The organism is Thermus caldilimi (genome assembly GCF_004684245.1).
GTDB classification, from domain to species: Bacteria; Deinococcota; Deinococci; order Deinococcales; family Thermaceae; genus Thermus; species Thermus caldilimi.
On the sequence record NZ_CP038452.1, the window covers coordinates 1,105,465 to 1,966,492 of the forward strand.

At 65.3% G+C, this 861,028-nt stretch carries 866 protein-coding genes, 23 tRNA genes, 2 rRNA genes, 1 other RNA gene, 64 pseudogenes and 1 riboswitch (2 of these 957 running past the window's edge); of the genes and pseudogenes, 471 read left to right on the top strand and 485 right to left on the bottom strand.

Translation table 11 applies throughout. The annotated features are described in order from the left end of the window. From EBI04_RS05590 to EBI04_RS05650, 13 genes and pseudogenes are all read left to right on the top strand, one after another. A protein-coding gene (locus EBI04_RS05590; protein ID WP_135256643.1) for an acyl-CoA dehydrogenase family protein crosses the window boundary here: on the top strand, positions 1-269 show its end. 889 nt of this gene lie to the left of the window's left edge; only the last 269 of its 1,158 coding nucleotides appear in the window; its start codon lies beyond the left edge, outside the window; the stop codon is at positions 267-269. 3 nt (positions 270-272) lie between these two features. Continuing rightward, positions 273-1,172: a DNA polymerase III subunit delta gene (gene holA / locus EBI04_RS05595; protein WP_135256644.1), complete on the top strand. Its 900-nt coding sequence runs from the start codon at positions 273-275 to the stop codon at positions 1,170-1,172. 78 nt (positions 1,173-1,250) lie between these two features. Continuing rightward, positions 1,251-2,645, top strand: a complete 1,395-nt coding sequence (locus tag EBI04_RS05600; protein ID WP_135256645.1) for a TldD/PmbA family protein — start codon at positions 1,251-1,253, stop codon at positions 2,643-2,645. Then, positions 2,642-3,952: a TldD/PmbA family protein gene (locus EBI04_RS05605; RefSeq protein ID WP_135256646.1), complete on the top strand. Its 1,311-nt coding sequence runs from the start codon at positions 2,642-2,644 to the stop codon at positions 3,950-3,952. Before EBI04_RS05600 ends, EBI04_RS05605 begins: the two co-directional genes overlap by 4 nt. Before the next feature lie 23 nt (positions 3,953-3,975). Beyond that, on the top strand, positions 3,976-4,227 hold the full coding sequence (locus EBI04_RS05610) for an AbrB/MazE/SpoVT family DNA-binding domain-containing protein (protein ID WP_135256647.1): 252 nt from the start codon (positions 3,976-3,978) through the stop codon (positions 4,225-4,227). Next, positions 4,224-4,403, top strand: coding sequence for a PIN domain-containing protein (locus EBI04_RS05615; RefSeq protein ID WP_240695392.1), 180 nt, complete (start codon positions 4,224-4,226; stop codon positions 4,401-4,403). The genes EBI04_RS05610 and EBI04_RS05615 overlap by 4 nt, the downstream gene beginning before the upstream one ends. Beyond that, complete coding sequence (locus EBI04_RS05620) at positions 4,403-5,347, top strand: 2-hydroxyacid dehydrogenase (RefSeq protein ID WP_135256648.1); 945 nt, start codon at positions 4,403-4,405, stop codon at positions 5,345-5,347. The genes EBI04_RS05615 and EBI04_RS05620 overlap by 1 nt, the downstream gene beginning before the upstream one ends. A 5-nt stretch (positions 5,348-5,352) precedes the next feature. Further along, positions 5,353-6,099, top strand: a complete 747-nt coding sequence (locus tag EBI04_RS05625; protein ID WP_135256649.1) for a sulfite exporter TauE/SafE family protein — start codon at positions 5,353-5,355, stop codon at positions 6,097-6,099. A gap of 61 nt (positions 6,100-6,160) precedes the next feature. Continuing rightward, positions 6,161-6,490, top strand: coding sequence for an SPW repeat protein (locus EBI04_RS05630; RefSeq protein WP_135256650.1), 330 nt, complete (start codon positions 6,161-6,163; stop codon positions 6,488-6,490). Between the two features lie 209 nt (positions 6,491-6,699). After that, entirely contained in the window at positions 6,700-7,245 is a 546-nt protein-coding gene (gene pyrR, locus EBI04_RS05635; protein ID WP_135256651.1) for a bifunctional pyr operon transcriptional regulator/uracil phosphoribosyltransferase PyrR, read from the top strand. Further along, positions 7,242-8,147 carry an aspartate carbamoyltransferase catalytic subunit gene (locus tag EBI04_RS05640; RefSeq protein ID WP_135256652.1) on the top strand — a complete coding sequence of 302 codons (906 nt, stop codon included), beginning with the start codon at positions 7,242-7,244 and terminating at the stop codon, positions 8,145-8,147. The genes pyrR and EBI04_RS05640 overlap by 4 nt, the downstream gene beginning before the upstream one ends. A 27-nt stretch (positions 8,148-8,174) precedes the next feature. Continuing rightward, positions 8,175-9,455, top strand: coding sequence for a dihydroorotase (locus tag EBI04_RS05645; RefSeq protein ID WP_135256653.1), 1,281 nt, complete (start codon positions 8,175-8,177; stop codon positions 9,453-9,455). Positions 9,456-9,459: 4 nt separating this feature from the next. Then, positions 9,460-9,937 (top strand): annotated as a pseudogene (locus tag EBI04_RS05650) (Uma2 family endonuclease). Here EBI04_RS05650 and EBI04_RS05655 read toward each other — a convergent pair. Then, positions 9,927-10,970: a quinone-dependent dihydroorotate dehydrogenase gene (locus EBI04_RS05655; RefSeq protein ID WP_135256654.1), complete on the bottom strand. Its 1,044-nt coding sequence runs from the start codon at positions 10,968-10,970 to the stop codon at positions 9,927-9,929. The pseudogene EBI04_RS05650 and the gene EBI04_RS05655 overlap by 11 nt on opposite strands. Before the next feature lie 52 nt (positions 10,971-11,022). Between EBI04_RS05655 and EBI04_RS05660 the strand changes: the two genes are divergently transcribed. Further along, entirely contained in the window at positions 11,023-11,559 is a 537-nt protein-coding gene (locus EBI04_RS05660; RefSeq protein ID WP_135256655.1) for a hypothetical protein, read from the top strand. 78 nt (positions 11,560-11,637) lie between these two features. Further along, on the top strand, positions 11,638-14,025 hold the full coding sequence (gene lon / locus EBI04_RS05665; RefSeq protein WP_135256656.1) for an endopeptidase La: 2,388 nt from the start codon (positions 11,638-11,640) through the stop codon (positions 14,023-14,025). Here lon and EBI04_RS05670 read toward each other — a convergent pair. Beyond that, positions 14,022-15,710: a hypothetical protein gene (locus tag EBI04_RS05670; RefSeq protein ID WP_135256657.1), complete on the bottom strand. Its 1,689-nt coding sequence runs from the start codon at positions 15,708-15,710 to the stop codon at positions 14,022-14,024. The two genes, lon and EBI04_RS05670, sit on opposite strands and share 4 nt — an antisense overlap. Before the next feature lie 260 nt (positions 15,711-15,970). Between EBI04_RS05670 and EBI04_RS05675 the strand changes: the two genes are divergently transcribed. Next, on the top strand, positions 15,971-16,516 hold the full coding sequence (locus tag EBI04_RS05675) for a hypothetical protein (RefSeq protein WP_240695394.1): 546 nt from the start codon (positions 15,971-15,973) through the stop codon (positions 16,514-16,516). Here the strand turns inward: EBI04_RS05675 and EBI04_RS05680 are convergent. From EBI04_RS05680 to EBI04_RS05710, 7 genes and pseudogenes are all read right to left on the bottom strand, one after another. Further along, on the bottom strand, positions 16,513-17,070 hold the full coding sequence (locus EBI04_RS05680) for a molybdenum cofactor guanylyltransferase (protein ID WP_135256658.1): 558 nt from the start codon (positions 17,068-17,070) through the stop codon (positions 16,513-16,515). The two genes, EBI04_RS05675 and EBI04_RS05680, sit on opposite strands and share 4 nt — an antisense overlap. Before the next feature lie 3 nt (positions 17,071-17,073). Beyond that, on the bottom strand, positions 17,074-17,976 hold the full coding sequence (locus EBI04_RS05685) for an NAD(P)/FAD-dependent oxidoreductase (RefSeq protein ID WP_135256659.1): 903 nt from the start codon (positions 17,974-17,976) through the stop codon (positions 17,074-17,076). 12 nt (positions 17,977-17,988) lie between these two features. Continuing rightward, positions 17,989-18,323: pseudogene (locus EBI04_RS05690) on the bottom strand (hypothetical protein). 9 nt (positions 18,324-18,332) lie between these two features. Next, positions 18,333-19,655 (bottom strand): tRNA (N6-isopentenyl adenosine(37)-C2)-methylthiotransferase MiaB, encoded by a 1,323-nt coding sequence (gene miaB, locus EBI04_RS05695; RefSeq protein ID WP_135256660.1) that lies wholly within the window; start codon positions 19,653-19,655, stop codon positions 18,333-18,335. 164 nt (positions 19,656-19,819) lie between these two features. Then, positions 19,820-19,896: transfer RNA gene (locus EBI04_RS05700), tRNA-Met, on the bottom strand. A 47-nt stretch (positions 19,897-19,943) separates the two neighbouring features. Further along, complete coding sequence (locus tag EBI04_RS05705) at positions 19,944-20,393, bottom strand: YbjN domain-containing protein (RefSeq protein WP_135256661.1); 450 nt, start codon at positions 20,391-20,393, stop codon at positions 19,944-19,946. Positions 20,394-20,449: 56 nt separating this feature from the next. Continuing rightward, entirely contained in the window at positions 20,450-21,562 is a 1,113-nt protein-coding gene (locus tag EBI04_RS05710) for an NAD(P)/FAD-dependent oxidoreductase (protein WP_135256662.1), read from the bottom strand. Between the two features lie 61 nt (positions 21,563-21,623). Between EBI04_RS05710 and icd the strand changes: the two genes are divergently transcribed. After that, positions 21,624-22,898: an NADP-dependent isocitrate dehydrogenase gene (gene icd, locus EBI04_RS05715; protein WP_135256663.1), complete on the top strand. Its 1,275-nt coding sequence runs from the start codon at positions 21,624-21,626 to the stop codon at positions 22,896-22,898. A gap of 14 nt (positions 22,899-22,912) precedes the next feature. Here the strand turns inward: icd and EBI04_RS05720 are convergent, their stop codons facing one another. Further along, positions 22,913-24,700 carry an RNB domain-containing ribonuclease gene (locus EBI04_RS05720; protein WP_167481893.1) on the bottom strand — a complete coding sequence of 596 codons (1,788 nt, stop codon included), beginning with the start codon at positions 24,698-24,700 and terminating at the stop codon, positions 22,913-22,915. A gap of 39 nt (positions 24,701-24,739) precedes the next feature. Between EBI04_RS05720 and EBI04_RS05725 the strand changes: the two genes are divergently transcribed. Next, positions 24,740-26,455, top strand: a complete 1,716-nt coding sequence (locus EBI04_RS05725) for a M3 family oligoendopeptidase (protein ID WP_135256665.1) — start codon at positions 24,740-24,742, stop codon at positions 26,453-26,455. A 14-nt stretch (positions 26,456-26,469) separates the two neighbouring features. After that, positions 26,470-27,546: a tRNA pseudouridine(13) synthase TruD gene (truD, locus tag EBI04_RS05730; RefSeq protein ID WP_135256666.1), complete on the top strand. Its 1,077-nt coding sequence runs from the start codon at positions 26,470-26,472 to the stop codon at positions 27,544-27,546. Positions 27,547-27,549: 3 nt separating this feature from the next. On the opposite strand, the gene EBI04_RS05735 is transcribed toward truD, so the two are convergent. From EBI04_RS05735 to EBI04_RS05750, 4 genes are all read right to left on the bottom strand, one after another. After that, positions 27,550-27,990 (bottom strand): hypothetical protein, encoded by a 441-nt coding sequence (locus tag EBI04_RS05735; RefSeq protein WP_135256667.1) that lies wholly within the window; start codon positions 27,988-27,990, stop codon positions 27,550-27,552. Positions 27,991-28,012: 22 nt separating this feature from the next. Beyond that, the gene (locus tag EBI04_RS05740; RefSeq protein WP_135256668.1) at positions 28,013-29,107 is read right to left on the bottom strand and encodes an integrase core domain-containing protein; all 1,095 of its coding nucleotides are present in this window, start codon (positions 29,105-29,107) and stop codon (positions 28,013-28,015) included. Positions 29,108-29,182: 75 nt separating this feature from the next. Beyond that, positions 29,183-29,524, bottom strand: coding sequence for an alpha/beta fold hydrolase (locus EBI04_RS05745; protein WP_135256669.1), 342 nt, complete (start codon positions 29,522-29,524; stop codon positions 29,183-29,185). Continuing rightward, positions 29,521-30,153, bottom strand: coding sequence for an alpha/beta fold hydrolase (locus EBI04_RS05750; RefSeq protein ID WP_167481894.1), 633 nt, complete (start codon positions 30,151-30,153; stop codon positions 29,521-29,523). Before EBI04_RS05750 ends, EBI04_RS05745 begins: the two co-directional genes overlap by 4 nt. Before the next feature lie 21 nt (positions 30,154-30,174). Between EBI04_RS05750 and EBI04_RS05755 the strand changes: the two genes are divergently transcribed. Beyond that, positions 30,175-30,579, top strand: coding sequence for a PaaI family thioesterase (locus EBI04_RS05755; RefSeq protein ID WP_135256670.1), 405 nt, complete (start codon positions 30,175-30,177; stop codon positions 30,577-30,579). On the opposite strand, the gene EBI04_RS05760 is transcribed toward EBI04_RS05755, so the two are convergent. Further along, on the bottom strand, positions 30,562-31,524 hold the full coding sequence (locus EBI04_RS05760) for a dipeptidase (protein ID WP_135256671.1): 963 nt from the start codon (positions 31,522-31,524) through the stop codon (positions 30,562-30,564). The genes EBI04_RS05755 and EBI04_RS05760 overlap by 18 nt on opposite strands. Before the next feature lie 14 nt (positions 31,525-31,538). Here EBI04_RS05760 and uvrC point away from each other — a divergent pair, with 14 nt between their 5' ends. The 6 genes and pseudogenes from uvrC to EBI04_RS05790 all read left to right on the top strand — a co-directional run bounded on the left by uvrC (position 31,539) and on the right by EBI04_RS05790 (position 38,893). Then, on the top strand, positions 31,539-33,317 hold the full coding sequence (uvrC, locus tag EBI04_RS05765; protein ID WP_167481895.1) for an excinuclease ABC subunit UvrC: 1,779 nt from the start codon (positions 31,539-31,541) through the stop codon (positions 33,315-33,317). Positions 33,318-33,329: 12 nt separating this feature from the next. After that, the gene (locus tag EBI04_RS05770) at positions 33,330-35,108 is read left to right on the top strand and encodes an arginine--tRNA ligase (protein WP_135256673.1); all 1,779 of its coding nucleotides are present in this window, start codon (positions 33,330-33,332) and stop codon (positions 35,106-35,108) included. A gap of 4 nt (positions 35,109-35,112) precedes the next feature. Continuing rightward, a pseudogene (locus EBI04_RS05775) lies at positions 35,113-36,161 on the top strand (S1C family serine protease). Between the two features lie 20 nt (positions 36,162-36,181). Then, entirely contained in the window at positions 36,182-36,790 is a 609-nt protein-coding gene (locus EBI04_RS05780; RefSeq protein ID WP_135256674.1) for a deoxynucleoside kinase, read from the top strand. A 13-nt stretch (positions 36,791-36,803) separates the two neighbouring features. After that, positions 36,804-37,412: a deoxynucleoside kinase gene (locus tag EBI04_RS05785; RefSeq protein ID WP_135256675.1), complete on the top strand. Its 609-nt coding sequence runs from the start codon at positions 36,804-36,806 to the stop codon at positions 37,410-37,412. Then, positions 37,409-38,893: a Mur ligase family protein gene (locus EBI04_RS05790; protein WP_135256676.1), complete on the top strand. Its 1,485-nt coding sequence runs from the start codon at positions 37,409-37,411 to the stop codon at positions 38,891-38,893. Before EBI04_RS05785 ends, EBI04_RS05790 begins: the two co-directional genes overlap by 4 nt. Here EBI04_RS05790 and trmFO read toward each other — a convergent pair. Then, a complete protein-coding gene (gene trmFO, locus EBI04_RS05795) occupies positions 38,870-40,183 on the bottom strand; it encodes a methylenetetrahydrofolate--tRNA-(uracil(54)-C(5))-methyltransferase (FADH(2)-oxidizing) TrmFO (protein WP_135256677.1) in 1,314 nt (437 codons plus the stop codon). The genes EBI04_RS05790 and trmFO overlap by 24 nt on opposite strands. Before the next feature lie 61 nt (positions 40,184-40,244). On the opposite strand from trmFO, the gene EBI04_RS05800 reads away from it, so the two are divergent. The 6 genes from EBI04_RS05800 (at position 40,245) to EBI04_RS05825 (ending at position 45,374) form a co-directional block, all read left to right on the top strand. Next, positions 40,245-40,493: a PDDEXK family nuclease gene (locus tag EBI04_RS05800; RefSeq protein ID WP_135256678.1), complete on the top strand. Its 249-nt coding sequence runs from the start codon at positions 40,245-40,247 to the stop codon at positions 40,491-40,493. Further along, positions 40,490-41,269: an imidazole glycerol phosphate synthase subunit HisF gene (gene hisF / locus EBI04_RS05805; RefSeq protein ID WP_135256679.1), complete on the top strand. Its 780-nt coding sequence runs from the start codon at positions 40,490-40,492 to the stop codon at positions 41,267-41,269. The genes EBI04_RS05800 and hisF overlap by 4 nt, the downstream gene beginning before the upstream one ends. Beyond that, positions 41,244-41,879 (top strand): bifunctional phosphoribosyl-AMP cyclohydrolase/phosphoribosyl-ATP diphosphatase HisIE, encoded by a 636-nt coding sequence (gene hisIE, locus EBI04_RS05810; RefSeq protein ID WP_135256680.1) that lies wholly within the window; start codon positions 41,244-41,246, stop codon positions 41,877-41,879. The genes hisF and hisIE overlap by 26 nt, the downstream gene beginning before the upstream one ends. 85 nt (positions 41,880-41,964) lie before the next feature. Continuing rightward, positions 41,965-42,933: a class II fructose-bisphosphatase gene (gene glpX, locus EBI04_RS05815; RefSeq protein ID WP_015717753.1), complete on the top strand. Its 969-nt coding sequence runs from the start codon at positions 41,965-41,967 to the stop codon at positions 42,931-42,933. Between the two features lie 9 nt (positions 42,934-42,942). Then, positions 42,943-44,703 carry an adenosylcobalamin-dependent ribonucleoside-diphosphate reductase gene (locus tag EBI04_RS05820; RefSeq protein WP_135256681.1) on the top strand — a complete coding sequence of 587 codons (1,761 nt, stop codon included), beginning with the start codon at positions 42,943-42,945 and terminating at the stop codon, positions 44,701-44,703. Next, the gene (locus tag EBI04_RS05825) at positions 44,700-45,374 is read left to right on the top strand and encodes a DUF58 domain-containing protein (RefSeq protein WP_135256682.1); all 675 of its coding nucleotides are present in this window, start codon (positions 44,700-44,702) and stop codon (positions 45,372-45,374) included. Before EBI04_RS05820 ends, EBI04_RS05825 begins: the two co-directional genes overlap by 4 nt. A 249-nt stretch (positions 45,375-45,623) precedes the next feature. Here EBI04_RS05825 and EBI04_RS05830 read toward each other — a convergent pair whose 3' ends face one another. Genes EBI04_RS05830 through EBI04_RS05845 form a run of 4 tightly spaced genes read right to left on the bottom strand, consistent with a single transcriptional unit; the run spans position 45,624 to position 51,241 of the window. Next, positions 45,624-47,504, bottom strand: a complete 1,881-nt coding sequence (locus EBI04_RS05830) for an aldehyde ferredoxin oxidoreductase family protein (RefSeq protein WP_135256683.1) — start codon at positions 47,502-47,504, stop codon at positions 45,624-45,626. A gap of 54 nt (positions 47,505-47,558) precedes the next feature. Then, positions 47,559-48,812 (bottom strand): ABC transporter substrate-binding protein, encoded by a 1,254-nt coding sequence (locus EBI04_RS05835; RefSeq protein ID WP_135256684.1) that lies wholly within the window; start codon positions 48,810-48,812, stop codon positions 47,559-47,561. A 52-nt stretch (positions 48,813-48,864) separates the two neighbouring features. Next, positions 48,865-50,058 (bottom strand): carbohydrate ABC transporter permease, encoded by a 1,194-nt coding sequence (locus tag EBI04_RS05840; protein ID WP_135256685.1) that lies wholly within the window; start codon positions 50,056-50,058, stop codon positions 48,865-48,867. Continuing rightward, positions 50,048-51,241: a carbohydrate ABC transporter permease gene (locus EBI04_RS05845; protein ID WP_135256686.1), complete on the bottom strand. Its 1,194-nt coding sequence runs from the start codon at positions 51,239-51,241 to the stop codon at positions 50,048-50,050. The genes EBI04_RS05840 and EBI04_RS05845 overlap by 11 nt, the downstream gene beginning before the upstream one ends. A gap of 28 nt (positions 51,242-51,269) precedes the next feature. On the opposite strand from EBI04_RS05845, the gene tsaB reads away from it, so the two are divergent. Further along, positions 51,270-51,818 (top strand): tRNA (adenosine(37)-N6)-threonylcarbamoyltransferase complex dimerization subunit type 1 TsaB, encoded by a 549-nt coding sequence (gene tsaB, locus EBI04_RS05850; protein WP_135256687.1) that lies wholly within the window; start codon positions 51,270-51,272, stop codon positions 51,816-51,818. A gap of 10 nt (positions 51,819-51,828) precedes the next feature. On the opposite strand, the gene EBI04_RS05855 is transcribed toward tsaB, so the two are convergent. Both EBI04_RS05855 and EBI04_RS05860 read right to left on the bottom strand, forming a co-directional pair. Continuing rightward, positions 51,829-52,482 carry a flavodoxin family protein gene (locus tag EBI04_RS05855; RefSeq protein WP_135256688.1) on the bottom strand — a complete coding sequence of 218 codons (654 nt, stop codon included), beginning with the start codon at positions 52,480-52,482 and terminating at the stop codon, positions 51,829-51,831. A 46-nt stretch (positions 52,483-52,528) separates the two neighbouring features. Continuing rightward, positions 52,529-53,515: a lipocalin-like domain-containing protein gene (locus EBI04_RS05860; protein WP_135256689.1), complete on the bottom strand. Its 987-nt coding sequence runs from the start codon at positions 53,513-53,515 to the stop codon at positions 52,529-52,531. A gap of 67 nt (positions 53,516-53,582) precedes the next feature. Here EBI04_RS05860 and EBI04_RS05865 point away from each other — a divergent pair, with 67 nt between their 5' ends. The 4 genes and pseudogenes from EBI04_RS05865 (at position 53,583) to aspS (ending at position 57,364) form a co-directional block, all read left to right on the top strand. After that, positions 53,583-54,338 (top strand): TatD family hydrolase, encoded by a 756-nt coding sequence (locus EBI04_RS05865; protein WP_135256690.1) that lies wholly within the window; start codon positions 53,583-53,585, stop codon positions 54,336-54,338. A gap of 56 nt (positions 54,339-54,394) precedes the next feature. Then, positions 54,395-55,696 (top strand): phospholipase D-like domain-containing protein, encoded by a 1,302-nt coding sequence (locus EBI04_RS05870; protein WP_167481896.1) that lies wholly within the window; start codon positions 54,395-54,397, stop codon positions 55,694-55,696. Continuing rightward, positions 55,683-55,982, top strand: coding sequence for a hypothetical protein (locus tag EBI04_RS05875; protein ID WP_135256692.1), 300 nt, complete (start codon positions 55,683-55,685; stop codon positions 55,980-55,982). The genes EBI04_RS05870 and EBI04_RS05875 overlap by 14 nt, the downstream gene beginning before the upstream one ends. Before the next feature lie 114 nt (positions 55,983-56,096). Further along, positions 56,097-57,364, top strand: a pseudogene (gene aspS, locus EBI04_RS05880) (aspartate--tRNA(Asn) ligase). A gap of 112 nt (positions 57,365-57,476) precedes the next feature. Here aspS and EBI04_RS05885 read toward each other — a convergent pair. Genes EBI04_RS05885 through EBI04_RS05905 form a run of 5 tightly spaced genes read right to left on the bottom strand, consistent with a single transcriptional unit; the run spans position 57,477 to position 61,822 of the window. After that, entirely contained in the window at positions 57,477-58,175 is a 699-nt protein-coding gene (locus tag EBI04_RS05885) for a succinate dehydrogenase iron-sulfur subunit (RefSeq protein WP_038041761.1), read from the bottom strand. An 8-nt stretch (positions 58,176-58,183) separates the two neighbouring features. Further along, the gene (sdhA, locus tag EBI04_RS05890) at positions 58,184-59,917 is read right to left on the bottom strand and encodes a succinate dehydrogenase flavoprotein subunit (RefSeq protein WP_135256693.1); all 1,734 of its coding nucleotides are present in this window, start codon (positions 59,915-59,917) and stop codon (positions 58,184-58,186) included. Position 59,918: 1 nt separating this feature from the next. Next, positions 59,919-60,314, bottom strand: coding sequence for a succinate dehydrogenase hydrophobic membrane anchor subunit (locus EBI04_RS05895; RefSeq protein WP_135256694.1), 396 nt, complete (start codon positions 60,312-60,314; stop codon positions 59,919-59,921). Beyond that, on the bottom strand, positions 60,304-60,669 hold the full coding sequence (sdhC, locus tag EBI04_RS05900; protein WP_135256695.1) for a succinate dehydrogenase, cytochrome b556 subunit: 366 nt from the start codon (positions 60,667-60,669) through the stop codon (positions 60,304-60,306). The genes EBI04_RS05895 and sdhC overlap by 11 nt, the downstream gene beginning before the upstream one ends. 40 nt (positions 60,670-60,709) lie before the next feature. Beyond that, positions 60,710-61,822 carry a transposase gene (locus tag EBI04_RS05905; RefSeq protein WP_135257862.1) on the bottom strand — a complete coding sequence of 371 codons (1,113 nt, stop codon included), beginning with the start codon at positions 61,820-61,822 and terminating at the stop codon, positions 60,710-60,712. Positions 61,823-62,156: 334 nt separating this feature from the next. Between EBI04_RS05905 and speD the strand changes: the two genes are divergently transcribed. The 4 genes and pseudogenes from speD (at position 62,157) to EBI04_RS05925 (ending at position 65,701) form a co-directional block, all read left to right on the top strand. Then, on the top strand, positions 62,157-62,591 hold the full coding sequence (gene speD / locus EBI04_RS05910; protein WP_135256696.1) for an adenosylmethionine decarboxylase: 435 nt from the start codon (positions 62,157-62,159) through the stop codon (positions 62,589-62,591). An 88-nt stretch (positions 62,592-62,679) separates the two neighbouring features. Next, positions 62,680-63,830, top strand: a pseudogene (locus tag EBI04_RS05915) (NEW3 domain-containing protein). A gap of 1 nt (position 63,831) precedes the next feature. Further along, positions 63,832-64,755: an ABC transporter ATP-binding protein gene (locus EBI04_RS05920; protein ID WP_135256697.1), complete on the top strand. Its 924-nt coding sequence runs from the start codon at positions 63,832-63,834 to the stop codon at positions 64,753-64,755. Further along, entirely contained in the window at positions 64,745-65,701 is a 957-nt protein-coding gene (locus EBI04_RS05925) for an ABC transporter permease (RefSeq protein WP_135256698.1), read from the top strand. The genes EBI04_RS05920 and EBI04_RS05925 overlap by 11 nt, the downstream gene beginning before the upstream one ends. A gap of 45 nt (positions 65,702-65,746) precedes the next feature. On the opposite strand, the gene EBI04_RS05930 is transcribed toward EBI04_RS05925, so the two are convergent. Then, on the bottom strand, positions 65,747-66,127 hold the full coding sequence (locus EBI04_RS05930; RefSeq protein WP_135256699.1) for a cupin domain-containing protein: 381 nt from the start codon (positions 66,125-66,127) through the stop codon (positions 65,747-65,749). Next, complete coding sequence (locus EBI04_RS05935; protein WP_135256700.1) at positions 66,115-66,741, bottom strand: phosphoribosyltransferase; 627 nt, start codon at positions 66,739-66,741, stop codon at positions 66,115-66,117. Before EBI04_RS05935 ends, EBI04_RS05930 begins: the two co-directional genes overlap by 13 nt. 87 nt (positions 66,742-66,828) lie before the next feature. Here EBI04_RS05935 and EBI04_RS05940 point away from each other — a divergent pair, with 87 nt between their 5' ends. Further along, positions 66,829-68,511, top strand: coding sequence for a long-chain-fatty-acid--CoA ligase (locus tag EBI04_RS05940; RefSeq protein ID WP_135256701.1), 1,683 nt, complete (start codon positions 66,829-66,831; stop codon positions 68,509-68,511). Here the strand turns inward: EBI04_RS05940 and EBI04_RS05945 are convergent. From EBI04_RS05945 to panB, 5 genes are all read right to left on the bottom strand, one after another. Continuing rightward, positions 68,508-69,653 carry a cysteine desulfurase family protein gene (locus tag EBI04_RS05945; RefSeq protein ID WP_206202078.1) on the bottom strand — a complete coding sequence of 382 codons (1,146 nt, stop codon included), beginning with the start codon at positions 69,651-69,653 and terminating at the stop codon, positions 68,508-68,510. The two genes, EBI04_RS05940 and EBI04_RS05945, sit on opposite strands and share 4 nt — an antisense overlap. Before the next feature lie 48 nt (positions 69,654-69,701). Continuing rightward, entirely contained in the window at positions 69,702-70,148 is a 447-nt protein-coding gene (locus EBI04_RS05950) for an RrF2 family transcriptional regulator (RefSeq protein WP_038041747.1), read from the bottom strand. 23 nt (positions 70,149-70,171) lie between these two features. Next, entirely contained in the window at positions 70,172-70,978 is an 807-nt protein-coding gene (locus EBI04_RS05955) for a metal ABC transporter permease (RefSeq protein ID WP_135256702.1), read from the bottom strand. Beyond that, entirely contained in the window at positions 70,971-71,711 is a 741-nt protein-coding gene (locus EBI04_RS05960; protein ID WP_135256703.1) for a metal ABC transporter ATP-binding protein, read from the bottom strand. The genes EBI04_RS05955 and EBI04_RS05960 overlap by 8 nt, the downstream gene beginning before the upstream one ends. Positions 71,712-71,828: 117 nt before the next feature. Beyond that, entirely contained in the window at positions 71,829-72,614 is a 786-nt protein-coding gene (gene panB / locus EBI04_RS05965) for a 3-methyl-2-oxobutanoate hydroxymethyltransferase (RefSeq protein WP_135256704.1), read from the bottom strand. A gap of 31 nt (positions 72,615-72,645) precedes the next feature. On the opposite strand from panB, the gene ruvB reads away from it, so the two are divergent. Together ruvB and EBI04_RS05975 are read left to right on the top strand one after the other, a co-directional pair. Beyond that, on the top strand, positions 72,646-73,617 hold the full coding sequence (gene ruvB, locus EBI04_RS05970) for a Holliday junction branch migration DNA helicase RuvB (protein WP_038044496.1): 972 nt from the start codon (positions 72,646-72,648) through the stop codon (positions 73,615-73,617). 3 nt (positions 73,618-73,620) lie between these two features. Continuing rightward, on the top strand, positions 73,621-74,658 hold the full coding sequence (locus tag EBI04_RS05975) for a DUF4388 domain-containing protein (RefSeq protein ID WP_135256705.1): 1,038 nt from the start codon (positions 73,621-73,623) through the stop codon (positions 74,656-74,658). On the opposite strand, the gene EBI04_RS05980 is transcribed toward EBI04_RS05975, so the two are convergent. Continuing rightward, positions 74,655-76,007: a tetratricopeptide repeat protein gene (locus tag EBI04_RS05980; protein WP_135256706.1), complete on the bottom strand. Its 1,353-nt coding sequence runs from the start codon at positions 76,005-76,007 to the stop codon at positions 74,655-74,657. The genes EBI04_RS05975 and EBI04_RS05980 overlap by 4 nt on opposite strands. Before the next feature lie 73 nt (positions 76,008-76,080). Here EBI04_RS05980 and ftsH (EBI04_RS05985) point away from each other — a divergent pair, with 73 nt between their 5' ends. Continuing rightward, a complete protein-coding gene (ftsH, locus tag EBI04_RS05985; protein ID WP_135256707.1) occupies positions 76,081-77,934 on the top strand; it encodes an ATP-dependent zinc metalloprotease FtsH in 1,854 nt (617 codons plus the stop codon). Here ftsH (EBI04_RS05985) and EBI04_RS05990 read toward each other — a convergent pair. The 17 genes and pseudogenes from EBI04_RS05990 to EBI04_RS06065 form a co-directional block, all read right to left on the bottom strand. After that, a complete protein-coding gene (locus EBI04_RS05990; protein WP_135256708.1) occupies positions 77,931-79,469 on the bottom strand; it encodes an FAD-dependent oxidoreductase in 1,539 nt (512 codons plus the stop codon). The two genes, ftsH (EBI04_RS05985) and EBI04_RS05990, sit on opposite strands and share 4 nt — an antisense overlap. After that, a complete protein-coding gene (gene glpK / locus EBI04_RS05995) occupies positions 79,466-80,956 on the bottom strand; it encodes a glycerol kinase GlpK (RefSeq protein ID WP_135256709.1) in 1,491 nt (496 codons plus the stop codon). Before glpK (EBI04_RS05995) ends, EBI04_RS05990 begins: the two co-directional genes overlap by 4 nt. Continuing rightward, positions 80,953-82,023 carry a galactose-1-phosphate uridylyltransferase gene (gene galT, locus EBI04_RS06000; protein WP_135256710.1) on the bottom strand — a complete coding sequence of 357 codons (1,071 nt, stop codon included), beginning with the start codon at positions 82,021-82,023 and terminating at the stop codon, positions 80,953-80,955. Before galT ends, glpK (EBI04_RS05995) begins: the two co-directional genes overlap by 4 nt. Then, positions 82,007-83,455, bottom strand: a complete 1,449-nt coding sequence (locus EBI04_RS06005; RefSeq protein WP_167481897.1) for a glycoside hydrolase family 36 protein — start codon at positions 83,453-83,455, stop codon at positions 82,007-82,009. Before EBI04_RS06005 ends, galT begins: the two co-directional genes overlap by 17 nt. Before the next feature lie 14 nt (positions 83,456-83,469). After that, positions 83,470-83,700 carry a hypothetical protein gene (locus tag EBI04_RS06010; RefSeq protein ID WP_240695396.1) on the bottom strand — a complete coding sequence of 77 codons (231 nt, stop codon included), beginning with the start codon at positions 83,698-83,700 and terminating at the stop codon, positions 83,470-83,472. Between the two features lies 1 nt (position 83,701). Beyond that, positions 83,702-83,854, bottom strand: a complete 153-nt coding sequence (locus EBI04_RS13480; protein WP_167481898.1) for a hypothetical protein — start codon at positions 83,852-83,854, stop codon at positions 83,702-83,704. Next, positions 83,851-85,932 (bottom strand): glycoside hydrolase family 2 TIM barrel-domain containing protein, encoded by a 2,082-nt coding sequence (locus tag EBI04_RS06015; protein WP_135256711.1) that lies wholly within the window; start codon positions 85,930-85,932, stop codon positions 83,851-83,853. Before EBI04_RS06015 ends, EBI04_RS13480 begins: the two co-directional genes overlap by 4 nt. Continuing rightward, entirely contained in the window at positions 85,929-88,298 is a 2,370-nt protein-coding gene (locus tag EBI04_RS06020; RefSeq protein WP_240695397.1) for a glycoside hydrolase family 31 protein, read from the bottom strand. The genes EBI04_RS06015 and EBI04_RS06020 overlap by 4 nt, the downstream gene beginning before the upstream one ends. 24 nt (positions 88,299-88,322) lie before the next feature. After that, positions 88,323-90,050: a glycoside hydrolase family 2 protein gene (locus tag EBI04_RS06025; protein ID WP_135256712.1), complete on the bottom strand. Its 1,728-nt coding sequence runs from the start codon at positions 90,048-90,050 to the stop codon at positions 88,323-88,325. A 6-nt stretch (positions 90,051-90,056) separates the two neighbouring features. Further along, positions 90,057-91,310, bottom strand: coding sequence for an MFS transporter (locus EBI04_RS06030; protein ID WP_135256713.1), 1,254 nt, complete (start codon positions 91,308-91,310; stop codon positions 90,057-90,059). Further along, the gene (locus EBI04_RS06035; protein WP_135256714.1) at positions 91,307-92,110 is read right to left on the bottom strand and encodes a carbohydrate deacetylase; all 804 of its coding nucleotides are present in this window, start codon (positions 92,108-92,110) and stop codon (positions 91,307-91,309) included. The genes EBI04_RS06030 and EBI04_RS06035 overlap by 4 nt, the downstream gene beginning before the upstream one ends. Before the next feature lie 93 nt (positions 92,111-92,203). After that, positions 92,204-93,171: pseudogene (ddl, locus tag EBI04_RS06040) on the bottom strand (D-alanine--D-alanine ligase). 9 nt (positions 93,172-93,180) lie between these two features. Continuing rightward, complete coding sequence (pth, locus tag EBI04_RS06045; protein WP_135256715.1) at positions 93,181-93,759, bottom strand: aminoacyl-tRNA hydrolase; 579 nt, start codon at positions 93,757-93,759, stop codon at positions 93,181-93,183. 98 nt (positions 93,760-93,857) lie between these two features. Next, on the bottom strand, positions 93,858-94,478 hold the full coding sequence (locus tag EBI04_RS06050; protein WP_135256716.1) for a 50S ribosomal protein L25: 621 nt from the start codon (positions 94,476-94,478) through the stop codon (positions 93,858-93,860). A gap of 87 nt (positions 94,479-94,565) precedes the next feature. Then, positions 94,566-95,489, bottom strand: coding sequence for a ribose-phosphate diphosphokinase (locus EBI04_RS06055; RefSeq protein WP_135256717.1), 924 nt, complete (start codon positions 95,487-95,489; stop codon positions 94,566-94,568). 14 nt (positions 95,490-95,503) lie between these two features. Continuing rightward, positions 95,504-96,169, bottom strand: coding sequence for a 5'-methylthioadenosine/S-adenosylhomocysteine nucleosidase (gene mtnN / locus EBI04_RS06060; protein ID WP_135256718.1), 666 nt, complete (start codon positions 96,167-96,169; stop codon positions 95,504-95,506). Beyond that, positions 96,166-96,633 (bottom strand): S-ribosylhomocysteine lyase, encoded by a 468-nt coding sequence (locus EBI04_RS06065; protein ID WP_135256719.1) that lies wholly within the window; start codon positions 96,631-96,633, stop codon positions 96,166-96,168. The genes mtnN and EBI04_RS06065 overlap by 4 nt, the downstream gene beginning before the upstream one ends. 31 nt (positions 96,634-96,664) lie before the next feature. On the opposite strand from EBI04_RS06065, the gene guaA reads away from it, so the two are divergent. From guaA to EBI04_RS06105, 8 genes and pseudogenes are all read left to right on the top strand, one after another. After that, entirely contained in the window at positions 96,665-98,176 is a 1,512-nt protein-coding gene (guaA, locus tag EBI04_RS06070) for a glutamine-hydrolyzing GMP synthase (RefSeq protein ID WP_135256720.1), read from the top strand. Then, positions 98,176-98,346 (top strand): annotated as a pseudogene (locus tag EBI04_RS13490) (Uma2 family endonuclease); the annotation flags it as partial. The gene guaA and the pseudogene EBI04_RS13490, both read left to right, overlap by 1 nt. 43 nt (positions 98,347-98,389) lie before the next feature. Next, the gene (locus EBI04_RS06080; RefSeq protein ID WP_135256721.1) at positions 98,390-98,677 is read left to right on the top strand and encodes a glutamine synthetase/cystathionine beta-lyase binding protein; all 288 of its coding nucleotides are present in this window, start codon (positions 98,390-98,392) and stop codon (positions 98,675-98,677) included. Then, positions 98,677-99,057 carry a VOC family protein gene (locus EBI04_RS06085; protein WP_135256722.1) on the top strand — a complete coding sequence of 127 codons (381 nt, stop codon included), beginning with the start codon at positions 98,677-98,679 and terminating at the stop codon, positions 99,055-99,057. The genes EBI04_RS06080 and EBI04_RS06085 overlap by 1 nt, the downstream gene beginning before the upstream one ends. A 4-nt stretch (positions 99,058-99,061) precedes the next feature. Further along, complete coding sequence (locus tag EBI04_RS06090; RefSeq protein ID WP_135256723.1) at positions 99,062-99,583, top strand: Uma2 family endonuclease; 522 nt, start codon at positions 99,062-99,064, stop codon at positions 99,581-99,583. Continuing rightward, the gene (gene rnhA, locus EBI04_RS06095; protein ID WP_135256724.1) at positions 99,580-100,065 is read left to right on the top strand and encodes a ribonuclease HI; all 486 of its coding nucleotides are present in this window, start codon (positions 99,580-99,582) and stop codon (positions 100,063-100,065) included. Before EBI04_RS06090 ends, rnhA begins: the two co-directional genes overlap by 4 nt. Positions 100,066-100,089: 24 nt before the next feature. Further along, the gene (locus EBI04_RS06100) at positions 100,090-101,772 is read left to right on the top strand and encodes an acyl-CoA carboxylase subunit beta (RefSeq protein ID WP_135256725.1); all 1,683 of its coding nucleotides are present in this window, start codon (positions 100,090-100,092) and stop codon (positions 101,770-101,772) included. Positions 101,773-101,833: 61 nt separating this feature from the next. Beyond that, on the top strand, positions 101,834-102,691 hold the full coding sequence (locus EBI04_RS06105) for a hydroxymethylglutaryl-CoA lyase (RefSeq protein WP_135256726.1): 858 nt from the start codon (positions 101,834-101,836) through the stop codon (positions 102,689-102,691). Here the strand turns inward: EBI04_RS06105 and EBI04_RS06110 are convergent. Next, positions 102,688-103,083: a DUF3197 domain-containing protein gene (locus EBI04_RS06110; RefSeq protein ID WP_135256727.1), complete on the bottom strand. Its 396-nt coding sequence runs from the start codon at positions 103,081-103,083 to the stop codon at positions 102,688-102,690. The two genes, EBI04_RS06105 and EBI04_RS06110, sit on opposite strands and share 4 nt — an antisense overlap. Positions 103,084-103,121: 38 nt before the next feature. After that, positions 103,122-103,619, bottom strand: coding sequence for a DinB family protein (locus EBI04_RS06115; protein ID WP_135256728.1), 498 nt, complete (start codon positions 103,617-103,619; stop codon positions 103,122-103,124). Between the two features lie 23 nt (positions 103,620-103,642). Between EBI04_RS06115 and EBI04_RS06120 the strand changes: the two genes are divergently transcribed. Further along, on the top strand, positions 103,643-103,855 hold the full coding sequence (locus EBI04_RS06120) for a hypothetical protein (protein WP_135256729.1): 213 nt from the start codon (positions 103,643-103,645) through the stop codon (positions 103,853-103,855). Further along, positions 103,852-104,460, top strand: a complete 609-nt coding sequence (locus EBI04_RS06125) for a YkgJ family cysteine cluster protein (RefSeq protein ID WP_135256730.1) — start codon at positions 103,852-103,854, stop codon at positions 104,458-104,460. The genes EBI04_RS06120 and EBI04_RS06125 overlap by 4 nt, the downstream gene beginning before the upstream one ends. A 21-nt stretch (positions 104,461-104,481) precedes the next feature. On the opposite strand, the gene EBI04_RS06130 is transcribed toward EBI04_RS06125, so the two are convergent. The 3 genes from EBI04_RS06130 to EBI04_RS06140 form a co-directional block, all read right to left on the bottom strand. After that, positions 104,482-104,573 (bottom strand) — tRNA-Ser (locus EBI04_RS06130). Next, complete coding sequence (gene tilS / locus EBI04_RS06135; RefSeq protein WP_167481900.1) at positions 104,552-106,096, bottom strand: tRNA lysidine(34) synthetase TilS; 1,545 nt, start codon at positions 106,094-106,096, stop codon at positions 104,552-104,554. Before tilS ends, EBI04_RS06130 begins: the two co-directional genes overlap by 22 nt. Then, complete coding sequence (locus EBI04_RS06140; protein WP_135256732.1) at positions 106,089-106,481, bottom strand: copper chaperone Copz family protein; 393 nt, start codon at positions 106,479-106,481, stop codon at positions 106,089-106,091. The genes tilS and EBI04_RS06140 overlap by 8 nt, the downstream gene beginning before the upstream one ends. A gap of 31 nt (positions 106,482-106,512) precedes the next feature. Here EBI04_RS06140 and EBI04_RS06145 point away from each other — a divergent pair, with 31 nt between their 5' ends. Continuing rightward, positions 106,513-106,722, top strand: coding sequence for a CDGSH iron-sulfur domain-containing protein (locus tag EBI04_RS06145; protein WP_135256733.1), 210 nt, complete (start codon positions 106,513-106,515; stop codon positions 106,720-106,722). Here EBI04_RS06145 and EBI04_RS06150 read toward each other — a convergent pair. From EBI04_RS06150 to EBI04_RS06160, 3 genes are all read right to left on the bottom strand, one after another. Beyond that, entirely contained in the window at positions 106,719-107,108 is a 390-nt protein-coding gene (locus tag EBI04_RS06150) for a glycosyltransferase (RefSeq protein WP_206202079.1), read from the bottom strand. The genes EBI04_RS06145 and EBI04_RS06150 overlap by 4 nt on opposite strands. Positions 107,109-107,218: 110 nt before the next feature. Continuing rightward, positions 107,219-110,128, bottom strand: a complete 2,910-nt coding sequence (gene treS, locus EBI04_RS06155) for a maltose alpha-D-glucosyltransferase (RefSeq protein WP_135256734.1) — start codon at positions 110,126-110,128, stop codon at positions 107,219-107,221. 19 nt (positions 110,129-110,147) lie between these two features. Continuing rightward, a complete protein-coding gene (locus EBI04_RS06160; protein ID WP_135256735.1) occupies positions 110,148-112,211 on the bottom strand; it encodes a bifunctional alpha,alpha-trehalose-phosphate synthase (UDP-forming)/trehalose-phosphatase in 2,064 nt (687 codons plus the stop codon). A 110-nt stretch (positions 112,212-112,321) separates the two neighbouring features. Between EBI04_RS06160 and EBI04_RS06165 the strand changes: the two genes are divergently transcribed. Genes EBI04_RS06165 through EBI04_RS06180 form a run of 4 tightly spaced genes read left to right on the top strand, consistent with a single transcriptional unit; the run spans position 112,322 to position 115,939 of the window. Then, on the top strand, positions 112,322-113,908 hold the full coding sequence (locus tag EBI04_RS06165; RefSeq protein WP_135256736.1) for an alpha-amylase family glycosyl hydrolase: 1,587 nt from the start codon (positions 112,322-112,324) through the stop codon (positions 113,906-113,908). 7 nt (positions 113,909-113,915) lie between these two features. Then, a complete protein-coding gene (locus EBI04_RS06170; protein WP_135256737.1) occupies positions 113,916-114,560 on the top strand; it encodes a class I SAM-dependent methyltransferase in 645 nt (214 codons plus the stop codon). Then, positions 114,551-115,300, top strand: coding sequence for a class I SAM-dependent methyltransferase (locus EBI04_RS06175; RefSeq protein ID WP_135256738.1), 750 nt, complete (start codon positions 114,551-114,553; stop codon positions 115,298-115,300). The genes EBI04_RS06170 and EBI04_RS06175 overlap by 10 nt, the downstream gene beginning before the upstream one ends. A 57-nt stretch (positions 115,301-115,357) precedes the next feature. Continuing rightward, positions 115,358-115,939 carry a DJ-1/PfpI family protein gene (locus tag EBI04_RS06180; protein ID WP_135256739.1) on the top strand — a complete coding sequence of 194 codons (582 nt, stop codon included), beginning with the start codon at positions 115,358-115,360 and terminating at the stop codon, positions 115,937-115,939. Positions 115,940-115,989: 50 nt separating this feature from the next. On the opposite strand, the gene EBI04_RS06185 is transcribed toward EBI04_RS06180, so the two are convergent. Both EBI04_RS06185 and lnt read right to left on the bottom strand, forming a co-directional pair. After that, positions 115,990-116,076 (bottom strand) — tRNA-Leu (locus EBI04_RS06185). Continuing rightward, positions 116,055-117,386, bottom strand: a complete 1,332-nt coding sequence (gene lnt, locus EBI04_RS06190; RefSeq protein WP_135256740.1) for an apolipoprotein N-acyltransferase — start codon at positions 117,384-117,386, stop codon at positions 116,055-116,057. Before lnt ends, EBI04_RS06185 begins: the two co-directional genes overlap by 22 nt. Positions 117,387-117,455: 69 nt before the next feature. Here lnt and EBI04_RS06195 point away from each other — a divergent pair, with 69 nt between their 5' ends. After that, a complete protein-coding gene (locus EBI04_RS06195) occupies positions 117,456-118,160 on the top strand; it encodes a metallophosphoesterase family protein (RefSeq protein ID WP_135256741.1) in 705 nt (234 codons plus the stop codon). Here EBI04_RS06195 and queG read toward each other — a convergent pair. Beyond that, entirely contained in the window at positions 118,068-119,216 is a 1,149-nt protein-coding gene (gene queG, locus EBI04_RS06200; RefSeq protein WP_135256742.1) for a tRNA epoxyqueuosine(34) reductase QueG, read from the bottom strand. The two genes, EBI04_RS06195 and queG, sit on opposite strands and share 93 nt — an antisense overlap. Before the next feature lie 49 nt (positions 119,217-119,265). On the opposite strand from queG, the gene EBI04_RS06205 reads away from it, so the two are divergent. From EBI04_RS06205 to EBI04_RS06225, 4 genes are all read left to right on the top strand, one after another. Next, the gene (locus EBI04_RS06205; RefSeq protein ID WP_135256743.1) at positions 119,266-120,264 is read left to right on the top strand and encodes a homoserine dehydrogenase; all 999 of its coding nucleotides are present in this window, start codon (positions 119,266-119,268) and stop codon (positions 120,262-120,264) included. A 465-nt stretch (positions 120,265-120,729) separates the two neighbouring features. Then, entirely contained in the window at positions 120,730-121,785 is a 1,056-nt protein-coding gene (thrC, locus tag EBI04_RS06215; protein ID WP_135256744.1) for a threonine synthase, read from the top strand. Positions 121,786-121,797: 12 nt separating this feature from the next. Beyond that, positions 121,798-122,112 carry a hypothetical protein gene (locus EBI04_RS06220; protein ID WP_135256745.1) on the top strand — a complete coding sequence of 105 codons (315 nt, stop codon included), beginning with the start codon at positions 121,798-121,800 and terminating at the stop codon, positions 122,110-122,112. After that, a complete protein-coding gene (locus EBI04_RS06225) occupies positions 122,112-122,408 on the top strand; it encodes a hypothetical protein (protein ID WP_015717835.1) in 297 nt (98 codons plus the stop codon). The genes EBI04_RS06220 and EBI04_RS06225 overlap by 1 nt, the downstream gene beginning before the upstream one ends. On the opposite strand, the gene EBI04_RS06230 is transcribed toward EBI04_RS06225, so the two are convergent. Together EBI04_RS06230 and EBI04_RS06235 are read right to left on the bottom strand one after the other, a co-directional pair. Then, complete coding sequence (locus tag EBI04_RS06230; protein WP_135256746.1) at positions 122,381-122,719, bottom strand: hypothetical protein; 339 nt, start codon at positions 122,717-122,719, stop codon at positions 122,381-122,383. The genes EBI04_RS06225 and EBI04_RS06230 overlap by 28 nt on opposite strands. Further along, positions 122,712-124,145: an ATP cone domain-containing protein gene (locus EBI04_RS06235; protein WP_167481901.1), complete on the bottom strand. Its 1,434-nt coding sequence runs from the start codon at positions 124,143-124,145 to the stop codon at positions 122,712-122,714. Before EBI04_RS06235 ends, EBI04_RS06230 begins: the two co-directional genes overlap by 8 nt. Before the next feature lie 119 nt (positions 124,146-124,264). On the opposite strand from EBI04_RS06235, the gene EBI04_RS06240 reads away from it, so the two are divergent. The 3 genes from EBI04_RS06240 (at position 124,265) to EBI04_RS06250 (ending at position 125,532) form a co-directional block, all read left to right on the top strand. Beyond that, positions 124,265-125,395, top strand: a complete 1,131-nt coding sequence (locus tag EBI04_RS06240; RefSeq protein WP_135256747.1) for an integrase core domain-containing protein — start codon at positions 124,265-124,267, stop codon at positions 125,393-125,395. Then, positions 125,375-125,449 (top strand) — tRNA-Cys (locus EBI04_RS06245). Before EBI04_RS06240 ends, EBI04_RS06245 begins: the two co-directional genes overlap by 21 nt. A gap of 6 nt (positions 125,450-125,455) precedes the next feature. Further along, a tRNA-Val gene (locus EBI04_RS06250) sits at positions 125,456-125,532 on the top strand. A gap of 30 nt (positions 125,533-125,562) precedes the next feature. Here EBI04_RS06250 and ttuA read toward each other — a convergent pair. The 8 genes and pseudogenes from ttuA to EBI04_RS06290 all read right to left on the bottom strand — a co-directional run. Continuing rightward, positions 125,563-126,525, bottom strand: a complete 963-nt coding sequence (gene ttuA / locus EBI04_RS06255) for a tRNA-5-methyluridine(54) 2-sulfurtransferase (protein WP_135256748.1) — start codon at positions 126,523-126,525, stop codon at positions 125,563-125,565. Between the two features lie 8 nt (positions 126,526-126,533). Continuing rightward, positions 126,534-126,731: a sulfur carrier protein TtuB gene (gene ttuB, locus EBI04_RS06260; RefSeq protein WP_135256749.1), complete on the bottom strand. Its 198-nt coding sequence runs from the start codon at positions 126,729-126,731 to the stop codon at positions 126,534-126,536. Between the two features lie 4 nt (positions 126,732-126,735). After that, positions 126,736-127,863, bottom strand: a complete 1,128-nt coding sequence (locus EBI04_RS06265) for an acetoin utilization protein AcuC (RefSeq protein ID WP_135256750.1) — start codon at positions 127,861-127,863, stop codon at positions 126,736-126,738. After that, positions 127,857-128,483, bottom strand: coding sequence for a CBS and ACT domain-containing protein (locus tag EBI04_RS06270; protein WP_135256751.1), 627 nt, complete (start codon positions 128,481-128,483; stop codon positions 127,857-127,859). The genes EBI04_RS06265 and EBI04_RS06270 overlap by 7 nt, the downstream gene beginning before the upstream one ends. Positions 128,484-128,530: 47 nt before the next feature. After that, positions 128,531-129,514, bottom strand: coding sequence for an ABC transporter ATP-binding protein (locus EBI04_RS06275; protein ID WP_135256752.1), 984 nt, complete (start codon positions 129,512-129,514; stop codon positions 128,531-128,533). Further along, positions 129,511-130,530, bottom strand: a complete 1,020-nt coding sequence (locus EBI04_RS06280; RefSeq protein ID WP_135256753.1) for an ABC transporter ATP-binding protein — start codon at positions 130,528-130,530, stop codon at positions 129,511-129,513. The genes EBI04_RS06275 and EBI04_RS06280 overlap by 4 nt, the downstream gene beginning before the upstream one ends. 72 nt (positions 130,531-130,602) lie before the next feature. Beyond that, a complete protein-coding gene (locus EBI04_RS06285) occupies positions 130,603-131,961 on the bottom strand; it encodes an ABC transporter permease (RefSeq protein WP_135256754.1) in 1,359 nt (452 codons plus the stop codon). A 9-nt stretch (positions 131,962-131,970) separates the two neighbouring features. After that, positions 131,971-132,078 (bottom strand): annotated as a pseudogene (locus EBI04_RS06290) (ABC transporter permease); the annotation flags it as partial. A gap of 93 nt (positions 132,079-132,171) precedes the next feature. On the opposite strand from EBI04_RS06290, the gene EBI04_RS06295 reads away from it, so the two are divergent. Then, on the top strand, positions 132,172-133,284 hold the full coding sequence (locus tag EBI04_RS06295; protein WP_135257893.1) for a transposase: 1,113 nt from the start codon (positions 132,172-132,174) through the stop codon (positions 133,282-133,284). On the opposite strand, the gene EBI04_RS06300 is transcribed toward EBI04_RS06295, so the two are convergent. Beyond that, a complete protein-coding gene (locus EBI04_RS06300) occupies positions 133,193-134,164 on the bottom strand; it encodes an ABC transporter permease (RefSeq protein WP_240695248.1) in 972 nt (323 codons plus the stop codon). The two genes, EBI04_RS06295 and EBI04_RS06300, sit on opposite strands and share 92 nt — an antisense overlap. A 55-nt stretch (positions 134,165-134,219) precedes the next feature. Continuing rightward, positions 134,220-135,971 carry an ABC transporter substrate-binding protein gene (locus tag EBI04_RS06305; protein ID WP_135256755.1) on the bottom strand — a complete coding sequence of 584 codons (1,752 nt, stop codon included), beginning with the start codon at positions 135,969-135,971 and terminating at the stop codon, positions 134,220-134,222. A 110-nt stretch (positions 135,972-136,081) separates the two neighbouring features. Here EBI04_RS06305 and EBI04_RS06310 point away from each other — a divergent pair, with 110 nt between their 5' ends. The 5 genes from EBI04_RS06310 to EBI04_RS06330 all read left to right on the top strand — a co-directional run bounded on the left by EBI04_RS06310 (position 136,082) and on the right by EBI04_RS06330 (position 141,123). Further along, entirely contained in the window at positions 136,082-137,092 is a 1,011-nt protein-coding gene (locus EBI04_RS06310) for a transposase (protein WP_135256756.1), read from the top strand. A gap of 203 nt (positions 137,093-137,295) precedes the next feature. After that, positions 137,296-138,327, top strand: a complete 1,032-nt coding sequence (locus EBI04_RS06315; RefSeq protein ID WP_135256757.1) for a zinc-binding dehydrogenase — start codon at positions 137,296-137,298, stop codon at positions 138,325-138,327. A 148-nt stretch (positions 138,328-138,475) separates the two neighbouring features. Next, a complete protein-coding gene (locus EBI04_RS06320) occupies positions 138,476-139,483 on the top strand; it encodes an NAD(P)/FAD-dependent oxidoreductase (protein ID WP_135256758.1) in 1,008 nt (335 codons plus the stop codon). Between the two features lie 68 nt (positions 139,484-139,551). Continuing rightward, positions 139,552-140,100, top strand: a complete 549-nt coding sequence (locus EBI04_RS06325) for a LabA-like NYN domain-containing protein (RefSeq protein ID WP_028494538.1) — start codon at positions 139,552-139,554, stop codon at positions 140,098-140,100. 3 nt (positions 140,101-140,103) lie between these two features. Then, positions 140,104-141,123 (top strand): hypothetical protein, encoded by a 1,020-nt coding sequence (locus EBI04_RS06330; protein WP_135256759.1) that lies wholly within the window; start codon positions 140,104-140,106, stop codon positions 141,121-141,123. Here the strand turns inward: EBI04_RS06330 and EBI04_RS06335 are convergent. Together EBI04_RS06335 and EBI04_RS06340 are read right to left on the bottom strand one after the other, a co-directional pair. Further along, positions 141,120-141,644 (bottom strand): DUF402 domain-containing protein, encoded by a 525-nt coding sequence (locus EBI04_RS06335; protein ID WP_135256760.1) that lies wholly within the window; start codon positions 141,642-141,644, stop codon positions 141,120-141,122. The two genes, EBI04_RS06330 and EBI04_RS06335, sit on opposite strands and share 4 nt — an antisense overlap. A 66-nt stretch (positions 141,645-141,710) precedes the next feature. Beyond that, positions 141,711-141,902, bottom strand: coding sequence for a YgaP family membrane protein (locus tag EBI04_RS06340; RefSeq protein WP_135256761.1), 192 nt, complete (start codon positions 141,900-141,902; stop codon positions 141,711-141,713). 85 nt (positions 141,903-141,987) lie between these two features. Between EBI04_RS06340 and EBI04_RS06345 the strand changes: the two genes are divergently transcribed. Beyond that, positions 141,988-142,064, top strand: a tRNA-Ile gene (locus tag EBI04_RS06345). A 97-nt stretch (positions 142,065-142,161) separates the two neighbouring features. Then, positions 142,162-142,491 carry a tRNA-binding protein gene (locus EBI04_RS06350; RefSeq protein WP_135256762.1) on the top strand — a complete coding sequence of 110 codons (330 nt, stop codon included), beginning with the start codon at positions 142,162-142,164 and terminating at the stop codon, positions 142,489-142,491. Here EBI04_RS06350 and EBI04_RS06355 read toward each other — a convergent pair. After that, positions 142,488-143,519: an SIS domain-containing protein gene (locus EBI04_RS06355; RefSeq protein ID WP_167481902.1), complete on the bottom strand. Its 1,032-nt coding sequence runs from the start codon at positions 143,517-143,519 to the stop codon at positions 142,488-142,490. The two genes, EBI04_RS06350 and EBI04_RS06355, sit on opposite strands and share 4 nt — an antisense overlap. Before the next feature lie 75 nt (positions 143,520-143,594). Here EBI04_RS06355 and uvrA point away from each other — a divergent pair, with 75 nt between their 5' ends. After that, positions 143,595-146,453 carry an excinuclease ABC subunit UvrA gene (gene uvrA / locus EBI04_RS06360; RefSeq protein WP_135256764.1) on the top strand — a complete coding sequence of 953 codons (2,859 nt, stop codon included), beginning with the start codon at positions 143,595-143,597 and terminating at the stop codon, positions 146,451-146,453. On the opposite strand, the gene EBI04_RS06365 is transcribed toward uvrA, so the two are convergent. From EBI04_RS06365 to EBI04_RS06380, 4 genes are read right to left on the bottom strand one after another with little or no spacing between them, the layout of a single operon-like run. Next, positions 146,450-147,085, bottom strand: a complete 636-nt coding sequence (locus EBI04_RS06365; RefSeq protein WP_135256765.1) for a TetR/AcrR family transcriptional regulator — start codon at positions 147,083-147,085, stop codon at positions 146,450-146,452. The genes uvrA and EBI04_RS06365 overlap by 4 nt on opposite strands. Positions 147,086-147,110: 25 nt before the next feature. Further along, entirely contained in the window at positions 147,111-147,605 is a 495-nt protein-coding gene (locus EBI04_RS06370; protein WP_135256766.1) for a type 1 glutamine amidotransferase family protein, read from the bottom strand. Positions 147,606-147,614: 9 nt separating this feature from the next. Beyond that, positions 147,615-149,324 (bottom strand): FAD-dependent oxidoreductase, encoded by a 1,710-nt coding sequence (locus tag EBI04_RS06375; protein ID WP_135256767.1) that lies wholly within the window; start codon positions 149,322-149,324, stop codon positions 147,615-147,617. Between the two features lie 59 nt (positions 149,325-149,383). Then, positions 149,384-150,238, bottom strand: coding sequence for an NAD(P)H-dependent flavin oxidoreductase (locus EBI04_RS06380; protein ID WP_135256768.1), 855 nt, complete (start codon positions 150,236-150,238; stop codon positions 149,384-149,386). Between the two features lie 36 nt (positions 150,239-150,274). Here EBI04_RS06380 and EBI04_RS06385 point away from each other — a divergent pair, with 36 nt between their 5' ends. Continuing rightward, on the top strand, positions 150,275-151,447 hold the full coding sequence (locus EBI04_RS06385; protein ID WP_135256769.1) for an MFS transporter: 1,173 nt from the start codon (positions 150,275-150,277) through the stop codon (positions 151,445-151,447). On the opposite strand, the gene EBI04_RS06390 is transcribed toward EBI04_RS06385, so the two are convergent. The 5 genes from EBI04_RS06390 to EBI04_RS06410 form a co-directional block, all read right to left on the bottom strand. Beyond that, complete coding sequence (locus EBI04_RS06390) at positions 151,433-152,839, bottom strand: glycosyltransferase family 2 protein (RefSeq protein ID WP_135256770.1); 1,407 nt, start codon at positions 152,837-152,839, stop codon at positions 151,433-151,435. The two genes, EBI04_RS06385 and EBI04_RS06390, sit on opposite strands and share 15 nt — an antisense overlap. Then, positions 152,836-153,975 (bottom strand): HEAT repeat domain-containing protein, encoded by a 1,140-nt coding sequence (locus EBI04_RS06395; RefSeq protein ID WP_135256771.1) that lies wholly within the window; start codon positions 153,973-153,975, stop codon positions 152,836-152,838. The genes EBI04_RS06390 and EBI04_RS06395 overlap by 4 nt, the downstream gene beginning before the upstream one ends. After that, positions 153,959-154,318, bottom strand: a complete 360-nt coding sequence (locus tag EBI04_RS06400; protein ID WP_135256772.1) for a response regulator transcription factor — start codon at positions 154,316-154,318, stop codon at positions 153,959-153,961. The genes EBI04_RS06395 and EBI04_RS06400 overlap by 17 nt, the downstream gene beginning before the upstream one ends. 55 nt (positions 154,319-154,373) lie before the next feature. Next, complete coding sequence (locus EBI04_RS06405) at positions 154,374-154,487, bottom strand: hypothetical protein (RefSeq protein WP_308418054.1); 114 nt, start codon at positions 154,485-154,487, stop codon at positions 154,374-154,376. An 82-nt stretch (positions 154,488-154,569) separates the two neighbouring features. After that, on the bottom strand, positions 154,570-154,887 hold the full coding sequence (locus EBI04_RS06410) for a cupin domain-containing protein (protein WP_135256773.1): 318 nt from the start codon (positions 154,885-154,887) through the stop codon (positions 154,570-154,572). Between the two features lie 56 nt (positions 154,888-154,943). Here EBI04_RS06410 and EBI04_RS06415 point away from each other — a divergent pair. Beyond that, positions 154,944-155,020 (top strand) — tRNA-Pro (locus EBI04_RS06415). Between the two features lie 65 nt (positions 155,021-155,085). Here EBI04_RS06415 and fba read toward each other — a convergent pair. The 7 genes from fba to glpX (EBI04_RS06450) are packed head-to-tail and all read right to left on the bottom strand — an operon-like array spanning position 155,086 to position 161,461. After that, entirely contained in the window at positions 155,086-156,009 is a 924-nt protein-coding gene (fba, locus tag EBI04_RS06420) for a class II fructose-1,6-bisphosphate aldolase (protein ID WP_135256774.1), read from the bottom strand. Then, positions 155,990-156,658: a ribulose-phosphate 3-epimerase gene (gene rpe, locus EBI04_RS06425; RefSeq protein ID WP_135256775.1), complete on the bottom strand. Its 669-nt coding sequence runs from the start codon at positions 156,656-156,658 to the stop codon at positions 155,990-155,992. The genes fba and rpe overlap by 20 nt, the downstream gene beginning before the upstream one ends. Positions 156,659-156,667: 9 nt before the next feature. Next, entirely contained in the window at positions 156,668-157,615 is a 948-nt protein-coding gene (locus tag EBI04_RS06430; RefSeq protein WP_240695250.1) for a phosphoribulokinase, read from the bottom strand. Between the two features lie 7 nt (positions 157,616-157,622). After that, positions 157,623-158,519 carry an AAA family ATPase gene (locus EBI04_RS06435; RefSeq protein WP_135256777.1) on the bottom strand — a complete coding sequence of 299 codons (897 nt, stop codon included), beginning with the start codon at positions 158,517-158,519 and terminating at the stop codon, positions 157,623-157,625. A gap of 60 nt (positions 158,520-158,579) precedes the next feature. Continuing rightward, a complete protein-coding gene (locus EBI04_RS06440; RefSeq protein ID WP_054391939.1) occupies positions 158,580-159,005 on the bottom strand; it encodes a ribulose bisphosphate carboxylase small subunit in 426 nt (141 codons plus the stop codon). A gap of 21 nt (positions 159,006-159,026) precedes the next feature. Continuing rightward, positions 159,027-160,475, bottom strand: a complete 1,449-nt coding sequence (locus EBI04_RS06445; RefSeq protein WP_135256778.1) for a form I ribulose bisphosphate carboxylase large subunit — start codon at positions 160,473-160,475, stop codon at positions 159,027-159,029. Positions 160,476-160,486: 11 nt separating this feature from the next. Continuing rightward, on the bottom strand, positions 160,487-161,461 hold the full coding sequence (gene glpX / locus EBI04_RS06450; protein WP_135257894.1) for a class II fructose-bisphosphatase: 975 nt from the start codon (positions 161,459-161,461) through the stop codon (positions 160,487-160,489). 70 nt (positions 161,462-161,531) lie between these two features. Between glpX (EBI04_RS06450) and EBI04_RS06455 the strand changes: the two genes are divergently transcribed. Continuing rightward, on the top strand, positions 161,532-162,437 hold the full coding sequence (locus tag EBI04_RS06455; protein ID WP_135256779.1) for a LysR family transcriptional regulator: 906 nt from the start codon (positions 161,532-161,534) through the stop codon (positions 162,435-162,437). Here EBI04_RS06455 and EBI04_RS06460 read toward each other — a convergent pair. Genes EBI04_RS06460 through tkt form a run of 8 tightly spaced genes read right to left on the bottom strand, consistent with a single transcriptional unit; the run spans position 162,415 to position 167,891 of the window. Beyond that, on the bottom strand, positions 162,415-162,855 hold the full coding sequence (locus EBI04_RS06460) for a phosphate-starvation-inducible PsiE family protein (protein ID WP_135256780.1): 441 nt from the start codon (positions 162,853-162,855) through the stop codon (positions 162,415-162,417). The genes EBI04_RS06455 and EBI04_RS06460 overlap by 23 nt on opposite strands. 4 nt (positions 162,856-162,859) lie before the next feature. Beyond that, positions 162,860-163,129 carry a hypothetical protein gene (locus EBI04_RS06465; RefSeq protein ID WP_135256781.1) on the bottom strand — a complete coding sequence of 90 codons (270 nt, stop codon included), beginning with the start codon at positions 163,127-163,129 and terminating at the stop codon, positions 162,860-162,862. Positions 163,130-163,138: 9 nt separating this feature from the next. Beyond that, the gene (locus EBI04_RS06470; RefSeq protein WP_135256782.1) at positions 163,139-163,411 is read right to left on the bottom strand and encodes an annexin VII; all 273 of its coding nucleotides are present in this window, start codon (positions 163,409-163,411) and stop codon (positions 163,139-163,141) included. Beyond that, positions 163,399-163,707, bottom strand: a complete 309-nt coding sequence (locus EBI04_RS06475) for a Dabb family protein (RefSeq protein WP_135256783.1) — start codon at positions 163,705-163,707, stop codon at positions 163,399-163,401. Before EBI04_RS06475 ends, EBI04_RS06470 begins: the two co-directional genes overlap by 13 nt. After that, entirely contained in the window at positions 163,692-164,447 is a 756-nt protein-coding gene (locus EBI04_RS06480) for an HAD-IA family hydrolase (protein ID WP_135256784.1), read from the bottom strand. The genes EBI04_RS06475 and EBI04_RS06480 overlap by 16 nt, the downstream gene beginning before the upstream one ends. Next, on the bottom strand, positions 164,432-165,241 hold the full coding sequence (locus EBI04_RS06485; RefSeq protein ID WP_135256785.1) for a class II fructose-bisphosphate aldolase: 810 nt from the start codon (positions 165,239-165,241) through the stop codon (positions 164,432-164,434). Before EBI04_RS06485 ends, EBI04_RS06480 begins: the two co-directional genes overlap by 16 nt. Before the next feature lie 8 nt (positions 165,242-165,249). Further along, entirely contained in the window at positions 165,250-165,939 is a 690-nt protein-coding gene (locus EBI04_RS06490; protein ID WP_135256786.1) for a 2-phosphosulfolactate phosphatase, read from the bottom strand. Next, positions 165,936-167,891 (bottom strand): transketolase, encoded by a 1,956-nt coding sequence (tkt, locus tag EBI04_RS06495; RefSeq protein ID WP_135256787.1) that lies wholly within the window; start codon positions 167,889-167,891, stop codon positions 165,936-165,938. The genes EBI04_RS06490 and tkt overlap by 4 nt, the downstream gene beginning before the upstream one ends. Positions 167,892-168,406: 515 nt before the next feature. Between tkt and EBI04_RS06505 the strand changes: the two genes are divergently transcribed. Then, positions 168,407-168,483 (top strand) — tRNA-Arg (locus tag EBI04_RS06505). Positions 168,484-168,655: 172 nt separating this feature from the next. Here EBI04_RS06505 and EBI04_RS06510 read toward each other — a convergent pair. From EBI04_RS06510 to EBI04_RS13790, 4 genes are all read right to left on the bottom strand, one after another. Next, the gene (locus EBI04_RS06510) at positions 168,656-169,798 is read right to left on the bottom strand and encodes a tyrosine-type recombinase/integrase (RefSeq protein WP_135256788.1); all 1,143 of its coding nucleotides are present in this window, start codon (positions 169,796-169,798) and stop codon (positions 168,656-168,658) included. Next, on the bottom strand, positions 169,791-170,018 hold the full coding sequence (locus EBI04_RS06515) for a hypothetical protein (RefSeq protein ID WP_135256789.1): 228 nt from the start codon (positions 170,016-170,018) through the stop codon (positions 169,791-169,793). Before EBI04_RS06515 ends, EBI04_RS06510 begins: the two co-directional genes overlap by 8 nt. A gap of 426 nt (positions 170,019-170,444) precedes the next feature. Further along, entirely contained in the window at positions 170,445-171,170 is a 726-nt protein-coding gene (locus EBI04_RS06520) for a hypothetical protein (protein ID WP_135256790.1), read from the bottom strand. Positions 171,171-171,385: 215 nt separating this feature from the next. Beyond that, on the bottom strand, positions 171,386-171,514 hold the full coding sequence (locus EBI04_RS13790; protein WP_276605475.1) for a hypothetical protein: 129 nt from the start codon (positions 171,512-171,514) through the stop codon (positions 171,386-171,388). A 484-nt stretch (positions 171,515-171,998) separates the two neighbouring features. On the opposite strand from EBI04_RS13790, the gene EBI04_RS13295 reads away from it, so the two are divergent. The 3 genes from EBI04_RS13295 to EBI04_RS06540 are packed head-to-tail and all read left to right on the top strand — an operon-like array spanning position 171,999 to position 175,472. Beyond that, the gene (locus tag EBI04_RS13295) at positions 171,999-173,033 is read left to right on the top strand and encodes a tetratricopeptide repeat protein (protein ID WP_135256791.1); all 1,035 of its coding nucleotides are present in this window, start codon (positions 171,999-172,001) and stop codon (positions 173,031-173,033) included. After that, positions 172,999-174,768: a DCC1-like thiol-disulfide oxidoreductase family protein gene (locus EBI04_RS06535; RefSeq protein ID WP_135256792.1), complete on the top strand. Its 1,770-nt coding sequence runs from the start codon at positions 172,999-173,001 to the stop codon at positions 174,766-174,768. The genes EBI04_RS13295 and EBI04_RS06535 overlap by 35 nt, the downstream gene beginning before the upstream one ends. 8 nt (positions 174,769-174,776) lie before the next feature. Next, positions 174,777-175,472: a hypothetical protein gene (locus tag EBI04_RS06540; protein ID WP_135256793.1), complete on the top strand. Its 696-nt coding sequence runs from the start codon at positions 174,777-174,779 to the stop codon at positions 175,470-175,472. Between the two features lie 50 nt (positions 175,473-175,522). On the opposite strand, the gene EBI04_RS06545 is transcribed toward EBI04_RS06540, so the two are convergent. Further along, on the bottom strand, positions 175,523-176,911 hold the full coding sequence (locus tag EBI04_RS06545; protein WP_240695251.1) for a spore germination YkwD domain-containing protein: 1,389 nt from the start codon (positions 176,909-176,911) through the stop codon (positions 175,523-175,525). Positions 176,912-177,051: 140 nt separating this feature from the next. On the opposite strand from EBI04_RS06545, the gene EBI04_RS06550 reads away from it, so the two are divergent. Both EBI04_RS06550 and EBI04_RS06555 read left to right on the top strand, forming a co-directional pair. Next, positions 177,052-177,312, top strand: coding sequence for a type II toxin-antitoxin system Phd/YefM family antitoxin (locus tag EBI04_RS06550; protein ID WP_038044013.1), 261 nt, complete (start codon positions 177,052-177,054; stop codon positions 177,310-177,312). Next, a complete protein-coding gene (locus EBI04_RS06555) occupies positions 177,312-177,752 on the top strand; it encodes a type II toxin-antitoxin system VapC family toxin (protein WP_240695252.1) in 441 nt (146 codons plus the stop codon). The genes EBI04_RS06550 and EBI04_RS06555 overlap by 1 nt, the downstream gene beginning before the upstream one ends. A 209-nt stretch (positions 177,753-177,961) precedes the next feature. On the opposite strand, the gene EBI04_RS06560 is transcribed toward EBI04_RS06555, so the two are convergent. Both EBI04_RS06560 and EBI04_RS06565 read right to left on the bottom strand, forming a co-directional pair. Continuing rightward, positions 177,962-178,651 carry a hypothetical protein gene (locus EBI04_RS06560; RefSeq protein WP_135256794.1) on the bottom strand — a complete coding sequence of 230 codons (690 nt, stop codon included), beginning with the start codon at positions 178,649-178,651 and terminating at the stop codon, positions 177,962-177,964. 303 nt (positions 178,652-178,954) lie between these two features. Continuing rightward, positions 178,955-179,191, bottom strand: a complete 237-nt coding sequence (locus tag EBI04_RS06565; protein ID WP_135256795.1) for a hypothetical protein — start codon at positions 179,189-179,191, stop codon at positions 178,955-178,957. 482 nt (positions 179,192-179,673) lie between these two features. On the opposite strand from EBI04_RS06565, the gene EBI04_RS13795 reads away from it, so the two are divergent. The 6 genes from EBI04_RS13795 to EBI04_RS06595 all read left to right on the top strand — a co-directional run bounded on the left by EBI04_RS13795 (position 179,674) and on the right by EBI04_RS06595 (position 182,189). Next, complete coding sequence (locus EBI04_RS13795; RefSeq protein WP_276605476.1) at positions 179,674-179,802, top strand: hypothetical protein; 129 nt, start codon at positions 179,674-179,676, stop codon at positions 179,800-179,802. 379 nt (positions 179,803-180,181) lie between these two features. Then, complete coding sequence (locus EBI04_RS13985; protein WP_373277654.1) at positions 180,182-180,475, top strand: hypothetical protein; 294 nt, start codon at positions 180,182-180,184, stop codon at positions 180,473-180,475. A gap of 170 nt (positions 180,476-180,645) precedes the next feature. Continuing rightward, entirely contained in the window at positions 180,646-180,810 is a 165-nt protein-coding gene (locus EBI04_RS13190) for a hypothetical protein (protein ID WP_167481837.1), read from the top strand. Between the two features lie 2 nt (positions 180,811-180,812). After that, a complete protein-coding gene (locus EBI04_RS06585) occupies positions 180,813-181,250 on the top strand; it encodes a type II toxin-antitoxin system VapC family toxin (RefSeq protein ID WP_135256798.1) in 438 nt (145 codons plus the stop codon). 323 nt (positions 181,251-181,573) lie between these two features. After that, the gene (locus EBI04_RS13195) at positions 181,574-181,843 is read left to right on the top strand and encodes a hypothetical protein (RefSeq protein ID WP_167481904.1); all 270 of its coding nucleotides are present in this window, start codon (positions 181,574-181,576) and stop codon (positions 181,841-181,843) included. Next, a complete protein-coding gene (locus EBI04_RS06595; protein ID WP_135256799.1) occupies positions 181,836-182,189 on the top strand; it encodes a hypothetical protein in 354 nt (117 codons plus the stop codon). Before EBI04_RS13195 ends, EBI04_RS06595 begins: the two co-directional genes overlap by 8 nt. A gap of 912 nt (positions 182,190-183,101) precedes the next feature. On the opposite strand, the gene EBI04_RS06605 is transcribed toward EBI04_RS06595, so the two are convergent. Both EBI04_RS06605 and EBI04_RS06610 read right to left on the bottom strand, forming a co-directional pair. Then, positions 183,102-183,449, bottom strand: a complete 348-nt coding sequence (locus EBI04_RS06605; protein WP_135256800.1) for a DUF5615 family PIN-like protein — start codon at positions 183,447-183,449, stop codon at positions 183,102-183,104. Next, on the bottom strand, positions 183,446-183,679 hold the full coding sequence (locus EBI04_RS06610; protein WP_135256801.1) for a DUF433 domain-containing protein: 234 nt from the start codon (positions 183,677-183,679) through the stop codon (positions 183,446-183,448). The genes EBI04_RS06605 and EBI04_RS06610 overlap by 4 nt, the downstream gene beginning before the upstream one ends. A 154-nt stretch (positions 183,680-183,833) precedes the next feature. Here EBI04_RS06610 and EBI04_RS06615 point away from each other — a divergent pair. From EBI04_RS06615 to EBI04_RS13200, 3 genes and pseudogenes are all read left to right on the top strand, one after another. After that, positions 183,834-184,634: pseudogene (locus EBI04_RS06615) on the top strand (transposase); the annotation flags it as partial. A 27-nt stretch (positions 184,635-184,661) separates the two neighbouring features. Further along, positions 184,662-185,681: a hypothetical protein gene (locus EBI04_RS06620; RefSeq protein ID WP_135256802.1), complete on the top strand. Its 1,020-nt coding sequence runs from the start codon at positions 184,662-184,664 to the stop codon at positions 185,679-185,681. Next, complete coding sequence (locus tag EBI04_RS13200) at positions 185,587-187,476, top strand: ankyrin repeat domain-containing protein (protein ID WP_167481905.1); 1,890 nt, start codon at positions 185,587-185,589, stop codon at positions 187,474-187,476. The genes EBI04_RS06620 and EBI04_RS13200 overlap by 95 nt, the downstream gene beginning before the upstream one ends. Positions 187,477-187,543: 67 nt before the next feature. Here EBI04_RS13200 and EBI04_RS06635 read toward each other — a convergent pair. Next, positions 187,544-187,648 (bottom strand): annotated as a pseudogene (locus tag EBI04_RS06635) (cob(I)yrinic acid a,c-diamide adenosyltransferase); the annotation flags it as partial. Between the two features lie 82 nt (positions 187,649-187,730). Here EBI04_RS06635 and EBI04_RS06640 point away from each other — a divergent pair. Further along, positions 187,731-188,886: pseudogene (locus EBI04_RS06640) on the top strand (IS3 family transposase). A 192-nt stretch (positions 188,887-189,078) separates the two neighbouring features. Here the strand turns inward: EBI04_RS06640 and EBI04_RS06645 are convergent. The 12 genes and pseudogenes from EBI04_RS06645 to EBI04_RS06685 form a co-directional block, all read right to left on the bottom strand. After that, a pseudogene (locus EBI04_RS06645) lies at positions 189,079-189,366 on the bottom strand (transposase); the annotation flags it as partial. Positions 189,367-189,380: 14 nt separating this feature from the next. After that, positions 189,381-189,821, bottom strand: coding sequence for an integrase core domain-containing protein (locus EBI04_RS06650; protein ID WP_135256803.1), 441 nt, complete (start codon positions 189,819-189,821; stop codon positions 189,381-189,383). Positions 189,822-190,022: 201 nt separating this feature from the next. Further along, on the bottom strand, positions 190,023-190,412 hold the full coding sequence (locus EBI04_RS06655; protein ID WP_135256804.1) for an IS3 family transposase: 390 nt from the start codon (positions 190,410-190,412) through the stop codon (positions 190,023-190,025). A 25-nt stretch (positions 190,413-190,437) separates the two neighbouring features. Continuing rightward, the gene (locus tag EBI04_RS13205; RefSeq protein WP_167481906.1) at positions 190,438-190,602 is read right to left on the bottom strand and encodes a hypothetical protein; all 165 of its coding nucleotides are present in this window, start codon (positions 190,600-190,602) and stop codon (positions 190,438-190,440) included. 12 nt (positions 190,603-190,614) lie between these two features. Beyond that, positions 190,615-190,767 (bottom strand): transposase, encoded by a 153-nt coding sequence (locus EBI04_RS06660; protein WP_135256805.1) that lies wholly within the window; start codon positions 190,765-190,767, stop codon positions 190,615-190,617. Positions 190,768-190,827: 60 nt separating this feature from the next. Next, positions 190,828-191,573, bottom strand: a pseudogene (locus EBI04_RS06665) (transposase); the annotation flags it as partial. A gap of 111 nt (positions 191,574-191,684) precedes the next feature. Further along, entirely contained in the window at positions 191,685-191,828 is a 144-nt protein-coding gene (locus tag EBI04_RS13210; RefSeq protein WP_167481907.1) for a hypothetical protein, read from the bottom strand. A gap of 67 nt (positions 191,829-191,895) precedes the next feature. Then, the gene (locus EBI04_RS06670) at positions 191,896-192,972 is read right to left on the bottom strand and encodes a PhoU domain-containing protein (RefSeq protein ID WP_240695410.1); all 1,077 of its coding nucleotides are present in this window, start codon (positions 192,970-192,972) and stop codon (positions 191,896-191,898) included. A gap of 57 nt (positions 192,973-193,029) precedes the next feature. Continuing rightward, a pseudogene (locus EBI04_RS13500) lies at positions 193,030-193,392 on the bottom strand (PhoU domain-containing protein); the annotation flags it as partial. Continuing rightward, on the bottom strand, positions 193,389-194,096 hold the full coding sequence (locus EBI04_RS06675) for a glycerophosphodiester phosphodiesterase (protein WP_308418055.1): 708 nt from the start codon (positions 194,094-194,096) through the stop codon (positions 193,389-193,391). The pseudogene EBI04_RS13500 and the gene EBI04_RS06675, both read right to left, overlap by 4 nt. Further along, on the bottom strand, positions 194,056-194,940 hold the full coding sequence (locus EBI04_RS06680) for a MurR/RpiR family transcriptional regulator (RefSeq protein WP_135256807.1): 885 nt from the start codon (positions 194,938-194,940) through the stop codon (positions 194,056-194,058). The genes EBI04_RS06675 and EBI04_RS06680 overlap by 41 nt, the downstream gene beginning before the upstream one ends. Continuing rightward, complete coding sequence (locus EBI04_RS06685) at positions 194,910-195,695, bottom strand: HAD-IIA family hydrolase (RefSeq protein WP_135256808.1); 786 nt, start codon at positions 195,693-195,695, stop codon at positions 194,910-194,912. Before EBI04_RS06685 ends, EBI04_RS06680 begins: the two co-directional genes overlap by 31 nt. Before the next feature lie 143 nt (positions 195,696-195,838). On the opposite strand from EBI04_RS06685, the gene EBI04_RS06690 reads away from it, so the two are divergent. The 11 genes and pseudogenes from EBI04_RS06690 to EBI04_RS06735 all read left to right on the top strand — a co-directional run bounded on the left by EBI04_RS06690 (position 195,839) and on the right by EBI04_RS06735 (position 205,115). Then, a complete protein-coding gene (locus EBI04_RS06690) occupies positions 195,839-196,711 on the top strand; it encodes a carbohydrate ABC transporter permease (RefSeq protein WP_240695254.1) in 873 nt (290 codons plus the stop codon). Then, a complete protein-coding gene (locus EBI04_RS06695; RefSeq protein WP_135256810.1) occupies positions 196,708-197,520 on the top strand; it encodes a carbohydrate ABC transporter permease in 813 nt (270 codons plus the stop codon). The genes EBI04_RS06690 and EBI04_RS06695 overlap by 4 nt, the downstream gene beginning before the upstream one ends. Positions 197,521-197,556: 36 nt before the next feature. After that, positions 197,557-198,843, top strand: coding sequence for an ABC transporter substrate-binding protein (locus tag EBI04_RS06700; protein WP_240695255.1), 1,287 nt, complete (start codon positions 197,557-197,559; stop codon positions 198,841-198,843). Positions 198,844-198,850: 7 nt separating this feature from the next. Further along, positions 198,851-200,344, top strand: a complete 1,494-nt coding sequence (gene glpK, locus EBI04_RS06705; protein ID WP_135256812.1) for a glycerol kinase GlpK — start codon at positions 198,851-198,853, stop codon at positions 200,342-200,344. Beyond that, positions 200,341-201,879: an FAD-dependent oxidoreductase gene (locus EBI04_RS06710; protein ID WP_135256813.1), complete on the top strand. Its 1,539-nt coding sequence runs from the start codon at positions 200,341-200,343 to the stop codon at positions 201,877-201,879. The genes glpK (EBI04_RS06705) and EBI04_RS06710 overlap by 4 nt, the downstream gene beginning before the upstream one ends. A gap of 273 nt (positions 201,880-202,152) precedes the next feature. Then, positions 202,153-203,304, top strand: coding sequence for a transposase (locus tag EBI04_RS06715; protein ID WP_135257900.1), 1,152 nt, complete (start codon positions 202,153-202,155; stop codon positions 203,302-203,304). A 108-nt stretch (positions 203,305-203,412) separates the two neighbouring features. Continuing rightward, positions 203,413-203,667, top strand: a pseudogene (locus tag EBI04_RS06720) (DUF4277 domain-containing protein); the annotation flags it as partial. A gap of 61 nt (positions 203,668-203,728) precedes the next feature. Then, on the top strand, positions 203,729-203,881 hold the full coding sequence (locus EBI04_RS06725) for a transposase (RefSeq protein WP_135256805.1): 153 nt from the start codon (positions 203,729-203,731) through the stop codon (positions 203,879-203,881). 12 nt (positions 203,882-203,893) lie between these two features. After that, positions 203,894-204,058 (top strand): hypothetical protein, encoded by a 165-nt coding sequence (locus EBI04_RS13215; RefSeq protein ID WP_167481906.1) that lies wholly within the window; start codon positions 203,894-203,896, stop codon positions 204,056-204,058. 25 nt (positions 204,059-204,083) lie between these two features. Next, entirely contained in the window at positions 204,084-204,473 is a 390-nt protein-coding gene (locus EBI04_RS06730; RefSeq protein ID WP_135256804.1) for an IS3 family transposase, read from the top strand. Between the two features lie 201 nt (positions 204,474-204,674). After that, positions 204,675-205,115: an integrase core domain-containing protein gene (locus EBI04_RS06735; protein ID WP_135256803.1), complete on the top strand. Its 441-nt coding sequence runs from the start codon at positions 204,675-204,677 to the stop codon at positions 205,113-205,115. 185 nt (positions 205,116-205,300) lie between these two features. On the opposite strand, the gene EBI04_RS06740 is transcribed toward EBI04_RS06735, so the two are convergent. The 10 genes and pseudogenes from EBI04_RS06740 to EBI04_RS06780 form a co-directional block, all read right to left on the bottom strand. Beyond that, entirely contained in the window at positions 205,301-205,675 is a 375-nt protein-coding gene (locus EBI04_RS06740) for a type II toxin-antitoxin system VapC family toxin (RefSeq protein ID WP_135256814.1), read from the bottom strand. Continuing rightward, positions 205,656-205,937: a type II toxin-antitoxin system Phd/YefM family antitoxin gene (locus EBI04_RS06745; protein ID WP_135256815.1), complete on the bottom strand. Its 282-nt coding sequence runs from the start codon at positions 205,935-205,937 to the stop codon at positions 205,656-205,658. The genes EBI04_RS06740 and EBI04_RS06745 overlap by 20 nt, the downstream gene beginning before the upstream one ends. A gap of 68 nt (positions 205,938-206,005) precedes the next feature. Continuing rightward, the gene (locus tag EBI04_RS06750; RefSeq protein WP_167481838.1) at positions 206,006-206,281 is read right to left on the bottom strand and encodes a transposase; all 276 of its coding nucleotides are present in this window, start codon (positions 206,279-206,281) and stop codon (positions 206,006-206,008) included. Then, positions 206,263-206,463: a hypothetical protein gene (locus EBI04_RS13220; RefSeq protein ID WP_167481839.1), complete on the bottom strand. Its 201-nt coding sequence runs from the start codon at positions 206,461-206,463 to the stop codon at positions 206,263-206,265. Before EBI04_RS13220 ends, EBI04_RS06750 begins: the two co-directional genes overlap by 19 nt. Positions 206,464-206,650: 187 nt before the next feature. After that, positions 206,651-206,758 (bottom strand): annotated as a pseudogene (locus EBI04_RS14045) (hypothetical protein); the annotation flags it as partial. 135 nt (positions 206,759-206,893) lie between these two features. Beyond that, positions 206,894-207,556 carry an RraA family protein gene (locus EBI04_RS06760; protein ID WP_135256817.1) on the bottom strand — a complete coding sequence of 221 codons (663 nt, stop codon included), beginning with the start codon at positions 207,554-207,556 and terminating at the stop codon, positions 206,894-206,896. 9 nt (positions 207,557-207,565) lie between these two features. Then, the gene (locus EBI04_RS06765) at positions 207,566-208,276 is read right to left on the bottom strand and encodes a PIG-L deacetylase family protein (RefSeq protein WP_135256818.1); all 711 of its coding nucleotides are present in this window, start codon (positions 208,274-208,276) and stop codon (positions 207,566-207,568) included. Beyond that, positions 208,273-209,184, bottom strand: a complete 912-nt coding sequence (locus EBI04_RS06770; protein WP_135256819.1) for a DUF6282 family protein — start codon at positions 209,182-209,184, stop codon at positions 208,273-208,275. The genes EBI04_RS06765 and EBI04_RS06770 overlap by 4 nt, the downstream gene beginning before the upstream one ends. Beyond that, positions 209,181-209,795, bottom strand: a complete 615-nt coding sequence (locus EBI04_RS06775) for a GntR family transcriptional regulator (RefSeq protein ID WP_240695256.1) — start codon at positions 209,793-209,795, stop codon at positions 209,181-209,183. The genes EBI04_RS06770 and EBI04_RS06775 overlap by 4 nt, the downstream gene beginning before the upstream one ends. A 44-nt stretch (positions 209,796-209,839) precedes the next feature. After that, complete coding sequence (locus EBI04_RS06780; protein WP_135256821.1) at positions 209,840-210,829, bottom strand: catechol 2,3-dioxygenase; 990 nt, start codon at positions 210,827-210,829, stop codon at positions 209,840-209,842. Between the two features lie 249 nt (positions 210,830-211,078). On the opposite strand from EBI04_RS06780, the gene EBI04_RS06785 reads away from it, so the two are divergent. Genes EBI04_RS06785 through EBI04_RS06805 form a run of 6 tightly spaced genes read left to right on the top strand, consistent with a single transcriptional unit; the run spans position 211,079 to position 216,885 of the window. Further along, on the top strand, positions 211,079-212,440 hold the full coding sequence (locus EBI04_RS06785; RefSeq protein WP_240695257.1) for an aldehyde dehydrogenase: 1,362 nt from the start codon (positions 211,079-211,081) through the stop codon (positions 212,438-212,440). Positions 212,441-212,450: 10 nt separating this feature from the next. Further along, positions 212,451-213,650: an amino acid ABC transporter substrate-binding protein gene (locus tag EBI04_RS06790; RefSeq protein WP_135256822.1), complete on the top strand. Its 1,200-nt coding sequence runs from the start codon at positions 212,451-212,453 to the stop codon at positions 213,648-213,650. A 5-nt stretch (positions 213,651-213,655) separates the two neighbouring features. Next, positions 213,656-214,369: an ABC transporter permease subunit gene (locus EBI04_RS06795; protein ID WP_240695258.1), complete on the top strand. Its 714-nt coding sequence runs from the start codon at positions 213,656-213,658 to the stop codon at positions 214,367-214,369. Positions 214,370-214,398: 29 nt separating this feature from the next. Beyond that, positions 214,399-214,527 carry a hypothetical protein gene (locus tag EBI04_RS13800; RefSeq protein WP_276605477.1) on the top strand — a complete coding sequence of 43 codons (129 nt, stop codon included), beginning with the start codon at positions 214,399-214,401 and terminating at the stop codon, positions 214,525-214,527. After that, entirely contained in the window at positions 214,527-216,194 is a 1,668-nt protein-coding gene (locus EBI04_RS06800) for a branched-chain amino acid ABC transporter ATP-binding protein/permease (protein ID WP_135256823.1), read from the top strand. Before EBI04_RS13800 ends, EBI04_RS06800 begins: the two co-directional genes overlap by 1 nt. Then, complete coding sequence (locus EBI04_RS06805) at positions 216,187-216,885, top strand: ABC transporter ATP-binding protein (protein WP_135256824.1); 699 nt, start codon at positions 216,187-216,189, stop codon at positions 216,883-216,885. Before EBI04_RS06800 ends, EBI04_RS06805 begins: the two co-directional genes overlap by 8 nt. On the opposite strand, the gene EBI04_RS06810 is transcribed toward EBI04_RS06805, so the two are convergent. Genes EBI04_RS06810 through EBI04_RS06845 form a run of 8 tightly spaced genes read right to left on the bottom strand, consistent with a single transcriptional unit; the run spans position 216,882 to position 223,004 of the window. Beyond that, entirely contained in the window at positions 216,882-217,067 is a 186-nt protein-coding gene (locus EBI04_RS06810; RefSeq protein ID WP_135256825.1) for a hypothetical protein, read from the bottom strand. The genes EBI04_RS06805 and EBI04_RS06810 overlap by 4 nt on opposite strands. Before the next feature lie 16 nt (positions 217,068-217,083). Beyond that, positions 217,084-217,860 (bottom strand): 2-keto-4-pentenoate hydratase, encoded by a 777-nt coding sequence (locus tag EBI04_RS06815; protein ID WP_135256826.1) that lies wholly within the window; start codon positions 217,858-217,860, stop codon positions 217,084-217,086. A 2-nt stretch (positions 217,861-217,862) separates the two neighbouring features. Beyond that, on the bottom strand, positions 217,863-219,371 hold the full coding sequence (locus tag EBI04_RS06820) for an aldehyde dehydrogenase (RefSeq protein ID WP_135256827.1): 1,509 nt from the start codon (positions 219,369-219,371) through the stop codon (positions 217,863-217,865). Between the two features lie 10 nt (positions 219,372-219,381). Beyond that, a complete protein-coding gene (locus EBI04_RS06825; protein ID WP_240695259.1) occupies positions 219,382-220,059 on the bottom strand; it encodes a 2-keto-4-pentenoate hydratase in 678 nt (225 codons plus the stop codon). 29 nt (positions 220,060-220,088) lie between these two features. Next, positions 220,089-220,283: a tautomerase family protein gene (locus EBI04_RS06830; RefSeq protein WP_135256829.1), complete on the bottom strand. Its 195-nt coding sequence runs from the start codon at positions 220,281-220,283 to the stop codon at positions 220,089-220,091. Between the two features lie 8 nt (positions 220,284-220,291). Beyond that, the gene (gene dmpG, locus EBI04_RS06835; protein ID WP_135256830.1) at positions 220,292-221,335 is read right to left on the bottom strand and encodes a 4-hydroxy-2-oxovalerate aldolase; all 1,044 of its coding nucleotides are present in this window, start codon (positions 221,333-221,335) and stop codon (positions 220,292-220,294) included. Beyond that, the gene (locus EBI04_RS06840; RefSeq protein ID WP_135256831.1) at positions 221,332-222,249 is read right to left on the bottom strand and encodes an acetaldehyde dehydrogenase (acetylating); all 918 of its coding nucleotides are present in this window, start codon (positions 222,247-222,249) and stop codon (positions 221,332-221,334) included. The genes dmpG and EBI04_RS06840 overlap by 4 nt, the downstream gene beginning before the upstream one ends. Then, a complete protein-coding gene (locus EBI04_RS06845; protein ID WP_135256832.1) occupies positions 222,222-223,004 on the bottom strand; it encodes an IclR family transcriptional regulator in 783 nt (260 codons plus the stop codon). Before EBI04_RS06845 ends, EBI04_RS06840 begins: the two co-directional genes overlap by 28 nt. Positions 223,005-223,199: 195 nt before the next feature. Between EBI04_RS06845 and EBI04_RS06850 the strand changes: the two genes are divergently transcribed. The 10 genes and pseudogenes from EBI04_RS06850 (at position 223,200) to EBI04_RS06895 (ending at position 232,528) form a co-directional block, all read left to right on the top strand. Continuing rightward, the gene (locus EBI04_RS06850; protein ID WP_206202018.1) at positions 223,200-223,586 is read left to right on the top strand and encodes a carboxymuconolactone decarboxylase family protein; all 387 of its coding nucleotides are present in this window, start codon (positions 223,200-223,202) and stop codon (positions 223,584-223,586) included. Continuing rightward, positions 223,586-224,557 carry a catechol 2,3-dioxygenase gene (locus EBI04_RS06855; protein WP_135256833.1) on the top strand — a complete coding sequence of 324 codons (972 nt, stop codon included), beginning with the start codon at positions 223,586-223,588 and terminating at the stop codon, positions 224,555-224,557. The genes EBI04_RS06850 and EBI04_RS06855 overlap by 1 nt, the downstream gene beginning before the upstream one ends. Before the next feature lie 103 nt (positions 224,558-224,660). Beyond that, positions 224,661-225,851 (top strand): ABC transporter substrate-binding protein, encoded by a 1,191-nt coding sequence (locus EBI04_RS06860; RefSeq protein ID WP_135256834.1) that lies wholly within the window; start codon positions 224,661-224,663, stop codon positions 225,849-225,851. Positions 225,852-225,856: 5 nt separating this feature from the next. Continuing rightward, positions 225,857-226,720: a branched-chain amino acid ABC transporter permease gene (locus EBI04_RS06865; RefSeq protein WP_135256835.1), complete on the top strand. Its 864-nt coding sequence runs from the start codon at positions 225,857-225,859 to the stop codon at positions 226,718-226,720. Further along, positions 226,717-227,669: pseudogene (locus tag EBI04_RS06870) on the top strand (branched-chain amino acid ABC transporter permease). Before EBI04_RS06865 ends, EBI04_RS06870 begins: the two are co-directional and overlap by 4 nt. Next, complete coding sequence (locus tag EBI04_RS06875; RefSeq protein ID WP_135256836.1) at positions 227,650-229,122, top strand: ATP-binding cassette domain-containing protein; 1,473 nt, start codon at positions 227,650-227,652, stop codon at positions 229,120-229,122. Before EBI04_RS06870 ends, EBI04_RS06875 begins: the two are co-directional and overlap by 20 nt. Before the next feature lie 12 nt (positions 229,123-229,134). Continuing rightward, positions 229,135-230,472 (top strand): aromatic ring-hydroxylating dioxygenase subunit alpha, encoded by a 1,338-nt coding sequence (locus EBI04_RS06880; protein WP_206202019.1) that lies wholly within the window; start codon positions 229,135-229,137, stop codon positions 230,470-230,472. Between the two features lie 10 nt (positions 230,473-230,482). Further along, complete coding sequence (locus EBI04_RS06885; RefSeq protein ID WP_135256838.1) at positions 230,483-230,995, top strand: aromatic-ring-hydroxylating dioxygenase subunit beta; 513 nt, start codon at positions 230,483-230,485, stop codon at positions 230,993-230,995. A gap of 8 nt (positions 230,996-231,003) precedes the next feature. After that, complete coding sequence (locus tag EBI04_RS06890; RefSeq protein ID WP_135256839.1) at positions 231,004-231,255, top strand: dihydrodiol dehydrogenase; 252 nt, start codon at positions 231,004-231,006, stop codon at positions 231,253-231,255. Then, the gene (locus tag EBI04_RS06895) at positions 231,248-232,528 is read left to right on the top strand and encodes a 4-hydroxybenzoate 3-monooxygenase (RefSeq protein ID WP_135256840.1); all 1,281 of its coding nucleotides are present in this window, start codon (positions 231,248-231,250) and stop codon (positions 232,526-232,528) included. Before EBI04_RS06890 ends, EBI04_RS06895 begins: the two co-directional genes overlap by 8 nt. Here the strand turns inward: EBI04_RS06895 and EBI04_RS06900 are convergent. The 5 genes from EBI04_RS06900 to nth form a co-directional block, all read right to left on the bottom strand. Further along, positions 232,430-233,200, bottom strand: coding sequence for an IS5 family transposase (locus tag EBI04_RS06900; protein WP_135256841.1), 771 nt, complete (start codon positions 233,198-233,200; stop codon positions 232,430-232,432). The genes EBI04_RS06895 and EBI04_RS06900 overlap by 99 nt on opposite strands. A 115-nt stretch (positions 233,201-233,315) precedes the next feature. After that, positions 233,316-234,863 (bottom strand): DEAD/DEAH box helicase, encoded by a 1,548-nt coding sequence (locus tag EBI04_RS06905; protein ID WP_167481910.1) that lies wholly within the window; start codon positions 234,861-234,863, stop codon positions 233,316-233,318. A 75-nt stretch (positions 234,864-234,938) separates the two neighbouring features. Then, complete coding sequence (locus tag EBI04_RS06910) at positions 234,939-236,153, bottom strand: molybdopterin molybdotransferase MoeA (RefSeq protein WP_135256843.1); 1,215 nt, start codon at positions 236,151-236,153, stop codon at positions 234,939-234,941. Between the two features lie 29 nt (positions 236,154-236,182). Continuing rightward, positions 236,183-237,337: an MFS transporter gene (locus tag EBI04_RS06915; protein WP_135256844.1), complete on the bottom strand. Its 1,155-nt coding sequence runs from the start codon at positions 237,335-237,337 to the stop codon at positions 236,183-236,185. Between the two features lie 35 nt (positions 237,338-237,372). Beyond that, a complete protein-coding gene (nth, locus tag EBI04_RS06920) occupies positions 237,373-238,035 on the bottom strand; it encodes an endonuclease III (protein ID WP_135256845.1) in 663 nt (220 codons plus the stop codon). A gap of 14 nt (positions 238,036-238,049) precedes the next feature. Here nth and EBI04_RS06925 point away from each other — a divergent pair, with 14 nt between their 5' ends. Next, positions 238,050-238,415, top strand: a complete 366-nt coding sequence (locus EBI04_RS06925) for an ASCH domain-containing protein (protein WP_135256846.1) — start codon at positions 238,050-238,052, stop codon at positions 238,413-238,415. Here EBI04_RS06925 and EBI04_RS06930 read toward each other — a convergent pair. Both EBI04_RS06930 and proS read right to left on the bottom strand, forming a co-directional pair. After that, positions 238,381-240,117, bottom strand: a complete 1,737-nt coding sequence (locus tag EBI04_RS06930; RefSeq protein ID WP_135256847.1) for a GNAT family N-acetyltransferase — start codon at positions 240,115-240,117, stop codon at positions 238,381-238,383. The two genes, EBI04_RS06925 and EBI04_RS06930, sit on opposite strands and share 35 nt — an antisense overlap. A gap of 5 nt (positions 240,118-240,122) precedes the next feature. Continuing rightward, positions 240,123-241,556: a proline--tRNA ligase gene (gene proS / locus EBI04_RS06935; RefSeq protein ID WP_135256848.1), complete on the bottom strand. Its 1,434-nt coding sequence runs from the start codon at positions 241,554-241,556 to the stop codon at positions 240,123-240,125. Between the two features lie 67 nt (positions 241,557-241,623). Here proS and EBI04_RS06940 point away from each other — a divergent pair, with 67 nt between their 5' ends. Together EBI04_RS06940 and EBI04_RS06945 are read left to right on the top strand one after the other, a co-directional pair. Further along, the gene (locus EBI04_RS06940) at positions 241,624-243,138 is read left to right on the top strand and encodes a S8 family serine peptidase (RefSeq protein WP_135256849.1); all 1,515 of its coding nucleotides are present in this window, start codon (positions 241,624-241,626) and stop codon (positions 243,136-243,138) included. A 65-nt stretch (positions 243,139-243,203) separates the two neighbouring features. Then, a complete protein-coding gene (locus EBI04_RS06945; protein WP_135256850.1) occupies positions 243,204-244,424 on the top strand; it encodes a 2,3-bisphosphoglycerate-independent phosphoglycerate mutase in 1,221 nt (406 codons plus the stop codon). A 94-nt stretch (positions 244,425-244,518) separates the two neighbouring features. On the opposite strand, the gene nrnA is transcribed toward EBI04_RS06945, so the two are convergent. From nrnA to aroA, 7 genes are all read right to left on the bottom strand, one after another. Next, positions 244,519-245,496, bottom strand: coding sequence for a DHH family phosphoesterase (gene nrnA / locus EBI04_RS06950; protein WP_135256851.1), 978 nt, complete (start codon positions 245,494-245,496; stop codon positions 244,519-244,521). Positions 245,497-245,506: 10 nt separating this feature from the next. Continuing rightward, positions 245,507-245,641: a PIN domain-containing protein gene (locus tag EBI04_RS13805; protein WP_167481912.1), complete on the bottom strand. Its 135-nt coding sequence runs from the start codon at positions 245,639-245,641 to the stop codon at positions 245,507-245,509. A gap of 102 nt (positions 245,642-245,743) precedes the next feature. After that, positions 245,744-246,448 carry a bifunctional dihydropteridine reductase/dihydrofolate reductase TmpR gene (gene tmpR / locus EBI04_RS06955; RefSeq protein ID WP_135256852.1) on the bottom strand — a complete coding sequence of 235 codons (705 nt, stop codon included), beginning with the start codon at positions 246,446-246,448 and terminating at the stop codon, positions 245,744-245,746. Further along, a complete protein-coding gene (locus EBI04_RS06960; RefSeq protein ID WP_135256853.1) occupies positions 246,445-246,864 on the bottom strand; it encodes an NUDIX domain-containing protein in 420 nt (139 codons plus the stop codon). Before EBI04_RS06960 ends, tmpR begins: the two co-directional genes overlap by 4 nt. Continuing rightward, positions 246,828-247,601 carry a CDP-alcohol phosphatidyltransferase family protein gene (locus EBI04_RS06965; RefSeq protein WP_135256854.1) on the bottom strand — a complete coding sequence of 258 codons (774 nt, stop codon included), beginning with the start codon at positions 247,599-247,601 and terminating at the stop codon, positions 246,828-246,830. Before EBI04_RS06965 ends, EBI04_RS06960 begins: the two co-directional genes overlap by 37 nt. Positions 247,602-247,603: 2 nt before the next feature. Continuing rightward, positions 247,604-248,242, bottom strand: a complete 639-nt coding sequence (gene cmk, locus EBI04_RS06970) for a (d)CMP kinase (RefSeq protein WP_135256855.1) — start codon at positions 248,240-248,242, stop codon at positions 247,604-247,606. Beyond that, positions 248,227-249,516 (bottom strand): 3-phosphoshikimate 1-carboxyvinyltransferase, encoded by a 1,290-nt coding sequence (aroA, locus tag EBI04_RS06975; protein WP_135256856.1) that lies wholly within the window; start codon positions 249,514-249,516, stop codon positions 248,227-248,229. Before aroA ends, cmk begins: the two co-directional genes overlap by 16 nt. 68 nt (positions 249,517-249,584) lie before the next feature. Here aroA and EBI04_RS06980 point away from each other — a divergent pair. Continuing rightward, a pseudogene (locus EBI04_RS06980) lies at positions 249,585-250,331 on the top strand (transcriptional regulator); the annotation flags it as partial. On the opposite strand, the gene EBI04_RS06985 reads toward EBI04_RS06980, so the two are convergent. Next, positions 250,298-251,422: a transposase gene (locus EBI04_RS06985; RefSeq protein WP_444545748.1), complete on the bottom strand. Its 1,125-nt coding sequence runs from the start codon at positions 251,420-251,422 to the stop codon at positions 250,298-250,300. The pseudogene EBI04_RS06980 and the gene EBI04_RS06985 sit on opposite strands and share 34 nt — an antisense overlap. Positions 251,423-251,542: 120 nt before the next feature. On the opposite strand from EBI04_RS06985, the gene EBI04_RS13885 reads away from it, so the two are divergent. After that, the gene (locus EBI04_RS13885) at positions 251,543-252,184 is read left to right on the top strand and encodes a hypothetical protein (RefSeq protein ID WP_308418056.1); all 642 of its coding nucleotides are present in this window, start codon (positions 251,543-251,545) and stop codon (positions 252,182-252,184) included. Between the two features lie 5 nt (positions 252,185-252,189). Next, the gene (locus EBI04_RS13890; protein WP_308418057.1) at positions 252,190-253,413 is read left to right on the top strand and encodes an AfsR/SARP family transcriptional regulator; all 1,224 of its coding nucleotides are present in this window, start codon (positions 252,190-252,192) and stop codon (positions 253,411-253,413) included. Here EBI04_RS13890 and EBI04_RS06995 read toward each other — a convergent pair. Further along, positions 253,400-254,173 (bottom strand): class I mannose-6-phosphate isomerase, encoded by a 774-nt coding sequence (locus EBI04_RS06995; RefSeq protein ID WP_135256857.1) that lies wholly within the window; start codon positions 254,171-254,173, stop codon positions 253,400-253,402. The two genes, EBI04_RS13890 and EBI04_RS06995, sit on opposite strands and share 14 nt — an antisense overlap. A 7-nt stretch (positions 254,174-254,180) precedes the next feature. Here EBI04_RS06995 and EBI04_RS07000 point away from each other — a divergent pair, with 7 nt between their 5' ends. The 4 genes and pseudogenes from EBI04_RS07000 to EBI04_RS07015 all read left to right on the top strand — a co-directional run bounded on the left by EBI04_RS07000 (position 254,181) and on the right by EBI04_RS07015 (position 256,811). Beyond that, positions 254,181-255,053 (top strand): SIS domain-containing protein, encoded by an 873-nt coding sequence (locus tag EBI04_RS07000; protein WP_135256858.1) that lies wholly within the window; start codon positions 254,181-254,183, stop codon positions 255,051-255,053. A gap of 13 nt (positions 255,054-255,066) precedes the next feature. Continuing rightward, complete coding sequence (locus EBI04_RS07005; RefSeq protein ID WP_135256859.1) at positions 255,067-255,750, top strand: endonuclease V; 684 nt, start codon at positions 255,067-255,069, stop codon at positions 255,748-255,750. A gap of 10 nt (positions 255,751-255,760) precedes the next feature. Continuing rightward, entirely contained in the window at positions 255,761-256,396 is a 636-nt protein-coding gene (locus EBI04_RS07010; RefSeq protein WP_135256860.1) for a lysophospholipid acyltransferase family protein, read from the top strand. Positions 256,397-256,518: 122 nt separating this feature from the next. After that, positions 256,519-256,811: pseudogene (locus EBI04_RS07015) on the top strand (HU family DNA-binding protein). Positions 256,812-256,956: 145 nt separating this feature from the next. Here EBI04_RS07015 and ftsH (EBI04_RS07020) read toward each other — a convergent pair. Next, positions 256,957-258,840 carry an ATP-dependent zinc metalloprotease FtsH gene (ftsH, locus tag EBI04_RS07020; protein WP_135256861.1) on the bottom strand — a complete coding sequence of 628 codons (1,884 nt, stop codon included), beginning with the start codon at positions 258,838-258,840 and terminating at the stop codon, positions 256,957-256,959. 125 nt (positions 258,841-258,965) lie between these two features. Between ftsH (EBI04_RS07020) and dnaK the strand changes: the two genes are divergently transcribed. From dnaK to EBI04_RS07110, 18 genes are all read left to right on the top strand, one after another. After that, positions 258,966-260,825 carry a molecular chaperone DnaK gene (gene dnaK / locus EBI04_RS07025; protein ID WP_135256862.1) on the top strand — a complete coding sequence of 620 codons (1,860 nt, stop codon included), beginning with the start codon at positions 258,966-258,968 and terminating at the stop codon, positions 260,823-260,825. A gap of 61 nt (positions 260,826-260,886) precedes the next feature. Then, entirely contained in the window at positions 260,887-261,441 is a 555-nt protein-coding gene (locus EBI04_RS07030) for a nucleotide exchange factor GrpE (protein ID WP_135256863.1), read from the top strand. A gap of 3 nt (positions 261,442-261,444) precedes the next feature. After that, positions 261,445-262,284 carry a DnaJ C-terminal domain-containing protein gene (locus tag EBI04_RS07035; RefSeq protein WP_135256864.1) on the top strand — a complete coding sequence of 280 codons (840 nt, stop codon included), beginning with the start codon at positions 261,445-261,447 and terminating at the stop codon, positions 262,282-262,284. After that, positions 262,271-262,507, top strand: coding sequence for a chaperone modulator CbpM (locus EBI04_RS07040; RefSeq protein WP_135256865.1), 237 nt, complete (start codon positions 262,271-262,273; stop codon positions 262,505-262,507). The genes EBI04_RS07035 and EBI04_RS07040 overlap by 14 nt, the downstream gene beginning before the upstream one ends. 164 nt (positions 262,508-262,671) lie before the next feature. Then, positions 262,672-265,236, top strand: coding sequence for an ATP-dependent chaperone ClpB (gene clpB / locus EBI04_RS07045; protein ID WP_135256866.1), 2,565 nt, complete (start codon positions 262,672-262,674; stop codon positions 265,234-265,236). A gap of 13 nt (positions 265,237-265,249) precedes the next feature. Beyond that, positions 265,250-265,639, top strand: a complete 390-nt coding sequence (locus EBI04_RS07050; protein WP_135256867.1) for a ferritin-like domain-containing protein — start codon at positions 265,250-265,252, stop codon at positions 265,637-265,639. Further along, positions 265,636-266,820, top strand: coding sequence for a VLRF1 family aeRF1-type release factor (locus tag EBI04_RS07055; protein WP_135256868.1), 1,185 nt, complete (start codon positions 265,636-265,638; stop codon positions 266,818-266,820). The genes EBI04_RS07050 and EBI04_RS07055 overlap by 4 nt, the downstream gene beginning before the upstream one ends. A 15-nt stretch (positions 266,821-266,835) precedes the next feature. Continuing rightward, entirely contained in the window at positions 266,836-267,252 is a 417-nt protein-coding gene (locus tag EBI04_RS07060) for an Hsp20/alpha crystallin family protein (protein WP_135257904.1), read from the top strand. 11 nt (positions 267,253-267,263) lie between these two features. Further along, positions 267,264-267,950, top strand: a complete 687-nt coding sequence (locus EBI04_RS07065) for a metallophosphoesterase family protein (protein WP_135256869.1) — start codon at positions 267,264-267,266, stop codon at positions 267,948-267,950. A gap of 53 nt (positions 267,951-268,003) precedes the next feature. Beyond that, positions 268,004-268,417 (top strand): Hsp20/alpha crystallin family protein, encoded by a 414-nt coding sequence (locus tag EBI04_RS07070; RefSeq protein WP_135256870.1) that lies wholly within the window; start codon positions 268,004-268,006, stop codon positions 268,415-268,417. Between the two features lie 114 nt (positions 268,418-268,531). Next, positions 268,532-268,978, top strand: a complete 447-nt coding sequence (locus tag EBI04_RS07075) for a DUF1931 family protein (protein ID WP_135256871.1) — start codon at positions 268,532-268,534, stop codon at positions 268,976-268,978. Between the two features lie 2 nt (positions 268,979-268,980). Further along, positions 268,981-269,400 (top strand): phosphate-starvation-inducible PsiE family protein, encoded by a 420-nt coding sequence (locus tag EBI04_RS07080; RefSeq protein WP_135256872.1) that lies wholly within the window; start codon positions 268,981-268,983, stop codon positions 269,398-269,400. Further along, complete coding sequence (locus EBI04_RS07085; RefSeq protein WP_135256873.1) at positions 269,397-269,870, top strand: cation:proton antiporter regulatory subunit; 474 nt, start codon at positions 269,397-269,399, stop codon at positions 269,868-269,870. The genes EBI04_RS07080 and EBI04_RS07085 overlap by 4 nt, the downstream gene beginning before the upstream one ends. Continuing rightward, complete coding sequence (locus EBI04_RS07090; protein WP_135256874.1) at positions 269,870-271,003, top strand: cation:proton antiporter; 1,134 nt, start codon at positions 269,870-269,872, stop codon at positions 271,001-271,003. The genes EBI04_RS07085 and EBI04_RS07090 overlap by 1 nt, the downstream gene beginning before the upstream one ends. A 64-nt stretch (positions 271,004-271,067) precedes the next feature. Further along, on the top strand, positions 271,068-271,901 hold the full coding sequence (locus EBI04_RS07095; RefSeq protein ID WP_135256875.1) for an SDH family Clp fold serine proteinase: 834 nt from the start codon (positions 271,068-271,070) through the stop codon (positions 271,899-271,901). Between the two features lies 1 nt (position 271,902). Next, complete coding sequence (locus EBI04_RS07100; RefSeq protein ID WP_135256876.1) at positions 271,903-272,535, top strand: rhomboid family intramembrane serine protease; 633 nt, start codon at positions 271,903-271,905, stop codon at positions 272,533-272,535. A 10-nt stretch (positions 272,536-272,545) separates the two neighbouring features. Further along, positions 272,546-272,998, top strand: coding sequence for a CBS domain-containing protein (locus EBI04_RS07105; protein ID WP_135256877.1), 453 nt, complete (start codon positions 272,546-272,548; stop codon positions 272,996-272,998). Then, entirely contained in the window at positions 272,998-274,161 is a 1,164-nt protein-coding gene (locus tag EBI04_RS07110; protein WP_135256878.1) for a cation:proton antiporter, read from the top strand. Before EBI04_RS07105 ends, EBI04_RS07110 begins: the two co-directional genes overlap by 1 nt. On the opposite strand, the gene EBI04_RS07115 is transcribed toward EBI04_RS07110, so the two are convergent. Further along, positions 274,151-275,803 (bottom strand): transglycosylase SLT domain-containing protein, encoded by a 1,653-nt coding sequence (locus EBI04_RS07115; RefSeq protein ID WP_135256879.1) that lies wholly within the window; start codon positions 275,801-275,803, stop codon positions 274,151-274,153. The two genes, EBI04_RS07110 and EBI04_RS07115, sit on opposite strands and share 11 nt — an antisense overlap. Positions 275,804-275,936: 133 nt before the next feature. On the opposite strand from EBI04_RS07115, the gene EBI04_RS07120 reads away from it, so the two are divergent. Further along, complete coding sequence (locus tag EBI04_RS07120; protein WP_206202020.1) at positions 275,937-278,555, top strand: replicative DNA helicase; 2,619 nt, start codon at positions 275,937-275,939, stop codon at positions 278,553-278,555. Here the strand turns inward: EBI04_RS07120 and EBI04_RS07125 are convergent. The 4 genes from EBI04_RS07125 to EBI04_RS07140 all read right to left on the bottom strand — a co-directional run bounded on the left by EBI04_RS07125 (position 278,552) and on the right by EBI04_RS07140 (position 284,707). Next, on the bottom strand, positions 278,552-279,109 hold the full coding sequence (locus tag EBI04_RS07125; protein WP_167481914.1) for a protoglobin domain-containing protein: 558 nt from the start codon (positions 279,107-279,109) through the stop codon (positions 278,552-278,554). The genes EBI04_RS07120 and EBI04_RS07125 overlap by 4 nt on opposite strands. An 85-nt stretch (positions 279,110-279,194) precedes the next feature. Beyond that, on the bottom strand, positions 279,195-282,584 hold the full coding sequence (locus EBI04_RS07130) for a molybdopterin-dependent oxidoreductase (protein ID WP_135257905.1): 3,390 nt from the start codon (positions 282,582-282,584) through the stop codon (positions 279,195-279,197). Continuing rightward, positions 282,584-283,819 carry an NrfD/PsrC family molybdoenzyme membrane anchor subunit gene (nrfD, locus tag EBI04_RS07135; protein ID WP_135256882.1) on the bottom strand — a complete coding sequence of 412 codons (1,236 nt, stop codon included), beginning with the start codon at positions 283,817-283,819 and terminating at the stop codon, positions 282,584-282,586. Before nrfD ends, EBI04_RS07130 begins: the two co-directional genes overlap by 1 nt. A 12-nt stretch (positions 283,820-283,831) precedes the next feature. Then, a complete protein-coding gene (locus tag EBI04_RS07140) occupies positions 283,832-284,707 on the bottom strand; it encodes a 4Fe-4S dicluster domain-containing protein (RefSeq protein ID WP_135256883.1) in 876 nt (291 codons plus the stop codon). A 143-nt stretch (positions 284,708-284,850) separates the two neighbouring features. Between EBI04_RS07140 and EBI04_RS07145 the strand changes: the two genes are divergently transcribed. The 3 genes from EBI04_RS07145 to EBI04_RS07155 are packed head-to-tail and all read left to right on the top strand — an operon-like array spanning position 284,851 to position 287,932. Then, on the top strand, positions 284,851-285,678 hold the full coding sequence (locus tag EBI04_RS07145) for a PhnD/SsuA/transferrin family substrate-binding protein (RefSeq protein ID WP_135256884.1): 828 nt from the start codon (positions 284,851-284,853) through the stop codon (positions 285,676-285,678). Positions 285,679-285,680: 2 nt separating this feature from the next. Beyond that, positions 285,681-287,318 (top strand): sensor histidine kinase, encoded by a 1,638-nt coding sequence (locus EBI04_RS13810; RefSeq protein WP_135256885.1) that lies wholly within the window; start codon positions 285,681-285,683, stop codon positions 287,316-287,318. Next, a complete protein-coding gene (locus EBI04_RS07155; protein WP_135256886.1) occupies positions 287,315-287,932 on the top strand; it encodes a response regulator transcription factor in 618 nt (205 codons plus the stop codon). The genes EBI04_RS13810 and EBI04_RS07155 overlap by 4 nt, the downstream gene beginning before the upstream one ends. Before the next feature lie 39 nt (positions 287,933-287,971). Here the strand turns inward: EBI04_RS07155 and EBI04_RS07160 are convergent, their stop codons facing one another. Beyond that, positions 287,972-292,450, bottom strand: a complete 4,479-nt coding sequence (locus tag EBI04_RS07160) for a glutamate synthase-related protein (RefSeq protein WP_135256887.1) — start codon at positions 292,448-292,450, stop codon at positions 287,972-287,974. Between the two features lie 161 nt (positions 292,451-292,611). On the opposite strand from EBI04_RS07160, the gene EBI04_RS07165 reads away from it, so the two are divergent. From EBI04_RS07165 to EBI04_RS07175, 3 genes are read left to right on the top strand one after another with little or no spacing between them, the layout of a single operon-like run. Continuing rightward, positions 292,612-293,322 (top strand): (Fe-S)-binding protein, encoded by a 711-nt coding sequence (locus EBI04_RS07165; RefSeq protein ID WP_038041499.1) that lies wholly within the window; start codon positions 292,612-292,614, stop codon positions 293,320-293,322. Then, positions 293,312-294,694 carry a LutB/LldF family L-lactate oxidation iron-sulfur protein gene (locus EBI04_RS07170; protein WP_135256888.1) on the top strand — a complete coding sequence of 461 codons (1,383 nt, stop codon included), beginning with the start codon at positions 293,312-293,314 and terminating at the stop codon, positions 294,692-294,694. The genes EBI04_RS07165 and EBI04_RS07170 overlap by 11 nt, the downstream gene beginning before the upstream one ends. Before the next feature lie 4 nt (positions 294,695-294,698). After that, positions 294,699-295,268, top strand: coding sequence for a LutC/YkgG family protein (locus EBI04_RS07175; protein ID WP_135256889.1), 570 nt, complete (start codon positions 294,699-294,701; stop codon positions 295,266-295,268). Here EBI04_RS07175 and lepB read toward each other — a convergent pair. Both lepB and EBI04_RS07185 read right to left on the bottom strand, forming a co-directional pair. Further along, on the bottom strand, positions 295,253-296,059 hold the full coding sequence (lepB, locus tag EBI04_RS07180) for a signal peptidase I (RefSeq protein ID WP_135256890.1): 807 nt from the start codon (positions 296,057-296,059) through the stop codon (positions 295,253-295,255). The genes EBI04_RS07175 and lepB overlap by 16 nt on opposite strands. Beyond that, positions 296,056-296,811: a patatin-like phospholipase family protein gene (locus EBI04_RS07185; protein ID WP_135256891.1), complete on the bottom strand. Its 756-nt coding sequence runs from the start codon at positions 296,809-296,811 to the stop codon at positions 296,056-296,058. The genes lepB and EBI04_RS07185 overlap by 4 nt, the downstream gene beginning before the upstream one ends. Positions 296,812-296,860: 49 nt before the next feature. Between EBI04_RS07185 and EBI04_RS07190 the strand changes: the two genes are divergently transcribed. Together EBI04_RS07190 and EBI04_RS07195 are read left to right on the top strand one after the other, a co-directional pair. Beyond that, complete coding sequence (locus tag EBI04_RS07190; RefSeq protein ID WP_135256892.1) at positions 296,861-297,637, top strand: serine/threonine-protein kinase; 777 nt, start codon at positions 296,861-296,863, stop codon at positions 297,635-297,637. A gap of 1 nt (position 297,638) precedes the next feature. Beyond that, the gene (locus tag EBI04_RS07195) at positions 297,639-298,703 is read left to right on the top strand and encodes a hypothetical protein (RefSeq protein WP_135256893.1); all 1,065 of its coding nucleotides are present in this window, start codon (positions 297,639-297,641) and stop codon (positions 298,701-298,703) included. Between the two features lie 25 nt (positions 298,704-298,728). On the opposite strand, the gene EBI04_RS07200 is transcribed toward EBI04_RS07195, so the two are convergent. Then, entirely contained in the window at positions 298,729-299,835 is a 1,107-nt protein-coding gene (locus EBI04_RS07200; RefSeq protein WP_135256894.1) for an N-acetylmuramoyl-L-alanine amidase, read from the bottom strand. Between the two features lie 48 nt (positions 299,836-299,883). On the opposite strand from EBI04_RS07200, the gene EBI04_RS07205 reads away from it, so the two are divergent. Next, positions 299,884-300,312: an OsmC family protein gene (locus tag EBI04_RS07205; RefSeq protein WP_135256895.1), complete on the top strand. Its 429-nt coding sequence runs from the start codon at positions 299,884-299,886 to the stop codon at positions 300,310-300,312. A 5-nt stretch (positions 300,313-300,317) separates the two neighbouring features. Further along, on the top strand, positions 300,318-301,076 hold the full coding sequence (locus EBI04_RS07210) for a type III pantothenate kinase (protein WP_135256896.1): 759 nt from the start codon (positions 300,318-300,320) through the stop codon (positions 301,074-301,076). Here EBI04_RS07210 and EBI04_RS07215 read toward each other — a convergent pair. After that, complete coding sequence (locus tag EBI04_RS07215; protein WP_135256897.1) at positions 301,039-301,404, bottom strand: SRA domain-containing endonuclease; 366 nt, start codon at positions 301,402-301,404, stop codon at positions 301,039-301,041. The two genes, EBI04_RS07210 and EBI04_RS07215, sit on opposite strands and share 38 nt — an antisense overlap. Positions 301,405-301,469: 65 nt before the next feature. Here EBI04_RS07215 and EBI04_RS07220 point away from each other — a divergent pair. The 13 genes and pseudogenes from EBI04_RS07220 to EBI04_RS07280 all read left to right on the top strand — a co-directional run bounded on the left by EBI04_RS07220 (position 301,470) and on the right by EBI04_RS07280 (position 313,980). Then, a tRNA-Asp gene (locus EBI04_RS07220) sits at positions 301,470-301,546 on the top strand. 1 nt (position 301,547) lies between these two features. Continuing rightward, a tRNA-Phe gene (locus tag EBI04_RS07225) sits at positions 301,548-301,623 on the top strand. 672 nt (positions 301,624-302,295) lie between these two features. After that, on the top strand, positions 302,296-303,717 hold the full coding sequence (locus EBI04_RS07230; RefSeq protein ID WP_135256898.1) for an HD-GYP domain-containing protein: 1,422 nt from the start codon (positions 302,296-302,298) through the stop codon (positions 303,715-303,717). A gap of 29 nt (positions 303,718-303,746) precedes the next feature. Continuing rightward, the gene (locus tag EBI04_RS07235; protein ID WP_240695260.1) at positions 303,747-304,256 is read left to right on the top strand and encodes a DUF5317 domain-containing protein; all 510 of its coding nucleotides are present in this window, start codon (positions 303,747-303,749) and stop codon (positions 304,254-304,256) included. A 72-nt stretch (positions 304,257-304,328) separates the two neighbouring features. Next, on the top strand, positions 304,329-305,333 hold the full coding sequence (locus EBI04_RS07240; protein ID WP_135256899.1) for a homoisocitrate dehydrogenase: 1,005 nt from the start codon (positions 304,329-304,331) through the stop codon (positions 305,331-305,333). 187 nt (positions 305,334-305,520) lie between these two features. Beyond that, a pseudogene (gene pilM, locus EBI04_RS07245) lies at positions 305,521-306,653 on the top strand (type IV pilus assembly protein PilM). Beyond that, positions 306,646-307,269 (top strand): flagellar protein FliT, encoded by a 624-nt coding sequence (locus tag EBI04_RS07250; RefSeq protein ID WP_135256900.1) that lies wholly within the window; start codon positions 306,646-306,648, stop codon positions 307,267-307,269. The pseudogene pilM and the gene EBI04_RS07250 overlap by 8 nt, the downstream one beginning before the upstream one ends. Then, entirely contained in the window at positions 307,259-307,882 is a 624-nt protein-coding gene (locus tag EBI04_RS07255) for a type IV pilus inner membrane component PilO (RefSeq protein ID WP_135256901.1), read from the top strand. Before EBI04_RS07250 ends, EBI04_RS07255 begins: the two co-directional genes overlap by 11 nt. After that, entirely contained in the window at positions 307,879-308,847 is a 969-nt protein-coding gene (locus tag EBI04_RS07260; RefSeq protein ID WP_135256902.1) for a competence protein, read from the top strand. The genes EBI04_RS07255 and EBI04_RS07260 overlap by 4 nt, the downstream gene beginning before the upstream one ends. Positions 308,848-308,858: 11 nt before the next feature. Further along, positions 308,859-311,129, top strand: a complete 2,271-nt coding sequence (locus EBI04_RS07265; protein WP_135256903.1) for a secretin GspD/PilQ domain-containing protein — start codon at positions 308,859-308,861, stop codon at positions 311,127-311,129. Positions 311,130-311,231: 102 nt separating this feature from the next. Next, positions 311,232-312,383, top strand: coding sequence for a chorismate synthase (gene aroC / locus EBI04_RS07270; protein ID WP_135256904.1), 1,152 nt, complete (start codon positions 311,232-311,234; stop codon positions 312,381-312,383). 15 nt (positions 312,384-312,398) lie between these two features. After that, positions 312,399-312,953, top strand: coding sequence for a shikimate kinase (locus EBI04_RS07275; protein WP_135256905.1), 555 nt, complete (start codon positions 312,399-312,401; stop codon positions 312,951-312,953). Then, positions 312,931-313,980 carry a 3-dehydroquinate synthase gene (locus EBI04_RS07280; protein WP_135256906.1) on the top strand — a complete coding sequence of 350 codons (1,050 nt, stop codon included), beginning with the start codon at positions 312,931-312,933 and terminating at the stop codon, positions 313,978-313,980. The genes EBI04_RS07275 and EBI04_RS07280 overlap by 23 nt, the downstream gene beginning before the upstream one ends. Positions 313,981-314,026: 46 nt before the next feature. On the opposite strand, the pseudogene rsmF reads toward EBI04_RS07280, so the two are convergent. Beyond that, a pseudogene (gene rsmF, locus EBI04_RS07285) lies at positions 314,027-315,387 on the bottom strand (16S rRNA (cytosine(1407)-C(5))-methyltransferase RsmF). 57 nt (positions 315,388-315,444) lie between these two features. Here rsmF and EBI04_RS13815 point away from each other — a divergent pair. Together EBI04_RS13815 and acpS are read left to right on the top strand one after the other, a co-directional pair. Further along, positions 315,445-315,570 (top strand): hypothetical protein, encoded by a 126-nt coding sequence (locus EBI04_RS13815; protein WP_276605478.1) that lies wholly within the window; start codon positions 315,445-315,447, stop codon positions 315,568-315,570. Continuing rightward, a complete protein-coding gene (gene acpS / locus EBI04_RS07290; RefSeq protein WP_135256907.1) occupies positions 315,567-315,944 on the top strand; it encodes a holo-ACP synthase in 378 nt (125 codons plus the stop codon). Before EBI04_RS13815 ends, acpS begins: the two co-directional genes overlap by 4 nt. Here acpS and EBI04_RS07295 read toward each other — a convergent pair. Both EBI04_RS07295 and EBI04_RS07300 read right to left on the bottom strand, forming a co-directional pair. Further along, complete coding sequence (locus tag EBI04_RS07295; protein WP_135256908.1) at positions 315,922-316,287, bottom strand: DUF4870 domain-containing protein; 366 nt, start codon at positions 316,285-316,287, stop codon at positions 315,922-315,924. The two genes, acpS and EBI04_RS07295, sit on opposite strands and share 23 nt — an antisense overlap. 43 nt (positions 316,288-316,330) lie before the next feature. Beyond that, positions 316,331-316,894, bottom strand: coding sequence for a 1-acyl-sn-glycerol-3-phosphate acyltransferase (locus tag EBI04_RS07300; RefSeq protein WP_135256909.1), 564 nt, complete (start codon positions 316,892-316,894; stop codon positions 316,331-316,333). An 80-nt stretch (positions 316,895-316,974) separates the two neighbouring features. Between EBI04_RS07300 and der the strand changes: the two genes are divergently transcribed. Then, the gene (der, locus tag EBI04_RS07305; RefSeq protein ID WP_135256910.1) at positions 316,975-318,273 is read left to right on the top strand and encodes a ribosome biogenesis GTPase Der; all 1,299 of its coding nucleotides are present in this window, start codon (positions 316,975-316,977) and stop codon (positions 318,271-318,273) included. Here der and EBI04_RS13510 read toward each other — a convergent pair. Further along, on the bottom strand, positions 318,270-318,815 hold the full coding sequence (locus EBI04_RS13510) for a hypothetical protein (RefSeq protein WP_240695261.1): 546 nt from the start codon (positions 318,813-318,815) through the stop codon (positions 318,270-318,272). The two genes, der and EBI04_RS13510, sit on opposite strands and share 4 nt — an antisense overlap. Next, the gene (locus EBI04_RS07320) at positions 318,778-319,539 is read right to left on the bottom strand and encodes an SIR2 family NAD-dependent protein deacylase (RefSeq protein WP_135256911.1); all 762 of its coding nucleotides are present in this window, start codon (positions 319,537-319,539) and stop codon (positions 318,778-318,780) included. The genes EBI04_RS13510 and EBI04_RS07320 overlap by 38 nt, the downstream gene beginning before the upstream one ends. A 34-nt stretch (positions 319,540-319,573) precedes the next feature. Here EBI04_RS07320 and EBI04_RS07325 point away from each other — a divergent pair, with 34 nt between their 5' ends. The 3 genes from EBI04_RS07325 (at position 319,574) to EBI04_RS07335 (ending at position 322,698) form a co-directional block, all read left to right on the top strand. Next, positions 319,574-321,016, top strand: coding sequence for an NAD(P)H-hydrate dehydratase (locus tag EBI04_RS07325; protein WP_135256912.1), 1,443 nt, complete (start codon positions 319,574-319,576; stop codon positions 321,014-321,016). A gap of 78 nt (positions 321,017-321,094) precedes the next feature. Beyond that, positions 321,095-321,973: a homoserine kinase gene (thrB, locus tag EBI04_RS07330; RefSeq protein WP_135256913.1), complete on the top strand. Its 879-nt coding sequence runs from the start codon at positions 321,095-321,097 to the stop codon at positions 321,971-321,973. Further along, positions 321,958-322,698, top strand: a complete 741-nt coding sequence (locus EBI04_RS07335; RefSeq protein ID WP_135256914.1) for a DUF4388 domain-containing protein — start codon at positions 321,958-321,960, stop codon at positions 322,696-322,698. The genes thrB and EBI04_RS07335 overlap by 16 nt, the downstream gene beginning before the upstream one ends. A 65-nt stretch (positions 322,699-322,763) precedes the next feature. Here the strand turns inward: EBI04_RS07335 and EBI04_RS07340 are convergent, their stop codons facing one another. Genes EBI04_RS07340 through EBI04_RS07350 form a run of 3 tightly spaced genes read right to left on the bottom strand, consistent with a single transcriptional unit; the run spans position 322,764 to position 323,586 of the window. Beyond that, complete coding sequence (locus EBI04_RS07340) at positions 322,764-322,847, bottom strand: 30S ribosomal protein THX (protein WP_008632889.1); 84 nt, start codon at positions 322,845-322,847, stop codon at positions 322,764-322,766. 10 nt (positions 322,848-322,857) lie between these two features. Continuing rightward, positions 322,858-323,151, bottom strand: a complete 294-nt coding sequence (rpsT, locus tag EBI04_RS07345; RefSeq protein ID WP_135256915.1) for a 30S ribosomal protein S20 — start codon at positions 323,149-323,151, stop codon at positions 322,858-322,860. Between the two features lie 57 nt (positions 323,152-323,208). Next, positions 323,209-323,586 (bottom strand): hypothetical protein, encoded by a 378-nt coding sequence (locus tag EBI04_RS07350; protein ID WP_135256916.1) that lies wholly within the window; start codon positions 323,584-323,586, stop codon positions 323,209-323,211. 22 nt (positions 323,587-323,608) lie between these two features. Here EBI04_RS07350 and tyrS point away from each other — a divergent pair, with 22 nt between their 5' ends. Continuing rightward, positions 323,609-324,913 (top strand): tyrosine--tRNA ligase, encoded by a 1,305-nt coding sequence (gene tyrS, locus EBI04_RS07355; protein WP_135256917.1) that lies wholly within the window; start codon positions 323,609-323,611, stop codon positions 324,911-324,913. Here tyrS and EBI04_RS07360 read toward each other — a convergent pair. The 23 genes from EBI04_RS07360 to EBI04_RS07470 all read right to left on the bottom strand — a co-directional run bounded on the left by EBI04_RS07360 (position 324,910) and on the right by EBI04_RS07470 (position 342,901). Beyond that, the gene (locus EBI04_RS07360) at positions 324,910-325,464 is read right to left on the bottom strand and encodes a Rieske 2Fe-2S domain-containing protein (protein ID WP_135256918.1); all 555 of its coding nucleotides are present in this window, start codon (positions 325,462-325,464) and stop codon (positions 324,910-324,912) included. The two genes, tyrS and EBI04_RS07360, sit on opposite strands and share 4 nt — an antisense overlap. Next, positions 325,461-326,441 carry a c-type cytochrome gene (locus tag EBI04_RS07365; RefSeq protein ID WP_135256919.1) on the bottom strand — a complete coding sequence of 327 codons (981 nt, stop codon included), beginning with the start codon at positions 326,439-326,441 and terminating at the stop codon, positions 325,461-325,463. The genes EBI04_RS07360 and EBI04_RS07365 overlap by 4 nt, the downstream gene beginning before the upstream one ends. Further along, positions 326,438-326,869: a cytochrome c-type biogenesis protein gene (locus EBI04_RS07370; protein ID WP_135256920.1), complete on the bottom strand. Its 432-nt coding sequence runs from the start codon at positions 326,867-326,869 to the stop codon at positions 326,438-326,440. Before EBI04_RS07370 ends, EBI04_RS07365 begins: the two co-directional genes overlap by 4 nt. Further along, on the bottom strand, positions 326,866-327,402 hold the full coding sequence (locus EBI04_RS07375; RefSeq protein WP_135257908.1) for a TlpA family protein disulfide reductase: 537 nt from the start codon (positions 327,400-327,402) through the stop codon (positions 326,866-326,868). Before EBI04_RS07375 ends, EBI04_RS07370 begins: the two co-directional genes overlap by 4 nt. Positions 327,403-327,422: 20 nt before the next feature. Then, positions 327,423-329,354 carry a heme lyase CcmF/NrfE family subunit gene (locus tag EBI04_RS07380; RefSeq protein WP_135256921.1) on the bottom strand — a complete coding sequence of 644 codons (1,932 nt, stop codon included), beginning with the start codon at positions 329,352-329,354 and terminating at the stop codon, positions 327,423-327,425. Then, the gene (gene ccmE / locus EBI04_RS07385) at positions 329,351-329,779 is read right to left on the bottom strand and encodes a cytochrome c maturation protein CcmE (protein WP_135256922.1); all 429 of its coding nucleotides are present in this window, start codon (positions 329,777-329,779) and stop codon (positions 329,351-329,353) included. Before ccmE ends, EBI04_RS07380 begins: the two co-directional genes overlap by 4 nt. Positions 329,780-329,870: 91 nt before the next feature. After that, on the bottom strand, positions 329,871-330,557 hold the full coding sequence (ccsA, locus tag EBI04_RS07390; RefSeq protein ID WP_135256923.1) for a cytochrome c biogenesis protein CcsA: 687 nt from the start codon (positions 330,555-330,557) through the stop codon (positions 329,871-329,873). 71 nt (positions 330,558-330,628) lie between these two features. Next, positions 330,629-331,351 (bottom strand): heme exporter protein CcmB, encoded by a 723-nt coding sequence (locus tag EBI04_RS07395; protein WP_167481915.1) that lies wholly within the window; start codon positions 331,349-331,351, stop codon positions 330,629-330,631. Continuing rightward, on the bottom strand, positions 331,348-331,917 hold the full coding sequence (locus EBI04_RS07400) for an ABC transporter ATP-binding protein (RefSeq protein WP_135256924.1): 570 nt from the start codon (positions 331,915-331,917) through the stop codon (positions 331,348-331,350). The genes EBI04_RS07395 and EBI04_RS07400 overlap by 4 nt, the downstream gene beginning before the upstream one ends. A gap of 77 nt (positions 331,918-331,994) precedes the next feature. Further along, the gene (gene ccdA / locus EBI04_RS07405; protein WP_135256925.1) at positions 331,995-332,663 is read right to left on the bottom strand and encodes a cytochrome c biogenesis protein CcdA; all 669 of its coding nucleotides are present in this window, start codon (positions 332,661-332,663) and stop codon (positions 331,995-331,997) included. Between the two features lie 9 nt (positions 332,664-332,672). Then, positions 332,673-333,221: a c-type cytochrome gene (locus tag EBI04_RS07410; RefSeq protein WP_135256926.1), complete on the bottom strand. Its 549-nt coding sequence runs from the start codon at positions 333,219-333,221 to the stop codon at positions 332,673-332,675. After that, positions 333,214-334,497 (bottom strand): sulfite dehydrogenase, encoded by a 1,284-nt coding sequence (gene soxC / locus EBI04_RS07415; RefSeq protein WP_135256927.1) that lies wholly within the window; start codon positions 334,495-334,497, stop codon positions 333,214-333,216. The genes EBI04_RS07410 and soxC overlap by 8 nt, the downstream gene beginning before the upstream one ends. A 65-nt stretch (positions 334,498-334,562) precedes the next feature. Next, positions 334,563-335,852: an FAD-dependent oxidoreductase gene (locus EBI04_RS07420; RefSeq protein ID WP_135256928.1), complete on the bottom strand. Its 1,290-nt coding sequence runs from the start codon at positions 335,850-335,852 to the stop codon at positions 334,563-334,565. Positions 335,853-335,879: 27 nt separating this feature from the next. After that, positions 335,880-336,731, bottom strand: coding sequence for a DUF302 domain-containing protein (locus EBI04_RS07425; protein ID WP_135256929.1), 852 nt, complete (start codon positions 336,729-336,731; stop codon positions 335,880-335,882). After that, the gene (locus EBI04_RS07430) at positions 336,728-337,171 is read right to left on the bottom strand and encodes a rhodanese-like domain-containing protein (RefSeq protein WP_135256930.1); all 444 of its coding nucleotides are present in this window, start codon (positions 337,169-337,171) and stop codon (positions 336,728-336,730) included. Before EBI04_RS07430 ends, EBI04_RS07425 begins: the two co-directional genes overlap by 4 nt. Positions 337,172-337,173: 2 nt before the next feature. Further along, on the bottom strand, positions 337,174-337,977 hold the full coding sequence (gene soxA / locus EBI04_RS07435; RefSeq protein WP_135256931.1) for a sulfur oxidation c-type cytochrome SoxA: 804 nt from the start codon (positions 337,975-337,977) through the stop codon (positions 337,174-337,176). A gap of 3 nt (positions 337,978-337,980) precedes the next feature. Next, a complete protein-coding gene (soxX, locus tag EBI04_RS07440) occupies positions 337,981-338,544 on the bottom strand; it encodes a sulfur oxidation c-type cytochrome SoxX (RefSeq protein WP_135256932.1) in 564 nt (187 codons plus the stop codon). Then, entirely contained in the window at positions 338,541-340,262 is a 1,722-nt protein-coding gene (gene soxB / locus EBI04_RS07445; protein WP_135256933.1) for a thiosulfohydrolase SoxB, read from the bottom strand. Before soxB ends, soxX (EBI04_RS07440) begins: the two co-directional genes overlap by 4 nt. After that, complete coding sequence (gene soxX / locus EBI04_RS07450; protein WP_135256934.1) at positions 340,259-340,837, bottom strand: sulfur oxidation c-type cytochrome SoxX; 579 nt, start codon at positions 340,835-340,837, stop codon at positions 340,259-340,261. The genes soxB and soxX (EBI04_RS07450) overlap by 4 nt, the downstream gene beginning before the upstream one ends. A gap of 10 nt (positions 340,838-340,847) precedes the next feature. Beyond that, positions 340,848-341,630, bottom strand: a complete 783-nt coding sequence (gene soxA, locus EBI04_RS07455) for a sulfur oxidation c-type cytochrome SoxA (protein ID WP_167481916.1) — start codon at positions 341,628-341,630, stop codon at positions 340,848-340,850. A 53-nt stretch (positions 341,631-341,683) separates the two neighbouring features. Continuing rightward, positions 341,684-342,010 carry a thiosulfate oxidation carrier complex protein SoxZ gene (gene soxZ / locus EBI04_RS07460; protein ID WP_135256935.1) on the bottom strand — a complete coding sequence of 109 codons (327 nt, stop codon included), beginning with the start codon at positions 342,008-342,010 and terminating at the stop codon, positions 341,684-341,686. An 11-nt stretch (positions 342,011-342,021) separates the two neighbouring features. Continuing rightward, complete coding sequence (soxY, locus tag EBI04_RS07465) at positions 342,022-342,474, bottom strand: thiosulfate oxidation carrier protein SoxY (RefSeq protein ID WP_135256936.1); 453 nt, start codon at positions 342,472-342,474, stop codon at positions 342,022-342,024. Further along, positions 342,467-342,901: a SoxW family protein gene (locus tag EBI04_RS07470; protein ID WP_135256937.1), complete on the bottom strand. Its 435-nt coding sequence runs from the start codon at positions 342,899-342,901 to the stop codon at positions 342,467-342,469. The genes soxY and EBI04_RS07470 overlap by 8 nt, the downstream gene beginning before the upstream one ends. A gap of 228 nt (positions 342,902-343,129) precedes the next feature. Between EBI04_RS07470 and cycA the strand changes: the two genes are divergently transcribed. The 5 genes from cycA (at position 343,130) to EBI04_RS07495 (ending at position 346,479) form a co-directional block, all read left to right on the top strand. Beyond that, positions 343,130-343,576 carry a cytochrome C-552 gene (cycA, locus tag EBI04_RS07475; protein WP_135256938.1) on the top strand — a complete coding sequence of 149 codons (447 nt, stop codon included), beginning with the start codon at positions 343,130-343,132 and terminating at the stop codon, positions 343,574-343,576. A gap of 54 nt (positions 343,577-343,630) precedes the next feature. Further along, on the top strand, positions 343,631-344,581 hold the full coding sequence (locus EBI04_RS07480) for an ABC transporter ATP-binding protein (RefSeq protein ID WP_135256939.1): 951 nt from the start codon (positions 343,631-343,633) through the stop codon (positions 344,579-344,581). Then, positions 344,578-345,189, top strand: coding sequence for a thiamine diphosphokinase (locus EBI04_RS07485; protein ID WP_135256940.1), 612 nt, complete (start codon positions 344,578-344,580; stop codon positions 345,187-345,189). The genes EBI04_RS07480 and EBI04_RS07485 overlap by 4 nt, the downstream gene beginning before the upstream one ends. Positions 345,190-345,330: 141 nt before the next feature. Then, positions 345,331-345,406: transfer RNA gene (locus EBI04_RS07490), tRNA-Lys, on the top strand. Between the two features lie 47 nt (positions 345,407-345,453). After that, positions 345,454-346,479: a DUF815 domain-containing protein gene (locus EBI04_RS07495; protein WP_135256941.1), complete on the top strand. Its 1,026-nt coding sequence runs from the start codon at positions 345,454-345,456 to the stop codon at positions 346,477-346,479. Here EBI04_RS07495 and pyrG read toward each other — a convergent pair. Then, a complete protein-coding gene (gene pyrG / locus EBI04_RS07500) occupies positions 346,476-348,122 on the bottom strand; it encodes a CTP synthase (RefSeq protein ID WP_135256942.1) in 1,647 nt (548 codons plus the stop codon). The two genes, EBI04_RS07495 and pyrG, sit on opposite strands and share 4 nt — an antisense overlap. Positions 348,123-348,258: 136 nt before the next feature. Here pyrG and rplM point away from each other — a divergent pair, with 136 nt between their 5' ends. After that, positions 348,259-348,690 carry a 50S ribosomal protein L13 gene (gene rplM, locus EBI04_RS07505; protein ID WP_135256943.1) on the top strand — a complete coding sequence of 144 codons (432 nt, stop codon included), beginning with the start codon at positions 348,259-348,261 and terminating at the stop codon, positions 348,688-348,690. Further along, on the top strand, positions 348,690-349,076 hold the full coding sequence (gene rpsI / locus EBI04_RS07510) for a 30S ribosomal protein S9 (protein WP_135256944.1): 387 nt from the start codon (positions 348,690-348,692) through the stop codon (positions 349,074-349,076). The genes rplM and rpsI overlap by 1 nt, the downstream gene beginning before the upstream one ends. Here the strand turns inward: rpsI and EBI04_RS07515 are convergent. The 8 genes and pseudogenes from EBI04_RS07515 to EBI04_RS07550 form a co-directional block, all read right to left on the bottom strand. Beyond that, a pseudogene (locus EBI04_RS07515) lies at positions 349,073-351,689 on the bottom strand (UvrD-helicase domain-containing protein). The gene rpsI and the pseudogene EBI04_RS07515 overlap by 4 nt on opposite strands. Further along, positions 351,686-353,896: a PD-(D/E)XK nuclease family protein gene (locus tag EBI04_RS07520; protein ID WP_135256945.1), complete on the bottom strand. Its 2,211-nt coding sequence runs from the start codon at positions 353,894-353,896 to the stop codon at positions 351,686-351,688. The pseudogene EBI04_RS07515 and the gene EBI04_RS07520 overlap by 4 nt, the downstream one beginning before the upstream one ends. 156 nt (positions 353,897-354,052) lie before the next feature. Beyond that, positions 354,053-354,490, bottom strand: coding sequence for a hypothetical protein (locus EBI04_RS07525; RefSeq protein ID WP_135256946.1), 438 nt, complete (start codon positions 354,488-354,490; stop codon positions 354,053-354,055). A gap of 101 nt (positions 354,491-354,591) precedes the next feature. Beyond that, a complete protein-coding gene (locus EBI04_RS07530) occupies positions 354,592-355,164 on the bottom strand; it encodes a hypothetical protein (protein ID WP_135256947.1) in 573 nt (190 codons plus the stop codon). Positions 355,165-355,188: 24 nt separating this feature from the next. Beyond that, a complete protein-coding gene (locus EBI04_RS07535) occupies positions 355,189-356,493 on the bottom strand; it encodes a sensor histidine kinase (protein WP_135256948.1) in 1,305 nt (434 codons plus the stop codon). Beyond that, complete coding sequence (locus EBI04_RS07540) at positions 356,468-357,121, bottom strand: response regulator transcription factor (protein ID WP_135256949.1); 654 nt, start codon at positions 357,119-357,121, stop codon at positions 356,468-356,470. Before EBI04_RS07540 ends, EBI04_RS07535 begins: the two co-directional genes overlap by 26 nt. Beyond that, positions 357,118-359,073 carry a protein kinase domain-containing protein gene (locus EBI04_RS07545; protein WP_135256950.1) on the bottom strand — a complete coding sequence of 652 codons (1,956 nt, stop codon included), beginning with the start codon at positions 359,071-359,073 and terminating at the stop codon, positions 357,118-357,120. Before EBI04_RS07545 ends, EBI04_RS07540 begins: the two co-directional genes overlap by 4 nt. Continuing rightward, on the bottom strand, positions 359,073-359,828 hold the full coding sequence (locus EBI04_RS07550; protein WP_167481917.1) for a PP2C family protein-serine/threonine phosphatase: 756 nt from the start codon (positions 359,826-359,828) through the stop codon (positions 359,073-359,075). Before EBI04_RS07550 ends, EBI04_RS07545 begins: the two co-directional genes overlap by 1 nt. Positions 359,829-359,851: 23 nt before the next feature. Between EBI04_RS07550 and EBI04_RS13895 the strand changes: the two are divergent. Both EBI04_RS13895 and EBI04_RS07560 read left to right on the top strand, forming a co-directional pair. Further along, a pseudogene (locus EBI04_RS13895) lies at positions 359,852-361,602 on the top strand (hypothetical protein). 41 nt (positions 361,603-361,643) lie between these two features. Beyond that, the gene (locus EBI04_RS07560) at positions 361,644-362,849 is read left to right on the top strand and encodes an MFS transporter (protein ID WP_135256952.1); all 1,206 of its coding nucleotides are present in this window, start codon (positions 361,644-361,646) and stop codon (positions 362,847-362,849) included. Between the two features lies 1 nt (position 362,850). Here EBI04_RS07560 and hemB read toward each other — a convergent pair whose 3' ends face one another. Further along, positions 362,851-363,831 (bottom strand): porphobilinogen synthase, encoded by a 981-nt coding sequence (hemB, locus tag EBI04_RS07565; RefSeq protein WP_135256953.1) that lies wholly within the window; start codon positions 363,829-363,831, stop codon positions 362,851-362,853. 30 nt (positions 363,832-363,861) lie between these two features. Between hemB and EBI04_RS07570 the strand changes: the two genes are divergently transcribed. Genes EBI04_RS07570 through EBI04_RS07595 form a run of 6 tightly spaced genes read left to right on the top strand, consistent with a single transcriptional unit; the run spans position 363,862 to position 366,133 of the window. Then, complete coding sequence (locus tag EBI04_RS07570; RefSeq protein WP_135256954.1) at positions 363,862-364,179, top strand: YbaB/EbfC family nucleoid-associated protein; 318 nt, start codon at positions 363,862-363,864, stop codon at positions 364,177-364,179. 1 nt (position 364,180) lies between these two features. Further along, positions 364,181-364,765: a recombination mediator RecR gene (gene recR / locus EBI04_RS07575; protein ID WP_135256955.1), complete on the top strand. Its 585-nt coding sequence runs from the start codon at positions 364,181-364,183 to the stop codon at positions 364,763-364,765. A gap of 16 nt (positions 364,766-364,781) precedes the next feature. Next, a complete protein-coding gene (locus EBI04_RS07580; RefSeq protein WP_135256956.1) occupies positions 364,782-365,192 on the top strand; it encodes a roadblock/LC7 domain-containing protein in 411 nt (136 codons plus the stop codon). Further along, the gene (locus tag EBI04_RS07585; RefSeq protein WP_135256957.1) at positions 365,180-365,509 is read left to right on the top strand and encodes a roadblock/LC7 domain-containing protein; all 330 of its coding nucleotides are present in this window, start codon (positions 365,180-365,182) and stop codon (positions 365,507-365,509) included. The genes EBI04_RS07580 and EBI04_RS07585 overlap by 13 nt, the downstream gene beginning before the upstream one ends. A gap of 10 nt (positions 365,510-365,519) precedes the next feature. Next, the gene (locus EBI04_RS07590) at positions 365,520-365,870 is read left to right on the top strand and encodes a roadblock/LC7 domain-containing protein (RefSeq protein ID WP_373277587.1); all 351 of its coding nucleotides are present in this window, start codon (positions 365,520-365,522) and stop codon (positions 365,868-365,870) included. Next, complete coding sequence (locus EBI04_RS07595) at positions 365,867-366,133, top strand: DUF3467 domain-containing protein (protein WP_015718004.1); 267 nt, start codon at positions 365,867-365,869, stop codon at positions 366,131-366,133. The genes EBI04_RS07590 and EBI04_RS07595 overlap by 4 nt, the downstream gene beginning before the upstream one ends. 48 nt (positions 366,134-366,181) lie before the next feature. Here the strand turns inward: EBI04_RS07595 and EBI04_RS07600 are convergent, their stop codons facing one another. Further along, on the bottom strand, positions 366,182-367,990 hold the full coding sequence (locus EBI04_RS07600; RefSeq protein ID WP_135256958.1) for a S9 family peptidase: 1,809 nt from the start codon (positions 367,988-367,990) through the stop codon (positions 366,182-366,184). Between the two features lie 65 nt (positions 367,991-368,055). Here EBI04_RS07600 and EBI04_RS07605 point away from each other — a divergent pair, with 65 nt between their 5' ends. The 4 genes from EBI04_RS07605 to EBI04_RS07620 are packed head-to-tail and all read left to right on the top strand — an operon-like array spanning position 368,056 to position 370,324. Next, positions 368,056-368,784, top strand: a complete 729-nt coding sequence (locus tag EBI04_RS07605) for a Nif3-like dinuclear metal center hexameric protein (RefSeq protein ID WP_135256959.1) — start codon at positions 368,056-368,058, stop codon at positions 368,782-368,784. After that, entirely contained in the window at positions 368,781-369,380 is a 600-nt protein-coding gene (tmk, locus tag EBI04_RS07610; RefSeq protein ID WP_135256960.1) for a dTMP kinase, read from the top strand. Before EBI04_RS07605 ends, tmk begins: the two co-directional genes overlap by 4 nt. Before the next feature lie 7 nt (positions 369,381-369,387). Beyond that, the gene (locus tag EBI04_RS07615) at positions 369,388-369,873 is read left to right on the top strand and encodes a DUF192 domain-containing protein (protein WP_373277588.1); all 486 of its coding nucleotides are present in this window, start codon (positions 369,388-369,390) and stop codon (positions 369,871-369,873) included. Position 369,874: 1 nt separating this feature from the next. Then, the gene (locus EBI04_RS07620; RefSeq protein WP_135256961.1) at positions 369,875-370,324 is read left to right on the top strand and encodes a DUF192 domain-containing protein; all 450 of its coding nucleotides are present in this window, start codon (positions 369,875-369,877) and stop codon (positions 370,322-370,324) included. Between the two features lie 57 nt (positions 370,325-370,381). Here EBI04_RS07620 and EBI04_RS07625 read toward each other — a convergent pair whose 3' ends face one another. Beyond that, positions 370,382-370,609, bottom strand: coding sequence for an FmdB family zinc ribbon protein (locus tag EBI04_RS07625; protein ID WP_135256962.1), 228 nt, complete (start codon positions 370,607-370,609; stop codon positions 370,382-370,384). 75 nt (positions 370,610-370,684) lie between these two features. Between EBI04_RS07625 and EBI04_RS07630 the strand changes: the two genes are divergently transcribed. After that, complete coding sequence (locus EBI04_RS07630; RefSeq protein ID WP_240695262.1) at positions 370,685-371,206, top strand: 5-formyltetrahydrofolate cyclo-ligase; 522 nt, start codon at positions 370,685-370,687, stop codon at positions 371,204-371,206. 37 nt (positions 371,207-371,243) lie between these two features. Then, on the top strand, positions 371,244-371,882 hold the full coding sequence (locus EBI04_RS07635; protein WP_135256964.1) for an HAD family hydrolase: 639 nt from the start codon (positions 371,244-371,246) through the stop codon (positions 371,880-371,882). Between the two features lie 20 nt (positions 371,883-371,902). On the opposite strand, the gene EBI04_RS07640 is transcribed toward EBI04_RS07635, so the two are convergent. Both EBI04_RS07640 and EBI04_RS07645 read right to left on the bottom strand, forming a co-directional pair. Further along, positions 371,903-372,430 (bottom strand): type I phosphoribosyltransferase, encoded by a 528-nt coding sequence (locus EBI04_RS07640; protein WP_135256965.1) that lies wholly within the window; start codon positions 372,428-372,430, stop codon positions 371,903-371,905. 8 nt (positions 372,431-372,438) lie between these two features. Continuing rightward, a complete protein-coding gene (locus tag EBI04_RS07645) occupies positions 372,439-372,975 on the bottom strand; it encodes a phosphoribosyltransferase family protein (RefSeq protein WP_135256966.1) in 537 nt (178 codons plus the stop codon). A 22-nt stretch (positions 372,976-372,997) separates the two neighbouring features. Here EBI04_RS07645 and EBI04_RS07650 point away from each other — a divergent pair, with 22 nt between their 5' ends. Then, positions 372,998-373,426, top strand: coding sequence for a bifunctional nuclease family protein (locus EBI04_RS07650; RefSeq protein WP_015718016.1), 429 nt, complete (start codon positions 372,998-373,000; stop codon positions 373,424-373,426). Next, complete coding sequence (locus EBI04_RS07655) at positions 373,426-374,193, top strand: metallophosphoesterase (protein WP_135256967.1); 768 nt, start codon at positions 373,426-373,428, stop codon at positions 374,191-374,193. Before EBI04_RS07650 ends, EBI04_RS07655 begins: the two co-directional genes overlap by 1 nt. On the opposite strand, the gene EBI04_RS07660 is transcribed toward EBI04_RS07655, so the two are convergent. Next, positions 374,174-374,497: a histidine triad nucleotide-binding protein gene (locus EBI04_RS07660; RefSeq protein WP_135256968.1), complete on the bottom strand. Its 324-nt coding sequence runs from the start codon at positions 374,495-374,497 to the stop codon at positions 374,174-374,176. The genes EBI04_RS07655 and EBI04_RS07660 overlap by 20 nt on opposite strands. Positions 374,498-374,507: 10 nt before the next feature. Continuing rightward, on the bottom strand, positions 374,508-375,815 hold the full coding sequence (locus tag EBI04_RS07665; protein ID WP_135256969.1) for a MiaB/RimO family radical SAM methylthiotransferase: 1,308 nt from the start codon (positions 375,813-375,815) through the stop codon (positions 374,508-374,510). Between the two features lie 152 nt (positions 375,816-375,967). Here EBI04_RS07665 and EBI04_RS07670 point away from each other — a divergent pair, with 152 nt between their 5' ends. From EBI04_RS07670 to EBI04_RS07700, 7 genes and pseudogenes are all read left to right on the top strand, one after another. Continuing rightward, complete coding sequence (locus EBI04_RS07670; RefSeq protein ID WP_135256970.1) at positions 375,968-380,134, top strand: ribonucleotide reductase barrel domain-containing protein; 4,167 nt, start codon at positions 375,968-375,970, stop codon at positions 380,132-380,134. Between the two features lie 61 nt (positions 380,135-380,195). Continuing rightward, positions 380,196-380,468 (top strand): hypothetical protein, encoded by a 273-nt coding sequence (locus EBI04_RS07675; RefSeq protein ID WP_135256971.1) that lies wholly within the window; start codon positions 380,196-380,198, stop codon positions 380,466-380,468. 22 nt (positions 380,469-380,490) lie between these two features. Beyond that, positions 380,491-381,102: a phosphoribosylanthranilate isomerase gene (locus EBI04_RS07680; RefSeq protein WP_135257913.1), complete on the top strand. Its 612-nt coding sequence runs from the start codon at positions 380,491-380,493 to the stop codon at positions 381,100-381,102. 7 nt (positions 381,103-381,109) lie between these two features. Then, positions 381,110-381,904, top strand: a complete 795-nt coding sequence (locus EBI04_RS07685; protein WP_135256972.1) for an inositol monophosphatase family protein — start codon at positions 381,110-381,112, stop codon at positions 381,902-381,904. A 13-nt stretch (positions 381,905-381,917) separates the two neighbouring features. After that, complete coding sequence (locus tag EBI04_RS07690) at positions 381,918-382,397, top strand: flavin reductase family protein (protein ID WP_135256973.1); 480 nt, start codon at positions 381,918-381,920, stop codon at positions 382,395-382,397. A gap of 284 nt (positions 382,398-382,681) precedes the next feature. Then, positions 382,682-383,793: pseudogene (locus tag EBI04_RS07695) on the top strand (transposase). A 72-nt stretch (positions 383,794-383,865) separates the two neighbouring features. Next, positions 383,866-384,474 carry a type I restriction enzyme HsdR N-terminal domain-containing protein gene (locus EBI04_RS07700; protein WP_167481919.1) on the top strand — a complete coding sequence of 203 codons (609 nt, stop codon included), beginning with the start codon at positions 383,866-383,868 and terminating at the stop codon, positions 384,472-384,474. 9 nt (positions 384,475-384,483) lie between these two features. Here EBI04_RS07700 and EBI04_RS07705 read toward each other — a convergent pair whose 3' ends face one another. Both EBI04_RS07705 and EBI04_RS07710 read right to left on the bottom strand, forming a co-directional pair. Continuing rightward, complete coding sequence (locus tag EBI04_RS07705) at positions 384,484-384,873, bottom strand: M67 family metallopeptidase (RefSeq protein WP_135256975.1); 390 nt, start codon at positions 384,871-384,873, stop codon at positions 384,484-384,486. Between the two features lie 31 nt (positions 384,874-384,904). Then, positions 384,905-385,429, bottom strand: a complete 525-nt coding sequence (locus tag EBI04_RS07710; RefSeq protein WP_135256976.1) for a hypothetical protein — start codon at positions 385,427-385,429, stop codon at positions 384,905-384,907. A gap of 572 nt (positions 385,430-386,001) precedes the next feature. On the opposite strand from EBI04_RS07710, the gene EBI04_RS07715 reads away from it, so the two are divergent. The 4 genes from EBI04_RS07715 to EBI04_RS13230 all read left to right on the top strand — a co-directional run bounded on the left by EBI04_RS07715 (position 386,002) and on the right by EBI04_RS13230 (position 388,297). Next, positions 386,002-387,126 carry a transposase gene (locus EBI04_RS07715; RefSeq protein WP_444545749.1) on the top strand — a complete coding sequence of 375 codons (1,125 nt, stop codon included), beginning with the start codon at positions 386,002-386,004 and terminating at the stop codon, positions 387,124-387,126. Continuing rightward, on the top strand, positions 387,123-387,494 hold the full coding sequence (locus EBI04_RS07720; RefSeq protein ID WP_135256977.1) for a hypothetical protein: 372 nt from the start codon (positions 387,123-387,125) through the stop codon (positions 387,492-387,494). The genes EBI04_RS07715 and EBI04_RS07720 overlap by 4 nt, the downstream gene beginning before the upstream one ends. Continuing rightward, the gene (locus EBI04_RS07725; RefSeq protein WP_135256203.1) at positions 387,494-387,826 is read left to right on the top strand and encodes a hypothetical protein; all 333 of its coding nucleotides are present in this window, start codon (positions 387,494-387,496) and stop codon (positions 387,824-387,826) included. The genes EBI04_RS07720 and EBI04_RS07725 overlap by 1 nt, the downstream gene beginning before the upstream one ends. Positions 387,827-388,156: 330 nt before the next feature. Further along, positions 388,157-388,297 carry a hypothetical protein gene (locus tag EBI04_RS13230; RefSeq protein ID WP_167481872.1) on the top strand — a complete coding sequence of 47 codons (141 nt, stop codon included), beginning with the start codon at positions 388,157-388,159 and terminating at the stop codon, positions 388,295-388,297. Positions 388,298-388,472: 175 nt separating this feature from the next. On the opposite strand, the pseudogene EBI04_RS07730 reads toward EBI04_RS13230, so the two are convergent. Continuing rightward, a pseudogene (locus EBI04_RS07730) lies at positions 388,473-389,596 on the bottom strand (transposase). Positions 389,597-389,777: 181 nt separating this feature from the next. Between EBI04_RS07730 and EBI04_RS13990 the strand changes: the two are divergent. The 3 genes and pseudogenes from EBI04_RS13990 to EBI04_RS07740 form a co-directional block, all read left to right on the top strand. Beyond that, positions 389,778-389,960, top strand: a pseudogene (locus EBI04_RS13990) (hypothetical protein); the annotation flags it as partial. 89 nt (positions 389,961-390,049) lie between these two features. Beyond that, positions 390,050-390,514 carry a hypothetical protein gene (locus tag EBI04_RS07735; RefSeq protein WP_135256205.1) on the top strand — a complete coding sequence of 155 codons (465 nt, stop codon included), beginning with the start codon at positions 390,050-390,052 and terminating at the stop codon, positions 390,512-390,514. A gap of 265 nt (positions 390,515-390,779) precedes the next feature. Then, positions 390,780-391,208 carry a hypothetical protein gene (locus EBI04_RS07740; protein WP_135256207.1) on the top strand — a complete coding sequence of 143 codons (429 nt, stop codon included), beginning with the start codon at positions 390,780-390,782 and terminating at the stop codon, positions 391,206-391,208. Between the two features lie 19 nt (positions 391,209-391,227). Here EBI04_RS07740 and EBI04_RS07745 read toward each other — a convergent pair whose 3' ends face one another. After that, entirely contained in the window at positions 391,228-392,352 is a 1,125-nt protein-coding gene (locus tag EBI04_RS07745) for a transposase (RefSeq protein WP_444545749.1), read from the bottom strand. A gap of 80 nt (positions 392,353-392,432) precedes the next feature. Between EBI04_RS07745 and EBI04_RS07750 the strand changes: the two genes are divergently transcribed. The 8 genes from EBI04_RS07750 (at position 392,433) to EBI04_RS07785 (ending at position 402,823) form a co-directional block, all read left to right on the top strand. Further along, complete coding sequence (locus tag EBI04_RS07750) at positions 392,433-393,404, top strand: zonular occludens toxin domain-containing protein (RefSeq protein WP_135256978.1); 972 nt, start codon at positions 392,433-392,435, stop codon at positions 393,402-393,404. Between the two features lie 270 nt (positions 393,405-393,674). Beyond that, on the top strand, positions 393,675-394,646 hold the full coding sequence (locus tag EBI04_RS07755) for an IS110 family RNA-guided transposase (RefSeq protein WP_240695263.1): 972 nt from the start codon (positions 393,675-393,677) through the stop codon (positions 394,644-394,646). Positions 394,647-394,688: 42 nt separating this feature from the next. Beyond that, on the top strand, positions 394,689-396,689 hold the full coding sequence (locus tag EBI04_RS07760; RefSeq protein ID WP_135256979.1) for an elongation factor G: 2,001 nt from the start codon (positions 394,689-394,691) through the stop codon (positions 396,687-396,689). A 51-nt stretch (positions 396,690-396,740) separates the two neighbouring features. After that, positions 396,741-397,646: an AAA family ATPase gene (locus tag EBI04_RS07765; RefSeq protein WP_135256980.1), complete on the top strand. Its 906-nt coding sequence runs from the start codon at positions 396,741-396,743 to the stop codon at positions 397,644-397,646. A 14-nt stretch (positions 397,647-397,660) separates the two neighbouring features. Next, complete coding sequence (gene ppsA, locus EBI04_RS07770) at positions 397,661-400,057, top strand: phosphoenolpyruvate synthase (protein ID WP_135256981.1); 2,397 nt, start codon at positions 397,661-397,663, stop codon at positions 400,055-400,057. Between the two features lie 25 nt (positions 400,058-400,082). Beyond that, the gene (trhA, locus tag EBI04_RS07775) at positions 400,083-400,700 is read left to right on the top strand and encodes a PAQR family membrane homeostasis protein TrhA (RefSeq protein WP_135256982.1); all 618 of its coding nucleotides are present in this window, start codon (positions 400,083-400,085) and stop codon (positions 400,698-400,700) included. A gap of 32 nt (positions 400,701-400,732) precedes the next feature. Beyond that, positions 400,733-401,407 (top strand): response regulator transcription factor, encoded by a 675-nt coding sequence (locus EBI04_RS07780; protein WP_135256983.1) that lies wholly within the window; start codon positions 400,733-400,735, stop codon positions 401,405-401,407. 9 nt (positions 401,408-401,416) lie between these two features. Further along, positions 401,417-402,823, top strand: a complete 1,407-nt coding sequence (locus EBI04_RS07785; protein WP_135256984.1) for a sensor histidine kinase — start codon at positions 401,417-401,419, stop codon at positions 402,821-402,823. Here the strand turns inward: EBI04_RS07785 and EBI04_RS07790 are convergent. The 10 genes and pseudogenes from EBI04_RS07790 to EBI04_RS07835 form a co-directional block, all read right to left on the bottom strand. Beyond that, positions 402,777-403,151: a DUF2089 domain-containing protein gene (locus tag EBI04_RS07790; RefSeq protein ID WP_135256985.1), complete on the bottom strand. Its 375-nt coding sequence runs from the start codon at positions 403,149-403,151 to the stop codon at positions 402,777-402,779. The two genes, EBI04_RS07785 and EBI04_RS07790, sit on opposite strands and share 47 nt — an antisense overlap. Next, positions 403,145-403,414 carry a hypothetical protein gene (locus tag EBI04_RS07795; protein ID WP_135256986.1) on the bottom strand — a complete coding sequence of 90 codons (270 nt, stop codon included), beginning with the start codon at positions 403,412-403,414 and terminating at the stop codon, positions 403,145-403,147. The genes EBI04_RS07790 and EBI04_RS07795 overlap by 7 nt, the downstream gene beginning before the upstream one ends. Next, complete coding sequence (locus tag EBI04_RS07800; protein ID WP_135256987.1) at positions 403,411-403,782, bottom strand: SHOCT-like domain-containing protein; 372 nt, start codon at positions 403,780-403,782, stop codon at positions 403,411-403,413. The genes EBI04_RS07795 and EBI04_RS07800 overlap by 4 nt, the downstream gene beginning before the upstream one ends. A gap of 1 nt (position 403,783) precedes the next feature. After that, complete coding sequence (locus EBI04_RS07805; protein WP_135256988.1) at positions 403,784-404,482, bottom strand: SHOCT-like domain-containing protein; 699 nt, start codon at positions 404,480-404,482, stop codon at positions 403,784-403,786. Next, positions 404,472-404,669, bottom strand: a complete 198-nt coding sequence (locus tag EBI04_RS07810; RefSeq protein ID WP_135256989.1) for a hypothetical protein — start codon at positions 404,667-404,669, stop codon at positions 404,472-404,474. The genes EBI04_RS07805 and EBI04_RS07810 overlap by 11 nt, the downstream gene beginning before the upstream one ends. 65 nt (positions 404,670-404,734) lie before the next feature. Beyond that, positions 404,735-405,486 (bottom strand): annotated as a pseudogene (gene ccsA / locus EBI04_RS13900) (cytochrome c biogenesis protein CcsA). Next, positions 405,483-406,661 (bottom strand): glutamyl-tRNA reductase, encoded by a 1,179-nt coding sequence (gene hemA, locus EBI04_RS07820; protein WP_135256990.1) that lies wholly within the window; start codon positions 406,659-406,661, stop codon positions 405,483-405,485. Before hemA ends, ccsA (EBI04_RS13900) begins: the two are co-directional and overlap by 4 nt. 71 nt (positions 406,662-406,732) lie before the next feature. Then, positions 406,733-407,407 (bottom strand): uroporphyrinogen-III synthase, encoded by a 675-nt coding sequence (locus EBI04_RS07825; RefSeq protein ID WP_135256991.1) that lies wholly within the window; start codon positions 407,405-407,407, stop codon positions 406,733-406,735. After that, positions 407,379-407,744, bottom strand: coding sequence for a carboxymuconolactone decarboxylase family protein (locus EBI04_RS07830; RefSeq protein ID WP_135256992.1), 366 nt, complete (start codon positions 407,742-407,744; stop codon positions 407,379-407,381). Before EBI04_RS07830 ends, EBI04_RS07825 begins: the two co-directional genes overlap by 29 nt. Further along, a complete protein-coding gene (locus EBI04_RS07835; RefSeq protein ID WP_135256993.1) occupies positions 407,741-408,400 on the bottom strand; it encodes an HAD family hydrolase in 660 nt (219 codons plus the stop codon). The genes EBI04_RS07830 and EBI04_RS07835 overlap by 4 nt, the downstream gene beginning before the upstream one ends. 85 nt (positions 408,401-408,485) lie before the next feature. On the opposite strand from EBI04_RS07835, the gene EBI04_RS07840 reads away from it, so the two are divergent. From EBI04_RS07840 to purF, 9 genes and pseudogenes are all read left to right on the top strand, one after another. Continuing rightward, positions 408,486-409,046, top strand: coding sequence for a YceI family protein (locus EBI04_RS07840; RefSeq protein WP_135256994.1), 561 nt, complete (start codon positions 408,486-408,488; stop codon positions 409,044-409,046). Further along, a complete protein-coding gene (locus EBI04_RS07845; protein WP_135256995.1) occupies positions 409,043-409,621 on the top strand; it encodes an intradiol ring-cleavage dioxygenase in 579 nt (192 codons plus the stop codon). Before EBI04_RS07840 ends, EBI04_RS07845 begins: the two co-directional genes overlap by 4 nt. Before the next feature lie 12 nt (positions 409,622-409,633). Continuing rightward, positions 409,634-410,944 (top strand): adenylosuccinate lyase, encoded by a 1,311-nt coding sequence (gene purB / locus EBI04_RS07850; RefSeq protein ID WP_135256996.1) that lies wholly within the window; start codon positions 409,634-409,636, stop codon positions 410,942-410,944. Between the two features lie 129 nt (positions 410,945-411,073). Then, positions 411,074-411,769: a phosphoribosylaminoimidazolesuccinocarboxamide synthase gene (gene purC / locus EBI04_RS07855; protein ID WP_135256997.1), complete on the top strand. Its 696-nt coding sequence runs from the start codon at positions 411,074-411,076 to the stop codon at positions 411,767-411,769. A 2-nt stretch (positions 411,770-411,771) separates the two neighbouring features. Then, positions 411,772-412,026, top strand: a complete 255-nt coding sequence (gene purS, locus EBI04_RS07860) for a phosphoribosylformylglycinamidine synthase subunit PurS (protein WP_135256998.1) — start codon at positions 411,772-411,774, stop codon at positions 412,024-412,026. Next, positions 412,023-412,706 (top strand): phosphoribosylformylglycinamidine synthase subunit PurQ, encoded by a 684-nt coding sequence (purQ, locus tag EBI04_RS07865; protein WP_135256999.1) that lies wholly within the window; start codon positions 412,023-412,025, stop codon positions 412,704-412,706. The genes purS and purQ overlap by 4 nt, the downstream gene beginning before the upstream one ends. Continuing rightward, on the top strand, positions 412,703-413,416 hold the full coding sequence (locus EBI04_RS07870; protein ID WP_135257000.1) for an HAD family hydrolase: 714 nt from the start codon (positions 412,703-412,705) through the stop codon (positions 413,414-413,416). Before purQ ends, EBI04_RS07870 begins: the two co-directional genes overlap by 4 nt. Further along, positions 413,416-415,619: pseudogene (gene purL / locus EBI04_RS07875) on the top strand (phosphoribosylformylglycinamidine synthase subunit PurL). The gene EBI04_RS07870 and the pseudogene purL overlap by 1 nt, the downstream one beginning before the upstream one ends. Further along, the gene (gene purF / locus EBI04_RS07880) at positions 415,606-416,997 is read left to right on the top strand and encodes an amidophosphoribosyltransferase (protein ID WP_135257001.1); all 1,392 of its coding nucleotides are present in this window, start codon (positions 415,606-415,608) and stop codon (positions 416,995-416,997) included. Before purL ends, purF begins: the two are co-directional and overlap by 14 nt. Before the next feature lie 48 nt (positions 416,998-417,045). On the opposite strand, the gene EBI04_RS07885 is transcribed toward purF, so the two are convergent. Continuing rightward, entirely contained in the window at positions 417,046-417,318 is a 273-nt protein-coding gene (locus EBI04_RS07885; protein WP_135257002.1) for an LPXTG cell wall anchor domain-containing protein, read from the bottom strand. Between the two features lie 116 nt (positions 417,319-417,434). On the opposite strand from EBI04_RS07885, the gene glyA reads away from it, so the two are divergent. From glyA to EBI04_RS07900, 3 genes are read left to right on the top strand one after another with little or no spacing between them, the layout of a single operon-like run. Next, positions 417,435-418,658, top strand: a complete 1,224-nt coding sequence (glyA, locus tag EBI04_RS07890) for a serine hydroxymethyltransferase (RefSeq protein ID WP_135257003.1) — start codon at positions 417,435-417,437, stop codon at positions 418,656-418,658. A 22-nt stretch (positions 418,659-418,680) separates the two neighbouring features. Continuing rightward, complete coding sequence (gene recN / locus EBI04_RS07895) at positions 418,681-420,285, top strand: DNA repair protein RecN (protein ID WP_135257004.1); 1,605 nt, start codon at positions 418,681-418,683, stop codon at positions 420,283-420,285. Beyond that, positions 420,282-421,457 carry a GGDEF domain-containing protein gene (locus EBI04_RS07900; protein ID WP_135257005.1) on the top strand — a complete coding sequence of 392 codons (1,176 nt, stop codon included), beginning with the start codon at positions 420,282-420,284 and terminating at the stop codon, positions 421,455-421,457. The genes recN and EBI04_RS07900 overlap by 4 nt, the downstream gene beginning before the upstream one ends. Here EBI04_RS07900 and EBI04_RS07905 read toward each other — a convergent pair. The 5 genes from EBI04_RS07905 to gmk are packed head-to-tail and all read right to left on the bottom strand — an operon-like array spanning position 421,441 to position 424,679. Further along, positions 421,441-422,052 (bottom strand): MarC family protein, encoded by a 612-nt coding sequence (locus EBI04_RS07905; RefSeq protein ID WP_135257006.1) that lies wholly within the window; start codon positions 422,050-422,052, stop codon positions 421,441-421,443. The genes EBI04_RS07900 and EBI04_RS07905 overlap by 17 nt on opposite strands. Positions 422,053-422,058: 6 nt before the next feature. Beyond that, complete coding sequence (gene argR / locus EBI04_RS07910; RefSeq protein ID WP_135257007.1) at positions 422,059-422,535, bottom strand: arginine repressor; 477 nt, start codon at positions 422,533-422,535, stop codon at positions 422,059-422,061. 10 nt (positions 422,536-422,545) lie between these two features. Next, positions 422,546-423,736 carry a bifunctional phosphopantothenoylcysteine decarboxylase/phosphopantothenate--cysteine ligase CoaBC gene (gene coaBC, locus EBI04_RS07915; protein WP_135257008.1) on the bottom strand — a complete coding sequence of 397 codons (1,191 nt, stop codon included), beginning with the start codon at positions 423,734-423,736 and terminating at the stop codon, positions 422,546-422,548. Then, positions 423,737-424,036, bottom strand: a complete 300-nt coding sequence (gene rpoZ / locus EBI04_RS07920; RefSeq protein ID WP_135257009.1) for a DNA-directed RNA polymerase subunit omega — start codon at positions 424,034-424,036, stop codon at positions 423,737-423,739. It lies immediately after the preceding gene. Continuing rightward, entirely contained in the window at positions 424,017-424,679 is a 663-nt protein-coding gene (gmk, locus tag EBI04_RS07925; RefSeq protein ID WP_135257010.1) for a guanylate kinase, read from the bottom strand. The genes rpoZ and gmk overlap by 20 nt, the downstream gene beginning before the upstream one ends. A gap of 99 nt (positions 424,680-424,778) precedes the next feature. On the opposite strand from gmk, the gene EBI04_RS07930 reads away from it, so the two are divergent. Both EBI04_RS07930 and EBI04_RS07935 read left to right on the top strand, forming a co-directional pair. Next, on the top strand, positions 424,779-426,206 hold the full coding sequence (locus EBI04_RS07930) for a glycoside hydrolase family 13 protein (protein ID WP_135257011.1): 1,428 nt from the start codon (positions 424,779-424,781) through the stop codon (positions 426,204-426,206). Positions 426,207-426,237: 31 nt separating this feature from the next. After that, entirely contained in the window at positions 426,238-427,008 is a 771-nt protein-coding gene (locus EBI04_RS07935) for an IS5 family transposase (RefSeq protein WP_135257012.1), read from the top strand. Here EBI04_RS07935 and EBI04_RS07940 read toward each other — a convergent pair. The 17 genes and pseudogenes from EBI04_RS07940 to EBI04_RS08025 form a co-directional block, all read right to left on the bottom strand. After that, positions 427,005-427,330 (bottom strand): annotated as a pseudogene (locus tag EBI04_RS07940) (methylated-DNA--[protein]-cysteine S-methyltransferase). The gene EBI04_RS07935 and the pseudogene EBI04_RS07940 overlap by 4 nt on opposite strands. Positions 427,331-427,473: 143 nt before the next feature. Then, positions 427,474-428,570, bottom strand: a pseudogene (locus EBI04_RS07945) (SpoIID/LytB domain-containing protein). A 21-nt stretch (positions 428,571-428,591) separates the two neighbouring features. Beyond that, complete coding sequence (bshC, locus tag EBI04_RS07950) at positions 428,592-430,046, bottom strand: bacillithiol biosynthesis cysteine-adding enzyme BshC (RefSeq protein WP_135257013.1); 1,455 nt, start codon at positions 430,044-430,046, stop codon at positions 428,592-428,594. A 10-nt stretch (positions 430,047-430,056) separates the two neighbouring features. Next, positions 430,057-430,683: a Crp/Fnr family transcriptional regulator gene (locus EBI04_RS07955; protein ID WP_135257014.1), complete on the bottom strand. Its 627-nt coding sequence runs from the start codon at positions 430,681-430,683 to the stop codon at positions 430,057-430,059. 9 nt (positions 430,684-430,692) lie between these two features. Beyond that, positions 430,693-431,517 (bottom strand): menaquinone biosynthesis family protein, encoded by an 825-nt coding sequence (locus EBI04_RS07960; RefSeq protein ID WP_135257015.1) that lies wholly within the window; start codon positions 431,515-431,517, stop codon positions 430,693-430,695. Positions 431,518-431,581: 64 nt separating this feature from the next. Beyond that, complete coding sequence (locus tag EBI04_RS07965) at positions 431,582-434,305, bottom strand: tetratricopeptide repeat protein (protein ID WP_373277590.1); 2,724 nt, start codon at positions 434,303-434,305, stop codon at positions 431,582-431,584. Positions 434,306-434,393: 88 nt separating this feature from the next. After that, on the bottom strand, positions 434,394-435,416 hold the full coding sequence (locus tag EBI04_RS07970) for a 1,9-bis(guanidino)-5-aza-nonane synthase (protein WP_135257016.1): 1,023 nt from the start codon (positions 435,414-435,416) through the stop codon (positions 434,394-434,396). Between the two features lie 62 nt (positions 435,417-435,478). After that, positions 435,479-435,700 (bottom strand): hypothetical protein, encoded by a 222-nt coding sequence (locus EBI04_RS07975; protein WP_135257017.1) that lies wholly within the window; start codon positions 435,698-435,700, stop codon positions 435,479-435,481. A 37-nt stretch (positions 435,701-435,737) separates the two neighbouring features. After that, on the bottom strand, positions 435,738-435,959 hold the full coding sequence (locus tag EBI04_RS07980) for a hypothetical protein (RefSeq protein WP_135257018.1): 222 nt from the start codon (positions 435,957-435,959) through the stop codon (positions 435,738-435,740). A gap of 45 nt (positions 435,960-436,004) precedes the next feature. Beyond that, entirely contained in the window at positions 436,005-436,895 is an 891-nt protein-coding gene (locus tag EBI04_RS07985; RefSeq protein WP_135257019.1) for a 2-hydroxyacid dehydrogenase, read from the bottom strand. Between the two features lies 1 nt (position 436,896). Further along, positions 436,897-437,418, bottom strand: coding sequence for a GNAT family N-acetyltransferase (locus tag EBI04_RS07990; RefSeq protein ID WP_135257020.1), 522 nt, complete (start codon positions 437,416-437,418; stop codon positions 436,897-436,899). 19 nt (positions 437,419-437,437) lie between these two features. Next, positions 437,438-438,712, bottom strand: a complete 1,275-nt coding sequence (locus tag EBI04_RS07995) for a Glu/Leu/Phe/Val family dehydrogenase (protein ID WP_135257021.1) — start codon at positions 438,710-438,712, stop codon at positions 437,438-437,440. 10 nt (positions 438,713-438,722) lie between these two features. Next, on the bottom strand, positions 438,723-439,982 hold the full coding sequence (locus EBI04_RS08000; RefSeq protein ID WP_135257022.1) for a Glu/Leu/Phe/Val family dehydrogenase: 1,260 nt from the start codon (positions 439,980-439,982) through the stop codon (positions 438,723-438,725). A gap of 72 nt (positions 439,983-440,054) precedes the next feature. Then, positions 440,055-441,002: a polyprenyl synthetase family protein gene (locus tag EBI04_RS08005; RefSeq protein WP_135257023.1), complete on the bottom strand. Its 948-nt coding sequence runs from the start codon at positions 441,000-441,002 to the stop codon at positions 440,055-440,057. A gap of 456 nt (positions 441,003-441,458) precedes the next feature. After that, positions 441,459-442,094, bottom strand: coding sequence for a redox-sensing transcriptional repressor Rex (locus EBI04_RS08015; RefSeq protein ID WP_135257025.1), 636 nt, complete (start codon positions 442,092-442,094; stop codon positions 441,459-441,461). Next, entirely contained in the window at positions 442,091-442,876 is a 786-nt protein-coding gene (locus tag EBI04_RS08020; protein WP_135257026.1) for an SPOR domain-containing protein, read from the bottom strand. The genes EBI04_RS08015 and EBI04_RS08020 overlap by 4 nt, the downstream gene beginning before the upstream one ends. Position 442,877: 1 nt before the next feature. Then, positions 442,878-444,227: a tetratricopeptide repeat protein gene (locus tag EBI04_RS08025; RefSeq protein WP_167481920.1), complete on the bottom strand. Its 1,350-nt coding sequence runs from the start codon at positions 444,225-444,227 to the stop codon at positions 442,878-442,880. A 94-nt stretch (positions 444,228-444,321) separates the two neighbouring features. Between EBI04_RS08025 and EBI04_RS08030 the strand changes: the two genes are divergently transcribed. After that, complete coding sequence (locus tag EBI04_RS08030) at positions 444,322-444,834, top strand: HNH endonuclease (protein ID WP_026329021.1); 513 nt, start codon at positions 444,322-444,324, stop codon at positions 444,832-444,834. Between the two features lie 3 nt (positions 444,835-444,837). On the opposite strand, the gene EBI04_RS08035 is transcribed toward EBI04_RS08030, so the two are convergent. Next, positions 444,838-445,671, bottom strand: a complete 834-nt coding sequence (locus tag EBI04_RS08035; protein ID WP_135257028.1) for a DMT family transporter — start codon at positions 445,669-445,671, stop codon at positions 444,838-444,840. A 43-nt stretch (positions 445,672-445,714) separates the two neighbouring features. On the opposite strand from EBI04_RS08035, the gene EBI04_RS08040 reads away from it, so the two are divergent. Further along, entirely contained in the window at positions 445,715-446,191 is a 477-nt protein-coding gene (locus tag EBI04_RS08040) for a DNA cytosine methyltransferase (protein ID WP_135257029.1), read from the top strand. Positions 446,192-446,252: 61 nt separating this feature from the next. Here EBI04_RS08040 and rplQ read toward each other — a convergent pair whose 3' ends face one another. From rplQ to EBI04_RS08230, 38 genes are all read right to left on the bottom strand, one after another. Continuing rightward, positions 446,253-446,609, bottom strand: a complete 357-nt coding sequence (gene rplQ, locus EBI04_RS08045) for a 50S ribosomal protein L17 (RefSeq protein ID WP_135257030.1) — start codon at positions 446,607-446,609, stop codon at positions 446,253-446,255. Between the two features lie 4 nt (positions 446,610-446,613). Beyond that, positions 446,614-447,555, bottom strand: coding sequence for a DNA-directed RNA polymerase subunit alpha (locus EBI04_RS08050; protein WP_135257031.1), 942 nt, complete (start codon positions 447,553-447,555; stop codon positions 446,614-446,616). A 52-nt stretch (positions 447,556-447,607) separates the two neighbouring features. Continuing rightward, the gene (rpsD, locus tag EBI04_RS08055) at positions 447,608-448,237 is read right to left on the bottom strand and encodes a 30S ribosomal protein S4 (protein ID WP_015718085.1); all 630 of its coding nucleotides are present in this window, start codon (positions 448,235-448,237) and stop codon (positions 447,608-447,610) included. Between the two features lie 13 nt (positions 448,238-448,250). Further along, positions 448,251-448,640: a 30S ribosomal protein S11 gene (gene rpsK, locus EBI04_RS08060; RefSeq protein ID WP_015718086.1), complete on the bottom strand. Its 390-nt coding sequence runs from the start codon at positions 448,638-448,640 to the stop codon at positions 448,251-448,253. Positions 448,641-448,679: 39 nt separating this feature from the next. Beyond that, positions 448,680-449,060 (bottom strand): 30S ribosomal protein S13, encoded by a 381-nt coding sequence (gene rpsM / locus EBI04_RS08065; RefSeq protein WP_015718087.1) that lies wholly within the window; start codon positions 449,058-449,060, stop codon positions 448,680-448,682. 9 nt (positions 449,061-449,069) lie between these two features. Continuing rightward, on the bottom strand, positions 449,070-449,183 hold the full coding sequence (gene rpmJ, locus EBI04_RS08070) for a 50S ribosomal protein L36 (RefSeq protein ID WP_014514895.1): 114 nt from the start codon (positions 449,181-449,183) through the stop codon (positions 449,070-449,072). An 8-nt stretch (positions 449,184-449,191) separates the two neighbouring features. Further along, positions 449,192-449,410 (bottom strand): translation initiation factor IF-1, encoded by a 219-nt coding sequence (gene infA / locus EBI04_RS08075; protein WP_003043942.1) that lies wholly within the window; start codon positions 449,408-449,410, stop codon positions 449,192-449,194. Positions 449,411-449,417: 7 nt separating this feature from the next. Next, positions 449,418-450,185 carry a type I methionyl aminopeptidase gene (gene map, locus EBI04_RS08080; protein WP_135257032.1) on the bottom strand — a complete coding sequence of 256 codons (768 nt, stop codon included), beginning with the start codon at positions 450,183-450,185 and terminating at the stop codon, positions 449,418-449,420. Next, a complete protein-coding gene (locus EBI04_RS08085) occupies positions 450,185-450,745 on the bottom strand; it encodes an adenylate kinase (RefSeq protein ID WP_206202021.1) in 561 nt (186 codons plus the stop codon). Before EBI04_RS08085 ends, map begins: the two co-directional genes overlap by 1 nt. Positions 450,746-450,756: 11 nt before the next feature. Beyond that, positions 450,757-452,073, bottom strand: coding sequence for a preprotein translocase subunit SecY (gene secY / locus EBI04_RS08090; RefSeq protein WP_135257033.1), 1,317 nt, complete (start codon positions 452,071-452,073; stop codon positions 450,757-450,759). A gap of 1 nt (position 452,074) precedes the next feature. Next, on the bottom strand, positions 452,075-452,554 hold the full coding sequence (gene rplO / locus EBI04_RS08095; RefSeq protein ID WP_135257034.1) for a 50S ribosomal protein L15: 480 nt from the start codon (positions 452,552-452,554) through the stop codon (positions 452,075-452,077). Further along, complete coding sequence (rpmD, locus tag EBI04_RS08100; RefSeq protein WP_135257035.1) at positions 452,551-452,733, bottom strand: 50S ribosomal protein L30; 183 nt, start codon at positions 452,731-452,733, stop codon at positions 452,551-452,553. Before rpmD ends, rplO begins: the two co-directional genes overlap by 4 nt. Then, positions 452,733-453,206 carry a 30S ribosomal protein S5 gene (gene rpsE / locus EBI04_RS08105; RefSeq protein ID WP_135257036.1) on the bottom strand — a complete coding sequence of 158 codons (474 nt, stop codon included), beginning with the start codon at positions 453,204-453,206 and terminating at the stop codon, positions 452,733-452,735. The genes rpmD and rpsE overlap by 1 nt, the downstream gene beginning before the upstream one ends. A gap of 21 nt (positions 453,207-453,227) precedes the next feature. Next, positions 453,228-453,566 carry a 50S ribosomal protein L18 gene (gene rplR / locus EBI04_RS08110; protein ID WP_015718094.1) on the bottom strand — a complete coding sequence of 113 codons (339 nt, stop codon included), beginning with the start codon at positions 453,564-453,566 and terminating at the stop codon, positions 453,228-453,230. A gap of 8 nt (positions 453,567-453,574) precedes the next feature. Further along, positions 453,575-454,117, bottom strand: a complete 543-nt coding sequence (rplF, locus tag EBI04_RS08115) for a 50S ribosomal protein L6 (protein WP_135257037.1) — start codon at positions 454,115-454,117, stop codon at positions 453,575-453,577. Beyond that, positions 454,117-454,533 (bottom strand): 30S ribosomal protein S8, encoded by a 417-nt coding sequence (rpsH, locus tag EBI04_RS08120; RefSeq protein WP_028493554.1) that lies wholly within the window; start codon positions 454,531-454,533, stop codon positions 454,117-454,119. Before rpsH ends, rplF begins: the two co-directional genes overlap by 1 nt. Positions 454,534-454,601: 68 nt before the next feature. After that, a complete protein-coding gene (locus EBI04_RS08125; protein WP_003043922.1) occupies positions 454,602-454,787 on the bottom strand; it encodes a type Z 30S ribosomal protein S14 in 186 nt (61 codons plus the stop codon). 7 nt (positions 454,788-454,794) lie between these two features. Beyond that, positions 454,795-455,343, bottom strand: a complete 549-nt coding sequence (gene rplE, locus EBI04_RS08130; protein WP_135257038.1) for a 50S ribosomal protein L5 — start codon at positions 455,341-455,343, stop codon at positions 454,795-454,797. Between the two features lies 1 nt (position 455,344). Then, positions 455,345-455,677: a 50S ribosomal protein L24 gene (rplX, locus tag EBI04_RS08135; protein WP_135257039.1), complete on the bottom strand. Its 333-nt coding sequence runs from the start codon at positions 455,675-455,677 to the stop codon at positions 455,345-455,347. Then, entirely contained in the window at positions 455,677-456,045 is a 369-nt protein-coding gene (rplN, locus tag EBI04_RS08140; RefSeq protein ID WP_135257040.1) for a 50S ribosomal protein L14, read from the bottom strand. Before rplN ends, rplX begins: the two co-directional genes overlap by 1 nt. Beyond that, positions 456,042-456,359 carry a 30S ribosomal protein S17 gene (gene rpsQ, locus EBI04_RS08145; RefSeq protein ID WP_135257041.1) on the bottom strand — a complete coding sequence of 106 codons (318 nt, stop codon included), beginning with the start codon at positions 456,357-456,359 and terminating at the stop codon, positions 456,042-456,044. Before rpsQ ends, rplN begins: the two co-directional genes overlap by 4 nt. After that, complete coding sequence (rpmC, locus tag EBI04_RS08150; protein ID WP_135257042.1) at positions 456,352-456,549, bottom strand: 50S ribosomal protein L29; 198 nt, start codon at positions 456,547-456,549, stop codon at positions 456,352-456,354. The genes rpsQ and rpmC overlap by 8 nt, the downstream gene beginning before the upstream one ends. Continuing rightward, on the bottom strand, positions 456,536-456,961 hold the full coding sequence (gene rplP, locus EBI04_RS08155) for a 50S ribosomal protein L16 (RefSeq protein WP_135257043.1): 426 nt from the start codon (positions 456,959-456,961) through the stop codon (positions 456,536-456,538). Before rplP ends, rpmC begins: the two co-directional genes overlap by 14 nt. A 3-nt stretch (positions 456,962-456,964) precedes the next feature. Beyond that, positions 456,965-457,684, bottom strand: coding sequence for a 30S ribosomal protein S3 (gene rpsC / locus EBI04_RS08160; RefSeq protein WP_038070446.1), 720 nt, complete (start codon positions 457,682-457,684; stop codon positions 456,965-456,967). Next, entirely contained in the window at positions 457,674-458,015 is a 342-nt protein-coding gene (rplV, locus tag EBI04_RS08165; RefSeq protein WP_015718104.1) for a 50S ribosomal protein L22, read from the bottom strand. The genes rpsC and rplV overlap by 11 nt, the downstream gene beginning before the upstream one ends. A gap of 2 nt (positions 458,016-458,017) precedes the next feature. Continuing rightward, positions 458,018-458,299, bottom strand: a complete 282-nt coding sequence (gene rpsS / locus EBI04_RS08170; RefSeq protein ID WP_011173711.1) for a 30S ribosomal protein S19 — start codon at positions 458,297-458,299, stop codon at positions 458,018-458,020. 8 nt (positions 458,300-458,307) lie between these two features. After that, entirely contained in the window at positions 458,308-459,138 is an 831-nt protein-coding gene (rplB, locus tag EBI04_RS08175) for a 50S ribosomal protein L2 (protein WP_135257044.1), read from the bottom strand. A 51-nt stretch (positions 459,139-459,189) separates the two neighbouring features. Then, on the bottom strand, positions 459,190-459,480 hold the full coding sequence (locus tag EBI04_RS08180) for a 50S ribosomal protein L23 (RefSeq protein ID WP_015718106.1): 291 nt from the start codon (positions 459,478-459,480) through the stop codon (positions 459,190-459,192). Beyond that, a complete protein-coding gene (rplD, locus tag EBI04_RS08185) occupies positions 459,477-460,097 on the bottom strand; it encodes a 50S ribosomal protein L4 (RefSeq protein WP_167481921.1) in 621 nt (206 codons plus the stop codon). The genes EBI04_RS08180 and rplD overlap by 4 nt, the downstream gene beginning before the upstream one ends. 8 nt (positions 460,098-460,105) lie before the next feature. Continuing rightward, positions 460,106-460,726, bottom strand: coding sequence for a 50S ribosomal protein L3 (gene rplC, locus EBI04_RS08190; protein ID WP_135257045.1), 621 nt, complete (start codon positions 460,724-460,726; stop codon positions 460,106-460,108). After that, positions 460,723-461,040: a 30S ribosomal protein S10 gene (gene rpsJ / locus EBI04_RS08195; protein ID WP_014514873.1), complete on the bottom strand. Its 318-nt coding sequence runs from the start codon at positions 461,038-461,040 to the stop codon at positions 460,723-460,725. The genes rplC and rpsJ overlap by 4 nt, the downstream gene beginning before the upstream one ends. 8 nt (positions 461,041-461,048) lie before the next feature. After that, positions 461,049-462,269, bottom strand: a complete 1,221-nt coding sequence (tuf, locus tag EBI04_RS08200) for an elongation factor Tu (RefSeq protein ID WP_135257046.1) — start codon at positions 462,267-462,269, stop codon at positions 461,049-461,051. A 55-nt stretch (positions 462,270-462,324) separates the two neighbouring features. Then, on the bottom strand, positions 462,325-464,400 hold the full coding sequence (gene fusA, locus EBI04_RS08205) for an elongation factor G (RefSeq protein ID WP_135257047.1): 2,076 nt from the start codon (positions 464,398-464,400) through the stop codon (positions 462,325-462,327). 3 nt (positions 464,401-464,403) lie between these two features. Next, positions 464,404-464,874: a 30S ribosomal protein S7 gene (rpsG, locus tag EBI04_RS08210; protein ID WP_135257048.1), complete on the bottom strand. Its 471-nt coding sequence runs from the start codon at positions 464,872-464,874 to the stop codon at positions 464,404-464,406. A gap of 7 nt (positions 464,875-464,881) precedes the next feature. Further along, on the bottom strand, positions 464,882-465,295 hold the full coding sequence (gene rpsL / locus EBI04_RS08215; RefSeq protein WP_019551715.1) for a 30S ribosomal protein S12: 414 nt from the start codon (positions 465,293-465,295) through the stop codon (positions 464,882-464,884). A 214-nt stretch (positions 465,296-465,509) separates the two neighbouring features. Then, positions 465,510-465,584, bottom strand: a tRNA-Thr gene (locus EBI04_RS08220). A gap of 40 nt (positions 465,585-465,624) precedes the next feature. After that, complete coding sequence (locus EBI04_RS08225; protein WP_135257049.1) at positions 465,625-466,746, bottom strand: ABC transporter permease; 1,122 nt, start codon at positions 466,744-466,746, stop codon at positions 465,625-465,627. A 28-nt stretch (positions 466,747-466,774) separates the two neighbouring features. Continuing rightward, the gene (locus EBI04_RS08230) at positions 466,775-467,203 is read right to left on the bottom strand and encodes a 3D domain-containing protein (protein WP_135257050.1); all 429 of its coding nucleotides are present in this window, start codon (positions 467,201-467,203) and stop codon (positions 466,775-466,777) included. A 267-nt stretch (positions 467,204-467,470) separates the two neighbouring features. Here EBI04_RS08230 and EBI04_RS08235 point away from each other — a divergent pair, with 267 nt between their 5' ends. Continuing rightward, on the top strand, positions 467,471-468,595 hold the full coding sequence (locus tag EBI04_RS08235; RefSeq protein ID WP_444545749.1) for a transposase: 1,125 nt from the start codon (positions 467,471-467,473) through the stop codon (positions 468,593-468,595). Positions 468,596-468,609: 14 nt separating this feature from the next. Here the strand turns inward: EBI04_RS08235 and EBI04_RS08240 are convergent. The 7 genes and pseudogenes from EBI04_RS08240 to truB form a co-directional block, all read right to left on the bottom strand. Then, positions 468,610-469,005: pseudogene (locus EBI04_RS08240) on the bottom strand (hypothetical protein); the annotation flags it as partial. A 19-nt stretch (positions 469,006-469,024) separates the two neighbouring features. Further along, positions 469,025-470,549: pseudogene (locus tag EBI04_RS08245) on the bottom strand (IS1634 family transposase). A 9-nt stretch (positions 470,550-470,558) separates the two neighbouring features. Next, positions 470,559-470,981, bottom strand: a complete 423-nt coding sequence (locus EBI04_RS13525) for a hypothetical protein (protein WP_240695267.1) — start codon at positions 470,979-470,981, stop codon at positions 470,559-470,561. Between the two features lie 89 nt (positions 470,982-471,070). Continuing rightward, entirely contained in the window at positions 471,071-472,636 is a 1,566-nt protein-coding gene (gene fakA, locus EBI04_RS08255; RefSeq protein ID WP_135257051.1) for a DAK2 domain-containing protein, read from the bottom strand. Further along, the gene (locus EBI04_RS08260) at positions 472,629-472,970 is read right to left on the bottom strand and encodes an Asp23/Gls24 family envelope stress response protein (protein WP_135257052.1); all 342 of its coding nucleotides are present in this window, start codon (positions 472,968-472,970) and stop codon (positions 472,629-472,631) included. Before EBI04_RS08260 ends, fakA begins: the two co-directional genes overlap by 8 nt. Position 472,971: 1 nt before the next feature. After that, positions 472,972-474,080: pseudogene (gene ald / locus EBI04_RS08265) on the bottom strand (alanine dehydrogenase). Position 474,081: 1 nt separating this feature from the next. Further along, positions 474,082-475,020 (bottom strand): tRNA pseudouridine(55) synthase TruB, encoded by a 939-nt coding sequence (gene truB, locus EBI04_RS08270; protein ID WP_135257053.1) that lies wholly within the window; start codon positions 475,018-475,020, stop codon positions 474,082-474,084. 45 nt (positions 475,021-475,065) lie between these two features. Here truB and EBI04_RS08275 point away from each other — a divergent pair, with 45 nt between their 5' ends. From EBI04_RS08275 to EBI04_RS08295, 5 genes are read left to right on the top strand one after another with little or no spacing between them, the layout of a single operon-like run. Next, positions 475,066-475,854, top strand: coding sequence for an enoyl-CoA hydratase/isomerase family protein (locus tag EBI04_RS08275; RefSeq protein ID WP_135257054.1), 789 nt, complete (start codon positions 475,066-475,068; stop codon positions 475,852-475,854). Beyond that, positions 475,854-476,552 (top strand): pseudouridine synthase, encoded by a 699-nt coding sequence (locus tag EBI04_RS08280; RefSeq protein ID WP_135257055.1) that lies wholly within the window; start codon positions 475,854-475,856, stop codon positions 476,550-476,552. The genes EBI04_RS08275 and EBI04_RS08280 overlap by 1 nt, the downstream gene beginning before the upstream one ends. Next, positions 476,549-477,094 (top strand): hypoxanthine phosphoribosyltransferase, encoded by a 546-nt coding sequence (hpt, locus tag EBI04_RS08285; RefSeq protein WP_135257056.1) that lies wholly within the window; start codon positions 476,549-476,551, stop codon positions 477,092-477,094. Before EBI04_RS08280 ends, hpt begins: the two co-directional genes overlap by 4 nt. Beyond that, the gene (locus EBI04_RS08290; protein WP_135257057.1) at positions 477,091-477,759 is read left to right on the top strand and encodes a queuosine precursor transporter; all 669 of its coding nucleotides are present in this window, start codon (positions 477,091-477,093) and stop codon (positions 477,757-477,759) included. Before hpt ends, EBI04_RS08290 begins: the two co-directional genes overlap by 4 nt. 11 nt (positions 477,760-477,770) lie before the next feature. Further along, positions 477,771-478,997 (top strand): adenylosuccinate synthase, encoded by a 1,227-nt coding sequence (locus EBI04_RS08295; protein ID WP_135257058.1) that lies wholly within the window; start codon positions 477,771-477,773, stop codon positions 478,995-478,997. Between the two features lie 56 nt (positions 478,998-479,053). On the opposite strand, the pseudogene trpD reads toward EBI04_RS08295, so the two are convergent. From trpD to EBI04_RS08330, 7 genes and pseudogenes are all read right to left on the bottom strand, one after another. Next, positions 479,054-480,045, bottom strand: a pseudogene (trpD, locus tag EBI04_RS08300) (anthranilate phosphoribosyltransferase). Beyond that, positions 480,033-480,614: an anthranilate synthase component II gene (locus EBI04_RS08305; protein ID WP_135257059.1), complete on the bottom strand. Its 582-nt coding sequence runs from the start codon at positions 480,612-480,614 to the stop codon at positions 480,033-480,035. Before EBI04_RS08305 ends, trpD begins: the two are co-directional and overlap by 13 nt. Positions 480,615-480,666: 52 nt before the next feature. After that, positions 480,667-482,054: pseudogene (trpE, locus tag EBI04_RS08310) on the bottom strand (anthranilate synthase component I). A gap of 160 nt (positions 482,055-482,214) precedes the next feature. Next, complete coding sequence (pruA, locus tag EBI04_RS08315) at positions 482,215-483,765, bottom strand: L-glutamate gamma-semialdehyde dehydrogenase (protein WP_135257060.1); 1,551 nt, start codon at positions 483,763-483,765, stop codon at positions 482,215-482,217. Between the two features lie 22 nt (positions 483,766-483,787). Further along, complete coding sequence (locus tag EBI04_RS08320; RefSeq protein WP_135257061.1) at positions 483,788-484,711, bottom strand: proline dehydrogenase; 924 nt, start codon at positions 484,709-484,711, stop codon at positions 483,788-483,790. Beyond that, positions 484,708-485,367 carry a GntR family transcriptional regulator gene (locus EBI04_RS08325; RefSeq protein WP_135257062.1) on the bottom strand — a complete coding sequence of 220 codons (660 nt, stop codon included), beginning with the start codon at positions 485,365-485,367 and terminating at the stop codon, positions 484,708-484,710. The genes EBI04_RS08320 and EBI04_RS08325 overlap by 4 nt, the downstream gene beginning before the upstream one ends. Positions 485,368-485,447: 80 nt before the next feature. After that, positions 485,448-485,966 (bottom strand): annotated as a pseudogene (locus tag EBI04_RS08330) (DUF4032 domain-containing protein); the annotation flags it as partial. A 78-nt stretch (positions 485,967-486,044) separates the two neighbouring features. On the opposite strand from EBI04_RS08330, the gene EBI04_RS08335 reads away from it, so the two are divergent. Further along, the gene (locus tag EBI04_RS08335) at positions 486,045-487,169 is read left to right on the top strand and encodes a transposase (RefSeq protein ID WP_444545749.1); all 1,125 of its coding nucleotides are present in this window, start codon (positions 486,045-486,047) and stop codon (positions 487,167-487,169) included. Here EBI04_RS08335 and EBI04_RS08340 read toward each other — a convergent pair. Further along, positions 487,111-487,587: pseudogene (locus EBI04_RS08340) on the bottom strand (transcriptional regulator); the annotation flags it as partial. The gene EBI04_RS08335 and the pseudogene EBI04_RS08340 sit on opposite strands and share 59 nt — an antisense overlap. Positions 487,588-487,710: 123 nt before the next feature. On the opposite strand from EBI04_RS08340, the gene EBI04_RS08345 reads away from it, so the two are divergent. Together EBI04_RS08345 and EBI04_RS08350 are read left to right on the top strand one after the other, a co-directional pair. Continuing rightward, positions 487,711-488,898: a glycine C-acetyltransferase gene (locus EBI04_RS08345; protein WP_135257063.1), complete on the top strand. Its 1,188-nt coding sequence runs from the start codon at positions 487,711-487,713 to the stop codon at positions 488,896-488,898. Continuing rightward, the gene (locus EBI04_RS08350) at positions 488,899-490,113 is read left to right on the top strand and encodes an N-6 DNA methylase family protein (RefSeq protein ID WP_135257064.1); all 1,215 of its coding nucleotides are present in this window, start codon (positions 488,899-488,901) and stop codon (positions 490,111-490,113) included. Here EBI04_RS08350 and EBI04_RS08355 read toward each other — a convergent pair. Further along, the gene (locus tag EBI04_RS08355) at positions 490,100-490,486 is read right to left on the bottom strand and encodes a hypothetical protein (protein WP_135257065.1); all 387 of its coding nucleotides are present in this window, start codon (positions 490,484-490,486) and stop codon (positions 490,100-490,102) included. The two genes, EBI04_RS08350 and EBI04_RS08355, sit on opposite strands and share 14 nt — an antisense overlap. Before the next feature lie 141 nt (positions 490,487-490,627). Between EBI04_RS08355 and EBI04_RS08360 the strand changes: the two genes are divergently transcribed. From EBI04_RS08360 to EBI04_RS08405, 10 genes and pseudogenes are all read left to right on the top strand, one after another. Next, positions 490,628-492,535: a DNA topoisomerase subunit B gene (locus EBI04_RS08360; protein ID WP_135257066.1), complete on the top strand. Its 1,908-nt coding sequence runs from the start codon at positions 490,628-490,630 to the stop codon at positions 492,533-492,535. 52 nt (positions 492,536-492,587) lie between these two features. Then, positions 492,588-494,942 (top strand): ATP-dependent helicase HrpB, encoded by a 2,355-nt coding sequence (hrpB, locus tag EBI04_RS08365; protein ID WP_135257067.1) that lies wholly within the window; start codon positions 492,588-492,590, stop codon positions 494,940-494,942. Between the two features lie 63 nt (positions 494,943-495,005). Further along, positions 495,006-495,398, top strand: coding sequence for an SCP2 sterol-binding domain-containing protein (locus EBI04_RS08370; protein WP_135257068.1), 393 nt, complete (start codon positions 495,006-495,008; stop codon positions 495,396-495,398). Continuing rightward, entirely contained in the window at positions 495,395-496,429 is a 1,035-nt protein-coding gene (locus tag EBI04_RS08375; protein WP_135257069.1) for an alcohol dehydrogenase family protein, read from the top strand. Before EBI04_RS08370 ends, EBI04_RS08375 begins: the two co-directional genes overlap by 4 nt. Before the next feature lie 280 nt (positions 496,430-496,709). Next, the gene (locus EBI04_RS08380; RefSeq protein WP_135257070.1) at positions 496,710-497,120 is read left to right on the top strand and encodes a hypothetical protein; all 411 of its coding nucleotides are present in this window, start codon (positions 496,710-496,712) and stop codon (positions 497,118-497,120) included. A 51-nt stretch (positions 497,121-497,171) separates the two neighbouring features. Beyond that, positions 497,172-498,182, top strand: coding sequence for an LptF/LptG family permease (locus tag EBI04_RS08385; RefSeq protein ID WP_135257071.1), 1,011 nt, complete (start codon positions 497,172-497,174; stop codon positions 498,180-498,182). Further along, positions 498,179-499,222 carry an LptF/LptG family permease gene (locus EBI04_RS08390; RefSeq protein WP_135257072.1) on the top strand — a complete coding sequence of 348 codons (1,044 nt, stop codon included), beginning with the start codon at positions 498,179-498,181 and terminating at the stop codon, positions 499,220-499,222. The genes EBI04_RS08385 and EBI04_RS08390 overlap by 4 nt, the downstream gene beginning before the upstream one ends. Then, positions 499,219-501,716: pseudogene (locus EBI04_RS08395) on the top strand (LPS-assembly protein LptD). The gene EBI04_RS08390 and the pseudogene EBI04_RS08395 overlap by 4 nt, the downstream one beginning before the upstream one ends. After that, the gene (locus EBI04_RS08400) at positions 501,713-502,723 is read left to right on the top strand and encodes a hypothetical protein (protein WP_135257073.1); all 1,011 of its coding nucleotides are present in this window, start codon (positions 501,713-501,715) and stop codon (positions 502,721-502,723) included. The pseudogene EBI04_RS08395 and the gene EBI04_RS08400 overlap by 4 nt, the downstream one beginning before the upstream one ends. A 3-nt stretch (positions 502,724-502,726) precedes the next feature. Next, positions 502,727-503,407, top strand: a pseudogene (locus EBI04_RS08405) (SDR family NAD(P)-dependent oxidoreductase); the annotation flags it as partial. Here EBI04_RS08405 and EBI04_RS13995 read toward each other — a convergent pair. The 9 genes and pseudogenes from EBI04_RS13995 to trmB form a co-directional block, all read right to left on the bottom strand. Continuing rightward, positions 503,405-503,716, bottom strand: a pseudogene (locus EBI04_RS13995) (VanZ family protein); the annotation flags it as partial. The pseudogenes EBI04_RS08405 and EBI04_RS13995 overlap by 3 nt on opposite strands. Then, positions 503,709-504,110 (bottom strand): methylmalonyl-CoA epimerase, encoded by a 402-nt coding sequence (mce, locus tag EBI04_RS08415; protein WP_135257074.1) that lies wholly within the window; start codon positions 504,108-504,110, stop codon positions 503,709-503,711. The gene mce and the pseudogene EBI04_RS13995, both read right to left, overlap by 8 nt. Positions 504,111-504,115: 5 nt before the next feature. After that, positions 504,116-505,755, bottom strand: a pseudogene (locus EBI04_RS08420) (FAD-binding dehydrogenase). Between the two features lie 162 nt (positions 505,756-505,917). Further along, positions 505,918-506,862, bottom strand: a complete 945-nt coding sequence (locus tag EBI04_RS08425; RefSeq protein ID WP_135257075.1) for a 4Fe-4S dicluster domain-containing protein — start codon at positions 506,860-506,862, stop codon at positions 505,918-505,920. Further along, complete coding sequence (locus EBI04_RS08430) at positions 506,863-507,927, bottom strand: bifunctional 3-deoxy-7-phosphoheptulonate synthase/chorismate mutase (RefSeq protein ID WP_135257076.1); 1,065 nt, start codon at positions 507,925-507,927, stop codon at positions 506,863-506,865. It lies immediately after the preceding gene. Between the two features lie 33 nt (positions 507,928-507,960). After that, complete coding sequence (gene tatC / locus EBI04_RS08435; RefSeq protein WP_135257077.1) at positions 507,961-508,704, bottom strand: twin-arginine translocase subunit TatC; 744 nt, start codon at positions 508,702-508,704, stop codon at positions 507,961-507,963. Then, positions 508,701-508,976, bottom strand: coding sequence for a TatA/E family twin arginine-targeting protein translocase (locus EBI04_RS08440; protein ID WP_135257078.1), 276 nt, complete (start codon positions 508,974-508,976; stop codon positions 508,701-508,703). Before EBI04_RS08440 ends, tatC begins: the two co-directional genes overlap by 4 nt. A 40-nt stretch (positions 508,977-509,016) precedes the next feature. Then, positions 509,017-510,378, bottom strand: a complete 1,362-nt coding sequence (gene glmU, locus EBI04_RS08445) for a bifunctional UDP-N-acetylglucosamine diphosphorylase/glucosamine-1-phosphate N-acetyltransferase GlmU (protein ID WP_135257079.1) — start codon at positions 510,376-510,378, stop codon at positions 509,017-509,019. Positions 510,379-510,399: 21 nt separating this feature from the next. After that, the gene (trmB, locus tag EBI04_RS08450) at positions 510,400-511,335 is read right to left on the bottom strand and encodes a tRNA (guanosine(46)-N7)-methyltransferase TrmB (protein WP_135257080.1); all 936 of its coding nucleotides are present in this window, start codon (positions 511,333-511,335) and stop codon (positions 510,400-510,402) included. A gap of 72 nt (positions 511,336-511,407) precedes the next feature. Here trmB and EBI04_RS08455 point away from each other — a divergent pair. Then, positions 511,408-511,593 (top strand): annotated as a pseudogene (locus EBI04_RS08455) (DUF4388 domain-containing protein); the annotation flags it as partial. A gap of 209 nt (positions 511,594-511,802) precedes the next feature. On the opposite strand, the gene EBI04_RS08460 reads toward EBI04_RS08455, so the two are convergent. The 3 genes from EBI04_RS08460 to EBI04_RS08470 are packed head-to-tail and all read right to left on the bottom strand — an operon-like array spanning position 511,803 to position 515,341. Next, complete coding sequence (locus EBI04_RS08460; protein WP_135257081.1) at positions 511,803-513,590, bottom strand: menaquinone biosynthesis decarboxylase; 1,788 nt, start codon at positions 513,588-513,590, stop codon at positions 511,803-511,805. 42 nt (positions 513,591-513,632) lie between these two features. After that, positions 513,633-513,962, bottom strand: a complete 330-nt coding sequence (locus EBI04_RS08465) for a YraN family protein (protein ID WP_206202023.1) — start codon at positions 513,960-513,962, stop codon at positions 513,633-513,635. Between the two features lie 26 nt (positions 513,963-513,988). Then, positions 513,989-515,341, bottom strand: coding sequence for a PASTA domain-containing protein (locus EBI04_RS08470; RefSeq protein WP_135257083.1), 1,353 nt, complete (start codon positions 515,339-515,341; stop codon positions 513,989-513,991). A gap of 60 nt (positions 515,342-515,401) precedes the next feature. On the opposite strand from EBI04_RS08470, the gene EBI04_RS08475 reads away from it, so the two are divergent. Further along, the gene (locus EBI04_RS08475) at positions 515,402-515,944 is read left to right on the top strand and encodes an NAD(P)/FAD-dependent oxidoreductase (protein ID WP_135257084.1); all 543 of its coding nucleotides are present in this window, start codon (positions 515,402-515,404) and stop codon (positions 515,942-515,944) included. Positions 515,945-515,976: 32 nt separating this feature from the next. Here EBI04_RS08475 and EBI04_RS08480 read toward each other — a convergent pair whose 3' ends face one another. Then, complete coding sequence (locus EBI04_RS08480; protein WP_135257085.1) at positions 515,977-516,747, bottom strand: SDR family NAD(P)-dependent oxidoreductase; 771 nt, start codon at positions 516,745-516,747, stop codon at positions 515,977-515,979. Between the two features lie 4 nt (positions 516,748-516,751). Beyond that, positions 516,752-517,879 carry an alanyl-tRNA editing protein gene (locus EBI04_RS08485; RefSeq protein ID WP_135257086.1) on the bottom strand — a complete coding sequence of 376 codons (1,128 nt, stop codon included), beginning with the start codon at positions 517,877-517,879 and terminating at the stop codon, positions 516,752-516,754. 19 nt (positions 517,880-517,898) lie between these two features. On the opposite strand from EBI04_RS08485, the gene EBI04_RS08490 reads away from it, so the two are divergent. The 4 genes from EBI04_RS08490 to EBI04_RS08505 are packed head-to-tail and all read left to right on the top strand — an operon-like array spanning position 517,899 to position 520,499. After that, on the top strand, positions 517,899-518,318 hold the full coding sequence (locus EBI04_RS08490) for a HEPN domain-containing protein (protein ID WP_206202024.1): 420 nt from the start codon (positions 517,899-517,901) through the stop codon (positions 518,316-518,318). Then, the gene (locus EBI04_RS08495; protein ID WP_240695268.1) at positions 518,299-518,628 is read left to right on the top strand and encodes a nucleotidyltransferase domain-containing protein; all 330 of its coding nucleotides are present in this window, start codon (positions 518,299-518,301) and stop codon (positions 518,626-518,628) included. Before EBI04_RS08490 ends, EBI04_RS08495 begins: the two co-directional genes overlap by 20 nt. Then, positions 518,625-519,353, top strand: a complete 729-nt coding sequence (locus EBI04_RS08500; protein ID WP_135257087.1) for a pseudouridine synthase — start codon at positions 518,625-518,627, stop codon at positions 519,351-519,353. The genes EBI04_RS08495 and EBI04_RS08500 overlap by 4 nt, the downstream gene beginning before the upstream one ends. 12 nt (positions 519,354-519,365) lie before the next feature. Beyond that, positions 519,366-520,499: a VanW family protein gene (locus EBI04_RS08505; protein ID WP_135257088.1), complete on the top strand. Its 1,134-nt coding sequence runs from the start codon at positions 519,366-519,368 to the stop codon at positions 520,497-520,499. On the opposite strand, the gene EBI04_RS08510 is transcribed toward EBI04_RS08505, so the two are convergent. From EBI04_RS08510 to EBI04_RS08525, 4 genes are all read right to left on the bottom strand, one after another. Then, positions 520,441-520,701, bottom strand: a complete 261-nt coding sequence (locus EBI04_RS08510) for a cupin domain-containing protein (RefSeq protein ID WP_135257089.1) — start codon at positions 520,699-520,701, stop codon at positions 520,441-520,443. The genes EBI04_RS08505 and EBI04_RS08510 overlap by 59 nt on opposite strands. Further along, positions 520,701-523,208, bottom strand: a complete 2,508-nt coding sequence (topA, locus tag EBI04_RS08515; protein ID WP_373277655.1) for a type I DNA topoisomerase — start codon at positions 523,206-523,208, stop codon at positions 520,701-520,703. Before topA ends, EBI04_RS08510 begins: the two co-directional genes overlap by 1 nt. Before the next feature lie 156 nt (positions 523,209-523,364). Next, on the bottom strand, positions 523,365-524,693 hold the full coding sequence (locus tag EBI04_RS08520) for an acetyl-CoA hydrolase/transferase family protein (protein ID WP_135257091.1): 1,329 nt from the start codon (positions 524,691-524,693) through the stop codon (positions 523,365-523,367). Continuing rightward, positions 524,690-525,748 carry an alanine dehydrogenase gene (locus EBI04_RS08525; protein WP_135257092.1) on the bottom strand — a complete coding sequence of 353 codons (1,059 nt, stop codon included), beginning with the start codon at positions 525,746-525,748 and terminating at the stop codon, positions 524,690-524,692. Before EBI04_RS08525 ends, EBI04_RS08520 begins: the two co-directional genes overlap by 4 nt. An 86-nt stretch (positions 525,749-525,834) precedes the next feature. Here EBI04_RS08525 and EBI04_RS08530 point away from each other — a divergent pair, with 86 nt between their 5' ends. The 4 genes from EBI04_RS08530 (at position 525,835) to EBI04_RS08545 (ending at position 528,549) form a co-directional block, all read left to right on the top strand. Continuing rightward, positions 525,835-526,311: a DUF456 domain-containing protein gene (locus tag EBI04_RS08530; RefSeq protein WP_135257093.1), complete on the top strand. Its 477-nt coding sequence runs from the start codon at positions 525,835-525,837 to the stop codon at positions 526,309-526,311. A gap of 61 nt (positions 526,312-526,372) precedes the next feature. Further along, a complete protein-coding gene (locus EBI04_RS08535) occupies positions 526,373-526,633 on the top strand; it encodes a glutaredoxin family protein (RefSeq protein WP_135257094.1) in 261 nt (86 codons plus the stop codon). A gap of 8 nt (positions 526,634-526,641) precedes the next feature. Continuing rightward, on the top strand, positions 526,642-527,469 hold the full coding sequence (gene lgt, locus EBI04_RS08540; RefSeq protein ID WP_135257919.1) for a prolipoprotein diacylglyceryl transferase: 828 nt from the start codon (positions 526,642-526,644) through the stop codon (positions 527,467-527,469). A 9-nt stretch (positions 527,470-527,478) separates the two neighbouring features. After that, positions 527,479-528,549, top strand: a complete 1,071-nt coding sequence (locus EBI04_RS08545) for a cystathionine beta-lyase (protein ID WP_135257095.1) — start codon at positions 527,479-527,481, stop codon at positions 528,547-528,549. Between the two features lie 38 nt (positions 528,550-528,587). Here EBI04_RS08545 and EBI04_RS08550 read toward each other — a convergent pair whose 3' ends face one another. Continuing rightward, positions 528,588-529,052, bottom strand: coding sequence for an Hsp20/alpha crystallin family protein (locus EBI04_RS08550; protein ID WP_167481925.1), 465 nt, complete (start codon positions 529,050-529,052; stop codon positions 528,588-528,590). Positions 529,053-529,150: 98 nt separating this feature from the next. On the opposite strand from EBI04_RS08550, the gene EBI04_RS08555 reads away from it, so the two are divergent. The 3 genes from EBI04_RS08555 to EBI04_RS08565 are packed head-to-tail and all read left to right on the top strand — an operon-like array spanning position 529,151 to position 531,218. After that, positions 529,151-529,843, top strand: coding sequence for a sulfurtransferase (locus tag EBI04_RS08555; protein WP_135257097.1), 693 nt, complete (start codon positions 529,151-529,153; stop codon positions 529,841-529,843). Further along, on the top strand, positions 529,840-530,475 hold the full coding sequence (locus tag EBI04_RS08560) for an MBL fold metallo-hydrolase (RefSeq protein ID WP_135257098.1): 636 nt from the start codon (positions 529,840-529,842) through the stop codon (positions 530,473-530,475). The genes EBI04_RS08555 and EBI04_RS08560 overlap by 4 nt, the downstream gene beginning before the upstream one ends. Then, entirely contained in the window at positions 530,463-531,218 is a 756-nt protein-coding gene (locus EBI04_RS08565) for a zinc ribbon domain-containing protein (protein WP_135257099.1), read from the top strand. Before EBI04_RS08560 ends, EBI04_RS08565 begins: the two co-directional genes overlap by 13 nt. Here the strand turns inward: EBI04_RS08565 and EBI04_RS08570 are convergent. Continuing rightward, the gene (locus EBI04_RS08570) at positions 531,215-531,643 is read right to left on the bottom strand and encodes an OsmC family protein (RefSeq protein WP_135257100.1); all 429 of its coding nucleotides are present in this window, start codon (positions 531,641-531,643) and stop codon (positions 531,215-531,217) included. The two genes, EBI04_RS08565 and EBI04_RS08570, sit on opposite strands and share 4 nt — an antisense overlap. 116 nt (positions 531,644-531,759) lie before the next feature. Here EBI04_RS08570 and EBI04_RS08575 point away from each other — a divergent pair, with 116 nt between their 5' ends. From EBI04_RS08575 to truA, 5 genes are all read left to right on the top strand, one after another. After that, entirely contained in the window at positions 531,760-532,536 is a 777-nt protein-coding gene (locus EBI04_RS08575; RefSeq protein WP_135257920.1) for a metalloenzyme, read from the top strand. 85 nt (positions 532,537-532,621) lie between these two features. Beyond that, positions 532,622-533,617 carry an iron ABC transporter substrate-binding protein gene (locus EBI04_RS08580; protein WP_135257101.1) on the top strand — a complete coding sequence of 332 codons (996 nt, stop codon included), beginning with the start codon at positions 532,622-532,624 and terminating at the stop codon, positions 533,615-533,617. 47 nt (positions 533,618-533,664) lie between these two features. Next, the gene (locus EBI04_RS08585) at positions 533,665-535,218 is read left to right on the top strand and encodes an ABC transporter permease (protein ID WP_135257102.1); all 1,554 of its coding nucleotides are present in this window, start codon (positions 533,665-533,667) and stop codon (positions 535,216-535,218) included. Further along, positions 535,197-536,249 carry an ABC transporter ATP-binding protein gene (locus EBI04_RS08590; RefSeq protein ID WP_135257103.1) on the top strand — a complete coding sequence of 351 codons (1,053 nt, stop codon included), beginning with the start codon at positions 535,197-535,199 and terminating at the stop codon, positions 536,247-536,249. Before EBI04_RS08585 ends, EBI04_RS08590 begins: the two co-directional genes overlap by 22 nt. A gap of 9 nt (positions 536,250-536,258) precedes the next feature. Next, positions 536,259-537,023, top strand: a complete 765-nt coding sequence (truA, locus tag EBI04_RS08595) for a tRNA pseudouridine(38-40) synthase TruA (protein ID WP_135257104.1) — start codon at positions 536,259-536,261, stop codon at positions 537,021-537,023. Between the two features lie 32 nt (positions 537,024-537,055). Here truA and EBI04_RS08600 read toward each other — a convergent pair whose 3' ends face one another. The 4 genes from EBI04_RS08600 to erpA form a co-directional block, all read right to left on the bottom strand. Next, positions 537,056-538,243 carry an ABC transporter permease gene (locus EBI04_RS08600; protein ID WP_135257105.1) on the bottom strand — a complete coding sequence of 396 codons (1,188 nt, stop codon included), beginning with the start codon at positions 538,241-538,243 and terminating at the stop codon, positions 537,056-537,058. 9 nt (positions 538,244-538,252) lie between these two features. Continuing rightward, positions 538,253-539,263, bottom strand: coding sequence for an ABC transporter permease (locus EBI04_RS08605; protein WP_135257106.1), 1,011 nt, complete (start codon positions 539,261-539,263; stop codon positions 538,253-538,255). Between the two features lie 76 nt (positions 539,264-539,339). After that, positions 539,340-541,220, bottom strand: coding sequence for a peptide ABC transporter substrate-binding protein (locus tag EBI04_RS08610; RefSeq protein WP_135257107.1), 1,881 nt, complete (start codon positions 541,218-541,220; stop codon positions 539,340-539,342). 129 nt (positions 541,221-541,349) lie between these two features. Next, positions 541,350-541,730, bottom strand: coding sequence for an iron-sulfur cluster insertion protein ErpA (gene erpA / locus EBI04_RS08615; RefSeq protein ID WP_135257108.1), 381 nt, complete (start codon positions 541,728-541,730; stop codon positions 541,350-541,352). Positions 541,731-541,811: 81 nt separating this feature from the next. Between erpA and EBI04_RS08620 the strand changes: the two genes are divergently transcribed. From EBI04_RS08620 to EBI04_RS08645, 6 genes are read left to right on the top strand one after another with little or no spacing between them, the layout of a single operon-like run. After that, positions 541,812-542,942, top strand: coding sequence for a M24 family metallopeptidase (locus EBI04_RS08620; protein ID WP_135257109.1), 1,131 nt, complete (start codon positions 541,812-541,814; stop codon positions 542,940-542,942). 59 nt (positions 542,943-543,001) lie between these two features. Continuing rightward, positions 543,002-543,934, top strand: a complete 933-nt coding sequence (locus tag EBI04_RS08625) for a ribose-phosphate diphosphokinase (protein ID WP_135257110.1) — start codon at positions 543,002-543,004, stop codon at positions 543,932-543,934. 10 nt (positions 543,935-543,944) lie between these two features. Then, positions 543,945-544,661 carry an alpha/beta hydrolase gene (locus EBI04_RS08630; protein ID WP_135257111.1) on the top strand — a complete coding sequence of 239 codons (717 nt, stop codon included), beginning with the start codon at positions 543,945-543,947 and terminating at the stop codon, positions 544,659-544,661. Continuing rightward, the gene (locus tag EBI04_RS08635; protein ID WP_135257112.1) at positions 544,642-545,211 is read left to right on the top strand and encodes a DUF72 domain-containing protein; all 570 of its coding nucleotides are present in this window, start codon (positions 544,642-544,644) and stop codon (positions 545,209-545,211) included. The genes EBI04_RS08630 and EBI04_RS08635 overlap by 20 nt, the downstream gene beginning before the upstream one ends. Continuing rightward, positions 545,208-547,100 carry a biosynthetic arginine decarboxylase gene (gene speA / locus EBI04_RS08640; RefSeq protein ID WP_135257113.1) on the top strand — a complete coding sequence of 631 codons (1,893 nt, stop codon included), beginning with the start codon at positions 545,208-545,210 and terminating at the stop codon, positions 547,098-547,100. Before EBI04_RS08635 ends, speA begins: the two co-directional genes overlap by 4 nt. 46 nt (positions 547,101-547,146) lie before the next feature. Next, positions 547,147-548,223, top strand: a complete 1,077-nt coding sequence (locus EBI04_RS08645) for a GGDEF domain-containing protein (RefSeq protein ID WP_135257114.1) — start codon at positions 547,147-547,149, stop codon at positions 548,221-548,223. Positions 548,224-548,276: 53 nt separating this feature from the next. Here EBI04_RS08645 and metK read toward each other — a convergent pair whose 3' ends face one another. Then, positions 548,277-549,455 carry a methionine adenosyltransferase gene (gene metK / locus EBI04_RS08650; RefSeq protein WP_167481979.1) on the bottom strand — a complete coding sequence of 393 codons (1,179 nt, stop codon included), beginning with the start codon at positions 549,453-549,455 and terminating at the stop codon, positions 548,277-548,279. 83 nt (positions 549,456-549,538) lie between these two features. Between metK and murI the strand changes: the two genes are divergently transcribed. From murI to EBI04_RS08700, 10 genes are all read left to right on the top strand, one after another. Beyond that, positions 549,539-550,312: a glutamate racemase gene (murI, locus tag EBI04_RS08655; protein ID WP_135257116.1), complete on the top strand. Its 774-nt coding sequence runs from the start codon at positions 549,539-549,541 to the stop codon at positions 550,310-550,312. Then, positions 550,312-550,956, top strand: a complete 645-nt coding sequence (locus tag EBI04_RS08660) for an LOG family protein (RefSeq protein ID WP_135257117.1) — start codon at positions 550,312-550,314, stop codon at positions 550,954-550,956. The genes murI and EBI04_RS08660 overlap by 1 nt, the downstream gene beginning before the upstream one ends. A gap of 5 nt (positions 550,957-550,961) precedes the next feature. Continuing rightward, positions 550,962-551,573 carry an XTP/dITP diphosphatase gene (locus tag EBI04_RS08665; protein WP_167481926.1) on the top strand — a complete coding sequence of 204 codons (612 nt, stop codon included), beginning with the start codon at positions 550,962-550,964 and terminating at the stop codon, positions 551,571-551,573. A gap of 13 nt (positions 551,574-551,586) precedes the next feature. Beyond that, positions 551,587-552,618: an RMD1 family protein gene (locus tag EBI04_RS08670; RefSeq protein WP_135257119.1), complete on the top strand. Its 1,032-nt coding sequence runs from the start codon at positions 551,587-551,589 to the stop codon at positions 552,616-552,618. A 96-nt stretch (positions 552,619-552,714) separates the two neighbouring features. Then, positions 552,715-553,911: a sugar ABC transporter substrate-binding protein gene (locus tag EBI04_RS08675; RefSeq protein WP_135257120.1), complete on the top strand. Its 1,197-nt coding sequence runs from the start codon at positions 552,715-552,717 to the stop codon at positions 553,909-553,911. A 121-nt stretch (positions 553,912-554,032) separates the two neighbouring features. Further along, complete coding sequence (locus tag EBI04_RS08680) at positions 554,033-555,361, top strand: ABC transporter permease subunit (protein WP_135257121.1); 1,329 nt, start codon at positions 554,033-554,035, stop codon at positions 555,359-555,361. Further along, entirely contained in the window at positions 555,362-556,681 is a 1,320-nt protein-coding gene (locus EBI04_RS08685; RefSeq protein WP_135257122.1) for a sugar ABC transporter permease, read from the top strand. It abuts the gene before it with no gap. Positions 556,682-556,685: 4 nt separating this feature from the next. Beyond that, the gene (locus EBI04_RS08690; RefSeq protein ID WP_167481927.1) at positions 556,686-558,404 is read left to right on the top strand and encodes a glycoside hydrolase family 13 protein; all 1,719 of its coding nucleotides are present in this window, start codon (positions 556,686-556,688) and stop codon (positions 558,402-558,404) included. A 10-nt stretch (positions 558,405-558,414) separates the two neighbouring features. Continuing rightward, a complete protein-coding gene (locus EBI04_RS13530) occupies positions 558,415-558,807 on the top strand; it encodes a hypothetical protein (RefSeq protein ID WP_240695269.1) in 393 nt (130 codons plus the stop codon). Positions 558,808-558,832: 25 nt separating this feature from the next. Beyond that, entirely contained in the window at positions 558,833-561,073 is a 2,241-nt protein-coding gene (locus EBI04_RS08700) for an endonuclease MutS2 (protein WP_135257123.1), read from the top strand. On the opposite strand, the gene EBI04_RS08705 is transcribed toward EBI04_RS08700, so the two are convergent. Then, a complete protein-coding gene (locus EBI04_RS08705; RefSeq protein WP_135257124.1) occupies positions 561,070-561,471 on the bottom strand; it encodes an acyl-CoA thioesterase in 402 nt (133 codons plus the stop codon). The two genes, EBI04_RS08700 and EBI04_RS08705, sit on opposite strands and share 4 nt — an antisense overlap. Before the next feature lie 49 nt (positions 561,472-561,520). Here EBI04_RS08705 and EBI04_RS08710 point away from each other — a divergent pair, with 49 nt between their 5' ends. Beyond that, positions 561,521-563,209: a M3 family oligoendopeptidase gene (locus EBI04_RS08710; protein ID WP_135257125.1), complete on the top strand. Its 1,689-nt coding sequence runs from the start codon at positions 561,521-561,523 to the stop codon at positions 563,207-563,209. Positions 563,210-563,264: 55 nt separating this feature from the next. After that, a complete protein-coding gene (locus EBI04_RS08715; protein ID WP_135257126.1) occupies positions 563,265-563,714 on the top strand; it encodes an arsenate reductase ArsC in 450 nt (149 codons plus the stop codon). 2 nt (positions 563,715-563,716) lie between these two features. Here the strand turns inward: EBI04_RS08715 and ubiE are convergent, their stop codons facing one another. Then, positions 563,717-564,394 carry a bifunctional demethylmenaquinone methyltransferase/2-methoxy-6-polyprenyl-1,4-benzoquinol methylase UbiE gene (gene ubiE / locus EBI04_RS08720; RefSeq protein WP_240695413.1) on the bottom strand — a complete coding sequence of 226 codons (678 nt, stop codon included), beginning with the start codon at positions 564,392-564,394 and terminating at the stop codon, positions 563,717-563,719. Positions 564,395-564,496: 102 nt separating this feature from the next. On the opposite strand from ubiE, the gene EBI04_RS08725 reads away from it, so the two are divergent. Then, positions 564,497-566,329, top strand: a complete 1,833-nt coding sequence (locus EBI04_RS08725; protein ID WP_135257128.1) for an ABC transporter permease — start codon at positions 564,497-564,499, stop codon at positions 566,327-566,329. Next, positions 566,326-567,249: an ABC transporter permease gene (locus EBI04_RS08730; RefSeq protein ID WP_135257129.1), complete on the top strand. Its 924-nt coding sequence runs from the start codon at positions 566,326-566,328 to the stop codon at positions 567,247-567,249. The genes EBI04_RS08725 and EBI04_RS08730 overlap by 4 nt, the downstream gene beginning before the upstream one ends. Here the strand turns inward: EBI04_RS08730 and EBI04_RS08735 are convergent. Genes EBI04_RS08735 through EBI04_RS08750 form a run of 4 tightly spaced genes read right to left on the bottom strand, consistent with a single transcriptional unit; the run spans position 567,237 to position 569,779 of the window. Continuing rightward, positions 567,237-567,512 carry a hypothetical protein gene (locus EBI04_RS08735; protein WP_135257130.1) on the bottom strand — a complete coding sequence of 92 codons (276 nt, stop codon included), beginning with the start codon at positions 567,510-567,512 and terminating at the stop codon, positions 567,237-567,239. The genes EBI04_RS08730 and EBI04_RS08735 overlap by 13 nt on opposite strands. Before the next feature lie 4 nt (positions 567,513-567,516). Further along, entirely contained in the window at positions 567,517-568,284 is a 768-nt protein-coding gene (locus EBI04_RS08740) for a PSP1 domain-containing protein (RefSeq protein WP_135257131.1), read from the bottom strand. Continuing rightward, positions 568,281-569,090: a DNA polymerase III delta subunit-related protein gene (locus tag EBI04_RS08745; protein ID WP_135257132.1), complete on the bottom strand. Its 810-nt coding sequence runs from the start codon at positions 569,088-569,090 to the stop codon at positions 568,281-568,283. The genes EBI04_RS08740 and EBI04_RS08745 overlap by 4 nt, the downstream gene beginning before the upstream one ends. After that, on the bottom strand, positions 569,057-569,779 hold the full coding sequence (locus EBI04_RS08750; RefSeq protein WP_135257133.1) for a metallophosphoesterase family protein: 723 nt from the start codon (positions 569,777-569,779) through the stop codon (positions 569,057-569,059). Before EBI04_RS08750 ends, EBI04_RS08745 begins: the two co-directional genes overlap by 34 nt. Before the next feature lie 23 nt (positions 569,780-569,802). Between EBI04_RS08750 and EBI04_RS08755 the strand changes: the two genes are divergently transcribed. Together EBI04_RS08755 and EBI04_RS08760 are read left to right on the top strand one after the other, a co-directional pair. After that, positions 569,803-570,426, top strand: a complete 624-nt coding sequence (locus EBI04_RS08755) for a hypothetical protein (RefSeq protein ID WP_135257134.1) — start codon at positions 569,803-569,805, stop codon at positions 570,424-570,426. 13 nt (positions 570,427-570,439) lie between these two features. Continuing rightward, positions 570,440-570,640, top strand: a complete 201-nt coding sequence (locus EBI04_RS08760; protein WP_038041103.1) for a hypothetical protein — start codon at positions 570,440-570,442, stop codon at positions 570,638-570,640. Positions 570,641-570,696: 56 nt separating this feature from the next. Here the strand turns inward: EBI04_RS08760 and EBI04_RS08765 are convergent, their stop codons facing one another. Together EBI04_RS08765 and EBI04_RS08770 are read right to left on the bottom strand one after the other, a co-directional pair. After that, the gene (locus EBI04_RS08765) at positions 570,697-571,116 is read right to left on the bottom strand and encodes a hypothetical protein (protein ID WP_135257135.1); all 420 of its coding nucleotides are present in this window, start codon (positions 571,114-571,116) and stop codon (positions 570,697-570,699) included. A 45-nt stretch (positions 571,117-571,161) separates the two neighbouring features. Next, positions 571,162-572,130, bottom strand: a complete 969-nt coding sequence (locus tag EBI04_RS08770) for a tetratricopeptide repeat protein (protein WP_135257136.1) — start codon at positions 572,128-572,130, stop codon at positions 571,162-571,164. Between EBI04_RS08770 and EBI04_RS08775 the strand changes: the two genes are divergently transcribed. The 11 genes and pseudogenes from EBI04_RS08775 (at position 572,087) to EBI04_RS08820 (ending at position 583,129) form a co-directional block, all read left to right on the top strand. Continuing rightward, a complete protein-coding gene (locus EBI04_RS08775; RefSeq protein WP_135257137.1) occupies positions 572,087-573,310 on the top strand; it encodes an MFS transporter in 1,224 nt (407 codons plus the stop codon). The two genes, EBI04_RS08770 and EBI04_RS08775, sit on opposite strands and share 44 nt — an antisense overlap. Positions 573,311-573,474: 164 nt before the next feature. Then, a complete protein-coding gene (gene thrS / locus EBI04_RS08780) occupies positions 573,475-575,454 on the top strand; it encodes a threonine--tRNA ligase (protein ID WP_135257138.1) in 1,980 nt (659 codons plus the stop codon). Next, positions 575,454-576,236, top strand: a complete 783-nt coding sequence (locus tag EBI04_RS08785) for a PaaX family transcriptional regulator C-terminal domain-containing protein (RefSeq protein WP_135257139.1) — start codon at positions 575,454-575,456, stop codon at positions 576,234-576,236. The genes thrS and EBI04_RS08785 overlap by 1 nt, the downstream gene beginning before the upstream one ends. 10 nt (positions 576,237-576,246) lie before the next feature. Further along, a complete protein-coding gene (locus tag EBI04_RS08790) occupies positions 576,247-577,437 on the top strand; it encodes an ABC transporter substrate-binding protein (protein ID WP_135257140.1) in 1,191 nt (396 codons plus the stop codon). A 44-nt stretch (positions 577,438-577,481) separates the two neighbouring features. Beyond that, positions 577,482-578,678, top strand: a complete 1,197-nt coding sequence (locus tag EBI04_RS08795; protein ID WP_135257141.1) for an ABC transporter substrate-binding protein — start codon at positions 577,482-577,484, stop codon at positions 578,676-578,678. 18 nt (positions 578,679-578,696) lie between these two features. After that, a complete protein-coding gene (locus tag EBI04_RS08800) occupies positions 578,697-579,464 on the top strand; it encodes a sugar phosphate isomerase/epimerase family protein (RefSeq protein WP_167481930.1) in 768 nt (255 codons plus the stop codon). A gap of 96 nt (positions 579,465-579,560) precedes the next feature. Then, positions 579,561-580,316 (top strand): annotated as a pseudogene (locus EBI04_RS13305) (c-type cytochrome); the annotation flags it as partial. A 153-nt stretch (positions 580,317-580,469) separates the two neighbouring features. Beyond that, positions 580,470-580,724: pseudogene (locus EBI04_RS14000) on the top strand (c-type cytochrome); the annotation flags it as partial. 10 nt (positions 580,725-580,734) lie between these two features. After that, positions 580,735-581,217 carry a DUF1129 domain-containing protein gene (locus tag EBI04_RS08810; protein ID WP_135257143.1) on the top strand — a complete coding sequence of 161 codons (483 nt, stop codon included), beginning with the start codon at positions 580,735-580,737 and terminating at the stop codon, positions 581,215-581,217. Positions 581,218-581,227: 10 nt separating this feature from the next. Continuing rightward, the gene (locus EBI04_RS08815) at positions 581,228-581,857 is read left to right on the top strand and encodes a QcrA and Rieske domain-containing protein (RefSeq protein WP_135257144.1); all 630 of its coding nucleotides are present in this window, start codon (positions 581,228-581,230) and stop codon (positions 581,855-581,857) included. A gap of 9 nt (positions 581,858-581,866) precedes the next feature. Then, positions 581,867-583,129, top strand: coding sequence for a cytochrome b (locus EBI04_RS08820; RefSeq protein WP_135257145.1), 1,263 nt, complete (start codon positions 581,867-581,869; stop codon positions 583,127-583,129). A 61-nt stretch (positions 583,130-583,190) separates the two neighbouring features. Here the strand turns inward: EBI04_RS08820 and EBI04_RS08825 are convergent, their stop codons facing one another. Continuing rightward, positions 583,191-584,810 (bottom strand): 30S ribosomal protein S1, encoded by a 1,620-nt coding sequence (locus tag EBI04_RS08825; protein WP_135257146.1) that lies wholly within the window; start codon positions 584,808-584,810, stop codon positions 583,191-583,193. A 198-nt stretch (positions 584,811-585,008) separates the two neighbouring features. Here EBI04_RS08825 and EBI04_RS08830 point away from each other — a divergent pair, with 198 nt between their 5' ends. Genes EBI04_RS08830 through EBI04_RS08850 form a run of 5 tightly spaced genes read left to right on the top strand, consistent with a single transcriptional unit; the run spans position 585,009 to position 587,602 of the window. Beyond that, positions 585,009-586,124 (top strand): M20 family metallopeptidase, encoded by a 1,116-nt coding sequence (locus EBI04_RS08830; protein ID WP_135257147.1) that lies wholly within the window; start codon positions 585,009-585,011, stop codon positions 586,122-586,124. Positions 586,125-586,150: 26 nt separating this feature from the next. Further along, entirely contained in the window at positions 586,151-586,627 is a 477-nt protein-coding gene (locus EBI04_RS08835; protein WP_135257923.1) for a YbaK/EbsC family protein, read from the top strand. 1 nt (position 586,628) lies between these two features. Then, entirely contained in the window at positions 586,629-586,907 is a 279-nt protein-coding gene (locus tag EBI04_RS08840) for a hypothetical protein (protein ID WP_135257148.1), read from the top strand. 9 nt (positions 586,908-586,916) lie between these two features. Further along, the gene (locus EBI04_RS08845; protein WP_135257149.1) at positions 586,917-587,201 is read left to right on the top strand and encodes a hypothetical protein; all 285 of its coding nucleotides are present in this window, start codon (positions 586,917-586,919) and stop codon (positions 587,199-587,201) included. Positions 587,202-587,203: 2 nt separating this feature from the next. Continuing rightward, on the top strand, positions 587,204-587,602 hold the full coding sequence (locus tag EBI04_RS08850) for a hypothetical protein (RefSeq protein WP_135257150.1): 399 nt from the start codon (positions 587,204-587,206) through the stop codon (positions 587,600-587,602). A 47-nt stretch (positions 587,603-587,649) separates the two neighbouring features. On the opposite strand, the gene EBI04_RS08855 is transcribed toward EBI04_RS08850, so the two are convergent. Both EBI04_RS08855 and EBI04_RS08860 read right to left on the bottom strand, forming a co-directional pair. Beyond that, complete coding sequence (locus EBI04_RS08855; RefSeq protein WP_135257151.1) at positions 587,650-589,005, bottom strand: alanine/glycine:cation symporter family protein; 1,356 nt, start codon at positions 589,003-589,005, stop codon at positions 587,650-587,652. Positions 589,006-589,007: 2 nt separating this feature from the next. Beyond that, on the bottom strand, positions 589,008-589,832 hold the full coding sequence (locus EBI04_RS08860; protein WP_167481932.1) for a DUF4388 domain-containing protein: 825 nt from the start codon (positions 589,830-589,832) through the stop codon (positions 589,008-589,010). A 94-nt stretch (positions 589,833-589,926) separates the two neighbouring features. Between EBI04_RS08860 and EBI04_RS08865 the strand changes: the two genes are divergently transcribed. Together EBI04_RS08865 and EBI04_RS08870 are read left to right on the top strand one after the other, a co-directional pair. Further along, the gene (locus tag EBI04_RS08865; RefSeq protein WP_135257153.1) at positions 589,927-590,625 is read left to right on the top strand and encodes an alpha/beta hydrolase; all 699 of its coding nucleotides are present in this window, start codon (positions 589,927-589,929) and stop codon (positions 590,623-590,625) included. Positions 590,626-590,635: 10 nt separating this feature from the next. After that, a complete protein-coding gene (locus tag EBI04_RS08870) occupies positions 590,636-591,382 on the top strand; it encodes a ZIP family metal transporter (RefSeq protein ID WP_135257154.1) in 747 nt (248 codons plus the stop codon). Here EBI04_RS08870 and EBI04_RS08875 read toward each other — a convergent pair. The 7 genes from EBI04_RS08875 to EBI04_RS08900 form a co-directional block, all read right to left on the bottom strand. Next, positions 591,335-592,045, bottom strand: coding sequence for a DNA/RNA nuclease SfsA (locus EBI04_RS08875; protein ID WP_135257155.1), 711 nt, complete (start codon positions 592,043-592,045; stop codon positions 591,335-591,337). The two genes, EBI04_RS08870 and EBI04_RS08875, sit on opposite strands and share 48 nt — an antisense overlap. Before the next feature lie 36 nt (positions 592,046-592,081). Then, positions 592,082-592,174: transfer RNA gene (locus tag EBI04_RS08880), tRNA-Ser, on the bottom strand. Between the two features lie 8 nt (positions 592,175-592,182). After that, positions 592,183-592,273 (bottom strand) — tRNA-Ser (locus EBI04_RS08885). Between the two features lie 166 nt (positions 592,274-592,439). Beyond that, positions 592,440-592,748: an alpha/beta hydrolase gene (locus EBI04_RS13540; protein WP_240695424.1), complete on the bottom strand. Its 309-nt coding sequence runs from the start codon at positions 592,746-592,748 to the stop codon at positions 592,440-592,442. Between the two features lie 12 nt (positions 592,749-592,760). Next, complete coding sequence (locus EBI04_RS13545; RefSeq protein WP_240695271.1) at positions 592,761-593,135, bottom strand: dienelactone hydrolase family protein; 375 nt, start codon at positions 593,133-593,135, stop codon at positions 592,761-592,763. 196 nt (positions 593,136-593,331) lie between these two features. Next, a complete protein-coding gene (locus tag EBI04_RS08895; protein ID WP_135257156.1) occupies positions 593,332-594,348 on the bottom strand; it encodes an acyltransferase family protein in 1,017 nt (338 codons plus the stop codon). A gap of 4 nt (positions 594,349-594,352) precedes the next feature. Then, complete coding sequence (locus tag EBI04_RS08900; protein ID WP_135257157.1) at positions 594,353-595,789, bottom strand: SWIM zinc finger family protein; 1,437 nt, start codon at positions 595,787-595,789, stop codon at positions 594,353-594,355. 59 nt (positions 595,790-595,848) lie between these two features. Between EBI04_RS08900 and amrS the strand changes: the two genes are divergently transcribed. Genes amrS through EBI04_RS08915 form a run of 3 tightly spaced genes read left to right on the top strand, consistent with a single transcriptional unit; the run spans position 595,849 to position 598,266 of the window. Continuing rightward, positions 595,849-596,901 (top strand): AmmeMemoRadiSam system radical SAM enzyme, encoded by a 1,053-nt coding sequence (amrS, locus tag EBI04_RS08905; RefSeq protein ID WP_135257158.1) that lies wholly within the window; start codon positions 595,849-595,851, stop codon positions 596,899-596,901. Then, positions 596,889-597,704 (top strand): AmmeMemoRadiSam system protein B, encoded by an 816-nt coding sequence (gene amrB, locus EBI04_RS08910; protein ID WP_135257159.1) that lies wholly within the window; start codon positions 596,889-596,891, stop codon positions 597,702-597,704. Before amrS ends, amrB begins: the two co-directional genes overlap by 13 nt. Positions 597,705-597,708: 4 nt before the next feature. Then, positions 597,709-598,266: a Uma2 family endonuclease gene (locus tag EBI04_RS08915; RefSeq protein WP_135257160.1), complete on the top strand. Its 558-nt coding sequence runs from the start codon at positions 597,709-597,711 to the stop codon at positions 598,264-598,266. Here the strand turns inward: EBI04_RS08915 and EBI04_RS08920 are convergent. The 5 genes from EBI04_RS08920 to EBI04_RS08940 all read right to left on the bottom strand — a co-directional run bounded on the left by EBI04_RS08920 (position 598,263) and on the right by EBI04_RS08940 (position 600,863). After that, complete coding sequence (locus EBI04_RS08920; RefSeq protein ID WP_135257161.1) at positions 598,263-598,652, bottom strand: hypothetical protein; 390 nt, start codon at positions 598,650-598,652, stop codon at positions 598,263-598,265. The two genes, EBI04_RS08915 and EBI04_RS08920, sit on opposite strands and share 4 nt — an antisense overlap. A gap of 74 nt (positions 598,653-598,726) precedes the next feature. Next, on the bottom strand, positions 598,727-599,476 hold the full coding sequence (locus EBI04_RS08925) for an HAD family hydrolase (protein ID WP_135257162.1): 750 nt from the start codon (positions 599,474-599,476) through the stop codon (positions 598,727-598,729). A gap of 13 nt (positions 599,477-599,489) precedes the next feature. Then, positions 599,490-599,873 carry a VOC family protein gene (locus EBI04_RS08930; RefSeq protein WP_135257163.1) on the bottom strand — a complete coding sequence of 128 codons (384 nt, stop codon included), beginning with the start codon at positions 599,871-599,873 and terminating at the stop codon, positions 599,490-599,492. Further along, positions 599,870-600,385 (bottom strand): LOG family protein, encoded by a 516-nt coding sequence (locus tag EBI04_RS08935; protein ID WP_135257164.1) that lies wholly within the window; start codon positions 600,383-600,385, stop codon positions 599,870-599,872. Before EBI04_RS08935 ends, EBI04_RS08930 begins: the two co-directional genes overlap by 4 nt. 43 nt (positions 600,386-600,428) lie before the next feature. Continuing rightward, entirely contained in the window at positions 600,429-600,863 is a 435-nt protein-coding gene (locus EBI04_RS08940) for a universal stress protein (protein ID WP_135257165.1), read from the bottom strand. Positions 600,864-600,909: 46 nt separating this feature from the next. Between EBI04_RS08940 and rlmB the strand changes: the two genes are divergently transcribed. The 5 genes from rlmB to EBI04_RS08965 are packed head-to-tail and all read left to right on the top strand — an operon-like array spanning position 600,910 to position 604,035. Further along, a complete protein-coding gene (gene rlmB / locus EBI04_RS08945; protein WP_135257166.1) occupies positions 600,910-601,626 on the top strand; it encodes a 23S rRNA (guanosine(2251)-2'-O)-methyltransferase RlmB in 717 nt (238 codons plus the stop codon). Positions 601,627-601,630: 4 nt separating this feature from the next. Next, positions 601,631-602,701, top strand: coding sequence for a M20 family metallopeptidase (locus EBI04_RS08950; protein ID WP_135257167.1), 1,071 nt, complete (start codon positions 601,631-601,633; stop codon positions 602,699-602,701). After that, a complete protein-coding gene (locus EBI04_RS08955; RefSeq protein ID WP_135257168.1) occupies positions 602,686-602,922 on the top strand; it encodes a hypothetical protein in 237 nt (78 codons plus the stop codon). The genes EBI04_RS08950 and EBI04_RS08955 overlap by 16 nt, the downstream gene beginning before the upstream one ends. After that, entirely contained in the window at positions 602,919-603,827 is a 909-nt protein-coding gene (locus EBI04_RS08960) for a glucokinase (protein ID WP_135257169.1), read from the top strand. The genes EBI04_RS08955 and EBI04_RS08960 overlap by 4 nt, the downstream gene beginning before the upstream one ends. Next, positions 603,814-604,035 carry a DUF2905 domain-containing protein gene (locus tag EBI04_RS08965; protein WP_038040959.1) on the top strand — a complete coding sequence of 74 codons (222 nt, stop codon included), beginning with the start codon at positions 603,814-603,816 and terminating at the stop codon, positions 604,033-604,035. The genes EBI04_RS08960 and EBI04_RS08965 overlap by 14 nt, the downstream gene beginning before the upstream one ends. Here EBI04_RS08965 and EBI04_RS08970 read toward each other — a convergent pair. Then, the gene (locus EBI04_RS08970; RefSeq protein WP_167481933.1) at positions 603,946-605,667 is read right to left on the bottom strand and encodes a hypothetical protein; all 1,722 of its coding nucleotides are present in this window, start codon (positions 605,665-605,667) and stop codon (positions 603,946-603,948) included. The genes EBI04_RS08965 and EBI04_RS08970 overlap by 90 nt on opposite strands. A gap of 152 nt (positions 605,668-605,819) precedes the next feature. On the opposite strand from EBI04_RS08970, the gene EBI04_RS08975 reads away from it, so the two are divergent. The 7 genes from EBI04_RS08975 to EBI04_RS09000 are packed head-to-tail and all read left to right on the top strand — an operon-like array spanning position 605,820 to position 612,829. Then, positions 605,820-606,653, top strand: a complete 834-nt coding sequence (locus tag EBI04_RS08975; RefSeq protein WP_135257170.1) for a hypothetical protein — start codon at positions 605,820-605,822, stop codon at positions 606,651-606,653. Positions 606,654-606,703: 50 nt separating this feature from the next. Beyond that, complete coding sequence (locus EBI04_RS08980) at positions 606,704-607,546, top strand: fimbrial biogenesis chaperone (RefSeq protein WP_135257171.1); 843 nt, start codon at positions 606,704-606,706, stop codon at positions 607,544-607,546. Further along, positions 607,543-608,031, top strand: a complete 489-nt coding sequence (locus EBI04_RS08985) for a hypothetical protein (protein ID WP_135257172.1) — start codon at positions 607,543-607,545, stop codon at positions 608,029-608,031. Before EBI04_RS08980 ends, EBI04_RS08985 begins: the two co-directional genes overlap by 4 nt. 1 nt (position 608,032) lies before the next feature. After that, on the top strand, positions 608,033-610,630 hold the full coding sequence (locus EBI04_RS08990; protein WP_240695425.1) for a COG1470 family protein: 2,598 nt from the start codon (positions 608,033-608,035) through the stop codon (positions 610,628-610,630). Continuing rightward, positions 610,627-611,148 carry an early set domain-containing protein gene (locus EBI04_RS13550; RefSeq protein ID WP_240695426.1) on the top strand — a complete coding sequence of 174 codons (522 nt, stop codon included), beginning with the start codon at positions 610,627-610,629 and terminating at the stop codon, positions 611,146-611,148. The genes EBI04_RS08990 and EBI04_RS13550 overlap by 4 nt, the downstream gene beginning before the upstream one ends. 30 nt (positions 611,149-611,178) lie before the next feature. After that, a complete protein-coding gene (locus EBI04_RS08995) occupies positions 611,179-612,342 on the top strand; it encodes a hypothetical protein (RefSeq protein WP_135257173.1) in 1,164 nt (387 codons plus the stop codon). 55 nt (positions 612,343-612,397) lie between these two features. Further along, the gene (locus EBI04_RS09000) at positions 612,398-612,829 is read left to right on the top strand and encodes a hypothetical protein (protein ID WP_135257174.1); all 432 of its coding nucleotides are present in this window, start codon (positions 612,398-612,400) and stop codon (positions 612,827-612,829) included. Between the two features lie 38 nt (positions 612,830-612,867). On the opposite strand, the gene folE is transcribed toward EBI04_RS09000, so the two are convergent. The 4 genes and pseudogenes from folE to EBI04_RS09020 form a co-directional block, all read right to left on the bottom strand. Continuing rightward, entirely contained in the window at positions 612,868-613,476 is a 609-nt protein-coding gene (gene folE / locus EBI04_RS09005) for a GTP cyclohydrolase I FolE (protein ID WP_135257175.1), read from the bottom strand. Positions 613,477-613,514: 38 nt separating this feature from the next. Then, a pseudogene (locus EBI04_RS09010) lies at positions 613,515-614,206 on the bottom strand (gamma carbonic anhydrase family protein). Beyond that, a complete protein-coding gene (locus EBI04_RS09015; RefSeq protein WP_135257176.1) occupies positions 614,187-614,567 on the bottom strand; it encodes an NUDIX hydrolase in 381 nt (126 codons plus the stop codon). Before EBI04_RS09015 ends, EBI04_RS09010 begins: the two are co-directional and overlap by 20 nt. Beyond that, complete coding sequence (locus tag EBI04_RS09020) at positions 614,558-615,424, bottom strand: DUF1028 domain-containing protein (RefSeq protein WP_135257177.1); 867 nt, start codon at positions 615,422-615,424, stop codon at positions 614,558-614,560. The genes EBI04_RS09015 and EBI04_RS09020 overlap by 10 nt, the downstream gene beginning before the upstream one ends. A 52-nt stretch (positions 615,425-615,476) precedes the next feature. On the opposite strand from EBI04_RS09020, the gene typA reads away from it, so the two are divergent. Next, the gene (gene typA, locus EBI04_RS09025; RefSeq protein ID WP_135257178.1) at positions 615,477-617,240 is read left to right on the top strand and encodes a translational GTPase TypA; all 1,764 of its coding nucleotides are present in this window, start codon (positions 615,477-615,479) and stop codon (positions 617,238-617,240) included. Between the two features lie 59 nt (positions 617,241-617,299). Here typA and EBI04_RS13820 read toward each other — a convergent pair whose 3' ends face one another. Continuing rightward, on the bottom strand, positions 617,300-617,422 hold the full coding sequence (locus tag EBI04_RS13820; protein ID WP_276605479.1) for a hypothetical protein: 123 nt from the start codon (positions 617,420-617,422) through the stop codon (positions 617,300-617,302). A 65-nt stretch (positions 617,423-617,487) separates the two neighbouring features. Next, complete coding sequence (locus tag EBI04_RS09030; RefSeq protein WP_135257179.1) at positions 617,488-618,171, bottom strand: nucleotidyl cyclase domain-containing protein; 684 nt, start codon at positions 618,169-618,171, stop codon at positions 617,488-617,490. A 44-nt stretch (positions 618,172-618,215) separates the two neighbouring features. Here EBI04_RS09030 and EBI04_RS09035 point away from each other — a divergent pair, with 44 nt between their 5' ends. Further along, the gene (locus EBI04_RS09035) at positions 618,216-619,472 is read left to right on the top strand and encodes a replication-associated recombination protein A (RefSeq protein ID WP_135257180.1); all 1,257 of its coding nucleotides are present in this window, start codon (positions 618,216-618,218) and stop codon (positions 619,470-619,472) included. Here the strand turns inward: EBI04_RS09035 and EBI04_RS09040 are convergent. Further along, positions 619,462-620,247, bottom strand: a complete 786-nt coding sequence (locus EBI04_RS09040) for a carbohydrate ABC transporter permease (protein WP_135257181.1) — start codon at positions 620,245-620,247, stop codon at positions 619,462-619,464. The genes EBI04_RS09035 and EBI04_RS09040 overlap by 11 nt on opposite strands. Positions 620,248-620,291: 44 nt before the next feature. On the opposite strand from EBI04_RS09040, the gene EBI04_RS09045 reads away from it, so the two are divergent. Beyond that, positions 620,292-621,494, top strand: coding sequence for a CaiB/BaiF CoA transferase family protein (locus EBI04_RS09045; RefSeq protein WP_135257182.1), 1,203 nt, complete (start codon positions 620,292-620,294; stop codon positions 621,492-621,494). A gap of 84 nt (positions 621,495-621,578) precedes the next feature. Here the strand turns inward: EBI04_RS09045 and ffs are convergent. After that, positions 621,579-621,679: signal recognition particle sRNA small type (gene ffs / locus EBI04_RS09050), an RNA gene on the bottom strand. Between the two features lie 19 nt (positions 621,680-621,698). On the opposite strand from ffs, the gene EBI04_RS09055 reads away from it, so the two are divergent. Next, positions 621,699-622,577 (top strand): ABC transporter ATP-binding protein, encoded by an 879-nt coding sequence (locus EBI04_RS09055; RefSeq protein WP_135257183.1) that lies wholly within the window; start codon positions 621,699-621,701, stop codon positions 622,575-622,577. Then, positions 622,570-623,340, top strand: a complete 771-nt coding sequence (locus tag EBI04_RS09060) for a DUF2705 family protein (RefSeq protein ID WP_135257184.1) — start codon at positions 622,570-622,572, stop codon at positions 623,338-623,340. The genes EBI04_RS09055 and EBI04_RS09060 overlap by 8 nt, the downstream gene beginning before the upstream one ends. Here the strand turns inward: EBI04_RS09060 and EBI04_RS09065 are convergent. Beyond that, complete coding sequence (locus EBI04_RS09065; RefSeq protein WP_135257185.1) at positions 623,337-624,425, bottom strand: aminopeptidase; 1,089 nt, start codon at positions 624,423-624,425, stop codon at positions 623,337-623,339. The two genes, EBI04_RS09060 and EBI04_RS09065, sit on opposite strands and share 4 nt — an antisense overlap. A gap of 20 nt (positions 624,426-624,445) precedes the next feature. Between EBI04_RS09065 and EBI04_RS09070 the strand changes: the two genes are divergently transcribed. After that, a complete protein-coding gene (locus tag EBI04_RS09070; RefSeq protein ID WP_135257186.1) occupies positions 624,446-625,561 on the top strand; it encodes an E3 binding domain-containing protein in 1,116 nt (371 codons plus the stop codon). Here the strand turns inward: EBI04_RS09070 and uvrB are convergent. Further along, on the bottom strand, positions 625,558-627,555 hold the full coding sequence (gene uvrB / locus EBI04_RS09075; RefSeq protein ID WP_135257187.1) for an excinuclease ABC subunit UvrB: 1,998 nt from the start codon (positions 627,553-627,555) through the stop codon (positions 625,558-625,560). The two genes, EBI04_RS09070 and uvrB, sit on opposite strands and share 4 nt — an antisense overlap. A 96-nt stretch (positions 627,556-627,651) precedes the next feature. Further along, complete coding sequence (locus tag EBI04_RS09080) at positions 627,652-630,561, bottom strand: S-layer homology domain-containing protein (protein ID WP_135257188.1); 2,910 nt, start codon at positions 630,559-630,561, stop codon at positions 627,652-627,654. Between the two features lie 481 nt (positions 630,562-631,042). On the opposite strand from EBI04_RS09080, the gene glmS reads away from it, so the two are divergent. Then, the gene (gene glmS / locus EBI04_RS09085) at positions 631,043-632,857 is read left to right on the top strand and encodes a glutamine--fructose-6-phosphate transaminase (isomerizing) (RefSeq protein ID WP_135257189.1); all 1,815 of its coding nucleotides are present in this window, start codon (positions 631,043-631,045) and stop codon (positions 632,855-632,857) included. A 1-nt stretch (position 632,858) separates the two neighbouring features. Here the strand turns inward: glmS and EBI04_RS09090 are convergent, their stop codons facing one another. From EBI04_RS09090 to EBI04_RS09115, 6 genes are all read right to left on the bottom strand, one after another. Beyond that, entirely contained in the window at positions 632,859-634,463 is a 1,605-nt protein-coding gene (locus EBI04_RS09090; RefSeq protein ID WP_135257190.1) for an HD domain-containing phosphohydrolase, read from the bottom strand. A gap of 9 nt (positions 634,464-634,472) precedes the next feature. Then, positions 634,473-635,702: a DUF4127 family protein gene (locus tag EBI04_RS09095; protein ID WP_135257191.1), complete on the bottom strand. Its 1,230-nt coding sequence runs from the start codon at positions 635,700-635,702 to the stop codon at positions 634,473-634,475. Between the two features lie 8 nt (positions 635,703-635,710). Next, entirely contained in the window at positions 635,711-636,685 is a 975-nt protein-coding gene (trxB, locus tag EBI04_RS09100; RefSeq protein WP_135257192.1) for a thioredoxin-disulfide reductase, read from the bottom strand. A 132-nt stretch (positions 636,686-636,817) separates the two neighbouring features. Continuing rightward, positions 636,818-636,893: transfer RNA gene (locus EBI04_RS09105), tRNA-Glu, on the bottom strand. A 21-nt stretch (positions 636,894-636,914) separates the two neighbouring features. After that, positions 636,915-636,989: transfer RNA gene (locus EBI04_RS09110), tRNA-Glu, on the bottom strand. 6 nt (positions 636,990-636,995) lie between these two features. Then, positions 636,996-637,069 (bottom strand) — tRNA-Gln (locus EBI04_RS09115). Between the two features lie 78 nt (positions 637,070-637,147). Between EBI04_RS09115 and EBI04_RS09120 the strand changes: the two genes are divergently transcribed. Beyond that, complete coding sequence (locus EBI04_RS09120) at positions 637,148-637,759, top strand: hypothetical protein (protein WP_240695272.1); 612 nt, start codon at positions 637,148-637,150, stop codon at positions 637,757-637,759. Next, complete coding sequence (locus tag EBI04_RS09125; protein WP_135257193.1) at positions 637,756-639,477, top strand: hypothetical protein; 1,722 nt, start codon at positions 637,756-637,758, stop codon at positions 639,475-639,477. The genes EBI04_RS09120 and EBI04_RS09125 overlap by 4 nt, the downstream gene beginning before the upstream one ends. A gap of 86 nt (positions 639,478-639,563) precedes the next feature. Here the strand turns inward: EBI04_RS09125 and fmt are convergent, their stop codons facing one another. The 9 genes from fmt to EBI04_RS09170 are packed head-to-tail and all read right to left on the bottom strand — an operon-like array spanning position 639,564 to position 645,648. Beyond that, positions 639,564-640,478 (bottom strand): methionyl-tRNA formyltransferase, encoded by a 915-nt coding sequence (gene fmt, locus EBI04_RS09130; protein WP_135257194.1) that lies wholly within the window; start codon positions 640,476-640,478, stop codon positions 639,564-639,566. Beyond that, complete coding sequence (def, locus tag EBI04_RS09135; protein WP_135257195.1) at positions 640,475-641,050, bottom strand: peptide deformylase; 576 nt, start codon at positions 641,048-641,050, stop codon at positions 640,475-640,477. Before def ends, fmt begins: the two co-directional genes overlap by 4 nt. A gap of 5 nt (positions 641,051-641,055) precedes the next feature. Further along, positions 641,056-641,874, bottom strand: a complete 819-nt coding sequence (locus EBI04_RS09140) for a CdaR family protein (RefSeq protein ID WP_135257196.1) — start codon at positions 641,872-641,874, stop codon at positions 641,056-641,058. Continuing rightward, the gene (gene cdaA / locus EBI04_RS09145) at positions 641,867-642,580 is read right to left on the bottom strand and encodes a diadenylate cyclase CdaA (protein ID WP_135257197.1); all 714 of its coding nucleotides are present in this window, start codon (positions 642,578-642,580) and stop codon (positions 641,867-641,869) included. Before cdaA ends, EBI04_RS09140 begins: the two co-directional genes overlap by 8 nt. Before the next feature lie 3 nt (positions 642,581-642,583). Continuing rightward, positions 642,584-643,726, bottom strand: coding sequence for a phosphopentomutase (locus EBI04_RS09150; protein WP_135257198.1), 1,143 nt, complete (start codon positions 643,724-643,726; stop codon positions 642,584-642,586). Then, positions 643,726-643,986 (bottom strand): hypothetical protein, encoded by a 261-nt coding sequence (locus tag EBI04_RS09155; protein ID WP_135257199.1) that lies wholly within the window; start codon positions 643,984-643,986, stop codon positions 643,726-643,728. The genes EBI04_RS09150 and EBI04_RS09155 overlap by 1 nt, the downstream gene beginning before the upstream one ends. 9 nt (positions 643,987-643,995) lie before the next feature. After that, on the bottom strand, positions 643,996-644,967 hold the full coding sequence (gene zapE / locus EBI04_RS09160; RefSeq protein WP_135257200.1) for a cell division protein ZapE: 972 nt from the start codon (positions 644,965-644,967) through the stop codon (positions 643,996-643,998). A gap of 19 nt (positions 644,968-644,986) precedes the next feature. Then, positions 644,987-645,373 (bottom strand): type II toxin-antitoxin system VapC family toxin, encoded by a 387-nt coding sequence (locus tag EBI04_RS09165; protein ID WP_135257201.1) that lies wholly within the window; start codon positions 645,371-645,373, stop codon positions 644,987-644,989. Further along, a complete protein-coding gene (locus tag EBI04_RS09170) occupies positions 645,370-645,648 on the bottom strand; it encodes an AbrB/MazE/SpoVT family DNA-binding domain-containing protein (protein ID WP_135257202.1) in 279 nt (92 codons plus the stop codon). The genes EBI04_RS09165 and EBI04_RS09170 overlap by 4 nt, the downstream gene beginning before the upstream one ends. Positions 645,649-645,691: 43 nt before the next feature. On the opposite strand from EBI04_RS09170, the gene EBI04_RS09175 reads away from it, so the two are divergent. From EBI04_RS09175 to tgt, 6 genes and pseudogenes are all read left to right on the top strand, one after another. Beyond that, positions 645,692-645,952 (top strand): glutaredoxin family protein, encoded by a 261-nt coding sequence (locus tag EBI04_RS09175; protein WP_135257203.1) that lies wholly within the window; start codon positions 645,692-645,694, stop codon positions 645,950-645,952. A gap of 7 nt (positions 645,953-645,959) precedes the next feature. Beyond that, positions 645,960-646,736 carry an enoyl-ACP reductase FabI gene (locus EBI04_RS09180; protein ID WP_135257204.1) on the top strand — a complete coding sequence of 259 codons (777 nt, stop codon included), beginning with the start codon at positions 645,960-645,962 and terminating at the stop codon, positions 646,734-646,736. Between the two features lie 54 nt (positions 646,737-646,790). Continuing rightward, positions 646,791-647,705 carry a VOC family protein gene (locus tag EBI04_RS09185; protein ID WP_135257205.1) on the top strand — a complete coding sequence of 305 codons (915 nt, stop codon included), beginning with the start codon at positions 646,791-646,793 and terminating at the stop codon, positions 647,703-647,705. Continuing rightward, complete coding sequence (locus EBI04_RS13560; RefSeq protein ID WP_240695273.1) at positions 647,702-647,845, top strand: hypothetical protein; 144 nt, start codon at positions 647,702-647,704, stop codon at positions 647,843-647,845. Before EBI04_RS09185 ends, EBI04_RS13560 begins: the two co-directional genes overlap by 4 nt. Positions 647,846-648,310: 465 nt before the next feature. Then, positions 648,311-649,516, top strand: a complete 1,206-nt coding sequence (ispG, locus tag EBI04_RS09195) for a flavodoxin-dependent (E)-4-hydroxy-3-methylbut-2-enyl-diphosphate synthase (protein WP_167481934.1) — start codon at positions 648,311-648,313, stop codon at positions 649,514-649,516. Next, positions 649,516-650,672: pseudogene (gene tgt / locus EBI04_RS09200) on the top strand (tRNA guanosine(34) transglycosylase Tgt). The gene ispG and the pseudogene tgt overlap by 1 nt, the downstream one beginning before the upstream one ends. A gap of 18 nt (positions 650,673-650,690) precedes the next feature. On the opposite strand, the gene EBI04_RS09205 reads toward tgt, so the two are convergent. Genes EBI04_RS09205 through rpmB form a run of 3 tightly spaced genes read right to left on the bottom strand, consistent with a single transcriptional unit; the run spans position 650,691 to position 652,865 of the window. Further along, positions 650,691-651,788 carry an AI-2E family transporter gene (locus EBI04_RS09205; RefSeq protein WP_135257207.1) on the bottom strand — a complete coding sequence of 366 codons (1,098 nt, stop codon included), beginning with the start codon at positions 651,786-651,788 and terminating at the stop codon, positions 650,691-650,693. Between the two features lie 25 nt (positions 651,789-651,813). Then, a complete protein-coding gene (locus EBI04_RS09210; RefSeq protein WP_135257208.1) occupies positions 651,814-652,512 on the bottom strand; it encodes a M23 family metallopeptidase in 699 nt (232 codons plus the stop codon). 56 nt (positions 652,513-652,568) lie between these two features. After that, entirely contained in the window at positions 652,569-652,865 is a 297-nt protein-coding gene (rpmB, locus tag EBI04_RS09215; protein WP_135257209.1) for a 50S ribosomal protein L28, read from the bottom strand. A 73-nt stretch (positions 652,866-652,938) separates the two neighbouring features. Between rpmB and lspA the strand changes: the two genes are divergently transcribed. Next, a complete protein-coding gene (gene lspA / locus EBI04_RS09220; RefSeq protein ID WP_135257210.1) occupies positions 652,939-653,388 on the top strand; it encodes a signal peptidase II in 450 nt (149 codons plus the stop codon). 100 nt (positions 653,389-653,488) lie between these two features. Here lspA and aspC read toward each other — a convergent pair whose 3' ends face one another. Together aspC and EBI04_RS09230 are read right to left on the bottom strand one after the other, a co-directional pair. Then, positions 653,489-654,646: an aspartate/prephenate aminotransferase gene (gene aspC / locus EBI04_RS09225; protein WP_135257211.1), complete on the bottom strand. Its 1,158-nt coding sequence runs from the start codon at positions 654,644-654,646 to the stop codon at positions 653,489-653,491. An 18-nt stretch (positions 654,647-654,664) separates the two neighbouring features. Then, a complete protein-coding gene (locus EBI04_RS09230; protein WP_135257212.1) occupies positions 654,665-655,585 on the bottom strand; it encodes a diacylglycerol/lipid kinase family protein in 921 nt (306 codons plus the stop codon). Positions 655,586-655,602: 17 nt separating this feature from the next. Here EBI04_RS09230 and EBI04_RS09235 point away from each other — a divergent pair. Both EBI04_RS09235 and EBI04_RS09240 read left to right on the top strand, forming a co-directional pair. Then, positions 655,603-656,249: pseudogene (locus tag EBI04_RS09235) on the top strand (histidine phosphatase family protein). Positions 656,250-656,296: 47 nt separating this feature from the next. Beyond that, positions 656,297-657,151 (top strand): GNAT family N-acetyltransferase, encoded by an 855-nt coding sequence (locus EBI04_RS09240; protein ID WP_135257213.1) that lies wholly within the window; start codon positions 656,297-656,299, stop codon positions 657,149-657,151. On the opposite strand, the gene EBI04_RS09245 is transcribed toward EBI04_RS09240, so the two are convergent. From EBI04_RS09245 to EBI04_RS09255, 3 genes are read right to left on the bottom strand one after another with little or no spacing between them, the layout of a single operon-like run. After that, positions 657,121-658,002 (bottom strand): histone deacetylase family protein, encoded by an 882-nt coding sequence (locus EBI04_RS09245; protein ID WP_135257214.1) that lies wholly within the window; start codon positions 658,000-658,002, stop codon positions 657,121-657,123. The genes EBI04_RS09240 and EBI04_RS09245 overlap by 31 nt on opposite strands. A 7-nt stretch (positions 658,003-658,009) precedes the next feature. After that, complete coding sequence (locus EBI04_RS09250; protein ID WP_135257215.1) at positions 658,010-658,459, bottom strand: tRNA (cytidine(34)-2'-O)-methyltransferase; 450 nt, start codon at positions 658,457-658,459, stop codon at positions 658,010-658,012. A 3-nt stretch (positions 658,460-658,462) separates the two neighbouring features. After that, on the bottom strand, positions 658,463-660,001 hold the full coding sequence (locus EBI04_RS09255) for an ATP-binding protein (protein ID WP_135257216.1): 1,539 nt from the start codon (positions 659,999-660,001) through the stop codon (positions 658,463-658,465). Between the two features lie 218 nt (positions 660,002-660,219). Here EBI04_RS09255 and EBI04_RS09260 point away from each other — a divergent pair, with 218 nt between their 5' ends. Genes EBI04_RS09260 through rlmN form a run of 7 tightly spaced genes read left to right on the top strand, consistent with a single transcriptional unit; the run spans position 660,220 to position 665,309 of the window. Next, on the top strand, positions 660,220-661,548 hold the full coding sequence (locus EBI04_RS09260) for an ammonium transporter (protein ID WP_135257217.1): 1,329 nt from the start codon (positions 660,220-660,222) through the stop codon (positions 661,546-661,548). After that, on the top strand, positions 661,545-661,895 hold the full coding sequence (locus EBI04_RS09265) for a P-II family nitrogen regulator (RefSeq protein ID WP_135257218.1): 351 nt from the start codon (positions 661,545-661,547) through the stop codon (positions 661,893-661,895). The genes EBI04_RS09260 and EBI04_RS09265 overlap by 4 nt, the downstream gene beginning before the upstream one ends. A 4-nt stretch (positions 661,896-661,899) precedes the next feature. Further along, positions 661,900-662,805: an HrcA family transcriptional regulator gene (locus EBI04_RS09270; RefSeq protein ID WP_135257219.1), complete on the top strand. Its 906-nt coding sequence runs from the start codon at positions 661,900-661,902 to the stop codon at positions 662,803-662,805. Continuing rightward, positions 662,795-663,466, top strand: coding sequence for a molybdenum cofactor biosynthesis protein (locus EBI04_RS09275; protein ID WP_135257220.1), 672 nt, complete (start codon positions 662,795-662,797; stop codon positions 663,464-663,466). The genes EBI04_RS09270 and EBI04_RS09275 overlap by 11 nt, the downstream gene beginning before the upstream one ends. A gap of 1 nt (position 663,467) precedes the next feature. Continuing rightward, positions 663,468-663,692: a hypothetical protein gene (locus tag EBI04_RS09280; protein ID WP_038041020.1), complete on the top strand. Its 225-nt coding sequence runs from the start codon at positions 663,468-663,470 to the stop codon at positions 663,690-663,692. 31 nt (positions 663,693-663,723) lie between these two features. After that, positions 663,724-664,263: a Uma2 family endonuclease gene (locus EBI04_RS09285; RefSeq protein ID WP_135257221.1), complete on the top strand. Its 540-nt coding sequence runs from the start codon at positions 663,724-663,726 to the stop codon at positions 664,261-664,263. Continuing rightward, complete coding sequence (rlmN, locus tag EBI04_RS09290; protein WP_135257222.1) at positions 664,260-665,309, top strand: dual-specificity RNA methyltransferase RlmN; 1,050 nt, start codon at positions 664,260-664,262, stop codon at positions 665,307-665,309. The genes EBI04_RS09285 and rlmN overlap by 4 nt, the downstream gene beginning before the upstream one ends. Here rlmN and EBI04_RS09295 read toward each other — a convergent pair. Then, positions 665,278-666,441 (bottom strand): acyl-CoA dehydrogenase family protein, encoded by a 1,164-nt coding sequence (locus EBI04_RS09295; RefSeq protein ID WP_206202026.1) that lies wholly within the window; start codon positions 666,439-666,441, stop codon positions 665,278-665,280. The genes rlmN and EBI04_RS09295 overlap by 32 nt on opposite strands. 94 nt (positions 666,442-666,535) lie before the next feature. On the opposite strand from EBI04_RS09295, the gene EBI04_RS09300 reads away from it, so the two are divergent. Next, positions 666,536-667,258 (top strand): Clp1/GlmU family protein, encoded by a 723-nt coding sequence (locus EBI04_RS09300; protein ID WP_135257224.1) that lies wholly within the window; start codon positions 666,536-666,538, stop codon positions 667,256-667,258. Here the strand turns inward: EBI04_RS09300 and leuS are convergent. The 5 genes from leuS to proB form a co-directional block, all read right to left on the bottom strand. Beyond that, positions 667,236-669,872 (bottom strand): leucine--tRNA ligase, encoded by a 2,637-nt coding sequence (leuS, locus tag EBI04_RS09305; RefSeq protein WP_135257926.1) that lies wholly within the window; start codon positions 669,870-669,872, stop codon positions 667,236-667,238. The genes EBI04_RS09300 and leuS overlap by 23 nt on opposite strands. Before the next feature lie 131 nt (positions 669,873-670,003). Further along, positions 670,004-670,786, bottom strand: coding sequence for a YhjD/YihY/BrkB family envelope integrity protein (locus EBI04_RS09310; RefSeq protein WP_135257225.1), 783 nt, complete (start codon positions 670,784-670,786; stop codon positions 670,004-670,006). Beyond that, positions 670,779-671,345, bottom strand: a complete 567-nt coding sequence (locus EBI04_RS09315) for a tetratricopeptide repeat protein (RefSeq protein ID WP_240695274.1) — start codon at positions 671,343-671,345, stop codon at positions 670,779-670,781. The genes EBI04_RS09310 and EBI04_RS09315 overlap by 8 nt, the downstream gene beginning before the upstream one ends. An 8-nt stretch (positions 671,346-671,353) precedes the next feature. Beyond that, on the bottom strand, positions 671,354-672,601 hold the full coding sequence (locus tag EBI04_RS09320; protein WP_135257226.1) for a glutamate-5-semialdehyde dehydrogenase: 1,248 nt from the start codon (positions 672,599-672,601) through the stop codon (positions 671,354-671,356). Then, a complete protein-coding gene (gene proB / locus EBI04_RS09325) occupies positions 672,589-673,701 on the bottom strand; it encodes a glutamate 5-kinase (RefSeq protein ID WP_135257227.1) in 1,113 nt (370 codons plus the stop codon). The genes EBI04_RS09320 and proB overlap by 13 nt, the downstream gene beginning before the upstream one ends. Positions 673,702-673,795: 94 nt before the next feature. Here proB and EBI04_RS09330 point away from each other — a divergent pair, with 94 nt between their 5' ends. Continuing rightward, positions 673,796-675,946: a peptidase M66 gene (locus EBI04_RS09330; RefSeq protein ID WP_135257228.1), complete on the top strand. Its 2,151-nt coding sequence runs from the start codon at positions 673,796-673,798 to the stop codon at positions 675,944-675,946. On the opposite strand, the gene EBI04_RS09335 is transcribed toward EBI04_RS09330, so the two are convergent. Next, positions 675,914-676,123: a hypothetical protein gene (locus EBI04_RS09335; protein WP_135257229.1), complete on the bottom strand. Its 210-nt coding sequence runs from the start codon at positions 676,121-676,123 to the stop codon at positions 675,914-675,916. The two genes, EBI04_RS09330 and EBI04_RS09335, sit on opposite strands and share 33 nt — an antisense overlap. 53 nt (positions 676,124-676,176) lie before the next feature. On the opposite strand from EBI04_RS09335, the gene EBI04_RS09340 reads away from it, so the two are divergent. Together EBI04_RS09340 and EBI04_RS09345 are read left to right on the top strand one after the other, a co-directional pair. Beyond that, positions 676,177-676,253 (top strand) — tRNA-Arg (locus tag EBI04_RS09340). 109 nt (positions 676,254-676,362) lie between these two features. Further along, a complete protein-coding gene (locus EBI04_RS09345) occupies positions 676,363-676,926 on the top strand; it encodes a cob(I)yrinic acid a,c-diamide adenosyltransferase (protein ID WP_135257230.1) in 564 nt (187 codons plus the stop codon). Here the strand turns inward: EBI04_RS09345 and EBI04_RS09350 are convergent. Further along, positions 676,923-677,207: a hypothetical protein gene (locus tag EBI04_RS09350; RefSeq protein ID WP_126169830.1), complete on the bottom strand. Its 285-nt coding sequence runs from the start codon at positions 677,205-677,207 to the stop codon at positions 676,923-676,925. The two genes, EBI04_RS09345 and EBI04_RS09350, sit on opposite strands and share 4 nt — an antisense overlap. 55 nt (positions 677,208-677,262) lie before the next feature. Here EBI04_RS09350 and EBI04_RS09355 point away from each other — a divergent pair, with 55 nt between their 5' ends. The 10 genes from EBI04_RS09355 to EBI04_RS09400 all read left to right on the top strand — a co-directional run bounded on the left by EBI04_RS09355 (position 677,263) and on the right by EBI04_RS09400 (position 685,510). Next, positions 677,263-677,982: an ATP-binding cassette domain-containing protein gene (locus tag EBI04_RS09355; RefSeq protein ID WP_135257231.1), complete on the top strand. Its 720-nt coding sequence runs from the start codon at positions 677,263-677,265 to the stop codon at positions 677,980-677,982. Further along, entirely contained in the window at positions 677,979-679,157 is a 1,179-nt protein-coding gene (locus EBI04_RS09360) for an ABC transporter permease (RefSeq protein ID WP_135257232.1), read from the top strand. Before EBI04_RS09355 ends, EBI04_RS09360 begins: the two co-directional genes overlap by 4 nt. Before the next feature lie 10 nt (positions 679,158-679,167). After that, on the top strand, positions 679,168-680,061 hold the full coding sequence (locus EBI04_RS09365; protein ID WP_135257233.1) for an SPFH domain-containing protein: 894 nt from the start codon (positions 679,168-679,170) through the stop codon (positions 680,059-680,061). Between the two features lie 36 nt (positions 680,062-680,097). Further along, the gene (locus EBI04_RS09370; RefSeq protein ID WP_135257862.1) at positions 680,098-681,210 is read left to right on the top strand and encodes a transposase; all 1,113 of its coding nucleotides are present in this window, start codon (positions 680,098-680,100) and stop codon (positions 681,208-681,210) included. Positions 681,211-681,251: 41 nt separating this feature from the next. Continuing rightward, positions 681,252-681,437, top strand: coding sequence for a type II toxin-antitoxin system antitoxin (locus EBI04_RS09375; RefSeq protein ID WP_135257234.1), 186 nt, complete (start codon positions 681,252-681,254; stop codon positions 681,435-681,437). Further along, entirely contained in the window at positions 681,403-681,918 is a 516-nt protein-coding gene (locus EBI04_RS09380; RefSeq protein ID WP_135257235.1) for a hypothetical protein, read from the top strand. Before EBI04_RS09375 ends, EBI04_RS09380 begins: the two co-directional genes overlap by 35 nt. Continuing rightward, on the top strand, positions 681,915-682,739 hold the full coding sequence (locus EBI04_RS09385; protein WP_135257236.1) for a CPBP family intramembrane glutamic endopeptidase: 825 nt from the start codon (positions 681,915-681,917) through the stop codon (positions 682,737-682,739). Before EBI04_RS09380 ends, EBI04_RS09385 begins: the two co-directional genes overlap by 4 nt. A gap of 8 nt (positions 682,740-682,747) precedes the next feature. Continuing rightward, positions 682,748-683,569: an RNase adapter RapZ gene (gene rapZ / locus EBI04_RS09390; protein WP_135257237.1), complete on the top strand. Its 822-nt coding sequence runs from the start codon at positions 682,748-682,750 to the stop codon at positions 683,567-683,569. 73 nt (positions 683,570-683,642) lie between these two features. Continuing rightward, a complete protein-coding gene (locus EBI04_RS09395; RefSeq protein WP_206202027.1) occupies positions 683,643-684,803 on the top strand; it encodes a gluconeogenesis factor YvcK family protein in 1,161 nt (386 codons plus the stop codon). A gap of 8 nt (positions 684,804-684,811) precedes the next feature. Then, positions 684,812-685,510, top strand: coding sequence for a glucodextranase DOMON-like domain-containing protein (locus tag EBI04_RS09400; RefSeq protein ID WP_135257928.1), 699 nt, complete (start codon positions 684,812-684,814; stop codon positions 685,508-685,510). Here EBI04_RS09400 and EBI04_RS09405 read toward each other — a convergent pair. From EBI04_RS09405 to EBI04_RS13240, 3 genes and pseudogenes are all read right to left on the bottom strand, one after another. Next, complete coding sequence (locus tag EBI04_RS09405; protein WP_135257239.1) at positions 685,507-685,827, bottom strand: DUF3208 domain-containing protein; 321 nt, start codon at positions 685,825-685,827, stop codon at positions 685,507-685,509. The genes EBI04_RS09400 and EBI04_RS09405 overlap by 4 nt on opposite strands. 4 nt (positions 685,828-685,831) lie before the next feature. Then, a pseudogene (alr, locus tag EBI04_RS09410) lies at positions 685,832-686,931 on the bottom strand (alanine racemase). A 2-nt stretch (positions 686,932-686,933) separates the two neighbouring features. After that, positions 686,934-689,050: pseudogene (locus EBI04_RS13240) on the bottom strand (primosomal protein N' family DNA-binding protein). Between the two features lie 21 nt (positions 689,051-689,071). Here EBI04_RS13240 and EBI04_RS09415 point away from each other — a divergent pair. From EBI04_RS09415 to EBI04_RS09435, 5 genes and pseudogenes are all read left to right on the top strand, one after another. Beyond that, the gene (locus EBI04_RS09415) at positions 689,072-690,121 is read left to right on the top strand and encodes an MFS transporter (protein ID WP_135257240.1); all 1,050 of its coding nucleotides are present in this window, start codon (positions 689,072-689,074) and stop codon (positions 690,119-690,121) included. 43 nt (positions 690,122-690,164) lie between these two features. Next, entirely contained in the window at positions 690,165-690,824 is a 660-nt protein-coding gene (locus tag EBI04_RS09420; RefSeq protein WP_135257241.1) for a DUF5639 domain-containing protein, read from the top strand. 162 nt (positions 690,825-690,986) lie between these two features. Further along, positions 690,987-692,048, top strand: coding sequence for a phenylalanine--tRNA ligase subunit alpha (gene pheS / locus EBI04_RS09425; RefSeq protein WP_135257242.1), 1,062 nt, complete (start codon positions 690,987-690,989; stop codon positions 692,046-692,048). Next, positions 692,045-694,392 (top strand): annotated as a pseudogene (gene pheT / locus EBI04_RS09430) (phenylalanine--tRNA ligase subunit beta). The gene pheS and the pseudogene pheT overlap by 4 nt, the downstream one beginning before the upstream one ends. A 16-nt stretch (positions 694,393-694,408) precedes the next feature. Beyond that, positions 694,409-694,864 carry a hypothetical protein gene (locus EBI04_RS09435; RefSeq protein ID WP_135257243.1) on the top strand — a complete coding sequence of 152 codons (456 nt, stop codon included), beginning with the start codon at positions 694,409-694,411 and terminating at the stop codon, positions 694,862-694,864. A gap of 27 nt (positions 694,865-694,891) precedes the next feature. Here the strand turns inward: EBI04_RS09435 and pfkA are convergent, their stop codons facing one another. The 5 genes from pfkA to EBI04_RS09460 all read right to left on the bottom strand — a co-directional run bounded on the left by pfkA (position 694,892) and on the right by EBI04_RS09460 (position 698,444). After that, entirely contained in the window at positions 694,892-695,860 is a 969-nt protein-coding gene (gene pfkA / locus EBI04_RS09440) for a 6-phosphofructokinase (protein WP_135257244.1), read from the bottom strand. Next, positions 695,857-696,669: a 16S rRNA (cytidine(1402)-2'-O)-methyltransferase gene (rsmI, locus tag EBI04_RS09445; RefSeq protein ID WP_135257245.1), complete on the bottom strand. Its 813-nt coding sequence runs from the start codon at positions 696,667-696,669 to the stop codon at positions 695,857-695,859. The genes pfkA and rsmI overlap by 4 nt, the downstream gene beginning before the upstream one ends. Before the next feature lies 1 nt (position 696,670). Continuing rightward, complete coding sequence (locus tag EBI04_RS09450; protein ID WP_038031652.1) at positions 696,671-697,168, bottom strand: hypothetical protein; 498 nt, start codon at positions 697,166-697,168, stop codon at positions 696,671-696,673. Between the two features lie 84 nt (positions 697,169-697,252). Continuing rightward, positions 697,253-697,783, bottom strand: a complete 531-nt coding sequence (locus tag EBI04_RS09455) for an inorganic diphosphatase (protein WP_135257246.1) — start codon at positions 697,781-697,783, stop codon at positions 697,253-697,255. A 10-nt stretch (positions 697,784-697,793) separates the two neighbouring features. Continuing rightward, positions 697,794-698,444 carry a glycerophosphodiester phosphodiesterase gene (locus tag EBI04_RS09460; RefSeq protein WP_135257247.1) on the bottom strand — a complete coding sequence of 217 codons (651 nt, stop codon included), beginning with the start codon at positions 698,442-698,444 and terminating at the stop codon, positions 697,794-697,796. 23 nt (positions 698,445-698,467) lie between these two features. Here EBI04_RS09460 and EBI04_RS09465 point away from each other — a divergent pair, with 23 nt between their 5' ends. From EBI04_RS09465 to EBI04_RS09475, 3 genes are read left to right on the top strand one after another with little or no spacing between them, the layout of a single operon-like run. Continuing rightward, complete coding sequence (locus EBI04_RS09465) at positions 698,468-699,112, top strand: YcxB family protein (protein WP_135257248.1); 645 nt, start codon at positions 698,468-698,470, stop codon at positions 699,110-699,112. After that, positions 699,085-699,393: a ComEA family DNA-binding protein gene (locus EBI04_RS09470; RefSeq protein ID WP_167481936.1), complete on the top strand. Its 309-nt coding sequence runs from the start codon at positions 699,085-699,087 to the stop codon at positions 699,391-699,393. Before EBI04_RS09465 ends, EBI04_RS09470 begins: the two co-directional genes overlap by 28 nt. Next, complete coding sequence (locus EBI04_RS09475; RefSeq protein WP_135257249.1) at positions 699,380-701,449, top strand: DNA internalization-related competence protein ComEC/Rec2; 2,070 nt, start codon at positions 699,380-699,382, stop codon at positions 701,447-701,449. The genes EBI04_RS09470 and EBI04_RS09475 overlap by 14 nt, the downstream gene beginning before the upstream one ends. On the opposite strand, the gene EBI04_RS09480 is transcribed toward EBI04_RS09475, so the two are convergent. Genes EBI04_RS09480 through mnmG form a run of 4 tightly spaced genes read right to left on the bottom strand, consistent with a single transcriptional unit; the run spans position 701,437 to position 705,537 of the window. Further along, positions 701,437-702,249, bottom strand: coding sequence for a ParB/RepB/Spo0J family partition protein (locus EBI04_RS09480; protein ID WP_135257250.1), 813 nt, complete (start codon positions 702,247-702,249; stop codon positions 701,437-701,439). The two genes, EBI04_RS09475 and EBI04_RS09480, sit on opposite strands and share 13 nt — an antisense overlap. After that, entirely contained in the window at positions 702,233-702,985 is a 753-nt protein-coding gene (locus EBI04_RS09485; protein WP_135257251.1) for a ParA family protein, read from the bottom strand. Before EBI04_RS09485 ends, EBI04_RS09480 begins: the two co-directional genes overlap by 17 nt. After that, positions 702,979-703,707, bottom strand: a complete 729-nt coding sequence (gene rsmG / locus EBI04_RS09490; protein ID WP_206202028.1) for a 16S rRNA (guanine(527)-N(7))-methyltransferase RsmG — start codon at positions 703,705-703,707, stop codon at positions 702,979-702,981. Before rsmG ends, EBI04_RS09485 begins: the two co-directional genes overlap by 7 nt. A 36-nt stretch (positions 703,708-703,743) precedes the next feature. Beyond that, positions 703,744-705,537: a tRNA uridine-5-carboxymethylaminomethyl(34) synthesis enzyme MnmG gene (gene mnmG / locus EBI04_RS09495; protein ID WP_135257253.1), complete on the bottom strand. Its 1,794-nt coding sequence runs from the start codon at positions 705,535-705,537 to the stop codon at positions 703,744-703,746. Positions 705,538-705,601: 64 nt separating this feature from the next. Between mnmG and dnaA the strand changes: the two genes are divergently transcribed. The 4 genes from dnaA to pyk all read left to right on the top strand — a co-directional run bounded on the left by dnaA (position 705,602) and on the right by pyk (position 711,108). Further along, positions 705,602-706,915, top strand: a complete 1,314-nt coding sequence (dnaA, locus tag EBI04_RS09500; protein ID WP_135257254.1) for a chromosomal replication initiator protein DnaA — start codon at positions 705,602-705,604, stop codon at positions 706,913-706,915. Positions 706,916-707,216: 301 nt separating this feature from the next. Next, a complete protein-coding gene (gene dnaN / locus EBI04_RS09505; protein ID WP_135257255.1) occupies positions 707,217-708,374 on the top strand; it encodes a DNA polymerase III subunit beta in 1,158 nt (385 codons plus the stop codon). 54 nt (positions 708,375-708,428) lie between these two features. Beyond that, on the top strand, positions 708,429-709,697 hold the full coding sequence (eno, locus tag EBI04_RS09510; protein WP_135257256.1) for a phosphopyruvate hydratase: 1,269 nt from the start codon (positions 708,429-708,431) through the stop codon (positions 709,695-709,697). Next, positions 709,684-711,108 carry a pyruvate kinase gene (gene pyk / locus EBI04_RS09515; protein WP_135257257.1) on the top strand — a complete coding sequence of 475 codons (1,425 nt, stop codon included), beginning with the start codon at positions 709,684-709,686 and terminating at the stop codon, positions 711,106-711,108. The genes eno and pyk overlap by 14 nt, the downstream gene beginning before the upstream one ends. Before the next feature lie 87 nt (positions 711,109-711,195). Here pyk and EBI04_RS09520 read toward each other — a convergent pair whose 3' ends face one another. Together EBI04_RS09520 and EBI04_RS09525 are read right to left on the bottom strand one after the other, a co-directional pair. Then, positions 711,196-712,665 (bottom strand): phosphodiester glycosidase family protein, encoded by a 1,470-nt coding sequence (locus EBI04_RS09520; protein ID WP_135257258.1) that lies wholly within the window; start codon positions 712,663-712,665, stop codon positions 711,196-711,198. A 41-nt stretch (positions 712,666-712,706) separates the two neighbouring features. After that, positions 712,707-715,583, bottom strand: a complete 2,877-nt coding sequence (locus tag EBI04_RS09525; RefSeq protein WP_135257259.1) for an RtcB family protein — start codon at positions 715,581-715,583, stop codon at positions 712,707-712,709. Between the two features lie 183 nt (positions 715,584-715,766). Between EBI04_RS09525 and EBI04_RS09530 the strand changes: the two genes are divergently transcribed. Together EBI04_RS09530 and ndk are read left to right on the top strand one after the other, a co-directional pair. Further along, positions 715,767-716,699, top strand: coding sequence for a PP2C family protein-serine/threonine phosphatase (locus EBI04_RS09530; RefSeq protein ID WP_135257260.1), 933 nt, complete (start codon positions 715,767-715,769; stop codon positions 716,697-716,699). Positions 716,700-716,720: 21 nt separating this feature from the next. Further along, positions 716,721-717,134, top strand: coding sequence for a nucleoside-diphosphate kinase (ndk, locus tag EBI04_RS09535; RefSeq protein WP_135257261.1), 414 nt, complete (start codon positions 716,721-716,723; stop codon positions 717,132-717,134). Positions 717,135-717,142: 8 nt separating this feature from the next. On the opposite strand, the gene EBI04_RS09540 is transcribed toward ndk, so the two are convergent. Both EBI04_RS09540 and EBI04_RS09545 read right to left on the bottom strand, forming a co-directional pair. Further along, positions 717,143-717,688 carry a LabA-like NYN domain-containing protein gene (locus EBI04_RS09540; RefSeq protein WP_135257262.1) on the bottom strand — a complete coding sequence of 182 codons (546 nt, stop codon included), beginning with the start codon at positions 717,686-717,688 and terminating at the stop codon, positions 717,143-717,145. A gap of 105 nt (positions 717,689-717,793) precedes the next feature. Beyond that, entirely contained in the window at positions 717,794-718,915 is a 1,122-nt protein-coding gene (locus EBI04_RS09545) for an integrase core domain-containing protein (RefSeq protein WP_135257263.1), read from the bottom strand. Positions 718,916-719,057: 142 nt separating this feature from the next. Between EBI04_RS09545 and cysK the strand changes: the two genes are divergently transcribed. Continuing rightward, positions 719,058-719,972 (top strand): cysteine synthase A, encoded by a 915-nt coding sequence (gene cysK / locus EBI04_RS09550; protein WP_135257264.1) that lies wholly within the window; start codon positions 719,058-719,060, stop codon positions 719,970-719,972. On the opposite strand, the gene EBI04_RS09555 is transcribed toward cysK, so the two are convergent. The 5 genes from EBI04_RS09555 to EBI04_RS09575 are packed head-to-tail and all read right to left on the bottom strand — an operon-like array spanning position 719,969 to position 723,941. Beyond that, a complete protein-coding gene (locus EBI04_RS09555) occupies positions 719,969-720,622 on the bottom strand; it encodes an outer membrane lipoprotein carrier protein LolA (protein ID WP_206202029.1) in 654 nt (217 codons plus the stop codon). The genes cysK and EBI04_RS09555 overlap by 4 nt on opposite strands. After that, a complete protein-coding gene (locus EBI04_RS09560) occupies positions 720,619-721,380 on the bottom strand; it encodes a hypothetical protein (RefSeq protein WP_135257265.1) in 762 nt (253 codons plus the stop codon). Before EBI04_RS09560 ends, EBI04_RS09555 begins: the two co-directional genes overlap by 4 nt. Continuing rightward, positions 721,377-722,498, bottom strand: a complete 1,122-nt coding sequence (locus EBI04_RS09565) for an ABC transporter permease (RefSeq protein ID WP_135257266.1) — start codon at positions 722,496-722,498, stop codon at positions 721,377-721,379. Before EBI04_RS09565 ends, EBI04_RS09560 begins: the two co-directional genes overlap by 4 nt. Next, positions 722,495-723,352 (bottom strand): ABC transporter ATP-binding protein, encoded by an 858-nt coding sequence (locus EBI04_RS09570; RefSeq protein WP_135257267.1) that lies wholly within the window; start codon positions 723,350-723,352, stop codon positions 722,495-722,497. Before EBI04_RS09570 ends, EBI04_RS09565 begins: the two co-directional genes overlap by 4 nt. Then, on the bottom strand, positions 723,339-723,941 hold the full coding sequence (locus tag EBI04_RS09575; RefSeq protein ID WP_135257268.1) for a TetR/AcrR family transcriptional regulator: 603 nt from the start codon (positions 723,939-723,941) through the stop codon (positions 723,339-723,341). The genes EBI04_RS09570 and EBI04_RS09575 overlap by 14 nt, the downstream gene beginning before the upstream one ends. Positions 723,942-724,019: 78 nt before the next feature. On the opposite strand from EBI04_RS09575, the gene EBI04_RS09580 reads away from it, so the two are divergent. The 8 genes and pseudogenes from EBI04_RS09580 to EBI04_RS09615 all read left to right on the top strand — a co-directional run bounded on the left by EBI04_RS09580 (position 724,020) and on the right by EBI04_RS09615 (position 731,528). Next, entirely contained in the window at positions 724,020-724,682 is a 663-nt protein-coding gene (locus EBI04_RS09580; RefSeq protein ID WP_135257269.1) for a PspA/IM30 family protein, read from the top strand. A gap of 149 nt (positions 724,683-724,831) precedes the next feature. After that, positions 724,832-725,472 (top strand): annotated as a pseudogene (locus EBI04_RS13825) (hypothetical protein). Positions 725,473-725,486: 14 nt separating this feature from the next. Beyond that, complete coding sequence (gene dxs, locus EBI04_RS09590; RefSeq protein WP_135257270.1) at positions 725,487-727,334, top strand: 1-deoxy-D-xylulose-5-phosphate synthase; 1,848 nt, start codon at positions 725,487-725,489, stop codon at positions 727,332-727,334. Then, positions 727,321-727,935, top strand: a complete 615-nt coding sequence (locus EBI04_RS09595; RefSeq protein ID WP_135257271.1) for an MBL fold metallo-hydrolase — start codon at positions 727,321-727,323, stop codon at positions 727,933-727,935. Before dxs ends, EBI04_RS09595 begins: the two co-directional genes overlap by 14 nt. After that, positions 727,932-728,927, top strand: a complete 996-nt coding sequence (locus tag EBI04_RS09600; protein ID WP_135257272.1) for a hypothetical protein — start codon at positions 727,932-727,934, stop codon at positions 728,925-728,927. The genes EBI04_RS09595 and EBI04_RS09600 overlap by 4 nt, the downstream gene beginning before the upstream one ends. Before the next feature lie 38 nt (positions 728,928-728,965). Continuing rightward, positions 728,966-730,036: a TIGR04053 family radical SAM/SPASM domain-containing protein gene (locus EBI04_RS09605; protein WP_135257273.1), complete on the top strand. Its 1,071-nt coding sequence runs from the start codon at positions 728,966-728,968 to the stop codon at positions 730,034-730,036. A gap of 28 nt (positions 730,037-730,064) precedes the next feature. Continuing rightward, on the top strand, positions 730,065-730,493 hold the full coding sequence (locus EBI04_RS09610; RefSeq protein WP_135257274.1) for a c-type cytochrome: 429 nt from the start codon (positions 730,065-730,067) through the stop codon (positions 730,491-730,493). 81 nt (positions 730,494-730,574) lie between these two features. Further along, positions 730,575-731,528, top strand: a complete 954-nt coding sequence (locus EBI04_RS09615) for a hypothetical protein (RefSeq protein WP_135257275.1) — start codon at positions 730,575-730,577, stop codon at positions 731,526-731,528. Here the strand turns inward: EBI04_RS09615 and EBI04_RS09620 are convergent. After that, entirely contained in the window at positions 731,515-731,832 is a 318-nt protein-coding gene (locus EBI04_RS09620) for a NifB/NifX family molybdenum-iron cluster-binding protein (RefSeq protein WP_135257276.1), read from the bottom strand. The two genes, EBI04_RS09615 and EBI04_RS09620, sit on opposite strands and share 14 nt — an antisense overlap. Positions 731,833-731,906: 74 nt before the next feature. Next, a complete protein-coding gene (gene moaC / locus EBI04_RS09625) occupies positions 731,907-732,377 on the bottom strand; it encodes a cyclic pyranopterin monophosphate synthase MoaC (protein WP_135257277.1) in 471 nt (156 codons plus the stop codon). Between the two features lie 26 nt (positions 732,378-732,403). On the opposite strand from moaC, the gene EBI04_RS09630 reads away from it, so the two are divergent. Then, positions 732,404-733,687 (top strand): NAD(P)/FAD-dependent oxidoreductase, encoded by a 1,284-nt coding sequence (locus EBI04_RS09630; protein ID WP_135257278.1) that lies wholly within the window; start codon positions 732,404-732,406, stop codon positions 733,685-733,687. A gap of 12 nt (positions 733,688-733,699) precedes the next feature. On the opposite strand, the gene EBI04_RS09635 is transcribed toward EBI04_RS09630, so the two are convergent. Next, positions 733,700-734,908 (bottom strand): MFS transporter, encoded by a 1,209-nt coding sequence (locus tag EBI04_RS09635; protein WP_135257279.1) that lies wholly within the window; start codon positions 734,906-734,908, stop codon positions 733,700-733,702. Between the two features lie 10 nt (positions 734,909-734,918). Further along, positions 734,919-735,752, bottom strand: a complete 834-nt coding sequence (locus EBI04_RS09640) for a universal stress protein (RefSeq protein ID WP_135257280.1) — start codon at positions 735,750-735,752, stop codon at positions 734,919-734,921. Positions 735,753-735,784: 32 nt separating this feature from the next. Here EBI04_RS09640 and folP point away from each other — a divergent pair, with 32 nt between their 5' ends. The 6 genes and pseudogenes from folP to surE all read left to right on the top strand — a co-directional run bounded on the left by folP (position 735,785) and on the right by surE (position 739,793). Then, complete coding sequence (gene folP / locus EBI04_RS09645; RefSeq protein ID WP_135257281.1) at positions 735,785-736,603, top strand: dihydropteroate synthase; 819 nt, start codon at positions 735,785-735,787, stop codon at positions 736,601-736,603. Between the two features lie 2 nt (positions 736,604-736,605). Continuing rightward, positions 736,606-736,962 (top strand): dihydroneopterin aldolase, encoded by a 357-nt coding sequence (gene folB, locus EBI04_RS09650; protein WP_135257930.1) that lies wholly within the window; start codon positions 736,606-736,608, stop codon positions 736,960-736,962. A 99-nt stretch (positions 736,963-737,061) separates the two neighbouring features. After that, positions 737,062-738,132, top strand: a pseudogene (locus tag EBI04_RS09655) (integrase core domain-containing protein); the annotation flags it as partial. A gap of 60 nt (positions 738,133-738,192) precedes the next feature. Next, positions 738,193-738,660 (top strand): FKBP-type peptidyl-prolyl cis-trans isomerase, encoded by a 468-nt coding sequence (locus tag EBI04_RS13575; RefSeq protein ID WP_167481981.1) that lies wholly within the window; start codon positions 738,193-738,195, stop codon positions 738,658-738,660. 121 nt (positions 738,661-738,781) lie between these two features. Continuing rightward, positions 738,782-738,988, top strand: a complete 207-nt coding sequence (locus EBI04_RS09660; RefSeq protein ID WP_135257283.1) for a cold-shock protein — start codon at positions 738,782-738,784, stop codon at positions 738,986-738,988. A gap of 55 nt (positions 738,989-739,043) precedes the next feature. Continuing rightward, positions 739,044-739,793 carry a 5'/3'-nucleotidase SurE gene (gene surE, locus EBI04_RS09665; RefSeq protein ID WP_135257284.1) on the top strand — a complete coding sequence of 250 codons (750 nt, stop codon included), beginning with the start codon at positions 739,044-739,046 and terminating at the stop codon, positions 739,791-739,793. Here the strand turns inward: surE and EBI04_RS09670 are convergent. Then, positions 739,741-740,559, bottom strand: coding sequence for a (R)-S-adenosyl-L-methionine hydrolase (locus tag EBI04_RS09670; protein WP_135257285.1), 819 nt, complete (start codon positions 740,557-740,559; stop codon positions 739,741-739,743). The two genes, surE and EBI04_RS09670, sit on opposite strands and share 53 nt — an antisense overlap. Positions 740,560-740,623: 64 nt before the next feature. After that, the gene (locus EBI04_RS09675) at positions 740,624-742,090 is read right to left on the bottom strand and encodes a tetratricopeptide repeat protein (RefSeq protein ID WP_135257286.1); all 1,467 of its coding nucleotides are present in this window, start codon (positions 742,088-742,090) and stop codon (positions 740,624-740,626) included. A gap of 89 nt (positions 742,091-742,179) precedes the next feature. Here EBI04_RS09675 and EBI04_RS09680 point away from each other — a divergent pair, with 89 nt between their 5' ends. Next, complete coding sequence (locus tag EBI04_RS09680) at positions 742,180-742,851, top strand: tetratricopeptide repeat protein (protein ID WP_135257931.1); 672 nt, start codon at positions 742,180-742,182, stop codon at positions 742,849-742,851. Between the two features lie 39 nt (positions 742,852-742,890). On the opposite strand, the gene EBI04_RS09685 is transcribed toward EBI04_RS09680, so the two are convergent. Together EBI04_RS09685 and ispF are read right to left on the bottom strand one after the other, a co-directional pair. After that, positions 742,891-743,487: a trimeric intracellular cation channel family protein gene (locus tag EBI04_RS09685; RefSeq protein WP_135257287.1), complete on the bottom strand. Its 597-nt coding sequence runs from the start codon at positions 743,485-743,487 to the stop codon at positions 742,891-742,893. Continuing rightward, the gene (gene ispF / locus EBI04_RS09690; RefSeq protein ID WP_135257288.1) at positions 743,480-743,938 is read right to left on the bottom strand and encodes a 2-C-methyl-D-erythritol 2,4-cyclodiphosphate synthase; all 459 of its coding nucleotides are present in this window, start codon (positions 743,936-743,938) and stop codon (positions 743,480-743,482) included. Before ispF ends, EBI04_RS09685 begins: the two co-directional genes overlap by 8 nt. 16 nt (positions 743,939-743,954) lie before the next feature. On the opposite strand from ispF, the gene EBI04_RS09695 reads away from it, so the two are divergent. Both EBI04_RS09695 and EBI04_RS09700 read left to right on the top strand, forming a co-directional pair. Further along, on the top strand, positions 743,955-744,506 hold the full coding sequence (locus EBI04_RS09695) for an HD domain-containing protein (RefSeq protein ID WP_135257289.1): 552 nt from the start codon (positions 743,955-743,957) through the stop codon (positions 744,504-744,506). A gap of 36 nt (positions 744,507-744,542) precedes the next feature. Beyond that, on the top strand, positions 744,543-744,863 hold the full coding sequence (locus tag EBI04_RS09700; protein ID WP_167481937.1) for an FUN14 domain-containing protein: 321 nt from the start codon (positions 744,543-744,545) through the stop codon (positions 744,861-744,863). A gap of 2 nt (positions 744,864-744,865) precedes the next feature. On the opposite strand, the gene EBI04_RS09705 is transcribed toward EBI04_RS09700, so the two are convergent. After that, entirely contained in the window at positions 744,866-745,846 is a 981-nt protein-coding gene (locus tag EBI04_RS09705) for an asparaginase (RefSeq protein WP_135257291.1), read from the bottom strand. Then, the gene (locus EBI04_RS09710) at positions 745,843-746,124 is read right to left on the bottom strand and encodes a DUF309 domain-containing protein (RefSeq protein ID WP_135257292.1); all 282 of its coding nucleotides are present in this window, start codon (positions 746,122-746,124) and stop codon (positions 745,843-745,845) included. The genes EBI04_RS09705 and EBI04_RS09710 overlap by 4 nt, the downstream gene beginning before the upstream one ends. Before the next feature lie 22 nt (positions 746,125-746,146). Between EBI04_RS09710 and EBI04_RS09715 the strand changes: the two genes are divergently transcribed. The 3 genes from EBI04_RS09715 to EBI04_RS09725 are packed head-to-tail and all read left to right on the top strand — an operon-like array spanning position 746,147 to position 748,252. Further along, a complete protein-coding gene (locus tag EBI04_RS09715) occupies positions 746,147-746,953 on the top strand; it encodes an ABC transporter substrate-binding protein (protein ID WP_135257293.1) in 807 nt (268 codons plus the stop codon). Next, positions 746,940-747,575: an ABC transporter permease gene (locus EBI04_RS09720; protein WP_135257294.1), complete on the top strand. Its 636-nt coding sequence runs from the start codon at positions 746,940-746,942 to the stop codon at positions 747,573-747,575. Before EBI04_RS09715 ends, EBI04_RS09720 begins: the two co-directional genes overlap by 14 nt. Continuing rightward, entirely contained in the window at positions 747,572-748,252 is a 681-nt protein-coding gene (locus EBI04_RS09725; protein WP_135257295.1) for an ATP-binding cassette domain-containing protein, read from the top strand. Before EBI04_RS09720 ends, EBI04_RS09725 begins: the two co-directional genes overlap by 4 nt. On the opposite strand, the gene EBI04_RS09730 is transcribed toward EBI04_RS09725, so the two are convergent. After that, entirely contained in the window at positions 748,249-748,758 is a 510-nt protein-coding gene (locus tag EBI04_RS09730) for a ubiquitin-like small modifier protein 1 (protein ID WP_135257296.1), read from the bottom strand. The genes EBI04_RS09725 and EBI04_RS09730 overlap by 4 nt on opposite strands. A gap of 56 nt (positions 748,759-748,814) precedes the next feature. Then, entirely contained in the window at positions 748,815-750,641 is a 1,827-nt protein-coding gene (locus tag EBI04_RS09735) for an aldehyde ferredoxin oxidoreductase family protein (protein WP_135257297.1), read from the bottom strand. Between the two features lie 133 nt (positions 750,642-750,774). Here EBI04_RS09735 and EBI04_RS09740 point away from each other — a divergent pair, with 133 nt between their 5' ends. The 6 genes from EBI04_RS09740 (at position 750,775) to EBI04_RS09765 (ending at position 756,206) form a co-directional block, all read left to right on the top strand. Next, positions 750,775-751,695: a carbohydrate kinase family protein gene (locus EBI04_RS09740; protein WP_135257298.1), complete on the top strand. Its 921-nt coding sequence runs from the start codon at positions 750,775-750,777 to the stop codon at positions 751,693-751,695. A 4-nt stretch (positions 751,696-751,699) separates the two neighbouring features. Then, positions 751,700-751,824, top strand: a riboswitch (molybdenum cofactor riboswitch). Further along, on the top strand, positions 751,818-752,858 hold the full coding sequence (locus tag EBI04_RS09745) for an ABC transporter substrate-binding protein (RefSeq protein ID WP_135257932.1): 1,041 nt from the start codon (positions 751,818-751,820) through the stop codon (positions 752,856-752,858). Its footprint overlaps the riboswitch before it by 7 nt. 1 nt (position 752,859) lies before the next feature. Continuing rightward, positions 752,860-753,885: a FecCD family ABC transporter permease gene (locus EBI04_RS09750; protein WP_206202031.1), complete on the top strand. Its 1,026-nt coding sequence runs from the start codon at positions 752,860-752,862 to the stop codon at positions 753,883-753,885. Further along, complete coding sequence (locus tag EBI04_RS09755; protein ID WP_135257299.1) at positions 753,882-754,667, top strand: ABC transporter ATP-binding protein; 786 nt, start codon at positions 753,882-753,884, stop codon at positions 754,665-754,667. The genes EBI04_RS09750 and EBI04_RS09755 overlap by 4 nt, the downstream gene beginning before the upstream one ends. Continuing rightward, on the top strand, positions 754,639-755,424 hold the full coding sequence (locus EBI04_RS09760; RefSeq protein ID WP_135257300.1) for a class I SAM-dependent methyltransferase: 786 nt from the start codon (positions 754,639-754,641) through the stop codon (positions 755,422-755,424). Before EBI04_RS09755 ends, EBI04_RS09760 begins: the two co-directional genes overlap by 29 nt. Then, the gene (locus EBI04_RS09765) at positions 755,421-756,206 is read left to right on the top strand and encodes a TSUP family transporter (protein ID WP_135257301.1); all 786 of its coding nucleotides are present in this window, start codon (positions 755,421-755,423) and stop codon (positions 756,204-756,206) included. Before EBI04_RS09760 ends, EBI04_RS09765 begins: the two co-directional genes overlap by 4 nt. Before the next feature lie 23 nt (positions 756,207-756,229). Here the strand turns inward: EBI04_RS09765 and EBI04_RS09770 are convergent, their stop codons facing one another. Then, positions 756,230-757,189, bottom strand: a complete 960-nt coding sequence (locus EBI04_RS09770) for a quinone oxidoreductase family protein (protein WP_135257302.1) — start codon at positions 757,187-757,189, stop codon at positions 756,230-756,232. Between the two features lie 28 nt (positions 757,190-757,217). Here EBI04_RS09770 and EBI04_RS09775 point away from each other — a divergent pair, with 28 nt between their 5' ends. Together EBI04_RS09775 and EBI04_RS09780 are read left to right on the top strand one after the other, a co-directional pair. Next, positions 757,218-757,598, top strand: coding sequence for a HEPN domain-containing protein (locus EBI04_RS09775; RefSeq protein WP_135257303.1), 381 nt, complete (start codon positions 757,218-757,220; stop codon positions 757,596-757,598). Beyond that, positions 757,555-757,926 (top strand): nucleotidyltransferase domain-containing protein, encoded by a 372-nt coding sequence (locus EBI04_RS09780; RefSeq protein ID WP_135257304.1) that lies wholly within the window; start codon positions 757,555-757,557, stop codon positions 757,924-757,926. The genes EBI04_RS09775 and EBI04_RS09780 overlap by 44 nt, the downstream gene beginning before the upstream one ends. 37 nt (positions 757,927-757,963) lie before the next feature. Here the strand turns inward: EBI04_RS09780 and EBI04_RS09785 are convergent. Next, positions 757,964-759,012: pseudogene (locus EBI04_RS09785) on the bottom strand (NADH:flavin oxidoreductase/NADH oxidase). A gap of 94 nt (positions 759,013-759,106) precedes the next feature. Here EBI04_RS09785 and EBI04_RS09790 point away from each other — a divergent pair. Continuing rightward, complete coding sequence (locus EBI04_RS09790; protein ID WP_135257305.1) at positions 759,107-759,796, top strand: hypothetical protein; 690 nt, start codon at positions 759,107-759,109, stop codon at positions 759,794-759,796. 79 nt (positions 759,797-759,875) lie between these two features. Here EBI04_RS09790 and EBI04_RS09795 read toward each other — a convergent pair whose 3' ends face one another. Then, positions 759,876-760,343, bottom strand: a complete 468-nt coding sequence (locus tag EBI04_RS09795; protein WP_135257306.1) for an NUDIX hydrolase — start codon at positions 760,341-760,343, stop codon at positions 759,876-759,878. Further along, positions 760,343-761,407: a peptide chain release factor 1 gene (gene prfA, locus EBI04_RS09800; RefSeq protein WP_135257307.1), complete on the bottom strand. Its 1,065-nt coding sequence runs from the start codon at positions 761,405-761,407 to the stop codon at positions 760,343-760,345. Before prfA ends, EBI04_RS09795 begins: the two co-directional genes overlap by 1 nt. A 65-nt stretch (positions 761,408-761,472) precedes the next feature. On the opposite strand from prfA, the gene EBI04_RS09805 reads away from it, so the two are divergent. Further along, entirely contained in the window at positions 761,473-762,270 is a 798-nt protein-coding gene (locus tag EBI04_RS09805; RefSeq protein WP_135257308.1) for a ZIP family metal transporter, read from the top strand. Between the two features lie 27 nt (positions 762,271-762,297). Here EBI04_RS09805 and EBI04_RS09810 read toward each other — a convergent pair whose 3' ends face one another. Both EBI04_RS09810 and EBI04_RS09815 read right to left on the bottom strand, forming a co-directional pair. After that, positions 762,298-762,888: an SCO family protein gene (locus tag EBI04_RS09810; RefSeq protein WP_135257309.1), complete on the bottom strand. Its 591-nt coding sequence runs from the start codon at positions 762,886-762,888 to the stop codon at positions 762,298-762,300. Further along, positions 762,885-763,298 (bottom strand): copper chaperone PCu(A)C, encoded by a 414-nt coding sequence (locus EBI04_RS09815; protein ID WP_135257310.1) that lies wholly within the window; start codon positions 763,296-763,298, stop codon positions 762,885-762,887. The genes EBI04_RS09810 and EBI04_RS09815 overlap by 4 nt, the downstream gene beginning before the upstream one ends. Before the next feature lie 90 nt (positions 763,299-763,388). On the opposite strand from EBI04_RS09815, the gene EBI04_RS09820 reads away from it, so the two are divergent. The 10 genes from EBI04_RS09820 to EBI04_RS09865 are packed head-to-tail and all read left to right on the top strand — an operon-like array spanning position 763,389 to position 769,680. Next, complete coding sequence (locus EBI04_RS09820; RefSeq protein ID WP_167481938.1) at positions 763,389-764,576, top strand: NosD domain-containing protein; 1,188 nt, start codon at positions 763,389-763,391, stop codon at positions 764,574-764,576. Then, positions 764,555-765,232 (top strand): ABC transporter ATP-binding protein, encoded by a 678-nt coding sequence (locus tag EBI04_RS09825; protein WP_135257311.1) that lies wholly within the window; start codon positions 764,555-764,557, stop codon positions 765,230-765,232. The genes EBI04_RS09820 and EBI04_RS09825 overlap by 22 nt, the downstream gene beginning before the upstream one ends. Continuing rightward, positions 765,216-765,917: a nitrous oxide reductase accessory protein NosL gene (locus EBI04_RS09830; protein ID WP_135257312.1), complete on the top strand. Its 702-nt coding sequence runs from the start codon at positions 765,216-765,218 to the stop codon at positions 765,915-765,917. The genes EBI04_RS09825 and EBI04_RS09830 overlap by 17 nt, the downstream gene beginning before the upstream one ends. Positions 765,918-765,929: 12 nt before the next feature. Next, positions 765,930-766,370, top strand: coding sequence for a hypothetical protein (locus EBI04_RS09835; protein ID WP_135257313.1), 441 nt, complete (start codon positions 765,930-765,932; stop codon positions 766,368-766,370). Positions 766,371-766,429: 59 nt separating this feature from the next. Continuing rightward, positions 766,430-766,939 (top strand): nitrous oxide reductase accessory protein NosL, encoded by a 510-nt coding sequence (locus EBI04_RS09840; RefSeq protein WP_240695278.1) that lies wholly within the window; start codon positions 766,430-766,432, stop codon positions 766,937-766,939. Beyond that, complete coding sequence (locus EBI04_RS13830; RefSeq protein ID WP_135257314.1) at positions 766,936-767,685, top strand: hypothetical protein; 750 nt, start codon at positions 766,936-766,938, stop codon at positions 767,683-767,685. The genes EBI04_RS09840 and EBI04_RS13830 overlap by 4 nt, the downstream gene beginning before the upstream one ends. A gap of 8 nt (positions 767,686-767,693) precedes the next feature. Next, complete coding sequence (locus EBI04_RS09850; RefSeq protein ID WP_135257315.1) at positions 767,694-768,143, top strand: hypothetical protein; 450 nt, start codon at positions 767,694-767,696, stop codon at positions 768,141-768,143. Beyond that, complete coding sequence (locus EBI04_RS09855; protein ID WP_135257316.1) at positions 768,118-768,714, top strand: MazG family protein; 597 nt, start codon at positions 768,118-768,120, stop codon at positions 768,712-768,714. Before EBI04_RS09850 ends, EBI04_RS09855 begins: the two co-directional genes overlap by 26 nt. Before the next feature lie 29 nt (positions 768,715-768,743). Then, a complete protein-coding gene (locus EBI04_RS09860) occupies positions 768,744-769,214 on the top strand; it encodes an NUDIX hydrolase (protein WP_135257317.1) in 471 nt (156 codons plus the stop codon). After that, positions 769,177-769,680 (top strand): type 1 glutamine amidotransferase domain-containing protein, encoded by a 504-nt coding sequence (locus EBI04_RS09865; protein ID WP_135257318.1) that lies wholly within the window; start codon positions 769,177-769,179, stop codon positions 769,678-769,680. The genes EBI04_RS09860 and EBI04_RS09865 overlap by 38 nt, the downstream gene beginning before the upstream one ends. On the opposite strand, the gene argB is transcribed toward EBI04_RS09865, so the two are convergent. Together argB and EBI04_RS09875 are read right to left on the bottom strand one after the other, a co-directional pair. Continuing rightward, positions 769,670-770,416 (bottom strand): acetylglutamate kinase, encoded by a 747-nt coding sequence (gene argB, locus EBI04_RS09870; RefSeq protein WP_135257319.1) that lies wholly within the window; start codon positions 770,414-770,416, stop codon positions 769,670-769,672. The genes EBI04_RS09865 and argB overlap by 11 nt on opposite strands. Then, a complete protein-coding gene (locus tag EBI04_RS09875; protein WP_135257320.1) occupies positions 770,409-770,900 on the bottom strand; it encodes a hypothetical protein in 492 nt (163 codons plus the stop codon). Before EBI04_RS09875 ends, argB begins: the two co-directional genes overlap by 8 nt. A 17-nt stretch (positions 770,901-770,917) precedes the next feature. Here EBI04_RS09875 and dnaX point away from each other — a divergent pair, with 17 nt between their 5' ends. The 5 genes from dnaX (at position 770,918) to EBI04_RS09900 (ending at position 776,429) form a co-directional block, all read left to right on the top strand. After that, complete coding sequence (dnaX, locus tag EBI04_RS09880; protein ID WP_135257321.1) at positions 770,918-772,786, top strand: DNA polymerase III subunit gamma/tau; 1,869 nt, start codon at positions 770,918-770,920, stop codon at positions 772,784-772,786. A gap of 7 nt (positions 772,787-772,793) precedes the next feature. Next, positions 772,794-773,075 carry a metal-sensitive transcriptional regulator gene (locus EBI04_RS09885; RefSeq protein WP_015716013.1) on the top strand — a complete coding sequence of 94 codons (282 nt, stop codon included), beginning with the start codon at positions 772,794-772,796 and terminating at the stop codon, positions 773,073-773,075. A 49-nt stretch (positions 773,076-773,124) separates the two neighbouring features. Beyond that, entirely contained in the window at positions 773,125-773,586 is a 462-nt protein-coding gene (locus EBI04_RS09890; RefSeq protein WP_135257936.1) for an HD domain-containing protein, read from the top strand. A gap of 73 nt (positions 773,587-773,659) precedes the next feature. Beyond that, positions 773,660-775,513, top strand: coding sequence for a 2-oxoacid:acceptor oxidoreductase subunit alpha (locus tag EBI04_RS09895; protein ID WP_135257322.1), 1,854 nt, complete (start codon positions 773,660-773,662; stop codon positions 775,511-775,513). A 1-nt stretch (position 775,514) separates the two neighbouring features. After that, positions 775,515-776,429 carry a 2-oxoacid:ferredoxin oxidoreductase subunit beta gene (locus EBI04_RS09900; protein ID WP_135257323.1) on the top strand — a complete coding sequence of 305 codons (915 nt, stop codon included), beginning with the start codon at positions 775,515-775,517 and terminating at the stop codon, positions 776,427-776,429. Here EBI04_RS09900 and EBI04_RS09905 read toward each other — a convergent pair. Genes EBI04_RS09905 through EBI04_RS09915 form a run of 3 tightly spaced genes read right to left on the bottom strand, consistent with a single transcriptional unit; the run spans position 776,426 to position 777,685 of the window. Next, on the bottom strand, positions 776,426-776,986 hold the full coding sequence (locus EBI04_RS09905; RefSeq protein WP_135257324.1) for a 5-formyltetrahydrofolate cyclo-ligase: 561 nt from the start codon (positions 776,984-776,986) through the stop codon (positions 776,426-776,428). The genes EBI04_RS09900 and EBI04_RS09905 overlap by 4 nt on opposite strands. Next, positions 776,983-777,429, bottom strand: coding sequence for a type II toxin-antitoxin system VapC family toxin (locus EBI04_RS09910; RefSeq protein WP_135257325.1), 447 nt, complete (start codon positions 777,427-777,429; stop codon positions 776,983-776,985). Before EBI04_RS09910 ends, EBI04_RS09905 begins: the two co-directional genes overlap by 4 nt. Next, positions 777,404-777,685: a type II toxin-antitoxin system Phd/YefM family antitoxin gene (locus tag EBI04_RS09915; protein WP_240695279.1), complete on the bottom strand. Its 282-nt coding sequence runs from the start codon at positions 777,683-777,685 to the stop codon at positions 777,404-777,406. The genes EBI04_RS09910 and EBI04_RS09915 overlap by 26 nt, the downstream gene beginning before the upstream one ends. A 79-nt stretch (positions 777,686-777,764) precedes the next feature. Between EBI04_RS09915 and dnaE the strand changes: the two genes are divergently transcribed. Continuing rightward, positions 777,765-782,708 carry a DNA polymerase III subunit alpha gene (dnaE, locus tag EBI04_RS09920; RefSeq protein WP_135257327.1) on the top strand — a complete coding sequence of 1,648 codons (4,944 nt, stop codon included), beginning with the start codon at positions 777,765-777,767 and terminating at the stop codon, positions 782,706-782,708. Positions 782,709-782,793: 85 nt separating this feature from the next. Here dnaE and groL read toward each other — a convergent pair whose 3' ends face one another. The 8 genes from groL to EBI04_RS09955 form a co-directional block, all read right to left on the bottom strand. Beyond that, positions 782,794-784,425: a chaperonin GroEL gene (groL, locus tag EBI04_RS09925; protein WP_135257328.1), complete on the bottom strand. Its 1,632-nt coding sequence runs from the start codon at positions 784,423-784,425 to the stop codon at positions 782,794-782,796. Between the two features lie 12 nt (positions 784,426-784,437). Next, positions 784,438-784,743: a co-chaperone GroES gene (groES, locus tag EBI04_RS09930; protein ID WP_038040838.1), complete on the bottom strand. Its 306-nt coding sequence runs from the start codon at positions 784,741-784,743 to the stop codon at positions 784,438-784,440. 97 nt (positions 784,744-784,840) lie between these two features. Next, positions 784,841-785,719 carry a DUF58 domain-containing protein gene (locus EBI04_RS09935; RefSeq protein ID WP_240695280.1) on the bottom strand — a complete coding sequence of 293 codons (879 nt, stop codon included), beginning with the start codon at positions 785,717-785,719 and terminating at the stop codon, positions 784,841-784,843. A 221-nt stretch (positions 785,720-785,940) separates the two neighbouring features. After that, positions 785,941-786,855 (bottom strand): AAA family ATPase, encoded by a 915-nt coding sequence (locus EBI04_RS09940; protein ID WP_135257330.1) that lies wholly within the window; start codon positions 786,853-786,855, stop codon positions 785,941-785,943. Beyond that, complete coding sequence (locus EBI04_RS09945; RefSeq protein ID WP_240695281.1) at positions 786,807-788,030, bottom strand: DUF4129 domain-containing protein; 1,224 nt, start codon at positions 788,028-788,030, stop codon at positions 786,807-786,809. The genes EBI04_RS09940 and EBI04_RS09945 overlap by 49 nt, the downstream gene beginning before the upstream one ends. Before the next feature lie 136 nt (positions 788,031-788,166). Beyond that, entirely contained in the window at positions 788,167-788,298 is a 132-nt protein-coding gene (locus EBI04_RS13835; RefSeq protein ID WP_276605480.1) for a hypothetical protein, read from the bottom strand. Between the two features lie 141 nt (positions 788,299-788,439). Then, positions 788,440-789,213 (bottom strand): TrmH family RNA methyltransferase, encoded by a 774-nt coding sequence (locus EBI04_RS09950; protein ID WP_135257332.1) that lies wholly within the window; start codon positions 789,211-789,213, stop codon positions 788,440-788,442. Continuing rightward, positions 789,191-791,488: a GNAT family N-acetyltransferase gene (locus EBI04_RS09955; protein WP_135257333.1), complete on the bottom strand. Its 2,298-nt coding sequence runs from the start codon at positions 791,486-791,488 to the stop codon at positions 789,191-789,193. The genes EBI04_RS09950 and EBI04_RS09955 overlap by 23 nt, the downstream gene beginning before the upstream one ends. 32 nt (positions 791,489-791,520) lie before the next feature. Here EBI04_RS09955 and pgi point away from each other — a divergent pair, with 32 nt between their 5' ends. The 9 genes and pseudogenes from pgi (at position 791,521) to EBI04_RS10000 (ending at position 800,986) form a co-directional block, all read left to right on the top strand. Continuing rightward, complete coding sequence (gene pgi / locus EBI04_RS09960; protein ID WP_135257334.1) at positions 791,521-792,783, top strand: glucose-6-phosphate isomerase; 1,263 nt, start codon at positions 791,521-791,523, stop codon at positions 792,781-792,783. 52 nt (positions 792,784-792,835) lie between these two features. Then, positions 792,836-794,425 carry a phosphoenolpyruvate carboxykinase (ATP) gene (pckA, locus tag EBI04_RS09965; RefSeq protein ID WP_135257335.1) on the top strand — a complete coding sequence of 530 codons (1,590 nt, stop codon included), beginning with the start codon at positions 792,836-792,838 and terminating at the stop codon, positions 794,423-794,425. A 167-nt stretch (positions 794,426-794,592) separates the two neighbouring features. After that, positions 794,593-796,410, top strand: coding sequence for a heme o synthase (locus tag EBI04_RS09970; protein ID WP_135257336.1), 1,818 nt, complete (start codon positions 794,593-794,595; stop codon positions 796,408-796,410). Positions 796,411-796,422: 12 nt separating this feature from the next. Further along, positions 796,423-797,436, top strand: a complete 1,014-nt coding sequence (gene coxB, locus EBI04_RS09975) for a cytochrome c oxidase subunit II (protein WP_135257337.1) — start codon at positions 796,423-796,425, stop codon at positions 797,434-797,436. 14 nt (positions 797,437-797,450) lie between these two features. Beyond that, positions 797,451-799,825 (top strand): annotated as a pseudogene (gene ctaD / locus EBI04_RS09980) (cytochrome c oxidase subunit I). Positions 799,826-799,882: 57 nt separating this feature from the next. Further along, positions 799,883-800,584, top strand: a complete 702-nt coding sequence (locus EBI04_RS09985) for a hypothetical protein (RefSeq protein WP_135257338.1) — start codon at positions 799,883-799,885, stop codon at positions 800,582-800,584. Between the two features lie 167 nt (positions 800,585-800,751). Next, positions 800,752-800,827: transfer RNA gene (locus EBI04_RS09990), tRNA-Lys, on the top strand. Positions 800,828-800,833: 6 nt separating this feature from the next. Continuing rightward, a tRNA-Glu gene (locus EBI04_RS09995) sits at positions 800,834-800,908 on the top strand. Position 800,909: 1 nt separating this feature from the next. Then, positions 800,910-800,986 (top strand) — tRNA-Val (locus EBI04_RS10000). A 226-nt stretch (positions 800,987-801,212) separates the two neighbouring features. Here the strand turns inward: EBI04_RS10000 and EBI04_RS10005 are convergent. The 9 genes from EBI04_RS10005 to EBI04_RS10045 all read right to left on the bottom strand — a co-directional run bounded on the left by EBI04_RS10005 (position 801,213) and on the right by EBI04_RS10045 (position 809,990). Beyond that, positions 801,213-801,974, bottom strand: coding sequence for a DciA family protein (locus tag EBI04_RS10005; protein ID WP_135257339.1), 762 nt, complete (start codon positions 801,972-801,974; stop codon positions 801,213-801,215). Between the two features lie 19 nt (positions 801,975-801,993). Then, positions 801,994-803,016 (bottom strand): DNA replication/repair protein RecF, encoded by a 1,023-nt coding sequence (recF, locus tag EBI04_RS10010; RefSeq protein ID WP_135257340.1) that lies wholly within the window; start codon positions 803,014-803,016, stop codon positions 801,994-801,996. Further along, positions 803,017-804,189, bottom strand: a complete 1,173-nt coding sequence (locus EBI04_RS10015) for an MFS transporter (protein ID WP_135257341.1) — start codon at positions 804,187-804,189, stop codon at positions 803,017-803,019. A 10-nt stretch (positions 804,190-804,199) separates the two neighbouring features. Next, positions 804,200-804,991 carry a phosphate ABC transporter ATP-binding protein PstB gene (gene pstB, locus EBI04_RS10020; protein ID WP_135257342.1) on the bottom strand — a complete coding sequence of 264 codons (792 nt, stop codon included), beginning with the start codon at positions 804,989-804,991 and terminating at the stop codon, positions 804,200-804,202. Continuing rightward, complete coding sequence (gene pstA / locus EBI04_RS10025; protein WP_135257343.1) at positions 804,992-805,861, bottom strand: phosphate ABC transporter permease PstA; 870 nt, start codon at positions 805,859-805,861, stop codon at positions 804,992-804,994. It abuts the gene before it with no gap. After that, the gene (pstC, locus tag EBI04_RS10030) at positions 805,861-806,808 is read right to left on the bottom strand and encodes a phosphate ABC transporter permease subunit PstC (RefSeq protein WP_240695282.1); all 948 of its coding nucleotides are present in this window, start codon (positions 806,806-806,808) and stop codon (positions 805,861-805,863) included. Before pstC ends, pstA begins: the two co-directional genes overlap by 1 nt. A 64-nt stretch (positions 806,809-806,872) precedes the next feature. Further along, entirely contained in the window at positions 806,873-807,952 is a 1,080-nt protein-coding gene (pstS, locus tag EBI04_RS10035) for a phosphate ABC transporter substrate-binding protein PstS (protein WP_135257345.1), read from the bottom strand. A 35-nt stretch (positions 807,953-807,987) separates the two neighbouring features. Then, positions 807,988-809,109 carry a tRNA 2-thiouridine(34) synthase MnmA gene (gene mnmA / locus EBI04_RS10040; RefSeq protein WP_135257346.1) on the bottom strand — a complete coding sequence of 374 codons (1,122 nt, stop codon included), beginning with the start codon at positions 809,107-809,109 and terminating at the stop codon, positions 807,988-807,990. Next, on the bottom strand, positions 809,106-809,990 hold the full coding sequence (locus tag EBI04_RS10045; RefSeq protein ID WP_167481940.1) for a DUF1385 domain-containing protein: 885 nt from the start codon (positions 809,988-809,990) through the stop codon (positions 809,106-809,108). The genes mnmA and EBI04_RS10045 overlap by 4 nt, the downstream gene beginning before the upstream one ends. Before the next feature lie 39 nt (positions 809,991-810,029). Here EBI04_RS10045 and EBI04_RS10050 point away from each other — a divergent pair, with 39 nt between their 5' ends. Further along, positions 810,030-811,427, top strand: a complete 1,398-nt coding sequence (locus tag EBI04_RS10050) for a leucyl aminopeptidase (RefSeq protein ID WP_135257348.1) — start codon at positions 810,030-810,032, stop codon at positions 811,425-811,427. 46 nt (positions 811,428-811,473) lie between these two features. On the opposite strand, the gene EBI04_RS10055 is transcribed toward EBI04_RS10050, so the two are convergent. After that, the gene (locus tag EBI04_RS10055; RefSeq protein ID WP_015716054.1) at positions 811,474-811,917 is read right to left on the bottom strand and encodes a Fur family transcriptional regulator; all 444 of its coding nucleotides are present in this window, start codon (positions 811,915-811,917) and stop codon (positions 811,474-811,476) included. Positions 811,918-812,127: 210 nt separating this feature from the next. Between EBI04_RS10055 and EBI04_RS10060 the strand changes: the two genes are divergently transcribed. Together EBI04_RS10060 and EBI04_RS10065 are read left to right on the top strand one after the other, a co-directional pair. After that, positions 812,128-812,391, top strand: coding sequence for an FtsB family cell division protein (locus EBI04_RS10060; RefSeq protein ID WP_206202032.1), 264 nt, complete (start codon positions 812,128-812,130; stop codon positions 812,389-812,391). Continuing rightward, positions 812,388-812,645 carry a hypothetical protein gene (locus EBI04_RS10065; RefSeq protein WP_015716056.1) on the top strand — a complete coding sequence of 86 codons (258 nt, stop codon included), beginning with the start codon at positions 812,388-812,390 and terminating at the stop codon, positions 812,643-812,645. The genes EBI04_RS10060 and EBI04_RS10065 overlap by 4 nt, the downstream gene beginning before the upstream one ends. Here EBI04_RS10065 and EBI04_RS10070 read toward each other — a convergent pair. Beyond that, positions 812,642-813,499, bottom strand: a complete 858-nt coding sequence (locus tag EBI04_RS10070) for a LysR family transcriptional regulator (RefSeq protein WP_135257350.1) — start codon at positions 813,497-813,499, stop codon at positions 812,642-812,644. The genes EBI04_RS10065 and EBI04_RS10070 overlap by 4 nt on opposite strands. A gap of 111 nt (positions 813,500-813,610) precedes the next feature. On the opposite strand from EBI04_RS10070, the pseudogene aceE reads away from it, so the two are divergent. The 5 genes and pseudogenes from aceE to EBI04_RS10095 all read left to right on the top strand — a co-directional run bounded on the left by aceE (position 813,611) and on the right by EBI04_RS10095 (position 820,238). Continuing rightward, positions 813,611-816,336, top strand: a pseudogene (aceE, locus tag EBI04_RS10075) (pyruvate dehydrogenase (acetyl-transferring), homodimeric type). A 20-nt stretch (positions 816,337-816,356) separates the two neighbouring features. Then, a complete protein-coding gene (locus EBI04_RS10080) occupies positions 816,357-817,613 on the top strand; it encodes a 2-oxo acid dehydrogenase subunit E2 (protein WP_135257351.1) in 1,257 nt (418 codons plus the stop codon). Between the two features lie 40 nt (positions 817,614-817,653). Beyond that, positions 817,654-818,558, top strand: a pseudogene (hemC, locus tag EBI04_RS10085) (hydroxymethylbilane synthase). A 42-nt stretch (positions 818,559-818,600) separates the two neighbouring features. Then, positions 818,601-818,996: a manganese-dependent transcriptional regulator PerR gene (perR, locus tag EBI04_RS10090; protein WP_135257352.1), complete on the top strand. Its 396-nt coding sequence runs from the start codon at positions 818,601-818,603 to the stop codon at positions 818,994-818,996. Then, on the top strand, positions 818,997-820,238 hold the full coding sequence (locus EBI04_RS10095; RefSeq protein WP_135257353.1) for a bifunctional folylpolyglutamate synthase/dihydrofolate synthase: 1,242 nt from the start codon (positions 818,997-818,999) through the stop codon (positions 820,236-820,238). Between the two features lie 79 nt (positions 820,239-820,317). Here the strand turns inward: EBI04_RS10095 and EBI04_RS10100 are convergent, their stop codons facing one another. The 9 genes and pseudogenes from EBI04_RS10100 to EBI04_RS10135 form a co-directional block, all read right to left on the bottom strand. Beyond that, positions 820,318-821,448, bottom strand: a complete 1,131-nt coding sequence (locus EBI04_RS10100) for an aminotransferase class I/II-fold pyridoxal phosphate-dependent enzyme (protein WP_135257354.1) — start codon at positions 821,446-821,448, stop codon at positions 820,318-820,320. After that, a pseudogene (locus EBI04_RS10105) lies at positions 821,441-821,934 on the bottom strand (MogA/MoaB family molybdenum cofactor biosynthesis protein). The gene EBI04_RS10100 and the pseudogene EBI04_RS10105 overlap by 8 nt, the downstream one beginning before the upstream one ends. A gap of 3 nt (positions 821,935-821,937) precedes the next feature. Next, a pseudogene (locus tag EBI04_RS10110) lies at positions 821,938-822,986 on the bottom strand (M28 family metallopeptidase). Continuing rightward, positions 822,983-823,804: a carbohydrate ABC transporter permease gene (locus EBI04_RS10115; protein WP_135257355.1), complete on the bottom strand. Its 822-nt coding sequence runs from the start codon at positions 823,802-823,804 to the stop codon at positions 822,983-822,985. The pseudogene EBI04_RS10110 and the gene EBI04_RS10115 overlap by 4 nt, the downstream one beginning before the upstream one ends. Next, positions 823,801-824,691 (bottom strand): carbohydrate ABC transporter permease, encoded by an 891-nt coding sequence (locus tag EBI04_RS10120; protein ID WP_135257356.1) that lies wholly within the window; start codon positions 824,689-824,691, stop codon positions 823,801-823,803. The genes EBI04_RS10115 and EBI04_RS10120 overlap by 4 nt, the downstream gene beginning before the upstream one ends. A gap of 1 nt (position 824,692) precedes the next feature. Then, the gene (locus tag EBI04_RS10125) at positions 824,693-825,928 is read right to left on the bottom strand and encodes a sugar ABC transporter substrate-binding protein (RefSeq protein ID WP_135257357.1); all 1,236 of its coding nucleotides are present in this window, start codon (positions 825,926-825,928) and stop codon (positions 824,693-824,695) included. Between the two features lie 49 nt (positions 825,929-825,977). After that, positions 825,978-826,409, bottom strand: coding sequence for a hypothetical protein (locus tag EBI04_RS10130; RefSeq protein WP_240695283.1), 432 nt, complete (start codon positions 826,407-826,409; stop codon positions 825,978-825,980). A gap of 24 nt (positions 826,410-826,433) precedes the next feature. Next, a pseudogene (locus EBI04_RS14005) lies at positions 826,434-826,586 on the bottom strand (hypothetical protein); the annotation flags it as partial. Positions 826,587-827,663: 1,077 nt separating this feature from the next. Continuing rightward, a complete protein-coding gene (locus tag EBI04_RS10135) occupies positions 827,664-828,092 on the bottom strand; it encodes a recombinase family protein (RefSeq protein ID WP_135257359.1) in 429 nt (142 codons plus the stop codon). 116 nt (positions 828,093-828,208) lie between these two features. Between EBI04_RS10135 and EBI04_RS10140 the strand changes: the two genes are divergently transcribed. Together EBI04_RS10140 and EBI04_RS10145 are read left to right on the top strand one after the other, a co-directional pair. Further along, on the top strand, positions 828,209-828,799 hold the full coding sequence (locus EBI04_RS10140; protein WP_135257360.1) for a GNAT family N-acetyltransferase: 591 nt from the start codon (positions 828,209-828,211) through the stop codon (positions 828,797-828,799). Then, positions 828,765-829,964 (top strand): SLC13 family permease, encoded by a 1,200-nt coding sequence (locus tag EBI04_RS10145; protein ID WP_135257361.1) that lies wholly within the window; start codon positions 828,765-828,767, stop codon positions 829,962-829,964. The genes EBI04_RS10140 and EBI04_RS10145 overlap by 35 nt, the downstream gene beginning before the upstream one ends. Here the strand turns inward: EBI04_RS10145 and EBI04_RS10150 are convergent. The 5 genes and pseudogenes from EBI04_RS10150 to EBI04_RS10170 form a co-directional block, all read right to left on the bottom strand. Further along, a pseudogene (locus EBI04_RS10150) lies at positions 829,956-831,259 on the bottom strand (amidase). The gene EBI04_RS10145 and the pseudogene EBI04_RS10150 sit on opposite strands and share 9 nt — an antisense overlap. Further along, positions 831,240-832,469 (bottom strand): tRNA uracil 4-sulfurtransferase ThiI, encoded by a 1,230-nt coding sequence (gene thiI, locus EBI04_RS10155; RefSeq protein WP_135257937.1) that lies wholly within the window; start codon positions 832,467-832,469, stop codon positions 831,240-831,242. Before thiI ends, EBI04_RS10150 begins: the two are co-directional and overlap by 20 nt. Positions 832,470-832,471: 2 nt before the next feature. Further along, positions 832,472-832,900, bottom strand: a complete 429-nt coding sequence (locus tag EBI04_RS10160) for an NUDIX hydrolase (protein ID WP_135257362.1) — start codon at positions 832,898-832,900, stop codon at positions 832,472-832,474. A 36-nt stretch (positions 832,901-832,936) separates the two neighbouring features. Beyond that, a pseudogene (locus tag EBI04_RS10165) lies at positions 832,937-834,945 on the bottom strand (molybdopterin-containing oxidoreductase family protein). A gap of 4 nt (positions 834,946-834,949) precedes the next feature. Continuing rightward, positions 834,950-836,488, bottom strand: coding sequence for a carboxylesterase/lipase family protein (locus EBI04_RS10170; protein WP_135257363.1), 1,539 nt, complete (start codon positions 836,486-836,488; stop codon positions 834,950-834,952). Between the two features lie 56 nt (positions 836,489-836,544). Here EBI04_RS10170 and rnhB point away from each other — a divergent pair, with 56 nt between their 5' ends. From rnhB to EBI04_RS10185, 3 genes are all read left to right on the top strand, one after another. Further along, complete coding sequence (gene rnhB / locus EBI04_RS10175) at positions 836,545-837,153, top strand: ribonuclease HII (protein WP_135257364.1); 609 nt, start codon at positions 836,545-836,547, stop codon at positions 837,151-837,153. A gap of 35 nt (positions 837,154-837,188) precedes the next feature. Continuing rightward, on the top strand, positions 837,189-837,659 hold the full coding sequence (locus EBI04_RS10180) for a DUF4384 domain-containing protein (protein WP_135257938.1): 471 nt from the start codon (positions 837,189-837,191) through the stop codon (positions 837,657-837,659). Positions 837,660-837,739: 80 nt separating this feature from the next. Beyond that, positions 837,740-838,819 carry a TRAP transporter substrate-binding protein gene (locus EBI04_RS10185; protein WP_135257365.1) on the top strand — a complete coding sequence of 360 codons (1,080 nt, stop codon included), beginning with the start codon at positions 837,740-837,742 and terminating at the stop codon, positions 838,817-838,819. Positions 838,820-838,868: 49 nt separating this feature from the next. Here EBI04_RS10185 and EBI04_RS13310 read toward each other — a convergent pair. From EBI04_RS13310 to EBI04_RS13590, 3 genes and pseudogenes are all read right to left on the bottom strand, one after another. Next, positions 838,869-840,352: pseudogene (locus EBI04_RS13310) on the bottom strand (TRAP transporter large permease). Further along, on the bottom strand, positions 840,352-840,891 hold the full coding sequence (locus EBI04_RS10200) for a TRAP transporter small permease subunit (protein ID WP_135257367.1): 540 nt from the start codon (positions 840,889-840,891) through the stop codon (positions 840,352-840,354). The pseudogene EBI04_RS13310 and the gene EBI04_RS10200 overlap by 1 nt, the downstream one beginning before the upstream one ends. Before the next feature lie 80 nt (positions 840,892-840,971). Next, a pseudogene (locus EBI04_RS13590) lies at positions 840,972-841,445 on the bottom strand (IS5/IS1182 family transposase); the annotation flags it as partial. 293 nt (positions 841,446-841,738) lie between these two features. Between EBI04_RS13590 and EBI04_RS13850 the strand changes: the two are divergent. The 5 genes from EBI04_RS13850 to EBI04_RS10230 all read left to right on the top strand — a co-directional run bounded on the left by EBI04_RS13850 (position 841,739) and on the right by EBI04_RS10230 (position 847,224). Then, the gene (locus tag EBI04_RS13850) at positions 841,739-842,749 is read left to right on the top strand and encodes a transposase (RefSeq protein ID WP_135257368.1); all 1,011 of its coding nucleotides are present in this window, start codon (positions 841,739-841,741) and stop codon (positions 842,747-842,749) included. Positions 842,750-842,958: 209 nt separating this feature from the next. Beyond that, on the top strand, positions 842,959-844,248 hold the full coding sequence (locus tag EBI04_RS10215; RefSeq protein WP_135257369.1) for an ABC transporter substrate-binding protein: 1,290 nt from the start codon (positions 842,959-842,961) through the stop codon (positions 844,246-844,248). A gap of 51 nt (positions 844,249-844,299) precedes the next feature. Beyond that, complete coding sequence (locus tag EBI04_RS10220; protein WP_308418059.1) at positions 844,300-845,154, top strand: carbohydrate ABC transporter permease; 855 nt, start codon at positions 844,300-844,302, stop codon at positions 845,152-845,154. Next, positions 845,151-846,275 (top strand): transposase, encoded by a 1,125-nt coding sequence (locus EBI04_RS10225; protein ID WP_444545750.1) that lies wholly within the window; start codon positions 845,151-845,153, stop codon positions 846,273-846,275. The genes EBI04_RS10220 and EBI04_RS10225 overlap by 4 nt, the downstream gene beginning before the upstream one ends. Positions 846,276-846,381: 106 nt before the next feature. Beyond that, the gene (locus EBI04_RS10230) at positions 846,382-847,224 is read left to right on the top strand and encodes a carbohydrate ABC transporter permease (RefSeq protein ID WP_135257370.1); all 843 of its coding nucleotides are present in this window, start codon (positions 846,382-846,384) and stop codon (positions 847,222-847,224) included. A gap of 4 nt (positions 847,225-847,228) precedes the next feature. Here EBI04_RS10230 and EBI04_RS10235 read toward each other — a convergent pair whose 3' ends face one another. Beyond that, positions 847,229-848,797: a phosphoglucomutase gene (locus EBI04_RS10235; RefSeq protein ID WP_135257371.1), complete on the bottom strand. Its 1,569-nt coding sequence runs from the start codon at positions 848,795-848,797 to the stop codon at positions 847,229-847,231. A gap of 64 nt (positions 848,798-848,861) precedes the next feature. Further along, positions 848,862-850,679, bottom strand: a complete 1,818-nt coding sequence (locus EBI04_RS10240) for a peptidylprolyl isomerase (protein ID WP_135257372.1) — start codon at positions 850,677-850,679, stop codon at positions 848,862-848,864. Positions 850,680-850,723: 44 nt separating this feature from the next. On the opposite strand from EBI04_RS10240, the gene EBI04_RS10245 reads away from it, so the two are divergent. The 4 genes from EBI04_RS10245 (at position 850,724) to EBI04_RS10260 (ending at position 853,324) form a co-directional block, all read left to right on the top strand. Further along, positions 850,724-850,800, top strand: a tRNA-Arg gene (locus tag EBI04_RS10245). 89 nt (positions 850,801-850,889) lie between these two features. After that, positions 850,890-852,041, top strand: a complete 1,152-nt coding sequence (locus EBI04_RS10250; RefSeq protein ID WP_135257373.1) for an MFS transporter — start codon at positions 850,890-850,892, stop codon at positions 852,039-852,041. Next, positions 852,038-852,844, top strand: a complete 807-nt coding sequence (locus EBI04_RS10255; RefSeq protein WP_135257374.1) for a universal stress protein — start codon at positions 852,038-852,040, stop codon at positions 852,842-852,844. Before EBI04_RS10250 ends, EBI04_RS10255 begins: the two co-directional genes overlap by 4 nt. Positions 852,845-852,892: 48 nt before the next feature. After that, the gene (locus EBI04_RS10260; protein ID WP_135257375.1) at positions 852,893-853,324 is read left to right on the top strand and encodes a CBS domain-containing protein; all 432 of its coding nucleotides are present in this window, start codon (positions 852,893-852,895) and stop codon (positions 853,322-853,324) included. On the opposite strand, the gene EBI04_RS10265 is transcribed toward EBI04_RS10260, so the two are convergent. Further along, positions 853,321-853,668 carry a phage holin family protein gene (locus tag EBI04_RS10265; protein ID WP_135257376.1) on the bottom strand — a complete coding sequence of 116 codons (348 nt, stop codon included), beginning with the start codon at positions 853,666-853,668 and terminating at the stop codon, positions 853,321-853,323. The two genes, EBI04_RS10260 and EBI04_RS10265, sit on opposite strands and share 4 nt — an antisense overlap. A gap of 123 nt (positions 853,669-853,791) precedes the next feature. Here EBI04_RS10265 and EBI04_RS10270 point away from each other — a divergent pair, with 123 nt between their 5' ends. The 4 genes from EBI04_RS10270 (at position 853,792) to EBI04_RS10285 (ending at position 858,159) form a co-directional block, all read left to right on the top strand. Beyond that, on the top strand, positions 853,792-854,868 hold the full coding sequence (locus EBI04_RS10270) for an integrase core domain-containing protein (protein WP_135257377.1): 1,077 nt from the start codon (positions 853,792-853,794) through the stop codon (positions 854,866-854,868). 110 nt (positions 854,869-854,978) lie between these two features. Beyond that, positions 854,979-857,855, top strand: a 23S ribosomal RNA gene (locus EBI04_RS10275). A gap of 82 nt (positions 857,856-857,937) precedes the next feature. Next, positions 857,938-858,054, top strand: a 5S ribosomal RNA gene (gene rrf, locus EBI04_RS10280). A 29-nt stretch (positions 858,055-858,083) separates the two neighbouring features. After that, positions 858,084-858,159: transfer RNA gene (locus EBI04_RS10285), tRNA-Gly, on the top strand. A 33-nt stretch (positions 858,160-858,192) separates the two neighbouring features. Here the strand turns inward: EBI04_RS10285 and EBI04_RS10290 are convergent. From EBI04_RS10290 to gatB, 3 genes and pseudogenes are all read right to left on the bottom strand, one after another. Beyond that, positions 858,193-858,821 (bottom strand): annotated as a pseudogene (locus tag EBI04_RS10290) (histidine phosphatase family protein). After that, positions 858,818-859,819 carry a phosphoribosylformylglycinamidine cyclo-ligase gene (gene purM / locus EBI04_RS10295; RefSeq protein WP_135257940.1) on the bottom strand — a complete coding sequence of 334 codons (1,002 nt, stop codon included), beginning with the start codon at positions 859,817-859,819 and terminating at the stop codon, positions 858,818-858,820. Before purM ends, EBI04_RS10290 begins: the two are co-directional and overlap by 4 nt. A gap of 5 nt (positions 859,820-859,824) precedes the next feature. Continuing rightward, positions 859,825-861,028, bottom strand: partial view of an Asp-tRNA(Asn)/Glu-tRNA(Gln) amidotransferase subunit GatB gene (gatB, locus tag EBI04_RS10300; RefSeq protein WP_135257378.1) — the 3' portion only. Its footprint extends 206 nt past the window's final position; only the last 1,204 of its 1,410 coding nucleotides appear in the window; the start codon falls outside the window, past its right edge; it ends in the stop codon at positions 859,825-859,827.

Here is an 861,028-nt window from a genome sequence, read left to right on the forward strand (position 1 = left end):
GGCTACTTCTCGCCTGGCGCCTGGCCCGGCTCAAGGACGAGGGGAAGCTCAAGCCGGCCCAGGTTTCCCTGGCCAAGCGGCAGAACGTGATGAAGGCCCTCAAAGCAGCCCGCCTGGCCCGGGACATCCTGGGGGGAAGCGGCATCACCCTGGAGTACCACGCCATCCGCCACATGCTGAACCTGGAAACCGTCTACACCTACGAGGGCACCCACGATATCCACACCCTGGTCCTGGGGCGGGAGGCCACGGGGCTGAACGCCTTTTAGAGCATGATCATCGCCTTTACGGGGGATCCCTTTCTGGCCAAGGAGGCCCTCCTCCAGGAGGCTTCCCTTCGGGGCCTCACCCACTTCACCGAGCCTACGCCCGAGGCCCTGGCGGAGGCCCTAAGCCCCGGGCTTTTCGGGCAAGCCGGGGCCATGCTGGACCTGAGGGAGGTGAGCGACGGGGAGTGGAAGGGGTTAAAGCCCCTCCTGGAAAGCGCCCCCGAGGAGGTGGCCGTGCTCCTCCTTGACCCCAAGCCCACCACCGCCCGGGCCGCCTTCTACCGCACCCGGGAAAGGCGGGACTTTCCTACCCCGAAGGGCAAGGACCTCGTCCGCCACCTGGAAAACCGGGCCAAGCGACTGGGGTTCAGGCTACCCGCCGGCATCGCCCACTACCTGGCCTCCCTGGAAGGGGACCTCGAGGCCCTGGAACGGGAGATGGAGAAGCTCGCCCTCCTTTCCCCGCCCCTCAGCCTGGAAAAGGTGGAAAGGGTAGTGGCCCTAAAGCCCCCCGTGAGCGGATTCGACCTGGTGCGGGCGGTTTTGGAAAGGGATGCCAAGGCCGCCTTCCGCCACCTTAGGCGGCTAAGGGAGGAGGGGGAGGAGCCCCTAAGGCTCCTTGGGGCCTTCGCCTGGCAGTTTTCCCTTCTGGCCAGGGCCTGGATGCTCCTCGAGGAACACCCCAGGCCCACCGAGGCCGACCTCACCCGCCTCGAGGCCCACCCCTACGCGGCCAAAAGGGCCCTGGAGCTGGCTCGAGGCCTCCCCAAGCAAGCCCTCGAGGCCAGCCTGGACGCCCTGATCCAGGCGGAGCGCCGGGCCAAAGAGGGCAAGGATCCCTGGCTGGCCCTGGAAAGAGTGGTCTACACCCTCCTTCACCTCACCCCGGCAGAACCTGCGTGACACCCCCCAAAGGAGTCCTACAGGGAATTCTTCCCTAAGGAGTTGACCCGCGGGTCAGTCCTGGGTTAGCCTCCTTGCATGCTCAGCCCAGACCTGGTAGAAACCGTCCTACGGCAAGCCTTGGAGGGCGGGGCTGACTTCGCCGAGATCTATGCGGAGCGTTCCCGGAAGCGGCGCATGACCGTGCGTTCGGGCCGCCTGGAGGAGGCCATCTCTGGCCTGGACTACGGAGCGGGCCTCCGCCTCTTCTTTGGCACCGAGGTGGTCTACGCCTACACCAACCAGCTCACCCGCGAAGGCCTCCTGGAAGCCCTGGAAACCCTCCTCCGGGCCAAGGGAGCCCTGGGGCAGGTGGACGAGCGGGGTGCCGGGGGCCTGGACTTCCGCAAAGCTTCCCCCAAAGGCCTCCACACCCCCAAGGTACCCTACGGGGAAAAGGACAAGCGCTACCGTCTGGAAAGGCTTCTGGAGGCAGAGGCCGGCGCCAGGATCGCCCCGGAGATCAGACAGGTGGAGGCCAGCCTCCAGGAGTGGGAGCAAGAAGTCCTGATCGCCAACACGGAGGGCACGTGGGCCGAGGAAAAGAGGGTCCGCACCCGGCTTTTTGTGCTGGCGGTGGCCCAAGAGGGCACGGAGGTGCAGACGGGCTACGCGGCCCCCGGCAAGAGCGTGGGCCTGGAACTCTTTGACCTCTTCCCCCCCAAGGAGGTGGGGGCCAAGGCCGCCCGCCAGGCCCTCACCAACCTGCGGGCCAAGCCCGCCCCCGCCGGGACCATGCCCGTGGTGGTGGGAAACGCCTTCGGCGGGGTCATTTTCCACGAGGCCCTGGGCCATCTTTTGGAAACCACCAGCGTAGCCAAGAAGGCCAGCGTCCTGGCCGATAGGCTTGGGGAGGAGGTGGCAAGCCCTGCGGTCACCTACATCGACGATGGCACCCTCCCCCACGCCTGGGGTTCCACGGAGGTGGACGACGAGGGCCGCCCCACGGAGCGCACGGTGCTGATCGAAAGGGGCATCCTCAAAAGCTACATGGTGGACCGCCTGGGCCACCTTCTCACCGGCTATCCCATGACCGGCTCGGGCCGCAGGCAGGACTACACCTTCGCTCCCACCTCCCGCATGCGCAACACCTTCATCGCCCCGGGGGACAAGGAGGTGGAAGACCTCATCGCCAGCGTGGAGTTCGGCCTCTACGCCAAGGAGTTAGGAGGTGGACAGGTGAAGCCGGGCTCCGGGGAGTACAACTTCGCCGTGCAGGAGGGGTACCTCATCCGCAAGGGGCGCCTCGAGGAGCCGGTGCGCGGGGCCATGCTGGTGGGCAAGGGGCCGGAAACCATCCGGAAGGTGGTGGCCGTGGCCAAGGACTGGGAAAACGCCCCCGGGATGTGCGGGAGCCTATCGGGGATGGTGCCTGTGGAGGTGGGCCAGCCCCATGTGCTGGTCTCGGAGATCGTGGTGGGGGGTAGGGCATGACGCTGGAGGAAGCCAAGCGCTACCTGTTAAGGCGCGCAAGGGAACTGGGCCTTCAGGCGGAGGTCCTCTTCCAGGAGGAGCGGGAGCTTTCTTTAAGGGCCCGGCAGGGCATCCTAGAGGAGATCAAGGAGGCCCGCCAGGGGGGAATCGGCCTCCGGGTGGTGGCCCAGGGACGCATGGGCTACGCCTACACGGAAGAGCTTTCCCAGGAGGCCTTAGAGTGGGCCCTATCGGAGGCCAGGGATAACGCCCTTCTTGCCGACAAGGAAAGCTTCATCCCCCCGGGCCAAACTCTGGGAAGCCACGATCTTCTGGGGGAGGGCCTCTCCGCTCCCCTGGAAACCAAGAAACAAAGCGCCCTGGAACTGGAAAGGGCCTTGCGGGAGGACCCCCGCACCCGAAGCGTCCTCATGGGGAGCTACATGGAAAAGGAGGTCCGGGTGGCCCTCTCCAGCACCTTAGGGACCGAGGGTGCCTTCCGCACTGGGCTTGCTGGGATGGGGGGGAGTCTGGTGATGGGGGATGGCCCAAGCCTCAAGCAAGGTTGGGACTTCAAGCTGGCCAAGGAGTTTCACCTCCTGGACCCCGGCCGCACCGCTTTGGAAATCCGGGAGAAAACCGCAAGGCACTTAAACGCCAGGCCCCTTCCCACCGGCCGCTACCGGGCCTACCTGGAGCCCAAGGCCATGGCAGGGCTTCTCCTGGTGCTTTCCCGCTCCCTTTCCGCCAAAAGCGCCCTCGAGGGCAAAAGCCGTCTCTTAAACCGGCTTGGGGAACGGATCGCCTCAGAATGGGTCACCCTGGTGGACGACCCCACCCTGGAAAAGGGCCTCCTTTCCCGCCCCTTTGACGCCGAGGGTACCCCGGCCCGGCGCACGGTGGTGGTGGAGAAGGGAATCTTCAAAACCTTCCTGCACAACGCGGAAACCGCCAGAACCCTGAGCCAGGAGAACACCGGCCACGCCTTCCGCACCTACCGCGGGATTCTGGACGTGGCCCCCACGAACCTTTACCTGGAACCGGTGGGCAACCTGCGCCTGGAAAAGGGTGTCTTGATAACCGAGTTCATGGGCCTCCACGCCGGGGCCAACCCCGTGAGCCTGGACTTCTCCCTGCAGGCCCTGGGGCTTTGGGTGGAGGAGGGGGAGGCGCGGTACGCGGTGGAAAACTTCGCCGTGGCCGGGAACCTCCTGGAGCTCCTTCAGGCCATCGAGGGCCTGGGGGACCGGCTGGAATGGGAGGTGATGGGAGCCGCCTTCGGAAGCCCCTTGGTGGCGGTGGCGGAGCTTTCCTTTGCCGGAGCCTAGCGTAAAGCAACTAAGCTGAAGGCATGGCTACGGTCACCATCAGCCCCAAATACCAGATCACCCTACCCGCCGAGGTTCGGCAGGCCTTGCTCCATCCCGGGGAAAAGCGCCTGGTGGAAGTGGTGGGGGGAGAAATCCGCCTACGCTCCTGGCGCCCACCGGTGCGACAGCTTGTGCGGGAACTTCTCCAAGCCTATCCCGAGGAAGCCGAGGCCGTGGGAAAGGCCACGGGGCACGACGCGGTGGGCTATATCCGGAAACTGCGCAAGGGATGATCAGCCTGGACACCAACATCCTCTTCGCTGCCCTGGACCGCCAAAACGCTCAACACGAGAAGGCCATCTCCCTGCTGGACGAGCTATCCCGGGAGATTCTTTTCGTTAGCCCCCCGGTTTACGTTGAACTTCGCGCCGGGCAAGGGTGGCCCCCTGAGCTCGAGGTGGTGCCCTGATGCCCAAGGGAAAAATCTTTGTGACCCGCAGCCTTCCGGAAAAGACCTTGGACCGTTTACGGGAAAAGGGTTACCCGGTGGAGGTCCACGAGGGGCTTTTCCTCCCTCGGGAAGACCTCCTCAAGAGGGTAGAGGGAGCGATAGGCCTCATCCCCACCGTGGAGGACCGTATCGACGCCGAGGTGATGGACCGAGCCCCGGAACTAAAGGTCATCGCCTGCTACAGCGTGGGGGTGGATCACGTGGACCTCGAGGCGGCCAAAGCCCGGGGCATCCGCGTGACCCACACCCCCGGGGTGCTCACCGAGGCCACCGCTGACCTCACCTTGGCCCTGCTCCTGGCGGTGGCCAGGCGGGTGGTGGAGGGAGTGGACTATGCCCGAAGGGGCCTTTGGCGGGCCTGGCATCCCGAACTCCTTCTGGGGATGGACCTCCAGGGCGCTACCCTGGGCATCGTGGGCATGGGCCACATCGGCCAGGCGATGGCCAAAAGGGCCGAGGCCTTCGGGATGAAGGTGGTCTATACGAGCCGTGCTCCAAAGCCCCTCCCCTACCCTCACCTTTCCCTGGAGGAACTTCTGGCCACATCCGACATCGTGAGCCTCCACACCCCCTTGACCCCCGAGACCCACCGCCTCATGAACCGGGAAAGGCTTTTCGCCATGAGGCCGGGAAGCATCCTGATCAACACCGCCCGGGGAGGCCTGGTGGACACGGAGGCCCTGGTGGAGGCCTTAAAGGGACAACTTTTCGGAGCCGGCCTGGACGTCACCGATCCCGAGCCCTTGCCCCCAGGGCATCCCCTTTACACCCTGCCCAACGCCGTCATCACCCCCCACATCGGCTCGGCAGGAAGGCGAACCCGGGAACACATGGCGGAGATGGCGGTGGCGAACCTCCTCGCCGTTCTGGAAGGCCGAGAGCCCCCAAACCCGGTAGTATGAGTCCCATGAGCTTTCTCATCGGCGTCCTGGGGGGAGGCTTCGGCGGCCTTGTGGGGCTTGGGGGAGGCGTGGTCATGATCCCCCTCATGGTGGGGGTTTTCAAGCTTTCCCAGCACAAGGCCCACGGCACCAGTCTGGTGGCGGTCTTCTTCACTGGGCTCATGGGAGCCCTCACCTACGGGCTCCAGGGGTCCTTGAACCTTAAGGCCGCCTTGTTTTTAGCGGCCACCGCCATCCTCACCGCCCGCCTAGGGGCCCGCTACGCCCACAGCCTGCCTGAGGCGGAACTCAAGCGGGCCTTCGGCCTCTTCCTCCTCCTGGTGGCCTTTCTGCTCCTCCTGAAGCCCTACCTGGCCCCGGTGGGCTTGGTCCGTGGAGAGGCGTTGCAGGATTTGGCCCTCTTGGTAGCCGGGGGCCTCACCGGCTTCCTCTCGGGCATGATGGGGGTGGGAGGAGGGACCATCATGGTCCCGGCCATGGTCCTGGTCTTGGGCATGGACCAGCACACCGCCCAGGGCACGAGCCTCCTCGCCATGGTACCCGCCAGCCTGGTGGGAGCCTATACCCACTACCGCCTGGGCAACGTGGATACCCTCCTAGCCCCTGGCCTGGTACCTGGGGTGCTCTTAGGTACCTTTTTGGGAGGCGAGGCCGCCCACTTTCTACCCGAGGCTACCTTACGCCTGGTCTTCGCCATGGTGCTCTTATGGACTTCCTGGCGGTATCTCCGTCCCTCCAGCAGGAAACGGTGACCTTTTGCACTATTCCTCGAGACCAAGGTGGTCTACCGTAAAGGGGAAAGGAGGTGGGCAAATGCAACGCTGGCAGGATTGGGCCAATCTTGTCCTTGGCGTTTGGCTCATCCTTTCCCCGTGGCTTTTGGGCTTTAGCGGCACCCCCGCCGCCATGTGGAACGCGGTCATCGTGGGGGTAGTGGTGGGGCTTATGGCCCTCATGCACCTCCGGGGTGGCCCCATGTGGGAAGAGTGGGTGAACGTGGTCCTGGGCATCTGGCTCATCCTCTCCCCCTGGATCCTGGGGTTTAGCGGCATGGGAAACGCCATGTGGAATGCCCTTATCGTGGGCATCCTGGTGGGTGTCCTGGCCCTAAGCATCACGCGGGAAAAACCCCGGGCAGCCTGAACTCCGATCCGGTGCTTCAAACCTTCCGCCTAGGATGAACCCTAGGCGGGTTGGCCTCTTGCACCACTTGGGGACAGGAGGTAAGGTAAGGTCGGCCTTTAAACCGGTCCCGTGAGGCCGGAAAGGAGGAGAGATGGAACGATATAAGGACGGCCATTGGGAAAAGCCAGGCGGAGGCTTCGGCCTCCGCTTCTTTTTGGAGGTGCTTTGTGCGCTTTAAGGCAGAGCTCCTGAACGCCGAGGAGGTGCGGCGGGCTCTCCACCGCATCGCCCACGAGATCGTGGAGGCCAACAAAGGGGTGGAGGGCTTGGCCCTTGTGGGCATCCACACCCGGGGCATTCCCTTAGCCGAACGCATCGCCCGCTACATCCGGGAGTTTGAGGGGAAGGAGGTACCGGTGGGAATGCTGGACATCACCCTCTACCGGGATGACCTCTCTGAGATTGGGATCCGGCCCCAGGTGCGCCAAACCCGGATCCCCTTTGACCTCACAGGCAAGGCCGTGGTGCTGGTGGACGACGTGCTCTACACCGGCCGCACCGCCCGGGCCGCCCTGGACGCCCTCATGGACCTAGGCCGTCCCCGGCGCATCTACCTGGCGGTCCTCGTGGACCGGGGGCACCGGGAGCTCCCCATCCGAGCCGATTTCGTGGGCAAGAACGTCCCCACGGCCAAAAACGAGGTGGTGAAGGTGAAGGTGGAGGAAGTGGACGGGGAGGACCGGGTGGAGCTTTGGGAAAGGGAGGAAGCATGAGGCACCTCCTAGATTTCCAGGGTTGGACTCGAGGCCAGGTGGAAAGCCTCCTGGACACCGCCCGCGTGATGGCCGAGGTCCTGGAGCGCCCGGTGAAGAGGGTGCCCGCCCTCCGGGGCTTCACCGTGGCCACGGTATTCTTTGAGCCCTCCACCCGCACCCGCCTCTCCTTTGAGCTGGCGGCCAGGCGCATGTCCGCGGATGTGGTGTCCTTCGCCGCCCAGGCCAGCAGCCTGCAGAAGGGGGAGAGCTACAAGGACACCCTGCTCACCCTCGAGGCCATGGGCATAGATGCTTACGTGATCCGGGCCGACGCCGCCGGGGTGCCCCACCAGGCTGCCCGGTGGGTGAAGGGGGTGGTGGTGAACGGAGGGGATGGCCGCCGGGCCCATCCCACCCAGGCTCTTCTGGACGCCTACACCCTCCTGGAGGCCCTAGGGAGCCTGGAGGGGAAGAAGATCGCCATTGTGGGGGACATCCTTCACTCCCGGGTGGCCCGCTCCAACGTGGAGCTCCTCCCTCTTCTCGGGGCTGAGGTGTGGGTGGCAGGCCCCCCCACCCTCCTCCCGCAACGCCTTCCCGGGGCCCGGCTCACCCCCCACCTGGACGAAGCCCTGGCGGAAGCGGATGCGGTTATGGTGCTGCGGCTCCAGAAGGAGCGCATGGAAGCCGGTCTCATCCACCTCCAGGACTACATCGCCCACTACCAGGTGACGGAAAGACGCCTGAGAAAGGCCAAACCCCACGCCCTCCTCCTCCACCCTGGCCCCATGAACCGGGACGTGGAGCTGGAAGGCACCCTGGCGGACTCGGAAAGAAGCCTGGTGAACCGCCAGGTGCATAACGGGGTGGCGGTACGCATGGCGGTGCTGTACCACCTCCTGGTGGGAAGGGAAGGATAAAAGACCCCTTTGAAGGGAGAGGAAAGCATGCTGCTCATCAAGAATGTCACCCTGGTAGACGCCTTGGGGGAACGGGGTCCTGCGGATGTGCTCATCGGGGAAGGCAGGATCCTCAGCCTAAGCGGTGGGGAAGCGGAAAGGATCTTGGACGGGAAAGGCCTCCTCTTGGCCCCCGGCTTCCTGGACCTTCACGCCCACCTCAGGGAACCTGGCCAGGAGGTGAAAGAGGATCTGGCCAGCGGGCTTTTGGCCGCCGTGCGGGGAGGATACACGGATATCGTTTCCATGCCCAACACCACACCTCCCGTGGACACCCCGGAGGCCGTGCGGGCCCTGAGGAAGAAAGCCCAGGCCCTGGGGCTTGCCCGGCTCCACCCCGCCGCCGCCCTGACCCAGGGCCAGGAGGGAAAGGCCCTCACGGAAGCCGGGCTCCTTAAGGAGGCCGGCGCTTCCCTCCTCACCGACGACGGCCGCACCAACGAGGACACGGGGGTGCTGGCGGCGGGCCTTTTGGGGGCCGCGGTCTTCGGCCTCCCCGTGGCGGTGCACGCGGAGGACACCTCCTTGCGCCGGGGCGGGGTGACGAACGACGGGCCCTTGGCCGACCTCCTGGGCCTTCCCGGAAACCCCCCGGAGGCGGAGGCGGCCCGCATTGCCCGGGACCTCGAGGTCCTGCGCTACGCCGTACGCCGGAGCCAAAAGAAACCCCACCTCCACATCCAACACCTCTCCACCAAGCGGGGCCTGGAGCTGGTGCGGGAGGCCAAGCGGGCGGGGCTTCCCGTCACCGCCGAGGCCACCCCTCACCACCTCACCCTCACCGAGGAAGCCCTGCGCTCCTTTGACCCCCTCTTCAAGGTGGCCCCACCCCTCCGCACCCAAGAGGATGTGGAAGCCCTCATAGAAGGCCTTCTGGAAGGCACCTTGGACGCCCTCGCCACCGACCACGCCCCCCACACCCAGGCGGAGAAGGAGATGGACCTTCTCAGGGCCCCCTTCGGCATCCCAAGCCTCGAGGTGGCCTTCCCCCTCCTCTACACCGAGCTTCACCTGAAGCGAGGCTTCCCCCTAAAGCGCTTGGTAGAACTCTTCACCGACGGTCCCCGAAACATCCTGGGCCTAAAGCCCATCCATCTGGAGGAAGGAGCCGAGGCCAACCTCGTCCTTCTGGACCCCAAGGAGGGCCCCGTGGACCCCAGGGGCTTCGCCTCCAAGGCCAAGTTCTCCCCCTGGGCGGGGTGGACCTTGGGGGGGTGGCCGGTTCTCACCCTAGTGGAAGGGCGGGTGGTGTACCAGGCGTTAGAATAAGAGCGTGCTGAAAAAGCTTCTGGAAGCCGATCCACTGGCCTGCGCCTGGAATGGGTGGGGGGGCTTCCCCTTTGGGAAGCCCAACCCACCTACCGGCACCAGAAGGCTGTGGACCGCGTTCGCCAAAGCATCCGCCCTAAGGAGGGCTCCTCGTGCCCTTGCATCCACGTGGCCGATGTGTACGTCCGCTTCCCTGAAGGCTCCTACAAACGGCCCGATATCGCCCTCTTTTGCCGGGAACCCGATGAGCTGGACGAGGCTATTACCCTCCTGCCTGAGGCGGTGGTGGAGGTGGTGAGCCGGGGTTATGAGGCCAAGGGTCTGGAAATTGCCCCCGGTTCTACCCCTCCCAGGGGGTTAAGGAGGTGGTGATCTTTGACCCCCATACGCTCTTGGTCCTGCACCTCCGCCAGAATGGAGCCTGGCGGCATGTGTCCCTGGTGGAGCTGGAACTCCTTTGCGGTTGCACCCTCACCGCCTAGGGACCCAAAGCTCCTTCAGGCTTCTCACCCCCTCCGCCTCCATAAGCTTCAGTAGGCCCTTCAGCACCCGGCGGGGGAAGAGGGGCCCCCCGTAGACGAAGCCGGTGTAGACCTGCACCAGGCGTGCCCCGAGCCTCAACCGCTCCCACACGTCCCGGGCGTCTTCCACTCCCCCCACGCTCACCAGGGTGAGGCCCTCCACCCCCGAAAGATGCCGCAGCACCTCTAGGGCCCGTTCCTTCAAGGGCCTCCCTGAAAGCCCCCCAGCTTCCCTGGCCAGGGGGCTTTTGAGGTTCGGGCGCTCCAAGGTGGTGTTCACCGCCACCAGGCCCTCGAGGCCATGCCTCAAGCAAAGCTCCACCGCCTGGTCCATGGCTTCAAAGGTGAGGTCCGGAGCCACCTTAAGGAGAAGGGGCTTTCGGGTGGCGGGGCGGAGCCAGGAAAGAAGCTCATCCAAAAAGGGACCTTCCTGAAGGGTGCGTAGCCCCGGGGTATTGGGGGAACTCACGTTGAGGACGAAGTAGTCCCCGTAAGGCTCCAGGACCCGCAAGGCTTCCAGGTAGTCCTCCGCCGCCCGCTCCAGGGGGGTATCCCGGTTCTTCCCCAGGTTCACCCCCACGGGGAAACGAAGCCTCCTTTCCCGAAAGCGCTTAAGCTTCCTGGCCGCCTCCTCCGCCCCCCCGTTGTTGAAGCCCATGCGGTTAATGAGGGCATGGTCCTCCACCAGCCGAAAAAGCCGGGGCCTGGGGTTCCCTTCCTGGGCTCTTGGGGTGAGGGTCCCCACCTCAGCGAAGCCGAAGCCCAAAGCCCACCAGGCCCCCAAAGCCCGGGCATCCTTATCCATCCCCGCCGCCAGACCCAAGGGATTGGGAAAGCGAAGGCCAAAGGCCTCCACCTCGAGCCTGGGATCCTCCACCCCCAGGAAACGGGCAGGCACCTCCAAAAGGGGCCCTCGTTCCGACCAGAAGGAAAGAAGCCTTAAGGTGAGCTCGTGGGCCTCCTCCGGGTCCAGGGCGAAGAGCAGGCGATGCATACGGGCCCATGGTACCTTGACCCAGCCACTCTTTCCAAGGTATACCTAGCTCATGCGTGAGGGCTTCCGTATCGGCTTGAAGAGCCTTGTCCTAAGCCTCGGCTTTCTGCTTGCCGCCTGCTCCTTTACCGTTACCGTGACTCTCCCCGACCAAACCTTCAGCGCCCAAGCCCTGCCCAACACCCAGGGGAAAATCCTTTACCCAAAAAATCCAGCCACCTTCAACCCACCCCCTGTTTCCCCCAAGAGCGTGCTCATCCAAGGCACCCTCGAGGCCGATCAGCCCTTAAACACCACCCTAACCTTCTACGTGCGTCTTAAGGATCCCAAAACCGACCCCGGTTGCATGGACCTCAGCATCTCCAACATTCCCGCCTACGCTTGTAGCATCGGCCCCGACGACGAAGAATCGGGAGAAGCTTTCTTTAACAACTCTTCGTCTGTCCCCTTAACCCTAACGGGCAGGAACCTCACCCAGGGCATCGCCCAGGGCCAGTTCTGGCTGGGCCTCGAGATGCAGGGCCTGCCCCAGGGCCTGGTGAACTTTGCCCTCAAAAACCTCAAGGCCACGGTGACGGTGGGCTTTTGAAAAGCCAAACCCACTCCCGGGGGTCTTTGTTCCTCCGGGTTTTTTCTTTGCCCCTGCCGGCGCTATGATAGGGACTAGATGAAGGACGTCTTGCGTCTGGAACTTCCCGTACTTCCCCTGAGGAACACCGTGATCCTCCCCCACACCACCACCGGGGTGGACGTGGGTCGCCCCAAGAGCAAAAGGGCGGTGGAGGAGGCCCTGAACGCCGATCGTTACATCTTCCTGGTCACCCAGAAGGACCCTGAGGTGGACGACCCCACCCCGGAGGACCTTTACGCCGTGGGCACCTTGGCGGTGGTCAAGCAGGCCATGCGGCTGCCCGACGGCACCCTGCAGGTGATGGTGGAGGCTAGGAACCGGGCCCGCCTGGTTTCCTACGTGGCCGCCCCCTACCTGAGGGCCGTGGGAGAAGTGCTGTCCGAGCCTCCCCTGCAGGACCCAAGCCTCGCCCGGGTCCTGGTGAACGAGGTGCAGGAGGCTTTTGAACGCTACCTGCAAAACCACAAAACCCTGCGCCTGGACCGCTACCAGCAGGAAGCGGTGAAGAGCACCCTGGACCCCGCCATCCTGGCGGACCTGGTGGCCCACCACGCCACCTGGAGCCTCGAGGAAAAGCAGGAAATCCTGGAAACCCCGGAGGTGGAGGAAAGGCTTAAAAGGGCCCTGGCCCTGCTTCTTCGCGACCTGGAACGCTTTGAGCTGGACAAGAAGATCGCCGCCCAGGTCAAGGAGCAGATGGACCAGAATCAACGGGAGTACTACCTCCGGGAGCAGATGAAGGCCATCCAGAAGGAGCTCGGGGGCGGGGAGGATTTCCTCTCGGAGATCGAGGAGCTCCGGGAGCGCATCGAGAAAAAGGGCATGCCCGAGGGGGTCAAGGAAAAGGCCCTCAAGGAGCTTAAGCGCCTGGAGCGCATGCAGCCCGGCTCCCCCGAGGCCACGGTGAGCCGCACCTATCTGGACTGGCTCCTGGAGGTGCCCTGGACCGAGGCCGAACCCGAGGTGTTAGACATCTCCATCACCCGACGGGTGCTGGAGGAGGACCACTACGGCCTCAAAGACGTGAAGGAGCGCATCCTGGAGTACCTGGCGGTGCGCCAGCTTACCCAGGGGAAGGAGGTCAGGGGTCACGCCCCTATCCTTTGCTTCGTGGGGCCCCCGGGGGTGGGCAAGACCTCCTTGGGCAAGAGCATCGCCCGTAGCATGAACCGCAAGTTCCACCGCATCTCTTTAGGTGGCGTGCGGGATGAGGCGGAAATCCGGGGTCACCGGCGCACCTATATCGGAGCGCTTCCCGGGAAGATCATCCAGGGGATGAAGCAGGTGGGCGTGGTAAACCCTGTCTTCCTCCTGGACGAGATCGACAAGCTCTCCTCCGATTGGCGGGGGGACCCGGCCTCCGCTCTTCTGGAGGTCCTGGACCCCGAGCAGAACCACACCTTCACCGACCATTACCTGGATGTGCCCTACGACCTCTCCAAGGTCTTCTTCATCACCACCGCCAACACCCTAAGCACCATTCCCAAGCCCCTTCTGGACCGAATGGAGGTCATCGAGATCCCCGGCTACACCCTGCCGGAGAAGCGCGCCATCGCCCGTCACTTCCGCTGGCCCTTCCAGGTGAAGGAAGCGGGCCTCGAGGGCAAACTGGAGATCACCGACCGGGCCATCGAGCGTATCGTGCAGGAGTACACCCGGGAGGCGGGGGTGCGCAACCTGGACCGGGAGCTTTCCAAGGTGGCCCGCAAGGCCGCCAAGGACTACCTGGAAAGCCCCTGGGAGGGCGTGCGGGTGGTGGATGCCCAGGACCTCGAGGCCTACCTGGGGGTGCCCAAGTACCGCCCGGACCGGGCGGAGAAGGCTCCCCAGGTGGGGGTGGCCCAGGGCCTGGCCTGGACCCCCTATGGCGGGGCCCTCCTCACCATCGAGGCCGTGGCCGTGCCGGGCACGGGCAAGGTGAACCTCACGGGGAACCTGGGGGAGGTGATGAAGGAATCGGCCCACGCCGCCCTCACCTACCTGCGGGCCCACCGGGAGGAGTGGGGCCTGCCCGAGGGCTTCCACAAGGACTTTGACCTGCACATCCACGTACCGGAAGGGGCCACGCCCAAAGACGGCCCCTCCGCCGGCATCACCATGGCCACCGCCCTGGCCAGTGCCCTCACAGGGCGCCCCGTGCGTATGGACATCGCCATGACCGGGGAGATCACCCTGAGGGGCCGGGTTCTCCCCATCGGCGGGGTGAAGGAGAAGCTCCTCGCCGCCCACCAGGCAGGCATCTTCCGGGTGGTCCTCCCCAAGGAAAACGAACCCGAGCTCAAGGAGGTGCCCGAGGAAATCCTCAAGGACCTGGAAATTACCTTCGTGGAGGAGGTGGGGGAGGTGCTTAGGCTCCTCCTCCTCCCCGCGGCGCCCCCGCCCGTGGCCCCTGCCGACCGGCCGCAACCGGGTGCTGGAGCCTAAACCTCCACCAGCTGCCCTAAAGGGGCCAGCACGCGGCTGGTGCCCGGGGCCTTTCGGTAGGCCTTCAGGGCAAGCTCAGCCAGCCCCTTGGTCCCCAACCCCAGGCGGTACACGCCCGGGAGGAGGAAAAGAAGGTAGTCCAGGGGCCTTTGCGGCAACACAGCTCCCCAAAAGTCGTAGGCTCTGACCTCCACGGGCAGGAAGTAAACCCCCTTGTCCCCGGCGAAAAACCGGAGGGGAAAGGCCTCAGCGTCCACTCCCACGCCGTTGGGCAGGTGCTGGTACACCTGTCCCTGAAGGTGCAGGACCGCCGGCTCATCCAGCACCAAGGCCACCTCCACCGCCTCCCCGTCCCAGGAGATCAGCTCCAGCTCCTCGGGGAGGTCGTCCATGGGTACCGGAGAGCCCAAGCCCATGAGCTTCTCGGGCGGTAAGAACTCACTCCGGGGAAAAGCGGGGTCGGCCATGAAGCGGCGCCATCCCAGCAAGGATTTGGCCCATACCCCGGTTTCTAGGGGCCGCCTGCTGGCCTGGCGATGGTACGCCTCCGCCACCGCATCCCCTGTTCCATGGAAAAAGTCCGCCAGGCGCCCGTGCAACCTGAGCCTTTCCCCGGGAGCAATGCCCGAGCAAAGGTAGCGGCGGAACTGAGGCTCGGCCAGGCGGTACCGGCCCTCGGTAAAAACCAGCCACCCCCGGTGCTCCAGCTCGTCCAAATGGGCCTCGACCCCCAAGGCCTGCGCCACCTCCGGCGGGAAGGAACCGGGGTGCAGCGACAAGGCCTCCAAGGCCCTCCGGGCCGCCTCGGGCAGGTGGCGAGCCTCGAGGGCCACCATGGCCCGCACCCGCTGGGGCAAGGCCTCAGGGTCGTCCAGGGCCAGGAGTTCCTTGAGGATCTCCGGGCGGCCGCCGCTTTCCAGGTAAAAGCGGGCCGCCCGCTCGAAGGAGAGGTTCCGCAAGTACCCCCTGCGCACCTCGCCCCAGGCCAGCCGCGGCACCTGAAGAACCCGGGTAATCTCCGCCGGGAAGCGGGTTCGCAGGGCCAGCAGGAACGAAGGGTCCTCGCCAAAGGCGCTGCGGGCCACCACCAGGACCTGGCCGGAGGTGGGGCGGAGCCTAAGGGCCTCCTCCTTTCCAGGGAGGGGGTCACTCAGGTAAAAGACCCCAAGGCCGCTTCCCAGCCCCTCCCGGAAGGGAAGGCCCAAGCTCTCTGCTAGGGCCCGGGCCAAAGCCTTACGACCGGATCCCGGCGGCCCCATCAGCACCACCAGGGCCGGAGGACGCACCTCCTTGAGCCTTTCCGGAAGGGGCAAGGCCTCCTTGGGGACCTCCAGGCGCGCCCTCACCGCCTGCAGCCACCCGGTGAACTCGGGGGAGAGGTCCTCGAGGCCCTCCATCACCTCCCCTACCCCGGGGCTCCGGTCCAGCTCCACCCCAGGGGGGAGCTCCAAGACCCTACCCCTAAAGGCCTCCCTCCCGAAAAACCCCCGGAGGTGGGTGAGCTCCACCCGGAGGTTCTGCAAGGCCGCCCCGTGGCCCCAGAGGAGGTCGGCCAGCTTCTCCCTGCGGGTGGGCCCCTCGAGGGCCAGGTAATAGAGGATGCCTAAGGCCTTCCGCCGCAAGGAAAGGGGCCCCGAGGGTCCTTCCGCCCGGGCAGGGCCGTATAGGGGCAACCGGACCTTCATCGCTCTCACCCTCGTTAATCCAACCGTTAAGAAATCTTTAAGGAGATCCTCACCTTCTACCTTAAGCTTAACGCCCTCAAACCAACCCCGTGTCAGAAAAGCACATGGCCCCCTTAACGCTCCCTTAACGCCCCACGGGAACCTATACCCTTAGCCTGGATCCGGCTATCCTGGACAAGCTACAAGAACCCGGGGAACCCGTATCCCTGGCCCTGGAGCCCGGTCCCCTGCCCCAGGTCCTTCTTTCCGCCCGGCCGGTGGTGCGGGAAATCGTGCGCACCCTCACGGAGGAAAGCCTGGCGGTGGTCCTCCTGCCCCTGCCCGCGGTGTTGCCCCCGGGGGCGGAGCTTCCCCTCCGGGCCCAGGTGCAGGGAGGCCCCACCCGGGTCTGGGCCGAGCTGGAAGGGCGCACCTATGCCCTGAATCCCCTGGAGGAAGGGCTTTACGGGGCTTACCTCCCCGTGGAGGGCCAGGGGAGCCTGGAGCTGAAGGTGGTGGCCGAGCGGGGTGAGGAGCGGGCCGAGGCCAGGGCCTACCTCACGGTGCGCCCCGGCCCCCTGGCCACCCTCCTCGCCACCCCCGCCCTCTTGGACCCCGGGGAGGAGGTGCGCCTCGAGGCCCGCCTCCTCCGCCGGGCAAACCGGGTGGAGGTGCGCCTCGGACCCCTCATCGTCCCCTTGGAACGGGTGGACGACCTCACCTTCCGCGGCACCCTCCTGGCTCCCAAGACCCCAGGAGCCTACGAGCTGGAGCTCTACCTGGACGGCACCCGCACCGCCACCGCCCGCATCCGGGTGCGGGACTAGGGAAGCTCCTCCTTGCGGTTGGCGTTCAGGAAAACCTGGGCCCCGAAGCGCTCCACCACCGCCTCCGCCGGGATGTAGGTGGCCCCCAACACCTCCATCACCCGCCGGAGGAGGAAGTCCCCTTCCCGAAGCTGCCTTTCCACCTGGGGGAGGCAATCCTTGTGATAGAAGGCCATGAGGGGCTCCAGGTGGCCTTCCGGGTTATAGGCCACCACCACCGGGTGGGGGGAGGCCAGGGCGCGCTCATAGAGAAAGGCCCAGTACCCCGGGCTCAGGAAGGGCAGGTCCGTGGCCGCCACCGCCACCCAGGGGTAGCGGGCGTGAAAGAGGGCGGAGTGCAGGCCGGAAAGGCTATCTCCCCCCGGGAGGAGGTCGGGATAGACGGGCACCTCGAGGCCCGGATAGGGCCGGTTGGCCACGACGAAGCGCTCCCCCGCCCCCTGCAGGCTATCCAAAACCCACCGGATCAGGGGCTTCCCCCGATAGGGGTAAAGGGCCTTGTCCTCCCCGAACCTGCGGGAAAGCCCCCCGGCGATCACCACACCCGTGTACACCCCCTAGCCTAAAGCCTCCGCTAGCCTCTCCGCCAGAAGGGGCGCATAGAGAAAACCCGTGGAACCGAGGCCCGTCAGGGCAAAGCCGCCCTCCACGGGGAAGAGGTAGGGAAGGTCCGTACCCTTGGGCGAAGCGGGGCGGTCCAGCCGGAAGCGCACCCCCCGCCAGGCGGAGGCCACCCGGGGGCGGTAGCCCAGAAGGTCTTCCGCGCCCCTTAGAAGCCATTCCACCTCCCCTTCCGTGGGCGGGGGAGCCTCGGGATCAGAACGATGGGGAAGGTAGCTTCCCCCTAGGGCGCTTCCCGCCAGGTAGACCCGGTAGCTGATGGCCCGGGGGAAATAGTCCAGCAGGAGAAGGACCAAGCCCGGGATATGCCACCCCTCCAGCCCCAAAAGATGGGCCCCCTGCCCACCCCCCGCGTAGACCAGCACCTCCCCCCTTATCCGCCCTCCCCCCTCCAGCCAGAGATAAGGCGGTTCCCAGGCCAGCACCCGGGCCCTGAGGAGGGCAAGCCCTTCCGAAAGCTTTGCCAGAAGGGGCCTGGGTTCCAACCAGAAGGCCTCTTCCAGCCAAACGCCCCCTTCGTCCCAAGCGTGCCTGAGCCCCCCAAGCCGGGAGGCCACCTTTCCCCGCTCCCCTTCCGGCACGGGGCGGTAGACGCCCAGGTGCAGGGGCACGAAGCGGCCGTAAAAGCGCAGGGCCGCCTCGAGGGCCTCCTCCCCCCGGTTGGCCAGGGTGAAGCGCTTCCCCCGCAAGGGGTTCACCAGGGCCACGGGGGAGCGGCTCGCCTCCCCCAGGCCCTGGGCCACCACCCGCACCCTAAGACCCCTTTCCTTGAGAAGCCAGGCGGCGGTAAGCCCCGCCACCCCCGCCCCCAGGACCACCACCTCGGCTTCCTCTACCATCCCCGGCTGGGCTCAGAAGCGAAAGCCCTCCCCCTCCTTCCGGCATAGCCCCCTGGCCGCCAGGCCCTCCAAAAGGGCCCGGGCCTCGGCCTCAGAAAGGAAGGGGAGCAGATCCTCCGGGCGCAATAAGCCCCCCTCCGCCAGGCCTCCCGCATGGCCAGGCGCTCCAGGGCCGCCCGCGAAAGCCCCTGGGCCAGAAGCCTCCCCTGCCAGCGGAATAGGCCCAGATACAGGGAGTAGGAAAGCAAGGCCGCCAGAAGCAGCCCCCAGAGGGCGAAGCGGGAGGTGGCATACACGAGAAGAAAAAAGGCTAGGGCGCCGCCAAAGGGCAGGAAGTGCTGGCGCATACCGTCCCCTCAGGCCACGGGCAGGGGGATGGGGGCAGGCTCCCTGGCCCCCACCACCTCCCCAAAGAGCAGGTGCGGGGTAGCCTGCTTGATCTCCACCTGATAAAGCCCCGGGGTGGGAGCCTGGTGGGCGGGAACCAGCACCGGATGGTTCCCCCGGTCGTGCCCCTGCACAAAGCCCTCCTCCTTGGCCACCCCCCGCACCAGCACCTCCACCGTCTTCCCCACCCACTCCTGGTTGCGGCGGTAACTCCACTCCTTCTGCTTTTCAATGAGGCGCTGTAGCCTTTCCACCTTCACCTCCCGGGGCAGGTCCTGGAAATGCTTGAAGGCCGGGGTTCCGGGCCGGGGGGAGTAGATGAACATGTAGGCCTGGTCGTAGCCCACCTCGTCGTAAAGGGAGAGGGTTTCCTGGAAGTCCTCCTCCGTCTCCCCAGGGAAGCCCACGATGATGTCCGTAGAAAGGACAGCGTCTGGCAAAACCTCACGGATCCTCCGGATGCGCTCCAGGTAGTGCGCCCGGCGGTACTCCCGGGCCATGCGCCTAAGCACCCGGTCGGAGCCCGATTGCACCGGAAGGTGGATGTAGCGGGTGATGGCGGGGGTCTCGGCGATGGCCTCTAGGATGTCGTCGGTGAAGTTCACCGGGTGGCTGGTGAGGAAGCGCACCCGGGGGATGCCCATCCCCCCCACCAGGCGGAGGAGCTCGGCAAAGCTGGGGAAGCCCGGCTGGTCCTTGCCGTAGGAGTTCACGTTCTGGCCCAGGAGGGTCACCTCCACCACCCCCGCCGCTTTCAGCTGCTCGATCTCCTTCAGGATCAGGTCCGGGTGGCGGGAAACCTCAGGGCCCCGGGTGGTGGGGACGATGCAGTAGGTGCAGTGGTGGTTGCACCCGCGGATGATGGTCACATGGGCGGATAGGGCCCCCTTAGGGGGCGGGGGGATGTAGTCCAGGAGGTCCTCCTTGAAGGTGAGGTCCCAGAAGCGCTCGTTCCCCTTCAAGGCCTCGGGCAAGGAGGTGAGGGCCCCAGGGCCTAAAAGCACGTCCACGCCGAACTTGCGGGCCATCTGCTGGCCCTCGTCCAGCTGGGCCAGGCAGCCCATGAGGCCGATAAGAAGGCCCCGGCGCTCCTTCTCCTTGCGAAGCTGGCCTAGAAGCGAGCGAACTTTCTCCACGGGCTTGCCCCGCACGGCGCAGGTGTTCACCAGGACAAAGTCCGCCTCCTCCACGCTCTCCACCAGCTCCCACCCCAGGCTGACGAGCTCGCTGGCCACCAGGTGGGAGTCGTACTCGTTCATCTGGCATCCGAAGGTGATGATGTGCGCGCGCATAAACCTCCTGGGGCGGTCGGGGGGATCCCGGGCCCCGTGGTCTTCAGTGTAGCAACCTCGAGGCCCTCAAGGCCAACCCTGATCCCTGGGTTTCCCCTCCAGCCCCCCAAAGGCCACACCCCCCGGCCACGCTACCGGGGGGGTGAAGCTTTGCCTTCCCAGGCTGGTGGCGGCGGTGGGACTCGAACCCACGACACCACGATTATGAGTCGTGTGCTCTGACCACCTGAGCTACGCCGCCACGGGCGCACCAGGCATCCCCCATCTTAGGGGAGGTCCCGCCTAGGGTCAAGGCTCAAACCCGATGTGATCCATGAAGGCGGGAAGGATCTCCTCGGCGAAGAGGTCCAAGAAAGCCCTCACCGCCCCCAGGCTCACCCCTCCCGTGAGGTCCAGGTCCGATTCCACCCACACGGTTCCTCCCTCGTCCAAAAAGGCCCGGCTGAGGCGGCGGTCCCGATTCCAGGCGTTCACGGCCTCGAGGTCCGGCACCTCCTCCAGGGTAAAGCCAGCGCTTAAGGTCAGGACCCCGCACCGCTCCTCCTGGCAGAAATCCAGGTAGAGCCAGACCTTAGTCAGGCCAGCCATCTCCAGACGGAACTCCTGGGCACCCGTCTTCTCGTAGGCAAGACCCGCCTGCTTGAGGATCCCTTCCACCTCGGCCGGGGTCAAGCCCTTGACCACGGCCTGCCCCAAGGCCAATCCCAAAAACAACAATCCCGCCAGCAATATCCTCATAAAACCCCTCTTCCGTCCCGGTGGACCTGTAGGCGACCTTGCAGGACACCCCTAGCCTACACGATCCCCTTCTCCTTCAGAAAACGCCCCTCCCGGAAGCGCTCCAAGCGGAACGGGGTTATGTCCAGGCTCCTCGCCTTCCCGTGGACCACCTGCTCCGCCATGAGCCTCCCCACCATGGCCGCCTGCTGCACCCCGTGGCCGGAAAAGCCCGCCGCCACCAAAAGCCCCTCCTCCACAAAACCCAGGATGGGGTTGTGGTCCGGGGTCACCTCGTAGTAGCCCCACCAGCTGGCCTTCCGGTCCAGGGCGAGCCCCTCCAGGAAGGGAAAGCGGAAAAGGCCCGCCTCGAGGGTGGGCCCAAGCCACTCCCAATCCATCCCCTCGGCGAAGCCAGGGGGCTCAGCGGGATTGGAGCGGCCCAGGAGCACCCTGGGCCCCTCCGATCGCAGGTAAAAGCCCGTGGCCAGGTCGATGGTGAGGGGGAAGGCGTGGGGGAAAGGGGCGGGGGCCGTGGCATAGACCATGCGCCGCACGGGGTGGATGGGGATCTCCAGGCCCAGCCTCCGCCCCACCTCCCCTGTCCAGGCCCCCGTGGCCAAGAGCAGGAAAGGGGCCTCATACCGCCCCTTGGGGGTCGCCACCCGCCAAACGCCCCCCTTCGGCTGCGCCCCAAGCAGGGGCTCGAAAAAGCGCACCTCGGCCCCAAGGCGCCTGGCCTCCCGCAAGTAGTAGGCGGTCACCCCGTGGGGGTCAATGATCCCGTCCATGGGCCCGTAGGTGGCGTAGGCCAGGCCCTCCTCCCGGAAGGGCACCAGGGCTTGGGCCGCCTCGAGGGCGAGCTTTTCCACCGGCACCCCCAAAGCCCTCTGGGTGGCCAAGGCTTCCTCCTGGACCTCCCTCAAGGCCTCGGGCACCAGGAAAAGGTAGCCGATGGGCCGGTAGCCGGCCTCCGGGATCCTTTGGTACTCCAGGATGGAGTGGTAGGAAAGGAGGACGTTCCAGGGCTCGGAGAACTGCACCCTGACCCCAGCGGCGCTCCGCCCTGTGGAGCCTTGGGCGAAGGTGGCCTCCTTCTCCAGGACCAAAACCCAAAGCCCCGCCTCCGCCAGGCGGTAGGCCGAGGCCGCCCCCACGATCCCCGCCCCCACCACCAGGACATCGGGCATGGCCCCAGTCTAGGACACTTTTCCCCGGGGAAAGGGGTATGCTATGGCCCGGAGGTCAGGTATGGCCTACAAACACATCCAAATCCCAGAGGGCGAAAGGATCACCATCCAAAACGGGGTTCTCCAGGTGCCGGACCAGCCCATCATCGGCTTCATCGAAGGGGATGGGACGGGGCCAGACATCTGGAGAGCCGCCAGGCCCGTCTTAGATGCCGCCGTAGAAAAGGCCTACGGGGGAAAGCGCAAAATCGCCTGGGCGGAGATCTACGCCGGGGAAAAGGCCAACCAGGTTTATGGGGAGCCTGTATGGCTACCCGAGGAAACCCTGGACTTCATCCGCGAGTACCTGGTGGCCATCAAAGGGCCCCTCACCACCCCGGTGGGCGGGGGCATCCGCTCCATCAACGTGGCCCTAAGGCAGGAGCTGGACCTTTACGCCTGCGTGCGCCCCGTGCGCTGGTTCCAGGGGGTCCCGAGCCCGGTGAAGCACCCCGAGCTGGTCAACATGGTCATCTTCCGGGAGAACACCGAGGACATCTACGCTGGGATTGAGTGGCCTGCAGGCAGCGAGGAGGTGCAAAAGGTCCTGGACTTCCTCAAGCGGGAGTTCCCCAAGGCCTACGCCAAGATCCGCTTCCCCGAAACCTCCGGCATCGGCATCAAGCCCGTGTCCAAGGAGGGCACGGAGCGCCTGGTGGCCGCGGCCATAGAGTACGCCATCAAGGAGGACCTGCCCAGCGTCACCCTGGTGCACAAGGGCAACATCATGAAGTTCACGGAAGGGGCCTTCCGGGAATGGGGCTACGCCCTGGCCCGGGAGAAGTACGGGGCCACGCCCCTGGATGGCGGACCCTGGTATGTGCTGAAAAACCCTAGGACCGGCAGGGAGATCGTCATCAAGGACATGATCGCCGACAACTTCCTGCAGCAGATCCTCCTCCGCCCCGACGAGTACTCGGTAATCGCCACCTTGAACCTCAACGGGGACTACATCTCCGACGCCTTGGCCGCCCAGGTGGGTGGAATCGGCATCGCCCCCGGGGCCAACATCAACTACCAAACGGGGCATGCGGTCTTTGAGGCCACCCATGGCACCGCCCCCAAGTATGCGGGCCAGGACAAGGTGAACCCCTCTAGCGTCATCCTCTCGGGGGAGATGATGCTCCGCTACATGGGCTGGAACGAGGCAGCAGACCTCATCATCCAGGCCATGGAGCGCACCATCGCCAAGGGGCTCGTTACCTACGACTTCCACCGCCTCCTTCAGGCCGAGGGTAAGCCCGCCACCCTCCTTAGAACCAGCGAGTTCGGCCGCGCCCTGATCGAACACATGTAGGCCAGGCCCCTGCCCTACTCCAGGGCAAAACGGGCTTCCAGGTTAGGGAGGTCCGCCTCCAGGAAGCGGAGGCGGACCTCGGTGTTTAGGGGAAGGGGCTGGGCCAGGGCCACCTGGGCGCCGAGGCCCAGCTCGGGGAGGAGGAAGGTCCCCTGCCCGCCCCGCCTCTCCACCAAGACCCCCGGCCCCTCGTAGCCCTCTTCCAGGAGGTGGACCAGGGTCCAGTGGAGCTTGCTCCTGCGCTCCGCCTCCCGCACCAGGTCGGCCACCGCCTCCGCCGCCCCCACCCTTTCCAGAAGCTCCCCTTGGGAAAGGGGCTTTTCCCCCTTGAGCCAGGCCCTGAGCTGCTGGTGGGCCACCAGGTCCAGGTAGCGCCTTAAAGGGCTCGTCACCTGGGCATAAAGGGGAAGGCCCAGGCCCCTGTGGGGTGCGGGCACCGCCTTGAGCTGGGCCCGCTTGAGGAGCTTCCTCTGCTCCCACATGGCGGCCAGGCCCTCCCCTTCCACCCTGCGGGAAGGGGCCTCCTGGGTGGCGAAGGGGAAGGGTAGGCCCTCCCTAAGGGCCAGGTGGGCGGCGGCGTAGCCCGCAAGGAGCATGGCCTCCCGCACCCAGAGGCGGCTCTCGTAGGGGGACAAGGGGGTGAGGCGCACCCGCCCTTCCTCCAGGCGCACCTTCACCTCGGGGAGGCTCAGGTCCAAGGCCCCCTGGGAAAGGCGCTTCCGGTGAAAGGCCTGGGCCAAGGCGGCCAGGGGCCCCAGGGCGGGTTCCCCCAGGGCTTCCCGGTAGGTGAGCCGCCTAACCCGGACCCAGGAAGGGTAAAGCCGCTCCTCCAGAAGCTCCCCCTCCTCAGAAACCCAAAGCTCAAAGGTGAGGGCGGGGGAAACCTCCCTTAGGCCCAGGCCCAGGCGCTCGGTGGCGGCCTGGGGCAGCATGGGCACCGTGCCCTCGGGGAGGTAGAGGTTGGCCCCGCGGCGGAGGGCCTCCAGGTCCTGGGGGCTCCCCGGGGGCACCAGGGCGGCCACGTCCGCCACGTGCACCAGGAGGCGGAAACCCCCTTCCACCTCTTCGGCGTAGACGGCGTCGTCCGGGTCCTGGCTCCCCTCGTCGTCCACGGCGAAGGCGAGGAGGTGGGTGAGGTCTTCCCGGGCCTCCTCCGGCAGGGGGGGCAAGGGGAGGTCTGGGGGGTTCAGGGGAAGGCCCAGGCGCCGGGGATGGGCGTTTTCCCACCGCCAGAGGCCCAGGCGGAGGAGGAGGGCGTGGGCGGCCTCCGGGGTTTCCGGGAGGGCCAGGGCCCTGAGCAGTCGGCTTTCCTGGCGCTCCCCAAGGGCCAGGGCCTCGGCCTCGGCCAGGAGGGGGCGGTCCTCCTCAAGCCACCTCCCCTCCTTGAGCCTCCCCACCGCCTCCTGGAAGGCCCGCTCCCGCTCCTCCCTAGCCCTTTTGGCCCGCAGGAGGGCGGCAAGCTCCTCGGGGGTTCGGGCCCGCACCCGGTCCCCCTCGAGGGCAAACCGCTCCCCCCTTTGGGCCAGGAGGTAGGCCCCGTAGGCGGTTTCCGGGGTGTAGGCGCCAAAAGCCAGCTCCGCAAGCTCCTTCAGGCTCACCGCCTGGCCCTGCAGAAGTTCCCAGGCGGCCTCCTCCTCCCCTGCGGGCACCTCGAGGTCCAAGGAGGCCGGTCCGGGATGGAGCCAAAGGACGTCCTTGGGGCGTACCCGGGCCCGCTCCCCCCCGGGAAGGGTGAGCTCCAGCCGGTCCCCCTTCTCTTCCGCCAGGGCGGGCTTGCCCTTGTAGACGACGAGCGCGGCCACGCCCTCCAGGATACGCTAGGCGGAGGTATAGTGGGCGGCGTGGAGTGGGATCTCGCAGATCTCTATGCCGGCCCCGAGGACCCCAGGCTGGAAGGGGACCTGGCCGAAGCCCTGCGCCTGGCGGAAGGGCTGGACCCTCAGGACCTCCTGGACCCCAAGGGGGCGGAAGCCCTCTTCCGCCGCTACGAGGAAGCCCTGGAGAAGGCCTACCGGCCCCTGAACTACGCCTCCCTCTACTTCGCCACCCGCACCCAGGACCCGGTGGCGAAAGCCCTCCTGGACCGGGTGCGAAACCGCTACACCGAGGTGCGCAACCGCCTCCTGCCCCTGGAGGTGGCCCTGCGCAAGCTCCCTGAGGAGGCCTTCCAGGCCCTCCTGGACCACCCCGGCCTGGCGGACCTCCGCCACTTCCTGGAAAGGCAAAGGGCCTACGCCCCCCACACCCTTTCCGAGCGGGAGGAAGAGCTCCTAAACCTCAAGGGCCTGGTGGGCAGGAGCGCCTGGAGCCAGTTCTACACGGAGTACACCGGCCGCTTCCGCTTCCGGGTGGGGGAAAAGGAGCTCACCGAGATGGAGGTGCGGGCCCTGAGGCGGGACCCCGACCCCAAGGTGCGCCGGGAGGCCCACCGGGAGCTATACGGGAAGCTCCTGGCCGAGGCCCCCACCCTGGGCGCCGTCTTCAACGCGGTCTATTTGGACTATCTCCAGGACCTGCGCCTCCGGGGCTACCGCCACCCCCTGGAGCCCGTGGCCCTCCGGGACGAGGTGGAGGTAAAGGACATCGAGGCCCTCCTCGAGGCCACCCGGGCCCACTACGGCCTGGTGGAGGCCTACTACCGCTGGAAGGCCAGGCGCTTGGGCGGGGAAAAGGTGCCAAGCCCCGACCTCCTCGCCCCCCTCACCCGGGAAAAGCCCCAGGTGCCCTTCGAGGAGGCCAAGGCGCTGGTCCTGGAGGCCTTCCGCCGCTTCTCCCCCGAGGTGGAAAGGATCGCCCGGGAATTCTTTGAGAAGCATTGGATCGACGCCTACCCCCGCCCTGGCAAGCGGGGCGGGGCCTTCTGCTCTGGGGGGCTTCCCTCCACTCACCCCTACGTCCTCCTCAACCACACCGACGACCTGGACGCCGCTCACACCCTGGCCCACGAGCTGGGGCACGGGGTGCACTTCTACCTGGCCAGGAAGCAACGCCTCCTCAACTTCGGGGCCTCCACCCCCCTGGCGGAAACCGCCAGCGTCTTCGCGGAGATCCTCCTGGACGACCTCCTCTTGGAAAGGCTTTCCCAGGAGGAAAAGACCCTCCTCCTGGCAGAAAGGGTGGAGGATGCGGTGAACACCCTCTTCCGCCAGGTCATGTACACCTTCTTCGAGAGGCGGAGCCTCGAGGCCCGCAAGGAAGCGGCCCTCTCCCCCGAGGCCTTCCACCGGATCTGGCAGGAGGAGCAAGAGGGGCTCTACGGGGAGGCGGTGGCGTGGACCGAGCTGGACCAAGCGGCCTGGGCCGGCATTCCCCACTTCGTCCACTACCGCTTCTACACCTACAGCTACGCCCTGGGCTACCTGGTGGTCCTGGCCCTTTACGGGAAGTACCGAGAGGAGGGGGAAGCTTTCGTGCCTAAGTACCTGGGAATCCTCGAGGCGGGGGAAAGCGCTAGCCCCAAGGAAATCCTGGCCAGGGCCGGGGTGGACCTGGGCTCCGAGGCCTTCTTCCGCTACGGCTTCGGGGTCTTGGAGTCTTGGCTTAAAGCCCTGCCCTAGGCCACAATAAGGGGATGGACCTCGTCTTTCGCCCCGGGCGCTACCCCTACCTCACCCAGGACCTTCCCGGCGTGGGGGGTATGATCCGCCTTCTTCCCCAGGACTTCCAGGTGGAGGAGGTGCCCGCCTACCTGCCCAGCGGGGAAGGGGAACACCTCTACTTCCTCCTGGAGAAGGAAGGCTTAACCACGCGCCAGGTGGTGGAGTTCCTGCGGGACGAGGTGGGGGTCCCGGAAAAGGAGATCGGGGTGGCGGGGCTTAAGGATAAGCGCGCCCAAACCCGGCAGTGGTTCTCCATCCCCCGCAAACACGAGGATGCCCTCTGCTTGCTGGAAAACCTTAAGGGAACCCGGCTTCTGGAAGCCAACCTGCACACCAACAAGCTGCGCACGGGGCACCTCAAGGGAAACCACTTCCGCATTCTCATTCGCGGAGCTCACGGCGTGGAACAGGCCCGGGCCATCCTGAAGACCCTCGAGGCCAAGGGCATCCCCAACTATTACGGCCCCCAGCGCTTTGGCCTCGAGGGGCAGAACCCGGTCAAGGGCTACGAGCTGGTGAAGAAGGGCAAGGGAAGGGGAAACCCCTGGCTCAAGCGCTTCCTGATTGGAAGCCTGCAAAGCCTCCTCTTCAACGACTGGGTGGCCCTGAGGATGGAAAGGGGGCTTTACGACCGGGTCATCCCCGGGGACTGGGCCAAGAAGCACGCCACCGGGGGAGAGTTTCTGGTGGAACGGGAAGAGGAAGTGGAAAGGTCTTTAAGGCTCGAGATCAGCGCCACGGGGCCCCTCTTCGGCAAGAAGTACCCGGAGGCCCGGGGGGAGGCCCGGGCCCTGGAGGACGAGATCCTGGCCCGCTATGACCTGAAGCGGGAAGAGTTCCGCGCCCGCCGGGGGGCAAGGAGGCCCATCCGCATCCCCCTTACGGAGTGGACCCTGGAGGAAACCCCAGAAGGGCTTTGGCTAACCTTCTTCCTGCCCAAGGGCAGCTACGCCACCAGCCTCCTCAGGGAGGTGATGAAGGTGGAGGTGGATGCTCCGGAAGAGGAAGAAGCCCTGGGGAGGGCTAAACCCTCCCCCAGCCCCGGGTAGCCCTTAGAAGCGGTAGCCCACCTTGAACTGGGCCGCCAGCTTATTTCCCGCAAGGCCTAGGTCCCCACCTAGGAAGAAGGGAACCCCCAGAGCAGCCTTGAGGTCGTACTCGGCATCCGCCCGGAAGTAAAGGCTGGTGTTGCTAAACTGGAAGCCAGGGATGACCACCCCAAGCCCCACGCCCCCCCTCAAGCCCTCGGCCAGGGGGTAGAGGTAGCGGAAGAGGAAGGCCCCGTTCCAGTTGCCGTTCACGTCATAACCCACGTCCAAGGCCGGCCGCACCTCCCCCACAGGGGGCTGGAAGAGCTGGCAGTGCCAGGAGGCCTCGAGGCCAAAGCCCTGGGTACCCCCTACCGCCGCCAGGGAGGGCTTTAAGTTCTCCACGGAAAACTGCGCCAAACCCAGGCCGAAGGCCACCACCCAAACACCCAGAATCCTCCGCATACCCATACCTCCCCTGTGCATGCTACCCCATATCCATGGCTCTTTGCAAGCTTTTGTAATTGGCCACCACATTTGAGACACCTTGGGGAACCGACTCCCCCCATATCTTAGCCAGGAACTCCAAGGGAGCAAGGCCACCCAAGGCCCTGTGGGGCCTTCTGCGGTTGTAGTGGTCAAGGTAGGCATTGAGCTCCGCCTGTAGTTCGCTCACCCTCGTGGGCAAAGCTCGGGTATAAAACTCCTCCCTAAAAGTCCGTTGCAACCGCTCCACGTGCCCGTTGAGCTTGGGGCTCCGGGGAGGCAGCACGAAAAGAGCAACCCCCAAACGTCGGCATGTCTCCTCAAACTCCGCCATGAACTCGCTACCCCCATCCACCTGTACCGCCCGGATGGGGAAAGGCGCCTGGGCCACCAGTCGGGACAGAAACTCCCCCGCTAGCCTCGCCGTGGCCCGGCTGTGCACCTCCCCCAGGGCATAGCGGGTAAAGAGGTCCACCGCCGAAAAGTGCCGCACCACCTCCCCCGGTCCCAGGCTCACTATCAAGGTGTCCACCTGTACCAGGTCCCCAGGGGCTTGAGCTTCGTATCCCCGGGGCTTACCCCGGGCGTAGGGTCTCCTAGGTCTTCCCCTGGCCTTCCCTCTCCCCCTCCGGGCCAGAAAGCAGGCCACCCTCTCCACCCGTCCCCTCCCCTCCAAATAGGCCAGAATCCGGCCCACCGTCCGTTCCCCTAGCCGGAAGCCCTCCTGGCGCAAGGTGAGCCAGATGGGCCACCGCCCCCAGGTGGGGTTCTCCCTCCTCAGCTCCTCCACCCGCGAAAGAAGCTCGGGCCTCCAGTGCACCTTTCCCCGCAGGCGCCGGGGGCGGCGGGACTTGGGCTTGAGTCCGGCTAGCCCCTTCTCCCTCAAAGCCCTTTCCCAACGGTAGTAGGTGGCCCGGCTGATGCCTAAAAACTCCCGAATCTCTTCCCAGCTCCGCTTGCTCTCCCGCAGGGCTTTCACCAACTTCACCTTGCGAAGGCGTTCCTGGACATCCGGGTCGCCTGCCCCCGCTTCGGCCAGTCTTGTCCCTTGGCTAGCCCCTTGCCCTATCGCTCGGCCAAACGAGGTAAGCTGCATATGGGGAACCTCCGCTACAGGGTCGGTTCCCCATCTTTTTATCCCATTCAGCGTCTCACATGTGTCTGTCCAGGTTCAGCTTTCCCCTAGGGAAGCTCCAGAGAACACCTTATACCCCCTATCCTTAAGCACCTCACCCACCGCCTCACCTATTCCCCGGACCAGGATGGGAGGGGAACCCAGGTTGAGCATGACCAGAAAGCCTGCCACATACTCGGCTAGCTCCTCCGGGGCCATGGAGGGCCCACCCGTGCGGCCATAGCCCGGGAGGTCCAAAAGATAGAAGGTATACCCCTCCGGAAGATCCTCGGGCCAGGCCCTTGCCTCCTCCGCCAGGAGGAGCACCCCTGGACCCCTTCCCACCCGGTCGAAAACCAGGTTGAGCCCGTAGAGGTGAAGGTACCCCGTCCGCCTCATAGGGCAAGGCCTCCGGGCAAGGGCCGAAAGGCTTCACCGCTGAGGAAATCCGCCACCAGGTCCACCACCTCCTCCCTGGCCTCCCAGGGCACCAGGTGGCCCGCCTCCTCCAGGGTGAAGCGCAAGGCCTCCCCCTTGGCGAAGTCCGCCACCTCCTTGCCGTAAAAAGGCGGGGTAAAGGCATCCCAGGCCCCCTGGACCACCAGGATCCGGGCTTCCGTGCCCCTAAGCCAGCGGCGCTCATCGGAAAGCCCTTCCATAAGGGCCAGCCAAGCCCGCACCCCTTCCTCCGAAAGCCCTTCCTTCCAGGCGGCGAAGATCTCCTCGCTCCCCACCGCTTTTGGGCCGAAGAAGAGGGCCCGGCCCACCTGGGCAAATCCTCCCGTTCCCCGGGCCTCGAGGCCCAGCCTTAAGGCCGCAAGCTTGGCGGAAAGAAGGGCATCCCGCCGCAGGATGGGGGAAAGGAGCACCAGGCTTCTTGCCCCCTCCTGGAAGGCCACCTTCAAGGCGGCAAGGGCCCCTTCCGCAAAGGCGATCAGGTGAGCTCCTTCCTCCGAGGGAAGGTCCAGGAAAAACTCCAGCCCCGCCGGGGGGGAAAGAAGCCCAGGGAAAAGCCGTATCTCGCCCACGCCCCCTTTATACTCCAAGGCATGGAAGGAAAAACCATTCCCCAGCGGGAAACCCTGGATGCCACCTTGGGGGTGCGCTACCTGAAGCTGGAAAAGGAAGAAGTGGTGGCCGAGCTGGTGGTAACCCCCAGGGTGCACCAGCCCTTCGGCTTCCTCCACGGGGGAGCCACGGTGGCCCTGGCGGAAAGCGTGGCCAGCGTGGGCGGGTTCCTGAACTGCCCACCGGGGCATGCCGCCTTCGGCCTGGAGATCAACTGCAACCACCTCCGCAAGAAACAAACAGGGGTGATCCGCGCCGTGGGGAAACCCCTGCACGTGGGACGCACCACCCAGGTGTGGGAGGTCAAGGTCTACGACGAGGAGGAGAGGCTGGTGGCGGCAAGCCGCTGCACCCTGGCGGTGGTGCCCTTAAAACCAGGAACGTAGCCAGCGAAGCCAGTTCTCACCCAGGAACGCCTCGTCCCCTAAGGACCAAAGGTCTCGGTGGCGGTCCAACCCCAGGGGAACCGCCTCGAGGCCAAACCCCCCGTCCCAGTCCGTGCCCAGGCCCACCCCCTTGGGGCCCAGGATGGCTTCGGCATGAGCCTTATGGCGGAAGAACGCCTCCAGGGGTAGCCTGGGGTCGCCCCTCTTCCAGCCGAGTTCCAAAAAGGCGTTGAAGGGCACCAAGCCCAAAACCCCACCCCGCTCCCTTAGGACCTCCATAAGCCGGTCGGAGAGGTGACGGGGGGAAGGCACCAGGGCCCGGGCGTTGGCGTGGGTGGCGCAGACCGGCCCCGAGAAGACCTCCAGGGCCTGGAAGGCCGCCTCCTCCGCCAGGTGGGAGAGATCCAGGGCCATGCCCAGGCCCTCCATCTCCCTCAAAAGGGCTTTTCCCAAGCCGGTCAGGGGGGCCTCCTCGGCGTTGCCCCCTGCGTAGGCATTCCGGGTGGCCCAGGTAAGGGAAAGCATCCTGAGGCCCCTTTGCCGCAAAGGAACCAACTCCTCAGGGGAGGCGAGGGCATGGGCACCTTCCAGGAGAAGCACCAGGCCCGGGATACGGTCCTCCTGGTGGCGGGCGAGGTGTGCCTCCAGATCCCTTCCGTGGCGGAGGATCCTCACCCATCCCTTGGCCTCCCAGGCCTGGTACAGGGCCAGCTGGGCGTACACCTCCTCCTGCCAGTCCTCGAGGGCCCCTTCCCCGGGGTCCACGAACAAGGTGGCAAAGGCCACCGCCACCCTGGCCTCCCTAAGGCTTTCCAGGGTGACCAGGGGGGTGTCGGGGTGGGGGTCCACCTCCCTGAGCCGCTCTAGAGAAAGGGAGAGGTCCCGCCCCAGGATCCGGGCGTTGTAGGCCAAATCCAGGTGGGCGTCCACCATGACGGGGTCCATAGGCAAACTCTACAATGGGGATCGTGCGGCCTTCCGAGCTTCCTCCCCTTCCCGAGGCCCCCGGGGTTTACCTGTGGAAGCAAGGGGAAGAGGTCCTCTACGTGGGCAAGGCCAAAAACCTGAGGGCCCGGGTGCGAAGCTACTTCCATGCGGAGGGCAAGGCAACCCGCATCGCCCAAGAGGCCACCGCCCTGGACTTCATCGCCACCCGGGACGAGGTGGAGGCCCTCCTCCTCGAGGCCAACCTCATCAAGGCCCACCGCCCCCCCTACAACGTCCTTCTCAAGGACGACAAGCACTACCCCTTCCTAAAGCTCACCCGCGAGCCCTTCCCCACCCTCCTGGTGGTGCGGCGGGTGGAGGAGGATGGGGCCAAGTACTATGGTCCCTTCCCTGAGGCCAGCGCCCTAAGGCGCATTAAGACCCTAATCGACCGCCTTTTCCCCTTGCGCAAGAACTCCGGCTACCCCATGAAAAAGAGACGCTACCCCTGCCTGAACCACAGCATGGGCCGCTGCCTGGCCCCTTGCGTGGGTCTGGCCGACCCCAAGGCCTACCAGGAGGTGGTACGCCAGGTGGAGGCGGTGCTGGAGGGGAAGGTGGATGGGCTCCTGAGGGGGCTGGAAGCCAAGATGCGTGAAGCCGCACAGAGGTTAGAGTTTGAGCGGGCAGCGGAGATCCGGGATCAAATGGAGGCTCTAAGAGCTTTCTTCTCCACTGCCCAGCAAGCCTTTGACCCGGAGATAGGGGATCTGGACTTCTTGGGCTTGGCCCAGGCAGGGCCTTTGGCGGTGGTGCAGCTCTACCAGGTGCGCTCAGGGCGGATCCTGGGCCGCATCAGCCGGGTGGTGGAAAAGGAGGAAGCGAGCCCTGAGGAAATCCTCTGGGCCTTCCTGCGGGATTACTACCTGGAGGCTTCCCCCCTACCCCCCCTGGTCCTGCTGCCCTTCCCCCTGGAGGACCTGGAAGGACTGGCAGCCCTCCTTCACCGCCGCGCCGGGCGGAGGGTGGAGCTGAGGGTGCCCCAAAGGGGAGAGAAAGCGCGGCTTCTGGAGCTGGCGGAGAAGAACGCCCGCCTGGCCCTGGAGACCGAGCTCAAGCAACGGGAAAGACGGGGGGACCACCCGGCCCTAAAGGCCCTACAGGAGATCCTGGGGCTATCCCAAAGGCCCTATCGCCTCGAGGGCTACGACGTAAGCCACCTCCAGGGGGAGGCCCGGGTCTTTTCCATGGCCGTCCTGGAGGGGGGTAGGCCCAAGCGGGGGGAGTACCGCCGGATGCGCCTCAAGGCGGGGAACGACGATTACGCCGCCATGGAGGAGGGGGTCTACCGGCGCTTCACGGGAAGCCTCAAGGACCTGCCCCTCCCCGACCTCCTCCTCATCGACGGGGGCTTAGGCCAGGTGCGGGCAGCAGCCCGGGCTTTGGAAAGAGCAGGCCTGAGCCTCCCCCTGGTGGGCCTGGCCAAGAAGGAGGAGGTCCTCATCACCCAAGAGGGCCGGGAGATCCGCCTGCCCCTCACCCACCCCGCCCTCCAGCTCCTCATCCACCTGCGGGACGAGGCCCACCAAAACGGCCTCCGCTACCACCAAAAGCGGAGGAGCCAAGAGCTTTTCCGGGTCCTCGAGGGCATCCCCGGCATCGGGGAGGCCCGGAAGCGCCTCCTTCTGGAGCGCTACGGGGGGCTTAAGGCCTTAAAGGAAGCTCCTTTAGAGGAACTTGCCCGCCTGCCGGGCATGAACCGCAAGGCGGCGGAGTCCCTGAAGGCCGCTTTGGAAGGGGGCCTGGGGTAAGATAACCCCCTGATGGTGCGCCGCGCCCTGGAAGAGGCCATTCACCACGCCCTCAAGGAGATGGGCCTGGACCTCCGCCTCAAGGTGGCCCGGGCCCCCAAGGACAAGCCTGGGGACTACGGGGTTCCCCTCTTCGCCTTGGCCAAGGAGCTCAGGAAACCCCCCCAGGCCATCGCCGAGGAGCTCAAGGCCCGCCTGGACCTTCCCCCTTTCGTGGAAGAGGCCATCCCCGTGGGGGGGTATTTGAACTTCCGCATCCGTACGGAGGATCTTCTCAAGGAGGCCCTGAGGCCCAAGGAACCCTTCCCAAAGAGGGAAGGTCTGGTGCTCATCGAGCACACCTCGGTGAACCCCAACAAGGAGCTCCACGTGGGCCACCTGCGGAATATCGCCCTCGGGGACAGCCTGGCCCGCATCCTGGACTATGCGGGGCGAAGGGTCCTGGTCCTGAACTACATTGACGACACCGGCCGCCAGGCGGCGGAAACCCTTTTCGCCCTAAGGCACTATGGCCTGGCGTGGGACGGGAAGGAGAAGTACGACCACTTCGCCGGCAAAGCCTACGTGCGCCTCCACCAGGACCCCGAGTACCCCAACCTGCAGTGGGGCATAGAGGAAATCCTTCACGCCCTGGAGCGGGGGGAACTCAGGGAAGACGTCAACCGCATCTGCCTGGCCCAGATGGCCACCATGAAGGCCCTGAACGCCCACTACGACCTCCTGGTCTGGGAATCCGACATCGTTCGGGCAGGGCTTCTGGAAAAGGCCCTGGGGATCCTGAAACAGAGTCCCCACGTCTTCCGCCCCACGGAGGGCAAGTATGCGGGGGCCTTGGTCATGGACGCAAGTCCCTTCATCCCCGGTCTGGAAGACCCCTACTTCGTCCTGGTGCGCTCGGGGGGAGCCGCCACCTACTACGCCAAGGACATCGCCTTCCAGTTCTGGAAGATGGGCCTTTTGGAGGGGTTGTACTTCCAGCCCTACGAGAACCCCTACTACCCAACCCTGAGAACCAGCGCCCCTGAGGGGGAACCCTACACCCCCAGGGCCAGGGAAACCATCAACGTCATCGACGTGCGCCAAAGCCACCCCCAGGCCCTGGTGCGGGCGGCCTTGGCCCTGGCGGGGCACCCCGAGCTGGCGGAGGGTGCCTTTCACCTGGCCTATGAAACCGTACTGCTGGAAGGCAAACAGATGTCCGGGCGCAAGGGCCTGGCGGTGAGCGTGGATGAGGTCCTGGAGGAAGCGGAAAGGCGGGCCCTCGCCGTGATAGGGGAGAAAAACCCCGACCACCCCGCCAAGGAGGAGGCGGCCAGGATGGTGGCCCTGGGGGCTATCCGCTTTGCCATGGTGAAGACCGAACCCAGGAAACAGATCGATTTCCGCTACGCCGAGGCCCTTTCCTTTGAAGGGGATACGGGCCCCTACGTCCAGTACGCCCACGCCCGGGCCCACAGCATCCTCCGCAAGGCCGGGGAGTGGGGGGAGGCAGACCTCGCCCAGGCCACCCCGTACGAGCGGGAGCTGGCCCTGGCCCTTTTGGACTTTGAGGAGGCGGTGCTGGAGGCTGCCGAGGAAAAAACCCCCCACGTGCTGGCCCAGCACCTGCTGGACCTCTCCGCCAGCTGGAACGCCTACTACAACGCCAAGGAGGAGGGCCGCCCCGCCACCCCGGTGCTCACGGCACCCCCGGGCCTGAGGGAACTTCGCCTTGGCCTGGTGAAGAGCCTGCAAGAAACCCTGAAGACGGGGCTTTCCCTCCTGGGTATCCCCGCCCCTGAGGTAATGTAAGGGCATGCGCCTCGTCCTCGCCGCCCTCCTCCTTTCCCTCTTGGCCCTGGGCCAGCGCTTGGTCTCCCCCGAGGAGGTGGCCCGAAACCAGGTGATCCAAAAGGCCCTGCCCGCGGTGGTGCGGGTCCAGGGCTCCCCCACCGCCCCTGGGGAAAACCAGGTGGTGGGCACGGGGTTCTTCGTGAGCCCCTTCCGGGTGGTCACCAACTACCACGTGGTCCAGGACTTGGCCGACCTCACCGTGCGCCTGGCGGACGGGCGCACCTTCCCTGCGGAGCGCTTCGCCGTGGATCCCGGGATCGATATCGCCCTTCTCACGGTACGCGGCCTCCAGGCCCCCCGGGTGCTGGCCTTCAGCAAGACCCCTAGCACCAGCCTTCCCCTGGGCATGGGGGTGGTGCTGGTGGGGTTTCCCTTTGGCCAGGGACCCTTGGCCTCCTACGGGATCCTTTCCGGCATAGGCCCCCTCGAGGTTCCCTCCCCCGACCCCAGCGTGGGAACCGAGGTGGGGGAATACCTCTTCACCGATGCCCCCCTCACCGTGGGCAACTCAGGAAGCCCCCTTCTGAACCTGCAGGGGGAAGTGGTGGGGGTGGTGGCGGACGTGGTGGGGGGCCCTCGGGGGTGGGAGGAATCGGGGTGGCCATCCCGGCGGATCTGGTGGCCCAAAGCGTCCAGGACCTGGAACGGTTCGGCATCCCCCAGCGGGGCTGGCTGGGGGCCAGCCTGGTCAGCCTGGACGAACTCCCGCCGGTTCTCCTCAGGGCGGTGGGCCTCACCACCACCCAGGGGGCCATGGTGGACCGGGTGGATCCCGGAAGCCCCGCAGCCCGGGCCGGCCTAAGGGGAGCCCAGCGGGACGCCCAGGGGAGGCTTTTGGCCCTGGGGGATGTGATCCTGGCGGTGAACGGCAAGGCCGTGAAGGATAAGGCGGAGGTGGTCCGCCTCATCGCCCGCTACCGCCCTGGGGACCGGGTGCGGCTAACCCTTTGGCGGGAAGGACGGAGGCTCGAGGTCACCCTCACCATGGTGGCCCGGCCTGCGATCCGTTAGGCCACCTTGCGGAGGTAAGCGTGTACATCGCTATAGAAGGCCCCATCGGTGCAGGCAAAACCACCCTGGCCCGGCTTCTTGCGCAAAGGCTCGGGGCCGAGCCCCTTCTGGAGGTGGTGGAGGAAAATCCCTTCCTGCCCCTTTTCTACCAGGACCGAAAGCGCTACGCCTTCAAGACCCAGGTCTTTTTCCTCCTTTCCCGCTACCGGCAGCTTTCCCGCCTTCGGGAAAGATCCCTATTCGGTGGGGTGGTGGCCGACTACCTTTTTGACAAGGACGCCATCTTCGCGAGCCTCAACCTGGAGGGCCCCGAGTGGGACCTTTACTTGGACCTTTACCGGGAGCTTTCCCTGAAGCTTCCCCCGCCCGACCTCACGGTCTACCTAAGGGTCTCGGTGCCGGTGCTATTGGAACGCATCCAGAAACGGGGCAGGCCCTTTGAGGAGGGGATGGACCCCGCCTACCTCGAGGCCCTCTCCGAAGCCTACGAGCGCCACTTTGCCCGCTACGCCCATCCCCTTTTGGTCCTCGAGGCGGACCAGCTGGACTACAGCCAACCCGGCCCCGACCAGGACCGGGTGGTGGCCCTGGTGAAGACCCGCCTTGCCCAGGGCGGCAGGACCGCCTAAAGAAGGGTCCAGCATGTATCTGGCCATCGCCGGCAACATCGGTAGCGGCAAGAGTTCCCTCACCGCCTTGCTCTCAGAGGCCTTCGGGCTGAAGCCGGTGTACGAGGCGGTGAGCGAAAACCCCTACCTGGAGGACTTCTACCGAGATATGGGGGCCTACGCCTTCCACTCCCAGGTCTTCTTCCTGGCGAGAAGGGTGCGCCAGCACCTTCTGGAGGTGAACGGGGCGAGGGCCGTGGTGCAGGACCGCACGATCTATGAGGACGCCCTGGTCTTCGCCCAGAACCTTTACCGGGAAGGCCACTTGCAGGAGCGGGACTGGCAGACCTACCTGGACCTCTTCCAGAGCGTGTCCCCAGCCCTTAGGAAGCCCGATCTTCTCATCTACCTCCGGGCGAGCCTACCCACCTTGAGGGAGCGGATAAAAAAGCGGGGAAGGCCCTTTGAGCAGAACCTCCCCGACCGCTACCTTCTCGGGCTCAACGCCCTCTACGAAGAACTTATCGCCTCCTGGGACCTCTCCCCTGTCCACGTGGTGGAGGCGGACCGGATAGACTTTGTGGAAAAGGCGGAGGACCGCGATAGCCTTCTTGCCGCCCTCCGCCTGTGGATCCGGCCATGACCCTCGAGGAACTCTTCGCCCCCTTTGGCCTTCCGGTGTACCCTTCGGGAAGCCACAAGGCCCCGCCCCTAGAGGTGCGGGGGATCACCCTGGACTCGAGGCGGGTGGAACCCGGCTATGTCTTCGTGGCCGTACCCGGAGTTCCCCTTCCCCACCGCAAGCCCTTGGACGGACACGACTTTATCCCCCAAGCCTTGGCCAAGGGGGCCATCGCCGTGGTGGGGGAACAGGAGCTAAGCCTTCCCGTGCCCTATCTGCGGGTGGGGGACGCCCGGGAGGCCTTGGCCCACTTGGCCCGCCGTTTCTTCGGCGAACCCGACCGGAAACTGGCCCTCTTGGGCATCACCGGTTCCAAGGGGAAGAGCACCACGGCAAGCCTCCTTCACCACCTCCTGCAAGCCGGCGAAAAACCCGCCGCCCTCCTCTCCACCGTGGGGCTGAGCCTGGGAGAGGAGGCCCGCCCTAACACCGGCCATTTCACCACCCCCGAGGCCCCCGAGGTGTACGGGTTTTTGCGGGAGGCCGTGGAAAGAGGGCTGGAAGCTGCTGTGCTGGAGGTTTCCAGCCATGCCCTGGCCCTGAAGCGGGTGGAAGGGCTTACCTACCCCATCGGGGTCTTTGTGAGCTTCTACCCTGACGACCATCTGGACCTGCACGGCACCGCCGAGGCCTACTTTGCCGCCAAGGCCCTATTGGTGGAACGCTCCCACCTCGCCGTTTTAAACACCCGCCTACCCCACCTGAAGCAGCTTCTTCCCAGGCCCCACCTTCTCTTCGGGCCGGGTGGGGAGGTGTGGGGGGAGGGCTTGCGGGAAGGGGAGGAAGGCCTCCGCTTTACCCTGCACACCCCCTGGGGTTCGGGGGAAGCCTTTTTGCCCATGCTGGGGCGGTACAACCTGGATAACGCCCTGGCCGCCAGCGCCGCCGCCTTGGCCTATGGGATTTCTCTGGAAAAGGTGCTTCAGGGCCTCGCCACCTTTAGGGGAGTGCCGGGGCGGATGGAGGTGGTGCAGGGAAAGCCCTTCCGGCTGATCATCGACTTCGCCCACACGGGGAAAAGCCTGGAGGAAGCTTTAAAGACCCTGCGGGCCACCACCCGGGGAAGGCTTCTTCTGGTGGTGGGGGCTGCCGGGGAACGGGATCCGAGGAGGCGGGAGGATATCGGGCGGGTGGCGGCAAGGCTTGCCGACAAGACCTTTTTCACCGAGGAGGACCACCGCACGGAGGACCTCCGGGCCATCCTCGAGGCCCTGGCCAAGGCCGCCAGGAAGGAGGGGGGCCTTTACGAGATCATCCCCGACCGCAAGGAGGCCATCTTCCGCGCCCTTTCCGAGGCCCGGGAAGGGGATACTGTGCTCCTGGCCGGCAAGGGGCACGAGCGCACCCTGGAAAGGGGCACCCTGGCCCTGCCCTGGGACGAGAAGGCGGTGGCCCTGGAGGGGCTTAAGGCCCTGGGCTTAGGTGGAGGCCAGTATCCCTAGGGAAGCCACCCATTCCTCAAAGGCCCTGAGGCCCCTATGGTACATGGCCTCCCGCTTCTCCTTCTTGGCCATCCTTCCCTCCACCGGAGGGACCAGCCCCCAGTTGGCGTACATGGGCTGGAAGCCTTTAGGGTTGGCGGTGGCCAGGAAGCGAACCAACCCCCCCAGCATGCTCTCCTCCGGCGGGGCCACGGGTTTTAACCCCTGGTAGCGCCGGGCGGCGTTCAGGCCCGCCAGGAATCCTGTGGCGGCGCTTTCCAGGTAGCCCTCCACCCCGGCCAGCACCCCGGCGGCGAAAAGCCCTTCCCGCTCCTTAAACTCCAAGGTCTCCCGAAGTAGGAGGGGAGCGTTTAGGTAGGTGTTTCGGTGCATCACCCCGTAGCGCACGATCTCGGCGTTTTCCAGGCCCGGGATCATCTGGATGAGCCGCTTTTGCTCGGGCCACTTAAGACCGGTCTGGAACCCCACCAGGCTCCACATCCGCCCCGCCTTATCCTCCTGGCGAAGCTGCACCACGGCAAAGGGCTCCTTGCCGGTCCTTGGGTCCTTGAGCCCCACGGGCTTCATGGGGCCAAAGAGGAGGGTTGGGTAGCCCCTTCGGGCCAGCTCCTCCACGGGCACGCAGGCTTCAAAGAACTCCCGCTTTTCCCACTCGTGGGGGGTGTGCTCCTCCGCCTCGAGGAGAGCCTGGTAGAACCGCCGGTACTCCTCCTCGGTCAGGGGGCAGTTGAGGTAGTCCGCTTCCTGCCCGTAGCGCCCGGCCCGGAAGCACTTTCCCAGGTCAATGCTTTCGTACAGGACGATGGGGCTTGCCGCATCAAAGTAGCTCAGGAAGTGGTCGCCAAACCGGCGCCGTATGGCCTCGGAGAGGGCGTCGGAGGTAAGGGGCCCCGTGGCCAGAATGGCGAGGCCCTCAGGGATCTCCGCCACCTCCTCCCGCACCACCTCCACCAGGGGATGCCGGGTAAGCCTCTCCGTGATGTACTGGCTAAACTCCTCCCGGTCCACAGCCAAGGCCCCTCCTGCGGGCACCCGGGCCCTGAAGGCCGCCTCCATGACCAGGCTTCCTGCCCGGCGCATCTCCGCCTGCAATAGTCCCTTGGCGTTCGTGGGCCCCTCGCCCCCCAAGGAGTTGGAGCAGACGATCTCCGCTAGCTTTTCCGTGGCGTGGGCCGGAGTCATGCGCTTGGGGCGCATCTCATAAAGGCGCACGGGAACCCCAAGCCGCGCCAGGGTCCAGGCGGCCTCGCTTCCCGCCAGGCCTCCGCCCACCACCGTTACCCGTTCCATCCTTTAGATGGTACCATCCGGGTTGGTTTGGGAAAAGGGCGAGGGGGGGTAGAATGACCCTATGGCGGTGCGGCACCGGTTTAAGGTGGAGGAGGTCTTGGCCCTTTCGGCCCCGGGGCCGGAAGCCCGCCTGGAGTTGCTGGAAGGCGAGGTCTACGAGATGGCGCCCATCTCCAGCGAGCACGCAGGGCTGCTGAACTGGCTCCTGCGGACCCTGGCCGCCCGTACCCTGGGCCAAGCCCACATCCGGGTGCAAAGCCCCCCCCTTTACCTCTCCCAGGCGGAAATCCTTTGGAGCCCTCCCCTATGAGCCTGGCCAAGCGCATCATCCCCTGCCTGGATGTCCACGCGGGCCGCGTGGTGAAGGGCGTCAACTTCGTAAACCTCCGCGATGCGGGCGACCCCGTGGAAGCCGCCCAGGCCTACGACGAGGCCGGCGCCGACGAGCTGGTCTTCCTGGACATCTCCGCCACCCACGAGGAGCGGGCTATCCTCCTCGAGGTGGTGGCCCAGGTGGCGGAAAGGGTCTTCATCCCCTTAACCGTGGGAGGAGGCGTCCGCTCCTTGGAGGATGCCCGGAGGCTTCTTCTGGCCGGGGCCGATAAGGTGAGCGTGAACTCGGCCGCGGTGAAGCGCCCCGAGCTCATCCAGGAGCTTTCGGACCACTTCGGCTCCCAGGCGGTGGTCCTGGCCATTGACGCCCGCTGGAAGGGGGACTTCCCCGAGGTCCACATCGCTGGCGGACGCATCCCCACGGGGCTTCACGCGGTGGAATGGGCCCTTAGAGGGGTAGAGCTTGGCGCTGGGGAAATCCTTCTCACCAGCATGGACAAAGACGGCACCAAAGAAGGCTACGACCTCAGACTCACCCGCATGGTGGCCGAGGCGGTGAGCGTGCCGGTGATCGCAAGCGGAGGGGCGGGGAAAAAGGAGCATTTCCTCGAGGCTTTCTTGGCCGGGGCCGACGCCGCCTTGGCCGCCAGCGTCTTCCACTTCGGCGAGATCCCCATACCCGAACTCAAGCGATTCTTGGCCGAACGGGGCTTGGAGGTGCGCCTAGATGGACCTGTCCCAAGTGAAGTTTGATGAACAGGGCCTGGTACCCGTGGTGGTACAGGATGCCAAAACGGGTGAGGTCCTGACCCTGGCCTACGCCAACCGAGAAGCCCTGGAGGAAACCCTCAGGACAAGGCGGAGCACCTTCTATAGCCGGAGCCGAAAGACCCTATGGCGCAAGGGGGAGACCTCGGGGAACCTCCAGGAGGTGGTGGAGGTCCTCCTGGATTGCGATGGGGATGCGGTGGTCTACCGGGTTCTTCCTCACGGCCCCGCCTGCCACACGGGGGAACGAAGCTGCTTCCACCGCCCCCTCCTTTCCGGTGAACCCAGCCTGGGCTTTGTCCTTTCCCAGGTCTACGCCACCATCCAGGAGCGGCTTAAAACCCTTCCCGAGGGAAGCTACGTGGCCAAGCTCCACCAGGCGGGCCTGGACCGGATCCTGAAGAAGATCGGGGAGGAGGCCGGGGAGGTCATCATCGCCGCCAAGAACCAAAGCCCTGAGGAGGTGCGCTGGGAAGCCACGGATCTTCTCTTCCACCTCCTCCTCGTGCTGGCGGAACTGGGGCTCACCCCGGAGGACCTGGCCAAGACCCTCTGGGAGCGGCACCGGACCCCAGGCGGCCCTGCGCCCAGTTAAGTACCCCCCTTCCCCCCGGCCCAGGGTCCGCCGGGCACCAAAGCGGTCAGGCTTCCAGCTTAGCCCAAACCCTTATGATGGAAACATGGAAATCGAGCGCCGGCTGGTCCTCGAGGTGGTGCGGGTAACCGAACAGGCTGCCCTGGCGGCAAGCCGCCTGGCGGGCAAGGGGGATAAGGAAGCCGTGGACGAGGCGGGCACCCAGGCCATGCGCCGGGTCCTGAACGAGCTTCCCATAAAGGGGACGGTGGTCATCGGCGAAGGTGAGATGGACGAGGCCCCCATGCTGTACATCGGGGAGGTCCTGGGCCAAGGGGGCGTGGAGGTGGACATCGCCGTGGACCCGGTGGAGGGCACCACCACCGCCGCCAAGGGCCTGCCCAACGCCGTGACCGTGATCGCCATCAGCGAGAAGGGCGGCCTCTTCCACGCCCCCGACATGTACATGGAAAAGCTCATCGTTCCCCCCCCGGCCGCGGGACTTGTGGATCTTTCCTGGCCGGTTTCCGCCAACCTGAAGGCCTTAGCCCTGGCGCTCCAGCGCTCTGTGGAGGACCTGGTGGTGGTGGTCCTGGACCGCCCCCGCCACGAACGCCTCATCCGGGAGATCCGGGAGGCAGGGGCCCGGGTGAAGCTGATCTCCGACGGGGATGTGATCGCCGCCTTGGCCGCCGCCATCCGGGGCACGGGGGTGCATGCGGTGATGGGGATTGGCGGAGCCCCTGAAGGCGTTTTGGCCGCCGCCGCTTTAAAGTGCCTGGGCGGGGAGATCCAGGCCCGCTTCACCCCGCAAAACGAGGAGGAACGAGCCCGGCTCAAGGCTATGGGAGGGGACGAAAACCGCATCTACCGCACCGAGGACCTGGCCCCGGGAAGGGAGATCGTCTTCGCCGCCACCGGCATCACCGACGGGGACATCCTCCAGGGGGTGCGCTTCTTCGGGGGCGGGGCCAGAACCCATTCCATCGTTCTGGGCCACGCCACCCGCACCGTTCGCTTCATAGACTCCATTCACCTTTTTGAAACCGGAGCCCGGGTGACCATTCGGGTTTAGACTAAGGGCGTGCCCCGCTGGTACGCCCAGGAAGAAGCCCTAAGGCTTGCCCTGGATTTCTTCCAGGGCGATGAGCTTAGGGCCTCCGTGTTCCTCCACCGCTACGCCCTAAAGGACCCGGAAGGCAGGTTCCTGGAAGCCACCCCGGAGGAGATGTGGCAGCGGCTCGTCCAAGGAGTCACACGGGTGGAAAAGGGAGCCACGCAGGAGTTCTCCTGGCTTTTCTCCGACTTTCGTTTTGTCCCCGGGGGACGGATCCTCTTTGGCCTGGGAAACTGGCGCCGGTCCACCCTGTTCAACTGCTACTACATCCCCATCCGGCAGGACTCGGTGAAGGGGATTACCCGCTTCCTGGACGAGGCCGCCCGTACCTTCGCCTACGGGGGCGGGGTGGGGAGCAATGCGGATGCCTTGAGGCCCAAGGGGGCTAAGGTGGGCAACGCAGGCATGGAGAGTTCGGGGGCAGTGAGCTTCATGGAGCTCTTCTCCACCCTGGCGGGGGTCATGGGGGCGAGCGGAGGGAGGCGGGGAGCCCTTATGCTCACCTTCTCCGACCGGCATCCCGACCTCCTGGACTTCCTTCGGGTCAAAACCGACCCCGAACGAAGCCGGGTGCGCCACGCCAACCTCTCCCTAAGGGCCACGAACGCGTTTTTACAAGCCGCTTTGGCCGACGAACCCTGGACGCTTTCCTTCCCCACACCCCGAGAGCACATAACCCGCGCCATCCGGGCCAAGGAAGCCTGGGACCTCCTGGTGGAGGCCGCCTGGCAAAGCGCCGAACCCGGCCTCCTCTTCTGGGACCGGGTGCGCACCTGGGCCACGGCCCAGTACGGAGGGATGGAGGTGGAAGGGGTCAACGTCTGCGGGGAGGTTCCCATGGAACCCTATGGGGCCTGCAACCTGGGAAGCCTCAACCTGGCGGCCTTCGTACAGGAGCCCTTTACGGACAGGGCCCGGCTGGATTGGGCGGGCCTCGAGGAGGCCACCCGTTTGGCCGTACGCTTTTTGGATGCGGTGGTGGATCTGGGGAAGAACCGCCACCCCGTGAGGGCCCAACGGGAAGCCTCCTTAAGAAGCCGGCGCATTGGCCTTGGGATCATGGGCCTGGCGGACACCCTGGCCATGCTGGGGCTACCCTATGGTGCGGAGGAAAGCTTAAAGTTTGCGGAAGAGGGGATGCGCCGCATCAAGGAAGCCGCCTACTGGGAAAGCGCCCGCCTGGCAAGGCAAAGGGGTTCCTTCCCGGCCTTTGACCCAAAGGAGCACATAAAAAGCTCCTTCATCCAGTCCCTGCCCGAAGCCCTCATCCAGGCGGTGGAAAAGGGCCTGAGAAACGCCGCCCTTCTCTCCATCGCCCCCACCGGCTCCATCTCCATCCTGGCGGGGGTGACGAGCGGCATAGAACCCATCTTCGCCCTCACCTACCTGCGCCACGCCGGGGGACAGGTGTTTCTGGCGGAACATCCCCTCTTGAAGCGGTACCGCAGGGAACGAGGAGGCGAGGTGCCGGACTGGCCCACGGCCCATACCGTGGATCCTTTCCAGAGGGTGCGCCTTCAGGCCGCCTTGCAACGCCATGTGGACCAAAGCATCTCCTCTACGGTGAACCTCCCCCGGGAAACCCCCAGGGAGGTGGTGGAAAACCTCTTCCTCACCGCCTGGAAGGAGGGGTGCAAGGGCATCACCGTCTTCCGGGAGGGAAGCCGGGAGGAAGTCATCGAACCCCTACCCCCGGTGGGGGTCTGCACCTTTTGTCAAGCGGCATGACCCGCTACCGCATCGCCACCCGGCCTTACTTTCCCTACCCGGGGGAGCGCCTGGCCCGCAGGAAGGGCCTAGGAGGCGAGTTTTACGAGCTCCGTCCCTATGCCCCTGGGGACGAAATAAGGCGGGTCCACTGGCGGGCTTACGCCAAAACGGGAAGGCTCTACACCCGCCTGGAAACCGCACCCGAGCGTAGCCGTTTCCGCATCTACCTGGACGAAAGCGAAAGCATGCGCCTCTTGGGCAAGCTGGCCTATGGGGAGGAGGTGGCGAGGCTCCTCCTGGGAATCGCCCGCCAGGAGGACGCCTTGGCCCGGCTGGAACGGGGCAGGCCGGAAGCCCTTCGCCCGGGCCGGGGCACCCTGGTCCTCATCACCGACGGGCTAGACCCCTTGCCCTGGCCCAGGATCCTTCCGAGGAGATTGGTGCTGGTCCAAATCCTGGCACCCCCGGAGCTAGCCCCGCCCCTCGAGGAAGCCCTCCTCAAGGATGTGGAAACCGGGGAAATCCTACCCGTGGGGCCGGAGGAGGTAAGGGCGTACCAAAAGGCCCTCGAGGGGCACTTAAAAGCCCTTCGCCTCCTCGCCCTTCTTCGGGGCCGCTACGCCCTCTTGAAGGTGGGAGAACCTCCCCTTCCCGCCCTCCTCCGCCAGGGAGTGGTGGAGCCCCTTTAAGGGTCCTTCCCTCCTTGGAACGGACCCGGTGCCTATGGGCCTCTCCAACCTCTCCCCGTCCCACAGCCTATGCCCCACCACGTTCAGCCTTCCCTACTTACCCCGCGCCCGGGGCACCCCCTGCCTCTCCCCACGCCGGACCCAGGGATGAGCACTGGGTTCCGAGGCGGGTTGGGGCCGGGCACCAGGGCGAGGTTTACGCCGTGGGTTCGGCAGGGGGTAAGGGCTTCGCTTCGTGGCCCGGTTGCCCTAGTTGCCCTGGGGGCCCTGGGCCAGGGGGGTAAACTCCTCAAGACCCAGGTCCCTTAGCCTTCCCGGGTCCACGCTTCCCTTCTCCCACCCCGCAAGCCGCCAGTAGGTGCGCACGCCCTCCTGGAAGGCCCCGGGGTCCAGATGGGCCTCGGGATTTCCCTTCCGGAAAGGCTGGAAGAAACGCTCGGGTAGGCGGTCCTCCTCCGGACCGATCCCCTCCCGTAGGTTGAAAAGCCGGGTGAGCTGAAGCGTCCTCTCCCCTACCTCCAGCATCTCCTTAGGGGAAAGCCGCCAGCCTGTGGTGGCGTAGATGGCCTCCTGCCACTCCTCTGGGGTCCAGGGCACAAAGTCGCACATCACCAGGCTGTTCACGAAGCCCCGCTCCCTCGTCTTGGTCCAGAGCATGCGGATTTTGGCCTCGGAAAGGTCCTCTGGGGGAAGGGGCGCAAAGTCTTCCCCATAGAAGCGAAGCTCCTTTAGGGCCTTCCCCTCCTTGGCGAAGGCGGTGTCGTGCAGGTTGTGGTTGTGGTCGGCTCCCGTTGGGCTCACCGCATACCCTACCCCCAGGGCCCGCTTGTACCGGGGGTCGTGCATGGGCACCTCCTGGCCCTTCACCTGCATGGCCAGCTCCGGATGGCCGATGGCCTCCGAAAGCCGCCTGGACCCCAAGGCCAAGAGCTCCCCAAGCCGCCCTTCCCTCCGGGCCAGCCTCTCTATGGCAGCGATCAAGGCGTCCCCGTTGCCGAAGCGGAGCCCCAGACCCTCATCGTCCAGGTAGCCCTTCTCCGCGGCCTCCATGGCCGAGGCGATGGTCACCCCCACCCCGATCACGTCCAGACCGTACTGGTTGCAGAGGGTGTTGGCCTTGGTGACCGCGTAGGGGTCCACCACCCCACAGGTGGAGCCCAAAGCCCCCAGCCCCTCGTACTCCGGCCCCCCGTACTCGGGGCGCACGTCGTACTTGCCGGTGCCCTCGATCCGCACCACCTGCTTGCAACGGATGGCGCAGGCGTAGCAGGTATCCCGACCGATGCGGATGCCCAGGGCATCCAGGCTAGTGCCGTCCAGGGCCTCGGCTCCTTCCAGGAAGCCATCCAGAAAGTTATGGCTGGGAAGAACCCCCCTTAGGTTAAAGGGCTTCACCGTGCCCACGGTACCCATGGTGACCAGGCCCGCGGCCCTTTCCATGCGTTCCCCCGCCATACGCCGGGCCAGGGTGGAGAGGAGGGCGGGATCGTGGTAAGTGGGACGGGTATCCTTTCTGGCCCGGGCGGAGACCGCTTTCAGGCGTTTGGCCCCCATCACCGCCCCCAAGCCCCCTCGCCCGGCGAAGTGGGCCAGGTCGTGGATCACGTTGGCGGTGAGAACTTGGTTTTCCCCTGCGATGCCGATCTGGGCCACACGGGTGCTGGGGCCATGCGCCGCCTTGAGAAGGGTTTCCACTTCCAAGGGGTCTTTACCCCAAAGATGGGAGGCGGGGTGAAGGGCCACCTCGCCACCCTCCACGTGAAGGTATACGGGTTCCTCCGCCTGCCCCAGGATCACCAGGGCGTCCAGGCCGGCGTTCTTCATCTCGGCGCCAAAGAACCCCCCAGCCTCCGCATCCCCATACCCTCCGGTGAGGGGGCTTTTGGCGGCCACGGTGTTGCGGCCCGACCCCGAGATGGGGGTGCCGGTGAGGATGCCGGGGGCAAAGATAAGGGCGTTTTCCGGGCCCAGGGGATCCGCTCCCCTGGGCACATGCTTCAAAAGAAGGTAGGCGGAAAGAGCCCTGCCCCCAAGAACGCTGCGCCAGAAAGCCTCGCCGTAGCTCTCGTACCAGATCCGTCCCGTGGAGAGGTCCACGAAGGCCACGCGGTCGTGATAGCCCTTGGGCATAGCTAAAGTTTAACCCCTGGGGCTAAAGCCCCAGGGGGAAAAACCCCACTTGCGCTAGCGGGTCTTCCCCGCCAAAAGGTCCTCGGCCAGCTTCTGGGCCTTGTCCAGGGCGGACTTGGGATCCGCCTTGTTCAAAATGGCCTCCTTGATGGCCTGGCCCAGGATGTCAAAGCGGATCTGCTCCCACTCCGCCAAAGCCGGCTCAAACTTAGCGTAGCGGCTTTGGCGCACGATGGTGGCGAAGTCGGGGTTCTCGGTAGCGTAGGTCTGGTAGACCGCATCCTTCAGAGCTCCCTCGGTCACCGGCACGTACCCGGTGGCGGTGGCGAAGACCGCCTGGGCCCTGGGGGAGAGGACAAACTGCAGGAAGTCCTTGGCCACCGCCTGCTCCTCCTTGCTGGCCTGGCGGAAGACCACCAGGTTGGTGCCCTGGACCAGGGCGAAGCCCACCTGGCCGGAGGTGCGGCCCGGCAGGGTGGCCACCCCTAGGTCAAACTTAGCCCCCTGGCGGTAATAGGTGTAGCCCGCGGAGGTATCCACGCTGAAGGCGTAAGGGCCGGAGCCCAGGTTCTGGTTGATGTACCCGGAGGTAATGGCCTTGGCCCAACCCTCCCTCACCCCGTTTTGCAGGAGGGTGAGGGCCTCCACCGCCTCCTTGGAGTTCAGGACCAGCTTGCCGTTTTTCAGGTAGCTTCCTCCAAGGTTGAAGAAGAAGTAGGCGAAGGTGGAGGCGTCCGGTTGGAACCAGTAGACCGGGCCCCCTTCGGCCTGGGAGAGCTTCTTGCTTAAGGCCACGAACTCCTCGAGGGTGATGGGCACCCTGGCCCCGTGCTTCTTGAGGAGGTCCTTGTTGTAGTAGAGGACCTGGATGCTCTTGTTGAAGGGCACCCCGTAGACTACCCCCCCGAAGCGCACGGCGTTCAGGAAGGCCAGGTTCACCCCCTGAAGCTTCACCCCCAAGGACTCAATGGGCAGAAGGGCCTTGGCCTCGAGGTACAGGGCGATGTTGTTCTCGTAGGCCTGGGCCATGGCCGGAACCTTCCCCGCGGCGAAGGCCGCCTTAATCTTGGTGGAGAGGTCCCGGTAGCTCCCCTGGGGTACGGGGCGCACGCACCGCCCCTGCTGGCCCTTGTTGAACTCCACCACCAGGTTCTCCAAGGCGGCCTTGGGCGCCCCTCCAGTGAAGCCGTGCCAGAGCTCGGCCACCACCTTGGCCTTGGCGCACTGCTCCTTGATGACGTCCTCGGGCTTGGCCTGCTGGGCCAGGGCCAACCCTAAAATCACCATCAGCAAAAGCGTTTTCCTCACCTCACACCTCCAGGCAGAGTATACCGCGTCCATTGTCAGGGGAAATTCAAACTCACTTGAGCCCCGAGCGGGCGATGCCCTGGATGAACTGGCGCTGGGCGAAGAAGTAGCCCAGGATCACGGGGAGGATCACGAAGGTGCTGGCCGCCATCAAGGCCCCATAGTCCGAACCCGCCTCGGAAACAAAGGCCTGCAAGCCCAGCTGCACCGTGCGCATCTCCGGACTTTGGGTGACGATGAGGGGCCAGAGGAGGGCGTTGTAGGCCCCCAGGAAGGTGAAGATACCGTAGGACACAAGCCCAGGGAGGCTTAAGGGCAGGGCGATGCGGAAAAGCTGGGTCAGGTACCCCGCCCCGTCGATGCGGGCGGCATCAAAGAGGTCCTGGGGGAGGGAAAGGTAAAACTGCCGCAGGAGGAAGATGCCGAAGACCGAGGCCAGCCAAGGGACGATGAGGGCGTAGTAGGTGTCCAGCCAGCCCAGCCGGGCCAGGAGGACGTAGTTGGGGATCAGAAGCACCTCCCCCGGCACCATCATGGTGGCCAGGATGAGCACGAACACCGCCTCCTTGCCGGGAAAGGGAATGCGGGCCAGGGCAAAGGCCGCCAGGGCCGCCAGGAAAAGCCCCACCGCCACTTGGGTCAACGCAGTGAAGAAGCTATTGAAGAAGTAGCGCCCCCAGGGAGCCGCATGCCAGGCTTCCAGGTAGTTGTGGAACACGTAGCCCAAGGCCCCGGGCACCGCATTCACCCACTCCAGCCGCCAGTACTCCCCCTGGGAGCGGATGGCGTCGGGGGGCAAGGGGGCCTCCAGAGGGACCTCCTTGGGCCAGAGCACCACCAGGGGCAAAAAGCGGAAGGCCTCCTCCGTGGTGTTGGTCAGCCGCACCCGCCAAGCCCCTTCCCGATACACCACCTCCACCCGGGTGCCGTCGGCCCGGGGATCAAAGAAGGCCCCAGGGGTGCGGGGTACCAGGGCTCTGGGCGGATGCCCTTCCCTCCCAGGGAAAACCAGCTCCACGCTCCTTCCAGGTGCCAAGCCCCCCCATAGAGGGCTATCCCCCAGCCGGGCCGCCTTGAGCCAGTTCGCCGGCTTCATGCGCTCTGGAACCCAGATAGGCTTGGCCTGCAGGGCCTCCTGGGGGCTTTTCAGGCTGGTGGCCAGCATCCAGTAGAAGGGGAAGGCCATGACGAGCCCCCCCAGAAAGAGGAACAGGTGCACGAACAGGACACCGGGCCTAAATCTCATAGTTCACCCGCCTTTCCAAAACCCGCCTTTGAACCAAGGTGAGAACCAGGATGAGGAAAAAGGTCACCATGGCGATGGCGCTGGCGTAGGAAAAGTCCGAATCCCGGAAGCCCTTGTTGTAGAGGTAAAAAGCCAGGGTTAGGGTATCCTGCAGCACCCCGCCCGTGGGGGTCAGGACGTAAACCTGGGTGAACACCTGGAAGGCCCCGATAAGCCCCAAGGTGAAGAGGAAAAAGGTGGTGGGGGAAAGAAGCGGCCAGGTGATAAGCCGGTGCTTCTGCCAAAAGCTCGCCCCATCCAGCTCCGCCGCCTCGTAATACTCCTTGGGAATGGCCTGAAGCCCGGCCAGGAGGATCACCACCTGGTATCCCAGAAAATGCCACACGCTCATGACCATGATGGCCACAAAGGCCAGGCTGGGCCCCGCCCAAAACCCCTGGGGCTGAACTCCCAGGGGCTCAAGGAGAAGGGCAAAGACACCCTTGGGCGTGTTCAGCCAGTCCAGACCCGGGGTGCGCAGAAGCCAGTTGAGGAAACCGAATTCCGGGTGGTAGATCCACCGCCACACCGCCGCCGCCGCCGTGAGGGCGGTGATGTAGGGGAGAAAGTAAAGGGTGCGGTAAAACCCCAGGAAGGCCACCTGGGCGTTCAGAAGGATGGCCACCCCCGTGGCCAGGAAAAGGCCCACCGGCACGGTAAAGATCACGTACCAGAAGGTGTTCCCCAAGGCCTTCCAGAAAAGAGGGTCTTGGAGGAGGATACGGTAGTTCTCCAAACCGGAGAAGGCCGCCGGGCGAAGGAAGTTCACCCGTTCAAAAAGGCTCAGATAAAAGGCGTAAAAGGTGGGGAAAACATGCCAGACCAGAAGGAGGGCTAAGGCCGGCCAAACCAGGGCCCAGCCGTAGAGGGCTGCCTGCTCCTTTTCCCTAAGGCCCCGGCCAAACAAGAGGGCAAACAAGAGAGGAGCCAAAAACGCCAGGGGTGGGAGCCAGTACGCAAAAAGCCCCAGCCCCAAAAGGACATGGCGCCAACCAAAACGAAGCCCCCAAAGGACGAGAAGGGCGTAAAGCCCAAGCCCCACCCCCACCCAGGCCCCCGGGAGAAAGCCGAGCCGGAAGGCGTACACACCCAAGGCAAGGAGTGCCCCCAAGGACAGAAGGGCATGAAGGGGAAAGGTCCGCATCCCGTGCCGGAGTATATAGGATGGAAGGGTGTGGACCCTCACCCTGGACACCGCTACCCCCTACCTCTCCTTGGGCCTCTTCCGCGGGGAAGAGGGGGTGGGCCGTATGGTGCGGCTGGGCCGTAGGCACGAGGAAGCCCTGTTTGGCTTACTGGACGAGCTCTTAGGGGAAGTGGGCGTGGAGCGGGAGGAGATCGGCACCCTGGTCCTGGGGGAGGGTCCGGGCTCCTACACGGGTCTTCGCATCGCTTTGGCCGCAGGCATGGGCATCGCTTTAGCCCACGGAGCCAGGGTGTTTGGGGTAAGTTCCCTCCTCGCTGCCTCCTGGCCCCATTTGGAGGAAGACGGGCCTCCCCTAAAAGCCCTTTTCACCGCCAGAAACGGGCTCTACTACGGGGCCACCTACGCCAGGCGTGAGGGGAAACCCCTTGTGCTCGAGGCCCCCAGGAAACTCAAAGCCCAGGAGATCTCACGGCTCCAGGGTAGCCACCTTCTCCTGGACGCCCCCCCTGACCCTAGGGCCCTTTACGAGCTTTTGCCCTTTGCCCGGGAGGGGGTGGAGCCCTTGTACCTTTAAAGCCTCCCTGCTAGTCCGCCGCCACTCCTGGCAGCCGGGGCAGGCGGTACTGGTAGCTGGGAAGGGGCTCCCGGAAAGCGGCACCCCTAAGCTTCTCCGCCATCAGCACCAGGTTCTCCCCAGCGATGCGGGCGTCTTCCAGGAGCTCAGCGTTTTCCCTAAGATTTGGGGTTCCCCGGTGGTGGGCGTAGACCAAACCCAAAGGGGCCAGGACAAACCCCATATAGGAGAGGGGTAAAAGCATCTGCGCAAGCGCCTGGCTCGCCCCCTCCTCCTCCGCCACCGCCAGGAGAGCCATGGGCTTGCCCAGGTTCAAAAGCCCTTGATTCTCCATGGAGGTCATGCGCTCCAAGAGGGCCTTCATCCGGGCGGAAACGCTAAACCAGTAGACCGGGGTGGCGAAGACCACAGCGTCTGCATTCAGGATTTTCTCCGCCACCTTGCCAAACCCATCCCAGGGCCCCTGCACGCAGGTATCGGGGCCGCAGGAGGCGGGGTCCAGGGAGTAATTCCCCGCACAAAAAGGAAAGGGGTGCTTCACCAAGTCCAAGCGCTCGGTGACCGCTCCCTTACCCCTGGCCGCTTCCAGAACCTCGTCCAGCAACGCTGCCGTAAACCCGTCCGTCCGTGCCGATGCGTTGACGCCGAGCACGCGTAAGCCCATAAATATCACCTACACACTAAACCTCCTTTAGCATAGCATGCGCACTCTAAGGCCGCCAAGCTCCGGCCACGAACTCCCCCATCCCCCGGGCCCGCACCGGGTAGCCCCTAAGGGTACCCTCCCCCGCCACCGGGCCCTCCCAGTAGGCCACCCGGGTGGTGCGGGAGAGGATCTCTCCTTCCCGGAAGAGGGAGCGGAGGGTAAGGTCCAGCTCTGGCCCCACAAGGCGCCAAGCGAGGGTGTAGGTGCGGCCCGAGGGGCTTGTCCAGGCCTCGAGGGGCACAAAGGCCAACTCCAGGGCCTCCACCCGCCCTAAGGGATCCACCCGGCTTCCCAACACCTGGACCACCTGGCCTTCCCGGCCCTTTACCTGGTAGGCCATGAGCTCAGAACCGTCCGAGAGGTGGAGGCCGAACCAGTCCCAAGTGGCGGAGACCCCGGAGAACTGCTCCCCCCACTGGTGGTCCAGCCAAGCCTCCCCCTGCACCCCTTCCTCCAGGACCCGGCCCCGGACCTCCACCCGGGTGTAGGACTGGTAGTACATGCGTCCGGTCTCCGCCGTCCCCGAGTAGCCAGGCGGGTGGACCACCGGGGACTTTAAGGGAAGGAAGGCGAGATCCACGGGTCCCGCCAGCAGGCGGAAGCCCTCCCCCTCCCTATAGAACCGCCAACCGGAGACCTCCAGGTAAGGGCCCGGTTCCGCCCGCCCTCTGGGGGCGAAGAGGTCTTGGTCGGAGACCTCCAGGAAGCGCCTTTCCCCTGTGCGCAGGTCGGTGAGGGCCAGATGGGCGGCGTGGAAAGCGCCAAAGAGGCTTCCCGGCAAACCCAGGATGCGGTAGGAGGGCGGGGCGTAGGCCCTGAAAAAGGCGAAGTGGAAGGCGTAGGGCTCGGCCCACCCCGAAGCGTACCACCACTCCAGCGGGGCGGGTTTAGGGTCCCAGTCCCCGGGGTCAGGTAGGTTTTCCGGGACCACGGCCAAGAGGGCCGGGGCACAGGCGGTCAGCACCAGGGCCAGCCATCCGATGCGGCGCATGGTTCCAAAATACCTCGGGGAAAGACCCCGGTGTGTAGCCCTTTCCGGGGTAGACTGGGGCCCGGGCATGACGGACACCCACGCCCACCTGGACTTCCTGGAGGAGGCGGAGCTCGCCGAGGCCAAGGCCCACCTCCCCGAGCTCAAGGCCGTCCTCACCCTGGGGGTGGACCCCAGCCGCTGGGAGAGGACCCTGAGCCTGGCGGAAGGGAACGTCTACGCCGCCGTGGGCCTCCACCCTACCTCCGCCCACCTCCTCTCCCCCGAGGTGGAAGAGGCCCTAAGGCACTACGCCCGCCATCCCCGGGTGCGGGCCATTGGGGAAAGCGGCCTAGACTATTACTGGACCCCCGAAACCCAGCCCGCCCAGCTCAAGGCCCTGGAGTTCCAAGCAACCCTGGCCGAGGAGCTCGGACTACCCTTGGTGCTCCATGTGCGGAGCAAGGATGGACAAGCGGAGGAAGACCTGGCCACCTGGCTCCTCGCCCACCGACCCAAAAGGGTGGTCCTCCACGCCTTCGGCGGGCACCCGGCCCTCGAGGCAGCGGGCCTCGAGGTGGGAGCCTACTTTAGCTTCGCAGGCCCCCTCACCTACAAGAAAAACCAGGCCCTCTGGGAAGCCGCCCAAAGGCTTCCTTTGGCCCAGCTCCTGGTGGAAACCGACACCCCCTTCCTGCCCCCAGAACCCCACCGGGGAAAGCGCAACCTTCCCCACTACGTGCACCACACCCTGAACAAGCTTGCGGAGGTGCGGGGGGTGGCCTTGGAGGAAATAGAATCCATCACCGATCAGAACGCTAAAACCTGCTTCCGCTGGACATAGCCCCCGCCTTCTGCTTGCGGATTTCCTGACCCCCATGGGTCAGAATGGAAGGTGGTATGAGAAAACTTCTTTTCCTTCTTTTCCTCCTCCTTCTACCCGCCCTGGCCGCCCCCAGGCTGGTGGTGGAGCCGGACGATGGGGTTAAGCCGCTACTGGACCTCATCGCCTCGGCCCGGGAGGAAATCCTGGTGAAGATGTACCTCTGGACCCCAAGCCGCCTGGACGTGGTGGACGCCTTGGGAGAAGCCGTGGCCCGGGGCGTGAAGGTTAAGGTCCTTTTGGAGCGGGAGCCCTCCGGGGGACGGGTGGACCTCACGGTATTCCAGGCCCTGAAGGAACGGGGAGTAGACGTCAAGCTCACCACCCCCTTCCGCTTTGTCTTCGTCCACGAGAAAAGCCTGGTGGTGGACCGCAAGCGGGCCTGGGTGGGCACCATGAACCTCACGGGAAGTTCCTTCACCGCCAACCGGGAGTACGCCCTCATCCTGGACGATCCCAGACAGGTGGCGGAGGTGGTGAAGGTCTTTGAAGCGGACTGGGAGGGGAAAAGGCTGGATCTCTCCCAGGCGCTTCTGGTCTGGGCTCCAAGCCGTACCCTGGGCGGGGTCAAGGAGGGCAACGCCCGGGAAACCCTCCTCACCCTGATTCGCAGGGCCAAGAAAGAGGTTTTCCTGGAGCACCAGGCCATGGCCGACCCCGAGGTGGTGGCCACCCTCAAGGAAACCTTGGCCAGAGGGGTCCGGGTCCGCCTGGTGGGAAGCCCCCAGGAGCCGGGGGACACCTACTTCCTGGCGGGAGCGGAGGAGCTAAGGCAGGCCGGGGCGGATCTCCGCTTCCTACCCGATCCCTACGTGCACGCCAAAGCCCTGGTGGTGGACGGGGAGGTGGCCCTTCTGGGAAGCCTGAACCTGAGCGCCAATTCCTTAAACGCCAACCGGGAGCTTTCCGTGCGCTTCACCCACAAAGAAGCTCCCGAGGCCTTCGCCAGGCTCCTTTCCGTTATGGAAAGGGACTTCCAGGCAGGCCTTACCGAAAACCCCTTTGCCCTACCGCCCCTGGAAGGGGTCATCCCCTGGCAAGAGGCCCCGAAATACTTTGGCCGTATAGCCACGGTGGAAGGGGTGGTTCAGCAGGTGGAAGACCGGGGTACCGTGGCCTTCCTCCGGTTCGGACCCGGGGAAAGCGACCTGAGGCTGGTGGTTTTCCCAAGGAGTTACGCCCTCTTCCGGCAACCCTTCCCTCAAAGCTACCTGGGTAAGAAGGTAAGGGCCAGGGGGCGCATCGTGCTTTACGCCGGCTACTACGAGATCGTGCTAGAGGATCCCTCGGCCCTCGAGGTGCTGGATGGAAGCCCTTAAGGCCCTGGGCTACGAGATAAGCCCCATAGAAGGAGGCTTCTACGGGGAGAAGCGCCTGGGGGGCGTGGTCTACCAGGTCTTCTACTCCGAGGCAGGGGACGTGCGCCTAAGGCGCCTTCGCTTCCTGAGGGAGGAGGCAAAGCCCTTAAACCTGGCCGGGGTGGCAGGGGAGTGGGCAGCCCGGTACCAGGTGGAGGAGAACTTCTTCGCTGTGGCGAACCCTCAGGACCTCCCCAGCCTGGTCCTGGCCTTTGAACGCCTTGACCTAGGGGGAGAAACCCCCTAAACTCAAGGGCAATATGCGTCTGCCCCAGGGCAATGACGCCTAGACGGGGGGCAAGGCCATCCGGCCCCCCCGGTCCCCCATGGCCGGGGGGGTCAAACCTTAAGAGGAGGGAGCATGCGGGTTCTGGTGCGGAACTTGAAGAAGCATGTGGGCGAAGAGGTGGAGCTTTTGGGCTTTCTCCACTGGCGGCGGGACCTGGGCAAGGTGCAGTTCCTATTGCTCCGGGACCGAAGCGGCATCGTGCAGGTGGTCACCGGAGGGCAGAAACTCCCCTTGCCGGAAAGCAGCCTTCGGGTAAGGGGCCAGGTGGTGGAAAACCCCAAGGCCCCAGGGGGCCTCGAGGTGCAGGCAAAGGAAATAGAGATCCTCTCCCCTGCCCTGGAGCCCACCCCGGTGGAAATCCCCAAGGAGGAGTGGCGGGCAAGCCCCGACACCCTTCTGGAATACCGCTACGTCACCCTAAGGGGGGAGAAGGCCCGCGCCCCCCTCAAGGTCCAAGCCACCCTGGTGCGGGGCTTCCGCCGCTACCTGGACCGCCAGGACTTCACGGAGATCTTCACCCCCAAGGTGGTGCGGGCCGGGGCCGAGGGCGGCTCGGGGCTTTTCGGGGTGGACTACTTTGAGTATCGGGCCTACCTGGCCCAGTCCCCCCAGCTCTACAAGCAGATCATGGTGGGGGTGTTTGAGCGCGTCTACGAGGTGGCCCCGGTCTGGCGCATGGAGGAGCACAACACCAGCCGCCACCTGAACGAGTACCTCTCCCTGGACGTGGAAATGGGGTTCATCGGGGGGAGGAGGACCTCATGCGGCTTGAGGAAAACCTCCTGCAGGAGATGCTGGAGGAAGCCCTTTCCAGCGCCGGAAACGAGATCCGGCTCTTGGAAGCCGAGTGGCCCTCCTTCCCCAAGGAAATCCCCCGCCTGACCCATGCCGAAGCCCGGAAAATCCTGAAGGAGGAACTGGGCTACCCCGTGGGCCAGGACCTTTCCGAGGAAGCGGAGCGCCTCTTGGGCCAGTACGCCAAGGAGCGCTGGGGTTCGGACTGGCTCTTCATCACCCATTACCCCCGAAGCCTTCGTCCCTTCTACACCCACCCCGAGGAAAACGGCACCACAAGGAGCTTTGACCTCCTCTTCCGGGGCTTGGAGATCACCTCCGGGGGCCAGAGGATCCACCGCTACCAGGACCTGGTGGAAAGCCTGAAGGCCAAGGGCATGGACCTCGAGGGCTTCCGGGGGTACCTGGAGGTCTTCAAGTACGGCATGCCCCCCCATGGGGGGTTCGCCATCGGGGCGGAAAGGCTCACGCAAAAGCTCCTTGGCCTGCCCAACGTGCGCTACGCCCGGGCCTTCCCCAGGGACCGGCACCGGCTCACGCCCTAGGCCCCGTTGGGGCTTGCGCCCCAACGGGGACCCCAGAGAAGCCTTGGAAGCCTTGGTTGCGCCATTTTCCACCCTTGGGGCCCCCATCGCGGCCTAAGCCGCGATGGGGTGCTTAGAACCGATCAAAGAGGATGGCCCGCTTGACCTCTTCAATGAGCTGGGTCACGGGGATCTCCCGGGGGCAGGCCTCGGTGCAGTTGTAGGCGGTGCGGCACCGCCAGACCCCGCTCCCCGAGCCCAGGGCCTTGAAACGTTCTCTCTTCCCCCGGTCGCGGGAGTCAAAGATGAAGCGGTGGGCCTGAACGATGGCGGCAGGACCCAGATACGTCCCGTTTACCCAGAAAACCGGGCAGCTGGTAGTACAGGAAGCGCAGAGGATGCACTTGGTGCCGTGGTCAAACCGTTCCCGTTCCTCAGGGCTTTGCAAACGCTCCCGCGCAGGGGGCGGCTCGTCGTTGATGAGGTAGGGCTTCACCGCCCGGTAGGCGGCGAAGAAGGGCTCCATGTCCACGATGAGGTCCTTCTCCACCGGCAGGCCCCGGATGGGTTCTACGGTGATCACGTTCCCCAGGTCCTTCACCAGGGTCTTGCAGGCCAGGCGGTTTCTGCCGTTGATAAGCATGGCATCGGAGCCGCAGATGCCGTGGCCGCAGCTCCGGCGGAAGGCCAGGGTGCCGTCCTGGTCCCACTTCACTTTGTGGAGGAGGTCCAAAACCCGGTCCCAAGGTTCGGCCTCCACCTGGTAGGTGTGCCAGGTGGGCTTCTGGTCCTTGGCGGGGTCAAAGCGGAGGATCTTCAGGGTTACCTGCATGGCGCCTCCTAGTAGGTGCGGGCCTTGGGCTCAAAGCGGCCCAGGACCACGGGCTTGTAGCGGAAGGTCACCTTGCCGTCTTCCACCTTGTAGGCCAGGGTGTGCTTGAGCCAGTTGGCGTCGTCCCGCTCGGGATAGTCCTCCCGGGCATGGGCCCCGCGAGACTCGGTGCGGTTCAAAGCGGAGTGCACCAGGGCCTCGGAGACCTCGAGGAGGTACCCAAGCTCCAAGGCCTCCACCAGCTCGGTGTTGTAGGCATCCCCCTTGTCGTCAATGGAGATGTTCCGGTAGCGGTCCATGAGCTCCTTCAGGATCTCCACCTGCTTGGCCAAGAGCTCCCCGGTGCGGAAGACGGAGGCGTGGTCCATCATGCTCTGCTGGAGCTCAGCCCGCAGGACGGCGACCTTCTCTTTGCCGGTAGAGTTCTTGAGGTGCTCGATGCGCTTGCGGCTTTCGCCCAGGTGCTCCTCGGTGAGCTCGTGGTAATCGGCATCCTTGGCGAAGCGGGCGGCGTGGATCCCCGCGCGGCGGCCGAAGACCACCAGGTCCCCCAGGGAGTTGGTACCCAAACGGTTGGCCCCATGCAGGCTCACGCAAGCTGCTTCCCCAGCGGCGTAAAGCCCGGGCACCACGGTGTTGTTCTCGTCCCGGATGACCTGGCCCCAGAGGGTGGTGGGAACCCCTCCCATGGCGTAGTGGGCGGTGGGCATCACCGGCACCGGTTCCTTCAAGGGGTCCACCCCCAGGTAGATGCGGCTGAACTCGGTGATGTCGGGAAGCTTCTTCTCGATGACCTCGGGGGGCAGGTGGGTGAGGTCCAGGAGCACGTGGTCCTTCTTGGGGCCCACCCCCCGGCCCTCCCGCACCTCCAGGTACATGGCCCGGGAAACCATGTCCCTGGGGGCCAGGTCCTTGATGGTGGGGGCATAGCGCTCCATGAAGCGCTCCCCCAGGGCGTTCCTCAGGATGCCCCCCTCCCCCCTGGCCCCCTCGGTGAGGAGGATGCCCAGGGGGTAAAGCCCCGTGGGGTGGAACTGGTAGAACTCCATGTCCTCGAGGGGCAGCCCCTTGCGGTAGAGGATGGCCTGCAGGTCCCCGGTGAGGGTGTAGGCGTTGGAGGTCACCTTGTAGATGCGGCCAAAGCCCCCCGAGGCGATGACGATGGCCTTAGCTTGGAAGAGGTGAAGTTCCCCCGTGGCCAGCTCGTAGGCCACCAACCCCTTGGCCACCCCGTCCTCAACGATGACATCGGTGACGTGGAACTCGTTGTAGAAGGTGATGTTGTGCTTCACGCACTGCTGATAGAGGGTCTGGAGAATCATGTGCCCGGTGCGGTCGGCGGCGTGGGCCGCCCGGTGCACCGGGGCCTTGCCCCAGTCCTTGGTGTGGCCGCCAAACCGGCGCTGGGCGATCTTGCCGCTCGGGAGCCGGTCAAAGGGAAGGCCCATGTGCTCCAGCTCCAGGACCGCCTCGATCACCTCCTTAGCGAAGACCTCGGCGGCATCCTGGTCGGTGAGGTAGTCCCCTCCCTTCACCGTGTCGAACATGTGCCACTCCCAGTGGTCCTCCTCCACGTTGCCCAAGGCCGCCCCTATCCCTCCCTGGGCCGCCCCCGTGTGGCTTCGCGTGGGGTAAAGCTTGGTGATCACCGCCACGTCGGCGCCTTCCCTGGCCGCATAGAGGGCCGTAGCCAGGCCCGCCCCACCTGCGCCTACCACGATGACCTCGTGTCTGTGGGCCATACTAGTTCACCCCGAAATCGTGATTGAAAAGGGAAAGGCTTCCCAGGAAGAAAAGAAAGGCGATGAGGCTGTAGAGCACCACCTTGGTCCAGAAGCGCCTGGACGGGTTTCGAATCCAGTCATCCAGCACATACCTAAGCCCGTTGGCCCCGTGCAAGAGACCTAAGGCCAGGATCAAAAGGTCGTAGATCTTCCAAGTGGTCTGGGAAAGTCTCTTGGCCACGTACTCGTAGTTGATGCTGTTGAGGTCGGTGATGACGGAGTTCATCCACATGTGGCCGATGAGCAAGAAGACCAACACCACCCCGGAGATGCGCATGAAGACCCACCAGTAAAGCTCCAGGTTGGTGCTGGCCTCGAGGAGAGCCTCCTCATAGCGCTTGGACTTAATCGCCATGGCCACCCCCTAAAATGCCCCCTCCAATCTTCAGCAGGAAAGGAAGGTAGAAGATCACGAAAAGAACCCAGACCCCGTACCAAAGCTGCCGCTGGTAGCGCACCCCCCAGGCGGTGAAGTCCATGAGGATGATCCTGAGCCCGTTGAACCCGTGGTAAAGCACCCCAGCGATGAGAAGTAGGAGCCCGATCTGGAACACCGGCTGGTGGTAGAACTTCATGAGGGCGTTGGACACCTCCGGACCCCACATGGCGCTGGAAATGTTAGCCACGTGGAGGATTAGGAAAACCAGGATGCCGAGGCCCGAAATCCGGTGCAGGTAAAACGCCCACTGCCCTTCTCTTCCCCTGTACATGGCACCTCCTTGCCGGGGATATCATACCACCTTTCTTAACTCAAAACTTGCACCTCCCGAATACCCTGCATGAACACCCCCTTCCCCCCGCAGGCGGAGGCCAAAGACCCAAAGCTCCCAGCTCGGCCATGAGGACCCGCAAGACCACCTCCGGCAGAAGCAGGCGCGCCGCCTCCCGCCCAGCCTCCCGCCAAGAAAGACCTCTCCCGTCTGGAGCTAGCCTCACCCAGTGGGCCAGCAGGTAAGCCAGGAAGGACAACACCAGAAACCGATGCACCCCCAAGGCCGTCCGCTGCCCAAAACGCCCCAGGGAAAACTCGCTCTTTACCGTGCGGAAGAAGTGCTCAATGGTAAACCGCCGCCGCCCCCACACCAGCACAGTCCGTGGCCCCGCGGGAAAGGTGGCCACCACGTACCGCCACTCCCACCCTCCCCCGGGTAAGGGATAGCGGTACCAGCTCACCCACACGGGAAAGGGAAGTCCCCGCAGGTGCACCCGGCTCCCCTGCCGTCTGAGCCCAAAGAGGGGAAGCCCCTCCCGCGTCTTTCGGTCCCGCCGCATCCCCACCACCGCTTCCAGACCCAACCCCCGCACCCCCACAAGAAACCGGGCGGTGCCGAAGGCAGCATCGGCCACCACCCGAAGGTGGAAGGACTTGCGCATCCAGGGGGGCAGGGAGGCCAGAAGACGCAGGGCAAGGAGGGAAAGGGCCTTCTCCCCCTTCCCCCGCCACACCCGGTAGGCCCAGGGGATGCGCAGCTCTCCCAGCACCAGATAGAGCACCACCAGGTGGAGCCCCCACTTGCCGTGGAAAAAGGAGAGGGGCAAGGCGGGGAAGAGGCCCCGCTTCTCCAGGGTGACCAGGTCCAGGACCACCAGGAGCCTGGGCTTGGGCCCCCGCCTGGGCCTGGCCCGGTGGAGGGTTTCCTGGGCCTTCTTGCGAGCCAGGCGGATGAGGGCGCGGGTGGGCCAGGGATAGCGGTTGAGGAAGCGGGAGAGGGCGGAAGGGGACTTGGTCTTGCTGTGCTGGGGCCTGGCCTTGCCGTGGCCGGTGAGAAGGAGGAGAAGAAGCGCTTTGAGGGACTCCCGGAGGTGGGGGGTTGGCAGGAGGGCCAGGAGGGTCCAGAGTAGAGCTTGGGCCGTCTGGTGCATGGCACCCTTCATCCGAAGGGAACCGGGCGGCCCTTTTCAAGTGGTCCCCTGGCGCATGGGTATGCGGGGGGTGGATAAGTGCAAGTTTTGAGTTAAGGAAACCACCGTCTGGGGCTTATTTCCTCCCCATCCATACCCCATCCCCGTATAAGAGGCGCATGCAAGGGAGCTTCCCTCCACCTCCCCTCCCCCCTTCCCTAGGGCCACCCCCAGGGGGAGCAAAAGGGGGTTTTCCCGCCAGGGGACAAGGTATTGACAGGGGGGGAGGGGGGGGCATAATGGGGGGCGTGCCGCGGGGGGATACCCCGGGGGGCACGGGAAGGAGGTGGTCAGGATGGAACTCTTTGGATTCGGACCGCATCTGATGGTGGACGGCTACGACGCCAATCCCGAAAAGCTCCGGGACGCCGAGCTGGTGCGCCGCGTTCTGGACGAGCTCCCCGAGGAGATGGAGATGACCAAGGTGCTTCCCCCCTTCGTCTACAGCTACGGCCCCAAGGGGGAGGACGGGGTGACCGGGGTGGTGATCATCGCCGAAAGCCACATCGCCATCCACACCTTCCCCAAAAAGCGCTTCCTTTCCATCGACATCTTCTCCTGCAAGGCCTTTGACATGGCCCAGGTGCTCAGGAAGCTCACCGCGGTTTTCGAGATCGGCCGCTACGAAACCTACATGATCAACCGGGGCAAGGAGTTTCCCAAGGACCCCGAGCTGGCCCGGAAGATCGTCCTGGGGGAGCGGGAGTACCTCGAGGCCCGGGTGAGTTAGGAAAACTGCCCCCCTTTCCCGGGCTTGCCCCGGGGTTTTCATTTTGGGCTCATCCTTCCTCTCTAGCTTATTAGGAGGAGGCTTAGGTATGGTGCGCAAGCTACTCACCCTGGTTCTTCTGGGATTCGGCGTGGCCTTAGCCCAAGCCCAGGGCTTTCGCGGTCTTTCCCTAGGCACCCCCTATCCGGAGATCGGGGTGCAACCCGGGGAGAGCGTCAATCTGACCCTCACCCTCAAGAACTATGGTCTCCCCCCGGGGTGGTGCGGGTCCAGGTGGCCGAGGCCCCGCAAGGCTGGCAGGCCAGCCTCATCGGGGGGGGTCGCCTGGTGCGGGCGGTGTATCTGGCCCCGGACGGGGAGGCTACCCTTACCCTTCGCCTCCAGCCTCCCAAGGAGGTGAAGCCCGGCACCTACCGCTTCCTGGTGCGGGCTGAGGGGCTTGGCCATACCGCCAGCCTTCCCATCGGCCTGGTGGTGGGGCAGGGCCTGCCCCAGAGGCTTAGCCTCGAGGCGGAGCTCCCCATTCTCAAGGGTCCTCCCACCAGCTCCTTCCGCTACCGGGTGACCCTGAAAAACGAGTCCGACCGCGACCTCTTGGTCTCCCTGGAGTACGAGGCCCCCAAGGGTTGGCAGGTGACCTTCACCCCCGCCTTCTCCAGCCAGCAGGTGACGAGCCTGCCCATCAAGGCCGGGGAGAGCAAGGACCTGGACGTGGAGGTCTCCCTGCCCAAGGACACCAAGGCGGGCACCTATGGCCTCACCTTGAGGGCAGCCGCCGGGGAAGCCAAGGCGGAACTGGCCTTGACCCTCGAGGTCACGGGCCGGCCCGAGGTGCGCTTCACCACCAAGGAGGGGCGGCTTTCCGGACAGGTGGTGGCGGGCCGGGAAAACTCGGTGAAGCTGGTGGTGAAGAACGAGGGCAGCGCCCCGGCCAAGAACCTGTCCTTCAGCGCCATGGAGCCCTCGGGCTGGGAGGTGAAGTTTGAGCCCGATAAGCTGGACACCCTGGACCCCGGCCAGGAGCAGGAGGTAACCGCCCGCATCAAGCCCTCCCCCAAGGCGGTGACGGGAGACTACATGGTGACCCTAAGCCTCTCTGGTGACGAGGGCCTCTCCGAGAGCCTGGATTACCGGGCCACCGTGGTGCGCTCCAGCCTCTGGGGCCTGGTGGGGGTGGGCATCATGGCCGTGGCCCTCCTGGTCCTGGGCTTCGCCGTGAACCGCTTTGGCCGGAGGTAGCATGGCGGTCATCGAAACCCATGGCCTCACCAAGCGCTACGGGCGGGTGGTGGCCGTGGAGGACCTGAACCTGGAGGTGCGGGAAGGGGAGGTCTTCGGCCTCTTGGGGCCTAACGGCTCGGGGAAGACCACCACCATCCTCATGCTCCTGGGCCTCACCGAGCCCACCCAGGGGGAGGCCCGGGTCCTGGGCCTGGACCCCATGCGCGAGCCCCTGAAGGTGAAGGCAAGGGTGGGCTACCTCCCCGACCAGGTGGGGTTTTACGGGGAGCTCACCGCCTGGGAGAACCTGCGCTACACCACCCGCCTTTTGGGCCTCCCCGAGGCCGAGGCTAGGGCCCGCATAGAGGAGGTGCTCAAGCGCATGGGCCTGTGGGAGGTGCGGGACCGCCGCGTGGCCGCCTTCAGCCGGGGGATGCGGCAGCGCCTTGGGCTTGCGGAGGTGCTCCTGAAGAGGCCCAAGGTGGCCATCCTGGACGAGCCCACCCTGGGCCTGGACCCCGAGGCCGCCCGGGAGTTTCTGGAGCTCATCAAGGGCCTGAAGGTGGAGGGCATCACCATCCTCCTCTCCAGCCACCTCCTGCACCAGGTACAGGAGGTCTGTGACCGGGTGGGGCTTTTCCATAAGGGGCACCTCGCCCTTTTGGGCACCGTGGAGGAGTTGGCGCAAAGGGTGTTGGGGGGTGGGTACGAGATCCTGGTGGAGGCCACTCCGGGCCTCGAGGACCGCTTCCGCGCCCTGGACGGGGTGACGCGGGTGGAGGCGGAAGGGGGGCGCTACCGGGTCCTGGCCAGCCGCGACCTCCGCCCCGAGCTGGCCCGCCTGGCGGTGGAGCACGGCGCCCTCCTCAGCCTAGAACTTCGCCGCCCCAGCCTGGACGAGGTCTACGCCCACTACTTCAAGGAGGTGGCCCATGCGGCGTGAAGGCTCCCCCTGGACCGGGCTTTGGGCGGTCTTCTTCAAGGAGATGGCCGACCACCTCACGGGCTTGAGGATGCGCATTCTGGAGGGGTTAATCCTCCTTTCCGCCTTGGCCGCCGTGTACACCGGCACCCAGACCCTGCGCCAGAGCGTGGGGGAGGACCCTTACCTCTACCTCAAGCTCCTCACCACCGCCCAAGACCCCCTGCCCTCCTTCGTGGGCTTCCTCTCCTTCTTCGTGCCCCTGGCGGCCATCGCTTTGGCCTTTGACGCCGTGAACGGGGAGTACGCCCGGGGAACGCTTTCCCGCATCCTCTCCCAGCCCATCTACCGGGACGCCCTCCTCTTCGGCAAGTTCTTGGCGGGGCTCGGCACCCTGGCCGTGCTCCTCACCGCCCTCTTCCTCCTGGTGGTGGGCCTGGGCCTCTTCACCCTGGGAGTGCCCCCCGGAGGCGAGGAAATGGGCCGGGCCTTCCTCTTCCTCCTGGCCACCTTGGCCTATGCGGGCTTCTGGCTGGCCTTGGGCCTCCTCTTCTCCGTCCTCTTTCGCCAGCCGGCCACCGCCGCCCTAGCCGCCATCGGGGTCTGGCTCTTCTTCGCCGTCTTCTTCCCCATCCTCACCGACCTGGCGGCAAGCGCCCTTCTCCTTCAAGCCGACCCCTTTGATCCGGAAAGCCAGCTTCGGCAGGCTAACCTGGCCCTCTGGATCTCCCGCCTCTCCCCCAACACCCTCTATGCTGAAACCCTCACCGCCGTGCTAAACCCGGCGGTGCGGTCCTTAGGCCCCATCCTCATCACCCAGCTGGAGGGAGCGGTGCTGGGAACCCCCCTTCCCCTATCCCAAAGCCTCCTCCTGATCTGGCCCCAGCTCACCGGGCTCATGGCCCTGGTGATCCTCCTCTTCACCTTGGCCTACGTGGCCTTCCAGCGGCAAGAGGTGCGCGCCTAGAAAACCCCGCTGGGGCCAAGCACCCCAGCGGGGATCCCGGAAACTCTAGCCCTCCAGCCACTCGGTGGCGTAGGTGTTGGTCTTGGGGATGACGCAGAGGAACTCCACCGGCTCATCCCCCTCGTTCACATAGGCATGGGGTGTGTCCGGGGGGATGTAGACCGCCTGTCCAGCCGCCACCTCCCTCACCTCGTCGCCCAGATAGATCTTCATGCGCCCCGAGAGTACGTACTGCTCATGCTCAATGCTGGGGTGCTTGTGCTTGGGAATCCTGCCCCCCGGCAGGATGGTGAATTTGCGGGTGATGAAGTGGGGGGCTCCATCCTCGGGGCCAATAAGCACCTGGATAAAAGCCTTCTCCCCCCGCTCCACGGGACGGGCCTCCACGCTGGCCGCCTGCTTGACCACGGGCTTCATGCCGACCATTGTAGCAAAAGGCCCTCCACTTCCTCATCGGTGACCTCGCCGAAGTCCATGTAGTAGGCCCCCACGGCGGCGAAGTCCGGCGGGGTGGAGAGGGCCACCACCTCGGCTTGATCCTTCAGCCTCTCCACCGTATCCGGGCTGGCCACGGGCACCGCCACCACCACCCGCCGGGGGTTTTCCGAAAGCACCACGGCCAAGGCCGCCTCCATGGTGGAACCGGTGGCGATGCCGTCGTCCACCAGCACCACATCCCGGCCCGCAAGGGGCACCTTTGGCCTCACCTTACGGTAACGCTCGGCCCGCTTGCGGATCACGTCCTTCTGCCGGGCCGCTTCCCGCTCCAGGTAGCTTTGATCAGCGTACTGGAGGGCATAGGGCTTCAAGACCATGCCCCCCTTTTCCCCCACCGCCCCCAGGGCGAACTCCGGATTTCCCGGAGCCCCCACCTTGCGCACCAGGACCACATCCAGCTCTCCCCCCAGGCCTTTCGCCACCTCATCCGCCACCACCACCCCGCCTCGAGGGATGCCCAAAACCACGGGGCGTTCTAGCCCCAAGGGCTTCAGGGCTTCCACCAAAAGAGCCCCAGCGTGCCTGCGGTCGCGGAAGCGCATAGGAAACCTCCTTATCCATGCTACACCGGTCCATGGTCTTGAACGCGGTATAAAGTTTTTGGTAACCTGGGCCCCAAGGAGGTCAGTATGGATCAGGTAGGCTCTAGACCTTGGCTCGCCCACTACGATCCTGGGGTTCCCCCAGAGGTGGAGGTGCCCCCCATCCCCTTGTGGCGCTTCCTGGAAAATAGCGCAAACCGTTACGCCCAGCACGTGGCCCTGGATTTTCTGGGCAAAACCCTTACCTATACGGAGCTATGGGAGAAATCCCGGCGCTTCGCCGAGGGGCTTAAGGCTCTGGGGGTGAAGCCTGGCGACCGGGTGGCCATCATGCTCCCCAACTCCCCCCAGTTCGTCATCGCCTTCTACGGCACCCTTCTAGCGGGGGGCGTGGGAGTCAACGTGAACCCCCTCTATACCCCAAGGGAGCTAAGGCACCAGCTCAAGGACTCGGGGGCGGAAACCCTGGTCATCCTGGACCACCTCCTGCCCCGCTTCCTGGAGGTGGAGGGGGAAACCCCGGTGAAGCGCACCGTGGTCACGGGCATCAAGGACTTCCTCCCCTTCCCCAAGAACCTCCTTTACCCCTTAAAGGCGAAGCGGGACAAGCTCCCCCTGGGATTTCCCAAACGGGAAGGATTCCACGCCTTCCTGGACCTCCTGAAGCATCCCCCCGCCACCCCCCATCCCGCTGATCCTGAGGATCTGGCCCTTTTGCAGTACACAGGGGGCACCACGGGGATCTCCAAGGGGGCCATGCTCACCCACCGGAACCTGGTGGCCAACGTCCTGCAGATCGATGCCTGGGATTCCACCTCCAAGGAGCTCCTGGGCAAAGGAGTGATGCTGGGAGCCCTGCCCTTTTTCCACGTCTACGGCATGACTGTGGCCATGAACTACGGCATCTACTCCGGTTACAAGATCGTTCTCCTGCCCAGGCCAGAGATCCACGCCATCGTGGAGGCCATTGAAAAGCACCGGGTCACCCACTTCCCCGGGGTGCCCACCCTCTACGTGGCCTTCAACCACTTCCCGGGAATCGAGAAACGAAACGTAAAGAGCATCCGCATCTGTCTCTCCGGAGCCGCTCCCCTGCCGGTGGAGGTGGCCAAGCGCTTTGAGGAGATCACCGGGGCCCGGCTCATCGAGGGCTACGGCCTCTCCGAGGCAAGCCCCGTGACTCACTCCAACCCTGTCCAGGGAGAAATCAAAAAGGGCTCCATCGGCATGCCCCTGCCCAGCGTGGAGGCCAAGGTGGTGGACGAGGAGGGCAAGGAGGTGCCCCCAGGCGAGGTGGGCGAACTCGTCGTCCGAGGCCCCAACGTCATGAAGGGCTACTGGGACCGCCCCGAGGAAACCCAAAAGGCCCTTAAGGACGGCTGGCTCTTCACCGGGGACATGGCCAAAATGGACCAAGACGGCTACTTCTACATCGTGGACCGCAAAAAGGACATGATCATCGCCGGGGGCTACAACATCTACCCCCGCGAGGTGGAAGAGGTCCTCTACCAGCACGAAGCCGTCCAGGAAGCCGCCGTGGTGGGCGTGCCTGACCCCTACCGCGGGGAAACCGTGGCCGCCTTCATCGTCCTCAAGGAAGGGTATAAGGGCAAGGTCACGGAAAAGGACATCGAAGCCTTCTGCCGGCAAAACCTCGCCGCCTACAAGGTCCCCCGCATCATCGAGTTCCGCGATAGCCTCCCCAAAACCAGCGTGGGGAAGATCCTCAGGCGGGAACTCCGCGAGGAGTTTGCCCAAAGGCGGCCTTAGGCCCGCGCCCGGGCCACCGCCTCCCTGAAGACCTCCACCGCCCGGTCCACCTCGGCTTCCGTGGTGTAGCGTCCCAGGGAGAAGCGCAAGGAGGCCCGGGCTTCCCTGGGGGAGCGTCCGATGGCCAGAAGGACATGGGAGGGCTCGAGGCTCCCCGCGGAACAAGCCGAGCCCGAGGAGACCGCCACCCCCATGAGGTCCATGGCCAGGAGGAGGGCCTCCCCGTCCGCACCCTTCACCGTCACGTTGACCAGCTTGGGAAGGCGACGCTCGGGATGACCGTTGAGCTCCACTCCTTCCACGGAAAGCAAACCCGCCTCGAGGCGCCGCCTCAAAGCGAGAAGCCGGGAGGACTCCTCCGGCAAGATCCTTAAGGCCTTCTCCAGGGCCACCGCCATCCCCTGGGCCAAGACGGGGCTTTGCGTGCCCCCCCGTCTTCCCCCCTCCTGCTTGCCCGGCACCAGGGGAAAGAGGTCCAACCCCTGGCGCACCAAAAGAGCCCCAATCCCCTTCGGCCCATAGAACTTGTGGGCGCTTAGGGAAACCAGGTCCGCCCCCACCTCATCCACCCGGAAAGGCACCTGGCCCACGGCCTGCACGGCATCCGTGTGGAAAAGGGCCCCGTGGGCGTGGGCGATCTCGGCCATCTCCCGGATGGGGTAGAGGGTGCCAAGCTCGTTGTTGGCGGCCATGACGCTCACCAGGATGGTGCCGGGCCTCAGGGCCTCCTCCACCTGCTCCGGGTAAACCAGGCCCAAGCGGTCGGGCCTGAGCCGGGTCACGGCAAAGCCCAGGCGCTCAAGGAGCCGCAAGGCCCCGAGGACCGCGGAGTGCTCCACCTCCGTGCTCACCACATGCCCCTTCCCCTTGGCCAAGGCCACCCCTAAAAGGGCCAGGGCATCCGCCTCGGAACCCGAACCGGTAAAGACCACCTCCCTGGGGCGCACCCCTAGGAGGCTTGCGATCCGCTCCCGGGCTCCCTCCAGCACCCTCCTGGCTTCCTGGCCAAAGCGGTGGATGCTGCTCGGGTTGCCGAAGATTCCCTCCACCTCGCGCATGGCCTGCTGGACCTCGAGGTCCAGGGGCGTGGTGGCGGCGTAGTCCAAATAGACCGAAGCCAAGGTTTCCTCCTTGCCCTCCATTCCCTTTGCCAGGGACAAGCCCTGGCAGCCCTTCCCAAGACCCCTTGCCTAGCCTGCGGGCTGAAGCTGAATCAAGCGCTTGGCCTCGATGAGCTTCCGCTCCTCGATGAGGTCCTTCAAGGTGGTGCTCCCCAGAACCTGGCGCATGGCCAGATCCACCCGCTTCCAGAGGAGTTCGGTGGAGCACTGCCCCACCTTGGCGCAGGACTCCGGGTCCTCGATGCAGGAAACCGGGGCCAGGCTACCCTCGAGGGCCTCCACCACCTCGAGGGCCGTTACCCTCTCGGGAGGCCGAGCCAGGCGGTACCCTCCCCTGGCCCCCCGCACGGAGCGGATGAACCCCGAACGCCTAAGCTGGGCCGCGATCTGCTCCAGGTAGTGCTGGCTGATGCCCTGGGCCTCCGCCACCTCCTTGAGGGGCACCGCCTCCGGAGCCTTGAGGCCGATCTCCACCAGGGCCCTGAGGCCGTACTGGGCCTTCGTGGACACCCACATGCCCCCAGTATAGCGCAAAGGCTTTATTTCCCCACGGAAAATGCGGATTTCACGAAGGTAAGGCCGAACAGGGCCGCCTGCAGAAGCACGATGCTGGCCCCGCTGGGCCAGTCCAGAAGGAAAGAAAGGAAGAGGCCGAGCACCGTGGAAAGGGAGGCCAGGAGGAGGGAAAGAAGGGTGAGCCCGGAAAAGGTTCGGCTCAAGAGCCTGGCCGACGCCCCGGGGATCACCAAAAAGGCCGCCACCAAAATGATCCCCACCACCTTCACCGCCAGCACCAGGCTCACGGCGATGAAGCCGGAAAGGAGGTAGTCGTGAAAAACCACCGGCACCCGGTCGGAAAGGGCCAGTTCCCGGTCAAAGGTGGCGTAGGCCAAGGGCCCCCACAGGGGAAGGAGGAAGAGGGCCAGGAAGAGGAGGAGGGCCATGGCCCAAAGGTCCGCAGGCCCCACCGCCAAAAGGGAGCCGAAGAGGTAGCTCATGGCGTCCCCCACGTAGCCCTTGGCCTTGGAAAGGAAGACCGCCCCCAGGGCCACGGAGAGGGCGAAGAGGACCCCGATGGCCGTGTCCTCGGAAAGCTCGGTCCGCTCCTTGACGAAGGTGATGGCCATGGCCACCAGGAAGGTGAAGGGAAGGGCGAAGTAAAGCGGCTCCCCCTCTAGGAAAAGCCCCAGGGCCACCCCAGCGAAGGCGGCATGGGCAAGCCCATCCCCCAGGAAAGAAAGCCGTCTTTGCACCACGAAGGGGGAGAGGAGCCCGGAGAGGAGGCTCACCAAAAGCCCCGCCAAGAGGGCCCGCTGAAAGAAGGGGTAAGCGAGGGCTTCAAGCACGGCTTCCCTCCACGAAAAGCCCGTGGGCGTGGCCCAGGTGGCCGAAGGCCTGGCGGAGGCACTCCTCGGTGAGGGCCCGCTCCGGCGGACCAAACCCCACCACCCTGCGGTTCATCACCAGGACATGGCTGGCGTGGTGGGCAGCCTCCCAGTCGTGGGTGATCATGAGCACTGTGGCCCCAGACTCCTGCTGGTAGGCCTCCAGATACCGGTAAAGGTCCACCTCCCCTACCCGGTCCACCCCGGTGGCGGGCTCGTCCAGAAGGAGGATCCTCGGCTTGCGGATGAGGGCCCGGGCCAGATAGACCCGCTGGAGCTGCCCCCCGGAAAGCCGGCCCAAGGGGCGGAAGGCAAGGTCCTCCGCCCCTACCCGTTCCAAGGCGGAAAGGGCCTCCTCCCTCTCCTGGGAGGTCAGGCGAAAGGGCCAGCGCCGCCTGAGGCCCGTGGCCACCAACTCCACGGAGAGGGCCGGGAAGGAGCGGTCAAAGGTCTTGATCTGGGGCACGTAGCCGAACCACAGAGGATCCGTCTCCCTCAAGGGGCGCTCCAGGACCCGCACCTCCCCCTGGAAGGGCACGAGGCCCAGGAGGGCTTTCAGGAAGGTACTCTTTCCCGCCCCGTTGGGGCCAACGATGGCCACAAAGGCCCCCTGGGGTACCCTAAGGCTTACGCCCTCCAGGGCCCTGAACTCCCCAAAGCGCACGGACAGGTCTTGGACCTCGAGGGCCAACACACAATAACAGTAATCCATTTTCAATAGCTCGTCAAGCCCGGACCACGGCCCAGGATCCCCTGGGCCAGCCTGGAAACAACCGGGGCCCACCTTTTGACCCAAGCCACAACGGGGTGCTTAAAAGCTGTGCTCCTCGGCGGGGAACCCTCCCTCCCGCACCTCCTGCACGTACTGGGATAGGGCCTCGAGGAAGAGCCTTTCCCCCTCCAGATACCGCTTCACGAACCGGGGCTTGAACTCCCCGTAAAGCCCCACCACGTCGTGGAAGACCAGAATCTGGGCGTCCGTGTGGGAGCCGGCTCCGATGCCCACGGTGTGGATGGATAGCCTCTCCGTAATCTCCTTGGCCAGGTCCTTGGGCACCATCTCCAGCACCACCCCGTAAGCCCCCGCCTCCTCGAGGGCCATGGCCCCTTTTAGGATGCGCTCGGCCTCCTCGGGGCGCCTCCCCTGCAGCCTGTAGCCCCCAAGCTGGCTCGCCGTCTGGGGGGTGAGGCCCACGTGGCCCAGGACCGGCACCCCCGCCCGGCTGAGCCCGAAGACGATCTCCGCCACCTCCTCCCCACCCTCCAGCTTCACCGCATCCGCCCCACCTTCCTTCAGAAGCCGTTCCGCGGCGAAAAGGGCCCGATCCAGGGTGGCATAGGAAAGATAGGGCAGGTCCGCCACCAAGAAGGTGTCCGGGGCCCCCCGCCGGGCCGCCTTGGTGTGGTGGAGCATCTCCTCCAGGCTCACGGGAACCGTGGAGGAATAGCCCAGCACCACCATGCCCAGGGAATCCCCCACCAGGATGGCGTCCACCCCAGCCCGCTCAGCTAGGCGGGCCGTGGGGTAGTCGTAGGCGGTGAGGTACACCAGCCTCTGGCCCTTGGCGTGACGGAACTCCTTAACCGTCCGGCGCATGGGAATAAGGCTATCATGAAAGGGCGTGGAAGTGCACCCGGACCTCGCCCTAAGGCCCAGGACCCTGGACGAGTACATCGGCCAGGAGAGGTTGAAGAAGAAGCTGAGGGTGTACCTCGAGGCGGCCAAGGCCCGGGGGGAGCCCCTAGAGCACCTCCTCCTCTTCGGGCCCCCTGGCCTGGGCAAGACCACCCTGGCCCACGTGATCGCTTACGAGCTTGGGGTGAACCTGCGCGTCACCTCGGGGCCCGCCATAGAGAAACCCGGCGACCTGGCCGCCATCCTGGCCAACTCCCTGGAGGAAGGGGACATCCTCTTCATCGACGAGATCCACCGGCTAAGCCGCCAGGCGGAGGAGCACCTCTACCCGGCCATGGAGGACTTCAAGATGGACATCGTCATCGGCCAGGGGCCGGCGGCCCGCACCATCCGCCTGGAGCTTCCCCGCTTCACCCTGATCGGGGCCACCACCCGCCCGGGCCTCATCACCGCCCCCTTGCGGAGCCGCTTCGGCATCGTGGAGCACCTGGAGTACTACTCCCTGGAGGAGCTGGCCGAAGGGGTCAGGCGGGATGCGAGGCTTCTAGGGGTGGCCATTACCGAGGAGGCCGCCCTGGAGATCGCCAAAAGAAGCCGGGGCACCATGCGCGTGGCCAAACGGCTTTTCCGGCGGGTGCGGGACTTTGCCCAGGTGGCAGGGGAGGAAACCATCACCCAGGAAAGGACCCTGGAAGCCCTAAACGCCTTGGGCCTGGATGAGCTGGGCCTGGAGAAACGGGACCGGGAGATCCTGGAAACCCTGATCCTGCGCTTCGGAGGCGGCCCGGTGGGCCTGCAGACCCTGGCCACCGCCGTCTCCGAGGATCCAGGTACCCTGGAAGAAGTCCACGAACCTTACCTCATCCAGCAGGGGCTCCTGAAGCGCACCCCCCGGGGCCGGGTGGCCACGGAACGGGCCTACCGCCACCTGGGCTATCCCCCTCCCGTGGAACCCCTTCTCTAGGCCATGGTACGGGCCACCCTGGAAGAACTGGACCTGGCGGAACTCCTGAGGGTCCTGGCCGACCACCGCAAAAGCGCCGTGGTGACCTTCCGGGGGCGCCTTTACGGCAGGATCCACCTCCTCCACGGGCGCATCCTCTACGCCCGCACCGAGCCGGGACCCCACCTGGGGGAGTACCTGGTGCGCCTTGGCCACCTTTCCCTGGAGGAAGTTCAGGAGTTGGTGGAGCGCCAGGGGCGGGAAAACCCTGGCACTCCCTTGGGGGCCCTGGCCCTGGAGCTGGGCCTCATCGGGGAAGAGGAGCTAAGGGAGGCCCTCGAGGCCCAGGTCCTGGAGGCCCTGGCCACCCTGCTGGGGGAGAAGGAAGGGGAGATCCTGGCCGAGCCCCTCGAGGAGGGAAGCCAGGTGGCTTTGCCGGAAACCCTGGAAACCAAGGCCACCCTTCTGGAAGCAGCCCGGCGCCTGGACGAGTGGCGCCAGGTCCAGGTGGACCCCGACGAGGTCTTCCACCTGGTGGAGGACCCCACCCACCATCCCCTCACCCCCGAGGCCTGGACGGTGTTGGAACTCTTGGACGGGGTGCGCCGGGCGAGAAGCGTGGCCCTGCTATCCGGCCTTCCGGAAGAGCAGGTTTACCACATCCTCTTTGAGATGAAAAGCCGGGGGCTGATCCGCCCTTCCACCCTGCTTGCCGACGACCCCCTGGTCCTAGTGCTGGCGGAAAGCGGGGTGGTACGGCGGCTTCTCCTCTACCTCCTGGAGGCCCACCGGTACCGGGTGCAGCTTGCCCTGGACCTGGAGATGGCCCTGCGCCTTCTCAAGGAAAGGCCCAAGGCCATCATCCTCCAGGGGGAAAGGAGCTTAGAAATGGCCCGAAAACTCCGGGCCCACCCCGAGGGCAAACTGGCCTCCCTGTACGTGGTGAGCGAAACCCCCCCGGGGCTTCTCTTCCGTCCCCTCAGGGTTTTGCATCTTCCCAAACCCTTAAAGGCCCAGGAGGTGCTTAAGGCCCTGGCCCCCTTAAGGCGGGGCGGGGCCTAGTTGGGCCGCCTTCCCTCCCGCAGGATGGCCTCCGCCCGCTCCCGGTAGGCCAAGAGGGCCTGGTGCCATTCGTCGGCGGGATGGACATGGGGCAGCACCGCCTCCGCCCGGGCCAGAATCTCCTCAGGAGAGCGGTAGCCCAGCTGGACCAGGGTGTCCACCACCATCTCCTGGGCCCCCACCCACTCCCGGCTTCCCTCCTCGGAAACCTCCGCCGCCTTCCGGTAGTGGGCCAGGGCTTCTTCCAGGTGCATCAGGTCGTAAGCGATATGGCCCAGGATCAGCTCTCCTGCCGCCTCCGCCCCCTGGTGCATGGCCCTTTGGGCCATTGCCTCCGCCTCCTGGTACCGCCCCTGCCGGTACAGGGCCTCGGCCAGGTCCGCCAAGGCTTGGGCCCGGTAGGGGTAGCCCTCTTCCCGCAAAAGGGCCCCCAGGTACTCCTCCGCCTCCAGGTAGGCCCCCTGGTCCAAGGCCGCCACCGCCATCTCATGAAGAACGTATCCCTTCTCCGGACCCTCAGCCCTGGCCAAGGCTTCCTGGAAGGCCGCCATGCCCTCGGGGTAACGGCCCAGGCGGAGCAGGATCTGCCCCTGCAGAAGGGGGGTGCCATAGGCCTTGTGGCCGCTCTCCTCCTCCAAGGCCAAAGCCCTCTGCACCTCCTCCAGGCCCCGGTTGGGGTTATCCAAAAGGAAGTGGGCCCTGGCCAGAAGGTAGTGACGGGTGGCGGCGTCCTCCACGGGCTCCTCCCCCACGGCTCCCGAGGCCTCCTCGAGGGCCAGAAGGGCTCTTTCCCCCTCCCCCGCCTCCAGCCACATGGCGGCGGCATCCAAAAGGAGCCAGTAGCGCTCCAACCCCAGGGCCAGCTCCGCCCCCCTTTCGTAGGCCAAAGCCGCCTCCCTGTAGCGGCCGAGCCTTTCCAAGGCCCTTCCCTTAAGCCCCTCCGCCCGCCAGGCCAAAAAGGCGGGAAGCCCCTCCTTAAGCGTTCTCAGAACCTCTTCAAACCGGCCCAGGTAGAAAAGGGCCTGGGCCTGATGGTAGCGGGCCCGGGGGTCCTCCGTGGGAAGGAACAGGGCCAGCACCTCCCTTTCCCCCCGGCCCTCGAGGGCCAGAAGCTCCCCCAGAAGGGCCCGGTACAGGGGGTCGTACTCCAGCCCCCCAAGCTCATAGGCCTCCTCCAAGGCCCGGTGGGCCTTTTCCAGCCCCTCCTCCCCGTAGAGGCTGTGCACCTCCGCCAGGAGCAAAAGGGCCTCCCGAGCCTCCCCCCTGGAGCCGAACAGGGCCTTCCGGGTAAGGCGCTCAATGGCGGTATCGTAATCCCCCTGGTGCAGGGCCTCGAGGACCCCCTTCATTGCCGCTAAAGGATACCACACCCCTCAGTCCTCTCACCGCAAAGGCGCTACCATAGGACCAGGGAGGTAGACCTTGCCGCAGCGGATCAACCCCTTCACCCTGGTTTTCTTGCTCCTTCTAGGCTATCTGGCCTATACCGCCTTCACGGGCCCCCCAGCTCCAACCCTTCCCTACACGGAGTTCCGCACCCTGGTGCGCCAAGGCAAAGTGGCGGAGGTTACCCTGGAGGAAACCCGCATCCTGGGCACCTTGAAGGAACCCGAGCGCTTCCCCACCCCCCAGGGAGGAAGCCAGGTGGCCAGGCGCTTCGCCGTGCCCTTGCCCCCGACCCAGGTGACCGACCCCGAGCTTCTCCGCTTTCTGGAGGAAAACGGGGTGAGGATCGTCACCAAACCTCCCTCCTTGTGGCCCCAGTTCCTCCTCTACCTGGGACCCACCCTCCTCCTCATCGTCTTCTTCTGGTTCTTCTTCATGCGGGCCCAGGGTGGGGCCGGGCAGGTGATGCAGTTCGGACAGAGCCGGGCCAAGCTTTACGGGAAGGAAAAGCAGGTCAACACCACCTTCAAGGACGTGGCCGGCCACGAAGAGGCCAAGCGGGAACTCATGGAGGTGGTGGACTTCCTCAAGAACCCCAAGAAGTACCTGGAGCTGGGCGCAGAAATCCCCAAAGGAGTTCTCCTGGTGGGCCCTCCCGGAACCGGCAAGACCCTTCTGGCCCGGGCTGTGGCGGGGGAAGCAGGCGTACCCTTCTTCTCCGTCTCCGCCAGCGAGTTCATGGAGATGTTCGTGGGCGTGGGGGCAAGCCGGGTGCGAAGCCTCTTCGAGGACGCCCGAAGGAACGCTCCCAGCATCATCTTCATCGACGAGCTGGACTCCATCGGCCGCAAACGGGGGGCAGGCATCGGGGGCGGCCATGACGAGCGAGAGCAGACCCTGAACCAGATCCTTTCCGAGATGGACGGCTTTGAAAAGGACACCTCGGTAATTGTTCTGGCCGCCACCAACCGCCCGGACATCCTGGACCCCGCCCTGCTGCGCCCCGGGCGCTTTGACCGCCAGGTGGTGGTGGGCCTTCCCACCCTGGAAGAGCGCCGGGATATCCTCCTGGTGCACATGCGGGGTAAACCCATCGCCGAGGAAGTGGATGCCCTAGAGCTGGCCCACCTCACCCCGGGCTTCTCCGGAGCCGACCTGAAGAACCTGGTCAACGAAGCAGCCCTGCTGGCGGCCCGGGATGGTGCCAAGAAAATCCGCAAGGAGCACTTCCTGAAGGCCCTGGACAAGATCGTCCTGGGCCTCGAGCGGCCTGCCCTTAAGCTTTCCGAGGAGGAGAAGAGGGCCGTGGCTTACCACGAGGCCGGGCATGCGGTGGTGGGCGAGGTTCTGCCCCACGCGGACAAAACCGAGAAGGTCTCCATCGTCCCCCGGGGCATGGCCTTGGGTGCCCGCTGGAGCAAACCGGAGGAAAGGGTTTTGGTTTCCAAGGACCACCTCATGGACGAACTGGCCGTCCTCATGGCAGGCCGGGTGGCGGAGGAACTCTTCACCGGCACCGTGACCACCGGGGCCCAGGACGACTTCAAACGGGCGACCCAGATCGCCAAACGCATGGTCCTGGACTGGGGTATGGGGGAGCACTTCCGGAACATCGCCTGGGGTTCGGACTCCGGCCCCATCTTCCTGGGTGAGGAGATCGCCAAGAAGAAAGACCACTCCGAGGAAACCGCCCGCCTCATCGACCAGGACATCCGCAAGGTCCTGGACGAAGCCTACGCCAAGGCCCGCCAGGTCCTCATGGAGCACGCCCCCGCCATGCACAAGATCGCCGAGGAACTCCTTAGGGAGGAAACCATCCCCGGGGAGCGGGTGCGGGCCATCCTCAAGGAAACCCAGGCGGTGCAAAGGGCCTCGGAGGAAAGCGCCTAGCAAAGACCGGCAAGAGCCTTTTCAGCCTCCAAGAGAAGGGCCTGTTTCCTTTCCTCCCCCCAGCCCAGGAGAGGGGCCATGAGGTCCCCCACCCGGGGCAGGGCTTCCTCCGCCCGCTTCCGGTCCAGTAGGGCCAGGCCCATCCTGCGGGCCAGCACGTCCAGGGGCTTTTGGGCAAGTTCCTCCCTCACCGCCCACACCACCTCCCCCTCCAGGTAGGGAAGCCCGGGGAGAAGGGGCCTATCCCCCAGGGCGGCCACCTGGAGGGCCAGGGTGCCGTAGTGGGCGTAGAGGTGTTCGGCCACCCCCTCCGGCAGGGGCAGGGGAGGCCTGGGCCCTGCCCCCAGGAGGGGGGTGCGGTGGCTCTCCGAGGGGGGAAGGGGCAGGGAGAGGTCTTTTGCCAGGCGCTCCAGGAGGTCCAGGGCCATGAGGCGGAAGGTGGTCCACTTGCCCCCGGTGAGGGTGTAAAGGCCCTGTTCCTCCAGGATGAGGTGGTCCCGCACCAAAAGCCTCGTCTCCCCCTTCCCCACCAGGGGCCTCAGGCCCGCCCAGGCGGCCAGGACCCGGCCCGAGAGATCCCCCAGGTAGGGCCTTACCTCCTCCAGGAGGTAGGCCACCTCCTCCTCCCGGGGCAGGGGGCAGGCGGTGGCCTCAGCGGGGAGGTCGGTGGTGCCCAGAAGGGCCCGGCCCTGCCAAGGCAGGAGGAAGAGGACCCGGCTGTCCCGGGTCCGGGGCAGGAGGAGGCCCACCCGCAAGGGGTAGTCCAGGACCAAGTGGGTCCCGTTGGAAGGGGTGAGGAGGGGGGGAAGATGGGGGTCGAGGAGGTGGCGCACCCGGTCCGCCTGGGGGCCGGTGGCGTTCACCACCGCCTTGGCGTAGACCTCCACCTCCTTCCCCGTGAGCCGGTCCCGCACCACCGCCCCCCTTACCCTTCCCCCCTTCAGGAGGAAACCCGTGGCCTCGGCGTGGTTCAGGGCCACCGCCCCCCGCCCGATAGCGGAGAGGATGAGGGCCAGGTTCAGGCGGTAGTCGGCGAACTGCCCATCCTGGTAGAGGATGCCCCCCAGGGTGGGGGGAAGGCCGGGGAAGAGGGTCTGCACCTCCTTGGGAGGAGCGTAGCGGCTTGGGGCCAGTCGCCTCCTTCCCGCCAACAGGTCGTAGAGCTTGAGGCCGAGCCCATAGTAGGGGATCTCCAGGGGGCGGAAGAGGGGGGTGAGAAGGGTTAAGGGCCTGGCCAGGTGGGGGGCGAGCTCCATCACCACCCTCCTCTCCTTAAGGGCGTCCCGCACCAGGCGAAGCTGCCTGGGGTCCCGGTGCCGCACCGCCAGCTCCAGGTAGCGCACCCCCCCGTGGAGGAGCTTGGTGGAGCGGCTGCTGGTCCCCGCCCCGAAGTCCCCCGCCTCCACCAAGGCCGCCCTTAGGCCCCTTAAGGTGGCCTCCCACAACACCCCGGCCCCCGTGGCCCCGCCCCCGATCACCAGGAGGTCCAGGGGCTCCTTAAGGCGTTCCCAGAGCTCCTCCCGGCTTGGGGTCATCCCTCCTCCCTCGCCCAGCCCAAAGTCCGCTCCACCGCCCGCCGCCACCCTTGGTGCAGGGCCTGCCGCCGTTCCAGGGACATACGGGGAGGAAAGGAAGCCTCCAGGATCCAGGCCCTCTTCACCCCCTCTAGGTCCAAGGCTCCCGCCCCCACCCCCGCCATCAGGGCCGCCCCCAGGGCGGTGGTCTCCGTGACCCTAGGTCTCAGGACCGGCACCCCCAGGAGGTCCGCCTGGATCTGCAGGAAGAGATGGTTCCCGGCCATCCCCCCGTCCACCCGGAGTTCGGCCAGGGAAACCCCCGCCTCCTCCATGAGGGCCACCACGTCCACTACCTGGAAGGCCACCCCCTCCAGGGCCGCCCGGGCCAGGTGGGCCCTGGTGGTCCCCCGGGTGAGGCCCAGAATGGCCCCCCGGGCGTAGGGGTCCCAGTAGGGGGCCCCCAGGCCGGTGAAGGCCGGGACCAGGTACACGCCCCCACTATCCGCCACCTCCCGGGCCAACGCCTCCACCTCGCCGCTCTCCCGAATGAGCCCCAGACCGTCCCTTAGCCACCCCACCACCGCCCCCGCCATGAAGACGCTCCCCTCCAGGGCGTAGCTGGCTTGGCCCCTTACGCTCCAGGCCACGGTGCTGAGGAGGCCCTTCGGGGAAGGGACGGGCCGCTTTCCCGTGTTCAGGAGCAGAAAGGCCCCAGTCCCGTAGGTGCACTTCCCCTGGCCCGCCGCCAAGGCCGCCTGGCCGAAGAGGGCCGCCTGCTGGTCCCCCAGCACCCCGCGGATGGGGATGGGGGCCCCGAAGAGCTCCGGGAGGGTCGCCCCAAACTCCCCATCCGAGGGGCGCACCTCGGGCAGCATGGCCGGGGGGATCCCCAGAATCCCCAAAAGCTCCTCGTCCCAGGAGAGGGTGTGCAGGTTAAAAAGCAGGGTGCGGCTGGCGTTGGAGGGATCCGTGGCGTGCACCCTTCCCCCAGTGAGGCGGTAGAGGAGCCAGGTGTCCACGGTGCCAAAGAGGGCCTCGCCCCGCTCAGCCTTTTCCTTTAGCCCAGGGACGTTCTCCAGGAGCCAGCGGAGCTTGGTGCCGGAGAAGTAGGGGTCCAAAAGAAGCCCGGTGCGCTCCCGGAAGAGGGGCTCCAAGCCCTGGGCCTTGAGCTCCTGGCAGAGGGAGGCCGTGCGCCTATCCTGCCAGACAATGGCGTCATAGAGAGGCTTCCCCGTGCCCCTTTCAAACACGAGGGTGGTCTCCCGCTGGTTGGTGAGGCCCAGGGCCACCACCTCCCGGGCCTCCACCCCCGCCCTCTGGAGGACCTCCTGGGCCACCCCAAGCTGGCTTTCCCAGATCTCCAGGGGATCGTGCTCCACCCAGCCCGGCCTCGGGTAGAGCTGGCGGAACTCCCTCTGGGCCATGGCCACAGGCCTCCCCTCCAGGCTGAAGAGGAGGGCCCGGCTGCTGGTGGTGCCTTGGTCCAAGGCGAGGAGGTATCTCATAGGACCTCCCGTAAGCTTTGGGCGGTCTCCTCCGGCAGGGCGTCCACCACGAAGGTGCCCGCCCCAAGCTCCGTGCCCGCCAGGAACTTGAGTTTATCCTTGGCCCTTTTAGGGGGATAGAACTCCACGTGGAAGTGAAAGGTGCGCTCCTCCCCCAAGGGGGCGGCGTGGAAGACCATCACGTAGGGGAAGGGCTCCCCGAAAAGGGCGTCGTAGCGGGCCACCACCCGGCCCAGAAGCCGGGCGAAGGCGGCCATCTCCCCTTCGGAAAAGGTCCAGGGCCCCGGGTGGCGCTCCCAAGGGGCCACCCAAACCTCGTAAGGGTAACGGGCGAAGGGGGGCACGAAGGCCAGGAAACCCTCCTCCTCGTCCACCCGGTAGGGCTCCAGGTGGGGGAAAAGCTCCAGGAGCACGGGCCTTTCCCTAAAGGCCTGGCTTTCTCGCTCCAGGATGGGGGGCACGAAGGGGTAGGCGTAGACCTGCCCGTGGGGATGGTGGAGGGTCACCCCCACCGCCTCCCCCCGGTTCTCGAAGGGCATAACGAACCGGATCCCCTCGAGGGCGTAGAGGGCCTGGTACCGCTCCCGCCAAACCCAGGCGAGGAGAAGCCTTTCCTCCTCCGGGAGGGTGGCCAGGCTTCCCGTGTGGCTTGGGGTATAAACCACCACCTCGCACCGGCCCAAGGCCCTCTCCGCAGGAACGGGAAGTCCTTCCGGGGGAGGGGTGGGGCGTGGCACCAGGGAGGGAAACCGATTCTCAAAGACCGCCACCTGAAATTGGGCAAAGGGGATCTCCGTGGGGAAACCCCCTTCCCGGCTGGGGCACAAGGGGCAGTGCTCCTGGGGAGGCAAGAAGGTGCGCTCCTGGCGGTGGGCGGCGTAGACCACCCACTCCCCCCGCAAGGGGTGGTAGCGGAGGTGCGGGCTTGGGGAGATGGACCTCGCCCCCTCCGGTACGGAGGGCTCCTCGGCCACGGGCAAGACCTCTACCTCGAGGGGATGAAGCCGGTAAAGAATCAGCTCTCGCCCGTCCCTCTTGCGATGCACGTGCTTATAAAAGGAAGGCATAGTCCAAAACCTCCTCCCCCACCCGGAAACGGTAGGGGCCAAGGGGCTCCACCTCCTTATCCCGGCTCAGGTAGGCCCAAAGCCTTTCCCTTTCCTCCGGGGAAAGCCAGGAGGGCGGGTCGGAGGTAGCCTTGAAGCCCGTGATCTCCCCCATGGCCTCCTGCAGCCGCATCTCCTCTGGGAACAGCAGGGAGAAACGGCTCCGAAAGAAGGCCACGTCCGGGTCCACCTGGACGTTTTCCCCAAGCCACAAGCGGTGGAGGGTGGTGCGGAGGGCATTCCTTAGCCCCGGGCCCGTGGGGTCCTGTAGCCAGTAGGAGCGGTCCTCGTTGTCCCAGTAGGGGGCCACGTCCGGACCCACCCTGAGGCCATCGGCAAGCCCCAAGGAGGCCAGGACGGGAGCGCCGCAGAAGAGAAGGTAGGCCTCCCCTGCCTCCTCGCGGATCCGCTCCATGGCCTTACGGTACCGCACCTCCCCCTCGGCCCCGGGTAAAGCGGCAGCGTAGAGGAAATCCAGCTTCAGGTAGTCGTACCCCCAGGCCCGCACCTCGCGCACCAAGCCCGCCACATGGTCCAAAACCTCCTCGTTGCCCGAATCCAGGGCGTATAGGGGCTTCCCCCAGTTGAAGCCCGCGGGGATGGGCCTTCCCTCCCCGTCCCGCAGGATCCACTCGGGGTAGGCCCGCACTAGGGGGCTATCCGGCGTCACCAAAAAGGGAGCCAGCCATAACCCCGCCCTGAAGCCCTTTTCCCGGATCCTCTCCGCCAAAAAGGCCATCCCCCGGGGGAAGCGCCCGTTGGGTTCCCAGTCCCCGAGGGCCCGCTGCCAGCCGTCGTCGATCTGGAAGACCTCAAAGGGAAGCCCGGCCACTTCCTCCAGCACCTCGAGGAGCAAGGCCTCGTGGATCCGGTTGTAGAAGCTATACCAGGAGCACCACAGCCTGGGGGGTCCTTTAGAAAGCCGCCTGGGAAGGAGGCGGGCGTAGGCGGCGAAGACCTCCGCCTCTGGACCGTAGGCCAAAAACCAGCGCCCCTCCCCAGAGGCGTACCGGCCCAAGAGGAGGTCGTCCCGGCCCAAAACCCTGGCCCCCAGGTCCAGGGTCCCCAGGAGGAGGACCTCCCCCCCGGGAAAGCGCAGGGCCCCCAGGCCGCTCCCCCACCAGGCCCCCGCCTCTAGGAGGAAGGGGTCGTCAGCCTGAGGCCTACGGGCCTCGGGGAAAAGGGGCTTCGGGGGAAAGTTTAGGTCCACCCAGGTGGTGAGGCTCCAGCTCTGCCAGCCGTGGCGGAAGAAGCGCTCCGAGACAAAGGGAGCAAAGACCCGCACCTCCCGGCCCCTCAGGAGGTAACCCCCGGGAACAGGCCCAAAGACCTCCCCCAGGACCGGCACCTCGAGGCGGCTTTCCCGAAGAGGATCCGAGAACTCCAGCCGCATGCCCCACATCCCCCCTAGGAGCTTCCTGCCCCCGGCATTTTACCCTTCGCTCCGTAAGGGAAGCGAAAGGCTAAGGCTAGGGCCAAAAGCGTAGCCAAAAAGGGTGGACCCGCCATAAGGAAGCGGAAGGCAGCCTCGGGGCGTGGGCCCGGCACCTCCCCGCTCACGTAGCCGAAGAGGGGGGTGAGGAGGGCAAAGGAAAGAGCCTGCAGGGGTCCGGAAAGGCGGTTGATGAAGCCGTACACGCTATACGGAAAAGACCAAGCGGGCCAAGGCAAAGGCGCCGGCGGCCAGGCCCAGGTGGTCCAGGTAGTAAAAGGCCAGGTAGGTGCCGAAGGTCTGGCCCGGCAGGGTCAGGCCCAAAGCCCCCAGGGCATAGGCGATAGGGGCCGGGATCACCAGGCCACCCCCAGGGGCAGGATAGGCTCCAGGTACTCCACCTCGAGGACATGTCGGGACCAAAGCCTTTCTCCCTCGTAGGCTTCCCCCACCAGGCGGTAGGTACCAGGGGGAAGCCGCCTCAAGGCCTCCTGGAGGGGAAGGTAACGGGCCTGGGCCTCGAGGGAGCTTTCCCAAAGCTCTCCCAGGCTGAAAAACCGCCGGGCCTCCCCTGGGGCCAGGGCCACCTCCTCCTCAACAAGGGGAAGGCCACCCGGGCCCTCCAACCAAAGGCGCACCCTAAGCCTCAGGGGCCGGTCCAGGTCGCTTATGAGCCAGGCCTCCTGCAGGGGAGGCCCTCCCACCTCCATCCTTTCCCGGTAGGGAACCAAGGAGAGGAGAACCGGGCTGCTGGCCTCCTTCAGGGCGTAGTAGCCCTTCTTGGGCACCCGCTCCACGTCCACCACCGCCCAGGTGATCCCCTCCCAGGGCTCCACGAACATGAACTGAAAGTAGCCCACCACCCGCCCCTTGCCCCGCCGGTAGGCGTGGATGGCGAACTCCAAAAGCCTTGCCTGGTAGGCCTGGGAGTTCTCCACAAACTCCTCCAGGGACCCCCCCACCTCCACCCCCGCCACCCGGAAGGTCTCGTGGGGCTGGAAGTTATGGTAGGCGTAGACCTCCCACCTGGGGGGCCAGGCCGCCTCCCCCAGGACCCGGCGCAAGAGCTCCGCCCGGGGCAGAGCCTGGGCCCCGAACTCGGAAGGAAGGGGGGCCCCGGGGAGGGCCAGGAAGTCCCGCAGGTGCCCCCAGTACCACCCAGGGTAGGGGTGCTCGCGGAAATCCGAGGCCTCCTTCACCGGGCGGGTGGGGTCTTCGGCCCTGAGGGCAGCGGCCAAGAGAGGGCCTAAGGTATGGCGGTTGTGGGTGGGCTCGTTCTGGGCGCACCAGAGGTAAAGGGAGGGATGGGCCCCCAGCACCTCCACCATGGCCCTTGCCTGGCGCAAGGCCTCCTGGGCAAAGGCCTCGTCGGGGGCGTACCCCCACTGCAAGGGGAAGTCCTGCCAGACCAGGATCCCCTCCTGGTTGCAGGCCTGATAGAAAGCTGGGTGGGTCACGTGAGCGTGGACCCGCACCGCGTTCAGATTGGCCTCCTTGAGGAGGGCCACGTCCTTCCGGGCCAGGGCCTCGCCGTAGCCGGCAAGCCACTGGGTGGGGATGATGTTGGTCCCCCTCAGGAAAAGCCTCTTGCCGTTTAGAAGAAGCCACCCTTCCCCGTCCAGCTCCACGGTGCGGAAGCCAAGAGGAGCCCTTAGGCTTGCCCCCAGAAGCTCCGCCTCCAGGCGGAAGAGATGGGGGAACCCCCGTTCCCACACCTCCCACAGGGGCATCCCGGGCAGGTCCCAGACCACCTCCTGCCAGCCCCGTCCCCCTTCCCCCTCCAGGACCAGCCTCCGCTCCAGGGCCTCCCCAGAGAAGTTCTCGGGGAGGATCCTGAGGGCCACCTCCTCGCGGAAGGACCTGGGGGCATCCACCAGAAGGCGCACCCATAGCCGCCACCCCCCGGGCCGGGGAAGGAGGCGGTGGGTGAGGGCGAGAAGAGCCACCTCCTCCCGCATCCAGACCTCCACCCCGCCCCACAGGCCCCCCGTTCCCCGCTCCTGGCCCCGTTCCGTGGTCCCCCCGGGGCGGCAGTCGTGCTGCCCAAAGACCCCCTTGATCTGACGCTTGAACCGGGGCCAGACCCCCAGGGGCTCCTTGGGGGCGGAAACCCTAAGGAGAAGCTCCCGCCCAGGGGGAAGCTCCAGAAGCCAGGGGAAGAAGTACCCCTCGTGCCGTCCCAGACAGGTGCCATCCAGCCAGGCCTCCTGGTAATAGTCCCCCAAGGAGCGGAGGAAGCGCCTAGGCCCTCCCTCGGGAAGGGAGAAGCGGTACCAGCCCACCTCCGCCTCCAGGCCCTCCAGGCGTGCGCCCTCCGGCCCCACGGACTCACCCAGGCTCCACTGGTGGGGAAGGGCCACCTCCCGCCAGCCCTCCTGGGGTAGTTCCGCCGGGGTCCTCGCTTCATGGGCCAAAAACCAAGCTCTTTCCCACCTCATCCCTCCACCTCCAACAGGGCCTCCCGGAAAGGAGGCAGGAAAACCCGCCCTCCCTGGGACGGGTAGACCTTCCCCTCCACCCGGGCCCCCCAAAGCCTTCTCCCCCAAAACCGGATGCTCACTCCCTCCCAGGGCCAGGGGTACCCCCCCTCCCATTCCCAAAGGAGGCGGTAGCCCCCCTCCGCTGGAAGTAGGCGGAACCGATCCAGCCGATAAGGCCCCTCCCCGTCCCCCTCATCCCAATACAGGCGGCCTTCCGCACCGCCTTCCCCCGGGTAAAGGTGCAGGGCAAGGCCCCCTTCCTCCAAGAGGGGCAGGATGGACCCGGCCCGCACCAAAAGGGGAATCCGCTTTAGGGGAGCCGGAAGCTGCACCCGGGCGGGGCCCTCCAGGACTCCATCCTCCTCCCAGGGGTACCACCCGCCCTTGGGCAAGGGCACCTCCTTAGCCCTGGCCCCTTCCTCCAGAACCGGGGCCACCAGGAGGTCCCTTCCCAACAAGAAGGCCTCCTCGAGGTCTGCCCCACCGGGCTGGCCCCCTTGCAGGAAAAGGGGCCAAAGGAGGGGAAGCCCCTCCCGGCCCGCCCGATAGGCCAAGGTGTAGAGGTAAGGAAGAAGTCTTTCCCTAAGCTTCATAGCCCAGCGCACCCCCTCCAAGACCTCCTCCCCAAAGCGCCAGGGCTCCCGGCGCCTGGTCCAGCGGGCGGAGTGGAGGCGGAAGAAGGGGGTGAAGGCGGCAAGTTGGAACCACCGCACATAGAGCTCGGGGGAGGGGTTTCCGCTAAAACCCCCGATGTCCGAGCCCACGAAGTACACCCCGGAAAGGGAAAGCCCCAGGAGAGCCCGCAAGGTGGTCCTCAGGCCCTCCCAGGTGCTCTCCACATCCCCAGTCCAAGCCCAGGCGTAGCGCTGCACCCCGGCAAACCCCGCCCGGGTGAGGAGGAAAGGCCGGCGAAGGGGGGCATGTTCCCGGAATCCCTCAAAGCTGGCCCGGGTCATGAGGAGGCCGTAGAGGTTGTGGGCCAGGGTGTGATCCCCCCCTTGGCCCTCGAGGGTATGGCGGACACTTCGGGGAAAGGTGGGCTCCCCCCAGGCGGCGAAGAGAGCAGGCTCGTTCATGTCTAGCCAGAAGCCGGAAACCTCCGTGTCCAAGAATCCCTTAAGCCTCTCCCCCCACCAGGCCCGGCTCCTGGGGTCGGTGAAGTCGGGGAAAGCAGCAAGGCCAGGCCAGACGGGGCCCAGGAAAACCTCCCCCGAGGGCAAACGGCAGAACACCCCCTCCCTTAGGCCCTCCTCGTAAGGGGAAAATCCCTTTTCTCCCTTGATCCCAGGATCCAGGATGGGCACCGTGTGCACTCCCCTTTCCCGGAAGGTCCGCACCATGCCCCCTAGGTCGGGAAAGCGCTTTTCATCCAGGGTGAACACCCTGTATCCCCGCATGTAATCGATGTCCAGGTGGACCGCCTTCAGGGAAAGGTCCCGCTTCAGGAAACCCTCCACCACCTCCTCCACCTCCTTCTGGGTCTTAAGCCCCCAACGGGCATAGTGGAAGCCCAGGGCCCAGCGGGGCGGCAAGGGCGGAAGGCCGGTGAGGCGCACATAACGGGCCAGGGCTTCCTCCAGGGGCCCGGGGATCAGGTAGTAGCGGAAGGTTCCGCCAAGAAAGCCCACCAGGGCCTCACCTTCCCGCAGGTCGGCAAAGCCATCCGCAGGGTTCTCGTAAAAAGCCAGGTATCCTCCCTCGGGCTTTAAGGAAAGCCAAAGGGGCACCGAAAGGTAGAGGGGATCCTCCCCAGGGCCGTAGCTTCCCCCAGGGTCTTGGTTCCAGAAACGGAAGACCCCACCCCGGCGGTCCAAGGGGTAGGCCCTTTCCCCAAGGCCAAAGACCCTCTCTTCCGGGGCCAGGTGCACCCGGTGCCGCCAGGCCCTCCCCGAGCGCTCGGGGTAGGCCTCCTGCCTGAGAAGCCTTCCCGCCCCATGCCACAGGGTCAACCCTTCCTCCCCCACCGCCAGGGCCAGACGGGGGGTTCTAAGGAGGCAGCCTCCCTCCTGGCGCTCGGGCTCAAAGGGGGAGGCTTCCCCCGCCTCCGCCAGGGCGTAAGGAGGCACCGCCTCGCCGGGAAACCAGGTGAGGCGGAGGAGGTCCTCCCCCAGGAAGACCGCTTCCAGTTCCACCTCCTGGAAACGCACCCTCACCCCGCCGGGAATGGCCTTTAGTCCCATGGGCTTCCCCACCCCTTGCCATGGGAGGAAGGAGGCCTTGGGCTCCCACCGATCCCGCTTCCTGGCGTACTGGATGGCCAAAAGGAGAACCCCAGGGCCCAGAAGGGCCACCATTTCCACCGCATTCCAAAGTTTCTTCAGCAAGCCCTTTCGCGGTGCACCCATAACCTACTCCCAAAGCACCCGCCTGGCCTCGCACCCCTCCAGGAAAGCCCACACCCTCTCCGGGAGCACCTTGGGCCTGCGCCAGAAGTCCAAAAGTCCGTTTTCCTCCTGAAAGGTGTCGTAGAGCTGGGTGTAGCAAAACCCGCTCAGGAGGCTTTCGCAGGCCGCCTCCAGATAACGGAGCACCCCCTGCAAGAAGGCCTCCTCCCCCTCCACCTCCCGGTACCCCCAGCCCGGGGTGGAGCCCTTGAGCCCTATACCCCCGAACTCGGAGAGGAAGGGACGCATCCCTTCAGGAAGAGCATCCCAGGAAAGGGGCCGGCCCATGGGGGCCAGGGGAAAGGGCTGCTGGCGGTAGCGGCGGGCAAGGACCTCGGGGGGAGCGTAGTCGTGCACGGTGTAGAGGTCCCAAAAGAGACCATGCTCAAAGCCGTCGTTGTCCACCAAGAGAGGCATGGGGTCCAGGGAGCAGGCCAGGAAAAACACTCCCTGGAGGAAGGAGCAAGCCTCAGGCCCCCAAGGCCAAAGGCCCCAGCTCTCGTTGAAAAGGACCCAGGCCACCACGCTGGGGTGGTTGTGGTCCCGCTCCAAGGCCGCCACCAGCTCGGCCAGGTAGCGCCGGGCAGCCCTGGGAGAGAAGTGGAAGAAACTTGGTATCTCAGCGAAGACCAGTATCCCAAGCCGGTCCGCCAGGTGGAGGTAGCGGGGGTCCTCCAGCTTCTGGTGCTTGCGCACCCCGTTAAAGCCTAGGGCCTTGGCCAAGAGGATGTCCTGCCTGAAGGCCTCGAGGCCCGGCGGGGCTAAGTGCCCCTCCGGCCAAAGCCCCTGGTCCAGGGCCAGCTTGGGGAAGTAGGGCTCCCTGTTGAGGAAGAAGACCCCTTGCCAGGCGGAAACTTCCCTTAAGCCCCCGTAGGAGTAGACCTCGTCCAGAACCCGCCTTCCCCCAAGGAGGCGGAGGCACAAGGGGAAAAGCACCAGATTCTCCGGGCGCCGGAGGAAAGCCCCGGCCTCTCCCTCTAGGGGAAGCCCCAAAAACCCCCGGGCAAGCCCGCCCACAAGGGGAAAACGGGCTTCCAGCCAAGGCGTTTCCTCAAAGGGAACCTCCCCCCGCACCCACGGGAAAAGGGCCACCTCCACCGCATCCCCTTTCCCCACAGCCTGGACCTCCAGGTGGAAGCCCAGGGCCTCGAGGTCCGGGCGGAGGCGAAGGGAGGCGATATGGCTTTCCGGAATCCATTCCAGCCAAACCGGCTGCCAGATCCCCGTGGTCCTCGGGTAGAAGATGGCCTCGGGCTCCCCCAGGGCTTGCTTGCCCCTAGACTTTTCCGGATCCGAGGGGTCGTCCTCCGCCCGCACCAGGACCTCTAAGGGCCCCCCCAGGAAGGAGGTGAGCTCTAGGCCGAAGGGGGTATGCCCCCCTTCGTGTTCCAGGACCCGGGCCCCATTCAGAAAGACCTCCGCCCGGTAGTCCACCGCCCCAAAGCGCAGGAAAAGCCGAAGACCAGGCCTAGGCTTTACCCTTAGGACCTTCTGGTACCAAGCCATCTGCACCCAGGGCTCGCCCACGCCGCTACCCGGGGACTCGGGAGGAAAGGGTACCCGGATGGTACGGTCGAAGCGCACCTTCTTGGGGTCCTCGGCCTCGTTCAAGGAGAAGTTCCACGGGCCCTCGAGGCTCTTCCAACCCGGACGCTGGAGGGTGGGCCTGGGATGGTTGGGGTCCAGCTTCATAGGGTCCTACTCCTTGATCTCATGGGGGAAAAGGGCCGCGAGGAAGTAGGCCAGCAGGATGGCCACCCCCGGGATCACCGCCAGCAGGAAGCGGAAGGCCAAGCCCGGGTTCGGCCCGGGGTTTTCCCCGCTTACGTATCCGAAAAGAGGTCCAAGAAGGGCGAAGGAAAGCCCCACCAAGGCCCCCGAGGCCCGGCCAAAAAGTCCCACCAGGCTGTAGTAGGCTCCTTCCCGCCGGGTGCCCGTCCTCTCGGCGTCCAGGTCAATGACCTTGGCCATGACCACCTCCCCCGTGACCCGCACCCCAGCAAACCCTACCCCCACCAAGGCTCCCACCAGGATGGCGGGAAGAAGGCTTTGGGGAAGGAAAAGGAGCAAAGCCGCCACGCCCATGAGGAGGTGGGCGAGCCGCCAGGCCCTTTTGCCCCCCAGGGTCCTTGCCAGCCGGCCCCAGAGGAAGACCGAGGGCAGGGCCACCAAGAAGACGGCGGCGAAGAGGAAGGTGGTGGCCCCTTCCAGCAGGCCCAGGCTGTGCTTGGCGTAAAAGGCCATCCCCGTCTGGATCACCGTGCGCCCGAACTCAAAGAGAAGCCCTACCAAAGCCGCCACCCAGAAGGCCCGGTTGGCCAGGGCCAGCCAGAAGGACTCCCTTAGCCCCAGGCTACTTTCCGCCCTGGGATCCTCCTGGATGCCCGGGAAAAACCACAAGAAGGCCATAAGAGCAAGCCCAGCGAAGAGGAGGGCCATGCCCAGAAACCCCACCTGGGCGTAGACCAAGGGGGCCACGGCAATCCCCAGAATGAGGCCAAACAGCTCCGTACCCCGCTTCAAGGCCGCGGCTCCCGCCCTCTCGCCAAGGCCCCGGAACATCTCCGGGAAGAGGGCCCCGTAGTTGGTCCAGACCACGGTGGCCATGGTTTCATAAAGGAAAATGCCCGCGGCAAAGTAGTAGGGCAGGACCTGAGGGGAGCGAGCCCAGTCCGGCACCCAGAAGACCAGGAGGTAGAAGAGGAGGAAGAGGGGAACGCCCACAAGAAGCCAGGGCCGCCTGCGGCCCAGCCGGGTCTTGGTGCGGTCGGAGAGGTGGCCGAATAGGGGGTCATTGATGGCGTCCCAGAAGGCATACACCGTGCGAGCCAGGGCGTAGAAGGCGGCGGAAAGGCCAAGCTTCTCCAGATAGAAGAAGGCCAGATAGGTGCCGAAGCTTTCGGAAACCAGGGTGAGCCCCAGCTGCCCTGAGGCATAGCGCCACCCTTTCACGGCTCCCCCCAAAGGACCTCCCGCACGGCCCGCCAGGTGAGGGGGTAGAACTCGGCAAGCACCCGCCGCACCTCCGGGTGGGCAAGGGCAAAGTAATCCGCCTCCCGCGTCCGCCAGTCGGGAAGGGCGCGGCCCTCAGGGGTGGGGAGGGCGCTGTGGTGGACCAGGTAGTAGAGGCCTGGGGGAAGCTTGGCCAAGTCCAGGTAGAAGCCAAGCCGCTCCTCCGGGGGAAGGCCATAGGGGTCCAGGAAGTGCACCCTGGGGAAGGGCACCTGAGCCATGAGCCTTTCCAGTTCGGGCAAAAATACAGGCGGGACCCCCAGGCCCTCGAGGCTCTCCGGGATCAAGGGCACCAGGCGGTATTCCTCGGCTAGGCGCACGTAGATCTCCGCCAGGTCGGGGCGGAGGACCGCCCCCTGGTGGGTGTCCAGGTGCGTGGGGGAGAAAAGCCTTTTTGCCGCCTCAATCTGGGCCTTTAGCTCCCGCTCCACCTCCTCGAGGCGGGCATTTTGCCAAAGAACCTCCAGGGAGGCTGGGAGATACCCCGCCTCATCCCGAAGGCTTTCCCCGGGTGTGAGGGGCCGCATCCTGGGGGCAGGCCACTCGCTGGTGAGCACCAGGTGCACCCCGAGATCCTCCCCCCTGACCCCGCTGGCCCAGGCCCCCGGCACCATCACGCTCCCCGTGGGAAATCCCAGGGCCTGGTAGGCTCCGTTTTGCGCATGGGTCAGGCCCAGGTCATCGTGATGCAGGAGGAGGACCCGCCGCCCAAGAAGCCCAAGCCGCTCCAGAAGGTCCATAAAACCCCCTTTCCCTTCGGATTCCATCCTAGCGCACCCCCAAGGAAAAAAGCAAAAAGGGGCTTGGCCAAGCCCCTCGAGGGGTTCAGCCCCTTACTCCAGAGCCAGCTCCACCAACTGCCTTAAAAGCTCAGGGTAAGGTAGACCCCCGGCAGCAAAAAGCCTGGGGTACATGCTGGTGGGGGTGAAGCCGGGAATGGTGTTGATCTCGTTGAGATAGACCTCCCCTTCCGCCAGGAAGAAGTCCACCCGGGCCATGCCCCGGATACCCAAAAGCCTGTAGGCTTTCAAGGCCAGCTCCTGCACGGTTTCCTGGGTACCGGGGTCCAGGGGTGCAGGGATCAAAAGCTCCGCCCGGCCCGGGGTGTACTTGGTTTCGTAGTCGTAGAAGGCCGCCTGGTAGCGCACCTCCCCCACGGGGCTCGCCTCGCCAAAGATGTTCCCCAGGATACCCACCTCCAGCTCCCGCACCCCCGAAAGCGCCTGCTCCACCACCGCCTTCTGGTCGTGGCCAAAAGCCTCGGCCAAGGCCTCCTCCAGCTCGGCGTAATGCTCCACCCGGCGGATGCCGATGCTGGAACCCGTGTTGGCGGGCTTCACAAAGAAGGGCGGGTCAAAGGGGATAAAGGGGCGCTCCCCCGGATAAAGGGCCACCCAGGGGACCACGGGAATCCCTGCCTGGGCCAGAACCCTTTTGCTTAAGTCCTTATCCATGCAAAGGGCGCTGGCCGCCACCCCCGCCCCCACGTAGGGCTTACCCAGGATTTCCAAGAACCCCTGGATGGTGCCGTCCTCCCCCACCTTCCGTGAAGCAGGGGGAAGAACACGTCATACCGGCTCCATTCCAAAGGAGGTGGAAAAGCGTGCCGGCCAATAGGGGCCACCTTGGCCCTAAGAGCGGCAAAAGCCTCCTCCCCAAGGAGCCATCTGCCGTCCTTGGCGATCACGGCGAGCTCGGTGGGAAAAGGTATGTGCTCCAAAACCCCTTGGGCGGAAACCAGGGAAACCTCATGTTCAGGGCTTCTCCCCCCGGCCATGAGGAGGACCTTAGGCGCGGCCATGTCTAAAGCTTAGCCCTTTTCCCCCAAGCCCTGGGAAAAATCCAGGCCGTTAAAGCGGCCCGCACAGGGAGGAAGCCCTTCCTTCACCCAGCAGAGCACGGCTTCCTTAGCCGCCTCGAGGACCCGCTCCACCACCGGCCACTCCTCGGGAAGGAAGGGGGAAAGGACATACTCTGCCCCAAGCTCCCGGGAAGGGGGCTTGCCGATCCCTAAGCGCAGGCGGTGAAAGGCCTCGGTCCCCAGGGCCTGGGCAATGGAGGCCACCCCCCGGTTTCCCGCGGGGCTACCCCCCGCCTTGAAGCGCAGGCGGCCCAGAGGCAGGTCCATCTCATCGTGGACCACCAGAAGGCGCTCCGGGGGGATCTTGTAGAAGCGCACCAGGGGAGCCACCACCTGGCCGCTCAGGTTGTAGTAGGCGAGGGGTTTGAGGAACAATCCCTTCTCTCCCTCCACCTCCACCTCGGCCAGGAGGGCCTCCCCCCTCTCCCGAAACTCCAGGCCCAGCCGGTCCAGGACCATAAAGCCCAGGTTGTGGCGGGTCCTGGCGTACCGCTCCCCTGGGTTTCCCTGGCCCACCACCAGGAACATTCCTGTCCTCCGCAAAAAGGGGGCGAAAACGCCCCCCTTCCTTCCGCCACAGGCCAATTCCCTTCCCGGGGTCCCCGCCCGTCAAGTACAGGGCGGTGCTACTCCTCCTCTTCCCTCTTGCCCTTCTTGATCACCTCGGGCTCAGCAGGAGCCTCGGTAGCTTCCACCGCAAGCTTTTCCACATCCTCGGGAGGTACCACCGCAGCGATGGTTTCCTCCGGAGAGATGGCCAGCTTAACCCCCTCCGGAAGCTTGATGTCGGCGGCGTGAAGGCTATCCCCGATGCCCAGACCCGAGACATCCACCTCGATGAACTCGGGGATGTTCCTTGGGGAAACCCGCACCAGGATGTCCCGGTGCACCTCCTGCAAAACACCCCCCTCCCGCACCCCCTGGGGCGTGCCCACAAAGCGCAAGGGGATGTACATCTCTACCGGCTCGTCGGAGAGCACGTAGAAGTCCACGTGCTCGGGGCGGCGCCGGCGCTTGTCCAGGTTCACCTGGCGCACCAAGGTGGGCAGTTCCTGGCCGTCGGGGAGTTCCAGGACGATCACGTGGTGGATGGAAGCCTGACGGAAGACCTTGTCGAACTCCCCGAGCTCCACGTAGACCTTACGGTTCAGGTGCTTATTGTAGATGACGCCGGGGAGCTTCCCCGCCCGGCGCAAGACGGCGGGCTTCTCCCCTTCCCGGTACTGGGCCTTCAAACGGTATTCCATGTCTCCTCCTCAACCTCCCAAAAGGCAAAGGCCCCCTAGGGGCACACTATGGGAAAGCTTATCACACCCCCAGGCCCTCTTGCCACCTCAGATCAAAGCGCTCACCGACTGGTTGGTGTGCACGTGCCGGATGGCCTGGGCCAAAAGCTCGGCGGTGGAAAGCACCGTGTACCCTCCATCCCTCAAGGGGATGGTATCGGTGAAGATCACCTCACGGATGGCGGGATGGGAAAGGTTTTCCCGGGCCTCCCCCACCAGAACCGGATGGGTGGCCATGACCACCATCTCCGGCAAAGCCCCAGCCAGCAGGAGGGCCTCCACCCCCCGCCTTATGGTCCCCCCGGTGGAAACGATGTCATCGATGATCAAAGGCCTCTTTCCCCCCACCTCCCCGATCACGTAGGTGACGGAGGTTTCCTTGGGACCATGGCGGCGCTTGGCCAGCATGGCGAAGGGCAGGCCCAAGCGTTCGGAAAGCCGCCTGGCCTCCTCCGCCCGGCCCGCATCCGGGGAAACCACCACTCCGTTTTCCGTATAGCCCTTTTCCTGAAGGTAACGGGCGAAGAGGCGTACCGCCGAGAGATGATCCACGGGGATATCAAAAAACCCTTGGATCTGGGAAGCGTGGAGATCGATGGCGATTACCCGGTGCACTCCCACGGTTTCCAGGAGATTGGCCACCAGCTTGGCGCTCACGGGCTCGCGGCCCTGAGTCTGCTTATCCTGACGGGCGTAACCGAAGTAGGGGATCACGGCGTTGATGCGGCCCGCAGAGCTCCGGCGGGCGGCATCCGCCAGAAGGAGGAGCTCCATCAGGTGGTCGTTCACCGGGGGACTGGTGGGCTGGATGAGGTAGACGTCATCCCCCCGCACGCTTTCCAAAAGACGCACCCTCACCTCCCCGTCGGGGAAGCGGTCCACCACTGCCTCTCCCAAGGGAACCCCTAGGGCCTCCGCCACCCGCCGGGCCAGGTCGGGGTGGGCATTCCCCGTGAAGAGCTTGATTTCCATGGGCCCCTCCCCTTTCAGTATGCCAAAAGGGCTTGGGCCAGGAGGCCAAGCCGCCTCGAGGCCTCCTTTAAAAAAGCCTGGAAGTCCCTGGCCGCCTCCTCCCCCGCCCCATCGGTCACGGCACGGATCAAGGCCATGGGATGCTGGAAGCGCCAGGCCACCATGAGGGCCGCCGCCCCCTCCATCTCCACCGCCTGGGCCCCGTGGAGCCGGGCCAGCCTCCTGGCTTCCTCCCTGTCCGCCAGAAACCGGTCCCCCGTGGCCACCACCCCCCGCCGGGCGGGAAAGCCCAGGGCGGAAGCCGTCACCTCAGCCTGGGCCAGAAGGCCAGGGTTCGAGGGGAAAAACCGTACCCCAAAGGCCGTCTCTCCTGGCTCCCGACCAAAGGGGGTCAGGTCCACATCCCACTGCACCGCCTTCTCGGCCAGAAGGAGGTCCAGGGCACGAAGGGAGGGGTCCAGACCCCCCGCTACCCCCAGGAAAAAGCTTTCCCTGGGAGCAAAGCGGGTAAGGACATGGGCCACGGCCGAGGCCGCCGCCACCTTGCCTACCCCGGTTTCCGCCACCAGCACCCCGGGGGCCTGGTGGAGGGGAAAGGGGGCCTCGAGGGCCTCCCTCGCGTCCAAGGCCTCCCTTAAGGCCTCCGCTTCCTCGGGCTCCGCCGCAAAGAAGGCGATCACCTTTCCTCCAGGGGAAGGGTGGCCTGAACCCTCAGTCCTTCCCTCAGCACCTTCTCCGCCCAGGCCTTGGCCCCTTGCAGGTCGTGGTCCCGGTAGTTGCCGCACTCCTTAAAGCTAGCCCCGGGAATGGGTCCCTCGTGCAGGAGAACATCCCTTAAGGCCCGCTCAAAGGCCAACAAAACCCTTTCCTCCTCCAAAGGGCCTTCCACCACCAGGTAAAACCCCGTGCGGCACCCCATGGGGGAAAGGTCGATGACTCCTTCCAGGTGGTCCCGCAGGTACCCCGCCAAGAGGTGCTCGAGGGTGTGCAAGGCCCCCGTGGGCAGGGCTTCCCGGTTGGGCTGGGCCAGGCGCAGGTCATACTTCTCCACCAGGCCACTCCCCACCGTTTTCCTCCCCGCCAGGCGGACGTAAGGAGCCTTCACCTTCGTGTGGTCCAGGGCAAAGCTTTCCACCTCGGCCATGGGTTTATCCTACCCTGCTAGACTGGCTTCCATGGTCCTGGTCCTGGACTTCGGCTCCCAATACACCCGCCTCATCGCCAGAAGGCTCCGTGAGCTTCGGGTCTTTTCCCTGATCCTGCCGGGGCGGGCGAGCCTGGAGGAAATCCTTAGACACAAGCCCCAAGCCCTAATCCTCTCCGGCGGACCCAACAGCGTCTTTGATCCCGATGCCCCCCGTCCCGATCCCCGGGTGTTCACCCTCGGCCTTCCCACCTTAGGCATCTGCTACGGGATGCAGCTTCTCGCCCAGGAGCTTGGGGGCAAGGTGGAGCGCGCGGGACGGGCAGAGTACGGCAAGGCCCTCCTCACCCGCTACCAAGGCCCCCTCTTCAAAGGCTTAGAGGGCGAGGTCCAGGTCTGGATGAGCCACCAGGACGCGGTGACCGAGCTTCCCCCCGGGTGGCGGGTGGTGGCGGAAACCGAGGAAAACCCCGTGGCGGCCATGGAAGCCCCCGACGGCCAGACCTTCGCCGTCCAGTTCCACCCTGAGGTGGCCCATACTCCTAAAGGGATGCAAATCCTGGAAAACTTCCTGGAGATCGCCGGAGTAAAACGGGACTGGACCCCGGAGCACGTGCTGGAAAGCCTGGTGGAGGAGGTGCGGGAGCGGGTGGGACAAGACCGCGTTTTGCTGGCGGTTTCCGGCGGGGTGGACTCCAGCACCCTGGCCCTCCTCTTGGCCAAGGCCCGGGTGAACCACCTGGCGGTCTTCGTGGACCACGGCCTCCTGCGCCTGGGGGAACGGGAGGAGGTGGAGGGGGCCCTTAGGGCCCTTCGGGTCAACCTTCTGGTGGTGGAGGCCCAGGAGCGCTTCCTCAAGGCCCTTGAAGGGATGGAGGACCCGGAGGAAAAGCGCCGGATTATCGGTCGGGAGTTCGTGGAGGTCTTCAGCCAGGTGGCCCGGGAAAAGGGGCCTTTCCGCTTCCTGGCCCAGGGCACCCTCTACCCCGACGTCATCGAGTCCGCCGGGGAAGGGGGGGCGGCCAAGATCAAGAGCCACCACAACGTGGGGGGCCTTCCCGAGGACCTCCAGTTTGAGCTCCTCGAGCCCTTCCGCCTCCTCTTCAAGGACGAGGTGCGGGAGCTAGCCCTCCTCCTCGGCCTCCCCGACCCCATCCGCCTGCGCCACCCCTTCCCGGGGCCGGGCCTGGCGGTGCGCGTGCTGGGGGAGGTCACGGAGGAAAAGCTCGCCATCCTCCGGCGGGCGGACGACATCTTCGTAAGCCTCCTCCGGGAATGGGGCCTCTACGGCCAGGTGGCCCAGGCCCTGGCCGTCCTCACCCCTGTGCGGAGCGTAGGGGTCGCAGGGGACGAGCGGAAGTACGGCTACGTTCTGGCCTTAAGGGCTGTGACCACCGAGGACTTCATGACCGCGGACTGGGCCAGGCTCCCCCTGGAGTTTTTGGACGAGGTGGCCAGGCGCATCACCCGCCGGGTGCCGGAGATCGGCCGGGTGGTCTACGACCTCACCTCCAAGCCTCCCGCCACCATAGAATGGGAGTGATGGGCGAACCCGCCAAGGCCCTAAAGCCCCTTTCCCTGGAAGAGTACCTGGCATGGGAAGCCCGGTCTACAACCAAGCATGAGCTGGTGGAGGGCCTGCCTTACGCCATGGCCGGGGCCAGCCGGGCCCACAACCTGGGGGTGAGCCACCTGCACTACCGGGGTGGACCTGGAGCCCCGCCCCGGCTAGACTGGAGGGGAAAGGAGGCAAGGTATGCCCACCTTTATCGTCCTCAGCTCCCTCACGGACGACGGTGCCGAGACCCTGGTGAAAAACCCTGAGCGCATCAAGGAGGTGAACCAGGAGCTGGAGCGCGACTTTGGGGTCAAGGTGGTGGCCCAGTATGCGGTCTTGGGCCCTTATGACTTCGTGAACATCGTGGAGGCGGAGGATGCCCTGGCCGTAGCCCGGGCCATGCTCCACCTCTCGGCCAGGGGAAGCGTCAAGACCACCACCCTCGAGGCCATCCCCGTGGCCGACCTCATCGCCAAGCTCAAGTAGTGGAGGTCCTGGAAACCGCCGTCTACGCCGAGGATCTGGAGAAGGCCCGGGCCTTTTACGAGGGGGTCCTGGGCCTCCCCTGTTTCCAGTACCAGCCCCCGCGCCACGCCTTTTTCCGGGCTGGGCAGGGGGTCTTTCTGGTCTTCAACCCAGAACACACGGAAAAGGACCAGGCCTTACCTCCCCACGGGGCCAAGGGAAGCGTCCACGTGGCCTTCCGGGTGGAGGAGGAAGAGCTTCCCCGCTGGGCGGAAAAGCTCCGGGAAGCGGGCTTTCCCGTCTGGTGGGCGGACTGGCCCAGGGGGAAAAGCCTTTACACCCGCGACCCCGCGGGAAACCTGGTGGAGCTGGCCCCGGCCAGAATCTGGGGCCTAGAATGAGGGCATGGCCACCCGCTACCGCTTCGGGGTAGAGGCGTTTGAGCGCCTCTTCCAGGGGGTAAAGCACCTGGAGCTCCTCAAGGGGGAGATTTACGAGATGAGCCCGATTGGTCCTAGGCATGTCTTTACCGTGGCTCGGCTGGACAAAAAGTTCCAGGCTCTTTTGGGGGAGGAGGCCGTCGTCACCGTGCAGTCCCCCCTGCGCATCCCGCCCTATTCCGAGCCCGAACCAGACCTCCTGGTGCTGAAGCCCCCTTTAGAAACCTATGCGGAACGCTTCCCCGAGCCCCAGGACGTCCTCCTCCTCATCGAGGTGGCCGATACCAGCCTGGAGCACGACCGGGCCAAGCTCGCCCTCTACGCCGAGGCAGGCCTTCCCGAGGTCTGGATCGTGAACCTCCAGGAAAACCTCCTGGAGGTCTACCGCGAACCCCAGGGAAGCCATTACCGCCTGCGGGAGCTGGTGCCTCCCGGGGAGGCCAAGGCCCCCCTGGCCTTCCCCGACCGCCCCGTCCCCTGGTCGTGAAGCGGGTGGAGCTTTTCACCGACGGGGCCTGCCTGGGCAACCCCGGTCCTGGCGGGTGGGCGGCGCTTTTGCGCTACGGCGGCTACGAACGAATGCTTTCCGGAGGCGAGCCCTGCACCACCAACAACCGCATGGAGCTCACCGCCTTGCTGCACGGGCTTAGGGCGCTCAAGGAACCCTGTGAAGTACACCTCTTCTCCGACAGCCAGTACCTGGTGAAGGCCTTAAACGAGTGGCTTCCCGCCTGGGAAAAAAGAGGAATGCGGAAGGCGGACGGCAGGCCCATAGAAAACCGCGACCTCTGGGAAGCCCTTATGCTGGAGCTCAAACGGCACCGGGTGGTGGCCCATTGGGTGCGTGGGCATGGCGGCCACCCGGAGAACGAACGGGCAGACCGGGAGGCCAAGCGCCAGGCCCAGCGGCAAAAGGCCCTGTCCCAAACCCCCTGCCCCGCTGAGGGGGCTACGCTTTTTCCCCGATAAGCAGAAAAACGTTATACTAAAGCCATGCTAGGCCAGCCCACGAGCCGCCTTGAGAGCAAGCTTCGCCCGGAGGAGCGGGAAGGTCCCGTCTACAAAGCCAATAAGGACGCCTGGGTGGCCCTGGTGCGGGACTTCAGGGAAAGCTTGGAGCGGGTGCGCCAAGGGGGCGGGCCCAAGGCCGTAGAGCGGCAGCACAAAAAGGGACGCCTCACCGCCCGGGAGCGGATCGCCAGGCTTTTGGAACCGGGGACGGAGTTCTACGAGCTCATGGCCTTTGCCGGGTGGGGAATGTACGAGGAGTGGGGCGGGGCCCCCGCAGGCGGGGTCATCACCGGCCTAGGGCAGATCCAGGGCCAGACCTGGATGATCATCGCCAACGACGCCACGGTGAAGGCGGGAGCTTTTTTCCCCATCACCGCCAAGAAGGTGATCCGGGCCCAGACCATGGCCCTGGAAAACCGCATTCCCACCCTGTACCTGGTGGACTCCGCCGGGGTTTTCCTACCCCTCCAGGACGAGGTCTTCCCGGACCAGGACGACTTCGGCCGCATCTTCTACCTCAACGCCCGCATGTCCGCCCTGGGCATCCCCCAGATCTCCGCCATCATGGGCAACTGCGTGGCCGGGGGCGCCTACCTCCCCGTCATGACCGACGTCCTCATCATGACCGAGGGAAGCGGCCTCTACCTGGCGGGCCCAGCCCTGGTAAAGGCGGCCATCGGGCAGGAGGTGACGAGCGAGGAGCTGGGTGGGGCCCGCATGCACTTTGAGGTCTCGGGCACCGTGGACTTTTACGAACCCAGCGACGAAGCGGCCATCGAGAGGATCCGAAAGCTCATCGCCCTCTACCCGCCCCCCAGGCTCGCCCCCTGGGCGGAAGGACGCAAGGAACCCAGGGAACCCCTTTACCCCGCCGAAGACCTCTACGGCCTCATCGCCCCCGACGGCAGCCGCCCCTACGACCTTCGGGAGGTGATCGCCCGCCTTGTGGACGGCTCGGAGTTCCTGGAGTACAAGGGGGGGTACGGGGAGACCCTGGTCACGGGCTTCGCCCGCATCGGGGGCTTCCCCGTGGGCATCGTGGGCAACCAGCGCCTCATCCTGAAGAAGAAGGGACGAATCGAGGTGGGTGGGGTGATCTACGCGGAGGCGGCGGACAAAGCGGCCCGGTTCATCCTCGAGGTCAACCAAATGAACATCCCCCTCCTTTTCCTCCAGGACGTGACAGGCTTCATGGTGGGGAAGGAGTCGGAGCAGGCGGGGATCATCCGCCGGGGAGCCAAACTGGTCAATGCCGTGAGCAACTCGGTGGTGCCCAAGATCACCCTGATCCTGGGAGGCTCCTTCGGAGCGGGAAACTACGCCCTGGCGGGCAAGGCCTACGCCCCCCGCTTCCTCTTCGCCTGGCCCAGCGCCAAGTACGCGGTGATGGGTGGGGCCCAGGCGGCCAAGACCCTCTTGGAGCTGGAGGTGGAAAAGCTCAGGCGGGAGGGGAAGGAACCCTCGGACGAGGAGCTAAAGGAGCTTTACGAGCGCATCAAGGGCCGCTACGAGGAAACCCTGGACCCCCGGTACGCCGCCGCCCGGCTCTGGGTGGACGGGGTGATCTTCCCCCACGAAACCCGGAAGTGGCTCATCCGGGCCCTCGAGGCCTGCGCCCTGAACCCCGAGCGGGAGCCTTTTAGAGTGGGGGTGTTCCAGGTCTAAGGCCACCCCACCCTGGAAGCGTCAGGGTGGGGGCCCCGGCAAAAGGCCAAAAGGAGGGTCCATGGAAAAGGTGAAGTGGGTGGAGTGCCCCAGGGACGCCTGGCAAGGGTTTTCCCGCCCCATCCCCACCGAGGAAAAGGTGGCCTTTTTACACCGACTGCTGGAAGCGGGGTTTCGCCATCTGGACCTGACCAGCTTCGTCTCCCCCAAGTGGGTACCCCAGATGGCGGACGCGGAGGCGGTCTTGGCCGCCTTGCCGCCCCCGGAAGGGCGCACCTATTTGGCCATCGTGGCCAACGAAAAGGGCCTGGAAAGGGCGCTAAAGGCCCCAAACCTCACCCACGTGGGCTACCCCTTCTCCCTCTCGGAAACCTTCCAGCGCAAGAACACGAACCGCTCCATTGAGGACTCCTGGCCCCTGGTGGCGGAGATGGTGCGGGCCACGGAGGGGAGGCTTGGCCTCGTGGTCTACCTCTCCATGGCCTTCGGCAACCCCTACGGGGATCCCTGGAGCCTGGAGGCCGTCCTGGAAGCCATCGGAAGGCTCCGGGCGCTGGGGGTGCGGGAGATCGCCCTGGCGGACACCTACGGGGTGGCGGAGGCAAGCCGTATCCAGGAGGTGCTAGGGGAGGCCGTGGCCCGCTTTGGCCCCGAAGGCCTGGGGGCCCACCTCCACGCCCGGCCCGAGGGGGTCTTGGCCAAGGTGGAGGCGGTGCTGGGGGCGGGGGTGCGCTGGCTGGAGGGGGCCTTGGCGGGGGTGGGGGGCTGCCCCTTTGCCGGGGACGAACTGGTGGGCAACCTGCCCACGGAAAAAGTGCTCCCTTATTTGGAAGAAAAGGGCTACGCCACGGGAATAGACCTAAACGCCCTCCCCGAGCTGGCGGGGGAAGCTGCCCGTCTAAAGCTCTTGTATGGCTAGGCGGCCCGTTTCAGGTAAATGCCGGGGTCGGCGGGGTTGGCGATGGCGTTCACCCGGCGGAGGAGTTCCTCCGGGGGCAGTTCCAAGAGGGCGGTCATCTCCCCTGGGGAAACCACCGCCTCGTAGAACTTCCTGGCCCCAAGCCCCAGCAAAAGGCTAACCAGTTCCGAAAGCGCCTCTTCCCCTCCCTGAAAGGCGGGGCCGAAGGCGTCAGGGGTGAGAAGGTCCTTCTTACCCCCGTGGATGAGAAGGGCGTACCGGGCCTGGTGCCGGCGGTCCTGCCAGTCGGTGAGGAAATAGACCTTGGCCTCGGGGAAACGCACCCCCTTCAGGGCCTCCTTGAGGGCCTCGAGGGTAATCCTGGGAGAAGCGCGCAGGCCAACGCGTTCCATGGGAACAGCTTACAGCCATCCCCCGGGGACAGGAGTCCTCAGCCCAGGAGCTTGCGGGCGTAGATGATCTGTCCCGCATGGTGCTGGGCATGCTCCACCAGGTGGTGGAGGATATGAGCCCTGGGAGCCTTAAGACCCTGGGTACCCACCGGAACCTCCTGGCCGAGCTCCTCCTCCCGCAGGCTCTGGAAGGCGGAAAGGAGCCTAGCCCAAGCCTCCCGGAAGCGGGCCTCCACCACCTCCTTGGCCTCGGGCTCCCCTCCTAGCTCCCACTCCCGCCCCTTTCTGGCCCAGTCGGGAAGCTCCTGGGGGAAGGCGTAGGAAAGAAGCCGCAAGGAGCTTCCGGTGATGTGGCGCACCAGGCCCCCGATGGGGTTCAGCCCCTCCTTGGGCCGCCACCAAAAACCCTCCTCGGAAAGGTCGAAGGCCCAGCGGTCCAGGTGGAGCTCCACTTCCTTAAGGCCCTTGATCCAGGCGGAAACGGCCGGGAAAACCCCGGGTTCTAGGGCTTGCAGGAAAGGCGCAAGACTGGCCATAAGAAGAGCTTACACTAACCCCTGTGGAAGCTTTTGGTCTTCTCTTCCTTTCGGGCCTGGCCCTGCTGCTCGCCTACCGGTTGCGGCAAGCCTCTCCCAAGACCCGTTGCCCCCGATGCCACCTGCCCAAGGCCCTGGCAGAGGAGGTGGCCCGGTACCGGCGTCACTGCCCCCAGGTGGCCGTGAGAGCCTGTCCCTTCGACCCCAGAAGGGGTGTCTACCGCCTGCGCCGATGAACCCGGTGGAAGTCCATTGGCTAGCCCTCGAAGCGGACTTGGCCGACTACCTGGCCAGGAAAGAGATTACCCCCTCCTGCCGTGCGGGATGCTTTGCCTGCTGTCATGGCCTGGTGACCCTTTCCCGCCTGGAAGGGGAAGCCCTTCTTCCCCACCTCAACGAGGCCCAGCGCTCCAGGCTCCTTAAGGAAGGCCCCAGGCGGCTTACCCTTCTCAAGAACGGCAAGAACGACCCTCATTTCCCAAGCCAGTTCTTTCTAACCCGCACCCCCTGCCCCTTTCTGGAAGAGGGCCTCTGCGGTGTCTATCCCTGGCGTCCGCTTGCCTGCCGGGGGCTTCTCACCCAAGGCGACCCCGGGCTCTGCGAACCCGAGGCGGACCTGCAACAGGGCCATTTTCTTTCCGCTCCCTGGCGCATGGCCCACCTGCGCATGGAGGCAGTTTGGGAGGAGGAAAAAAGGCGGTACGGCTTCCTGGTCCTTGGGGAGCTAGCCACCCTTTTGTACCTGCTTCTTTCCGGGTTCCCTGGGGAAAGGAAGGAGGCGGAAACCCTCCTGGAGGCGCTGGGGATCCTGGGGGGGCGGTGTGGGTTCCAGGTGGTATAAAAGCGGCCCGCAGGCCGCCTTTGGCGGAGGGGGCGGGATTCGAACCCGCGAGACCCCTTGCGGGGCCTACCGGTTTTCGAGACCGGCCCGTTCAACCGCTCCGGCACCCCTCCCTGAGCCGGGCGAAGAAACCCTTTAGGAGCTTAGCACACTCCCCTTCCAGGACGCCACCCCTGAGGCCTTCCCCCTGGCCGAACCGGGTCAAGGCCCCCTCCTTCAGATTCTCCACCCCGTAGACCACCTCCACCCCGGCCTCCTTCAGGGCATGAAGGCACATGCGACACGGCTCCAGGGTCACGTAAAGCCTTCCTCCCCGGGCCCCACGGCCCACCTCCCTAAGGAGGAGCATCTCCGCATGGGCCGTGGGGTCCCGGGTAGCCTCCACCTGATTGTGAGCCCTGTACACCCTTTCCCCCACCACCAAGACCGCCCCCACCGGTACCTCCCCCTCCTGGAAGGCCCGCCTGGCCTCCTCGAGGGCCAAGGCCATGTACCGCTCCTCCTCGGAGGGAGGATAGAAGCCCAGCACCTCCACCACCCGCTTACCCTCCGCCCTCACCGGCCAAAGGGGCTTGAGCTCCTTAGGTACCCCTTTCTCCCCCAAAAAGTCCACCAGGCGCTTTCTCCCGTAGGGCATGGCCAGGTAGTCTCCCGGCAAGGGGCGGCGGAACCCGAGGGGAAGGGGCAGCCTGGGCGCGGGGGGAAGGAGAAAAAGGGTACCTCCTTTGCGCCTGGCCGTGTAGCCGCCGGGCAGGGTGGCCACCTTGCCCCCTAAAGCCTCCTCCAGAAGGGCGATAAGCCGGGCCTCAGGCCGGAGGTCTAAGGCCTCCAGCATCCAGCGCAAAGCCCTCCGTCTAAGGGCCCCAGGAGCCTCCAAAAGAGGTACCGCCCGGTAGGCGGGCACGAAGAAGCGGGGATCGGGTAGGAGGCGGGCTTTGGCCTCCTTCTCCAGGTGAGCCTCCTCCTCCATCCGCACCTGGGCAAAGCGGGAAAGCGCCTCCTTGGCCCCAGGAAACCGCTCCTCCACAAGGGGAAGCACCTTAAGCCTCAGGTAGTTGCGATCCCGGGAAAGGTCCTGGTTGGAGGAATCCTCCCGCCACGCTTCCCCCAGGGCCTTGAGGTAGGCCCTTAACTCCTCGCGGCGAAAGGCCAGAAGGGGGCGGACCACAAGCCCCTCCTTTTCCCGGATACCCAGGCCCCGGGCCGTGCCCTGAAGGAGTTTGAGGAGCACGGTTTCCGCCTGGTCGTCCAGGGTATGGGCGGTGAGGATGGCCTTGGCCTTCACCTCCTTGGCCACCCGGTGCAGGAAGGCGTAGCGGATCTCCCGGGCCACCGCCTCGAGGTTCTCCCCCCGTTCCCTGGCCACCCTGGCCACCTCCACCCGCTCGGCATAAAAGGGAAAGCCAAGCCTTTCCGCCAGGGCCTTCACAAAGGCCCTATCCTCCCTGCTTTCCGGGCGCAGGGCGTGGTCCAGATGGGCCACCACCGCCTCCCGCCCAGCCCGCTTCACCAGGTGGGCCAGGGCCACGGAATCCCCGCCCCCGGAAACCGCCAGCACCAAAGGGTCCCGGGGCGCAAGCCGGGCCAGGCGCTTCTGGAAAGCTTCCTCCAATTCCTGCGGGAAGCCCTCAGGCAAGCCTGGCCACCTCCGCCTTCAGGGTAGAAAAGCAGCAACGCCCCCTGGGGTTGCGCTGATCACAGGCGCATCGCTTGGTCCTGACCCCTTCTTCCACCTGGGCCACCGGGTCCTGTCCTTGGCGCAAGGCCTCTGCCAACCCTTCCCGGGTCCAGTCGAAGCAGTAGCAGACAAGGGAGGCTCCCTTATCGTAGATGGGGAAGCGCACCTCTTCCCGGAGAAATACCCCCTCCTGGCCGTAGTAGACCACCGGGCAAGCGGGATCCTGGCAAAGGTAGTGGGGGCTAGCCGGGTCCATTCGCGCCAGGGCCTTCCCCGTGAGGAAGTTCTTCACCGTCTTCAAGGGCACCTCGAGGCCTACCTTTCCATTCTGCGGGCAAAGCATACCTCCACTTTATCCCCGGTATCCTGAGGGCATGAAGCTTCGCTTCCGCCAGGATGGGCCCTACGTGTTGGACTTGCCCGAAGGAACTCCCTTCCGGCTCAACGGGGAAGAAAGGCGCCTGGAAAGGGCCAAGCTGGCCCTTTGCCGCTGCGGCCATTCCCGGAACAAGCCCTTCTGCGACGGAACCCACAAGGAGGTGGGGTTTCAAGCGGAAAGGGGGGAACTGGAAATAGAGCCCTAGAGGTCAGTCCTGGGGCGCAAGCCCTCCGGCAAGTCCAAGCGGCCGTGGAGGGTGGTCAGGGTAGGGGTTGAGCTGTGGCGGGCGAAGGGAAAGGCAAGGTCATCCACGTGGGAGTGAATGATGTCAAAACGGTCCGTCTCCAAGTAGACCTCCTCCAACATGGCCATGTGGAGGGCCAGACCATCCCTGGCCCCCGTAAGGCGCAACCCTCCCTCCGCCATAGGCACCAGGCGGGCACTGGTGCGGGAGTCCGCTGAGGCAAAGAGGGTAACCTCATGCCCGCGGCGCACCAGTTCCTCCACCAGGGCATGCACTACCCGCTCCGTTCCGCCATAAAACTTGGGTGGAACAGCCTCGTAAAGCGGCGCAATCTGAGCGATCCGCATGGCCCAACCCTCCTTTTGTCTGGTGGATACGGGAACCGGCTAGCCGCCCGAATCCCTAGCCGGACGGCCTTGCCCTGAACTTTCATTTTAGCAAAGCCAGTCCTAAGGCCCTAGCCCTTCCCGTCCCCAACCCTCCTTTGCCAGCGCTTAAGCACCTCTTGCCGGCTTGGCTTCTCCTCCCGCAAGGCCTGCTCCTGGGCCAAGGCCAGCATGACCTGGGGAAACCGCTCCAGAGACTCCAAAGCCTCTTGGGCCGCCTCCTGGTAGGCCTGAAAAAGGGCCTCCTCCAGAAAGTCCGTAGCGGGGTCCACCCAGCTTTCCGCCTCGGTTACTTCCTCGGCAGCCAGGTAAAGGGCCCGCTCCAGATCGTAGGCCAGCCGGGCCAGGTCCATAAGGGGCAGGCCCCGGGCTTCCTTTCCCAGGGCAAGAAGGAAAACCTCCCCTTCCACCTCCACAAAAGCCCCCAGGCCGCGGTTTAATAGGGGTACCCCATCCCCCTCCCCCTCTACCTCCCGCAAGGCCCGGTGCAGAAGGGCAAGCCGCACCCCCAGTAGCCGGACCAGAGCCTCGAGCTCTCGGAGGGCATCCGCCATCAGACCCAAGGCCCCTTGCCCCACCGGATGGTCCTGTAGCCGGGCCAGGCCCTCTCCCGCCAGCCTTAAGGCGTAGGCAAACGCCTCTTGGGGCCGACCGGAAGGCAGGGTGCCGGTAAGGGCAAGAACCCGCCGCTCCCGGCCCCGTTCCCAGTAAAGCCCACCCCCGGGCTTCAGGATCCAGGGGAGATCCAGGTGGGAAAGAAGCCGCTCCGTCCGGTCCAGCCAGCCATCCTGGACCAACCCCACCTGGAGCCAAACCCCTTCCCCCGCCGCTAGACCCGGGCGGAGGAGTTCCAAGGCCTCGGGAACCGGGCCCTGGTAACGGCCCCGGTAGTGGGCCCTGAGGCTTCGGCCCTCAAATCCCTGGGCAAGCCGCCTCAAGAGCAGGGTGTAGAAATCGGGGTCCTGGGAAAGCTCAAAGAGGTAACCCCCCGTGCCCCGCACCTGGGCAAAAACCCCAGGCCCCTCCCTTTCCGGGCGGAGGGCGATGGGCAAAAAGGCCTCTTGAACTACCCCCTCCCCCTCGAGGCGCAAGAGGGTGAGGTACAAGGGGGGGTCTTTCCGGAAACGAAGGGCATCCTTAAGCTCCACCCTTACAGGCCTCGAGGCCAACCAAGCCCGTTCCTTAAGGGCCTCCCCCAAGGCCCTTAAAAAGGCGGCCCGGGCCGTTTCGTCCACTAGGGTATCTATGAAGAGGCTCTCCACCCCCCCGGAAAGGGGGATGAAGGGCAGGAGGACTTCCACCGCATCCTCCCCGGATGCTGCCCAGTCGGGAAGGTAGAGGCGTTCCACCTCCTCTTTGGGCCTTAGGGCGAAGAGGCTGAAGCCGTGGGGCCCCAAGGCCAGGCGGTAGCGGCCCTCCACCGGGGGAAAAGGGTTCTGGGAAAAAAGCTCCACCGGGACCTGCCCCTCGTACCCCTCCAAGGGCAGGTCAAAGGCCTGGGTGTAGCGGGAGAGGTTCGCCACCACCAGGATCCTCTCCCCCTCATACTCCCTCTCATAAGCCAGGATGCGCCGGTTCGTCACAGGCAGTAGGCGCAAAGCCCCCCGGCCGAAGATCTTGGCGTACCGGTGGCGGATGCCTAGGAAGCGGCGGATGAAGTTAAGAAGGGAGTGGGGATTCTCCTGCTGGGCCTCCACGTTCACAAACTGGTAGCTGTAAGGCCCCTCGCTCACCGGAGGCAGAAAGAGGCGATGGTAGGGAGCGCGGGAAAAGCCCGCATTCCGGTCCGCCGACCACTGCATGGGGGTCCTTACCCCGTTGCGGTCCCCTAGGAAGGGGTTATCCCCCATGCCGATCTCGTCCCCGTAGTAGAGGATGGGGCTTCCCTTGAGGGTGAAAAGGAGGGCGTGGAGAAGCTCAAAGCGGCGCCTATCCCCGCCCAGAAGGGGCATGAGGCGGCGGCGGATCCCCAGGTTGATCCGGTACCGGGGATCGGGGGCATAGACCTCCCACAGGAACTCCCGCTCCTCCTCCGTGACCTTCTCCAGGGTCAGCTCGTCGTGGTTGCGCAGGAAAAGGGCCCACTGGGCAGCCTCGGGTATGCCTTCCGTCTCCTGAAGCATGGCCTCGATGGGCCCCCGGTCCTCCCGGCGCAGGGCCAGGAAGAGCCGGGGCATCAGGGGGAAGTTGTAGGCCATGTGCACTCCATCCCCCTCGCCAAAGTAGGGCAGGGTTTCCTCGGGCCACATGTTGGCCTCGGCCAAGAGGACCTTGCCGGGGCCATACCGCTCCTCTAAGGCCTTGCGCAGGCGCTTCACCGCCTCGATGGTCTCAGGCAGGTTCTCGCAACTGGTCCCCTCCCGCTCGTAGAGGTAGGGGATGGCGTCCAGACGGAAGCCATCCACCCCCAGGTCGGCCCAGAAGAACATCACCTGGTGCATGGCCCTTTCCACCTCGGGGTTATCCCAGTTGAGGTCGGGCTGGTGGTGGTAGAAGCGGTGCCAGTAGTAGGCCCCGGCCACCGGGTCGAAGGTCCAGTTGCTGGGCTCAAAGTCCTGGAAGATGACCCTAACCCCCTGGTACTTCTCCGGGGTGTGGCTCCACACGTAAAAGTCCCGCAAAGGGCTACCCGGCTTCCTGGCCTCCTGGAACCAGGGGTGGTCGATGGAGGTATGGTTGAGAACCAGTTCAACGATCACCCGCATCCCCCTTTCGTGGGCTTCGTCCAGAAAGCGCTGGAAGTCCTCCAGGGTCCCGTGGACGGGAAGGATCTGGTAGTAGTCCGAGATATCGTACCCGTCGTCCCGCAGGGGAGACTGGAAGAAGGGCATGAGCCATAGGGTGTTGACCCCCAGGGCCTCCAGGTAGGCAAGCTTCCTCCTCAGGCCCTCAAAGTCCCCGTAGCCGTCGTCGTTGGCGTCAAAAAAGGAACGCACGTGGAGCTGGTAGATAACCGCATCCTTGTACCAAAAGGGATCCACGATCCCCAAGTATGCGCCCCTAGAGGTAAGACTTCAAGTAGGCCAGGACCGCCTCCACATCCTTAAACCGCCCTTCCGCCCGGGTGGGCCCCGGGCCCACCTTAAAGGTCAGCCCTTTCCCCTCAAGGGCCTGGAAAGCGGACTCATCGGTGGCATCGTCCCCGATGTAGACAGGGGTGTGGCCGGGATGTCTTTCCAAAAGCCGCAACACCGCCTGGCCTTTGCTGGTCCCCTTAGGCTTGATCTCCAAGACCTTCTTCCCCGCAAGGGCCTCGAGGCCCAAGGCCTCCAAAAGCTCCCGCTGGGCGGCAAGCCACCCCTCCAGGCAGGCCCGGGCTCTTTCCTCATCCTCCGCCCCCCGGTAGTGGAGGGCCAGGGCAAACCCCTTATCCTCCAACCAAACCCCCGGGCAGGAGGGAAGTACCCGCCGCAGGGGGCCGAGGTCCACAGGAAAAAGGGGATGGCTTTCCCCACCCACCTCGCCTTCCTCCAAGCCATGCCCCCCCACCACCCTCAGGCCCGGAAGGGGTAGGAGCCTGGCCAGATCCTCCACCCGCCTCCCCGTGATCACGTAGAGGGGGTAGCGGACCATGAGCGCCCTTAGAACCTCCAAGGCCTCGGGGTGGGGAAAGGCCTCCTCCGGCCTAGGGGCGATGGGCGCCAGGGTGCCGTCGTAGTCCAGGAGGAAAAGGGGCTTTTCCACCCTCATCCCACCCCTTCGGGACCCCTGCCCCAAATGAACCTCCAAGGAGGAGAGGAAACGATCCGCCCAGCTTTGGGCATCCAAAGCCTCCACCCTCGCCTTCAACGCCCTAAGCCTCTCCTGCCGCTCCCCATAGGGCATGCGCAAGGCCCTATCCAGGGCGGCAGCCATGCCATCCAGGTCGTAGGGGTTCACCAGGAGGGCCTCCTTGAGGTACTCCGCTGCCCCGGCCAGGTTGGAGAGGACCAATACCCCTTCCGAGGAGGTGTAGGCATACTCCAGGGCCACCAGGTTCATCCCGTCCCGCAAGGGGGTGATGAGGGCTACGTCGGCGGCCCGGTAGAAAGCGGCAAGCTCCTCCTGGGTGTAGGTCTGATAGAAGTAGCGGAGGGGCACCCAGTCCTCCCGCAGGAAACCACCCAGGATGCGCCCCACCACCTCGTCCACCTGGCGCTTGAGCTCGCGGTAGGCGGCCACCTGGGTGCGGCTTGGGGTGGCGATCTGGAAAAAGGCCACCCGGCCCCGCCAGTGGGGGTAGGCCTGGAGGAAGCGTTCAAAGGCCAAAAGCCTTTCCCGGATCCCCTTGGTGTAGTCCAGCCGGTCCACCCCCAGGATCAAGCGGTCCACCCCGGCCAGGCGCCGTAGGCTCCTGGCGTAGGCCCCCACCTCTGGGCTTTGCGAAAGCTCGTGGAACCGGTGGGTATCGATGCCTAAGGGATAGGCCTCCACCCGCACGGTGCGCTCCCCCACCCGCACCCCGTTCCCCTCCACAGAAAAGCCGTAATAGGCAGCGGTACGCAGGAAGTTCTCCGCATACTCCCAGGTATGGAAACCCACCAGGTCTGCCCCCAGCACCCCCTCCACCAAGGCCCTTCCCCAGGGAAGGATGCGGAAAACCCCGCTGGAGGGCCAGGGAATGTGGAAGAAGAAGCCTATGGGGCCTTGGATCCTCTCCCGGAGCAGCCCAGGGAGGAGAAGGAGATGGTAATCCTGCACAAAGACCGTATCTCCCTTCCGGTGAACGCGGGCTACCGCCTCGGCAAAGCGGCGGTTTACCCGCAGGTAATCCTGGAAATACTCCCGTCTTAACTCTATCTTCTCTAGGAAGTAGTGGCAAAGGGGCCAGAGGATCCGGTTGGAAAACCCTCCATAGTAGCCCTGCCATTCCTTCTCGCTGAGGAAAACCCTTTCCAGCCGGATCCCGGTTTGCCTGGGCTGGGTCATGCGACCCCTTTCACTCCACTCCGCCGCAGCCACCCAGGTCCCTCCCCGGGCCTCGAGGACCGGCAACAAGGCGGTGGCCAGCCCCCCCACCGCGGGGACTAGGCCCTCGGCGGTCAAACGGAAGGGGGCACGGTTGGCCACGATAATCAGACTCACGAAAGTCAGTATAAACCGGGATCGGAAACTTATTCTGGATTCTATACACGATCAGAAGGATCTGTCTGGAAATCCTTCCACATGCCGTCCCGTTGCGGTAGACTCCGGGCATGTGGTGGAAGGAAACCGTGGTCTACCAGATCTACCCCAGAAGCTTCCAGGACACAAACGGGGATGGCGTCGGCGACCTCGAGGGCATCCGGAGAAGGCTTAATTACCTGAAGTCCCTGGGGGTGGGGGCCATCTGGCTCTCCCCCTTTTACAAGAGCCCCATGAAGGACTTCGGCTACGACGTGGCCGACTACTGCCAGGTGGACCCCATCTTCGGCACCCTCGAGGACTTTGACCGCCTCCTCAAGGAGGCCCATGCCCTGGGGATTAAGGTCCTCATCGACCTGGTGCCCAACCACACCTCGGACCAGCACCCCTGGTTTTTGGAGTCCCGCGGTTCCCGGGACAACCCCAAGCGGAACTGGTACATCTGGAAAGACCCTGCTCCCGGCGGAGGACCCCCCAACAACTGGCAGAGCTTCTTCGGGGGCCCCGCCTGGACCCTGGACGAAAGGACCGGGCAGTACTACCTCCACCTCTTCCTGCCCGAGCAACCGGACCTCAACTGGCAAAACCCCGAGGTGCGGGAGGCCATCTATGAGGCCATGCGCTTTTGGCTTAAGCGGGGGGTGGATGGTTTTCGGGTGGATGTCCTTTGGCTTTTGGCCAAGGACCCCCTCTTCCGGGATGAGCCAGGAAACCCCGAGTGGCGGCCCGGGCTTCCCGACCGTCTCCGCCACGACCACCTCTTCACGGAGGACCAACCGGAAACCTACGCCTATGTGCGGGAAATGCGCCAGGTTTTGGACCAGTTCAGCGAGCCAGGCGGGGAACGGGTCATGGTGGGGGAGATCTACCTCCCCCTCCACCGCCTGGTGCGCTACTACCGGGCGGGCTGCCACCTTCCCTTCAACTTCAGCCTGATCACCGAGGGCCTACCCCACTGGCGGCCTGAGAACCTCGCCCGCCTGGTGGAGGCGTACGAAAGCCTCCTTACCCCCTGGGACTGGCCCAACTGGGTCTTGGGCAACCACGACCAGCCCCGGCTGGCCTCCCGCCTGGGGGAAGCCCAGGCCCGGGTGGCGGCCATGCTCCTCTTCACCCTGCGGGGCACCCCCACCTGGTACTACGGGGACGAGCTGGCCCTGCCCAACGGGGAGATCCCCCCAAACAAAGTGCAGGACCCCGCCGCCCTAAGACAGAAGGACCGCACCCCCGCGGGCTACCACAGCCTGGGCCGGGACCCCGAGCGCACCCCTATGCCCTGGGATACCTCCCCTTACGCGGGTTTCTCCACCGTGGAGCCTTGGCTTCCCCTCAACCCCGACTGGCCGGTAAGAAACGTGGCGGTCCAGGAAAAAGATCCCCGGTCCATGCTCCAGCTGGTGAAGCGCCTCATCGCCTTACGCCAAGACCCGGGCCTGCTCCTTGGCTCCTACCGCACCTACCGGGCAGGGAATGGGATCTACGCCTACCTGCGGGGCGAAGGCCTTCTGGTGGCTTTGAACTTCACGGACCGGGAAAGGGCCTTGGAGCTACCGCAAAAGGGCCAGGTGGTCCTCTCCACCCATCTGGACCGGGAGGAGGCTGTGGGAAACATCCTGCGCCTGCGCCCAGACGAAGGCGCCGTGATCCGGTTAGGCTAAGGTCGGGATGCGGGAGGATCCCTTCGCCCCTTTGGCTGAGGCCTACGAGGCCTGGTACGAAACTCCCTTGGGAGCCTTCGTCATCGCCGAGGAGGAAAGGGCTTTGCGATGGCTCCTTCCCCCGGGGGAAAGCCTCCTCGAGGTGGGGGCGGGGACCGGCTACTGGCTGAAGCGCCTCCCTTACGCCAAGAAGGTGGGACTTGAACCCTCCTTGGCCATGCTGCGGGTGGGGCAAAAGCAGGTGCCGGAAGCCACCTGGGTGGCGGGCAGAGGGGAGGCCTTGCCCTTCCCGGAAAAGAGCTTCGACGCCGTGCTCATCTTCACCGTGCTGGAGTTCGTGGAGGATGTGGAAAGGGTCCTCCTCGAGGCCCGAAGGGTCCTAAGGCCTAGAGGAAGCCTGGTGGTGGGGATCCTGGAGGCCCTCTCCCCCTGGGCAGCCCTATACCGCAGGCTGGGAGAACAGGGCGTTACCCCTTGGGCCCAGGCCCGTTTCCTCGCCCGTGAGGACCTGGAAGGCCTCCTAGGTCCCCCCGAGGTGGAAGGGAAAGCGGTCTTCCTGGCGCCCGAGGCCAAGCCTCCCTTTGCCGAGGCGGACGGGGCAGGGAAGCGTGCGGGTAACCGCGGCGCCCTATACTTGGGAAGATGGCGGTAAAAGTCCTCTTCGCCCTCTACCCCCTTCTGCAAGGGGATTACCGGGCCGTGGAAAAGGCCCTTTCGGCCCTGGAGGAAAGCGGGGTGGTGTACCGGGTCCTGCCCACCCACTCCGAGGTTTCCGGGGAAGAGGGGGCCGTTTTCCAGGCCCTCCAGGCCGCATATCTGGCCGCGGCAGAGGAAGGGGCCACGGTGATGTGGGCCCTTTTCACCAACGCCTGCGAGGCCCGCGATCCCTTCCGCTCCCCTGAGCGCATCAAGCGCTTTCCCCCTTCGGAGATCACCAGGAAGGCCCTGGAGGGCCTAGGGGCGAGAAGCGCTTTGGACATCGGCACGGGAACCGGGGTCTTCGCCGAGGCCTTCGCCCGCCTGGGCCTTTTCACCGTGGGGGTGGACCCCAGGTCCGATCGCCTCGAGGTGGCCCGAGCCAAGGTGAAGAAAGCCCATTTCCTGGAAGCCCACGGGGAAAACCTCCCCTTCCCAGCCCAAAGCTTTGACCTGGCCTTCTTCGGCCTGAGCCTCCACCACCTGGACCCTATCCCCGCTTTGAGGGAAGCTGCCCGGGTGGCCAGGCGGGTGGTGGTCTTGGAATGGCCCTTCCGACAAGAAGAGGAGGGCCCACCCCTGGAGCACAGGTTTTCTCCTGAACAGCTTAAGACCCTCTTCCAGGAAGCCATAGGCCTCCCTCCTAGGCTATGGACCGAGGCCACCTACACCCTGGCTATTTTAGATCAACCTTGAACTGTCCCGGTACCAGGGCTAGAATGGAAGGGCCCTCAAGGGTGAAGGAGGTAAGGCATGGCCCGCAAGATTCTCTTTCTGGTGGGGGACTTCGTGGAGGATTATGAGGTCATGGTGCCCTTCCAGGCCCTGAAGATGCTGGGGTTTGAGGTGCACGCTGTATGCCCGGGGAAGCGCACCGGCCAGCGGATCCGTACCGCTGTGCATGACTTTGAGGGTGACCAAACCTACTCGGAAAAACCCGGTCACAACTTCACCCTCAACTACTCCTTTGACGAGGTGGACCCCACCCAGTATCACGCCCTGGTGGTTCCGGGAGGACGGGCTCCCGAGTATATCCGCCGCGAGCCCAGGGTGCTGGAGATCGTCCGTCACTTCTTTGAAACGGGAAAACCCGTGGCCGCCATCTGCCACGGGCTTCAGGTGCTCACCGCAGCCGGGGTGATGAAAGGGCGCAGGGCTACCGCCTATCCTGCGGTGGGGCCGGAGCTGACCCTGGCCGGGGCCCAGTATGAGGAGGTGCCGGTGGACCAAGCGGTAGTCGACGGCAATCTGGTTACCGCGCCCGCCTGGCCCGCCCATCCCACGTGGTTGGCTCAGTTCCTGGAGGTCCTAGGGGTTCGGGTAGAGGGGGTATAGGTTTCTCCAAGACTACAAGACTTCGGCCAGGCCCCTGGGGCCTGGCCTTTTGGTGCCGGGGGCGGGACTCGAACCCGCACGTCCTTGCGGACAGCAGATTTTGAGTCTGCCGCGTCTACCGGTTCCGCCACCCCGGCGCGCGCATCCTAAGGATAAGGCCCCAGAGGAAAAGCGTCAACGCCACCCCCACCGCCCAGTCCCCGTAGCGGACGTAAAGGGTACGGCCCTCCTTCAAGCTGTAGGGAGCCAGGAGGTACCCCTCCTGGTGTGGGGGAATCTGCGCCACCACCCGGCCATAGGGGTCTATGCTGGCGGTGATGCCGTCGTTTCCCGCCCGTAAGAGCCAGCGCCCCGTTTCCACCGCCCTAAGCCGCCCCAGGGCGAAGTGCTGCTTGCCGCCGAAGGAGGGACCATACCAGGCATCGTTGGTGAGAAGGACCAGCACCCCCGCCCCCTCCCCAACCAAGGTGCGGGCCACGGAGGGAAAGGCGGATTCGTAGCAGATCATGGTCCCGTAAGGGCCGAGGGGAGCCAGCCGGTCCCCTGGCGTACGGTCCGCAAGCTCCCCTAGGCCAAAGGCCTGGAAGAAAAACCCGTACACCTCTCCCAGGATCTCCCGGAAGGGAAAACGCTCCCCAAAAGGCACCAAGCGCACCTTGTCGTAATGGCCCAGGACCTGCCCCCCCTGGTATAGAACCGCCCGGTTAGGCCCGTAAAGGTTGAGGCCGGTGAGGAGGAGCCGGTCTTGAAGCAGGCGGTTGACTTCCTCGGGGATCCGCCACACCGCCGTTTCCGGCCAGACCACCAGTCTCGCCTCCGGGTACTGGGCCAAAGCTTCCTTGGTAAAACGAAGGTAGACCTCCTGATCCAACTCCCCTTGCACCTTGGCCAGGGGGTTAACGTTCCCCTGAACCAGAAGGGCCCTTTCCGGCCCTGCTTCCGGGGGCAAAGGGAAAAGCCACAACACCCCCCAGAGCAGAAGAATCCCGTAGCGCCGCTCCCTAAGGCCCCAGGCCACCAGCAAAACCCAAAGGGAAAGGAGGTAGACTCCCCCCCAGGCGGCCAGCACCCGCCCGGGAGCCTCCACCAGGCTGTAGCCTAGGAAACCCCAGGGGAAGGCCAAATCCCCTTGTTCCGTGAGCCATTCCCACACCACCCATCCCCCCACCCGGGTAAGGGGCGTGGGGGTCAGGGCGAAGAGGAACCCAAAGGAAAGGGCCTTGAGGAGCACCAGGGGCACGAAGGGCACCACCCCCAAGGGGCCGAAGAGCTGGGCGAAGCTTTGGGGAAGCCAGATAAGGTGGAGGCCCCAAAACCCTAAGCCCATGAGAAAACCCGTGCGAAAACCCCCCTGGAGGAGGAAAGCCAGGACCAAAGGGGCGAAAAAGCCCAAGGGGAAAGGGGGTAAGGTTAAGGCCAGGAGGAAACCCAAGAAGAAGGACCGCACCCCCTTACCATAAGGGGTTCAGGGTGGGTTGCCACGGGGTCCTCCTGAGGTCCATGAGAGAATGAGACCATGCGGCTCGGGATCCTCTCCGACATCCACGCCAACCTGCCGGCCCTCGAGGCTGCCCTCGAAGCCCTGCGGGATGAAGGCGTGGACGAGGTCCTGGTCCTGGGGGACCTGGTGGGCTACGGCCCCCATCCCAAGCAGGTCATCGGCCGCCTTCTCAAGGAAGGGCTTCCCGCTATCGCCGGGGCCTGGGACCTGAGGGTGGCCTATCCCTTGCCGGGAACCTTGCCCGAAGGGGTGGGCAAGGCCACCTTGGAATGGACCCGGTCCCAACTTTCGGGAAAGGAGCTAAACTACTTGCGCTTCTTGCGTCTTTCCCACCGCAAAACTTATGAAGGAAAACGCCTGGTGGCCTTCCACGGTACCCCTGGTAACCCCGAAAGCCACCTGGACCTCCTGGGCCCGGCCAACCAGCTTATGCCCCTTCTGGAACGGTACGGTGCCGCGGTTCTCCTCCTGGGAGGGCGTCACCTGCCCCTTTCCCGCCGGGTGGGCATGGGTCTTGTAGCCGATCCAGGGAGCGTGGGCCTAAGCCTAAGCGGGGAGCCCGGGGCCGATGCCATGATCCTGGACACGGGAACTCTCGAGGTCCACTTTCTCAAGGTGCCCTACGACCTAGGACCCCTCATCTTTGACCTCCGGGCCTGGGAACTTCCCCCCGTCCTGGAAAAGGTCTACCGCACCGGACGCTTCCCCAAGGAGGACTGAGGCCTCGACCCGAATCCCCTCATCGTGATCCCTTAGAAACCCCTCAATCCCCAAGCCAGCCCGGTAAAGGGCATGGAGGGCCGTGCGGCGCACCAAGGGGTGGGGATCCCGGGCTGCCTCCCGCAGGAGATCCTCCCCCAGGCCCAGGTTGCTCAGGACAATGAGGGCATTCCGGGCCATGTGGGCCCTCCCCGGACGAGCGAAAGCCGTGTCCCCGTACCTCCTTTGGAAAGCCCTTCCCGAGAGGCGAAGGAACCCGGCAAGGTCCGGGTGGGCCAGCTCTGGCTCCGGCCTAAAGCCCCGCCACACCCGGCCAAACCGCTCCCAGGGGCAGATTTCCTGGCAGAGGTCGCATCCCAAAAGCCACTCCCCTATCCCCGGCCAAAGCCCAGGAGGTATGAAGCCCTTATGTTCCACGGTGAGGTAGCTCACACAAACCCGGGCATCCAAGGTGCCATCCCCCAGAAGGGCTCCCGTGGGGCAGGAGGCAAGGCAACGGGTGCAGCGCCCGCAGCGGTTTAGGTGGAGAGGAAAAGCCTCCACTTCCAAGGAGGTGAGAAGCACCCCGATGAAGGCATGTACCCCAAACCCCGGGGAAAGGAACATACCGCTTTTCCCAACCCAGCCCATCCCGGAAAGGGCCGCCAGGGTGCGCTCGGGGATGGGACCGTGGTCCACGTAGCCCTTGGCCTGTACCCCCAGGCGCTGGGCCAGGGCCTCGAGGGCCTTCAGCTCCTCGCCAAGGAGCAGATGGTAGTCCCGCACCCAGGCGTAGCGGGCCACCCGACCCACCCGGACTCCCCCCTTGGGCATCCCGGGGTCGGGGTAGGCATAGGGGGCGAAGACCACCAGGGCGCTTCGCGCCCAGGGAAAGCGGTACTCCAGGTGGAAACGGGCCTCCACGCCTCGTTCCAGATAGGCCATTCCCCCGTGCCGTCCCTCGGCCAGGAAGCGCCGGAAGCGGCTTTCGGCCTCCTCAGGTAGAGCCAAGGGCGCCCAGGCGTAAAGGAGTCCCCGCTCCCCAAGGGCTTCCTCTAGAAGCGGGCGGACCTCCACGGCTTCACTTTAGGGCAAAGGCCGAGGGGAAGCCGGTATAATCCCCGGCATGGAAGAGGTGAAGATCGCCCTCCTGGGCGGAGGCACCGTGGGTAGCGCCTTTTACACCCTGGTCCAGGAACGCCTCGAGGACTTCCATGCCCTGGGCTTCTCCCCTCGGTTTCTGGGGGTACTGGTGCGGGATAGATCCAAGCCCAGGTCCATCCCCGACGAACTCCTGCACACCGAACCCCTGGACCTCCTCCAGGCGGACGTGGTGGTGGAAGCCATGGGTGGGGTGGAGGGCCCCCTTAGCTTGGTCCACCCTGCCCTGGAAGCGGGCATTCCCCTCATCACCGCCAACAAGGCCCTTCTGGCGGAGGCCTGGGAGGCCTTGCGCCCCTTCGCCGAGGAAGGGCTCATCTATCACGAGGCTAGCGTCATGGCCGGCACCCCGGCCCTTTCCTTTTTGGAAACCCTCAGGGGAAGCCGGCTTGTAGAGCTCCACGGGATCCTGAACGGCACCACCCTTTACATCCTCCAGGAGATGGAAAAGGGGCGGACCTATGGGGAAGCCCTCCTCGAGGCGCAACGTATGGGCTACGCCGAGGCGGATCCCACCCTGGACGTGGAGGGCCTAGACGCCGCCCACAAGCTCACCCTTTTGGCCAGGCTTCTTGTGGACCCTGTTTTTCCCTTCCCAGAAGTGAAAACCCAGGGCATTACCCGCCTCACCCCGGAAATCGTCCAAACCGCCCAAGCCCAAGGAGAAAAGGTACGCCTGGTGGCAAGCCTCTACGGGAAGGGTGGGCGCTGGCGCGCGGCGGTGGCCCCCAGGCGCCTACCGCAGGACCACCCCTTGGCCCGGGCTCAAGGCAACATCCTATGGGTGCGGGCAAGGCCCTTGGGCGAGGTCTTCGTGACGGGACCGGGAGCCGGGGGCGGGCCCACGGCCAGCGGCCTCCTTGCCGACCTCTTCCGCTTCCTCTCCGGGCACCTGGGCCACCTGCCCGCCCCGGCCCCAAAGCCTCCCACGGAAGAGGGAACCCCCTTTCCCGGGGTAGAATAAGGGCGTACCCTTTCTGGATCCCTTCCACCCCGTGAGGGATGAAGAACCTCAGGGCCGGGTACATCTTCAGCTCGGAGACCGGATTCCGGTTTCCCAGCGGGGCCGTGCTCTCTCCCGACGCCGTCTTTGAGATCCGCTCCTGGAGCCAAAGCTCTTAGGAACGCCGGCAAAAGGCCCAGGCTTACCTGGCCCAAGGGGCACGCCTGGTGGGGCTTGTGGACCCCTACGCCCATCAGGTGGAGATCCTCCGTCCTGATAGGGACGAGAGGTGCCAAGACCCGGAATCCCTCCCCTAGGACCCAGAGCTGCCTGGCTTTGCCCTAAAGGCCCAGGGACTTGGCCTGTAGGGCCATCCCGCCCACGCTCCGCCGGAGGAAAATCCCTGCCACACCGGGTTCCTCCACCCCCGTTAGGACATACCTGGAACCCTTGACGGCTTAGCCCCCCAGGGGGAAACATATCCCCATGCGGTTTCCCCTCATCGAACGGTACCGGGCCTACCTTCCCGTGTCCCCGAACACGCCCGTGATCTCCCTTTTGGAAGGCTCCACCTCCTTGATACCCTTAAAAGGCCCTGAGGAAGCCCAAAGACGGGGCATACGCCTCTACGCCAAGTTCGAGGGGCTAAACCCCACGGGAAGCTTCAAGGACCGGGGCATGACCCTGGCGGTTTCCAAGGCGGTGGAGGAAGGAGCGAAGGCGGTAGCGGCTGCCAGCACGGGAAACACTGCCGCCAGCGCCGCCGCCTACGCCGCTCGTGCGGGGATAAGGGCCATCGTCATCCTGCCCGCGGGCCACGTGGCCCTGGGCAAGGTGGCCCAGAGCTTGGTCCATGGGGCGCGGATTATCCAAATTGAAGGCAACTTTGACCAAGCCTTGGCCCTTACCAAGGCCCTCACCGAGGCCTATCCCGTGGCCCTGGTGAACTCCTTGAACCCCTACCGCCTGGAAGGCCAAAAGACCCTGGCCTTCGAGGTGGTGGACGAGCTGGGGGATGCCCCTCAGTACCACGCCCTGCCCGTGGGCAACGCCGGCAACATCACCGCCCACTGGATGGGCTACAAGGAATACCACGCCCTAGGCAAGGCGAGCCGCCTCCCCCGGATGCTGGGCTTCCAGGCAGCGGGCGCCGCCCCCTTGGTCCTGGGGCGGCCCGTGGAGAAGCCGGAAACTCTGGCCACCGCCATCCGCATCGGCAACCCGGCCAGCTGGCAAGGGGCCATGCGGGCCAAGGAGGAATCCGGCGGGACGATAGAGGCAGTGACAGACGAGGAAATCCTCCTCGCCTACCGCTACCTGGCCCAGGAGGAAGGGATCTTCTGCGAGCCCGCCTCCGCCGCCGCCATGGCTGGGGTGTGGAAGCTCCTCAGGGAGGACCGGTTGGACCCGGGAAGCACCGTGGTCCTCACCCTCACGGGCCACGGCCTCAAAGACCCGGCCACGGCGGAAAAGGTGGCCAAGCTTCTGCCCCCGGTGCCCGCGAGCCTCGAGGCGGTGGCCCAGGCTGCGGGGCTTTTGTGATAAGCTTGGGCCATGCCTGAAGCCAAGGACGCCCGCAAGAAGCCCAAGGAACCTTTCCCCGGAGCCTACTACCTGGCAGGGGCCATCACCATCGCCCTCATGCTTTTCTTCATGGTCCTGGGAGCCACCCTGCCCCCGGGGATTGCGGGGTTCCTGGTGGCCTTCGTCCTGGGCCTCACCGTGAACCCCAAGTACGTCCCCTTCTTTCTCGTGGCGGGGCTCTTCTCCGCCGTCATGGGCTTTTTGGGGCAGGAGCCCCAGGTGGCCTGGGGTGGGGTGGCCCTGGTTCTTTCCCAGGTGCTGGTCAAACGCTTTAACTGGACCTGATGAACCCTAACCGCCTATCCCAAAGCCTGGCTCTCCTGGGTGTGGCCGCTTATGCCTATTTCCTCTTCCTGCGCCCCAACCAGGAGGGAATGGCCCTGGCTGTGGGCCTCTTCGTGGGCACCATGGGCGTCGCTTATGGGGAGAAGCCCTTTCTTGTGCCCTTCTTTGTGGGGCTTTTCGCCTTGCTCTTCCTCCTTCAGCTCCTCTTCGGCCACCCCATCCCCTTCCTCACAGGGGGTGCCCTGGGGGTAGGCCTTCCCTACCTGGTCTACCGCTTGCGAAAGCCCGCCAGGTAAAGGAGGGCTCCAAGGAGCATCCCCTCTCCCAGGGCCGGCAGATAAAGAAGGAGTTCCCGGACATCCAGGCGCAGGTAGAGGAGGAGGGGCCAAGGGATGAGGGCCCAGGCCAAGCCTGGCCTGCCGTACCCCGCCGCCAGGAAGATTCCTGCACCCAAGCCTCTCAGGTAGGCCAGCCACCCCGAGCCCATCTCATTTTGATATACAAACCAAATAAGATTGGCCCAGATCCCCAAAGCCCAAAGGGGAAAGCGGTTCTGCCAGCGGAAGGCCAGGAAGAGGAGAAGCAAAAACCCCAGCACCTCAAGCACGGGCCACCTCCCGGGAGCCATGGGCCTCGAGGTAGGCCACCAGGACCTCCAAGGCCTTCTCCACCGCCTCATCCAGATCCTCGCCAGGGATGACGGGGATCCCCTCCTCCTGAGCCCAGCGGAGGAGGTGCTCCTGGATGAGGCGGATCTCGGCGAAGTGGGTGAGGTATTTCTCCTGCGGGCGGGCGTGGGCCGTCTCCCGGTCTCGGAGGAGAAAGCGGTCCCGGTGAAGCTTCTCGTCCTGAAGCACCACCAGCATGGGCACGGTGAGGACCCGCTCCCGGTAGGGATGCTCCAGGTAACGGGGAACCACGTGAACCCCTTCCAGAACGATGGAGGTACCCTCGAGGGCGCTTCGCTCCTGAATAGCCCGCAGGCCCACCGCCACCCGGGCCACCTGGTCCAAAAAGCCCCGCATCACCCGCACCTCATGGCTTTCCTCCCCGCTCAGGTCCGGCAGAAGGGCTTTCCAGGCCTCAAAGGTGGAACGGTGCAGGGTGGGAAGGAGGTCCTGGGAAAGGGAGGCCCGGAAGACCTCCCGCACGGCATCGGAGGGAACGATGTGGGTGATGCCCAAGCGGTAGGCCAGGGCCGAGGCCAGCACGCTCTTCCCCACCCCAGTCACCCCACCGATGAGGATGTGCACCGGGCGGGCGCTTCGCCTCAGGCTTCTAAGGAGCAGGTACCGCCTGGCCACCTCCTCCCCCGCTTCCTTGAGAAGGGCCTGGTACACCCTTTCCCGAAGCTCATTCCGCCGGATCACCCTCCGCCCCTCCTGGCGCAGGGCCTTTTCCATCTCCCGGGCCAGCCGGTAGGCCCGCTCAGGGGAAAACCCAATGCCCATGAGGGACTGGGCCAGGATGCCTTTGGAAAAGGGCATGCGGGGTTCGCCGCTTTCCTCCTCCACGAAAAGCTCCCCGGCGAAGGCCTGGCGCTGGAGGTAGCGCCTGCGAGCCCCCTTGCCCAAGGCCCGGCCCACCACCTGGGCCACCACCTCCTCCAGGCGGCGGGCGGAGATCTGCCTGACCCCTTCCTGCCTGAGGTACCCTTCCACTTCCTTGGCCAGGTCGTGGGCTTCCTTCAAGGAAAAACCCGCCTCCTCGAGGCTCCTCGCCAGGAGCCCTTTGGAGAAGGGACGCCGCTTCCTCCCCTGGAGCACCAGGATCTCCTCAAAGGGCAGGGTCTGCCTGGAAAGGCTATCCGCCACCTCCTCCCCCAGGGCCCGGGCCACCTCCTCCAGGAAGACCTTGCGCAGGAGCCTAGGGGGCACGGCCAGCTGCCCTTCCGCCTTCAACCGCTCCTCCACGGTGTGGGCCACGGCCTGGGCAGCCTCGAGGGGCACCCCCAAGGGCAGAAGGGCCTCCACCAAAAGCCCTTTGGAAAGGGGCCACCGGCCTCGCCTTAGGCGCACGAAAACCTCAGCCACTCTCTGGCATCATAGCATCTTCCCTTCAGGAAGGGGCTTTCTGAACCTGGACAGACACATGTGAGACGCTGAATGGGATAAAAAGATGGGGAACCGACCCTGTAGCGGAGGTTCCCCATATGCAGCTTACCTCGTTTGGCCGAGCGATAGGGCAAGGGGCTAGCCAAGGGACAAGACTGGCCGAAGCGGGGGCAGGCGACCCGGATGTCCAGGAACGCCTTCGCAAGGTGAAGTTGGTGAAAGCCCTGCGGGAGAGCAAGCGGAGCTGGGAAGAGATTCGGGAGTTTTTAGGCATCAGCCGGGCCACCTACTACCGTTGGGAAAGGGCTTTGAGGGAGAAGGGGCTAGCCGGACTCAAGCCCAAGTCCCGCCGCCCCCGGCGCCTGCGGGGAAAGGTGCACTGGAGGCCCGAGCTTCTTTCGCGGGTGGAGGAGCTGAGGAGGGAGAACCCCACCTGGGGGCGGTGGCCCATCTGGCTCACCTTGCGCCAGGAGGGCTTCCGGCTAGGGGAACGGACGGTGGGCCGGATTCTGGCCTATTTGGAGGGGAGGGGACGGGTGGAGAGGGTGGCCTGCTTTCTGGCCCGGAGGGGGAGAGGGAAGGCCAGGGGAAGACCTAGGAGACCCTACGCCCGGGGTAAGCCCCGGGGATACGAAGCTCAAGCCCCTGGGGACCTGGTACAGGTGGACACCTTGATAGTGAGCCTGGGACCGGGGGAGGTGGTGCGGCACTTTTCGGCGGTGGACCTCTTTACCCGCTATGCCCTGGGGGAGGTGCACAGCCGGGCCACGGCGAGGCTAGCGGGGGAGTTTCTGTCCCGACTGGTGGCCCAGGCGCCTTTCCCCATCCGGGCGGTACAGGTGGATGGGGGTAGCGAGTTCATGGCGGAGTTTGAGGAGACATGCCGACGTTTGGGGGTTGCTCTTTTCGTGCTGCCTCCCCGGAGCCCCAAGCTCAACGGGCACGTGGAGCGGTTGCAACGGACTTTTAGGGAGGAGTTTTATACCCGAGCTTTGCCCACGAGGGTGAGCGAACTACAGGCGGAGCTCAATGCCTACCTTGACCACTACAACCGCAGAAGGCCCCACAGGGCCTTGGGTGGCCTTGCTCCCTTGGAGTTCCTGGCTAAGATATGGGGGGAGTCGGTTCCCCAAGGTGTCTCAAATGTGGTGGCCAATTACACTTTCTTGACAGCCTTTTTCCCAGCGTGCTATCCTGACTTACGGCTTGGCGCCGTAGCCAAGTGGTAAGGCAGAGGTCTGCAAAACCTCCATTCGCCGGTTCGAATCCGGCCGGCGCCTCCAAAGTGTGGGCGCGTAGCTCAGGTGGCCAGAGCACTACCTTGACACGGTAGGGGTCGGTGGTTCAAGTCCACTCGCGCCCACCAACCCCCCCGGGAGGCATCCCGGGGGCTTCCTTATAAACGCACCACCAGGGCCTGAGGCTGGAACTCGGCTTCCTCCGGGAGAAGGCGCCGCTTCTTGGCCCGGCGGTACACCGCATCCCACATGCGGCAGAAGGAGCAGACCGCCCCCGTGGTGGGGTAGCCGCACCGCTCACACTCCTGCAGCCGCACCTCCTCGGCTCCCTGCAGGCGGGGCCGGATCCTATCCAGAAAACCTTCCAGAAAGCGCAGCTTGGCCCCCGGCATCTCCCGCTCCACCAGATTCAGGGCCTCTTTGTAAAGAAGGCTCTTGGCCCCCTTGGCGTTGGGGCACTCCTCGTGCAGGTAACGGATCTCCCTCAGGAGGGTGTAGGAGAGGACCTCCCGCTCGCTGAAACGGAAGAAAGGCTTGACCCGGGCAGCGAGGCCCGGGCGCTCGGGAAGCACCGGCCCCTGGCGGACCAGAGCGTCCTCCTGGGGGTTCAGGAGGTTACCGAAGAGGACCGCCGCCTCGTCGTCCAGGTTGTGCCCGGTGGCCACCACCCTGAAGCCCCCCTCCACCGCCACCTGGTTGATGATGTACCGCTTGGAAAGGCCGCAGGCAGAACAGGCCACCCGCCCCGAAAGCTCCGCGAGCTCCGGCACGCCAAAGCCGTAGGCCTGGCGGAGGTCCACCACCCAAAGTTCCAGGGCCCGCTCCTGGGCAAAGGCCTGGGTGACTTGAAGGCTCCTTTCCGAGTATGCCCCGATGCCAAGCTGCAGATGGAGCCCCACCGCCTTATAGCCCAGCTGCCAAAGCACATCCCAGAGGGCCAGGGAGTCCTTGCCCCCGGAAACCGCCACCAAAACCGGCTCGCCCGGTTGGAGCATCCTGTGGCGGCGGATGGCGCGCTCGGTTTCCTTGACAAACCACTCCAGGTAGTGCTCCTTGCACAGGGAAAAGCCCCTGCTCCGAAGCTCCACCTGGGCTTTCTGGCCGCAAACCTTACACACCATGGCTGCTTTCACCCCCCGGAGATGGCGGAGAGGACCTCGAGGGTCTCCCCTTCCCCCACCCTCTCCTCCAGGGTGAGAAGCTCCTCCCCCCGGATCACCACCACCGTCTCCGGGTTCAAGCCCAGCTCCAGGAGGATCTCCTTCAGGGGCCTATCCCCTTTTACCTCCACCTCCTTGCGCTCGGGAAGGCGCAACACCAGCTTCATCCCGCTAGTGTACCAGGTGGGGGCGCACCAACTCCGTGAGCCTTTCCAGGGTAAGGCGGTTCCGCTTCTCTATCTCCTGCCTCCTGGGAATCTCCGGGTAGGGCACCTCGGGATCGTGCAGGGTGGGGGTAAGGGGGTTGCCAAGCCTCGCCTCCCACTCCCGAAGCCACCCCTCCGGCAGGCGCTCGGGAAGGGGAAGACCATGGAAGACGTGGTAGAGGAGGGCCCAAATCCGCACGGTGGCGTCCAGGCTGTACCCACCCCCCAGGGTGAAAAGCACCCTCCCCCCCGCATAGGCCTCGGCGTACTCCAGGATGAGGGGGAAGATGCGGGCATAGGCCCGGGTGGTGAGAAGAAGATCGGCCAAGGGATCCAAGAAGTGGGCATCGGCCCCTGCCTGCACCACCAGCACATCCGGGCGGAAGGTGGAAAGGGCCCAGGGCACCAGGACCTGGAAGACCTCCAGGTAGCTTTCGTCCTCGGTAAAGGGCTCCAGGGGCAGGTTGAGCTTCCTCCCCACCCCCTCTCCCCGCCCGATCTCATGCACGTGGCCCGTTCCGGGGAAAAGGTAGCGCCCCGACTCGTGGAAGCTCAGGGTCAGGACCTCCTTCTCCTCGTAGTGGATCCACTGCACCCCATCCCCGTGGTGGACGTCTATATCCAGGTAGGCCACGCGAAGCCCAGCACGGGTCAGGTGGCGGATGGCCACGGATAGGTCGTTGTACACGCAAAAGCCGCTGGAGCGGTCGTACTGGGCGTGATGTAGCCCTCCGCCCAGCTGGAGCACCCACTTCTCCCCAGCCAGGATCCGCCGAGCTCCCTCCAGGGTACCCCCCACCAGGATCCTAGCCGCCCGGTCCATGCCGGGAAAGAGCGGGGTGTCCCCCGTGCCCAAGCCGTAATGCTCCAAATCGGGCACCCTCTCCCCCCGGGTTGCCGCCTCCACCCGCTTCACCAAGCGCTCGGAATGTACGGAAAGCACATCCTCCCGGGTGGCCTCTTGTGGAACCAGGGGTTCACGCCACACCCCCAGGGCTTGAAGAAGGGAGGTGAGCATCTCCAGGCGCACCGGGCTGAAGGGATGGCTGGGACCGAAGTTGTACAGGCGATACTCGTCCCGGTAGATCACCATGGTTTCTTGGGGGGCCAGAGCACCTCAAATCCCTCCTGGCGTAGCCCCTCCGCAAGAAGGTGGGTTTCCAAGGTATTCACCCGCACCACCGCCCGCACCCTATCCCCATTCTCTGGATACGAGAGGAGGGAGTGGATGTTGATCCCCCGGCCCGCCAAAAACCCCGTGAGCCGGGCCAGTTCTCCCACGCGGTCGGGAAGGCGGACCTCGAGGCGGCCCGAGGGCTCGGTGACCCCGGTGAGTTTAAGGAGAGCATCCAGGAGGTCTATCCCCGTGACGATCCCCACCAAAACGCCATCCTCCAGCACGGGCAGGCAGCCGATCTTCCTTTCCCGCATCACCCGGGCGGCCTCTTCCACGGGATCCAGAGGGTGGGCGGTGACCACCTCCTGGGTCATCACCTCCGCCACGCGGGTGCACCCGGGGCAAGGCCCCTTGGGGTTAAGGTGACTGGTGGCCAGGCGGATATCCCGGTCGGTGATGATCCCCACCAGCCTTCCCTCCCCCATCACCGGCAGGTGACGGATGCCCTTCTCCAAAAGGAGGCGGTAGGCCTCCTCGAGGGTCACCCCGGGCTCCACCGTCACCACCGGGAAACGCATCACGTCTTGGACCAACATGAAAAAGTATACCCCGACGGGATCCGCCGGGGCCTTCTCCCCAAAACCTACAAAATGTCGTCCCGGATGCAGGCCTTGAAGTGGCCGGGGGCCACCTCCTTAAGCTCCGGCACCACCTGGGCGCACTCGGGGAGGGCGTAGCGGCAACGGGTGCGGAACACGCATCCGGAAGGCGGATTGATGGGCGAGGGAATATCCCCCTGAAGGACGATCCTCTCCCGCTTCACCGTGGGGTCGGGGATGGGCACCGCCGAGAGCAGGGCCTCGGTGTAGGGGTGCTTGGGATTGCGGTAGAGCTCCTTCGAGGAGGCAATCTCCATCACCTTGCCCAGGTACATCACCGCCACCCGGTCGGAGATGTACTCCACCACCGCCAGGTCGTGGGCGATGAAGAGGAGGGTCAGGCCCAGCTCCTCCTTAAGGTCCTGGAGGAGGTTCACCACCTGGGCCTGGATGGACACATCCAAAGCGGAAACCGGCTCGTCGGCCACGATGAAGTCCGGGGCCACCGCCAGGGCGCGGGCGATGCCGATCCTTTGCCTCTGGCCGCCCGAGAACTCATGGGGGTAGCGGCGCATGTGGTCCGGGGAAAGCCCCACCAGCTTAAGCAGCTCCGCCACCCTTTCCGTGCGTTCCTGGGGCGTCTTGCCGATCCCGTGGATGATGAGGGGCTCGGCGATGATGTCCCCCACGGTCATGCGGGGGTTCAAGGAGCTGAAGGGATCCTGGAAGATGATCTGCATCCGGCGGCGGTAGGGGCGAAGTTTGTCCTTGGGTAGGTCCGTGATGTCCTGCCCGTCAAAGAGGATGCGCCCCCCCGTGGGCTCGATGAGACGCAAAAGGGTCCGGCCCACGGTGGTCTTGCCGCTCCCCGACTCCCCCACCAAGCCCAAAACCTCCCCCTTCTTGATGGCGAAGGAAACCCCGTCCACCGCCTTCACGCTCCCCACCACCCGGGAGAGGACCCCGCCGCGGATGGGGAAGTGCTTCTTCAGGTCTCGGATTTCCAGGAGGACATGGTTGCCGTTCATGCCCACACCTCCCGGATCTCCCGCCAGCGCACGCACCGCACCTGGCGGCCGTCACCCGTGTCCTCCAGGGGGGGAATCTCCCGGTCACAGAGGCCTTCCACGTAGTGCTTGCACCGGGGATGGAAGGCGCATCCCGGGGGCAGGTACAGGGGGTTCGGCACATTGCCGGGGATGGCCTCGAGGCGCTCCCTCCGCTCCGCCGCCAGGTCCAGCCGGGGCACGGAGTGCAAGAGTCCACGGGTGTAGGGGTGCAGGGGCTCCTTGAAAAGGGGTACCACATCCGCCTCCTCCACCGCCCGCCCCGCGTACATCACCACCACCCGGTCCGCCATCTCCGCCACCACCCCCAGGTTGTGGGTGATGAAGAGGATGCTCATGCCAATCTCCTCCTGAAGCTTCTTCATAAGCTCCAGGATCTGGGCCTGGATGGTCACGTCTAAGGCGGTGGTAGGCTCGTCAGCGATGAGAAGGGAGGGATTGCAGGATAGGGCCATGGCGATCATCACCCTTTGCCGCATCCCCCCGGACATCTGGTGAGGGTAGTTGGCAAGCCGCTTCCTGGGCTCAGGGATGCCCACCAGGTCCAGCATGTGGGCTGCCAGCTCCATGGCCTCTTTACGGCTTTTCCCCTGGTGGAGCATGATGGCCTCGGCGATCTGGTCCCCCACCGTATACACGGGGTTTAAGGAGGTCATGGGCTCCTGAAAGATCATGGCGATGTCGTTGCCCCGGATCCTCCGCATCTCCGCCTCGGACAGCTTGGCCAGGTCCCGTACCTCCCCGTCCTTGCCGCGGAAAAGGATCTCCCCGGCCACGATCCTACCCGGAGGCGTGGGAATGAGCCGCATGATGGAGAGGGCCGTCACGCTCTTCCCGGAACCCGACTCCCCCACCACCGCCAGGGTTTCCCCTTTGTCCACATGGAAGGAAACCCCGTCCACCGCCTTCACCACCCCGTCATCGGTGAAGAAGTGGACTTTAAGGTCTCTCACCTCCAGTAGCCGCTTTTCGTCCATGCGTACTCCTTTGGGCACTGCCGTCTAAACACCTCATCCGTTATACGCCATACTAGGTTAAAAGAGAAGACCCTACTGCCTCCGCCTGGGATCCAAGGCATCCCGCAGGCCATCGCCCAAGAAGTTCCAGGACAGCACGGAAAGGAAGATGAAGAACCCGGGCCATAGCACCCAGGGCCGATCGGTGAAGGAGGCAAATCCCCCCTGCTGGGCCGCCTGCAGGAGAAGGCCCCAGCTGGTGTAGGGCTCCGTGACCCCAAGCCCCAGGAAGGAGAGCCCACTTTCCCCCAGGATGAAGCCGGGAATGGTCAGGGAAAGGCTTACGATCACGTAGCTGGCGGTGGCAGGCAGGATGTGGCGGGCGATGATGCGCCCATCCGAAGCCCCCAAGGCCCTGGCCGCCTGCACGTAGTCCATCTCCCGCACGGACAGGACGATCCCCCGCTCCACCCGGGCCAATCCCCCCCAGCCGATGAAACCCAAAAGCCCCACCACCAGGTAGAAGGTGAGGAGGGGATCGATGTGGGTGGGAAACACCGCCCTCAAGGAGATGAGGAGGAAAAGGCTGGGGATGGCGGCGATGATCTCCACGGTGCGCATGATGAGGTCGTCAGGATCGAGCCTCAAAGGCTCCCGGAAAACCTTCCAAAGGATAAGAAGGGCCCCCCCCAACCCCAGGACCAGGACGAACCCATCCACCGCCAGGGAAAAGACACCCTTGCCGGGGCTGAGCCGCACAAAGGACCAGGCTAAGAACAGAACGCCAGCGGCCACAGCCAGCCAGAGAAAAAGGCCCACAAGCCCAAGCACCCAGCTCCAGCCGCGCCAGGCTCGAGGGGGGAGGGAAAGGGCAAAGGGCCGCCCCGAAAAGTAGCCGGCGATACCCCCCAGCAAGAGCCCCAGGGCGAAAGAAACCAAAGCGGAAAGGATGCCGATGGTAAGGGATACCTGCCCCCCGTAGACGATCCGGCTGAAGAGGTCCCGGCCAAAGTTGTCCGTACCCATCAGGAAGATGCGCCCCGGGGGATCCACCCCAAAGAGCCTCAGGTCGGAGCGGAACACCTTGAAGACGGTGTAGGGCTGGTCGGGGGTTCGCACGAAAAAGCGCAGGTAGAACTTGCCCTGCGAAGGATCCTCCTCGTAACGGGGCTGGAGGGTTACCGGATCAATGCTGCGTTTGGTAGCGTAGACAAAAGGCCGGCTAAGCCTTCCCGTCTCGGGGTCCAAAAAGTGGATTCGGGTGGGCGGGTGGTTCCCCTTGGGGGGATAAAGCTCATAGTAGTTGGGATCGTAGGGGCTGAAAAAGCCGGCCAAAGCGGCCATCAGGTAGAGCACCAGAAGGATACGCCCGCCCCAGACCGCCAGGCGGTGCTTGCGAAACTGGCGCAAAACCAGCTGGGTTCGGGTGGGAGAAGGCGAAAGGCGTTCCACAGATCACCCCTATTCGTAGCGAATCCTGGGATCCACCCAGGCCAGGAGGAGATCGGAGATGAGATTGCCGATCATCAAAAGGACCAGGCTCACCGTGAGAAAACCGGCGATCACGTAACTCAAAACTTGCACTTATCCACCCCCCGCATACCCATGCGCCAGGGGACCACTTGAAAAGGGCCGCCGGGTTCCCTTCGGATGAAGGGTGCCATGCACCAGACGGCCCAAGCTCTACTCTGGACCCTCCTGGCCCTCCTGCCAACCCCCCACCTCCGCGAATCCCTCAAAGCGCTTCTTCTCCTCCTTCTCACCGGCCACGGCAAGGCCAGGCCCCAGCACAGCAAGACCAAGTCCCCTTCCGCCCTCTCCCGCTTCCTCAACCGCTATCCCTGGCCCACCCGCGCCCTCATCCGCCTGGCTCGCAAGAAGGCCCAGGAAACCCTCCACCGGGCCAGGCCCAGGCGGGGGCCCAAGCCCAGGCTCCTGGTGGTCCTGGACCTGGTCACCCTGGAGAAGCGGGGCCTCTTCCCCGCCTTGCCCCTCTCCTTTTTCCACGGCAAGTGGGGGCTCCACCTGGTGGTGCTCTATCTGGTGCTGGGAGAGCTGCGCATCCCCTGGGCCTACCGGGTGTGGCGGGGGAAGGGGGAGAAGGCCCTTTCCCTCCTTGCCCTGCGTCTTCTGGCCTCCCTGCCCCCCTGGATGCGCAAGTCCTTCCACCTTCGGGTGGTGGCCGATGCTGCCTTCGGCACCGCCCGGTTTCTTGTGGGGGTGCGGGGGTTGGGTCTGGAAGCGGTGGTGGGGATGCGGCGGGACCGAAAGACGCGGGAGGGGCTTCCCCTCTTTGGGCTCAGACGGCAGGGGAGTCGGGTGCATCTGCGGGGACTTCCCTTTCCCGTGTGGGTGAGCTGGTACCGCTATCCCTTACCCGGGGGAGGGTGGGAGTGGCGGTACGTGGTGGCCACCTTTCCTGCGGGGCCACGGACTGTGCTGGTGTGGGGGCGGCGGCGGTTTACCATTGAGCACTTCTTCCGCACGGTAAAGAGCGAGTTTTCCCTGGGGCGTTTTGGGCAGCGGACGGCCTTGGGGGTGCATCGGTTTCTGGTGCTGTCCTTCCTGGCTTACCTGCTGGCCCACTGGGTGAGGCTAGCTCCAGACGGGAGAGGTCTTTCTTGGCGGGAGGCTGGGTGGGCAGCGGCGCGCCTGCTGCTGCCGGAGGTGGTCTTGCGGGTCCTCATGGCCGAGCTGGGAGCTTTGGGTCTTTGGCCTCCGCCTGCGGGGGGAAGGGGGTGTTCATGCAGGGTATTCGGGAGGTGCAAGTTTTGAGGTAAAGGTCCTGGTTGGCGATGGCGTCCAGGAAAAAGGGGGTAATACCCGGCCAGGCCATAACCACCTCCACGAACCCCGCTCCCGAGATCAAGCTGGGAAGAAGCCCGCCCAAGGTGGCCACGAAGGGAATTACTGCGTTACGAAAGGCGTGCTTGTAAAGGACCACCCGCTCGGCCAAGCCCTTGGCCCGGGCCGTGCGGATATAGTCCTGGGATAACACCTCCAGCATCTGTCCCCGCATGAGGCGGGAAAGCCCGGCGATATCGTTGGCGGTGGCCACCAGCACAGGCACCACCGCATGCCAGGCGATGTCCAGGATCTGGCGCAAGGGCGGCATCTGTTCAAAGCCGCTGCTAGTCATTCCGGAAACCGGGAAGATAAGGGTACCCGTGCGGAACTTGATCTGGAGAAGCACATAGATGGCGATAAGCGCCAAGAAAAAGCTGGGCACGGAAAGCCCGATATACGCCAGAAAGGAAAGGATCCTGTCCCCTAAGGAGTACTGGCGCACCGCCCCGTAGACCCCGATGGGAATGGCCACCAGGTACAGAAGAAGGGTGGAAGGGATAACGATCACCATGGAGTTCACCACTCGAGGCCAGATCACCTCCAGCACCGGTGCCTGATAGGCAAAGGAATAACCCAGGTTCAGGTGCAACAGGTTATCCATCCAAAGCAGGTACTGCTCGTAGATGGGGCGATCCAGGCCGAACTGGGCCCTAAGGCGGGCGATGGTTTCCGGGGTCACCTTGGGGTCCAGCTCCAGCTGGGTTAGGTAATCCCCAGGGGCCAGCTGGATGATGAGGAAGGCCAGGAAGGTAGCCCCGAAGAAGGTGGGGATCAGGTACAGGATACGACGAAGGATGTATGCGGTCATGGCTTCCCAAAGTATCCCCGGGGCCGATAGACCCCGGGGATACCCTACGGCTAGCTCATTTCTTGATGAAGGTCAGCTCCAGCTCCCGCTGGCCCCAGATGCTGCTGATGATGGCCTCGGGGTGCTCCCCACCCAGGCGGTTGTTCCAGGCGGGGTGGTAGTTGGGCCCTGCGATGTAGATGACGGGAAGGAGCTGGACCTCGATCTCCTGCATGCGGTAGCCGATCTCCACCCGCTTCTTGAAATCAAGCTCGGTGCGGCCACGGGAGTAAAGGGCATCCAGCTGGGTCTCTCGGGGGTCGATGCACTGACCCGACTTGTTCCACATGTGCAGGTTGCCCTTGCAGGGCACCACGTTGGAGCCGAAGGGCCAGTCCAGCCCGCCGCCGGAAAGCCCGATGATGATGGCGTCAAAGGGCCGGTCAGGGCCAGAGGAGAGAAGTTGCCCCACCAGGGTGTTGAAGTCAATGGCGGTGAAGTTCACCTTCACCCCCACCTTCTTGGCCTCGTCCACGATGAGCTTGGCGATCTGTTCCCGCTGGGCGTTGCCGGCGTTGGTGGCGAGGTTAAACTCCAACCTGCGGCCCCGGCTGTCCACCAGGTAACCCTCCCGGTCCTTGCGGGTGAAGCCCAACTCGGCCAGGAGCTTGGCAGCCTCCTGGAGGTTGTACTCGTACTTGGGCACCTTGGGGTTCACCCACTGGGTGAGCACGGGGTAGACGCTGGTGTACATGGGGGTGCCCAGGCCGCCGTAGACGATGTCGATCACCGCCTGGCGGTTCACGATGTGGCTCATGGCCCGACGGAACTTGTCGGAGCGGAAGAGGTTTTGCTTGAAGGGATCCGAGGCCTTGTTCCAGTTGAAGACCATGAACTGGCTGCTGGCCACCGGGGAAGCGTTCACCTTGATGGTGGCGTCCAGGCGCCCCTGCTGGATGGCCTGGCGGATCTGGGAGATGTGGTCCACGGTGGCAGGGGCCATGAGGTCGATGTTCCCCGCCAGGAACTCCGCCAGCTGGGCGTTGGTGTCCTTGACGATCTTGATCTCGTAGCGGTCCAAGTAGGGCAAGGGATTCCCCGCCTCGTCCTTGTTCCACTCCCCAAAGACCGGGTTGCGCTTCAGCACCAGGCGCTCACCGGGGCGGTAGCTCTCGATGAGCCAGGGCCCGCCGGACACGATGTTTTCCGGCTTCTCGTTCAGGGTCCACATCTTCTTGATGCCCTCGGCGCCATCCTTCTGGTAGACGGGCCCAAAGATGTGGGCCGGCCAGGGCTCAAAGCTGGCTACGGCAAAGGCTTCCGCATCCGTCTTGGGGTAGATGAAGCGGATGGTGTAGTCGTCAATCTTCCTAAGGGTGATGGGCTTGCCGTCGATGAAGAAGGAGTCGTAGCTGTTGGACCCCACCGCCTTATCCGTGTGGATGCGCCAGGTCATGATCCAGTCGTCGGCGGTGATGGGCTTACCATCGGACCACTTCATGCCCCGGCGGATCTTGAAGGTGATCTCCAGCTTGTTGGGGCTCACCGTCCAGGACTCCGCCATATAGGGGATCCAGTCCCCGGTGGTGGGGTCGCGCATGACCAGACCCCTGGCCCCGGAGATGATCTCCGGAACGTTCCCTGCCTCTGCGGTAATAAAGGGGTTAAAGGTGCGGTAGTCAGAGATGACCGCTGCCCGCAGGGTGCCGCCCCTCTTGACCTCAGAGGGCTTGGCCACCGTCCACTTCTGCGGCCAGACGAAGGTCTGGGCGCTGGCCACTCCTGCCAGGGCTATAAGGCCAACCACAACTGCCAGGGCTTTTCTCATATCGCCTGCCTCCTCTGCTACCTTACGCTGGACAGGGTACCCGGTTATTCTGGACTCTGTCAAGCGTGTCACCTGAGCTCCCCCTTTGAGTTCAGACAAAATGGGGCTGTATGAGGAGCTTGCCGTTTGGACCGGAGGCTTTACGCCCCTTCGTGAGCCCTCTGCTGGATGCCTGGCTGGAGCGCCACGAGGAGAAGGTAGCCCGGTTGCTCTGGGCCATCCTGGCCTCAGGTTCTGCCCGCAAGAGCGATTGGGCCAGGGCCTACCGCCAAGAGGCCACGGAGGAAGCCAACTACAAGGCCATTGACCGACTCCTTCCCCTCCTGGAACCCCAGCGCTACCTCCTGCGCCTCCTGGACCCCAAGACCCCCTTCCTCCTGGTGGACCCCACGGAGGTACCCCGTCCCCAGGCGAAACGGACCCCCTACGTGGGCCGGCTTTCCGACGGCAAGACCCTGGGCTTTTGGGCGGTGGTGTTGGCCCAACCCTACGAGGGCCGGGCGGTGCCGGTGTACGTGGGGAGCTACTGGGAGGGGAAGCCGGAGGGGAGGAACCGGACGTGGGAGGATTGGGTGGAGGCGGTGCGGGAATACGTGGAGGAGGAGACGGTGTGGGTATTTGACCGGGAGTTCTCCTTTGCGGGGTGGCTGGAGGTGCTGGAGCGGGCGGGGGTGAGGTATGCGGTGCGGTTGAACCTGGGGACGAGGCCGCGGTTGGAATGGAGAGGGGAGCGGTTGGTGCCCTGGGTGGATCGGGGGCGGGAGGTGAGGTACGAGGGGGTGAGGTACCGGGGGGAGGTGGAGGTGAACCTGGTGGGGGTGTGGCGGGAGGGGATGCGGGAGGCGCTTTGGGTGATGGGGAACCTGCCTCCGGAGGAGCTTCTTGGGGTGTACGAGGAGAGGATGAAGATGGAGGAGGGGTTCAGGGACCTGAAGGGGCACATGGGGTTTGCTGGGGTGATGAGCAAGGGGTGGGAAGCGATGGAGAAGACGCTGGCCCTGGTGGCGTTGGCCTACGGGGTGGGGCTTTTGGTGGGGGAGGAGGCGCGGAGGCGCCTGAAAGGGGGGGCGCGAAGGGAAGGCGGAAGTGGGGGGTATACTCGGGGCTCTTTGTCCTCTTGAGAGGGCCTGTGCGCTTTTCCCGGGAAGAATGGGAAGGGATCCTGCGCCAAGCCTTGGAGGTCTGGTGGCACAGGCTATTTCCTGTTCCCCCTCATCCCCAGGAGGTAAAGGATGTCCGAACTTAGAGGGGGAGCTCAGTGTCACCCCTTTAGCTTGACCCCGCTGCCAGCACGTGGAAAAATCCCCTCCATAAGGAGGTGGTGATGAAAGCCGTGGTCATGGAGGCTCGAGGGGGTCCAGAGGTCTTAAAGGTAACCGAGGTACCCACGCCTGAACCCGGTCCCAAGGAAGTAAGGATCCGCGTCAAAGCCGCAGCCCTCAACCACCTGGACATCTGGGTTCGCAAGGGAGTGGCCAGCCCCAAGCTTCCCTTACCCCACATCCTGGGAGCCGATGCCTCGGGGGTGGTGGACGCAGTTGGGCCTGGGGTAACGGGCTTTGCCCCTGGGGACGAGGTGGTGGTGAATCCTGGTCTCTCCTGCGGCCACTGCGAGCGGTGCCTGGCAGGGGAGGATAACCTCTGCCCCAAATACGAGATCCTGGGCGAGCACCGCTGGGGGGCCTATGCTGAGTACCTGGTGGTACCCGAGGTGAACCTCCTTAAGAAGCCCCAAAACCTTTCCTTTGAAGAAGCCGCTGCCATCCCCCTGACCTTCCTCACCGCCTGGCAGATGGTGGTGGACAAACTCCAGGTGCAGCCTGGCGAGGATATTCTGGTCATGGCGGCAGGGAGTGGGGTTAGCGTGGCCGCCATCCAGATCGCCAAGCTCTTCGGGGCCCGGGTCGTCGCCACCGCAGGCTCGGAGGAAAAGCTCAGGAAGGCCAAGGAACTGGGAGCCGATGAAACCGTGAACTACACCCACCCCGACTGGCCCAAGGAGGTACGCCGCCTAACGGGCGGGAAAGGTGCCGACAAGGTGGTGGACCACACGGGAGCCCTTTACTTTGAGGGGGTGATCCGGGCCACGGCCAATGGGGGCAGAATCGCCATCGCCGGGGCTTCCTCGGGATACGAGGGCACCCTTCCCTTCGCCCACGTGTTCTTCCGGCAACTTTCCATCCTGGGCTCCACCATGGGCTCCAAAAGCCGCCTTTTCCCTATCCTGCGCTTTGTGGAACAGGGAAGGCTAAAGCCCGTGGTGGGGCAGGTGCTTCCCTTGGAGGAGGCTGCGGAGGGACACCGCCTCCTGGAGGAGCGGCGCATCTTCGGCAAAGTGGTGCTACGGGTGGACTAGTCCTCTCCGGGAGCAAGACCCCACCTCCATAGCGAGCTGGCGGATCATGGGGCGGAGATTCCGGGATGGGGTCAAGACCTTTGTCCCTAACCGGAAGCCGCCGCCCATAGGCTTTCCTTAAGGGTAGAATGCAGGGCGAGGTGAGGCCATGGAGCACACCGACGTGATCATCATTGGCGCGGGCCCCGCTGGGCTTTTTGCGGGCTTCTACGTGGGCATGCGGGGGCTTTCCTTCCGCTTCATCGACCCCTTGCCCGAGCCTGGGGGGCAACTTTCCGCTTTGTATCCGGAGAAATACATCTACGACGTGGCGGGCTTTCCCAAGGTGTACGCCAAAGACCTAGTGAAGGGGTTGGTGGAGCAGGTGGCTCCCTTCAACCCCATCTACAGCCTGGGGGAGCGGGCGGAAACCCTGGAAAGGGAAGGGGATCACTTCAAGGTGACCACCTCCTCCGGGAACACCTACACCGCCAAGGCGGTAATCATCGCCGCCGGGGTGGGTGCCTTTGAGCCCAGGCGCCTGGGTGCCCCTGGAGAAAGGGAGCTCGAGGGCAAGGGCGTCTACTATGCGGTGAAGACCAAGGCCGAGTTCCAGGGCAGGCGGGTCCTCATCGTGGGAGGTGGGGATAGCGCCGTGGACTGGGCCCTGAACCTTCTGGGCACCGCTAAGGAGATCACCCTGATCCACAGGAGGCCCCAGTTCCGGGCCCACGAGGCCAGCGTGAAGGAGCTCTTCAAAGCCCATGAGGAAGGGCGCCTTACCGTGCTCACCCCCTACGAGGTGCGGCGGATCGAAGGGGATACCCAGGTGCGCAAGGCGGTGATCTTCCACAACGGGACCCAGGAGGAAAAGGAGCTAGAGGTGGACGCCGTGCTGATCCTGGCGGGCTACCTCACCAAGCTGGGGCCCTTGGCCAACTGGGGGCTGGAGCTGGAAAAGAACAAGATTAAGGTGGACACCACCATGGCCACCAGCATCCCCGGGGTCTACGCCTGCGGCGACATCGTCACCTACCCGGGAAAGCTTCCCCTGATCGTGCTGGGTTTTGGCGAAGCCGCCATCGCCGCCAACCACGCCGCCGCCTACGCCAACCCTGCCCTCAAGGTGAACCCCGGCCACTCCTCGGAAAAGGCCGAGGAGAAAGCCCCGGCCTAAGATTCCTCCCCGCTTCTCACGGGCCCCGGGGTAGCCCGGGGCCTGGCTTTGTCCTAAGATGGGGGCATATGCGGGTTGCCCTTTTCATTGACGGATCCTACATGTACCTGGCCACCAAGCGCCTGGGCTGGAACGTGGACCACCGCCGGGTGCTGACCCAGTTCGCCACCCCGGAGCAGCTTTATAACGCTTTCTACTATGTGCCCATCACCGATCCCGAGGACGAGCGTCAGCAGCGCTTCATCGACGCCTTGGTCTTCATGGGCTACACGGTGCGAAGCCGCTTGGTGCGGGGGGAAGCCCGGTTTGAGGCCATGATGGCCACGGACCTCCTCACCACCGCCCCCCGCTGGGACCGGGCCATCGTGGCCAGCGGTTCGGGAGAACTGGCCCACACCTTCAGCGCCCTGAGGGCCCTGGGGAAGGAGATCCACCTCCTCGGCGTGCACGAGCTGGCGGACCTCGAGCTCCGCAACCAGGCGGACCGCTTCCTAAACCTCCCCGAGTGGCGGGAGGTACTGGAGAGGACCCTGGGGGGCCGCCGCACCTACGCGGGCTATCCCGTGGAGGCCACGGTGGAGGTGCCCCCCGCCCCGGTGGAAGACGCCCAGTCCTGACCTATGCCCCCGGGCCCCTGGCTAGTGCTTCTGGCAGCGGGCCTTTTCTACCTGGCCCTTCCCATCCCCCCTACTCTACCTCCCTCCCCAAGCCTCAGGGACCTTCTCCCCTACCCAAAGGAAGAGCGGGAGGCTTGGGTGAGCCTCCACCTGAGCTTGAAGGCCAGCCTACACCTGCTCTTGGGGGAGAAGGCGGCCCGGGCCTACGACCGCCTGCTCCGCCTCGAGCTCAAAAACCAGCGTTCTGGTAAGCGCGCTGCATACCCAGAAGCTAAAAGCGCCCTCCTGGCGGCCAGGCACTGGGTGGAGGCCATCGGCCAGGCCAGGCGGGGGCAGAGGGTGGACCTCGAGGGCCTGCCCGCCGCCCCCCACCATGTACTTCCCTACGCCCGGGAGATCCGCGCCGCCGCCTCTGCCCTCGGCATCCCCTATGGGGTGCTGGCCGCCATTGTGGATAACGAGCAGTACGGAGGGGACAAGGCCTTGGGGCTTTCCCGGGGGGTGCGGGAAGCAGCGGACGGCTTAGCCCAAGGTCTGGCCGAAGTCCAGGGCCACGCCCCCTTGAGCCGCACCCTGGGCCTGGCCCAGATGAGCTGGGAGGATGCCCTCAAGCAACAAGACCGCCTGCGCCTTTTCGGGGCCTGGGATCCAGCAAGACCCTTCCCCAAGACCGAAACCGAGGCCAGGAAGGCCCTCGAGGATCCCTACCTGAACCTCCTCTTCACCGCAAGCCGCCTCAGGGGCTACTTCAACGCCCTTCTCGGCCTCCCCCCACGGGATACCCGCCTCCTGGATGACCCCTGGCTCTACTACCTGGGCCCCGCTTGGCACAACTACCCCTTGCGGGCCCAGAACCTGGAAACCTGGGAGGATAGCTTCCATGGCTTTTTCAAGGGCCTCCTCTACCAGGTGGTCCTGGAAGGACGCTGGCACCTCGAGGGGTCCATCCTCATCCCCCTCAAAGCCTGGGGGCCTGGGGCACAGGATCCCCCTCCCTCTTCCCTCCCCACCCTCACGCCCTAGATCCGTTCTATCCAGGGAAGGGGCTCCCCGGGAGGCAGCACCGGCCACCTTCCCTGCCACATGTGGTGAAGGATGGCCTCCACCGCCTTTTCCGCCTCCTCCACCCAAAGGCTGGGGTAAAGGGAGCGCTTGGCCAAAAACTCCTCCCGGTCAAAGACCTGGCAGGTATGGTCGGCCCGGCACTTCACGTCCAGCTCGAGGTCGTACTGGCGAAAACCCCTTCCCGTCCACTCCGCTGGGGTCTGCACGTTCCAGTAATACTCCAGCACCCGGCCCTCCCTCACATCCGGTCCCCCGGAGTACCAAGCCCCAGGGAAAAAGGCCACATAGGCATTGTGGTCCAGCACCACCGCCTTCCCCTTGGCCACGTGGTGAAAGGTCCCGCCCTGGGGCAAAAGGGTCAGGACGCCTTCGGGTCTCACCTCCACCACCCGGGCTTCCCAGAAGTAGTGGAGCACATCCCCGGGAAACTTCCAAAACTCCACCCGAACGCGGTCCCCAGGGGCAAGCGGCCAATCCATATAACCCAGCCTCCAGCCAGACGGCACCCCGGTTCACCAGGGGTCCAGGGCTGGGAAAGGCCAGCTCTACTTCTTGGTGCTGATGCCCAGGACCTTATAGAGGGCGCAGAAGCCGGTGACCGCCGTGAAGAGGAGGACCACCCCCACGATCCCCAGGATCCAGTTCCAAGGGGATGCCGACTGGAAAGCGAAGTAGAAGAGGACCAGGGCCAGGATAAAGCGAATCACCCTATCGGTGGTGCTCTCGTTTACCGCCATGGCTCACCTCCCCTTTTAGTGTATACATAAGCGGGCGGGGCGTTTGGCCTTAGTCCTCCCTTGTGCTAAAATAGGCCCTTGGCATGGGCCGTTAGCTCAATCGGTCAGAGCGGCCGGCTCATAACCGGTTGGTTGCAGGTTCAAGTCCTGCACGGCCCACCAGCTCCTTAACGTCCCGCCTCCAAAAGAGGCGGGAAACCTGTTTGTACTGCAAGCGTACAGCAACGCCACGGGGGCTTTTCCTGGCAGAATCTAAGGCATGGATGCCCTACAAGCCTTTCAGGTTCTGGACCTACGGATTGGCCGCATCTTGAAAGCAGAACCCCACGAGAAGGCCCGGAAGCCCAGCTACAAGCTCTGGATCGACCTCGGGCCCTTAGGGATCAAACAGAGTTCTGCCCAGATCACCGAGCTTTACCGCCTCGAGGACCTGGTAGGCCGCCTGGTGGTGTGCGCGGTGAACCTGGGCACACGCGTGATCGCGGGCTTCCCCTCCGAGGTTCTGGTCCTGGGGGCTAGGGATGCCGAGGGCCAGGTGGTCCTCCTCACCGTGGAGCGGGAGGTACCCCTGGGGGAAAGGGTCTTCTAGCGGGTCCGGGTCACCTTGGTGAGGTGCCGGGGCCGGTCCGGATCCAGGCCCCGGGCCCGGGATAGGGCCTCCGCCTTGGGGTAGAAGGCCTGGGCCAGGAGGAGGGGGGTTACCTCGGGTTCAGAGGCCACGGGAAGCGCCAGGGGGGAATCCGCCAGGGCCAGGGCATCGGGTTCCGGGGAGAGAACGAGAAGATGAACCCCTTTCGCCTTTAACCCCTCCAGGGTGGAAAGAAAGGCATCCAAGGCCTCATCCTTTTGCACCAAGGCCAGTACCGGAAAACCCGCTTCCAAAAGGGCCTGGGGACCATGGAGGAACTCCGCCGCCGGAAACCCCTCCGCGTGCAGGGCGGCCACCTCCTTGAGCTTCAAGGCCCCCTCGAGGGCCACGGGGTAGGTGAACCCCCTCCCCAGGACGAAAAGGTTTTCCGCATCCTCCAGGTAACCCAGTTCCCCCGAGGCCTCCAAGGCCCGGTGCAGGGCCTCGGGTAAGCCGGGAAGAACCTGGCGCAGGCGGGCTTCCTCCACCAGGTGGGCCAGGAGGTGAAGGGTGGCGGCCAGCATGGCGAGGAAGCTCTTGGTGGCGGCCACCGCCTTCTCCTCCCCGGCATGGAGGGGAAGGACCACCTCGGCCACCTGGGCCAGGGGGCTCTCCTCCTGGTTCACCAAGGCCACGGTGAGGGCTCCCTGGGAGCGGTAGGCGCTAACCGCCTCCAAAAGGTCGGGGCTTTCCCCGCTTTGGCTAAAGGCGAGAAAAAGGGAGGGAAAAGGTACCCGGGGCCTGGCCCGGTAAAGGGTGAGGACGGAAGGGGCCAAGGAAAGAACCGGCCACTCCAGGCGGGCCTCGAGGAGGTACTTGGCAAAAAGGGCCGCATGGTCGGAACTTCCCCGGGCCACGGTAAGGGTGAGGGCCGGGGGGCGCTTCCTCAGGAAGCGGGCCAGGCTCCTCACCTCGTCCTCGTTCTCCCTAAGGAGGCGCTCTATGACCTTGGGAGCCTCCTCCGCCTCGGTACGCATCCAAGAGGCCATAGGTTCACTATAGGGCACGGGAAGCCCCCTCCTGCCACCTGGTCCTTCCCAGAAGGTAGTGGTATACTTCCACGGATGGACCGCATCGTCATCCGGGGGGCACGGGAGCACAACCTCAAGAACATCAGCCTGGAGCTCCCGCGGGGCAAGTTCATTGTCATCACCGGGGTTTCCGGCTCGGGCAAGAGCACCCTGGCCTTTGACACCATCTACGCGGAGGGGCAGCGGCGCTATGTGGAAAGCCTCTCCAGCTACGCCCGCCAGTTCCTGGGGGTCATGGACAAGCCCGAGGTGGAAAGCATCGAGGGCCTCTCCCCCGCCATCTCCATCGACCAAAAAACCACCAGCCACAACCCCCGCTCCACCGTGGGCACGGTGACGGAGATCCACGATTACCTCCGCCTCCTTTATGCCCGCATCGGCACCGCCTACTGCCCAGAATGTGGCCGCCCCATTGAGAAGCAGTCCGCCAGCGAGATCACCGACCGCCTCCTGAAGAACCCCCCAGGCACCCGGGCCATCCTCCTGGCCCCCCTGGTGCGGGGGAGGAAGGGGGAGTACCGCAAGCTTTTCCAGCAACTCATGAAGGAAGGCTACGCCCGGGTGCGGGTGGACGGGGTCATCCACCTCCTGGAGGAGGCCCAGAACCTAAACCTGGAAAAGTACGAGAAGCACGACATTGATCTGGTGATCGACCGAGTGGTCCTTAAGGAGGAGGAGCGCCCCCGCATCGCCGAGGCGGTGGAGCTCGCCCTCCTGAGGGGCGAGGGGCTCATGCGGGTCCTTTACCCGGATTCCGGCCAGGAGGAGCTCTTCTCCGAGAAATTCGCCTGCCCCGAGCACGGAAGCGTCCTGGAGGAGCTGGAGCCCCGCATCTTCTCCTTCAACGCCCCCTATGGGGCCTGCCCTGCCTGCTCAGGTTTGGGTTACAAGCAGGAGTTCGACCCTGAGCTCATCGTGAACCCCGAGCTTTCCCTGGCCGAGGGGGCCATCCTGCCCTGGGCCCGGGGGCGGGACACGGGGCGAAGCTACCTTTGGGACCGGCTCCGGGCCTTGGCGGAACACATGGGCTTTGACCTCAAGACCCCCTTCAAGGACCTGCCGGAGGAGGCCCAGCAGGCCGTGCTCTACGGCCTTCCTGAGCCCTTTGAGGTGGTCTTCCGCCGGGGAGGCAAAGAAACCTTCCGGGTGGAGGTCCACTACGAGGGGGTCATCCCCTGGCTGCAGAAGCGCTACCAGGAAGCGGAGTCCGAAGGGGTCAAGGAGGTGCTGGAAGGCTTCATGTCGCAGAAGCCCTGCCCCGTGTGCGGCGGTACCCGCTACAAGAAGGAGGTGCTCTCCGTAAGGGTGGCGGACAAGAACATCGCCGAGGTTTCGGCCCTGCCCGTTCGCGAGGCCCTGGAGTTTTTCCGGAACCTCGAGGCCCATCTCTCCCCCTTCCAGGCCCAGATCGCCCGCCCCATCCTGCGGGAGATCGCGGAGAGGCTGGGCTTCCTGGTGGGGGTGGGGCTGGACTACCTCACCCTGGACCGGGCGGCCAACACCCTCTCCGGAGGGGAGGCCCAGCGGATCCGCCTGGCCACCCAAGTGGGAAGCGGCCTCACCGGGGTGCTCTACGTGCTGGACGAGCCCAGCATCGGCCTCCACCCCAGGGACAACCAGCGCCTCATTCAGACCCTAAAGCGCCTCCAGAGCCTAGGCAACACCCTCATCGTGGTGGAGCACGACGAGGAAACCATGCGGGCCGCAGACTGGATCGTGGACATGGGGCCGGGAGCCGGCATCCACGGAGGAGAGGTGGTGGCGGAAGGCCCCCTGGAGGCCATCTTGCAAAACCCAAGGAGCCTCACCGGGGCCTACTTAAGGGGGGAAAAGCGAATCCCCGTGCCCAGGGAGCGCAGGAAGGGGAACGGCAAGTGGCTGGTGCTCAAGGGGGCCCGGGAGCACAACCTGAAAAACATCACCTTGAAAATCCCCCTGGGCCGCTTCGTGGCCGTAACGGGACCTTCGGGTTCGGGGAAGAGCACCCTGATCCACGACGTCCTCTACGCTGCCTTGGCGCAAAGGCTCATGCGGGCCAAGATCACCCCGGGGGCTTTTGAAGTCCTGGAGGGCCTGGAGCACCTGGACAAGGTGGTCGAGATCGACCAGTCCCCCATCGGCCGCACCCCCCGCTCCAACCCCGCCACCTACACCGGCATCTTTGACGAGATCCGGGACCTCTTCGCCAAGACCCCGGAGGCCAGGAAGAGGGGGTATGGCCCGGGCCGCTTCTCCTTCAACGTGAAAGGGGGGCGGTGCGAGGCCTGCGGCGGGGACGGCACGGTGAAGATCGAGATGCTCTTTTTGCCCGACCTCTACGTGCCCTGCGAGGTGTGCAAGGGCAAGCGCTACAACAAGGAAACCCTCGAGGTGAAGCTCAGGGGCAAGAGCATCGCCGATGTCCTGGACATGACCGCCGAGGAAGCCCTGGACTTCTTCGGGAACGTGCCCACCATCGCCCGCAAGCTCCAGCTCATGGTGGACGTGGGTCTGGGCTACATGCGCCTGGGCCAGCCCTCCCCCACCCTTTCCGGGGGCGAGGCCCAGCGGATCAAGCTGGCCACGGAGCTGGGCCGCAAGGCCACGGGCCGCACCCTCTACATCCTGGACGAGCCCACCACTGGCCTCCATTTTGACGACGTGGCCAAGCTTCTCAACGTGCTCCACCGCCTGGTGGACGCCGGCAACACCGTGGTAGTCATCGAGCACAACCTAGACGTGGTGAAGACCGCGGACTGGGTCATCGACCTAGGCCCAGAAGGGGGCGACCGGGGCGGGGAGATCGTGGCCGAGGGTACCCCGGAGGAGGTGGCCCTCACGGGTAGCCCCACAGGGATCTTTTTGGCCAGAATCCCCGAGATCGCCGAGCGGCTGAAGGTGGCTGCGGACTAAGCCTTGGCTTTGGCGGATTTCCTGGAAACCTGGGCAGGCTGGCTTCGGACCAAAATCCCCTCCAGGGCCAAGGACAGAGACTTCTCCATCTCCTCCCCAAAATCCCGGTTAGGGGTGTAAGCCGCCCAGCGCAAGGCGGCGAGGAAGTAAAGGTCGGCCAAGGTGCGGCCCATGCGCTCCAGGGAAAGGTCCTGCCGCACCACCCCTTTTTCCCGCAAGGGCTTCAGGACCTCGGCGATCAAGTCCCCTAAGGGCAGGGCCAGGAAAGCTGCCTTGGCCCGAACGGGATCGGGGTTTAAAAGCTCGTAAAGAAGGGGCAGGAGGAGGTCCTTTTCCCCCTGGGTAAAGGCCGCAAGCCGCTGGAAAAGGAAAAAGAGCACGTTCAGGGGATCTTCCTGAGCCAGGCGCCGCCTCACCTCCCCTCTGAGGTCCGCTAGAAGCAGGCTTCCATACTCCAGGAGCACGGCTTCTTTATAGGGGTAGTAGTTGAAGAAGGTACCCCGGGACACGTGGGCGGCCTTGGCGATATCGGTGGCGGTGGTTTCCCGGAAACCCTGCTGACGGAAAAGGGCCATGGCTGCCTGGAAGATGCGCTCCCGGCGCCGCTTTTTCTGATACTCCCTCACGGTCATGGGGGTAGTGTACTCCTGTATAAACTCAAAGTTCAATCGCTTTTTGCGCCCAATCCTCTAAAGCCTTAAGCAGGGATAACCCCCCCAGGGTGGTATAGACCTTGGCCTCCCGGTGGAAGGAACCATCCGCCACCTGGTAGCCCTGCCTTATCAAGGCCTGGGCCACCTCCCCGTTGGCCGCCACCCGAGAGGGAAGCCTGCCCAACTCCGCCAGGAAGAGGTGGGCGTTAAACCCCAGAAACACCGCTTCCAAACCCTCCCACACCTCCTCCACGAAGGCCACGTAGGAGGGATCCTTGGCCATCCGGTCCGGCCTCCTGGCCCCCGGGATGAGTAGGGCTAACGGGGAGGGGGCGGCGGGAAAGGCGTAGGTGGGGGTCCAGACGGAGCCTGCCAGGGCGGGGGTTCCCTTACGGCCCTTGGCCACGGTGTAGGCAGGATATTGGAGACGGCGGGCCCCCTCGAGGGCTAGGGCCGCCTCCAGTTCGGAGAACTCGGGGAGGAGCAAAATGGCCAACACTTTAGACCATTATGGCAGAAGCCGGTACAAAAGAAGAGCCGCCTCCCCCCGGGTCACGGGATCGGCACCCGGAAGCTTGCCCTCCCCCAGCGCCTGCAAGAGCTGGTTCAGGGTGAAGCGCTTCAAGGGCTTTTGCAGTTCCTCCCGGAAAAGCTCCCTGGCCTTCAGCACCACCCTGAGGCGCTCCTCAGGCCCTTTCGCCCGGTAGTAGTGCTCCAGGTCGGCCAAAAAGTCCCCTAGGAGAATGGGTTCGGAGAGCCCCAAGGAACCTTTCAGGTAGTAGGGTCCGGCGAAGAGCCCCCGCCTCAGGAGGGCCACCGCCTCCCGGTACCCTGGCCTCTCCGCCTCCACCCGGCCTCCCTCCGGGGAGGAAAGCCTGGCCCCCCTCTGGGCAAGCCGCCTGCGCAGGGCCTCGAGGCCCTGCGCGCTTGCGGCCAGCTCGTGAAAGTCCGCCAGGGGCACCTTCGTAAGCCCTGCTTGCGGGGCCTTCCGCAAGAGGGCGGCCGCCACCCCTGCCGCCTCCCCCAAGGCCATCTGCAGGGGCACCACCCGGGCGGAGAAGGCGGCCGCACTGTCAAACCCCGCCGCCTGGGAAACCACCAGGAGGTTTCTAAGCTCCCGGGGCACCAGGCTACGGAAGGGCACCCCGTAGGGCGCGGGGGTGCCCAAAAGGTAAGGGGTTTCCCCCGGAAAGTAGGCCTGGCCGTCTAAAGGGTACCCCCCCAGGGCCACGGCGTCGGGAAAGGTCCGGCCCAGGAGAACCTCTTCAGCCCTCAGGCGATAAAGGGCTTTCAGGTGGCGGCTTTCCCGGATGTAGAGGCTAGGGGCCACCCCAGCCAGGCGGGCGGTGCCAAAGAGGAGGGGATCCTTCTCCCGCAGGTAGGCCACCACCCGCTCGACCTCGAGGGCCGCCTCCAGGCGCAGGCGCTCCAGGTTCAAGGGGTCCACCCCTTCCACGCCGAAGAGAAGGAGGGCGTTGACCAGCAGGCTCCCGTCCTCCTGACGAGCCAGGTTGAGGCCCCTGAGGGCGTAGCGGCTAGGGTCGGAGGCCACATACCCCCGTGCCAGCCCCCCAAAACCCCAACCGCTCCTGCCCCAGGCCCCGGCCCCCGTGCGCTGCACCTGCCCTTCGTAGTTGAGGGCCAGCAAGACGGCACCCCAGGGCACCCCCTCCAGCCGGAACACCAAGGTGGCCGCCATGCTCCTTTGGTCCAGCCCCGTATCCTCCCGTCCCATGGTGAAGCTGGCCCCGGCGCGAAAGGCGAGTTCCGCGGTATCGGTGGCATCCACAAAATAGGGAGCCTGAAGGGGGCCCTCGGGGATCGCCACCAGGGCCAGGCGGCTTGCCTCCACCTCCACCCGGTCCAAGGGAGTCTGAAGCCGCACCTCCACCCCCGCCTCCCGGAGCATGGCCCAAAAGGCCTCCTCCGCCCGCCTCACGTCAAAGGAGGCTTCCTGCCCGATGCGGCGGTAGAAGTCGCGAAACAGCCCTCCCTGGAGGAGGCCCTCCCGGTCCTTGGCCAGGTCCAGGGTAGCCAGCCACCCTTGGGTGAGGACCCCCCCTATCCCCTGCCCCGGTTCCAGCAGGAGAACCTTTAGACCCTCCTGGGCCGCGGCCACGGCTGCCGCCACCCCTTGGGGGGTGGCCCCGTAGACCACCAGGTCGTACTGGGCAAGCCCCAGGCCGAAGAAAAGGAGGAAGGCTAACCACGCGCGCATGCCGCCTCGAGAAAAGGCCCCGGGGAGGTTCCCAGCGGCCCGTCCTTCACGATACCCGCTCAGGGCAGGGCTTGCTTGGCCTCCTGGTACTCAGCCAAAAGCCGGACCACCACCTCCTTGGCCGAGGGGATCTCCCGGATGAAGGCCACCCCGTGCCCGGCGGAGTAGACCTCCTTCCAGGCCTTGCCCCCACCCTGGCGGAAGCGCTCCAGGGACTCCCGCAGGAAGTTGGCGGGTACCCCGGTAACCTCCGGGGTGTACTGGATGTCCTCAGGAGTGGCCCTCAAAAGGGCTTCCTTGTACTCCAAAGGGGCCTCGGACTCCAGGGTGGCGATGAAGCGGGTGCCGATGTAGGCCCCGTCCCCTAAGGCCAAAGCGGCAAGGAGTTGCCTTCCCGTGGCGATGCCCCCAGCGATGAGAACGGGTACCCCGAGCTCCTCCCTAAGCCAAGGCCCCAAGACGAAGGGGCTTATTCCCCCAGCGTGCCCCCCAGCCCCGCTGGCCACGGCCACCAGGGCGTCGGCCCCAGCCTCCACCGCCTTTCTCCCGTGCCTTAAGCCCACCACATCGCACCAGACCACTCCGCCATAGGTCTTGACCTGCTCCACCACTCGGGTGGGGTCCCCTAAGGAGGTAACCACCAGGGGCACCTTGCGCTCGGCCACCGCCTCCAGGTCCTCCTCGAGGCGGGGGTTATCCTTCAGGATGAGGTTCACCCCGAAGGGAAGCCCTGGGGGAAAGGTCTCCAAAAACTCCCGAAAGCCGGCGTGGGTGCGGAAGTTGAGGCTGGGGATAACCCCGATGGCCCCGGCCTCGGCCACCGCCTGCAAAAGCCGGGCCCCAGAAACCAGAAACATGGGCGCGGCCACGATGGGATAACGGATACCCAGCATGCGGGTAATGGCGGTCTCCATGGGGGAGATTTTACCGGGTTCAAGGATAATCATGGAGTGGAACCGGAGCGCTCCCTAAAGCTTTCCATATGGGAAGGCGTCTTGGCCATCCTCTTCCTCAACTGGAGCACGGGGGTGATCGTCACCGGGTATGCCCTGGCCCTAGGCGCTTCCCCCCAAGCCCTAGCCCTTCTGGGAGCCCTTCCCTTCCTGGCCCAGCTCCTAACCCCCCTGGCCCTTTTCCTGAGGGGAAGCCGCAAGGCCCTGGCGGTGCGCCTCAACTTTTTGGCCCGGATGCTCTTCCTGCCCACTGCCCTGGCCGCCTTTTTGCCGGAGGGCTTAAGGGTACCGACCCTTCTTCTTTTCGCCGGCCTCTCCCAACTTCTAGCCGCCCCGGTGGGGGTCCTCTGGCTCTCCTGGATGGCGGACCTGGTGGCCGAGGAAAGACGGGGACGCTACTTCGGCTTCAGAAACGCCCTCTTGGGCCTGGTGGGCACCTTGGGGAACCTCATGGGGGGTATGGTGGCTGACCGCCTTCCCCCGCCCCTGGGCTACCAGGCTGTTCTCCTTGTGGGGGTGGGGGCCGGGCTTCTTTCCGTCTTGCTTCTCCGCCTCCAAAGCGAGCCTTCGGAATCCCCCTCCCCTCCCGCCCGAAGGGCTCTCGGGATCGCCTGGCAGGACCTAGCCTACCGGGGCTACCTGGGCCTGGTTTTTCTCTGGTACGGGGCGGTCATGGTGGGAGGGCCCTACGTCATCCCCTACTTCGTCCAGGTGGGTGGCCTCTCCATGACCGAGGTGGGTCTTTGGACGGTGATCTCCGCCTCAAGCGGCCTCCTCTTCGGACCCATGTGGGGCCGGATGGCAGACCGGGAAGGTCACAAGGCCGTCCTCTTCCGCACGGCGATGGTGGCAGCCTTGATGCCCCTCCTCTGGCTCTCGGGGTCCAGGGCCTTTCCCTGGCCCGTATGGCTTTCCGCCATTGCCGATGCCCTGGCCTGGAGCGGTCTGGGAACCGCCTTGGCCAATGCGGCCTTGGCCCATGCCCCCAAGGAAGCCAGAAACGGCTACCTGGTCCTCTTCTGGTTGGCCCTGGGCCTGGGAGGGCTTTTGGGAAGCCTGCTGGCGGGAAGCGCCGCCAGCCTGGGCCTGGGACCAAGCCCTTACCACTTCCCCATCCTCCTTTCCCTAGGCCTACGCCTCGGGGTAGCCCTCCGCTTACGCAGACTCTAACCCCTTGCGCCGCATCTCCCCCCAGACCCCCCGTTTCCGCCAGACCTGGAAGGTGGCGAGAAAACGCTCCCAGGCCAGGATCTGGCGGTAACCCAGGCCCTCGAGGACCGCCAAAAGAAGGAGCGCCAGGCGGTCTCTTAGCCGGGGATAGCGCTTGAGGAGCAAGGTCTCCATGCCCACCGCCAGCTGGGAAAGGAGCACCCCATAGGCCAGGGCCAGGAGAAAGAAGAGAAAGGCAAACTCCGCGTTGAAAAGACCCAGGAAGTAGAACACGGGAAGAAGCAGATACCCCAGGACCTCCACCACCGGGGCCAGGGCCTCGAAGAGGAGGAAATAGGGCATGGCCACGAGGCCCAGGCGACCATAGCGGGGGTTAAAGAGCATGGTCCGGTGGAGCCAAAGGACCTCCCAAAGGCCCCGGTGCCAGCGATTGCGCTGGCGGCGGAGGGTCCTCCAGTCCGAGGGTACCTCGGTGTAGCAGATGGGGTCAGGGGTGTAGAGAATGCGGTAGGGCCGCCCCTCCTCCTGGGCCCGGCGGTGGAGACGCACCACCAGCTCCATGTCCTCCCCCACGGTGTCCGTGCGGTACCCCCCAGCCCTCAGGGCCTCCTCCCGGCGGAAGAGGCCAAAGGCTCCCGAGATGATGAGCAGGGCTCCCATGGCGCTCCAGCCCGCTCGGCCCATGAAGAAGGCCCGGGCATACTCCACGATTTGCATCTTCTCCAGAAAGCCCCGGGGAAGGTGCAGGGCTTCCACCACGCCTTCCCGCACCACCGCCCCGTTAAGGGGCCGTATGGTTCCCCCCACGGCCAGGACGCGGTCGTCCTCCAGGAAAAGCCGGCTCGCCCGAAGGAGGGCCTGGGCATCCAGGAGGCTATCCGCATCCACGGCGCAGAAGAGGGGGTAGCGGGCTAGGTTGAGTCCAGCGTTTAAGGCGTCGGCCTTGCCCCCGTTTTCCTTGTCCACCACGATGAGGTTGGGGTGGACCAGGGAACGGTAAACCGCACGTATGGGCTTGGTGGCAAGCGCCCGGCGGTAGATCCATTCCACCTCCACCAGGCGGAAGGCCTCCTTGAGCACCTCCAGGGTGCGGTCCTTGGGCCCGTCCGCCACCACGATCACCTCAAACTCCGGGTAATGGAGGCCCAAGAAGGAACGCACCGAGTGGGCGATGGTCTTCTCCTCGTTGTAGGTGGGCACCAGGATGGACACGGGCAGGTAGGCCTCCCGTTCCAGCAGATCCTTCAAGGAAAGCTCGGAAAGCTCCCGGGCGTAGCGGGCCACCATGCGCAGGCCAAAGAGAGCGAAAAGGGCGTAGAGAAGGTTTAGGAGGGCGAAGTACCACAGGACTAGAACCTGGTAGGCGAAGAAAAGGATGGAGAGGAGCTTCATGCCGCCTCCCGCAACACCTGTTCCGCCATGGCCCGCCCGTAGGCGTCGGGGTGCTTCTGGGCCGCGCGGGCCAGGAGCTCCCGGTCCATAAGGGCCAGCCCTTCCGCCGCCGCTCGGCGCACGTAAAAGGAAGGGTCAGAGAGGGCTTTCCAAAGGGCTCTACGGGCCAGGTCGTTTCGGAGAAGGGCGAGGAGGCGCGCCGCATGGACCCGCAGGAATTCCCTTTCATCTCGGAGAGCGGCGAGGAGAACTTCCTCCTTACCCCAGGGCGGATGACCCAGGCGCCAAAGGGCCCGCATGGCGGCCGCCTTTAGCTCGGGGTCGGGATGGTCCAGGAAGGCCAGGACCTCTTGAGCCAAGGTGCTCAGCCGAAGCCTGCCGATGGCTTCCAGGGCCGCCCAGCGCTCCTCCAAAGCCCCCGTCCGCAACAGGCGCTCCACCACCGGGGGTGCCCGGTCCTCCAAGAGGAGGAGCACTTCCAGGAGGGCCCCGCGGGGTAGGTCCGCCTCCAGGAGAGCCGCCGCCAACTGTCCAAGCCCCTCCCCCTGGGCCACCCGCGCCCCCGCCCGTGCGGCCGCCAAGCGCAACACGGGATCCAGATGCCGCAGGTAGGGCAGGATGAGCTCCAGGGTTTCCGGCAAACGGGCCTGGGCCAGGGCCTCGAGGGCCTCCAAACGGGCCGACCGGGAGGCCAGGCGGCTGCGCAGGATCCGCCCCCAAGGGGTTTGGGCTTGGCGAAGCCAGGCTTCCAGGGTCTCGGCGAACTCCCCCCGCAACATCTCCCTTAGGCTCAGGAGGGCCTGCAGGGCCGGCCTGGGCCAAGGCGGAGGAGGTGGGGCACCCTCGCCGAAAAGAGCCTGGGTGAAGCGGGAGAGCCAGTCCTCGTACGCCTTACGGTCTTGCACCTCCCTGGCCTGAGTATAGGCGTGGTACACCAGGATGTATGCCGAAAGCACCGCCAAGGCCAGTCCCGTGAGGAACAGGGCCTGCCACAACGCCCGCTGGGCCTCGGGGTAACCCCACAGGTTCCAGAGCCGCCCAGAGAACACCAGGACCAAAGCTCCCAAAGCCAGGGCCTCGAGGACCACCAGCCCAAAAACCAAGAGGGCGTACAGCCTTTCACCGCGCCGCCACATGGCCCTCTAGCCTTTTCAACAGCTCCCCCGGACTAAAGGGCTTGGTGAGGTACACCTGAGCCCCTAAGGCCAGGGCTTCCAGGGCCTTCTGCTCCTGTTTTAGGCCCGATAGAACCAGCACAGGAGTGTCTTTTTTGAGCTCGTTCCTCAGCTGGCGGAGCAGGTCCATACCCGAGCCCCCGGGCAGGTTAAGGTCCAAGACGATGGCGTCCCATTCCCGCACCAAGGCCTCCTTGGCGGCGGCGTAGCTGGCCACCAGGGTGGCCTCGTGCCCCGCCCGGCGCAGGGCCAGCTCCAACACCTTGGCCACGGCGGGATCGTCCTCGACCACCAGGATCCGCACAACCACCCCCTCTCTTCCTGTAGGTTAAGGTGGCCCTGTGAAAATCCTGCGAAAGCTAAGGCCCCTGGGAAAGGGACCTCAGAAGGGCGGCCACCTCTGGATCGGGCTGAAGGCGTAGCTCCTCCTGCAAAAGCCCTTTGGCCTCCTCCCTTTTGCCCTGCTCCAACAACGCCTTGGCCAGGGTGAAGCGGGCAAGAGGGTTTTACCATCGGGACCCACCTAACCCAAGGCTTTGAAAACCCCGTGAAAGGCTAGGGGCGGGGGGCCATCACCACAAGGAGGAGGGCGGGACTGGCCGACTCGTTCCGCACCCCGTGGGCCTCCCCCGAGCGGGCCAAAGCCGCCATCCCCGGGACCAAAAGGGCCTCCTCCTCCCCGATGCGCACCACCACCTCACCCTCAAGAACGTAGTACACCTTATCGGAGCCCTCGTGGGCGTGCACCTTCTGGGCCTGGCCCGGAAGAAGGGCGTAAAGGTCAAAAAACATCTTATCCGAGGAAAAGACGGGGATTTTCGCCATCTTTTCCGGGTTGTACTGAACCAGACTCTTCAGGTCCTTGATCTCCATGCCCTCAAGTCTACTTGACGGGAACGAGGCGGCGCACTAGACTAACCTTTGCGCGCCGGGGAGTAGCGCAGCCTGGTAGCGCACACGCTTGGGGTGCGTGTGGTCGTCGGTTCAAATCCGGCCTCCCCGACCAAAACCCCCCGCCCACACGGGCGGGGTTTTGTTTTTGAGGCTCCCTCGGGGTCTACGAGGGGCGGCTTAGGCCCGGCCCACGGTGCCCATCAGCGCAAACTTCTCCCGGATCACCTGCTTGAGGTAGTCCCGGCCCCTGCCGATGATCTTGCGGGGGTCAAACTCCTTGGGGTTCCCCACCACCACCTCACGGATCCCCAGGGTCATGGCCAGGCGCAGATCGGTGTCGATGTTGATCTTGGCGATGCCATTGGGAATAGCCTTTTGGATGTCCTCGTCGTGGATGCCCGTGGCCTCCTTGAGCTCGGCCCCCGTGGCCAGGAGCTTTTCCTTAAGCCAGGTGGGAACCCCGCTGGCCCCGTGGAGTACCATGGGGATAGAAACCCGCTTGCTGATCTCCTCGAGGCGCTTATGGTCGATGTAAGGGCGCCCCTTGCCCTTGTAAGCCCCGTGGCTGGTGCCGATGGCGATGGCCAGGTAGTCAATGCCCGTTTCCGCCACGAAGCGCTCCGCCTCCTCGGGATCGGTGAGGAAGGCCTCGGCCTCGGACACTTGGATGTTGTCCTCAATACCCTGAAGCCGGCCCAGCTCCGCCTCCACGCTCACCCCGACCGCGTGGGCCGCCTCCACCACCTTCTTGGTTTCGGCCACGTTCTCCTCAAAGGGATGGTGGCTGGCATCGATCATCACGCTGGTGAAGCCCGCCCGCAGGGCTTGCATCACCATCTTGAAGTCGGCCCCATGGTCCAGGTGAAGGACCACGGGCACCCGGGTACGGCTGGCCATGTCCTTCACCAGGTTGGCCAGGTTCTCCATCCCAGCGTACTTCCTGGCCCCGTCGGAAACCTGGATGAAGACGGGGGCCCTTAGTTCGTCGGCCACCTCGAGGATGGCCTGGGTGATCTCCAGGTTGTTGGTGTTGAAGCTGGGAACCGCATAGCCTTCGCGCCGCGCCTTGTCCAAAACCTCCTTACCTATCGCCAAGGGCATAGAGCACCTCCTTTAGCTCCTTAAGGTTATCAGCCACGGGCCGTTGGTTGAAAAGGGCGCTTCCCGCCACGGCCACGTCCGCACCCGCCCGGTACACCTCGGCCACGGTATCCCGGTTCACGCCACCATCCACCTCAATGAGGCAAGAAGGGTTCAACCTATCCCGCATCTCCCTAAGCCGGCGAAGCCTTCCCGTGGAAGTGGGAATGTACCTCTGCCCCCCGAACCCCGGGTTCACGCTCATGAGGAGGGCCAAGTCCAGCTCGGGCAGGAGGGGCTCAAAGGCCTCGAGAGGAGTGGCGGGGTTGAGGGCCAGCCCCGCCTTCTTCCCCAGCTCCTTCACCCTCTGCACCGCCCGGTGGGCGTGGGGGGTGGCCTCGAAGTGGACGGTGATCACATCTGCCCCAGCGCTGGCAAAGTCCTCCAGGTACCTCTCCGGCTGCACGATCATGAGGTGCACGTCCAGGGGCAGGGAGGTCACCCGCCGCACCGCCTCCACCAGAAGGGGGCCGAAGGTGAGGTTGGGGACGAAGACCCCATCCATCACGTCCAGGTGGATCCAGTCCACCCCTGCCGCCTCGGCTTCCTCGATCTGGTCCTTCAGCCTCGCCAGGTCCGCCGTGAGGATGGAGGGCGCAAACTTGAGCATCCTTTCCCCCTAGGCCACCCGCAGGTGCCCCCGCTCGATGGCCAGCTCCCGCATCTTAACCAGATAATAGGCGATGATGAGCTGGGTCAGGGCCAGGGGATAGCTCTGCCCCGCCTTATCCCAGAAGGTACCCACCAGGCTGGGGTCAAAGTGCTCAGCATGGTGGCCCAGATGGTCCCAGATGATGCGTTCAAAGGCCTGGGCTCTTTCAGGGGTCACGTTGCCCGTGATGTCCAGGATGTCCGCCTCCTTCCGGGCTTCCAGGCGGATCAGGGCCTCGTCCTCGTAGGCGGAGTGGAGCACCTCGGAAAGGTCCAGGCGGGGCAGGGTGTGCTTGAGGGTGATCCTTACGTTCAGGGTACTGGGGTTTTCCGGATCGTAGCCGGCGGGCCGGTAAAAGCGCACGAGGATGTCCGCATGCTCCTTCTGCGGCCAGATAAAGGCCCGGGAGTCGGGCATGCGCCTTTCGATGTCCGCCAGCACCTCCTCCGGGGTGTAGCCACGCTTGGCCACATCCCGCTTCACCTTCCATTCCCGCCTGAGTTCCTCCTCGGGGTCCAGGTACACGGTGAGGTGGTAGCGGCTCCTCAAGGCCGGGGAAAAAAGGGTAAGGAGCCCTTCCAGGATCACCACCCGGGGAATGAGCCTGCCCTCCTCCTCCACCGCCCGGGGGGCAGGGATGTAGACCGGCGGGTCAAAGGTGCCCGTGGAGTGGTTGTACACCGGCTTCAGGATGGGTTCCCCCTCGGAAAGAAGCCTCACGTGCTGCTCCATGATGTCCATGTAGTTGCACTCCGGGTTCAAGGGGGTGATGCCCAGCTCCTTGCGCTGCTTGCGGTCGTACTTGTGGTAGTCGTCCACGCAGATGTTGGTGGTGCGCTCCACCCCCAAGAGCCGGGCGATCCCCGCAGAGATGGTGGTCTTCCCCGCCCCGGAGTCTCCGGCAATCCCTAACATGAAAGGCCTATGGGGCATCTTCCTCCTCCTTTCCCTCCTCCCTAAAAACCGAGCTGGCGTAGATGTCGTCGGCGGTGATGGTCATGAGTTCCTCTGGGGTCACCGGCCCCGCCTTCTGGTAAAGCCGGTAAGCCTGCCTGAGCTTGAAGCGGTCCAGGGCGTTGCGCACACTCCGGGCGTAGGCGAAGTTGGGAAGGCGCATGCGGCGTTCCAGGTACTCCAAGAAGGCCTTTTCCGCCTCCTCGGCGAAGCGGTAGCCCTGCTTCTCCAGCATGAGCTTACCGATCTGGAAGAGCTCCTCGGCGCCATAGGGGGGAAACTCAATGTGGTGGGCGATGCGGGAGCGCATCCCCGGATTTAAAGCAAAGAACTCCTCCATGCGGTCCTTGTAGCCTGCCAGGATCACCACCAAATCCTCCCGCTGGTTCTCCATCACCTGGAGGAGGATCTCTATGGTTTCCTGGCCGTAGTCCCGCTCGTTTTCCGCCCGGTAGAGGCTATAGGCCTCGTCAATAAAAAGAACGCCCCCCATGGCCCGCTTCAGGACCTCCTTGGTCTTAGGGGCGGTGTGGCCGATGTACTGGCCCACCAGGTCATCGCGGCTCGCCACCACCAGGTGGTCGCGGCGGATGTAGCCCAGCTTGTGCAGGATGGTAGCCATTCTCAAGGCCACCGTGGTCTTGCCCGTGCCCGGAGGGCCCACAAAGGCCATGTGCAGGGTGGGGCGATCGGCGGTAAGCCCCAGCTCCCGGCGGAGCTTGTCCACGGAGAGGTAGGCAGCGATCTCCCGGATCCGCTGCTTGACAGGCCGAAGGCCCACCAGCTCCCGATCCAGCGTTTCCAGAACTGCTTCAATCTCGGGGTTTTTCACCACCGCCAGGTTGCGGCCTTGGGTTTCCTGCATAACCCTCCTTGATTTAGCTAAGGGGCCCCGGGCACGGCCGGGACCCCCAGACCCTTGGGACTACTCCTGGTAACGCTCGCCTTCCGGCCTCATGGTGGCGTAGGCCTCGAGGGTGTACTTGAGCCTGCGCCCATCGCTCCAAAGTTGCCGGTGCAGACGGAAGCCAGGCTCCTTCTTGGGCCGGTGGGCGATGAAGGAGACCCTCTGCGCCTGCCACATGGGGGAGGGGTCGTAGCCATTGATTTTGATGTAGTGGTTGGGAAAGGCCTCGCGGCACTTCTGGAACTCGTACATGGCTGCCGCCGCATCCTCCAGGTCAAACATGGGCAGGCCCCACATGTTCCAGTAGACGTTGTAGGGGCTCGGGTCGTCGGTGTACTCGATGGCAACCGCCCAACCGTTTCGGATGATGTACTCGATCTGGGCCCGGATCTCCTCGTCCGTCAGGTCCGGCAGGTAGGAGAAGGTACCTTGGGTAATCCGCATCGTCACACGCTCCTTTCCTCGTTAGTTGCTGGGGGTGGGCAGGACATCCGGGGTGTCGGTGGAGGCGAAGTCAAAGGTCACGCTGCCCCAGGTGTCCAAGGCCGCCGCCAGGGCCGGGGAGTGCTGGGCCGCCTTCTTGAGGATCTCGGGGCCTTCCGCCAGGATGTCCCTGCCCTCGTTGCGGGCTTTCACCATGGCCTCGAGGGCCACTCGGTTGGCGGTGGCCCCCGCCTGGATGCCCATGGGGTGGCCGATGGTGCCGCCCCCAAACTGCAGGACCACGTCGTCCCCGAAGAGGGAAAGCAGGAGGTGCATCTGGCCCGCGTGGATGCCGCCCGAGGCCACGGGCATCACCGCGGGCAGATAGCCCCAGTCCTGGTCAAAGTAGATGCCCTTCACGGGGTCGGCCTTCACGTACTGTTCCCTGAGGATGTCGTAGTACCCCCGCACCAGGTTGGGGTCCCCCTCTAGCTTCCCCACGGCGGTACCGGCGTGGATGTGGTCCACCCCCAGCATCCGCATCCACTTGGCCAGGACCCGGAAGTTGATGCCGTGGTTTTTCTGGCGGGTGAAGGTGGCGTGGCTGGCCCGGTGGAGGTGGAGGATCATGCCGTTTCTATGGCACCAGTTGGACACGGACTGCAAAGCGGTGTAGCCCATGGTGAGGTCCACCATGACGATGATGGAGCCAATCTCCTTGGCAAACTCCAGCCTTTCGTAGACATCTTCCATGGTGGGAGCGGTCACGTTCATGTAGTGACCCTTGCGCTCCCCAGTGACCTGCTCCGCCTTCATCACCGCCTCCTGGGCGTAGAGGAAGCGGTCCCGCCAGCGCATGAAGGGCTGGGAGTTGATGTTCTCGTCGTCCTTGGTGAAGTCAAGGCCTCCCGCCAACGCCTCGTAGACCACCCGGCCGTAGTTCCTACCGGAGAGACCCAGTTTGGGCTTCACCGTGGCCCCAAGGAGGGGACGGCCGTACTTGTTCAGCATGTCCCGCTCCACGGGAATCCCGTGGGGAGCCCCCTTGAAGGTCTTGAGGTAGGCCACGGGGATGCGGAGGTCCTCGAGGCGAAGGGCCTTGAGGGCCTTAAAGCCGAAGACGTTCCCGATGATAGAGGAGGTCATGTTGGCGATGGAGCCTTCCTCAAAGAGGGCCAGGTCGTAAGCGATCCAAGCGAAGTACTGCTCGGGGTTCCCCGGCACCGGCTCCACCCGGAAAGCCTTGGCCCGGTAGCGGTCCAGATAGGTAAGGCGGTCGGTCCAGACCACGGTCCAGGTGGCGGTGGAGGACTCCCCAGCCACCGCAGCCGCCGCCTCCTCGGGCTCCACCCCAGGCTGAGGTGTCACGCGGAAGAGGGCAATGGTATCCGTATCCTTGGGCTCGTAGTCCGGGTCCCAGTAGCCCATCTGCTTATACTCCAGGACCCCGGCTTTGCTGTACTTACCTTTTCCCGCGTATCCTGCTGCCATTTTCACACCTCCTAATAGGCCACGGGGCTGAGGCCCCGAAGCTTTTCAAGCTGGTGCCAGGCTTCCACCTTCCTCAGGGTGCGGGTGGTCCCGCGGATCACCAGGCTTTCCGTCCAAGCCCGGCTTTCCCCGTAGCGCACGCCCCTCAGGAAGGGGCCGTCCGTGATGCCGGTGGCGGCGAAGTGGGTGTCCTCGGCGGCGCAGAGCTCATCCAAGGTGTACACCCTATCCAGGTCGTACCCAGCATGCACCACATTCCAGCGCTCTTCCTCGCTTTGCGGGTCCAGGCGCATCTGCATCCCTCCCCCTAGGGCCCGCACCGCCACCGCAGCGATTACCCCCTCCGGGGTGCCCCCGGTGCCCATGAGGACATCGATACCGGTATCGGGTAGCACCGCCGCCAAAGCCCCACCCACATCCCCATCGGTCTGCAGGCTGATGCGGGCCCCCGCCAGGCGGATTTCCTCAATCAGGCGCTGGTGACGGGGCTTGTCCAGGACAAACACCGCAAGCTCCCGCACCTCCTTCTTCAAGGCACGGGCGATCTCCTTGAGGTTGTCGGCCACCGAGGCCTTCAGGTCTATGGCCCCCTTGGCCTCGGGCCCCACCACCAGCTTGGCGGCGTAGAAGGCCGGGCCCGGGTTGAAGAGGGTACCCTCGGGAGCGGCGGCGATCACGCTGATGGCCCCCGGGCGACCCAAGGCGAGAAGCCTCGTGCCCTCCACGGGGTCCACAGCCAAGTCCCAGAGGGGACCTTCCCCCTGGCCCAGAACCTCCCCGTTATAGAGCATGGGGGCCTTGTCCTTCTCCCCTTCCCCGATCACCACCCGACCGCGGAAGTCCGGGCTGTTGAGGAGAAGGCGCATGGCCTCCACCGCCGCCCGGTCGCCCCCTTCCTTATCCCCCCGGCCCACATAGCGGGCCGAGGCCAAGGCAGCCGCCTCCGTGGCCCGCATCAGGTCCAGGCCCAGGTTGCGCGTGGGCATAGCCATGCGCTTACCTTAGGGGGGAGTTTTTATTATTGCAATCATATGTTTTCGGGCATACCATAAGTCCATGCTCATATCTAAAAACGCTAAACTGCCTAACCCCGCTGCATTACGGGTTTTCGTCACGGTGGTGGAGGAAGGAGGGGTGGGCCGGGCAGCCCTGGCCCTGGGCATCACCCAGCCGGCGGTGAGCCAGTACCTGCGGGCTTTGGAGGAGCAGGTGGGGCATCCCCTCTTTGAACGCCAAGGGCGGCACCTGGTGCTTTCCCGGGTAGGACAGGCCCTTCTGCCCGAGGCCAGGCGGGTGGTGCAGGCCCTGGAGGAGTTCCAACGGGTTTCCCAGGCCATGGGCCGGCTGGAACTGGGAGAGGTCACCTTGGGAGCCGCCACCACCATGGCCACCTACGTGCTTCCCCTTTTCCTGAAGAACTTCCACGACGCTCATCCCGGGGTAAGGGTGCACGTGGAAAGCGGCTCCTCTGAGCGCCTAGCGGAGCGCCTGCTCATAGGGGAAGTGGAGTTCGCTGTGCTGGAGGGTGTGGAACACTGGGAAGGCTACGAGCGCCACCTTTTTTACGAGGATGAGCTGGTCCTCATCGTGCCCCCTGACCACCCTTGGGCTGGACGGGAAACCATACCGCCGGAGTGGCTAAGGGAAGAAACCCTCATCGTGCGTAAGCCTGGCTCCATGACCTGGCGGGCCCTGGAGCGGGCCTTTGAGCAGGCGGGGCTGGAACTCAACCCCATCTTCTACACCGACAACAACGAGGTCACCAAGCGCCTGGTGCTGGCGGGGGCCGGGGTGGGGATCGTGAGTCGGGTGGTGGTCCAGCCCAACCTGAAGGTGGGGAACCTCCGGGCCTTAAGGCTGGCTGCGCCCGTGGGGGAGATCCGCCGCTACTTCTGGCTGGTGCACCCCAAGAACGTGGCCAACCCAGCAGCCCGGACCCTCATCTCCCTGCTTCGCTCTTAGTGAGGCGCATGGCTAGGGCCAGGGCCACCACCATGAGGGAAAGAAGCCCCAGCTCGGCCAAGACCGCCATGAAGGCGGGGTCCGCCAGGTCAAACTTCTCCACGGCCTCCGCCGTCAGAACCAGGATGCGGCGGATGGCGGCGATGAGGCCGATGACCAGAAAAGGGGTGGCCTCGAGGGTCCCTTCCTTAGCGAAGCGGAGAAGGGTATAGAGGATCTCCGCCAGCATTAGGGCTAAAAGCACCCGGTCCAGAAGCCCCAGGGCCACCTCCCCGTAATCCCCCCTCATCAGGTGGTGCACCCCTTCCACCAAGGTGGAAAGGAGCAATACCGCCGCCCCGCCGGCGATGAGAAAGCCAGCGAAGAGGTAGATTACCGTTTCCGTTAGCTGGAGAAACCGGTAAGCGTCCCGCTTCACCGCTTTAGTCTACATCGTTGAGGTAGGTGAAATCCCCCTGCTCCTCCAAAAACTTCTGCATCTCGTAGGGGGAACGGATCCCTTCCTCCCCTGGGAAAGGACCTTCCATCCAGTGAGGCGGGGCCTCCGGGGGCGGAACCTGGAAGCCGTAGAGGTAGTAAAGGGCCCAGTACCCATGGGCATCCTTCAGGACCACCGCATCACCATACCCGTCCTCCAACACCTTCACCGCCCGCTTCCTGGCCTCCTGGTAGGGCATTTCCGAGTAGTCCATATCCGCCTCCTACTTGGACTCGTTAATGAAAAGCGTGTAGCCATTATCCTCAAGCCAACGGGCCTGGTCGTAAGGGGCACGGAAATCCTCGGGGGAAGGCTTGGGCCCCTCCACCCAGTCTGGGGTTTCCTCGGGATCCGGGGCCTTGCGCCCGTACCAGCTGTAGAAGTAGTAGAGGGCGTAGTATCCTCCCTCCCCCTCGAGGACCAAACCCTCCCCCAGCCCATCCACCAGAATCTTCAGCGCCTTGGCCTCCGCCTCCCGGTGGGCTAGCTGCCGCATAACACCTCCGTCATCACCAGGTAATCGGTGGTGATCCGGTCCCTGGCCATGGGGCGGAACACCCGGTTGGCGAACTCCACGTGCAGGGGATGGTCCCGGTAGAAGGAAACCACCTCCGGCCCCTCAAAGAGAACGGAGAGCCAGTAGCGGTAGCGGGCCCCTTCGGAAAGGGCCTCCCCGTAGCGAAGGCCACAGACCCCGGGTATCTGAAGCAGAACCTCCTCGGCCTTCTTGACCATCTCCCGCACCTCCTCGGGGCTCGCCTCGGCGTTGAACACAATCAGGTGCTCCACCATCCTCTCACCTCCTCCAGGTAGGAAAGGTCCACCACCACCCTTCCCCCGGCCCTTGGCCCCTGGAGCACAGGCGCAGGGTTCCCGGGCTCCCCCAGGTGGGGAAGAAGGGCGTGGGCTTCTCGGTAATCCTGGTCTAGGGTGTAAAGGCTCGGGGTGATGAGCACAGGGAAACCCGCCCCCAGGGCGCTCAGGAGGCCATTAAGGGAATCCTCCACCACCACCCCCTCCTCCGGGGCCAAGCCCAGGCGCTTTTGGGCCAGGAGGTAGATGCCGGGATCCGGTTTTTTCCTCTCCACCGCATCCCCGGCCAAAACCAGGGAAAACCAGCCGGAAAGACCCGTGCCCTCCAAAAAGGCCTCGGCGTTTTCCGGGCTGGTGGTGGTGCAAAGGGCCAAGGCTACCCCCGCCTCCTGGGCCTCGAGGAGAACCCGGCGCACCCCTGGGCGCAAGGTGACCCCTTCCTCCCGCAAAAGCTTCAGGTAAAGCTCCGTCTTGTACCGATGGACCTCGGCGATCTCCTCCCAGGAAAGCCCAGGCGCCCTAGGGGTTTCCTCCAGGGCCCGCTTCAGGCGCTCTTTCCCCCCGGTGGTCCAAAGGAGGCGGGCGTAGGTTTCCTGGTCCCAGTAAAGGGGAAGGCCAAAGTAGTCAAAGGCCCGGTTGAAGGCCTCCCGGTGGAGTTCCTCGGTTTCCGCCAGGGTGCCGTCCAAATCCCAAAGAAGAGCCTTCAGCTTCCCCACCATAGGCGCATCCGGGCCATGACCAAGTCCTTCAGGCCCTCCTTCACGGCCGCCATCAAGCCCAGGTAGTCTTCCGCTTCCACCTTCCTGAGAACCGAGGCCGCCTCGAGGGCCAAATCGGCATACAGGTTGATCTTGCGAATCCCCCTCACCACCAAAGCCCGGTACGCCTCTGGGCTCAGGCCCGAAGCCCCATGGAGGACCAGGGGCACGGGAAGGTTGCCCAGCTCCTCCAAAAGGAGCAGGTTCAGGCGCACCGGTCCCTTGTGCAGGCCGTGGCGGGTGCCAATGGAGACCGCCAGGGCGTCCACCCCGGTTTCCTCCAGGTAGCGCCTGGCTTCCATGGGATCCGTGTAGGCCACCGGTTCCTGGGAAACCTCCCCCCCGTAGCCTCCCGGCACCGCCCCCACCTCCCCTTCCACCGTGGCCCCATAGGCCCGGGCCACCTCCACCGCCAAGCGGGTCAGGCGGATGTTCTCCTGAAGGGGCAGGTGGCTTCCATCCAGCATCACGCTGGTGAACCCGAGCTTTAAGGCTTCCACCACCTCCCCCAGGCTTTCCCCATGGTCCAGGTGCAGGGCCACGGGCACCCCGGCCTCTTCCGCTAAAATCCTAAGCCCAGGAGCCAGCGCCCTTAAGGGCGGCCCTCCCAAATGGGGAGCCACGCTGAGGATGACGGGAAGGCCCAGGGTTTCCGCTCCCTCCAGGACGGCCTCGGCCCACTCCAGGCCCACCACGTCAAAGGCCCCCACCGCCCGGCCCTTCTCCGGCAAAACCTCCCGCAAGGTGGCCAGCATCCCTCCCCCTAACCTCCAAAGACCATGCCCTCACCCCGCATTCCCAAGAAGCGCGGGACAACCCCATGGACGTCCACCCGGGCGCACTCGGCCACATCCTCCCCCAAACCCACCCCCACCAGGGCCTTGGCGGCCTCGCTGCTGGAAAGGACAGGGAACGAAGGATTCTCCGCCAGGAAAAGGGCCAGATGGGCCATCTCCCCTTCCGGGGAAAACCCCAGGGCCTTCAGGCGCTTTCCGATGACCCCAGCAGTATAGAGATCGTCCAGGGCCATCTGGCCCTCCTTCCCCGCGCAGACCAGGTGTACCTCCTCCCCGGTTTCCCTGGCTTTCTCCGCCACCGCCCGGGCATTTTGCAAGGAACCGAGAAGGATGTGCCTGGCTCCCAGGGCAGCGTGGGCGGCCCGGGTGCCGTTGGTGGTGGCCATGACCACAACCTTACCCAACACCCCATCCACCTCCCGGGGGGAGTTGCCCAGGTCAAACCCCTCTGGGGGAAGCCCTCCCACCTCCCCGGCCAGGACCTCCCCATCCTGGCGCAAGGCCCGGGCGGCCTCCACTCCCTGGGCCAAAACCAGGGCCGTGGCCCCAGCCTTGAGGTAGAGGGCAGCGGTGGTGGTGGCCCGAATGACATCCACCACGATGGCTGCGCCACCGTAAGCGCCGGGGCGGGGAAGCGGGTCCACCCGAAATCTCATAGGAGCTCTTCCAAGGCCTCCGCCACCCCCTCCGGGGTGAAACCCAGCTTCTCGTAAACCTCGGGGTAAGGGGCGCTGGCCCCAAAGCGGTCTAGGCCCACCACCTTCTGGGCGTAGCGCTCCCAGCCCAGGGTCGCCCCTGCCTCCACCGCCAGGGTGGGGAGGCCGGGGGGAAGCACCTCCCTCCGGTACGCCTCGGGCTGGGCCTCAAAGAGCTCAAAGGAGGGCAGGCTCACCACCCGCACCCGGCGGCCCTTTTCCGCCAGGAGAGCTTTGGCCTTCAAGGCCAGGTGCACCTCGCTCCCCGTGGCCACGATCACCCCTTCGGGCTCCTCGGCATCCTCCAGCACGTAGCCGCCCCGGAGGAGCCCCTTGGCCTTCTCCGGGGAAAGGAGGGGCACCGCCTGCCGGGTGAGGATGAGGGCGGTAGGGCCTTCCTTCCGCTTCAAGGCCACCTGCCAGGCGTAGAAGGTTTCGTAGGCGTCCGCGGGCCGGATCACCCAAAGGCCCGGCATGGCCCGGAGGCTCATGAGGTGCTCCACGGGTTGGTGGGTGGGGCCATCCTCCCCCAGGGCGATGGAGTCGTGGGTGAAGACGAAGACCGTAGGGGTGCCCATGAGGGCTGCCAGGCGGATGGCGGGGCGCATGTAGTCGGAGAAGACCAGGAAGGTACCCCCGTAGGCCCGGTAGCCCCCGTGCACGTTCAAGCCGTTCAAAATGGCCCCCATTCCATGCTCCCGAACCCCGTAGTGGATATAGCGCCCCGTGGGGTTTTGAGGGGAGAAGTCCGCCATCCCCTGGGCCTGGGTGTTGTTGGAGGGTGTGAGGTCGGCACTCCCTCCAAGAAGCTCGGGCATCCTGGGGGCGATGGCATCCAGAGCCTTACCGCTGGCTGCCCGGGTGGCCACGGGCTTGTCAAAGGCTGGGGGTTCCTCGGGAAGGGAAGGGAGGCCGCCCTTTAAACGGCGCAAAAGCTCCTGGTGGAGATCGGGATAGGCCCGGGCATAGGTTTCCACGAGTTGTTCCCAGGCTTCCTGCCAAGCCCTTCCCTTCTCCCGCATGTCCATGTGCCGGTAGACTTCCTCGGGCACTTCCAAGGGCGGGTAGGGCCAGTCCAGGTTTTTGCGGGTGGCCTCCACCGCCTCCGAACCCAAAGGCTCCCCGTGGGCCTTGTGGGAGTCCTGCTTGGGGGAACCGTAGCCGATGTGGCTCCGCACGGCGATGAGGGAGGGCCTTTCGTCCAGCTGAGCCAGGCGGATGGCGTGGCGGAGGGCCTCGAGGTCGTTGGCATCCTCCACCCTAAGGGTGTGCCATCCATAGGCCCGGTAGCGAGCCAGGACATCCTCGGTGAAGGCCAGGTCGGTGGAGCCGTCAATGGAGATGTGGTTATTATCCCAAAACACGATGAGCTTGGAAAGCCTCCAGTGGCCTGCCAAGGAGCTGGCCTCCCCGGAAACCCCCTCCATCAGGTCCCCATCCGAGGCCAGCACGTAGGTGTAGTGGTTCACCACCTCGTAGCCCGGGCGGTTGAACTCCGCGGCGAGCTTCCTCTCCGCCAAGGCCAGGCCCACGGCGGTGGATATACCCTGGCCCAGGGGGCCAGTGGTCACCTCCACTCCCGGGGTGTGGCCGTACTCGGGGTGGCCCGGGGTCTTGGAGCCCCACTGGCGAAAGCGCTTCAACTCTTCTAGGGAAAGGTCGTAACCCGTGAGGTGTAGGACGGCGTAGAGGAGCATGGAGCCGTGCCCGGCGGAGAGGACGAAGCGGTCGCGGTTGGGCCAGGTGGGGTCCAAGGGGTTGTGGCGCATGACCTCCCGATAGAGGAGGTAGGCCAGGGGAGCCATGGCCATGGGCATGCCGGGGTGGCCGCTTTTGGCCTTTTCCACGGCATCAATGGCCAGAAACCGTATGGCGTTCACCGAAAGGCGGGTGAGGTCCTTGGTCTCGGTCATGTTGTCTCCAGGGTACGCCCCCGTGAAGGAGGGCACAAGCGGAGCCAGGGGGCCCTACTATAAGCCGAGGCTTATGTAGAACCCCGTTTCCCCGGTGAAAGACTATATCCTCTTCCGCCCCCGTCCCTCCTCCTTGCTGAGGCTCCGGGCCGGCTTTCAGGGGTCAGCCCGTAGCCGTGCCACAATCGGGTTCATCCACGACCGTCTTCGCGCCACCTTCTCAGGGACCGGGTAGGACACTTCTGCCCCAAGGGCTTCGGCCGTATAGGGTGGGCGGCTAGAGCCTCCCCGGGTGTTTCCCCAACGGCCCAAGGGCGGAGGATCTCTTTTAAGGTGATCCAGGCACCGGTCACCACGGGCTTGTCCAGCATCACCTCGGGATCCCGGATGAATCGGGCTTCCCTATATCCTCCGGTATACCACCCTGAACCTCTCGGTAGGGGATAGCAAAGGGGTGCACTAGGACCAGCCGCTTGCCTTGGCCCCCCAGGGCTGCTAGAATCCTCTAGGTGTGGGCGCCCGTAGCTCAGCAGGATAGAGCGGGGGCTTCCTAAGCCCTAGGCCGGGGGTTCGAATCCCTCCGGGCGCACCAAGGCCAGAACGCAAAGCTTCCCCCCTCGGTAGTGAGGGGGGAAAGCTTTTGACCCCCATTTTTGACCCCCAAAGGAAAGTGAAGGTGCCCTCCTGACCCCCAAAACCTGGAGCCTGACCCCTAAAGCCTGACCCCCGCCCCTCCCCGGGGGCGGGGGCTCCTCAGGCCCGGGCTACGCCTTGGGCCGGGGGCGGGAAAGCAGGTCCTCGGGGTCCACTACCCAGGCTTGCCGCTCATGCCCCAGAAGATGGCGGTAGACATTGAGGGTAATGCTGGGGTTGGCATGCCCCATGCGCTCAGATACCAGCTCAAGGGGCGCTCCATTCGCAAGGAGGAAGGAGCCGTAGCTATGGCGCAGGTCATGCACCCGCAAGCGGGGGATGCCCAGCCGGGCGGCGATCTTCCGAAGGGCGTGATTGAGCGAGTGAGGGTTCAGGGGCCGGGAGGGGTCTTTGCCCGGGACCACCCAAAGCTCCTTGGCCTCCTCGGGCCGGAAGCCCTCCTCCAAGAGGGCCTCCCACCGGGCCCGCAAGCGCTCCAGGGTGCCCTTGGGCACCGGGAGGGTCCTCCGGGCGGAAGAGGTCTTGGGCTCGGTAAGGGTGCCCTTGCCCCCTAAGGCGGTCCAGGCCCGGCGGATGGTGAAGGTGCCCGCCTCAAGGTCAATGTCCCCCCACTTCAGGGCCAGGGCCTCCCCGGCCCGCAAACCCAGGGCCAGGCAAAGCCTGAGGGCAAGCCCCACCCCGGGGGTGGGCCAGGCGTCAAAGGCCCGGAGGAGGGCTTCCGCCTCCTCGGGCTCCAGGGCCCGGCCCGCCTTGGTGCGGGTGGGCGCTTCTATCCGGATGGCGGCGGTGGGGTCCCGGGCGATAACCTCATGGGCCAAAGCCTCTTTGAAGACGGCCCGCACCCGCTCCAGCACCTTCTTGAGCGTCCTGGGGGAAAGCCCCTTTTTCGCTAAGGCGTCCAGCATCCGGCGGATATCCAAAGGCTTGACCGCTTGCAGGCGGAGGGGGCCTATGTAGGGGAGGGCATAGGCAATCTCACGGCGGTAGGCCCTTAGGGTAGTGGCCCCCCTGGTCAAGGCCTTGCGGCCAAGCCACTCCTCCGCGGCCTGGGCAAAGGTCATGGCCGAAGGCTGGGGAAGAAGCCCCTTTTGGGCCTTGAGCTCAAGTTCCCTACCCTTCTTCAGGGCCTCTTCCGCGGTACGGCCAAACACACTCACCCGCCGCAACCTCACCCCGCCTTCGTCCTTCACATAGAAGCGGTACTCCCACCGCCCATCTTTCCGCTTCCGAGGCTTCCCGCCGCGCTTAGGCATCCTCCCCCTCCCGCAAGTAGCCCAGGGCCTCGAGGCCTGCTTCCACCACCCGCCCCCGCTCCTTGGCGGAAAGGGCCTTGAAGAGGCGCAAGGCGGCCTCTTCCCCGCGAACATAAACCCTCAAGCCTGCTTCCCCCGGCCCCAAGGGCTCCTGGCCCAGCCGGGCGGCCAGCACTTCCTTGGGCGGGCGGTTCCGTATCAAATGCTCCCCTCTTGGCATGGCCTCATGCTAATCCTTCCGGGTTTATGTGGGTAGCCCCCACATAGGTTGTTCGCGAAAGTATTCTTTCGCGAAGGATAGGGAATCCCCCCTTCCGGGCGCAGGCGCTTGGCAGCGGCAATAGGCTATACTTGAGCAAACCACCCCCGCTCCCGGGGGTAGAAGGGCGCTAGAGCCCAGGGGGAGGCCGGCAGCGGCGGCTTGAGGAATCCTGTTCCTCGCCCGCCGCTTGCCGGGCGAGGGGAAAGGAGGAGGGAGAGGGTGGTTCCGGCCATCCTTCTTAGGACCGCGCTCGGCGCGGTCCTCCAGATTGTGGGGCTGCCAGTGTGGGTGGCCACGCTGGCAGCTATGGGACTCGGAACCGCCGTGCTCGCAAGCCGGGCGCGGCGGTAAGGCGAGAAGCCACCACCACCACCACCCGGCAGCCTACCGGCTGCCGGGCTCCGCTTTGCCGCACAGCTCAACGGCCCGCCGCACCGCCACCGCCCCGGCCCGGAGCTCCTCCTCCGTGGGCGGGCGCAGGAAGAGGAGCTGGATCCGGAGGAGGAGGCGGTGAAGGGGAGAATGGGGGCGGGAGCGTGCCCAACCGCGAAGCTGGTCTCCCAAGGCAAGGGCCAGAGGAAGAACGCCTACCGGGGGCAGGACCAGGAAAAGGGGGATAGCCACCAGGGCGGCAGCGGCGAAGAGCACGGAGCCGCAGGCCCAGCTCCAGTCGGTAACCTCCTCGGCCAGGTAGCGGTAATCGTCCTCCCAGCGCTCCCCGTCGCACCAGCGGGCCACGGCCTCGAGGACCCGGTGCTCGAGGGCGTGGTGGCGGAGAACCTGAGGAAAGGGTTGCAGAACGGCGGTCCAGAAGGCGAGGACAAGGAGCGGCATTAGAGCGTACTCGGGGCGGGACGGCCCCGCCCACCAGAGGGTGCTGAGGGCGAAGAGGGCAGTCAGGAGCAGGAGGAGGTTGGGGTTCTCGGAAAAAGCGGAGGTGGAGCGCACGGTGGCCGCTGCCTGCCAGCCCTCCTTCCCCTTGCGCAAGACAATGCGGACGGCTTTTCCTTCGCTCAGGATCACCTCGCCGAAGAAGCCCCAGAGGCGCGCGCCGCCCGTGAGGGCCACCGCCCGCTTGGGGCTCCTCTTCTCCAAACCCTGGGCCTGCATGGAAGCATCATAGCCCTGCAGTCGGTCTCCCCGGCCCAAGTGTCGGTGAAGTCCTACGACACCTCAACGGTGTCCGCCGCCTACTCCGGCCCCCTGCCGGGCACCCTGTGCGAGGACGGAAGCTGCCGCCAGGTCGCCCCCGGGGCCTACACTGCCCCCGCTTCCCAGCTCCTCCGCACCTACACTCAGACCCGCACGGAAAGTTGCCCCTCCGGCTACACCGGGAGCGTCACCGTCACCGAAACCTGGCAGGACTGGAAGGTCTGGAGCCCGGACGTGGTGGGGGTGTCCTCGAGGGGGACGGCGGGGTTCACCTCGAGGGTGGAGAGCCGGCTGGTGAACACGAGCACACAGAATAACTGTGAGTTGATAAGAGAGCCACCAGAGCCGCCCACACAAACCACCCAGACGACAGACCCCAGCAACCAGACGACAGACCCCAGCAACCAGAGCACGAACCCCAGCAACCAGAGCACAGACCCTTCGCAATCCACGCTAGATCAACCCACTACCACGCTAGATCAACTTACCACGTTAGATCAACTTACCACCCAAACAAACACGGATGCCTCCCAAAGCAACGGGAACCAGGACGACGGAGGTGGGGAGGGAGGGCTGGACCTCCAGGTCACCAGTAGCGGAACGGGCAAGTGGATCTGGCTCCCTCAGCCAATGCCGGAGAAGGGCTTGTCCACCGCCTCTGGCAGGAAGCGCTGGTCGGAGAGGAGGAAGGAGGAGATCGCAGAGAGCCTCCTTACCCGGCGCTTCCTCTGGTGAGCCCGCCCTCATCTTCAGGCGGGTACCATGTTCTTGGAGGTGAGGAAGCAGATGGTTCAAGTGGCGCGCATCCGTTGGCTGGTCCAGATGGGCGTTGCCCTGAGCATCCTTGGGGCGCAGGCAGCCTCGGCCATCACCTGGCAGGAGGGCTGGAACCTGGTGGTGCGAGTGGAGCGGGGGGACCAGGAGGCGGCCAAGTACCTGATCGACGCCTACAACCAGGGGGACCCCGACGCGGGCACGGCCATCGGGGTCCTCTACCTGAACGGCGTGGCCTACCCCAGGGACCTGGGAAGGGCCAAGAGCTACTTTGACTGGGCCCGTTCGCGGGGAAGCGGCTGGGCCAGCGCCATGCTGGTGGTGCTCCACGGGAACGGGTATGGCGTTCCGGCGGACGATAAGCTAGCCTTGACCTTCGCGGACGAGGCTGCGCAGAGGGGGTACCCCGGGGGCAGAACCCTCCAAGCCCGGGGAACGTTGCTCGGCTTGAGGGGGCGTCCTTCACAGGAGCAGCTGGCGGCGAGCGCAGCCGCCATCCAGGCGGGTGCGGCCCAGGGGGAGCCCATCAGCCTCTCCGCCCTGGCCCGGCTCTACTTCACCGGCTTCCCCCCCGGCAACATCCCCAAGGACTGGGCCAAGGCCCGGGCGCTTTGGGAAGAGGCCATGGGCAAGGGCTACCTGCTCGCGGGGAACTTCCTCATTGCCATGTACTACTACGGCTACGGCGGGCCTGCCGACCAGGCCAAAGCCATCGCCTTAGCAAAGCGGCTGGCGGGGCTGGACCTCTTCGGGGAAGCCTTTCTCGCCACCGCCTACTACTTCGGGGTGGCCGGGGAGCCTCAGGACCCGAAGAAGGCATGCCCCTTGGCCCAGAAGACCCGTGAGTACGTTCAGGGTATGGCCATCTACGCCCTCTGCCTCCTCGAGGGGCACCTGCCGGGCGGCCGGGCCCAGGGCTACGCCTGGCTCCTGAAGGCCGCCGCTGGTGGGAACGACCTGGCCAAGTCCCTGGCCCCGGAGTGGGAGAAGCGGCTGACCAAGGAAGAGGTCGATGAGGCCAAGCGCCTCCTCCCTAACCTCAAGTAGGCGCTCCCCCCTCGAGGGCCTCCGCCCCTACCTGCTCCATCCCCTGGCCCTGGCCCCGGGGGGGCTCTTCCTCTTCCGGGCGGGGTTGGGCCTGGTCCTCCTGCAGGACCTCCTGCGGATGCTCCCCTGGTGGGGGGCCTTCTTCTCCGACGGGGGCCTCCTCTCCCGGGACCAGGTGATGGGCCTCTCCCCTCCCCGGGTGCCCCTCTTCTTCGGGGGGGAGGCGTGGAACGCCGCCCTCTACGGCCTCCTCATCCTCCTGGCCCTGGCCTACACCGTGGGCTTCCGGGCCCGCTGGACGGGCCTCCTGGCGGGGGTGCTGGCCCTGGGGCTCATGGACCGCAACCCCTGGCTCTGGAACACGGGGCACCAGCTGGTGCCCGCCTTCCTGCTCCTCTCCACCCTCCTGCCTCTGGAGGCGGGCTACGGGTGGGACCGGGCCCTCCTGCGGCGGGCTCCGCCCCCCGCCCTGGTGAGCCTGGGGGCCCTGCCCTTCCTGCTCGTCCTCTTCGCCGCCTACCTGGTGAACGCCGCCGCCAAGGACCTGGGGAGCTACTTCCTCCGGGGGGATGCGGTGGCGGGGGCCCTGGTGAGCTCCCACGGCTCGGTGCTGGGGGTGCTGCTGATGGAGCGGCTCCCCGGGCTCCTGCCCTGGCTTTCCCGCTACACCTTCCTGGTGGAGGCGGGGGCACCCTTCCTCCTCTTCCTGCCCTTCTGGCCCCTGAGGCTCTTGGGAGTCCTCCTCCTCATGAGCCTGCACGTGGGCTTTGCCCTCTTCCTGGACGTGGGCCACTTCCCCTTCGTCATGCTCTCCGCCCTCTCCCTCCTCCTCCCGCCCCAGGTCTTCGCCCGGCTCCCCGCCCCCAGGCTCCCCCAGGCGGTGGTGCACTACGACGGGGCCTGCGGCTTCTGCAAGCGGGTGTCGGAGGTGCTTCGGGGGCTTCTCCTGGCGCGGGCGGAGATCGTCCCCGCGGAAGGGGAGGCCCTGGCCCTGATGGAGGCCCGGCGGAGCTGGGTGGTGGAGGTGGAGGGGCGTCGGTACACGGAGGGGCGGGGCTTCCTGGGCCTCCTCCTGGCCTCCCCCTTCCGCCCTCTGGCCCTCCTCTGGCGGCTCCCCGGCTTCCCCTGGCTGGCGGACCGGGCCTACCGCCTGGTGGCCGACCGCAGGCCCTCCCCGGGGTGGACCCTAGCCCACCTGCCCCACCGGGAGCTCCGCCCCAACCCCCTCCCGGCGGTCCTCCTGGCCCTGGCCTTCAGCGGGGTCTACGGCTACCTGAGCTGGAAGGGCCTGGTGGAGGCCTACCGGGGGGTGCGGCCCGAGGTGTCCACCACCCTGGGGAGCCTGGGCCTGGACCTGCGCTGGGGGCACTTCGCCCCCACGCCCCCAGGCCGCAAGGACTGGGTGCAGGCCCAGGGGGTGACGGTGGTGGGCCAGGTGGTGGACCCCTGGCGCTGGATGCTCCTGGGGGAGGCGGCCTACCGGGAGGAGGTTCCCCGCTTCCCCGTCCTCCTCTCCGGGGGGGAACACTGGCGCAAGTTCTGGTGGGGGACTTGGCGGGGCAAGCCCGCGGATGAGGCCCGCATGGAGGCCCTGGCCCTCTACCTCTGCCAGGCTTGGAACAGGAGGCACGGGGGGGCGGAGCGGCTCCACACGGTCACGGTCTACTGGGGCACCGCAGCCCCCCAGGCGGAGAGGCCCCGCCTGAAACCCATGCGCAGCGAGGTGTGCCCGTGAAGGGGAAGGTGTCTTTGCTGATCCTGCTTTTGGCGCTGACGGCCCTGGCCTTCGGGGTGGGCTACGTGCTGGCCGCCCGCTACCAGCGGGGCCCGGGAGCCCCCGCCTACCGCCAGGGCCAGGGGTTGGCCTTCCTGCCCCCCGCCCTGGCCTCGGCCCTGTGCCGGGCCTCGGAGGGGCAGGCCCTCTGCCTGCGGGGGTACTTCGCCGCCCGCATCCCCCAGGAGGTCCAGGGCCTCCCCGAGCGGTACTGCCAGGGGCTTTCCGGCCCCGCCGCCCGGGCCTGCTCCGAGGTGATGGGCCTGCGCCTGGTGATCTTCCCCTCCTCGGTGCGGCTGTGCGAGCGCCTGCCCGACCCCGAAGCCTGCGCCCGCTACGTGGGCCGGGGGGCCTACGCCCGGGGAGGCGAGGCCAGGGTCAAGGAGGAGTGCGGGAAGGTGCGGGGCCCCCTGCTCTTTAACTGCCAGGTGGGAGCGGCCATGGAGATGGTGGAGCGGCGGCCCAAGGAGAACCTCCAGGCCGCCTGGCGCCTCTGCGAGGGGGCCAACCCCGACGGGGCGGTGTGCACCGGGGCCCTGGGAAGCGCCCTGCTCTCGGCGGTCAAGGACAGGAAGCGGGCGGAGGGCCTCTGCCTGGACCTGCCTCCCCTCCAGGCCGCCCGGTGCGCCGCCGGGGTGGAGGAGGCGGCAAAGGAAAGGCGCTGAGGGGTTGAGAAAGGGGGCGGGGGACACCCCCGCCCCCCTCCCCGTTGCCCCTAGTTTGTAGGCCAGAGGTTCTCCTGGGTTTCCACCTGGAAGCGCCAGGTCTTCTCCCACACCTGGGAGCCGATCCGAGCCTTCAGGTAGACCTCGTACTCGGCCCCGGGGGTGAGGGGCTCGCGGGGAAGGACGATGACCGCCCCCAAATCGTTGAGTATCGAGAGGGCCGCGTTCCGCCAGAAGTCGCGGTCATCCCAGTACTGCAGGCTCCCGTAGGCGCAGACCGGGTTCACCGCCCCGTCGGACACCCTCACCAGCCTGGCCTCCAGGACCTCGGTGTCCGCCCGGGCGAAGGTCATGAGGGTGACGGGGAAGCCGAAGGGCCGTAGCCCGCTGGCGTTCCAGTCGATCCCCGGCTGGCTGAAGAAGGGGCGCTGCCTGGGAACTTCGGGGTGGAGGCAGGGGTAGGCGGGATTGGGGTTTTCGTAGCCGTCGAAGGAGGCCACGGGTACCCGCATCCCCGGGACGGGGAAGGGCACCTCCTGCACCCCAGGGTTCGGGGTCGATGAGGAGGAGAAGTAGGGGAGGGTAGCCCGAGTGTGGCCGAAGATTACCCCGTTCCAGGGGAGCACGTCCCGGTAGATGCCCGAGCCCACCTGCAGGGACCAGGGGTAGATGAGGCCGAAGCGATGGAAGGGGGCGGCGATCCACCAGTTGACCGGGCTTTGGTCCGGAGACCAAGAGGCTCGCCCGTTCTGTAGACCAAGGCTCCCCCATTCGTTGCCCACCCGCCCCGCACTCCGGCCCTCCCCGCTGGAAAAAGGTTGGGAGAGGTCCTCATCGTGGGGGAGCCTACTGGCACCGTTCATCACGCTGTACCGGCTGTGGAGCCAGCCCCGCCAGGCCCACTCCGGGTCCTCCTCCACGCCGGGGAGCCCGGCCCGGGCGCGCCACTCCCGCAGGGCAGCCACCGCCCCCTGCCCCTCGCTGGGAATGCGCAGGTACACGGGGAAGGTCCACTCCCTGCCCTTCTCGTCCACCGCCACCAGCTCCCACTTGAAGGGCCCCTGGGGCAGGGCGTCCTGGGCCACGCTGAGGGTGAAGGTGGCCTCGAGGTTGGTGGCGGTGAGGGTGAACCGCTCCCGGGTGTGCTCCACCCCGGGGTAGCGGGTGGCGTCCCAGCCGGGGCAGTAGCTCGTGCCCTTGGCGCAGGGGTCGGCCAGGCGCAGGTAGACCTCAGCACTCTCCGCCCCCTGGGCCAGGCGGACCTTCACCTGGCGGGTCTCGCCGGGGCGGGCCTCGAGGAGCTCCCCCGTCCCGGCCAGGGCCTCCACGGGGGGCCTGGGGGTCTGGACGAGGTTCTGGCAGGCGGAGAGGAGGAGGGCCAGAGCCGAGAGGGCCGCAAGGGTTAGCCGGGGCAAAGGCAAGAGGCTTTTCCTGCGCATGCTGTCATTTTACGGCTTCTTGTTTTTGGTCCACTTCTTGGAGTTTGGGAGGCTCATCTGCAGGAATAGAGAAACCTGGAAGAGCATTGGAGTTCCCAAAGGCCCTCAGATGCGGCTACTTGCTGTGATAAGATAGCTACATGGAACGGGTGCCCCTCCGCCTCCTCAAGAACCGTCTGGGCTTTTACCTGCGCAAGGTGCGCCAAGGGGAGAGCCTGCTCCTGACGGACCGGGGGAGGCCCGTGGCCCGCCTGGTACCCGAAGGCTCAGGCCTCGAGGCCCGCCTCCAGGCTCTGGCCACCTTGGGCCTTCTAGACCTGGGGGAGGGGCGGCTTCCCGACCGGGAGCCTGTGGCCTATAGCCGGGCCAGCGTGGCGGATCTCCTGGTGGAGGAGCGGTAGTGGCCCCGGTGGTCTACCTGGACACCAGCGCCCTGGTCAAGCGCTACGTGGCCGAGGCGGGCAGCGACGAGGTGCGGACCCTCCTTCGCGGGGCTGAGACCGTGGGCACCGCGGCGGTGGCCCAGGTGGAGATGGCCGCCGCCCTGGCCAAAGCGGTGCGCACGGGAGCCCTGGCGCGGGAGGAGGGCCAAAGCGCCTTGGGTGCGTTCCTGGAGGACTGGCCCCGCTTGCACCGCCTGCGGGTGACCGATCTCCTCCTGGAGATGGCGCGGGACCTGGCCTGGCGGGAAGGTCTGCGGGGCTATGACGCCACCCATCTGGCCGCGGCCCTTCTCTGGCAGGAGGCCTTAGGAGAGCCTGTCCTCATGGCCACCTTTGATGTGGGGCTTTGGCGGGTGGCGGCAAAGTACCTGAAGGTATGGCCTCCGGATATGGCTTAAGGGATGGGGTGTAAGGTGCCTTCCCCTTGGCAAACCAGCTCCGCGCTTCGTCTCCACGGGATGAACGTGCTGGAGCGCTTGCCGCGAAACGAAGAAGCCAGGTAAACCCCACACCCCTCGTTCCACCCGTTGTTAGGTGCCTCCGTCGCGGTTGGGAGCCGTGATAAGGTTGGGTTCGAGCCTCCCGTACCCCGATTTACCGTGAAAACCTAGCATTGATCGCAACCGCAGATATCCAAGCCTCCGCAAGGACGAGGCTCATTCATGAGCTCTTTGCGCATGACGCATGTAAAGTAGGCGAGGGCCTCACCGGAAAGCAGGGGATGATTGAAGCTCCCGAGGGCTACGGTTAGTTTCCGCTCCTTTTTCCTGATTATTTCTGTGATGTAGAAAAACTCAAAGTGCACCCTGCCCGGCTTTGGAGGTGCAGAAAAGGGAGTTGGCAACCCAACACCCCCTCGAATTCCAAGGGAACTACGAGGAACATCGAGCCAAAGGGACTGCAACTTAAGCATCACCGGTATCCAGTACTGTCCGTGACCGCGCCAGTGAGTGTAGGTATAACCCCAGACGCCTTTGATCTCGGCCAGATGAACTGTGGGGCGCGCGGGAGTAATGTTCACAACCACTTTTAGGCTGGATAAGCTGGATGGTGTGCTTCCAGATAAGCGATGTGTGGCTATAACCTCAATAATCTTGCTTTCAGCCAAGTGCCATGGCACTCCTAACTTGCTCCACACTCCTGGAGGGAGGCAACCCTGGTCATCCAAAGTGGCAGTCGATGAAGTGGGGAGCAAAAGACCATGGGCTTTAGCAGGCTCTACCACGATGTCGTCTATATTCAGACCAGCCAGAAGGGTATAAGTTCCTCCGCTGACTTCGTAAAGACCAAACGGCATATACACCTCCTAAAGCAACTCGCGGAAGCCACCGATAAGTCAACGCAAAAGCATATTCCACGAAGTTGCTTCGGTGGAATACTACCCTACATCCGACAAAAAAGCAAGACTCTCCAGACAACGGGTGTGGGTCAAGATAATCCTACGAAGCTACGACATTAGGGGAAAAACCTCAGGCCCCAAATCCAAGGGCGCTCCCCTGGGTGCAGGCGAAGAGGTGGTAGGAGGAAGGCGCCCTCACCGTTTTGGCGCCTGAGGGGTGGATGGGAGAGGGTTCCGAGTAGGCCAGTCTGGCGGCCTCGGTTAGGGGCTCCCCAGGATTTCCAGGACAGGCTGCCAGGCCTCGAGGTCCAGCCTCCCCCTCCGCACCCCAGCCTCGATCCAAGCGGCCAGCCCCTCTTTGGGAGCGTAGCTGGCCTTATGGTAGCGCTCCAAGAAGGCTTCGGGAGTTAGATCAGCCCAGCGCCAGAGCTCGGCCTCCAACACCTCCCCCCCTTGGGCCAGAGGAGGCAGCGGACCGCTTCCAGAAGCAGGCCGCAAGCCTCCCGTTCCCGTCCTTCCACCAAGCCCAGGAGGGCTTGGCACCCCCCCAAGTGGAGGGCTTGGGCTATGGGTTTTCCCCCTTACGGAGGAGCCGGGCTTGCTCCCAAACCTCGCGGCGCAGTTCCTCGTCGCAGCCGCTCCTGCCCTCGCCCCGGGCCTTTAGGACCACTTCTATCCGGAACCCATGCCTCCTCCTTCGTCCCCGCGTCTTCCGGGGCAAAGAGTTTTTCGCGAAAAACCGGAGGCCTTCCCCGGCACGGAGGAGGAGGAGAGGGAGGAAGCCCTCCGGCTGGCCCAGGTTTTCTTCACCCACGAGGCGTTCGCCCCTTTCCGGGAGGGCCCTGTGGCGAAGGAGGTTCCCGTGGCCCTAGAGGTAGAGGGGGTGCGCCTGGAGGGCCGGGCCGACCAGGTGGGGGCGGACTGGGTTTTGGACTACAAGACCGACCAGGAGGTGGACCCTCGAGGTCTACCGCCTCCAGGTGATGGCCTACGCTTGGGCTTTGGGCAAGCCCAAGGCCTACGTGGCCGACCTGCGGAAGGGCGAGGTGATTTTGGCCGTGGAGAACCCCGAAGGGGAGGCGCTCCTTCGCTATAAGAGGCTGTCGTAAAAGTCTTGTATCCTTGAAGGGTGTAGAGGACACGCCCATCCTACCCCAGCAGCCTCGGCAATGAGGAATGGGCCATCCTTGAGCCCCTGATCCCCGCCCCCAAGCCCGGGGGTCGCCCGGCCAAGGTGCCTCGCCGAGAAATCGTCTTTGGGACCCCCACCCCAAAGGAACCGCAACTACTTCCGCAAGTGGCAGAAAGGTCAGCCGAAGGCTAGCTTGTAGGGGTTTGGGAAAGGGCAGCCCAAGCCCTGGTCCGGCGGGACCGGGAGAGGGAAAGGCGGTGCGCCCTGGTGGTGGAGGGCCAGTCGGTCAATACCACGGAAAAGGGGAGCCCCGAGGGGACGACGGGGCCAAGAGGGTGAAGGGGCGGAAACGCCAGGTGGTGGTGGATACCCAGGGGAGGATGCTCCGGGTGTACGTTTACCCGGCCAACGTACACGACCAGTGTTGCAGGCCCTGGGTTAGAGCTGGAGGTGGTGGCCCATCCTTACGCCAGGCCATGCCCGAAACCAAGCCGTTGCCCGAGCGGTGGGTGGTGGAGCGGACGTTGGCGTGGTTGGGGAGGAACCGGAGGTTGAGCAAGGATTACGAGCAGCATCCTTCCGTCAGCGAGGCGTGGTTGTACTTGGGCATGCTACGCTTGCTGGTGAAGCGGCTGGCGAGGGCCGCGTAAGGTGCGGTGGGGGACTTTTACGACAGTCTCTAGCTCGGGGAAGGGGGGCGTGCCGAAAAGGGATGGATGACAAAGAAAGCCCAGGGGCCTTGGTCAAGGGCGCAGCCCGTATCTTGGGGGCCCCGGGGGACAGCTTCTCCCGAGGCCTTTCCTGTAGACTGGGGTTAGGGATGGCCAAGATGGCAAAAGCGAGCTCAACCCTTTCCAGGGATCCCAGGACCGACGGCTTCGTGGTTCTGTTGCCGCGAAAGCCCGGAAAGCCCCGCCTGCCCGAGCCTGTGGTGCCCCGGGAGGGCAAGGCCACCACGGACTACCTCAAGGAAGCCCGCAGGTAAGCGTGCTTTTCCTGGAAACCAGCGGACTGCTAAAGCTCCTGGTCCAGGAGGCTTTTTCAGAGATCGCCCGCGAGGCTTTCTTGGCGGCGGATAGCGTGGGGGCTTGTGCCTTTGCCTTAACGGAAAGCACGGGCGTCCTGCACGCCATGCACCGGGACGGGCGCCTCAGCAGGCCCCAGTTTCGCAAGGCATTGCGGGAACTCTATGACCTCTGGGAAGGGCTTACCGTGGTGGTGCCTGGGTACGCCACCTTTCAAGCCGCGGCGGAGCTTTGCGCCAAGGAGCCCTTGAAAGGCGCGGATGCGGTGCACCTGCAGGCGGCTTTGGATCTCCAAGCCCTTGGCGCACGGCCTCTTTTTCTGACCTTTGACCGGACCCTCTACCGGGTGGCTAAGGCCAGGGGCTTGGCGGTGGTGGCGGTTCCTTCCTTCGACAGCTGAAGGAACTTGGGGTAGGGCAGTCCCGAGCGGGACCCCTCGAGGCAGGGCGTGGACAAGCCCGTGCGCGTATGCGGCCTTCCCCGTGAGGCCCTGCTCATCCCAGACTCCCAGGACCACCGAGCGGTTCTGGCAAGCCTGAGCCTTTCGGGAGGGGCATCTGTGCCCTACCTGGGTCACGAGCGCAGCCCGTGTCTTGGTTACGGACGCAGCCCGTATCTTGACGAACCTGTGGAGGTGATCCATGACGCTGGAAAGGGAGCTCAGGGAGGCCTTCACCTGCCTCCGGGGGGTACTCTAGTGCGGCTTGCGGCCCTTGAGGTAGCATGAAGGGGATGCAGGCCACCTTGCCCCCTAAGGTGCTGGAGGCGGCCCGCCGGGTGGAGGCCCTCCTGGAGGAGGCTCAGGCCCGGGGGGTGGTGCGGAGGTGGAGCCTCAGAAGCCTCAGCGGGGAGCCCCTGCCCGGGGTGGAAGGGATCGCCTTCTACGGGCGGGAGGTTTCCCCGGAGGAGATCGACCACCTCCAGGAGGCCTTCCTGGACCTGGAGGACGAGTTGGACCTGGGAGTAGCGGTGATCCTCGTGCCCCATGACTGAGGCGGAAGCGCGGCGGGTCAGGGCTGGGGAAGACCTGGCCCTGGCCTTTGCCCTTTCGGAGAAAAGCCCCCGCTGGGCAGCGGTGGTGCTCTTCTATGCGGTACACCACGCCCTCCTGGCTTGGGCCCTGGAGCGCTTGCCCCAAGCCCCCACCCCTCAGACCTACGCCCAGGCCCAGAGCCTTCTGAAGCGGGCAGGGCTTCCCCGGCAGGTGCGCAAGGCCTACGAGCGCCTCTTGGGCCTGAGCTGGCAGGCCCGGTACGATCCCAAGGCGGAAGGCAAAGCGCTTTGGACCACAGCCCGGATGGAGTACGCCCAGGTGGAGGCCTTTCTCTTGGACGCTTGAGGGGCCAGGGATAGGCTCAGAGGCCCCAGCGGCCACCCGGGAAGGCACGGGAGGTGAGGGAGACTTTCGTGCTGCCCAAGACACCAGAGGGAAAGGCTAACCGCATCCTGCAGTGGCTCCAAAGGGGAAGCCTTCTTCAGACGCCCCTTCTTGGGCCCAGGTTCCCCCAGGAACTCCTAGATTGATGGCCTAGAGGCTCCAAAGGGAACCCATCCTAGCCCAGATCCTTCCCCCTTTTCCCCGGGATGCAAGCAGCTTAGGAGTTTGGGGGGCCTTCTGGCCCCCCGGGAAAGTTTGGGAGGTGCCAGATGAATGACTTCAGGCTCACCCCCGAGCAGGCCGAGGCCCTCCTCAACCTTCTCCAGGCGGAACTGAACTCATAGGAAGCAGGGGAGGTGGGGAGGGGGAGTCGGAGGAGAGACTGGGAGAGGAGGTAGCCCTTGCCGAGGTCCGGGCCCGTGAATGTCAGGAAGAGGGCGAGGGTTAAAATCTCGGGTAAGCAAGATGGTAAGTCAGCCGTCAGGCTACGTTCTGGGGATGCTCGCGGTCGGGTCGCATAGCATGCCCCTTTTCTCATACCCAGGGGGTGCAGATCAAGTAGCAAACGAAGGGATAGGGATAATGTATCCCCCCGACCGCACGTTGCATCCAAGCCAGAGGGCTTGGCTACGTTGCAGATTTGGCCTGGAGGCCACACTAGCGGAGACTGGAGGGGGGTCTCAATGCCCAGAGCTTGGTGCGGGCCTCGGGAAGCGTAGCCCTTAGGGGGCTACCGCATGGACCTTCAGGGCTTGCAGACCTACTTTACCCGCGGGGGGCTGCCCGTTATCCTCCACGTGACCCGGCCTGAGCTGTACTGAGCGGTGGGGGTGGTTCTGGTGGAGGGGTTTCTGGCCAGGGGCTTGTCCTGGGTCATCTCCGTATCCGCAGCCGTTTACCGTTCAGTACAGAGAAGGCACCCACCATCTCCGCTCCGTGCTCCCTCAGGGCCCAGGCCACTCGGTTCTCCTTTTCCAAAGGAGGCAGCCCCTCCAGGCGAAGGAGCAAGACCCCAGTGCTGAGGAGCCCCTGGCGAAAGACTAGCTCCCCGAAGTCCTTATCCGTGGTGAGGAGTAAAGCCCCTTCCTCCCGAGCCAAGGCCAAGACCTCGGGGTCTTTTATGCCTGGGCGCATCTCCGCCACGTAGAGAACCTCGTGCCCTTCTCCCCGGAGCCTGCCCACGATGGGGGCGTCTACCCCCTCATCCGCCAAGAGCTTCATGCCGCCTGCTCGGGGTAGAGGTAAGTCCGCTCCCCTCCTACTGCTTCCGCGGCGTAGAGGAGGGCCGCCCGTAGACCCTCGGGGGTGAGCCGGGGAAAGGCTTGGAGGATATCCTCGGGGGTTTCCCCTGCCGCCAGACGGCGCAGGATCTCCTCCACGGTGATGCGGGTGCCCGCCACCACGGGCTTGCCGCCCATGATCTCCGGGTCCACCACGATGGCCCCTTCCATGCCCTTCTTATGGTAACCCAAGTTGCCACCTACCCCCCGGCCTGAAAAAATAGCGGCCGCTATGCTGCAACAGACTATAGCGGCCTTCTGCATTATAGGTCAGCCCGCAGGGCTACCTTGCTGACGCGCTCAAGGCCATGGGGCACAAAGGTCAGCCGTAGGCTATGTTCCTGACCCCCAGACCAAGGTGCCTACCAGCGCCATCCTCACCCTAGCCATCCTGGCCGCCTTGGAACTGGGCGGCAAGCACAACAAAGCCCTGGCCTTGGCCAAGGAGCTCCGTCTCTTCAGCCATATCCCCTCCCCCAGCCGCTGGAACGTAGCCTTACGGCTGACCAACCGCCGCCTCCATCGGGCAAAGGTCTATCTCCTCCCTCTCCTCCACCTGCTGTCCCAGGTTTGGAAAAGGCTCCATACCGCCCAGAGCTATGCCTTGGATACCTTCCCCCTCCCCGTCTGCGAAAACATCCGAGCCCCGAGGTCCCGCTTGGCCCCGGGGAAGGTCTACCGGGGCTATATCCCCAGCAAGCGGGTCTTCTTCCACGGCTATAAGCTCCACCTCCTGGTGGACGACGGCAAGTTTGTCCATGAGGTGAACCTGACCCCGGGAAGCCTTCACGACCTCGTCTCCCTACTCCTCCTTCCCCTGGATCTTCCCCAGGGAGCGGAGCTCTACCTGGACCGGGGGTACGAGAGCCACCTCTATGAAGACCTCCTCCGGGAGGCGCAGGGGGTGGTTCCCATGGTGATCCGCAGAAGGAACAGCCGGCGGTACGTGCCCTGGTTGCAGTACCTGGCCATCGTGGGGCGGAGGGTGGTGGAAACGGTGGGCAGCATGCTCCACCATCTCTTTCCCCGCCGGATCCATGCCGTCACCCCGGAGGGCTTTGTCCTGAAGGTCTTCCTCTTCGTCCTGGCTCACAACCTCAGGCTCAGCGCACAGAAAATCGCCTAGGTGGCAACTTGGGTTATCCTGAGATTCGTGCGGGTTTTGCTCTACGATGGCCTCGAGGTCCCACCCCACCTGGAGAAGCGCCTGGAGCGGGTGCTGGAGGACCTGAGGGCAGACCGCCCCGAACGGGCGGAGGTGAAGAAGCTCTCCCCCACCCCCTACTTCCGGGCCAAGCTGAGCGAAAAGGACCGCCTCCTCCTCAAGCTGGTCCGGGCCAACGGGGAAGGGGCCTGGCTCGTCCTGGAGGTCATCCCCAACCACGCCTACGAGCGCTCCCGCTTCCTGCGGGGGGCGGCGGTGCGGGAGGAAGCCCTCCGTCCCCTCCCCGAGGAAGTGCGGGAGGCGGAGCCCGTGCGCCACCTGGAGGCGGGGGCCACCCGCTTCCACTACCTGGACAAGCCCCTTACCCTGGACGAGGCCCAAGAGGCCCTCCTCCGGCTACCCCCGCCCCTGGTCCTGGGCGCCGCGGGCTCGGGGAAGACGGCCTTGGCCCTGGAAAGGCTCAAGCGAGAGGCGGGAAGGGTGCTCTATGCCACACAAAGCCCCTTCCTGGCCCAGGAAGCCCGCCGCCTCTACTTCGCCCACGGCTACGAGAACCCCTACCAAGAGGTTGAGTTCCTCGCCTTCCGGGACTTCTTGGAAACCTTTGGGGTTCCTGAGGGCAGGGAGGTGACCTTCCGCGATTTTCAGGCCTTCTTTGCCCCCTACCGCAGAGCCCTGGCCTTCACCCATGCCCACGCCCTTTTCGAGGAGTTCCGGGGGGTGCTCCTGGCCTCCCCGGAGGGCCCCCTTTCCCTGGAAGCCTACCTGGCCCTAGGGGTACGGCAGAGCCTCTACCCGAGGGAGCTTAGGCCCCAGGTCTACGAGGTCTTCCGCCGCTACCTGACCTTTTTGGAGGAGAGGGGGCTTTACGACCCCAGCCTCCTGGCCCACCGCTACCGCGGCCAGGGGCCAGGTGGAACCCCTTTACGACTTCCTGGCGGTGGACGAGGTGCAGGACCTCACCCTGGCCCAGCTGGACCTCCTTCTGAGGAGCCTCAAGGCCCCTAGGCACTTCCTCCTGGCGGGGGACAGCCACCAGATCGTCCACCCCAACTTCTTCTCCTGGGCGGCCCTGAAGACCTACTTCTTCCAGGAGGCGGAGCGGGGAGAGGAGGCCCTGGAGCGCATCCGGGTGCTGCGGGCCAACTTCCGCAACGCCCGTAGGGTGGCGGAGCTGGCCAACCGCCTCCTCCGGCTCAAGCAGGCCCGCTTCGGCTCCGTGGACCGGGAAAGCACCTACCTCTGCGAACCCAGGCTGGACCGGGAGGGCAAGGCGGTGCTCCTGCAGGCCGAACTCAACCTCCTCAAGGACCTGGACGCCAGGAGCCAAAGGAGCGCGGAGGTGGCGGTCCTGGTCCTGCGGGAGGAGGACAAAGAGCGGGCGCGCGCCCAGTTCCACACCCCCCTCCTCTTCTCCGTGCGGGAGGCCAAGGGGTTGGAGTACCCCAAGGTCATCCTCTACGGCTTCGTGGCCGCGGCCCCCGAAGCCTACCGGGAGGTGGCCCGCGGGGTGGACCCCGCTGACCTGGAGGGGGAGCTCGTCTTCCGCCGGGCCAAGGACAAGGCGGACAAGAGCCTAGAGGAGTACAAGTTCTTCACCAACGCCCTCTACGTGGCCCTCACCCGGGCCGTGGAGGAGGTGATCTGGGTGGAAGAGGACCCTACCCACCCCTTCCTGCGGCTCCTGGGCCTCGAGGCCGGGCGGGAGTTCCGCCTGGAGGCCCGGGAGACGAGCCGGGAGGAGTGGAGCCGGGAGGCGGCCCGCCTTGCCCAGCACGGCAACCTGGAGCAAGCACAGGCCATCCGGGAGGCCTTCCTGGGGGCCAAGCCTGTGCCCTGGACGGTTTGGGACCGGAAGCGTCTGGAGGAGGTCTTGAAAAACCCCGCTGACCTCAAGGAAAAGGCCCGTAGGGAACTTTTGGACCTCGCCCTCTTCCACCGGAACCTCCCCCTCCTGCAGGCCCTGGCCCAGGCCGGCCACCGCCCGGCCCAGGAACTCCTCTCCCCCTGGTTTCTGGACCGGCCCCGCCTGCCTTGGGAGGTAGCGGCGGAGACCACCGCCCGCCTCCTCCGCCCCTACGGGGGCAAGGGGTGGAAGGAAATCCTCTGGGACGTGCGCACCTTCGGCCCCGATTTCCGCACCCCCTCGGGAGCCACCCCCTTGATGCTGGCCGCCCAGGCGGGAAACCTGGAGCTAGTCCACGCCCTTCTGGAAGCGGGGGCCGACCCGGAAGCCCGCGACCCCTTCGGCCAGACCCCCTTCCTCTATGCCCTCCTCCGGGCCCTCGAGGACCCCGGCTTCGCCCGCGGGCCCTTCCCCACCCTGGTGGAGCTCTTGGGTCCCACGGCGGTGGACCTTCAAGTCCCAGAGGAAGGGGGCTTCCGCCTGGTGCGCCTTTACCCCAACCACCCCGAGTTCTGGGTCTTCCTGGCGGCCCTGGCCCTAGCCAAGGGCCTCCGGGCCAACTTCCACCTCAGCGAGAGGGCCCGGCCCTACGAGGGCCTCACCTCGGCTTACCTGGCGGAGGCCCTGGGCCACCTGCCCCCTGGCCTCCTCCCCCGCACCCTAGCGGCCAAAGAAGGAGAGGAGGCGCGCCGCACCTACCTGAACGGGGTCTTGGGCAGGAACGAGGCGCAAAGCAGCTACCGCCCGGCCCGCAGGCTCTTCCTGCGGGTGGCCCGGGGCCGCTACCTGCCCAACCCTCACCTGCGCCTGCGGGTGCGGGAGGGGGAAGAAGAGGTCTGGAAGCCCCTACGAGAAGTGCTGGGGTACGGGCTTCTGGGTCTGGAGGAGCTTCGATAGCCCCGTCGGGCAACGGCCAGAGCCGTCGCGCACTAAGTCCAGAAAGGCAGACTTTTTCGACTTTCCCTTAGTGCTCCATCCCCACCTGCGCCGGCACGCCCAGGTCAAAGGCGTGCTTCACCTTGCGCATCTCGGTGACGGTGTCCGCCAGGGCCAGCAGGGCCTCAGAGGCTGTCGTAAAAGTCCTGAAGTGCTACCCCGAATTTGGACCACCCCAAGAGAGAGGCCAAGGGGTGTAGCCTGGGGGGAGCAAGATGCGCAAGTGGTCGGCGAAGGACAAGGCGAGGATCGTGTTGGGGTTGGTATCCGGCCAAAGGAGCGTGGCCGAGGCCTCTCGGGTTCAGGGGGTGGCGGAGTCCGTGCTCTACCGCTGGCAGCGGGAGTTCCTGGAAAACGCCCATGCCGCTTTCACCTCCGGCTGCAGCGAGCAAGAGGCCCGTATCCGCGAGCTGGAACGCTTGGCCGGCCAGCTGGCCTTGGAGTTGGAGGTCCTAAAAAAAGCCTCCGCACTCTACCGGCAAAGGAAAGGCGGCGGCTGGTGATGGCCTTGGGGGAAGCCTATCCCCTCCGCCTGCTCTGTCGCCTCCTGGAGGTTCCCCGCAGCGGTCTCTACTACCGCCCCAAGGGCCTTGGGGAGGAGGAAGAGAGGCTTTGTGCACGGTTGCGGGAGTTGGCGGGCACCTGGCCCCGCTATGGCTACCGCCGCCTGGGGGCGCTCCTGCGGGAGGAGGGGTTTAGGGTAGGGGACAAGCGGGTGCGCTCCTTGATGCGGGAGGAAGGCTTGCTCCTTCCCCGGCACCCTCCCAAGCTCAAGACCACTTTCCCTGGGGTTCTTGCCCTAGGGGAAGGGTTCAACCTGCTGCCTGGGTTTGAGGTGAAGGCGCCCGACGAGGTGTGGGTAGCGGACCTGAGCTACGTGGTCCTGGGGGAAGAGACGGCTTACCTGGCGGTGGTGATGGACCTTTACACCCGCCGGGTGCTGGGGTTGTCCTTGGGGCGGAGGCTTTCCCAGGGACTGGACTGGCCTTGGCGGCCTTGGAGCAGGCCTTGCGGGAGGGGGTGCCGCGGGTCCATCACTCGGACCAGGGGGTGCAGTACACCTCCAGGCGGTACGTGGAGCGATGGGTAGGGCTTGGGGTAAGGCTGAGCTATGCGGGGAGGGGGAGGCCATGGGAGAACGGGCATGCGGAGCGGTTGATCAGGACCATAAAGGAAGAGTGGGTGGACTTGCGGGAGTACCGAACCCTAGAGGAGGTGCGGGCATCGGTGGAGGCCTTTGTTTTTGAGGTGTACAACCGCAAGCGCCCCCATTCTGCCTTGGGGTATTTGACGCCTGTAGCCTTTGCGGAGCGTTACTTGAACGGAGGTGAAAATCTGACTAAACTGGGTGGCGGAGTGGTCCAAATTTAGGGTAGCAGTACAACGAGGTTGGTCTCCAGTTCCCGCAGCTGGGCGTCTTCCTCAGGACTCAGGTGGATGCGCAGAGGGGCTGGCATGAGGAAAGTATAATAACCCAAGTTGCCACCTAGGCGATTTTCTGTGCGATGAGCCTGAGGTTGTGAGCCAGGACGAAGAGGAAGACCTTCAGGACAAAGGGTCGTGTCAAGATTTATGTGTATGTGTAGATGTCTGTGTACGCGGGGCATACCGCTCACGTAGCATTTCCTCCAGCACCTCTCGTACCTCGCCAAAGCCTTTCCATCGCTGCACAGCCCACCTCCCCTCTTGACCCTCTACCTCCAGGTACAACAGCTTGCATACCGCCTCAGGCCGGGGAAACTTATGGTCCCGCACCTTCGTCCCCCTTCTCACCTCCCGCATAAACCTCTCCATCAGGTTGGTGCTCCGAAGATAGGGCCAAAGCACCTGCGGGTACTCGTAGAACCGTAGCATGATGTGCGCCCCTAATTTTGAACTCCTCCTGTCTCTTTGCCATGGGAAGCCCCCAAAGCCTCCCGCAAAGCCTCTTCCGGGGTCCGGTATCCCAGCCCCGAGTGCAGCCGTCCCTCGTGGTAGTATCTGATCCGTTCCGCAATCACCCCCTTCAGCTCCTCTAGCGTTCGGGCTTCCAGGAAGAGGTCCCGGTTCTCCCCCTTAAAGCGGGAGAAGAAGGACTCCACCACCGGGTTCCCCCTCGGCCCCATCAGGCTATACGAAACCCTCTGCCCGTCCTCCAGAAGAAGCTTCCCCACCCACTCGTGGCTCAGAAAAGCTCCCCCCTGGTCGTGGTGGATGAGAGCCCAGGGCTCCCGGCCCGTTTCCCTGAGAATCCGCTCCTTGGCCCCATCCCATACCCCCAGGGCCAGCTCCGCCGTAGGGGAAGGCCCCATCCCCCAGGCCAGCACCGCGCGGGTGGTATGGGCAAGATAGCCTGCGGCTGACCCAGAATGGGCAGAAACCAAACCTTGCCTCCTCCGTAGGGCAGCAGGGTGAAGTCGGTGTACGTCACGCGAAGCGTAGGTTCTGCAGTTCAAAGGGCTTGGGTTCCCTTTCCCGCAAGAGGGAAGCCCGGAGGTCTGCCCGCTCTCCCGCAAGAAGCACAATCTCTAGGAGAGGGTTGGGTTTGGGTTGCAAGCTACGCTGCGCGTGACCCTCAGGCCCCGCTTCAAAGCCAGGTGGAAGTCGTTCAGTAGCCGGCGGATGCGCTTGCCATTGACCCGCATCCCCTTCCGTTTCAGCTCCTCCTGGATCCGGCGGTAGCCGTACCGGGGGTGCTCCTGCAGCACCTGGGTGATCAGAGCCAGGGTCTTCTGGTCCTCTTCCTCCCTCTTCCTATCAGCCTCTACCTTCTGCCGGCCGTAGTAGTACCAGGTGGCCCGGGAGATGTCTAGAGCACTCAGGATCCTGGGCAGGGGAGCCAGCCCTTGAGCCGTCAGCCGCCTTGCGGCTATGTTCCAGGCTTGCTTGGCCAAGGCGATGCGCTCCCCAACAGGCATCTTGGCTACCTCCCCTGCCCTAGGGTCACGCACAGCGTAGCTTGGGCTTTTTTAGGAGGGCGATCTCCACCTCTTTTTTCCCAATGAGCTGCCCAAGATAGCCCCCTCGGGGCTGACCCAACTCGCGGATCTTCTTCTCGTACTCCTTCTCCGGGGTCTTCTCGGAAAAGAGAGAGGCTCCTTTGGTCATGAGCTCAACAAGCTACGGGCTTTGCCCGTGACCCCGGTACTTGTACACGGTGTTGGGGTGGATGCCGTACGCGCGGGCAATCTCCACGGCGCTTCTCTCCCCTTTCACGACTTCCAGAGCGATCTGAAACTTTACCTGTGGCGTTAGCGGCTTGGCTTTCTTCATCCTGTCCCCCTTGACCCTCAGCCTAACTTCTACTGGGCGTTTAGTCTAGAGGGCGCGTATCCAGCGGTACCAGCTCACCCACACGGGAAAGGGAAGTCCCCGCAGGTGCACCCGGCTCCCCTGCCGTCTGAGCCCAAAGAGGGGAAGCCCCTCCCGCGTCTTTCGGTCCCGCCGCATCCCCACCACCGCTTCCAGACCCAACCCCCGCACCCCCACAAGAAACCGGGCGGTGCCGAAGGCAGCATCGGCCACCACCCGAAGGTGGAAGGACTTGCGCATCCAGGGGGCAGGGAGGCCAGAAGACGCAGGGCAAGGAGGGAAAGGGCCTTCTCCCCCTTCCCCCGCCACACCCGGTAGGCCCAGGGGATGCGCAGCTCTCCCAGCACCAGATAGAGCACCACCAGGTGGAGCCCCCACTTGCCGTGGAAAAAGGAGAGGGGCAAGGCGGGGAAGAGGCCCCGCTTCTCCAGGGTGACCAGGTCCAGGACCACCAGGAGCCTGGGCTTGGGCCCCCGCCTGGGCCTGGCCCGGTGGAGGGTTTCCTGGGCCTTCTTGCGAGCCAGGCGGATGAGGGCGCGGGTGGGCCAGGGATAGCGGTTGAGGAAGCGGGAGAGGGCGGTTGCTTTGCCCGTAGGGCAAACAGATTTGCGTAAGCAAGAAGGGGACTTGGTCTTGCTGTGCTGGGGCCTGGCCTTGCCGTGGCCGGTGAGAAGGAGGAGAAGAAGCGCTTTGAGGGACTCCCGGAGGTGGGGGGTTGGCAGGAGGGCCAGGAGGGTCCAGAGTAGAGCTTGGGCCGTCTGGTGCATGGCACCCTTCATCCGAAGGGAACCGGGCGGCCCTTTTCAAGTGGTCCCCTGGCGCATGGGTATGCGGGGGGTGGATAAGTGCAAGTTTTGAGTTACACGACCGGCCCGCACCTACAGGGCCACCTTGGCGTTGCCCCTGAGGGGCTTGCGGTAGGCCAGCCCGGAGGGCCCTTGGGCTAAGAATCGCTTGAGCACATCCAAGACCGTGGTGCAGTTCTGATGGAAGGGGGCGGCGATCCTAGGGGCGGTCCGCAAGGGTCGCGTTCTCCTCGGGAGTCAGGCGGATGGGAGTTGCCATGAGGGGACTCTAAGGGGTGGGTACTTAGGATCGAATGGGGCGGGAGTTATGTAGCTCGCATACCAAGTCCCCTATCCGGCCGATGCCCTCGTCAATTTCCTCCAGGAGAAGGAGAAGGTCCAGGTGGGTCAGGGTGGAGGCGCGGGTTTCTTCCCGGCTTTTTAGGCGGGCGAGGTGGGCCTCCCGTGAGGCCTCGAGGGCTTCACGGAAAGTCCTCCTTTCGGCAAGGGTCCTCTCGGCTAACGCGGCGTTGCTCGTAGCCAGGGCAGTCAGGGCAGCATCCAGGCGTTCAAGGATCAGAGCGGACAGGTTCGTGAGCTCCTTCCTGCCCTCGGGGCTAAAGGTAATTCCCTGGTCCCACAGGCGCTGGGCCTTTCGCAGCATCCGCTTCACTAGGTCTGCCATATGCTCCAGCTCGCTGGCCGCTTTCATCAGGATGAGCGTTTTGTTCTCCTGCGGAAGTGCCGAGATGTACAGCAGGACCTCACGGCTCAAACGGTCTACCTTGTCCTCCAGCGCCATAAGCAAATCCTCCGTACCTGCGTCGCGGGAAAGGGCCTCTACAGTCTTTGCCAACATGCCCCTGGTGGTGTCACCGATACGGGAAAGCTCCCGAAGGGCCAGCGCCTGTGCCAGCGGGGGATCCTTGAGAGCCTCGGGCCTCAGGTACCTCGGCGCCACATCATGGCGCAGAGGGTAGAGGGTAGAGGCCATTCTCCAAAGGCTAGGGTATAACGCAGGAAACGAAACCAGCGCGAGGAAGTGATAGACCACATGCGTGGCCAAAGCAGAAAAGTGCCAGGGCACCCAGAGAAAGAGGCCTGCCACAAGAAGCCTATGTATGCCAAGAACTAAGGCCAGGCGTAGGGATGGCAGGGTCGGGTGGACCAACAGGGGACCCGTACATCCCACACCGCCCCCTAGGATCAAGGCGGACGTACCCAGGGCATCGAGGCCTAAAGCCTGCAGGCTAGTCGCGAGCAGGGCCACGAGGTTGGCTGATCCGATCAGAAAGCCAAGGACAAGCCCGATGGTGAAGTGGATCGCTAGGGGGCTTTCCATGAGCCACGGGCTCAGACTCATGGCCTTCTCCTGTGCCAAGCCTATCCCTAGGAAGAGCAGACCTAAGCCGAAGAGAACGCGGGCCAGGGGGCTGCCTTTAGCCCGCAACAGCACCTCCAGCAACAGGGCCAGGGCTAGGGCAGTAAAGGCCAGCGGGCGGTTTCCCAGACCGACTAGCGCCACCACCGCCGTAGCCCCTAGAGTACCCCCTAGCGCCAGAAGAGCTGCCTCATAGGCCCCAAGCACACCAGCCTGATGGAGGGCTCGCCCGAGAAGAGTCAGCCCCGTCCCACTTCCCGTAAAAAAGCCCAGTCCCCCCGCAAGAATCCCTAGGCGAAACCCCCTGAAGCGGGCCAGGAGACGCCGTCCCCGCGGCCCCACCAGCACCGTAGCCCCATCCGTGAGTAGGGCGTTTCCGAAGTATAGGAGAGCGAGGCTACCGAAGAGGTCCACGCTCATCCACGTGCTCCCAGGAGGACATAGGGGTGGTCGCCGATCAGGCCGTCCACGCCCATCCCTACCAACCGCTGGGCAAGTTCGGGGGCGTTAACCGTCCACACTACCACCGCAAGCCCGCGGGAGTGCCAGGATTTGACCCGTTCCGCGCTCACGAGGGAGTAATGGGGGTGGATGGCTGCAATGGGCAAGCAGTCCACCAAGGAAGCGGACTCATCTTCCGCCACCAGGAAGGCCAAAGGGACCCCAGCCCGTGCTCTGGCTAGGACCAGAAGAGCCGTGGGGTCGAAGCTTGAAACCCACACCCGGTCCCTGCCCCTGAGGACCCGTGCTAGGGCCAGAGCCTGGAGGCCCCCCATACCCGGGATGCTCTTCAGGTCCACGTTGACGAACCGGTCTCCAAAAGCTGCCACCAACTCGAGGACCTCTTCCAACCTCGGGGTTTGGGGTTCAACGGCTATCAACTCGTCAAAACCGAGCTGCCAAACCGGCCCCAAAGGGGTCTCGAAGTCGTGCCGAACCGCAAAGATGCCATCCTTCGTTAGATGGACGTCCAGTTCCACGCCGTCTAGCCCTTCCTCTAAGGCTCGGCGGAAACTTGCAAGCGAGTTCTCCTTGGCCAAGGACGGGGCACCGCGGTGCCCAATGAGCAGGGGGCGCCTAGTGTTAGCGGAAAGCATCTTCCTTCCCTCGTACGCGCTGAGCATCGATTGCCTGTTGCGAGCGGGCCAGGCTCCAAGCGGCTTGATCAAGCCGCAACGCCAGCGCCACATAAAGGGCGTCCACAACTGCCAGGTGGACAACCCGGGTGGCCATGGCTTCTACCCGAAAGGCGGCCTCCCGTACCGGAGCGACCAGGGCTACCGTGGCCTTGTCCACCAGCAGACTCCGAGCAAAGGAGGTCAGGGCGATAATACTCGCCCCTGATTGCGCCGCTTCCCTAACACTGTCCAGAAGTTCCCGGCTTCTGCCTGTGTGAGAAATGAAAAGTGCTACCTCACCCCCTTTCATCAGACTGGCCGCGACAGCCTGCATGTGGGTTTCCGGAGCCATGAAGACCGGAAGGCCGATTCTCAGAAAACGATAGTAGGCGTCAAGGGCCACGGGCACGCTGGATCCTACACCAAAGATGCCCACCCGTTTAGCAGAGGCCAGCAGCTCCACCGCTTGTGCAAAGGTCTCCCCGTCTATCCCTGCCAGAGCTTCCTCGAGGGCTTGCACTTCCGCTTGAAACACCTTACGCAGGACCGTCAGGGGGCTGTCCTCGGGGTGCACGTCCAGCGATGGAGGAAGGGAAGAGAAATGCCCCACTTCGAAGGCCAGGGCCACCTTAAGCTCCCGGAAGTCCTTCAGCCCCAGCTTTCGCGACAGGCGGGTCACCGTAGCCGTGCTCGTTCCCGCCTCCGCAGCGATCCTCCGTATCGAGACCTGGACCATCTCGTGAGGCCGTTCCAGCAGCAAGCGCGCTACTGCCTGCTCCTTGGCCGGCAGGGCAGGCAACTGTGCCCGTAGCTGGGCCATTATCCCAGGAGGTAGCCGCGCAGTTCCCATAAGTCCTTCACCACAAGTACGCCACCCTGGGGTAACGAATCCAGCAGAGGATCACCCACAGAAGTGGCCCCAGAAAGGACCAGAGCCGCCATAGCCCCAGCGTTGAGGGCAAAGGGGATGTCCACCTCCAGCCGATCGCCCACGTAGAGGCAGCCTGCAGGATCCACTCCCATGCTCTCGGCCACCCTCTTAAGAAAGCCTGGATCAGGCTTGCCGAAGATCCGCTCTGGCCTTCTCCCTGTGGTGGCCTCCAGCAGGGCCAGGAGGGCGCCAGCATCGGGAAGATGCTGCCCCTCCGTGGGGCAGGTGGGGTCGGGGTGGGTGGCCAGAAAGGTCGCTCCATGCTCCAAAAAGTAACAGGCTTTTCGCAGGCGTTCGTAAGAGAGGGTTTGATCGAAACCAACCAGGACGGCATCGGGCAGCTCCTCCACCACCTGGATCCCGTGGCGGCCAAGCTCCGCCGCCAAGGAAGGGGTTCCCAGGACATATACTGCCGCATCGGGGTAAAGCTTCGCCATTTCCTCACCGGCCGCGCGGGCACTAGTGTAGACCTGCTTAGAATATACTGGGATACCGGACCGCTGCAGCTGCAGGGCGTGGTCGCGGGCACTATAGGCGGAGTTGTTGGTGATAACCGCGAGGGGAATGCCTTTTTCTTGAAGAAGGGAAACCAGCTCTGAGGCCCCTGAGATCGCTTTTCGCCCCAACAGGAGGGTGCCATCTAGATCGAAAAGACAAGCGGAATATGAGACCATCTGAGTCAAGTATACGATTTTGTCACGCCATAGTCAACTTACACGAAACTTATTGACAAGCGGGGGGCTCAGTCCTAAACTGGTATACAAACCAGGAGGTGGTAGGACTGTTTCAGCGACTAGTGGCACGTTTACCAAAGGCCTTGGCAAGGCTTGAGTGGCTTGAAGGATACGGCCTCCTCCTCCCCGCGGCCCTCTTCCTCTTGGTGTTTGTCCTTTACCCCGCCCTCCAGGCTATCCTCCTCTCTTTTCAGACAGAAAACCCGTTTGGTCGAGGCCGGGCATGGGTGGGGGTGGTGAACTACGTGGATATTTGGCAGGACCCCCGGTTCTGGGCCAGCGTGGTCATCACCATACGCTTCGCCGTGATGGTGGCAGTCCTCGAGGTGGTTTTGGGCCTGGTGGCTGCGCTGCTCCTGCAGTACGCGGTCCCCGGAATAGCCCTCTTCCGCACCATCTTTTTCCTGACCACCGCCGTGTCCACGGCAGTGGCAGCCATCGCCTGGGGATGGTTCCTCCACCCCGTTGGGGGTCTGCTCAACCGGGCCCTTGAGACCATAGGGCTGCCTCCTCAGGGCTGGCTCACCACTCCCGAGTGGGCCCTTTACAGCGTGGCTGCGGCCACCGCCTGGCAGGCGATCGGGTTTAACGCCATCCTCCTCACGGCCGGGCTTCAGGACATTCCCGAGGAGATCTACGAAGCCGCCAAACTGGATGGGGCCAGCGGGTCCGTGGTCCTGCTTAGGATCACGCTTCCGCTGCTGTCCCCGATCCTCTTCTTCGTGGGTATCCTGGCCTTGGTCCGGGGTTTCACCGCCTTCGGCCAGATCCACCTGCTGACCCGGGGTGGCCCATCGGAGGCGACCACCGTTTGGATCTATCGGGTTTACCTCGAGGCTTTCTCTAACTTCCGCTTCACCTACGCTGCCGCGGAGGCGGTCTTGCTGTTCGCGCTCTTGGTGATTCTGACAGGCCTTCAGTTTCGCTTCCTGGGAAGGAGGGTCCACTACGGATGAAGATCTGGCGGCTGACCCCCTTGTACCTACTGCTCACCGTCTACAGCATGTTCATTTTGTTGCCCCTGCTCTCGCTCTTCTCGGCCAGCTTCAAGACCGCACACGAGGTCTTTGACCCCAACCTCATTCCCCTCCAGCCTACGCTAGAAAACTACCAGATGGCCTGGACAAAGTTTCCCATCGGGCGGTTTCTCCTGAACAGCGCGCTAGTGTCCATCTCGGTAGCCGCGGGCCAGGTGCTGACCTCGGCTCTGGCTGGCTACGCCCTCGCTAGGGTAAGCCTGCCAGGACAACGCCTCCTGTTTGGGTTCGTGGTCACCCTGCTTCTGATCCCTGGTGAGGCTACCTTTTTACCCCTCTACGATCTCGTCACCGCCCTGGGTTGGTTGGATACCTACTGGGCCCTGATCGTACCCTTTCTAGCAACGCCTTTGGGCATCTTCCTAATGCGACAGTTTTTTCGCTCCTTGCCGCAGGACTACTTTGATGCCGCCAGAATTGATGGGGCGGGGCACCTAAGAATCCTGTGGTATGTAGCTCTCCCCTTGGCTCGGCCCGTACTAGGGGCGTTGGGTGTACTCTCCTTCATTTCCGCGTGGAACATGTACCTCTGGCCTTTAGTGGTCACGCGTTCGACAGAGATGCAAACGGTGCAGATCGGTGTGAACATGATTCTGAACGAAGAGGCTGCGCGCTGGAATGTAGTGGCGGCAGGGGCGGTTATGGCCTTGCTGCCTACCTTGGTGGTTTTCTTGTTTGCCCAAAGGCAGCTCGTTCGGGGTATCACTCTGGGCGGCCTGAAGGGATGAAGGGGGTGGACGGAAATGCTGAGAAGAGGTTTTTCGGTGGCAGTTCTAGCGGTGTTGTGCTCGTACGGATTGGCCCAGAAGGTGGTTATCCAGTTCTGGCACTCCATGGGCGGTACCCTAGGGGAGGCAACGCAGGAGCTCGTAAACCGCTTCAACGCCTCTCAGGACAAGGTGGAAGTCAAGGCCCAGTATGCAGGTACCTACGACGATGGTATCAACAAGCTTCTCGCTGCCTTGCGCTCTAAGAATCCGCCACATCTAGTCCAGGTTTACGACATCGGCACGCAGATCTTGGTAGACTCCCAAGGAGCTATACCGGTTCAGGATTTCATTCAGCGGGATCGCATCGATCTTAACCGCTTTATTCGCCAGCCCTTGAATTACTACACCGTCGGGGGAAGGCTTCAATCGATGCCTTTCAACTCTAGCACACCCCTGGTCTATTTTAACCTGAACGCGCTGCAGGAAGCGGGGATTAAACCCAAGCAGGAGTGGACGTTCGAGGAGCTCGCTGATGTGGCCCGCAAGCTGACCAAGAGGGACGCAAGCGGCAAGGTAGTGCGTTATGGGATTGCCTTGGCTGACTATGGTTGGTTCCTCGAGCAGATCTCCTACAACAACGGGTTTTACTACTGCAACAACGAGAACGGAAGAAAAGCGCCTGCCACAGAAGTGAACCTCGACAACCCCGCTGTGGAGAAGTATTTCAACTGGTTCCTTAGCCTGTACAAAGAAGGGGTGCTCCTCTACGTGGGCAGGCGGACAGCGGACAGCCAAAGCGCTTTTGCCACGGGGAAGGCGGCCATCACCTTTGACTCCACAGCGGTTCTGGCCGGGATAACGCGCACGGTGGGGGGCAAGTTCCGGATCTACACGGGCTACTTCCCCTACTTCCAGGAGTTTGGGCGGACGGGCGTGTCCATCGGGGGCGCCAGCTTGTGGTTGATGAAGGGTCCTAACCCTCCGGAAGTGGAGGCTGCTTGGTCCTTCATCAAGTGGCTAGTACAGCCCGAACAGCAGGCGCTCTGGCACCTCAAGACCGGCTACTTTCCCTTGCGAGTGGAAAGCCTCGAGCTCCCCGAGGTCAGGCGGGTGCACCGCGAGAACACCAACTACACCACTGCCATCCAGCAGCTCCGCACTTCCAAAGTGTCCAACGTAACGGCGGGGTGCCTCATGGGCAGCTTCCCCGAAATCCGCCAGTTGAGCGAGCAGGCTCTGGAAGCCGCTATGCAGGGCAAGCCGGTGAAGGAAGCCTTGGCCGAGTACAAGCGCCGGGCGGACGCTTCCTTGGAGCGCTACAACCGGAGCGTGGGTAGGTAGTTCGGTGATGCGACGCTACCTCCTCGCCTTGGACCAAGACACCACCAGCAGCCGGGCCCTCCTCTTCAGCCTGGAGGGGAGGCCTGTGGCCATGGCCCAGAGGGAGTTCCGCCAGCTCTACCCGAGGCCGGGCTGGGTGGAGCACGATCCCCTGGAGATCTGGGAAAGCCAGCTTGGGGTGGCCCAGGAGGTCCTCCAGAGGGCGGGGGTGGAGGCCCGGGAGGTGGTGGCCCTGGGCCTCACCAACCAGCGGGAGACCACCCTCGTGTTTGAAAGGGGCACGGGGAAGCCTCTCTATGACGCCATTGTCTGGCAGGATAGGCGCACGGCCTCCCTCTGCCAGGAGCTCAAGGCCCAGGGCTTGGAGCCCCTCTTCCGGGAGCGCACCGGGCTTCTTTTGGACCCCTACTTCTCCGGCACCAAGCTCCGCTGGCTCCTGGAGAACGTCCCTGGGCTAAAGGAAAAGGCTGAGCGGGGCGAGGCCCTCTTTGGCACCGTGGACACCTGGCTCCTCTACCGCCTCACTGGGGGAAGGGTGCACGCCACGGATCCCTCCAACGCCAGCCGCACCCTGCTTTTTAACCTGCACACCCTCTCCTGGGACGAGGAGCTTTTGGGGATTCTGGGGATCCCCCCGGCCATGCTGCCCGAGGTGCGCCCCTCGGATGGGGAGTTTGGGGCGACCCTCCCGGAGCTCTTCGGGGCCCCCATCCCCATCCGCGGGGTGCTGGGGGACCAGCAGGCGGCCCTCTTCGGCCAGGCGGCCTTGGCGGCGGGCCAGGGGAAGTGCACCTACGGGACTGGGGCCTTTCTGCTCCTGAACACGGGAAAGCGGCCCGTCCCTTCCCCGAAGGGCCTCCTCAGCACCGTGGCCTGGAGCGTAAGGGGCCAAGCCAGCTACGCCCTGGAGGGGAGCGTCTTCATGGCGGGGGCGGTGGTGGGGTGGCTAAGGGACGGTCTGGGGCTCATTCGGGAGAGCGGCGAGGTGGAGGCGTTGGCCCGGGAGGTGGCGGATAGTGGGGGCGTGTACCTGGTCCCGGCCTTCACCGGCCTGGGGGCCCCCTACTGGGACCCCTACGCCCGGGGGGCCATTCTGGGCCTCACCCGGGGGACCACCAGGGCCCACCTGGCCCGGGCGGCCCTGGAGGGGGTGGCCTTCCAGGTAGTGGACGTGGTGGCCCTCATGGAGGAGGCGGGGGTTTCCCTGGCCGAACTCCGGGTGGACGGGGGGATGGCCGGGAACCATCTCTTCCTGCAGATCCAGGCGGACCTCCTGGGGGTGCCGGTCCTGAGACCTAGGGTCACGGAGACCACCGCCCTGGGGGCGGCCCTGATGGCGGGGGTGGGGGCGGGAGCCTTGGACCTAGAGGGGGTGAAGAGGGCCTGGATCCTGGAGGCTTCCTTTCCTCCCCGTATGTCCCTGGAACGGCGGCAGGCCCTGCACCAAGGGTGGCGGCGGGCGGTGGAGCGGACTTTGGGCTGGGCGAGGGAGGAGGGATGACCCCAAGCCGGGAGGAGCTCTGGGAACGCCTTAAGGAGCCCCTGGACCTCCTGGTGATCGGGGGCGGGGCCACGGGGGCCGGGGTGTTGTGGGAGGCCACCTTAAGGGGCCTAAGGGCGGCCTTGGTGGAGGCGGGGGACTTCGGGGCGGGGACCAGCAGCCGCTCCACCAAGCTCCTCCACGGGGGGGTGCGCTACCTGGAGCTGGCGGTGCGGCACCGGGACCCCAGGCAGCTTCGCCTGGTGCGGGACGCCCTTAAGGAGAGGAGGGTGGTGATGGAGCTCGCCCCCCACCTGGCCAGGCCCTTAACCCTTCTCACCCCCCTCTTCCGCCCCCTGGAGATCCCCTACTATGGGCTCGGCCTCAAGCTCTACGACCTGTTGGCGGGAAGGAGGCGACTGGCCCCAAGCCGCTACGCTCCTCCCAAGGAGGTGCAGACCCTCTTCCCCGGCCTTCCCCCCACCCTGGGGGGCATCCTCTACCAGGATGGGCAGTTCGCCGACTACCGCCTGAACCTGGCCCTCATCCTCTCCGCTATCGGGCGGGGGGCGGTGGCCCTGAACCACGCCGAGGCCACGGGTTTCCTCCTGAAGGGGGGAAGGGTAAGGGGGGCGGTGGTGCGGGACCGGCTCACGGGGAAGGAGGTGGAGGTCTACGCCAAGGCGGTGGTGAACGCCACCGGCCCCCAGGCGGACCGGGTGCGCCACCTCCTCGACCCCCATCTTCCCCCCCTCCTCACCCCTTCCAACGGGACCCACTTGGTCCTGGACTACCCCTTGCGGGTGGGCCTCCTCCTGCCCCGGACCCGGGACAGCCGGGTCCTCTTCCTCCTGCCTTGGCAGGGCCGGGCCCTTCTGGGCACCACCGACCTCCCCGCTGAGGCCACCGCCTGCCCCCTGCCCCGGGAGGAGGAGGTGGCCTACCTCCTGGAGGAGGTAAGGCCCTACCTGGGGGATCTCTCGGGCCGGGTCCTGGCCGCCTGGGCGGGCCTGAGGCCCCTGGTGGGGAAGGGGGAGACGAGGCTTTTGGTGCGGGACCACCTCATCCTGGAGGAACAGGGCCTTTACACCCTCACCGGGGGCAAGTGGACCACCTTCCGCCTCATGGCCCTGGACCTCCTGGAGCGCCTGGCAAAAGACCTCTCCCTGCCCCTTCCCCCCTCGGAGAGCCACCGCACCCCCCTCCTGGGGGCAGGGCCCAGGCCTCCCCTGCCCCTGCCGGAGGGGGTGGCCGAACACCTCTACGCCCACTACGGCACCCTGGCCCTCGAGGTGGCCGCCTTGGGGGATAAGCCCCTTCTCCCCGGGCTTCCCTACCTGGAGGGGGAGGTGGTGTGGGCGGTGAGGGAGGAGCTTGCCCAAAAGCCCCTGGATGTCCTGGCCCGCAGGATGGGCCTGGCCCTTCTGGACCGGAAGCGGGCGGAGGAAGCCCTGCCCCGGGTGGGGGACCTCATGGCCCCTCTCCTGGGCTGGGGGGAGGAGGCGAGGCAGGCCCAGCTGGAGGAGGCTAGGCGGGCCCTACCGGGGCTGTGCTAGAGGAAAACAGGGGCAATCTCTCTGCGCAGCCCGGACGCAACGGGTGCTCTACCGTTACCTTAGCTTCACCAAAGCAGGAACCCCGTTAAAATCCTTCCGCAACCCGGGGATGGCGGAAAGTCAAGTCGCGATTTTTGTGGGTTTCTCTTCCACACCCTAGAGCGGGGCCATGTCCATGTAACTCAAAACTTGCACTTATCCACCCCCCGCATACCCATGCGCCAGGGGACCACTTGAAAAGGGCCGCCCGGTTCCCTTCGGATGAAGGGTGCCATGCACCAGACGGCCCAAGCTCTACTCTGGACCCTCCTGGCCCTCCTGCCAACCCCCCACCTCCGGGAGTCCCTCAAAGCGCTTCTTCTCCTCCTTCTCACCGGCCACGGCAAGGCCAGGCCCCAGCACAGCAAGACCAAGTCCCCTTCTTGCTTACGCAAATCTGTTTGCCCTACGGGCAAAGCAACCGCCCTCTCCCGCTTCCTCAACCGCTATCCCTGGCCCACCCGCGCCCTCATCCGCCTGGCTCGCAAGAAGGCCCAGGAAACCCTCCACCGGGCCAGGCCCAGGCGGGGGCCCAAGCCCAGGCTCCTGGTGGTCCTGGACCTGGTCACCCTGGAGAAGCGGGGCCTCTTCCCCGCCTTGCCCCTCTCCTTTTTCCACGGCAAGTGGGGGCTCCACCTGGTGGTGCTCTATCTGGTGCTGGGAGAGCTGCGCATCCCCTGGGCCTACCGGGTGTGGCGGGGGAAGGGGGAGAAGGCCCTTTCCCTCCTTGCCCTGCGTCTTCTGGCCTCCCTGCCCCCCTGGATGCGCAAGTCCTTCCACCTTCGGGTGGTGGCCGATGCTGCCTTCGGCACCGCCCGGTTTCTTGTGGGGGTGCGGGGGTTGGGTCTGGAAGCGGTGGTGGGGATGCGGCGGGACCGAAAGACGCGGGAGGGGCTTCCCCTCTTTGGGCTCAGACGGCAGGGGAGCCGGGTGCACCTGCGGGGACTTCCCTTTCCCGTGTGGGTGAGCTGGTACCGCTATCCCTTACCCGGGGGAGGGTGGGAGTGGCGGTACGTGGTGGCCACCTTTCCCGCGGGGCCACGGACTGTGCTGGTGTGGGGGCGGCGGCGGTTTACCATTGAGCACTTCTTCCGCACGGTAAAGAGCGAGTTTTCCCTGGGGCGTTTTGGGCAGCGGACGGCCTTGGGGGTGCATCGGTTTCTGGTGTTGTCCTTCCTGGCTTACCTGCTGGCCCACTGGGTGAGGCTAGCTCCAGACGGGAGAGGTCTTTCTTGGCGGGAGGCTGGGTGGGCAGCGGTGCGCCTGCTTCTGCCGGAGGTGGTCTTGCGGGTCCTTATGGCCGAGCTGGGGGCTTTGGGTCTTTGGCCTCCGCCTGCGGGGGGAAGGGGGTGTTCATGCAGGGTATTCGGGAGGTGCAAGTTTTGAGTGTAACGCCTGAATGCCCATTCCTCTTTGGGGCCCCTACCCCCAATGAACCGCTGTGACCCTGAACCCACATTCCGCACCCCTCCCACCTTCCCGTAGGATTTCGGGGTGGCAGAGACTCCCGACCTGCAGGTGTACGACCTCGGCCACCTGGGCCTGGTGGCCGGCATCCTGGACCGCATCGGATTGGTATCCCTGGTGGACAGGCGGGTAGGTCCCCGCCCGGGGGAGAAGGTGAGCACGGGGGTTGCCCTGAAGGCCGCGGTCCTCAACGCCCTGGGCTTCCTCTCCTCCCCCCTTTACCTCTTCGGTCACTTCTGGGAGGACATCACCCCGGACCTCCTCAACGACGACCGCATGGGGGATACGCGCCCTCTAGACTAAACGCCCAGTAGAAGTTAGGCTGAGGGTCAAGGGGGACAGGATGAAGAAAGCCAAGCCGCTAACGCCACAGGTAAAGTTTCAGATCGCTCTGGAAGTCGTGAAAGGGGAGAGAAGCGCCGTGGAGATTGCCCGCGCGTACGGCATCCACCCCAACACCGTGTACAAGTACCGGGGTCACGGGCAAAGCCCGTAGCTTGTTGAGCTCATGACCAAAGGAGCCTCTCTCTTTTCCGAGAAGACCCCGGAGAAGGAGTACGAGAAGAAGATCCGCGAGTTGGGTCAGCCCCGAGGGGGCTATCTTGGGCAGCTCATTGGGAAAAAAGAGGTGGAGATCGCCCTCCTAAAAAAGCCCAAGCTACGCTGTGCGTGACCCTAGGGCAGGGGAGGTAGCCAAGATGCCTGTTGGGGAGCGCATCGCCTTGGCCAAGCAAGCCTGGAACATAGCCGCAAGGCGGCTGACGGCTCAAGGGCTGGCTCCCCTGCCCAGGATCCTGAGTGCTCTAGACATCTCCCGGGCCACCTGGTACTACTACGGCCGGCAGAAGGTAGAGGCTGATAGGAAGAGGGAGGAAGAGGACCAGAAGACCCTGGCTCTGATCACCCAGGTGCTGCAGGAGCACCCCCGGTACGGCTACCGCCGGATCCAGGAGGAGCTGAAACGGAAGGGGATGCGGGTCAATGGCAAGCGCATCCGCCGGCTACTGAACGACTTCCACCTGGCTTTGAAGCGGGGCCTGAGGGTCACGCGCAGCGTAGCTTGCAACCCAAACCCAACCCTCTCCTAGAGATTGTGCTTCTTGCGGGAGAGCGGGCAGACCTCCGGGCTTCCCTCTTGCGGGAAAGGGAACCCAAGCCCTTTGAACTGCAGAACCTACGCTTCGCGTGACGTACACCGACTTCACCCTGCTGCCCTACGGAGGAGGCAAGGTTTGGTTTCTGCCCATTCTGGGTCAGCCGCAGGCTATCTTGCCCATACCACCCGCGCGGTGCTGGCCTGGGGGATGGGGCCTTCCCCTACGGCGGAGCTGGCCCTGGGGGTATGGGATGGGGCCAAGGAGCGGATTCTCAGGGAAACGGGCCGGGAGCCCTGGGCTCTCATCCACCACGACCAGGGGGGAGCTTTTCTGAGCCACGAGTGGGTGGGGAAGCTTCTTCTGGAGGACGGGCAGAGGGTTTCGTATAGCCTGATGGGGCCGAGGGGGAACCCGGTGGTGGAGTCCTTCTTCTCCCGCTTTAAGGGGGAGAACCGGGACCTCTTCCTGGAAGCCCGAACGCTAGAGGAGCTGAAGGGGGTGATTGCGGAACGGATCAGATACTACCACGAGGGACGGCTGCACTCGGGGCTGGGATACCGGACCCCGGAAGAGGCTTTGCGGGAGGCTTTGGGGGCTTCCCATGGCAAAGAGACAGGAGGAGTTCAAAATTAGGGGCGCACATCACACCACGGGCCTGGATGCAGTGATCAACGTGGTGGCCTTCAGTTACGGCCAGAGGGAGCAGGTGTACTGAAGCCCTACCCCATCGCTAAGGGCTGACCCCCGGGCAAGTCCTGGGAGTTGCCTTCAGGAGGTCGAGAAGCCGGGGAGTTGTCACTCAGCTGGGAACCGGCTCCTTAAACCTGGATCACGAATCTTCCGTAGGAGGCCAGCGCTTGATCCGCACTCATCAACCTCACCCCCTCCACCATGGCTTGGGCCAGCAGAATGCGGTCGAAGGGGTCGCGATGATGCCACGGCAGGCTTTGGACCGCCATGGCGTGCACTGGTGTGATGGGGAGATGGGTGAACCCCTCTTCCTCCACCACCTCCACGAAACCCTCCGGCATCCGCAGTTTGCCCAGAGAAGCCTTTACGGCAAGCTCCCAGGTGGTTGCGGCACTCACGAATACCTGGTCGGCCCCCTCAATCAACCGGCGGGCCCTGCGGCTCAGCCTTCGGTCATCGGAAAGCCACCACAGCACGATGTGACTATCGAGAAGTAGGTTCAACCGGACCTTCCTCCATCATCCGGGCAATCTCGGCGTTGGGTTCATCGAAGTCCGGGGCGATCCAGACCTTCCCTTTCCAGACTCCTGGAACCCGCTTGGGCTTGGGAGGGGTGTCGGGCGGCACCAGCTTGGCCACCACCCGCCCATACCGCCCAATAAGGATGACCTCGCCTCGCTCAACCCGCTGCACCAACCGGGAGAGCTGGGCCTTAGCCTCGGCAATGTTGACCAGTTTCTTGTTCCGATCCGCCGTTCTAGGCATCAGCAATCTCCCCTCCCTCTAAGGATAGAAGACATAACCATAGTTGGTCAATTTTTTGAACCCCTCTTTCAGCGTCCTCCCGGCCACCTATGGAAGAGGGTGTAGCTCCGGATGAGGTGGTGCTGGGTCTGTAGGTAAGCGCACCGCGCCTCCACCCGCTCCCAAAGCTCCTCCTCCGTCTGCACCTGCCCGTTGGCCACCACCGCATCCACCAGGGACCACACCCGCTCCACCGGCTGCAGCTCGGGAGAATAGGGGGGTAGGAATACCAGACCCACCCCTTCAGGCACCCGCAGCTTGGGAGAGATGGGCCACCCTGCCCGGTCTAAAACCACCAAGACCACCTTCCCGCCCCTCGGGCCCGGGCAAACGCCTCCAGAACCACCCCCAAGCTTTCCGTGTCCACCGAAGGCAATAGACAGTGCTCGTTCTCCCCCGTGCTGGGCCGCACGAAGGTGTAGATGTAAAGCCAAATGTAGCGGGGCCTCTCCCAGACCAGGGGGGGCTTGCCCCGCAGGGCCCACACCCGGCGGCGGATGGGCTTCAGGCCCAGGCGGTGGGCAAGCTACGCTGGCGCGTGACCGTCGAAGGCCCACAGTTCTACGAGAAGCCAAGGGAAGAGGTAGTGTAGAAGGACCAGGGTCAGGAGGAGCTTTTTTAAACCCCTCCCCCACCTCCGGGTCCTGCTCCCGGTGCCGGGGGTGTAAGGGGGCAAAGCCCAGCTTCTTCATCCAGCTCCAGGCCCGCCTGGGGTCCACAGGGCGCCCCAGCCTCTCGGAAAGCCACTCCGCGGCGAGGGCCTGCCAGCGGGCTCGTTCCACTGGGTCCTCTGTTTCCCTGGTAGAGGGCGTGAAGGTTGTCGGAGTGGGGAGGGTTCTTCAGCTCCAGCCTGGGGCGGCGTTGGTGTTTGGCCAGGTGCATGATCCCATCCTAGTGGATGGGGTCATGGGGAGTTCTTATAAGGCCTCCCGCCACTTTTCCGCTTCGGCTAGAACTGCCGCCACCCGCTCCCGCAGACCATAAAGATCTATGGAGACCTCCCCCTGAGCAAAGCGCTCCCGGAGAGCCTCCTCCCGCCCCGCCCGCTCCTTCGCTTTTTGCAAAACCTCCCGGATCCGCTCCCTGCGCACCACCACCACCCCATCCCCATCCAAGACTAGGTAGTCCCCGAGGCGCACCTCCACCCCAGCCACTCGTACAGGCCGACCCAGCCCCAAAACTGTTTCCCGCCTGGCCCCTTTGGGGCTGAGGAAGCGGGCCCAAACGGGCAGGCACAAGGACTTCAAAGCATCGGCATCCCGCACCGCTCCATCCACCAGAAGGGCCACCGCCCCCTGGGTCTTGGCCTGGGTCGCCAGAAGTTCTCCCACCAGGGCCACGGGTTCGGGCTGAGGCATGGCTACCACCAGGACCTCGCCCGGGCGCAGGGCGGCCATGGCCGCATGCACAGCCAGGTTATCCCCCTGGGCGCAGAGGACGGGAAAGGCAGGCCCCGCCGCCTTGGCCCCCTCGGGTAAGCGCAGGAAGGAGGCTTCCAGCAGACCCTCCCGCCCCCCTGCTTCGTAGACCGTAGCCGTGCCCAGTCGGACCAGTTCTAAGACCTCCTCAGGCGTCAGCATTTCCACCTCCTAAAGACCCCCAACCACCTGGGGCAGGACCCGTTGGAAGGCCTCGGCCCGGGCAATATCCGGCCGCCCTGAGATCCTGCGGGCGTGATTGGCCCGGTGCTCCGCTCGCTCGGCATAGTAGCGTTGCAGGTATCCCTGGGAAGCGAAAATCTGCATGGCCGCAAGTTTCTTATCCCAAACAAGTGTAATGTCCAAAAAGAGGTTGGGCACAAAACCACAGAGTTCGGGTTGGTGGGGCTCAAAAAGGAGGAACTCCGGGGGGCGCACGGTCTTGAAAGCGCTGGCTACCCCAGACCCTGTGGCCAGTTGCCGGGCCCGCTCTGTGGCTTCGTAGGCTACAGGATGGTCCGGGTTAAAGGGGTCGTGGGGGGTGTGGGTGATGAGGACCTCCGGAGCAAAGTCCACCAGGATTTCCACCAAGTGTTCCTGGGCTGCTTCGTCCACCCGTAAGGGGTAATCCCCCAAGTCCAAGGGAAGGAATTCCGCCCCCAGGATCTCCGCCGCCTGGCTCGCCTCCTGATGCCGGATGGCCTTGACCCGCTCCAGGGTCTGGCCGGCCTCCTTCCAAAGCTCCCCCGATTCCCCCCGCTCCCCGTAACTCAGGGCCACCACCAGGGCCTTTCCTCCTTGGGCCACGGTGAGGGCTATCGCCCCCCCGGCCCGCCACACAAAGTCCGCCGCGTGGGCGCTCACCACCAATAGACGCTTCACCGCACGCCCCCTTCGGCCAGGAGCGCGGGCACGGTCACCGCCCAGTGGCGCACCTCAGCCTCCCCGAAGCCCGCCTCCAAAAGGCGGTCGGCGAAAAGGGCCAAGCCTTCCTCCACCGGTGGGTTTAGAGGCTGACCCAGGTCAGTGGAGAGGAAGTTTTTCTCTGGCGGAGTCTCCCGTAGAGCCTGGAAAAGCCTTTCCCAAGGCACTTTCCCCGTCAAAAAGGGAACAAGGCATCGCTCTAGGTAAGCCCCCCAGTCGGCCAGGAGGCGTTGATCGGAAAGGGGAAGGTCCTGGGTAGGGTAGTCGGGGTGGGTCACCACCACCCAACGGACTCCCTCCTCAAGAGCCGCCTCCACCACCCTTAGGATCTCCTCCCGGGAAAGGTGTCCCGTAGCCAAAACCAACCCGTGCCGGGCCACCACCTGAAGGACTGCTCGTACCTTCGGTAAAAGCTTACCCGAAGCATCTACGAGACCTACGGGTGGGGGGAGAAGCCCGGCCTCCCCAAAGACCGTCTGCAACTGGGCCCACTGGGGACGCTTCCCGGGGGGAAGCCCTGCCACCTCCTTGGCCTCGTTGGCGGCGTCCACCGTGGGCAACCAGATGAAACGCGCTCCCGAGCGGGCCGCCACCTCCACTGCCAGAGGGTTTAAGCCTCCCACGGCGTGGTTCAGGACTAGGCCACCCAGGACCTCCACCCCGGGAACCGCCTGGCGCACCACCGCCGCCCGCTCTCCCGTGGGCACAAAGTGGGACTTCAGGAGGAAGCCCTTGAGGCCCAGCTCCCGAAACCGGCGAGCCAGTGTCAAGTCGTCGGTCTTGCGGGGAAGTAGGTCGGGTGCCACGTGCACGTGGAGGTCATACCCGCCCTGCACCAGGGCCCAGGCGCGGGGGCTTGGGCTCACAGTACCCCTCCTTGGGTCTGGCGCAGAGCGGCCGTCACCCCTTCCAGATGAGCCCGCATGGCCCTTTCCGCCTCGGCCTCGTCGTGGGCAACCACCGCCTCCACAATGCGGCGGTGCTCGGCCAAGGACTTCTGGGCCCGCCCCGGTACCAGGATGGTCCGGAACTGGTGGCGCACCCCCTGAGCGCGAAGGGCCTCTATAAGGCGGGTAGCCGTGCGATGGCCAGCGATTTCCACCAAGGTCCTGTGGAGGGCACTGTTGAGTTCCGACATCCCCAGGAGGTCCCCTTCCCCCAGGCGCTGTTCCATTTCTGCCAAGATTTTTTGTAACCTCGCCACGTCCTCCTCTTTGGCTTTTCTGGCGGCGTGGCGGACCACCAGGCACTCCAAGGCCATGCGGGCCTCGAGGATCTCCAAGGCATCCTCCTCATCGATGGCCCGTACCCAGGCCCCCCGGTAAGGTTCGCTGTCCACTAGCCCCTCCTGCTCCAGGCGGGCCAGGGCGGTGCGGATAGCAGCCCGACCCAGACCGTACCGCTCCGAAAGCTCCTTCTCCACGAGGCGCTGTCCTGGGAGGAGCTCCCCCTTCAGTATGGCCTCCCGCAGCCTCATGTAGGCAGTCTGTCCCTCTGTGCGCTTTTCCACCGTCGGCGTTCTCATCCCTCGCCCACCTCCACCGGGGGTACCCCATAGGTGTGGAACGTGGGGACCGTCTGCAGACCCCAGGCTTGCCCCCTCTTGCGCTCTTCCTCGTTCCAACGGATGGGCTTCCAGTCGGGGGCGAGGAGCAACCTGGCCCCGGGGGAAGCAATCTCAAACCGGCACCCCCCAGGCTCGTACACATAGAGGAAGAAGGTCTGCTGGATGGCGTGCTTGTGGGGCCCAGTCTCAATGAAAACCCCGTGCTCCAGGCAGATGTCCGCTGCCCGCAGCACATCCTCTCGGGTATCCACGGCGTAAGTGAAGTGGTGGAGTCTGCCCCGGGCTCCCAAGTGGTCCTTGGTGACCGCCACATCGTAGGTTTTGTTGTTGCAGGTGAGCCAGGCCCCTTGCTCGCCCCCATCGCTGAAGATGATCTGCTCGGTTACCTTCATTCCCAGGTACTCCTCCATGAAAATCCGTACCGCCGCCACGTCTGCGGCCAAAAGGTTGACGTGGTCCAGACGCCGCAGGTTCACCCCCCTGCCAGGAAAGCGGGAGGCCTGGTTTTTCAGGGCCGGCCGGGTTGCTTCCGTAGGGGTGTACCAGCGGGTCTCGTAGAAAAGCTCTACCAGGTGGCCATCCGGGGTGCGGAAGCGGTAGGCAAGGCCATGGCCCAGATCGCCCTCCGTCCAGCCCTCACCAAGACCTGTAGCCTCCAGGGCCCGCACCCGCCGGCGTAGAGCCTCCGGGCTTTTGGTACGGAACGCCAGGTGGCCCAGCCCCGGCCACTTGCTGGCCGTGAGCTTCAGAGTGTGGAACTCGTAGTCGTCCCAGCCCCGGAGGTAAACCGAGTCCCCCTCCTGGCCGCTCACCTCCAGGCCCATAACCTGGGTGAAAAAGCGAAGGCTCTCCTCAGGCCTTGGGGTAAAGAGTTCCAAGTGGGCCAAGTGGGCCAGGTCACCGTAGGGCCAGCGGGCGCACTCCTCAATGACAACCTGCTCCATATCGCCTCCTGCCTAGAGGGTAGCTCAAGGTCAACTTTTTTGTCAACAATTTTGTCCTGTTAAGCGGAACTGGGCTTTCACCATAACGGAACATCCCCCTGGCCCTTCTCACCCCGTCTGCTCTACCCTGGTTCCGAGGAGGAAAATATGGTGCCGACACCCGCCCAAGTGCGGCTGTACATTGGAGGCCAGTGGCGTGAAGCCACCGGAGGGCGTACCTTTTCCCGGGTTGGCCCCTTGGGGCAAGGAGTGGCTTCGGAAGCAGCTGCTGCTGGGCTGGAGGACGCCCAAGCCGCGGTGAGGGCCGCCCAAGAGGCCTTCGTCAGCTGGCGGGAAACCTCCCCGAGCCTGCGCCGGGATCTCCTCTGGAAGGCAGCTGAGGCCCTCGAAGCTCGGGCTGAGGCTTTCATGGAAGCCATGGTGGCAGAAACAGGGGCCACCCCTGGCTGGGCTCAACTCAATGTCCACCTAGCGGCAGGGATGTTCAAGGAGGCTGCCGCCCTCACCACCCAGATTACCGGGGAGGTCATCCCCTCCGACCGTCCCGGCACCCTGGCCTTTGCTGTGCGCCAACCGGTGGGGGTAATCCTGAGCCTAGCCCCTTGGAACGCCCCGGTGATCCTGGGAGTACGGGCCCTGGCCACCCCCCTGGCCTGCGGGAATACCGTGGTCTTCAAGGGATCAGAGCTTTCCCCCCACACCCACGCTCTTATTGTGGAAGCCCTGGAGGAGGCTGGGCTTCCTCCCGGGGTGGTCAACTTCCTCACCACTGCCCCCGAGGAGGCCCCAAAGGTGGTAGAGGCCCTCATCGCCCATCCTGCGGTACGCAGGGTCAACTTTACTGGCTCCACCCGCACTGGTCGTATCATCGCCGAGCTGTGTGGTCGGCACCTCAAGCCGGTGTTGCTAGAGCTGGGAGGCAAAGCCCCAGCCATCGTGCTAAGGGATGCCGACCTCGAGGCCGCTGCCAAGGCCATCGTCTTCGGGGCCTTCGCCAACCAAGGCCAGATCTGCATGTCCACGGAACGCGTGGTGGTGGAAGAGGCCGTGGCCGAGGCCTTGGTGGCCAAGCTGGCGCAACGGGTCGCCAACCTCCCCGTGGGTGACCCGAAGCAAGGTCAGGCAGCCCTGGGTTGCCTGGTGGACCCCAAGGCGGCAGAGCGAGTGGCCAAGCTGGTGGAGGAAGCCCTCGCTCAGGGGGCCAAGCTGGTGGTGGGGGGCAAGAAGGAAGGTCCCTTCTTCTGGCCCTCAGTTCTAGACCACGTAACCCCCAGGATGCGTGTCTACCACGAGGAGTCCTTTGGCCCGGTGGTGGCAGTGGTCCGGGTGGCAGATGAAGAGGAAGCCATCCATGTGGCCAACGATACGGAATACGGTCTCTCCGCTGCCATCTTCACCCAGGACATCGCCAAAGGACTGCGGCTAGCCAGAAAGGTTCAGTCGGGTATCTGTCACATCAACGGGCCCACAGTGCATGACGAACCCCAGATGCCTTTTGGAGGCGTCAAGGCTTCCGGCTATGGCCGCTTCGGCGGGCGGGCTGGGATCCAGGAGTTCATCGAACTGCGTTGGATCACGGTGCAGACGGAACCCCTGCAGTACCCCTTCTAGGAGGAAAGCTATGAAGACCCGTAGGTCGTTTCTTGTTCAAGGTGTGGCTGCTGCCGCCAGTCTGTTGGCAGCAAGTCAGGCCCAGACCCGAACGGTGCGCATCGGCTACAGTATCTCCAAGACTGGCCCCTACGCCACGGGGGCAGGCATCACCACTCTGCCCAACTACCGCCTCTGGGTGGAAGAGGTAAACGCTGCCGGGGGCCTCAAGCTGGCCACGGGCTCTGCCCGCATCTCCGTGGTGGAGTACGACGACCGTTCCAGCCCAGAGGAGGCCATCCGCAACATAGAGCGCCTCATCACCCAGGACAAGGTGGATTTCGCCCTACCGCCCTGGGGAACGGCCATGAACCTAGCTGTGGCCCCCGTCTTTGCCCGTCATGGCTATCCCCAGGTAGCCGTCACCAACCTAAGTGAGAAAACCCCTGAGCTGGTGCGCCGCTGGCCTAGCTACTTCTCCTTGCTGGGCCTACCCTCCCAGTACGCCGAGGCCCTGGCTCTCCTCCTGCGCAACCTGGTCGCAGGGGGAAGGATTGGGCGCCGGGTAGCGGTGGTCCACACCGATGACGAGTTTGGGCTGGAGCTTTCTGGGGCTTTCCGACGAGCAGCACAGAAAGAAGGCTTAGAGCTGGTTTACTTCCAAGGCTACCCTGCAGGCTTCAGCGACTTCCAGTCCCTCCTCAACGCAGTAAAGGGGCGGAGCCCAGATGCCTTTGTGGCCTTCAGCTACCCTGCGGAAACCCTAGCCCTCCCTGAGGCAGCGGCAGTGGTGGGGTTCAACCCCGCGGTCTTCTTCCTCGGGGTGGGCACCGCCTTTCCCATCTTTCGTCAGCGCTACGGGGCCAACGCCGAGGGCATTATGGGCCTGGGTGGGGTGGTGCCCAACCAAGCATGGCGCACCTACCTGGAACGGCACCGGGCCGTGACCAACCAGGAGCCGGACCGCTGGGCCAGCCCCGTCACCTATGTCTCCCTCCAAGCCCTTCGCGTCGCTATAGAGAGGATCGGTAAAATAGACCGGTTCCAGATTATTCGCCTCCTGCGCCAGGAAACTTTTGACACCCTGCTGGGCCCCTTGCAACTGGAGGGAAACGTCTTTCGGAGCAACTGGCTGATCGGCCAGTGGCAGGGAGGAGAGTTCGTGGCCCTTATGCCTGAACGTCCTGGGGCACTGGCCCCTAGGGTGCCCAAGCCCACCTGGAACCGCTGAAGCCTATGTCCATCCTGGACGCCCTGCTCACCGGGGCCATCGCTGGCGGGGTTTATGGCCTCCTGGCCCTAGGCTTTGCCCTCCAGTACGGGATAGCCCGCATCCTCAACCTAGCCTACGGGGAAGGCGTGGTCCTAGCGGGCATCACCACCGCCTTGCTCTACCAGGGCCTTTCCCTAAGCCCCCTCATTGCCCTATTCGTCCTACCTTCCCTTTTCGCCTTGGGGAACTTTCTCCTCCACCGCCTGCTCTTCCTGCCTCTGGTGGGGCGCACCCTGGCCCTGGACGGGGAAAAGGAGGGGCGCCTCATCCTTCTTACCTTTGGTCTCTCCTTCCTGATCCAGGGATTTTTGGCCGCCGAGCTAGGCGGGCAGCTCTTCAGTTACAGCTACCTGGGCCAGGGGGTATCCCTGGGCGCCACCACCGTGGCCCTCAACCGACTCCTGGCCTTCGGAGTGGCCTTGGCCCTGGTAGCCCTAGCCCACTTGGTCTTCACCTGCACCCGTCTAGGGATAGCAGTGCGGGCTTTGAGCCGGGAGCCTGAGGAGTCCCTACTGGTAGGCATTCCTGCCACCCGGTTAAGCACCTGGGCCTTCGCCTTGGGAGGAGGGGTGGGAGCAGCAGCCGGGGTCCTTTTGAGCACGTTCCATGCCCTTACCCCCGCCTCCGGCCCCGAGTTCACCCTCAAGGCCCTGGTGGTAGTCATCCTGGGGGATTAGGGGGCGCACCAGGGGCTCTTCTGAGCGGAGTGGCCCTGGGCTTGGCCGAGAGCCTGGTAACCCGCTTCGTTAGCCCTGGGCTCAGCATGACCGCGGTCTACGGCCTCTTTGTCCTAGCTGTCCTGTACCTGAGGGCCAATCGGGAGGTGGCCCGGTAATGAAGGTCTACTTCATGGGCTTTTTCTTTCTGGTCTTATCCCTCCCCTGGTGGGGCGGGGAGTACCTGCGCTCCCTAGGGCTTTCGGTACTCCTGTACGCCGCCTTAGGCGCCGCTTGGTCCACCTTCACCGGACCCGCCCGGCACCTGAGTCTGGCCACTTCGGCCTTCTTTGGGTCCGGGGTGTACACCGTGGCTCTGCTCCACGAGCTGGCCCCATGGCCACTTCTGGTAATCCTAGCCTCTTTCCTCGCCACCCTCTTGGCCCTCGGGGTAGGCCTTGCCACCCTTAGGCTTCAGGGCATCTACTTTACCGTCTTTACCTATGGTCTGGCAGAACTGGTACGACAGCTGGTGACCTGGGCCCAGCGCAACCTAGGAGGGTCGGTGGGAAGTTACGTCTTTGTGGAAGTCAGCCCCACAGCTCTGTACTACGCACTAGCCCTACTGGCCTTTTTGGCTTTGGGGCTCGGCCACCTGTTCCTGAAAAGCCGTTTCGGCCTAGCCCTGATGGCTATAGGCGATGACGAGGCTGCTGCCCGGCACGTGGGGGTCCGGGTGTTTGGCCTGAGGATGGCAGCCTTTGCCACTAGCGCAGGCCTTATGGGCGCTGTGGGGGCGGTGGTTGCCCCCCGCTGGGTCTATGTGGACCCTGGCTTGGCCTTTAATCCCAACCTTTCCTTCCTCACCGCCATCACCGCCCTTCTGGGGGGTCTTCGGCACCCTTCAGGCGCCTTTTTGGCGGCCCCTCCCCTGGTGCTGGTCTATGACCTCCTGAGCGGGCCCTTCCCCCACCACGCCACCGCTCTTTTAGGGCTGGCCTTCATCCTCTTGGTCTACTTTCTGCCTCGGGGACTCCTAGGTATGTTCCGAGAAGCCCCCTCATCCACTCTCCCATCCCAGGTGGATCTTGAGATCAATCCTTTACCCCTCCCCCAGATGAGCGCAGGACCAACCCCCCTGCTGGAAGCCAGGGGCCTGCACAAGGCCTTTGGTGGCCTCGTGGCTGTGGCAAGGCTGGACTTAGAGGTCCGCCCCGGGGAAACCGTGGGCTTAATAGGCCCCAACGGCTCGGGCAAGTCCACTGTCTTAGGCCTCCTGGCAGGCACCCTTAGACCCGAAAGCGGTCATATCTTTTTCCTAGGGCAGGAGGCCACAGGCAAGCCCCCCGAGCTCCTGGCCCGGAGGGGCCTAGCCCGCACCTTCCAGCAGGTACGCCTTTTCCCCTCCCTCACAGTCTACCAGCACGTCTACCTTCCCCTAAGCCTGCACAGGCCCAAGGGGGCCCGGGAAGCTGCCTGGCACTACCTTGGGGCCTTAGGCCTAAGGGAAAAGGCCCACCACTTCCCCCAAGCCCTCACTTATTTGGATCAAAAACGTCTAGAACTGGCCCGCGCCCTCGCCCTTTCCCCTAAGCTTGTCCTGCTGGATGAGTGGCTGGCAGGCCTAAACCCAGCTGAGCTACAAGAAGCCATCGCCCTCCTCAAAGCTCTCAAGGACCAGGGAGTAGCCCTAGTGGTAGTGGAACACCTGATGCCTGCAATCCGCGCCCTTTGCGACCGGGTCTATGTGCTCTCCTTCGGCGAGGTCATCGCCCATGGAACCCCAGCCGAAGTCTTACAGGACCCCAAGGTGGTGGAGGTTTATTTAGGGGTGGAACATGCTTGAAGTCTACCAGTTGGGAGTAAGCTACGGAAACCACCGGGCTCTGGAAGGAGTGGACCTCTTCCTAGCACCCGGGGAAGTGGTGGCGGTGCTGGGGGCCAATGGAGCAGGCAAGAGCTCCTTGCTCAAGGCCCTCCTGGGGTTGGTTCCTGTCCGGGGCCAGGTGTTCCTGGACGGGGAAGAGGTGACCCAACTCATCCTCCAGGGCAAAACCGAGGCCCTCGCTATCCGGGGCCTGTCCCTTGTGCCTGAACGGGGGGGCGTCTTCCGCACCCTCTCCCTGCGGGAAAACCTCCTCCTGGGCAGCTACCGGGGGGGCGAACCTCCCTGGGAGGAGATCCTGGTCTTGTTCCCCCACCTGCGGGAACGCATGCCCCAGTGGGTGGGCTCCATGAGCGGGGGCGAGCAGCGCATGGTAGCCCTGGCCCGGGCCCTGGCCCAGCGGCCCCGCTACCTCCTCCTGGACGAACCCACCTTGGGCTTGGCCCCCTTTCTGGCCCGGAAGATCCTGGAAACTCTGCCGGCTTTCACTGCCAGGGGAGTTGGGGTGCTTTTGGTGGAGCAGAACGTCGGCCTGGCCCTGGGAGTAGCCCAGCGGGCCTACCTCCTGGAACAAGGGCACCTGGTGAGGGAGGGGACCCCTGAGGTTCTTCTCGAGGATCCCAGCGTGCGTCGGGCCTACCTTGGGGGCTAGCCCTCTCCCCCTCGGCACTCCCCTAGGGGCTGGGGCTGAACAGCCTCCTCCAACACCAGGACCCGCAAGCGCTCCGGGGAGGTACCCAGCACCTCTTGGAAGATGGCCTCCGCCTCTCGGCGCAGGACCTCCCGCTCCTCTAAGGTGAGGGGAACTCCCCTGGAGACAAGGATTTCCAGCATGGGCATTCCTGACCTCCTAGATAAAACGCAAGCTAAGGGCCCTTGTCCCAGAGGCCACTAGGGTGAAGAGATCCCCTGAGGCCGCAGGTAGCACCGGGGCCCAGGCTCCTGACATAACAATGTCCCCAGGCTCCAGGCCGACGCCGAAGGCGGCCAAGGCATTCACCAGCCAGGCCACGGCCCTAGCCGGGTGGCCGAGGCAGGCTGTCCCTACGCCCTGGGCCAGCGGCTCCCCATTCCTGTGGAGGACTAAAGCCACGGAGGAAAAATCCTCCTCCAAAGGGTTCTTCTCCCAAGGGGCCACCACGAAGGCCCCGAAGGAGGCGTTGTCGGCAATGGTGTCTTCAATACGGATCCGCCAATCGCGGATGCGGGAGTCCACAATCTCCAGGGCAAAGGCCACCGCCTCCGTGGCCACCAGGACCTCCTGGGGCGTCACGTAGGGCCCCTCGAGGCGCCTCCCAATCAAAAAGGCCAGCTCCCCCTCCACTCGGGGCTGGAGGAAGAGCTGGTGGGGCACCTCCACCCGTTCCCCCACCCCGAGGAAACGGCTTGCCCAGAGGTTGCCAAAGTCGGGCTGGTCTACCCCCAGCTGCTGTTGCACCGCCTTGGAGGTGAGCCCGATCTTCCGGCCCACCACCCTGTCCCCCTTGGCCTGGCGCAGGCGGCCCCAGGCCTCCTGCACCCTGTAGGCCGCCTCTATGCCGATAAGGCCCCGCTCGGAAAGGGGCTCCACCGGCTTCCTCTCTTCCCAAGCATGCTCCAGCTCTTGAGCAAAGGTTTCCAGGTCCATGGTCATCGGTTGGCAAGGCAGACGTTCTTGGTTTCGTAGTAGAACTCGTAGCCGTAGTGGCCGCCTTCACGACCAATGCCCGACTGTTTAGCCCCGCCGAAGGGGACCCGTAGGTCCCGCACAAACCAGTCGTTCACCCAGACCGTACCCACCTCCAGGGCCTCGGAAACCCGGAGTACCTGACCCACATCCCGGCTCTGGACGATGGCGTTCAAGCCGTAGGGGGTGTTGTTGGCCAAGGCGATGGCCTCCTCCTCGGTGTCAAAGGGCAAGACCACCACCATGGGCCCAAAGATCTCTTCCTGACAAACCCGGTCCGAGGGCTTCACGTCCACCACCACCGTGGGCTCCAGGAAGTAGCCCTTGTCAAAGGGATGAGGTAGCTCCGGCTGCCTGCCCCCCGTGAGGATGGTGGCAGTCTTTTGGGCAATCTCCACGTAGGCCATCACCTTTTGCAGGTGCTCCTCGGCGATAAGGGCCCCCATCCGGGTCTCGGGATCCAGGGGATCCCCCACCTTGAGGGCCTTGGCCGCAGCCACTAGCTTTTCCACAAAGGGCTCGTAAATGGAGTGCTGGACCAAAAGGCGGGAACCCGCCAAACACACCTCCCCCTGGTTGAAAAAGCTGGCCCGCAAGGTGACCTCAACTGCCCTCTCCAGGTCAGCGCTTTCAAAGATCAGGTTCGGGGCCTTTCCCCCAAGCTCCATGGAAAGGCGCTTCAGGGTGTCGGCGGCGTTTTTCATGATGATTTTGCCGGTAGTGGTCTCTCCGGTGAAGGAGATGAGGCGCACATCAGGATGCCGGGTGAGGAACTCCCCAGCGGAGTCTGGGCCAAACCCGTGGACCACGTTTAAGACCCCCGGAGGCAGCCCCGCTTCATGGGCGCACCGGGCGAGAAGCCAGGCCCCCAGGGGGGTGAACTCCGCGGGCTTCAGGACGGCGGTGTTGCCGAAAGCCAGGGTGGGGCCAATCTTCCAGGTGGCCAGCATGGAGGGCATGTTCCAAGGGGTTATGAGGGCCGCCACCCCCACGGGGAAACGGAGGACGTAGTTGACGTAGCCATTCTCCATAGGGTAGGCCTCGGAACCGTGGGTGACGGCGAAGTCGGCGAAGAACTCGATGTTGTTGGCCATGCGCTCCACGTACCCTAGGCGGTTCTCGTGGATAGGTCGCCCCACATCCAGGGTTTCCAGTACCTCAAACACCGGCTTGTACTCCCGGATCTTTTCCGCAAAGCGCCGCAGGTAGGGCCTCCTTTGGCTTGGGGTAAGGCGGCTCCAATTCTGGAAGGCTACCTTGGCGGCAGCCACCGCGGCCTCCACTTCCTTGGCCCGGCCCTCAGGGGCGGTACCGATCATCTCCCCTGTGGCGGGGTAAACGACAGGGAAACGGTTTTCCCCCGGCACGAACTCTCCCCCAATGTAGTGGGCCACCTCCAGGGGCAAGTCAAAGGGGAAGCTCAGGGCCTTCAACCTTTCTAGCGTTTCCTGATAAAGTTTGGGTCCCACCATATGTTCCTCCCTACTCCACCCGAGCGAGGAGAAGCGTCCCCTCGCCCCAAAGCTCCAGCACCCCTGGTTCCAAGGGGACAGCGGGGGCCGGAGACCCGAGGAAGACCACCTGCCCCGCCTTCAGACCCCCTACCCGCTCCGCCAGCCAGGTGAGCCGGGCTCCTGGGTCCCCAAGGGCCTCCAGGGAGCCTTCCGCCACCTTCTCCCCGTTCAGGTAAAGGCGAAGGCTTCCCTTAGGTAGATGAGAGAAGCGCTTTTTCCCCAGGAGGAAACCACCCCCAGAAGAGTTGTCCGCCACCACCTCGGCCAGGGTGAAGCGGTACCCTTCCCAAACGGAGTCCAGGATATCCACAGCCAGGAAAAAGCCCCCGATGGCCGCATAGGCCTGGCCTAACCCGGCTCCGGGAGAAAGGTCCGCCTTGAGAAACACCGCTACCTCAGGTTCCGCTCGGGGCTGAAGGAAGCGGGAAAAGGAAACACCCTCCAGGAGCATTCCTGGGCACACCCGGCCAAAGATGGGCTCCCCAATCCCCATCTGTCGTTGCTTAGCCGGGGAGACTAGGCCCAGCTTGAATCCCTTAAGAGGCCCGGGGAAGAGGGCCTCCTGAATGCGATAGGCCTCCTCAAGACCCACCCCCCAGTCTCGACCACCTTGAAGGAGGTGGCCTATGGCCCGGGCCTCGCGCACTGCCTCCAAAAGGAATTGAGCCCTGGGGCTCACCGCTCCTCCCGATCGACCATGAGCACCCCGCCCACGGCCCAGTTCTCCTTAGGGACCTCGTAAAGGATGAGGCGGACCTCCTCCTTGGGCTCGCCTAAGCGGCGGGCCACCATCTCCGTTAGGAGGCGGGCTAACTCCCGCTTCTTTTCCAAAGACCTTCCCTGCAACAAAGTCACCTTCAGTACCACCATACGTCCCCCTAGTCCGATAAGCCCCTGGACTCCTTCTCCCTGAGCTCCAGGGCCACCCGAAGGATCCAGTCCTCCTGCCCAGCCACTGCCTGCCGCCGTCCCAGCTCCAACAAGATGGCCAAGGGATCCACCCCCAGTTCCCGCCCGATGCGCTTAGCGTGGAGAAGGAAAGTGGAGTAGACCCCGGCATAGCCGATGGCCACCGAGTCCCGGTCCGGATAGGGCTGGAAATGCAGGAGGGGGCCCATCACGTACTCCGCTGCATCCAGGAGCCTGAAAACGTCCAGGCCTGGATTAAGCCCCGCCTTGTCCAAGACTGCGGCCAGCACTTCCGTGGCTGCGTTTCCTGCCCCCGCCCCGTAGCCCCTCAGGGTCCCGTCCACCCAGTCAGCCCCTGCAGCCAAGGCCGCTAGAGTGTTGCCCACGGCCAGACCAAGATTGTTATGGGCGTGGAAACCCACCTTGGCCTGGGTAAGCGCTCCCTTCAGGGCCCGCACCCGGGCATAGGCATCCCCAGGGAGCATAGCCCCAGCAGAGTCCACGATGTAGACCACATCCGCCCCGTAACCCTCCATCAAAAAGGCCTGCTCTGCCAGAAACTCCGGGGGGCGCATGTGGCTCATCATGAGGAAGCCCACCGCCTCCAGGCCCATCTCCTTGGCCATGCCAAAGTGCTGCTCCGAGATGTCTGCCTCGGTACACTGAGTGGCGATGCGCACCATATGAATGCCAGCTTCCAAAGCCTCTTTCAATTCCTTGCGGGTGCCGATCCCGGGCAGGAGCAAGGCCGCCACCTTGGCCTTCTTGACCACCTCCCGAACCACGTGGATAAGCTCGAGCTCGTTCACCCGGGAAAAGCCGTATTGGAGAGAACTCCCTCCCAGACCGTCCCCATGCGAAACCTCGATGGCGTAGACCCCGGCTTCATCCAGAGCCTTGGCGATGGCGCGGACCTCCTCGGGAGTATACTGGTGGCGGTGGGCGTGGGAGCCGTCCCGCAGGGTGGTGTCCACCACCATTGGGGGCTTGGCCCCCTTCAGGCTCCAGCTCATGCTCTCACCTCCTCCACGCTCCTGCCTAGAAGGTGCTGGGCGAAAACCTCCCCTACCCGCCGGGCAGAAGCGGTCATGATGTCCAGGTTTCCCGCATATTTGGGTAGGTAGTCCCCCGCTCCCTCCACCTCGAGAAGCATGGAGACCACCGTGCGTTCCCCCCAGGGAGTGGGAAGGAGCTCAAAGACCGGGTCTGCCTTGAGGTGGTACCCCGGCACATAGGCCTGCACTTCCTGCTCCATGGCGCGGACACTGGCCACCACCGCTTCCCGGTCCACCTCTCCCTTGGGGATCACCCGCACAGTGTTCGTCATGAAGATGGGGGGCTCCGCGGGGTTCAGAATAATGATGGCCTTGCCCTCTTCAGCCCCTCCGATGGCCTCCAGGCCCCGGGCAGTGGTGAAGGTGAACTCATCTATGTTCTGCCTAGTCCCTGGCCCTGCAGAACGGGAAGCTACAGTGGAAACCATCTCCGCATAGCGCAAAGGGACCACCCGGTGCACTGCGTAGACCAGGGGAATGGTGGCCTGCCCTCCGCAAGTGATGAGGTTCACGTTGTCCTTGTCCAGATGTTCCTTGAGGTTCACCGGGGGGACCACATAAGGACCCCGGGCCGCTGGGGTGAGGTCTATGGCGATCTTCCCCGCCTCACGCAACAGCTTGGCATGGCGCACATGGGCCTTGGCGCTGGTGGCGTCAAAAACGATTTGGATCTCCGGCCTCTCCAGAAGGTAGGCGATTCCCTCAGAGCTTGCCTCCAGGCCCAAGGCCCTAGCCCGAGCCAGCCCCTCAGAAGCCGGGTCTATGCCCACTACCGCTACCAGCTCCATGTGCCTGGGGTTCCTTAAGAGCTTGTACATAAGGTCCGTACCGATGTTGCCAGATCCTAGGATCGCCACCTTAACTTTGTCCATGTGTCTCCTCCCATATAGCCAAGCCGCTCGGAAACCCGATGGGTCACCTCCAGAACGCTCCTTCGGTACTCTTCCTTGAGCTGCTGGAACCGGTAAAAGGGTACGGAGAGGCTTAGAGCAGCCACCACCTCCCCCGTGTGGTCCCGGATGGGGGCCGCCACACAGCAGAGCTCCGGGACCACCTCCTCTATGTCGTAAGCGTACCCCCGCTCCCGCACCGCCTGGAGCTCAGTTTTAAGCTCATCCAGGGTAGTGATGGTGTTGGGGGTGAAGGCGGGCATGCCCTGCTCGGCCATAATCCTTTCCACCTCCTCCCAAGACCGAAAGGCTAGGAGTACCTTGCCCACCGCGCTGCAGTGGGCGGGGAGCTCCACCCCAACCCCCGTATTCACCACCCGCACCGCCCGGGTCCCCTCCAGCTTCTCCACGTACACCACCCGGCCACACTCCAAGACCGCCAGGTGGGTGGTCTCCCCAAAGCGGGCCACCAGTTCCTCCATGGCTCTCCGAGCTTCCCCCCGCCAGGAACTGGTGGAGAGGAGTACCTGGGAGAGGGCTAGGATCCGCCAGCCCAACCGGTACCTTCCCTCCCGGGTCCGCTTCAAAAATCCGATCTGGGCTAGGGTGGCCAAAAGAGAGTGAGCGCTGGATTTGGGAATGCCCAGGGCCTTGGCCGCCTCGCTCACTCCCCACTCGGGACGCTCTCGCGTGAAGAGCTCCAACACTTCCCCCACCTTCTGCACCGTTCCCAGCATGGGCCTCACCTCCGAGAGTAGCGGGCTAGGATACCTTGGCCGATAGGTTCTTTCAGTATAGCCGAACTTCCTGTTCCGTATAGGTGAACGAATAGCTTGCCTCGGGGGAAACCTCAACCTAAGGTGGAGGGTAGACACCCTAAGCTTTCTGCCCTTCACAAGGAGGTCAATACGGTGTCCAGTCTGCCCTTGAACATGCCCCTCGAAGAATTGGAGCACCTTAGGGAGCGCTACCGCGAGCTCATCGGCTTCGTGCCCCCTCGGATCCAGGCACGCACTGACCTCCTGGCCCGCCTGGACCCCGAAACCCTGAGGATGCAAGAGGCGCTTCGCGCCCGGCTCATGTACCCCCCCTGCTTTGACGTGAAGACGGCCCAGCTCATGCTCTTCGGCATGCTCCTCATGGACCTTTCCGACGCCGCCCGGCTCCACGCTATTGCCGCCCGCCGGGCTGGGGCCAGCTACGAGGAGCTCAACGCCGTGGTGGGGCTAGCCTTTCTCTTCAGGGGTCTACCCGCCGCCAACCGCGGGGCAGAGGTAATCCAGGAAATCCTGCGCATGGAGGAAGAAGGGAGGCTTTGATGGAAGGGTTCGACATCACACAGCTGGCACATGCGGAGATATACACCCCTAACCCCGAGGGCACCCTGTGGTTTTTCACCGAGCTCCTGGGAATGGAGATAACCGCTCGGGAGGGTCAGTCCGTTTATCTGAGGGCCTATGAGGACTGGTACCACCACAGCCTTAAGGTCACCGAAGCCAGGGAAGCCGGTCTAGGGCACATCGCCTGGCGCACCGCCTCCCCCGAAGCCCTGGCACGCCGGGTGCAGGCCCTCGAGGCCTCAGGTCTGGGCCAAGGTTGGAGCGAGGGGGACCTGGGCCACGGCCCCGCCTACCGCTTCCGCACCCCGGATGGACACCAGATGGAGCTCCTCTTTGATGTAGCCTACTACGAAGCCCCGCCGGAAAAGCGGAGCAAACTGAAAAACCGACCTTCTAAACGCCCATTAAGGGGCGTACCCGTCCGGCGCATAGACCACGTGAACTGCCTCTGTGCTGAGGTCACGCCCAATCGCCGCTTCTTTGAGGAAGTCCTAGGGTTCAGGCTCCGGGAGCAAAAGGTGCGAGGCGAAGGAGAAGAACTCGGGGCCTGGCTCTCGGTGAGCCCCCTGGTCCATGAGATCGGGCTCATGCGGGACGCCAGCGGTTCTAAGGGGCGCTTCCACCACATCGCCTTCTGGTACGGCTACCCTCAGCACCTCATGGACTTGGCGGATCTATGCATGGACTACGACATTAGCATAGAGGCCGGGCCCGGCAAGCACGGCACCACCCAGGCCTACTTCATGTACGTCTTTGAACCCGGGGGCACCCGGGTGGAGCTCTTCGGGGATACCGGCTACCTCATCTTTGACCCCACCTGGAAGACTGTGGTTTGGGACGTGACCAATGTGAACGATCTGGAAAAGAGCACCATCTGGTTTGGGGGACAACTACCGGAAACCTTCTACACCTATGGCACCCCACCCGTACGGGAGAAAGCTGGGGTGTAGGAGCAGGGGGAAGCCCTAGGGCTCGGGATTTAGTAAACACGATTGTTGACACTTTAAGCGAAGACCTGTTAGGGTAGAGGCTAAAGTCCCAAGGAGGATAAAAATGGGTAAGGTTAACCGCAGGAAGGTGGTCAAGGTAGGGCTCGGGCTTGCAGGGCTAGCAGTTTCCTCCCGATTCTCCTTTGGCTTCGCCCAACGAGAGGAAGCCATCCGCATCGGGGTGGTGCTCTCCTACTCTGGCCCCTATGCACGGCTTGGACAGGAGATCACCCGTGGCATGGAGCTTTTCTTGGAGAGGGTGGGCTACCAGGCCGGAGGGCGCCGGATCCAACTCCTAAAGGAGGACGAAGAGGCCGACCCTGCCGTGGCTGTGCGGAAGGTGCGCAAGCTGGTAGAGCAAGACCGGGTGCACCTTCTTGCGGGCATTATCCTCTCCTCTTCAGCCTACGGCATCCGGGACTACGTGCACGAGCGACAGATCCCCTTGGTGGTGGCTAACGCTGCCGCCAACGGCATCACCCGGGAACGCCGTAGCCCCTACATCTTCCGCACCTCCATCAGCGCCTGGCAGCAGCACTACCCCATGGGTCCCTGGGTGGCCAAAAACGTAGGCAAGAGGGTCTTCCTCCTGGCCCTGGACTATGCCTTTGGCAAGGAAGCCACCGCCGCCTTCAAGGAGGGCTTCCTGGCCTCAGGGGGTGAGCCGGTGGCAGAGGTGTACATACCCCTGGGAAGCACGGACTATAGCGCCGTAATCTCCCGCATCGCTGCCGCTCGGCCCGAGGCGGTGTTCGCTGTTCTTTCGGGCAGTGATGCCGTGATCTTTATGCGCCAGTTTGCCCAGTTCGGTCTGAACCGCACGGTGCAGCTGGCAGTGAGCGGGGAGGTCACGGATGAGAGCGTCCTCGAAGCTATCGGGGAAGCGGCCATCGGGGCCAAGAGCGGGGACCACTGGGTCTACACCCTCAACAACTCCGCCAACCGGGAATTCATCCGCACCTACCGGCAGAAGTACGGGGGTGTGCCCAACCACTTCGCCGTGCGAGGCTACGACGCCATGCAGTTCATCGTGGGGGCCCTAAACGACGTGCAGGGAGATGTGTCCAATAGAAGCCGCCTCCTCACCGCTTTTAAGAACGCCAAGATCATCAGTCCTCGAGGCTTCGTGCAGATTGACCCAGAAACCAACAACGCCACCCAGCACGTCTACGCACGGGAAACGGCCCGGATTGACGGTGTCCTCACCAACCGCCTCATCGCCGACCTGGGCGTGATCCGCGACCCTGGTAAGTAGTAACCATGGCCCTCCTCCTCCTAACCCAGCTTCTCAACAGCCTGGCCTTTGCCATGCTCCTTTTCCTCCTGGCCCTAGGCCTTTCCCTGATCTTCGGGGTAGCCCGAGTGGTGAACCTGGCCCACGGAGCCTTCTACATGCTGGGAGCCTACCTGGGATTGGTCCTGATTCAGGCCCTAGACAACTTCTGGCTGGCCCTTTTTCTGGTTCCCCTGGGGGTGGGGCTCCTCGGGATCATGGTGGAGCGCTTCCTCCTACGGGGGCTCCACGGGAGGGAACTGGAACAGGTGCTTCTCACCATTGGCCTGGGGTTCATGATCGCCGACCTCCTGCGTGGGGTCTTTGGAGCGGCCATCCGCTCGGTGCCCCCACCCCCGGAACTCTCGGGCCCCCTCTTCCTGGGAGCCTTCCTGTACCCCAAGTATCCCCTTTTCGTCCTGGGCCTGGGGGTAACCCTCTTCCTGGCCGTGCGCCTGGTACTGGCCAGGACACCCTTTGGCGTCCAAGTCCGGGCGGTAACGGCCGACCCAGGCATGGCCAGCGCCCTGGGCATCCCGCCAGCCCGGATCAGCCTCTTCACCTTCGGGGTGGGCACGGCCCTCGCGGGCCTTGGGGGCGTGGTGGGAGCCCCCCTCATCGCCTTAGCCCCTGGCCTAGACGCTCAAATGACCCTCTTCGCCCTAATCGTCGTGGTTATTGGGGGGCTCGGGCGGATAGAAGGGGCCTTCTGGGGGGCACTCCTGGTGGGACTAGTGGACGGGTTTGGTCGACTTTTCCTGCCCCAGGCGGCCATGTTCCTCATCTTCGCCTTCATGGCCCTGGTCCTAGCCCTAAAACCCGAGGGTCTCCTCGGACGGAGGGTCGCATGATGGCCTGGATACCACAAAAAGCCTTGAAGGGGTGGCGGCGGGGGCTTCCTTTGCTGATGCGTGGAGGGCTTTGGCTCCTTTTCCTGGTGCCCCTTTTGGTCCAGGGCTACACGCTTTACCTGGCCACTGAGGCCGCCTTTTTTGGCCTGGCAGCGGTAGCCCTGAGTTTTCTCTTGGGTCACGGGGGTATCCCCTCCCTGGGTCAGGCGGCCTTCCTGGGGCTTGGGGCCTATGCGGTGGGGCTCAGCCTAAACGCTGGGCTTCCCTTAGCCCTAGGGCTCCTGGTGGCTGCGGCGGTGGCCGCCCTGTACGCCCTTTTGACTGGCCTACTCCTCTTTCGCACCCATGGGATCTTTGTCCTCATGCTCACCCTGGCCTTCGGCCAGATGGTCTACTCCGTGGCCCACAAGTGGAACGCGGTCACCGGTGGGGACGACGGACTGAGCCTTCAGGGGGTTGGTCTGGCTCCGGCGGCCTTGCACCTCGGGGCTTTGGGCCTTCTGGCCCTTGTCGTGGCAGGGCTTCGCTTACTTCTGCAAAGTCCCTACGGGAAGACCCTGGAGGCCATCCGCCAGAATGAGGAGAAAGTGCGTTCCCTGGGGGTGCCCGCCTTCTACTATAAGCTCTGGGCCTATGTGCTGGCCGGGGCCCTCACCGGGCTGGCAGGGGCCGGGGTGGTCCTGCACCGCACCTTCGTGAGCCCCCATGACCTCTTCTGGCTTACCTCTGCCACCCTGATGGTCATGGTGCTCCTGGGGGGAGCCGGGGGCTTTATGGGGCGGCCTTCGGGGCTTTACTTTACACCTTTGTCCAGGCCTGGGTCAGTTCCTTCACAGAACTATGGGGCCTTCTCGTGGGTGGTCTGCTCATCCTCACTGTCCTCTTCGCCCGCGAAGGCCTGTGGCCGTTTCTGGAACGCAAGCTGGGAGGTGAGCGTGGAAGCGCTTAAGGTGGAGAAGGTCAGCAAGGCCTTCGGGGGCATCCTGGCCCTGACGGGGATACACCTCTCCGTGAAACAAGGCGAACGACGGGCGGTGATCGGTCCTAACGGAGCGGGAAAGAGTACTCTTTTCAAGATCATTTCTGGGGAGCTAAGGCCCGACCAAGGACGGGTCTTCCTGGGGAACCGAGAGGTGACCGGACTGCCCCAAGAACGGGTGGCCCGTCTGGGCCTGGGCCGCACCTTTCAGCGCTCCAGCGTTCTGCCCGAGCTGGCGGTCTGGGAGAATGTGGCCCTGGCCCGGCAGGCTGCCACAGGGCAGAGCCGAGTCTTCCATCAACCCCTAGCTGCCGGCGCTCGCGTGGAAGAGGTGCTGGAGCAGGTAGGCCTTTCGGCTCGAGCAGGGGATCCAGCAGGGTCTTTGTCCCACGGGGAAAAGCGCCAGCTGGAGATCGCTATGGCCTTGGTACAGGACCCCCAGGTCCTCCTCCTAGACGAACCCCTGGCAGGGCTTTCTGGTGCTGAACGGGAGCGCATAGGGCGGTTGATCCTGGAGTTAGACCCGAGGATGACGGTCCTCTTGGTGGAGCACGACCTGGAGTATGCCCTTCGCTTCGCCGACCGGGTGACCGTGCTTCACTATGGCCAGGTGGTGGCCGAGGGGGAACCGGAAGCTGTGCGGGAAAACCCCGAAGTTCAGGCAATTTATGTGGGAGGTGGGAGGACCCTCGAGGCCACCCGAGGAGGCCACTCTAGGGAGGAAGCCTGGGAAACGGTGCTTGAGGTGGAAGGCCTGACGTCGGGCTACGGGGGGATGCAGGTGCTCAACGGCATCCATCTCCGGGTACGGCGAGGGGAGGTGGTGACCCTCCTAGGCCGCAACGGTATGGGCAAGACCACCCTCCTTTCCACCCTAATGGGCCTTGTACCACTCCAAGGCGGAGAGGTCCACTTGGCTGGGATCCCCCTCAGCCACCTTCCCGCCCACCGCCGGGCGGAGCTGGGCCTGGCCCTAGTGCCCCAGGGACGGCGCATGTTCGACGGACTAAGCGTGGAAGAAGAGCTTCGCCTAGCCGCCTGGGGCAACCGAGGTTCCTGGACAGTAGAGCGGATTCTCGATGTCTTCCCCCGCCTTGCCGAGCGGCGCAAAAGCCCTTCCAAGGCCCTCTCCGGAGGGGAACAGCAAATGGTGGCCATCGCCCGCGCCCTATTGCGCAACCCCAGCTTGGTCCTCATGGACGAGCCTACCGAAGGGTTATCCCCCCTCATGGTGCGGCAGGTGGCCGAGGTGGTGCGCACCCTGAAGCAGGAGGGAGAGACAGTACTCCTAGCGGAGCAAAACGTCCAGATGGCCCTTTCGGTGGCCGACCGGGTCTACATCCTGGAGCACGGGAAGATCGTCTGGGAGGGAAACCCCTGGGAAGCCAGCGAGGCAGTACTTCACCGGTATTTGGGCGTGTAGGAGGTGGTGGTAATGGGGAGTGGAAAAACCCCGAAGGGCATGGTAAGTGCACCCAGACTCCTTCAAGAACTGGCCGAGGGTCTTGAGAAGGGGCTGGTTCCCGCAGGGATCCTCAACGACCCTGAGGTTTTTGAATTGGAAAAGGAGCGGATTTTTTCGCGTTCCTGGGTGTACCTGGCCCATGCCTCGGAGGTGGCAAGCCCTGGGGACTACGTTCTCCGCTACATCCTTAACAACGCCTTCATCGTGGTGCGGGGAGAGGACGGACAGGTGCGGGCCTTCCTGGACATGTGCCGCCACCGGGGGATGCGGGTCTGCCGGGCGGAAGCTGGCAATGCCAGCCACTTCCGTTGTCCTTTCCATGGCTGGACCTACCGCAACGACGGAACCCTGGTGGGGGTGCCGGCAGAGCGGGAGGCCTTTGGCGAGGGGTTCAACAAGGTGGACTGGGGCCTTGTGCCCATCCCAAAGCTGGCGGAGTTGGATGGCCTCATCTTCGGCAACCTGGACCGCGAGGCTCCTTCCCTCGAGGCCTGGCTGGGGGAGGCCCTCTGGTACCTGGAGCTGGTGAGCAAGCGGAGCCCGGAGGGTCTGGAGGTTCTCGGTCCACCCCAGCGCTTTGTGGTGAACACCGACTGGAAGTTGGCCTTGGAAACCTTCATCAGCGACAGCTACCACACCCTCATGACCCACCGCTCCATGATTGAGCTAGGCATCGCCCCTCGGGACGCCAAATACGCCATGTACGGGGAGCAAATTCACATTCCCGGCAAAGGGCATGGGGCCATGGTGGTGGGCAGTCCCCCCGGGGCCAAGCTCCCCCCTTTCTGGGGCTACCCCGAGGAGATGATGGAGCGGGCAAAGGCCTCTTATCCCACCCAAGAGCAGTGGGAGGTGGCGCGGGAGACCCGCATCTTCCTCCTCACCCTCTTCCCCAACTTTTCCCTCCACAACCCCATCCGCAAGCCTGACCACCTTTACCCCACCCCCATCCCCATGCTGACCTTTAGGGTCTGGCATCCCTTGGGCCCGGGGCGTATTGAGATTTTCTCCTGGGGCATGGTGGAAAAGGATGCTCCAGAATGGTTTAAGGAAAAGGCACGCCACTCCTATCTGCGCTTCTTCGGCTCCTCAGGCACCTTTGAGCAGGACGACACCGAAATCTGGTCCCATGTAGCCCAAAACGCCGGAAGTTCCCTGGGCCGTAGGCTCCACTTCAACTACCAGATGGGGCGGAACGTGGCCCCCGACCCCAACTGGCCCGGGCCCGGGGTCGCCTACCCCATCAACTTTACAGACGAAAACCTGCGCAACTTCTATCGGCGCTATCTGGAGATGATGCTGGGCTGAGGAGGGAAGCATGGACCCCACCCGGGAAATACTGGAATTCCTTTATCGAGAGGCTGAGCTCCTGGATGAGGGCCGCTACCGGGAATGGCTTTCCCTCACCACCGAGGACATCCTCTACCAGGTTCCCGTGCGCCTCACCCGGGAACGCCCGCCTGAAGGGGGCTATGGGGGGGTGAGCGAGCGGATGTTCCACCTGGACGAGGACCGCACCTCCTTGGAAATGCGGGTATCCCGGCTGGAGACCGGCTTTGCCTGGGCAGAGGATCCCCCTTCCCGCCTCCGCCACTTCGTCACCAACGTACGGGTAGGAGAACCCAGGTCCACGGAGCGGGGAGAAGAGGTGGAGGTGCGCTCCAACCTGCTGGTCTTCCGCAGCCGCTGGGATCGGCCTGAGTACACGCTGCTTTCCGCTGAGCGGCGGGATCTTCTTCGCCGGGAAAAGGGCACCTGGAAGCTAGCCCGAAGGGTGGTGATCCTAGACCAAAGCACCCTGCCCACCCACAACCTAAGCTTTTTCCTCTAGGGGGCATCATGATCACCCTCACTAACGAGTTCACCACCGTGACCATAGAAAAGGTCCGCACCGGCAACGGGGAACGCCTTCGCATAACTGCCCCCAGGCTGGGGTACAGCATTGACCTGGACCCTTTGGAGCTCGAGGCCCTCACCTGGCAAACGGTAGAGACCTTCTCCCGCCTCCTCCACACCCCCTATGGCCCGGAGGAGGAGGTGGAGGTGCGCCCCTTTTCGGACTTGGTCCTTTTCGGAGGGCAGAATGCGTAAAGTGCAGGTAGCCATCATTGGAGCAGGGCCTGCGGGCCTCCTCCTGGCCCACCTCCTGCGCCAAGCTCAGGTGGAGGCGGTGGTCCTGGAGGCCCGAAGCCGCACGTACTTAGAAACGAGCCCACACCGTATCCGGGCAGGCGTGCTGGAATGGGGCACCAAGGAGATCGCCATCCGGGCGGGGGTGGGGGGGCGGATGCTCCAAGAGGGGCTGGAACACCGGGGCATCTATCTGGCCTTCCACGGGGAGGCTCTCCATTTGGACTTTCCCGCCCTTACGGGGAAGAGCATCTGGGTGTACGGCCAGCAATACCTAGTGCAGGACATGATCCGCCACCACCTTGAAGCTGGAGGGGAGATCCTCTTTGAGCACGAGGTGGTGGGTTTAGAAGGTCTAGAGAAAGCTCCCATACTCCGCTACCGCACCCCCGATGGGGGTGAAGAGCGGCTGGCTGCAGAGTTCGCCGTGGGGGCGGATGGATCTCATAGCCTGGCCCGGCAACACCTTCCTGGGACTAGGGTGCACCAAAAAACCTACCCCTTCGCCTGGCTGGGCATCCTGGCGGAGACCCAACCCGCTGCCAAGGAGCTGATCTACGCCAGCCACCCCCGGGGCTTCGCCCTCTTCAGCATGCGCTCCCCCACCCTTTCGCGGAATTACCTGCAAGTGAGCCCAGGAGAGAAGCTAGAAGCGTGGCCTGAAGAGCGCATCTGGGAAGAGCTAAACTGCCGACTGGAAGGGGTAGCAGAGGTAAGGCCAGGAGCCCTCTTGGAAAAGAGCTTGACCCCCATGCGCTCCCTAGTGGTAGAGCCCCTGCAGTACGGGCGCTTCTTCCTTGTGGGGGACGCCGCCCACGTGGTTCCCCCCACAGGGGCGAAGGGAATGAACCTGGCCTTCTGCGATGTGGCCGTACTCTACCGGGCCTTCATGGCCTACTACCGTGAGGGAGACCAAAACCTGCTCAACCGCTACACCCAGGAGGCCCTCCGTCACGTGTGGCAGGCGGAGCTTTTTTCCTACTGGATGACCACCCTCCTTCACACCCTAGAAGACCCTTTTGAGGAGGCCCTCCGACAGGCCAAGCTATCCCACCTTCGGGAAAGCCCCCACCTCCAGCGCTTCTTAGCGGAAAACTATGTAGGCCTCTATACGAGCGGGCGGTATGCAGACGTCCTAGAGCATGTTAATGACTTTGCCCAGCAAGTCCACGAACCTCTTCAGGAGGAGCATGGCAAAAGCCAAGAAGTGCAACCCCGCCACCGTCTCCGGTAACCGCTCATAGTCCCGCACCAACCGCCGAAACCGCGTCAGCCAAGCAAACGACCTCTCCACCACCCACCGCCGCGGCAACAGCACAAGACCCCGCCTCGCCGCCTCCGCCGCCCTCTCCCCCGTGTACCCCTGGTCCACAAAGGCCACCTCCACCCGCTCCCCCGTGGCCTCCTGCACCTCCCGCGCCAGCCGCCCCACCTCCTCCCGGTCCCCCACGTCCGCCGGGGTCACCACCAGGGCCAGCAAGTGCCCCAGGGTATCCACCGCCATGTGCACCTTGCTCCCCCGCCGCCGCTTCGCCCCGTCGTACCCCGCCCGGTGCCCGCTCTCCGGTGTGGCCGGCAAGGTGCGGCTGTCCAGAACCACCGCTGAGGGGTCGGGCTCCCTCCCCTCCAGGGTGCGGAGCAGGGCCCGCAGGTCGTGGACCAGGGCCTGGAACACCCCCGCCTTGAGCCACCTCTGGGTCTTTGCGTAGACCACCTCCCAGGGGGGGAAGTCGTGGGGGAGCATGCGCCAGGGGGCCCCGGTGCGGACGATCCACCGGAGGGCGTTGAACACCTCGCGCAGGGGGTACTCCCTTTGGGGGGCGTCCTCCCGCATGAGGGTGAGGTAGGGGGCCACCAGGCTCCATTCCTCGTCCGTCACGTCGGAGGGGTAGGCTTTCCTCTTCATCGCTATCGCAGTCTATAGTCATTAACACGCTCTAGGCCGGGGGTTCGAATCCCTCCGGGCGCACCAAGAAAGGCCCGCTTCCCCTGGGGAAGCGGGCCTGATGCATGCCCGGCGTCTAGGCTCGGCCCGTGCGGCGGCCCCGGGCGGTGCCTGCGTAGGCCTCAGGCAACGCCTCCACCCGCCTGGCCCGCTCCAACTTCACACCCTGGACCTCGGAAAGCCTGGGCAGGTCCTGGGGGCGGAGGTCCACGTAGAAACCCTCCTCTCCCTGAGCAATCTTGCCCACCTCGAGGCCCCCTTCCTTCAAGAGGGCCACCAGCCGGGGCAGGGTGAGCCTGGGCCCCGTGGCCTTGAAGGTAAGCCAGCCCTCCTCGCCGGTGAGAAGGCTTTTCTCCTTGGGTGCCCCGCCCAGGAGAAGCGCCATGAGGGCCGCCACCACCTCCACCCGCCCCTCGGCGAACAGGCGGCTGGCAAAATCCTGGTACAGCTTGTAGTCCCTCTCGGGTACCCGGGCCAGGCGGGCCAGGAGATGGTGCCACTTGGCCTCGAGGACCTCCTCGGGGGTGGGGGGATTCACCCGCTTAAAGGCGCGGCCCACGGCCCTTTCCAGCTCAGAAAGCTCCCGCCTTTCCCTGGGGCCGTAGAGGATCACCACCTCACCCCCCCGCCCGGCCCTGCCTGTGCGCCCCGAACGGTGCTGATAGGTTTCCGGTTTATCGGGGAAGCGGTAGTGCACCACCAAGTCCACCTCCGGGATGTCTAGGCCCCGGGCGGCCACATCCGTGGCCACCAAAACCCTTACTTCCCCTTCCCGAAAGGCCCTCATGACCCTTTCCCGGTCCGTCTGGGAAAGATCCCCGTGGATGGCCCGCGCCGGGTGCCCGAGGCGAAGAAGCCCCGTGGCCACCTCCTCGGTTTCCGCCTTGGTACGGGTGAAGACGATGGCCCGCTTAGGGGCCTTGACAAAAAGGATATCGGAGAGGAGGGAAAGGCGGTCCCCAGGGGCGGGAATGGCCTCCTCCTGGTAGGTGACGCCCTCCTCCCGCACTACGTTGATGACCACCGGGCTTTTCATGTACCGCTCCGCCAGCTTCTTGGCCCAGGAGGGCAGGGTGGCGGAGAAAAGAAGGGTCTGGCGCTCCTTGGGGGTGGCGGAGAGGAGGGCCTCCACCTCCTCCTCAAAGCCCATGGAAAGCATCTCGTCCGCCTCGTCCAAGACGGCGATCCGAACCTGAGAAAGGTCCAAGACCCCTTGCCGCAAGTAGTCCAGGGCCCGCCCCGGGGTGGCCACCACCACATCGGCCCCCCGGGCCAGCTCCTCCTTCTGCTTGCCGTAACCCGTGCCCCCGTACACCGTGACCACCTTGAGGTGGGGGGCTACCGCCTGCAACTCCCCGGAAACCTGAAGGGCCAGCTCCCGGGTGGGGGTCAACACCAAAGCCCTGGGGGGGCGGCCCCGCTCCTTGGAGGCCTCCAGGGCCTGGGCGATGGGCAGGGCAAAGGCCAGGGTCTTACCGGTGCCCGTGCGGGCCTGGCCGATGAGGTCCTTGCCCTCGAGGGCCAGGGGCAAGGCCGCCGCCTGGATGGGGGTGGGGGCGGTGATACCCCGGCGCAAAAGGGCTTCCTTAATCTCGTCCTTCAGGGGAAAGTCTTTGAACTCCATGCTCTCTCGCTTCCCGGGCCCCACCCGCGCCCGAAAAGGAGGGGCAAAGCCCGTAAACCTTTCAAGTTTAGTGAACTAAAGCACGAATGTCAAGGGGATGACCTCCACCCTTTCCCCTTCCCTGGCATCCTGGTCGGGAGGGAGGACCACCAGGGCGTTGCCCAGGGCCATGGAGCGCAAAACCCCGCTGGACTGGCTCCCGGTGGTGCGCACCACCAGCTCCCCCTCAAAGGAAAGCACCCCGCGGCGGAAGACCTTTTTGCCCTGAGCGCCCTTAAAGGGGGTAAGGACCCTGGCCTCGAGGGAGCGGTAAGGGGGGTCGGTGCGGCGCTGGAGCCGGAAGAGGAAGGGTCTGCCATAGAGGAAAAAGGTAACCATGCTGGAAACCGGGTTTCCCGGAAGCCCAAGGATGGGAAGCCCACCCAAACGGGCCAGGAGCAAGGGCCCCCCAGGCTGCTGCTTCACCTTCCAGAAGACCACTTCCCCCGCCGTCTCCAAAACCTTACGCACCACATCGTACTCCCCCATGGATACCCCCCCAGAGGTGAGGAGGAGGTCCAGGGGCCCTGCCGCCTCCAGCTTCTCCAACACGGTTTCCGGCCTGTCCTCCACCTTGCCCAAAAGGACGGGCTCGCCCCCCGCCTCCTTCACCAATCCCAGAAGGCTGTAGGCGTTGGAGTTGTAGACCCCGCCAAAGGGCAAGGGCTCCCCTGGCTCCACCACCTCATCCCCCGTGGAGAGGATGCCCACCCGGGGGCGCCGGAAGACCTTAAGGCGCGGGTAGCCCATGGCCGCCGCCAGGCCCAGCCTTCCCGGGGTAAGGAGGTCTCCCCGGCGCAGGTACACCTCCCCCTTCCGTAGGTCATCCCCCTGGGGCCGGATGTCCTTGGGGCTCGCCGGGGCAAAGAGGAGCACGTAATCCCCTTCCCGCCGGGTGTCCTCCACCCGGATAACGGCATCTGCTCCATCAGGGATAGGAGCCCCGGTGTAGACAGCCACCGCCTCCCCCTTCCCCACCCGTCCAGCAAAGGGCCTTCCCGCCGGCGACTCCCCGATGACCCTAAGGCGCACCGGGTTCTCCCGGCTCGCCCCCAGGGTGTCCTCCTCTCGGCAGGCGTAGCCATCTATGGCGGTGTCGTCCTGGTCGGGGTGGTTCACCAAGGAAACCAGGTCTTCCGCCAGGACGCGACCATAGGCCTCCTTCAGGGGCACCTCCTCCAGGGGAAGCTCCCCCCTGGCCTCCGCCAAGACCAGCTCCAACGCTTCCTCCACGCTGATGCCCGTGCGCATAGGCCCAGTCTAGGGCAAAGGCTAAGGCCTCAGGAAGAAGATTCCCGGTAGGCGGCCCGCAAGCGGCCAAAGGTCCAGGGCCAAAGGGCAATCCCCACGGCGTAAAGGCCCAGGGTAAGGGCAAAGAGGTAGTTGAAGGCGACCAGGCCCCAGGCCTCCTGCACCACGCCGGACAGGGCACTTGCTAAAGCAAAGAGAAGGCTCCAGAGGGCGGACTCCATCAGGAAGAAGCCCGGGCGCTCCTCTTCCTCCAGGTAGTCCATCACCAAGGCGGCGTACACAGGCCCGGCGGCGTTCATAAGGGCTCCCCGGATGAGGAGGGCCACGGTAACCAAGGGTAGCCAAGGCACCCAGGCCAGGATGGCCATAAAGGGTAAGGACAAGGCCTGCACGAACACGATGGCCCCCAGTTTCCCCATCCGGCGCACCAGAAGGGGCTGGAGCAACATGGCCACCCCAGTAGCCAAGGCGGAAAGGGCGAAGACCAGGCCCGTGGTTCCGTAGCTGAGGCCAAACTTTTCCCGAAGGTACAGGTTCAAGAAGGGGATGACCAGCCCGGCCCCAAACCCGATCACCGCCTGGGGCAAAAAAAGGCGCAGCCAGATCCCAAACCGCCCCCTCAGCCTGGGGGGTGTTCCCTGCCCTTCGGGAAGCCCAACCAGAAAGGGAAGCGTCAGGAGGAAAAAGGGAAGGGCGAAGAGGATCACCCACCTGGCCCCCACCCATTCGGAAAGGGCACCGGCCAAAAGGGTAGAGAAAAACCCCGAGACAGTGGTCAAGGCCGCCTGCAGGCTGAAAAGGGAAACCCGCCTCTCGGCAGGAACCAATCGGGCCATGAGCGGGGCCCCCGCCCCCTGCACCAAGGCTCCCGCCAGCCCATACCCTGCTAACGAGGGGAACACCAGCAGACCAAGCCCCAAAAGAAGCCCGCTTCCCACCGCCAGGGCCAAAGCCAGAAAAAAGCTTTTCCGGTAACCCAAGCGAGGGATGAGGTAGGCCAGGGGCAGGGCAGAGACCACCCCTACCAGAAGCAATAGGGCCTGGGCAAGCCCTATGGCCTGGCGGTCGTAGCCCAGGCCCTCGAGGTGAAAGTTCAGGAAAAAGTAGATGAGGTTAGCCCCGAAGGACCAGAGGAAGCTGGCCGCGAGGAAGCGATAAGCTGGTGAACTGAGTATATATTTCATAAAACTCTTTTTAAAAAAGCCAGAATCCAGAGCTCTTACCCCTGCCGGCTTGGGCAGTAAGGCGCCAGGGAACAAACCCCGCACCGGGGCTTACGGGCCAGGCACACGTACCTCCCGTGAAGGACCAGGGCGTGGTGGACGAACACCCACTCCTCCTTGGGGAAAAGGGCCTCCAGCTCGGCCCCGACCCTTTCGGGGGCCTTGGCCAGGGAAAGGCAAAGCCTCCGCGCCAGACGGGCCACATGGGTGTCCACGGCGATGCCCGGCACGCCGAAGGCCGCTCCCAGGACCACGGTGGCCGTCTTCCAACCCACCCCGGGCAACTTCATCAGAGCCCTTTTATCCCTTGGCACCTCCCCCCCATGCTCCTCCACCAGCCTCCGGGCCAGGGCCACCAGGTTTTTGGCCTTGGTGCGGTAAAGACCGATGCGCCTGATATAAGGCTCCACCTCCTCGGGCGTCGCCTCGGCCAGGGCCTGAGGGTCGGGGAAGCGGGCAAAGAGGGCCGGGGTGGCCTCGTTTACGCTTTTGTCCGTGGCCTGGGCGGAAAGCACCGTGGCCACCAAAAGCTGGAAGGGGTTACTGTGCTTGAGTTCCGTTTTAGCCCCCGGATACGCCGCCTTCAGGGCCTTTAGGATGGCCCAGGCCCGCGCTTTCTTCTCCCTTTGCCCTTCCTTAGGGCAACCCACGGAGTTCACTCTACAATGAGGGCGTGGAAAAGCCCAAGCTGGGCCTCATCGTGCGGGAGCCCTATGCCAGCCTCATTGTGGACGGAAGGAAGACCTGGGAGATCCGCAAACGCCAGACCCGACACCGGGGTCCCTTGGGGATCGTCACCGGGGGGTATCTCATCGGCCAGGCGGACCTCCTGAACGTACAAGGGCCCTTCACCGTGGAGGAGCTTCTGGCCCACCCGGAAAAGCACCTGGCGGAGGAGGCCTTCCTCAGGGCCTATGCCGGGGAACAGCCCCTTTACGCCTGGGTTTTGCACAACGCCTTCCGCTACGAAAAACCCCTCTTGGTACCCAAAAAGCCCGGTAGGGTCATGTTCGTGGATCTTTCCGAGGTATGGCCATAAGCCCCCCGTACCCCACGAAGACCAAAAGGTCGGGATCCAAGGAAGCGATCACCTCCTGGCGGTGGGTGGCCACCACCAGGGTGATCCCCGCCTGGCGCACCAGCTTCCCAAGGCCCAGGGCCACCCGCCTGGCGGTGGGCACGTCCAGGTGAGCGGCGAACTCGTCGATCAGGAGGAGGTCGGGGCGTTGGGCCAGGAGGAGGGCCAAGCGGTAACGCTCCCGCTGGCCCGTGGAAAGCTCCTTCGGCCTCGCCCGGTAGAGCACGGCGTCGGAAAGCCCCACCCGGTTTAACACCTCGATGGCCGCTCCCACATCCTGAAGCTGGCGGTAAAGCCGCTCCAAGAGGGGCTCCTGGCCCAGGTCCACCTCCCGCTCCCCGGGGATATAGGCCACCCGCCTACCCTCGGGCACCTGCACCTCTCCCCCATCCGGGGGCTCCCCCAGGAGGAGGCGAAGGAGGGTGGTCTTCCCCGCCCCGCTGGCCCCGGCCAGGGCCACCACGCTGCCCGAAGGAACCTCGAGGTTCACCTCCTTAAGAATCGCCCGCTCCAGCACCCGGGCCTTGACCCCGAAGGCCGAAAGGGTCTCCTGCACCTCGGGGGAGAGATGGGAAAGGTCCAGGTGGCTCCGATAGCCTTTACGAACCCCCACCAGCCGTATGGACCCCGGAAGCCCCCGCACCCTGCCGAAACGGGAAATAAAAAGCCTTCCCCCATGGGCCCTGGCGTAAGGGTCTTTCTTCAAAAACCGTTCCAGGTAGCGCTCCGCCTCCTCGGTAAGGGGATAGGCCAGCACGGGCCTTCCCGAGGCGGTGTCGAAGAGGTAACGAAAGCCCACCTTCTCAAAAAAGGGGTGATAGCGGGCCATCTGGGCCACGGTGTACACCAGGTGTTTCTCCCGCCTTCCCTCGGGCACAGCCCGCTCCTTCGCCCACGCCAAAGCCAGCTCCACCAAAAGAGCCCCCAGGCCCTCCGAGCGGTAGTCGGGGTGCACCACCACCCGGGCGATGCGGCTGGCGGCGGTGTGCACCCGGTCCAAAGCGCTTTCCCAGTCCTTCCCGCCCCCAAAGGTAGGGTGGAACCAGTCCTTGGGAAAGATGCGCTCCCGGATGTTCCGCTCCACGCCCCCAGGAATCCGACGGTGCATCCGGGGAATGGGGGGGTCCAAACGCCCATAGCCCAGGATCCTGGGCTCAAAGGGTAGGCGCTCCACCAGCTCCAGGATGAGAAAGCGGCTGGCCGGGGTAGAGCCCCTGATCTCCCTTAGGCGGGCCTCCCCCCCGCATTCGCAAAGGGGCTTGGTGTTGGCGAAGAGGGTCTTGCCACAGCGGGGGCAGACCCAGACGGCCACCACCTCTTTCTCCGAGGCATAGTGGTATTGCTCCAGCTCGGCGATGGCCTCGAAATCGGCCTCATACATGGCCTCCCGTGCGCGGAGGCGGTAGCGGTACACCTCACCCCCCAAGGGGCTTTCCCTCACGTGGTCCAGCTCGCGGGAAAAAAGGGGCCAGATGGAAAAACGCCCCTGGAGGGCGTACTCGTCGAAGCCCAGGACAGGCTTCTTGAACTCGGTGACCAGGCGGACCCGGTCCCCGGGGCGGAGCCATTTGGCGGCGTCCCCGGTCATGCGTAAGGTAAGGCCCCCCTCGAGGAAAACCTCCCCAAACCAGCGCCAGTAAACCCTCCGCCCCAGGACCCTCATGGGCGCTAATAGGCCTTGGCGAAGAACACCCGCTTGCCGTAGGCGCTCTTCCGCCCACAGCGCACGCACACCCCTTCTTCCGCCTCCCCCTCAAAGGGCACGCAACGGGTGGTGGCAGTGGTTTCCTCCTGGATGGCCTTCTCGCAGGCCCGGTCCCCGCAATGGAAGGCCAGGGCAAAACCCTCCTGCACCGCCTCCTTGAACTCCTCGTAGGTGTCCACCTTACGGGTGTGGGCCTCCCGGAAATCCAGGGCCCGTTGGTAAAGGGCCTGGTGAAAGGCATCCAGCTTCTCGGACAGCGCGGTGGGGAGGGCTTCTAGAGCCAGGCGCTCCTTCCCCCCTAGGCGGCTGGCCAGCACGGCCTCGCCCGCCTCGAGGTCTTTGGGTCCAAGCTCGATGCGGAAGGGCACCCCCTTAAGCTCCCACTCGTGGAACTTGTACCCGGGGGTGTGCTGGTCCCGGTCGTCCAGGTGCACGCGAAGCCCCGCCTGCAGAAGGCGCCGCTTCAGGTCAAAGGCCGCCTCCAGGACCTTCTCCCGGCTTTCCTCCCGGTAGATGGGCACGATCACCACCTGGATGGGGGCCAAGCGGGGAGGGAGGATGAGGCCCTGGTCGTCCCCATGGGTCATGATGATGGCCCCGATGAACCGCCAGGAGAGGCCCCAACTGGTGGTGTGCACGTACTTCACCTGGAGGTCCTTGTCCTGGAACTTGATGTCAAAGGCCCGGGCGAAGTTCTCCCCCAGGTAGTGGCTGGTGCCCGACTGCAGGGCCTTGCCATCCCGCATCAAGGCCTCGATGGTGGTGGTGTAGACGGCCCCGGCGAACTTCTCCTTCTCCGTCTTCATGCCCTCCACCACGGGAATGGCCGCGTACTCCCGGGCCAGCTTGGCGTATATGCCAAGCATCCTGCGCACCTCCTCCTCCGCCTCCTCCTGGGTGGCGTGGGCGGTGTGCCCCTCCTGCCACAAGAACTCGCTGGTGCGCAGGAAGGGCCGGGTGCGAAGCTCCCAGCGCACCACGTTGCCCCACTGGTTCAAAAGCTGGGGCAGGTCCCTATAGCTTTTGATCCACTTGGACCACATGTACCCGATCACCGTTTCTGAGGTGGGGCGCACCGCCAAAGGCTCCTCCAGCTCCTCGCCCCCGGCGTGGGTAACCACGGCCAGCTCGGGAGAAAAGCCCTCCACGTGCTCGGCCTCCTTCTTTAGGAAGCCCATGGGGATGAAGAGGGGGAAGTAGGCGTTTTGGTGGCCGGTTTCCTTGAACATGCCGTCCAGGGTCTTTTGGATGTTCTCCCAGAGGGCGTAGCCATAGGGCCGCACCACGATGGTACCCCGCACCGGCCCGTAGTCGGCGAGCTCCGCCTTCTGGATGACCTCGAGGTACCATTCACTGAAATCCTGGCTTTGCGGGATTAGGCCCTTCTCCTTCGCCATACCTGCCTATCATACCGGGGCGGGCTTCGTTGCGGTATAATTAGGTCGCTTCAATCGGAGGTGAGTTATGCGCAAAGTTGGGTATGCGTTTTTAGCCAGTTTGGCCCTAGGACTATTCGCCTGCCAGCAGCAAGCCCCAAGCGGAACCACCAGCCTTTCCGTGCAAAGCGCCTCGCCTCAGGGGCGCTACCTGGTGGTCTTTAGGTCGGAAACCCTTCCCCCCAACGCCCAGGCCTTGGCCCAAAGCGCCGGGGCCCGGGTGGTCAAGACCCTGGAGCCCATCGGTGCCCTCACGGTGGTGGCGGACCGGGCGGCTGTAAGCCGCCTGGCCCGGAACCCCCAGGTGCTGGCGGTGGGCCCCGAACGGTACTACTCCCTGCCCAAGACGGAGCGCATCCTCTATCAGGAGGAAACCTATGGCGCGCCCTCGGCAGCCGACAACCTCTACAAGTACCAGTGGGACATCCGGCGGATCGGCGCCCCGAAGGCTTGGGAGAGGGTACCCCTCGAGGTCCAAGGCCGGGCCACGGTGGCGGTGCTGGACACCGGGGTCATGGACAACCACCCCGACCTGGTAGGCCAGATCGTGGATTTCCAGGCCACCAACTACTGCTACGAAACCGCAGGCCCCAACAACACCCCCAGCTACCCCAAGTACACCCTCTGGATCGACTTTGATAACCTTGATCTAAGTAACTTGTGCACCCCTGCCCCTAGCGTCCTCTATGAAGCCCACGGCACCCATGTGTCCGGCACCGTGGCCGCCGCCTTTGGAGGCGGCCGGGTGGTGGGGGTGGCCCCCGGGCTCAGGCTTGCCGCCTACAAGGTCTTTGACCGCATCCACTTCACCGAAGGCGGCGAGGAGTACGACGACGTGGGCGCCTTTGACGGCCCCATCTTTGAGGCCATCATCGACGCCGCCAAAAAGGGTTACGACGTTATCAACATGAGCCTGGGCGGCACCCTGGACACCCGCAACAAGGACGACGTGGCCGCCATGGTGGCCTGGGACCGGGTGATGAAGTACGCCAACCGCATGGGCACCCTGATCGTGGCCTCGGCGGGTAACAGCGCCCAGAATGCCAATGGCTATGTCGTTCACATTCCCTCTGACCTGCCCACGGTGATCTCCGTTTCCGCCACGGGCACCGCCACACCCCTTTGGCAGTACCCCTACCCCACCAACGAAACCCTGAATGCCCTGCCGGGTCAGGACGTCCTAGCCTTCTACTCCAACTACGGGGCAGCCGTGGACCTTTCCGCCCCTGGGGGGGACTGTGGCCTAGACGAGAATGGCCAAAGCTGGTGCTTCCGGCCTTCCAACCAGCGCCCCCCTGGCTGGCGCTACCACCTGATCCTTTCCACCATCATCATCAACGAAAACCTCCCTGCCTACGCCTGGTACGCGGGCACCTCCATGGCCAGCCCCCATGTGGCCGCCGTGGCGGGGTTGGTGAAGGCCCTTCACAAGGACTGGACCCCGGGTGAGGTGCGGGCCCATTTGAAGGCCACCGCCGAGGACATCGGTAGCCGGCAGCTCTTCGGCCAGGGTCTGGTGGACGCGGACCAGGCCACCCGCTAAGCCCTAGCAGACCTAGGGAAACCCCTGGTCTCCCCGGGGGTTTCCCATGGCCATAAAATGGCGGCATGGATCTCTTTGCCGTCTTCAAAGAGCTTCAGCAAAAAAGCGGTACCAAGATCCTCTTGGTAGTCCTAGACGGCGTAGGGGGGCTTCCCCTCGAGCCTGGGGGGGCCACGGAGCTGGAAGCTGCCAGAACCCCGAACCTAGACCGCTTGGCGGAGGAAAGCGCCTTAGGCCTTCTCACCCCCGTTTACCCCGGCCTTACCCCGGGCTCTGGCCCCGGGCACCTGGCCCTTTTCGGCTATGACCCCTTCCGCTACCTGGTGGGGCGGGGGGCTTTGAGCGCCCTAGGCCTCGGCGTGGACTTCCGGGATGGGGATGTGGCCTTAAGGGGAAACTTCGCCACCTTAGGCCCAGATGGACAGGTTCTGGACCGCCGGGCAGGCCGCCCCAGCACCGAGGAGAACCAACGGGTGGTGGCCAAGCTCCAGGAGGCTATCCCCCGCATTGAGGATGTAACGGTCTACTTCTACACGGAAAGCGAACACCGCTTCCTGGTGGTCCTCCGGGGGGAGGGCCTGGGGGATGGCATCACGGACACCGACCCTCAGAAAACCGGCCTTCCTCCCCTCGAGGCTCAGGCCCTGGACGAAGCCTCCAGAAAAACCGCCCGGGTGGTGAATCTCCTTTCGGCACGTATCCGGGAGGTGCTCAGGAATGAGTCCAAAATCAACGGGGCGCTTTTCCGAGGCGCCTCAAGAAGGCCTTCCTTTCCCAGCATGGCGGAGGTCTACGGGGTAAAGGCGGCCGCCATCGCTAGCTACCCCATGTACAAGGGTCTGGCTAGCCTGGTGGGCATGGAAGTCCTGCCCGTGGAAGGGGAAGGGGACGCCCACGAGGGAAAGCTTAAAGCCTTAAGGGAAAACTGGGAACGGTACGACTTCTTCTACCTCCACTTCAAGAAAACCGACGCCAAGGGGGAGGACGGGGACTTCCTTGGTAAGGTGGCGGAAATCGAGCGCTTTGACGCCCTTCTTCCGGAAATCCTTGCCCTAAAGCCGGATGTCCTGGCCATCACCGGGGACCACTCCACCCCTGCCCTTCTAAGGGCCCACTCGTGGCACCCTGTGCCCGTGCTCCTCAAGGCCCCTTACCTGCGAAGGGATGCTGCCCAGCATTTCACGGAAGGCGAGGCTGCCAAGGGAAGCCTGGGCCACCTGAAGGGGATGGAGCTCATGCCCCTCCTCCTCGCCCATGCGGGAAAACTTCTCAAGTACGGGGCTTAGATCTCGGTAAACGACGTGGACGGAAAGAAGCGGGCCCTTCACGCCCAAGTGGGCTGTGTAGAGGCCCCCTTCCTCGCCTGGCGCCCCCCAGGCCCTAAAGGTACCCTGCCCGCCGAAGCTCTTCCGCCACCGCCTCGAGGACCCGCTCGTAGGCCCGGTCCAGGTCCACGTCCTTGAGGGTAGCCCCGGCGGCGGGCACGTGCCCCCCACCCCCAAGCCTCACGGCGATATTCTGGGCGGAAACCCCGCCCCGGGAGCGGATGGACACCTTTACCCCCTCCTCCCGCTTGCGCAGGAAAACGGAAACCACGCTCCCCTCCACGTAGCGGATGAGGCCCACGAAGTCGTCGGAGTCCTCCTCTTCCCGCTTGGCATCCTCGGGAAGGTGGGCGGTGACGAGAAGCCCCCCAAAGTGGAAGGCCACGGTGGAAAGCACCTGGCCCATGAGGCGGAAGTAGGAGGGGGGACGGAACTGAAGCCTATCCGTAAGCTCGGCCAGCTTCACCCCGTAGCCCACCAGCTCTGCCGCAACCTTAAGCACCTCGGGGCTGGTGTTGGCGAAGCGGAAGTTGCCGGTGTCGGTGAGGATGCCGGTGAGCACCGGGGTAGCGATCTCCGCCGTCCACGCCACCCCCAGGAGATCAATGAGATCCTTCACCATCTGGGCGGTGGCCGCCTTGGAGGGATCCACCACGGCGATGTGGCCGAAACGGGGGTTGGTGCCGTGGTGGTCGATGTTGATGACAAAGCCCTCCACCGGCACCCCCACCACCCGCGAAGGCTCGGCGCTGTCCAAGGCCACCAGGGTGGCCCCCACGGGAAGCCGCTCCACGGGGTCCGAGTACTCCTCCTCCTTGGGCAAAAAGCGCAAGAAGCGGGGGGGCTCGGCCACCCAGCGGGCGTCCTTGCCCAGGGCCCTTAGGGCCCGGTACAGGCCTAGGGAGCTTCCGATGGCGTCTCCATCGGGGTCCACGTGGGTGGCGATGTAGATGGGGCCCTCCACCGCCTTCAAGACCTCGGCCACTAGGCGCATCTTCTCCCAATACCTAGGGTCGGGAGCGTTCCCGTCCATAGGTTATAACCTACCACGCAAAGGGGTTTCTCACCTCTAGCCCTCCATAGGCCCCAGGGTGTAGGTCCTCGCTCCATACCCCTTGGGCATTTAGGGCCCGGCGCACCAGCTCTGGGGGAAGCCTTAAGGTTAGGTTCCGGCTCATGCCCTCAGGTTAGCGCAACATGATGTGCGTGTGGGTAGGCTAGACCCAAAGAAAAGGTTCTTCCCGGGCCCCCACCCTGGCTTTTGCCAGGGTGGGGTAGCGCTAGAGGTTCCACCCCCCCGCCACCTCGAGGACCTGGCCGGTCACGTAGGGCTCCCGCACAAAAAAGAGCACCGCCCGGGCGATCTCCTCGAGCAGGGCCAGACGGGCCATGGGGATTTCCTGAAGAGGTTGGGACACGGAGTTTTCCGCCACGCCCGGGGCCACCACGTTGGCGGTGATCCCCACCTGGGCAAAGCGCTTGGCGATGGCCTTGGTGTAGAGGATCACCCCGGTCTTGGCGATGGCGTAGGGGGTGATGTGGGGCCGGGCCAGAAGGTTCCCTGCCCCGGCGTAGCCCAGGTTCACGATGCGCCCATACCCCTGGGCCACCATGAGGGGAAGGATCTTCTGGGTGAGGAGGAAGGTGCTGGTAAGGTTGGAGTCCAGGATCCACCGCCACTCCTCCAGGGAAACCTCCTCTATGGGCTTATAGAGGTAATCCCCCACGTTGTTCACCAAAATGCCGATCCCTCCCAGGTGGTAGCGCACCTCCTCCACCAGGGTCAAGACCTCCTCCTCCCGGGTGAGGTCGGCCCGCACCTTGAGGGCCTTAACTCCCAGGGCCTCCGCCTCGAGGCGGGTGGCCTCCGCTAGGCCCTCCGATGTGCGGTAGTGCACCACCACGTGGAAACCCTCCTTGGCCAAGGCCAGGAGGATAGCCCGGCCAATGCCCTTGGCGCTTCCCGTGACCAAAGCGACCCTCATCCCTCCCCCTTTACCACCAGGTAGGTTTCCAGCAAAACCCGGGTGAAGCTATTTAGCGGAAAGGAAAAGCCCTCTTCCGGTCTTACCCACACCCATTCCAAAATCTCCTCGCCCGGCCGCACCTCCCCTTCCCCTCGGGCAAAGTAGTTGAAGAGGAGCATGTGGGTGGGCTTGTAAAACTCCGGGCTGAAGATGGCCTCCTGCACCAGGGCAAAGCGCACCTCCCTAAGGTCAAGGCCCACCTCCTCCCGAAACTCCCGCCTCAAGGCCTCCTCGAGGCTTTCCCCCCACTCCACCTTTCCCCCGGGCACCCCCCATAGCCCCCGCCACTTCGGGGTGCGCACCAGAAGCACCCGGCCCCCTTGTTCCACCAGGGCCCCTACCGTGGGAACGGGATGGCGCGGAGGATTCTCCATAGATACCAAAGGACAAGATACAGGGCCTGAAGGAGCACGAAGGTGAGGTAGGCCTCAGGCCTTTGCCAAAGCAAAAAGACCCCCAGGAAGAAAAGCTGGGTGGTGAGGCCCAGGTTCACCACTCCCGCCAAAGCCCATTCGTCCCAAAAGCGCGCGGGAACAAGGCGAAAACGCCGGAGCACAAAGCCCTCCAAGGCCCTAATGCCCCAGTCCTGGGGGAGGAAGAGGAAGCGGTACACCCCCCGTAGGAAGACGAGAAGCGGGGTGGGGGGATCCCGTTTCTCAATGGGCAGGGGAAGACCCCGGGCCTCCCGGTAAAGCCTCTCCAGGTTGAAGTCATAGGACTGGACCAGGGTGAAAACCCAAAAGGCTGCAAAGGCCAGCTCCCAGGCTCCGGTGCGCGCCCCCAGGGCCAGGAAGAGGAAGAGGTTCCCCAAAAGGTCCAGCTCCGTGTCCAGGTACCGCCCGAGCTCCGTGACCTCCCCCCTGAGGCGCGCCAGCTGGCCATCGGCGTTGTCCAAAACGGTTTTTAGTTGGAGAAGAACGGCCGCGGGTACATCCTGAGCCAGATGGATCAACCTGGCGGTGAGCAGGACCAAGAGCGTGTGGAAGAGGACCAGGTGGTGAGGCCTAACGGGAGTGCGGTACAGCAGGAGGACCACCAGGTGGGCCAAGGGGCGGAAGACCAGGACGTTAAGGAACTCCTGTACCGGCCTTTCCTTGGCTCCCGGCACCATGGTCAGTCCTGGATGTGGGAGAGCACCCGGGCCACCACCTGCTCGAGGGTCATCCCGCTGGTATCGATCACGATGGCCTCGGGAGCAGGGGCGCTTTGGACCCGGTCCAGTTCATCCCGCCTTATCAGTTCCTTCAGCACCTCCTGGTAATCCTGTGGCCGCTCCAGGGTGCGCCGCCTGGCCCGCACCTCCGGCGTGGCCGTGAGGTAGAACTTGTGGGGCGCCTCGGGGAAGACCGCCGTCCCCATATCCCGCCCCTCGGCCACGAAGGGAGGAGGCGCTTCTCTAAGCCTCTCGTTCACCCAGGCCCGCACCCCAGGATGGCGGGCCACCTGGGAAACCACACGATCCACCTCCGGGGTATGGAGGTAGGGGGTCAGGTCCTCCAAGGTGGAAGCTCCCTCAGCCACCACCCGGTTGCCTTGAACCTCGGGGAGCAAACGCACCCGGTAAGTTTCCAAGAGAGCCAGGATACCCGGCTCATCCCCAGGGTCCACCCCCACCCTCCGGGCCAGGTAGGCGGCGGCGCGGTAGAGGAGGCCGCTACTCAGGTAGGGCACCCCCAAGGCCTCCGCCACCTTCTTGGCCACGGAGCTTTTTCCCGAGGCGGAAGGCCCGTCAATGGTCACGATGCCCCGCATAGCCGCTTCAGATCCTGAAAAAACCCAGGGTAGGAGATCTCCGCCCAATGGGGCTCCCAAACCCTAACCCCCACGGGAAGCGCCGCCACGGCAAAGGCCATGGCGATGCGGTGGTCGTGGAAGGGTTCCACCTCCCCTGGTTTCACCCCACCGCCTTGGATCCTAAGCCAGTCCGGCCCCTCCTCCACCCCCACCCCCAAAGTCCTAAGGTTATGGGCGATGGCGGCCACGCGATCCGATTCCTTCACCCTCAGTTCGGAAAGACCTGGAATATAGGTTTCCCCTTCCGCCCAGGCGGCGGCGGCGGCCAGGATGGGCACCTCGTCCACCATGAGGGGGATGAGGGCGGGGTCCAGGGAAACCCCCTTCAGGGGGCTATGCCGAGCCCGTATCCAGCCCACGGGTTCCCCCGCCTCCCCTTCCAGCACCCGCCACTCCAGATCCGCCCCCATGGCCTTCAGCACCTCCAGAAGGCCGGTGCGGGTGGGGTTCAAGCCCACGCCCTCCACGGTGACCTCTGAACCCGGGACGATAAGGGCCGCCACCAGGAAAAAGGCCGCCGAGGAAAAATCCCCGGGCACGGTGAGGTCCTTGGCAGGGAAGGGCTCGGCCCTTCGGGTGCGGATATGCGGACCCTCGGCTTCCAGGGGAAGCCCGAAATGGCGGAAGAGCCTTTCCGTGTGGTCCCGGGTGGGAACAGGCTCCACCACCTCCGTGACGCCCTCGGCAAAAAGCCCGGCCAGGAGCAGGGCGCTCTTTACCTGGGCGCTGGGCACGGGAAGGGTGTAGGAAACTCCCTTTAAGCCCCTGCCCCGCACCGCCAGGGGAGCCTTTTTCCCTCCTTCCCTTCCGTCTATAGAGGCCCCCATGGCCCGGAGAGGCTCCGCCACCCGGCCCATGGGACGGCGGCGCAGGGAAGCATCCCCCGTTAGAACCGCAAAAAGACCCTCCTGCCCCGCAAGGATACCCAGGATCAGGCGCATCAGGGTCCCGGCGTTGCCGCAGTCCAGCACATCCTCGGGCTCCCTCAAGCGTAGCCCCTGCCCCCGCACCCGGAAGTGGGGGCCCTCCTCGAAGACCTCCGCCCCCAAGGCCCGCAGGACCCGGGCAGTGGAAAGGGTGTCCCCAGCCTTGAGGGGATAGAAAAGCCTACCCTCCCCCTGGCTTAAGGCCAGAAGCATGAGCCCCCGGTGGGTGACAGACTTGTCCCCGGGAACGCGCAGGACCCCCCGCAAGGGGCCACAGGGGCCTAGGTCCAGGTAAGACCGGTCCATGCCCCCCAGTCTCGGGGGATTGGGGGGCTTTGGTCAAGGGTGACTCCCGCTTACAATAGGATCCAAGCATGGCCTTGGCCTGGCAAAGCCCGGTTTACCTGGAACGGGAAAGGCTTCTGGAACGGCTACCCGAAGAACCAGGCTTCGCCGTTCACCTCGAGGCCCCCGCCGGCTTCGGAAAAAGCGTCCTAGCAGGGCAGCTTGCCGCCCAACTGGGCCTTCGCACCCTCTGGGCCAGCAGCCTTCTGGGCGAGCCCCGAAGTCTTCTGGCCAAAGCCTTGGGCCTGCCCCAGGAGGTGCCCTGGGGGGCGGTGGTGGAGGCCCTTCGGGCTGAACCCACCCTGGTCGTCCTGGAGGACCTGACGGGAACGGAGGACCTCTCCCCCCTCCTCCGCACCCTGCCCTGCCTCCTGGTGCTGGCCAGCCGGAAACCCCTCCCCTACCCCGAGCTCCCCAAGCTCCTCTCCGAGGGAAGGCTCGTGCACCTGAAGGCGGTGGACCTGGCCTTCACCCTGGAGGAAGCCAGGCTCCTCTTCGCCGGCAAGGAGGGGTATGAGGAAGCCCACCGGGCCACCGGGGGCTGGCCCCTTCCCCTTTTCCTCTCCGCCCTCACGGGAAGCCCCCCCGAGCCCATGGCCCTGGTCCAGGGCCTGAAGGAGAGCCTATCCCCGGAGGAATTCCAAGAAGGCCTCCTGCTGGCCGCTTTGCCCCACCTGCCCCTTGCCCTCGCCCGGCCGGAAACGGAAAGCCTCTTCCAAAAAGGGCTTCTAAGGCGCTTATCTCAAAACTTGCACCTCCCGAATACCCTGCATGAACACCCCCTTCCCCCCGCAGGCGGGGGCCAAAGACCCAAAGCTCCCAGCTCGGCCATGAGGACCCGCAAGACCACCTCCGGCAGCAGCAGGCGCGCCGCTGCCCACCCAGCCTCCCGCCAAGAAAGACCTCTCCCGTCTGGAGCTAGCCTCACCCAGTGGGCCAGCAGGTAAGCCAGGAAGGACAGCACCAGAAACCGATGCACCCCCAAGGCCGTCCGCTGCCCAAAACGCCCCAGGGAAAACTCGCTCTTTACCGTGCGGAAGAAGTGCTCAATGGTAAACCGCCGCCGCCCCCACACCAGCACAGTCCGTGGCCCCGCAGGAAAGGTGGCCACCACGTACCGCCACTCCCACCCTCCCCCGGGTAAGGGATAGCGGTACCAGCTCACCCACACGGGAAAGGGAAGTCCCCGCAGATGCACCCGACTCCCCTGCCGTCTGAGCCCAAAGAGGGGAAGCCCCTCCCGCGCTCTCCGGTCCCGCCGCATCCCCACCACCGCTTCCAGACCCAACCCCCGCACCCCCACAAGAAACCGGGCGGTGCCGAAGGCAGCATCGGCCACCACCCGAAGGTGGAAGGACTTGCGCATCCAGGGGGGCAGGGAGGCCAGAAGACGCAGGGCAAGGAGGGAAAGGGCCTTCTCCCCCTTCCCCCGCCACACCCGGTAGGCCCAGGGGATGCGCAGCTCTCCCAGCACCAGATAGAGCACCACCAGGTGGAGCCCCCACTTGCCGTGGAAAAAGGAGAGGGGCAAGGCGGGGAAGAGGCCCCGCTTCTCCAGGGTGACCAGGTCCAGGACCACCAGGAGCCTGGGCTTGGGCCCCCGCCTGGGCCTGGCCCGGTGGAGGGTTTCCTGGGCCTTCTTGCGAGCCAGGCGGATGAGGGCGCGGGTGGGCCAGGGATAGCGGTTGAGGAAGCGGGAGAGGGCGGAAGGGGACTTGGTCTTGCTGTGCTGGGGCCTGGCCTTGCCGTGGCCGGTGAGAAGGAGGAGAAGAAGCGCTTTGAGGGATTCGCGGAGGTGGGGGGTTGGCAGGAGGGCCAGGAGGGTCCAGAGTAGAGAATGGGCCGTTTGGGTCATGGCACCCTTCATCCGAAGGGAACCCGGCGGCCCTTTTCAAGTGGTCCCCTGGCGCATGGGTATGCGGGGGGTGGATAAGTGCAAGTTTTGAGCTTATCTGAGGGCTACGCCCTTCATCCCCTCCTGAAGGAGATGGCCAAGCGTAGCCTGCGCAAGGAAGTGCAGGAGGCCGTACGCCAAAGCGCCACCCGCCTTCCCCCTCTTCCTCTGGCCGAGGCTTACTGGGAAGCGGGCCTCGAGGGGGAACTTTTGGACCTGCTGGAGCGCCCCGTCACCCTTTCCATCCCCGCAGAAAGGCTTTTGGAGTGGGAAAACCTCCTGCGCCGCGGGGGCCCCAGGGCCCATCTGCGGCTCGGGGAGGCCCTGGCCCAGTGCGGAAGGAAGGAGGGGCTATCCCTTCTGGAAAAACTGGCGGAATCCCAGGCGGACAAGGACCCGCCCCTTGCCCTCACCGCCTTAGGGCACCTGGCCTACTACTTTTCCGAAACCCTTTTGGGGAAGGATCTTTCCCGGGCCCGCACCTACCTGGAAAAGGGTCTGGAGCTGGTTCCAAGGGTGAAGCCGGAGCTGGCTGGCCGCTTCCTGAACGACGTGGCCCGGGTGCCCTTCGCCGAGGGCAAGCCGGAGGAGGCCGCCCGCCTCCTGGAGGAAGCCCTCAGGTACCTCCCCCGGAAAGCCCCTACCGCATCGCCCCCCTTTCCAACCTGGCCCTGCTTCGCTTTGAGCTTCAGGGTCGCCTTGGGGAGAGGATCCAGGCCCTGGAGGGAGCCTTAAGGCTCATGGAGGAGCACATGCCCCAGAACATCCCGGGGCACCTCCGGGACCTGGGGTGGCTCCACCTTCTCCTGGGGCAAAGGGAAAAGGCCCGCACCTACCTGGAAAAGGCCGCCCAAGCCCCCGGAAGCCCCTTGGCTTCCCTCGAGGCCAAGATGCTCCTTGCCCACCTGGAAGGGGATGCCGAGGCCCTTGGTCGGCTCGTGGTCCAAGCAGAGCTTTGGGAAACGCAAAACCTGGTGGAAAAAGGACGGGCCCTTTTGGCTGGGTTGAAAGGGGATCCGGCCCCTCTTGAGGGGCTTTCCGGCTTTTTCCCAAGCCTCACCCGGGCCCTCCTGCAAAAAGACCCAGGCCTCCTTCCCCCCTACCCCGAAAGCCGGGAGGAAAGGCTTTTCTGGCATGCCGCCCGCTACCGCCTCTTGCGGAAAGAGGGGGATCTGGAAGCCCTCCTCGCCCTAACCGACGCCAAGGAGGGCATCCTCCCCGGCCTCCTTCCCCTGGAAAGCCTGCCTAGGAAGCGGCCCGAGCTTTCCCGGGCCTACCCCCTCTTGGACCTCTTGCGCCTGGGCTGGAAGGAGGCCATCGCCCTGAGGCTTCCAGAGATACCCCCTTTGAAGGTCCAGGTGGTGGGGCGCTTCCATGTGGAAAACCCCTTGGGGCCCGTGGAGCTAAGGGGCAAGGCCAAGGAGGTCTTCGCCCTTTTGCTCCTCCGCCTTCCCCGGGAGGAGGTGGCCTTCGCCCTTTGGCCGGACATACCCGAGGCGGCGGCCCTGAACAACCTGTACGTTTGGCTAGCCCGCCTGCGGAAGCTCCTGGAGCCCTGGGGGGTTCCCACCTACCTGGGGGAGGAGGGGTTGGTACGGGTGACCTCCGACCTGGAGGCTCTGGAAGAAGTCCTTGTGCAGGAGGATGCGGAAGAGGTCCTTCGCCTTTACCAGGAACCCCTGTTCCCCGGCCTGGACCACCCTCATCTGGACCGCAAGCGGGAGGAGGTCTTCCACCGGGTGCGGAACCTTTTCCTAAAGAGGAGGGAACCCCGCTTTCTGGAGCGCCTCTTGGAGCTGGACCCCCTGGACGAGGAAGCCCTCATCCCCCTGGTGGAATCCTGCCTATCCCAGGGGCAACGGGCCCGGGCCCGAAAGCTCTTGGAACACTACCGAAAAAGGCTTTGGGCGGAGCTTGGGGAAAAACCCTCCCCCAGGGTGGAAGCCCTTTTCAGGACCCTGTAGGGCTCGCCCCGAGGAAAAACCCCTCCCCTTTCACCCGGACCCCTTCCCCCGGCTCCAGAAGGAAGGTGGCCGGGGGTGCCAAGGAAGTACCCTCCACCTGGGCTTCGCCCTGCAGGAGGGTGAGGAGAAGGGGAGCCTGGGGCTTAAGATGAAGGACCCCCCGCAAGGGATAGCGATAGAGGTGGAAATAGGGCGTCTTGAGGAGGCACTCTCCCCCTTCCACCGGCTCGGGCCGGACTGGGGGTAACGGGATGGGCTCCAGAATGGCCACCTCGAGGGCCTTGTCCAGATGTAGCTCCCGGGGGCGGCCGTAATCGTAAAGCCGGTAGGTGAGGTCCGAGGGCGTCTGCACCTCGTAGACCCTCACCCCCGGGCCCAAGGCATGCACCACCCCGGCGGGCAGGTAGAGCACCTGGCCCGGGGCCACGGGAATCCGGTTCAGGATAGGGTCCAGGTTCCCGCTGGCCACAGCATCCCTAAGCTCCTCGGGGCCCACCCTCCGGGAAAAGCCGTAAATCACCTCCCCCGGGGTAAGCACGTACCAGGCCTCGTATTTGCCGGGCCTCCCTTCCTTCTCTAGGGCATAGGCATGGGGTGGGTGAACCTGCACGGAAAGCCATTCCGCTGGGTCCAGGATCTTCACCAGGAGGGGCTCTTCCGAAAGCCATACCTCCCCCACCCCAGGGCCGAAGCCCAGGGCACCTCCCCCCCAGGGACGCGGTACCGGATTGGGACGGAAAAGCCTCACGAGGGTTAGCATAAGGGGTATGCGCGACCTGGACCGCGAGGAAACCTATCTCTCGGACCGCCGGGGCCTGGCCCTGGAGCTTCGCGATCTGGTGGGCTCGGGACCCGTGCCCACCCGGTCCTACCCCACACCCCACGCCGCCTTGGGCTATGGGGAGGGCCACTTCGCCGCCCGGCTGTCCGGCCTTCCCGACTGGACGGAGGAGGGAACCCTGTTCGTGCTGGAGGGAGGGTACGACCTGGGAGAGGCCGCTGCCCTTTCCCTTCTGGCGGAAACGGAGCGGGTGCAGGTGGTCAAGGTGGGCCTCCGCCCCGGGGTTGAGGTCTACCTGTCCCCTAGCCCCCTGAACCCTTACCGCTACCTGCGCTTCCTCCTTCTGGCCACGGGACAGGAGGAAGCCCTCTCAGAGGTGGATAGGGCTTTGCTGGAGGAACGAAAACGCCTCACCCCGGAAATCCCCCTCGAGGAGAACCCCGCCAAGTTCCTGGCCTACACCCTGGTGGAGCGGATCCCCCTCCTCTACGCTCCCTTTTACCGTCCCTTGGAGGAAGCGGCGCAAAGCCTTTTCGCCCGCATCGGGAAAAGCCTGACCCTCACCCCACCCCATAGCGCCCTGGAGTTTTTCCTCACGGGCCTCGAAGCCCGCCACGAGCAGGGAGACCCCCTGGCCGCCGTCCTCCTAGGGGAGGGGGAGGCGGTGAGGCTCGCCAAGGAAATCCTGGAAACCCGGGTGGACGCCATCGCCGAGGTGCCCGCCCCCACGGGAAGCCGCCTGGCCCAGGCCCTGGCCCTCTGGTACCGGTTGGCCTGGACCGCCTACTACCTGGCCCTCCTCTACGGGGTAGATCCCTCCGACCTGGAGGTGCTGGAGCGCCTCCGGGAGGCCACCTGACCCTGGGAGTTTTGTGGAGACGCCCCCCTTTCCCAAACCGGGAAGCCTCGAGGCGGCCCTTGCCCTGCAAAAGGCCCTGGCCCAGCGGGTGGTCCTGGAGGGGAGCCTGGAGGGAGTGAAGCGCATTGCTGCCCTGGACGCTTCCCATAAAAGGGGGAAGCCCCTGGTAGCCGTGGCGGTGCTCTATCACCTGGAAAGGGGCCCCCTGGCCCTGGGGGTAGGGGTGGTGCCCGAGGAAGCCCTCTTCCCCTACATCCCCGGCTTCCTCTCCTTCCGCGAGGCTCCTGCCTATCTCCAGGCTCTACAGGCGCTTCCCGAGCCACCCGAGGCCCTTTTGGTGGATGGCCAGGGCATCGCCCATCCCCGAGGCCTGGGCATCGCCAGCCACCTGGGGGTACACCTGGACCTCCCTAGCATCGGGGTGGCCAAGGGTTTGCTCTACGGCCACCTCGAGGCTCCCTTGCCCCTGGAAGCGGGAGGTGCGGTAAGGCTTCTCTCCCCGGAAGGCCGCCCCCTGGGCTACGCCTACCGCAGCCGAAAGGGGGTCAAGCCCCTTTTCATCTCCCCAGGGCACAGGGTGGGCCTGGAGGAAGCCTTGGCCTTCGTGAAGCACCTTCCCACCCGCTTCCGCCTACCGGAACCCTTGCGCCTGGCCCACCTCGAGGCGGGCAAGGCCCTCCGCAGGCTGGACCCGTAAACTGGAACCCGTGGAGGCACACCGGCCGAATCCCGTCTACCGGGCCGCCTGGTACCTGGCCCGGTTTCTCCTGCACCTCCTTTTCGGCTACCGGGTGGAGGGAGCGGAAAACGTTCCGCAAGAGGGCCCCGTCATCCTGGTCAGCAACCACCTCTCCATCCTGGACCCCATCGCCATCGGAGCTGGGGTGCGCCGTCCCGTGAGTTTCCTGGCCCGGGCCGACGTCTTCCGCCTACCCTTCCTCTCCTGGCTTTTGCCCCGGCTCTACGCCATCCCCGTGGAGCGGGGGCAAAGCGACCTTTCCGCCATCAAGGGCGCCATCCGGGCCCTGGAACGGGGCATGGCCTTCGGCATCTTCCCGGAAGGCACCCGAAGCCGCACAGGCAGGCTCCAGCCCTTCAAAACCGGAGTGGCGGCCATCGCCCTGCGCACCGGAAGCCCGGTGGTACCCGTGGCCGTGGTGGGCACGGAAGAGGCTTGGCCCGTGGGCCGAAAGCTCTTCCGCCTGCGCAGGCCCATCCGGGTGATCTACGGCAAACCTATACCAGTTCCGAGGCTCTCCCGCTTTACCCACCAGGAGCTGGAAAGCCTGACCCAGGAGATAGAGGCCCGGGTACGGGAACTCCTGCCACCCCAGTACCGCTAGAGCCAATACTTCCGTTATCACACATTGCTATACACAGGTATACAAATAGGTCGGAGTATTGCGTGGTTGCATTCAGGCGTGCTATAGTCCTTGCGGAAGGGAAAAGAGGAAGGAGGTGAAGAATGGCAACAAAGAAAACGGTCACCAAAGCGGATCTGGTGGATCAGGTGGCTGCCACCACGGGCCTCAAGAAGAAGGACGTGAAGGCAGCGGTGGATGCGTTCCTCTCCAAGGTGGAAGAGGCCCTCTCTGGGGGAACAAGGTCCAGCTCACCGGCTTCGGCACCTTTGAGGTGCGCAAGCGCAAGGCCCGCACCGGCGTGAAGCCCGGCACCAAGGAGAAGATCAAGATCCCCGCCACCCAGTATCCTGCCTTCAAGCCGGGCAAGGCCCTCAAGGAAAAGGTCAAGAAGTAAGGTATTCCCTTCCCCCGGGGGGCTAAAGCTCCCCGGGTTTATTCCGCCTCCTACCCCTATGCCGTGCCCGTAGGTGTCCCAGAACACCACGCGGGCAAGGATTTTCCGGGGCCCTCACCTTGGCTTTCGCCAAGGCGGGATGGTATCAAGCTCCGCCCAGGGCTCCTCCGGGTTTGACCTTGGGCACCACCCGGGGGGTTTCCTTTTCCGGGCGCTCCTGAGGGGTGCTTTCCTCCTCCTCCAGGGGCAGGCCCTCCACCACCTTTTGGAACTCCTCGGCGGTGAGGGTTTCCCGCTCCAGGAGGGTCTCCGCCACCCGCTCTAGGATCTCCCGCTTCTCCTGAAGGAGATTCTTCACCCGCTGGTACTGCTCCTCGATGAGGCGGCGTACCGCCTCGTCGATGCGCTTAGCGGTTTCCTCGGAGTACTGGCGCACGTCGTACCCGCCCAGGTAGGTGTCCTCTCGCACGGCGTAGGCCACGGGGCCAAACTCGGGGTGCATGCCCCACTCGGTGATCATGCGCCGGGCCAGCTCCGTGGCCTGGCGGAAGTCGTTTTCTGCCCCCGTGGTCACGTCCTCAAAGATGAGCTCCTCTGCCACCCGCCCGGCCAGGGCCACGGCGATCTGGTCCAGGAGGCGGTTTCGGCTCCAGTGGAGCATATCCTCCCGCCTGGGCATCATGAAGCCCAAAGCCCGTCCCCGGGGCACGATGGTCACCTTGTGCACCCCGTCGGCGTGCTCCAGGAAGTGGGCGGCCAGGGCATGCCCCGCCTCATGGTAGGCGGTGATCTTGCGGTCGCGGGGAGTGAGGACCAGGCTCTTCTTGGCCGGCCCCATCATCACCCGGTCGGCGGCCTCCTCCAGGTCCTTCATGGTGATCTTCTTCCGGCCTTCCCGGGCCGCCAGGAGGGCCGCCTCGTTCAAGAGGTTCTCCAGGTCCGCACCCACGAAGCCCGGGGTACGCTTGGCCAGAAGGGCCAGGTCCACATCCTCCGCCAGGGGCTTACCCCGGGCGTGGATGCGGAGGATCTGCTCCCTACCCCTCACGTCAGGGGCATCGATGGCCACCTGGCGGTCAAAGCGCCCCGGGCGCAGGAGGGCCGGGTCCAGGACATCGGGCCGGTTGGTGGCGGCCATGACGATGATGGTAGAGTCCTTTTCAAACCCGTCCATCTCCACCAGGAGCTGGTTCAGGGTCTGCTCCCGTTCGTCGTTGCCGCCCCCAACACCTGCCCCGCGCTTGCGGCCCACGGCGTCGATCTCGTCGATGAAGACGATGCAGGGGGCGTGGCGCTTGGCGGTTTCAAAGAGGTCCCTGACCCTGGCCGCCCCCACCCCCACGAACATCTCCACGAAGTCGGAACCGCTTGCGGTGATGAAGGGCACCTTGGCCTCCCCGGCCACCGCCCGGGCGATGTGGGTCTTCCCCACCCCAGGGGGGCCCACCAGAAGGACCCCCTTGGGAATCCTGGCCCCCATCTCGTGGAAGCGGGCGGGGTTTTTGAGGAACTCCACGATCTCCTTGAGCTCCTCCTTGGCCTCTTCCGCCCCGGCCACGTCCTTGAAGGTGACCTTGGGGGCTTCGGTAAGCACCTTGGCCCGGCTCTTGGTAAAGCTGAAGGCGGAGTCCGAGGGCCCAGTGCGCCCATTGCGGGAGAAGTAGAAGAGGGCGCCCACCAAAAGGCCCACCAGGAGAAGGGGCCACAGGAAGCCCAAAGGGCTTTGGCCCTGGGGGGGCTCCACCCGCACGTTGACCCCCTTGCGCATCCAGGCCTCGAGGGTCTGGTTGTCCGGGGGGCTGGCGGCGTAGGTGGTGAAGGTGGAGCCATCGGTGAGGGTGCCCTGGATGCGGGTATCCCCGGCCCGCACCACCACCTCCTTCACCCGCCCCGCCTGCAGGTCCTCCAGGAAGGTGGTGTAGTTCACTCCACCCCCAGGGTTCCCCGCCGTGCCCGCCAGGCTGAAGGCCCAGGCCAAAAGGAGCAGGCCCAACACGAAGACCAAAAAGTTCAAGGGAAGCCGGGACATGTCTTCTTTTAGGGTACACGCCCCCGGGGAAATCCGGGTAGCCCAAAGCACCATGATATAAGCATGCTCAAGTCTCTTGACTTATCCATGTGGCATGGTCTATGCTTGAAACGAGAGGTGTAGCTATGGCTAAGGCAGTGGGCATTGACTTGGGCACCACCAACAGCGTGATCGCCGTCATGGAGGGCGGCAAGCCCGTGGTTCTGGAAAACGCCGAGGGGGAACGCACCACCCCCAGCGTGGTGGCCTTCCGGGATGGCGAAACCCTGGTGGGCCGCATGGCCAAGCGCCAGGCGGTCCTGAACCCCGAGGGCACCGTCTTTGAGATCAAGCGGTTTATCGGCCGCCGCTGGGAGGAGGTCCAGGAGGAGGCCAAGCGGGTCCCCTACAAGGTGGTCCCCGGGCCCGATGGCGGGGTGCGGGTGGAGATCAAGGGCAAGCTCTACACCCCCGAGGAGATCAGCGCCATGGTCCTCCGCAAGCTGGTGGAGGACGCCTCCAAGAAGCTCGGGGAAAGGATCACCAAGGCGGTGATCACCGTGCCCGCCTACTTCAACAACGCCCAGCGGGAGGCCACGGCCAACGCCGGGCGGATTGCGGGCCTCGAGGTCCTGCGCATCATCAACGAGCCCACCGCGGCCGCCTTGGCCTACGGCCTGGACAAGAAGGGGAACGAGACCGTCTTGGTCTTCGACCTGGGGGGCGGCACCTTTGACGTGACGGTGCTGGAGATCGGCGAAGGGGTCTTTGAGGTGAAGTCCACCTCCGGGGACACCCACCTGGGCGGCAGCGACATGGACCACGCCATCGTGAACTGGCTGGCCGAGGAGTTCAAGCGGGAGTACGGGGTGGACCTCAAGGCGGACCGCCAGGCCCTCCAGCGCCTCATCGAGGCGGCGGAAAAGGCCAAGATCGAGCTTTCCAGCACCTTGGAAACCACCATCAGCCTCCCCTTCATCGCCCTGGACCCCGCCAGCAAAACCCCCTTGCACCTGGAGAAGCGGCTCACCCGGGCCAAGTTTGAAGAGCTGATCGAGCCCCTTCTGAAGCGCCTCCGCGCGCCTGTGGAGCAGGCCCTGAAGGACGCGGGGCTCTCCCCGAGCCAGATCGACGAGGTCATCCTGGTGGGCGGGGCCACCCGGGTTCCCGCGGTACAGCGGGTGGTGAAGGAGCTTTTGGGCAAGGAGCCTAACCGCTCCGTGAACCCCGACGAGGTGGTGGCCATGGGAGCCGCCATCCAGGCCGGGGTGCTGATGGGCGAGGTGCGGGACGTGGTCCTCTTGGACGTCACCCCCCTCTCCCTGGGGGTGGAGACCAAAGGTGGGGTGATGACCGTGCTCATCCCCAGGAACACCACCATCCCCACCCGCAAGTGCGAGATCTTCACCACCGCCGAGCACAACCAGACCGCGGTGGAGATCCACGTCCTCCAGGGGGAACGCCCCATGGCCCAGGACAACAAGAGCCTGGGCCGCTTCCGCCTCGAGGGCATCCCCCCTATGCCCGCTGGAGTCCCCCAGATCGAGGTCTGCTTCGACATCGACGCCAACGGCATCCTCCACGTGACCGCCAAGGAGAAGTCCACCGGCAAGGAGGCCTCCATCACCATCCAGAACACCACCACCCTCTCCGAGGAAGAAATCCAGCGCATGATCCAGGAAGCCCAGCGCCACGCGGAGGAGGACCGCCGCCGCAAGGAGCACGCCGAGCTCAAGAACACCTTGGACTCGGCCCGCGTGCAGGCGGAAAGGGTGCTTCAGGAGAAGCAAGGCAGCCCCGAGGCGCGCTCCCATCTGGAGGCGGCCATCGCCAAGGCCAAGGAGCTTTCGGAGAAGGATGCCTCCGACCCCGAGCTGAAGGCCGCCACGGAGGAGCTTCTTAAGGCAGTGGAGGCCTACGAGAAGGCCGCCACCGCCGGGACCACTGGGGCATCCAGCCGTGGCCCTGACGACGTGATCGACGCCGACTACAAGCCCGCCGACTAAAGCCCCCCTGCCCTGGCCCCTGCCGGGGCAGGGGCTTCCCCTTACCCCCTTTGGAGGAAGCATGGAGAAGGAACGTGAGGAAACCCAACAGGAGCAGGCCGCCCAGGTGGAGCAAGACCTTAAGGCGGTGGGCGAGGAGGCCATGGCCCTGGAACAACGCCTCCTGTCCCTGGAGGAAGAGCTCCGAGCCCTGAAGGACCGGTATGTGCGCCTCCTTGCCGACTTTGACAACTACCGCAAGCGCATGGAGGAGGAACTTAAGCTTAGGGAGCGGGAAGGGATCCTCAGGGCGGTCAGGGCCCTTCTCCCCGTCCTGGACGACCTGGAGCGGGCCTTAGAGTTCGCCGAGGCCAATCCAGAGAGCATCCTCAGAGGGGTTAAAGCGGTGCGGGAGGGCTTCTTCCGCATCCTGGCGGGGCTTGGGATCGAGGAGGTACCCGGGGAAGGGGAGGCCTTTGACCCCCGCTACCACGAGGCCATCGGCCTCCTCCCTGGAGAGCCCGGCAAGGTGGCCCGGGTTTTCCAGCGGGGCTTCCGCCTGGGCGAGGCCCTGGTGCGCCCGGCCCGGGTGGCGGTGGGAGAGGAGAAAAACCCTGAGGACGAGGGCATGGAGTAGGCCATGAAGGACTACTACGCCATCCTGGGGGTACCGAGGAACGCCACGCAGGAGGAGATCAAGCGGGCCTACAAGCGCCTGGCTCGCCAGTACCACCCCGACGTCAACAAAAGCCCCGAGGCGGAGGAGAGGTTCAAGGAGATCAACGAGGCCTACGCCGTCCTCTCCGACCCGGAAAAGCGCAAGCTCTACGACGCCTACGGCACCACCACCCCGCCCCCACCTCCGCCCCCTGGGGGGTACGACTTCTCCGGGTTTGAGGTGGAGGACTTTTCCGACTTCTTCCAGGAGCTTTTCGGCGGAGGGCTCTTCGGGGGTATGGGCCGCAGGACCCGGTCCCGCAAAGGCCGCGACCTCCGGGCGGAAATAGCCCTCACCCTGGAAGAAGCCTTCCGGGGTGGGGAAAAGGTGCTGGAGGTGGGGGGAAGGCGGGTTTCCGTGAAGATCCCCCCTGGGATCCAGGAGGGAAGCGTCCTGCGCCTTCCCGGCATGGGGGGCCCTGGGGAGCCGCCGGGGGACCTTCTCCTTACCGTGCGGCTTCTCCCCCATCCCGTGTTCCGCCTGGAGGGCCAGGACCTCTACGCCACCTTGGACGTGCCTGCGCCCATCGCCGTGGTGGGGGGCAAGGTGCGGGCCCCCACCCTGGAGGGCCCGGTGGAGGTCACCATCCCCCCTAAGACCCAGGCGGGAAGGAAGCTTAGGCTCAAGGGCAAGGGCTTCCCCGGGCCCGGGGGCCGGGGCGACCTCTACCTGGAGGTGCGCATCGTCATCCCCGAGCATCTCTCCCCGGAGGAGGAAGCCCTTTGGCGGAAGCTAGCGGAGGTGCACCATGCTCGCGCGTAGCGAGTGGCTCTCCCTCGAGGCCCTGTCGGCCTACGGCCTCTCCTTGGGCGCGGTGCGGGCCTACGTGGAGATCGGCTTCGTGGAGCCTTTGGAGGCGGCGGGCACCTGGTACTTCCGGGAAGAGGACCTCTTGCGCATGGCCAAAGCGGAGCGCATCCGCCGCGACCTGGGGGCCAACCTCATCGGGGCCGCCCTGGTGGTGGAGATCCTGGAGCGCCGCTGATCCGGGACATCCTTACTCTTCCCTTCCCCCTACAATAGGGCTAAAGCGCTTCCTCCCTCTCGATCCGCGCGTTCCCCCTTTCCCTACCTCCCAGAGCTCATTTACAACTATCTTGACATTAGCTTTATCAAGCGATATGCTTGAGTTAGCTGGAGGCAAGGGGTATGAACCTGGAACGCTGGACGCAAGCCGCCCGCGAAACCCTGGCCCAGGCGCAGGTCCTGGCCCGGCAGATGCGGCACCAAGCCATCGACCTGCCCCACCTTTGGGCGGTGCTCCTGCGGGATCCCTCCGGCCTGGCCTGGAGGCTTTTGGGAAAGGCTGGGGCCGATCCCAAAGCCCTGAAAGAGAGCCAAGAGAAGGAGCTGGCCCGCCTGCCCCGGGTGGAGGGGGCGGAGGGCGGGCAATACCTGACCCCCCGGCTCTCCGGAGCCTTTGGCCGGGCCGAGGCCCTCATGGAGGAGCTCAAAGACCGCTTCGTGGCCCTGGACACCCTGGTCCTGGCCCTGGCGGAGGCCACCCCCGGCCTCCCAGGGCTGGAAGCCTTGAAGAAGGCCCTGCAAGAACTAAGAGGAGGTAAGACCGTGCAGACGGAACACGCGGAAAGCACCTACAACGCCCTGGAGCAGTACGGCATCGACCTGACCCGGCTCGCCGCCGAGGGCAAGCTGGACCCGGTCATCGGCCGCGACGAGGAGATAAGGCGCACCATCCAGATCCTCCTCCGCCGCACCAAGAACAACCCCGTGCTCATCGGCGAGCCGGGGGTGGGCAAAACCGCCATCGTGGAGGGCCTGGCCCAACGCATCGTCAAGGGGGACGTGCCGGAGGGGTTGAAGGGCAAGCGCCTCATCTCCTTGCAGATGGGCTCCCTGCTGGCCGGAGCCAAGTACCGGGGGGAGTTTGAGGAGCGCCTGAAGGCGGTGATCGGGGAGGTGGTGGGAAGCCAAGGGGAGATCATCCTCTTCATCGACGAGCTCCACACCGTGGTGGGTGCGGGTAAAGCCGAAGGTGCGGTGGATGCGGGCAACATGCTGAAGCCCGCCCTGGCCCGGGGGGAGCTAAGGCTCATCGGGGCCACCACCCTGGACGAGTACCGGGAGATCGAGAAGGACCCTGCCTTGGAAAGGCGCTTCCAGCCCGTCTACGTGGACGAGCCCAGCGTGGAGGACACCATCTCCATCCTGCGGGGCATCAAGGAGAAGTACGAGGTGCACCACGGGGTGCGTATCTCCGACCCGGCCATCGTGGCGGCGGCAGTCCTCTCCCACCGCTACATCACGGAAAGGCGCCTCCCCGACAAGGCCATCGACCTCATCGATGAGGCGGCGGCCCGCCTGCGCATGGCCCTGGAAAGTGCCCCTGAGGAGATCGATACCCTGGAGCGCAAAAAGCTCCAGCTGGAGATTGAGCGTGAGGCCCTCAAGAAGGAGAAGGACCCGGACTCCCTGGAGCGCCTGAAGGCCATCGAAGGGGAGATCGCTACCCTCACCCAGGAGATCGAAAAGCTCAAAAGGGAGTGGGAGGCAGAGCGGGAGGTCCTGAAGCGGCTCCGCGAGGCCCAGCACCGCCTGGACGAGGTAAGGCGGCAGATCGAGCTGGCCGAACGCCAGTACGACCTGAACCGGGCCGCGGAGCTCCGCTACGGGGAGCTTCCCCGCCTCGAGGCCGAGGTGGAGGCCCTCTCCGAAAGGCTCAAAAACGCCCGCTTCGTGCGCCTGGAGGTAACCGAGGAGGACATCGCCGAGATCGTCTCCCGCTGGACGGGGATCCCCGTCTCCAAGCTCCTGGAAGGGGAAAGGGAGAAGCTCTTACGGCTTGAGGACGAGCTCCACAAGCGGGTGGTGGGGCAGGAGGAGGCCATCCGGGCCGTGGCCAACGCCATTCGCCGGGCCCGGGCGGGCCTCAAGGACCCGAACCGCCCCATCGGAAGCTTCCTCTTCCTGGGCCCCACGGGGGTAGGTAAGACCGAGCTGGCCAAGACCCTGGCCGCCACCCTCTTCGACACCGAGGAGGCCATGGTGCGCATCGACATGACGGAGTACATGGAGAAGCACGCCGTCTCCCGCCTCATCGGGGCCCCGCCCGGCTACGTGGGCTACGAGGAAGGTGGGCAGCTCACCGAGGCGGTGAGGCGGCGGCCCTACACGGTCATCCTCTTCGACGAGATCGAGAAGGCCCACCCCGACGTCTTCAACCTCCTCCTGCAGATCCTGGACGACGGCCGCCTCACCGACTCCCACGGGCGCACCGTGGACTTCCGCAACACGGTGATCATCCTCACCTCCAACCTGGGAAGCCCCCTGATCCTCGAGGGCATCCAGAAGGGCTGGCCCTACGAGCGCATCCGGGAGGAGGTCTTCACCGTGTTGCAACGGCACTTCCGCCCCGAGTTCCTGAACCGTCTGGACGAGATCGTGGTCTTTAGGCCCCTCACCCGGGAGCAGCTGCGGGAGATCGTGGAGATCCAGCTCCAAAGCCTCAGGGCCCGCTTGGCGGAAAAGCGTATCACCCTTACCCTCACCGAGGCCGCCAAGGACTACCTGGCCGAGCGGGGCTATGACCCGGTCTTCGGGGCTAGGCCCCTGAAGCGGGTGATCTCCCGGGAGCTGGAAACTCCTCTGGCGGTGAAGATCCTGGCCGGGGAGGTCAAGGAGGGGGATGCCGTGGTGGTGGACGCTGGCCCCACGGGGCTGATCTTCCGCACCCCCGAGCGGGTAGAGGCCTGAGAAAGGAGGCGGCATGAGCGTGGTGGAAGTCCTGCAAAAGGCCTACCAGGATGAGCTTCTGGATGCCCTGCGGGCGGAGCGGGCGGCGGAAAGGGTCCCCTACCCCCACATCCGGGCCCTCCTCCTGGAGGTGGCCCGTAGGGAGCGGGGCCACGCCGAGACCATCGCCGAGGCCCTCCGCCGCCTCGGGGCCTCCCTTCCCCCTACCCCCAAGGCGGAGGAAGAGGGCTGGGAAGCGCTGCTCCGCCTCCTTTCCGAGGAGGGGTTTGACCGAAGCTACTACCTGGAGAGCACCTTCCCTGACCCCGAACTGGAGCGTCTCTTCACCCGGCTGGGCCAGGAGGAAAGGCTCAACCAAGAAGCCGTGCGCAAAGCCGTGGCCCTTTTAGGAGGTGGCCTATGATCGGAAAGGAAGAAATCCGGCGCATCAAGGAAACCCTGGCTATCGCAGAGGGGCCGATCCTCTCCCTCTACCTGGACATCAACCCCGCCAAGCCGGAAAACGCCGGCAGGGCCTACGCCCTGAGGGCCAAGGACGCCATGAAGGCCCTGGGGGTGCCCCAGGACCTGCAGGATAAGGTCCTGGAAGTGTTGAAAAACCAGGTTCTGGAGGCCAAGACCGCCGTCTTCTTCGCCAAGGACAAGCTCTTTGAAACCCTCTTGCTCCAGGTGGAACTGCCCTTGGTCTCCAGCCTCAAGACCACCTTCTTGGGGGAAAAGGAAAGCCGCTTCCTCACGGACGGGGCCTTAGCCCACTACGGCGAACCCTTCCCCCTCCCCCTCATCTACGCCCTGGACGAGTACGAGCGCTATGGCGTGGTTTACTTAGACCAGGAGCGCTGGCGGGTGTTTGAAATCTTCCTGGGCGAGATTCAGGAAGTGGGGGATGCTTTCCTCGCTCTGGATACCGAGGCCTGGCGGCGGCTTTCCCTGGACGCCCCAGGGCGCCGCTTCAACCTGGCGGGTATCTCCCGGGGCGGGGCGGGACAGGACCTCTTCGCCAAGCGCCTGGCTGCCTGGGAGGAGCGCTTCTACAAGAACCTGGCCCACGAGCTGGAGAAGTTGACCCAGGAAAGGGGCTTCACCCGCCTGGTCCTCATGGGCCCCGAGGAGCACACCAAGCTTTTCCTGGGCTACCTGCCCAAGCGCCTCAAGGAAAAGCTGGTGGCCCTGCTTCCCTCCCTGCCCCACCCCGGGGCCAGCCCTGGCGAGGTGCTCAAGCGGCTGGAGCCTGTCCTGGAGGAGATAGAACGCAAGGGAGAGGTGGAGCTTCTCGAGAAGCTGGAGGAAGCCTACCCCAAAGCGGTCTTCGGCCCCGAGGCGCTGGAGAGGGTGCAGGAGGGACGGGTGGAACTCTGGGTGCTTCCCTGGCACCTGGACCAGACCGCCTACGCCTGCGACGGGATCCTCTTCCCCGATGAGGCCCGGGCCCTGGCCCAGTGCCAAAACCCCGAGGCCAAGCCCCTGGCCGTGGTCCTGCCCGAGCTGGCCGCAGGGTATGCCGCCAAGCTGGAGTTCGTGCGGGGGGAAGCGGAGAAAGAACTTCTGGAGCGCGGGGGCATGGCCGCGCTCCTGAGGTGGTGAGAGGAGGTGAGGAGAATGGTGCGGTTTGATCCTTTTAGGGAGCTGGAGGAGTTGCAGGAGCGTTTGGCGCGGGCCTTCGGTGCCGCCCCGCAACAGGGGCCTCGGGTCTTCGCCCCCCCGGTGGACGTGATGGAGGACGCGGAGGGGCTCCACATCCTGGTCTACCTGCCTGGGGTGGAACCGGAGCGGGTGGAAGTGGTGGCGGAGGAAGGGGTGCTCTCGGTGAAAGCCGAACGTCCTTTTGAGAAGAAGGAGGGCGTGGTGTACCACCGCCTGGAAGGCTCCTACGGCACCTTCGCCCGCAGCTTCAACGTGCCCAGCACCTTTGCCCTCTCCCGGGTGCAGGCCCGCTTCCGCCACGGGGTGCTCCACCTTCTGGTGCCCAAGGCCGAGGAAAGTAGGCCCAAGAGGATCCAGGTGCAGGTGGAATAAGGGGGTGAGGTATGCGGCGGACCACGCGGTACATCCTGGCCACTTCCAACCCCATGGGCGACCTCGAGGCCCTGGAGAAGCTGGTGAAGCTGGCTCCGGAAACGGGGGCAGACGCCTTGGCCCTGGTGGGCAACCTCATGCCCAAGACGGCGAAAAGCCGCGACTACGCCGCCTTCTTCCGCATCCTTTCCGAGGCCCATCTGCCCACCGCCTACATCCCCGGGCCCCAGGACGCCCCCATCTGGGAATACCTCCGGGAGGCCGCCAACATCGAGCTGGTGCGACCCGATATGCGCAATGTCCACGAAACCTTCACCTTCTGGAAAGGGCCTTACCTGGTGGCCGGGATAGGCGGGGAGATCACCGATGACGGCGAGCCCGAGGAGCATGAAGCCCTGCACTACCCCGCCTGGGTAGCGGAGTACCACTTGAAAGCCCTTTGGGACCTTAAGGACTACCCCAAGATCTTCCTCTTCCACACCAACCCCCACCACAAGGGCCTGGGGGAGGGAGGCTCCCACGAGGTGGCCCACCTCATCAAGACCCATAACCCCCTCCTGGTGATCACCGCAGGCAGGGGCCAGAAGCACGAGATGCTGGGGGCAAGCTGGGTGGTGGTGCCGGGCGACCTCTCCGAGGGGGAGTACAGCCTCCTGGACCTGAGGGCAAGGAAGCTGGAAACCGGGAACGTGCGCTAAGGCCGTAGGGCCCCGCCTTTGGGCGGGGCCCTATACCCTAAAAGGAGGTCAGGATGCTGGAGAAGCTTTGGCCCTTCGGTCGGAATCGGGTGCGCAAGGCTTTTGAGGAAGCCCTCGAGAAGGTTTTTAAGGAAGAGGGGGGAACCCTGGAGCCCCTCTCGGAACTTTCCGAGCACGAGGACCACTACCTGTTGCGGGTGGAAGTGCCGGGCCTGGGCCCGGAGAACCTGGAGGTGCGCCTCGAGGGGGACCAGCTGGTGGTGGAGGGGGAGAAAAAGGAGGAAAAGCGCACCAAACACCTCTCGGAGATCGTCTACGGGCGTATCTACCGCGCTTACCTCCTCCCCAAGGACGCCAAGAGGGAAGGCCTCGAGGCCAAGCTCCACAAGGGCGTGCTGGAGATAAGGATCCCCCGGGAGAAGCGCCCGCCCGAACCCCCCGTGAAGATCCCCGTGCAAGAGAGCTAAGTCCCCCACCAACCCCAGGCTCCCCGCCTCGGGTTGGTGGCTCTTTTATCAGGTGTCTTGACACGATTGATGTCAATCTTTATCTTGGAACTTGGAACAAAGAGGTGAGCGAGTATGTTGATGAAAACAGCCGAGTTTGAAAAGCTCTTCCGCCTGGCGGCGGGGCTGGACGTGGACAAGAACGACCTCAAACGCCTTTCCGATTTCCTCAGGAACAAAATCTACGACCTTCTGGTGGTAGCGGAGCGCCATGCCAAGTACAACGGCCGGGACATCATCCTTGAGCCTGACCTGCCCCTGACCAAGGGGCTTCAGGAAACCCTAAAGGAGTTCCGGACCATGGACACCCTTCTGGAGCTCAAGCCCGTGCTGGACGCCCTGGCCTCTTTGCCCCCTTTGGACCTGGAGATCTCCGAGGACGTGCGCCAGCTGCTCCCCGAGGTGGCCGGGGCTCTGGTGGTGGCCTACGCCCGGGTGCTCAAGGAACTGGACCCCAGGCTTAAGAATCCGCAAACCGAACACCACGAGCGTGCTGAGCGGGTCTTTAACCTTCTTCTCTAGGCATGAGCCAGGACCTGCTTCTTTCCCTATACCGCCGGGCTACCCGCTTGGTCTTCAACCTAGTGGTGGTGGCCCTCCTGGTGGGGCTCTTCGTGGGGGTGGGGCGCACCTTCCTGGAGCTGGGCCTCACCCTTACCGAGCCCACGGTGCGCCTGGGCCTTAAGGAACTGGTAACCAACGTCCTCAGCCTGGTCATCGTCCTGGAGCTGGTGCGGGTCTTCGTGGAGTACTTTGAGTTCGAAAGGGTGCGCCTCGAGGTCCTCCTGGAGATCGGGGTGGCCCTGAGCCTGCGGGAGCTTCTCCTTCTCCTCTTTGCGGAGAAGCTTTCTGGTCTGGATCTCTTCTTCTGGACCCTGGGCATCCTGGCCCTGGTGGCCGGGCGCACCCTGGCGGTGCGGTTTCCTCCTGGGAGGCGCGCATGAGGGTGGAGGAAGCGGTGCTTCCCGGCGTGGGGCGGAAGTATACCATCACGGTGCAAAGCGGCGACCGGATCGTCATCGTGGTCCACCACTCGGGGAAACGGGAACTTCAGTACTTTGAGGCGGGGGAGGAAGAGGAGCCCACCATGGCCTTGGACCTCACCGATGAGGAGGCCCGGGAGCTGGGGGCCATCCTGGCGGGGGTGCTTTTCCACCCCGAGGCGGTGGGGGACACCCAAAGCAAACTGGGCGAGAAGGTCATCGAGTGGATCAAGGTCCTGCCCGGCTCCAAGCTGGTGGGCAAGCGGGCGGGAGAGCTTGCCCTACCCCCTGGGGCCCATCTCCTGGCCGTGGACCGGCCTGGGGCGCCCATGATTCCCAACCCCCCGCCCGAGGTGGTGCTGGAGGTGGGAGACACCTTGGTGGTGGCGGGAAGCCGCGAAGCGGTGGAAGCCCTTAAGAGGACCCTCTGATGCACCCTTCTGTGGAGGCCTTTACCCTGGCCGCAGGGCTTTTGGCCCTGGGAGCCCTCCTGGTCCACCGCTTCGGTTTCCCTCCTCTACCCGTCTACCTCCTCACCGGCCTCCTGGTGGGACAAGGGCTGCCCGTGGAAGAGCTGGAACCCCTCCCCTCCTTGGGGCTTCTCCTCCTCCTCTTCTCCGTGGGGCTGGAGTTCGGTCCCGACCGGCTCAAGGGGTTATCGGGCAAGGCGATCCAGGCGGGCCTGTACGACGCCCTCGCCCTGCCCCTGGGGTTTCTCCTGGGGCTCCTCGCCGGGCTGGACCTTCGGGGCGCCGCCCTCTTGGCCGGGGTCATTTACGTGAGCTCCAGTGCGGTGATCGTCAAGCTAATCATCGACCTGCGGCGAGCGGCCAATCCGGAAAGCGAGGTGGTCCTTGGAGTTTTAGTCCTTGAAGACCTGGTGGTGGCCATCCTCCTGGCCCTCCTGGGGGGACACGGCCCCGTGGGCTTTCTGGGAGGGGTGGCCTTAGCCCTGGCCTACCTGCTCTTCGCCCGCTTCGTCGGTCCCAAGCTGGTCTCCTGGATGGAAGGGCTATCTGATGAGCTCATCCTCCTCCTTGGGGCCACCTTCACCACCGGGACCGCCCTGCTTTTCCACGCCATCGGGGCTTCGGAAGGTGTGGGGGCGTTTCTTGCCGGAGTCATCGCCGCCGCCTTGGGCCTTCGAGAAAGGCTAGAGCACCTCTTCGGCTCCGTGCGAGATCTGGGCGTGGCCCTTTTCTTCCTGGTGGTGGGAGCCAAGGCCTTGAGTCTTTTCCAAGGTGTGACGCCTGGCGTTCTGGGGCTAGCCCTTCTCGGGCTCCTTGTGAAGCTTCCCCTAAACCATGCGGGGGGTACCCGAGTGGGGCTTTCCCGCAAACGCCGGCTCTACAGCGCCCTTTACCTGGTGCCTCGAGGGGAGTTCAACCTGGTCCTGGGTGCCTTGGCCCAGGCCCAGGGCTACCCCCTGGTGGCCCAGGTGGCGGTGCTGTTGGTGCTCCTTTCCATCCCTTTGGGGGCCCTCCTCATCCGGTTTGCCCCCGAGCTTGGCAGGCTCCTTCTCCGGGAAGCCCCTAGGCCCCGCCGTCCCGCCCGCTCCCCCTAAGCGCCCCGCCACGGCCCAAGCCACGGTGGAACCCCGCGGCGCGGCCTTTGGTTATACTCTCCTCATGGAAATCTTCTTCCAGCTTTTCTGGCTCTTCTTCATCCTTTCTGCCCTAACCCCCTACCTGCAACAGCAGATGCTCCTGGGAGCCAGGGCCCGGAAGATCGCCGAGCTGGAGCGCAAGCGGAAAAGCCGGGTCATTACCCTCATCCACCGCCAGGAGGCCGTGAGCTTCTTGGGCATCCCCATCAGCCGCTTCATCAACATCGACGACTCGGAGCAGGTCCTAAGGGCCATCCGCCTCACGGACAAGAACATGCCCATCGACCTCATCCTCCACACCCCAGGGGGCCTGGTCCTGGCGGCGGAGCAGATCGCCGAGGCCCTGTTGCGCCACCCCGCCAAGGTCACGGTCTTCGTGCCCCACTACGCCATGTCCGGGGGTACCCTCATCGCCTTGGCCGCGGACGAGATCGTCATGGACGAGAACGCGGTCTTGGGCCCCGTGGACCCTCAGCTTGGCCAGTACCCGGCGGCCAGCATCCTCAAGGTGCTGGAGAAAAAGCCCATCCAGGAGATCGACGACCAGACCCTGATCCTGGCGGACGTGGCGGAAAAGGCCCTCAAACAGGTGAAGGCCACGGTGAAAAGCCTCCTCATGAAACGCATGCCCGAAGAGAAGGCCGAGGAGGTGGCCACCCTCCTCTCCCAGGGCACCTGGACCCACGACTACCCCATCGACGTGGCCCAGGCTCGGGATATGGGCCTACCCGTGAGCACGGAGATGCCTCTGGAGGTCTACGAGCTCATGGACCTCTACCCCCAGGCCCAGGGGGGTAAGCCCAGCGTGCAGTACGTGCCCGTACCCTATCGTCACCAGCAGCCCGGGAGGCCTTAGGGTGTTTCCCCTCTACGACATCAACCACGCCCGCCGGCCCGCCTATGGGGTGAAAGGGCTGGTCTTAGCCAATGCCCTGGCCTTTCTTTGGCAACTCTCCGTGGGCCTGGAGTGGTCTGCCGAAGCCTACGGCTTTATCCCTGCCTTGTTCTTTCAGGACCCTGCGGGCCAGGGCTACCGCCTCCTCACCAGCATGTTCCTCCACGGGAGTTTCTTTCACATTCTCTCCAATATGTGGTTCCTCTGGGTCTTTGGAGACAACGTGGAGGACCGCATGGGCCACGGGCGCTTCCTCCTCTTCTACCTCCTCGGGGGGCTGGCCGCGGCCCTAGCCCAGGGGCTTTTCTCCCTCACCTCCACCCTCCCCATGATCGGGGCCAGCGGGGCGGTCTCGGCGGTGCTGGGGGCGTATTACATCCTCTTCCCCAGGGCCTACGTGGTCTCGGTGATCCTCTTCATTTTCCCCCTCTTCGTCACCTTCCCCGCGGGGTTCTACATCGGGTATTGGGCCTTTCTTCAACTCTTCCAGGGGCTTTTGGGCCTACCTGGGGTGGCCTGGTGGGCCCACCTGGGGGGATTCCTTTTCGGCGTCCTCACGGCCCAGCGCTTTGCCCCCAGGTGGCGGCGCTGGTAAACTTTAGCCCATGAAGGTAGCCGAACTCATGACCCCAAACCCCGACACCATCGGGCCCGAGGCCACCTTGGAAGAGGCCGCCCGGCGCATCCTGGAAAAGCGCTACGGCAGCCTGCCTGTGGTGGATCGGGAGGGATGCCTACTGGGGCTACTCCAGGTGGAGGAACTCCTTCCCCGCCCCGAGAACATCCCCTTCTCCGATGTGGAGGCTCTGCAGCTTTTCGGGGAGTGGGTGGACGGGGAATTTTTAGAGGATATCTACCGACGCTACCAGAAAACGCCGGTAAAGGCTGTGATGCGTACGGACATCCCCCGTTTGCACCCTGAAGACCCGGTGGGCAAGGCCTTGGAAACCCTCCTCACCAGCGAGGTGCGCCACCTTCCGGTGGTAGACCAAGGCAACAGGGTGGTGGGCATCCTCACCCGGAGCGACTTCCTCAAGCTCATCCTGAGGAGGCGGTGATGCATGGAGCTGGGCACATCCTCGAGGTCTTCTACCTCATCCTGGCCGCCCAGGTCATGGCCTTCCTCTTCAAGCGCCTGAACCAACCCGTGGTGATCGGGGAGGTGCTGGCCGGCATCCTGGTGGGCCCCGCCCTCCTGGGTTGGGTGCACGAGGGGGAGATCCTGGAGTTCATCGCCGAGCTCGGGGCCATCTTCCTCCTCTTCATGGTAGGCCTGGAAACCCGCCTCCGGGACATCTTGGCCGTGGGCAAGGAGGCCTTCCTGGTAGCCGTCTTGGGGGTGGCCTTCCCCTTCGTGGGGGGGTACCTCTTCGGCCTCCAGATCGGCTTCGCTACCCTGCCCTCCTTATTCCTGGGCACCGCCTTAGTGGCCACCAGCGTGGGCATCACCGCCCGGGTGCTGCAGGAGCTTGGGGTCCTCGCCCGCCCCTACGCCCGCATCATCCTGGGGGCTGCGGTCATCGACGACGTGCTGGGCCTCATCGTCCTGGCGGTGGTGAACGGGGTAGCCAAAACAGGGCAGGTGGAGCTGGGGGCCATTCTGCAACTTATCCTGCTCTCCGTGGTGTTCGTGGGGCTAGCGGTCCTCCTCTCCCCCCTTTTCGCCCGCCTGCCCTTGGAGCGGCTCCCGGTGGGTAGCCCGGTGGGCTTCGCCCTGGCCCTGGGGGTGGGCATGGCCGCCTTAGCGGCCTCCATCGGCCTGGCCCCCATCGTGGGGGCCTTCCTAGGAGGCATGCTCCTTTCCGAGTTGCGGGAAAAGTACCGCCTGGAGGAGCCCATCTTCGCCATCGAGGGCTTCCTGGCCCCCATCTTTTTCGCCATGGTAGGGGTGCGGCTGGAGCTCGCCGCCCTCGTCTCCCCCGCCACCTTGGTGGCGGGGACCATGGTCACGGTGATCGCCATCCTGGGCAAGGTCCTGGGGGGGTTCCTGGGTTCCTTGACCCAAGGGGTACGGTCCGCCCTCACCGTGGGAGTGGGCATGGCCCCTCGAGGGGAGGTAGGGCTCATCGTGGCCGCCTTGGGCCTGGCCGCGGGAGCGGTGAACGAGGAGGAGTACGCCATCGTCCTCTTCATGGTGGTCTTCACTACCCTCTTTGCCCCCTTCGCCCTCAAGCCCCTCATTGCCTGGACGGAAAGGAGCCTACGCCAGGCTAAGGAATAGCCCGGTAGGCGGCGTAGGCGGAAAGCACCTTAGCCAGGTACTCCCGGGGCTCATCCCGCTCCTGGAAGCGCAGGAAGGCGTAAAGATCTCCTTCCCGGGCGATGCCCCTCAGGGTGTAGCCAATCCCCCCGTTGTAGGCGGTGAGGGCGCAGGCCACCTGCTCCAGGCCTTCGAAGGCGGCGCACCGCTCCATGAGCCAGCGCAGGTAGCGGGCGGCGTAGCGGACGCTGACCTCTGGATCGAAGGGGTCGGCGGGGGGCTCCCCCAGCACGCGGGCCACGTCCGCCCAGGTGCTCCGCAGAAACTGGGCCAGCCCCAAGGCGCCTGTGGGGCTCACCGCCCGGGGGTCAAAGCGGCTTTCCACGTGGAGGAGGGCATAAAGCAGGTTGGGGTCTAAACCCTCCTTCCCGGCATAGGCCTCCACCCATTCCCGGTAGGGGCGGGGGTAGGCCAAGAGGGTGGGCCAGGCGACCCGGATCCCCTCCCGGTAGGCCCCCAGGCGGTAAAGGAGAGGCACCAGGGCAGGCCAGTCCCCAGGCCTTTGCCAAAGGGCGTAGCGCACCACCCCCCGGGCCCAGGCCGCCTTGCCCGAGGCCACCAAAGCCTCCACCAGGGGGGCCTCAGGGGGCGGGGGGGAAGAAAGGGCGGGGGGTGGAGGCGGAGGCTCCTTCCCCAAGAGGAGGCCTAGCCCTCCCTCAAGAAGGCTTAAGGCCTCTCCCCGAACCTCCCCAAGCCCCAGTTGCTCCGCCAGGAAATAGGCCCGCAAGGCGGCGTCGTCCGCATAGGGGCTCTTCGTCCGGGCAAGTTCCAGGTAGAGCCCCAAAGCCTCCCGCCCAAGCCCTTGCTTCTCCAAAAGAGCCGTGGCCCGCCAGAGGCCCTCAGGGGTGCTCTGGCGGTAAGCGGCCACCGCCTCGAGGGTCCTCCCCATTTCCTCCCAGATCCTTCCCTGGGCGTAGCGGCTTTCCGGGTGGTCATAGCGGGCCAGAGCTTCCAGGGCCTCCTCCCTTCGCCCAAGCCGCCACAGGGCGTAGCCCAGGCCCAAGTACCCCCTGGGATCCCGCCTGGCCCACGCCTGATAAAAGGGTAGGGCCTCCTGGTAGCGCCCCAGCTGGAAAAGGGCCTGGGCCCGGAGGTCGGGCCGCGCCCCCTCGGGGAGCACCCGCAGCAGGGCCTCGTAGGCCCGCCCCTGGAAGAGGGCTTCCCAAAGCCGCTCCCCTTCTCCCAAGGCCAGAAGGGCCGAAACGGCCTCCTCCTCCGGCAAAAGCCTCTGCCAGGCGGAGAAGGCCCTGGGATCCCCGGCGGCGGTGAGCAAGGGGGCGGCCTTGCGCCAGGCCTCCTTCGCCTCCCAGCCCGGCTCAAAGGCCCGCACCTCTTCTAAAAAAAGGGCGTAGCGCCAGGCGTACTCCGCCCGCTCGGCCAGGGGCACCTCCTCCTGCTCCCGCAAATCTGTTTGCCCGCTGGGCCAAGCATCCCGGTCTACAAGAAGCCAGCCCGCCAGCATGCGGGCGTACCCCTCTCCCCCCAAGGCCACCTGGCGCACCTCCTCCGTCACGCCCCTTTCCAGGCTGGCAAAGGGTTCAGGCAAAGCCTGGCTCCGGCAAGAGGTAAGGGCAACCCAAGAAAGGACGAGAAGCCACCGCACACCCCCACCCTAAGGGAAAAAGGTGAGAAGGGGATGGCCCATGGCCGAGGCCTTGGGAAGGCATGGCTTACCTTGGGGATAGCCCCCTGGCAAAACCCGGGAGGGTGGGCGTAGCCTGGTAAGGCCTATGGGTATGGAAGGCCGTATTCCCCCCCACAACCTCGAGGCGGAACAGAGCGTCCTGGGGGCCATTCTCCTGGATTCGGATGTGCTGGACGGGCTGGAAGGCCTCCTCCCCTCCCCCGAGGCCTTTTACGCGGAGGCCCACCGCAAGATCTACGCCGCCATGCAGGCCCTAAGGTCCCAGGGCAAGCCCGTGGACCTGGTGACCTTGGCGGAGGAGCTTTCCCGCCGGGGGGAGCTGGAAGCCCTGGGAGGGGTTAGCTACCTGGTCCAGCTTTCCGAGGCCACCCCCACCGCCGCCTACGCGGAGCACTACGCCCGCATCGTGGCGGAGAAATGGACCCTAAGAAAGCTCATCCAGGCGGCAGGCGAGGCCATGCGCCTGGCCTACGAGGAGGCGGGAAGCCTGGACGAGATCCTGGACACCGCGGGCAAGAAGATCCTCGAGGTGGCCCTCACCCAGACGGACACCGAGGCCCGCGCCATGCGGGAGCTGGTCCACGAGACCTTTGAGCACATCGAGGCCCTTTTCCAAAACAAGGGCGAGGTTTCCGGGGTGCGCACCGGCTTCAAGGAACTGGACCAGCTCATCGGTACCCTGGCCCCGGGCTCCTTAAACATCATCGCCGCCCGCCCCGCCATGGGCAAAACCGCCTTCGCCCTCACCATTGCCCAGCACGCCGCCCTGAAGGAAGGCGTGGGGGTGGGCATCTACTCCCTGGAGATGCCCGCCTCCCAGCTCACCCTGCGCCTCATGTGTTCGGAAGCCCGCATCGACATGAACCGGGTGCGCCTGGGCCAGCTCACGGACCGCGACTTTTCCCGCCTGGTGGATGTGGCGGGAAGGCTTTCCGAGGCCCCCATCTTCATCGACGACACCCCGGACCTAACCCTGATGGAGCTCAGGGCCCGGGCCAGAAGGCTCAGGAGCCAGTACGAGGTGGGCCTTCTCATCATCGATTACCTCCAGCTTATGTCCGGCCCCGGGGCGGGCAAGCAAGGGGAGAACCGGCAGCAGGAGATCGCCGCCATCTCCCGGGGGCTCAAGGCCCTGGCCCGGGAGCTCAACGTGCCCGTGATCGCCCTAAGCCAGCTTTCCCGGGCGGTGGAGGCCAGGCCCAACAAGCGCCCCATGCTCTCGGACCTAAGGGAGTCGGGTTGCTTGGCTGGAGACACCCTAGTCCAGCTGGCCGATGGCTCAAGGAAACCCATACGCGACCTGGTAGGCAGGTCGGGGTTTTCCGTTCTGGCCCTCAACGAAGCCACTTTGAAGCTGGAGGCAGCTAGGGTAAGCCGGGCCTTTGCCACGGGGGTAAAACCCGTCTTTGTTTTCACCACGCAGCTGGGCCGCCAGATCCGTGCCACCGCCAACCACAAGTTCCTAACCTCAAAGGGATGGAAGCGTCTGGATGAGCTTCGGCCCGGGGATTGGGTAGCCTTACCTCGGAGGCTAGATGTGGCCACCCAACAAACCCTTAGGGACGAGGAACTGGCCCTTCTCGGGCACCTCATCGGGGATGGTTGCATCCTACCCCGTCATACCCTCCAATACACGACGCGAGACCCGGACCTTGCCGACGGAGTAGCTCAACTGGCCACAGCCGTGTTTGGGGACGCACTCAATCCCCAGATCAAGGCTGAACGGGGGTGGTTCCAGGTTTACTTGAGCGCAAGCCGGCGTCTTGGGAAGGGTATCCGCAATCCCCTAGCGGAGTGGTTGGAGGAACTAGGTATCTGGGGACTAAGGGCTCACGAAAAGCGGGTGCCAGAACCGGTATTCACTCACCCTCCCTCTGCTATCGCTCGATTTCTTCGTCACCTCTGGTCCACCGACGGGTGTTTTCACATGTCAAGGGGGGAAAAACCTTACCCAAAGGTCTACTACGCCACCAGTAGCGAACAGCTGGCTTTGGATGTCCAGACCCTTCTGCTCCGCTTAGGCATCAACTCCCGTGTTCGGCGCATTTCGCAAAAGGGAAAGGGCCGCGACCAGTTCCATGTCATCATTAGTGGACACCATGACCTAAGTGCTTTCCTCGATCAGGTGGGCGTTGTGGGCGTCCGTCAGGCTAAGGTTGCAAAGGAAGTGGAGGCTTACCTTCAAAGCCATAGCGGCAATCCTAACCGGGATGTGATCCCTGCAGAAGTTTGGCTGCCTACCATTCGGCCCGTGTTAGGGGCATCAGGGCTTTCCCAGCGGGAACTCTACCGCGCCGTGGGCGTGGCCTACGCAGGCAGCACGCTCTTTAGGCAAAACCTAAGCCGGGACCGGGCCTTGCGAATGGCCCATGCTCTGAAATGGGAGGCCTTAAGCCAAATGGCTACCAGCGATGTTTACTGGGACAAGGTAGCCTCCATCCAACCGGACGGAATAGAGGAAGTATTTGACCTCACCGTCCCTGGCTTGCACAACTTCGTTGCCAACAACATCATCGTCCACAACTCCATCGAGCAGGACGCAGACCTGGTGATGTTCATCTACCGGGACGAGTACTATAACCCCCACTCCGAAAAGGCAGGGATTGCGGAGATCATCGTGGGCAAGCAGCGCAACGGCCCCACAGGCACGGTGGAACTCCAGTTCCACGCTGCCCACGTGCGCTTCAACGACCTGGCCCGGGAGCCCTAGGTGTGGCCCGCCTGCAAAAGGGCAGCCGCCCCTTGGGCCAAGGCCTCCTTCAGGTCCCGGTGGCCCAGGGAGAGGCCCAAGGCAAGGGCCTCGAGGTAGCTTTCCTCGATGAGTCCGATCTCCACGGCCACGATCTTCTCAAAGGCCTCCACCGCACTAAAAACCTCGGGACCGCGCAAGGCGGTGCGCAGGTGCTCCAGGGAAAGCTCCTGCACGATCCCCATAGCGGGAATCATGGCCCTGGGTCCGATGCCCAGCCTGGCATGGACCAGCCCGATGCGCCTGCGCCCTTCCGCATAGGCCCGGTCGTAGGTGCCCCCGAAAAGCTCGGCATACCAGCGGGCGAAGGTGCCGTAAAGCCGCTCCACCCTGCCGGGCACGGCGTGAAGGATTTCCGAAAGCTCCGGATCCCGCCCCAGGTAGTCGTAGAAGGCCAGGGCCACTTCGGGGGCGATGGGGACCATCACCTGGCCCAGCTCCCGCAGAAGGGCAGTGTGGGCCTCGGTAAAGCCGGTGCGCCCCTTGAGGAGGTCGAGGAGTTCGCCCGGGTCCACGGGACAAATGTACCTCACCGGCCGCCCCCCGTCTAGGGCAAAGGCTCCAGGGGACGTCATCCCCTGGAGCCTGGCCCCTCGGCTTCTAGACCTTTTGGCTCAAACCCAGCTGGCTTGCCACCTCCCGCCTCAAGGCCTCCGGTTCCAGCTCCCCTCGGGCGGCCTTAAGGGCTTTTTCCAGTATCTCCTCGGCCCGGACGCCCGCTGGGCCCTCGAGGGCCCCCCTCCGCACTCCCTCCCCATAAGTCCGGGCTTCCTCGGGGGTAGGACGGACCAAGCGCACCTTGGAATCGTAGAAGACAGCGCTTCCTCCGGTAGTGTCCGTCAGCCCCACGTCCTTAAGGACGGGGTCCACCCGCATGGCAGCATTGGCATGGATACCTGTAGCCCGCCTAGGGTCAGCCTTGATCACCTGGCCGTTGATCTCCAGGTCGCTTGCGCCATAGGCCCAGTGGCCAAAACCCAAGGCAAAGGCCAGATGCCCGGGGCGGATGCCCTCCATGACCTTCACCTTGCCCACCATGGGCTTTTTGCCCAAAGGCCCCAGGTCCCAAATCCCCACCTCGTTGCTGGCGGAAACCACCTTGACCAGCTCCCCATCCTTGAAGCCCAACCGCTTGGCATCCTCGGGGTTGATGGCAATGTAGTTCTCAGGGGTGATGTTAAGAAGCCAGTAGTTGGAAATGGTCCGGCTCTTGGTCATGGTGATCCAGCGGTGGGTGATCAGGGTGAACTCGAAACCCTTTTCCTCGTCCTGGATGGGCTGGCCCAAGGCATCCGTGTAGGGGGCGAAGAAGCGGGGCAAGGGCCAGTAGGGCTTGCCGGTCATGCTGTTCTTGCTCTTGGCGTGCTTCTCCAAGTACAGGTTGATCTGCCTGCCGTAGGCATTAGCCAGGGTGCCGTCGGGCTTAAAGGCCTTCTCAAAGGCCTGGAAACGCCCACCCCGGTTCAGAACATACACCGCTCGACGGAAAAGACCCTCATCCCCGATGGCCGCTTTCCACTTCTCCAGGTCGAACACCGAGGGGGGCAGGTGACGGCGGGCTTGCCTGAAGATTTCCATTTCCCTGTCGTCGGCCTCAGGCACCGCATCCGACCCATCCGCCTTCTCGCCAAACGCCAGGTTGGCCACCATCTTCAGGTAGAAGTCCTCGGGCCTGCGGAAGGGCATGCCGTTGGCAAAGCCCTTCTCCCCAAATCCCGGCACCCCCAAGTGCTCCGCCAGGGCCAGTAGGAAAGCCTCTGCGGACAGGGGCATCCCCTCCCCAAAGACCTTCACCTCCTCAGGAATGGGTGCGATGGTGGGCTGCCGCACGGTTTGCACCTTCCAGATCACGTTGGGGTGGCTTCCATGGAACTCCCAGCGCTCCAGGTAGGAGAGATCGGGAATAATGTAGTCAGCGTAGAGATACGTATCCCCGACCACGATGTCAAAGGCCACGATGAGGGGAATCCTGGCGGGGTCCAGCATGGCCTGGATCTGGGTGTGGCCGGCGGGAAGGGCATAGGCAGGGGAGCCCATGTAGTGGAAAAGGATCTTCACCGGGTACGGGTACCCTTGGGCAGCGGAGGGCAGAATCTCCTGGTAGATGTCCGAGCTGTGGGGGAACCAGGGACGTTTGGCGGGATAGCCCTCAAAGAGGGTCGTTTTTTCGTAGTCCACCTCATGGCGGATGATGCTGATACCGAAGGGCTCCAGCTTCTTGGGGTGGAGCTTGTCCAGGTAGAAGGGCCCTTCTGCCTTCTTGCCTATGATGTCATAGGTGCTGGCCCGGACGTACCCACCGTGGTGGTCGTAGTTGCCAATCAAGGCGTTAAGAACATTCCAGGCAAAGGCGTTGTAGAAGCCGTTGGTGTGCTGGCTGGCTCCCCGGTGGATATCCACCACCGCCCTCTTGCCGTGGCTGGTGAACTCATGGGCCAGCCAGACGATCTCCTCGGGCTCAACCCCCGCAAGCTCCGCCCACTCCTCGAGGCTCCGGCTGAAGGCCTCCTCCCGAATCAGCTGGAGGGCGCTCTTCACCCGGATGCCGTTAAGGGTGGTGTCCACAAAGAGGTCTCCGAAAACAGGCTTATCCTCGCTCTGCGGGTCCACCGGGGTGGGTTTCCCCTGTACCAAGACAATGGGATGATCGAAGACCACCTCCTTGCTGTCCATGACCCGGACCTCGGGAGCCATTCCCAGGTGGCTCATGCGCAGAAGCTTGGCGGGAAAGCCCTTCTCGTCTATCTCCACCAGCCAGGTGGCGTTGGTCCAGCTGGGCTCGCCAATGGCCTTGGCCGCTCCTTTGTTGGCGGCAGAGAGGAAGCGGGCGTCAAACCGCCCCTTCGCAAACATCCAGCGCATCATGCCAAAGGCAACGGCGGCATCGTAGCCCGACTTGGTGGGGATCCACTTGGTGGCATGGGCCACGCCCTTTTGGGCTCGAGGGTCCAGGACCACATACCTCAACTTCCCGGTTGCCGATCCCTGGGTAACCTCCTTCACCCGGAGGGGCGGACCGTAGTTGCCCTCAAAGATGTTGGACCCCACGAAGATGACGAATTCCGCCCCCGTCAGGTCCGCCTGCCAGTAGAACTTTTCGGCCCCCGTCCAGGTGTACTCCCCCTTCTTCTCGTCGTAGGCCAGCTGGTAGCTCATGGCCTTGCCCGTGAAGTAGAGGGAGCCCTGGCACACGGTGGTGTGCCCGTGGAAATTAACGGTACCCAGGCCGTTCTGGAAGAACCACTTGAAGAACTCACTCCGCCCGGCCTTTAGGCGGCCATAGGCAAACACCACCTGATTGTTCCTGGGTCCCAGGTCGGGGTGATCGGGGTCGATGAGTGCGTCCAGGTAATCCTTGAATTCCTCCTTAAAGCGCTCCACCAAGGCCCTTTTCTTGGCTGGATCCTTTTCGTGCCAAATTTCCTCCACCCGGGCCTTCATGGCCTTCATCACCTCGGGGTCCTTCAGGGCCCAGACCTCCTTCAGACCCGGGTAGACCCGTTCGTCCCCGATCTCGGCAAAGAGTTTCCCTCCTTCGGCGATCTCCCTCACCGCCTGTTCGAAGGGAATCTCCTTCCACTTGCCGCTTCCCCTGGGGCCTGCCCGCTTGAGAACCTTGCGTATGCGGTAAGGATCGTAGGCCGTCTGCAAACCAGACTGCCCCTTGGGGCAGATGCCCCCATCCACCTTGGCTGCTTTCTCCACCGATGTTTCCAGGGGAAGGTGCGGGTAGAGGGTCCAAGGCGAATAAGGGCTCCCGTCTATCTTAGCCGCCGCCCCCTCGTAGATCTTTACCTTGATAGGGCAGCCGGTGTTGCACTGGAGGCAAACCGAATAGATCTGATTTTCTGGATCGTTCAAAGGATAGAAGCCAGGAGTCCTTTGAGCCGCCGCCTCGGCTTTGGAAATGAGTTCTGTGGCCTTCTCCCCCAGAAGAACCCCGCTTCCGGAAAGGACGCCCAGCTTGACCAGTTCCCGCCGGGAAAGCATCACGCCACCTCCTTTAGAAGCTTGCCCTCGATCACGGGCAGAACGCACACCAGAATGTAGGTCACGGTAAAGCCCAGTACCACCGAAAAGACCACCACGCTCCATTCAAACCAGGTGGGGAGGTAGGCAAAGACAAGGCGATGGTCCCGGTAAGCGTTTACCAGGCCCTCCAGCTTGGGGTGGACCAGGCTGGGAATGACCAGGTTGAGGCGGATGGCCAGGAAGGTGAAGGCCACCAGAAAGCTGGCGAGACCTACGGCCCCTATCTGGCCCCGCAAGCCAAAGGCCAACAGGAGCCAGATGGGAACCACCACCCCGAGCAGGATGTGGAACACCCAGTACACGTACCAGAAGGGGCCGAACAGGGTGTTCCACAGCGCCTTGAACTCGGAACCCACCCCGTACCACATGGGAATGGAGTACTCCGCCCATTCCAAGAGGAGGTCAAAAAGGATAAGCCCTAACACGATCCGGCCCAGGAGAAGGCTAAGCTCCCTCCACTCCCCGTCCTTCCTGGGCCAGAAGAACACGTAGGCTGCGGTCATCAGCGCCCCGCCCGAGAGGAGGGCACCCGTGAGAAAGAGGATGGGGTAGATGGGGCTATGCCACAGATCCTGGGCTACCACCGTACCGAAGAGGGCACCCACACCCCCGTGGAAGGCGATAGCCAAGGGGACGCCAATGGTCCCCAAAACCCTGGTGATGCCCTCGTCCCGCTGTATCTCCTCCTGGGTAAAGGGGGTCTTCCGCCCCTTGACGAGGAAGCGCGCCAGAAATCCGGTTATGCCACCCCTATCCGCATACCGGGGCAGGTGGCGCCTCAGGGCGTAGTAGAGCTCCGCAAGAAGGAGCAACCCATAGGCGGTATAAAGCCACACCATCCAGGCCATCATGGAGCGGAAGTTGGGCCTCAGGTAGACGTAATAAAACCGCTCCATGTGTCCCAGGTCAAACCAGATGGTAACCAGAGCCATTAGTAGGCTGGCCAAGGCCACCACCAGGGCCAAGGGAGCGATGGGCTCCAGCTTGCGCACCCCAAAGACATAGACCAAGGCGGAAAGCAGGAAAGCTCCCGCCGAGAGGCCAATGAAGTAGATATACGCGGCCACCCACAGACCCCAGGGCACGTAGCTGCCGTATCCCGCCAGTTGGTGGCCGGTGGCGAAGCGCAAGAAGAAACCCACAAGGCCTATGGCCGCTAAAACCCCGTAGAGGATCCGACCCCAAACGCGCATCCTTGCCCTCCTTTACACCAGGTAGTAGACCCTGGGTTCCGTACCCAGCTCTTCCTTAAGCCGCATGGCATTGGGCTGGTGGATGAGCTGGAAAACCAGGCTTTCCGGATCGGAGGCATCCCCGAAAAAGGTAGCCCGACCGATGCAGGTGGCCACGCACTGGGGCAAGAGCCCGTGCTCGATGCGGTGCAAGCAGAAGCTGCACTTGCGGGCGTTGCCCACGGGGCTACCGGGTGCCACCCCTTCCTTACGCACGTGAACTTCACCCCACTCAAATGTGGGAAGTTCCTCGTAGGGCATCTGCCCATGGCCCGGGGTATCCTGCGTCCAATTCTCCCCAAAGTCGAAGGTGCGGGCCTGGTAGGGGCAGGAAACCAGGCAGTAGCGGCAGCCGATACAGGCGTCGTAGTCGATCTCCACGATGCCGTCTTCCCGCTTCCAAGTAGCCCCCACCGGGCAGACGGGAACGCAAGGAGGGTTGTCGCACTGCATGCAAGGCCGGGGCAGGAACTTCCAGGTCACCTGCGGGTAGACACCCACCTGCTCCTCCACCACAGGACGGTAGACCACCCCAGGGGGAAGCTTGTTCTCCACGGCGCAGGAGATGGTGCAGGCGTGGCAACCCACGCACTTGCGGGTGTCGATCACCATGACCCACTTGGGAGTGGTGCCCTTGTTCAGGGCCCGCTCCAGATCCCGTTGCATGCGCAAAAGAACATCCTCATACTCCAGCTCGAGCAGGATGGGCCCATCGGGAGGTCTTGGGGGTAGCTCCACCTTGGAAGGTTCGGCCCCAGCCTTCACCGGCTGACCCCCCAGCACCATGCCGGCGAAGACCGTGGAGGCCACCTTCTCCAGAAAGGCCCTGCGGCTTTCCACCTCGTTCATACCCACCTCCACGGCCAGGTTAGGAAAGTCAAAGGCGGTCTTCATCGGCGTTTCTCCGACAACCCGCCCGGACGGGTGTCCTCGGGAAAACACCTACAAACCCCGGGACCTTCGTCACGGGCAAGCCTGGGCATACTAAAGACATGGCCCGAATCTGGCCCCTGGTGTTTCTCCTCCTGGGCTGCGCCCGGATCCCGGAAGCCGGGCCCTTGGCTCCCCTTCCCCCCATCCGCCTCGAGGAAGAAGCCACCCTGCGCATCGCCGTGGCGGGCATCCTCTCCCCCAAAAGGAGCTACCCCTACTGGACCCTGGCCCACACCCTCTGGCCCCAGGCCACGGTATTGGGGCGGAGGGGGTACGGGGAGGTGCTGGACCTTCTGCACAAGGGCCAGGTGGAGATAGCCTTCCTATGCACCTTCGCCGCAGCCAAAGCGGTAGCGGAGGGTTACGGGGAGGTCATCGCCCGGTCGGTGCCCGCAAGCTGGACCCGGTACCGCAGCGTGGTCATCGTGCCGGCCACCTCGGACCGACAAAGCCTGGGGGATCTGGCGGGAGCCACCATGGCCTTTGTGGACCCCTTATCCAACACGGGCTACCTCCGCCCCATCCGGGAGCTCAAGGGGAGGGGCTATCGGCCGGAAATCTTTCTGGGCAAGATCCTCTTCACCTACGCCCACGACCGAGCGGTGGAGGCCGTGATCCGGGGCCTGGTGGAGGCCGCAGCGGTGGACGGAATGGTGCTGGATGCCATGATACGAAAGGACGCCGGGCTCAAGGAAAAGATCCGGGTCATCTGGGAAGGGCCCGAAGACCCACCCCCACCCGTGGTAGTGCGGAAGGGTGTAGCTCCTGAGCTCAAGCGGGAGATCCTAAAACGCTTGGAGGAAGCTGGACAGCTTCCGGAAGCGGGAATAGCCGGCTTCGCTCCCGCTAGCGACGCCCAGTATCGCCGCTTCCTGTTGGGGTTCTAGTCATGAAGGGAAGCTTCCGTGCGCGCCTGCTGGCGACCTTCGCTCTGGGCATGCTCTTCCTGGGGCTCGGACTCGGGGGAACCGCTTTCTTCCTGGTGAAGACAGGCCTGGAGGCCAGCCTCGAGGCCCGGGGCAAAGCCCAGACCCTCTACCTGGCCCGGCAGCTGGAAGAGGACCTCTTGGTCAACGACCTCTATGCCGTTTTCCGCCAGCTGGAGTCCCTGGTGGCAGAAGGCGTGTTGGGGTTTGTCCTAGGCCCCAAGGGGGAGGTGATGGTGCACACCTTCCCGGGCGGATTTCCCCTGAATCTAAAAACCCTAAAGGGTCGCTTCCGTTTCCAAGGGGAAATCTATAGGCTTTACCGTAGCCCCATCGGGGATGGCTCTGTGGGTGCCTTGGCCTTGGCCTTTCCCGAAACCCCCCTCTGGCAGAAGCTGGCCCACCTTTTGGTCCTGGGCGCCTGGCTGGCCCTGGGGGTGGCCGCTTTGGCCTTCCTCCTGGTGAGCCGTGCGGCGGACCAGTTTCTTAAGCCCCTCGAGGCCCTGGTCCAAGGCGTGCGGGCCTGGCAAGAGGGACGGGAAGCAGTCCTTCCCGATCCCGGTGGGGAACTAAGGGTCCTCCACCAGGCTCTGGTGGCATACCGGGAAGGGGTGAAGCGACGGGAACAGGAGCTTTCCACCCTGAACCAGGTGGCGGAGGCCGTGAACCGGGCGGAAACCCCAGAAGAGGTGTTGCACAACGCCCTGGAAACCCTGGCCCAAAGCGGACTCTTCCGTTGCGGGGAAGCCTGGCTGGGCGAGGTGCGGGTGGGTAAGGTTCTCTGCCCCTACCAGGAGGAGAGGGACTGCCTCCTACGGAAAGGCGTGCAAGGGCTCTACCACACCCTGGAACTTCCCGGAGCCCGCCTCTACCTGAACGCCGAAGCCCCCAAGGCCTTCCGGGAGGCTATCAAAGCCCCTATCGAAGCCGGGCTACACCGGGCCCGGTACACCCAGGCCCTAAAGGAAAGGGACCAGGAGCGTTCCCAGCTCCTCAAGGCCCTCATTCAGGCCCAAGAGGCGGAAAGGGCGCGCATCGCCCGCGATCTTCACGACCAGATAGGCCAGGTCCTTACGGGCATCGACCTGGGCTTGAGAGCGGTGAAGGAGGGGCGGCTGGAGGCGGTGCCCGCCCTGCAAGAGTTGGTGCGAAGCGCCATCCAGGATGTGCGCCACCTCTCCCGCTCCCTGCGCCCCTCCGCCTTGGACACCCTGGGCCTCGAGGCCGCTTTGAAACGCATGGCCGAAGAGTTCCAGGAAAGAACGGGGATCCGGGTCAACCTCCTTTGCCGCCTAAAGGGGCGGTTGCCGGAAACCCACGAAACCACCCTCTACCGGGTGGTACAGGAGGCCCTCACCAACGTGGCCCGCCATGCCAAGGCAAAGCAGGTTTCCGTTGTCTTGCAACAAGAAGAGGAGGGGATCAACCTGGTGGTGGAGGACGACGGCCAAGGCTTCCCCCCGCAGGTCCAGCCTGGGTTGGGGATCCTGGGTATGCGGGAGAGGATAGAACTCCTAGGAGGCCGGTTCCAGATGGAAAGCCTCCAGGGGCTTGGCACCACCCTCTACGCCCGCATTCCCTTAAAGGAGGTGGAGGCGTGATCCGGGTCTTCCTGGTGGACGACCATCCCGTGGTGCGGGCAGGGATGCGCTACCTGTTGCAAGGAAAGGTGGAGATTGTGGGCGAGGCGGAAACAGGCCAGGAGGCCTTGCTGAAGATCCCCCAAGCCAGGCCCCAGGTAGTGATCTTGGATATCGCCCTACCTGACATGGACGGCATCCAGGTGGCGGAAAAGCTGAAGGCTCTTTACCCCGAAGCCCGGCTCCTGGCCCTGTCCATGTATGCGGAACCGGAGTATGCGGAACGTTTCCTCCAGGCCGGGGGCTCCGGGTACCTGCCCAAGGAGGCCATCGAGCGGGAACTGGAGGATGCCGTGTTGGCAGTGTCCCGAGGAGAGCACTACCTGCCGCAGAACCTCCTTTACCGCATGATCCAGGCCCAAACCGTCCGCAAGCCGGGGCCAGAGGTCCTCACGGAGCGCGAACTCATGGTGGTCCGTTATCTGGCCCAGGGCCTTTCCTACAGGGAGATCGCCGAGGCCATGGGTATCTCGGAAAAGACCGTGGCCACCTACCGGGAACGGGCGGCGGAAAAGCTCGGTCTGAGAAGCCGGGCCGAGCTGGTACGCTGGGCGGTAGAGGAAAAGCTTGTGTAAGGGCCTCGAGGGCCCCACCCCGCCCAGGGCGGGGTACCCCTACTCCGTGCTCACCCCCTGCTCCACCTGCTGGCTCACGGGCTCCACCATGCGGAAGTGCTGGGCGGGGTCCAAAAGGAGCTTCTCCAGGCGGGCCGCCTTCTCCTTCCGCTTGGCCTCGCGGAGAACGCGGATGTAAGCGGAAAGGAGCTCCCGCACGTCCTCCACCCCCCTGAGGTCCAAAGGCTTCACCGCCACCTTGGCCCCCTTGGCCAGGCGGCGCCGCATGGCCTCCTCCGTGAGGCCCATCTCCGGCCAGTGGCGCAGGTAGACCCGCCCCCCGGTCATGCCCGAGCAGATCCAGGGCCCAGGGTCCCCCAGGACCAAGGCCCGCCCCCGGGTCATGTACTCAAAGGCAAACCCCTTGGCCTGGGCCCGGGCGGCCAGGTTGCCGAGCTCGTCCCTCAGGGGCCTTTCCGGCTCCCCGCCCAGGACCACATCCGCCCCGGAAAGCCGGATGCAGAAGCGGCTATCCGCCACCCCTTCCACGATGAGGAGACCCCCTATGGCCCCGTAGGCGAAGCTCTTGCCCACGGAGCCATCCACGTAGGCCCCGTAGGGGTTCCGGCCCTTGAGGATGGCCACCGTGCCCCCGAAAGCGCTCTTGGCCACCCCGTCCTGGGCACCTCCTTCCACCACCACCTTCATGCCCTCGAGGTTGAAGGCCGCCAGGCCATTCCCGGCCACGCTTCCCGCGTCAAAGCGGAGCTCCACCTCGGCGTCAAACCCCTTACCGTAAAGGCGCCTTCTTGCGATCTCCCCTGCCAGGTGGGCCCCCAGGGCGCGGTCGGTGGAGTTCACCGGGCCCTCCTGGAAGACCAGCTTGCGGCTTCCCTCCCCATAAGCCCCCATCACCACCTCGGTGACCGTGCGGGTGAGCTGGTTCAAGGGTTTCCTGAGCACATGGGCCGAGGTATCCTTAAGCCACTCGGGCTCCTCCACGGGCAGGAAGAAGTAGGAAAGGTCCAGCTCCTCTAGGTGGTCCCGCTGGTAGAGGAGGTCCACCCGGCCCCTCAGCTCCTTAAGGGAGCGGGCCCCCAAAGCGGCCACCAGCTCGCGCAGGGCCTCCCCCTTGGCCTCGAAGAAACGGGTGAGGTGCTCCACCGCCCGATCCAGGTCCTGGGGCACGAAGCGCTTGAGGCCGTGGGCCAAAGCCTCCTCCACCGTCTCGATCTGGGTGGTGATGCCCACGTGGCAGGTGTCCAGCTGGCATCCCCGGCAGATGGTGCAGCCGATGGCCACCATGGCCATGGTGGCCATGCCCACCCGGTCCGCCCCCAGGAGGACCATGCGCAAGACGTCGTAGGCGGTCTTGAGGCCGCCATCCGCCCAGATCTCCACCCGGTCGCGAAGCCCCGCCCGCACCAAGGCCCGGTGGGCCCGCCGCACCCCGATCTCCACGGGAAGCCCCGCATACTTGAGGGCGTGGAGCCTGGCCGCCCCCGTCCCCCCCTCAAACCCTGAGAGGGTGATCACATCCGCTCCCGCCTTGGCGATCCCCACGGCGATGGTGCCGATCCCAGGGATGACGGGCACCTTCACGGAAACCAGGGCCTTGGGGTTCACCGTCTTTAGCTCTTCGATGAGCTGGGCCAGGTCCTCGATGGAGTAGAGGTCGTGGTTGTTGGAGGGGCTGATGAGGTCCACCCCGGGCACGGCGTTGCGGGCGGCGGCCACCTTGGGGGAAACCTTTTTGCCCGGCAGGTGCCCTCCCTCCCCCGGCTTGGCCCCCTGGCCGATCTTGATCTCGATGACCGTGGCGGAGTTCAGCATGTAGGCGTGGACGCCAAACCGACCACTGGCCACCTGCTGCCCCCGCCAGTGGGTGTACCGGCCCAGCATGTCGGGGATCTCCCCACCTTCCCCGTTGATGCAGAGCATGTTGAGGCGCTTGGCCGCCTCCACATAGGCGCGGAAGGAGGCTTCCCCTTGCGAACCGAAGCTCATGGCGCTGATGAGGAAGGGCAGGGAGTGCCCCCCCACGGAGAGGTCCACCTCCTCGGGGGAAACCTCGCTCCTTTCCGGGAAGCGCACCTCCAGAAGCTGCCTGGCCGCCACCGGGCTTTCCCGCTCCAGGGAGCGGACCTTTTCCTGGAAGTGGCTGTAGGGGGCCTGACCGCTGGCCACCTCCTGGGCCGCCTTGTAGATCCGGGGGTTGAAGCGGAAGTCCTTGGCGGGCATGACCTTCTCCGCCCGGAATAAGCCCTCCCGCTCCAAAAGGGTGCGCTCCAGCTCCAAAAAGCCGTAGCCTCCGGTCTCCGAACCCAGGAAGTTCCGGGTACCGAAGTAGTCGGCCAGCTCCGGCTTGAGCCCGAGGGCGCTGAAGATCTTCCCGTAGCCCCTTAGCTCGTGGATGCCCATGGTGGAGATGACCTTCTCCAGACCCTTGCGCAGGGCCTCGAGGACATTGGCCACCCCCTTCCTCCCCTCCAGGGCCCGGGCCTTGTCCTCAAGAAGCCAAGGGGCCACCGCCTCCGCCCCCAGGCCCAGGAGGAAGGCCACGTCGTGAAGGTTTCTCACCCCTCCGGAGTGCACCAGGAGGGAGGTGCGCCGCCTCAAGGCGATCCCCTCGGCGTCCCGCTTCATGAGGGCCCGGTTCACCGCCGCCACCGCCAGGCCGATATCGATCCAGACCCCTCCTTGGAAAGCCTCCCGGTCGGAGAGGATGAGGACCTCGGCCCCCGCCTCCACCGCCCGCACCGCCTCCTCCTCCAGCCGCCTAAGCCCCAGGAGGAGGCCCTCCTCCACGGTGAACTGGGGCACCAGGGTATGGGTCTGGAAGCGCTCCTTGACCTCGGCCAGGGTCAGGGTGCCGAAGGCCTCCGCCAGGCCCTGGTCCTCCTCCAAGACGATGGGCAAAAGAAGCTCCTCCACCCTGCCCCCGCCCCGGCCGTCGGGCAAGGGGCGGCGGCCCAGGAGGGTGCGGGTGGAGAAGTGTTCGATCTCCCTTTCGCGGTCGATGGCGGGGTTGGTCACCACCGCCACGGTCTCCTTGAAGAACTCGGAGAGGTTGGGCTTCTCCGGGTTCAAAGCGGCCAGGGGGCCGTCGTAGCCCAGGGAGCCGATGGGCTCGTTGCCCGTCTTGGCCAGGGCCTCGAGGTAGGCTCCATCCCACCGGTCCCAGCCGAAGGCCCGCTCCAAGCCCAAGGGAGGTGGAGCAGGCTTTTCCTCCACCTCTACCCCGCTCCCCCCGGCCACGGGGGGCGGGGCCTGGCGGATGGGCCCCGCAAGGTGGACCCGGTACCCCGCCACCGGGGTGCGGGCGGCGATCCGCTCCAGCACCAGGCGCTGGTGGCGGTCAAAGGGGTAGACCTTGGGCCCTTCCGGGGTCAGGCGCAGGTAAACCTTCTCCCCGGGAGCCAGGGGCTTGGGCTCGGCCACGAACTCCTCGGCGTTGAAAACCCCCCTTTCGGAGGAGAAGACGATCTCGTAAGGCGTTTCGAACTGCCAGAGGGGCCTCAAGCCCATGGCGTCGGTGGCGAAGACCGCCTCGTCCCGGTGGCGGCTCACGATGGCGGCAGGCCCCTGGGCCAAAGGCCCAAAGCGCTGGCGCAGGGCCAGATAAAGGTCCTGAAGCTCAGGAGCGAGCCCCTTCACCTCCCCCAGGACCGGGGGGAAGACCAGGTCCATGGCCTCGGGCAGGGAAAGCCCGTAGCGGTAGATGAGCCCCTCCAGCATGCGGTTCAGGTCCTGGGAGTCCGAGCCCCCGGTGCGGGGGATGCCCAGGTAATCCAGCTCCCTCCGGAGGCGCTCGATGGTGTTGATCTCCCCGTTGTGGCCCAGAAGGCCAAAGGGCTGGACCTGCTCGAAGGTGGAGAGGGTGTTGGTGGAGTAACGGTTGTGCCCCAGGGCGATGGCGCTTTTGAACTCGGGGCGGGAAAGCTCGGGGTAGTAGCGCTTCAGAAGCTCCGCCGCCCCCCGCACCTTATAGACCACGCTGTAGGTGGAGAGGGAAACCACGTGGACGGGGAAGCTGGCCTCGAGCCTCAGGCCCAGCTCCCACAGGGGCGCATCCCCATCGGGGCTAAGCCCCGCCACCTGCACAAAGAGGGGCTCGGTGCGACGGCCCACGGGGCCCAGCACCTCGCTCACCACCTCCCCCAGGCGGAAGTGCACGGGCCGCACCCCAAGGGGCTGGCCCTCCCGCCTCAGGAGCTCTTGGAACTCCTCGAGGCGCCCCGCCTCGGTTTTGGGCAGGAAAAAGTGCCCCACGAAGAAGCGGGGATTAAAGGCCAGCTCCGGATCGAGCCCCGCCTCCTCCAGGAAGCGGGCCCACAGCTCCCGGGGGATGTCGGTTTGGATCCCGGTCCCATCTCCCTCGCCTCGGATGGCCCCCGCCCGGTGGGCCATGCGGTAAAGGCTTTCCAGGGTCCTCCGCACGATGCGGTGGGAGGGCTTGCCGCTTTTCTCCGCCATGGCGATGATGCCACAGGCATCCTGGCCTAGGGGGATATCCGGGTAGGCTTCCTTCCAGGTCATCTTGGGGCTCCTTCTTGCGGCTCGGGGGTTTGGTGTAGGCAAAGATATGCGCGTCGTTCCTCGGATTATACACCCCCCTGGGGGTAGGGTCAAGGCGGCTTTTCCCAACCCCGCCGAGGATCCATCCCTCTGGCCCGGCCAAACCGTTAGTATGGGGGCAAATGCGGGTAGCCCTCTTCATCACCTGCCTGGCCGACCAGTTCTACGCGGAAGCGGGGGTGGCCACGGTACGCCTCCTGAGGGCTTTAGGGGTGGAGGTGGACTTCCCCGAGGAGCAGACCTGCTGCGGCCAGCCCGCCTTCAACGCCGGCCACTGGAACGAGGCCCGGCACCTGGCCCAGCGGACCCTAGGCATCTTCCAGGATGCCGAGTATGTGGTCCTGCCCTCAGGAAGCTGCGCCAGCATGGTGAAAAACCACTACCTCGAGCTCCTTCCCGGGGACGGGGAGGCCCTTAGGCTTTCGGAGAAGACCTACGAGCTATCCCAGTTCCTGGTGCGGGTGCTGGGGGTGACCGAGCTGGGGAAGGGGCTTCAGGGGAAAACCATAGCCTACCACCACGGCTGCCACGCCTTAAGGGAGCTTGGGGTCAAGGAGGAACCCCTCTTGCTCCTGAAAAACAGCGGGGCGGAGATCCTCCCCTGGGAGGCGGCGGAGGAGTGCTGCGGCTTTGGGGGGCTCTTCTCGGTGAAGCTTCCCGAGGTCTCCCTGGCCATGGCCGACCGCAAGATTTCCACCCTGCCCAAGGCGGATGCCCTCACCTCCACGGACGCCGGGTGCCTCCTCCACCTAACCGGGCGCATGGGCAAGCAGGGAAGGAACATGCGGGTGGTTCCCCTGGCCACCCTTCTATGGGAGGCGTATGCGGGTTAAGGCCAAGCTCTATCCCAAGGAAGCCGCCAGGCTCTTAAGGGAACAACCTGGGGTGCGGGAGGCGGTCACCGGAGCCACCTTGCACTTTGAGGCCAACCGCAAGAGAGCCTACCAGGAGATCGACGCCGAGGCCTGGCGGGAAAGGGCCAGGAGGGTCAAGGACCACCTCCTCACCCACCTGGACCATTACCTGGAGCTGGCGGAAAAGAGGCTTCAGGAAAAGGGCGTCCAGGTGCACTGGGCGGAAGATCCCGAGGAAGCCCACCGCATCCTGAGGGAGATCGTGGCCCGCCACGGGGTGAAGCGGGCGGTGAAGGCCAAGAGCATGCTCACCGAGGAGCTTGGGGTCAATCCCCTCCTGGAGTCCCTGGGGGTGGAGGTGTACGAAACCGACCTCGGGGAATATTTGATCCAGCTCCTGGGGGAACCCCCAAGCCACATCGTAGGCCCAGCCATCCACCTGGCCCTTTCCGATATCCAAAGGCTTTTCCACCAGCGCTTCGGCACCCCCCTGGACGCCTCCCCCGAGGCCCTGGCCGCCGTGGCTAGGAAGGTCTTGCGGGAAGCCTTCCTCACCGCCGACTTGGGCATCAGCGGGGCCAACTTCCTGGTGGCGGAAACCGGCACCCTGGCCCTCATGGAGAACGAAGGGAACATCCGCCTTTCCACCAGCCTCCCCAGGGTGCACGTGGCCTTCGTGGGAATCGAAAAGCTCCTCCCCCGCTTCGCCGACCTGGCCCTCTTCCTTCCCCTCACCGCCCGGGCGGCCACGGGGCAGCGGCTTTCCACCTATGTCTCCCTCATCCAAGGGCCGGCGAAGGAGGGAGAGGAGGGGCCTCAGGAGGTCCACGTGGTCCTGGTGGACCACGGCCGCACCGCCCTTCTCCACGACCCCGAGGCCTGGGAGGTCCTAAGGTGCCTCCGCTGTGGGGCCTGCCTCAACGCCTGCCCCGTCTACCGCCAGACCGGAGGCCACCCTTACGGCTACGTCTACTCGGGGCCCATCGGGGCGGTTTTGGACCCCGGGCTTCTGGGCCTCGAGGACACCTACCCCCTTCCCTACGCCTCCACCCTCTGCGGAGCCTGCTACGAAGCCTGTCCGGTGAAGATCCCCATCCCTAAGCTCCTCCTCGCCTGGCGAAACCGGGCGGTGGAACGGGGCCTCGCCCCCACCTGGGAAAAAGGTGCTATGCAGGCCTTTGCCAAGGTGATGCAAAGCCCAAGCCTGTACCGGCTCCTCTCCAAGGCCCTAAGGGGCTTCCCCCTGCCCCAAGACCTCCTTCCCCTTCTTAAGGCCTGGACCGAGGGACGGGGCCCCTTACAGCCCAGCCCTAAGCCCTTCCACCAGCTTTGGCAGGAACTCAAGGAGTAAGGCCATGGACGCCAAATCCCGCATCCTAAGCCGCATACGGCATGCCCTCAAGGACAGGCCCAAGGCCCTTCTCCCCGAACACCCCCACCCCGCCTTTTCCCAAGATACCATGGAGCTTTTCCTAAAACGCCTGGCGGAAAACGGGGCCGAAGGCCACCTCGTGGATAAGGAAGGGGCCAGGAAGCTCCTTGCCGACCTGGCCCAGGGGCTTCCTGGGGCCGCTTACGGCAAAGGAGTGCCCGACGCCCTCCGCCTCCTGCCGGAGCTCCCTCCCGAAGAGGCCCCCCTAGGGGTTTCCCGAGCCCTCTTCGCCGTGGCGGAAACGGGGACGGTGGCCCTCTCCTCGGAGGACGGGAGGAGGACCCAGCTCTTACCCCCCGTTCACCTGGTCCTGGTGGAGGAAAAAAGGGTCTACCCCAGTCTCCTCGAGGCCTTCTTAGACCTGAAATCCCTTCCCAGCGCCATAGGCCTTCACTCGGGCCCCTCCAAAAGCGCCGACATCGGCCAGGTGATGGTCAAAGGGGTACACGGCCCCGGCCGGTTGGTGGTGGCTGTGCTTCAGGGCACCTGGTAGGCGGGGGGTGGGGAAAGCCTCCTCAGGTTCAGGCGAATCCCCCCTTCGTCCCGTACGAAGATGGGCCACCACACGAAGCTGGCCCTGCCGGCGATGGCTTCCTGGGGCACCGGGCCAAAGGTGCGGGAGTCCTCAGAACCCCCCAGGGTACGGTTATCCCCCATGACGAAGTAGTACCCCTTCTTGAGGCGGATTTTCCCCACCTCGCAGGCCTCGGTGAGGCGGCTTCGGGCCAGGACCTCCTGGGAAGGGGGCAGAAGCATCTCTTTTAGAGGCTTCAGGTAAGCGGGCAGAAGCTCCACGGGGAAATCCCCTTGCTGGGTGAGGATCCGGGTCATGCGCCCGTCCTTGTAGCAGACCCCGGGAAAGGAGTCCGGCCAGGGGGCGATGCGGTCGGTGATGTGCCTCTCGTCCAGGGGCTTGCCGTTGATGTACACCACCCCCCGCTCCACATAGACCTCGTCCCCAGGCACCGCCACGATGCGCTTGATGAAGAAGGCCCTGAAGCTAAATCCCAGGATGGGAAAGCGGGCGGTGGCGTTTGGGGTGCCCTCCGGAGGTTTCAGGATGGCGATCTCCCCCCTTCGCCACTCCATCAGACCAAAGCGCACCAACCAGGTTTCCCACTTGGGCACCAGGACCCGTTCCCCGTTTTGCAGGGTGGGAAACATGCTCTGCCCCACCACCCCCACGGTGGTGAAGACAAAGGTGGTGACCAAAAACGCCACCAGGAGGGCTTCTCCCACCTGGCGGAACCACTCCTTGAAAAGATAGTCCCAAAACGCCTTCATACTCCTCCTACTCTACCCGTTATCGCTTGCCTTGCCGCCTTGCGCCCTGCTTCCACAATCTCCTCCAGCCGGCGGAAGTCCTCTATGCCCACCCCAGCCAGATTGGGCCTCACGTACACCTCAGGGGCATACAGGGCGAGGCGGACCGAGGTCAGGTGGAGCTGCATGAGGTCCACCGCCCGCCGGGCCAGGGCCAGAAGGCCCCTGGGAGCCCCTGCCACCTCCCGCTCCGGCGTTACATCCACGGCCCAGACCTCCGTGGCCCCCAAAAGACGGGCGGCATCCACCGGCAGGTTGTCCAAGACCCCCCCATCAAAGAGGAGTTTTCCCTCCCGCTCCACCGGGGCAAGAAGCCCCGGGTAAGCGGCGGAAGCCAGGACGGCGCTGGGCAGATCCCCATGGGTAAGAAAGAGAAGCCTCCCGGAAACCACGTCCACGGCGGTGACCGCCAGGGGCTTTTTCAGCCCGTCAAAGCTTGGGGGAAGGTGCTCGGCCAGGAAGTCCCGAAGCTTGCGCCGGGAAAAGATCCCCTCCCGGGGGGAGAAACCCAAAAGGCCAAGCCAAGGAGTACGCCGGGCTAAGGCCAGCATCTCCTCCGGGGTTTTGCCCGCGGCGAAAAGCGCTCCCACGATGGCCCCCATGCTGGTCCCCGCCACCACCTGGAAATCCAGCCCTGCCTCCAGGAAGACCTCGAGGGCCCCAATGTGGGCCAGCCCCCTGGCCCCCCCACCGGAAAGCGCCAAGCCACGCACGCCAAGAATCCTAACGGCTTCTGGGTGAAAGAGGTGAGGGCTTTATATAGTGGAGGCGGTGAGCCTGGCGGGGAAGGTTCTTCTGAACCGATACCGGGTGGTGCGCCCCTTGGGCCAGGGCGCCTTGGCCACCGTCTACCTGGCCTTCGACCGCTTCGGCACCCCTTACGCCCTCAAGGTCTTCCCCATGGGGTCCGAGGCCAGGCGGAACCGGGAGTTCTGGGTGGGTAGGCAGCTTTCCCACCCCAACCTGAACCCGGTTCTGGAGAGCCTGGACCTCGAGGAAGGCCCCGCCCTCCTCCTGGCCTACGCCCCTGGGGAGGAGATGGGGCGCTGGATCCTGCGCCGCCCCGAGCGCCCTAGGGCCCTCTACGTCTTCCGCCAGCTCCTCCTGGCCCTGGCCCACATGCACGGCAAGGGCCTGGTGCACCGGGACGTGAAGCCGGAGAACATCATCGTGGCAGGGACGGACGAGGCCAAGCTGGTGGACTTTGACCTCTCGGGGCCGGCCCTGGAGGCCTTCAAGAAACCCTTAAGAGTGGGTACCCTTCCCTACCTGGCCCCCGAACAGGTCCTGGGGCAAAGCCCGGGCCCCGAGGCGGATGTTTACGCCGCAGGCATCATCCTCTACTGGATCCTCTCCGGGGAACACCCCTTTGTGGGTGGGCCGGAGGAGGTCCTCCTCGGCCACCTCCAGGAACCCGTTCCCCCTGTCCCCGGCCTAGCCCCTCCGCAGCGGGCCTATCTGGAGCGCCTCCTGGCCAAATCCCCCAAGGAACGCTTCCCCTCGGCAAGGGAGGCCCTCGAGGGGTTTCCCTTCCCCTGAAATGGCTTCCTGCTGGATCCTCTCCACCCTTCTGGGCTCCGCCCTTTTCGCAGGGCTGGGGGAGATGGCGGTGGGGCGGTTCCTGGTGGAGGGGGGCCACCAAGCCCTGGTGGTGACCCAGGAGGGAGCCCACACCCTGGCGGAGAAGGACTCCGCCCTCTATGGGCTCGCCCGTACACCCGAGGGGTTCCTGGCTGTGGGCCACCTGGGAAAGAGCCTCCTCCGGGTGGGGCTGGACCCCAAGGGGAAGCCCCTTTGGGCCGAGGCGGGGGGCCAGGGTATCCTCTGGGGCACGGACGGCCGATTCGCCTGGGGAGGGTATATGGGCCCTGGGGGCTGGGAGGCTTTGGTGCTAGACCTGCTTGGGGAAAGGGCCTTCCGCCTTCCCCTGCCCGGCCAGGGGTACGCCTATGGGGGCCTGTACCGGCAGGGCGTTCTTTTCCTGGTGGGCCGGGTGGAGGGGGCGGGAGGGTTTGACGGCTTCCTTCTGGGCCTTCCGGTGACCGGCCCCGGGCAGCCTTGGGCCTACGGGTACCGTAGCGGCTGGCCGGAAAACGACTACCTCCGCTTCCTAGGAGGAAGGGGGGCGGTGGGCCGGCTGGAGGTAAAGGGGGATTCCGAGGGCCTCCTTTTGGACTGGCTGGGCCTTAGCCAGGGAAAGGCCCGGCTTCTTCGCCGCCCCGGTTTTGACTACTTCAGGGCCTGGCGCGGGGCCTTCCTGGTGGGGGAAGCGGAGGTGGACGGGATTTTGGAGGGCCTTTGGATCGGCCCACAAGGAGCCCGGTACGCAGGCGGTCCCATGGCCTCCCTGCGCGCCCTGGATCCCCCTTTTGCCTACGGGTACTCCTACCGTTCCCTTTTCCAGGGAGAGGGTTTGGTCCTGAACCTGGAGGAACAGGTGGGTAGACCCCTGGCTTACCGCCTCGAGGTGCTACGGCTTCCCTGGTTGCCCTTCAGGGCTAGGCCCCGCGCCCTCTTCCTAACCTGGAAACCTGTGGCCTGGAACCCCGAACCCACCTTAAGGCTCAAAACCTGCCCTCCTGGCCCCGATTCCAAGCCGGACTGAGCGTTCCCTTCCCCCTCCTTAGCCCTCAGCGGGCATAGGCCCCGTTGGCCAAAAAGGTGAGGATGCCCGAAAGAAGCCCCTGGGCTACCTTTTCCCGGTAAGCGGGGTCGGCCAGCCGCCTTCCCTCCACCGGGTGGTCCCCGAAGCCGATCTCCACCAAGACCGCGGGCACCTTGGCGTAGCGGAGCACGAAGAAATCGCCGGGGAAACTCCCACGGAAGGGGCTTCCCGTGGCCTGGGAAAGCTTCCTCCCCAGGGTCTCCGCCAGGCGCTGGCTATAGCGCTGGTTGGCCTGGGCCACGATGTCAAAGAGGATCCTCTCCGCCACAGTACGGGCCTCCTGGGTAAGGCGTTGCCCCAGCTCCCCCCCGCCGTTTTCCCGGATCACCTGGGCCAGAACCCCTGAGCTCTGGGCCTGGCCGAAGTAGAAGACCTCGAGGCCCTGGGCAGTGCGGGTGGGGGTAGCGTTCACGTGAATGGAGATAAAAAGGTTCACCTGAGAGCTATCGGCCAAGGCCGCCCTTCGGGAGAGATCCTCCCGCTTATCGGGGGAGAGGTGCATGTCCCGGTCCCGGGTAAGGCGCACCTCTATCCCCTCCTTCTCCAGAAGGCGCTTAAGGCGCAGGGCCACGTCCAGGACCACCTCCTTTTCCACCACGTACCCCACCATCCCCGGGTCCACCCCCCCGTGGCCGGGGTCCAGGAGAACCACGGGCTTGGGAGGCTTGGGCGGACGGCTGCGGGGTGGGTCCACGTTTGCCTGGGCCGGCTTGGCCGGGGTGGAGGCCTCCTTTTTCAAGCTCAGGTCCACCACCAACCGCTCCGGGTCGGAATAGCGGCGCACCGTGGCCTCCACTGCCCCCTTCAAGCGCACCAAAACCCGTACCTGCCCCTCCTCGGGCACCGTCTGCACCGAGGCCACCTCGGAAGAGTTCACCACCTGATCCAAGGGAGCTGCCTTTACCCCCTTCAGGATCAGGACCAGCAGGCCATTCTCCTGGGAAAGCGTGTGCTGTACCTCTTTAGAGGGCAGATCAAAGACCAAGCGGGTGAAGCCCTCGTGCACCCCTATGCGGGGAAAAGCTAAAGCCAGGCTCCATAGCCAGACGCCAACCAAAAGAAATACCCGCATCTACGCCCATTCTAGCGGGAAAGGTTAAAGCCTGATAAAATCCGGCTCATGACGAAGAAGGTCGTGATCCACCATCTGGTAGGCCACCGCTTCCTGGGAATGAACGAGCAAGGGGACAAGGTGATGATCGACGGGGATCAGCCCGCCACCGGCCCCCGCCCCATGGAACTTCTCCTCATGGCCTTAGGGGCCTGCACCGCCTACGACGTGGTGGACATCATGAAGAAGAAAAAGCAGCCCCTGGCCCGCTACCGGGTGGAGGTGGAGGGAGTGCGGGCGGAGACCCATCCCAAGCGTTACACCCACATCACCGTCACCCACATCGCCTCAGGGCCCAACGTGACCCTGGAGGCCCTCGAGCGCGCCGCCCACCTCTCCCACACCAAGTACTGCTCCGCCTCCGCCAATCTCAACGCCGAAATCACCGTCAAGGTGGTGCTGGAGCCCTGGGAAGAAGGCCAAGAAAGCCAAGGCTAAGCGCCATGCTCCTGGCCATAGACATCGGCAACACCTCCACGGTCTTGGGGGTTTTTTCCGGAGACGACCTCATCGCCCATTTCCGCATCCACACCGATCGGATGCGCATGGAAAGCGAGTACCGGGTGATGCTACGCAACCTCTTCGCCCTCGAGGACCTTCCCCCTCCCAAAGCCGCCCTCCTCTCCAGCGTGGTGCCCCCCGTGGAAAGGGAGGTGAAGGAGGCCATAGAGAAGCTCTTCGGCATCCAAGCCCAGGTGGTGGATGCCGGGGCCACAGGGCTCGAGGTGTGCATAGACAACCCTAAGGAAGCCGGTACCGACCGCCTGGTGAACGCGGTGGGGGCCTTGGGCTACGAAAGCCCCACGGGCCGCTACATCGTGGTGGACTTCGGCACCGCCACCACCTTTGACCTGGTGGAGGCCCCGGGCCGCTACCTGGGCGGGGCCATCACCATCGGCCCCCAGACCGCCGCCGACGCCCTGGCCGCCAGAACCGCCAAGCTCCCCCGCATAGACCTGGTCCCCCCCGCCCAGGTGGTGGGCAAAAACACCCTGGACGCCCTGCGCTCGGGCCTGGTCCTGGGGTACGCCGCCTTGGTGGAGGGCATGGTGCGCCGCTTTAAAGAGGAAGCCGGGGAAGCCCTGGTGATCGCCACCGGGGGCTTTGCGGAAACCCTTAAAGACCTTTGCCCCTCCTTTGACGTGGTGGACGAGGACCTAACCCTTAAAGGGCTTCTCCGCATTCATCTGGGACAAGGGTGAACCAGTACACCCACCGTCCTTCCTCAGGTAAAAGGGCGTACCGGTGCCCCTCCACCCGGTAGCACCCCAGGTCCCGCCAGAGGCCGGACCGCTCCCGGAGGAAAACCCTTAAGGGGGTTCCCGCCTGTTGGGCCAAAAGAAGCCGGAGGTTTCCCCTAAGGGGCTCCTGGTTTCCCCGCTTGCCCTCCCCCTGGTAGAGGATGCGGCCATCGGGCAAGAAAACATTCCGGTACCCCGACTCCCCCCGGTCCACCAAGAGGCTTTGCCGCCCAATCCCCTTCCGGGTCCGGTGGTAGGCGAAAACCTCGCTCCAGCTTAAGCTTGACACCGCCCTTTCCCCCGGCTATCATCCTAAGTGCCCGGTCGGACGCCCCCGACCCGGCAACAACCCAAGGCCCCGTGGTGTAGTTGGTTAACACACCCGCCTGTCACGTGGGAGATCGCGGGTTCGAGTCCCGTCGGGGCCGCCAGGCCGAGGTAGCTCAGTTGGTAGAGCATGCGACTGAAAATCGCAGTGTCGGCGGTTCGATTCCGCCCCTCGGCACCAGTGGGAAAGCGGAACTGCCCTCACATGGAGGGCGGTTTTTCTTTTCCTTAATCTAGGATCGCCATTTTTGCTACACTACCCCTGAAGGGGGTGGGAACCTGAAGCAAACCTCTCCTCTGGGATTCCGGGTGGGTATTCAGGATAGAGATTTTCGGCGCTGAAGGCATTCATTCTTAAGGTATTGCCGGTGAATTTACGGGGTAAATTCAAAAGGCTGTATTGGGCAAGCCGCGCCGGGCATCCCTGCCCCGCGGCTCCCTTTATTTTCTGACGGGCATTCCCCCAAACCCGGAAGGTTCCCCCTCTCCAACAGGGTACTACCCAGCTGGCCAGGGATGTGCTAAGCTGGGTAGTATAAATCTGACTCACTCCCAAAAATTGTTAGGGTAATGGCGATTTTCACCGTTCTGATACCTATTCTTTCCCTCTTGACAGTATTGACAGACCCCCCTAAAGTGAAAGACAAGCAAACGGGGCCGAACCCCCGGAGGCGGAAGAAAAGGAGGGATGAAGATGAAGAAGCTGATCGCTAAGGTTCTGGCGCTTCTCGGCTCTCTGGTGGCTTTGGGACTGGCGGCTGGGGCGAGCACGCACTGGCAGTAAAACGGCCATAAAAGGGCCGTTTTTTCTTTTGCCCCCGGGAAGAGGGCCTTGTGCTATCCTTAGGCCAGGATGCTCCAAAAGCTCCGCAACTTGGAACTCCCTCCCCCCCGGGTCCTCGCCTTCATCCTGGCCGTCTTCGCCGCCTTTTGGCTCCTGGAAGGCTACCTCTTCCTACGCCAGGGGTTTCAGTTTCCCCCAGAGAACCTAAGCGGGTTGGACCTCCTCTTCTGGGCGGCCCTGATCTTCTGGAGCGTGCGGGTGGAGATCCGCCTTCCCTTGAACGCCAGCATGAGCCACCTCTTTCTCTTTGCCTTGGCCTTGGTGATCCTCGCTCCCCCCTGGCTTGCCCCCCTATGGGTCTTCCTCTTTCAATACAGCGGCAATACCTGGTACAAACAGCTCTTCAACCGCTCCCAGGACGCCCTGGCCACCCTGGCCGCCGCCTGGGTCTGGCAGTTTTTCCAGAGCAACCCCCTTTACCTAGGCAGCCTCAACCTCAGCGCCGGGGTGGGCATCGGCCTGGCCGCGGTGGTCTTTTTCGCCATCAACACCGGCTTGGTCACCCTCATCATCCACCTGGCCAGCGGGACCCCCTTGCGGAAGATCTGGAAAAAGAACTATGGCTGGCTTGCCACCAGCTACTTCCTCCTCTCCCCCATCGCCCTCCTCCTGGCCCGGGCCTACGAGACCCCCCTCATGGCCAACTGGGGGGGTTGGACGGTCCTCCTCTTCCTCATTCCCCTCTACTACAGCCGCTACTACTGGGACGAGAAGGTGCGCCTCGAGCAGGCCTTCGACGCCACCTTAGAGGTCCTCATGCACGCCCTCGAGGCCAAGGAACCGGAAACCCGCATGCACTCCGAGCGGGTGGCGGACATCGCCGCCGACCTGGCCCGGGCCTACTACGGGGACGAGGCCAGGGCCATGGAGATCTACCGGGCGGCTCGCCTGCACGACATCGGCAAGATCGGCATCCCGGAAGCCCTCCTCCTCAAGCCCGACAAGCTCACGCCAAGGGAGTACCGGATCGTCCAGAGCCACACCACCCTGGGCGCCCAACTCCTGAAACCCGCGGAGAAGGTGGCCTTCGGCCCCCTGGTCTACAACGTGATCCTCCACCACCACGAGCGCTGGGACGGCCGCGGTTACCCCAAGGAGCTTGCCGGGCACGAGATCCCCGAAGAGGCCCGTATCGTGGGCCTGGCCGACGCCTACGAGGCCATGACCGCAGGCCGCCCCTACCGCAAGGCCAAATCCTCCGAGGAGGCCTTGCGGGAAATCCAGGACCTTTCCGGCATCCAGTTTGATCCCAAGCTGGTCAAGCTCTTCACGGAGCTTTGGCACACCAACCCCCTGTGGCGCGACCGGGAAGCCTACCTACAGGCAAAGGAGGGATCGGTATCACGCTTTACCTTGCCGCAGCTCTATTTGGAATCGGACTCGCCCTCGCCCTCGGAGCCAGGGCAAAGGACCTCGGAGGAATCGAGCTAAGGGCCTCCTGGGCCTTTCTCCTGGCCGCCTTGGCGGAAGGGGGTCTGGCCTACGGCACCTACCGGGGCCTCTTCCAGCCCGAGTGGGCCGGGCCTCTGGCCAAGCTCCTGGTGCTGGCCCTGGTGGGCTATGGGCTTTACCGGAACCAGCACCTGAAAAGCCTCTACCTGGTGCTTTTCGGCCTTCTTCTGAACACCCTGGTCATCTTTGCCAACGGGGGCCACATGCCGGTGAGCCTGGGTACCTTGAAAAAGGCAGGCATTGAGGGCTGGGAGGAGCTTTTAAAAACCAGGGGCGATGCGGTGCATAGCCTTTTGGACGAGTCCACCCGCCTCCCCTTCCTGGGGGATGTCATCCCCCTTCCCCCCTTGCGCAAGGCGGCGAGCCCGGGAGACCTCTTCATCCTGGCGGGAATCGCCGGGGTGGTGGTGGAAGGAGCCTTGAGGGCAGGAGGAAGGCGGCTCCCCAGGCGCCAGGCAGGCCTCAGGGTGCTGGCCTTCCTCCTGCTGGTCTTTCTTCTCCTTGCCCTTCGCACCTGAGCCCGGCACCCCCTCGGCCCGGTGTAGTGTATATTCCCAAGGAGGGGGCTTACCCCTAAGTCCGGAGGCAATATGGCGTATCGCATCTGCTTGATTGAAGGGGACGGCATCGGCCACGAGGTGATCCCTGCGGCCAGGAAGGTCCTGGAGGCTACCGGGCTTCCCCTGGAGTTCGTGGAGGCCGAAGCGGGCTGGGAAACCTTCGAGCGAAGAGGGGTTTCCGTGCCCGAGGAAACCGTGGAAAAAATCCTTTCCTGCCAGGCTACCCTCTTCGGGGCGGCCACCAGCCCCACAAGGAAGGTGCCGGGCTTCTTCGGGGCCATCCGCTACCTCAGGCGCAGGCTGGACCTCTACGCCAACGTGCGCCCTGCCAAAAGCCGCCCCATTCCAGGAAGCCGGAGCGGGGTGGACCTCATCATCGTGCGGGAGAACACCGAGGGGCTTTACGTGGAGCAGGAGCGGCGCTACCTGGATGTGGCCATAGCGGACGCGGTGATCTCCAAAAAGGCCAGCGAGCGCATCGGCCGCGTGGCCTTGAAGATTGCGGAAAGCCGTCCCCGCAAAACCCTGCACATCGCCCACAAGGCCAACGTACTTCCGGTGACCCAGGGGCTTTTCCTGGATACGGTGCGGGAGGTGGCCAGGGACTACCCCCTGGTGAACGTGCAGGACATCATCGTGGACAACTGCGCCATGCAGCTTGTCATGCGCCCCGAGCGCTTTGACGTGATCGTCACCACCAACCTCCTGGGGGACATCCTCTCCGACCTCGCCGCTGGCTTGGTGGGGGGCTTGGGCCTGGCGCCTTCCGCCAACATCGGGGACACCACGGCGGTCTTTGAGCCCGTGCACGGTTCCGCCCCCGATATCGCCGGCCAGGGGATCGCCAACCCCACCGCCACCATCCTCTCTGCGGCCATGATGCTGGAGTACCTGGGGGAGAAGGAAGCCGCCAAGAAGGTGGAGAAGGCCGTGGACCTGGTATTGGAAAGGGGCCCCCGCACCCCGGACCTGGGGGGAACCGCCACCACGGAAAGCTTCGCCAAGGCGGTGGTGGATATGCTCAAGGCCCTCTGAGGCTTCCGCCTGTGTGCCCCTCGAGGGAAGGGCCTCGAGGGGGTCGTCTTTCTTAAGGTCCTCGGGTATAACCCAAGGCGAAAAGGCCGGAAGCTCCCCTTCCCCACTACGGGCAAGAGCGTGTATACTGCAGGCAGGTTCGCTTATGGCTTATGGCGGCTACCCCGCTTTGTGTTAAGGAGGCAACGTGCTTTCAGGTTTTAGCAAGCTATTCAAACCCCGCGTGGAGGCGCTGGGCCTGGAGATCGGCGCCGCCAATCTAAAGCTGGTGGAGCTCTCCGGAAATCCTCCCGCCCTCAGGACCCTGGCCACCCGGCCCACTCCCCCGGGAATGCTGGTGGAAGGGGTGATCGCCGAGCCCCAGGCCCTGGCTCAGGAACTCAAGGAACTTCTCACCGAAGCCCGGACCAAAAAGCGCTACGTGGTCACCGCCGTGCCCAACCCCAGCGTGATCCTGCGCACCCTTCAGGTGCCCAAGATGCCCCTCAAGGAGATGGAGGAGGCGGTTCGCTGGGAAGCGGAGCGCTACATCCCCTTCCCCGTTGACGAGGTGGTCCTGGACTTCGCCCCCTTAGATCCCCTGGCCGAGGTAGCTGAGGGGGAACAGGTGGAGGTGATGGTGGGGGCAGCCCGGCAGGAAGCGGTGGCCTCTTTGCTGGAAGCCCTGCGGGGAGCAGGCCTGACCCCCATCATTTTGGATGTCAAACCCTTTGCCGGGCTTTATCCCCTGGAAGCCCAGCTCAGTAGCGACCCGGAGGGGATTTCCGTGGCGGTGGAGATCGGGGCGGAAAGCACCAGTCTGGTCCTCCTTAAGGGAAACCGCCCCTTGGCGGTGCGGATCCTCACCCTCTCCGGCAAAGACTTCACCGAGGCCATCGGCAAGAGCTTCGGCCTGGATTTCCTCACGGCCGAGGAGGTGAAGCGCACGTATGGCCTCGCCACCATCCCCACCGAGGACGAGGAGCTCCTTCTGGACTTTGACGCCGAAAGGGAACGCTACAGCCCCGCCAAAATCTACGACGCCATCCGCCCCGTTCTGGTGGAACTCACCCAGGAGATCCGCCGGAGCCTGGAGTTTTTCCGGGTGCAACTGGGGACATACAGCCGGAGGTAGGGTACCTCTATGGCGGGGGAAGCCGGCTTAGAGGCCTGTCCACCCTGCTTACCGATACCCTGGGGGTCGACTTCACCGTCCCCGACCCCTGGCAGGGCATCCAGGTGGATCCCAGACGCTTCGACCTGGAAAAGATAAAGGAGATGGAACCGGAGTTCCTGGTGCCCGTGGGCCTGGCCTTACGGGGGGTGATGCCCCTTGATTAGGCTTAACCTTCTCCCCAAAAACCTGCGCCGCCGTATTGAACCGGGTTGGTGGCGTCTGGCAGCGGGGGCCTTTGCCCTGCTGACCCTTTCCCTTTTGGGCTTTCTCCACTACACCGCCTACACCGAACTTACCCTGGCCAAGCAGGAAAGGGATGCCCTGAAAGCGGAGGTGGAGGCCTTAAAACCCTTCATCGCCGAACAAAACCGCCTCCAGCAGGAGAGGAAGGCCCTCGAGGCCCTCCTCGCCATCCGGGAAGGCCTTAAGAAGAACTTTGTCCCCTGGTCCGAGTACCTGGCGGCCTTTATCCGGCAAATCCCTCAGCAAGGCGGACGCCTCCCCGTGGCCCTGCGCTCCGTGGGTACCCGGGCCATTCCCGAGGACGAGGCCAACCGGATGGCTCAAGCCGGGACCTATGACGGCAAAAAGGTCCAGGTGGAGTTCACCGTGCAGGGGGAAGCCCTGAACCAAAACGCCCTGGTGGGCTTCGTGCGGGCTTTTGAAACCTCGCCCCGATTCGGCATAGAGTTCCAGGGGGCTTCCCTGGACCAGAACCGGGGGCTTTACACCTTTAGCGCCCGGGTGGGCCTGGTGGGAGGTGGGGAAAGTGCTCGCTAGATTGGGACAGCGGGAGTGGGCCCTGATCGCCATCGCCCTCACCTTGGTGGTGGCCCTCCTCTGGTACTTTCTCCTCATCGTCCCCATGCGTCAGGAAACGGAAAGCGTGCGCCAGGAGATAGGCGCCCTTATCCCCGAGCGGGATAAAGGAAGGCAAGCCCAGCGCGCCCTTCCAGAACTCCGGGCCACCATCGCTGAGCTGCAAGCCGAGCGCCAAGCCTTTCTGAGGGCGCTTCCCAAGGAGGAACGGCTTTCCCAGGTTCTGAACGAGATCCTGACCGAAGCCCTAAGGAGCGGGGTCACGGTGCGCTCCTTCACCCGCTCCCCCACCTCGGCTCCGGTACCGGAGGTACGAGCGGTGAACCTGGCCCTTTCCCTCGAGGCGCCCTTCCCCGAAACCTATGCCTACCTGAAGCGCCTGGAAGGACTTTCCCGTTTCAGCTCCCTTTCCGGGCTCAACCTCAGCGTCCAGGGCCAGGACTTGAATCCCCTTCTTTCCACCAGCTTGACCCTTACCCTCTACATGCTGGCCAAGGACCTCGGCCAACCCCAGGAAAACCCCCAGGCACAGGGGGCTCCATCCCCGCAAACCGGTCAAGGAGGTGGTCGGTGAAAGGTCTTCTAGCGCGCCTGGCCACGGCTTGGCGCAACCTACCCCAGTCCACCAAGCTCCTCCTGGCGGGCCTTCTCCTGGTGAGCGCCGTGGCGATTTGGTATGTGGGTTTCTACCTCCCGGCCCAGGTGCCCATGGAGGTGCAACCCACCCCCGGCCAACCTCAGGTGCCCAGCCAGGGAGCGGAAGCCCCCAAGGCCATAGAAGCTCCACCCATCCCACCCCTCGCCGAAACCCCTCCACCGGGTCAAATGGCGAAGCTTAGCCCCGAGGCTTCTCCTTCCCAGGCCGCCCCTAAGGCAGGCGAGCCCATCTTGACCCCAGCCTTGCCCATCCCCAAAACCCAACAAGAGGCCCCCCTTCCAAACCCCTTTGTGCCCCTGGTGGTGGAAGCCCCACCTTCTCCCCCCGTGCCCTCCCCTGCCCCGGCACCTAGGCCCACTCCCGTACCCCCAGGGGCCCCAGTCCGGGTAACCCAGGGAACACCCCTGCCCACCCCCAGCGTTCAAGCTCCACCCCGGCCTCTCCCGGGAAGCCAGGGAGCCCTGCCCGCTCCCAAGGTGCTTACCCCCGCTTTCCAGGTGGAAACCCCCAAAGCCCAGGTGGAAACCCCACCTCTCCTCACCCCACCCGCTGGCCTCGTGGAGGCTCCTTTACCCAGGGCACCCCAAACCCCAGAGGGGGGAAAGACCGAGCCTGCGCCTTCCCCCACCGCTTCCCCCAAAACCCCCTTGCAAGCCCTGGTGGAGGAGAAAGGCATCAAGCTGGCGGGTACGCTTTTGGGCCCGGTGAGCGTGGCTATCTTGGAAACCAAGGAAGGGTACCTGGTACTGCCCGTGGGCAGCCTTCTTCCAGGTAGCGAAGCAGTCCTCCGCCGCATAGAAAGCGACCGGGTGGTGCTGGCCTTGAAGGATGAAAGCTTGGAGATTGCTTTAGAAAAGATGCAAGCAGGAGGTGGTCAGTGAGAAAGGCACTTATGAAACTTATGATCCCCGGCCTTTTGATCCTGGGCATGGGGGCTCTGGCGGGAAGCCTTCCCCAGGAACCCCGCTTTGACGCCAAGGTGGACCTGAAGGTATCCGAAAGCCAGGTGCGGGCCGGGTTTACCCTGCCCCTGGACGTGGTCCTGGAAGCCCTGGCCCGGAGCGTGGGCCTTCAGCCCCTTATCTACCGGGCCTACGATGCCTCCGGCGACCCAGCCAAGGCCCAGCCCCCTTTACCCAACATCAAGCTGGACTTCCAGGGCAAACCCTTCCGGGAGGTCTGGGACCTCCTCTTCGCCACTTACGGCACCCAGTTCAACCTGGACTACCTCCTCCTGCCTCCCGACGTGGTGGTGGTGGCCCCCACCCAGGTGATCACCGCCTTGGTAGACGCTCCAAGCCGCACCGGGGCCATGGAGCGGAAGCCCTACCTGGTGGCCATCCCCGAGATCGCCTACCGGCGCACGGAAACCGACGCCCAGGGCCAAGCCCGCACCGTGGTGAACATAGACGGGGCCAAGGGCTGGGTGCAAAACGATCTCCTGCCCTTCCTTTCCCGGGAAGCCAGCGGGCTTAGCGTGAACTGGATTGTCGTAGAGGAAGGGGGCAAACTCAGGGCCCTACTCTCTGTCCTGGCCACCCCAGAACAGCACGTTCGCTTCTCGGACATCCTTCAGCGGGCTGGGATTGACTTCCGCCCCCTACCCGCCCTCACCTTACCCAAACCAAAGGTGGAGCGGAGCTATATCCTCACCCACACCACCTTCCCCGAGGTGCTTTCCTTTCTGCAAACCCAGGTTCCGAACGCCCAGGTGGCCGTGGTTCCCACCGACCCCAAACGGGCCCTCATCACCGCCACCGAGGAGGACCACGCCCGCATCGCCGAACTCCTAAAGGTGGCCGATGTGCCCAAGCCCACCCCCGTGGTGCGCCGGGTCTACACCTTGCAAAACCTCACCTTCCAGGAAGCCCAGGAAAGGCTTAAACCCGTCCTGGAAAGGGAGTTGAAAGGGGCCCGCCTGGAAGGTGTCCCGGGTAACCCCAAAGCCCTTCTTCTGGAGGCTACCGAAGCCGACCAGGCCTTCTTCGCCGAGGTCCTCAAGGCTGCCGATGTGCCTCCCCAGGTGGCCCCGCCCACCCAGGAGGCCATGGTGCGCAGGCTCTACCCCTTGCGCTTCGCCGATGCTGAAAAGGTAGCTCCCTTCCTGGCCCGGGAGGTGCCGGGAATTGTGGTGCAGACGGTGCCCGGGCAACCCGTCCTCTCCGTGCGGGGAACGGAGAAACAGCTTTCGGAAGTAGAGAACCTCCTGGCCCAGATCGACCGGGCTCCCGAGCAGGGGCCACCTGTCTTCCAGCGCTCCTACCAGCTCTCCAACGCCAAAGCCGCCGACCTGGCCAAGGTGCTCCAGGAGGCCTTGCAAGCCCGGCAGGCCCAGGCTCCCCAGGGCCAGGTCCAGCCCCAAGCCCCCGTCCGCCAGGCCACGGTGGTGGCGGACGAGCGCACCAACACCCTGATCGTCACCGGTACCCAGGAGGACTTGAGCCTGGTGGAGGGCCTCATCCCCAGGCTGGACCAGGCGGTGCCCCAGGTGAACCTGAGGGTGCGGATCCAGGAGGTGCAGTCCAACTTCACCCGCAACCTGGGCCTCAAGTGGAACACCATCGCCGGGGGGAACGTGGCGGCCAGCGTCCTGGATTCGGGGCTTTCCCTCATCTTCGACAGCACCCGTAGCCTTGCCGCCCTGAACATCCTGGCCACCCTCGAGGCCCTCCAGCGCCAGGGCCTTTCCCGAGCCCTTAGGGATGTGAACCAAACCGTGCTCAACAACCAGACTGCCCGCCTCCAGTCCGGGGAAACCTTCCTCATCCGGCGCATCAACCCCTCCACCGGGGCGGTGGAGCGGGTGCCCTTCGACATCGGCCTCATCGTGGAGGTGACCCCCCAGATCACCGCCGACGGGCAGATCCTCCTCAACATCAAGGCGGAGGTTTCCGGCAACGTCCAGCGCAACCCCGTGGACGGGGACGTGGACCGCTTCACCAAGCAGGTGGTGACCACCACCCTGAGGGTGCGGGACGGCCAGACCGTGGTCCTGGGGGGCCTCACCTCCCAGGAAAACAACCAGGTGCAACAGGGAGTCCCCCTCCTCATGGACATCCCCTTGATCGGGGAACTCTTCAAACAACGCACCCAGGAAACTACCGACCGGGAGCTTCTGGTGGTCATCACCGCCGACATCTTGAAGGAAACCGCAAGCCGCTAAGCTCCTTTGCCCCTTCCAGCCAGGGGAGGCAAGCCTGCAAGCTGGGCTTTGCTGATCCCCTGGCTTGGGTCTATCCCAGGCCCCTTGCCCTACAATAGGCCCATGAGGTTCCTGACCGCAGGCGAGTCCCATGGCCCCGAGCTTCTCGCCATCATTGAGGGCCTGCCCGCCGGTATCCCCCTCACCGAAGAGGACATCAACCCCTGGCTGGAACGGCGTCAGAAGGGCTATGGCCGGGGAAGGCGCATGGTCATCGAGACCGACCGGGTGGAGTTCCGCGCTGGCGTCAGAGCGGGGCGTACCACGGGAGCCCCGGTGGCCCTGGCCATCCGGAACGCCGACCACCGGAACTGGGTGGAGATCATGGACCCTGCCCCGGGGAACGAACCCCGTAAGAAGGCCCTCACCGCCGCCCGCCCCGGCCACGCCGACCTTTCGGGGGGCATCAAGTACGGCCACAAGGACCTAAGGGACGTGCTGGAACGGGCCAGCGCCCGGGAGACCGCCATGCGGGTGGCGGTGGGAGCGGTGGCCTTGAAGTTCTTGAGCCTTCTTGGAGTTGAGGGAACAGGGTACGTGCCGGGTATGGCGGGGGTGTGGGCCCAGGTTCCCTTCTCCTGGGACCTGGTACCCCGCATAGAGGAAAGCCCCTTGCGCATGACCGATCCTGAGGCCGAGGCCGAGGTTATCCGCCGCATAGACCGGTCCAAGGCGGAAGGGGACACCCTAGGCGGGGTGATCGAGGCCCGCTTCCGCGGCCTGGTGCCGGGCCTGGGAAGCCACGTGCACTGGGACCGCAAGCTGGATGGCCGTCTGGCCCAGATGGCCCTTTCCATTCCCGCGGTGAAGGGGATGGAAATCGGCCCCGCCTTTGAAAACGCCATGAAGCGGGGCTCGGAGGTTCACGACCCCATCTACTGGGGCCCGGAGAAGGGGTTCTACCGCACCACCAACCGGGCGGGAGGCCTCGAGGGGGGCATGACCACCGGGGAGGAACTCATCCTCCGGGCTGCCTTGAAGCCCATCGCCACCCTGATGAAACCCCTCCCCACCGTGGACGTGGTCACCCACGAGCCCAAAGATGCCGCCAGGGAGCGCTCCGACGTCACCGCTGTGCCCGCCGCCAGCGTGATCCTCTGCGCCCTTTCCGCCATCGTCCTGGCCCAGGCCTACCTGGAGAAGTTCGGGGGGGACACCCTCGAGGAGCTCCAGGAGCGGGTGGAGCGCTACCGGGCCCGGGTCCAAAGCTATTAGGCGTAGGATGGCTCCATGACCCGCTTGGAGATTCCCCGCCCCGCCACCTTCATCAGCCTCACCGGCTTCATGGGGGTGGGGAAAAGCCGCATCGGTCGGGAGCTGGCCCGCGCTCTTATGCTCCACTTCATCGACCTAGACCGCTATATAGAAAGGCGCACAGGGTTATCCATCCCCGATATCTTCCGCCACCTGGGGGAAGAAGCCTTCCGGCAGATGGAGCGGGAGGCGGTGCAGGAGCTTCTCGGCAAGGAGTACCTGGTTCTATCCTTGGGCGGGGGCACCTTCATGGACCCGGAAAACCGCAAGAAGCTTCTGGCCAGGGGCCCGGTGGTGGCCCTCTGGGCCAGCCCGGAAACCATCCTGGAACGAGCCATCCGCAAGCCCGGGGAAAGGCCCCTTTTGCAGGTGGAAAATCCCCTGGAGAGGATAAGGACCCTTCTCGAGGCCCGCACCCCCATCTACCGGGAGGCCCACGTGCACGTTTCCACCGACAACCGGAAGGTGGAGGAGGTGGTGGAGGAGATCGTGGAGAAGCTTTGGAGCTATGCGAAGGCTAACCGTCCGTAATCCTGTTTCCTACCCCATATTGATCGGAGAAGGCGTGCTCGAGGAGGTCCGAACCCCCGAAGGTCCTTCGGCCCTTCTTTACGACCAGCGGGTGGAAGGTTTCGCCCTGAAGCTGGCAGAGCACCTTGGGGTTCAACACCAGCTGGGTCTGCAAGGGGGCGAGGGAGCCAAGACCCTGGCCGCTTACGGCCGGGTCCTCTCCTTCCTGGCGGAGAAGGGCCTACCCCGGAACACCACCTTGCTGGTGATGGGGGGAGGGACCCTCACCGACCTGGGGGGGTTTGTGGCCGCCACCTACCTCCGGGGAATCCCCTACCTCTCCTTCCCCACCACCACCTTAAGCGTGGTGGACGCCAGCGTGGGGGGCAAGACCGGCATCAACCTCCCGGAGGGGAAAAACCTGGTGGGAGCCTTCCACTTTCCCCAAGGGGTGTACGCGGAGCTAAAGGCCCTCAGAACCCTCCCTCCCTTCACCTTCAAAGAGGGCCTGGTGGAAGCCTTCAAGCACGGGATCATCTCCGGGGAGGAGGGGCTTTTAGAGGTGGAGGGCCTCACGCCGGAAAGCCCCCGCCTCGAGGCCTATCTGACCCAGGCGGTGGCGGTGAAGGTGAGGATCACCGAGCAGGATCCTACGGAAAAGGGGGAAAGGAGGCTATTAAACCTGGGCCACACCCTGGGGCACGCCCTGGAGGCCTACACCCACCACGCCCTGCCCCACGGGGCAGCGGTGGCCTACGGTCTCCTCTACGCCACCCTCCTGGGCAAACTCTTGAGGGGGGAGGACCTCACCCCCCTGATCCTCCGCCTCCTAAAGTGGCTTTCTCCCCCTTCCCTCCCCCGGGTTTCCTGGGAGGACCTCCTCCCCTACCTCCTCCGGGACAAAAAGAAAGTTTCCGAAAGCCTCCACTGGGTGGTGCCCCTGGGCCTGGGGATCCTCACGGTAAAGCCCCTTCCGGAAGCAACCCTAAGGGAGGCCTTCGGCCGTTGGCGGGAGGTCCTCGAGGGGCTTGCCCTTTTTAAAGGTTGAGGCTCCTTACCGGACATCCATACTGGGCGCTTCCACCCCATAAGGCCTAAAGCCCCACCCCCACCGAGCGGAGCACCCCCGCCTTGGCCTTGCCGAAGGCTAAGGGAAACCTCCCCACCTCCGTTTTGAGGACCACCAGGGCCAAGGGGATGTCCTCTCCTTCCCAGGCCACTCCCTCGCCGGTGGTTAGGGCTAAGGACCGAGGGTCTTCCGGAACCAAGGCCACCTCGGGAAGGTGAGGCCAGGGAAGAGTAGCCCCGAAGGCCAGGGCCTTGGCGGGGCGGAAACGGCCCTTCTGCACCCGGCCCAGGTAAAGCCCCGGGGCGGGAGCCTTGAGGCCAGCCAAGGAAGGGAGTTCCTCCGGGACCAGGTAAAGGTTCCCTGAGCGCTCCCAGATGGGCCCTTCCAGATCCAGGCCCGTATCCTCCAGAAATCTCCCAAGGGCCCTCCGGGCTTCCTGGCTCAAGGGAGGGATGCGCTCTTTGGGCGGTGTGCCCCAAGCCCCTCCCTCCTTGCGGAAGCGAGCCAGGAAGTGCCCCTCCCCTCGAGGCGGTGAGGCCAGAGGCGGGCGGTCTTGGAAAGCTCAGGGTTTCCGTCCCCCCACTCCGGCACCCCGGGAGCAAACAGGGGATGGTAGCGGGCATCCTCCAGGTGGAACCCCGGATGCTCCCTTAGGAAGTGAGCCACCACCCCCTCGTTCTCCTCCGGGGCGAAGGTACAGGTGGAGTAGACCAAAACCCCTCCCGGCCCCACAAGCCTGGCCGCCTGGGAGAGAAGCCCCTTTTGCACCTCGGAAGCCCGCCTGGGGGCCCCAGGACCCCAGTGGCGGATGGCCTCGGGATCCTTGCGGAACATTCCCTCCCCGGAGCAGGGAGCGTCCAGAAGAACCCGGTGAAAGTAGGGGCCAAAGGCCTCCGCAAGAGATCGGGGCGGGGCCTGCACCACGGCGAGCCTGCCCCCCCAGCGCTCCACGTTTTCCAAAAGGCCCCGGATCCTCTTGCCGTCCACCTCGTTGGCCAAAAGAAGACCCCTCCCCCTCATGCGGGCCAGGAGGTGGGTGGTCTTTCCCCCGGGGGCCGCCGCCAGGTCCAAAACCCGCTCTCCAGGTTGAGGGTCCAATAGCACCCCTACCGCCTGGGCGCTTGGCTCCTGAATGTAGTAAAGCCCGGCGTAGAAGAAGGGGTGGGGCCCCGGCCGGGCCTCCTTTGGGTAGTAGAACCCTTCCGGGCACCACGGGATGGGCCTCAAGGGCCAGGGAGCGATCCTGGCAAAGTCTTCCGGCGTTATCTTCAGGGTGTTCACCCTAAGGCCATAGCTCCTTTCCCCTTCCGTAAGGGATCTGAGGAAAAGGGAAAACTCCTCCCCCAAAAGCTCCGCCATGCGGGAGAGGAAGGCCTTGGGCAACACCCGAGTACCCTAACACGAAAAAACCTCTAGCTCAAGAAGGCGGGCTAAAATGGCCCTATGGATCCTGCGGCGGAAAAGCTTACCCCCAGGGCTTACCTGGCCCTCAAGGGGAAGAAGCGCCTGGGATACCGGGAAGGACCGCTCCCGGCCATGGCGGGGAAAAGCCCAGAACCTCACCCATGATTCAAGCCATCGGTACCGACTTGGTAGACATCCGCCGGGTGCGAAGGCTCCTCCAAAAGCACGGGGAAAAGGCCCTCAAAAGGCTTTTCACCGAGGAGGAGTTAACCTACGCCCTCCGCCACCAGGACCCTGCCCCAAGCCTCGCCGCCCGGATCGCCGCCAAGGAAGCCTTCCAGAAATGCTGGCCCGAAAACCTTTCCTGGAAGGAAGTCTGGGTGGGGATGGAGGGGAGGAAGCCGGTCTTGCGCTTTGCCCCAAAGGTAAGGGCCCGCCTCGAGGCGGAAAACCTTTTCGCCCACCTCTCCCTAAGTCACGAGAAAAACCACGCCCTGGCGGTGGTGATCCTGGAAGCTAGGGAACCAGGCGCAGGATAAGGACATAGGCATAGGTCCCTCCCCTGCCGGCTGCCAGGGCTCCCTGGATCATGTTCCAAAGGACCAGGACCACCAAGGCAAACGCCAGGGGAACCGCCACCACCAACCCCACCACGGTCATCGCCAGAAGAAGGAGGGCCAAGCCGTAGAGGGTATAGCTGATCTGGCCGTTTAAGGACTCCTTGGCGTGGACCTGGACGAAAGCGCTTTTCGGACCCCAAAGCAGGATGACCACGGGCAGAAGGATCTGACCTATAAGGATGAAGTACCCCACTAGGGGAGCCAGGTGGGCCACCGCCGCCCAGGTCCGGTCCGCATCCGTCAAAGGGGTGGGTTGTTCCATAAAGCAAGTTTATCAAGAAGATAGGCCAGGGGCTGGCTTCTGCCTAGGCCACCTCCTCGCGGATGCGGATGGGACCTTGCCTCTCGGGCCTCAGACCCACCTTATCCTGGTAAAAGGCCCGGATGACCTCAAAATCCTGCTTGATGTTTCCGGTAGGCCAGAGGTAACCCCCGATCCCCACCTCCTTTTTGCGGAAGTCCACGTAGCCGAGGGCAATGGGCACCCGAGCCTTCAGGGCCATGTAGTAAAAGCCGCTCCGCCAGTACGGTGCCTTCCCCCGAGTACCCTCCGGGGTGATGAGGATGGCCATCTCCTCCTCCCGCTGGAAAACCTCCGCCACGCTGTCCACCAGGTTGTTCCGGCGGGAGCGATCCACAGGGATACCCCCAAGCAATTTTAAGAGCCAGCCCAAGGGGGGCCGGAAAAGCTCTTTTTTCCCCAACCACCGCGCCCGAATGCCCAAGGCCCAAAGGGCCAGAATACCCACAAAAAAGTCCCAGTTTGTGGTGTGAGGAGCTCCGATGAGCACGTACTTCTTACTGGGGGAAGGGGGCATGTGGTACCGCCAGCCCAGCCCCCGAAGCACCAGGCCCGCGAACGTGCGCATAACCCCATCACTATACCCCCTGTGGTACACTAAAGGGAAGGCGGGGTGGGGCAAGCCCACCCCGCTTTGCTGGGGTGAAGATGCACAAGGTCGTGATCGTGGGCAGGCCCAACGTGGGCAAATCCAGCCTCTTCAACCGCCTCCTGGGGAAAAGGAGCGCGGTGGTGGCCGACGTGCCCGGGGTCACCCGCGACCTCAAGGAGGGCGTGGTGGAAACGGACCGGGGGCGCTTCCTCCTGGTGGACACCGGAGGGCTCTGGTCCGGAGATAGGTGGGAGCGGAAGATCCAGGAGAAGGTGGACCGGGCCTTGGAGGACGCCGAGGTGGTCCTCTTCGCCGTGGACGGCCGCTCGGAGCTCACCCAGGCGGACCATGAGGTGGCGGAGTACCTGCGGAAGAAGGGAAAGCCCGTGATCCTGGTGGCCACCAAGGTGGACGATCCCAAGCACGAGCACTACCTAGGCCCCCTCTACGCCCTGGGTTTCGGCGATCCCATCCCCACCTCCAGTGAGCATGCAAGAGGCCTCGAGGACCTCCTGGAGGCCATCTGGAAGAAGCTCCCCGTACGCCACATTGAGTCCGAGCCCGAGGTGGTGGCCATCAAGCTGGCTCTCGTGGGGCGGCCCAACGCCGGGAAGAGCAGCCTCCTGAACGCCATCCTGGGGGAGGAACGGGTCATCGTGTCGGAGGAGCCCGGCACCACCCGGGATGCCATCGACGTGCACTTCACCTTCCGCGGCCAACCCTTCGTCCTGGTGGACACCGCCGGCATCCGCAAGCGCCCGGAAACCCTGGTGGAGGAGCTGGCCATCAGGCGGAGCCTTAAAGCGATAGAGGAAGCCGACGTGGCTCTTCTGGTCGTAGACCCGTTCCAGGTGGGGGACCGGGAGCTCAAGCTGGCCAACCACGCCCTGGAAGCGGGCAAGCCCGTGCTCCTCGTGGTCACCAAATGGGACCTGGTGGGGAAGGAGGAAGCCCCCAAGGTGCGGCGGGCGCTTAAGGAAAAGCTCGCCCACCTGGAGCATCTTCCCCGGGTGCACACCTCGGCCTTCACCCGGCAGAACCTGGATAAGATCCTCAGCGAGGCGGTGCGCCTATTCGAGCTCAACCACACCCGCATCCCCACCGCCGAACTCAACCGCTGGCTTTCCGTGTGGACGGCGAAGGTGCAGCTTCCCAACTTCAAGGGCAAACCCTTGAAGATCTTCTACGCCACCCAGCCCGAAGTGGCCCCACCCACCTTCATCTTCTTCGTAAACCATCCGGAGTTCGTAACCCGGGCCTTTGAGAACTACCTGAAAAACCGCATCGGCGAGGACCTGAGCCTTAAGGAAGTGCCCTTCCGCCTGGTCTTCCGCGGGCGCAGGGAGGAGGGCTAAGGGCGGCCCCTGGGGCGCACCCCCAAACCAAGCCCGGCGTCCTCCAGAAACTCCTGGACGACACCCAAAAACCGCCTCCCGTCCAGAAGGAGCATGAGGAGAGCCCAGGCCACAGCTTCCCGAAAGGCCTCTGGAGCTAGCTTCTGGGCGTAGTAGAAAGGGGCGAAGGTAGCCGGTACTTGCAGGAGCATGGAAAGGCTTTTCTTGGGATAGCGAAGGAGGAGGACCAGACTTCCCACCGCCCAACTCCAGGCGAAACCTTCCGGCACCAGCCCCGCCCCGACCAGATAGGCCAAGCCTGCCCAGGCAAGCCCGGCGTCCAAGGGATAATCCCAGGCCGCCAGGAGCGAAGGCCGCCTCGAGGCGCGGGCCAGCCAGCCGTCCAGCACATCCAGGGTCCAGCCCAGAAGCAAAAGGCGCACCACCCCCGCCAAGGTCTCGGGTCCTTCCCCCACCCGGAGGAGAACCAGGGCCACCACTCCCCCCCGGGCCAGGGTGGCCAGATCAGCCAGAAGCCGAAGGATGCGTTCCGCTCTCCCCATATCCCAGCGCCTGCAAGCCCTCCACCGCCCCCATCCGCAAGGAGAGGTGGGCCAAGGGGGTAAGGGAGGTGGGTTCGGGATTGACCTCAATCAGGTAAGCCCCGCCTGTGAAGGCAATGCGCCCCAGGGAGGCCGCGGGTTCCACCTCAGCGCTGGTGCCCACCACCAGGGCCACATCCGCCTCGGCAAAGGCCTTTTCCGCCTTCTCCCAGGCTCCCTCAGGTAAGAATTCCCCAAACCAGACCACGTCAGGCCGGGCCCTATGCCCACAAAGGGGACAGAAGGGCGGAGGGGTGAAAGGGTCGGGGAGCAAGAAGCGATGCCTGCACGCCTCACAGCGGGCCCGCAGGATGTTTCCGTGGAGCTCCACCAGGTTCCGGCTTCCCGCCAGGGCGTGGAGGCCGTCCACGTTCTGGGTGACCAGGAGGAAGGCCCCTCCCCTGGCCAAGACCTCCTGCTCCAAGCGCGCCAGGGCCCGGTGGGCCGGGTTGGGCCGGGCCTCCCGCACCTTGGCGATGCGCCAGGCGTACCACCCCCAAACCCTTTGCGGGTTTCTGGCATAGGCCTCCGGGGTGGCGTAGTCCAGGGGGTTAAACTCCTTCCAAAGCCCCTCGGCATCGCGGAAGGTGGGAATCCCCGAGGGCTTGGAAATGCCCGCCCCCGTCAGGACCGCTACCCTCTGGGCGGCCCTTAGCCTTTCCCTCGCCTCCTCTAGGCGCTCCATACCGCCATGGTAACCCCGGGGTATCCTGGAAGCCATGAGGCTCTTCACCCCCGAGGCCATGCGGGAAGCCGATCAGAAGGCGGTGGAGATGGGCTACCCCAGCCTCCTCCTCATGGAGTGGGCGGGGATGAAGGCGGCCCGGGTCTACCAGGAGCTTTTCGGTCACCGCCCCGCCGTGGTCCTGGCGGGCAAAGGGAATAACGGCGGGGACGGGCTGGTCCTGGCCCGGCACCTCCACCTGGCCGGGGTGCCGGTGCGGGTCTTTGCCGCCGAAGGGCAGGGTGGGGATGCCCTTTTTGCCCGAAGGGCCCTCGAGGCCCACGGCCTGGAGATCCGCCCCCTCGAGGAGGCCATCTGGAACCGGGAGGAAGTGCTGGTGGATGCCCTCTTCGGTACCGGGTTGAAAGGCCCCTTAGAGGGTTTCCATGCGGGTTTGGTGGATCGGATGAACACTTCCGGGCTTCCCACTTTGGCCCTGGACCTGCCCTCCGGGCTTCCCTTTACCCCCCATGTGCGGGCTTCTGCCACCATGGCCTTCGCCGCCTTCAAAACACCCCATCTCCTCCACCGGGAAGCCTGCGGGCGACTCTTCCTGGCGGACATCGGCCTGCCCAAAGTCCTCTTGGAACGGGAGGATCTTCCCGAGATCGCCACGCCGGAAGGGCTTCTCCCCCTCTTGCCCAAGCGGCCCCTCACCGCCCACAAGGGAAGCGTGGGCCGGGTGGGGGTTTTGGGAGGGTTTAGGGGGGAGGGCCTCCGCTACGCCGGGGCCCCGGTCTTGGCCGCCCTGGGGGCCTACCGCATGGGGGCGGGGTTGGTGCACCTGGTGGCTCCCGAAGGCACTCCCTTAGAGCCCCTCGAGGCGGTCTTCCACCCCGTCCAGGCTCCTGCCTTGCCGTCCATGCGGGTGGAGGCCCTGGCGGTGGGGATGGGCGGAGGGCCTTGGGGCCGGGAGTGGGCCCTGAAGGCCCTGGAAGCCCGGCTCCCCACGGTGCTGGACGCGGACGCCCTGCACCCCGAGGTCCTCGAGGCCTACCGCAAGGCGGGTGTACCCACCGTCCTCACCCCCCATTTGGGAGAAGCGGGAAGGCTTTTGGGGATGCCCCCGGAAGAGGTGGCCAGGGATCCCCTGCAGGCCGCCCGGGCCCTGGCGGAACGCACGGGGCTCACCGTTGTCCTCAAAGGGAACCCCACCGTGGTGGCCCAGGGAAGCCGCCTTTCCGTGAACCCCACCGGCAACCCCGCCCTGGCCACCGGGGGAACGGGGGATGTGCTCGCAGGAGCCATCGCTGCCCTTTTGGCGGCGGGCCTTTCCCCCTTTGACGCCGCCCGGCTTGGGGTCTACCTCCACGGCCTGGCGGGGGATCTCCTGGCGGAGGAAAAGGGGATTGGCCTCCTCGCCCGCGAGGTGGCCGAGGCCCTGCCCCGGGCACGCAAGGCCCTGGCCTCAGGCGAAGGCGCCCCGCCCCTCATCTAGGGGACTAGAAATAGGCCGCCATCATGGCCCCAAGGTAGCCCAGAAAGCTCTTGGTATTCTGGGGGCGGTGTAGAACTTATGGATCATCCAACCCGCCTCTACGTCCCCGCTACCCTGGCCAACCTGGGCTCGGGGTTTGACGCTTTGGGGGTGACCTTGGACCTCTACCTGGAGGTGGAGGCCGAGCCCGCAGGGGAGGACGCCTTCCACTACGAGGGGGAAGGCCGGGTGGAGGGCAAGGACAACCTGATCCACCAGGGTTACCGGGCAGGGATGAGGGCTTTAGGCCTGCATCCTGAACCCCTCCTCATCCGGGCCTTCAACCCCATCCCCCTGGCCAGGGGGATGGGAAGCTCCTCCGCCGCACTGGTAGCCGGGGTAGCTTTGGCGGACCAGCACTCCGGGGGAAGGCTGGGGCGGGAAGGGGTTTTCCAGGTGGCAGCCAGCTTGGAAGGCCACCCCGACAATGTGGCTCCGGCAGTTTACGGGGGGTTCGTGGCCGCCCTGGCCGATCCCCCCCTGGCCATCCCCCTTCCCAGGCCCCAAGGGGTCTACTTTGTCCTGGCCATACCCCCCTATGAAGTGCCCACTCCCCTGGCCCGGGCAGCCTTGCCCGAGAAGGTTCCCTTAAAGGATGCGGTGTTCAATTTGGCCCGTAGTGCCCTTTGGCCTGCTGCCCTCTACTCAGGAAAGCTCGAGGCCCTACGGGAAGCCTGCCGGGATCGCCTCCACCAGCCCCACCGCGCCCACTTGATGCCGGGGATGCCGGAGGCCATAGAAGCTGCCCTAGAAGCTGGGGCCCTGGCAGCCTTTGTGGGGGGAGCGGGTCCCACCGTGGCCGCCTTGTCCCGGGAGGATGAGCTGGAGGAGGTAGCGAAGGCCCTGGGGGGCTACCGGGGCGAGGGGCGTACCCTAATCTTGGGCATAGGGGAGGGATATTTCTGGAAGGAAACCTGAACGCCATCCCTCTTGTGGAGCTTTTAGAGCTGATCCACGGCCACCGGCGCTCTGGAGTCCTGGAGCTCTCCGTGGGCTCCCTGCCCCTTTCCCTGCGCTTCGCCGGGGGAGAGGTGGTGGGGGCGGCCATTCTGGACTGGGAAGGCCTCGAGGCCCTCTTCAGTTTCCCCCTGCATCCCCAGGAGGGGGTTTTCCGCTTCGGGGTAACCCCGCCCGCCGCGGACAAACCCCTCATGCCCTTCTCCACCCTCCTGGGAGAGTGGGCCCGGGTCAACGACGAGTGGGACCGGTTCCGCACCCTGGTGGACTCGCCCAGCCGGGTCCTCGAGGCCATCCGGCCCAAGCCTCCCTACGAGGTCTTCCAGGGGGGGAAAAGCGTGCGGGCGGCCGCCAAGACCTGGCAGGTTCCCCTCCTCATCGCCATGGAAAGGGCCTACATGGGGGTCAGAGAAGGGGACCTTTACCCCCTTCGCCGCTATGCCTGGTTCGCCCTAAGGATCAAGTACCAGGGAAGGAAGGGTAAGACCCTGGAGGAGTTCGGCCAGCTTCAGGCCCTCCTGGACGGCACCCGCAACCTGGGAGAGGTGATCGCCTCGGGAGTGCCCATCGGCCTGGTGCGCCGGTACCTGGTGCAGGCCCTGGCCTCAGGGGAACTCGCCCCCCTGGGCCGGGGATGGCTCCTGAGGGACCTCACCTGGGAGATGGGAAAAGAAGAGGGCAGCTAGCGGAAACCCCCTAGGCCCTCGGCCTCCAAGGATCCTGCCCCCTGGCTTCGCCTAAGGAGGGGGTCCTACTTCTTCTTGCGCGGACGGTACTTGCCGTAGGTGCCCCGCCAGATCTTGCCCCTACGGGTGCGACGGTCGCCCTTACCCATGCCCTCCCTCCTAGGCGCTCACCGCAGAGAGGTGCTTCTGCACCTTGCGCATAAGGCGCGACTTCCTCCGAGAAGCGGCGTTCTTGTGCAGGGTGGACCCCTTGGCCGCCTTATCGATGAGGCTCTGCGCCATGCGCATGATCTTCAAGGCTTCCTCGGCCTTGCCCTCTTGGGCCAGAAGCACGGCCTTCTTGCTCAAGGTCTTGATAGCCGACTTCTTGGCCTTGTTGCGAAGCCTGCGCTTCAAAGACTGCCGGTGCCGCTTCAGAGCGGAAAGGTTCCTCTTGGGCTTCTTCTGCGCCATCGTTCTCCCCTCGTGCCCCTTAGGGGCAGACCAGGCCTAAGTGTAGCATACCCCGCCTCAAGGAGCAAACTTGGTGGTGATCCAGTCGTAGCGCACCCGGCCCTTGGCCCCTTGAAGCTGGAAGCGGAGGAGGTATTCCCCCGGGCTTACGGGGAAGCGGAGCTCCTCCTGGAAGCTCCCGGCGAAGATCCGTTCCCCCAGGGAACGCCCCTCCCGGAACAAGGCCACGGAGAGCCGGCCCTCCTCGAGGTCCCCGGACACCTTGACCTTTACCGCATCGTAAAGGCCGCTCACCCGGATGGGGTACTGGGCCTCCCCGGTGTACTTCCAGTAGAAGACCGGCAGGAAGGGTGGGTAGCCCACGGCCAGGCCATACCGCTCCGCATACCAATAAAGGCCAAGGGCCAGGAGGGCCAAAAGGAGCAGGGTCCGCATTGCCTTAAGTATACTTGGGCTCATGGCAGGCGCCGACACCAAGCCTTCTCCGGAAGAAGCCTTAGCCCTCCTCAAGCGGGGGGCCGAGGAGATCATCCCCGAGGAGGAACTCCTCCTAAAGCTAAAGGAGGGCCGTCCGCTGGTGGTCAAGCTGGGAGCCGACCCCACCCGGCCCGACCTGCACCTGGGGCATGCGGTGGTTCTACGCAAGATGCGCCAGTTCCAGGAGCTTGGGCACAAGGTGGTGCTCATCATCGGGGACTTCACGGGCATGATCGGGGATCCCTCGGGCCGGAGCAAAACCCGCCCACCCCTGAGCCTGGAGGAGACCCGGGAAAACGCCAAAACCTACGTGGCGCAGGCGGGAAAGATCCTGAGGCAGCAACCCCACCTCTTTGAGCTCCGCTACAACTCCGAGTGGCTGGAAGGCCTCACCTTCAAGGAGGTGGTGCGCCTCACCTCCCTCATGACCGTGGCCCAGATGCTGGAGAGGGAGGACTTCAAGAAACGCTACGAGAAGGGCATCCCCATCTCCTTGCACGAGTTCCTCTACCCCTTCGCCCAGGCCTACGACTCCGTGGCCATCCGCGCGGACATCGAGATGGGGGGCACGGACCAGCGGTTCAACCTCCTGGTGGGCCGGGAGGTGCAACGAGCCTACGGCCAGCCCCCCCAGGTGGCCTTCCTCATGCCCCTTTTGGTGGGCCTGGACGGGCGGGAGAAGATGAGCAAAAGCCTGGACAACTACATTGGGGTGGCGGAGCCCCCTGAGGTGATGTTCAAGAAGCTCATGTGGGTGCCTGACGCCCTTCTGGAAAGCTACTTCCGCCTCCTCACCGACCTGGAGGAGGCCGAGATCCAAACCCTCCTAAAGGCGGGTCCCGTCCCCGCCCACCGGGTCCTGGCCCGCCTCCTCACCGCCGCCTACGCCCTCCCCACCATCCCTGCCCGCATGGACCGGGCCTTTTACGAAAGCCTTGGCTACAGCTTTGAAGCCCTGGGCAAGGACAAGGAGGCCGGGCCGGAAGCCGTACGCCAGGCGGAGGCCCGCTACGACCAGGTGGCCAAGGGAGCCGTTCCCGAGAACATCCCCGAGGTGGTCATCCCCGCTTCCGAGCTCAAGGAGGGGCGCATCTGGGTGGCGAGGCTTTTCACCCTGGCGGGCCTCACCCCTTCCAACGCCGAGGCCCGAAGGCTCATCCAGAACCGGGGTCTGAGGCTGGATGGAGAGCTTATAGAGGATGCGGGCCTCGAGGTGGACCTCTCCCGCCCCCGCATACTCCAGCGGGGGAAGGACCGCTTCGTGCGGGTACGGCTTGCGGACTAAGAACCCTCCATGGGCCTCAAGGGCACCTCGTGCCCCGTGGCGTAGAGGGTATCCCCTTCCGCCTCGAGGCGCAGGCGGGGCAGGGGGTAGCGAGGGGGCCCGTACACCGCCTTCCCCCCAAGGAGGGGGTCAAAAGCCCCAAAGTGGCAGGGGCAGCCCAAAAAGGGCCTCTCAAGGCGCACGTTGTAGAGGATAGAGGCCGCCTCGGGATCGGGCACATAGTTCACGGTGCACCCCTGGTGGGTGCAGATGCGGCTTAAGGCCAGGTAGTGTTCCTCCCCCAGGGAAAGCCCTCCCAAAACCGGCTCGGGCAGGCGGAGGAGGAAGGCCTTCAAGGGCCCTAGGGGCAAGGGGTACTCAAAGGGCTTCGCCTGCCACACTGCAAGTTCCCCCCGCCGGGCCACCGCCACCTTCGGCCCCTCCTTCCAGGTGGGCTCTCCCACCCCGGGCCTTGGGCGGAAGCGGAGGTTATAGGTGCGCACCCCAAGCCAGAGGAAAAACCCCCCAGCCACCGCCACCGGGATGTAGAAGACAAGGTCTCGCCGCCTCATAGGCCAGATAGGTAGTCCAGAAGGGCCTTCAGCTCCCCCTCGCTTAAGGGCACCGCCGGCATCTGGCCCCGGCCCTTGAGCACGATCTCCCTCACCGCCTCCGGGGCTTTCAGGATGGGGTTTCCCTTAAGCCTGGGCCCCACTCCCCCCTGGGCCTCGGTTCCGTGGCAGGCGGCGCAACGGGCCTGGTAGACCGTTTTCCCATCCGTTCCCCCCTGGGCCTGGGCGCGGGCCATGGCGATGAGGCCCTCCACCCTTTCCCTGGCCTCCCCGCCCACCTCCAGATACTTTTCCCAGGCGGCGATGGCCTCCTTCGCCTGGCCCTTCTGGAAGTAAATGTTCCCGAGGAAAAGCCAGCCCTCCGCGGCCTTGGGGTCAGCGTGCTGGGCGATTTCCAAGAACATCTGGGCCTCCTCCAGCCGCCCCCCCATGAAGAGGAGGATCCCCACCCGCCGCACGGCCTCAATGTTGGTGGGATCCTTCTTAAGCACCGCCAGGTAGGCCTCCGCCGCCTGGTCAAAGGCCTTGAGCTCATAGGCCCGCCTTCCCCAGGCCAGGAGGTCCGCCACCTCCCCGGTGCGCCTGGCCTTGTCCTGAAGCGCCTTAAGTTCCCGGGCTTCGGCCCGGGCGGTCACCGTGGTCTCCCCGGGAAGCCTGGGCAAGGTGAAGCGCCAAAGCCCCACTCCCAGCAGGACCACCACCCCCAAGGCCAGGGCCACGGGCCAGGGATTGAAGGGACGAGGCTCGGGGGGGCGCCAACCGTCCAAGGCCCGTTCCAGCTCCACCAACCGGGCCATGGCCAGCTTCTTCTCCTCCCCTTCCAGGCTCTTCACCTCCTCCTTCAGGACCTCGAGCTCCCTAAGAAGCTCCTCCCGCCGGGGAGGCTCGGGGAAGGGTTCCTGGGGCCCCCGAAGAGGCCTTAAAGCCAAGTAGAGACCAAGAAAAAACAGAACCAGAAAGATAAGGGTGGCCATCATGCGGGAGGCTCCTTAAGCCGGCGCTCCGCCTCCTCCAGGAGCTCAGGGGGCAGGGGTTTCTTGGGCCGAAAGTAGGCGAAAAGCCCCAAGCCCAAAAGGACCAGCCCCAAAACCGGCAACACCCAGACCCAAAGGGTCACTCCCCGCCTGGGAGGCTCGTAGAGGATCCACTCCCCGTACCGGTCCACGAAGAAGGCCTTGATCTCCTCCTCCGTCTTCCCTTCTTGGAGCATCTCGGCGATAATCCGCCGCATCTCCACCGCCACCCCGGAGTTGCTCTCCGCCGCCGACTCCCCCTGGCACACGGGGCAACGAAGCTCCCGGGCGATGGCGAAGACCTCGGGGGAGAGATCGGGGGGTGGGGAAGCTGGGTTTTCCTGGGCCCAAGCCCCTAGGGCCAGAAAGAACAAAAGCGCCCAAACCCTCATGGCAACACCTCCTTCAGGTATTGCTCCAAGGTGGCCTGGTCGATGGACCCGGCGTGGCGGACCACCACCCGGCCCTCCCGGTCGATAACGAAGGTCTCCGGAACCCCGTACATCCCGTAGTCCACCCCCACCCGGCCCCTGGGGTCAAAGACCTGGGGAAAGGTGAGGCCAAACTGCTCTATGAAGCGCAACGCATCCCCCTCCTTGTCCTGGGTGTTGATGCCCACAAAAAGTGCCCGGTCCCTATAGCGGCGCCAGGTGGCCTCGAGGACCGGAGCCTCCTCGTAGCAAGCAGGGTAGCACCAGCTGGCCCAAAAGTTGAGCACGATAGGCTTCCCACCGAGATGGTCGGAAAGCTTGAAGGTTTCCCCCCATTCCTTTTGGTAAGGGGGAAGCACCGGCAGGGTGAAGTCCGGGGCAGGACGGCGCTCCTGGGCCAGCACCGAGGGAAGCTCCTTGGGATTTCGTTGCATGCCCCAGTAGAAAAGGCCCCCCAGGGCCAAGACCAGGAGGAGCCATAGCCAGCTCCTCAAGCTGTTCCCTGCGGGAAACCTCACGCTGGGCTCACCCCCCTAACCTCCTCTTGTTTGGCCGCTGGCCAAAGGATGTACAGGGTTCCCAGGGCCAGAAGCCCCCCCGCTACCCACATCCAGAAGACCAGGGGGGTAACGATAAGGCGGATGGAAGCCCACTCCCCCTTCTCCCGGTCAAAGTCCATGAGGAGGAAATAGTAGTCGTTGCCTGGGGTGTAGATCACCTTAGGAGCCGGTAAGGGGGAGTTCATCTGCGGGTAGAAGTGAAGCCTGGGCCGCACCTCCCCGAAGCGGTCCGTGCGCAAGGAAGCCTCCACGGCAAACCGCCTTCCCTCGTCCAAGGCCCGCACCCCCAGGAACTCCATGCGCACTCCGCCCACCTCCCAGGCCTGCCCGCGGTAAAGGGTTTTTTCACTCTCCAGGCGGTAGGTCTGGCTGAAGGCGATGCCAAGAGCCAGGAGGGCCACGGCGAAGTGGACCAACAGGCTTCCCACCCGCCTGCGGTTTTCCAAAAACCCCCAGGGGGAAAGTCCCACCCTAAGGCGGGCCAGCACCCCCTCCCGCACCAGGAGAAGGATGGCGGCGGTGTTGTAGAGGAAAAGCCCCACCGCCAAGGAAGCCCCGAAGGTGTAACCCCGAAGAAGGCCAAGCAGGGTACCCAAGAGAAGGACAGCGAGGAGCACGTAGAGGTTTCGGAAAACCTCCGCTCTAAGCCTCCGCCAGGGCAAAATGGGCCCTATCCCCATGAGGAGGAGGATACCCGCCCCCAGGGGAGCGGAAACCTGGTTGAAGAAAGGGGCCCCCACGCTCACCTTAGCCCCGGTGAAGGCCTCCACCACAAGGGGGTAAAAGGTGCCGAGCACCACCACCAAGGCCCATCCGGCAAAGAAAAAGGCCCCGAGGAGAAGAGCCCCTTCCCGGGAAAGGAGTCGGAAAACCGCGGTGTCCCGTACCTCCCGGCTGACCCGGGAAAGAAGACCGAGCCCCAAGCCAGTCACCAGGAGGAAGAAGCCCAAAAAAGCAGGCCCCACCGGCCCCTCGGCAAAGGCATGGACCGACTGGATCACCCCGCTCCGGGTGAGGAAGGTGCCGAGCACCGTGGCGGCGAAGGCCAGGGTGACGAAGGCGAAGTTCCAGGCTTTAAAGGCCCCCCGGGTCTCCTGGACGATGGCGGTGTGCAAAAAGGCGGTGGACAACAGCCAGGGGATGAAGCTGGCGTTTTCCACCGGGTCCCAGGCCCAGTACCCACCCCAGCCCAGGACCTCGTAGCTCCACCACATCCCCGCCACCTTCCCGGCGGTGAGGAAACCCCAGGCGATCAGGGTCCACCACCGGGTCTCCCCCACCCAGGTCTGGTAACGGCGCACCACCATGGCCGCCACCGCATAGGCGAAGGGCACACTCAAGCCCACAAAGCCCAAGTACATGAGGACCGGGTGGACGGCCATCATCCAATGGTTCTGCAAGAGGGGATTAGGCCCATTGCCATCCGCTGGCGGGTTGGGCAGGGTTTGGAAGGGGCTGGCGATGGTGGCCATCACCCCGAAGAAGAAGACCTGGACGCCGAAAAGCACCGCCAACACTAAGGAGGCCCGCCAGGAATCCAGGGGTTTGCGGCTGGCCAAAAGGGTGTAGAGGGTTTGCAGCAGGCCCCAAAGGAGGATGCTCCCCTCGAGGGCCGCCCAGGGGGTCACCAGGGTAACCCAGAGGGGATCCTGGGTGGAGTGGTTGCGGGCCACATAGGCCAGGCTGAAGTCGTGGGTGAGAAGGGCCCATTCCAGGGCGAAAAAGGCCGTCAAGGCCGCCAGGAAGGTGGGAAGGACCAAAGCCCTAGCCCCCTTTAGGAAGCGCCCATCCCCCTGCTGGTAGGCGAGAAGGGAAAGGGCCAAGCCCAAAAGGCTAAAGGCTAAGGCCAGGCTGACGCCCAGGTTGCCCAGCAGAGCAGGGGTCATTTGGCCTCCTCAATGAGCTTGCGCACTTCCTCTGGGGTCCAGCCCGCCTTGGGCGCCTGGTAGGTCTCGGAGTGCTTCACCAGGAGGTTGGTGCCCTGGAAGACCCCGTCCCGGAAGCGGCCCTCCACCACCACCCCCTGTCCCTCTTTGAACATGCCCGGGGGTGTGCCCTTGTGCACCACGGGCACCTCCGCCACCCCATCGGTGAGGACGAAGCGAAGCTCCAGCTGATCCTTGTCGTAGTGCACGGTGCCCTGCTTGACCAAGCCCCCCAGGCGCACGGGACGGTTCTGGTAGCGCCCCTGGTCCTGCAGGTACTCGGAGGGGGTAAGGAAGTAGACCAGGTTCTGCCCCAGACCGCCGAAGATGAGGTAGGCCAAAGCCCCCAGGATGACCCCAAGCCCGATCAGGTACTTGGCCCTCATTTCGCCCTCCGGTAGCGCCAGAAGAGGTAGGCCAGGTAGCCAAAGACCGTGAGGTAGGTGAGGGCATAGACCCAGGTAACGAAGACCTCGCTCACGCCTCCTCCTTCCTGGCCTCCAAAGCGGCCAGCAGGGAGCGAAAGCGCACGAAGCCCAGGTAAAGGAGGGTAAAGACGAAGAGGTTAAAAAGGAGGGCCTGGAGCATGGCGGGGTCCATGTGGATCTTCCCCGTGGTGAGGTCGATGGACTGGGTTTGGTGCAGGCTCCGCCACCACTTCACCGACATATAGCTGATGGGCACGTTGATGAAGCCCAGGATGCCCACCGCCGCCGCCGCCTTCTGCCTGAGCTCGGGGTCCTCTATGGCCCCTCTAAGGAGGAAATACCCCACGTAAACGGCGAAGAGGATGGCGGTGGTGGTGAGCCTGGGCTCCCAGGTCCAGTAGACCCCCCAGGTGGGCCGGGCCCACAGCATCCCCGTCACCAGGGCCAGCCCCATGAAGACCAGACCGATCTCCGCGCTGGCGCTGGCCACCCGGTCGTACCGGGGATCCTGGCGAAAGAGGTAAAGGAGGGAGTAGAGGAAGGTGACGAAGAAAGCCAGATAGCCAAGCCAGGCCCCCGGCACATGCAGGTACATGATGCGGGCCAGATACCCCTGGTTCACGTCGGGGGGAGCGGAAAGGGCCAGGTAGAGCCCCACGGGGAGGAGCAGAAGCCCCAGCCCCAAGAAAACCCAGGTGAGGGCGTCCGGGCGGTCGGGTTGCGCAACCTTCAGCATGCTTGTACCTCCACGACCCCTAGCATAGCCAAGGAAAGGGTTAAAAATCTGTGGCCTCCATACCGCCAAACCTAACCTTCCATCACCACCGGGAAAAGGAGAGCGCTGGCGGAGAGGTAGACCACATCAAAGACCAAAAGAAGCTGCCACCAATCGGAGATCTCCGCCAGGGGAAGGCCCTCCGCCAGGCCCGTGGTGGCCCGTACCGAGGCCAGGACCACGGGGACCACCAAGGAGAAAAGGAGGAGGGGCAAAAGCGCCTCTCGTCCCCGAAGTCGGGCCAGGAGGCCGGCGTAAAAGGTGGCGACGCTGGCGTAGCCCAAAACCCCTAGGACCAGGGTCAGGAAGAGAGGGAAAAGGCGCTCCAAGGGCAGGTAGAAGAGGCCCGCCGCCATCAAAAGGGCAAGGGCGGCCAGGGGCAGGAGAAGGAGCATCTGGAAAAGAAGCTTGCCGAAGTAGATCCACTCCTTGCCCCCGGGAGCCAGAAGGAGGTCGTCCAAGGTGCCCTCTTCCACCTCGAGGGCAAAGGCCCGGGTGGAAAGGAGAGTGCTCCCGAAGGCCAAGGCCACCCAGAGCACCCCGGGGGCAGCCCGGCGCAAGGGCTCCTCCTCTGGCCCCAAGGCCAAGGCCATGATGAAGAGCATCACCGCAAAAAAAGCCAGGATGGAAAGAAGCCCCGCGCGGTCACGCACCTCGAGGCGAAGATCCCTTAGAGCCAACAACACCACCCGGCGCACCATCCCTACCCTACCTTGGCCGGCAGCCTCGGGCCACCCTTCCACGGGAAGCTTCATGCCACCCCCAGCTCCAGGGTGCGGTCCGCCACCCGCTCGGCCAAGGTGCGGTCATGGGTGGCCATCACCACCCCCGCCTTCTTCCGGGCCTCGGCCAAGGTAGCAAGAAGAAGCTCCCTCCCCCCTTTGTCCAAGGCGGTCTCGGGCTCGTCCAATAGCCAGATGTCAGGGAAGAGAAGGGTAAGCCGGGCCAAGGCAAGCCTCTTCTTCATGCCGCTGGAGAAGGCGTAAAGGGGAAGGTCCCCGGGCAGCCCAAAGCGATCCAAGGCTTCCTCAGGTTCCTTGCCCTGGTGGTGGAAGGCCAGGTCGTAAAGGAGGTGCTCCCGGGCGGTAAGGTGGCGGTGGAAGGCTGGGGGGTTGGGCAGGAAAAGAGCCTTGCCCATCCGTTCCACCTGCCCTCGGGTGGGCTTGAGAAGCCCGGCCATGAGGCGCAAGAGGGTGGTCTTCCCCGAGCCGTTGGGCCCCAAGAGGGCCACCACTTCCCCCCGCTCCAGGGTAAAGGAAAGGTCCCGGACCACCCAGTCCCGGCCGAAGCGCTTGGAGATCCCCTGCAAGCGAAGCAACATGCCTATACCAGTTTAGGGGTATCCTCGAGGGCCATTCGTCCCTCTTAGAGGAAAAGACCCCTGAGGTTCCCTCACCCCTACAGGTTCTTCTGCAGCCACTCCGGCGTAATCCGGAGGAAAAAGGAGTTCAGGGCGGTGTAGGTCCCTGTGACCAGCAAAACCCCCACCACAAGGAGCACCACCCCCGCCAGCAACTCCACGTAGTGGGAAAGCCGCCCGGCTCGCCTCAGCCACCCCTTAAGCCGGTCGGCGAAAAGGGCCACCAACAAAAAGGGCACCGCCAGGCCCAGGATATAGGCCACAAGAAGCCCCACCCCACCCCCCACCGCTGTCAGGGTGAGGATGGCTCCCAGGATGGGCCCGATGCAAGGGGTCCAGCCCAAGCCCAGGCTGGCTCCCAGGAGCAGGGCCCCCAAGGGGCGCCCCGTCTCCCCCTCGTAACGGAGGTTTACCCCCCACCTAGGCCTCAGGCCTAGCATGTAGAGGCCGAAGAGGATCAGGATAACCCCCCCTACCCGGGCCAGGGTCTGGCGGTGCTCAAACAGGAGCCCGCCCACCAGGGTAAAAGGCAAACCCAGGAGGAAAAAGACCACCCCAAAGCCCAGCACGAAGAAAAGGGCGTTGAAAAGGGGGCGCCCCCGCTCTCCCCCCAGGTAGAAGAGGTAGGTGGGCACCAGGGGAAGGACGCAAGGGGAGAGAAAGGAAAGCACCCCCGCTAAAAAAGCTGCCGTCAAGGAAACGCTCATGCCTTCATCCTAGGGCAAGGTGAGCCAAGGGAAGCGGCGCTTGGTCTCAGGGTCCAACTGCAAAAGCTCCCGTGCGGGCATCTTCACCTGGGGCAGGGTCTTCTGGTTGATGGGCTCGTGGGCATCGATGATGCCGTTCATGTAGAGGAGAAAGGCCACCAGGTGGTAAACCTCCTCATTGGTGAGGGTGCCTTCAGCCCCAAAGGGCATGGCCCGGCGGATGTAGTCGTAAAGGGTGGTGGCGTACTGCCAGTAGTTGCCGATGGCGAACTCCGCAGGCTCCGTATCCGGGGTAATGGGGAAGGGCTCGGCCACCAGCCGGTTGAAGGGGTACCCCTCCCCCCGGGTCCCGTGGCAGGAAGCGCACTTCTCCGCGTAGATCCGCTCCCCCTCCTCCACCCTCCCCTCTCCCGGGGGAAGCCCCCGGCCGTCCGGGAGGACCACCGGCCTTAGGTCGTACTGGGCCGCCAGCTCCTCGGAGATAGGGGTGCCCAGGTTGTACCGGGCTCCCACCGCCAGGCCTAAAAGGGCCAAAAGAACCAGGATGCGCTTAACCATCGAACACCTCCCCGTCGCAACCCCCCACGGGTCCAAACGCCTGCTGGCCCAAGGGCCTATCCCCGTTCACCACCCGTCCGTCGGGCAGGATGCGCCAGGCCTGGATGGCGTTGTAGTGGTAGCGGTTGTTCCTGCCCCATTTCTTGAAGAACTCCTCCCGGGTGGGCTGGGTGTTCCCCTTCTCGTCCCAGGCCCGGCTCCAGAGGACCACCTCCTTCCCGTCCCAGTACCAGGGCATCTTGAAGCGCACGAAGGCGTAGCGCTCCACCGGGGGTTCCAAGGTGGCCTGGCGCCAGGTCTTGCCCTCATCGAAGGAGATCTCCACCTTGGTGATCCGCCCGTACCCGCTCCAGGCCAGGCCGCGGATCTCGTGGAAGCCGGGCTGGATCTGCTGGAGCCCGGAGGGGTAGGTGATGATGGACTCGGGGTCCATGACCCAGGTGAAGGCCCATACCTTGCCATCGGCCATCACGTCGGTGTACTCGCTGGTCTCGTCCTTGGCCATGGCGGGGAGGTCCGTGACCAGGATGCGCCTTAGCCACTTCACCTGGATAGAGCCCTCCCACCCCGGCACCACCAGCCGCACCGGGTAGCCCTGCTCGGGGCGCAGGGCCTCCCCGTTTTGGGCATAGGCCACCAGCACGTCCTCCATGGCCTTCTTCAGGGGCAGGGAGCGGGTGTAGGCGGCGGCATCCATGCCCTCAGGGATGAGCCACTTGGCCCCGGGCTTCACCCCCGCCTCCTTGAGGAGCAAGGCCAAAGGAACCCCTGTCCAGCTGGCGTTGGAGGCCAGGCCCCGGCTCCGGGTGGCGGTGAGGTTGGGGTCCGGGGGGTTGCGGTAACCGTTTTGCCCGTTTCCGGCACATTCGATGAAGTAGGTGCGGGTCACGGAGGGGAAACGTTTCAGGTCCTCCAAGGTAAAGACCAGAGGCCTTTCCACCATCCCGTGGATGACCAGGCGGTACTTGGCCGGATCCACCTGGGGCACCCCTCCGTGATGCCGCTCAAAGTGGAGGCCGTTGGGGGTGATGACCCCCTCCAGTTTCTCCAAAGGGGCAAAGTCCGCCCCCGAGTGGCGGGTGCGCAGGTTGGGGGAAATGTAGCGTACCACCCCTTCCTCAAAGGGGCTCCTCTGGCCGTACTCGGAAAGGGGGGCCCCCAGGGTCTTCATGGGGGCAAAGGTTTCCTCATCCCAGGGAGTCGTCTGAGCCTTGGCCTTAAGAAGGCCCAGCACGCCTCCTGCACCCAAAAGCCGGAAGAACCTCCTTCGGTCCATATACCCTCCTATGGTATTTCCAGGTTACACAAAACCCCGCCCCCAATGGGGGCGGGGGAAAACCCTTAGGCCGGGCCGAACATGTCGTTCCAAATGCCCGTGGCCCAGCCGATGGCAGCGGTGCCGTTGGCCTGGGAGCGCTGGTTGTCCACGCTGCTTTGGGCCTTGATCTGTCGCTCCGCTGCATCCCAGGAGTAGTTGGCCGCCACCCAGATGGCCTCCTCCCTGTCCACGAAGGAATAGCAAATGTTGTTGGGCAACTCCGGGGGGATGTCCTGCAGGGGCTTGCCCCGCAACCGTTCCACAATCTGCCGGGCCACAATGGTGCCGGAAACGTAGGCCACCATGCCGCTTTTGGGGTAAGGGGTGTTGCCGGTGATATCCCCTACCAGGTAGACGCGGTCGTCCTTCTCCGAGAGGAAGTAAGGAATGCGCACGTTGGCCCAGCGCTCCCCCAGGCCTGCGGTGCGCACCAGCTCCCCTGCCTTCATGGGGGGGATAAGGTCGGCCACGGTAAAAGGCACGTCCCCAAGCTCCGTCCTCACCACCTTCTTCCCGTAATCCAGACCGGTAATCCGGGTGTTGGGCACGTACTCCAGGTAGTCCTTGTAAAGGTCGTTATAGGCCGCTAGGAAACCTGGGGCCTTGGAGATGGGCTGGGGGTTGGCATCTAGAACGATGACCTTACCCTTAACTCCCTTCTCCTTAAGCCGCCAGGCCAGCATAGCCGCCCGCTCATAGGGCCCCGGGGGGCAGCGGTAGGGGGGGTTGGGGATGTACATGACCAGCTCCCCGCCCGTCTCGTCAAACTGGTCCAGCATCCGCCTTAAGGCGATGTGTTCAAAGGGCTTGAAGCCCACGGGCATGAGGTGCTTCACCTCGGCGTAGCCCGGGATGGCCTCGTACATGTAGTCAATGCCCGGGGCCAGGACCAGGTAGTCGTAACCGATGTACCCACCAGCGGTTCGCACCAGGCGGCGGTCCCGGTTGATGTCCAAAACCCTCTCCTGGACAAAGATCACCCCGTCCTTGACCACGTTGGTGTAGTCAAAGACCAGCCACTCCAGGGGCTTGACCCCGGCCAGGAAAAGGTTGGACATGGGGCAGGACATGAAGATGGGCTTCTGCTCGAGGAGCACCACCTCCACACCCACCCCGGACTGGACCAGCTTCCGGGCCACGGTGGTGCCACCCCAACCACCCCCGATCACCACCACGCGCGGCTTGCGGGTGCGAGGAAGCAGGGTGGCAGGGCGGCTATAAAACTCCTGGGCAAAAGCCGAGCTGGAAAGGGCCCCTGCCGCGGCCAAGGCGGCACCCGTCTTCAAAACCTGACGCCGATTCACCTTGCCCATACTCCCTCCCTCTTCTTGACCAGGCTCTTATCGGCCAGGGCGGTAAGGAGTCCCGCCCGTGGCTTCCAGGATCTGGCTCATGACCTGGCGGGCCTCCTGAAGCATGGACACCGCCGGCGTGCCCATCACCCCGGGCATGATGGTCATGAGCATGGGCTCGATGGCCCCCACCAGGACGTCGTTACCCATCTGCATGGCGAAGAAGCGGCAAGGAGCAGCGAAACCTCCCGCAGGCTGGGTGAGGAACATGACCCGGGCCCATTCGCTCTTGCAGGGCATGATCACGGTGACCGGGCCCACCTTCACGTTGGGCAAAAGGTTGAGCCCGTTGGAGGTGAGCTCCGTTTCCACCATGAGCACCACATCCTCCACCTTGGCGGCGGGCACCCGGTACAAGAGGGCGGGCATCATGCCGCTAGAAGGATCGGGCATCATGGCGGGGGGCAGGCGCTTCACGATGCCAAGCCTTCCCAAAGCCGCCTCGAGGCGCCAGGTTAGCCGCTCCACCTCACCCCCGTACACCTGGAGCATGGAAAAGAGCAGGCGCCCATCAAAAGTGCCCACCGTGAAGCTGTTCCCCTGGCCGGTGATGAAGACCGTGGGCGGCAAGACGATGGCGGCCATGGGGTTCTTGGAAACCGCCTCGATGCTTCCCTTGTCCGGCTTCAGCACCACCAGACGGTACTCGGGGAAACCCGGGCCCGTCACCTGACGCACCTGCTCTCCCAGGTTCAGCACCCGGTCCGCCTCGAGGCCCACGGACTGCAGGGCGGAAAGGGTCTTAGCCTCCACTTCTTCCAAGGAGCCCTTAACCTCCACCACCAAAGACTGCGCCAAACCCAACCCCAAAAGGGCCACCAAAGCCAAAACCTTCTTCATTGGGAACCTCCTTCCACTTCCAAGCCCGCGTCCAACCAGCCCTTAAAACCATGGGCGATGTTCTTGGCGTTCTTGTAGCCAAGCGCTTGCAAATATGCGGCCACCACCGCCGAGACGCTTCCCGAGTTGCAGTAGACCAGGATCAGGGCCTCCCTATCCTTGGGAAGCTCTGCCAGGCGGTCCGGCACCTGGCCGGCATAGATGTGCACCGAACCCGGGATATACCCCTTCTTCCGCTCCTCCTCCGTACGCACGTCCAGGATGAAGGGGTCAAAAAGCAGAAGGTCCTTGGCCTCGGTGGGATAAACCAGGTAGCTGGCGGGAGGCACCCGCTTGAGAAACTCCCCAAAGGCCTTGACCCAGTCCCCTGCCTCCCCTCCCCCCTGGGCCCGGGCCCAGGGGAGGAGGGGAAGCACGGCAAGGAGGTCGCGGCGGCGCATGGCTAGCGGGTAAAGAAGGGCAACTCCTCAAAGGAGTGCCCGGCCTTAGTGGCCTCGGCCAGCATGTACACCGTCAAGGCAATGTGGACATCCGAGTAGAACCCCGGCTTGGGGATCGCGATGGACTCGTAGCAGAAGTTGATGCGGTCCTCCATGGTGTAGAGCCGGTCCTCCTCAAAGCGGTAGGCGGGCCACTCGTTGCCCAGGCCCTGCTTGGGGCTCCTGACCGGGGAAAGCCGCACCCTTTGGCCCGCATACTGGTCGTGGCAGACGGCGCAGCTCATGTCCCTAGCCCCCGCACGGGTGTACCAAAGCTCCCGCCCCAGGTTGTACATGGCCAGCTCCGCCGGGTGCTTGGGCACCACCTGGATCTTGGCCTTGGAGGAGAAGGAGGCGATGTAGGTGGTGATGGCCCTAACCTCGTCCCGCTTGATCTCCGCCGGCTTGTACCCCTGCACGGTCTGCATGCAGGTGTACACCCGGGTTTCCAAGTCTTCCACCCGTCTGCTATCGGGGAAATACTTGGGAAGGATGGCGTAGACCCCTTCCAAAACCCCCTTCCCCTTGCCGAAGTCGCACTCCTCGAGGGTCTTGCCGCTTGGCCCCTTGCGGAAGAAGAGCTCCTTCCCCTCCTCCACAAAAAGATCCCCTGGGAGCACGCCGAAGGTCTCCAGGTACATCTGCCGCTGGCGCATGGCCTCCTCGAAGGGATCCAGGGGCTTTTGCTGCTGGGTGTAGGCCCCCACACCCACCAGGGTCCCCAAGGCCAGCACGCCCAGGAAAACAAAGCGATTCCTTCTCTTCACGGCTCACCTCCGGTTGATGGGGGATTCGGGGTCCAGAAGGAAGGCCACCAGATCGGCGGTCTCCTCCGGGGTGAAGAGGCCGTGCACCCCGCCCCGGTACATGAGGGAGCAGGGTACGAAGGCCCATGCGTTGTAGATCTTCTCGTAGGTGTACCGCACCACCGCCTCCGAGGTGCCCCGCTGCCCATAGTTGGTCAGGCTCGGCCCCATGGTGCCGTGGGCCACCTCGCTGGCCACCCCGGCGTGGCAGGCATAGCAGTTGCCCCGCTTGGGGTCAGTGAAGACCTTCTCCCCGTTTCGCCAATCCCCCATGAGCTTTCCATTCGCTGGGTACTTGATGAGGGCCTTTTGCTCAGCTAGGAAAGAAGGTATTAGGTCTGGAGGCAGCTTGTCCCGATACTGGGAACAAAGCGCCTGCCCTTTGTCCTGGGAAAGCATTACCTGAGCGAACTCGTGGCCACCCGCATGCAAAGCTGCCTCGAGGCGGGCCCTAAAGGGGCTCATCTGGGTGAGGCCAAGCCCCAGGATGAGACCCGAAACCAACCAAACTGCCGCTTTTTTGGTCATGAACTCACCTCCGGTACACGGTAGTTGCGTCCCAGCACCCGCACGTTGGGCTTAGGCAAAACCCTTACGCGCCCAGCGGCTTTGAGGTAGTCCTCGAGGACCTGGTCAATGGGCCTGGGCTCAAAGCCCGCCTTGGCCTCCCCCACCCGCTGGAGCCTCCCCCCATAGGAGGCCGCCAGGTAGCGGCGATTGGGATCCAGGGGCTTGCCCCCCACCTCCACCTCCCGGATGCGCTTGCCGACCGGGGCATCGGGGTCCAGCACATAGCGGAGGCCAAAGACCCGGCTCACGTCCCCGCCTTGCTGGTAGAAGGGATCGGGGGTAAAGACGTTGCTGGCGATGTCCTCCAGGGTGTTCCGAATCTGCTCCCCCCGTAGCCAGAAGAGGTAAAGGTCGGGGTAGGTAAAGCCCAGGTAGGCGTAGAGATGGTCCCGGGTGATGGCCTGGCCGGGAAGAATGGTGGTACCCCAGCGCACCGCCGGGCTGAAAACCAGGTCCACCTCGGGATAAAGGGCCTTCACCGCCTGTCCCACCAGCTCATCCCAGGTGGAGTAAAGGGTGTCCCGCTTGTACAGCAAGGACTCGGAAACCGCCAGGGGCTCGAAAAGGTGCTGGCGGTGAGGAGCCAGGGCCTTCTCCAGGAAGGTTTCCACATCGGGAGCCCCCGGCAGATGGCCGGCCAGAACCGGCAGGATCCTGAGCCGGAGGTTGGCGATGCCCCCCCGGAAAAGTTCGAGGTCCACCCGCATGAGGGCCTTGCCGGCCGCGCTTCCCGCCACGATCCAGGTCTTCCCCACCCGCCAAGGGGAGGGGGTGAGGTCGTGGGTGTGCCCAGAAAGGATGAGGTCAATGCCCTTCACCCGCTCCGCTAAGGCCGCGTCCAGCTGGAGGCCGTTATGGGAGAGAAGGACCACGGCATCCGCCCCCTCGGCCCGGGCTTGATCCACGGCCTCCTGCAAGCGGCGCACATCCAGGGCAAAGGAAAGGCCTTCGGTGAACTCCTCGGGGTGGGAAACCTTCACGTAGGGGTAGGTGGCCCCCACGACGGCCAGGGCATAGCGGCCCAGCTGGTGGATCCGGTAGGCGGGGTAGAGGGGGTCGCCGAAAAGTTCGTCCACCACGTTGTAGGAGAGGTGCTCCCCCTTAAACTTCTTGAAGAGGGCCTCCGCCCTCTCCCGCCCCAAGGTCCACTCCCAGTGGGAAACCATATGGTCTACCCCGACGAGGTTCTGCCAGTCCACCAGGGCCTCCCCCTGGGTGAGGAGGGAAAGCCCGGAGTTGGTCCAGGTATCCCCGCCGTCCAACACCAGGACCCTTCCCCCCTCGGCCTCCACCTGGGCCTTTTGCCCGCGGATAAGGGCGGTAAGGGCGCTCAGGCCCCCAATGGGACCGAAGGCCTTGGCCAGTTCCACGAAGTCCAGGTAGCTGAGCAGGTAGGCCAAGGGGGTCTTCCGCTCCACCCCGTAATAGCGCAGGATGGCCTCCCCCGTGAGGTAGCCGGGCCTCCCCATAAGGGGCTTAGGGGGGATGAGGTTGGGCGGCTCCATGAAGTAGTGGGGGAAGGCTTGGCCGTGGAGGTCGGAGAAGTAAAGAAGGGTGGCGTTACCGTAAGGGGGAAGGTCATAGAGGCGGGAAGGATTCTCCAGGACCTGGGCCAAAGCCTTGGGCCCGAGCCCCGCCAGGGCGGAAAACCAGAAAAGAAGTTCCCTTCGGTTCATCTAGACCCCACCGCCGGCTTGGTGTTGAACTCGCTTTCCGGATCCAACAAGTAGGCCACCACGTCGGCGATCTCCTCGGGGGTCAAAAGCCCTTGGGCGCCGAAGCGGTACATCACCGTGCAGGGGAAGTAAGCCCAGGAGTTGTAGATGACCTCGTAGGTGTAGCGCTGGATGGCTTCCGACTGCCCCCGCTTTAGGCCGTATTTCTCCAGGCTCGGCCCCACGTCCCCACCCAGGTGCACGGGGGAACCAAAGTGGCAAGAGAAGCAGTTGGCCTTCTGCAGGTCGTTGAAGATGGCCCCGCCCTTCTTCCAATCCCCCATGAGCTTGCCGCTCTGCGGGTACTTGATGAGGGAGCGTTGCTCCTCAAGAAACTTGGGCAGAAGATCGGCGGGCAGGCGGTTCCGGTGGATGGAGCAAAGGGCCTGGTCCGGCCGCTGGTTGAGGAAGACCTCAGCATAGGTCTTGCCACCCATCTTGATGGCCTCCAGCTCGGAAGGGCTGAAGTACGACTGGGCCAAGGCTACCACCAAGGGTGCGGCCAAAAGGATAGGGATAAGCTTCTTCGCCTTCATCACCGCCTCCTCACCGCACGAAAGCCGGCCACTCCTCCACCACAGCCCCGTTATTCTGGTAGGCCATGAAAAGCTCCAGGGCCAGGATGGGCAAGGAGTAAAGGGCAGGCTGGGGATGGCCAATGTTGCCGTAGCAAGCCCGGATGCGGTCTTGCATGGTCCAGATCTGGTCGTTGGAGTAACGGTAGGCGGGCCAGTGGGTCCAGGACTTATCCTTGCCCAAGACATCCGCGTAGGGGAGGACCCCGGCCCTGCGGCCCACATAGGTGATGTGGCAGGTAGCGCACCCCAGGTCCCGGGCCCCCGAACGGGCGTAGAAGAGCTTCTCCCCCAGGGCGTAAAGCGCCCGCTCCTCAGGGAAGAGGAGGCGCACCTGGATGGGCTTCCCCGTGGAGAAGCTGGCGATGTAGAAAGCGATGGCCACCACCTCCTGCCGCTTGACCTGGTCCGGCCGATAGCCCTGGACCCGGGTCATGCAGGTGAGGATGCGGCCATCCAGGTCCTCCACTTTGCCCGTATCCAGGAAATAGCGAGGTAGCCTGGCCGCCGCCCCTTCCAGGACTCCCTTCCCCAGGCCAAAGTCGCACTCAGCCATGGTCTTGCCGCTGGGCCCCTTGCGGTTAAAGAGCTCCTTGCCCTGCTCCACGATGAGCTCGGTGGGCAGGATCCCCGCGGTTTCCAAAAGGAGTTGCTTTTGCCGCTTGGCTTCTTCCCTGGGGTCCACCTCCCCCTGGGCCAAGGCCAAGCCAAGCAGGAAAAGCACGCCCACCATCCACCAGGACCGTAAGAGCATACCTTTACCTCCGCGCCATGCCCGGCGCCCGGGGTTACCCCCGGGCGCCACCTCTAGGCCAGCTCCAGCTTTACCGTGCCCTCGCCGGTATCTCCGTCGGTGTCCTTAAGCTTGACGGTAAAGGTCCCCGCCTTTTCCGCCTTGAACATGAAGCCGTAAAGGGGGTTGGCGCTGGTGGAGGGGCCGGGCTTGGCCTCGGCCACCTTCTCCCCCTCAAAGTAGATCTCCACCTGGTTGATGTACTTGGCGGGGATGATCTTGCCCTCGGCATCCCGGCGGGTACCGGGCTCGTTGGGATGCTGGGCCACTACCTGGAGCTTGAAGTTCTCGCCCGCCTTGGGCTTGGCCGGCGTCAAACGAACAATGGTGCGAATGGGCATCTTCTACCTCCTTAACCGCAACCGCCCACGGTCACGCGGGTGCTGGCCGAAGCCAAAAGGAACTTGCCGTCCGCCGTTTCCACCACCGCCCGGATAGCGCTGGTCTCCGCCAGGCGCACCCGGGTGGCATAGTAGGGAAGCGCCTTCATGGGCATAATCACCACCAGGTGCGGGGTGGGGTTCTTGTCGGCGAAAAGGTGGATGGCCTTCACCTGGCTCGAGGGCAGGTCTACCTCCACCTCAGCGGGAACGTTGGCCCCGCTTTCCGCAATGGCCGGCATGGTGAGCTTGATGAGGTTGGAGGGGGTGAGGTCCTTAAACCCCTTGCCCAAAGCTGCCTGCAAGGCCTTCTCCAGGTTGGCCAGATCCTCGCCCTCTAAACCCTGCGCCCTTACGGGAAGCCCCGCCAAGGCAACGGCCCCGAGGGCTACGCCAGTGGTCCTTAGAAACGCTCGCCTATTCACACGCACCTCCTTTGGCACAGATCTGGCGCAGCTCCGAAAGGAACTGCGCCCGGGGCCGGCTGCCAAAAAACCGGCCCACCTCTTCCCACGCCCCCTTGCGGAAGACGAGGAAGACAAACGTGGGGGTACCCGGCACCCGATACCGCCGGGAAAGTTCCTGACCCTCCGGGGTTTCGGTATCCACGGAGGCCACCACGAACCGGTCCTCCAGGAAGCGGCTTACCTGGGGATCGGAGAGGACGAAGGTGTTCATCTGGTCGCAATAGGGACAGTGAGGAGAGTGAAAGTACACCATCACCACCCGCCCGTGGCTCTGGGCCAGGTCCAGGGCCGTTACATAGGGATACCACCGGCCAAAATCCGGAGCCGCCCAGGCCGCGGCCAGGGCGAGTAGGACTAGGGACCAAAGTACCCGGTATGCGTACATCTTATACACCGCCTGGGTACACCCAAGGACATTTGTACCCTAGCACCCCCCCGGAACCATGTCAAGCCCCTTTGACACGGAACCCTCTTTTCATAAAAACACGCTTATGTAGCCTCCTCTCGTATACCCCCAGGGACTATAGCCTTAAGAACGGCTAAAGATTCGGCTTCGCCAAAGGCCTTGACAAGGAACCAGGGACAAAATACCCTGATACCCCGGAGGGTAAAGATGAAGCGGACCCTAACGGCTCTCCTCCTTATCGGCAGCCTGGCCTTCGCCCAGGCGGACGGCGCCAAGCTCTACGCCCAGTGCGCAGGATGCCACCAGGCCAACGGGCAGGGGCTCCCCGGGGCCTTCCCGCCCTTGGCCGGCCACGTTGCTGAGGTCCTGGCCAAACAGGGTGGGCGAGAGTACCTGATCAAGGTCCTCCTCTGGGGCCTCCAGGGCTCGATTGAGGTGAAGGGCATGAAGTACAACGGGGCCATGCCTGCCTTTGGCCAGCTCAAGGACGAGGAGATCGCCGCCCTTCTCAACCACATCGCCACCGCCTGGGGCGACGACAAGAAGGTCCAGGGTTTCAAGCCCTTCACCGCCGCCGAGGTCAAGGCTCTGCGGGACAAGAAGCTCACTCCCCAGCAGGTGCTGGCCGAGCGGCAGAAGCTGGGGCTGAAGTAAGGCGGGCCAGCAGGGAACCCGGGGTATACCCCGGGTTCCTTGTTTAATGGAAGGGTGCTGGAGCTCGCCCTAGAAAAGCGCTTCCCCGGTTTCCAACTGGCCCTGGACCTCACCGTTCAGGAAGGTGAGGTCCTGGCCCTCCTGGGACCCTCGGGTAGCGGAAAGAGTACCCTGCTGAAGCTCATCGCTGGCCTCCTTTCCCCTGATCAGGGTTTCGTGCACTTCGGGGGACGCGACCTCACCCCCCTGCCCCCCGAAAGGCGGGGGATAGGGTTTCTTTTCCAGGACTATGCCCTCTTCCCTCACCTCACCGTGGCGGAAAACATCGCCTTTGGCCTGGTGGAGGCCCGCTGGCCCAGGAAGGAGCGAGAGGCAAGGATGTGGGAGCTCCTTGAACGCATGGAGCTCGCCCCCCATGCCCGAAAGCGCCCCCAGGAGCTCTCCGGGGGGGAACAGCAACGGGTAGCCCTGGCCCGAGCCCTGGCCCCAAGGCCAAGGCTTCTCCTCCTGGACGAGCCCCTGGGGGCTCTGGACCTCAGGCTACGGGAGGAGCTCCTCTTCTTCCTGCGCAGGACCCTTCGGGCGGAAGGGGTGACCACCCTGGTGGTCACCCACGACCAGGGGGAGGCCTTCCTCCTGGCCCACCGGGTAGCCCTCCTGCGTCAGGGAAGGCTCGTGCAGGTGGGGCTTCCGGAAGAGGTGTACGCAAGGCCCAAGGATCTCTGGACCGCCCGCTTTCTCGGGCACAAGAACCTCCTCTCCCCGGAGGAAAGCCAGGCTTTGGGCTTGCCTGCCAAGCCTCATCTACTTCTGCCCAAAGCCCTTCGCCTGGGAGGGGAGCACCCAGGGGTGGTGGAGGAACGGCTTTTCTTCGGAAACTGGGTGGGGCTTTGGGTGCGGCTTGGGAAGGTGCGGCTTTACCTCGAGGCCCTCGAGGGACCCCAAGAAGGAAGCCCCATTCATCTTCACCTGGACCTTTCCCAAGCGGTACCCTTGGAGGGATGAGGCGCTTCGCCCTTTTCCTAGGCGGTCCCCTCCTGGTAACGGAGGTTTTGCGGGAACGCCTAAGGGGCTTCCATCTCCTGGCGGCGGACTCCGGTGGACGGCACGCCTTGGCCCTGGGGCTACCCTTGGAGCTATGGCTTGGGGACTTCGACTCAAGCCCCCTTTGGCTCCAGCAAATCCTTCCTGCCCCCAAGGAGGTGCTTCCCCGGGACAAGGACCTGACGGACGGCGAAGCCCTGGTGCGAAAAGCCCTGGAGCTGGGGGCTGAGGAAGTCCTCCTCCTAGGGGGCATTGGGGGCCGCCTGGACCACACCCTAGCTCACCTGGAGCTGGCCTTTCTGCTGGCGGAAAAGGGGGTGAGGGCTGAACTCACCGATGGGCTTACCCGGGCTTTCCCTCTCCTTGCTGGACTCCACACCTTTCCCTTGGAAAAGGGGAGTTCCTTCAGCCTCCTGCCCTTCCCCGAGGCCACCTTGGCCGTAGAAGGAGCCCGCTGGAACCTCCCCCCCACCTTCCTTAAGGCCACCACCCTCACCCTGGAGAACCAGGCCCTGGGGCCCATCCGGGTGCGGGTGGAAAGGGGACGGGCAGCGCTTTACCTGTTCTAGCCGTCCGAACCTGGGCAAAAACATGTGAGACGCCAGGTTAAAAGAGGGGGACCGACCCTAGAGGGGAGGTTCCGCCTTGACAGAGCCTTGAGGGAAGGCTACACTGGCTTTTGGCGTCAAGGCCGACGCCGCGCGTATCTTGGGCCGCTAGCTCAACCGGTAGAGCAACCGACTCTTAATCGGTGGGTTACAGGTTCGAGTCCTGTGCGGCCCACCACGGAACCCCGGGGTCTTCCCCGGAGGTTTTCCTTTACCATGGGGCCCATGAAGATTCCCAAGACCCCTTTGGACCTCCTGGACCTGGACCTGCCCCGGGGCGAACCCTGGGGCTATGCCTTCGCCCAAAGTCTCCTCAAAGCCCCCTGGGCCTGGCGGGCTTTAAGGCCCACCCCAGGGCTTCTCCAGCTGATACGGCAGGACCTCGAGGCCCTCTCCCTGGAACTGGAGGGAAGGCGGAAGGAGTACCCTTTGGCCGACCTGGGGGAACGCCCCCCCCACCCCGCTGAGGAAGGAGCCCTGGCCGCCCTCCTCGCCCGCGACCCCGAGGCCCTGGCCCGGGCGCTTCAAGCCCACGGGCCCTACCCCTTCGCCCTCTACCGGGCCTTCCGCTTCGCTGGCGAGGTGCGCCCCCTGGAAAGCTACCGCCTGCCCCGGGAGGACGAACTTCTAGGCTATGAGGAGCAACTTAAGGCCCTCAGGGCCAATGCCCTCCGTTTCCTCTCAGGAAAACCCGCCCTCCACACCCTCCTCTACGGGGCCCGGGGCACGGGCAAAAGCACCGCGGCCAAGAGCCTTTTGCACCTCAAAGAAGCCCGCATGGTGGAGGTGGAACCCAAGGCCCTGGCCCACCTGGAAAACCTGCTGGAAAGGCTGGCCCTCCTCCCCCATCGCTTCTTCCTCTTTCTGGACGACCTCTCCCTGGATCCTAAAGAGGAAGCCTTCCACCACCTGAAGGCTCTCCTGGAAGGAAGTCTGGCAGGCCCTCCGGAAAACGTTCTCTTGTTGGCCACCTCCAACCGCCGCCACCTGGTGCGCCAATCTGGGGAAAACCCCCTACCCGGGGCCGACCCCACTGCCTGGGACGAGCTTCAGGACACCCTGGCCCTCTCAGAGCGTTTCGGGCTGGTCCTCACCTTCCCGCCCTTTGACAAAACCCTTTACCTGAAGGCAGTAGCCCACCACCTGGGCCGCCCCTTGACCCCGGAAGAGGAAAGGGAAGCCCTGCGCTTTGCCCTGCAAAAGGGCTTCTCCGGGCGGGTGGCCCGGCAGTTTGCCGGAAGCCTGCTTTAAAGGGCGTGCTTTAACGCCGCCTCCACGAAGCCGGCGAAGGGAGGCGAGGGGCGCATGGGGCGGCTCTTGAACTCGGGGTGGCTCTGGAGGCCCAGGAAGAAGGGATGGTCCGGGAGCTCGATGGCCTCCACCAGCCCCGCCCCCCGGCCCCGCATGCCCGGGGTGGTGGCGGAGATCACCAGCCCAGCCCGCTCCAGCTGGTCCACATAGAGGGGGTTTACCTCGTACCGGTGGCGGTGGCGCTCCAGCACCTCCTCCTTGCCGTAAAGGCGGTGGAGGAGGGTGCCCTCCCGGATGCGCATGGGCCAGTCCCCCAGGCGCATGGTGCCCCCCAGGCCCTCCACCTCCAGCTGTTCAGGCATAAGGTCAATGACCGGATGGGGGGTGTAGGGGTCAAACTCGGTGGAGTTGGCCCCCTTGAGCCCGGCCACATGCCGGGCAAACTCGATGACCGCAATCTGCAACCCCAGGCAGATGCCCAGGTAGGGGATCTTCCGCTCCCGGGCGTACTGGGCCGCCCGCACCTTCCCCTCAATGCCCCTCACCCCAAACCCCCCGGGGACCAGGATGCCGGAAACATCCCTAAAGGCCTCGTCCAAGTCGGCTCCCTCGAGGCTCTCCGCATCCACCCACTTCACCTCCACCCGGGCCCCGTGCCGGATCCCCGCATGCTTCAAGGCCTCCAGAAGGGACAGGTAAGCATCCGGCATCTTCACGTACTTGCCGGCGATGGCGATCCTCACGGTGCGCTCGGGGTGCTTCAGCACCCTCACCGCCTCCTGCCAGAAGGAGAGGTTGGGGAAGACGGCCTCGAGGCCCAAAGCCCTTTCCACCACCCGGCCCAAGCCCTGCTCCTCGAGGAGGAGGGGTATCTCGTAGATATGCTCCACATTGGGGCTGGAGAACACGTGCCCGGGGCGCACGTTGGTGAAGAGGGCCACCTTCTTGCGCACCTCCTCCGGCACCGGTTTCACCGAGCGGAGGACGATGGCATCGGGCTGGATGCCCACGCTCCTCAGGGTGGCCACGGAGTGCTGGGTGGGCTTGGTCTTGAACTCTTCGCTGGTTTCCAGGTAGGGAACCAGGGTGAGGTGGATGTAGAAGGTGTTCCCCTCCCCCTCGTCAAAGCGGAACTGGCGGATGGCCTCCAGGAAGGGAAGGCTCTCGATATCCCCCACCGTGCCCCCCACCTCCACCACCACCACCTCGGCTCCCTGCTCCTCCGCCACCTTGCGGATGCGGTCCTTGATCTCGTCGGTGACGTGGGGGATCACCTGCACCGTCTGGGAGAGGTACTCCCCCCTCCGCTCCTTCTGAATCACGGAAAGGTACACCTGGCCCGTGGTGAGGTTGTTGCCCCGGGAGAGGTCCAGGTCCAAAAAGCGCTCGTAGTGGCCGATGTCCAGGTCAGTTTCCGCCCCGTCGGCGGTGACAAAGACCTCCCCATGCTCATAGGGGCGCATGGTCCCCGCATCCACGTTCACATAGGGGTCGATCTTGATGGCGGTAACCCTATACCCCCGGGCCCGCAGGAGGGCCCCCAGGGAGGAGGTGAGGATGCCCTTGCCCAGGCTGGACACCACGCCCCCGGTGACAAACACGTACTTCCTCGGCCTTTGCGTGCTCTCGGAAACCCCGTTCACGGGACTTCAGCCTACCACATCTGGCAAAAGACCCCGGGGTTATGGTACAGTTTTCTTTGGCGTTCTTGCGGGGTCCCCCGATCCCCCGGCAAGAACATGGTGCCTGGCACACAAAGGTGAAGGAGGGCCCAAACGCATGCAGGCCAAGACGTACATACCCAAAGAGATCGAACCCCGGTGGGTTCTCATTGACGCCGAGGGCCAAACCTTAGGGCGGCTGGCCACGCAGATCGCCACCCTGCTACGCGGCAAGCACCGCCCGGACTGGACCCCCAACCTTCCCACGGGGGACTTCGTGGTGGTGGTGAACGCCGACAAGATCCGCCTTACGGGCAAGAAGCTAAAGCAGAAGATCTACACCCGGTATAGCGGCTACCAGGGGGGCCTGAAAGAGATCCCCGCCGAGAAGATGCTGGCCACCCATCCGGAAAGGGTGCTGGAGCATGCGGTAAAGGGCATGCTCCCCAAGGGGCCCCTGGGGCGGAGGCTCTTCAAGCGCCTCAAGGTCTACGCCGGCCCCACCCATCCCCACCAGGCCCAGAAACCCGTTAAGCTGGAGGTCAAGTGATGGAGCAGTACTACGGCACCGGTAGGCGCAAGGAGGCGGTGGCCCGGGTCTTCTTGAGGCCCGGAAACGGCAAGGTCACCGTGAACGGCCAGGACTTCCAGGACTATTTCCAGGGTTTGGTAAGGGCGGTGGCGGCCCTGGAGCCCCTTAGGGCGGTGGACGCTCTGGGGCGCTTTGACGCCTACATCACCGTGCGGGGGGGCGGCAAGAGCGGCCAGGTGGACGCCATCCGGCTGGGGGTGGCCCGGGCCCTCCTCCGCTACAACCCCGACTACCGGGCCAAGCTCAAGCCCCTGGGCTTCCTCACCCGGGACGCGCGGGTGGTGGAGCGGAAGAAGTACGGCAAGCACAAGGCCCGCCGGGCACCCCAGTACTCCAAGCGCTAAAGAGGGTCTGGCTCAGGCCCCTGGGATCCTCTCCCAGGGGCCTTTTCCAACTCCCGAAGGACCTCCCGAAGCTCCTCTGGCGAGAAAACGTGAATCTTTTCGTGCCTTAAATAAACCAAACGGGCCTCGGCCTCCACCCCCCAGGCCCGTCGCACCGCCTCCCAGTAAAGGGCTAGCTGCAGGCGGTAATGCTCCGGGGCCATCCTCTGGTCGGTCTTGTAGTCCTCCAGGTACCAGCGCCCCCCCACCCGGTAGAGGCGGTCCAACACCCCGTACCACGTGGTGCCGGCAAAGGGCAGGACCAAGGGGAGCTCGGCGTGGTCCTCCTCCCGGGCTTCCAGGGGGGGGAGGGCTTGGCCCAGCATGGCCCGGTGGTTGCGCAAAAGGGTCCGTACCTCTTCTAAAAGGCGCGCCCGCTCCTCCTCGGAAAAGGGGAAGGCCACCTCCTGCAGGAGGAGGGCCCCCATGGACGCCTCGTCCTCCGGGTCCAGGTTCCGGGCCAGGGCGTAGTGCACCAGGGTGCCCAGGGCCCGGGCAAACTCCGGAAGGGCCTCGGCCTCGAGGGCCTCGGAGAGGGCCAGGGGCTCCCCCTCCCCCTTGCGGTAGGCGCTGGGGGAGTAAACCGGGGGGAAGCGCCTGGGAAGGATGGGGTGCTCCGCGTAAGCGGCGGGGCGTGGGGGGTGGGGGGGACGGGGGTGAGGGCAAAGGGGGAAGGCCTTCCAGGGGGTGGTGGCGCACCAGGGGGTCTTTGTCTTCAGGCCCAAGGCCCAGGGCCCTAAAGGCCTCGGCCCAGGGCCCTGGGCGACTCGAGGCGCTGCCCGTGAGGATCAGGACGTCCCGGGCCCGGGAGAGGGCCACGTAGAGGAGGCGCAGGGACTCCTCCTCCTGGGCCCGGGAGAGGGCCCGCTTCAGGTCTTGGTAGGCGTCCGTACCCTCCAAGACCACCTCCCCGTCCAAGCCCACCAGGAGGGGCTCCGGCCTTCCCCCCTCCCCCCGGGCCAGGTCAAAGACCGCTACCACCGGCCACTCCAGGCCCTTGGCCGCGTGGACGGTGAGGAGGGCTACCCCTTCTCCCCCTTCGGGGAGCTCGGAGGTTTCCGGATCCTCGGCCCGCACCTTCAACCACTCCAGGAGGGCTTCGATGTCAGGGAAGCGCTGGGAGGCGGCCAGGAGGAGGAGGGTGTCCAGGTTGGCTCGGGCCCTCTGGGAAAGCCGCCTTAGGAAGGCCTCGTCCCGGGCCAGGGCCTTCAAGGCCTCCAAAGGAGGCAGGCCCCCAAGCGCCTTAAGCCCATCCAGCCGCGTCTGCACCTCTAAGGGAAGGAGGGGCACAGGGTCTTCCGCCTGCAGGGCCTCCTCCACCTGCCCCAGGTCCAGGCCCAGGAAAGGCCCCCGCAGGAAGGCCAGGAGGGAGAGGCGCTCCTCGGGGCTCGGGGGGCCTTCCAGGAGGGCCAGGCGGAGGGCGTGGTAGATGTCCCGCACCTCGGGGCGGCGGAAAAAGCTTTGCCCCCGCCTTAGGACGTAGGGCACCCCCAGGGCCCGGAAGGCCCTTTCCAGGAAGGGCAGGCTCCTGCGGCTCCGCACCAAGACCGCCATGTCGGAGAAGGCGTAGCCCTGGCCGGAAAGCGCCCGCAGGCGCTCCGCCAGGAGGGCCGCCTCCCCTTCCCGCTTCCGGTCCAAGGGCCCCTCCCCCACCACCCAGTGGACCTCCACCCAGCCCTCCTCCGCCCGCAAGGACTCCACCGACACCCGCTCGGCCTCGGGAAAGAAATGCCCCACGAAGCGGTTCAGGAACTGGGCCACCGCCTGGGCGTGGCGCCTAGTTTCCCCCAGGCGGCGGACCTCTTTCGCCTCCCCCAGGGCCTGGCGGAAAACCTCCACCCGGGCGTTGCGGAAGAGGTAGATGGACTGCTTGGGGTCCCCCACCGCCACCACCTGGGCGCCCGCGGCCTCCAGGGCCTGGAAGAAGCGGCCCTGCAGGGGGTTCACGTCCTGGAACTCGTCCACCAAGAGGTGGGGAAAGCGCTCCACCACCCGCTCCAGCGCCCGAGGGGCTTCCAGCAGGCGCAGGGCCAGGGCCTCGAGGTCGGAAGGCCCCAGGGCCTCCCGGGTGCGGCGGCGGTAGCCCTGAAGGGCCTCCTGGTAGAGGGCGAGGAGCCCTTCCGCCCCGGGCAGGGGCCGGTACGCCTCGGCCAGGGAACGTTTTTTGTAAAGGGTAAAGAGAAGCTTCTCCAGCGCCGGGTCCAGACCCCTAAGGTAAAGGAGGCTTCGCGCCTCCTCCAAGAAGAGGGCCTCGGCCAAAAACTCGTCCAAAAGGGCGAAGTCCGGGTCCAGGGAGAGAAGGGGGGCGGCGTGGCGGAGCGCCTCCGCCATGAAGCCGTGGATGGTGGTGAAGACCGCCCCGTACGCCTCCCGCCTGGCCTCCTCCGCCCAGGGGCTTGGGGGGAGGTTGGCCACCTCCTCCTGGATGCGCCGCCTAAGCTCCTCTGCCGCCTTGCGGGTGAAGGTGACCGCGGCCATGCGCCTTAGGGGCACCCCCTGGCGCAAGAGGGCCAGGAGTTCCTCCACCAGGGCGTGGGTTTTGCCCGTGCCCGCGGAAGCCACGTAGAGCCTCATCCCTCCTCCTTGCGGCAAATGTCCGCCCAACCGCAGGCGTAGCAGTGGTAGCCGGGCCTCGGGGAAAACCCCCCGTTTCCCCAGCGTGGAAGCGCCTCCTTCACAAGCGCCCGCACCTCCTCCAGCTGGGGAGGCCTGTCCCCCTTGCGGTAGGGGTTCTTGCGGTAAGGACGGGGTTCCCCCAAAAAGGCCCAGGTCCAGAGGTGGACCTCCTCCACCTCCTTCCTCTGCAAAAAGGCCCCGAGGGCGTACCACTCCGTCCAGCGCCGCCGGGGGTTCAGATCGGGATCCCCCCCTGGGGGGAGGAGGCGGTAGAGGTGTACCACCCGCTCCCCGGCTTCCCGGCGCACCCCGTCTAGGCGCAGAGCGAAGCGCTCCCCCGGCCAGCGGGCCCAAAAGACCATGCCCTCTAGGTGCTCCTGGTGGAGGGCCAGCCAAGGACCCACCTCCGGGTGTTGGGAAAGCTCGTCTACCCTCTTGGGGAAGAGGTGCCAGCCCAGGGCCCCATCCTCCGGGCGAAGGGGGAAGCGCTCCAGATAGGTCCGAAAGGGGCACTCCCCGTGGCGGCGGAGGACCTCCAGGTGGGCCGGGGGGGCGTGGGAGGTGGGGAGGGGCGGGACGAAGGGGTCCTCCGGCAGGGCCTCGAGGCGGCTTGCAGGGGGCAGGGGTGCGGGCCTCGTCCCCCGCTCCAGGGGCTCGTAGGCCCCCGAGGGCCCGGCCTCCGGGTAGAGCAAATACACCTCCTCCCCCCGCGTGGCAAGCTCCTCCAGGAAAAGGGGGTCCAGGCCCCGCAGGCGCCGGGGGAGCCCTTGGAGAAGCCCCCTCTCCCTGAGCTCCTCCAGGAGGAAGTAATCCTCCCCCTCCCCCAGGGTGTAGCGCCCCGCCACCCAGTCCAGCACATAGGCCCGCTCCGCCCGCACCCCCGTGGCCCGCAAAGGGGGAAGGAGGGCCACCCCTCGGAGGGGTTCTTTGGGCAGGGCCTCATCCAGAAGGAGGCTCCGCCACCAGGCCAAGGGGTTTCGCCCATCCGCCCGCAAAGCCAGGCGCAGCCGGGAGAGGAAGAGCTCCTTGGCCGCCACCCCGAGCCGCTCCAGGACCTCCTCCCCCCAGGCCAGGAGATCGGGCCCGGGGGTGCGCAGGGCCAAAAACGCCTGCCATTCCTGAAGCAAGCCCTCTCTTTCCGCCAAAAGCGCCAGGACCTCTTCCCCCGCAACCCCAAGCCGCAGGGCCCTCCGGCCCAGGGCGGAGAACCCCAGGGCCAGAAGGTCCCGCCCGGTGGGCACAGGGTTCAGGAGGGCCAAGACCCTCTCCCCCTCCTCCGTGTCCGCCAAGGCCCCCTCCCGCCCGTCGTAAAGGGGCAAGCCGTACTCGTCCTGGAAGAGGAGAAACCCAGGGATGCGGTCCTCCGGGGCCACCACCATCACCTCAAAGGGGTCCAACCCCTCGCCCCCCAGGTCCCTCGAGGCTAAAGCCCGCTTGAGGGCCCTCAGGAGGTGGCGGGTTTCCTCCACGGGGTTGGCCAGGGCCCAGACCTCCTTCTTCACCGGCCTGGGTGAAAGGGTCTGCCAGGGGTCTAGCCCCTCCGGGAGAAGTTCCAGGGTGAGGAGGACCGGCACCTCCTGGGCCAGACGCTTGAGGAAGCGCAGGTCCAAAGGGCCCACTTCCCGGAATCCGTCCACCACCACCAGGTCCGGCCTGGGGAAAAGGCGAGGGGGCACGCGCCCTGCCCGGTGGCGGAAGTCATCGTAGTCCAGGGCCTTTCCCTTCAGGCGCTCGTAGGCGAGGTAAACCCGTTTGAGCCTTCCCACCTCCCCCTCCTTGGGCAGGGCAAAGGGGGAGAGGCCAAAGCGCTTAAGCTCCGCGATAGCCCGGGCGAAAAGCCGGGCCTCCCCGGGGGCAATCCCTTCCCCGTAAAGGCTTCTAAGGGCCTCCCCCACCAGGGCCACCCTCCCCGCCCCGGGAAGCAAGGGCCCAAGCCGGCCCACCTCCGCCAGCACCCGGTAGTAAAGGGCTTGGAAGGACAGGAACTCCAGGCCTAGCACCGCCCCTTCAACCCCGAAAAGGCGGTACACATAGGCCCTTTGGTGGGGCAGGCCTACCCAGTAAACCCTTCCTCGCCGCTTCAAGACCTCCAAAGCCCATTCCCGGGCCAAGGTAGTCTTCCCCGATGCCGGGGGGCCCAGGAGGGGATAGAGGCCAGGCTTCATATAGGGGCATTTTAAAACTGCAGGGCCCGGGAACCCGTCCTACCGCTTCGTACCGAGCCCTACCCCTTATATCCCCCCAAATATCCCCCAAGAAAAAGGGGTGCGGAAGGAACATACCGGAGCCTCCAAACCGGTGAAAACCATAATGGAGCCATATCAGGGAATGGCTTCCGGGGAAAGGGGCAAGGGAGTGAGATCCAAGCCCAGGCGCAACACTCCCACCATCCGCCCCCGGTGGAGGACGAAACAACGGTACCCCTCTGGCAGGACCAGCACCCGCCGGGCCAGGGAAAGCTCCCGCAGGAAGAAGAAGGGGCGCATCCGCATGGGCTTTCCGCGGATGGGACCCATGTAGGGCATGGGCCTGCCCCCCTCGAGGGCCAAGAGCAGCAGGGGCCTCTCCCCCACCGCTTGGCCCAGGACCAGGACCAGGGTATCCCCTTCCCGGTAGAGGGCCTGGACCTCGAGGGTCCGCACCACCTTAAAGCACCGCGTCAGCACCTCTCCCTGCGAAGGGCCAAAGCCCTTGGGGCCCTCCTCCCCCAGGGCCCAGCCCCCGAGGGCCAGGAGGAGGAAGACCCCAAGCCACCGCATACTTCCCCGTTTGACAGATCTGGCCTTGACCCCCTTCTCGCCCATATCCGCCCCGGGATGGAGCTTACCCGGGTCCCCACCCTGGCTTGGCCAGGGTGGGGTTAGAAGCCCCGCTCCGCCGAAATCAGGGCCAAGGCCGCCCGGGCCAACAGATAAGCCCGGCCAGGCTCCTTGGAAAGCCTATTCTTGGCCTCGGCCACCAGATCCTTCACCAGGCTGTCCTGGGCCCGGTAGTAGGCCAGCTCCTTCTCCGCCCGGTCCACCACTCTGGGGACCCGCTGGGTCAAGCGGGCATCCAGGCCCGGCCGCCCCTTACCCCACGGGGCAAAGGCATGGGCCCTGGGTCCAAAGGGATGGTGCATCCCCATACGGGGGGCTGGCCTCGGCCCCTGGGCCTGTACCTGGGGCTCCCCTGAGGCTGCCCGGAAAAGGAGAAGGGCGGCCTGGGCTTCCCGCGCCGCCTTGAAATACGCCTTGGCCTCGTAGCTCTTCTCCGCCTGAGCCTTCACCTCCTTGGCCCAGGCGAGAAGCCTTTCCTCGCCCGTGGCCCCCTGGGCCACCGCCTGGAGCCTGGCCAAGGCCGCCGAGGCTACCGCCGCCTGCTGGTAATCCGTGCCTTGGGCCAAGGAAAGGCCCGCCATCAGGAGAACCAAACCCATGAGCACCTGTTTCATTCCCTATCACCTCCGCACCGGAGGCTATTCCTTCTGGCTAAAGGGCGCATCGGGCGAAACCTTAAGGGAAGCCAAAGGCAGGTAGAGCCCCACCGCCGCCCCGTCTTGGTTCTCCACCCATGCTCTTCCCCCGTGGGCCCGGGCCACCGCCGCCACCAAGGCTAGGCCCAGGCCCGTGCCCTTTCCCCCATGGACGAAGGGCTCCAGGGCCCGGGGCAAGAGCTCCTTGGGGAAGCCGGGCCCGGAGTCCACAAGCCAAAGCCAAACCCCCTCCTTTCCCGGCTGGATCCTGGCCTTAAGGGGAAGCTTCCCGTGGCGGCGAGCGTTGTCCAACACGTTTTCCACCGCCAGGGCCAGAAGCTCGGGGTCCGCCAAAACCTGGCCTTCCCCTTTCACCTCCAGGCCCCATCCCCCCAAGAAAGCCCGCAGGTCCAGGAGGATGAGCCTAGGGGAGGTGGCCTCGAGGCGAGATAACCTGAGGAGCCCGGAGAGCAAGGCCTCCATCCTCTCCGCCTCCCGCAAGGCCCCGGTGAGGGCCCTGGGTTCGGGCTTGCGCAGGAGCACCTCCAAGTACCCCTTCAAGGCAGCCAGGGGATTGCGAAGTTCGTGGGAGGCATGGCGGGCAAAACGGCGGGCCGCCTCCTCCTTCTCGGAAAGCTCCCTAAGAAGCCCCTCCACCTGGGCCAGGCGGCTGTTCAAGGCCTCCACCAAGGGCCGAAGCTCCGCCAAACCAGGGTCGGGAAGGGGGCTTAGGTCCTCGGGCCGCCGGGCCTGCAGGAGCTTCGCCAGCTCCCCCAGGGGGCGAAGAGCCCAAGCGAGCCCCAGGGCGGAGAGGAGAAAGATGACCCCAAGCACCCCTCCACCCCAGGTGGCGTAGAGGAGGAGAAGCCTCCGCCCCAGGCCGGCGACCCCTTCCAGGGGGACCGCCAGGCCGAACCCTCCCCCCTCCCGGGGCAGGGCCACGTAGAGCATCCCCCGCCACACTCCCTGGTAGGCTCGTCCCTGAGCAAGGGCCTCGAGGAGACCAGGGGGAAGGTCCGGGGAGGGCACCTCGGTAAAGGCCACCCCCTCTTTCCCTATCGCGAAGCCTGTGCCGCCCCCATAAACCTGGGCCAGGCGGAAAAGCTCAAGGAGGAGAGCTTCCTCCTCCCTGGGTCCCTCCTCCCCAAGGAGGTAAAGCCGGGTGTAAAGGGCCCGGCGCAGGTCCTCGCTGGCGGCCCTTTCCGCCTCCCTGGCGGAAAGAAAGGCCAGGGGCAGGGCCAGAAGCAAGAGGGCCAGGAAGAGAAGGGCAAAAACCCTCCCCCTAAGGGAGGAAAAGGCGGTAGCCATAGCCGCGCACCGTCTGGATGGGGTTGGGCTCCCCCAGGGCCTTCCTTAAGAGGGAGAGGTGCACCTCCAAGGTGGCGGGGTCCACCTCCTCCCCCCAGACCCGGAGCATCAAGGCTTCCTTGGAAACCACCTCCTCCGGGGACTCCAGAAAAGCCTTCAGGAGAAGGAACGCCTTGGGGGGAAGGGAAAGCCTCCTCTCTCCCCGGAAAGCCTCCATGCGCCTGGGATAAAGCCTCAGGTCCTTGTAGGCCAAAACCTCCGGGGCCTCCTTCCCCCTATGGGCGCGGCGCCAGAGGGCCTCGAGGCGGGCCAGGAGCTCGGAGAGGCTATAGGGCTTGACCAGGTAGTCGTCCGCCCCCTCCTTGAGGCCCTTCACCCGCCACTCCACCGCATCCAAGGCGGTGAGCATCAGCACGGGCACCTCCGAGCGAGCCCGGATATCCTTAAGCAGGGAAAAGCCATCCCTTTCGGGCAGAAGCACATCCAAAACCACCACCTCCGCCCAGGGAAGGAGGCTTAGGGCCTCTTTTGGGCTCTCCGTGGCCTTGACCTCGTGCCCCTCGAGGGAAAGCCCAAGCTCCAAGGCCTCCCGCACCCCTGGGTCGTCCTCCACCAGAAGCACCCTCATGCCGGGTTCCGCCAAAGGGCAAGGGCCCGCACGGGAGCGTACACCTCCAAGGGCGGCAGGACCTCCCCGGTCTTCAGGTCTATGCGATGGATGCGGCTCGCCCCGCGCCTGGCCGCATAGAGGATGTCCCCAAAGGGCAGGAGCTCCACCAGGCTCATGCGGTCCTCCCCCTCCAACAGGGGCAGAGGGTAGGAGGCGAGAAGGGATCCCGCCAGATCCAGCACCCGCACCTTGGCCGCCTCCACATCGTAGAGGTAAAGCCTCTCCCCCTCCACCCCTACCCCACCGAGAAGCCTTAGCTCCTCGCTTTCCTTGGAGCGGCGGAAAGCGTAACGGGAAAGGTAACGCCCATCCAGGGCCAGGCGTTGCACCTGGCGGTTGCCGTAGTCCAGGACGAAAAGGAACTCCGGCGTGGCCGCCAGGGCCTTGGGATCCTGGAAGGTGCCCCGGCCTGGGCCTTGGCCCCCGAAGCGCTCCTGGTACTGCCCCTTCAAATCGAGCCGGCTCACCGTGGCGGTCTCCGAGTCCAAGACGAACAGGCTACCGTTGGCCACCGCCAAGGCCACGGGGAAGAGGAACTCCCCAGGCTTCATGCCGTAAGGCCCGGCGGAAAGGAGGAGCTCCCCTTCTGGGGAAAAGCGGTGAAGGAGCCTGGCCCCGTGCTCAAAAACCGAGATCCAGATGCCCCCTTCCCCATCAGCGGCCACGGAGAGGGGAGGAGCTGGGAAGTAACCCGGGCCGGAGCCAATGCCGGATAGAAGCCGGGCAGGGGTACCGGAAGGGTCCAGAAGCCGCACCGTGCCCTTCTTGGCCTCCACCCCCAAGAGCAGGTAGAAGGGGTGAGGCAGGCCCTGCTCCTCCTCCCACGAGCCAGAAAGGCCCTGGATCACCTCGTCCAAGGAGGGGCGCTTGGCCGGGTCCTTCTCCAGCATCTTCAAAACCAGGTCGGAAAGCACCTGGGGAATCTCGGGCCTAAGCTGCTTTGGCGGGGTGGGCACCTGAAAGATCTGCTGATGGATCACGGTCTCATACCCCCCGGTGAAGGGGGGCTGGCCGGTTAAGGCCTCGTAGAGAACGATGCCCAGGGAGTAGATGTCCGAGCGGTGGTCCAGCTTCTGGCCCTTGGCCTGCTCTGGGCTCATGTAGACCGGGGTGCCGATGCGGGCCCCGGTGATGGTGAGACGGGTGAGCACCTTGCCAGCGGCGATGCCAAAGTCCATGAGCCGCACCCCCCTGGGGTCCACGCCATCCTCCCTGAGGGCCCCCTTGAGCACCATGATGTTCCCCGGCTTGATGTCCCGGTGGACGATGCCCTGGGCGTGGATGTGCTTAAGGGCATCGGCCACCCGGGCGAGGATGGCCGCCGCCTGCTTCAGGGAAAGGCGCCTTTCCTCGATGAGCTTGTCCAGACCCTCCCCCTCCAGGTACTCCATGGCGATGAAGTGCACCCCATCCACCTGGCCATGGTCGTAGACCTTGACGATGTTGGGATGGTCCATCTTGGCCAGGACCTCCGCTTCCCGGTGGAAGCGGCGCACGAAGCGGGGGTCGCCCACAAAGCGTTCCTGGGGAACCTTGAGGGCCACCAGGCGGCCGGTTTTCCTATCCTTGGCCTTGTACACGGTGGCCATGCCCCCCACGCCCACCTTTTCCAGGATCTCGTACTGCTTTTCCAGAGCCCGGGCCTCCTCCGTGGTCTTGGAACCGGAGGAGGCCCGTCCCTGGGTACGGGAACGCCTTTGGATCCTCCGCCGGGGACCCAGGTAGACCCGGGGTGAGGCCAGCAACCCCAGGCCCATAAGCAGCCAGGGGAAAACCACCTCCGCCCGGGCCCCCGTGGCCCAGGCAGCTCCCGAGAGGAGGAGCAGGAGGAACCATAGGGCCCAAGGGGTAAGGCGGGAGGCCAAGGCTGCGGTGAGGAGAATCAGGAGGAAGGCCAGAAGCCCCTGCATCACTCCACCCGTAAGGCCACGGCGGTGACGTTGTCGTCCCCACCCCGGCGCAAAGCCTCGGCCAGGAGGCCCTCGAGGCTCGCCTGCAGGTCCTTGCCCAAGATCCACTCCTCCTCGGGCACCAGGCCGTAAAGCCCATCCGTCACCAAAAGCACCCCTTCCCCCGGACCCAAGCGCACCTCCGTGAGGTCAAAGCGGGCCTCCGGCAGGCCTAGGGCCCGGGTGAGGACGTTGCGGTAGGGATGGCGCTCGGCCTCCGTGCGGGTCAGAACCCCTTCCCTCAAGCGCTCCGCCACCCAGGAGTGATCCTCGGTGAGCCGCTTAAGCCCCTTGGGGGTGAGGTGGTAGGCCCGGGAGTCCCCGATGTGCCCCACCACCCCCTCCTTGAGCCAGTCCGCATAGAGGAAGGCGGTGAGGGTGGTGCCCATACCCTTCTTCCCAAGCCTTTCTGCCTCCTTCTCCACCCACCTGGCCGCCAGGGTGAAGGCCTTCTCCATCACCTTAGAGAGGCCCACCGCTGGCCGGCCTCCCTTCAGGTGCTCCGCATAGGCCCGCACCGCCTCGGAAAGGGCCTCTATGGCCACCTTGCTGGCCCACTCCCCTGCCTCCATCCCTCCCATGCCGTCGGCCACCGCCAGGAGAAAGAGGTTGCCCTGGGGAACCTCGAGGCGCATCACCCGGTGGAAGTCCTCGTTGTTCTGGCGCCGGCCCACATGGGAGACCGCGGCCACGCTGTACCGGGGAGCAAGGCGCATCGGACCCATTATAGGATGAATGGGTGGAGCACCTGGCCGACCTGGTGGACCTCTACGAGTACCGGGTGGAGGACTTGGCCGCAGGCCGCACCCCCAAAGGGGGGAAAAGGGCTCTTTTGCAACTAAGGGCCTTCCTCATCCAAACCCGCCTGCCAGGGCCTTTGGCCAAACGCTTCCGCCAAGCCGATGCCCGCTTCCGGGCCCTACGGCAAAGCCTTACCCCTTCCCCGCCCCCGGAGCCCCCTTCCCTGGACCTCCCCACCCCGGCCCTGGAGAACCTGGAGGAACCCACTCCCACCCAAAAGCCTTCCCCCTTGCGGGCCATCGCCTTAAAGGTATGGCGCCTCCTGGCAGAGCGGGAGGCCAAGGCCCGGGCCAAGGACCTCCTGGTGGGGAGGCGGGAGGAACTCAGGCTCATCCACGCCTTCTTGCAGAACTACCTGGAGTACCGGGAAAAGGAAACCTTCAAGCGGGACTTCAACCTCTCCCGCTTCCACCCCACCCACTCCATCCCCTCTCTTTCCGATAGCCTCGTGGACCTCGAGGACCCCAAGGTGGCCGAGGCCCTGGTGATGGAGTTTCTGGAAACCGCCCTGCACCTTCCTCAGGACCTTCCCTTGCCCCCTGAGGAAACCCGCACCTACATTCGCCGCTTCCTGAACCGCATCCTGGAGTGGGACGAGGCCTACGGCCTCCCCCCCAAGCGGGACCTCATGCCCTTGAAAAAAGCCCTGGAGGAAGCCAAGCGCCTGGGGGCGAGCGCCCTGGAGATCGCCAGGCTGGAAGAACGCCTTAGGAAAGAGGCCCAGGAGGAAAGGCGGCGGGAGCTCCTCTTGGAAGAGGAACGGCACCGTTTCCGCGTGGCCCTGGAAAAGGTCATCGCCCTTCTGAACCTGCTTCCTGCCCCGCAAGGGGAAACCCCCTGGCCCCGGGTTCCCGAGCCCGGCCAGGGGGAGGAAAGCCTCCTTACCTTGCCCCTGAGGCCAGGCCGGATCCCCCTGGGACCCCTCACCCTCACCCTAAGCCAGGTGGAAGGGACCTGGCACCTGGGTTTGGGCGGGGAGGATTATGTGCTGGAGGATACCCTGGTGATCCCCTGGGAGGACCTCGAGGTCCTGGCGGTGCGGGAAGGGGATCTCCTCCACCTGAGGCTCGAGGCGCGAAGCGGGCTCAGGCTCTACGAGCTCCTGGCCGAGGGGCGGATCCTGGCCCTTCTCCTAAGCCCCAACCAGGATTACGTCTACCTGCGCCTCCTCAGGGCCTTTTCTGCCCGATTGAAGGGCGAGTTCCACCCCCAGGCCTTTGGCCCCGAGCTGGCGGAGAAGTACCGCCAGGCCCCCTGGGAAGCCCTGCAGGACTTCGCCCGCAAGGTTTTGGAGCTTGCCCTGAAACGCCTGGGTGGAGCAGACGCCACCCCCCTCCTCAAGGAGGTGGGCCAGGCCTTGGGGCAGGAGCGGGAAGCCCTGGTTTTGGCGGAGGCCTTAAGGGAGTACCTGGGCCGTCGCCCCCCCACCCGGGAAACCCTGGGGGGGAGGTGCACCTGCTTTCCATCGGGGCCGAACCCCTGGCCCTCAAGGTGGGGCAAAACGTCCTTTCCCTACGCCCCAGGAACGCCCCTTCCGGAGACCCCCAGGAGGACGTCCTTTACGTGGGCCAAGCAGGCGAGGTGCCCCAAAGGCTCAAGGACCTCCTGGTCTACCGCCTTTCCGAGGGAACCGTGGTCCTGGCCCGGGAAGGAAGGCGGCTGGCGTATCTGGTGGTGGGTAACCCCTGACCCAAAGGAGTTCTTGGTATACTCCCCGACAAGGGGGTTTTATGAAAGCGTTACGGCACAAGGCCTTCGCCCGCTTGATCCTTTCCTACCTGGTTTCCCAGGTGGGAAGCAAGGTGCACCGGGTGGCCCTTTTGGTCCTGGTCTACCTGCTCACGGAAAAGGCCCTCTGGGTCTCCCTCACCCTCGGGGTCCAGCTTCTGGGCACCGTGGTCTTCTCCCCCCTCCTTTCCGCCTGGGCCGACACCCAGGACCGCAAGCGGCTTCTCGTGTGGTCCGACCTCCTTCGGGTTCCCCTGGTAGCCCTCATCCCCCTTCTGGGAGCCAAAAGCCTTCCCATCCTGCTTCTTTTGGTCTTCCTAATTGAACTCCTACGGGACCTGCACGACCCCATCCAAAACGCCGTGGTCCCTGACCTGGTGCCCAAGGAGGAGGTGGATGAGGCCAACAGCCTGATTCTCCTGGCCGACCGTCTCTCCGAGGTGCTCTTCGTAGGGGCAGCAGGGGTGCTGGTGGCTGCCGTAGGCCCAGCCTTCGCCTTCTATCTGGATGCCGCCACCTACCTGGCCTCAGGGCTCATCCTGTCGGGCCTCCCTTCCCTAAAGCCTCAGAGGCTTCCCAAGGCAGGCTTCTTCGCCCGGGTGAAGGAGGGGATCGGTCACCTGGTGGGCCATCCCGCCCTCCGCCGGGCGGTGGGCACCTTGTTTGCGGCCGCCGCCTTCGGCTCGGTGGAAACCGCTTTGGGGGTGGTGCTGGCCATTAAGTGGCTCAAGGTGGGCTCGGCAGGTTTTGGCTTCATGGAAGCGGCCATGGCCCTGGGGGCCATCCTGGGGGGCCTGGCCCTGCCCAAGCTCCTGGGGCGCGTCACCAGGGAACAGCTTTTCCTGTACAGCTTGCTCCTCTTTGGCTTCTTTGAAGCCTCGGTGGGGCTTTTCCCCGTTTTCGCCTGGGTACTGGTCGCTTTCTTCTTGGGGGGCTTCCTCAACATGGCCTTCATCGTGCCCGCCCGTTCCATCCTGCAGCTCAACACCCCCCAGGAGATGCGGGGACGGATTTTCGCCGCTTTCGGTGCGGTGATGAACGCCGCCGTCCTCCTGGGCACCATGTGGGGCGGAGCCTTGGAGGGATGGATGGGAGCCCCCCGGGTCTTCCTGCTGGCAGGGGCCATGGTGAGCCTGGCGGCAGGCTACACCCTTCTCACCGGGGGCATTCCCGCACCCCGGGAGGCCCGCCAAACCCAAGAGGCCTGAGCTAAGCCTCTTTCAGCCAGCGGGCCGCCTCTAGGGCATAGTAGGTGAGGATTCCCTGGGCTCCGGCCCGCCTTAAGGCATAGAGGCTTTCCAAAACCGCCCGCCGCTCGTCCAGCCACCCCTTAAGGCTTGCCGCCTTCAGCATGGCGTACTCTCCGGAAACCTGGTAGGCGAAAAGCGGCTTGGAAAACCGCCCCTTGAGGGCGAAGAGCACGTCCAGGTAAGGGAGGGCGGGCTTGACCATGAGCATGTCGGCCCCCTCGAGGTCATCCAAGTGCGCCTCCCTCAAAGCGTCCCAGAGGCCTGCCCTGGGGTCCATCTGGTAACCGGTGCGGTCCCCAAACTGGGGGGCGCTCCCTGCCGCCTCCCGGAAGGGGCCGTAAAAGGCGGAGGCGTACTTCACCGCATAGGAGAGGATGGGCACGTGGGCGAACCCCCCCTGGTCCAAGGCCTCCCGGATGGCCCTAACCTGTCCATCCATCATGGCGCTGGGGGCCACCACATCCGCCCCCGCCTGGGCCTGGGAAAGGGCAGTTCTGGCCAAAAGCTCCAAGGTGGCATCGTTGTCCACGTAAAACCCCAAAGGACCTTCCCGCACCACCCCGCAGTGGCCGTGGTCCGTGTACTCGCAAAGGCAGGTGTCGGCCATGACCAAAAGCTCGGGAACCTCCCGTTTCAGAAGCCGAATGGCCCGCTGAACGATGCCCTCTTCCGCATAGGCCCCGCGCCCCAGGGAATCCTTTTCTTCCTCGGGCAAGACCCCGAAGAGGATCACCCCGCCCAGGCCCGCCTTAAGCACCTCCTCCCCCAGCCGGGGAAGATGGGCCAGGGGCTGGCGAAATACCCCGGGCATGGAGGCAACCTCCTCCGGCTCCCCTCCCTCCTTCACAAAGACCGGCAGGACCAGGTGCCTCGGACCAAGCTCCACCTCCGCCACCAAGGGCCTTAGAAGGGGAGAACGTAGCCTTCTTGGGCGCTCCATGCCTTCCACTATACTCAGGGAGGAGGGAGCATGAACCTGCAGAAGCTCTTGAAGGAAGCGCAGAAAGCCCAGAAGAAGGCCGCCGAGGTGCAGGAAAGGTTGGAAACCATGACCGTGGTGGGCACGGCCCAGGGCCTGGTGGAGGTGGAGGCCAACGGGCACGGCAAGATCCTGGCGGTCCGCTTAAAGCCCGAGGTGCTAACGAGCTTCCAGGAGGACCTCGAGGGCCTGGAGGACCTCCTCCTGGTGGCCATCCAGGACGCCCAGAGGAAGGCCCACGAGCTTTCGGAGAAGGAAATGGCCCGGGAGCTGGGCGGCGTGGGGCAGATGCTGGGCAAGCTCTTCTAGGATGAGGTATCCTGAAAGCCTTCTCAAGCTCACCCGCGCCCTCTCCCGCCTACCCGGGATCGGCCCCAAAACCGCCCAGAAGCTCTCCCTTTACCTGGCCTTCCACCGGGAGGAGGCTGAGGAGCTGGAAAGGGCCTTGGCTGGCTTCGAGGCCTTGGGCGTCTGCCGGGTCTGCGGCAACCTGGCGGAGGGGGAGCTTTGCCCCATTTGCCAGGACGAAAGCCGGGACCGGTCGGTGATCGCCGTGGTGGAAACCGTCTCCGACCTCTTTGCCCTGGAACGGAGCGGGGAGTTCCACGGGCTTTACCACGTGCTGGGTGGGGCCTTGAACCCCTTGGAAGGGGTGGGTCCCAAGGAGCTCAACCTGGAAAGGCTCTGGGCTAGGCTTTCCGGGGTGGAGGAGGTGGTCTTGGCCACCTCCATGACCGTGGAGGGGGAGGCCACCGCCCTCTTCCTGGCGGAGGAGCTCAAACGCCGGGGGCTGAAGGCCACGCGCCTGGCCTACGGCCTCCCCGTGGGGGGGAGCCTAGAGTACGTGGACGAGGTAACCTTGGGCCGGGCCCTGGAGGGGAGGAAACCCCTTTAGGCCCTGGGGAAGGGGCATGGAGGAGCTTTTGCAACACCTCCTGGACCAGGTGGAGGGAGCCTTTGCCGCCGCCATCGGCACCCTGGACGGGCTCCTGGTGGAAGGAGCCAGGCGCAGGCGGGTGGACCTCGAGGCGGCTGTCGCAGAACACGCCGCCCTTTTGCGCCAGGCCAAGGCCGCCTACGCCGGAAGCCTGGGCACCCCCCGGGTGCACGAGCTTTTGGTGGGGGGCCACCCCGTGGTAGGCTATGTCCACGTGGTGCGGAGGGCAGGCCCACAACCCCAGGGACCCGTGCCTCGAGGCAAGGGACACGAGGAACTTTTCCTCCTTCTCCTCATGGCACCGGAAGCCAACCTGGGCCAGGCACGTTTGCAAACAGCCAAGGTGGGGGAAAAGCTGGCGGAGGTGGCGGGATGGCTTACCTAGAGAGCCTGGCCCCCTTTGGCGTCAAGAGGGCGGTACTCACGGGCCTGGACGGCCTGGTCATCGAGGCCTTGGGCCGGGGCAACCCCCCGGCGGAGGTCCTGGCGGCGGAGCTGGCCTCCCTGGTGCGGCACATGACCCCCTTGGCGGAAGCCCTCTCCGGGGAGGTGCGCCGCTTCACCCTGGCCACGGAAAACCACGAGATCCTGGCCCTAAGGGTAGGGGAGTACGTTTTAGGGGCAGTCATCGAGCGGGGCATGGACCGCAAGGCCGTGGGCCAGGAGTTAACCCGCATCGCCTTTAAGGTGCAGAACCTCTAAAGAAGGAGGCATGGTGGAGCAAGCCCTACAGGAACTCAAGGCCACCAAGGGGGTACGGGTGGCCGCCCTCCTCAGCGAGGACGGGTTCGTGGTGGAAGAGGCCCGGGAAGCGGATGCCCCGGAGGCCAGCCTTCTTTCCGCCCGGGCTGCCACGGTCCTGGGCACCGCCAAAGCCCTGGCCCAGACCCTGGGCCAGGAAGGGGTGGAGGAGGTCATGGTAGAGTACCCCGAGGGGGCCTTGTTACTGATGCCCCTTCCTGGCTATCACCTGCTCCTTCTCCTGGACAGCGTGAGAAGCCTGGGGCGGGTACGCCTAGCCTTGAAAAGGGCTGTACCCAAGTTGGAGGAGGCGCTTAGATGAGCGAGCTAAAGCTGGACATCCAAATCGACAAGGACGTGGCCCTGGGCCGGTACACCAACCTGGCCCTCATCGCCCACACCAAGAACGAGTTCATCCTGGACTTCGCCTTGTTGCAACCCCAGGGCGGGGCCATGGTGGTCAGCCGGGTGATCACCAGCCCCCAACACGCCAAGGCCCTTCTCCGGAGCCTGGCGGAAAACGTGGCCCGGTACGAGGAAACCTTCGGCCCCATTCCCGAACCGGTGGCGGAAAGCCAGGCCTAAAGGAATAGCAAGGGTCCCCGCCCTGGCTTTTGCCAGGGCGGGGTAGTACTAGAGGTTTTCCCGCCACCAGTCCAAGTAGGCCTTGAGCCGGGCGATCCGGCGGTCTGGCCTGCCGGAGCGGGAAAGCTCGTGTCCCTCCTCGGGTACCCAGAAAAAGCGGGCCTTCACCCCCAGGTGGAGGAGGGCAGTGTACCAGGTTTCCCCCTGGTCTATGGGGCAGCGGTGGTCCTGCTCGGAATGGACCACCAGGGTGGGCGTCCGCACCTGGTGGACATGGCGCAAGGGGCTTTTCTCCCAAAGCACTTCCGGCCTCTCCCAGGGCCTAGCTATAAGCTCCATGAAGGTGAAGCGGGGACCGATGTCGCTGGCCCCGAAGAAGCTGAACCAGTTGGCGATGCTCCGGTCGGTGACCGCCGCCTTGAAGCGACCAGGGTGGCGGGCGGTGAGCCAGTTCACCATATAACCCCCGTAGCTTCCCCCTGCCACCCCCACGCGGCCAGGATCCAGGGGGAAGCGGGCCAGAACGTGGTCCAAAAAGCCCAGGAGGTCCCGCTCGTCCCGCTCCCCCCATTCCCCCTGGAGCAGGGCGAAGTCCTGGCCGTAGCCGGTGGACCCCCTTGGATTAGCGAAGACCACCGCATACCCCGCCTGGCGGAAGAGCTGGAGCTCCAGCATGGGTGCCCGCCCGAAGGCAGTGTGGGGTCCCCCGTGGATGTACAGGATGACCGGGTGGGGTCCTTGCCCTTCCGGAAGCAGGACCCACCCCGGCACCCGGTGCCCTTCCGGACTCGGCCACTCGGTGTAGATGGGCTCGGCCAGGGGTAGGGAAACCCCCTCGTTGGGGTCGTAGACCCCCAGGGGACCCCAAAGCCGGGCCGGATGGGTAAAGTCCTCGGTGAGGAGGAAGAGGCCACGCTCGGTAAGGGCAAAGGAGAGAACGCTCCCCTCTGCGGGCAAGGCCTCGGCCTTCCCCTCGAGGCCCACCCGGTAAAGCCTTCCCGTTCCCTCCTCTGTGCGCACGATATAGACCCCATTCCCGGCCCACCTGGGCCCTTGGGTATGGGCCCCATAGCGGAGATCGGAGTTGATGGAGTTCTGCAGGCTACCCTCAAAGAGAACCCGAACCTCCCCGCCATGCAGGTGGTAAAGCCGGGCCTCCGTGCCCCCTCCCCGTTCAAAGGCGTGGCCCAGGAAGAAAAGCCCTTCCGGGCTCCACTCCAGGGCAAAGATGGGGCCAAAGCCCCCGTAGACCTTTTGCAACCTGCCCTCCTTAAGCAGGAAGAGGGTATCCCGCCACTCCGCCTGCGCCCCCTTGTCCTCGGCCATCACCAGGTAGAGCCCTTCGGGGGAGGGTACCATCTCCCTGGGGGCGGGGTAGCGGTCCAGAAGAAGCCTCTTCTGCCCCCCCTCGAGGGCATAAAGGGCCACATTCCCCTCGGGGAGGAGGCCCCGGCCGTCAAACTTGAAGGGCCACCCCTCGTACAGGCGGGGGCTACCCGGCATGGGAGCTTCCTTCAGGGCCAGGAAAACCACCTCCCCTTCAGGGCCCAGGGCGTAGTCCAAGACCCCAGGGGTTTCCGTAAGCCTCTCCGCCTCCCCACCCCTTAGGTCCAGGCGGAAAAGCTCCTGGACCTCCCCCACCTTCCGCAGAAAGTAGATGTAAGGAGGGGCATAGCGGGGCTTTCTGGCTTCCTCCTGGGTGAGAAAGCGCAAGGTACCGTCAAAAAGGGCCAGCCTCGAGCGGTACCGGGGTGGATGCCCCTCCTGGATATCGGTCAGTAGGAAAAGGGGGAAGCCATCGGGGCCAGGGGTGAGGTCCGACAGGAAGCGGAGCTTGAAAAGGATTTCCGGTTCCATGCCTCCATAATACTGACCGGTCATTCGCCTGCCCCCAGGTCCCCTTTTCCGGTAAGCTGGGCGCCATGAACCGGGATGAGCTGGTGCGCTACTTGGACACGTACCTGCGCCTGAAGGACTTCCCCCAGGACCTCTCCTTAAACGGCCTACAGGTGGAGGGGAAGAAGGAGGTGCGCAAGGTGGGGGCGGCAGTGGACGCCGCCGAGGCCCTCTTCCAGAAGGCCCTCGAGGAGGGGGTGGACTTCCTCCTGGTCCACCACGGGCTTTTCTGGGGCAAACCCTTTCCCATCGTGGGCCACCACAAGCGCCGCCTGGAGCTCCTCTTCCAAGGGGGCATCAACCTCTATGCCGCCCACCTTCCCCTGGACGCCCACCCTGAGGTGGGCAACAACCACGAGCTGGCCCGGGCTCTGGGCCTGGTGGAGCTGGAGCCCTTCGACGTGGGGGTGAAAGGGCGGTTTCCCCTTCCCACTCCCTTGGTCCAGGTGGCGGATATGCTGGGCCAGCTCACCGGGATGCAGCCCTTGGTCCACCAAGGGGGCAAAGGCCTGGTGGAAACGGTAACCATCATATCCGGCGGGGCGGCGGGGCTGGTAAGCTGGGTGGAGGCCGACCTCTTCGTCACCGGGGAACCCAAGCATACCGTCTTCCACGAAACCTTTGAGCGGGGCCTCAACGTCATCTACGCCGGCCACTACGACACCGAGGCCTTCGGGGTCAAGGCCCTGGCCCGCCACCTGGAAGCCCGCTTCGGCCTGCCCTGGGTCTTCCTGGACCACCCCACGGGGCTATGAGGGGGGTGTTCCTGACCCTCGAGGGCTTGGACGGCTCGGGCAAAACCACCCAGGCCCGGCTCCTGGCTCAGTTCCTGGAGGAAAAGGGGATAAAAGCCCGCCTGACCCGGGAGCCCGGCGGGGGGTTACCCGGGGTGCGGGACCTCCTTTTGAGGGGCGAAGCCCTCTCCCCGGAAGCCGAGTACCTCCTCTTCAGCGCCGACCGGGCGGAGCATGTGCGCAAGGTGATCCTTCCCGCCCTGGGGGAAGGCTTTTGGGTCATCTCCGACCGCTACCTGGACTCCAGCCTGGCCTACCAGGGTTATGGCCAAGGCCTTCCTCTCCCCTGGCTTCTGGAGGTGGCCAAGGAAGCCACCCTGGGCTTGAAACCCCACCTCACCTTCCTCCTGGACCTGCCCCCGGAGGAAGCCCTTAAGCGGGTCTCGGCCCCGGACCGCCTGGAAAGGATGGGGCTACCCTTCTTCCAGCGGGTACGCCAAGGCTACCTCAAGTTGGCGGCGGCGGAGCCCGAGCGCTTCCGGGTGCTGAAGGCCCACAAACCCGTGACCGAGGTGCAGGCGGCCATCCGGGCGGCGCTAGCCGCCCTTCTGCCATAATGGCCCTATGCGCTTTTTCCCTTCGGCTCAGCGGCTTGTCCTCAGGATGGCCCTAGGGCTTGCCCTGGGGCTTTGGGCCTTAGGCCAGGGCCTTTCCTTTCCCAAAAGCACCCTCTTCGTGGAGCAAGGAGGCAAGCGCCACTTCCTAAGGGTGGAGGTGGCGGACACCCCCGAGCGCCAGGCCCAAGGCCTTATGTTCCGCAAGGCCCTGGGGGAGGATGAGGGCATGGTCTTCCTCTTTCCCGCCCCCACCGCCGGGGGCTTCTGGATGAAGAACACCCTCATCCCCCTTTCCATCGCCTTCTTTGACCGCCAGGGGCAGATCCTCCGCATTCTGGACATGGAGCCCTGCCACAAAGACCCCTGCCCCGTCTACTACCCTGGGGTGGTGTACCAAGGGGCCCTCGAGGTGAACCAAGGCTGGTTCCCCAAGCGGGGCCTCACCCCCGGGGCCAGGGTGGGAGGTGAGGCCCTGAAGCTCTGGCCTAAGTAAGGTGGAACGGAACCCCTTCTTCCCCCTGGTGGCCTTTGCCCTGCTGATCGCCCTTTCCGTCTTCTCCTTCATGGGTTACCTGCTCGCCGCCAGGAGGCTGCAAACCCCCCCTCCACCCCAAAAGGTGGTGGTGGAAACAGCCCATGGCCAAAGGGTGCTCCAGGCCCGTTTAGCCCGCACCCCGGAGGCCTGGAGCCGGGGCCTTGGGGTGCGGAAGGAGGAGCTCGAGGCCCTCCTTTACCTATTCCCCGAGGCCACCGACGCCCCCTTCAGCACCCAGGGCTACCGCTTCCCCGTGGTGCTGGCTTTTCTGGACGCCGAAGGCAGGGTGCTCAAGGTAACCGAGCTCCAACCCGGGGAAACCTACGCCCCTGGCCTCGCCTACCGGGGGGTGCTGGAGGTACGAAAGGGGCTTTTAAACCTCTCCCCGGGGGACCGGGCGCAGTACTAATCCCCAACGATCTGAAGCAAAAACCCCAGGCCAGGTCCGGGGTGGGACCTCAAGGCTTCACTCCTTGTCCCTGGACTCCCCACCTTCCGGCTTGGAGCCGGAGTCCTTCTTGGCGTAGTCCTTCGCATGCCAGCCCGAGCCCTTGAAGATGACGGCGGGAGGGGTGATGACCCGCTTCAAGGGCTCACCGGTTTCCGGGTGCGCCTTGAGAGGCTCGTCGTGGAAGCCCTGTTCAAACTCGTAGTAGTTGCCCGTCTCCAGACCCTTGTAGACGTAGACCGGCATACCTACCCTCCTGTCCGGCCATTCTGACACTCAGCTACCTTGAGTGTCAAGGGGGTGGAGTGGTACCCTCCCCCCGTGGATAAGCCCGCCTTGCGCCGGCACTGCCTTCGCCTCTGGCGAACCCTGGACCGAAAGCGCCTTTCCGAGCAGGTGGTAGAAGTCCTGGTGTCCTGGCTTAAGGCCAGGGGTTTCCGGGCCCTCCTCCTTTACCATCCCCTGCCCCACGAGCTGGACCTCCTTTCCCTCTCCCGGCTTTACCCTGCCCGCTACTACCTGCCTAAGGTAGCGGACATGGAACTTACGGTTCACCCCTTAGGCCCCCTGGCCCCCGGACCCTTCGGCCTCCTGGAACCCACCACCCCGGCGGTGGACCCCCAGGCTCTGGATCTGGTGGTGGTCCCCGGGTTGGCCTTTGACCAGGAGGGCTACCGCCTGGGGCACGGCAAGGGGTATTATGACCGTTTCCTGGCCACGGTCCAGGCCGAGAAGCTTGGAGTCATCCCCAAGGCCCTTCTGTTTCCCCGGCTTCCCCGGGACCCCTGGGACGTGCCGGTAAGTTTCCTGGCCACCGAGGAAGGGGTGCATCCGGTCAAATGACCCATGGGTCAGGCCTGTGGATGCTACACTTAGGCCCATGCGGGGAGCCCTTTTGGACCGGGACGGGGTTCTGCTCTTCATGGACGAGGAAGCCCTTTACAAGAAGGCCCTGGAGCTTTCCATCCATGGAGCTGGCCTGGAAAAGACCCTGGCCGTCCTGGCCCGGGCGGTGCGGGAAATCAACGAGACGGTCCGCACCCTTCAGGTGCGCACCCACGAGGAGGAAGCCACCTTTTGGAACACCCTGGCCCAAAAGGTGGCCCAGGAGCTTGGGCTTTCTGGCCCCGGGAAAACCTCCTTATCCAAGGAGCTCCGCTCCTGGCGCTACTACCACTTCATGCGCAAAGCCCCTGGGGCGGAAGCCTTCCTTCGGAGCCTCAAAGAACAGGGCCTTAAGGTGGGCGTGCTCTCCAACACCTTGCCAAGCCTACAGGAAAGCCTGGCCTACCACGGCCTGGATGCCTACGTGGATGGCTTCTTCGCTTCCTGCGCCCTGGGAGTGGCCAAGCCTGACCCCAGGGCCTTCCAAATGGCCCTCGAGGCCATGGACTTGGCCCCGGAGGAAACCCTCTACCTGGACGACGACCCGGAGAACGTAGAGGCAGCCTCGAGCCTGGGGCTCAAAGCCTCGGTATATCTCGCTACAATTCCGGACTCTTCAAGATATACACAATAAACACATCCATGAAGAGCTCGTCACAGCACGGGAAGCTCAGCCACTGTCAGCACATCTAACGCGGGTGTACCCTGGCGGAAGGCGGCGATCCGTCCCACCACCCGTCCCCCTGCCCGGAGCACCATCCGCTCCATAGCCTTCATGGTTTCCCCGCTGGAAACCACATCGGATATCAGGGTCACCTTCTGGTTAAGAAGCTTTTCGGCGAACCGCCGGTCCAGCCAGAGCACCTCCCCCACCCCCAGGGTTAGGGTCTGCACCTCCTGGATGATGGGATCCTCCATGTAGGGGCGGCGTCGCCTTCTCGCCACCACGTAGGGTAGGCCCATCTCCTCTGCAAGGACATGGGTAAGGGGGATCGGGCTCGTTTCCGTGGTGAAGAGTACCTCGGTGCCCGCGGGCACCAAGGGCTTTAGGGCCTGGGCCGCCGCCCGCACCAGCTCGGGATCCCCCAAAAACTCCACCAGGGGGATGCGCCGCCCGGGCAAGGGCTCGATGAGGGGCACGTGGCGGGTAACGCCGCCGATGGTGATGGGATAGGTTTCCATAAAACCTCCTATTCCGGCTTAAAGAGGGGCAGGTGGCCTAGGGCGATGACATCCTGGCGAGGGGTGCCCTCGGTGAAGACCGCCAGCACCGCCACCACCTGCCCCCCCACGCTCTCAATAAGCTCCCGGAGGCCAGAAAGGGTAGAACCCGTGGACACCACATCGTCCACAATGGCCACCTTGTGCCCCCGGATAAGGGGAATGTCCGCCCCATCCAACACCAGAAGCTGGGGCTTGCCCGTGGTGATGGAGAGCACCTGACGGCTCACGGGGTTGATCATGTAGGGCTTCTCCGTCTTCCGAGCCACCACATAGGGCTTCTTCGTAATCCGGGAAAGGGCATGGGCCAAGGGCACCGCCTTGACCTCAGGGGTGACCAAGGTTTCCACCTCGGGGGGTAAGCGCTTGGCCAGCTCCTCGGCGGCGGCCTCGGTGAGCTCGGTGTCCCCCAGAAGGTTTAAAAGGGCCACGGCCACATCCGGCCCCACCTGGACGATGGGAAGCTCGCGCCGAACCCCAGCGATCTCCACAGGGTAAGTCCTCACGCCGCTAGTCTATACTCAAGGTATGCTGAACGCCAAGATCGAGACCCTGGGCGTGGACCCCCAGAACGGGAGCGTGGTGGTCCTGCTCAGGACGGAGAACGACAAGCTTCTCCCCATCGTCATCGGTCCCCTCGAGGCCCACCACATCGTGGTGGCCTTGCAAGGTGAAAAACCACCGCGCCCCCTAACCCCCGATCTCCTCCTCTCCGTGATGGAAATGCTTCAGGGAAAACTCCTGCGTGTGGAAATCATCGACCTGCGGGACGGCACCTTCTATGCCCGACTCATCCTGGAACACCGGGGCATCGAACTGGAGGTGGACGCAAGGCCCTCCGATGCCATGGCCTTGGCCCTTAGGGCCGGGGCCCCCATCCTGGTGGCCGAGGAGGTGGTGGAAAAAGCGGGGGTGGAGGAAGCCAGCCTAAAGCCCCACGGAGCCGCTGAGGCCTAGTGCGTAGGCTCCTTTTCCTCCTTCTTTCCCTCGGACTGGCCTTTGGCCAGCGGGTGGCGGTGATAGGGGATTGGGGCCAGGACACACCGGGCCGGGCCCAGGTGGCCAGCCTGCTACGGACCGAGCACGTCCGCAAGCCCTTGGCCGCCCTCTTCACCGCGGGGGACAACTTCTACCCCCGGGGGCTGGTGGTGGAGCGTTTCCTAAGGGAACTCCCTCCCACGCCCCTTTACCCCGCCTTCGGCAACCACGATGCCCCGAACCTCGAGGGCCAGCTCAAGCGTTTCCAGCTGGAAAAACCCTATTACCAAGTGCGCCTAGGGGCAATGGAGTTCTTCATCCTCTACACGGAGGGAGACCTAAAGGCCCAGCGGGGCTGGCTGGCCCAGGCCCTGAGCCACACCCAGGCCCCCTGGCGGGTGGTGATCCTCCACCGTCCCCTTTATTCCTCGGGGTTGCACGGGGGAAGCCCGAGCCTCAGGAACCTTCTGGAACCCCTCTTGCGGCAATACCGGATACCCTTGGTCCTGGCCGGGCACGACCACCATTACGAGCGCCTTCAGGTGGGCTTCACCACCCACCTGGTGGTGGGCGGGGGCGGGGCAGGCCTCTACCCCACCAAGCCTCCTTCCCCTTACACTCAGACCCTGGCGGTGGCCCACCACGCCCTTTTCCTGGAGGCGGAAGGGGAAACCCTGGTGGGCTACGCCCTGGCCCCTAGCGGCCAGGTGCTGGACCGCTTCGTCCTCAAGAAGGACTTCCCATGATGTGCACATGCACGTGGAAGACCTCCTGCCCCCCCTTCTCCCCCACGTGCACCTGGACCTTATACCCCTCGAGGCCAAGGACCCGGGCCACCCGGTTTGCGGTGCGGAAGAGAGCTCCGAGCTTCCGCTCCCCCTCCTCGGTGTCCGGGTAGTCGGAGAGCTTCTCCACGTGCTCCTTGGGGACCACCAGCACGTGCACCGGGGCCTTGGGCCTTATGTCGTGGAAGGCCACAAAACCCTCGTCTTCGTAGACTTTCCGGGAAGGAAGCTCCCCAACGATGATGCGGCAGAACACGCACTCCATGGGAAAGAGTCTACCTTATGGGGAGTTCCAGGGGAAGCGGAGCCTCCTGCTGCACCCTTTCCACCCGGCCCAAAAGGGTGTATCCCTCGGCCCCCTCCACCCGCGCCAAAACCGTATCCCCCGGCCGAGCGGAACCGGAAAGACGGGCCTCGTAGTAGTCGGGGGTGTGGCCGAGGGCAAGGCCTCCCTGGATCCTCTCCACCAAAACCTCCACCTGGCTTCCCAGCTTGGGCCTGATGCGCTCCTCCGCCAGACGCTGAGCCAGGGCGATAACCTCCTTGGTGCGCCGCTTGCGCACCTCCGGCGGCACCTGGGGCATAGAGGCCGCCCGGGTCTTGGGGCGGGGGGTATAGGTGAAGGCGTGAACCCGGGTGGGCCTAAGCTCCTCCAGGAAGGCCAGGGTTTCCTGGTGCTCCTCCTCGGTTTCCGTGGGGAGCCCGGCGATGACATCCGTGGTGAGGGCGAAGCCGGGGATGAGCTCGTAGGCCCTCTGCACCAGGTTGCGGTAATAGGCCTTGTCGTAGCGGCGTCCCATGAGCCTTAGGAGGCGGTCCGAACCCGTCTGCAGGGAAAGGTGGAGGTGAGGCCGCACCTCAGGGGCATACCGGGCGATGACCCGAAGGAGGTCCTCCCCCGTGTCCTCAGGCTCGATGGAGGAAAGCCGCACCTTGGCCCCCAGATGGTAGAGGTCCTCCACCAACCCCGCAAGGCCCCTGGGGTGGCCCCGGTAGCTCCCAAGCCGCACCCCGGTGAGCACGATCTCCTTTATACCCATCCTTAGAAGGGCCTCCGCCTCCGCCAAAGCATCGCGGTAATCCCGATGCCGTTCTTTGCCCCTTAGCCGGGGGATGATGCAGTAGGCGCAGCCCACCTGGCAACCATCCTGCACCTTCAAAAAAGCCCGGACCCGGCTATTGAGAAGCCCCCTCTCCCCCGCCCCCCAGAACTCGTTGGGAGGGGTGGTGATGGGGTCTGCGGGAAGGCCAAAGTGCTCCAGGATCACCTTGGGAAGCTCCGCCTTGCGGGAGTTGGGCACCACGGCGTCGGCACCCAGCTCCTGCACCTCCTCTGGGGAAAGCTCGGCGTAGCACCCCGTGACCACGATGAAGGCCCCTGGGTTAGCCCGCCTGGCCCGGCGGATCTCCTTGCGGGCATCGGCCTCGGCGGTGGTGGTCACGGCGCAGGTGTTGATGACCACCAGGTCGGCTCCCGCCTCGAGGGGAACCACCTCCGGCTCCAGGGCCTTGAGGAAACCCAGCAGGGCCTCGGTTTCCACCTGGTTCACCTTGCACCCGAGGGTGCGGAAAGCCGCACGCATCCCTCCCATTTTGGTAGGCTGAGGGGGCTTAGTCAACAACCAGGGGCAGAGTGTGACCCCCCCCACTTGCCGGGAAAACCCCAAAGGTTGTAGTATTCCAGGCGTCTGCCCCAAGATGTGGGGTAAACACCCCGAGGGGGTCCGGAGGATTTATGGAACGGTATTTCTTTGACGATCACGCGCAAGCCATCGCCAGGCGCCAGTATTTCCAGGAAGGGGACGGGGATATCCTCGGCATGTTCCGCCGGGTGGCCCGGGAAATCGCCAAGGTGGAAAAACCCGAGGACCGGGCCTACTGGGAGGAAAAGTTCTATGACCTCATGGCCTCCAAGCGCTTCTCCCCCGGCGGGCGCATCCTGGCCGGGGCCGGTACCCCTCACGGCAACCTCCTGAACTGCTTCGTGCAGGGAGCCACCCAGTACCCCCCGGAAAGCTTTGATGGAATCATGGAGGTGGCCAAAAAGCTGGCCCTGGTCACCAAGGTGGGTGGGGGGAATGGGGTCAACCTGGACCCTTACCGCTCCAAGGGGAACCGTCAGCGCCAGGCAGTGCGGGGCGTGGCCTATCTCTCCGCCCGCCACCCCGATGGGGCCGATTTCATCCGGGGCCTTATGCGCCCCCCCACCAACCCGGAAGGGGAAAAGGAGGAGATCGCCCTGAAGAACTTCCTGCGGGCGGTCTACGGGGAGGTTTCCCCCGAGCTTAGGGCCCTGGCGGAACGCTACGGGGTCCTGGTGGTCCAGGAACCCCCTCCCGGAGCCATCCAGGTACCCGACGACATGGGGGGCATTGTGGAAGCCGCCAAGGAGGCAGCCGCCTTGGCCCTGAAGGGCCTCGAGCCCCACGTGGACTTCTCCCTCCTTCGGCCCGAGGGAGCCCCCATCCGGGGCTCCGGGGGTACCAGCTCCGGCCCGGTGAGCTTCCTCATGGAGATCTTTGACAACTTCCTGGAGTGGGCCGCCCTGGGAGGGGAGGAAGCGGGTCCCGTGGCCACCTTACGGTATGTGTACGCCCCGGTGCTCCGGGTGGTGAGGCAGGGCGGGACCCGCCGCGGGGCGGGAATGGCTACCCTTTCCATAGAGCACCCCGACCTCCTGGACTTCCTCACCGCCAAGGACCTGGACCGGGAGAAGGCCGAGGGGGATATCTCCACCTTCAACATCTCCGTCCTGGTCACCGAAGCCTTCATGAAGGCCCTCGAGGAGGACACCCTCTGGCCCGTGACCCCCATTGAGGTGCCGGGGAAATACTACCCCTATCCCTTAGGAGGCCCCTACACGGGCCAGATCCCTGCCCTGCCGGAGCGGGAGGATGGGGCCAAACCCATTCCCCTTTTCGGGGGCAAAGTTCCCGCCCGCTGGCTCTGGCACGAGATCGCCTGGCACGCCTGGGCCACGGGGGAGCCGGGGCTCATCTTCGTGGACCGGATCAACGGGCTTTCTGCCCTCAAGGGTTTGGGCGAACGCTACCAGATCCGCTCCACCAACCCCTGCTTCGTAGGTTCCACCCGCATCCCCACCGAGTACGGCCTGGTGCCCATCGCCGAGCTGGCTGAGAAGGGGAGCTTTTTCCTGGTCACCGACAACCGCGCCCCCTTTGGGGGGATGGGCCAGCCCTTGCCGCAGACGGGCACCGCCGTGCGCCGGGCGGCCAAAGCCTTCTTCACCGGAACGAAGCCCGTGGTGCGCCTCAGGACCCGGGAGGGCCTCGAGCTCACCCTCACCCCCGACCACCTGGTCCTCACCCCAGAAGGCTACCGGGAAGCGGGGGCGCTGAAGCCGGGGGATCGCGTCCTGGTGCAAAGCGGGGAGGGACTTTTCCCCAAGGAAGACCTCCTCCCTGCCCCCGCCCTGGCGGTGGCCCGGGAACGGGTGGCCGCCGCGGGAAGCCGGAGTGGGCGGGGCCGGGAGGATGTGAAGGGCCAGTACGCCCGCCTGCCCACCCGTTGGAGCCCGGAGCTGGGCGCGGCCCTGGGCTGGCTTCTGGGCGATGGGTACCTGCGGGAGGATGGGGTGGGGTTCTACTTCTCGCGAAAGGACTACGAGGAGGTGTCCTGGCTTCCCACCCTGCTCCGGGACTGGTTCGGAGGAGGTACCCTCCAAGAAACCCCCTCCAACACCTACCACCTCCACTTCAACCGGATTCCCGCCGAGTTCTTCCAAGCCCTGGGGGTGAAGCCCGCCAAGGCCACGGAGAAGCGGGTTCCCGAAAGCCTCTTCCGGGCGCCCCGGGAGGCGGTGGTGGGGTTCTTGCGGGGCCTCTTCAGCGCCGATGGCTCGGTCCAGGTCAACCCCAGCAAACAGGACGCCACCATACGCTTGGCCTCCTCCAGTCTGGGGCTTCTGCAAGACGTCCAGCTTCTCCTCCTCAACCTGGGCATCTACGGGAAAATCCACCGGCGGCGGGCGGCAGGAGAAAAGCTCCTCCCCGATGGCCGGGGAGGCCACAAGACCTACCCCGTGGCCGAGCAGTACGAGCTCATCCTGGGAGCGCAAAGCCGCGACCGCTTCGCCGAGGTGGTGGGCTTTCTCCAGCCGGAAAAGCAGGCGAAGCTTCGGGCCTTCTTGCGGGAACGCCCTAGGGGAAGCTACCGCAAGCCCTTTGTGGCCACGGTGGCCTCGGTGGAGGCTGCGAGTGTGGCGCCCGTGTACGACCTCACCGAGCCGGTCACCCACAGCCTGGTGGCGGGTGGGCTCGTCTGCCACAACTGCGGGGAGATCCCCCTCACCGTGGGCGAGCCTTGCGACCTCGGAGCCCTGAACCTGGCCGCCTACGTGAAGGACGGGGAGTTCCAGATGGCGGAGTTCCGCAAGGATGTCCACACGGCCATCCGCTTCCTGGACAACGTCCTTGACGTGAACAAGTTTGCCCTCCCCGACAACGAGGAGGCAGCCAAGAAGCTCAGGAGGCTCGGCCTCGGGGTCATGGGCCTGGCGGACGCCCTCATCAAGATGGGGCTTCCCTACTCCTCCGAGAAGGCCAGGGAAAAGGTCTACGAGATCATGTCCGCCCTGCGGGAGGAGGCCATAAGGGCCTCGGAGGCCCTGGCCGAGGAGCGGGGCCCCTTCCCCCTCTACGAGGAACACCGGGACTACTTCCAGGGCCTGGGGGTGAGGTCAAGGCGCAACGTGGCCGTCCTCACCGTGGCCCCCACCGGCACCACCTCCATGCTCATGGGGGTTTCTAGCGGCATCGAGCCCGTCTTCAGCCCCTTCGTCTGGCGCAGGATCGGCGGGGAGTACAAGCCCCTTCTGCACCCCCTCTTCGTGGAGCTGATGGAGGCCTACCCGCCCCATCCCGATTACGCGAAGGAGGGCAAGTGGGACTGGGAGAAGATCATCGCCGCCATCCAGGAGGACGGGCACGGCTCGGTCAAGAAACTTCCCTTCGTCCCCGAGGCGATCCGCCGGGTCTTCGAGTGCGCCCACGACATTCATCCCCTGGACCACGTGCGGATGCAGGGAGCCGTGCAGAGGGCCTTCGACGCCGAAGGGTATGCCGGAAACTCCCTCTCCAAGACCATCAACCTGCCCAACCATGCCACCGTGGAGGAGGTGGAAGCCGCTTATCTAGAGGCTTACCGCACAGGGTGCAAGGGCATCACCGTCTACCGGGATGGCTCCCGGGAGTTCCAGGTGCTCACGGTGAGGAAAGAGGAGAAGAAGGAGGAGAAGGAAGAAGCTCCTTTGGTTTCCCATCCTGCCCCTGAGGCCCCCTCGCCAGCGCCTCAACCGGGTACCCCCATGTACGAGCGCCCGGGCAGACTCATGGGCTTTACCGACATGGTCAAGCTCCTCTCCCCCGATGGAGGCAAAAGGAGCTTTCTGGTCACGGTGAACATGCTGGAGGGAAAGCCCATAGAGGTCATCCTCACCTCGGGCAAGGCAGGAGACGAGGCCAACGCTGACTCCGAGGCCCTCGGCCGGGTGGTCTCCATCGCCCTCCAGTACGGAGTGCCCCCGGAGGCCATCGTGAGGACCCTAAGGGGCATCAATGGCGGTCTTTACGGCACCTACCAGGGCAGGCTGGTTTCCAGCAAAGCGGACCTGATCGCCGTGGCCCTGGAAACCATCCCCGAGGTCCTAAAGGGGGAGGCCACCGCTGCCCCTAAGGCAGTCCCGGGTCAGCCCCGTGGAGGCCACCTTGACGGGTTGACCGAGGTACCCGCCCTCTCTGGCGGTTCCCTTGGGGTAAGGGGGCCCCAAAGCGGCCTGGTCCTGGCGGGAGCCACCAAGTGCCCCTCCTGCGGGGAGGTAGCCCTGGTGCGGGAGGAGGGATGCTACAAGTGCCAGGTCTGTGGCTACTCCAAGTGCGGTTAGACCTCAGGTAAGGGTGTCCAGGCCCCACCAGGGCGGCTGGTGGGGCCCTTAAACTAAGGGCATGGTCCAGCCCCGGCGCTTCACCCGCGAGGAGTGCCACCACCTCCTGGAAGCTGGCGTGATTCCGGAGGACGAGCGGGCGGAGCTCATAGAGAGTACCGTGGCGGAGATGAGCCCTATAGAAAGCCAGCATGCGGGCGTGGGGAAAAGTTTCAATGCCCTCTTCCACCCAACCCTGGCCGACCAAGCCCTGGTGAGGGTACAGGATCCCATTCGGCTCCCAGTGCCCGGCCTCCAGGAGTTGGGGAACGAGCCTTCTCCCAGGTTTCCCTGAAGGTAAGGGGGGTTCTGCCTTGATCCGCATCAAGATCTGCGGCATCACCCGGCTGGAGGACGCCCTTTTGGCGGAAGCCCTAGGAGCCTTGGCCGTAGGATTCGTCTTCGCTCCGGGCTCCAGGAGGCGGGTGGACCTCGAGGTGGCCCGGGCCATCTCGGAGGCTTTGGGCCCCTTTGTGGTTCGGGTAGGGGTCTTCCAAGACCAAGGCCCCGAGGAGGTGCTGAGGGTTGCGGAACGGGCCAGGCTCCAAGTGGTCCAACTCCACGGGGCCGAGCCCCCGGAGTGGGCGGAGGCCATCGGCAGGCACTTTCCTGTCATCAAGGCCTTTCCCCTAACCGGCCCTGCGGATCCCGGTTGGGCCCAGTACCCCGCAGGCGCCCTTCTGCTGGATGGCAAGTCTCCGGGAAGCGGCCAAACCTACCCCAGGGACTGGGCCAGGCCCCTTTTACAAACGGGAAAGCGCATCATCCTGGCCGGCGGGATAACCCCCGAAAACCTGGAGGAGGTTCTGGCCCTGAGGCCCTACGCCATCGACCTGGCCAGCGGGGTGGAAAGGGCCCCGGGGATAAAGGACGAGGCCAAGCTAAAAGCCCTTTTCGCTAAGGGAAGGGCGTGGAATCCCGGCGTATGATGGGGAGGTGATTGGCAGGAAGCACCCCTACTTCCCCTACCTCGAGGCCATGCTGGAAGCCGCCCATTTGGCCAAGGGCATCCACACCTACTACCAGGCTAAGGGCTTCACCCACGGCACCAAGTCCGGTCCCACCGACCTGGTGACCCAGGCGGACCGGGAGTCGGAGGAAGCCATCAAGGAACTTCTCCTCTCCCGCTTCCCCGAGGCGGGCTTCTTGGGGGAAGAGGGGGGAAGCGAGGGGAGCAAGGCCCTTCGCTTCATCGTGGACCCCTTGGACGGCACCGTGAATTACGCCCACGGCTTTCCCTTCTATGGGGTTTCCATCGCCCTCGAGGTGGAGGGGAAGATCCAGGTGGGGGTGGTGCTGGACACCAGCCGGGACGAGGCCTTTTACGCGGTTCGGGGGGAAGGCGCCTTCCTAAACGGCCGGCCCATCCAGGTTACAAGGCGGAAGGAGCTCTTGGGAAGCCTCCTTGCCACGGGGTTTCCCTACGATGTGGCCAAGGACCCGGAAAACCTCACCTACTTTCACCGGGCCCTGTCCAAGGGACTCCTGGTGCGCCGGCCGGGGGCGGCGGCCTTGGACCTGGTTTATGTGGCTGCCGGGAGGTTGGAGGGCTTTTGGGAGGTGAAACTGAACCCCTGGGATGTGGCCGCAGGCTGGCTCATCGTGGAGGAGGCAGGGGGGAAGGTCACCGACCTGGAAGGAAGGCCCTACCGCCTGGGGCACCGCTACATCGTGGCCACCAACGGCCACATCCATGAGGCCCTCATCCAGACCCTCCTGGCCCAGGGCTAAAATGAAAACCGGTATGGACCTCGAGGCTAAGAAAAAAGTCCTGCGGAGCTTCACCTATGGCCTTTACGTCCTCACCGCAAAAGACGGCGAGGACTACGCCGCGGGCACGGTGAACTGGGTGACCCAGGCCTCCTTCACCCCTCCCCTCATCGCCCTGGGGGTTAAGCGGGATAGCCGCCTGCATGAGCTTATCCAGCGCACGGGCAAGCTGGCCCTCATGACCCTGGCGGAAGGCCAGAAGGGCATCGCCCAGGACTTCTTCAAACCCACCCAGCGGGAGGGAAGCACCCTGAACGGCCATCCCTTTGAACCCTCCCCCACCTTTGGCCTTCCCCTCCTCACCGAGCTTCCCTACTGGCTCGAGGCCGAGGTGCGCCACCTCCACGAGGGCGGGGACCACAGCGTGGTGGTGGCCGAGGTGGTGGAGGCCGGGGTGAGGCAGGAGGCCAAGCCCCTCGTCATGTGGGACACGGGCTGGTTCTACGGGGGCTAGCTCCAACGTTCCCTTTTCGTTTGTTAAGCTATGCTAACATAGCCTAAAGGAGGAACTCATGGCTTTTCCTAAAAAAGTGATTGACCGCGTCATAACTGGGCTTAGGCGTTTTCTTCCTATCCTAGATGCAGCCTACGCAAGAGACGTTAACGAAGCCGACACAGTGCGGATTGTTGCAGACATGTTAAGTGACTCAAAACTTGCACTTATCCACCCCCCGCATACCCATGCGCCAGGGGACCACTTGAAAAGGGCCGCCGGGTTCCCTTCGGATGAAGGGTGCCATGACCCAAACGGCCCATTCTCTACTCTGGACCCTCCTGGCCCTCCTGCCAACCCCCACCTCCGCGAATCCCTCAAAGCGCTTCTTCTCCTCCTTCTCACCGGCCACGGCAAGGCCAGGCCCCAGCACAGCAAGACCAAGTCCCCTTCCGCCCTCTCCCGCTTCCTCAACCGCTATCCCTGGCCCACCCGCGCCCTCATCCGCCTGGCTCGCAAGAAGGCCCAGGAAACCCTCCACCGGGCCAGGCCCAGGCGGGGGCCCAAGCCCAGGCTCCTGGTGGTCCTGGACCTGGTCACCCTGGAGAAGCGGGGCCTCTTCCCCGCCTTGCCCCTCTCCTTTTTCCACGGCAAGTGGGGGCTCCACCTGGTGGTGCTCTATCTGGTGCTGGGAGAGCTGCGCATCCCCTGGGCCTACCGGGTGTGGCGGGGGAAGGGGGAGAAGGCCCTTTCCCTCCTTGCCCTGCGTCTTCTGGCCTCCCTGCCCCCCTGGATGCGCAAGTCCTTCCACCTTCGGGTGGTGGCCGATGCTGCCTTCGGCACCGCCCGGTTTCTTGTGGGGGTGCGGGGGTTGGGTCTGGAAGCGGTGGTGGGGATGCGGCGGGACCGAAAGACGCGGGAGGGGCTTCCCCTCTTTGGGCTCAGACGGCAGGGGAGTCGGGTGCATCTGCGGGGACTTCCCTTTCCCGTGTGGGTGAGCTGGTACCGCTATCCCTTACCCGGGGGAGGGTGGGAGTGGCGGTACGTGGTGGCCACCTTTCCTGCGGGGCCACGGACTGTGCTGGTGTGGGGGCGGCGGCGGTTTACCATTGAGCACTTCTTCCGCACGGTAAAGAGCGAGTTTTCCCTGGGGCGTTTTGGGCAGCGGACGGCCTTGGGGGTGCATCGGTTTCTGGTGCTGTCCTTCCTGGCTTACCTGCTGGCCCACTGGGTGAGGCTAGCTCCAGACGGGAGAGGTCTTTCTTGGCGGGAGGCTGGGCGGGAGGCGGCGCGCCTGCTTCTGCCGGAGGTGGTCTTGCGGGTCCTCATGGCCGAGCTGGGAGCTTTGGGTCTTTGGCCTCCGCCTGCGGGGGGAAGGGGGTGTTCATGCAGGGTATTCGGGAGGTGCAAGTTTTGAGGTGATGTTTTTGGCTATGATAAGTGGAGCGAAATCACTTCTGAGCTTGCCATTCGCGGAACCTATTGCGACTTGGCCATCCTTCAAAAAGGGGCTGTTAAGTACCTTGTTGAGGTCAAGGCGATTGGTTCAGAATTGAAGGACGCTCACTTAAAGCAAGCTGCAGACTACGGAGCCAATCAGGGAGTGGATTGGGTCATACTGACGAATGGCCGCATCTGGCGCGTTTACCGCATTGTATTTGCCAAACCCATTGGGCAGGAACTCGTTCTGGATATAGATTTGTTTAACTTAAACAACCGCAAAGGGGCTACGGTAAAAGTGATGCAAGATCTTTTTCTCCTTACCAAAGAAGCTTCGCTCAAAGGTCTTCTTGAACAGTATTACGTGCAACAACAGCTCTCAAATCGTTTTGTCTTGGCTGCTCTCCTACAAACACCCCCTGTGCTTAATACACTTCGCAAGCTCTTTCGTCAACTTAACCCCGAGTTAAAGCTAGAAATCGATGAAATTAAGGATCTACTTACCACCGAGGTCATCAAGCGAGAAGCCCTAGAAGGGGAACGAGCAGCTATGGCCGCAAAGCTCGTTAAAAAGTTATTTCAACCTAAAAAGGCCGCAAAACTCAAAGGAGCCAAAGAACAACCTGCTCCCGGGGGAAATCCCTCAGGAGATCTATAGGCAGCCGCTTCAATCTCCACCCACATGGATCTCCACCTCCCGCCCTTCCGGTAGAAGGAAAGCCCTGACCCCATCGGTGCCGAAGATGACGTAGGGCACCCGCCAGCGGGCCTCGCGGATATCGGTGGGGCTGGGGAAGGCAGGCCCCCTGGGATGGGAGTGGTAGATGGCCAAGAGGGTCAGACCCTCCCCTTCCATCTCCTTTAGGGCCCGAAGCAGGGCCAAGGGCTCGGCCAGATACCCCACCAGAGGCTCTGGGTGGGCGTTGGGCAGGGGAATCACCCTTTCCACCTCCCGCCTCCCCGCCCAAAGCCCCACCCCTTCCCTAGGCGCCTCCTTTTGGAGGTGGGTGCGGGTTTCCTCCAGAAGCCTCCTGGGCACGTAGAGCACTTGGGACAATCGCCCCCTCCTTAGGCCTATACTTACACGTTTAGATATGACGCCTAGGGTTCTTGGCTACGGAGTGGACACCTTCCGGGTGAACCTGTATTGGGACGAGGGACGCTATCAGTTGCCGGAAGGTCTGGAGGCCGCCCTTGATAATCTCAAGGACTTGTATCGTCAGAACCCTGGTGCGGCCATTTTGTGGGGCGTCGATGCCTATTTCCCCCTTCCTCGTTTGGATGGTTCCGTGGATATCATCTCTGGAGACCTTCCCCTTTATGAAGCGGCTTTGGTCCAGCCTACTCGTCATTACGCTTGGCAGTTGAGCTTCGCTAACCTCCTGTTCGTCCGCCTCTCGGCGGTCCGGGACACTACCCGCCGGGCTTCGTTCCCTGCGGTGGTGGTGGAGATCACGGGTACCTACATGATGCAGGCGGGTAGGGATGTCCGGCGTGTGGTGGATTGGGTCATGGAAGCCGCCACAAACCTGGTGGGTACTCGGCCTTCGAGGATCCAGGTGTCCCGTGTGGATCTCTTCGTGGATATCGAGGTGCCCCATGGCGCCTTCCATGTGGAGGACATAGCTCGGTTCACTAGCCGGGCTCGGTCCCGGTCCATGTGGCTCGCTGAGGGGCAGGTCCCCGCCGAAGGCGGGGCCGCCCCCAGTGGGGGGCCCATGAGTAACACGCCCCCCGCTATTCAAGTTCCTGCGTCCCTCGGTGAGGCCCCTGCTACCATGTCCGTTCATCTTCGGGGTCATACCTGGTCGGGCTTCACCTTCGGGCGTGGCCCCCTGCTGGCTCGGGTCTATTCCAAGACCCTTGAGGCCAAGACCAAACCCGCTTCCCGCTTGCTCCTCAAGGCGTATGAGGAGGTTCACGGTGCCCTTCAGGGGGAGGTCGTACGGGTGGAGTTCCAGCTAACCCCGGAGGTGTTGGCCGAAATGGTGGTGCCTGGGGATGGGGTGGATGTGCGGGATTGGGACGTGTTTGGTCCGTCTATCCCGGCGATTTGGGCGTATCTCACTGAGTCGTGGCTTGTGTTGCGTGATAAAGCCACTTACCTCAAAACTTGCACTTATCCACCCCCCGCATACCCATGCGCCAGGGGACCACTTGAAAAGGGCCGCCGGGTTCCCTTCGGATGAAGGGTGCCATGACCCAAACGGCCCATTCTCTACTCTGGACCCTCCTGGCCCTCCTGCCAACCCCCCACCTCCGCGAATCCCTCAAAGCGCTTCTTCTCCTCCTTCTCACCGGCCACGGCAAGGCCAGGCCCCAGCACAGCAAGACCAAGTCCCCTTCCGCCCTCTCCCGCTTCCTCAACCGCTATCCCTGGCCCACCCGCGCCCTCATCCGCCTGGCTCGCAAGAAGGCCCAGGAAACCCTCCACCGGGCCAGGCCCAGGCGGGGGCCCAAGCCCAGGCTCCTGGTGGTCCTGGACCTGGTCACCCTGGAGAAGCGGGGCCTCTTCCCCGCCTTGCCCCTCTCCTTTTTCCACGGCAAGTGGGGGCTCCACCTGGTGGTGCTCTATCTGGTGCTGGGAGAGCTGCGCATCCCCTGGGCCTACCGGGTGTGGCGGGGGAAGGGGGAGAAGGCCCTTTCCCTCCTTGCCCTGCGTCTTCTGGCCTCCCTGCCCCCCTGGATGCGCAAGTCCTTCCACCTTCGGGTGGTGGCCGATGCTGCCTTCGGCACCGCCCGGTTTCTTGTGGGGGTGCGGGGGTTGGGTCTGGAAGCGGTGGTGGGGATGCGGCGGGACCGAAAGACGCGGGAGGGGCTTCCCCTCTTTGGGCTCAGACGGCAGGGGAGTCGGGTGCATCTGCGGGGACTTCCCTTTCCCGTGTGGGTGAGCTGGTACCGCTATCCCTTACCCGGGGGAGGGTGGGAGTGGCGGTACGTGGTGGCCACCTTTCCTGCGGGGCCACGGACTGTGCTGGTGTGGGGGCGGCGGCGGTTTACCATTGAGCACTTCTTCCGCACGGTAAAGAGCGAGTTTTCCCTGGGGCGTTTTGGGCAGCGGACGGCCTTGGGGGTGCATCGGTTTCTGGTGCTGTCCTTCCTGGCTTACCTGCTGGCCCACTGGGTGAGGCTAGCTCCAGACGGGAGAGGTCTTTCTTGGCGGGAGGCTGGGTGGGCAGCGGCGCGCCTGCTGCTGCCGGAGGTGGTCTTGCGGGTCCTCATGGCCGAGCTGGGAGCTTTGGGTCTTTGGCCCCCGCCTGCGGGGGGAAGGGGGTGTTCATGCAGGGTATTCGGGAGGTGCAAGTTTTGAGTTACCTCAACTACTCCGTTTTGGGAAATGCCCCTGTGGATCCGCTTTGGCGGTTGGTCCAGGGTGCTTTTCGTGAGGGAGGTGATACGGGAAAGGCGGTTAGAGTGAAGTGGCAAGCACAGGTGGATGTCCTTTCGCTGGCCAAGCAGGCTCTTGGGGCCTATCTGACTGCTCTAGCGGCGGTTGGTAAGGCGGGTAAAGTCAACCTCCTCAACCCCTTCATTGCTCTTTTCCGTGTCCTTGCTGGTACTGCTGAAGATCGCAAGCGGTTCGTTGAGGAGGCTAAGGTGTCCTACTTCAAGGGTGTGGAAACAAAGCAGGCTCGCTTTGGCTACATGCCTGAGCGCATGGCATACGGAGGTGTGTGATGTTTGACGGCGTTCCGGTTAGCACGGTGGATCTCTTGGTCCTTGGTGTTTCGTCCGGTGTGCGGAAGGACGGCGTGGCCTATGCCCGTGTCCTGGTTGCCATGAGCCCCCAGATGCCTAACGTGCGGGGCCTGGAAGCGGTCTACCTGGAGGCCGATCCATCCGTGGAGGCTTCCTTCAAGACCCTCCCCGCCGTCTACCGCCTGCGCCTTCGGAAGGGTGCGGTGCGGGGTTATGGCACCCGGCGGGATGAGGTGCGGGAAGTGGTCGTGGGTGCTGAGCTCATCGGCACCCTGGCCCTCAAGGAGGCTCGGGAGGTAAAGAGTGCTTGACCTTCAGGCCCTCATGCCCTTCTTCCAGGTCGTTGCCTTTGGCCTCGGCCTCATTGGTGGGGCTCTGGTGGGGGGTGAGTGGTGAACCCGTCTGCCTGGTTCATCTGGACCCTGGCCTTTACGGTGGTGCCCTTCTCCCTGCTAGCGGCCTACCGCTACATGGGCAGGCTCTATGGAGGCTTCTAATGTGGACTGGACTCCGGTCTTTCAGGCGTTTTGGTGGGGGTTCGGTGCGGGTCTGGTGGCATCGTTCCTCCGTAATCTCCTCAAGCGGCTTTAGGGACAACCGGGGTGCTAACCCCGTAGAGGTCCAGAAAGGAGGTGAGTAGCGTGGAGTTCGAGCCTTCTCAAATCGCTTCCCAGGTTACCAACTATATCGGCCTTGTGGCTGCGGCTGGCGTCGGCGTGCTGGCTCTGAGCATTGGGCTCTCTGCGGCTTGGCGCTATGCCAAGAAGTTCCTGAAGGGGTAGCCCTATGAGGAAGGCCCTCCTGCTGGTGGCTCTCCTGCTCCTGGCAGGGGGGCCTGTCTACTCTAGCGGTGTTATCGATGTGGACTATGCTCCCGTGCGGCAGACGGTGTCCATGGTGCTGCGTACGTCCAGCAGTACTGAGATTGTGCAGCTGGCATCTGGGCAATTGCGTAACTCAAAACTTGCACCTCCCGAATACCCTGCATGAACACCCCCTTCCCCCGCAGGCGGAGGCCAAAGACCCAAAGCTCCCAGCTCGGCCATGAGGACCCGCAAGACCACCTCCGGCAGAAGCAGGCGCGCCGCCTCCCGCCCAGCCTCCCGCCAAGAAAGACCTCTCCCGTCTGGAGCTAGCCTCACCCAGTGGGCCAGCAGGTAAGCCAGGAAGGACAACACCAGAAACCGATGCACCCCCAAGGCCGTCCGCTGCCCAAAACGCCCCAGGGAAAACTCGCTCTTTACCGTGCGGAAGAAGTGCTCAATGGTAAACCGCCGCCGCCCCCACACCAGCACAGTCCGTGGCCCCGCGGGAAAGGTGGCCACCACGTACCGCCACTCCCACCCTCCCCCGGGTAAGGGATAGCGGTACCAGCTCACCCACACGGGAAAGGGAAGTCCCCGCAGGTGCACCCGGCTCCCCTGCCGTCTGAGCCCAAAGAGGGGAAGCCCCTCCCGCGTCTTTCGGTCCCGCCGCATCCCCACCACCGCTTCCAGACCCAACCCCCGCACCCCCACAAGAAACCGGGCGGTGCCGAAGGCAGCATCGGCCACCACCCGAAGGTGGAAGGACTTGCGCATCCAGGGGGGCAGGGAGGCCAGAAGACGCAGGGCAAGGAGGGAAAGGGCCTTCTCCCCCTTCCCCCGCCACACCCGGTAGGCCCAGGGGATGCGCAGCTCTCCCAGCACCAGATAGAGCACCACCAGGTGGAGCCCCCACTTGCCGTGGAAAAAGGAGAGGGGCAAGGCGGGGAAGAGGCCCCGCTTCTCCAGGGTGACCAGGTCCAGGACCACCAGGAGCCTGGGCTTGGGCCCCCGCCTGGGCCTGGCCCGGTGGAGGGTTTCCTGGGCCTTCTTGCGAGCCAGGCGGATGAGGGCGCGGGTGGGCCAGGGATAGCGGTTGAGGAAGCGGGAGAGGGCGGAAGGGGACTTGGTCTTGCTGTGCTGGGGCCTGGCCTTGCCGTGGCCGGTGAGAAGGAGGAGAAGAAGCGCTTTGAGGGACTCCCGGAGGTGGGGGGTTGGCAGGAGGGCCAGGAGGGTCCAGAGTAGAGCTTGGGCCGTCTGGTGCATGGCACCCTTCATCCGAAGGGAACCGGGCGGCCCTTTTCAAGTGGTCCCCTGGCGCATGGGTATGCGGGGGGTGGATAAGTGCAAGTTTTGAGATAACCCTTTCACTCGCCCCGACATAGATACGGACGGGGATGGCTGGCCCGACTGGGTGGAGTGGTATGAGGCTAATCGCCGGGGAGTACCCTGGCCGGACGTGATCAACAACCCCCAGGTCTACCCTGACCCTAACGCTGACCCTGACGGGGACGGCTTTCCCACCTGGCAGGAGGTATCCGTAGGCACCAACCCCTATGATCCTGCGTCCCATCCTCAACCTCGCCCTAACCCTGGCACTCGCACGGATACCGACGGGGATGGCTGGCCGGATGCGGACGAGATCGCCCAGGGCACGGATCCTCGGGACCCCAACAGCAAGCCCACTGGTATCCCCCCTTGCAGGACACGGATGGGGACGGCGTCCCGGACGTGGAGGAGATCGCCAAGGGCACTGACCCTTATAACCCGGACGATAAGCCTCAGCAGGATGCGGATACATGGCCTGGCGGCCCTCCTCCCGGTGATCTGCGCCCTGTCGAGTTGCCCCAGCGGGAGGCTCTGGAGAAAAAGAATTTGCCTGAGCTCAAAGAAGAGATATGGCAGTCTTTCCAAGAGAACGTGACCCAGCGTTGGCAGGAAGCTCTTCAGGAGTTGCGGACAACGGCGGCCCAGCGGTTTCCCTTTGCCATTGTTTCATCCTTCCGCTTCCGTGTTGAGGGTGGCTCTGCCCCCTGCGCCTTTACGGTTCCCATAGGTCCGTATCAAGCCCAAATGGACATATGTTCTACCTCTATCTGGCAAGCTGCCACCGCTTTCCGCCCCATCCTGGGGGTGCTGGTCTGGATGAGCGCCGCTTTGCTCCTGATCCGGAGGGGCCTGGATGTCCAGAAGTGAAACCCCTCACAAAACCCTTGCGCTTTTTCCCCTTGCGCCCCTTAGTTGCTCCCTATCAGGGGCGGGGTGCCGTCAAGGGCGCAAGCCCCGGAGGGCCGCCCCCATCCCATCGCGCACGTTTACCGGACGGAAGGAGGACGGGGTTTGCATATGCGGTAGGGGGCGGCCCGGAGGGGTCCTCTGGACCCTTGACGGCGGGGTCCCCGCCCCCGGATACCCTGGCTTTGGGGGCGCAAGGGGAAAGCAGGGAAAGGGGAGGTGAGGTATGGGTGCCCTGATCTCTGGCCTTCTAGAACTCCTCCAGTGGCTGGCCGCCACCTTCGCCCGCCTGGGCGGGTGGCTCGTGGATACCGTCCAGCGGGTGGCCGCCTGGATCTGGGGTGTCCTGGATTACGCCCTCACGTGGCTCTGGAATGCTGCCGTTGACGTCATCATCTGGACCTTCAACGCCTTCTTCTGGGTTCTGGGCCACGTCCTGGAGTTGCCCATACTCGCCTTGACCCTTCTGGTCCGTATCCTCCCCCAAATGCCTAGTGATTGGGTCTTTGTTGATAACGTCCTCATCCCCGCTTTCAACGTGGCTAATCAGATACTCCCTATCTCTGAGGCTGTTTCTATTCTCAGCCTTTGGCTCTCCTTCTACAGCCTTATGGCCGTCTGGCGCATCATCACCTTCATTCGGGGAGGTCGCTAGTGATTGAGGCTTTCGTGGCTCAAAACTTGCACCTCCCGAATACCCTGCATGAACACCCCCTTCCCCCCGCAGGCGGGGGCCAAAGACCCAAAGCTCCCAGCTCGGCCATGAGGACCCGCAAGACCACCTCCGGCAGCAGCAGGCGCGCCGCTGCCCACCCAGCCTCCCGCCAAGAAAGACCTCTCCCGTCTGGAGCTAGCCTCACCCAGTGGGCCAGCAGGTAAGCCAGGAAGGACAGCACCAGAAACCGATGCACCCCCAAGGCCGTCCGCTGCCCAAAACGCCCCAGGGAAAACTCGCTCTTTACCGTGCGGAAGAAGTGCTCAATGGTAAACCGCCGCCGCCCCCACACCAGCACAGTCCGTGGCCCCGCAGGAAAGGTGGCCACCACGTACCGCCACTCCCACCCTCCCCCGGGTAAGGGATAGCGGTACCAGCTCACCCACACGGGAAAGGGAAGTCCCCGCAGATGCACCCGACTCCCCTGCCGTCTGAGCCCAAAGAGGGGAAGCCCCTCCCGCGTCTTTCGGTCCCGCCGCATCCCCACCACCGCTTCCAGACCCAACCCCCGCACCCCCACAAGAAACCGGGCGGTGCCGAAGGCAGCATCGGCCACCACCCGAAGGTGGAAGGACTTGCGCATCCAGGGGGGCAGGGAGGCCAGAAGACGCAGGGCAAGGAGGGAAAGGGCCTTCTCCCCCTTCCCCCGCCACACCCGGTAGGCCCAGGGGATGCGCAGCTCTCCCAGCACCAGATAGAGCACCACCAGGTGGAGCCCCCACTTGCCGTGGAAAAAGGAGAGGGGCAAGGCGGGGAAGAGGCCCCGCTTCTCCAGGGTGACCAGGTCCAGGACCACCAGGAGCCTGGGCTTGGGCCCCCGCCTGGGCCTGGCCCGGTGGAGGGTTTCCTGGGCCTTCTTGCGAGCCAGGCGGATGAGGGCGCGGGTGGGCCAGGGATAGCGGTTGAGGAAGCGGGAGAGGGCGGAAGGGGACTTGGTCTTGCTGTGCTGGGGCCTGGCCTTGCCGTGGCCGGTGAGAAGGAGGAGAAGAAGCGCTTTGAGGGATTCGCGGAGGTGGGGGGTTGGCAGGAGGGCCAGGAGGGTCCAGAGTAGAGAATGGGCCGTTTGGGTCATGGCACCCTTCATCCGAAGGGAACCCGGCGGCCCTTTTCAAGTGGTCCCCTGGCGCATGGGTATGCGGGGGGTGGATAAGTGCAAGTTTTGAGGTGGGCATCCCTGGTAGCGGCAAAAGCTACGCCCTCGTCCTCAAGGGCCTTGAGGCCCTTTCTGCTCCCTCTCCTCGCCCCGTTTACGCTAACTTCGGTTTCATCCGGGAAAACGTCTACCACTACCTCCGCCGTCGCAAAAAGCTTCCTCACCGGGAGGCCGTCCTCAGGACCGATCTCATCCGGGAGATACGGGACTACTCGGACCTCCTCAACGTCCATGATGGCGTTCTCCTCTTTGACGAGGCCCACATGTGGCTTCCCTCCAGACAGTTTGACCTTATCCCGGTGGAGGTCATTGCCTTCTGGTCCCAGCACCGCAAGGTGGGCGTGGATGTCTATCTAGCTACCCAGCGCTACGGGTCTGTGGACGCTATCGTCCGTGAGCTGGTGGCCTTCGTCTACTGGGCTCGTCCTGCTCCGTTCTGGCTCCGTGTTCTCCTCATCCCCTGGGCTCGGGGCCGCAAGGTCCTCCGCTACACGTCCATCATGGATGAGTCCCTGGGCATGATGCAGAAACAGGCCAAGGGCATCTTTGAGGGCGTGGCTAGGAACTCCGTGGTTATCCTGGACCCCTTGGCGGCCGCTTGCTATGACACCTACGCCATCTTCGAACCCCCCATTGTCCGGCTCCAAAGGGAACTGGACCCCAAGAAGCGGGCCATCTTCGACCGCATGGGCCTAGCCTGGGACGCTTCACGGGTCCGTGGCCGTAGGGATATGCCCCGTGCCGTGGATGGTGCCCCCTATCTCACCATGGAGGAACTAGCCCATGCCTACCGCCATGGCCTCAAGCCCCACGAACTCCTTCGCAAGAAGTGGGAGGAGTGGGTAAGCTCTTGTTATGGACCCGGTGGGTCTGTTTCTTTTGGCGATGCTTCTAGTCGTGGGGGGTGTTCTTTTGAGGGACAACCTTCCGAGTTTGAGTCTGTGGATTGGAAGCGTTTGGCGTGGTCGCCAGAGATGTCCTAGGTGTGGTATTCCCGTTCGGTATGCGGAGAATGTCCGCAAGGGCTATATGCGGTGCCGCTACCAAACTTTTGGCTTTTGCCCCTATGACCCCCGCCGTGGCGTCTACCGCCAAAGGCGCTAGAATGTCTGCGGGGCGGGCTGAGTGGCCGTGGCCTATACTGGCCCTTGTGGTCGTCCCATAGACTGGCCCCATCCCCATAGGCGTTGTTGAGGTTGGCCCTTAGTGGTCGGGTGTAAGAGTGCCATAGGGGAGGCCCGCCCCGTATATGTATGCGCTTTTTCCTGCGAGGCCTTCCGCCGATAAGCCTGGTTTTATGCACGATGAGCGCATTTGTAGGCGTTGACGTATCTGCAAGGTGGCTCGATGTTGCCCTTCCCTCTGGGGAAGTCCTCCGGGTTCGGAACCCGGAGGGCATCCCTTCCCTTCTCGAGGCCCTCCCTCCCGGTGCTTCCGTTGGCCTAGAGGCCACCAGTACGTACTACCGCCCTTTGGCCTACGCTCTCCATCGGGCGGGCTTCCGGGTCTACGTCCTCAACCCTCAGGCAGTCAAAGCTTATGCCCGGTCCCTCTTGCGTAGGGCGAAGACCGATAAGGCGGATGCTAGGCTCATCGCTCGCTTTCTTGCTGAGCGGCATGTGGACTTGCCCCTTTACACCCCCTTGGAAGACTCGCTTGTCCTGCTTTCCCTTCTGGTTCGCTTTTCTGAGGCCCTAACTGCTGACCGGGTGGGTGCCCTTAACCGTCTTCATGCCTGGGAGTACGCTCTGCCCGGTGTTTCGGGCATCCTGGGATACGTTCCCCGTACCCTCCAGGGCCTCCGGGAGGAGGTCATGCGGAAGGCCCTTGAGGTTGCTGAGGCTGACCCTGTTGTGTCCCGTTGGCTTCACGCCCTAGCCACACTGCCCGGTGTCGGTGAGGTTCTCGCTTTGCGGATTATCGCCTATTCTGGTGATATGACCCGTTTTCCTTCGGCTCGGGCATATACGGCCTTTACAGGTCTGACCCCTAGGATTTACCAGTCTGGGGACGCCCCCGAGAAGTCGGCTATCTCCAGGGTAGGCCCTTCCCGCCTCCGGTCTGCCTTCTACATGGCGGCCCTATCTGCATACCGCTTCGATGCTGAGCGTAGGGAGTGGGTGGATAGGATGGTAGGTAGAGGCAAACCGAAGAAAGTTGCCCTCACAGCCTTAGCGTCCCGTCTAGCACGGGCGGCGTGGGTTGTCTGCGTCAGGGGGGCTTGACAAATCGCTGTTGAGGTCTATGGGCACCAAGAAGGAGGGAAGATGATCCCAGGAACCTCTCCCATCCGAACCGTGGCCCTGGTGGGCCATGCGGGAAGCGGCAAAACCACCTTGACCGAGGCCCTACTTTTCCGAACCGGTGCCAAGGACCGGATGGGCCGGGTGGAGGAGGGCACCACCACCACCGACTACACCCCCGAGGCCAAGCTCCACCGTACCACGGTGCGTACCGGGGTGGCCCCCCTGAAGTACAAGGACCACCGCATCTTCCTCCTGGACGCCCCCGGCTATGGGGACTTCGTGGGGGAGATCCGGGGGGCTTTGGAGGCCGCGGACGCCGCCTTGGTGGCGGTCTCCGCGGAAAACGGGGTGCAGGTGGGCACGGAAAGGGCCTGGACCGTGGCCGAGCGGCTTGCTCTCCCCCGCATGGTGGTGGTCACCAAGCTGGACAAAGGGGGGGACTACTACGCCCTTTTGGAGGACCTCCGCACCACCTTGGGCCACATCCTGCCCATCGACCTGCCCCTCTATGAGGGCGGGCGCTGGGTGGGGCTCATCGACGTCTTCCACGGGAAGGCCTACCGCTACCAAAACGGCGCCGAGGTGGAGGTGCCCGTGCCCGAAGAGGAGCGGGAACGGGCCGAGCGCTTCCGTCAGGAGGTCCTCGAGGCCATCGTGGAAACCGACGAAGCCCTTCTGGAAAAGTACCTGGAGGGGGAAGAGGTAACCGGGGAGGCCCTGGAAAAAGCCTTCCACGAGGCGGTGCGCAAGGGCCTCCTCTACCCGGTGGCCCTGGCCTCGGGCACGGAGGACATCGGCGTCCTGCCCCTTCTGGACTTGATCCTAGAGGCCCTCCCTTCCCCGGAGGAACGCTTTGGGGAAGGCCCTGCCCTGGCCAAGGTCTTCAAGGTACAGGTGGACCCCTTCATGGGCCAGGTGGCCTACGTGCGCCTTTACCGGGGCAGGCTGAAGCCAGGGGATACCTTCCAGAGCGAAGGGGGCGCCATCCGTCTACCCCACCTCTACGTGCCCATGGGCAAGGACCTCCTGGAGGTGGAGGAGGCGGAGGCAGGGTATGTCCTGGGCCTGCCCAAGGCGGAAAACCTACACCGGGGCATGGTGCTCTGGCAGGGGGAACGGCCGGAAAGCGAGGCGGTCCCCTTCGCCCGCCTGCCCGAGCCCAACGTGCCCGTGGCCATCCGGCCCAAGGGGCGCACGGACGAGGCCAAGCTGGGGGAGGCCCTGAGGAAGCTTCTGGAGGAGGACCCAAGCCTCAAGCTGGAACGCCAGGAGGAGACGGGGGAGTTCTTGCTTTGGGGACACGGGGAGCTTCACCTCACCACCGCCAAGGAGCGCCTTTCCGACTACGGGGTGGAGGTGGAGTTCTTCGTGCCCAAGGTCCCCTACCGGGAAACCATCCGCAAGGTGGCCGAGGGGCAGGGCAAGTACAAGAAGCAGACCGGGGGGCACGGCCAGTACGGGGATGTGTGGCTCCGCCTGGAGCCCGCCCCCGAGTACAGCTTTGAATGGCGCATCACCGGGGGGGTGATCCCCAGCAAGTACCAAGAGGCCATTGAGGAGGGGATCCTCGAGGCGGCCAAGAAGGGGGTCCTGGCGGGCTACCCGGTGATGGGCTTCAAGGCCATCGTCTATAACGGCTCCTACCACGAGGTGGATTCCAGCGACCTCGCCTTCCAGATCGCCGCCAGCATGGCCTTCAAGAAGGTGATGGAGCTGGCAAGCCCGGTTCTTCTGGAACCCATCTACCAGATTAAGGTAATCGCCCCCCAGGAGCGGGTGGGGGATATCCTCTCTGACCTCCAGGCCCGGCGGGGGCGGATCCTGGGCATGGAGCAGGAGGGGGCCTTGGCGGCGGTGCGGGCCGAGGTGCCCTTGGCGGAGGTCTTAGAGTACTACAAGGCCCTCCCCAGCCTCACCGGGGGCGCCGGGGCCTACACCCTGGAGTTCAGCCACTACGCGGAGGTGCCCCCCCACCTGGCGCAGCGGATCGTGCAGGAGCGGAGGGCGGCCGAGGGGCAATAGGCCCTGGCGCCGTCCCCCAAAAACCTCTAACCTGGGGAGAGGAGGCCTAGCGTGGCGGAGGCTCCCCAGGCGTTTTCCTCCCTTCGGGAAGCCCTAAACCGGGTTCTCTTCGGCCAGGAAGAGGCCATAGAGGCCCTTCTGGCCACCCTGCTGGCTCGGGGTCACGCTCTTTTGGAAGGCGTTCCGGGCTTGGGAAAGACCCTCCTGGCGGAAAGCTTCGCCCAGGGAAGCGGCCTGAGCTACAAGCGCATCCAGTTCACCCCCGACCTCCTGCCCCAGGACCTTACGGGAAGCGAGGTGTTTCGGGAGGGGCGGTTTGAGTTCGTGAAAGGCCCCCTCTTCGCCCAGGTGGTCCTGGCGGACGAGATCAACCGGGCCCCGCCCAAGGTGCAGTCGGCCCTCCTCGAGGCCATGCAGGAACGGGCGGTGACTGCAGGAGGGGTGCGCTACCCCCTGCCCGAGCCCTTCTTCGTGGTAGCCACGCAAAACCCTTTAGAGCTGGAGGGCACCTACCCTCTCCCAGAGGCCCAGCTGGACCGCTTCACCGCCAAGATCCCCTTCCGCCCCCCCAGGCGGGAGGTGTGGCTAAGGATCCTCACGGAAGAGCCCGAGGTGCCCGAACCCCAAGGGGTGGACTTCCTCCGGGCCCAAGCCGAGGCGCGGGAGGTGCGGGTGGCCAGGGAAGCTTTGGAGGCCATCACCCACGTGGCCTTTCTCACCCAGGAGGACCGGCGCCTGCGCATGGGCCTATCCCCCCGGGGGGCCAAGGCCTGGCTGGCCCTGGCCAAGGCCCTCGCCTACCTGCGGGGCAAGCCCCTGGTGGACTGGAAGGAGCTCAGGGACGCCGCCTTTCTGGCCCTCCCCCACCGGCTTTTCCTCACGGAGGAGGCCCTTTACGAGGGGGAGAGCGCCGAAGGAATCCTGAAGGGGCTCCTCAAGAAGGGGGGCATCCCTTAGGAAGGAGGCAGGGTATGCGCTGGGTTCGGTTTTTTCACGAGGTGGGCCTGAAGGATGTGCCTTTGGTGGGGGGTAAGAACGCCTCTCTCGGGGAGATGATCCGGGAACTAGGCCCCTTGGGGGTGAAGGTGCCCGGGGGATTTGCCACCACCAGCGAGGCCTACTGGCATTTCCTCACGGCCAACGGGCTCAAGGAGGCCATCGCCCAGGAGCTCAAGGACCTGGATCCCGATGACCCCATCCTCCTGGCACGGGCAAGCCGCCGCCTGAGAAACCTGATCCTGAAGGGGGGATATCCCGAGGACCTCGAGGAGGAGATCCGCCAAGCCTACCGAAGGCTTTCCCAGGAAGCCAAGGAGGAAGCCCTTCCCGTGGCCGTGCGCAGTAGCGCCACCGCCGAGGACCTCCCCACCGCCAGCTTCGCCGGGCAACAGGAAAGCTACCTCTATGTGCAAGGGGAGGAGGAACTCCTCCTTCATGTGAAGCGGGCCATGGCCAGCCTCTTCACCGCCCGGGCCATCAGCTACCGGGCCCACATGGGGTTTGACCACCTCAAGGTGGCCCTCTCCGTGGGGGTGCAGCGCATGGTGCGGGCGGACACCGCCACAAGCGGGGTAATCTTCACCCTGGACCCCGACACCGGCCACCGGGGCTTTGTCTACATCACCGCCATCTGGGGCCTGGGGGAGAACATCGTCCAGGGGCGGGTGGGACCCGACGCCTACTACGTGCACAAGGAAACCCTTAAAGCCGGCTACCGGGCCCTGGTCCACAAGAAGCTCGGCCCTAAGGAGCTTACCCTGGCCTTTGACCCCAGGGAGGGCCGGCTGAGAAACCGCCCCACCCCTCCTTATCTCCGGAACCAGTTCGCCCTTTCCGAGGATGAAGCCCTCCTCCTGGCCGACTGGTCCATCCGGATTGAAGAGCATTACAGCCGGAAGCGGGGGGCTCCCACCCCCATGGACATCGAGTGGGCCAAGGACGGGCCCACGGGGGAGCTTTTCATCCTGCAGGCCCGGCCCGAAACCGTGCACTCCCAGAAGGCCCTGGTGCTTCGCATCTACCGCCTTTTGGAAAGGGGCGAGGTCCTGGCCGAGGGCCTGGCGGTGGGGGAAGCCGTGGCCACGGGAAGGGCCCGGGTGCTTAAGGACCCCAAGGAGATGGATCGCTTCCAGGAGGGTGAGGTCCTGGTCACGGAAACCACCAACCCCGACTGGGAACCCATCATGAAGCAGGCGGCGGCCATCGTCACCGAGCGGGGTGGGCGCACCTCCCACGCCGCCATCGTGGCCCGGGAGCTGGGGGTACCGGCGGTGGTGGGAGCGGCGGGGGCCACCCGGCTCATCCCCGAGGGGGAAGGGGTCACGGTCTCCTGCGCCGAGGGGGAGGTGGGGCGCGTCTACCGCGGGGCCCTGGCCTTTGAGGTGGAGGAGGCGCGCCCGGAAACCCTCCCCAGGACCCGCACCCGGATCCTGGTCAACGTGGGTACCCCGGAGGAGGCCCTAAGGGTAAGCCTCCTGCCCACGGACGGGGTGGGGCTATTGCGCATGGAGTTCGTCTTCGCCAGCCACGTGCGCGTCCACCCCCTGGCCCTCACCCGCTTCGAAACCCTGCCCGAGAAGGTACGGCGCCAGGTGGAGGAGCTCACCGAGGCTTACCCCGACCAACGGGCCTACTTCGTGGATACCCTGGCTCAGGGGATTGGCCTCATCGCCGCGGCCTTTTACCCCAGGCCCGTTCTCCTCCGCTTCTCCGATTTCAAGACCAACGAGTACGCCCGCCTCGTCGGGGGGCACCTCTTTGAGCCCAAGGAGGAAAACCCCATGTTGGGCTGGCGGGGGGCGAGCCGCTACTACCACCCGGACTACAAGGAGGGCTTCCTCCTGGAGGTGGCGGCGGTCAAGAAGGTGCGGGAGGAGATGGGCCTCAAGAACCTCATGGTGATGGTGCCCTTCTGCCGCACCCCGGAGGAGGGGCAAAGGGTTCTGGAGGTGATGGCGGAGGGGGGCTTGATACGGGGAGAAGACGGCCTCGAGGTCTATGTGATGGCGGAGATCCCCTCCAATGTCCTCGAGGCTGAGGTCTTCGCCGAGCTCTTTGACGGGTTTTCCATCGGCTCCAACGACCTTACCCAGCTCGCCCTCGGCCTGGACCGGGATTCGGAACGGGTGGCCTGGCTCTTCGACGAAAGGCGGGAAACCGTCAAGGCCCTTTGCGCCATGCTCATCGAGAAGGCCCACGCCAAGGGGAAAAAGGTGGGCATCTGCGGCCAGGCCCCTTCCGACTACCCCGAGTTCGCCGCCTTCTTGGTAGAGAGGGGCATCGACTCCCTAAGCCTCAACCCCGACGCCCTCCTGCGCACGGTGAAGAAGGTGGCGGAGATCGAAGCCGCCCTGGGCCCTGGCGCTTGAAGCCCAAGCCAGGGTACGCTAGGGCATGGTCCGTGAACCCTTTAACGCCCTAAGCCATGCCCTGGGGGTGCCCCTAGCCCTTTTGGGAAGCGCCTTCCTCCTTCTCTTCGCCCCCAGGGAGGTCTGGCCCGCTCTCCTCCTCTTCGGGCTCACCATGGCCCTCATGTTCGGGGCCAGCACCCTTTACCACGCCCTGCGGGTGGGGGATCGGGCCCTGGCTTGGCTCAGGCGGCTGGACCATGCGGCCATCTTCCTCTTCATCGCCGGAAGCTACACCCCCTTTCTGGCGGAGGGTCTTCAGGAAAACCGGAAACCCTTCGCCCTGGGCCTGGTGTGGAGCCTGGCCCTCCTGGGGGTGGGCTTCCGCCTCTTCTTCCTCAAGGCACCCCGGTGGCTTTACACCCTGTCCTACCTGGCCCTAGGTTGGCTTTCCGTCCTCTTCCTGCTCAAGCTCCACCTACCCCTTTCCACCTTCGCCCTTATGGCCGCCTCGGGGATCTTCTACACCCTGGGGGCCCTGGTGTACGCACGTAAAAAACCCGACCCTTGGCCAGAAATCGTGGGTTTCCACGGACTTTGGCACCTCTTGGTACTCCTCGGAAGCCTATTCATGTATCTGGCGATCCTCAACCTCTACACCTAGCTTTCTCATGAGAAAGTGAGTATCCTGGGGGTATGGAATCGCCCCTGATCCTGATCGTGGAGGACGAAAAGGACATCGCCCGCTTCATCGAGCTGGAGCTGCAAGCTGAGGGCTACCGCACCGAGGTGGCCCACGACGGCATCACCGGCCTTTCCCGCTTCCGGGAGGTGAACCCCAACCTGGTCATCCTGGACCTGATGCTCCCCGTCATGGACGGGATCGAGGTGGCCAAGCGCATCCGCAAGACCTCCAACGTCCCCATCCTCATCCTCACCGCCAAGGACCGGGTGGAGGACAAGGTGGAGGGCCTGGACGCCGGGGCCGATGACTACCTGGTGAAGCCCTTTTCCATAGAGGAACTCCTGGCCCGGGTGCGGGCCCACCTGCGCCGGGTGAGCCCGGCCATCACCGGGGAGATCCGGGTGGCGGACCTCATCATCAACCTCGAGGGCCGCGAGGTTTTCCGAAGCGGGCGGCGCATCGAGCTTTCCAACAAGGAGTTCGAGCTCCTGGAACTTCTGGCCAAGAACCCCGGGAAGGTCTTCAGCCGCTACGAGATCGAGGAAAAGGTCTGGCCCGGCTACCAGGGGGGAAGCAACGTGGTGGACGTCTATATCGGCTACCTGCGCAAGAAGCTGGAGGCCGGGGGGGAAAGGCGCCTGATCCACACCGTGCGGGGGGTGGGGTACGTGCTCCGGGAGGACTAAGCCCCCCACATGACCCTACGCACCCGCATCACCCTGCTCACCTCCGGGCTCCTCCTGGTCACCCTCCTGGCCTTGGGGGTGGCCCTCGAGGGCCTTCTACGCAACTTTCTCTACCGCAACTTACGGTCGGAGCTTCTGGAGGCCAGCAACCAGGTGGTCCGCCTCCTCAACCTGGGCGGCCAGGCCCTCTTGGAGGCCGGGCTTCCCGCAAGCCTCTACGCGGAACTTCAGCTTCTCCCCGAGGAAAACCCCGCCCTTCTGGCCCGGGAAGGGGGGATCAGCCTGCAGAAAAGCCCCGCCCTGGGAAGCCAGCGCCTTCTCCTAAAGGAAGCGGACTACCACACCCTTCTGGAGCGGGGCGAGGCTTGGGCCTACGCCGAGCTGCCGCGGGAAGGACCCCCCTTAAAGCTTCTGGTCTACGCCCGCCGGGTGGAGGTCAACCTGGGGGGAACCGTGTGGCAAGGAGCCCTTTTGGTGGGAAAGCCCGTGGAGAACCTGGAGAGCACCCTCTCCCAGTTCGCCCGCATCTATGCGGGAACGGCCCTTCTCGTGCTCCTCCTCTCCATCCTCCTGGCCAGGAACCTGGTGGCCCGGGCCCTGGAGCCCCTGGAATGGGTGGCCCGGCGGGCCGAGGCCATCACCACCCGTCCCGAGCCCCTGCCCGAACCCGAGGGGCGGGACGAGGTGGCCACCCTGGTGCGGGCCTTAAACGGCATGCTTTCCCGGATGCAAAAGGCCTTTGAAGCCCAAACCCGCTTCCTTCAGGACGCTTCCCACGAACTCCGCACCCCTCTCACCGCCATCCTGGGGCACGTGGGCTACCTCCTCCGGCGCACCCCCCTCACCGAGGCGCAGAAGGAGAGCCTCGAGGTGGTGAAGCGGGAAGCGGAGCGCATGGGGAAGCTGGTGTCGGATCTCCTAGAGCTCTCCCAAACCGGTTCCTGGCGCATGGAACCGGCCCCTGTCCGCATCCAAGACCTCCTGGAGGAGGTGAAGGAGGAGTTCGCCAAGAGCTTTGAGGGGGAGATGGAGGTGGAGGCCTCTCCGGAGCTTTGGGTGCAAGGTGACCCGGACCGGCTCCACCAGGTCCTGGCCAACCTCCTCTCCAACGCCATCAAAGCGGGGGCCCGGCACATTTGGCTCAGGGCCTTTGACCTGGGGGAGAAGGTGGTGGTGCGGGTGGAAGACGACGGGGAAGGCATCCCCAAGGAGCATCTGCCCCACCTTTTTGAGCGCTTCTACCGGGTGGACAAGGCCCGGGACCGGGAGCGGGGAGGGTCGGGGCTGGGCCTGGCCATCGTGAAGGCCATCCTCGAGGCCCACGGGGGGGAGATCTGGGTGGAAAGCGAGGTGGGCCAGGGTACGGCCTTTAGCTTCGCTCTCCCTTCAGCCGCGCCACCGCCTCCTCCACGGTGATCTCCCCCCGCCGCAGGGCCTCCAGCACCTCGAGGCGCTCTTCGCCTTTTTCCTCCTCCGCCTCGTAGCCCAAGGCCTTCAGGAGGGCGTCCAGCCGGGCCCGGACCGTGGGGTAGGAAACCCCAAGCACGCGTTCCACCTCCTTCAAGTTTCCCCGGGTCTTCACGAAAAGCCTAAGGAAGTCCAGGTGCTCCTTGGGCAACAGGGCGAACTCATTCAGTGCAAACTGGCCGTGCACCTCGGTGCCGCATTGCGGGCAGAAAAGGGCCTTCACCGCCAGCGGCCCCTCGCAGGCCGGGCAACGCACGGGAACGGGCCTGATCACCATAGTCCCACCTTGACCTCCACCTCCTCGGCCGCTATCCATACCAGGGCCAAGGGCGGCAAACTCCGGAGGGCGAAAACCCCCTTCAAGGGCACCCCCTGGAGGGGCCTCCCCCGGAGCAGGGCCCGGATTTTGAGGAGGAAAAGCGCGGCGAGGAGGATCCACTCCAGGGCGAAGAGGGGAAGGACCACCGGCAGGGACCAGGGGAAAGGCCCCCGCACCACCACGTAAAGGAACCTGGGGCGCAAGGGGGGAAGCCGCCTCACACCACCTCCACCAGCACCTGCACGGGGTGGCCCTCCTCCTCGGCCTCGATCTCCACCAACTTGCCCTCGGGCACCCCCTCCCGCACCAGGGCCAGGAGGTCCTTGAGGTTCACCCCTCGGCCCGCCAGGGCCAGCTTGGCCTCTTCGGGCAGGAACTTCTCCAGAAGCTCCGCCAAGGCCAGGGGAAGGTTCACATGGACCCGAACCGGCTTCCCCTTATCCTGGGCCTGGATCCGCACCCTGAGGAGCCTGGCAGGAGCCTGCGCCCTGGACCTGGGTTCCTCCACCGCCTGAAGCAGGGCCAAAGCCTCCTCTACCCCGATCTCGCCGGAACGCACCATCTCCAGAATGCGCCGTTTTTCCTCCATGTCATGCCTCCAGTTCCAGGTTCCCCATGACCACCTTGGCCCTGAGCTTGGCCTTCCCCTCTCCCAGGGACCAGCGCCGCCCGCCAGGGGCAGCCTCCTGTCGCCAAGGACCCGCCACCTTGAGGCCCCCCAGGCGCACCTGGGCCTCCACCTCCAGGTGCGAACCCGGCAAAAAACGGAGCTCGGCCCTGCCCGCCCGTACCTCCAGACGGTGCTCTCCATCCCGAAGTAAAAGGCCTGCTTCCAGGTTGCCTCCCGAAAGCGCCAGGTCCAGGCCCAAAAGCCCATCCCCTTTCAGGTTAGCCCCTAAGGCCCGACCCGCGAGAACCACTCTGGCAAGCTTCACGTGGCTTCCCATGGCCAAAAGCAAAACCACGGCCCCCTCGGGAACCCTAAGCCTCCCCTTGCCCAGGGAAACCCGATAGACCGGGATCCCGCCCTCCTGGGTTACCCCACCACCCTCCGCCTCAAGCCCCTCCAACCCCGCCACCCCCACCACCTCGAGGTTGGCCCCGAAAGCCTGAACCTGAAACCCTTGGGGGGCAAAAACCTGGGAAGCCTCCACAGGAGGCCTTTCCCCACCAGCCAAGTCCCTTTCCTCCAGCGCGGATTCCTCCAGCGCGGAAAGAAGCTCCAAGGCCTCCTCCGGGGTAAGGACCCCTTCCCTTACCATTTCCAAAATGCGCCGCTTATCCTCCATAGGAAACCTCCCCAAGCTCCGCGGGAGCTTCCTGGGCGAGCCTCTGGGCCCACCTCAAAAGAACCCGGGCTAGCCTGAGACGCCAGGGGGAACGAAGGGGCTTAAGGAGCCTCTCCCGCTCCGCCTCCAAGAAGAGCTCCTCGTACCGCCCCTTCCCCGCCCCCGGGTCCCACCATGGGCTCCACATCCTTCACCTCCTTGTGAAGGATTATAAAACACCTATTGGCAATCTGTCAAGTTAAGGTTTTATATCTAAAACCCTAGGCCCGAAGGATGGCGGGAACCCAGGAAAGGGGCGCCGATGAAGGCGAAGAGCAAAAGGGCGTAGGCCAGAAGAAGCAGGGCCATACGCGGATAGCCCTGAAGCCTCTCCTCAAAGAGGAAGTAAAGGGTGAGGCCCAGCCAGCCCAGGAGCACGGAGATCTCCTTGGGATCCAGGGCCAAAGGGCTACCGAAATACCCCCAGGCCCAGGCCATGCCGCTTCCCAGTCCCAAGGTGGTGGCCAGGTACCCCACCCGAAGGTAGCCCTGCTCCAGCCGCCTTAGGCTCCAAAGGGGGCGGAAAGCAGGGCTTTTTCCGGCACCGACCGCAGGCGCAGGTCTTGCATGGCGCACATCATCCCTGCCCCCACCCCCACCGCCAGGGCCAGGTAGGCTACCAAAAAGGCCCCGGCGTGTACCAGGGTAAGGAGAAGGGGCAGGCTTCCCCCCGGATGGGGCAGGGCCTTGAGGGCAAAGAGGCCAAGGAGCATGGCCAGGAGAACCAAGTAGCGGCGGAGAGGGGTAAGCCTTGGCCGAAGCAACAAACTCTCCCCCCGCAAGGCCAAAAGCCCCCCCAGGACCAAGGCGGGCTGGGCCGGACCCGAGAAAAACCCCTTGGCGAAGGCATCGGCCAAGGCGGCCCCCAGGTACAGAAAGGCCCCCAGGAAAAGCCCTCGAGGCCAGAACAACCCCACGGCCAAGAGGAGAACCCCCACCAGGGCCAACAGGGAAACCGCAGTCATGGCCGTGGGGGACGGAAGGCCAGAAGCGGGCACTCCCCAGGGCAGGGAGGACCCTGGAGGAACTCCTGGGTCCGGGCCTTTACGGCCTGAATCCAGGGATGGGCCCTGCGCCCCGCCTCCTTGTGCCAGGTAAAGGGATCGGCCTCCGGGTACTCCCGCACCACCTCCCTATAGGCCAGGCCCTTTAGGGCCCGTATGGCCTCCCGCACCCGGTGGCCTGCATACCACTCCAGGTAGTCCCCAATGGCTCCCTCTATGAGGGCCTCCACCTTGGGCACCTCGCCCTGGCGGGCCTTGAGGTTCTTCTCCACCACCCGCTTGAGGTCGTCCAGGTTATACAGGTAGGCCTGGGGCAGGCGGCTCACCCGGGGATCGATGTTCCGGGGCAGGGCGATGTCGATGAGGAAAAGGGGCTTGGACCTCCTCGGCAGGTCCTCCGGGCGCACCAGGTAATGGGGGCTGGCGGCGGAAGCCACCACCAGGTCCGCCTGGCGCAGGACCTGGGGAAGGGCCATAAGGCCATAGGCTTCCCCTCCAAACCGCTCCGCCAGGGCCCTGGCCCTCTCCACCGTGCGGTTCACCACCAAAACCCGGTCCACTCCCTGGGCCTTCAGGTGGGTAAGAAAGAGCTCCGCCATCTCCCCCGCCCCCAAAACCGCCACGGCAAGGCCCGTGAGGTCCCCGTACACCGCCAGGGCCAGGTCCAGGGCAGCGTAGGCCACGCTCACCGCCCCCGCCCCAATGGCCGTCTCGCTCCGGGCCCTTTTGCCCAGGGCGATGGCCGACTGGAAGGCCTTCTCCAATAGGCTTTCCGTGGCCCCATATTTCCGGGCCAGGAAGAGGGCCTCCCGCACCTGGCCCAGGATTTGCGCTTCCCCCATCACCAAGGAGTCCAGGCCCGCCGCCACCCGAAAGAGGTGCCGCAGGGCCTCTATTCCCTCCTTCTGGTAGAGGTGGTAGACCTCCACCCCACGCGCAAGGAGGAGGGCCTTGGCCTCCTTGGGGCTTCCCACCCCGTAGATTTCCGTGCGGTTGCAGGTGGAAAGCACCACCCCCTTGCCCAAGGTCCTCAGGGCCGCCGGCAGGGCCACCGCTGGGTCCAAGGCCGCCCGCTCCCGCACCTCCACGGGGGCGGTCTTGTGGGAAAGGCCCACCAGGTAAAGGGGCAGGGCCATAGTCTTTCGACAGTATACGCCACCCGGGTAGGGACAAGAATCCCCTATGGGGTTAACCCTTAACCTAAGCCCTATGAGAGTGCCCGAAGTATGGCCTGGAAAAGCCCTTCCAGGCCCGGCTCCGCCGCCTCCCACACGGCAAAGCCTAGCCGCCTGGCCTCCTCCACAGTGCTGGGGCCGATGCAGGCGGCCCTGGGCCTCCTGGGGGTCTTCAGGGCGTAAGCCCTGGCAGCGCTGGGGCTAAAGAAGGCTACTATCTGGGCCCTTTCCAAAAGGGCCAGCTCCTCAGGGGAAAGCTCCCTCTCCTGGGTAGCGTACACCTCCCATCGCTCCACCGCCACCCCCCGGGCCTCGAGGCCTGCCTCCAAATCCTTCCCCGCCAGATCCCCCGCCACAAAGAGCACCCTTCGAGCTGGGGGAAAGCCCGCCGCCAGGTCCTTGGCGGTGGCCCGGAGAGGGACGAAGGCGGGGGATAGGCCCCCCTGGCGCAGCACTTCCCCCGTCCCTTCCCCCACCGCCGCCACCTTGAGAAGGGGCCTTCCCGCCCTTTCCCAAGCCCAAAGGAGCCTCTTAGCCCCCTCTTTGGAGGTGACCGCCACCCAGTCCGCCTGGAGGAGTTTTCCGGGAAGAACCTGGAGGCCCGGCAGGTCCACCTGCTCCAAAAGGGCCACCTCCGCCGCCTCTATCCCCAAGGCGCGGAGCCGGTCCAGTAGCCCCTTATCCTTCCCGCGGGTGAGCAGGACCACGGCCTTTAAGGACCTTGTGAAAGAGCTTCATGGCGGCCAAGGCCCGGGGGAAACCCAAGAAAAGGGCAGACTGCAGGATGGTTTCCCGCACCTCCTCCTCGGTGGCGCCCACCCGTAAAGCCCCCTCCAGATGGGTAGCCAGCTCCTTGGGGCTACCCAGGGCGATCAGGGCGGTGATGGCCAGGAGTTCCCGGGTTTTGAGGTCCAGCCCCGGCCGGGCCAGGACCTCCTCGTAGGCGAAGTCCCGGATGTAGCGGAAAAGATCCTCGTCCACCTCCCTGAGGCTTGCCTCAATGGCCTCTTGCTTCTCCCCCCAGATGGCCCGCCGCACGCTCATGGGAGGTAGTCTAACACTCCCTCCAGCCGGTGAAGGGCCTGGGGGTTCTCCCCCAGGGGGTCAAAGAGGAGGGGTTTAACCCCAGCCCCCTGGGCCCCGACCCAATCGGCCTCCGAGTCCCCCACGTGCAGCGCCTCTTCAGGAGCCACGCCCAGGGCCTCGAGGGCCTCCTGGAAAAGCCTGGAGTTGGGTTTGGCCACCCCGGAAAGGGCGCTCACCGAAAGGTGCTGGAAGTAGGGCCTCAAGCCCACCACCTCCAGGATCTCCGGCAGGGTGGCATCCCAGTTGGACACCACCGCCAGGGCATAGCCCCGCTCCTTCAGGGCCTGTAAGGTGGCCTCGGCCCCGGGCACCACGGGCCAGAACCGGGGGTTCCTCCAGTTGGCCACCAGCTCCCGGCTCAGGGCCTCAGCGTGCTCCTCGAGGCCCATCCCCGTAAAGAGCCTCCGGTGGAACTCCCGCCAAAGCCCCAGGGCGGTTTCCAGATCCCGGGCCTCGAGGTGGTGGTCCTCATAGAAGCGAAAAGCCGCCAAGGCCGCCGCCTTGAGATCCCTCCTGGGCTTAAGGCCTCGTTCTTCCAAGAAGGGTAGAAGCCAAAACCGGGGGCTTGCCAGGATCAGGGTGTTGCCCACGTCGAAGAGCACCGCCTGGACCATAAACCCAGTCTATACCCTGGCCTCTCTAACGGGCGTCTAACCTCCACCTGCTACGATTTTTATAGCAAAAAGGAGGTGACAAGGCATGCGATGGCTTGTATGGACCCTGGTATTGCTGGTTCCCAGCCTGGCCCAAAGCTTTGAGGTGGTTTCCGGGGAAGCCCGCTACCGGGTGCGGGAACAGCTAGTGCAGGTGGGCATCGGCGATGCCGTGGGCACCACCCAGGCGGTGAAGGGGCAGGTGGCCCTCCAGGGCGCCAGGGCCACGGGGGAGTTCGTGGTGGATCTGAGGGAACTCCGAAGCGACCAGCAGCGGCGGGATAACTACCTCAGGCAAAACACCTTGCAAACGGACCGTTTCCCCACCGCCACCTTCCGGCCCAAGGCGGTGGAGGGGCTTCCCAACCCTCTGCCCGCAAGCGGCAGGTTCCCCGTACGGGTGGTGGGGGACCTCACCCTCCGGGACGTGACCGAGGAGGTGGTCTGGGAGGGAGAGGCGGTGTTCCAGGGCCAGGAGGTGCGGGTGAGCCTGAAGACCGAGTTTCCCTTTGAAAAATTCCGGCTGGTCCAGCCCCGGGTGCCCATCCTCCTCAGCGTGGAAAACCGCATCCGGCTGGAGGTGGACCTCAGCTTGAGGCGAAAATGAAACGGCGCACCCTGTTAGGGTTTTTCCTCTCCCTTCCTCTGGCGCGGGCCCAGTGCCCGCCCACCCCGGCCCTCACGGAAGGGCCCTACTACCTTAGGGAAGTACCCCGGCGGAGGGACCTGAGGGAAGGGCTTCCCGGAATCCCCCTTCGGCTTACCCTCCGGGTGCAGGACCGCACCTGCCAACCCCTTGGGGGCGTGCGGGTGGACCTCTGGCACACGGATGCCCTAGGGCGCTACTCGGGGGTGAACGCCCCTGGGGTCTTCTGCCGGGGTTGGCAGCCCACGGACAACCAGGGCCAGGTGGAGTTTCTCACCCTCTTTCCCGGCTGGTACCCAAGCCGTACCCCCCACCTGCACCTCCGGGTGGAGACGGGAGGCAGAAGCTTCGCCACCCAGCTTTTCTTCCCCGAGGAAGCCCAGCGTCAGGTCTACGCCCAACCCCCCTACGCGGAAAGGGGGATGCCCCGGATCGGCAACCGCCAGGACATGATCTTCCGAGCCGACCTCCTCCTGGCCCTGAAGCCCGAAGGGGGGGGTTATGGGGGAAGCTTCGTCCTTACCCTGCCCTTTTAGTACCCTTAAAGCATGGTCCCCCGTTACCAGACCCCGGAGATGGCCGAGCTGTGGTCGGAGGAGAGCCGCTACCGCATGTGGGCCCTGGTGGAGACCTATGCCCTCGAGGCCTGGGAAGCCCTGGGCCAGGTGCCCAAAGGGCTTTCCCAAAGGCTTCTTGCCCACCTAAAGGAGCATCCCCTGGACGCCCGCTTCGCCCAGAGGGTGGCGGAGCTGGAGGAGGTCACCCGCCACGACCTGGTGGCCTTCACCCGGGCCTTGGTGGAGTGGACCGGGGACGAGGAGGTGGGGCGCTACCTGCACCTGGGCCTCACCAGCTCGGACGTGGTGGACACCGCGCAAAACACCCTTTTGGTGAGGGCCTTGGACCTGATCCTTGAGGAGCTATCCGGGGTCCAGGAGGAGCTCAAGCGCCTGGCCCTCCGCTACAAGCACACCCCGGCCATCGCCCGCACCCACGGGGTCCACGCCGAGCCCACCAGCTTCGGCCTCCGCTTCCTGAGCTTTTACGCCGCCTTTGAGCGGGACAGGGAAAGGCTTAAGCGCGCCCAGAAGACCATCGGGGTGGCCATGCTCTCGGGCTCGGTAGGGAACTACGCCCACATCCCTCCGGAGGTGGAGGCCCACGTGGCCCAGCGGCTTGGCCTTAGTCCAGAACCCCTCTCCACCCAGGTGGTGCCCCGGGACCGGCACGCGGAGGTGCTGGCCGCCCTGGCCCTCCTGGGGGGGAACCTGGAGCGGGTGGCGGTGGAGCTTCGCCACCTCCAGCGCACGGAGGTCCTCGAGGCCCAGGAGCCTTTCCGGGAAGGCCAGACGGGAAGTTCCAGCATGCCCCACAAGAAAAACCCCGTGGGTCTGGAAAACCTCACCGGGATGGCCAGGCTCCTTCGGGGATACCTGGGCCCATCCCTGGAAAACATCGCCCTGTGGCACGAAAGGGACATCTCCCACTCCTCCGTGGAGCGGGTCATCCTCCCCGACGCCACCACCGCCAGCCACTACGCCCTGAGGCGGCTAAGGAGCATCCTGGGGGGCCTGGTGGTCTTTGAGGAGAACCTTAGGCGCAACCTGGACCTCACCCGGGGCCTCGTCTACTCCCAGCAGGTGCTGAACGCCCTCATCGCCCACGGCCTTCCCCGGGACAGGGCCTACGCCCTCGTCCAGCGGAACGCCCTAAGGAGCTGGGAGGAAGGCCGAAGCCTCGCCGAGCTTTTGCAGGAGGACCCGGAGAACCCCCTCAAGGGGGAGGGGCTTAAGGCCCTCTTCGACCCCTCCCCTTTCCTCAAACACGTGGACGCCATCTACGCCCGCTTCGGGCTCTGATGCGGGAAACCTTTGGCCCACCGTCCAGCGCAGGGGCACCCCCTCTTCCCGTCCACCTGCGGTACCGGGCTCCAGGGCAGGGCTTCCCCTAAAATAGGGGTGTAGGGCCCCGGAGCCCCAAGGAGGCACATGGAAAAGCTCTACGAGGGCAAGGCCAAGATCCTCTACCCCGAGGGGGAGGACACCCTAAGGGTCTACTTCAAGGACGAGGCCACCGCTTTCAACGCGCAAAAGCGGGGCCTTATCCCGGGGAAAGGGGTGGTGAACAATAAGGTTTCCGCGGTCCTCTTCCGGTACCTCGAGGCCCATGGGGTAAAGACCCACTTCCTGGAGGAGCTCTCCGACCGGGAGATGCGGGTCTTGAGGGTGAGGATCCTCCCCCTGGAGGTCATCCTCCGCTTCCGGGCAGCGGGGAGCTTCGCCAAGCGCTACGGGGTGAAGGAGGGCACCCCCCTAAGGGCTCCCTTGGTGGAGTACTCCCTTAAAAGCGACCCTCTGGGCGACCCCTTGATCTGCCCCGAGGCCATTTTGGCCCTGGGCCTGGCCACGGAGGAGGAACTTTCCCAGGTGAAGGCCACCACCCTGAAGATAGGGGAGCTATTACGGGATTTCTTCGCCCAAAGGGGGCTGGACCTCGTGGATTTCAAGCTGGAGTTTGGCAAAAGGGATGGGGAAATCCTCCTCGCCGACGAGATCTCCCCCGACACCATGCGCCTTTGGGACCAAAAGACGGGGGAGCCCATGGATAAAGACCGCTTCCGCAAGGACCTGGGAGGTGTGGAGGAAGCCTACCAGGAGGTCCTGCGGCGGGTTCTAAGGGGGTAGCCGTGCCTAAGTACCAGGCCACCCTGCTCATTGAGCTCAAAGAGGGCATCCTGGACCCCCAAGGCCGGGCGGTGGAAGGGGTCTTGAAGGACCTGGGCCACCTTGTGGAGTCGGTGCGGGTGGGGAAGGTCCTGGAGGTGGTCTTCCAGGCGGAAAACCTCCTCCAGGCCGAGGAGAAGGCCAAGACCATGGGGAAGCTTTTGGCCAACCCGGTGATGGAGGTCTTCACCCTGGAGGCCTTAAAGGAACTCCCATGAAGTGGGCCATCATCCGCTTTCCCGGCTCCAACTGCGATGAGGACGCCCGCTTCGCCTTGGAGAAGGCGGGCTTGAAGGCGGAGTACGTCTGGCATACGGAAACGAGCCTGAAGGGCTTTGACGGGGCCTTCTTGCCAGGAGGCTTCAGCTATGGAGATTACCTGAGGGCCGGGGCCCTGGCGGCTAAAAGCCCGGTGATGGAGGAGGTAAGGCGCTTTGCCCATGAAGGGCGGCCTGTGATCGGGGTGTGCAACGGCTTCCAGGTGCTCACCGAGGCCGGGATCCTTCCCGGGGCCCTCCTTGCCAACCTGAACCTGCACTTCACCTGCAAGGAAGTGGGGGTAAGGGTGGAGCGCACGGACCTCCCCTTCACCCGCCTCTACCAGAAGGGGCAGGTCCTCCGCCTGCCCATCGCCCACGCCGAGGGCCGCTACTATGCGGACGCCGGGACCCTGGCCCGGCTGGAGGGAGAAGGCCTGGTGGTCTTCCGCTACGCCCCCTTAAAGGGGGAAGCGGACTACAACCCCAACGGGAGCCTCCACGACATCGCCGGCATCACCAACGAGAAGGGCAATGTCCTCGGCATGATGCCCCACCCCGAGCGGGCGGTGGACGAGGTTTTGGGCGGCACGGATGGGCTTCCCTTGTTCCTGGGGCTCTTAGAGGAGGTAACGGGATGACACCCAAGGCCATCACCTTTGATTTCTGGGGCACCCTCTTCACGGAGGGAAAGGCATTTTTGGAAAAGGTCATGCCCGCCCGGTACGAGATCCTTCTGGACGCCCTCTCGGAAGCCGGGCACCCGGCGGAGGAGCACGAGGTGCGGGAGGCCTACCGCCAGGCGGCCATCGCCTTTGAGGAAGCCTGGAAGGCCGGGGAACACATGTCCGTATACGACCGGGTGGTCCGCATCTTCGCCCTTCTTGGAGCCCCCCACGACCCCGGGCTCATCGCCCTCACGGCCAGGAAGCTGGAGGAAAGCTCCCTTCTGGTGGACCTCGAGGCCCTCCCTGGAGTAGGGGCGTTGAAGGAGCTGGCCAAAAAATACCCCCTGGCCCTGGTTTCCGACACCGGCCTCACCCCGGGCCGCCTCATCCGGGAACACCTGAAGCGGCAGGGACTGGATGTCTTCCAGGCCTACAGCTTCTCCGACGAAACCGGCTACGTGAAGCCCAAGCCCGAGGCCTTCCGGGTGGCCCTCGAGGCCCTGGGCGTGGCCCCAGAGGAAGCCCTGCACGTGGGCGACCTGCCCCAGACGGACATCAAGGGAGCCTTCGCCACCGGCTACCCCTTTGCGGTGCAGTACGTGGGCCTGAGGGAGGTGAACGGGGAGATCAAGCCCACGGCCAAGATCAAGGACCACCGGGAGCTTCTTCCCCTTCTCCAGTGATGGAAACCCTAGCCCAAGAAATCGGCATCCCGGAAGAGGAGTATCGGGAGATCACCAAGAGGCTTGGCCGGGAGCCCAACCGGGTGGAGCTCTTTCTCTTCAAGGTGATGTGGAGCGAGCACTGCGCCTACAAGAACTCCCGACCCCTCCTGAAGGAGCTTCCCAAGGAGGGGGAGGCCGTCCTGCAGGGCCCGGGGGAGAACGCCGGCGTGGTGCGCATCGGCGAGGGGTGGGCGGTGGCCTTCAAGATCGAAAGCCACAACCACCCCTCGGCGGTGGAACCCTTTCAGGGGGCGGCCACCGGGGTGGGGGGGATCCTCCGGGACATCATGAGCATGGGAGCCCGGCCCATCGCCCTCCTGGACTCCCTGCGCTTTGGCCCCTCGGAGGACGCCCGTAGCCGCTACCTGCTAAAGGGCGTGGTTTCCGGCATCGCCCACTACGGCAACGCCATCGGGGTACCCACGGTGGGCGGGGACTTGTACTTCCACGAGGGTTACCGGGAGAATCCCTTGGTGAACGCCATGTGCCTGGGGCTCCTTAGGGAGGAGCACCTGAGGCGGAGCCGGGCCTCCTTAGGCCGGCCCATCTACTACGCCGGGGCCAAGACGGGCAGGGATGGGATTGGGGGTGCCGCCTTCGCCAGCCGGGAGCTTTCCGAGGACAAGGAGGAGGACCGGCCGGCGGTGCAGGTGGGGGATCCCTTCTTGGGGAAGCTCCTTATGGAGGCCACCCTCGAGGCCATCGAGCGGGACCTGGTGGAAGGCGTTCAGGACATGGGGGCGGCGGGGCTCACCAGTAGCCTCTCGGAGCTGGCCCACAAGTCGGGCCTCGGGGTGGAGCTGGACCTAGACCGCGTGCCCACCCGGGAAGGGAATATGGGGCCCATAGAGCTTCTCCTCTCCGAAAGCCAGGAGCGCATGGTCCTGGTGCCCAGGGAGGGGAAGGAAAGGGAGCTGGAGGAGGTCTTTGGGAAGTGGGGCCTGGACTGCGTGCCCGTGGCCAGGACCATTCCGGAAAGGGCCTTCCGGGTCCTCTTCCGAGGGGAGGTGGTAGCCGAGGTCCCCACGGAGGCCCTGGCGGAAGCCCCCACCTACGTGCGCATCGGAAGGGAGGATCCCGAGATCCGAAGGCTCCGGGAGATGCCCCTTCCCCCTCTTGCCGCCAACCTCCAGGAGATCCTTCCTCGGCTTCTCGCCTCCCCCAACCTAGCAAGCCGGGAAGCCGTCTACGAGCGCTATGACCACCAGGTGGGAACCCGGACCGCCCTGGTGCCGGGGAAGGGGGATGCGGCGGTGCTCTGGGTGAAGGGAACCCACCTGGGCATTGCCGCCAAGGTGGACCAAAACCCGAGGTATAGCCGCCTCCATCCCCGGCTTGGGGCCATGCACGCCCTGGCCGAGGCCTGCCGCAACGTGAGCGTGGTGGGGGCAAGGCCTTTGGCCTACACCGACGGCCTCAACCTGGGAAGCCCGGAAACCCCGGAGGGCTATTTTGAGCTCCAGGAGACCATCGCCGGCCTCAGGGAGGCCAGCGAGGCCTTGGGGGTGCCGGTGGTTTCCGGGAACGTCTCCCTCTACAACGAAAGCGGCGGGCGGCGCATCCCCCCACGGCCATGGTGGGGGTGGTGGGGGTCTTGGACATCAGGAGACGGGCGGAGATGGGCTTTCGCCGCCCGGGAGAGGTGATCCTCCTGTTGGGGGAGGAGAAAGGGGAGCTTGGGGGAAGCGAGGTCCTCCACCTCCTTGTGGGCCTCGAGGCGGGCCACCCCCCCAGGCTGGACCTCGCGCGGGAGCGCCTGGTCCAGGAGGCCATCCGGGAGCTCATCGCCCTGGACCTCACCCAGACCGCCCACGACCTGGCGGAAGGAGGGCTTTTGGTGGCCCTGGCGGAGATGACCTTCCCCTATGGCTTAGGGGCCACGGTGGAGGTGCGCACCCGAAGCCTCGAGGAGCCCTCAGGCCAGCTTGCCACCCTCTTCGGCGAGGCGCCGAGCCGGATCCTCTTCACCGTGGCCAAGGAGGACCTCAAGGAGGTCACCTTCCGGCTGGAGGAAAGGGGCCTTCCCTACCGCGTCCTGGGCGAAACCGGGGGGAATACCCTCACGGTCCTTACCCCAGATGGGGTGCTAGAGTGGGAGGTGCAGGAACTCCTCGCCGCCTGGAAGCGGCCCCTGAGGGAGGTGCTGGATGGACAAGCCTAGGGAAGAGTGCGGGGTCTTGGGGCTTTGGAGCGAAGAACCCCTGGACGCGGCGGGGCTACTCCATCTGGGCCTCCTCGCCCTCCAGCACCGGGGGCAGGAGGCGGCAGGGATTGCCGTATCGGACGGGAAGGAGTTCCTGGTGGAGAAGGATCTCGGCCTGGTGAACCAGGTTTTTACGGAGGAGCGCCTGGCCCGCCTGCGCCTGGGGGAAGCCCGGCTGGGCCTGGCCCACACCCGTTACTCCACCACGGGCTCCAACCTGCGCTTCAACGCCCAGCCCCTCACCGCCCGCACCGCCCACGGCGTCCTGGCCATCGCCCATAACGGCAACTTCACCAACGCCAAACCCCTTCGCGACCGGCTTCTAAAGGAGGGGGCCACCTTCCAGAGCACCTCGGACACCGAGGTGATGCTCCTCCTCCTCGCCCGCTTGGGCCACCTCTCCCTCCCCGAGGCGGCCGCCGAGGCCATGAAGGCCCTGGAAGGAGGGTATTCCATCCTCCTCATGGACCGCAGGACCGTGGTGGCCCTCCGGGATCCCCACGGGGTGCGGCCCCTGGCCATCGGCAGGCTTCCCCAAGGCTACGCCTTCGCCTCCGAGCCCCCGGCCCTCGAGCTCATGGGGGCCCGCTACCTCCGGGATGTGCGCCCGGGAGAGGTGGTCTGGGTGGAGGAAGGCGAGCTTAAAAGCCTCCAGGCCCTTCCCCCAAACCCCGCCCCCTGCGCCTTCGAGTGGATCTACTTCGCCAGGCCCGATAGCCTCCTGGACGGGGTGGAGGCCTACCAGGCCCGGGTGCGCATGGGGATGGAGCTCTTCCGGGAGGCCCCCGCGGAGGCGGACATCGTGGTGCCGGTGCCGGACTCCGGCATCGGGGCGGCGGTGGGCTACGCCCGCTCAAGCGGCCTTCCCTTGGAGTACGGCCTCTACAAGAACCCCTATGCGGGCCGGACCTTCATCCAGCCCACCCAGGCGCTAAGGGACCTGAAGACCCGCTTGAAGCTCTCCCCCACCTCGGCGGTGCGGGGCAAGCGGGTGGTGCTCATCGACGACTCCATCGTCCGGGGCACCACCAGCCGCCGCATCGTGGCCATGCTGAAGGAAGCGGGGGCCCGGGAAGTCCACTTCCGGGTTTCCAGCCCCCCCATCCGCTTTCCCTGCTACTACGGCATCGACACCGCCGCCCGTAAGGAGCTCATCGCCGCCGAGAATAGCGTGGAGGAGATCCGGGCCTTCATCGGAGCGGACACCCTGGCCTTCCTCTCCGAGGAGGGGGTCCGGCGGGCCATCGGGGGGCCCGTGTGCCTGGCCTGCTTCAACGGGCGCTACCCGGCCGGGGTGCCCGTGGAAGGGGAAAAACTAGCCTTGGAGATCCTTTAGGTCCCCACCCGAGCCAAGGTGGGGCTAGCCCCTGGGTCAGCCCCAAAGCTACCTGGTGACCACCCCCCGCCTCAGGAAAAACCCCGCCCCAAGGCCCAAGAGAAACCCCATCAGCAGGAAGATAAAGGCGAAAGCCCCCGTGGAAGCCAGATGCCAGCCGAAGAACCAGTAGCTGCACACCGCATACCGCTCCACCTGCACCCGGACCAGCTCCGGCAGGTCGCGGCTGGAGGTAAAGTTGATGAGAATAATGACCACAAGCAGGATAGCCAGGGTCAGGGCAAGCCCCCACTTCAAAATCGGGAAAACACTTCCTTTCATGTCCCAAGCTTACCAAAGGAAAGACCCTTTCCGGGGTCCTTCCGCCTCCTCCTAAGGCCCCGGTTCCCGGTAAAGGTAACCTGGTAGCGCCCCGGTGCAGGGCCTATAATCGGTCTATGGTCAGGACCAGCTTACGGGACGAGGCCCTTTTTCGGTTCATCGCCCTGGAAGAAAAGCGCCAGCGGGAAGGCCTGGAGCTCATCGCCAGCGAGAACTTTGTCTCCGCCCAGGTGCGGGAGGCGGTGGGGAGCGTCCTCACCAACAAGTACGCGGAAGGCTACCCGGGTGCCCGCTACTACGGGGGATGCGAGATCATAGACCAGGTGGAAAGCCTGGCCATCGAGCGGGCCAAGGAGCTCTTTGGGGCCGCCTGGGCCAACGTCCAGCCCCACTCTGGCTCCCAGGCCAACATGGCGGTGTACATGGCCCTCATGGAGCCGGGGGAGACCCTCATGGGGATGGACCTGGCCGCGGGAGGCCACCTCACCCACGGCTCCAAGGTGAACTTCTCCGGAAAGCTCTACAAGGTGGTCTCCTACGGGGTCCGGCCCGACACCGAGCTCATCGACCCGGAGGAGGTACGCCGCCTGGCCCTCGAGCACCGGCCCAAGGTGATCGTGGCTGGCGCCAGCGCCTACCCCCGCTTCTGGGACTTCCAGGCCTTCCGGGAGATCGCCGAGGAGGTGGGGGCCTACCTGGTGGTGGACATGGCCCACTTCGCCGGCCTGGTGGCGGCGGGGCTCCACCCGAGCCCCCTACCCCATGCCCACGTGGTGACCAGCACCACCCACAAGACCCTAAGGGGCCCGAGGGGCGGGCTTATTCTCTCCAACGACCTCGAGCTGGGCAAGAAGATCGACAAGCTCATCTTCCCCGGTATCCAGGGAGGCCCCCTGGAGCACGTGATCGCCGGGAAGGCGGTGGCCTTCTTTGAGGCCCTACAGCCCGAGTTTAAGGAGTATAGCCGGCTGGTGGTGGAAAACGCTAAAAAGCTGGCGGCGGAACTGGCCGCAAGGGGGTACCGCATCGTCACCGGGGGCACGGACAACCACCTCTTCCTTTTGGACCTCCGGCCCAAGGGCCTGACCGGCAAGGAGGCAGAGGAGAAGCTAGATGCCGTGGGGATCACCGTGAACAAGAACGCCATCCCCTTTGACCCCAAGCCCCCCCGGGTCACCTCGGGGATCCGCATCGGCACCCCGGCCATCACCACAAGGGGCTTCACCCCGGAGGAGATGCCACTGGTGGCGGAGCTCATCGACCGGGCCCTCATGGAGGGGCCCTCGGAGGCCCTACGGGAGGAGGTTAGGCAGCTCGCCCTCGCCCACCCCATGCCCTAGGGAAGCCTTAGAATGGAAGAGGATGCTCAAGCGCCTCGAGGTGCGTAACCTCGCCGTAATCCGCGAGGCTACCCTGGAGCTTGGGCCTGGGCTCAACGTCCTCACCGGGGAAACCGGAGCGGGGAAAAGCCTGCTGGTGGACGCTTTAGCCCTCCTCCTGGGGGCCAGGTCCGAGGGGCTTTTGGGGCCTTTTGGCGAGAGCCTCCTGGTGACCGCCTTCTTCCAGGGTGAGGGCGAGGAGCGCATCCTCTCCCGCCGCGTTGGGGGCCGCTCTACCCCCCGGATCGATGGGGAGGTGGTGAGCCTAAAAGAACTCCAAGAGGAGGCGGAAAGGTGGCTTTCCCTCCACGCCCAGCACACGGCCATCGCCCTTCTCTCCCCCAAAAGGCAGCGGGAGCTTCTGGATGCCCTGCTGCCCCCGGGCCCCCTCCAGGAATACGGGGAGGCCTACAGGAAGCATCAGGCCCTCCTTGGGGAAAAGCGCACCCTGGAGGAAGCCCTGAGGGCCAAGACCGAGCGGGAGGACCTCTTGCGCTTCCAGTTCAGGGAGATCCAGGAGGCGAGCCCCAGGCCTGGCGAGGACCAGGAGCTGGAGGCCGAGGCGCAAAGGCTTCGCCATCTGGAAGCCCTGAGGGAGCGCTCGGGAAAGGCCTATGCCCTCCTGGCGGAAGGGGGTGCCCTGGATCTTCTTCAGGCGGCCCTGCGGGAGCTAAGGGCGGGGAGCCGCTTTGACCCGGCCCTCGAGACCCTGGCCAGGGACCTGGAGGCGGCTTTGGAGGGTGGCCGGGCCGTGGCCCGGGAGCTGGAGGACTACCTGGAAAGCTTGGAAGGGGATCCTCAGCGCCTTTCCCAGCTGGAGGAGCGCCTTTCCCTTCTGGAAAGGCTTAAGCGCAAGTACGGCCCCACCCTGGAGGAGGTCCTGCGCTACCGGGAAAGGGCAGAGGAGGAGCTGAAGGCCCTGGAGGGAGGGGAAGAGCGGCTTTTGGAGCTGGAAAGAGCTTTAAAGGTAGCCTCGGAGGCCCTCTATAAGGCGGGGGAGCGCCTTTCCGAAGCCCGCCTCGAGGCGGCAAGAAAGCTGGAAAAGGAGATGGAAACGGAGCTTTCCGCCCTGGGTTTCCCGAAAGCCCGCTTCCAGGTGGAGCTCAAGCCCCTTCCCGAACCCGGACCCCAGGGCCTGGAGGAGGTCCTCTTCCGCTTCTCCGCCAACCCCCACCTTCCCCCCGCCCTCCTTTCCGCGGCCAGCGGCGGGGAGCTCTCCCGTATCGCCCTGGCTTTAGCCCTTCTCACCGGGGCCGAGGCCCCCACCGTGGTCTTCGACGAGGTGGACACCGGGGTGGGCGGGGAAACCGCCTGGAAGGTGGCGGAAAGGCTCGCCCAGCTAGGCCGGGCCCGGCAGGTCCTGGTGGTCACCCACCTGCCCCAGATCGCCGCCCGGGCGAAGAGGCACCTCAGGGTGGTGAAGGAAGGGGAGGAGGTGCGCATCGAGGTGCTGGAAGGGGAGAAGCGCATACGGGAGCTAGCCCGTCTCCTCTCCGGCCAGTACACCGAGGCCGCCCTGGCCCACGCCCGCCTCCTTCTGGAAGGAGGTGGCCACCCGGCGCAGGATTGGGTGGAGGCCCAGGAATGAATCCCCTCGAGGCTCCCTACCCCGTCTACCTTGTCCGGGACACGGAGGTGGTGCGCAACTCCCTGGCCGAAGGCCTTCCCCTCCCCCAAGGGGACACCCTGGAGGTGGGGACGAAGACCTACCAGGTGGTGCGCCTGCCTGCCCCGGAGGGTACCTACCTGCTTCTCCTCGAGGTCAGCCATCTGGCCGTGCGGGCCAAGGCCTACCAAAGCCTCCTTCGGGTGCTGAAGGGGCTCATGCAACACGAGGAGCCGGAGGGCCTTCTCAAGGACTTGATCCGCGAAGCCGTGGCGGTGGTGCCAGGAGCTGAAGCGGGTAGCATTCTCTTAAGGGAAGGGGGGTTCTTTTACCTGGTGGCCCAGGAAGGCTTCAGCGATCGCCTGCTCATGGCCCGCACCTCCTTGGAGGAGGAGCTTTTCTGGTACGGCCTGGGGGTGGACAACTGGCTGAAGGGCCGGCCCCGGGTCCTCAAAGGGGAGGAGGTGCGGAACCTTTCCAGCCTGAGCACCGTGGAGGCCAGGCCCATCTTCTTCGAGAGCGGCCGCCTTCTGGAAATCCAGGCCACCTTGGGCCTGCCCATCGTCCTGGAGGGGGAGGTGCTGGCCACCATGAACCTGGATAGCTTCTCGGACCCCGAGGCCTTCAGCCCCCTTTCCCTGGAGCTGGCCCAGGCCTTCGCCTTGGAAGCCGCCTTCCTCCTCAAGGCCCTTAAGGGGCGCCAGGCCCTGCAGGAGGCCGCCCGCACCGACCCCCTCACCGGCTTGGGCAACCGCCGGGCCCTGGAGGAGGCCTTTCCCCTGCTCCTGCAGGAAGCCCGGACCCTGGGGGAGCCTTTGTCCCTGATCCACTGGGACTTCAACGGCCTTAAGGCCTTGAACGACCGGGAGGGCCACGCGGTGGGCGACCAGGCCCTAAAGAGCCTGGCCCAGGCCCTAAGAAACCTCTCCCGCCGCCGCGACGTGGCCTTCCGCATCGGCGGGGATGAGTTCGTAAGCCTCCACCTGGGCCTGAAGGCGGAGGAGATCCCCGCCCTCATCGCCCGGCTTCAGGAGAACCTGCCCTACCAGGTGGCCGCAGGAGGGCTTCTGGTGAAGGAGGAAAACCTGGAGGCCCTCCTCAAGGAGGCCGACAAACGCATGTACCGGGCCAAGAGGGCTAGAAAAGGGCTTTAACCCCATCGGCTACGTACTGCACCGCCAAAGCTGCCAGGAGGATCCCCAAGACCCGGGTAACCACGTTCACCCCCGTGCGCCCCAGGGCCCGGCGTACCTGGGCCGCAAGCCGGAGGAATAGGTAGGCTAGGACCAGGACCAAAAAGACCGTGAAAAGGACCACCACGAAGCCCAGGGGTTCCTTCCGGGCCTCTGCGGCCAGGATAAGGACGCTGGCCAAGGCCCCGGGGCCGGCGATCAAGGGAATGGCCAGGGGAAAGACGGAAATATCCGCCCGGAGGCGGGCCTCATCCTTTTCCTCCTCCGTTTCCCGCTCGTGGTGGGCGAAAACCATCTCGGTGGCGATGCGGAAGAGGAGGATGCCCCCGGCGATGCGCAGGGCCTCGAGGCTGATCCCCAGGTAGCCCAAAAGCCCCCGCCCGAAGAAAAAAAAGGAGACCAAGAGCCCCCCCGCCACCAGCACCGCCTTCTTGGCGATCTGGGCCTGTTTCCTTGGCGGACGGTCCCCGGCCAGGGCCAGAAAAACCGGCACCAGCCCCACCGGATCCATGACCACGAAGAGGGTGAGGAAGGATTTGAGAAAAAGCTCCAGCACAAAGGCCTAAAGGCGCATCTTCCCCGCCACGAGGAGTTCACCGAACTCCTCCTCCATGGCCCTCGCCCCTTCCTCGGTCCGGGCCACCACCAGGATGGTATCCTCCCCCGCCAAGGTGCCCACGATCTCATCCCGCTTGAGGCGGTCCATCAAAAGGGCAATGCCGGAGGCGTGGCCCTCCGCCGTCTTCACCACCAGGATATTCCCCCCCCGGTCCACGTCCTTGACGAAGAGGCCAAACTGCCGCTTCAGTTCCTCGTAAACGTCCTCGGGGAGCTCCATGGAGGGCAGGGCGTACTTGTGCCGCCCTTTGCCCAGGGAAACCCGGGCCAGCCTCAGCTCGGCGATGTCCCGGCTCACCGTGGCCTGGGTCACCTCAAACCCCAGCTGCCTCAGGCGCTCCACCAGCTCCTTCTGCGTGCCGATCTCCTCCCGGCTCACGATCTCTTGAATGGCGCGGTGCCGCTCCGCTTTGCTTCGCATAGACACCCCTCTAACCCTTCCAGAACTCTTTAACCAAGTCCAGTATACGGTCGGCCACCTGCCGCTTTTTCATGCGGGGAAGTTCCAGCACCCGGCCATCCCGGAGGAGGAGGACCACCTCGTTCTCGAGGCTGCCGAAACCCACCCCTTCCCGGTTCACCCAGTTGAGGACGATGAGGTCCAGGTTCTTGCGGAGAAGCTTCTCCTTGGCCCGCACCAAGCCCTCCCCGGTTTCCATGGCAAAGCCCACCAGAACCCTTGGCCCCTTGTTCTCCCCCAGCTCCTTGAGGATGTCGGGGTTGGGTACCAGGCGGAGAATCTTCTCCGCCGCCACCTTGGGCTCCTTCTCCCGGCTCACCTCCGCCGGGCGGTAGTCGGCCACCGCCGCCGCCATCACCACCGCCTGGGCCCAGGAATAGCGCCCCAGGATGGCCTCACGCATCTCCAGGGCGCTTTCCACCCGCACCACCTCCACGCCCCAGGGGTCGGGCAGGGCCGTGGGCCCGGAAACCAGCACCACCTCCGCCCCCCGGTCCCGGGCGGCTTCAGCCAGGGCGTAGCCCATGCGGCCCGAGGAAGGGTTGGAAAGGTAGCGCACCGGGTCCAGGTACTCCCGGGTGGGCCCGGCGGAGACGAGGAGCCTCAGGCCCTCGAGGTCCTTGGGGGTGAGGAAAGCCTGAAGCCTTTCCACCAGTTCTTCAGGCTCCAGCATCCGTCCCCATCCTTCCCCCTCCCCCACCGCCGCCAGAGGTCCGTGGGCGGGACCGAAAAGGGCATGGCCCATGGCCTCGAGGGTCCGGGCATGCTCCTGGGTCTTGGGGGCGAGCCACATGGCCTCGTTCATGGCCGGGGCCCAGGCCACCCGCTTAGCCCCTGCCAGAAGGGTGGCGGAAAGGAGGTCATCGGCCAGGCCCAAAGCGGCCTTGGCCATGGCGTCCGCGGTGGCGGGAGCCACCAGGACCACATCGGCCCAGCGGGCGAGCTCTATATGTAAGGCCCGGCCATCGGGCCTGAACCAGGCCTCCTCCGTGGCCACCTCCCCTCCGGCGGCCACCGCCAGGGAAAGGGGGGTGAGGAACTCCAGGGCCCTGGGGGTGGCCAGGGCCCGCACCTCGTGACCCTGGGCCCTGAGAAGGCGGAGGAGGTGAGGAGCCTTGATGGCCGCCACCCCCCCCGTCACCGCCACCAGGACCTGGGCCACCTACTCCTCCTCTTCCATCGGGTAAAGGCGTTCCATCTCCCTCTGCAGGCGGTCCTCAGGCACCAGGTTCTCCCCGAAGACCAGCCTTCCCGTGAGCATCTCCTTCATGGCCCAGGTGACGGGGTTGGGATCGTCCAGGATCCCCTCGAGGGTCCGCATCTTGGGCCTCTCCTCCGGCTCCAGAACCGTGTTCTTAAAGCGGTGGCGAAGAAGCTGCTCCGCCCGTTTGGCCACCACCACGGTGAGCCGGTACTTGGAATCTACCATAGCAAAAAGCTTGTCAATCCCGGGTTCCGCCATAACTCCTCCGCAGAATCTCGTCCAGCTCCGCTTCCAGATCCTTATCCCGCTTCAAGGCCCTCTCCAAGGCGGGGCCCATCCTGGGGGTGCGCCGCCTCTCGGCGGTGAGGATGGCCAGGAAGTCGGCCACCGCCTCCTCCAGCACATCGTTCACAATCACGTAGTCAAAGAGGTGGGCGTTTCGTATCTCCCACTCCGCCTGCTTCAGCCGCTTTTCTATCTTCTCCGGGGCATCCTTGCCCCGGTAGACCAAACGCCGCTTCAGCTCGGAAAGGGAAGGGGGTAGGAGGAAGATGAGAACCGCCTCCGGTACCTTCTTGCGCACCTGGAGGGCCCCCTGGACCTCGATCTCCAGGAGGACATCCTCCCCCCGGGCCAAGGCCCGCTCCACCGGAGCCTTGGGGGTACCGTAAAGGTGCCCCACGTACTCGGCGTGCTCCAAGAACCCATCCTCCCGCAGCAGGGCCTCAAAGGTAGCCCTATTCACAAAGTAGTAGTCCACCCCATCCCGTTCCCCGGAACGCGGGGGACGGGTGGTCATGGAGATGGAGTAGAAGAGGCGGGTGCGCTCCAGCACCTTGGCCCGCACCGTGCCCTTCCCCACCCCACTGGCCCCGGTCATGACGAAAAGGCAGCCCCCCATACCCTTCCCCTGGGAGGATACCAGAGGGGGGACCCTTGGGGCAAGGATTTTTGTGAACCGGGCACAATCGGCCGCCCGGTCCGTGGTAGGATGGCGGCCGTGGCCTGGTACGAAGGCGCCTTTTTCTATCAAATCTTTCCCGACCGCTTCTTCCGCGCAGGCCCCCCGGGCAAACCCGCCCCTGCGGGGCCCTTCGAACCCTGGGAAGCCCCCCCCTCCCTTAGGGGCTTCAAGGGCGGGACCCTTTGGGGTATAGCGGAGCAAATCCCCTACCTCAAGGACCTGGGGGTGGAAGCCCTTTACCTGAACCCCGTCTTCGCCTCCACCGCCAACCATCGCTACCACACCATGGACTACTTCCAGGTGGATCCCGTGCTGGGGGGGAACGCCGCCCTCCGCCACCTCCTGGAGGTGGCCCACGCCCACGGGCTCAGGGTCATCCTGGACGGGGTCTTCAACCACACCGGCCGGGGGTTCTTCGCCTTCCAGCACCTTGTGGAAAACGGAGAACAAAGCCCCTACCGGGACTGGTACCACGTGAAGGGTTTTCCCCTAAACCCCTATAGCCGCCACCCCAACTACGAGGCTTGGTGGGGCAACCCCGAGCTCCCCAAGCTCCGGGTAGAAACCCCGGCGGTGCGGGAATACCTCCTGGAGGTGGCCGAGCACTGGATCCGTTTCGGCGCAGATGGCTGGCGGCTGGACGTGCCCAACGAGATCCAGGATCCCGAGTTCTGGCGGGCCTTCCGCCGTCGGGTGAAGGGAGCCAACCTCGAGGCCTACATCGTGGGGGAAATCTGGGAAGAGGCCGACTTCTGGCTCCAGGGGGACATGTTCGACGCCACCATGAATTACCCCTTGAGCCGGGCCATCCTGGGCTTCGTGGGGGGAGAGGTTCTAGACCAGGAGCTATCCTCCCGCTCGGGCCTGGGGCGGATCGAACCCCTGCAGGCCCTGGCCTTCAGCCGCCGCCTGGAGGGCCTCTTTAGCCGTTACCGCCCGGAGGTGGTGCGGGCCCAGATGAACCTCCTCACCTCCCACGACACCCCCCGCCTCCTCACCCTCCTTAGGGGAAGTGTGGAGCGGGCTAAGCTGGCCCTTTCCCTGCTTTTCCTCCTGCCCGGAAACCCCACGGTGTACTACGGGGAGGAGGTGGGGATGGAAGGGGGCCACGACCCGGAAAACCGGGGGGGCATGGTCTGGGACCAGGCCCGTTGGAAGGAGGAGATCCGCCAAACCGTGCGGCGCATGGCCCGCTTGCGCCAGGAACACCCCGAGCTTCGCACCGCTCCCTACCAGCGGGTCTATGCCGCAGACGGGCACCTGGCCTTCACCCGGGGGCCTTACCTGGTGGTGGTGAACGCCTCTTCCGAGCCTTTCCGCCAGGATTTCCCCCTGCATGGCGCCCTGCCTCGAGGGGCCCAGGCGGTGGACCTCCTCTCCGGGAAAACCTGCACCCCAATAGGGGGAAGGCTTTGCGGACCTGAGCTTCCCCCCTTCTCGGTAGCCGTCTGGGTGGAGGTCTAGAGCGTGTTAACGACTATAGACTGCGATAGCGATGAAGAGGAAAGCCTACCCCTCCGACGTGACGGACGAGGAATGGAGCCTGGTGGCCCCCTACCTCACCCTCATGCGGGAGGACGCCCCCCAAAGGGAGTACCCCCTGCGCGAGGTGTTCAACGCCCTCCGGTGGATCGTCCGCACCGGGGCCCCCTGGCGCATGCTCCCCCACGACTTCCCCCCCTGGGAGGTGGTCTACGCAAAGACCCAGAGGTGGCTCAAGGCGGGGGTGTTCCAGGCCCTGGTCCACGACCTGCGGGCCCTGCTCCGCACCCTGGAGGGGAGGGAGCCCGACCCCTCAGCGGTGGTTCTGGACAGCCGCACCTTGCCGGCCACACCGGAGAGCGGGCACCGGGCGGGGTACGACGGGGCGAAGCGGCGGCGGGGGAGCAAGGTGCACATGGCGGTGGATACCCTGGGGCACTTGCTGGCCCTGGTGGTGACCCCGGCGGACGTGGGGGACCGGGAGGAGGTGGGGCGGCTGGCGCGGGAGGTGCAGGAGGCCACGGGGGAGCGGGTGGAGGTGGCCTTTGTGGACCAGGGGTACACGGGGGAGAGGGCGGCGGAGGCGGCGAGGCGGGGTCTTGTGCTGTTGCCGCGGCGGTGGGTGGTGGAGAGGTTGTTTGCTTGGCTGACGCGGTTTCGGCGGTTGGTGCGGGACTATGAGCGGTTGCCCGAGACGGTGGCGGGGCTGCACTTCTTGGCTTTTGCCATGCTCCTCCTGAAGAGGTTTGTGGACTTCCTGGGCAAAGTCATCAACACGCTCTAGGGGAGGACTCCCTCAAAGCGCAGGAGCCAGGCCTTGAGCCCCTCCTGCCCGGCAAACCCCCCGAGCCGCCCGTCCGCGTGGATCACCCGGTGGGCGGGCACCAAGAGGAAGAAGGGCGAGGCCCGCATCCCCGCCCCACCGCCCTCGGGGAAAGGCCAAGCTCCCGCGCCAGGCTTCCATAACTTTCCGTGCGCCCGAAGGGGATACGGCGCACCCGCTCGTAAAGGGCCACCCGTTCGGGGGAAAGCCCCGTGTAGTCCAGGGGGATGTCCAAAAAATCGGGCTTTTCCCCGGAAAAGTAGGCCAGCACCCGGTCCCGCACAGCTTCTGCCAAGGGGCCCCTGGCCTCGAGGCCCCGGGGGAAGAGGGCGGGCTCCAAACGCCGCACCCCCCCAGGGCTCACCTCGAGCCACAAGGGACCGATAGGGGTGGGAATCAACATGGGTCTTAGCGGGGTCAGGAAAGCTATCTTCTGGCCCAGGCCTCCTCGGGGCCCGGAACCCCACCCAGCAAAAGGTCGGAGAGGAAGGTGCCGGGGAAGTAATACCCCAGGATCTCCCGGTACCCGTACCCCGCCTCTGCCATGCCCTTGGCACCCCACTGGGAAAGCCCCACCCCATGCCCTGCTCCCCGGCCCTCCGCCTGCCAGCCCCTAAACGCCACCAAGGCCGAAGGCAGGCCCAGGTTCCGCACCAGCCGCTGGGCCTCGGGGCCCTGCACCTCCACCCCGAGGAGGCGTAGGCGCCACACCCTACCCGAAGCGCTCCGCTCCAGCACCACCGGGGCATCCCCAAGAGGGCTGTCTTGAGGGGTAAGGCCCATGGCCCTCAAAGCCGCCGCCGCCCTCTCCGGGCTCACGGAAAGCTGCCACTGGCTCTTGGGGCCCCGGGCATAGGGATCCGGTCTCGGCCGCAAATAAGGGAGGGCCTTCTGAAAGACCTCCTCACTCCCTGCGGTCATACCCCCGGAGTCGGCGTGGTACAGCGCGGAAATGGCCCTTCCCTGGTAGCTTAGGACCTTCCCCCGGGTACCCCTCACCGCCTCGGTATGCCGGGCGGTTTCCACGTCAAAACCCAGGTAGACCTGGCAGACCTCGCTGGCGCAGAGGTCGTATGGAGCCCGGGGGTTCAGCCGATTCACGGCAAAGGTGCGGGCCACCACCGCCTGGGCCTTTAAAGCCTCCTGGGGAAAGCCCTCGGGCATCTCCGCGGGGAGGACGCCGAGGAGGTAATCCTCCAAAAGGACCAAGTTCACCAGCAAAAGCTTTCCCCCTTGGGAGAGAAGCCGTACCCCACCCCTATAGGTGCGCCCATCCAGGCGGAAATAGGGTCCGGGAAACTCCCAAAAGGGCTGGACCTTGCCCTCCACCCAGACCCCTTGGGCCTCCCCCTGGCCCGCACGGTTCCCTGGCCCTCCGGCAGGAGGAGGGACACCTCCTGGCCCTCCGGCACCTCCTTCAGGAGCACCCTAAGGAGAAGGTCCCCTTCCTGGCCCCGGGAGGGCAGGATCCAGACCAGCAAAAGGAGGCATGCCAGAAGGGCACCCTTTAACCCATGCGTCATATATTGCCCCCATCCTACCACCTAGCCCAAAACCAAGGTGGCCCTTCCCGAGATGGGTGCCTCTCGGAGCCTGAGGAGGGCCTCGGGGTGACGCAAGGCGTACATGGCGAAGGGGTAGACCCGTTCCTGAGGCAGGCCTCGAGGCAAGAGGTGCCGCTTGAGGCGCTCCAGATGATGGAGAAGGACCGCATCCCGCCCCATGCGGGCGCGAAGGAGCTTCTTCAAAAGCCTTTCCCCCTCCCCCTTCAGCCTCGCCCGGAAGCGGCGGAAAGGCCTTTCCAAGGTGGGCTCCAGGGCATGGGCCTTTTGGCCCAGGGCCTCCACTTCCTCCAAGAGGCGCAAAAGCTCGGCCTCGAGTTCCCTAAACCCTTCCAGCACCTCCTTGACAGCCTTAAGAAAGGCATCCTCTCCCCCATCCACAAACGCCCAGGGATCCAGGCGGTACCTCTCCACAATCCGGTGGATGGGAGGTTCCAAAACCACGGCCCTTAGGCGAAGGAAGAGGGCAGGCATGGGGATACCGTAAAGGGCGTAGACCCCGGAAAGCTCGGCCACATACCGGAACTCGTTGGGACCCACCACGAAGCCCGCCGTGGGCAGAACCAGGTCCTGGAACACCGGCCTCAAGCCCGCCGCAGGGGTGAGGCGGCTGGGATCGGTCCTAAGGATCTCCAGGAGCTCCTTTTTGCTATAGCGGCGCACCCCGTCGGTAAAGGCTCCATCTTGATAAAAAAGCAACCTTCTTTGATCGGTTTCCAAAAAAAGATTGGTGGCCCCCGGCTTGCGCTTCAAGGGAGGCCTGCCCCCCAAAGCGCGGATGCGCTCCGCCTCCTGGTTGATGGCCTGGGCGCTGGCCAAGGGGTCCTCCAGCTCCCTTTCCAGGGCCTTTTGGAAAAGGGGGGCAAGCTCCTGAGCCATGGGGTCAAAGGGAATAAGGCCCCTCTCCCCCAGAAAGGCCAAGAGGGTGCGGGCGAAAAACTCAGACAGGGTTTCCCCCTCCAGGGCGTAAGCCACCCGGGTATCCCGGGACCAGGAACCCAGAAACTCCCTCACCGCCTCTCGGTAAGGGGCAAAAGGAATCCGTCCTGCGGGAAGGGGCGGCAGGGGTAGGGATAGGGTACGCACCTCCTCCTCCAGGAGAAGGTGAAGGTGGCGCACCTCCTCCACATCGTGGTCCTGGGAAGCCACCCAGAAGAGGGAAGCCGCCCCCACCTTTTCCGCCAGGCCCAAGGCGGTGTGGGCTTTGTAGAAGGTCAGGGCAGGCCCCCCCAGAAGCCCCGCCTGCTGGCCCGTGACCACCGCCCCCTGCCCCAGGCCCTCGAGGGCCGCCAGGACCTCCCGTGGAGCCTGAAGACGCTTCAGGTAAGCTGCAAGCGCCGAGGAGAGTTGGGGATGGCCTTCCCGGCCCAAGCGCTCTTTGAGGACCTCTTCCCCCTGGGGTAGGCCCAAAAGCTGGGCCAGGACCTGGGCTTCCATGCTTCAAAGCCTAAAGCGCCTCGGCCAGGCGGGCAAGGGCTTGGGGTTCCCGGACCTCCACCCTACGGTAGCCTAGGTCCACCACCCCCGAAAGGGCCCACTCCCCCAGGAGCTTGGTCACGGTCTCCCGGGTGGCCCCCACCATGCGGGCCAGGTCCTGGTGGGAAAAGGCCACCTCCCCCGCCTGGCTTAGCCTCAGGAGAAGCCGGGCCAAGCGCTGGCTCACGGAGAGGTGGCGCAGTTCCCAAAGCCGCTCCTCCGCCTCCTTCAGCCGGGCGTACAAAGCCTCCAGGAAGAAGCGCTCCACCTCGGGAAAACGCGCCCGCACGGGGGCCAGGGCTTCCTGGGGGGCGAAGAGGAATTCCACGTAGGTTAAGGCGGTGGCCCCCGAAGTGCGCCTTCCCCCCTCCACCAGGGCCTCCTCCCCAAAAAGCCCCCCAGGCCCCACCACCCCCAAGGTGGCGGGCTCCCCTTCCGCCGAGCGGGGTCCTTCTAGCCAAACAAGCCCTTCCCGCACCAGGTACACCCCGTCCGCCCGGTCCCCGAGGGCGTAGAGGGGCGCACCCCGCAAGACCCTCTTGGGCTGGAACACCCTGGCCATATCCCGCCGGGCCTCGAGGGAAAGCTCCTGGAACATGCCCCGAGTTTACAAAAAGAGGGGGGCTTCGGAGGAAGGGAGAAGCCCCCGGGCCTCGGCCTCAGCAAAGAGCCTTGCCACCGCCTGTTCCCCCTCCTGCCCCACATCCAGGCTGAACTCGTTCACATAGGTCTTTACATGGGCCCAGATGACCTCCTCCGAAAGCTCCTGGGCATGGGCTTTCAGGTAGGGGAGGGTTTCCTCGGGATGGGCCCAGGCGTACTCCAGGCTCCGCCGCACCGCCTCATCCAGGGCCCGGATGAGGCCCTCCCCCAGGTCCCGCCGGGCCAGGATGGCCCCCAAGGGGAGGGGCAGGCCCGTTTCCCCCTCCCACCACTCCCCCAGATCCAGAAGCTTGACCAGGCCGTACTCCGGGTAGGTGAAACGGCTTTCGTGGATGATGAGACCTGCCTCCACCTCCCCTTGGGCCACCAGGGGCATGATCCGGTCGTAGCGCACCTCCACCGGCTCAAACCCTTGGGCATACAGGGAGAGGAGCAAAAAGGCCGTGGTGTTGCGCCCGGGAATGGCCACCCGGGCCCCCTCGAGGCTCCTCAAGGGCTTTTTGGCCACCACCAAGGGGCCCACCCCTCTCCCCAAGGCTCCCCCGCTCCTCAGGGCCACATACCGGTCCCGCACCCTCCCATAGGCGGCATAGGAGAGCTTGGTCAGGGGCAACCTCCCCTCCAAAGCCCAGCGGTTTAGGGTTTCCACGTCCTCCAAAACCGCCTCCACCGGAAGGGGGCTTTCCACAAGGCCATGGGTCAGGGCGTAGAAGATGAAGGTGTCGTTGGGGCAGGGGGAGTAGCCCAGCTTCAGAACCGGCGCCTCCATGAACCCTACTGTACCCCCTTGAGGGCCCGTTTGAAGAGCTCGGGGGCGAAGGCCTTGAGGGCCCTTAAAAACCCCGTGGCCCCCGGGCCCGCCCCGGGATCACATAGACCGGAACCCCGAGGCGCTCCGCCTCGAGGCGCACGGGCTCGGAGAAGTCATGGCCCACATAGCTGGAAACCACCATGAGGCCATGGGCCTTCTCCAGGCGGTTCTGGATCCGCCTTAGGGCCTCCTTGCCCACCCCGACGGTGTCCGCGTCAAACCAGTCCACCTTGAGGCCCCGGGCCTCGAGGAGGGGAACCAGCCGGCTCCTGAGCTGGGTGTGCCCGCCCACCACCAAAAGGTGCTCCCCGTGGAACTGGGGCAGGCCTTCCTGCAGGAGCTCCTCCTTGGTCTCGGGCAGGGCCTTTGGGCTTTCCCCCAAGGCCTCCAGGCCCCGGCTCACCGCCTTAAGCTCCTCTAGGTAAAGGAAAAGGCTCTCGTCGTGAGGCCTTAGGAAGAGGAGGTTTCTTAAGACCTCCCGGGAAAGGTCCAGGTCCTTTTCCCGGTAGAGGGCTACCTCCAAGGCCTTTTGCCAGTGCTCCGCCGCCTTCCGCCAATTCCCCCGGCCTTCGTAGTGTTCCGCCAGGTCAAAGAGCACCTCCAGGGCTTGGGGATCGGTCCTCAGCTCCTCCAGCAAAAGCCGCTCCACCTCCTCCCCCCGCCCCTCGGCATACAGGGCGGCCAAGTACTGCCCCCGCACCTCCGAGGCCTCGGGGCTTTCCCGGAAACCACGGGAAAGCCGGTAGGCCAGGGCCAGAAGCTCCAGGGGGGGCTTTGGCGTGCGGCCCAGGGCCTGGTAGAGAAGGCTAAAAGCCGCCCAGGGACCCTCCAGCCTCTCCAGAAGGGCAAGGAGCCCCATGAGGTCCTCCTCGGCCACCTCGGAAAGCCCGGCATCCCGGGCCCGGGAGAGAAGCTCCCTGGCCAAGACCTCCTCTCCCCCCTTCAGGGCCTCCTGGGCCAGCTGGAAAAGGTAGGGGGCAGGGTAGGCCCTTAAGGCATGGGCCCGCTTGTGGTCCCCCAGGATCTCCTTAAGGGGCCGCCTGAGAGCCCACTTCACCTGGGCCAGGTGGTGGTAGGCCAGGCCCGCCACCTCCCCTGTTCCCCGCTCCGCCGCCCGCTCCAAAAGGCGCAGGGCCTCCAGGTGGCGCCCCTCCCGTTCCCGGAGCATCCCGAGAAGCAGCAAGGCCTCAGGGATCTCCGCCCGGGCCAAGGCCTCGGTGAGGTAGGGCTCCACGGACTTGATGTCGTCCAAGGGCCGCACCTCCAAGGGGGAACTCACCCTTAGGGCCACCAGGGCAAGCCCCAAAAAGCCCTCGGCCTCGTCCAGATCCGCAAGCCTCCTGGCATACCGCTCCGCCCGGGCAAAAAGCCCCTGGATCAGGGCCGCCTTCAGGCCAAGCCGGAGCATCTCCCGGGTCAGTAGGGTTGGGGAAAGGTCCTCCACAAACTCCGCCCGGCGGCTTACCTCCGCCCACTCCCCCTCCCGGGCGAAGCGGCGCATGCGCTCGGTGATCCGTTCCAGGGCCTCCCGCACGTACCCTTCCGCCTCGGGGAGACCCGATTCCACAAACTGCCTAAGGGCGTCCGCATACCGCCCCAGGCTCAGGTAGACCCGGCCCAGGTAGATGCGGTACCTTCCTCCCCTCCCGGCCAGGGCCTCGAGGCGGGGCCTGGCCCGCTCGTATTCCCCAAGCTCCACCAGCACCATGGCCCTTAGGTCCTCCGCCTCCTCGGAAAGGGCCCGCTTTAGGACCTCCTCCGCCTCGGCATAGCGGGAAAGGGCGAAAAGGGCCCGCCCCCTCAGGCAGGCCGCCTCCCCTTCCACCCCCTCGGGCAGCTGGGCCAGCACCTCCGCATACCGCCCTGCGGCCAGAAGCTCCCGCACCTCGGAAAGATCCTGCCGAACCAGAACGGGAACCCGCAGGGGCGCCTCCTCGAGGTCCAAGGAAGCTCCCTCGTCCACTGCCTGGGACCAGGCCCCCTCCTTAACCTCCAGCGCCTCGGGCCTTCTCGCCAGCACCAAAAAGTACTCTCCCTCCCCCACCCGCTCCACCTGGTCAAACCCCAGGTGCTTTAGCCCTTCCTCCACCCCTTCGGGGCTTTTGCCCAGGAAGGGTCCGTGGCCGTAGATCAAAAGCCCACCCGGCTTCAAAAGCCGGGCCAAAAGGGGAAGGCGATCAAAGAAACCGAAGCGCTTCCAGAAGGAAGGGGCCTCGAGGCGGCTTTCCAACTCCTGGTCCACAAAGCCCTCGGGGAACACGGAAAGGAGAAGTAGGGTGTCAAAGGGAGGAAGCTCCGCCTCCTCCGCCCAGCCTAGATGCCAGGCCACCTCGGGCACCCGCTTTTTCCCAAGCTCCACTACCTCCTCCACCCCGTCCAGGGCGGAAAACGAAAGCTCAGGCCGCCTCCCCTGCAAATACCCCACCAAGGCCCCGGTGAAGGCCCCCACCTCCAAAACCCGCCCCTCTAAGCGGGAAGGCACCTCCCGGGCGTAGAACTCCAAGAAGGGCAGGTGCATGCCGTAGACCAGGGCCTCCCCCTTGGGCACCTTGAGGATCTCCTGGTAGAAACTTCGCACCGCCTCCTTGCCGCCCCCCGAAAGGTAGGCCCGCCAGGCCTTGAGGACGGGTTCCCGCTTGGCGGGGCTTCCCACCCGCTTGGCCAGCTCGGCCTCAAAACGCCCCGGGGATACCGGCCCCAAGACGCCGAAACGCTCATTCAGGTAAAGCCTTAGCTCGTCGGGCATTTGCCGGAAGTTTACCAAAAGGATGGGGGGGTGGTCCAGCAGAAACCCCCGCCCGGGCATAACCCCAAGCGGGGGGAACCCCAGCAGGCTAAGCGGGAACCTCCTGGGCGAAGAGGTCGGCGTAGCGCCGCTTGGCCCGCATGGGGGCCCGGTGCCACACGTAGGAGGCCAGGAGGGGAAAGGCCAAGGTGGCCTCGGCAAAGACCATCTGGGAAAGGGCGGCGTCCACCTTGCCCCAGCTTTGGGCCTCGGAGAGGGTGGAGCCGGAAAGCCCCCCGTCCCGCTCGTCGGCCACGGTGATCTGGATGGCGTACTTGTGCATTTCCACCGAGTGGCCCAGCACCTCCGCGGCCACCACGATGTCCTGGGCGAAGTTCTTGGGCACCCCGCCCCCCAGCATCACCAGGCCCGTGGTGCCCGCCTTGAGCTTGATCTCCGTGAGCTCGCGGAAGTCGGCCACGGAGTCGATGGTGACGTGGGCCTTGGGGTTTTTCACCTGGTGGTAGACCAGGCCGAAGCCCGCGGAGGAGTCGGAGAAAGCGGGGACGAAGATGGGCACCCCCTCCTCGTAGGCCACCCGGACGATGCTCCTCTCCCCCAGGCCCCTTTCCGCCAGGTAGCGGCCCATGTGCCAGATGAACTCCCGGCTGGAGTAGGGCCTAGGCTCCAGGGCATCGGCGATCTCGGCAATGGTGTAGTCGGTGTGGCGGAGCTCCTCCTCGTCGATGTAGGTGTCGTAGATGCGGTCAATCCAAAGACGGCGCAGGGTCTCGTCGTCGGCCTTGGGGTCCCCTTGGTAGTGGCGGTGGCCCAGGGCCTCGAAGAAGTCCTGGTCCACGATGTTGGCTCCGGTGGCCACGATAACGTCCACCAGGCCCTTCCTGATGAGGTCGTGGACGATGAGGCCCTGCCCGGCGGACACCAGGCTCCCCGCCAGGGTGAGGATGACGGCGGCGTCGTCCTCCAGCATGCGGAGGTAGATCTCCGCCGCCCGGTAAAGGTTCCGGGCCTGGAAGGCGGTCTTGCCCATGGCCTCGAGGACGGGCCCGGCGTCGAAGGCCTTGATGTCGATGGGGACCACGGGCGTAGAGAGGAGTTCCTTCTTCTCCATCCTGCTCCTTTCTACGCGGGGTGGGCGTCGGGCGGCTCCCCCCCTTTGGCGCCCCCTGCCTTTTAGGGCAGGACTTCCAGTATACCACCCCCGGCGATGGGGGGGTAGACCTCGAGGGGGCCTTCCACGGGCTCGTCCAGGCCCACCGCCCGCTCCCCCGCCGCCAAAAGCCAAACCTCCTCCAGGGGAATGCCCAGCTTCTCCAAGGCTTCCTTGGGGGTCTTGGCCTCCACCTCGAGGGCCTCCCCAAACCGCCTAAGGTCCCCGTGAAGAACCACCTTCATCGAATCCTCTCCAAAAACTCCCACACCCCAAAAACCCTTACCCCAGGAAGCACCACCCCCACAAGCGCAGCCGGCGGTAGACCTCCTCCTCCGTAAGGCCCAAGGACCGGACTTCCCGCAAAAGAAGCCGGACCTCCTCACAGGGATCTTTGGCTCCGGCCAAGAGCTCTATGAGGTTCCTCCGCCAACGCCGCCCCCAGGCCTTACGGAACTTCTCCAAGGCCTGGGCCACATCCTCGGGAAGGGCGACCGTCTTCATGCTCTTCAGGGTAGCATGACCCCTCCCGACAAAGGAGCGGTGACCTTAATACCCCTCCAAAACCACGTTTCTAAGGGGCTCACCCTGGAGGTACCGCCCCACCTGCTCCGCCAAAAACCGGGCCGCCCGGCGGTGGAAACCCTGGGAAAACCCGGCCACATGCGGGGTAATGAGGACTCCAGGGGCCCGCCAAAGAGGATGGTGGGAAGGCAAGGGCTCAGGGTCGGTGACATCCAAGGCCGCCCGAACCTTCCCCTCCCGTAGCGCCTCGAGGAGGGCTTCTGTGTCCACCACCGGCCCCCGGCCCGCATTCACCAAAAGAGTCCCCGGCTTCATCCAGGAAAGAAACTCCCGGCCCACCAGCCCCCGGGTTTCAGGGGTAAGGGGGAGGAGGACCACCACGGCATCCGCCTGGGGAAGAAGATGCGGGAGGTCCTGGGGAGTGTAGACCCCAGGGCGGGCGCGCCGGGCCACAGGCAACACCTCCACCCCAAAGGCCCTAAGCCTCTCCTCCACGGCTTTCCCGATGGAACCGTAGCCCAATAGCAGCACCTTCTTGCCCTCGAGGTCGGCCAGCACCCTGGGAGCCCAGCGCCCTTCCCCCTGAGCCTGCAAAAAGGCAGGCAGGTCCTTAAGGAGAGCCAAAAGGCTCGTCACCACCCACTCCGCCACGGGCACATCGTGGATGCCCGAGCCATCGCAAAGCACCACCCCCTCGGGCACCAGGGGCAGAATCCAGTCCACCCCGGCGGAAAGGGTCTGGACCACCTTAACCTCCACCTGTTCCAACACCCGCCGCACCATTTCCTCCTGGCCGAAAGGGGGCAGGAAGAAGTCCACCGCTTTGGGCCAAGGCTCCTCCAGGTAATGCACCTCCACCTCTTCGGGCAAAAGGGCGAAGACCTCTTCCCTAAGCCTTGGGCTCAAGATGCGCACACTAGCCTTCCGGCTGACCACGGGTCACCTCCATGTACACATCTTCCTTTCCCTTAGGCCCCGGGCCCAGGCCCACCTGGCGGAAACCCGCCTTCTCAAAGGCCCGCCTGGCCCTAAGGTTGTGGGCAAAGGTGCGGAGCTTCACCCGCGTAAGCCCCAAGGGACCGAAGGCATAGGCCAAGGCCGCCCGCACCGCCTCCGTGCCGTAGCCCTGGCCCCAGCGCTCCTTCCTGCCGATGAGGATACCCAAGGTGGCCTCCTCGGGGGTGAGGTCGTAAAGCTCCAGGGTGCCCAGATACTCTCCCCTCTCGTCCAGGATGACAAAGGCCAGGCGGTCCTTGCGGCGCATCTCCGCCTGGACGAAGCGCTTGAAAAGCCAAAAGGGAGAGCGCAAGGGGCTCGAGCCGTTCCACTCCGCCACCTCGGGGTCGCGGAAGGTTTCGTAAAGCCCCTTCCACTCCTCCTCGGTGAGCCCCGCACTAAAGGGCTTCAGGGTCACGCGGCCATAGCGGGGCCAGTCCACACGAATAGCCTAACGGAGGCTAGGGGTAAAGCCCCCTGAGGGCCCGGGCCTCGAGGACCCGGGTAGCCGCCACCACATAGGCCGCCGTGCGCAAGGGAATCTTTTTCTCCTGGCTCACTTGCCACACCGCCTCGAAGGCGTTCCTAAGGACCCGTTCCAGACGAGCGTTGATCTCTTCCTCCGTCCAGAAGTAGGAGTTGAAGTCCTGCACCCACTCGAAGTAGCTCACCGTGACACCCCCGGCGTTGGCGATGACATCGGGCACCACCAGAACCCCCTTCTCCAGGAGAATGTCGTCGGCGGCTGGGGTGGTGGGGCCGTTGGCCCCCTCGGCAATGATCTTGGCCTGGATGCGCCAGGCGTTCTGCTCGGTGATCTGCTTCTCCAAAGCCGCAGGGATGAGGAACTCTGCGGGCACGGCCCAGAACTCCGGGTTGGGCAGGGGCTCGGCCTTGGGGTAACCCCGCACCCCCCCGGACTCCACCACGTGCTTGAGAAGGTCATAAGGGTCAATCCCCGCCTCGTTGTAAATGGTGCCCGTGTGGTCCTGGACGGCGATGATCCGGGCCCCGTGGTCGTGGAAGATGCGGGCAGCAGCGTTCCCCACGTTGCCAAAGCCCTGGAGGATGACCCGGCTTCCTTCTATGGGAAGGCCTGTCTTCTCCGCCGCCGCCCTGGCGGTGACGAAGACCCCGCGGCCCGTGGCATCCCGCCTTCCCAAGGAACCCCCCAGGGCAATAGGCTTCCCCGTCACCACCCCCGGCACCGTGCGGCCCACGTTCATGGAAAAGGTGTCCATCATCCAGGCCATCTCCCGTTCCCCGGTGTTCACATCGGGAGCAGGGATGTCCCGATCCGGGCCCAAAAGGATCCCGATCTCCGAGGTGTAGCGGCGGGTCAGGCGCTCCAGCTCCCCCGGGGAAAGCTTCTTGGGGTCCACCCGAATACCCCCCTTGCCGCCCCCATAGGGCAGGCCCACGGCGGCATTCTTAATGGTCATCCAGGCGGCCAGGGCCATCACCTCGGAAAGGGTCACCTCGGGGTGGTAGCGCACCCCGCCCTTGGCAGGGCCCCGGGCGGTGTTGTGGTGGACCCGGTAGCCCTCAAAATAGGCCACGGTGCCGTCGTCCAGATGGATGGGCACATCCACGATCAGGACCCGCTTGGGCCTCTTAAGGCTTTCCGCCAAGGGGGCATACCGCCCCAGGTAGGGAACCACCCGGTCCACCTGCTCGGTGAAGATCTCCCAGGGGCCGCCGTCCTTGCCTAGGTAAGAAAGGGGTTCGCTCTTCATACACGCTCCTCTAAGGGTAAACGCCGCGGAGCCGGGTGGCTTCGTTGACCCGCTCCAGAGCCAGGGCCATGGCCCCGGTACGCAGGTCGGTGGAATGGAACTCGGCCCGATCGCACACCTCGGCCACCGCCTTGGCCACGCTCTTAGCAAAGCTCTGCCGCACTTCCTCCTCGCTCCAGAAGAACATGTTAAGATCCTGTACCCATTCCAGGTAGCTTGCCAGAAGCCCCCCGCCCCCCGTGAGGAGGTCCGGCACCACCAAGACGCCCTTACCTAGGAGGTAAGCCTCCCCCTCGAGGGTCAGGCCGAAGTTGGCGGCCTCCAGCACCACCTTGGCCCGCACCGCCTTGACTGTGTCCCCGTTCAAGGCCCCCTCGAGGGCGGCTAGGACCAGGTAGTCCACATCCAAGGCGAAAAGCTCCTCCGGGGCAAGGTCGTAGCGGGGAAGCTCCCCTGTGGCCTCGTAATGGCGGAGGGCCTCGGCCACATCCAGCCCTCCCTCTTCGTACATGACCCCCCGCCCCGTGGACACCGCCACCACCTTCAGGCCCATCCCTTCGGCATGCAAGGCGAAACTGCCCCCCACCTGGCCGAAGCCCTGCACCGCCACCCTGGCCCCTTCCAGGGGAAGCCCCCGGCGCCCGGCAAGCTCCTTGAGCACCAGGGCCACCCCGAGCCCAGCGGCATCGTCCCGGCCCTCGCTTCCTCCCAGGGCGTGGGGCTTCCCCGTCACCACCCCCGGCACCGTGGAGCCCACGGTCATGGAGTAGGTGTCCATGATCCAGGCCATCACCTGCTGGTCGGTCCCAAGGTCGGGGCCCAAGATGTCGGTGTCGGGCCCGATCAGGTTGACCAGCTCAGCGGTGTAACGGCGCACCAGGCGTTCCAGCTCCCTGCGGGAAAGGAGCCTGGGGTCGGCGGCGATCCCCCCCGCCGCCCCGCCAAAGGGAAGATCGTAAACGGCAGCCTTCAAGGTCATCCAGGCAGCCAGGCCCGCCGTCTGGCCCAGGGTTACCTTGGGGTGAATCCTCACCCCCCCCTTGGCGGGCCCCCGGGCGATATCGTGCACCACCCGATAGCCCTGGAAAACCCGCACCTTCCCGTCGTCCATGACCACGGGCAGGGAAACCGTGACCAGGCGCTTGGGGTGAGCCAGGTACTCCACCGTGGTGGGGTGGATCGCCGCCACCCTTAAGGTCTTTGCCAATCGCTCCAGGAAGGCCTCCCAGAGGCCTGGGTCCTCCGGGGACCTGTATGCGGGAATAGCCATAGCCTCACCGGAGGGGATTATACCCCGCTCGGGGAGGGACGGCTGCCCCACCCGGCTCCAGGTGGCAAGAAGTCAGGAAAGACGCTCGGCTTCCTTTAAGGCCAGGGCCTCGAGGGCCTCCTTGTAGGGGGAGGGAGGAAGGGGCTTGAGGGCCGCCGCGGCCAGAAGCGCCCTCTCCCGGATACGCCTTTCCACCTCCTCCGCCACCCCGCTTTCCCAAGCCAGCATGCGCAGGCGGTCCAGGTCCCCTTCGCGCCTTCCCTTCCGCCTTAGAACCTCCCGCACCTCGGGAAAGCGCTCCATGAGGAGGAGGGTGATCAACGTGGCCTTCCCCTCCCGCACATCCCCCCCCACCGGTTTGCCCAAGGCCTCGGGAGTACCCATAAGGTCCAGGTAATCGTCCCGCATCTGGAAGGCCTGGCCATAGTAAAGGCCAAAGCGGGCCAAGGCTTCCCGCACCTCCCCATCCACCCCTTTGAGGAGGGCGGGGCCTTCCGTGCTGAGTTCCATAAGTACCGCCGTTTTGGCGGTGATGATGCGCTCGTAGATCTCCAGGGAGTAGTCCTCCAAAGCGGCCACCTGGAACTGCAAAACCTCCCCTTCGCTCAAGGTCTTGGCCACCTGGGCGAAGCGCTCCACCAGCTCCATGCGCCCGGTCTTGGCGATCACGTGGAGGAGGCGGGAGAGAAGGAAGTCCCCGGAGAGCACCGAAACCGCGTTCCCGTAGCGGCGGAAGGCCGCCTCTTTGCCCCTGCGGGTCTCCGCGTCGTCGATGAGGTCGTCGTGGAGCAGGGTGGCGGAGTGGAGAAGCTCCACCGCCAGGGCCAGCTCCATCTCAAAGGGTGCCCCCCCGAGGGCCCTCGAGGCCAGAAAGACCAAGCGGGGGCGGATGCGCTTCCCCCCCGCCGTCACCAGGTCCTGGTGGATGAGGCGCACGAAGAGGACGTCGGACTGGACCAGCTCAGAAAGGGCCTCCTCAAAGCGGAGGAGGGGGGCCTCGAGGTCGGCAAGGACCGTCACGCCCCCCAGTATAGCCCTAGTAGAGTTCTATAGGCGTTGGCAGCCGGACAATCTTAGACTGTCCGTCAACTGTGGCGGTCTGGTACTGCACCACCTGCACAGGCGGCAGCGGAACGCCCGACCGCTTCGTCACAGGCCGAGAGTAAGGACCGCACGGGTCGGCATTGGAAATCGGACAGGCCCGTGAGATGAGAAAAGGCGATTCCACGGGGTTGCCATCCGCATCCAAAAGCGTCACGTACCCTACCCCCGAACCCGGAAGAGCGTAAAGCACGATCTCATAGGCGTAGGTATAGGTGGTGTTCCCGTCTTGGTCCGTTTCACTCTGGAAGGAAAAATTCTCCCGAGAGACCAAAACCGTGGGGCCACCGAAGACACCCCCGCCGTCAAAAAAGGTGCTACATGCCGTAAGCCCTAGCACCAGCAGTCCAAGAGGCAACCGAGCCAGAAACCCTTTCATCCCATCATCTCCTCTCGCCACTTGGGATTCAGTATAGCAAAGCTAAGCCTAGCTAGGCCGGCCAGGAAGTCCACGTTCTCCACCGCCACCTCCTTGGGCACCTCCAGCACCGTGGGGGCGAAGTTCAGGATGCCCTTGATCCCCGCAGCCACCAAGCGATCGGCGGCTTCCTGGGCCGCCTCCCGGGGCACGGTGAGGAGGGCGATCTCGATGCGTCCCGGCACCCTTTGGGGCAGGAGGTCCACGGGCTCGATGACCCCACCCCGCACCGGGCGACCGATCTTCTCCGGATCCACGTCAAAGAATCCCCGGAGCTCAAAGCTTTCCCCAAACCCGGGGTAGTCGGCCAAAGCGCTACCCAGACGGCCCATACCCACGATGCACAGGCCCCACTTTCGGTTCAGGCCCAGGATGTGGCGGAGCTCCCGCTTGAGCACGGGCACCGTGTAGCCCACCCCCCGGGTGCCGTAGGAACCGAAGTAGGAAAGGTCCTTCCGTACCTGAAACGCCGTCACCTGGGCCTCCTCCGCCAGCTGCTCGGAGCTGGTGCGGTGAACCCCCTTGGCCTCCAGCTCCTCCAGGATGCGCAGGTACGTGACCAACCGGCTGATGGCTGCACTGGGAACCTTCATCGCACCTCCAGGGCCTCGAAGCCCAAGGCCTGCACCTTAGCCTTGAGCGCTTCTTTATCCTCCTCGGCCACCGGGCCCACCCGCACCCGGTAGACCCCATCCTTCACCAGAACCACAGGCAGGCCCACTTCCTTGAGCTTCGCGGCCAGCGCTAGGGCGTTTTCCTCCTTCTGGAAAGCCCCCACCTGGAGGTAAAGGGTACCCGAGGCCGGCGGGGCCGCTCCCTGGCCACGGTACACCTGAGCCCCGTAGGCGGCCAAGGCCTCCGCCGCCCGTTTGGCCTCGGCTTCGGAGGCGTACGGACCCACCACCACCCGGGTCAGGTTTCCCGAAGGCTCCAGGCGAGCCGGGTACCCTTTCTGGGCCAGCTCCTGGCGAAGCCTGGCCGCGTTTTCCGGATTGGCAAAGGCCCCCACCGCCACCCGGTAGGTTCCACCCGGCACGGGTGCCGAAGGAGCAGGTGCGCTTGGAGGGGATCCTCCAGGCGAGGCTATGGGTTTTTCCTGGGGTGCTGGCTTGGACTCCACCGGGGCCTGGGGTAGGGGAAGCACGGTGACCACGGGTTCAGGGGAGGGTGCCTGGGGGGCAGGCTCCCCCTTGGGAGGCTGGACCGGGGAAGGAGGGGGCGAGGAGGTGACCGAAGGCCCGGGCATGGGCGAAGCGCTCACCCTTGGCCGGGAAAAGGGATTGATTCCGGTGAGGTAAAGGACAATGCCCGCCGCCACCAGAGCGATGAGGAGAAAAATGAGGAAGTCCAGCCAGTTTTCCCTTAGCCAACGCATCCTACCTCCGAAGCAAGGCCTGGGCCTCCTTTGAACCCAAAGCCGCTGCTTGAGCCAAGGCCCGGTCTGCTTCCGCCTCCCGGCCCAGGCCCCGTAGGGCCAGGCCCAGGTTATACCAGGCTGCTGCCTGCTTGGGCACCCTTTGCAACACCTCTCTCAGCACCAGCTCCGCATCACCAAACCGCCCCAAGGCCACCAAAGCTGCCGCCAGATTGACCCCCACCTCCGGATTGCGACCGGACTCGTAGAGGGGGCGGAGGAGGGCCAGGGCTTCCTCGAGCCGGCCCATCTCCAGCAACAAGGCACCCCTAAGGGCCTGGGCCTCTGGGGCCACAAGCCCCTCAAGTAGCTTTAAAGCCTCCTCCTTCCGGCCCAAGGCGTAGGCGGCCTGGGCCTTGAGGAAGCTCCCCGGAGGACCCGCTTCCTCCGCATACCGGTAGGCGTTCCTATAGTCCTTAAGCCGCAGGTAGGCCGCCGCCAGAGCCAAGGCCACTTGAGGCTCGGGGCTGGCCCGGTAGGCGGAAAGCAGGTAGTCCAGGGCCCCCTTGGCATCCCCCGCCTCGAGGCGAGCCTGCCCCAGGAGATAGGCGGCCTCCCATAGGGAAGGATCCAGGGCGTAGGCCTCCTTAAGGAGGGGTTCCGGGCGGGAGGAAAGAAGGGCCTTGCGCAGAAGGAGTCTCGCCCTGGCCTTCCCCTCCACCGCCTTAAGACCCCGGTCCAGCTCCCTCAGGGCCCTTTCCTTCAAGCCCTCCTCCGCCAGAATGCGGGCCAGCAGGTCCCAGCCCTCGGCCAACCCGGGTTCCCGGTTGAGAAGGCCATAGAGCACCGGCACCGCTTCGGCCCGGGCCCCTGCAGCGTAAAGGGCCTGGGCCAGGGCCAGGTGGTAGGCAGGGCTCCGCTCCGGGGTAAGCCCTTTGCGCAAAACCTCTGCCGCCTCCTTGGCCTGGCCTGCCTCGGCGAGGGCGCTGGCCCACCCCAGGTAGGCTTCCTCCGTGGGGGAAAGCTCCACCGCCTTGGCAAAGGCCTCCGCTGCCTCCTTGGGCTTTCCTAGGCGCAGGTACACCTGGCCCAGGTTGTAATGGCCCTCGTAACGGTCGGGGAAAACCCGGACCATCTGGTCAAAGGCGAAGCGGGCCTCCTCGAGGCGGCCCAAGCGGAAGAGGCTTACCCCAAGGCCCAGATGGGCCTCAAAGCGGCCATAGTCCTGGGCTAAAACCTCCTCATAAGCCAGGACGGCCTGGGCATACTCCCCAGCTTTAAATAGCGATTCCGCCCGTTCCAAGGGGGTCTGCGCCAAAGCCAGACCCAGCCCCAGGAGAAGGGGGAGGACTTTGGGAAAAGGTCTCGTCATAAGGGCCTCCAAACCCGTCGTTGCCTTAAGCATAGCACAGCACCAGGGGAAGGGTCTTTGTTATTCTAAGGGCGTGGGTCCTCTTGGCAAGGCCCTGGACCTGGACGCCCCCCGGGTCTTGGTTCTGAACGCCGCCTACGAGGTCTTGGGGCTTGCCAGCATCAAGCGAAGCGTCCTCCTGGTGCTTTCCGGGGGGGCGGAGATGCTCTCGGAAAGCGGGCGCTACCTGCACACCCCCTCCACCCGGATCCCGGTCCCCAGCGTCATCCGCTTGAAGCGCCTGGTGCGGCGGGGGCCAAGCCGCATCCCCCTAAACCGCCGCAACATCCTGAGGCGGGACCGCTACACCTGCCAGTACTGCGGCCGCCAGGGAGGGGAGCTCACCGTGGACCACGTGCTTCCCAGAAGCCGGGGAGGGAGGAGTACCTGGGAGAACCTGGTGGCCGCCTGCCGCTCCTGCAACCTGAAGAAGGGGGACCGCACCCCCGAGGAGGCGGGGATGCGCCTGCTAAAGCCTCCTCGGGCGCCCAAGGCGCCCCTTTTTCTTTCCGACCTGAAGGAGGTCCCCGAGGACTGGCAGCCTTACCTCCAGGCCTGGTTGTCCTAACCCCTAGCGCCGCACCGTGAGGATCACCGCCAAAAGCACCAAGCCTGCCCCCAGGTAGGCCCAGAGGGAAAGCACCTCCCTGAAGAGGAGGAAGGCGAACAGGTTGGCCACCACGGGCTCGAGGGTGGCCACCACGCTGGCCCGGGTGGCGGGAAGGCGCCTCAACCCTGCGTAATAGGCCAGATAGGCCCCGTATGTGGAAAATACCCCCAAAAAGAGCAAGGCCTCCATGGCCCTTGGGCTCAAAGGAACGAACTCCACCCAGGGCAGAAGCCCCAAGGCCCCCACGGGCAGGGCGTAGAGGAAAAGGGTGGGGGTGGCGTAGCGGGGAAGGTAGAGCTTGCCGAAGATGTAGTAAAGCGCGTAGGTGAAGCCGGAAAGGAGCCCAAAGAAAAGGGCGAGGGAGAGGACCCGCACCCCGCTTCCTCCCCCCACGCCCATAAGCCCCACCCCCAGCAGGGTCAGGGCCACCGCCCAAAGGCCGGTGCGGTCCAGGGGCTCCTTCAGGACCACCAGGGAAAGGAGGGCCACCCAGGCCGGGGCCGTGTACAGGAGGACGGAGGCCAAGGCCGCCCCCCCGTAGACCACCGCCAGCTGATAGGAACCGTAAAAGAGGGAAACCCCCACCAGACCGAAAAAAAGGAGGGGCAAGACATCGCGCTTTTCCACCCTAACCTGGCGCAGGAAGAGGGCGTGCAGGCCAAAGAAAACCCAGGCAATACCTGCCCGGAAAAAGGCCACGGCCAGGGGGGTAAGCCCCTCCTGAAAGGCCAGGCGGCTTACAGGGCCGATGAGACCCCAAAGGAAAGCAGCCAGGAGCAGGTAGAGGTAGCCCATGGGCAAGAGTGTATAATCCCCCGTGTCCTATGGAGGCTGACCTATGAGCGCGCGGACCCTTTTTGCCCTCCTTGTCCTCCTTCTTTTGGTCCTCTTCTCCTGGCTCAACTGGGGAGAGATCACCAAACCCACCTCCTTGTCCCTGGGCCTCACCCGGATTGAAGCCCCTTTGGGCTTGGTCCTGGTGGTGGCCTTGGGGATAGTTTCCCTCCTCTACCTCATCTTCACCATCGGCTTGGAAACCGCCGCCCTTCTGGAGGTGAGGCGCTACGCCCGGGAGCTTCTCCACTACAAGAAGCTGGCCGAGGAGGCGGAAGAAAGCCGTTATACCGAGCTCAGGCGCTACCTGGAAGAGGAACTCAAGCGGCTTTCGGAGGTGGAAAGGGAGGAGATCCGGGCCCTCGAGGCCCGTATCGCCGAAACCTTGGAAAAGCACGGGAACACCCTGGCCGCCTACATCGGCGAGCTGGAGGACCAGCTCCTAAGGCTCCTCCAGGGACGGGGGGGAGAAAGCACCTAAGCGCCGGCACCCTATCCCGGGGCCCGGCGCTGACGGGTTTCCTTCCCCTTTTCCGGCGCTTTTACTCCACCAGCTCCACCAAGGCCAAGGGCGCCCTGTCCCCCCGTCGGCGCTCCGCCAGCTTGAGCACCCGGGTGTACCCCCCGGCCCGGTTCTGGTACTTGGGGGCGATCTCGTCGAAGAGCTTCCGCACCAGCTTCACGTCCTGTAGGTCACGGAGCACCAGGCGGCGGGCGTGCAGATCCCCCCGCTTGGCCAGGTGGATGAGGTGGTCCACGAAGCCGGTGAGCTCCTTGGCCTTGGGCACGGTGGTGGTAATGCGGCCGTGGGTGAGAAGGCTCTTGGCCTGGTTGCGGTAAAGGGCCAGGCGGTGGGAAGAGTGGCGGTTCAGCTTTCTTCCAGACTTCAGGTGGCGCATGGTCTCACTCCTTTAGGGCAAATCCCTTTTTGGCCAAAGCCTCGCGGATCTCCTCGAGGCTCCTTTCCCCGATGCCGGGGATGTTCTTCAGGTCCTTGAGGTTCAAGGCCAGAAGCGCCCGCACCGACTCAATCCCCTCCTCCTTGAGGCTGTGGAGGACCCGGGTGGAGAGCCCAAGCTCCTCCAAGGGCAGGTCCAAGTCCTCTTCTCCCTCCGCGCGCTCCGCAGAAACCGGTTCCGGAACCGGCAGGGCGGTGGCCTGCGGGTTGGTGAAATAGGAAAGGTGCTCCTTGAGGATCTCCACCGCTTGGTTCAGGGCCTCCAGGGGGGTGACGGAGCCATCCGTCCAGATCCTCAGGGTCAGCTTGTCCAGGTCGGTGCGCTGACCCAGCCGGGTATCCTCCACCTGGAAGGCCACCCGGCGCACCGGGGAGAAGATAGCGTCCACGGGGATGGAGTTGATGCGGTCCTTGATGCCGTGGCGCTCGGCGGGCACATACCCCACACCCCGGTCCACCCGCACCTCCATGTAGAGCCTCCCCCCCTTGTCCAAGGTGGCGAGGGTGAGGTCTGGGTTCAGGATCTCCGCATCGGGGGGCACTATGAAATCCCCCGCCTTGACCACCTTGGGGCCCTCCGCCTTCAGGACCAGGGTGGTGGTCTGCATCTTGGGATCCAGGAAGCGCACCACCAGCTCCTTGAGGTTCAGGATGATCTCCACCACATCCTCCTTGACCCCGGGGATGGTGGAGAACTCGTGGAGGACATCCTCAATGTAGACGCTGGTAACTGCGGTTCCGGGAATGGAGGAAAGGAGAATCCGCCTCAAGGGGTTGCCCAGGGTGACGCCGAATCCCCGCTCCAGGGGCTCCAGGACAAACTCCCCGTACTCCCGCCCCTGGGTGCGCACCGTGAACACCGGGGCTTTCAGCTTACTCTCTAACATAGACCTCCTTACCGGCAACACATGGGCCCGGTCAAGCCGGGCCCTCTTAGGGCTACCTGGAGTAGAACTCCACCACCAGCTGCTCGTTCACGGGAAGCGCCAGGTCCTCCCGATCGGGCAGGCGCAGGAACTTACCCTTCATCCCCTCCACATCCAAGGAGAGCCAAGGGCCCACCTTGCGGCCCTTCATGGCCTCGAGGTTCTCCCGGATGAAGGCCAGGTTGCGGCTACCCTCGGCGATGGCGATCTCGTCCCCAGGCTTCACCCGGTAGGCGGGAAGGTCCACCCGGCGGCCGTTCACGGTGATGTGGCCGTGGCGCACCATCTGCCGCGCCTGGCGGCGGCTAGCGGCGAAGCCCAGCCGGTAGACCACGTTGTCCAAGCGGGACTCCAAAAGCCCCAGGAAAACGGTACCCGTAACCCCCTTCTTGCGGCTGGCCTCCTCAAAGAGGTTGCGGAACTGGGTTTCGGAGATCCCGTAAATGCGGCGAAGCTTCTGCTTCTCCCTAAGGCGCACCGCATAATCCGAAGGGCGGCGGGTGCGCTTCTGTCCGTGCTGCCCCGGAGGGTAGGGGCGGCGCTCCATGGCGCACTTGGGGCTGTAGCAACGCTCCCCCTTCAGGTAGAGCTTGACTCCTTCCCGGCGGCAAAGACGGCAAACTGGACCAATGTAACGACCCATCTTCTCCTACTCCTTACGAAGCCTTGCGGAACTTCTTCTTAGGCCGGCAGCCGTTATGGGGCACAGGGGTGTCGTCCACAATGGACTTCACCTGCAAACCCGAGGCCTGGAGGGCTCGGATGGCCTGCTCCCGGCCCGCCCCGGTGCCGCGCACGATCACGTCCACGCTCTGCATACCGTAGGCCATGGCCTTCTTGGCGGCGTCCATGGCCGCAAGTTGGGCCGCGTAGGGCGTGCCCTTGCGGCTTCCCTTGTAGCCGATGACCCCACCCGAGGACCAGGTGATGGGGTTGCCGTCCGGGTCGGTGATGGTGACGATGGTGTTGTTGTAGGAGGCGTGGATGTACGCCTTCCCACTGGCCACCTGCCGTTTGACTTTCTTCTTGGTCGCTTTTCTGGCCATACTCTCCCTCAGCTTTAGGAGTATCCACTGGCCCTAGAACTACTTCCTAGGCGCCTTCTTCTTGCCCGCCACGGTCTTGCGGGGACCCTTGCGGGTACGGGCGTTGGTGCGGGTGCGCTGCCCCCTCACCGGCAATCCACGGCGGTGGCGGAGGCCCCGGTAGCAGCCAATATCCATGAGGCGCTTGATGTTGGCGGCCACCTCAGCCCTGAGCTCACCTTCCAGCTTCCAGGTGTTCTCCACGTACTCCCGAAGGCGCACCACCTCCGCCTCGGTGAGGTCCTTCACCCGGGTTGCCGGATTGATGCCCGTCTTCTCCAGAGCCTCCTTGGCCCGGGCCGGCCCCACCCCGTAAATGTAGGTGAGGGCCACGTCCACCCGCTTGTTCCTAGGAATCTCCACCCCTGCGATCCTCGCCACGTTCCCTCCTTACCCTTGCCGCTGCTTGTGCTTGGGGTTCTCGCAGATCACGTACACCCGGCCGTGCCGGCGCACCACCTTGCACTTCTCGCACATCTTTTTAACCGATGCCCGTACCTTCATCTCGCCTCCTACTTCCTGTACACGATGCGGCCCCGCGTGGGGTCGTAGGGGGTAATCTCCACCACCACCCGGTCCCCGGGCAGGATGCGGATGTAGTGCATGCGCATCTTGCCCGAGATGTAGGCCAGGATCTCCGGTCCCGAGTCCAGCTTCACCCGAAAGGTGGTGTTGGGCAAAGCCTCGGTAACCACGCCTTCCGCCCGAATGGTGTCCTTCTCCTTCGCCATACCCCTCCTACCGCGCCCGCACCAGGGAAACCCCGGTGAGAAGCTCCGGGCCCTCCTTCGTCACCAAGACGGTGTTCTCGTAGTGGGCGGCGAGGTTGCCCTTGCCGGCGCTCGCCGTCCAGCCATCTTTCAATATTACCACAGAAGCCGGGCGTAGGGTGACCATGGGCTCGAGGGCCAGGGTCATCCCGGGGCGGATCTTGGGGCCCGTTCCCGGTTTGCCGAAGTTGGGGAGCTGGGGATCCTCGTGGATCTCCCGCCCCACCCCGTGCCCCACAAACTCTCGCACCACCCCATAGCCACGGCTTTCCAGAAACGTCTGCACCGCATGGGCCACATCCCCGATGCGGTACCCGGGCCTAAGGTACTTCATCCCCTCCCAGAAGGCGGCCTCGGTATCCTGGATGAGCCTTTCCGCCTCCGGGGAAACCCGACCCACGGGGAAGGTGCGGGCCATGTCCGCGGCGAAGCCCCCGTAGATGAGGCCCACGTCCACGGAGAGGATATCCCCCTCTTTCAGGGGTTCATCGGAAGGAATGCCGTGGACCACCACCTCGTTCACCGAGGTGCATAAGGTGGCGGGAAACCCGTAAAGGCCCAGGAAGGCCGGCTTGGCCTTGCGCTTTTTTATGGCCTCGTAGGCGATCCGGTCCAGCTCCTTGGTGGTGATGCCGGGCTCCACATGCCGGCCCACTTCCTCCACCACCTCGGTGAGGAGGGCCCCCGCCTCCCGCATGCGCTCAATCTCCCATGGACTCTTCAACTTGATGGCCATCAGATTCCCAAAGCTGCCCGGATGCGGGCGTAGACCTCATCGGGGGTACCCAGGCCGTCCACCCGCCTCAAGGCACCCGTTTTTTCATAATACTGCACCAAGGGCTCGGTTTTCTCCCGATAGACCCGGAGCCGGTGCCGGATGGTCTCCTCGTTGTCGTCCGAGCGCCCCTCGAGCTCCGCCCGCTTGAGCATACGGGCGATGAGCTCCTCCTCCGGCACCTCAACGAGCACCACCCCAAGAAGCCGGGTCCCGGTAGCCTGAAGCAGGTGGTCTAGGGCCTCCGCCTGGGCCAGGGTGCGGGGAAAGCCGTCGAAGATCACCCGCTCCGAAAGCTCCTCCCGAATCAGGGCCAGGATGAGCTCATCCGGAACCAGATCCCCCCGGTCCATGATGGGCTTCACCTGTTGCCCTAAGGGCGTGCCCCGGGCCACATGGTCCCGCAGGATGTCCCCGGTGGAGAGCTTCTTAAAGCCCAGCTCCTCCGCTAGCCTGGCCGCCTGGGTGCCCTTTCCCGCCCCCGGCGGCCCCAAGAAGATCACCGCTTCCCCCATCCGCATTACCCCCCCTCCTAGCGCGTGCGGCCGCGGATGCGGCCCTTGGAAAGGAACCCCTCGTAGTTCCTCAGCATCAGCTGGCTCTCAATCTGCCGCAAGGTGTCCAGAGCCACGCCCACCACGATGAGAAGGCCAATGCCGGAAAAAGCGATGCTCTTCACCCCGGTGAGGTTCTGGATGATCTGGGGCAAGGCCGCCACCAACCCCAGGAAGAGGGCCCCCCAGAGGGTCAGGCGGGAAACGATGTGCTCCAAGAACTTCACCGTGGGCTCGCCTGGGCGGATGCCCGGGATGAACCCCCCGTACTCGCGAAGGCTTTCCGCGATGCGCTTGGGGTCAAACTGGACCGCGGTGTAGACGTAGGTGAAGAGGACGATGAGCACCACCTCAATGAGGAGGCCCGAGAGGTGGGTAGGGTTAAAGAAGTTGGCGATGGCCTGGAGCACCGGGTTGTCCTGGAAGGGGGCGGTGAGGAAGATGGGGATCTGCAAAATGGCAGCAGCGAAGACAATGGGGATGACGCCGGCAGCGTTCAGCTTGATGGGGATGTAGGTGGCCTGCCCCCCGTAGACCCTCCTGCCCACCACCTTCCTGGCGTACTGGACAGGAATGCGCCTTTCCGCCTGCTGCACCGCCGCCATCCCGGCGAAAGCCAAGACGATAAAGGCGAGGAAAAAGAGGAAGGCCACCAGGTTGACCTCCCCGGTACGGATGAGGCCAGCGGTGCGGAAAAGTTGCGGCAACCAGCCCACCACGATCCCGGCAAAGATGATCATGCTGGTGCCGTTGCCGATGCCGTACTCGGTGATGCGCTCCGCCATCCAGAGAAGAAGGGCGATACCCGCCACCTGGGTGACCACCACCACCAGCCAGAAGAAGGGACCGGGTGCCCAGCCGGGAAGCAGGAAACGCCCCCCCTCCGCCCCCAGGAAGGCGGTGGCCAGAAAGAAACCCTGGAAAGCCCCCAGAGCGATGCCGCCGATCCGGGTGTACTGGTTGATGATACGGCGGCCCTCTTCACCCTCCTTGGAAAGCTTCTCCAGGGTGGGAATCACATTGACCAAAAGCTGCATGATGATGGCGGCGGTGATGTAGGGCATGATTCCCAAAGCGAAGATGGAGAAGCGCTCAAAGTTGCCGCCCGAAAAGAGGTTAATGATGCCGAAAACCCCTCCCTGGGTGGTGCGCAGGAACTCCTGGATCTTGTCCAGGTCCACCCCCGGGGTGGGGATAAAGGCCCCCAGGCGGTAGGCGGCCAACACCAGCAGGGTGAAGAGGATCCGCTGGCGCAGTTCGGGAATGGCCAGGGCGCTCCGGAAGGCCTTAAGCATCCTAAGCCTCCTGCGTCTGCCCTTCGGGCGAGGGGGCCAAAAGGATGGCCTCGCCGCCCGCAGCCTTCAGCTTTTCCAGGGCGGTCTTGGAAAAGGCGTGGGCCACCACCCTAAGGGGCTTGGCCTCCCCTTCCCCCAGCACCTTAAGCCGAAAACCCTTCTTAAGGATCCCAGCCTGGATCAGCATGTCGGGGGTCACCTCCCCTTCAAAGCGGGCCAGGTCCCTCAGGTTCACCCCCTGGTACTTGGGCCTCTTGATCTCCCCCGGCACCTGTCCCTGCATGCCCCGCTTGGGCAGGCGCATCAGGGTGGTGGAGCGCCCCCCCTCAAAGCGGCGGGGGTCCTTGAGGCCGCCGGAGCGGGACTTCTGCCCCTTGTGACCCCGGGTGGCCGTCTTGCCGTGGCCGGAGCCAGGGCCCCGCCCCACCCGCTTCCGCCTCTTGTTGGCCCCAGGATTGGGTTTAAGATCGGTAAGCTTCATTCCAGCACCTCCACCCGCACAAGGTGGGCCACCTTCTTGATGTTGCCCAGTATGGCGGGATGGTCCTCGAGGACCCTTTCCCTGTGAAGCTTGGTCAGCCCCAGGGCTTTCAAGGCCGCCTTCTGGTCTTTGGGATAGCCGATGGGGCTCTTCACCAGCTTAACCTTGAGCTTGGCCATCACTCCTCCCTGCCCTTCCGCAGGCGCTCCACATCCTGTTGGGTCTTAAGCTGCCTGAGGGCCTCCATGGTGGCGTAGGCGATGTTGATGGGGTTGCGGCTCCCCAGCTCCTTGGTGAGGATATCCGTGATCCCCGCAAGCTCGAGGATGGCCCGGGGCACTGCCCCCGCAATCACCCCCGTGCCCGGGGCTGCGGGCTTCAGGAGGATCTTGGAGGCCCCGTACTCCACCTCGATCTCGTGGGGGATGGTGCCGTTCATGAGGGGCACCTCCACCATGTGGCGGCGGGCGTAGTACCCCGCCTTCTGCACCGCCAGGGGCACCTCCTTGGCCTTGCCCAGGCCCAGGCCCACCCGGCCCTGCCGGTCACCCACCACTACCAAGGCCCCGAAGCGGAAGCGGCGGCCACCCTGGTAGGTCTTGGCGGTGCGCCGCACCAGGATCATCTTCTCTTCAAAGTCGGTCTCGGGCATGCTTCCTCCTCGTTAAGCGACCTAGAACTCCAGGCCCCCTTCTCTGGCCCCTTCCGCCAGAGCCTTTACCCGGCCGTGGTACTTGTAGGGGCCACGGTCAAAAGCCACCTTGGTGATCCCCAACGCCTTGGCCTTCTCCGCCAGGGCCCGCCCCACCTGCCGGGCCACCTCGGTCTTGTTGCCCTTAAGCTTCAGGGCCAGGCTGGACTCGGCCACCAGGGTATGGCCCTTCTCGTCATCGATGATCTGGGCGTAGATGTGGTTAAGGCTCCGGAAGACGGACAGACGGAGCCGGCCCGTGCGCTTGATGCGGTTACGCACCCGGAACTTGCGGCGTTCGTATGCGGTAAGCCGTGCCATGGTTCCCCCTACTTCTTGGCCCCGGCCTTGCCGGGCTTAAGGCGGACGGGCTCGCCCGCGTAGTAAATGCCCTTCTCGTGGTAGGCGCTGGGCTTCTTGATGGCCCTGAGGTTGGCCGCCACCTGGCCCACCTTCTGCTTGTCTATGCCCAGAACGCGGATCTTGGTGGGCTCGGGCACCTCAAAGGTGATGCCCTCCGGGGGCTCCACCACCACGGGGTGGCTGAAGCCCACGGTGAGCTCCACCGCCCGTCCCGCAAGCCGGGCCCGGTAGCCGATGCCCTTGATGAGGAGCTCCTTCACGTACCCCTCGGAAACCCCCTTGATGGCGTTGGCGATGAGGGTCCGGGTGAGGCCGTGCAGGCTCTTGTGCCGGCGCTCATCCGAGGGCCGCTCCACCCGCACCACCCCTCCGTCCACCACCACCCGCACCTCCGGGGAGATGGGCACGAAAAGTTCGCCCTTGGGGCCTTTCACCTTCACGAGCCCCGGGGTCACCTCCACAGTGACCCCCTTGGGCAAGGGAATGGGAAGCCGGCCAATCCTAGACATCACCACACCTCGCAGATAAGCTCCCCGCCCACGCCCAGACGCCGGGCCTCCCGGTCGGTAAGGACGCCCTTGGGCGTGGACAGGATGGCAATCCCCAGGCCGCGGCGCACCCGGGGAATCTCCTTGACCCCCACATACACCCGTCGCCCAGGACGGCTGATGCGACGGATGTGGTTGATGACCTGTTCGGGCCGGGGATCGGGTCCCTGGCGCCGGGGCCCGTACTTGAGGTAGATGCGCAAAACGGGCTTGCCGTCCACCTCCACCCGCTCGTACCCCTTGATGAAGCCCTCCCGCGCCAGGATCTTGAGGATCTCCTCCTTGAAGCGGGAGGCGGGTACCTCGGTGCTCTCCTTGTAGACCCGGGTGGCGTTCCGAATCCGGGTCAGCATGTCGGCAATGGGGTCCGTCAACATTTCCTCTCTCCTTTTACCTCACTCCTGGACCATGCGGTCTCGAGGGAACCCCCTCGACCGGCCACGGCCTACCAACTGGCCTTCTTTACCCCGGGAAGCTGTCCCTTGTGGGCCAGCTCCCTAAGGCAAATCCGGCAGAGCCCGAAGTAGCGGTACACGCTCCTGGCCCTCCCACAGCGCACGCAACGGGTGTAGGCCCGCACCTTGAACTTGGGGGTACGCTTGGCCTTTTCGATCAACGCTTTTCTCGCCATGCTCGCCTCACTTGCGGAAGGGGAAGCCCAGAAGCTCCAAAAGAACCCTGGCCTCCTCGTCGGTCCGGGCGGTGGTCACCACCGCGATATCCATTCCCCGAAGGGCGTCCACCATGTCGTAGGTGATCTCCGGGAAGATGAGCTGCTCCCTAAGGCCCAGGTTGTAGTTGCCGCGGCCATCAAAGCTATTCGGGTTCACCCCGCGGAAGTCGCGGATACGGGGAAGGGCCACGGAAAGGAGCTTCTCCAGGAAGATCCACATTCGGTCACCCCGCAGGGTAACCCTGAGGCCGATGGGCATCCCCTTGCGGAGCTTGAAGTTGGAGATGGACTTCTTGGCCCGGGTTATGGCCGGCTTCTGGCCAGTGATGAGGGCAAGCTCCTGGGAAGCCTTCTCCAGGATGCGGGCATCCTCCTTGGCCTCCCCCAGCCCCTGGTTGATCACCACCTTCTCCAGCCGAGGCACCTCCCAGATGTTCTGGTAGCCGAAGCGGCGGATGAGCTCGGGCCGTACCTCCTCGTAGTACTTCTTCTTCAGCACAACCTCTAGCGGCATCTTATCCCTCCACGTCCAAAGCTCCGCCGCACTTGGCGCACACCCGGATCTTACGGCCGTTTTCCAGGAGCTTCCTGCGCACCCGGGTGGGCTTGCCGCACGCGGGGCAGATGGGGCGCACCTTGGAGGCATGCAGGGGAGCCTCCTGCTCCACAAAGCCACCCTGGGGGTACTGGGGGCTCACCCGCACCGCCTTCTTAACAATGTTCACCCCCTCCACGATGACCGCCCCCTTCTTGGGCAACACGGCCTTCACCTTGCCCACCTGGCCCTTGTACTTGCCCGAGGCCACCAGGACGGTGTCCCCCTTTTTTACGTGCAGCTTGGCCCGCATCAGAGCACCTCCGGCGCTAAGGAGACGATCTTCATGAAGCCCTTTTCCCGGAGCTCCCGCGCCACGGGGCCGAAGACGCGGGTGCCCCGGGGCTCCAGCTGGTTGTTGATGATGACGGCGGCGTTGTCGTCAAAGCGGATGGCGGAACCATCGGGGCGCTTGACCTCCTTCCGGGTGCGCACCACCACCGCCTTGACCACGTCGCCTTCCTTCACCGCCCCCCGGGGGATGGCCTCCTTGACGCTGGCCACGATAATGTCCCCCACGGTGGCGTACTTGGCGTTGGAGCCCTTAAGCACGCGAATGCACATGATCTTGCGGGCCCCGGTGTTGTCGGCCACCTCCAGGTAGGTCTGGGGCTGGATCATGCCTTACCTCCCCGTTTGGAAAGGCTGGCGTAGTTTTGCCTACGCACCAGGTACTTCTCCACCAGGTCCAGCCTGCCCCCCTCCACCAGGCGCAAAACCCGAAAACGCTTGCGCTTGGAGATGGGACGGGACTCGATGATCTCCACCACGTCCCCTACCTTGTACTTGTCCTCGGGGTCGTGGGCCAGGTACTTTTTGGAGCGCTTGATCACCTTGCCGTAGAGGGGGTGGGGAAACTGGCGCTCCACCAGGACCGAAACGGTCTTCTGCATCTTGTCGCTCACCACCACCCCGGTCAGCACCTTCTTAGGCATTGGCCCTCCTCTTTTCGTTCAGGACCGTGAGGAGCCGGGCGATGAGGCGCCGGGTCTCCCGGACCCTGTGGTTCTGGGAAAGCTGGCCGATGGAGGCTTGGAAGCGGAGCTCCATCAGCTCCCGCTTCTTCTCCCGAACCAGCTTCTCGATCTCACTGGGAGAGAGCTTGCGGATCTCACTGGGCTTCATCGTAGGCGTCCCTCCTCACGATCTTGGTCTTTATGGGAAGCTTGTGGCCGGCGATGCGCAAGGCCTCGAGGGCCTGCTCCTCCGTGACGCCCGCCACCTCGAACATCACCCGGCCCGGCTTCACCACCGCCACGTACCCTTCCACGTTGCCCTTACCCTTACCCATCCGCACCTCGAGGGGCTTCTTGGTGTAGGGCTTGTCGGGGAAGATGCGGATGAAGATCTTGCCCCCGCGGCGGAAATGGCGCACCATGGCCACACGGGCCGCCTCAATCTGCTGGGCGGTGATCCAGGCGGGCTCCATGGCCACCAGGCCAAAGTCCCCGAAGGCCACGTAATCTCCCCCCTTGGCCGCCCCCTTCATGCGACCCCGGTGCTGCTTGCGGTACTTCATGCGCCTGGGCATCAACATGGCCTACTCCTCCTTCTTCACGCGCACCGCTGGGCGGCGGCGGCGGGGCTTTTCCTCCGCCCTTGGCCCCTCGGGGCGGGCCTTGGGCTTCTGTCCGCCGATCACCTCGCCCAGGAACACGTAGGCCTTGACCCCCAGCACCCCGTAGGTGGTGCGGGCCAAAGCGAAGCCGTAGTCTATGTTAGCACGAAGGGTGTGAAGGGGCACCCGGCCCTCGGCGGCCCACTCCGTGCGGGCCTGCTCGGCGCCGCCGATGCGGCCGGAGACGATCACCTTGGCTCCCTTAGCCCCCGCCTCCATGACCCGCTGCACCGCCTGCTTGATGGCCCGCCGCACGGCAAAGCGGCGCTCGATCTGCTCCGCCACCCGCTGGGCCACCAAAGGAGCGGAGAGGTTGGGGTTGTGGATCTCCTGGACGTTCAGGGCCACGTTCTTGCCGGTGAGCTGGGAAAGGGTATCCCTCAGGACCTTGATCTTCTCCCCGCCCCGGCCGATGACCACACCCGGCTTGGCCACGTGCACGGTCACGGCCACGTTGTCCGCAGCCCGTTCGATGTCGATGCGGGCCAAACCAGCCGGGTAGAGCTCCTTGGTGAGGACCTCGCGGATCTTCTGGTCCTCCACCAGGAGGTGGCGGTACTGCTTCTTGCCCGCATACCAGCGGGACTCCCAGTCCCGGGTGATACCAAGCCTGAACCCGATGGGGTGGATCTTATTTCCCATGCTTCTCTCCCAAGATCACCGTGATGTGGCTGGTCCTCTTCTTGATGATGTCCGCCCGGCCCCGGGCCCGGGGAAGCACCCTTTTCAAAGCGGGCCCCTCGTCCACAAAGGCCGCCTTCACGAAAAGCCGGTCCTCCAGCATGTCGTGGTTGTTGACCGCATTGGCGGCAGCGGACTCCAGTACCTTGGCCACGTAATAGGCCCCCCGCTTAGGGGTGTAGCGCAGGATGGCGCGGGCCTCCTCGAGGCTCTTCCCCCGGATCAGGTCCACCACAAGGCGGACCTTCCTGGGGGAGATGCGCACGTAACGGGCAATGGCTTTCGCTTCCATGGCTACTTCTTCTTGGTGGCCTTAGCCTCTTTCCCGTGCCCCCGGTAGGTGCGGGTGGGGGCAAACTCTCCCAGCTTGTGCCCCACCATGTTCTCGGTGATGTAGACGGGCACATGCTGCTTGCCGTTGTAAACCGCAATGGTATGGCCCACCATCTCGGGAACGATGGTGGAGCGGCGGCTCCAGGTCTTGATGAGCCGCTTTTCCCCCTTGGCGTTCAGCTCCAGCACCTTCTCCAGGAGGTGGTCGTCTACGAATACGCCCTTCTTCAAGCTACGCGGCATGGCTCACCTCACTTCTTGCGGCGGGCGACGATGAAGCGGCTGGAGGGCTTCCGCCGCTTCCTGGTCTTGAGCCCCTTGGTCTGCCAGCCCCAAGGAGAGGCCGGGGGACGGCCCCGGGGCGCCCGGCCCTCACCGCCGCCGTGGGGGTGGTCCACCGGGTTCATGGCGGCGCCGCGCACGTGGGGCTTGCGGCCCAGCCAGCGGGTGCGCCCCGCCTTGCCCAGGACGATGTTCTTGTGGTCAGCGTTGCCCACGGCCCCGATGGTGGCGTAGCACTCCCCGTGCACCTTCCTAAGCTCCCCCGAGGGCAGGCGCAGGATCACGTAATCCCCTTCCCGGCCCTGGATCTGGGTGCTGGTGCCGGCGGAGCGGGCCAGCTTGGCCCCCTTCTTGGGCTCCAGCTCCACCGCATGGACCACGGTGCCCACGGGGATGAAGCGCAGGGGAAGGGCGTTGCCCACCTGGATGGGAGCATCCGGCCCGGCCACCACCTGCTGGCCCACCTGCAAGCCCTCGGGGGCGATGATGTAGCGCTTCTCCCCGTCGGCGTAATGCAGAAGGGCGATGCGGGCGGAGCGGTTGGGATCGTACTCGATGGCCGCCACCTTGGCGGGGATGCCCGCCTTGTCCCAGCGCTTGAAGTCGATGATGCGGTAAAGCCGCTTGTGGCCGCCCCCCCGGAAGCGGACGGTGATGCGGCCCTGGTTGTTGCGGCCCCCCGTCTTCTTCAGGGGCTTGACCAAGGACTTCTCCGGCTCGGTCTTGGTGATCTCGGAGAAGTCCGCCACCGTCATGAAACGGCGGCTTGGGGTGTAGGGTTTGAACTTCTTAACTGCCATCCTCTATGCCTCCCTTGCCGGATCGGGGCCGGGCTCCCCCCCCGACGAGGTCTAAATGAGGCCCTCCAGGGCCTCAATCTTCTGCCCGGCGGCCACCTGCACGATGGCCTTCTTGCGGTCGGGGCGCTTGCCCAGGTAGCGGCCCAGGCGCTTCTTCTTGCCCCGCACCGTCATGGTGTTCACCCCCACCACCTTGACCTTAAAGGCCGCTTCCACAGCGTTTTTGATCTCCGTCTTGGTGGCCTTGGGGTGGACCCAGAAGGTGTACTTGCCCTCGGCAAAACCGGCGTAGGCCTTCTCGGAGAGCACCGGGGCCAGGATCACGTCAAAGGCGGTCTTCATGCCTCACCTCCCATGCGGGCCTGGAAGGCCTCCCAAGCCGCCAGGTCCATGACCAGGCGCTCGGTGCGCAGGATGTCGTAGACGTTTAACCCCTCCGGCGCCAGGGTCACCACCCAGGGGAGGTTCCGGGCCGCCCGGCGCACCAGCTCGCTGGCCGTTACCAGGAGCACGCTTTCCGAGCCGTCTAGCCCCACACCCTTAGCCCAGGCCAGGAACTCCTTGGTCTTGCCGTTTACCCCGGCGAAGTCCTCCACCAGGAGGAGCTTGCCCTCCTTAGCCCGATCGGCCACGGCCATGGCCAACCCCGCCTGCCGCACCTTCTTGGGCAGGGTGTAGCTGTAGTCCCGGGGCTTGGGGCCAAAGACCGTACCCCCACCCACAAAGATGGGGGCGCCGATATCCCCGTGGCGGGCCCGCCCGGTGTGCTTCTGGGGATAGATCTTGCGGCTGGAGTAAGCCACCTCGCCCCGGGTCTTGGTGCTGGCCGTCCCCCGGCGCCTTTTCGCCAGCTGCCAGCGCACCACCTCCCATAGGAGATGGGGGTTAACCTCCTGGGGGAGATCGGCGGCAAGCTCCCGCTTGCCGGAAGAGGAGAGAACAGGAATCTGGTACACCATGTCCTCCTTTACTTGGCCACCTTCTTGGTCTGGCGCACCTGGACCAGGCCCCCATTGGGACCGGGCACCGCACCCTTGACCAAGAGGAGGTTTTCCTCGGGGATGACGTCCACCACCTCGAGGTTCATCACCGTGACCCGCTCAGCCCCGTAGTGGCCGGCCATCTTCTTACCCTTGTAGACCCGGCCCGGGGTCTTGCGGTTCCCGATGGACCCGGGGTGGCGGTGGATCTTGTGGGCGCCGTGGGAATCGGGGCCGCCGGCGAAGTTCCAGCGCTTCATTACCCCCGCCGTGCCTCGGCCCTTGGAGGTGCCGGTCACGTCCACCCGCTCGCCGGCCTTAAAGATCTCCACGGTCACCACGTCGCCCTCAGGGCTGAAGTCGCGGATCTCCTTCAGGATGCGCACCGGACCCACCCCAGCCCGGGCGAAATGCCCCTTCATGGGCCGGTTGACCCGCTTGGGGTTCTGGGGCAGGAAGCCCAGCTGGACCGCGGTGTACCCGTCCTTCTCTGGGGTCCGCCGCTGGACCACAGGGCAGGGCCCAGCCAGGATCACCGTGACGGGAATGGCCCGGTCCTCCCGGTAAATCCGGGTCATGCCCACCTTCATGCCCAGGATGCCCTTCATTTGCCACCCCCCACGGTCTTGATCTCAATCTCCACCCCGGTGGGCAGGTCTAAGGACATGAGGCTCTCGATGGTCTTGCGGTTGGGGTTCAGGATGTCCACCAGGCGGTTATGGGTGCGGAGCTCAAAGTGCTCCCGGGAGTCCTTGTGCTTGAAAGGACCCCGGATCACGGTGAAGCGCCGCACCCGGGTGGGCAGGGGCACGGGGCCCGACACCTGGGCCCCGGAGCGCCGGGCGGCCTCCACGATCTTCTGGGCCGAGGCGTCCAGGGTCTTGTGGTCAAAGCCCCGTAGCTTGATGCGGATCTTGGGCATGCTTCACCTCACTCCAGGATCTTGGTGACCACGCCGGCCCCCACGGTCCTGCCACCCTCACGAATGGCAAACCTGAGACCCTCCTCCAACGCCACCGGCTTGATCAGCTCCACCGTAAACGTCACGTTGTCCCCAGGCATCACCATCTCCACCCCCTGGGGCAACTCCACCACCCCCGTCACATCCGTCGTCCGAAAGTAAAACTGCGGACGGTACCCAGAAAAAAACCCCGTGTGCCGCCCACCCTCCTCCTTCTTCAAGATGTACACCGAAGCCTCAAACTTCGTGTGCGGCGTAATGCTCCCAGGCTTCGCCAACACCTGCCCCCGCTCCACCTCGTCCCGCCCTACGCCCCGCAACAACAAACCCACGTTGTCCCCAGCTATCCCCTCCTGCAGCGTCTTACGGTGCATCTCCACTCCCGTCACCACCGTCTTCCGCGTCTCAGGAGCCAAACCCACAATCTCCACCTCGTCCCCAACCTTCACCTTCCCACGCTCAATCCGTCCCGTCGCCACCGTCCCACGACCCGTGATCGTAAACACGTCCTCCACCGGCATCAAGAACGGCTTGTCCACGTCCCGCACCGGCGTCGGTATGTACTCGTCCACCGCGTCCAACAACTCCCAAATCTTGTCCACCCACTCGTTCTCCCCACGCTTCGTCTGAGGATTCCTGTGCATCTGCTCCAGCGCCAACAACGCGCTCCCGCGAATCACCGGCACCTCGTCCCCAGGAAATTCGTACTGGTTCAACAAATCCCGAACCTCCATCTCCACCAAATCCAACAGCTCGGGATCGTCCACCATATCCACCTTGTTCATGAACACCACAATGTACGGCACCCCCACCTGCCGGGCCAGCAAAATGTGCTCCCGCGTCTGGGGCATCGGCCCGTCCGCCGCCGATACCACCAAAATCGCCCCGTCCATCTGCGCCGCACCCGTGATCATGTTCTTGATGTAGTCCGCGTGCCCAGGACAATCCACGTGGGAATAGTGCCGCTTCGCCGTCTCGTACTCCACGTGCGCCGTGTTGATGGTAATCCCCCGCGCACGCTCCTCCGGCGCCTTATCAATCTCCCCGTAGTCCTTAACCTCCACATTCGGGTTCTCCGCCGCCGCCACAAACGTCAACGCCGCCGTCAGCGTCGTCTTCCCGTGGTCCACGTGCCCAATCGTCCCCACGTTCACGTGAGGCTTCGTACGGATAAACTCGCCCTTGGCCATCTTCGCTCTCCTTTCCGTATGCGGGGCAGGCCCGAAGGCCCACCCCTAGGGATTTCTACTGACCCTTAATGAGCTTCTCCTGCACCTGCTTGGGAACTTCCTGGTAGTGGTCGAAGAACATGACGAAGGAGCCCCGGCCCTGCGTCTTGGAGCGCAGGTCGGTGGCGTAGCCGAACATCTCCGCCAGGGGCACGTAGGCCCGGATCACCTGGGCGTTCCCCCTGGGCTCCATGCCCAGGATCTGGCCCCGACGGGAGTTCAGGTCGCCGATCACGTCGCCCATGTACTCCTCGGGGGTGGTGACCTCCACCCGCATGATGGGCTCGAGGATCACCGGCTCCCCCTTCTGCACCGCCTCCTTGATGGCCATGGAGCCCGCGATCTTGAAGGCCATCTCCGAGGAGTCCACCTCGTGGTAGGAGCCGTCGTAAAGGGTCACCTTCACGTCCACCACGGGGAAGCCGATGAGGGGACCGGACTGCATGGCCTCCTCGATGCCCTTCTGCACCGCGGGGATGTACTCCTTGGGGATCACGCCGCCCACGATGGCGTTGACGAACTCAAAGCCCGACCCCCGGGGCAGGGGCTCGGCCTTGATCTTGACGTGGCCGTACTGGCCACGGCCACCGGTCTGGCGGATGAACTTGCCCTCCACGTCCACCGGGCGGGTGATGGTTTCGCGGTAGGCCACCTGGGGCTTGCCCACATTGGCGTCCACCTTGAACTCCCGCTTCAGGCGGTCCACGATGATCTCCAGGTGGAGCTCCCCCATCCCGGAGATGATGGTCTGGCCGGTCTCGGGGTGGGTGGAGACGCGGAAGGTGGGGTCCTCCTCCGCCAGGCGCGAGAGGGCCTGGGAGAGCTTGTCCTGGTCCGCTTTGGTCCTGGGCTCGATGGCCACGTCGATGACGGGCTCGGGGACCTCAATGGACTCCAGGACGATGCGCGGGGCATCCTCGCCCACCAGGGTGTCCCCGGTGATGGTTTCCTTGAGACCCACGATGGCCCCTAAGTCCCCGGCCTTGAGCTCCTCCACCTCCTCGCGGTGGTTGGCGTGCATGCGGAGGAGGCGGGCCACCCGCTCCTTCCGGCCCTTGGTGGTGTTGTACACGTAAGAGCCGGAGGTGAGGGTGCCGGAGTAAACGCGGATGAAGGTGAGGCGGCCCACGTAGGGGTCGGCCATGATCTTGAAGGCCAGGGCCGCCAGGGGGCCGTTGGAGTCGGGGTGGATCTCCACCACCTCCCCCTCGGGCGTGGTGCCCTTGATGGGGGGAATGTCCAAGGGAGAGGGCAGGTAATCCACCACCGCATCCAGGAGAAGCTGGACCCCTTTGTTCTTCAAGGCGGACCCCAGGAACACGGGGGTGATCTGGATGTCTATGGTACCCTTGCGGATGGCCGCCACCAGCTCCTCCTCGGTGGGCTCCTCGCCCTCCAGGTACTTGAGCATCACGTTCTCATCGAAGTCCGCGGCCACCTCGATGAGCTTCTCGTGGTACTCCCGGGCCTGGGGCAGGTACTCCTCAGGGATGGGGACCTCGCGGATGTCGGTACCCAGGTCGTTGCCGTAGGTGTAGGCCTTCATCCTTAAGACGTCGATGATCCCCGAGAAGGTGTCCTCCCGGCCGATGGGGAGCTGCATGACCACGGGCCTCGCCCCCAGGCGCTCCTGCATGGTGCGGATGACGAGCCCCAGGTCGGCCCCCGTTTTGTCCATCTTGTTGGCGAAGGCGATGCGGGGCACCCGGTACTTCTCCGCCTGGCGCCAGACGGTCTCCGACTGGGGCTCCACCCCCTGGCTGGAGTCGAAGACCACGATGGCCCCGTCCAGAACCCGCATGGAGCGCTCCACCTCGATGGTGAAGTCCACGTGGCCGGGAGTGTCGATGATGTTGATGCGGTGGTCCTTCCAGAAGCAGGTGGTCACGGCGGCGGTGATGGTGATGCCCCGCTCCCTTTCCTGCTCCATGAAGTCCATGGTGGCCGCGCCCTCGTGTACCTCCCCGATCTTGTGGATCTTGCCGGTGTAGTAAAGGATGCGCTCGGTGGTGGTGGTCTTACCGGCATCGATATGGGCGGCGATGCCGATGTTGCGGAGCCGCTTTAGGTCGTACTCTACCTTGACCGCCATGGCTTACCACCGGTAGTGGGCGTAGGCGCGGTTGGCCTCGGCCATGCGCTCCACGTCCTCCTTCTTCTTGACCGCTCCGCCCTTGCCCTCGGCCGCATCCATAAGTTCATGGGCGATGCGCACGGCAGCCCCCCGCTCGGAACGGGCGTTGGCCGCCTGTACCAGCCAGCGCAGGGCCAAAGACTGCTGCCTCCTGGGGGAGACCTCCATGGGCACCTGGTAGTTGGCCCCACCCACGCGGCGGGAACGCACCTCCATCCGGGGCTTCACGTTCTCCACCGCCTGCTTAAAGACCTTCAACGGCTCCTGCCCGGTCTTCTCCTGGATGATGCGGCAGGCATCGTAGAAGATGCGGGCGGCCAAGTTCTTCTTGCCCTCCCGCATGATCTTGTTGATGAAGGCCGACACCACCACATCCCCGTAGACCAGGTCGGGCTGGAGTTGGCGTACCTCTGCTCTTCTTCTCCGTGCCATAGTTCACCTACTTCTTCTTGGCCGGAGCCGCGCCCTTGGTCTCCTTGGGCTTCTTGGTTCCGTACTTGGAGCGGCTCTTCTTGCGATCCTTCACGCCCTGGGTGTCGTAGACCCCGCGCACGATGTGGTAGCGCACACCCGGCAGGTCCTTCACACGGCCACCCCGGATGAGGACCACGGAGTGCTCCTGCAGGTTGTGCCCCTCGCCGGGAATGTAGGCGGTCACCTCGTACCCGGAGGTCAGGCGCACCTTGGCCACCTTACGCAAGGCGGAGTTGGGCTTCTTGGGGGTTACAGTGCGCACCACGGTGCACACCCCCCGGCGGAAGGGCGAGCCCTTCAAGGCCGGAACCTTGCTCTTCTTCTGGACCTTTTCGCGGCCCTTTCTGACCAGCTGGTTGATCGTCGGCAGTGCCACCACTCCCTTCTTCTTGGACTTGCCCCCGTGTTCTCAAGATCCACCCGGGGGAAGCGCCTTCCCCCGACGTTCGCCCACACAGGGCAGCACCCTCAGGACCAGGGGGCTGGCCCTGAGGGCCCTCAACTTGACTAGTGTACAGGGCAAGAGGCATTTTGGCAAGCGAGGCAAAGGAAAACCCCGCCAGCCGGCGGGGCTTAAAGGGATGGGCTTGGCCTGGAGCCGGTGGCCGGATTCGAACCGGCGGCCTACCGCTTACGAGGCGGTTGCTCTACCGCTGAGCTACACCGGCCCGCCCTAAAGAGTCTAGGGCAGGAGGCGCTTTTTGGCAACTACCTGAGCACCACCCCAGGCTGGACCCTTAGGGCGCGGAAGAGGGGCAAAAGGGCGGAAAGAAAGGTGGCGGCTAGGCTTGCGCCGCTCACCAGAAGGAAGTCGGAAAGGCGCATCTCCACGGGCAGGTGGGTGAGGAAGTAAAGCTCCCCGGGGAGGTCCACCGGGCGGAGGGAAAGGTAGAGGCAAAGAAGGTACCCCAAAAGATTGCCCAGAAGAACCCCCCCGATCCCCAGAAAAACCCCTTCCAGGGCGAAGACCATCCCCACGGTGAGCCTCGAGGCCCCCATGGCCCGAAGGAGGGCGATCTCCGGGGTCTTCTCCACCACCTTGAGCACCAGAAGGTTGGCCACCCCCAGGGCGGCCACCGCCACGATCAGGAAGATCAGGATGCCCAGGACCCGCTTCTGCAAGGCGAGCTGCTCCAGGAGGATGCGCTGGGTGTCCTGCCAGGCCTGGGGGAAAAAGCGGGTGCCGGCGAGGGCTACCCCTATCTCCTTGGCCCGCCAGGGGTCCTTAAGGCGCACTTGGTACCCCTGGGCCCTTATTCCGGAAAGCCTCTCCACCGTTTTCAGGTCCACGAAGGCGTAGGCGGAATCCAGAAGGTAGTTTCCCGTGCGAAACGCCCCCAAGACCCTTAGCTCCACCCGCTCCTGGGTGGCGGACATGGCGTAAAGCCTGTCCCCCACGAAGGCTCCCAGGGATTGTTGCAGGGCCGAGCCCAGGTAGATGCCCCCGGGTTCCAGCCTCAGCCCCAGACCGGGGTAAAGGGCCTCCCCTCCCTCATCCAGGCCCACCAGGGTGGCGAAGTCCACGCCCGGGCCCCTGGCCCCCTCCGCTGGACGGGTTAGAAGCGCCTTGGTGGCGGCGAAGGGAGCGTAGGCTTCCACCTCCGGGTGTTCCCCTCTGGGAAAGGGCGGAAGCTCTTCGCTCAGGTTGAAGAGGACCAGGTGGGGGTAGGCCTTCAAGGTGGCCCGCACCAAGCCGCTGACAAAGCCATTGGTGAGGGATAAAGCGGTGAGGAGAACCGCCACCCCCACCCCTACCCCTAAAAGGGCTAGGCCCGTCTGCAGGGGTCTACGCCGCAGGTGGGCCAAGGCCAGGAAGAAGGCGAAGCGCACGTTCTAAGGATAAGGAAACTCTTGGCCTTTAGCGCCTGGGGTACTCCACCACCTCGAGGCTCACCACCCTGCGGCCAAAGCGCAGGGCTGTGGCCCGGTCGGGAAGCCAGACGTCCACCTTCTCCCGCATCCTGGGGTGCATCACATCGGCCACAACGAAGATGCGGTCCCGGAAAAGGTAGTCAAACTGCCCGCGGCCCCGGCCGTACACGGAACCCAAATCCTTAAGGCGCACCTTGGTGCCGTAGGGCAGAACCTTGAGGAGGTCCGGGCTCACCGCCAAAACCCCCAGGCGGGTGCGCATGCCGGTGGCGGTGATGAAGGGGGTGGAGTCGGTCTCCCGCACGCTGGAGGTGTAGGCGGTGGCCTCGAGGACCATGGTCTTTCGGCCCGCCATCTGGGCCCAGGCCCCGGCAACGGCCAGGGCGGAAAGGAGCACAATCAGCAAACCCCGCATAGCGCCCTTGAGTATGCGGGTCAAACCTGGAGGTTTCTGAGAACTATGAAGGGGGAGCCTCATCCAGGCCGCCCCTAATAAAAATGGAATATTTACAGTAACTCAGCAACCTCGCAGGAAAGGGACAGGTTTCAGATGCTCTTCATTAGAAATTCATTAATCCCCTTTACCCCACACTAATCCCCATCTCAAAACTTGCACTTATCCACCCCCCGCATACCCATGCGCCAGGGGACCACTTGAAAAGGGCCGCCGGGTTCCCTTCGGATGAAGGGTGCCATGACCCAAACGGCCCATTCTCTACTCTGGACCCTCCTGGCCCTCCTGCCAACCCCCCACCTCCGCGAATCCCTCAAAGCGCTTCTTCTCCTCCTTCTCACCGGCCACGGCAAGGCCAGGCCCCAGCACAGCAAGACCAAGTCCCCTTCCGCCCTCTCCCGCTTCCTCAACCGCTATCCCTGGCCCACCCGCGCCCTCATCCGCCTGGCTCGCAAGAAGGCCCAGGAAACCCTCCACCGGGCCAGGCCCAGGCGGGGGCCCAAGCCCAGGCTCCTGGTGGTCCTGGACCTGGTCACCCTGGAGAAGCGGGGCCTCTTCCCCGCCTTGCCCCTCTCCTTTTTCCACGGCAAGTGGGGGCTCCACCTGGTGGTGCTCTATCTGGTGCTGGGAGAGCTGCGCATCCCCTGGGCCTACCGGGTGTGGCGGGGGAAGGGGGAGAAGGCCCTTTCCCTCCTTGCCCTGCGTCTTCTGGCCTCCCTGCCCCCCTGGATGCGCAAGTCCTTCCACCTTCGGGTGGTGGCCGATGCTGCCTTCGGCACCGCCCGGTTTCTTGTGGGGGTGCGGGGGTTGGGTCTGGAAGCGGTGGTGGGGATGCGGCGGGACCGAAAGACGCGGGAGGGGCTTCCCCTCTTTGGGCTCAGACGGCAGGGGAGTCGGGTGCATCTGCGGGGACTTCCCTTTCCCGTGTGGGTGAGCTGGTACCGCTATCCCTTACCCGGGGGAGGGTGGGAGTGGCGGTACGTGGTGGCCACCTTTCCTGCGGGGCCACGGACTGTGCTGGTGTGGGGGCGGCGGCGGTTTACCATTGAGCACTTCTTCCGCACGGTAAAGAGCGAGTTTTCCCTGGGGCGTTTTGGGCAGCGGACGGCCTTGGGGGTGCATCGGTTTCTGGTGCTGTCCTTCCTGGCTTACCTGCTGGCCCACTGGGTGAGGCTAGCTCCAGACGGGAGAGGTCTTTCTTGGCGGGAGGCTGGGTGGGCAGCGGCGCGCCTGCTGCTGCCGGAGGTGGTCTTGCGGGTCCTCATGGCCGAGCTGGGAGCTTTGGGTCTTTGGCCCCCGCCTGCGGGGGGAAGGGGGTGTTCATGCAGGGTATTCGGGAGGTGCAAGTTTTGAGCCATCAAAGAAGCCTAGGGGCACGGGGTGGAGGAGATGGCTAACCCATACCGACCGCTATTCCCCTCGTTAAACCCAGCCCGGGCCAAGCCCCTATCCCGCACCACCAGAAGGGTGGCGGGGGAGATGGGGGCGCAGTTCATCACCGGGTCCAGGACCAAGGGGCTAGGGTCTTGAGGCGAGGGGTAGAGGAGCGCCACCAGGTCCAGGGGTCCAGAATAGGTGAACCTCAGGTACCCTGAGGCAGAAGAAACGTCATACCGGTCAAACTCCCCCACAAACTCTATGGCCCCCTGCACGGTGCCGGAGGTGAAGGCCCCCCCATTCCCCGCCGGATTGGGGATAAAGGGATTGGCGTAAAGGGTTACCCGATCCTGGCTTAAGGCATAGTTTTCCACCCGAAGGTAGAACCCACATTCCGCACCCCTCTCACTCCAGGAGGTAATATCGCTCCACCCCCAAGAGGCGCACCACCCGCTCGTGATGGGGCTTGAGGTTTAGCACCGCCACCCGTCCTTCCAGGACCACCAGACGCAACCAAAAAAAGAGCTGGAACACCCACCGCAAGGTGGGCCTCGCCGTGGACTTCCCCTTCTGGTCCGGCACCCCCTCCCCCTCCTCCTCAAGCCTCCGCCGCAGCTCCCACTCCCCCAAGGCGTACACCAGCAGCGCCAGGGCCATCACCATCCCCAAAGCCATCACCCGCTCCGGCCGCTTCAAAAAGGTGCTCCCCGTGAAGAACATGGGGTCTTTTAGAAAGCGGAACCCCCGCTCCACCGTGCGCGTCTGCCCCTTGTACCGCTCAAGCACCTCCCCCAAAGGGAGCCTCTCCCGCTCCAGCACGTTGGTGGCCAGGAGAAACCTCCCCAGCCCCCGCTTCGCCTTCGCCACCTTCCCCTCGTCCCGCTCCACCCGCGCCCAAAGGCGGTACCCCACCCCCAAAGGGCTTTCCCCCTTCCGGGGGCGCCCCACCTTTCCCCTCCGCCGCTCCTCCCGCACCCCCAGGTACACCCGGCGGTGGTAGGCCAGCCCCCGGCTCGCCTCCTCCAAAGCCCGCCGGGCATCCCTATCGCAGGCAAACCGCCGCGCCAAAAGCCTCCGCAGGACCCCTTCCGCCTCCCTTTGCGCCCGCCCTATCCGCTCCTCCAGCCTGCCCCTCTCCTCTTCCCCCCGCGCCGCGCTCTCCACCAACACCCACCGCTGCCGTACGCCCCCGTAGGTCCTCTCCACCTCCAGCCCCCGGTACCCCGGGTCCAGGGAAACCCACGCCCCCTCCGGAAACTCCTCCCCAAGCAAGGCCTTGGCCTCCCGCAACGTGGCCGGCACCCGCAGGATCCAAGGGAAAGACCCCAGGGCCTTCAGGTTCTCCCGGGTGTAGCCCGCCCCGTCCAGGACCACCACCTCCCCCAGGTCCAAGGCCTCCCGGTACCGGGACACCAGGTCCACCAGGGTCTTGCGGTCCGCAGCGTTCCCGTCCTCAGGAGCAAAGAGCAGGGGGATGCCCCCCGTGTCCGCGCACACCAGGCCCATCACCCCTCCCGTGCACGTGAAAGCTGGTGGTGTCCACGTGCAAGGCCCGCACCGGGAAGGCAAAGGCCCGGTGGGCCTCCTTGGCCACCTCCAGGAAGAGCTCCGTCACCCCCACCGCATACAGGCTGTCCAGCATCCGCCCCATGCGGTCGTCGTTGAGGAGGTCCGGGGTGATCCCCTTCCCCAAGAGCCACTCCGTGGGCTTGCCCTCCCAGAAGTGGCCGAAGAGGTAAAGGGGGGAGGAGAGGAAGCCCAGGGCGTTGAGGACCGCGGCCTTCAGGGCAACCCCCGTGCTTACCTTCTCCCCCGGGCGGGGACCTACCCGCCTGTCCACCAGGGATACCAGTCCGATGCGGTCCAGGATGCCGGCCACCAAGCCCAGGTGGCCGAGGTCGTACACCTGCAGGTCGGGAGTCTCTGCCACCCCGAAATCCTACGGGAAGGTGGGAGGGGTGCGGAATGTGGGGTAGAAGACCTGGCCCGCCTGCCCCTTGAAGTTCAGACGGTACCCGGGGTCGGTGGTGATCTGGGGGCGCAGGGAAAGGGGAGCAAGCTCCTGCCTGGCGGCAAACCAGTTCCGGGCCACGCTCACCGCCTGCACCACTCCTCTATCGTCCAGAAGCACCAGGCGGAGCCGGGCCCTCCCTTGAAGGTCCGCAGAAACCGCACTCACCCCCACCGCCTGGTCCTGGTCTAGGGCTATGCGGTATACCTTTACCCCCGGCCTTAGCTCCCCCCCGCTCTCCTGGGCTGGGGGCAGGTCGGCGATCACCGAACCTCCCACCAATAGGTCCCCGCTCACAGGCGGGGTACCCTGGAGATTGCAAGCCGCGAGGGTGAGAACCGCTAAGCCCACAACCATCCCTCTGGCCATCCGCCACATAAAACCCCCTTTCCCCCAGCATAGCCCGGGAAAAGGGGGAAGGAACTTAGGCTTTCTTTAGGCTACTCCAAGACCCCCAGGTAGGCGTACAGGTCGGGGCCCCCGGGGAGGATCTCCACCGCCAGCTCGGGGAACTTGGCCGCCACCTCCTCGGCCTTTTCCCTGGGGGTATTGGGCCCCAGGAAGAGGGTGAGGACCTCCTTCCCCTCGCCCGCCAGGCGGATGAGGCCTTCCAGCACCTCCTCGGGGGTTTCTCCCATGAGGACCAGCCTGCCATCCAGAAGCCCGATGGGCTTATCCTTCAGGACCTTGACCCCATCCACCTCGGCGTCCCGGCTGGCCCAGGTGACCTCGAGGGTCACCGCCCCCTTCAGGGCCTCCTCCATCTCGGGAAGAAGCTCCTCCACCTCCGCCTCAGACAGGTAGCGCACCGCCGCCGCCAGGCCCTGACCCAGGGTGCGGGTTTTGAGCACGTACACCTCTTTGCCCTGGGCTTTGGCCAGCTCCGCCGCCTTCTCCGCCGCCAGGAAGACGTTCGGGTTGTTAGGCAGAAGGATCACCTTGGGGCTGGCCACGCTCCTTATGGCGGCCAGCAGGTCCTCCACGCTGGGGTTTTGCGTTTGCCCTCCCGCCACCACCCGGGCCCCCAAACTCCGGAAGACCCGACTCGGGCCATGCCCCAGGGCCACCGCCACCAGGCCCGTGGGAGGAGGGGCCTCCTCCCCTGCCCCCACCATGGCCAGGATCTCCGTGTGTTGCTCGGTCATGTCTTCCACCTTGGTGCGCACCATGCGGCCGAAGCGGGCCACGGTGACCAGGAGGCCATCGGGGTCATCGGTGTGGATGTGCCCCTTCACATACCCCTCAGCCCCCACCACCAAGAGGGAGTCCCCGAAAGGCGCCACCGCTTCTCGGATCTTCTCTATGGGCACCTCCACCCCCTCCATGAGGAACTCCGTGCAGTAGCCGAACTCCTCGGTGGCGAAAGCGGTCTGGGCGTAGCGCTCCACCTTCGGAGGCTCCGGGAGGGGAAGCTTAAAGGCATACCCCTTCAGGCCCTCCAGGAAGCGCACGTACCCCGCGCCGCCTGCGTCCACCACCCCGGCTTGCTTCAGCACGGGAAGGAGTTCGGGGGTTCTGGCCAAAGCCTCCCGAGCAGCCTCCAGAGCGCTTTCCAGGACGGCCTCGAGGCTTCCGCCCCTGGCCCCTTCCGCCGCCGCCCGGGCCACGGTGAGGATGGTCCCCTCCACCGGCTTCATCACCGCCTTGTAGCCCGTCTCCGCCCCCAGGCGCAGGGCCTCCGCGAGCCCTGGGGCGTCCAGCACCTCTCGCTTGCGCAGGGCCTCGCTAAAGCCCTTGAGGATCTGGGAGAGGATCACCCCGCTGTTCCCCCGGGCCCCCAAGAGGCTGCCATAGGCGATGGCCCGGGCCACCTCAGGCATCTTGGAAGTGTCGGTAAGATCCAGCTCCCGCCGGGCGGCCTCCAGGGTGAGGTGCATGTTGGTCCCTGTGTCCCCGTCGGGCACCGGGTAAACGTTCAGGGCGTTCAACTCCTCCACGTAGACCCGGAACCAGTCCGTGGCGTAGCGGAAGGCCTCCGCCAGCTCCCCCGGGGTCCAACTAGCCACGCCCCACCCCCACCACGTGCACCCGCACCTGGGAAAGCTCCACCCCGGCGAGCTTCTTGGCAGCGAAGGCCACCCGCTCCGCCAGGGACTCCACCACCGTGGGGATGCGAGTGCCCACCGCCACCACCACGTAGAAGTCGGCGGTGTACTTTCCCGGGCTCGCCGGGTCCTGGCGCACCACCACCCCCTCGCTGGCCTCCTGCCGCCCCAGGATGCGCACCACCTGGTCCTTAAGCCCCGCCGGGGCCATCCCTACCACCCCCGGCACCTCGTGGGCCGCCAGGGCCAACAAGGAGGCCAAGGCCCCCTCGGTTACCGTCACCCGTCCTTGCATCCTACCTCCTTAGGGCCTCCTCTGGGGGAGTATAGGGCAGACCGAAGGCCTCCGCCACCCCGGGATGGGTGAGGAGCCCTTTGTGGGTGTTCAAGCCCTTGAGGAGGGCGTCATCCCCCAGAAGGGCCTGAAGGCCCTTTTCCGCCAGCTTCAGCACGTAGGGCAGGGTCTGGTTGGTGAGGGCAAAGGTGCTGGTCCTGGGCACCGCCCCCGGCATGTTGGCCACCCCGTAGTGCACCACTCCCTCCACCACGTAGGTGGGCTCGGCGTGGGTGGTGGGGCGGATGGTTTCCACGCATCCCCCCTGGTCCACGGCCACATCCACGATCACCGAGCCCTCCTTCATAAGGGGGAGCATGTCCCGGGTAACCAACTTGGGGGCCTTGGCCCCGGGCACCAAGACCGCCCCGATGAGGAGGTCCGCGTGCTGGATGCTCCGCTTGATGTTGGCCTCGGTGGCGGTGAGGGTGATGACCCTCCCCCCAAAGACGTCGTCCAGGTACTGGAGCCTCCGGTGGTTCACGTCCAGGATGGTCACCTGGGCCCCCATGCCCAAGGCGATCTTGGCAGCGTTGGTGCCCACGGTCCCACCCCCCAGGATGACCACGCTGGCCGGGGCCACTCCGGGCACCCCCCGAGAAGCACCCCCCGCCCTCCATGGGGCTTCTCCAGGAACTGGGCTCCCACCTGGGGGGCCATGCGCCCCGCCACCTCGCTCATGGGAACGAGGAGAGGAAGGGAGCCATCGGGAAGCTGCACGGTCTCGTAGGCGATTCCCGTGACCCCGCTTTGCAGCATGGCCTCGGTGAGGACGCGGTCAGCGGCCAGGTGCAGATAGGTAAAGAGGATAAGCCCGGGGCGCAAAAAGCGAAACTCCTCGGGAAGGGGCTCCTTCACCTTCACCACCACCTCCGCCCCCCAGGCCTCTTCCCGGCTCACCAGCTCAGCCCCCGCCCGCTCGTACTCGGCATCGGATAGGCCCGAGCCCACCCCCGCCCCCCGCTCCACCAAAACGGTATGCCCCCGCTTGACCAGGCTTTCCACCCCACCCGGGGTCATGGCCACGCGGTTCTCCAGGGTCTTGATCTCTTTGGGAACGCCGATCACCATACTACGCCTCCTTTACAAAGACACGCCTTATCTTGAGCTTGAAGCCATCCCCCTCAGCGATGGCCAGAAGCCTTCTTCGGGAGTCCACCAGGGCCACATAGCCCAAGGCGGGGATGGGCAAGGGCACCCCCTCCAGCACCCGCCGGGCCTCGGTATGGGAGAGCTCCACCACCGGAAAGGGCAGGACATCGGTCTCGGGGATGGCCTTTTCCGGGGAGAGTTCGGAAAGCCTCACCGCCCGTTCCAGCCCCACCTTGCCGATGCGGGTGCGCACCAGCCCGGAAAGGAACGCCTTGGTCCTGAGCTTCTCCCCCAGGTCCCGGGCAAAGGCCCGCACATAGGTGCCGGGGCCCACCACCAAGCGGATCACCGCCGTGGGGTAGGGACCCAAGGGTTTCGGAAGCTCCACCTTGCGCCCACCCTTTTCCGCAAGCCGCCAACCCTTGGCTGAGGGAGCGATGGGATGGGGTATGGGCTCGGGGTCCAAGGCAAGGAGTTCCACCTCCAGGTACCTTACCGGCCTTGTGCCAAGCTCCAAGGGCTTTCCCTCCCGAGCGGCCTCGTAGGCCCTTTTTCCTCCCACCTTGATGGCGGAGTAGAGGGGAGGCACCTGCTCCTTGAGCTTCAAAAATGAAGGGAGAACGCTTTCCAAGTCCTTGCGCTCAAAGCGCACCGGCGCCTCCTCGCTCACCGGCCCTTCCGCATCCAAAGTGGGGGTGGTGGCCCCGAAGGAAACCCAGGCGATGTACTCCTTGTCCTCCCCTGAAAGGAAGGGGACCAGCTTGGTGCTCTCGTCGGAAACCAAAAGGAGAAGGCCCGTGGCCAGAGGGTCCAGGGTTCCCGTATGCCCTACCCGGCGGGTACCAAGCAGGCGCCTCGCCTCCTCCACCGCATCATGGGAGGTGAGGTAGAGGGGCTTGTCCACCGCGTAGAGGGCCATGCCTAGGGGATTGTATCACCATCCGGTAGGGGAAAGAATGGAGGCATGGATCTAGAAGGTCGCTACCCTAGCCTCGCCTTCACCTGGCCTCGGCTTGGGGTGCTGGAGATCACCCTCAGGGGGGAAAAACTCAACGCCTTAGGCCCCGAAGCCCACCGGGACCTGGCCCGGGTCTGGCGCGACCTCGAGGAGGTGGAAGGAGTTAAGGCCATTCTTTTGAGGGGCCAGGGTGGGGTCTTCTCCGCCGGGGGTTCCTTCGCCCTCATCGAGGAGATGCGCTCCTCCCACGAGGCCCTGATGCGGGTCTTTTGGGAGGCGAGGGAGCTGGTGCTCGGGCCCTTGGGCTTCCCCAGGCCGGTGGTGGCCGCGGTGGAGGGGGTGGCGGTGGGGGCGGGGCTGGCCTTGGCCCTGGCCAGCGACGTGGTGGTGGCGGGCAAGAAGGCCAGGCTTCTGGACGGACATCTTAGGCTTGGGGTGGCGGCCGGGGACCATGCGGTCCTCCTTTGGCCCCTCCTGGTGGGCATGGCCAAGGCCAAATACCACCTCCTCCTCAACGAACCCCTCACCGGGGAGGAGGCGGAGCGGCTGGGCCTCATCGCCTTGGCGGTGGAGGATGAAAAGGTGTACGAAAAGGCCCTCGAGGTGGCCACCCGCCTGGCCCAAGGCCCCAAGGAGGCCTTAAGCCTCACCAAGCACGCCCTGAACGGATGGTTCCGCACCCTCGTGCCCCACTTTGAGGTGTCCTTGGCCCTGGAGTTTTTGGGGTTTTCCGGGAAAGAGCTGGAAGAGGGCCTGAAGGCCCTCAAGGAGAAACGCCCTCCCAGGTTCCCGTGATGCGCCTGCAAGCCTTCCTGGCCCGGGCCGGGGTGGGAAGCCGCCGGAAGGCGGAGAGGCTCATCCTCGAGGGCCGGGTGCGGGTGAACGGGGCGGTGGCCCGCCTGGGGCAGAAGGTGGGGCCAGGGGACGTGGTGGAGGTGGACGGAAGACGGGTGGAACTGCCCCAGGAGAGGGTGGTCCTGGCCCTGCACAAGCCCAGGGGCTACACCACCACCCGCCATGACCCCCACGCGGCGCACACGGTCTTTGACCTTTTGCCCGATATCCCCGGCCTCCACCCCATAGGCCGCCTGGACCGGGACTCAGAGGGGCTCCTCCTCCTCACCAACGACGGCCACCTGACCCTCCGCCTCACCCACCCCCGGTACGGGGTCAGGAAGGTCTACCGGGTCTACACGGAAAAGGGCACCCTGCCGGAGGCCATCTGCCGGAAGCTCGTGCAGGGAGTGGAGCTGGAAGACGGCCCTGCCCGGGCCCTTTTCTGCCGCCCCGCCCCTGGGGGGGCCCTCCTCACCCTGACCGAGGGGAGGAAGCGGGAGGTACGGAGGATGCTCAAGGCGGTGGGATACCCGGTGAGGCGCCTCCTAAGGGTGCAGGTGGGCCCCATCCGCCTGGGGAACCTACCTCCAGGGCGGTGGCGCAGGCTCTCCGAGGAGGAGGTGGCGGCCCTCCTCCGGAAAAGCGGGCTAGAATGAAGGGCATGTTCACCGCGGGGAACGGACCCGTGCAAATCCCAGCCGAGGCCATAGAGCAACGGGTGAAAGAGCTGGGCGCCCAGATCGCCCAGGACTACCAGGGGAAAACCCCCCACCTCATCTGCGTGTTGAACGGGGCCTTCGTCTTCATGGCCGACTTGGTCAGGGCCATCCCCTTACCCCTGACCCTGGACTTCATCTCCATCAGCTCTTACGGGAACGCCTACCGCAGTAGCGGCGAGGTGGAGCTATTGAAGGACCTCCGCCTTCCCATCCACGGCCGGGATGTCATCGTGGTGGAGGACATCGTGGACACCGGGCTTACCCTCGCCTACCTCCTGGACTACCTCGAGGCCCGAAAGCCCGCCTCCATCCGGGTGGCCGCCCTCCTCTCCAAGCCCAGCCGTCGCCAGGTGGAGGTGCCCATCCACTACCTGGGCTTCGAGATCGAGGACGCCTACGTCTACGGGTACGGCCTGGACCGGGCCCAGTTCGACCGCAACCTGCCCTTCATCACCTCCATCCGCCCGGAGGAAGAATGAAGTACCTGGACCTGATCGCCGTTCTCTTCGCCGCCGTGCTTTTGGTTTCCAACGTGGCCTCCACCAAGCTGGTGGTGTTGGGGCCCTTTACCTTTGACGGCGGTACCCTGCTTTTCCCCTTGGCCTACATCTTCGGGGACGTGCTCACCGAAGTCTACGGCTATAGGCGTAGCCGCCGGGTGATTTGGCTCGGCTTCTTTGCCCTCCTCCTGGCCACCCTTACCTTCCAGGGAGTAGCCGCCCTCCCCGCCCCCAAGGATGAGGAAAGCCAGCGCTTCGCTCAGGCCTTCGGCCTCCTTTTGGGCCTTACCCCCAGGATCGTCCTGGGAAGCCTCCTGGCCTACTTCGTGGGGGAGTTCGCCAACGCCTATGTCCTGGCCAAGCTTAAGGTGAAGACGGAAGGACGCTTCTTTTGGCTTAGGGCCCTCACCTCCACCCTGGTGGGCCAGGGGCTGGACACGGGCATCTTTCTCCTGGTGGCCTTCTACGGGGTCTTCCCTCCGGAGGTGCTGTGGGCGGTCTTCCTCTCCAACTACGTGTTCAAGGTGGGGGTGGAGGCCCTCATGCTCCCCATCACCTACGGGGTGGTGGGCTTCCTTAAGCGGGTGGAAGGGCTTGACGTCTACGACCGGGACACGGACTTCAATCCCTTCCGCTTGGCGTAAGCTTTAAGGGGATGCCGGGAGTCGCCATCATAGGAGCCCAGTGGGGGGACGAGGGCAAGGGTAAGGTGGTGGATGCCCTCGCTCAGGAAGCCGATTACGTGATCCGCTACCAGGGCGGGGCCAACGCTGGCCACACGGTGGTGGCGGAGGGGCGGGTCTTCAAGCTGAACCTTCTACCCTCGGGGGTTATCCATCCCCATGCGGTGAACGTCCTGGGGGACGGGATGGTCATAGACCCCTTCCGTTTCCAGGAGGAGCTTGCGGCCCTGAGAAAGGAGGGTTTCCATCCCCAGGTGCTGGTTTCGGAACGGGCCCACCTGGTCCTTCCCCACCACAAGCACGTGGAAAGCCGCCACAACTTCGTGGGCACCACTGGCCGGGGCATCGGCCCCGCCTATTCCGACCGGGCCAGGAGGGTGGGGATCCGGGCTGGGGACCTCCTAAAGGAAGAGGTGTTAAGGGAACGGGTGCGCCGCCTCCTTTTGGAAAAGCCCAACTCCACCCGGGAAGCGGGCTGGGACACGGAGGAAAAGGCCATGGCCGACCTCTATCGGATGCGGGAGATCCTGGCCCCCTTTGTGGCGGACACCGGAAGCCTCTTGCGGGAAGCCCTCAAGCGGGGCAAGCGGCTTCTCTTTGAAGGGGCCCAAGCCACCCTGTTGGACCTCAACTACGGCACCTACCCCTACGTGACCAGCTCCCACCCCACGGTGGGCGGCATCCTGGTGGGCACGGGGCTAAACCACAAGGCCATCACCAAGGTGTACGGGGTGGCCAAGGCCTACGCCACGAGGGTGGGGGAGGGTCCCTTCCCCACGGAGCTCCAAGGGAAGCTGGCCCATTATTTAAGGGAACGGGGCGGGGAGTACGGCACCACCACGGGCCGCCCCAGGCGGGTGGGCTGGCTGGACCTGGTGGCCCTCAAGTACGCCTGTGAGGTGAACGGGTTTGACGGCCTGGCCCTCACCAAGCTGGACGTGCTCTCCGGGTTGGACAGGATTAGGGTGGCGGTGGAATACCTAGATGGAGCCCGGCCCGGGGAGACGAGCCCCGAGGCGGTGCGCTACCTGGACCTCGAGGGCTGGGGGGAGGTTTCCGGGGTGCGAAGCCGGGAGGACCTTCCCACATCCCTAAGGCGCTACCTGGAGCTCATCGAGGAATACACCGGGGTGCCCGTGGTCCTCTTCTCCACCAGCCCCAGGCGGGAGGACACCTTCGGGGCGGTGAGCTGGGTATAGGGTCCCCCCACGCAGGCTGCGTCCGCGTGGGGGCCCCACTTTGCAAGGCGGAAAGGTTATCGGCCCCTCAGGAAGGCCACGTAGCGCTCCAGGAGCAGGTACGCCTCCCCCGAGGCCAGGACCTCCCGGGCCAGGCGCACCCCCTCCTGTATGGAGGGCGCCCTCCCGGCCGCGTAGAAGCCCGCCCCCGCGGCCAGGGCCACCCCTTGGGCGTGAGGGCCTTTCTCCTCCCCCTTTAGGATCCTTTTGGCCAGCTCGGCGTTCTCCTGGGGGGAGCCGCCCTTTAGGGCCTCGAGGGAAAGACGGGGGAGGCCCACCTCCTCGGGGGTGAGGGCATAGGCCCCCCGCCCCACCTCCACCACCTGGTTCTCCCCCAGGACCAGTTCGTCCGCCCCCTCCCCGTGGACCACCAGGCCCCCTGCCCCCAGGTGCCCCAGGGCCTCGGCCATGGGGGCAAGCCACCTGGGGCTATAGACCCCAAGCACATACCGGTCCGCCCCCGCGGGGTTGGTGAGGGGGCCCAGGAGGTTGAAGACGGTGCGGATGCCCAGCTCGGCCCGCACCGGGGCCACGTGGCGCATGGCGGGGTGAAAAACCCGGGCGAAGAGGAAGCCAAAGCCCAGCGCCTCAATGGCCTCCCCCACCCGCTCAGGGGAAGCCTCCAGGTCCACCCCCAGGGCCTCGAGGAGGTCCGCAGAGCCCGCACGGGAGCTTGCCGCCCGGTTCCCGTGCTTGGCCACCGCCACCCCCCCGCCGCCGCCACCAGGGCCCCCAAGGTGGAGAGGTTCAAAAGCCCCTGGTGGTCCCCCCCGGTGCCCACGATGTCCAAAAGGGGCCTGCGGCTTACGGGGATACGCCGGGCCGCTTCCCGCATGGCCTTCGCCATGGCGGCGATCTCCTGGGGGGTCTCCCCCCTTAGGGCCATGGCGGTGAGCACCCCCGCCACCCGCACCGGGCTGAGCTCCCCCCGCATCATGGCCCCCATGAGGCCAAAGGCTTCCTCCTCCGTGAGCACCTCCCCCAAAAGCGCCTTCTTCACCGCGTCCATGGGTCCTCCAAGAAGTTCTTGAGGATGAGTTTACCGGCTTCCGTCAGGTAGCTTTCCGGGTGGAACTGCACCCCGTGGGTGGGGTACTGGCGGTGGCGGAAGCCCATCACCGTGCGCCCCCCCGCCTCCTCCACCCAGGCGTTCACCCGGAGGTCTTCCGGCACCTCCTCCACCACCAGGGAGTGGTAGCGGGTGGCGGGAAAGGGGTTAGGCAGACCCCGGAAAAGGCCGGTGCCGTCGTGGTGGATCTCGCTCACCTTGCCGTGCATGACGATGGGGGCGGGCACCACCTTGCCCCCGAAGGCCATGCCGATGGCCTGGTGCCCCAGGCAGACCCCCAGGATGGGGTAGCGGGGGGCGTAGCGGGCGATGAGGGGCAGGGAAAGCCCGGCCTCCAAGGGAGTGCAGGGGCCTGGGCTTATGAGGACGCGGTCCGGGTCCAAAGCCTCCACCTCCTCCAACTGAAAGCGGTCGTTCCGCCACACGATGGGGCTTGCCCCCAGTTCCCCCAAATACTGCACCAAGTTGTAGGTGAAGCTATCGTAGTTGTCGATCACCAGCACCCTCATTTTGCCTGCCTCCTTTTCGTGGCCCCCCTAGCGCCGCAAGCCGGGGTGGGGGTCATAGTCCCTCCTCCGCCATCTCCACCGCCCGCAGAAGGGCCCTCGCCTTGTTCCAGCACTCCTCGTACTCCCTTTCCGGCACCGAGTCCGCCACGATGCCCGCCCCCGCCTGCACGTGCATCCAGCCGTTTGCGATCACGAAGGTGCGCAAGGTGAGGGCCACGTCCATGGCCCCGTCGTAAGCCAGATACCCGAAGCTCCCCCCGTAGGGCCCCCGGCGGTGGGGCTCCAGCTCCTCGATGATCTCCATGGCCCTTATCTTGGGGGCTCCCGAGACCGTGCCCATGGGGAGGACGCTGGCCAGGGCGTCCAAGGGGGTCTTGCCCTCCGCCAACACCCCTTCCACCGTGGACACCAGGTGCATCACGTGGGAGTACCCCTCCACGCGCAAGGGCTCCAAAACCCGCACCGTGCCGAAGGCGGAAACCCGGCCGATGTCGTTGCGGGAAAGGTCCAGAAGCATCACGTGCTCGGCCCTTTCCTTCTCGTCCCTTAGAAGCTCCTCCGCAAGCCTTTGGTCTTCCTCCTCGTCCTTCCCCCGGGGCCTTGTGCCGGCGATGGGCCGGGTGACCACCTTGCGGCCATCGGAGCGGAGAAGGCTTTCGGGGCTCGCCGAAACCAGGACCACCTCCCCCAGGTCCAAATAGCCCATGTAGGGGCTTGGGTTCACGCTCCGAAGCGCCCGGTAGAGGGCAAAGGGGTGGACGGTGAGGGGGGAGGAAAGCCGTAAGGAGAGGACCACCTGGAAGATGTCCCCGGCGCGAATGTACTCCAAGGCCCTTTCCACCGCCCTTAAGTACTCCTCCCGGCCCATGTCGGGCTCAAAGCGGGCCCTCCCCCCTGGCCTTTCCCCCGGCACCCCTGGCAAGGGACCCTTAAGCTTTTTCTCGGCCCAAAGAAGGCGGGCTTCGGCCTCCTCGAGATCCCGCCCCGGGGCCACCAGGTGCAGGAGATTTTTCAGGTGGTCAAAGACCGCCACCACCTCGGGTTCCACGAAGAGGAGGTCGGGGAGGCCCAGATCGTCGGGCTTCAGGGAGGGCAGGCGCTCGTAGTGGCGGATGAGGTCGTAGGCGGCGTACCCCACCACCCCCCGAAGAAGGGGGGCAAGTCGGGGTGCCGCTCCATGGGAGCATGAACCGCCTCATAAAGGGTGCGCAAGGGGTCCCGGGTTTCCACCCTTTCCCCGTTTACGGTGAAAATCCCGTCCTTCAGGCGGAAGGTGCGCCGGGCCCCCACCCCGATGATGGAAAAGCGGCTTTGCCTTCCCCGCTCCACCGACTCCAGAAGAAAGCTCACCGGGGCCTTCTCCGAAAGCTTTAGGTAAGCGGTCACCGGGGTTTCCAGGTCCGCCAAAAGGGTCTTGCGAAAAGGCCTTATGGTTTCCATGCCGCTCCTTACAAAAACCCCGGGGCCTAGCCCCGGGGAAACACGCCCATCCGCCCCCGGGGACCTAACCGGGCCACCAAAGGGCGGGAAACGGGCTCATGTTCCCAGAATAGCCCAAGCCCCCCCTGGCGTCCAGGGGGAGCCGGGCATCAAGGAAACCTCAGAACCTTTCGGCCACCGTCTTCATCTGCAGGAAGTGCAGGAGGTAATCGGGCCCCCCGGCCTTGGTGTCGGTGCCGGAAAGGTTGAAGCCGCCGAAGGGCTGCACGCCCACCAAGGCTCCGGTGATCTTGCGGTTGAAGTAGAGGTTCCCCACGTGGAACTCCCGCCGGGCCCGTTCCAGGTGCTCCCGCTTGCGGGAGTAAACCCCACCCGTGAGGCCGTAGACGGTGTTGTTGGCCACCTCCAGGGCCTCGGAGAAGTCCTTCACCCGGATCACGGAAAGCACCGGGCCGAAGATCTCCTCCTGGGCGATCTTGGCCGTGGGCGGCACCTCGGTGAAGACGGTGGGGGCGATGAAGTAGCCCTCCCCCTCCAGGCGCTCCCCCCCCAGGACCAGCTGGCCCTCCCCCTTGCCGATCTCAATGTAGGAAAGGATTTTTTCCTCCTGGGCCTTGGAGGCCACGGGGCCCAGGTCGGGGTTCTCCTCCGCGGGGCCCACCACCAGGCGCTCGGCCCGCTTCAAGACCCTTTCCATCAAGGGCTCAAAGGCCTTCTCCGTGACGATGAGCCGGCTTGCCGCCGAGCACTTCTGCCCCTGGAAGCCGTAGGCGGAGATGAGGATGCCCTCGGTAGCGGCTTCCAGGTCGGCGGTTTCGTCCACGATGAGGGCGTCCTTGCCCCCAAGCTCCAGGAAGACCCGCTTGATCCACCTCTGGCCAGGGGCCAGCTTGGCTGCCCTTTCGTGGATCCAAAGGCCCACATCGAGGCTCCCCGTGAAGTTGACGAAGCGGGTCCTGGGGTGCTCCACCAAATAGGCCCCCACCTCCCGCCCCTCCCCGGGCAGGAGGTTCACCACCCCGGGAGGGAAGCCCGCCTCGTGGAAGATCTCAAAGACCTTGGCGGCGATGACCACCGTGTCCTCCGCGGGCTTGGCCACCACGGTGTTCCCCACGGCCACCGGCCCGGCGATCATCCCGGTGAAGATGGCGATGGGGAAGTTCCAGGGGGCGATGACCACCCCAGCCCCCAAGGGGATATAGAAACTCTCGTTGTCTTCGCCAGGGAAGGGCACCACCTCCACGGAGGGGTACTTGTGCTTGAGGGCCTGGCGGGCGTAGTACTCCAGGAAGTCGATGGCCTCGGCCACCTCGGCGCTGGCTTCCACCCAGTTTTTGCCGATCTCGTAGACCAAGGTGGCCTCGAGCTCCCGCCTTCTCCTTTTCATGAGGGCGGCGGCCTTCAGGAGGAGGCGGCTCCGGTCCTCCTGGGGCCAGTCCTTCCAGGTCCTAAAGGCCCTCCAAGCCGCCTCCAGGGCGGCTTCCGCCTCGGCCCGCCCGGCCTTGGCGGTGCTCCCCACCACCTCGCTGGGAGCCGAGGGGTTTAGGGACAGGATCCTCTCCTGGGTCTCCACCCAGGCCCCATCGATGTAGAGGCCATAATGGCGGCCAAACTCGGCCTTGACCCGCCTTAACGCCTCTCGCATCTCCCGCTTGGCCTCCTCCGTCTGGAAGGTTTCTATGGGCTGGTTGCGGAAAGGTTCCACCGTCATGCCTCACCTCCTTTTTTTTCCTTTAGCCTCCTAGGAGGCTCCTTAGCACCAAAAACAGGTTTTCGGGCCGTTCGGCGATGCGCCGGCTTAGGTAGGGGTACCAGTGGGTGCCGTAGGGCACGTAGGCCCGCACGGTGTACCCCTCGTTGGCCAAACGCCTTTGCTCCTCCGGGCGCACCCCGTAGAGGAGCTGGAACTCAAAGCGCTCCTTGGGGATGCCCATGGCCTGGTTGTAGCGCTTCACCTCGGCGATGAGGCGGGGATCGTGGGTGGCCAAGGCCACGTAAAGCCCCTCCTTTAGCGCCAGCTTCCCCAGGTGCAGGAACTCAGCGTCGATGAGGCGCTTGTCCTGGAAGGCCACCTCCTTGGGCTCCCGGTAAGCGCCTTTCACCAGGCGGAGGTTGGGCTTGTAGGGGAGAAGGTCCAGGAGGTCTTTTTCCGTGCGGTAGAGGTAGCTTTGCAAGACCACCCCCACCCCGGTAAACCCTTCTTCCCGCAAGGCCTTGTAGAGGCGCAAGGTGGCGTCCACCCTGGGGGAATCCTCCATGTCCAGGCGCACGAAGACCCCCCTGGGCTCGGCCTCGCGGAGGATGCCCCGCATGAGCTCCAGGGCCAGGGCCTCGGAGAGGTCCAGGCCCAGCTGGGTGAGCTTCAAGGAAACGTACTTGGGCCAGGGGCGCTCGGATATTTTGCGGACCAGCTCCAGGATGCCCGCCTGGAAGCCCCGGGCCTCCTCCTCGCTATGGACCATCTCCCCCAGGAGGTCCAAGATGGCGTGCACCCCCTCGGCCTCCAGCCGCTCCGCCGCCTGGAGGGCCTCCTCCAGGCTCTCCCCCGCCACGTAGCGGCGCACCAGGCTCCTGGCCCTGCCCTTGATGAGGGCCTCCACCTTGGGGTTTCCCGCCACGGAAAGCACCGCCTGCCGATACATGAGGTCCAGGTTCATACCCCTCCTTTCAGCCTGCCCACCACCAGGTCGCGGAAGCGCCCCACGTGGGCCTCCACCGCCCGCTTGGCCCCTTCCGGGTCGCGCCTTTTCAGGGCCTCGAGGATGGCCCAGTGTTCCTTGCGGGTGGTCTCCTCCTGGGAGAGGTTGGGCAGGGCGCTCCGCACCAAGGCCAGGCTGGAAAGCAGGTCCTCGTAAAGGCGGTAAAGGGTCTTGTTCCCGGAAAGCCGCACCAGGGCCCGGTGGAACTCCAGGTCCCGGCGCATCTGCTCCGGGTAGTCCTCCCTAGGGGCCTCGTCGATGGCCTTGAGGCGCGCTTCCAGCTCCGCCAGCTCCCAAGGGGTGGCCCTCAGGGCCGCCTCCCGGGCCGCCTCCCCCTCTAGAAGGGCCCGCACCCCGTAGACCTCCTCCACCTCCTCCGGGCTGAAGGCCCGCACCCGGGCCCCTTTCCCGGGCACGAGCTCCACCAAGCCCTCCTCGGCCAGGCGCATAAGGGCCTCCCGCACCGGGGTGCGGGACACCCCCAGCTCCTGGGCCAAGAGGGGCTCGGAAAGCCTTTCCCCCGGGGCGAACCTTCCGGAGAGGAGAAGGTCTTTAAGGTGCCGGTAGACGGCCTCCCGCACCTGGTTGGGACGGCGGAAGCCAAAGGTCTGCATCCTGTATACAGGATGGCATAGGGGAAAGGGAAAGTCAACCCCGCCCCGTCTGCAAACTTTTCCCTTGGAGGAGGCCTTTTCTAAGCTCTTTTCTCACCGCCTGGGGTTCTTCCCCAGTAAAAGCGCTTGAGCCACCCCCCAAGCCGCTTCCACCAAGGCCCAAACTGCACCTCGTAGGAGCGAACGGCTTCCTCGGGGCCCAGGTCCATCCCCAGCTCCTGGGCTAGGAAGTAGCGGTGGTCCATCACCCAGAGGTAAAGGTCGGCCTCGGTGCGGCCGGGGAAGTCCCGAAGAAGCCCTAGGCGGCGGATGGCCTCCACCGTGGGCCGGTAAAGGTTGCCGTACCAGTCCACCACCGCCTCCTCCCAAGGGATCTCCCGCCCCTCCTCCAAACCCTGGAAGTAGCGCCGGGTGGCGATGTGGTCCAGGAGGAGGTCATAGCGGCCCAGGGCAGTGAAGCGGATCGCCTCGGCCTCCGGCACCAGCTCTTTGAGCTGGGTTCGCTCCAGGAAGTGGGCGTACTCCGCCTTCAAGACGAGGTCCTTGGGGGTGTCCCCGGGCGCCACGGGTACGGGCACCTCCAGAGCGATGACGTAGCTCAAAACTTGCACTTATCCACCCCCCGCATACCCATGCGCCAGGGGACCACTTGAAAAGGGCCGCCGGGTTCCCTTCGGATGAAGGGTGCCATGACCCAAACGGCCCATTCTCTACTCTGGACCCTCCTGGCCCTCCTGCCAACCCCCCACCTCCGCGAATCCCTCAAAGCGCTTCTTCTCCTCCTTCTCACCGGCCACGGCAAGGCCAGGCCCCAGCACAGCAAGACCAAGTCCCCTTCCGCCCTCTCCCGCTTCCTCAACCGCTATCCCTGGCCCACCCGCGCCCTCATCCGCCTGGCTCGCAAGAAGGCCCAGGAAACCCTCCACCGGGCCAGGCCCAGGCGGGGGCCCAAGCCCAGGCTCCTGGTGGTCCTGGACCTGGTCACCCTGGAGAAGCGGGGCCTCTTCCCCGCCTTGCCCCTCTCCTTTTTCCACGGCAAGTGGGGGCTCCACCTGGTGGTGCTCTATCTGGTGCTGGGAGAGCTGCGCATCCCCTGGGCCTACCGGGTGTGGCGGGGGAAGGGGGAGAAGGCCCTTTCCCTCCTTGCCCTGCGTCTTCTGGCCTCCCTGCCCCCCTGGATGCGCAAGTCCTTCCACCTTCGGGTGGTGGCCGATGCTGCCTTCGGCACCGCCCGGTTTCTTGTGGGGGTGCGGGGGTTGGGTCTGGAAGCGGTGGTGGGGATGCGGCGGGACCGAAAGACGCGGGAGGGGCTTCCCCTCTTTGGGCTCAGACGGCAGGGGAGTCGGGTGCATCTGCGGGGACTTCCCTTTCCCGTGTGGGTGAGCTGGTACCGCTATCCCTTACCCGGGGGAGGGTGGGAGTGGCGGTACGTGGTGGCCACCTTTCCTGCGGGGCCACGGACTGTGCTGGTGTGGGGGCGGCGGCGGTTTACCATTGAGCACTTCTTCCGCACGGTAAAGAGCGAGTTTTCCCTGGGGCGTTTTGGGCAGCGGACGGCCTTGGGGGTGCATCGGTTTCTGGTGCTGTCCTTCCTGGCTTACCTGCTGGCCCACTGGGTGAGGCTAGCTCCAGACGGGAGAGGTCTTTCTTGGCGGGAGGCTGGGTGGGCAGCGGCGCGCCTGCTGCTGCCGGAGGTGGTCTTGCGGGTCCTCATGGCCGAGCTGGGAGCTTTGGGTCTTTGGCCCCCGCCTGCGGGGGGAAGGGGGTGTTCATGCAGGGTATTCGGGAGGTGCAAGTTTTGAGGTAGGCGTCGATGAACCTCTGCCCCGAGGCCTTGGCCAGGGCCACCCGGTGGTTTCCGTCCTTGACGAAATAGGCTTCGCCCACCTGGTAGACCTCGATGGGGGGGAACCCCATCCCCGCAAGCTCCAGCGCCCGCAGGCGCTTCCAGCGCTCCAGGGTATGGGGGATTCGCGGAAGGAAGTGGTGGTGGAAATCCTCGTAGCGGTCCACCAAACCCACCACCTTGTCCACCTCGATGGATCTAAGCCCAAGGTGATGCTCCCCCCTGGGCCGTAAGGCCAAGGCTTCATGGAAGGGAAGGAGGGTGTCGGGCTCCCCCTTAAACCGGTGAACCAGCTCCAGGAGCCTAGCCCGCCACTCCAAGCGCTCCGCCTCGTATTCCGCCTGCCAGGATTCCCTTAGTATGAATCGGTCCATGGTTGTGGAAGCGCTCCCATCTCCTCACCCAGGTTAACCCCTCTGGATCAAGAGAAGGTAAGAGACACCCGCAAGTCCAGGTGCGGCTTGCCATGAACCCACCCCCCGGGGTTAGATAAGGCCATGAGCCTATCCCTGCGCGCCCGCGTGGAAAGCGAGCTGAAAAGGTTAAAGCAGGAGGGACTGTACATCCGCCCCAGGGTCCTCGAGGCCCCCCAGGAACCCGTAACCCGGGTGGAGGGACGGGAAGTGGTGAACCTGGCCTCCAACAACTACCTGGGCTTTGCCAACCACCCCCACCTGAAGGAGAAGGCCCGCCAGTACCTGGAACGGTGGGGGGCAGGAAGTGGAGCCGTGCGCACCATCGCTGGCACCTTCACCTACCACCTGGAGCTGGAAGAAGCCCTGGCCCGCTTCAAGGGCACGGAAAGCGCCTTGGTCCTACAGTCGGGTTTCACCGCCAACCAGGGGGTGCTGGGGGCCCTCCTCCAGGAGGGGGACCTGGTCTTCTCCGACGAGCTGAACCACGCCAGCATCATCGACGGCCTCCGCCTCACCAAGGCCACCCGGTTGGTCTACCGCCATGGGGACGTGGACCACCTGGAGGAGCTCCTCAAAGCCCACGACACCGAAGGCCTCAAGCTCATCGTCACCGACGGGGTCTTCTCCATGGATGGGGACATCGCCCCCCTAGACCGCATCGTGCCCCTGGCCAAGCGGTACGGGGCGGTGGTCTACGTGGACGACGCCCACGGGAGCGGGGTCTTGGGGGAGATGGGCAAGGGCACGGTGCACCACTTTGGCTTCCACACCGACCCTGACGTGATCCAGGTGGCCACCCTCTCCAAGGCCTGGGCGGTGGTGGGGGGGTACGCCGCCGGGGCCTTGGAGCTCAAGGACCTCCTCGTCAACAAGGCGAGGCCCTTCCTCTTCTCCACCAGCCACCCCCCGGCGGTGGTGGGGGCGCTCCTAGGTGCCCTGGAGCTCATCCAGAAGGAACCCGAGCGGGTGGAAAGGCTTTGGGAAAACACCCGCTACTTCAAGCAGGAGCTTGCCCGCATGGGCTACGATACCCTGGGGAGCCAGACCCCCATCACCCCGGTCCTCTTCGGGGAGGCCCCCTTGGCCTTTGAGGCCAGCCGCCTCCTCCTGGAAGAGGGGGTCTTCGCCGTGGGCATCGGCTTCCCCACGGTGCCCCGGGGCAAGGCCAGGATCCGCAACATCGTCACCGCCGCCCACACGGGGGAGATGCTGGACCGGGCCCTCGAGGCCTACGAGAAGGTGGGCCGGAAGCTGGGCGTCATCCGCTAGATGGCTGGCCCTCCCCTTGCCGCCTCCCACCGGAGCCTGGGCCAGGTGCCCACCCCCAAGGCCCTGGTGGACTTTATGGTGGGCCTGGCCGAGGCCCCCAAAGGGGGGCAGGTGCTGGAGCCCGCCTGCGGGGAAGGGCCCTTCCTCCGGGCCTTCCGGGAGGCCCACGGCACCGGCTACCGCTTCCTGGGGGTGGAGGTGGACCCTCTGGCCCTGGACCTCCCCCCCTGGGCCGAGGGGGTGCGGGCGGACTTCCTCCTTTGGGAGCCGGGGGAAGCCTTCGACCTCATCCTGGGCAACCCCCCCTACGGGGCCCTGGGGGCGGGGGCGAGGCTACTTCCTGAACTCCGCCAGGCTTACCGGGAGCGCTTCGCCACCTGGTGGGGGCGGTACAACCTCTACGGGGCCTTCCTGGAGAAGGGGGTGCGCCTCCTGAAGCCCGGCGGGCTCCTGGTCTACGTGGTCCCCGCGGGCTGGATGGTCCTAGAGGAGTTCCAAAAGCTCCGGGCCTTCCTGGCCCGGGAAGGGGCTTTGGAGGTCTTCTACCTGGGCCGGGCCTTTCCCGGACTCAAGGTGCGGGCTGCAGTCCTGCGCTTCCGCAAAGGAGGAAAGGGGCTTCGCCTCTACGACGCGGAAGCCCTGGGGCAGGGCCATCCCCCCCTGCTCCTCCTGGAAGAACCCGCCTGGCAGGGGGAAATGGTGCGCTTTCCCCACGAAGAGGCCCTAACCCTGGAAAGGGAAGGCCTCCCCTTGGGGGAGGTCTTCCGCATCCGCTTCGCCGCCAGGAGCCCAGAGGTCAAGGCCCACCCCCTGACCCAAACCCGGCCGGGCCCCGGCCTGGTGCCCGTCCTCACCGGGAGGAACCTCCTGCCGGGGGAGGTGGACTACGAAACCCCCCACTCCGGCCTCTACTTCCCCAAGGAGGCCGCGGGCCTCCTCAAGCCCTTCTACGCCCTCCCCCACCTGGTGGTGGGCCACACCCGCCACTACCGGGTGGTGGCCGCCTGGGACGGGCGGGCTTACCCTTGGCGGGAGGAGTTCCACCTCCTCCCCAAGGAGGGGGTGCGCCTGGACCTCGAGGCCCTGGTGGCCTACCTGAACGGGCCCGAGATCCAGGCCTACTACCGGGGCCTCTACCGGGAGGTGGTGCCCCACCTCACCCGGCCCATGCTGGAGCGCCTGCCCCTGCCCAAAGGCCTCGTCAGCGCCCGGTGAAGTAGGCGCAGAGCACCAGCCCCACGGCGAAGAGAAGGCCCAGGGCCACGAAGACCTCGGGACGCTTGGGGGGGTCTTTCAGCCCCCGGTGGAACCAGCCCCCGGGCTCGAGGCCCCCCAGGTAGTGGAGCCCCGCGGCCAGGAGGAGGCCGTAGAGGAGGTGGAGGCCGTCCTTAGGCCTAAGCCCCAGGAAAAAGAAGAGGAAGCCCAGGGCCACCTGGAGGATGGCCGCCCAGGCCGCGCCCCGCAGGAGGGCGTAGAAGCGGGCGGGAAGGGGCCTGGCGAACCCCCAAAGCCCCCACAGGGCCAAAACGGGCACCCCCACCAGGAGGACCAAGCCCAAGAGGGCGTGTAGGAAAACCAGGGCCGACATGGAGGCATGATACCGGGCGGGGCAGGCCGGAGGGGAGCCGATTTTGTTGTATTTTCTCCCATCTAATCCGCGCCGCCAAAGGGCATGGCAGCCCTTTCTCAAGGGAAAAACGCGGGCAAGGGCGTGTGCTATACTGAAGGGGTGAGCTACGACGCTTCGGCCATCAAGGTGCTCAAAGGCCTAGAGGGGGTGCGCCACCGCCCCGCCATGTACATCGGGGGCACGGGGGTGGAGGGCTACCACCACCTCTTCAAGGAAATCCTGGACAACGCCGTGGACGAAGCCCTGGCGGGCTACGCCACGGAGATCGTCACCACCTTGAACCCCGATGGCTCCCTCACCGTGGAGGACAACGGCCGGGGCATCCCCGTGGACCTGATGCCCGAGGAGGAGAAGCCCGCGGTGGAGGTGATCTACACCACCCTGCACTCGGGGGGCAAGTTTGAAAGCGGAGCCTACAAGGTTTCCGGGGGCCTTCACGGGGTAGGAGCCAGCGTGGTGAACGCCCTTTCCGAGTGGACGGTGGTGGAGGTGTTCCGGGAGGGGAAGCACCACCGGATCGCCTTCAGCCGGGGCGAGGTCATCGAACCCCTTGCCGTGGTAGGGCCCGCTCCCAAGGGCAAGACCGGCACCCGGGTCACCTTCAAGCCCGATCCCCTCATCTTCGGGAACCAGACCTTTGACCCCAGCAAGATCAGGGCCCGCCTGCGGGAGGTGAGCTACCTGGTGGCGGGGCTTAGGCTCCTCTTTAAGGACCTCCAGCACGGGCGGGAGGAGGTCTTCTGGGACAAGGGGGGCGTGGCCTCCTTCGCCAAGGCCCTGGCGGAAGGGGAGGAACTCCTCTACGAGCGGCCCTTCCTTCTCCGGGGCCAGGAGGGGGAGGTGGAGGTGGAGGTGGGCCTCATCCACACCAAGGGCTACACCGCGGAGATCCTCACCTACGCCAACATGATCCCCACCCGGGACGGGGGCACCCACCTCACCGCCTTCAAAAGCGCCTACAGCCGGGCCCTGAACCAGTACGCCAAGAAGGCGGGCCTCAACAAGGAAAAAGGCCCCCAGCCCACGGGGGATGACCTCCTGGAGGGGCTTTACGCGGTGGTGAGCGTGAAGCTCCCCCAGCCCCAGTTTGAGGGGCAGACCAAGGGAAAGCTTCTAAATCCCGAGGCGGGAAGCGCGGTAAGCCAGGTGGTCTACGAGAAGTTTCTGGAAATCCTGGAGGAAAACCCCCGCATCGCCAAGACCCTCTACGAGAAAGCCCTGCGGGCCGCCCAGGCCCGGGAGGCCGCCCGGAAGGCCCGGGAGCTTGTCCGGCGCCAGAACCCCTTGGAGTCCGACGACCTTCCCGGGAAGCTGGCCGACTGCCAGACGGAAAACCCCGAGGAGGCGGAGCTTTTCATCGTAGAGGGGGATTCGGCCGGGGGAAGCGCCAAGCAGGGCCGGGACCGGCGCTTCCAGGCCATCCTGCCCCTCAGGGGCAAGATCCTGAACGTGGAGAAGGCGGGGCTTTCCAAGGCCCTGAAAAACGCCGAGGTGCGGGCCATGGTGGCGGCCATCGGGGCGGGGATCGGGGGCACGGGGGACGAGGCCCACTTCGACCTCGAGGGCCTCCGCTACCACAAGATCATCATCATGACCGACGCCGACGTGGACGGGAGCCACATCCGCACCCTCCTCCTCACCTTTTTCTACCGCTACATGCGGCCCCTGATCGAAAGGGGGCACGTGTTCATCGCCCAGCCGCCCCTCTACCGCCTGCAGGTGGGGAAAAAGGTGGAGTACCTCTACTCCGACGAGGAGCTTTCCGCCCGCCTTCGGGAGCTGGAAGGAAAAAGCTACGAGGTCCAGCGCTTCAAGGGCCTGGGGGAGATGAACCCCGAGCAGCTTTGGGAGACCACCATGAACCCTGAAAAGCGGGTGCTGAAGCGGGTGGAGCTCCAGGACGCCCTCGAGGCCAGCGAGCTCTTCGAGAAGCTCATGGGCCAGGACGTGGCCCCCAGGCGGGAGTTCATCGAGGAGCACGCCCGCTACGCGGAGCTGGACATCTGACAACCTCCTGGGGGAAGAATCCCTGGCCCCTTAGCCGAAACCCATCCGCTCCATGCCCCACCCACCCGACCACCCTGGGGATTGGCTGGAGAAGGCCACAGCCCTCCTCCTCCAGGAAGGCCGCCTTCTGCTGAAGGCCTACCCTGGGGCCGGAAAGAGCACCCTCTTCCCCCTCCGGCTCTTAAAGGCCTTGCCGGGTCAGATCCTCCTCTTTGAACCCCGGCGGGTGGCGGCCCGGGCGGTGGCGGCCAGGCTGGCGGAAAACCTGGGGGAGCCCCTGGGGAAGACCGTGGGCTACCGGGTGCGGCTGGAGGGGAAGGAAAGCGAGGCCACTCGCCTTTTGGTGATGACGGAGGGCCTGCTCACCCGGCGCCTTCTGGAAGACCCCACCCTGGAAGGGGTTTCCGCGGTCCTCCTGGACGAGGCCCACGAGCGCCACCTGGAAACCGACCTGAGCCTGGCCCTCCTCCTCAGGGTGCAGGAAACCCTGCGGCCCGACCTCAAAATCGCCCTTCTGACCGCCACCCCGGACGAGGACCTGAGGCGGGCCTTTTCCGGAGCGGTCCTCGAGGTGGAGGGGGAAAGCCACCCGGTGGAGGTCTTTCACCTGGAAAGACCCTGGGAAGGCCCGCTGGAACCCCTGGCCGCCCGCTACGCCCGCAAGGCCTTTCTGGAGGGAGAAGGGGATGTCCTGGTCTTCCTTCCCGGAAAAGGGGAGATAGAACGCACCCAAAGGCTTCTTTCGGATCTTCCCGCCTTCCCCCTCCATGGGGGGTTACCCCTCCAGGAACAGGCCGCCCTGCTCCGGCCTGGACCCAGGAAGATCGTCCTGGCCACGGATGTGGCGGAAACCAGCCTCACCCTGCCCAACGTGCGGGCCGTGGTGGACACCGGGCTGGCCAGAAAGCCCCGCTTTGACCCCAGAACCGGCCTCACCCGCCTGGCCCTGGTGCGCATCCCCGAGGAATCCGCCAGGCAACGGGCGGGCCGGGCCGGGCGCACCGGACCCGGGCGGGTTTACCGGCTCTATCCCAAGGGCCCCTTTCCCCCAAAAAGGCCGGAGATCCTAGAGGCCGACCTCTCTCGGGCCCTCCTGGTGGCCCTGGCCCTGGGCGAGAGGCTGGAAGACCTCCCCCTGCCCACCAAGCCTCCCCGAGGGGCCTTGCAAAGCACTTGGAACCTCTTGGAACTCCTGGGGGCGGCCCAAGGGCATGGGCTAAGCCCCCTGGGAAAGCAGATCCTCTCCCTCCCCACCCACCCCCGCCTGGCCCGCATGGTGCTGGAAGCGAAAAGGCTAGGCCTTCTCCCCCTGGCCGCCGATCTTTTGGCCCTCCTGGAGGAACGAACTCCCTTGGAAGGGGAGCCGGACCTGATGCTCCATCTAGAAGGCCTCCTCGAGGCCCGGAGGGAAAGGCGGGGTACCTTTTTGGCCCACGAGCAGGTTTCCGCCCTCTGGCGGGGACGCTTTGGCCTGCTCTTTCCCGAGAGCAACCCCCCCGGCGTAAGCACGATAAAACCCCAGCCGAGCCTTCCGGCTCCGGAAGAAGTGGGCCGGCTCCTCCTGGCCGCCTACCCCGACCGGGTGGCCAAGCGGGTAGCCCCAAAGCGGTACAAGCTCTCCTCCGGGCCCCTTATCCAGCTATCCGGTGACGGCCCCGCCTACTTGGTGGCCCCCTGGGCCGACCTGGGCCCCCAGGGAGGAAGGATTCTTCTTTACGCCCCCCTGGCCGAGGCGGATCTCCTTGAGCGGGCCGAACTGGCCCTCTGGACCGGGTGGGAGGAAGGAAGGCTCCGGGGCTATCTGGAGCAACGCTACGGTGCCCTGGTGCTGGAACGGGTGGCGGTGGACCCAGGTCCCCCCACGGCCAAGCACCTCGAGGAGGCCCTAAACGGCCAGCTACCCCTCCCCGAGGAGGCCCGGCAGGTCCTCCTGCGCCTCTCCTTCCTCCAAACCCACGGGATAGAGGTGCCAGAACTCTCGGAGCAAGCCTTGCTTCACGATCTTTCCTGGCTCCTCCCCTGGACCCAGGGGGTGCGGAAGATGGAAGACCTCCTGGCCCTACCCTGGAAGGAGATCCTTTTAAGCCTCCTGGGGGAAAAGCGGGAGCTTCTGGAGAGGCTGGCGCCGGAAAGCCTGGCCCTGCCTTCGGGCAAGCGCAGGCGCCTCACCTACCGGGAAGGGGCCCCACCCCTTCTTTCCTTGCGCATCCAGGAAGCCTTTGGCCTTCGGGAAACCCCCAGGGTGCTGGAAGGCCGGGTAGCGGTGGCGGTGGAGCTCCTTTCCCCCGCAGGCCGTCCGGTACAGGTGACCCAAGACCTAAAGAGCTTCTGGGAAAACCGCTACCCTGAGGTGCGCCGGAAACTCATGCGCCGCTACCCCAAACACGCCTGGCCGGAAACTCCCTGAAACAACCTCTACCCAAAGCCTTGGGGCTAGGTTTATACTCGGTTTAAGCAAAGGGGGGAAGTCATGGAGCTTTTCCAGGAAGATTGGGCCCAAGCCTACTGCCAGAAGCTGAACGAAAGCGAGGCCTACAGGAAGGCCGCCGCCACCTGGGAAGGAAGCCTGGCCCTGGCGGTGCGCCCTGACCCCGCCCTGGGGTTCCCCAAGGGGGTGGCCGTGGTGCTGGACCTGCGGCACGGGGCGTGCCGGGGGGTGCAGGTGGTGGAGGGGGAGGCCGAGGCCGACTTCATCCTAGAGGCCGACTTGGCCACCTGGCAGGAGGTGTTGGAGGGCCGCCTGGAGCCCCTCACCGCCTTGATGCGGGGCCTTTTGGAACTGAAAAGGGGAAGCATCGCCGCCCTGGCCCCTTACGCCCAGGCGGCCCAGGAGCTGGTCAAGGTGGCCCGGGAGGTGGCATGAAAGGCCTGGTCTACCACGGGCCCTTCCAGGTGGCGGTGGAGGAGGTGCCGGAGCCCAAGCTGGAGGCGGAAACCGACGCCATCGTCCAGGTGGAGCTCGCCGCCATCTGTGGCTCGGACCTGCACATCTACCACGGCAAGATCGCTGGGGTGTTGCCGGGCACCGTCTTGGGCCACGAGTTCGTGGGGCGGATTGTGGAAAAGGGCCCCCTGGTGCCCTTCCCCCTGGGGGAAAGGGTGGTGGGGAGCTTCCAGGTGGCCTGCGGGGACTGCCCAGCCTGCCGCAAGGGGCAGTACTTCGCCTGCCTGAAGGGAGGGGTCTTTGGCTTCGGCCTCGCCCTGGGCAACCTCCAGGGAACCCAGGCGGAAAGGGTGCGGGTGCCCTTTGCCCGGCAAAGCCTTTTCCCCATCGGGAACCTGCCTGCAGAGGAGGCCATCCTGGCAGGGGATATCCTCACCACCGCCTACGGGGGCGTAAGGCCCTTCCTCTCCCCGGGGATGAGCGTGGCGGTGGTGGGCTCGGGGCCCGTGGGCCTCATGGCCCAGATGGTGGCCCATGCTCTGGGCGCGGGACAGGTCTACGCCATAGACCCGGAGGAAACCCGCTTGGAAAAGGCCGCGGCCTTAGGAAGCCTGCCCGTAAACCCCAAGGCGGAAGACCCCGTGGCCCGGGTGCGCAAGGAAACCCAGGGCCTGGGGGCGGATCTGGTGGTGGAGGCGGTGGGCGGGGATGGGGAGGCGTTGAAACTGGCCCTCCGCCTGGCGGGGCCCGGGGGCATGGTGTCCAGCCTCGGGGTACCCACCGCCGAGAAGCTGGATTACCCTTGGCTCTCCGCTTTCAGCCGGGGCATCACCTTGAAAAGCGCCCTGGCCAACATCCCCCGCTGGATCGAGGAGGTTCTGGCCCTGCAACGGGCGGGAAGGCTTAAGGGCAGCTGGGTGTTCAGCCACCGCTTGCCCCTCGAGGAGGCCCCTGAGGGCTACCGCCTCTTCCACGAGCGGCAGGCCACCAAGGTGGCCCTGGTGCCCTAAAACAAAACCGCCGCCCGCAGGCGGCTCCCTCCTCTGACTTTTTTATTTTACCACGGTTTGCCGGTATGTAAAGGGGTATGCAGGGAAACCCGTCCCCAACGGGGTGGAAAACCCCTGGCCGCCCTTCCCAATAACCCCAAGACCAGAGGGTCTGGGGAGCTTTTGGAGTTTCCCTGGAAGGAATCCATATTATGGCAGAGGCCGGGACAATGTAACCTCGCTCCCGGCCCTCCCCGAAAGCTTGGGCTAACCTCGAGGCAAGGCAAAGGAGGTAAAGGCCATGGCCCGGTATCTGGTGGTGGCCCATCGCACGGCCAAAAGCCCCGAGCTGGCCAGGAAGCTGGCCGAGCTTCGGAGCCAAGACCCCGAGGCCCGCTTTGTCCTTCTGGTACCCGCCGTCCCCCCGGCAGGCTGGGTCTACGAGGAAGGCGAGATCCAAAGGCGGGCCAAAGAGGAGGCGGAGGCCGCCAAGGCGGCCCTCGAGGCCCAAGGGGTCGCCATAGAGGAGGCCAAGCCCGGGGATGTCTCCCCCATCCTGGCCCTGGAGGAGGAGCTCATGGCCCATCCCGGGGCGTACCAGGCCATCGTCCTGGCCACCTTGCCCCCAGGGATTTCCCGCTGGCTCCGCCTGGACGTGCACAGCCAGGCGGAACGCTTCGGCCTGCCCGTGATCCACGTGATAGCCCACTGAGCTCCCGCCTCCTGCGCTTGTTTCTCATCCTGGCCCCGTATACTCGGCCTGGTGCTGGGCCGGTATGTCCTCAAGGAGGTCCTGGTCCCCTACCTGGTGGGGGTCCTGCTTTTCGTGGCCCTCCTCACCTTTGACCTCCTCTCCAGCCTCTCCGGGGTGCTTCTAAGCCGGGGAGCCGGCGTGGAGGCCATCGCCCAGCTCATCCTCTACCGCCTGCCCTGGACCCTGAGCCTGGCCCTTCCCTTGGGCCTGGTCTTCGCCATCTTGGTGGGCCTCGCCCGCCTCATCCGCCAATCGGAGTTGAAGGCGGCCTACGCCACGGGCGTACCCCCTTGGGCCCTTCTGAAACCCCTGGCGCTTCTGGCCCTTCTGGTGAACTTCTTCAACCTCCTCAACCTGGCCGAGCTTCGCCCCAGGGCCCTCGAGGCCTACGACCAACACCTAGCCCGGCTCCTCTACGGGGAACAGGGCCTAAGCGGGGTGTTGCGCAAGCAGCTTTACGCTGCGGAGGGCCTCGGGGTCTACTATGCGGAGGAGGTGCGGCCCGAGGTGGGGCAAAACCGCCTCTACGGCATCCGGGTGGTGGACCAAAGGGGCCGGGTCTACAGCGGCCAAGAAGGAGTCTGGGACAAGGAGGGGTGGCACTTCCGGGGGTACGTCCTGGAGGGGGGAAAGCCCAAGCCCTTTGCCGGCACCCTTCCCTTCCCCGCCCGGTTCCGCCCCAAGGAAAGCCTGGGCTCCCGCGATCCCTACGACTCCTCCACCCTGTGGGAGCTTTGGGAAAGGAGCCAGGTGGAGCCCAGCGCCCACTTCGCCCTGTACCGCCGGCTCGCGGATGCCCTCGGGGGCTTCTTCCTGGGCCTGGTGGCGGCCGCCTTGGGGCTTTCCTTCCGGGAGGCTGCCTGGGCCTTCCTCAGCATCGTCCTCCTCATCTTCGGCTACTACGTGCTCTGGACCCTGAGCGCCCAGCTCGCCCGCTACGACGTGAACCCCCTCTTGGCCTTCCTGCCCAACGCCTTCTTCGCCGCCTTGGCCCTTTACCTTACCTGGAGGCTCAGATGAAGACCCTGGACCGTTACCTCCTGCGCGAGGTCCTGGCTCACTTCAGCCTGGGGCTTGCGGTCATCGTCCTTCTCTTCCTGGCCGGAGCGGTCTACGAGGTCCTGGCCCCCCTGGTGGCCAAGGGCGCGGATCCCTACACCCTTCTCCTCTACCTCTTCTACCGCACCCCCGAGGCCCTGGTGCGGGGGGCTCCCGTGGCCTACCTCTTCGCCCTGCTCTTCCTCCTCTCCCGCCTGGGTGAGGACTCGGAGCTCAAGGCCCTCCTGGCCCTGGGGCTAAGGCGGGAACGCGTGCTTTTACCCTTTTTGGGCCTCGGGGCGCTTTTGGCCCTTTTGGGCTTCCTTTTGGGGGAAAGCCTGGTGCCCAAAGCCCTGGCCCAGGGGCAGGACCTTCTTCGCAGGCAGGTGCTGGAACGGCCCAGGGCCCTTCTCACCCCGGGCACCACTTTCCAGGATGCCAGGGGCAGGGTGGTCTACGTGGGAGAGGTGGCCCAGGACAGGATCGGAAAGCTTAGAATCCTTTCGCAAGAAGAGGTGGTCCTAGCGGAGGAGGGGAGGTTCCAAGGAGGGGTCTTGCAGGTGGAAAAGGGCTTAAGGGTCACCTACGAGGGGGATAGGCCCAGGACCCTGACCCGCTTTCAAGAGGGGGAACTGGTCCTCAGGGACCTCACCTTTGAGCCCTGGCAGAACCCGGCAAACCGCATGACCTTAAAGGAGCTCAAAGAGGAGGTGGAAAGGCTTAGGAAAAGCGGGGTGAAGGCGGGCCTCGAGGCCACCACCTACTACCGCCGCTATGCCGAGCCAGCCGCCAGCCTCGTCTTCGCCCTCTTCGCCACGGGGCTTGCCTTCTATCTCCTCGGGGGGTCCCGGAGCCTGGGGCTTGTGGGGGTGGCGGTCCTCACCTTCTTTTACTACGCCACCTGGAGCGTGGGGCGGATCATGGGGGAGCAAAACGCCCTAGACCCCCTCCTCGCCGCCTGGGGGCCCAACCTGGCCTATGGCCTTCTGGGGCTTCTGCTCTTCCTGGGAGGGCGCAGGTGAGGCCCAAAAGGCCTTGGACCACCCTGGCCCTGGTCCTCCTTTTCCTCTGGGTCCCCGCCTGGGCCCAGGAGAAGGTGCTGAAGATCCTGGAGGCGGAAAAGCTGGAGCTGAGACAGGAAGGAGGGGAGGAGGTCTATGTGCTCACCGGCAACCCCGTGCGCCTGGAGTGGGATGGGGAGGCCATCGAAGCGGGAAGGGCCACCTACTTTCGCACGCGTAAGCTCCTTTTCCTCTCGGAAGGGGTGCGCTACCGGGACCGGGAGGGAAGGCTTGTGGAGGCGGAGGAACTTCAGATCGACCTTTCCGACGAAAGCTTTGACGCCCTGGAGGTGCGCCTCGAGGCCAAGGATCTCCTCCTCACCGGCCCCCTTTGCCAGCGGGTGGCAGGGGCCATCCTCCTGGAAAACGGCTACGCCACCCCTTGCAACGCTTGCGGCCAGGAGGTGCCGGACTACGCCTTCCGCGCCCGGGAGATCGTCCTCTACCCAGGGGACCGGGTGGTGGCCCGGGGGGTGGTGGTTCTGGTGCAGGAAAAGCCGGTTCTGGAGCTTCCCGTTCTCCTTCTCTTCCTCTCCGAGCGCCGGCCCCGGTTGGAGGTGGGGCAGGACGAGGGGGGCTTTTACCTGAAGGCCGCTTTGCCCTACGTGGCCGACTTCGGCCTGGGATTTACCCTTCTCTCCTACTACCAGGGCCGGGGCTACGGGTTTGGCTTTGACCACTTCGGCACCGGGGAGGCCAAGGAGCACTACTTCTTCCTCCACACCCCCCGGACACCTTCCAGTACCGGGGGGAGTACGCCCTAAAGCGGCAGGAGTTTTCCCTAAGCGCTCTCCTGGAACGGGACGACACCCGGGAAAAGCTCTCCCGCTTCCGCTTAGAAGGCCTCCTCCCCGGCACCCCCGCGCCGGGGGAGTGGCGCTACGCCTTAAGGCTGGAGGGCTTCATAGACCACGACCCCACCACCCCACCTCCCCGCACCCTTCAGCGCCTGCCCGAGCTGGAGGTGCAAAGCCCCGTCCTAAGGGAGGGGCCTTTCAGCGTCCAGGGAAGCCTCCTCGTGGGCCGCTACCTGGCGGAAACCAACCCCCTAAACCGCTCCGCCCGGGCCCTTGGGCCCTACGCCGAGGCCGGAAGGGCCCTCCTTGCCCACAGCGAAAGCCTCGCCCTTGCCCCCTGGCCCGGGGCCAGCTTCCGGGCGGAAAACCGCTTCCGGGGCTTCTACTACACCACGCAAAACCCTGATGGGGAGCACGAGCGGCAGGTGGACTGGACCACCTCGGCCAGCCTGCGGCAAAGCCTGGGGGGGTTCAGCATGGAGGTGGGCTATGCCCGAAGCGTCCAGGAGGGGGAAACCCCCTTCCGCTTTGACGCCATACCCCAAAGGCGAAGCCACCAGGCCACCCTCTCCCTGGGCTTTCAGGAAAGGCCGCTCCTCCTCAGCCTGAAGTCAGGGAGGGACCTGGAGGCGGGGAAGTACCTGCCCCTCGAGGCCCAAGCCGCCCTCCAGGACCCAGGCTACGCCCTGACCCTGGCCCACCGCCGCGGCCTGGAGGGCGAGGGCCCCCTAGAAACCCGCCTGGAGGGGGGCCTCACCCCCTACCCCTTCTCCTTCAGGGCAAGCCTCCGCTACGACCACGCGCAGGCCCTCTTTGATCCCCTTTTTCTCCAGGCAGGCTACGCCCTTCCCGGGGGAAGCCTGAACCTGAGCCACCGCCACGACCTGAACGGCAAAGGGGCCCTCACCACCGACCTCACCCTTGCCCTGCGGGAGGGGGTCACCGCTTACACCCTGCAGGGGAGGCGGGACTGGCAGCAGGGCATCCTCACCCTCCAAGGCCAGGCCATCCTCGGTCCGGAAAGCCTCTCCTTGCGGACCACCCTGGATCCCCAGGCTCTGGGCTACGCCCTGGGCTACCGCTCCGGGATCACCCCAGGACCCCTGCTGGACCTGGAGCTTTCCGGGCAGTACCGGGAGGGCTTCCGGACCACCAATCTGCGCCTGGGCTTGACCCAGGCCCTCCCCGAGGTGGGCTTCCGCTTAAACGCCAACCTGCACCTGCCAGAGGTGGACGACCCAGGGGTCTACCTGCGGGACCTGACCTTCAGCGGGGGAGCGGAGCTTTGGAAACCCACCCCCGTGGACGCGGAAGGGGAAGGGGCCATCCCCGGCCTCGCCTTTTCTGGGAGCCTCACCTACACCCGCCAGCCCCAAAGGCCTGAGGGGTACGCCCTGGCCCTCAGAAGCTTCGGCCCCACCCTTACCTTCGTGGGGCGGGAAAACACCAAGCTCCACCTGGCCGCCCTTCTCACGCAAAACCTCCCTGGGGAGGCCCTAAAGCCCCGCTTTCTCCTGGTCCTGGACCGCTGCTGCTGGGCCCTGCGCTTCACCCTGGACGCACAAAAGGGGGCTGTGGGCTTGGCCTTCCTCTACGGGGGCCAGGCGGCGGGCCTCCTCCTCTCCGAGGAGGGGGTGAGGTTGGGAGGTACGCCATGAGACACAGCAAACAGCTCACGTACGCCCTTGGACCCCTTTTGGCCCTGTTCCTCACCGCCTGCACCGGAAGCCAAGAACCCCCCCTCCCCGCCCTGGTGGCAGCGGGCGGTCAAGACCAGGTGCGCTTCTACCGGGCCCAAGACCTCCAGGGGGGAGGGGTCAACCCGGTGGCCACCTGGAGCACCCCGGGTCTTCAGGACCTGGCCTATAGCAACGCCTTTCAAAAGCTCTACCTCCTCTTCCCCGACCGGGTGGAAGCCTATGACACCACGGGCTTCACGGCGGACGCCGCCCCGCAGGGGACCCCCTCCTTGGCTTCCCTTCCTGCGGACTGCACCGGAGGGCACCTGCGTTTGGGGCAGGGCCGGCTCCTCGCCCACTGCCCCGCCACGGGCCGGGCCTTCCTCCTGGCCCTCTCCGACCTGAGCGCCCTCCAGGAGGCCGACCTCACCGGCCTGCCCCCGGGGAACGGGGTGCGCCTGGCCCTCTTCCCCCAGGGAACCCTGGACCTCCTGGGCTACTTGACCCCCCAGGCCCTGGGCTACCGTCCCACCCTAGACCCCGCGGGCACCCCCAGCCTGGAAAAACCCCTGGACCCCTTACCTTCCCAAGGCCCTTTTGACCTCCAAACAGACCGGGGTCAGGGGCAGCTCTTGGGGCTCGCCGCCACCACCACGGAAGTGCGCCTTTACGCCCTGAAGGGGGATGTCCTCACCAGCCGTAAGGTCCTGGGGGACTTCCCCCGGCCGAGCCACCTAGCCCTAGACCCCGTGGGGGGCGGGGTGGTCTACGGCCAGGGCTTCCAAGTGCTCTTTCCCAAGGACTCGGGCCCTCAGCAGCCCTTCGAGACCTACAGCGCAGGCCTGGTGGGGCAGGACGGTTACCTCTACCTGGCCCAGGGGACGGCCCTCGAGGTGTACGACCTGGTACCCACGCCGCCCCTCCTAGTGCGAAGCACCCCCTTAGGCTTCAACCCCACCTCCCTGGCCTTTGTCCCGGTAGAATGAGGCATGCTCCAGGGTAAAGCCTTCTTGGTCACGGGGGCCGGGGGGGCCTTGGCCCGGGCGGTGATCCCTGCCCTGCACCGCGCCGGGGCCCGGCTTTTCCTCTCCGACCCCCGGGAGGAACGTATGGCGGAACGGGCCCGGGCCTACGGGGCCAAGACCTTCGTGGCCGACCTCACCCGGCTGGAGGAGGCCGAGGCCTTGGCCCGCTTCGTGGAGCGGGAGGCTCCCCTTTTCGGGGTGGTGCACACCGTGGGCGGGTTCGCGGCCGGGCGCTTTTTGGACTCGGACCCCGGGCTTTACGACTGGCTTCTGGACCTGAACCTGCGCACCACCTTCAACCTCCTCAAGGCCACCCTGCCCTACCTGGAGGCTCGAGGCCAAGGTTTTTTCGCCGCCATGGCCGCCGGCCCCGCCTGGACGGGAGCTGGCCCAGGAAGAGCCCTCTACACTATGGCCAAGACCGCCTTGGCCAGCCTCGTCCGCTCCCTCCAGGGGGAGGTGCAGGGGGTGCGCTTCCTCCTCGTCTACCCCATGGGCACCCTGGACACCGAGGCCAACCGGAAGGCCATGCCGGAGGCCGACCCCAGCCGCTGGATCGCCCCGGAACTCGTCGCCGAGGCCATCCTCCTGGCCGCCTCCGCCAAGGGCGGAAGGCTTCTGGAGCTCCCTATCTACCCCCCACTTAGCCCCCAGATAGGCCCCCAGGAAGTCCGCCACAAGGTCCCAGCCGAAGGCCTCCCGTCCGGGAACCCAACTTTGGTGCCACTCGTCCACCAGCCCGTAGAGGGCAGCCAGGAGGAGGGCGGGACGGAAATCCCCGAAGGCCACCCCCAGGAGGAAGCCCAAAAGCCCATAGGCCAGGAAATGGGCGCCCTTGTCCCAGGGATAGGGCAGGCCCATCCCGGTGGCGGGTTGGTCCGAAAGCCACCAGAGTAGCCCTATCTCCCCCAGGGCGAGCAGGGCCGGCACCCAGCGGAACCCTGGCCTACGCACCCTCCGTCTCCACCAGTTCCCAAAGCACCCCGAGGCCAAAGCCGGGGTGGAGGAAAGCCACCCGGTGCCCGCCAAAACCCGGCCGGGGGACCTCGTCGATGGGCCTGGCTCCCGCCCCCTTCAGCCGGGCAAGCTCCTCCTCAATCCGGGAGGTGCCAAAGGCCAGATGGTGAAGCCCGGGACCCCGCTTGGCCAGGAAGCGGCCCACGGGGGTGTCCGGGCCCAAGGGGGCGAGGAGTTCCAAAAGGGTCTCCCCTTCCCCCCGGAGCAGGGCCACCCGCACCCCCTGGGTGGCCACCTCCCCTTCCGCCACCACGCCAAAGCCCAAAAGCCCGTAACGGGCCTTGGCCTCCTCTAAGTCCTCCACCGCAATGCCCACGTGGTGTAAGCACATGGGAACTATCCTAGCTCCTCCGTCACCCCCTTGGCAGCCGAAAGCCCAGAGAACAGGCATCCCCCCAAAAAGGTTCCCTCCAGAGCCTTATACCCGTGCATCCCTCCACCGCCAAATCCCGCCACCTCCCCTGCGGCAAAAAGGCCCGGCACGGGTTCCCCTTGGAGGGAGAGAGCCCGCCCCTTGAGGTCGGTTTGAATACCCCCTAGGGTCTTGCGGGTCAGGGTCCAAAGGCGTACCGCCACCAAGGGACCACCCCTGCCGCCTAAGAAGGGGTGGGGTTTGGCCACGCGGAAGAGCTGATCTCCCAGATAGCGCCGGAATCCCTGGACGGCCAAAAGCTGTGCGTCCTTGCAGAAAGGGTTGGAAAGCTCCCGGTCCCTGGCCTTCACCTCCCTCTCCAGCCGCACCGGGTCCAGGACCCCAGGGGCCAGGGCGTCCATCTGGCGCATGAGCTCGGAAAGGTCCTCCGCCACCAAGAAGTCCTTCCCCCTTTGTAAAAAGGTCCGCACCGGCGCTGCAGGGCCAAAGAGGCGGTTTCGGAGCACCAGAGGCCAGCTCCTCCCAGTTAGGTCCGGATTTTGCTCCGATCCCGAGAGGGCAAACTCCTTGGCCAGGGTCTTGCGATCCAGGAGGAACCAGCTCCAGTCAAACCCCGTACCCCGCAGGTGACGGAGGGCCTCGAGGGCGTCAAACCCCGGGAAAAGCGGTGGGGGTAAGCGTTTCCCAGCAGCGTCCAGCCAGAGGGGTGAGGGACCGGGGAGGATGCGGATCCCGTGGTGGCTCCAGATGGGGGTATGGTTCTCCACCCCCTCGGGGTAGTGCCACATGCGGTCCAGGTTGACGAGAGCAGCCCCCGCCCGCTCAGCAAGGAGGAGGCCGGAGCCATCCACGTGGTCCGGTACCCCAGAGAGCATCCTTCCCGGGGGCTTGCCCATGCGCTCGGGCCAAAACCGCCGCACCAACTCCAGGTTGCCCCCAATACCTCCCGTGGTCAGAACCACCGCCTGGGCTAGGAGGCGAAACTCCCCCTTGGGCTTACGACTCGAGGGCGCCCCCGGGGAACGGTGTCCGGCTCCAGAACGATCCCCATGACCCCCACCACCCGGCCCTTCTCCAGCAGGACCTCCTCCACACGATGGCGGAGAAAAACTTTAAGCAAACCCCTGTCCTGCAACTCCTGAACCCGCCGCAGGAAGGGCTCCAGGAGCCCCGGCCCCGTCCCCCATACGATGTGGAAGCGGGGAACGGAGTTGCCATGGCCAAGGGCAAGGCCCCCTCCGCGCTCCGCCCAGCCCACCACGGGGAAGAAACGGACTCCTAAGGAGGTAAGCCAGGCCCGCTTCTCGCCGGCGGCAAACTCCAGATAGGCCTCGGCGAAACGCCTACCCCATGAGTCCGTCTCCCTGTCAAACCCCGCCGCCCCGAACCAGTCCTCCCGAGCGAGCTCCAGGGAGTCCCGGATACCCAGGCGCTGTTGTTCCGGGGAATCCACCAGGAAAAGCCCCCCGAAGGACCAGTAGGCTTGACCTCCCAGGTAAGGCTCCTGCTCTAGGAGAAAAACCCGCCTACCGGTCCCCGCAATCTCCGTGGCCGCCACCAGTCCGGCCAGTCCACCCCCTACCACGACGGCGTCGGCTTCCATGGTCTGCTTCCCTTTATACCAAGTTCAGGATTCTTTCGGAAAGAGGGCCATGACCCTTTCCCAGAAATCCTGCCCTCCCCCAGGGGGAAAGCCCGGGGAAACTCCCAAAAGGCCGGTTCACACGGGGCAAAACCCTCTAGCCAGCCGGATCCCGCCCAAGGCTCAGAGATCGTACCAAGGAGGCCTTCCCCGGTAAAGCTCCAGCTCCTGAAAAAGCTCCTCCTTACCCGCCTCCTCGAGGCGGATCACCTGGGGCGGGCAGCTCTCCACACAGGCCCCGCACCCCGTGCAGGCCTCCACCTTGAGCCTAAGCACATACTCCTCCCCCTCCCGCACCCGGTAGACCGCCTCCGTGGGGCAGACGTTGGTGCACACTGGGCAGAGGGTGCATCCCTCCTCCACCTGGATCCTGGGCCAGCGCACCTGGGCGGCCCGCCTGGCCGCCAAGAAGCGGAGGCGAAGCTCCGCTGGCGGGCCCTTTACCTCAGGTTCCGGGGCAGGAAGGGGAAGCTCGGGCACCAGGTCGGCGGCGGTGCGCCGGGCGCTGCCCATGAGGGCCTGAAAGAGCTCCCGCCGCCCCACCTTCTCCCCGGGAAGCTCCCCTTGGATCACCTCCACCTCCACGGGGTGGTAGCGCTGGGCTTCCTCCACCATCCTCTCCAGGTGCTCGGGCACCGCAGGCCCCCCGATCCTGCAGGAGGCGCAATCCCCCCGGGCCAGGATCACCTTCCCGAAGCGGCTTCCCGCCTCCGCCAGAAGCCCCGGGGTCAGGCGGCCCAGGCACAAAACCTCCTCTCCCTTGCCCTCCGCCTTGGAGCAGCGGATCTGTCCCTTGCCCCGGATCAAGGCCTCCTGGATGCCCCCCAAGGGGTACTCCAGGGCGATGCCGGGGCAGACCCCGGTGCAGAGGCCGCACCCCGTGCAGGAAACCTCGTCCAGCTCCACCCGGAAACTCTCCAGGCGCACCGCCCCCTTGGGGCAAACCTGGTAACAGCGGTCGCACCCCCCCACGCTGTTCTTGTAGAGGAGGCAACGGGCCTCCGTGTAGCGGGGCCTGGGGTCCGTGGCCTTGAGAAAGGCGTTCAAAAGGTTATCCAGAAAGCCCATTCACGCCCCTAGGAGGTCCTCTATGGCCCGCAGGAAGGCCTCAAACTGCCGGAAGTCCATCTGCTGCTGGTTGTCGGAGAGGGCCACCTTGGGGTTGGGGTGGACCTCCACGTGCACCCCGTCCGCCCCCACCGCCAGGGCCGCCCGGGCCAGGGGGGCCAGGAGGTCGGTGCGCCCGGCGGCATGGGTCACGTCCACCACCACGGGCAGGTGGGTTTCCTGCTTGGCCAGGGCCACGGCGGAGAGGTCCAGGGTGTTTCGCGTCCAGCGCTCGAAGGTGCGGATGCCCCTTTCCGCCAGGATGACCTGCTCGTTGCCCTGGGAGAGGATGTACTCCGCGGCGTAGAACCACTCCTCCATGGTGGCGGAAAGCCCCCGCTTGAGGAGGACGGGTTTGCCCGAACGCCCCACCTCCTTGAGGAGGGCGAAGTTCTGCATGTTCCGGGCCCCAATTTGGAGGATGTCCGCATACTCCGCCACCACCTCCACGTCCCGGGTGTCCATGACCTCGGTGACGAAGACCATGCCGAAAGCCTCCGCCGCCCTGCGGCCGAGCTTCAGCCCCTCCACCCCCAGGCCCTGGAAGCCATAGGGGCTGGTCCTGGGCTTGAAGGCCCCGCCCCTTAGAACCTTAACTCCCTTGGTGGAAAGGAAGCGGGCGGTTTCCATCATCTGCTCCTCGGACTCGATGGAGCAAGGGCCGGCGATGAGGAGGGGCTTCTCCCCGAAGACCACGCCCTTCACCCGCACGCGAGTGGGCTCGGGCTTGTGCCTGCGGGAGTAAAGGAACTTCTTCTGGTCCTGCTGCTCCTCGAGGTCCAGGCTGGCCTGGAAGATCTCCTTAAAAAGCTTGCGGATGGTTTCCGCGGGAAAGGGACCAGGGTTTTCGGCGGTGAGGTAGGCCAGCATCTCCTCCTCTCGCTTGGGGTCGTAGTGGGGCAGGCCAAGCTCGGTCTGGATACGGCCGATTTCCTGCACCAGCCTTCCCCGCTCGGAGAGGAGGCGAAGGATTTCCCGGTTAACCCGGTCCACCTCTTTGCGCAGGGCCAGGATGCGCTCGTCCATGGGCTATTCTATGGGCCAAACCCCACGCGATTGTCAAGCAGCTTCTTCCTTAGGCCTAGCCCGCTCCGCCACCCTGGCCACCAGCACGGAGATCCAGTAAAGGACCAGGAGGGGAATGGTGACGATGGAGAGGGACACCACATCCACCGTGGGGGTGATGACCGCCGCCAGGGTGAGGAGGAGGACCACGGCGATCCGCCAGTTGCGGGCCAGAAAGGCGGAGGAAAGGATTCCCAGGCGGGCCAGCAAGTAGCTCACCACCGGCATCTCAAAGATCAGGCCCATGACCCCCATCATCATGAGGACCTGGCCCATGTAGCGGCCGATGGAGATCTGCGGGGTGATGACCTCACCCAAAAAGCCCAGGAGGAAGGGTATGGCGAAGGGCAAGAAGCCGTAGTAGGCGAAGAGGGCCCCCAAGGCGAAGCTAAACCCAGCCCCCAGCAAGAAGGGCACCGCCAGCCGCTTCTCGTGCTCGTAAAGCCCCGGGGCGATGAAGGCCCAGACCTGGTAGACGATGAAGGGCAGGGCCAAGACCAGCCCCCCGAAGGCCGCCACCTTAAGGGAAACCAAGAAGGGCTCGGTGATGTCCAAGACGATGAGGTTCACCTGGATGTGGTTCTGCTGGGCCGCCAGGTCCAAGGGCCGCTTCAGCCACTCCAGAAGCTGGACCCTAAAACTCCAGGCCACCCCCGTACCCACCACCCAGGCCACCAGGGACCAGAGGATACGGGCCCTGAGCTCCTCCAGGTGTTCAACCAGTGGGGCTTCCTTCAAGCCTTGCGCTCCTCTTGGGGTTCGGAAACCTCAGGGGCCTTGGAGGAAGCCTCGGAAACCGGCTTCTCCCTAGCCAGCCTAGCCCCTTCCGGGCCCTTTTCCTCCCGCACGTCCACGCTCTTCTCCAGCTCCTCCCGGATCTCCTGGGCCCCCCGCTTGAACTCCCGGATGCTCTGGCCGAGGGAACGGCCGAGCTCAGGAAGCTTCTTGGGCCCGAAGAGAAGAAGGGCCACCACCAAGATCACCAGGATTTCCGGCATGCCCAGGTTCATACCCCCAGTTTAGCACCCGGGCTGAAAGGAAGGTGAAACCCTAGTCCCCCTCCCGCTTGCGCCGGGCGTAGCCCTCGAGGTTCCGTTGCCTCTCCCGCGCTATGGCTAGGGCATCCTCGGGCACATCGTGGGTGATCACGCTCCCCGCCCCCACCATGGCCCCATCCCCCACCTTGACCGGGGCCACCAAGACGGCGTTGGAGCCGATGAAGGCCCCCTTGCCGATGAAGGTTCTGTGCTTGCGCTTACCATCGTAGTTGGCGGTGATGACCCCGGCCCCGATGTTGGTGCCCTCCCCCACCTCGGCATCCCCCAAATAGGCCAGGTGCCCCGCCTTGACCCCAGGCTGGAGGAGGCTATTCTTCACCTCCACGAAGTTGCCCACGTGGGCTCCTTCCCTGAGAACGGCCCCGGGGCGTAGGCGGGCGAAGGGCCCGGCGTCGGCTCCCCTGCCGATCACCGCCCCCTGGGCCACGGTGTGGGCCAGGACCCGGGCCCCCGGTTCCAGGAGGGTGTCCTCGAGGACCGCATAGGGTCCCACCTCCGCCCCCTCGCCGATGCGGGTCTTGCCCTTAAGCACCACCCCCGGCCAGAGGGTCACGTCCGGGGCCAGCTCCACGCTGGCCTCCAGGTAGATGCTCTCGGGAAGGATCATCCGCACCCCCCTCAGCATCCACTCCCGGCGGAGGGCGGCAAGGAGTACCCCCTCCACCCGGGCGAGTTCCTCCCGGGTGTTCACCCCCAAGGCTTCCTCCACCACGCCCTTCACCGCCACCACCCTCCGCCCCCTGGCCCGGTAGATGGCGATGAGGTCGGGGAGGTAGTACTCGCGGGCGGCGTTTTCGTTTCGCACCTCCTTGAGGGCCTGGAAGAGGAAGCCGTCAAAGGCATAGGCCCCAGCGTTCACCTCCCGGATGGCCCTGACCTCAGGGGAGGCATCCTTCTCCTCCACGCTGCCCAAGACCTCCTCCCCCTGGCGCAGGATGCGGCCGTAGCCGGTGGGGTCGGGAAGCTCCACGGTGAGGAGGGCCATCCCCACTCCCTCCTCCACCCTTTCCAGAAGATCCTTTAGGGTTTCCGGGCGAAGAAGGGGCGTATCCCCCTGGGTGACCAGGGTGGGGCCAGGAAAGTCCTTTAACAAGGCCTCCGCCTGCAAAAGGGCATGGGCGGTGCCAAGCTGCTCCTCCTGCACCGCCACCTCCACCGGATAGACCTTTAGGACCTCCATCACTTGCTCGGCTCCATGCCCCACCACCACCACCAGCCTTTGGGGTTCCAGGGCCAGGGCGGTTTCCACCGCATAGGCCAGCATGGGCTTGCCGAGGAGGGGATGGAGTACCTTGGGCAGGCGGGACCTCATGCGGGTCCCCTGCCCGGCGGCTAGGATCACATGGGCGTGCATGGGGCCATTTTAGAGCCTGGGCTAGGTGTGGTCCTGGACCACCTCGAGGCCCACCCTCTCCAGCTCCCGCACCAGGGCCCGCACCGCCCCCTTCACCCCCTCGGTGATGAGAGGGCTACCAAAGCGGCTAACCCCCGCATAGAGCCCGTGGGCACTCCTCCTCACCTCCAGAAGCAAATCCTGGGTGAGGTCCTCCTCCTCCACGTGGGTGAGCACGTAAAGCCCTTCCTCCCCCCGGGCCAACTCCAAAAAGACCGCCACCCCTCCGGGGATGGCCACGGGAGCCTGGGCAAGGGTAAGCTCCTTGGGCAGTTCCCCCCTTAACAGCGCATGGGCCACCTCATACCTCCTTGTGGGCGGCCAAGGCGTGGGATCCTCGGCCACCTTGGTGAACACCGCATGGAAAAAGGCCCGGCCCGCCTCCTTCCACTTGAGGGCATACTTGGTGCGCAGGTGGGCCTCCGGGGGCTCCTTAACCTCCACCCGGTAAAGCCCACTCCGCTCCGCCTCCTCCAGGGCGAAGCGGAAGTACTCCTCGTGGTCGGTGGTGAGGAGGAGGTCCCCGCCCTCCACGAGCCTAGTGGAGAGCCTGCGGAAAAATCCCTCCTGCAAAAGCCGCTTCCGCTGGTGCCGCTTCTTAGGCCAGGGATCGGGGAAGTTGACGATAACCCGCCTCAGGCTCCCCGGGGGCACCAGGTTCCTCAGGGCGAAGGGGCCTTGCCCGTGGTAAAAGCGCACGTTCCCTATCCCCTCCCGGCGCAGGCGCCGGTAGGCCCTAAGGACGCTGGCCGCCGAGACCTCAGCGCCCAGGATGAGCCATTCCGGATGGGCCTTGGCAAGCTCCGCGGTGAAGCGCCCGTCGCCAAAGCCCACCTCGAGGACCAAAAGCCCCTCCCGGCCAAAGAGGTCTGCCGACCGGGGAGGCCAAAGGGGAAGAAGAGCGGGCCGCACCAGCACAAGGGGGGATTATACGGCCTTTTCAAATCGTTTTCACAGGAGGGCTCTAGGGTGAGGGCAGGAAGTCGGGTTATGGCCCTGTTGGGAAGCCTCAATGCGCTGCCCCTCGAGGAGCTCCTCCAGCTTCTCGCCCACAAGGAGGGAGCCCTGGAAATTTGGAACCTTAAGGATATTCCCGCCACCACCCTTTACTTGAAGCCCGGATATATCCGGTCCATCGACCAGTGCGGCAAGCCCCTGGAGGCCCTGGCCGCCAGGCAAATGGAAAGCGGCCGCCTAGGGCTTTTGGGCCAGCCCCTCAACGGGGTGGGGCTATGAAACCCCATACGCCCTCTGGACCGCAAGGGAGCTTGGGGCGAGGCCCGAGGAGCTCGAGGGCCTTCACGAGGTCCGGAAGGGCCGGCTTCACCGGGAGGTGTGCGGGCGCTCCGGAGCGGCCTCCTGCGCAACCGGGTTCTGCGCTCGGGCTAGAGGCCGTACTCCTGCCAGCGGCTTTCCACCAGGGCCTTGACCCGCTCGTCCATGCGGATGCGCTCGGGCCACACCCGCTGGAAGTCCTCCTCGGGGAGCTTGCGGGTGCCGTCCAGGACCAAAACCGGCCCCTCCACCCCTTCCATCACCCGGGCGTCCCGCTCGGGGTCGATGTTGTTGAGCACCCCCCAAAGGAGCTCCTCGGGGGTGAGGGCGGTGTTGTGGTCGGCGAGGAGCAGGAGCCGGATGCCCGCGCTCTTGGGAGTCCTTAGGAGCCTTTCCGCCAGGGCCAAGGCCTGCCCAGGCCGCTCCTTGCGCAAGGTAACCCCCCAGACGCCCGGCCACTGCCTTTGGGCCAGGGCCTCCGGATCCTGGGGGAGCTCGGGGTGCGCCCGAGGGGTGAAGGGCACCTCCCCTCCCTCCTCGGGGAGCTTGCGGGTCCCGTCCACAAGAAGCTTCCCACCAAAGGCAAAGCTCCTCGAGCTATGGTCCAGCACATCCATAGGCCCCCGAAGAAGAAGGGTATCCCGCCCGGGCAGGGCATGCTTGAGGGCTTCCAAAAGAGTTGGAAAACCCGGCCTCACCGGGACATCCCCATCCACGGCCACGATCACCTTGGCGAACATCATCTGCCCCAGCCCCAGCATCCCATAGGCCACCTTGTAGGCCTGGCCCGGATAGGCCTTGTGCAAGGCCACGTTCACCCAGTTGTGGGCCACCCCTTCCGGGGGCATGTGGTAGTCCACCACCTCGGGGAGAATAAGGCGCAAAGGCGGCAGGAAAAGGCGCTCGGAAGCCTCGATGAGGTAGGCGTCCTCCATGGGAGGTACCCCCACGATGGTGGCGGGGTAGATGGCCCTTTTCCGGTGGGTGAGGGCGGTCACGTGGAAACGGGGATAGAGGTCCACCGGGGTATAGAAGCCCGTGTGGTCCCCAAAGGGACCCTCCTCCACCAAAGGTTCCTCCGGGTCAATGTAACCCTCCAGCACGAACTCCGCCTCGGCGGGGACAGGGAGGTCCACGGTGACGCCCCGGGTGAGCTCCAGGGGCGCGCCCCGCAGGAATCCCGCCAGGTGGAACTCGCTTACCCCGGGCAAGGGAGGTAAGGGGGCGGTGGCGGCGTAGGTGAGGATGGGATCCCCCCCCAGGGCCACGGCCACCTCCAGCTTTTTCCCCAGCCTCCTGGCTTTTTCCAGGTGCTGGCGGCCCACCTTGTGGAGCTGCCAGTGCATGGCCGTGCTCTTTTTATCCAGAACCTGCATGCGGTACATGCCCACGTTGAGCTCCCCGGTTTCCGGATCCTTGGTGATCACCAGGGGTAGGGTGAGGAAGGGCCCTCCGTCCAAGGGCCAGCACTTCAGGACGGGAAGGCGGGAGAGATCCACTGCCTCTCCCTTCAGGATCACCTCCTGCACCGGGGCCCTCCCCACCCATCGGGGGAAGAACCCTCTAAGAAGGGGAAGCTTGGGAAGAAGGCCCATGAGGGCGGAGATCCCCCCCCTTCCCGGCTTCAACTCCAGCAAGCGGGCCACCTTCTCAGAAAGCTCGTCCAGGTCCCGAACCCCCAGGGCAAAGGCGGTGCGCTCCCGGGTGCCGAAGAGGCCGATGGCCACGGGGAAGTCCTTACCCACCACCTGTTCAAAAAGGAGCGCGGGACCCCCTGTCTTCACCATGCGGTCGGCGATCTCCGTGATCTCCAGCTCGCTGGAAACGGGTATCCTGATCCGCTTGAGCTCCCCCCGCCTCTCCAGGGCTTGGAGGTAGGCCTCGAGGTTCCTAAACACCCCCAAGCTTACCCAAAGGGGAAAAGCCGTGAGGATTGCCGCCTACACTTCCAACACCAGGTGCTCTATCCGGTGGGCCCTCGGGGTCCCATGGACCAGGATAGCCTCGAGCCTCACCGGGAGGTCGTCCCGGCGCAAAAGGTAGCGGGCGCTCTGAAGCAGACGTTCCACCTTTTGGGGGGTGAGGGCCTCGAGGGGCGTGCCGTAAGTCCCCGAGCTCCTTTGCTTGACCTCCACCAGCACATAAATTCCGTCCTTTTCCAGAAACAGGTCCACCTCGCCAAAGGGGGTGCGGCGGTTGCGGCCAAGAAGCCGGTAGCCTTGCCCAAGGAGGTAGGCAAGCGCCAGGTCCTCGGCCCAACCCCCTTTCACACCCTCCTCCCCCAACCAGGGAAACCTCAGGGAGCCCACTCCTGGAAGAGCTCCCCATCCAGGTAAAGGCGGAAGCGGGCCTCCCCCACCACCTCATAGGTACCCGAAACCCTCAAGCCCTCCCGTCCTTCCCCCTCGTAAACCAGGTGCTCCCCCCGGTCGTCCAAAAGCACCAAGCGCACCTGGCGTCCCTCCGCCTCCCGGGGAAGGTCCAGGGCCAGGGTCACGGTGCGGGCCTCGGGCTGGGGGGGAAGGGAAGGGCCCAAAGCCCCCACCAGCACCTCTCCCCTTGCCGCCACCCTTAGGCGCACCCCGCTTCCCGGCGGCATGGGGGTGCCAGGGGCGGGCTCCTGGGCCAACACCGTCCCAGGCGGAGCTCCGGAGGGCACCTCCTCCACCTGGACCTGCAGACCCATGGCGTTCAGGAGGAAAAGCGCTTCCTTTTGGCTTAAACCCGTGAGCTGGGGAAGGGGCACCGCGGGACCCAGGGAAGCTCCCCGGGAGACCAGAAGCCACACCGTGGCCCCAGGGGGCAAAGGAGTACCAGGGGGTGGATCGCTGGCCAGGACCGTGCCCAGAGGCTCTGGGCTTTCCACCTGGGCCACCCCGGCCAAGCGGTAGCCCAGCTCGGTGAGCCTGGCCTCCGCCTCCTCCGGGCGCAGCCCCTTCAGCTCGGGCAGGGGATTCAGCCGGGCTTGGTTCAGGGTGAGGCGCACGGTGCGCCCCGCCCTAAGGCGGGTTCCCGGTGGAGGCTCTTGGGCCAGCACCACCTCCTTGGGCTTGGTCGGGTCGTTCCCCTCCACCACCTCCAGCCTGAGCCCCGTATCCTTCAAAAGGAGAAAGGCCTCCCTGGCGGTTTTGCCCACCAGGTTCGGCACAGCGTACTCCGGGGGATTGAAGTAGCGGTAAACCCCTTGGGAAAAAAGCCACAGCCCCAGGAGGAAGAGGAGGAGGCCCGGGGCCACCCCAAGCAGAAAGCTTGGCCGAAAGCGGGAAGGAGCCTGGGCCAAGGCCCGCCGGGAAGAACCCAGGGGCCAGGGGGACAGATAGGCCACCCCCTCCTCGGCCATGGCCAGATGCTCCGGGCCAAAACCCAAGGGAGCCAGGGCCTCGAGGGCAGCCCGGGGCGGCACTTTCCGGGCCAGGGGACGTTCCGGAAAAAAGGCGTAGTAACGCCCGGGCTTGGCGGAAACCACCGCCTCCACAAGCCCAAGCTCCCCTAAGCGTTTGATGGCCGCCCGGTACCGGTAAAAGCGCTCCTTGTCCTCGGGGGTGCGCACCTGGAAAAAGAAAACCACCCCGCCCTCCACCCGATAAAGGGTGATCCCCTCCTTCTCCTCGAGGGTTTCCAGCACCGGGTAGCGGTCGTCCAAGATCATGCGCCGCCGATTATACCTTGCCTTCTCTCCTCCGTTCCCGACCCATATACTCTAAAAGGTATGTGGGACGTTCTCGTGGTAGGCGGCGGCCCCTCGGGTCTTTCCGCGGCCCTTTTCCTCGCCAGGGCCGGGCTTAAGGTCCTGGTGCTGGACGGAGGCCATTCCAAGATCGCCCAGGTGAGCCGGGTTCCCAACTACCCTGGCCTTCTGGACGAACCCTCGGGCGAGGAGCTCATAGAGAGGCTCAAAGAGCACGCCCGCCGCTACGGGGCAGAGATCCAAAGGGGCGTGGTCACGGGGGTGCGGGACCTGGGAGGGGTCTTTGAAGTGGAAACCGAGGAGGGCGTGGTGGAAGCGGAAAGGCTTCTCCTCTGCACCCACAAAGACCCCACTCTACCCTCCCTCCTGGGCCTTACCCGCAAGGGAGTCCACATAGAAACCGACGAGGCCGGCCGTACCAGCTATCCCAGGGTCTACGCCGCCGGGGTGGCCCGGGGCAAGGTGCCGGGACACGCCATCGTGAGCGCAGGGGACGGGGCCTACGTGGCCGTGCACCTGATCTCCGACCTGCGTGGGGAGCCCTACAAAGACCACGCCACCTGACCTGCTTGGGACTTCTGCTCCGGCGGTGGGCTTTAAACTGGCCTTCCCGCCATCATGAAGCTGGCGGTCATTCCCCCATCCACGGGGAGAATGGCCCCAGTGATGAAGCTGGCCTTTTCCGAGGCCAGGAAGAGTACCGCCTCCGCCACTTCCTCAGGCTGGCCCAGCCTCCTCAGGGCGTGGAGGTCCTCCCAGTCCCGGCGGGTTCTCTCCGGGTCCTCGGAAAGAGCGATGGCCTCCAGCACCGCCTCCGTGGCGATGGCCCCCGGGGCCACGGCGTTCACCCGGATGCCCAAGGGAGCCAGGTCCAGGGCCAAGGAACGGGTGAGGTTGACCAGCCCTCCCTTGGAAGCGTTGTAGGCGGCGTTTTCCTGCTCGGCGAAAAGCCCCTGGACGCTGGCCACGTTCACGATGGCCCCGCCCCCCACCTTGACCATTTCCCGAGCCGCTAAGGCCGAGAGGTGCATGGGGGCGGTGATGTTCACCTCCAAAACCCTTCGCCACTCGGGGAGCTTCACGGTCAGGGCCGACCCTGGGGCGCTGATGGCCGCATTATTGACCAGCACGTCCACCCGTCCCAGAGCATGGGCTGCCTCCTCCACGAAACGCACCCGGTCCCTCTCCTCGGCCAGGTCCGCCTGCACGAAGAAGCCCCCGATCTCCTCCGCCACCCCCCGCCCCTGGGGATGCAGGTCGCAAAGGGCTACCAAGGCCCCTTCCCGGGCAAAGGCCCGGGCGATGGCCCGGCCGATACCCCGGGCCGCTCCCGTCACCAAGACTCCCCTTCCCTCAAAAAGCCCCATGGCCTTAGCTTACGAGGCCCGGGTCCAAGGCGGCGGCCACCTTGTCCTTGGGCAGGCTTCCCTGGACCACCTCTTTTCCCCCGCCCCTGGCCCCAAGGGCCTTGAGCCTTTCCAAAACCTCCTGCCGGCCGGGGCCCAGGGTGGCGAAGCGGCCCTCGGGGGACAGGAGCAAAAAGGTCTTCTCGCTCCAGGAAAGAAGCCTCTTGGCCAGGTCCCCCAGGACGGAAGCCGGCACCAGGAGCACCCTCTCCTCGAGGGCCCGGGGCAGGAGGGCCTCCACCAAAGCCCCCTTAAGCTCCAGGTTCTCGCCCTTTAGGGCGTACACCTCCTCCTGAAGCCGGCGCACCGGTTTTTCCAGCTCCAGGGGGCTGGTGGAGAAGGAAAGGGCTAAGCGGGAAAGCAGGGCGTGCTTGGCATGGTAATCCTCCAAAGCCTCCCACCCCGCCATGAAGTACACCCGGCTTCCCCCCTTATACCGCTCCCACTTCAGGACCTTGATGGGGCCCGCCTGGGCACTGCTTCTCAAGTGGGTGCCCCCGCAGGCCGCCAGGTCGAAGTCCCCAATCCGCACCAGGCGCACCTGGCCCTGAACCTTGGGAGGCCGCCTTAAAGGGTAACGGGTAAGCTCCTCCTCAGAAACCCCAAAGGCCTCTATGGGGTAGTCCGCGTACACGGCAAAGTTGGCCAAGGCTTCGGCCTCTTGCAGCTTGGCCTCCTCTACTTCCTCCTCGAGGTCCACGGTGGAAACCGGGCTATCCAGGCTCACGGCAACGGTGTGGTACCCCCCGGCCCTGAGCAGGGCCTGGGAAAGGATATGCTGGGCGGTGTGGCGCTGCATGTGGCGGAAGCGCCGGTTCCAGTCAATCTCCCCCTCCACCTCCGCTCCCTCGGGGATAAGGGCGTCCACACGGTGCACCACATCCCCGAAGGCCTTGGCCTCCTCAAAGACGTGAAGCACCCGCACCTGGCCAAACTCTCCTTTCAGCACCCCCGTGTCCGCAGGTTGCCCTCCGGACTCCGGGTAAAAGAGGGTTTGAGAAAGCACGACATGGTGGCCCTTCTCATCGCTCCAGGCCCGCACGACTTGGGCTTGGAAGCGGGTGGCGTAGCTGTCCAGTTGGTAAAGCCTCATGCCCTTTAGAATAAAGAGGATGGCACCCCTGGACTGGGAGGAATGGGCAAGATGGCACGCACAAGCCCAGCATACCCTGGCCTCCGGAAAGCAGGACCTGGAGGAAGGGGACTACGACTGGGCCAGCTTTAAGGCCCACCAGGCGGGGGAATACGCCCTTAAGGGCCTGCTACGGGGACTAGGACGGCCCGCCTTTGGACACGCCCTGATCCGCCTGCTCCAGGCGCTGAAGGAAGCGGGCCATGAGGTCCCCGAAGCCTTGGAAGAAAAGGCGCGCACCTTGGACGCCCATTACATTCCCGCCCGCTATCCCGATGCCTACCCCGAGGGAAGCCCCTACGAGTACTACACGCGGGCCCGGGCTGAGGAGGCCCTAAGGGCCGCCGAGGGCGTTCTGAAATGGGCAGAGGAGGTTTGGCGTGGCCTCGGAAGCCCTTAGGCTGCGAATGGCCGCCTGGGAGGCCCTCCTGGAAGAGGCCCGAGCCTACGCCACAAGGGTGCGGGAAACCCTGGGAGAGGCCCGGGTTTACCTTTATGGCTCGGTGGCCCGGGGTAGCTTCAACCTGGAAAGCGACATCGACCTCCTGGTGGTCTCCCCCCATCTGCCGAAAGACCCCTTAGAACGCTTCCTCCTCCTCCAGGGCCTTAACCCCGGGCGGGTGGAGGCCAAGGGCCTAACCCCGGAGGAATTCGCCAAGGCCATGGCCAAAGGGGCCCTGTGGTGGCTGGAAGGGGCTTTGGAGCTATGAGGGGGGAAAGGCTCGACAAGCTCCTGGCCCGCTTGGGCCTGGGGAGCCGCAAGGAGGTGGCCCGCCTGGTGCGGGCCGGGCGGGTGCGGGTGGCGGGGGAGGCGGTGCGGGACCCCGGCTTCCACGTGCCGGAAGGGGTGCCCGTGGAGGTGGACGGGAAGCCCCTGGCGCTTCGCCGCCACCACCACATCCTCCTGCACAAGCCCGCGGGCTACGTGACGAGCCGGACCGAGGAGCCGAGCGTGTACGTCCTCCTTTCGGGCTTTCCCACCCGGGACCTTTTCCCGGTGGGCCGCCTGGACAAGGACACGGAAGGGCTCCTCCTCTTCACCACCGACGGCGAACTCCTTCACCGCCTCACCCACCCCCGGCACAAGGTGGAGAAGCGCTACCTGGTCCATCTGGAGCGTCCGGCCACGGAGGAGGACCGAAGGGCCTTCGCCGAGGGGCTTATACTGGAGGGCGAGCGGCTTCTGCCCGCGGCGCTTTCCTGGGGGGAAGATCCCACTTGGGTGGAGCTTGTCCTGCGGGAAGGGCGCTTTCACCAGGTGAAGCGCATGTTCCAGGCCCGGGGGAACCGGGTGGTTTACCTGAAGCGGTTGGCCTTGGGCCTCCTGGAGCTGGGGGACTTGCCCCTAGGGGAGGCCCGTCCCCTTACCCCGGAGGAGGAGGGGGCCCTATACCAAGGGGTGGGCCTTTTCACGGAGTGTTCACAGGGAACGTGATACATTCCTAGCATGTGGCGTGGGGCTCTTTGGGCGTGGTTTCTCGGCTTGGCCCTAGCCCAAAGCGGGGGCGGTCCTCCTGCCCTGACGGCGGTGTTGGTCCTCGAGGAGGACGTCATCGAGGAGGGGCGCCTGGTCACCTACACCGGGGTCCAGCGCTACCCCGTGGCCTCGGAGGCGGAGCTCAAGGCGCTGCTAAAAAGGCTCGCCCGCGAACCCCGGCCCCCCCGGTTCGTCCTCCAGGAGGGGCAGTGGCGGGGGGTGGAGAAGAAGGGCATCGCCTTTGACGAAGCCGAGGCCCTTGCCGCCTACCGGGAAGCCTTGGGGGCGGGGCGCAAGAGCTTCCGCCTGCCTACGCGCCACACCCCCCCAAACCCGACCCTTCGGGAGCTCCACGCCCTGGGGGTCAAGGAGCACCTGGCCACGGGGGAGACCGATTTCCGGGGCTCCAGCCGGGAGCGTACCCACAACCTGCTCCTGGCCTCCAACAAGCTGGATGGCCTTCTGATTCCCCCAGGCACCTTCTCCTTCAACCAGGCCCTGGGGCCGGTCACGGAGGAGGAAGGATACAAGGAAGCCTTGGTTATCGTGGGGGACCGCACAGAGCAGGGCGTGGGGGGTGGGGTCTGCCAGGTTTCCACCACCTTGTTCCGGGCCTTTTTCCTTGCCGGGCTACCCATAAAGGAGCGCCATGCCCACAGCTACCAGGTGGCCTACTACAAGCCCACGGGCCTGGACGCCGCCGTGATCCAGCCCTACAAGGACCTGAAGGTCCTAAACGACACCCCCGGGCACATCCTGGTCCAACGCTCGGTGGTGGGCACCACCCTCCGCTTTCACCTTTTCGGCACCAAGGACCGGGAGGTGCGCTGGGAAGGCCCCTTCATCTCCGATAGAAAACCCCCCTTGCCCCCCCGGGAGATCCCAGACCCCTCCCTCCCCCCCGGGATGCGCAAGCAGGTGGACTTCGCCGCCCAAGGGGCCCAGGTGGAGGTGAGGCGCACCGTGCGCTACCGGGATGGCCGGGTGCATGAGGACAAGGTGGTGAGCGTCTACCGGCCCTGGGGAGCGGTTTATCTCGTGGGACCTAGCCCAGCTCCAAAAGCACCGCCCGCTCCACCGGCACCAGGCGGTGGGGCTCCGTGACCCGGGCCGCCTCCCCTCTTTTCAGGTGCAGGTACTGGCCTTGGGGCAGGTCAATAACCAGTTCCCCCTCCAGAACCAGGTAAAAGGCCATACCCTGGCGTTCCTCTTCCCCCACCAGGGTATAACCCCGCACCGGCACGCCGGGCACCTCCACCCTCCCCTCCCGGGCCAGGCGCAGGAGGTGGAGCTTGAAGCTTTCCATCAGGTAACCGCCTCCTTCCTGGCGCGGCCCTTCCTCATACGTAGCTTAAAGATGGCCCGCTGGGCCAGCCTGGCCGCCTCCGGGGAAAGGGGTTCCCCGAGGACCAAGGCCTCCACCGCCCTGCGCTCTTCCGAAGGAAGTTCACTGAGGAAGGGCTTTAGCTCCTCCCAGTCCTTGGGTGGCTTGGGTGGGGAAGGTTCCTGCACCTGTCCCTTAGCCTTGGCCCCAGTGCGGCTTCCTCCTGCCCTAGCAACCTTGCGGCGGGAGGACCTTCTGCCCTTGGAAGCTGAATCCCCTGAGGGGAAAGCAGCCCGGCTGGAAGCCTTAGGAGGAGGAACCAGCTTGGGATCATGGACCGGGCAGGCGGGGTTCATGCAGGCCCCCTCCCCCTTGTTCACCAAGGGCCAACCACAGAAGGGGCAGGTCCGGTCCAAAAGGGGGTAGAAGGAAAGGAAATCGCAGGCGTTGTTCTCGCACTTGTAGTAGGGCTTTCCCCGGCGGCTTCGCTTCTTTAGGACCTGGCCTCCGCACTTGGGGCAGGTGTGCCCCGTGGACTCGCCGTCGTCCCGGGTGTAGTCGCACTCGGGGTAGCCCGAGCAAGCGATAAAGCTCCCATACCGACCTTCCTTGCGCACCAAGGGCCTTCCGCACTTGGGGCAAGCCTCCCCGATAGGCTCGGCCTCCTTTTTCCTTTCCAAAGGCTCCGTATAGGTGCAGTCCGGGTAGCCGGTGCATCCCAGAAACTGCCCGTAGCGGCTTACCTTGAGCTCCAAAGGCCTCCCGCACCGGGGGCAGGTCTTCTTGGGTACCTGGGCAAGCTCCCCCAGGAAGGGCTCATAGAACTCCCAAACCACCTTGGGCCAGGGGGCTTTCCCCTCCTCCACCTGGTCCAGGCGGTCCTCCATGCGGGCGGTGAACTCGTAGGCCACTACTTGGGGAAACCGCTCCTTAAGGTAGTGGGTCACCTGGCGACCCAAGGGCGTGGGCAGCAGGGTGCGCCCCTTGCGCACCATGTACCCCCGCTTTTCCAGGGTTTCCAGGGTAGGGGCATAGGTGGAGGGCCGCCCGATGGAAAGCTCCTCCATGGTCTTCACCAGGCTAGCGTCCGTGTACCGGGGCGGGGGCTCGGTAAAGTGCTGCTGGGCCTTGACCTCCAAAAGCTCAGCCCCTGTGCCCTCCGCCACCGGGGGCAAGGGAGGTTCCGCCTCCACCTCTTGGCCCTCGCTTACCGCCTGCGCCACCCCCCCTTCATCCCCCCGCCCCCAGGCCTTCAGGTACCCCTCAAACTTGAGCACCGAGCCCGAGGCGCGGAAGGTAAAGCGGGACTTCTCCCCCTCATCCCTAAGGAGCACCACCGTCTGGTCGTAGAGGGCATCCCGCATCTGGCTGGCGACAAAGCGCCGCCAGATGAGGTCATAAAGGCGATATTCCTCCTCGGAAAGGTACTTCCTTACACTATCGGGGGTGCGCCGCACATCGGTGGGCCGGATGGCCTCGTGGGCATCCTGCACCCCCTCCTTGCGGTTCCGGTAAACCCTGGGGCCTTCAGGCAGGTACTCAGGGCCAAAAAGTTCCCGGATCACCTCCCGAGCGGACTGTAGGGCCTCTGGGGAAACCCGCACCGAGTCGGTGCGCATGTAGGTGATGAGGCCCACCGTCCCTTCAGGAAGATCCACGCCCTCGTAGAGGCGCTGAGCAATGCGCATGGTACGGCTTGCGGTGTAGCCCAGGCGGCTACTGGCCGCCTGCTGCAGGGTGGAGGTGGTGAAAGGAGGCGGGGGGGATTTGCGGCGCTCCTTGGTTTCCACCTGGACCACGCGATAGGACCGCCCCTTGACCTCCTCGGCCAGAGCCTTCGCCTGGGCCTCGTTCGCCAGGTGGAGCTTCCCCTCCTTCTCCCCCTGGCCGGCCCATAGCCGCTTGCCCTCCACCTCATAGAGGCTTGCGGAAAGGGTTCGGTCCTGGCCCAGGGCGAAAACCCCCTCGAGGGTCCAGTACTCCTCCGGGCGGAAGGCCTCGATCTCCTCCTCCCGCTCCACCAAAAGCCGCAAGGCCACGCTCTGAACCCTTCCCGCGGAGAGGGCCCGCTTGCGGAACTCCAGGGAAAGAAGAGGAGAAAGGTTATAGCCCACCAGACGATCCAGGACCCTACGGGCCTGCTGGGCATCCACCAGGTTCTGGTCGATGGGCCTCGGGTTCTGAACCGCCTGCCGCACCACCTTGGGGGTGATCTCGTGGAACTCCACCCTTAGGGGCTCCCCGGGGTCGCGGCCCAGAAGCCTCGCCACATGCCAGCCGATGGCCTCCCCTTCCCGGTCGGGGTCGGTGGCGATGAGGAGGCGCTTGCCCTTTGCCGCCCGCTTGAGCTCCTCCACCACGGGCTTCTTGTCCCTTTTTATCTCGTAGATGGGGGCGAAGTCCCGCTCCACATCCACCCCGAGCTCCCGTTCCGGCAGGTCGGCCACGTGCCCCAGGCTGGCCCGCACCTCGTAGCCGGGACCCAGCATTTTCTGAATGCTCCTGGCCTTGGCGGGGGATTCCACCACCACCAGGGTGGCGGCTTCCCCCGCCTGAGGTCTGGCCCCGGCGGGTTTCCGGGACGCGGCTTTGGCGTTCCCTTTCGTCGGCATCGCCCCCTATTTAGGGGGGTCGAGGCCGACTTGTCAAGGGTGCGGCTCGCTGGCGTTCTTGAGATTGGCCCCCGGATAGCTCCGGGGCAGGAGCCTCCGCTCCCAGGCGGCCTCGAGGAGCTCCTCCCGGAAGTCGGGGTGGGCCACTGCAATAAGGGCCATGGCCCTCTCCCTCAGGGAACGGCCAAAGAGTTCGGCGATGCCCCACTCGGTGACCACATAGTGGACATCGGCCCGGGTGGTGACCACCCCTGCCCCCGGCCTCAGGTAGGGAACGATGCGGCTATGCCCCTTGGCGGTAGAGGGGAGGGCGATGATGGGCTTTCCCCCCTCGCTCCGGGCCGCCCCCCGGATGAAGTCCAGCTGGCCGCCGAACCCCGAGTAAATCCGGGTGCCGATGGAGTCCGCCACCACCTGGCCGGTGAGGTCCACCTCGATGGCCGAGTTGATGGCCACCATCTTGCGGTTCTGGGCCACCACGAAGGGGTCATTCACGTAGTCCGTGGGGTGGAGTTCGAAGAGGGGGTTGTCGTGGACGAAGCGGTAGAGGCGCTCGGAACCCAGGACGAAGGTGCCGATCACCTTCCCGGGATGGAGGGTCTTTTTGGCCCCGGTGATGAGGCCCTTTTCAAAGGCCTCCAGCACGCCATCGGAAATCATCTCCGTGTGCACCCCCAGGTCGCGGCGGCCTTCCAGGCTGGCCAGCACGGCATCGGGAATGGCCCCGATACCCATCTGCAGGGTGGCCCCATCCTCGATGAGGCTCGCCACGTGCTCCCCGATCCTGCGCTCCACCTCGCCGAAGCCCTCCCGCTTCAGCTCGGGCAGGGGCCAGTCCACTTCCACGATGGCGGTAAGGCGGGAAATGTGGACGAAGGTGTCCCCCAGGGTGCGGGGCATCCTGGGGTTCACCATGGCGATGACGATAGGGGCGGCCTCGAGGGCCGCCTTGGTGGCGATGACCTCCACCCCCAGGGAGCAGAAGCCGTGCTCGTCCGGGGGGGAAACCTGGACAATGGCCGCGTCCAGGGGGAGGATACGCCTTTTGAAGAGCCAGGGCACCTGGTGGAGCATGATGGGCACGTAGTCCGCCCGGCCCTGGTTCACCGCCTCCCGGTCGGTGGGCCCCACGAAGAGGGAGCGGCGGCGGAAATGGCCCTCCATCTCCGGGGAGGCAAAGGGATCCTCCCCCATCTGCAAAAGGTGGACAAGTTCCACGTTCTCCAGCTCATCCTTGCGGGCGGCCAGGGCCTTCAGAATGGGGGTAGGGGTGGCGGCGTTTCCGGAAACGAAGACCCGCATCCCGGATCGGATGAGGGTGACGGCATCCTCGGGGGAAGTCAGCTTCTTGCGGTAGCTCATTCCAACTGGCCTCCTTTCTGGCCCAGGAGGAGGTAGGCCCCCTGGCGGAGTTCGGGCACCTTTAGGGGGTCGTCTTCCACCTGCAGGAGAAAGGGGAGGAGGGTAGCGGTGAGGGCGTGGCTGCTGGTGCGGGGTACCAAGGCGGGAACGTTGGGGAGGCAGAAATGGGTGATGCCCATCTCCTGGTACACCCCCACCCGGCTGGTTTCCGCAATCCCCCCCTGGTCGATGGCGAAGTCCAGGAGCACGGCCCCCGGGCGCATGCGGGAGAGCAGGGCCCGGCTTAGGAGAAGGGGAGCCCTCTCCCCAGGCACCGCCACCGCCCCCACCAGGACGTCGGCAAAGGCGGCGTACCGCTCCAGCCGGCTTTGGGTGATGAGGGCGGTAACCGCCCCTTTGGCCTCCCTGGAAGCTTCCTCCAGGGCGGAAAGCTCCTTGTCCAGGAGGTAGACCGAGGCCCCCATTCCCCAAAAGGCCCGGGCCGCCGCCCTTCCCAAAACCCCCGCCCCCAGGATGACCACATCCGCAGGGGGAATCCCCGGCAGCCCGGAAAGCAGCACCCCAGGGCCAAAGGGAGCCTCCAGAAGCCTCCCGGCAATCTGGGGGGCCAGGCGGCCTGCGATCTCGCTCATGGCCTTGAGCACGGGACGCCTCCCCCCGGCTCCGATGAGCTCGTAGCCGATGGCGGTTAAACCCTTTTCCGCCATGGCCTCCACCAGGGAGGATTCCGCCACCGCCAGGTGCATGAAGGCCATGACCGTGGCTCCGGGCCGGAGCAGGGCGATCTCCTCGAGGGTGGGCCTTCCCACCTTCAAGACCACCTCCCCGCGGCCAAAGGCTTCCTCCCGGCTCACCAGCCGGGCCCCGGCCTCCTCGTAGGCCCCATCGGGGAAGCCCGCCCGCTCCCCCGCCCCCCGCTCCACATAGACCCGGTGGCCTCTATCCACCAGCTCCCGCACCCCCTGGGGGGTGAGGGCCACCCGGCCCTCCCGCACCTCCCCGAAGGGGGGTTGGGTCTTGACCGCACCTTGCTCCTTGGGTAGGCCAAACTCCATACCCGCCTCCTCGCCTAGAGCTTAAAGCCCCGCTTCGGGGCGGATGTCCTTTTCCTTCTCATGAAATCCCACCCTAGGCTTTTTTCGTGGATGCCTTCGCCGACTGGCTCTTCGTGGTCCTCTGGGGGGCGGGGGTGCTCCTCACCCTGGTGCCCTTCGTCCCCGCCACCCTTGTGATCCTGGCGGCCGCCCTCCTCCACGAGGCCCTGGTGGGTTTCCGGGAGCTTTCCCTGGGCCTGTGGCTGGCCCTGGGCGTCCTGGCCCTCTTGGCCATGAGCCTGGACAACCTCGCCACCCTCCTGGGGGCCAGGAGGTACGGGGCCGGACGGGCGGGGCTTTGGGGGGCGTTTTTGGGCGGGGTTTTGGGCCTCTTCCTGGGGGTGGTGGGGATTTTGGTGCTCCCCTTTGTCCTGGCCTGGCTCTTTGAGTACCTTTCGGGCCGGAAACCCGAGGAGGCCCTAAAGGCAGCCTGGGGCACCCTGGTGGGCCTCATGGGGGGCGTGGTGGCCAAGGCGATCGTCCACGTGGCCATGGGAATCCTGGTGATCCGGGCCATCTTTTAAGGCCATCCCAACCTGGCCAAGCCAGGTTGAGGGCCCCGGCGGTACTACCCCAGAGCAAGGTATGCTTTTCCCCATGGACCTGGTCTTCGTCACCCGCGAGGGGTGCGGCCTTTGCGAAAAGGCGGAAAGGGCCCTCTGGACCCTGGGAATACCCTATGTGCGCCGGGATGTGGACCAAGACCCCGAGCTTTTCCGCCTCTACACCTTCCGGGTACCCGTGCTCCTCCTGGGGGAAGCGGTGCTTTTGGAAGGGGCCTTTGGGGAAAAAGAGCTGCTGGCCCTTGTGGAGCGCTGGCAGGAGTCCAAGGGAGGTGAGGCATGAACCCCACCATGATCCAGATCGGCCCTTTGCGCATCCAGTGGTATGGCTTCCTCCTGACCCTGGCCATCTTCATCGGCTTTGAGCTGGCCAAGCGCAGGCTTAGGGCCTGGGGGTTGGATGCGGAGAAGTTCGAGACCGTAGCCTTTTGGGCCGTCATCTGGGGGGTGGTGGGGGCCAGGCTGGGCTACGTGCTCACCTCCCCCAGCTACTTCCTGCAAAACCCCATAGAGATCCTCTACATCTGGCACGGGGGCCTCTCCTTCCACGGGGCCATTCTGGGCGGGGCCCTGGTCTTCCTCTACTTCCATAAGCGAAAGGGCTATCCCCTCTGGCCCTACCTGGACGCCGCCACCCCCGGGGTGGCCTTGGGCATCATCGCCGGCAGGATCGGGAACCTGATGAATGGCTCGGATACCGTGGGGCGCCTCACCTCCTTGCCCATCGGCTTCACCTGGCCGGAGTGGGCCAAGGGCTTCCCGGGAATCTGCCCCGGTATAGAGGACATCTCCCAGGTGTACCGGTGCGCGGAGCTTCTCCGGGGCCCCGTGCACCTCACCCAGATCTATGGGGCCTTGGTGGGCCTCATCCTCCTGCCCCTCTCCTACCGCTGGCTTCGCCAAAAGCCCTTTTACGGGTATGCCTTCTGGAACTTCATCCTCTGGTACAGCGTGCTCCGCTCGGTCCTCGAGGAGCCCTTCCGGCTGAACCCCCTGTGGCTCCCTGTATACCGCAATGACGAGCTGGGCATCGGGCTCTTCACCGCCACGCAGGTGGTGAGCCTGCCCCTCATCCTCCTTTCCTGGTACATGCTGCGGCGTCTAGGCCGGGGCCGGTAAGATAAGCCCATGGTGCTTCCTCCTCGCAAGGACTCGTTGAAGTGGGGCACCTACCCTGAGGACGTCCTGCCCCTTTGGGTGGCGGACATGGACTTCCCCGTGGCCGAGCCCATCCAGAGGGCCATACGGGAAAGGGCTGAGGGCTTTTTGGGCTACCCGCCCCGGGAGGGGGACCAGGAGCTCAAGGCCCTCATCCTGGAAAAAACGGGCTTAGAAGGCGAGGTGGCCTTCATGCCCGGGGTGGTGGTGGGGCTCTACGGGGCAGTGGCCGCCTTCACCGCCCCCGGTCAGGGGGTTCTGACCCAGGTCCCCGTATACCCTCCGTTTCTGGCTGCCATCCGCCAGCAAAGGCGCACGGTTCTGGCCAACCCCTTACGGGAAACAGAGGAGGGGTACAGGCTGGACCTCGAGGGCCTGGAGCGCCTGGCCTACGCCAGCAGGCTCCTCCTCTTCTGCCACCCGCAAAACCCCACGGGAAGGGTCTATGGGGAGGAGGAGCTTTCCGCCTTGGCCGCCATCGCCCGCAAGCACGACCTCATCGTGGTTTCCGATGAACTCCACGCCCCTTTGACCTACGAGAAACCCCACGTGCCCTTGGCCCGCTTCCTCCCCGAGCGCACCCTCACCCTCCTGGGCCCGGGAAAGGCTTACAACCTGGCTGGACTACCCATAGGGGCGGTGGTGGGGCCTAAGCCCCTGGTGGAGGCCTTTAAGCGCCACCTGCCCCACACCTTCCCCAACGTGTTGGCCATGGCCGCCTGGAAGGCCGCCCTTCTGGAGGCTGGACCCTGGCTTGGGGAAACCCTAGCCCGGCTTAAGGCCAACCGCGACCGGGTGGCGGCCTGGGCCAAGGAGGTTGGCCTTGGCCACTTTCCCCCGGAGGGCACCTACCTGGCCTGGCTCAAAACCCCCATTCCCCAGGCGGCCGCCTTCTTCCTCAAGGAGGCCCGGGTGGCCCTGAACCCGGGGGAAAGCTTCGGGGAAGGCTACGACCGGTACGTGCGCCTCAACTTCGCCACCTACCCCGAGGTGCTGGAGGAAGCCCTGAAGCGCCTTACCGAGGCTCTAAAGAAAGGGTAAACCCCCGGGAAGTTCCCGGGGGGAAGGAGCTTCCGGGCTTACTGGACCACCTCGATGGGGATCCGCTTGGCCCGGGCCTCGGCCACCTTGGGCAGGGTGAGATGCAGGATCCCGTGGCGGAACTCCGCCTTAGCCTGGGAGGCATCCACCTCCACAGGGAGGGTGAAGGTGCGCACGAAGGAGCCGTGAGGGATCTCCTGCAGGTAGTAGCGGCGCACCTTGGCCTCCTCCGCAGGCTTCACCTGGCCTCTGATGGTGAGCTTGCTGCCCTCCAGGCTCACCTCCAGGTCCTCAGGGGAAAGGCCCGGCACCGCCATCTCCAGGACCAAGGCCTCGTCGGTCTCGTAGAGGTCGGCAGGAGCCACGTAGGTGGCCACGGGCCGGGCAAAATCACCCAAAACCTCCTCAAAGAGCCGGTTGGCCTCCTCCAGGAGGGAGAGAGGACCCCAGGTACGGAAGGGGGTGATCTCCGCAGGGCGCACATCCCTACGAACCAAGGCCATATCCATCACCTCCTTTTTCACCTATATCACCTGCGCGCTTCCTTGTCAAGTAACTTTAGGCTTATGCGCCTACTCCTGCGCCCCCTATAATCAAGGGCATGGAGATCCCTCCCGAGGCCGTCTTGGTGGACACCCGGTTCCGGGCCGCCTACGAGGCAGGCCACCTGCCAGGCGCCCGCCACCTGGACCTTTCCGCCCCCAAGCTTCGCCTGCGGGAAGAGGCTGAGCTCAAGGCCCTCGAGGCCGGCCTCACCGATCTCTTCCAGGAGCTTGGGTTAAGAAGCCCGGTGGTCCTCTACGATGAGGGGCTCACCAGCCGCCTTTGCCGCACCGCCTTTTTCCTAGGTCTTGGGGGGCTAGAGGTGGAGCTCTGGACCGAGGGCTGGGAACCCTATGCCACCGAGCGGGAGGGGCCTAAGGTGGAGCGCTCGGACACCCAAGCCCGCCTCCGGCGGGACTGGCTCCTCACCGCGGACGAGGCGGCGAGGCACCCCCTTCTTTTGGATGTGCGAAGCCCCGAGGAATACCAGGGCAAGGTCCACCCCCCCTGCTGCCCCAAAGGGGGGCGGATCCCGGGGAGCCGGAATGCCCCCCTGGAGCTCTTCCTGGAGCCGGATAAGGTGCTAAAGCGGCTGGGCCTGGAGCCGGGACAGGAGGTGGGGGTCTACTGCCACTCCGGGGCCCGGAGCGCCGTGGCCTTCTTCGTGCTGAGAAGCCTCGGGGTGCGGGCCAGGAACTACCTGGGCTCCATGCACGAGTGGCTGGGGGAGGGCCTTCCCACCGAGCCATGAGGGTCTACCGCCTGAGCGTGGGTCCCCTCCAGGAAAACACCTACCTGGTGGAGGGGAAGGAAGGGGCGGTGCTCATAGACCCCGGGGACGAGGCGGAGAGGATCCTGGCCCTTTTGGAGGCCACCGGGGTCACGCCGGAGGCCATCCTCCTCACCCACGCCCACTTCGACCACGTGGGGGCGGTGGCCCCCTTGGCGAAGGCCCTGTCCTTGCCGGTCTTCCTCCACCCCCTGGACCTTCCCCTTTACCGGCATGCGGCGGAGGTGGCCCGCATGTGGGGCCTTGCCATCCCCGACCCTCCCCTCCCGGTGGAGCCTCTGGAAGAGGGGCAGGTCCTTTACGGCTTCACCGTCTGGCACCTTCCCGGCCATAGCCCCGGCCATGTGGCCTTCCTCCATCCCGGCGAGGCCGGGAAACCTCTGCAGGTCCTTTCCGGGGACCTCCTCTTCAAAGGGAGCATCGGCCGCTACGACCTGCCGGGGGCAAGCCGGGAGGACCTTTTCCGCTCCCTAAAGCGCCTCCTCACCCTGCCCCCAAACACGGAGGTCCACCCGGGGCATGGACCCCGCACCACCCTGACCCTCGAGGCCCAGACCAACCCCTTCCTCCTGGGTTTACAATGGGAGGCGTGAACGGGGCGGATGCTCCCCACCGGGGACAGCTTGAGGCGCTCAAGGCTCTTTATGAACTGCAGGAAAAGGACCTGGAGATAGATCGATTGCAAAAGGAGGCGGAAACCCTCCCCGAGGACCTGGTTTCCGTGAAGGCCCAGGTGGAGGCCCTGGAAGACCGGCTTGCCGACCTCCTGGAGCGCCAGGCAGAGCTCCGCAAGGAGTACAACCGCCACAGCCTGGACATCGAGGACCTCACCGCCAAGGAAAAGCAGGCGGAGGCTGAACAGCGCCAGGCGCAAAGCGCCCGTGAGCAGACCCAGTACGAGAACCGCATCCAGCAGATCAAGGACCGCATCAAAGAGCTCCTGGAGCTTTCCACCCCCATCATGGAGGCCATGGAGAACCTGGAAAACGAGATCCAGGAGGTGGAAGCCGAGCTCGCCGCCTTAAGGCCCCACCTGGAAGAACTCTTGGAGGCCAACCGGGTAAGGGTGGAGGCCCTAAAGGCAGAGATCGCCGTCAGGCTGGAGGAGCGCTCCCTCATGGCCCAGGCCATCCCTGCCCCGGTCTTGAAGGAGTACGAGGCCATACGCCGGGCCCGCAAGGGCATGGGCATCGCCCGCATGCACCGCCAGGGCCAGGTCTTCCGCTGCGAGGGGTGCAACGTGGTCCTGCCCACCCACGTGGCGCAAAAGGTGATGCAGGGGCAGCTGGTGCGCTGCCCCTCCTGCGGCCGGCTTCTCTGGAAGGGGGAAGGTTAGGCCAAGCGGGCCTCGAGGGCGATCTCCCTAACCCCCGCCAAGGCGCGGGAAACGGGACAGCCCTCCTTAGCCGCTAGGGCGATTTCCTGGAACTTATCCGGGGTTATCCCCGGCACCTCCGCCTCGGTGATGAGCTCAATGCGGGTGATGGTGGCCTTCCCCTCCACCATCTCCAGGTGCACCCGGGCCTCGGTGGAAACCCGCTTAGGGGGAAACCCCTCCCGTTCCAGGGAGGCGGCCAGGGCCATGGAGAAGCACCCCGCATGGGCGGCGGCGATGAGCTCCTCAGGGTTGGTCCCCGGCCCCTCCTCAAAGCGGGAGGGGAAGGAATAGGGTCCCTCAAAGGCCTGGCTTTGCAGCCGCATCAACCCCTTACCGCTCCGCAAACCTCCCTCCCATACCGCATTGGCCTTTCTTACCGGCATAGGCTTACCTCCAGCGCCAGAATACCGGGCACCTTGGGGAAGCTCCCGTGAGGAAAGGCACTTTTCCCTCGCCCCTGGGGTTTGACGAAGGGGGACGGGTGGCCCACACTATAGGCGTGCTTTTCCTCTTCGTGGACGGCCTGGGCCTGGGGGAGGCCTTGGAGGACCTCTTCCCCTTCCTTTTGGAGCTTTGCCCCAAGGCCCTGGACGCCACCTTGGGGGTGGAGGGCCTGCCCCAGTCGGGCACGGGCCAGACCACGCTCCTCACCGGGGTCAACGCCGCCAGGCTTCTAGGCCACCACCAGGGGCCTTTCCCGAGCCCCAGGCTCAGGCCCCTTCTCCGGCAAAGCCTTTACGCCTGGGCTAAGGAAGCCGGTCTCAGGGTCCTCCATTCCAACGCCTACCGCCCGGAATACCTGAAGCGGGCCACGGGGGGAAGGAGGCTTATGCTTTCCGCCTTTGCCCAGGCGGCCCTCCTGGCAGGCTACCCCCTTCTCCCCCTAGGCCATCCCCAGGCACTCCCCCCCGCCTTCTGGGAGGATCCCCACGGGGTAGGGGCCAGAATGGCGGCCTTGGCCCGAAGTTTCGACCTGGTGGTCCTGGAGTACTGGGCCCTGGACCTGGCCGCCCACCGCCATCCGGATACCCTTTCCGACCGCTTCCGTGAGCTTTCCCTGTTCCTGAAGGGCTTCCTGGAGGAAGGGGGCACCCTCCTCCTCACCTCCGACCACGGAAACGCCGAGGAGCCCTGGCACCCAAAGCACACCCGAAATCCCGTTCCCCTGGTCTACACCGGGGAAGCCTCCTTCTGGCCGCAGGATCTGGCAGGCGTGTTCCCTTGGTTACAAGTGATTATCACTTCTAAACTTAGGAAATCCGACCGGAATACTTGACTTTAATCCCCCCTTGGGGTAAAGTCCCCGGGTAGAGGGCGCCCTCACCCCGGAAAACCCTCCGGGAAGGAATAAAGGAGGCGAGATGCAGATGAGAAGGTTCCTTACCCTGATCGGGCTTGCGGCTTTAGGACTGGCTTCCGCCCAGCCCCAGACCCTGACCCTCTACTCCGGGCGGGGGCAGAGTCTGGTGGACCCCTTGGTGAAGCAGTTCCAGGCGGAAACCGGCATCCGGGTCCAGGTGCGCTACGGCACGGATGCCCAGATCCTGGCCGCCCTGCTGGAGGAAGGAAGCCGCTCCCCGGCGGATGTCTTCTGGGCCAACACCGCGGGCGCCTTAGGCCAGGCGGCCAGCAAGGGGCTCTTGAGGCCTTTGGGGGATACCCTGCTTAGGCAACCCCAAGCCTTCGTGCCCGCCTCCAAGGCCTGGGTGCCGGTGACGGTGCGCCTCCGGGTGCTGGCCTATAACCCCCAGAAGCTTAAGCCGGAAGAGCTTCCCGCAAGCATCCTGGACCTCCCCCGCTTTGCCCAGGAAAAGGGCCTGGTGGGGCGGGTGGGCTGGACCCCCACCTACTCCAGCTTCCAGGACATGGTGGCGGGGATGATCGCCCTCTACGGGGAAGGCAGGACCCGGGAGTGGCTTAGCGCCATGAAGGCCTTAAACCCCAAGAGCTACGCCTCTAACCCGGCCATGCTGGACGCCATCCGCGCCGGGGAGATCGACCTTGGCTCCACCAACCACTACTACGTGGTGCGCTTCCGCCGGGCCGGGTACAACCTGGGCCTCCACTACTTCAAGGACGGGGATCCGGGCAACCTGGCCTTGGTCACGGGGGCGGGCATCCTCAAGACCTCCAAGAACCTGGTGGCTGCAAACCGCTTCCTCACCTACCTCCTCTCCCCCAAGGGGCAGCAGTACTTCGCCGGGACCGTGGGGGAATACCCCTTGGTGAAGGGGGTGGTGGCCGATGCCCACCTCCTGCCCCTCGAGGAGGCCCTGGGGAAAAGCCCCAAGCTGGACTTTGAAAAGCTTCCCCTGGACCAGGCCCTAAGGCTCCTAAGGGAACTGGGGATTCTCTAGGACCGCCCCCTCCCCCTGGATCTGGGGGGTGAGCGCCGAAGCCAAAGATGACCAGCGCAAGAAGGCTCCCCCAACTTCCCGGGCTCCTGCCCTTCCTGGTGCCCGCCCTCCTCACGGGGGGCGGGGTGGCCCTGCCCCTCCTCTACCTGCTCCTGCGAGCCCTGGAGGCCGACCCCCAAACCCTTCGGGATATCCTCCTCCGCCCCAAGAACCTGGAGCTGGTGAGGAACACCCTCTCCCTCCTCCTAGGGGTCCTTGCGGGCACCACCCTCCTCGCTCTTCCCCTGGCCTTCCTCACCACCCGCACGGACCTCAAGGGAAAGCGCCTCTTCTCCATCCTTCTCACCCTGCCCCTGGCCATCCCTGGGTACGTGGGGGCCTACGTGATCCTTTCGGCCACGGGGCCCGGGGGCATCCTCCCCCTGCCGCGCCTCGAGGGGTACTGGGGAGCCCTTCTGATTCTCTCCCTCATCACCTACCCCTACCTTTTCCTAGGACTCAGGGCAGCCTTTTTAGGGCTGGACCCCAGCCAAGAGGAGGCCGCAAGGACCCTCGGGATGGGCCCTTGGCGGGCCTTCCTGCGGGCGGCCTTCCCCCAGCTCCTCCCCGCCCTCCTTTCCGGGTACCTGGTGGTGGGCCTCCACGTCCTGGGGGACTTCGGCACCGTGAGCCTTCTTCGCTACGAAACCTTCTCCTATGCCATCTACCTCCAGTACAGCGCCGCCTTTGACCGGGTGTATGCCGCCTGGCTGGCCCTTTTCCTCCTCCTCTTCACCGGAGGGCTTCTCCTTCTGGAAGGAGCCCTCCTCCGCCACCTCAGCCTGGCCCGCACGGGCAAGGGAAGCGGGAAAAGGGCTAAGCCCGTGCGCCTGGGCAGGTTCACCCCCTGGGCTTACCTTCTGCTCCTCCTCCCCGTCCTCTTGGCCCTGGTTCTACCCCTCTATGCCCTCTTTCACCTGGCAAGCCGCTTTCCCCAGGAAAACCTGGAAGGCCTTTGGGAAGCCCTTTCCCACTCGGCCATGGCCGCCATCCCCGCTTCCCTCCTGGCCGTGGGCATGGCCCTCCCTGTGGCCTACCTGGCGGTGCGCTACCCCTCGCCTGCTTCCCGCTTCCTGGAAAGGCTGGCCTACCTGGGCTACGCCATCCCCCCTTTGGCCTTCGCCCTGGCCTGGATCTTTTTCAGTCTGAAAAGCCTTCCTTTCCTCTACAGCACCCTGCCCCTCCTCGTTCTGGTTTTGGCCTTCCACTTCCTGGCCGAGGGCCTGGGGCCGGTGCGGGGGGCGCTTTACCAGGTGCCCAGGCGCCTCGAGGAGGCAGCCCGGACCCTAGGGGACACCCCTACCCGGGCCTTCTTCCGCGTCACCTTTCCCCTCCTTTGGCGGGGGGCGGTGGCGGGTGGAGCTTTGGCCTTTATCGGGGCGGTGAAGGAGCTTCCCCTCACCCTCCTCCTCGCCCCCATGGGCTATAGCACCCTTTCCACCCGGGTTTTCAGTTACACTCAGGTAGCCATGTTCGCCGAGGCTGCCCCCTTCGCCCTAGCCATCGCCCTCCTCTCGGCGGCCTTCGTGGGGGTGTTGCTTTGGAGCGAGCGCCGCTTCTAATCCTGGAAGGCATCGTCAAGCGCTTCGGGGAGCACGAGGTGGTGAAGGGGATCGACCTCGAGGTCTTTCCCGGGGAGATCCTGGCCCTTTTGGGCCCCTCCGGCTGCGGCAAGACCACCCTCCTCAGGGTGGTGGCCGGGTTGGAAAACCCGGAAGCAGGGCGGATTTTCCTGGAAGGGAAAGAGATCACCTCCCTGCCCCCGGAAAAACGGGGCATCGGCTTCGTCTTCCAGGACTACGCCCTCTTCCCCCACCTCACTGCCCTCGGGAACGTGGCCTTTGGCCTTAAGGGGAAAGACCGCTTGGAGCGGGCCAAAAGGGCTCTGGAGCGGGTGGGGATGACCCTCTTCCAGGACCGAAAGCCTGGGGAACTTTCCGGAGGGCAGCAGCAGCGCATCGCCCTGGCCCGGGCCCTGGCCCCTGGGCCGAAGCTGGTCCTTTTGGACGAACCCTTTTCCAGCCTGGACGCAAGCCTTCGGACCAGCACCCGGGAGGAGGTGCGCAAAATCCTCAAGGAAACGGGCACCACCGCCCTTTTGGTCACCCACGACCAGGAAGAAGCCCTCTCCTTCGCCGACCGCTTAGGGGTGATGCGGGGAGGGAGGCTGGAGCAAGTGGGTACGCCGGAGGAGGTCTACCTAAGGCCCAAGACCCCTTTCGTGGCCCAGTTTTTAGGGCGCACCAACCTGCTTTCGGGGGAGGGGTTTGGCCGGCATGCGGAGACCTGCCTGGGCCCCGTGCCCCTGGCGGAACCCGCCCATGGACCCCTCCTCCTTTCCCTGCGCCCCGAGGCCCTAAGGCTTCTCCCCCCTGAGGCCCCGGAGGGCGCCTTGGGACAGGTCCTGGCCCGGGAGTTCAAGGGGCATGACCTCACCTACAGGGTGCGCCTTTTTTCCCCGGAGAAGGAGATCCTGGTGCAGGAGGGGCCGGAAAGCCCCTTCCGCGTGGGGGACCGGGTGCGGCTTAAGGTGGTGGGAAAAGGCGTGGCCCTCGAGGGGCACCCCTCCAAGACCCCGGTGGGTGCGGATTAAGCTGGGCGCGTGCGCCGCATCCTGATCCTCACCGAGTACGAGGGCACCCATTTCGCCGGGCTTCAGCGCCAGCGCCCAGGCCTGCGCACCGTGCAGGGGGAGCTGGAAAAAGCCCTGGTCCGCATCGGGGCCCTCCCCAAGGCGGTGGCCGCAGGCCGCACCGACGCTGGGGTGCATGCCCTGGCCATGCCCTTCCACTTCGACCTCCCGGGACGAATCCCCACGGAGAGGATCCCCGAGGCCCTGAACCGCCTCCTCCCCGAGGACCTCAAGGTGATCGCCGCCAAGGAGGTGGCGCGGGACTTCCACGCCCGCAAGGACGCCCTCTGGCGGGCTTACCTTTACCGCCTCCTCCTGAGGCCCCACCCCTCCCCCCTCCTTCGCCACCGGGCCCTCTGGGTCCGCCACCCCCTGAACCTCGAGGCCCTGCGGGAAGCCCTGGCCCACCTCCCGGGCCGACATAACTTCCTGGGCTTCGCCAAGGAGGAGGTGCGGGCAGGGGAAAGGGAGCTTTACGAGGCCCGCCTGGAGGAGGTGGAAGGGGAAGCGGGTAGGGAGCTACGCTTCTACTTCCGGAGCCAAAGCTTCCTCCGGGGCCAGGTGCGGGGAATGGTGGGAACCCTCCTGGAGGTGGGCCTGGGCAGGCGCTCCCCGGAAAGCCTTAAGCGCATCCTGGAAACCGCCGACCGCCGCCTGGCGGGCCCCAGCGCCCCGCCCCAGGGGCTTTACTTCCTCGAGGCCGCCTATCCCCCGGAAAAGCTATCCCCTCGGTAGACCGAACCCGGCAAAGCCAGGGTAGGGTGGCATCAGAGACGGCTCCTCGGGTCCAAAGCGTCCCGAAGCCCATCCCCCAGGTAGTTAAAGGCCAAGACGGTGATGAAGATCATGAACCCCGGGGGCAGGGCCAGCCAAGGAGCAGTGAAGATGTACTCCTGGGCGTTGGTGAGCATGTTGCCCCAGGTGGCCACCGGGGGCTGGATGCCAAAGCCCAAGAAGGAAAGGGCGGCCTCGGTAAGGATGGCGCCACCTACCTGTAGGGTGGCCTGCACAATAAGGGGGGCCATGGTGTTGGGCACCAGGTGGCGGAACATGATGCGAGCGTCTGTAGCCCCCAACGCTTGGGCGGCGGTGGCATAGTCCTGCTCCCTTAGGGAGAGAACGTTCCCTCGCACCAGCCTTGCGGTACCCAGCCAGCCGAAGAGCACCAGGATGGTGATGATGATGAACACGCTGGCCGCATCGCCGAAGACTCCTTGGGCCCACTGCCCCACCTTCACCCCGGGGTCGCGCAATAAGGCGGAAAGCACCAGAAGAAGGGGCAGGGTGGGAATGGTGAGCATGAAGTCGATGAGGCGGCTTATGGCCACGTCCAAATCCAGACGAATCTCCCCCTTGAGCCCATACCAGGCGGCCCAGAGCACCAGGGCCAAGGCAAGGCCAAAGCCCAGGTAACTCCCCACGCTTCCCGCCCGAATTCCCTCCTCGGCCAAGGCCCAGGCGATGGAAAGGGTCAGGTACAAGACCCCATAGTAGAGGAACCAGGAGAACACCCGCCACAAGGCGAAGCTCCAGGGATAAAATCCTTCCCGCTCCCGCCTTAAGGGACCCAAGTAAAACCGCAAGGGCCGGCCCGAAAAGTACCCCGCCAGGGTACCCATGATGGTCCCCAGGACCACGCTGGAAAAGGCCACAGCGAAGCCCACCAAAAGGGAGATCCGGGAACCGTAGATGATGCGGGAAAGCACATCCCGGCCCAGGTCATCGGTGCCCAAAAGGTGCTCCCGGGAAGGGGGATTGAAGTAGTATTGGCCCACATCCTCGCCCGTGGGTTGGGCGGTGGGGTCGTAGGGAGCGATCCAGGGAGCAAAGATGGCCATGAGGATCAGGAGGAGGATGACCACCAACCCGGCCATGGCCATCTTGTGCCGCCGTAAGCGGCGCCAGAAAAGGCCGAAGAAGGTCCGGGGCTTGGCTTTCAAAGCTTGCGTTGCCATGATGCACCTCTAGCTGTAGCGGATGCGGGGGTCCACCACCGCATAGGCCAGGTCCGCCAGCAGGTTGAAAAGCGCCGTCATCAAGGCCAAGAAGGCCAGGGCCGCCATGGCCACGTTGTAGTCCTTCTCCACCAGGGCGTCAAAGATGGCCCGTCCCATGCCGGGATAGCTAAAGATGGTCTCGGTGATGGTGGCCCCGCCCAACACCCCGGGAATGGCCAGACCCACCAGGGTCACAATGGGGATCAGGGCGTTCCTGAGGGCATGTTTGTAGAGCACCACCCGCTCGGCCAAGCCCTTGGCCCGGGCGGTGCGGATGTAGTCCTGGGAAAGCACCTCCAGCAAGGAAGCCCGCATGAAGCGGGTCCACTCGGCCATCTGCAAGGAGGAAAGGGTCAGGACGGGCAGGATCAAGTGCCAGGCCCACTGCCCCAGATAGGACCAAAGGCTCACCGCCCCGGAGCGCACGTCCTCCCAGAGCACCCCCGGCACCCCTCCGGTGGGGAAGCGGGGAAAGCCGGGAATGTGATCGGGGAGCCAAATGGCGAAAAGGTAAAGGAGGAGGATGCCCAGGAAGAAGACCGGCATGGAGAAGCCCACGAAAGAGAAGAAGGTGATGATGTAGTCCCCCAGGGAGTACTGGCGGACCGCGGAGAAGATGCCCACCGGGATGGCCACCACCAGGGCCAGGGTCAGGGCCAGGCCGGAGAGGATGAGGGTCTTGGGCAGCCGCTGGGCGAAGATGTACTCTGCGGCGGGGATCCCGTAAGTGCGGCTATACCCGAGATCCCCCCGCACCGCCCGGGAAAGCCACTTGAAGTAGCGGATATGGAGGGGCTGGTCCAGACCGTAGGCCCGTTTCAAGGCCTCAAACTGCTCGGCAGTCATGCGAGGGTTCTGCCGCTTCAGTTCCTCCAAAGGATCCCCAGGCTGCAAGGCCAGCAGGGCGTAGATCACCACGCTGGCGGCAAGGAGCAAGGGGATCATCTGCAAAAGCCTGCGTACCGTGTAGGCAAACACCCTTGTACCTCCTGTTTATGGCTCTCAAAAAGCCCGCTGGGCTAAAAGCCCAGCGGGCACCACTATACCACCTAGGCTACTTGATGGAAAGGGCGTACTTCGCCTGGTCCCACTTCTTCACGGCGCCGCGGCTTTCCCAGCCGATCTCCCAGGCGTTCCAGCCGGGGTAGCCATAGCCGCCGGCGTAGGCGCTGGCCACGTAGTTGACCAGGCCCTTGCGTACCACGTAGGGGTTGGCGCGGAAGTAGAGGGGCAGGGCGGGGAGCTCCTCGGCCCAGATCTCCTGCGCCCGGGCGAAGAGCTGCTTCCTGCGGTTCTCGTCAAACTCCAGGACCGCCTGGCTGGTAAGGCGGTCAAACTCGTCGTTCCGCCAGCCACCAATGTTCTGGCCCTGGTAGTTGTTCTCCTTGGTGGGCACCATGATGGCCCCGGTGTTCAGGTTCTTGTACTGGAAGAGGGAGCCGTCCTCCTGCAGGTTGGAGACCCAGGCGAACATAAACATCCCCGTCCACTTGCACTCGGAGGCGCGCTGGATGTAGTCGTCGGCGAAGACCACGGCGCTGGGGGCGTTATTGATCTTGACGGCGATGCCGATCTTCTTCAGGTCCTCGGCGAAGAACTGCTGGGTGCGCTCGCGGAGGGCGTTGCCGGCGGTGGTGACGTACTCAATCTCAAAGCGCACGGTGCGCCCGCCCACGGTGCGCTGGAGGATGCCGTCCGGGCCCTTCCTCCAGCCCATCTCCGCCAGGAGGGCCTCGGCCTTCTTCAGGTTAAACTCGTACTTCCTGACGTTGGGGTTGAAGAGGGGGTTGACGGGGGCGATCCAGGTGTGGGCCACGGGCTGGAGGCCGTCAAAGAAGGCCTTGACCAAGCCCTCGCGGTTCATGGCGTGCAGGAGGGCCTGACGGGTGCGCTTGTCGTTCAGGCCCAGGTCACGCACCGCCTGGCAGTTCTCAAACTTGTTGATGTCAATGTGCTCCCAGATGGCGCCGGGGACGAACCAGATGTCAAAGCGACCGGGGGCGCGCCGCACCAGCTGGGGCGAGCGGCCCTGGTCAAAGGTGAGGGAGACGCTGGAGGTGGCGTCAATGGAGCCGCCGATCACCGCCACGAGGAGGGAGTTGGTGTTCTGGATGAAGCGGTAGACCACCTTCTGCACGTAGCGGCTTTCCCCACCCTCGGGCTTGATGGGGAAGTTGGGGTTCCGCTCCATCTCAATGGAGTTCCCCGGCACCCAGCGGCGGAGCTTGAAGGCACCGGAGTAGACCATGGCGCCCTTGTTGAGCTGCGCCGGGGTGGAAAACTTCAGGAAGAAGTTGCGGTAGAGCTCGTTGAGCTTCTCCGCGTCCTTGTCGGGGTCCAGGTTGCGGGCCGCCGCCTTCACCTTCTCCCACTCGGGGCCCATGATGTGCTTGGGGGCGTAGCCGATGGGGGAGCCGTAGGTGCCGCCGTAGGTGTCGTAGTAGTAGGCGGGCTCAAAGATCACGGTGAAGTTGCGGGCATCCCGTACCCGGAGCTGGACCCGCTCCCAGTAGTCGGGGTTCAGGACGGGCATGCCCTTGGCCTTGCCCACCTCGTAGTAGAAGGCCACGTCCTCGGTGGTGATGGGCTTGCCGTCGGACCAGCGGGCGTCTGGGCGGATGGTGAGGTCCATCTCCAGGCGCTTCTTGCCGCCGCCGATGTCCCTCACCCGCAGGCGCCCATTCTCCAGGGTGGGCACCTCGGTGGCCAGAACGGGGAAGTTCTGGCTGTCGGCGTTGAAGCCAATGAAGGGCGCAAAGAGATAGCCTTCAATCTCGCTCTTGATGGCCTGGTTGGAGATGATGTTGAGGAAGTCCCCCGCCAGCACCCTGGGCTCCTGGGAAGCCCCGATCACCAGGCTGTTGTCCTGAGGCCCCGCCAGGGCCAGGCCCAGGGCGGTTAAACCGAGTACAGCGAGTTTGCCTAGTTTCCTCATACTGCCTCCTTTCGTGTGTGCGGCACTCTCCTTAGTGGCCGAGGTCATTATACGGCGCCCACTCTGAAGGTCAATGGGCCAAAGGTAAAGGGGCCTGAAACCAGGCCCCCAAATAACGGTGCGAAAGGCTTAGTGGCCGCAGGTGCGGGCCTCCCCCTCCTGGTCCTTGGTGCGGAAGGAGTGGCCGCAACCGCAGGTGCTGGCGGCGTTGGGGTTGTGCACGGTGAAGCCCCCGCCCATGAGGCTCTCCACCCAGTCAATCTCTGAGCCCACCAGGTAGGGCAAGGACATGGGGTCCACCACCAGGCGCACCCCGTGCATCTCCACGAAGGTATCCCCCTCCAACTCCCGCTCGTCCACGGCCATGCCGTACTGGAAGCCAGAGCACCCCCCGGACTTGATGTAGACCCGGATGGCCGCGTGCTCCTTGCCGTAGCGGGTCAGGATCTCCTTAGCCTTCTCCGCCGCCAAGGGGGTAATGCGGATGACCGCCTCCTGCGTTTCGACCATCTTCTGAACCTCCCTACCCCCCAACGTAGCACGTCAGGGGTAAGAAAAGGTGAGGTGGGTTCCAAGGGGTAGCATGGAAACGTGGAGCTTACCCGCGTGCAGGAAATCCTCAGGGAAGAGAGGCTGGATGCTTGGCTCCTCCTCTCCTTTGGCCGGAGCAATCCCCTGGCCCTCGAGGTGCTTGCCCTCACCCACCTTCACCTAACCCGCCGTTTTGCCTACCTCATCCCCCGGGAAGGGGAACCCGTGCTCCTCTGCCACGCCATAGAGGAAAGCCTTTTTCCCCTCCTTCCCGGGAAAAGGCGCACCTACCACACCTGGCGAGGGTACCTGGAAGCCCTTTCGGAGCTTTTGGAAGGGCAGCGGCGCATCGCCTTGGAGTACGTGCCGGGAGGACTCATCCCCTACCTGTCCCGGGTGGACGGGGGCAGTTTGGACCTGCTCAGGGGAATGGGCCTCGAGCTCGCCTCCTCCTGGCCCTTGCTCCTCCTCTTCCAAACCTGGGGGGAGGAAAAGCTAAGGAGCCACCGCCGGGCAGCCAAGGGCCTGGTGGCCGCCAAGGACCAGGCCATAGCCTTCCTGCGCCAAAACCCTGGGTCCACGGAACAGGCGGTACAGGCCATCTTGACCCAAGCCCTGGAGGAACGGCGCCTGGTCTTCGACCACCCCCCCATGGTGGCCTTCGGCCAAAACGCCGCCAACCCCCACCATGCGCCCACGGGGAAGGCCCTCGAGGAGGGAGAAGTGGTGCTCTTGGACCTCTGGGCCAAGGAAAAAGGAGGCGTCTACGCCGACATCACCTGGATGGCCGGCCTAAGGCCTCCCGAGGCCGCCCACCAAGCCTTCCAGGCGGTGGTAAAGGCCCGGGATGGGGCCATCCGCTTCGTGACCGAGGCCTATCGAAAAGGGCGCTACCCCAAGGGCTTCGAGGTGGACCAGGTGGCCCGGAAGCTTCTGGAAAGCGAAGGCTACGGCTCCTACATCCGCCACCGCACGGGGCACAACCTGGGGGAGGAGGTCCACGGCTCCGGCCCTCACCTGGACGACCTGGAAACCCACGACTTCCGCCCTTTGGTGCCGGGGCTCGCCTTCACCGTGGAGCCCGGGCTTTACCTGCCTGGCTTCGGGGTGCGCACCGAGGTGAACGTCTACCTGCACCCCACGGGGCCGGAGGTCACCACTCCCTTGCAGGAAGCCCTTACCCTCCTTTAAGTGGCCCCTTCGGGGCCAACTTGGGCATACCCCTCTCCCGTGGTATCTTGGGGAACGGCATGGACCGCCCCCTCCTGATCTTCTCCGGCCAGTCCAACAAACCCCTGGCCCAAGCCATCGCCGAGGCCCTAGGCCTGCCCTTGGGCAAAAGCACCACCCAGCGCTTCGCCAACGATAACCTCTTCGTGCGCTTCGAGGAAAGCCTGAGGGAAGGGGATGTCTTTATCGTCCAGTCCCTGACCCCTCCGGTGCAGGACCACCTCATGGAGCTCCTCATGATGGTGGACGCCGCCAAGGGGGCCAGCGCCGCTCGGGTCACGGCGGTCATCCCCTACTTCTCCTACGCCCGGAGCGACAAGAAGGACGCCCCCCGCATCTCCATCGCCGCCCGGCTCATCGCCGACCTCCTCCAGACCGCCGGGGCCGACCGGGTCCTCACCATGACCCTCCATTCCCCCCAGGTCCACGGCTTCTTCAAGGTGCCCGTGGACCACCTTTCCGCTGAGCCCGTGATCGCCAACCACTTCGCCACCCGGGTGGACCTGGAAAATGCTGTGGTGGTGGCCCCGGATGCCGGCGATCTTAAGAGGGCCAGCTCCCTGGCCCGGCGCCTCCGCCTTCCCCTGGCCTTCATCGACAAGGAACGGGTATCCGACACCGAGGTGCGGGTCAGGATGCTGGTGGGGGAGGTGAAGGGGAAAACCGCCCTGATCGTGGACGACGAGATCTCCACCGCCGGAAGCCTGGTGGAGGCAGTGGAAGCCCTCCTGCAAGCTGGGGCCAAGGAAGTCTACGCCGCCGCCACCCACGGGGTCTATGTGGGCCCGGCCCTAGAGCGCATCGCCAAGAGTCCGGTGAGGGAGGTGGCCGCCACCGACACCTGCCCTCCCAAGGAGGGTCCCAAGCTCAAGACCCTCCCCGTGGCTCCCATCTTTGCCGAGGCCATCTGGCGCATCCACCGGGGAGAGTCGGTATCCAGCCTGTTCACCTGAAGGGAGCGAGATGCGGAAAGAAGCCTTCACCCTGGCGGGGCAAAGCGTGCTGGCCCACATCCCCGAGCGCCCGAGGGCCCTCCTCCTGGCCCTCCACGGGTTGCAGGGCTCCAGGGAACACATCCTTTCCCTCCTCCCGGGGTATGCGGAAAGGGGCTTCCTCCTCCTGGCCTTCGACGCCCCCCGGCACGGGAAACGGGAAGGCCCACCCCCCTCCTCCAAAAGCCCCAGGTATGTGGAGGAGGTGTACCAGATAGCCCTGGCCTTTACCGAGGAAGCCAGGGAAGTGGCCCAGGAGGCCAGGGAACGCTTTGGCCTACCCCTTTTCCTGGCAGGAGGGAGCCTGGGGGCCTTTGTGGTGCACCTGCTTCTTTCCCAGGGGTTCCGGGCGGAAGGGGCCCTGGCCTTCATTGGAAGCGGCTTTCCCATGAAGCTCCCCCAGGGTCAGGAGGTACGGGACCCTCGAGTCCTGGCCCTTTACGAAACCCCTCCCGCCCAGAGGGGGGAAGCCTATGGAGGTGTGCCCCTCCTCCACCTCCACGGCACCAAGGACCTGATCGTGCCCCTTTCCCGCATGGAGAAAACCGTGGAGGCCTTGAGGCCCCACTACCCCGAAGGCCGCTTAGCCTGGTTTGTGGAGGAGGGAGCCGGGCACACCATCACCCCCCTGATGGCCCGGATGGGGCTGGCCTTCTTGGAGGCCTGGCTTGATCCTGGAAGGCCTTAAGGGGTATAGGGGCTACCCTGGGGGCTTCAAGGCCTATGCCAAGGCCTTCCCCACGGTGGAGCTCTCTTGGTGGCACCGGGCGGGGGACAGGAGGACCATAAGCCGCTTGAAGACCCTGGCCCCGGTGGGATTCCGCTTCAGCGTCTTTGGCCACAAGCACTTCTCCTTCCAGCCCTCAGGGGGGGAGAGGCGTACCTTAAGGCGCTTCTTAAGGCGGTTTGGGCTCTTTGGGGAGAAAAGGGGGGCGGTGCGGATTGCGGTTCCTCCGAGTGTGGACCCCACCCAACTGGCCCGCTGGCTGGACCTTTTGGAGGAGGTCTTGAAAGAGTTGGGGCCGGTACCCCTTGCCTTTCAGGCCGAGGAGGCCTTGCATTCCCTTCTCAAAGAACGGGGCTATGCCCTGGTAAACCAAACGGGAGGCCCTTTCCTCTACCTGGTGGACCCGGAGGAAATCCCCAGGGAAGGCGAGGGGTACCTTTACCGGAGCCCCACCTCTTCCCAAGCCGCCCCTTCCGCCCTACACTCAAGGGCGGAGGTTGAACGGGATTGAAAACCGCCAGGCGCTTTTCCCCCAAGGAAGCTGAGGAGATCTACCTGGTGCCCTACTGGGGGGCGGGGTTCTTCCGGGTAGGGCGGGACGGGGAGTTGGAGGTAACCCCCCTGGGTCCAGAAGGGCCTGCCGCTTCCCTTCTGGAGATCGTGGAAGCCCTTAGGGACGAGGGGCGGCCCCTGCCCCTGGTGCTCCGCTTCCCCCAGATCCTCGAGGCCCGGGTGCAGGAGTTGAACGAAGCCTTTCGCAGGGCCATGGAAAAGTACGGCTACCACGGGGGCTACCGCGGGGTCTACCCCGTGAAGGTGAACCAGCGCCGGCTGGTGCTGGAAACCGTGGCCAAGGCGGGGAGACCCTACCACTATGGCCTCGAGGCGGGAAGCAAGGCGGAACTCGCCCTGATCCTGGCCCAGGACCTCTCCCCGGAATCCCTCATCACCACCAACGGCTTCAAGGACGACGATTTCATCCGCCTGGCCCTAATGGGAAGGAAGCTTTCCCGGAACGTGGTCATCACCCTGGAGAAGTTCGCCGAGCTCCCCCGGGTGATCCGCATCTCCAAGGAGCTGGGCGTGCGGCCCAAGCTGGGCATCCGCTACAAGCTGAAGGCCAAAGGGGCCGGGCAGTGGGAAGCCTCCGGCGGGGAAAACGCCAAGTTCGGCCTCACCACCCCGGAGATCATCCGGGCGGTGGAGATTCTGAAGGAAGAGGACCTCCTGGACACCCTGGTCATGGTCCACGCCCACATCGGCAGCCAGGTGACGGACATCCGTAAGATCAAGGCGGCGGTGCGGGAGGCCGCCCAGACCTATGTGCAGCTCAGGAAGCTGGGGGCTCCCCTCCAGTACCTGAACCTGGGCGGGGGGCTGGCCGTGGACTACGACGGCTCCAAGACCAACTTCTACGCCTCCGCCAACTACACCCTTCCCGAGTACGCCGAGGACCTGGTCTACGTGACCAAGGAGGTGGTGGAGGCCCAGGGGGAGCCCCACCCCACCCTGGTCACGGAGTCGGGCCGGGCGGTGACCGCTTACCATGAGGTCCTGGTCCTCGAGGTCATCGACGTGATCACCCCCCCAGGGGAGACCCGGCCTTCCCCTCCGCCTGCGGAGGCCCATCCCCTGGTCAAGGAGCTTTGGGAGAGCCTGGAAAACCTCTCCTCTAAGAACTTCCGCGAGGTCTACCACGACGCCTTCGCCGACAAGGAAACCCTGCAGACCCTTTACGACCTAGGGCTCGTGTCTCTGCGGGACCGCGCCCTGGCGGAGGAGATCTTTTACCACATCGCCCGGCGGGTCTATGCCATCGTGCGGGAGCTACCCTACGCTCCCGATGAGTTTGAGGATCTGGAAAAGCTCCTGGCCGACAAGCTGGTCTGCAACTTCTCCATCTTTCAAAGCCTTCCCGACGCCTGGGCCATCCACCAGCTCTTTCCCATCGTCCCCCTAAGCCGCCTTAACGAGCCCCCCACCCGCCAGGCCACCCTGGTGGACATCTCCTGCGACTCCGACGGCAAGATAGACCGCTTCATCGACCTGCACGACGTACGCCAGAGCCTGCCCGTCCACCCCATCCGCCCGGGGGAATATTACTACCTGGGGGTCTTCCTGGTGGGAGCCTACCAGGACGTGTTGGGCAGCAACCACAACCTCTTCGGCCAGGTGGGGGAGGCCCACGTGGTGGTGGACGAGGACGGGTTTGCCATAGAGCGTTTCGTTCCCGGGGAAACCGCCGAGAAGGTCATCGAGAAGATGGGCTTTACCGCCCGGGAGCTCTTCCTGGGGGTGGAGCGCCTGGTGCGGCAAAGCCGCCTCTCCCCCGTGGAAAAGGGCGCCTTCCTGGAGCGGTACATGCGGGAGCTCCAGGGCTACACCTATCTGGAGGACTGAAGGCCCGTTAAGGGTCCGTTAAGGGGGGTGGGGTCATCCTGGAGGCATGGTCCGGCCAGCCGGCGTTTATACTGGAGGCAATTTGCACCCCACCCTCGAGCTTCTGGATCCCCTGCATCCCTTAAGGCGCAGGATAGCCCTATGGCTCCTGCCCCTCGGGGCCCTGCTGGCCCTGGTGGCCCTCTGGGCCTCGAGCCGGGTGGGGCTGGACCCTGTGGACCGGGTCCTCCTGCCCTTCCTGGCCCTGGCCTTCTCAGGCATGGCCCTGGCCCTCTGGCGCGCCCCCCAGACGGCCTCCTGGGTCCTCCCGGGGGCCCACGGCCTGGTGGCCCTGTACCTCCTCCTCACCCTGGCCTTCCAGCTCCTCTTCGCCCCCAACCCCCTGGGCCTATCCCCCGCCGCCCACTGGGTTCCCTTCGTGTACTTCAGCGGTTTTCTCTTCTTCCAAACCCAAAGGGCGGTGCGCCTGGCCCTGCTTTACCTGTTCACCCTCTTTCTCCTCTCCCTCCTGGGGGCCTTGCGCGGCCACTTCCGTGCGGAGCACCTCAACGCCCTGGCCCAGTTCTTCGGGGCCAACCTGGCCTATGTGAGCCTTCTCTACGTGCTGGTCCGGGTCAGGGAGGGCTACCTCGAGGCCCGGCTAGACGCCTACACCGACCCCCTCACCGGGCTTAGAAATCGGCGTTACCTGGATTTAATCTTGGAAAGGGAGCTCTTCCGCGCCCGGCGCTACCGACGGCCCCTCTCCCTTTTGGTGCTGGACCTGGACAACTTCAAGCGGATCAACGACACCCACGGCCACCCGGTGGGGGACCGGGTGCTTAGGGCCCTGGCCCGCTGCCTGGAGGAGCACATCCGGCAAAGCGACCGGGCGGTGCGCCTTGGGGGGGAGGAGTTCGCCATCCTCCTTGCGGAAACCCCCTTGGCCCAGGCGGTGCGGATGGCAAGCCGGCTCCGGCAAGCGGTGGCCGCCTTGCGGGTCTTCCCGGCGGAGGGGATTTCCGTCAGCATCGGCGTGGCCGAGGCCCGCCCCGAAGATTCCCCTCTTTCCCTCCTCAAGCGGGCCGACGACGCCCTTTACCAGGCCAAGCGCCGGGGGAAAAACCGGGTGGAGGTGGGTTAAACCCACCCCTCCCTAGCGGGACCCCCAACCTGGCCAAAACCGGGTTGGGGTGATTAGAGGCTTGCTTCCCGCCTTAAGGCCTCCACCCGGTCGGTTTCCTCCCAGGGGAAGCCTGCGCGGCCGAAGTGGCCGTAGGCGCTGGTGGGGGTGTAGATGGGACGGAGGAGGTCCAGCTCCTCAATGATGGCCAGGGGTCTGGGGTCAAAGACCCGCTTCACGATCTCCGTGAGCTTTTCATCGGGCAAGACCCCGGTGCCGAAGGTTTCCACCCGCAAGGAAACGGGCCTAGCCTTGCCAATGGCGTAGGCCAGCTCCACCAGGGCCCGCCGGGCCAGGCCTGCCGCCACCAGGTTCTTGGCCATGTAGCGGGCGTAGTAGCTGGCGGAACGGTCCACCTTGGTGGGGTCCTTACCGCTAAAGGCCCCGCCTCCGTGGGGCACCACCCCTCCGTAGGTGTCCACGATGATCTTGCGCCCGGTGAGCCCGGTGTCCGCATGGGGCCCCCCCAGGATGAAGCGGCCCGAGGGATTGATGAGGTACTCCGTTTCCCCTTCCCTCAGGTACTCGGGAGGAACAGCTTGGCGCACCACCTCGCGGATCAGGTCCTCGCGAAGCTGGTCCTGCTCCACCTCCGGGGAATGCTGGGCGGAGACCACCACCGTTTTCACGTAAAGGGGCCGGTCCCCCTCGTAGACCACGGTGACCTGGGCCTTGCCGTCGGGGCGCAGGTAGGGAAGAAGCCCGGTCTTGCGCACCTCCGCCAGGCGCATGGTGAGGCGGTGGGCCAGGGTGATGGGAAGCGGCATGAGCTCCGGGGTTTCGTCGGTGGCGTAACCGAACATGAGGCCCTGATCCCCCGCGCCCGTGCGGTCCAGAGGATCCGTGGACTTGAGCACCCGCCACTCGTAGGAGAGGTTGACCCCGCCCGCGATGTCCGGGGACTGCTCGTCGATGGCGGTGAGGACCGCACAGGTGTCGGCGTCAAAGCCGTACTTGGCCCGGGTGTAGCCCACCTCCCTCACCGTCTTGCGAACCAGGCCAGGGATATCCACATACCCCTCGGTGGAGATCTCTCCCGCCACGAACACCAGCCCGGTGGTGACTAGGGTTTCCGCCGCCACCCGGGCCTTCTTATCCTGGGCGATCAGGGCGTCCAGGATGGCGTCGGAGATCCGGTCCGCCAGCTTATCCGGGTGCCCTTCCGTGACCGACTCGGACGTGACCAGCCTCAACTTGCGCACCTCCCTTGCCCCCACCGGGGCAACCCTGATAGTATAGCACCCCCCCTTTTCCGTCCAGGGTATGATGGCGGCTCGTGAAGGACCCTAGGCAGCCCATCGGCGTCTTTGACTCGGGGGTAGGGGGGCTTACGGTGCTTTCCGCTTTGCGCCGGGCCCTGCCCCAGGAGGATTTCCTCTATTTCGGCGACACCGCCCGGGTACCCTACGGCAGCAAGCCCCTTTCCATGGTGCGGCGCTTTGCCTGGGAAATCGCCGGTTTTTTGCTCCGGCAAGGGGTCAAGGCCCTGGTGGTGGCCTGCAACACCGCAAGCTCCGCGGCCCTTCCCGATCTGGCCGAGGATCTTTCGGTGCCCGTCTTCGGGGTGCTGGAACCCGTGGCCAAGGCCGCCCAAGGGTACGGCAAGGTGGGCCTCATTGGCACCCAGGCCACGGTGGAAAGCCGGGCCTACGAGCGCTACGTGGAGGTTTCCTGGGCCAGGGCCTGTCCCCTCTTCGTGCCCTTGGTGGAGGAAGGGCTTTGGGATGACCCCGTGGCCCTCTTGGTGGCCCGGCACTACCTCGAGGAGGCCCCCCAGGACCTCGAGGCCCTGATCCTGGGCTGCACCCACTACCCCTTCCTGAAGGGCACCCTGGCCAAGGTTCTACCCGGAGTGAGGCTCATCGATTCCGCCGAGGCCACGGCGGAAGCGGTGGCCAAAGCCCTCAAGGAAGAGGGGCTTTTAAACCCCGAGGGCCAAAGCCGGGTGGTGCACTTCGTCACGGGGGACCCGGAAAGCTACCGAAACCTGGCGGAGCACCTGGGGGTAAGGGTGGAGGAGCTAAAACAGGTCAGCCTGGAGGAGCTTTGATGGCCAAGAAGCCCCTGATCGACCAGCTTCACCACGAGGATGCCTGGCGGCTTTTCCGCATCCTGGCGGAGTTCGTGGAAGGGTTCGAAACCCTTTCGGAAATAGAGGTCCCCCTGGTTTCCGTTTTCGGCTCGGCCCGCTTCGGAGAGGGCCACCCCGCCTACGCCCTGGGCTACCGGCTGGGAAGGGCATTAGCGGAAGCAGGCTTCGGGGTGGTGACGGGCGGCGGGGGCGGGGTCATGGAGGCCGTGAACCGAGGAGCCTTTGAGGCAGGTGGGGTGAGCGTGGGCCTGAACATCGAGCTTCCCCACGAGCAGAAGCCCAATCCCTATCAGACCCATACCCTCACCCTGCGCTATTTCTTCGTGCGCAAGGTGCTTTTCGTGCGCTACGCCCACGCCTTCGTCTTCCTGCCCGGCGGGTTCGGCACCCTGGACGAGCTCTCCGAGGTCCTGGTCCTCATCCAAACGGAGAAGGTCCACCCTTTCCCCGTCTTCGCCTTGGACCGGGGATACTGGCAAGGGCTTCTGAGCTGGATGGAATCCCTGAAAGAACAAGGGGCCATCGATGCCAAAGACCTGGCCCTCCTTACCCCACTGGATTCCCCGGAGGAAGTGGTCCAGGCCCTTAAGGGAGTATCCTAGAAGGGATGCGCCTGGTCTTGGCCACCAGCAATCCCGGGAAGGTGCGGGAGCTTAGGGAGGGCCTGGCTCCTCTGGGCTGGACCCTTCTTTCCCTGGCCGACTTTCCCCTGCGCATGCCCAAGGAGGAGGGTTCCACCTTCCTGGAAAACGCTCTCCTCAAGGCCGCCTACGTGGCCAAGGCCACGGGCCTTCCCGCCCTGGCGGATGACTCGGGCCTCGAGGTGCCGGCCCTAGGGGGGGAGCCCGGGGTCTACTCCGCCCGCTATGGGGGAAGGGAAACCGACCGGGAGCGGAACGTCTACCTTCTGGAGAGGATGCGCCACCTCAAGGGGGAGGAGCGCAAGGCCCGCTTCGTGGCGGTCTTGGTCCTGGCCTACCCCGACGGGCATGTGGAAACCTACGAGGGACAGGTGGAGGGGTACATCCTCGAGGCTCCCCGGGGGGAAGGGGGCTTCGGGTACGACCCCCTCTTCTACGTGCCCGAGGCGGGCAAGACCTTCGCGGAGATGACCCTGGAAGAAAAGGCCCACTACTCCCACCGGGGCCAGGCCATAAAGGCCCTCCTCAAAGCCTACGAGCAGGGTCCCCCTCCCCGGGAGATCTCCCAACTGGAATGAGCCCGGCCTTCCCATGAACCTCCTTTCGCCCCACATCGCCCTTTACCGCCTTTACGACCTGGCGGACGAGATTGACCTCTCCCGCCTGGCCACCCCCAGGCTTCGCCTCTCCCGGCCCCGGCTGGGGGCGGTGCGCTTCGAAAACCCCCCGGCGCAGGTGGAGCTTGGGGTGAGGAGCGTGGAGGGGATCTCCGGCCTCCTCACCGCCCGGCTCTACGAGTTTGGGGTTGCCTCCCTTTCCTTCCGGGTGCACCTGGGGGAGAAGGTGCCCTGGGAAGCCTTTTTGGAAAGGGCCCTGGCCCTTCCCGAGCTCCCCTTCTGGGAAGGGTTTTTCCTGGCGGAGCTGGCGGCCCTCGAGCCCTATCTGCAAGGAGCCCTCCTCCACCCTGAGGAAAAGCGCCTCTCCGAGGAGTTCACCGTCTACCACGCCCTGGGGATAGAAGGGGAAAAGGCCCATACCCCCCCTGTAGACCTCACCCCCCTCTGGATGGGGGCCAAGGAGGAGTTCGCCCCCGAGGTCAGGCGGGAGATGGAGCGCTACCGCTACAGCTACTCCACCGAGGACCTGGCCCTTTTGGGCTTTGACCGGGTCCTCATCCTGGACTCCGAGGGCATCTGGGACGTGGCCGACCTGGTGGAGTTCGTGCACGCCCAGCTTCTGGAGCTTTCCTACTATGACGGGGTCCTCACCCAGGAGCTGGAGGCCGTGCCCCAGGTGCTCCGGCACCGGGGCCTTTGGGGGTACGGGAAGCTCCAGCGCTTGAGGCGACACCTCATGGCCCGGCATGCGGAGATCGCCGACGTGCGGGCCCGGATGGAGGGAGCCTTGCGCATCACCGAGGATCTCTTCTACGCCAAGATCTACCGGGCCGCCTTGGAGCTCTATGGGGCCCACGAGCTGGAGCGGAGCCTGGAGGAAAAGCTCAGGGTCCTCGAGGCCACCTACGAGATGGTCACCGAGGAGGTGGTGCACTTAAGAAGCCAGGCGGTGGAGGTGGGGATCCTGGCCCTCATCGCCTTTGAGGTGGTGCGGGCCCTCTATTAGGGGGGACTTGCGTCCCGGGAAGGCAGGAGTATACTCAGCCTGCAGGGCGCGGAAAAAAGCTAAGCGGAAACGCTACCACGCGCCCGGAGGTGGGATATGAAACGAGCACTGGCGGTACTGGCCCTCGGGCTTTCCCTGGCCCTTGCCCAGGGGAAGATCACGGTGTGGACCCACTTTGGCGGTCCCGAGCTGGAGTGGCTCAAGGCCCAAGCCCAGGCCTACGAGAAGACCTCCGGCACCAAGGTGGAGGTGGTGGAGGTTCCCTTTGGGGACATCAAGCAGAAGTTCATCCTGGGGGCACCCCAGGGGCAAGCGGCGGACCTGGTGGTCTCCATCCCCCACGACTGGCTGGGGGAGATGGCCCAGGCAGGGGTGCTGGAGCCCATGGGCAAGTACGTGACGCCAAACTATCTATCCGATCTGCAAAGCGTGGCGGTGGAGGCCTTCACCTTCGGGGGTAAGCTCATGGGCCTTCCCGCCTTCGCCGAGAGCGTGGCCCTCATCTACAACAAGAAGTACGTGAAGGAGCCCCCCAAGACCTGGGAGGAGTTCCTGTCCCTGGCCCAGAAGCTCACCACCGGTTCCACCTTCGGCTTCCTGTACAACATCGGCGACCCCTACTTCAACTTCGGCTTCTTCCGGGCCTATGGAGCGGACAACGTCTTCGCCAAGGACGCCAAGGGCAACCTGGACCCCTCCAAGCTCCTGATAGGCGGGGAAGTGGGGGAAAAGGCTTTAGGGTTCATCAAGGATCTCCGCTTCCGCTACAACCTGGTGCCCGAAGGGGTGGACTACGGCGTGGCGGACGGAGCCTTCAAGGACGGGGCTTTGGCCATGATCATCAACGGCCCCTGGGCCCTGGGCGACTACAAGAAGGCCAAGATCGACTTCGGCATCGCCCCCTTCCCCACCCCGCCCGGGGCCAAGAACCCCTGGGGTCCCTTCCTGGGGGTGCAGGGGGTGGTGGTGAACGCCTACTCCAAGAACAAGACCGCCGCGGTCAACTTCGCCAAGACCCTGGTCACCGGCAAGAACCTGGTTTCCTTTAACCAAGCGGGTGGCCGCATCCCCGTGTCCAAGAGCGCCGCCAAGACCCTGGAGAAGGATCCCGTGGTGGCGGGCTTTTCCAAGGTCTTCGCCCTGGGCACCCCCATGCCCAACATCCCCGAGATGGGCAAGGTATGGGGTCCCTGGGCCAACGCCATCAACCTGGCCATCCAGCGGCCCGACTCCAACGTGAAGAAGATCGTGGAGGACATGGTGGCCGAGATCAGGAAGGGCATCGGCAGGTAATACCATCCCACCCGGGCTTTGCCCGGGTGGGGACCCTGGAACACACCCCGTAGCGGAAATGCACACCCATGCAGGCCCCCCATGGGACCTCCTCCCCCCGTGGGGGGCGTATCTTTAAGCCATGAAACACCCTCCTGGCCTTAAGGGTTTTCTCCTGGCCCTATCCTTGCTTTTGGGCCTCCTGATCCTGTCCACAGGGGTGGGCATCCTGGGGTATCTGGCCCTCGAGGCCTACCTGGCCCCTCCAGGCTGGACCATCCTGGTCCTGGCCCTTCTGGTGCTGGTGCCGGGGGCCATCCTGGTGGGACACCTCTTTCCTTGGCTCACCGACTGGTACTATTTCCTCCCCGCTCTTTCCTTTCTTTTGGTCTTCACCCTCTACCCCATCGCCCTCACGGTTTACCTGGCCTTCACCGACTACTCGGGGGCCCGAAGCGGCTTCCCCGACCGCTCCACGGAAACCCGGGTGGTGCGGCAAGAAGGTGCTCGCCTTCTCCTGGAGGAGCCCGTCCAGGAAGCGTTCCGCTGCAATCTCTGCCAGGGAGAACCGGTGGAGGTCTATGCGGAGGGCCACCGCGCCCGGGCCAGGATCCTCGAGGCTGAGGGAAACACCTTGGTCCTAGACCGCACCCCGCCCTTTCAGGCCGCCTTTGTGGCCAAGGTGAATGCCTTCCGCTTCGTGGGCCTTAGAAACTTCAGCTTCATCCTCTCCCAGGCCAGCAAGGCCCTTTTCCCCGTCTTCGCCTGGAACGTGGTCTTCGCCTTAAGCACCGTGCTCCTGAACGCCCTCTTGGGCCTTATATTGGGCCTTGTCCTCAACAACAAAGCCTTAAAGCTAAGAAACTTCTACCGCACGGTACTCATCGTCTCCTGGGCCTTGCCGGGGGTGATCACGGTACAGGTTTTCGTGGCCCTCCTTAACTACAACTTCGGGGCCATCAACCGCCTCCTAGGGGTCTTGGGCATCTACCCCATCCCCTGGCTCAACGACCCCGATTGGGCCAAGGTGGCCATCCTCCTGGTGAACCTCTGGCTTGGCTTCCCCTACATGATGACCGCCACCTTGGGGGCTCTTTCCACCATCCCCGACGAGCTCTACGAGGCCGCCAAGGTGGATGGGGCCACTCCCTGGCAGGCCCTATGGGGCATCACCCTGCCCCTTCTGGAAAAGCCCATGGTGCCCATCCTCCTCTCCTCCTTCGCCTTCAACTTCAACAACTTCTACATCATCTACCTCCTTACCGGCGGAGGCCCGGCCCAGGAAGGCCGCTTGGCCACGGCCCAGGCCACGGACATCCTCATCTCCTGGGCTTACAAGACCGCCTTCAGCGCCGAGGGGCAATCCGCCTACGGCCTGGGGGCGGCCATCAGCCTCCTCATCTTTGCCATCACCGTGGCCATCAGCCTGGTGAACTTCCGCATCACCGGGGCCCTAAGGGAGGTGAGGTAGGTGCGGCGACTTCTGGCCTTCCTCCTCGTGGGCCTCGCCCTTTACGGGGTCTATTGGTTTGCCCTAAACCGGCTCTTTGACGCGGGCTCCTACCGCAAGCAGGTGGCCTTCGGCAGCGTCTTCGTGCCCTATGGCTGGGCCTATGCCCTGGGCATCCTTTTGGGCCTGGTTCTTCTCGTCCTCCTCTACAGCCTGGCCTACACCGTGCTGGCCAACCGCATCCAGGGGCGCAAGCGAAGCCCCTGGCCCCTTTTCTGGCAGGGGGTGACCCACCTCTTCCTCTGGATCCTGATCCTGTTGGTCTACTACCCCGTGGTGCAGGTGGTGGCCGCAAGCTTTGACCCCACCAACAACCTCTTCAGCTTCCGCAGGCCGGACACGGGGTTTCTCCTTTTGGACGCCAAGGTCATCCCCTACGTGCCCGAGCCCTCCTTGGAAAACTACGCCAAGCTGGTGGAGGGGGTGGTGCTTTACCCCTACCAGGTGGGCCTTCTCCTCCTCGGGGGGCTCGCCCTCCTGGGCGTGGCCCTCATCGGCCTCCTGAGGCGGCTTCTAACCCCGGAGGACTGGATGGACCTCTGGCAGGGAAGGCTCCTCCTCCTCTTGGCCCTGGCGGTCTTCGCTTTGGCCCTCACCCTTTCCCCCAAGCAGTTCACCGGGCAGGGCACCGAGGCCAAGTTCCTGCTTTGGGTGCGCAACACCTTCCTCATCTCCGGGCTTACGGGACTCCTCGCCGTGTTGCTCACCGCCACCGCGGGCTACGCCTTCGCCCGCTTTCGCCACCTGCCCGGCCGCTACCCCGTGCTCCTCTTCTTCATCTTCGTGCAGATGTTCCCCGGATTTCTGGCCTTGGTGGCCATCTACTACCTCCTTTCCCGGCTGGATCTCCTGAACACCTTCACCGGGCTGGTGCTGGCCTACTCCGGGGGAATCATCAGCTTCGGCACCTGGGTGTACAAGGGGTACCTGGAAAGCATCAGCCCGAGCCTCGAGGAGGCAGCCATGGTGGACGGGGCCACCAAGTGGCAGGTCTTCACCAAGATCCTCCTCCCCCTTTCCGCCCCCATGTTCGTCTTCATCTTCCTCCTCCAGTTCGTGGGCACCTACTCGGAGTTCGTTCTGGCCAACCTGGTCCTCACGGGGGTGGAAAGCTGGAACGTGGGCGTGGGGCTTCGGAGCTTCACCACCGGCCAGTTCCAGACCAAGTGGGGGATCTTCGCCGCGGCCAGCGTCCTCGGTTCCTTGCCCATCCTCTTCCTCTTCTACGGCTTCCAGCAGTACTTCGTTTCCGGGTACACCGCAGGGGCGGTGAAGGAGTAGCCCCATGGCCCATTACCACGACCTCGAGCACATCCATCCCCCCCTGCCCGAGCTGGGAGAAGAGGTGACCCTCTACCTGGAAACCGAGGCCAAGGAAGGGCTCCTCCTGTACGAAAAGGACGGGGAGATCCACAAAAAACCCATGGAACGGGCCACGGGGGGCCTAAGGGTGCGGGTTTCCGTGCACGCAAGCCCCTTTCGCTACTGCTTCCTCCTGCCCGAGGGCTTCTTGGGCAGCCACGGCCTGGAAAAAACCCTTCCCCGCTACGACCATTTTTTTCACCTCCTGGCGGGATCCCTTCCCCCCTGGTGGGCCCTGGGCACCGTCTATTACCAGATCTTCCCCGACCGCTTCCGCCAGGGGCGAAAGGAGCTTGCCCCCAAGGATGGGGAATGGCTTCTCATGGGCAGGCCCATCCGCAAGAAGGCCTGGAACGAACCCCCGGGCCCGGAGGGATCGTGGGAGTTCTACGGAGGAGACCTCTTGGGCATCCTGGAAGCCCTTCCCCACCTGGAGGCCTTGGGGGTGGAAACCCTTTACCTTACGCCCATCTTCCAAAGCCCAAGTAGCCACCGCTACGACACGGAAGACTACCTGCGGGTGGACCCCCACCTGGGAGGAGAGGAGGCCCTGGAAGCCCTCTTCCAGGCTTTGGAAAAGAGGGGTATGCGCCTGGTGCTGGATGGCGTCTTCAACCATGTGGGGGCCACCCACCCTTGGTTTCAAAAGGCCCTGAAGGACCCGGAAAGCCCGGAACGGAGCATGTTCACCTTCTACCCCGATGGCTCCTATGCCGCCTTCTGGGGGGTAAAGTCCATGCCCAAGCTGGACTATGCCTCCCCCCTCACCCAGGAGCGCTTCGTCCACGGCAAAAAGGCTCCCATCCGCTACTGGATGCGCCTGGCCCACGGCTTCCGGCTGGATGTGGCCCACTCCATCGGGGAAGGGGGGACCAACCGCAAGAACGCCCGCTGGCTTCGCGCCCTGGCCCGGGCGGCCAAGGAAGAAAGGCCCGACGCTTTGGTGATCGGGGAACTCTCCTACGACGCCACCCCCACCCTAAGGGCCCATACCCTGGATGGGGCCATGCACTATGCGGGCTTCGCCTACCCCGTGATGGAGTGGCTTTCGGGAAGGGATGTGCACGGAAGGCCTGTCCACCTGAACGCCCAGGAGGCTTGGCAGGTGCTCTGGGACCACCACCAGGCCCTGCCCGTTCAACTTCGGCACAGCATGTACACCCTCCTCTCCTCCCACGACATCCCCCGCGCCCTTTGGCGGCTTAAGGGGGATGTGGAACGGTTCAAGCTGGCCTATGCCCTCCTCTTCGCCTTCCCGGGAAGCCCCGCCATCTACTACGGGGACGAGGTGGGCCTTTCCCAACCCAACCCCTACGCAAAGTGGCAAGGGGATCCCTACTGCCGGGCCCCCTTCCCCTGGAACGAAAGCGCATGGAACCGCGAGGTGCTGACCCTTATCCGCAGGCTGGTGAAGCTCAAGCGCACCCACCCTGCCCTGCGCCTGGGAGGGCTTCTTCCCTTAGACGCCGGCCAAGGGGTGTTGGCCTTCAAAAGGCGGTACCGAGGCCAGGAGGTCTGGGCCTTCTTCGCCCCGGAAGGAGCAAGGCTCACCCTTCCCCCCGGAATAGACCTCGTTGCTGAGAAGGAGGTGGCGGGGGAGGTGGAAACCGAAACCTCCTTCCTGTTATTCCAACCCGTATAATGCAAGCCAGATGCGGCTCAAAAGTTTCAAGAGAAGGGTGAGGCGGGTTGGGAGCACCGACGCCAAGCCAGGGGAAGGCATCCCGGATGCACCCCCCCTTCAAGCCCAGGCTGAGGGAAGGGTCTCCTCAGAAGGGCTATTGGCCCAGATGGAAGCCCTGAAGGGGGGAAACCCCAAGGACCCTGGCTTCCATAAGCGGGTCATCGCGTTGGTGCAAGAAGCCTATGCCCGTTGGCATAGCCTGCCCCAGGAACAAAAACAGGCCATCCTTGCCTCTCTGACCACCTTGCTCTCCCTCCTGCCCTGGGGGCGGCTCGGACGGGTAGGGTTGCTCTTGAGGAAGGCTTTAGGCCCTGGAGGACAGCTTGCCCTTGCCGTCCTGCTCCGCCTGCTGAAGCGTTAGAGCCCAAGAGCTATACTGGGCTTTTGTGCGGGATGTCCTCGAGGTCCTGGAGTTCCCCAAGGTCCGCGCCCTCCTTGCGGAAAGGGCCAAGACCCCCCTGGGGCGAAGGCTGGCCTTGGCCCTTGCCCCCCTCTCCCAGGAGGAGGCGGAAAGGCGTCACCAGCTGACCCAGGAGGCCTTAGCCTATCCCTATACCCTTCCCGAGGCGGGAACCCTCGAGGAGGCCTACCAAAAGGCCCAAGGCGGGGCCAGGCTTTCGGGCCTCGAGCTCCTGAAAGGAGCCCAGGCCCTGGAGGAGGCCCTAGCCCTCAAGGAGGAGCTTCTTCCCCTACAAAACCTCCTGAGCCAGGTGGCAGCGGGCATCGGGGACCACGGGGCCTTTCTCACCAAGGTCAGGAAAGCCCTGGACGAGGAAGGAGCCGTGCGGGATGAGGCAAGCCCCAAGCTTTTCGCCATCCGCCGGGAACTCAAGCCCCTGCGCCAGCAGATCCTGGACAAACTCTACGCCCTCATGGACCGCCACCCCGAGGCGATCCAGGACCGGTTCGTCACCCTGCGCCGCGAGCGCTACTGCATCCCCGTGCGCGCGGGGATGGCCCAAAGGATCCCCGGCCTTCTCCTGGATGAGTCCGAATCCGGGGCCACCCTTTTCATCGAGCCCCTCTCCGTGGTGAAGCTGAACAACCGCCTCCAAGCCCTGCGCCTTCAGGAGGAGGAGGAGGTAAACCGTATCCTACGGGAGCTTTCCGAAGCCCTGGCGGCCGATGAGGAACTGCCCGGCACCCTTAAGGCCCTAGGCCTCCTGGACCTCGTCCAGGCCCAGGCAGCCCTGGCCCGGGATCTCCGCCTCACCCGGCCCCGCTTTGGGGAAGCTTACGAGCTTTTCCAAGCCTTCCACCCCCTCATCCCCAATCCCGTTCCCAACTCCCTGGCCCTGGACGGGGAAAGGCGCCTCATCCTCATCTCCGGCCCCAACATGGGGGGAAAGACGGCCCTGTTGAAAACCCTGGGCCTGGCGGTGCTCATGGCCCAGTCGGGGCTTTTCGTGGCGGCCAAGAAGGCCACCCTGGCCTGGCCCGACCGGGTCTTCGCCGACATCGGCGACGAGCAATCCCTTCAGGAAAACCTTTCCACCTTCGCCGGGCACTTAAGAAGGCTCAAAGAGATGCTGGAAAGCGCCACGGCCCAAAGCCTGGTCCTCATCGACGAGCTGGGCAGTGGCACCGACCCCGAGGAGGGAGCCGCCCTTTCCCAAGCCATCCTCGAGGCCCTCCTGACGAAGGGGGTCAAGGGCCTGGTCATCACCCACCTCTCCCCCCTGAAGGCCTTCGCCCAGGGACAGGAGGGCATAGAAAACGCCTCCATGCGCTTTGACCTGGAAGGCTTGCGCCCCACCTACCAGCTGGTCCTGGGGGTGCCCGGGCGGAGCTACGCCCTGGCCATCGCCAGGAGGCTTTCCCTGCCCGAGGCGGTGCTGAAGCGGGCGGAAAGCCTTCTGCCCCAAGGGGGAAGGCTGGAAGCCCTCCTGGAGGAGCTGGAGGCGGAAAGGTTACGCCTGGAGGAGGAAAGAAGCCAGCTCCTTTCCCAGCTGGCCCAGGTGGAGACCTTGAGGAAGCGGCTGGAGGAGCGGGAAGCCCGTTTTGCGGAGGAGCGTTCGGAAAGGCTCAAGGCCCTGGAGGAGGAGATCCGCCAGAAGCTCCTAAAGGCGGAGGCCGAGCTCAAAGCCCTCAAGGAAAAGGCCAAAACCCAGGGGAAAAAGGACGCCCTGCGGGAGCTTTTGGCCCTGAGGGAAAGGTATGCCAGGGCCACGCCCAAGGCTGCCTTGGAGGGGCCTAGGGGCCTCGAGGCGGGACAGATGGTGGAGATCCCCTCCCTGAAGCGTCAGGGAAGGCTTCTGGAGCTAAGGGGAGAGGAAGCCCTGGTCCAGGTGGGGCCGGTGAAGATGACGGTGAAGGCCAAGGAGCTCACCCCCCTTAAGGCCCAGGAAACCCCCAAGGCCATCGGCCTAAAGCCGCGAAGGGAGGTGAAGGAGGTGGACCTCAGGGGGCTTACCGTGGAGGAAGCCCTCCTGGAGGTGGACTCCGCCCTGGAGGAGGCCTGCGCCTTGGGCCTCACCACCCTGCGCCTCCTCCACGGCAAGGGTACCGGGGCCCTAAGGCAGGCCATCCGCGAGGCCCTAAGGCGGGACAAACGGGTGGAAACCTTCGCCGACGCTCCTCCCCACGAGGGGGGGCACGGGGTCACGGTGGTGGTGCTGAAGGGCTAGAAGGAGCGGCCCTCCAGGGCCTCTATGCGCTCTCGGATGACCGGGGGCAAAGGCGCGGGCTTGCCTCCTTCCAGCCAAACCTGGACCGTCTTGCCCCGGGCGGCCTCCTCCCCCCTGGCCAGGAGGAGGTACTCCATGTCAAAGCTGCTCCGCCCGATGCGCACCACCCGCACCCCCACCTCCACGGGATCCTCGAGGAGGATGGGCTTCAGGAAGTCCACCTCCGCCCGGGCCAGAATGAAGTGCCCCTTCTCCACCCAGTCCCTTTCCAATCTCTGGAAGTAGGCGGCGCGGGCCACCTCAAAGTAGGTGAGGTACACCGCGTTGTTCACATGCCCCAGGGCATCCAGGTCGCGGAAGCGCACCTGTACGGGTACGGATACGGGAAAACCCTCCACGGGGCCAGAGTATACCAGGGCTGACCCGCGGGTCAGGTATAGTGGGGCCATGGAAACCACGTGGGATCTGACCCCCCTTTTCCCCGGCCTGGAAAGCCCCGAGTTCCAGGCGGCCTGGGAAGGCGTGAGGAAGCGGATTGACCAGCTCAAGGAGCAGGTGGACCAACAAGCCCCTCTAAAGGAGGTCCTGGCCTCCCTGGACGCCCTTTTGGAGGAATCCACCCCCCTTTGGGCCTACCTCTACGCCCGCTTCAGCGCCGACACCACCGACGAGGCCGCTTTGGCCAAGCTCTCCGAGCTGGAGGTGCTCTTTTTGGACTTCCAGCGCCTCAAGCCCCGCCTCACCCGCTACCTGGCCCTGCAGGACCCGGAGGAGGCAGGGCCTTACCGCATCCTGGTGGAGGAGGCCCGGGAGGAAGCCCTGCACATGATGCCCGAGGGGGAAGAAGTCCTGGCGGCGGAGCTATCCCTTTCCGGACGCCAGGCCTGGTCCAAGCTCCACGAGAACCTCACCAGCCAGATCACCGCGGTGGTGGACGGGGAGGAGTTGCCCATCACCCAGGTGCGGAACCTCTACTTCCGCCCCGAGGAGGAGGTGCGCAAGAAGGCCTACCAGGCGGAGCTCCTGGCCTGGGAGCGCCATGAGGTGCCCATCGCTTACGCCCTAAACGGGGTCAAGGGGGAAGCCTCGGTCCTGAACCGCAGGCGGGGCTACCGGGACGACCTCGAGCCCAGCCTGCACCGAAACCGCATCACCCGGAAGGCCCTCATGGCGCTCCTGGAAGCGGTGCGGGAAAGCCTTCCCCTCTTCCGCCGCTACTACCTCCTGAAGGCCAAGGCTTTGGGCAAGGAAAGGCTGGACTGGTGGGACCTCTTTGCCCCCATCGGAAAGGGCCGCCGCTGGAGCCTGGAGGAGGCCCGGGACTTCATCCGGGAAAAGCTCGCCACCCTGGTCCCGAACGCCGCTAAAGTGGCGGAAACCGCATTCCAAGAACGCTGGATGGATCTCCTGCCCCGCAAGGGCAAGATCGGCGGGGCTTACTGCATGGGAAGGGGCGGGGGCAAAAGCCTCATCCTGGCCAACTACGAGGAAAGCTTTGAGTCGGTGTCCACCCTGGCTCACGAGCTGGGCCACGCCTACCACAACTTCGCCCTGGCCCGAGTGCCCGCCAGCCTGCGGGAGGTGCCCATGACCCTGGCAGAGACCGCCAGCATCATGAACGAAACCCTGGTGGTGGAGGCGGCCCTTAAGGAAGTTTCCCCGGAAGAAGGGCTTCTGATCCTGGACGCCTACCTGCAAGGAGCGGCCCAGGTGGTGGTGGACATCTATAGCCGCTTCCTCTTTGAGTCCTGGGTCTTTGAGGGAAGGAAGGCCCGGGAGCTTTCCCCCAGGGAGTTCAAGGAGCTCATGCTGAAGGCCCAGAAGGAGGCCTACGGGGAGGTCCTCGCCACCCACCACCCCTACATGTGGGCGGTGAAGGGGCATTACTACGGCTCCGACTTCTACAACTACCCCTACACCTTCGGCCTCCTCTTCGGCTTGGCCGTGTACCAGGAGGCCAAGGAGGACCCGGGTTTCGCCGGGCGCTACGAGGAGCTTCTGGCCACCTCGGGCATGTACCGGGCCAAGGAGCTGGCGGCCCGCTACGGCTTTGACCTGGAAAGCCCCGCCTTCTGGCGAAAGGGGTTTGCGGTTCTGGCCGAGAAGGTGGAGGAGCTGGAGAGGAGGCTTGCCTAGTCCACCGGGTGCCCTCCTGACCTTCCCCTGACCTGGGGAAGGTTGGCTTTATGGGATGCGCCTTTTGGTTCTTTGCACCCACAACTCCGCCCGCAGCCAGATGGCGGAGGGCTGGTTCCGGCACTGGGCCAGGGAAATGGGAGTGGACCTCGAGGTCCACTCCGCCGGCACCGAGAAAACCTTCGTCAAGGAAGAAGCCCGGCAGGTGATGGCCGAGGTGGGGATTGACCTTACGGGGCACTTCTCCAAAACCCTTTTTGAGCTCCCCGATCCCTGGAACTTCCACCTGGTTCTCACCGTGTGCGACACCGCTAAGGAAGCCTGCCCCGCCTACCCCGCCAAGACGGAAAAGCGCCATGTTTCCTTCCCCGATCCCTCGGGAAGACCCCTGGAGGAATGGCGCAGGGTGCGGGACGCCCTCGGGCGCATGGCCCGCCACCTGGTGGAAAACCTGAAAGTGGGGCGCATCCCCACAGACGAGGAACTGGAGGAAGCTGCAAGGTAGCCCTATCGGGCCGACCCGGCCTCGAGGTCCCCGATGTGGATGGCCGCCACCCCGAAGGTGAGGAGTTCGTAGCGCACCTTGAAGCCTGCTTCCTCCATCATGGCCTTTAAGGTTTCCGGCGGGGGAAAGGCCTCCACGCTTTCCGGCAAGTAGCGGTAGGCCCCGAAGCTCCCCGAGACCACCCCCCCCAGGAAGGGGAGGAGCCGCTGGAAGTAAACCCGGTAAACCAGGCCAAAGACCCCCCGGGGAGGCGGGGGAAACTCCAGGATGACCAGCCGCCCCCCCGGGGCCAGGACCCGGCGGAGCTCGAGAAGAGCCTTACGGTAGTCGGCGAAGTTACGAAAACCGAAGGCGATGGTGATGGCCTCAAAGCTTCCTTTGGGGAAAGGAAGGGACAGGGCATCGGCTTCCAGAAACTCCACCGCGAGGCTCTGCGCAAGGGCTTTCCTGCGGGCGATCTCCAGCATGGGCGGGGCGAAGTCCGCCCCCACCACCTGAGCCGTGGGCGCCTTCCTCTTCAACATAAGGGCCAGATCCCCCGTGCCCGTGGCCAGGTCCAGAATGCGCCGGGGATTTTTTTCCAAAGCCAGGGCCACCGCCCGCCTGCGCCAGCGAAGATCGGCGCCAAAGGAAAGAAGCCGGTTCAAAAGGTCGTAGCGGGGGGCGATCTCCGCAAACATGCGCCGCACCCGCTCGGCCTTTTCCCGGGGAGAAACCTCCACGAAAGAAGTCTAGCACCGCCCGGGGCCGTAGACCCACGGGGCTAGGGTACAATCGTGGGCGTGTGGAAGGACCGTAAGCGCCTGGGAATCCTGGTGGCCTTGGGGGGAGGGGTTCTCCTCCTCCTCTGGTACCTGGCGCCCTGGGCGGTACCCCATCGCCTTTTTGGCGGCGAGGGCGTGCTTCTAAGCCCCTTCGGCCACCACTTGCCCCAAGGAACCCTGCCCCCGGGTTACCGGGATGGCTGGCTCCCTTGGGTCTTCTATCCCTCCTTGGCCTGGCTGGCCCTCACCCTGGTCCTGGCCTGGACTCCTAAGCCCGCCCGGAAGCTTTACCTCCTGGGGATCCTGGGCCTAGGCCTCTTCCTCCTCACCTACCTGCTCTTCCAAGCCAGCGTGGCCCAGGTGAACGCGGGTACGGAAAGGCCCATCCTCAGGCGGTACACCCTTGGGCTTGGCAGCTACGCCACCTTGGCCTATAGCCTCTACCTCCTCCTCCTGGCGCGGCTTTTCTCCCCTGGGGGGCTGGCCTTTCTGGTGCGCCGCCGGGGGGTGGTGGTGCCCCTTTTCTCCCTCCTCTTGGCCTCCTTGTTGGGCGGCGTCATCGTGGCGGTGATGAAGGGGGCACCGGGGGAAGCCCAGACCCTCAGGGAAGCCTGGATGTTGAAGCTGGACCTCATCACCTACACCTACCAGCTCCTCTATAGCCCCTTGGTCAACCCCTCAGGCTTCCTGCAAAGCCTCCTCCTGGCCACTCCCCTGATCTTCACCGGCTTGGCCGTGGCTTTAGGCTTCCGCGGGGGACTTTTCAACATCGGGGCCCCAGGGCAGCTCATCCTGGGGGCCATCGCCGCCATGCTGGTGGGCGTGTACCTGCCAGGGCCCAGGTGGCTGGTACTGCCCCTCGCCATCCTGGCCGCCGCTTTGGCCGGGGGGCTATGGGGTGCCCTGCCCGGCTGGCTCAAGGCCCGCTTCGGGGCCCACGAGGTGATCAACACCATCATGCTGAACTACATCGCCGCAAGCCTCTTCCTCTTCCTCATCTCCTCCAACGAGTACAAGTTCTTCGGCAACACCCTATACCTTCCCTTCAAGTACCCCGGGTACGAGGCCCGGAGCTACGAGATCCGACCCGAGGCCCGCATCCCCCACTGGACCGAGCTGGTGGCCCCAGGGGGGGAGCTTTCCTTCGCCCTGCCCTTGGCCCTCCTCCTGGGCCTACTGGGCTACTTCCTCACCAGGAAAAGCCTGGGCCACCGGGTGCTCATGGGCCTCCTGGCCGGGGTGGTGGGGTACTGGGTGGGGGGGCTTCTTCCGGGGCCTGCGGTGAACTTCGGCCCCGACCTCACCTCGGTGCGGCTCAACGGGGCCTTCCTTTTGGCCCTTTTGGCCCTCCTCTTCTTCCACTTCTACGTCTTCCGCACCGTAGGGGGATACGAGCTCAGGGCCATGGGCCTGGCCCCCAAGGCGGCGGAGTACGGGGGGGTGCTGGCCGGACGGAAGATGGTCCTCATCATGTTCCTGGCGGGGGCCTTGGCGGGCTTAGCCGCCACCCACTACGTGCTGGGCGGAGGGATTGACGAGTACCGCTTGAAGCAATCCCTTCCCTACTCCGTGGGCTTTGACGGCATCGCCGTAGCCCTCATGGGCCAGAACACCCCCTTGGGGGTGGGCCTAGCCGCCTGGCTTTTCGGCATCCTCCTCACGGGCGGGTTGCAGGTGAACCTGCAGCTCGGTATCAGCCGGGAACTGGTGGCGGTGCTTCAGGCCTTGATCGTTCTCTTCATCGCCGCAGGGGGCTTTTTACCCCGCTACTTCACCGACCCCCTGCGGGCAGCCGAGGTGGAGCTTAGGGAAGAAAGCCGAAAGCGAGAGGAAAGGGAGGAGACCCCATGAACCTGGACGCTGCCTTTTGGATCGCCCTCTTCTTCTCCACCCTGCGCCAGACCACGCCCCTTTTGCTCACCGCCTTGGGGGGGATGTTCTCCGAAAGGAGCGGGGTGGTGAACATCGCCCTCGAGGGCATCATCCTCTTCGGAGCCCTCACCGCCGCGGTGGTGGTGGAAAGGGTGGAACACACCTTGGGCCCTGGCCCCCATCCCTGGCTTCCCTGGCTTGGGGTCCTAAGCGCCATGCTGGTGGGAGGGCTGGTGGCCCTGGTGCATGCGGTGGTCTCCATCAAATACCGGGCGGACCAAATCATCAGCGCCACCGCCATCAACCTCCTGGCTCTGGGGGCCCCCAGCCTGGTGCTCACCTACTTCTACGGCAACGCCACCAACTCCAAGGAGGTGGCAAACCGCCTGCCCCTTTGGGGCCCCGAGGGTTTTGCCCTCTCCCCCTTGGTCTACCTGGCCTTCCTCTTGGTGCCCGTGGCCTGGTGGGTCCTCTTCAAGACCCCCTTTGGCCTGCGGCTTAGGGCCGTGGGCGAGCATCCCGAAGCCGCCGACACCCTGGGGATCAACGTCTACCGCATGCGCTACGTGGGAGTGGTCCTCTCCGGGGTCTTGGCAGGCCTCGCCGGGGCCTACCTGGCCATCGGCTTCCTCAACCAGTTCGTGCGGGGCATGTCCGCGGGGATGGGGTTCATCTCCCTGGCGGCCATGATCTTCGGGAAGTGGCACCCCTTGGGCATCCTCTTCGCCACCTTGCTCTTCGGCTTCGCCAGCGCCCTAGCCATCCAGCTTCAGGGCACGGAGATCCTGCCCGCGGTCTTGGTGCAGGCCTTCCCCTATGTGGTCACCGTTCTGGTGCTGGCGGGCTTCATGGGCAAGAGCCGGCCCCCGGCGGCGGTGGGAAGGCCCTACGAGAAGTGAAGGACCTTGACCCAGCGCCCCAGGCGGTAGCGGAGGGTGAGGGCGCTGCCGTCTTGAAAGCGGAGCTCCACCCGCCCCTTTCCCAAGGCGAAGCCCACCACCTCCTCCGCCCCCGGACCCTGGGCAAAGTGGGCGAAGCCGTCCGAGCGCAGGTAGAGGAAACCCTCCCCCCAAGGGGTGAGGAGGAAGATCTGGGCCTCGGTGCCCTGGCGGTTCAGTACCAGGCGGCGCACCTTCCGGGCGAAAACCTGGGCCCCGTTCATGCCCTCAGGCCAGTTCCTCCTTGGACACCTCCACCGCCTTCCCCTCCTCCAGGAGGAGTTCTATGGTCCCCTTCAAGGGGTTCACCTTCTGCACCTTGCCGCACACCCCCTCCTTGGTGCAGACCCGGGCATTCCTGCGGGGAAGCTCCGCCAAAAGCTCCTGGTACACGGGATGCTCGTAAGCCAGGCAGCAAAGGAGTCGGCCGCAAGGACCCGAGATCTTCTCGGGGTTCAGGGGAAGCCCCTGGTCGCGGGCCAGCTTGATGGAAACCTGGGTGAAACCCTGGAGCCAGGTGGAGCAGCAAGACTCCATCCCGCAGGCGCCCAAGGTGCCCAGGTAGGCGGCCTCCTCCCGGGGGCCCTCGGCCAAAAACTCCACCCGGGCCCCGAAGCGCTCGGAAAGCTCCCGGGTAAAGCGCTTGAGGTTCACCCGCTCCTCCGCGGCGTAGTGCACGGAAAGGTGCCGGCCATCCAGGGTAAAGTCGCACCCCAGGACCTTGGCCCTCACCCCTTCTTCCTGAAGGCGGGCCCGCAGGTAAAAGGCCACCTCCTCGGCCCTGGCCCGGAGCCTCGAGGCCAGGTCCAGATCCTCCTTGGTGGCCAGGCGCACCACCTCCCCAGCCTCCTTCTCCTTGCGGGGTGAGGTGCGCACCTTGCCCACCTCCAGGCCCCGGCTGGTGCGCACCACCACATACGCCTCCAGGGGCGGGGGATCCCCCTGGAAGCGGAAGTAGCGCAGCACGGGGGTACGGAAGCGGACGCCCACGGTCATGTTTCCAAGTCTAAGGCCAATCGGGCCAGGACCAGGTCCGGGCTCACATACCCCTCCAGGGCCTCCCGGGCGGCCTCGAGGGCCAGAAGCGCCTGCGGACGGTGGCGGAAAGCGGCGTAAAGGGCGAAAATCCCCTCCTCGTCTGCGAAGAGCTCCTTCAGGAGGGCAAACCGCCGCCAGGAGGAGGCGCCACCCACCTCCCTGGCCTTCTCCATGCGGGCGCGAAAGGCAGCGGGGTCGGCCAGGGCCCTTAAAAGCCGGCCTGGAACCCCGCCGGCGTAGGCCAGGAGCTCCGGATCCTGGGTCAAGGGGTAAAGCCGCTCCTCGGGCACCGGGGCAAAGGCCACCTCCAGGACCCGGCTGGCCAAGGTGGGAAGCAGGGTGGCGCGGCTTGGGGCGATGAGGACGACGCGCCCGTAGGAGGGGGGTTCCTCCAGAAGCTTCAAAAGGGCGTTGGCCGCCGCCTCGGTGAGGAGGTGAGCGGCATCCAGGACGGCCACCTTGACCCGCTCCCGGGGGTGGGTGGCGAACCAGCCGAAAAGGGGTTCCACCTCCTCGAGGCGGATCTCCATCCGCCCCTTCAAACCCCGCTCTGGGGGACCTATCTCCAGAAGGTCGGGGTGCTCCCCCCAGGCGGGGGGAGGAAACCCCCGGTTCAGCCCCCAGGCGTACCAACGGGCCACCAGGCGCCTCCCCACCCCTTCCGGCCCCGAGAAGAGCAAGGTAGAGGTGCCAAGCCTAGGCAGGAGCCCCAGAACGGCCTCGTGGCCGATTATTCCCCAAGGGTTAGGCGGGTGTAGAGCCACGTGGGAAACCCCTCCTCCGCCAGGCGCTGGGCCACCGGGTCCAGGTTGTACCTCACCCGGGAAAAGGTGATCCCGTCCCCCTCCCAAACGGCAAAGGCCGCCCCGGGCACGTGGTCGCGGGGCTGGCCCACCGAACCCGGGTTGACCAGGACCCGCACCGTAGGGGGAAGGATCAGCTCACCCCCTTCGGCCAGGCGCTGGTAGCGCACCCAGGGGCGGGGTCCGGAAAGCTCCAGAAAGGCCCCAGCCAGATGGGTGTGCCCGTGGAAGGTGAGGCGGTGGTCCGTACAGGCGAAGGCCTGGCGGGCCAGCTCCAATCCATCCAGGTACTCCATGGGATCGCAGGGGCTGCCGTGGACCAGAAGCGCTCCCTCCACCTCCCTTTGCCAGGGCCAGGAGGAGAGGAAGTCCAGGTGCCTGGAGGACAACCGCTCTCGTTGCCAGGCCAGGATCTCCAAGATCACCCCCTCCTTCGGCAACCGGTCCAGGGCCAGAAGCCAGGCATCGTGGTTGCCCAAGACGCACTGGGCCTCCACCTCCATGAGCCAGTCCAGCACCCGGTCCCCATCCGGATAGTAGCCCACCGCATCCCCCAGGAAGAGCACCCCATCAAAAGGGGGGGCTGCCTCGAGGACCGCCTGCAAGGCGGGCCAGTTGCCGTGGATATCGGAGAGGACCAGGTAGCGCACGGGGTTTAGGATACCATGAGAACATGGCTTCCTCTTTGCTGGAACAGCTTTCCGCAGACCTCGAGGTCCTCTCAGGGCACCTCCGGGCAGGACTGGATGAGTTCGGCACCCTTTACTGCTACCTGGAAGGTGCCCGCGGAGGAAGGACCCACCTCCTCCACGCCCCCTACGAGGAGGCCTTGGCCGTGCTCCAGGCCCTAAACGGCCTCTCTTTCCGGGGGCGGATCCTTCTGGCCCTGGATCCCTCGCCCCTCTCGCCCACCTTAGAGGGCCTTCCCCTGTCCGGACCCACCCGGGCACCCCTGGCCCACCTTTTGGAAAAAACCTGTCCCGACCGTCTCCTCTTAGCCTTTCCCGGGGAGGGCCTTGGCCAAAGCTTCCCGGGAGCCAAGGAAACTCCCAAGGGCTGGCAACCCCTGGATGCCGAGGAGGAACCCCTGGTCTTGCAGGTGGAGGCCCCCACGGGCCTCACCTACCAGGAGGTACGGGCCTACGAGCCCTGGGAAAGCCCCTCCCTTCCCCTTAACCTTCCCATAAGCCCGGGGCCTTATTGGGGAAGGGTGGGCTTAGCCTTAGGGGTTCCCACCTACGGGGTGGGTTTGGTAAGCTTACGGGCAAGCCTGGAGGCGCTTCTCAGCCTCTGGTAACAGGAGGGAGAATATGGTGTACATCGCGCTGTTTGCCTTGGGAGCGGCCCTGGTTACCCTGCTCTTCTACCTGATCCTGAACCCCCGCGTGCTCACCACCGAGGGGGAGACCTTTGACCTGCGCTTTATCCTCTTCATGCTGATGCTCATCGTCCTGGCCGCCAGCACCGTGGCCCTGATGCTGACCCTGGGCAAGATGCACCACCTGCTTTAAATCCCAAGCCTTCCTTTGGCCGGAGGGCGCCTTTTGTGTTTTGCGGGTTTCCCACCTCAGGAAGCCCGGCTTGTTTCCTTTTCGGAAAGCTCCTTGCGAAGATAGACCAGGTCCTTTTCCAGGACCTTGCGGGTGGCCTCGAGGACCGGAGCCAACTCGGGCGGGAACTCCCAGGCCAGGTGGCCTATGCACACCAAAAGCCCTTCCACCATGGCCTTCTCCTGCTCCCGCCTGCGCTTGCCCCCCCGCAGGGCACTGTAGGCCAGGTGCTCCAGCCGCCGCACCACGCACACCCTGGGCTCACCCCCTACCCCGGCGCAGGGCAGGCCCTTCGCCCCGCTACAGGTGGCATAGGCCTGGGGGTAAAGAGGGGCCAGCTCAGGGTGCCCTAAAAGGGCAGGCCCCAAGGGTCCCGCATGGGCCGCGGCCAGGCGTAGGTAGGCGGCGTGGCGGGCGCGGCGAGTTTCCACCTCCATGGTTCCATCTTAGACAAGGGCCACCGGGACAAATGCCCCAAAGGGCTAGGAAAGCCGGAAAGGGCTCCTCAGCCCGGCCAAGGCGATGGTTCTGGCCTCCTCCGGGGCCCAGGAGAGGGCCAGGACCCCTCGGTAGGCCCTCAGGGCCCTTTCCCGCTCCCCCGCCAGGTCCAGAAGCTGGCCAAAGCGGGCCAGCACGTAGCCCGGCAGGTAGCCGGGGTGCTGGAAGTCCATGCGGAACACCTCCTCCATGAGGCTTAAGGCCTCCTGCCACTGCCCGGCCGCCAGGTAGATCTGGGCCGCCAGGTACAGGGCCTCGGGATCCCCTATCTGGAAGAGCCCCTCCAAGAGCCCCGCCCAGTCATCCTCCTCCTTAAGCTGCCAGGCCCGGTCCAAAAGGGCCCTCTGGCGTTCCTTCTCCGTGGGCTCATGGGCCATGGGCAAGGCCTCGGGAAAGCTCTTGGCCAGAAGGAGGTAGTCCAGAAGCTCCGCCACCACCACCCCTTCCCGGCCCCTCAGGGCCTCCGCCACCCTTTCCATGCGGCGGGCCCGGAATCCCGTGGCCGGACCTTCCCCGAAGGTCCGGGCGTACCCCTCGTAGATTTGGCCCAAATGGTCTAGAAAGGCCTGCGAGCCCAGGACCTCCGGGGTAAGGGGAGCCTCGAGGAGCTGCAAAAGCTCCTGGTCAAAAGCGTGCATCCGCTCCAGGTGGGGTTTCCCCAGGGGGTGCTGGGCCAGGGCCTGACGGAAGGCCTCGGCCTCCTCCCTTAGATGGGCCTCCTCGTCCAGGGGCACCACGGGAATGCCCTGGGCCTCTGCCCAGGGAAGCAGGTGAAAGAGAAGGGGATCCTCCTCCCGCCAAAGCCCTTCCCGCAGGCTTTCCCCCGAGTGGGAGGCCAGGTAGAGGACGGAGGCACTGGCCTTTTCCAAAAGGGCCAGCACCGTGGCGGCGTTGTAGCGTGGATGCAGGATGTGGAAGGGCCCAAGGGAAGGAAGAAGCAACATCCTCACCATCTTAGACCTCCGGGACCGCAACTACCGCCTGGCGGTGCTCAACGGCTGGCTGGTGTGGCTGGGGGATACCTTCTTGAACCCCAACATCGTCCTCACCAGCTTCACCGCCACGCTGGGGGCCCCTGGGGCCCTGATCGGCCTCCTCCCCGCCTTGCTGCAGGCCGGGGGTATGATCCCCCAGGCCTTCCTGGCCCCCTACGTGGCCCGCTTTCCCCGCAAGATCGTGCTTTACCGGAAGGTGGCGGCCCTAAGGCTTTCCGGGGTGATCCTCATGGCCTTGGCCACCTTCTTCCTGGGTCCTTGGCCCCACCTCCTCCTTGCGGGCTTCCTCGTGGGCCTTCTCCTGAATGCCCTCTTCACCGGGGTTTCCAGCCTCCCCTTTTGGGAAGTGGTGGCCAAGACCACGCCCGTGGAGCGCCGGGCCCACCTCTTCTCCGCCCGGAACCTCATCGGAGGGCTTCTGGCCTTCCTGGCGGGCTTTGGGGTCCGGGGAATCCTTGCCCTTCCCCTTCCCTTCCCCCTCCCCTACGCCCTCCTCTTCGCCCTGGGAGCTTTGGCCTTTGGCACGGGCTGGTACCTTTTCGGCCTCACCCGGGAGCCGGAAGAACCCCCCAAGGAGGAAAGGATCTCCCTGGGCCTACCCCTCGAGCACCAAGGCTTCCGCCGCTACCTCCGGGTGCGGGTTCTCCTGGGCCTTGCGGGGATGGCCGAGCCCTTTTATGCGGTGTATGCGGTGCGCACCCTGGGACAGGGACAGGAGCTGGGCCTTTACCTCTCCCTTTACGCCCTTTCCTTCACCTTTTCCAACCTGCTTTGGGCCAGGCTGGCGGAGCGAGGCTCCAAGGGAGTCCTCCAGGCCGGGGCTTTCCTGGCCCTCCTCGCTCCCCTTCTGGCCCTTCTCCTCCCCGGGCACCTCTTCGGTTTGGTCTTCCTTCTCCAGGGGGCCTACCTGGCCGCCTTGGGGCTTTCCACCACCACCTACCTCCTGAACCTGGCTCCACCCGAAGAGCGTAGCGCCTTCATCGGCCTGGCCAACACCGTGGCCGGGGTCTTCGCCTTCGCCACCGTCCTGGGAGGATGGGTGGCCGACAGCCTGGGGTTTTCCAGCCTCTTCCTCCTGGCAGCCTCTTTCTACGCCTGGGCCTTTTACGCCGGGAGGAAACTCCCCCAAGAGGGGTAAAGACGGGAAAAGCCCCGTGGGCCAAAGGCTTCCATCCAGCTTATCCACGCCCCTGCCCATGCGGGTTCGGTTCCGGCATCCCCTGCAAACCCTGGGTTTACCCCAAGTCCTCGGCTTAGCTGAATCCATCCCCACCGGCCACGGGGCTGTGTATAGTAGGGTTCATGGTGGTCTATCTACCGGATGGGAAGGCCCTCGAGGTGGAGGAAGGAGCCACCGCCTGGGACGTGGCCCGGGCCATAGGCCCGGGGCTGGCCAGGGCGGCCGTGGGGGCCTTGGTGAACGGGGAGGTTTACGACCTCCTCAAACCCCTTCCCCCAGGGGCCCAGGTGCGCATCCTCACCGAAAAGGACCCTGAGTACCCGCTTCTCTTCCGCCACACCCTGGCCCACGTCCTAGCCCAGGCGGTGAAGGAGTTCTTCGCCGAAAAGGGTTACGACCCGGAAAGCGTGCGGCTTGGGGTGGGGCCGGTGATCGAAAAGGGCTTTTACTACGACATCGATGCCCCTGAACCCATCTCCGACGAGGACCTGCCCGCCATAGAGGAGAGGATGCGGGCCATCATCGCCAAAGACCTTCCCATGCGCCGCTTTGTGCTGCCCAGGGAGGTGGCCCTTTCCCGCTACCAGGGCAAGGACCCCTACAAAACCGAGCTCATCCTGGACCTGCCCGAGGGCGAGGAGATCAGCTTTTACCAGCAAGGGGACGAGGCCTACGGCTTCACCGACCTCTGCCGCGGGCCCCACGTGCCCTCCACGGGCCGTATTCCCCCCCACTTCAAGCTCACCCACGTGGCCGGGGCCTACTGGCGGGGGGATGAGAAAAGGCCCATGCTCCAGCGGGTCTACGGGGTGGCCTTCCGCACCGCCGAGGAGCTTAAGGAATACCTTTGGCAGCTGGAGGAGGCCAAAAGGCGGGACCACCGCCGCCTGGGGCGGGAGCTGGAGCTTTTCCTGATAGACCCCATGGTGGGCAAGGGCCTGGTGCTTTGGCTTCCCAAGGGGAACGTGATCCGCGAGGAGCTCATGGCCTTCATGCGGGAGGAGCAGATCCGGCGGGGCTACCAGCTGGTCACCACCCCCCACATCGGTAGCCTGGAGCTCTACCGAACCAGCGGCCACTACCCCTACTATGCGGAAAGCCAGTTTCCTCCCATCAGCTTCAAGGAAAGGGGCGAGGAGGAGGAGTACCTCTTAAAGCCCATGAACTGCCCCCACCACATCCGCATCTACGCCTTTAAGAAGCGCTCCTACCGCGAGCTTCCCCTGAGGATCGCCGAGTTCGGCACCGTCTACCGCTACGAGAAGGCGGGGGAGCTTCTGGGCTTGACCCGGGTGCGGGGCTTCACCCAGGACGACGCCCACCTCTTCTGTACCCCCGAGCAGGTGAAGGAGGAGTTCTTGGGGGTCTTGGACTTGGTCCTGAAAGTGCTTTCCACCCTGGGCCTTAAGGACTATAGGGCCCGCATCGGCACCCGGGACCCTAAGAGCGACAAGTACGTGGGGGATGAAACCAAATGGTCCCTGGCGGAAAGGCAGATTGAGGAGGCGGCCCTGGAAGCTGGCCTCCACTACACGGTGGAGGAAGGGGATGCCGCCTTTTATGGCCCCAAGCTGGACTTCGTGGTGAAGGACGCTTTGGGAAGGGAGTGGCAGCTTGGCACCATCCAGGTGGACTACAACCTCCCCGAGCGCTTCGGCCTCACCTATGTGGGGTCGGATGGGGCCGAGCACCGCCCGGTCATGATCCACCGCGCCCCCTTTGGCTCTTTGGAGCGCTTCATCGGCATCCTCATCGAGCACTTCGCCGGAAACTTTCCCCTCTGGCTCGCCCCGGTGCAGGTGGTGGTGGTGCCAGTTTCGGAAAAACAGGAGGACTACGCCAAGGAGGTGGTCTTTAGGCTCAAGGAAGCGGGCCTTAGGGCCGAGGCCGACCTCCGCCCGGAGCGCATGCAGGCCCGTATCCGCGACGCTGAGCTGCAGAAGGTGCCCTATGTCCTGGTGGTGGGGGACAGGGAAAAGGCCGAGGGCACGGTTAGCGTCCGCAGGCGGCTGAAGGGGAACCTGGGAAGCATGCCCCTGGCCACCTTCCTCGAGGCCGCCTTTAAGGAATACAAGGAACGCCTTTTGGAGCCAGCCTTCTGATGCGGGCCAGGTCCACCATCTTCACCCTCTTTGTGGAATACATCTACCCGGAACGGCGCGCCCGGGTGCGGGACCTCATCACCATGATGGAGGTCTTAGGCTTCTCCGAGGGAGCGGTGAGGGCGGCCCTTTCCCGGAGCGCCAAAAGGGGCTGGGTGGTGCCAGAGCGGCGGGGGCGCATAGCCTACTATGCCCTTTCCGACCGGGTCTACTGGCAGGTGCGCCAGGTTCGGCGGCGCCTCTACGAGGCCAGGACCTCCTGGGACGGGCGTTTCCTCCTGGTCCTGCCGGAAGGCCCCAGGGAACGGGGGGAAAGGGAACGCTTCCGGCGGGAGATGGCCCTTTTGGGCTACGGTAGCCTGCAAAGCGGGGTCTACCTGGGGGCGGGGGTGGACCTCGCCGCCACCCAGGAGCTCCTCGCCTTCTACGGGCTTTCCGCCACCCTCTTCCGGGCGGAACACCTCGGGCCGAAGGAGGAAGTGCTCCGCGCCTTTTCCCTTAAGGAGGCCTCGACCCATTACCAAACCCTCTTCTCCAGCGTGCCCCCGGTGCTCGAGGACCCCCTCTTGGCCTTCCGGACCTTGACCCGCCTGGTGCACGAGATGCGCAAGCTCCTTTTCCTGGACCCTCTTCTTCCCCCCGAGCTCCTGCCCCCCTCCTTCCCAGGCCCCTCCGCCCGGCAGGGTTTCCTTACCCTTCGGGAAACCCTTTACCGGCAGGCTGAACCTTTCCTTAAAAAGCTCTCCCTCCCCCTCTCAGCCCTCTCACCCCGGGCAGGATAACCTTTAGGGGATGAGGCGGTTTCTATCCCTTCCCCTAGTCCTGGCCACCCTGGCCCAAGCCCAGGTGGTCATCCCCTTCTGGCACACGGCGGGCCCCCCAGGGAATACTGTCCTGGAGGAGGCTATAAAAAGCTTCAACGAGTCCCAGCGCACCTACCGCCTAGAAGCCCGCTACGTGGGGGACTACCGGGAGGCGGGGGTCAAGCTCCTGGCCGCCTTGCGCTCGGGAGGGGCCCCGGTCCTTTTCCACGGGGAGCTTTCCTTCCTCCCCCGCCTGGCCCAGGAAGGGGTGGCCTTGGCCCTGAACCCCTACCTCCAGAACCTGCCCAAGGACTTGTACCCGGAGATGATGCGAACCACCCAGGTCCGGGGGCAGACCTATGGCCTTCCCTTGGGGCTATCCGTGCCCGTCCTCTACTACAACAAGGATGCCTTCCGCGCCCGCGGCCTTAAGCCCCCCAGGACCTGGGCCGAGGTGGAGGAAGCTGCCAGCAGGCTCACCAGCCGCACCAGCAAGGGGCTTGTCATCTCCACCGATATCTGGAGCTTTAACGCCCTCGTCATGAGCCTGGGGGGTAGCTTGGTCAGGGATGGGCTTCCTGCCTTCACCTCTAAGGAGGTGGTGGAGGCCTTGGAGATGCTGTACCGCATGGTGCAAAAAGGGCACGCCCAGGCCAGGAACCTGGCCGAGGCCCAGTTCGCCGTGGCGGATTTTCTGCGCACCAAGGCCTTCATGGGCATCGGCCCCACCACCGCCTTGCCGGTGGTGCTTTCCCAAACCTCCTTGCCCTTTGGCGTGGGCATGGCCCCCCTGCCCAGGCGGGAAGGGGGCGCGGTACCCCTTTCCGGGGCGGCCCTGGCGGTGCTCAAGGGGGCAAGCCCGGAGCAAGCCCGGGGGGCCGTGGCCTTCTGGCTCCACTTCTTGGATCCCAAGCGGCAGGCGGAGTGGGTGCGGACCACCTGGTACCTGCCCTTGCGGAAAGAAGCGGAAAGGGAGCTCGCCGACTTCCTGAAAGACCCCGAAAGGCAGGCGGTCTTCGCCCAGGCGGAGGTGGGGCGCCCCTGGAACCAGGACCCGGAGCTGGTGGTCTGGTACAGCTACCTGGAGGAAGCCCTGGAACGAAGCCTGAAGCAGGGGGTGAAGCCCCAGGTGGCCCTCGAGGAGGCCCAGAGGAAGGCCATGGCAGCGGAAAGGCGCTAGGCGGTTGACGCCCTCTTGACAAAAGGGATGGTACAATCCCTCCCATGAAAAAGCTGTTGGCCTTGGCCCTTTTCCTCCTCCCCGCCCTGGCCCAGGTGGAGGTTTCCTTCTGGCACGCCATGGACGGCCCGGCGGGGAGGCTTCTCGCCACCTTCGCACAGGAGTTCAACGCCCGCCAAGGGCTCTACCGGGTGGTGCCCCAGTATGCGGGGGACTACCGGGACGCGGAGACCAAGCTGGTGGCCGCCCTGCGCACCGGAGCACAACCCGTCCTCTTCCAAGCGGAGATCTCCTTCTTCCCCCGACTGGTGGGGGAAGGCCGCGCCCTGGCCCTGGACCCCTACCTGAACCTGGACAAGGCCTTTGTGGACGATCTCTTTGAGCCAGCCTGGAACTACGGGGTCATGGAGGAGCGTCGCTACGGCCTGCCCCTCAACACCTCCACCCCCGTGCTCTTCTACAACCTGGACGCCTTCCGGGCCAAGGGGCTTAAAGCCCCGAGGAACTGGAAGGAGTTCGAGGAGGTGGCCAAGGCCCTCACCTCCCGCCAGGCCAAGGGCTTCATCTTCGTCACCGACCCCCAGGCCTGGCTCTTCGAGGCCATGGTGACCAGCCGGGGGGGGAGCCTGGTCAAGGATGGGAAGCCCAACTTCGCCTCCAAGGAGGCCCTCGAGGCCCTGGAGATGCTCTGGCGCTTAAACCGCGCCGGAGCCCTTTCCGCCCGGAGTATGGCCGAGGCCACCTTCGCCCAGCTGGACTTCGTGCGCACCAAGGGCATGATGGTCATGGCCTCCATCGCCAACTGGCCTGCGGCGGAGAACTACTCCTTCGCCTTCACCCTGGGGGTGGCCCCCGTGCCCCGGGAACCGGGGGGTAAGGTCCCCTTGGGCGGAGCCCAGCTGGTGGTCCTCAAGGGGGCCTCGGAGGCCCAGGTGCGGGGGGCCTTGGAGTTCTGGCGCTACCTGATGGAGCCCCAAAACGTGGCCCGCTGGGTGCAGGCCAGCTACTACGTGCCCGTGCGTAAGTCCGCCCTTCCCCTCCTGGAGGGCTTCTACCGGGAAAACCCTTTCCGCAAGGTGGCCTTTGAGCAGATCGCCCATGCCCAGGAACGCCCCCGCATTCCCCAGTTCTCCGCTTGGGCGAGCCTCTTGGCCGAGGCCCTGGAGAAGAGCCTGAAGGGGGGCATCCCGCCGCAAAAAGCCCTGGAGGAAGCCCAGCGCAAGGCCGAGGCCATCCGCTGAGGCCCTAAAATGGCAGGGATGCGCCTAGGCTTTAGCCCCTTTAACGCGGAGATCGGTTACGAGGAGGCCTTCCGCCTGGCGGCAGAGCTCGGGGTGGACCTGGAGGTGCCCTACGACCTGCACGAGGTCCTGCCCCTTCCCGACGCCAAGACCTTGCGGGCCACGGGGGAGGCCCTGGGAGTAGGGTTCACCCTGCACCTTCCCTTCGTGGAGATGAACCCGGCTAGCCTCATCCCCAGCGTCCGTGCCTTGGCCGAGGAGCGCCTCAAGCGGGCCCTGGAGTTTGGCGAGGTCCTGGGGGCCAAGGTGGGGGTGCTCCACACCGGCCAGGTGCCCGTGCGCCACCCCATGGCCTTAAGCCTGGCCCGGGAGGCCTTGGAAAAGACCCTCTCCGCCCTCCTTCCCCTTCCCTTCCCCGTGGCTTTGGAAAACCTGGCCCTTTCCGAGGAGGACCTCCTCCGGGGCCCGGAGGAGCTAAAGGCCCTCCTGAACCGCTTCCCCCAGTACGGCTTCTGCCTGGATGTGGGCCACGCCCTGGTGGAGCTGGGTCCCCTGGGTCCCTTCCTCTACTGGGAGGCCCTAGGAGACCGGCTCATCCACCTGCACCTCCACGACAACCACGCCTGTAAGGATGACCACCTGCCCGTGGGCACGGGAGCCGTCCCCTGGGAGAGGCTGGCCCCCTGGCTGAGGAGCTTCCCCGCCACCGCGGCCCTCGAGGTGGGCGGGGGCACTCAGGGAGTGCGGCAAAGCCTTTCCCGCCTGCAGGCCCTCCTTGCCTCCTAAGCCGCCCCTTCCTTAAGGGGGGACATCTGTCCTTGCCGGGGTACGCTTATAGTAGTGGGGTGGGGGTTTGTACCCCCCTTCACAAAGGGAGGCAGAATGGTCGTAGACCGGATCGAGGTGTACCTGGACGGGGCGGCGGAGCCCCTGGCGGTCCTGAAGGAACCCCCGTACCGACTCAACCTGGACACCCGAAAGATCCCCGATGGGGAGCATGTCCTGCGGGTGGTAACCCACTTCCGTGGCGGAGGCCAGGAGGTTCGAGAAATCCCCTTCACCGTTAACAACTACCCCGACGTGATGGTTCTGGGCCTGGACGAGGGCGGAGAGGTGGCGGGGACCCTCGAGCTCCGCCTGGCCGTGGGAGAACCCGAGCTCCCCGTGGAGCCGGTGCGCTTCAACCCCATCTGGTACGTGGTGGCCTCGGTGGTGGTCCTGGGAGGGATCTGGGCCTACTTCGCCCTGAGCCCGGCCACAGAGAAGATCGTGGCCCAAGTGGCCCCTCCCGCTCAGGAGGCCCAGGCCCACGGCAACCAGGCAGCCCCTGTGGCCAACGTGGACCAGGCCCTCATGGAGAAGGGCAAGTCCATCTACGAAACCCACTGCGCCGCCTGCCACCAGGCGAACGGCCAGGGCGTCCCCGGAGCCTTCCCGCCCCTGGCGGGCAACCCCAACCTCCAGGACGCCCAGAAGGTCCTAGAGGTGATCCAAAACGGCCTGCAAGGTCCCCTCACGGTCAACGGCCAAACCTACAACGGCCAAATGCCCGCCTTCGGCCAGCTCTCCCAGGAGGAGCGGGTGGCGGTGGCCACCTACATCCGCAACAGCTTCGGCAACAGCTTCGGGCCGGTGGAAACCGCCCCCGCGGGCGGGACCCAGGGCGCAGCCCCAGCCCCAGGGGCAGCCCCCGCAAGCCAGGCCATAAGCCCGCAGGAAGCCGCCACCTTGGCCAAGGAAGGGGAAGGCCTCTACGCCCAGCACTGCGCCGCCTGCCACCAGGCGAACGGCCAGGGCGTCCCCGGAGCCTTCCCGCCCCTGGCGGGCAACCCCAACCTCCAGGACAAGACCTACCACATCCAGGTGGTCCTAAACGGCCTGCAGAACAAGCCCATCACCGTGAACGGCCAAACCTACCAGGGGGCGATGCCCGCCTTTGGCCAGCTCTCCGACCGGGAGATCGCCGCCATCCTCACCTACGAGCGCACCGCCTGGGGGAACAACCTGGGGCCGGTGAGCGAGGCGGAGGTGAAGGCCGCCCGCTGAGGAGGTGCCCATGTACCGCAACGACCCCGTTATACCCACCTTCGCCCTCATCCTGGCCGCAGGCCTCTTCTACATAGCCTACCTGGATGGGCTCCACATCGCCCGCCTCCTGGGCCACACTCCAGAGGAACTCTCCGTGGGCCAGATCGGCCTGATGGCCTTCGGCGCCGTCTTCCTTCTCTACGGCCTCATCGGCCTGGTGTCCTACTGGCTGGAGGGAGTAGAGCTGCGCCCCGGCCGCCACTTCCCCGCCCCCTCCACGGCTCCTGTAGCGGTAGGGGTAATCCTAGTCCTCCTCCTCACCGCCCTTTCCGGTTTCTTCGTGCGCCTTATCGTTTACTCCGCCCAAAGTGGTCACAACCCCACCTGGCTCCAGGGCTTTGTCTTCGGAGCCATCAGCCTGGTGGTGGCCGCCCTTTTGGGCATTTACAAGAAGTACTTCGGTCGGGACGAGGTGGTCACCGAGGAAGAGAAGAGCCACTTCCCCTGGTAAGAGGTGAAGCATGGACGAACGCGAGATTCGCTTGCAAAGATCCCGCAGGCGGCTTTTCCTGAAGACCGCCATCGGCACCGGAATCGGCCTCTCCCTGGTTTCCGCCTTCTACGTGGGGGCGAGCCTGCGCCCCAAGGCAGAGGTCACCCCAGAGAAGGAACCCCTGAAGCCGGAGGACATCCTGGTCTACGCCCAAGGCGGGGGGGAACCCAAGCCCATACGCCCCGAGGAGCTCAAACCCGGTGATCCCTTCGTTCTGGCCTACCCCATGGACCCCAAGACCAAGGTGGTGAAAAGCGGGGACGCGAAGAACACGGTTCTCGTGGTGCGTTACCCTCCACAAGACCTGGCCCCCGAGGTAGCCCAGCACGGGGTGGAGGGCATTGTAGCCTACTCCGCGGTCTGCACCCACCTGGGCTGTATTATCAGCCAGTGGGTGGCCAGCAAAGGAGCAGGGCTTTGCCCTTGCCATGGAGGAGAGTACGATTTCGCCCACGGGGCTAAGGTCATCGCTGGGCCCCCACCTAGGCCCGTACCCCAGCTCCCCCTCAAGGTGGAAGGAGGGGTGCTTGTGGCTGCTGGAGAGTTCTTAGGCGAGGTGGGGGTGAAGGCAGAAGGGAACTCCTGCCGCCACGTCTAGGGGGGAAGCATGTACAAATGGTTGGACGAACGCCTAGATCTCACGGGCCTTTACCAGAAGGTGCTGCGCAAGGCCTTCCCGGTGCATCACTCTTTCTTTTTGGGAGAGATCACCCTCTTTGCCTTCATCGTCTTGGTTCTCACTGGGGTTTTCTTGACCCTAAACTTTGAGCCTTCCATCCGCGAGGTGAAGCTGCCAGATGGGCGCACGGTGCCCGCAGCCTATGCCAGCGTTCTCTACATCGACAGCCTCCCCTTTGGGGCTGTGATCCGCAGCCTCCACCACTGGTCGGCCCACGTGATGATCGCCGCCGCCTTCTTGCACATGCTCCGCATTCTCCTCTCGGGGACCTACAAGAAACCCCGGGAACTCAACTACCTGGTGGGCCTGGCCCTCTTGGGCCTGGCGGTGGTGACCGCCTTCACCGGCTACGCCCTGCCCTACGACAACTACGCCGTCACCGCCACCCGGATCGGCTACGGGATCGCCAACTCCATCCCTTGGGTGGGAGCCACCCTGGCCCAGGTGATGTTCGGCGGGGAGTTCCCGGGCTCGACCAAGTCCATCCCCAGGCTTTTCAGCCTTCACGTCCTCTGGCTTCCCCTGCTTCTCATGGCCCTCATCGGGGTGCACATGGCCATCATGCTGAAGCAGAAGCACACCCAGCCCCGGTATGCGGAAAGGGTGGCCCCTGGAAGGATTCTCGGCGTGCCCATGTATCCCCAGCAGCTGGTGATGATGGGCATCCTCTTCGCCCTGTACGTGGGCATCATGACCATGATCGCCGGGGCCTTCCTGGCCCACCCCATCGAGGCCTTCGGCCCTCCCACCCCCAACACCCCGGCGGTCAAGCCCGACTGGTACTTCCTCTGGATCTACGGCATCCTGCAGCTCATCCCCTCCACCTGGGAGTTCCACCTCTTCGGGGCCACCATAGGACCGGAGTTCATCGGGGGGGTGGTGATCCCGGGGATCCTGGCCCTGGTGGGGCTTCTCCTGCCCTTCGTGGACATCCGCAAGGACAAGATGCGCTACATGGAGCTTCCCTCGGAGCATCCGGTGCGCACCAGTGTCATCCTGGCCCTTTTGGTCTTCTTCCTCATGGCCACCCTGGCCGGGTACAAGATCGACTTCCAGCAACAGGGCTCCATCCTGGGAAACAACGCCGTGCTCTGGACCTTGGTCCTGGGCGGGCCCTTGCTCACCTACATCGTCTCCTACACCCTGCTCCGCATCTTCTACGGAAAGGAGGAAATCCTGTATAAGGCCTAGGCCCCTTGGTCTAGAAGAAGGGCCCCCACCACAGGCGGGGGCCCTTGCCTTACCCTTCAGCCTACGAGGACTTTTCCTCCTCGAGGCCCAGGCTCGCCAGCAGGTCGCCGTAGAGGTCGCCCAGCTTCACGCTGGCGCTCGCCGTGGGCACCGCCGAGGCATCGTAGAGGTTGTACTCGGCCACCGCCCCGTACTCGTACTCCCGGCGCTCTTCCCGGCGGGGTCCGGGCTTCCTCTTGCCCCGGGCCTCCTTGCCCTTGGCCCGGCGGGGCCGCTCCTCCTCGGTCTTGGGGGGAGGCGGGGGCAGCAGGCGCTTGCGGGAGAGGGAGATCCGCTGCTCCACGGGGTCGATGTTGAGGACCACCACCTCCATCTCCTCCCCCTTCTTGAAGAGGGCAGCGGGGTTCTCAATGCGCCCGTGATCCAGCTCGGAAACGTGGACCAGCCCCTCCATGCCGGGCTCCAGCTCCACGAAGACCCCAAAGTCGGTGATCCCGGTGATCTTGCCCTTCACCACGGTGCCCGGGGGATACTTCTCGGTGAGGAGCTGCCAGGGATCGGGCTGGGTTTGCTTGAGGCCCAGGGAGAGGCGGCGCTCGGCGGGATCCAGCCTCAGCACCACCGCCTCCACCTCATCCCCCTCCTTCACCACCTCCGAGGGATGCTTGGGCCTTTTGGTCCAGGAAAGCTCGGAGATGTGGATGAGCCCCTCGAGGCCAGGCTCCACCTCCACGAAAGCCCCGAACTGGGTGAGGCCCACCACCTTGCCCCGGACCCGGCTTCCCACCGGGTACTTTTCGGCCACGGTGGTCCAGGGATCGGGGATCAGGGCCTTGATGGAAAGGTTGACCCGTTCCTTCTCAGGGTCCACGGAAACCACCTGGGCGCGCACCTTCTGCCCCTTGTGGATGACCTCCTTGGGGTGGTTAAACCGCCCCCAGGTGATCTCGGAGCGGTGCACGAGGCCGTCCACCGGACCCAGGTTCACGAAAGCCCCGAAGTCGGTAACGTCCACCACCGTACCCTCCACCACCTGGCCGGGCTGCAGGCTTTGGAAAAAGGCCTCCTTGGCTCGCTTCTGTTCCTCTTCCAAAACCGCCCGACGGGAGAGGAGAACCCGCCCCTTCTTGCGGTTAAACTCGATGATCTTCACCAGGATCTGCTGGCCCACGTAGGCGTCCAGGTTGGGGATGCGCTTGAGGTCCAGCTGCGAAGCGGGGATGAAGGCGGACACGCCATCCAGGTCGGCAACCACACCCCCCTTGACCTTCTCCTTCACGGTGACGGTCACCGGCTCGCCCTTCTCATAAAGCTCCCGGATGCGGTCCCAGTGCTCTGTGGCCTCCACCCGCTTGCGGGAAAGAAGGACCTGGCCCGTTTCGGGGTCCACCTTGATCACCTGGACCCGCACCAGATCCCCGGACTTCAAAAGGGCCTTTAGCTCTTCCTCGGAAAGGGACTTCTCCGTAAGCTCGTTAAAGGGGATGATGCCTTCCGTCTTTGCGCCGATATCTACCGCCACACCCTCCGAGCCCACCAGGACCACCTTGCCCGTCAGGATCTGGCCCGGGCGCACGCGCTTTTCCAAGCGGGCCTCGGTTTCCTGAAGGGCCTCCTCCATGCTGAAGGTCTGGCCTGGGGTCAAGTTGGCTTCGCTGACCTGGATCGCCTTTTCTTCCATGCCGCCTCTTTCCTCCTTACGCGCCTTCCAAAGAAGGCGGGCGCCTTTTGCGCACGTCCACACGAAAAGGAGGGGGAGAAGCCTCACTCCCCGCTTCCGTGTGAACCGGCCCCGAAGGGCATACCCTTCTTTTATACCACGGGGAGGCCCCCTTGCCAAGAGGCACCAGGCCCCTTAGGCTTAGGTCATAATGAGCCCATGGAAACCCTAGCCTGGATGCAGGCGAAGCTCCCTGAGTTTTTAAAGGACCTCGAGGCCTTCGTGCGCCGGGAATCCCCCTCCAAGGACCTGAAGGGCCTAGGGGAAGCGGCGGCCTTCCTGGAAGAGGCCTTCGGGCCCCTCCAGGGTCGGCTTTCCCGCAAGGACACCCCCTTGGGCCCCATCCTCCTCTTGAAGCAGGAAGGGGAAGGGGCCCCGGTCCTGGTGCTTTGCCACTACGACACCGTCCATCCCAGGGGAAGCTTCCCCGAGCCCTTCCGCCTGGAAAGGGACCGGGCGGTGGGGCCTGGGGTCTACGACATGAAAGGGGGCATCGTGGCCTTGCTCTACGCCCTCCGCCACGCGGAGGCCACGGGAAGGAAGCTTCCTCCTTTGGAAATCCTCTTTACCCCTGACGAGGAAATCGGCTCCAAGGAGAGCCGGCCCCTCATTGAGGCCGCCGCCAAGAAGGCCCGCGCGGTGTTGGTCCTCGAGCCCCCCACGGCGGAGGGGGATCTCAAGGTAGCCCGAAAAGGGGTGGGGCTTTACCGCCTTAAGGCCCTGGGCAAGGCCGCCCACCAGGGGGTGGAGCCGGAAAAGGGGGTGAACGCCATCCTGGAACTCGCCCACCAGATCGTGAGGGTGGCGGCCCTCGAGGACCGGGAAAAGGGCACCACCCTAGGCCCCAACGTGGTGGCGGGGGGTACGGTGAGCAACGTGGTGGCGGAGGAAGCCTGGGTGGAGATCGACCTCCGGGCCTGGACCCTGGAGGAGGCCAGGCGGGTGGAGGAGGGGCTCAAATCCCTGAGCCCTGTCCTGCCTGGGGCCCGGCTGGAGCTTTCCGGAGGCCTGAACCGCCCTCCCATGGAGCCTACGACGGAAAGCCTGGCCCTCTTTGAAAAGGCCCGGGCCATCGGCGAGGCCCTGGGCCTCTCCCTGCGCCCGGGGCGGGTGGGCGGGGGATCGGACGGCAACTTCACCGCTGCCCTGGGGGTACCCACCCTGGACGGCCTCGGCCTCCTTGGGGGCGACGCCCACCAGAAGACCGAGTACGTGGTGGTCTCGGAGATCCCCCGGCGCACGGCCCTGCTGGCCGAACTCCTCTATGCCCTATGAGCCTCTTCGGGGCCCCCTACCCCCAAATGAACCTCTCCCCTTCCGCAAAGAAGGTGCAAAGGTTCTTGGAGGAAAAGGGCTTCGGCCATCTAAGGGTGGTGGAGCTTCCCATCTCCACCCGCACCGCCCAGGAGGCGGCAGAGGCCGTAGGGGCCGAGGTGGGCCAGATCGTGAAAAGCCTCGTCTTCGTGGGAGAAGGGGGGGCATACCTCTTCCTGATTAGCGGCAGAAACCGCCTGGACCTATCCAAGGCCCAAAGGGCCACGGGGGAAAACCTCAGGCGGGCTACCCCAGAGGAGGTGCGCACCCTGACCGGCTACGCCATCGGCGGGGTGCCCCCCGTGGGGCACCAGACCCCCCTACCGGCCTTTTTGGATCAGGACCTCCTCGCCTACCCCCTGATCTGGGCTGCAGGGGGTACCCCCAAAGCCCTCTTCTCCCTGACCCCAGAGGAGCTTCTAGCCCTCACAGGGGCACGGGTGGCGGATCTAAAGGAGGCCTAGGGTGTGGTTCCTCCGCAAAGACCCCCATGTGAAGCCCGAAGGGCCTTTGGCCTTCCGGGTGCGGGTGCGCACGAAAAGCGGCGAGGTGGTGGAGCTAAGGCTCTCCAAGAGCATGGAAATCAGCCCGGTGGAAGGAGGCTATTACGTGCGCAAGGAAATCGTGGCCCCCAAGAGCCTGGACCGGGCGGTCCTGGAGATCTGGTTTGACACTCGTTATCGCCCTCTGCGCAAAAGTATTGAGGGAGGAGAGCTTATACCTATCCGGGAATGGAACGGCTAGAATAAGGCCATGGAAAAAGTCCTGCTCCTCCTGGGCCTTCTGCTCATGGGATACAACGTCTTCTACGGCTTGCGGCTCAAGCGGGCCATCCCCGGCGGGGTCATGGGGGAAAGAAGCGGGCAGATGCTTGGGCTCATCGTCTTCTTCGCCCTTGCCTACCTGGTGGTCCTGATCCTCACCTGGAGCGAGCCCAGCAGCCTTCTCCTCTTCCTCCTCTCCCTTATCCTCCTCTTGGGGGCGGTCTTCGTCTACATGGTCCTGCGCCTGGTGGACGCCATCGTGGCTTCCTTGTAGCCATGGTCTTCCGCCGTAACCCCAACCCCCCGGAAACCGACTGGAAGCCCTCCCCCGAGGAGTGGCGCGTTTACACCCTCTGCGACGGCCGGCGCACCGAGGAGGAGGTAATGCGGGAAAGCGGCCTCGGGGAGGAGGCCTACGTCATCCTGGCCGCTCTTCTCAAGCGGGGCTTGATCCTGCCCGTGGAGGGGGCCAAGGAGCTTTGCCAGAAACTGGTGGGCCTCCTCAAAACCCGGCTCGGCCCCAAGGCCAATCCCTTTGTGGCCCGCCTGGAGGGGTGCCAAAGCCGGGAGGCCCTCGAGGAGGAAGCCTTAAGGGTAGCCCTCAAGGTCAAGCTCACCCTGGACCGCAAAGCGGGGGAAGAGCTGGAAAAGGCCATACGGGCGCTATTCCATTGAATGGGAAAGGGAAACCCCCTCCCGGGAAACCCCCCTTAAAGCCCCTGTCAGCGGGGCGGTATCCAGGGCTCGCCCCGGAAGAAGCCGTAGACCAGCCGGGCCACCACCGGCCCCAGGAGGATGAGGCCCAGAAGGTTGGGGATGGCCATGAGGCCGTTTAGGGTGTCGGAGATGGCCAAGAAGGCCTCGAGGCCCCCCAAGGGCCCCACAAAGGCCAAGACGGCGAAGGTGAGGCGGTAGGGCCAGCGGATCCCCTCCCCGAAGAGGAAGGCCGCAGCCTCCTCCCCGTAAAAGCCCCAGGAGACCATGGTCCCCAGGGCGAAGACCGCCACGGTGACGGCCAGGATAAGCCCGCCCAGGGGATGGGCTTGGAAGAGGGCCTGCGCGGCCTCGGCGGCGCTTCCCCCTCCTTGCCAAAGCCCCGAGGCGATGAAGGTAAGGGCGGTGAGGCTCGTAACCAGGAAGCTCACGAACATCTCCGTGACCCCCCAGAAGCCCTGGCGCACGGGATGGTCCACCTGGGCCTGGGCGTGGGCGATAGGCGCGGAGCCCAAGCCCGCCTCGTTGGCGAAGATGCCCCGGCCAAGCCCGGCGTTGATGGCGGCGAAGAGGCTATACCCCGCCGCCCCCCCCAAGGCGGCCTCCGGGCTGAAGGCCGCCTGGAAGACCAGGGCTAGGGCCTCTGGAATCTGGCCCCCGTAAACCACCAAAAGGGGAACCACCGCCACCAGGAAAAGAAGGAGCTTCAAGGGCACCACCACCTGGGCAAAGCGGGCCACCCGCACAATACCCCCGCCCAGCACCACGCCCACCAGGAGGGCCAGGAAGAGGCCCACCAGGGCCGGGGGGGCTCCCAAGGGGGCCAGGGCCCCGCCCACCGCCCCCGCCTGGGAGAGATTGCCGATGCCGAAGGCGGCCACCGCGGCGAAGAAGGCGAAGAAATGGGCCAGAAAGCGGAGCCTGGGCAGGCCCCGGTACAGGTAGTACATGGGCCCCCCGGAAACCGAGCCATCAGCATAGCGGCGGCGGAAATGAACCGCCAAGGTGGCCTCGGCGAACTTGGTGCCGGTGCCGAAGAAGTAGCCCAGCCACATCCAGAAGACCGCCCCCGGGCCCCCGATGAGTACCGCCGCCAGCATGCCCAAAAGGTGACCGGTCCCCACCGTGGCGGAGAGGGCCACCATGGTGGCCTGGAAAGGCGTGATCTGCCCGCCGAAGCCGTAGGCGCGCTCGCGGATGGCTCCCAGGGTTTCGCTGAAGGAAACCCGCATCATCCGCAAGGGGGTGCTGAACCAGCGGATCTGGAAGATGACCAGATAAGCCCCCACCAGGAGGAAAACCAGCTTCATAGGAAAGCCGTATACGACCCGGTTGAGATACTCGTTTAAGGCCAGGATATCCATGGCTATACCTCCGGCACCACCTCCACCTTATCCCCCCGCCTGAAACGGAGGCGCCTGAGATCCTCCTCCAATAGGCCCAGCCGGCCTGGGATGTTGGGCCTGGGCCGCACCTCCATCACCACCTCGGGAGGCTTTAGGCGCAGGCGGAACCCGTGGCGGATGGCCCGGGCCCACTCGGCGTAGAGGGCCTCGTCCACATAGGCCACCCCGGACCCCGGGCCGTAGATGGGAAGGACCAAAAGGGAAGCGGGCGATATCTCCACCAGGGGGACCGCCTCGAGGGCCCCCATTTGCAAAAGGGTGTGCAGGATGCGGGCCAGGCGCAGGATCCCAGGGGCCAGGAGCACCTCCACGATGCGTTTTCCCTCTACCTGGGCAAGAACCCGCAAGGCCTCGGGGCCAAGTTCCACGGTACCTCCCTTTGTGGGCAGGCGCAGGACATACCCCCAGTCGGCGGGAAGGGCAAGCCCCTGCCACTGAGCCTCGGCCTCTGCCAGGCGAGCGGACACCGCAAGCCCCCCCAGAAGCGTGGTGTGGGGTGGCGAAACCTCGGGCTCAAAGCGGTAGGGAGCCCGTTTGATCCCCGTCAGCAGGTCCAGGGCATCCTCCCCCTCCAAGGCCTTCTCCCCCGAGCGCACCCAGGCGTGAACCACCTGGCCGTTTTGCAGGAAGACCTCCCCCTCCAGGTAAGGGGTGCGGACGAGAAGCCGACCCGTGCGCCCAGTGCTCATTAAAGCCCCCACCAAAGCCGAGAAGGGAAACTCCGCAAGGTTGCCTTCAAGGTAGCCTGAAGGTTGCCCAGAATGGCCCGGCGGTTGACCCAGCATTCCTCCCCGTTTTACCATGCCACCTCCCAAGCGTCCAGGCGGGGTACCCTGTTGCTTTGCCCGAAGGGCAAACCCATTAGCGTAAGCTAGCGGCATGAACCTCCTCTTGCTCCACGGGTTCACCTCGCACCCCGTCCTCACCCTGGGCCCCTTGCCCCAGGTGTTGCGGGAGGCTGGGTTTCAGGTGAACCAGCCAGCCCTTCCCGGCCACGGCACCCGGCCGGAGGACCTCCTCAAGGTGCGGTGGCAGGATTGGCTGGAAACAGCCCGGGCTTTTTACCCGGAACTGCCCGAGCCTCGAGGGGTGGTGGGGCTTTCCATGGGGGCCTTGCTTTCCGCCCATCTGGCGGCGGAAACCCCCACCCAGGCCCTGGTGGCCCTGGCCCCGGCCATGGCCCTCAAACACCCCCTTGCCCCCTTGGCGCCCCTCCTGGCCTGGCTGATCCCTCGCTTTCCCGGCCCCGATTCCATCCAGGACCGCGAGCTCAAGAAGCAAAACCCCAACTACCCCTACTTCCCCACCCGGGCCCTGCTTCAGCTTCTGGCCCTAATGCGCCGCACCCCGGAGGTCCTGCCCAAGGTAAAGGCCAACGCCCTGGTGATCGAGGCGGGCCGGGACAAGGTGGTGGACCCTGCCGGGATACGGGGCTACCATGCCCTTTTGGGAAGCTCAAGGAAGGAGTACCCGATCTTTCCCGAAAGCGGCCACGACCTTCTTCTGGACCGGAACCGGGAGGCGGTGGCCCTGGCAGTGCGGAGTTGGCTTATTGCTAATAGTACTCACTTGTATTAAGCTAAAGGCCATGGAGTCTGCCACCATCTCCCCCTGGATCGTCTTCCTATACGCCCTTTTCACCGCCATCGCCACGGGCCTGGGAGCCCTGCCCTTCCTCTTTACCCGGCGTATCCTGGCCCACCACCTGGGCCTGGCCAACGCCGCCGCCGCGGGACTGATGCTTTCAGCCAGCTTCGGCCTCATCTACGAGGGGGTGCAGTACCACCTGGGACGCACCCTCCTGGGGGTGATCCTGGGCCTCGTTTTCATCTGGTTTTCCCACCGCTTCCTCCATGGCCGGGAAGTGAGCTTCGGGAGCCTAAACGGCCTGGATGCCCGCAAGGCCCTCATGATCGTGGGGATCATGACCCTCCACTCCTTCGCCGAGGGCGTGGGGGTAGGGGTGGCCTTTGGGGGCGGGGAGGCCTTAGGGGTTTTCATCACCCTGGCCATCGCCGTGCACAACATCCCAGAGGGCTTGGCCATCAGCCTGGTCCTGATCCCCAGGGGGGTGAGCGTCCTGGGCGCTGCCCTATGGAGCGTTTTCTCCAGCCTGCCCCAACCCCTCATGGCCGTACCCGCCTTTCTTTTCGTGGAGGTCTTCAAGCCCGCCCTGCCGGTGGGCCTGGGCTTCGCCGCCGGGGCCATGATCTGGATGGTGGCGGCGGAGATCCTCCCCGAGGCCCTGAAGGAAGCCAGGCCCGAGGGGGTGGCCACGGTGCTTACCCTAGCCGCGGCCCTGATGGTGGCCTTCCAGATCCTCCTGGGAGGGTAACCAGACCCAGGGAAGCCGTTCCTCCAGGTAGAGGGCCTCGAGGGCCGGCCGCACCCGGTAGGCCAGAAGCTGCACCCCAGCCCCCTCCGCTTCCCGGGCTGCCCGGTAAAGAACTCGGTCCTCAGGGTCCAGGGCGAAGGCCCGGGCCAGGGGGTGCTGGACCATCCACACCGCATAGGCCACGCCCCCGGCTCGGGCAAACCCCGAAAGAAGCCTCAGGTGCCGGGCCCCTCGAGGGGTAGGGGCATCGGGGAAAAGGGCCAGGCCTCCCTCCACCCGGTTGCAGTTCTTGGCTTCCAAAAGGGCTTCCTTTCCCCCAATCCGGGCGGAGAAGTCCAGCCTCTCCCCTTCCAGGCGCACCTCTTTTCGCAAATCCTCGAGGGGGCCGAAAACCCCTTCCTTCAAAAGCAACTCCAGGAGACGGTTGGCCAAGGAGGCATCCACCCCTACCAACACGCCCCAGCTCTCCAAAAGAAGAAGCCGCCCCACCGTCTTGGGGGTAGCCCTGGGGAGGTAGAAGCACGGGGTCCCGGGAAGGAGAAGCTCCCCCATCCGCCCGGAGTTGGGGAGGTGCAAGGGCCCCACGTCCGCCTCCACCAGGAAACGGTTTTTCCTCCTCAGGAAACGGCAGGGTTTCAGGAGAGGCAAGGGCAAGGCCAGCATGACCAAAACTTTAGCCCGGTCTTAGACCGGGCCTTCTGGCGGAGAGGGCGGGATTCGAACCCGCGGTACCGGTTTTCCCGGTACAACACCTTAGCAGGGTGCCGCCTTCGACCACTCGGCCACCTCTCCAAGTCCTCTGGCGGAGGGTGAGGGATTCGAACCCCCGGTGGGCCCAAGGCCCACAGCGGTTTTCAAGACCGCCGCCTTCAACCGCTCGGCCAACCCTCCAAGGTCTGGCCGCAACCCTCACTATGCGGCAAGCCCTTTGGGTTGTCAACCGGGCCGGGCCCTAAGCGCCTTAGGGAAGGCAGCCGGTACCTTATGGGGACCGCGGCCAAGGGGCTCTCGGCGCAAGCCCAGGGGATCCAGCTGGCAAGGTCTTTTTCCCCGTGGGCTAACGGAGCCAGGCCCAGACGAAGCGCTCCACCAAGGCCTCCATGGCTGGGACCACCGCGTGGTGTAGGTCAGGGAAGAGGACCAGGTGGTCCTCGGTGGGCCGGCCAAACCCCGTGGGCCTTACGCAGGCCCGCCCCTTGGCAAGGGGCAGGGGCCAGGGCTCCCCCTCCCGGGTGAGGGCCACCTGGTGCACCCTCCACCCCGCCTTCTCCCGCACGTCCCGCAGGCGGCAGGCCTGGGTGGGGGGGATCAAGGGGTCGTTGCCCGCCTGCACCGTCAGAAGGGGGGCCTGGAGCCGGGCGGCCAAGGGCAGTGGGCTTTACCTTTGGTAGCACTCCGGGCACTCCTCCGGGAGTCCCCCGAAGACCTCCCGCCACCGGAGAAGGGCCTCGGGCCGGGCGCGCCTAAGGATCTCCACCTGCTCGGCGAAGTCCACGGGTCCGATGACAAAGGCCACCCCCCGGGCCCTCCCCTCCAGGGCGGCGGCCTTCAGGGCCACGCAGGCCCCTAGGGAGTAGCCGGCGTAGGCGTGTTGCCTTACCCCAAGCTGGGACAAAAGCCGCACCAGGTGGGCCAGGTCCTCCGCCTCCTCCAGGCACCCCGTGACGCGCCCCCCGCTCCTCCCCCGGCCGCGCAGGTGGGGCACCACCGCCAGGAGGCCCCTTTCCGCCCAAGCACGGCACCGCCTGCGCATGGCCTCCGTGGGGGGCCGAAGCCCCCCGGCACCAGGACCAGGGCCCGGCCTGTCAGCCCTCGAGGCGGGCATAGCTCCGCAAAGAGGCTGGTCCCCTCCCGCTGGTAGAGGATGCCCCCGGGAACCCGCTCCCAGGGGCGGGATCCCCCCATCCCCAGGAGGAAAAGAAGGGCGAGGAAAAGACCGAACCTTGCCATCAGCGACCGAACACCGCCACCGAGACCCGGGCCCGGGCCAAAAGCCGGGCCAAGAGGAGGGGCAGGAGGAGGGCTAAGCCCAGGTAGACGGCGAAGGCGGGCTTGAGGCCTAGGGGCTCTGGGAAGCCCGGGTACCGCTCCAGAAGGCGGAGCACCAGGGGATGGAGCAGGTAGATTTGCAAGGAATACCGGCCCAAGAAGGCCAAAGGAACCCGTAGGGGGGTGCGGACCAAGGCAAAGGCCAGGGCCAGGAGGAGGAAGGCCATGGCCGTGGTGTAGAGCCAATGAAAGGCCTGGTAGTGGAAGGTGTTGACCGGAAGGCGCCGCAGGACGTCCAAGGCCAGGGGCAGGTAGCCCCAAAGCCCGAGGACGGCGAGGAAAAGGGCCAGGGGCCAAAGGCGAAGGAGGCGGGGGAGGCGTTCTAAGCGGCTCGCCAGGTAGAGGCCCAACACGATGGCCGGGGTGTACCAGAGGACGAAGCTCCCCGGATAGGGCAGGAAGCGGTAGTGGCGGTTCAGGAAGTAGAGTCCAAGGGTAAGCCCCACCCCCAGGAGGAGGAACCAGGCCCCGTGAGGCCGCCTCCGCAGAAGGGGAAGAAAGAGGGGAAGGAGGAGGGTAAGCTGCAGGGCCACCGCCAAGAAGTAAAGGTGGAAGTAGGCCTTGCCCCAAAGAAGTTGGTGGAAAAGACGCTCGGTTTGGAAAACCCCGTAATCCCAGTAGCGGAAGGCCAGGTAGAAGCCGCTCCAGAGGAGGTAAGGCCATAAAAGGCGCAGGGCCCGGTTCTGCAGGTAGCGGCCCAGGCGGAACTCCCGTAAAAGCCCCGCCCCCAGGACCAAAGTGGTGAGGAGAAGAAAGGCGGGGACCGCAAAGTGGAAGGTGCGGTTGGTCGCCGCCAGGAGGAACCAGGCGGGGCTTTCCGGGGAGAGTTCCCGCAGGAAGCGGCCCGTCACGTGATGGAGGACCACCTCGAGGATGGCCAGGCCCCGGAAGACCTCCACCCAGGGAAAGCGCTCCAAAGGGCTATTTTGGGGTAGACTCATGAGGGTTCTCCGAGAGGAGGAGTCCAAGCTCCTCCCAAAGGGCCTTCCTGCGGGGGAAGGCCCGCACCAGCTCCCTGGCGGCCTCCCGCGCTCCCTTAGGGTCCAGGCGAGCGAGCCGCGAAAGCAAAGCCGCCGCCTCCCGGTAGGCCCTGCGGGTGCCCTTCTCCGCCGCCCACTTGGCCGCCTCCCGGTAAAGCCTCTTGGCTTCCTCGGGAAGTTTCTCCTCCAGGACCTCCGCCAAGGCGGGATAGGCCTCGGGCGGAGCATCCCTCAACAGGCGGTCCAAGGCCTTCCAGTCCTCCTCCAGGAGGTGGAGGCGGGCAAGAAGGGCAGGGTCCCGCACCTGCCTGAGAAGAGCCTTTCGCTCTTGGTAAAACTCTCGGCCCAGCTTGGCCTTTAGAGCCAGGTAGTCCTCCAGGTTGGGCCTTAAGGCAAAGCGGGTCCGGTGGTCCTCCGGGCTTCCCCGGTGGGCCACCAGGAGGTCCAGGAGAGGAAGGAGCCTGGGATCTTTGCCAAACCACTCCCGGGCCTCCTCTGCGTACCGGAGGGCCTCCTCCACCCGCCCCAAGGCCACGAGGCGCCCCACCAGGTGGAGGTAGTCCTCCACCCCCTCGAGGCCCTCCCGCAAGGCGGCAAGCCCCTCCTCCACCCGCCCCAGGCGGAAGAGGAGTTCCGCCCGAAGCCCCCGCTTGAGCCCCGAAGGGTCCGCGCCGCCAAGAAGTCCCAAGGCCCCCTCGGGCTCTCCCAAAGCCGCCCGCAAAAAAGCCTCCCGCACCCCCTCCGAGGGGTGGCGCAAATAAAGGGATAAAAGGAAAGGGAGCCTAGGGGAAAGCTCCAGGTAGCGCTCCAAGGCGGCCCGCAGGTAAGGCTCGGGGTCAAAGGGGGCCTCGGGGAGAACCCCCAAAAGGGCCTCCACCTCTTTCCGCCCCGCCCGGTCCAGGCGCAGGAGGAGCCTCCTGGCCTCTTCCTCCCCTTCCCCCAGGCGGAAGGCCTGGCGCAGGTCCTTCACCCCCTCCCCAAAGGCCCGCTCCGGGGCCAGGGCTTCCGCCAGGTAAAGGCCCACCTCGGGAAGGAGGGCGAGCTTTTTCAGGAGGCCTTTGGCCCCCTCAGGGGCCAGGGCCTCAATCAGGGGGGCCAGGTCCGGCGCCTTTCCCTCCACGTGGGCGTAAAGAAGCGCCACCGCATGCTTGCAGGGAAAATCGGGGTAGGGGCAGGTGCAGTGCCCCACAAGCCCAGGGCCCACCTCCACCCGGTAGGGCACCTCCGCCGAGCCCTGCACCACGCCCAAAACCCTCTCCCCCACCCGAAAGACCCTGAGCACCCGGCCCTCCTTGAAGTAGGCCAGGCCCCGGCGGAGGACCTCCTCCGGCACATGGGGGGCGAAGTCCTCCTCCCGTTCGGGAGGGAAGGCGGACATGCTTCAAGTCTACGCAAGCACCGCTTGGCCGGTGCTATCCTATGGTTAGGCCCTATGAAATGACCCTTACCGTTACCCTTCGGGAAGCCGACCTGGTCCGACCCCTGCCCAAGGGCTACGTGCAGTGCCGGGCCTGCGCCCACTACTGCGCCATCGCGGAAGGAGGGGCGGGAAAGTGCGGTGTCCGACGAAACTTCGGCGGTAAGCTTTACTTGGTCACCTACGGCAAGGCCGCCGCGGTCCACCTGGACCCCGTGGAGAAGAAGCCCCTCTACCACTTCCACCCCGGGGAAGGCATCCTTTCCCTGGGCACCGTGGGGTGCAACCTCTTCTGCGCCTTCTGCCAGAACTGGGAGATCTCCCAGTTCCGGGAGTTCAAGGTCACGCCGGAAGGCCACCTGGACCGGCCCATCGGGGAGGACTGGCCCCCCGAGGCCATCGTGGAGAAGGCCGAGGCCCTGGGGGTGAGGCTCATCGCTTACACCTACAACGAGCCCGCCGTCTGGATTGAATACGCCCACGACACGGCCAAGCTGGCCAAGGAACGGGGCATGAAAAACGTCTTTGTCACCAGCGGCTTTGAAACGAAGGAGGCCTGGGAGTATATCCGGCCCTTTCTGGATGCCGCCAACGTGGATCTGAAGGGCTTCACCGAGGAGTTCTACCGGAAGATCTGCGGGGCCCGGCTCAAGCCGGTCCTGGAAAGCCTCGAGCACCTGGTGGCCCAAGGGGTCTGGGTGGAGGTGACCACCCTCCTCCTGGAGGGCTACAACGACTCCCCAGAGGAGGTGCGGGCCATGGCCCGCTTCCTCAAGGGGCTTTCCCCGGAAATCCCCTGGCACCTCACCGCCGCCCACCCCGACTACCGCATGCTGGACCTTAAACCCACCCGGCACAGCACCCTGGTGCGGGCCTACGAGATCGCCAAGGAGGAGGGGCTTAAGTTTGCGTACGTGGGGAACGTCCTGGACGAGGAAAGGAGTTCCACCCATTGCCCGGATTGCGGGAGGCTCCTCATCCGGCGCCGGGGCTTCCGGGTGGAGCCCTTTTGGGAGGTCCCCGGGGTCTGCCCGGGGTGCGGGAGGAGGATCCCTGGGGTATGGACCGGGTGAGGCCCCCGGCAGTGGCCGGCTACTTCTACCCCTCGGAGCCCGCAAGGCTCCGGCGGGAGGTGGAGGGCCTTTTGCAGAGGGCCCAGGCCCCCCCCGACCCCAGGGTACGGGGCCTCCTCTCCCCCCACGCGGGCTACTTCTACTCCGGGAAGGTGATGGCGGAGGGGTTCCGGGTGCTTTCCGCCTGGAGGGGGAGGGCGGGGAGGGTCTTTCTCCTCGGCCCCAGCCACTTCGTGCCCTTCTGGGGCGTGGCCTTCTACCCCTACCGGGCCTGGGCCACCCCTTTGGGGGAAGTGGCCGTGGACCGGGAAGGGGGAAGAAGGCTTCTGGAGAAGGATCCTCCCTTCCTGATCCATGAGGAGCCCTTCCGGGAGGAACATAGCCTCGAGGTCCTCCTCCCCTTTCTCCAGGTAGCCTTGCCGGACACGCCCATCCTGCCCCTCCTCTTCGGGGAGGCGGATCCTAAAGAGGTGGCCGAGGCCCTGTTGCCCGAGCTCGGGGAAGGGGACCTGGTGGTGGCCTCCAGCGACCTCTCCCACTACCGCCCCGACCCCGTGGCCAGGGCCCGGGACCAAAAGACCCTGGAAAAGGCCCTGGCCCTGGATGTGGAGGGAGTAGCCCAAGGGGAAGCCTGCGGCCGCCTTCCCTGGGCCACCCTCACCGCCCTGGCCCGAGGGCTGGGGTGGCGGCCTAGGCTCCTCGCCTACGCCACCAGCGCCCAGGCCTCCCATGATGCAAGCCGGGTGGTGGGGTACGCCGCAGTAGCCTATCTCCTAGAGGAGGACCCACCCGCTTTAAGATGAGACCATGACCCCGGTGCGCAAGCGGTTTACCGCGGAGGAGTTCCACAGGATGGCCCAGGCGGGCCTCCTGGGAGAGGACAACCGGGTGGAGCTTCTGGAGGGAGAGGTTTGGGAGATGAGCCCCATCGGTAGCCGCCATGCCGCCGCCGTGCGGCGCCTTCGCCGCCTGTTCACCCCCTTGGAGGTGGAAGGGGCCAGCCTTATCGCTGTACAGGACCCCGTGCGCCTTAGCCCTTTCAGCGAGCCCCAGCCGGATCTGGCCCTTTTGCGCCCTCGGCCTGACCTTTACCAGGAGGAACACCCCGGCCCCCAGGATATCCTCCTCTTGGTGGAGGTGGCGGAGGCCTCCTTGGCCTACGACCTTGCGGTTAAGGCACCCCTATACGCGCGCCATGGGGTCCTTGAGCTCTGGGTGCTGGACCTGGAGGGCAAGCGGCTTCACGTCTTTCGCTCCCCCTCCCCCGAGGGTTACCGGGAAGTCCAAACCCTGGCCCCAGGGAACCACCTGGCTCCCGCGGCCTTCCCCTCCTTTTCTCTCCCGGTGGCCGAGCTCCTCGGCTAAAACCTAAGAAGGGGCCGGAACCAGGGGATGGAAAGGAGAAGAAGCCCCAGGGCCAAGGCGAAAAAGAGCCGGGCCCTAGGCTTTCCCTTCCTCACCTGGCCGAGCCCCGCGTGGGCCAGACCCAGGGCAATGAGACCCCCCACCCAGTGCTCCGCCACGAAGAAGCGGGCCTCGCCTGGGGTTTGCATGGTGGCCTCGAGGCTGGCCAAGGCTCCTTGAAAGAGAGGGCTTACGAAGGCCAGCAGAATCCCCAACACCACTTGCAGGGTGAGGGTATGGGCGAAAAAAGTTCCCTCTTTAGCCCCAGGACGCCAAAGGGCCAGGAAGCCAAAGGCCAAGACCGCCCAACGCACCAGGTTGTGTAGGAAAAGAACCGCCTCGTACATGGTCCAAGGCTATCCTTCCCAACCTGGGATCCCCGGAAGGAGATCACAAAGGGCTCCGCCAGGGTGGGGCGGTATCAAACCTCCAGGAGAGCCAAGGCCTCCCGGAGGTCCTGGACTTCCAGGTGGGCGGGATACCGCGGGTCCTTGGAGCGATGGCCCCGGTCCACCCAGACCGCCCTAAGGCCCGCCAAAAGGGCCCCTTGGACGTCCCGTTCGGGGTTATCCCCCACCATCACCGCCTCCTCCGGCCCCACGCCGAAGGCGCAGAGGGCCATGCGGAAGAGCCTGGGGTCCGGCTTGCCCAGGCCCACCTCCCCGGAGATGAGCACGAGGGAAAAAGCCTCCCCAAGCCCGGCTCCGAAGAGCTTTTCCCGCTGCAAGTCAGGCACGCCATTGGTGAGGAGAACCAAAATAGACCCCTTGGCCCTGAGGGCCTCCAGGAACCCCGGCACCTCGGGGAAGAGGGGGTACCGGCGCCTTTCCGCGAAGAAGGCCTCCGCCAGCTCCCGGGCCCGCTCCGCTGGCCCCCCGATCTCCTGGAGAGCCTCCCGAAACACCCGCTCCCGGAAGGGCCAGGCCCACTCCGCCAAGCTTTCCAGCCCAGGGGTAGAGTAGCGGGCCCAAAGGGCCTCGAGGGCCGAGTGGCCAATGCGCTCAGCCCAGGGGTAAAAGGGAGCCTCCTGAAAGAACCCCTCGGCCTTTTTTCTCACCTCCTGGGGCAGGCCTTCCACCCCCACCTCCTGCCCCAGATGGTTCAGGACCTCCTCGCTCACCTGGTGGTCCATTAGAAGGGTATCGTCCAGGTCCAAAAGCCAAAGCTTCATGTATCTCCTCGGGTCAGGAATGCCCTTCTGGGGGAAGCTCCCGCACCAAGACCGGGTTCTCCCCCGGGTCAAAGAGGAGGAGGTGTTCCCCTGCCTCGCGGAAGGGAAGGCCGTACTTGGAAAGCCGAAGCTTTTCGTGTTCCAGGTTTTCCACCAGGAATACCAGGCGGCCCTCCTCCACCCCCACCCGGGCAAACCCGTGTCCCTCGGGCCGGGGGCGGTTGGGCCCCTGCTCCACCCCTCCGCTTCCAGAGCGCAGGAGGAGCAGGGGCCCCTCGAGGGGAGCCAGAAGGGCCTCCCGTTCCGGGATCAGTTCCTCCAGGGCCAGCCCCAAAGCCTGGTAGAAGCTCACGCCCTGGCCTAGATCCGGCACGTACACCACAAGGGTTTCGCTCATAGGCTCCGCAAAAACGCCCGCAAGTCTTCTTCGTCCGCCACCACCTGCAAAAGGGCCAGGTCCTCCGGAGCGATCTCCCCGTGGCTCTTGAGGAGGGAAAGCCAGTAAGGGTCCACCGCCAGGGGCCGGCCCAGTCCCCGCCTGAGGTAGAGGAAGTTCCAGGCCAGGGTGAGCTCGGCCAAGGTGCCCACCCCGCCCGGCAGGGCCAGGTACCCCGTCCCCAGGTCCAAAAGCCTCCCGATGCGCTCGGGCAAGGAAGAGGCGGGAAGCTCCAGGTCCACATAGGGGCTTGGGCCTTTGCGTTCGGGGAAAAGGACCGGGGCGGTAACCCCCACCACCATCCCCCCTTTGGCCTTCACCCCCCGGGCTAAGGCCTCCATCCCTCCCTGGTAGCCCCCACAGGCCAGGCCGAAGCCCTCCTCAGCCATCACCTCCCCGTAGCGGACCAGGCGGGAGTACCGGGGATCGCCGGGGGCCACCCTCGAGGAAACGAAGGCGCTAATCAGCCGCATCGCTACAGCCAGGGCCTCCCCCAACCGGGCAGGAAGATGGGGTTTACCGGCACCGCACCACCAAAACGGGTATCCCCACCCGGTGCAACACCCCTTCGGTCACCGAGCCCAAAAGGAGCTTGTCCAGCCCGGTGCGCCCGTGGGTACCCATGACCAAGAGGTCGAATCCCTTGGCCGCCTCCACGATGGTGGGTATCGGCACCCCCTCCTTCACCTCCCCCGTGGCCTCCACCCCCTTCTCCTGGGCCAGAGAAAGGGCCTTGGCGATGGCCTCCTCTCCCGCCTTCTTCAGGTCCTCCAGGAGTTCAAGGCCATAGGGCACGCTCTCGGGGGCAATCCAGATGGCTTGGGCCGGGTTCTCCAACACGTAGAGGAAGTGCACCTTGGCGGAAAGGGCTTTGGCCAGGGATAGGCCGTGCTCTATGGCTTGGAAGCTGCAGGGGCTACCGTCCGTGGGCATCAGGATGGTTTTGTACATGGCTCGCCTCCTTCGCCTTCATGATACCCCGTCGTAAACTCAGGCCATGTGGATCTACGGAAGGAACCCGGTCCTCGAGGCCCTGAAGGAGGGCCGGGTGCGGCGCGTCCTTGTGGCCCGGGGGGTGGAGGCCTGGCTTTTAAGGGAGCTGGAGAACCTCGGGGCGGAGTATACCCTGGTGCCCAGGATCGAGCTGGACACCCTCCTCCGTACCACCCACCACCAGGGCCTGGCGGCGGAGGTGGAGGAACCCCGCTACGCTCCCTTGGAGGAAGCCTTCTTTCTAGCGGAAGCCCGCAAGGAGCTTCCCTTGCTGGTCTTCCTGGACGGCATCACCGACCCCAGGAACTACGGGGCCATGATAAGGAGCGCCCTGGCCCTGGGAGCCCATGGGGTGGTGTCCGAGGAACGCCGAAGCGCTCCCCTTTCGCCCCTGGCCCTGAAGGCCAGCGCCGGGGCTGCCTTAAAGCTTCCCGTGGTGAAGGTGAAAAACCTTCCCCGGACCCTCGAGGAGGTCAAACAAAAGGGGCTTTGGGTGTACGGCTTGGATGTAAGGGGGGGGAAACCCCCCAAGGAGCTGGACTTCCAAAGGCCCTTGGCCCTGGTGGTGGGCTCAGAAGGAGAAGGTATGCGCCGGCTGGTGCGGGAGGCCTGCGACGAGCTCTTCCGCATCCCCATCCGGGAAGAGGCCGAGTCCCTGAACGCCTCCGTGGCCTTGGGGATAGCCCTGTATGCGGTGGCCCTGGGCCGGGGTGTAGGATAGGGTCGTGGACTGGATCCGGCTTCTTTCCCGCCTCCTCCAGGCGGAAAGCCTCTCTGGGCAGGAAGGGGAAGCGGCGGCCCTTCTCCTGGAGGCCCTTAAGGGCCTGGGTCTGGCGGCCACCCTGGACGAGGCGGGAAACGTGGAGGCCCTCCTGGGGGAGAAGGAACCCGAGGTGGTCCTGGCCGGGCACCTGGACGTGGTGCCCGTGGGGGATCCCCAGCACTGGCCCTACCCCCAGGGCACCGTGGCCCAGGAGGCCGTCTGGGGCCGGGGGGCGGTGGACATGAAAGGTCCTTTGGTGGCCATGCTCCTGGCCCTCGAGGCCCTCGCGCAAAAACCCCTTAAGGGGCGGGTGCGCTTCCTCGCCACGGTGCAGGAGGAGGTGGGGGGCCTAGGAAGCCGCCATGCCGCAGAAAGGCTTTCCCCTTTGGCCTTCATCCTGGGGGAACCCTCGGGAAGAAGGCTCATGCGGGGCCACCGGGGCCGGGCGGAGGTCTGGGTGGACTTTGAAGGGGAGGAGGCCCACGCCGCCCTCTCGGGCCCGGAAAACCCCCTCTTTGACCTTGGGGAGTACCTCCTGGCCCTAAAGGAGCTTCCCCTTTCCCCGGGCCTCAAGCTCACCCCCACCCGGGTGGACACCTACCCCGGGGCCAGGAACCAGACCCCCGGGGTGGTCCGCCTGTACCTGGACGTGCGCTACGAGCCCGAGGCCAACCTGGAAACCCTTTTGGATAACCTCAAGGCCCTGGGGGATGCCTCGGTCTACATCCCCGAGGAGGAGCGGGCCTCGGGGGAGGTGCGCCTCGTCATCCCCGCCCTTTGGCCTCCCTACCGCCTGCCGGAGGATCACCCCTTGCTCCTTGCGGCCCTTAAGGCCCTGGACCAGGAAGGGGCGGGCCTTTGGCCCTTCACCACCGACGCCCCCTATCTGGGCACTAAGGCTCCCGTCTTGGGCTACGGCCCGGGGGATCCCTCCCTGGCCCACACTTCCAGGGAGCATATTCCCTTGGCCGAGGTGGAGAGGGCTGCCCAGGACTACGTGCGCCTGGTGGAGGCTTTATGGAACGCCGCTTGATCGCCGGCACCCCCTACCGGAAGCTCCTCACCGTCCCCCGGCCCGTGGCCGAGGGGGTGAAGGCGAGGCTCGAGGCCAGGGACATCCCCGTCGTCCTGGAAACCCCCTTTTCCGGCCTGCCCGAGGCGGCCTTAGGCACCTACATGGGGGATGTGAACCTCTTTGTGCCCGAGGCCCTTCTGGGGGAGGCGGAAGCCGCTTTGGAGGAGGAGATCCCATGACCGTAGTGGGCCTGGACCTAGGGGGCACCAAGATCGCCGCCGGGGTCTTTGACGGCACGAGGCTTCTTTCCAAGGTGGTCCTTCCCACCCCCGAGGAAGGCGGGATGGCGGTGGTGCAGACCCTGGCCGAGGCCACCAGGAAGGCGGAGGCCGAGGCCGGGGTGGAGGGTGTGGCCATCGGCCTGGGCACCCCGGGGCCCCTGGACTTCCAGGAGGGGGTGATCCGCTTCACCCCCAACATCCGGGGTCTCGTGAACTTTCCCATCCGCCGCCTTCTGGAGGAGGCCACCAAAAGGCCCGTGTACCTGGAAAACGACGCCAACGCCGCCGCCTTGGCCGAACACCACCTGGGAGCGGCCAAGGGAGAGGAAAGCTCCCTCTTCCTCACGGTTTCCACCGGGATCGGGGGCGGGGTGGTTCTGGGGGGACGGGTCCTAAGGGGAGAGAGGGGGCAGGGAGGGGAGCTCGGCCACATCACCCTCCTCCCCGGGGGTCCGGTGTGCGGCTGCGGCCTCGAGGGGTGCCTCGAGGCCCTGGCCGCGGGCCGGGCCCTGGAGCGGGAAGCCTCCTATGCCTACCACCGCAAGGTGGATACCAAGGAGCTCTTCCAGCTTTTCCAAGAAGGCGAGGCCAAGGCGGAGCGCATCCTCCTCCAAGCGGCCCGCTACGTGGGCATGGGCCTGGCCAGCCTGGTCAAGGCCTTCGACCCCGGGGCGGTGGTGGTGGGCGGGGGACTGGCCCTGAACGCCCCTCAGGCGTACTGGGAGGCCTTGGAGGAAGCCTATCGCCATTACCTCTCGGGCTGGGAAATGCCCCCCTTGCGCCGGGCCCTTCTGGGAGGGGAGGCTGGGCTCTTGGGTGCCGCCCTCACCGCCTATCTGGAGGTTCGGGATGGAGGTGGGTAAGGCTCTGCTTTTTCTCGGAGTTTTACTGGTCCTTCTGGGTCTCGTGCTCCTCTATTTCCCCAAGGTCTTTTCCTGGTTCGGCCACCTGCCGGGGGACATCCGAATCGAGCGGGAAGGCCTACGGGTGTACATTCCCATCACTTCGGCCCTGGTTCTTTCCCTTCTTCTCACCCTGCTCTGGAATCTCCTGGGCCTTCTTCGCCGCTAAGACCCACACGTCCACCGGAGCCTTGCCTGAACGGAAGGCGCCCTCGTCCGACCGCAGGCGGTAGGCCCGCAGGGAAAACTCCGCCACCCCCAGACCGGAAAAACGCAAGCGGAAAGGGCCAGGGGGAAGGAGAAGGCGATGGGCAAAGGATCCCTCCAGGCGTAGATGCCCTTCCCCCCAGGCCCCCCGCAAGGCCAACAGAAGCCCCCAGGAATCCTCGGGAGCATAGGCCTCTCCCAAAAGCTCCAACACCGCCTCCTCCTCCAAGGAGGCGAAGTCTAGGTAGGCCTTATCCGTGGGCTCCAAGAGAACCAGGCCAAACCCCTGCCCTAAGGGAAAGACCCCTTGGTTGCCCTGCACCAGCAAGGCCAGCTCCCGCCCCAGCCCCCTTCTTTCCCAAACCCTCCCCTCCCCAAACACGGCCTGGCGTAGATGCGGGTCCAAAAGGCCTTCGTACCCCTCCCCCAAGGCCTTCCGGTGCATGGCCTCCTCCTGGTTGCGGCCCGCAAGAGCCAAGGCGGTGGCCGCACGCTCGTGAAGCTCGCGCCTTCGGCCCGGGGGCAGGGTGGAAGAAAAAAAGCGGCGCTCTGCTTCTTTAGCGAAGCGATACCCCTCCTGGTAAACCAGCCATCCCTTGCGCTCCAGCTCCTCCAGGTAAGGCAGGGCTCCCAGGGCGTCCAGGGCCTGCTCAGGAATGGGCCCCAAGGCCACGGAAAGCCGCTCCAGGGCCACGCGGGCGGGTTCGCTAAGCCAGCGGGATTGTAGGCGAAGCTGGGCCAGGAGGCGCTGAGGACAACCGGCCGAAGCCAGCCACTCGGGGATCCATTCGGGCTGGCCTCCCGCCAGGAAGTAGGCCCTGGCAGCTTGCTGGAAACCATACCCAGCCAGGAGCCCCTGCCTGGCCTCGAGCCAGGGTATTGGGGGAAGCTCCAGCACCCGCATGCGCTCTGGAGGATAGTTGGCGCGTAGCTCCAGGAAGAAGCGGGGCTCCTCCCCTGGGTCCAGGCTCAGGACCAAAAAGGCTTTGGAGCGCAGAAGCTCCCGCAAGGGCACCTGGGGATAGGGGGACTCCAGGTAGACCAAACCCTCTGGGCGCAGGCTCTGGTGGAAGGCCAGGCCCAGAACCCGGGCCAGCTCCTGGGCTAACTGGCGCTGGCCCGCTCCAAGCCGCCCCCTTAACACCAAAAGAAATGGGGGACGCAAAGAGGAAAGCTCCCGTAAGAGTTCCTGGCGGCAGGGAAGGCCAGGAAAGGCCTCGGAGCGGGTGCGCACCTCCTGCACCCACTCCCACAAGCCCTCCACCTCCTCCAAGCCCTCCAGAACCTCCCCGTGCCCCAAGGTCTCCAGCTTCAGCCAAGGAGGCAACGCCAAAGGATCCTGCCCCCTGGGGAAAACCTCCCGCCCCAAAGCCCGGCTCAGGCGGTGTAGCTCCACCCTTAGGTTCTGCAGGGCCGAGCTGTGACCGTAGAGGAGGTCGGCCAGGCGGGCCCTCGAGGTGGGCCCCTCGAGGGCCAGGTAGTAAAGCAGGGCCAGCCCCTTGCGGGAAACCCGCAGCTCCTCACCCTGGAAAACCACCCGTGCCCGGCCGAAAAGGGGCAGGGCATAAACCGGATCGTTAAGGGGGCGTTTCAAAGCGTTACCTTCCTTGCCCTTGATACTACCACGTTCCCGTGGGCTCCTTGGGCTACGGATTTCCTTCCCGTAACGCTCCCGTAACGCCCCTTTCCTTAGGGTGAGGGCGTCCTGAGAGGCCACCACCTCGAGGGGCAGATTCGGAGGGATATATGCGCAAAGGCATTTTGGCAGCAGTATTGGTTTTAGCACCCCTGGCTTTGGCCCAGGCGCCCACCGTGGCCCCCACCAAGGGGAATGGTCCGGACGCCTACGCCAAGGGTACCGACTCCGCCGCCGTCAACCAGACCATCGAGCTCATCCTGCCCAAGGCCACGGCGTTGCACCTGGACGTGACCACCCTGACCTTTGACCTGACGGGGCTGGACGGGGCCAGCTGGCCCAACTCCACCCCGGACTTCGGCGGGCAGATGGTCTGCGTGTACGGCCTTACGGAGCAAGACGTGAAGACCCAGCTGGGGAACAACTTCTACAACCAAGTGCAGACCCTGCCCTTGGGGACCAGCTACGGCGTGGCCCAGTGGCCCAACATCACCATCAACGGTGGTGGGGCGGTCACCGCCTACCCCCCCATCAAGCTGGATAATAACGGGGAGCTGGTTCCCGGCAGCAAGAACTACTTCGTCTGCTACCGGAGCTTCATCCTGCAGAAGTTCTCCAACGGCAAACAGTGGCACCTGACCGTGAACCGCAACGACCCCCAAGGGGCCCAGGGGATCCAGCACCTTTACATCCAGGACAACCCCTGCGACACCTTCGGCGCGGCCACGGGGCTTTACGAGCTTCCCAACGGGGCCACCCTGGAACTGGTACCCCGCAACCTGCAGGCCGGCCCCACGGGAACCCGCTCCGGCAACAACCCCGAGCGGTGCGGCTACAAGAGCTGGCTGGATGACCTGGTGGTGGTGGCCGTCAAGGTCAACAGCGACCTCTGGGGCAAGAGCACCGCGAACCTCACCTACACCTTGGCCACGACCGCCTGGTAGCAAGCCGGAAGGCCTGGCCTTGGGGCCAGGCCTTCCCCCTTCGGTGAACCATGAAGCGACTCTTTCCCCTCCCTCTCATTCTGGCCCTCGGCGCCCTGGCCCAAAGCACCTTGGGCGTGGAACCCCCGGTCCTCCTTAAGGAGGCCAAGCCGGGGGAGGTACTCACGCAAACCCTCACGGTCTACAACGTGGGCACCCGCCCGGTGCGGGTGCGGGCCAGCCTGGGGGACTGGACCTACGACCCCATGGGAAAGATCCAGTTCCTGCCCACGGGTACCTTGAAGGAAAGCGCAAGCCCCTGGGCCACCTTTTCTCCGGCGGAATTTTTGCTGGAACCCAAGCAAAGCCGCCCTCTCACCTACACCCTCACCGTGCCCAAGGACGCTGTCTCCGGCACCCACTGGGGCATCCTCTTCCTGGAATCCGAGGATCCCAACCCACCCCCCGGGGTACCCCTGGCCACCTTCCGGGTGCGCATGGCCCATGTCTTCTACGTGAACATAGGACCTTTAACCACTGGGGGGCGGATCACCGGGATCGTGCCCAGCCCCCCTAAGAACCCGCAGGAGCCCTACCGCTTCGCCATCCAGTACCAGAATACGGGCAACACCGCCCAGAAGCTTTCCGGCCGCTTTGAGGTACGGGACAGTATGGGGCGGAAGGTGGCGGAAGCCGAGGTGGAGGAGGTGGTGGTGCTGCCGGGCCAGGTGCGCATCCTCCCGGTAACCCTGGTGGGGCCATTGCCCGCAGGGAACTACACCGCTTTGGCCATCCTCAACTACGGCGACCCCACCAAGGACGTGGCCGCAGACCTGCCCTTCACCCTGCGCACCCCCTTGAGCGCCCCACCTGCGCCTCCGGTGAACGAGGGGGGAAAAGGAGGTACCCCATGAGAAGTTGGCTAACCGGTTTCATCCTCCTCTTGGTCCCGGCCCTGGCCCAGGCCACCTGGATCGTGCAGACCCTGATCCCCGAGACCATCGCCCTCCGCACCCCCACCACCCAGATCGCCTTTGATCTTCAGGACTACCCCCCCAAGGCGTTTCCCGCCACCTACCCCGCCAGCAACCTGGAGGGGGGCGTCTTACCGGTTCAGGTCTTCTCCAATGCCACCGGGGTGTGGAGCCTTCTCCTGCAGATCCCCGACCTGAAGGATCAAAACGGGGTTTTGGTGCTGCCTGCCAGACAGGTCCTCTACCGGGTGAACGGAGGGCTTTGGCTTAGGGCCGATGGCACCCCGCAGATCATCTACACCCAGGCGGGCCCCACGGGGGACTGGCTGGAGATCCGCCTAGAGTTCGCCCTCGAGCTTCTCGGCAACGAGCGCGCCGGTAGCTACGTGGTCCAGGCCCTGGTCACCGCCTTGAGGCAACCGTGAGATGAGGCGTTTTCTGGCTCTTTTCCCCCTCCTTCTTGGCCTGGTCTGGGCCCAGGTGCGCTTTATTCCTTCCCCGGACCTAGCCGGGGTTCCAGGGGATTACCTTACCTTGAGCCTGAGGGTGGAGGGAACAGGGCCGGTGCGCTTCCGCCTCTTCCCCCCGGAGGGGTGGCAGGCCCTTTCCCAAGAGAGGCAGGCGGTGCTGGAGGGCAAGGAGGAAACCCTAAGCTTCACCCTACGGGTACCCCCTCTGCCTGCGGGCACCCGGGGGAAGGCCTTGGTGGTGGCCTACGAGGGGGAAAAGGAAGTGGCCAGGACCGAGGTGGGGCTAAGGGTGTTGCCCCTGATCCAGATAGCCCTTTCCGCTCCCGCCACCCTCGAGGCCAGCCTAGGGGGGCCCTTTGAGTTCCCGGTCTACGTCAGCAACCGCTCCAATCAGAAAGAAGAAATCCTTTTGCAAGCGGAAGCCGCCATGTTCCAGGTGTTTTTAAACCCGGCGGGCCTGAGCCTGGCCCCCGGGGAAACCGGGGTGGTGCGGGTCTTGGTGAACCCTGAGGGGCAGGTCTCCGCCGGCTACCGGTTCTACCTGAAGCTCAGGGCCACCCCCAAGACCCAGCCCGAGGCCCGTAAAGAGGCCGGGATCATCGTGCTCTTCAAGGATCCCTTGCTGGCAAGCGGCCAAAAGGGCCGAGACCCTGAGATCACCCTGGGCCTAGGCGTGGCCTTGAGCCTGGGGGCCACCTGGGAACAAGGCCAGCTCCAGGGGCAGGTAGGCTACCTTCTGGCCCCGAGCCTGAGCGGGGCCCTCTCGGACTACGTGACCGCCACTGCCGCCCCAAGCCCCCTCACGGGGGATTTGCAGAATCCCTTGCGCCTGCCCCAAACCCTTGCCTTAAGCCTCAAGGGCGAAGGCTGGGAGGCCCGGGCCCAAGGGGGGCAGGGAAGCTTTGGCCTGGCCTCCACCTTCCGCCTGGACCCGGCGCGGGTGAGCCTCGAGGGCACCTACCGCCCAGGGGGCCTGGGCCTTAGGGCCAGCGCGGTGAGCCTGGACAAGAACCTGGACCTCCAGGGGGCCCTCTCCACGCAAACCGCCCCCACGGGCCGGCAGGACAACCTCAGCCTGCGCTACCGGCTCCCCCTGGAGGGAGGCTTCAACCTGGGCCTTGGCACCGACCTCAGCGGCCAGACCGGGGAGGGCTACCGCCTTTCCCTGGGCTTGAGCCAAAGCCTCACCTGGCAGACCCAGGATTTGGAGCTGGTGCAAAGCTACGGCGGCATACCCCTGGCGGGCCTTCACACCCTGGGCCTGGCGGGAGGCACCCGGAACCTCTACCCCTTGGGCCTTCGGGGAAGCACCAGCTGGCAGCTTGGCCCCAGCCAGGGCCTTTGGCAAAACCAGCTCACCCTCTACGCCCAGCCCGTAGCCGGGGCCCTCGTAAGCCTCACGGGTAGCTACCGGCAGCAAGGGGAAAACCGGGGTTATGGCCTGGCCCCAAGCCTCAGCACCGCCTTCGGCGAACCTGGGGTGTACACTGGAAGCCTCAGCCTGGTCTACGGCTTGAACCGAAGGCTTTCCGGGGAAGCCCCCGAGAACCAGAGCTACCAAGCCGGCCTCACCCTGGGAACCCGCGACCTGAGCCTCTCCGGCTACCTCCGGTACCTTCTGCAGGAGAATCCCCTTCTGGAAGGGAGCCTATTGCTACGGCTGATCTTGAGCGGGGGGAGCCTCGAGGGGCAGTACCTGGCAAAGCGGGGCACGGAAAAGGACCTCACCCTCTACGGGGCTGCCTGGAACCAGCTCTGGCCGGGAAGTCTGCAAACCCGCCTCTCTTACGAGTACCGCCTGGAAGAAAGCGCGAGCCAGCGCTTTGGCCTTTCCCTATTCCAGCGCAACTTCCTGGAACCCAGTCTTTCCCTAGGAGCCTCCTACACCCTCATCCTGGAAGAAGCCGGGATCCGCCATGACTTTGGCCTGAGCCTGGCCTACACGCAAACCTTCACCTTCACCACCCCCAAAGAGGTGGTGGACCTCTTCGGCGGCCGCAAGGGAGGCGAGGTGGCGGGCCAGGCCTTCCGCGACGAGAACCTGAACGGGCGCCTGGATCCAGGCGAGGCACCCCTAGCGGGCCTGAGGGTCTGCCTGGGAAAGACCTGCGAAACCACCGACGCCCAGGGCCGCTACCGCCTTTTCACCGCTGCTGGCGAGGGCGTCCTCTTTTTCGGCAACCTTCCCGCCACCCTGGCCCTCTTGGGGGAGGAGCGGGTACAGGTAACCTTGAACACCAGCCTGGAGAAGAACCTGCCCTTTGCTCCCGCCACCACCCTGGCGGTCCAGGTGTTGGACGGCGGAAACGAGCAGGGCCTGGCCTTCGCCGGCGTCTGCGCCGAGGGGGTGGTGAAGCGGTGCACCCGGGCGGACGCCAATGGCCGAGCCCTCATCGGCGGGCTTTTCCGCGGGGAATATCGGGTCTATCCTGATGCCCGCTACCTGCCCGAGGGCTACCGTGGCGAAGAGGCCATCCAGGTTCAGGTAGACCCCAGCCTACCCCTTAAGGCGATCCAGGTGGTGGCCATTCCCCCAGGCGGGAGGTGGAGGTGACCTATACCGCAGGCCGTCTGAGCCTGGTGGCCACCGCCGACCCCTCCACCCCCATCGCCGGGGCCGAGGTGGAGGTCAAAGCCCTGGTCCAAGGAGAAGCGGAGCGGGTCTGGCTGGATCTCCCCTCGGGCCCAGTAACCCTAGTCCGCCAGGAGGGAAACTACTACACCGCCCGGATACGTCTGCCCTTGGCCCCCGGGTTCCATACCCTGACTGTGAAAGCCGCCAAAGGGCAGGAGGAGGCCGAGGCTCCCCTTTTCCTCCGGCTGGTCGCCGGCTCCCTCTACAGCCCCAGCTCCCTGGAAGGTCCTAAGGTAAAGATCGCCCTGCGCTTCCGGGCTACCCAGGTAGCCCTTATGGAAAAGGGCCAAAGCTTCCCCCTAAAAAGCGAGGACGGCTACACCTGGACCGGGGAAGTGCCCTTAAGCCCCGGTCACTACACCCTTTTGGTGCTGGCCGATGGGGAAAGGCTGGGTGAGGTGGGCCTGGCCATCCCCTCGGAAAGCGCGAACCATTGAGGTTCAAAGATTCGGAAAGGAGGGATAGGTATGCGGTATTGGTACGGGATTCTTTTAGCGGTCGGCCTCCTTGGGGCCTGCTCCCAGGCTCCCCAAGGCGTTAAGCCCCAGGTGGCGGTAGGAGCCTCGGTAACGGTGGAAAAAACGGCGGTACCGGAGTTCAAGCGCACCTACCGCTGGAGCATGGAGAAGAAGGTGACGGATCCGGCAGGCGGAACCCTTACCCTGGCCCCAGGGCAATCCTACTTGGTCAAGTATGCGGTGTCCCTGGTGGGCACCCCCACCGACTCGGACTTCAAGGTAAAGGGCACGGTTACCATCAAGAATACGGGCAGCGTGGACGTCCTTCTGCAGGCCCTTAGCGATACCCTTTCCACAGGCGAAACCGTAGCCCTCAACTGTGGTGTAAGCCTCCCCTACACCCTGCCCGCAGGGCAAAGCCTGAGCTGCACCTACAGCCAAGACCTGCCCAACGGCCAGAGCCGGACCAACACCGCCACGGTGGCCTGGAGTGGCGGCGGGGAAAGCGGCACCGCCTCGAGCCAGGCCAGCTTCACCTTCACCACCCCCACCGAGGTGGTGGACGGGAGCGTGACGGTGGCAGATCCCTCGGCCACCTTGGTTAACGCCATCAGCGGCATCACCCCGGAAGGCGTCATCTCCCAGACCTACTTCTTTGAGCGCTGGGTTAAGTTTGATCTATGCGGGGAGTACCGGGTGGACAACACCGCCACCTTCACCACCTCCGACACCCGGACCCAGGGTTCGGCCTCGGCCACCGTGCTGGTCAACGTACCCTGCGTGGGCGGCTGCACCCTTACCCCGGGCTACTGGAAGACCCACTCCAAGTACGGCCCCGCCCCCTACGACGACACCTGGGCCAAGATCGGCGAGGACACGCCTTTCTACCTCTCCGGCCAAAGCTACTACCAGGTCCTCTGGACCTCTCCCTCCGGAGGCAACGCCTACTACATTTTGGCCTTCCAGTTCATCGCCGCCAAGCTGAACGTCCTGAAGGGGGCCTCCACCACCCCTGACGTGGACACGGCCCTGGCCTGGGCGGAGACCTTCTTCCAGACCTACAAGCCCAGCGACACCTTGAGCAAGGCCCTGGCCAATCAGGCCAAGAGCTACGCCGCCACCCTGGACGGCTACAATAACGGCGTCATCGGCCCTGGTCACTGCGACCAGTAAAGCCCCTTTGCCCGGGGTGGCCCCTGGTCACCCCGGGGTTTCCAGGGAGAAAGAAATGAAAAGATCCCTTTGGCTCCTTCTCGTGGCCCTCGCCGCTTGCACCGCCCCCCAGGGCATCAGGACCACCGGGTCCTTGCGCATCCAAAGCGTCCAGCCCGATGTGGTGGGGGGGTGCCGGGTGCGGGCCGGAGACTGGATGCTCCTCACCGGCAACACCTTCGGCACCCAGGCGGACTGGGACAGGGGCAGCAACCACGCCCTCTTTCCCCCCGACCCCGGCCTGCCCGCCGAGTCACCGGAAATCACCCGGGCAGAGAACCCGGCCACCCTCATGTTCCGCGTGCCCCAAGGGGCGCAAAGCGGCACCCTGCGCCTCCACGTGGAAGGCGTGGGGGACGCGGAAATCCCCATCGTGGTGGAGGGCCTGGCCCCCCAGATGGCGGTGCCGGGATGCGAACTGCCTACGCCCCCGCAAAACCCTAACTAGAAGCACCGAACCAAGCCCTCCTGCCCAGGCAGGGGGGTTCACTTTAGGTGGCTCAGAAACTCCTCCCGGGTCTTTTGGCTTTCCCGGAAGACCCCCAGCATGGCGCTGGTGGTGGTGCGGGAGTGCTGCTTCTCCACCCCCCGCATCATCATGCAGAGGTGGACCCCCTCCACCACCACCCCCACCCCCTGGGGCTCGAGGATCTCCTGGATGGCCTCGGCGATCTGCACCGCCAGGCGCTCCTGCACCTGGAGCCTCCTGGCGAACATGTCCACGATGCGGGCGAACTTGGAAAGCCCCAGGATTTTCCCGTCTGGGATGTAGCCGATGTGCACCTGGCCGAAGAAGGGCAGCAGGTGGTGCTCGCACATGGAGTAGAACTCGATGCCCTTCACCACCACCATCTCGCTGCCCTCCGCCTGGAAAACCGCTCCGTTGACGATCTCCCTCAGGTCCTGGCGGTAGCCGCGGGTGAGGAAGGCCCAGGCCTTGGCCACCCGCTCGGGGGTTTTCAGGAGACCTTCCCGGCTGGGATCCTCCCCGATGACCTCCAGCCATTCCCCTGCCAGGCGCTTCAAGCGCCCCAGGTCCACGTGGGTTTCAAAGGTAAGACCCGTATCCTCGAGCTCCACCATCTTGCGCTCCATCTTGCCACCTCCCCTCCTCCCCCTGTGTGGCCCTAGGCTCACTCCGGGGCGAGGAAGCCCTCCTCCACCAGGGCAGGGCCTCTTCCAAGGCCAGGGGAAACCCCTGGGAAGCCCGCCTCAGGGCTTCCAGAGCGTCCTTCTGGGTGCGCTTCAGGCGGAGGTGGAGCTCGCTGAAGGGGTTTAGGGCATCCTGGCCTCGCAGGGTAAGGCGGTAGCGCCTGGGAAGGTCCATGGCCAAAAGCCCCTTCCGGTACCGCTCCGCCAGGGCCCGGTACCGGGGAGCATTGCCCGGGGGCTCGGCGGGACCCTTGACCCGGGCTGGAACCCCCAGGGCCAGGGCGCCCCCAGGGATCTCCATCCCTGGGGGAACCACCGCCCCTGCCCCCACCACCGCCTTCCTGCCCACCCGGGCCCCGTTCAGCACCACCGCCCCCATGCCGATCAGGGCCCCTTCCTCCACCACCGCCCCGTGGACCACCGCCCGGTGCCCCACGGTCACCCCGGAACCCAAAAGGCAGGGAAAACCCGGGTCCGCGTGGAGAACGGCCCCATCCTGGACGTTGCTTCCCGGGCCGATCACCACCCGCTCCAGATCCCCCCGCACCACGGCGGCAAACCAGATGGAGGCTCCCTCCCCCACCTCCACCTCCCCCACCACGTAGGCCCCGGGGGCGATGAAGGCGCTGGGGTGCACCCTGGGAAGCTTGTCCTCAAAGCGGTAAACGCTCAAGGGCCACCTCCAGAAGGCGCAGGTCCTCGGGGAAGGAAAGGAGCAAGCGGGCCTCCTCCAGGCTGAACCACCCCAGGCCCGTCATCCCCTTTTCCAAGCGGGGCTCCCCGGTGCCCCGCATGAGGAACCAGTGCACCTCCCGCTCCACTCCCTTGGGGTTCACGTAGCGGGTGGGGAAAAGGGGAGCCAGGACCTCCGCCTTTACCCCGGTTTCCTCCAGGACCTCCCGCACCGCGGCCGCCTCGAGGGTCTCCCCCAGCTCCAAGTGCCCCTTGGGAAAAACCCAGAAGCCCATGCGGTCGCGGAGGAGGAGCACCTCCCCCTTCTCGTTGAAGACCACACCTCCCGCCCCTAGCTCCATGGGTACCTCCTCTTGAGGTAGCTCAGGGTGGCCTCGTCCACCTCCGGGCCTCCCTGGTAGCGCTCCTCCAGGTTCTCCATGCCGATCAGGGCAAGGAAAGCGCGCTCCGTGGCCTCGTCAAACTCCCCGTGCACCTCCCCTGCGTAAAGCCCAAGGCTCCGGAGTACCCCTTGCAACCACCGCACCTCCTCCGGGGCCAAGGGGCGGCGCTCCTTGGGCCTTTCAAAGAGGAGGCGGTGGAGGGAAAGCAGGCGGAAAAGCTCCTCCACCGGCTCCGGGTGGTCGTCGGCCCGGAGGTCGATGTACCGGTCCCAAAGCCCTCCGTACCCCTTGCCCTCCCCCACCACCAGAAGCGCCGCAGACTGCTTACCCCTTTTATCCCCTCCCGCCTCCTCCCCCGCCTTTAAGGCCAGAAGGAGCCTTTCGGGAAAAGGAACCCGTTCCTCCTGCAGGAAGGTTTCCACCATGGCCTCCACCACCTGGGGTCCCGCGAGGAGGTTCCCCTGGGCGGCGTAGCCCTTTCCCGAAAGCCCCCCGGCCCAGGGGTGGCACTCCGCCCCGGTGAAGGTGAGGGCCTCGCCCTCAGCGCTCACCAGGCCAAACTGGCGCCGCTCCAGCCCGGAGTCGGTGCGGCGGAAGGCTTCCAAAACCCCCTCCGGGCTTGCCCCCTGCTCTAGAAGGGCAAGGCCCTGGGGGCCGAAGCGGGGGTTGGCGTAGGACTGGGTGGCGATGGCCCCTACCCCTGCCCGGGCGAAGGGCACCACCGCCCCCACCGCCAGAAACTTGCTGGCCACGGCCACGCCCAGGTCCCCCGTTTCCGGGTCCCGGGCCACCAGGGAGAAGGTGGCCACCACCATGCCCTTATCCTACGCGCCCGCCCGTGGTAAAGTGGGGGGATTGGGTGCACCCATGGAGATCCGAAACATTGCCATCATTGCCCACGTGGACCACGGCAAGACCACACTGGTGGACGCTATGCTCCGCCAAGCCAAGGCCCTTTCCAAAGAGGAGGGGGAGCGCATCCTGGACTCGTACGAACTAGAAAGGGAGCGCGGCATCACCATCCTAGCCAAGAACACCGCGGTGGTCTGGGGCGGGGTGAAGGTGAACATCGTGGACACCCCCGGCCACGCGGACTTCGGCGGGGAAGTGGAGCGGGCCCTCTCCCTGGTGGATGGGGTGCTCCTCCTGGTGGACGCTGCCGAGGGCCCCATGCCCCAGACCCGCTTTGTCCTGAGGAAAGCCCTAGGGGCGGGGCTAAAGCCCATCGTGGTCCTCAACAAGGTGGACAAGAAGGAGGCCCGCCCCGACGAGGTCTTAAGCCTCACCTTTGACCTCATGGTGGAGCTGGGGGCCTCGGACGACCAGCTGGACTTCCCCTACCTCTACGCCATCGGCCGGGAGGGCCGGGCCTGGCGGGAGGAGCCCCGGAACGACCTCCATGAGCTTTTCCAGGTCATCGTGGAGCACGTCCCCCCACCCCGCTGGACGGAGGGCCCCTTCCAGCTCCTGGTGGCCAACCTGGACCACTCCCCCTATCTGGGCCGGGTGGCCATCGGCAAGGTGGCCCGGGGGAGGGTGCGCAAGGGGGAAACCGTGGCCATCCTCAAGGAAGGGGCCAGCCTCTTGGCCAAGGTGGCCGCGGTCTACACCCACCAGGGCCTGGAGCGGGTGGAGGTGGAGGAGAGCCTCCCCGGGGACATCGTGGCCGTGGCCGGGGTGGAGGGGGCGGAGATCGGGGACACCCTGGCGGCCCAGGAGGCCCCCGAAGCCCTCCCCCGCCTGCAGGTGGACGAGCCCACCGTGGCCCTCACCCTCACCGCCAACACCTCCCCCTTCGCTGGCCGGGAGGGCCGGTACGTGACGGGGCAGAAGCTGAAAGAGCGCCTCCTGAAGGAGCTCCGCACCAACGTGGCCCTGCAGGTGGAGGAGGTGGGCCCCGAGGTCTTCGAGCTTAAGGGCCGGGGGGAGCTCCACCTGGCCATCCTCCTGGAAACCATGCGCCGGGAGGGGTACGAGTTCAGCGTGGGCCAGCCCCGGGTGCTCACCAAAGACGGCCTCGAGCCCTACGAGCTTTTGGTAGTGGAGGTGCCCCAAGATCGCTTCGGAAGCGTCATGGAGGCTTTGGGAGCCCGCCGGGCCGAGATGGTGCACATGGAGGTGGGGGAAAGGGTGCGGGCGGAGTTCGTGGTCCCGGCCCGGGCCCTTTTCGGCTTCCGTAGCCTTTTCCTTTCCCTCACCGGAGGGGAGGGGCTTCTCAGCCATACCTTCCACGGCTTCGGCCCCGAGGCCGGCCCCATCCCCACCCGCACCACGGGAAGCGCCGTGGCCATGGAGGCCGGGGTGGCCACCGCCTACAGCCTGAACCGCCTGCAAGAGCGGGTCCAGTTTTTCATCGAGCCGGGTACCGAGGTCTACGTGGGCATGATCGTGGGGGAGCACGTGCGGGAAAACGATCTGGACGTGAACGTCACCCTCGCCAAGAAGCTCACCAACATCCGAGCGGCGGGCTCCGATGAGAACATCCGCCTCATCCCCCCCAGGCGGCTCTCCCTGGAGGAGGCCCTGGAGTTTTTAGCAGAGGACGAACTCCTGGAAGTAACCCCCAAAAGCCTTCGCCTGCGCAAGAAGGTCTTGGACCCGGCCAAGCGCAAGCGCCTCGTAGGGAGCTGATCCCCCAAAGGGCAGGGGCTGGGCCCTTGGGGCCCAGCCCCTGCCCTTTCGCTTTCCGCTTACTCCTCTTCCCGCTCCCCGTAGGTTTCCAGGGCCTCCTGCCACGCCTGGCTGATCTCCTTGGCCTGCTCCATCTTGACCTCCCTGAGCCTAAGGGTAAGGGGCGGAAGGGGCAGGTGCATCAAGGTAAAGAAAAAACCCGTACACCCTGGGGTCGGTGTAGCCTCTACCACCTACACCAAAACGCTCAGGACTGGAGAAGGGCCTCCGCCTCGAGGCGGGCCAGCACGCTTTCCAGGCTCCCCCCTTGCCAGCGCTCCACGGCGTAGGCGGAAAGGGGAAACCGCTCCCTAAGCCTTCGCACCAGGCCCGCCGCATCCTCAGGCCGGCTTCCCTGGAGGACCAGAAGATACCCCCCCACCAGGCGGAAGGCCAAGTCCCCCCGGCGAAGCTCCGCCTGAAGCCGCTCGGGAGGGGCGGAAGTGGAAAGGTACACCAACACCAGAGGGCGCCTAAAAGCCAGACCCTCCAAGGCCCCGGCCAGGCGCAGGAGGTCCTCCCGGGTCCCCACCCCCTCGAGGGCCGGCAAAAGGGGAGCCTCCTTGCCGGTGCCCAGGAAGAAGGCTATGGCCAGGGCCAAGGCCCCCAGAACCCCCCCAAGGGCCGTGTAGCCCGAACCCCCTGACCCCGCAAAGGCCAGGGCGCTTTCCAAGGCCAGCTGGAACGCCAAAAGGCCAAGGCCCAGCACCAGAAAAAACTGCACGGAAAAGGCCACAGGAAACCGGGAGAACAGGCTTCCCGCCGCTGCCAGCAAAAGGGCGGCGAGCAGAAGGCCAAGCCCCCGCTCCACCTGGCCCAGGGGTTCGGCCAAGGCCAAGGGAGCAAGCCCCAAAAGGAAGAGGCCCCAGGGCAGGAGGAAAAGCCAGCGCATGTTGCTTCCAAGCCTACCATGCCTCCCCTCACCCCAGCTTTAGCATGAAGGGGATGGAGCCCCTAGCCGAGCGCCTCAGGCCCCGCTTTCTGGACGAGGTCCTGGGCCAACCCCACCTCACGGGGCCAAAAGGGCTTTTAAGGCGGATGCTGGAGGCGAAAAGGCTTTCCTCCATGGTCCTCTTCGGCCCCCCGGGCACGGGCAAGACCACCCTGGCCCAGATCCTGGCGGAAGGGGTGGGCAAGCCCTTCCTAAGGCTTTCCGCGGTGGAGGCCGGGGTTAAGGAGGTAAGGGCGGTGGTGGAAAGAGCCCGGAGGGAAGGGGGCCTGGTCCTCTTCCTGGACGAGGTGCACCGCTTCAACCGCGCCCAGCAGGATGCTCTCCTGCCCCACCTGGAGTCCGGCCTCCTCACCCTGATCGGGGCCACCGCGGAAAACCCCGCCTTTGAGCTCACCCCTGCCCTCCGCTCCCGCCTCCGCTTCTTCCCCTTAAGACCCCTTTCCGAAGCGGACCTCCTCACCCTCCTCAAGAAGGCCCTCACGGATCCCCGGGGTCTCCCGGGAACCCCTTTTGAGGAGGAGGCCCTCCGCCTCCTGGCCCAGGCCGCCGGAGGCGATGCCCGCTTTGCCCTCAATACCCTGGAACTGGCCGCCTCCCTGGGGGAGGTGACCGCGAACACGGTAAAGGAAGCCCTGGGCGCCGAGCGCTTTGCCATGGACCGGGAAGGAGATCAGTTCTACGACCTGGTCTCCGCCCTCCATAAAAGCCTTCGGGGAAGCCACGTGGACGCAAGCCTCTACTATCTGGCCAGGCTTCTTAAGGCTGGGGCCGATCCCCTTTACCTGGCCCGGCGCCTCATCCGGGTGGCGGCGGAGGATGTGGGCCTGGCCGACCCCTTGGCCTTACGCTTGGCCGTGGCCGCCAAGGAGGCCTATGAGGCCCTGGGGAGCCCGGAAGGAGAGCTGGCCCTGGTGGAGGCCACGGTTTACCTGGCCTTGGCCCCCAAGTCCAATAGCCTCTACACCGCCTGGAAGAAGGCGGAAGAGGCCGCAGGGGCCCACCCCCACGCCCCCGTCCCCCTGAACCTCAGGAACGCCCCCACCGGCCTGCAGCGGGCCCTGGGCCACGGTAAGGGGTACGCCTACTACCACGAGGACAAGGAGGGCAGCTTCGCCCAGAGATACTTGCCGGAAGGCCTGGAAGAGCTCCGCCTCTTTGAGGCCACGGGGGAAGGCTGGGAAGAACGGGTGCGGGAACGGCTCAAGGCCCTTAGGGAGCGCTTCCGGAAACCTAGCCCTTAAGCCCCTCCTCAAAGGTAGCCACCACCCGCCTTTCAAAGACAAGGTAGAGCAAGGCGATGGGCAGGACGGAGAAAAGGGCGGCGGCAGAAAGGAGGCCCCAGTCGGTGGGGTACTTGCGCTGCAGGTCTGTAAGCCAGGTTTGCAGGGTCCAGAACCTGGGGTCGGAAACCATCACCCTGGGGTAGAGCACCAGGTTCCAATGGGCGGCGAAGGCCAGGACCCCAGCCGCCACCAGGGTGGGGCGCACCAAGGGGAAGAGGATCCCGAAAAGGAGCACCCGGTGCCCCGCTCCATCGAGTCTGGCGGCTTCCAAAAGCTCCTCCGGCACCGCCCGCATGGCCTGGTAGACCAGGTAGACGACAAAGGGGCTGGCGGCGAAGGGCAGGGCCAAGGCCCAGGCGGTATCCAGGAGGGAAAGCCCTTTGAGGATGCCGTACAGGGGCACCAGGAGGAGCTCGGCGGGTATGGCCATCAGCACTAGGTAAAAGGGCAAAAGCCCAAGCCCCGCCCTTAAGGCGTAGGCGGCCAAAAGAGCGGTGAGGAGCTGCAGGATCACCACCCCCGAGGAAAGCCCCAGGGAGAAGAAAAGCCGGCCCCAAAACCCCTCCTTGGCTAGGCCCCGCACGTTTTCCAGGCTGAAGCCCACCTTGGAGAAAAGCTCCCCCGAGTACACCGCCTCCTTGGGCATGAAGGCGGCGTAGGCCATCCAGAGAAAGGGAAGGAGGACAAAAAGCAAGGCCAAAAAGACCAGAAGATGCCCCAAAGCCCGGCCCACGTGCCCAATATACCCCACAGGGGCCTGGGCCTTAAGATGCTTCCATGCAACCTCTCTCCGGCATCAAGGTGCTGGACCTTTCCCGGGTGCTGGCGGGGCCCCTGTGCACCCTGATCCTGGCCGACCTGGGGGCGGAGGTGATCAAGGTGGAGCCCCCTTGGGGGGACGAGACCCGGGGCTGGGGACCCCCTTTTGCGAAGGGGGAAAGCGCCTATTTCCTCTCCGTGAACCGGGGCAAGAAGAGCCTGGCCTTAGACCTCAAGACCCTCGAGGGCCAGGAGGTGGTGCAGAGGCTCGCTCAGGAAGCGGACGTCCTGGTGGAGAACTTCAAAACCGGAGACCTCAAGCGCTACCGCCTGGACTACGAAAGCCTGAGGCCGCTTAACCCCCGCCTGGTCTACCTCTCCATCACCGGCTTCGGCCACACCGGGCCCCGGGCCCAGGAACCTGGGTACGACGCCGCCCTGCAGGGCTACACCGGCATCATGTCCGTCACCGGGGAGCCGGAAGGCCCCCCCATGAAGGTAGGGGTGGCCTGGATCGACGTGATGACGGGCATGATAGGGGCGGTGGCGGTGCTTGCCGCCCTTTACGAGCGGGAACGAAGCGGCCTGGGCCAGCACATCGACCTTTCCCTCTTTGACGTGGGCCTTTTCGCCTTGGCCAATCTGGGGGAAAGCTACCTCCTCACGGGGAAGCCCCCAGGACGCCTGGGCAACGCCCACGCCCAGATCGTGCCCTACGGGGCCTTCCCCGCGGAGGACGGCTGGCTGGTTTTGGCGGTGGGGAACGACGAGCAATTCGCCAGGCTCTGCCAGTTGCTAGGCCTGCCGGACCTCCTGACGCGGTTCCCCACCAACGCGGAGAGGGTGAGGGCGAGAGAGGAGGTGGTGGAGGCTATCTCCAAGGTGCTCAAGACCCAACCCCGGGCCCACTGGCTGGAAAGGTTCAGGGAGAAGGGCATCCCCGCCGCCCCGGTGAACGACCTGGCCGAAGCCTTCCAAGACCCCCAGGCCCAGGCCCGGGGAGCCGTCTGGACCCTCCCCCACCCCCTCTTGGAAGCCCTGCCCACCCTGGCGAACCCCTTGCGCTTCCTGTCCCGCACCCCGGCAAGCCCCTCCCTGCCCCCGCCCCTCCTTGGGGAGCATACGGAGGCGGTGCTGAGGGAAGCAGGCTACACCCCAGAGGAGGTGGCCCGGCTTGTGGAAAAGGGTGTGGTCCGCATCCAGACCAAGGAAAGGCAATGAGACAAATCCTCGTCCCCAAGGCCCTTTTGCTTCTGGATCCGCTATTCATGGGTTCTTTTGGCCTGTGGATAACCTTGTGGATAAATGCCCCCGGCGCCCCAGCGGCACCCGACCCGTGGCGCTTAGGGCTGCTTCCTTCCGGACCTGACCCGGTTCACGCCCGGACCGTCGCGCTGGACCGGGGGCTTGGGTAGTATAGCACCCATGGAAGCCCTAAGGCTAGAGGGCCTGGGCAAGCGCTACGGGCGCAAACCCATCCTGGAGAAGATAAGCCTTTCCGTGCACCCCGGGGAGGTCTACGCCCTGGCCGGCCCCAACGGCTCGGGGAAGACTACCCTCATCCGCCTGGTCACCGGCCTGGCCTTCCCCAGCGCAGGAAGGGCCCTCCTCCTGGGGGAGGACGTGCACCAAAACCCCCAAGCCCGGCGCCACCTAGGGGCAGTGGTGGAGGCTCCGGCCGCCTTCTATCCCTACCTCACGGGCCGGGAGAACCTCAGGATGCGGGCCTACCTGGCCGGGGTGAAGGAGGAAGGACGCATCGGCGAGGTACTGTCCCGGTTAAGGCTCCTCGCCGTGGCCGACCAGAAGGTGGGGAGCTACTCCCTGGGGCAACGTCAGCGCCTGGGCCTGGCGGCAGCCATCCTGCACCGGCCCAGGGTCCTGGTCCTGGACGAACCCACCAGTGGACTGGACCTCGAGGGGGTGGAGCTGGTCCACGGCCTCCTGCAGGAGATGGCCCGGGAGGGGGTGGCCGTCCTGCTCTCCACCCACCACCTCGAGGAGGTGAGCCGGTACGCCCACAAGGTGGGCATCCTGGGAGGGGGGAGGCTTCTGGATGAGGTGGTCCTCGAGGGGCGCAAGGCCTACCGCCTCGAGGCCGAGCCCCTGGAAGGCGCCCTGGCCCTCCTCAAAACCCTGCCCCAGGTGGCCTCGGCCCGGATCCAAGGGCCGGCCATCCTCTTTGAGGGCGAGGCGGAGGCGGCCTTAGGAGCCCTCCTCAGGGAAGGGTACCGGGTGAAGGCCCTCCATCCCCAAGGCTTTGATCTGAGGCTCTACTACCAGGAGAGGGTGAAGCATGCTTAGGCTCCTCTTCTTTGAGCTCTACAAGCTCTTCCGCCTGCGCTCGGTCCAGCTTGGCCTTCTGGCGGCCTTCCTTCTTCCCTCCCTGTGGGCCCTGGCCCCGGGGCTTAAGGAAGCGTACGGCCTGGTCCTGGCCTCGGGCTGGCAGGTGGTTTCCCTAAGTCTGATGGCGGGGATGGAGTTCCTCTTTCCCTTTCTGGTGGTGATGGCGGCCAGCGAGTCCTTGGGAAGCGAGGTGGCCCAAGGCACCTTGAAAAGCCTCCTCCTCCACCCCCTCCCCCGGACCCGGCTGATCCTGGCCAAGCTCCTCTCTGCCCTCCTCTATCCCTTCGTCCTCCTGGGGGCAAGCTTCCTGGGAAGCCTTCTCGCGGGCCTGCCCCACGGGCTAGGAGGGTTCTACGGGGGCACGGGGCTTGGGGCAGGAGGGTTCGCCGGGGTAGGCTTTCTGAGCGCCCAAGAAGCCCTTGGCCAGCTCCTTTCCGCCCACCTCCTGGCGGGGATCGTCCTCTTGCCCCTCGCCGCCTTGGCCCTCCTCTACGCCACAGTCTTCCTCTCCACCACGGCCAGCGCCCTGGCGGCGGTGGCCACCCTGCTTCTCATGCGCCTTCTGGTGGCCTTTCCCGCCCTTACCCCCTTCCTCCTCACCACCTACCTGGACCTCCACTTAAGGCCCAGCGTGGCGGGGCTCGGCCTGCCCCTCCTCCTCATCTACACCTTGGGCTTTGCCTTCCTGGCGGCTTTGGTCTTCGAGCGCAAGGACCTCTAGGCAGGGTAAGGCTCGGGAAGCCCCACGAACCGCCCTTCCTCCACCAAGGGCTTTCCGTCCAGGAGGAGGGCCCCTTCCGCCAGGGAGAGGACCAGGTCCCAGTGGAGGGCGCTCTCGTTTTTGCCCCCGGTCTCCGGGTAGCTCCGGCCCAGGGCCAGGTGCACCGTGCCCCCCATCTTCTCGTCCAGGAGGATGAGGCCGGTGGGCCGGGTGAGGCCAAAGTTGGTGCCGATCCCCACCTCACCCAGCCGCCTGGCCCCCTCATCCGTGGCCAGGGCCGCCCGCAGGTACGCCTCCCCCACCTCCGCCCGGGCCTCCACCACCTCGCCCCCCTGGAAGCGCAGGTAAACCCCCTCCACCCGCCCGCCCCCCACGAAGGCGGGGAGGTTGAAGCGCACCTCCCCCTCGGCGGAATCCTCGAGGGGCCCGGTGAACACCTCCCCCGAGGGCATGTTGCGCCGACCGTCGGAGTTGATCCACCTCCTCCCCGCCACGGAAAGCCTGAGGTCCGTGCCCGGGGCCTGGATGTGAAGTTCCTTGCCCTGGGAAAGCCTCCCGATCAAGGCCTCCTGGAAGCGGGAAAGGGCCCGCCAGGCGCCCACCGGGTCCTCCCGGTCCAGGAATAGGGCACCCTTAAGGTACTCCCGGAACTCCTCCGTCCCCATCCCCGCCCCCACCGCGTAGCCCACCGTGGGGTAAAGGGTGAGGGCCCAGCGCTTTTTCAGGCGGAGCTCGGCCAGGGGCCGCCAAGCCCGCTGGTGCTTTAGGGAAAGGCCAGGGTCCAGGGAGGCGGCCTCCAGGGGGTTTTCCGCGGAAAGGATGCGCAGGAACTTGTCTGCCTTCTCATAAAGGGCGCGCTCCACCTCCGGTATCCTCTCCAGCCAGGACCCCCCGTGGAGGAGGAAATCCCGCCCCTCCCCCGGGTAACCCAGGCGGAACACGGGGTAGGCCCCCCGCTCCAGGAAGGCCCTCTTCAAGTGGGGCAGGAGGGGCAAGGCCGGGGTCTCCGCCTCCACCAAAATGGTCTCCCCTTCTTGGACCTCGAGGCAGTACGCCGTCAGGAGTTGGGCGAAAGCGGCTTCCACTTTGTTATCATAGGGCCAAGATGGCCGAACCCAAGATCACGCCCCTGGCCCGGCGTCTTGCCGAGGAAAACGGCATAGACTGGCGCAGGCTCCAGGGCACCGGCCCCGATGGCACCATCGTGGAGCGGGACATCCTGGCCTTCTTGGCCAAGGTGATGGCGGGGGAGGTGGACCTGCCCCCCGCCCCCGAAGAGGCCCCGCCCCTTCCCCCGGAGGAGGAACTGAAACGGGTACAGGAGGTCCTGAGCCGGGAGGGCGTGGATCTGGAAGACGTCCTCCCTGAAACCCCCAAGGCCCCCACCCTGGCGGTGGAGGAGGTGGCGGAGGAGGAGCTGGACCTCGAGCCCGCCCTCCTGGAGGACCTGGACCTAGACCTGGAGGAGGACCTCCTCCTGGCCGAGGAACCCGTCCGGGAAGACCAAGCCCCTTCCCTCTCCGGGCTGGAGGAAGAGGAAGCCCTCCCCCCCGAGCCCGTGGAGGAGGAGCTTGAGGAGCTCTTTCTTCCCGCCGAGGAGGAAACGCTTCCCCCGGAACCAGAGGAGCTGGAGCTGGAGGAAGACCTCCTCCTCAGCGAAACCCAGGAAGCCCCTTCCCCGGAACCCCTCGAGGCCCTGGAGGAAGCACCCCCTCCCCCAGAACCCCCGCCCCCGGTTGCCCCCGTTCCCCCGCCCAGCCCGGCCCCGGGCCTCACCGCCACCCCGGGCCCTGCTCCCTTCCCCTTGCGGGTGCAGCGCCTGCGGTTTGACCCCGGGAGGCTGGAGGCAGCCTTGGAAGCCTTCCACCAAGCCCACGGGGTGCCCCATAACCCCCTTCCCTTCCTGCTGAAGGCGGCGGAGAAGGCCCTGGCGGAGCTGGAGCTTCCCTTAAGGCCCCTCCTGGGACAGGCGGCAGGGAAGGAGGTGCGGGGCGTAAGGCCCATGGGTAGCTTCCTCGCCCTCTTCCACCAGCAGGAGGGGGAGGAAGGGGAGGGGCTTCTTTGCTTCGCGGGGGAGGAGGAGGTGCACTCCGGCCGTCCGAGCCTTTTCCTCTACCAGGAGGGGGTGCTCGCCGCCTCCGGGCTGGAAGGCCCCGTGGCCAAAAAGCTCCTGGAGCGGGTGGCCCTGTACCTGGAAAACCCCGTGCTGCTTCTGGCCTAGCGACGCCTGCGCCGCTTCCGGCCTCCCGGCAGGGCCTCTGGGGGTGTGAGGCCTTGCAGGCGGGCTTCCAAAGCCCGTAGCTCATCCCTTAGCCTCGCCGCCCGCTCAAAGTCCAAGGCCTCCGCCGCCTGCCACATGGCCAGCTCCAGCTCGGCGATCCCCTCCCTCAGGTCCTCCCCCAGGGGCTCGGAGAGGAGTGCCTCCTCGTACCCCTCGGGGCGGATGATGGCCCTGACCTCCTTCCGCACCGTCTCGGGGACGATGCCGTGCTCCCGGTTGTAGGCCTCCTGGAGGGTCCTTCGCCGGTTCGTCTCCCGGATGGCCCGCTCCATGGCCTCAGAGACGCTATCGGCGTAGAGCCATACCTCCCCCCTGGCGTTCCTCGCCGCCCGGCCGATGGTCTGGATGAGGCTCCGCTCGCTCCTCAGGAAGCCCGTCTTGTCCGCGTCCAGGATGGCCACCAGGGAAACCTCGGGGAGGTCCAGCCCCTCCCGGAGGAGGTTGATCCCCACCAGGGCGTCGAAGTGGCCCAGGCGGAGGTCCCGGATCAGGGCCTGGCGCTCAAAGGCGTCCAGCTCGTGGTGCAGGTAGCGGGCCCGCACCCCGTGCTCCTGCAAGAAGGCGGTGAGCTCCTCCGCCATGCGCACGGTTAAGACGGTGACCAGGGTCCTTTCCCCCCTTTCCGCCCGCTCCCGGATGCCTTCCATGAGGTCCAGGATCTGGTTCTCCGTGGGCTTCACCCGCACCAGGGGGTCCAGGAGGCCCGTGGGACGGATGATCTGCTCCACGATGCGCCCCGAATGCGCAAGCTCAAAGGGCCCTGGGGTGGCGGAAACGAAGACCACCTGGGTGACCCGCTCCAAAAACTCCTCAAAGCGCAAGGGGCGGTTGTCCAGGGCACTGGGGAGGCGGAAGCCATAGTCCACCAGGGTCTTTTTGCGCACGTAGTCCCCCCGGTACATCCCCTGGAGCTGGGGCACGGTCACGTGGGACTCGTCCAGAAAGACCAGGAAGTCCTCGGGGAAGTAGTCCAGGAGGGTGTAGGGGGGCTCCCCCGGGGCCTTGCCCGTGAAGTAGCGGGCGTAGTTCTCCACCCCCGGGCAGGTGCCCATGACCCTTAGCATCTCCAGGTCGTAGAGGGTGCGCTCCCTGAGGCGCTGGGCGTAGAGGACCTCCCCCCGCTCCTCAAAGTGGCGCACCCTCTCCCAGAGCTCCTTCTCGATCTCCTTCAGGACCTCCTCCAGCCCCTCCGGGCTGAGGTAGTGGGTGGCGGGGAAGAGGACAAACCCAGGAAGCTCCCTAAGCCGCTCCCCGGTGATGGGGTGCACCTGCAGGATCCGCTCCACCTCGTCCCCCCATAGCTCCACCCGGATGGGCTCGGTGTCGTAGGCGGGGAAGACCTCCAAGACCTCCCCCCGGGCCCGGAAGCGGCCTGGGGCCAGGTCAATCTCGTTCCGCTCGTAGCCGAGCTCCAGAAGGCGCTCCAGCAGGGCCTCCCGCGGGTAGACCATGCCCCTTTCCACCACCAGGTTCCTCGCCCGGTACTCCCGGGGGTCCCCCAGGCCGTAGATGGCGGAGACCGAGGCCACCACGATCACGTCCCGGCGGGTGAGGAGGCTACGGGTGGTGGAATGCCTTAGGCGCTCGATCTCGGGGTTGATGCTGGCGTCCTTTTCAATGTAGAGGTCCTTCCCCGGCACGTAGGCCTCGGGCTGGTAGTAGTCGTAGTAGCTGATGAAGTACTCCACGGCGTTTTCCGGGAAAAGCTCCCGGAACTCCGCGGCAAGCTGCGCCGCCAGGATCTTGTTGGGGGCCAGGACCAGGGCCGGCCGTCCTAGGGCCTCGATCACCCTGGCCATGGTCACCGTCTTCCCCGTCCCCGTGGCCCCCAGGAGGGTAACAAAGCGCTCCCCATCTCTTAGGGCCTCCACCAGCTCGCGGGTGGCCTTGGGCTGGTCCCCCTTGGGCTCGGGGCCAAGGTAGCGGAAGGTCATCACCTCTAAGTTTAGGCGGGAACGAAGGTGGCAAGGGGAGGGGGGACACGAAACCGGGGCCTGCCCCAAAGGGGCAGGCCCCGGAAGGGCATGGGGTTAGAAGTTGGTGGTGTAGGTGATCTTGAAGGCCCGGCCGTAGGACTGGAAGGTGCCAGCGCCATCCAGCAGGATGGCGTCCAGGTAGGCCACGGTCAGCCCGTAGTAGGTGGCCTCCAGGTAGATGCCGTCCACCCCGCCGGAGTTGCTGCCCGCCCCGGTGGTCAGGTTCCAGGGGAAGAGTACCTCGCCGGGGTAGGTGAAGAGGCGGTCGGTGCCCGCACTCAAGGAGAAGTCCCCATAGCCCCGGGTCAGGAAGCTACCCGCGGGATCCACCATGTTCTGGCCCCGGTAGGAGGCGTAGCCCACCTTGAAGACCAGGCTGGGCACCAGGAACTCGTTGAAGGCCAGACCCACCCGGTAGTACTGCTCGGTGGCGTCGTTGAGGTTGCTAAGGGCACCGGTGGTGTTGTTGAGCTGGGTGAGGTTGGTGGTGAGCCGCTGGGCATAGACCCCCTCGAGGCTGGGCTTCAGGGGGATGCCCAAGGGATCGGTGGCCGCCTTCACCCCGAACTTGTAGGTGGTGTAGCTGTAGGTGTTGTTGCCGTTGTACCCGGTGAAGGTGGCCGGGCGGGTGCCGCCGCCGCTGGTGATCAGGGCATCCTGGAAGTCATGGTAGCGGAAGTAGGGCTGGAGGCTGAGGAAGCCGAACTTGCCCTGGTAGGAGAGGGTGGCCAGGATGTCCTGGAAGGGGTAGTTGCCCGTGCCGTCGTCAAACTTCTGGTAACCCAAGGTAACGCCGAGCCCGGGGATGAGGGCATCCTTGGCCCGGGCATCGTGGGTGAGCTTGACGCCGAAGTTGGTGGCGAAGCGGCCGTCGGGGATATTGTAGTAGTAGTAGTTGTAGTTCCCGTAAGCGCCCAAGCCAGCGCTCCCCGGCTGGATGTTCCCGCCCACGGTGAGTTGGTTGTAGTAGGGGTTCAGGGCCAGGCCGCTGAAGAGCTTGAGGGTGGCCCCCACGCCCCAGGCAGCCAGCTCGCTGCTGGGGGCCCCAGCGTAATTGGTGGAGTCGTCGTAGTAGCCCCGCACCTCGAGGCCCTGCAGGAGAGGCAGGCTCAGCTTGCCGTCCACCCCAAATCCCCGGTTGTCCGCGGCGAAGGGGGCGTTGCCGTTGCCGCCCACGCCGAAGTAGAAGTAGTGGTAGTTGGCGGACATGCCGGCGATGCCGTTCTCGTACTGCGGGTCGATGGCCCGGTAGTTGGCCTTCAGGCTGAGGGGCCCAACCCCTACCTCACCCTGGACGTAGTAAGCCCAGTCAGCGACGGTGGAGTCAAAGTACTGGTCGAAAGTGCCCCCCACAGGGAGGGAAGTGTCGAAGAGGCCCTTCAGCTTCACCGGGCCCAGGGAGAGGCTGCCATCCAGGCCCAGGGCGGAGCGCACCCCGTAGTTTTCCGCGTAGCTCAGGGCCAGGTTGAACTCCTGTACCGGCTTGAAGTTGGTACGGATGCCGAAGTAGGCCCCGTTGAGGGGAGCAGGACCGCCGTTATTGTTGGCCGCGCCCGCTACCAGGGTCACCTCGGGGTTCAGGGGGAACTTGGAGCCGGTGAAGGTGGCCACCATACCCTGACGGGAGGTGGCGGGGTAGCTATCCTGGTCGTTGGCGAAGAGGTAGTCGTTGAAGCTGAAGGAGCTGGTGCTGGAGTCGTAGGCAATGCTGAAGGGCTGGCCGTCCACGTTGCCCTTCAGGTTAGCAGTGGTGAGGTAGGCGTTGGTGGTGTTGAGGGGGGTGGAGGCGGGGTAGGCGTCCACGGCGAGAGTGGCGCTGGCCTCGGCCACCGACACCCCCGTGGTGCCGGAGGCGTTGTTCTTCATGCTGAAGGTGAGGCTGGCCGAGCCCCCGGTGAAGGTCTGGTCAAGGTCTCCCCGGCGCTGGGCCACCCGGTTGCGGAAGGGGAAGGGCGGGGCGACGTAGTCCTGCTGGCCGGAGCCCGAGGAAACCTGGTTGCCGGGGAAGAGGCGGTCGATGTCGAAGTTGATGCCGGTGTTGGTGGCGGTGCCGTAGGTAGCGGAAAGGGAACCCTTGATGGAGTACTGCACCTTAGAGAGATCGGCAACCTGCTGCTCCAGCTTGCTCACCTTCTCGGAGAGCCCCACCAGGTCGGAGCGGAGGGCGGCGGCGAACTCCTGCACCGCGGCCACGTCCTCCTTGGAGGCGAACTCCTCGAAGTTGATGCCCTGGAGGTCGGCTAGGCCCTTCTCCAAGGCGGTGACCCGGTCCTGGAGGGAAAGGACGTCCTGGTTGAGGAGGACGGCGAGCTCGTTCAGGGCCTGAATGGCCTGGGCGTTGGCCTCCACCTGGGTCTGGAGGGCGGCCAGGTCACCCTTCACCCCCTCCACGTCCTGGGAGAGGGCGTCCAGCTGCTCCGCCAGCTGCTGGGCCTGGGCCAAAGCGGTGTCGGCGGCGATGGAGGCGGCCTCCACCCGGTCGGCCAGGTCCTGAAGCGCAGCGGCGTCCATGCCGGGCTCAGGGGCAGGCTGGGCCTTGAGCTCCTCGATCATGGCCTCGAGGCGGGCGATGTCCTCCTTGGTGGCGGCGCTGTCCTCGAGGGCCGAGACCCGCACACCCAGGGCAGCCAGCTCAGCAGCCAGCTCCTGCACGGCGTTCTTCAGGGCCTCGAGGTCCTCGGAGGACATGGCCTCCATGGTGGGGGAGGTGCCCTGCGCCTTCAGCTCCTCCTGGATCTGCTGCAGGAGGCGGTAGATGAGGAGGGCCGCCTGGTAGCGGGTCAGGGTCTCGTTGCCCCGGTAGGTGCCGTCGGGGAAGCCTACGATAATCCCCTTAGCCGCCAGGGCCTCCACCGCCTCCTTGGCCCAGTGCCCGGCAGGCACGTCGGAGAACTGGGCCAGACCGAAGCCCATGGAGAGCACGGTCAAAAGCCCCGCCAGTAGCATGACTAGCCTTTTCTTCATACTTCCTTACACCCCCTTTAGGGTTTCGGAAGCTCCGCTTTGGGCGAGTTTCCGCGTTTCCTCCCCAAAGGGCGCCTTCCGGGACGCAAGACCTGGCTTCCAAGAAAGAACTTTCGCCTTGCGTCCGCTGGTATCATAAAAGCCTCACCTAGACCTTGTCAAGCCTTTTGGCCCTTAAGGTTTTGCTATACTCCGCCGAAGGAGGGGGTGGGAGGAAGCCAAAAGCTGGCAAGCCAAGGCAGGAGGAAGGCGGGAAGCGCAGGGGGCCAAAAAGGCCTGACGAGGTGGCGGACCCCAAGAAGGGGATAACCGGGAAACCGGGAAAGGTCGAGGAATCCGCGGATGCCGCCCGGGGTGTGCCCGCCCCGCCCGCCTGAGAAAAGCCCCAAGGGAAAGCCCTCTTTAGGGACAACCGCGGGGCAGGGCGAAAGGATGGGAGGTTCTGGGTGGCCAAAGGCCTGGCCACCCCCAAGGACGCTATATGTGTGGGATCGTAGGCTATATCGGTTTTCGCAACGCCACGGATGTGCTCATAGATGGCCTTAGGAGGCTGGAGTACCGGGGATACGACTCCGCCGGGGTGGCGGTGAGGACCCCGGAAGGGCTTAAGGTGGTGAAGCGCTCGGGGAAGCTTTCCGCCCTGGAAAGCGCCCTGAAGGAGGAGCGCTTGGAGGGGCCTTTGGGCATCGGCCATACCCGCTGGGCCACCCACGGAGCCCCCACCGACCCCAACGCCCATCCCCACACCACGGAGGATGGCAGGATCGCCGTCATCCACAACGGGATCATCGAGAACTACCTGGAGCTTAAGGAGGCCTTGAAGGCCCGGGGGCACCGCTTCGCCTCGGAAACCGACAGCGAGGTCCTGGCGCACCTCATAGAGGAGAAGTACCAGGGGGATCTTTTTCAGGCCCTGAGGGAGGCCCTGAAGGAGGTACGGGGAGCCTATGCGGTGGTGGTGGCGCACGAGGGCCACCAGGAGATCGTGGCCGCCCGCACGGTGAGCCCCCTGGTGATCGGCCTGGGGGAGGGGGAAAACTTTCTGGCCTCGGACGTCCCCGCCCTCCTTCCCTATACCCGCCGGGTCATCTTCCTGCACGACGGGGATCTGGCCCGCATCACCCGGGAGGAAGTGGTGGTCACGGACCTCGAGGGCCATCCCCTGCCCCGGGAGGTGGTGGAGATTGACTGGACCCTCGAGGCCGCGGAGAAGGGGGGCTTCCCCCACTACATGCTCAAGGAAATCTACGAGCAACCCTGGGTGCTGGAAAACACCCTAGGAGGGCGCCTCAGGGAGGAAGAAGGGGATGTGGAGCTCGGCCTTGGCCTGGACCCTCTGGCCATAGACCGCATCCACGTGATCGCCTGTGGCACCGCCGCCTACGCCGGCTGGTACGGCAAGTACCTCCTGGAAGCCCTGGCCCGCATCCCCACGGAGTGGGACGTGGCCAGCGAGTATCGCTACCGGGACCCCGTGGTGGACGAAAAGACCCTGGCCATCGCCATCAGCCAATCGGGGGAAACCATAGACACCCTGGAGGGCTTACGGGAGGCCAAGGCCAAGGGGGCCAGGACCCTGGGGGTCATCAACGCCAAGGGCTCCAGCCTCACCCGGGAGGTGGAGGACGTTCTTTACATCCACGCGGGCCCCGAGATCGGGGTGGCCTCCACCAAGGCTTACATCGCCATGCTTTCCGCCATGGCCATGCTGGCCATCCACTTTGGCCAAAGGAGGGGGGTCCTCAGCAAGGAAGAAGCCCAGGGCCTCCTGAAGGAGATGCGCAAGCTTCCCCGGTTGGTGGAGGAAGTCCTGGAAAAGCGCCCCCTCATCGCCCACCTGGCGGAGAAGTACCACCAGGCCCAGGACTTCCTCTTCCTGGGCCGGCACGTGCAGGCCCCCACGGCGTATGAGGGTGCCCTGAAGCTCAAAGAAATCAGCTACATCCACGCGGAGGCCTACCCCGCCGGGGAGATGAAGCACGGGCCCATCGCCCTGATCGACGAGCACCTGCCGGTGGTGGTCCTGGCCACCCGGGGGCCCCTTTACGAGAAGACCCTGTCCAACATCCAGGAGGTGCGGGCCCGGGGCGGTAAGGTGATCGCCATCGCCACCGAGGGGGATGGAGAGATCGGGAAACTGGCCCAAGATGTGTTCCCCGTGCCGGAGGTCCACCCCCTTCTTGCCCCCATCGTGAGCGTGGTGCCCCTGCAGCTTCTGGCCTATGAGATCGCCGTCCTGCTGGGGCGGGACGTGGACCAGCCCAGGAACCTGGCCAAGAGCGTCACCGTGGAGTAGGCTAGCGGATTAGGTCCAAAAACACCACCACCAGCTTGGGGTCCAGGCTCCTTCCAGCCTGGGCCCCAAGTTCCTTCTGGGCTTCCTCGGGGGTCCAGGACCGCTTGTAGGGCCGCTCGGAAAGGAGGGCGTCGTACACATCCGCCACCGCGAAGATCCGGGCCTCGAGGGGGATTTCCTCCCCCTTTAGCCCCTTGGGGTACCCCGAGCCATCCCAGCGTTCATGATGGTAGAGAACCACGTTCAAGGCAGTTTTCGGAAGGAACGGCAGGTTCTTGAGGATATCCAGGCCCACCTCGGGATGGGTCCTCACCACCCGCCACTCCTCGGCCCGCAAGACCGCGGGTTTGCGGAGGATCCTGTCGGGCAAGGCCAGCTTGCCCAGATCGTGGAAGTAGGCCCCCAAGCGAAGGCCCTCGAGGTCGGGAAACCCCACTGCCCTTCCCAGCCGTAAGGAAAGTTCTGCCACCCGCTCGGTATGCCCTTTGGTTTCCAGGTCCCGGTACTCGAGGGCCCGGGCCAAGGCCCTTAAGGCTGCTTCCCGGGTCCGGCTCAGGGTGTCCAGGTGGGAAAGGCGCTCCAAGGCTTCCTCCAGCCTGCCCGCCACCATCCGCAACACCCCCTCGTCCTCAGGGCGGTAGGGAACCAACTTCCCAAACGAACCCAGGGCCAAAACCCCATACCGCCTGCCCTCGGGCTTAAGGGGCACCAGGAGGGCGGAGCGAAGCCCGCTTTCCGCATAGGGCCCCAGGGCCTTGGGAAAGCGGGCGTAGTCCTCCACATACACCGGCCCCTCCCACAACCTGGGGTGGCCTAGAAGCCCCTCGCCAAAACGAATGGGATGCTCCTGGTAAAGCCGGGGAAAGCCCTCAGGATACCGCCCCGCCATCACCCCAGGCCGCACCGTTCCCTCCTGGAACAGGTAAAGGGCCCCCGCATGGTAAGGGGTAAGGCGAAGGAGGGTTTCCAGAGCTTCCTTGGCCATGACCAAAGGATCGCGGGCTGCCTCCAAGGCCAGGGAAAGCTCAAGCAACGCCTGGGCCCGGGAGGCCTCGGCCTTGGCCCGCTCCAAGGCCTCTATGCGGCCCAAGACCAAACCCGCTGCCTCCGCCAGGGCCTGGATCCAGAACTCCTCCTCGGGGAGGATCTCCCCGGCTCCCCCGGCGGTATCCATGGAGAGCACACCAAACGGCTGTCCCCCGGCATTCCGCAAGGGTACGCCCAAATAGACCCCGGGCTGGGGCTCGCCGGAAAGAAAGATGACTCGAGGGTCTCGTGTCACGTCGGCCAGGTAGAGGGGCTCCCCCTTCTCCAGCACCACCCAGGAGATGCCCTTTCCCCGGGGAAGCCTAAGGCCCACCCTGTCCTGGCTTAGACCAGCGGCCGACACCAGCTCCAGCACATCCTCCTGGGGACGGTGGAGGAAGAGGAGAACGGAAACCGCCCGTGTGGCCTTCTTGGCGGTTTCCACCACGGTCCGGTACACCTCCTCCGGCCGCTCCAGGGGAGCCAGAAGGCGCCAAGCCTCGGCCAGGGCCTGGAGGCGCCTTAGCTCCCGCACCTGGAGGCTTGCGCCATCTAGCCCTTCAGGCTGACCGGGGGTCATAACACCCCTTCACTCTACCAGGTGCCTCCCCTTAGGCAAGGAGATAGGAACTAGGTCTAACCAAACCTCCGCCTCAAAAGCCCTTTCCCAGGGAAAGAGAATGCGCCCAAGGCCCACCCGGTACCCCTCCAGCTCCAGGTACGGCCAAAGGGCCGCCACTCCCTGGGCTTCCAGGGGCAAGGGCTCGGGGAAACGGGCGCGTACCCAAGGACGGCCCACCTCCCCCCACCAGTAGGCAAAGTAGGCCTCGGCCAGACGCCTCAGGCGCCCCTTCTGGTCCCTCAGGAAAAGCCCTCCCTGGGCCAAAGCGCTCCCCAGGTTGTTGGCCGGGGTGCCCCAGGAGGCGTAGGAGGCAAGGCGAGGGTAAAGCCCGAGGTCCAGCAGGTAGGCCATGAGGCGGGAGTCCCCCCGGTTCACCCGGGAAAGATCCGCCAGGGCCACGGGGAAGCGGGGCATGAGGCCGAGGAGATCGCGAACAACCCCCCTGGGATTCCCACCCCCGTAGACGTAGAGGACCAGGTCCGGCTCCCCTTCCAGGGGAACCTCCGTGGCCAAGGCGCTTTGCACCACCCCCCTCACCGTGTCCCGCAAGGGAACTCCCTCATAAGGGGTGATGCGCTCCGCCAGGGCCTCCTCCTCGTAAACCACGGCCACCTTTAGACCTGGTCTAAAGGCCCTTAGGAGAAGCACCTGTCCCGCCTCGTCCGTCCCGGGCCGGCTAGGGTAGGGAAGGCCCCGCGCCTCTCTGGGGGCGGGGGAGCCCCGCAGGGCATCGTCCCAGACAGCCTCCAGATAAACCCCGGGAAGCCCCGGCCAGGAGGCCAAGGCCTCCAGGACCGCCAGGTTTCTCCGCCGCTGAGTGGCGTCCCAACGGGGCACCACCCCGAAAAGAAGAAGCTCCCCCCCGTAACGAACCTTCCAGGCCAGCAGGGGTGCAAGCCGAGCCAGGGCATCCTCCGCCGGCAGGGCCAGGTGGCGGCTTTGGAGAAGCCCGCCGTAGGCCAGGACGTCCAAGCCGGCCACCAGCTTTTCCCCTGGGCTCGCCAAGAGCCAGGCCCTTAAGGCGGTAAGATCGGCTCCCTTAAGCCCCCGGTAAACCTCCCGGGGAGGACAGGCCACCAGCTCCCAGGTGCACGGGCCCCAGTTGGGAGGACGGTCGTCCAGGGGCAGGTAAAGAACGGGGGCTTGGGCCAGCCCCAAACCCCAAAGGAGAAGCCCCAAAAGCCCTAGGCCCCGCACCCCAAGCCCTAACTCACCTTCTCGTGGGCCTCCGCCAGGTAGCGCTCCGCCATCATGGCCGCCCGGGTGCCCGCCCCCACGCTGGTGGTGAGCTGGCGGTAGATGGGGTCAGCCACATCCCCGGCGGCGAAGATGCCGGGCACCGAGGTAAACACCTCGTCCCGCACCGCCACGTAACCATCGGGCCTGAGCTCCACCACCCCCTTGAGGAAGGCGGTGTTGGGCTCATGGCCGATGAAGACGAAGACCCCGTCCGTGGGATAGATGTATTCCTCACCCGTCTTCAGGTTCTTGAGGCGCACCCCCGTCACCTGATCCTCCCCCAGGACCTCGGTGACGATATGGGAGAAGAGGAAGTGCATCTTGGGGTTCTGGAAGGCCCGGGCCTGGGCCACCTTATTGGCCCTCAGCTCGTCCCGGCGGTGGATGAGGGTTACTTTGCGGGCGAACTTGGTGAGGAAAAGCCCTTCCTCCACGGCGGCATCCCCACCCCCCACCACCACCACCTCCTTGTCGCGGTAGAAGAAGCCGTCGCAGGTGGCGCAGGTGGAAACCCCCCGGCCATAGAACTTCTCCTCCCCCGGAACCCCCAGCTTCCTGGGGTTGGCCCCGGTGGCGATGATGACCACGCGCCCGAAGTAGGAGCGCTCAAACCCCCGCACCAGGAAGCCCCCGTCCTGGACCTCGAGGCCCAGGACCTCGTCCATGACGATCCTGGCCCCGAACTTCTCCGCCTGCTGGACCATGCGGCTGGCCAGCTCCGGCCCGGAGATGCCCTCGGGGAAGCCCGGGTAGTTCTCCACCTCGTCGGTCTGGGCGATCTGCCCCCCAGGGAGGCCCTTTTCCAGGATGGCGGCCTTGAGCTGGGCCCGCCCGGCGTAAATCCCCGCGGTGAGGCCCGCAGGCCCACCGCCGATGATGACCACGTCGTACCGCTCCTCCTTTTCGCCGCTTCCCGCAAGCCCCGTGAGGGTGAACTCCATGGATCCCTCCTCCTTCGTCCAGGTTACACCCCCACATACCTAGTGGGGGTATAGCCCATCCAGTTTTTCCCAGGCCCAGGGCATCCGTCAAGGGAAATCCGGCCCGGGCATAAAGGCAATCCGAGCCGCATCTGGTGACCCCAGGGGGATTCGAACCCCCGTCTCGGCCTTGAGAGGGCCGTGTCCTAGGCCTCTAGACGATGGGGCCATGCGCGGCTCGGATTGCTTCTGGTGACCCCAGGGGGACTCGAACCCCCGCCGCCGCCTTGAAAGGGCGGTGACCTAACCACTAGTCGATGGGGCCAAGTTTTGGCTGGGGTGCGTGGACTCGAACCACGACCGGCGGATCCAGAGTCCGCTGTCCTGCCGTTAGACGACACCCCAGCGGCTTTTGCCCGATCCCTCGGGCAGAGGTTATGGTACACTTTGAAGGGCAGATTGGCAAGCCCCAGGGTGCCCTCTATGGCGGTGAACGAGGAAAGCCTTTTGGAAGTTCTGAACCGGTATGTTTCCCCCCGGGCTGCGGAAAACCTGGTGAGGCGGGCCTTGGCCCAGAGGATGCCCACCTCGCCGGGGGAGTGGGCGCACCTTCTAGAGGAAACCCTCTGGCCTGAGCTCCGCCGCCTCCTGCCCTTCCGGGAAATGCCCCCCGAGCTTAAAGCCCTGGCCCGGGAATGGAGGGAGCTCGCCGCTTCCCCAGCGGCGGAAGCCGAGGCCACCGAAACCGGGGAAGAAGACCTAACCGTGGAGGCCGTGGACCTCGAGGACCCCTTGGCCCGCCAGCACCTGGCCAAGAGGCTCGCCCGCCTGGAGGGGGTGACAGGGGTGGTGGTGGCGGGCAAAAACGGCAAGGAGGAGCTTTTTTCTGGGGCGCCCGTCCCCTTAGACCTGGCCTACCCCCTCCTCAGGCGCCAGGGATATGGGGTCTTCTACGCCATTTTGGAGAGGGAGATCGTGGCCCTAAGACCCCTGGCCCAGGGATACATCGGCCTTCTCGCCAGAAAGGAAGCCAACATCGGCCGCCTGCTCCACGCCTTGAGGCGGCTCATATCCCTAGCGGAGGTCAGCGGATGAAGAGATGGTTTGCCCTAGCCTGGTTCCTCGGCCTTCTGGCCTTGGCCGCCCCCCTGCCCCAGGTTTACGACCGCCTGGAGGAAGCCTTAAGGCAGGTGCGCCTGGAAAACCCCACCCAGGCCCTTGCCGCCCTAGACCGGGCGCAAAGCCTTCTGCGCCAGGAAAGCGAGGGGCTTCCCCCCGTGTTGCGCGACGCCACGCTGTTGCACCTACAGGATGCCCGGCAGGCGGTGCTTAGGCAGAGCCGGGTGGACCTCGAGGCCCGCCTCCTCCTGGTGCGCCACCTCCTGGGCAAGGCCCTTTATGACGCCTTCTTCCAGGCCCCCGCCGACCAAAGGGCCCTTTACCTCAGCCGCCTGGTCCGGGCCACCGGTTTACCCCAGGCCGCGGCCCAGGGAGTAGTAAACCTGGCCCCCGAAGAAGCCCGGCGCAGGCTGGAAACCGCCTACCTACAGCTCATGACCGAGGACCTGGGCCAGGCCCTATCCGCGGGCTCCCGGCCCCAGGCCTACCTGGCCCTGGCCCGAGCCTACGCCCGCTTTTTGGTGATCCAAGATAGCCCCCAAAGCACCCTTAAAGCCCAGGACTTCATCCAGGCGCTGGGCAAGGTCTCCAGCGGGGAGGACTTCCGACCCTCGGTAAGGGATTTGCAGGAAAAGACCCTGGCCTGGCGGAAGCATTTACAAACCCTGGCGGCACCTTCCCCTACGACCACATCCGCACCTCCACCCGCACCAGCCCAATCCCCTACGGGCTCCTCTGCGGGGAAACCCTCTACCACACCCCCAGCGGCTTCCCCGCCCTCCCCCCCTGCTCCTTCATCCGGTCAGGTATCCCCGGCAGAAAGCTCCCTTCCCCAGGAGATCCGGGAGGAAGTCAGCCTCCTTCGCCTGGATCCTCAAGCCGCTACCCGCATAGGCGAGACGTTGCAGCGTCTGGCCATCCCCAGTCTGATCAACTGGCTGGACCTCCTGGACGAGGTGCGCAGTAGCCTCGCCCAGGCCCAGCTTTATACCGAAGCGGGCCAGTATAACCGAGCCCGGGCCCAACTGAGCTATGCCTATAGCCGTTTTCGCCTGAAGGTCTATCCGGTGGTGGGAACCTACGCCCCTGAGCTGGCCGAACGTGCCGACCGTCTCTTTTTGGCCATGCAAAACGCAGCGGGCTTGCGCACAGTAGACTTCACCGTTCTCCTGGGCGAGATTCAAGAAATTGAGGAACGCCTTCTGGGAAGTTCCCTGGGCCCTTGGCACACCCTGCAGGTCCAGCTTCAGCTTTTCCTCCTAGGGATTCCCCGGGCCATTCTGTTCCTCCTCGCATCGGCCTTGGCCTTCTTCCCCCTTTATTTGGGTTGGATCACCTTCAGCGGCAGAAATGCGTACTGGACGCTTCTGGGACTAGCCTTCCTCTTCCTAGCTCTCCCCATTTTGGCGGAAGGGCTGTCCTACCTGGGGTCCATCCTGGCCGAATACGGGGGCCTACCGGCCTTAGGGCTATTGGCCAACCTCTCCATCGCCCAGGGCCTGGTCCCCTATCTGGCCTGGGGAATCTCCGCCTTCCTGGTCGTTGCCTTCGCCGGGGCGGGCTTAAGGGGCATCGCCGCCCAGTTCGGCCTGCTTAAGGAGCGGGGACGGGAGGTAACCGCCACCCAAGACCAGAGGCCCTCCGCCACCACCCTTACCAGCGAAACCATCGTGGAGTGGGACGAGGAATTCTAATCCCACCCTGGGGTGGGGACCCCGCTTTGGGACAGCTCTGGAGCGTGTATAACCCCCCTCCCTGGGCTCGCCGGGGTTGGCACCCCTCATTCCAACCGGGTACCTGGTCCCACACCATACCCCCGCGCCCAGTCGGAAGCGGACATGGGGCGTTTGCCCTCAGGCTGGACCTCTAAAAGCCGGATGAGCCCCTCCCCGGTGCCTACCACGACCCCTTCCCGCTCCACCCTTTGCACCACCCCAGGCTCCCCCATACCCGGCTCAGGGCGCATCCTCAGGACCTTCACCCGCCTGCCCCCATGGAAGAAGTAGCTCCCCGGCCAGGGCTGCACCCCCCGGTGGCGGTTGTAGATGGCCTGGGCGCTATCCGCAAAGCGGATGCGCCCTTCCTCCTTGGTGAGGAGAGGGGCATAGGAAGGCTCGCCCTCCTGGGGCTTAGGGGTGAGATGGGGGAGGTTTTCCAAAACCCAAAGGAGGAGCTCAATGCCCTTGTCCCTGAGGCGCTCGGAAAGGGCCACCGCGTCCTCCTCGGGGCCTATCTCCGTGCGCCAGAGGGCGTAAAGGGGGCCAGTGTCCAGGCCCTCCTCGGTCTTCATGATGGCCACCCCCGTTTCCCCTTCCCCGTGGATGAGGGCCCACGGCACAGGGGCAGGCCCCCGGTACTTGGGAAGGAGGGAGGGGTGGAGGTTGAGAAAGCCATAGGGGGGAACCTCGAGGACCTCCTTGGGCAGGATCTTGCCGTAAGCGGCGGTGACCGCCACCTCCGGAGCCAGGGCCTTAAAGGCCTCCAGAAACTCCCGGTTCCCCTTAAGGCGTTCGGGCTTCAAAAGGGGAAGCCCGTGGGCCAAGGCGTACTCCGCCACCGGACTGGGAGCGGGCTTCAGGCCCCGGCCCTTGGGCTTATCCGGCTGGGTAACCACCAGGACCACCTGGTGGTGGCGGTTTAGGGCGTCCAAAACCGGCACCGCCCAGGCGGGTGTGCCGAAAAAGGCCACCCTCATCCCTGGGAAAGCTCCTTCAAAAGGGCCTTGGCCTCCTTCTGCATCCGGGCCAGCTCCGCCCGGTTTTCCTCCAGGAAAGCTTCCCGCTTGGCCTTGGGCAGGCGTTCGAAGAAGAGGATGCCCTCCAGGTGGTCCATCTCGTGCTGGAAGACCCTGGCCATATACCCCTCCAGCTCCAGGGCCTGGGGCCTTCCCTCCTCATCCTGGTATTCCACCCGGATGCGCTCCGCCCGCGGCACGTCTTCGGCGTAGAGGCCGGGGAGGGAGAGGCAGCCTTCCAGCCCCTCCACCTCCCCCTCGCGATGGGTGATCACCGGGTTGGCCACCAGGTAAACCCGGCGCACCAGGTCGCGCAAGGGGCGTTCCTCCCCCTCGGGCTCGTCGGCGTACTCCACCGCCACAAAGAAGCGCTGGGAAAGCCCAATCTGGGGTGCGGCCAGGCCCACTCCCCGGGCCTCAAACATGGTCTCCAGCATGTCCTCGGCAAGCTTCCTGAGGCCCCCAAAGTCCTGGACAGGCCGCGCCCGCTTGCGGAGCACCGGGTCCCCGTAAAGGCGTATGGGGTAAATCATCCTAACTATTCTAGCGCAAGCCGCACCCTACCCAAAACCTCCCCCAGGACCCTCACCCCCGGAGGCAGGTTAAGGATCAAGGGGGCCGAAACCTCTCCCGGGCGGAAACTTCCTTCCAGCCTCGCCTCCACCTGGGTCAAGGCCGCCAAAGCCTCCTTGGGTCCCACCACCTCCACGGCCCTGGGGGCATAGTCCACCACCTTTAAGCCCGCCGGGGGCTTCAGGACCAGGGGAACCTGCTTGCGGAAGAGGGGGGCCTCCCGGGACACCACCCGCACCTGGGCAGGAAGAAGCGCCACCCCGGGAAGGGGCCCCTGGGGGCCAAAGGCGGTGAGGGCCACCGTATCCCCTCCAAGGTCTAGGCCCAAGGCCACCACTGCTTCCTCCACCCGGCTCCTCGGCCCCCTGGCCTCCACGAAAGCGGGCTGGGTTTCCACCCACGCCCCCTGGGAAAGGACCTCCACCGGCAGGGTGCGGGTGAGGAGGGCTTCCACCCGGCCCTCCACCCGGGCAGGGCGGATCTCCAAAACCTCCACCCCCTGGGGCACCGCCACCCGCACCTCCCGGGAAAAGGCCCCCTCGGCCCCGGAGAGGTCCAGGTAGGCGGACACGGGAAGCCTGGCCCCCTCCACCAGGGGAGCCGGCCCCCTTAAGCGCAGCATGACCTCCTTGGGCACCCCTTCCGCCGTGCGCTCCCCCCCCAGGCCCACCACCTGCAGGGGCACGCTCACCGCCCGCTCCACCACCGGGGCCCTTTCCTTTAGGGAATACCAAACGGCAAAGGCCGCCAAAAGGGCGATGAGGAAGCTCCCCCAGTCACGCACGGAGCACCTCCTTGAGCTTTTCCCGCAGGGCCTCGAGGCTCATGGGCGGGGAAAGCCTCCCCCCCTCCGCCAGCCTTATGGCCCCTGTTTCCTCGCTCACCACGATCACCAGGGCATCGGAAACCTCGGAAAGCCCCAGAGCCGCCCGGTGCCGGGTGCCCAGGCCCATGCGGGCCTCGGAAAGGGGGAAGACGCACCCCGCGGCGAAAAGCCGATCCCCCCTGAGGATGGCCCCGCCGTCGTGCAGGGGGGTGCCGGGATAGAACACCGTCTGCAGGAGCCGGGCGGAGAGCCGGGCCTCCAGGATCTCCCCCGTGGCCGCATACTCCCCCAAGGGGGTGCGCCTTTCCAGGGCCAGGATGGCCCCGTAGCGCCTCTCGGAAAGCCGGGCCAGGCCCAAAAGGAGCTCCTCCAGGGCCAGGGAGGGGGACCTGGGCCCCTGGGCCCGGCCCAGGCGCTCCAGAAGCCCGCGAAGCTCCGGCTGGAAGACCACGATCAGGGCGAAGGCCCCTAGGGTGGCGGCGTTCCCCAAGAGCCAGGAAAGGGTGGAAAGCCCGAGGAGGCTGGCCAAAAACCAGACCAGGAGGTAGACCAAGACCCCCCGCACCAGGTTCAGGGCCCGGGTTCCCGCCATGAGGCGCCAGAGATAGTAAAAGAGGATGCCTACCAGGAGAATGTCCAGGAAGTCGCGCCAGGTGAAGGGCATGGCCTAGACCAAGCGTTCCCCCGGGCCTTCCCAGGAAAGCCCAAAGAGCTTAGCCCAGGTGGCCCCCAGATCCGCAAAGCTCTCCCGGGTACCCAGGTCCCCCTTCACCCCCGGGCCCACCCAGAGGAGCATCCCGTACTCCCTCGTGTGGTCGGTGCCGAAGAAGGTGGGGTCGTTGCCGTGGTCGGAGACCAGGAAGAGGTGGTCCTCGGGGCCCAGGGCTTCCATGAACTGGGGGAGGAAATCGTCCACCTCCTTCAGGGCCCGGGCGTACCCCTCCGGGTTCCTCCGGTGCCCGTACTTGGCGTCAAAGTCCACCAGGTTGGCGAAGAGGAGCCCGGAAAAGGGCTCTCGCATGAGGGCTAGGATCTTTTCCAGGCCGTCGCGGTTGTCCACCGTCTTCACCTCCCGGGTGAAGCCCCGGTGGGCGTAGATGTCGGGGATCTTCCCCACCCCCACCACCTCGAGGCCCCCCTCCAGGAGCACGTCCAGGACGTTCCTAGGGGGCTCCAAGGCGAAGTCCTTCCGCAAATCCTCCCGCCGGTAGAAGTTCCCGGGCTCCCCGGCGAAGGGCCGGGCGATGACCCGGGCCACCTGGTGCTCGCCCCTTAGCATCTCCCGGGCCACCCCGCACCACCGGTAAAGCTCCTCCAGGGGCACCACCTCCAGGTGGGCCGCCACCTGAAAGACGCTATCCGCAGAGGTATAGACGATGGGGAAACCCGTCTTCAGGTGGGCCTCGCCGTAGTCCCGTATGGCCTCGGTGCCGGAGTAGGGCCGGTTCAGAAGCCACCCCCCCACCCCGATGGCCTCGGCCCAGGCCCTAAGGAGTTCCTCGGGGAAGCCCTCAGGGTAGGTGCGGAAGGGCCGTTCCAGGTACACCCCCACGAACTCCCAGTGCCCGGTGGTGGTGTCCTTACCGGGGTTCACCTCCCACATGCGGCCAAAGGCCCCCTGGGGCTCAAGCCGGGGAAGGGTGTGCACCCCAGGAACCCACCCCAGTCCCAAGGCGGCCAGGTGGGGAAGCTCCACCCCGGTCTTCAGCACCGTGTGGTCCAGGGTGTCCGCCCCCTCGTCCCCAAAGCGGGGGGCATCCGGCAGATACCCCAGGCCCACGGAGTCCAGGACGATGGCCGTGACCTTCATTAAGACCTCAAGCCCCCTTCTTCTCCCTCCTCTTCCTCCTCGGCCAGGGCCATGAGCTCCTCCGGGGTCATCTCGGAAAGGGCCCGCACTGCCTGGAACTCCTCCACCAGGCCCTGGATCTCCTCCATGGCCTCTTCCAGGGAGAGCTCCCCGTCCTGGTAATCGTCCAAGACCTCCTCTATGGCCTCGAGGATCCCCACCGCCGCGCTGGCCTGGGAGAGGGCCTGGGCCAGTTCCGAAAGCCTTTCCGCCAGCTCCATGCCCCCATGCTACCCCAAAAGCTCCGCGAGCCGGGAAAGGGCCCGCCCGTACTTCTTGGCGAAGGCCCCGTGCCGGTAGATCTCGGGAAACACCTCCTTGAGGGGTACCCCGGAGGCCCGCAGGTCCAGGCCCAGGTTGTACACCTGGTCCACAAAGTGGACGAAGCGCAGGGCGTCGTTCTGGTCGGGGATGGGGGCTAGGCCCAGGAGGTAGACCGCCTCCACCCCCTCCAGCAGGTAGCGGTAGCGGATGGGGTGGAGGGTGCGCAGGTGGGCCAGAAGCTCAGGGAAGACGTCCAGGGTCTTGGGCCTGGGGTCTTCCCGGTACAGGGCGAGGAGGGCCTCCTCCGAAAGGGGCTCCGGGTCGCGCCCAAGCTCCCGGTGGCGGAAGTCTTCCCCCTCGATCCGCTCCACGGCGAAGCGCTGGGCCAAGGACTGGATCTGGTGGCGGAACTGCTCGGCGTTGAACCGCCCCTCCCCCAGGGCCCCCGGCGGGGTGTTGGAGGTGGTGGCCACCCGCAGGCCCCTATCCATGGTGAGGGCCAGGAAGTGGGTGGCCATCTGGGCATTGCCGGGGTCGTCCAGCTCGAACTCGTCTATGAAAAGGTAGCGCAGGGCAGCGAAGCGCCGGGCCCCCTCCCTCAGGCCCACGAGGCCCAGGGCGTAGGTGAGCTCCTCAAAGGTGAGGAAGGCCTTGGGACCGGGGGCCTCGAGGTAGGCCGCCACCAGGAGGTGGGTCTTCCCCACGCCAAAGCCCCCATCCAGGTAGAGCCCTTGGGGGCCAGGCAACCGGGGCCGGAGAAAGCCCCGGGGGCTGTCCTTGATCCATCGTCGCAGGCGCTCCTTGGCCAGGGCCTGGGAGGGGTAGCGGGGGTCGGGGCGGTAGGAGGCGAAGGTGGCGGATTGGAAGCGGGGCGGGGGGACAAAGCCCTGAAGGAGCCTTTCCAGGTCCACCTCGGGGCAGCGGTCGGCAAGGCGCATGGGACCCATTGTAGAAGGGCTAGCGCACCACCTCCACCCTTACCCCCACGGCAAGCCCCTCCCAGCTGGCGTCGGCGGTGAGGGCGGGCAGGCCCAGGCACCGGGCCAGGGCCAGGCAGGCCCGGTCCCCCAAGGAGAGGCCCAGGGGGCGCAGGCGGGCGGCCTCGAGGGCGTCCTCCTCGGTGAAGGGGAAGACCTCGAGAGTCTGGCCCAAGATGCCCCGGGCCCGAAGACGGGCAAAAACCTCTCCTGGATCCAAGCCCCGCTCGGCCAGCTTGGAACCCACCTCCGCCAAGTTCACCGCCCCCATGACCGCCCCCTGCAAAAGGGCCTCCTTCACCCGCTCCCCACCTGGCTCCTTCAGCAGGAAAGCCAAGAGGGCCGAAGCGTCCAGGAGCACCCTCATTCCAGCTCCTCCCTTCTCGCCTCCTCCCGCCTTTCCCGGATGAGCTCCTCCACCAGGCTCACCCCTGGGGGGACCAGGTCCTTGTAGAGGCCGTAGACCTCCTCCACCACCTTGCGCATGGGCTTGAGGCTCACCGTGCCATCGGATTCCAGGGTGAGGAGGAGGCGCTCCCCCTCCCCCACCCCCAGGACCGCCCGCACCTCCGCGGGCAGGACCACCCGACCCTTGGAGCCCACTTGTAGAACATAGTGGGTCTTTTCCAGCACCTGCCCCACACCCCCAGGGTACCAGCAAACCCTTCTGGTACCATGGAGGGGTATGGTGCGGCTCTACGGCATCCCCGGCTGCGGCCCTTGCGAAATCGTGAAGATGTTCCTGGCGCAAAAGGGTATCCCCTTTGAGTTCGTGAACGCCCGCCAGGACCCGGAGGCAGCCCAGAAGATCCGCGAGCTGGTGGGGAGCCCCACCGCCGGGGTGGTCCTGGAGTGGAACGGCAAGGTGGAGGCCATCCGCGGGGTTTCCCCGGCCGCCCTCAACGCCTGGCTCGCCCGGTACCAGGCGGGGGAAACCCGGGTATAATCCCCCCATGCTCACCCTGGACCTTTCTGGCAAAAAAGCCCTTGTCATGGGCGTTACCAACCAAAGGAGCCTGGGCTACGCCATCGCGGAAAAGCTCCACCAGGCGGGGGCCGCCCTGGCCTTCAGCTACCAGGGGGAAAGGCTCAAGGACGAGGTGGAAAAGCTGGCTGGGGCCCTAGGGGCCCTCACCTTCCAGGCCGACGTCACCCGGGACGAGGAGCTGGACCGGCTCTTTGCGGGCATAGGGGAAGCCTGGGGAGGGCTGGACTACCTGGTCCACGCCATCGCCTTCGCCCCAAGGGAGGCCATGGAGGGCCGGTACCTGGACACCCGGCGGGAAGACTGGCTTCTGGCCCTGGAAGTTTCCGCCTACTCCCTGGTGGCCGCCGCCCAAAGGGCGGAAGCCCTCCTAAGGGAGGGCGGGGGCATCGTGACCCTCACCTACTACGCCAGCGAGAAGGTGGTGCCCCGGTACAACGTGATGGCCATCGCCAAGGCAGCCCTCGAGGCCAGCGTGCGCTACCTGGCCTTTGAGCTTGGCCCCAAGGGGGTTAGGGTGAACGCCATCTCCGCAGGGCCCGTGCGCACCGTGGCCGCCAGGAGCATCCCGGGCTTCATGAAGATGTACGACCGGGTGGCCCAGGTGGCCCCCCTGGGGCGGAACATCACCCAGGAGGAGGTGGGGAACCTGGGCCTCTTCCTCCTCTCCCCCCTGGCGGGGGGCATCACCGGGGAGGTGGTCTACGTGGACGCGGGGTACCACATCATGGGGATGGAGCTCTGAAGGCGGGGGTCTAGCACCACATTTTCTAAAGAGAAGGGGCCTTACCCTGGGGGCATGGATGGGAGCCTTGGCCTACACCACATCACCGGTATCGCCGGCGACCCCCAGGAGAACCTGGACTTCTACGCCGGGGTGCTGGGCCTACGCCTGGTCAAGCGGAGCGTGAACCAGGATGACCCCACCACCTACCACCTCTTCTACGCAGACCGGGAGGGTACCCCGGGCACCGACCTTACCTTCTTCCCCTGGCCCAAGCTACCCCCCAATCGCCCGGGGGTGGGCCAGGCGGTGGAGGTAGCCCTAGCCGTGCCCGAAGGGAGCCTGGGCTACTGGGAAGGCCGCCTGGGCCACCTCCCCAAGGAGAGGGGCGAACGCTACGGGCGCCCGGCCCTCCTCCTCCAGGACCCCCACGGCCTCCCCCTAGCCCTGGTGGAGGCCCCGGGCCCGGGCAGGCCCTGGGAGGGAAGCCCTGTCCCCTTGGCCCACCAGGTGCGAGGGCTTTTGGGAGCGCGCCTCTTGGTGCGCAGCGTCCCCTCCAGCCTGGCCGCCCTGGAGGGAGTCCTGGGGTACCGGAAGGCAGTGGAGAAGGGGAACCGGGTGCTTTTGGAGCAAGAGGGGAGTTTCCTGGAGGTACAAGGCCTCCCCCAAGGCCGATGGGGGGCCTGGGGGGTGGGAGGGGTGCACCACCTGGCCTTCCGAGTGCGGGACGAGACCCACGGTCTGGCCCTGCGCCAGAAGGCCCTAGCCCTGGGCCTTCGGCCCACCCCGCTTATAGACCGGTTCTGGTTCCGCTCCATCTACTTCCGGGAGCCGGGGGGCGTCCTCTTTGAGCTGGCCACGGACGGCCCGGGATTTGCCCTGGACGAGCCCCTGGAGAGCCTGGGGCAGCACCTGGCCCTCCCCCCCTGGCTGGAGGCCAAGCGGCGGAGCATAGAGGCCGCCCTGCCCCTCCTCCGCCTCCCAGCATGAACCCTCCTCACCTGGTCCTGCCGGGTCTGGAGGACCTCACCCTCCTCCTCCTTCACGGCAGGGGAGAGGACGAGGGAAGCCTCCTGCCCCTGGCCCGTACCCTGCACCCCATGGCCCACCTCCTGAGCCCCCAGGGATAGAGCCTGGAGGAGGGGGTTCCCCGCTTCTTCCGCCAGCACCGGGAGGGGGTTTTGGATCTGGAGGACCTGAGGGCCAAGGGCCTGGCGACCCTCGGAGTGGAGGCCCCAGGGCACCATGCCCTCCTCCGATCCCTGGTAGCCCTAGGGTACTCCAACGGGGCCAACATGGCCCCGGGTCTCCTCTTCCATCACCCCCACCTCCTGGACGGGACCATCCTCCTCCGGCCCATGGAGCCCTTCGGTAAGCCCTACCCACCCCTGGAGGGCAGACCGGTCCCCTTCCTCCCGGGGGCCCAGGACCTCCTGAACGGCCGAGGTCCTAGGAGGGCGCCTGGAGCAGGCCAGGGCCCGGGCCGAGGGCCACCTGCTCCCTGCAGGCCACGCCCTCACCCCGGAGGACCTGGACCTGGCCCGAGGGTAGCTTGTGCGAGTGTTTCCCCCCAGGCCTCCGCTACCATAGGGGAGATGAGACGCCCTACCCCCACGGTCTGGGTGGGCCGGGTGCCCCTAGGCGGGGCCCACCCCATCGCCGTGCAGTCCATGACCAACACCCCCACCGCGGACGTGGAGGCCACGGTGGCCCAAATCCTGGCCCTCCACCGGGCGGGGAGCGAGATCGTCCGGATCACGGTGAACGACGAGAAGGCGGCCAAGGCGGTGCCCGAAATAAGGAGGCGCCTTCGGGAAGAAGGGGTGGAGGTGCCCTTGGTGGGGGACTTCCACTATAACGGCCACCTGCTCCTCCGGCAATACCCCCGGATGGCCGAGGCCCTGGACAAGTTCCGCCTGAACCCCGGCACCCTGGGCCGGGGGCGGCACAAGGACGAGCACTTCCGGGAGATGGTGGAGATCGCCAAGGACCTGGGCAAACCCGTGCGCATCGGGGCCAACTGGGGCAGCCTGGACCCCGCCCTCCTCACCGAGCTCATGGACCAAAACGCCAGGAGGCCAGAGCCCAAAAGCGCCCACGAGGTCCTCCTGGAGGCCCTGGTGGAAAGCGCGGTGCGGGGCTACGAGGCCGCCCGGGAGCTGGGCCTGGGGGAGGATAAGATCGTCCTTTCCGCCAAGGTGTCCAAGGCCCCCGACCTGGTGTGGGTCTACCGGGAACTCGCCCGGCGCACCCAAGCCCCCCTGCACCTGGGCCTCACCGAGGCGGGGATGGGGGTGAAGGGCATCGTGGCCAGCGCCACCGCCTTAGCCCCTTTGCTCCTGGAAGGCATCGGGGACACCATAAGGGTTTCCCTCACCCCCGCCCCCCATGAGCCCCGCACCCGGGAGGTGGAGGTAGCCCAGGAGATCCTCCAGGCCCTGGGCCTTCGGAGCTTTGCCCCCGAGGTGACGAGCTGCCCCGGGTGCGGCCGCACCACCAGCACCTTCTTCCAGGAGCTGGCCGAGGAGGTGAACGCCCACCTCCGGGCCAAGCTCCCGGAGTGGCGGGAAAAGTACCCCGGGGTGGAGGGCCTGAAGGTGGCGGTGATGGGGTGCGTGGTGAATGGCCCCGGGGAGAGCCGGCACGCCCACATCGGCATCTCCTTGCCGGGAAGCGGGGAGGAGCCCAAGGCCCCGGTCTACGCCGACGGCAAGCTCCTCACCATCCTCAAGGGGGAGAGGATCGCCGAGGAGTTCCTGGCCCTGGTGGAAGCCTACGTGGAGCGGCGCTTCGGGAGCTGATGGGGCCCTTTGCCTTCCAGGTTCTCGCCCAAGCGGGGCGGGCCCGGGTGGGCCGCCTAAAGACCCCCCACGGCCCCGTGGAAACCCCCCTCTTCATGCCCGTGGGCACCCAGGGCTCGGTGAAGGGCCTCCTGCCCAAGGACCTTAAGGAAATCGGCAGCCAGGTCCTCCTGGCCAACACCTACCACCTCCTCCTGCGGCCTGGGCCCGAGCGGGTTAGGGCCTTAGGGGGCCTCCACGGCTTCGCCGGGTGGCGGGGCCCCTGGCTCACGGACTCCGGGGGCTTCCAGGTGATGAGCCTGGGGCACCTGAGGCGGATCGACGAGGAAGGGGTGGTCTTCCAAAGCCATCTGGATGGAAGCCTGATCCGCCTCACCCCGGAAAGAAGCATCGCCATCCAGGAGGCCTTGGGGGCAGACCTCATCATGGCCTTCGACGAGTGCCCCCCCTACCCCTCCTCCCCCGAGTACCTGAAGGCCTCCCTGGAGCGCACCCTGCGCTGGCTGGAGCGGAGTCTGAAGGCCAAGACCCGGCCTGACCAGGCCCTCTTCGGCATCGCCCAAGGGGGGACGGACCCTGGGCTTAGGGCCCTTTCCACCCGGGAAACGGTGCGCTTTGACCTCCCCGGCTACGCCATCGGGGGCCTGGCGGTGGGGGAAAGCAAGGAGGAGATGTTCCCCATGGTGGCCCTCTCCACGAAGATCCTTCCCGAGGGGAAGCCCCGCTACCTCATGGGGGTGGGCCACCCCGAGGACCTGGTGGCGGCCATGGGCCTAGGGGTGGACCTCTTCGACAGCGTCTACCCTACCCGCACAGGCCGCTTCGGGAGCGCCCTCACCCCGGAGGGGCGGATCAACCTCAAAAACGCCCACTTCCTGGAAGACCCAAGGCCCTTAGAGGAGGGGTGTGACTGCTACGCCTGCCAGACCTATAGCCGCGCCTACATCGCCCACCTGGTGCGCTCCGGGGAGATGCTTGGGGGAATTCTCCTATCCCTGCATAACCTCCGCTTCCTCCACCGCTTAACGGAGAGGGCCCGGGAGGCCATCCGCCAAGGAAGTTACGGGACTTTCGCCCGGGAGTTTGCCGAGAAGCGTTTTGGCAGGGAGATCCCCCCTGGTTCCGGGAAGCCATGGCGGCGGGGGGGCACTGGTGATACCACCCCGGCCATAACCTAACCCTCCCGGTAGAACCGGCTTTTCTTGTAATACTCCTCCAAAAGCACCTTGAGGAAGGCGGCGCTGGGCACACCCAGAAGGGCTCCCCAAAGGCCGAACAGGGTGGCCCCCACCAGGATGGCGGCGATGGCGGTCACCGGATGGAGCCGGGTGGCCCGGCCCACGATGAGGGGGCCGAAGAGGTGGCCCTCCAGCTGGTTGGCCAGCCACAGGACCAGGAGGCCGAGAAGGGCCTTGGTCCAGCCCCCGGTGGCCGCCAGGAGCAGGGCGGGCACCCCGGAGACGATGACCCCCACGAAGGGGATGAGGTTAAAGACCCCGGCCAGGAAGCCCAGGCTGGCGGCCAGGGGAACCCCCACCAGCCATAGCCCCACCCCCACCAGGAGCCCCACCAGAAAGGCCACCAAAAGCTGCCCCCGAACATACCCCCCCACGCTTTGGTCCAGCTTATGGGCCAGCTCGGCCACCAGGGGCTGGTAGGGTTCCGGGAACACCTTCAAGGCCGCCTGGGCCAGGCGCGGCAGGTCGTAGAGGAAGTAGATGGAAAGGGTGAGGGCAGTGAGGAGCTGGAAGATACCGCCCAGCAAGGAGGCGAAAAAGCCCAGGAGGTTTCCCCCTTGGGAGAGAAGCCCCTGAAGCCAGCGCACCAAGGTATCCAAAAACCCCTGGAGAAGGCCTTGAAGACCCTGGCTGGCCTCGGCCAGCACGGGCCTTAGGGTTTCGGGAATGGGTATGGCCCGAACGCGATTGGGCAGGTCCAGCAGCCACGAAAGGAAGGGGTTCAGGAACCCAGGAAGCTCCTGGGCTAGGCGGGAGAGCTCCAACACCGTCTGGGCGGTGAGAAAGGAGGCCAGGCCCAGGAAAAGGCCCAGTCCCAGGTAGACCAGGACTACCCCCAGGAGCCGGGGAAGCCTTTTGCCTTCAAAGAAGCGCACCACGGGATGGGTGAGATAAGCGATGGCAAAGGCGGTGAGGAGGATGGAAAGGGCCGGCCAGGCCCGGAGGAGAAAGCGGTAGAGGAGGAAGAAGAGTAGGAGGTAAACGAGAACCCGCACATACGGGTTCTCCCAAACCCGGGCAAAGGCCTCGCGCATGGGGCTATTCTAAGGGGTTGCTTTTCTAAGGGAACACCGAGAAGAAGGCTTTGGCTTCTTTTAAAAGAGCCCCCTTGTCCAAACCCTGAAAGAGGAAGCGCCCCCGGTCGGGCTCCCCTTCCCAGATCTCAAAAAGAAGCCTGGGAGCCCCGCCCATGAGCCCGGTGCTGCCCACATAACCGATGGGATCCCCCCGGTATACCCTCTGCCCCACCTTAAGGCCAGGGTAGGGCCCCTCGAGGTGGGCGTAGACCGAGGTGCGGCCATCCGGGTGGCGGATCCAGACCTCGAGGCCCCGCAAGAGGTCCATCTGCTCCGGGGAAGCTCCGTTTCGCACCGCCTCTAGAAGCCTCTGGAACTCCTCAAGAGAGGGCTCCTGGTAATCTCCCTCCACCCTCACCACCTCTCCCCCAAAAGCGGCCACCACCCCCATCCCCCGCACCACGGGCACACAGGCATCCCCTTGGATGAACACGAAGCCTGCGCTTACCCCCTTACGGTAGGGACGGGGGGCACCCGGGAGGTTTTCGGGCCTAGTGGGCAGGCAGGCTCCGGGAAGGGGAAGAAGATAACCCTGGGGAGCCAGGGCTGCCTTCTGACTGAGCGTCTCCACCTCCTGGCGCAGGCTGAAAAGCTGCCTTCCCCTTAGGGAAAACCCCAGGGTGATCACCAGGCTGTAAAGGGCCAGGGCCAGAAGGAGATAATGCCCCGGCTTCCAGACCATGAGCCCATGCTACAAAAAAAGCCCCCTTTGGGGGGCTTTCACAAGGGAAGAAGGCCTTAGAGCAACTTTAAAAGCCTTTCCTTGATCTCCCTGGCGGAAAGGCCCTCCAGTTTAAGCCCCTTGGCCCGGTCCAGAAGCTCGTAAACCTTGGGGATGTGGCTCGCCGCCACCCGGAAGGTGATCTCCTGGCCCGCCACCTGGACGCGGATCTTCTGCAGGTTGGGGTACTGCCGACGCTTGGAGATGCCGGTGGTCTTCTTACCCACGCCCCCTTCCCGCTTGGCCTTACCCCGCCTTTGGATGCTATTGGCCACGATGGGCCTCTTTCCGCTAATCTCGCACACCTTGGACATAAGACCCTCCCGTGCCCGAAGGCAAACCCTATGGAGTATAGCACAAAGGGGGGCATTGGGTAGACTCTAGGGGATGCCCACGATCCTGGTGCCCCTCCTCCTCTCCTTTGACCAGATCCTCAAGCTCTGGGCCTTGGAAAACCTCTCCCCGGTGCCGAGGCCCTTTCTGGGAGACTTCCTCTACCTCACCCTGGTCAAGAACACGGGGGCGGGCTTTGGCCTTTTGGAGGGCCGGGCCTTCCTCCTAGGGTGGCTCAGCCTGGGGGTGGGGACCCTCCTCCTTTACCTTCTGGCCCGAAGGCGCTATGCCTTCTGGCAAACCCTGGCCCTTTCCCTCATCACCGTGGGGGCTCTGGGTAACGGGATAGACCGCCTAGGCCGGGGCTTTGTGGTGGACTACCTGGACCTGGGAACCTCCATCCCCCTTGTCGCCACCTTCCCCGTCTTCAACCTGGCGGATGTGTGCGTGACGGTGGGGGCAGCCCTGCTCCTCCTGGCTCCCAGGCGGAAGCACCGCTTCTAGAGCCTGTGAAAGCTGGATCAAATCCATTCCACCTTACCCAACACGCCAGGCTACCTCAGGCCCATGACGGCCCTTCCCGTATGGGACGGGACCTTAAAACCTAGACCCTTTGCAAAACCTGCGCAAAGCGCTCCAGGGCTTTCTTCAGGTTTTCCTCGCTGGTGGCGTAGGAAAGGCGCACGTGCCCGAAGGCGGCGAAATCCGTGCCCGGCACCACCGCCACCCCTCCTTCAAGGAGCCTCTCCGCCGCCTTCACCTCGTCCGGGGCGAAGGGGGAGGTGTCCAGGAGGACGTAGAAGGCCCCGCTCGGGCGCACCGCCTTCAACCCGATCTCGGAAAGCCCCTTAAGGAGAAGGTCCCGCCGCCTCTTATAGGCCTCCCGGGCCATCTCAATAAAGGCCCTCGAGGCCTCCTGGTTGGTGAGGGCCTCGAGGGTGGCCCACTGGGCGATGGTGTCGGGGCTGGTGGTGGACTGGCTGGAAACGTCCGCCATGGCCTTGATGACCGCCTTGGGGCCACAGGCGTAGCCGATGCGCCAACCGGTCATGGCGAAGGCCTTGGCCGCCCCGTTCACGGTGATGGTGTGCTCAGGAGCCAGCTGCCCGGGGGAGAAGTGCTCCCCCTCGTAGATGAGGTGCTCGTAGATCTCGTCGGAAACCAGGTAGAAGTCGTGCTCCAGGGCAAGCCGGGCCAGGGCCTCGAGGACCTCCCGAGGATAGACCGCCCCCGTGGGGTTGTTGGGGGAGTTGACCACCAAGGCCTTGGTGCGGGCCGTGATGGCCCTTCTCACCCGCTCGGGATCGGGCACGAAGCCCTCCTCGGGAAGGGTTTCCACCTCCACGGGCACCCCGCCGGCAAAGCGCACCATCTCCGGGTAGCTCACCCAGTAAGGAGCGAGGACGATCACCTCATCCCCGGGGTCCAGGATGGCCTGGAAGAGGTTGAAGAGGGCCTGCTTCCCCCCCACGGTGACAATGGTCTGGTCCGAAGAGATGGCAAGGCCATTCTCCTTTCGGAACTTCTCCGCCAGGGCCTCCCGAAGCTCGGGAATCCCCGCCGGTGGCGCATACTTGGTCCTCCCCTGGGCCAGGGCGCGCCGGGCCGCCTCCTTCACGTGCTCGGGGGTGTCAAAATCGGGCTCCCCCGCCGTCAAGGCCACCAGGTCCACCCCCTGGCGCCTAAGCTCCAGCGCCCTGGCGTTCACCGCCACCGTGGCCGAGGGTTTCATGGCCCTAACCCTTTGCGAAAGGCCGCGCATGGCATAAGTATACAGACATCAGCCCGCCCCCGCTGGGGCCAGGAAGGGCTCCTTGCCCTTGGCCCCCGCCCGCCGCCCCACCACCCGCAGGCCCAAGGGCCGCACCTCGGCCCGGTAGCGGGTGCTCTCCGGCAAAAGCTCCCCGTCGGCATGGGCGGGGACAGGATGGGCGAACTCCACCACCACCTCCCGGCCGGCAAAGGCCACCACCTGAGGATGGGAAAGGTGCCTGCCCAAAAGAAGCCGGGGCAGGATGAAGACCACCCCGGGCCGGGTGAAGGAACGGGCCAGGATCACGGAGAGGAGGCCATCCCGGGGGTCGGCCATGGGGGCGATGGGGATGCCACCCCCGTAGGCGGTTCCGTTCATCACCGCCACCAGGAGAAGGGGCCCCCGGTGCACCTCCTCCCCCTCCACCACCACCCGCCCCTCGGGCAGGCGAAGCTCCTTAAGCACCCCGAAGAGGGCATAAAGGTAGCGAGGCATGCCCCGGAGGAAGGAAGGGGCGGTGAGGGCCTTCTTGGCCACCAGGGCATCGAAGCCAATGCCCAGGGAGGCCCCGAAGGGCTCACCGTTCACCCAGCAGAGGTCTATGGCCTCCTCCTGGGCAAAGAGGGCCAGTTCCAGGGCCTCCCTCCAGGGAAGCTCCCTCAGGCCCAGCATGCGGGCGAAGTCGTTGCCGCTACCAATGGGCACCACCCCCAGGACCTTTTCCGTGCCCGCCAGACCCCTCAACACCTCGTGCACCGTGCCATCCCCTCCCACGGCCACCACCCTGGCCCCTTCGGGGGCATCCCGGGAAAGCTCGGTGGCGTGGCCCGGGCCCTCGGTGAGGAAGGCCTTCGCCCCTTTTTCCCGCGCAGCCTTGAGGATGGACCCGGAAAGCCTCCCCACCTTTCCCCGTCCCGCCGCCGGGTTAACGATGACCCACCTTTCCACCCTCGTATTCTAGGGCCATGGGTCTTCTCGGCCACTTCCTTAAGGGACCCCACCCCAAAACCACCCTGCTCCTCACCCGGGCCGGGCCGGTGGAAAACCCGGAACACGTCCTTTACAGCCATCCGGGCCTTCCCCTTTCGGAACAGGGCAGGCAGGCCCTCCGCTCCCTGGCCAGGCTGGCCCGGCGCTACCCCGTGGCCTGGGTCTATGCCGCCGACAGCCTGGCCGAGGCCGAGGCGGCCGGGCTTTTTGCGGAAGCCCTCGAGGTGCCTTTTACCCTTCTCCCAGAGCTGAGGGAGCGAAGCTGGGGGGAATGGGAAGGGCTGAGCTTCGCCGAGGTAAGGGAGGGGTATCCCCAGGAAGTGGCCGCCTGGCTGGAGGACGAGGCCGGCTTTGCCCCCCGGGTGGGGAAAGCTTGAGGAAGGCCTGGGAAAGGGGGCGGGAAGCGATCAGGACCCTCCTTGGAAAGCATGGAGGCCAGGCCCTGTTGGTGGTGGGGAACTGCACCGTAAACCGCGCCGCCTTAAGCCTGGCCCTGCCCCTTCCCGTGGGCGAAGGCCTCAGGGTGGAGCAGGACTACGCCCGGCTTTCCGTGGTGGAGTTCTACGGGGAAGAAGGGGTGGTGAAGGCCCTTAACCTGGGTCCGCTTGAGGAACAAGCTTGACCTTTGTCCCTGGCTCCGTCCCGGGCAACGGGGAGTAGACTAGAAGCATGATCCGGCCCGTGGCCCGCCAGGACCTTCCCGGGCTCTTAAAGCTCCTCCGCTGGATGGACGAAAGCCCCAAGCGGGGGGTCCTGGCCCCGGAGGCCCGGGACCTCGATGGCCTAGCCGAGGAGCTGGAGGACGGCCTGGTCCTCGTGCGGGATGGGGAGGTGGCGGGGTACGTGGGCCTTTATGCCTTTTGGGATGGAGCGGCCCTCGAGGGACCCCTGGCCTACCGGGAGGAGGACCTTTTCCCCCTTCTCCAGGCCGCGGAAAAGCGGGCCAGGGAGCTTCACCTGGACCGGCTTTACGCCTTCCCAAGGGAGGAAAACCACGCCCTGCGCCAGGTGTTGGAGGAGGCCAACTTCGGCCTTCTGCACCTCACCTACTTCTTCGTGAAAAACCCGGAGGGCCTGGACTACCCACCCCCTGAGGGCGTGGTCATCCGAAGGGGTTTCCCGGGCCCAGGGGTTTACCGGGAGCTTTACCGGGAAAGCGAGGAGGGCTGGGCCCTGCGCCTCAAATGGACGGACGAGGAGCTTTGGGAACATTTCCAGGATCCCCATGTTCACCTCCTGGTGGCCTACCGGGAGGACGAACCCGTGGGCCTGGCCGAGGTGGAGCTGGAGGATAAGGAGGCCAGCGTGGCCTATATCGGCGTGGTGCCCAAGGCCCGGGGCCAGGGCATCGGGCGAGCCCTCTTGGCGGAAGGGGCGAAGCTGGCGCAGAAGAAGGGTGCCACCCTCCTAAGGGTCCGGGCCCACGACCACGAGACCGGAGCCCTGGAGCTTTACCGCAACCTGGGCTTCAGCCTCGAGGAGGCGGTAGCCACCTACGCCAAGGAACTCAGGGCCAGGCGGTAGGTTTCCGCATGGGCCTCCACGGTGAGCCGGGGGTCGCGGTTGTACCCCCCGCCCATGACCACCACCAAGGGTACCCCCAAGGTCTTTACCATGCGAAAAACCCGTTCATCCCGCTTCCGTACCCCCTCGAGGCTCAAGGCCAAGCGGCCAAAGCGGTCCCCCTTTAGCACGTCCACCCCGGCGTTGTAGAAGACCAGCTCGGGCCGGAAAGCCTGGGCTACTTCCAACGCCTCATCCAGGGCATAGAGGTAGGCCCCGTCCCCAATGCCGTCCGACAGGCCCACATCCAGGTCACTCCTCTCCTTCCTTAAGGGGTAGTTCCGCTCCCCGTGGAGGGAAAGGGTGAAAACGGTGGGGTCTTCCTGGAAAAAGACCGCGGTGCCGTTGCCCTGATGGGCGTCCAGGTCCACCACCAAAACCCGGCCCGAAAAGCCCTCCCGCCTGAGCCAGGCCACGGCCACCGCCACGTCGTTGAAGAGGCTATACCCCTCGGCCCGGTCGGGGTAGGCATGGTGGGTGCCCCCGGAGAGGTTCAGGCCAAGGCCCAGCTCCAGGGCATCCCTGGCGGCAGTCAGCGTTCCTCCCGCCGCAAAGAGGGCCCGCCTGAGGAGGCTTGGGCTAAAGGGCAGGCCCAGGCGCAAGGACTCCTGGCGGGAAAGCCCCTCGGTGAAGAGCTTTTCCACGTACTCCGGACGGTGAGCGAGGAGAAGGGCCTCCTTCGGCACCTCGGGGGCGGGCAGGATGGCAAGAAGGTCCTTCAAGGCTTCCGCCACCCCCGGGTACTTGTAGAAGGGGAAGGGATGGCCCTGGGGAAGGTCCACCTTCAAGTGGGCGGTGGTATAGGCCCGCACGCCTTCATCATGCCCCATGAAGCTGCCGGTAGGCCTCATAGGCCGCCACCCCCACGGCCACCGCCAGGTTTAAGGAGCGCACCGGCCCCGGCATGGGAATCCGCACCCCAGGAAAACGGGCGAGGATCTCCGGGGGAAGCCCTCGGGTTTCGGGACCAAAGAGGAGGTAGTCCCCGGGCTGGAAGCTGACCCTGTAGAGGCAGGTATCCCCCCGGGCGCTAAAGGCCCAGACCCGGGCACCCGGGGGCAGGCTTTGCCAGAAGGCCTCCCAGGTATCGTGGAGGCGCAGGTCCACATGGGGCCAGTAGTCCAGGCCCGCCCGTTTAAGCCGAGGATCGCTCAGGCGGAAGCCCAGGGGGCGGATAAGGTGCAAGGGCCAGCCCAAGGCAGCGGCGGTGCGGGCGATGTTCCCGGCGTTCTGGGGGATTTCCGGCTGGAAAAGGACCAGGTGAAGCATGGCCTAGACCCGCCTCCGGTAACGGGTAGCGGCTCCCCAGCCCATCCGCTCCACCTTGCCTTCCCGGATAAGCCGGTTCAGCAAGGCTAGGGTTGCCCGGGGGGTAAGCCCCAGCTGGGCTTCCACCTCCCGCCGGGAAAGGGGACGGGTCAGGAGGCCCAAGGCCCTTTCCCCCAAAGGATCGCGCCGCACCAGGTAGTACCTTCCCCCTTCCTTGCGCAAAAGGCCCATGCGCTCCATCCGGGTGAGAACCTTGCGGGTAGCCTCCAAGGGAAGCTGGAGGGCCCGGGCCAGGTCCTCGAGGGTGGCCTCCCCCACCCTCCGCAGGTGGCCCACGGCGATGAGGTGGTCCAGGCTGAAGCCACCCAGGCGCTCCTGGGCCTCGGCCAGCTCCCGCACGAAGGCCTCGTCCAGCTCCGGGTTGTAGAGGACCAGGGTGAGGGCCTCGGGGAAAAGGTGGTACTCCGGGGGCTCCTTGCCGTACTTGAGGAGGAGGCGGTACATCTTGTCCACCCCGCTTCCCGCCCGCTCCACGTAGCCGAGCCGGTAGAGGGCCTCGGCCAGACGGGGGTTCCGCCTTTTAGGGGGATGGCGGAGGATGTTCTCCGGGGTGATACCGGGAGGGAAGCTTCCCGGGTTGGAAACCTCCAGGCGATCCGGGTAGTGGTGCACCTGGATGGCATCCGGGCTTTGCCAGTCCCGGTGGACCAGGGCGTTTAAGAGGGCCTCCCGGTAGACCTCCTGGTCAAAGTCCCAGACCTCGAGGCGGAACAGGCCCACCGTGAGGTAGCGCACCCGATTCCTGGCCTGGATTAGGTCCCGAAGGCGCTCCAAAAGGGCAGGGATGGGGCGGAGGATGTCTTCCCGAAAAGTGTACCCCTCCTCCCCCTCGTGGAAGTAGTAGCTCACCTCCGCCTGGGGAAGTAGCCGCTTCAGGGCCAAAGGGGTTCCCGCCAGGAGAAGGCCCGCCACCGTGGGCTTCTCCTCCCCCTCCACCCGCTCCAAAAGCCCCAGGGCAAAGAGGAGCTCCAGGTCCGGCAAGGCCGCCAGGTTGCTTCCCCGCTCCTCCAGGATGCGCCTGAGGCGCAGGACCTCCACCGGGTCCAAATCGGAAAGGCTGGCCGCCGGCAACACCTGGGCGGTGAAGTCGGGCTCCGGCAGGGCCTGGCCCATCCTCAGCTCCGTGAGCCTTTTGCCGTCCCAAAAGGGCACCCGCCCCGCCCCCACGGCGATGGCCGCCGGGCTTTGGGGCACATGGAGGGCTAGAACCCGGCCCAAGGGTCCCTCCACCACTTCCACGTAGGGCAGGAGAAGCCCCTGGGTGAGCTGGAAAAGGGCATGGGTGATCTGCAAGGGGTGGATCTCCGAGGCTCCCACTACCCGTCCCTCCCCATCCACCCCCAGGAAGAGGATCCCGCCCCGGTGGTTGGCTAGACCGGCAGCGTAGCGGGCCAGCTCCTCCGGGGAGAGGTCCGGAGGCAGGAAAAGGGTGCGCTCGTCCTGTCCCAAAGCGAGCCGCTCCAAGAGTTCTTCCCACGTCACGGGCCTCAGTTTAAGGGGAGAGGCCCGGGGCCAGCGGGGTGGTTTCTTGAGAATATTGTTCAGCGTCATGGGGACATTTGCACACTTTTGCACCGACACTTTGCGCCATAGTCAGTCCTGATTGGCTATATGTCTCGCTATTATTTGTCAAGTGTCAAGCTAATGCTTGACATTATGCACACCCGGTGCTACCCTCAGCCCTAAGGAGGTGACGGACCATGCGGAAGACCCTATTTATAGTGGCAAGCGGGCTTTCAGGACTGGCCTTGGCAGAAGGGGTGGACGGGGCGGCCACGGCCTGGATGCTGGTTTCCACGGCCCTGGTGCTCCTCATGACCCCGGCTTTGGCCTTCTTCTACGGCGGCCTGGTGCGGAGCAAGAACGCCTTGAACACCATGATGATGAGCTTCGCCACCTTGGGCTTCGTGGGGGTGGGCTGGGCGCTCCTCGGCTACAGCCTGGCCTTTGCCGAGGGCGGTCCCTGGCTGGGAGGCCTAGGCCACGCCCTTCTGAAGGGAGTGGGCCTCGAGGCCAAGGGGGAGATCCCCCACCTCCTCTTCATGGCCTTCCAGGGCACCTTTGCCATCATCACCGCCGCCCTCCTCACGGGCGGTATGGTGGAGAGAATGCGCTTTCCCGCCCTGCTCCTCTTCCTCAGCCTCTGGGGGCTCTTGGTCTACGCCCCCCTGGCCCACTGGGTCTGGGGGGGAGGGTTTTTGGGCTCCTTAGGGGCCCTGGACTTCGCCGGGGGCACGGTGGTGCACATCAACGCCGGCATCGCTGCCCTGGTGGGGGCCTTGGTCCTGGGGGCCCGGAAGGACTACGGCCGCCAGGCCATCCTGCCCCATAACGTCCCCTTTACGCTTCTGGGGGCCGCCCTTCTCTGGTTCGGCTGGTTTGGGTTCAACGGGGGAAGCGCCCTGAGCTCCGGGGCCCTGGCCAGCCTGGCCTTTGTGAACACCCTCCTCGCCCCCGCGGCCACCCTGGTGGCTTGGGTCCTCCTGGACCTCCTCCGCACCGGCAAGGTCACAGCGGTTGGGCTCGCCACCGCCATCGTGGTGGGCCTGGTGGCCATCACCCCGGCAGCGGGGTTCGTATCCCCCCTGTCCGCCCTGGTGCTGGGGGCGGTGAGCGCCTTCCCCAGCTATTTCTTCCTGCTCTGGCGGCCCAAGACCCGGCTGGACGACTCCCTGGACGTCTTTGGCGCCCACGGGATCGCCGGCACCACCGGTGCCCTCCTCACCGGCCTTCTGGCGGAGAAGGCCTGGAACGGGGTGGCGGATGGCTTCCTCTTCGGCAACCCCGTGCAGCTGGCCATCCAAGCCCTGGCGGTGGGGGTGGCGGTGGCCTACTCCGCCCTCGGCACCTTCCTCCTCCTGAAGCTTGTGGGCCTTCTCACCCCCTTGCGGGCGAGCCCCAAGGAGGAAGGGCTGGGCCTGGACGTGACCCAGCACGGGGAGGAAGCCTACGTGGAAGGCGAAGGGGCCATCCTGGTGCTCTCCGAGGCTAGCCCCCCTGCCCTCAAGCCCGCGGGAGGTAAGGCATGAAGCTCATCGTGGCCATCATCCGGCCGGAGAAGCTACAGGACGTGCTGGAGGCCCTCTTCAGGGCAGAGGTGCGGGGGCTATCCATCAGCAGGGTCCAGGGGCACGGGGGGGAGACGGAAAGGGTGGAAACCTACCGGGGCACCACGGTGAAGATGGCCCTGCACGAGAAGATCCGCCTGGAGATCGGGGTGTCCGACCCCTTCGTTCGGCCCACGGTGGAGGCCATCCTCAAAGCCGCCCGCACCGGGGAGGTGGGGGACGGAAAGATCTTCGTTCTGCCGGTGGAGAAGGTCTACCGGATCCGCACCGGGGAGGAGGACCAGGCCGCCGTGACCCCGGTACAATAAGGATGTGACGGCCAGGCAGCGGGCCATCCTTCACCTCCTGGTGGAGGTGTACATCAAGACCAAAGCCCCTGTGCCCTCGGCCAGGCTGGCCGAGGGCCTGGGGCTTTCCCCTGCCCTGGCCCGGTACGAGCTCATCGCCCTCGAGGAGATGGGCTACCTCTCCAAACCCCATGCCTCCGCCGGAAGGGTCCCCACCCGGCAGGCCTTCCGCCAGTACTCCCTTTCCCTCCTCCCCCCAAAACCCCTTCCCGAGGCCACCCAGGAGCGGCTCCAGCGGGCCCTGGAGGGGGCCAGGGAACCCGAGGCCTTTTTGGTGAAGATGGCGGTGGGGCTTTCCGGGTACCCTGCCCTCCTGCGCCTTAGGCCCCGGAGGTCCCCCAGGGTGCTTCAGGTCCACCTCTCCCCCCTCCCGGAAGGCACCCTGGCGGTCTTCGTCCTGGAAGGGGGAAGGGTGAAGGAGGCCCGCCTTCCCCTCACCCTCCCGACAGAGCGCCTAAGACAGGCGGAAGAAGCCCTCTCCGGACCCTTTGCCGCCCTTCCCCCGGCTCCCAGGGGCCTGGAGGAGCTTTTCGCCCATCTCTCCCGGGCCCTTTCCGCAGGCCTTTCCCTCGTCTACCGCGAGGGGCTTTCCGAGGCCTTAAAGGAACCGGAGGCCAAGGACACTGGCTTTCTGGAGCGCCTGGTGGCCCTTTATGAAGCCGGGGGGGACGAGGCGGTCCTGACCCCTCCCGGCCGGGTGGACGTGCGGGTGGGGGAGGTGGAGGGCCTTTCCCAGGTGCAGGCGGGCTTCGCCCGGGGGGAGTGGCTAGGGGAGCTGGTGCTCCTGGGGCCCATGCGCATGCGCTACCTCGAGGCCCTCTCCGTGGCCTCAAGCCTCAGCCAGGTCTATACTGGGCAGCATGCGGGTTGAAGTGCGGCTCTTCGCCCTTTACCGGGAACAGGCGGGCACGGACCGCCTCTTCCTGGAGCTTCCCGAAGGAGCCCGGGTACTGCATGCTAAAGAAGCCCTGGAGAAGCGTTTTCCCGGCCTAAGGCTGGAGGGCGGCATGGCGGCGGTGAACCAGGCCCTGGCCCAGGGGGAAACCCCCCTAAAGGAGGGGGACGAGGTGGCCTTTCTGCCCCCGGTCTCGGGAGGGCAGGACTCCTACGGCCTCACCCATGAACCTTTGGACCTTAAGGCCCTGGTGGACTGGGCCACCGCCCCCGAGTACGGGGCAGTGGTGAGCTTCCTGGGCACCACCCGGAGCCCCAACCGGGGGGAGGAGGTGGCCTTCTTGGAGTACGAGGCCTACCCCGGCATGGCGGAGAAGGTCATGGCGGAGATCATCGGGGAGATGCGCTCCCGCTGGCCCCTGGGCCGGGTGGCCCTCTGGCACCGCCTGGGCCGGGTGGACCCCGGGGAGGCCTCCATCGCCATCGTGGTTTCCGCCCGGCACCGCCCCGAGGCCTTCGCGGCCTGCCAGTACGCCATTGACCGGGTGAAGCAGATCCTCCCCGTCTGGAAGAAGGAACACCGGCCGGACGGCAGCTTCTGGGTGGAGGGGTTCACCCCGGAAGGGCACCGCCTCTGACGTGGCCTCCTTCTCCCTCATCGCAGGTCTTCTTCTCCTGGTCCTTTGGGCCCTGCCCCTCCTTCTCGGCTTCCTCTCGGGCCGGGCCTACCGGCATGGGCGCACCAGGGTGGGCCTGGGTCTCCTCCTCTTCGGGGGCTTCCTGGGGCTCCTTGCCCGGCCCAGGCCCTTGGGGCTTCTTCTTCTCCTTCTGGGGCTCGGTCTGGGCTACGGGCGGCTACGCTGAAAAACCCTGGCGAAAGCCTTACAATAGGACGATGACCGAGCGGTCCTTGCGCCCGCTAACGGAAGAGGAATACCTGGCCCTGGAAGGGGCTAGCCCCGTGCGCCACGAGCTGGTAGGGGGCATCCCTTATGCCATGGCCGGGGCCAGCCTGGACCACAACCTCCTGGTGACCAACCTGGTGGCCCTCCTCAAGCCCCTGGCCCGGGCCAAGGGGTGCCGGGTTTACAGCGAAACCGTGAAGCTTAGGCTCGCGGAGGACACCTTCTACTACCCGGATGTTATGGTGGTCTGTGGCCCCAAGGCCCACCCCCTCTACGAAACCGCCCCCTGCTTGGTGGTGGAGGTGCTCTCCCCGAGCACCGAGGCCCAGGACCGGCGGGAGAAGCTGGCCCGCTATCTGCGCCTCCCGAGCCTCGAGGGCTACCTCCTCCTGGAAAGCGAGGGACGGGGCGGCACCCTGTACCGCAGGACGGCAGAGGGCTTCCTGGCCGAACCCCTGGAGGAAAGCTTTGCCCTGCCCTGTGTGGGAGGAAGGCTTAGCCTCGCGGAAGTCTACGAGGGCGTGGCATGAGGCCCATCCTGGAACTCCTACCCGAAGAGCTTCCCGGCGAGGGCTTCCGCAAGGCCCAGATCGCCCGCTGGCTCTACGCCCGGGGGGCCATGGACTTCTCCGAGATGACCGACCTGCCCAAGGGCCTCCGGGAAGCCTGGGGCCAGGAGTGGCGCATCTCCGAGTTCGCCCTGGTGGAGGCCTACCCCAGCCGGGATGGGAGCGTCAAGTACCTCTTCACCCTCCTGGACGGAAAGAAGACGGAAGCCGTCTACATGCCCTACCCTAACCGCAAGACCGTCTGCCTTTCCAGCATGGTGGGCTGCCCCGCGGGGTGCACCTTCTGCGCCACCGGGGCCTTGGGCTTTGGCCGCAACCTCACCGCGGCGGAGATCCTTTCCCAGCTCCTGGCCATCGCCCACCACCAGGGCATCTCCCCCAGGGACATCCGGAACGTGGTGCTCATGGGCATGGGGGAGCCCCTCCTAAACCTGGGCAACGTGCTGCGGGCCATCCGCATCATGCTCCACAAGAAGGGCCTGGCCATGAGCCCAAGGCGCATCACCCTCTCCACCGTGGGCATCCCCAAGGGGATCTACCGGTTGGCGGAGGAGGATCTGGGGGTGCGCCTGGCCCTTTCCCTCCACGCCCCCGAGGACGAGACCCGCAAAAAGATCATCCCCACCGCCCACCGCTACTCCGTGGCGGAGGTCCTCGAGGCGGTACGCCACTACTACGCCAAGACCAAAAGGCGGGTCACCTTTGAGTACACCCTCCTCAAGGGTTTAAACGACCACCCCTGGCAGGCCAGGCTTCTCGCCAAGCTCCTTAAGGGCCTAAGCGCCCACGTGAACCTGATTCCCTTTAACCCCTGGGAAGGCGCTCCCGTGGAAGGCACCCCCAAGGCGGGCATCCTGGCCTTCGCGGAGGAACTGAGGCGCCTGGGGGTGCCCACCTCCATCCGCTGGAGCCGAGGGCAGGACGTGGGGGCGGCCTGCGGCCAGCTAGCCTTAAAGGCTCCCAAGGCCCTCACCTTCACAGCGACTCTAGAAGGCGCCGGGCGATGACCAGCTTCAGGATCTCGCTGGTACCCTCCCCGATGCGGGTCAGGCGGGCATCGCGCCAGTAGCGCTCCACCGGATAATCCTTGATGTACCCGTACCCTCCCAGGACCTGGATGGCCTCGTCGCAGGCCTTCACCGCCACCTCGCTGGCGAAGAGCTTGGCCTGGGCGGCCTCGAGGGTATAGGGCCTTCCCGCATCCCGAAGCTCCGCCGCCTTGAGGTAAAGAAGCCTCGCCGCCTCCAGCTCCGTGGCCGCCTCCGCCAGCTTGAAGGAAACCCCCTGGTATTCGGCGATGGGCCTGCCGAAGGCCTCCCTTTGCTTGGCGTAGCGCAGGGCGTAGTCCAAGGCCGCCCGACCCAGGCCCACCGCCATGGCGGCGATGCCGATCCGGCCCCCGTCCAGCACCCTTAAGACGTCGTAAAACCCCTTGCCCCGCTCCCCCAAAAGGCCTTCCTCGGGCACGAAGAGGTCCTCGAGGAGGAGCTGGGCGGTGTCGGAGGCGTTTAGGCCCAGCTTCTCCTCCTTGCGGCCCACCCTAAGGCCCCGCTCGGGGCGGAAAAAGGCGAAGGCGGAGAGGCCCAGGTGCTTCCTCTCCGGGCTTGGGGCGGGGTCGGTGCGGGCCACGATCACGTACACCCCGGCCACGCTCCCCTGGGTGATGAACTGCTTGGTGCCATTGAGCACATATCCCCCTGGCACCGGCTCGGCCCGGGTCTTGAGGGCAGCGGCATCCGAACCCGAGCCCGGCTCGGTAAGCCCCCAGGCCCCCAAAAGCTCCCCCGAGGCCAGCTTGGGCAGGAAGGTCTCCTTCTGCCTTTCGTTCCCCGCCAGGAGGATGTGCCCTGTGGCCAAGGAGTTGTGGCTGGCCACGGTGAGGGCCAGGGCCCCGTCGTAATAGGCGATCTCCTCCACCATGCGGGCGAAAAGCCGGCTTGCCAGCCCCGCCCCCCCGTAGGCCTCGGGCACCGTGGCCCCGAAGACGCCAAACTGGGCGAGCTTCCGCACCAGCTCAAAGGGAAAGGCCCCCGTGCGGTCCCGCTCCGCCGCCCCCGGGGCCACCTCCACCTTGAGGAACTCGCGGAAGGGCCCCAAGACCGCCCGCTCCTCCTGGCTTTCCTCAAACCAAAGCCCCATGGTGGGCATAGTATAACACTTTCTTGCGGCATAGCAAAAATACGTTACCCCACAGACCCCCGGAACCCCGGACCATGGGGTAGTTTCAAGGGGGATGCTCCTCCTGGCTGGCCCCACGGATACCGGCAAAACCACCCTGGCCTTAAAGCTTTTAGAAAAGGCCAAGGAAGCCTACCTCCTGGACCTGGACCCGGGACAAGGCTCCCTACCCGGGGCCTTCACCCTCTTCCACCACCGGGAAGGAACCCTCACTCTCCTACGCCGCCACCTTCTGGGGGCCCTGTCCCCCAGAGGGATGGAGGCGCAGGCGGTGGTGGGGGCCCTGCGCCTGGCGCGCCTCATCCCCGAAGGAAGCCCCGCCGTGGCCGACACGGATGGCTACCTGGACCCCGGGTTTCGGCTCTTACAGATTGAGGCCCTGGTGCCCACCGAGGTGCTGGTCCTGGGGTGGGAGGAACTTTACCAGGCCCTTTCCTGGCGCAAGGACCTAAGGGCGCGCCTGGCCCCGCCCCTTCAGGGGGTTCGCAGGAAAACCCCGGCCGAGAGGCGGAAAAACCGCCTGGAAAGGCTTTTTGCCCACTTCCAGGAAGCCAGGCCCCGCTCCCTTCCCCTTGGTCGCGTGCCCGCGTTCCCTATGGAACCCCCCGAGCCCCACCGGCTTTATGGGCTCCTGGACGAGGAGGGGTTCCTCCTGGGCTATGGGCGGCTTCTCGCCTGGGAAGGGGGGGAGGGCCTTTTCCTCACCCCCGCCTTGGAGGAGGTGGCCAAGGCGGTGCCCACCCGGCTTCTTCTCCCTATCCCCGCACTACCAGGTTGAGGATCTTGCCGGGGACGTAGATCTCCTTCACGATCTCCTTACCCTCCAAGTGGGCCTGGACGTTTCGCACCTTCCGGGCCTCCGCCAGGGCCACCTCCAGGGGGGCGTCCTTGGGGATCTGGATGGTGCCCCGCACCCTGCCGTTCACCTGCACCGCCACCTCCACCACCTCCTTTTCCAGGGCCTTCTCGTCCAGCTCGGGCCAACCCGCCTCAAAGAGGCTATCCGGCCAGAACCAGTGCCAAAGCTCCTCGGCGATGTGGGGGGCAAAGGGGAAGAGCATCTGCAGGTAATAGCGGAGGGCGGTGCGGTACACCGGGGTCACGGGGCGCTCCTTGCGGTAGTCGTAGAGGGCGTTCAAAAGCTCCATGAGGGCGGCGATGGCGGTGTTGAAGCGCAGGGCCTCGAGGTCCTCCGTGACCTTCTTCAAGGTGGCGTGGAGCTTCCGGTAAAGCTCCCGGTCCGGATCCTCCAGGGCCTCCGCCGGGAACTTCCCGCTGGTGGCCAGCAGGGCCTCCTTGTCCTCGGCCACCCGGCGCCAGATGCGGTTCAGGAAGCGCCAGGCCCCCTGCACCCCCTCCTCCGTCCAGACCATCTCGTTCTCCGGGGGCGCGGCGAAGAGGATGGTGATGCGGGCGATGTCCGCCCCCTCCTCCTTCACGAAGGGACCCACCATCACCCCGTTACCCTTGGACTTGCTCATCACCGCGGGCTTCCAGAAGTGCAGGGTGCCGTCCTCGTGGGGCCTGAGCTCCGCCCCCATCTTCCGCACTTCCTCCAGGGAAAGCTCCCTCTCGGGGATCTCCAGCCGGATGCGGGTGGGCTCGGGCAGGCGCACCCTCTCCCCTTCCACCTCTACGGGGCCGAAGTCGGTCCAGGCCAGGACCATGCCCTGGGTGAAAAGGCCCGTAAAAGGCTCCTCCACCTTCACCATCCCCAGGTCGTGGAGGAACTTGGTGAAGAAGCGGCTGTAGAGGAGGTGAAGCACCGCGTGCTCCACCCCGCCGATGTACTGGTCCACCGGCATCCAGAAGTTGGCCTTCTCAGGGTCAAAGGGGAGCTTCTCGTTTTTGGGATCGGCGTAGCGCAGGTAGTACCAGCTGGAGTCAAAGAAGGTGTCCATGGTGTCGGTGTCCCGCCGGGCGGGGCCGCCGCACCTGGGGCAGGTGGTCTCGTAGAACTCGGGGTGGGCCTCCAGGGGGCTTTTCCCCTTGGGGCGGATGTCCTCCACATCCTTGAGGTCGGGGAGGAGGACGGGAAGCTCCTCCTCGGGCACGGGCACCACCCCGCAGGCCTCGCAGTGGACCATGGGGATGGGGGTGCCCCAGTAGCGCTGGCGGCTGATCAGCCAGTCCCGGAGGCGGTAGGTGACCCTGGCCCTCCCCAGGCCCTTCTCCTCCAGCCAGGCCACCACCTTCCGCTTGCCCTCCTCGCTTTCCGTGCCGTCAAAGGGCCCGGAGTTCACCATGACCCCAGGCTCCTCGTAGGCGGCCTCGAGGGGCTCCGGCAGGGGCTTTCCCGGGCGCTCGATCACCTTGCGGATAGGCAGGCCGAACTTCTTGGCGAACTCAAAGTCCCTCCCGTCGTGCCCGGGCACGGCCATGATGGCCCCGGTGCCGTAGCCATAGAGCACGTAGTCCGCGGTCCAGATGGGGATCCTCTCCCCGGTGGCGGGGTTTTGGGCGTAGGCCCCCAGGAAGACCCCGGTCTTCTCCCGGCCCTCCGCCTGGCGCTCGATCTCCGTCTTGCGCCGGGCGGCCTCCACGTAGGCCTCCACCTCGGCCCGCCTTTCCGGGGAAGCCAGCTTGAGGGTCAAGGGGTGCTCCGGGGCCAGGACCAGGAAGGTGGCCCCGAAAAGGGTGTCGGGCCGGGTGGTGAAGACGGTGATGGCCTCTCCCAGGCCCTCCACGGGGAAGTGGATCTCCGCCCCCTCGGAGCGGCCGATCCAGGCCCTTTGCATGGCCTTCACCTTTTCCGGCCACCGGAGGCCCTCGAGGTCCTCAAGGAGCCTATCCGCGTAGGCGGTGATGCGCAGGTACCACTGCACGAGTTCCCGCTTCTCCACCGGGGTGTCCTCGTGCCGCCAACAGCGGCCCTCCACCACCTGCTCGTTGGCCAAAACGGTCTGGCACTTGGGGCACCAGTTCACCAGCCCCCCCGCCCGGTAGGCTAGGCCCTTTTCCCACATTTTTATGAAAATCCACTGGTTCCAGCGGTAGTAGTCGGGCTCGCAGGTGGTCACCTCCCGGTCCCAGTCGTAGAGGATGCCCATGAGCTCGAGGCTTTCCTTGGCCTGGCGGATGTTCTCGTAGGTCCAGTCCTTGGGGTGGACGCCGAACTTGAGGGCGGCGTTCTCCGCGGGCAGGCCGAAGGCGTCCCAGCCCATGGGGTGGAGGACCTCATAGCCCTGCACCCGACGGAAGCGGGCCAGGACGTCCCCCATGGTGTAGTTCTTCAGGTGGCCCATGTGCAGGTCCCCGGAGGGATAGGGAAACATGACCAGCACGTACTGCTTGCCCCGCTTCCCGGGCGCCTCCTTGGCCTTCATGAAGCCCTTTTCCTTCCAAAAGCGTTGCCACTTGGGCTCTATGGCGTGCGGGTTGTACTTCTCCATGCGCTCCTCCCTCAAAAAAACCCTTCCCCCAAGGGGAAGGGACAGCCAGGCCCCTTCCCGCCTTAGGGGATTAGCCTGGCCAAGCTCATGGGAACATGATACTGCAATCCGGCAAAAAAACGTGGGGCGCCCTAGTCCTCCACCGCCCTCGCCACCACCGCCCCCAGGAGGAAGACCCAAAGCACCAGATACAGGCCGAGTAGCGCCAGGACAAACCCCGCCAGGGGTCCGTAGAGGAGTTCGTACTGGGAGCGGGGAAGGAGCTTGGGAAGCCCAAGCCGCACCCCCTCGAAGAGAAGGGCCGCCACCCCTGCCCCCACGCTCAAGGGCACCAGGTGGCGAAACCCTTTAAGGCCGCGAAAAAAGGCGTAGGTGAGGAGAAAGAGCAAAAAGGCCAGGAAGAGGGGTAAAAAAGCCTCCAAAGGCGAAAAGGCCCCCCGCCACTCCGGAGGGAGGAAGCGGAGGAGAAACCCCAGGGCCAGGCCCAAAAGGGCCAGGAGGATGAGGGCCAGGCCCAGGACCACCGGCATGAGGAGGCCCAAAAGGCGGTGGCGAAAACCCGGGGGGCGGCCAAAGATGAACCCCAGGGCGTAGCTCAGGGCGGCGAAGAAGTTGCTCCCCGACCAAAGGAGGAAGAGGGCGCTCACCAGGGTGAGGGGAAAAGCTCCGCGGGTGAGGAAGCGCAAGAGGTCCTGGGCCAGCTCCGGCCGGGCCGGGAAAAGACCCTCGGTCAAGGCCTGCACCCCGGCCAAAAAGCCCTCCCTTAGGGCCTCGCTCCCCGAGAGGAAAAGGCCAAAGACCCCCACCAGGAGAAAGAGAAGGGGCATGAGGGAAAGCAGGGCGTAGTAGGCCAGGGCGGCGGCGAAGAAGGGGACGTGGGCCTCCTGGTACAGGTTGAGAAGCCGTCTAAACAAGGGCCGCCGCCTCCTTTGCCCCCTGCTCGTCCCCCGCCTCCCGGAAGCGGCGGACCGCTTCCCGCCGGTGTCCCTCGGCCTCCTCCCGGCTCCCAAAGCGGAGGTGCCAAAGGAGGAGGCCCCGGTGGGCCACCGCCTGGGCCAGGGGATGGGCGGCCCCCTCCGCCCAGGCCAGGGCTTCCCCCAGGAAGGCGCGGCTCTCCTCCCGCCTCCCCAGGAGGAGGTGGGCGAGGCCCTGCTCGTAGCGGTTGGCTGCCCAGGCCAGGGACTCCTCGGGCAGCAGGCGGGCCTCTTCCCGGAAGACCTCCAGGGCCTCCTCGAGCCTCCCCGCCATCCTGAGGACCATCCCCACCTGGTGGAGGGCCCGGTGGCCCCCCGTCTCCCGGAAAAGGGCCCGGTAGAGGGCCTTGGCTTCCCCGTAGCGCCCCTGGAAGGCCAGGGCATAGCCCAGGGCGAAGCGGGCCTCCGGGGAAGCATCTCCCCGGAGGAGTCGTTCGGCCTCCCCATAACGGCCCGCCTCCATCAGGTCCCAGGCCGCCCGCAGGCGCTCGCCTTCCACCTTCCCCCCTACTCCCGCTCCTGCCCCTCCCCCAGGGCCACCCACTTGGTGGTGGTGAGCTCCAGGGGCCCCATGGGGCCATAGGCGTGGAGCTTGGAGGTGCTGATGCCGATCTCCGCCCCCAGGCCCAGTTGGAAGCCGTCGTTGAAACGGGTGGAGGCATTCCAGAGGACGAGGCTGGCGTCCACCTCCTCCAGGAAGCGCCAGGCCACCCGGGGGTCCTCAGTGCAGACGGCCTCGGTGTGGCGGGAGCCGAAGCGGGCGATGTGCTCCAGGGCCTCCTCCAGCCCCGAGACCACCTTCACCCGGAGGATCAGGTCCAAATACTCCCGGTCCCACTCCTCCTCCTGGGCGGGCACGGCCTCCTTCAGGAGGGGAAGGGCCCTGGGGCAGGCCCTGAGCTCCACCCCCCGTTCCCGCATGGCCTTTTCCAGCCGGGGCAGGAAGGCTTCGGCCACCCTTCGGTGGACCAAAACGGCCTCGAGGGCGTTGCACACCGCAGGCCGCTGGGTCTTGCCGTTCAGGGCTAGGCGGAGGGCCATGTCCAGGTCGGCCTTTTCGTCCACGTAAAGGTGGTTCACCCCCTTGGCGTGGGCCAAAACCGGCACCCGGGCCTCCCGTTGCACCAGGCGGATGAGCTCCTCCCCGCCCCGGGGGATGAGGAGGTCCAATAACTCCAGGCGGCACAGGGCCAGGATGGCTTCTCGCTCGGTGGTGGGCACCAGGCTCACCGCCTCCACAGGAAGCCCGGCCTCCTTTAAGGCCCGATGCCACAGGGAAACCAGGGCCTGGTTGGAGCGGAAGGCCTCCTTGCCGCCCCTAAGGAGCATGGCGTTCCCCGCCTTCAGGGCCACGGAAACCGCCTCCACCGTGGCCCCGGGCCGGGCCTCGTAGATGAAGCCGATGAGGCCCAAGGGGACCCGCATCCTTCCCACCCGGAGGCCGTTTGGCCGCTTGCTAAGCCCCTCGATCCGCCCCAAGGGATCCGGGAGGGCGGCGATCTGCCGAAGCCCCTCGGTGAGGCTCCTAAGGTCCTTGTCCTTGAGGGCCAGGCGGTCCAGCTTGGCCCGGGATAGCCCCGCCTCCTCCGCCTCCTCGAGGTCCGCTTGGTTGGCCTTTAGCACCTCCGACCAGGCTTCCTCTAAGAGACGGGCCATGGCCAGAAGAGCCCCGTCCCGGTCCCCCTTGGCGATCTCGGGAAGCCTGGCCCTGGCCCCTTCCGCCAGGGTTCTCAGGGTATTCTCTAACCCCCCCATGCCTCCTCCTTCAAGGCCAGGTGGTCCCGGTGGACCACCTCCTCTGTGTAGCGATAACCCAGTAAAGCCTCAATCTCGGCGCTTTTGTGCCCCTTGATGCGCTCAATCTCCTCGGCAGCGTAGTTGGCCAAGCCCACCCCCACCTCTTCCCCCGCCTCGGTGAGGAGGCGCACCGCCTCCCCCCGGCCGAACCGCCCCCGCACCGCCTTGATGCCGGCAGGCAGGAGGCTTGCCCCCCTCTCCCTTAAAGCCCTCACCGCCCCGGCGTCCAGCACCAGCTCCCCCTTGGGCTTCAGAAGACCATAGAGCCAGGCCCTCTGTCCCCGGTACCGCCTTCTGGCGTGGAAGTACGTGCCCAAGGAAGCCCCTGCCAGAGCCTCGAGGATCACCCCGGGCCTTCTTCCCGGGAGAAGGAGGGTGGGGATCCCCACCCTTCCGGCAATGCGGGCGGCAAGGAGCTTGGAGCGCATCCCCCCGCTTCCCAAGGGATTCCCCTCCCCGGCATGGGCCAGCACGGCCTCCACCCGCTCCACCTCCGGGATGGGGCGGGCGCTGGGGTTCTTCTTGGGGTCATCCTCGTAGAGGGCGTCTACGTCGGAAAGGAGGAGCAAAAGCCCCGCCTCCACCAGGGCCGCCACCCGGGCGGAAAGCTGGTCGTTGTCCCCGAAGCGGATCTCCTGGAAGGCCACCGTGTCGTTCTCGTTGATGACGGGAACCGCCCCAAGATGCAAAAGGGCCTGCAGGGTGGCCTTGGCGTTCAGGTAGCGCCCGCGGCTCGCCAGATCCTCGGCGGTGAGGAGGACCTGGGCCACTGGGGTGGGGGTGAAGGCTTCCCGCCAGTGGGCCATGAGGAGGGGCTGGCCGATGGCGGCCAAGGCCTGCTTGGTGGGCATGTCCTGGGGGCGGGGCAGGCCCAAGGCCGCCATCCCCGCCGCCACCGCCCCCGAGGAGACCAGGACCACCTCCCGCCCCTCCTGGCGCAGGGCCAGGACCTGGCGGGCAATCTCCCGCATCACCCCTTGCTCCAACCCTTGGGGCCCCGCCAAGACGGCGCTTCCCACCTTGATGACCAGCCGTTTGGCCTCGAGTCCCGGCCGCATTAAGGCCCAGGATAGCATCTCTCATCCTTTGGCCTTGGGTGAGGGCTAAGGTGAGCAGATGACAAAAGGGTTGTCTTCCTTTCTATTGCTGGTCATGGCTCATTTACTGTCCGCCTGCAACGGCGTTTTACCCAATCCTCCCTCGGGCAATATCGGCCTGACGGTCAATCCCACCACACTTACCCTTGGGCAAGGGCAAAGCCGTACCCTCACCCTAACCCTCACTCCCCCAAATGGCTTCACCGGCACCGTAAGCCTGGCCCTGGTGAACGCTCCGGCAGGGGTAACCCTCTCCCCTGGAAGCTTGGACATCACCAGCCCAGACCCTGTGACGCGGTCCCTAACCCTGACCGTGGGTTCCTCCACCCCCACGGGTACCCACGCCCTCAAGGTCCGGGCCACAGGAGGTGGCATCAGCCGGGAAGCGGACCTGACCCTCACCGTCACCCAGGCCACGGCAGGGGATTTCACCATGACCCTCGAGGGTTCCTCCCTCTCCGTGGCCCAGGGGGAAACCGCTTACGTGCGCCTGGTGGTGAGCGGCACCTACACCGGCCAGGTGACCCTTTCCCTGGTGGACGCCAGCAAAAACCCCTTCAGCGGGGTAAGCCTGAGCCCCACCAGCACCCTGGTCCCCTCGGCCCCCATGCTGGAGCTCATGGCCTCCCCTACCCTTTCTTCTGGCATCTACAACCTCTTCGTGCGGGGTCAGGGAGGAAACCTGGTGCGGGAGGTTCCCCTTACCCTCGAGGTTACTCAGGCTTCCTCTCGGCGGAACCTGCGTATTGCCAAGGCGGAGTGGGGCCAGACGGTGCTCAAGGAGAACTTGCGTCTGGTAACGGGCAAACCCGCCCTGCTAAGGGTCCACCTCCTGGCAAACCCCTCCCCCATTTCCCTGAGCAACCCCTTGGCTGGAGCGGTATATTTGAACAGCACCTTCCAGGGCAACCTGGCTTTTTCCTGTCCAAGCCCCATCCCTAGCACCACGGACCCAGGAAACCTGGCCACCACCTGTACCGCCACCCTGCCGAGCAACTGGGTGGCCCCTGGGCTACGGGTGGAACTCCGGGCGGATCCCCAGGATCAGGTGGCTGAGAGCAACGAAAGCGACAACCTCTTAACCCTCACCCCCAGCGTGGGTGCGGGTACGGTGCTTTACCTGACCGTGGTCCCCGTGATCCATCAAGGGCAACAAGCGCAGGTACCCAGCTTCAGCCAGACCCTCTGGCGCATCTGGCCCCTGAAGGAGGTGGCCTCCACCATCCGGGCCCCCTACACCTTCTCCGGCACCCTAAGCCCCAGCGACGGAAACACCTGGGCCCGGCTTCTGGACGAGCTTCGCCTCCTACGCCAAAGCGATAGAAGCCAGCGGTTCTACTACGGCTTCGTGAAGGTCTCCTACACTTCGGGCATCGTCGGGATTGGCTACCTGGGCTATCCCGTGGCCGTGGGGTGGGACTACTCCCAGAGCGCCCCCGCGGTGATGGCCCACGAGCTGGGGCATAACTTTGACCGGGAACACGCCCCTTGTGGGGTATCCGGCGACCCCAACTATCCCTACGCGGGCGGCAAGATCGGCACCTGGGGGTACGATCTCGCCAACGGCTCCTTAAAGGACCCCAGCCAGTTTTACGACCTCATGAGCTACTGCGGCCCCCAGTGGGTTTCCGACTACACCTACGAGGGGGCGCAAAGCTTCCTGGAAGCCTCTCCTCCAACGCCTTTGTCCTTAATGGAGGACGGTCTCCTCTTCTCTGGGCGCATCCGGGATGGGGAGGTGGTGTTCAACCCTCCCTTAAAGCTCAACGCTGCCCCGGAAGGGAAGCCCTCCGCCTACCGCCTGCGGGCGGAAGGACCGGGAGGTCCCCTCGAGGTGCCCGTTCCCATCCTGAAAGACTCCGAAGGTACCCTCCACTTCCAGGCCCGCCTGCCCCTGAACCCCTACACCCGGGTGGGGCTCTACCTGGGAAGCCAGCTCCTCAAGGAGGCCACCCTCCCTCTTCTTCCCCAGGCGGAACCCCAGGTAAAGCTAAAGGAGGAAGGGGGCTTCCTCCTGGTCCACATCCAGGGCTACCCCTTCTTTTCCCTTTTCCACGTGGCTTCAGATGGAACCCGCACCGCCTTGGGCCTCTGGCACCGGGCAGGGGAGGTGCGGTTTGCCTTGGAAAACCTTCCCGAAGGAGGCCAGTGGGAAATCCAGCTTACGGATGGGCTAAATATCCGTATCCTTCTCTTCCCTCGCTGAGAAACGCCCCTGGCGAAAGGCCACCCTTCCCTCCCGCCTGAGCCGCACCAGGAGGGCGAAGAGGGTGGCCTTCCTGAGCCCGGGGTGGAGGGGTTGAAGCTGGGTGTGAAGGTCCTCGAGGGTCCTGGGCTCCCGAAGAAGGTGGAGAAGATGGGCTTCCAGACGCTTATCCCGCACCAACCCCATTATTGACAAGGGGGGCTTTCCCATGCTACCTTGAGGGTCGGCTTGGGCCCGTAGCTCAGTTGGATAGAGCGGCTGACTACGGATCAGCAGGTCAGGGGTTCGAATCCTCTCGGGCCCGCCAAGTCCAGAACGCAACACTTCCGGGGCCAGTAGCGGCCCCGGAAGCGGCTTTTTACTGCTTCTGGGTTCCGAGAGTCTCCTTTTACCGGCAAACTCCCTACAATGGGGCCATGAAGATCTACACCAAGACCGGGGACGCTGGGGAAACCGGCCTCTACGGGGCCGAGCGGGTGGTGAAGGCCCACCCCCGGGTGGAAGCCTATGGCACCGTGGACGAGGCCAACTCCGCCATCGGCCTGGCCCGGAGTCTCCTCCCCAAGGAACACATAGACCTTCAGGACCTCCTGGAGCGCATCCAAAACGCCCTCTTCGACCTGGGGGCCGACCTGGCCACCCGCATGGGCAGCCCCTACGAGAAGAACATCGCCCGCATGGACGCCCAGGACGTGGAAGAAGTGGAACAGGCCATCGACCGCTACATGGAGGAAAGCCCCCCCTTCCAGGGCTTCATCCTCCCGGGAGGGCATCCGGCAGCAGCAGCCTTGCACCTGGCCCGCACCGTGGTGCGCCGGGCAGAGCGCAAGGTGGTGGCCTTAAGCCGGGAGGAACCCGTGAACCCCGAGGCCATCCGCTACCTCAACCGCCTTTCTGACCTTCTCTTTGTCCTGGCCCGGGTGGTGAACGCCCGGGAAGGCGTGCGAGAAGAGGCCTGGCTGGTGAAGAAAAGGCGCTAGGGCCAGGGCTTGCCGTAGACCCTTACCTCGGCCCCGGGGAAAGCGGTTTCCAGAAGATCTTTCAGGAACAGGGCGGCTGAGGGCAAGAGGCCTCCGCAAGGACCCTCCATGTAGAGGAAAAGGTAGCGGGGCCTTCTCGGGGACTGGGAAAACCCCAGGCATCCCTCGTATTCGGGGAAATACTCGTAAAAAAGCTCCAATAGGTCCTGCACCAGATCCTTGGCCTCGGGCAGGGCCTCAATGGAACTCTGCGGCTTGACCCAGAAGGTCATGGCCTTCATGCAAATCCATTATGGCCCTTGACCCCAATCGGGCGGTGTGATATCACTAAGATATATGATTGAAGTCGCTAGTCTCACCAAGGCCTACGGCCAGCACCTGGCCGTGCGGGAGCTCACCTTCCGGGTGAGCCCCGGGGAGGTCTACGCCCTCCTGGGTCCCAACGGGGCTGGGAAGACCACCACCTTGCGCATCCTTTCCACCCTGATATGCCCCACGAAGGGCAGGGCCAAGGTGGCGGGGTTTGATGTGGCCCAAGACCCCCTCGAGGTGCGCCGGCGCCTGGGCCTGGTTAACGGAGGCATGCGGGTCTACGACCGCCTCACGGGGCGGGAGGTGCTCCGGTTCTTCGCCGGGTTTTACGGCCTCGAGGGCCAAGCCTTCCAGGAGGCCCTGGACTGGGTAGCGAGCCTTTTGGAGATGGAGGAAACCCTGGAGCGAAGGGTCATGGAGATGTCCACCGGCATGCGCCAGAAGGTGGTCATCGCCCGGGCCATCCTCCACCGCCCTCCCGTCCTCCTTCTGGACGAGGCCACGGCCGGGCTGGACGTCTTCGCCCGCAGGGCTCTTCTGGACTTCGTCAAGGCCTACCGCCAGCTGGGCAACGCCATCATTTACTCCACCCACGTGATGAGCGAGGCAGAGGAGGTGGCGGACCGGGTGGGCTTTTTGCACCAGGGCCGGCTGGTCTATGAGGGAAGCAAGGAGGAAGCCCTAGCCCTGGGGGAGGGAAGCCTGGAGCAGGCGTTCGTGCGCAGGGTGAAGGAGGCCGCATGAGGAATATCTACCGCATCTTCTGGAAGGAACTTGTGCAGGTCTTTCGCGACCGCAAGCTGGTCTTCTCTACCCTGGTCCTACCCATCTTGCTCATGCCCATTTTCATGTTCGGGCCCAGCCTGGTCCTCCAAAGGCTCCTGCAGGGCGCCCAGGAGAGGAAGCAGGAGGTGGCAGTCCTGAACCTGCCCGAAGAGGCCCTCCGCACCCTGGAGCAGGCCGGACTCTCCCCCAAGGCCCACCCCGACCCCGAGGGAGCCGTGCGGGAGGGGAAGTATCCCGTGGGCGTCCGCTACGAGCAGGGGGTGTACCGGGTTTACGGCCGCCTGGCCGGGGGGCTCACGGAGGGGCAGGTGGCGGTGGGCAAGGTGCAGGCCGCCCTCCAGGGGCTGAAGGAGGCCATGGTGGCGGCGGAGCTCGCCCGCTGGGGCGTACCCCAGGAGGTCCTCCACCCCTTCCAGGTGGAGGTGGTGGACGCCTCACCTGAGCGGGAAAAAGCGGGAGGGGTTTTGGGCTTCCTCCTCCCTTTCTTCCTGGTGGTCTTCGTCCTCTCCGGGGGGCAGGTGGTGGCGGTGGACGCCACCGCGGGGGAGAAGGAGAAGGGCACCCTCGAGGCCCTTCTCATGGCCCCGGTGCCCCTCCTACATCTGGCCCTGGGCAAGACCCTGGCCACGGTGGCCATGGCCCTCCTCTCCGGGGTGTCGGGGCTTTTGGGGATCGCCCTGGGCGGGGCCCTGGCCGCCCGCTTCGGTGGGGGCCTCCTCACGGAAAGCAGCCAGACCCTGGAGCTGGGGGGCCGGATCGCTCTGGACGGGGGGAGCTTCCTTGCCCTCTTCCTCAGCGCTTTCCTCCTGGCCCTCTTCATGGGAGCGGTGATGGTGAGCCTGGGGCTTTACGCCCGAAGCTTCAAGGAAGCCCAGAGCTACATGGCTCCCCTCCAGCTTCTGGCCCTGTTGCCCCTCCTCTTCCTGCAGTTCCGGGGCTTCTTTGAGCTGGAGGCCTGGCACCACCTGGTGCCCCTCTTCAACGTGGCCCTCCTCATGGACGCCCTTCTGAAGGGGAGCGCCACCCCCCTGCAGGCAGGCCTCACCTGGGGCTCCACCCTGGTGTACGCCGGGCTGGCGCTCCTCTATGCCGTGCGGGTCTTCGCCCGGGAAGAGGTGGTCTTCCGTAACTAGGGAGGAAAAGATGCGCGAGATCAAGGAGTTTACGGCGTGGCGGACAAGCGGTTTTTTGGCCCTGATGGCCTTACTGCTGGCCCTTTTCTGGATGGGGTGGGCGGGGTACGGCCTCCTGCGGGAGCGGGAGCTTTTCTACCTCTGGCACCTCCTCCTTGCCCTCCTGGCCTCATGGCTTCTGGGGGCGGGACTCTTCACCGTGCAGCCCAACGAGGCCGTGGCCCTTACCTTTTTGGGGCGGTACGTGGGGAGCGTGCGGGAGGAGGGTTTCCACTTCGCCAACCCCCTGGCCCAGCGGAAGCGGGTGTCCTTAAGGGTCCACAACTTCACCTCGGAGAAGCTCAAGGTCAACGATGCCCAAGGGAACCCCATCGAGATCGCCGCGGTGGTGGTTTGGCGGGTGGTGGATACCGCCAAGGCCCTCTTCCAGGTGGAGGACTACCAGAGCTTCGTGGCCATCCAGTCGGAGGCGGCCATAAGGGCCCTGGCGAGCCGCCACCCCTACGACGGGGAAGGGGTTTCCCTGCGGGGCAACCCTGAGGAGATCGCCGAGGAGCTGAAGGCCGAGGTGGAGGCGCGGCTCAAGGTGGCGGGGGTGGAGGTGCTGGAGGCCCGGATCACCCATCTGGCCTACGCCCCCGAGGTGGCCCAGGCCATGCTCCGCCGCCAGCAGGCCCTGGCGGTGGTGGCGGCCCGGAAGCTGATCGTGGAGGCGGCGGTGGGGATGGTTAAGGAGGCCTTGGCGGGCCTCGAGGCCAGCGGGGTGGCCCTGGATGAGGAGCGCCGGGCGGCCATGGTGAACAACCTCATGGTGGCCCTGGTCTCCGAGGCCCAGGCCCAGCCGGTGGCTCAAAACTTGCACTTATCCACCCCCCGCATACCCATGCGCCAGGGGACCACTTGAAAAGGGCCGCCCGGTTCCCTTCGGATGAAGGGTGCCATGCACCAGACGGCCCAAGCTCTACTCTGGACCCTCCTGGCCCTCCTGCCAACCCCCCACCTCCGGGAGTCCCTCAAAGCGCTTCTTCTCCTCCTTCTCACCGGCCACGGCAAGGCCAGGCCCCAGCACAGCAAGACCAAGTCCCCTTCCGCCCTCTCCCGCTTCCTCAACCGCTATCCCTGGCCCACCCGCGCCCTCATCCGCCTGGCTCGCAAGAAGGCCCAGGAAACCCTCCACCGGGCCAGGCCCAGGCGGGGGCCCAAGCCCAGGCTCCTGGTGGTCCTGGACCTGGTCACCCTGGAGAAGCGGGGCCTCTTCCCCGCCTTGCCCCTCTCCTTTTTCCACGGCAAGTGGGGGCTCCACCTGGTGGTGCTCTATCTGGTGCTGGGAGAGCTGCGCATCCCCTGGGCCTACCGGGTGTGGCGGGGGAAGGGGGAGAAGGCCCTTTCCCTCCTTGCCCTGCGTCTTCTGGCCTCCCTGCCCCCCTGGATGCGCAAGTCCTTCCACCTTCGGGTGGTGGCCGATGCTGCCTTCGGCACCGCCCGGTTTCTTGTGGGGGTGCGGGGGTTGGGTCTGGAAGCGGTGGTGGGGATGCGGCGGGACCGAAAGACGCGGGAGGGGCTTCCCCTCTTTGGGCTCAGACGGCAGGGGAGCCGGGTGCACCTGCGGGGACTTCCCTTTCCCGTGTGGGTGAGCTGGTACCGCTATCCCTTACCCGGGGGAGGGTGGGAGTGGCGGTACGTGGTGGCCACCTTTCCCGCGGGGCCACGGACTGTGCTGGTGTGGGGGCGGCGGCGGTTTACCATTGAGCACTTCTTCCGCACGGTAAAGAGCGAGTTTTCCCTGGGGCGTTTTGGGCAGCGGACGGCCTTGGGGGTGCATCGGTTTCTGGTGTTGTCCTTCCTGGCTTACCTGCTGGCCCACTGGGTGAGGCTAGCTCCAGACGGGAGAGGTCTTTCTTGGCGGGAGGCTGGGCGGGAGGCGGCGCGCCTGCTTCTGCCGGAGGTGGTCTTGCGGGTCCTCATGGCCGAGCTGGGAGCTTTGGGTCTTTGGCCTCCGCCTGCGGGGGGAAGGGGGTGTTCATGCAGGGTATTCGGGAGGTGCAAGTTTTGAGGTGGTGAACGTGGGGACGCTCTACGCCTAGGGGCAATGGGGTGAAAGAGGAGAAAAAGCGCTTCCTCTTGCGGCTGGACCCGAGGCTCTACCGGGTCCTGGAGAAATGGGCCCAGGACGAGCTGAGGAGCGTGAACGCCCAAATAGAATACCTCCTGAAGGAGGCAGCCAAGCGGGCGGGGAGGTGGAAGGATGCGGCTACTTCCGAGGAGGGACGGGAACCCTAAGCGGTTTTTCCTGGGGCTATTCGCCCTCTTCCTCCTGGCCACCCTTGGGGCCAGCGCAGTCCTTGCCCGGGAGAAACCGGAAAGCCTCCCCCTCCTTCTCGGCTTCCTCCTGCTGGAGCTTCCCGCGGTGGGCGTCCTGCTCTACTGGCTGGCCAGCCTTCCCCAAAGGTTCTTCTACGAGCTACGGGGCCCCGTGCTCACCCTCCACCTGCCCTTCGGCCACCGCTCGGTTCACCGTTCGCAGGTGAAGGAGGTGCGGCTCCTGGCCTACGCCCTCCCTTGGTGGAGCTACCGCTACAAGGGGGAGACCTCCATGCCCGGCTACCATCACCGGCGGCTTCGCCTCGAGGGCCTTCCCGTGGAGGCCTTCGTGGGGGCCCGGCGGGGGGAAGGGGTGCTCCTGTTGCTGAAGGAGGGGAGGGGCCTCCTCCTGAACCCGGAGGACCCAAAGCCCCTCCTTGCCTGGAAGGAGGAACGATGAACGCCCTTTACTGGACCTTCGGCCTTTCGTGGGGGGTTTACCTGCTCTTTTACCTCTTGGGCGGGCGCTGGAACCCTGCCCCAGAAGAGGCGAACCCCGAAACCGCCCTTTTCCTCACGGCTTTCGGCTTCCTCTACATGTGGCTTCCCGGCTTCGTGGCCCTCTACTTCGCCCGTAAGGAAGGGGTGCGCCTTCCCCTCTCTTTACGACCCAACCGCTACTGGCTCTTTGCCTGGCTCTTCCCCGTGGCCCTCACCCTGCTCTCCCTCCCCTTGAGCCTGCCCTTCGCCCCCTGGCGGGGTTTCGCCGCCCTTTACGGGGGGATACCCCCGGAGGAACTGGCCCTGCTCCCGCAGGGCTTTTTCCGCCTCCTTCCCCTCATCCTCCTCCTCACGGGCCTCCTGGCGGGGGCCACGGTGAACCTGCTGGCCGCCCTGGGGGAAGAGCTCATGTGGCGGGGGTACCTATGGGAAAGGCTTCGGGACCGGGGCTTCTGGCCTGCCAGTCTGGAGATCGGCTTCTACTGGGGGCTTTGGCACGCTCCTTTGGTCCTCTCCGGCCACAACTACCCCCATGAGCCCCTCTTGGGGGTACCCATGATGGTCCTCTTCGCCCTCCTCCTCACCCCCGCCCTCCTCTACGTGCGGGAGAAAGGGGGCTCGCTGCTGGCGGCGGCGCTCCTCCACGGCACCCTGAACGCCGTGGCGGGCCTCTCCTTTCTGCTGGTGGAACGCACCCACGACCTCCTCATCGGGGTGGTGGGGCTCCCCGGGCTTTTCCTCCTTTCCCTCTTCAACCTCTGGCTGAGGAGGCAGGTATAGTCAAGGGGATGCGGTTTCTGGTGCTTTCGGGGCTTTCCGGGGCGGGCAAGACCACGGCCAAGGGCTTTTTGGAAGACCTGGGCTACTTCATGGTGGACAACCTCCCCCCAAGCCTGTGGGAAGCCCTTTTGCAGGAACTGAGCCGAAGGGGGGTGGAGCGGGCCGGGGTGGTGCTGGACGCCCGGGCCCTGGCCTTCTTTGGGGATTTGGAAAAGACCTTGGACGGGCTCAAGCCCACCGTGGTCTACCTCGAGGCCCGCCCCGAGGTCCTCCTGCGCCGCTACAACCTGACCCGGAGGGTCCACCCTTTGGGGGCGGGTAACCTCATGCGGGAGATCGGGGAGGAACGCCGCATCCTGGGCCCTCTAAGGGCCAGGGCCCATTTGGTCCTGGATACCTCGGAGCTTTCCCCAAGGGCCTTGAAGGAAGCCTTGGTGCGCTTTTTGGGGGAGGAAGCGGGCTTTCTTTTGCGCCTCATCTCCTTTGGCTTCAAGTGGGGCCCGCCCCAGGAAGCCGATCTGGTCCTGGACGTGCGCCCCCTGCCCAACCCCCACTACGACCCCGGCCTCAAGCCCAAGACGGGTCTGGATCCCGAGGTGCAGGCCTACGTGTTCCGGGAGGAGCACGAACCCTACTACCGGGCTCTGCTGGCGGTGGTAGGGCTGGCAGCGGAAGGAGCCAAGGCCGAGGGAAGGGCCTTTTACACCGTGGCCGTGGGGTGCACCGGGGGAAGGCACAGAAGCGTGGCGGTAGCGGAACGGCTCGCCGAGGAGCTCTCAAGCCGCTTCCGGGTGGAGGTAAGCCACCGCGATGTGGACAAGGAGGAATAGGCCACTGGGATTCTACCGGGTAGCCAAAGGGCTCGCCCGGCGCTTTCCCCCGCTTCGCTGGCTCTACCCAGGGATGCGGGTCAAGCGCTACGCTGCCTTGGCAGGCCTGGGGGTAGGCCTCATGGCCTACGGGCTGGCCCGCTTCCTCCCTCCCCCACCCCCGGAACCCTGGGCCTTGGTCCTTGTCCTCCTGGGCCTCGCCCTCTTGGTGGGAGGGGTAAGGAGCATGAACCGGAGCATGCTCTCCGCCTTCACCGAGCCGGAGGAGGTTCCCGAAAAGGTCTACGTGCGCAGGAGGCTAGAGCAGGGCCCCAAGGTGGTGGCCTTTGGCGGCGGAACCGGGCTTTCCCGGGTGCTGAGGGGCCTGAAGGAGCACACGGCCAACACCACCGCCATCGTGGCGGTGACCGACGATGGAGGCTCCACGGGCCGGCTACGCCTGGCCTTCGGCCTGCCGGCGGTGGGGGATCTGGTGGATTGCCTGGCGGCGCTTTCCGATCACCCTGCCCTTCCCAAGCTCCTGCACCACCGCTTCCAGGAAGGGGAGTTTAAGGGCCACACCTTCGGCAACCTCTTCCTCTTGACCCTGAACCAGGAGGCCCGGGATTTCGCCCAGGCTATCCTCGAGGCCAACGCCATTCTGCAGCTTCGGGGCCAGGTCTTTCCCGCCACCCCCGAGGCCGTGCGGCTTAGGGCCCGCTTCCGCGATGGCTCGGAGGTGGTGGGGGAAGTGGCCATCCGGGAAAAAAGGGGGCGGATCCAGGAGGTCTTCCTGGAACCCGAACCCCAGCGGGTCATGGAGGAAGCCCTCAGGGCCATCCGTCAGGCGGACCTCCTGGTTCTGGGCCCGGGAAGCCTCTACACCAGCGTCATCCCCAGCTTCCTGCCCAAGCCCCTCCTGGAGGCCATGGCCAAGGCCAAGGCTCCCCTGGTCTACGTGGTGAACCTCATGACCGAACCCGGGGAAACCGACGGCTACACCGCCTACGACCACTACAAGGCCGTCGCCTATCACCTGGGCCGAAGGCCCGAGGTGGTTCTGGTGCACACCGCCCCCATCCCCCAGGAGGTCCTGAAGCGCTATGCCGAGGAAGGGCGCTTTCCTGTGGCCTTTGACCCCAGGCCCTTTGCCGTGGATGGGGTGCGGGTGATCATGGGAGACTTCCGGGAGGAGGGTCCCTTGGCCCAGCACGATCCGGAAAAGGTGGTGAGGGCCCTCGTTTCCCTGGTATAAAGATGGGCGTGCTTTTCCTCTTCCAGGATCCCTTGGGCGACGATCAAGGCCTGGCCTACCTCTATCCCCGGGCAGCCCTGTTCCAGGAGGCGGGGGAGGGTTATGCCGACCTCCTGGCCCTGGCGGGGGAAGAACGGGAAGGGAAGCTGGTCCTTAAGGTGCGCCTGAGCCGCTACCCGAATCCCCTCGAGGGGCCCTTGGGCTTCAGCCTGGCCACGGTGGCCCTCTGGTTGGACACCGGGGAAGGAGGGGAGGAGGCCTTGCTTCCCGGGCTTGCCACCCCCCCCGGCCAAGGCTGGGAGGTGGCCTATGTCCTCACGGGCTTCGGGGGGGAGAAGCGCACCCCGGCTGGGGAAAGATCGCCCGTAAGGGTATGGCGGGAAGGGGAATGGGTAGCGGTGGACACGGGGCTTTCCCCAGGACCCTACGGCTACTACGGGGCGGTGGGCCTCTTTGACCCCTTTGCCCCTTGGTACCTGCGCCCCATAGCCCCGGAAGGCGGCCCCTGGACCCTGGGGGCCCCGGCGGGAAGCCCCCCAGTGGTGGACCTTTTGACGGAGGCACCCCTGGACCAGGTAAAGGCCTACCAAACCGGCATCCTGAAGCCCTTAAGGCCCAAGGGGTTCACCCTTAAGAGGGAAAGCCTCCTGGCCTTTGCCCTGGGCGGGGCCTCCCTCCTCCTGGCCTTCCTCCTCCGCAAGCCCTAGAGGGGACGCAAATCCTCGAGAAGAAGCCAGCCCACCCCCTTGGGAAGCCCCTCCAGCATCCCCTGCACCACCGGGGCCAGGGTTTCCGTCAGGGGCTTCAGGGCCTCGAGCGGCTCCTCGGTAAGAAACAGGAGGGTGAGCTGGTAGAAGCGCTGGGTATGGGTGGGGGTACCGTCCTCAAAGAAGGGCGTGGGGGGCGGCACCTCGTCCAGGAGAAGCCTGGCCCCCTCCACCTCCTGGGGAAGTAGGGTTTTCAGGTCCAGGGCAAGCTCCCTGGGGTACCAGAGGTAGCCCTGGAACAGGCGCACCGCTTGCACCCGTCTAGTTTAGAACCTCCCACACCTCCTCGCCATAGCGGTAAACCCGAGGAAGCCTCCGGGAAAGGTGCACCGCCACCTCGTAAGGGATGGTCCCCCGGGCCTCGGCCCAGGCACAAAGCCCCGTGGGGCCGAAATCCGGGGAGAGCACCTCCAAGACCGCCTCCAGGGGCAAAGGCCCCGGGGAAAGGACCGTGGTCTGGTCCATGGAGATGCGGCCCGCCACCGGGTAAAGGCCTCCTTCGGGGCCCTTCACGAAGCGGACCGCCCCCCGGGGAAGCCCGTCAGCGTAGCCCACGGGCAAGGTCAAGAGCCACTCCCCACCCCGGGCCACGTACTCCCCTCCGTAGCCCACCCGGTCGCCTGCCCTCAGCTCTTTTACCAGGGTGGGCCGGGCGAGAAGGCGAAGGATGGGCTTCAGGCCGAAACCTGGGATGAGGCCATAGAGGGCGAGCCCCACCCGCACGTTCTCCCCCCGTGTAGCAGAAGCCCGTGGGAGTTTTCCAGATGGTAGAAGTAGCCTTTTCCTAAAGCCTCCCGCACCCCTTGGAAGCGGCTTCTTTGCACCTCCACGAAGGCTGCGTCCTCCCCGGCGGTGGCCAGGTGGGTATAGACTCCCTCCACCCTTATCCCCAAGGCCTCCACCGCCAGGAGGGCACCCTTGGCCTTCTCCCAGGGAAAGCCCACCCGGTTCATCCCCGTGTCCACCTTGAGGTGGGCCCTGGGGGTTAGGCCCAGGGCCCGGGCCCTCTCCGCCAGGGCCTGGGCCGCCTCGAGGGTGGAAAGGCCCGGCACCAGGTTCCAGCGCAGGGCCTCCTCCGCCTCCAAGGGGTGGAGGCTTCCCAAAAGGAGGACCTCCCCCTCCACTCCGCCTTTTCGCAGGGCCCTCCCCTCCCCCACCGTGGCCACCGCCACCCGCCTGGCCCCCTTTTGGAAGAGGAAGCGGGCCAGGGGCAAGGCCCCGTGCCCGTAAGCGTCTGCTTTAAGCACGGGAATCACCTCCCCTCTGGCCCTAGCCCTTAGAAGAAGCCAGTTGGCCTCGAGGGCCTTAAGGTCTACCTCCATCCAGGCCCGGGCCCCGAGGTACGCCATCGCGTGACCCATGCCTAATCCTCCAGAAGCCCCACGAAGCGGTGGGGATCGGGATCCAGCTTAAAGCGACGGCGGTCCAGGTGGGCAAGAAGCTTCCCAAGCCGCTCCGTGCTTCCCCTTAGGAGGAGGTGGAAGATGTACATCCCCTTCACCCTGGGCACCGGCGCGGGGGCCGGCCCCAGCACCTCGCCCTCTTGGGCCACGTCCTTCAGGGCCGCAAGGAGGCCATAGGCCTCCTCGAGGGCCCGCTCCTCCTTGCGGTGGGCCACCTCCAGCTTCACCATCCGCACCTTGGGAGGGTAATCCAGGGCCTCCCGCAGGGCCTTTTCCCTCCAGGGGAAGACCTCCACGCTCCCCTCCAAGAGCGCCTGGTGGACAGGGTGGTCGGGGGTGTAGGTTTGGAGGACCAGAAGGGGCCTTCTCCCTGGCCGGAGCTCGGTGAGGGCCCAAAGCAGGCGGTGGTACCGCTCGGCGGCGCGGAAATCGGCATCGTAGAGGAAGCCATCGGCATAGGGCAGAAGGACCAAGGCCAGCTCGGGGAGCACCGGGCCACGGAGAAAGGCGGTGGTGCCCACCACCACCCCTGGTTCTCCCTCGAGCAGGGGGCCCAGGTCATCCTTTCCCTCCCTGGAGTAGCGGTACACGGGTAGGGAAAGGCGCCCCCTCAGTTCTTCCTGCAGCCATTCCAGCCCTGGCCCCTTGGGCTCCAAAAGGGGGGAGCCGCACTCCGGGCACAAGACCGGGGGAGGCTCGCGGTGGCCGCACTGGTGGCAGACCAGCTCCCCCCTGCCCCCCTTGCGGTAGCGCAAGGGAAGGGCGCAGTTGGGGCAGGTAGGCTTGTACCCACAGTCGGCACAGAGGAGGAAGGCGCTATAGCCCAAGCGGGGAGAAAGGACCAGGGCCTGCCGACCCTTCTCCTCCACCTGCTTCAAAAGGGCCCAGGCCCTCCCCACAAGGGGATACCCCTTCTCCTTCCTCAAGTCCACCAGGAGAACCCTCGGCTTGGGTACCGGGAAAACCAGGCCGGGCTTTTCCAAAACCTCCACCGCGGGCACCAGGGAAAGGTAGGTAAGGGGGACTCCCAAAAGCCTCGCCCTGAGCTCCGCCAAGGGAGGCACAAAGGCCCTTGTCCCTGAGGGAAGCTTGTAGCTTTCGCTCCCCTCCTCCACCACCACCAAAGAATCCGGGGTGAAGGGGAGGAGAAGCCCGCCGTAAGTGGCGAAGATCAAGCCGGTAGGCTGCCGGAAAAGGACCTCCCGCGCTTCCCGGGAAAGGCCCCCATGGTACGGCCTGGCTTGGGGAAAGTGACGGAGGAAGCGCTCCAAGAGGCTCACCTCCGGGAAGAGAACCAGGTGGCTTCCCTTGGCCACCAGACCCGCCAGGAAACGCATCCTCTCCCCAAGCCTTCCCCCGTTCAGCCTTTCGGGCCTTTCCGGAAGGAAGAGGGGCTTTAGGGGCTCGCCCGTAGGGGAAGGCTCCCTGGGAGTCGCGTAGCCGATGTACCCCTCGGCGAGAAGCCGCTTCACCCGGCCCACCCCCACCCCAGCAGCCCGGGCCAAGGCGGCCAAACTCTCCGCTTGGCCTAGGGTCCAAAGGACCCGCAAAACGGCGTCCAGGAAAGGGTCAGGATGCCGCTTCTCCAGGGGGATGAGAACCTTTTTCCCCTCCTTGAAGGCCACCTCCTCCTGCAAGACCCCAGCCTCCCGCAGGTAATCCAGAAGCTTGGGGTCAAACCCCTTAGCCTCCTGCCAGGCGACAAGGCCCTCCAACCCCTTGGGCAGAAGGGCTGGGTCCGCCCCTGGGTAGAGGCGCACCCGGTGCCTTAGTTCGGGAAAAGGGGGTAGGAAGTCGGCCAGCGCCTGACCCAAGGGAGCGAAGAGGTAGCGGGCGGCTTCCTCCAGAAACAGGATCTCCTCCGGACGCAAGTAGGGCCTCGAGTCCAGATAGGCGATGGCGTGCCGCAAGGCATGGCTCGGCCTGCCCCCTTCCCCCACCACCACCCCCACCCGCACCCCCCTCGCCAGGGCACCGCCACCCGCTTCCCCAAAGCTTCCTCCTCCTCCTGGCCCAGGGGAGGCAGGTAGGTCATGGGGGGAAGGGGCAGGGGTAAGGCCACCTGAAGAAGGCGCATGCTGCCCATAAGATAAGGGGGATGCGGTGGGCGGTGGTGCTTTCTGGGGTGGCCCTCTACAGCGCCCTCTACGCGGTGGTGCCCTTGTTACCCCTTTTGGAAAAGCTCTTCGCTGCCCCCCCAGGGGCTGCGGGGCCAGGCATGGGCCTGCCCCTTTTGCTTCTGGTGCTCCTTTCCCCCTGGGTACCCCGCCTGGGCCTGCCGACGGGTACCCTGTTGGGCGGGGGCCTTCTCTTGGTGGGCCTAGGGGGGGTGCTCGGAGCCTTTAGCCCCAGCCTTCTCCCCTGGACCCTTTGCCGCATCCTCCAGGGGGTGGGGGCCGCCCTGGTGCCCACCCTGGCCATCGCCCTTATCCCCCTCCTCTTTCCGCAAAGGGCCTGGGAGATGGCCGGGGTATACATGGCGGGGAATGTTCTGGGCGGGGGCATGGGCCGGGTGCTGGCAGGGCTTTTGGCGGAATCCCTGGGGGTGCGAGGCGCCCTCCTCCTCCTTTCCCTGCCTGCCCTTCTCCTAGGCCTCGTCCTCCTTCGGGCTCCCACAGGGCTTCCCGCCCTGGGTAGGCCGCAATACGACCTTTCCGCCTTTCCCTTGTACCTGGCGGGTTCCATCCTCCTTTTCCTGAACCTCTTCCTGGCCAACCTCCTACCCTACCGCCTTCTGGAGCTGGGCTTCCGCCCAGGCGAGGTGGGGCTCGTGTACCTGGCCTACCTCTTCGGCATCCCGGGAAGCGCCCTTTCGGGGCTTCTGGCCCGCCGGTTCGGGGCGGTAGCCACCTTTCGCCTGGCCTTCTCCCTAGTCCTCCTCGCCCTGGGGCTTTTGCTCCTGCCTCCCCCAGGCCTGGTTCTGGGATTCATGCTCCTCATGGCCGCCCTCTTCACCGCCCAAAGCCTGGCCTCAGGAGTTGCCGGAAGAAAGGGAGCGGGGGTAAGCGGCACCTACGTGGCCGCCTTCTACCTGGGGGGCACCCTGGCCGGGCTTCTTTACCCCTTCTTCCTCCATAGCTTCCCCCTGGCGGTGGCGGTGGGTATGGCCCTGGCCCTTCTCAACCTCCTCCTGGACCCCGTCAGGTAAGCTCTTTTTTCCCGGAACCCTCCCCCCGCGCTACCATAACCCCATGGAACTCCACGCCGCCGACCAGTACCTGGTAGCCCCCGGGGAGGCCGGGCTTCTTTCCGTGTACGAAAGGCTTTCCGGCACCCGGCTCTATCCCCCTTTCCCCCCGGTGGAGCTCCCTGGCGGGGTGGGGGGGCTTTTGGAACGGGGGGGGTTCGGCCAGACTTTCTTCTTTCCGGCGGAGGTCCTGGGCCTGACCTTTAAGACCCCCAGGGGAAGGGTGGTGCGGGCCGGGGGGGTGGTGGTGAAGAACGTGCAGGGCTACGACCTGGTGCGGCCCTTTGTGGGGAGCTTCGGCTTGTTGGGAAAGGCCCTCGAGGTGGTCTTTCGCCTGAGACCGGGGCAGGCCTCCATCTTTTTAAAGAGGCCCTTCACCGGGGAGTTTCCCGAACTTACCCCCAATCCCCGTTTTCTCTTCGCCCTCCAGGAGGGAGGGTGGTGGTGGCTTTACGCCTTCCACTTCGGCCACGAAAAGGAGGTGGCCCGCTTCCAAGAGGCCTTCCGCGGGGAGGAGGCCAGACCCCTGGACCTGCGGCCCCTCTTCCCCCAGGGAATGGGGGTAGGGGAGGGTCCTCTCAAGGACCTTCGCTTTTCCTGGGCGGATGGGGGCAGGGCCCCAGAGCCACCAGAGACCTTTCTAAAGCTTGCCCGGGCACTTTAGGGTTCATGGTTCCCCATGGTTCCCACCCGGGGACCAAGGGGGGGATGGGGACACAGGCTGTTTTTCCGACCCATCTGGGGAAGGAGAGGGGTGGAACCGGTGCTTTCATCTCCCCAACCCACCTTCCCCACACCCAGGACGGGGCAAGGTATCCTCTTAAAGATGCGGGAGCTTGAGCAAGAAGCCCTAGCCGCCATCCGAGAAGCCCGGGACCTCGAGGCCTTGAAAACCCTGAGGGCCCGCTACCTGGGGAAAAAGGGCCTCCTCACCCAGGAGATGAAGGCCCTTGCCAGCCTTCCCCTCGAGGAAAGGAAAGCGAAGGGCCAGGCCCTAAACGCCCTCAAGGAGGCCATCGAACAGGCCCTGGAGGAGCGGGAAAAAGCCCTGGTGGAAGAGGAGCTGCGAAGGGCCCTGGAAAGGGAGCGTCAGGATGTCTCCCTGCCAGGGGTGGGGGTTTTCACCGGCGGACTCCACCCCATCACCCTCATGGAGCGGGAGCTCACCGAGATCTTTCGCTCCTTGGGCTACCAGGCGGTGGAAGGCCCCGAAGTGGAAAGCGAGTTCTTCAACTTTGATGCCCTGAACATCCCCGAGTACCATCCGGCCCGGGACATGTGGGACACCTTCTGGCTGGAAGGGGAGGAGCATAGCCTTCCCGGCCCCTTGGGAGAAGGGGTGAGGGGAAGGCTCCTTCTTCGCACCCACACCTCCCCCATGCAGGTGCGCTACATGGTGGCCCACACCCCTCCCTTCCGCATCGTGGTTCCGGGGCGGGTTTTCCGCTTCGAGCAGACGGACGCCACCCATGAGGCGGTTTTCCACCAGCTGGAAGGCCTAGTGGTGGGGGAAGGGATCACCATGGCCCACCTGAAGGGAGCCATCTACGAGCTGGCCCAGGCCCTTTACGGCCCCGAGTCCCGGGTGCGCTTCCAGCCCGTCTACTTTCCCTTCGTGGAGCCTGGGGCCCAGTTCGCCATCTGGTGGCCCGAGGGGAGGAAATGGCTGGAGCTGGGAGGGGCCGGGATGGTCCACCCCAAGGTCTTCCAGGCGGTGGACGAGTACCGAAAAGCCCTGGGCCTGCCTCCCGCCTACCAGGGGGTCACGGGCTTCGCCTTTGGCTTCGGAATCGAACGCCTGGCCATGCTCCGCTACAACATCCCCGACATCCGCTACTTCTTCGGGGGAAGGCTTAAGTTCTTGGAGCAGTTCCGGGGGATCCTATGAGGGTACCTTTCAGCTGGCTTAAAGAGTACGTGCCCGAGCTGGAAAGCCCCGATGTGCTGGAGGAGCGGCTTGCGGGCTTGGGTTTTGAGACCGACCGCATGGAAAGGGTCTTCGGGATACCCGGCGGCGTGGTCTTCGCCCGGGTCCTCGAGGCCCACCCCATCCCCGGCACCGGCCTGAAGCGCCTCCTTTTGGACGCGGGGCGGGTGGTGGAGGTGGTCTCTGGAGCCCCAAACGCCCGCCCCGGGGTGGGCGTGGCCCTGGCCCTTCCGGGCACCGAGGTGAACGGCCTCCGAATAGGGGAAAGGACCATCCAGGGGGTGGTCTCCTTTGGCATGGCCCTCTCCCCCAAGGAGCTTGGGGTGGGGGAGTACGGCGGCGGGCTTCTGGAGCTCCCCCCCGACGCCCTCCCCCCGGCACCCCCCTGGCCGAGGCTTGGCCGGAAGAGGAGGTGCTGGACATAGAGGTCACCCCCAACCGCCCAGATGCCCTGGGGATCCTGGGCTTGGCCTTTGACCTCCACGCTCTGGGCTACAGCCTGGTCCTGCCCGAGGTGCGGCTGGAAACGGAAAACGTACCCATCCCCTTTGGCCTCCGGGTGGAGGACCCCCAGGGGGCGCCCCACTTCACCCTTTCCTACGCCTTTGGCCTCCAGGTGGGGCCAAGCCCCCTTTGGCTCCAACGCATCCTTTTTGCCTGCGGGATGAGGCCCATAAGCAACGTGGTGGACATCACCAACTATGTGATGCTGGAACGGGCCCAGCCCATGCACGCCTTTGACCTCCGCTTCGTGGGGGAGGGTATCCTGGTGCGCCGGGCCAAACCCGGGGAAAAGCTGGTCACCCTGGATGGCGTGGAAAGGGAACTTCACCTCGAGGACCTGGTGATCGCGGGCTACCGGGGGGAGGACAGTTTCCCCATCGGCCTTGCCGGGGTCATGGGGGGCGCCGAAAGCGAGGTGCGGGAGGACACCCGGGCCATCGCCCTGGAGGTGGCCCAGTTTGACCCCATTTCCATCCGCAAAACCGCCAGGCGGCATGGTTTTCGCACCGAAGCCAGCTATCGCTTCGAGCGAGGGGTGGACCCCTGGGGCCAGATACCCGCAGCCCAAAGGGCCCTAAGCCTCCTCCAGACCCTGGCAGGGGCCCGGGTGGCGGAAACCCTCCTGGAAGAAGGAACCCCCCGGGCACCGAGGCCCATTCCCTTCCGCCCCGCGTACACCAACCAGCTCCTGGGCACCCAGTACCCGGAGGAGGTACAGCTTGCCATCCTAAGGCGCCTGGGCTGCCGGGTAGAGGGGGAAGGTCCCTACCGGGTCACACCCCCTAGCCGCCGCCTGGACCTGAAGCTGGAGGAGGACTTGGTGGAGGAAATCGCCCGAATCCAGGGCTACGAAAGCATTCCCCTGGACCTTCCCGCCTTCTTCCCCGCCCCCGACAACCGGGGGGTGGAAAGGCCCTACCAAAGGGAGCGCCGCCTGCGGGAACTCCTTTCGGGCCTCGGCTTCCAGGAGGTGTACACCTATAGCTTCATGGACCCCAAAGAGGCTTCCCTCTTTCGCCTTCCCCCACCCCCCTGGCGCCTCAAAAACCCCTTGAGTCCCGAAAAGGCGGCCCTGAGGACCCACCTCTTCCCCGGCCTCCTCAGGCTCCTCAAGGAAAACCTAGCCCTGGACCGCCCGGAAAGAGTCCTCCTCTTTGAGGTGGGCAGGGTTTTGGGGAAAGAGGAGACTTGGGTGAGGGAGGAAACCCATCTGGCAGGCCTCCTCTTCGGGGAAGGCCTAGGGCTTCCCCATGGGGAGAAGCTTTCCGGCTACCCCCTCCTTAAGGGGCTTCTGGAGGCCTTTTTGAACCGGCTGGGCCTGGACCTGAGGGTGGAGGCCCAGCCCTATCCCTTCCTCCACCCCGGCGTTTCGGGGAAGGTATGGGTGGACGGGGAGGAAAAGGGATTCCTGGGCCAGGTGCACCCGGAGATCCTCAAGGCCCTCGATCTTCCCCCGGTCTATATCTTTGAGCTTCACCTGCCCCTTCCCGAAAAGCCCTTCCGCTTCCAGGACCCCCCCCGCTACCCCTTAGCCCTCAGGGACCTGGCGGTGGTGGTTCCCGAGGCCACGCCCTACGGGGAGGTGGAGGCCCTCCTTCGCCAGGCAGCGGGACCCTACCTGGAAAGCCTACGGCTCTTTGACCTCTACCAGGGCCCACCCCTTAGGGAAGGGGAGAAGAGCCTGGCCTTCCACCTGCGCTTCCGCCACCCCGAGCGCACCCTCAAGGACGAGGAGGTGGAGGAGGCCATGGCCCGCCTCCTGAGGGCTTTAAGGAGCCGGGGCTGGGATATCCGGAGCTAGGGGGTAAACTAAGAGCATGCTCACCTGGGTGGACCTCCTGGCCCTACTGGGCTTGGCCGTGGCCCTGGCCTGGGGCTACCGGAGCGGCCTCCAGGGGGCCTTCGCCGGGCTTGGGGTGGCGCTCTACCTCCTCCTGGCCCAGGTGGGGCTTGCCGGCCCCTGGTGGGGTCTGGGCCTCGGGCTCCTCCTGGGGCTTCTGGCGAAGAGCCTCCCCCTTCCTTCCCTTTCCCAAGGCCTCGAGGTCCTTCTGGGCTCCCTGGGGGGGTTCCTTTTGGGCCTCTTCGTGGCCCTGGCCATCTGGACCAGCTATCCCTGGGAAAAAACCGCTGCCGGGAGCCTCCGCTATCCTTCTCTGAACCTTCCCACCCCGGTCTACGACGGGGTGAGTCAGAGCCCCTTCGCCCGGGAGGCCTTTCGTCTAGCCTGGACCTCCCCCTGGCTCAGGCGGGCCCTGGGCCTAGGTCAGCCGTAAGGCTATCTAGGTCAGCCATAAGGCTATCTAGAGGGCAAGAACCCGCGATAGGGCCAGAAGGGTGCGGTTGATGTCCTTCTTACGCTCCACCGCCTCCTTGAGGGGGGTGAGCTCCACCTCCCCCTCCACCTCCCCCACCATGACCCCGCTGGTCCCCCCGGCCAGGGCCTCCACCGCCGCCGCCCCCAAGCGGCTCGCCAAGATGCGGTCCTTGGCGGTGGGGCTTCCTCCCCGCTGGATATGGCCCAGGACGGTAACCCGGGCCTCCACCGGCACGTGCTCCCGGATGGCGGCAAGAAGACCCGCCGCCCCTCCGGGATAGGCCCCTTCCGCCACCACCACGATGGAGCTGGACTTGCCCCGGCGCAGGGATTCCAGAAGTCCCTCGGCGATGGCCCTGGGGTCCACGGGTTCCTCGGGCACGGCGATCACCTCCGCCCCCCCAGCCAGCCCCACATCCAAAGCGATGAACCCGGAGTCCCGCCCCATGACCTCGATGAAGAAGACCCGCTCGTGGCTGGCCGCGGTGTCCCGGATGCGGTCGATGGCCTCGAGGGCCGTGTTCACCGCGGTGTCAAAGCCAATGGTGTAATCGGTGCCGTAAAGGTCGTTGTCGATGGTGCCGGGCACCCCCACCACGGGGATTTTGTGCTCTTCCAAAAGCCGCATGGCCCCGCGAAAGGTTCCATCCCCTCCGATGGCCACCAGGCCCTCGATGCCCGCCGCTTTGAGCTTCTCCGCCGCCTTGGCCCGGCCCTCTTCCGTGAGGAACTCCTGGCTTCTTGCGGTGAGGAGGACGGTTCCCCCCCGCTGAAGGATGTTGGCCACATCCCGCACTCCCAAGGGCACCATCTCCCCCAGGATCATGCCCGCGTAGCCGCGGCGGATGCCGATCACCTCGAGGCCCAAGGCATAGGCTTGGCGCACCACTGCCCTAATGGCCGCATTCATCCCCGGGGCATCGCCGCCGGAAGTAAGCACCCCTACGCGCTTCATTCCCCCTCCTCAAAAGGCTCCTTCTCCCCTTCCAAAGCGAGACGGTAGGCCTCGTTCCTGGAAACCCCCCTCTCCAGAAGGGACCGGAAAAGCGCCTTACCCTTAAGGCCCTGAGCTTTTAGCTCCTCCAAGAGCTGGTTGGCCTCCACAGGTGGTGCTTCCTTGGGTCCCAGCACCAAAACGAACTCGCCCCTTGGGTTTTGAAAGTGCCTCCAGGCCTCCTCCAGGGTCCCCCGGAAAATCTCCTCATGCACCTTGCTGATCTCCCGGGCCACGGCCACGGGATGCCCGGGGCCATAGACCCCCATGAGATCCTCCAGGGTTTTTTGCAGGCGATGGGGGCTTTCGTACAGCACCGCGGTCCTCCCTTCCCGGGCCAAGGCCCAAAGCCGCTCCTTGCGCTCCTTGCCCCCCTTGGGCAGAAACCCTTCAAAGGTGAAGCGGTGGGTGGGCAGGCCCGAAGCCACCAGGGCGGGGATGAGGGCCGTAGGACCCGGAAGCGCTTCCACCCGCCAGCCCCATTCTAACGCCAGCCGCACCAGCTCCGCCCCAGGATCGGAGATGCCCGGGGTGCCGGCGTCGGTGGCGTAGGCCACGTAAGCGTAGGGGGAAAGGAGTTCCCTGGCCTTTCCCATCGTGTGCTGGTCCAAGCGCAGGGTGGGGGTAGCGATGCCGTAGTGGCGGAGGAGAAGCCCGGTACGCCGGGTGTCCTCACAGGCCACCACCTCCACCTCCTTGAGGACCCTGAGGGCCCTCAAGGTGATGTCCTCCAGGTTGCCGATGGGGGTGGGTACCAGGACCAGGCGCACCTTAGAGGAGGATAGGCTTTAGAAGCTCCTGGACCTCGCGGAAGGTGAACTGGTACACCGAGCCCGAGGGCAGGGTGAACTCCAAAAGGTCCGGGCTTCCCGGGAAAAGGATGCGGCGCAGGGCCATGGGGCCCTGGTCGGTTTCCACATGGGCCGTCAGGTAGTCGGGCTCCAGGTTGGGTTCGTCCTCGGCTTCCTTGGGGGGTTCCTCCCCCACCCCCTCCTCCAGGCGGCGAAGGGCTTCCAGGAGATCGGCCTTGAGGGTCCGTACCTCCTCCTCCAAGGTGCCGTCGGAAAAGACCAGAACCGCCTCCTCCCCTTCCCCATAGGCGGTAAGCCCCCAAAGGGCCTCCCCTTCCTCCTCGGGGGGGGCCTCCACCAGCTCCAGGGTGCCGTCGGAAAGCAGGCGCAAGACCGCCCCGCAGGCCTCGCAGTCCAGGAGGTCCCCCGCCTTGTACCCCTCCAGTTCCAGGGTTTCCCCGCATGCCGGGCAGACCATAAGCCTCCTCCAACCCCATTGTAAGCCGCTTAAAAAGGGCCTGGCCCTTTGGCCAGGCCCTGCCCTTCCCCAAGAGGATTGGCCTCAACGGGTCCCGTAGCGGGCGATACAGGCCCTCACCTCCTCCAGGGCGGCCTGCCGGTCCCGCCAGCCCGTGACCTTCACCCACTTGCCCTTCTTAGCCTCGAGGGCCTTGTAGGTTTCAAAGAAGTGCTGGATCTCCTGCCTCACCCCCTCAGGTACATCCGCGATATCCCGGATGTGGTCCAGGCGCTGGTCCTCCGCCACCACCCCGATGACCTTGGCGTCCTCGCCCTTCTCGTCCTCCATGAGCAGAAGGCCCACCACCCGCACCTCCACCACCACCCCGGGCAAAAGGGGGTAGGTGGAAAGGACCAGGCCGTCCAGGGGATCCCCATCCTCGGCCAGGGTGGAGGGAATGAACCCGTAGTCCCCGGGATAGAACTGGGCTCCGGGAAGGACCCGGTCCAGCTTGATAACCCCAAGATCCGGATCGTACTCGTACTTGTTTCCGGAACCCCTGGGCACCTCGATGACCATGTTCACCACCTCGGGGGCACCCTTACCTACGGGAAGGCTCTTCAGGTTCGCCATAGCCCCCCCATTATACGAGGACCTCCGGGAAATCGGTGACCAAGGCATCCACCCCCCAGGCGGCCAGTTCCTGGGCCTGCTGGCGGCGGTTCACCGTCCAGGCCAGTACCCGGTAGCGACCCCTTAGCTCCCTCACCTTGGCCTCACTGAGCAAAGAGGCCTCGGGATGGACCCATTCCACCCCCAGGCAGGGGGCCAGGACCTCCGCCTCCTGGTGCTGGTAAAGCAGGCCCAGGGGCCCTACCCCAAGCCGTTTAAGGCGCACCAGGGCCAAGGGATCAAAGGAGCTCACCCAGATCCTATCCGAGGGGTAGCGGGCCAGGAGTCTGGCCAAGGCCTCCTCCCGGCCGTCGGTTTCCGGGGGAAGGCTTTTCAGCTCCACGTTGATCCAGGCTTCGGGGAAGGTCCTCAGCACCTCCTCGAGGGTGGGCACGTAAGCCGGGAGTTCCCTAGAAGAAAGCCCGCTAATAGGGATGCCTCCCAGGGTGAAGTCATGGTGCACCACCAAGACCCCATCCCGCGTGAGGTGCACGTCCAGCTCAAATCCATCCAGTCCAGTCTCCAAGGCCTGGCGGAATGCCTCCAGGGTATTTTCCACATAGGCCTGGGCCTCGCCTTCCGCCAGGCGAGGGGCGCCGCGGTGTCCCAAGCGCAAGGGCACGAGGGGAAGTATACAATGGGGCCATGGGCAAGTATGAAGCGGCGTTTTCCCGCCTGGGCGAGGAAGCCCTGGCCAAGCTGGAAGGGCCGGGTGGCTTTCTGGCCGTCACCGAGGCCCACCTGGTCTTCGTGGACGACGCCGGGGTAAAGCGCCTGGAGCTGGCCAAGATCCGTCGGGTGGGCAGGGGCGAGGGCGGCACCCTCCTGGTGCAAGGGGAGGAGGATTCCCTGGTCCTCCCCCTGAAGGCCTTCCCCCTGGAGGAGCTCAAGGCCTTTCTGGAGGGGTTGAAACCCCACGTGGCCCGGGCCCGCAGGATCACCTCGGCTCCCGCCCCCAAGGCTCCCCTGACCCAGGAAACCCCTCCCCCACCCCTTCCCCCCGAGCTCCCAAAGGCCCCGGTGTGGGAGGAGGAACCCTCTCCCAAACGGGACTCGGTGGAACTGGCCCCGGAACCCGAGTCCCCTCCTCCAGCCCCCATGCCCAAGGCCCAGGGAGGAAGAAACCCTTTGGCCCTTCCCTTAAAGGTCCTCTCCCTCCTCACCCTGGCCTACACCGTGGCCTTCGTGGCCCTGAACCCCGGGGTGGATCCTTGGGTCCTGGCCGGAGTTCTCCTAGGCGGGCTTGGTCTGGCCTTGACGGAGTGGTCCTCCTCTACCTCCTCGCGGTAGCCCTCCTGGGTCTTTCCAGCCTCTGGCCCAAGCTGGTCCCGAAACCCCAGCCGGTGCGGGTGGAAACCCTGGCGGAGGCCAGCTTTGAGCCCCCAGCCCCTGAGCCCATCAGCTTGAACCAAGCCAGCCTCGAGGAGCTCATGAGCCTCCCTGGGGTCGGCCCCGTGCTGGCCCAGAGGATCGTGGAGGGAAGACCCTACGCCCGGGTGGAGGACCTCCTGAGGGTCAAGGGCATCGGCCCCGCCACCCTGGAACGGCTCAGGCCCTATGTACGGCCCTAGGACAGCCTTCCCCAAGCCTCTCCTTTCCACCTGGGGTCCAGGGGTGGGCCTGGGTCTAGGCGGGCTCTTGGGAGCCTGGGGGCTTTTCCATCCCTGGGCCCTTCTCCTGGCGCCCCTCCTTCTCCCCCTCCTCCGGCTTCCCCTAGCCCTTGGGCTCTTTTTTGTTCTCCTCCGGGGCCTCCTCTTTCCCATACCGGAACCCCCTTACGGCACCTGCCTCGAGGGCGTCTTCACCATCCACCAAAGCACCCTCCTCTGGCAGGGGCACAGGCTTTGGGTGCAGCACTACCCGGGCCTGGAGGATGGCCGCTACCGGCTAAGGGGGTACCTGGCCCCACCCCAGGGCAAGCGCAATCCCGGGGGCTTTGACCAGCGCACCTGGCTCCTCTCCCGGGGGATAAGGGGGGTGTTTCACGTGGAACGGGCGGAACCCCTGGCCCCGCTTCCCGACCCTCGGGCTCCCTTCCGTGCCCGCCTCGGACAGGGTCTCTCGCCCCCTGCCCTCGAGGTCCTGGAGGGGCTGGTCCTGGGGGATAAAAGGGAACTGGAGGACACCTATGCCCAGTTCCAGAGGGCAGGGCTCGCCCATCTCCTGGCCCTTTCAGGCCTCCACGTGGGCTTTTTGGTGGCAAGCCTGGTTTTCCTTCTCACCCCTTTGAGCCGATGGCGCTACCTCCTGGCCCTCCTGGCCCTTCCCTTTTACCTCTGGCTGGCGGGGCCAAGCCCCTCCTTGGTGCGGGCCAGCCTCATGGCCGGGTTATCCCTCCTGGGCCTTTTTCTCGGCCTTGGAGCCGCCGGGGTGCTCCAGGCCCTGGGCCTCGCCCTCTTTCTCCAGCTCCTATGGTGGCCTGCAAGCCTCCTAAGCCTTTCCCTCCAGCTCTCCTACCTGGCGGTTTTGGGGATCGCCCTCCTCCTGCCCGCCCTTCCCCGACCCCAGGGAGCACGGGGGTACCTGGCCGGAGCCCTTCTCACCAGCCTGGCAGCCCAGGTTCCCCTGGTTCCCCTTCTCCTTCACCGCTTCGGCTTCCTGCCCCTCCTCTCCCCCCTCAGCAACCTCCTGGCCCTGCCCCTGGCCTCCCTCCTGGTACCCCTGGGATTCCTCAAGCTCTTCCTTGGGGGTCTTCTGGCACCCCTTCTGGAGCCCTTGGCCCAAGCCCTCCTTCTCCTGGCCCAGGCCGCCAGCCACGGCCCCCTCCTAAGCTGGGGGGAAATCTCCCCTTGGGGTTTCGCCCTTTACTACCTTGGGCTTTTCCCCTTGGCCCTGGCCCTGCACCGGCTTCTTCCCTGGCGGAAAGCCCTCCTCCTTGCCAGCCTTCCCCTTCTGATGAGCCTCCTCGCCGCCTGGCCCAAGCCCCTGGACCTCTTTGCCCTGGACGTGGGCCAGGGGGACGCCCTCTTGGCCCGCATGGGCGGGGCTGAGGTGCTGGTGGACGGGGGTCGGCCCGAGCAGGGGGAAAAGGTGGTGCGGGCCCTAAGGGCCTTGGGGGTGGAGGCCCTCGAGGTTCTGGTGGCCACCCACCCCGATGCCGACCACCACGGGGGCCTCCTCAAGGTGGCCGAGCAGGTTCCCATCGGCCTCGCCCTCCTCTCTCCCGCCTTCCCAAAGGAGCACCCCCTGGTCCAGGCCCTGCAAAGCCGGAAGGTGCCCATCCTCTTCCCCAGAACCGGTACCCACCTTCGCATGGGAAAGGGGAGCCTCGAGGTCCTCTGGCCTCCTGGCCCGCAAGCAGATGACAACCAAAGCAGCCTGGTCCTCCTCCTGGACTTCGCCGGGCCCAAGGCCCTCCTTCTGGGGGACGTGCCCAGGGAGGTGGAGCAAAGGCTAAGCCCCCCACGGGTGATCGTGGTTAAGGTGAGCCACCACGGCTCCCGCACGGGCACGGACGAGGGCCTCCTGGAACGCATCTGGCCCCAAGCGGCCTTGATAAGCGTGGGAAGGAACCCCCACGGCCACCCCCACCCCGAGGTCCTGGAACTGCTGGCCCGGCGCGGGGTAAAGGTTTTCCGTACGGACCAAAACGGTGCGGTGCGGGTCCTCTTCGGCTACGCCTGGTAGCCCAGCCGCTCCAAAAGGGCCTCCAGCTCCTCCAGGGAGCGGTAGTGGATGACCACCTTCCCCCTCCTTCCCCCCACCACCCTCACCGGCAGGCCCAGGTGCCGGGAGAGCTCCAGGGAAAGGGGGGAAGGTTCCTGGGTTTTGCGCTCCCGTTCCCGCACCAAACGCTCCCGCAAAGCCTCCGCCTGGCGCACGGAAAGCCCTTTTTCCAGGATCTCCCTCAGGCCCCAAAGCCGGTCCTCGGGCTCCAGCATCAAGAGGGCCCGGGCGTGGCCGGCGCTGATGCGCCCCTCGTCCAGGGCCTCCAAAACCTCCGCGGGAAGCTGCAAGAGCCTTAGGGCGTTGGCCACGGTGGAGCGGGCCTTGCCCACTCGCTTGGCCACCTCCTCCTGGGTAAGGCCCAAACCCAACAGGGCCTGGTAGCCCCGGGCTTCCTCCAACGGGGTGAGGTCCTCCCGCTGAAGGTTCTCCACCAAGGCCATCTCCATGGCCTCCTGGTCCGTGAGGTCGCGGATTATGGCGGGAACCTCCTTTAACCCTGCCATCTCCGCGGCCCTCAGGCGCCTCTCTCCGGCCACCAGCTCGTACCCCTCCCCCTTGGGACGCACCACCAGGGGTTGAAGCAGGCCTTTCTCCCGGATGGAAGCGGCAAGCTCCTCCAGGCCCTCCTGGGAGAACCTCCGGCGGGGCTGGTGGGGGTTGGGCCGGATGGCGGACAGGGGAAGCCGGACCACCCCTCCGCCGCCCTTGGGCAGGAGGGCCTCGAGGCCCCTCCCTAAACCGCTAACCTTCTTGGACACGGGCGATCACCTCCTCGGCCAGACGGCGGTAGGCGTGGGCTCCCGGCGAGGTGGGGGCATGCTGGGCGATGGTTTTGCCAAAGCTTGGGGCCTCCGCCAAACGCACGTTGCGGGGCACCACCGTCCAGAACACTTTCTCCCCGAAGTGGGCCCTCAGCTGGGCCTCCACCTGCTGGGAAAGCAGGGTCCTGCCGTCATACATGGTGATGAGGATGCCGAGAAGCCTAAGGTGCGGGTTCAACCGGGTGCGCACCTCGTCCAGGGTGGAGAGCAACCCCGCCACCCCCTCCAGGGCGTAGTACTCCGCCTGCACCGGGACCACCACCCCTTGCGCCGCCGCTAAGGCGCTCAGGGTGAGGGAGGAGAGGCTGGGAGGCACGTCCAAGAGGGTGATATCGTACCCCTCGTCCCGTAAGGCCTCCCCCAGGACCAGGGGTCTTTCCAGAAGCTCCACCGTGGCCCCCACCAGCTCCGGGGTGGAGGGCAACACATAGAAACCGTCCACGGGTTGCACCAAGGCCTCCAGGGGCTCTCCCTGCAGCACCTGGTACACCCCCCGCTCGGGCCGGAGCCCGAGGCCACTGGTGGCGTTCATCTGGGGGTCCAGGTCCACCAAGAGTACCTTCTTTCCCATGCGGGCCAGGTAGGCGGCCAGGTTGATGGCGGTGGTGGTCTTGCCCACCCCCCCCTTCTGGTTCACCAGGGCGATCCGCCGCAACACCTTGGACCCTAGCATAAAGGATTTTTCTCGGGCACCCCCGGTCGCCGGGGATACTTGGCCGGGGTAGAGGCCTCCTTGGCCACCACCACCAGGTTCCGTTCCTCCTGGGTCACGGGGAGAACCAAGGTGTGGAGGGTAACCGAGCCGCCTCCCAGGAGGGCTAGGGCCTTGGGCAGGGTGGCCGCCTCCTCCGCCACCCTCGGACCCTTCTGGGCCACCATATGCCCCCCCAGGGCCAGGAAGGGCAGGCCCAGCTCCACCAAGACGCAAAGGGGAGCCACCGCCCGGGCCACCACCCAGTGGTAGGCCTCCCGGTGTTCTGGGCGGTGGGCCAGCTCCTCCGCCCGGCCCCAGAGGGGGTAGGCCCCCTTCAGCCCAAGGGCTTCCACCGCCTGAGCCACGAAGGCCACCTTCTTCTTGGTGGCGTCCAGGAGGGTGACCTCCAGCTCAGGGCGCACGATCTTCAGGGGAAGCCCGGGAAACCCCGCCCCCGTGCCCAGGTCCAGCACCCGCCATGGCCCCTGGAAGAAGGGCAGGGTGAGGAGGGTGAGGGAGTCCAGGAAATGCTTGACCACCACCTCCTCCTCCGTGCGCAAGGCCGTGAGGTTGGTGCGCCGGTTGGCCTCCATGAGGAGGTCGTAAAGGCGGGAAAAGGCGGAAAGGTGGGCCTCGAGGTCCAGCCCCAAGGCCTTTCCACCCTCCAGAAGAAGCTGAATGCCCTTTGGGCTTAGACCCACCCCCACCCCCAATGTTTCACGGGAAACATCCCCCTCTCACCGGGAAAGCACCCTGAGGTGCACCAACAGGGCCGTGAGGTCCGAGTCCCGTATCCCGGGGACCCGGGCGGCCTCCGCCACGGTGCGGGGCCTCACCCGGGAAAGCTTTTCCACCGCCTCCCGGGAAAGGCCGGGGACCCGGGGGAACTCCAAACCCTCGGGTATGCGAAAGGCCTCCAAGTCCCTCAGCTTTTCCCGCAGCCGCTCCTGCCGCTCGATGTACCCTGCGTACTTGGCCCGCACCTCCACCTGGTAGGCCTCCTCGGGGCTCAAGGGAACGGGTGGGGGAAAGCGTTCTACCAGGGCCACATAGGTGTTTTCCGGACGCCTCAGCCACACCAGGCCGCTCACCCCCTCCACCCGCAGGGCCTCGAGGCGCCTCAGTTCCGCCTCCACTCGGCGGTACTTCTCCCTCACCGCCTCCAGGTCCTCCCTGGGCCTCAGGCCCCACTCCACCGCCAGGGGAGTGAGGCGCTCGTCGGCGTTGTCCGCCCGGCAGAGGAGGCGGAGCTCCACCCTCGAGGTCATCATGCGGTAGGGCTCGTCCGTGCCCCGGCCCACCAGGTCGTCCACCAGAACCCCGATGTAGCCGCTTTCCCGGGGGAGATGCACCTCGGGCAAGCCCAGGGCGTACCGGGCAGCGTTCAGCCCCGCTAGGAGCCCCTGGGCCGCGGCTTCCTCGTACCCGGAGGTGCCGTTCACCTGCCCGGCAGCGAACAATCCAGGGAGGAAGCGGGACTGGAGCCCCCGGGTGAGCTCGGTGGGGTCCAGGCTGTCGTACTCCACCGCGTAGGCGTAGCGCTGGATCACTGCCCGCTCAAAGCCGGGGAGGCTTCGCACCATCTCCTCCTGGAGTTCTGGGGGAAGGCTTGAGGAAAACCCCTGCAGGTAGACCTCGCTGGTGGAAAGCCCATCGGGCTCCACGAAGAGCAGGTGGCTTTCCTTGTCGGCGAAGCGGACCACCTTGTCCTCGATGGAGGGACAGTAGCGGGGACCGATGCCCACAATATCCCCCGCATAGAGGGGAGACAGGTGCAGGTTCTCCAGAATCAGGCGGTGGGTGCGGGACGTGGTCCGGGTCTGCCAGGTGGGGAGCCGGGCGGCGTAGGGACCCGGGTTTCCCGTGAAACTCCCCGGGGGCACCTCGGGGGGCACCACCTCCAAGGCCCCGAAGTCCACCGAGTCCGCCCGGATGCGGGGTGGAGTGCCGGTCTTGAAGCGCCGCAAGGTGTGGCCAACGGCCTCGAGGCTCCGGGAAAGGAACCGGGCCGGGGGCTCCCCCTGCCGCCCCGCAGGCCGGGAACGCCTTCCGTACCAGACCACCCCCGAGAGGAAGGTGCCCCCGGCCACCACCACCGCCTTGGCGGGAATCCCCCGGCCGTCCACAATGCGCACCTCAAGGAGCCTCTCCCCTTCCACCCAGAGGCTTGCCACCTCCCCCCGCACCACCTCGATGGGCCTTTCCGCCAGGATCTCCTGCGCCTTCAGGGCGTAGAGGTCCCGGTCCACCTGCACCCGGAGGCTTTGCACCGCCGGGCCCTTGGAGCGGTTCAGCACCCGGGTGTGGATGGCCGCCTGGTCCGCCGCCCGGCCCATGAGCCCCCCTAGGGCGGTGAGCTCCGCCACCAGCTGGCTTTTGCCGGGCCCGCCCACCGCCGGGTTACAGGGCATCATGCCAATGCGCTCGGGGTTGACGGTAACCAAGGCCACCCGCACCCCAAGCGCCGAAGCCGCCCAGGCCGCCTCCAAGCCCGCATGCCCACCGCCCACCACCACCACGTCGTAGCCCATCCCACCCTCCACTTTACCGAAGGCCTTGGCGTAGAATGTTCCTCCGGAAACGCGGGGGGTAGCCTTGACCCACGAGGCCGTCTGGCAACACATCCTGGAACACATCCGCCGCAACATCACCGAGGTGGAGTTCCACACCTGGTTCGAGCGCATCCGCCCCTTGGGCATCCAGGATGGGGTACTCCAGCTGGCGGTGCCCACCTCCTTCGCCCTGGACTGGATCAAACGCCACTACGCCGAGCTGATCCAGGAGGCCTTGGGCCTCCTGGGGGCCCAGCCTCCCCGGTTTGAGCTCAAGGTGGTCCCCAGCGTGGCCGTCCAGGAGGATATCTTCCACACTCCTGCCCCTTCCGAAGCCACCAAGCCCAACCTCAACCCCAAGTACACCTTTGAAAACTTCGTGGTGGGGCCCAACAACTCCATGGCCCACGCGGCGGCAGTGGCGGTGGCCGAGTCCCCTGGAAGGGCCTACAACCCCCTTTTCATCTATGGGGGCGTGGGCCTGGGTAAGACCCACCTCATGCACGCCGTGGGCCACTCCGTGGCCAAGCGTTTCCCCCACCTGAAGATCGAGTATGTGTCCACGGAAACCTTCACCAACGAGCTCATCAACGCCATCCGCGAGGACCGGATGACGGAGTTTCGGGAGCGCTACCGGTCCGTGGACCTCCTCCTGGTGGACGACATCCAGTTCATCGCCGGCAAGGAGCGCACCCAGGAGGAGTTCTTCCACACCTTCAACGCCCTCTACGAGGCCCACAAGCAGATCATCCTCTCCTCCGACCGGCCCCCCAAGGACATCCTGACCCTCGAGGCCCGCCTCCGCAGCCGCTTTGAGTGGGGCCTCATCACCGACATCCAACCTCCCGACCTGGAAACCCGCATCGCCATCCTCAAGATGAACGCCGAGCAACGGGGTCTCAGGATCAGCGAGGAGGTGCTGGAGTACATCGCCCGGCAGGTGACCTCCAACATCCGCGAGCTAGAGGGTGCCCTGATGCGCACCATCGCCTACGCTTCCTTAAACGGGGTGGAACTCACTCGCACCGTGGCCGCCAAGGCGCTTTCCGACATCTTCGCCTCCAAGGAAGTGGAGGTGGATCCCCACGAGATCGTGCGCAAGGTGGCGGAGTACTTCGCCCTGCGCCCGGAGGATCTGGTGGGGGGTGGCCGACGCAAGGAGGTGGTTTTACCCCGCCAGATCGCCATGTTCCTGGTACGGGAACTCACCCGCTCCTCCCTCCCGGAAATCGGCCAGCTCTTCGGAGGACGGGACCATACCACCGTCCTCTACGCCATCCAAAAGGTTCAGGAGCTTTCAGAAAGCGACCGTGAGGTGCAGAAGCTGCTCCGCAGCCTGAAAGAGGCCCTGTCATGATCCCTGTGGATAACCTGTGGATAACCCTGTGGATAACCCTGGTTTTCCTGTGGATAACCTTGTGGACAAACTGTGGAAAACCAATCCCCCTTCGGAGCCTGTGGATAACTGGTCAGTTATCCACATCTTATCCACAACCCGAGGCCAGTTATCCACAAGGGTTTTCCACAAGCCTTTTTCGCTCCCATACGGCATTTTCTACCCCTTATCCACATATCCACAGCCTCTATTACTACGACTACTATTCTTTTAAGATCTTTAAGAAACCCATAGTAGAAGCAGTAGAGAGGAGGCAAACCCCGTGAAGGTGAAAGTTCCAAAAACCCTGCTCACCGAACATGTGGCCTTGCTGGAACGGGTCATCCCCACGCGAAGCTCCAATCCCCTTTTCACCTACTTGGGCTTGGCCCTTACGCCAGATGCCCTGGTGCTGTTCGGAACCAACGGCGAGGTGGACCTGGAAGTGCGCCTGGAACTTCCCACGGAGGGAGAGGGGCGTTTTTTGGTTCCCGCCCAGCCTTTCTTCCAGCTGGTGCGCAGTCTTCCCGGGGATCAGGTAGAGCTGGACTTCGGTGCGGAGCTTTCCCTCTCCTCGGGTTCCTTCAGTACCCGGCTGAGCCTTGCCCCCGACGAAGGCTACCCGGAGCTTTTCTTCCCCAGCCTGGAAGGCCCCGCAGAGCCCTATCCCCTCCAGACCCTTTTGCCGGTGGAGGAGCTTCTTAAGGCGCTATCCCACGTGCGCTATGCGGCCAGCAACGAGGAGTACCGGGCGATTTTCCGGGGCGTCCAGCTGGAGTTTTCCGAAGGCGGACTTCGCTCCGTGGCCTCCGACGGGTATCGCCTGGCCCTTTACAGGCTTGCCAAGCCCCAACCCTTTGCCAAGAAGGTGGTGGTGCCTGCCCGCAGTGTGGACGAGATGGTGAGGGTTCTGAAGGGTATGGGCGAGGGGGAGGTGGCCCTGGCCCTGGGCCCGGGGGTTCTAGGCCTCGCCACCAGCGGTTCCCAAGGCCCTGCCGCCACCGGCAAGGGACAGCTGCGTATGGCTGTCCGGCTTATGGAAGGGGAGTTCCCGGACTATGAGCGGGTGATCCCCAAGGAGTTCCCCCTGAAGGCGGCCTTCGAGGTGGAGGCCTTCCGCGAGGCCCTCCGCCGGGTGAGCGTCCTCTCTGACCGGCAAAACCATCGGGTGGATCTTCTTTTTGAGGAGGAGCGGGTGTTGCTCTCCGCTGAGGGGGATTACGGCAAGGGGCAGGAGGAGGTTCCCGTGCACCTCGAGGGCATGCCCCTGGCGGTGGCCTACAACGCCCGCTATCTTTTGGAGGCCCTTTCCCCCCTTTCCGGCCTGGCGGTGTTGTTGCTTTCCGGGCCCACCAGCCCTAGCCTGGTGCGCCCAGGGGGGGCTTCCCCAGTGGAGGCGGCGGAGGGGTACCAGGCGGTGGTGGTGCCCCTCCGGGTGTAAACTTGGCTCCGAGGGGGCGGGAAGCGCTTCCAGAAACGCTTAGGGGAGGAGTCCATGACCACGATCGTGAACGTGAAAGCCAGGGAAGTTTTAGACTCTAGGGGCTTTCCCACGGTGGAGGCCGAGGTGGAGCTGGAAGGGGGTGCCAGGGGCAGGGCCATGGTGCCCTCTGGAGCCTCCACCGGCACCCATGAGGCCTTGGAGCTACGGGATGGGGGCAGGCGTTACCTGGGGAAGGGGGTGCGCCGTGCGGTGGAGGGCATCCAGGAACGCATCGCCCCCGAACTCATCGGCCGGGATGCCTTGGACCAGGAGGGGGTGGACCGGGCCATGCTGGAGCTGGACGGCACCCCCAACAAGTCCAACCTAGGGGCTAATGCCATCTTGGCGGTTTCCCTGGCCACGGCCCGGGCGGCGGCGGAGGCTTTGGGTCTGTCCTTATACCGTTATTTAGGAGGCGTTCAGGCGGATACTTTGCCGGTTCCCCTTATGAACGTGATCAACGGCGGAAAGCATGCGGACAACCGGGTGGATTTTCAGGAGTTCATGCTGGTGCCTGCGGGGGTGGAGAGCTTTTCTGAGGCCTTGCGGGTTGGGGCCGAGGTCTTCCACGCCCTCAAGGGGGTGCTGAAGGAGCGGGGCTACAGCACCAACGTGGGGGACGAGGGAGGGTTTGCCCCGGACCTCAGGAGCAACGAGGAAGCCATAGAGCTTCTTCTTTTGGCCATCGAGCGGGCGGGGTACACCCCGGGGCAGGAGGTTTCCTTGGCCCTGGATCCCGCGGCCAGCGAGCTTTACCGGGATGGGAAGTACCACCTGGAAGGGGAAGGACGGGTGCTTTCCTCGGAGGAGATGGTGGAGTTCTGGGCCACGTGGGTGGAGAAATACCCCATCCGTTCCATTGAGGACGGCCTGGCGGAGGATGACTGGGAAGGCTGGCGCCTTCTTACCGAGCGCCTGGGTGCCAGGGTGCAGCTGGTGGGGGATGACCTTTTCGTCACCAACCCGGATAGGCTTCGCCACGGGATCCAGCAAGGTGTGGCCAACGCCATTCTGGTGAAGGTGAACCAGATCGGCACCCTTTCCGAGACCCTCGAGGCCATCCGCCTGGCCCAGCGCTCCGGTTACCGGGTGGTGATCAGCCACCGCTCCGGGGAAACCGAGGACCCCTTCATCGCCGATCTTGCGGTGGCGGTGAACGCCGGGCAGATCAAGACCGGTTCCCTCTCCCGTTCGGATCGCCTTTCCAAGTACAACCAGCTTTTGCGCATCGAGGAGGAACTGGGGCGTGCGGCGCGCTTTTTAGGGTATGAGGCCTTTTAAGCGCACCAAGATCGTGGCTACCTTAGGGCCCGCTTCGGACTCCAAGGAAGCCATCCGGGCCCTAGCGGAGGCGGGGGCGGATGTCTTTCGCTTGAACTTCAGCCACGGCACCCACGAGGAGCACCGGAGGCGGGTGGCCTGGGTGCGGGAGGTGGAGAAGGAACTGGGCAAAACCCTGGCCCTCCTCCAGGACCTCCAGGGCCCCAAGATCCGCATCGGCCGGTTCAAGGAGGGCCGGGTGGCGCTTAAGGTGGGCCAGCCCTTCATCCTCACCCGGGCTCCCGTGGAGGGGGACGAGACCCGGGTTTCCATCACCTACAAGGGGCTTCCCGAGGACGTGGCTCCCGGGCAGGTGCTCCTCTTGGACGACGGCCGCCTGCGCCTTCGGGTGGAGAGGATCCAGGGGGACGAGATCCACACCCTGGTGGAGCTGGGGGGGGTGCTTTCCGACAGCAAGGGGATCAACGTTCCTGGCTCGGATCTCTCCATCCCCGCCCTCTCGGAAAAGGACATCCAGGACCTGGCCCTGGGGGCGGAGCTCGGGGTGGACTGGGTGGCGGTGTCCTTCGTGCGCACCCGGGATGACCTGCTCCTGGCCCGACACTACCTGGCCCGGCACGGTTCCCGGGCCCGGCTCATGGCCAAGATAGAGAAGCCTTCCGCTGTCTACCGCTTTGAGGAGATCCTGGAAGAAGCCGACGGCATCATGGTGGCCCGGGGGGACCTGGGGGTGGAGATGCCTTTAGAGGAGGTGCCCATCATGCAAAAGCGCCTTATCCTCAGGGCCATCGCCGCCGGCAAGCCGGTGATCACCGCCACCCAGATGCTGGAGTCCATGGTGCAGAACCCAAGCCCCACCCGGGCGGAGGCCTCCGACGTGGCCAACGCCATCTTTGACGGCACGGACGCCGTGATGCTCTCCGCGGAAACCGCCGCCGGGGCCTACCCGGTGGAGGCGGTGGCTACCATGGCCCGGATCGCCCGGGTGGTGGAGGCTTCCCCCGAGTTCTTGCAAAAGCTCAACCTCCTCCGCCCAGCCCCCACCCCCACCACCCAGGACGCCATCGCCCAGGCGGCGGACGACATTGTGGAGGCGGTGGAAGCCAAGGCCATCGTGGTCTTTACCGCCACGGGAAGCTCGGCTAGGCGCATCGCCCGCACGCGGCCCAAGGTGCCCATCCTGGCTCTCACCCCGAACCCTGAGGTGGAGCGGCAGCTGGCCTTGGTCTGGGGAGTCCTGCCCCATCTGGCTCCCGACCCCCAGGACACCGACGACATGGTGCGCATCGCCCTGGAGAAGGTCAAGGCCTGCGGGCTGGCCCAGGTGGGGGAGAGGGTGGTGATCGCCGCCGGAGTGCCCTTTGGGGTGCGGGGGACCACCAACCTCATCCGGGTGGAGCGGGTGAGCTGATACCGCCCCACGCGGACAAAGTCCGCGGGGGCCCGGGAAAATCTGTACTCGCTTTCCCCGTGGGCTTGGCCCTGGTATGGACGCCCTTCAGGGCAGGTAGAGGGCCAGGGCGCTCACCACGGGTCTAGGGGAGCCCTGGTAGGGGTTGCGGAGCTGGCCCCGGACCCAGAGCTGGGCCGAACCCCCTCCGTCCATGCGGAGGGCGTTCCAGGCCCCCAAGGAGAGGAGGGCCCGGGCCAGGACCCCGGGGGTGGTGGGCTCGGAAACCAAAAGCCAAAGCCTCCCTTCCCGGGTCCAGGCCACCGCCGCCTGGGGGGCCACCGCCTGCAGGGGCCTTGGGTCCTTGAAGTTCTCCTGGGCTGGGTCGAAGGCGTACTGGCCCTCCCGCACCAAAAGGGGCCCCCCCTCCAGGGCGTAGGTGAAGGGCGGGTCCAGGCGGCCGTATAGGCTTAGGGGATCCCCCGGTCCCAAGGGAAAAGGGGGGGCTCCCTTGGGAAAGGTAAGGGCCCAGGCTCCGGCGGGAAGCTCTTGGGGAGCGGGGAGGATGGCCTGGACTTTGTCCTCCCTTACCAGGGCCACCTCCTCCCCCTCCTTTCCCACGGGTCCAGGGACGGTGTGGGCGGTGTAGCGGGCCCGGGAGGCGTTAATTCCCACCCGCACCCGTTCGCCCCGCGGTCCCTGGACCACTGCTTCAAATCTGGGAAAACCCATAAATAAACTGAAGCCATCCCATATAAGTGCCACCCGGCCAAAGGGATAGGAGACCGTGACCCCGTCCTGGACCCAGAGGCCAATGGGGGTGGCGCTTTTGGGGTCAAAATAGCCCCCGTTTAGCACCGCCAGGGCGTTTGGGGCCAGGTCCTTGGGCAGAGCCCTCATCCCAGGCCGGCCCACGGGGACGAGTTTTCCCCGTTCTGCCTCCACCAGGTAGAGCCTAAGGGGCTCTGGGGTAAAGGCCCAGACCTCCCGGTAGCGGACTCCTGGGGCCAGGGGTTCCTCCACCTCGGCCTCGAGGGCATAGAGATCCAGGACCAGGCGCGCGGGATCCTTCAGGGGAAAGAGGCGGTAGCGAAGAAGCTTTCTCGGAAAGCTCAGGGTGAGCTCTGTGCCCCCTGGCAAAAAGCGCACCCTGGCCTCCATGCCCTTGGGCCAAGGAACCTGGGTTATACCCGGGGCCAGGTAAGGGAGAAGAAGGGAAAGGGTTCCTGAAGACTGGCCCTCCGAGGGGGGCTTGGGTGCAGGTTCGGGCCCAGGGAGGTCCAGTACCAGGCGGAGGGCTCGTCCCTGGGTGCCGTGGCGTACCCCGGCCTCCGGGGTGCGAAAGTATCCCAGGGCCTTCAGGGCCTCGAGGGACATTCTTTCCCTATCGGGTGGGGGAAGAGCGGGGTCCAAAGGTTCCGCCCAGCCCACCCCCGGCACGTAGACGAAGCGCACCGCCTCCCCCTCGTAAATCCAGGCCCCGGCCTCCTCCCGAAAGGAAAGGCCAAAGGTGCTGGCGGGAAGCAGGGTCTGGGCCAGGGAGCAGGAGAAGAAAAGGAGGAGGGCTAGGAACCTCATCCCTTTATGGCAGCAGATGGCGGTGAGAAAGCGCTTAGAGTTTATCCCTTCACCACGATGAGGGGCCTTAATCGGACCACCTTCTTGCCGATCCCCGCTCCCTGGACCGCCTCCACCACCACAGAAACATCCTTGTAGGCCTCGGGCATCTCCTCGTCCACGGTGGCCCGGGTGGCGGCCCGCACCTGGATGCCCCTTTCCGCCAGCTCCTTCACCAGGTTTCGCTCCCGAGCCACCCGCTTGGCCTGGTGGCGGCTCATCTTGCGTCCGGCCCCGTGGCAGCTGGAGCCAAAGGATACCTCCATGGCCTTTTCTGTTCCCGCCAGCACATAGGAGTAGCGGCCCATGTCCCCGGGCACCAGGACGGGCTGGCCCACATGCTGGTACTCCAGGGGGATTTCGGTGTTTCCGGGGCCGAAGGCCCGGGTGGCCCCCTTGCGGTGGACCAGGACCCTCTTCCCCCCGTGCTCCTCGAACTTGGCGTTGTTGTGGGCCAGGTCGTAGAGCACCCTTAGGCCGTGGTCCTTAGGGGCAAAGCCCACCGCCTCGAAGGCCTCCCGCACGAAGTGGGCGATGAGCTGCCGGTTGGCGAAGGCGAAGTTGGCGGCGGCGGCCATGGCCTGGAGGTAGTCCTCCCCCTCGGGGCTCCTGATGGGGGCCGCGGCCAGCTGCTTGTCCACAAGCTCGATCCCGTAGCGGGGAGCTACTTTTAGAAATTTTTCCACATAATCCTGGCAGACCTGGTGGCCCAGGCCCCGGCTTCCCGTGTGGATGAGGACGGTGATCTGGTTTGGGAAAAGCCCAAAGGCTTCCGCCACCTCGCCATCGTAGATCTCGTCCACGTACTGCACCTCGAGGAAGTGGTTCCCGCTCCCCAGGGTGCCGATCTGGGGGGCCCCCCGCTCAAAGGCCCTGTCCGAAACCTTGTCGGGGTTGGCCCAGGGGAGGCGGCCCTCGGACTCGATGAAGCGCAGGTCCTCCGGGTAGCCGAAGCCCCTGCGGATGAGCCAGCCCGCCCCTTCCTTGAGGATCTCCTTGAGCTCCTTTTTGCTAAAGCGCACATCCTTCCGCTCGCTCCCCACCCCCGAGGGCACCAGGCGAAAGAGGGCGTCGGCGAGTTCCTTCTGCCTGGGGAGGAGGTCCTCGAGGGTGAGGTGGGAGGCAAGGAGGCGTACCCCGCAGTTGGAGACCACAAACCCTTCGGCGACGAAGTTATGCCCCTCATGGTCCATGGAGAGGTCGTACACCCTTCCCCCGTGGGGAACGGTTTCCATGGCCACTACCCTGTCAAAAAGCATGGGGCCGGCCCTCTGGAGGAACTCAGGGAAGGTGGGAAATCCCCAGGGGCGGAATCCACCTCGCTTCTCGTAAAGGGTACGCTCCACGAAGCGCCGGGGGAGGTCTAGGGTGGCAGCGATGCGTTTTGGTCCTAGGCCTGCCTGTCGTAGGGCCAAGACCTCTTCAGCCTGGGTTTCCCGAGCTTCCAAGTGGGCCATTTTCAGGCGCAAGTAGAAAGCGGCCACTAGGGCTAGCCAGGCTTTTTGGGGAGCGTACGCATAACCCACCCTCTCGTAAAGGAGGCGGAGGTTTTCCGGTGTACTCCGGAGGATCAGTTTGAAGCGGTGGGAAGGATCAGCGGGTTCTTCCCAAGCCAGTTCCTCACGTAGGGACTGGACTTCCAGGCCCAAACTTTCCATTAAGCGGGCCAGGTCTTCCATGAAGGTTCGGCCAATCCCCAAAAGGCTTTTCCGCTTAGACTGGGAGAGCACAGGAGAGGCGAGGTTGTATCCATGTCCGCTTACCCACTTCGGAGCGGAGAGCTCCGCTCCGAATAGCCCTGCTAGAAAGTTGGCTTTAAGCCAAGCGGGAAGGGAGAAGAGCCATTGAGGTAAGGCAAAAGCCGTTTGCGCCTTGGGGCCCTCGGGAAGGCCTAGGGCGTGGAGAAGGAGGAACAAAGCCCGGGAGGAGGCCTTAAGGCTAGCCTCTCGGTAGGTAAAGGTCCGTCCTCGGAAGCTGTGGTTTCGTATCCGAACGTAAGGGCCCCCAGCCTGGAAGCCCAGACGCTTAAGGTCCTCCTTGGCTTCCAGGAGACCTTCTTCATCCCCATAGAGCACCAGGTACCCCCTGCTCCGGGACCGGTAGAGGGTGCCATCGCCCAGTGCGTAGCCCAAGAGGCGCAGGATGACGGGCAGGTGGGGATGGTCTGCCCGCAGGGGGAGGAGCCCCTTCGCCTTGAGCACCTCCGCCGCCTGTGGAAAGCCCAGGGCGCGCCCCAAAGTTTGGGCTTGCTCCTCGTCCAGGAGGGTGACAGGGGGAGGGGGCTCGTGGGGAAAGCCCTGGAAGGGGTGGACGGCCACCCGGTCGCCTGGGGCCAGCTGCCCTATAGGCCGCATTCCTTCAGGCGTGTATACGGGATGGTCGGGGGTAGCTTCCAAAACAAACCCCCCCTCGGTGCGTAGGCGCACCAGGGTTTCCGCTTCTCGGGAGAGGAGGAGGAAGGCTTTGCCTGCCTCGGGTTTTTCCTCAAGCTGCCACACGGTGAGGAGGGGTTCTTTTTCCCTCGCCACCTCCTCTATGGGGCGGGTGTAGCGGTCGTGGAAGAGGACGCGGGTGCCGGCAGGCAGGCAGTTGATGTCAAACCCCACCCCTCCCGGGCTCACCACCCCCCCCGTCTCGGGGTCAAAGGCCGCCACCCCGCCGATGGGGAAGCCGTAGCCCCAGTGGATGTCCGGCATGGCCAGGGCGGGCTCCACGATGCCAGGCAGGGTGGCCACGTTCATGAGCTGCTGCAAGGAGGCGTAGCCTTCCCCCTCGAGGTCCTGCAAAATCTCCTCCGAGGCGAAGAAAACCGCGTCCACCCGCATCTTCCCCTGGCGGGGGATGCGGTAGGTGTAGGGGGCGATTCGTTCAAAGCGCATGGCGCCCTCCCAAAGCAAAAGACCGGGCTTTCGGGCCCGGGCTTACTCTCAAGTTACCGCGGTATGCGGTATGCGTCAAGGCTATGCGTTCATCCCCCGTTTCCCCGTGCCCTACGGCCCCCGGAAGCCGCTTTGGTCTTCCCACCCTGCCCGCGGCGGGGCGGGGTGGTATAAAATCCCCCCGTGCCGGGCCTCGACTTTGCCTTGGAGACCCACCCCGGGCTCAAACGGCCCAAAAACGAGGACGCCGTGGGCCATGCCCTCACCCCGTGGGGAGGGATCTTCGTGGTGGCGGATGGGATGGGCGGGCACCGCACGGGAGAAGTGGCGGCCAGGCTGGCGGTGGACACCATCCTGGAGCACCTGAAGGGGGCGGGGCCCTCCCCCAAGGTCCTCCTCCAGGCCTTTGAGCGGGCCAACGAGCGCATTTACCTGGAGGCGCAACGCCCCGAGAACCGGGGTATGGGCACCACCGCCACCTGCCTCCTTTTGGATCTGCCCTATGCCTTGATCGCCCATGTGGGGGACTCGAGGGCCTACCTCCTCCGGAAAGGGGAGCTTACCCTCCTCACCGAGGACCACTCCTGGGTGGCGGAAAGGGTGCGCCAGGGCCTTTTAAGCCCCGAGGAGGCCAAGACCCACCGCTGGCGCAATGTGATCACCAACGCCTTAGGCTCCTTCCCCCAGGCCCGGGTGGACCTCATGGGGCTTAAGCTGGAGCCCGGAGACGTGCTTTTACTTTGTAGCGATGGCCTTTCCGGGGTGTTGGAGGACCGCACCCTGGGGGAAGTCCTGAAAAGCTTTCCCCCCGAAGAGGCAGCCAAGCGCCTGGTAGCCTTGGCCAACGAGTGGGGGGGGCCTGATAACGTGAGCGCCATTGTGGTGCGGCTGCCCGAGGAACTTCCCCAGGGGGGTCGCCCCTACGCCCTGCCCCTCGAGGCGGCAAGGGGTGCCCCGGTGCGCCTCAAGCTGGGGGAGGAGCCTGAGGAGCTCCCCACCCAGGTCCTGGAGCCCCAGCGCCCCAGGGTTCGCCTAAGCTGGCGGGATGCCCTTTTGGTGCTCCTTTGGGTGGTGGTGGTGGCCTATATCCTGCTGGGTTACTTCAAAAGGCCCTAGACCTGCTAAACTCCTAGGGGTATGGAGCGCACCTTTGTCATGGTGAAACCCGACGGCGTGCGAAGGGGTCTGGTGGGGGAGATCCTTGCCCGCTTTGAGCGGAAGGGTTTTCGTATCGTGGGGCTTAAGCTTTTGCAGATCACCCAGGAGCTTGCGGAAAGGCATTACGCCGAGCACCGGGAGAAACCCTTCTTCCCCGGCCTGGTGAGTTTCATCACCTCGGGTCCGGTGGTGGCCATGGTGCTGGAGGGGCCAAACGCGGTGGCTGAGGTGCGGAAGATGATGGGAGCCACCCACCCCAAAGACGCCCTTCCCGGCACCATCCGGGGGGATTTCGCCACCACCATTGACGAGAACGTGATCCACGGTTCGGCGAGCCTCGAGGACGCAAGCCGGGAGATCGGCCTTTTCTTCCGCCCCGAAGAACTCCTCTAGGCCGGGGTTTACTCGCCGCTTTCGGGGGCCTGGGGCAGGCTCTGCGCCCGGAGGCGCTCCCAGGGGAAGTCGTCAAGGGGATAAAAGCGGTCCGCCTGCTGGGCCAGGCGGTGGGAGGAAAGGGCGTGAAAGGTGGTGTTTTCCACCTGCTTGCCCATGTCCTGGACCACCTTGACCACCTCGGCGAAGTCCCCATCCCCGGAGACCAAAACCGCCACGTCATAGGCGTCGGCATAGGCCAGGCGCAGGATGTCTATGGCGATCTGGATATCCACCCCCTTTTCCACAAAGCCATCCGCCCGCCTTTCCAGCCTTCCCAGGCGCACGGCCACATAGGGCACCCGCTTCAGGTAGTTGAGGAAGCTCTGGTGGGCCTTGGCGGCGGGGTCTTCCGGAGGGAGGGGGGCATTGTAGTAGTAAGCGCGGAGAAGCTTGCGCCCGGCGGTGAGAAGGCTGATAAACTCCACGAAGTTAAGCCGATAGTCCGGCCCCAGGTGCTGCACCAACCCCTTGTACAGGTTGGAGCCGTCAATGAATATCGCTACCCTTTCCATAATAGACCCGCCCCTTTCCGGGCTCCCTCAGTTTAGCCCAAGGGGGTGAGAAAGTTTATAGCCCACCGCTCCCTAGGGAGCAGTGGGGGAAGGAATAGGCCTTCTTCACGTAGCCCTTTTGGGCGGAGCTATCCTACCACGGTTTTCCCATGAGCGCAAGATGATGTAATTGGCCACCACATTTGAGACACCTTGGGGAACCGACTCCCCCCATATCTTAGCCAGGAACTCCAAGGGAGCAAGGCCACCCAAGGCCCTGTGGGGCCTTCTGCGGTTGTAGTGGTCAAGGTAGGCATTGAGCTCCGCCTGTAGTTCGCTCACCCTCGTGGGCAAAGCTCGGGTATAAAACTCCTCCCTAAAAGTCCGTTGCAACCGCTCCACGTGCCCGTTGAGCTTGGGGCTCCGGGGAGGCAGCACGAAAAGAGCAACCCCCAAACGTCGGCATGTCTCCTCAAACTCCGCCATGAACTCGCTACCCCCATCCACCTGTACCGCCCGGATGGGGAAAGGCGCCTGGGCCACCAGTCGGGACAGAAACTCCCCCGCTAGCCTCGCCGTGGCCCGGCTGTGCACCTCCCCCAGGGCATAGCGGGTAAAGAGGTCCACCGCCGAAAAGTGCCGCACCACCTCCCCCGGTCCCAGGCTCACTATCAAGGTGTCCACCTGTACCAGGTCCCCAGGGGCTTGAGCTTCGTATCCCCGGGGCTTACCCCGGGCGTAGGGTCTCCTAGGTCTTCCCCTGGCCTTCCCTCTCCCCCTCCGGGCCAGAAAGCAGGCCACCCTCTCCACCCGTCCCCTCCCCTCCAAATAGGCCAGAATCCGGCCCACCGTCCGTTCCCCTAGCCGGAAGCCCTCCTGGCGCAAGGTGAGCCAGATGGGCCACCGCCCCCAGGTGGGGTTCTCCCTCCTCAGCTCCTCCACCCGCGAAAGAAGCTCGGGCCTCCAGTGCACCTTTCCCCGCAGGCGCCGGGGGCGGCGGGACTTGGGCTTGAGTCCGGCTAGCCCCTTCTCCCTCAAAGCCCTTTCCCAACGGTAGTAGGTGGCCCGGCTGATGCCTAAAAACTCCCGAATCTCTTCCCAGCTCCGCTTGCTCTCCCGCAGGGCTTTCACCAACTTCACCTTGCGAAGGCGTTCCTGGACATCCGGGTCGCCTGCCCCCGCTTCGGCCAGTCTTGTCCCTTGGCTAGCCCCTTGCCCTATCGCTCGGCCAAACGAGGTAAGCTGCATATGGGGAACCTCCGCTACAGGGTCGGTTCCCCATCTTTTTATCCCATTCAGCGTCTCACATGTGTCTGTCCAGGTTCAGGTGGAGGAAGCTTTCCCCGTATCCAAGCTCTTTCCTTTCCCTTACAGGCCCTATAGTAGGGGTATGCGGGTGGAAACGATCATCGGCAAAACCCCGGTGGTGCGCCTTTTCAAGGTGGTGGAGCCCGACATGGCCGAGGTGTGGGTGAAGCTGGAGGGCCAGAACCCTGGGGGGTCCATCAAGGACCGGCCCGCCTGGTACATGATCCGGGATGCCGAGGAAAGAGGCCTCCTCCGCCCCGGCTCCGGCCAGGTCATCGTGGAGCCCACCAGCGGCAACACCGGGATCGGCCTGGCCATGATCGCCGCCAGCCGAGGCTACCGCCTCATCCTCACCATGCCCGCCCAGATGTCCGAGGAGAGGAAGCGGGTGCTGAAGGCCTTCGGCGCCGAGCTGGTCCTCACCAACCCGGCGAGGCGGATGCTGGCGGCAAGGGAGGAGGCCTTGCGCCTTAAGGAGGACCTGGGGGCCTTCATGCCCGACCAGTTCGCCAACCCCGCCAACGTGCGGGCCCACTATGAAACCACGGGACCTGAGCTTTTTGAGGCCTTAGAGGGGCGGATCGACGCCTTCGTCTACGGCTCGGGCACCGGGGGGACCATCACCGGGGTGGGGCGCTACCTGAAAGAACGCCTGCCAGGGGTGAAGGTTTACGCCGTGGAGCCCGCCCGTTCCAACGTCCTCTCCGGGGGCAAGATGGGCCAGCACCAGTTCCAGGGCATGGGACCCGGCTTCATCCCCGAGAACCTGGACCTCTCCCTTCTGGATGGGGTCATCCAGGTGTGGGAGGAGGACGCCTTTCCCCTAGCAAGGCGCCTCGCCCGGGAGGAGGGGCTTTTCCTGGGGATGAGCTCGGGGGGCATCCTTTGGGCGGCCCTCCAGGTGGCCAAAGAGCTCGGCCCCGGCAAACGGGTGGCCTGCATCAGCCCAGATGGGGGCTGGAAGTACCTCACCACCCCCCTCTACGCCGAACCCTAGCGCCGCACCACCTGGGCGTCCTTGGGGTAGCGCTTGAGATCCTGGGGGCGTAAGGAGGCTTTCTTGAACTCCACCACCCGCAGGTCGGCCATAACCTTCCCTGCCTCGTCCCGGAACACGAAGCGCACGGGCCTGGGGTCGGCCTTCAGGATGTAAAGCTCCAAGGTGGCGAAGCCTTGGCCCTCCTGTGCCCGGCCTACCAGCTTCCAGGCCACCCCCTCCGGCAGGCGCTCCTCCCCCACAAGGCGGAGGCTCACCCGCTCGGAAAGCTCCTTCAGGTCCCCAAGGCCCTGGGGGCTAAACCCCAGGCCCTGCACCTGGGCCTTTTCCTTGGGGCTCACGATAAGCTGGTTCGTGAGGTAAAGGTAGTTCCAGACCTCCTTTTCCGTGATCACCGTGAAGTTTCCCTCGAGGGAGCCTGGCTTCTGAAACTCTATGCGGAAGAGGTTTTCCTTGGGAATGGCCAGCACCCGGGCTTTAAGCTCCTCCAGCCCCCCGGGCCCCTGGATCTGGCCCTGCACCACCGCCTGCCAGGGGTCCTGCAGGTTCCGCTCCACCCGGTCCAGGATCTCGGAAACGCTTTGCGCCAGGGCCAGGCCCAGGGCCAGAAGCAAAACACCCCAGGGTTTTTCCAGAAATCTCTTTCTCATGGCCACCTCCAGGCGTACCGGAGCCAAGCGTAGGGAGCTTCCCTGTACCCTCCCTCGAGGCCCAGGTCCCCAAGCCACACGCCGAGGCTACCCGCAAAGGGATAGGAAAGGATGAGGAAAAGGCTAGCCTCCCCTAAGTAAAGCCCCGCCTCGAGGCGGTTTAGCCCCCCTAAGCGCAGGGCGAGGTCCAACACCTCCATGCCCTCCCCTACCTCCCCCTTCCAGCCCAGGACCAGATAGGGCAGGCCGGAAAAACCCGCCCCCAGGGTATAGGTGGCCTCCTCCCTCAGGGCGTAGCTCACCTCGGCCCGGGAAACCTCCCCCTTTTCCAAGAGAAGCCCCACCACCTCCTTGGGCACCAGGCGGTAGCGCAGGAAAAGCCGACCGAACACCCCCTCCTCGGGAAAAAGAGGGAAAATCCCTTGGGAGCGGTAGCCGAGCCGCGCGGAAAGGGCCAAGGGGCCAGCCCCCCCCTCGGCGAAGGCCATCCCCCCAGGCCCCCCCACCCCCGCCTCGGCTTGCAGGCCATAGGCCAGGTACCCCAAGGGCCCAAGGGCCAGGCTGGAGGAAAACCCCAAGGCCCCCCGGCTTTCCCGCCCCACCTGGAGCCTCAGGTAGGCTTCCCCCGGCTCCAGGGTGAGGCCCGCCTCGAGGGTAGAGGCCCAGCTTCCCGAAACTCCATAAACCCCGGCCTCGAGGCGCCCCTGGGCTAGGGCCAGGCCCAAAGCCAGCAACCCCGACCACCAGATCCTTTTCATGCCACCACCTGCCTTTGGAAACGCACGGAGGCCAGGAGGAGGACCAAGGCGGAAAAGAGGAGAAGGGCTGCCAGGTGGGGCCAAAGCACCGCAAACCCCACCCCCTTGAGCATTACCCCACGGAGGACCTCTATGAGATACCGGGCGGGCACCAGATAGGAAAGGAGCTGGAAGAAGCGGGGCATGCCGTCGATGGGGAAAACGAAGCCGGAAAGGAAGATGGTGGGAAAGGCGTAGGCATAGGTGCCGAAGACCGCCTGCACCTGGGTCCGGGCCAGGGTGGAGATGAGAACCCCCGCGGCCAAGGATCCCAGCACGAAGAGGAACATGGCCAAGAGGAGGAGGGCCAGGCTTCCCCGCACCGGGACCCCAAACACGAAATGCCCCAGGCCCAGCACCAGTAGGGCCACCCCGAAGGCGATGAACAGGTAGGGCAACACCTTGCCCAGCACCATCTCATGGGGGCGCAAAGGGGAGGCCAAGAGGCTTTCCATCATGCGGCTTTCCACCTCCCTCACGATGGACAAAGCGGTGAGGAGGACGGTGAACATGGTGAGCACCAGGCCGATGATGCCGGGGATCATGAACCAGGCCGTCCTGTTCTCGGGGTTGTAGAGGGTGTGCAGGTTGGGGCTCAAGGGGGGCAAAACCGCCTCCCCCGCCATGGCCCGGCCCACCAGGATGCGGGCGTTCACCTCCTGGATGGCCCTCCGCAAGGCCGCCTGAGCCTGGAAGGCAAAGTTGGGGTCGGAGCCATCCACGTAGACCTCCAGGCTCACGCTCTCCCCCCGCCGCACCTTGTCCAGGGCCCCAGGAGGCACCACCAGCCCCACCCGGGCCCGGCCCCGGTCCACCGCCTGCACCACCGCCTCGGGGCTTGCCGCCCGGTGGACCAGATGGAAACGGTCCTCCTTGGTGAGCTCCGCCAAAAGCGCCTGGCTGATGCGGTCCTCTGAAGCATCGTAAACCGCCAGGGGGATGCGGCTAAGGGTGAAGTTGATGGCGTAGCCGAAGAGGAGGAGCATCAGGGTGGGCAGCAAGACGATGAGCCGTGGCAGGACATGGTCCCTCCGGATCTGCAAGAACTCCTTCTCCGCCAGGGCCAGGATGCGGCTCATGGGGCCTCCTTGGTAAGAAGGGTGAAGACGTCCTCGAGGCTGGGCTCCACCTCCTCCAATCCTGCTAAGGGAGCCTCCTTGCGGGCGATGAGCCGCACCCCGGCTCCGCTCTGCCAAGCCTCGAGGACCCCAGGCATCCCCCGGGCCTCCCTAAGGGAAAGCCCCGGAGCATAGAGAAAGCGGGCCCTCGCCTTGGCTAGGGCCTTCAGCTTTTGGGGCGTGCCCGCGGCCAGCACCCGGCCGCCGAAGAGCAGGGCCAGGCGGTGGCAACGCTCCGCCTCGTCCATGGAGTGGGTGGTGACCAAGACCGCCGCCCCCCTCTCCGCCTCCTGATGAATGAGCTCCCACATGCTCCTCCGGGAAAGGGGGTCCAAGCCGGTGGTGGGCTCATCCAGGAAAAGCACCTCGGGGCGGTGCACCACCGCCTGGGCCAGGGCCAGGCGCTGCCGCCACCCCCCGGAAAGATGCCCGGCCAGGGCCTTGGCATAGGGCAAAAGGCCAAAGCGCTCCAGGACCTCCTGGGCCAGGGGGCGGGCCTCCTTGGGCCGGTACAGGCGGGCGCGGAAGAGGAGGTTCTCCTCCACCGTGAGGTCGCGGTAAATGCTTTGCTCCTGGGTGGCGTAGCCGATCCTGGCCTTCACCCGGTGGGGTTCCCTTCCCACCTCAAGCCCCGCCACCCAGGCCCTTCCCCCATCGGGCTGGAGAACCCCGGTGAGGATCCGCACCAGGGTGGTCTTCCCCGCCCCGTTGGGCCCCAGGAGGCCGAAGACCTCTCCAGGGCGCACCTCGAGGCTCACCCGGTCCAAGGCCCTCACGTTACCAAAGCTTCGCGTGATCTCCTCAGCCTGCACCATATCTACCCTCCAGGTACCCCCGCAGGTAGGCCTCCTGGTCCAGGGGGAGGTGCACCCCCAAAGCCTCCCCCAGAAGGAACCGGGCCAGCAAAGGCCCCACAAAGGCCAGGGCCATCTCCTCGGGAGGCTCATCGGTCCGGAGGAAGCCCCGGCGCTGCTGGGTTCGGAAAAAGCCCACCACCCTTTCCAAGACACCCAGGATGCCCTCCGGAGGCCGTGCGCCCCTTAGCCCCGGGTGGCGTAGAAGCTCGGCAAGCAGCTTGGGCAAAAGGGCCTGGTGGGCCTTTAGGAGGTCCAGGTAGGCCTCTAAAAGCTGCCTTAAGCCCTCCTCCAAAGGAGCCTCCTCTGCGGGGAGGCGTTCCAGAAACCCCGCCGGGATAAAGCGGGAAAGGGCTGCCCGCAAAAGGGCCTCCTTGCTACCGAAACGCCGGAAGAGGGTTACCTCATTCACCCCGGCCCGCCGGGCGATCTCCTTGGTGGTGGCCCCCCGGTACCCCCGCTCAGCCAAAAGCTCCAGGGCCGCCCAAAGCAACCCGCGATCGGGATCCTTGTCCAAGCCCTGATCCTCCGGCCCGGCAAGTAAGTGCATACTTACAGGGCAAGCCTATCCCCTTTCTCCCCATGGGTCAAGGGTGGGTGTGGCATACTCAACCTAGGAGGAAAAACCATGACCCTACTGGATCGCCTAAGCCGCCTTATCCGGGCTAACCTCAACGACCTTCTGCGCCGGGCCGAGGACCCGGAGAAGATCATCAACCAGGCCCTGGAGGACATGAAAGAAGCCCTAAGGGAGGCCCGGGAGCAGGTGGCGGCCGCCATGGCCGAGGGCAAGCGCCTGGAACGGGAGGTGGAAAGCCACCTGCAAGAGGCTACCCTCTGGGAGGAGAAGGCCAAAGAAGCCTTGAAGGTAGGCCGGGAGGACCTGGCCAAGGAGGCCCTTAAGCGCAGGAAGCGGGCTCTGGACCTAGCCGAGGGCTTCCGGCAGCAGGCGGCGGAACAGAAGGCCCTCATCGACCGCCTCATGACCCAGCTCAAGGCCTTGGAGGCCAAGATCGACGAGGCCGAGGCCAGGAAAAAACTGCTTCTCGCCCGCAAGAAGGGGGTGGAGGCCGCCGAGGCTGTGCGGCGCATGGAGTCCCGCTTGGACCAGCACCCGGCCCTCGAGGCCTTTGAGGAGATGGAGGCCCGCATCCTCTCCATGGAGGACCGGCACGAGGCCTTGAAGGAGCTGGATGGCCAGGACCTGGAAAAGGAGCTCGCCGCCCTCTCCGCGGAAAAGGATCTGGAGGAGGAACTCGCCCGCCTGAAACGGGAGCTTGGCCAGTCCTGAAGCCCCCATACCCCTCCCCTTGCGGCCCAGGCCAGCGGGGCCGGACGGAACAAGCCCAGCTCAAGGGCCTGAGAGGGGCCAAAGGTGCCCCACCGCCTTGGGGAAAGTGTTGGCCAGCCCACGGGCAAAGGGGGAGTAAACTCCGTACCATGAGGCGGTACCTTATGGCCCTTGCCCTCCTTCTGGCCGCCTGTGCCCCTCAGGCCACCCAGGCCCCCGAGGCCCGGCCCCTTCTTAAGGAAACCGCCTTCTACCCCGTCACCACGGGCCTGGAGTGGGTCTATGTGCCCGAAGGAGAGGCCCTTTCCTCCCCACCCTACCGGGTGCGGGTGGAGGGCCCGGCCCTTTACGAGGGGCAGGAGGCGGTGCGCTTCCGCAGCTTCGGCCGGGGGGAGGACCGGGCCTACTACCGGCAGGTGGGGGCCTTTGGCGTGCGGCTTTTGGGCTTCCAGGATCCCTCCGCCCGGGTGGTCTTCACCCCCCCCATCCTGGAGTACCCCCCGGAGGCCCTCCTAACCGTGGGCTACCGCTGGGGGGCAGGGTAACGGTGCGGGTGGAACTTCTCACCCCTGGGGGACGGGAGCCCCTGGCCCAGGGGGGCCTGAGCTATACCATGGAGGTGTTGGAGGAGCGGGAGGTACGCCTGCCCGCCGGGGTCTTCCAGGTGTACCGCATCCGCCAGATCTACCAGGACGAGCGCGGCCAGGATGCCCGGGAGGTCTGGTTCGCCCCCAGGGTGGGGGAAGTGCGCACCCGGGAAGGCCGCATTCTGGTGGAGAAGAATTTCTAGCTAGGGGGGAAACGATGGTACTGGACAAGGTGAATAACCCGGACGACCTGAAGGGCCTGACCCTCGAGGAGCTCCAGGCCTTGGCCGAGGAGCTCCGGAGCGAGATCATCCGGGTCACGGCGCAAAACGGGGGCCACCTGGCGAGCTCCCTGGGGGCGGTGGAGCTCATCCTGGCCCTGCACAGGGTTTTCCAATCCCCTAAGGACCGCCTTATCTTCGACGTGGGCCACCAGGCCTACGCCCACAAGCTCATCACCGGGCGCAAGGACCGCTTCCACACCCTAAGGCAGGAAGGGGGGCTTTCCGGCTTCACCAAGGTTTCCGAGTCCGAGCACGACGCCATCACCGCCGGGCACGCCAGCACCTCCTTGGCCCACGCCTTGGGCATGGTCCTCGCCCGGGACCTGGCGAAGGAGGACTACCACGTGGTGGCGGTCATAGGGGATGGGGCCCTCACCGGGGGAATGGCCCTGGCCGCCCTCAACAAGATCGGGGAGCTGGGCAAGAGGATGCTCATCATCCTGAACGACAACGAGATGAGCATCTCGGAAAACGTGGGGGCCCTCAACAAATATTTCAAAGAACTTCAGATAAGAAAGTGGGTCCAGGACGCCGAGAAGCTGGGCCGGAGCATCCTGGAACACATCTCCCCCAAGCTCTTCGGCCTGGTGGACCGGGCCAAGGAGGCGGCCAAGCTCATCCTCCACCAGGAGAACCCCTTCTACGCCTGGGGAATCCGCTACATCGGCCCCGTGGACGGCCACGACCTCAAGGGGCTCATCCACATCCTGGAGCACCTCAAGGAACTGGACGGCCCTACCCTGCTCCACGTGGTCACCAGGAAGGGAAAGGGCTACAAGGTGGCCGAGGCCGACCCCATCTACTGGCACGGGCCCTCGGGCTTTGACCCCCTTAAGCCGGAGAAGGTTTCCAAGGGCTACACCTGGAGCCAGGCCTTCGGGGACGCGGTCACGGAGCTGGCCCACCTGGAACCCCGCCTCTTCGTCCTCACCCCGGCCATGCGGGAAGGCTCAGGCCTGGTGCGCTACTCCCTGGAGCACCCCGAGCGCTACCTGGACGTGGGCATCTGTGAGGACGTGGCGGTGACCACGGCGGCGGGCATGGCCCTAAGGGGCCTGAAACCCGTGGTGGCCATCTACTCCACCTTCCTGCAGCGGGCCTACGACCAGGTGATCCACGACGTGGCCATCGAGAACCTGCCCGTGGTCTTCGCCATCGACCGGGCGGGGGTGGTGGGGGCCGACGGGGCCACCCACCACGGGGTCTTTGACCTCGCCTACCTGCGCACCATCCCCAACCTGCAGATCGCCGCCCCCAAGGACGCCTGGGAGCTCAGGGCCATGCTGCGGAAGGCCCTGGAGATCGGGGGGCCCATCGCCCTCCGCTACCCCCGGGACAACGTGGAGCGGGTGCCCGAGGGCACCTGGCCGGAGATCGCCTGGGGCACCTGGGAGGTGCTCAAGGAGGGCACGGAGGCCTACATCCTGGCCTTTGGCAAAACGCTGAGGTACGCCCTCGAGGCCGCTGCCGACGACCCCCGGGTGGGGGTGGTGAACGCCCGCTTCCTCAAGCCCCTGGACAAGGAGATGCTAAGGAGCCTTGCCGGCTACAAGCTCCTCACCGTGGAGGACCACCAGAAGATGGGCGGCTTTGGGAGCGCGGTCCTCGAGGCCCTGAACGAGATGGGCTTAAAACCCGAGGTGCGGGTTCTGGCCCTCCCCGACCGCTTCCTGGAGCACAGCTCCATCCCCAGCCTCCACCGCCAGGCGGGAATCGACGCGGAGGGCATCCGGAAGGCCCTCCGGGAAATGGGCATCCATCCCGCTTATGAGCGGGCCTGAACTCCTGCGCTTCGCCGCCAACCTCTACCGGGTGCCGACGGAAGAGGGGTACTTCCTGGTGGACGCAGGGCTTTCCTGGGAGGCGAATCGGCTTCTCTCCCTCCTGGAACCCCCGCCCAAACTCCTCTTCCTCACCCACCACCACCTGGACCACGCGGGCGGGGCCAGGGTCCTTTGGGAGCGGTTCCGCCTCCCCGTCCTGGCCCACCGCCAGGAGTGGCCCTACCTGACCAAGGAAAAGCCCCGCCCTCCCCTACCCATACCCCTCCTGGGCCCCTGGCTCGCCAACCTGGCCCCGCCCCTTCCCCGGGAAGCCCTGAGGCCAGTGGAGGAGGGGGAAGAGGTCTTCGGGTGGCGGGTGGTGGCGCTTCCCGGCCACACCCTGGGCCAGGTGGGGCTTTTCCGTAAGGGCATCCTCATCGCCGGGGATGCCCTTAGGGGCCGGGGGCTTCCCCCCAGGTTCATCAACGAGGACCCAGAACTTACCAAGAAGACCGTGCGCAAGATCCTGGACCTGGGGGTGGAAAGGGTTTATGTGGGCCACGGAGGGCCCCTCTCCCGGGCCGAGGTGGAGGCCCTGGCCCGTAGACTGGGGGTATGAAACAACTCCTCGCCCTCTTTTCCCTGGGCCTCCTCGCCCTGGCCCAGGAGGTGGTGGTCTACCCCGGCTTCGCCGAGGTGAAGGAGCCCGTGGTCCTGCCCCCCTCGGCCTGGGTCTACCTGGCGGGGGAGAAACTGGGCCGCATCGTACCCGGTTCGCTACGGCTTGTGGGGGTGGAGGAAACGGAGCGGGTCTACCAGGGCACGGCGGTCCTCTTCCGCTACCTAGGGGAAGGGCCCGCCACCTTGCGCTACCTGTACACCGGGCTTTCCGGGGAGGTCTTTTACACCCTGGAGGAGGGAAGGCTCACCCTCTGGGCCCGGCTCCGGCTGGAGGGAAGCCCCCTGGAAGCCAGAAAGCTCACCCTGCTCGCCGGGGAAGCCCCCCTTCTCGGTGGGGCCGAGGCCAAGGGGATACCCATGCGGGCCTTGGCCGAGGCGCCTTCGGGGGAAAGCCCCTTTGGCCTCTTCCGCTACCCGCTACCCCCGGGCCGGCTGGAACCCGGCACCACGGAGATTCCCGTCCTCAAGGCCCAGGTAAGCCCAAAGCGGCTTCTCCGCTACCAAGGACCCTTCCGCACGGACAGGTTCCTCCCCCTGGAGCGGGGCTACCGCTTCCAGGCCCCTTTCCCCCTGGCCCCGGGGGGCCTGGAGGCGGCGGAAGGAGGCCTTTTCCTGGGCCAGGCCCCGCTTCCCGCCACCCCCGAGGGAGAGGTGGCCGAGGTGTGGCTGGGGCGGGACCTCGAGGGCCGGCTGGAACGGTCGGTGAGCCTGCTGGGCCAAAGCGAAAAAGAAGCCACCTACCGGGTGGAAACCCGCTTTAAGAACCCCTACCCCTACCCCGTGGCCCTCCTCCTTTCGGAAACCTTCCCCCAGCCCTTCCGCCTGGACTTCCCCGAGGCCGCCCACCTGCCCCAGGGCTACCGCCTGGAAATCCCCCTTAAACCCGGGGAGTCCCTTACCCTGGTCTACCGCCTCACCCTTCCCCGCTAAGGACATCTGCCCCGACCCCCAGGCGGCATCCTGGAGGCATGAAGCCCGACCTTCACCGCTTCCCCCTCCTGGTGGCCTGGGAGATGACCCGGGCCTGCCTGCTCGCCTGCCAGCACTGCCGGGCCTCGGCGGTGCCCGATCCCTTACCCGGGGAACTCACCACCGAGGAAGGCTTAAGGCTCTTGGAGGAGCTCGCCACCTACACCCCCAAGCCCATCCTCCTGCCCACGGGAGGCGACCCCCTGGCCCGGCCCGACCTCTTCCTCCTTCTGGAGGAGGCCCAGCGTCTGGGCCTTAAGGTGGGGATCACCCCCGCCGTCACCCCCCGGCTCACCCGGGAGGTGGTGGAACGCTTCAAGGAGCTTTCCGTACACCAGATGGCCATCTCCCTGGATGGGGCGAGCCCCGAAAGCCACGACGGCTTCCGCGGGGTGCCGGGCACCTTCGCCCTGGCCCTCCAGGCCCTGGAATGGGCCCGGGAGGTGGGCCTCATGACCCAGGTGAACACCACCGTCACCCGAAAGACCAAAGGGGAACTCACCGGCATCGCCGAGATCCTGGCGGCCAAAGGGGTGGCCACCTGGGAGGTCTTCTTCCTGGTACCCGTGGGCCGGGGGGCCCTCTTGGAGCAGCTTTCCCCCCAAGAATACGAGGAGGTGATGCACCTCCTTTATGACCTTTCCCGACGCTACCCCTTCAAGGTGCGCACCACCGAGGGCCCCATGTTCCGCCGGGTGGCCCTGGAGCGCCGGAGGAGAGACGGGGGAGAGGATGGGGCCCTAGTGGGGGAGGGGCGGGGGGTGCACCTCTCCGACGGCTTCGGCTTCGTCTTTGTTTCCTCCACGGGGGAGGTGTATCCCTCGGGGTTTCTTCCTCTCTCCGCCGGCAATGTGCGGGAGAAACCCCTTCTGGAGATCTACCGGAATAGCCCCCTTTTCCTCGAGCTCCGCAACAAGGGCCTTCTCAAGGGAAAGTGTGGGGTCTGCGAGTACCGGGAGCTTTGCGGGGGAAGCCGGGCCCGGGCCTTTGCGGAAACCGGGGACCACCTGGCCGCCGACCCCCGATGCGCCTACCTCCCTAAGGGCCTAGGACAAATGCCCCTGGCCTAAGGGGGGCGGGGTTCTCCATAATGAGGCCATGAAGCGCCTCTTGCCCGTCTTGCTCTTCCTGGGCCTTCTGGCCCTTGGGCAAAGCCCCGGAGCCAAGCTCTACTCGGCCAACTGCCAAAGCTGCCACCAGGCCACGGGCCAGGGGGTCCCTGGAGCCTTCCCGCCCCTCACCCATCTGGACAAGGTGGTCCAGGCCAAGGGGGGCCGAGAGTACCTGATTCGGGTGGTCCTCTACGGCCTCCAGGGAAGCCTTACGGTGGAAGGCAAGACCTATAACGGGGTCATGCCCCCCTTCCGCCAGCTCAAGGACCAGGAGGTGGCCGACCTCCTGAACCACATCCTCACCACCTTCGCCAAGTCCAAGGCCAAACCCATCAGCGCCGAGGAGGTGAAGGCGCGAAGGGCTAAGGCCATGTCCCCCCAGGAGGTCCTCAAGACCCGTCCCCCGGTCAAGTAGACCAGTGTACTCCCTCCCCCCGGGGCCTTTAGGCCCCGGGCACCTTTTCCTTAGCCCCTGGCAGGGGATAATGGTCTTGCCGTGGAGCCCGGGTTCCACCTTCTCTACGCAAGGCGCCTGGCCTGGCGCCACCGGCTCCTCTTGGCCCTTCCCTTAGCGCTTCTGGGCTTTCTCCACCCCTTCTTCGCCCTGGCCTCCCTCCTACCGTTCTTGCTGCCCGCCCGGCTTTGGGAGGGGCGGGCGCTACGGGAGATCGCCCGGGCGAGCCTGGCCTATCCCACCGCCTTGGCCTACGGGGAGGAACGGCTTTGGCAGGAGGCCCGCAAGGTGGAAGTCCCTCTTCCCCCCTTCCCCCTGGGGCTTTTTGCCCTCTATCTGGTCCTCCTGGCCCTGGCCTTGGGCTCGTGGACGGGGCTTGCCCCCAGGGAGGCAAGCCCCTTCGGGTCCCCTCCCAACGCCGGGCACCCCGCAATCCCCCAAACCTTCCCGGAAAGGGAGAAGCCGGCCGAGGTACCCGGGGCTTCACCCGAGGAAACCACGCCGACCCCGGATTCCCCAGAGGCACCCAGAAGCCCGCAAGGGAAGGAACCAGGCCAGGGCCACCCCGCCCCAACCCCCCAAGGGGGGCAAGCTCCCAAACCTAGCCCCCAGGGATCTTCCCCCGGGGGTTCCTCCCAGGCTCCGGGGCAGGGAACCCAGGTGCCCGGCGACGGGGACGGAAAGCCAGAAGCCACCCAGGAGGTCCCAGGTCAGGAACCAGGCCAGCCTAAGGAAGCAGGCACCCCCACCCCAGGTGCCTCAGGACCCTCCCCAACGCTGGAGGCTCCCGCCTCCTTGCCCCTCCCAAAGCCCAACGGTCCCGGGCAGGAACTCCTCGGGCCCGGCCGGGAAGGAAAGGGCCAGGACCTACCCTCCCCCTGGCGGGAGGGAAGCCCTCCAGAGGAGGTGCGCCGGGGGGTGGAGGTCTACTTGGAGCGCACTCCCCTCCCCCCTGAGGCCAAGGAGCTTCTAAGGCGCTACTTTAGCGGGCCCTGACCTTTTCTAAAGCCTCGGCCACGCTCACCGGACCCACCTCCAGCCGCTCCGCCATGGGGAAAGCCCCCATGGAACCCCCGTGGCCGAAGCGGGCCCCCACCCGCAGGTCCACATCCTTAAGGAGCTCCCGCATGCGCTCGTGCTTGTCCCCCCCCTCCATGGCCGCATAGGGGTTCTCCCGCACCTCCACCAGGCGGAAGCCCTCCCCCTCCACCTCATAGATGGCGAAGCGGGGGGCGTGGCCGAAGGGGCCGGGGTAGACCTTTCTCTCGTCGTTCTTGGACAGGGCCACGGCGATCCTCATGACCCCAGGATACACCCCCCAGGTACGTGCTGGTGAGGCCCAAGCCACCCTGTCTTATGCAAGGTCAAGCGGGCTCAGGAAGCCCGCCACTCCCCGCTTTTCCCTCCCGCCTTGTGGAGGAGGCGCACCCCGGAGATGACCAGCCCCTTGGAAGCCGCCTTCAGCATGTCGTACACGGTGAGGGCAGCCACGGCGCAGGCGGTGAGGGCCTCCATCTCCACCCCGGTCTCCGCCTTGGTCTTGGCGGTGGCCTCGATGCGCACCCGCCTTTCCTCCTGCAAAAGCTCCAGCCGCACCTCCACGCCGGTAAGGGGAAGGGGGTGGCACAAGGGGATGAGGTCCGCGGTCCTTTTGGCGGCCATGATGCCCGCAAGCTGGGCCACCATCAGGGGGTCCCCCTTCCCCACCCCGCCCTGTTCCAGGGCAGCCAGGGCCTCCTCGGTGAGCTCCACGAAGGCTTCCGCGGTGGCGGTGCGGAAGGTGGCGGGTTTCTCCGTTACGTCCACCATGTGGGGCCGACCGTCCTTGAAGTGGTTGAGGTCCATGGCTCAAGTGTAGTACCTTGGGGGAAATGCCCAAGGGCGCAGAGGTGCTGGTGGTGGGGGCAGGGATTCTGGGGCTTGCCGCGGCCTACTTCCTGGCCCGGCGGGGGCTCCCCGTGGGGGTTCTGGAACGGGAGGCCCCTCTCTCCTGCACCACCGACAAGTCCACGGAGTGCTACCGGGTCTTTTGGCCAGGGGATGAGGCCCTGGGCAGCCTGGTGGCCCGGAGCATGGAGCTCCTGGAGCCCTTCGCCCAGGTGGCCCGCCCCAACCGCCGCGGCTACCTGTACGTGGGCCAGGAAGAGGCGCTTTTAGCCCTGGCCGAAGCCGCACCCCACGCCGGGCCTCTCCGGGTCCACCGGACGGGGGCCTCTTACCCCAAGGAAGCAGTAGAAGGACTGGACCTACTCCGAGAAGAGGGCTTGAGGGAGGCCTTTCCCTACCTGGCCCACGCGAGGGGGATGGCAGGGCTTCACGTGCGGAAGGCGGGCTGGCTCTCCGCCCAGGGGCTGGGGATGGCCCTCCTCGAGGCCTTCCGGGAACTGGGGGGAACACTCCTTCCGGGGGAGTTTTTAGGGGTAGAGCCCAGGGCAGGGAAACCCGCCTACGCCCGGGTCCGCCGGGGAGAGGAAGAGGCTCTCCTCCCCTTCGCCGCCCTGATCCTGGCCCCGGGACCGGGACTCCTCCCCCTCCTGAAGGCCTTGGAACCGGCCCTACCCGTGGCGGCCGAGCCCCACTTCAAGGCCTGGTTCCCAGACCCCCTGGGCCGCTTTCCCCGGGAAGCCCCCCTTCTGATCTGGAACGAGCCCCAGGAGATCTTCGCCCCGGAGGAGAAAGCCCTCCTAGAGGAAGACCCCTCCCTCAGGCCCCTCCTGAGCCCCTTGCCCCCCGGGGCCCACGGGAGGCCGGAAGGGGGAGGGTTCTTAGCCCTCTACAACCCCCTTCCCCGGCAAGAGGAGCCCACCTCCTGCCAGCCCTCCCTGCCGCCCTGGGCCTCGGAGGTGGCCTTAAGGGGCCTTCTCCCCCTCCTGCCGGGCTTGCGGCCTTACTTGGGGACCAGAGCCCGGGTGGACGGCGGGTATTATGTGCGCACCCCGGAAAACCGCCCCCTCTTGGGCCCCGTGGCCGAGGGCATCTACCTCTTGGGAGCCTTCTCCGGCTATGGGGTCATGGCCGCCCTAGGGGCGGGGGAGCTTTTGGCCCGGTGGGTGGCCGGGGAGCCCCTTCCCGCCCACGCCCAGGCCTTTGTCCCAGGGCGCTACCGGGATCCCACCTACCGGCCCAACCTCGAGGCCGCCCGGGCCCAGCTCTAAACCCCAAGCCCCTCAGCGGGCCCGGCGGATGGGGGCCACCAAAAAGGCCCCCAGGAGGAAAAAGGCCCCCGCCAGGAGGAAAAGAACCGTATAGCCCAGACCCTCCCCCTGGGCGTTCAGGAGGTCCAAGGGCCGACCGAAGGCCCCCGCCAGCACCTGGGGCACCACGATGGAGGTCTGCCACAGCCCCATGTCCGTGGCGTGGGCCTCGGGATCCCGAAGGACGTCGGACACCAAGGCCCAGTCCACCGCCAGGTACACCCCGTAGAAAAGCCCAAAGAAGAGGGCCAGGAAGAGGAGGAGGTCGTACCGGGGGAAGAGGAGGATAAAGGGCATGAGGAGGCCCAGCCCCGCCCCAGAAAGGTAGATGAGGGGCTTGCGCCCCACCTTGTCCGAAGCCCTTCCCGCGGGCACGCTGGCCAAGGCCGCCCCCAGGGAGATGAGGAGGCCCAGAAGGGCCACCGCCTGGAAAGGCTCCTCCGCCAGGGACCGCCCCAGGGCCTGGAAAGCGCCCACCACATCCGCCAGGTAGTACTGAAGGTAGGTCTGGGCCAGGTAGAAGCCCAGCATCACCAGGAAGCGGGTGAGGTAGACCAGGAGGAAATCCCGGTCTCCCCAGGGCCGGGCCAGGGCCTGGGCCAGGGGCCGGGGGTTGGCCTTGAGGGTCCGGTCCGGGATGACCCAGAGGCTCAGGACCGCCCCCAGGAGGTTCACCAGGGCGGCGAGGTAGGCCTGGGGGGCCAGGGGCAAGAGGAAGCCCACCACCCCCCCCAGCACCTGGCCGGAAACCTGCAGGACCCCCATGTACCCCGAGGCGGTGCCCCGCTCCCCCTTGGGCACCAGGTCGGGGATGAGGGCGGAGTAGGGTCCGGTGGCCAGGTCGTCCGCCACCTGCAGGAGGAGGTAGGCCAGGAGGAGAAGGCCGTAGGTGGGGGCGTGGACCAGGAGGAGGAGGGCCAGGGCGGTGAGGAGGCTCCCCAAGAGGAGAAAGGGCCGGCGCTGGCCCAGGCGGTCGGAGAGGTAGCCCATGAGGGGCGGGCCCAGGATGGCCATCACCGCCCCCAGGCCGAAGAGGAAGCCCAGCCGGGTGGCCTTCTCCTCCGGGGGGGAAACCTCGGCCACCTTGGCCGGCAGGATCACCAGGAGGACCAAAAACCACTTGAGGCTGGTGGCAAACCAGTAGGCGGAGAGGGCGAGGAACCAGCCGGGCCCGTGGCGCATGGGCCTTACCTTACCAGACCGTGGCCTCGGGCACCACCAAAAGGGGCAAGGAGCTCTGATGGGAAAGCACTTCCACCATGCGCCCAAGCCGATGCCGCCAGGTGCTTTTGGCCTTGGAGCCCAGGACCAAGAGGTCGGCCCCGCGGGCTTCCGCCAGGCGCAGGAGGTCCAGCTCGTCCTCCCCCTTGCTCACCTCCACCACCCCCGTGGCCTTTAGGAGGGCCTCGAGGTGGCCCCTAGCCCGCTCTAACACCTCGGCGAGGGCGAGCCCCCGGGGGTCCAGGTAGGTGGGAAAACAACACCCCCCTTCCCCGCTCACCAGGTGCAGGCCGAAGACCTCCGCCCCCAGGGCCCTACCCCAAGCCTCGGCCACCCGGAAGGCGCTGAGGCTTGCCGGGCTATCGTCCAGCCCCACGGCCATGCGCCGCACCCCCTTCAGGGCCCGGGGCAGGAGCAACACCGGGACCTCGCCCCGGTGGAGGAGGTAGCGGGCCAGGCCTCCCCGGGCCAGGACCTCGAGGGCATCCGTGCCCCGCTGTCCCAAAAGGACCAGTCGGCTTTTCAAAGCTTCCCCAGCCACCACCTGCGCGGGGAAGCCGCGGAGCACCTGCGCCCGAAGCCCTGTGTTCGCTAGGCTTTTTCGCACCTCCGCCTCCACCCGGCTAAGGGCTTCCTCCAGCCCCGGCCTAAGATGGGGAAAACGGCGGCCAAGGGCCTCAAAGTACGGGGTGGGCACCACGTGGATAAGCTCCGCCGGGATGTTGAGCCCCTCCTGAAGGAAACGGGCGCTTTCCACCACCGACTCCAAGCCCTCCCCCAAATCCACGGCAGCCAACAGGCGCATGCTTCACCTCCTGACCCCACTATAATCCTCTCGTGCTCTGGCTTCGCGACCGCACCCTGGACCTTTCCCACCCCCGGATCATGGGGATCCTTAACCTTACCCCTGATTCCTTTTCCGATGGCGGGCTCTACCTGGACCCGGAAAGGGCCCTGGAAAGGGCCAAGACCCTGGTGGCCGAGGGAGCGGATCTTCTGGACCTGGGGGCCGAATCCACCCGCCCCGGAGCCCAGCCCGTGCCCGTGGAGGAGGAAAAGAAGCGGCTTCTTCCCGCCCTCGAGGCCATCCTGGAACTGGGGGTGCCGGTGAGCGTGGACACCCGCAAGCCCGAGGTGGCGGCGGAGGCCCTGAAGCTGGGAGCGCACCTCATCAACGACGTGACGGGCCTTAGGGATGAACGCATGGTGGCCCTCTGCGCCCGGTATGGGGTGGCGGCGGTGGTCATGCACATGCCCGTGCCCGACCCCCAGGCCATGATGGCCCACGCCCGCTACGGGGACGTGGTGGCCGAGGTGAAGGCCTTCCTAAGGGCCCAGGCGGAAAGCGCCCTGAGGGCCGGGGTGCCCCAGGTGGTCCTGGACCCGGGGTTTGGCTTCGGGAAACTGCTGGAACACAACCTGGCCCTCCTTAAACGCCTGGAAGAGATCGTGGCCCTGGGCTATCCCGTTTTGGTGGGGCTTTCCCGGAAGCGCTCCATCGGGGAGCTCACGGGGGTGGAGGAACCCGCAAAAAGGGTCATGGGCTCCGTGGCCGCCCATCTTTTTGCTGCCATGAAGGGAGCCAGGATCCTTCGCGTCCATGACGTGGCCGCCCACCGGGAGGCCCTTGCGGTGTGGAACGCCCTTTGGGGATAGATATGGGGGAGATCGCCCTTTTGGGTCTGGAGTTCTACGGTCGCCACGGGGTGAGGCCTGAGGAAGGCCAGCTTGGAGCCCGGTTTGTGGTGGATCTCTGGCTTAAGGTGCCCTTTGAGGGCAGGGGGGACCGGCTGGAGGAAACTGTGGACTACGCCGCCGTCTACGCCCTGGTGGAGGAGGTGGTGCGCCACCGCCGCTTCTACCTGATCGAGGCTCTGGCCGACCACCTGGCGGAAGCCCTCCTGCAGGCTTTTCCTCGCCTCGAGGGAATACGGGTGCGGGTGCACAAGCCCCACGCCCCCATCCCCGGGGTCTTCCGCGACGTGTACGCGGAAACCGAAAGAACGCGCTCCTAGAGCCTGTTTCGGCCACTCATCTGAACCTGGACAGACACATGTGAGACGCTGAATGGGATAAAAAGATGGGGAACCGACCCTGTAGCGGAGGTTCCCCATATGCAGCTTACCTCGTTTGGCCGAGCGATAGGGCAAGGGGCTAGCCAAGGGACAAGACTGGCCGAAGCGGGGGCAGGCGACCCGGATGTCCAGGAACGCCTTCGCAAGGTGAAGTTGGTGAAAGCCCTGCGGGAGAGCAAGCGGAGCTGGGAAGAGATTCGGGAGTTTTTAGGCATCAGCCGGGCCACCTACTACCGTTGGGAAAGGGCTTTGAGGGAGAAGGGGCTAGCCGGACTCAAGCCCAAGTCCCGCCGCCCCCGGCGCCTGCGGGGAAAGGTGCACTGGAGGCCCGAGCTTCTTTCGCGGGTGGAGGAGCTGAGGAGGGAGAACCCCACCTGGGGGCGGTGGCCCATCTGGCTCACCTTGCGCCAGGAGGGCTTCCGGCTAGGGGAACGGACGGTGGGCCGGATTCTGGCCTATTTGGAGGGGAGGGGACGGGTGGAGAGGGTGGCCTGCTTTCTGGCCCGGAGGGGGAGAGGGAAGGCCAGGGGAAGACCTAGGAGACCCTACGCCCGGGGTAAGCCCCGGGGATACGAAGCTCAAGCCCCTGGGGACCTGGTACAGGTGGACACCTTGATAGTGAGCCTGGGACCGGGGGAGGTGGTGCGGCACTTTTCGGCGGTGGACCTCTTTACCCGCTATGCCCTGGGGGAGGTGCACAGCCGGGCCACGGCGAGGCTAGCGGGGGAGTTTCTGTCCCGACTGGTGGCCCAGGCGCCTTTCCCCATCCGGGCGGTACAGGTGGATGGGGGTAGCGAGTTCATGGCGGAGTTTGAGGAGACATGCCGACGTTTGGGGGTTGCTCTTTTCGTGCTGCCTCCCCGGAGCCCCAAGCTCAACGGGCACGTGGAGCGGTTGCAACGGACTTTTAGGGAGGAGTTTTATACCCGAGCTTTGCCCACGAGGGTGAGCGAACTACAGGCGGAGCTCAATGCCTACCTTGACCACTACAACCGCAGAAGGCCCCACAGGGCCTTGGGTGGCCTTGCTCCCTTGGAGTTCCTGGCTAAGATATGGGGGGAGTCGGTTCCCCAAGGTGTCTCAAATGTGGTGGCCAATTACACCACCTTTCCTCCAAGGGGTGGGTCTGCTAGGCTAAGGGGAGCAAGCCTGGCTTGCGAAAGGGTGACCATGAAGGTTGAACAAGACAAGGTGGTAACCATCCGTTACACCCTCCAGGTGGAGGGGGAGGTCTTGGACCAGGGGGAGCTTTCCTATTTGCACGGGCACGGCAACCTGATCCGGGGCCTCGAGGAGGAGCTGGAAGGCCGCGAGGAGGGGGAGATCTTCCAGGCCCACGTGCCTGCGGACAAGGCCTATGGACCCCGCGACCCCGAGGGGGTCCAGGTGGTGCCCCTCTCCGCTTTCCCCGAGGACGCGGAGGTGGTGCCCGGGGCCCAGTTCTACGCCCAGGACATGGAGGGGAACCCCATGCCCCTCACCGTGGTGGAGGTCCAGGGGGAAGAGGTGACCATTGACTTCAACCACCCCCTGGCGGGCAGGGACCTGGACTTCGAGGTGGAGGTGGTGAAGGTCCGGGAGGCTACCCCCGAGGAGATCCTTCACGGCCACGTGCACGAGGGCGGGCACCACCACTAAGCCCAAAGCCTCCCTCAGGCCCCAAGGACCCTTGCGCTTTGGGGCTTGACTTTTTGGGTAGTCCGTGGGATAGTGAAGAGTCCCTGGAAAGCCAGGTGGGTTTTCGGGATGAAGGAGAAGCATGAAGAAGGGTACCGTCAAGTGGTTTAACGCGGAAAAAGGCTACGGGTTCATCCAGCAGGAAGAGGGTCCGGATGTGTTTGTGCACTTCACGGCCATCGAGGCTGAGGGGTTTCGCACCCTGAACGAGGGTGACCGGGTGGAGTTCGAGGTGGAGGCCGGCCAGGGCGGCAAGGGCCCCCAGGCCAAGAAGGTCCGCCGCCTCTAAAGGATCTTTCCGCCCAAAGGCCCCTTCGGGGGCCTTTTTGCTTTAGGCTTAAGCCATGCGCATCCTGGTTTCCAACGACGACGGCATCTTCTCTCCCGGGATCAAGGCCCTGGGCTTGGCCATGCGGGCTCTGGGGGAGGTTTATGTGGTGGCCCCGGATGTGGAACAGTCCGCGGTGGGCCACGGGATCACCGTGAGGCGGCCCCTACGGTTCAAGCACACCGCCAGCGCGGGCTTCGGGGAGATCCCCGCCTACCGGGTGGACGGCACCCCTGCGGACTGCGTGGTGCTGGGTGTTCACCTTTTGGGCCGGCCCGACCTGGTGGTCTCCGGCATCAACATCGGGGTCAACCTGGGCTTGGACCTCACCCACTCGGGCACGGTGGCCGCGGCTTTGGAGGGTACTTCCTTGGGCATTCCCTCCATCGCCTTCAGCCTGGATACCTCGGGGGAGGAGCTGAACTTCGCCGAGGCGGCGGCGTGGGCGGTGAGGATTGCCCGGCGAGTGATGGAGAAGGGCCTGCCCAAGGGGGTTCTCCTCAACGTGAACTTCCCGGCGGGGGTGCCTAAAGGGGTGATGGTTACCCGGCTTTCCACCCACCACTGGGAGGACACGGTGGTGGAGCGCCTGGATCCCGAGGGCCGGCCCTACTACTGGATTGCCGGCACCCCGGTGGGGGAGGAGGAAGAGGGGACAGACCTCTTTGCGGTGCGCCGGGGGTATATCTCCATCACCCCGGTGAGCCTGGACTTCACCGCATCGGACCTGTTGGAGGAGGTGGCGCATTGGGTGAGGGAAATATGACCACGGGCATCCCCTCCCTTAGCCCTAGGGCCTCCTTGGCCCTTCCCCGGTTGACGGCGATTTCCAAAAGCCCGGCGCTTCCCAGGTAGGCCACGGCCTCCCCCACTCCCACCTGGCCGAAGGTTTGGCGGATCGGGATGCGTTTCCCTGCCACCTCCACCAGGCCGTTCAAGGGAGCCTCGAGGAGGGTGGTGATGGCGTTGCCGAAGCGGTCAAAGGTGAGGATCTCCCCTTCTGGGCCTGGGGTGAGGGCGAGGGGAAGGCGTATTAGGTCCTGGGCGGGCACCTCCGGTCCAAGCTCCTCCGGAGCCAGCCCTAGGGCCAGGTGGGCTGCGGCGGGGGCGAAGAGGTCGCGGCCGTGGAAGGTGTGGCCCCCTGGGGCCCAGCCCGGCAGGGGGAGGATGCCCTTGGGGCTTGGGGGGGAGATGCAGGTGATTTCGTGGGCTCGGATGGGTGGGTCCAGAAGCCAGGCCAGGGTGAAGAGGCCGTTGTCAGGCCCCACGTAAAGGCGCCTTCCTATGGCGGCGATGGCCCGCCTCTTCGTGCCTACCCCAGGGTCCACCACCGCCAGGACCACCGCCTGTTCTGGCAGGTAGGGGAGGGTCTCAAAAAGGGCATAGGCAGCCCGGCGCAGGTCCTGAGGGGGTAGGGCGTGGGCCAGGTCCAGGACGGGTACCCCGGGGGCTTTTTCCCAGAGCACCGCCTTGACCACGCCCACGTAGGGGTCCTCGAGGCCAAAATCGGAGAGGAAGAAGACGGGGCGCATCCTGCCTTTAGCCTACGGGGTTTTGCCTGGACCCCCATCCTGGCAAAGCCAGGATAAGGTGGCATCAGAAGTTCCGGAGCCAGACGGTGGGGAAAAGGGCCAGGATCACCCCCGCCACCACCCAGCCCAAGGCCAGGCCCAGGGTGCCCTCCGCCCGCTCCTTGGCCCAGAGGAGGCCTGCCCCCAGGAGGAGGAGAAGGAAGGTGGGCCCGGGCACGGCCACCGCAAAGAGCAAGGCTGTCAGGTAGGGGGAAAGGTCCCGGTACCGCTCCTTAAGGACCAAGGGGACCAGACCCCGGAAGAAGGGCTCCATGAGGGCTAGGCCCAAAAAGGTAAGGAGGTTTAAGGGAAGGGTGCCTAGCCCCAAGGGCTCCCGGATCCATCCGTAGAGGAAGAGGAGGAGGACCAAGGCCGGCCCCACCCAAAACCCCTCGATCCAGCTGGACCAGGGGCCCAAAAGGGCAGGAAGGCGCTTGCGGAAGGGCTTTTGGAGAAGGAGGCCTGCGAAGAGGAGAAGGCCATAGAAGAGGTAAAAGCTGGGGAGGATCGAGTCTTTCTGGTAAGGGGTGATGAGGGCCAGGGCGTTGGCGAAAAGGGTTTTGCCCAGGAAGGCGGCCAGGAGGAGGGCCAGGAGGAGGGTGCCCAGGAGGGTCAGGTAAAGGCTTCCCGGTCCCGGGAGGGGATCCTCCACCACCTCGAGGGTGCGCAAGGGCTCTATCCGGCTTTCCCCCAGGAGGACCAGGAGCAAAAAGACCAGGAAGACGAGAAGCCAAGGCCAGGCCTGGGCCAGGAAGCGGGCCGGGAGGTTTTCCAGGGCAGAAAGCTGCTTCAGGGCCGCCTGCCCCTGGGCAAGCTGGCCCTGCCCCAGGTAGGCCAGGGCCAGGAGAGAAAGGGCCTGGCCTTGCAGCCCGGGCTGGGCCGAAAGCTCCGGCAAGAGCCCCTCCAGAATAGGGATGGCCTCCTGGGGCTTCCCCGAGAGGAAGAGGAGGCGGCCTTGCTCCAGCCTTTCCGCTGGGGTGGAGCCCAGAAAGGCCAGGCCCTCCTGGGGCCTTCCCAGGGCCAGATGGAGCCGGGAAAGCAAAAGGCGCGCCTCGGGGGTGGGGGGCAGGCCTTGGGCCAGCCTCAAGGCTTCCTCATACTGGCGGAGGGCCTCGAGGGCCATGGCCCGCAGGAGGTTGGCCTCAGGCCCCGGGGGGAGGGAAAGCCTGAGCACCTCGGCGGCCTGGCCCTTTTGCAGCAGTAACCGGGCGCGAAGGAGCTGGGCCTCCGGCTCATCCCCCAGGCGTCCCAGGTAGCTTTCCGCCTGGGCCAGGTCCCCCCTTTCCAGGTGGATGCGGGCGAGAAGGAGGAGGCTTGGCCGGTGCTCCGGATCGCTGGTGAGGGCCAGCTCGCAGGTGGCCTGGGCGCTGTCCAGTGCCCCTCGTTGGTATAGGCGCTGGCAACGGGCGAAATACTCTTCGGCTCCCTGGGCCAAAGCGGAGGAGAGGAAGTGTAGGCCCAGGAGAACCAGCAATCCCCCAATAAGCCTCATGCCTTCCAGTTTACGCCCTCCCTCTCTTGTACCGGGTATAATCCCCGCGGGTGAAACCCATGAAGCGCTGGATAACCGCACTTGCCGTGATGGTTTGGGTTGCTGGCCTGGCCCAGGCCCCCCAGGTGTCGGCCCTGGTGGATGCCGGGCGGTTTCAGGAAGCCTACGAGCTGGGTTTGAAACTGGGCACCCCCGAAGACCTGGCCCTGGCGGCCAAGGGAGCCAGCTTTTACGCCCTGTACCAGGCCAAGCCCGAGGAGAAGCGCACCTGGTTTGAACGGGCGGAGAAGGCAGCCTCCCAGGCCATCGCCAAGGCTCCGGATTACCCCGAGGGCTACTTTGAGCGGGCCCGGGCCCTGGGGCGGCTTTCCCAGTTCAAGGGGATCCTCGAGGCCCTGGCGGAGGGCCTGGCGCCCAAGATCCGCGGGGACCTGGAGAAGACCTTGAAGCTCAAGCCCGACCACGCCGGGGCCATGGTGGCCCTGGCCCTCTGGCACTTTGAGCTGGTGCAGAAGGGCTGGCTGGTGGCGGCCACCCAGGGGGCGGATGGCTCCCAGGTGGAGCCCCTAATGAAAAAGGCCATCGCCCTGGAGCCCGAGGCCATCATCCACCGGGTGGAGTACGCCAGGGTGCTGGCGGCCTGGGGCAAGAAGGAGGAGGCGAGAAAGCAGCTGGAAACCGCCCTCGCCCTCCCCGCCAGGACCGCCGCCGACCGCTACGACCAGGAGAGGGCCCGGCAGGAGCTGGCCAAATTGAAGTAGGCCGGGGGGTTCAAGGGACCAGGCACGCCCGGCCCCCTTTTACTTTGGGGTGGGGAGCCTAAGACCGAGCCGCCTCCCGAAGATGCGCAAAAGCACGGTGGCCAGGGTCCCGGCGAAAAGGGCCCCTTCCGGATGGGTGCCGTAGAGGGCGTAGACCACAAGCGCTCCCACCAGAGCAGCGGAGGCGTAGAGGTCCCCCGCCCGGTAGAGGATGCCCGGCACCTCTCCGGAGAGCACGTCCCGTAGCACTCCTCCCCCCACCCCTGAGAGGGTACCTGCCAGGGCTACGCCGAAGGGGCCAAGCCCCGCCTCTACACCCCGCTCCGCCCCCAAGGCAGCGAAGAGGCCTAGGCCCAGGGTATCCAGGTAGTAGATGAGCCGTTCCATGGCTTGTACCCTGGGGTGGAAGCGGAAGACAAGAAGCCCCGTGAGGACCACGCTCCACAAGAGGGGTTCGTTCCTCAGGGCCGTGGGGGGAAGGGTGCCTACCAGGACGTCGCGGATGGACCCGCCCCCCACCGCGGTCACCGTGGCCAGCACCAGAACCCCAAGGAGGTCAAAGCCCTTTTCCACCCCCTTCAAGGCTCCGGTGGCGGAGAAGACCAGGGTGCCGAGCCAGACCAGGACCTCAACCATCCAAAAGCACCACCGCCCGGGCCTGCACGTGCGCTACCGCCAGGCCCTCCGAGGTCTTGAAGGTAAGGCCGATGCGGTCCAGGGGCAGGCCAAGAAGCCGGGAAAGATTTTCCGAAAGGCCCTGCCGGTGGGGGGAAAGCTTGGGCTGGTCCAGGATGATGGCCAGGCTTACCTGGATCAGCCTTCCTCCCCTTTCCTCAACGAGGCGGAGGGCCTCCTTTAGAAAGACCTTGCTGCGGGCTCCTCGCCACTTGGGGTCGGTGTCGGGGAAGAGGAGGCCGATATCCCCAAGGCCAAAGGCGGCGAGCAAGGCGTCGGTGAGGGCATGCAGGGGAGCGTCCCCATCCGAGTGGGCCAGGGCCCCTTGGGGGCTTGGAATCAAGAGGCCGCAGAGATGGAGGGGCTTCCCTTCTATAAGGCGGTGGCTATCCTCCCCGTAGCCGATGCGCATGGCTATACTTTAGAGCATGCCGAGCTTTGCGGAAGCCCTAGCCCTCATGGAAGCTTGGACGGAAAGCGAGTCCCTGAGGCGGCACATGCGGGCGGTAGAGGTGGCCATGCGGGCCTATGCCCGCCGCTTCGGGGAGGACGAGGAGCTTTGGGCCATGGCCGGGGTCCTGCACGACATGGACTACGAGAAGTCCCCGGAGGAGCACCCCTACCGGGGGGTGGAGGAACTGAGGCGCCTGGGCTACCCCGAGGAGGTCCTGGAGGCCATCCTGGGCCATGCCTCTTACACCGGGGTACCCCGCAGAACCCTGATGGCCAAGGCCCTCTTCGCGGTGGACGAGCTTACGGGCTTGATCACCGCCGCGGTCTACGTGCGCCCGGACCGCTCCATCCTGGGCCTGGAGCTTCCAAGCCTCAAGAAGAAGTTCAAGGACAAGGCCTTCGCCAAGGGGGTGAACCGGGAAGAGATCCGGATGGGGGCCGAGGACCTGGGCCTTTCCCTGGACGAGCACATGGCCTTTGTCCTCGAGGCCATGAAGGGGGAAGCGGAGCTACTGGGCCTAAAATAGTTGCCTTCGCCCCTGGGTTCCGCTAGGGTGGAGGGCGTGGAGCTACCCGACCTAAGCCCTTACCTGGGGCAGGTGACCTTTGGCGGCCTGGCGGGCTACGCGGTGGGCTACGCCTTGAAAAAGCTGGGCCGCCTCCTGGCCGTGGCCCTCGGCCTCCTCTTCGTGGCCGTGCAGCTTTTGGCCCAGGCGGGCTATATCCAGGTGGACTGGACCCGCATCCAGAAGGATGTGGAGCCTCTCCTCCAACAACCAGGCCTGCAAAGCCTATGGGAGCGGCTTCTCAAGACCCTCACCTACAACCTCCCCTTCGGGGCTAGCTTCGTAGGGGGGTTGCTCTTGGGCCTCCGGGCGGGGTAGACCTAAAGCCAGGTGAGCTCCAGGTGGGCCTTTAGATGACCTACCGGCAGCCCCCGGTAGTTCCTGCGTTCGGGCTGGTCCCAGGGGGTGGGCCCAGGATCCAAGCCCAGAAGCCGGAGAAGGGCCACCACCGCCACCTCCCGGGCCTGGGTCGAGCCGTCCTCCACCTTGAGGGCCACGCCTAAGGGCCCTTTGGGGCTTTCCAGGAGGGCCAGGCCGTAGTAGCCGTCGGCTCCCCGCTTGGCCACCACCGGCAGGCGCTCCATCAGGAGGGTGTCTATGCTCCCGGGCCCTGCCACCAGCTCGGGGTGGCGGCGCATGATCTGCTGCACCTTGCGAAGGGGTTCCCGGTACGCCTCGAGGGCCCTTTCCGGCACCGCCAGGAGGTAAAAGGCCCGGGCAGCCCGGGAAAGGGGTAGGGAAAAAGTGGGGACGCTACACCCGTCAATGGCCAGGAGGGGCTCCATCCCGGAAAGCTCCCTCAGGGTCTTCCGGTTCAGGACCTGGACCGGATGGTCGGGGTTCTCGTAGCCTTCGGGACTCGCCCCCAGGGCCAGGGCGGCGGCCAGCATGCCTGCGTGTTTTCCCGAGCAGTTGTGGTGAAGGGGGGTGGGCTTTAGCCCGGCCGCTTCCAAAGCCTTGCGGGCCTCCGGGGAAAAGGGAGGGTGCACCCCGCAGACCAGGGCCTCGGGACCGAGGCCCAGCTTGGCCAGGAAGCCGGAAGCCACCGCCACATGGCGAGAAGTGCCGTCGTGGCTGGCGGTGGCCAGGGCCACTTCCTCTTCCGTGAGGCCAAACCGCTCCACCGCCCCTGTGAGGAAGAGGGCCAGGGCCTGGAAGGGCTTGGCCGAGGAGCGCATGTAGGCCCATAACCCAGGGTTTCCCGCATAGGCCAGTAGGCCCTCCGGCCCGTGGATGGCCAGGGAAACCCGGTGCCGGTTTTCCACCTCTTGGCCGCGGTAGACGTAGACCCAAGCGTTCACGCCCCAAGTCTACGCCGGGCTTCCTCAAAAAGGGGCCGCCAGTCCAGGCCGAGGTAGGGGGAGGGGAAGCCCAGGAGTTTCCTTTCCGCCTTTTTTAGGTTCCTCAGGCCTCTCCGCCCGCTCTTGGCCTGGTGCAGGGCCGCCGCCAGGAGGATGAGCCCCTGCAAAAAGCGCCGTTTCTCTCCCTGTGCCTCCCGCCAGGCTTCCTCTAGGACCTCGTGGGCTTCAAAGTATTGGCCCTCTAGAAAGAGGTGCCAGGCCTCACCCAAGGCTTCCACGCCTTAAGGCTAAACTGGGGCCATGCGCTTTGCCCTGGCGCCCCTCCTGCTGGCCCTGGCTTCGGTTCCCGCCCTGGGGCTTAGGCTCGCCACCACCACCAGCGTCTACGACTCGGGGCTTTTGGACCGGCTTTTGCCGGCCTTTGAGCGGGCCACGGGGGTTCGGGTGGAGGTTTTGGCCGTGGGCACGGGGCAGGCTTTGCGGCTGGCCGAGCGCAAGGATGTGGATGGGGTCCTGGTCCATGCCCCGGACCTCGAGGGGGAAGCCTTGAAGCGCGGTATCATCGCCCAGCCCTTCTGCCTGGCCCAGAATAGCTTCCTCCTGGTGGGGCCCCAAAGGGATCCCGCCCGGATCCGGGAGGTGGGGGATGTCCTGGAGGCCTTGCGGCGGATCGCCCGGGCCCAGGCCCCCTTCGTGTCCCGGGGGGACCGCTCGGGCACCCACCTGAAGGAGCTGGAGCTCTGGCGGAAGGCAGGCATAACCCCCCAAGGGGGCTGGTACCTGGAGTCAGGGGCGGGCATGGGTCAGACCCTGGTTCTGGCGGCGGAGAAGGGAGCCTATACCCTCTCCGACCTGGCCACCCACCTTACCCTGGGCCGCAAGCTGGGCTTGGAGGCCCTTTATCGGCGGGAGGATCCCCTTCTCCTGAACCAGTACACCTACTACCTGGTGCCCCGTGGGGCCAAGGCGAAGGAGGCGGAAACCCTTCGCCGCTTCCTGGCCACGGAGGAGGCGGCCCGGTTGGTGGAGGGTTTGCGGGTGGAGGGGAGCCCGCTCTTTAAGCCCTTGAGGGGGCGGTGTATCATCCCCGAGGGTGGAGGCCGCTGAGCTTTTAGAAATCTCCTGGCGCAGCCTCTGGGTAGCGGGGCTTGCCACCTTGTTGGCAGCTCTTCCCGCTGTGCCCTTGGGGCTTTGGCTGGCCTTGAAGGGGGGTGGGGGGATTTTCGGGCGGATTCTCCTTTACGCCGGCCTCGCCCTCCCCTCCGTGGTGGTGGGCCTTTTCTTTTACCTCCTTCTTTCCCGCTCGGGCCCTTTGGGATCCTTGGGTCTCCTCTACACCCCCTACGCCATGGTGCTGGCGGAGGTGGTCTTGGCTTTTCCCCTCATTGCCGCCTTCGTGCTTTCGGGGGCCAGGGGTAGGGTGGAGGAGGTGCGGCTTCTAGTGCGGAGCCTGGGGGGTAAGGAGGGCCAGGTGCTTCCCACCCTGTTTTGGGAGAGCCGCCGCACCTTGGCCGCCGCCTTGGCTGCCGGCTTCGGCGGGGCCATCAGCGAGGTGGGGGCGGCCACCTTGGTGGGCGGGGACATCCGTCACCACACCCGGGTCCTCACCACGGCCATCGTGGTGGAAACCCGCAAGGGGGAGCTGGAAAGCGCCTTGGCCCTGGGGTTTATTCTCCTGGGGGTGGCCCTCTTGGTCACCGCCCTGCTGGTTGTCTTGGAGCGGGAATGAGTCCGGTTTTGAAGGCCCAGGGGTTGGTCCACCGCTACGGGGCTTTCCGCCTCGAGGTTCCCTACCTCGAGGTCCACCCCGGGGAGATCCTGGCGGTCCTAGGGCCTTCGGGAAGCGGCAAAACCACCCTCCTCCGCCTCCTTGCCGGCCTCCTGTCCCCAGAGGAGGGTCAGGTGGAGGGGAAGTTCCGGGCCTACCTGCCCCAGACCCCACCCCTTCTTCGGCGTAGCGTCCTGGAAAACGCTGCCTTTGGCCTGTTGCTCCGGGGGGTGCCCCGGCGCCAGGCCCTGGCCCGGGCTGCCGGGCTCCTGGAACAGGTGGGTTTGGAGGGCAAGGCCCGTCAGCCCGCCCATCTCCTCTCCGGAGGGGAGGTGGTGCGCCTGGCCCTGGCCAGGACGCTTCTGGTGGAGCCTGCGGCCCTGCTACTGGACGAGCCCACCGCCAGCCTGGATCCCGCCAACACCCTTAAGGTGGAGGCCTTGCTCCAGGAGGCGGCCAAAGAGGGGCGGGGGGTGGTCCTGGCCACCCACGACCTCTTCCAGGTGCGCAGGCTGGCCCATCGGGTGGTCTTCCTCTTCCAGGGCCAGGTGGTGGAAGAAGCCCCTGTGGGCCGGTTTTTCCAAAGTCCAAAGGACTTTAGGAGCCAGGCCTTTTTGGAGGGGCGGTTGCTTCCTTAACCGCCTCCCCGGGCCGCCGCCAGGCGGATCCGGCCGAACCAGGCCTCCGCCGCCTCCCCTTCCACCTCTACCTCGATCTGGGGGAGGGAAAGGCTTCCCACCCTTAAGGGTTCCGCCTCGGCGAAGCGCACCTGGGCCCCGGGGAGGGCGTAGACTCCCTCCCCCAGCTTTCTCCCGCCCCATTCCCTGAGGTATCTTTCCAAGAGCCAGGCGGGCAAAGCCCCGAAGCGCCGGGCAAAGGTTCCGCCCGCCACCGGGGGGAAGAGGTCCAAGGTGGCTTCCTCCGTCAAGGGGGTGGCAAGCCCGTTTAGGTAGCGCACATCCCGGCCCTCCAGGAAAACCGATACCCGCTCGGCCAGGTCCTCACCTTCAAAGAGCTCCTCCTTTAGGGCCGGATAGGCCTGGATCAGGGCCTCCAAAACCTCCCCGACCGTCCTTCCCCCCACCTGGACCTGGCCCTTGCCCACCAGGTCCCGGAAGGTGGCGTACAGGTTCACCTTAGGCATAGGAAAAGTGTAAAGGAGACCCGGGGGCGGTGGCCCGGGTCTCCTTGGGGTACCCCTTAGTCGTCCGCGGCGGCGGAGAGGATGCCCAAGGCCTGGAGCTTGGCCGGGGGTACCACCCCCTTATCCCAACCCCGCTCCTGGTAGTATTCCTGCAACATCAGGTCCAGCTCCGTGAGCTGGCCCTTGGAGCCTGCGCAGTCGGAAGGTTCCTTGAGGAAGCGCTCGGGCAGGTAGTCGGAGCCTTCCGCCCAGCCCGCCAGGTTGTTATAGTAGCGCTCCAGGTTGTAGATGCGCTCCCCGATGAGAAGGATCTCCTCGGGGGTCACGGGCCGGCCCCAGTAGGCGGCAAGTTGCTTGGCGTACTCCTCGGGGCCCTCGGCGAACTGGCTGAACTTGCAAAGGTCCAAGGAGTCGGTGAAGGCGGAGAGGTCCTGGAAGAGCTTGGTGAGCTTGCCTTTCCCCTCCCAGGCTAGGGGGTCGGTCTTGTAGGGGACGCCCAGGATCTCCGAGGCCGGGGTGTAGGCCCGGAGGTGGCAGGCCCCGCGGTTGGAGGTGGCGTAGGCGATGCCCATGCCCTTGAGGCCCCTTGGGTCGTAGGCGGGGATGGACTGCCCCTTGACCTCGAGGGAGAGCTCGGGGTGGCCGATGGCCTTGGCAAAGCGGGCGGGGCCTTCCGCCAGGCCATCACCTACCCCCCGGCGGTAGGCGATGGCCTCGATGGCGCGGGCCTCGCCCTCCTTGTCCCCAAAGCGGATCCCGTCAGGGCCCTGGTAGTAGCCCTTCTCCGTGGCCTCCATGAGGACGGCAATGGCGTTGCCCGTCTCGATGGTGTCCATCCCGTAGGCGTTGCAGAGGTAGATGGCGTAGCCGGTCCAGTCGGTGTCCGTGTGGCCGGAGTGGGCCCCCAAGGCCCAGGCGGATTCGTACTCGTAGGATTCAAAGCGGATGGCCTTGCCGTTGATGTGGACCTCCACCATCTTCTTGCAGGCCACCGGGCAGGCGTGGCAGGTGTTGTCCTTGATGAGGCGGTGCTCGCGGATGTACTCCCCGGAGATGGTTTCCACCCCTTCAATGCAGGTGTGCTGGGCGTTGAAGGTGGGTAGGGCTCCCATCACGTTGGTGATGTTCATGAGCACGTTGGTGCCGTAGAGGGAAAGCCCGCCCTTCTTGGGGGCGGTCACGTTCTTGGGGTCGTTGATGGTGGCCGAGGCCAGGCGGTCCGCTTCCCGCCAGAGCTCAGGGTCCTTGGGCTGGGGCATCTGGTCCTGCTTGCCCACCACCACGATGGCCTTGAGCTTCTTGCTCCCTGCCACCGCCCCGGTGCCCCCGCGGCCGGCAGCCCGCTCGTCGTTGTTGATCCAGTTGGCGAAGCGGACCAGGTTCTCCCCCGCGGGGCCGATGGCCATCACGTCGGCCTCCTCCCCGTGGCGTTCCCGCAGGATGCGGTGGGTTTCATGGGTGGTCTTGCCCCAAAGGCCTGAGGCATCGTGGATGGTGACCTCTCCGTCCTTTACCAGCAGGTAAACGGGTTTATCCGAGGCTCCTTTGATGAGGAGCCCGTCAAACCCCGCCCACTTCAGCTTGGCCGCGGTCCAGCCCCCCATGTGGCTATCCGTGACCGTGCCCGTGAGGGGGCTTTTGGTGACCACCGCCAGGCGCCCCGACATCTTGGCCCGAGTGCCGGAAAGGGGGCCATTCATGATGCAGAGGAGGTTATCGGGGCCAAAGGGGTCTACTTTGGGCCCGTTTTCAAACACGTACTTGACCCCTAGACCCCTTCCGCCCACATACATCTCCAGGTCCTTGGGATCGGGGGCGAAGTACTCCACCTGGCCTGTCGAGAGGTTAATACGGGCGAGCTTATGGGCATATCCACCGAGCATCCTTTACCTCCTTTTGGGCCCAAGGGAAAGACACCCATTGCCAGGAAGACCACAGACCACTACCCAGGTTCAGGCGAATTATACCATTTAAACCCCGGAGGAATGTAAAGAAAGTGACAGGCATAATGGAGCCATGCTGGCCCTTTTGGGGGAGGTCCTGGTGGACCTCATTCAGGAAAGCCAAGACCCCCTGCGCTTCAGGGGGGTCCTTGGAGGCTCGGCGCTCAACACCGCCACCACTCTGGCCCGGTTGGGGTTTCCCGTGGGTTTCCTTTCCGAGGTGGGGGAGGACTGGGTTTCCGCCTGGAGCGTGGAGGAGATGAGAAGGCGGGGCCTCGAGCTTAGGCTTTTCCGCCATCCCGCCCCCATGCCCCTGGCCCTGGTGCGCCTGGATGCGGAGGGAAATGGGGAGTATAGCTTCCACCGTCCCTTTCATCTGCCCTACCACCCAGGGCCTGAAAGCCTTCGGGGAGCCAGGGTGTTCCACTTCGGCTCCCTCCTGGCCCTCGAGGATCGCGTGGAGGAAGGCTTGAGCCTCCTTTTGCAGGAAGCGGAGGAGGAGGGAGCTTGGGTATCCTACGACCCCAACCTCCGCCGTTCCCCTACCCCCAAGGAAAAGCAGCGGATAAAAGCCTATCTGGACCGGATAGACCTGTTGAAGCTTTCCCTGGAAGACGCCAAGCTTCTTTTCCCTGAAGACCCCGTGGGGGCGGTGAAGGCCCTGGGTGTACTCCTAAAGGTCCTCACCCTGGGCCGGGAAGGGGCGGTGGCCTTCTTGGGAAAAGAGGCGGTGCGCCTCCCCGGAAAGGCGGTGAGGGTGAAGGATACCGTGGGAGCGGGGGATGCCTTTACCGCCGGGCTCCTGGCCCTTCTTCTCCGAAAGGGCTACGATAAAGAAAGCCTTCCCCACCTGTCCTTGCCGGAACTAAGGGAGATCCTGGAGGGCGCCATCGCCCTCTCCGCCCTGGCCTGCACCGTGCGGGGGGCCTACCTGCCCGAGGAGGGGCTTCGCGCCTGGCGGGGGCGCTTTTTGGGGGGTGGGGGCCTCCTTTGAGGTAAAATCGGCCTGCCTCCGAGCCCGGATAGACCCCTTGGGCCTTCCGGGCCGGGCCGGATGGCCCCGGGGTGGCGGGGGCAACCCTGCCGCCTGCCGCGGTTGCAAAGGAGGTGTTGGACGTGCCCCAAAATCCCCATCGGCGTGCGTTTCTCAGGACCGTAGCCTCCCTGGCCTTTCTCCCCTTGCTCGGCAGGGCCCAGGGTGGGGCCCGGCTCACCCGCCTTTTCGGTCCCCCCCTGCGGGGTCCGGTGCGCCGGGTTTTCGTGGCCGGGCCGCCCGCGGCGGTCATGGCCTATGTCCTGGCCCCGGAGAAGCTCCTGGGCTGGCCCACCCGGTTGGGGCAGGAGGCCTTGGCCTACCTGTTGCCCGAGGTAAGGGGGCTTCCCGTCTACGGGCGGTTGGTGGGCAGTTCAGCCACGGTCTCCGTGGAAACCCTCCTCGCGCAAAAGCCCGACCTCATCCTGGACGTGGGCACCGTGGACGCCACCTATCTTTCTGCGGCGGAGCGCATCTCGTCCCAGACGGGCATTCCTTACGCCTTGGTGGACGGCCGCCTGACGGAGAGCGCGGAGCAGCTTCTGGAGGTGGGCCAGCTCCTCGGGGTGGAGGACCGAGCCCGGCGGCTGGCTGCCTACGCCCGGGTGGCCCTGGCCGAGGCCGCCCGCTACCGGGCCCGCTCGGGGCCCAAACCCAAAGTCTACCTGGCCCGTACGGCGAGCGGTCTGGAAACCGGCCTCGGGGGCTCCATCAACGTGGAGGTCATCGAGGTGGCGGGTGGGGTCAACGTGACCGCAGCCGCAGGCCGGGGCGGGCTCACCCGGGTTTCCTTTGAGCAACTCCTGGCCTGGCAGCCGGACCTGATCCTCACCCAAGACGCCTCGTTCTTCCAGCTGGCCCGGCAAGATCCCCTCTGGCGCCGCCTCAAGGCGGTGCAGACCGGGCAGCTCTACCTGGTGCCCAGCCTGCCCTTCGGCTGGCTGGACGGGCCCCCGGGGGTGAACCGTCTCCTGGGCCTGCGTTGGCTGGTCCGTCGGCTGAACGCGGGGGTAGAGCCCCTGGACTGGCGGGTGGAAACCTGGCTCTTCTACCGCCTCTTCTACGGCCTCGAGCCGAGCGCCCAGCAACTGGAGGCCCTCCTGGCGGGCCTGCAAGGGGGTTGAGATGCGTCCCCTGGCCCAGGGTTCCTGGGGCTTTCCCGTGGGGAAGCGGTCCCATGGGGTGATCTTCGCCTTTCTCCTCCTGCTCCTCCTGGTCGCTGGGGTGTGGGCTTTGGCTGTGGGCCAGTACGCCCTGTCCCTGAGGGAGGTGGGGGAGGTCTTCTTGGGGCGGTCGACGGAGACCGCCCAGGTGGTAATCCTCGGGGTGCGCCTTCCCCGGGTTCTGGCGGCGGCGCTGGTGGGGGCGGCCCTGGCCCTGGCCGGGGCCGCCTACCAGACCCTCTTCCGCAACCCCCTGGCCGCCCCCGACGTCCTGGGGGCCTCTGCGGGGGCAGGGTTTGGCGCCTCCTTGGCCATCCTCCTTTCCTTGCCCCTCCTGCTCGTCCAGTGGATGGCCTTCCTGGGGGGGCTCCTCGCGGTGGGGCTGGTCTACCTGGTGGCCCGGATGGTGCGGCGGCACGACCCCGTGCTGGTCCTCGTCCTGAGCGGGGTAGCGGTGGGCACGCTGTTCTCCTCGGGGATTTCCCTGGTCAAGGTGCTGGCGGACCCCAGCGTGCAACTACCCTCCCTCACCTTCTGGCTCATGGGGGGGCTGAACGGGGTGAACGCCCAGGTGTTGCCGCCCTTGGCGGCCCTGGTGGCCCTAGGGGCCTTGCCCCTCTTCCTCCTCCGCTGGCGGCTTAACCTCCTGAGCCTTCCCGACGAGGAGGCCCTGGCCCTGGGGGCCAACGTGGCCGCCCTGCGGGCAGGAGTGGTGGCCTCGGCCACCCTCATGACCGCGGCGGCGGTTTCCGTCACGGGGATCATCGGCTGGGTGGGTCTGGTGGTGCCCCACGCGGCCCGGCTCCTGGTGGGCCCGGAGCTGTCCCGCCTCCTGCCTGCCTCCGCGCTTTTGGGCGGGGGATTCCTCCTGGTGGCGGACACCCTGGCCCGGACCCTGGCCGCCATGGAGATCCCCTTGGGGATCCTCACCGCCTTGGTGGGGGTTCCGGCCTTTCTCTTCCTCCTGGCTCGAGGGGGTCGGGGATGAGCCTCGAGGCCCGCGGGCTTGGCGTGGGCTACCGGGGGCGGCCTGTGCTCTGGGACCTGGACCTGCGGGTGGCCTCCGGGGAGGTGGTGGCTCTCCTGGGGCCCAACGGGGCGGGCAAGACCACCCTCGTCCGCACCCTCCTGGGGCTCCTACCCCCCCTTGCCGGAGGGGTGTACCTGGAGGGCCAGCCCCTGGCCCGTTACCCCCGTCCCCTCCTGGCCCGGAGGTTGGCCTACGTACCCCAGGCCCACCAGGGGGTTTTCCCCTTCACCGTGGAGGAGGTGGTCCTCATGGGGCGCACCGCCCACCTGGGCCCCTTCGCCCTGCCCTCGGCCCGAGATCGGGAACGGGCCTGGCAGGCCCTGGAGGCCCTGGGCATCGCCCACCTGGCCCACCGACCCTACACGGAGGTAAGTGGCGGGGAACGTCAGCTGGCCCTCCTGGCCCGGGCCCTGGCCCAGGAAGCGGAGGTCCTCATCCTGGACGAACCCACCTCCTACCTGGACTTTGGCAATCAGCTGCGGGTTCTGGACCAGATCCGTTTCCTAAAGGAGCAGGGCAAGGCCGTTCTTTTCAGCACCCACCAGCCGGAGCATGCCCGGGAAGTGGCGGACCGGGTGCTCCTCCTGGGCCAGGGGGAGGTCCTGGGGGAGGGGCCTCCAGGGACCCTCCTCACCCCCGAGCGCTTGGCCCAGCTCTACCGGGTGCCCCCGGAGCGGATCGCCCTCTACCTGCGGGAGGTGTCCCGTGGCCATGACCCCGGAGCAAGCCGAACGCTTTGACCGCTTCCGCCGCTACCCTCCCAAGGTAGCGGCAGCCATTGCCCAGGCCATCCTTCAGGCCCTGCCCCAAGGGGAGGCCCCGCCCACCCTGCTGGAGATCGGGGCGGGCACGGGGACCATGGCCCTGCCCCTCCTGCGCCTGGGGTGCCGCTACCTGGGCCTGGACCAGGACCCGGAGATGCTGCGGCGTTTCCGGGAAAAGGCGGCCGGGCTTTCGGGCTGGGAGCTTCTCCTGGCGGACGCCCGGGCCATCCCCCTTCCCGGGGAGAGCCTGGACGGGGTCCTCCTGGTGCGCTTCTGGCACCTGGTGGAGGAGTGGGAGGCCGTTTTGCGGGAGGCCTTGCGGGTGCTGCGCCCAGGGGGGGTGCTCCTGGAAGGGTTTGAGCGGATCGCCTCCCCGGAGGAGGAGGCCCTTTTCCGCGTCTGGGAGTCGGCCTTGGGGTGGGAGGGGATAGGGGTGGAGCGGGGGCTCCACGGGCGGCGGCTTCAGGAGGTGGGGGAGGCCCTAAGGGCCTTAGGGCTCGCCCCCGAGGTGCGGGAGGTGGTGGCCTGGCGGGAGGAAAGACCCCTGAGGGAGCTCCTGGAACTCTTGGAACACCGGGTCTTCCACTTCGCCCAGGAGGTGCCGGAGGCGGCCCACCGGCGGGCCATGGCCGCGGTCCGGGCCTGGGCCGAGGCCCGCTTCGGGGGCTTGGAGGCCCCCCTCCCCGCCGAGAAGCGCTTCTTCCTGCGGATAAGCCGCAAGGGGGCCCCATGAGGGGAGGGGTTCTCCTGGCCTTCCTGGTGGGCCTGGGGGTGGGGGCCTTCGGGGGGCTTTTGGGGCTTGGGGGGGCGGAGCTCAGGCTGCCCCTTCTCCTTTACCCCTTCGGCCTCGCTCCCCTGGAGGCGGTGATCGCCAACAAGGCCCTGAGCCTCCTGGTGGTGGGGGTGAGCCTACCCGCCCGCCTGGGCCACGTCCCCTGGGGGGAGGTCCTGGAGGGAGGAAGGCAGGCCCTGGCCCTCCTCATGGGGAGCGTCCTCGGGGCCTTTGGGGCCGCGGGCTGGGCCCGGAGGGTGCCCCCCGCCCTCCTGCGGCGGACCATGGGCCTCCTGCTCCTCCTCCTGGCCGGGGTCTTGGTTCTGGAAACCTTGGCCCGTGCGCAAGATCCCCTCCGCCTCTCCCCCCTCCTCCTCCAGGGGGTGGGCTTCCTCCTGGGCCTGGGCATCGGCGGGGTGGCGGCGGTGATGGGGGTGGCGGGAGGGGAGCTCCTCATCCCCACCCTGGTCCTGGTCTTCGGCCTCGAGCCCCGGCTGGCGGGGAGCGTTTCCCTCCTCATCAGCCTGCCCACCATGTTGGCGGCTTTCGCCCAGTACAGCCAGGACCGCACCTTCGCCGTGCTGTGGCGGCGGGGCGGGCTCCTTCTGGCCATGGGCCTGGGCTCCCTCCTGGGGGGAGCTTTGGGAGGCGGCCTCCTCCTGGGCTTGGTCACGGAGCGGGTTCTGCTCCTCCTCTTGGCCCTCCTCCTGGCCTTCTCCGGCCTCCGGCTCCTGGGCCACTGAGCGCCCCCCTGGGTTTACCCGCATTAGGGGACCAGGAGCACCTTGCCCGTGGTCTTCCGCCCCTCTAGGGCCTCGTGGGCTTCCCGGGCCTGTTCCAAGGGGAACTCCGCCCCGATGCGCACCCTAAGCCACCCCTCCCGGATGGCCTCAAAGACCTCCCCCGCCCGAAAGAGGAGTTCTTTACGGGTGGCGGTGTAGTGGTGAAGGGTAGGGCGGGTGAGGAAGAGGCTTCCCTTGCGGTTCAGCACCTGGGGGTCCATGGGGGGCACGGGTCCCGAGGACTGGCCGAAGAGGACCAAAACCCCCCGAGGGCGCAGGGCCTCGAGGCTCCCCTCAAAGGTGCTCTGCCCCACCCCGTCGTAGACCACATCCACCCCGCCCCCCGAGAGGGCCCGCACCGCCTGGGCGAAGCCCTCGTAGGGCAAGGCGTAGTCCGCTCCGGCCTCCTTGGCCAGGGCCCGCTTGGCCTCGGTGCTGGCGGTGGCGTAGACCGTGGCCCCGAGCCGCTTGGCCCACTGGATGAGGAGGAGCCCCACCCCCCCGGCCCCCGCGTGCACCAGGACCTGGTCCCCGGGGGCCACGGGGTAGGTGCTCTTCAGGAGGTAGTGGGCGGTCATGCCCTGGAGGAGGGCCGCGGCGGCGAGCTTGGGGTCCAGCCCCTGGGGCACGGGGACGAGCCTCTCTGCGGGCACCACCTGGTACTCTGCATAAGCCCCCTGCACGTTGGCGAAGGCCACCCGGTCCCCGGGGGTCACCCCAAGCACGCCCTCGCCCACCTTCTCCACCACCCCGGCTCCTTCCTCCCCTAAGGTGAAGGGAAGGGGCATGGGGTAAAGGCCCTTGCGCTTGTAGGTGTCGATGTAGTTAACCCCGATGGCCAAAAGCTTTACCAAAACCTCCCCTGGCCCTGGCTCGGGGGTGGGGAGGTCCTCGAGGGCCAGGACCTCCGGCCCGCCTGTCTGATGCACCCGTACGGCCTTCATGGGGAACAGTCTACGGTAAACTGGAGGGGTGAACCGGGCTAAGGACTGGCTTCTCCAGGCGGAATGGGACCTGGAGATGGCTGAGATCGCCCGGAAGGCAGGCCGGCACGAGTGGGCCTGTTTTGCCGCCCAGCAGGCCGCGGAGAAGGCGGTGAAAGCCCTCCACCTCCACCTGGACCAGGAGGCTTGGGGGCATGTGGTGGCCCGGCTTCTCAAGGAGTTACCCTTGGAGGTTCCTCAAGACCTGGTGGAGAAAGCCCGCTACCTGGATGGGCTCTACATACCCACCCGGTACCCCGATGCTTTTCCCGAGGGGCCTTCTGCGGAGCACTATGGCCCCTTGCAAAGCCAGGAGGCGGTGCGCTATGCCCGTGAAATCCTTGAATTCTGCCGTGCTCAGATGGCCTAGCCGGGAAGAAGTGGAAGGTGCCCTTCAGGCCTGGATGATCCGCCACCCCATCCCCGGCCTCCTGGCCCTGGGCTACTTCGGTTCCTACGCCCGGGGCGACTACGGGGTGGGAAGCGACCTGGATCTCCTTTTGGTGGTGGAGTCCTCTTCCCTTCCTTCCTGGCAACGGGCCCTAACCCTGCCCCTAGAGGAGCTTCCCGTGCCTGCGGAGGCCTTGGTCTATACCCTGGCCGAGTGGCAGGCCCTGCCCGAAAGAACCCCCCGCTTTGCTGAAACCCTGAGGCGGGAGGTGCGCTGGCTCCTTCATCACCCCGCCCTTTCTCCCTAGCCGACCGTGTCCCTAAGCCAGGATCTGGCCGGGGGTGCTAAAACCCCCTCTGGTACTGGGGGGGCACCTCCGGGGCCACGCCCAAGGCCTTGGCGGCCCGTAAGGGGAAGTAGGGGTCTCGGAGGAGGACCCGGCCCAGAAGCACCAGATCGGCGCTTCCCGCTTGCAGGAGGGTTTCCGCCTGCTCGGGAGTGGTGATGAGGCCCACGGCCCCTGTCCTCAGGCCCACCTTCTTGCGCACGGCATCGGCGAAGGGCACCTGGAAGCCGGGGGCCACGGGGATCCGCACCTTGGGCACTACCCCCCGCTGGAGCAGTCCAGCAGGTCCACCCCCAGGGCCTTGAGCCTCTCCGCGAAGGCCAGGGTGTCCGTTAGGCCCCATCCTCCTTCCCCCCAGTCCGCGGCGGAGACCCGCACGAAAAGGGGAAGCTCCTTGGGCACCACTTCCCGCACCGCCTGGGCCACCTGGAGGGGAAAGCGCATGCGGTTTTCCAGGCTTCCCCCGTAGGCGTCGGTGCGCTGGTTGGAGAGGGGGGAGAGGAAGGAGGAAAGGAGGTAGCCATGGGCCATGTGGAGCTCGATCACCTGAAAGCCTGCCCTAAGGGCTCGTCTGGCTCCTTCCACGAAGGCCTTTAGAATGCGCTCCATCCCTGCTTCGTCCAGGGGTTCGGGTACGGGGTAGCCCTCGGCAAAGGGGATGGGGCTTGGCCCCACCACCCGCCAGCCCAGGGGCTTGCCTCCTTCCCAGGGCCTGGCGGTCCCCGCCTTGCGCCCGGCGTGGGCCAGCTGGATCCCCGGCACCGCCCCCGCTTCCCGGATCCTCTGGGCGAGCTCCCTCAGGCCCGGAAGGTGATCCTCCGACCAGATGCCGAGGTCCTGGGGGCTAATACGGCCCTCGGGGAGGACAGCGGTGGCCTCCACGATCGCCAGGCCCACGCCCCCCAGGGCCCGGGTGGGGTAATGGAGGAGGTGCCAGTCGGTTACCTCCCCTTCCAAGGTGGCCGAGTACTGGCACATGGGGGACATGGCCAGGCGGTTTTTCAGCCGGAGGCCGCCGAGTTCCAGGGGGGTGAAGAGCAACGCCATGCCTCCATTATGGAGGGCCCTTGAAGGAAAGCGAGGTGGCTAGTCCCGTAGGGGCTGGGTTTCTCCGTACTGTTTTTTGGGATAGACTGGTCTTATGAACCCCGGCTTCGGTCAGGGGCAAGGCTCGGATCTGGCGGCTGCCTTCCGCTACGTGGAAAGCCTCCTCTTCGGGGATATGGAGCGCCCCGGCCTCACCCTCTACGACCTGGAGCGCTTGGTGGGCTACCCCGCCAAGGGGGAGGGTCCTTTGGCCTACACCCTGCCCCGCAGCAAGGGCCTTTCCGGGGTGCAGGCGGTGCGTCTGTACTACTATCCCAAGGATCCCGTCCTTCAGCTCATCGTGGAGATTGAGGATCTGGAAGGGAGAAGGCACCTTCGCCACTTCCGCTGGAACGGGTTTACCTGGGAAACCCCCGAGGGGGGACAGGGGGAGCTGAAACCCACCCGGGAGGATCCAGCCTCCGTTCAAGTGGGGGAGGATTTCTTCCTGGGCTTTCCCCGGGAGGAGGCCCTCGAGCTGGAGGAGGCGGTGCGCAAGGGGGAGGCCTCGGGGGTCAAGTACCTCCTGTGTCCTCGGTGCCACACCCGGGTCTTCTACGCTCCCTCGGTCCGCCCCGCAGGCCTCGTCTGCCCTCGGTGCGGCAACCCCACCCTCCTCTTCAAGACCCTTTCCGCGCCGGAGGGAGCCAAGGACCCCCTCGAGGCCCTGGCGGAGGAGCAGCGGGCCCTGCGCAGGGCCATCGAGGAACTCACCGCCTACCTGAAGCGCAAGCTAGGCCCCTAACTCCCCTTTGCCGTCCTTCGCTCTTCTCCTGGAACTCGGGGCCATGCTCCATGCGGACCGGGTCCGCGAGGGGTGGCCTTCAGACCCGGGTGCCCGGCTGGCCCCAGCCGGTGTAGGCGTAAAACCGCCCCCGTTCCCCCGCCAGGTAGTCCAGAAGAGGCTCCTGCAGGGGGCGGTGGCCCTGAAGCCTTGCCGCCACCTCCTCTGGGGTGAAGAAGCGGGCCTCCACGATGTGGCCGTCGGGATCGCGGGGGTTTAAAAGCCCCTCGTAGCTGGCCCTGAAGGCCAGGGCCAGGGTGCGCTCGTTCTTGCGGCGGTCCTCCACCTGGATGGCGTAGGCCAGGTGCTCAACGGTCTTCACCCGGAGGCCCGTTTCCTCCCGCACCTCCCGCACCAGGGCCTCCAGCACCGTCTCCCCGGGTTCCACGGTGCCCCCGGGGAGGGTGTAGCGCACCTGGCCCCGCCGGCCCCAGTCGTTCCCCACCAGGAGGACCCGCCCCTGGCGGTCCAGCAGGATGGCCGCCACCACCAGGATCTCGCGGCGCATCACGCTTCCGTCAAGGCCTCCAGCTGCCGTTCCTGGTCGGCCCGCTTGAGGGCTTCAAGAAGGGGCTGGAGGTGCCCCGAGAGGATGCCCTCGAGGTCATGGGTGGTGAAGCCGATGCGGTGGTCCGTGACCCGGGACTGGGGGAAGTTGTAGGTGCGGATCTTCTCCGAACGCTCCCCGGTGCCGATCTGGGCCAGGCGGGTCTGGCGAAGCTTCTCCGCCTCCTCCGCCCGCCGCATCTCCAGGAGGCGGCTACGCAGGATCATCAGGGCCTTCTCTCGGTTCTTGATCTGGCTCCTGGAGTCCTGGCAGGTGACCATGATGCCCGTGGGCAGGTGCACCACCCGCACCGCGCTGTCCGTGGTGTTCACCCCCTGGCCCCCAGGCCCCGAGGCCCGCATCACGTCGATGCGGATCTCGTCCATGTTGAGCTGAAAGTCGGACTCCTCCGCCTTGGGCAACACCGCCACCGTGGCCGTGGAGGTGTGGATGCGTCCTTGGGTTTCCGTGGCCGGCACCCGCTGCACCCGGTGGACCCCGCTTTCGTACTTGAAGGTGCCGTAGGCCCCGGGCCCCCGCACCTCGAAGACCACCTTGGAGAAGCCTCCCAGGTCCGTGGGATGGGAGTCCAGGATCTCGGTTTCAAACCCCATCTCCTCGGCGAAGCGCAGGTACATCTCCAGGAGGTCCCGGGCGAAAAGGGCGGCCTCCTCGCCCCCGGTGCCGGCGCGGATCTCCACGATGGCGTCCCTCTCGTCCATGGGGTCCTTGGGCAGGAGGTGGCGTTCCAAGGCCTTTTCCAGCTCCGCCTTCCGGGAAAGGAGGGCTTCCTTTTCCGCCTTGGCCACTTCCTTTAGCTCGGGGTCTTCCAGGAGGCCTTCCACGCCTTCCAGGTCCTCGAGGACCTTCCGGTACTCCCGGATGAGGGCGATCACCTCCCCCATCTCCGCATAGCGCCGGGAGAGGGCCTGGTAGCGCTTTTGGTCCTTGAGGACCTCGGGGTCGGCGAGGAGCGCCTCCAGCTCCCGGTATTCCTCTTCTAGGCGCGCAAGCTTATCCAGCATACCTTACCTCAGGATACTCCAACCCAGGCTTGCCTTCGGGTTTAGGTATGCCTAAACTAGGGGGCATGGAAACCCCGGTTTTCCTCTACGCCCTCTTAGGGGGGCTCTTCACCTGGGGGCTTACCGCAGTGGGGGCGGCCAGCGTGTTCTTGGCGCAAGAGCCTAGCCGCAAGCTCCTGGATGGGATGCTGGGCTTTGCCGCGGGGGTTATGCTGGCGGCCAGCGTCTTCTCCCTCCTCCTTCCCGGCATGGAGATGGCCGCATCCCAGGGAATGATCCCCTGGGTGCCCGCCGTGGTGGGCTTTCTCCTAGGTGGGGCCTTTTTGCGCCTACTGGATCGGTTTCTTCCCCATGTCCATCTGGGCCCGGGGGCCCGGGAGGAAGGGATCCATACCCTGTGGCGGCGCACCACCTTGCTGATCCTGGCCATCACCCTCCACAACTTCCCCGAGGGCCTGGCGGTGGGGGTGGCCTTTGGGGCTGCGGGGCTTGACCCCACAGGGGCGGCCACCCTGGGCGGGGCCGTGGCCTTGGCGGTGGGCATCGGTCTGCAAAACCTCCCCGAGGGTTTGGCGGTGGCCTGGCCCCTAAGGCGGGCGGGCATCGGGGCGGGGAGGGCTTGGTTTTATGGGCAGCTTTCCGCCATCGTGGAACCCTTAGGAGCCCTTCTGGGAGCTCTTCTGGTCACGCAGATGCTCTACCTGTTGCCCTACCTCATGGCCTTGGCGGCAGGGGCCATGGTCTTCGTGATCGTGGAGGAGGTCATCCCGGAAAGCCAGGCGGAGGGCAACGGGGATATCTCCACCTTCGGGGTGATGACGGGCTTCGCCCTCATGATGGCCCTGGATGTGGCCCTGGGTTGATTCCTTTCTTGGGCTTGGGAATCCCTGTTACAACAAGGCCCGGAGGTCCCCCACGACTTTCTCCGTTTCCTCCACCTTGTCCGGGCTAAAGAGGAGGATCAGGTTCCCCTCTTTCACCACGAAGGTGGTGGCGGTGTGGTCCACCAGGTACTCCCCCGGGCCCCGGTACTGGGTCTTCTGGTAGTAGACCCCGAAGGTCCGGGCCACCTCCTGGATGGTTTCCGGGCTTCCCGTGAGGCCCAGGAAGCTGGGGTGGAAGCCCTTGGCGTACTGGTCGGAGATCTGTGGGGTATCCCGCTCGGGGTCCACGCTGATGAAGATCACCTGTACCCTTTCCTGTTCCTGGGGGGAGAGCTTCTCGTAGGCCCGTTTTAAAGCCAGCATGGTGGTGGGGCAGACGTCGGGGCAGTGGACGTAGCCGAAGAAGATGAGGACCAGCTTGTCCTTAAGCTGGGAAAGCTGTACCGGGCCCTCGGGCCCCTCGAGGGTGAAGTCCACGGGCTTGGGATTCAGAAGCCGGGTGCCGTAGAAGGCGTGGGAGCCCTTGGGCAGGAGGAGGTAGGCCACCCCCACCAGGGCGAGGACCAGGAGTACGGGCAAGAGGAGTTTCCCTTTCATCGCATCTCCACCGGCAGGATCACCCTGAGCCTGCTGCCGTCTTGGAACCTCAGGACCAAAGCCACCTTCTCCCCTGCTTTCAGGGGGCGCTTAAGCCCCTCCAGCATGAGGTGGTACTTGCCCGGGCGGAACTCCACCCGGCCTCTTGGGGGAATGTCCAGGTAGGGAAGGGGGCGCATGCCCAGGACCACCTGGCCTCCCCGGTGTTCCCTATGGTCCTGGTGGAAGGAAACCCGCTCGGCCACATCCGTTTCGGCTCCCACCAGGCGCAAGGGGGTCTTGCCCCGGTTTTCCAGGGTCAGGTAGGCGGCGGTGTCCTTCACCACCGGGGGCACCAGGCGGACCCAGCCCGGGGTGGCCACAGCCTGGGCCAAGGCCACACTTCCCAGCAACAGGAAGAGCCACCTCATACCTCCAGGCTACCAGGAGGGGAGGGACATCTGTACTCCCCAGGGGTGGGGAGTACAGATGTCCCGTCCTTCCCTTCTATCCTAGGGGCGATGCGGCCCGTTCTTATCCTGGGCTTCCTGGCCCTTCCAGGGCTGGCCGCTCCGGTGCTTCGCCTGGAAGGGGAGGTAAGGGGTCCATTGGTGCTTTCCACCCCCAACCTGGCGGTGGAGGGGCAGGGGGCAGTCCTGCGGGGGAACAAGGGGCACACCCTGAGCCTCCTCGCCCCGGGGATCAAGGTGCGGGGACTAAGGGTGGTGGGGGCGGGGCCCGAGGGGGATTTCTTTGAGCCCGACGCCGCCGTTTACCTCCGAGGGTGCGAGGGATGCCTGCTGGAGGATGTGAGGGTGGAGGAGGCCCCCGCTGCGGTGCGGGTGGAGGATTCCCCGGGGGCCACCATCCGGGGGCTTAAGGCCCGGGGCCTCGAGGATTCCCCGGGGGTTTTGGTCTACTCCAGCCCTAAGGTCCGGGTGGAGGGAAGCCACCTCCAGGGCTTCATGGATGGGATCTACGTGGAGTACAGCCCGGGGATGGAGATTAGGGGCAATCTTCTGGAGAGGAACGGCCGCTATGGTTTCCACGTGATGTTCTCCTGGCAGGTGGGCATAGAGGGCAACCTGTCCCGGGATAACGGCGTGGGCAATGCGGTGATGCATGGGGCGCAGAACCTGGTGCGGGGAAACCGGCTTTATGGGCACAAAAGCCCGGTGGGCTACGGGCTTCTGGTCCAGGACGAGCGGGAAACGGAGGTTCAGGAAAACCTCTTTGCGGAAAACACCCTAGGCCTGGTCCTCATGGACGCCCAGGGGGTGAGGGTGTGGGGCAACGGCTTCCGGGAAAATGGCACCGCCTTGCGCATCACCCGGGAGCGGGGAGGGAACTCGGCTTGGGTAGAGAAAAACGCCTTCCAGGGGAACCTTTACGACCTTGCGGTGGACGATCCCGAGGCCAAAGCCCGGGTGGTGGGGAACCTGTATGACCGGGCCTCTGGCCTTCCTGTTCCCCACCTGCCCACGGGCTCCTTCGCCCTCCTCTTGGCCCGCCAGCCGGAGCTTTCCCTCTTCGCCCTCTCCCCAGGGGTGCTCCTCTGGGAGGCGGCGGAGGCCCAGGTGCCGGGGCTAAGGCTGGTGGCCCTGGCCGATCCCAAGGCGGAGCCCTTGGCCAGGGAAACCCGGCCCCATGGGGGGTGGCTGGTCCTAGGTCTTTTGGGAGGTGTCCTATGGTGGCGGTGGAGGGCCTGAGGAAGCGGGGGCGGCTCCTAGGGGTGAGCCTCCGGGTGGAGGGGGGCGTGGTGGGCCTTTTGGGCCCCAACGGGGCGGGGAAGAGCACCTTGTTGGCCCTCCTCGCCGGGCGCCTAGGGCCCGATGGGGGGGAGGCCCGCCTCCTGGGCCGCGCCCCCCGGGACCCCAAGGCCTTGCCCCTTCGGGCTTACCTCCCGCAAAGCCCCAGGCTTTTTCCCCACCTGAAGGCCCTCGAGGTCCTGGAGGGAGCCAGACGGGTAAAGGGCTTGGGGAAAAGGGCCCTGGAGGAGGTGGTGGAGCGCATGGGCCTGGAAGGTTTTCTGCACCGGCCTGTGGCCGTCCTTTCCGGAGGGCAGCGCCAGCGCCTGGCCCTGGCCGCAGCCCTCATGGGGGACCCCCCCATCTGGCTCCTGGACGAGCCCACCGCCGCCTTGGACCCCAAGGGGCGGGAGCGCTTCTGGGCCTGGGTAGGGGCCAAGCGGGAGGGGGCGGTCCTCCTGGCCCTGCACCACGTGGAGGAGGCCCGGCGGGCGGACCATCTGGTGCTCCTGAAGGGGGGTGAGGTCCTGGAGGAAGGCCCCCCCGAAGTGGTTTTGGGCCTAAGGGACGAGCGCGTCCCCTGGCTAATGGAGGTGCTCTATGAGGAACCGGCGTGAGGTGCTGAAGGTTTTGAGCGGTCTAGTGGTGGCGGCCCCGGTGCTGGCCCAGCACGGGGGACACGGGACGATGGGCGGGGCGGCTCCCGCCGCCTCCCCGGGCGCGGTGATCCCCGCCAAGCCCATCCCTTGGGAGGACGGCCAGTGCGCCTTCTGCGGCATGCCCATCAAGACCCCAGAGGGGCAGTGGCGGGGGCGCACCTTCCCCAAGGGCTTCTTCGAGCAAACCTATTCCCAGATCGCCTTTGAGAAGCCCAGGCCCGCCCCCCATGACCCCAAGCAGGTGGTGGAGGCCCTGCACTTTGAGAGCATCGCCTGCATGGTGAACTACGCCTGGGTGCTCGGGATTAGGGACGGGGAAGGGGCCACCTTCTACGTCACCGACCGGGGGGCCTACGACCCTGCCCGCCCCCAGGAGAGCGTGCGCCTGGTCCCGGCCCGGGCCGCCACCTATTACTGGGGGGAGAAGATGATGGTGGTGATGAACGCCAAGCTCCTGGCCTTCGCCAGCGCCAAGGCGGCCCAGGAGTTCGCGGAGAGGAACAAGGCCCAGCACGGCCGCCAGCGTTTTTACAGCTTCCAAACCCTTTGGGACCTGGCCCCCCTTCCCGAAATGAACCTAGTGGCCCTCCTGGCCCAGCACGCGGGGCTTTTGGGTCCACAAGGAGAAGGACACAGCCACTAAGGAGGTGATGCGATGAGGTGGGTGATCTGGCTTCTAATGCTGACGGGCCTCTGGACCCTGGCACATGAGAGCCGGCAGGTGGGGGAGTACAGGGTGGTCATCGGTTTCTTGCAGAACCCCGCCTTTGCTGGTTTTCCCAACTCGGTGGACCTCCGGGTTACGAGAGGGGACCAGCCTGTGGAAGGCCTGGAGAAGACCCTTCGGGTAGAACTCATAGCCCCTAATGGGGAGAGGATGCTCCTAGAGCTTAGCGAGGCTCATGGTCAGCCCGGTTACTACCGCGGCTGGTTTATCCCTGGGGTTCCGGGGAACTACCAGTTCCGCATTTTTGGGAAGATAGGCGACTTGGAGGTGGACGAGACCTTCGCTAGGTTCTACCATAGCAAGCAGGCGGTGCTGGACCCCAAGGAGTACACATTGCCGAAGCCAGCCAGCCACGGGTCTAGCCACTAGGGGTAAGACAGGGGGTCTTGGCCGGAGAAAGACCCCCTGGAGAGACACCGAGGGAGGCTGTGAAACTGAACCGGAGAGTCTTTCTTGCTTCCCTTCCTTTTTTCCTAAAGGCCTTGGCGGCTCCTCGAGGCCTAAGGGTAGGGGTGGACGCCTGCCCCTACTGCTTCATGACCATCCTGGACGCCCGCCACGCCGCCCAGGCGGTGAACCCCCAGGGGAAGGCCTTCTTCTACGACGACCCCGCCTGCCTCCTGGACCAGCTGAACGGCTGGGGCGGGCCGAGCCTTACGGCCAAGGAGGTGTACCTGGCGGATTTTGCGGCCAGCACCCGCACGGCCCCTAGATGGATCCCGGCGGAAGGGGCGGTGCTCTACCACCATCCCAGGATCCGCACCCCCATGGGCTCGGGGCTTCTGGCTTTCGCCAGCCGGGAGGCTTTGGAGGGGCACCTTAAGGAGCGGCCCGAGCGGGGGGGTGGACGGATCCTCACCTGGGCCCAGGCGCTTAAGGAGGGGGAGAAGCGCCCCTGGGTGCCTGCCGACATCTTTTCCCCTTCCAAGGCTCCATGAGCCCCCTTTTCTTCAAGGAGATCACCCGCAACCCCTGGACCTTCGGCCTGTTCCTCCTTCCCTTCCTCCTGGCCCTGGGCTTCCTGGGACGGGGAGAGGGGGTGGGGCTGGTGGGGCTGTACTCGGGCCTTCTCCTCCTCCTTCCTCCCTTGGTCCTGGCCCTGGGGGTGCCCCTATTGGCCTCGAGGGAGGAGTGGGCCTTCCTCCTTGGACTTTCCTTGGGGGCCTTCCGGGGCTTCGGCCAGGGGGTCCTGGGGATCTTCCTGGGTCTAGGGCTTCCCCTCATGCCCGGCCTTCTCCTGGGGGCGGGATTCTTGGGGCTTTCCGGGAAGGCCGCCTTATGGCTTTTGCTTTCCGGCCTTGGCCTCCTGGCCTTCTGGGTGGGCCTTGCCGCCCTGCTTTCCGCCTTGACCCTGGAGGAAAAGCGGGCCCTGGGCCTGGGGTTTGGCCTTTTCGGCCTCTTGAACATCCTTTATGGACCCCTGGTGGTGGCCCTGTCGGTGCGCCTTAAGGACTATCCCCTGGAGGGCCTTCTCACCCTGGCCCTGCTTCTCAACCCTCAGGAGATCCACCGGGTGGGGCTCCTGGCCAGCTTGAAGGCCCCGGTACTTACCGGGCCCCTGGGGTACCTGGTGGCGGAGCGGCTTGGGGAGGTGGGGCCTTGGCTGGGTTTCCTTTACCTGGCCCTTTCAGGGCTTGTCCTAGCCCTATTGGGCGCCCTGGTCTTTGCCCGTCGGGACCGGTAGCATAGGGCATGCGCCTCCGTCTGGCGGCCTTTTTGCTCATCCTTCCCTTTTTCCTACAGCTTTTGGGCTTTGGGAAGACCCCTTTGGGCGGGGGGCTATGTGGGGAGCTTTTCCTGGTGCAGAACCCCGCCCTGGCCTTCCAGACCCCGGGGTTCTGGTACGCCCTTCTCTTCATGGGCCTGTTGGCCCTCGAGCTGGGCTACGGCCTCTCCTTGCTCCTCCTGCCCCTTCTGGAGGTGCCCATAGGCCCGGGCTGGCGGCGCTTGGGGCGGTACCTGGTGGGGGTGATGGGGGGGCTTTTCCTCCTCACCCGCATCACAGGTCTACCCGCCCCGGGGCCCGGGGGGTGGGTGCTGGAGCGGGCTCCGGTGGACCCCCTTTCCCTGCTCTTGGTGGGCCTTTCCCTGGCAGGGGGTTTCCTCCTGAGGGAGAATGGGGGGCATGGAGCGACTTCTTGAGGTGATGCGCCGCCTCAGGGGCCCTGGGGGCTGCCCCTGGGACCGGGCCCAGACCCATGAAAGCCTCATCCCGTACCTTTTGGAGGAGGCCAGCGAGGCGGCGGATGCCCTTTTAAGAGGGGATTCCAAGGAGATGGCGGAGGAACTTGGGGATGTGCTTTTGCAGGTGGCCTTTCACAGCGTCATCGCCGAGGAGGAAGGGCGGTTCTCCTACGAGGACGTGGAAAGCAGCATCGTGGAAAAGCTCATCCGCCGCCACCCCCATGTGTTCGGGGAGGGCACGGCCAAAACCCCGGAAGAGGTGAAGGCCCGCTGGGAAGAGCTGAAGGCGGAGGAAGGGAAAAAGGAGGAGCCCTGTGGGCTACCCAAGCACCTTCCCACCCTGCTTCGGGCCTATGAGCTCCAGCGAAAGGGCGTGGATCCGGGAAGCGAGGAGGGCCTGAGGGCGGCCCTGGAGAAAGGGGACCTCGAGGAGGCGCTTTGGAACCTGGTGGGGCTTTTCGCCAAGAGGGGCCTGGACCCCGAGACCGCCTTAAGAAGGCGCTCCCAGAGCGCCTGCCAGGAGGGCTAGCCCTTCCCGAGGGCTTCCGCCTGGCGGCGGTGGCCGTGCCCCTTCTTGGGGAAAGCCTCCTTTTCACCCTAAGGAGTCCTCACCTTCCCACCCACGCCGGGCAGATCAGCTTCCCGGGAGGAGCGGTGGAACCGGGGGAAACCCCCTTGGAGGCCGCCCTGCGGGAGGCCGCGGAGGAGGTGGGCCTTTTGGGGGTGGAGCCCCTGGGGTACCTTGCCCCAGTGCTTTCCCCTCAGGGTTTCCTGGTCCAGCCGGTGGTGGTTTTCCGGGAGGATCTTCCTCCCCTAAGGCCTAATCCCCTCGAGGTGGCCGAGGTCTTCCTGGCCCCATTAGAGGAGCTTCTCCAAGTAAACCCCTGGAGCGAGGTGCGTCTGGGCCGCACCGTCTGGCATTTTCCCTGGCGGGGGGTGGACATCTGGGGGGTGACGGGGAATATCCTTAAGGAGTTCCTGGAGGTGTGGCGTGAAGCGAGTGGGGATTCTTCTGGCGGACCTTTTTGACGAGCGGGAGTTCCTGTACCCGTACTACCGGGTGCAGGAGGCGGGGTATACTCCGGTGGTCATCGGTTCTGAGGCCCGGGAGTACAGGGCCAAGTCGGGTTTTTCCTGGAAGGCGGAGGTAAGCGCCCGGGAGGCACCGGGGCTGGCGGGCCTCCTCATTCCCGGAGGCTTCGCCCCCGACTACCTGAGAAGAAGCCCTGAGGTGCTGGCCCTGGTGCGCCGGGTGGCGGAAGAGGGAAGGCCCATCGGGGCCATCTGCCATGCGGGCTGGGTTCTCATCAGCGCCGGGCTGGTGCGAGGCAGGCGGGTCACGGGGTTTTCCTCCATCCGGGACGACCTGGAGAACGCCGGGGGGCTTTACCAAGAGGCTGGGGTGGTGGTGGATGGAAACCTGGTGACCGCCCAAGGGCCCAAGGACCTGCCCGGGTTCGTCCTGGCCTTTTTGGAGCTTTTGGCTAAGGGGTGAACCGGGTTCCCCTCTCCCCTTGCAAAACCCCGGCCACGACTCCCCTTTCCCCCCGGGCGATGGCGGCCCAGGGGGCACCTGCCCTAAGGGCGCTTAAGGCCGCTTCCACCTTGGGGATCATGCCCCCCTGGATCACCCCTTGGGCCTTCAGGTCGTCCACTTCCTTCGGCGTGAGGTGGGGGAAGCGGGTGGCGGGATCCTTGGGGTCCCTTAAGACCCCGGGCACATCCGTGAGGAAAAGGGCAGGCCACCCCAAGGCCCCGGCCACCGCTCCGGCGGCGGTGTCGGCGTTCACGTTCAAGGGGCCCTCCTCGTCCAGGGCGATGGGGGCGAGGAGGGGGGTGTAGCCCTTTTCCAGGAGGTCCAGGAGCAAGCCCACTTCCACCCCCACCACCTCCCCCACCCGGCCCAGGTGGGGTAGGGCCTTTCCCTGTAGGCCCAGGGCATCCCGGCCGGAAAGGGAAAGGGTCCTGCGCCCTCTTCGGGAAAGCCCCTCCGCCAGGCGCTTCCCCGTGAGGCACAGGCTCATCTCCACCACCTCCATGTGCTCAGGGGGCGTTACCCGCAGGCCTCCCTCAAAGCGGCTTTCCAGACCCAGGCGGGTAAGCCAGGCCCCGATCTCCGGCCCGCCCCCGTGCACCAGGACCAGGGGGCCGGGGTAGCTGGCGAGTTCGTCCAGCAGGGTTTCGGCACCCCTTAGGCTTCCCCCCACCTTCACCAACAAGGGTTCACTCAAGGTAGATCACCTCCTCGGGCAGGTCCCCTTCCTCCTCGGCCTCCAGGAGGTCCAAAAAGCCCAAGGCGGCGTGGTCGGGGTGGAGGCCGAAATGGGCCGCTAGGGCCTGCACTGCGCTTACCGGGGGCATGCCGCTGGCCTTCTTTAGCAGGGGCATCAGCTCCGAAGGGGCCATAAGCCTTTCCCCTAGCTCCGCTCCCTGGGCCAGCTCCGCCTGGACCTTTCCCCCTTCGGCCAGGAGAAAAAGAAGCTCCTCCTCCGCCAGGACCAGGAAGGCCAGGGCCTTCCCCAGTTGGGAAAGTTCCTCCAGGAAGGCCCGGATGGCCTGGGGGTCCTCCTGGGCCTCGAGGGCCTCGTGGTAGAGGCTCACCCAGGGAGGATCCGGAACCAGGTAGACCCCGGCCCCCAGGGTTTTGCCCTGAGCCCAGGCCGGCACCCTTTCCAGCGGGGCCTCCACGTGGAGGGAGAGAAAGCTCCGCACCAAGCCCTATACTAGCCCTTGTGAGCGCCCTTTACCGCCGGGTCCGCCCCCTCACCTTTGAGGAGCTGGTGGGCCAGGAGCATGTGAAGGAGCCCCTGGTGCGGGCCATCCGGGAAGGACGCCTCGCCCAGGCCTACCTCTTTTCCGGCCCGCGGGGGGTGGGGAAGACCACCACCGCAAGGCTCTTGGCCATGGCCGTGGGGTGCCAGGGGGCGGAGCGCCCTTGCGGGGTTTGCGCCCACTGCCAGGCGGTGCAAAAGGGAGCCCACCCCGATGTGGTGGAGATCGACGCCGCCAGCAACAACTCGGTGGAGGACGTGCGGGAGCTTAGGGAGAGGATCCTCCTCGCCCCCCTTTCCGCCCCCAGGAAGGTCTTCATCCTGGACGAGGCCCACATGCTCTCCAAAAGCGCCTTCAACGCCCTCCTCAAGACCCTGGAGGAGCCTCCGCCCCACGTGCTCTTCGTCTTCGCCACCACCGAGCCCGAAAGGATGCCCCCCACCATCCTTTCCCGAACCCAGCACTACCGCTTCCGCCGCCTCACGGAGGAGGAGATCGCCTTTAAGCTCCAACGCATCCTCCAGGAGATGGGGAGGGAGGCGGAGGAGGACGCCCTTCTCCTGGTGGCAAGGCTTTCGGACGGGGCGCTTAGGGATGCGGAAAGCCTTTTGGACCGCCTGCTTCTCCTGGAAGGTCCCTTGACCCGAAAGCAGGTGGAGGAGGCCTTAGGCCTTCCGCCCAGCGAGGCGCTTTCCCGCCTGGCCCGGGGCCTGGCCCAGGGGGACCTTAAGGAAGTGCTCTCGGAGGCTCGGGGGCTTTACGCCAAGGGCTTCGCCCCAAGGAGCCTGGTGGGAGGGCTCATGGAGGTGCTCCGGGAAGCCCTATACGCCGCCCACGGCCTGCCGGGGGAGGGCCTCGAGGCTCCTCCCGAAGCCTTACTGGAAGCCCTCACCGCCTTGGACGAGGCCACGGAGCGCCTTGCCAAGCGCTCGGACCTCCTGGCCCTGGAGGCAGCCCTGTTGCAGGCGGCCAGGGTTTTCCCGGCGGCCCCCTTGTTCCAGCCGGGCAAGGGGGAGGTTCAGCCCGCGGTCAGCCCTCCCTCCGGGGAAGGGGTGCGGGCCGAGGCGGCTTTGCCTGAAGAGCCGGCCCATTTGCGTGGGCAAGGGGCTTCCCAGGAAGACCTGCCCGAGTTCCATCCCACCAAGCCCCTGGTGCCGTCGGGTGCCAAGGAAACAGGCCCTTCCAGGGAGATGGTGGGGGCGGACCTGGCCGGGAGGTGGTGGGTGTTCCTGGAGGCCCTGAAGCCCACCCTGAGGGCCTTCCTCCGGGAGGCCCGGCCGGGCTTGGAAGAAGGGCGCTTGGTGCTTCGCTTCCCCGAGAGCAAGGCCTTCCACCACAAGCGGGCTGAGGACCAAAGGGCCACCCTTCTCCCCCTGGTGCGGGCCCACTTCGGGGTCGAGGAGGTGGTCTTTCTCCTGGAAAAAAAAAGCCCAGACCCTAGGCCTCCTTCCCGGAACCTTCCTTTGCCCGGGGAAAAACGTGGGCGTGGGGAAGAGCCCAAGGCCGCCGAGCCCGCTTCCCCAGCCCTGCCCCATGGGAGTGTCCAGGAGGCCAGGGGTTTTCCTGGAGGGGAGGAGGAGCTGTGGGAGGCCTTGCCCGAGCCAGCCGAAAGGCCGCCTTCCGCGGAAGCTCCTTGGCGAGGGGAGGAAGACCCCTTCGGCCAAGACGCCATGGCGGAGGAACCCATAGGGCTTCCTGAGGATCCCAACCGGCGCCTGGCGGAGATCACCCGGCTCTTGGGGGCGCGGGTTCTATGGGTGCGCAGACCCAAGCTTCCCGAGGCCGAGGAGCCGCTGAGCGAAGACGACATAGGGGGTACTGGTATATAATGCCCCCATGACCAAGACCACCGAGCTGGGTCAAGAGACCGTAGAAAACATCCTTAAGCGGCTACGGCGTATCGAAGGCCAGGTGAGGGGTTTGCAGAAGATGGTGGCGGAGGGGCGTCCCTGCGACGAGGTGCTTACCCAGATGACCGCCACCAAAAAGGCCATGGAGGCGGCGGCCACCTTGATCCTGGAGGAGTTCCTCAACATCTGCGCCGCCGAGGTTTCCGAGGGCAAGGTGGACCCCAAAAAGCCCGAGGAGATCGCCACCATGCTGAAGAAGTTCATTTAGCCCCTTGCTGGGTCGCAGAGGCCAAGGCTTCGGGCGGGGGGTCCGGAGGCTGGGAAAGAGGCTTAGGCGCCTCCTTCTGGCCTTCCTGCCTCGAGGGGAAGAGCCGGACGATGCCTTTGCCCTGGCCCTTCTGCAGGGGGAGGAGCGCGCCCTTTACCTTGCAATGGATCCCAGGGACCGGGCCCATGCGGTGCGGGTGGCCCGCCGGCTCCTGAGGCATTACCCTGACGCCCCCGTCTTCGCCATCCGGGCTGCCCTGCTTCACGATGCGGGAAAGGTCCTGAGGCCCTACCGCCCCCTGGAGCGCATCCTTACCGGGCTTTACGCCCTCCCCGTACCCCCTTATCCCTTGCGGAGGGGGATCTTTGGGGCCTTCCAGGTGCGACGCCACCACCCCCTGTACGCTGCGGAGCGCATTCAGGACCCCGAGGTGCGGGCCTTGGTCCTGGAGCACCACCGCCCGCAAAGCCTCTGGGGCAAGCGGCTTCACCAGGCGGACCAGGAAGAATAGGTCCCTTTGGGCAAATGCCCCTAGCCAAGCTGGACCCTTAAGGAGTAGGGTATCAAAGAGCAAAGGAGGGCTTATGGAAGACTTCACCTGGCGCGTGGGCGGCCCTCAAGGGGGCGGGATAGAGACGGCGGCTACCCTTTTCGCCCGGGCGGTGGCCAAGGGGGGCTGGTGGGTGGCCACCAAGCGGGAGTACCACTCCAACATCATGGGGCGGCACTCCTACCTGGATGTGCGCCTCTCGCGAAAACCCGTGGCGGCCTTCCGAGGAAAGGTGGACATGCTGGTGGCCCTGGACGGGGAGACCCTGGCCCGGCACCTGGAGGAGATTCGCTCTGGAGGGGTGCTCCTTTACGATCCCCGGGTCTTGGAGCTCACGGTGCACAAGCTTCCCATGCTGGACCACCGGGTGGCGGAGGCTCTTTCGGAACGCTTTGGGAAGCTGGACCCCAGCCTGAAGGATCTCCTGCAGGCCTACGTGGAAGCGGGGGTTCAGCCCCTGCCCTACCCCTTTGAGGAGGTGGCGGACCGGATTGGGGCGGAGCTGGGTGTCCCTTCCCTGCAGGCCCGGCGTACCCTGAACACCATCGCCGTGGCCGCGAGCCTCCACTTCCTGGGCTTCCCCCTGGAACCCTTGCTGGAGGCTCTGGCCCTGCAGTTTAGGGGTAAGGTATTGGAGCTAAACCAGAAGGTGGCCGAGGCGGTATACCGGGAGGAGGTGCCCAGGCTTTCCTTCCAGCTTCACCTAAACGGGTACGAGCCGGGCCGGGTCTACCTCACCGGGGCCCAGGCGGCGGCCCTGGGCAAGCTGGCTGGCGGGCTTCGCTTCCAGACCTACTACCCCATCAGCCCGGCTACGGACGAGTCCACTTACCTCGAGGCCCACACCGCTTTCCAAGGGGCGGGCGTGGCCGTGGTCCAGACGGAAGATGAGATCGCCGCGGTGACCATGGCGGTGGGGGCGGCCCTCACCGGGGCCAGGGCCGCCACCGCCACCAGCGGCCCCGGCTTCAGCCTCATGGCCGAGGGCCTGGGCTTTGCCGGCATGATTGAGGCCCCCTTGGTGGTGACCCTCTACCAGCGGGGTGGCCCGAGCACCGGTCTTCCCACCCGCACCGAGCAGGGCGACCTGATGTTCGCCATCCGGGGCGGGCACGGGGAGTACCCCAGGATCGTCCTGGCCTCTGGGGATATAGAGGATGCCTTCCTGGATGCCCAGAAGGCCCTGGCCTGGGCCTGGCGCTACCAGACGGTGGTGGTGCATCTTTTGGACAAATTCCTGGCCTCCATGGCCCAAAGCCTTCCCAAGGAGGCCCTTAGGGTGCTCCAGCTGGATGGGGAAAAGCGCCTTGCGCCCAGAAAAGAGGGGTTTGGCCCCTATGAGCGCTACGCTCCCTCGGAGGACGGCATCTCCCCCTTCATCCCCATCGGTACCTCTGGGGGCTTTTACTGGATGACCTCCGACGAGCACGACCTCGAGGGGCACATCACCGAGGACGTTGCCTTAAGGGAATACCAGATGGAAAAGCGCATGCAGAAGCTCAAGACCGCCCAGGAGGAGATCCCCCCGGAGGACCAGTACATCCTCTTTCGGGACGGGGAGGTCCTGGTCCTGGGCTGGGGCACGGTGAAGGGCACCCTTCTGGAAGCCCTGGACCACCTCCCCGGGGTGGGGTATCTGCACCTCAGGCTTCTTTGGCCCTTCCCCAAGATCGCTCCCCTCCTGGAGGGGAAGCGGATCGTCACCGTGGAGCACAACTACTCGGGGCAGCTCGCCGACTTGGTGCAGCAGGAAACGCTAAAGCGGGTCCACCACCGGGTGGTCAAGTACAACGGCCGCCCCATCACCCTGGACGAGGCGGTGGAGGCGCTGCGGGCGGTGCTGGCAAAGGAGGCGCCGGAGCGCCTGGTGCTCAGGAAAGGAGTTTAGGATGCTGGAGCTCAAGCTCGCCGACTACAAAGCGGAGAAACAGCCCGACTGGTGCCCGGGCTGTGGGGACTACGGGATCCTCTCGGCCTTGCAGATGGCCCTCTTCGAGTTGCGGAAAGACCCCAGCCAAACCGCGGTCTTCTCCGGGATCGGCTGCTCGGCCAAGACCCCCCACTACCTCAACGTGTACGGGGTTCACACCCTCCACGGCCGCGTCCTCCCCGTGGCCCAGGGGGCCAAGCTGGCCAACCCCCACCTCACGGTGGTGGCGGTGGGCGGGGACGGGGATGGCCTGGGCATCGGGGCGGGGCACTTCGTGGCCGCGGGCCGCCGCAACGTGGACATGCTCTACATCCTCTACGACAACGAGGTCTACGGCCTTACCAAGGGGCAGGCGGGGCCCACCCTGGGCCTGGGGGAGAAGACCAAAAGCCTGCCCAAGCCCAACCCCCAAGGGCGCATTAACCCCCTGCTCCTGGCCTTCTCCGCCGGTTACACCTGGATCGGGCGGGGCTACGCCTACGACGTGAAGGGCCTGAAGGAGCTCATCAAGGAGGGCATCCAGCACCGAGGCCTGGCCTTCCTCCACGTCCTCCAGCCCTGTCCCACCTACAACGACCTGCACACCAAGGAGTGGTTCGCCCCCCGCATCTACCGGCTCCAGGAGGAGGGCTACGACTCCCATGTTCCCGAAGGGCTTCCCCCGGAGGAGCTAGATCGTAAGATGGCGCGGTTCCAGGAAAAAGCAGCGGAGTGGGGAGAACGGATCCCCATAGGGGTCTTCTGGAAGGCGGAGGTGCCCACCTTTGAGGAGCGCCTCAGGGCCTACCTCCCCCGCTACCCCGAGGTTTACCCCGCCCTGGGGCAGAAGGAGGCCTTGGACCTCGAGGGGCTCCTTAAGGAGTTTGCCCTCTAGGGCCGGATGAGCCGCGCTGGGGTGGCGATGAGGTCCACCCGGCGCTCCGGCTCCACGGGGAGCTTGGGGTAGACCATGAGGGCGTGGGCCAGGGTGGCGAAGGGCGCTTCCACGGCGAGCCAGGCCTGGGGAAAGCCGTAGCCCTTCCCCACCCACCCCCCCTCCTCGTCCACGGCCACGGCCCCGATAAGGACCAGGTCGATGGGCTGGCCCTTCAGCTCCACCTTCACCCCGTGGCGGTAGGCCTCCCGCACCCGCTTGAGCCGCCTGGGGTCCACGTCCTTGAGGAGGAGGAACTCCCCCGGGCGGTCGGGGTGGGGGAGGAGGAGGGCCTTGCCCGCCTTTAGGGCCTCCTCCCTCAAGGGTTTCAGCACCGCGTCCATCCCCGCCAGGATGAGCCTGGCCCTCTGAAACTCCGGGGTGCGGAGGAGGTGTTCCGCTGCCCGCTTGGCCCCCAGAAAGTTGGGGTGGTGGCCGTGGGGGGGCGTGGGGTGGAGGGCCAGGTCGTAGCGGGCCAGGGTGTTCCAGACCTCTTCCCTGAGCTCGCCTAGGGTCATGGGCCTAGGAGGTGAAGGGAAACCCCCGGCAGGAGGCCCTTGGCCTGCCCCTCGAGGGCCTTCTGGTATAGCCTCCGGTCCGCCGTCCAAAAGGGGGCGGCAAGCCCTTCGGCCAAGGCCAGGTAGTGGGCGTCGTAGACCGCTCCCAGCCCCAACTCGTGGCCCAGCTCCAAGGCCCGGGTGTGGATCCAGGGCTCCTGAAAGTAGCGGAAGCCCAGGCGCAGGGCTTGGCGCCAAAGGGTCTGGGCTTCCCCCAGGGTCGTTTCCCCAGCTCGGGCGTAGCGGTACAGGGCGTTGGCTGCCTCGTAAAGGGCCAGGCTGGGGAGGGCCATCTCCAGTTCCTTGGCCTTCCACTCCCGGTAGTGCTGGACGGCGGGGGTCTCCTCCGACTCCGCCAAGAGGAGGCGCACCAGGAAGCTAGCGTCCAGGACCAAGAAGCTCACGGTCCCGCTCCTCCCGCATGGCCCGGATCACCTCTTCCGGGGGGGTAAGGGGTTGGCCTAGGCGCTGCCGGATGTTCCGGTTCACGCTGAGGATGGCCCTTAGGGGGTCCTCTCCCTCCCCCTTCAGGCGCTCGTAGGCCTCAGGGGAGAGGATGACCGCTAAGGGCTTGCCCCGCCCCTCCACCAGGATCACCTCTCCCTCGCTTACCCGCCGGAGTACCTCCCCGAAGTGGACCCGGGCCTCGGTGGCGCTCATCCTGCGCTTTTGATGCATCATTGCATGCATTAGTTTATCCGCCGCGCGGATTCCCCGCAAGCGTAAGCTGGGAAAACCTATGGGCTCTAGGCTCCGGTTCGCTCACCTGCACCAGCACACCCAGTTCTCCCTCCTGGACGGGGCGGCGAAGCTTTCTGACCTTCTTGAGTGGGTGAAGAAGGTTTCCCCCGAGGACCCTGCCCTGGCCATGACCGACCACGGCAACCTCTTCGGGGCGGTGGAGTTCTACAAGAAGGCCACCGCCATGGGGATTAAACCCATCATCGGCTACGAGGCTTACGTGGCCGCGGAAAGCCGCTTTGACCGCAAAAGGGGGAAGGGCCTGGACGGGGGGTACTTCCACCTCACCCTTCTCGCCAAGGACTTCAAGGGCTACCAGAACCTGGTGCGCCTGGCAAGCCGGGCCTACCTGGAGGGTTTTTACGAAAAACCCCGCATCGACCGCGAGATCTTAAAGGAGCATGCAGAGGGGCTTATCGCCCTTTCGGGGTGCCTGGGGGCGGAGATCCCCCAGTTCATCCTGCAGGACCGCCTGGACCTGGCCGAGGCCCGGCTGAACGAGTACCTCTCCATCTTCGGCGACCGCTTTTTCATCGAGATCCAGAACCACGGCCTGCCCGAGCAAAGGAAGGTTAACCAGGTCTTGAGGGAGTTCGCCCGGAAGTACGGCCTGGGGATGGTGGCTACCAACGACGGCCACTACGTGCGGAAGGAGGATGCCCGGGCCCACGAGGTGCTTCTCGCTATCCAGTCCAAGAGCACCCTGGATGACCCCGAGCGCTGGCGTTTCCCTTGCGACGAGTTTTACGTGAAGACCCCAGAGGAGATGCGGGCCATGCTCCCGGAGGAGGAGTGGGGCGACGAACCCTTTGATAACACGGTGGAGATCGCCCGCATGTGCAACGTGGACCTGCCCATCGGGGACAAGATGACCTACCGCATCCCCCGCTTCCCCCTCCCCGAGGGGCGCACCGAGGCCCAGTACCTGCGGGAGCTCACCTTCAAGGGGCTTCTTGCCCGGTATCCGGACCGCATCACCGAGGGGTTTTACCGGGAGGTCTTCCGCCTTCTGGGAAAGATGCCGCCCCATGGGGACGGGGAAGCCCTGGCGGAAGCCTTGGCCCAGTTGGAGGGGAAGGCCTGGGAAGCCCTTCTGCTCAAGCTACCCCCGTTGGAGGGGGTGAGGGAGTGGACGGCGGGGGCCATTTTGCACCGGGCCCTTTACGAGCTTTCCGTGATCGAGCGGATGGGTTTTCCCGGCTACTTCCTTATCGTTCAGGACTACATCAACTGGGCCAGGAAAAACGGGGTTTCCGTGGGGCCGGGCCGGGGAAGCGCCGCCGGAAGCCTGGTGGCCTACGCCGTGGGCATCACCAACATCGACCCCTTGCGCTTCGGCCTCCTCTTTGAGCGTTTCTTGAACCCTGAGCGGGTTTCCATGCCCGACATCGACACGGACTTCTCCGACCGGGAACGGGACCGGGTGATCCAGTATGTGCGCGGGCGCTACGGGGAAGACAAGGTGGCCCAGATCGGCACCTTCGGTAGCCTGGCCTCCAAGGCGGCCCTCAAGGATGTGGCCCGGGTTTACGGCATCCCCCACAAAAAGGCGGAGGAGCTGGCCAAGCTGATCCCGGTGCAGTTCGGCAAGCCCAAGCCCCTGGCCGAGGCCATAGAGCTGGTGCCGGAGCTAAAGGCGGAGATGGAAAAAGACCCCCGGGTGCGGGAGGTCCTCGAGGTGGCCATGCGCCTCGAGGGTCTGAACCGCCATGCTTCCGTGCACGCCGCTGGGGTGGTGATCGCCGCCGAGCCCCTCACGGACCTGGTGCCCCTTATGCGGGACCAGGAGGGACGGCCCGTGACCCAGTACGACATGGGGGCGGTGGAGGCCCTGGGGCTTTTGAAGATGGACTTCCTGGGCTTGCGCACCCTCACCTTCCTGGACGAGGCCAAGAAGATCGTGAAGGAGTCCAAGGGGGTGGAGCTGGACTACGACCGCCTGCCGTTGGACGACCCCAAGACCTTTGCCCTCTTGGCGCGGGGGGAGACCAAGGGGGTTTTCCAGCTGGAATCGGGAGGGATGACCGCTACGGTGCGGGGGCTAAAGCCCAGGCGCCTCGAGGACATCATCGCCCTGGTTTCCCTCTACCGCCCGGGGCCCATGGAGCACATCCCCACCTACATCCGCCGCCACCACGGTCAGGAGCCGGTGAGCTACGTGGAATTCCCCCATGCGGAGAAGTACCTGAGGCCCATCCTGGAGGAAACCTACGGCATCCCCGTCTACCAGGAGCAGATCATGCAGATTGCCTCCCAGGTGGCGGGCTACTCCCTGGGGGAGGCGGACCTCCTCCGAAGGGCCATGGGCAAAAAGAAGGTGGAGGAGATGCAGAAGCACCGGGAGCGCTTCGTGCGGGGGGCGAAGGAGCGGGGCGTGCCCGAGGAGGAGGCCAACCGGCTTTTTGACATGCTGGAGGCCTTCGCCAACTACGGCTTCAACAAGTGCCTGCCGGGAAGGGCCCGGGTGCTGGACTACCGTACGGGAAAGCGGGTGCCCATAGAAGCCATCGTCCGGGGGGAAGCGAAAGGGGTCTGGGTGGTTTCCTTGGACGAGAGCACCCTGCGCCTGGTGCCGAGGCCGGTGGTGGCCGCCTTCGAAAGCGGCCGGGCCATGGTCTACCGCCTGCGCACCGCCACGGGAAGGGTCCTGGAGGCCACGGCCAACCACCCCCTCTACACCCCAGAGGGTTGGCGGGAGTTGGGCGCCCTTCGCCCAGAGGACTTTGTGGCCCTGCCCAGGCACCTTCCCTACCAGCCCTCGGAGGACCTGAAGCCCCATGAGCTGGACCTTCTGGGCTTCGCCCTTAGCGAGGGGAACCTCCGCCATCCCTCTGGCTTTTACCTCTACACCTCCTCGGAGGAGGAGCTGGCCGCTATGGAGGAGGCCTTGACGGGCTTTGCCAACACCCGCACCCGGGTGGTCTGGCGCCGGGGGGTGGCCCATATCTACGTGGGCCGGCGGGACCGCAAGGCTCCTTCGGAGGCGGAAGCCTTCTTGAGGGAGATGGGGCTTTTGGGGCTTTCCGCCAAGGACAAGCATCTTCCCGAAAGGGTCTTTGGCCTTTCCCGGGAAGGGGTGGCCCGGCTTCTTGGGCGCCTGTGGGTGGGGGATGGGGGGGTGGACACCAAGGGTAGGCTCATCCATTACGCCACGGCCTCTGAGGCCCTTGCCCGGGGAGTCCAGCACCTGCTCCTCCGCCTGGGCTTGCAAAGCCGCCTGGTGGAGAAGCGCTTTCCCTATAGAGGGGGCCGGAAAGGATTTGTGGTCTACCTCCTGGGGGGCCTCGAGGCAGCCTGGCGCTTTGGGGAGCTGGTGGGACCGTACCTCCTCGGCAAGAGGAAGCGGGACCTGGAGGCCCTTCTTTCCTCCTGGAAGGAGGTGGGCCGGAGCACCAAGGACATCCTGCCTCTGGCCTTTCTCCCCCTGGTAAGAGATGCTTTGGCCCAGGCTTCCAGGGGTAGGGTGGGGGATTTTCTGGAGGCCCATGGCTTAGCCCAGGGTCTTTTGCGGCCCAGCAAGGGCCGCCTGGGGCTTTCCCGCACCACCCTGGCCCGCCTTTCGGCCCTCACGGGAAGCCTGGCCCTGTTGCGCCTGGCCACCGCGGAGATCTACTGGGACCGGGTGGAGGCCATAGAGCCTCTTGGGGAAGAGGAAGTCTATGACCTCACCGTGGAGGGAACCCATACCTTCCTGGCCGAGGATGTGATCGTCCACAACTCCCATGCCGCCGCCTACAGCCTCCTCTCCTACCAGACCGCCTACGTGAAGGCCCACTACCCGGTGGAGTTCATGGCCGCCCTCCTCACCGTGGAGCGGCACGATTCCGACAAGGTGGCGGAGTACATCCGCGACGCCCGGGCCATGGGCATAGAGGTCCTTCCCCCCGACATCAACCGCTCGGGCTTTGACTTCAAGGTGGTGGGGGAGGAGATCCTCTTTGGCCTCTCCGCGGTGAAGAACGTGGGGGAAGGGGCCGCTAGGGCCATCTTGGAGGAGAGGGAGCGGGGGGGGCGCTTCCGGAGTCTGGGAGACTTCCTCAAGCGCCTGGACGAGAAGGTGGTGAACAAGCGCACCTTGGAGTCCCTCATCAAGGCGGGGGCCTTTGACGCCTTTGGGGACAGGGCCCGGTTGCTGGCTTCCTTGGACCCTCTCCTCCGGTGGGCGGCGGAAAGCCGGGAGCGGGAGCGATCCGGCATGATGGGCCTCTTCGCCGAGGTGGAGGAGCCTTCCCTGGCGGAGGCCCCGCCCCTGGACGAGATCACCCGGCTCCGCTACGAGAAGGAGGCTTTGGGCATCTACGTTTCCGGCCATCCGGTGCTGCGCTACCCGGGCCTGAGGGAGGTGGCGGGCTGCGCCCTGGAGGAGCTTTCCGACTTCATTCGGGGCCTCCCCCCAAGGCCCAGGGTGCTTCTTGCGGGCATGGTGGAGGAGGTGGTGCGCAAACCCACCCGCAGCGGGGGCATGATGGCCCGTTTTACCCTTTCCGACGAGACCGGGGCCCTCGAGGTGGTGGTTTTCGGCCGGGCTTACGAGGGGGTTTCCCCGAAGCTCAAGGAGGACACCCCTCTCCTGGTCCTGGCGGAGGTGGAGCGGGAGGAGGGGGGGCTTAGGGTCATGGCCCAGGCTGCCTGGACCTATGAGGAGGTGGCCGAGGCCCCCAAGGCCCTGGAGGTGGAGGTGGACCATGCCCTCTTGGACGAGGCGGGCGTGGCCCTCCTCAAAAGCCTCTTGGACGAATACCCGGGAACCCTCCCCCTTTACCTCAGGGTGCAGGGGCCCTTCGGGGAGGCTATCCTCTCCTTGCGGGAAAACCGGGTGGGGGAAGAGGTCCTGGGGGCCCTCGAGGCCGAGGGGTTCCGCGCCTACCTGGTCCCGGATCGGGAGGCCTTCCTCCAGGGCAACGGGGGAGGTGGGCCCAAGGAGGAGGTGGTGCCCTTTTAGGAAAGAAAGGAGGCTGGGCCTAGGCCCAGCCTCCTTTGCCCCTTTTCCGGGGCCCCCAACCTGGCGAAGCCAGGTTGGGGTGGCTTTAGAAGTCCATGTCGCCGCCGCCCGCGGGAGCGGGGGTGGCCTCCTTCTTCTCGGGCTTCTCGGCCACCACCGCCTCGGTGGTGAGGATGAGGGAGCCAATGGAAGCGGCGTTCTGCAGGGCGGAGCGGGTCACCTTGGCGGGGTCCACGATGCCCGCCTCCACCATGTCCACGTACTCCCCGGTGGCGGCGTTGAAGCCGAGGCGCAGGTTCTTGGTCTCGGAGAGGATCTTCTGGACCACCACGGAGCCCTCGTAGCCCGCGTTCTCCGCGATCTGGCGAGCAGGCTCCTCCAGGGCCCGGCGCACGATCTTGGCCCCGGTGGCCTCGTCCCCCTCCAGCTTCTTGAGGAGCTCGTCCACGGCGCTGATGGCCCGAAGAAGCGCCACGCCACCGCCCGGCACAATGCCCTCCTCCACCGCGGCCCGGGTGGCGTTCAGGGCGTCCTCAAAGCGGTGCTTCTTCTCCTTGAGCTCGGTCTCGGTGGCGGCCCCCACCCGGATCACCGCCACGCCCCCCGCCAGCTTGGCCAGGCGCTCCTGGAGCTTCTCCTTGGCGTACTCGCTGTCCGTGGTCTCCAGCTCCTTCTTGATGCCGTTGATGCGGGCCTCGATGTCCTCCTTCTTGCCCTTGCCCCCCACGATGGTGGTCTCGTCCTTGGTGATCCGCACCCGCTCGGCCCGGCCCAGCATGGAGAGGGTGGCATTCTCCAGCTTGAAGCCGAGCTCCTCGGAGATGACGGTGCCCCCGGTGACGGCGGCGATGTCCTTGAGCATCTCCTTACGGCGGTCACCAAAGCCGGGAGCCTTCACCGCGGCCACGTTCAGGGTGCCCCGGAGCTTGTTCACCACCAGGGTGGCCAGGGCCTCGCCCTCCACGTCCTCGGCGATCAGGAGGAGGGGCTTGCCCGTCTGGGCCACCTGCTCCAGGATGGGGAGGAGTTCGCGCACGTTGGAGACCTTCTTCTCCACGATGAGGATGAAGGCGTCCTCCAGAACCGCCTCCATGGCCTCGGGGTTGGTGACGAAGTAGGGGGAGATGTACCCCTTGTCAAACTGGTACCCCTCCACGAACTTCAGCTCGGTCTCCAGGCTCTTGGACTCCTCAACGGTGATGATCCCCTCCTTCCCCACCTTCTCCATGGCGTCGGCGATCAGCTTGCCCACGTCGGGGTCGTTGGCGGAGATGGTGGCCACCTCCTCGATGGCCTTGCGGTCCTCCACGGCGATGGCCAGGGAGCGGATCTTCTCCACCGCCGCCTCCACCGCCTTCTCGATGCCCCGCTTGAGGGCCAGGGGGTTGGCGCCGGCGGCCACGTTCTTCAGGCCCTCCCGCACGATGGCCTGGGCCAAGACGGTGGCGGTGGTGGTGCCGTCACCGGCCACGTCGTTGGTCTTGGAAGCCACCTCCTTGAGGAGCTGGGCCCCAATGTTCTCCAGGTGGTTTTCCAGCTCGATCTCCTTGGCCACCGTCACCCCGTCCTTGGTGATGGTTGGGGAGCCGAACTTCTTCTCCAGGACCACGTTCCGGCCCCGGGGGCCCAGGGTCACCTTCACCGCATCGGCCACCGCGTTCACGCCGCGCTCCAAGGCCCGGCGGGCCGCTTCGTCAAACACTAGGATCTTCGCCATACCTCACCTCCCTTACTGCAAGACTGCCAGAAGGTCGCGCTCGGAAAGGATCACGTATTCCTCGCCGTCAATCTCAATCTCGGTTCCGCCGTACTTGGCGAAGACCACGATGTCCCCCTCCTTGACCTCGAGGGGCACCTTCTGCCCGTTCTCCAGGATGCGGCCCGAGCCCACCGCAATCACCTTGCCCTTTTGGGGTTTCTCCTTGGCGGTGTCGGGGAGCACGATGCCGCCCTTGGTCTTGGGCTCCTCCTCAATCCGCTTCACCACAACCCTGTCGCCTAGGGGCTTGATCACCGTCTTCACCTCCGTAGCCATACCCACTCCCTCCTCTGACGCTCAAAGGGTGAGAATGTCAAACCAAGGGTTATTATTTTGGCCCCGTGTCCTTTTGTCAAGGGGGTTGAGGGGGGTGTTATAAGACCAGGGTCTGGTGGCCCCGCACCACCCGAAGCTCAAGCCCGTGGGCCAGGAGAAGGCCCTCCATGGCCAGGGCCCGGGCCAGGCCCGGGGTCTTGCCCAAGGCCAGCCGGCCCTTTTCCCCTGGGTAAAGGAAATAACCCTCGGGGAGGAGGAGGAGAACCCCCTGCCGGGCTTGGGCGCTTCCCCTTAAGGCTGCCTTGAGGAAGGCTTGTTCCGCCGCCTGGGTGATGAGGAAGTAGGTGCTTCCAGGAGGGGCTTTGGGGGGGAGGGAGGGGGCTTGGGTGGGCTCTAAGCGGGCTAGAAGCGAAAGGGCCCTTACCAGGTGGGCCTTTCCCCGGCCTAAAGGCAGGACCTCTCCGGCAGAAAGGCCATACTGGGCTCCCTTTTTCTCCGCCAGGAGAAGGAGCCAGGCGGCGAGGTTGGCCGCATGGTCCAGGTAGGCGGGGTGGAGGCTTTGGGTGTCCAGGTGGAGGAAGAGGCTTCCCAGAAGGCTCTTTTCCACCTCCCGTACAAAGGGGCGGCCCTGGCGGAGGCTTGCCTGCTTGGCCAGGAGGCGCAAGGGGTCTCCAGGCTGGTAGGAGCGGAGGCCCTTGGCCTCGAGGGGATCCGGCAGGCCGAAAGGCTCGGTTTTCCCCTCCAGGAAGAAGCTGGGAGCGGGCTCATAGGGGGGTAGGGGCCGCAGGGAAGGATAGACCAGGGCCTTACCCGCCTCGAGGCGCAAAAGCTTTTCCCCTAGGCCCAAGGGGCTCCTTAGCAGAAGGGTGAAGCCCAGAGGGTATTCCCCCCGACGGCGGTAGCGGTAAGGGAGGGGAAGCTTTACCCGGATCCTTCCCCAGGCCACCCCAGAGAGGCCCCGGGGTTCTAAGCCCAAGGGGGCTGAGGGTAGGTTTTCTAGGCGAAAAAAGAGGGGAAGGGGGGAAAATATTTCCGCCTCTACCCGCCCCTCGCCTTCCTTGCCAGGAAAGCCTGGGGGTAGGCCTTGGGTCCGCATCCGGACTTGGGCGAACCAAGGTGCCCGCCAAAGGGCCGGGAGGAGGGCCAGGGATAAGAGGCCAAAGGCTATTTCCACAAAACCTTTTACTCCCCCCATGCCTAGGCTTTCTCCACCGGGGCTGGAACCGCCCTAAGGGCTTCCGCCACCAGCCCTTCTGGGCTGGCTCCGGAAAGCTCCGCTTCCAGCCTGAGGAGAAGGCGGTGGGGGATGGCAGCCCGGAAGGCCTCCTTGATGTCTTCGGGTATAGTAAAGGTGCGTCCTTCCAGGAAGGCCAGGGCCTGGGCCAGGCGCTCCACCTGCACAAGGGCCCTAGGGGAGGGGCCAAGCCGCACCTCCTCCCGGTTTCTAAGCCAGCTGGCCAAGGCCAGAAGGTAGTCCAGCACCTCCTCTGCCACCCCCACCCGGCGCACCTCCTGGCGCAGGGCCAGGATCTCTTCCCCCTGAGTAACGGCTTCCAGACCCTCCAGGGGTTCCTTCTCCTTCAGGGCCTGGAGGAGGGCCTTTTCATCGGGGTAGCCCAGGGAAAGCCGGGCGGTGAAGCGGTCCCGCTGGGCCACGGGCAGGGGGTAGGTGCCCTCCTCCTCCACCGGGTTTTGCGTGGCCAGGACAAAGAAGGGCTCGGGCAAAGGGTGGCTCTTCCCCTCCAGGGTCACCTGGCCTTCCCCCATGGCCTCGAGGAGGGCGGACTGGGTCCTGGGGGTGGCCCGATTGAGCTCGTCCACCAAAAGGACCTGGGTGAAGATGGGCCCCTTTTGCCATACCAGGTTTCCTTCCCGGTAGAGATAGACCCCGGTGAGGTCCTGGGGCAGGAGGTCCGGGGTCATCTGGATGCGGCTAAAGGAAAGGCCCAACACCCGGGCCAAGGCCTTGGCGAAGGTGGTCTTCCCCGTGCCGGGCACGTCCTCTAGGAGGAGGTGACCCCCGGAAAGCAGGGTGGCCAGGGAAAGTCTGAGGGTTTCCTCCCTCAGGAGGACCCGGCCCAAAAGGGCCCTTTGGATGCGGGTGAAGAACATAGCCTAAGGATATCCTTCAAGAAAGCTTCCGCCCTTTCCGCTTCCTCCTCCCCAGCCTTTCCCCCGTAGCGCACGGGCAGGTAGAGCCGGGTGAGCCCCAAAAGGGGTTCCCTAAGCCCCGGGAGAAGGGCGGAAACCCTTTCCAGGTACTCCAAGGGTCCCTCGGAGGCCAGGCGGGGGAGGCCAGAGACCTTTAGGGCCTTCAGGGCTTGGAAGTAGGCTCGCCGCACCCGGTCTTGGGGAAGGACTTCCCGGAAAGACCTAAGGGACTTGGCTTCAAACTCCTGATCGGCCTCCGGCCTTCCCCCTTCCCGGTGGCGCCAAACCAGGAAGGCCAGGAGGGAAAGAAGACCTAGGGTGACCAGGGCGGAGAGCCCCGCCAGGGCCATTCCCACCTCGCCTAGCCTCCTGGGCCCCGGTACGGTCTCCTTTGGACCGCTCTCCTGGGAAAGGGCGGGGGTAGGGGCCGAGGAGGTGGTTTCCCACGCGCTTTCCCCATTCCCCAGGGTGCCCAGGTAGAGGAGGAAAAGGCCCCCGGCCAAAAGGGCCAGCAAGAGGGGCAAAAGATGAAGCCCTCGGTAGGGAAGCCTTTCCCCCCGGCCCAGAAGGGGCACAAGAGCCAGAAGAAGCAGGAATAGGGCCAGGGGCTGGGCATAGACCAAGGCCCGGTTGAGGAAGGCCACCCAGGGGGAAAACCCCTCCTTGGGAGCCTGGTAGGCTACCTCCTCTCTGGGCTTGGGTTTCGCTTCCGGGGAAGCCTGAAGGCTAGGGGGAGTTAGGGCGGGTAGGGGAAGGGAGGGGAGGCGGAGGGGAAGAAAGGCCAGGCCTGCCAGCAGAAGGCCCAGAATCCCTGGGATCCATAGGGTGGAAGAAGGAGTCCAGAACCCTTCCCCCCGTTCCTGGGCCCGCCTATGGGCCTCCTCGAGGAGGCTGAACCCGTGTAGGAGGCCCAGGAGGAAGAGGCCCCACGGCCCAAGCCCAAGGGCTAAAGGAAGGAGGAAGAGGCTGGAAAAGGGCCGGGCCTTGGTGGCCAGGAAAAGGCCGTAGAGGAGGAGAAGCCCAGAGGTCAGGGCCCACCCCTGGAGCCAAGTGGGGAAAGGGAGGGTGAAGGCGTGGAGGAGGCCGGGAAGAAAAGGGAGCCACAGGAAACCCTGGGGGTAAAAGACCCTTCCCAAGTGAAGAAGACCTACTCCAAGAACAAGCTGAAAACCCCCGCCGGGTGCGGCCCCCACTAGGAGTAGGCTACCCACTAAAGGGGTGGTGAGGGAAAATAGCCAGGGGAACGGGGTGGAAAGCGAGCCCATCTCCAAATTACATGGGTACGTAGGGGCAGTCCTTCACATCTAGTCCGCAGTCCAGAGGGAAAACCTCTCTTACTCCTTTGCCTGAGGAGCCAAGGGCTAGCACACCCAAGACAAAGCCTAGCATGAGGGCTTTTTTCATGCGGAAATTTTACATCCTCACCTTTCGTCGAAAAGGTGAACCGCCTTTCCTTTGGAAAGGCTCTTTTACCCGAGTAAAAATTCCGGTTCGGGCTACGGATAAGCCCATGGATGAAGGGGCTTGCGAGAAGGGCGGAGTTCCCTATCCCGAGACCCTTTGGCGCAGGGCCTCGTAGAGGAGGAGGGCGGCGCTCACGGAAACGTTGAGGCTATCCGCCACCCCCCGCATGGGGATGCGCACCCGCACCCCCGCCCGGTCCAGCCAGGCCTGGGAAAGGCCTTGGTCTTCGGCACCCAGGAGGAAGGCCACTCCCTTTTGATAGCCCTCTTCCCAGTAAACCTTTTCTCCTCTGGGGGTGGCCGCCACTAGGAAAAGTCCCTTTTCTTCCAAGAAGCGGGCTGCTTCCTCCTCGGCCACGGGAAAGACCGGCAAGGAGAAGACCACCCCCGTGGAGTTCCTGATCACCTGGGGGCTATAGAGGTCCACCCCTTCCGCCACCAGGACCAGGTCCACCCCTGCCCCATCTGCAGAGCGCAGGATGGCTCCTAGGTTGCCGGGTTTCTCCAGGCCGAGAAGGACCAGGACCAGCGGGTTTTGCGGGAGCCGGACCTCCTTTAGGGTTTTATGGGGCATGCGGAAGACCCCGATGACGGAAGGGGGGTTTTCCCGCACGGAAACCCGCGCCAAAGCCTCCTGGGAAAGCTCTAGGATGGGGGCTTGGCCTGCCAAGGCCTGATCCTCGAGGGTGGCCTTGGGGCCAAGGAGCAGGGTTTCCAGGTGGAGGCCCGCTTTTAGGGCCCGTTCCACCTCCCGCCGCCCCTCCACTAGGAAGAGGCCCGCCCGTTCCCGTTCCCGGCGCTCTTTAAGGGCAGCCAGGGCCTTCACCTTGGGGTTAGCGGGGCTTTGGATGCGCATGGCGGTTCCTCGGTTCGGGGTTTCCCAGGAGGCGCACCTCAAAGCGGGTTACCCGGGGTCCGGAAAGCTCCAGGGAAACCTCTTCCACCTGGGGTAGTTCCTCCAAAAGCCGGGAAAGCCTAAGGACGATTTCCTGGTAGGGGGTGGGGTCGAGAGGACCCCCAGGATCCGGGCTCTTCCCGTGACCGAGGGGCTTTACCAGCTCTTGGGCGTCCTTCTGGGTGAGGGGGGAAAGCCGCTGGCCCAGCACCTGGTCCCCCAGGGGGGTGGGGAGGACCAGGGTGAGGACAGGGCCGAAGAGGGGGTGGGGTTTGGCGGTGAGCTTGAGGGAAAGCCCTTCTCCCTTCCCTAAAGGCAGGCCGAAGCACTCCAAGAGGGCAGCCCCCTCCTCCTGGCTCAAGCCCTTTTTCCCTTCCAAAAGCCTTCTTGCCTCCTCCAGGCGCAGGTTGGGGAAGTCGGGGAAGTGGAGGGGCTCTTCCCGCCAGGCCTGGTAGGCCCAGGCCCGGCTCAAAGCGATGGCCGCCGATTCGGGAAAGCGGTAGAGGGCCACCTGGCCCATAACCCGGGCCCGCACCCCGGGGGAGCCCATCACGCAGGCCAGGAGCAGCTTTTTCCCTTTCGCTTTCTCCACAAGAGCCAGGAACTCCTCCTCGCTGGCAAAGCCCATGGGCACGAAGAGGAGAAACACGCTTCCCGCCTCGCTTTCCAGGGCTTCCTCCAGGGCGCGGGCAAACCCCTCCGCCTTGGCGGTGGAGCCCAGGTCCACATGCTCCACGAAAAGCCCTCCTTCCCTTAGGGCCTCGAGGGCCAGGTTGGAGGGGCCGGAGGCATTGGAGATGAGGCGCACCCGGTTGTTTTCCGGAAGACGCCCTAGGGCCAGAAGGGCGGCCACGTCAAAGGCCTCCTCCAGGCTGTTGGCCCGGATCACCCCGGTCTGGGCAAAGAGGGCCCGCACCAGAGGGTCCCGGGAAGGGTGTACCGCCAGGATGGGCTTTTTCTTGCCGATTCTGCGGGCTAGGCGGGAGAAGCGCCGGGGATTGCCGAAGCTTTCCAAATAGAGGAGGATCACCCGGGTTCTTTCGTCCTCCTCCCAGAACTGCAGAAGGTCGTTGGAGGAGATGTCCGCCTTGGCCCCTAAGGAAACAAAGGAGGAGATACCCAGTCCCATGCCCTCCGCATAGGCCATGACCGCCCGGCCCAGGGTGCCGGACTGGCTGGAGATGGCCAAAGGTCCCGGCTTGGGAAGGGGAGCCAAGCCTGCCGCCAGACGGGCATCAGGATGGGTGTGGACCATGCCCAAGGAGCCGGGGCCCAAAAGGCGCATCCCGTGGCGCCGGGCCTTGTCAGCAAGTTCCCTGGCCTCCTTTTCCGTAAAGCCTGTGGTGAGGACGATGGCCGCCCGCACCCCCCGCCTTCCCGAGGCCTCGAGGGCCTCCCAAACCCGCTCCTTGGGTACGGCGATCACCGCCAGGTCCACGGGGCCGGGGATACCCTCTACCCTGGGGTAGGCGAGAAGGGGCCCCACCGTACCCCCTTCCTTGCCGATGGCCTCGTTCACCGGGTAGACCGGGCCTTGGAAGCGGCCAAAGATGAGGTTTTCCAGGGTCCGGTAGCCGATGCTTTCGGGGTCGCGGCTTGCCCCCACCACCGCCACTCCCTTGGGGAAGAAGAGAGGGTGGAGGCTGGCCAGGGTGGAAACCTTCTCCCGCCACTCAAAGCGCTCCGCCACCTTTTCCTCCAGGAGGATCTCAAACTCCACCTCAATCTCGCCGCTATCCCGGTAGGCCCGCACCTGGAAACCGCTTTCCATGAAGACGTTCAGCATTTTCTGGTTCTCCGCCAAGACAAAGGCCTGAAACCGCCTTACCCCCCGCTTGGCGGCGATCAAGGCCAGGCGCTCCAGAAGGAGGGTGCCCAGGCCTTTGCCTTGGAAGGCGTCGTCCACCAGAAAGGCCACCTCGGCGGTGTCCTCCCCTTTAAGGCGCACGTACTCCCCCGTGGCCACCATCCTGGGGGGGTCCCCCGCCAGGACGATGAGGGTCACCTTTTCCTCCTCGGGCTTGGCGGAGAGGAGGAGTTCCGCCGCCTTCTCCGGGGAGATGGGGGAGAAGAAGCGCATGCGCAAGGATTCCGGGGATAGCCGCCTCAGGAACTCCACGAAAAGGGGAAGGTCCTTGGGGCCCGCCCGCCTAAGGAAGGCGGTGCGCCCGTCCTTGAGGAGAACGGGACCCTCCTCGAGGCCGTGTTGAGGCATGGGTGGGGGCACGTAGCCCATGCCTTTAGCCTACATCCGGGTAGCATGGGGGTATGCTGCGGCTGGATACCCGCTTCCTCCCGGATTTCCCCCAGGCTTTTAAAGAGCACGGGCCCCTCCTTCTTCAGGCCCGAGAGGCCCTTTTGGCCAAGCGGAAGGATCCCCAAAGCATGCTGGGTTGGATGGATCTCCCCGAGGACACGGAAACCCTGAGGGAGGTGCGCCGCTTCCGGGAGGCCAACCCCTGGGTGGAGGACTTTGTCCTTCTAGGCATCGGGGGAAGCGCCTTGGGGCCCAAGGCCCTCGAGGCCGCCTTCAACCAAAGCGGCGTGCGCTTCCACTACCTGGACCACGTGGAGCCCGAGCCCGTGCTTCGGCTCCTTCAGCGCCTAGACCCCCGAAAGACCTTGGTGAACGCGGTTTCTAAATCGGGGGCCACCGCTGAAACCTTGGCCCTCCTCCTCATCTTCCTAAACTGGCTTCGGGCAAACCTAGACGAAGGGTGGCGGCGGCACCTGGTCCTCACCACCGACCCCAAGCGGGGGGCACTAAGGGCCTTGGCGGAAAGGGAGGGCCTCTTGGCCTTTCCCATCCCCGAGAACGTGGGAGGGCGCTTTTCCGTGCTCTCCCCGGTGGGGCTCCTTCCCTTGGCTTTTGCCGGGGTGGACCTGGAGGCCCTCCTCATGGGGGCGAGGAAGGCGAACGAGCTGGCCCTGGCTCCCCTAGAGCAAAGCCTTCCCCTACAAACGGCCCTCCTCCAGCACCTTCACCGCCACCTACCCGTCACCGTCTTCATGGTCTACTCGGAAAGGCTCAAGTACCTTCCCGCCTGGTTCGTCCAGCTCCACGACGAGTCTTTGGGCAAGCGGGATGGGGAGGGCAACCGGGTGGGCACCACGGCGGTGCCTGCCCTGGGCCCCCAGGACCAGCACGCCCAGGTGCAGCTTTTCCGGGAAGGCCCCCTGGACAAGCTCATCGTTCTGGTGGTGCCGGAAAGGGCCACGGAGGACCTCATCCTGCCCCAGGTGGAAGGCCTCGAGGAGGCGGGTTACCTCTTCGGCAAGAGCCTATACCAGCTTCTCCGGGCCGAAGCCGAGGCCACCTACCAGGCCCTGGCCGAAGCGGGGCAGGGAACCTATGCCCTTTACCTCTCGGAGGTTTCTCCCTACACCGTGGGTTGGCTTTTACAGCACCTTATGTGGCAGACCGCTTTCCTGGGGGAGCTTTGGGGGGTAAACGCCTTTGACCAGCCCGGGGTGGAGTTGGGCAAGCGCTTGACCTTCGCCCTTTTGGGACGCCCCGGATATGGGTCCTAGGCTTGGAAGCGTGGAAACAAGTGTATGATGCCCTAGACATAAGGGGGTCTCTATGGACCGACTGGAGCCTTTGGGCATCAAACCGAGGAAGCAGGTCTTCTGGAACACGGTTTCTCCCATCCTGGTGGAGCACACCCTGGCCCGGGGCGAGGGGATTCTGGCCCACAAAGGGCCTCTGGTGGTGGACACCACCCCCTACACCGGGAGAAGTCCCAAGGACAAGTTCGTGGTGCGGGAGCCGGGAGTGGAGGAGGAGATCTGGTGGGGTGAGGTGAACCAGCCCTTTGCCTCGGAGGCCTTCCAGGCCCTTCTGGAAAGGGTGGCCGCCTACCTTTCGGACCGCGACCTTTACGTTCAGGACCTGTATGCGGGAGCGGATAAACGCCACCGTCTGGCGGTGCGGGTGGTAACGGAAAGCCCCTGGCATGCCCTTTTTGCCCGCAACATGTTCATCCTTCCGCGCCGTTTTCCCGAGGACGACGAGGTGGAGCCTTTCGCTCCTGGCTTCACCGTGATCCACGCCCCTTACTTCTTGGCCGACCCCAGTCGGGATGGAACCCGGAGCGAGGTGTTCGTGGGCATCAGCTTCCAGAGAAAGCTCGTCCTCATCGTGGGTACCAGGTACGCCGGGGAGATCAAGAAGAGCATCTTCACCGTGATGAACTACCTCATGCCCAAACAGGGAGTCTTCCCCATGCACGCCTCGGCCAACGTGGGGAAGGAGGGGGATGTGGCCATCTTCTTCGGTCTTTCCGGAACGGGCAAGACCACCCTTTCCACCGATCCGGAGAGGCCTCTGATCGGCGACGACGAGCACGGCTGGAGCGAGGAGGGGGTCTTCAACTTTGAAGGGGGATGTTACGCTAAGGTCATCCGCCTCTCGCCGGAGCATGAGCCTCTTATTTTCAGGGCCTCTAACCACTTCGAGTCCATACTGGAAAACGTGGTGATCAATCCGGAAAGTCGCCGGGTGGAGTGGGATGACGACACCAAGACCGAGAACACCCGGGCCTCCTATCCCCTGGCCCATCTGGAAAACGTGGTGGAGTCCGGCATGGCTGGGCACCCCAGGGCCATCTTCTTCCTCTCCGCCGACGCCTACGGGGTCCTGCCCCCCATCGCCCGCCTTTCCCCGGAGCAGGCCATGTACTACTTCCTCTCCGGCTACACCGCTCGGGTGGCGGGCACGGAAAGGGGGGTTACCGAGCCCAAGGCCACCTTCTCCGCCTGCTTCGGGGCGCCCTTTTTGCCCATGCACCCCGGGGTTTACGCGCGGATGCTGGGGGAGAAGATCAAGAAGCACGGCCCTAAGGTATACCTGGTGAACACCGGCTGGACCGGAGGGCCCTATGGGGTGGGCCGGCGTTTCCCCTTGCCCCTCACTCGTGCCCTTTTGCAGGCGGCCTTGAGCGGGGCCCTCGAGGGGGTTCCCTACCGCCAGGATCCCGTCTTCGGCTTTGAGGTCCCCTTGGAGGTTCCCGGGGTGCCCAAGGAGCTTTTGGACACGCGGGAAACCTGGGAGGACAAGGAGGCTTACGATCGCCAGGCCAGGAAGCTAGCCACATTGTTCCAGGAAAACTTCCAGAAGTACGCGGACGGGGTGGAGGAAGCCATACGCCGGGCAGGGCCAAAGGTGGGGTAGCCCTTATCCTTTGTGGGGCTGGGCCTTCTGCCCAGCCCCTTGCCAAGTAGGGCCAGGGGGTATTAGTCTCCTAGGTGGCAGGTAATGGAAGGGACAAATGTACTTCACCCCTGGACAAGGTCTTCTGGCAAAATGGAAAGTACTACCGTCTGGGGGACGGGTGTCCTATGAGTCAAGCTTGGTTTAGCCGTTACGCCTGGGGAGTCTTGGTGTGGAACGTCCTGGTGGCCCTATGGGGGGCTTACGTGCGGGCCACCGGGTCGGGGGCGGGGTGCGGCTCCCACTGGCCCACCTGCAACGGGGAGATCATCCCGAGAAGCCCACAGGTGGAGACCCTCATTGAGTTCACCCACCGGGCCACCTCGGGCCTCGCCTTTCTTTCCGTGCTTTTTTTGGCCCTTCTCGCCTTCCGCCTCTTTCCCAAGGGCCACCCGGCGCGGCTGGGCTCCGGGGTGGCCTTTCTCTTCATGATCACCGAGAGCCTGGTGGGGGCTTCCCTGGTCTTGTTTGGCTGGACAGCCCATAACGTGAGCGCTGCCAGGGCCGTGGTGCAGATGGTGCACCTGGCCAACACCTATTTCCTCCTGGCCTCCCTGGCCCTCACCGCCTGGTGGGCCTCTGGCGGGGCTCCCTTGCGCCTTAGGGGGCAGGGTGCGGTGGGGGCGGCCTTGCTCCTGGGGCTTCTCGCCTTGCTCTTTCTGGGGATGAGCGGGGCGGTGACCGCTTTGGGCGACCTGCTTTTCCCCGTGCGGAATACCCTCGAGGCCCTGGAGCGCTCCTTGACCCCGGGTGAGCACTTCCTGGTGCGCCTCAGGGTGCTCCACCCCCTCATTGCCGTAAGCGTGGGGCTTTACGTGGTCTTTGCCGGTTACCTGATAGCCCATCTCCGGCCTTCTATCCACACCCGCCGCTTTGCCCACGCCCTCGCATACCTTTATGGGGTGCAACTTTTGGCCGGTTTGGTGAACGTCTGGCTCAAGGCCCCAGTCTGGATGCAGATCCTGCACCTTCTTTTGGCCTACGCCGTGTGGCTGGTTTTCCTCCTGCTTTCGGCAGCGGCCTTGGCCAGGGGGGCCAGGCGGGTCGAGCTGGGGGAGGGTACCGAGGCGGCGCACCGGGGCACCGGGGGAGCCACCTGGAAGGACTACTTGGCCCTCACCAAACCCCGGGTGATCAGCCTCCTTCTCTTCACCACCCTTTTGGCCATGCTCATCGCTGCCAAGGGCTGGCCTGGCACGGGCCTCTTCCTGGTGGTGGCCCTGGGGGGTTACATGATGGCGGGAGCGGCCAACGCCATCAACATGGTGGTGGACCGGGATATCGACGCCCGCATGCGCCGCACGGCCAGAAGGCCCACGGTCACGCAGCGCATCTCCAGCAAGGGTGCCCTCCTTTTTGCCTTTGCTCTAGCCCTCCTTTCCTTCCTGCTCCTCTGGTGGGGGGCGAACCTCCTCACGGCTACCCTGGCCCTCATGGGCCTTATCTGGTACGTGCTGGTCTACACCCTCTACCTGAAGCGGCGTACCTGGCAGAACATCGTCATCGGTGGGGCGGCGGGAGCCTTTCCTCCCCTGGTGGGCTGGACGGCGGTAACGGGTGAGCTCAGCCTCTTCGCCTGGTACCTCTTCGCCCTCATCTTCTTCTGGACCCCGGTGCACTTCTGGGCCTTGGCCCTCATGATCCAAGACGACTACCGGGCCGTGGGTGTGCCCATGCTGCCCGTGGTGTTGGGGGAAAGGGTGACGGTGATGCAAATCGCCCTTTATGCCGTGCTCACCGCCTTGATTTCCCTCATGCCCCTCCTTTTGGGGGAACTCGGGCTCGTTTACTTCTTCTTCAGCCTTACCCTTAATGCTTTGCTTATCCTTAAGAGCCTTGCCCTCTACCGCCAGCCCGAGCGAAGGACGGCGGTTTCGCTGTATAAATACTCCATGCTCTACCTGGCCCTCTTGTTCGTGGCCATGGCGGTGGATCGGGTGCTTTAGGGAGGGAAGCGGATGAAAAGAGTTGTAGCGGCGCTCAGTCTTTTAGGTTTGGCCCTGGCCCAGGAGGGCCACAGGGTGGCCATTACCCACCCTGACTCCCCCTTCAACCGGGAGACCAACTTCCTCCTCATCTGGGTCTTGGTCTTCTCCGTCCTGATCTTTGGGGTGGTGGCTGGGGCTCTGGCCTACATCACCTGGAAGTTCCGGGCCAAACCCGGTCAGGAAGGGGAGCCACCCCAGTTCCACGGCAATGACCGGTTGGAGGTGGTCTGGACGGTGATCCCCATCTTGATCATCTTCGTTCTCTTCGGTCTGACGGCCCGGAGCCTCATCCAGGTGAACCAGCTTCCTGCCGGAGCCTTGAAGGTGGAGGTGACGGGCTATCAGTTCTGGTGGGACTTCAATTATCCTGAGCTGGGCTTCCGCAACTCCAACGAGCTCATCCTCCCTGCGGGTGTGCCGGTGGTGCTGGAGATTACCTCTAAGGATGTGATCCACTCCTTCTGGGTGCCAGGGTTGGCGGGAAAGCGGGATGCCATTCCAGGACAAAAGACCCTTCTTTCCTTTACACCTGAAAAGCCGGGGAACTACTACGGTTTCTGCGCCGAGCTTTGCGGTCCAAGCCACTCCCGCATGCTCTTCCGAGCCATCGTGCTGCCCAAAGAAGAGTTTGACCGCTTTGTGGCGGCAGCCAAGAACTACACGCCTCCTGTGGCCAATGCCCGGGGCCAGCAGGTCTTCCAGCAGAACTGCGTGGCGTGCCACTCGGTGCAGGCTAAGATGCCTCCTGCGGTCATCGGGCCGGAGCTGGGCTTCGTGGGCAATCGGGTGAGCCTGGCTGCGGGGATCGTGGACTACACGCCTGAGCACCTGAAGACCTGGATCAAGGACCCCGCTGCCATGAAGCCAGGGGTGAAGATGCCGGGCTTCCCTCAGCTTTCCGAGGGGGACCTGAACGCTTTGGTCCGCTATCTGGATGGGCTTAAGGTGGAGGGTTTGGACTTCAAGGCGTTGCCTAAGTTCTAAGGAGGTATGGGCAGATGGCCATCGCGACCAAACCAAAAGCAGGTTTCTGGGCGATCCTGTGGGATCTCCTGACCACGGTAGACCACAAGAAGATCGGGCTTTTGTACACAGCCACCGCCTTCTTCGCCTTCGCTTTGGCCGGGGTATTCTCCCTGCTTATCCGGGCACAGCTGGCGGTGCCCAACAACCACCTGCTCACGGGGGAGCAGTACAACCAGATCCTCACCCTGCATGGGGCTACCATGCTCTTCTTCTTCATCATCCAGGCTGGGCTCACCGGCTTCGGGAACTTCGTGGTGCCCCTGATGCTGGGGGCCCGGGACGTGGCCCTGCCCCGGGTGAACGCCTTCAGCTACTGGGCTTTTCTTGGAGCCATCCTCCTGGCCCTCATGAGTTTCTTCTTCCCCGGGGGGCCCCCAGCGTGGGTTGGACCTTTTACTATCCCTTCTCCGTGCAGTCGGGGAGTGGGGTTAACTTCTACATGACGGCCATCCTGCTCCTGGGCTTTTCCAGCCTCTTGGGCAACGCCAACTTCATCGCCACCATCTACAACCTGCGGGCCCAAGGGATGAGCATGTGGAAGATGCCCATGTACGTGTGGAGCGTCTTCGCTGCCAGCGTTCTCAACCTTTTCAGCTTGGCGGGCCTGACCTCGGCTACCCTTTTGGTGCTTTTGGAGCGGAAGATCGGGCTTTCCTGGTTCAATCCTGATGTTGGTGGAGACCCGGTCCTGTTCCAGCAGTTCTTCTGGTTCTACTCCCACCCCACGGTCTACGTGATGCTCCTGCCCTACCTGGGCATCCTGGCGGAGGTGGCCTCCACCTTTTCCCGTAAGCCCCTTTTCGGCTACAAGCAGATGGTCTGGGCCCAGATGGGCATCGTGGTGCTGGGGACCATGGTCTGGGCCCACCACATGTTTACCGTGGGGGAGTCCACCATCTTCCAGATCGCCTTCGCCTTCTTTACCGCCCTCATCGCTGTACCCACCGGGGTGAAGCTTTTCAACTTGATCGGTACCCTTTGGGCTGGGCACCTGCAGATGAAGACGCCCCTCCTTTGGGTGCTGGGCTTCATCTTCAACTTCCTCCTGGGCGGCATCACCGGGGTCATGCTCTCCATGACGCCCCTGGACTACCACTTCCAGGACTCCTACTTCGTGGTGGCCCATTTCCACAACGTCTTGATGGCGGGGTCGGGCTTCGGGGCCTTCGCCGGGCTTTACTACTGGTGGCCCAAGATGACGGGCCGCATGTACGACGAGCGTCTGGGACGGCTCCACTTCTGGCTCTTTCTGGTGGGCTACCTGACGGTCTTCCTGCCCCAGTACGCCCTGGGCTTCCTGGGGATGCCCCGGCGGTACTACACCTACAATGCGGACATCGCCGGCTGGCCTGAACTGAATTTCATCTCCACCATTGGGGCCTTTATCCTGGGCCTTGGGGGTCTGGTCTGGATCTACGCCATGTGGAAGAGCCTGCGCTCCGGGGGGAAGGCTCCGGATAACCCCTGGGGCGGCTACACCCTGGAGTGGCTCACCAGCTCCCCACCTAAGGCCCATAACTTTGACGTGGTCTTGCCCAAGGACTTCCCCTCTGAGCGGCCTCTGTACGACTGGGCTAAGAAGGGGGTGGAGTTGAAGCCCGAGGACCCAAGCCACATCCACCTGCCCAACAGCTCCTTCTGGCCCTTCTACTCCGCTGCCACCCTCTTCGCCTTCTTTGTTTCCGTGGCGGCCTTGTCCGTGCCCAACGTGTGGATGTGGGTTTTCCTGGCCCTCTTCGTCTACGGCCTCATCCGCTGGGCCCTCGAGGACGAGTACAGCCACCCGGTGGAGCACCACACCCTCTCCGGTAAGTCCAACGCCTGGATGGGGATGGCCTGGTTCATCGTCTCCGAGGTGGGCCTCTTCGCCATCCTCATCGCGGGCTACCTCTACCTGCGCCTTACGGGGGCGGCCACGCCCCCAGAGGAACGTCCTGTCTTGTGGTTGGCCCTCCTCAACACCTTCTTCCTGGTGAGTTCCTCCTTCACCGTGCACTTCGCCCACCACGACCTGAGGCGTGGGCGCTTCAGCCCCTTCCGCTTCGGCCTCCTCATCACCATCCTCCTGGGGGTTCTCTTCTTCCTGGTGCAGTCCTACGAGTTCTACCACTTCCACCACGCCTCCAGCTGGCAGGAGAATCTCTGGACCGCCACCTTCTTCACCATCGTGGGCCTGCACGGGCTACACGTGGTGATCGGGGGCTTCGGCCTCATCCTGGCCTACCTGCAGGCCCTTAGGGGCAAGGTCACGCAGCACCACCACGGCACCCTTGAGGCAGCCAGCATGTACTGGCACCTGGTGGATGCGGTCTGGCTGGTGATCGTGACCATCTTCTACGTCTGGTAATCCCCTTGGTCTTGGCCCCCGCCCAGGAGGCGGGGGCTTTGCTATCTAGGGGAAGGGATGCGCCTTTTGGTGGTGGATTTTGATTACTTTTTCCCCGTGCCCCAAGACCCTAAGGATCCTTTGGCCCCCCTTTACGCCTGGGCCCACTTTGAAACCCCTTACTACCTGGGGGAGGTTTGGGAGGAACGGGCCTTGGCCTTCCTCCTAAGGGGGCTTCCCCTGCCCCATGCCCAGGGGGGGGAGGGATTCTGGGAGCGCTTCGCCTTCGCTGAGGGGACGGTGCTCTACTACGCCGACTCCAACGCCCTAGCCTTTCACCCCGAGGTCCGGGAGGGCGTGGAGGAGGTGGTGCTTTTTGACGCCCACCACGACGCGGGCTACCGCCCTTTGGGCGGGGAACCTGCTTGCGACGACTGGATGGTCTTCTACGCCCGCCAAGGGGCCAGGCTTAGGGCTTTCTACCCTTCCTGGCGCGATCCTTCCCTGGAACCCGAGCCCGTGGTTCCTGTGGAGAGGGTCAAGGATCCTGAGGGCCCAGTGGAAGGGATCTTCCAGCGGGTGTTCCTCTGCCGCAGCGGGGCCTGGGTCCCCCCTTGGGCCGACGAGGCCTTTTTCGCCTTCTTGGAAGCGGCCCCCCTGCCCAAGGTGGCCCTGGAGGCGGTGACGAGGAGGCCATTGGACCTCGAGGGCCTAAGGCGCAGGGTGCGGGAGGAGGCCTTGGGGTTGACCCTCCTGGAGCGTATCAGGGGCCTGAAGTAGCTTTGCGTTGGGCTGGGCTTTTGTCTTGGCTGGCACTACGGCGGCGCTCCCAGAAAGACCATGGTCGGCTAAGGTTTGTCCGAGATGGGTTTCCGGGAGGTTCTCACCCAAATTGTCGCCTCACCTGGACAAGCTTCTTGCCTTCCCCTATAATCACTAAGGCTGTTGGGCCGTTAGCTCAGCTGGCAGAGCAACCGACTTTTAATCGGTAGGTCGCAGGTTCGAATCCTGCACGGCCCACCAAGCCGGGGCCCCATCGTCTAGCGGTCAGGACGCGGCCCTCTCAAGGCCGAAACGGGGGTTCGATTCCCCCTGGGGTCACCACGGGCGGCTAGCTCAGCCGGTCAGAGCGCTCGCCTTACAAGCGAGAGGCCAGAGGTTCGAATCCTCTGCCGCCCACCACGATAAAAACGCAAAACTCCCCGCCTTACTTCCAAGGCGGGGAGCGTTGTCTTTGCTCTTGATGGACCGGATGGCTCGGTTCGTGGAGGAGAGGGACCACCAGAATTACCCCTGTTGAAGCCTTGGTTGGAAACTGTGCTGGAGGTGGGGCGGGCGGAGGAGAGGGAGTAGTGGAACCCTTGCCGCCCACCAGGCTCGCCTTGGCTAAGGCCGGGGCGCTTGCCCTTCAAGGCTCCCTTGCCAGGAGGCTTTTCACCCCTTCGGGCAGGGGCTCGTGGGGAAAAAGGGCCTGGTAGCGCCTGGCCAGGTCCGAGAGAAGGGGGCGGAGCTGGGCTTCCCTCAGGGCCTGAGGGAAAAGCTCTTCCATTTCCGCCAGAAGCTGCTTTCGCGCCAGGTACCGGGCCACCAGGAGGGCTTCTCCCTCGAGGCTTGTGGGCCTGCCCCGCTTGAGGCGCTCCGCCTCCTTGCGCACCCAGGGGCTTTCCAGAAGGCGGCGGCAGGTGGGGCAGGGATGTTTGGGGCTAGGGCTTCCGCAGATGGGGCAGGGCTCGCCCCGGTCCTTTTGCAAAAGGGCCAGAGCGGCCCGGGCTACCTTTTCCCGTAGCTCCAGGGGAGCTTTTTCCGCCAGCTCCAGGGCCCGGCGGCTCGCCCATAGGAGGCGCTCGGGGTTTTCCGGGGTTTTGGGGGCCTCTGGCTCCTTCTCCAGGGGCCCCGCCACAAAGCGGATCTCCTTCACCACCCCTGGAAACCGCTCCTCGTAGCGTCGCAAAAGGGCCAGGCGGCTATAGGTGAGCTGGTGGGCGGTGACGGGGTCCGCCACGCGCACGGTGAGGGTACCCCCCTCGAGGGCCAGGGGCTCACTGAGCTGGGCAAGCTCCTTGCCCACCACCTCCCGCCAGGCGGCCAGCACCAGACCTCGCTTCAGCTTTTCCTTCCCCCCGGCCTTCTTGAGGGCCTCGGGGATCACCTCTTTAAGCCGCCAAGGCATGCCCACCCTCCCGGGAGGGTCAGCATAGGACCACCCCTCCTTCCACCCAGCATACCGGTACCCCCTCCGGGGCCCAAAGCCCCGCCAGAATGGCCTGGGGTAGGGTGCGGGTATAGGCCAGAACCGCCTGCCGTTTGCCCTCGTCCAGCTCCTCGCTCCACTCGTCCACCAGGAGAAGGGGGGCTTCCCCATGGTGCTCAGAGAGCAGGCGGTGCTCGGCCAGGCGCAGGGCCAAGGCCAACCCTTTGGCTTCCCCCCGGCTTCCAAAGCGGTGGACCGGCCGTCCTGAGAGCAGGAAGACCAGGTCGTCGCGGTGAGGGCCCACCAGGGTCTGCCCCCGGGTCAGTTCCTCCTCCCTCCGGGCCCTTAGGGCCTCGAGGAAGTCCCCTGGCGCGGTTTCCTCCAGACGAAGCCCCACCTCCCCCGGGGCCAGGCCCCGGTGAACGGATTGGAGTATGGGCAAGAACCGCTTTAAGAAGCGCCTTCTGAGGGCCATGATTTCCATGCCGTAACGGGCCAGCTCCTGATCCCATACGGAAAGCCCGTTTCCCCCGGCTTTCAAAAGGGCGTTACGCTGGCGCAGGACTTTTTCGTAGGCGGAGAGGAGGGTGGCGTAGCGTCGGGAGAAGCGCCCGATCAGGCGGTCTAGAAAGGCCCGCCTCTCCTCCCGGCTTCCCAGCACCACCTCCACATCCTCAGGCAGGACCAGAACCGAGCCCGGAAGCTCGTGTAGGGCCCTTACGCTCACCGCCTTCTCGTTCAGCACGATCTCCCTTCCCTCCGGCCTCAGCCGTTGCTCGATCCGGTATAGACCCAGCTCGCTTTCCACCTCCGCCTGCAGCCAGGCTTCCTCCTCCCCGAAGCGGATCAGATCCGCCAAGGAGGCCCGGACCTCGCCTCCAAGGGCCAGGTGGATGCCGAGGAGGAGGCTGGTCTTCCCCTGGGCGTTCCCTCCCACCAGGGCGAAAAGGCCCTGAGGGGGCTGGAAGGCCGAAAAGGCCAGGTTGCGGAAGTTCCTCTGGCGGAAGACGAGGAGCCGCATCTAGATCCTTGCCTGGCGGAAGAGGAAGGGAAGGGTGAGGAGGGCCATGAGGAGGAGGGTAGCCCCTAGGAGGTAGGGGGCCTCGGGGGATAGCCGGTAGAGGCCAGTACCCAGAACAGGCCCGAGCATCCTACCCAGGGCCTGGGCGGAGGCGTTCAAGCCCGCCACCAGGCCCTGTTCCCCTTCCCCCACGGCCAGGGAGAGGGCGGCGGTAACCCCCGGCCCCGCCAGGGCTGCCCCCGCCCCCTGCAGGGCCAGGCCCAAGGCCAAGAGGGGGAAACCTTTGGCCAAAACCAAAAGGAGAAAGCCCAGGATGCCCACGGGTAGCCCGAGGAGGAGGAGGGTTCGGGGCGGCCAGGAGAAGCGCCGAACCAGGAAACCCTGGATGAAGACCGCCACAAATCCGTAAAGCACCAGGGCAAGCCCCACGCTCCTGGCGGTTTCCACCCCCGAGAGCCCAAGGCGGTCTTGGAAGTAGAAGGCGATGGTCTGCTCGAGGGCTACCCCGGAGAGGTTTAGGGAAAACCCCAGGAGGAGGAGGGGAAAAACCCGTCCATCCCAAGGGGAAATCCGCCCTGCCTCCTGAGCTCCCTGGGGCCTGGATTCCGGCAGGACCAGGGCCACAAAGAGGGCGTTGAGGAGGGCGATGCCGGAGGAGAAGAACACCGGGGCCAGGAGGCCAAGCCATGCGGCCAGCCCCGCCCCCAAGGCAGGCCCCAGGATGACCGCCAGGCCAAAGGCCGCCCCCAGGAGGGCCATGCCCGCGGTGCGGTTTTCCCGCCCCGTGATGTCCGCCACGTAGGCCTGGGCGGTGGGTAGGGTGGCGGAGCTGAAAGCCCCACCTAGGAGCCGGGCCAGGAGAAGGAGGGGAAAGAGGAGGCCCGCGGGAACCAGACCCCTTTGGCCCAAGAGGGCAAAGAGGCCAAAGAGGAGGAAACTCACGGCAAAGCCCAGGATGCCCAGGAGGAGGATGGGCTTCCTGCCCTTCTCGCTCAGCCTCCCCCAGACGGGGGAAAGGAGGAACTGCATGAGGGCGTAGCCGGTGGAAAAAAGGCCCACTTGGACCTCGGTGAGTCCCAGCTCCCGGCCCAAAGGTCCCAGGATGGGGAAGAGGATGGAAAGCCCCAGGATGCTGTTGAAAAGGGTCAGGAAAAGGAGGCCTACAGGGGACATGCCCTAGAGTTTATCCGAAACGGCCGGTGATGTAGGCCTCGGTGCGAGGATCCTTGGGTTTGGTGAAGAGGGTTTCCGTGGGGCCGAACTCCACCATCTCCCCGTTGAGGAAGAAGGCGGTGTAGTCGGAAACCCGGGCTGCCTGTTGCATGTTGTGGGTCACGATGACGATGGTTACCTGCTCCTTCAGGGAGAGGAGAAGGTCCTCTATGGCCTGGGTGGAGATGGGATCCAGGCTGGCGGTGGGCTCGTCCATAAGCAGGACCTCCGGCTCCACCGCTAGGGCCCGGGCGATGGTGAGGCGTTGTTGCTGTCCTCCGGAGAGACCGCTCGCCGGGGTGCGCAGGCGATCCTTGACCTCGTCCCACAGGGCAGCGCCCCGCAGGGCCCTTTCCACCGCCTCGTCCAGGCGGCGCTTGTCCCTTATGCCCACCAGCTTGAGCCCCGCCGCTACGTTGTCGTAGATGGACATGGTGGGGAAGGCCGTGGGTTTTTGGAAGACCATCCCCACCCGCCGCCGTACCAGCACCGGGTCCACCCCGGGGGCATAGATGTTTTCCCCGTCCAGGAGGACCTCGCCCTCTACCCGGGCAATGGGGGTAAGGTCGTGCATGCGGTTTAGGGCCCTCAGGAAGGTGGTCTTCCCACACCCAGAAGGACCGATGAGGGCGGTGATCCGGTGGCGGTAGATGGGGAGGTTTACCCCGCCCCCGACCCCCACACCCACCCGGTTTCCGTAGCGGACTACTAGCCCTTTGGATTCCATGTGGGTGCCCACGGTTTCCTTGGTTTTCGGTAGCATCTAGAACCTCCTCCTCGAGGCCCACCGAGCCAGCAGGCTCGTCAGGGTGATGAGCCCAAAGAGCACCAGCCCCGCAGCCCAGGCCTGGCGGTGCCAGTCCTCGTAGGGGCTGATGGCAAAGGCGAAAAGCCGCAGGGGAAGGGTGTCCATGGGCTTAAGAGGGTTTAGCTCCAAGAGGGGACTGCCAAAGGCGGTGAAGAGGAGGGGTGCTGCTTCCCCTGCCGCCCGGGCGAAGGCCAGAAGAACCCCCGTGATGAGCCCGGCCCGGGCCGTGGGCAGGACCAAGGAAAGGATTACCCGCCAGCGGGGAAGCCCCAGGGCCAGGCCGGCTTCACGGATCTCCTTGGGGACCAGGCTGAGCACCCCCTCGGTGCTCCGGGCCAGGATGGGGATCATGAGGAAGCCCAAGGCAAAGGCCCCCGACAGGCCCGAAAACCCTCCCATGGGCTTTACGATGAGGATGAAGGCCAAAAGCCCAAAGAGGATGGCGGGCATGCCGTTTAAGGTGTCGGAGAGGAGGCGGAGGTACGGGTTCACCGGGTGGTCGGGATACTCTGCCAGGAGGATCCCGGCGGCCAGGCCCAAGGGCAAGGCGATGAGAAGTCCCAGCCCGTCCACGATCAAGGTACCCACGATGGCTTGCCTGAGCCCCCCTCCGGTTTCGCCGGGGGGCCGCATGTCCTTAAGAAAGAAATCCAGGTTAAGGGCGCCTGCTCCTTGGCTTAAGGCGTAGGCCAGCACCAAAAGCAGGATGAGGAAGGCAAGCCCCGTACCCAGGCCCACCAGGGCCATCATGAAGCGCTCCTTGCGGTAGCGGGCTCTAAGGGCCAGGTTTTTTTCCAGGCTCCTCAGGTTGCCGGTAGGAAGCATCACAGCACCCCCTTGACCAGGCGCTCCTGGCGCCGGAGGATGTAGGCGGCTGCGAAGTTCACCGCCATGGAAACCCAGAAGAGAAGGAAGCCCACGGCGATCAAGGCGGAAAGGTGCAGGTCCTCCACGGCCTCGGTGAACTCGTTGGCGATCACGCTGGGCATGGTGGCTGCCCCGCCAAAGAGAGTGTAGGGGAGCTTGTGGGAGTTGCCGATGACCATGGTGACCGCCATGGTTTCCCCCACGGCCCGGGCCAGGGCCAAAAAGGCCCCGGCGATGATCCCGCCCCGGGCTAAAGGAAGGATGGCCATGCGCATCACTTCCCAGCGGGTAGCCCCCAAGGCGTAGGCGGCCTCCCGATGCTCCTTGGGCACCAGGGCGATGGCATCCCGGGCTAAGGCGGCAGTGTAGGGGACAATCATGGAGGCTAAGATTAAAACGGCGGTCATCAGCCCGTATCCCGTGGGCACCCCCAGGATGGGCACCAACCAGGGCGCATGCTCCGCCGCCCACATGTAGAGGGGAAGCTGTACCTGATCCCGGATCCAGGGGGCCAAAACGAAGATGCCCCAAAGCCCGTAGACCACGCTGGGCACTGCGGCCATGAGGTCCAGAAGAAAGTTGATCACCTGGGCGAGCCACCTGGGGGCGTACTCGGCGGCGAAGATGGCTGCGGCCAGGGCGGGGAAAAAGGAGAGCAAAAGAGCGGAGAGGCTCACGATCACCGTGCCCAAGATGTACGGCCAGGCCCCGAAGGACTTCTGGATCACAGGGTCCCACTCCCTACCCAGGGCAAACCCCAAAAGCCCAAAGCGCTTCAGGGCCAGGCTTCCCCCCTGGTAGAGCTCGTAGGCCATAAGCAGGGCCAAGGCCGCCACGCCCAGGGCCAGGAGAAGGAGAGCCCAGGCAAAGATCCGGTCGCCGAAATGGGTGTACAGCCGCTTCATGGGCAACCCCTTTTCAAGATAAGGGGTGGCCCGGGAAAAGGCCACCCCTGGGGCAAGGGTGTTTCTAGCGCCCCGTGATCTCTTTGCCGATGGGCTTGCCCTGGTAGGTGACCCGGGAGAGGAGGGCCAGGGCCCGCTGTTGGGGCACGGAGGCCAGGGCCCCGTAGGTGAGGGGCTCGTTGTACTTCTGTCCGTCGGTGAGGATCCACTTCACGAACTCCACCAGGGCCCTGGCCTCCGCCTCGCTCTTCACCGCCTTGTTGGCGGAGAGATCCTCGTAAAGGAGGAGGTAGGTGAAGCTGGCGATGGGATAACCGCCAGGCTCGGAGGTGTCGGTGATGGAAACCCGCATATCCCCAGGAAGGGGCACGTTGGCGGCAGCCTTGATGCTGGGGAGGTCTGCCAGGATGAACCGCCCCGCCTTGTTCCGCACGGCCCCATAGCTCAGGTTGTTCTGCTTGGCGTAGGTGACCTCCACATAGCCTATGGCCCCAGGAGTCTGTTTGACCACCCCAGCCACGCCCTCGTTGCCCTTGCCTCCCACGCCCACGGGCCACTGGACGCTGGTGCCCCGCCCCACCTTGCTGGCCCACTCGGGGGAAACCTTGGAAAGGTAGTCCACCCAGACGTAGGTGGTGCCAGAGCCGTCGGAGCGGTGCACCACGGTGATGGGCAGGGGAGGAAGCTTCACGTTGGGGTTGAGCTCCTGCAGAGCAGGGTCATTCCAGGTCTTGATCTTGCCCAGGTAGATGTCCGCCAGGACGGGTCCCGTGAAGCGCAAGGGTTCCCGCACCCCCGGAAGGTTATAGACCGGGACCACCGCCCCCAGGGCATACCCGATGTTGAGGGCGTTGGTCTTGAAGCGGGTGCGTACATCCTTCATGACCTCGTCGCTCAGGGGGGCGTCGCTGGCGCCAAAGTGGACCGTCTGCTCCAGGAACTGCCGGATACCCCCGCCGGAGCCGATGGACTGGTAGTTGATGCGCACCTTGCCCCCGGTGAGCCGGGTGTACTCGTCCCCGTACTTGGCCATCAGGGGGTAGGGGAAGGTGGCCCCTGCCCCCACCAGGGTGATGGTGTTTTGTGCCCATGCCGAAGCCGCTAGTGCCAACGCACCCAAAACTGTTGCCATTAGCCGTCGCATCCTAAACCTCCCACCCGCACTTTGGCAGCCCTTTGTCAGGAGAAGGTCAAGGCGTTCGCTTGGGGCTTCCCCTCGAGGCCCGCCAGGTTGTAAAGCCCCAGGCGGATCACCGCGCCCCCCAAAAGCCTCTCCCCCTGGTAGAACACAGCGCTCTGCCCCGGGGCCACGGCGAAGACCGGGGTGGCAAAGCGAAGGCGCAAAGGGCTTAAGGACTCCACCCTGGCCCTTACGGGAGGGGTGCGGTAGCGTACCTGGACCTCCACCTCCTCAGGAAGCTCGGCCAGGAGGTTGGCTTCCTCCCCCTCCAGCCCAAGCCAAAGGGTGGCCTCCCTTGGCCCCACGTAGACCACGTTGGCCTTGGGGTCCAACCCCACCACGTACCGCTCCAGGTGGGGCTTGGACAGGCCGAGGCCCTTTCGCTGGCCGATGGTGTAGAGGCTTGCTCCTTGGTGTTCCCCCACCACCTCCCCGGTGAGAGCGTCCACCAGGGGACCGGGGCGGACCTTGAGCCTTTCCCTAAGGAACTCCTTCAGGTCCCCGGCCACGAAGCAGAGGTTCTGGCTTTCCGGCTTCCTGGCGGTGGGAAGCCCGGCCCTTTCCGCCAGGGCCCGCACCTCAGCCTTGGTCATCCCCCCTACGGGGAAGAGGAGGTGGGGAAGGACCCCCTTAGGAGTTCCCCAGAGGAAGTAGCTCTGGTCCTTCAGGGGGTCTATTCCCCGAAGAAGGCTTTCCCCCTCCCGGCGCACGTAGTGGCCGGTAGCCACATGGTCCAGGCCCAGGCGCCTTGCCTGCTTGAGGAGGGCGCCGAACTTCACGAAGGTGTTGCAGCGGGCGCAGGGGTTGGGGGTGCGGCCTTGGGCGTAGTCCTTCAGGAAGGGTTGGATGATCTCCTCCTCAAAGGTCTCCCGGTAGTCCAAGAGATAGAAGGGGATATCTAGGATCTCCGCCACCCTGCGGGCCTCGTAGGCGGCCTCGGGGGTGCAACAGCTTTCCCAGGCCCGTCCCTTATGGGGGATATCCAGGGTAGGCCTTGGGGGCTCCTCGGGCCAGAAGCGCATCATGGCCCCCACCACCTCGTACCCCGCCTCCTTCAGCAGGTAGGCGGAGACGGAGGAGTCCACGCCCCCGGACATGGCTACCAGAACCTTCTTGCTCATGCCACCACCCGTTCGCCCAGGGCGGCCTCCGTGCTCCTTATGGCCACCTCCGCCATCTCCGGGGTGGGCTCGGCCACGGTGAGGGCCTGGAAGCGGAAGCCCAACTCCCTCAAGAACAGGGAAACGGGATCGTTGTGCCGGGCGGAGAAGTAGAGGAGCTCAAAGGCCAGGGCCGCCACCACCGGCAGGAAGAGGACCCGGGCCAGTAGCCGCCACCAGAGCACCTCCGGGGCGGGGATGAGGCTGTAGACCAGGATGGAGACCACGATGACGAAGGCGAGGAAGGTGGTGCCGCAGCGCGGGTGGAAGCGGGGCTGGGTCATGACGTTTTCCACGGTGAGGGGAAGCCCCTTTTCCACGGCGTGGATGGCCTTGTGCTCGGCGCCGTGGTACATGAAGAAGCGCTGGATGTCGGGCATGCGGCCGATGAAGAGCAGATAGCTCACCAGGAGCCCCACCTTAATGAGGCCCGCTAGGAGGTTATAGAGGAGGGGAAGGCGGGCGGGGTCCACTAGAAGGCCGGAAAGGAAGCCGGGAAGCACGATGAAAAGCGCAATGCCGATGAGGAGGCTCACCGCCACCGTGCCCCACAGGGCCCCCTTGGGCATTTCCTCTTCGCCTCCCACCAGCTCGGCGCTTCGGGCCAGGGCCCGGTAGCTTATGGAAAGGGCATCCCAGAGGGCCACCACCCCCCGGATCAGGGGGAGCTTGGCCCAGGGGTAGCGCTGGCTTAGGGCGGGTTCCTCGTGGCGCTCCACGTGGATTTGGCCGTTGGGAAGGCGGACCGCTAGGGCCCAGGCCCAGGGAGCCTTCATCATCACCCCCTCGAGGGCCGCCGAACCCCCCAGGGCCACCTGCTTGGCGAGCAAAAGAAGCCGCATCCCTCCCATTCTGCCACGGGGGCGTGGTATCTTCCAGGCGTGATCACCTTGCATGCTTTAGAGGCCACGTGGGCGGAGGGGAAGGCTCCTTTGAAGGTGGTGTGGGTTAAGAAGGGGGAGCTTACCCCTCAAGGGGAGGTCTTGGACGCCTGGCTAGGAGGGGTTCTAAGGCAGGCCATGGCCCAGGCGGGGTTCAAGGGGGAGGCGGGGGAGAACCTCTTGCTTTCCACCCTGGAGGGGCATTTCCTCCTCTTCGGCCTGGACGAGGATCCCCGGGCCACGGGGGGAAGGTTGGCCCAGGCTCTTTCCAAGCTTTCCTTCCCCGAGGTGTTGGTGGAGACCCTCGAGGCCTACCCCCTGGCGGAAGGGATTCTCTTGGGGGCGTACCGCTTTGACCGCTATAAGGGCTCCAGGGAGGAAAAGCCCGTGGCCATCCAGCTTTCCGGGGCCAGACCGGAGGAGCTGGAGAGGGCCCAGAAGGTGGCGGAAGGGGTCTTTTGGGCCCGGGATCTGGTGAACGAGCCTCCCAACGTCCTCACCCCGGAGGCCCTGGCGGAGGCGGCCCTTTCCCTTAAGGCCTTCGGGGTAGAGGTGGAGGTGTTGGACGAGGAGGCCATCCAGGCTTTGGGCATGGGAGCTTTCCTGGCGGTGGCCCAGGGGTCGGAGAACCCGCCCCGTTTCATCGCTCTGCGCTACACTCCCGAGGGCGCTCGGGAGAGGCTGGACCTGGTGGGCAAGGGGCTCACCTTTGACTCCGGGGGCTATTCCCTCAAGCCCACGGAGGGTATGGCCACCATGAAGGGGGACATGGCCGGGGGAGCCGCGGTCCTGGGGGCCATCAAGAGCGCCGCCCTCTTGGGCCTTCCCGTGGAGATCCGGGGCTACATCGCCGCCTGCGAGAACATGGTTTCGGGCCGGGCCTACCGGCTTGGGGATGTGCTCAAGACCCTTTCCGGGAAGACGGTGGAGGTGATGAACACCGACGCTGAAGGAAGGCTCACCCTGGCGGATGCCCTGGCCTATGCGGAACGCCAGGGGGCCAAGCGGATCCTGGAGCTTTCCACCCTCACGGGCTCGGCGGTGGTGGCCCTGGGGGAGGAGGTGGCCGCCCTGTTCGCCACCGAGGAAACCTGGGGAAAGCGGGTGGAGGAGGCGGCGAAGATGGCGGGGGAGAAGGTCTGGCCCCTACCCCTGGAGAAGGCCTACCGGGAGAAGCTGAAAAGCCCCGTGGCCGATCTTAAGAACGTGGGGGACCGGAACGGCGGGGCCATCACCGCGGCCCTTTTCCTGGCGGAGTTCGTTTCGGTGCCTTTGGTGCACCTGGATATCGCCGGGCCGGCCTTTGCCAAAAAGGCCCATGCCCTGGGTCCTGAGGGGGGCACGGGGTTTGGGGTGAGGACGGTTCTAAAAGTGGCCCAAGGGCTGAGCGAAGGTTAAAAAAGCCCCACCCTGCCTCCGGGCAGGGTGGGAGCCCATAGAACCCTTACTCCTGGCAGTTGGGGCAAAGCCCCCGAAACTCTAGCCGGAAGTTCTCCAGAGCCCAGCCAGACTTCTCGGCGGCGGCCTTTTGCGCCTGGGAGAGGTCCAGCTCCGGCAGGTTCTTCAAGAGGAGGTCCTCCACCTTACCGCAGGAGGTGCAGACCAGGTGCACGTGGGGCTCGTTGTAGCCGTCGTAGCGGGTCAGGCCCTTGGGGTCGCGGAACTCGTAGATGAGGCCGTGTTCCCGCAGGACGTGGAGGTTCAGGTATACGGTGGAAAGGCCGATGTCGTAGCCCCGCTTCTTGAGGCCGTTGTAGAGCTCCTCGGGGGTGGGGTGGACGTTCTTGCGATCCAGGTAGCTTAGGATTCGCTCCCGGGGCAGGGTGTGCCTGAGCCCCACCGCCTTTAGCCGCGCCCGGTAGTTCTCCTTTTCCCTCATCCTTGGCATGGCTCCTCCTTCCTTTCAGTTCCAGTATACACGGGCCATGTGCAAATGCAACACCCAAATTGGGTAAAAGGTGGTATAGACTTTCCCTCTCCTTTTGGGAAGGGTTTTTCTCAGAGAGTCCTCCCCAGGTTTAGGTAAAGTTCCAGGTTCTTCCATTATGCCATACCCTTCTCCAAGGCCACGGGTTGTCCACGGTATAATGGACCCATCTTGGACCGGCCCATCTACCGCATCCTGCACCTGGCCTTCGCCCTAGGTTTGGCCCATGCCCTTTTCCTTTTGGGGCAGGAGGGGGTCAGGGCGTACGAGCTCGCCCAGGAGCGGGCCAGGCTGGAGGAAGTCCTGCGCCAGGCGGAGGCCCGGGTGGCCCGCCTCGAGGCCGAGGTGAGGGCGGTCCAGGATCCCGCTTACCTGGAGGCCCTGGTGCGCCGGTTGGGTTTTGTGCGGCAAGAGGAGATACTAAGGAGGCGATGAGGGAAGACCCGGCGGCACTCTTTCTGGAGGATGAGGCCCTCACCGACGGCCTCACCGATGAGGAAGCGGAAACCCTTCTTTCCTGGCTTTTGGACCTGGCGCGGGAGGCCAGCCCCTCCCAGCTGGCCCATCTGAGAAGGCTGGGGCACGAGATCACCCGCCTTTCCCGCGACTACGGCCTGCCGGTGGAGGAGCTTATCGGCCTGGTGGAGCTGGCCTGGGGGGAGGCGGATGCCCCTGGCCTGCAGGCCTAGAAGACCAGGGCTTGGAGGAGTTCCCGCACCTCCAGAAGCCTGGGGGGTGGGGGAGTGAGGCGGTAGATGAGGGAGACCTGTAAGGCGGCTTCTTCTTCCAGGGGCTTGAGCACCACCCCGGGATGGGGAAAGACCCGGTAGGGGGCCAGGGTCAGGTAGACCCCTACCCCGGCGGCCACCAGGCTCACCGCCTGGGAAAACCGGGCCACCTCCCGGGCCACCCGGGGCGTGAAACCCGCCCGGCGGAACACCTCCATGAAGGCCTCGTAAAGGGGGGGCAGGGTTTCCTTGGGGAGGAGGAGGAAGGGCTCCTCCTTGAGGGCCTTAAGGGGGACCCGTTCCCTCGAGGCCAGGGAATGCCCCTCGGGCAGGGCCACCACGATGGGCACCTGGAGGAGGGGTTCGTGGCCGATCATGGGGTCCTCCACCCGAAGCCCCGCCAGGCCGTAGTCCAGCTGGCCTTCCTTGAGGGCCTTTACTTGCTCAGGGGTGTGCATCTCCAGGATTTCCACCGGCTGGCCCAAGCCCCGGCGCAGGTGGTCCAGAAGGGGCATGAGGTCGGGAAGGAGGTTTTCCGGAACCCCGAAGCGGAGTTCTTCCCGATTGGCACGCCGCACCCGGGCCTTTAGGGCCTCCACCTCCTGCAAAAGTTGTCGGCCCTCCCGCACCAGCACCTCCCCCGCCGGGGTGAGGCGGAAGGGCCTACGTTCCAGGAGCTTCACCCCGAGTTCCTGCTCCAGGGTCTGGATCTGCTGGGAAAGGGCGGGCTGGGAGAGGTAGGCCTTTTCCGCCGCCCGGTGGAAGTTCTTCTCCTCGGCCAGAAGAAGGAATAGCCGCAGGCGGCGCAGGTCCATGATAGGATCAGCTTATCAGCAAGCCCCAGGCTTTTCTATTGGACAAAGGTCCTCCCCCATCCCAGACTGGGAAGGGGAGTCGGTGTAGTGTAGTTTTCGTAAAGGGGGAGGATGAAGGTGGTGAACGCGGATGCGCTGAGGAAGGCCTTAGAGGCCCTTTCCCCAGAGGAACTGGCCCGGTTCAGGGAGGAGGAAAACCGGGAGTGGCGGGAGTCCTTGGAGTACGTGCTCCGGGTGGAAGGCTTCGCCAGGGTGGAGGAGCTTTTGCGCCTTCTGGACGAGTTCCTTTACCTACAGGGCTTCTCCCCGCAAAACCGCCTCTCCACCCCCTACCTGAACACCATCCCTAAGGAACAGGAACCCCCTTATCCCGGGAACCTCGAGCTGGAGAGGCGCATCGTCAACATCCTCCGCTGGAACGTGGCCATGATGGTCACCCGCGCCAACAAGAAGGCGGAGGGGATCGGGGGACATATCTCCACCTACGCCTCCATCGCTGAGCTTTACGAGGTGGGGTTCAACCACTTCTTCCGCGGGCCCGAGGCGGGGTTGGACCGGGACCTGGTTTTCTTCCAAGGCCACTCCTCCCCCGGCATCTACGCCCGGGCTTTTCTGGAGGGAAGGCTAAGCGAGGCGGACCTGGAGAACTTCCGCCGGGAGGTGCACCCTCCGGTGCCGGAAGGCCGGGGCCTTTCCAGCTACCCCCACCCCTGGCTCATGCCGGGCTTCTGGGAGTTTCCCACGGTGTCCATGGGCCTGGGCCCCATCCAGGCCATCTACCAGGCCCGCTTCATGCGCTACCTGGAGGACCGGGGCCTGAAGCCCAAAAGCAGCGCCAAGGTCTGGGCCTTCCTGGGGGACGGGGAGCACGACGAGCCCGAGACCGTGGGGGCCTTGCACCTGGCAGCCCGGGAAAACCTGGATAACCTCGTCTTCGTGGTGAACGCCAACCTGCAACGCCTGGACGGGCCGGTGCGGGGCAACTCCAAGATCATCCAGGAGCTGGAAAGGCTCTATAGGGGTGCGGGCTGGCGGGTGATCAAGATCGTCTGGGGCTCCGCCTGGGACCGGCTTTTGGCCAAGGATAAGGAGGGCCACCTTCTTAGGCGGTTTGAGGCCCTGGTGGACGGGGAGAGCCAGCGCTACGCCGCCTTCGGGGCCAAGGAGCTACGGGAGCGCTTCTTCAACACCCCCGAGCTCAAGCGGCTCATCGAGGGCATGAGCGACGAGGAGCTGGATGAGCTCACCCGAAGCCGGGGTGGGCACGACCTGGTGAAGATCCATGCCGCCTACAAGGCGGCGGTGGAGCACAGGGGAAGCCCCGTGGTCATCCTGGCCCGCACCATCAAGGGCTACGGCATGGGACCCACGGCCATGGCCAAGAACGTGGCCCACCAGGTGAAGAAGCTCACCGAGGAGGACCTGAAGGAGGCCCGGGCCTTCTTGGGCATTCCCATCCCGGAGGAGAAGCTCGCCGAGCTCCCCTATTACCATCCTGGGCCGGACTCCCCCGAGGTGAGGTACCTCCTGGAGCGAAGGCAAGCCCTGGGGGCTTTGTCCCTGAGCGGCGGGTGCGGTTTACCGGGGGCCTGGAGGTGCCCGGGGAGGAGTTCTTCCAGGAGTTCTACGAGGGCTCTGGGGGACGGGAGATCTCCACCACCATGGCCTTCGTGCGCATCCTGGCCAAGCTTCTCCGGCACCCCAAGATCGGCAAGCTCATCGTCCCCATCGTGCCCGACGAGGCCCGCACCTTCGGCATGGAGGCCCTCATCGCCCAGGTGGGGGTCTACTCCCCCCAGGGGCAGCTCTACATCCCCGTGGACGCCGGCACCCTCACCGCCTACAAGGAGAGCCGGGAAGGGCAGATCCTGGAGGAAGGCATCACCGAGGCCGGGGCCATGGCGGACTTCATCGCCGCCGGTACCGCCTACGCCCACTGGGGCATCCCCACCATCCCCTTCCTCATCACCTATTCCATGTTCGGCCTCCAGCGCATCGGGGACCTGGTCTGGGCGGCGGCCGACCAGCGCACCCGGGGCTTCCTCCTTGGGGCCACCGCCGGGCGGACCACCCTGGAAGGGGAGGGTTTGCAGCACCAGGACGGGCAGAGCCACATCTACGCCCTGGCCGCCCCCAACCTCCTGGCCTACGACCCCGCTTTTGCCTACGAGTTCGCCGTGATCCTCGAGGACGGCCTCAGACGCATGTACGCCAAGGGGGAGGATGTCTTCTACTACATCACCATTGAGAACGAGAACTACCCCCACCCCCCCATGCCCGAGCCCAGGGAGAAGGTGAAGGAGGGGATTCTCAAGGGCCTTTACCTCTTCCGTCCGGGGGAGGGGGAGGGCCCCAGGGTGCAGCTTCTGGGTTCGGGGCCCATCCTGCCCCAGGCGGTGAAGGCCCAGGAGCTCCTTCAGGGCTACGGGGTGGTGGCGGATGTGTGGAGCGCCACCAGCTACAAGGCCCTCTACATGGACGCCATAGAGGCGGAAAGGGAACGGAGGCTTTTGGGGAAGGCCCGCAAGCCCTATGTGGCCGAGGCCTTGGAGGACCACCAGGGCCCCGTGGTGGCCGCCACCGACTACCTCAAGGCCCTGCCCAACCTCATACGAGGGTATCTGGACCGGCCCTTCTGCGCCCTGGGCACGGACGGCTTTGGCCGCTCGGATACCCGGGAGGCCCTCAGGGACTTCTTTGAGGTGGATGCCCGGCACATCGCCTACGCGGCCCTCGCCCTTTTGGCCGAGGAGGGCAAGGTGCCGGCCAAGACCCTGGCCAAGGCCCGGAAGGAGCTTGGGCTCGAGCTTTTGGAAACCCCGCCCCACAGGAGGTAAGGGGTATTCTGGAGGGCAAGATGGAGCTGAAGCTTCCCGAACTGGGCGATAACGTGAGCGCCGCCACGGTGGTGGGGGTGCTGGTAAAGGAGGGGGACCGGGTGGCCCCGGGGGACCCCCTTTTGGAACTGGAAACCGATAAGGCGGTGATGGAGGTCCCCGCTGAGGCGGGGGGGGTGGTGAAGCGGGTTCTGGTGAAGGTGGGGGAGGAGGTGCGCCCCGGGCAGCCCTTCCTGGAGTTGGAGGCTGGGGAGGCAGAGGTTCCCTCGCTCCAGGAGGTGCCCCCTCCACCCAGGGAGGAGAAGGTCCAGGCAGCGCCTCCTTCAGGAACCCCCAGCCCTTCGCCAGCCCCGGCAGGGCAGGAGGAAGGCCGGCTCATCCCGGCTGCTCCCTCGGTGCGGCGCCTGGCCCGGGAGCTGGGGGTGGACATCCGCCAGGTGAGGGGTACAGGCCTTGCGGGGCGCATCACCGCCGAAGATGTGAGGCGGGCCGCAGGCCAGGTTCCCCCTTCCCTGCCGGCGGAGGCCATAAGCCCCCTCCCGGCCCCCAAGCTCCCCGATTTCAGCCGCTGGGGCCCGGTGCGCACCGAGCCCATGAGCGGGGTGCGCAAGGCCACCTCGAGGGCCATGGCCCAGGCCTGGGCCCAGGTGCCCATGGTCACCCACTTCGACGAGGCAGACATCACCGAGCTGGAGGGTTTAAGAAAGCGCTACGCCAAGCGGGCGGAGGAAAGGGGCTTTAGGCTCACCCTCACCGCTTTCCTTCTCAAGGCCCTGGCCTTGACCCTGAAGGCCTTTCCCAAGTTCAACGCCTCCATCGATGCGGAAAAGGGAGAGATCATCTACAAGGATTACGTGCACATCGGAGTGGCGGTGGACACCCCCCATGGCCTTCTGGTACCGGTGATCCGGAATGTGGACCAAAAGGGGGTTCTGCGCCTGGCCAAGGAGCTTCAGGAGATCTCCGAACGGGCCCGGGAGCGGAAGCTCACCCCGGAGGAGATGCAGGGGGGCACCTTCAGCCTCTCCAACCTGGGGGGGATCGGTGGCACCGGTTTCACCCCCATCGTCAACTGGCCGGAGGTGGCCATCCTCGGGGTTTCCCGTTCCCAGATGAAGCCGGTGTGGGACCCGGAGAAGGAAGCCTTCCAGCCCCGGCTCATCATGCCCTACGGCCTCACCTACGATCACCGGCTTATAGACGGGGCCGAGGCCGCCCGCTTCTGCCGCCATCTGGCCCAGCTTCTGGAGGATCCTTTAGGCCTGGCCTTGGAATAGGGGCTGCCCGGCCCCGGGTTCTCGTGTAGTATGGGAAAGTATGCGCGTCATCGTGGTGGGAACCCGGGGCAGCGCCTTGGCCCTGGCCCAGACCCGCTTTGTGGTGGAGCGTCTTAAGGAAAGCTGGCCCGAGGCGGAGTTCAAGGTGAAGACCATTAAGACCCGGGGGACCAGGGGGCGAACCCCATGGAGCAGGCCATCTTCGTTAAAGAGCTTCAGGAGGCGCTTCTTTCCCGGGAAATCGACATCGCCGTGCACTCCCTGAAGGACCTCCCCACGGAGGAACCCCCGGGGCTCAAGATCGCCGCCATACCCCGCAGGCAGGACCCCCGGGATGCCTTCTTGGGTAAGGTGTACAAGCGCCTCGAGGACCTTCCCGAAGGCGCCGTGGTGGGAACGAGCTCCATAAGGCGCAGGGCCCAGCTTTTGGCCCTCCGTCCGGACCTGGTGGTGAAGGACCTGAGGGGCAACGTGGACACCCGGCTGGCTGCCTTGGGGAATGGGGAGTACGACGGGATCATCCTGGCGGCGGCGGGACTCATCCGGCTGGATCTGCGCAACCGCATCGACCAGTTCCTGGAGCCCGAGGTGATGCTCCCTGCCCCCGGCCAGGGGGCTTTGGCCCTGGAGGTGCGCCAGGGGGATGACCTGGCGGAGGAGCTCTGCTATGCCCTTCACCACCACCCTTCCCACGACCGGGTGCGGGCGGAACGGGCCTTTTTGAAGGGCCTTGGGGCCGGGTGCCTGGCCCCGGTGGGGGCCTTGGCCCAGGTGGAGGAGGACGGCACCCTTCTCCTCGAGGGGATGGTCCTCACCCCCGACGGCAGGAGCTTTATCCGGGCGGAGATCGAGGGCGACGCCTCCGAGGCGGAGGAGCTGGGGTTGGAGCTGGCCCAGGACGTGTTGGAACAGGGAGGGCGGGAGATCCTTGCCCAAACCCGATAGGTTTGCTGGAGTTTTCCCCCGGCCTGGGGTATAGTAGGGGAGATGGCGCTTAAGCGCTTGACCCGCCAGCGCAAGGCTGTTTTGGAGGTGGTGAAGAGGGCCCACAACCACCCCGACGCCGCCTGGATCTACCAGGAGGTGCGCAAGGTGGTGCCCAAGGTGAGCCTGGGGACCATCTACCGCACCCTCGAGGCCCTGGTGGAGGAGGGCTACCTCATCCCCATCACCAAGGCGGGGGAGGCCACCCGCTACGATGCCAACCTCCACCCCCACCTGCACTTGGTCTGCCGGGGGTGCGGGGCCATCGTGGACCTGGAGGTGGCCCTTCCCGACCTCCTCACCCCGGTTCAGGAGGCCTACCCCCACCTGGAGGTACGGGAGGTGGAGGTCACCTACAAGGGCCTCTGCCCCACCTGCAAGGCAGCCCTTAAGGGGTAGATGGAACCTTTGGCCTGGCTTTACGCCCGACAGGGCCAGGTAAAGCCGGGGTTGGAGCGCATCCGGGCCCTCCTTGCCCGTTTGGGCAACCCCCAGGAGGCCTACCCCGTGGCCCTCATCGGGGGGACCAACGGCAAGGGCACCACAGCCCGGGCCCTGGCGGCGGTCCTGGGGGAGGCGGGTCTGAAGGTAGGGCTTTACACCAGCCCCCACCTGGTGGACTTCCGAGAGAGGGTCGCCATCCAGGGTAGGCCCATAGGGCAAGAGACGCTTTGTGTCCTTTTGGAGGAGATCCGCCCCCAGGCGGAGGCCCTTGGGGCCAGTTTCTTTGAGGTGGCCACCGCCCTCGCCCTCCTCCACTTTGCCCGGGAGGGAGTGGGGTTTGCGGTCCTCGAGGTGGGCCTGGGGGGGCGTTTTGACGCCACCAACGCCACGGAGCCCCAGCTTTCCGTGGTGACCAACATCGGCCACGACCACCTAGAGGTCCTGGGCCCCACCCTAAGGGATGTGGCCCGGGAGAAGGCGGGGATCTTCCGCAAGGGGGTGCCGGCCCTCACCGCCGCCCGGGGGGAGGGCCTGGAGGAGCTCCGGGCCCAAGCGGGCCGCCTGGGGGCTCCCCTTTGGGTCCTGGGGGAGGCCTTCGCCCTCGCCGGGCTGGAGATGGGGCCTTCGGGCCTCGCCTTCCGCCTCCGGCTTGGGGGGGAGGAGCGGGTCTTCCACACCCGCCTCCTGGGTCCACACCAGGCGGAGAACCTGGTCCTGGCGGCGGTGGGAGGGAGGCTCCTTAGGGCCCCCTGGGAGGCGGTGGAAAGAGCCCTCCTCCGGGTGGAACATCCGGGCAGGCTGGAGCGGCTTCCCTGGCTTAGGGGGAAGGAGCTCCTGTTGGACGGGGCCCATAACCCAGAAGGGGCCTGGGCCCTAAGGGAAGCCCTCCACCGCCACGGGCTTCTGCCTGCCGCCCTGGTCCTCGCCTTCAGCCGGGAGAAGGACCACGCCGCCATGGCCGAGGCCCTTAGGGGCCTCGGTCCCGTGGTTCTTACCCGCTACGCCTCTCCCAGAAGCCAGGACCCCAGGGCCCTCCTCCCCCTCTTTCCCGGGGCCTCGGTGGAGGAGGAGCCCCTGAAGGCCCTGGAGCGGGCCTTTACCCTAGCGGATCGGGTGGTGGTGGCGGGGAGCCTCTACCTGGTGGGGGAGGTGAAGCGGGGCCTTTTGGGATTGCCTCCGGAGGAGCGTTGGCAGTAGCGCCGCCTCACCCGAGCTTGGGTAGGGGGTTTGGCCCGTGCCCGTTGCAACTGAAGGGTGAGCCCTGGCGGAAGGGGCATCAGTCCAGGGCTTCCTTGAGGATGCGGGCCGCTTCCCTGAGTTCCCCCAGGGGGCGCACCAGGGCGATGCGCACGAAGCCCTGGCCTCCGAGCCCAAACCCTCGGCCTGGGGCCACGGCCACGCCCCGCTCCACCAGGCTTAGGGCGAACTCCAGGTCGTCCACCCCCTGGGGCAGGCGACCCCAGAGGTACATGGTGGCCCTGGGGGGGAGGAGCTCGAGGGCCCCCTCCAGGGCCTCGGCCATCCCCAGGGCCCGTTCCCGGTACACTTGGGCGAAGCCCAGGGTCACCTCCCTCGAGGTCTTCAGGGCCGCCACCCCCATGCGCAGGATGCCTGCGTACTGGTTGAAGTCGATGACCCCCTTGACCCGCTCCAGCCGCGCCATGGCCTCCTCGTTCCCCAGGGCGAAGCCCAGGCGGAAGCCCGCCAGGTTGTAGCTCTTGGAGAGAGAGAAGAGCTCCACCACCCGCTCCTTCCCTCCAGGAAGGGCCAGGGGGGAAGGAGCCTCCCCCTCATAGACCTGGTCCACGTAGGGGTTGTCGTGGACCAGCCATAGGCCGTGCCTTTGGGCCAGGCCCAAGGCCTCCTCGAAGTAGCCCCAGTCCGCCACCGCCCCCGTGGGGTTGTTGGGGTAGTTGAGGAGGAGGACCTTGGCTTCCCGCCAGGTGGCTTCCGGCACCTGGGAGAGATCCGCCAGGCCATCCTCCCGCAAGGGGATGAGGTGGGTCCTTAAGGAAGCCACCCGGGCGGCACCGAAATAGCTGGGGTAGGCCACCTCGGGCAGGAGGAGGAGGTCATGGGGCTCGGTGAGGGCCAGGAGGAGGTGGGCCAGACCCTCCTGGCTGCCGATGAGGGCCAGGGCCTCCCGCCTGGGGTCCCAGCGCACCCCATAGCGGCCCTCGTACCAGCGGGAGGCCTCCTCCAGAAAGGGCAGGGTGCAGCTTTTCAGGCAGTAGCCGTAGGTGCTGGGGTCGGAAAGGGCTTCCCGCAGGGCTTTTAGAGGTTCTTCCGGGGGTTGGAGGTCGGTGGAGCCGATGGAGAGGTCGATGAGGCGGACTCCCTTCTCCCGGGCTTTCCGCTTGGCCTCGTCCACCACCAGGAAGACGGAGGCCTCCGGCACCCTACTCATGGTGCCCCTCCCGCCAGGCCTTGCCGGTGAGGAGGCTCAGGGCGTGGGGGAGCACGGGGAGCACCGCCTCCAAGGATTCCCTCGCCCCCTTGGGGCTTCCCGGGAGGTTCAGGATGAGGCTTTTCCCCCGCACCCCCGCCACGCCCCGGGACAGGGCGGCCATGGGGGTTTTCTCCAGGCCCTTAAGGCGCATGAGCTCGGGAAGGCCCGGCACTTCCCGTTCCAAAAGCTCCCGGGTGGCCTCGGGGGTCCGGTCCCTGGGGCTTAGCCCCGTGCCCCCGTTGGTGAGGATGAGGTCCAGCCCCTCCCGGTCGGCCCAGAGCCGCAGCACTTTCTTGATCATGGGGGGCTCGTCGGGGACGACCTCGTAGGCCGCCACCTCGAAGGGCCCCCCTTTAAGGCCTCGCGGATGGCCAGGTGGGTGGTGTCCTCCCGTTCCCCCCTCGAGCCCTTATCGGATACGGTCAGGATGCCCACGCGGAACATTTGTCAAGAGCTTACTCCGTGGAAGACCCTTTGCAAAAGGGCGCGGGTATAGCGCAGGGTGTCCTTAAGGGCCTCTGGGTCCAGACGGGCAAAGGTATCCGTGGGCCAGTGCCAGTCTGGGGGCACCCCCTGTTCCAGCCGGATCAGGGAAAGGCAGGGAAAGCCCCTTTGCGCCAGGGGTAAGGTGTCAAAGTAGGCCAGGCGGTAGCGGAGGGGGCGGGCTCCCGGAGTTTCCCGGGCCGCCTCCAAAAGCGTCCCCCGGTAGGGGAAGTAAAAGAGCATCCCCTCCCCTTCCGCATAGAAAAGCTCCCCCCGGCCCACGTTGTCCAGGTTGAGGACCAGGGCGCCGGGGGGAAGATGCGGGACCAGGGCCTTGGCCCCCAGGGCCCCCACCTCCTCGCACCCTGTGAGGGCCAGGCCGAACCGCCAGCCCTCTGGGGGCTCGGTTTCCAGGAAGAGGGCCGTGGCCACGGCCACCCCGCTTCCGTTGTCGTTGCCCCCTTCCACGTAAGGAGCCCTTAGCTCCCGGTGGAGGAGGAGGGTGGCCTGGACCAGGAAGTAGAGGCCTATGGGCCACCTGAGGGGGTGAGGGCGAGAAGAGGGGACAGGAAGGCGAGGAGGGCGTTCAAGAGGAAGCTTTCCCGGAAGCGGCGAACCCTTTTGGGGTGGTAAAGGAAGAAGGTCTTGGCGGTGTCCACGTGGGCCATAAGCAGAAGGGCCTTTTCCCCTTGCCCCTTCCAGGCGAGGAGGTTTTGCGAGGGATGCCGGTCCAGAAAGAAGCCCCAAGGCCTAAACCCGTTGAAGTAAAGGAAAAAGGCCAAGGCCCCCAGAAGGGGTGGCCAAGGGGAAAGGAGAGCTAGGGCAAGGAGGAGGCTGATGCCGAGAAGTTCCCACCCGTAGCTTCTGACCCCCTGGAAAGGAAGGGTTCGGACTCGGTGGCCCCGCTCTTCCAAAAAGGTACGCAAGCGGCGGAAGGCCTCGGCCTCGAGGGCCGTGGCGCTTCCCCGATGGGGCAGGCGGAGGAGATCTAGAACTTCCCGGAGCTCCCTCATCCTTTCACCCCCGTGAGGACTACCCCCTCGATGATCTGCCGCTGGAAGAAGAAGAACACCAGGAGCACGGGGAGCACCGCCAGGCTCGAGGCCGCCATGATCAGGTTCCAGGCGGTGCCCGCTTCCCCGGAGAAAAGGGCGATGCCCACGGGAAGGGTGCGCATCTCCGGGGTTTGAACCACGATGAGGGGCCATAGAAAGGCGTTCCAGTTGCCCAGGAAGGTGAAGATCCCTAAGGCGGCCAGGGCCGGGCGCACCAGGGGCAGGCCAATCCGCCAAAACACGCCGAACTCGGAAAGCCCATCCATCCTTCCGGCGTCGAACAGGTCCTGGGGCAGGGTTTCGAAGAACTGCCGCATGAGGAAGACCCCGAAGGCGGTGATGAGACCGGGAAAGAGGAGCCCCCAGTAGGTGTTGATCCAGCCCTTCTCCGCGCTCATCACGTACCAGGGGATGACCAGCATCTCCGTGGGGACCATCAAGGTGGAGAGGATAAGGATAAAGACCAGGTTCTTCCCGGGAAATCGGAGCCGGGCCAGGGTGTAACCTGCGAGGCTATCGAAGAACAGCACGGAAAGGGTGGTGAGGGAGGCCACCAGGAGGCTGTTTCCAAACCAGCGCATAAACCCTGTTTCCCCAAGGACCGCCCGGTAGTTCTCTAGGGTGGGCTCCCGGGGAAGGAATCTGAGCTCGAAGAGTTCGGGGAAGGGCTTGAAGGAGGTGAGCACCATCCAGAGGAAGGGGAGGACCATGACGCTGCCGCCCAAGAAGAGGAAAAGGAGAACCAGAAAACCCGTAAGGCGGTTTTTCGCCTTCATAGCTCCACCCTCCGGGTGAGGAGCTTAAGCTGGACCAGGGTGATCAGGAGGATGAGGGCAAAGAGGAGGACGGTGACCGTTGCGGCATACCCTAGCTGGAAGCGCAAGAAGGCCAGCTGGTAGATGTAAAGGGCCAGGGTTAGGGTACTGTTCAAAGGTCCCCCTTGGTCGGTAAAGTTCAGGTTCACCACCTGGGTGAAAAGCTGCAGGTAGCCGATGGTGCCGATGACCACGGAGAAGACCAGAACCGGGTTCAATAGGGGCCAGGTGATGTGGCGGAAAAGCCGCCATCCCTCTGCGCCATCTATGCGGGCAGCCTCGTAGTACTGCCGGGGGATGCTTTCCAAACCCGCCAGGAAGAGGACCACCTGGAAGCCCAGGTTCTGCCACACCACCACCCAGGTCACGGTGGGTAGGGCCTGGCTGGGGCTTTGCAAAAAGGGCTGCGGGGGGATTCCCAGAAGGGCCAGAAGCTCGTTGACCAGCCCGAAGTGCGGGGAAAGCATCCAGCTCCACACCCAGGCCACGGCCACCGCCGGGGTCACGTAGGGGGCAAAGTAGATGGCCCGGAAGAAGTCGCGGCCAAAGGGTACCCGCTGGAGAAGCAAGGCGATGACGAGGCCCAAGGCAATCTGGCTTGGGATTCCCAGAAGAGTATAGAGGAGGGTGTTGAAAAGAGCCCGGCGGAGAACGGGGTCCGTGAGGAGCCGGGCGTAGTGTTCGAGGCCCACAAAGCGCCTCTGGGAGGGGTCTGCGTGCCACTCGTATAGGGAAAGCCAAAGGGCCTGGAAGGTGGGAAGGATGCGGAAGTAGAGGAAAAAAGCCAGGGGAATTGCCAAAAACACAAAGGCCCATAGGGCTTCCCGCCGGGCCAGGGTAAGCCGCACCCTACCTCCAGAACTGATCCAGAATCTTCTGCTCCTCCTCCGCGGCCAGCCTCAGGGACTGGGCGGGGTCCGTGCCCTGGAGCAGGACCCGGTTGATGGCGTCCACCATCACCTTGCGCTGGGCGGCTTCGTCCACAAAGGGGGTGGCCTTGGCGTAGGCCAGGCTCAGCACGAAGGGGCCGTAGATGGGGTGTAAGGAGAGCTTGGGATCCCTGATCAGATTTTTGCTGGCGGGAAGCTCCCCCACTTTTTCCAACCAGTAGCGCTGGGTTTCCTCGGAGGTGATGAAGGCAAGAAACCGGAGCGCAGCTTCCCGCTTGGGCCCGGTGGCCAATGGGGTGAGGCCGTGCATCCAGAAGGAGCCGAAGTTGGCCTTCCGTCCCCCTGGTCGCTCTAGGGGTAGCTCTGCCACTCCCCAGTTGAAACGGGCCCCTTGCTGGATGGTGCCGATGGCGAAGGATCCGTCGATGATCATGGCGATCCTGCCTGCGATGAACCCATCGCGATAGCCGTTGTTACCGGGGAAGAAGCCAGGGACCCCGATCTCGTGTTTGCGTACCCAGTCGGTGTAGAAGCTCAGGGCCTTAAGCCCGGCCTCTCCCTGATAGAGGACCCGTTTTCCATCGTCGGAGTAGGGCCTGCCCCCGAACTGGCGCACCAGGACTTCCCGGACCAAGTGGTGATCCTGCCCGTCCGGGGCGATGCCGTAGCCGATCTGGGTGAAGCGCCCTCCCTGTTTAACGGTTAGCTTTTGACCTACGGCGATGAACTCCTCCCAGGTCTTGGGGGGGCCGGCAATCCCCGCTTGACGGAAAAGGTCCTTGTTGTAGAAAAGGGCCAGGCTTCGCACCGCGGTGGGAACCCCGTAGAGCTTTCCCCCCACCTTGGCGGCCTGGGCCATGGCCACGAAATCTTGGTCCAGGCGCCGGGTCCAGTCCTCCGGCAAGGGCACCAGATACCCCGCCTTGACCCAGGTAGGGGCCCAGCCGTAGTAGAGGTTTACCACATCCGGCCCCTGTCCCGCAGGTATGGCGGCAGCTACCTTTTGCTGGAAGGCATCGTAGGGGAAAGTTTGATGCACCACCTTGATGCCGGGGTTTTGGGCCTCAAAGCGGCGGATGAGCTCGTTGATGGCCTCGACCTTGCTGCGGAACTCGTACTGCCAGTAGGTGATGGTGACGCCTTGGGCCAAGGCTAAGGGTAAAAGAACGGCGCAAAAAGCCAATAACCTTTTCATTTTAAGCCCCCCTTCGCCGCCATTATACCGTTGTCTTTCGCATTGTCACCTATTGCAGTGCCCGATGCCGCCCGTCCCCAACGGTGAAGGACGGGACTCCCGTCCCTGGGAATGTCCCCCAGGGAGAGGCCAGGGGGCGCATGCCCATCCCTCCCGGGGATCGGCCGCCCTCGGGCCGCCCAGCCCCCCGCTTGCGCGGGCGGTGTGAGGTGGTCGCCCAAAGAGCCCGCTTGGTCTCCTTGAGCCACTTCAGGGTCTCCTCCCGCCCCATGCGTTTCCTCACGGGTCGCCAGGGGCAGGCCAGGTAGCCCTCCCTCGTCTGCACCACGGGGGCCTCGGGAAGCCTCTCCCGCCCCCCCAAGAGCCCCCGCCGGGCAATGGCCAAGGCCGCCGCCTCATGCACGGAGAGCCCGTAGCGGGCCCCGTACTTGGCCCAGCCCACCACGCTAGTCCAGGCAGGATGCACCAGGATCACCCCCACCCCCTCCTTCCGGGCCCGGGCGGTGAGGGCTGCGTGCAGGGTGCGGTAGGCGAAGCCGGAGAGGAGGCGGGCCAGCTCCGGGGGGAGATCCCGTAGCTCCCTTTGGCGCTTTCCCAGGTCCAGGTGTTCCAGCACCAGGGGCTTCCCCAAGGCCCTGGCCCAGGCCACGGCTTCCATGGCCGCGTGGCGGATGAGGTCTTTGGCCTGGCCCCTCGTCTTCCCCCCCAAGGGGCAGGGGGATCACCCGGTGGGCCAGGGGGTTGCCGTGGGGGTCGGTCTCCACCAGGGCCAGGCGGTCGGGGTTGAGATCCACCCCCACCGCCCCCTGTTTGCGGTCCGTCACCAGGGGGGCGTCGGGCACCTCCAGGGTCACGTGGAGGTACCAGCCCTTCTCCCGCCGCAGGAAGCGGTAGTGGAGGGCGGGGGCCAGTAGCCCCCCTTTCCTCTTTCCCCTCCGTTTTCTGCCCCTTTCCAGCTCGTGCAGGCGCAGGGCCTCCCGCAGGTGGGCCTCCCCGTGGGGGAAGCGGAGCCCCCGGAGGTGGAGGTGGGCTTCCCCCCTTTCCCGGGCCAGGGCCTCGGGCAGGCGGAGCCTGAGGGAGAAGGTGCCGTCCCCCTCCTCCCGCAACTGGGCCGTCTGGTTGCCCGCGGTCTCCTCCGCGGAGCCCAGGAGGAAGAACTGGGAGGCCCGGGCCCTCCGCCAGTCCGCAAGCCAGGCCTCGTGGGAGGGGTAGCCGTGGGCCGGGAGGCGGTACTGGGCCAGGAAGCGCCTCCGCCCACCGAAGCAAAGGCGCACCCTCCCCGAGGCCTCCTCCCTCTCCAGCTTCCGCAAGCGGTTCCTGAGGAGGTCCAGGCGGCGCCTCTTGCCCACAAGCCGTCCCCTCAGGGCCTTCCGCCGTTTGGGGGAGGTGGCCTTGGCCAGCCTGGCCTCCGTCTCCCGGAGGGCCTCTTCCGTCCCAGCGATGGCCGCCCGCAGGCGGAGCATCTGGTAGGCCCGCCCCTCTCGGGCCGCCTCCACCTTCCCCTCCAGGGAAACCCGCACCCCGTTGAACTGCCGGGCGGTGAGGCCAAAGCGGGCCATGATCGTCCCCTTGGGGTCGTATCCCCTCCCCTCGTCCTTGGCCGCCAGGGGGAGCCTCCCCCCCTGGGAGAGGGCCAGGAGGGCCCGCTCCGCCCGGCTCATGAGGTCGGCGTACCGGGAAAGCAGGGCCTCCTCCTCCGCGGTAAGCCCCTTCAGGCGGGTGTGGAAGGTGAGGGTCATTCCAGCACCTCCAACCTCCGGCCGCAACCCTGCAGGGCAGCTTCCAGGAGAGGCCAGGCGAAGGCGGTGAGGGCTTCCTTGCGCAAGACCACGATGCGCGCCACATCCGGGTCCCGCAGAAGGGCAAGGAGCTTTCCCCGCCTGCGGCTTGCGCTCCCCACCTCCGCCACCACCTGGTAGTCCCCCAGGCCCTGGGCCTTGGCCCAGGCCAGAAGGCGCTCCACCTGGCGCTCCAGGTCCGCCTTTTGGTGGGGGCCCGAGACGCGGGTGTAGAGGACCGTCCTCCCCTGAGCCCGGGGCTCCTCCACCAGGATGGTGCCCGAGGGAAGCTGGCGGGCGGGGACGGGGAGCTTGCCCGCCTTGAACCAGCGCCAGGCGGTGAGGTAGCTCACCCCCTGCTTGCGGGCCCAGTCGGAGAGCTTCATGGCTGAAATGGACGATAACAAAATAAGCAATAGCTGTCAACCCCAGGTCGCATCGCCCAAGCCCTTGGCTTGCGGCTGGTACGGGAGCGAAAGGGATTTTCTCCCATAATGGAGGCATGTGGTCCTTTCCCCAGAGCCTCGAGGGCCGGCATGTCCGCCTGGAACCCCTAGCCCTCTCCCACCTTCCGGGCTTCCAAGCCCAGTTCGATCCCGAGATCTACCGTCACATGAGCCATAGGGTAAGGGGGTCGGAGGACCTAAGGGCTCACCTCGAGGTCCTTCTTTCCGAGCCTGGCCGGGTTAACTGGGCCATTTTCCTAAAAGGGGAGCTGGCCGGGCGGATCTCCGTCATTGCCCCGGATCCGCAAAACTGCAAGCTGGAGATCGGCACCCTCATCTTCAAACCCTTCTGGGGAAGTCCCGCCAACAAGGAGGCCAAGTACCTCCTCCTGCGCCACGCCTTCGAGGTGCTCCTCGCGGAAAGGGTGCAGTTTAAGGTGGACCCCTTAAACCTGCGAAGCCAAAGGGCCTTGGAGTCCTTGGGGGCGGTACGGGAAGGGGTCTTGAGGCGTAACCGCTTTCTCTCGGATGGCCGTTTCCGCGACGACGTGGTCTACAGCATCCTGCGGGAAGAGTGGCCTCTTGTGAAGGCCCGGCTGGAGGAGAAACTGTATGGAGCTTTCCCAGGAGATACGGGAAGGGCTTAGCCTCCTGGTACTCCTCCTCACCTACCTGGGCCTGGCCCTGGGGGGGCTTCCCGGCTACCGCATGGACCGGGCGGGGGTGGCCCTGGTGGGGGCGAGCTTTCTGGTGCTCCTCGGGGTCTTGGACCTCCGGGAGGCCTGGCGGGCCCTGGACGCCCAAACCCTCACCTTCCTCTTCGGCATCATGGTCCTGAACGCCCATCTGGGCTATGCGGGCTTCTTTGGCCTGGCGGTGGAGAGGCTTTTGGGTTTGGCCAGGACTCCCTTGGCCCTTCTCCTCCTTCTTACCTTTGGAAGCGGGTTCCTTTCCGCCCTTTTCCTGAACGACACCATGGCCCTCCTCCTTACCCCCTTGGTCCTCTCCCTAACCCGGAGCCTGGGCCTGAACCCCGTGCCCTACCTCCTTGCCCTCATGGCGGCGGTGAACACGGGAAGCCTCATGACCCCCACGGGGAACCCCCAGAACATCGTGGTGGCGAGCCTATCCGGCATCTCCTACCTGGGGTTTGTTTCGGCCCTCTGGCCCATGGCCCTGCTGGGCCTGGGGCTCCAGGTGGTTCTCCTGGCCCTCCTCTACCCCGAGGTACGCTCCTTAAAGCTCCTTCCCCCCATTCCCCCCTTGCGCTACCGCCTGCACGGGCCCCTGCTCCGCAAGGGGCTTTGGGTGGCCTTTGGGCTTTTCCTAGCCTTCCTCCTGGGCTACCCCATGGCCCAGGGAGCCTTGGTGGCCGCAGGCATCCTCCTCTTCACCCGCCGCCTACGTTCCGAGCGCTACTTCTTGCGGGTGGACTGGGAGCTACTGGTGATGTTCGCCGCCCTCTTCATGGTCACCGAGGGGGTACGAAGGCTGGGCCTGGCGGAGTTTCTTGTTCCCTTGGCCACCACGCCTTTAGGGCTTCTTCTGGCCGCCACCCTCCTTTCCCTTCTCATCTCCAATGTGCCTGCGGTGTTGCTCCTGGCTCCCCTGGTGCAGGAGCCCAGGGACTGGCTTCTGCTGGCTGGGGGAAGCACCCTGGCGGGGAACCTGACCCTCCTGGCCAGCGTGGCCAACCTCATCGTGGCCGAGGGGGCGGGGAGGGAGGGGATCAAGGTGGGCCTTCTGGAGCACCTTCGCTTCGGCCTGCCCTTGACCCTGCTCGGCTTGGCCCTGCTTTACGCCCTACTTTAGCCGGGCCTCGAGCCACCCCCCGATGGCCAGGACCCGTCCGTCCTCGGCGTGGGGGCCCACCACTTGAAGCCCCACGGGCATCCCCTCCACCCGGGCAAAGGGCAGGGTGAGGGTGGGTACCCCCAGGAGGCTGAAGGGCAGGGTGAGGGTGATGAAGGCTTCCCGGTGGCTCCTCCTGCCCGACTCCAGCTCCACCTCCTCCGTGCCCAAGGGGGGGCAGGAAGGGGCTGGGCGGGGAGGAGGAGGGCGTCCACCCCCCTTAAGGCCTTCACCAACTGGAGGCGCAGGGCCTCCCTTTCCGCCACCGCATCCCGGTAGTCCTTCTCCGTAAGGGAAAGCCCGGCCATAAGGGCCTCCCGCACCTGGGGAGAGAAGCCTTCCGGATGTTCCCTTAAGGCTTTTTCATGGATGCGGGCTGCCTCGTAGCGCACCAGACGGGTGTAGACCTCGTAGACCCCGGGTAGGGGTAAGGATACCTCCCTTACCTCGGCCCTCAAGGAGGGGAGTTCCTCTAGAAGCCTCTGGAAGGCCCTGCGCACCTCCACCCCCAGACGGCCCTCGAAGAAGTCCAGGGGCACGCCGAAGGTGGGGTTTTGCGGGCCCTCTAAGGGGATGCTTTCCCCGGCCAGGATCTCCGTGAGAAAGTGGGCGTCCCGCACCGTCTTGGCGATGGGCCCCGCATGGTCGGTGGAGCGGGAGAGGGGCAAGGCACCTTCCAGGCTCACCCGGCCGTAGGAGGGCTTGAAGCCCACCACCCCGTTGAAGGCGGCAGGGATGCGGATGGACCCTCCTGTGTCCGAGCCCAAGGAGGCGAGGCCGATGCCCAGGGCCACGGCCACGGCGCTGCCGCTGCTAGAACCCCCGGCTTGGCGGCTCGGGTCGATGGCGTTCCGCACCGGGCCTGTCCAGGGGTTTTCCCCGGTGATGCCCAGGGCCACCTCGTGCATGTTGGTTTTGGCGAAGAGGAGGGCTCCGGCTTCCCTAAGGCGCCTTACCGCCTGGGCCTCCTCGGGAAGGGGAGGGAGGGGGGCCCGGGTTCCCGCCCGGGTGGGCATGCCCTTGACCGGGAAGAGGTCCTTTACCGTGAGGGGGATGCCGTGTAGGGGGCCGCGGATGTACCCCTGCCTTAGCTCCTCCGTAAGCCGCTTGGCTTCCTCCTTGGCTCCCTCCTCGTCCAGGTAGGCCAAGGCGTTGCGGTCCTGGAAAGCCCGGGCCCTTTCCAAGGCTTCCTCCAAAAGGGCCAAGGGAGTGGTTTCGCCCCTTTCCAGGAGGGCTTTAGCCGTCAAGAGGTCCATGCTTCATTATAGGGGCCTTCTCCTGAGCCTCTGGTAGGGGTTTTCGCCCCGGCCAGGCGTAGCGCACCACCTCCCGGCCCTCGAGGGCCAAGGCGATGAGCCTTTCCGTATCCAAACGGCTTTCCGTTTCCAAGGCCACGGAAAGCCGGGCCCGGGTCACGGGGTGCTTAGGGGCGAAGAGGGTGCAGCACTCCTCGTCGGGAAGGATGGAGATGGGGTAGGTACCGATGCGCTCCGCCTCCGCCTTGATCTCCACCTTGTCAAAGCCGATCAAGGGCCGGAAGACGGGAAGGGTGGCCGCCTGGTTGACCACATGGAGGTTCTCCAGGGTCTGCGAGGCCACCTGGCCCAGGCTGTCCCCGGTGGCCAAGGCCAGGGCCCCTTCCTCCTTGGCGATGGCCTCGGCGATGCGGAGCATGTAGCGGCGGTAGAGGACCACCCGGTAGGCCTTGGGGGCCTCGAGGATGATCTGCCGCTGCACCTCGCTGAAGGGCACCAGGTGGAGGGTCAGGCGGTGCTGGAAGCGCACCAGGCGCTCGGCGATGGCCTTGGCCTTTTCCCGGCTCTGGCCCGAGAGAAGGGGGAAGGGGTGGAAGTGCACCAGGACCACCTCCGCCCCCCGGCGCATGAGGCGGTAGGCGGCCACGGGGGAGTCAATCCCCCCGGAAAGGAGGGCCACCACCCTTCCGGAAACCCCGGGGGGAAGCCCTCCCGGTCCCGGGTGGCGCTCCACCTCCAAAAGGGCGGCTTGGGGCAGGATGCGCACCACCAACTCCCTTTCCGCCCCCTTGAGCTGTACCCTGGCCCCCGTCTTCTCCTTCACGAAGGCCCCAAGGAGGCGCTCGATCTCGGGAGAGGTGAGGGGAAAGGTCTTGTCGGAGCGCTTGGCGGTGATGCGGAAGCTTGGAAAGTGTTGCCCCGCAAGGGCTTCTTCCAGGGCGGCCTCGAGGGCCTTGAGATCCGGGGGAGTGCGCAGGACCCGGGCAAAGCCCTCTACCCCCAGGGTGTCCTTCAGGCGTTCCTTGGCTTCGGGCCAGGTTTCCTGGGGCAGGCGGAAGAGGAGGGCCATGGGCCACTCTGCCTCCAGCCTGGCCGCCGTACCCCTAAGGGCCTCCTTTACATGGGCCTTGGCCTTCCTGAGGAAAAAGGGGCGGTTTTTCCCTTTCAGGGCCAGCTCGTGGAACAGGTTGACCAGAACCAGGGTTTCCATGGTCACGGGCATAGACCCTTCACCGCCAGGTAAAGGCGGCTGCATAAAGAGCCTTGCCGGGCAGCTTCCTTAAGCTCCTCGGGCCGGCCATAGCGGTAGGCCCGGTAGTAGGTCTTGCCGGGCTGGGGCTCGGGAAGCTCAGGCCTGGCGAGGAGCCTGGCCTCCACCACCCAAAGCTTTAGGGTGTACGTGGTCCGCTCCTCCACCCCGAAGGCCACGGGCCTGAGGACCTCCACCTTGGCTCCCAGCTTCTCCCGGCCGACCCTTAGGGCTCCCTCCTCCAGGCTTTCCCCTTCCCCAAGGCTCACCGCCGGCAGACCCCAGGCCCCGCCGAACTCGGGGTCCTCCTCGGGCCGCTTCACCAAGAGAAGCCCTTCCTCGCTCCAGGCGGCCAGGGCCACCGCGCGCTTAAGGGGCTTGGCCGTTTGCACCCAACCAGCCTAGCAAAACCCTAGCCCAGGCGCAAATCAGGCCAGGCGGAGGGGTTCCACCTCCACCGGGGTGCTGTGGAAGGTGCTTCCGCCCCCTAAGTCGGTGAGGGTTTCCGCGGTGAGATGGTTGATGCCCTTGCCGTCCGGGGCCCATTTTTCCCACCAGGTGCCCTCGAGGACCACCGTCCCCGGCATGGGGGCCTCGGTCACCTTGGCCTTGCGCACCACCCTGCCTTGGGGGGAGTGGATGTAGACCAGCATGCCCTCGGCGATCCCCCGCTCCTCGGCGTCCTTGGGGTGGATGAGAAGCCTGGGCTCGCCCCCTTCCGCCTCCACCAGGGCCTCCACGTTCCCGTAGGTGGTGTTCAGGAAGCGGTGGGCCGGGGGGGTGAGGAGGATCAGGGGGTAGTCCGGCAGGGGCTCGGTGGGGATGACCTCAGGGGGTGGGCTAAAGCGCACCGGGCCTTGGGCGAAGGGCAGAAAGGGCTTGGGAAGGTTGAGCTTCACAAACCCCTCCTCCTTAAGCCTTTCCAGGTTGATGCCCGCAAGGTAGGGGTAATCCACATCCAGGAGGCTTTCTGCCACCTCTTCCGCGGTCCAGTAGAGGGTGGGCTCCTTTAGGCCAAGCCTCCTCCCCAGTTCCCGGAAGACCCAGGTGTTGGGCCTGGCCTCCCCTTCGGGCTCGGTTAGGGGTTCGTTCCAGGCCAGGTAGTAGTGGCCGTAGCTGGTGTAAAGGTCGGGGTGCTCGTAAAAGAGGGTGGCGGGAAGGAGGTAGTCCGCGTAGCGGGCGGTTTCCGTCAGGATCTGCTCCAGGACCACGGTGAGGAGGTTCTCCCGCAAAAAGCCCTCCTTCACCCTTCCCGTATCCGGGGCTACCACCAGGGGGTTGGAGTTGAAGACGAAGAGGACCCGGATGGGGGGGTCCAGGCGGGTGAGGGCGCTGGCCAGCTGGTTCATGTTGATCCGGCGTACCCTGGGGTTGGGACGGAAGTAGCCCTCATGGGGGTGGAATCCTTCCAGAAGATGTCTTCCCCCCAAGAAGCGCTTGTTGAGGGGGAAGGCCCCGCTGGTGGAAAGGAGCGCCCCGCACCCCGGGTGGCGCCAGGCCCCCAGGAGGGCAGGGAGGAGGATGACCGCCCTAAGGGCGTTCCCTCCGCCCGGGTGGCGGGTCATGCCGTAGCCCACCCGGAGGAAGACCCGTTTGGCCTCCCCCAGCTCCCGGGCCAGCCGCTCTATGGCCTCCTTGGGCACCCCGGTGAGGGCCTCGGCCCTTTCTGGGGGCCACTTCCGGGCCTCCTCCTGGAAGGCTTCCAACCCCGTGGCGGCCTCCTCGAGGTATTCCCAGTCCACCAGGTTTTCGCGGAAAAGCACGTGGGCCAGGGCGTAGGCCAAGGCGGCGTCGGTGCCGGGGCGAAGCTTGAGGTGCTCGTCGGCGAATCGGCTGGTGGGGTTCTCGTAGGGGTCGATGTGGACCACCTTGGCCCCCCGCCTTCTCGCTTCCTTAAGAAAGGGGGTGAGGTGGCTGTTGGTGGAGAGGCTGTTGATGCCCCAAAGGAGGATGTAACGGGCCTCGGGCACCTCCTCCGGGTCGGGGCCGAGCCTGGGACCATAGGTCATTTCCCAGGCGGCGCTTCCCGCGCTGGAGCAGATGGTTTCCTCTAGCTCGCTCGCCCCTATGGCCCGGAAGAAGGCCAGGGGATGCTGGTTTTCCACAAGGCCCATGGTGCCCGCATAGTGGTAGGGGAGGATGGCCTCCCCCCGTGGGTGTCCAGGATGGCCTTAAGCTTTTCGGCGATTTCCTCCAGGGCCTCCTCCCAGGAGATCCTTTCAAAGCGGCCTTCTCCCTTTTTCCCCACCCGGCGCATGGGGTAAAGGAGGCGTTCCCTTACCCTTTCCGGGTAGCGGTAGGTTTTGGCGCAGGCGAAGCCTTGGGTGACCGGGTGGCGGGGATCCCCCTCCACCCGGGAGAGCCTCCCCTCTTCAAGGGTGAGCAGGAGGCTACAGGCGTCGGGGCAGTCCAGGGGGCAGGTGGCGCGGGCCTTCATGCCCCTATAGTAGCCCCAGGGCCTCGAGGGCACCGCATCGTTCCCCGTAAGGGTCCGGCATGAGCCCCGGTGGCTCGTCCAGGCGGAGGAGGTAGCCTTCCTTGTAGGTGGGCCAGCGAGGCCAGCCCCGGGGCTCCCCCTCCCGGGCGAAGCTCACCCAGTAACGGCGCATGCGCTTGCCCAGGGCCTCGGCCCTTTCCCGGGCCTCGGCGCTGAGGAAAAGCGGAAGAAAAGGCATTTCCTCGAAGTTTCCGAAAAGGGGGGCGAGCTCCAGGCCGTGGAAGGCCCCAAGTCCCTCCCAGCCTGGGATCCGGAAGGTGAGGAGGTAGGCGTAGGTGGGGGCGAAAGGAGCCTGGAGCCTGGCGGCCTTTAGGGAGGGGCAGAGGAGCTGGAGGTCCGTCTGGGCCTCCCCCCAGGCCTTTCGGGGGTCGGAAAAACGCTTTTGGTAGACCTTTGTTAAAGCCTCCCGCTTCTTTGGGGGAATGCCCTGGGCGGCCAGCCTTCCGCTAAACTCCTCCCAGGTCCCGGGTCCCAGGAGCCAGGCCAGGCCGGGAAAGGTAAGCTCCTCGAGGTTGGCCCCCACCAGGAGGGGAATACCCTGGGCTTTTCCTTGACCCAAGGTTTGCAAGGGACTATCCGGAAGCAAGGCCCCCAGGTGGGGCTTGAAGGGGGAGTTGGGAAAGCCTAGGGTGGAGGCGGTGATGTCGGGAGGGGTTTTGGGCTCTGGGGAAGGAAAGAGGCGGGATAGGGGAAGGTGCCTGAGGCAGGCCAGGTCCTCCGGGGAGCAGCCCAGGTTCTTGGCCCACCGTTCCCCGAAGGGGAAGTCCTTCTCCAAGGGGCGTACCTGGTGGCACCCTCCCGACTGGAGGATGGCCCTATGGAAAAGCCCCTGGGCCTCCGGGGTGGCGAGAAGGGTGCAGACCAGCATGCCCCCGGCGGATTCCCCGAAGAGGGTAACGTTTTGAGGGTTGCCGCCGAAGTAGCGAATATACCGTTGCACAAAGCGGAGGGCCTCTACCAGATCCAAAAGCCCATAGTTCCCCACCGCTTTGGGATCCTCCTTGGCCAGGGCAGGTAGGGCCAAGAACCCCAGGGGGCCCAGGCGGTAGTTCACGGAAACCACTACCACCCCTTCCTGGGCCAGCCGGTGTCCCGCATAGATGGGCTCGGCGGCGCTTCCCGAGGTGAAGCCTCCCCCGTGCAGGAAGACCATTACGGGGAAGCCTCCTGGGGGTGGGGGCCTGAGGGGGAGGAAGAGGTTTAGGACCAGGCAGTCTTCTCTTTGCGGGGGGATGTATTCTCCCAGGCGGGCCGTGGTCCCAGGGGTTTGGGGGCAGGCCACCCTTTCCTTTCCTACCCCTGGGGGCCAGGCGGCCACGGGCCTAGGGGCTTGGAAGCGCCCGGCCTCCCCGTAGGGGAGGCCATAGAAGGCGATAGCCCCCCGCTCGAGCCTTCCCTCCGCCTCACCCAAAGGGGTCTGGACGAAAAGCCCCTCAGCTGCAGCCAAACCGCTAAGGAGGAGCGCCAAAAGCCAGCCCGACATACCTAGATTCATTCTAGGGCCATCCCCTGGGTTCCGCCTAGGGCATAATCCAGGGTGTGGACGCGCCCTGGGAGGAAGCCTTCTGGCGGGCGGGCCTAAAGGTGGCCGGTGTGGACGAGGCCGGCCGGGGAGCCTGGGCGGGTCCCATCGTGGTGGGGGCGGTGATCCTGCCTCCTGGGCGCTACCCTTTCCGGGATTCCAAGCTCTTAAGACCTAAGGAGCGCGAGCGCCTGGCGGAAGAGGTGCGGCGGGTGGCCCTGGCCCATGCCCTGGGGGTGGCGGAGGTAGGGGAGGTGGATCGGCTGGGGGTTTTGAAGGCCACGCTTTTGGCGGCGCAAAGGGCCTTGGGCCTTCTGGATCCACCCCCTGAGGCCCTGGTCACCGACTACCTCCAGGTGACCACTTCCTTGCCCCTCCTTGCCCCTTCCAAGGCGGACCAGCATAGCCCCAGCGTGGCCGCGGCCAGTATCCTGGCCAAGGTGCACCGGGACCGGCTTATGGTGGAGTTGGATTGCCTTTACCCAGGCTACGGTTTTGCCCGGCACAAGGGTTACGGTACTCCTGAGCACCAAGAGGCTCTCCTGGCCCTAGGGCCTTCCCCCGTGCACCGCAGGCGCTTTGCCCCGGTGGCCCAGGCTCCCTTAAGGTTTTCTGAAGAGGGGTAGTCCCATTCAGGACTAAACTGAGGGTGGAGGTGGCCATGCGGGTTTGGGGGCTTTTAATGGCGGGGCTTCTTTCTGCCTGCACCCTGACCCTTGAAGGGGTCACGGTGCGTTATCGCTTGGACTTCTCCCCTGCCATCCTGCGCTTTGAACCAGACCGGGGAGCGGGGGCCACGTACTACGTGGGGGAGGAGGTACGCTTCCTCCTCACCCTGGCCGAGCCTGGTTGGATTAGCCTGGTGGCCATAGACCCCGATGGGCGCACCTATGAGTTCGACCGCTTCTACCTGGGCCGGGGTACCCACGTGCTGCCTCCAGGGGCCTACCGCTATACCCTCACGCCTCCAAGGGGGCTCCAGCGGGTACGGGCCATCTACACGGATAGCCAGCCTGGAAGCCTGCGCCTGGAAGGGATATACACGGACTGGGATGCCCGGCTCAGGGTCTACCTGGATGCCTCGGGAGCCCGCCGGTACCAGGTGGTGGAGACGTACTTCTACGTGCGCTGACCGCATGAACTTGCAAGGGGGCTTGCGCTTTCTACCCCCAGGTGGGGTATAATCCCCCCGGACCGCTAAGGAGGTCGACAATGAAGCGGCGTGACTTCTTAAAGAAGGCAGGTATCGGCGTAGCGGCCAGCGCAGCTTTTGGCCCAGTGTTCGCCCAGGCCCAGCCCAGCGTAAGGTGGCGGCTGGCTTCTAGCTTCCCCAAGAGCCTGGACACCATCTATGGGGCAGCGGAGGTGTTGGCGGAGCGGGTTTCCGCCCTCACCGGCGGCCGCTTCCAGATCCGCCCCTATCAGGCGGGGGAGATCGTGCCGGGCCTCCAGGTGATGGACGCCGTGCAACAGGGCACGGTGGAGATGGGTCACACCGCCAGCTACTACTTCGTGGGCAAGGCCCAGGTCCTGGCCTACGACTGCGCGGTTCCCTTCGGTCTCACCGCCCGGCAGCAAAACGCCTGGATGTACTACGGGGGCGGCATTGAGCTCTTCCGTCCCATCTTTGCCGACTTCGGCATCATCCAGTTCCCCGGGGGAAACACCGGGGCGCAGATGGGGGGCTGGTTCCGTAAGGAGATCAAGGGCCTGGCGGACCTCAAGGGCCTGAAGATGCGCATCCCCGGTCCAGGCGGCCAGGTGATGAGCCGCCTGGGGGTGGTGCCCCAGGTGCTGGCGGGGGGCGACATCTACCCCGCGCTGGAGCGCGGCACCATCGATGCCACCGAATGGGTGGGTCCTTACGACGATGAGAAGCTGGGCTTTTACAAGGTGGCCAAGTACTACTACTACCCTGGTTGGTGGGAGCCGGGTCCCCAGCTTACCTTCTACATCAACCTGAAGGAGTGGCAGAAGCTGCCCAAGGAGTACCAGCAGGCCCTCGAGGTGGCGGCGGCCGAGGCCAACCTGACCATGTTGGCCAAGTACGACAAACTGAACCCCGAGGCCCTTCAGCGCCTTATCAAAGCGGGTGTGCGGCTCCGGAAGTGGTCCGCGGAGATCATGAAGGCGGCCCAGAAGGCAACCTTTGACTGGTACGAGGAGGAGGCGGCCAAGGACGCCACCTACCGCAAGGTCTACACCGCATGGAAGAAGTTCCGCGAGGAGCAGTACCGCTGGTTCGGGGTGGCGGAGCTGGGCTACGAGTCCTTCGCCTTCCCTGCCCTCTAAGAAACGCTGGGGGCGAGGGGCCAAGCCCGGCCCCTCGTCCCATTTTCCGCTAGTACCCGCTACCCAAAGCCCAGAGGACGATTGCGGGGAACGTCAAAAGAAGTCCTACCATCAGTAGCTGGATGAGGATGAAGGGCACGGCTCCCCAGTAGATATCCACGGTCTTGACCGAGGGTGGGGCCACGCTCCGTAGGTAGAAGAGGGCGAAACCGAAGGGGGGGTGCATGAAGGAGGTCTGCAGGTTTACGCCCAGCAGGACCCCGAAGTACACAAGGTTGATGTCCATGGCCTTCACTGCCGGGGCCAGGAGGGGCAGGATGATGAAGGCGATCTCAAAGTAGTCCAGGAAGAAGGCCAGGAAGAAGACGAACAGGTTGATGAGAATCAAAAACCCGATCTGGCCGCCGGGGAGGTTGGACAGGAGGTGCTCCACCCAGAGGTCCCCGTCGACCCCGTAGAACACCAGGCTGAAGATGCGGGAGCCCACCAGGATGAAGACCACAAAGCTGGTGAGCTTGGCGGTTTCCCGCATGGCCTGGACCAGTACCTCCCGCGTCAGCCTGCGGCGGAGGAAGGCCAGGAGCAAGGCGCCCACCGCGCCCATGGCCCCGCCCTCCGTGGGCGTGGCTACTCCCAGGAAGACCGTGCCCAACACCAGGAAGATGAGGACCAAAGGCGGGATCATCACCCGCAGAACCCGGGCGAAGAGGGGGTTACGAGCGTAGAGATAGACGCTGATGCCCACCGCAAGGAGCAAGAGAAAAGATCTAAGAAGGCGGTGTTGTGAACACCCAGAATCCCCAGGCCCCAAGGAACGAGGGCTAGGATCACGTAGCTGAGGAGCCCCAGGAGTGCCCCGCGCTCATGCCCCGCAAAGGGCCGGGCTTCCGGGGGCAGGGCGGGGGCTACCTGGGGCCGGAGAAGCGTGGTCAGGACAATGTAGGTAACGTAGAGGCCTGTGAGGATGAAGCCCGGAACGAAGGCAGCCCGGTACATGTCCCCCACGGAAACTCCCAATTGGTCGGCCATGACGATGAGGACCAGGCTGGGGGGGATGATCTGGGCCAGGGTCCCGCTGGCGGCGATGACCCCGGTGGCTAGCCGCGGAGAGTAGCCGTAGCGCAGCATGATGGGCAAGGAGATGAGGCCCATGGCTATGACGCTAGCGGCCACGATGCCCGTGGTGGCGGCCAAGAGAGCCCCTACCAGGACGACCGCGTAAGCGAGGCCTCCTCTTAGGGAGCCGAAGAGCTGGCCGATGGTGTCCAGCAAGTCCTCCGCTAGGCCGCTCCTCTCCAGGACCAGCCCCATGAAGGTGAAGAAGGGGACCGCAAGGAGGAGCTGGTTCTGCATGGTATCAAAGATGCGTAGGGGAATGTTTTGGAGAAGGCCCAGGCTTAGGTGTCCGTACTGCATCCCCAAGAAGGCGAAGCCAAGCCCCACCGCTCCTAGAGAGAAGGCCACAGGGTACCCCAGAAGGAGGACCACCACCAAAGCCACGAACATCAAGGGGGCCATCCACTCGAAGGGCATCAGGCCACCTCCTCCGCCTTCTCTTCCTCAAGCTGGAGCTTGCCAGCCAAAGTCAGGCCGCGCTTGATTAGCTCGGAAATCCCTTGAAGACCTAAAAGAACGAAGCCAACCAGCAGTGCTACCTTAATGGGCCAGCGGGGAAGCCCGCCTGCATCGGGGGACCATTCCCGAATGCGCACCGATTCGGCCACGATGGGCCAGGCAAGCCATAAGGTCAACACGACCATGGGTAGGAGAAACAGCAGGGTGCCCAGAAAGTCTATCCAGAGCCGGGTCCGAGGGGAGAAACGGGCATAGAGGACGTCCACCCGTACATGGCCGTTGTGCTTTAAGGTCCACCCCGCTCCCCAAAGGAAGATGAGGCTGAATAGGTACCACTGGGCCTCGAGGTAGGCGTTGGAACTGTAACGAAAGATGTACCTCATCAGGGCGTTGGCCGCCGAGAGCAAGGTGACGGCTAAGACCAGCCATACCACCAGGGTCCCTACCCTCTCGTTCAAGGCATCTATGAACCTGGATATCGCCAGAAGAACCCGCATAGGCGCTTCCTCCTCCTGGGTGCAAGCCCGCTGCATCTTAATTCGTGGGCGGATAAAGTGTCAATTGCAATCGGGCTTGCCTAATAAATCGCCTTGTACCCCCCCTGAGGGGGAAGCAGGGTGAGCAAAATCCGCAGGCCATAGGCGAGGAACTCCATAAAGGCCCGCCACATGGCCGCAAGAGGCTTCCTTTGGCAAATAACCCCTCCGCAAACGCCCCAAACACTCCCTCCACCACCCCTCGCCTCCGGTACACCTCCCCGTCCCACCTCGCCGCTACCCCCCACACCTCCCTCCCGTCAAAGCCCACGTCCCCCAAAAGCACCCCTCCCCGCGGCCTAAACCGCAAAAGCGCCCCCGCCCTAAGCCTCGGGTCAGGGGCATACGCCCACCCCACCCCGCCCCCCCAGGGGGCCAAAAGCTTCTGCCCCCTGCGCCAACGCAGCACCGTATCCTCCCTGCGATAGGCCAAACCCGTGCTGTCCATCAGGAAAAGGGGGGCTTGCCTTCCTCTTGGGGAAGCCGGGCTTCCACCTCCCACACCCGCCGTTCCAACAGCGCCCGCAGCACCCCTTCCGGGTGTTTCTGGGCGTAGGCGGCTAGGGCCTGGTGGGAGGGGAAGGGGGCCTGCAGGAGGTCCTGTAGGTGGGCCTCTGTGGCCCGGTAGGTGGGGCCCGGAAGAGGAGCAGGGCCAGGTACAGGCAGAGTTCCAGGGCTTCCTTGGGCCTCGGTTCCCTTCGGACAAAGCCGCGCTTGCCCATCTCGGGCAATGCATAACTCAAGAGGACTTGCAAGGCAAGCCCCCCTGCCTGAGCTCCCCCTTTGAGTTCAGACAAAATGGGGCTGTATGAGGAGCTTGCCGTTTGGACCGGAGGCTTTACGCCCCTTCGTGAGCCCTCTGCTGGATGCCTGGCTGGAGCGCCACGAGGAGAAGGTAGCCCGGTTGCTCTGGGCGATCCTGGCCTCAGGTTCTGCCCGCAAGAGCGATTGGGCCAGAGCCTACCGCCAAGAGGCCACGGAGGAAGCCAACTACAAGGCCATTGACCGACTCCTTCCCCTCCTGGAACCCCAGCGCTACCTCCTGCGCCTCCTGGACCCCAAGACCCCCTTCCTCCTGGTGGACCCCACGGAGGTACCCCGTCCCCAGGCGAAACGGACCCCCTACGTGGGCCGGCTTTCCGACGGCAAGACCCTGGGCTTTTGGGCGGTGGTGTTGGCCCAACCCTACGAGGGCCGGGCGGTGCCGGTGTACGTGGGGAGCTACTGGGAGGGGAAGCCGGAGGGGAGGAACCGGACGTGGGAGGATTGGGTGGAGGCGGTGCGGGAATACGTGGAGGAGGGGACGGTGTGGGTATTTGACCGGGAGTTCTCCTTTGCCGGGTGGCTGGAGGCGCTGGAGCGGGCGGGGGTGAGGTATGCGGTGCGGCTGAACCTGGGGACGAGGCCGCGGTTGGAATGGAGAGGGGAGCGGCTGGTGCCCTGGGTGGACCGGGGGCGGGAGGTGAGGTACGAGGGGGTGAGGTACCGGGGGGAGGTGGAGGTGAACCTGGTGGGGGTGTGGCGGGAGGGGATGCGGGAGGCGCTTTGGGTGATGGGGAACCTGCCTCCGGAGGAGCTTCTTGGGGTGTACGAGGAAAGGATGAAGATTGAGGAGGGGTTCAGGGACCTGAAGGGGCACATGGGGTTTGCTGGGGTGATGAGCAAGGGGTGGGAAGCGATGGAGAAGACGCTGGCCCTGGTGGCGTTGGCCTACGGGGTGGGGCTTTTGGTGGGGGAGGAGGCGCGGAGGCGCCTGAAAGGGGGGGCGCGAAGGGAAGGCGGAAGTGGGGGGTATACTCGGGGCTCTTTGTCCTCTTGAGAGGGCCTGTGCGCTTTTCCCGGGAAGAATGGGAAGGGATCCTGCGCCAAGCCTTGGAGGTCTGGTGGCACAGGCTATTTCCTGTTCCCCCTCATCCCCAGGAGGTAAAGGATGTCCGAACTTAGAGGGGGAGCTCAGCCCCTGCAGCTTGACAAGGGGGATGAACCTGGTTTAAAATCCTGCTTGGAAAAGCTTCCACGGAGGTCTGTATGAGGCGTAGGGAATTTCTCAAGAAGGCAGGGGTTGGATTGGCGGCCAGCGTCCTTTGGGGGCCGGCTTGGGTGCGGGCCCAGGCGGGCCCGGTCATCCGCGTGGCCGGGGACTCCACCGCGGTGGGCGAGGGCGGACGTTGGATGAAGGAGATGGTGGAAGCCTGGGGCAAGAAAACGGGCACCCGGGTGGAGTACATTGACTCCCCTGCGGACACCAACGACCGCCTGGCCCTCTACCAGCAGTACTGGGCCGCTAGGAGCCCCGACGTGGACGTCTATATGATCGACGTCATCTGGCCGGGCATCGTGGCCCCCCATGCGGCCGACCTTAAACAGTACTTCTCGGATGACGAGCTCAAGGAGTTCTTCCCCCGTATCGTCCAGAACAACACCATTCGCGGAAAGCTCACCTCCATTCCCTTCTTTACCGATGCGGGCATCCTCTACTACCGCAAAGACCTTTTGGAGAAGTACGGCTTCAAGAACCCACCCCGCACCTGGGCCGAACTGGAGCAGATGGCCCAGAAGGTCGTGGAGGGGGAGCGCAAGGCGGGCAACCGCGACTTCTGGGGCTTTGTCTTCCAGGGCAAGGCCTATGAGGGCCTTACCTGCGATGCTTTGGAATGGATCTACTCCCATAGGGGCGGGCGCATCATAGAGCCCGATGGCACCATCAGCATCAACAATGGCCGTGCGGCCCTGGCCCTGAACACCGTGCGCCGCTTTGTGGGCACCATCGCCCCCTCGGGGGTCACCAGCTATGCCGAGGAGGAGGCGAGGAACGTTTGGCAGCAGGGCAATAGCCTTTTCATGCGCAACTGGCCCTACGCTTACGCCCTTGGCCAGGCGGAGGGAAGCCCCATCCGCGGCAAATTTGGGGTCACGGTACTCCCTAAGGGCGGAGCCGATGCCCCCAACGCCGCCACCTTGGGGGGGTGGCAGCTCATGGTTTCCGCTTACAGCCGTTATCCCAAGGAGTCCGCCGACCTGGTACGGTACCTGGCTTCTTACGAGGTGCAGAAGGACAACGCCGTTCGGCTTTCCCGCCTGCCTACCCGTCCGGCCCTTTATACCGACCGGGATGTGCTGGCTAAAAACCCTTGGTTCCGCGACCTCCTTCCCGTCTTCCAGAATGCGGTTTCCAGGCCCTCCGATGTGGCCGGGGCCAGGTACAACCAGGTGTCCGAGGCCATCTGGACCGAGGTGCACAGCGTCCTCACTGGGAAGAAGACCGGGGAAACGGCGGTGCGGGACCTCGAGGGCCGCTTGCGCCGCATTCTGCGCTAGCCTTCTTCCCACCCCGGGGAACTGCTCCCCGGGGTTTATCCTCTAGGCATCATGCTGACACAACGACAGGTCCGCTTGGCCTGGGCCTTGGTCCTGCCTACCCTTGCGGTGGTAGTGCTGGTGGCGGGGTACCCTTTGGCCCAGGTGTTTTACTGGTCCTTCTTCCGGGCGGATATCGCCTTCGTGGAGCCCCCGGAGTTTTTGGGCTTCAAGAACTATCTTTACCTCCTGCAGGACCCTGACTTCCGCCAGGCCCTATGGAACACGGTGAAGTTCACCCTGGTCTCCGTCAGTCTGGAAACCCTTCTGGGCTTGGCCATCGCCCTGGTCATTCATTCCAACTTCAAGGGCCGGGGGTTGGTGCGCACCGCCATCCTTATCCCCTGGGCCATCCCCACGGTGGTTTCCGCCAAGATGTGGCAATGGATGCTCCACGACGTCTATGGGGTGATCAACGTCCTGGGGGTGAAGCTCGGCCTCCTCTCCCAGAAGGTGGCCTTCCTGGCCCGGCCCGAGCTGGTCTTGCCCGCCATCATCGCCGTGGACGTGTGGAAGACCACACCCTTCATGGCCCTTCTCCTGCTGGCTGGCCTCCAACTGATTCCCGAGGAGCTATACGAGGCAGCCAGCATCGACGGGGCCACCCGGTGGCAACAGTTCTGGACCATTACCCTCCCCCTCCTTACCCCCGCCCTGGTGGTGGCCCTCATCTTCCGCACCCTGGATGCCCTGAGGGTGTTCGACGTCATCTTCGTCATGAGCGGGGTGAATCCCGCCACCCGTACCCTGGCCGTTTACAACCGCCAAACCCTGATCGACTTCCTCAAAACTTGCACTTATCCACCCCCCGCATACCCATGCGCCAGGGGACCACTTGAAAAGGGCCGCCGGGTTCCCTTCGGATGAAGGGTGCCATGACCCAAACGGCCCATTCTCTACTCTGGACCCTCCTGGCCCTCCTGCCAACCCCCCACCTCCGCGAATCCCTCAAAGCGCTTCTTCTCCTCCTTCTCACCGGCCACGGCAAGGCCAGGCCCCAGCACAGCAAGACCAAGTCCCCTTCCGCCCTCTCCCGCTTCCTCAACCGCTATCCCTGGCCCACCCGCGCCCTCATCCGCCTGGCTCGCAAGAAGGCCCAGGAAACCCTCCACCGGGCCAGGCCCAGGCGGGGGCCCAAGCCCAGGCTCCTGGTGGTCCTGGACCTGGTCACCCTGGAGAAGCGGGGCCTCTTCCCCGCCTTGCCCCTCTCCTTTTTCCACGGCAAGTGGGGGCTCCACCTGGTGGTGCTCTATCTGGTGCTGGGAGAGCTGCGCATCCCCTGGGCCTACCGGGTGTGGCGGGGGAAGGGGGAGAAGGCCCTTTCCCTCCTTGCCCTGCGTCTTCTGGCCTCCCTGCCCCCCTGGATGCGCAAGTCCTTCCACCTTCGGGTGGTGGCCGATGCTGCCTTCGGCACCGCCCGGTTTCTTGTGGGGGTGCGGGGGTTGGGTCTGGAAGCGGTGGTGGGGATGCGGCGGGACCGAAAGACGCGGGAGGGGCTTCCCCTCTTTGGGCTCAGACGGCAGGGGAGTCGGGTGCATCTGCGGGGACTTCCCTTTCCCGTGTGGGTGAGCTGGTACCGCTATCCCTTACCCGGGGGAGGGTGGGAGTGGCGGTACGTGGTGGCCACCTTTCCTGCGGGGCCACGGACTGTGCTGGTGTGGGGGCGGCGGCGGTTTACCATTGAGCACTTCTTCCGCACGGTAAAGAGCGAGTTTTCCCTGGGGCGTTTTGGGCAGCGGACGGCCTTGGGGGTGCATCGGTTTCTGGTGCTGTCCTTCCTGGCTTACCTGCTGGCCCACTGGGTGAGGCTAGCTCCAGACGGGAGAGGTCTTTCTTGGCGGGAGGCTGGGCGGGAGGCGGCGCGCCTGCTTCTGCCGGAGGTGGTCTTGCGGGTCCTCATGGCCGAGCTGGGAGCTTTGGGTCTTTGGCCTCCGCCTGCGGGGGGAAGGGGGTGTTCATGCAGGGTATTCGGGAGGTGCAAGTTTTGAGCTTCCAGGACCTGGGGTATGGGTCGGCCATAAGCGTGGCCATTCTGCTTCTGATCTTCCTCTTCGTGGTGGTCTATATGCGCACCCTGGGTAGGGAGGCCTTGCGATGAGGACCTGGCTTCGTTTTGGAAATCGTCTCCTTTTTTACCTGCTGGTGGCCTTCGTGGTGGTGTACAGCGTCTTCCCCTTTTACTGGGCGGTGATCTCCAGCTTCAAGCCCTCCGATGCCCTTTTTGCCAGTAACCCCAGCTTTTTGCCGCTGCCCTTCACCCTGGACCACTACAGGAACGTGTTTCTCCAAGCCAACTTTGGCCGCAATCTTCTGAACTCCGTGGTGGTGGCGGGCGGGGCTACCCTGCTTTCCCTGTTCCTTGGGGTGCTGGCCGCCTACGCTTTGGGTAGGCTGCCTTTCCCTCCAAGAAACGCCGTGCTCTACCTGGTGCTGGCCATGACCATGTTCCCCCAGATCGCGGTGTTGGGGGGGCTTTTTATGCTGCTTCGCCAGGCGGGGCTCTTCAACACCCATTTGGGCCTCATCCTCAGCTACCTTCTTTTCACCCTCCCGTTTACCGTATGGGTCCTGGTGGGCTACTTCAAGGGTCTGCCCCGGGAGTTGGAGGAAGCAGCCTATGTGGATGGGGCCACGCCCTTGCAGACCCTGGTGCGCATCATGCTTCCCCTTACGGGCCCGGGTCTGGTGACCACGGGGCTTCTCGCCTTCATCGCCGCTTGGAACGAGTACCTCTTCGCCCTCACCTTCACCGTGGGGGACAAGGTGAAGACGGTGCCTCCAGCCATCGCCAGCTTTGGGGGGGCCACGCCCTTTGAGATTCCCTGGGGTTCCATTATGGCGGCCAGCGTGGTGGTGACCGTGCCCCTGGTGGTGCTGGTGCTCATCTTCCAGCAGCGGATTGTGGCAGGGCTTACCGCCGGGGCAGTGAAGGGCTAGGTACTCAGCCCAGGGTCTTTGTCACCAGGTTCAGGGCGGCCTCGAGGACCTCCTTTAGGTGCCCTTCTCCCTTGAAGCTTTCCGCGTACACCTTGGCCACGTCCTCGGTGCCGCTCGGGCGGGCGGCGAACCAGGCGTTTTCCGTCACCACCTTGAGGCCCCCTAGGGGCTCCCCGTTTCCGGGGGCCCGGGTGAGGATGGCCAGGATGGGCTCCCCTGCCAGTTCCCTTTCCTTTACATCCTCAGGGGAAAGGCGGGCCAGCCTGGCCTTGGCCTCGGGGGAGATGGGGAGGTCCTTGCGGGCGTAATGGGGCCGGCCCAGGCGCTCGGCCAGCTCCTCGTAGAGTTCGTCGGGGCCCTTTTCCCGCTTGGCCAGGATCTCCGCCGCCAAAAGCCCCAGGAGGATGCCGTCCTTATCGGTGGAAAAGGGCCTGCCGTCAAAGCGCAGGAAGCTGGCCCCGGCGCTTTCCTCCCCGCCGAATCCCAGCCAGCCTTCCAGGAGCCCGTCCACGAAGTACTTGAAGCCCACAGGGGTTTCGTAAACCTCCCGCCCCAAGGCCTTGGCCACCCGGTCCAGAAGGGCGCTGGTCACCGCGGTCTTGCCCACCTTGGCCCCCGGCCAGGTGCGGGTGGTGTAGAGGTGGAAGACGGCGGCCGCTAGGTAGTGGTTGGGGTTCATGAGGCCCCGCCGGGTGACGATGCCGTGGCGGTCGGCGTCGGGATCGTTGCCGATGGCCAGGTCAAAGCGGTCCTTCAGCGCCAGAAGGCCCGCCATGGCGTAGGGGCTAGAGCAGTCCATGCGAATCTTGCCGTCGTGGTCCGGGGGCACGAAGCGGAAGGTGGGGTCTACGGTGGGGTTGACCACCTCGAGGTGGAGCCGGTAGGCCTCGGCAAGCCGCTCCCACACCCTTAGGCTCGCTCCTCCCAAGGGATCCACCCCCAGGCGCAGGCTGGAAACCCGGATGGCCTCGAGGTCCACGGCCTCCCGGATCTTCTCCACATAAAGCCCCGCGTAGTCAAAGGGCTTGGCCCTTTTCAGGGCCTCCCGAAGGGGAAGGCGCTTCACGCCCTTTAGCCCTTCCGCAAGGAGGGCGTTGGCCCTTTCCTCAATGGCCTTGGTGATGCGGGTGTCGGCGGGGCCACCGGTAGGGGGGTTGTACTTAAGCCCCCCGTCCTCGGGGGGGTTGTGGCTGGGGGTGAGGAGGATGCCATCCGCCTTGGCGGGGTGCTGGGCGTTGTGCTCCAGGATGGCCAGGGAAACCAGAGGGGTGGGGGTGTGGCCCTCCTCGAGGTGCACCACTATGCCGTTGGCAGCGAGAACGGTAAGGGCCGTGGCCCAGGCAGGTTCGGAAAGGGCATGGGTGTCCTTGGCCAGGAAGAGGGGTCCGGTGGCTCCAAAGGAGGCCCGGAGGTCGGCAATGGCCTGGGCGATGGCCAGCACGTGGGCCTCAGTAAAGGTGCCCTTGAGGCTTGTGCCCCGGTGGCCGCTGGTGCCGAAGGCCACCCGCTGGAGGGGGTTTTGGGGGTCAGGGCGCTCTTCATAGTAGAGGGTGAGGAGCCTGAGGAGGTCCATGTTTCCATCTTAAAAAACCGAGGAGGCCCCAGGCGCCTGGGGCCTCCTGCGGGTTTCCCCCGGCCTAGGGCTTGGAAGGTGCTTCCTTGGGAGCCTCCTGTGTGGGGGGCTTCGCCGGCTCCGGGGTTTTGGGGGTGAGTTCCGCCAGCACCTGGCTCAGGCGGTTTTCTATTTGGGCTGCCTTACGGAGCTGCTGAATGAGGGCCTGAGCCTGCTGCTGCCGCTTCCGGTTGATGACCCCTTCCTTAGCTTGCTCCACCACTTCCGCGAAGGGCTTGAGCACCTCCGGCTTGCGGTCTTTGATGATCAGTACGGCAAAGGTGCCGTCTTCCAGCTTCACCACCTCGCTCACCTCCCCCAAAGGACCCGTGGGGAAGGTTTCCTTCACCTTGAAGACCAGGCGGTCCAAAACGGCGGGGAGCTGGTTGGGGTTCACGGTGCCGTACTCGGTGACGCTGCCCTCCTGGGCCTTGGCCAGGGCCTGTAGATCGCCGCCTTTTAAAGCCGCCTCCCGGAAGGCCTTGGCTTTGGCCTCGGCCTTAAAGACTACCCCCGTCACCTCGGCGCTGGCCGGGATGGTGAAGAGGGCGGGGTTTTCCGCGTAGAACTTGCGGGCTTCCTCCTCGGTGGCGCCAAGGCCGCGGGTTTCGTAGAGGAGGTAGGCCTGGGCGATCTGGTCCTTGGAGCCGATATAGGGCTTGCCGCTCTTCTTGGCGGCCTCCACCAGGAGCTCGCGGTCGATCAGGCTTTCTAGGGTCTGGGGCAGGAAGAACTGCACCGCCAGCTCCCCTAGGCCCTGCTGGATGAGGGATGCGGTCTGCTGGTTGGAGAAAACCGGCTGGAGAATCTCGCTCAGCAGGATTTCCCTGTCGCCCACCTTGGCCACAGGGGGGTTCTTGTAGCTGTAGGGGCTATCCTCGGCGAAGCGCACTTGGGCCTTCCGGCGGAGGTCTTCCAGGTAGGCCTCGAGGGCCCCGTTCCCCTTGGCCTCCTGGGCATCCTTCTCCACCTGCTCCTTCACCTCCTCAAAGGTGGGTACCTTGGGGGGCAGGTACTCCTCCACCTTCACCAGGTAGTACCGCCCCCCCGCCTCGATGGGCCCCACCAGGCCCGGCCCCTTTTGGGCGAATACCGCCTCCGCCACCTTCTCGGGGAAGACCACCTTGGTCACGGGCTTGGGCTCGCTCTCCCCGGGCCCGGCGCCCAAGGCACCACCCTGCTCCGCACCCACCTTGGAGTGCTGCTTGGCCAAGGCGGCAAAGTCCTCCCCGGCCTTGGCCTTGGCCAGAAGCTCCGCCGCCAGTTTGGCATCGTCCACCACGATCTGGCGGGCCCTCACCCGGGGCTCCCCCTTGTAGTCCTCCTGGTGCACTTCAAAGTAAAACCGCACCTCTTCCGGGGTGGGCTTGGCTGCGGAGCGGATCTGCTCGAGGCGCTTTTGGATCTGAAGCTGGGTTTTTACCTCGCTTCTGAGCTGGGCATCCGTGTATCCCACCTGGTTCAGGAACTGCTCGTAGGCCTTCTTGTCCTTTAGGCCAAACTGTTCCTTGATGCGGTCCACCTCCTTGCGCACCTCGGCGCTACCCACCCGTATCCGGGCGGCGTCCTGTTTGAGGGCCTCGGTGAGGATCACCTGCTCCAGGAAATGGGTGTCCACTAGGTTCTTGAGAAGCCCTTGCGGGTTTGCGGCGTAAAGGGGGTCGTTACCCTGGAGCCTGAGCAGGTCCAGCTCGTAAACGGCCTTCCCGTTCACCCACAGCACGGGTTTGCCCCGTGCCTGTTGCCCTGCCTGCGGGGTGAAGAGGAGGATGGCCCCCACGGCGAAGGCCAAGGCCAAAAGACCGAAAAGGATGGTGATGGCTTTCTTGCTGATGCCGAACACTTGACCGCCTCCTCCTTAGCGTGCTAGGATACTTCCCGCTGAGTGCGCCCGTAGCTCAGCTGGATAGAGCGTCGGCCTCCGGAGCCGAAGGTCAGAGGTTCGAGTCCTCTCGGGCGCGCCATTTTTCTTTTTCCCTCGCCTACCGGAAAGCCCACAAGCACGAAGGGATTGTAACACACTCCCCATGAGAAAGGGGTTTAGCATGGGAGGGTGCTGCCGCTTCTCCTGGCCTGGCTTCACACGGTCAACGACCTCTTTTCCAACTTCCTTACACCCCTTCTGCCCAAGCTGATGGCCCACTTTGGGGTAGGGCTTGGGACGGTGGGGCTTCTGGTGTCCGTGTATTCCCTTACGGGTAGCCTTTTCCAGCCCCTGGCCGGCCTCATCGCCGACCGGTTGGACCGAAGGCTTTTGGCAGCCTTGGGGCCGGTGCTGGTGGCTTTGGGCATGGGCTCCTTGGGCCTATGGCCTCGGCTCGAGGTGCTGCTTTGGGTCCTGGGGCTTGCTGGCTTGGGTTCGGCTCTTTTCCACGCCTCGGGGGCCAGCCTGGTGGGGGAGTTTGCTCCCAAGGAACGGCGAGGCTTTTGGCTCTCCTTTTTTGGGTCGGCAGGGTATCTGGGCCTTTCCTTGGGACCGGTGGTGGCCCTCTTCGTGGTGAGCGCTTGGGGGCTTAAGGGCCTTTTGTGGTTAACCCCCCTCGCCCTATTTCCGGCCCTTTTTCTCCTGCGGCTTCCTCCCGTGCGGCGTCGAGGAAAGCCCGCAGGCTTCAGGGAGTTTCTAAGGGTCTTTCGCGGGGATGTAGCCCGGCTTTGGGGGATGGCCACCTTAAGGAGCCTGGTGTTTATGAGCTTTTCCACCACCCTGCCCTACTGGTTTACCCAAAGGGGCCTTTCCGATGCGTACATTGCCTTAAGCCTTTCCACCTATAGCTTCTCCGCCACCTTGGGCGCCTTCCTTGGGGGTACCCTTTCCGACCGCCTGGGGCGGAAGGCGGTTTTGGTGGGAACCCTGGCCTTTGGGCTTCCCCTGTACCTGGGCCTTCTTTTCCTGCCTCCCGGAGGTGCGCCCTACCTGGTCCTTCTGGCCCTGACCGGGGCTTTGATGAACGCGGGGATCCCGGTGGCCGTGGCCTTGGCCCAGGAGCTGGAACCCGGCCAAACGGCCACGGTTTCCGGGCTTCTCATGGGCTTTACTTGGGGTTTCGCCGGGCTCTTCTACGCCCCCATAGGACACTTGATCGAGGTCTTCGGTGTGATGCCGGTTCTCCTGGCCCTGGGGGCCTTGATCCTGCCCGCCTGGGCCTTGGCCCAAGGGGTACGGGAACCGGGGGCTAGGTCTGAGGGACGTAAGATGGATCCATGAGGATCCTTCTGGCCACAGATGGTTCTCCCCAGGCCCGGGGGGCGGAAGTGCTGGCGGAGTGGCTTTGCTACAAGCTTTCCGCCAAGTTGGCGGCCCTCTACGTCCGGGATTCCCGCCTCATCCGGGTGCTGGAGCTCATGGACTTCGGGGCCCTTACCGTGCCCGTGCCCGCCTATCGGGAAGAGCTGGAAAAGGCCCTTTCCGCCCATGGCGAGGCGTTATTGGAGCGCATTCGCAAAAGCGCCGAGGAGGCGGGGCTTCGGGTGGAGGTCTTCATGGAAACCGGGTTACCCCACGAGGTGATCTTGCGCCACGCCCGCACCGCGGACCTCCTGGTCATGGGCCGAAGCGGGGAAACCCATGGGGGTAGTTTCGTGGGGTTGGGAAGCACCGTGGATAGGGTTTTAAGAACCTCGCCTACCCCGGTTCTGGTGGCGCCCACCGACTACGTGGAGATCCAAGGGGCCATCCTGGGTTACAACGCTTCGGAAAGCGCGGTGCGGGCCTTGCACACCTTAGCCAGTTTGGCCAAACCCCTGGGGCTTTTGGTGCGGGTGGTGAGCGTGCACGATGATCCGGTGCAGGCAGGGGCCTGGGCCCTCGAGGCGCAGACCTACTTGCAGGATCAGGGGATCCGGGTGGAGTCCCTGGCCTTCTCGGGCGATCCCGCAGAGCATCTTCTGTCCTTGCAAACCCCCTCGGATCTTTTGGCCCTGGGAGCGCCGGTGCGCCGCTTGGTCCTGGGGAGCACCACCGAATACGTGGTGCGCCATGCGGTGGGGCCGGTCCTCACCGTGCGATAAGCGCTTGCCCGGTCTGGTATAATGAATCCCTAAAGGAAAGGGGGTTCTATGACCGTTCGGCAGATCCTGTTGCGCAAGGGGGGAGGGGTCTATGGCGTTCACCCCCAGGCCACGGTGCTGGAGGCTTTGCGCAAGCTGGCGGAGCACGACATCGGGGCCCTCCTGGTCATGGAGGGGGAGAGGCTCCTCGGCGTCTTCTCCGAGCGGGACTATGCCCGGAAGCTGGTCCTCCTGGGCCGGTTTTCCAAGGACACCCTGGTGGAGGAGGTCATGACCCGCGAGGTGATCACGGTGACTCCCGAAACCACCTTGGAAGAGGCCATGCGCTTGATGACCGAGCACCGGGTGCGGCATCTTCCTGTCTTGGAGGAGGGCAAGGTGGTCGGGGTGGTTTCCATCGGGGATGCGGTCAAGGCCATCATCACCCAGCAGGAGGTCCTGATCGAGGAGCTTTCCCGCTACGTGATGGAAAACCGCTAGTCGCGGAACAGCCAGCTGAGAAGAAGGCTTACCAAGGAAAGGAGCAGGGCGCCGATCAGGGCCTCGAGGAAGCCTGAAACCTGAAGAGCCGTGACTTGGGCCACCAGGTAAAGCACAATGCCGTTGACCACCAGGGTGAAGAGCCCCAGGGTTATGAGGTTTAGGGGCAGGGTTAGGAAAAGGAGAATGGGCCGCAGCAGGGCATTGGCCAGTCCCCATACCGCCCCCGCCACCAGGTAGTCCAAAAGCCCCGCTTCACGGGTGAAGGAAATCCCCGGGTACACCAGGCTCACCAGCCAAAGGGCCAGGGTGTTGAGGAGAAGCCGTACCAACAGGTTGCGCACGGCCTTAGCTTACCCCAAAAGCTTACCCCAAAAGCCCCCACCCCCTGAACCTGGACAGACACATGTGAGACGCTGAATGGGATAAAAAGATGGGGAACCGACCCTGTAGCGGAGGTTCCCCATATGCAGCTTACCTCGTTTGGCCGAGCGATAGGGCAAGGGGCTAGCCAAGGGACAAGACTGGCCGAAGCGGGGGCAGGCGACCCGGATGTCCAGGAACGCCTTCGCAAGGTGAAGTTGGTGAAAGCCCTGCGGGAGAGCAAGCGGAGCTGGGAAGAGATTCGGGAGTTTTTAGGCATCAGCCGGGCCACCTACTACCGTTGGGAAAGGGCTTTGAGGGAGAAGGGGCTAGCCGGACTCAAGCCCAAGTCCCGCCGCCCCCGGCGCCTGCGGGGAAAGGTGCACTGGAGGCCCGAGCTTCTTTCGCGGGTGGAGGAGCTGAGGAGGGAGAACCCCACCTGGGGGCGGTGGCCCATCTGGCTCACCTTGCGCCAGGAGGGCTTCCGGCTAGGGGAACGGACGGTGGGCCGGATTCTGGCCTATTTGGAGGGGAGGGGACGGGTGGAGAGGGTGGCCTGCTTTCTGGCCCGGAGGGGGAGAGGGAAGGCCAGGGGAAGACCTAGGAGACCCTACGCCCGGGGTAAGCCCCGGGGATACGAAGCTCAAGCCCCTGGGGACCTGGTACAGGTGGACACCTTGATAGTGAGCCTGGGACCGGGGGAGGTGGTGCGGCACTTTTCGGCGGTGGACCTCTTTACCCGCTATGCCCTGGGGGAGGTGCACAGCCGGGCCACGGCGAGGCTAGCGGGGGAGTTTCTGTCCCGACTGGTGGCCCAGGCGCCTTTCCCCATCCGGGCGGTACAGGTGGATGGGGGTAGCGAGTTCATGGCGGAGTTTGAGGAGACATGCCGACGTTTGGGGGTTGCTCTTTTCGTGCTGCCTCCCCGGAGCCCCAAGCTCAACGGGCACGTGGAGCGGTTGCAACGGACTTTTAGGGAGGAGTTTTATACCCGAGCTTTGCCCACGAGGGTGAGCGAACTACAGGCGGAGCTCAATGCCTACCTTGACCACTACAACCGCAGAAGGCCCCACAGGGCCTTGGGTGGCCTTGCTCCCTTGGAGTTCCTGGCTAAGATATGGGGGGAGTCGGTTCCCCAAGGTGTCTCAAATGTGGTGGCCAATTACACCCCCTTGACATAGCTTCTCGGGTCTGGTAGTTTTTTCTTTGCGCTGCCTGAAGGGGCGGCGGGGGATCTTGAAAGCTGGGGTGGAGGATAGGTAGTTGGAGGCCGTGATGAGCGGTCTTGCAGGGTCAAGATGCTAAGGGCCCACGGTGGATGCCTTGGCACCCGAGCCGATGAAGGACGTGGCTACCTGCGATAAGCCAGGGGGAGCCGGTAGCGGGCGTGGATCCCTGGATGTCCGAATGGGGGAACCCGACCTGTGGGAACACGGGTCACCGCCTGTTGGCGGGGGGAACCTGGGGAACTGAAACATCTCAGTACCCAGAGGAGAGGAAAGCGAAAGCGACTCCCTGAGTAGCGGCGAGCGAAAGGGGAAGAGCCTAAACCGTCCGGCTTGTCCGGGCGGGGTCGTGGGGCCCTCGGATACCGAATCCCCGACTCTAGCCGAAGCTGTTGGGAAGCAGCGCCGGAGAAGGTGAAAGCCCTGTAGGCGAAAGGGGAGGGGATAGGTGAGGGTACCCGAGTACCCTGTGGTTCGTGGAGCCATGGGGGAATCTGGGCGGACCACCGCCTAAGGCTAAGTACTCCGGGTGACCGATAGTGGACCAGTACCGTGAGGGAAAGGTGAAAAGAACCCCGGGAGGGGAGTGAAATAGAGCCTGAAACCGTGGGCTTACAAGCAGTCGCGGCCCCTAAAGGGGTTGCGGCGTGCCTATTGAAGCATGAGCCGGCGACTCACGGTCGTGGGCGAGCTTAAGCCGTGGAGGCGGAGGCGTAGGGAAACCGAGTCCGAAGAGGGCGTTAGTCCGCGGCCGTGGACCCGAAACCGGGTGAGCTAGCCCTGGCCAGGGTGAAGCTGGGGTGAAGCCCAGTGGAGGCCCGAACCGGTGGGGGATGCAAACCCCTCGGATGAGCTGGGGTTAGGAGTGAAAAGCTAACCGAACCCGGAGATAGCTGGTTCTCCCCGAAATGACTTTAGGGTCAGCCTCAGGTGCTGACTGGGGCCTGTAGAGCCCTGATAGGGCTAGGGGGCCCACCAGCCTACCAAACCCTGTCAAACTCCGAAGGGTCCCAGGTGGAGCCTGGGAGTGAGGGCGCGAGCGATAACGTCCGTGTCCAAGCGCGGGAACAACCGAGACCGCCAGCTAAGGTCCCGAAGTCTGGGCTAAGTGGGAAAGGATGTGGCGTTGCTGAGACAGCCAGGAGGTTGGCTTAGAAGCAGCCATCCTTTAAAGAGTGCGTAATAGCTCACTGGTCGAGTGACGCTGCGCCGAAAATGATCGGGGCTTAAGCCCAGCGCCGAAGCTGCGGGTCTGGGGGTTAATCCCCCGGGCGGTAGGGGAGCGTTCCCGATGCCGAGGAAGGTCGTCCGCGAGGGCGGCTGGAGGTAAGGGAAGTGCGAATGCCGGCATGAGTAACGATAAACAGGGTGAGAATCCCTGTCGCCGTAAGCCCAAGGGTTCCTACGCAATGGTCGTCAGCGTAGGGTTAGGCGGGGCCTAAGGTGAGGCCGAGGGGCGTAGCCGAAGGGCAGCCGGTTAATATTCCGGCCCTTCCCATGGGTGCGATGGGGGGACGCTCTAGGCTAGGGGGACCGGAGCCATGGACGAGCCCGGCCAGAAGCGCAGGGTGGGAGGTAGGCAAATCCGCCTCCCGTGAGCTCTGCGTGGTGGGGAAGCCCGTGAGGGTGACAACCCCCCGAAGCCAGGGAGCCGAGAAAAGCCTCTAAGCACAACCCATGGGAACCCGTACCGGAAACCGACACAGGTGGGCGGGTGCGAGAGCACTCAGGCGCGCGGGATAACCCTCGCCAAGGAACTTTGCAAGTTAGCCCCGTAACTTCGGGAGAAGGGGTGCTCCCCGCGAGGGGAGCCGCAGTGAACAGGCTCTGGCGACTGTTTACCAAAAACCCAGCTCTCTGCGAACTCGTAAGAGGAGGTATAGGGAGCGACGCTTGCCCGGTGCCGGAAGGTCAAGGGGAGGGGTGCAAGCCCTGAACCGAAGCCCCGGTGAACGGCGGCCGTAACTATAACGGTCCTAAGGTAGCGAAATTCCTTGTCGGGTAAGTTCCGACCTGCACGAAAAGCGTAACGACCGGAGCGCTGTCTCGGCGAGGGACCCGGTGAAATTGAACTGGCCGTGAAGATGCGGCCTACCCGTGGCAGGACGAAAAGACCCCGTGGAGCTTTACTGCAGCCTGGTGTTGGCTCTTGGTCGCGTCTGCGTAGGATAGGTGGGAGCCTGGGAAGCCGCCCTTTCGGGGGCGGTGGAGGCGCCGGTGAAATACCACCCTGATGCGGCTGGGGGCCTAACCCAAGGGATTGGGGACAGCGCTTGGCGGGCAGTTTGACTGGGGTGGTCGCCTCCTAAAGGGTAACGGAGGCGCCCAAAGGTTCCCTCAGGCGGGACGGAAATCCGCCGGAGAGCGCAAGGGTAGAAGGGAGCCTGACTGTGAGGCCTGCAAGCCGAGCAGGGGCGAAAGCCGGGCCTAGTGAACCGGTGGTCCCGTGTGGAAGGGCCATCGATCAACGGATAAAAGTTACCCCGGGGATAACAGGCTGATCTCCCCCGAGCGTCCACAGCGGCGGGGAGGTTTGGCACCTCGATGTCGGCTCGTCGCATCCTGGGGCTGAAGAAGGTCCCAAGGGTTGGGCTGTTCGCCCATTAAAGCGGCACGCGAGCTGGGTTCAGAACGTCGTGAGACAGTTCGGTCTCTATCCGCCACGGGCGCAGGAGGCTTGAGGGGGGCTCTTCCTAGTACGAGAGGACCGGAAGGGACGCACCTCTGGTTTCCCAGCTGTCCCTCCAGGGGCATAGGCTGGGTAGCCATGTGCGGGAGGGATAACCGCTGAAAGCATCTAAGCGGGAAACCCGCCCCAAGATGAGGCCTCCCACGGCTTGAGCCGGTAAGGACCCGGGAAGACGACCCGGTGGATGGGCCGGGGGTGTAAGCGCCGCGAGGCGTTGAGCTGACCGGTCCCAATCGTCCGAGGTCTTGACCCTTTTTGCCCTGATGACCACCCCAGCTTGGATCCCCTGCCGCTCGTGGGCGGCGTGGGATTTTGAAAGGCAAAACACGAGAATCCCCCGTGCCCCTAGCGGCGTGGAACCACCCGTTCCCATTCCGAACACGGAAGTGAAACGCGCCAGCGCCGATGGTACTGGGACCGCAGGGTCCTGGGAGAGTAGGTCGGTGCGGGGGATTTTTTCTACGCGCCCCGTGTGGCGCGCGCGGGAGTAGCTCAGTTGGTAGAGCACGACCTTGCCAAGGTCGGGGTCGCGGGTTCAAGTCCCGTCTCCCGCTCCACATATTACCCCCAGGCATAGGCCTGGGGGTTTTTCATTTGACGCTTTCGTCGGAAAGCCAGTCGGCCCAGGTTTCCAGGTGGGCGCTATCGGAAACGGCGAGGACCTCCCGCTCGGGCAGAAGGACCCGGGTGATGGAGGTGTTGGGGATGTGGAAGCGCCGCCAGGTGTCCCCCTCGAGGTCCAGGGCCATCTTCAAGGCGGCGCGGATTACCCCCCATGGGTTACCAGGAGGTGCCGTCCGGCTGGGAGCGTTTCAAGGAAAACCTCCAGGCGCCGGGCTAAGTCCGCCATACTTTCTCCTCCAGGACGAGGGGTATGCCAGGGATCCCTTTGGGCAGCCCGCATGAACTCGGGGTACCGGGCCTCCGCTTCCTCCCGGCTCAGGCCGGCCAGGGCACCCACATCGATTTCCCGCAAGAGGGGGGTGGTTTCCAAGGGAAGGCCCAGCACCGCTGCCAGGGGCTCGGCGGTTTCCCGGGCCCGGCGCAGGTCGGAGGCGTAAAGCCCGTGAAAGGGAAGCTGGCTTCGGGAAAGGCGCTGGGCCAGGCGGAAGGCCTGGCCGATCCCCGCAGGGGAGAGGGGTACATCCAGGTGGCCCTGGAAGCGCTTCTTGACGTTCCACTCGGTTTCCCCGTGGCGGATGAGCCAGAGCTCTTTCATACCAGCCGAACCCCGGAGCCTGCCACTACCCGTCCCACTCTGAAGCTTTCCACCAGGTCCGGGGCCCTCTGGGCCTCCTTTTCCGGCAGGACCAGGATAAGCCCAAGGCCCATGTTGAAGACCCGGTACATCTCCTCCTCCGGTATGTTTCCCAAGTGTTGCAGGTAGGGGAAGATGGGGGGGATGGGCCAGCTTCCCTTTCGGATCTCCGCTCCCAGGCCCTCGGGAAGAGCCCGGGGCAGGTTTTCCGGGAGGCCCCCTCCGGTGATGTGGGCGATGGCGTGGATCCTCACCCCAGCTTCCTTGAGCCTTAGGAACTCCTTGAGGTAAGCCCGGTGGGGGCGGAGGAGGGCTTCTTTTAGGCTTTCCCCAAGCTCGGGTACGGGCGCCTCGAGGTCCAGCCCCTCCACCACCTTCCGGATCAGGGAGTACCCGTTGGTGTGGGGACCGGAGGAGGGAAGGGCCAGGAGGAGATCCCCTTCCTGCACCCTTTCCGGGCCCAGGATCTCCTCCCGCTCCACCACACCCACTAGGGTACCCGCCATGTCCCAGGCCCCCTCCCGGTACACCCCGGGCATCTCGGCGGTTTCCCCGCCCAAAAGGGGAATGCCCAGGGCCTTGCAGGCCTCGGCCAGGGAGGTGAGAAGCGTGGAAAGCACTTCCTCCTCCAGGCGGCTTGCCGCCAGGTAGTCCATGAAGAAGAGGGGCAGGGCTCCCTGGGCCAGGAGGTCGTTCACGGAGTGGTTCACCAGGTCGAAGCCCAGCCCGGACACATTGCCCGTCTGCAGGGCCAGGAGGGTCTTGGTGCCCACCCCGTCGGTGGTGGCCACCAGAACCGGATGGTGCATTCCCTTTAGGGCTTGGGCGTCAAAAAGCCCCCCGAAGGCCCCAAGCCCCCGAAGGACCTCTTTCGTATAGGTGGCGGCGATGGCCTCCTTGGCCCGCTTCAGGGCCTCGGCTTTGGCCTCGATGTGGACCCCGGCTTCCTCGTAACGCATCGGCCTCATCCTACCCCAAGGGCCTCGAGGAGAAGCCTTCGCACCAGATCGGGCTTGGCCTGGCCCTTGGTCCTCCGCATCACCTGGCCCAGAAGGGCGTCCAGGGCTTTGAGCTTCCCCTGGCGCACGCTCTCTGCCGCCTCGGGCATGGCGGCGATCACCTCGGCCACCACGGCCCTCAGGGCTCCCTCGTCGGCCACCACCCTTAGGCCCCGCTCCCGCACCAGGGCCTCGGGATCCTTGCCCTCCAGCACCTCGGGCAGAAGCTCCTTGGCTACCCGGCTGGTGATCTCCCCCCGCTCAAAGAGGGCCACCAGGCGGGCGAGGCCTTCCGGGACAAGGCGGGTCTGCTCCAAGGTAAGCCCCCGCTCGTTCAGGAGCCCGGCCACGTCCGCCAGAAGCCAGTTGGCCAGGGCCTGGGGGGAGGCTTGGCCGAGGGCGAGGGCCTGGTCCAGGAAGCGGGCCAGGGAGGGGGTGTAGGCCAGGACCTCGGCGTCTTGGGCCTTGATCCCCAAGGCCTGGTAGCGCCTTTCTTTTTCCCAAGGGAGTTCAGGGAGGTCTTGCCGGATGGCCTCGAGCCACTCCCGGGAAATGGGCACCGGGGGGAGGTCGGGCTCGAGGAAATAGCGGTAGTCCGCCTCCTCCTCCTTGGTGCGCATGGGGTAGGTTTTGCCGCTTCCCTCCTCAAAGCCCATGGTGGCCTGTTTGACCTTCTCCCCCCGCCTCAGGATCTCGGTTTGGCGGCGGATCTCGTACTCCAGGGCCCGTTGCACGCTCTTAAAGGAGTTCAGGTTTTTGATCTCCACCTTGGTGCCCAAAGGCTCCCCCGCGCGGCGTACGGAAACGTTCACGTCGGCCCTCATTTTCCCCTCCTCGGGGCTGGCCTCGGAGATGCCTAGGGTCTGGACCAGGGCCTGGATGCGCTGCAGGAAAAGCCGGGCTTCCTCGGGGCTTCTGAGATCGGGCTCGGTGACGAGCTCAATCAAGGGGCTTCCCGCCCGGTTCAGGTCCAGAAGGGTGCGGTCCTCCAGGTGGAGGCTTTTCCCGGCATCCTCCTCCAGGTGGAGGCGCTTGATGCGCACGGTCCTTTCCCCTAAGGGGAGGCTACCTCCCTGGCCCAAGGGGAGGTCATACTGGCTGATCTGGTAGTTCTTGGGCAAATCGGGGTAGAAGTAGTTCTTGCGATGGAAGACCAGCCTCTCCGGAATC

What these genes read in the sequence shown, in the direction of transcription:
- pckA (WP_135257335.1), top strand. Translation starts at nt 792,836, where the DNA reads ATGGACCGACTGGAGCCTTTGGGCATCAAACCGAGGAAGCAGGTCTTC.
- rpsC (WP_038070446.1), bottom strand. Translation starts at nt 457,684, where the DNA reads ATGGGAAATAAGATCCACCCCATCGGGTTCAGGCTTGGTATCACCCGG.
- EBI04_RS09150 (WP_135257198.1), bottom strand. Translation starts at nt 643,726, where the DNA reads ATGAAGGTCACGGCCATCGTCCTGGACTCCGTGGGCCTGGGGTATCTG.
- EBI04_RS09985 (WP_135257338.1), top strand. Translation starts at nt 799,883, where the DNA reads ATGCGCCTTTTGGTGGTGGATTTTGATTACTTTTTCCCCGTGCCCCAA.
- EBI04_RS10135 (WP_135257359.1), bottom strand. Translation starts at nt 828,092, where the DNA reads ATGAAGCTCTCCGACTGGGCCCGCAAGCAGGGGGTGAGCTACCTCACC.
- tmpR (WP_135256852.1), bottom strand. Translation starts at nt 246,448, where the DNA reads ATGAGGGTCGCTTTGGTCACGGGAAGCGCCAAGGGCATTGGCCGGGCT.
- EBI04_RS05735 (WP_135256667.1), bottom strand. Translation starts at nt 27,990, where the DNA reads ATGCGGAGGATTCTGGGTGTTTGGGTGGTGGCCTTCGGCCTGGGTTTG.
- EBI04_RS08955 (WP_135257168.1), top strand. Translation starts at nt 602,686, where the DNA reads ATGGAACGCCGCTTGATCGCCGGCACCCCCTACCGGAAGCTCCTCACC.
- holA (WP_135256644.1), top strand. Translation starts at nt 273, where the DNA reads ATGATCATCGCCTTTACGGGGGATCCCTTTCTGGCCAAGGAGGCCCTC.
- EBI04_RS05845 (WP_135256686.1), bottom strand. Translation starts at nt 51,241, where the DNA reads ATGCGGACCTTTCCCCTTCATGCCCTTCTGTCCTTGGGGGCACTCCTT.
- EBI04_RS07060 (WP_135257904.1), top strand. Translation starts at nt 266,836, where the DNA reads ATGGTGCGGTTTGATCCTTTTAGGGAGCTGGAGGAGTTGCAGGAGCGT.
- EBI04_RS07550 (WP_167481917.1), bottom strand. Translation starts at nt 359,828, where the DNA reads ATGCGCCTTGCTCCCCGGTACAGCGTGGCCGCGGTCTCCCATGTGGGC.
- EBI04_RS07365 (WP_135256919.1), bottom strand. Translation starts at nt 326,441, where the DNA reads ATGATGGCCACCCTTATCTTTCTGGTTCTGTTTTTTCTTGGTCTCTAC.
- EBI04_RS06295 (WP_135257893.1), top strand. Translation starts at nt 132,172, where the DNA reads ATGCACCAGACGGCCCAAGCTCTACTCTGGACCCTCCTGGCCCTCCTG.
- EBI04_RS05625 (WP_135256649.1), top strand. Translation starts at nt 5,353, where the DNA reads ATGAGCTTTCTCATCGGCGTCCTGGGGGGAGGCTTCGGCGGCCTTGTG.
- prfA (WP_135257307.1), bottom strand. Translation starts at nt 761,407, where the DNA reads ATGCTGGATAAGCTTGCGCGCCTAGAAGAGGAATACCGGGAGCTGGAG.
- EBI04_RS08585 (WP_135257102.1), top strand. Translation starts at nt 533,665, where the DNA reads ATGACCAGCGCAAGAAGGCTCCCCCAACTTCCCGGGCTCCTGCCCTTC.
- EBI04_RS07635 (WP_135256964.1), top strand. Translation starts at nt 371,244, where the DNA reads ATGCGGGGAGCCCTTTTGGACCGGGACGGGGTTCTGCTCTTCATGGAC.
- EBI04_RS09060 (WP_135257184.1), top strand. Translation starts at nt 622,570, where the DNA reads ATGCTTAGGCTCCTCTTCTTTGAGCTCTACAAGCTCTTCCGCCTGCGC.
- EBI04_RS09810 (WP_135257309.1), bottom strand. Translation starts at nt 762,888, where the DNA reads ATGAAAGGGAAACTCCTCTTGCCCGTACTCCTGGTCCTCGCCCTGGTG.
- EBI04_RS13890 (WP_308418057.1), top strand. Translation starts at nt 252,190, where the DNA reads ATGGAGGAGCACATGCCCCAGAACATCCCGGGGCACCTCCGGGACCTG.
- EBI04_RS13545 (WP_240695271.1), bottom strand. Translation starts at nt 593,135, where the DNA reads ATGCGCAGGCGGTGCCGTGCTTGGGCGGAAAGGGGCCTCCTGGCGGTG.
- ttuB (WP_135256749.1), bottom strand. Translation starts at nt 126,731, where the DNA reads ATGAAGCTGGTGTTGCGCCTTCCCGAGCGCAAGGAGGTGGAGGTAAAA.
- EBI04_RS08350 (WP_135257064.1), top strand. Translation starts at nt 488,899, where the DNA reads ATGGCTGGCCCTCCCCTTGCCGCCTCCCACCGGAGCCTGGGCCAGGTG.
- guaA (WP_135256720.1), top strand. Translation starts at nt 96,665, where the DNA reads ATGGTCCTGGTCCTGGACTTCGGCTCCCAATACACCCGCCTCATCGCC.
- EBI04_RS10200 (WP_135257367.1), bottom strand. Translation starts at nt 840,891, where the DNA reads ATGCGGGTTCTTCTGGCGATATCCAGGTTCATAGATGCCTTGAACGAG.
- EBI04_RS06725 (WP_135256805.1), top strand. Translation starts at nt 203,729, where the DNA reads ATGAAGAAAGCCAAGCCGCTAACGCCACAGGTAAAGTTTCAGATCGCT.
- EBI04_RS06090 (WP_135256723.1), top strand. Translation starts at nt 99,062, where the DNA reads ATGGCCACCCGCTACCGCTTCGGGGTAGAGGCGTTTGAGCGCCTCTTC.
- EBI04_RS10055 (WP_015716054.1), bottom strand. Translation starts at nt 811,917, where the DNA reads ATGCCAAGGATGAGGGAAAAGGAGAACTACCGGGCGCGGCTAAAGGCG.
- EBI04_RS08830 (WP_135257147.1), top strand. Translation starts at nt 585,009, where the DNA reads ATGGAAACCCTAGCCTGGATGCAGGCGAAGCTCCCTGAGTTTTTAAAG.
- EBI04_RS06960 (WP_135256853.1), bottom strand. Translation starts at nt 246,864, where the DNA reads ATGGAGAATCCTCCGCGCCATCCCGTTCCCACGGTAGGGGCCCTGGTG.
- EBI04_RS09165 (WP_135257201.1), bottom strand. Translation starts at nt 645,373, where the DNA reads ATGAGGGTGCTCCTGGACGCTTCGGCCCTCTTGGCTTTCCTGCTGAAG.
- glmS (WP_135257189.1), top strand. Translation starts at nt 631,043, where the DNA reads ATGTGTGGGATCGTAGGCTATATCGGTTTTCGCAACGCCACGGATGTG.
- EBI04_RS09000 (WP_135257174.1), top strand. Translation starts at nt 612,398, where the DNA reads ATGAAAAGATCCCTTTGGCTCCTTCTCGTGGCCCTCGCCGCTTGCACC.
- EBI04_RS06830 (WP_135256829.1), bottom strand. Translation starts at nt 220,283, where the DNA reads ATGGTGGTACTGAAGGTGACTTTGTTGCAGGGAAGGTCTTTGGAAAAG.
- EBI04_RS06470 (WP_135256782.1), bottom strand. Translation starts at nt 163,411, where the DNA reads ATGCGGCAGCTAGCCCACCGGGAGGCGGAGGCCAAGGCGCTGAAGATT.
- rpsQ (WP_135257041.1), bottom strand. Translation starts at nt 456,359, where the DNA reads ATGCCTAAGAAGGTGCTGACCGGGGTGGTGGTGAGCGACAAGATGCAG.
- EBI04_RS09825 (WP_135257311.1), top strand. Translation starts at nt 764,555, where the DNA reads ATGGTGGCGGTGGAGGGCCTGAGGAAGCGGGGGCGGCTCCTAGGGGTG.
- EBI04_RS09835 (WP_135257313.1), top strand. Translation starts at nt 765,930, where the DNA reads ATGAGGTGGGTGATCTGGCTTCTAATGCTGACGGGCCTCTGGACCCTG.
- EBI04_RS06145 (WP_135256733.1), top strand. Translation starts at nt 106,513, where the DNA reads ATGAAGCTTCGCTTCCGCCAGGATGGGCCCTACGTGTTGGACTTGCCC.
- EBI04_RS06165 (WP_135256736.1), top strand. Translation starts at nt 112,322, where the DNA reads ATGTGGTGGAAGGAAACCGTGGTCTACCAGATCTACCCCAGAAGCTTC.
- EBI04_RS06775 (WP_240695256.1), bottom strand. Translation starts at nt 209,795, where the DNA reads ATGAGGCTGCGGGAGGCCATACTGAAGGGGGAGCTCCTCCCAGGACAG.
- EBI04_RS07350 (WP_135256916.1), bottom strand. Translation starts at nt 323,586, where the DNA reads ATGCGGACCCTGCTCCTTTTGGCCCTCCTGGCCCTTGGCCTTTATTGG.
- rpmB (WP_135257209.1), bottom strand. Translation starts at nt 652,865, where the DNA reads ATGTCCAAGGTGTGCGAGATTAGCGGAAAGAGGCCCATCGTGGCCAAT.
- pruA (WP_135257060.1), bottom strand. Translation starts at nt 483,765, where the DNA reads ATGACGGTGGAACCTTTCCGCAACCAGCCCATAGAAACCTTCCAGACG.
- pstC (WP_240695282.1), bottom strand. Translation starts at nt 806,808, where the DNA reads ATGAAGCGGCTGTACACCCATTTCGGCGACCGGATCTTTGCCTGGGCT.
- EBI04_RS08715 (WP_135257126.1), top strand. Translation starts at nt 563,265, where the DNA reads ATGCGCCTTTTGGTTCTTTGCACCCACAACTCCGCCCGCAGCCAGATG.
- EBI04_RS07870 (WP_135257000.1), top strand. Translation starts at nt 412,703, where the DNA reads ATGACACCCAAGGCCATCACCTTTGATTTCTGGGGCACCCTCTTCACG.
- der (WP_135256910.1), top strand. Translation starts at nt 316,975, where the DNA reads ATGCACAAGGTCGTGATCGTGGGCAGGCCCAACGTGGGCAAATCCAGC.
- EBI04_RS06680 (WP_135256807.1), bottom strand. Translation starts at nt 194,940, where the DNA reads ATGGGAACTGCGCGGCTACCTCCTGGGATAATGGCCCAGCTACGGGCA.
- EBI04_RS08555 (WP_135257097.1), top strand. Translation starts at nt 529,151, where the DNA reads ATGGAGATCCCTCCCGAGGCCGTCTTGGTGGACACCCGGTTCCGGGCC.
- clpB (WP_135256866.1), top strand. Translation starts at nt 262,672, where the DNA reads ATGAACCTGGAACGCTGGACGCAAGCCGCCCGCGAAACCCTGGCCCAG.
- EBI04_RS07780 (WP_135256983.1), top strand. Translation starts at nt 400,733, where the DNA reads ATGGAATCGCCCCTGATCCTGATCGTGGAGGACGAAAAGGACATCGCC.
- thrC (WP_135256744.1), top strand. Translation starts at nt 120,730, where the DNA reads ATGCGGTTTCCCCTCATCGAACGGTACCGGGCCTACCTTCCCGTGTCC.
- EBI04_RS09545 (WP_135257263.1), bottom strand. Translation starts at nt 718,915, where the DNA reads ATGCAGCTTACCTCGTTTGGCCGAGCGATAGGGCAAGGGGCTAGCCAA.
- galT (WP_135256710.1), bottom strand. Translation starts at nt 82,023, where the DNA reads ATGCCTTCCTTTTATAAGCACGTGCATCGCAAGAGGGACGGGCGAGAG.
- EBI04_RS08845 (WP_135257149.1), top strand. Translation starts at nt 586,917, where the DNA reads ATGGAAAAAGTCCTGCTCCTCCTGGGCCTTCTGCTCATGGGATACAAC.
- glyA (WP_135257003.1), top strand. Translation starts at nt 417,435, where the DNA reads ATGGTCAGGACCAGCTTACGGGACGAGGCCCTTTTTCGGTTCATCGCC.
- EBI04_RS08305 (WP_135257059.1), bottom strand. Translation starts at nt 480,614, where the DNA reads ATGAGGGTGCTGGTGATCGACAACTACGATAGCTTCACCTACAACTTG.
- soxZ (WP_135256935.1), bottom strand. Translation starts at nt 342,010, where the DNA reads ATGCCCATTCGCACCATTGTTCGTTTGACGCCGGCCAAGCCCAAGGCG.
- EBI04_RS07900 (WP_135257005.1), top strand. Translation starts at nt 420,282, where the DNA reads ATGAATCCCCTCGAGGCTCCCTACCCCGTCTACCTTGTCCGGGACACG.
- EBI04_RS08380 (WP_135257070.1), top strand. Translation starts at nt 496,710, where the DNA reads ATGGCCCGGTATCTGGTGGTGGCCCATCGCACGGCCAAAAGCCCCGAG.
- EBI04_RS09015 (WP_135257176.1), bottom strand. Translation starts at nt 614,567, where the DNA reads ATGGAGCTAGGGGCGGGAGGTGTGGTCTTCAACGAGAAGGGGGAGGTG.
- EBI04_RS07110 (WP_135256878.1), top strand. Translation starts at nt 272,998, where the DNA reads ATGCATGGAGCTGGGCACATCCTCGAGGTCTTCTACCTCATCCTGGCC.
- glpX (WP_015717753.1), top strand. Translation starts at nt 41,965, where the DNA reads ATGGAAATCGAGCGCCGGCTGGTCCTCGAGGTGGTGCGGGTAACCGAA.
- EBI04_RS13510 (WP_240695261.1), bottom strand. Translation starts at nt 318,815, where the DNA reads ATGGGGAGAGCGGAACGCATCCTTCGGCTTCTGGCTGATCTGGCCACC.
- EBI04_RS08470 (WP_135257083.1), bottom strand. Translation starts at nt 515,341, where the DNA reads ATGATCTTGGACGACCGCTACCCGGTGCTGGAAACCCTCGAGGAGAAG.
- EBI04_RS10270 (WP_135257377.1), top strand. Translation starts at nt 853,792, where the DNA reads ATGCAGCTTACCTCGTTTGGCCGAGCGATAGGGCAAGGGGCTAGCCAA.
- EBI04_RS10255 (WP_135257374.1), top strand. Translation starts at nt 852,038, where the DNA reads ATGAGGATCCTTCTGGCCACAGATGGTTCTCCCCAGGCCCGGGGGGCG.
- EBI04_RS09760 (WP_135257300.1), top strand. Translation starts at nt 754,639, where the DNA reads ATGACCCCGGAGCAAGCCGAACGCTTTGACCGCTTCCGCCGCTACCCT.
- perR (WP_135257352.1), top strand. Translation starts at nt 818,601, where the DNA reads ATGGCGCTTAAGCGCTTGACCCGCCAGCGCAAGGCTGTTTTGGAGGTG.
- EBI04_RS07740 (WP_135256207.1), top strand. Translation starts at nt 390,780, where the DNA reads ATGGGTGCCCTGATCTCTGGCCTTCTAGAACTCCTCCAGTGGCTGGCC.
- EBI04_RS06055 (WP_135256717.1), bottom strand. Translation starts at nt 95,489, where the DNA reads ATGGAAATCAAGCTCTTCACGGGGAATGCCCACCCCGACCTGGCCCGG.
- EBI04_RS07040 (WP_135256865.1), top strand. Translation starts at nt 262,271, where the DNA reads ATGCTCGCGCGTAGCGAGTGGCTCTCCCTCGAGGCCCTGTCGGCCTAC.
- EBI04_RS07560 (WP_135256952.1), top strand. Translation starts at nt 361,644, where the DNA reads ATGAAAGCGTTACGGCACAAGGCCTTCGCCCGCTTGATCCTTTCCTAC.
- EBI04_RS09885 (WP_015716013.1), top strand. Translation starts at nt 772,794, where the DNA reads ATGACCAAGACCACCGAGCTGGGTCAAGAGACCGTAGAAAACATCCTT.
- rplX (WP_135257039.1), bottom strand. Translation starts at nt 455,677, where the DNA reads ATGCGGGCCAAGCTGCACGTAAAAAAGGGGGACACCGTCCTGGTGGCC.
- EBI04_RS07845 (WP_135256995.1), top strand. Translation starts at nt 409,043, where the DNA reads ATGAAACGGCGCACCCTGTTAGGGTTTTTCCTCTCCCTTCCTCTGGCG.
- EBI04_RS08000 (WP_135257022.1), bottom strand. Translation starts at nt 439,982, where the DNA reads ATGGCTATTCCCGCATACAGGTCCCCGGAGGACCCAGGCCTCTGGGAG.
- tuf (WP_135257046.1), bottom strand. Translation starts at nt 462,269, where the DNA reads ATGGCCAAGGGCGAGTTTATCCGTACGAAGCCTCACGTGAACGTGGGG.
- EBI04_RS07665 (WP_135256969.1), bottom strand. Translation starts at nt 375,815, where the DNA reads ATGCGTGCGGCTTTCCGCACCCTCGGGTGCAAGGTGAACCAGGTGGAA.
- thrS (WP_135257138.1), top strand. Translation starts at nt 573,475, where the DNA reads ATGGTGGTCTATCTACCGGATGGGAAGGCCCTCGAGGTGGAGGAAGGA.
- rlmN (WP_135257222.1), top strand. Translation starts at nt 664,260, where the DNA reads ATGAGGCCCATCCTGGAACTCCTACCCGAAGAGCTTCCCGGCGAGGGC.
- EBI04_RS05640 (WP_135256652.1), top strand. Translation starts at nt 7,242, where the DNA reads ATGAGGCACCTCCTAGATTTCCAGGGTTGGACTCGAGGCCAGGTGGAA.
- panB (WP_135256704.1), bottom strand. Translation starts at nt 72,614, where the DNA reads ATGCGCCGGACGGTTAAGGAGTTCCGTCACGCCAAGGGCCAGAGGCTG.
- EBI04_RS06455 (WP_135256779.1), top strand. Translation starts at nt 161,532, where the DNA reads ATGCTCATATCTAAAAACGCTAAACTGCCTAACCCCGCTGCATTACGG.
- EBI04_RS09355 (WP_135257231.1), top strand. Translation starts at nt 677,263, where the DNA reads ATGATTGAAGTCGCTAGTCTCACCAAGGCCTACGGCCAGCACCTGGCC.
- EBI04_RS07980 (WP_135257018.1), bottom strand. Translation starts at nt 435,959, where the DNA reads ATGAAGACGGTCGCCCTTCCCGAGGATGTGGCCCAGGCCTTGGAGAAG.
- EBI04_RS06605 (WP_135256800.1), bottom strand. Translation starts at nt 183,449, where the DNA reads ATGAAGCTCTTGGCGGATGAGGGGGTAGACGCCCCCATCGTGGGCAGG.
- EBI04_RS05745 (WP_135256669.1), bottom strand. Translation starts at nt 29,524, where the DNA reads ATGAGGCGGACGGGGTACCTTCACCTCTACGGGCTCAACCTGGTTTTC.
- EBI04_RS06985 (WP_444545748.1), bottom strand. Translation starts at nt 251,422, where the DNA reads ATGAAGGGTGCCATGACCCAAACGGCCCATTCTCTACTCTGGACCCTC.
- pgi (WP_135257334.1), top strand. Translation starts at nt 791,521, where the DNA reads ATGCTGCGGCTGGATACCCGCTTCCTCCCGGATTTCCCCCAGGCTTTT.
- EBI04_RS07230 (WP_135256898.1), top strand. Translation starts at nt 302,296, where the DNA reads ATGCTCCAAAAGCTCCGCAACTTGGAACTCCCTCCCCCCCGGGTCCTC.
- EBI04_RS07540 (WP_135256949.1), bottom strand. Translation starts at nt 357,121, where the DNA reads ATGAGGGTGCTTCTGGTGGAGGACGACCCAGGGGTGCGGGAGGCCTTG.
- tkt (WP_135256787.1), bottom strand. Translation starts at nt 167,891, where the DNA reads ATGACCGAGACCAAGGACCTCACCCGCCTTTCGGTGAACGCCATACGG.
- topA (WP_373277655.1), bottom strand. Translation starts at nt 523,208, where the DNA reads ATGCTGGGTCCCGGCTACGAGGTGCGGGCCAGCCTGGGGCACGTGGCC.
- EBI04_RS05870 (WP_167481896.1), top strand. Translation starts at nt 54,395, where the DNA reads ATGAGAAAACTTCTTTTCCTTCTTTTCCTCCTCCTTCTACCCGCCCTG.
- EBI04_RS06340 (WP_135256761.1), bottom strand. Translation starts at nt 141,902, where the DNA reads ATGGCGGTAAACGAGAGCACCACCGATAGGGTGATTCGCTTTATCCTG.
- EBI04_RS07070 (WP_135256870.1), top strand. Translation starts at nt 268,004, where the DNA reads ATGCTGGAGAAGCTTTGGCCCTTCGGTCGGAATCGGGTGCGCAAGGCT.
- EBI04_RS06310 (WP_135256756.1), top strand. Translation starts at nt 136,082, where the DNA reads ATGAGGAGCTTGCCGTTTGGACCGGAGGCTTTACGCCCCTTCGTGAGC.
- EBI04_RS06195 (WP_135256741.1), top strand. Translation starts at nt 117,456, where the DNA reads ATGCGGCTCGGGATCCTCTCCGACATCCACGCCAACCTGCCGGCCCTC.
- EBI04_RS06545 (WP_240695251.1), bottom strand. Translation starts at nt 176,911, where the DNA reads ATGCGCAGGAAAAGCCTCTTGCCTTTGCCCCGGCTAACCCTTGCGGCC.
- EBI04_RS09055 (WP_135257183.1), top strand. Translation starts at nt 621,699, where the DNA reads ATGGAAGCCCTAAGGCTAGAGGGCCTGGGCAAGCGCTACGGGCGCAAA.
- EBI04_RS08235 (WP_444545749.1), top strand. Translation starts at nt 467,471, where the DNA reads ATGAAGGGTGCCATGACCCAAACGGCCCATTCTCTACTCTGGACCCTC.
- EBI04_RS09035 (WP_135257180.1), top strand. Translation starts at nt 618,216, where the DNA reads ATGAAGGGGATGGAGCCCCTAGCCGAGCGCCTCAGGCCCCGCTTTCTG.
- EBI04_RS08925 (WP_135257162.1), bottom strand. Translation starts at nt 599,476, where the DNA reads ATGAAGCTTTGGCTTTTGGACCTGGACGATACCCTTCTAATGGACCAC.
- EBI04_RS08855 (WP_135257151.1), bottom strand. Translation starts at nt 589,005, where the DNA reads ATGGATATCCTGGCCTTAAACGAGTATCTCAACCGGGTCGTATACGGC.
- EBI04_RS05755 (WP_135256670.1), top strand. Translation starts at nt 30,175, where the DNA reads ATGGAAGGAAAAACCATTCCCCAGCGGGAAACCCTGGATGCCACCTTG.
- EBI04_RS07625 (WP_135256962.1), bottom strand. Translation starts at nt 370,609, where the DNA reads ATGCCGGTCTACGTCTACAAGGGTCTGGAGACGGGCAACTACTACGAG.
- EBI04_RS08125 (WP_003043922.1), bottom strand. Translation starts at nt 454,787, where the DNA reads ATGGCGAGAAAAGCGTTGATCGAAAAGGCCAAGCGTACCCCCAAGTTC.
- EBI04_RS13820 (WP_276605479.1), bottom strand. Translation starts at nt 617,422, where the DNA reads ATGCACCTGCCCCTTCCGCCCCTTACCCTTAGGCTCAGGGAGGTCAAG.
- EBI04_RS08765 (WP_135257135.1), bottom strand. Translation starts at nt 571,116, where the DNA reads ATGGAGGTGGAAACTCGCCGCGCCCGCCACGCCGCCTACCTACGCCTG.
- EBI04_RS06730 (WP_135256804.1), top strand. Translation starts at nt 204,084, where the DNA reads ATGCCTGTTGGGGAGCGCATCGCCTTGGCCAAGCAAGCCTGGAACATA.
- trmFO (WP_135256677.1), bottom strand. Translation starts at nt 40,183, where the DNA reads ATGGAACGGGTAACGGTGGTGGGCGGAGGCCTGGCGGGAAGCGAGGCC.
- EBI04_RS07545 (WP_135256950.1), bottom strand. Translation starts at nt 359,073, where the DNA reads ATGCAGGGGCTTCTGGCCTTCCTCCTGATTCTCCTCACCGCAGCCTTG.
- secY (WP_135257033.1), bottom strand. Translation starts at nt 452,073, where the DNA reads ATGCTTAAGGCCTTCCGGAGCGCCCTGGCCATTCCCGAACTGCGCCAG.
- EBI04_RS08355 (WP_135257065.1), bottom strand. Translation starts at nt 490,486, where the DNA reads ATGTCGGCCCTGGTTTTCCTACACGCCCTCTTGGGCTTGGTCCTCCTG.
- EBI04_RS06430 (WP_240695250.1), bottom strand. Translation starts at nt 157,615, where the DNA reads ATGTTAGGGATTGCCGGAGACTCCGGGGCGGGGAAGACCACCATCTCT.
- EBI04_RS05920 (WP_135256697.1), top strand. Translation starts at nt 63,832, where the DNA reads ATGGCGGTCATCGAAACCCATGGCCTCACCAAGCGCTACGGGCGGGTG.
- EBI04_RS07175 (WP_135256889.1), top strand. Translation starts at nt 294,699, where the DNA reads ATGGACGCCAAATCCCGCATCCTAAGCCGCATACGGCATGCCCTCAAG.
- EBI04_RS07470 (WP_135256937.1), bottom strand. Translation starts at nt 342,901, where the DNA reads ATGTACGCATACCGGGTACTTTGGTCCCTAGTCCTACTCGCCCTGGCC.
- EBI04_RS06880 (WP_206202019.1), top strand. Translation starts at nt 229,135, where the DNA reads ATGGGGAGTGGAAAAACCCCGAAGGGCATGGTAAGTGCACCCAGACTC.
- rpsK (WP_015718086.1), bottom strand. Translation starts at nt 448,640, where the DNA reads ATGGCCAGAAAAGCGACCAAGAAGAAAGTCAAACGGCAGGTGGCCAGT.
- EBI04_RS09320 (WP_135257226.1), bottom strand. Translation starts at nt 672,601, where the DNA reads ATGGGGGGGTTAGAGAATACCCTGAGAACCCTGGCGGAAGGGGCCAGG.
- EBI04_RS08930 (WP_135257163.1), bottom strand. Translation starts at nt 599,873, where the DNA reads ATGAGCGAAACCCTTGTGGTGTACGTGCCGGATCTAGGCCAGGGCGTG.
- EBI04_RS09630 (WP_135257278.1), top strand. Translation starts at nt 732,404, where the DNA reads ATGCCCAAGGGCGCAGAGGTGCTGGTGGTGGGGGCAGGGATTCTGGGG.
- icd (WP_135256663.1), top strand. Translation starts at nt 21,624, where the DNA reads ATGGCCTACAAACACATCCAAATCCCAGAGGGCGAAAGGATCACCATC.
- EBI04_RS09120 (WP_240695272.1), top strand. Translation starts at nt 637,148, where the DNA reads ATGGCGGTGAACGAGGAAAGCCTTTTGGAAGTTCTGAACCGGTATGTT.
- EBI04_RS06520 (WP_135256790.1), bottom strand. Translation starts at nt 171,170, where the DNA reads ATGCAGGCCCAGGGTTTGGAGAAGAGGAGCCCCAAGCGGGCGGTGGCC.
- EBI04_RS05620 (WP_135256648.1), top strand. Translation starts at nt 4,403, where the DNA reads ATGCCCAAGGGAAAAATCTTTGTGACCCGCAGCCTTCCGGAAAAGACC.
- EBI04_RS09770 (WP_135257302.1), bottom strand. Translation starts at nt 757,189, where the DNA reads ATGAAGGCCGTACGGGTGCATCAGACAGGCGGGCCGGAGGTCCTGGCC.
- nrfD (WP_135256882.1), bottom strand. Translation starts at nt 283,819, where the DNA reads ATGCGCGTTTGGGGTCGGATCCTCTACGGGGTTTTAGCGGCCATAGGC.
- EBI04_RS09350 (WP_126169830.1), bottom strand. Translation starts at nt 677,207, where the DNA reads ATGAAGGCCATGACCTTCTGGGTCAAGCCGCAGAGTTCCATTGAGGCC.
- rapZ (WP_135257237.1), top strand. Translation starts at nt 682,748, where the DNA reads ATGCGGTTTCTGGTGCTTTCGGGGCTTTCCGGGGCGGGCAAGACCACG.
- soxX (WP_135256932.1), bottom strand. Translation starts at nt 338,544, where the DNA reads ATGACCAAAAAAGCGGCAGTTTGGTTGGTTTCGGGTCTCATCCTGGGG.
- cmk (WP_135256855.1), bottom strand. Translation starts at nt 248,242, where the DNA reads ATGCGGGGCATCGTGACCATTGACGGGCCTTCCGCCTCGGGAAAAAGC.
- EBI04_RS08565 (WP_135257099.1), top strand. Translation starts at nt 530,463, where the DNA reads ATGGGAGGCGTGAACGGGGCGGATGCTCCCCACCGGGGACAGCTTGAG.
- EBI04_RS09455 (WP_135257246.1), bottom strand. Translation starts at nt 697,783, where the DNA reads ATGGCGAACCTGAAGAGCCTTCCCGTAGGTAAGGGTGCCCCCGAGGTG.
- EBI04_RS06685 (WP_135256808.1), bottom strand. Translation starts at nt 195,695, where the DNA reads ATGGTCTCATATTCCGCTTGTCTTTTCGATCTAGATGGCACCCTCCTG.
- EBI04_RS05875 (WP_135256692.1), top strand. Translation starts at nt 55,683, where the DNA reads ATGGAAGCCCTTAAGGCCCTGGGCTACGAGATAAGCCCCATAGAAGGA.
- EBI04_RS09155 (WP_135257199.1), bottom strand. Translation starts at nt 643,986, where the DNA reads ATGGAGCTGGCGGAAAGGCTTTCGGAACTGGCCCAGGCCCTCTCCCAG.
- ispF (WP_135257288.1), bottom strand. Translation starts at nt 743,938, where the DNA reads ATGCGCATCGGCTACGGGGAGGATAGCCACCGCCTTATAGAAGGGAAG.
- EBI04_RS09740 (WP_135257298.1), top strand. Translation starts at nt 750,775, where the DNA reads ATGCTGGCCCTTTTGGGGGAGGTCCTGGTGGACCTCATTCAGGAAAGC.
- EBI04_RS07790 (WP_135256985.1), bottom strand. Translation starts at nt 403,151, where the DNA reads ATGGTGATCAGGCCCGTTCCCGTGCGTTGCCCGGCCTGCGAGGGGCCG.
- EBI04_RS07425 (WP_135256929.1), bottom strand. Translation starts at nt 336,731, where the DNA reads ATGAAGAAGGTTTTGGCTTTGGTGGCCCTTTTGGGGTTGGGTTTGGCG.
- EBI04_RS06320 (WP_135256758.1), top strand. Translation starts at nt 138,476, where the DNA reads ATGGAGCACACCGACGTGATCATCATTGGCGCGGGCCCCGCTGGGCTT.
- EBI04_RS06810 (WP_135256825.1), bottom strand. Translation starts at nt 217,067, where the DNA reads ATGCTGGAAATCCTTGTCTCCAGGGGAGTTCCCCTCACCTTAGAGGAG.
- glpK (WP_135256709.1), bottom strand. Translation starts at nt 80,956, where the DNA reads ATGAGATACCTCCTCGCCTTGGACCAAGGCACCACCAGCAGCCGGGCC.
- EBI04_RS08520 (WP_135257091.1), bottom strand. Translation starts at nt 524,693, where the DNA reads ATGAGCTACCGCAAGAAGCTGACTTCCCCCGAGGATGCCGTCACCCTC.
- EBI04_RS09020 (WP_135257177.1), bottom strand. Translation starts at nt 615,424, where the DNA reads ATGGTGGTGGCCACCTTCTCCCTGGTGGCCCGGGACCCGGAAACGGGG.
- EBI04_RS09395 (WP_206202027.1), top strand. Translation starts at nt 683,643, where the DNA reads ATGCGGGTCAAGCGCTACGCTGCCTTGGCAGGCCTGGGGGTAGGCCTC.
- EBI04_RS09295 (WP_206202026.1), bottom strand. Translation starts at nt 666,441, where the DNA reads ATGGGGCTTTGGTTTGAGGAAAGCCAGGAGGAGCGGGCGGTCTTGGGG.
- rplF (WP_135257037.1), bottom strand. Translation starts at nt 454,117, where the DNA reads ATGTCTAGGATTGGCCGGCTTCCCATTCCCTTGCCCAAGGGGGTCACT.
- EBI04_RS13215 (WP_167481906.1), top strand. Translation starts at nt 203,894, where the DNA reads ATGACCAAAGGAGCCTCTCTCTTTTCCGAGAAGACCCCGGAGAAGGAG.
- EBI04_RS07205 (WP_135256895.1), top strand. Translation starts at nt 299,884, where the DNA reads ATGACGAAGAAGGTCGTGATCCACCATCTGGTAGGCCACCGCTTCCTG.
- EBI04_RS06205 (WP_135256743.1), top strand. Translation starts at nt 119,266, where the DNA reads ATGGAAGAGGTGAAGATCGCCCTCCTGGGCGGAGGCACCGTGGGTAGC.
- EBI04_RS09915 (WP_240695279.1), bottom strand. Translation starts at nt 777,685, where the DNA reads ATGAGCGCCACCGAGGCCCGGGTCCACTTCGGGGAGGTACTCCGGCGG.
- EBI04_RS05655 (WP_135256654.1), bottom strand. Translation starts at nt 10,970, where the DNA reads ATGCATCGCCTGCTCTTCGCCCTGGACCCGGAGGAGGCCCACGAGCTC.
- EBI04_RS08015 (WP_135257025.1), bottom strand. Translation starts at nt 442,094, where the DNA reads ATGAAGGTTCCCAGTGCAGCCATCAGCCGGTTGGTCACGTACCTGCGC.
- EBI04_RS07830 (WP_135256992.1), bottom strand. Translation starts at nt 407,744, where the DNA reads ATGAGCGTGCGGCGGGCCATCTGGGGGGAGAAGCAAGAGGCCATTGAG.
- EBI04_RS06315 (WP_135256757.1), top strand. Translation starts at nt 137,296, where the DNA reads ATGAAAGCCGTGGTCATGGAGGCTCGAGGGGGTCCAGAGGTCTTAAAG.
- EBI04_RS08490 (WP_206202024.1), top strand. Translation starts at nt 517,899, where the DNA reads ATGGCACCCCTGGACTGGGAGGAATGGGCAAGATGGCACGCACAAGCC.
- EBI04_RS08810 (WP_135257143.1), top strand. Translation starts at nt 580,735, where the DNA reads ATGTACCGCAACGACCCCGTTATACCCACCTTCGCCCTCATCCTGGCC.
- zapE (WP_135257200.1), bottom strand. Translation starts at nt 644,967, where the DNA reads ATGCGCCTTGCCGACCGCTGCCCCGAGGTGGACCTGGAAAGGCTCCTT.
- pstS (WP_135257345.1), bottom strand. Translation starts at nt 807,952, where the DNA reads ATGCGACGGCTAATGGCAACAGTTTTGGGTGCGTTGGCACTAGCGGCT.
- EBI04_RS09950 (WP_135257332.1), bottom strand. Translation starts at nt 789,213, where the DNA reads ATGCGCATCCAAAGCCCCGCTAACCCCAAGGTGAAGGCCCTGGCTGCC.
- EBI04_RS09620 (WP_135257276.1), bottom strand. Translation starts at nt 731,832, where the DNA reads ATGAGGATCGCCGTGGCCCTGTCCAAGAACGACGAGAGAAAGGTCTAC.
- EBI04_RS09730 (WP_135257296.1), bottom strand. Translation starts at nt 748,758, where the DNA reads ATGCCTAAGGTGAACCTGTACGCCACCTTCCGGGACCTGGTGGGCAAG.
- EBI04_RS08320 (WP_135257061.1), bottom strand. Translation starts at nt 484,711, where the DNA reads ATGAACCTGGACCTCATGTATCGGCAGGCGGTGCTTTCCGTGGCGGGA.
- EBI04_RS10125 (WP_135257357.1), bottom strand. Translation starts at nt 825,928, where the DNA reads ATGAAAAGGTTATTGGCTTTTTGCGCCGTTCTTTTACCCTTAGCCTTG.
- EBI04_RS07275 (WP_135256905.1), top strand. Translation starts at nt 312,399, where the DNA reads ATGACCCGCTTGGAGATTCCCCGCCCCGCCACCTTCATCAGCCTCACC.
- EBI04_RS09675 (WP_135257286.1), bottom strand. Translation starts at nt 742,090, where the DNA reads ATGAGGCTTATTGGGGGATTGCTGGTTCTCCTGGGCCTACACTTCCTC.
- EBI04_RS09955 (WP_135257333.1), bottom strand. Translation starts at nt 791,488, where the DNA reads ATGGGCTACGTGCCCCCACCCATGCCTCAACACGGCCTCGAGGAGGGT.
- sdhC (WP_135256695.1), bottom strand. Translation starts at nt 60,669, where the DNA reads ATGTACAGGGGAAGAGAAGGGCAGTGGGCGTTTTACCTGCACCGGATT.
- EBI04_RS06995 (WP_135256857.1), bottom strand. Translation starts at nt 254,173, where the DNA reads ATGCTAACCCTCGTGAGGCTTTTCCGTCCCAATCCGGTACCGCGTCCC.
- rlmB (WP_135257166.1), top strand. Translation starts at nt 600,910, where the DNA reads ATGTGGATCTACGGAAGGAACCCGGTCCTCGAGGCCCTGAAGGAGGGC.
- EBI04_RS06280 (WP_135256753.1), bottom strand. Translation starts at nt 130,530, where the DNA reads ATGGACGAAAAGCGGCTACTGGAGGTGAGAGACCTTAAAGTCCACTTC.
- EBI04_RS06895 (WP_135256840.1), top strand. Translation starts at nt 231,248, where the DNA reads ATGCGTAAAGTGCAGGTAGCCATCATTGGAGCAGGGCCTGCGGGCCTC.
- EBI04_RS06840 (WP_135256831.1), bottom strand. Translation starts at nt 222,249, where the DNA reads ATGGACAAAGTTAAGGTGGCGATCCTAGGATCTGGCAACATCGGTACG.
- EBI04_RS08740 (WP_135257131.1), bottom strand. Translation starts at nt 568,284, where the DNA reads ATGACCGTGGGCGTCCGCTTCCGTACCCCCGTGCTGCGCTACTTCCGC.
- recR (WP_135256955.1), top strand. Translation starts at nt 364,181, where the DNA reads ATGAGGTATCCTGAAAGCCTTCTCAAGCTCACCCGCGCCCTCTCCCGC.
- EBI04_RS09660 (WP_135257283.1), top strand. Translation starts at nt 738,782, where the DNA reads ATGAAGAAGGGTACCGTCAAGTGGTTTAACGCGGAAAAAGGCTACGGG.
- rplM (WP_135256943.1), top strand. Translation starts at nt 348,259, where the DNA reads ATGCAGGCCAAGACGTACATACCCAAAGAGATCGAACCCCGGTGGGTT.
- EBI04_RS07130 (WP_135257905.1), bottom strand. Translation starts at nt 282,584, where the DNA reads ATGCTTTCCCGGCGGGAACTGGTCAAGCTGGGCGTCCTTTCCGGAAGC.
- EBI04_RS06855 (WP_135256833.1), top strand. Translation starts at nt 223,586, where the DNA reads ATGGAAGGGTTCGACATCACACAGCTGGCACATGCGGAGATATACACC.
- EBI04_RS09970 (WP_135257336.1), top strand. Translation starts at nt 794,593, where the DNA reads ATGAGTCAAGCTTGGTTTAGCCGTTACGCCTGGGGAGTCTTGGTGTGG.
- EBI04_RS07615 (WP_373277588.1), top strand. Translation starts at nt 369,388, where the DNA reads ATGCGCTTTTTCCCTTCGGCTCAGCGGCTTGTCCTCAGGATGGCCCTA.
- EBI04_RS06225 (WP_015717835.1), top strand. Translation starts at nt 122,112, where the DNA reads ATGAACCCTAACCGCCTATCCCAAAGCCTGGCTCTCCTGGGTGTGGCC.
- EBI04_RS08875 (WP_135257155.1), bottom strand. Translation starts at nt 592,045, where the DNA reads ATGCTGGCCTTGCCCTTGCCTCTCCTGAAACCCTGCCGTTTCCTGAGG.
- EBI04_RS08965 (WP_038040959.1), top strand. Translation starts at nt 603,814, where the DNA reads ATGGAGGTGGGTAAGGCTCTGCTTTTTCTCGGAGTTTTACTGGTCCTT.
- EBI04_RS07690 (WP_135256973.1), top strand. Translation starts at nt 381,918, where the DNA reads ATGGACCTCGAGGCTAAGAAAAAAGTCCTGCGGAGCTTCACCTATGGC.
- EBI04_RS07710 (WP_135256976.1), bottom strand. Translation starts at nt 385,429, where the DNA reads ATGGAAGGCGCCATGGGGCACCTCGATATCCACGAAGAGATCCACACG.
- uvrB (WP_135257187.1), bottom strand. Translation starts at nt 627,555, where the DNA reads ATGACCTTCCGCTACCTTGGCCCCGAGCCCAAGGGGGACCAGCCCAAG.
- leuS (WP_135257926.1), bottom strand. Translation starts at nt 669,872, where the DNA reads ATGGAGAAGTACAACCCGCACGCCATAGAGCCCAAGTGGCAACGCTTT.
- EBI04_RS07600 (WP_135256958.1), bottom strand. Translation starts at nt 367,990, where the DNA reads ATGGAACCGGAAATCCTTTTCAAGCTCCGCTTCCTGTCGGACCTCACC.
- EBI04_RS08295 (WP_135257058.1), top strand. Translation starts at nt 477,771, where the DNA reads ATGCCGGGAGTCGCCATCATAGGAGCCCAGTGGGGGGACGAGGGCAAG.
- EBI04_RS06695 (WP_135256810.1), top strand. Translation starts at nt 196,708, where the DNA reads ATGAAGATCTGGCGGCTGACCCCCTTGTACCTACTGCTCACCGTCTAC.
- EBI04_RS09045 (WP_135257182.1), top strand. Translation starts at nt 620,292, where the DNA reads ATGCAACCTCTCTCCGGCATCAAGGTGCTGGACCTTTCCCGGGTGCTG.
- hemB (WP_135256953.1), bottom strand. Translation starts at nt 363,831, where the DNA reads ATGGAGCGCCCAAGAAGGCTACGTTCTCCCCTTCTAAGGCCCTTGGTG.
- EBI04_RS06745 (WP_135256815.1), bottom strand. Translation starts at nt 205,937, where the DNA reads ATGCCTAGAACGGCGGATCGGAACAAGAAACTGGTCAACATTGCCGAG.
- EBI04_RS06220 (WP_135256745.1), top strand. Translation starts at nt 121,798, where the DNA reads ATGCCTGAAGCCAAGGACGCCCGCAAGAAGCCCAAGGAACCTTTCCCC.
- cycA (WP_135256938.1), top strand. Translation starts at nt 343,130, where the DNA reads ATGAAGCGGACCCTAACGGCTCTCCTCCTTATCGGCAGCCTGGCCTTC.
- EBI04_RS06100 (WP_135256725.1), top strand. Translation starts at nt 100,090, where the DNA reads ATGCTAGGCCAGCCCACGAGCCGCCTTGAGAGCAAGCTTCGCCCGGAG.
- EBI04_RS07210 (WP_135256896.1), top strand. Translation starts at nt 300,318, where the DNA reads ATGCTCCTGGCCATAGACATCGGCAACACCTCCACGGTCTTGGGGGTT.
- EBI04_RS08980 (WP_135257171.1), top strand. Translation starts at nt 606,704, where the DNA reads ATGAAGCGACTCTTTCCCCTCCCTCTCATTCTGGCCCTCGGCGCCCTG.
- EBI04_RS05705 (WP_135256661.1), bottom strand. Translation starts at nt 20,393, where the DNA reads ATGAGGATATTGCTGGCGGGATTGTTGTTTTTGGGATTGGCCTTGGGG.
- EBI04_RS07800 (WP_135256987.1), bottom strand. Translation starts at nt 403,782, where the DNA reads ATGGAGGAAAAACGGCGCATTCTGGAGATGGTGCGTTCCGGCGAGATC.
- EBI04_RS08665 (WP_167481926.1), top strand. Translation starts at nt 550,962, where the DNA reads ATGCGCCTGGTCTTGGCCACCAGCAATCCCGGGAAGGTGCGGGAGCTT.
- EBI04_RS09565 (WP_135257266.1), bottom strand. Translation starts at nt 722,498, where the DNA reads ATGAGCCGCATCCTGGCCCTGGCGGAGAAGGAGTTCTTGCAGATCCGG.
- EBI04_RS08995 (WP_135257173.1), top strand. Translation starts at nt 611,179, where the DNA reads ATGCGGTATTGGTACGGGATTCTTTTAGCGGTCGGCCTCCTTGGGGCC.
- ttuA (WP_135256748.1), bottom strand. Translation starts at nt 126,525, where the DNA reads ATGGTGTGTAAGGTTTGCGGCCAGAAAGCCCAGGTGGAGCTTCGGAGC.
- EBI04_RS10070 (WP_135257350.1), bottom strand. Translation starts at nt 813,499, where the DNA reads ATGGACCTGCGCCGCCTGCGGCTATTCCTTCTTCTGGCCGAGGAGAAG.
- rplV (WP_015718104.1), bottom strand. Translation starts at nt 458,015, where the DNA reads ATGGAAGCGAAAGCCATTGCCCGTTACGTGCGCATCTCCCCCAGGAAG.
- EBI04_RS06035 (WP_135256714.1), bottom strand. Translation starts at nt 92,110, where the DNA reads ATGGACCTTCTGGAGCGGCTTGGGCTTCTTGGGCGGCGGGTCCTCCTC.
- EBI04_RS06660 (WP_135256805.1), bottom strand. Translation starts at nt 190,767, where the DNA reads ATGAAGAAAGCCAAGCCGCTAACGCCACAGGTAAAGTTTCAGATCGCT.
- EBI04_RS09560 (WP_135257265.1), bottom strand. Translation starts at nt 721,380, where the DNA reads ATGAAAAGGATCTGGTGGTCGGGGTTGCTGGCTTTGGGCCTGGCCCTA.
- EBI04_RS07650 (WP_015718016.1), top strand. Translation starts at nt 372,998, where the DNA reads ATGCTGAACGCCAAGATCGAGACCCTGGGCGTGGACCCCCAGAACGGG.
- EBI04_RS05980 (WP_135256706.1), bottom strand. Translation starts at nt 76,007, where the DNA reads ATGAAGGGGGTCCTCGAGGCCCTGCACCAGGGGGATTACGATACCGCC.
- EBI04_RS09380 (WP_135257235.1), top strand. Translation starts at nt 681,403, where the DNA reads ATGCGGCTACTTCCGAGGAGGGACGGGAACCCTAAGCGGTTTTTCCTG.
- EBI04_RS06945 (WP_135256850.1), top strand. Translation starts at nt 243,204, where the DNA reads ATGGATCTCTTTGCCGTCTTCAAAGAGCTTCAGCAAAAAAGCGGTACC.
- EBI04_RS08730 (WP_135257129.1), top strand. Translation starts at nt 566,326, where the DNA reads ATGAACCTGGACGCTGCCTTTTGGATCGCCCTCTTCTTCTCCACCCTG.
- EBI04_RS08390 (WP_135257072.1), top strand. Translation starts at nt 498,179, where the DNA reads ATGAAGACCCTGGACCGTTACCTCCTGCGCGAGGTCCTGGCTCACTTC.
- EBI04_RS05830 (WP_135256683.1), bottom strand. Translation starts at nt 47,504, where the DNA reads ATGCCCAAGGGCTATCACGACCGCGTGGCCTTCGTGGACCTCTCCACG.
- EBI04_RS09595 (WP_135257271.1), top strand. Translation starts at nt 727,321, where the DNA reads ATGAGCGGGCCTGAACTCCTGCGCTTCGCCGCCAACCTCTACCGGGTG.
- hemA (WP_135256990.1), bottom strand. Translation starts at nt 406,661, where the DNA reads ATGGCCCTGCCCCTTTACCTGGTGGGCCTTTCCCACAAGACCGCCCCC.
- EBI04_RS05740 (WP_135256668.1), bottom strand. Translation starts at nt 29,107, where the DNA reads ATGCAGCTTACCTCGTTTGGCCGAGCGATAGGGCAAGGGGCTAGCCAA.
- rpmJ (WP_014514895.1), bottom strand. Translation starts at nt 449,183, where the DNA reads ATGAAGGTACGGGCATCGGTTAAAAAGATGTGCGAGAAGTGCAAGGTG.
- EBI04_RS07525 (WP_135256946.1), bottom strand. Translation starts at nt 354,490, where the DNA reads ATGCGGTGGCTTGGGGTCTTCCTCCTCCTGGCCCTCGGGGGCTGGGCC.
- EBI04_RS05885 (WP_038041761.1), bottom strand. Translation starts at nt 58,175, where the DNA reads ATGCAGGTAACCCTGAAGATCCTCCGCTTTGACCCCGCCAAGGACCAG.
- EBI04_RS09360 (WP_135257232.1), top strand. Translation starts at nt 677,979, where the DNA reads ATGAGGAATATCTACCGCATCTTCTGGAAGGAACTTGTGCAGGTCTTT.
- EBI04_RS05860 (WP_135256689.1), bottom strand. Translation starts at nt 53,515, where the DNA reads ATGCGCCGCATCGGATGGCTGGCCCTGGTGCTGACCGCCTGTGCCCCG.
- EBI04_RS09370 (WP_135257862.1), top strand. Translation starts at nt 680,098, where the DNA reads ATGCACCAGACGGCCCAAGCTCTACTCTGGACCCTCCTGGCCCTCCTG.
- EBI04_RS06365 (WP_135256765.1), bottom strand. Translation starts at nt 147,085, where the DNA reads ATGACCGTGAGGGAGTATCAGAAAAAGCGGCGCCGGGAGCGCATCTTC.
- nrnA (WP_135256851.1), bottom strand. Translation starts at nt 245,496, where the DNA reads ATGGACGGGAACGCTCCCGACCCTAGGTATTGGGAGAAGATGCGCCTA.
- EBI04_RS08935 (WP_135257164.1), bottom strand. Translation starts at nt 600,385, where the DNA reads ATGCGGCTGATTAGCGCCTTCGTTTCCTCGAGGGTGGCCCCCGGCGAT.
- EBI04_RS08645 (WP_135257114.1), top strand. Translation starts at nt 547,147, where the DNA reads ATGGTCCGGCCAGCCGGCGTTTATACTGGAGGCAATTTGCACCCCACC.
- EBI04_RS08035 (WP_135257028.1), bottom strand. Translation starts at nt 445,671, where the DNA reads ATGGGCTACCTCTACCTGCTCCTGGCTGCTTTCCTTTGGGGTCTCATC.
- EBI04_RS06595 (WP_135256799.1), top strand. Translation starts at nt 181,836, where the DNA reads ATGACTGAGGCGGAAGCGCGGCGGGTCAGGGCTGGGGAAGACCTGGCC.
- EBI04_RS06930 (WP_135256847.1), bottom strand. Translation starts at nt 240,117, where the DNA reads ATGAGGGTCCTGGGGCGGAGGGTTTACTGGCGCTGGTTTGGGGAGGTT.
- proB (WP_135257227.1), bottom strand. Translation starts at nt 673,701, where the DNA reads ATGCGGCCGGGACTCGAGGCCAAACGGCTGGTCATCAAGGTGGGAAGC.
- EBI04_RS07055 (WP_135256868.1), top strand. Translation starts at nt 265,636, where the DNA reads ATGATCGGAAAGGAAGAAATCCGGCGCATCAAGGAAACCCTGGCTATC.
- EBI04_RS08710 (WP_135257125.1), top strand. Translation starts at nt 561,521, where the DNA reads ATGGAAACCACGTGGGATCTGACCCCCCTTTTCCCCGGCCTGGAAAGC.
- purF (WP_135257001.1), top strand. Translation starts at nt 415,606, where the DNA reads ATGGACAAGCCTAGGGAAGAGTGCGGGGTCTTGGGGCTTTGGAGCGAA.
- EBI04_RS09900 (WP_135257323.1), top strand. Translation starts at nt 775,515, where the DNA reads ATGCTGGAGCTCAAGCTCGCCGACTACAAAGCGGAGAAACAGCCCGAC.
- EBI04_RS07240 (WP_135256899.1), top strand. Translation starts at nt 304,329, where the DNA reads ATGGCGTATCGCATCTGCTTGATTGAAGGGGACGGCATCGGCCACGAG.
- moaC (WP_135257277.1), bottom strand. Translation starts at nt 732,377, where the DNA reads ATGGACCTCAACCACTTCAAGGACGGTCGGCCCCACATGGTGGACGTA.
- EBI04_RS05645 (WP_135256653.1), top strand. Translation starts at nt 8,175, where the DNA reads ATGCTGCTCATCAAGAATGTCACCCTGGTAGACGCCTTGGGGGAACGG.
- amrB (WP_135257159.1), top strand. Translation starts at nt 596,889, where the DNA reads ATGGACCGGGTGAGGCCCCCGGCAGTGGCCGGCTACTTCTACCCCTCG.
- EBI04_RS07675 (WP_135256971.1), top strand. Translation starts at nt 380,196, where the DNA reads ATGGTCCAGCCCCGGCGCTTCACCCGCGAGGAGTGCCACCACCTCCTG.
- EBI04_RS06065 (WP_135256719.1), bottom strand. Translation starts at nt 96,633, where the DNA reads ATGGCCGAGGTGGAAAGCTTTGCCCTGGACCACACGAAGGTGAAGGCT.
- EBI04_RS10140 (WP_135257360.1), top strand. Translation starts at nt 828,209, where the DNA reads ATGTGGTCCTTTCCCCAGAGCCTCGAGGGCCGGCATGTCCGCCTGGAA.
- EBI04_RS09670 (WP_135257285.1), bottom strand. Translation starts at nt 740,559, where the DNA reads ATGCGCCCCGTCTTCTTCCTCTCCGATTTTGGCCTCGAGGACCCCTAC.
- ppsA (WP_135256981.1), top strand. Translation starts at nt 397,661, where the DNA reads ATGCGCTGGGTTCGGTTTTTTCACGAGGTGGGCCTGAAGGATGTGCCT.
- EBI04_RS08025 (WP_167481920.1), bottom strand. Translation starts at nt 444,227, where the DNA reads ATGACGAGACCTTTTCCCAAAGTCCTCCCCCTTCTCCTGGGGCTGGGT.
- EBI04_RS09735 (WP_135257297.1), bottom strand. Translation starts at nt 750,641, where the DNA reads ATGCTCGGTGGATATGCCCATAAGCTCGCCCGTATTAACCTCTCGACA.
- EBI04_RS10080 (WP_135257351.1), top strand. Translation starts at nt 816,357, where the DNA reads ATGGAGCTGAAGCTTCCCGAACTGGGCGATAACGTGAGCGCCGCCACG.
- EBI04_RS10145 (WP_135257361.1), top strand. Translation starts at nt 828,765, where the DNA reads ATGGAGCTTTCCCAGGAGATACGGGAAGGGCTTAGCCTCCTGGTACTC.
- EBI04_RS07080 (WP_135256872.1), top strand. Translation starts at nt 268,981, where the DNA reads ATGAGCCAGGACCTGCTTCTTTCCCTATACCGCCGGGCTACCCGCTTG.
- EBI04_RS07035 (WP_135256864.1), top strand. Translation starts at nt 261,445, where the DNA reads ATGAAGGACTACTACGCCATCCTGGGGGTACCGAGGAACGCCACGCAG.
- EBI04_RS09275 (WP_135257220.1), top strand. Translation starts at nt 662,795, where the DNA reads ATGCGGGTTGAAGTGCGGCTCTTCGCCCTTTACCGGGAACAGGCGGGC.
- uvrA (WP_135256764.1), top strand. Translation starts at nt 143,595, where the DNA reads ATGGACCGCATCGTCATCCGGGGGGCACGGGAGCACAACCTCAAGAAC.
- EBI04_RS10005 (WP_135257339.1), bottom strand. Translation starts at nt 801,974, where the DNA reads ATGCCTTGGCGGCTTAAAGAGGTGATCCCCGAGGCCCTCAAGAAGGCC.
- EBI04_RS09570 (WP_135257267.1), bottom strand. Translation starts at nt 723,352, where the DNA reads ATGGTGCAGGCTGAGGAGATCACGCGAAGCTTTGGTAACGTGAGGGCC.
- EBI04_RS13530 (WP_240695269.1), top strand. Translation starts at nt 558,415, where the DNA reads ATGCGGCTCAAAAGTTTCAAGAGAAGGGTGAGGCGGGTTGGGAGCACC.
- EBI04_RS07785 (WP_135256984.1), top strand. Translation starts at nt 401,417, where the DNA reads ATGACCCTACGCACCCGCATCACCCTGCTCACCTCCGGGCTCCTCCTG.
- EBI04_RS07995 (WP_135257021.1), bottom strand. Translation starts at nt 438,712, where the DNA reads ATGAAGAGCGAACCCCTTTCTTACCTAGGCAAGGACGGCGGCCCCTGG.
- EBI04_RS07715 (WP_444545749.1), top strand. Translation starts at nt 386,002, where the DNA reads ATGAAGGGTGCCATGACCCAAACGGCCCATTCTCTACTCTGGACCCTC.
- EBI04_RS08990 (WP_240695425.1), top strand. Translation starts at nt 608,033, where the DNA reads ATGAGGCGTTTTCTGGCTCTTTTCCCCCTCCTTCTTGGCCTGGTCTGG.
- EBI04_RS09435 (WP_135257243.1), top strand. Translation starts at nt 694,409, where the DNA reads ATGCTCACCTGGGTGGACCTCCTGGCCCTACTGGGCTTGGCCGTGGCC.
- EBI04_RS08480 (WP_135257085.1), bottom strand. Translation starts at nt 516,747, where the DNA reads ATGGGGCTTTTTGAGGGAAGGGGAGTCTTGGTGACGGGAGCGGCCCGG.
- EBI04_RS06140 (WP_135256732.1), bottom strand. Translation starts at nt 106,481, where the DNA reads ATGCTTTGCCCGCAGAATGGAAAGGTAGGCCTCGAGGTGCCCTTGAAG.
- groES (WP_038040838.1), bottom strand. Translation starts at nt 784,743, where the DNA reads ATGGCTACGGAGGTGAAGACGGTGATCAAGCCCCTAGGCGACAGGGTT.
- EBI04_RS05925 (WP_135256698.1), top strand. Translation starts at nt 64,745, where the DNA reads ATGCGGCGTGAAGGCTCCCCCTGGACCGGGCTTTGGGCGGTCTTCTTC.
- EBI04_RS07495 (WP_135256941.1), top strand. Translation starts at nt 345,454, where the DNA reads ATGAAGATTCCCAAGACCCCTTTGGACCTCCTGGACCTGGACCTGCCC.
- EBI04_RS08375 (WP_135257069.1), top strand. Translation starts at nt 495,395, where the DNA reads ATGAAAGGCCTGGTCTACCACGGGCCCTTCCAGGTGGCGGTGGAGGAG.
- EBI04_RS09175 (WP_135257203.1), top strand. Translation starts at nt 645,692, where the DNA reads ATGGTGCGGCTCTACGGCATCCCCGGCTGCGGCCCTTGCGAAATCGTG.
- EBI04_RS09540 (WP_135257262.1), bottom strand. Translation starts at nt 717,688, where the DNA reads ATGGAAAGGGTAGCGATATTCATTGACGGCTCCAACCTGTACAAGGGG.
- EBI04_RS08870 (WP_135257154.1), top strand. Translation starts at nt 590,636, where the DNA reads ATGGAGTCTGCCACCATCTCCCCCTGGATCGTCTTCCTATACGCCCTT.
- glpK (WP_135256812.1), top strand. Translation starts at nt 198,851, where the DNA reads ATGCGACGCTACCTCCTCGCCTTGGACCAAGACACCACCAGCAGCCGG.
- EBI04_RS13850 (WP_135257368.1), top strand. Translation starts at nt 841,739, where the DNA reads ATGAGGAGCTTGCCGTTTGGACCGGAGGCTTTACGCCCCTTCGTGAGC.
- EBI04_RS06800 (WP_135256823.1), top strand. Translation starts at nt 214,527, where the DNA reads ATGAAGGTCTACTTCATGGGCTTTTTCTTTCTGGTCTTATCCCTCCCC.
- EBI04_RS06940 (WP_135256849.1), top strand. Translation starts at nt 241,624, where the DNA reads ATGCGCAAAGTTGGGTATGCGTTTTTAGCCAGTTTGGCCCTAGGACTA.
- EBI04_RS07835 (WP_135256993.1), bottom strand. Translation starts at nt 408,400, where the DNA reads ATGGTCCAGGCGGTGCTCTTCGACGTGGGCAACACCCTGATCCTGGCA.
- EBI04_RS06910 (WP_135256843.1), bottom strand. Translation starts at nt 236,153, where the DNA reads ATGCGCACGGGCATCAGCGTGGAGGAAGCGTTGGAGCTGGTCTTGGCG.
- EBI04_RS08600 (WP_135257105.1), bottom strand. Translation starts at nt 538,243, where the DNA reads ATGGCAACGCAAGCTTTGAAAGCCAAGCCCCGGACCTTCTTCGGCCTT.
- miaB (WP_135256660.1), bottom strand. Translation starts at nt 19,655, where the DNA reads ATGCGCGCGCACATCATCACCTTCGGATGCCAGATGAACGAGTACGAC.
- EBI04_RS08775 (WP_135257137.1), top strand. Translation starts at nt 572,087, where the DNA reads ATGTGGAAGGGCCCAAGGGAAGGAAGAAGCAACATCCTCACCATCTTA.
- EBI04_RS10095 (WP_135257353.1), top strand. Translation starts at nt 818,997, where the DNA reads ATGGAACCTTTGGCCTGGCTTTACGCCCGACAGGGCCAGGTAAAGCCG.
- EBI04_RS10170 (WP_135257363.1), bottom strand. Translation starts at nt 836,488, where the DNA reads ATGTCGGGCTGGCTTTTGGCGCTCCTCCTTAGCGGTTTGGCTGCAGCT.
- infA (WP_003043942.1), bottom strand. Translation starts at nt 449,410, where the DNA reads ATGGCGAAGGAGAAGGACACCATTCGGGCGGAAGGCGTGGTTACCGAG.
- EBI04_RS07145 (WP_135256884.1), top strand. Translation starts at nt 284,851, where the DNA reads ATGGCCCGAATCTGGCCCCTGGTGTTTCTCCTCCTGGGCTGCGCCCGG.
- EBI04_RS06550 (WP_038044013.1), top strand. Translation starts at nt 177,052, where the DNA reads ATGGAACGGGTGCCCCTCCGCCTCCTCAAGAACCGTCTGGGCTTTTAC.
- cysK (WP_135257264.1), top strand. Translation starts at nt 719,058, where the DNA reads ATGCGGGTGGAAACGATCATCGGCAAAACCCCGGTGGTGCGCCTTTTC.
- EBI04_RS09695 (WP_135257289.1), top strand. Translation starts at nt 743,955, where the DNA reads ATGCCGAGCTTTGCGGAAGCCCTAGCCCTCATGGAAGCTTGGACGGAA.
- EBI04_RS06485 (WP_135256785.1), bottom strand. Translation starts at nt 165,241, where the DNA reads ATGCTGGCCACCTTGCGGGAGGTTTTGCCGGAGAAGGGCCGGGCGGTG.
- EBI04_RS09715 (WP_135257293.1), top strand. Translation starts at nt 746,147, where the DNA reads ATGCGCTTTGCCCTGGCGCCCCTCCTGCTGGCCCTGGCTTCGGTTCCC.
- EBI04_RS08690 (WP_167481927.1), top strand. Translation starts at nt 556,686, where the DNA reads ATGGCCCATTACCACGACCTCGAGCACATCCATCCCCCCCTGCCCGAG.
- aspC (WP_135257211.1), bottom strand. Translation starts at nt 654,646, where the DNA reads ATGCGCGGCCTTTCGCAAAGGGTTAGGGCCATGAAACCCTCGGCCACG.
- EBI04_RS08510 (WP_135257089.1), bottom strand. Translation starts at nt 520,701, where the DNA reads ATGGAAAGCTTCAAGCTCCACCTCCTGCGCCTGGCCCGGGAGGGGAGG.
- EBI04_RS09575 (WP_135257268.1), bottom strand. Translation starts at nt 723,941, where the DNA reads ATGCACTTACTTGCCGGGCCGGAGGATCAGGGCTTGGACAAGGATCCC.
- soxC (WP_135256927.1), bottom strand. Translation starts at nt 334,497, where the DNA reads ATGGACCGAAGGAGGTTCTTCCGGCTTTTGGGTGCAGGAGGCGTGCTG.
- EBI04_RS07170 (WP_135256888.1), top strand. Translation starts at nt 293,312, where the DNA reads ATGCGGGTTAAGGCCAAGCTCTATCCCAAGGAAGCCGCCAGGCTCTTA.
- EBI04_RS05670 (WP_135256657.1), bottom strand. Translation starts at nt 15,710, where the DNA reads ATGAAGGTCCGGTTGCCCCTATACGGCCCTGCCCGGGCGGAAGGACCC.
- EBI04_RS08835 (WP_135257923.1), top strand. Translation starts at nt 586,151, where the DNA reads ATGAACCTCTCCCCTTCCGCAAAGAAGGTGCAAAGGTTCTTGGAGGAA.
- EBI04_RS09415 (WP_135257240.1), top strand. Translation starts at nt 689,072, where the DNA reads ATGCGGTGGGCGGTGGTGCTTTCTGGGGTGGCCCTCTACAGCGCCCTC.
- EBI04_RS08425 (WP_135257075.1), bottom strand. Translation starts at nt 506,862, where the DNA reads ATGGGCTTTCTGGATAACCTTTTGAACGCCTTTCTCAAGGCCACGGAC.
- EBI04_RS05905 (WP_135257862.1), bottom strand. Translation starts at nt 61,822, where the DNA reads ATGCACCAGACGGCCCAAGCTCTACTCTGGACCCTCCTGGCCCTCCTG.
- EBI04_RS08825 (WP_135257146.1), bottom strand. Translation starts at nt 584,810, where the DNA reads ATGGAAGAAAAGGCGATCCAGGTCAGCGAAGCCAACTTGACCCCAGGC.
- EBI04_RS09830 (WP_135257312.1), top strand. Translation starts at nt 765,216, where the DNA reads ATGAGGAACCGGCGTGAGGTGCTGAAGGTTTTGAGCGGTCTAGTGGTG.
- EBI04_RS09725 (WP_135257295.1), top strand. Translation starts at nt 747,572, where the DNA reads ATGAGTCCGGTTTTGAAGGCCCAGGGGTTGGTCCACCGCTACGGGGCT.
- EBI04_RS08505 (WP_135257088.1), top strand. Translation starts at nt 519,366, where the DNA reads ATGTGGCGTGGGGCTCTTTGGGCGTGGTTTCTCGGCTTGGCCCTAGCC.
- EBI04_RS09285 (WP_135257221.1), top strand. Translation starts at nt 663,724, where the DNA reads ATGACCGAGCGGTCCTTGCGCCCGCTAACGGAAGAGGAATACCTGGCC.
- acpS (WP_135256907.1), top strand. Translation starts at nt 315,567, where the DNA reads ATGATTCAAGCCATCGGTACCGACTTGGTAGACATCCGCCGGGTGCGA.
- EBI04_RS09685 (WP_135257287.1), bottom strand. Translation starts at nt 743,487, where the DNA reads ATGGTTGAGGTCCTGGTCTGGCTCGGCACCCTGGTCTTCTCCGCCACC.
- surE (WP_135257284.1), top strand. Translation starts at nt 739,044, where the DNA reads ATGCGCATCCTGGTTTCCAACGACGACGGCATCTTCTCTCCCGGGATC.
- EBI04_RS08180 (WP_015718106.1), bottom strand. Translation starts at nt 459,480, where the DNA reads ATGAAGACCGCCTTTGACGTGATCCTGGCCCCGGTGCTCTCCGAGAAG.
- EBI04_RS09365 (WP_135257233.1), top strand. Translation starts at nt 679,168, where the DNA reads ATGCGCGAGATCAAGGAGTTTACGGCGTGGCGGACAAGCGGTTTTTTG.
- EBI04_RS05865 (WP_135256690.1), top strand. Translation starts at nt 53,583, where the DNA reads ATGACGGACACCCACGCCCACCTGGACTTCCTGGAGGAGGCGGAGCTC.
- EBI04_RS08850 (WP_135257150.1), top strand. Translation starts at nt 587,204, where the DNA reads ATGGTCTTCCGCCGTAACCCCAACCCCCCGGAAACCGACTGGAAGCCC.
- EBI04_RS06435 (WP_135256777.1), bottom strand. Translation starts at nt 158,519, where the DNA reads ATGCAGGAAACCCAAGGCCGCAACCTGGCGGTGGTGAAAAACCCCGAG.
- EBI04_RS09855 (WP_135257316.1), top strand. Translation starts at nt 768,118, where the DNA reads ATGGGGGGCATGGAGCGACTTCTTGAGGTGATGCGCCGCCTCAGGGGC.
- EBI04_RS07725 (WP_135256203.1), top strand. Translation starts at nt 387,494, where the DNA reads ATGTTTGACGGCGTTCCGGTTAGCACGGTGGATCTCTTGGTCCTTGGT.
- EBI04_RS09080 (WP_135257188.1), bottom strand. Translation starts at nt 630,561, where the DNA reads ATGAAGAAAAGGCTAGTCATGCTACTGGCGGGGCTTTTGACCGTGCTC.
- EBI04_RS06715 (WP_135257900.1), top strand. Translation starts at nt 202,153, where the DNA reads ATGCACCAGACGGCCCAAGCTCTACTCTGGACCCTCCTGGCCCTCCTG.
- soxB (WP_135256933.1), bottom strand. Translation starts at nt 340,262, where the DNA reads ATGAACCGAAGGGAACTTCTTTTCTGGTTTTCCGCCCTGGCGGGGCTC.
- EBI04_RS06305 (WP_135256755.1), bottom strand. Translation starts at nt 135,971, where the DNA reads ATGAGAAAAGCCCTGGCAGTTGTGGTTGGCCTTATAGCCCTGGCAGGA.
- EBI04_RS06790 (WP_135256822.1), top strand. Translation starts at nt 212,451, where the DNA reads ATGAAGACCCGTAGGTCGTTTCTTGTTCAAGGTGTGGCTGCTGCCGCC.
- lon (WP_135256656.1), top strand. Translation starts at nt 11,638, where the DNA reads ATGAAGGACGTCTTGCGTCTGGAACTTCCCGTACTTCCCCTGAGGAAC.
- EBI04_RS07760 (WP_135256979.1), top strand. Translation starts at nt 394,689, where the DNA reads ATGATCCCAGGAACCTCTCCCATCCGAACCGTGGCCCTGGTGGGCCAT.
- EBI04_RS06655 (WP_135256804.1), bottom strand. Translation starts at nt 190,412, where the DNA reads ATGCCTGTTGGGGAGCGCATCGCCTTGGCCAAGCAAGCCTGGAACATA.
- EBI04_RS13195 (WP_167481904.1), top strand. Translation starts at nt 181,574, where the DNA reads ATGAAGGGGATGCAGGCCACCTTGCCCCCTAAGGTGCTGGAGGCGGCC.
- ndk (WP_135257261.1), top strand. Translation starts at nt 716,721, where the DNA reads ATGGAGCGCACCTTTGTCATGGTGAAACCCGACGGCGTGCGAAGGGGT.
- rpsE (WP_135257036.1), bottom strand. Translation starts at nt 453,206, where the DNA reads ATGCCCGAGACCGACTTTGAAGAGAAGATGATCCTGGTGCGGCGCACC.
- rplQ (WP_135257030.1), bottom strand. Translation starts at nt 446,609, where the DNA reads ATGCGCCACCTGAAGTCTGGAAGAAAGCTGAACCGCCACTCTTCCCAC.
- EBI04_RS08915 (WP_135257160.1), top strand. Translation starts at nt 597,709, where the DNA reads ATGACCCCGGTGCGCAAGCGGTTTACCGCGGAGGAGTTCCACAGGATG.
- EBI04_RS13205 (WP_167481906.1), bottom strand. Translation starts at nt 190,602, where the DNA reads ATGACCAAAGGAGCCTCTCTCTTTTCCGAGAAGACCCCGGAGAAGGAG.
- EBI04_RS06375 (WP_135256767.1), bottom strand. Translation starts at nt 149,324, where the DNA reads ATGCGCGCGTGGTTAGCCTTCCTCCTTTTCTTCGGCCTGGGGCTTGCC.
- thrB (WP_135256913.1), top strand. Translation starts at nt 321,095, where the DNA reads ATGGATCATCCAACCCGCCTCTACGTCCCCGCTACCCTGGCCAACCTG.
- EBI04_RS07520 (WP_135256945.1), bottom strand. Translation starts at nt 353,896, where the DNA reads ATGAAGCCTGGCCTCTATCCCCTCCTGGGCCCCCCGGCATCGGGGAAG.
- EBI04_RS09815 (WP_135257310.1), bottom strand. Translation starts at nt 763,298, where the DNA reads ATGAGGTGGCTCTTCCTGTTGCTGGGAAGTGTGGCCTTGGCCCAGGCT.
- EBI04_RS06780 (WP_135256821.1), bottom strand. Translation starts at nt 210,829, where the DNA reads ATGGAGCAGGTTGTCATTGAGGAGTGCGCCCGCTGGCCCTACGGTGAC.
- EBI04_RS05600 (WP_135256645.1), top strand. Translation starts at nt 1,251, where the DNA reads ATGCTCAGCCCAGACCTGGTAGAAACCGTCCTACGGCAAGCCTTGGAG.
- EBI04_RS06325 (WP_028494538.1), top strand. Translation starts at nt 139,552, where the DNA reads ATGCGGGTTGCCCTTTTCATTGACGGATCCTACATGTACCTGGCCACC.
- EBI04_RS08625 (WP_135257110.1), top strand. Translation starts at nt 543,002, where the DNA reads ATGGACCGCCCCCTCCTGATCTTCTCCGGCCAGTCCAACAAACCCCTG.
- tyrS (WP_135256917.1), top strand. Translation starts at nt 323,609, where the DNA reads ATGGCAGGCGCCGACACCAAGCCTTCTCCGGAAGAAGCCTTAGCCCTC.
- EBI04_RS09805 (WP_135257308.1), top strand. Translation starts at nt 761,473, where the DNA reads ATGGAAACCCCGGTTTTCCTCTACGCCCTCTTAGGGGGGCTCTTCACC.
- EBI04_RS07360 (WP_135256918.1), bottom strand. Translation starts at nt 325,464, where the DNA reads ATGAGGCGGCGAGACCTTGTCTTCTACATCCCGGTGGCGGTGGCTGGG.
- soxX (WP_135256934.1), bottom strand. Translation starts at nt 340,837, where the DNA reads ATGAAGGCGAAGAAGCTTATCCCTATCCTTTTGGCCGCACCCTTGGTG.
- EBI04_RS09300 (WP_135257224.1), top strand. Translation starts at nt 666,536, where the DNA reads ATGCTCCTCCTGGCTGGCCCCACGGATACCGGCAAAACCACCCTGGCC.
- EBI04_RS07965 (WP_373277590.1), bottom strand. Translation starts at nt 434,305, where the DNA reads ATGCCCGACGAGCTAAGGCTTTACCTGAATGAGCGTTTCGGCGTCTTG.
- rplR (WP_015718094.1), bottom strand. Translation starts at nt 453,566, where the DNA reads ATGGCACGGCTTACCGCATACGAACGCCGCAAGTTCCGGGTGCGTAAC.
- rplD (WP_167481921.1), bottom strand. Translation starts at nt 460,097, where the DNA reads ATGGTGTACCAGATTCCTGTTCTCTCCTCTTCCGGCAAGCGGGAGCTT.
- EBI04_RS06410 (WP_135256773.1), bottom strand. Translation starts at nt 154,887, where the DNA reads ATGGAGATCAAGGACCTGAAGAGTCTGGTTCAGTACAACCCGGAAAAG.
- EBI04_RS09210 (WP_135257208.1), bottom strand. Translation starts at nt 652,512, where the DNA reads ATGGTCTGGAAGCCGGGGCATTATCTCCTTCTGGCCCTGGCCCTTTAC.
- ubiE (WP_240695413.1), bottom strand. Translation starts at nt 564,394, where the DNA reads ATGTTTGCGGAGATCGCCCCCCGCTACGACCTTTTGAACCGGCTTCTT.
- EBI04_RS07745 (WP_444545749.1), bottom strand. Translation starts at nt 392,352, where the DNA reads ATGAAGGGTGCCATGACCCAAACGGCCCATTCTCTACTCTGGACCCTC.
- EBI04_RS05840 (WP_135256685.1), bottom strand. Translation starts at nt 50,058, where the DNA reads ATGAGATTTAGGCCCGGTGTCCTGTTCGTGCACCTGTTCCTCTTTCTG.
- EBI04_RS07325 (WP_135256912.1), top strand. Translation starts at nt 319,574, where the DNA reads ATGAGGCTCTTCACCCCCGAGGCCATGCGGGAAGCCGATCAGAAGGCG.
- EBI04_RS06815 (WP_135256826.1), bottom strand. Translation starts at nt 217,860, where the DNA reads ATGGACCTGGAAACCTTTGCTCAAGAGCTGGAGCATGCTTGGGAAGAG.
- EBI04_RS06820 (WP_135256827.1), bottom strand. Translation starts at nt 219,371, where the DNA reads ATGGTGGGACCCAAACTTTATCAGGAAACGCTAGAAAGGTTGAAGGCC.
- EBI04_RS09765 (WP_135257301.1), top strand. Translation starts at nt 755,421, where the DNA reads ATGAGGGGAGGGGTTCTCCTGGCCTTCCTGGTGGGCCTGGGGGTGGGG.
- EBI04_RS07120 (WP_206202020.1), top strand. Translation starts at nt 275,937, where the DNA reads ATGGAAGGCCGTATTCCCCCCCACAACCTCGAGGCGGAACAGAGCGTC.
- EBI04_RS08020 (WP_135257026.1), bottom strand. Translation starts at nt 442,876, where the DNA reads ATGCGTTGGCTAAGGGAAAACTGGCTGGACTTCCTCATTTTTCTCCTC.
- EBI04_RS09485 (WP_135257251.1), bottom strand. Translation starts at nt 702,985, where the DNA reads ATGCTAGGGTCCAAGGTGTTGCGGCGGATCGCCCTGGTGAACCAGAAG.
- EBI04_RS07660 (WP_135256968.1), bottom strand. Translation starts at nt 374,497, where the DNA reads ATGGAGTGCGTGTTCTGCCGCATCATCGTTGGGGAGCTTCCTTCCCGG.
- EBI04_RS07585 (WP_135256957.1), top strand. Translation starts at nt 365,180, where the DNA reads ATGGCTTACCTAGAGAGCCTGGCCCCCTTTGGCGTCAAGAGGGCGGTA.
- EBI04_RS05800 (WP_135256678.1), top strand. Translation starts at nt 40,245, where the DNA reads ATGGCGGTGCGGCACCGGTTTAAGGTGGAGGAGGTCTTGGCCCTTTCG.
- EBI04_RS09940 (WP_135257330.1), bottom strand. Translation starts at nt 786,855, where the DNA reads ATGTTCTTCACCCGCATCCAAAGGGCCCTTTTGGGCCGGGTCCTCCTG.
- EBI04_RS06275 (WP_135256752.1), bottom strand. Translation starts at nt 129,514, where the DNA reads ATGAACGGCAACCATGTCCTCCTGGAAATCCGAGACCTGAAGAAGCAC.
- EBI04_RS08800 (WP_167481930.1), top strand. Translation starts at nt 578,697, where the DNA reads ATGCGCCTAGGCTTTAGCCCCTTTAACGCGGAGATCGGTTACGAGGAG.
- EBI04_RS08040 (WP_135257029.1), top strand. Translation starts at nt 445,715, where the DNA reads ATGAGCGCGCGGACCCTTTTTGCCCTCCTTGTCCTCCTTCTTTTGGTC.
- EBI04_RS10230 (WP_135257370.1), top strand. Translation starts at nt 846,382, where the DNA reads ATGAGGACCTGGCTTCGTTTTGGAAATCGTCTCCTTTTTTACCTGCTG.
- EBI04_RS06865 (WP_135256835.1), top strand. Translation starts at nt 225,857, where the DNA reads ATGGCCCTCCTCCTCCTAACCCAGCTTCTCAACAGCCTGGCCTTTGCC.
- rpsH (WP_028493554.1), bottom strand. Translation starts at nt 454,533, where the DNA reads ATGTTGACGGACCCCATTGCCGACATGCTGACCCGGATTCGGAACGCC.
- EBI04_RS10015 (WP_135257341.1), bottom strand. Translation starts at nt 804,189, where the DNA reads ATGTCCCCTGTAGGCCTCCTTTTCCTGACCCTTTTCAACAGCATCCTG.
- EBI04_RS07420 (WP_135256928.1), bottom strand. Translation starts at nt 335,852, where the DNA reads ATGGGCAAGGTGAATCGGCGTCAGGTTTTGAAGACGGGTGCCGCCTTG.
- EBI04_RS08370 (WP_135257068.1), top strand. Translation starts at nt 495,006, where the DNA reads ATGGAGCTTTTCCAGGAAGATTGGGCCCAAGCCTACTGCCAGAAGCTG.
- EBI04_RS06850 (WP_206202018.1), top strand. Translation starts at nt 223,200, where the DNA reads ATGCCCCTCGAAGAATTGGAGCACCTTAGGGAGCGCTACCGCGAGCTC.
- EBI04_RS07265 (WP_135256903.1), top strand. Translation starts at nt 308,859, where the DNA reads ATGAAACTTATGATCCCCGGCCTTTTGATCCTGGGCATGGGGGCTCTG.
- EBI04_RS07050 (WP_135256867.1), top strand. Translation starts at nt 265,250, where the DNA reads ATGAGCGTGGTGGAAGTCCTGCAAAAGGCCTACCAGGATGAGCTTCTG.
- EBI04_RS06845 (WP_135256832.1), bottom strand. Translation starts at nt 223,004, where the DNA reads ATGCTGGGAACGGTGCAGAAGGTGGGGGAAGTGTTGGAGCTCTTCACG.
- EBI04_RS07320 (WP_135256911.1), bottom strand. Translation starts at nt 319,539, where the DNA reads ATGGAGCGCCTAGAGGAGGCGAGGGAAAGGCTAAGGGCCGCCCAGAGG.
- EBI04_RS13295 (WP_135256791.1), top strand. Translation starts at nt 171,999, where the DNA reads ATGGTTCAAGTGGCGCGCATCCGTTGGCTGGTCCAGATGGGCGTTGCC.
- EBI04_RS06180 (WP_135256739.1), top strand. Translation starts at nt 115,358, where the DNA reads ATGGCCCGCAAGATTCTCTTTCTGGTGGGGGACTTCGTGGAGGATTAT.
- folB (WP_135257930.1), top strand. Translation starts at nt 736,606, where the DNA reads ATGGGGGAGATCGCCCTTTTGGGTCTGGAGTTCTACGGTCGCCACGGG.
- hisF (WP_135256679.1), top strand. Translation starts at nt 40,490, where the DNA reads ATGAGCCTGGCCAAGCGCATCATCCCCTGCCTGGATGTCCACGCGGGC.
- EBI04_RS13805 (WP_167481912.1), bottom strand. Translation starts at nt 245,641, where the DNA reads ATGAGCCGGAACCTAACCTTAAGGCTTCCCCCAGAGCTGGTGCGCCGG.
- EBI04_RS13835 (WP_276605480.1), bottom strand. Translation starts at nt 788,298, where the DNA reads ATGAAAAAAGCCCTCATGCTAGGCTTTGTCTTGGGTGTGCTAGCCCTT.
- EBI04_RS07160 (WP_135256887.1), bottom strand. Translation starts at nt 292,450, where the DNA reads ATGACCTGGAAGGAAGCCTACCCGGATATCCCCCTAGGCCAGGATGCC.
- EBI04_RS06675 (WP_308418055.1), bottom strand. Translation starts at nt 194,096, where the DNA reads ATGCTCAGCGCGTACGAGGGAAGGAAGATGCTTTCCGCTAACACTAGG.
- coxB (WP_135257337.1), top strand. Translation starts at nt 796,423, where the DNA reads ATGAAAAGAGTTGTAGCGGCGCTCAGTCTTTTAGGTTTGGCCCTGGCC.
- EBI04_RS06265 (WP_135256750.1), bottom strand. Translation starts at nt 127,863, where the DNA reads ATGGTGATCTACCGGGACGAGTATCGCCTGTACAACTTCGGTCCCAGC.
- EBI04_RS05660 (WP_135256655.1), top strand. Translation starts at nt 11,023, where the DNA reads ATGCGTGAGGGCTTCCGTATCGGCTTGAAGAGCCTTGTCCTAAGCCTC.
- lepB (WP_135256890.1), bottom strand. Translation starts at nt 296,059, where the DNA reads ATGAAGGCGTTTTGGGACTATCTTTTCAAGGAGTGGTTCCGCCAGGTG.
- dnaE (WP_135257327.1), top strand. Translation starts at nt 777,765, where the DNA reads ATGGGCTCTAGGCTCCGGTTCGCTCACCTGCACCAGCACACCCAGTTC.
- EBI04_RS08900 (WP_135257157.1), bottom strand. Translation starts at nt 595,789, where the DNA reads ATGTCCGCCTTCCCTCCCGAACGGGAGGAGGACTTCGCCCCCCATGTG.
- EBI04_RS06170 (WP_135256737.1), top strand. Translation starts at nt 113,916, where the DNA reads ATGCGGGAGGATCCCTTCGCCCCTTTGGCTGAGGCCTACGAGGCCTGG.
- EBI04_RS06905 (WP_167481910.1), bottom strand. Translation starts at nt 234,863, where the DNA reads ATGGAGTTCAAAGACTTTCCCCTGAAGGACGAGATTAAGGAAGCCCTT.
- EBI04_RS08820 (WP_135257145.1), top strand. Translation starts at nt 581,867, where the DNA reads ATGTACAAATGGTTGGACGAACGCCTAGATCTCACGGGCCTTTACCAG.
- mnmA (WP_135257346.1), bottom strand. Translation starts at nt 809,109, where the DNA reads ATGAGCAAGAAGGTTCTGGTAGCCATGTCCGGGGGCGTGGACTCCTCC.
- purB (WP_135256996.1), top strand. Translation starts at nt 409,634, where the DNA reads ATGGTCCCCCGTTACCAGACCCCGGAGATGGCCGAGCTGTGGTCGGAG.
- EBI04_RS06125 (WP_135256730.1), top strand. Translation starts at nt 103,852, where the DNA reads ATGAACCCGGTGGAAGTCCATTGGCTAGCCCTCGAAGCGGACTTGGCC.
- EBI04_RS09450 (WP_038031652.1), bottom strand. Translation starts at nt 697,168, where the DNA reads ATGGTCTGCCCGGCATGCGGGGAAACCCTGGAACTGGAGGGGTACAAG.
- EBI04_RS06515 (WP_135256789.1), bottom strand. Translation starts at nt 170,018, where the DNA reads ATGCCAAGAGGGGAGCATTTGATACGGAACCGCCCGCCCAAGGAAGTG.
- fmt (WP_135257194.1), bottom strand. Translation starts at nt 640,478, where the DNA reads ATGAGGGTGGCCTTTTTCGGCACACCCGCCTGGGCGGTGCCGGTTTTG.
- EBI04_RS05610 (WP_135256647.1), top strand. Translation starts at nt 3,976, where the DNA reads ATGGCTACGGTCACCATCAGCCCCAAATACCAGATCACCCTACCCGCC.
- EBI04_RS09265 (WP_135257218.1), top strand. Translation starts at nt 661,545, where the DNA reads ATGAAGCTCATCGTGGCCATCATCCGGCCGGAGAAGCTACAGGACGTG.
- EBI04_RS06395 (WP_135256771.1), bottom strand. Translation starts at nt 153,975, where the DNA reads ATGTGGCGGCGCGGTGAAAGGCTGTACGCCCTCTTGGTTTTTGGGCTG.
- EBI04_RS09610 (WP_135257274.1), top strand. Translation starts at nt 730,065, where the DNA reads ATGAAGCGCCTCTTGCCCGTCTTGCTCTTCCTGGGCCTTCTGGCCCTT.
- EBI04_RS13830 (WP_135257314.1), top strand. Translation starts at nt 766,936, where the DNA reads ATGAGCCCCCTTTTCTTCAAGGAGATCACCCGCAACCCCTGGACCTTC.
- purC (WP_135256997.1), top strand. Translation starts at nt 411,074, where the DNA reads ATGGAAAAGCTCTACGAGGGCAAGGCCAAGATCCTCTACCCCGAGGGG.
- rpoZ (WP_135257009.1), bottom strand. Translation starts at nt 424,036, where the DNA reads ATGGCGGAACCCGGGATTGACAAGCTTTTTGCTATGGTAGATTCCAAG.
- EBI04_RS09555 (WP_206202029.1), bottom strand. Translation starts at nt 720,622, where the DNA reads ATGAGAAAGAGATTTCTGGAAAAACCCTGGGGTGTTTTGCTTCTGGCC.
- EBI04_RS06535 (WP_135256792.1), top strand. Translation starts at nt 172,999, where the DNA reads ATGAGGCCAAGCGCCTCCTCCCTAACCTCAAGTAGGCGCTCCCCCCTC.
- EBI04_RS07755 (WP_240695263.1), top strand. Translation starts at nt 393,675, where the DNA reads ATGCGCTTTTTCCTGCGAGGCCTTCCGCCGATAAGCCTGGTTTTATGC.
- EBI04_RS09125 (WP_135257193.1), top strand. Translation starts at nt 637,756, where the DNA reads ATGAAGAGATGGTTTGCCCTAGCCTGGTTCCTCGGCCTTCTGGCCTTG.
- gmk (WP_135257010.1), bottom strand. Translation starts at nt 424,679, where the DNA reads ATGGGGGGCTGCCTTTTCGTCATGACCGGGGCCAGTGGGGTGGGGAAG.
- EBI04_RS06475 (WP_135256783.1), bottom strand. Translation starts at nt 163,707, where the DNA reads ATGGTGGAGCACCTGATTGTGTTCAACGCCGAGGCGAGCCCCGAGGAG.
- EBI04_RS13815 (WP_276605478.1), top strand. Translation starts at nt 315,445, where the DNA reads ATGGATCCTGCGGCGGAAAAGCTTACCCCCAGGGCTTACCTGGCCCTC.
- EBI04_RS06465 (WP_135256781.1), bottom strand. Translation starts at nt 163,129, where the DNA reads ATGGACTACTCGGAAATGCCCTACCAGGAGGCCAGGAAGCGGGCGGTG.
- EBI04_RS10100 (WP_135257354.1), bottom strand. Translation starts at nt 821,448, where the DNA reads ATGAGTAGGGTGCCGGAGGCCTCCGTCTTCCTGGTGGTGGACGAGGCC.
- rplC (WP_135257045.1), bottom strand. Translation starts at nt 460,726, where the DNA reads ATGAAGGGCATCCTGGGCATGAAGGTGGGCATGACCCGGATTTACCGG.
- bshC (WP_135257013.1), bottom strand. Translation starts at nt 430,046, where the DNA reads ATGGAAGCCCAGGTCCTGGCCCAGCTTTTGGGCCTACCCCAGGGGGAA.
- EBI04_RS08560 (WP_135257098.1), top strand. Translation starts at nt 529,840, where the DNA reads ATGAGGGTCTACCGCCTGAGCGTGGGTCCCCTCCAGGAAAACACCTAC.
- ccdA (WP_135256925.1), bottom strand. Translation starts at nt 332,663, where the DNA reads ATGAGCGTTTCCTTGACGGCAGCTTTTTTAGCGGGGGTGCTTTCCTTT.
- EBI04_RS08795 (WP_135257141.1), top strand. Translation starts at nt 577,482, where the DNA reads ATGAAAAAGCTGTTGGCCTTGGCCCTTTTCCTCCTCCCCGCCCTGGCC.
- EBI04_RS06440 (WP_054391939.1), bottom strand. Translation starts at nt 159,005, where the DNA reads ATGCGGATTACCCAAGGTACCTTCTCCTACCTGCCGGACCTGACGGAC.
- EBI04_RS06915 (WP_135256844.1), bottom strand. Translation starts at nt 237,337, where the DNA reads ATGAAATATATACTCAGTTCACCAGCTTATCGCTTCCTCGCGGCCAGC.
- EBI04_RS07935 (WP_135257012.1), top strand. Translation starts at nt 426,238, where the DNA reads ATGAAGAGGAAAGCCTACCCCTCCGACGTGACGGACGAGGAATGGAGC.
- rpsS (WP_011173711.1), bottom strand. Translation starts at nt 458,299, where the DNA reads ATGCCGCGTAGCTTGAAGAAGGGCGTATTCGTAGACGACCACCTCCTG.
- EBI04_RS08535 (WP_135257094.1), top strand. Translation starts at nt 526,373, where the DNA reads ATGCTTTTCCCCATGGACCTGGTCTTCGTCACCCGCGAGGGGTGCGGC.
- EBI04_RS09345 (WP_135257230.1), top strand. Translation starts at nt 676,363, where the DNA reads ATGAAGATCTACACCAAGACCGGGGACGCTGGGGAAACCGGCCTCTAC.
- EBI04_RS05790 (WP_135256676.1), top strand. Translation starts at nt 37,409, where the DNA reads ATGACCCTCGAGGAACTCTTCGCCCCCTTTGGCCTTCCGGTGTACCCT.
- EBI04_RS06610 (WP_135256801.1), bottom strand. Translation starts at nt 183,679, where the DNA reads ATGGAAGGGGCCATCGTGGTGGACCCGGAGATCATGGGCGGCAAGCCC.
- EBI04_RS09520 (WP_135257258.1), bottom strand. Translation starts at nt 712,665, where the DNA reads ATGAGGTTCCTAGCCCTCCTCCTTTTCTTCTCCTGCTCCCTGGCCCAG.
- rpsG (WP_135257048.1), bottom strand. Translation starts at nt 464,874, where the DNA reads ATGGCACGGAGAAGAAGAGCAGAGGTACGCCAACTCCAGCCCGACCTG.
- hpt (WP_135257056.1), top strand. Translation starts at nt 476,549, where the DNA reads ATGAAGGGCATGTTCACCGCGGGGAACGGACCCGTGCAAATCCCAGCC.
- EBI04_RS07840 (WP_135256994.1), top strand. Translation starts at nt 408,486, where the DNA reads ATGCGATGGCTTGTATGGACCCTGGTATTGCTGGTTCCCAGCCTGGCC.
- EBI04_RS08440 (WP_135257078.1), bottom strand. Translation starts at nt 508,976, where the DNA reads ATGAACCTGGGCATGCCGGAAATCCTGGTGATCTTGGTGGTGGCCCTT.
- rpsT (WP_135256915.1), bottom strand. Translation starts at nt 323,151, where the DNA reads ATGGCGCAGAAGAAGCCCAAGAGGAACCTTTCCGCTCTGAAGCGGCAC.
- EBI04_RS07670 (WP_135256970.1), top strand. Translation starts at nt 375,968, where the DNA reads ATGGAACGGTATTTCTTTGACGATCACGCGCAAGCCATCGCCAGGCGC.
- EBI04_RS09600 (WP_135257272.1), top strand. Translation starts at nt 727,932, where the DNA reads ATGAAACAACTCCTCGCCCTCTTTTCCCTGGGCCTCCTCGCCCTGGCC.
- EBI04_RS06795 (WP_240695258.1), top strand. Translation starts at nt 213,656, where the DNA reads ATGTCCATCCTGGACGCCCTGCTCACCGGGGCCATCGCTGGCGGGGTT.
- EBI04_RS10185 (WP_135257365.1), top strand. Translation starts at nt 837,740, where the DNA reads ATGAAGCGGCGTGACTTCTTAAAGAAGGCAGGTATCGGCGTAGCGGCC.
- EBI04_RS06335 (WP_135256760.1), bottom strand. Translation starts at nt 141,644, where the DNA reads ATGGATTGGCCGCTTGCCCCTGGGGACCGCGTTCGGGTGGAGTTTTGG.
- lspA (WP_135257210.1), top strand. Translation starts at nt 652,939, where the DNA reads ATGCCCACGATCCTGGTGCCCCTCCTCCTCTCCTTTGACCAGATCCTC.
- EBI04_RS06510 (WP_135256788.1), bottom strand. Translation starts at nt 169,798, where the DNA reads ATGCCTAAGCGCGGCGGGAAGCCTCGGAAGCGGAAAGATGGGCGGTGG.
- EBI04_RS08680 (WP_135257121.1), top strand. Translation starts at nt 554,033, where the DNA reads ATGAAACACCCTCCTGGCCTTAAGGGTTTTCTCCTGGCCCTATCCTTG.
- EBI04_RS13560 (WP_240695273.1), top strand. Translation starts at nt 647,702, where the DNA reads ATGAACCCTCCTCACCTGGTCCTGCCGGGTCTGGAGGACCTCACCCTC.
- pstA (WP_135257343.1), bottom strand. Translation starts at nt 805,861, where the DNA reads ATGCTTCCTACCGGCAACCTGAGGAGCCTGGAAAAAAACCTGGCCCTT.
- EBI04_RS08785 (WP_135257139.1), top strand. Translation starts at nt 575,454, where the DNA reads ATGCGGGCCAGGTCCACCATCTTCACCCTCTTTGTGGAATACATCTAC.
- EBI04_RS06390 (WP_135256770.1), bottom strand. Translation starts at nt 152,839, where the DNA reads ATGAAGCTCCTCTCCATCCTTTTCTTCGCCTACCAGGTTCTAGTCCTG.
- EBI04_RS06860 (WP_135256834.1), top strand. Translation starts at nt 224,661, where the DNA reads ATGGGTAAGGTTAACCGCAGGAAGGTGGTCAAGGTAGGGCTCGGGCTT.
- fusA (WP_135257047.1), bottom strand. Translation starts at nt 464,400, where the DNA reads ATGGCGGTCAAGGTAGAGTACGACCTAAAGCGGCTCCGCAACATCGGC.
- def (WP_135257195.1), bottom strand. Translation starts at nt 641,050, where the DNA reads ATGATTTACCCCATACGCCTTTACGGGGACCCGGTGCTCCGCAAGCGG.
- EBI04_RS07395 (WP_167481915.1), bottom strand. Translation starts at nt 331,351, where the DNA reads ATGAAGCTTCCCGTGGAAGGGTGGCCCGAGGCTGCCGGCCAAGGTAGG.
- EBI04_RS05825 (WP_135256682.1), top strand. Translation starts at nt 44,700, where the DNA reads ATGACCCGCTACCGCATCGCCACCCGGCCTTACTTTCCCTACCCGGGG.
- EBI04_RS06115 (WP_135256728.1), bottom strand. Translation starts at nt 103,619, where the DNA reads ATGGCCAGTCTTGCGCCTTTCCTGCAAGCCCTAGAACCCGGGGTTTTC.
- EBI04_RS09790 (WP_135257305.1), top strand. Translation starts at nt 759,107, where the DNA reads ATGAACCCCGGCTTCGGTCAGGGGCAAGGCTCGGATCTGGCGGCTGCC.
- uvrC (WP_167481895.1), top strand. Translation starts at nt 31,539, where the DNA reads ATGGGGATCGTGCGGCCTTCCGAGCTTCCTCCCCTTCCCGAGGCCCCC.
- EBI04_RS06900 (WP_135256841.1), bottom strand. Translation starts at nt 233,200, where the DNA reads ATGAAGAGGAAAGCCTACCCCTCCGACGTGACGGACGAGGAATGGAGC.
- EBI04_RS05945 (WP_206202078.1), bottom strand. Translation starts at nt 69,653, where the DNA reads ATGGAGGGCAAGGAGGAAACCTTGGCTTCGGTCTATTTGGACTACGCC.
- EBI04_RS06240 (WP_135256747.1), top strand. Translation starts at nt 124,265, where the DNA reads ATGCAGCTTACCTCGTTTGGCCGAGCGATAGGGCAAGGGGCTAGCCAA.
- EBI04_RS09680 (WP_135257931.1), top strand. Translation starts at nt 742,180, where the DNA reads ATGGTTTGGGTTGCTGGCCTGGCCCAGGCCCCCCAGGTGTCGGCCCTG.
- EBI04_RS08735 (WP_135257130.1), bottom strand. Translation starts at nt 567,512, where the DNA reads ATGAACGGGGCCCAGGTTTTCGCCCGGAAGGTGCGCCGCCTGGTACTG.
- EBI04_RS08975 (WP_135257170.1), top strand. Translation starts at nt 605,820, where the DNA reads ATGCGCAAAGGCATTTTGGCAGCAGTATTGGTTTTAGCACCCCTGGCT.
- EBI04_RS06330 (WP_135256759.1), top strand. Translation starts at nt 140,104, where the DNA reads ATGCCCCCGGGCCCCTGGCTAGTGCTTCTGGCAGCGGGCCTTTTCTAC.
- EBI04_RS09070 (WP_135257186.1), top strand. Translation starts at nt 624,446, where the DNA reads ATGGCCGAACCCAAGATCACGCCCCTGGCCCGGCGTCTTGCCGAGGAA.
- EBI04_RS07955 (WP_135257014.1), bottom strand. Translation starts at nt 430,683, where the DNA reads ATGTTCCAGGAGCTTTCCCTCGAGGCCCGGCGGGATATGGCCAGGGTG.
- EBI04_RS07970 (WP_135257016.1), bottom strand. Translation starts at nt 435,416, where the DNA reads ATGGAGAAGAAGGAACTCCTCTCTACGCCCGTGGTCCCCATCGACATC.
- EBI04_RS09580 (WP_135257269.1), top strand. Translation starts at nt 724,020, where the DNA reads ATGACCCTACTGGATCGCCTAAGCCGCCTTATCCGGGCTAACCTCAAC.
- erpA (WP_135257108.1), bottom strand. Translation starts at nt 541,730, where the DNA reads ATGGTCGAAACGCAGGAGGCGGTCATCCGCATTACCCCCTTGGCGGCG.
- EBI04_RS07410 (WP_135256926.1), bottom strand. Translation starts at nt 333,221, where the DNA reads ATGGTTAAGCGCATCCTGGTTCTTTTGGCCCTTTTAGGCCTGGCGGTG.
- EBI04_RS08865 (WP_135257153.1), top strand. Translation starts at nt 589,927, where the DNA reads ATGAACCTCCTCTTGCTCCACGGGTTCACCTCGCACCCCGTCCTCACC.
- EBI04_RS06445 (WP_135256778.1), bottom strand. Translation starts at nt 160,475, where the DNA reads ATGGCAGCAGGATACGCGGGAAAAGGTAAGTACAGCAAAGCCGGGGTC.
- EBI04_RS10220 (WP_308418059.1), top strand. Translation starts at nt 844,300, where the DNA reads ATGCTGACACAACGACAGGTCCGCTTGGCCTGGGCCTTGGTCCTGCCT.
- EBI04_RS07485 (WP_135256940.1), top strand. Translation starts at nt 344,578, where the DNA reads ATGAGGCGCTTCGCCCTTTTCCTAGGCGGTCCCCTCCTGGTAACGGAG.
- EBI04_RS08280 (WP_135257055.1), top strand. Translation starts at nt 475,854, where the DNA reads ATGCGCCTGCAAGCCTTCCTGGCCCGGGCCGGGGTGGGAAGCCGCCGG.
- rpsI (WP_135256944.1), top strand. Translation starts at nt 348,690, where the DNA reads ATGGAGCAGTACTACGGCACCGGTAGGCGCAAGGAGGCGGTGGCCCGG.
- EBI04_RS07000 (WP_135256858.1), top strand. Translation starts at nt 254,181, where the DNA reads ATGCGCGACCTGGACCGCGAGGAAACCTATCTCTCGGACCGCCGGGGC.
- EBI04_RS05605 (WP_135256646.1), top strand. Translation starts at nt 2,642, where the DNA reads ATGACGCTGGAGGAAGCCAAGCGCTACCTGTTAAGGCGCGCAAGGGAA.
- EBI04_RS08335 (WP_444545749.1), top strand. Translation starts at nt 486,045, where the DNA reads ATGAAGGGTGCCATGACCCAAACGGCCCATTCTCTACTCTGGACCCTC.
- EBI04_RS08050 (WP_135257031.1), bottom strand. Translation starts at nt 447,555, where the DNA reads ATGTTAGAGAGTAAGCTGAAAGCCCCGGTGTTCACGGTGCGCACCCAG.
- EBI04_RS08475 (WP_135257084.1), top strand. Translation starts at nt 515,402, where the DNA reads ATGTGGGACGTTCTCGTGGTAGGCGGCGGCCCCTCGGGTCTTTCCGCG.
- amrS (WP_135257158.1), top strand. Translation starts at nt 595,849, where the DNA reads ATGACCCTTACCGTTACCCTTCGGGAAGCCGACCTGGTCCGACCCCTG.
- EBI04_RS05855 (WP_135256688.1), bottom strand. Translation starts at nt 52,482, where the DNA reads ATGGGCTTACGCGTGCTCGGCGTCAACGCATCGGCACGGACGGACGGG.
- EBI04_RS09605 (WP_135257273.1), top strand. Translation starts at nt 728,966, where the DNA reads ATGAAGCCCGACCTTCACCGCTTCCCCCTCCTGGTGGCCTGGGAGATG.
- EBI04_RS08920 (WP_135257161.1), bottom strand. Translation starts at nt 598,652, where the DNA reads ATGTACGAGGCGGTTCTTTTCCTACACAACCTGGTGCGTTGGGCGGTC.
- EBI04_RS10235 (WP_135257371.1), bottom strand. Translation starts at nt 848,797, where the DNA reads ATGGACCTCCTCAGGCTCCTCACCCTCTACTATGAAGAGCGCCCTGAC.
- EBI04_RS06355 (WP_167481902.1), bottom strand. Translation starts at nt 143,519, where the DNA reads ATGGCCTCTTGGATGCGTACCGAGGCGGAGGAGGCTCCCAAGGTCATA.
- sdhA (WP_135256693.1), bottom strand. Translation starts at nt 59,917, where the DNA reads ATGGCCCACAGACACGAGGTCATCGTGGTAGGCGCAGGTGGGGCGGGC.
- EBI04_RS07030 (WP_135256863.1), top strand. Translation starts at nt 260,887, where the DNA reads ATGGAGAAGGAACGTGAGGAAACCCAACAGGAGCAGGCCGCCCAGGTG.
- EBI04_RS08430 (WP_135257076.1), bottom strand. Translation starts at nt 507,927, where the DNA reads ATGGACGAGCGCATCCTGGCCCTGCGCAAAGAGGTGGACCGGGTTAAC.
- EBI04_RS07605 (WP_135256959.1), top strand. Translation starts at nt 368,056, where the DNA reads ATGAACCGGGATGAGCTGGTGCGCTACTTGGACACGTACCTGCGCCTG.
- rplN (WP_135257040.1), bottom strand. Translation starts at nt 456,045, where the DNA reads ATGATCCAGCCCCAGACCTACCTGGAGGTGGCCGACAACACCGGGGCC.
- EBI04_RS09465 (WP_135257248.1), top strand. Translation starts at nt 698,468, where the DNA reads ATGGGCAAGTATGAAGCGGCGTTTTCCCGCCTGGGCGAGGAAGCCCTG.
- pfkA (WP_135257244.1), bottom strand. Translation starts at nt 695,860, where the DNA reads ATGAAGCGCGTAGGGGTGCTTACTTCCGGCGGCGATGCCCCGGGGATG.
- EBI04_RS06150 (WP_206202079.1), bottom strand. Translation starts at nt 107,108, where the DNA reads ATGCGGATCGCTCAGATTGCGCCGCTTTACGAGGCTGTTCCACCCAAG.
- EBI04_RS10065 (WP_015716056.1), top strand. Translation starts at nt 812,388, where the DNA reads ATGAGGGAAGACCCGGCGGCACTCTTTCTGGAGGATGAGGCCCTCACC.
- EBI04_RS07570 (WP_135256954.1), top strand. Translation starts at nt 363,862, where the DNA reads ATGAACCTGCAGAAGCTCTTGAAGGAAGCGCAGAAAGCCCAGAAGAAG.
- EBI04_RS07430 (WP_135256930.1), bottom strand. Translation starts at nt 337,171, where the DNA reads ATGCGCCGCCGCGACCTCCTTGCCGTGCTTCCCCTCCTCCCCTGGGCC.
- EBI04_RS09640 (WP_135257280.1), bottom strand. Translation starts at nt 735,752, where the DNA reads ATGCGCCTGTTGGCTGCCGTGGATTTGGGGGAGGGCTTGGAGTCGGTG.
- folE (WP_135257175.1), bottom strand. Translation starts at nt 613,476, where the DNA reads ATGGAGCGCAAGATGGTGGAGCTCGAGGATACGGGTCTTACCTTTGAA.
- EBI04_RS08610 (WP_135257107.1), bottom strand. Translation starts at nt 541,220, where the DNA reads ATGAGGAAACTAGGCAAACTCGCTGTACTCGGTTTAACCGCCCTGGGC.
- EBI04_RS08400 (WP_135257073.1), top strand. Translation starts at nt 501,713, where the DNA reads ATGAGACACAGCAAACAGCTCACGTACGCCCTTGGACCCCTTTTGGCC.
- EBI04_RS09260 (WP_135257217.1), top strand. Translation starts at nt 660,220, where the DNA reads ATGCGGAAGACCCTATTTATAGTGGCAAGCGGGCTTTCAGGACTGGCC.
- EBI04_RS06350 (WP_135256762.1), top strand. Translation starts at nt 142,162, where the DNA reads ATGGATGCCCTACAAGCCTTTCAGGTTCTGGACCTACGGATTGGCCGC.
- rpe (WP_135256775.1), bottom strand. Translation starts at nt 156,658, where the DNA reads ATGCTCAAGTTTGCGCCCTCCATCCTCACGGCGGACCTGGCGAGGCTG.
- EBI04_RS07085 (WP_135256873.1), top strand. Translation starts at nt 269,397, where the DNA reads ATGAGGGTGGAGGAAGCGGTGCTTCCCGGCGTGGGGCGGAAGTATACC.
- EBI04_RS08940 (WP_135257165.1), bottom strand. Translation starts at nt 600,863, where the DNA reads ATGTACAAAACCATCCTGATGCCCACGGACGGTAGCCCCTGCAGCTTC.
- EBI04_RS07810 (WP_135256989.1), bottom strand. Translation starts at nt 404,669, where the DNA reads ATGTGGAGCCCATGGTGGGACCCGGGGGCGGGGAAGGGGCGGTACGAG.
- EBI04_RS06110 (WP_135256727.1), bottom strand. Translation starts at nt 103,083, where the DNA reads ATGGAACGCGTTGGCCTGCGCGCTTCTCCCAGGATTACCCTCGAGGCC.
- EBI04_RS06480 (WP_135256784.1), bottom strand. Translation starts at nt 164,447, where the DNA reads ATGGTGGGGAAGCTGAAGGCTCTTCTTTGGGATTTGGACGGCACCCTG.
- EBI04_RS07075 (WP_135256871.1), top strand. Translation starts at nt 268,532, where the DNA reads ATGTTGATGAAAACAGCCGAGTTTGAAAAGCTCTTCCGCCTGGCGGCG.
- EBI04_RS08985 (WP_135257172.1), top strand. Translation starts at nt 607,543, where the DNA reads ATGAGAAGTTGGCTAACCGGTTTCATCCTCCTCTTGGTCCCGGCCCTG.
- trhA (WP_135256982.1), top strand. Translation starts at nt 400,083, where the DNA reads ATGGTCCGTGAACCCTTTAACGCCCTAAGCCATGCCCTGGGGGTGCCC.
- dnaK (WP_135256862.1), top strand. Translation starts at nt 258,966, where the DNA reads ATGGCTAAGGCAGTGGGCATTGACTTGGGCACCACCAACAGCGTGATC.
- pheS (WP_135257242.1), top strand. Translation starts at nt 690,987, where the DNA reads ATGCGGGAGCTTGAGCAAGAAGCCCTAGCCGCCATCCGAGAAGCCCGG.
- EBI04_RS07535 (WP_135256948.1), bottom strand. Translation starts at nt 356,493, where the DNA reads ATGGCTACCGCCTTTTCCTCCCTTAGGGGGAGGGTTTTTGCCCTTCTC.
- EBI04_RS08485 (WP_135257086.1), bottom strand. Translation starts at nt 517,879, where the DNA reads ATGAGGCTTTACCAACTGGACAGCTACGCCACCCGCTTCCAAGCCCAA.
- EBI04_RS08580 (WP_135257101.1), top strand. Translation starts at nt 532,622, where the DNA reads ATGCAGATGAGAAGGTTCCTTACCCTGATCGGGCTTGCGGCTTTAGGA.
- truD (WP_135256666.1), top strand. Translation starts at nt 26,470, where the DNA reads ATGGACCTCGTCTTTCGCCCCGGGCGCTACCCCTACCTCACCCAGGAC.
- EBI04_RS07640 (WP_135256965.1), bottom strand. Translation starts at nt 372,430, where the DNA reads ATGGAAACCTATCCCATCACCATCGGCGGCGTTACCCGCCACGTGCCC.
- EBI04_RS08550 (WP_167481925.1), bottom strand. Translation starts at nt 529,052, where the DNA reads ATGGCCTTGGTTCGTAGGGATGTGCGCCCTGCGGAGATCACCCCCTTC.
- EBI04_RS08630 (WP_135257111.1), top strand. Translation starts at nt 543,945, where the DNA reads ATGCGGAAAGAAGCCTTCACCCTGGCGGGGCAAAGCGTGCTGGCCCAC.
- EBI04_RS05615 (WP_240695392.1), top strand. Translation starts at nt 4,224, where the DNA reads ATGATCAGCCTGGACACCAACATCCTCTTCGCTGCCCTGGACCGCCAA.
- dmpG (WP_135256830.1), bottom strand. Translation starts at nt 221,335, where the DNA reads ATGAGCTGGAGCCTGAAGGGGGCCAAGCCCCCAATGGTGGTGGACACC.
- thiI (WP_135257937.1), bottom strand. Translation starts at nt 832,469, where the DNA reads ATGGAAACCCTGGTTCTGGTCAACCTGTTCCACGAGCTGGCCCTGAAA.
- EBI04_RS08755 (WP_135257134.1), top strand. Translation starts at nt 569,803, where the DNA reads ATGGCTTCCTCTTTGCTGGAACAGCTTTCCGCAGACCTCGAGGTCCTC.
- EBI04_RS05935 (WP_135256700.1), bottom strand. Translation starts at nt 66,741, where the DNA reads ATGCGCTTCCGCGACCGCAGGCACGCTGGGGCTCTTTTGGTGGAAGCC.
- EBI04_RS09905 (WP_135257324.1), bottom strand. Translation starts at nt 776,986, where the DNA reads ATGACCCTAGGCGAGCTCAGGGAAGAGGTCTGGAACACCCTGGCCCGC.
- EBI04_RS08290 (WP_135257057.1), top strand. Translation starts at nt 477,091, where the DNA reads ATGAAGTACCTGGACCTGATCGCCGTTCTCTTCGCCGCCGTGCTTTTG.
- EBI04_RS06885 (WP_135256838.1), top strand. Translation starts at nt 230,483, where the DNA reads ATGGACCCCACCCGGGAAATACTGGAATTCCTTTATCGAGAGGCTGAG.
- fba (WP_135256774.1), bottom strand. Translation starts at nt 156,009, where the DNA reads ATGCCCTTGGCGATAGGTAAGGAGGTTTTGGACAAGGCGCGGCGCGAA.
- EBI04_RS05930 (WP_135256699.1), bottom strand. Translation starts at nt 66,127, where the DNA reads ATGGTCGGCATGAAGCCCGTGGTCAAGCAGGCGGCCAGCGTGGAGGCC.
- EBI04_RS06490 (WP_135256786.1), bottom strand. Translation starts at nt 165,939, where the DNA reads ATGAGATTTCGGGTGGACCCGCTTCCCCGCCCCGGCGCTTACGGTGGC.
- EBI04_RS13575 (WP_167481981.1), top strand. Translation starts at nt 738,193, where the DNA reads ATGAAGGTTGAACAAGACAAGGTGGTAACCATCCGTTACACCCTCCAG.
- EBI04_RS06270 (WP_135256751.1), bottom strand. Translation starts at nt 128,483, where the DNA reads ATGTTGGTCCAAGACGTGATGCGTTTCCCGGTGGTGACGGTGGAGCCC.
- EBI04_RS07280 (WP_135256906.1), top strand. Translation starts at nt 312,931, where the DNA reads ATGCGAAGGCTAACCGTCCGTAATCCTGTTTCCTACCCCATATTGATC.
- EBI04_RS07165 (WP_038041499.1), top strand. Translation starts at nt 292,612, where the DNA reads ATGCGGGTAGCCCTCTTCATCACCTGCCTGGCCGACCAGTTCTACGCG.
- EBI04_RS06015 (WP_135256711.1), bottom strand. Translation starts at nt 85,932, where the DNA reads ATGAGGTGGGAAAGAGCTTGGTTTTTGGCCCATGAAGCGAGGACCCCG.
- EBI04_RS05940 (WP_135256701.1), top strand. Translation starts at nt 66,829, where the DNA reads ATGGATCAGGTAGGCTCTAGACCTTGGCTCGCCCACTACGATCCTGGG.
- rpsJ (WP_014514873.1), bottom strand. Translation starts at nt 461,040, where the DNA reads ATGCCCAAGATCCGCATCAAGCTACGGGGCTTTGACCACAAGACCCTG.
- EBI04_RS06760 (WP_135256817.1), bottom strand. Translation starts at nt 207,556, where the DNA reads ATGCTGACGCCTGAGGAGGTCTTAGAACTGGTCCGACTGGGCACGGCT.
- rpmD (WP_135257035.1), bottom strand. Translation starts at nt 452,733, where the DNA reads ATGGCCAAGCTCAAGGTTAAGCTGGTGAAGAGCCCCATCGGCTATCCC.
- EBI04_RS13810 (WP_135256885.1), top strand. Translation starts at nt 285,681, where the DNA reads ATGAAGGGAAGCTTCCGTGCGCGCCTGCTGGCGACCTTCGCTCTGGGC.
- EBI04_RS07090 (WP_135256874.1), top strand. Translation starts at nt 269,870, where the DNA reads ATGCACCCTTCTGTGGAGGCCTTTACCCTGGCCGCAGGGCTTTTGGCC.
- ispG (WP_167481934.1), top strand. Translation starts at nt 648,311, where the DNA reads ATGAGACGCCCTACCCCCACGGTCTGGGTGGGCCGGGTGCCCCTAGGC.
- EBI04_RS06710 (WP_135256813.1), top strand. Translation starts at nt 200,341, where the DNA reads ATGACCCCAAGCCGGGAGGAGCTCTGGGAACGCCTTAAGGAGCCCCTG.
- ccmE (WP_135256922.1), bottom strand. Translation starts at nt 329,779, where the DNA reads ATGAGGGCCAAGTACCTGATCGGGCTTGGGGTCATCCTGGGGGCTTTG.
- EBI04_RS08675 (WP_135257120.1), top strand. Translation starts at nt 552,715, where the DNA reads ATGAAACGAGCACTGGCGGTACTGGCCCTCGGGCTTTCCCTGGCCCTT.
- EBI04_RS10115 (WP_135257355.1), bottom strand. Translation starts at nt 823,804, where the DNA reads ATGAAGGCGAAAAACCGCCTTACGGGTTTTCTGGTTCTCCTTTTCCTC.
- EBI04_RS06965 (WP_135256854.1), bottom strand. Translation starts at nt 247,601, where the DNA reads ATGGTGCCGGGAGCCAAGGAAAGGCCGGTACAGGAGTTCCTTAACGTC.
- EBI04_RS09525 (WP_135257259.1), bottom strand. Translation starts at nt 715,583, where the DNA reads ATGCGCTTTGAACGAATCGCCCCCTACACCTACCGCATCCCCCGCCAG.
- EBI04_RS06890 (WP_135256839.1), top strand. Translation starts at nt 231,004, where the DNA reads ATGATCACCCTCACTAACGAGTTCACCACCGTGACCATAGAAAAGGTC.
- rpsD (WP_015718085.1), bottom strand. Translation starts at nt 448,237, where the DNA reads ATGGGTCGTTACATTGGTCCAGTTTGCCGTCTTTGCCGCCGGGAAGGA.
- EBI04_RS09090 (WP_135257190.1), bottom strand. Translation starts at nt 634,463, where the DNA reads ATGACCCCCGGTCAGCCTGAAGGGCTAGATGGCGCAAGCCTCCAGGTG.
- EBI04_RS09330 (WP_135257228.1), top strand. Translation starts at nt 673,796, where the DNA reads ATGGCTCATTTACTGTCCGCCTGCAACGGCGTTTTACCCAATCCTCCC.
- eno (WP_135257256.1), top strand. Translation starts at nt 708,429, where the DNA reads ATGACCACGATCGTGAACGTGAAAGCCAGGGAAGTTTTAGACTCTAGG.
- EBI04_RS08770 (WP_135257136.1), bottom strand. Translation starts at nt 572,130, where the DNA reads ATGGTGAGGATGTTGCTTCTTCCTTCCCTTGGGCCCTTCCACATCCTG.
- EBI04_RS09420 (WP_135257241.1), top strand. Translation starts at nt 690,165, where the DNA reads ATGGAACTCCACGCCGCCGACCAGTACCTGGTAGCCCCCGGGGAGGCC.
- EBI04_RS07300 (WP_135256909.1), bottom strand. Translation starts at nt 316,894, where the DNA reads ATGCGCACGTTCGCGGGCCTGGTGCTTCGGGGGCTGGGCTGGCGGTAC.
- speD (WP_135256696.1), top strand. Translation starts at nt 62,157, where the DNA reads ATGGAACTCTTTGGATTCGGACCGCATCTGATGGTGGACGGCTACGAC.
- soxA (WP_167481916.1), bottom strand. Translation starts at nt 341,630, where the DNA reads ATGCTCTTACGGTCCTGGTGGATGGTGGGCGTGCTTTTCCTGCTTGGC.
- truB (WP_135257053.1), bottom strand. Translation starts at nt 475,020, where the DNA reads ATGGCCCTCTACGCGGTGGACAAGCCCCTCTACCTCACCTCCCATGAT.
- EBI04_RS07580 (WP_135256956.1), top strand. Translation starts at nt 364,782, where the DNA reads ATGGAGGAGCTTTTGCAACACCTCCTGGACCAGGTGGAGGGAGCCTTT.
- EBI04_RS05685 (WP_135256659.1), bottom strand. Translation starts at nt 17,976, where the DNA reads ATGGTAGAGGAAGCCGAGGTGGTGGTCCTGGGGGCGGGGGTGGCGGGG.
- EBI04_RS05990 (WP_135256708.1), bottom strand. Translation starts at nt 79,469, where the DNA reads ATGACCCCAAGCCGGGAGGAGCTCTGGGAACGCCTTAAGGAGCCCCTG.
- EBI04_RS07105 (WP_135256877.1), top strand. Translation starts at nt 272,546, where the DNA reads ATGAAGGTAGCCGAACTCATGACCCCAAACCCCGACACCATCGGGCCC.
- EBI04_RS09755 (WP_135257299.1), top strand. Translation starts at nt 753,882, where the DNA reads ATGAGCCTCGAGGCCCGCGGGCTTGGCGTGGGCTACCGGGGGCGGCCT.
- EBI04_RS09475 (WP_135257249.1), top strand. Translation starts at nt 699,380, where the DNA reads ATGTACGGCCCTAGGACAGCCTTCCCCAAGCCTCTCCTTTCCACCTGG.
- EBI04_RS05770 (WP_135256673.1), top strand. Translation starts at nt 33,330, where the DNA reads ATGGTGCGCCGCGCCCTGGAAGAGGCCATTCACCACGCCCTCAAGGAG.
- ccsA (WP_135256923.1), bottom strand. Translation starts at nt 330,557, where the DNA reads ATGCTGAAGGTTGCGCAACCCGACCGCCCGGACGCCCTCACCTGGGTT.
- rplP (WP_135257043.1), bottom strand. Translation starts at nt 456,961, where the DNA reads ATGTTGATGCCCAGGCGCATGAAGTACCGCAAGCAGCACCGGGGTCGC.
- EBI04_RS08260 (WP_135257052.1), bottom strand. Translation starts at nt 472,970, where the DNA reads ATGCAAGGACGGGTGACGGTAACCGAGGGGGCCTTGGCCTCCTTGTTG.
- EBI04_RS05630 (WP_135256650.1), top strand. Translation starts at nt 6,161, where the DNA reads ATGCAACGCTGGCAGGATTGGGCCAATCTTGTCCTTGGCGTTTGGCTC.
- EBI04_RS07370 (WP_135256920.1), bottom strand. Translation starts at nt 326,869, where the DNA reads ATGAGGGTTTGGGCGCTTTTGTTCTTTCTGGCCCTAGGGGCTTGGGCC.
- EBI04_RS06380 (WP_135256768.1), bottom strand. Translation starts at nt 150,238, where the DNA reads ATGGAGACCGCCATTACCCGCATGCTGGGTATCCGTTATCCCATCGTG.
- EBI04_RS09895 (WP_135257322.1), top strand. Translation starts at nt 773,660, where the DNA reads ATGGAAGACTTCACCTGGCGCGTGGGCGGCCCTCAAGGGGGCGGGATA.
- pth (WP_135256715.1), bottom strand. Translation starts at nt 93,759, where the DNA reads ATGTTCCTGGTGGTGGGCCAGGGAAACCCAGGGGAGCGGTACGCCAGG.
- pstB (WP_135257342.1), bottom strand. Translation starts at nt 804,991, where the DNA reads ATGCTACCGAAAACCAAGGAAACCGTGGGCACCCACATGGAATCCAAA.
- EBI04_RS06105 (WP_135256726.1), top strand. Translation starts at nt 101,834, where the DNA reads ATGGAAAAGGTGAAGTGGGTGGAGTGCCCCAGGGACGCCTGGCAAGGG.
- mnmG (WP_135257253.1), bottom strand. Translation starts at nt 705,537, where the DNA reads ATGGGCTACGACGTGGTGGTGGTGGGCGGTGGGCATGCGGGCTTGGAG.
- EBI04_RS06025 (WP_135256712.1), bottom strand. Translation starts at nt 90,050, where the DNA reads ATGAAGCTGGACCCCAACCATCCCAGGCCCACCCTCCAGCGTCCGGGT.
- dxs (WP_135257270.1), top strand. Translation starts at nt 725,487, where the DNA reads ATGGTACTGGACAAGGTGAATAACCCGGACGACCTGAAGGGCCTGACC.
- EBI04_RS08345 (WP_135257063.1), top strand. Translation starts at nt 487,711, where the DNA reads ATGAGCCTATCCCTGCGCGCCCGCGTGGAAAGCGAGCTGAAAAGGTTA.
- EBI04_RS10260 (WP_135257375.1), top strand. Translation starts at nt 852,893, where the DNA reads ATGACCGTTCGGCAGATCCTGTTGCGCAAGGGGGGAGGGGTCTATGGC.
- EBI04_RS09185 (WP_135257205.1), top strand. Translation starts at nt 646,791, where the DNA reads ATGGATGGGAGCCTTGGCCTACACCACATCACCGGTATCGCCGGCGAC.
- argR (WP_135257007.1), bottom strand. Translation starts at nt 422,535, where the DNA reads ATGCGAAGCAAAGCGGAGCGGCACCGCGCCATTCAAGAGATCGTGAGC.
- EBI04_RS08960 (WP_135257169.1), top strand. Translation starts at nt 602,919, where the DNA reads ATGACCGTAGTGGGCCTGGACCTAGGGGGCACCAAGATCGCCGCCGGG.
- EBI04_RS09385 (WP_135257236.1), top strand. Translation starts at nt 681,915, where the DNA reads ATGAACGCCCTTTACTGGACCTTCGGCCTTTCGTGGGGGGTTTACCTG.
- rplB (WP_135257044.1), bottom strand. Translation starts at nt 459,138, where the DNA reads ATGGCAGTTAAGAAGTTCAAACCCTACACCCCAAGCCGCCGTTTCATG.
- EBI04_RS09030 (WP_135257179.1), bottom strand. Translation starts at nt 618,171, where the DNA reads ATGCGCTGGCTTTTCCTCCTGCCCTGGGGCCTCTTCCTTTTGGGGCTT.
- recN (WP_135257004.1), top strand. Translation starts at nt 418,681, where the DNA reads ATGCTCAAGCGCCTCGAGGTGCGTAACCTCGCCGTAATCCGCGAGGCT.
- EBI04_RS06805 (WP_135256824.1), top strand. Translation starts at nt 216,187, where the DNA reads ATGCTTGAAGTCTACCAGTTGGGAGTAAGCTACGGAAACCACCGGGCT.
- EBI04_RS08670 (WP_135257119.1), top strand. Translation starts at nt 551,587, where the DNA reads ATGAACCTCCTTTCGCCCCACATCGCCCTTTACCGCCTTTACGACCTG.
- recF (WP_135257340.1), bottom strand. Translation starts at nt 803,016, where the DNA reads ATGCGGCTCCTCGTCTTCCGCCAGAGGAACTTCCGCAACCTGGCCTTT.
- EBI04_RS07340 (WP_008632889.1), bottom strand. Translation starts at nt 322,847, where the DNA reads ATGGGTAAGGGCGACCGTCGCACCCGTAGGGGCAAGATCTGGCGGGGC.
- EBI04_RS07530 (WP_135256947.1), bottom strand. Translation starts at nt 355,164, where the DNA reads ATGAAACAGGTGCTCATGGGTTTGGTTCTCCTGATGGCGGGCCTTTCC.
- ftsH (WP_135256861.1), bottom strand. Translation starts at nt 258,840, where the DNA reads ATGTCCCGGCTTCCCTTGAACTTTTTGGTCTTCGTGTTGGGCCTGCTC.
- EBI04_RS07595 (WP_015718004.1), top strand. Translation starts at nt 365,867, where the DNA reads ATGAGCGAGCTAAAGCTGGACATCCAAATCGACAAGGACGTGGCCCTG.
- EBI04_RS08860 (WP_167481932.1), bottom strand. Translation starts at nt 589,832, where the DNA reads ATGCTGGGTCAACCGCCGGGCCATTCTGGGCAACCTTCAGGCTACCTT.
- EBI04_RS07975 (WP_135257017.1), bottom strand. Translation starts at nt 435,700, where the DNA reads ATGAAGGTGGTTCTTCACGGGGACCTTAGGCGGTTTGGGGAGGCCCTC.
- EBI04_RS10215 (WP_135257369.1), top strand. Translation starts at nt 842,959, where the DNA reads ATGAGGCGTAGGGAATTTCTCAAGAAGGCAGGGGTTGGATTGGCGGCC.
- rplE (WP_135257038.1), bottom strand. Translation starts at nt 455,343, where the DNA reads ATGCCGCTAGAGGTTGTGCTGAAGAAGAAGTACTACGAGGAGGTACGG.
- EBI04_RS06175 (WP_135256738.1), top strand. Translation starts at nt 114,551, where the DNA reads ATGGCGGTAAAAGTCCTCTTCGCCCTCTACCCCCTTCTGCAAGGGGAT.
- EBI04_RS06050 (WP_135256716.1), bottom strand. Translation starts at nt 94,478, where the DNA reads ATGGAATACCGTTTGAAGGCCCAGTACCGGGAAGGGGAGAAGCCCGCC.
- EBI04_RS05760 (WP_135256671.1), bottom strand. Translation starts at nt 31,524, where the DNA reads ATGGACCCCGTCATGGTGGACGCCCACCTGGATTTGGCCTACAACGCC.
- EBI04_RS07065 (WP_135256869.1), top strand. Translation starts at nt 267,264, where the DNA reads ATGCGGCGGACCACGCGGTACATCCTGGCCACTTCCAACCCCATGGGC.
- EBI04_RS06560 (WP_135256794.1), bottom strand. Translation starts at nt 178,651, where the DNA reads ATGCCGTTTGGTCTTTACGAAGTCAGCGGAGGAACTTATACCCTTCTG.
- purM (WP_135257940.1), bottom strand. Translation starts at nt 859,819, where the DNA reads ATGCGTTACGAGGAAGCCGGGGTCCACATCGAGGCCAAAGCCGAGGCC.
- lgt (WP_135257919.1), top strand. Translation starts at nt 526,642, where the DNA reads ATGATCCAGATCGGCCCTTTGCGCATCCAGTGGTATGGCTTCCTCCTG.
- trxB (WP_135257192.1), bottom strand. Translation starts at nt 636,685, where the DNA reads ATGGAGTTCACCCTCACGGGGCTTGCGGGAAGCGGCGAAAAGGAGGAG.
- EBI04_RS09780 (WP_135257304.1), top strand. Translation starts at nt 757,555, where the DNA reads ATGCCCGTGAAATCCTTGAATTCTGCCGTGCTCAGATGGCCTAGCCGG.
- EBI04_RS07960 (WP_135257015.1), bottom strand. Translation starts at nt 431,517, where the DNA reads ATGGAGGCGCCGGTTCTGAAGCTGGGCTACTCCCCCTGCCCCAACGAC.
- EBI04_RS07095 (WP_135256875.1), top strand. Translation starts at nt 271,068, where the DNA reads ATGGAAATCTTCTTCCAGCTTTTCTGGCTCTTCTTCATCCTTTCTGCC.
- typA (WP_135257178.1), top strand. Translation starts at nt 615,477, where the DNA reads ATGGAGATCCGAAACATTGCCATCATTGCCCACGTGGACCACGGCAAG.
- cdaA (WP_135257197.1), bottom strand. Translation starts at nt 642,580, where the DNA reads ATGCCCTTCACCTGGCGCGACTTCCTGGACATTCTCCTGGTAGGCATC.
- EBI04_RS05785 (WP_135256675.1), top strand. Translation starts at nt 36,804, where the DNA reads ATGTATCTGGCCATCGCCGGCAACATCGGTAGCGGCAAGAGTTCCCTC.
- EBI04_RS08545 (WP_135257095.1), top strand. Translation starts at nt 527,479, where the DNA reads ATGGTGCTTCCTCCTCGCAAGGACTCGTTGAAGTGGGGCACCTACCCT.
- hrpB (WP_135257067.1), top strand. Translation starts at nt 492,588, where the DNA reads ATGCCCCACCCACCCGACCACCCTGGGGATTGGCTGGAGAAGGCCACA.
- EBI04_RS09795 (WP_135257306.1), bottom strand. Translation starts at nt 760,343, where the DNA reads ATGCGCCGCGAGATCCTGGTGGTGGCGGCCATCCTGCTGGACCGCCAG.
- mce (WP_135257074.1), bottom strand. Translation starts at nt 504,110, where the DNA reads ATGTGCTTACACCACGTGGGCATTGCGGTGGAGGACTTAGAGGAGGCC.
- EBI04_RS07590 (WP_373277587.1), top strand. Translation starts at nt 365,520, where the DNA reads ATGGTGGAGCAAGCCCTACAGGAACTCAAGGCCACCAAGGGGGTACGG.
- rpmC (WP_135257042.1), bottom strand. Translation starts at nt 456,549, where the DNA reads ATGAAGCCCAGTGAGATCCGCAAGCTCTCTCCCAGTGAGATCGAGAAG.
- proS (WP_135256848.1), bottom strand. Translation starts at nt 241,556, where the DNA reads ATGGCGAAGGAGAAGGGCCTAATCCCGCAAAGCCAGGATTTCAGTGAA.
- EBI04_RS08525 (WP_135257092.1), bottom strand. Translation starts at nt 525,748, where the DNA reads ATGGAGTTTGGCCTACCCAAGGAGCAAGGTGCGGTCAAGACCCAACCC.
- EBI04_RS09180 (WP_135257204.1), top strand. Translation starts at nt 645,960, where the DNA reads ATGCTCACCCTGGACCTTTCTGGCAAAAAAGCCCTTGTCATGGGCGTT.
- EBI04_RS05975 (WP_135256705.1), top strand. Translation starts at nt 73,621, where the DNA reads ATGGTACGGGCCACCCTGGAAGAACTGGACCTGGCGGAACTCCTGAGG.
- EBI04_RS08085 (WP_206202021.1), bottom strand. Translation starts at nt 450,745, where the DNA reads ATGCGGATGGGGGAAGCGGTGATCTTCTTGGGGCCGCCGGGGGCGGGA.
- EBI04_RS13190 (WP_167481837.1), top strand. Translation starts at nt 180,646, where the DNA reads ATGGCCAAGATGGCAAAAGCGAGCTCAACCCTTTCCAGGGATCCCAGG.
- EBI04_RS09850 (WP_135257315.1), top strand. Translation starts at nt 767,694, where the DNA reads ATGCGCCTCCGTCTGGCGGCCTTTTTGCTCATCCTTCCCTTTTTCCTA.
- EBI04_RS07140 (WP_135256883.1), bottom strand. Translation starts at nt 284,707, where the DNA reads ATGAACGAGGTGGAAAGCCGCAGGGCCTTTCTGGAGAAGGTGGCCTCC.
- EBI04_RS10180 (WP_135257938.1), top strand. Translation starts at nt 837,189, where the DNA reads ATGCGGGTTTGGGGGCTTTTAATGGCGGGGCTTCTTTCTGCCTGCACC.
- EBI04_RS10045 (WP_167481940.1), bottom strand. Translation starts at nt 809,990, where the DNA reads ATGCGGCTTCTTTTGCTCGCCAAGCAGGTGGCCCTGGGGGGTTCGGCG.
- EBI04_RS06005 (WP_167481897.1), bottom strand. Translation starts at nt 83,455, where the DNA reads ATGCGGCTGGAGTTCTCGGATCCTCTTCGGGAAAGCCGCCTCGAGGTG.
- EBI04_RS09250 (WP_135257215.1), bottom strand. Translation starts at nt 658,459, where the DNA reads ATGCTTCACCTGGTCCTTTTCCAGCCGGAAATCCCCCAGAACGCCGGG.
- EBI04_RS08500 (WP_135257087.1), top strand. Translation starts at nt 518,625, where the DNA reads ATGAGGGGGGAAAGGCTCGACAAGCTCCTGGCCCGCTTGGGCCTGGGG.
- EBI04_RS09820 (WP_167481938.1), top strand. Translation starts at nt 763,389, where the DNA reads ATGCGGCCCGTTCTTATCCTGGGCTTCCTGGCCCTTCCAGGGCTGGCC.
- map (WP_135257032.1), bottom strand. Translation starts at nt 450,185, where the DNA reads ATGGCCATCAAGTTGAAGAGTCCATGGGAGATTGAGCGCATGCGGGAG.
- EBI04_RS08275 (WP_135257054.1), top strand. Translation starts at nt 475,066, where the DNA reads ATGGATCTAGAAGGTCGCTACCCTAGCCTCGCCTTCACCTGGCCTCGG.
- EBI04_RS07885 (WP_135257002.1), bottom strand. Translation starts at nt 417,318, where the DNA reads ATGAAAGGAAGTGTTTTCCCGATTTTGAAGTGGGGGCTTGCCCTGACC.
- EBI04_RS07200 (WP_135256894.1), bottom strand. Translation starts at nt 299,835, where the DNA reads ATGCGGGTATTTCTTTTGGTTGGCGTCTGGCTATGGAGCCTGGCTTTA.
- EBI04_RS07195 (WP_135256893.1), top strand. Translation starts at nt 297,639, where the DNA reads ATGGCTTCCTGCTGGATCCTCTCCACCCTTCTGGGCTCCGCCCTTTTC.
- EBI04_RS06300 (WP_240695248.1), bottom strand. Translation starts at nt 134,164, where the DNA reads ATGACCGCATACATCCTTCGTCGTATCCTGTACCTGATCCCCACCTTC.
- purQ (WP_135256999.1), top strand. Translation starts at nt 412,023, where the DNA reads ATGAAGTGGGCCATCATCCGCTTTCCCGGCTCCAACTGCGATGAGGAC.
- pyk (WP_135257257.1), top strand. Translation starts at nt 709,684, where the DNA reads ATGAGGCCTTTTAAGCGCACCAAGATCGTGGCTACCTTAGGGCCCGCT.
- EBI04_RS07380 (WP_135256921.1), bottom strand. Translation starts at nt 329,354, where the DNA reads ATGACCCCTGCTCTGCTGGGCAACCTGGGCGTCAGCCTGGCCTTAGCC.
- EBI04_RS05950 (WP_038041747.1), bottom strand. Translation starts at nt 70,148, where the DNA reads ATGTGGGTGTCCACGAAGGCCCAGTACGGCCTCAGGGCCCTGGTGGAG.
- EBI04_RS06080 (WP_135256721.1), top strand. Translation starts at nt 98,390, where the DNA reads ATGCCCACCTTTATCGTCCTCAGCTCCCTCACGGACGACGGTGCCGAG.
- tmk (WP_135256960.1), top strand. Translation starts at nt 368,781, where the DNA reads ATGAGGGGGGTGTTCCTGACCCTCGAGGGCTTGGACGGCTCGGGCAAA.
- glpX (WP_135257894.1), bottom strand. Translation starts at nt 161,461, where the DNA reads ATGCCCACGCGCAACCTGGGCCTGGACCTGATGCGGGCCACGGAGGCG.
- EBI04_RS09205 (WP_135257207.1), bottom strand. Translation starts at nt 651,788, where the DNA reads ATGCGCGAGGCCTTTGCCCGGGTTTGGGAGAACCCGTATGTGCGGGTT.
- EBI04_RS07805 (WP_135256988.1), bottom strand. Translation starts at nt 404,482, where the DNA reads ATGGAGGATAAGCGGCGCATTTTGGAAATGGTAAGGGAAGGGGTCCTT.
- EBI04_RS08325 (WP_135257062.1), bottom strand. Translation starts at nt 485,367, where the DNA reads ATGCAGACCTTTGGCTTCCGCCGTCCCAACCAGGTGCGGGAGGCCGTC.
- rplO (WP_135257034.1), bottom strand. Translation starts at nt 452,554, where the DNA reads ATGAAGCTTACCGATCTTAAACCCAATCCTGGGGCCAACAAGAGGCGG.
- EBI04_RS09750 (WP_206202031.1), top strand. Translation starts at nt 752,860, where the DNA reads ATGCGTCCCCTGGCCCAGGGTTCCTGGGGCTTTCCCGTGGGGAAGCGG.
- EBI04_RS09240 (WP_135257213.1), top strand. Translation starts at nt 656,297, where the DNA reads ATGATCCGGCCCGTGGCCCGCCAGGACCTTCCCGGGCTCTTAAAGCTC.
- EBI04_RS08760 (WP_038041103.1), top strand. Translation starts at nt 570,440, where the DNA reads ATGGTGTACATCGCGCTGTTTGCCTTGGGAGCGGCCCTGGTTACCCTG.
- aroC (WP_135256904.1), top strand. Translation starts at nt 311,232, where the DNA reads ATGAGGTTCCTGACCGCAGGCGAGTCCCATGGCCCCGAGCTTCTCGCC.
- EBI04_RS09635 (WP_135257279.1), bottom strand. Translation starts at nt 734,908, where the DNA reads ATGCGCCACGGGCCCGGCTGGTTCCTCGCCCTCTCCGCCTACTGGTTT.
- EBI04_RS13885 (WP_308418056.1), top strand. Translation starts at nt 251,543, where the DNA reads ATGGCCAAGCGTAGCCTGCGCAAGGAAGTGCAGGAGGCCGTACGCCAA.
- EBI04_RS08660 (WP_135257117.1), top strand. Translation starts at nt 550,312, where the DNA reads ATGGCCAAGAAGCCCCTGATCGACCAGCTTCACCACGAGGATGCCTGG.
- EBI04_RS08230 (WP_135257050.1), bottom strand. Translation starts at nt 467,203, where the DNA reads ATGCGGGGTTTGCTGATTGTGCTCCTTTCCGCCCTGGCCGTTGCCGGG.
- groL (WP_135257328.1), bottom strand. Translation starts at nt 784,425, where the DNA reads ATGGCGAAGATCCTAGTGTTTGACGAAGCGGCCCGCCGGGCCTTGGAG.
- EBI04_RS08815 (WP_135257144.1), top strand. Translation starts at nt 581,228, where the DNA reads ATGGACGAACGCGAGATTCGCTTGCAAAGATCCCGCAGGCGGCTTTTC.
- EBI04_RS05895 (WP_135256694.1), bottom strand. Translation starts at nt 60,314, where the DNA reads ATGGCGATTAAGTCCAAGCGCTATGAGGAGGCTCTCCTCGAGGCCAGC.
- EBI04_RS10225 (WP_444545750.1), top strand. Translation starts at nt 845,151, where the DNA reads ATGAAGGGTGCCATGACCCAAACGGCCCATTCTCTACTCTGGACCCTC.
- EBI04_RS08570 (WP_135257100.1), bottom strand. Translation starts at nt 531,643, where the DNA reads ATGCCGGTAAGAAAGGCCAATGCGGTATGGGAGGGAGGTTTGCGGAGC.
- EBI04_RS08790 (WP_135257140.1), top strand. Translation starts at nt 576,247, where the DNA reads ATGAGGCGGTTTCTATCCCTTCCCCTAGTCCTGGCCACCCTGGCCCAA.
- EBI04_RS05710 (WP_135256662.1), bottom strand. Translation starts at nt 21,562, where the DNA reads ATGCCCGATGTCCTGGTGGTGGGGGCGGGGATCGTGGGGGCGGCCTCG.
- aroA (WP_135256856.1), bottom strand. Translation starts at nt 249,516, where the DNA reads ATGGACCGGTCTTACCTGGACCTAGGCCCCTGTGGCCCCTTGCGGGGG.
- EBI04_RS07400 (WP_135256924.1), bottom strand. Translation starts at nt 331,917, where the DNA reads ATGTTGCTTCGCTTGCAGGGGATCTCCAAGCGCTTCGGCCGGGACTGG.
- glmU (WP_135257079.1), bottom strand. Translation starts at nt 510,378, where the DNA reads ATGCACGCCCATGTGATCCTAGCCGCCGGGCAGGGGACCCGCATGAGG.
- hisIE (WP_135256680.1), top strand. Translation starts at nt 41,244, where the DNA reads ATGGACCTGTCCCAAGTGAAGTTTGATGAACAGGGCCTGGTACCCGTG.
- EBI04_RS07295 (WP_135256908.1), bottom strand. Translation starts at nt 316,287, where the DNA reads ATGGAACAACCCACCCCTTTGACGGATGCGGACCGGACCTGGGCGGCG.